This window comes from Cellvibrio sp. KY-YJ-3, from assembly GCF_008806955.1.
GTDB lineage: Bacteria > Pseudomonadota > Gammaproteobacteria > Pseudomonadales > Cellvibrionaceae > Cellvibrio.
The window spans coordinates 1807672-2730417 of record NZ_CP031727.1; the positions used below are offsets into that span (position 1 = coordinate 1807672).

General features: G+C 48.8%; 755 protein-coding genes, 12 tRNA genes, 2 other RNA genes, 6 pseudogenes and 3 riboswitches (2 of these 778 cut by a window edge). Of the genes and pseudogenes, 435 read left to right on the forward strand and 340 right to left on the reverse strand.

The window, feature by feature from the left end; genetic code table 11:
• The 4 genes from D0B88_RS07645 to D0B88_RS07660 all read right to left on the reverse strand — a co-directional run.
• Positions 1-654, reverse strand: partial view of a DMT family transporter gene (locus D0B88_RS07645; RefSeq protein WP_225318583.1) — the 5' portion only. It extends 333 nt beyond the left edge of the window; 654 of the gene's 987 nt are visible here — the first part of the coding sequence; the start codon lies at positions 652-654; its stop codon lies off the left edge, out of view.
• Between the two features lie 94 nt (positions 655-748).
• Positions 749-1918: an NnrS family protein gene (locus tag D0B88_RS07650; RefSeq protein WP_151056289.1), complete on the reverse strand. Its 1170-nt coding sequence runs from the start codon at positions 1916-1918 to the stop codon at positions 749-751.
• A gap of 19 nt (positions 1919-1937) precedes the next feature.
• Positions 1938-2597: a hemerythrin domain-containing protein gene (locus tag D0B88_RS07655; protein ID WP_151056291.1), complete on the reverse strand. Its 660-nt coding sequence runs from the start codon at positions 2595-2597 to the stop codon at positions 1938-1940.
• Positions 2598-2806: 209 nt separating this feature from the next.
• The gene (locus D0B88_RS07660) at positions 2807-5185 is read right to left on the reverse strand and encodes a TonB-dependent receptor (protein ID WP_007645697.1); all 2379 of its coding nucleotides are present in this window, start codon (positions 5183-5185) and stop codon (positions 2807-2809) included.
• Positions 5186-5446: 261 nt separating this feature from the next.
• Between D0B88_RS07660 and rnpB the strand changes: the two genes are divergently transcribed.
• The 21 genes from rnpB (at position 5447) to D0B88_RS07765 (ending at position 31165) form a co-directional block, all read left to right on the forward strand.
• Positions 5447-5829, forward strand: an RNA gene (gene rnpB / locus D0B88_RS07665) — RNase P RNA component class A.
• A gap of 375 nt (positions 5830-6204) precedes the next feature.
• On the forward strand, positions 6205-6645 hold the full coding sequence (gene mraZ, locus D0B88_RS07670) for a division/cell wall cluster transcriptional repressor MraZ (protein ID WP_007645701.1): 441 nt from the start codon (positions 6205-6207) through the stop codon (positions 6643-6645).
• Between the two features lie 8 nt (positions 6646-6653).
• Complete coding sequence (rsmH, locus tag D0B88_RS07675; protein WP_151056293.1) at positions 6654-7583, forward strand: 16S rRNA (cytosine(1402)-N(4))-methyltransferase RsmH; 930 nt, start codon at positions 6654-6656, stop codon at positions 7581-7583.
• A gap of 88 nt (positions 7584-7671) precedes the next feature.
• Positions 7672-8028 (forward strand): cell division protein FtsL, encoded by a 357-nt coding sequence (gene ftsL / locus D0B88_RS07680; RefSeq protein ID WP_007645708.1) that lies wholly within the window; start codon positions 7672-7674, stop codon positions 8026-8028.
• A complete protein-coding gene (locus tag D0B88_RS07685) occupies positions 8025-9881 on the forward strand; it encodes a penicillin-binding protein 2 (RefSeq protein WP_151056295.1) in 1857 nt (618 codons plus the stop codon). Before ftsL ends, D0B88_RS07685 begins: the two co-directional genes overlap by 4 nt.
• Positions 9878-11458: a UDP-N-acetylmuramoyl-L-alanyl-D-glutamate--2,6-diaminopimelate ligase gene (locus D0B88_RS07690; RefSeq protein ID WP_151056297.1), complete on the forward strand. Its 1581-nt coding sequence runs from the start codon at positions 9878-9880 to the stop codon at positions 11456-11458. The genes D0B88_RS07685 and D0B88_RS07690 overlap by 4 nt, the downstream gene beginning before the upstream one ends.
• Positions 11455-12846 carry a UDP-N-acetylmuramoyl-tripeptide--D-alanyl-D-alanine ligase gene (murF, locus tag D0B88_RS07695; protein WP_151056299.1) on the forward strand — a complete coding sequence of 464 codons (1392 nt, stop codon included), beginning with the start codon at positions 11455-11457 and terminating at the stop codon, positions 12844-12846. Before D0B88_RS07690 ends, murF begins: the two co-directional genes overlap by 4 nt.
• The gene (gene mraY / locus D0B88_RS07700) at positions 12846-13928 is read left to right on the forward strand and encodes a phospho-N-acetylmuramoyl-pentapeptide-transferase (protein ID WP_007645712.1); all 1083 of its coding nucleotides are present in this window, start codon (positions 12846-12848) and stop codon (positions 13926-13928) included. Before murF ends, mraY begins: the two co-directional genes overlap by 1 nt.
• Before the next feature lie 42 nt (positions 13929-13970).
• The gene (murD, locus tag D0B88_RS07705; RefSeq protein WP_151059332.1) at positions 13971-15311 is read left to right on the forward strand and encodes a UDP-N-acetylmuramoyl-L-alanine--D-glutamate ligase; all 1341 of its coding nucleotides are present in this window, start codon (positions 13971-13973) and stop codon (positions 15309-15311) included.
• Entirely contained in the window at positions 15311-16507 is a 1197-nt protein-coding gene (gene ftsW / locus D0B88_RS07710) for a putative lipid II flippase FtsW (RefSeq protein ID WP_151059334.1), read from the forward strand. The genes murD and ftsW overlap by 1 nt, the downstream gene beginning before the upstream one ends.
• Entirely contained in the window at positions 16504-17607 is a 1104-nt protein-coding gene (murG, locus tag D0B88_RS07715) for an undecaprenyldiphospho-muramoylpentapeptide beta-N-acetylglucosaminyltransferase (RefSeq protein ID WP_151056301.1), read from the forward strand. The genes ftsW and murG overlap by 4 nt, the downstream gene beginning before the upstream one ends.
• 40 nt (positions 17608-17647) lie before the next feature.
• The gene (gene murC, locus D0B88_RS07720) at positions 17648-19036 is read left to right on the forward strand and encodes a UDP-N-acetylmuramate--L-alanine ligase (RefSeq protein WP_225318637.1); all 1389 of its coding nucleotides are present in this window, start codon (positions 17648-17650) and stop codon (positions 19034-19036) included.
• A gap of 13 nt (positions 19037-19049) precedes the next feature.
• A complete protein-coding gene (locus D0B88_RS07725) occupies positions 19050-20021 on the forward strand; it encodes a D-alanine--D-alanine ligase (RefSeq protein ID WP_007645728.1) in 972 nt (323 codons plus the stop codon).
• A gap of 4 nt (positions 20022-20025) precedes the next feature.
• On the forward strand, positions 20026-21132 hold the full coding sequence (locus D0B88_RS07730; protein ID WP_151056305.1) for a cell division protein FtsQ/DivIB: 1107 nt from the start codon (positions 20026-20028) through the stop codon (positions 21130-21132).
• 59 nt (positions 21133-21191) lie between these two features.
• On the forward strand, positions 21192-22430 hold the full coding sequence (ftsA, locus tag D0B88_RS07735; RefSeq protein WP_007645732.1) for a cell division protein FtsA: 1239 nt from the start codon (positions 21192-21194) through the stop codon (positions 22428-22430).
• A gap of 64 nt (positions 22431-22494) precedes the next feature.
• Complete coding sequence (gene ftsZ, locus D0B88_RS07740; protein WP_040393602.1) at positions 22495-23670, forward strand: cell division protein FtsZ; 1176 nt, start codon at positions 22495-22497, stop codon at positions 23668-23670.
• 150 nt (positions 23671-23820) lie between these two features.
• Entirely contained in the window at positions 23821-24732 is a 912-nt protein-coding gene (gene lpxC / locus D0B88_RS07745; RefSeq protein WP_151056307.1) for a UDP-3-O-acyl-N-acetylglucosamine deacetylase, read from the forward strand.
• Between the two features lie 320 nt (positions 24733-25052).
• Complete coding sequence (locus tag D0B88_RS07750) at positions 25053-25982, forward strand: M23 family metallopeptidase (RefSeq protein WP_007645739.1); 930 nt, start codon at positions 25053-25055, stop codon at positions 25980-25982.
• Between the two features lie 153 nt (positions 25983-26135).
• Complete coding sequence (secA, locus tag D0B88_RS07755; protein WP_151056309.1) at positions 26136-28874, forward strand: preprotein translocase subunit SecA; 2739 nt, start codon at positions 26136-26138, stop codon at positions 28872-28874.
• A 73-nt stretch (positions 28875-28947) separates the two neighbouring features.
• Positions 28948-30168, forward strand: coding sequence for a bifunctional glutamate N-acetyltransferase/amino-acid acetyltransferase ArgJ (gene argJ, locus D0B88_RS07760; protein WP_151056311.1), 1221 nt, complete (start codon positions 28948-28950; stop codon positions 30166-30168).
• A 40-nt stretch (positions 30169-30208) separates the two neighbouring features.
• Positions 30209-31165 carry a Nudix family hydrolase gene (locus tag D0B88_RS07765; protein WP_151056313.1) on the forward strand — a complete coding sequence of 319 codons (957 nt, stop codon included), beginning with the start codon at positions 30209-30211 and terminating at the stop codon, positions 31163-31165.
• A 16-nt stretch (positions 31166-31181) separates the two neighbouring features.
• On the opposite strand, the gene yacG is transcribed toward D0B88_RS07765, so the two are convergent.
• Genes yacG through pilB form a run of 5 tightly spaced genes read right to left on the reverse strand, consistent with a single transcriptional unit; the run spans position 31182 to position 35948 of the window.
• Positions 31182-31394, reverse strand: coding sequence for a DNA gyrase inhibitor YacG (gene yacG, locus D0B88_RS07770; RefSeq protein ID WP_151056315.1), 213 nt, complete (start codon positions 31392-31394; stop codon positions 31182-31184).
• A gap of 8 nt (positions 31395-31402) precedes the next feature.
• On the reverse strand, positions 31403-32014 hold the full coding sequence (coaE, locus tag D0B88_RS07775) for a dephospho-CoA kinase (RefSeq protein ID WP_151056317.1): 612 nt from the start codon (positions 32012-32014) through the stop codon (positions 31403-31405).
• A gap of 26 nt (positions 32015-32040) precedes the next feature.
• Positions 32041-32937, reverse strand: a complete 897-nt coding sequence (locus D0B88_RS07780) for an A24 family peptidase (RefSeq protein ID WP_370452492.1) — start codon at positions 32935-32937, stop codon at positions 32041-32043.
• A gap of 2 nt (positions 32938-32939) precedes the next feature.
• Positions 32940-34220, reverse strand: a complete 1281-nt coding sequence (locus D0B88_RS07785) for a type II secretion system F family protein (RefSeq protein WP_151056319.1) — start codon at positions 34218-34220, stop codon at positions 32940-32942.
• A 3-nt stretch (positions 34221-34223) separates the two neighbouring features.
• Entirely contained in the window at positions 34224-35948 is a 1725-nt protein-coding gene (gene pilB, locus D0B88_RS07790; RefSeq protein ID WP_151056321.1) for a type IV-A pilus assembly ATPase PilB, read from the reverse strand.
• Between the two features lie 328 nt (positions 35949-36276).
• Between pilB and D0B88_RS07795 the strand changes: the two genes are divergently transcribed.
• The 4 genes from D0B88_RS07795 to D0B88_RS07810 all read left to right on the forward strand — a co-directional run bounded on the left by D0B88_RS07795 (position 36277) and on the right by D0B88_RS07810 (position 39428).
• Positions 36277-36795 carry a pilin gene (locus D0B88_RS07795; RefSeq protein ID WP_151056323.1) on the forward strand — a complete coding sequence of 173 codons (519 nt, stop codon included), beginning with the start codon at positions 36277-36279 and terminating at the stop codon, positions 36793-36795.
• A gap of 47 nt (positions 36796-36842) precedes the next feature.
• Positions 36843-38063: a serine hydrolase gene (locus tag D0B88_RS07800; RefSeq protein WP_151056325.1), complete on the forward strand. Its 1221-nt coding sequence runs from the start codon at positions 36843-36845 to the stop codon at positions 38061-38063.
• Positions 38064-38087: 24 nt separating this feature from the next.
• On the forward strand, positions 38088-38789 hold the full coding sequence (gene tfpZ / locus D0B88_RS07805; RefSeq protein ID WP_151056327.1) for a TfpX/TfpZ family type IV pilin accessory protein: 702 nt from the start codon (positions 38088-38090) through the stop codon (positions 38787-38789).
• A 168-nt stretch (positions 38790-38957) separates the two neighbouring features.
• Positions 38958-39428, forward strand: coding sequence for a pilin (locus D0B88_RS07810; RefSeq protein ID WP_151056329.1), 471 nt, complete (start codon positions 38958-38960; stop codon positions 39426-39428).
• Here D0B88_RS07810 and nadC read toward each other — a convergent pair whose 3' ends face one another.
• On the reverse strand, positions 39429-40283 hold the full coding sequence (gene nadC, locus D0B88_RS07815) for a carboxylating nicotinate-nucleotide diphosphorylase (RefSeq protein ID WP_151056331.1): 855 nt from the start codon (positions 40281-40283) through the stop codon (positions 39429-39431).
• Between the two features lie 230 nt (positions 40284-40513).
• Here nadC and D0B88_RS07820 point away from each other — a divergent pair, with 230 nt between their 5' ends.
• The gene (locus tag D0B88_RS07820) at positions 40514-42931 is read left to right on the forward strand and encodes a DUF1631 domain-containing protein (RefSeq protein WP_225318585.1); all 2418 of its coding nucleotides are present in this window, start codon (positions 40514-40516) and stop codon (positions 42929-42931) included.
• 130 nt (positions 42932-43061) lie between these two features.
• On the opposite strand, the gene uca (D0B88_RS07825) is transcribed toward D0B88_RS07820, so the two are convergent.
• From uca (D0B88_RS07825) to D0B88_RS07850, 6 genes are all read right to left on the reverse strand, one after another.
• Positions 43062-46670, reverse strand: coding sequence for an urea carboxylase (gene uca, locus D0B88_RS07825; RefSeq protein WP_151056333.1), 3609 nt, complete (start codon positions 46668-46670; stop codon positions 43062-43064).
• Between the two features lie 98 nt (positions 46671-46768).
• The gene (locus tag D0B88_RS07830; protein ID WP_151056335.1) at positions 46769-47446 is read right to left on the reverse strand and encodes an urea amidolyase associated protein UAAP2; all 678 of its coding nucleotides are present in this window, start codon (positions 47444-47446) and stop codon (positions 46769-46771) included.
• Positions 47447-47456: 10 nt separating this feature from the next.
• Positions 47457-48194 carry an urea amidolyase associated protein UAAP1 gene (locus tag D0B88_RS07835; protein ID WP_151056337.1) on the reverse strand — a complete coding sequence of 246 codons (738 nt, stop codon included), beginning with the start codon at positions 48192-48194 and terminating at the stop codon, positions 47457-47459.
• 9 nt (positions 48195-48203) lie between these two features.
• Positions 48204-48974, reverse strand: a complete 771-nt coding sequence (locus D0B88_RS07840; protein ID WP_191966569.1) for an ABC transporter ATP-binding protein — start codon at positions 48972-48974, stop codon at positions 48204-48206.
• Between the two features lie 97 nt (positions 48975-49071).
• Positions 49072-49893 (reverse strand): ABC transporter permease, encoded by an 822-nt coding sequence (locus D0B88_RS07845; protein ID WP_007645775.1) that lies wholly within the window; start codon positions 49891-49893, stop codon positions 49072-49074.
• A gap of 112 nt (positions 49894-50005) precedes the next feature.
• A complete protein-coding gene (locus D0B88_RS07850; protein WP_151056339.1) occupies positions 50006-51067 on the reverse strand; it encodes a putative urea ABC transporter substrate-binding protein in 1062 nt (353 codons plus the stop codon).
• Positions 51068-51138: 71 nt separating this feature from the next.
• Positions 51139-51268: riboswitch (guanidine-I (ykkC/yxkD leader) on the reverse strand.
• Between the two features lie 441 nt (positions 51269-51709).
• Between D0B88_RS07850 and D0B88_RS07855 the strand changes: the two genes are divergently transcribed.
• Together D0B88_RS07855 and D0B88_RS07860 are read left to right on the forward strand one after the other, a co-directional pair.
• Entirely contained in the window at positions 51710-54172 is a 2463-nt protein-coding gene (locus D0B88_RS07855; RefSeq protein ID WP_151056341.1) for a DUF1631 family protein, read from the forward strand.
• On the forward strand, positions 54169-54531 hold the full coding sequence (locus D0B88_RS07860; protein WP_007645785.1) for a PilZ domain-containing protein: 363 nt from the start codon (positions 54169-54171) through the stop codon (positions 54529-54531). The genes D0B88_RS07855 and D0B88_RS07860 overlap by 4 nt, the downstream gene beginning before the upstream one ends.
• An 89-nt stretch (positions 54532-54620) precedes the next feature.
• On the opposite strand, the gene D0B88_RS07865 is transcribed toward D0B88_RS07860, so the two are convergent.
• Together D0B88_RS07865 and D0B88_RS07870 are read right to left on the reverse strand one after the other, a co-directional pair.
• Positions 54621-55727: a phospholipase A gene (locus D0B88_RS07865; protein ID WP_225318587.1), complete on the reverse strand. Its 1107-nt coding sequence runs from the start codon at positions 55725-55727 to the stop codon at positions 54621-54623.
• A 136-nt stretch (positions 55728-55863) separates the two neighbouring features.
• Entirely contained in the window at positions 55864-56823 is a 960-nt protein-coding gene (locus D0B88_RS07870; protein ID WP_225318588.1) for a hypothetical protein, read from the reverse strand.
• On the opposite strand from D0B88_RS07870, the gene D0B88_RS18990 reads away from it, so the two are divergent.
• The 5 genes from D0B88_RS18990 to D0B88_RS07890 all read left to right on the forward strand — a co-directional run bounded on the left by D0B88_RS18990 (position 56818) and on the right by D0B88_RS07890 (position 66011).
• Complete coding sequence (locus D0B88_RS18990) at positions 56818-57021, forward strand: hypothetical protein (protein WP_007645790.1); 204 nt, start codon at positions 56818-56820, stop codon at positions 57019-57021. The genes D0B88_RS07870 and D0B88_RS18990 overlap by 6 nt on opposite strands.
• Positions 57022-57097: 76 nt before the next feature.
• A complete protein-coding gene (locus tag D0B88_RS07875; protein WP_191966545.1) occupies positions 57098-58585 on the forward strand; it encodes a tryptophan halogenase family protein in 1488 nt (495 codons plus the stop codon).
• 214 nt (positions 58586-58799) lie between these two features.
• Positions 58800-61154: a glycoside hydrolase N-terminal domain-containing protein gene (locus D0B88_RS07880; protein ID WP_225318589.1), complete on the forward strand. Its 2355-nt coding sequence runs from the start codon at positions 58800-58802 to the stop codon at positions 61152-61154.
• A 39-nt stretch (positions 61155-61193) separates the two neighbouring features.
• Positions 61194-64118 (forward strand): TonB-dependent receptor, encoded by a 2925-nt coding sequence (locus D0B88_RS07885; RefSeq protein WP_151056347.1) that lies wholly within the window; start codon positions 61194-61196, stop codon positions 64116-64118.
• A gap of 171 nt (positions 64119-64289) precedes the next feature.
• Positions 64290-66011 (forward strand): DUF5597 domain-containing protein, encoded by a 1722-nt coding sequence (locus tag D0B88_RS07890; protein WP_151056349.1) that lies wholly within the window; start codon positions 64290-64292, stop codon positions 66009-66011.
• A gap of 98 nt (positions 66012-66109) precedes the next feature.
• Here the strand turns inward: D0B88_RS07890 and D0B88_RS07895 are convergent, their stop codons facing one another.
• Positions 66110-66352 (reverse strand): Rho-binding antiterminator, encoded by a 243-nt coding sequence (locus D0B88_RS07895; protein WP_151056351.1) that lies wholly within the window; start codon positions 66350-66352, stop codon positions 66110-66112.
• 30 nt (positions 66353-66382) lie between these two features.
• Entirely contained in the window at positions 66383-67699 is a 1317-nt protein-coding gene (locus tag D0B88_RS07900; RefSeq protein ID WP_225318590.1) for a lytic murein transglycosylase, read from the reverse strand.
• Positions 67700-67871: 172 nt separating this feature from the next.
• On the opposite strand from D0B88_RS07900, the gene D0B88_RS07905 reads away from it, so the two are divergent.
• Together D0B88_RS07905 and D0B88_RS07910 are read left to right on the forward strand one after the other, a co-directional pair.
• Positions 67872-69458: an alkaline phosphatase gene (locus D0B88_RS07905; RefSeq protein ID WP_151056355.1), complete on the forward strand. Its 1587-nt coding sequence runs from the start codon at positions 67872-67874 to the stop codon at positions 69456-69458.
• Positions 69458-70159: a hypothetical protein gene (locus D0B88_RS07910; RefSeq protein ID WP_151056357.1), complete on the forward strand. Its 702-nt coding sequence runs from the start codon at positions 69458-69460 to the stop codon at positions 70157-70159. Before D0B88_RS07905 ends, D0B88_RS07910 begins: the two co-directional genes overlap by 1 nt.
• 80 nt (positions 70160-70239) lie before the next feature.
• Here the strand turns inward: D0B88_RS07910 and D0B88_RS07915 are convergent, their stop codons facing one another.
• Entirely contained in the window at positions 70240-71046 is an 807-nt protein-coding gene (locus D0B88_RS07915) for a type 1 glutamine amidotransferase domain-containing protein (protein WP_151056359.1), read from the reverse strand.
• A 377-nt stretch (positions 71047-71423) separates the two neighbouring features.
• The gene (locus D0B88_RS07920) at positions 71424-71879 is read right to left on the reverse strand and encodes a hypothetical protein (RefSeq protein WP_151056361.1); all 456 of its coding nucleotides are present in this window, start codon (positions 71877-71879) and stop codon (positions 71424-71426) included.
• A gap of 477 nt (positions 71880-72356) precedes the next feature.
• Here D0B88_RS07920 and D0B88_RS07925 point away from each other — a divergent pair, with 477 nt between their 5' ends.
• Entirely contained in the window at positions 72357-73349 is a 993-nt protein-coding gene (locus D0B88_RS07925; RefSeq protein WP_151056363.1) for an LLM class flavin-dependent oxidoreductase, read from the forward strand.
• A gap of 66 nt (positions 73350-73415) precedes the next feature.
• On the opposite strand, the gene D0B88_RS07930 is transcribed toward D0B88_RS07925, so the two are convergent.
• Positions 73416-75095 (reverse strand): diguanylate cyclase, encoded by a 1680-nt coding sequence (locus D0B88_RS07930; RefSeq protein WP_151056365.1) that lies wholly within the window; start codon positions 75093-75095, stop codon positions 73416-73418.
• 107 nt (positions 75096-75202) lie between these two features.
• Between D0B88_RS07930 and D0B88_RS07935 the strand changes: the two genes are divergently transcribed.
• On the forward strand, positions 75203-76027 hold the full coding sequence (locus D0B88_RS07935) for a TlpA disulfide reductase family protein (protein WP_151056367.1): 825 nt from the start codon (positions 75203-75205) through the stop codon (positions 76025-76027).
• 83 nt (positions 76028-76110) lie between these two features.
• On the opposite strand, the gene D0B88_RS07940 is transcribed toward D0B88_RS07935, so the two are convergent.
• Positions 76111-77208, reverse strand: coding sequence for an NADH:flavin oxidoreductase/NADH oxidase (locus tag D0B88_RS07940; RefSeq protein WP_151056369.1), 1098 nt, complete (start codon positions 77206-77208; stop codon positions 76111-76113).
• Positions 77209-77343: 135 nt separating this feature from the next.
• Entirely contained in the window at positions 77344-78240 is an 897-nt protein-coding gene (locus D0B88_RS07945) for a LysR family transcriptional regulator (RefSeq protein WP_151056371.1), read from the reverse strand.
• Positions 78241-78565: 325 nt separating this feature from the next.
• Here D0B88_RS07945 and D0B88_RS07950 point away from each other — a divergent pair, with 325 nt between their 5' ends.
• The 9 genes and pseudogenes from D0B88_RS07950 (at position 78566) to D0B88_RS07990 (ending at position 88993) form a co-directional block, all read left to right on the forward strand.
• The gene (locus D0B88_RS07950; protein WP_151056373.1) at positions 78566-79195 is read left to right on the forward strand and encodes a methyltransferase; all 630 of its coding nucleotides are present in this window, start codon (positions 78566-78568) and stop codon (positions 79193-79195) included.
• A 94-nt stretch (positions 79196-79289) separates the two neighbouring features.
• A complete protein-coding gene (locus tag D0B88_RS07955; protein ID WP_151056375.1) occupies positions 79290-80444 on the forward strand; it encodes an AraC family transcriptional regulator in 1155 nt (384 codons plus the stop codon).
• Between the two features lie 145 nt (positions 80445-80589).
• Positions 80590-81042, forward strand: coding sequence for a hypothetical protein (locus tag D0B88_RS07960; RefSeq protein WP_007645818.1), 453 nt, complete (start codon positions 80590-80592; stop codon positions 81040-81042).
• A gap of 126 nt (positions 81043-81168) precedes the next feature.
• Positions 81169-82839, forward strand: coding sequence for a family 43 glycosylhydrolase (locus tag D0B88_RS07965; RefSeq protein ID WP_151056377.1), 1671 nt, complete (start codon positions 81169-81171; stop codon positions 82837-82839).
• A gap of 201 nt (positions 82840-83040) precedes the next feature.
• A complete protein-coding gene (locus tag D0B88_RS07970; protein WP_151056379.1) occupies positions 83041-84069 on the forward strand; it encodes an alpha/beta hydrolase in 1029 nt (342 codons plus the stop codon).
• Between the two features lie 7 nt (positions 84070-84076).
• Positions 84077-85279, forward strand: a complete 1203-nt coding sequence (locus D0B88_RS07975) for an MFS transporter (RefSeq protein ID WP_225318591.1) — start codon at positions 84077-84079, stop codon at positions 85277-85279.
• A 50-nt stretch (positions 85280-85329) separates the two neighbouring features.
• The gene (locus D0B88_RS07980; protein ID WP_151056381.1) at positions 85330-86229 is read left to right on the forward strand and encodes an AraC family transcriptional regulator; all 900 of its coding nucleotides are present in this window, start codon (positions 85330-85332) and stop codon (positions 86227-86229) included.
• Positions 86230-86245: 16 nt separating this feature from the next.
• Positions 86246-86686, forward strand: coding sequence for a cyclophilin-like fold protein (locus D0B88_RS07985; protein ID WP_151056383.1), 441 nt, complete (start codon positions 86246-86248; stop codon positions 86684-86686).
• A gap of 198 nt (positions 86687-86884) precedes the next feature.
• Positions 86885-88993 (forward strand): annotated as a pseudogene (locus D0B88_RS07990) (putative bifunctional diguanylate cyclase/phosphodiesterase).
• A gap of 13 nt (positions 88994-89006) precedes the next feature.
• On the opposite strand, the gene D0B88_RS07995 reads toward D0B88_RS07990, so the two are convergent.
• The 13 genes and pseudogenes from D0B88_RS07995 to D0B88_RS08055 form a co-directional block, all read right to left on the reverse strand.
• Positions 89007-89498: an arsinothricin resistance N-acetyltransferase ArsN1 family B gene (locus tag D0B88_RS07995; RefSeq protein ID WP_151056385.1), complete on the reverse strand. Its 492-nt coding sequence runs from the start codon at positions 89496-89498 to the stop codon at positions 89007-89009.
• Positions 89499-89563: 65 nt separating this feature from the next.
• Entirely contained in the window at positions 89564-90763 is a 1200-nt protein-coding gene (locus tag D0B88_RS08000) for a sialidase family protein (RefSeq protein ID WP_225318592.1), read from the reverse strand.
• A gap of 27 nt (positions 90764-90790) precedes the next feature.
• Positions 90791-91075, reverse strand: coding sequence for a hypothetical protein (locus tag D0B88_RS08005; protein WP_151056389.1), 285 nt, complete (start codon positions 91073-91075; stop codon positions 90791-90793).
• The gene (locus D0B88_RS08010) at positions 91062-91577 is read right to left on the reverse strand and encodes a ribonuclease HI (protein ID WP_151056391.1); all 516 of its coding nucleotides are present in this window, start codon (positions 91575-91577) and stop codon (positions 91062-91064) included. Before D0B88_RS08010 ends, D0B88_RS08005 begins: the two co-directional genes overlap by 14 nt.
• 44 nt (positions 91578-91621) lie before the next feature.
• A complete protein-coding gene (locus D0B88_RS08015) occupies positions 91622-91840 on the reverse strand; it encodes a DUF6500 family protein (protein WP_151056393.1) in 219 nt (72 codons plus the stop codon).
• Between the two features lie 277 nt (positions 91841-92117).
• Complete coding sequence (locus D0B88_RS08020) at positions 92118-92582, reverse strand: hypothetical protein (protein ID WP_151056395.1); 465 nt, start codon at positions 92580-92582, stop codon at positions 92118-92120.
• Positions 92583-92633: 51 nt separating this feature from the next.
• On the reverse strand, positions 92634-93047 hold the full coding sequence (locus tag D0B88_RS08025) for a hypothetical protein (RefSeq protein ID WP_151056397.1): 414 nt from the start codon (positions 93045-93047) through the stop codon (positions 92634-92636).
• An 89-nt stretch (positions 93048-93136) separates the two neighbouring features.
• Positions 93137-93640: an N-carbamoyl-L-amino acid amidohydrolase gene (locus D0B88_RS08030; protein ID WP_151056399.1), complete on the reverse strand. Its 504-nt coding sequence runs from the start codon at positions 93638-93640 to the stop codon at positions 93137-93139.
• 52 nt (positions 93641-93692) lie between these two features.
• A pseudogene (locus tag D0B88_RS08035) lies at positions 93693-94556 on the reverse strand (IS3 family transposase); the annotation flags it as partial.
• Entirely contained in the window at positions 94556-94864 is a 309-nt protein-coding gene (locus D0B88_RS08040) for a transposase (RefSeq protein WP_007646377.1), read from the reverse strand. The pseudogene D0B88_RS08035 and the gene D0B88_RS08040, both read right to left, overlap by 1 nt.
• A 193-nt stretch (positions 94865-95057) precedes the next feature.
• Entirely contained in the window at positions 95058-95621 is a 564-nt protein-coding gene (locus D0B88_RS08045; protein ID WP_151056401.1) for a hypothetical protein, read from the reverse strand.
• Positions 95622-95767: 146 nt separating this feature from the next.
• Positions 95768-96244, reverse strand: a complete 477-nt coding sequence (locus tag D0B88_RS08050; protein ID WP_040393956.1) for a hypothetical protein — start codon at positions 96242-96244, stop codon at positions 95768-95770.
• Between the two features lie 529 nt (positions 96245-96773).
• Positions 96774-98678 carry a winged helix-turn-helix domain-containing protein gene (locus D0B88_RS08055; RefSeq protein ID WP_191966546.1) on the reverse strand — a complete coding sequence of 635 codons (1905 nt, stop codon included), beginning with the start codon at positions 98676-98678 and terminating at the stop codon, positions 96774-96776.
• Between the two features lie 260 nt (positions 98679-98938).
• Here D0B88_RS08055 and D0B88_RS08060 point away from each other — a divergent pair, with 260 nt between their 5' ends.
• On the forward strand, positions 98939-99970 hold the full coding sequence (locus D0B88_RS08060; RefSeq protein ID WP_151056405.1) for an SUMF1/EgtB/PvdO family nonheme iron enzyme: 1032 nt from the start codon (positions 98939-98941) through the stop codon (positions 99968-99970).
• On the opposite strand, the gene D0B88_RS08065 is transcribed toward D0B88_RS08060, so the two are convergent.
• Positions 99967-100344: a DUF1304 domain-containing protein gene (locus D0B88_RS08065; RefSeq protein ID WP_007645839.1), complete on the reverse strand. Its 378-nt coding sequence runs from the start codon at positions 100342-100344 to the stop codon at positions 99967-99969. The two genes, D0B88_RS08060 and D0B88_RS08065, sit on opposite strands and share 4 nt — an antisense overlap.
• A gap of 236 nt (positions 100345-100580) precedes the next feature.
• Between D0B88_RS08065 and D0B88_RS08070 the strand changes: the two genes are divergently transcribed.
• The 18 genes from D0B88_RS08070 (at position 100581) to D0B88_RS08155 (ending at position 123590) form a co-directional block, all read left to right on the forward strand.
• Positions 100581-101534 (forward strand): DUF4114 domain-containing protein, encoded by a 954-nt coding sequence (locus tag D0B88_RS08070; protein WP_151056407.1) that lies wholly within the window; start codon positions 100581-100583, stop codon positions 101532-101534.
• 148 nt (positions 101535-101682) lie between these two features.
• Positions 101683-102609 carry a transporter substrate-binding domain-containing protein gene (locus D0B88_RS08075; protein WP_007645845.1) on the forward strand — a complete coding sequence of 309 codons (927 nt, stop codon included), beginning with the start codon at positions 101683-101685 and terminating at the stop codon, positions 102607-102609.
• A gap of 321 nt (positions 102610-102930) precedes the next feature.
• Positions 102931-104226 (forward strand): L-fucose:H+ symporter permease, encoded by a 1296-nt coding sequence (gene fucP / locus D0B88_RS08080; RefSeq protein WP_151056409.1) that lies wholly within the window; start codon positions 102931-102933, stop codon positions 104224-104226.
• The gene (locus D0B88_RS08085; protein ID WP_151056412.1) at positions 104223-105086 is read left to right on the forward strand and encodes an amidohydrolase; all 864 of its coding nucleotides are present in this window, start codon (positions 104223-104225) and stop codon (positions 105084-105086) included. The genes fucP and D0B88_RS08085 overlap by 4 nt, the downstream gene beginning before the upstream one ends.
• Positions 105087-105141: 55 nt before the next feature.
• On the forward strand, positions 105142-105948 hold the full coding sequence (locus tag D0B88_RS08090) for an IclR family transcriptional regulator (protein WP_007645852.1): 807 nt from the start codon (positions 105142-105144) through the stop codon (positions 105946-105948).
• Positions 105949-106195: 247 nt separating this feature from the next.
• Positions 106196-107263 (forward strand): aldo/keto reductase, encoded by a 1068-nt coding sequence (locus D0B88_RS08095; RefSeq protein ID WP_151056414.1) that lies wholly within the window; start codon positions 106196-106198, stop codon positions 107261-107263.
• A gap of 72 nt (positions 107264-107335) precedes the next feature.
• On the forward strand, positions 107336-107683 hold the full coding sequence (locus D0B88_RS08100; protein ID WP_151056416.1) for a UxaA family hydrolase: 348 nt from the start codon (positions 107336-107338) through the stop codon (positions 107681-107683).
• Positions 107680-108909, forward strand: coding sequence for a UxaA family hydrolase (locus tag D0B88_RS08105; RefSeq protein WP_151056418.1), 1230 nt, complete (start codon positions 107680-107682; stop codon positions 108907-108909). Before D0B88_RS08100 ends, D0B88_RS08105 begins: the two co-directional genes overlap by 4 nt.
• Before the next feature lie 10 nt (positions 108910-108919).
• A complete protein-coding gene (locus D0B88_RS08110; protein WP_007645856.1) occupies positions 108920-109648 on the forward strand; it encodes an SDR family oxidoreductase in 729 nt (242 codons plus the stop codon).
• Positions 109649-109667: 19 nt separating this feature from the next.
• Complete coding sequence (locus D0B88_RS08115) at positions 109668-110516, forward strand: fumarylacetoacetate hydrolase family protein (RefSeq protein ID WP_151056420.1); 849 nt, start codon at positions 109668-109670, stop codon at positions 110514-110516.
• A gap of 105 nt (positions 110517-110621) precedes the next feature.
• Positions 110622-111920 (forward strand): GDSL-type esterase/lipase family protein, encoded by a 1299-nt coding sequence (locus tag D0B88_RS08120; protein ID WP_151056422.1) that lies wholly within the window; start codon positions 110622-110624, stop codon positions 111918-111920.
• A 149-nt stretch (positions 111921-112069) separates the two neighbouring features.
• Positions 112070-114583 carry a glycoside hydrolase N-terminal domain-containing protein gene (locus D0B88_RS08125; RefSeq protein WP_151056424.1) on the forward strand — a complete coding sequence of 838 codons (2514 nt, stop codon included), beginning with the start codon at positions 112070-112072 and terminating at the stop codon, positions 114581-114583.
• Between the two features lie 83 nt (positions 114584-114666).
• Positions 114667-117519, forward strand: a complete 2853-nt coding sequence (locus D0B88_RS08130) for a glycoside hydrolase family 2 protein (RefSeq protein WP_151056426.1) — start codon at positions 114667-114669, stop codon at positions 117517-117519.
• A gap of 130 nt (positions 117520-117649) precedes the next feature.
• Positions 117650-118297, forward strand: coding sequence for a DUF3617 domain-containing protein (locus D0B88_RS08135; RefSeq protein ID WP_151056428.1), 648 nt, complete (start codon positions 117650-117652; stop codon positions 118295-118297).
• A gap of 61 nt (positions 118298-118358) precedes the next feature.
• On the forward strand, positions 118359-119285 hold the full coding sequence (locus D0B88_RS08140; RefSeq protein ID WP_151056429.1) for a hypothetical protein: 927 nt from the start codon (positions 118359-118361) through the stop codon (positions 119283-119285).
• A gap of 30 nt (positions 119286-119315) precedes the next feature.
• Complete coding sequence (locus D0B88_RS08145; protein ID WP_151056431.1) at positions 119316-120881, forward strand: hypothetical protein; 1566 nt, start codon at positions 119316-119318, stop codon at positions 120879-120881.
• Between the two features lie 202 nt (positions 120882-121083).
• Entirely contained in the window at positions 121084-121608 is a 525-nt protein-coding gene (locus D0B88_RS08150; RefSeq protein WP_151056433.1) for a nucleotidyltransferase domain-containing protein, read from the forward strand.
• 101 nt (positions 121609-121709) lie between these two features.
• Positions 121710-123590, forward strand: coding sequence for a YfiR/HmsC family protein (locus D0B88_RS08155; RefSeq protein ID WP_151056435.1), 1881 nt, complete (start codon positions 121710-121712; stop codon positions 123588-123590).
• Here the strand turns inward: D0B88_RS08155 and D0B88_RS08160 are convergent.
• From D0B88_RS08160 to D0B88_RS08175, 4 genes are all read right to left on the reverse strand, one after another.
• Positions 123526-126090, reverse strand: coding sequence for an EAL domain-containing protein (locus tag D0B88_RS08160; RefSeq protein ID WP_007645872.1), 2565 nt, complete (start codon positions 126088-126090; stop codon positions 123526-123528). The genes D0B88_RS08155 and D0B88_RS08160 overlap by 65 nt on opposite strands.
• A gap of 131 nt (positions 126091-126221) precedes the next feature.
• A complete protein-coding gene (locus D0B88_RS08165; RefSeq protein ID WP_007645874.1) occupies positions 126222-127082 on the reverse strand; it encodes an ABC transporter ATP-binding protein in 861 nt (286 codons plus the stop codon).
• A gap of 93 nt (positions 127083-127175) precedes the next feature.
• On the reverse strand, positions 127176-128153 hold the full coding sequence (locus D0B88_RS08170; RefSeq protein WP_007645876.1) for an ABC transporter permease: 978 nt from the start codon (positions 128151-128153) through the stop codon (positions 127176-127178).
• Between the two features lie 142 nt (positions 128154-128295).
• Positions 128296-129672, reverse strand: coding sequence for a CmpA/NrtA family ABC transporter substrate-binding protein (locus tag D0B88_RS08175; RefSeq protein WP_225318593.1), 1377 nt, complete (start codon positions 129670-129672; stop codon positions 128296-128298).
• Positions 129673-130150: 478 nt separating this feature from the next.
• On the opposite strand from D0B88_RS08175, the gene D0B88_RS08180 reads away from it, so the two are divergent.
• A complete protein-coding gene (locus D0B88_RS08180; RefSeq protein WP_151056437.1) occupies positions 130151-131311 on the forward strand; it encodes a transglutaminase domain-containing protein in 1161 nt (386 codons plus the stop codon).
• On the opposite strand, the gene D0B88_RS08185 is transcribed toward D0B88_RS08180, so the two are convergent.
• On the reverse strand, positions 131298-131786 hold the full coding sequence (locus D0B88_RS08185) for a DUF3833 domain-containing protein (protein ID WP_151056439.1): 489 nt from the start codon (positions 131784-131786) through the stop codon (positions 131298-131300). The two genes, D0B88_RS08180 and D0B88_RS08185, sit on opposite strands and share 14 nt — an antisense overlap.
• Positions 131787-132053: 267 nt before the next feature.
• Here D0B88_RS08185 and D0B88_RS08190 point away from each other — a divergent pair, with 267 nt between their 5' ends.
• The 4 genes from D0B88_RS08190 to D0B88_RS08205 all read left to right on the forward strand — a co-directional run bounded on the left by D0B88_RS08190 (position 132054) and on the right by D0B88_RS08205 (position 135133).
• Positions 132054-132872, forward strand: coding sequence for a DUF1080 domain-containing protein (locus tag D0B88_RS08190; protein WP_151056441.1), 819 nt, complete (start codon positions 132054-132056; stop codon positions 132870-132872).
• 63 nt (positions 132873-132935) lie between these two features.
• Positions 132936-133418: a glutathione peroxidase gene (locus D0B88_RS08195; protein ID WP_151056443.1), complete on the forward strand. Its 483-nt coding sequence runs from the start codon at positions 132936-132938 to the stop codon at positions 133416-133418.
• A 26-nt stretch (positions 133419-133444) separates the two neighbouring features.
• Positions 133445-134569, forward strand: coding sequence for a retropepsin-like aspartic protease (locus D0B88_RS08200; protein WP_151056445.1), 1125 nt, complete (start codon positions 133445-133447; stop codon positions 134567-134569).
• A gap of 15 nt (positions 134570-134584) precedes the next feature.
• Positions 134585-135133: a pyridoxamine 5'-phosphate oxidase family protein gene (locus D0B88_RS08205; RefSeq protein WP_151056447.1), complete on the forward strand. Its 549-nt coding sequence runs from the start codon at positions 134585-134587 to the stop codon at positions 135131-135133.
• Between the two features lie 73 nt (positions 135134-135206).
• On the opposite strand, the gene D0B88_RS08210 is transcribed toward D0B88_RS08205, so the two are convergent.
• Complete coding sequence (locus D0B88_RS08210; protein ID WP_007645899.1) at positions 135207-136106, reverse strand: aspartyl/asparaginyl beta-hydroxylase domain-containing protein; 900 nt, start codon at positions 136104-136106, stop codon at positions 135207-135209.
• 186 nt (positions 136107-136292) lie between these two features.
• Here D0B88_RS08210 and D0B88_RS08215 point away from each other — a divergent pair, with 186 nt between their 5' ends.
• From D0B88_RS08215 to D0B88_RS08225, 3 genes are read left to right on the forward strand one after another with little or no spacing between them, the layout of a single operon-like run.
• Positions 136293-136892, forward strand: coding sequence for a CPBP family intramembrane glutamic endopeptidase (locus D0B88_RS08215; RefSeq protein WP_007645900.1), 600 nt, complete (start codon positions 136293-136295; stop codon positions 136890-136892).
• Between the two features lie 49 nt (positions 136893-136941).
• Complete coding sequence (locus tag D0B88_RS08220) at positions 136942-137349, forward strand: GNAT family N-acetyltransferase (protein WP_040393630.1); 408 nt, start codon at positions 136942-136944, stop codon at positions 137347-137349.
• A 37-nt stretch (positions 137350-137386) separates the two neighbouring features.
• On the forward strand, positions 137387-137845 hold the full coding sequence (locus tag D0B88_RS08225) for a GNAT family N-acetyltransferase (protein ID WP_151056449.1): 459 nt from the start codon (positions 137387-137389) through the stop codon (positions 137843-137845).
• 16 nt (positions 137846-137861) lie between these two features.
• On the opposite strand, the pseudogene D0B88_RS08230 reads toward D0B88_RS08225, so the two are convergent.
• The 3 genes and pseudogenes from D0B88_RS08230 to D0B88_RS08240 all read right to left on the reverse strand — a co-directional run.
• Positions 137862-138389, reverse strand: a pseudogene (locus D0B88_RS08230) (tRNA-uridine aminocarboxypropyltransferase); the annotation flags it as partial.
• A 164-nt stretch (positions 138390-138553) separates the two neighbouring features.
• On the reverse strand, positions 138554-139102 hold the full coding sequence (locus D0B88_RS08235) for a PEP-CTERM sorting domain-containing protein (protein WP_151056453.1): 549 nt from the start codon (positions 139100-139102) through the stop codon (positions 138554-138556).
• A gap of 90 nt (positions 139103-139192) precedes the next feature.
• A complete protein-coding gene (locus tag D0B88_RS08240) occupies positions 139193-142600 on the reverse strand; it encodes a glycosyl hydrolase (RefSeq protein ID WP_225318594.1) in 3408 nt (1135 codons plus the stop codon).
• Positions 142601-142874: 274 nt separating this feature from the next.
• On the opposite strand from D0B88_RS08240, the gene D0B88_RS08245 reads away from it, so the two are divergent.
• From D0B88_RS08245 to D0B88_RS08270, 6 genes are all read left to right on the forward strand, one after another.
• Positions 142875-143336, forward strand: coding sequence for a GNAT family N-acetyltransferase (locus D0B88_RS08245; RefSeq protein WP_151056455.1), 462 nt, complete (start codon positions 142875-142877; stop codon positions 143334-143336).
• A gap of 41 nt (positions 143337-143377) precedes the next feature.
• Positions 143378-143872: a GNAT family N-acetyltransferase gene (locus D0B88_RS08250; protein ID WP_225318595.1), complete on the forward strand. Its 495-nt coding sequence runs from the start codon at positions 143378-143380 to the stop codon at positions 143870-143872.
• Positions 143873-143919: 47 nt separating this feature from the next.
• Entirely contained in the window at positions 143920-144606 is a 687-nt protein-coding gene (locus tag D0B88_RS08255; protein WP_151056459.1) for a DUF1349 domain-containing protein, read from the forward strand.
• A gap of 234 nt (positions 144607-144840) precedes the next feature.
• Positions 144841-145734, forward strand: a complete 894-nt coding sequence (locus tag D0B88_RS08260) for a sugar phosphate isomerase/epimerase (protein WP_191966547.1) — start codon at positions 144841-144843, stop codon at positions 145732-145734.
• Between the two features lie 169 nt (positions 145735-145903).
• Complete coding sequence (locus D0B88_RS08265; RefSeq protein ID WP_151056461.1) at positions 145904-146830, forward strand: glycerophosphodiester phosphodiesterase family protein; 927 nt, start codon at positions 145904-145906, stop codon at positions 146828-146830.
• 262 nt (positions 146831-147092) lie between these two features.
• Complete coding sequence (locus D0B88_RS08270) at positions 147093-147560, forward strand: hypothetical protein (RefSeq protein WP_151056463.1); 468 nt, start codon at positions 147093-147095, stop codon at positions 147558-147560.
• A 357-nt stretch (positions 147561-147917) separates the two neighbouring features.
• Here the strand turns inward: D0B88_RS08270 and D0B88_RS08275 are convergent, their stop codons facing one another.
• Positions 147918-149972 (reverse strand): TonB-dependent copper receptor, encoded by a 2055-nt coding sequence (locus tag D0B88_RS08275; protein WP_151056465.1) that lies wholly within the window; start codon positions 149970-149972, stop codon positions 147918-147920.
• Between the two features lie 279 nt (positions 149973-150251).
• On the opposite strand from D0B88_RS08275, the gene D0B88_RS08280 reads away from it, so the two are divergent.
• From D0B88_RS08280 to D0B88_RS08300, 5 genes are read left to right on the forward strand one after another with little or no spacing between them, the layout of a single operon-like run.
• Positions 150252-151283, forward strand: a complete 1032-nt coding sequence (locus D0B88_RS08280) for an ABC transporter substrate-binding protein (RefSeq protein ID WP_151056467.1) — start codon at positions 150252-150254, stop codon at positions 151281-151283.
• Positions 151284-151298: 15 nt separating this feature from the next.
• Positions 151299-151931, forward strand: a complete 633-nt coding sequence (locus D0B88_RS08285; protein WP_225318596.1) for an SCO family protein — start codon at positions 151299-151301, stop codon at positions 151929-151931.
• A complete protein-coding gene (locus D0B88_RS08290; protein ID WP_007644422.1) occupies positions 151928-152353 on the forward strand; it encodes a hypothetical protein in 426 nt (141 codons plus the stop codon). The genes D0B88_RS08285 and D0B88_RS08290 overlap by 4 nt, the downstream gene beginning before the upstream one ends.
• Before the next feature lie 36 nt (positions 152354-152389).
• A complete protein-coding gene (locus tag D0B88_RS08295; RefSeq protein ID WP_151056468.1) occupies positions 152390-153148 on the forward strand; it encodes an ABC transporter permease in 759 nt (252 codons plus the stop codon).
• Positions 153138-153881 carry an ABC transporter ATP-binding protein gene (locus tag D0B88_RS08300; RefSeq protein WP_151056470.1) on the forward strand — a complete coding sequence of 248 codons (744 nt, stop codon included), beginning with the start codon at positions 153138-153140 and terminating at the stop codon, positions 153879-153881. Before D0B88_RS08295 ends, D0B88_RS08300 begins: the two co-directional genes overlap by 11 nt.
• A gap of 53 nt (positions 153882-153934) precedes the next feature.
• Here D0B88_RS08300 and D0B88_RS08305 read toward each other — a convergent pair whose 3' ends face one another.
• The gene (locus tag D0B88_RS08305; protein WP_151056472.1) at positions 153935-154846 is read right to left on the reverse strand and encodes a response regulator; all 912 of its coding nucleotides are present in this window, start codon (positions 154844-154846) and stop codon (positions 153935-153937) included.
• 12 nt (positions 154847-154858) lie between these two features.
• Positions 154859-158395: an ATP-binding protein gene (locus D0B88_RS08310; protein WP_151056474.1), complete on the reverse strand. Its 3537-nt coding sequence runs from the start codon at positions 158393-158395 to the stop codon at positions 154859-154861.
• Between the two features lie 441 nt (positions 158396-158836).
• On the opposite strand from D0B88_RS08310, the gene urtA (D0B88_RS08315) reads away from it, so the two are divergent.
• The 5 genes from urtA (D0B88_RS08315) (at position 158837) to urtE (D0B88_RS08335) (ending at position 164027) form a co-directional block, all read left to right on the forward strand.
• Positions 158837-160084 carry an urea ABC transporter substrate-binding protein gene (gene urtA / locus D0B88_RS08315; RefSeq protein ID WP_151056476.1) on the forward strand — a complete coding sequence of 416 codons (1248 nt, stop codon included), beginning with the start codon at positions 158837-158839 and terminating at the stop codon, positions 160082-160084.
• 208 nt (positions 160085-160292) lie between these two features.
• Positions 160293-161219: an urea ABC transporter permease subunit UrtB gene (urtB, locus tag D0B88_RS08320; RefSeq protein ID WP_007644415.1), complete on the forward strand. Its 927-nt coding sequence runs from the start codon at positions 160293-160295 to the stop codon at positions 161217-161219.
• Between the two features lie 15 nt (positions 161220-161234).
• Complete coding sequence (urtC, locus tag D0B88_RS08325; RefSeq protein ID WP_225318597.1) at positions 161235-162479, forward strand: urea ABC transporter permease subunit UrtC; 1245 nt, start codon at positions 161235-161237, stop codon at positions 162477-162479.
• Positions 162466-163215, forward strand: a complete 750-nt coding sequence (gene urtD / locus D0B88_RS08330) for an urea ABC transporter ATP-binding protein UrtD (RefSeq protein ID WP_007644413.1) — start codon at positions 162466-162468, stop codon at positions 163213-163215. Before urtC (D0B88_RS08325) ends, urtD (D0B88_RS08330) begins: the two co-directional genes overlap by 14 nt.
• Positions 163216-163337: 122 nt before the next feature.
• The gene (urtE, locus tag D0B88_RS08335) at positions 163338-164027 is read left to right on the forward strand and encodes an urea ABC transporter ATP-binding subunit UrtE (RefSeq protein WP_007644412.1); all 690 of its coding nucleotides are present in this window, start codon (positions 163338-163340) and stop codon (positions 164025-164027) included.
• A gap of 86 nt (positions 164028-164113) precedes the next feature.
• Here the strand turns inward: urtE (D0B88_RS08335) and D0B88_RS08340 are convergent, their stop codons facing one another.
• A complete protein-coding gene (locus D0B88_RS08340) occupies positions 164114-164428 on the reverse strand; it encodes a hypothetical protein (protein WP_007644411.1) in 315 nt (104 codons plus the stop codon).
• A 200-nt stretch (positions 164429-164628) separates the two neighbouring features.
• Here D0B88_RS08340 and D0B88_RS08345 point away from each other — a divergent pair, with 200 nt between their 5' ends.
• The 3 genes from D0B88_RS08345 (at position 164629) to D0B88_RS08355 (ending at position 167628) form a co-directional block, all read left to right on the forward strand.
• On the forward strand, positions 164629-165819 hold the full coding sequence (locus tag D0B88_RS08345) for an AraC family transcriptional regulator (RefSeq protein WP_151056480.1): 1191 nt from the start codon (positions 164629-164631) through the stop codon (positions 165817-165819).
• Positions 165820-165959: 140 nt separating this feature from the next.
• On the forward strand, positions 165960-167189 hold the full coding sequence (gene fmdA / locus D0B88_RS08350) for a formamidase (RefSeq protein WP_151056482.1): 1230 nt from the start codon (positions 165960-165962) through the stop codon (positions 167187-167189).
• A 70-nt stretch (positions 167190-167259) separates the two neighbouring features.
• Positions 167260-167628, forward strand: a complete 369-nt coding sequence (locus tag D0B88_RS08355) for an FmdB family zinc ribbon protein (protein ID WP_151056484.1) — start codon at positions 167260-167262, stop codon at positions 167626-167628.
• Here D0B88_RS08355 and D0B88_RS08360 read toward each other — a convergent pair.
• On the reverse strand, positions 167625-168242 hold the full coding sequence (locus tag D0B88_RS08360) for a TetR/AcrR family transcriptional regulator (protein WP_007644407.1): 618 nt from the start codon (positions 168240-168242) through the stop codon (positions 167625-167627). The genes D0B88_RS08355 and D0B88_RS08360 overlap by 4 nt on opposite strands.
• A 76-nt stretch (positions 168243-168318) precedes the next feature.
• A complete protein-coding gene (locus D0B88_RS08365) occupies positions 168319-168516 on the reverse strand; it encodes a hypothetical protein (protein WP_151056486.1) in 198 nt (65 codons plus the stop codon).
• A 181-nt stretch (positions 168517-168697) separates the two neighbouring features.
• Between D0B88_RS08365 and D0B88_RS08370 the strand changes: the two genes are divergently transcribed.
• From D0B88_RS08370 to D0B88_RS08380, 3 genes are all read left to right on the forward strand, one after another.
• On the forward strand, positions 168698-169171 hold the full coding sequence (locus D0B88_RS08370; RefSeq protein ID WP_151056488.1) for a DUF3465 domain-containing protein: 474 nt from the start codon (positions 168698-168700) through the stop codon (positions 169169-169171).
• Between the two features lie 90 nt (positions 169172-169261).
• Entirely contained in the window at positions 169262-169813 is a 552-nt protein-coding gene (locus tag D0B88_RS08375) for a cytochrome b (protein WP_007644404.1), read from the forward strand.
• A gap of 32 nt (positions 169814-169845) precedes the next feature.
• The gene (locus D0B88_RS08380; RefSeq protein WP_151056490.1) at positions 169846-170535 is read left to right on the forward strand and encodes a VIT family protein; all 690 of its coding nucleotides are present in this window, start codon (positions 169846-169848) and stop codon (positions 170533-170535) included.
• Here the strand turns inward: D0B88_RS08380 and D0B88_RS08385 are convergent.
• Positions 170515-171222, reverse strand: a complete 708-nt coding sequence (locus tag D0B88_RS08385) for a type 1 glutamine amidotransferase (protein WP_151056491.1) — start codon at positions 171220-171222, stop codon at positions 170515-170517. The genes D0B88_RS08380 and D0B88_RS08385 overlap by 21 nt on opposite strands.
• A gap of 298 nt (positions 171223-171520) precedes the next feature.
• Here D0B88_RS08385 and rhlB point away from each other — a divergent pair, with 298 nt between their 5' ends.
• The 4 genes from rhlB to D0B88_RS08405 all read left to right on the forward strand — a co-directional run bounded on the left by rhlB (position 171521) and on the right by D0B88_RS08405 (position 176289).
• Positions 171521-173140, forward strand: coding sequence for an ATP-dependent RNA helicase RhlB (rhlB, locus tag D0B88_RS08390; protein ID WP_007644400.1), 1620 nt, complete (start codon positions 171521-171523; stop codon positions 173138-173140).
• A gap of 83 nt (positions 173141-173223) precedes the next feature.
• Positions 173224-174108 (forward strand): DMT family transporter, encoded by an 885-nt coding sequence (locus D0B88_RS08395; RefSeq protein ID WP_007644399.1) that lies wholly within the window; start codon positions 173224-173226, stop codon positions 174106-174108.
• Positions 174109-174136: 28 nt separating this feature from the next.
• The gene (locus D0B88_RS08400; RefSeq protein ID WP_151056493.1) at positions 174137-174946 is read left to right on the forward strand and encodes a class III extradiol ring-cleavage dioxygenase; all 810 of its coding nucleotides are present in this window, start codon (positions 174137-174139) and stop codon (positions 174944-174946) included.
• Positions 174947-175032: 86 nt separating this feature from the next.
• Positions 175033-176289 (forward strand): response regulator, encoded by a 1257-nt coding sequence (locus D0B88_RS08405; protein WP_007644397.1) that lies wholly within the window; start codon positions 175033-175035, stop codon positions 176287-176289.
• A gap of 79 nt (positions 176290-176368) precedes the next feature.
• On the opposite strand, the gene cysZ is transcribed toward D0B88_RS08405, so the two are convergent.
• The 6 genes from cysZ to gatC form a co-directional block, all read right to left on the reverse strand.
• Positions 176369-177103 carry a sulfate transporter CysZ gene (cysZ, locus tag D0B88_RS08410; RefSeq protein ID WP_151056495.1) on the reverse strand — a complete coding sequence of 245 codons (735 nt, stop codon included), beginning with the start codon at positions 177101-177103 and terminating at the stop codon, positions 176369-176371.
• The gene (gene rrtA / locus D0B88_RS08415; RefSeq protein ID WP_151056497.1) at positions 177104-177640 is read right to left on the reverse strand and encodes a rhombosortase; all 537 of its coding nucleotides are present in this window, start codon (positions 177638-177640) and stop codon (positions 177104-177106) included.
• A gap of 203 nt (positions 177641-177843) precedes the next feature.
• Complete coding sequence (locus tag D0B88_RS08420; RefSeq protein WP_007644394.1) at positions 177844-178140, reverse strand: PA4642 family protein; 297 nt, start codon at positions 178138-178140, stop codon at positions 177844-177846.
• 48 nt (positions 178141-178188) lie between these two features.
• Positions 178189-179634 carry an Asp-tRNA(Asn)/Glu-tRNA(Gln) amidotransferase subunit GatB gene (gatB, locus tag D0B88_RS08425; RefSeq protein ID WP_007644393.1) on the reverse strand — a complete coding sequence of 482 codons (1446 nt, stop codon included), beginning with the start codon at positions 179632-179634 and terminating at the stop codon, positions 178189-178191.
• Between the two features lie 18 nt (positions 179635-179652).
• On the reverse strand, positions 179653-181107 hold the full coding sequence (gene gatA, locus D0B88_RS08430; protein WP_151056499.1) for an Asp-tRNA(Asn)/Glu-tRNA(Gln) amidotransferase subunit GatA: 1455 nt from the start codon (positions 181105-181107) through the stop codon (positions 179653-179655).
• Between the two features lie 56 nt (positions 181108-181163).
• Positions 181164-181451: an Asp-tRNA(Asn)/Glu-tRNA(Gln) amidotransferase subunit GatC gene (gene gatC, locus D0B88_RS08435; RefSeq protein WP_007644389.1), complete on the reverse strand. Its 288-nt coding sequence runs from the start codon at positions 181449-181451 to the stop codon at positions 181164-181166.
• A 471-nt stretch (positions 181452-181922) separates the two neighbouring features.
• Here gatC and D0B88_RS08440 point away from each other — a divergent pair, with 471 nt between their 5' ends.
• The 8 genes from D0B88_RS08440 (at position 181923) to D0B88_RS08475 (ending at position 192241) form a co-directional block, all read left to right on the forward strand.
• Positions 181923-182957 (forward strand): rod shape-determining protein, encoded by a 1035-nt coding sequence (locus tag D0B88_RS08440; protein WP_007644386.1) that lies wholly within the window; start codon positions 181923-181925, stop codon positions 182955-182957.
• Between the two features lie 60 nt (positions 182958-183017).
• Positions 183018-183896, forward strand: a complete 879-nt coding sequence (gene mreC, locus D0B88_RS08445; RefSeq protein WP_151056501.1) for a rod shape-determining protein MreC — start codon at positions 183018-183020, stop codon at positions 183894-183896.
• A complete protein-coding gene (gene mreD, locus D0B88_RS08450) occupies positions 183896-184381 on the forward strand; it encodes a rod shape-determining protein MreD (protein ID WP_007644384.1) in 486 nt (161 codons plus the stop codon). Before mreC ends, mreD begins: the two co-directional genes overlap by 1 nt.
• 66 nt (positions 184382-184447) lie before the next feature.
• Positions 184448-185071 carry a nucleoside triphosphate pyrophosphatase gene (locus tag D0B88_RS08455; protein ID WP_151056503.1) on the forward strand — a complete coding sequence of 208 codons (624 nt, stop codon included), beginning with the start codon at positions 184448-184450 and terminating at the stop codon, positions 185069-185071.
• The gene (rng, locus tag D0B88_RS08460) at positions 185068-186537 is read left to right on the forward strand and encodes a ribonuclease G (RefSeq protein WP_151056505.1); all 1470 of its coding nucleotides are present in this window, start codon (positions 185068-185070) and stop codon (positions 186535-186537) included. The genes D0B88_RS08455 and rng overlap by 4 nt, the downstream gene beginning before the upstream one ends.
• 64 nt (positions 186538-186601) lie before the next feature.
• Positions 186602-190771: a YhdP family protein gene (locus D0B88_RS08465; protein ID WP_151056507.1), complete on the forward strand. Its 4170-nt coding sequence runs from the start codon at positions 186602-186604 to the stop codon at positions 190769-190771.
• A 191-nt stretch (positions 190772-190962) separates the two neighbouring features.
• Positions 190963-191307: a PadR family transcriptional regulator gene (locus D0B88_RS08470; RefSeq protein WP_007644380.1), complete on the forward strand. Its 345-nt coding sequence runs from the start codon at positions 190963-190965 to the stop codon at positions 191305-191307.
• Entirely contained in the window at positions 191294-192241 is a 948-nt protein-coding gene (locus tag D0B88_RS08475; protein ID WP_151056509.1) for a hypothetical protein, read from the forward strand. Before D0B88_RS08470 ends, D0B88_RS08475 begins: the two co-directional genes overlap by 14 nt.
• Positions 192242-192292: 51 nt before the next feature.
• Here the strand turns inward: D0B88_RS08475 and ybaL are convergent, their stop codons facing one another.
• Positions 192293-194020 carry a YbaL family putative K(+) efflux transporter gene (ybaL, locus tag D0B88_RS08480; protein WP_151056511.1) on the reverse strand — a complete coding sequence of 576 codons (1728 nt, stop codon included), beginning with the start codon at positions 194018-194020 and terminating at the stop codon, positions 192293-192295.
• Between the two features lie 201 nt (positions 194021-194221).
• Here ybaL and D0B88_RS08485 point away from each other — a divergent pair, with 201 nt between their 5' ends.
• Positions 194222-194734 carry a DUF1993 family protein gene (locus tag D0B88_RS08485; RefSeq protein WP_007644377.1) on the forward strand — a complete coding sequence of 171 codons (513 nt, stop codon included), beginning with the start codon at positions 194222-194224 and terminating at the stop codon, positions 194732-194734.
• A gap of 98 nt (positions 194735-194832) precedes the next feature.
• Entirely contained in the window at positions 194833-195843 is a 1011-nt protein-coding gene (locus tag D0B88_RS08490; RefSeq protein ID WP_151056513.1) for a hypothetical protein, read from the forward strand.
• 149 nt (positions 195844-195992) lie between these two features.
• On the opposite strand, the gene D0B88_RS08495 is transcribed toward D0B88_RS08490, so the two are convergent.
• The 4 genes from D0B88_RS08495 to D0B88_RS08510 all read right to left on the reverse strand — a co-directional run bounded on the left by D0B88_RS08495 (position 195993) and on the right by D0B88_RS08510 (position 201183).
• Positions 195993-198074 carry a VWA domain-containing protein gene (locus D0B88_RS08495; protein WP_151056515.1) on the reverse strand — a complete coding sequence of 694 codons (2082 nt, stop codon included), beginning with the start codon at positions 198072-198074 and terminating at the stop codon, positions 195993-195995.
• Entirely contained in the window at positions 198071-198628 is a 558-nt protein-coding gene (locus tag D0B88_RS08500; protein WP_151056517.1) for an RNA polymerase sigma factor, read from the reverse strand. The genes D0B88_RS08495 and D0B88_RS08500 overlap by 4 nt, the downstream gene beginning before the upstream one ends.
• 89 nt (positions 198629-198717) lie before the next feature.
• Positions 198718-199740, reverse strand: a complete 1023-nt coding sequence (locus D0B88_RS08505) for a S9 family peptidase (protein WP_191966548.1) — start codon at positions 199738-199740, stop codon at positions 198718-198720.
• 42 nt (positions 199741-199782) lie between these two features.
• Positions 199783-201183 (reverse strand): NAD(P)/FAD-dependent oxidoreductase, encoded by a 1401-nt coding sequence (locus tag D0B88_RS08510; protein ID WP_151056521.1) that lies wholly within the window; start codon positions 201181-201183, stop codon positions 199783-199785.
• Between the two features lie 277 nt (positions 201184-201460).
• Between D0B88_RS08510 and D0B88_RS08515 the strand changes: the two genes are divergently transcribed.
• Positions 201461-202075, forward strand: coding sequence for a DUF642 domain-containing protein (locus D0B88_RS08515; RefSeq protein WP_040392872.1), 615 nt, complete (start codon positions 201461-201463; stop codon positions 202073-202075).
• Between the two features lie 72 nt (positions 202076-202147).
• Here the strand turns inward: D0B88_RS08515 and D0B88_RS08520 are convergent, their stop codons facing one another.
• The 7 genes from D0B88_RS08520 to D0B88_RS08545 all read right to left on the reverse strand — a co-directional run bounded on the left by D0B88_RS08520 (position 202148) and on the right by D0B88_RS08545 (position 209504).
• On the reverse strand, positions 202148-204148 hold the full coding sequence (locus tag D0B88_RS08520) for a DUF3488 and transglutaminase-like domain-containing protein (RefSeq protein ID WP_151056523.1): 2001 nt from the start codon (positions 204146-204148) through the stop codon (positions 202148-202150).
• The gene (locus tag D0B88_RS08525) at positions 204138-205124 is read right to left on the reverse strand and encodes a DUF58 domain-containing protein (protein WP_151056525.1); all 987 of its coding nucleotides are present in this window, start codon (positions 205122-205124) and stop codon (positions 204138-204140) included. The genes D0B88_RS08520 and D0B88_RS08525 overlap by 11 nt, the downstream gene beginning before the upstream one ends.
• Before the next feature lie 14 nt (positions 205125-205138).
• Positions 205139-206053, reverse strand: coding sequence for a MoxR family ATPase (locus tag D0B88_RS08530; RefSeq protein ID WP_151056527.1), 915 nt, complete (start codon positions 206051-206053; stop codon positions 205139-205141).
• A 140-nt stretch (positions 206054-206193) separates the two neighbouring features.
• A complete protein-coding gene (locus D0B88_RS08535; RefSeq protein ID WP_007644368.1) occupies positions 206194-207171 on the reverse strand; it encodes a GGDEF domain-containing protein in 978 nt (325 codons plus the stop codon).
• Positions 207172-207264: 93 nt separating this feature from the next.
• On the reverse strand, positions 207265-207855 hold the full coding sequence (locus D0B88_RS19100) for a hypothetical protein (protein WP_225318599.1): 591 nt from the start codon (positions 207853-207855) through the stop codon (positions 207265-207267).
• A 15-nt stretch (positions 207856-207870) separates the two neighbouring features.
• Positions 207871-208731 (reverse strand): carboxylesterase, encoded by an 861-nt coding sequence (locus D0B88_RS19105; RefSeq protein ID WP_225318600.1) that lies wholly within the window; start codon positions 208729-208731, stop codon positions 207871-207873.
• A 23-nt stretch (positions 208732-208754) separates the two neighbouring features.
• Positions 208755-209504: a triacylglycerol lipase gene (locus D0B88_RS08545; protein ID WP_225318601.1), complete on the reverse strand. Its 750-nt coding sequence runs from the start codon at positions 209502-209504 to the stop codon at positions 208755-208757.
• A gap of 78 nt (positions 209505-209582) precedes the next feature.
• Between D0B88_RS08545 and D0B88_RS08550 the strand changes: the two genes are divergently transcribed.
• The gene (locus tag D0B88_RS08550) at positions 209583-210434 is read left to right on the forward strand and encodes a TatD family hydrolase (protein ID WP_151056528.1); all 852 of its coding nucleotides are present in this window, start codon (positions 209583-209585) and stop codon (positions 210432-210434) included.
• Position 210435: 1 nt separating this feature from the next.
• Here D0B88_RS08550 and D0B88_RS08555 read toward each other — a convergent pair whose 3' ends face one another.
• A complete protein-coding gene (locus D0B88_RS08555) occupies positions 210436-211605 on the reverse strand; it encodes a glycoside hydrolase family 18 protein (protein ID WP_225318602.1) in 1170 nt (389 codons plus the stop codon).
• A gap of 254 nt (positions 211606-211859) precedes the next feature.
• Here D0B88_RS08555 and D0B88_RS08560 point away from each other — a divergent pair, with 254 nt between their 5' ends.
• Entirely contained in the window at positions 211860-212288 is a 429-nt protein-coding gene (locus D0B88_RS08560) for a SufE family protein (RefSeq protein WP_151056532.1), read from the forward strand.
• Here the strand turns inward: D0B88_RS08560 and D0B88_RS08565 are convergent.
• From D0B88_RS08565 to tcdA, 6 genes are all read right to left on the reverse strand, one after another.
• Positions 212285-212974 (reverse strand): cytochrome c3 family protein, encoded by a 690-nt coding sequence (locus tag D0B88_RS08565; RefSeq protein WP_151056534.1) that lies wholly within the window; start codon positions 212972-212974, stop codon positions 212285-212287. The two genes, D0B88_RS08560 and D0B88_RS08565, sit on opposite strands and share 4 nt — an antisense overlap.
• Before the next feature lie 3 nt (positions 212975-212977).
• The gene (locus D0B88_RS08570; RefSeq protein WP_225318603.1) at positions 212978-213511 is read right to left on the reverse strand and encodes a nitrate reductase cytochrome c-type subunit; all 534 of its coding nucleotides are present in this window, start codon (positions 213509-213511) and stop codon (positions 212978-212980) included.
• Between the two features lie 10 nt (positions 213512-213521).
• Positions 213522-216026 (reverse strand): nitrate reductase catalytic subunit NapA, encoded by a 2505-nt coding sequence (gene napA, locus D0B88_RS08575; RefSeq protein ID WP_151056538.1) that lies wholly within the window; start codon positions 216024-216026, stop codon positions 213522-213524.
• Positions 216026-216337, reverse strand: coding sequence for a chaperone NapD (locus tag D0B88_RS08580; RefSeq protein WP_151056540.1), 312 nt, complete (start codon positions 216335-216337; stop codon positions 216026-216028). Before D0B88_RS08580 ends, napA begins: the two co-directional genes overlap by 1 nt.
• 27 nt (positions 216338-216364) lie before the next feature.
• Complete coding sequence (locus D0B88_RS08585; protein ID WP_151056542.1) at positions 216365-216577, reverse strand: periplasmic nitrate reductase, NapE protein; 213 nt, start codon at positions 216575-216577, stop codon at positions 216365-216367.
• A gap of 176 nt (positions 216578-216753) precedes the next feature.
• The gene (gene tcdA, locus D0B88_RS08590; protein WP_151056544.1) at positions 216754-217551 is read right to left on the reverse strand and encodes a tRNA cyclic N6-threonylcarbamoyladenosine(37) synthase TcdA; all 798 of its coding nucleotides are present in this window, start codon (positions 217549-217551) and stop codon (positions 216754-216756) included.
• 184 nt (positions 217552-217735) lie between these two features.
• On the opposite strand from tcdA, the gene D0B88_RS08595 reads away from it, so the two are divergent.
• Positions 217736-218356 carry a response regulator transcription factor gene (locus D0B88_RS08595; RefSeq protein ID WP_151056546.1) on the forward strand — a complete coding sequence of 207 codons (621 nt, stop codon included), beginning with the start codon at positions 217736-217738 and terminating at the stop codon, positions 218354-218356.
• A gap of 246 nt (positions 218357-218602) precedes the next feature.
• Here the strand turns inward: D0B88_RS08595 and D0B88_RS08600 are convergent, their stop codons facing one another.
• The 6 genes from D0B88_RS08600 to D0B88_RS08625 form a co-directional block, all read right to left on the reverse strand.
• Positions 218603-219139, reverse strand: a complete 537-nt coding sequence (locus tag D0B88_RS08600) for a hypothetical protein (RefSeq protein WP_151056547.1) — start codon at positions 219137-219139, stop codon at positions 218603-218605.
• Positions 219140-219252: 113 nt separating this feature from the next.
• Positions 219253-219957, reverse strand: coding sequence for an ankyrin repeat domain-containing protein (locus D0B88_RS08605; RefSeq protein WP_151056549.1), 705 nt, complete (start codon positions 219955-219957; stop codon positions 219253-219255).
• Between the two features lie 95 nt (positions 219958-220052).
• On the reverse strand, positions 220053-220367 hold the full coding sequence (locus D0B88_RS08610) for a hypothetical protein (RefSeq protein WP_151056551.1): 315 nt from the start codon (positions 220365-220367) through the stop codon (positions 220053-220055).
• 130 nt (positions 220368-220497) lie between these two features.
• Positions 220498-221145, reverse strand: coding sequence for a hypothetical protein (locus D0B88_RS08615; protein ID WP_151056553.1), 648 nt, complete (start codon positions 221143-221145; stop codon positions 220498-220500).
• 313 nt (positions 221146-221458) lie between these two features.
• Entirely contained in the window at positions 221459-222409 is a 951-nt protein-coding gene (locus tag D0B88_RS08620; RefSeq protein ID WP_151056555.1) for a nucleotidyl transferase AbiEii/AbiGii toxin family protein, read from the reverse strand.
• A complete protein-coding gene (locus D0B88_RS08625) occupies positions 222399-222992 on the reverse strand; it encodes a hypothetical protein (RefSeq protein ID WP_151056557.1) in 594 nt (197 codons plus the stop codon). Before D0B88_RS08625 ends, D0B88_RS08620 begins: the two co-directional genes overlap by 11 nt.
• Positions 222993-223305: 313 nt before the next feature.
• On the opposite strand from D0B88_RS08625, the gene D0B88_RS08630 reads away from it, so the two are divergent.
• The 4 genes from D0B88_RS08630 to D0B88_RS08645 all read left to right on the forward strand — a co-directional run bounded on the left by D0B88_RS08630 (position 223306) and on the right by D0B88_RS08645 (position 229843).
• Positions 223306-224229: a protein-glutamate O-methyltransferase CheR gene (locus D0B88_RS08630; protein WP_151056559.1), complete on the forward strand. Its 924-nt coding sequence runs from the start codon at positions 223306-223308 to the stop codon at positions 224227-224229.
• A 28-nt stretch (positions 224230-224257) separates the two neighbouring features.
• Entirely contained in the window at positions 224258-225541 is a 1284-nt protein-coding gene (locus D0B88_RS08635) for an EAL domain-containing protein (protein ID WP_151056561.1), read from the forward strand.
• Entirely contained in the window at positions 225489-228608 is a 3120-nt protein-coding gene (locus D0B88_RS08640) for an ATP-binding protein (RefSeq protein ID WP_151056563.1), read from the forward strand. The genes D0B88_RS08635 and D0B88_RS08640 overlap by 53 nt, the downstream gene beginning before the upstream one ends.
• Before the next feature lie 68 nt (positions 228609-228676).
• Positions 228677-229843 (forward strand): low temperature requirement protein A, encoded by a 1167-nt coding sequence (locus tag D0B88_RS08645; protein WP_040392868.1) that lies wholly within the window; start codon positions 228677-228679, stop codon positions 229841-229843.
• Positions 229844-229964: 121 nt separating this feature from the next.
• On the opposite strand, the gene D0B88_RS08650 is transcribed toward D0B88_RS08645, so the two are convergent.
• Positions 229965-230825, reverse strand: a complete 861-nt coding sequence (locus D0B88_RS08650; protein WP_151056565.1) for a YciI family protein — start codon at positions 230823-230825, stop codon at positions 229965-229967.
• A gap of 180 nt (positions 230826-231005) precedes the next feature.
• Between D0B88_RS08650 and D0B88_RS08655 the strand changes: the two genes are divergently transcribed.
• A complete protein-coding gene (locus D0B88_RS08655; protein WP_151056567.1) occupies positions 231006-231842 on the forward strand; it encodes a sulfurtransferase in 837 nt (278 codons plus the stop codon).
• A gap of 18 nt (positions 231843-231860) precedes the next feature.
• Here D0B88_RS08655 and D0B88_RS08660 read toward each other — a convergent pair whose 3' ends face one another.
• The 5 genes and pseudogenes from D0B88_RS08660 to D0B88_RS08685 all read right to left on the reverse strand — a co-directional run.
• Positions 231861-233144 (reverse strand): DUF445 domain-containing protein, encoded by a 1284-nt coding sequence (locus D0B88_RS08660; protein ID WP_151056569.1) that lies wholly within the window; start codon positions 233142-233144, stop codon positions 231861-231863.
• A 47-nt stretch (positions 233145-233191) separates the two neighbouring features.
• Positions 233192-233803 carry a YigZ family protein gene (locus D0B88_RS08665; RefSeq protein ID WP_151056571.1) on the reverse strand — a complete coding sequence of 204 codons (612 nt, stop codon included), beginning with the start codon at positions 233801-233803 and terminating at the stop codon, positions 233192-233194.
• A gap of 31 nt (positions 233804-233834) precedes the next feature.
• Positions 233835-236120 carry an ATP-dependent DNA helicase gene (locus D0B88_RS08670; RefSeq protein WP_151056573.1) on the reverse strand — a complete coding sequence of 762 codons (2286 nt, stop codon included), beginning with the start codon at positions 236118-236120 and terminating at the stop codon, positions 233835-233837.
• Positions 236104-237771 carry a VRR-NUC domain-containing protein gene (locus D0B88_RS08675; RefSeq protein WP_151056575.1) on the reverse strand — a complete coding sequence of 556 codons (1668 nt, stop codon included), beginning with the start codon at positions 237769-237771 and terminating at the stop codon, positions 236104-236106. Before D0B88_RS08675 ends, D0B88_RS08670 begins: the two co-directional genes overlap by 17 nt.
• 196 nt (positions 237772-237967) lie before the next feature.
• Positions 237968-238213 (reverse strand): annotated as a pseudogene (locus tag D0B88_RS08685) (type II toxin-antitoxin system HigA family antitoxin); the annotation flags it as partial.
• 200 nt (positions 238214-238413) lie between these two features.
• Here D0B88_RS08685 and D0B88_RS08690 point away from each other — a divergent pair.
• Complete coding sequence (locus D0B88_RS08690) at positions 238414-238788, forward strand: tyrosine-type recombinase/integrase (RefSeq protein WP_225318604.1); 375 nt, start codon at positions 238414-238416, stop codon at positions 238786-238788.
• Here D0B88_RS08690 and D0B88_RS08695 read toward each other — a convergent pair.
• From D0B88_RS08695 to D0B88_RS08715, 5 genes are all read right to left on the reverse strand, one after another.
• Complete coding sequence (locus D0B88_RS08695) at positions 238781-239728, reverse strand: reverse transcriptase family protein (RefSeq protein ID WP_151056577.1); 948 nt, start codon at positions 239726-239728, stop codon at positions 238781-238783. The two genes, D0B88_RS08690 and D0B88_RS08695, sit on opposite strands and share 8 nt — an antisense overlap.
• Positions 239703-240014: a helix-turn-helix domain-containing protein gene (locus tag D0B88_RS08700; protein WP_151056579.1), complete on the reverse strand. Its 312-nt coding sequence runs from the start codon at positions 240012-240014 to the stop codon at positions 239703-239705. Before D0B88_RS08700 ends, D0B88_RS08695 begins: the two co-directional genes overlap by 26 nt.
• Positions 240015-240622: 608 nt before the next feature.
• Positions 240623-240977: a transfer-messenger RNA gene (gene ssrA / locus D0B88_RS08705) on the reverse strand.
• Positions 240978-241057: 80 nt separating this feature from the next.
• Positions 241058-242074, reverse strand: a complete 1017-nt coding sequence (locus D0B88_RS08710) for a glycoside hydrolase family 43 protein (protein ID WP_151056581.1) — start codon at positions 242072-242074, stop codon at positions 241058-241060.
• Between the two features lie 38 nt (positions 242075-242112).
• Positions 242113-243615, reverse strand: a complete 1503-nt coding sequence (locus D0B88_RS08715) for an MFS transporter (RefSeq protein ID WP_151056583.1) — start codon at positions 243613-243615, stop codon at positions 242113-242115.
• A gap of 355 nt (positions 243616-243970) precedes the next feature.
• Between D0B88_RS08715 and D0B88_RS08720 the strand changes: the two genes are divergently transcribed.
• Positions 243971-246940, forward strand: a complete 2970-nt coding sequence (locus D0B88_RS08720; protein ID WP_151056585.1) for a hypothetical protein — start codon at positions 243971-243973, stop codon at positions 246938-246940.
• Positions 246941-247010: 70 nt separating this feature from the next.
• On the opposite strand, the gene urtE (D0B88_RS08725) is transcribed toward D0B88_RS08720, so the two are convergent.
• The 8 genes from urtE (D0B88_RS08725) to atzF all read right to left on the reverse strand — a co-directional run bounded on the left by urtE (D0B88_RS08725) (position 247011) and on the right by atzF (position 259525).
• On the reverse strand, positions 247011-247763 hold the full coding sequence (urtE, locus tag D0B88_RS08725) for an urea ABC transporter ATP-binding subunit UrtE (RefSeq protein ID WP_225318605.1): 753 nt from the start codon (positions 247761-247763) through the stop codon (positions 247011-247013).
• Entirely contained in the window at positions 247753-248565 is an 813-nt protein-coding gene (gene urtD, locus D0B88_RS08730; protein WP_007644328.1) for an urea ABC transporter ATP-binding protein UrtD, read from the reverse strand. The genes urtE (D0B88_RS08725) and urtD (D0B88_RS08730) overlap by 11 nt, the downstream gene beginning before the upstream one ends.
• Complete coding sequence (gene urtC, locus D0B88_RS08735; protein WP_007644327.1) at positions 248565-249731, reverse strand: urea ABC transporter permease subunit UrtC; 1167 nt, start codon at positions 249729-249731, stop codon at positions 248565-248567. The genes urtD (D0B88_RS08730) and urtC (D0B88_RS08735) overlap by 1 nt, the downstream gene beginning before the upstream one ends.
• 160 nt (positions 249732-249891) lie before the next feature.
• Entirely contained in the window at positions 249892-251571 is a 1680-nt protein-coding gene (urtB, locus tag D0B88_RS08740) for an urea ABC transporter permease subunit UrtB (protein WP_225318606.1), read from the reverse strand.
• A gap of 143 nt (positions 251572-251714) precedes the next feature.
• Positions 251715-253013: an urea ABC transporter substrate-binding protein gene (urtA, locus tag D0B88_RS08745; RefSeq protein ID WP_151056587.1), complete on the reverse strand. Its 1299-nt coding sequence runs from the start codon at positions 253011-253013 to the stop codon at positions 251715-251717.
• A 216-nt stretch (positions 253014-253229) separates the two neighbouring features.
• Positions 253230-253952 (reverse strand): GntR family transcriptional regulator, encoded by a 723-nt coding sequence (locus tag D0B88_RS08750; protein ID WP_151056589.1) that lies wholly within the window; start codon positions 253950-253952, stop codon positions 253230-253232.
• A gap of 118 nt (positions 253953-254070) precedes the next feature.
• On the reverse strand, positions 254071-257691 hold the full coding sequence (uca, locus tag D0B88_RS08755; protein ID WP_151056591.1) for an urea carboxylase: 3621 nt from the start codon (positions 257689-257691) through the stop codon (positions 254071-254073).
• 28 nt (positions 257692-257719) lie between these two features.
• Entirely contained in the window at positions 257720-259525 is a 1806-nt protein-coding gene (gene atzF, locus D0B88_RS08760) for an allophanate hydrolase (protein WP_151056593.1), read from the reverse strand.
• Between the two features lie 324 nt (positions 259526-259849).
• Here atzF and D0B88_RS08765 point away from each other — a divergent pair, with 324 nt between their 5' ends.
• From D0B88_RS08765 to D0B88_RS08775, 3 genes are read left to right on the forward strand one after another with little or no spacing between them, the layout of a single operon-like run.
• Positions 259850-262315, forward strand: coding sequence for a hypothetical protein (locus D0B88_RS08765; protein ID WP_151056595.1), 2466 nt, complete (start codon positions 259850-259852; stop codon positions 262313-262315).
• 6 nt (positions 262316-262321) lie between these two features.
• The gene (locus tag D0B88_RS08770) at positions 262322-263689 is read left to right on the forward strand and encodes a deoxyguanosinetriphosphate triphosphohydrolase (protein ID WP_191966549.1); all 1368 of its coding nucleotides are present in this window, start codon (positions 262322-262324) and stop codon (positions 263687-263689) included.
• A gap of 21 nt (positions 263690-263710) precedes the next feature.
• Entirely contained in the window at positions 263711-264682 is a 972-nt protein-coding gene (locus D0B88_RS08775; RefSeq protein WP_151056597.1) for a VanZ family protein, read from the forward strand.
• Between the two features lie 59 nt (positions 264683-264741).
• Here D0B88_RS08775 and D0B88_RS08780 read toward each other — a convergent pair whose 3' ends face one another.
• Positions 264742-264948: a PA3496 family putative envelope integrity protein gene (locus tag D0B88_RS08780; RefSeq protein WP_007644316.1), complete on the reverse strand. Its 207-nt coding sequence runs from the start codon at positions 264946-264948 to the stop codon at positions 264742-264744.
• A 216-nt stretch (positions 264949-265164) separates the two neighbouring features.
• On the opposite strand from D0B88_RS08780, the gene D0B88_RS08785 reads away from it, so the two are divergent.
• Together D0B88_RS08785 and rimK are read left to right on the forward strand one after the other, a co-directional pair.
• Positions 265165-265629 carry an ATP-dependent zinc protease gene (locus D0B88_RS08785; RefSeq protein WP_007644315.1) on the forward strand — a complete coding sequence of 155 codons (465 nt, stop codon included), beginning with the start codon at positions 265165-265167 and terminating at the stop codon, positions 265627-265629.
• A gap of 54 nt (positions 265630-265683) precedes the next feature.
• Positions 265684-266589, forward strand: coding sequence for a 30S ribosomal protein S6--L-glutamate ligase (gene rimK / locus D0B88_RS08790; RefSeq protein WP_007644314.1), 906 nt, complete (start codon positions 265684-265686; stop codon positions 266587-266589).
• Positions 266590-266602: 13 nt separating this feature from the next.
• On the opposite strand, the gene D0B88_RS08795 is transcribed toward rimK, so the two are convergent.
• On the reverse strand, positions 266603-268936 hold the full coding sequence (locus tag D0B88_RS08795) for a bifunctional diguanylate cyclase/phosphodiesterase (protein WP_191966550.1): 2334 nt from the start codon (positions 268934-268936) through the stop codon (positions 266603-266605).
• 518 nt (positions 268937-269454) lie between these two features.
• Between D0B88_RS08795 and D0B88_RS08800 the strand changes: the two genes are divergently transcribed.
• Positions 269455-270123 carry an STAS domain-containing protein gene (locus D0B88_RS08800; RefSeq protein WP_151056599.1) on the forward strand — a complete coding sequence of 223 codons (669 nt, stop codon included), beginning with the start codon at positions 269455-269457 and terminating at the stop codon, positions 270121-270123.
• A 63-nt stretch (positions 270124-270186) separates the two neighbouring features.
• On the opposite strand, the gene hisC is transcribed toward D0B88_RS08800, so the two are convergent.
• Both hisC and fabF read right to left on the reverse strand, forming a co-directional pair.
• A complete protein-coding gene (gene hisC / locus D0B88_RS08805; RefSeq protein WP_040392857.1) occupies positions 270187-271242 on the reverse strand; it encodes a histidinol-phosphate transaminase in 1056 nt (351 codons plus the stop codon).
• Between the two features lie 61 nt (positions 271243-271303).
• The gene (gene fabF, locus D0B88_RS08810; RefSeq protein WP_151056601.1) at positions 271304-272590 is read right to left on the reverse strand and encodes a beta-ketoacyl-ACP synthase II; all 1287 of its coding nucleotides are present in this window, start codon (positions 272588-272590) and stop codon (positions 271304-271306) included.
• 23 nt (positions 272591-272613) lie between these two features.
• On the opposite strand from fabF, the gene D0B88_RS08815 reads away from it, so the two are divergent.
• Positions 272614-273273, forward strand: a complete 660-nt coding sequence (locus D0B88_RS08815) for a TetR/AcrR family transcriptional regulator (RefSeq protein ID WP_225318607.1) — start codon at positions 272614-272616, stop codon at positions 273271-273273.
• A gap of 83 nt (positions 273274-273356) precedes the next feature.
• Entirely contained in the window at positions 273357-274139 is a 783-nt protein-coding gene (locus D0B88_RS08820; protein ID WP_151056603.1) for a TIGR01458 family HAD-type hydrolase, read from the forward strand.
• A 24-nt stretch (positions 274140-274163) separates the two neighbouring features.
• Here the strand turns inward: D0B88_RS08820 and D0B88_RS08825 are convergent, their stop codons facing one another.
• From D0B88_RS08825 to cobT, 5 genes are all read right to left on the reverse strand, one after another.
• Positions 274164-275588, reverse strand: a complete 1425-nt coding sequence (locus D0B88_RS08825) for an MATE family efflux transporter (protein WP_151056605.1) — start codon at positions 275586-275588, stop codon at positions 274164-274166.
• Between the two features lie 54 nt (positions 275589-275642).
• The gene (gene cobC, locus D0B88_RS08830) at positions 275643-276257 is read right to left on the reverse strand and encodes an alpha-ribazole phosphatase family protein (protein ID WP_007644306.1); all 615 of its coding nucleotides are present in this window, start codon (positions 276255-276257) and stop codon (positions 275643-275645) included.
• Positions 276254-276775: a bifunctional adenosylcobinamide kinase/adenosylcobinamide-phosphate guanylyltransferase gene (gene cobU / locus D0B88_RS08835; protein ID WP_151056607.1), complete on the reverse strand. Its 522-nt coding sequence runs from the start codon at positions 276773-276775 to the stop codon at positions 276254-276256. The genes cobC and cobU overlap by 4 nt, the downstream gene beginning before the upstream one ends.
• A complete protein-coding gene (locus tag D0B88_RS08840; RefSeq protein ID WP_151056609.1) occupies positions 276772-277554 on the reverse strand; it encodes an adenosylcobinamide-GDP ribazoletransferase in 783 nt (260 codons plus the stop codon). Before D0B88_RS08840 ends, cobU begins: the two co-directional genes overlap by 4 nt.
• Positions 277555-277707: 153 nt before the next feature.
• Positions 277708-278760 (reverse strand): nicotinate-nucleotide--dimethylbenzimidazole phosphoribosyltransferase, encoded by a 1053-nt coding sequence (gene cobT / locus D0B88_RS08845; protein ID WP_225318608.1) that lies wholly within the window; start codon positions 278758-278760, stop codon positions 277708-277710.
• A 130-nt stretch (positions 278761-278890) separates the two neighbouring features.
• On the opposite strand from cobT, the gene D0B88_RS08850 reads away from it, so the two are divergent.
• Positions 278891-280081 carry an amino acid aminotransferase gene (locus D0B88_RS08850; protein ID WP_151056611.1) on the forward strand — a complete coding sequence of 397 codons (1191 nt, stop codon included), beginning with the start codon at positions 278891-278893 and terminating at the stop codon, positions 280079-280081.
• Between the two features lie 76 nt (positions 280082-280157).
• Here D0B88_RS08850 and D0B88_RS08855 read toward each other — a convergent pair whose 3' ends face one another.
• Complete coding sequence (locus tag D0B88_RS08855; protein WP_050977082.1) at positions 280158-280772, reverse strand: mechanosensitive ion channel domain-containing protein; 615 nt, start codon at positions 280770-280772, stop codon at positions 280158-280160.
• Between the two features lie 114 nt (positions 280773-280886).
• Here D0B88_RS08855 and D0B88_RS08860 point away from each other — a divergent pair, with 114 nt between their 5' ends.
• Complete coding sequence (locus D0B88_RS08860) at positions 280887-281606, forward strand: glycerophosphodiester phosphodiesterase (RefSeq protein WP_151056613.1); 720 nt, start codon at positions 280887-280889, stop codon at positions 281604-281606.
• Positions 281607-281798: 192 nt separating this feature from the next.
• Entirely contained in the window at positions 281799-283988 is a 2190-nt protein-coding gene (gene katG / locus D0B88_RS08865; RefSeq protein ID WP_151056615.1) for a catalase/peroxidase HPI, read from the forward strand.
• Between the two features lie 169 nt (positions 283989-284157).
• Here the strand turns inward: katG and rnk are convergent, their stop codons facing one another.
• Together rnk and D0B88_RS08875 are read right to left on the reverse strand one after the other, a co-directional pair.
• The gene (gene rnk, locus D0B88_RS08870) at positions 284158-284553 is read right to left on the reverse strand and encodes a nucleoside diphosphate kinase regulator (RefSeq protein WP_007644295.1); all 396 of its coding nucleotides are present in this window, start codon (positions 284551-284553) and stop codon (positions 284158-284160) included.
• Positions 284554-284780: 227 nt separating this feature from the next.
• Positions 284781-285377, reverse strand: a complete 597-nt coding sequence (locus D0B88_RS08875) for a pentapeptide repeat-containing protein (protein ID WP_225318609.1) — start codon at positions 285375-285377, stop codon at positions 284781-284783.
• Between the two features lie 263 nt (positions 285378-285640).
• Here D0B88_RS08875 and D0B88_RS08880 point away from each other — a divergent pair, with 263 nt between their 5' ends.
• The gene (locus D0B88_RS08880) at positions 285641-286723 is read left to right on the forward strand and encodes an SGNH/GDSL hydrolase family protein (protein WP_151056617.1); all 1083 of its coding nucleotides are present in this window, start codon (positions 285641-285643) and stop codon (positions 286721-286723) included.
• A 214-nt stretch (positions 286724-286937) separates the two neighbouring features.
• Here the strand turns inward: D0B88_RS08880 and D0B88_RS08885 are convergent, their stop codons facing one another.
• Positions 286938-288077: an endo-1,4-beta-xylanase gene (locus tag D0B88_RS08885; RefSeq protein ID WP_151056619.1), complete on the reverse strand. Its 1140-nt coding sequence runs from the start codon at positions 288075-288077 to the stop codon at positions 286938-286940.
• 177 nt (positions 288078-288254) lie between these two features.
• Between D0B88_RS08885 and D0B88_RS08890 the strand changes: the two genes are divergently transcribed.
• From D0B88_RS08890 to D0B88_RS08900, 3 genes are all read left to right on the forward strand, one after another.
• The gene (locus D0B88_RS08890) at positions 288255-290468 is read left to right on the forward strand and encodes an alpha-glucuronidase family glycosyl hydrolase (RefSeq protein ID WP_225318610.1); all 2214 of its coding nucleotides are present in this window, start codon (positions 288255-288257) and stop codon (positions 290466-290468) included.
• A gap of 177 nt (positions 290469-290645) precedes the next feature.
• Positions 290646-291866, forward strand: coding sequence for a zinc metallochaperone GTPase ZigA (gene zigA, locus D0B88_RS08895; RefSeq protein ID WP_151056623.1), 1221 nt, complete (start codon positions 290646-290648; stop codon positions 291864-291866).
• Positions 291867-291895: 29 nt separating this feature from the next.
• The gene (locus D0B88_RS08900; protein WP_151056625.1) at positions 291896-292600 is read left to right on the forward strand and encodes a DUF1826 domain-containing protein; all 705 of its coding nucleotides are present in this window, start codon (positions 291896-291898) and stop codon (positions 292598-292600) included.
• A gap of 151 nt (positions 292601-292751) precedes the next feature.
• Here D0B88_RS08900 and D0B88_RS08905 read toward each other — a convergent pair whose 3' ends face one another.
• Together D0B88_RS08905 and D0B88_RS08910 are read right to left on the reverse strand one after the other, a co-directional pair.
• Positions 292752-293780 carry a methionine synthase gene (locus tag D0B88_RS08905; protein WP_151056627.1) on the reverse strand — a complete coding sequence of 343 codons (1029 nt, stop codon included), beginning with the start codon at positions 293778-293780 and terminating at the stop codon, positions 292752-292754.
• Between the two features lie 105 nt (positions 293781-293885).
• Complete coding sequence (locus D0B88_RS08910; RefSeq protein WP_151056628.1) at positions 293886-294869, reverse strand: DUF1852 domain-containing protein; 984 nt, start codon at positions 294867-294869, stop codon at positions 293886-293888.
• 598 nt (positions 294870-295467) lie between these two features.
• On the opposite strand from D0B88_RS08910, the gene D0B88_RS08915 reads away from it, so the two are divergent.
• The 5 genes from D0B88_RS08915 to D0B88_RS08935 all read left to right on the forward strand — a co-directional run bounded on the left by D0B88_RS08915 (position 295468) and on the right by D0B88_RS08935 (position 301971).
• On the forward strand, positions 295468-296322 hold the full coding sequence (locus D0B88_RS08915) for an FRG domain-containing protein (protein ID WP_151056630.1): 855 nt from the start codon (positions 295468-295470) through the stop codon (positions 296320-296322).
• Between the two features lie 567 nt (positions 296323-296889).
• On the forward strand, positions 296890-299289 hold the full coding sequence (locus D0B88_RS08920) for a DNA polymerase II (protein WP_151056632.1): 2400 nt from the start codon (positions 296890-296892) through the stop codon (positions 299287-299289).
• Positions 299290-299353: 64 nt separating this feature from the next.
• Positions 299354-299755 carry an SMI1/KNR4 family protein gene (locus tag D0B88_RS08925; RefSeq protein ID WP_151059375.1) on the forward strand — a complete coding sequence of 134 codons (402 nt, stop codon included), beginning with the start codon at positions 299354-299356 and terminating at the stop codon, positions 299753-299755.
• A gap of 169 nt (positions 299756-299924) precedes the next feature.
• Positions 299925-300761, forward strand: a complete 837-nt coding sequence (locus D0B88_RS08930) for a lytic transglycosylase domain-containing protein (RefSeq protein ID WP_225318612.1) — start codon at positions 299925-299927, stop codon at positions 300759-300761.
• Positions 300762-300903: 142 nt separating this feature from the next.
• Positions 300904-301971, forward strand: a complete 1068-nt coding sequence (locus D0B88_RS08935) for a hypothetical protein (RefSeq protein WP_151056636.1) — start codon at positions 300904-300906, stop codon at positions 301969-301971.
• Between the two features lie 86 nt (positions 301972-302057).
• On the opposite strand, the gene D0B88_RS08940 is transcribed toward D0B88_RS08935, so the two are convergent.
• From D0B88_RS08940 to D0B88_RS08960, 5 genes are all read right to left on the reverse strand, one after another.
• Positions 302058-303776, reverse strand: a complete 1719-nt coding sequence (locus D0B88_RS08940) for a hypothetical protein (RefSeq protein WP_151056638.1) — start codon at positions 303774-303776, stop codon at positions 302058-302060.
• Between the two features lie 122 nt (positions 303777-303898).
• The gene (locus tag D0B88_RS08945) at positions 303899-304636 is read right to left on the reverse strand and encodes a LuxR family transcriptional regulator (RefSeq protein WP_007644253.1); all 738 of its coding nucleotides are present in this window, start codon (positions 304634-304636) and stop codon (positions 303899-303901) included.
• A 249-nt stretch (positions 304637-304885) separates the two neighbouring features.
• The gene (gene argF, locus D0B88_RS08950) at positions 304886-305803 is read right to left on the reverse strand and encodes an ornithine carbamoyltransferase (protein ID WP_040393041.1); all 918 of its coding nucleotides are present in this window, start codon (positions 305801-305803) and stop codon (positions 304886-304888) included.
• A gap of 61 nt (positions 305804-305864) precedes the next feature.
• Positions 305865-307037 (reverse strand): aspartate aminotransferase family protein, encoded by a 1173-nt coding sequence (locus D0B88_RS08955; RefSeq protein WP_151056640.1) that lies wholly within the window; start codon positions 307035-307037, stop codon positions 305865-305867.
• Between the two features lie 261 nt (positions 307038-307298).
• Positions 307299-309767: a response regulator gene (locus D0B88_RS08960; protein ID WP_151056642.1), complete on the reverse strand. Its 2469-nt coding sequence runs from the start codon at positions 309765-309767 to the stop codon at positions 307299-307301.
• Positions 309768-310012: 245 nt separating this feature from the next.
• Here D0B88_RS08960 and D0B88_RS08965 point away from each other — a divergent pair, with 245 nt between their 5' ends.
• From D0B88_RS08965 to hrpB, 4 genes are read left to right on the forward strand one after another with little or no spacing between them, the layout of a single operon-like run.
• Entirely contained in the window at positions 310013-312016 is a 2004-nt protein-coding gene (locus D0B88_RS08965; RefSeq protein WP_225318613.1) for a TonB-dependent receptor domain-containing protein, read from the forward strand.
• 34 nt (positions 312017-312050) lie between these two features.
• Positions 312051-312770 (forward strand): DUF6445 family protein, encoded by a 720-nt coding sequence (locus D0B88_RS08970; RefSeq protein ID WP_151056644.1) that lies wholly within the window; start codon positions 312051-312053, stop codon positions 312768-312770.
• A gap of 35 nt (positions 312771-312805) precedes the next feature.
• Positions 312806-313543, forward strand: a complete 738-nt coding sequence (locus D0B88_RS08975; RefSeq protein ID WP_225318614.1) for a DUF6445 family protein — start codon at positions 312806-312808, stop codon at positions 313541-313543.
• 3 nt (positions 313544-313546) lie between these two features.
• On the forward strand, positions 313547-315994 hold the full coding sequence (gene hrpB / locus D0B88_RS08980) for an ATP-dependent helicase HrpB (RefSeq protein WP_151056646.1): 2448 nt from the start codon (positions 313547-313549) through the stop codon (positions 315992-315994).
• 23 nt (positions 315995-316017) lie between these two features.
• On the opposite strand, the gene D0B88_RS08985 is transcribed toward hrpB, so the two are convergent.
• From D0B88_RS08985 to D0B88_RS08995, 3 genes are all read right to left on the reverse strand, one after another.
• Positions 316018-316866, reverse strand: coding sequence for a protocatechuate dioxygenase (locus D0B88_RS08985; RefSeq protein WP_225318615.1), 849 nt, complete (start codon positions 316864-316866; stop codon positions 316018-316020).
• A gap of 291 nt (positions 316867-317157) precedes the next feature.
• Positions 317158-317820 (reverse strand): response regulator, encoded by a 663-nt coding sequence (locus D0B88_RS08990; protein WP_007644237.1) that lies wholly within the window; start codon positions 317818-317820, stop codon positions 317158-317160.
• Positions 317817-319361 carry an ATP-binding protein gene (locus D0B88_RS08995; RefSeq protein WP_151056648.1) on the reverse strand — a complete coding sequence of 515 codons (1545 nt, stop codon included), beginning with the start codon at positions 319359-319361 and terminating at the stop codon, positions 317817-317819. The genes D0B88_RS08990 and D0B88_RS08995 overlap by 4 nt, the downstream gene beginning before the upstream one ends.
• A 213-nt stretch (positions 319362-319574) precedes the next feature.
• Here D0B88_RS08995 and grxD point away from each other — a divergent pair, with 213 nt between their 5' ends.
• Positions 319575-319892 (forward strand): Grx4 family monothiol glutaredoxin, encoded by a 318-nt coding sequence (gene grxD, locus D0B88_RS09000; RefSeq protein WP_040392827.1) that lies wholly within the window; start codon positions 319575-319577, stop codon positions 319890-319892.
• 73 nt (positions 319893-319965) lie between these two features.
• On the opposite strand, the gene D0B88_RS09005 is transcribed toward grxD, so the two are convergent.
• A complete protein-coding gene (locus D0B88_RS09005) occupies positions 319966-320265 on the reverse strand; it encodes a hypothetical protein (RefSeq protein ID WP_151056649.1) in 300 nt (99 codons plus the stop codon).
• A 260-nt stretch (positions 320266-320525) separates the two neighbouring features.
• On the opposite strand from D0B88_RS09005, the gene corA reads away from it, so the two are divergent.
• Positions 320526-321473 carry a magnesium/cobalt transporter CorA gene (corA, locus tag D0B88_RS09010; protein ID WP_007644232.1) on the forward strand — a complete coding sequence of 316 codons (948 nt, stop codon included), beginning with the start codon at positions 320526-320528 and terminating at the stop codon, positions 321471-321473.
• 90 nt (positions 321474-321563) lie between these two features.
• On the opposite strand, the gene D0B88_RS09015 is transcribed toward corA, so the two are convergent.
• Positions 321564-321881 carry a hypothetical protein gene (locus tag D0B88_RS09015; RefSeq protein ID WP_007644229.1) on the reverse strand — a complete coding sequence of 106 codons (318 nt, stop codon included), beginning with the start codon at positions 321879-321881 and terminating at the stop codon, positions 321564-321566.
• Between the two features lie 230 nt (positions 321882-322111).
• Between D0B88_RS09015 and queE the strand changes: the two genes are divergently transcribed.
• Both queE and queC read left to right on the forward strand, forming a co-directional pair.
• Complete coding sequence (queE, locus tag D0B88_RS09020) at positions 322112-322780, forward strand: 7-carboxy-7-deazaguanine synthase QueE (RefSeq protein ID WP_151059379.1); 669 nt, start codon at positions 322112-322114, stop codon at positions 322778-322780.
• A gap of 57 nt (positions 322781-322837) precedes the next feature.
• Complete coding sequence (gene queC / locus D0B88_RS09025) at positions 322838-323512, forward strand: 7-cyano-7-deazaguanine synthase QueC (protein WP_151056650.1); 675 nt, start codon at positions 322838-322840, stop codon at positions 323510-323512.
• 36 nt (positions 323513-323548) lie between these two features.
• Here the strand turns inward: queC and D0B88_RS09030 are convergent, their stop codons facing one another.
• Positions 323549-326644: an EAL domain-containing protein gene (locus D0B88_RS09030; RefSeq protein WP_151056652.1), complete on the reverse strand. Its 3096-nt coding sequence runs from the start codon at positions 326642-326644 to the stop codon at positions 323549-323551.
• 262 nt (positions 326645-326906) lie between these two features.
• Between D0B88_RS09030 and D0B88_RS09035 the strand changes: the two genes are divergently transcribed.
• The 8 genes from D0B88_RS09035 to D0B88_RS09070 all read left to right on the forward strand — a co-directional run bounded on the left by D0B88_RS09035 (position 326907) and on the right by D0B88_RS09070 (position 332553).
• Positions 326907-326982, forward strand: a tRNA-Lys gene (locus D0B88_RS09035).
• Between the two features lie 43 nt (positions 326983-327025).
• Positions 327026-327101: transfer RNA gene (locus D0B88_RS09040), tRNA-Lys, on the forward strand.
• Between the two features lie 185 nt (positions 327102-327286).
• Entirely contained in the window at positions 327287-328342 is a 1056-nt protein-coding gene (gene nadA, locus D0B88_RS09045) for a quinolinate synthase NadA (protein ID WP_040392820.1), read from the forward strand.
• Positions 328343-328485: 143 nt separating this feature from the next.
• A complete protein-coding gene (gene dapA / locus D0B88_RS09050; RefSeq protein ID WP_151056654.1) occupies positions 328486-329358 on the forward strand; it encodes a 4-hydroxy-tetrahydrodipicolinate synthase in 873 nt (290 codons plus the stop codon).
• 39 nt (positions 329359-329397) lie between these two features.
• Positions 329398-330609 (forward strand): outer membrane protein assembly factor BamC, encoded by a 1212-nt coding sequence (bamC, locus tag D0B88_RS09055; protein WP_225318616.1) that lies wholly within the window; start codon positions 329398-329400, stop codon positions 330607-330609.
• On the forward strand, positions 330610-331380 hold the full coding sequence (locus tag D0B88_RS09060) for an MBL fold metallo-hydrolase (RefSeq protein WP_151056656.1): 771 nt from the start codon (positions 330610-330612) through the stop codon (positions 331378-331380).
• Positions 331381-331423: 43 nt separating this feature from the next.
• Positions 331424-332134, forward strand: coding sequence for a phosphoribosylaminoimidazolesuccinocarboxamide synthase (gene purC / locus D0B88_RS09065; RefSeq protein ID WP_007644214.1), 711 nt, complete (start codon positions 331424-331426; stop codon positions 332132-332134).
• Between the two features lie 143 nt (positions 332135-332277).
• Positions 332278-332553 carry a PilZ domain-containing protein gene (locus D0B88_RS09070; protein WP_040392816.1) on the forward strand — a complete coding sequence of 92 codons (276 nt, stop codon included), beginning with the start codon at positions 332278-332280 and terminating at the stop codon, positions 332551-332553.
• A gap of 73 nt (positions 332554-332626) precedes the next feature.
• Here the strand turns inward: D0B88_RS09070 and D0B88_RS09075 are convergent, their stop codons facing one another.
• On the reverse strand, positions 332627-333169 hold the full coding sequence (locus D0B88_RS09075; protein ID WP_151056658.1) for a leucine-rich repeat domain-containing protein: 543 nt from the start codon (positions 333167-333169) through the stop codon (positions 332627-332629).
• A gap of 253 nt (positions 333170-333422) precedes the next feature.
• On the opposite strand from D0B88_RS09075, the gene D0B88_RS09080 reads away from it, so the two are divergent.
• From D0B88_RS09080 to D0B88_RS09100, 5 genes are all read left to right on the forward strand, one after another.
• Entirely contained in the window at positions 333423-334079 is a 657-nt protein-coding gene (locus D0B88_RS09080; RefSeq protein ID WP_007644208.1) for an OmpA family protein, read from the forward strand.
• A gap of 206 nt (positions 334080-334285) precedes the next feature.
• Positions 334286-334747, forward strand: coding sequence for a BlaI/MecI/CopY family transcriptional regulator (locus D0B88_RS09085; RefSeq protein WP_007644206.1), 462 nt, complete (start codon positions 334286-334288; stop codon positions 334745-334747).
• Positions 334748-334804: 57 nt separating this feature from the next.
• Positions 334805-336385 (forward strand): M56 family metallopeptidase, encoded by a 1581-nt coding sequence (locus D0B88_RS09090; RefSeq protein ID WP_151056660.1) that lies wholly within the window; start codon positions 334805-334807, stop codon positions 336383-336385.
• A 97-nt stretch (positions 336386-336482) separates the two neighbouring features.
• Entirely contained in the window at positions 336483-337130 is a 648-nt protein-coding gene (locus tag D0B88_RS09095) for an energy transducer TonB (protein WP_151056662.1), read from the forward strand.
• A 77-nt stretch (positions 337131-337207) separates the two neighbouring features.
• A complete protein-coding gene (locus D0B88_RS09100; protein ID WP_225318617.1) occupies positions 337208-338035 on the forward strand; it encodes a class I SAM-dependent methyltransferase in 828 nt (275 codons plus the stop codon).
• Here D0B88_RS09100 and D0B88_RS09105 read toward each other — a convergent pair.
• Entirely contained in the window at positions 338032-339264 is a 1233-nt protein-coding gene (locus tag D0B88_RS09105) for a sugar MFS transporter (RefSeq protein WP_151056666.1), read from the reverse strand. The genes D0B88_RS09100 and D0B88_RS09105 overlap by 4 nt on opposite strands.
• A gap of 294 nt (positions 339265-339558) precedes the next feature.
• Here D0B88_RS09105 and D0B88_RS09110 point away from each other — a divergent pair, with 294 nt between their 5' ends.
• From D0B88_RS09110 to D0B88_RS09120, 3 genes are all read left to right on the forward strand, one after another.
• A complete protein-coding gene (locus D0B88_RS09110; protein WP_007644194.1) occupies positions 339559-340776 on the forward strand; it encodes an ROK family transcriptional regulator in 1218 nt (405 codons plus the stop codon).
• Positions 340777-340837: 61 nt separating this feature from the next.
• Complete coding sequence (locus tag D0B88_RS09115) at positions 340838-341806, forward strand: family 43 glycosylhydrolase (protein ID WP_151056668.1); 969 nt, start codon at positions 340838-340840, stop codon at positions 341804-341806.
• 239 nt (positions 341807-342045) lie between these two features.
• Complete coding sequence (locus tag D0B88_RS09120) at positions 342046-342990, forward strand: ROK family protein (protein ID WP_151056670.1); 945 nt, start codon at positions 342046-342048, stop codon at positions 342988-342990.
• 117 nt (positions 342991-343107) lie between these two features.
• Here D0B88_RS09120 and hemN read toward each other — a convergent pair whose 3' ends face one another.
• Complete coding sequence (gene hemN / locus D0B88_RS09125; RefSeq protein WP_151056672.1) at positions 343108-344511, reverse strand: oxygen-independent coproporphyrinogen III oxidase; 1404 nt, start codon at positions 344509-344511, stop codon at positions 343108-343110.
• 149 nt (positions 344512-344660) lie between these two features.
• Between hemN and D0B88_RS09130 the strand changes: the two genes are divergently transcribed.
• The 3 genes from D0B88_RS09130 (at position 344661) to D0B88_RS09140 (ending at position 347916) form a co-directional block, all read left to right on the forward strand.
• Entirely contained in the window at positions 344661-345293 is a 633-nt protein-coding gene (locus D0B88_RS09130; RefSeq protein WP_151056674.1) for a 2OG-Fe(II) oxygenase, read from the forward strand.
• 190 nt (positions 345294-345483) lie between these two features.
• Positions 345484-346929 carry a circularly permuted type 2 ATP-grasp protein gene (locus D0B88_RS09135; RefSeq protein WP_151059381.1) on the forward strand — a complete coding sequence of 482 codons (1446 nt, stop codon included), beginning with the start codon at positions 345484-345486 and terminating at the stop codon, positions 346927-346929.
• A gap of 3 nt (positions 346930-346932) precedes the next feature.
• Positions 346933-347916, forward strand: a complete 984-nt coding sequence (locus tag D0B88_RS09140; RefSeq protein ID WP_007644182.1) for an alpha-E domain-containing protein — start codon at positions 346933-346935, stop codon at positions 347914-347916.
• 198 nt (positions 347917-348114) lie between these two features.
• Here D0B88_RS09140 and D0B88_RS19260 read toward each other — a convergent pair whose 3' ends face one another.
• Entirely contained in the window at positions 348115-348495 is a 381-nt protein-coding gene (locus D0B88_RS19260; protein ID WP_225318618.1) for a hypothetical protein, read from the reverse strand.
• Positions 348496-348624: 129 nt separating this feature from the next.
• Positions 348625-348861 (reverse strand): pentapeptide repeat-containing protein, encoded by a 237-nt coding sequence (locus D0B88_RS19265; protein WP_225318619.1) that lies wholly within the window; start codon positions 348859-348861, stop codon positions 348625-348627.
• Here D0B88_RS19265 and D0B88_RS09145 point away from each other — a divergent pair.
• Positions 348836-351832, forward strand: a complete 2997-nt coding sequence (locus D0B88_RS09145; RefSeq protein WP_225318620.1) for a cellulose-binding domain-containing protein — start codon at positions 348836-348838, stop codon at positions 351830-351832. The genes D0B88_RS19265 and D0B88_RS09145 overlap by 26 nt on opposite strands.
• Positions 351833-351950: 118 nt before the next feature.
• Here D0B88_RS09145 and aqpZ read toward each other — a convergent pair whose 3' ends face one another.
• From aqpZ to D0B88_RS09235, 18 genes are all read right to left on the reverse strand, one after another.
• A complete protein-coding gene (aqpZ, locus tag D0B88_RS09150; RefSeq protein ID WP_225318621.1) occupies positions 351951-352643 on the reverse strand; it encodes an aquaporin Z in 693 nt (230 codons plus the stop codon).
• A 213-nt stretch (positions 352644-352856) separates the two neighbouring features.
• Positions 352857-353414: a hypothetical protein gene (locus D0B88_RS09155; RefSeq protein WP_151056676.1), complete on the reverse strand. Its 558-nt coding sequence runs from the start codon at positions 353412-353414 to the stop codon at positions 352857-352859.
• Positions 353415-353551: 137 nt separating this feature from the next.
• The gene (locus D0B88_RS09160; RefSeq protein WP_151056678.1) at positions 353552-354364 is read right to left on the reverse strand and encodes a hypothetical protein; all 813 of its coding nucleotides are present in this window, start codon (positions 354362-354364) and stop codon (positions 353552-353554) included.
• Positions 354354-355504 (reverse strand): IS3 family transposase gene (locus tag D0B88_RS09165; RefSeq protein ID WP_151056680.1). Its coding sequence is split into 2 segments (ribosomal slippage): positions 354354-355261 and positions 355261-355504, totalling 1152 coding nucleotides; the frame shifts between segments, so codons are not numbered across the junction. The genes D0B88_RS09160 and D0B88_RS09165 overlap by 11 nt, the downstream gene beginning before the upstream one ends.
• 193 nt (positions 355505-355697) lie before the next feature.
• On the reverse strand, positions 355698-356615 hold the full coding sequence (locus D0B88_RS09170; RefSeq protein ID WP_151056682.1) for a transglutaminase family protein: 918 nt from the start codon (positions 356613-356615) through the stop codon (positions 355698-355700).
• Positions 356616-356627: 12 nt separating this feature from the next.
• Entirely contained in the window at positions 356628-359186 is a 2559-nt protein-coding gene (locus D0B88_RS09175; RefSeq protein WP_151056684.1) for a circularly permuted type 2 ATP-grasp protein, read from the reverse strand.
• Between the two features lie 55 nt (positions 359187-359241).
• On the reverse strand, positions 359242-362658 hold the full coding sequence (locus D0B88_RS09180; RefSeq protein ID WP_151056686.1) for a DUF2126 domain-containing protein: 3417 nt from the start codon (positions 362656-362658) through the stop codon (positions 359242-359244).
• Positions 362659-362939: 281 nt separating this feature from the next.
• Complete coding sequence (locus D0B88_RS09185; RefSeq protein ID WP_040392799.1) at positions 362940-363659, reverse strand: peptidase; 720 nt, start codon at positions 363657-363659, stop codon at positions 362940-362942.
• A gap of 175 nt (positions 363660-363834) precedes the next feature.
• Entirely contained in the window at positions 363835-364665 is an 831-nt protein-coding gene (locus D0B88_RS09190; protein ID WP_151056688.1) for a mechanosensitive ion channel family protein, read from the reverse strand.
• 42 nt (positions 364666-364707) lie between these two features.
• Positions 364708-365427 carry an electron transport complex subunit E gene (locus D0B88_RS09195; RefSeq protein WP_040392796.1) on the reverse strand — a complete coding sequence of 240 codons (720 nt, stop codon included), beginning with the start codon at positions 365425-365427 and terminating at the stop codon, positions 364708-364710.
• Positions 365420-366073 (reverse strand): electron transport complex subunit RsxG, encoded by a 654-nt coding sequence (gene rsxG, locus D0B88_RS09200; protein ID WP_151056690.1) that lies wholly within the window; start codon positions 366071-366073, stop codon positions 365420-365422. The genes D0B88_RS09195 and rsxG overlap by 8 nt, the downstream gene beginning before the upstream one ends.
• Entirely contained in the window at positions 366073-367149 is a 1077-nt protein-coding gene (gene rsxD / locus D0B88_RS09205) for an electron transport complex subunit RsxD (protein ID WP_007644163.1), read from the reverse strand. The genes rsxG and rsxD overlap by 1 nt, the downstream gene beginning before the upstream one ends.
• Before the next feature lie 39 nt (positions 367150-367188).
• Positions 367189-369558, reverse strand: a complete 2370-nt coding sequence (rsxC, locus tag D0B88_RS09210) for an electron transport complex subunit RsxC (protein WP_007644162.1) — start codon at positions 369556-369558, stop codon at positions 367189-367191.
• Between the two features lie 31 nt (positions 369559-369589).
• The gene (rsxB, locus tag D0B88_RS09215; RefSeq protein WP_007644161.1) at positions 369590-370282 is read right to left on the reverse strand and encodes an electron transport complex subunit RsxB; all 693 of its coding nucleotides are present in this window, start codon (positions 370280-370282) and stop codon (positions 369590-369592) included.
• Between the two features lie 18 nt (positions 370283-370300).
• On the reverse strand, positions 370301-370891 hold the full coding sequence (gene rsxA / locus D0B88_RS09220) for an electron transport complex subunit RsxA (RefSeq protein ID WP_007644160.1): 591 nt from the start codon (positions 370889-370891) through the stop codon (positions 370301-370303).
• Between the two features lie 175 nt (positions 370892-371066).
• Positions 371067-373103, reverse strand: a complete 2037-nt coding sequence (gene metG / locus D0B88_RS09225; RefSeq protein ID WP_151056692.1) for a methionine--tRNA ligase — start codon at positions 373101-373103, stop codon at positions 371067-371069.
• 96 nt (positions 373104-373199) lie between these two features.
• The gene (gene greB / locus D0B88_RS09230; protein ID WP_151056694.1) at positions 373200-373712 is read right to left on the reverse strand and encodes a transcription elongation factor GreB; all 513 of its coding nucleotides are present in this window, start codon (positions 373710-373712) and stop codon (positions 373200-373202) included.
• Between the two features lie 16 nt (positions 373713-373728).
• Positions 373729-375642 carry a S9 family peptidase gene (locus tag D0B88_RS09235; protein ID WP_151056696.1) on the reverse strand — a complete coding sequence of 638 codons (1914 nt, stop codon included), beginning with the start codon at positions 375640-375642 and terminating at the stop codon, positions 373729-373731.
• Positions 375643-375813: 171 nt separating this feature from the next.
• Between D0B88_RS09235 and tilS the strand changes: the two genes are divergently transcribed.
• The gene (gene tilS / locus D0B88_RS09240) at positions 375814-377109 is read left to right on the forward strand and encodes a tRNA lysidine(34) synthetase TilS (protein ID WP_151056698.1); all 1296 of its coding nucleotides are present in this window, start codon (positions 375814-375816) and stop codon (positions 377107-377109) included.
• A gap of 96 nt (positions 377110-377205) precedes the next feature.
• On the opposite strand, the gene D0B88_RS09245 is transcribed toward tilS, so the two are convergent.
• Together D0B88_RS09245 and D0B88_RS09250 are read right to left on the reverse strand one after the other, a co-directional pair.
• Positions 377206-379521: a membrane protein gene (locus D0B88_RS09245; RefSeq protein WP_007644153.1), complete on the reverse strand. Its 2316-nt coding sequence runs from the start codon at positions 379519-379521 to the stop codon at positions 377206-377208.
• Positions 379522-379774: 253 nt separating this feature from the next.
• A complete protein-coding gene (locus D0B88_RS09250; RefSeq protein WP_225318622.1) occupies positions 379775-381706 on the reverse strand; it encodes a di-heme-cytochrome C peroxidase in 1932 nt (643 codons plus the stop codon).
• A 439-nt stretch (positions 381707-382145) separates the two neighbouring features.
• Here D0B88_RS09250 and D0B88_RS09255 point away from each other — a divergent pair, with 439 nt between their 5' ends.
• The gene (locus D0B88_RS09255; RefSeq protein ID WP_151056699.1) at positions 382146-382523 is read left to right on the forward strand and encodes a hypothetical protein; all 378 of its coding nucleotides are present in this window, start codon (positions 382146-382148) and stop codon (positions 382521-382523) included.
• Between the two features lie 22 nt (positions 382524-382545).
• Here the strand turns inward: D0B88_RS09255 and D0B88_RS09260 are convergent, their stop codons facing one another.
• Complete coding sequence (locus D0B88_RS09260; RefSeq protein ID WP_151056701.1) at positions 382546-382932, reverse strand: hypothetical protein; 387 nt, start codon at positions 382930-382932, stop codon at positions 382546-382548.
• 16 nt (positions 382933-382948) lie between these two features.
• The gene (locus D0B88_RS09265) at positions 382949-384283 is read right to left on the reverse strand and encodes a flavohemoglobin expression-modulating QEGLA motif protein (RefSeq protein WP_007644148.1); all 1335 of its coding nucleotides are present in this window, start codon (positions 384281-384283) and stop codon (positions 382949-382951) included.
• A 191-nt stretch (positions 384284-384474) separates the two neighbouring features.
• Here D0B88_RS09265 and D0B88_RS09270 point away from each other — a divergent pair, with 191 nt between their 5' ends.
• The 17 genes from D0B88_RS09270 (at position 384475) to D0B88_RS09350 (ending at position 398734) form a co-directional block, all read left to right on the forward strand.
• A complete protein-coding gene (locus tag D0B88_RS09270; protein ID WP_151056703.1) occupies positions 384475-384789 on the forward strand; it encodes a Rieske (2Fe-2S) protein in 315 nt (104 codons plus the stop codon).
• Positions 384790-384851: 62 nt separating this feature from the next.
• A complete protein-coding gene (locus D0B88_RS09275) occupies positions 384852-385349 on the forward strand; it encodes a DUF4124 domain-containing protein (RefSeq protein WP_151056705.1) in 498 nt (165 codons plus the stop codon).
• Between the two features lie 6 nt (positions 385350-385355).
• A complete protein-coding gene (mtgA, locus tag D0B88_RS09280; protein WP_151056707.1) occupies positions 385356-386048 on the forward strand; it encodes a monofunctional biosynthetic peptidoglycan transglycosylase in 693 nt (230 codons plus the stop codon).
• 181 nt (positions 386049-386229) lie between these two features.
• Positions 386230-386475, forward strand: a complete 246-nt coding sequence (locus D0B88_RS09285) for an FmdB family zinc ribbon protein (protein WP_007644144.1) — start codon at positions 386230-386232, stop codon at positions 386473-386475.
• Positions 386476-386573: 98 nt separating this feature from the next.
• Positions 386574-388379 carry an aspartate--tRNA ligase gene (gene aspS / locus D0B88_RS09290; protein WP_151056709.1) on the forward strand — a complete coding sequence of 602 codons (1806 nt, stop codon included), beginning with the start codon at positions 386574-386576 and terminating at the stop codon, positions 388377-388379.
• 82 nt (positions 388380-388461) lie between these two features.
• Positions 388462-389205, forward strand: a complete 744-nt coding sequence (locus tag D0B88_RS09295) for a YebC/PmpR family DNA-binding transcriptional regulator (protein WP_151056711.1) — start codon at positions 388462-388464, stop codon at positions 389203-389205.
• Positions 389206-389317: 112 nt separating this feature from the next.
• The gene (locus D0B88_RS09300) at positions 389318-389926 is read left to right on the forward strand and encodes a helix-turn-helix domain-containing protein (RefSeq protein WP_191966551.1); all 609 of its coding nucleotides are present in this window, start codon (positions 389318-389320) and stop codon (positions 389924-389926) included.
• A 68-nt stretch (positions 389927-389994) separates the two neighbouring features.
• The gene (ruvC, locus tag D0B88_RS09305) at positions 389995-390516 is read left to right on the forward strand and encodes a crossover junction endodeoxyribonuclease RuvC (RefSeq protein ID WP_007644136.1); all 522 of its coding nucleotides are present in this window, start codon (positions 389995-389997) and stop codon (positions 390514-390516) included.
• 51 nt (positions 390517-390567) lie between these two features.
• Positions 390568-391182: a Holliday junction branch migration protein RuvA gene (gene ruvA, locus D0B88_RS09310; RefSeq protein ID WP_151056715.1), complete on the forward strand. Its 615-nt coding sequence runs from the start codon at positions 390568-390570 to the stop codon at positions 391180-391182.
• Positions 391183-391203: 21 nt separating this feature from the next.
• A complete protein-coding gene (ruvB, locus tag D0B88_RS09315) occupies positions 391204-392229 on the forward strand; it encodes a Holliday junction branch migration DNA helicase RuvB (protein WP_151056717.1) in 1026 nt (341 codons plus the stop codon).
• A 93-nt stretch (positions 392230-392322) separates the two neighbouring features.
• Positions 392323-393009 (forward strand): protein TolQ, encoded by a 687-nt coding sequence (gene tolQ / locus D0B88_RS09320; protein WP_040392784.1) that lies wholly within the window; start codon positions 392323-392325, stop codon positions 393007-393009.
• 36 nt (positions 393010-393045) lie between these two features.
• A complete protein-coding gene (tolR, locus tag D0B88_RS09325; RefSeq protein WP_151056719.1) occupies positions 393046-393474 on the forward strand; it encodes a protein TolR in 429 nt (142 codons plus the stop codon).
• A 7-nt stretch (positions 393475-393481) separates the two neighbouring features.
• Positions 393482-394324, forward strand: coding sequence for a cell envelope integrity protein TolA (gene tolA / locus D0B88_RS09330; RefSeq protein WP_007644126.1), 843 nt, complete (start codon positions 393482-393484; stop codon positions 394322-394324).
• Complete coding sequence (gene tolB, locus D0B88_RS09335) at positions 394321-395601, forward strand: Tol-Pal system beta propeller repeat protein TolB (RefSeq protein ID WP_151056721.1); 1281 nt, start codon at positions 394321-394323, stop codon at positions 395599-395601. Before tolA ends, tolB begins: the two co-directional genes overlap by 4 nt.
• A gap of 45 nt (positions 395602-395646) precedes the next feature.
• Positions 395647-396111, forward strand: a complete 465-nt coding sequence (gene pal / locus D0B88_RS09340) for a peptidoglycan-associated lipoprotein Pal (RefSeq protein WP_007644123.1) — start codon at positions 395647-395649, stop codon at positions 396109-396111.
• Positions 396112-396125: 14 nt separating this feature from the next.
• Entirely contained in the window at positions 396126-396848 is a 723-nt protein-coding gene (locus tag D0B88_RS09345) for a YbgF trimerization domain-containing protein (protein WP_225318623.1), read from the forward strand.
• 614 nt (positions 396849-397462) lie between these two features.
• Entirely contained in the window at positions 397463-398734 is a 1272-nt protein-coding gene (locus D0B88_RS09350) for a hypothetical protein (protein ID WP_225318624.1), read from the forward strand.
• Positions 398735-398754: 20 nt separating this feature from the next.
• Here D0B88_RS09350 and D0B88_RS09355 read toward each other — a convergent pair whose 3' ends face one another.
• The 3 genes from D0B88_RS09355 to D0B88_RS09365 all read right to left on the reverse strand — a co-directional run bounded on the left by D0B88_RS09355 (position 398755) and on the right by D0B88_RS09365 (position 401930).
• On the reverse strand, positions 398755-399936 hold the full coding sequence (locus tag D0B88_RS09355) for a lipid A deacylase LpxR family protein (protein ID WP_151056725.1): 1182 nt from the start codon (positions 399934-399936) through the stop codon (positions 398755-398757).
• A 224-nt stretch (positions 399937-400160) separates the two neighbouring features.
• Positions 400161-400745: a TetR/AcrR family transcriptional regulator gene (locus D0B88_RS09360; RefSeq protein WP_007644118.1), complete on the reverse strand. Its 585-nt coding sequence runs from the start codon at positions 400743-400745 to the stop codon at positions 400161-400163.
• Between the two features lie 165 nt (positions 400746-400910).
• The gene (locus D0B88_RS09365) at positions 400911-401930 is read right to left on the reverse strand and encodes a nucleoid-associated protein (protein WP_151056727.1); all 1020 of its coding nucleotides are present in this window, start codon (positions 401928-401930) and stop codon (positions 400911-400913) included.
• A gap of 102 nt (positions 401931-402032) precedes the next feature.
• On the opposite strand from D0B88_RS09365, the gene D0B88_RS09370 reads away from it, so the two are divergent.
• The 3 genes from D0B88_RS09370 to D0B88_RS09380 all read left to right on the forward strand — a co-directional run bounded on the left by D0B88_RS09370 (position 402033) and on the right by D0B88_RS09380 (position 406178).
• Positions 402033-402383 (forward strand): RidA family protein, encoded by a 351-nt coding sequence (locus D0B88_RS09370; protein WP_151056729.1) that lies wholly within the window; start codon positions 402033-402035, stop codon positions 402381-402383.
• Between the two features lie 96 nt (positions 402384-402479).
• The gene (locus D0B88_RS09375) at positions 402480-403658 is read left to right on the forward strand and encodes a PilT/PilU family type 4a pilus ATPase (RefSeq protein WP_151056731.1); all 1179 of its coding nucleotides are present in this window, start codon (positions 402480-402482) and stop codon (positions 403656-403658) included.
• Positions 403659-403703: 45 nt separating this feature from the next.
• Entirely contained in the window at positions 403704-406178 is a 2475-nt protein-coding gene (locus D0B88_RS09380; RefSeq protein ID WP_151056733.1) for a bifunctional acetate--CoA ligase family protein/GNAT family N-acetyltransferase, read from the forward strand.
• Positions 406179-406212: 34 nt separating this feature from the next.
• Here D0B88_RS09380 and D0B88_RS09385 read toward each other — a convergent pair whose 3' ends face one another.
• The 12 genes from D0B88_RS09385 to D0B88_RS09440 all read right to left on the reverse strand — a co-directional run bounded on the left by D0B88_RS09385 (position 406213) and on the right by D0B88_RS09440 (position 420147).
• Positions 406213-407163: a histone deacetylase family protein gene (locus D0B88_RS09385; RefSeq protein WP_225318625.1), complete on the reverse strand. Its 951-nt coding sequence runs from the start codon at positions 407161-407163 to the stop codon at positions 406213-406215.
• Between the two features lie 165 nt (positions 407164-407328).
• Positions 407329-408618 (reverse strand): phosphoribosylamine--glycine ligase, encoded by a 1290-nt coding sequence (gene purD / locus D0B88_RS09390; RefSeq protein WP_151056735.1) that lies wholly within the window; start codon positions 408616-408618, stop codon positions 407329-407331.
• A 117-nt stretch (positions 408619-408735) separates the two neighbouring features.
• Positions 408736-410316 carry a bifunctional phosphoribosylaminoimidazolecarboxamide formyltransferase/IMP cyclohydrolase gene (gene purH / locus D0B88_RS09395; RefSeq protein ID WP_191966552.1) on the reverse strand — a complete coding sequence of 527 codons (1581 nt, stop codon included), beginning with the start codon at positions 410314-410316 and terminating at the stop codon, positions 408736-408738.
• A gap of 143 nt (positions 410317-410459) precedes the next feature.
• On the reverse strand, positions 410460-410753 hold the full coding sequence (gene fis, locus D0B88_RS09400) for a DNA-binding transcriptional regulator Fis (RefSeq protein ID WP_007644099.1): 294 nt from the start codon (positions 410751-410753) through the stop codon (positions 410460-410462).
• Positions 410750-411739 (reverse strand): tRNA dihydrouridine synthase DusB, encoded by a 990-nt coding sequence (gene dusB / locus D0B88_RS09405; RefSeq protein ID WP_151056739.1) that lies wholly within the window; start codon positions 411737-411739, stop codon positions 410750-410752. The genes fis and dusB overlap by 4 nt, the downstream gene beginning before the upstream one ends.
• A gap of 230 nt (positions 411740-411969) precedes the next feature.
• On the reverse strand, positions 411970-412932 hold the full coding sequence (locus D0B88_RS09410; protein ID WP_151056741.1) for a transporter substrate-binding domain-containing protein: 963 nt from the start codon (positions 412930-412932) through the stop codon (positions 411970-411972).
• A gap of 58 nt (positions 412933-412990) precedes the next feature.
• Positions 412991-414556, reverse strand: coding sequence for a DUF3426 domain-containing protein (locus D0B88_RS09415; protein WP_151056742.1), 1566 nt, complete (start codon positions 414554-414556; stop codon positions 412991-412993).
• Between the two features lie 119 nt (positions 414557-414675).
• Complete coding sequence (prmA, locus tag D0B88_RS09420; protein ID WP_151056744.1) at positions 414676-415557, reverse strand: 50S ribosomal protein L11 methyltransferase; 882 nt, start codon at positions 415555-415557, stop codon at positions 414676-414678.
• A 93-nt stretch (positions 415558-415650) separates the two neighbouring features.
• The gene (gene accC, locus D0B88_RS09425; protein WP_007644083.1) at positions 415651-416991 is read right to left on the reverse strand and encodes an acetyl-CoA carboxylase biotin carboxylase subunit; all 1341 of its coding nucleotides are present in this window, start codon (positions 416989-416991) and stop codon (positions 415651-415653) included.
• Between the two features lie 74 nt (positions 416992-417065).
• The gene (accB, locus tag D0B88_RS09430; protein ID WP_007644081.1) at positions 417066-417530 is read right to left on the reverse strand and encodes an acetyl-CoA carboxylase biotin carboxyl carrier protein; all 465 of its coding nucleotides are present in this window, start codon (positions 417528-417530) and stop codon (positions 417066-417068) included.
• Between the two features lie 63 nt (positions 417531-417593).
• A complete protein-coding gene (gene aroQ / locus D0B88_RS09435) occupies positions 417594-418031 on the reverse strand; it encodes a type II 3-dehydroquinate dehydratase (RefSeq protein WP_007644079.1) in 438 nt (145 codons plus the stop codon).
• A 319-nt stretch (positions 418032-418350) separates the two neighbouring features.
• Positions 418351-420147, reverse strand: a complete 1797-nt coding sequence (locus tag D0B88_RS09440; protein ID WP_151056746.1) for a protein-disulfide reductase DsbD — start codon at positions 420145-420147, stop codon at positions 418351-418353.
• Between the two features lie 187 nt (positions 420148-420334).
• Here D0B88_RS09440 and D0B88_RS09445 point away from each other — a divergent pair, with 187 nt between their 5' ends.
• A complete protein-coding gene (locus tag D0B88_RS09445) occupies positions 420335-421066 on the forward strand; it encodes a hypothetical protein (RefSeq protein ID WP_151056748.1) in 732 nt (243 codons plus the stop codon).
• Positions 421067-421108: 42 nt separating this feature from the next.
• On the opposite strand, the gene D0B88_RS09450 is transcribed toward D0B88_RS09445, so the two are convergent.
• Together D0B88_RS09450 and D0B88_RS09455 are read right to left on the reverse strand one after the other, a co-directional pair.
• On the reverse strand, positions 421109-421480 hold the full coding sequence (locus tag D0B88_RS09450) for a YidH family protein (RefSeq protein ID WP_151056750.1): 372 nt from the start codon (positions 421478-421480) through the stop codon (positions 421109-421111).
• Between the two features lie 92 nt (positions 421481-421572).
• Entirely contained in the window at positions 421573-421977 is a 405-nt protein-coding gene (locus D0B88_RS09455) for a DUF1801 domain-containing protein (RefSeq protein ID WP_151056752.1), read from the reverse strand.
• Between the two features lie 13 nt (positions 421978-421990).
• On the opposite strand from D0B88_RS09455, the gene D0B88_RS09460 reads away from it, so the two are divergent.
• Entirely contained in the window at positions 421991-422197 is a 207-nt protein-coding gene (locus D0B88_RS09460; RefSeq protein ID WP_304487087.1) for a tyrosine-type recombinase/integrase, read from the forward strand.
• A 46-nt stretch (positions 422198-422243) separates the two neighbouring features.
• Positions 422244-423521, forward strand: a complete 1278-nt coding sequence (gene waaA, locus D0B88_RS09465) for a lipid IV(A) 3-deoxy-D-manno-octulosonic acid transferase (RefSeq protein WP_151056754.1) — start codon at positions 422244-422246, stop codon at positions 423519-423521.
• A 104-nt stretch (positions 423522-423625) separates the two neighbouring features.
• Here the strand turns inward: waaA and D0B88_RS09470 are convergent, their stop codons facing one another.
• Positions 423626-424999, reverse strand: coding sequence for a TolC family outer membrane protein (locus D0B88_RS09470; RefSeq protein ID WP_151056756.1), 1374 nt, complete (start codon positions 424997-424999; stop codon positions 423626-423628).
• Between the two features lie 578 nt (positions 425000-425577).
• Here D0B88_RS09470 and nhaD point away from each other — a divergent pair.
• The 23 genes from nhaD to radA all read left to right on the forward strand — a co-directional run bounded on the left by nhaD (position 425578) and on the right by radA (position 453964).
• The gene (nhaD, locus tag D0B88_RS09475; protein ID WP_007643072.1) at positions 425578-426834 is read left to right on the forward strand and encodes a sodium:proton antiporter NhaD; all 1257 of its coding nucleotides are present in this window, start codon (positions 425578-425580) and stop codon (positions 426832-426834) included.
• 181 nt (positions 426835-427015) lie between these two features.
• Positions 427016-428251 (forward strand): sodium:proton antiporter, encoded by a 1236-nt coding sequence (locus D0B88_RS09480; protein ID WP_007643071.1) that lies wholly within the window; start codon positions 427016-427018, stop codon positions 428249-428251.
• Positions 428252-428320: 69 nt separating this feature from the next.
• A riboswitch (TPP riboswitch) is annotated at positions 428321-428430 on the forward strand.
• 77 nt (positions 428431-428507) lie between these two features.
• Complete coding sequence (thiD, locus tag D0B88_RS09485) at positions 428508-429320, forward strand: bifunctional hydroxymethylpyrimidine kinase/phosphomethylpyrimidine kinase (protein ID WP_151056758.1); 813 nt, start codon at positions 428508-428510, stop codon at positions 429318-429320.
• Positions 429321-429376: 56 nt separating this feature from the next.
• Entirely contained in the window at positions 429377-431305 is a 1929-nt protein-coding gene (gene thiC, locus D0B88_RS09490) for a phosphomethylpyrimidine synthase ThiC (RefSeq protein WP_007643067.1), read from the forward strand.
• Between the two features lie 81 nt (positions 431306-431386).
• Positions 431387-432010, forward strand: a complete 624-nt coding sequence (locus D0B88_RS09495) for an NUDIX domain-containing protein (protein ID WP_007643065.1) — start codon at positions 431387-431389, stop codon at positions 432008-432010.
• 162 nt (positions 432011-432172) lie between these two features.
• Positions 432173-432661, forward strand: coding sequence for a DUF1249 domain-containing protein (locus D0B88_RS09500; protein WP_007643063.1), 489 nt, complete (start codon positions 432173-432175; stop codon positions 432659-432661).
• A gap of 243 nt (positions 432662-432904) precedes the next feature.
• Positions 432905-433687, forward strand: a complete 783-nt coding sequence (gene cpdA / locus D0B88_RS09505; protein WP_040392304.1) for a 3',5'-cyclic-AMP phosphodiesterase — start codon at positions 432905-432907, stop codon at positions 433685-433687.
• A 6-nt stretch (positions 433688-433693) separates the two neighbouring features.
• A complete protein-coding gene (locus D0B88_RS09510; protein WP_151056760.1) occupies positions 433694-434266 on the forward strand; it encodes a YqiA/YcfP family alpha/beta fold hydrolase in 573 nt (190 codons plus the stop codon).
• Between the two features lie 68 nt (positions 434267-434334).
• Positions 434335-436224: a DNA topoisomerase IV subunit B gene (parE, locus tag D0B88_RS09515; protein WP_151056762.1), complete on the forward strand. Its 1890-nt coding sequence runs from the start codon at positions 434335-434337 to the stop codon at positions 436222-436224.
• Positions 436225-436445: 221 nt separating this feature from the next.
• Entirely contained in the window at positions 436446-438791 is a 2346-nt protein-coding gene (locus D0B88_RS09520; protein ID WP_151056764.1) for a hypothetical protein, read from the forward strand.
• Positions 438792-438895: 104 nt separating this feature from the next.
• Positions 438896-439921: a sigma-54-dependent Fis family transcriptional regulator gene (locus D0B88_RS09525; RefSeq protein ID WP_151056766.1), complete on the forward strand. Its 1026-nt coding sequence runs from the start codon at positions 438896-438898 to the stop codon at positions 439919-439921.
• A gap of 389 nt (positions 439922-440310) precedes the next feature.
• Positions 440311-441627 (forward strand): S8 family serine peptidase, encoded by a 1317-nt coding sequence (locus tag D0B88_RS09530; protein ID WP_040392301.1) that lies wholly within the window; start codon positions 440311-440313, stop codon positions 441625-441627.
• Entirely contained in the window at positions 441614-442225 is a 612-nt protein-coding gene (locus tag D0B88_RS09535) for a hypothetical protein (protein WP_007643052.1), read from the forward strand. Before D0B88_RS09530 ends, D0B88_RS09535 begins: the two co-directional genes overlap by 14 nt.
• A 60-nt stretch (positions 442226-442285) precedes the next feature.
• The gene (locus D0B88_RS09540) at positions 442286-443494 is read left to right on the forward strand and encodes a hypothetical protein (protein ID WP_007643050.1); all 1209 of its coding nucleotides are present in this window, start codon (positions 442286-442288) and stop codon (positions 443492-443494) included.
• 62 nt (positions 443495-443556) lie between these two features.
• On the forward strand, positions 443557-444645 hold the full coding sequence (locus D0B88_RS09545; RefSeq protein WP_151056768.1) for a hypothetical protein: 1089 nt from the start codon (positions 443557-443559) through the stop codon (positions 444643-444645).
• 5 nt (positions 444646-444650) lie between these two features.
• The gene (locus tag D0B88_RS09550; protein WP_151056770.1) at positions 444651-446711 is read left to right on the forward strand and encodes a hypothetical protein; all 2061 of its coding nucleotides are present in this window, start codon (positions 444651-444653) and stop codon (positions 446709-446711) included.
• Complete coding sequence (locus tag D0B88_RS09555) at positions 446708-446914, forward strand: hypothetical protein (protein ID WP_151056772.1); 207 nt, start codon at positions 446708-446710, stop codon at positions 446912-446914. The genes D0B88_RS09550 and D0B88_RS09555 overlap by 4 nt, the downstream gene beginning before the upstream one ends.
• Positions 446911-447279, forward strand: a complete 369-nt coding sequence (locus tag D0B88_RS09560) for a hypothetical protein (RefSeq protein WP_151056774.1) — start codon at positions 446911-446913, stop codon at positions 447277-447279. The genes D0B88_RS09555 and D0B88_RS09560 overlap by 4 nt, the downstream gene beginning before the upstream one ends.
• Positions 447245-448006, forward strand: a complete 762-nt coding sequence (locus D0B88_RS09565; protein WP_007643041.1) for a hypothetical protein — start codon at positions 447245-447247, stop codon at positions 448004-448006. The genes D0B88_RS09560 and D0B88_RS09565 overlap by 35 nt, the downstream gene beginning before the upstream one ends.
• 108 nt (positions 448007-448114) lie before the next feature.
• On the forward strand, positions 448115-449368 hold the full coding sequence (locus tag D0B88_RS09570; protein ID WP_151056776.1) for a hypothetical protein: 1254 nt from the start codon (positions 448115-448117) through the stop codon (positions 449366-449368).
• Entirely contained in the window at positions 449361-451517 is a 2157-nt protein-coding gene (locus D0B88_RS18995; RefSeq protein ID WP_191966407.1) for a papain-like cysteine protease family protein, read from the forward strand. Before D0B88_RS09570 ends, D0B88_RS18995 begins: the two co-directional genes overlap by 8 nt.
• Positions 451518-451663: 146 nt before the next feature.
• Positions 451664-452584, forward strand: a complete 921-nt coding sequence (locus D0B88_RS09580) for a hypothetical protein (RefSeq protein WP_151056778.1) — start codon at positions 451664-451666, stop codon at positions 452582-452584.
• Between the two features lie 9 nt (positions 452585-452593).
• On the forward strand, positions 452594-453964 hold the full coding sequence (gene radA / locus D0B88_RS09585; protein WP_007643030.1) for a DNA repair protein RadA: 1371 nt from the start codon (positions 452594-452596) through the stop codon (positions 453962-453964).
• 19 nt (positions 453965-453983) lie between these two features.
• On the opposite strand, the gene D0B88_RS09590 is transcribed toward radA, so the two are convergent.
• Positions 453984-454361: a PilZ domain-containing protein gene (locus D0B88_RS09590; protein WP_007643028.1), complete on the reverse strand. Its 378-nt coding sequence runs from the start codon at positions 454359-454361 to the stop codon at positions 453984-453986.
• A 40-nt stretch (positions 454362-454401) separates the two neighbouring features.
• Positions 454402-454806, reverse strand: a complete 405-nt coding sequence (locus tag D0B88_RS09595) for a PilZ domain-containing protein (RefSeq protein WP_151056780.1) — start codon at positions 454804-454806, stop codon at positions 454402-454404.
• Between the two features lie 172 nt (positions 454807-454978).
• Here D0B88_RS09595 and D0B88_RS09600 point away from each other — a divergent pair, with 172 nt between their 5' ends.
• The 8 genes from D0B88_RS09600 to D0B88_RS09635 all read left to right on the forward strand — a co-directional run bounded on the left by D0B88_RS09600 (position 454979) and on the right by D0B88_RS09635 (position 462518).
• Positions 454979-455887 carry an ROK family protein gene (locus tag D0B88_RS09600; protein ID WP_007643024.1) on the forward strand — a complete coding sequence of 303 codons (909 nt, stop codon included), beginning with the start codon at positions 454979-454981 and terminating at the stop codon, positions 455885-455887.
• Between the two features lies 1 nt (position 455888).
• The gene (locus D0B88_RS09605; protein WP_151056782.1) at positions 455889-456812 is read left to right on the forward strand and encodes an ABC transporter substrate-binding protein; all 924 of its coding nucleotides are present in this window, start codon (positions 455889-455891) and stop codon (positions 456810-456812) included.
• A 22-nt stretch (positions 456813-456834) separates the two neighbouring features.
• Positions 456835-457836 (forward strand): iron ABC transporter permease, encoded by a 1002-nt coding sequence (locus D0B88_RS09610; RefSeq protein ID WP_225318308.1) that lies wholly within the window; start codon positions 456835-456837, stop codon positions 457834-457836.
• Position 457837: 1 nt separating this feature from the next.
• Positions 457838-458659, forward strand: coding sequence for an ABC transporter ATP-binding protein (locus D0B88_RS09615; protein ID WP_151056784.1), 822 nt, complete (start codon positions 457838-457840; stop codon positions 458657-458659).
• A 177-nt stretch (positions 458660-458836) separates the two neighbouring features.
• The gene (locus D0B88_RS09620; RefSeq protein ID WP_151056786.1) at positions 458837-459310 is read left to right on the forward strand and encodes a DUF4442 domain-containing protein; all 474 of its coding nucleotides are present in this window, start codon (positions 458837-458839) and stop codon (positions 459308-459310) included.
• 60 nt (positions 459311-459370) lie between these two features.
• Positions 459371-460456, forward strand: a complete 1086-nt coding sequence (locus tag D0B88_RS09625) for a Gfo/Idh/MocA family oxidoreductase (RefSeq protein ID WP_151056788.1) — start codon at positions 459371-459373, stop codon at positions 460454-460456.
• Entirely contained in the window at positions 460434-461729 is a 1296-nt protein-coding gene (locus D0B88_RS09630; RefSeq protein WP_151056790.1) for an MFS transporter, read from the forward strand. The genes D0B88_RS09625 and D0B88_RS09630 overlap by 23 nt, the downstream gene beginning before the upstream one ends.
• Positions 461730-461927: 198 nt before the next feature.
• Positions 461928-462518, forward strand: a complete 591-nt coding sequence (locus tag D0B88_RS09635; RefSeq protein ID WP_007643012.1) for a hypothetical protein — start codon at positions 461928-461930, stop codon at positions 462516-462518.
• A 70-nt stretch (positions 462519-462588) separates the two neighbouring features.
• Here the strand turns inward: D0B88_RS09635 and D0B88_RS09640 are convergent, their stop codons facing one another.
• From D0B88_RS09640 to D0B88_RS09650, 3 genes are all read right to left on the reverse strand, one after another.
• On the reverse strand, positions 462589-463311 hold the full coding sequence (locus D0B88_RS09640) for a DUF1461 domain-containing protein (protein WP_151056792.1): 723 nt from the start codon (positions 463309-463311) through the stop codon (positions 462589-462591).
• Positions 463312-463394: 83 nt separating this feature from the next.
• Positions 463395-464546 (reverse strand): succinyl-diaminopimelate desuccinylase, encoded by a 1152-nt coding sequence (gene dapE / locus D0B88_RS09645; protein WP_151056794.1) that lies wholly within the window; start codon positions 464544-464546, stop codon positions 463395-463397.
• Positions 464547-464687: 141 nt separating this feature from the next.
• On the reverse strand, positions 464688-465260 hold the full coding sequence (locus D0B88_RS09650) for an Hsp20/alpha crystallin family protein (protein WP_151056796.1): 573 nt from the start codon (positions 465258-465260) through the stop codon (positions 464688-464690).
• Between the two features lie 520 nt (positions 465261-465780).
• Here D0B88_RS09650 and D0B88_RS09655 point away from each other — a divergent pair.
• The 3 genes from D0B88_RS09655 to D0B88_RS09665 are packed head-to-tail and all read left to right on the forward strand — an operon-like array spanning position 465781 to position 470722.
• Positions 465781-466749, forward strand: coding sequence for an ABC transporter ATP-binding protein (locus tag D0B88_RS09655; protein WP_007643003.1), 969 nt, complete (start codon positions 465781-465783; stop codon positions 466747-466749).
• Positions 466739-469657: a Gldg family protein gene (locus tag D0B88_RS09660; RefSeq protein WP_151056798.1), complete on the forward strand. Its 2919-nt coding sequence runs from the start codon at positions 466739-466741 to the stop codon at positions 469655-469657. Before D0B88_RS09655 ends, D0B88_RS09660 begins: the two co-directional genes overlap by 11 nt.
• Positions 469658-469690: 33 nt before the next feature.
• Positions 469691-470722 carry a DUF4340 domain-containing protein gene (locus tag D0B88_RS09665; protein ID WP_151056800.1) on the forward strand — a complete coding sequence of 344 codons (1032 nt, stop codon included), beginning with the start codon at positions 469691-469693 and terminating at the stop codon, positions 470720-470722.
• A 94-nt stretch (positions 470723-470816) separates the two neighbouring features.
• On the opposite strand, the gene D0B88_RS09670 is transcribed toward D0B88_RS09665, so the two are convergent.
• From D0B88_RS09670 to uxuA, 8 genes are all read right to left on the reverse strand, one after another.
• Positions 470817-471518: a YebC/PmpR family DNA-binding transcriptional regulator gene (locus D0B88_RS09670; RefSeq protein WP_151056802.1), complete on the reverse strand. Its 702-nt coding sequence runs from the start codon at positions 471516-471518 to the stop codon at positions 470817-470819.
• Positions 471519-471651: 133 nt separating this feature from the next.
• Positions 471652-472683, reverse strand: coding sequence for a 2,3,4,5-tetrahydropyridine-2,6-dicarboxylate N-succinyltransferase (gene dapD / locus D0B88_RS09675; RefSeq protein WP_151056804.1), 1032 nt, complete (start codon positions 472681-472683; stop codon positions 471652-471654).
• Between the two features lie 28 nt (positions 472684-472711).
• Positions 472712-473056 carry an ArsC family reductase gene (locus tag D0B88_RS09680; RefSeq protein ID WP_151056806.1) on the reverse strand — a complete coding sequence of 115 codons (345 nt, stop codon included), beginning with the start codon at positions 473054-473056 and terminating at the stop codon, positions 472712-472714.
• A gap of 23 nt (positions 473057-473079) precedes the next feature.
• Positions 473080-473754, reverse strand: coding sequence for an endonuclease III (gene nth, locus D0B88_RS09685; RefSeq protein ID WP_151056808.1), 675 nt, complete (start codon positions 473752-473754; stop codon positions 473080-473082).
• Positions 473751-474950, reverse strand: a complete 1200-nt coding sequence (gene dapC / locus D0B88_RS09690) for a succinyldiaminopimelate transaminase (RefSeq protein WP_151056810.1) — start codon at positions 474948-474950, stop codon at positions 473751-473753. The genes nth and dapC overlap by 4 nt, the downstream gene beginning before the upstream one ends.
• Before the next feature lie 17 nt (positions 474951-474967).
• The gene (locus tag D0B88_RS09695) at positions 474968-477667 is read right to left on the reverse strand and encodes a [protein-PII] uridylyltransferase (protein WP_040392508.1); all 2700 of its coding nucleotides are present in this window, start codon (positions 477665-477667) and stop codon (positions 474968-474970) included.
• Between the two features lie 90 nt (positions 477668-477757).
• Positions 477758-478528, reverse strand: a complete 771-nt coding sequence (map, locus tag D0B88_RS09700; protein ID WP_007642992.1) for a type I methionyl aminopeptidase — start codon at positions 478526-478528, stop codon at positions 477758-477760.
• A 177-nt stretch (positions 478529-478705) separates the two neighbouring features.
• The gene (gene uxuA, locus D0B88_RS09705; RefSeq protein ID WP_151056812.1) at positions 478706-479911 is read right to left on the reverse strand and encodes a mannonate dehydratase; all 1206 of its coding nucleotides are present in this window, start codon (positions 479909-479911) and stop codon (positions 478706-478708) included.
• A 339-nt stretch (positions 479912-480250) separates the two neighbouring features.
• On the opposite strand from uxuA, the gene rpsB reads away from it, so the two are divergent.
• The 18 genes from rpsB (at position 480251) to D0B88_RS09795 (ending at position 500491) form a co-directional block, all read left to right on the forward strand.
• On the forward strand, positions 480251-480988 hold the full coding sequence (gene rpsB, locus D0B88_RS09710; protein ID WP_040392294.1) for a 30S ribosomal protein S2: 738 nt from the start codon (positions 480251-480253) through the stop codon (positions 480986-480988).
• 125 nt (positions 480989-481113) lie between these two features.
• Positions 481114-481983, forward strand: a complete 870-nt coding sequence (tsf, locus tag D0B88_RS09715) for a translation elongation factor Ts (protein WP_007642987.1) — start codon at positions 481114-481116, stop codon at positions 481981-481983.
• 147 nt (positions 481984-482130) lie between these two features.
• Positions 482131-482865, forward strand: a complete 735-nt coding sequence (pyrH, locus tag D0B88_RS09720) for a UMP kinase (RefSeq protein ID WP_040392292.1) — start codon at positions 482131-482133, stop codon at positions 482863-482865.
• Positions 482862-483419, forward strand: coding sequence for a ribosome recycling factor (frr, locus tag D0B88_RS09725; protein ID WP_007642982.1), 558 nt, complete (start codon positions 482862-482864; stop codon positions 483417-483419). Before pyrH ends, frr begins: the two co-directional genes overlap by 4 nt.
• Positions 483420-483555: 136 nt before the next feature.
• Complete coding sequence (gene uppS / locus D0B88_RS09730) at positions 483556-484290, forward strand: polyprenyl diphosphate synthase (protein WP_040392289.1); 735 nt, start codon at positions 483556-483558, stop codon at positions 484288-484290.
• Positions 484283-485137: a phosphatidate cytidylyltransferase gene (locus D0B88_RS09735; protein ID WP_151056814.1), complete on the forward strand. Its 855-nt coding sequence runs from the start codon at positions 484283-484285 to the stop codon at positions 485135-485137. Before uppS ends, D0B88_RS09735 begins: the two co-directional genes overlap by 8 nt.
• Before the next feature lie 3 nt (positions 485138-485140).
• The gene (gene ispC / locus D0B88_RS09740) at positions 485141-486340 is read left to right on the forward strand and encodes a 1-deoxy-D-xylulose-5-phosphate reductoisomerase (RefSeq protein WP_151056816.1); all 1200 of its coding nucleotides are present in this window, start codon (positions 485141-485143) and stop codon (positions 486338-486340) included.
• A gap of 22 nt (positions 486341-486362) precedes the next feature.
• Positions 486363-487715 carry an RIP metalloprotease RseP gene (gene rseP / locus D0B88_RS09745; RefSeq protein ID WP_151056818.1) on the forward strand — a complete coding sequence of 451 codons (1353 nt, stop codon included), beginning with the start codon at positions 486363-486365 and terminating at the stop codon, positions 487713-487715.
• Between the two features lie 69 nt (positions 487716-487784).
• Complete coding sequence (gene bamA, locus D0B88_RS09750) at positions 487785-490418, forward strand: outer membrane protein assembly factor BamA (RefSeq protein ID WP_151059393.1); 2634 nt, start codon at positions 487785-487787, stop codon at positions 490416-490418.
• 38 nt (positions 490419-490456) lie between these two features.
• Complete coding sequence (locus D0B88_RS09755) at positions 490457-490969, forward strand: OmpH family outer membrane protein (RefSeq protein WP_225318309.1); 513 nt, start codon at positions 490457-490459, stop codon at positions 490967-490969.
• 13 nt (positions 490970-490982) lie between these two features.
• Complete coding sequence (gene lpxD / locus D0B88_RS09760) at positions 490983-491999, forward strand: UDP-3-O-(3-hydroxymyristoyl)glucosamine N-acyltransferase (protein ID WP_007642970.1); 1017 nt, start codon at positions 490983-490985, stop codon at positions 491997-491999.
• A 38-nt stretch (positions 492000-492037) separates the two neighbouring features.
• Positions 492038-492475 carry a 3-hydroxyacyl-ACP dehydratase FabZ gene (fabZ, locus tag D0B88_RS09765; protein WP_007642969.1) on the forward strand — a complete coding sequence of 146 codons (438 nt, stop codon included), beginning with the start codon at positions 492038-492040 and terminating at the stop codon, positions 492473-492475.
• Between the two features lie 33 nt (positions 492476-492508).
• Positions 492509-493279 carry an acyl-ACP--UDP-N-acetylglucosamine O-acyltransferase gene (lpxA, locus tag D0B88_RS09770; protein ID WP_151056820.1) on the forward strand — a complete coding sequence of 257 codons (771 nt, stop codon included), beginning with the start codon at positions 492509-492511 and terminating at the stop codon, positions 493277-493279.
• Between the two features lie 54 nt (positions 493280-493333).
• The gene (gene lpxB / locus D0B88_RS09775) at positions 493334-494485 is read left to right on the forward strand and encodes a lipid-A-disaccharide synthase (protein ID WP_151056823.1); all 1152 of its coding nucleotides are present in this window, start codon (positions 493334-493336) and stop codon (positions 494483-494485) included.
• A 14-nt stretch (positions 494486-494499) separates the two neighbouring features.
• Positions 494500-495105 (forward strand): ribonuclease HII, encoded by a 606-nt coding sequence (gene rnhB, locus D0B88_RS09780; RefSeq protein WP_151059395.1) that lies wholly within the window; start codon positions 494500-494502, stop codon positions 495103-495105.
• Positions 495106-495137: 32 nt separating this feature from the next.
• The gene (gene dnaE / locus D0B88_RS09785; protein ID WP_007642964.1) at positions 495138-498671 is read left to right on the forward strand and encodes a DNA polymerase III subunit alpha; all 3534 of its coding nucleotides are present in this window, start codon (positions 495138-495140) and stop codon (positions 498669-498671) included.
• Between the two features lie 131 nt (positions 498672-498802).
• A complete protein-coding gene (locus D0B88_RS09790; protein ID WP_040392283.1) occupies positions 498803-499258 on the forward strand; it encodes a CBS domain-containing protein in 456 nt (151 codons plus the stop codon).
• A 285-nt stretch (positions 499259-499543) separates the two neighbouring features.
• Entirely contained in the window at positions 499544-500491 is a 948-nt protein-coding gene (locus tag D0B88_RS09795) for an acetyl-CoA carboxylase carboxyltransferase subunit alpha (RefSeq protein ID WP_040392282.1), read from the forward strand.
• Positions 500492-500584: 93 nt separating this feature from the next.
• Here the strand turns inward: D0B88_RS09795 and D0B88_RS09800 are convergent, their stop codons facing one another.
• From D0B88_RS09800 to yciH, 5 genes are all read right to left on the reverse strand, one after another.
• Positions 500585-503083, reverse strand: coding sequence for a YgiQ family radical SAM protein (locus D0B88_RS09800; RefSeq protein WP_151056825.1), 2499 nt, complete (start codon positions 503081-503083; stop codon positions 500585-500587).
• An 81-nt stretch (positions 503084-503164) separates the two neighbouring features.
• The gene (locus D0B88_RS09805) at positions 503165-503491 is read right to left on the reverse strand and encodes a rhodanese-like domain-containing protein (protein ID WP_191966408.1); all 327 of its coding nucleotides are present in this window, start codon (positions 503489-503491) and stop codon (positions 503165-503167) included.
• Between the two features lie 127 nt (positions 503492-503618).
• On the reverse strand, positions 503619-504155 hold the full coding sequence (locus D0B88_RS09810; RefSeq protein WP_007642959.1) for a hypothetical protein: 537 nt from the start codon (positions 504153-504155) through the stop codon (positions 503619-503621).
• Between the two features lie 84 nt (positions 504156-504239).
• Positions 504240-504461 carry a DUF3820 family protein gene (locus tag D0B88_RS09815; RefSeq protein WP_007642958.1) on the reverse strand — a complete coding sequence of 74 codons (222 nt, stop codon included), beginning with the start codon at positions 504459-504461 and terminating at the stop codon, positions 504240-504242.
• 1 nt (position 504462) lies between these two features.
• Positions 504463-504792: a stress response translation initiation inhibitor YciH gene (yciH, locus tag D0B88_RS09820; protein WP_007642957.1), complete on the reverse strand. Its 330-nt coding sequence runs from the start codon at positions 504790-504792 to the stop codon at positions 504463-504465.
• Positions 504793-504896: 104 nt separating this feature from the next.
• Here yciH and D0B88_RS09825 point away from each other — a divergent pair, with 104 nt between their 5' ends.
• From D0B88_RS09825 to D0B88_RS09835, 3 genes are all read left to right on the forward strand, one after another.
• Positions 504897-506090 carry an EstA family serine hydrolase gene (locus D0B88_RS09825; RefSeq protein ID WP_040392499.1) on the forward strand — a complete coding sequence of 398 codons (1194 nt, stop codon included), beginning with the start codon at positions 504897-504899 and terminating at the stop codon, positions 506088-506090.
• Entirely contained in the window at positions 506083-506301 is a 219-nt protein-coding gene (locus D0B88_RS09830) for a SlyX family protein (RefSeq protein ID WP_007642955.1), read from the forward strand. The genes D0B88_RS09825 and D0B88_RS09830 overlap by 8 nt, the downstream gene beginning before the upstream one ends.
• Before the next feature lie 207 nt (positions 506302-506508).
• A complete protein-coding gene (locus tag D0B88_RS09835) occupies positions 506509-509097 on the forward strand; it encodes a bifunctional diguanylate cyclase/phosphodiesterase (RefSeq protein ID WP_151056827.1) in 2589 nt (862 codons plus the stop codon).
• Between the two features lie 44 nt (positions 509098-509141).
• On the opposite strand, the gene D0B88_RS19120 is transcribed toward D0B88_RS09835, so the two are convergent.
• Both D0B88_RS19120 and D0B88_RS19125 read right to left on the reverse strand, forming a co-directional pair.
• Positions 509142-509837 (reverse strand): M48 family metallopeptidase, encoded by a 696-nt coding sequence (locus tag D0B88_RS19120; protein ID WP_225318310.1) that lies wholly within the window; start codon positions 509835-509837, stop codon positions 509142-509144.
• Positions 509838-509860: 23 nt separating this feature from the next.
• Positions 509861-510625 (reverse strand): M48 family metallopeptidase, encoded by a 765-nt coding sequence (locus D0B88_RS19125; RefSeq protein WP_225318311.1) that lies wholly within the window; start codon positions 510623-510625, stop codon positions 509861-509863.
• A 244-nt stretch (positions 510626-510869) separates the two neighbouring features.
• On the opposite strand from D0B88_RS19125, the gene D0B88_RS09845 reads away from it, so the two are divergent.
• The 5 genes from D0B88_RS09845 to D0B88_RS09865 all read left to right on the forward strand — a co-directional run bounded on the left by D0B88_RS09845 (position 510870) and on the right by D0B88_RS09865 (position 520080).
• Complete coding sequence (locus tag D0B88_RS09845) at positions 510870-511139, forward strand: sulfurtransferase TusA family protein (protein WP_007642952.1); 270 nt, start codon at positions 510870-510872, stop codon at positions 511137-511139.
• 112 nt (positions 511140-511251) lie between these two features.
• Positions 511252-514155, forward strand: a complete 2904-nt coding sequence (locus D0B88_RS09850; RefSeq protein WP_225318312.1) for an insulinase family protein — start codon at positions 511252-511254, stop codon at positions 514153-514155.
• A 449-nt stretch (positions 514156-514604) separates the two neighbouring features.
• Positions 514605-517256: a pyruvate dehydrogenase (acetyl-transferring), homodimeric type gene (aceE, locus tag D0B88_RS09855; RefSeq protein WP_007642943.1), complete on the forward strand. Its 2652-nt coding sequence runs from the start codon at positions 514605-514607 to the stop codon at positions 517254-517256.
• A gap of 93 nt (positions 517257-517349) precedes the next feature.
• Positions 517350-518945 (forward strand): dihydrolipoyllysine-residue acetyltransferase, encoded by a 1596-nt coding sequence (gene aceF / locus D0B88_RS09860; RefSeq protein ID WP_151056829.1) that lies wholly within the window; start codon positions 517350-517352, stop codon positions 518943-518945.
• Between the two features lie 130 nt (positions 518946-519075).
• Entirely contained in the window at positions 519076-520080 is a 1005-nt protein-coding gene (locus D0B88_RS09865) for an alpha/beta hydrolase (protein ID WP_151056831.1), read from the forward strand.
• Here the strand turns inward: D0B88_RS09865 and D0B88_RS09870 are convergent.
• The 3 genes from D0B88_RS09870 to mobA form a co-directional block, all read right to left on the reverse strand.
• Positions 520049-520663: a DUF1287 domain-containing protein gene (locus tag D0B88_RS09870; RefSeq protein WP_007642938.1), complete on the reverse strand. Its 615-nt coding sequence runs from the start codon at positions 520661-520663 to the stop codon at positions 520049-520051. The two genes, D0B88_RS09865 and D0B88_RS09870, sit on opposite strands and share 32 nt — an antisense overlap.
• 17 nt (positions 520664-520680) lie before the next feature.
• Positions 520681-521097 (reverse strand): VanZ family protein, encoded by a 417-nt coding sequence (locus D0B88_RS09875; protein ID WP_007642937.1) that lies wholly within the window; start codon positions 521095-521097, stop codon positions 520681-520683.
• Positions 521098-521174: 77 nt separating this feature from the next.
• The gene (gene mobA, locus D0B88_RS09880; RefSeq protein WP_007642936.1) at positions 521175-521798 is read right to left on the reverse strand and encodes a molybdenum cofactor guanylyltransferase MobA; all 624 of its coding nucleotides are present in this window, start codon (positions 521796-521798) and stop codon (positions 521175-521177) included.
• A gap of 321 nt (positions 521799-522119) precedes the next feature.
• Between mobA and pdxH the strand changes: the two genes are divergently transcribed.
• From pdxH to tadA, 5 genes are read left to right on the forward strand one after another with little or no spacing between them, the layout of a single operon-like run.
• Positions 522120-522764 (forward strand): pyridoxamine 5'-phosphate oxidase, encoded by a 645-nt coding sequence (gene pdxH / locus D0B88_RS09885; RefSeq protein WP_151056833.1) that lies wholly within the window; start codon positions 522120-522122, stop codon positions 522762-522764.
• Between the two features lie 6 nt (positions 522765-522770).
• Positions 522771-523760: an NAD(P)H-quinone oxidoreductase gene (locus tag D0B88_RS09890; RefSeq protein WP_191966575.1), complete on the forward strand. Its 990-nt coding sequence runs from the start codon at positions 522771-522773 to the stop codon at positions 523758-523760.
• A complete protein-coding gene (locus D0B88_RS09895) occupies positions 523753-525003 on the forward strand; it encodes a CaiB/BaiF CoA-transferase family protein (RefSeq protein ID WP_151056837.1) in 1251 nt (416 codons plus the stop codon). Before D0B88_RS09890 ends, D0B88_RS09895 begins: the two co-directional genes overlap by 8 nt.
• Before the next feature lie 27 nt (positions 525004-525030).
• Positions 525031-525300 (forward strand): DUF1653 domain-containing protein, encoded by a 270-nt coding sequence (locus D0B88_RS09900; protein ID WP_151056839.1) that lies wholly within the window; start codon positions 525031-525033, stop codon positions 525298-525300.
• Complete coding sequence (gene tadA / locus D0B88_RS09905; protein ID WP_151056841.1) at positions 525297-525863, forward strand: tRNA adenosine(34) deaminase TadA; 567 nt, start codon at positions 525297-525299, stop codon at positions 525861-525863. Before D0B88_RS09900 ends, tadA begins: the two co-directional genes overlap by 4 nt.
• A 371-nt stretch (positions 525864-526234) precedes the next feature.
• On the opposite strand, the gene ppnN is transcribed toward tadA, so the two are convergent.
• Positions 526235-527647 (reverse strand): nucleotide 5'-monophosphate nucleosidase PpnN, encoded by a 1413-nt coding sequence (gene ppnN / locus D0B88_RS09910; RefSeq protein ID WP_151056843.1) that lies wholly within the window; start codon positions 527645-527647, stop codon positions 526235-526237.
• Positions 527648-527838: 191 nt separating this feature from the next.
• On the opposite strand from ppnN, the gene D0B88_RS09915 reads away from it, so the two are divergent.
• The gene (locus D0B88_RS09915; protein WP_370452425.1) at positions 527839-528504 is read left to right on the forward strand and encodes an alpha/beta hydrolase; all 666 of its coding nucleotides are present in this window, start codon (positions 527839-527841) and stop codon (positions 528502-528504) included.
• Here D0B88_RS09915 and D0B88_RS09920 read toward each other — a convergent pair whose 3' ends face one another.
• The gene (locus D0B88_RS09920) at positions 528505-529590 is read right to left on the reverse strand and encodes a beta-N-acetylglucosaminidase domain-containing protein (RefSeq protein WP_151056847.1); all 1086 of its coding nucleotides are present in this window, start codon (positions 529588-529590) and stop codon (positions 528505-528507) included. It abuts the gene before it with no gap.
• A 611-nt stretch (positions 529591-530201) separates the two neighbouring features.
• Between D0B88_RS09920 and pgi the strand changes: the two genes are divergently transcribed.
• The 13 genes from pgi (at position 530202) to D0B88_RS09985 (ending at position 545420) form a co-directional block, all read left to right on the forward strand.
• On the forward strand, positions 530202-531866 hold the full coding sequence (gene pgi / locus D0B88_RS09925) for a glucose-6-phosphate isomerase (RefSeq protein ID WP_151056849.1): 1665 nt from the start codon (positions 530202-530204) through the stop codon (positions 531864-531866).
• Between the two features lie 106 nt (positions 531867-531972).
• Positions 531973-533799, forward strand: coding sequence for a phosphogluconate dehydratase (gene edd / locus D0B88_RS09930; RefSeq protein ID WP_151056851.1), 1827 nt, complete (start codon positions 531973-531975; stop codon positions 533797-533799).
• A gap of 92 nt (positions 533800-533891) precedes the next feature.
• Positions 533892-535379: a glucose-6-phosphate dehydrogenase gene (zwf, locus tag D0B88_RS09935; protein ID WP_151056853.1), complete on the forward strand. Its 1488-nt coding sequence runs from the start codon at positions 533892-533894 to the stop codon at positions 535377-535379.
• Entirely contained in the window at positions 535373-536083 is a 711-nt protein-coding gene (pgl, locus tag D0B88_RS09940; protein ID WP_151056855.1) for a 6-phosphogluconolactonase, read from the forward strand. Before zwf ends, pgl begins: the two co-directional genes overlap by 7 nt.
• A gap of 87 nt (positions 536084-536170) precedes the next feature.
• The gene (eda, locus tag D0B88_RS09945) at positions 536171-536806 is read left to right on the forward strand and encodes a bifunctional 4-hydroxy-2-oxoglutarate aldolase/2-dehydro-3-deoxy-phosphogluconate aldolase (RefSeq protein ID WP_151056857.1); all 636 of its coding nucleotides are present in this window, start codon (positions 536171-536173) and stop codon (positions 536804-536806) included.
• A 133-nt stretch (positions 536807-536939) separates the two neighbouring features.
• On the forward strand, positions 536940-537944 hold the full coding sequence (gene gap / locus D0B88_RS09950) for a type I glyceraldehyde-3-phosphate dehydrogenase (protein ID WP_151056859.1): 1005 nt from the start codon (positions 536940-536942) through the stop codon (positions 537942-537944).
• A gap of 11 nt (positions 537945-537955) precedes the next feature.
• A complete protein-coding gene (gene pyk / locus D0B88_RS09955; protein WP_007642912.1) occupies positions 537956-539401 on the forward strand; it encodes a pyruvate kinase in 1446 nt (481 codons plus the stop codon).
• A gap of 74 nt (positions 539402-539475) precedes the next feature.
• Positions 539476-540288 (forward strand): M23 family metallopeptidase, encoded by an 813-nt coding sequence (locus D0B88_RS09960; protein ID WP_151056861.1) that lies wholly within the window; start codon positions 539476-539478, stop codon positions 540286-540288.
• Positions 540289-540406: 118 nt separating this feature from the next.
• Positions 540407-540601 carry a Trm112 family protein gene (locus D0B88_RS09965; RefSeq protein WP_007642910.1) on the forward strand — a complete coding sequence of 65 codons (195 nt, stop codon included), beginning with the start codon at positions 540407-540409 and terminating at the stop codon, positions 540599-540601.
• Positions 540602-540647: 46 nt separating this feature from the next.
• Entirely contained in the window at positions 540648-543275 is a 2628-nt protein-coding gene (gene alaS / locus D0B88_RS09970; protein WP_151056863.1) for an alanine--tRNA ligase, read from the forward strand.
• Positions 543276-543428: 153 nt separating this feature from the next.
• Positions 543429-544676: an aspartate kinase gene (locus tag D0B88_RS09975; RefSeq protein WP_007642908.1), complete on the forward strand. Its 1248-nt coding sequence runs from the start codon at positions 543429-543431 to the stop codon at positions 544674-544676.
• Positions 544677-544898: 222 nt separating this feature from the next.
• Entirely contained in the window at positions 544899-545090 is a 192-nt protein-coding gene (gene csrA / locus D0B88_RS09980) for a carbon storage regulator CsrA (RefSeq protein WP_007642906.1), read from the forward strand.
• A 239-nt stretch (positions 545091-545329) separates the two neighbouring features.
• Positions 545330-545420, forward strand: a tRNA-Ser gene (locus tag D0B88_RS09985).
• A gap of 185 nt (positions 545421-545605) precedes the next feature.
• On the opposite strand, the gene D0B88_RS09990 is transcribed toward D0B88_RS09985, so the two are convergent.
• The gene (locus D0B88_RS09990) at positions 545606-548461 is read right to left on the reverse strand and encodes a valine--tRNA ligase (protein ID WP_151056865.1); all 2856 of its coding nucleotides are present in this window, start codon (positions 548459-548461) and stop codon (positions 545606-545608) included.
• A gap of 185 nt (positions 548462-548646) precedes the next feature.
• Between D0B88_RS09990 and D0B88_RS09995 the strand changes: the two genes are divergently transcribed.
• Positions 548647-549657 carry a Stealth CR1 domain-containing protein gene (locus tag D0B88_RS09995; RefSeq protein ID WP_040392483.1) on the forward strand — a complete coding sequence of 337 codons (1011 nt, stop codon included), beginning with the start codon at positions 548647-548649 and terminating at the stop codon, positions 549655-549657.
• 85 nt (positions 549658-549742) lie between these two features.
• Here the strand turns inward: D0B88_RS09995 and D0B88_RS10000 are convergent, their stop codons facing one another.
• From D0B88_RS10000 to D0B88_RS10055, 12 genes are all read right to left on the reverse strand, one after another.
• Positions 549743-551908: a lipopolysaccharide kinase InaA family protein gene (locus D0B88_RS10000; RefSeq protein WP_151056867.1), complete on the reverse strand. Its 2166-nt coding sequence runs from the start codon at positions 551906-551908 to the stop codon at positions 549743-549745.
• Between the two features lie 30 nt (positions 551909-551938).
• A complete protein-coding gene (locus D0B88_RS10005) occupies positions 551939-552757 on the reverse strand; it encodes a glycosyltransferase family 2 protein (protein WP_151056869.1) in 819 nt (272 codons plus the stop codon).
• Positions 552754-553599 carry a glycosyltransferase family 2 protein gene (locus D0B88_RS10010; RefSeq protein WP_151056871.1) on the reverse strand — a complete coding sequence of 282 codons (846 nt, stop codon included), beginning with the start codon at positions 553597-553599 and terminating at the stop codon, positions 552754-552756. The genes D0B88_RS10005 and D0B88_RS10010 overlap by 4 nt, the downstream gene beginning before the upstream one ends.
• A gap of 29 nt (positions 553600-553628) precedes the next feature.
• Positions 553629-555476, reverse strand: a complete 1848-nt coding sequence (locus D0B88_RS10015) for a sulfatase-like hydrolase/transferase (RefSeq protein ID WP_151056873.1) — start codon at positions 555474-555476, stop codon at positions 553629-553631.
• A gap of 37 nt (positions 555477-555513) precedes the next feature.
• Complete coding sequence (waaC, locus tag D0B88_RS10020) at positions 555514-556545, reverse strand: lipopolysaccharide heptosyltransferase I (RefSeq protein WP_151056875.1); 1032 nt, start codon at positions 556543-556545, stop codon at positions 555514-555516.
• Positions 556546-556583: 38 nt separating this feature from the next.
• Positions 556584-556979: a DUF6165 family protein gene (locus D0B88_RS10025; RefSeq protein ID WP_007642892.1), complete on the reverse strand. Its 396-nt coding sequence runs from the start codon at positions 556977-556979 to the stop codon at positions 556584-556586.
• 176 nt (positions 556980-557155) lie between these two features.
• Positions 557156-560392: an efflux RND transporter permease subunit gene (locus D0B88_RS10030; RefSeq protein ID WP_151056877.1), complete on the reverse strand. Its 3237-nt coding sequence runs from the start codon at positions 560390-560392 to the stop codon at positions 557156-557158.
• A gap of 3 nt (positions 560393-560395) precedes the next feature.
• Positions 560396-561433, reverse strand: coding sequence for an efflux RND transporter periplasmic adaptor subunit (locus D0B88_RS10035; RefSeq protein ID WP_151056879.1), 1038 nt, complete (start codon positions 561431-561433; stop codon positions 560396-560398).
• Between the two features lie 23 nt (positions 561434-561456).
• A complete protein-coding gene (locus tag D0B88_RS10040; RefSeq protein ID WP_151056881.1) occupies positions 561457-562152 on the reverse strand; it encodes an MBL fold metallo-hydrolase in 696 nt (231 codons plus the stop codon).
• On the reverse strand, positions 562149-562973 hold the full coding sequence (locus D0B88_RS10045; RefSeq protein ID WP_151056883.1) for a sulfite exporter TauE/SafE family protein: 825 nt from the start codon (positions 562971-562973) through the stop codon (positions 562149-562151). Before D0B88_RS10045 ends, D0B88_RS10040 begins: the two co-directional genes overlap by 4 nt.
• Positions 562974-563027: 54 nt before the next feature.
• On the reverse strand, positions 563028-563558 hold the full coding sequence (locus tag D0B88_RS10050; RefSeq protein WP_225318313.1) for a rhodanese-like domain-containing protein: 531 nt from the start codon (positions 563556-563558) through the stop codon (positions 563028-563030).
• A 25-nt stretch (positions 563559-563583) separates the two neighbouring features.
• Entirely contained in the window at positions 563584-563913 is a 330-nt protein-coding gene (locus D0B88_RS10055; protein WP_151056887.1) for a metalloregulator ArsR/SmtB family transcription factor, read from the reverse strand.
• Positions 563914-564174: 261 nt separating this feature from the next.
• Here D0B88_RS10055 and D0B88_RS10060 point away from each other — a divergent pair, with 261 nt between their 5' ends.
• The 3 genes from D0B88_RS10060 to D0B88_RS10070 all read left to right on the forward strand — a co-directional run bounded on the left by D0B88_RS10060 (position 564175) and on the right by D0B88_RS10070 (position 570363).
• A complete protein-coding gene (locus D0B88_RS10060; RefSeq protein ID WP_151056889.1) occupies positions 564175-565854 on the forward strand; it encodes a cell wall metabolism sensor histidine kinase WalK in 1680 nt (559 codons plus the stop codon).
• Positions 565855-565928: 74 nt separating this feature from the next.
• Complete coding sequence (locus tag D0B88_RS10065; protein WP_050977054.1) at positions 565929-567203, forward strand: MHYT domain-containing protein; 1275 nt, start codon at positions 565929-565931, stop codon at positions 567201-567203.
• 358 nt (positions 567204-567561) lie between these two features.
• Entirely contained in the window at positions 567562-570363 is a 2802-nt protein-coding gene (locus D0B88_RS10070) for a di-heme oxidoredictase family protein (protein WP_225318314.1), read from the forward strand.
• A gap of 52 nt (positions 570364-570415) precedes the next feature.
• Here D0B88_RS10070 and D0B88_RS10075 read toward each other — a convergent pair whose 3' ends face one another.
• Positions 570416-571492 carry a sialate O-acetylesterase gene (locus D0B88_RS10075; protein ID WP_191966409.1) on the reverse strand — a complete coding sequence of 359 codons (1077 nt, stop codon included), beginning with the start codon at positions 571490-571492 and terminating at the stop codon, positions 570416-570418.
• A gap of 366 nt (positions 571493-571858) precedes the next feature.
• Here D0B88_RS10075 and D0B88_RS10080 point away from each other — a divergent pair, with 366 nt between their 5' ends.
• The 7 genes from D0B88_RS10080 (at position 571859) to D0B88_RS10110 (ending at position 578704) form a co-directional block, all read left to right on the forward strand.
• Positions 571859-572266: a VOC family protein gene (locus tag D0B88_RS10080; protein ID WP_151056893.1), complete on the forward strand. Its 408-nt coding sequence runs from the start codon at positions 571859-571861 to the stop codon at positions 572264-572266.
• Between the two features lie 40 nt (positions 572267-572306).
• On the forward strand, positions 572307-572657 hold the full coding sequence (locus tag D0B88_RS10085) for an antibiotic biosynthesis monooxygenase (RefSeq protein WP_151056895.1): 351 nt from the start codon (positions 572307-572309) through the stop codon (positions 572655-572657).
• Between the two features lie 127 nt (positions 572658-572784).
• On the forward strand, positions 572785-574299 hold the full coding sequence (gene gltX / locus D0B88_RS10090) for a glutamate--tRNA ligase (protein WP_151056897.1): 1515 nt from the start codon (positions 572785-572787) through the stop codon (positions 574297-574299).
• A gap of 112 nt (positions 574300-574411) precedes the next feature.
• A tRNA-Ala gene (locus tag D0B88_RS10095) sits at positions 574412-574487 on the forward strand.
• A gap of 268 nt (positions 574488-574755) precedes the next feature.
• Complete coding sequence (locus D0B88_RS10100; RefSeq protein ID WP_151056899.1) at positions 574756-576897, forward strand: MarR family transcriptional regulator; 2142 nt, start codon at positions 574756-574758, stop codon at positions 576895-576897.
• Positions 576898-577421: 524 nt separating this feature from the next.
• A complete protein-coding gene (locus D0B88_RS10105) occupies positions 577422-578336 on the forward strand; it encodes a sigma-70 family RNA polymerase sigma factor (RefSeq protein WP_151056901.1) in 915 nt (304 codons plus the stop codon).
• Positions 578333-578704 (forward strand): DoxX family protein, encoded by a 372-nt coding sequence (locus tag D0B88_RS10110; protein ID WP_151056903.1) that lies wholly within the window; start codon positions 578333-578335, stop codon positions 578702-578704. Before D0B88_RS10105 ends, D0B88_RS10110 begins: the two co-directional genes overlap by 4 nt.
• A 126-nt stretch (positions 578705-578830) precedes the next feature.
• Here the strand turns inward: D0B88_RS10110 and D0B88_RS10115 are convergent, their stop codons facing one another.
• From D0B88_RS10115 to D0B88_RS10125, 3 genes are all read right to left on the reverse strand, one after another.
• Positions 578831-581071, reverse strand: coding sequence for a cellulase family glycosylhydrolase (locus D0B88_RS10115; protein WP_151056905.1), 2241 nt, complete (start codon positions 581069-581071; stop codon positions 578831-578833).
• A gap of 455 nt (positions 581072-581526) precedes the next feature.
• Entirely contained in the window at positions 581527-581895 is a 369-nt protein-coding gene (locus tag D0B88_RS10120) for a DUF2956 domain-containing protein (protein WP_225318315.1), read from the reverse strand.
• A gap of 34 nt (positions 581896-581929) precedes the next feature.
• Complete coding sequence (locus tag D0B88_RS10125) at positions 581930-582403, reverse strand: acyl-CoA thioesterase (protein WP_007642650.1); 474 nt, start codon at positions 582401-582403, stop codon at positions 581930-581932.
• 365 nt (positions 582404-582768) lie between these two features.
• Here D0B88_RS10125 and D0B88_RS10130 point away from each other — a divergent pair, with 365 nt between their 5' ends.
• Both D0B88_RS10130 and D0B88_RS10135 read left to right on the forward strand, forming a co-directional pair.
• Positions 582769-584460: a cellulase family glycosylhydrolase gene (locus tag D0B88_RS10130; RefSeq protein WP_151056909.1), complete on the forward strand. Its 1692-nt coding sequence runs from the start codon at positions 582769-582771 to the stop codon at positions 584458-584460.
• Between the two features lie 177 nt (positions 584461-584637).
• Entirely contained in the window at positions 584638-585516 is an 879-nt protein-coding gene (locus D0B88_RS10135; protein ID WP_151056911.1) for a sugar phosphate isomerase/epimerase, read from the forward strand.
• Between the two features lie 157 nt (positions 585517-585673).
• Here the strand turns inward: D0B88_RS10135 and D0B88_RS10140 are convergent, their stop codons facing one another.
• Positions 585674-587167 carry an MFS transporter gene (locus D0B88_RS10140; protein ID WP_151056913.1) on the reverse strand — a complete coding sequence of 498 codons (1494 nt, stop codon included), beginning with the start codon at positions 587165-587167 and terminating at the stop codon, positions 585674-585676.
• A gap of 85 nt (positions 587168-587252) precedes the next feature.
• The gene (locus D0B88_RS10145) at positions 587253-588359 is read right to left on the reverse strand and encodes a glycoside hydrolase family 105 protein (protein WP_007642641.1); all 1107 of its coding nucleotides are present in this window, start codon (positions 588357-588359) and stop codon (positions 587253-587255) included.
• A gap of 257 nt (positions 588360-588616) precedes the next feature.
• Between D0B88_RS10145 and D0B88_RS10150 the strand changes: the two genes are divergently transcribed.
• From D0B88_RS10150 to D0B88_RS10165, 4 genes are all read left to right on the forward strand, one after another.
• On the forward strand, positions 588617-591322 hold the full coding sequence (locus D0B88_RS10150) for a Tat pathway signal sequence domain protein (protein ID WP_151056915.1): 2706 nt from the start codon (positions 588617-588619) through the stop codon (positions 591320-591322).
• 25 nt (positions 591323-591347) lie between these two features.
• A complete protein-coding gene (lldD, locus tag D0B88_RS10155) occupies positions 591348-592499 on the forward strand; it encodes an FMN-dependent L-lactate dehydrogenase LldD (protein WP_280522459.1) in 1152 nt (383 codons plus the stop codon).
• A gap of 26 nt (positions 592500-592525) precedes the next feature.
• The gene (locus D0B88_RS10160) at positions 592526-594109 is read left to right on the forward strand and encodes a GDSL-type esterase/lipase family protein (RefSeq protein ID WP_151056917.1); all 1584 of its coding nucleotides are present in this window, start codon (positions 592526-592528) and stop codon (positions 594107-594109) included.
• A gap of 93 nt (positions 594110-594202) precedes the next feature.
• On the forward strand, positions 594203-596239 hold the full coding sequence (locus D0B88_RS10165) for a rhamnogalacturonan lyase (protein ID WP_151056919.1): 2037 nt from the start codon (positions 594203-594205) through the stop codon (positions 596237-596239).
• 123 nt (positions 596240-596362) lie between these two features.
• Here D0B88_RS10165 and D0B88_RS10170 read toward each other — a convergent pair whose 3' ends face one another.
• Positions 596363-597787, reverse strand: a complete 1425-nt coding sequence (locus tag D0B88_RS10170; protein ID WP_151056921.1) for a PLP-dependent aminotransferase family protein — start codon at positions 597785-597787, stop codon at positions 596363-596365.
• 50 nt (positions 597788-597837) lie between these two features.
• Positions 597838-599268: a cytochrome c oxidase accessory protein CcoG gene (gene ccoG / locus D0B88_RS10175; protein WP_151056923.1), complete on the reverse strand. Its 1431-nt coding sequence runs from the start codon at positions 599266-599268 to the stop codon at positions 597838-597840.
• A gap of 245 nt (positions 599269-599513) precedes the next feature.
• Here ccoG and D0B88_RS10180 point away from each other — a divergent pair, with 245 nt between their 5' ends.
• Together D0B88_RS10180 and D0B88_RS10185 are read left to right on the forward strand one after the other, a co-directional pair.
• The gene (locus tag D0B88_RS10180) at positions 599514-601208 is read left to right on the forward strand and encodes a nitrite/sulfite reductase (RefSeq protein WP_151056925.1); all 1695 of its coding nucleotides are present in this window, start codon (positions 599514-599516) and stop codon (positions 601206-601208) included.
• Positions 601205-601723, forward strand: a complete 519-nt coding sequence (locus tag D0B88_RS10185) for a DUF934 domain-containing protein (RefSeq protein WP_151056927.1) — start codon at positions 601205-601207, stop codon at positions 601721-601723. Before D0B88_RS10180 ends, D0B88_RS10185 begins: the two co-directional genes overlap by 4 nt.
• A 77-nt stretch (positions 601724-601800) precedes the next feature.
• Here the strand turns inward: D0B88_RS10185 and D0B88_RS10190 are convergent, their stop codons facing one another.
• The 8 genes from D0B88_RS10190 to D0B88_RS10225 form a co-directional block, all read right to left on the reverse strand.
• Positions 601801-603129 (reverse strand): glycoside hydrolase family 105 protein, encoded by a 1329-nt coding sequence (locus D0B88_RS10190; RefSeq protein WP_151056929.1) that lies wholly within the window; start codon positions 603127-603129, stop codon positions 601801-601803.
• Positions 603130-603217: 88 nt separating this feature from the next.
• Complete coding sequence (locus D0B88_RS10195; protein ID WP_151056930.1) at positions 603218-606034, reverse strand: rhamnogalacturonan lyase; 2817 nt, start codon at positions 606032-606034, stop codon at positions 603218-603220.
• Between the two features lie 70 nt (positions 606035-606104).
• On the reverse strand, positions 606105-609077 hold the full coding sequence (locus tag D0B88_RS10200) for a TonB-dependent receptor (protein WP_191966410.1): 2973 nt from the start codon (positions 609075-609077) through the stop codon (positions 606105-606107).
• 407 nt (positions 609078-609484) lie between these two features.
• The gene (locus tag D0B88_RS10205) at positions 609485-610846 is read right to left on the reverse strand and encodes an oligogalacturonate lyase family protein (RefSeq protein ID WP_151056934.1); all 1362 of its coding nucleotides are present in this window, start codon (positions 610844-610846) and stop codon (positions 609485-609487) included.
• Positions 610847-610955: 109 nt separating this feature from the next.
• Positions 610956-612020 (reverse strand): L-rhamnose/proton symporter RhaT, encoded by a 1065-nt coding sequence (rhaT, locus tag D0B88_RS10210; RefSeq protein WP_225318316.1) that lies wholly within the window; start codon positions 612018-612020, stop codon positions 610956-610958.
• Between the two features lie 2 nt (positions 612021-612022).
• Complete coding sequence (locus tag D0B88_RS10215; protein ID WP_225318317.1) at positions 612023-613474, reverse strand: glycoside hydrolase family 28 protein; 1452 nt, start codon at positions 613472-613474, stop codon at positions 612023-612025.
• A gap of 173 nt (positions 613475-613647) precedes the next feature.
• Entirely contained in the window at positions 613648-616554 is a 2907-nt protein-coding gene (locus D0B88_RS10220; RefSeq protein WP_225318318.1) for a TonB-dependent receptor, read from the reverse strand.
• Positions 616555-616756: 202 nt separating this feature from the next.
• Positions 616757-618007, reverse strand: a complete 1251-nt coding sequence (locus D0B88_RS10225; protein ID WP_225318319.1) for a rhamnogalacturonan acetylesterase — start codon at positions 618005-618007, stop codon at positions 616757-616759.
• A gap of 282 nt (positions 618008-618289) precedes the next feature.
• Here D0B88_RS10225 and D0B88_RS10230 point away from each other — a divergent pair, with 282 nt between their 5' ends.
• The 4 genes from D0B88_RS10230 to D0B88_RS10245 all read left to right on the forward strand — a co-directional run bounded on the left by D0B88_RS10230 (position 618290) and on the right by D0B88_RS10245 (position 624491).
• Positions 618290-620419, forward strand: coding sequence for a beta-galactosidase (locus D0B88_RS10230; protein WP_151056944.1), 2130 nt, complete (start codon positions 618290-618292; stop codon positions 620417-620419).
• A 26-nt stretch (positions 620420-620445) separates the two neighbouring features.
• Positions 620446-620760, forward strand: a complete 315-nt coding sequence (gene rhaM / locus D0B88_RS10235; RefSeq protein WP_151056946.1) for an L-rhamnose mutarotase — start codon at positions 620446-620448, stop codon at positions 620758-620760.
• A gap of 72 nt (positions 620761-620832) precedes the next feature.
• A complete protein-coding gene (locus D0B88_RS10240) occupies positions 620833-621888 on the forward strand; it encodes a family 43 glycosylhydrolase (RefSeq protein ID WP_151056948.1) in 1056 nt (351 codons plus the stop codon).
• 32 nt (positions 621889-621920) lie between these two features.
• On the forward strand, positions 621921-624491 hold the full coding sequence (locus tag D0B88_RS10245) for a glycosyl hydrolase 115 family protein (RefSeq protein ID WP_151056950.1): 2571 nt from the start codon (positions 621921-621923) through the stop codon (positions 624489-624491).
• A 23-nt stretch (positions 624492-624514) separates the two neighbouring features.
• On the opposite strand, the gene D0B88_RS10250 is transcribed toward D0B88_RS10245, so the two are convergent.
• Complete coding sequence (locus tag D0B88_RS10250) at positions 624515-625354, reverse strand: triose-phosphate isomerase family protein (protein WP_151056952.1); 840 nt, start codon at positions 625352-625354, stop codon at positions 624515-624517.
• Between the two features lie 214 nt (positions 625355-625568).
• Between D0B88_RS10250 and D0B88_RS10255 the strand changes: the two genes are divergently transcribed.
• The 4 genes from D0B88_RS10255 (at position 625569) to rhaI (ending at position 631850) form a co-directional block, all read left to right on the forward strand.
• A complete protein-coding gene (locus tag D0B88_RS10255) occupies positions 625569-626975 on the forward strand; it encodes an FGGY-family carbohydrate kinase (protein ID WP_151056954.1) in 1407 nt (468 codons plus the stop codon).
• A gap of 148 nt (positions 626976-627123) precedes the next feature.
• Entirely contained in the window at positions 627124-627909 is a 786-nt protein-coding gene (locus D0B88_RS10260) for a DeoR/GlpR family DNA-binding transcription regulator (protein ID WP_007642591.1), read from the forward strand.
• Between the two features lie 443 nt (positions 627910-628352).
• Positions 628353-630545 (forward strand): bifunctional rhamnulose-1-phosphate aldolase/short-chain dehydrogenase, encoded by a 2193-nt coding sequence (locus D0B88_RS10265; RefSeq protein ID WP_151056956.1) that lies wholly within the window; start codon positions 628353-628355, stop codon positions 630543-630545.
• Between the two features lie 12 nt (positions 630546-630557).
• Positions 630558-631850: an L-rhamnose catabolism isomerase gene (rhaI, locus tag D0B88_RS10270; protein ID WP_225318320.1), complete on the forward strand. Its 1293-nt coding sequence runs from the start codon at positions 630558-630560 to the stop codon at positions 631848-631850.
• Positions 631851-631931: 81 nt separating this feature from the next.
• On the opposite strand, the gene D0B88_RS10275 is transcribed toward rhaI, so the two are convergent.
• Entirely contained in the window at positions 631932-632867 is a 936-nt protein-coding gene (locus D0B88_RS10275; RefSeq protein ID WP_094985619.1) for an NADP-dependent oxidoreductase, read from the reverse strand.
• 240 nt (positions 632868-633107) lie between these two features.
• On the opposite strand from D0B88_RS10275, the gene fbaA reads away from it, so the two are divergent.
• The 3 genes from fbaA (at position 633108) to D0B88_RS10290 (ending at position 636279) form a co-directional block, all read left to right on the forward strand.
• The gene (fbaA, locus tag D0B88_RS10280) at positions 633108-634193 is read left to right on the forward strand and encodes a class II fructose-bisphosphate aldolase (protein WP_151056959.1); all 1086 of its coding nucleotides are present in this window, start codon (positions 633108-633110) and stop codon (positions 634191-634193) included.
• Complete coding sequence (locus tag D0B88_RS10285; RefSeq protein ID WP_151056961.1) at positions 634193-635173, forward strand: class 1 fructose-bisphosphatase; 981 nt, start codon at positions 634193-634195, stop codon at positions 635171-635173. Before fbaA ends, D0B88_RS10285 begins: the two co-directional genes overlap by 1 nt.
• A gap of 122 nt (positions 635174-635295) precedes the next feature.
• Positions 635296-636279 carry a glycosyl hydrolase gene (locus D0B88_RS10290; protein WP_225318321.1) on the forward strand — a complete coding sequence of 328 codons (984 nt, stop codon included), beginning with the start codon at positions 635296-635298 and terminating at the stop codon, positions 636277-636279.
• Here the strand turns inward: D0B88_RS10290 and D0B88_RS10295 are convergent.
• Positions 636276-637475 carry an MFS transporter gene (locus D0B88_RS10295; protein WP_225318322.1) on the reverse strand — a complete coding sequence of 400 codons (1200 nt, stop codon included), beginning with the start codon at positions 637473-637475 and terminating at the stop codon, positions 636276-636278. The two genes, D0B88_RS10290 and D0B88_RS10295, sit on opposite strands and share 4 nt — an antisense overlap.
• A gap of 152 nt (positions 637476-637627) precedes the next feature.
• Positions 637628-638428, reverse strand: a complete 801-nt coding sequence (locus D0B88_RS10300; RefSeq protein ID WP_151056967.1) for a hypothetical protein — start codon at positions 638426-638428, stop codon at positions 637628-637630.
• A 242-nt stretch (positions 638429-638670) separates the two neighbouring features.
• On the opposite strand from D0B88_RS10300, the gene D0B88_RS10305 reads away from it, so the two are divergent.
• The 4 genes from D0B88_RS10305 (at position 638671) to D0B88_RS10320 (ending at position 639081) form a co-directional block, all read left to right on the forward strand.
• Positions 638671-638746, forward strand: a tRNA-Glu gene (locus D0B88_RS10305).
• 4 nt (positions 638747-638750) lie between these two features.
• Positions 638751-638826 (forward strand) — tRNA-Gly (locus D0B88_RS10310).
• A gap of 97 nt (positions 638827-638923) precedes the next feature.
• A tRNA-Glu gene (locus tag D0B88_RS10315) sits at positions 638924-638999 on the forward strand.
• A gap of 6 nt (positions 639000-639005) precedes the next feature.
• Positions 639006-639081: transfer RNA gene (locus tag D0B88_RS10320), tRNA-Gly, on the forward strand.
• A gap of 209 nt (positions 639082-639290) precedes the next feature.
• Here D0B88_RS10320 and D0B88_RS10325 read toward each other — a convergent pair.
• Positions 639291-639713 carry a PA2817 family protein gene (locus tag D0B88_RS10325; protein ID WP_225318323.1) on the reverse strand — a complete coding sequence of 141 codons (423 nt, stop codon included), beginning with the start codon at positions 639711-639713 and terminating at the stop codon, positions 639291-639293.
• A gap of 57 nt (positions 639714-639770) precedes the next feature.
• On the opposite strand from D0B88_RS10325, the gene D0B88_RS10330 reads away from it, so the two are divergent.
• The 3 genes from D0B88_RS10330 to queF are packed head-to-tail and all read left to right on the forward strand — an operon-like array spanning position 639771 to position 642357.
• Positions 639771-640718 carry an ABC transporter ATP-binding protein gene (locus tag D0B88_RS10330; protein WP_151056969.1) on the forward strand — a complete coding sequence of 316 codons (948 nt, stop codon included), beginning with the start codon at positions 639771-639773 and terminating at the stop codon, positions 640716-640718.
• Between the two features lie 2 nt (positions 640719-640720).
• Positions 640721-641494, forward strand: a complete 774-nt coding sequence (locus D0B88_RS10335; protein ID WP_151056971.1) for an ABC transporter permease — start codon at positions 640721-640723, stop codon at positions 641492-641494.
• A 20-nt stretch (positions 641495-641514) separates the two neighbouring features.
• On the forward strand, positions 641515-642357 hold the full coding sequence (gene queF / locus D0B88_RS10340) for an NADPH-dependent 7-cyano-7-deazaguanine reductase QueF (RefSeq protein ID WP_151056973.1): 843 nt from the start codon (positions 641515-641517) through the stop codon (positions 642355-642357).
• Positions 642358-642425: 68 nt separating this feature from the next.
• Here the strand turns inward: queF and D0B88_RS10345 are convergent, their stop codons facing one another.
• Both D0B88_RS10345 and D0B88_RS10350 read right to left on the reverse strand, forming a co-directional pair.
• Positions 642426-643808 (reverse strand): adenylate/guanylate cyclase domain-containing protein, encoded by a 1383-nt coding sequence (locus D0B88_RS10345; RefSeq protein WP_151056975.1) that lies wholly within the window; start codon positions 643806-643808, stop codon positions 642426-642428.
• Between the two features lie 138 nt (positions 643809-643946).
• Entirely contained in the window at positions 643947-645182 is a 1236-nt protein-coding gene (locus D0B88_RS10350) for a hypothetical protein (protein ID WP_151056977.1), read from the reverse strand.
• A gap of 197 nt (positions 645183-645379) precedes the next feature.
• Here D0B88_RS10350 and D0B88_RS10355 point away from each other — a divergent pair, with 197 nt between their 5' ends.
• The 3 genes from D0B88_RS10355 (at position 645380) to D0B88_RS10365 (ending at position 646406) form a co-directional block, all read left to right on the forward strand.
• Positions 645380-645955: a nitroreductase gene (locus tag D0B88_RS10355; protein WP_225318324.1), complete on the forward strand. Its 576-nt coding sequence runs from the start codon at positions 645380-645382 to the stop codon at positions 645953-645955.
• Between the two features lie 105 nt (positions 645956-646060).
• Positions 646061-646148, forward strand: a tRNA-Ser gene (locus D0B88_RS10360).
• A 181-nt stretch (positions 646149-646329) separates the two neighbouring features.
• A tRNA-Arg gene (locus D0B88_RS10365) sits at positions 646330-646406 on the forward strand.
• 93 nt (positions 646407-646499) lie between these two features.
• Here D0B88_RS10365 and D0B88_RS10370 read toward each other — a convergent pair.
• The 11 genes from D0B88_RS10370 to D0B88_RS10420 form a co-directional block, all read right to left on the reverse strand.
• Positions 646500-647486: a tyrosine-type recombinase/integrase gene (locus D0B88_RS10370; RefSeq protein WP_151056981.1), complete on the reverse strand. Its 987-nt coding sequence runs from the start codon at positions 647484-647486 to the stop codon at positions 646500-646502.
• Positions 647486-648757 (reverse strand): hypothetical protein, encoded by a 1272-nt coding sequence (locus tag D0B88_RS10375; protein WP_151056983.1) that lies wholly within the window; start codon positions 648755-648757, stop codon positions 647486-647488. The genes D0B88_RS10370 and D0B88_RS10375 overlap by 1 nt, the downstream gene beginning before the upstream one ends.
• 263 nt (positions 648758-649020) lie before the next feature.
• Complete coding sequence (locus D0B88_RS10380; RefSeq protein ID WP_151056985.1) at positions 649021-650163, reverse strand: zonular occludens toxin family protein; 1143 nt, start codon at positions 650161-650163, stop codon at positions 649021-649023.
• Complete coding sequence (locus D0B88_RS10385; RefSeq protein ID WP_151056986.1) at positions 650164-650499, reverse strand: DUF2523 family protein; 336 nt, start codon at positions 650497-650499, stop codon at positions 650164-650166.
• Positions 650500-650501: 2 nt separating this feature from the next.
• Positions 650502-651710, reverse strand: coding sequence for a hypothetical protein (locus tag D0B88_RS10390; RefSeq protein ID WP_191966411.1), 1209 nt, complete (start codon positions 651708-651710; stop codon positions 650502-650504).
• A 459-nt stretch (positions 651711-652169) separates the two neighbouring features.
• On the reverse strand, positions 652170-652403 hold the full coding sequence (locus tag D0B88_RS10395; RefSeq protein WP_007642558.1) for a hypothetical protein: 234 nt from the start codon (positions 652401-652403) through the stop codon (positions 652170-652172).
• A gap of 48 nt (positions 652404-652451) precedes the next feature.
• On the reverse strand, positions 652452-652697 hold the full coding sequence (locus tag D0B88_RS10400) for a hypothetical protein (RefSeq protein WP_040392223.1): 246 nt from the start codon (positions 652695-652697) through the stop codon (positions 652452-652454).
• Between the two features lie 70 nt (positions 652698-652767).
• Positions 652768-653088 (reverse strand): hypothetical protein, encoded by a 321-nt coding sequence (locus D0B88_RS10405; RefSeq protein ID WP_007642554.1) that lies wholly within the window; start codon positions 653086-653088, stop codon positions 652768-652770.
• Between the two features lie 94 nt (positions 653089-653182).
• On the reverse strand, positions 653183-653608 hold the full coding sequence (locus tag D0B88_RS10410) for a hypothetical protein (RefSeq protein WP_151056990.1): 426 nt from the start codon (positions 653606-653608) through the stop codon (positions 653183-653185).
• Between the two features lie 2 nt (positions 653609-653610).
• On the reverse strand, positions 653611-653910 hold the full coding sequence (locus D0B88_RS10415; protein ID WP_151056992.1) for a hypothetical protein: 300 nt from the start codon (positions 653908-653910) through the stop codon (positions 653611-653613).
• Between the two features lie 4 nt (positions 653911-653914).
• A complete protein-coding gene (locus tag D0B88_RS10420) occupies positions 653915-654121 on the reverse strand; it encodes a hypothetical protein (protein WP_007642544.1) in 207 nt (68 codons plus the stop codon).
• A 165-nt stretch (positions 654122-654286) separates the two neighbouring features.
• Between D0B88_RS10420 and D0B88_RS10425 the strand changes: the two genes are divergently transcribed.
• On the forward strand, positions 654287-654562 hold the full coding sequence (locus tag D0B88_RS10425) for a helix-turn-helix transcriptional regulator (RefSeq protein WP_151056994.1): 276 nt from the start codon (positions 654287-654289) through the stop codon (positions 654560-654562).
• Between the two features lie 40 nt (positions 654563-654602).
• A complete protein-coding gene (locus D0B88_RS10430; protein WP_151056996.1) occupies positions 654603-655181 on the forward strand; it encodes a hypothetical protein in 579 nt (192 codons plus the stop codon).
• A 99-nt stretch (positions 655182-655280) separates the two neighbouring features.
• Here D0B88_RS10430 and D0B88_RS10435 read toward each other — a convergent pair whose 3' ends face one another.
• The 10 genes from D0B88_RS10435 to D0B88_RS10475 all read right to left on the reverse strand — a co-directional run bounded on the left by D0B88_RS10435 (position 655281) and on the right by D0B88_RS10475 (position 661616).
• The gene (locus D0B88_RS10435) at positions 655281-655682 is read right to left on the reverse strand and encodes a hypothetical protein (RefSeq protein ID WP_151056998.1); all 402 of its coding nucleotides are present in this window, start codon (positions 655680-655682) and stop codon (positions 655281-655283) included.
• A gap of 140 nt (positions 655683-655822) precedes the next feature.
• Entirely contained in the window at positions 655823-656203 is a 381-nt protein-coding gene (locus D0B88_RS10440) for a hypothetical protein (protein ID WP_151057000.1), read from the reverse strand.
• A 147-nt stretch (positions 656204-656350) separates the two neighbouring features.
• Positions 656351-656821, reverse strand: a complete 471-nt coding sequence (locus D0B88_RS10445) for a hypothetical protein (RefSeq protein ID WP_151057002.1) — start codon at positions 656819-656821, stop codon at positions 656351-656353.
• A gap of 120 nt (positions 656822-656941) precedes the next feature.
• The gene (locus D0B88_RS10450; RefSeq protein ID WP_151057004.1) at positions 656942-657325 is read right to left on the reverse strand and encodes a hypothetical protein; all 384 of its coding nucleotides are present in this window, start codon (positions 657323-657325) and stop codon (positions 656942-656944) included.
• 131 nt (positions 657326-657456) lie between these two features.
• On the reverse strand, positions 657457-657816 hold the full coding sequence (locus D0B88_RS10455; protein WP_151057006.1) for a hypothetical protein: 360 nt from the start codon (positions 657814-657816) through the stop codon (positions 657457-657459).
• Between the two features lie 136 nt (positions 657817-657952).
• A complete protein-coding gene (locus tag D0B88_RS10460; protein ID WP_151057007.1) occupies positions 657953-658345 on the reverse strand; it encodes a hypothetical protein in 393 nt (130 codons plus the stop codon).
• Positions 658346-658442: 97 nt separating this feature from the next.
• A complete protein-coding gene (locus D0B88_RS10465) occupies positions 658443-658790 on the reverse strand; it encodes a hypothetical protein (protein WP_151057009.1) in 348 nt (115 codons plus the stop codon).
• A 44-nt stretch (positions 658791-658834) separates the two neighbouring features.
• Positions 658835-659161 (reverse strand): hypothetical protein, encoded by a 327-nt coding sequence (locus D0B88_RS19000; RefSeq protein WP_191966412.1) that lies wholly within the window; start codon positions 659159-659161, stop codon positions 658835-658837.
• Positions 659162-659293: 132 nt separating this feature from the next.
• Complete coding sequence (locus D0B88_RS10470) at positions 659294-659662, reverse strand: DUF5329 domain-containing protein (RefSeq protein WP_151057011.1); 369 nt, start codon at positions 659660-659662, stop codon at positions 659294-659296.
• Positions 659663-660650: 988 nt separating this feature from the next.
• Positions 660651-661616 (reverse strand): tRNA-dihydrouridine synthase, encoded by a 966-nt coding sequence (locus tag D0B88_RS10475; protein ID WP_151057013.1) that lies wholly within the window; start codon positions 661614-661616, stop codon positions 660651-660653.
• Positions 661617-661747: 131 nt separating this feature from the next.
• Between D0B88_RS10475 and D0B88_RS10480 the strand changes: the two genes are divergently transcribed.
• The 9 genes from D0B88_RS10480 to D0B88_RS10520 all read left to right on the forward strand — a co-directional run bounded on the left by D0B88_RS10480 (position 661748) and on the right by D0B88_RS10520 (position 680219).
• Entirely contained in the window at positions 661748-663121 is a 1374-nt protein-coding gene (locus tag D0B88_RS10480; protein WP_151057015.1) for a DEAD/DEAH box helicase, read from the forward strand.
• 395 nt (positions 663122-663516) lie between these two features.
• Complete coding sequence (locus D0B88_RS10485) at positions 663517-664323, forward strand: PhoH family protein (protein ID WP_040392210.1); 807 nt, start codon at positions 663517-663519, stop codon at positions 664321-664323.
• A 183-nt stretch (positions 664324-664506) separates the two neighbouring features.
• Positions 664507-665319, forward strand: a complete 813-nt coding sequence (locus D0B88_RS10490) for a putative RNA methyltransferase (protein ID WP_225318325.1) — start codon at positions 664507-664509, stop codon at positions 665317-665319.
• 116 nt (positions 665320-665435) lie between these two features.
• On the forward strand, positions 665436-667223 hold the full coding sequence (locus tag D0B88_RS10495; protein WP_225318326.1) for a TolC family outer membrane protein: 1788 nt from the start codon (positions 665436-665438) through the stop codon (positions 667221-667223).
• Between the two features lie 102 nt (positions 667224-667325).
• Complete coding sequence (locus D0B88_RS10500) at positions 667326-669491, forward strand: type I secretion system permease/ATPase (RefSeq protein WP_191966413.1); 2166 nt, start codon at positions 667326-667328, stop codon at positions 669489-669491.
• Positions 669491-670930, forward strand: a complete 1440-nt coding sequence (locus tag D0B88_RS10505; protein ID WP_151057017.1) for an HlyD family type I secretion periplasmic adaptor subunit — start codon at positions 669491-669493, stop codon at positions 670928-670930. Before D0B88_RS10500 ends, D0B88_RS10505 begins: the two co-directional genes overlap by 1 nt.
• Entirely contained in the window at positions 670930-671523 is a 594-nt protein-coding gene (locus D0B88_RS19240) for a response regulator transcription factor (RefSeq protein ID WP_304487078.1), read from the forward strand. Before D0B88_RS10505 ends, D0B88_RS19240 begins: the two co-directional genes overlap by 1 nt.
• A 156-nt stretch (positions 671524-671679) precedes the next feature.
• Positions 671680-679764 (forward strand): retention module-containing protein, encoded by an 8085-nt coding sequence (locus tag D0B88_RS10515; RefSeq protein WP_191966414.1) that lies wholly within the window; start codon positions 671680-671682, stop codon positions 679762-679764.
• Positions 679765-679889: 125 nt separating this feature from the next.
• Positions 679890-680219 (forward strand): hypothetical protein, encoded by a 330-nt coding sequence (locus D0B88_RS10520; RefSeq protein WP_007642507.1) that lies wholly within the window; start codon positions 679890-679892, stop codon positions 680217-680219.
• A 35-nt stretch (positions 680220-680254) separates the two neighbouring features.
• Here D0B88_RS10520 and D0B88_RS10525 read toward each other — a convergent pair whose 3' ends face one another.
• Positions 680255-682201 (reverse strand): EAL domain-containing protein, encoded by a 1947-nt coding sequence (locus tag D0B88_RS10525; RefSeq protein WP_040392203.1) that lies wholly within the window; start codon positions 682199-682201, stop codon positions 680255-680257.
• A gap of 55 nt (positions 682202-682256) precedes the next feature.
• Positions 682257-682979 carry a transglutaminase-like cysteine peptidase gene (locus tag D0B88_RS10530; protein WP_225318327.1) on the reverse strand — a complete coding sequence of 241 codons (723 nt, stop codon included), beginning with the start codon at positions 682977-682979 and terminating at the stop codon, positions 682257-682259.
• 311 nt (positions 682980-683290) lie between these two features.
• Between D0B88_RS10530 and D0B88_RS10535 the strand changes: the two genes are divergently transcribed.
• The 3 genes from D0B88_RS10535 (at position 683291) to D0B88_RS10545 (ending at position 688219) form a co-directional block, all read left to right on the forward strand.
• The gene (locus D0B88_RS10535) at positions 683291-685843 is read left to right on the forward strand and encodes an alpha-amylase family glycosyl hydrolase (protein ID WP_151057021.1); all 2553 of its coding nucleotides are present in this window, start codon (positions 683291-683293) and stop codon (positions 685841-685843) included.
• 441 nt (positions 685844-686284) lie between these two features.
• Positions 686285-687637, forward strand: a complete 1353-nt coding sequence (locus D0B88_RS10540) for a carbohydrate-binding protein (protein WP_225318328.1) — start codon at positions 686285-686287, stop codon at positions 687635-687637.
• A 273-nt stretch (positions 687638-687910) separates the two neighbouring features.
• Positions 687911-688219 (forward strand): chorismate mutase, encoded by a 309-nt coding sequence (locus D0B88_RS10545; protein ID WP_007642494.1) that lies wholly within the window; start codon positions 687911-687913, stop codon positions 688217-688219.
• A 39-nt stretch (positions 688220-688258) separates the two neighbouring features.
• Here the strand turns inward: D0B88_RS10545 and D0B88_RS10550 are convergent, their stop codons facing one another.
• From D0B88_RS10550 to argS, 4 genes are all read right to left on the reverse strand, one after another.
• A complete protein-coding gene (locus D0B88_RS10550; protein ID WP_151057023.1) occupies positions 688259-690412 on the reverse strand; it encodes a methyl-accepting chemotaxis protein in 2154 nt (717 codons plus the stop codon).
• 351 nt (positions 690413-690763) lie between these two features.
• Positions 690764-692338, reverse strand: coding sequence for a GDSL-type esterase/lipase family protein (locus tag D0B88_RS10555; protein WP_225318329.1), 1575 nt, complete (start codon positions 692336-692338; stop codon positions 690764-690766).
• Positions 692339-692638: 300 nt separating this feature from the next.
• Positions 692639-693307 carry a PEP-CTERM sorting domain-containing protein gene (locus D0B88_RS10560; RefSeq protein WP_191966415.1) on the reverse strand — a complete coding sequence of 223 codons (669 nt, stop codon included), beginning with the start codon at positions 693305-693307 and terminating at the stop codon, positions 692639-692641.
• A gap of 345 nt (positions 693308-693652) precedes the next feature.
• Positions 693653-695392, reverse strand: coding sequence for an arginine--tRNA ligase (argS, locus tag D0B88_RS10565; protein WP_151057029.1), 1740 nt, complete (start codon positions 695390-695392; stop codon positions 693653-693655).
• A gap of 183 nt (positions 695393-695575) precedes the next feature.
• Here argS and D0B88_RS10570 point away from each other — a divergent pair, with 183 nt between their 5' ends.
• Both D0B88_RS10570 and D0B88_RS10575 read left to right on the forward strand, forming a co-directional pair.
• Complete coding sequence (locus D0B88_RS10570) at positions 695576-696370, forward strand: enoyl-CoA hydratase (RefSeq protein WP_151057031.1); 795 nt, start codon at positions 695576-695578, stop codon at positions 696368-696370.
• Between the two features lie 30 nt (positions 696371-696400).
• On the forward strand, positions 696401-697219 hold the full coding sequence (locus D0B88_RS10575) for an SDR family oxidoreductase (RefSeq protein WP_151057033.1): 819 nt from the start codon (positions 696401-696403) through the stop codon (positions 697217-697219).
• 19 nt (positions 697220-697238) lie between these two features.
• Here D0B88_RS10575 and D0B88_RS10580 read toward each other — a convergent pair whose 3' ends face one another.
• From D0B88_RS10580 to D0B88_RS10600, 5 genes are all read right to left on the reverse strand, one after another.
• Entirely contained in the window at positions 697239-699239 is a 2001-nt protein-coding gene (locus D0B88_RS10580; protein WP_151057035.1) for a carboxypeptidase-like regulatory domain-containing protein, read from the reverse strand.
• 185 nt (positions 699240-699424) lie between these two features.
• A complete protein-coding gene (locus D0B88_RS10585) occupies positions 699425-700909 on the reverse strand; it encodes a DUF5666 domain-containing protein (protein WP_151057037.1) in 1485 nt (494 codons plus the stop codon).
• A complete protein-coding gene (locus D0B88_RS10590) occupies positions 700906-701811 on the reverse strand; it encodes a DUF6502 family protein (protein WP_151057039.1) in 906 nt (301 codons plus the stop codon). Before D0B88_RS10590 ends, D0B88_RS10585 begins: the two co-directional genes overlap by 4 nt.
• A gap of 125 nt (positions 701812-701936) precedes the next feature.
• A complete protein-coding gene (locus D0B88_RS10595; RefSeq protein WP_151057041.1) occupies positions 701937-703589 on the reverse strand; it encodes a DUF5666 domain-containing protein in 1653 nt (550 codons plus the stop codon).
• A gap of 205 nt (positions 703590-703794) precedes the next feature.
• Positions 703795-704607: a glutaminyl-peptide cyclotransferase gene (locus tag D0B88_RS10600; RefSeq protein WP_007642480.1), complete on the reverse strand. Its 813-nt coding sequence runs from the start codon at positions 704605-704607 to the stop codon at positions 703795-703797.
• Between the two features lie 59 nt (positions 704608-704666).
• Between D0B88_RS10600 and D0B88_RS10605 the strand changes: the two genes are divergently transcribed.
• Entirely contained in the window at positions 704667-705326 is a 660-nt protein-coding gene (locus tag D0B88_RS10605) for a DUF502 domain-containing protein (protein ID WP_007642479.1), read from the forward strand.
• Positions 705327-705458: 132 nt separating this feature from the next.
• Here the strand turns inward: D0B88_RS10605 and D0B88_RS10610 are convergent, their stop codons facing one another.
• From D0B88_RS10610 to trmL, 5 genes are all read right to left on the reverse strand, one after another.
• A complete protein-coding gene (locus tag D0B88_RS10610; RefSeq protein ID WP_151057043.1) occupies positions 705459-705899 on the reverse strand; it encodes a late competence development ComFB family protein in 441 nt (146 codons plus the stop codon).
• An 89-nt stretch (positions 705900-705988) separates the two neighbouring features.
• Complete coding sequence (gene mnmC, locus D0B88_RS10615) at positions 705989-708076, reverse strand: FAD-dependent 5-carboxymethylaminomethyl-2-thiouridine(34) oxidoreductase MnmC (protein WP_151057045.1); 2088 nt, start codon at positions 708074-708076, stop codon at positions 705989-705991.
• Positions 708073-708609 (reverse strand): flavodoxin FldB, encoded by a 537-nt coding sequence (gene fldB, locus D0B88_RS10620; RefSeq protein ID WP_151057047.1) that lies wholly within the window; start codon positions 708607-708609, stop codon positions 708073-708075. The genes mnmC and fldB overlap by 4 nt, the downstream gene beginning before the upstream one ends.
• 46 nt (positions 708610-708655) lie before the next feature.
• Positions 708656-709102: a flavodoxin domain-containing protein gene (locus tag D0B88_RS10625; RefSeq protein ID WP_007642474.1), complete on the reverse strand. Its 447-nt coding sequence runs from the start codon at positions 709100-709102 to the stop codon at positions 708656-708658.
• A 91-nt stretch (positions 709103-709193) separates the two neighbouring features.
• On the reverse strand, positions 709194-709658 hold the full coding sequence (trmL, locus tag D0B88_RS10630; protein WP_007642473.1) for a tRNA (uridine(34)/cytosine(34)/5-carboxymethylaminomethyluridine(34)-2'-O)-methyltransferase TrmL: 465 nt from the start codon (positions 709656-709658) through the stop codon (positions 709194-709196).
• A gap of 237 nt (positions 709659-709895) precedes the next feature.
• On the opposite strand from trmL, the gene D0B88_RS10635 reads away from it, so the two are divergent.
• The 17 genes from D0B88_RS10635 to D0B88_RS10715 all read left to right on the forward strand — a co-directional run bounded on the left by D0B88_RS10635 (position 709896) and on the right by D0B88_RS10715 (position 727222).
• Positions 709896-710849 carry an MSHA biogenesis protein MshI gene (locus D0B88_RS10635; RefSeq protein ID WP_151057049.1) on the forward strand — a complete coding sequence of 318 codons (954 nt, stop codon included), beginning with the start codon at positions 709896-709898 and terminating at the stop codon, positions 710847-710849.
• Between the two features lies 1 nt (position 710850).
• Positions 710851-711525, forward strand: coding sequence for an MSHA biogenesis protein MshI (locus tag D0B88_RS10640; protein WP_151057052.1), 675 nt, complete (start codon positions 710851-710853; stop codon positions 711523-711525).
• Positions 711525-712220, forward strand: a complete 696-nt coding sequence (locus D0B88_RS10645) for a hypothetical protein (RefSeq protein WP_007642467.1) — start codon at positions 711525-711527, stop codon at positions 712218-712220. Before D0B88_RS10640 ends, D0B88_RS10645 begins: the two co-directional genes overlap by 1 nt.
• On the forward strand, positions 712213-712584 hold the full coding sequence (locus tag D0B88_RS10650; RefSeq protein WP_151057054.1) for a hypothetical protein: 372 nt from the start codon (positions 712213-712215) through the stop codon (positions 712582-712584). The genes D0B88_RS10645 and D0B88_RS10650 overlap by 8 nt, the downstream gene beginning before the upstream one ends.
• 28 nt (positions 712585-712612) lie before the next feature.
• On the forward strand, positions 712613-714409 hold the full coding sequence (gene mshL / locus D0B88_RS10655; protein ID WP_151057056.1) for a pilus (MSHA type) biogenesis protein MshL: 1797 nt from the start codon (positions 712613-712615) through the stop codon (positions 714407-714409).
• A 34-nt stretch (positions 714410-714443) separates the two neighbouring features.
• Positions 714444-715364 (forward strand): ExeA family protein, encoded by a 921-nt coding sequence (locus D0B88_RS10660; protein WP_151057058.1) that lies wholly within the window; start codon positions 714444-714446, stop codon positions 715362-715364.
• Entirely contained in the window at positions 715361-716614 is a 1254-nt protein-coding gene (locus D0B88_RS10665) for a lipopolysaccharide assembly protein LapB (RefSeq protein ID WP_151057060.1), read from the forward strand. Before D0B88_RS10660 ends, D0B88_RS10665 begins: the two co-directional genes overlap by 4 nt.
• 16 nt (positions 716615-716630) lie before the next feature.
• Positions 716631-718349, forward strand: a complete 1719-nt coding sequence (locus tag D0B88_RS10670) for a GspE/PulE family protein (RefSeq protein WP_151057062.1) — start codon at positions 716631-716633, stop codon at positions 718347-718349.
• A gap of 18 nt (positions 718350-718367) precedes the next feature.
• Positions 718368-719588: a type II secretion system F family protein gene (locus D0B88_RS10675; protein ID WP_151057064.1), complete on the forward strand. Its 1221-nt coding sequence runs from the start codon at positions 718368-718370 to the stop codon at positions 719586-719588.
• 18 nt (positions 719589-719606) lie between these two features.
• Positions 719607-720131 (forward strand): hypothetical protein, encoded by a 525-nt coding sequence (locus D0B88_RS10680; RefSeq protein ID WP_151057066.1) that lies wholly within the window; start codon positions 719607-719609, stop codon positions 720129-720131.
• 181 nt (positions 720132-720312) lie between these two features.
• Positions 720313-720717: a type II secretion system protein gene (locus D0B88_RS10685; protein ID WP_151057068.1), complete on the forward strand. Its 405-nt coding sequence runs from the start codon at positions 720313-720315 to the stop codon at positions 720715-720717.
• Positions 720718-720739: 22 nt separating this feature from the next.
• Positions 720740-721189, forward strand: a complete 450-nt coding sequence (locus D0B88_RS10690; protein WP_151057070.1) for a type II secretion system protein — start codon at positions 720740-720742, stop codon at positions 721187-721189.
• The gene (locus tag D0B88_RS10695; protein ID WP_151057072.1) at positions 721173-721619 is read left to right on the forward strand and encodes a prepilin-type N-terminal cleavage/methylation domain-containing protein; all 447 of its coding nucleotides are present in this window, start codon (positions 721173-721175) and stop codon (positions 721617-721619) included. Before D0B88_RS10690 ends, D0B88_RS10695 begins: the two co-directional genes overlap by 17 nt.
• Complete coding sequence (locus tag D0B88_RS10700) at positions 721619-722407, forward strand: type II secretion system protein J (protein WP_151057074.1); 789 nt, start codon at positions 721619-721621, stop codon at positions 722405-722407. Before D0B88_RS10695 ends, D0B88_RS10700 begins: the two co-directional genes overlap by 1 nt.
• Positions 722397-722906 carry a pilus assembly PilX N-terminal domain-containing protein gene (locus tag D0B88_RS10705; RefSeq protein ID WP_225318330.1) on the forward strand — a complete coding sequence of 170 codons (510 nt, stop codon included), beginning with the start codon at positions 722397-722399 and terminating at the stop codon, positions 722904-722906. Before D0B88_RS10700 ends, D0B88_RS10705 begins: the two co-directional genes overlap by 11 nt.
• A complete protein-coding gene (locus D0B88_RS10710; RefSeq protein WP_151057076.1) occupies positions 722903-726784 on the forward strand; it encodes a DUF6701 domain-containing protein in 3882 nt (1293 codons plus the stop codon). The genes D0B88_RS10705 and D0B88_RS10710 overlap by 4 nt, the downstream gene beginning before the upstream one ends.
• A gap of 24 nt (positions 726785-726808) precedes the next feature.
• Positions 726809-727222 (forward strand): DUF2721 domain-containing protein, encoded by a 414-nt coding sequence (locus D0B88_RS10715; protein ID WP_151057078.1) that lies wholly within the window; start codon positions 726809-726811, stop codon positions 727220-727222.
• A gap of 109 nt (positions 727223-727331) precedes the next feature.
• Here D0B88_RS10715 and D0B88_RS10720 read toward each other — a convergent pair whose 3' ends face one another.
• On the reverse strand, positions 727332-727859 hold the full coding sequence (locus D0B88_RS10720) for a glycine cleavage system protein R (RefSeq protein WP_040392189.1): 528 nt from the start codon (positions 727857-727859) through the stop codon (positions 727332-727334).
• A 155-nt stretch (positions 727860-728014) separates the two neighbouring features.
• Here D0B88_RS10720 and D0B88_RS10725 point away from each other — a divergent pair, with 155 nt between their 5' ends.
• Together D0B88_RS10725 and rlmM are read left to right on the forward strand one after the other, a co-directional pair.
• The gene (locus D0B88_RS10725; RefSeq protein ID WP_151057080.1) at positions 728015-728257 is read left to right on the forward strand and encodes a YheU family protein; all 243 of its coding nucleotides are present in this window, start codon (positions 728015-728017) and stop codon (positions 728255-728257) included.
• Between the two features lie 27 nt (positions 728258-728284).
• Positions 728285-729337 (forward strand): 23S rRNA (cytidine(2498)-2'-O)-methyltransferase RlmM, encoded by a 1053-nt coding sequence (rlmM, locus tag D0B88_RS10730; RefSeq protein WP_151057082.1) that lies wholly within the window; start codon positions 728285-728287, stop codon positions 729335-729337.
• 68 nt (positions 729338-729405) lie between these two features.
• Here the strand turns inward: rlmM and D0B88_RS10735 are convergent, their stop codons facing one another.
• On the reverse strand, positions 729406-729855 hold the full coding sequence (locus tag D0B88_RS10735; RefSeq protein ID WP_225318331.1) for a hypothetical protein: 450 nt from the start codon (positions 729853-729855) through the stop codon (positions 729406-729408).
• A gap of 60 nt (positions 729856-729915) precedes the next feature.
• Between D0B88_RS10735 and tusA the strand changes: the two genes are divergently transcribed.
• Positions 729916-730149, forward strand: coding sequence for a sulfurtransferase TusA (gene tusA / locus D0B88_RS10740; RefSeq protein WP_007642439.1), 234 nt, complete (start codon positions 729916-729918; stop codon positions 730147-730149).
• Positions 730150-730294: 145 nt separating this feature from the next.
• Here tusA and D0B88_RS10745 read toward each other — a convergent pair whose 3' ends face one another.
• Entirely contained in the window at positions 730295-730996 is a 702-nt protein-coding gene (locus D0B88_RS10745; RefSeq protein WP_040392187.1) for a hypothetical protein, read from the reverse strand.
• 205 nt (positions 730997-731201) lie between these two features.
• On the opposite strand from D0B88_RS10745, the gene D0B88_RS10750 reads away from it, so the two are divergent.
• The 3 genes from D0B88_RS10750 to D0B88_RS10760 are packed head-to-tail and all read left to right on the forward strand — an operon-like array spanning position 731202 to position 734405.
• On the forward strand, positions 731202-732350 hold the full coding sequence (locus D0B88_RS10750; RefSeq protein WP_151057084.1) for a 4-phosphoerythronate dehydrogenase: 1149 nt from the start codon (positions 731202-731204) through the stop codon (positions 732348-732350).
• Positions 732343-733482, forward strand: coding sequence for an ATP-NAD kinase family protein (locus D0B88_RS10755; RefSeq protein ID WP_151057086.1), 1140 nt, complete (start codon positions 732343-732345; stop codon positions 733480-733482). Before D0B88_RS10750 ends, D0B88_RS10755 begins: the two co-directional genes overlap by 8 nt.
• A complete protein-coding gene (locus tag D0B88_RS10760; protein WP_151057088.1) occupies positions 733482-734405 on the forward strand; it encodes a class I SAM-dependent methyltransferase in 924 nt (307 codons plus the stop codon). Before D0B88_RS10755 ends, D0B88_RS10760 begins: the two co-directional genes overlap by 1 nt.
• 63 nt (positions 734406-734468) lie before the next feature.
• Here D0B88_RS10760 and D0B88_RS10765 read toward each other — a convergent pair whose 3' ends face one another.
• Positions 734469-735683 (reverse strand): pyridoxal phosphate-dependent aminotransferase, encoded by a 1215-nt coding sequence (locus D0B88_RS10765; protein ID WP_007642433.1) that lies wholly within the window; start codon positions 735681-735683, stop codon positions 734469-734471.
• Positions 735684-735779: 96 nt separating this feature from the next.
• On the opposite strand from D0B88_RS10765, the gene msrB reads away from it, so the two are divergent.
• From msrB to D0B88_RS10785, 4 genes are all read left to right on the forward strand, one after another.
• Complete coding sequence (msrB, locus tag D0B88_RS10770) at positions 735780-736181, forward strand: peptide-methionine (R)-S-oxide reductase MsrB (RefSeq protein WP_007642428.1); 402 nt, start codon at positions 735780-735782, stop codon at positions 736179-736181.
• Positions 736182-736517: 336 nt separating this feature from the next.
• Positions 736518-737570, forward strand: a complete 1053-nt coding sequence (locus tag D0B88_RS10775; protein WP_225318332.1) for an efflux RND transporter periplasmic adaptor subunit — start codon at positions 736518-736520, stop codon at positions 737568-737570.
• Between the two features lie 11 nt (positions 737571-737581).
• Positions 737582-740698 (forward strand): efflux RND transporter permease subunit, encoded by a 3117-nt coding sequence (locus tag D0B88_RS10780; RefSeq protein WP_151057090.1) that lies wholly within the window; start codon positions 737582-737584, stop codon positions 740696-740698.
• Between the two features lie 164 nt (positions 740699-740862).
• Positions 740863-741555, forward strand: a complete 693-nt coding sequence (locus tag D0B88_RS10785) for a LamG domain-containing protein (RefSeq protein WP_225318333.1) — start codon at positions 740863-740865, stop codon at positions 741553-741555.
• Positions 741556-741633: 78 nt separating this feature from the next.
• On the opposite strand, the gene D0B88_RS10790 is transcribed toward D0B88_RS10785, so the two are convergent.
• Positions 741634-743361 (reverse strand): proline--tRNA ligase, encoded by a 1728-nt coding sequence (locus D0B88_RS10790; protein ID WP_151057094.1) that lies wholly within the window; start codon positions 743359-743361, stop codon positions 741634-741636.
• 139 nt (positions 743362-743500) lie between these two features.
• Between D0B88_RS10790 and D0B88_RS10795 the strand changes: the two genes are divergently transcribed.
• A complete protein-coding gene (locus D0B88_RS10795) occupies positions 743501-743923 on the forward strand; it encodes an HIT domain-containing protein (RefSeq protein ID WP_151057096.1) in 423 nt (140 codons plus the stop codon).
• 73 nt (positions 743924-743996) lie between these two features.
• Here D0B88_RS10795 and D0B88_RS10800 read toward each other — a convergent pair whose 3' ends face one another.
• From D0B88_RS10800 to D0B88_RS10835, 8 genes are all read right to left on the reverse strand, one after another.
• Positions 743997-744476, reverse strand: a complete 480-nt coding sequence (locus tag D0B88_RS10800; RefSeq protein ID WP_007642421.1) for an HU family DNA-binding protein — start codon at positions 744474-744476, stop codon at positions 743997-743999.
• A 250-nt stretch (positions 744477-744726) separates the two neighbouring features.
• Complete coding sequence (locus tag D0B88_RS10805) at positions 744727-745227, reverse strand: hypothetical protein (RefSeq protein WP_007642409.1); 501 nt, start codon at positions 745225-745227, stop codon at positions 744727-744729.
• Positions 745220-745687, reverse strand: coding sequence for a GNAT family N-acetyltransferase (locus D0B88_RS10810; protein ID WP_151057098.1), 468 nt, complete (start codon positions 745685-745687; stop codon positions 745220-745222). Before D0B88_RS10810 ends, D0B88_RS10805 begins: the two co-directional genes overlap by 8 nt.
• A 61-nt stretch (positions 745688-745748) precedes the next feature.
• Positions 745749-746903 (reverse strand): cupin domain-containing protein, encoded by a 1155-nt coding sequence (locus tag D0B88_RS10815; protein WP_151057100.1) that lies wholly within the window; start codon positions 746901-746903, stop codon positions 745749-745751.
• A gap of 72 nt (positions 746904-746975) precedes the next feature.
• The gene (gene purB / locus D0B88_RS10820; protein ID WP_007642404.1) at positions 746976-748355 is read right to left on the reverse strand and encodes an adenylosuccinate lyase; all 1380 of its coding nucleotides are present in this window, start codon (positions 748353-748355) and stop codon (positions 746976-746978) included.
• Between the two features lie 91 nt (positions 748356-748446).
• Entirely contained in the window at positions 748447-749070 is a 624-nt protein-coding gene (hflD, locus tag D0B88_RS10825; protein WP_007642402.1) for a high frequency lysogenization protein HflD, read from the reverse strand.
• Positions 749071-749149: 79 nt separating this feature from the next.
• A complete protein-coding gene (mnmA, locus tag D0B88_RS10830; RefSeq protein WP_151057102.1) occupies positions 749150-750268 on the reverse strand; it encodes a tRNA 2-thiouridine(34) synthase MnmA in 1119 nt (372 codons plus the stop codon).
• A 58-nt stretch (positions 750269-750326) separates the two neighbouring features.
• Positions 750327-750764: an NUDIX hydrolase gene (locus D0B88_RS10835; protein ID WP_151057104.1), complete on the reverse strand. Its 438-nt coding sequence runs from the start codon at positions 750762-750764 to the stop codon at positions 750327-750329.
• Positions 750765-751177: 413 nt separating this feature from the next.
• Here D0B88_RS10835 and D0B88_RS10840 point away from each other — a divergent pair, with 413 nt between their 5' ends.
• The 3 genes and pseudogenes from D0B88_RS10840 to apbC form a co-directional block, all read left to right on the forward strand.
• Positions 751178-752302, forward strand: a complete 1125-nt coding sequence (locus D0B88_RS10840; protein ID WP_040392180.1) for an efflux RND transporter periplasmic adaptor subunit — start codon at positions 751178-751180, stop codon at positions 752300-752302.
• A gap of 61 nt (positions 752303-752363) precedes the next feature.
• Positions 752364-755444: an efflux RND transporter permease subunit gene (locus tag D0B88_RS10845; protein ID WP_151057106.1), complete on the forward strand. Its 3081-nt coding sequence runs from the start codon at positions 752364-752366 to the stop codon at positions 755442-755444.
• A 107-nt stretch (positions 755445-755551) separates the two neighbouring features.
• Positions 755552-756388 (forward strand): annotated as a pseudogene (gene apbC, locus D0B88_RS10850) (iron-sulfur cluster carrier protein ApbC); the annotation flags it as partial.
• A gap of 117 nt (positions 756389-756505) precedes the next feature.
• Here the strand turns inward: apbC and D0B88_RS10855 are convergent.
• On the reverse strand, positions 756506-757951 hold the full coding sequence (locus D0B88_RS10855) for a glycosyl hydrolase (RefSeq protein WP_225318334.1): 1446 nt from the start codon (positions 757949-757951) through the stop codon (positions 756506-756508).
• A 309-nt stretch (positions 757952-758260) separates the two neighbouring features.
• Between D0B88_RS10855 and prfB the strand changes: the two genes are divergently transcribed.
• A protein-coding gene (gene prfB / locus D0B88_RS10860; RefSeq protein WP_151057110.1) for a peptide chain release factor 2 occupies positions 758261-759356 on the forward strand; the annotation gives its coding sequence in 2 pieces (ribosomal slippage) (positions 758261-758332 and positions 758334-759356; 1095 coding nt in all).
• Between the two features lie 49 nt (positions 759357-759405).
• The gene (gene lysS, locus D0B88_RS10865; protein WP_007642376.1) at positions 759406-760908 is read left to right on the forward strand and encodes a lysine--tRNA ligase; all 1503 of its coding nucleotides are present in this window, start codon (positions 759406-759408) and stop codon (positions 760906-760908) included.
• A gap of 135 nt (positions 760909-761043) precedes the next feature.
• Here the strand turns inward: lysS and D0B88_RS10870 are convergent, their stop codons facing one another.
• The 5 genes from D0B88_RS10870 to arsC are packed head-to-tail and all read right to left on the reverse strand — an operon-like array spanning position 761044 to position 765084.
• Positions 761044-761583 carry a lipocalin family protein gene (locus D0B88_RS10870; protein WP_151057112.1) on the reverse strand — a complete coding sequence of 180 codons (540 nt, stop codon included), beginning with the start codon at positions 761581-761583 and terminating at the stop codon, positions 761044-761046.
• Positions 761584-761620: 37 nt separating this feature from the next.
• Entirely contained in the window at positions 761621-763585 is a 1965-nt protein-coding gene (sppA, locus tag D0B88_RS10875) for a signal peptide peptidase SppA (protein WP_225318335.1), read from the reverse strand.
• Between the two features lie 53 nt (positions 763586-763638).
• The gene (locus tag D0B88_RS10880) at positions 763639-764091 is read right to left on the reverse strand and encodes a DUF2069 domain-containing protein (RefSeq protein WP_151057114.1); all 453 of its coding nucleotides are present in this window, start codon (positions 764089-764091) and stop codon (positions 763639-763641) included.
• 3 nt (positions 764092-764094) lie between these two features.
• Entirely contained in the window at positions 764095-764691 is a 597-nt protein-coding gene (gene wrbA / locus D0B88_RS10885; RefSeq protein ID WP_151057116.1) for an NAD(P)H:quinone oxidoreductase, read from the reverse strand.
• Positions 764692-764718: 27 nt separating this feature from the next.
• On the reverse strand, positions 764719-765084 hold the full coding sequence (gene arsC / locus D0B88_RS10890; RefSeq protein WP_151057118.1) for an arsenate reductase (glutaredoxin): 366 nt from the start codon (positions 765082-765084) through the stop codon (positions 764719-764721).
• 118 nt (positions 765085-765202) lie between these two features.
• Here arsC and D0B88_RS10895 point away from each other — a divergent pair, with 118 nt between their 5' ends.
• From D0B88_RS10895 to D0B88_RS10915, 5 genes are all read left to right on the forward strand, one after another.
• On the forward strand, positions 765203-766498 hold the full coding sequence (locus tag D0B88_RS10895; protein ID WP_007642364.1) for a YihY family inner membrane protein: 1296 nt from the start codon (positions 765203-765205) through the stop codon (positions 766496-766498).
• A 100-nt stretch (positions 766499-766598) separates the two neighbouring features.
• The gene (locus tag D0B88_RS10900) at positions 766599-766964 is read left to right on the forward strand and encodes a response regulator (RefSeq protein ID WP_040392178.1); all 366 of its coding nucleotides are present in this window, start codon (positions 766599-766601) and stop codon (positions 766962-766964) included.
• 135 nt (positions 766965-767099) lie between these two features.
• Entirely contained in the window at positions 767100-768374 is a 1275-nt protein-coding gene (locus D0B88_RS10905; protein WP_007642354.1) for a valine--pyruvate transaminase, read from the forward strand.
• Between the two features lie 93 nt (positions 768375-768467).
• Entirely contained in the window at positions 768468-768713 is a 246-nt protein-coding gene (locus D0B88_RS10910; protein WP_040392176.1) for a TIGR02647 family protein, read from the forward strand.
• A gap of 130 nt (positions 768714-768843) precedes the next feature.
• On the forward strand, positions 768844-769887 hold the full coding sequence (locus D0B88_RS10915; RefSeq protein WP_151057120.1) for a sensor domain-containing diguanylate cyclase: 1044 nt from the start codon (positions 768844-768846) through the stop codon (positions 769885-769887).
• A gap of 123 nt (positions 769888-770010) precedes the next feature.
• On the opposite strand, the gene D0B88_RS10920 is transcribed toward D0B88_RS10915, so the two are convergent.
• Entirely contained in the window at positions 770011-772608 is a 2598-nt protein-coding gene (locus D0B88_RS10920; RefSeq protein ID WP_151057122.1) for a glycoside hydrolase family 9 protein, read from the reverse strand.
• 235 nt (positions 772609-772843) lie between these two features.
• A complete protein-coding gene (locus D0B88_RS10925; RefSeq protein ID WP_151057124.1) occupies positions 772844-774940 on the reverse strand; it encodes a glycoside hydrolase family 6 protein in 2097 nt (698 codons plus the stop codon).
• A gap of 960 nt (positions 774941-775900) precedes the next feature.
• Here D0B88_RS10925 and D0B88_RS10930 point away from each other — a divergent pair.
• Entirely contained in the window at positions 775901-777004 is a 1104-nt protein-coding gene (locus D0B88_RS10930) for an HDOD domain-containing protein (protein ID WP_225318336.1), read from the forward strand.
• 155 nt (positions 777005-777159) lie between these two features.
• On the opposite strand, the gene D0B88_RS10935 is transcribed toward D0B88_RS10930, so the two are convergent.
• Both D0B88_RS10935 and D0B88_RS10940 read right to left on the reverse strand, forming a co-directional pair.
• Positions 777160-778953 (reverse strand): PhoX family phosphatase, encoded by a 1794-nt coding sequence (locus D0B88_RS10935; RefSeq protein ID WP_151057126.1) that lies wholly within the window; start codon positions 778951-778953, stop codon positions 777160-777162.
• A 237-nt stretch (positions 778954-779190) separates the two neighbouring features.
• Complete coding sequence (locus tag D0B88_RS10940; RefSeq protein ID WP_151057127.1) at positions 779191-780873, reverse strand: hypothetical protein; 1683 nt, start codon at positions 780871-780873, stop codon at positions 779191-779193.
• A gap of 199 nt (positions 780874-781072) precedes the next feature.
• On the opposite strand from D0B88_RS10940, the gene D0B88_RS10945 reads away from it, so the two are divergent.
• The 9 genes from D0B88_RS10945 (at position 781073) to D0B88_RS10985 (ending at position 795287) form a co-directional block, all read left to right on the forward strand.
• Positions 781073-781963 carry an AEC family transporter gene (locus D0B88_RS10945; protein WP_151057128.1) on the forward strand — a complete coding sequence of 297 codons (891 nt, stop codon included), beginning with the start codon at positions 781073-781075 and terminating at the stop codon, positions 781961-781963.
• Between the two features lie 81 nt (positions 781964-782044).
• Positions 782045-782671: an aspartyl/asparaginyl beta-hydroxylase domain-containing protein gene (locus D0B88_RS10950; RefSeq protein ID WP_151057129.1), complete on the forward strand. Its 627-nt coding sequence runs from the start codon at positions 782045-782047 to the stop codon at positions 782669-782671.
• Positions 782664-783821, forward strand: a complete 1158-nt coding sequence (locus D0B88_RS10955; protein ID WP_151057131.1) for a sulfotransferase family protein — start codon at positions 782664-782666, stop codon at positions 783819-783821. Before D0B88_RS10950 ends, D0B88_RS10955 begins: the two co-directional genes overlap by 8 nt.
• A gap of 9 nt (positions 783822-783830) precedes the next feature.
• A complete protein-coding gene (locus D0B88_RS10960; RefSeq protein ID WP_151057133.1) occupies positions 783831-784316 on the forward strand; it encodes a GNAT family N-acetyltransferase in 486 nt (161 codons plus the stop codon).
• A gap of 215 nt (positions 784317-784531) precedes the next feature.
• Complete coding sequence (locus D0B88_RS10965) at positions 784532-785053, forward strand: phage tail protein (protein WP_151057135.1); 522 nt, start codon at positions 784532-784534, stop codon at positions 785051-785053.
• Positions 785054-785073: 20 nt separating this feature from the next.
• Positions 785074-785601 carry a phage tail protein gene (locus D0B88_RS10970; protein ID WP_151057137.1) on the forward strand — a complete coding sequence of 176 codons (528 nt, stop codon included), beginning with the start codon at positions 785074-785076 and terminating at the stop codon, positions 785599-785601.
• Positions 785602-785611: 10 nt separating this feature from the next.
• Positions 785612-786151: a phage tail protein gene (locus D0B88_RS10975; RefSeq protein ID WP_151057139.1), complete on the forward strand. Its 540-nt coding sequence runs from the start codon at positions 785612-785614 to the stop codon at positions 786149-786151.
• A gap of 95 nt (positions 786152-786246) precedes the next feature.
• Positions 786247-787107, forward strand: coding sequence for a sulfotransferase (locus tag D0B88_RS10980; protein WP_151057141.1), 861 nt, complete (start codon positions 786247-786249; stop codon positions 787105-787107).
• Positions 787104-795287, forward strand: a complete 8184-nt coding sequence (locus D0B88_RS10985; RefSeq protein ID WP_151057143.1) for a DUF4347 domain-containing protein — start codon at positions 787104-787106, stop codon at positions 795285-795287. The genes D0B88_RS10980 and D0B88_RS10985 overlap by 4 nt, the downstream gene beginning before the upstream one ends.
• 23 nt (positions 795288-795310) lie before the next feature.
• Here the strand turns inward: D0B88_RS10985 and D0B88_RS10990 are convergent, their stop codons facing one another.
• From D0B88_RS10990 to D0B88_RS11000, 3 genes are all read right to left on the reverse strand, one after another.
• Positions 795311-796330 (reverse strand): DUF72 domain-containing protein, encoded by a 1020-nt coding sequence (locus tag D0B88_RS10990; protein ID WP_151057145.1) that lies wholly within the window; start codon positions 796328-796330, stop codon positions 795311-795313.
• Positions 796331-796392: 62 nt separating this feature from the next.
• On the reverse strand, positions 796393-796941 hold the full coding sequence (cysC, locus tag D0B88_RS10995; protein WP_151057147.1) for an adenylyl-sulfate kinase: 549 nt from the start codon (positions 796939-796941) through the stop codon (positions 796393-796395).
• A 26-nt stretch (positions 796942-796967) separates the two neighbouring features.
• A complete protein-coding gene (locus D0B88_RS11000; RefSeq protein WP_151057149.1) occupies positions 796968-798584 on the reverse strand; it encodes a cation:proton antiporter family protein in 1617 nt (538 codons plus the stop codon).
• Positions 798585-798705: 121 nt separating this feature from the next.
• Between D0B88_RS11000 and D0B88_RS11005 the strand changes: the two genes are divergently transcribed.
• Together D0B88_RS11005 and D0B88_RS11010 are read left to right on the forward strand one after the other, a co-directional pair.
• On the forward strand, positions 798706-799503 hold the full coding sequence (locus tag D0B88_RS11005; RefSeq protein WP_151057151.1) for a PhzF family phenazine biosynthesis protein: 798 nt from the start codon (positions 798706-798708) through the stop codon (positions 799501-799503).
• A 147-nt stretch (positions 799504-799650) separates the two neighbouring features.
• Positions 799651-801573 (forward strand): methyl-accepting chemotaxis protein, encoded by a 1923-nt coding sequence (locus D0B88_RS11010; protein ID WP_151057153.1) that lies wholly within the window; start codon positions 799651-799653, stop codon positions 801571-801573.
• A gap of 65 nt (positions 801574-801638) precedes the next feature.
• Here the strand turns inward: D0B88_RS11010 and D0B88_RS11015 are convergent, their stop codons facing one another.
• Positions 801639-802454: a peptidoglycan-binding protein gene (locus D0B88_RS11015; protein WP_151057155.1), complete on the reverse strand. Its 816-nt coding sequence runs from the start codon at positions 802452-802454 to the stop codon at positions 801639-801641.
• 33 nt (positions 802455-802487) lie between these two features.
• Positions 802488-802991 carry a hypothetical protein gene (locus D0B88_RS11020; protein WP_151057156.1) on the reverse strand — a complete coding sequence of 168 codons (504 nt, stop codon included), beginning with the start codon at positions 802989-802991 and terminating at the stop codon, positions 802488-802490.
• A 250-nt stretch (positions 802992-803241) separates the two neighbouring features.
• Here D0B88_RS11020 and D0B88_RS11025 point away from each other — a divergent pair, with 250 nt between their 5' ends.
• Genes D0B88_RS11025 through purU form a run of 3 tightly spaced genes read left to right on the forward strand, consistent with a single transcriptional unit; the run spans position 803242 to position 804648 of the window.
• The gene (locus D0B88_RS11025; RefSeq protein WP_040391565.1) at positions 803242-803496 is read left to right on the forward strand and encodes a type II toxin-antitoxin system Phd/YefM family antitoxin; all 255 of its coding nucleotides are present in this window, start codon (positions 803242-803244) and stop codon (positions 803494-803496) included.
• A complete protein-coding gene (locus D0B88_RS11030) occupies positions 803493-803747 on the forward strand; it encodes a Txe/YoeB family addiction module toxin (protein ID WP_151057158.1) in 255 nt (84 codons plus the stop codon). The genes D0B88_RS11025 and D0B88_RS11030 overlap by 4 nt, the downstream gene beginning before the upstream one ends.
• 40 nt (positions 803748-803787) lie before the next feature.
• Positions 803788-804648, forward strand: coding sequence for a formyltetrahydrofolate deformylase (gene purU, locus D0B88_RS11035; protein ID WP_007640314.1), 861 nt, complete (start codon positions 803788-803790; stop codon positions 804646-804648).
• A gap of 100 nt (positions 804649-804748) precedes the next feature.
• On the opposite strand, the gene D0B88_RS11040 is transcribed toward purU, so the two are convergent.
• The gene (locus D0B88_RS11040; RefSeq protein ID WP_151057160.1) at positions 804749-805903 is read right to left on the reverse strand and encodes an MFS transporter; all 1155 of its coding nucleotides are present in this window, start codon (positions 805901-805903) and stop codon (positions 804749-804751) included.
• 188 nt (positions 805904-806091) lie between these two features.
• Here D0B88_RS11040 and D0B88_RS11045 point away from each other — a divergent pair, with 188 nt between their 5' ends.
• Positions 806092-807705 carry an L-lactate permease gene (locus tag D0B88_RS11045; RefSeq protein WP_151057162.1) on the forward strand — a complete coding sequence of 538 codons (1614 nt, stop codon included), beginning with the start codon at positions 806092-806094 and terminating at the stop codon, positions 807703-807705.
• A 3-nt stretch (positions 807706-807708) separates the two neighbouring features.
• Here the strand turns inward: D0B88_RS11045 and D0B88_RS11050 are convergent, their stop codons facing one another.
• From D0B88_RS11050 to D0B88_RS11060, 3 genes are all read right to left on the reverse strand, one after another.
• Complete coding sequence (locus tag D0B88_RS11050; protein ID WP_191966416.1) at positions 807709-808575, reverse strand: ABC transporter substrate-binding protein; 867 nt, start codon at positions 808573-808575, stop codon at positions 807709-807711.
• 115 nt (positions 808576-808690) lie between these two features.
• Complete coding sequence (glgP, locus tag D0B88_RS11055) at positions 808691-811201, reverse strand: alpha-glucan family phosphorylase (protein WP_151057166.1); 2511 nt, start codon at positions 811199-811201, stop codon at positions 808691-808693.
• Positions 811202-811246: 45 nt separating this feature from the next.
• Positions 811247-812245, reverse strand: coding sequence for a 2-hydroxyacid dehydrogenase (locus D0B88_RS11060; protein ID WP_151057168.1), 999 nt, complete (start codon positions 812243-812245; stop codon positions 811247-811249).
• A 171-nt stretch (positions 812246-812416) separates the two neighbouring features.
• Here D0B88_RS11060 and D0B88_RS11065 point away from each other — a divergent pair, with 171 nt between their 5' ends.
• A complete protein-coding gene (locus D0B88_RS11065) occupies positions 812417-814387 on the forward strand; it encodes an AsmA family protein (RefSeq protein WP_151057170.1) in 1971 nt (656 codons plus the stop codon).
• 12 nt (positions 814388-814399) lie between these two features.
• Here D0B88_RS11065 and D0B88_RS11070 read toward each other — a convergent pair whose 3' ends face one another.
• The 5 genes from D0B88_RS11070 to D0B88_RS11090 all read right to left on the reverse strand — a co-directional run bounded on the left by D0B88_RS11070 (position 814400) and on the right by D0B88_RS11090 (position 819119).
• Positions 814400-815542, reverse strand: a complete 1143-nt coding sequence (locus D0B88_RS11070) for a YihY/virulence factor BrkB family protein (protein ID WP_191966417.1) — start codon at positions 815540-815542, stop codon at positions 814400-814402.
• A 96-nt stretch (positions 815543-815638) separates the two neighbouring features.
• Positions 815639-816214, reverse strand: coding sequence for a membrane integrity-associated transporter subunit PqiC (locus tag D0B88_RS11075; RefSeq protein ID WP_191966418.1), 576 nt, complete (start codon positions 816212-816214; stop codon positions 815639-815641).
• A gap of 1 nt (position 816215) precedes the next feature.
• Positions 816216-817220, reverse strand: coding sequence for an MlaD family protein (locus tag D0B88_RS11080; protein ID WP_007640333.1), 1005 nt, complete (start codon positions 817218-817220; stop codon positions 816216-816218).
• Positions 817217-817987: an ABC transporter ATP-binding protein gene (locus D0B88_RS11085; protein WP_151057175.1), complete on the reverse strand. Its 771-nt coding sequence runs from the start codon at positions 817985-817987 to the stop codon at positions 817217-817219. Before D0B88_RS11085 ends, D0B88_RS11080 begins: the two co-directional genes overlap by 4 nt.
• Position 817988: 1 nt before the next feature.
• Entirely contained in the window at positions 817989-819119 is a 1131-nt protein-coding gene (locus D0B88_RS11090; protein WP_151057177.1) for an ABC transporter permease, read from the reverse strand.
• A gap of 150 nt (positions 819120-819269) precedes the next feature.
• Here D0B88_RS11090 and D0B88_RS11095 point away from each other — a divergent pair, with 150 nt between their 5' ends.
• A complete protein-coding gene (locus tag D0B88_RS11095; protein ID WP_007640338.1) occupies positions 819270-819638 on the forward strand; it encodes a DUF6164 family protein in 369 nt (122 codons plus the stop codon).
• Between the two features lie 37 nt (positions 819639-819675).
• Here the strand turns inward: D0B88_RS11095 and D0B88_RS11100 are convergent, their stop codons facing one another.
• Entirely contained in the window at positions 819676-820086 is a 411-nt protein-coding gene (locus D0B88_RS11100) for a DCC1-like thiol-disulfide oxidoreductase family protein (RefSeq protein WP_040391567.1), read from the reverse strand.
• A 150-nt stretch (positions 820087-820236) separates the two neighbouring features.
• On the opposite strand from D0B88_RS11100, the gene D0B88_RS11105 reads away from it, so the two are divergent.
• The 3 genes from D0B88_RS11105 (at position 820237) to D0B88_RS11115 (ending at position 826353) form a co-directional block, all read left to right on the forward strand.
• On the forward strand, positions 820237-822900 hold the full coding sequence (locus D0B88_RS11105) for a choice-of-anchor I family protein (protein WP_151057179.1): 2664 nt from the start codon (positions 820237-820239) through the stop codon (positions 822898-822900).
• Between the two features lie 346 nt (positions 822901-823246).
• The gene (locus D0B88_RS11110) at positions 823247-825559 is read left to right on the forward strand and encodes a TonB-dependent receptor (protein WP_151057181.1); all 2313 of its coding nucleotides are present in this window, start codon (positions 823247-823249) and stop codon (positions 825557-825559) included.
• A gap of 20 nt (positions 825560-825579) precedes the next feature.
• Complete coding sequence (locus D0B88_RS11115; protein WP_191966419.1) at positions 825580-826353, forward strand: ABC transporter substrate-binding protein; 774 nt, start codon at positions 825580-825582, stop codon at positions 826351-826353.
• Between the two features lie 104 nt (positions 826354-826457).
• On the opposite strand, the gene D0B88_RS11120 is transcribed toward D0B88_RS11115, so the two are convergent.
• The 5 genes from D0B88_RS11120 to D0B88_RS11140 all read right to left on the reverse strand — a co-directional run bounded on the left by D0B88_RS11120 (position 826458) and on the right by D0B88_RS11140 (position 833546).
• Positions 826458-827408 carry a 3-oxoacyl-ACP synthase III family protein gene (locus D0B88_RS11120; RefSeq protein ID WP_151057185.1) on the reverse strand — a complete coding sequence of 317 codons (951 nt, stop codon included), beginning with the start codon at positions 827406-827408 and terminating at the stop codon, positions 826458-826460.
• 89 nt (positions 827409-827497) lie between these two features.
• The gene (locus tag D0B88_RS11125) at positions 827498-829315 is read right to left on the reverse strand and encodes a thiamine pyrophosphate-binding protein (protein ID WP_151057187.1); all 1818 of its coding nucleotides are present in this window, start codon (positions 829313-829315) and stop codon (positions 827498-827500) included.
• Positions 829316-829748: 433 nt separating this feature from the next.
• Complete coding sequence (locus tag D0B88_RS11130) at positions 829749-832124, reverse strand: bifunctional diguanylate cyclase/phosphodiesterase (protein ID WP_191966420.1); 2376 nt, start codon at positions 832122-832124, stop codon at positions 829749-829751.
• Between the two features lie 276 nt (positions 832125-832400).
• Positions 832401-832760, reverse strand: coding sequence for a YggL family protein (locus D0B88_RS11135; protein ID WP_007640349.1), 360 nt, complete (start codon positions 832758-832760; stop codon positions 832401-832403).
• 33 nt (positions 832761-832793) lie between these two features.
• Entirely contained in the window at positions 832794-833546 is a 753-nt protein-coding gene (locus D0B88_RS11140) for a YceH family protein (protein ID WP_151057191.1), read from the reverse strand.
• Positions 833547-833726: 180 nt separating this feature from the next.
• Here D0B88_RS11140 and D0B88_RS11145 point away from each other — a divergent pair, with 180 nt between their 5' ends.
• A complete protein-coding gene (locus D0B88_RS11145; protein WP_151057193.1) occupies positions 833727-834893 on the forward strand; it encodes a hypothetical protein in 1167 nt (388 codons plus the stop codon).
• Between the two features lie 9 nt (positions 834894-834902).
• On the opposite strand, the gene D0B88_RS11150 is transcribed toward D0B88_RS11145, so the two are convergent.
• From D0B88_RS11150 to D0B88_RS11170, 5 genes are all read right to left on the reverse strand, one after another.
• Positions 834903-835433: a shikimate kinase gene (locus D0B88_RS11150; protein ID WP_151057195.1), complete on the reverse strand. Its 531-nt coding sequence runs from the start codon at positions 835431-835433 to the stop codon at positions 834903-834905.
• 123 nt (positions 835434-835556) lie between these two features.
• On the reverse strand, positions 835557-836003 hold the full coding sequence (locus D0B88_RS11155) for a hypothetical protein (protein ID WP_151057197.1): 447 nt from the start codon (positions 836001-836003) through the stop codon (positions 835557-835559).
• Entirely contained in the window at positions 835975-836292 is a 318-nt protein-coding gene (locus D0B88_RS11160; protein WP_151057199.1) for a hypothetical protein, read from the reverse strand. Before D0B88_RS11160 ends, D0B88_RS11155 begins: the two co-directional genes overlap by 29 nt.
• A gap of 75 nt (positions 836293-836367) precedes the next feature.
• Positions 836368-837660, reverse strand: coding sequence for a DASH family cryptochrome (locus D0B88_RS11165; protein ID WP_151057201.1), 1293 nt, complete (start codon positions 837658-837660; stop codon positions 836368-836370).
• Positions 837661-837739: 79 nt separating this feature from the next.
• Positions 837740-838909, reverse strand: a complete 1170-nt coding sequence (locus D0B88_RS11170) for a glycosyltransferase (RefSeq protein ID WP_151057203.1) — start codon at positions 838907-838909, stop codon at positions 837740-837742.
• Between the two features lie 241 nt (positions 838910-839150).
• Here D0B88_RS11170 and D0B88_RS11175 point away from each other — a divergent pair, with 241 nt between their 5' ends.
• The 13 genes from D0B88_RS11175 (at position 839151) to D0B88_RS11235 (ending at position 850148) form a co-directional block, all read left to right on the forward strand.
• Positions 839151-839777, forward strand: coding sequence for a MotA/TolQ/ExbB proton channel family protein (locus tag D0B88_RS11175; protein ID WP_007640364.1), 627 nt, complete (start codon positions 839151-839153; stop codon positions 839775-839777).
• A gap of 17 nt (positions 839778-839794) precedes the next feature.
• Complete coding sequence (locus D0B88_RS11180) at positions 839795-840220, forward strand: biopolymer transporter ExbD (RefSeq protein ID WP_007640366.1); 426 nt, start codon at positions 839795-839797, stop codon at positions 840218-840220.
• A gap of 164 nt (positions 840221-840384) precedes the next feature.
• Complete coding sequence (lpxK, locus tag D0B88_RS11185) at positions 840385-841470, forward strand: tetraacyldisaccharide 4'-kinase (protein WP_151057205.1); 1086 nt, start codon at positions 840385-840387, stop codon at positions 841468-841470.
• Between the two features lie 72 nt (positions 841471-841542).
• Positions 841543-842304 carry a 3-deoxy-manno-octulosonate cytidylyltransferase gene (gene kdsB / locus D0B88_RS11190; protein ID WP_151057208.1) on the forward strand — a complete coding sequence of 254 codons (762 nt, stop codon included), beginning with the start codon at positions 841543-841545 and terminating at the stop codon, positions 842302-842304.
• Between the two features lie 26 nt (positions 842305-842330).
• Positions 842331-842804, forward strand: a complete 474-nt coding sequence (locus tag D0B88_RS11195) for a low molecular weight protein-tyrosine-phosphatase (RefSeq protein ID WP_007640372.1) — start codon at positions 842331-842333, stop codon at positions 842802-842804.
• A 50-nt stretch (positions 842805-842854) separates the two neighbouring features.
• The gene (murB, locus tag D0B88_RS11200) at positions 842855-843871 is read left to right on the forward strand and encodes a UDP-N-acetylmuramate dehydrogenase (protein ID WP_151057210.1); all 1017 of its coding nucleotides are present in this window, start codon (positions 842855-842857) and stop codon (positions 843869-843871) included.
• A gap of 233 nt (positions 843872-844104) precedes the next feature.
• Entirely contained in the window at positions 844105-844758 is a 654-nt protein-coding gene (locus D0B88_RS11205) for a response regulator (protein WP_151057212.1), read from the forward strand.
• 69 nt (positions 844759-844827) lie between these two features.
• A complete protein-coding gene (gene uvrC, locus D0B88_RS11210; protein WP_151057214.1) occupies positions 844828-846666 on the forward strand; it encodes an excinuclease ABC subunit UvrC in 1839 nt (612 codons plus the stop codon).
• A 103-nt stretch (positions 846667-846769) separates the two neighbouring features.
• Entirely contained in the window at positions 846770-847324 is a 555-nt protein-coding gene (gene pgsA, locus D0B88_RS11215; protein WP_007640377.1) for a CDP-diacylglycerol--glycerol-3-phosphate 3-phosphatidyltransferase, read from the forward strand.
• 117 nt (positions 847325-847441) lie between these two features.
• A tRNA-Cys gene (locus D0B88_RS11220) sits at positions 847442-847515 on the forward strand.
• A gap of 33 nt (positions 847516-847548) precedes the next feature.
• Positions 847549-847635 (forward strand) — tRNA-Leu (locus D0B88_RS11225).
• A gap of 192 nt (positions 847636-847827) precedes the next feature.
• Positions 847828-848727 (forward strand): AEC family transporter, encoded by a 900-nt coding sequence (locus D0B88_RS11230; protein ID WP_151057216.1) that lies wholly within the window; start codon positions 847828-847830, stop codon positions 848725-848727.
• A 122-nt stretch (positions 848728-848849) separates the two neighbouring features.
• Positions 848850-850148 carry an HD-GYP domain-containing protein gene (locus D0B88_RS11235; RefSeq protein ID WP_007640382.1) on the forward strand — a complete coding sequence of 433 codons (1299 nt, stop codon included), beginning with the start codon at positions 848850-848852 and terminating at the stop codon, positions 850146-850148.
• Between the two features lie 55 nt (positions 850149-850203).
• Here the strand turns inward: D0B88_RS11235 and D0B88_RS11240 are convergent, their stop codons facing one another.
• The 4 genes from D0B88_RS11240 to xseA all read right to left on the reverse strand — a co-directional run bounded on the left by D0B88_RS11240 (position 850204) and on the right by xseA (position 854014).
• Complete coding sequence (locus tag D0B88_RS11240) at positions 850204-851007, reverse strand: thiazole synthase (RefSeq protein ID WP_151057218.1); 804 nt, start codon at positions 851005-851007, stop codon at positions 850204-850206.
• Between the two features lies 1 nt (position 851008).
• Positions 851009-851215, reverse strand: coding sequence for a sulfur carrier protein ThiS (gene thiS / locus D0B88_RS11245; RefSeq protein WP_151057219.1), 207 nt, complete (start codon positions 851213-851215; stop codon positions 851009-851011).
• A gap of 13 nt (positions 851216-851228) precedes the next feature.
• Complete coding sequence (locus tag D0B88_RS11250; protein ID WP_151057221.1) at positions 851229-852404, reverse strand: FAD-dependent oxidoreductase; 1176 nt, start codon at positions 852402-852404, stop codon at positions 851229-851231.
• A 38-nt stretch (positions 852405-852442) separates the two neighbouring features.
• Positions 852443-852570: riboswitch (TPP riboswitch) on the reverse strand.
• A gap of 82 nt (positions 852571-852652) precedes the next feature.
• Positions 852653-854014 carry an exodeoxyribonuclease VII large subunit gene (xseA, locus tag D0B88_RS11255; protein WP_151057223.1) on the reverse strand — a complete coding sequence of 454 codons (1362 nt, stop codon included), beginning with the start codon at positions 854012-854014 and terminating at the stop codon, positions 852653-852655.
• Positions 854015-854171: 157 nt separating this feature from the next.
• Here xseA and guaB point away from each other — a divergent pair, with 157 nt between their 5' ends.
• The 3 genes from guaB (at position 854172) to D0B88_RS11270 (ending at position 859019) form a co-directional block, all read left to right on the forward strand.
• On the forward strand, positions 854172-855647 hold the full coding sequence (gene guaB / locus D0B88_RS11260; protein WP_007640397.1) for an IMP dehydrogenase: 1476 nt from the start codon (positions 854172-854174) through the stop codon (positions 855645-855647).
• 104 nt (positions 855648-855751) lie between these two features.
• The gene (guaA, locus tag D0B88_RS11265; protein ID WP_151057225.1) at positions 855752-857329 is read left to right on the forward strand and encodes a glutamine-hydrolyzing GMP synthase; all 1578 of its coding nucleotides are present in this window, start codon (positions 855752-855754) and stop codon (positions 857327-857329) included.
• Positions 857330-857396: 67 nt separating this feature from the next.
• The gene (locus D0B88_RS11270) at positions 857397-859019 is read left to right on the forward strand and encodes a succinylglutamate desuccinylase/aspartoacylase family protein (protein WP_007640401.1); all 1623 of its coding nucleotides are present in this window, start codon (positions 857397-857399) and stop codon (positions 859017-859019) included.
• 89 nt (positions 859020-859108) lie between these two features.
• On the opposite strand, the gene D0B88_RS11275 is transcribed toward D0B88_RS11270, so the two are convergent.
• Both D0B88_RS11275 and D0B88_RS11280 read right to left on the reverse strand, forming a co-directional pair.
• Positions 859109-859573, reverse strand: coding sequence for an EVE domain-containing protein (locus D0B88_RS11275; protein ID WP_151057227.1), 465 nt, complete (start codon positions 859571-859573; stop codon positions 859109-859111).
• A gap of 40 nt (positions 859574-859613) precedes the next feature.
• Positions 859614-861608: a VacB/RNase II family 3'-5' exoribonuclease gene (locus tag D0B88_RS11280; RefSeq protein ID WP_151057229.1), complete on the reverse strand. Its 1995-nt coding sequence runs from the start codon at positions 861606-861608 to the stop codon at positions 859614-859616.
• Between the two features lie 213 nt (positions 861609-861821).
• Between D0B88_RS11280 and D0B88_RS11285 the strand changes: the two genes are divergently transcribed.
• The 3 genes from D0B88_RS11285 to D0B88_RS11295 all read left to right on the forward strand — a co-directional run bounded on the left by D0B88_RS11285 (position 861822) and on the right by D0B88_RS11295 (position 866786).
• Positions 861822-863576 carry a potassium/proton antiporter gene (locus D0B88_RS11285; RefSeq protein WP_151057231.1) on the forward strand — a complete coding sequence of 585 codons (1755 nt, stop codon included), beginning with the start codon at positions 861822-861824 and terminating at the stop codon, positions 863574-863576.
• Positions 863573-865027 (forward strand): NAD-dependent succinate-semialdehyde dehydrogenase, encoded by a 1455-nt coding sequence (locus D0B88_RS11290; RefSeq protein ID WP_151057233.1) that lies wholly within the window; start codon positions 863573-863575, stop codon positions 865025-865027. Before D0B88_RS11285 ends, D0B88_RS11290 begins: the two co-directional genes overlap by 4 nt.
• 121 nt (positions 865028-865148) lie before the next feature.
• The gene (locus D0B88_RS11295; RefSeq protein ID WP_151057235.1) at positions 865149-866786 is read left to right on the forward strand and encodes a methyl-accepting chemotaxis protein; all 1638 of its coding nucleotides are present in this window, start codon (positions 865149-865151) and stop codon (positions 866784-866786) included.
• An 80-nt stretch (positions 866787-866866) separates the two neighbouring features.
• Here the strand turns inward: D0B88_RS11295 and D0B88_RS11300 are convergent, their stop codons facing one another.
• On the reverse strand, positions 866867-867337 hold the full coding sequence (locus tag D0B88_RS11300; RefSeq protein WP_007640411.1) for an Lrp/AsnC family transcriptional regulator: 471 nt from the start codon (positions 867335-867337) through the stop codon (positions 866867-866869).
• Between the two features lie 288 nt (positions 867338-867625).
• Here D0B88_RS11300 and adk point away from each other — a divergent pair, with 288 nt between their 5' ends.
• From adk to D0B88_RS11325, 5 genes are all read left to right on the forward strand, one after another.
• A complete protein-coding gene (adk, locus tag D0B88_RS11305) occupies positions 867626-868279 on the forward strand; it encodes an adenylate kinase (protein WP_040391583.1) in 654 nt (217 codons plus the stop codon).
• 99 nt (positions 868280-868378) lie between these two features.
• Positions 868379-869086 (forward strand): tRNA (adenosine(37)-N6)-threonylcarbamoyltransferase complex dimerization subunit type 1 TsaB, encoded by a 708-nt coding sequence (gene tsaB, locus D0B88_RS11310; protein ID WP_151057237.1) that lies wholly within the window; start codon positions 868379-868381, stop codon positions 869084-869086.
• A gap of 31 nt (positions 869087-869117) precedes the next feature.
• The gene (locus tag D0B88_RS11315; protein ID WP_151057239.1) at positions 869118-870458 is read left to right on the forward strand and encodes a M18 family aminopeptidase; all 1341 of its coding nucleotides are present in this window, start codon (positions 869118-869120) and stop codon (positions 870456-870458) included.
• 164 nt (positions 870459-870622) lie between these two features.
• Positions 870623-871651 (forward strand): cyclic nucleotide-binding domain-containing protein, encoded by a 1029-nt coding sequence (locus D0B88_RS11320; protein WP_151057241.1) that lies wholly within the window; start codon positions 870623-870625, stop codon positions 871649-871651.
• 153 nt (positions 871652-871804) lie between these two features.
• A complete protein-coding gene (locus D0B88_RS11325) occupies positions 871805-872812 on the forward strand; it encodes a tryptophan--tRNA ligase (RefSeq protein WP_151057243.1) in 1008 nt (335 codons plus the stop codon).
• A 117-nt stretch (positions 872813-872929) separates the two neighbouring features.
• Here the strand turns inward: D0B88_RS11325 and bioA are convergent, their stop codons facing one another.
• The 3 genes from bioA to D0B88_RS11340 all read right to left on the reverse strand — a co-directional run bounded on the left by bioA (position 872930) and on the right by D0B88_RS11340 (position 876878).
• Positions 872930-874234 carry an adenosylmethionine--8-amino-7-oxononanoate transaminase gene (bioA, locus tag D0B88_RS11330; protein ID WP_151057245.1) on the reverse strand — a complete coding sequence of 435 codons (1305 nt, stop codon included), beginning with the start codon at positions 874232-874234 and terminating at the stop codon, positions 872930-872932.
• 106 nt (positions 874235-874340) lie between these two features.
• Positions 874341-875912: a PAS domain-containing methyl-accepting chemotaxis protein gene (locus D0B88_RS11335; protein ID WP_007640424.1), complete on the reverse strand. Its 1572-nt coding sequence runs from the start codon at positions 875910-875912 to the stop codon at positions 874341-874343.
• Positions 875913-876059: 147 nt separating this feature from the next.
• Entirely contained in the window at positions 876060-876878 is an 819-nt protein-coding gene (locus D0B88_RS11340) for a flagellar brake protein (RefSeq protein WP_151057247.1), read from the reverse strand.
• A 305-nt stretch (positions 876879-877183) separates the two neighbouring features.
• Here D0B88_RS11340 and D0B88_RS11345 point away from each other — a divergent pair.
• From D0B88_RS11345 to D0B88_RS11365, 5 genes and pseudogenes are all read left to right on the forward strand, one after another.
• Positions 877184-877327: pseudogene (locus D0B88_RS11345) on the forward strand (tRNA 2-thiocytidine(32) synthetase TtcA); the annotation flags it as partial.
• Between the two features lie 142 nt (positions 877328-877469).
• On the forward strand, positions 877470-878717 hold the full coding sequence (locus tag D0B88_RS11350) for a site-specific integrase (RefSeq protein ID WP_225318337.1): 1248 nt from the start codon (positions 877470-877472) through the stop codon (positions 878715-878717).
• On the forward strand, positions 878714-880375 hold the full coding sequence (locus D0B88_RS11355; protein WP_225318338.1) for a hypothetical protein: 1662 nt from the start codon (positions 878714-878716) through the stop codon (positions 880373-880375). Before D0B88_RS11350 ends, D0B88_RS11355 begins: the two co-directional genes overlap by 4 nt.
• Positions 880365-882671: a hypothetical protein gene (locus D0B88_RS11360; protein ID WP_151057249.1), complete on the forward strand. Its 2307-nt coding sequence runs from the start codon at positions 880365-880367 to the stop codon at positions 882669-882671. The genes D0B88_RS11355 and D0B88_RS11360 overlap by 11 nt, the downstream gene beginning before the upstream one ends.
• On the forward strand, positions 882672-883082 hold the full coding sequence (locus tag D0B88_RS11365) for a hypothetical protein (protein WP_151057250.1): 411 nt from the start codon (positions 882672-882674) through the stop codon (positions 883080-883082). It abuts the gene before it with no gap.
• Between the two features lie 201 nt (positions 883083-883283).
• Here the strand turns inward: D0B88_RS11365 and D0B88_RS11370 are convergent, their stop codons facing one another.
• On the reverse strand, positions 883284-884708 hold the full coding sequence (locus D0B88_RS11370; protein WP_151057252.1) for a DEAD/DEAH box helicase: 1425 nt from the start codon (positions 884706-884708) through the stop codon (positions 883284-883286).
• Positions 884705-885244 (reverse strand): hypothetical protein, encoded by a 540-nt coding sequence (locus tag D0B88_RS11375; protein ID WP_191966421.1) that lies wholly within the window; start codon positions 885242-885244, stop codon positions 884705-884707. Before D0B88_RS11375 ends, D0B88_RS11370 begins: the two co-directional genes overlap by 4 nt.
• A 65-nt stretch (positions 885245-885309) precedes the next feature.
• Here D0B88_RS11375 and D0B88_RS11380 point away from each other — a divergent pair, with 65 nt between their 5' ends.
• Both D0B88_RS11380 and D0B88_RS11385 read left to right on the forward strand, forming a co-directional pair.
• Complete coding sequence (locus tag D0B88_RS11380; protein WP_225318339.1) at positions 885310-885573, forward strand: helix-turn-helix transcriptional regulator; 264 nt, start codon at positions 885310-885312, stop codon at positions 885571-885573.
• A gap of 795 nt (positions 885574-886368) precedes the next feature.
• Positions 886369-892551, forward strand: coding sequence for a putative Ig domain-containing protein (locus tag D0B88_RS11385; RefSeq protein WP_191966422.1), 6183 nt, complete (start codon positions 886369-886371; stop codon positions 892549-892551).
• Positions 892552-892728: 177 nt separating this feature from the next.
• Here the strand turns inward: D0B88_RS11385 and D0B88_RS11390 are convergent, their stop codons facing one another.
• Entirely contained in the window at positions 892729-895854 is a 3126-nt protein-coding gene (locus D0B88_RS11390) for an FG-GAP-like repeat-containing protein (protein ID WP_225318340.1), read from the reverse strand.
• 149 nt (positions 895855-896003) lie between these two features.
• On the reverse strand, positions 896004-896774 hold the full coding sequence (locus D0B88_RS11395; RefSeq protein ID WP_151057258.1) for an IclR family transcriptional regulator: 771 nt from the start codon (positions 896772-896774) through the stop codon (positions 896004-896006).
• A 279-nt stretch (positions 896775-897053) separates the two neighbouring features.
• Between D0B88_RS11395 and D0B88_RS11400 the strand changes: the two genes are divergently transcribed.
• The 3 genes from D0B88_RS11400 to D0B88_RS11410 all read left to right on the forward strand — a co-directional run bounded on the left by D0B88_RS11400 (position 897054) and on the right by D0B88_RS11410 (position 900046).
• Complete coding sequence (locus D0B88_RS11400; RefSeq protein ID WP_151057260.1) at positions 897054-897818, forward strand: phytanoyl-CoA dioxygenase family protein; 765 nt, start codon at positions 897054-897056, stop codon at positions 897816-897818.
• A 90-nt stretch (positions 897819-897908) separates the two neighbouring features.
• Positions 897909-898988, forward strand: coding sequence for a 6-bladed beta-propeller (locus tag D0B88_RS11405; protein ID WP_151057262.1), 1080 nt, complete (start codon positions 897909-897911; stop codon positions 898986-898988).
• A 173-nt stretch (positions 898989-899161) separates the two neighbouring features.
• Entirely contained in the window at positions 899162-900046 is an 885-nt protein-coding gene (locus D0B88_RS11410) for an amino acid ABC transporter substrate-binding protein (RefSeq protein WP_151057264.1), read from the forward strand.
• 7 nt (positions 900047-900053) lie between these two features.
• On the opposite strand, the gene D0B88_RS11415 is transcribed toward D0B88_RS11410, so the two are convergent.
• Both D0B88_RS11415 and D0B88_RS11420 read right to left on the reverse strand, forming a co-directional pair.
• Entirely contained in the window at positions 900054-900791 is a 738-nt protein-coding gene (locus tag D0B88_RS11415) for a SapC family protein (protein WP_151057266.1), read from the reverse strand.
• Between the two features lie 20 nt (positions 900792-900811).
• Positions 900812-902368 carry a tryptophan halogenase family protein gene (locus D0B88_RS11420; protein ID WP_151057268.1) on the reverse strand — a complete coding sequence of 519 codons (1557 nt, stop codon included), beginning with the start codon at positions 902366-902368 and terminating at the stop codon, positions 900812-900814.
• A gap of 229 nt (positions 902369-902597) precedes the next feature.
• On the opposite strand from D0B88_RS11420, the gene D0B88_RS11425 reads away from it, so the two are divergent.
• The 9 genes from D0B88_RS11425 (at position 902598) to D0B88_RS11465 (ending at position 915431) form a co-directional block, all read left to right on the forward strand.
• Positions 902598-903650 carry a UDP-glucose--hexose-1-phosphate uridylyltransferase gene (locus tag D0B88_RS11425; protein ID WP_151057270.1) on the forward strand — a complete coding sequence of 351 codons (1053 nt, stop codon included), beginning with the start codon at positions 902598-902600 and terminating at the stop codon, positions 903648-903650.
• A 13-nt stretch (positions 903651-903663) separates the two neighbouring features.
• A complete protein-coding gene (gene galK / locus D0B88_RS11430) occupies positions 903664-904821 on the forward strand; it encodes a galactokinase (RefSeq protein ID WP_151057272.1) in 1158 nt (385 codons plus the stop codon).
• Positions 904822-904871: 50 nt separating this feature from the next.
• On the forward strand, positions 904872-905792 hold the full coding sequence (locus D0B88_RS11435; RefSeq protein WP_225318642.1) for a 2-dehydro-3-deoxygalactonokinase: 921 nt from the start codon (positions 904872-904874) through the stop codon (positions 905790-905792).
• Between the two features lie 89 nt (positions 905793-905881).
• On the forward strand, positions 905882-906976 hold the full coding sequence (locus D0B88_RS11440; protein ID WP_151057276.1) for a family 43 glycosylhydrolase: 1095 nt from the start codon (positions 905882-905884) through the stop codon (positions 906974-906976).
• Positions 906977-907184: 208 nt separating this feature from the next.
• Positions 907185-908054: a hypothetical protein gene (locus tag D0B88_RS11445; RefSeq protein ID WP_151057278.1), complete on the forward strand. Its 870-nt coding sequence runs from the start codon at positions 907185-907187 to the stop codon at positions 908052-908054.
• A gap of 15 nt (positions 908055-908069) precedes the next feature.
• On the forward strand, positions 908070-908405 hold the full coding sequence (locus D0B88_RS11450; protein ID WP_007640742.1) for a hypothetical protein: 336 nt from the start codon (positions 908070-908072) through the stop codon (positions 908403-908405).
• Between the two features lie 33 nt (positions 908406-908438).
• Positions 908439-909473, forward strand: a complete 1035-nt coding sequence (gene galE / locus D0B88_RS11455) for a UDP-glucose 4-epimerase GalE (protein ID WP_151057280.1) — start codon at positions 908439-908441, stop codon at positions 909471-909473.
• A gap of 288 nt (positions 909474-909761) precedes the next feature.
• The gene (locus tag D0B88_RS11460) at positions 909762-913394 is read left to right on the forward strand and encodes a TonB-dependent receptor (protein WP_151057282.1); all 3633 of its coding nucleotides are present in this window, start codon (positions 909762-909764) and stop codon (positions 913392-913394) included.
• 69 nt (positions 913395-913463) lie between these two features.
• Positions 913464-915431, forward strand: a complete 1968-nt coding sequence (locus tag D0B88_RS11465) for a hypothetical protein (protein WP_151057284.1) — start codon at positions 913464-913466, stop codon at positions 915429-915431.
• A gap of 232 nt (positions 915432-915663) precedes the next feature.
• Here the strand turns inward: D0B88_RS11465 and D0B88_RS11470 are convergent, their stop codons facing one another.
• A complete protein-coding gene (locus D0B88_RS11470; RefSeq protein WP_151057286.1) occupies positions 915664-916470 on the reverse strand; it encodes an alpha/beta hydrolase family protein in 807 nt (268 codons plus the stop codon).
• Between the two features lie 5 nt (positions 916471-916475).
• Positions 916476-917591: a Zn-dependent alcohol dehydrogenase gene (locus D0B88_RS11475; protein ID WP_151057288.1), complete on the reverse strand. Its 1116-nt coding sequence runs from the start codon at positions 917589-917591 to the stop codon at positions 916476-916478.
• A 178-nt stretch (positions 917592-917769) separates the two neighbouring features.
• On the opposite strand from D0B88_RS11475, the gene D0B88_RS11480 reads away from it, so the two are divergent.
• From D0B88_RS11480 to D0B88_RS11490, 3 genes are all read left to right on the forward strand, one after another.
• Positions 917770-918636 carry an AraC family transcriptional regulator gene (locus D0B88_RS11480; protein ID WP_151057290.1) on the forward strand — a complete coding sequence of 289 codons (867 nt, stop codon included), beginning with the start codon at positions 917770-917772 and terminating at the stop codon, positions 918634-918636.
• 314 nt (positions 918637-918950) lie between these two features.
• Positions 918951-921347, forward strand: a complete 2397-nt coding sequence (locus D0B88_RS11485; protein ID WP_225318341.1) for a beta-galactosidase — start codon at positions 918951-918953, stop codon at positions 921345-921347.
• 133 nt (positions 921348-921480) lie between these two features.
• Positions 921481-922746 carry the 5' portion of an alkaline phosphatase D family protein gene (locus tag D0B88_RS11490; RefSeq protein WP_151057292.1) on the forward strand. Its footprint extends 1092 nt past the window's final position, so only the first 1266 of its 2358 coding nucleotides appear in the window; its start codon is at positions 921481-921483; its stop codon lies beyond the right edge, outside the window.

A 922746-nucleotide genomic window follows, 5' to 3' on the forward strand; every position in this document is an offset into this window, starting at 1 on the left:
GGAGCCAATCAATGCAGTGTAAAACAGCAGGGCGATGGCTTTTTCGGTGCTGGCGAGTAGGCGTGACAGCAACTGATAGGTCGCGTTGGAGCAGGCGGCCATCAGCGCAAAAAATACCCCCAGTGCATCCAATCCGCCGCCCGGGCGGGCAATCAGTAATACCCCGACAAACCCGGTCACTATCGCCGCCCAGCCCCAGCCGCCAATCCGTTCACTCAGCAGTGAGCCTGCCAGTAACGCAACCAGTGTGGGTGCGAGGAAGTTGATCGCCGTGGTTTCAGCCAAGGGCATACGCTGCAGCGCCATGCCCATGCACAGCGATGAAAGTGTGAGCGCCAGGCCGCGCAAAATCACCAACCCGGTGCGCTGGGTTTTAACCAATTGGGTGGAGTGGCGCGGTGCGAGAATAATCAGCATCACCGAGCAATGCACCAGGTAGCGCATGGCCACCACAAAGGGCACGTTGTAATGGCTGGTCAGGTATTTGGTGATGCTGTCCATGCAGGTGAAGAGAAAGAGTGCGGCGGCGGCGAGCAGGAAGCCCTTGAGGATGTTGTGCGGCAAGTGTGAATGTTGTGGCTGCGTAGCGGTCGTCCGGGTTGCCTCCAGTGTGGACGGAGACGTCGGAGATTGTCCGTTAGGGGAATCGCTCATTGCTCGTTATCCAATCGCCGCACAAAAATAAGTCGGATTAATAATAGCAGCAATGGCGATGACCCGGCAGGGGCTGCCGGGTAAAAATCCCGCTTCAGCTGATGCGGTGGCGGGTGAGAATAGGCCAATACAACAGCAGAAACAGGGCAAATGCGAGCGTCCAGCCACTCGCGGCGAGCATCAGGCCAAAGGAGTAATTGATCCACCCCAGCGCGGCCAGAACGCGACTCAAGGCGGCAATACTGATGGCGAGATAAATAATCACCCCAAAGGTGGGCAGGGTTAATGCCCTGCCGGTATGGCCGAGGGCGACGCGGGTCATCACCCCGAGAATCAGGGTGCCCATGGCGCCAACTCCCAGTGCGTGCTGCCAGACGGAGGGCGCTACCAGGTTGAGTGCAGCCATGCCTTTGAGCAGTAGGCCCGCAATAATCCAGGCGTAACCCAGGTGCAGAATCCACAGCAGTGGCTCGGCGCGCGTTAACCAGCCAGACCAACTCCAGAGGCGCCAGGCGTTGGCGGCCGCGGCCGCGAGAATCACCAATGCGGCTACTGTCCCTGAACCCAGCCAGACATCAACCGGAATAACCGCTGCGCTGAGTATCAGGGTGATGGCGTCGGTGCGGTTGGAGGATTTCACAGCTCCCTCATTGCCGCCGCGCTGGCGCAGCCAATTGCGGCTGAAGGCGGGGATAATGCGCCCGCCAATCACAATCATTATCAGGGTGATAAGCCCAAACGCCAGTTGCTCCCCCTGCACCAGCCATGCGGTTTTACCGGTCAAAAAGCCCCAGTGCATGGCCAGGTTGCCCATGCCGAGCAGGAGCAATATCGCCACCAATACGAGGTTGCGTTGGTTGCCGTGGCGCAGCAAAAGTTGCAGTAAATAAAGCGCCAGAATGGGCAGGAACAAGCCATCAATCAGCATCGCGGTGCCAGCCGGTAACCAGCTTGCCGTCCATAGGCTAAGGCGCCCGGCGAGCCAGAGCCCGACCAGTGCCAGCAACTTGCCACCCTTGAGTGGTGGTGCCCCCGTCCAGTTGCATACGGCGGTGAGGATGAACCCCGCAATCGCGGCGCTGGTGAAGCCGTAGAGCATTTCGTGGCTGTGCCAGTGTAGCGATGTCCAGCCCAGCGGCAGGGGAATGCCGCCAAACAAGTAGCTCATCCAGGCGATAACAACGGCAACGCCATAGAGGGCGGTAGCGAGGAAAAACACCCGGAAAGGATAGGAAAACGTGGCCGAAACAGAACTATTAGTCAAAGTGGTTATCCGCAGTTATTTAATCAATGATGAAAAGCAGGTTGTTTTCCAGCGCTATGTGCAGGCGCAGTTGCATGGTGAAGTTTTGCAGTTCCGTGATGAAGTGAGTCACTGCCTGATCGGGATTTTCCTCCAGCAACTCCTGGCAGAGGTTGTCCATCGCCTGTAGCAGGGATGCCTGACTGTCGTGATTGTGATGCAGGATTGCCAGCGAGCAAAAACTGTCGAAATCTACCGGTTTGAGCAGTGCGGGGAAAATACGCTGCTCCTCGTGTTGCATATGCGGGAATAAATCCTCTTGTAGTTGTTGTATGAGTAATTGCAGTTGTTCCAGTTGGCGGGACTGGGCGATGCTTTGCAACTGCTGTGCGCTCGCCAGCAGCAAGGGCAATTGCGCAAAATGTGCCTGGTGGAACTCGCGGCAAATATAGTGAATCAACTGCGATTTGGGGCGCAGTTGCCAGTCGTCAAGGTAGCGCTGGTTGGCCAAACTCTGCAGCGTATCTTGCAGGCGCAACCGGTAGGTGCGCGATGGGTTGTGAACGGCGCCGTGCAGTGCAAGATCGCACAAGTGGTAGCCTGCCGTCTCCGGTTGCAGCAAGCCGGCCGGACGTAGCAGTGCCGCCGTAGCCTCTACCTTTTTGGCCCAGTCGGTAAAACTCCAGGAGTACATATTCATAGGCCACCTCTGCGCAAGGTTGGGGTCGGGTGGGCAATCTACTGACTATCGATTTATAAGCAGTTTGCTGAGCAAACCAAGGCGTTGAATACCCAGTCTAGGTAAATGCGCCGGGGTGATATTGATTTGCATCAAGCTGATGCAGCGCAATCGCGAGAAAGCAAAAGGGGCGCAAGTGCGCCCCCTGTTGGTAGATCCTGATGTGAAGTTTAGAAGCGAATCGTGCCTTGAATGGCCACACTCTTCGGACGTTCATAGAAGGCGTAATAACCTGAACCAGTACCGCGGGTCACTGTAGAGGCGACGGGCAAACCATTGGCATAGGGCACAATAGACTCATCCGTCAGGTTCTTGCCTATCAATGCCAGTTCCCAATTGTCCGAGTCGCCACTGAGTGCAATGCGGGCATTGATCTTGGTGTAAGCGTCCTGCTGGAAGCGCGGGTCAAGTGATGGTGTGGTCAGGTATTCATCGCTGTAAATCAGGTCGAGCGTATTGACCAATTTCAAGCCATTGCTGAAGTTGATGGTGTAATCCGCACCGATATTGCCTTGGTATTCTGGCGTGAATTCACGGCGCTGTCCTGTCGCATCACAGGCTCCGTCACCGATTGGTGCAATGTTATCTGCCTGACCAAAGTAGCACTGGGAATTGGGGAAGTCAGTGTATTCAAAGTCGATATAAGCCATACCGCCGCGCAGCATCAGGTTATCGATTATCGCCCAGCGTCCGTCAGCTTCAAGGCCTTGCACCACCGCCTGGCCGGCGTTGGTCACGTTGAAACTCAGGCTGCCATCAAACTGGCTGGTTTGCATGTCTTCAAATTCGGAGCGGAACGCGGCAAGGTTTAGCTCTGCTGCGCCATCAGCCAATACAAACTTGGCGCCAACTTCAAAGTTTTCGACCTTTTCCTCATCAAATTCCCAAGTACCTTCAATGGCCGGATAAATGCCATCCAGCTCATTAGGAGCGGCGTTAGCGCGCACATCGAAACCACCCGATTTAAAGCCCGTGGTGTAGCTCGCGTACACCATATCGGAGCCCCAAAAATCATGCTGCAAGGTAATAAGCGGGGTGAAACCGGACTCGTCGCGCTCGCCACTAACGGAGTGAGGGTCGATTTTGAACTGGCTCCAGATAATGTTGTAAGTATCGCTCGGGCTGCCTTGGGGTAACACGGCGCCACTGTTGCTGACGTGATACTGGGTGCGGCTCGCCTCTTTGGTTTCTTCAGTGTAGCGCGCGCCCACTATCACTCGCGACAGATCGGTGAAGTTCCAGGTAGCTTGCGCAAAAATGGCGGCTAAATCTGTGTCTTGTTCAAACGAGCGGTTGGATGAAGCACCGCGCAATAAATTGGCCGCACCTGCACCCAAAATGGGGGTAAATGCAGTGGCGATAAAACTGTCGGTAGGAACCCGTACGGCGTCATTAAATTCCATCGAGCTGCTTTGGAAAAACAAGCCGCCGATGTAGCTGATGGTCTCATCCTCAGGTGAGGTGATGCGAATTTCCTGGCTGATCTGGCTGTAGTCCTCGTTGGATAAAATATTGAAGCCCGAGGCGCCGGTAAAGTCGCAGTCGCAGAGCTCATCGTAGGTGTAAGCGTTGTAGCCGGTAATCGCTGTCAGGGTGTGTTCACCCAATTCGCGTTCAATCGAAAGGGTGACGTTTTCAGTATCGTTGTAACTGAAATCACCGTTGGATTGGCGTTTCCAATCGTGGGTGGTATCCAGCAAATACTGGCCTTGGGTAAAGAATTGCAGAGCATTGGCGTAGGGCGTAGCGACCCCGGTCAGTGGCGAAGGAATTTCAACCGGTTTGACTACTTCGATATTGCGGCCATTGCTGTCAAAGGAGCCGTCCTCCAGCTTTAGCACAATGTCCCACTGATCGCTGGGTTGCCATTGCAGTGTGGCGCGAATAACACGGTTTTCATCGCCGGATTCGTCGCGCCCGAGGGTGGTGTTTTCCATAAAGCCATCGATGCGGCTATCCAATATCGCCAAGCGGCCGCCGACCGTGTCGCTAATTGGGCCGGAGAGCACCAGGCGAATATCCTGCTCGCCATGTTCTGGTTCGTAAAGCGCGGTGAGTTTGGCTTCGTGTACATCGCCTGGTTTGGCGGTGGTGATACTAATGGCACCCGCTGTCGAGTTTTTGCCAAATAGAATACTTTGCGGGCCGCGCAGAATTTCTACACGTTCCAGGTCAAGAAATGGCGCCCGCGACAGTTGCGAACGGCCAAAGTGAATACCGTCTACAAATTGCGCGGCGGACTGTTCAAAACCGGGGTTAACCCCGGAGCTAATACCGCGGATGGCGATGTTGGTGCCGATACCTGTTTGTGTCATGTTGAAGCTGGGGATGTAGTCGGCCACCCGTTCAATACTGGTGATCCCGGCATCTTCCAGCTTTTTGCTGGAAAGTGCATTTACCGAAATTGGCACATCGCGCAGGCTCTGCGGACGTTTTTGGGCGGTCACCATCACCTCTTCCAGAGCGAGGTCATTTTCTTGAGCGATGACCGGCAATGCGAGTTGGGTTGCAATGGCCATGGCAAGAAGGTTGTATTGATAAGCTTTCACTAGAAGTTCTCCTGCGCTTTTATTGTGAGATCCGATTCAGGGGGGAGATAAGCCGTAATAACCGGTAATTGAATTACGTTAATTAATAGCCTAAGGCGGCCAAAATACCAGTTAAAAGCCTCATTTGGCGATATTTGGTCATAAGCAGGATGATATAGGTGAACTTGTTGGCAAAAGTTAGTGAAAAGGCGACAGAAAAACTGGGTGTTGCACAATCGTCGAACTTGCACTTGTTGCCGCGGGCAGTTAATGTGCCGCCTCGGAGTCGGCCCGACAGTCGCTCCGGTGTTAACTGCATAGCTCTCTTGAGTGCTGTGTGGTGCATCGGGGAGGAAAGTCCGGGCTCCATAGAGCAGAGCGCCAGGTAACGCCTGGGAGGCGTGAGCCTACGGAAAGTGCAACAGAGAGCAGACCGCCTAAGTGCTCGCAAGAGCAACGGTAAGGGTGAAAGGGTGCGGTAAGAGCGCACCGCGCAACTGGCAACAGGCTGCGGCATGGTAAACCCCGCTCGGAGCAAGACCAAATAGGCCCTCAATGATGCGGCTCGTATCGAGGGCGGGTAGGTTGCTTGAGGCTAAGGGTGACCTTAGTCCCAGATGAATGACTGTCCACGACAGAACCCGGCTTACAGGCTGACTCCGACTTAATTCTGCTTTTTAGCTAGTGCGTGACCTCTAGTTTGTGGTTTGTAGTTCTCTTCAAGGTCGATATAGACCGAATCCTTCTAAAGATCCCTGCTTATTACCGCGAAATAATCGCAAACTTAATGTTTTACATTAGGTTTGCGCGCTATCGCTTTGTTTTATCTGTTTATGTTGGTTTTTGCAGCGTTGCTTTTATGTCTTTTCCCTTCTTGTTCGCCGATTTTTCCTGATTTTTCCCGTGAAATTACCCATGTTTTCGCGCCAGCTCGCTTGACTTTGACCTGCTCCGATTTATAGTGAGCACCGTGGGGAAAAGTGGGTATTTGTGGTTTTTTGTGGCTTTTTGTGAAAAGCAATCCCGTCAAGTGGTGAAAAGTGGCTACAGGCAGTTATTCCATCAGCATGGACCCCAAGGGTCGCATGGCGATACCAGCGCGCATTCGCGACTCGCTGCTGTCGACTGGCGCCGGGAGTTTATGGGTGACTGCGCATATGTATGAGCGCTGCCTGCTGGTTTACTCCGAATCCGAATGGGAACCCGTACTCGCCAAAATTCAGGCCCTGCCTTCGGGTAATGAGCAAGTCCGTAAGATTCAGCGTCGCTTTATGGGGCAGGCGGTGAACTTGGAAATGGATGCAAATGGCCGGATTTTGGTTCCCCCCACCCTGCGCGACTTTGCGCATCTGGATAAAAAACTGATGTTGGTCTGCCTGGGCAACAAGTTTGAGCTGTGGAACGAAGACAGCTGGAACGCGCTCATGGATCAATCCATCGATGGCGAAATGCCAGCCGAATTACAAAATCTTTCTTTCTAGGTATCTACGTGTCTGACGCTCAACACATCACCGTGCTCCTGAACGAGGCGGTAGAGGCACTGGTTACCGATACCTCCGGTTTTTACGTGGATGGCACCTTCGGGCGCGGTGGTCACAGTGGTTTGATCCTGCAGCAGTTGGCGCTTGATGGTCGCCTGTTGGGCATTGATAAAGACCTTGCGGCGATTGCCACCGCCAATGCCCGTTTTGGCAGCGACGCGCGTTTTGCCATCGCCCATGGTTCGTTTGCCGAGTTGGCGGCGCTAATCGATGAGCGCGGTATGACCGGCAAGGTGACCGGGGTGTTGTTGGATTTGGGGGTGTCATCGCCCCAGCTGGATGAAGCCGAGCGCGGTTTTAGCTTCATGCAGGACGGCCCGCTCGATATGCGTATGGATCAAACCCGCGGCCAGAGTGCGGCGGAGTGGGTCAACAGCGCCGGTGAAGATGAAATTACCTGGGTGCTGAAAGAGTTTGGTGAGGAGCGGTTCGCCAAGCGCATGGCACGCGCGATTATCGCCGAGCGCCAAAAACAGCCGTTTACGCGCACCAAACATTTGGCGGAAGTGATTAAAGAAGCCAATCCGGCGTGGGAAAAGGGTAAGCACCCTGCCACGCGCGCGTTTCAAGCGATTCGCATTCAGGTCAACAACGAGCTGGGCGATCTGGAATCGGTATTGGATCAGGCCCTGACAGTGCTGGCTCCCGGCGGGCGTTTGGTGGTGATCAGTTTTCACTCGCTGGAAGATCGTGTGGTGAAGCGCTTTATTCGCCGCCAAGAGTTGGGCGACCCGGTGCCTAAAGGGCTGCCGATTCGCGATGACCAATTAAATAAACGCATGCGCTCGCTCGGCAAGGCAATCAAAGCGAGCGATGCAGAGGTAAACGCCAATGTTCGGTCGCGCAGTGCGGTGATGCGTGTAGCCGAGAAATTGTAAATCCCGATTGTTCGTCGATTGAATCAAAACAAAAGCAGCTATCAGTCAGTTACACAGAACCTTCACCACAATAATTGCCAGGGATTCCATGAACAGAAACCTCCAATCACAAAAACCACCTGCGACCGGCGTTTTGCTGGTGGTGGCGGTATTGTGGCTGGCAACGGTGGTTTCTGCGCTCGGGGTAGTGGCGACGACACAACTGGTGCGCCGCGATGTAAACAGCTTGGAAACCCTGCGGCGTGAGGCTGCACAGTTGCAAGTACAGTGGGGTCAGTATTTGCTGGAGCAGAGCACCTGGGCGGCCTATGGTCGCGTTGAGAATGCCGCAATCTCCGAGCTGAATATGATGGCTCCCACACCGGAAGAGATTGTAATGATCTCTGGTGATCGCATTATCGATGGTCGCGGTCAGGTGCAGGCACCTGCGGCAGGTGGACAATGAGCCGCTCTTCGGCATTTGAGCCGCGCCGCGCGCGTCCGCTCGCCAAACCTGATCACAAGCCGCTCAAGGTGGCACGCTGGCGTTTCTACAGCGTCGGATTGGTATTGGCGATTCTGGTGGCGGTATTGATAGTGCATGTTGCCAGCTTGCAAGTGCTGCCCAACGCCGATAAAGGTTATGAATTCCTGCAGGATCAAGGCGAGTCGCGCACCCTGCGCACGGAAATTATTCCGGCCTACCGTGGTGTAATCACTGATCGCAACGGCTCGCCATTGGCGGTGAGTACTCCCGTCTCCACGCTGTGGGCCAACCCCAAAGTTTTATCCCAGGCACCTCATCGCATTGCCGACTTGGCTCAAGCACTCAAAGCTAACAAGACGGAATTGGAGTCGCGTCTGGCGCGTTACGCCAATAAAGAATTTATGTATCTGCAGCGTCAAATGTCACCCGAAGCCGCGCAAGCGGTTTTGTCGTTGGATGTGCCCGGGGTTTACGAGCAAATTGAATATCACCGTTATTACCCCGCTGCTGATGTGGCTGCTCATTTGGTGGGCATGACCGATGTGGATGATCGCGGTCAGGAAGGCATGGAGCTCGCTTACGACGCTTGGCTCACGGGTGAAAATGGCGCCAAAGAAGTATTGAAGGATTTGCGTGGGCGCACGGTAAAAGAATTGCGCTTGGTGAAAGCGGCGCGCCCCGGTCAAAACCTGACGCTCAGTATTGATTTACGCCTGCAATATCTTGCGCATCGCGAATTAAAAAAAGCGGTTGAGGCCAGCAGTGCAGTTGCCGGCTCAATTGTCATTCTCGATGTGCTCACCGGTGAAGTGCTCGCGATTTCTAATTTGCCCAGCTTTAACCCCAATGATCGCAGCCGCGCCCGTGGCGACGGCTTGCGCAATCGCGCCATTACCGATTTGTACGAGCCAGGTTCAACCGTAAAACCCTGGGTGGTACTCGCGGCGCTCGATAGTGGCAAATTCAAACCGGAAGATATTATCGATACCAACCCCGGTTACTTTATGGTGGGCAGCAAGCCCATTAAAGATCACCGCAATTACGGGGCGATGGATTTGGCTATGGCGATTGCCAAATCCAGCAACATCGCCATGACCAAAATTTCCTTTGCATTGGATACCAATACCGTGCGCGATATGTTTGCGCGTTTGGGGGCATCGCAACCTGTGGGTACCGGTTTCCCCGGAGAAGGTACAGGCAATGTGCCCGTGCTTAAACCGCTGCAGCGAATTGAGCGCGCCAACATTTCTTACGGCTACGCCATGACCATGACGCCGCTGCAAGTAGTACAGGCTTATGGGGTAATTGCCTCCGGTGGCGTGAAGCGACCAGTATCGTTACTGCGTGTGGATAATGCGCCGCAAGGCGAACGGGTGATCGATAAAAAATATACCGATCAGGTTACACAAATGCTCAAGCGCGTGGTGACGGCTGAGGGCACAGGCTCACGCGCAAAAGCAATTTCCTATTCGGTCGCCGGAAAAACCGGAACTGCATACAAGGCAATTAATGGTCGCTACTCGGACAAACAAATTGCTTCGTTTATTGGTATGGCACCGGCTGATAATCCGCGCATTGTTGCCATGGTGATTGTCGATGAACCGCAAGGCTCAGGTATTTACACCAACGGTGGCTGGGTTGCTGCACCTGCGTTTTCAAAAGTGGCGGAAGATGCACTGCGTATGTTGCAAGTGCCGCCCGATAATATTTATCAGCATGACAACAAAGAGATAGTTGATAAAGCCGCTAGCAAAACTGCACCGGCGAAAACGGTGGAAAGTGAAAAACCCGCGGTAAAAGCTGCGCCTATGAATGAGAGGTCAGCCACATGATGACCTCTCATTATTCCCGCCGCCCGGTAGCGCTGTGCGATTTACTACCGAATCTTGCGCTGGAAAAAGCCGCAACGATTACTGTGGGTAATTTGTGCCTGGATACCCGCCAATTAAAAACTGGCGATGCGTTTATTGCATTGGTTGGTAATAAAGTGGATGGCCGCGATTTTATTGCCAAAGCGATTGAGTTGGGCGCCAGTGTAATTTTGGTAGAGGCTGATAAAAATTGGCAGGGCATTGATTGGTTGGGCAGCGTTCCGGTTATCGCCGTAGAACAACTCGCGTCGCAAGTCAGTGCTATTGCGGCGCGCTTTTTTGATGAGCCCAGTAAAAAAGTTCAGTTGTTGGGTATCACCGGCACTAACGGCAAAACCACCTGCAGTTTATTAGCGGCGCAATTGTTGGCGAGATTGCAGCGCAAGTCGGCAGTAGTTGGCACGCTGGGGTATGGAGTGCTTGATGCAACGGCCTTGGCGCCCATGGCGCAGCAAGTCAGCGCATTACATTCAACCGGATTAACTACGCCGGATCCAATCGCCTTGCAGCGTATTTTGGCCGAATTGGTACATGACGGCGCTACCGCTATTGCGATAGAAGTGTCATCGCACAGCTTGCAACAAAAGCGTGTTGCCAGCGTGAGTATTCACACGGCTATTTTTACCAATCTCACGCAAGATCATTTGGATTATCACGGCGATTTAACCAGTTACGGCAATGCCAAAGCGCAATTATTGAATGCCCAAGGTTTGCAAACTGCAGTTGTTAATCTTGATGACGCATGGGCCAAAAGTTTGGTTAACAAAGTGCCGGCCGGCGTCACTGCACTTACCTATTCAACCCAAACCGTTGCTGATATTTACGCTCAAAATATTGAGCTGCACGCCTTTGGTGTCAGCGCAAATATAGTTACACCGTGGGGCACTGCAAAAATCAACTCGCCGCTTTTAGGCGAATTTAATCTCAGTAATTTACTGGCAGTCATTGGCGCGGTTGCCCTGCAAGGGTTTCCTCTCGATGCAATTGTTGCGCACATACCGGAATTATTGCCAGCCCCGGGCCGCATGCAGCAAGTGGTGGTTGATCAACAGGCTCAGCAAGTTCAAGTAATTGTGGATTACGCCCACACCCCCGATGCACTGGAAAATACCTTGAATGCAATTCAGCAGCACAAGGCGGGCAACATCTGGACAGTGTTTGGCTGTGGTGGTGATCGCGATAAAACCAAGCGCCCGCAAATGGGCACCATTGCGGAGCGGTTAAGTGATTATGTGATTGTCACTAATGATAATCCTCGCTCGGAAGATCCTTCTGCTATTGCCGGTGAAATTCTGCGCGGTATGAATCGGCCTAGCGGTTGCTTGGTTATTGCCGATCGTGCACAGGCAATTGATTTTGCCGTGCAGCAAGCCAAGGCGGGCGACATAGTGTTAATCGCAGGCAAGGGGCATGAGGATTATCAAATCTTCGCCAAGCAAACCCTGCCTTTTAGCGATACCAAACAGGCGCGTATTGCATTGCAAAAACGCATTGCCAAATTTGAAAATGACGAAACGTCACAAGGGGCTACACCATGATCAAGCCTCTAACTTTAAAATGGGTTGAGGAATTTATTGCAGCGCGTAAACCTTTGCGTGCTGTCACTGCAAAATGCCATCAGGGCGATGCAGAATTTACTGCGGTCAGTATTGATTCGCGCACCTTGAATGCAGGTGAATTGTTTATCGCATTGCGCGGTGAGCATTTTGATGCGCACGATTTTATTGCCGACGCTGTTGCCAAAAAACCTTGTGCACTTGTGGTAGAACGCTTTTTGCCCGAGATTAAATTGCCGCAACTCGTAGTGAGTGATTCACTGTTGGCGCTCGGGCAAATTGCTGCACTCAACCGCAGCTTATTTGCTCGTCCAGTTATTGCCATTACCGGCAGCAGCGGAAAAACCACAGTAAAAACCTTGCTCGCCGGCATTCTTGCTGAATGTGGGCCAACCCATGCAACCAAGGGGAATTTTAATAACCATATTGGTGTGCCATTAACATTGCTGCAGCTCGAAGCGCATCATGAGTTTGCTGTAATTGAAATGGGTGCGAGCGGCCCTGGCGAAATTGAATACCTATGCTCACTTGCCGCGCCACAAATCACCATGGTCAACAATGTGATGGCCGCGCACATTCAAGGGTTTGGTTCACTGCAAGGTGTTGCGCGCGCCAAAGGTGAAATTTACGCCGCACTTCCCACGACCGGTGTCGCCGTAGTGAATATGGATGATCGCTTCGCTCCTGACTGGTTGTCCGCCTTAACTAATCGTCGCGTGCTTCGTGTGTCATTTAAAGATACCGGTGCCGATTGTTTTGCGCAGGATATTCAAACCAGCGCCAACAGTTTGGAATTTGCCATCAACCTGAATGGCCAAGCCATGCAAGTGAGCCTGAATGCGCAGGGCGAACACAATGTTCGCAATGCCTTAATGGCCGCTGCTTGTGCCTCTGCCGTGGGTGCAGATTTGCAAAAAATTAAACAAGGGCTTGCTAACTTTGCGCCAGTTGCTGGCCGCATGAGTCGTCATATCGGTATTAATGATGTGGCAATTATTGATGATAGCTACAACGCTAACCCTGGTTCAGTGCGCGCGGCTATCGATGTGCTTGCACAAAAAAAGAATAGCATTTTGGTATTAGGCGATTTGGGTGAGCTGGGGCCAGAAGCGCCGCAGTTACACACAGAGCTGGGTGAATATGCGCGCGCCAAAAAACTGAGCCATTTATTTACGGTTGGCAAACTCAGTGAAAATGCGAGCCAGGCATTTGGAGCTGGGGCGGAACACTTTGCGGACAAAACCGCTTTGGTTGCGCGCTTAAAAGCTATCGCCAATAAAAAAACCACCATTCTTATTAAAGGTTCCCGCAGCGCAGCAATGGATACCGTTGTGCGTGAACTCTGTGTTTCGGCAGGAGAAAATCACTAATGCTTTACTGGCTAGCAGAATACTTACAAGAATACCTGCGCAGTTTTGCAGTGTTTCAATATTTAACGGTGCGCGCCATTTTAGGCGTGCTCACCGCATTAGGTATTTCGTTGTTACTTGGGCCTTGGTTCATTCGTCGCTTAACAGAATTGCGTATTGGTCAATCTATTCGCAACGACGGCCCTCAATCGCACTTGAGTAAATCCGGCACACCCACCATGGGTGGCGCATTGATTTTGTCGGCAATTTTTATCAGCACCTTGCTCTGGGCCAATTTATCTAATCGCTATGTGTGGGTCGTGCTGATTGTCACCGCAATTTTTGGTGCAGTAGGCTGGGTGGATGATTACCGTAAAGTAGCCAAGCGCGATTCCCGTGGATTACCTGCACGGTGGAAATATTTTTGGCAGTCAGTGGCTGGCTTTGGCGCAGCGGTATTTCTGTATTACACCGCACAAACTCCTGCAGAGACTCAATTGTTTATTCCCTTCTTTAAAAATGTCGCGCTCGACCTGGGCATTTTTTACATAGTGTTTACCTATTTTGTGATTGTAGGAACCAGTAATGCGGTAAACCTGACCGACGGGTTGGATGGCTTGGCAATTATGCCGAGTGTAATGGTGGCGGGAGCATTAGCGGTCATTGCTTATTTGGCAGGGCATTCACAATTTTCCCAATATTTAAACATTGCTTATATCCCCGGTGCTGGTGAATTGGTTGTGTTTTGTTGTGCGCTAGTGGGGGCTGGCCTTGGTTTCCTCTGGTTCAACACTTATCCCGCACAAGTATTTATGGGTGATGTGGGCGCTTTGGCATTAGGTGCGGCGCTTGGTTTAATCGCCGTCATAGTTCGTCACGAAATTGTACTGTTTATTATGGGCGGCATTTTTGTACTCGAAACTGTCTCGGTTATTTTGCAAGTGGCTTCATTTAAATTAACCGGTCGGCGCATTTTCCGCATGGCGCCAATTCATCATCATTTTGAATTAAAAGGTTGGCCTGAGCCGCGCGTGATTGTGCGTTTTTGGATTATCACCCTGGTATTGGTATTGATTGGTTTGGCGACGTTAAAAATTCGTTAATGATTGTTTTATATAAATTTGGAGTGTGTGTCTGTGTCTCAAATGATTGCCACCAGTAAAGTAAAAGCGATTATCGGTACCGGTATTACCGGGCTATCGGTTGCGCGCTTTTTGGCGGCACAACAACAGGCGTTCGTTCTGCTCGATACGCGGTTATCGCCACCCAATTTGCAGCAAATCAAAACGGAATTCCCCCATGTCAGTATTGAGTGTGGTGAATTGAATCCACACACCTTATTGGCTTGCGACGAAATAATTATCAGTCCCGGAGTCGCGGTTGCAACGCCGGCAATTGAGCAAGCGAGAGCAGCTGGTATTCCGGTTGTTGGCGACATCGAAATTTTTGTGCGTTACGCCAAGGCGCCGATTGTGGCAATTACCGGCTCAAATGCAAAAAGCACGGTTACCACTCTGGTTGGCGAAATGGCCAAGGCGGCTGGAATTAATGTTGCTGTGGGTGGCAATCTCGGTACTCCGGCGTTGGAATTATTAAACGATAGTGTCGAGTTGTATGTGATGGAACTGTCCAGTTTCCAATTGGAAACTGTGACCAAGCTTAACGCCAAAGTCGCAACTATTTTGAATATCAGTGCTGATCATCTGGATCGTTACGAGAATATGCGCGCTTATATTCTCGCCAAGTTGCGGGTTTATTTTGGTGCGGAACATATTGTAGTTAACCGTAATGACGTGCTGACTCATCCCCCATTGGCTGCAGGCGTCAAACCTATCTACTTTGGTGGCCGTGCCGATTTTGGCAGCTTTGGGTTATTGACTCGCGATGGCGTTGAATATTTGGCTAAAAATCTCACGCCATTAATGGCCGCGAGGGAATTAAAAATTCGTGGTCGCCACAACATAGATAATGCCCTTGCTGCGCTCGCGTTGGGTGACGCCGCCGGTATTCCGCTCGATGCCATGCTTGGCACCTTAAAAACCTTTTCCGGTTTGCGTCATCGCTGCGAATTTGTCGCTGAAAAAAATGCGGTGGAGTTTTATAACGACTCTAAAGGTACCAACATCGGCGCAACCCTCGCGGCGATTTCGGGTTTGGCGCGTGACCCCCAGCAATTAATTGTGATTTTAGGTGGTGAAGGCAAGGGGCAAGACTTTACAGAATTAACCCCTGCCTTGCGTGCCATTAATAGCCGACTGGTGCTCATCGGCCGTGACGCCACTGTTATTGAACAGGCTGTAGCCGATGCGGCACCAATAATTCATGCAGGTTCAATGCAGGATGCAGTTAACAAAGCTTTTGCATTAGCGCAGCCGGGCGATGCGGTGTTGCTGTCGCCTGCCTGCGCCAGCTTTGACATGTTCAAAAATTACGAAGATCGCGGCGAGAAGTTTTGTGAGGCTGTGCAGGAGTTGTGCTCATCATGATGACCTCTGCCACTTTAACGAAATCAATGCCTTTAAGTCAGCGTATCGATTGGCCATTGCTGTGCCTTTGGTTTGCGCTTATGTCTATTGGTTTGATTATGGTGGCTTCTGCTTCTGTTTCATTTGCTGCATTAACTTATAACGATGCCTGGTTTTTTGCTAAGCGACACGCTATCTACATGGTGATGGGGGTGTGCTTGGCCGCCTTTGTTGTCTGTGTTCCGATGAGCGTGTGGCAAAAATATTCGGGCCATTTTTTGCTGCTCACTATTTTTCTGTTGGTAATAGTACTTATTCCCGGCATTGGCAAAAAAGTAAACGGAAGTCAGCGCTGGTTCAGTCTGGGTGTTATATCTATTCAGGTATCAGAAATCGCCAAATTTTGTGCGGTAGTTTTTTTCGCCAGTTTTTTTGCGCGTCGCTATCAAGAATTACATTTCGGTTGGCAGGGGTTCCTTAAACCTTTAATGGTTGTCGGCGTATTTGTTGGTTTGCTCTTGCTTGAGCCTGACTTTGGTAGCTCGGTGGTATTAAGTGCAACTGTGTTTGCGATGATGTTTATTGCGGGTGTGCGCATGCTGCACTTTTTATTGCTAATTGTGATTGGTGTCGGCGGGCTGGCGGCGGTTGCCGTCTTGTCGCCCTACCGTATGCAGCGGTTGATTACCTTTCTCGATCCATGGGCGGATCAATTTAATACTGGTTATCAGTTAACTCAATCGCTAATCGGTTTTGGACGCGGAGAATGGTTCGGCTTGGGCCTGGGTAATAGTTTGCAAAAATTATTCTTTTTGCCGGAAGCCCACACTGATTTTATTTTCGCCATTATTGCAGAAGAGTTTGGTTTGATTGGTGCAGTGTTATTACTCGGTTTATTTGCTGCCTTGATCCTGCGAATTTTTAATGTCGCCAAACAAAACCTTGCTGCCGGAAAAATGTTTGCCGCCTTGGCGACATTTGGCATCGCGATTTTGTTTTCATTCCAGGTATTCATCAACATGGGGGTCTCCTCCGGATTATTACCCACAAAAGGTTTAACTCTGCCTTTTATCAGCTATGGCGGCAGTAGCCTGTTAATTTGCTGCGTGCTTATGGCATTTGTGATGCGCGTGCAGTGGGAGTTGGCCGGTTATGTTCCTGAAGTGCCGGAGCCGGCAAAAGTGCCGCGCACTCGCCTGATGGAGGCCAGTGTATGACACAGAAAACGCTGCAGGTTTTGGTAATGGCAGGTGGCACTGGCGGGCATGTATTTCCGGCGCTGGCAGTTGCAGATGAGTTGCGTGCACGCGGTGCGCTGATTAATTGGCTGGGTACAGCGCGCGGTATAGAAACGCGTTTGGTTCCTGCGGCCAATATTCCTCTGCACTTTATTAGTGTTGAAGGTGTGCGTGGCCGTGGAGTGGCAGGTTTACTGAAAGCGCCTTTTTTAATTATTTATGCTGTGTTGCAGTCGTTGCAAATTATGCGACGCATCAAGCCGGATGTAGTTATTGGTTTTGGTGGCTTTGCATCTGGCCCCGGTGGTTTGGCGGCAGTGCTCAGCGGTATTCCTTTAGTAATCCATGAACAAAATGCGGTCGCGGGTACCACTAATCGTTTATTGGCAAAAATTGCGCGGCGCATATTGGCCGCATTTCCGGATGCATTTATCGGACGTAGCGAACCGGATGTTCAGGTAGTGGGTAATCCCGTTCGTCAACAAATTCAACAACTGGCATCGCCATCAGTTCGTTACCAGGCGCGTATTGATCAGCAATTACCTCTGCGACTTTTAGTGGTCGGTGGCAGTTTGGGCGCTAAAGCGATTAATGAATTGGTACCGGAAGCGGTCTCGCATCTACCACTCAATGTGCGCCCACAAATTTGGCATCAAACGGGAAAAATTCACGCTGAGGCAACTACTGCCCTGTATATGAAACATCAGGTTAATGCCAAGGTGGATGCCTTTATTGATGATATGGCAGCAGCCTATGCGTGGGCGGATTTGGTGATCTGTCGCGCCGGCGCGCTTACTGTTTCAGAATTAATGATGGCAGGTGTGGCCTCGATTCTGATTCCATTGCCTTCAGCAATTGATGATCACCAGACATTTAATGCCAAAAATTTAACTGACGTGGGTGCAGGTATTGCACTGGTGCAGAAAGATTTAACCGCAGCAAAACTCGCTGCATTACTGTTAACCGAATTAGCTGACCGCAATCACTTAAAGTCGATGGCGGAAAAAGCGCAGCAATTGGCTAAGCCCAATTCCGCATGCGATGTTGCTAATGTTTGTGAGGAGGTCGCCCGTGGATAATTCTGCGCAGAAGTCCATAGGTCAATTTTGTGTACCGGAAATGCGCCGTATTCGTCGTATTCATTTTGTCGGAATTGGTGGTGCCGGTATGAGTGGCATTGCCGAGGTGTTGCTCAATCAAGGATATGAAATTTCCGGTTCGGATATCAAAGCATCAAATGTTACTGAACGGTTAGCGTCCAAGGGCGCCACTATCTATATCGGTCATGCTGCGCAAAATGTTCAGGGCGCTGATGTAGTGGTGAATTCCAGTGCGGTAAATGCCCAAAACCCGGAGGTTCAAGGCGCGCGTGAACTGCGTATTCCGATTGTACGCCGTGCGGAAATGTTGGCTGAATTAATGCGTTATCGCCACGGTATTGCCGTCGCGGGTACCCACGGAAAAACTACCACCACCAGTTTGTTGGCGTCGGTGCTGGCGGCAGCAAAATTGGATCCGACGTTTATTATTGGCGGTTTGGTGAATAGCACCGGTACCAATGCGCAGCTGGGAGCCAGTCGGTATTTGGTTGCCGAAGCGGACGAGAGCGACGCATCATTTTTACACCTGCAACCAATGGTGGCGATTGTTACCAATATCGATGCCGATCATATGGAAACCTATGGCGGTGACTTTTCCAAGTTGAAAAAAACCTTTATCGAGTTTTTGCACAACTTGCCTTTTTATGGACTTGCAGTGCTGTGCGGTGATGATCCGGTTGTGCGCGACATTATTCCTGAAGTGGCGCGCCCGATTCTCACTTACGGCTTTGATGAAAATAGTGACTTCCGTGCAATAAATATTCGTCAGGACAAAATGCATTCCGAGTTTGATGTTGTTCGTCCCGGTCATGAAAAAGCATTGCATATTCGCATCAATATTCCTGGTATCCACAATGTCTTGAATGCAACTGCAGTAATTGCTGTCGCTACCGATGAAGGCATTAGCGATGAAGCTATTCAATTTGGTTTGGAAAACTTCCAAGGTGTTGGTCGACGCTTCCAGGTTTATGGCAATTTCCCTGTAGGTGAAGGCGATGCCATGTTGGTGGATGACTATGGTCATCATCCACGCGAAGTGGCTGCAGTGATTAGGGCGGTACGTGATGGCTGGCCGGATCGCCGTTTAGTAATGATTTATCAGCCGCACCGCTACACGCGCACGCGCGATCTCTATGAAGATTTTGTGGAAGTGCTGTCCACGGTTGATGCATTAATTATGTTGGAAGTGTACAGCGCAGGTGAGGACGCAATTCCTGGCGCTGATAGTCGCCACCTGTGTCGTAGTGTACGTGCACGCGGTGTAATTGAACCCATTTTTGTTGAAACAGTGGATGGTGTTCCTGCAATCGTAAAAGACATAGTGCGCGCTGGCGATATAGTAATTACTCAAGGTGCGGGTAATGTGGGTGTGCTTTCCCCTGAATTAGCAAAACGACAATTGCGTTAGAGGTTATAGAGTCATGCAAGCAGTCAAGTTGCCCATTAGTGAGGCGCTAAAAAAACAAATTGGCCGTGTTGGTGTTTTATACGGCGGCCTTTCCGCTGAGCGCGAAATCTCGCTGCAAAGCGGCGCCGCCGTTTTGGCTGCATTGGTTGAGGCAGGAATTGAGCACGTGGCTATCGATGTTGGTCACAACGTTATTGCGGATATCCAGGCTGCAAAAATTGATCGCGCATTTTTAATATTACATGGGCCGGGTGGCGAAGACGGGCGTATTCAAGCGCTGCTGGAGTTTTTAAATATTCCTTACACCGGTAGCGATGTGCAGTCCTCCGCCTTGGCGATGGATAAGTTGCGCACCAAACAACTATGGCGTGGCGTGGACATTAATGGCAAGCAAGGTTTGCCAACGCCGGAATTTGCGGTGCTTAACGAAAACTCTAATTTTGCGCAGGTGCTGGCCAGTTTGGGTGGCGATGTAATGGTGAAGCCTGCCAATGAAGGTTCAAGTATTGGAATGTCGCGCGTCAATACCGCCGCAGATTTGGAGTCCGCGTTTAATAAAGCGGCGCAATATCAGGGCAGTGTGTTGGTAGAGCGATTGATTGTCGGTGGCGAATATACCGTTGCCATTCTCGATGGTGATGCGCTACCACCGATCAAGCTGGAAACAGATCATAGCTTTTACGACTTTAATGCCAAGTATATTGCTGAGGATACTCGCTATCTTTGCCCTTGCGGTTTATCGGCAGAAAAAGAACAGGAATTAAAAGCGCTTGCGCTCAATGCATTTAAAACTGTTGGATGCCGTGGCTGGGGCCGTGTGGATGTAATGGCAGATCACCAGCAAAATTTTTATTTGTTGGAAGTGAATACCGCTCCGGGCATGACCAGCCACAGTTTGGTTCCTATGGCAGCGAAAGCAATTGGTTTGTCATTTGCGGAATTAGTGCTGACAATTTTGCGTGCAAGCGTGAAGGGCAAAGCGTAAATCTATGCGCGATTTTAAGGGTGTTGGTGAACGCATTGAGCCGCGGATTGGCCGTGGTCAACTGGAGGGCGATGCGCCTCCAGTGCGCTCCCGGCGTCCAGCAGTTGAGCGACATGAGGCACCGAGCGCGGCAGAACCAACGACGCCAGCCGCGCGAATCATCCGCGATGTGTTGTTGGACTCGCCTGAACCAACAAGTACGCAGAGTGATTTTGCGCGTAGATCAAGCGCACGAGTGGTCCAACGTGAGCAGGGCTATGCAAAAGCATCGCCCCAGGGGGGAAATAAAACGCGTCGCCCGGCTGCGCAACAGCCTAAGTGGAAATGGAATTTCTCCTGGTTGAATCGGAAATTTGCGGTGGTTGTATTTGTATTGGCCTTGGCGATTGGCTTGTATTTAGTGAGCGAACCCTTGGTTAAAGTTTTTGAGCGGCCAATTAAAAGTGTTGTGGTTGAAGGGGAATTCAATTTAATCACCAAAGCACGTGCAACCGAGTTAATTGGCGGTGAGATTGATGGAGATTTTTTGCAATTAAACCTGATGCGTCTCAAGGAGGCATTGTTAACCGATCCCTGGGTAGAAAAGGTTACGCTTAACCGACGTTGGCCCGACACTTTAGTGGTAAAAATTACCGAGCAAAAACCGATTGCGCGTTGGGGCGATGGGTTCTTGAATCAGCGCGGCGAAATTGTCCGTGTTGAAGATGCGACCAAGCTTTCTGGCCTGCCTTGGCTGCAAGGAAACGAAGCGGATGCGATTGAAATTTTGCAGCAGTATCAGGATTTATCCCAGATTTTGCGCTCGCGTGGATTGGAAGTTTTGGCATTAAAGTGTGATAACAAAAAATCCTGGCGATTAACGATAAAAAATCACGTAGAAATCGCACTTGGACGCGATCAAGTGATGGAAAAAATACGTAGATTTGTTACTGTATACGACACAAAACTAAATAGTGTATGGACGGATGTAAAAGCGATTGATCTAAGGTATAGCAACGGTGTTGCAGTGCGTTGGGTTGCTGATTCAGAGATGGCAAAAAAATATATTAAAAGTCAGTCTCAAGTTGGCGTTGCTGTTCCGGCAACAAAGGTTTTACCGCAGATTAATTGATTATGAATATCGCCAGTTGTATTGAAATTGGCTTACTACTGGCAAACGAGGTTCACTGAATGGCACATGTTAGCGACAACAAAATGATTGTAGGCCTGGACATAGGCACGTCCAAGGTTGTAGCTATCGTTGGTGCTATTACCCCCGAAGGTCAATTGGAAATTGTTGGCATAGGTTCTCATCGCTCAACCGGTTTGAAAAAAGGCGTGGTGGTAAATATTGAATCGACAGTCTTGTCTATTCAGCGCGCTATTGAAGAGGCGGAGTTGATGGCCGGCTGTCAGATCCATTCGGTGTATGCCGGTATTGCCGGGAGCCATATTCGCAGCTTGAACTCGCACGGTATTGTGGCGATTCGCGATCGCGAAGTATTTTCCCAGGATCTGGAGCGAGTCATTGATGCTGCACAGGCGGTTGCAATACCTGCAGATCAAAAAATTCTGCACATTTTGCCGCAAGAATTTCTGATCGATGATCAAGATGGTGTGAAAGAGCCGCTGGGTATGTCTGGCGTGCGCTTGGAAGCTAAAGTGCATTTGGTTACTTGCGCCGTAAATGCCGCACAAAATATTGAAAAATGCATTCGTCGCTGCGGTCTTGAAGTGGAAGACATCATTCTGGAGCAATTGGCTTCCAGTTATTCGGTATTAACTGACGATGAAAAAGAATTAGGTGTCTGTGTTGTTGATATTGGTGGCGGCACCACAGACATAGCGATTTTTAAAGAAGGCGCTATTCGCCACACGGGTGTTATCCCGATTGCGGGTGATCAAGTGACTAATGACATTGCGATGGCATTGCGCACGCCAACACCGAATGCTGAAGAGATCAAAATTAAATATGCCTGCGCATTGGCAAAACTGACCAGTCCGGATGAAACCATCAAAGTGCCAAGTGTGGGCGATCGTCAACCGCGTGATTTGTCGCGTCAGGCACTGGCAGAAGTTGTTGAGCCTCGCTACGACGAATTATTTACCTTGGTGCAAGCTGAGTTACGTCGCAGCGGCTATGAGGACTTATTAGCCGCAGGCATTGTACTGACTGGCGGCACCTCAAAAATGGAAGGTGTTATTGAGTTGGCAGAGGAGATTTTCCACATGCCGGTGCGCTTGGGTGCACCGCAGAACATTCGTGGATTATCCGACATAGTCAACAATCCAATTTATTCCACCGGTGTAGGTCTGTTGATTTACGCCATGAAGCAGCAGCACAACCTAGGGCGTTCTTCGCCTGCTGCCAAAGAGTCGCAAGGTTCACTGCTCAGCAAGATCAAGAAAATTTTCCAAAGCAATTTTTAATGAGTTGTGCATAAACCAAATTATTTTTCACAGATTGAGTCAAGGGAAACAAAGGGGTGTGGCCATGTTTGAATTAGTTGATAACTTGCATCAAAACGCGGTAATCAAAGTGATCGGTGTTGGTGGTGGCGGCGGCAACGCAGTCAAACACATGATTGCCAGCAAAATAGAAGGCGTTGAATTTATTTGTGCCAATACCGATTCGCAAGCATTGAAAGACATTGATGCGCGTACGGTACTGCAACTCGGCAATTCCATGACTAAGGGTCTGGGTGCTGGTGCAAATCCGGAAATTGGTCGTCAGGCAGCGATGGAAGATCGTGAACGTATCGCTGAAGTGCTGCGCGGTGCTGACATGGTATTTATTGCTGCCGGTATGGGTGGTGGCACTGGCACTGGTGCTGCTCCAGTGGTGGCCGAAGTTGCACGTGACTTGGGTATTCTGACTGTCGCTGTAGTGACTAAGCCTTTTCCATTCGAAGGTCGCAAGCGTATGGTGATCGCTGATGCTGGTATTAAAGAGTTGAGTGAACGTGTTGACTCCTTAATCACCATCCCCAATGAGAAATTGTTGTCGGTGTTGGGTAAATCTACCAGCTTGCTCGATGCGTTTAAGGCTGCCAATAACGTATTGCTTGGCGCTGTTCAGGGTATCGCTGACCTGATTATTCGCCCTGGTATGATCAACGTTGACTTTGCAGACGTACGTACTGTGATGTCCGAAATGGGCATGGCAATGATGGGTACGGGTCGTGCAACTGGCGAAAATCGTGCGCGTGAAGCTGCTGAGGCCGCTATTCGTAGTCCTCTGTTGGAGGATGTAAACCTGCAGGGTGCTCGTGGTATTTTGGTAAATATCACCGCTGGTATTGACCTGTCTTTGGGGGAGTACTCCGAAGTTGGCAGCATTATCGAAGAATTTGCGTCGGGTGATGCGACTGTGGTTGTGGGTACAGTAATCGATCCTGAACTCACCAACGAACTGCGCGTTACTGTGGTTGCAACCGGTTTGGGCGTCGCTGTGACAGCGCAGACCAAAGAGGTTAAACCAGCACCAACCAAGGTGGTAGATAACACCCGTCGCGCTGCTCCACCTGCCGATTATGCTGCTTTGGATCGCCCTGCACATCTGCGTGCCAACGCTCATTCATCAAATGCGGCGGCCTTGGCTGCACCATTGGGTGATAAAGAATTGGAATATTTGGATATTCCTGCATTCTTACGTCGGCAGGCAGATTAATTAACGCTTTTACTATAAGGGGTATTGCCAGCTTTAACTGGTTGATAATTCCTTGGGTTGGTAGCATATGTAGCGTTAACAAAAGGTGCATTACTGCTTTTGGTGTCACCTTAACGCAAATTGGAAACTGACCTGGTAGGGGTTCGACCGATGATCAAACAGCGAACGCTTAAAAATTCGATCCGCACAACCGGTGTTGGGCTGCACACAGGCGACAAGATTCACCTGACGTTGCTACCCGCACCTGTTGATAACGGTATTGTATTTCGTCGGGTGGATCTGAATCCGCCTGTCGAGATTAAAGCGACAGCCAAAAACGTTGGAGAGACAACACTTTCTACTTGCCTTATCAAAGAGGATGTCAGGGTTTCTACTGTGGAACACTTGATGTCAGCGATGGCGGGCATGGGAATTGATAACGCGATTGTCGAATTAACGGGGCCCGAAATTCCTATCATGGACGGCAGCGCCGGTCCCTTTGTGTTCCTGATTCAATCTGCCGGCGTCCAGGAACAGAATGCCCCGAAAAAATTCGTGCGTATAAAGAAAGAGTTGACGCTGAGGGATGGCGACAAGTTTGCCACATTTATGCCTTTCGATGGCTTCAAAGTGTCCTTTTCCATCGAGTTTGATCATCCAGTCTTCAAAGATCGCAGGCCGCAAACGGAATTGGACTTTTCCAGCTCAAGTTTTGTGCAGGATATAAGCCGGGCGCGTACTTTCGGTTTTATGCATGAAATCGAATATTTACGATCTAAAGGTCTGGCGCGTGGCGGTAGTATGGATAACGCGATTGTTGTTGATCAGTACCGTATCCTCAATGAAGAGGGGTTGCGATTTGAAGATGAGTTTGTAAAACATAAAGTCCTGGATGCGATTGGCGATTTGTACATGCTGGGTAACAGCTTGATTTGTGAATACAAGGCGCATAAGTCAGGTCATTCACTCAATAATCGTGCATTGCGGCTGCTCTTGGATAATCCAGATGCGTGGGAAATTGTGACCTTCGATGAGAATCAGGTGGTCCCAATCACTTATATAGAGCCGATTGTTGCTGCCTAGGTATTTTTTACGTCATGTTCAAAATGTGAACATGGCCTAATTTTATGCTTGTTAAATCCTTCCTTTCTGTGCGATATTCCTGTTGCGCGTTGTTTTACGCGCACTGCAGGGAGTCTCCGCACCTTTTAATCTCCTCCGTGATTTAAGTGCAGTCCTTTGTTTTGTAAGGATATTTTTATCCAAACAAAACTATGTTAAGCAGGATGCATTGGGTGGCTAAATATTTAGATAGTCACCACTTCAGGTCATACAAAACTTTTAAGAGTCTGGTGGCTCTGAACGCTGCCTAGTGTTTATTATTAATAAAAATTGATTTGCAGATGAAGATTATTATCGTCAATAAAAACCACGCGCAAGCTCGCAGCTTCACCCTCGGTGGGTGGACTCGCGCGTTTTTGTCTGTGTGTTTATTGGGGATTCCTACTTTTGTAGGCGCCTGGGGCTATAGTTGGTTGGTGTCGGGCGATAACGAGGGCTTTTTTACCGCGGACTCTAAAGCCTGGACGGATATCTTATCGGCGCATGAAAGTGAAATCGAACAAGAACGTGCTGCATCTGAGGCGCAAATCGCCGCCTTAACAAGCAAGATGGCTGAGCTGCAAGCCCGCCTGATGCGTTTGGATGCTCTGGGTGAAAAGCTTACTTCTGCCGCTAATCTTGAGCAGGGTGAATTCGATTTTAGTCAAATTCCCGCTGTAGGCGGCCCCTCTAAAGTAACTCCTAATCAGCTTTATCAAACCCCTGATTTCTTTGCGGCGATAGATCAATTATCTAGCCAGGTTGATAGTCGTGAGCAGCAGCTCAATACCATTGAATCCTTGCTGGCGAATCGTAGCTTACTGGAAGAGACCCTGTTATCGGGAGCTCCTGTCGCCAATGCATGGATGACCTCTCGCTTTGGTTATCGCAAAGATCCATTTACCGGGAAAACTGAGTTTCATTCAGGTCTCGATTTTGCCGCGCCCACAGGCAGTAAAGTTAGCAGTGTTGCCGCAGGTATTGTCAATTGGGCTGGTCGCCATCCCGAATATGGCAATATGGTAGAGGTTAAGCATGGTGATGGTTTAGTTACTCGTTATGCTCATAACAAATCCAATCTGGTGAAAGCCGGTGATGTAGTTAAAAAAGGGCAGATTATTGCTCTCTCAGGTTCCACGGGTCGATCAACCGCGCCTCATGTCCATTTTGAGGTGTACAAAAACGGACGTGTTGTTGATCCTGCTTCTTATATTCGTCATACCACTCGTTAGTTATTTCCCTCTAGTCGATAGCTGATTCGCTCTTGCTTTAGTCGACGCCTTCCTATTTACTTGCCAGCATTTTCGGGTGTGTCCCGAGCTATTAATAGCGCTAATGTGCTGCGCATTTTTTATTCAGTTTTTCGTTTTATTACGGTATTTATCATGATCGGTAAGTTAATAAAGGCAGTTTTTGGTTCAAAAAATGAGCGCGAATTGAAGCGCATGAATAAAACTGTGGCGCGTATTAATGCCTTTGAACCTGAAATGCAAAAGCTCAGCGATGAGCAATTAAAGGCAAAAACCATTGAGTTTCGTGAGCGTTACAGCAAGGGCGAAACTCTGGATGATTTGTTGCCAGAAGCGTTTGCCACTGTGCGCGAAGCGAGTAAACGTGCATTGGGCATGCGCCATTTCGATGTGCAAATGATTGGTGGCATGACTCTGCACGAAGGACGCATTGCGGAGATGCGTACCGGCGAAGGTAAAACCCTAGTGTCAACACTCCCAAGTTACTTGCATGCATTGGCGGGTAAAGGTGTTCATATTGTTACAGTGAATGATTATCTGGCAAGCCGTGACGCAAACTGGATGATGCCTTTATATGAGTTTCTCGGCATGACCGTTGGTGTTATCCAATCCATGCAGCCTGCGGCAGTTAAACGTGCTGCTTATGCTGCAGACGTTACCTACGGTACTAATAATGAATATGGTTTTGATTATTTACGCGACAATATGGCGCTTAGTAAGCGCGATAAAGTTCAGCGCCCATTAAATTTTGCAGTAATCGACGAAGTTGACTCGATTCTTATCGATGAGGCGCGTACACCACTCATTATTTCTGGCGCTGCAGAAAATAGTTCAGAACTTTACAAGCGCATGAATCAATTGGTAATGAAACTCAAGCGCCAAATTGATAACGGTGAAGACGGTGAGCGTCGTGTTATCTCTGAGCCAGGCGATTTTACGGTTGATGAGAAATCGCGTCAGGTTGAACTGACGGAAGACGGTCACCAGCGCGTAGAGGATTTGTTGATCCAAGCTGGTTTGTTGCAGCCAGATCAAAATCTTTATGCAGCCAATAATTTAGCATTGTTACATCATGTGAATTCGGCGTTGCGCGCCCATGCATTATTTCATTTGGATGTTGAATACATCGTACAGGAAGGTCAGGTTGTCTTAATCGATGAACACACTGGCCGCACTATGCCTGGTCGTCGGTTATCTGAAGGCTTGCATCAGGCAATTGAAGCCAAAGAAGGTGTTGCGATTCAAAGCGAGAGCCAAACCTTGGCATCCACTACCTTCCAAAATTATTTCCGTTTATATCCAACCCTTTCTGGTATGACCGGAACTGCCGATACCGAGGCTTATGAATTTCGTGAAATTTATGGTTTGGATGTAGTCGTTATTCCTACCAATCGTGCAGTGCAGCGTTTGGATATGAATGACAAAGTTTTCTTATCGCTGGAAGAAAAATATCTGGCAATCGTGGAGGATATTAAAGCGTTTCAATCGAAAAATGCGCCCATTTTGGTGGGAACTGCATCTATTGAAACCTCCGAAGAAATGTCGCGCCGTTTGACCAAAGCAGGTATTAAACATCAAGTGCTCAATGCCAAGTTTCACGCACAGGAAGCTGAAATTATTGCGCAAGCTGGGCGTCCGGGTGCTGTCACTATTGCAACTAACATGGCTGGCCGCGGTACAGATATTGTGTTGGGCGGTCGCTGGGAATCTGACATCGCCAAGCTGGAGAATCCTGGTCAAGAAGAAATCGATGCTATAAAAGCCGATTGGAAGCAGCGCCATGAAACAGTGTTGGCTGCCGGTGGTTTGCATATTATTGGAACTGAGCGCCACGAATCGCGCCGTATCGATAATCAGTTGCGTGGACGTGCCGGTCGTCAGGGTGACCCAGGTTTGACGCGCTTTTATTTATCGCTTGAAGATAATTTGATGCGTATTTTTGCCTCCGAGCGTGTGCGTAACTTTATGCAGGCGCTGGGCATGGAAAAAGGCGAAGCTATTGAGCATCGCATGGTTAACAATGCGATTGAAAAAGCCCAGCGTAAAGTTGAAGGCCGCAACTTTGATATTCGTAAACAGCTGCTGGAATTTGATGATGTAGCAAATGACCAGCGGCAGATAATTTATCATCAGCGCAACGAATTATTAGATGCAGAATCTATTCGCGAAACCATTACGGCGATTCGTGAAGAAGTTGTTGAAGATGTGATTAACGGTTTTATTACGCCTCAATCCATTGAGGACCAGTGGGATGTTGCTGGTTTGGAAAAACAAATTGAAATGGACTTTGGTTTGCATCTCACGATTGCCAAATGGTTAGAAGAGGATACGCGCTTACATGAAGAAACTTTGCGCAAGAAAATTCTCGCCGAAATTCAGGGAGCCTATGATGCCAAGTGCGAGCGCGTTGGCGACATTATGCTGGAAATTGAAAAACAGGTAATGTTGCAGGTGTTGGACAATGCTTGGAAGGATCACTTGGCAACTATGGATCACCTCCGCCAGGGAATTAATTTGCGCTCCTATGCACAAAAAAATCCGAAGCAAGAATATAAACGCGAATCCTTTGAGTTATTCCAAAGTTTGCTGATGACAGTGAAGCGTGAAACTATTTACTTGATGGCACGTGTTGAACCGATCTCTCGCGAACAAATGGAAGAGATGGAAAATCAGCGTCGCGAAGAGTTAGCTCGTCAAAAAATGCAGCTTCGTCACGATGAACTTTCGGCATTGGCTGAACCCGAGCCTCAGCCAACAGCTGTACCGCGCACGCCCTCTCCCGTAGTGCGGGAAGGCCGTAAAGTAGGTCGCAATGATCCTTGTCCATGTGGGTCAGGCAAGAAATTCAAAAGCTGTCATGGTGCCCTTGAGTAAAATCCTTGGGTGTGATGCTCTGTTACATGAATATTTTTTTTGAGTAAAAACAATTTTTTGTCGAGTGAAAGTTATGGCTGTTGGTGATTATCCGTTTCCTCAAATGCACCCTGTTCAAGGTGTAAAACTAACTGCAGTGAGTGCCGGCATTAAAAAAGTTGGGCGTCGCGATGTTGTGCTATTGGAGTTGGCAGAGGGCAGTAGTGTTGCGGGGGTCTTCACTAAAAATGCTTTTTGCGCGGCCCCTGTCACTGTCTGTAAGGAGCACTTAGCCAAAGCACCTATTCGGTTTTTGGTTATCAACTCTGGCAATGCAAATGCTTGTACTGGTGAACAAGGTTTAATGGACGCGAAAGCAACTTGCGCTGCCATTGCAGAATTAACGGGTGTTACTCCAGAGCAAGTACTGCCATTTTCTACCGGTGTAATCGGCGAACCTTTACCTGTCCAAAAAATTACAGCGGTAATTCCTGAAGCGCTACAAAAAGTAAATATCAACGGTTGGGATGATGCCGGTGCAGGCATTATGACTACCGATACCCGGCCGAAAGGATTTAGTCAGCAGTTTGAATATCAAGGTAAAACAATTACCGTGAATGGTATTTCCAAAGGTGCTGGCATGATCAAACCCAACATGGCAACCATGCTGGGTTACATCGCGACTGATGCAAAAATTGCACAACCACTATTGCAGACACTTGCACGTGAAGCTGCCGATAAATCATTCAATCGCATTACTATCGATGGCGATACTTCCACTAACGATTCTTGCATTTTAATCGCAACCGGCCAGGTGGATGTCCCGGAAGTGACCGAAGCAACGGGTGAGCTCTATGAAAAGCTGCACGACTTTATTCTGGCCGCGCACATTCATCTCGCTAAAAGTATTGTGAGTGATGGTGAGGGCGCCACCAAGTTTGTCACTGTTGCCGTGAGTGGTGGTGCAAATCGCGATGAGTGCCTGGACGTTGCTTACGCGGTTGCTCACTCACCACTGATTAAAACTGCATTGTTTGCCTCGGATCCCAACTGGGGGCGTATTGTGGCGGCTATTGGTTATGCCGGTGTGCCGGATTTGGATGCAACAAAAGTTCGTGTCCATTTGAATGATACGCTGATTGTTGAGCATGGTGGTCGTGCTAAAAGTTATACAGAGGCGCAAGGGCAGGCAGTGATGAGCCAAGCTGAGATTGCTATTAACATTAATCTGGGGCGTGGTGAAGTTGCAGAAACTGTCTGGACTACTGACTTGTCTTACGAGTATGTGCGCATTAATGCTGATTATCGCTCGTAATGGCGGTTCTAATTCTTGGCTCAACGAATTGTAAATATTGATGGTTAGTAAATTGGTACATGTTGCCGTCGGTGTTATCTGCGATGGTAAGGGTAAGATTCTTATCGCCAAGCGCCCTGATAGTGCGCATCAAGGCGGGCTCTGGGAGTTTCCCGGCGGTAAGGTTGATGCTGGCGAAACTATAGAGCAAGCGCTGGTGCGCGAGTTGCTCGAAGAATTAAATATTGGTGTGCTTGCCAGCGAACCACTGATCCAAATTCGGCATCATTACCCTGACAAGTCTGTACTTTTGGATGTGCATCGCATTACTCGTTTTTCTGGCGTTGCTCGTGGTAACGAGGGACAGCGAATTGAATGGGTGGATGTTAAGCAACTGAATCAGTTTGAGTTTCCCGCTGCAAATCGCCCCATTATTTCTGCAATCAATCTGCCCTCGACCTACGCGATTACTGGCCCTCTTATCGATGAGCATGGTTTTATTGAGAGAGTGACGGAAGTTCTGGAGACTGGGGTTGGTGTTTTACAGCTACGCATTCCCGGTTTTTCTCTCACTCACCACCAAGATGTATTGAGTGTTGTTGCCGACTTGGCCGCCTTATACAAAGTACAGCTGCAAATAAATGTACCTGTTGATATTTTTAAGCAAATGCAGGATTTGTTTCCGCATATAAAAGCAGGCCTGCATTTAAATCGTCATGAGGCTGCTCAGCTAACCAAGCGCCCGATAGAGGATAACCTATTAATGGGTGTGTCTTGTCATAACGCGCAGGAAATTGAACAGGCTCAAACTATCGGTGCAGATTATTTACTGGTATCGCCTGTAAAAAACACTGCATCCCACCCAGATGTAACGCCACTAGGTTGGGCGCAGTTTTCACGATTGGTAGAGTTGGCAAATGTGCCGGTTTATGCACTGGGTGGTGTTTCTGATAAAGATATTCGTGAAGCTCGCGCTAATGGCGCACAGGGAATAGCGAGTATTAGTGCCTGGTGGTGAGTAGTTAAAATTCACCTTAGTGTTGTGATTCATCTTCTGAATTAATATCCAGATTGTCTCCTGCAATCCGATGGCTTTCACTGGCCCATTCCCCCAAATCAATCAGGCGGCAGCGATCGCTGCAGAAAGGGCGGTGGGGGAATTCATCATTCCAAAGCACTGTTTTTTTACAGGTAGGGCAGGTCAGTTTCAAACTGCTCAAGTCAGTTTTTTGATCGATAGTCGACATAAATACAATTACTGCGCTGAAGTGGTTTCGAGTTGAGCGAGCTCTGAATACAGCTCGTGTAGTTTATCCACTTGCTGATTAAGTTCATCAATGCTCCCATGATTCTGAATAATATCATGCGCGCGCGCGCAGCGTTCCTGACGGCTTAATTGCGTCTCCATAATCGCTTCTATTTTTTGCGCATCGCTGTTATCGCGCAAGCTGGCTCGCTCTATTTGTACCATCTCACTGACATCAACAACCAATATGCGATCCACCATTTCATATTGTTTGGTTTCAAGTAAGAGCGGTGATTCAAGTATGGTGTAAAGGCTGGTTGATGCATTTAACTGGCGACGGATTTCGGCATTTATTAGTGGATGTAACAAGGTTTCGAGCCATTGCTTTTCGGTGGGAGTTTTAAAAATAATATCGCGTAGTTTGCGTCGATTTAAGTTGCCGTCGGTTTCTATAGCCTGATTGCCAAAATGCTGGGCAATTGATTGCAGCGCAGGGCTCCCAGGCACTACTACTTCGCGAGCAACGATATCTGCATTAACAACAGTGATCCGGTGCATTGCAAAGCGTTTACTTGCTTGCGATTTGCCGCTGCCAATACCGCCAGTAAGCCCAACAATCATTTTACTGAGTCCCTTGATACCGTTTCTTAGTTAGTGACAAATAACTTCAAATAAGTTTGATTGATGGTGTCTCCCCATATGAATGCAATCCAGCCTGCAATAGCAAGGTAGGGGCCAAAGGGAATTGGAATATTTTTATCGCGTCCACGCATTATTATCATCGCGATGCCAATTACTGCACCTACCAACGATGACAGTAAAATAATTTGCGGCAGCAGTTGCCAGCCCATCCACGCGCCCAGTGCAGCCAGCAATTTGAAATCCCCGAAGCCCATTCCTTCTTTTCCGGTCACCAGCTTGAAGGTCTGGTATACCAGCCACAGAGACATATAACCTGCAATTGCCCCCCACAATGCGCTGGGTAAATCGGTAAATACACCAAAGCTATTAACGATCAAACCCAGCCACAGCAAAGGCAGGGTTATATCGTCGGGCAACAAATAGGTATCTATGTCAATCATGGTCAATGCGATGAGTGACCAAGTGAGTATTAGCGCGGCTAGCCCGTTCCAGTTAATTCCAAAATAGCCGATCGCAATTATCGAGAGCACACCGGTAATAACTTCAATAATTGGGTAGCGAATAGAAATTGCCGTTTTGCAGCTGGAACACTTACCGCCAAGGCATACATAACTAATAACAGGAATATTTTCCCATGCGCGAATTTTATGCCCGCAGCCAGGGCAGCGCGATGCAGGAACCATTAAATTGAAGGGGTCCTGCTTTTCGTCTTGTGAAGGAAGTGCAGCTATATTGCTATCACTGGCGAGAAAATCTTTACATTGGTTTTGCCAGTCGCGCTCCATCATTTTTGGTAGGCGATAAATAACAACATTTAGAAAACTGCCAACTAGTAAACCTAGGACTAAGGCACAAGCCATACCCAAAATCGGGTAGGCTTGCAGAGCAGAAAAAAGAGTCACGTTTATACAACCGCACCGAGTTGGAAGATTGGAAGGTACATGGCAATTAGCAGGCCGCCGACTAAGACACCGAGTACCGACATAATTATCGGCTCTAATAAGGAGGTCAGTGTATCAACCATATTATCTACAGCCTCTTCGTAATAAACAGCTACTTTATCCAGCATCGCATCCAGTGCGCCAGATTCTTCACCGATAGCAGCCATTTGTATCAGAAGTGTAGGGAAGATGGTTCTCGCTTTAAGCGCAGTATTTAGCTGTATCCCAGTGGATACGTCTTCACGTACTTTTATTATCGCATCGGAATAGATTTTATTGCCTGCAGCTCCTGCAACAGATGTCAGTGCATCAATAAGTGGGACGCCTGCCGCAAAGGTTGTGGCGAGTGTACGTGCAAAGCGTGCCATAACAGATAAATAAAGAATCTTGCCTATGATTGGTAATTTAAGTAAGTATTTATCAATTGCATAAGCGACCGCCGGTGAGCGACGAGCAGCCTCCTTAAATAGGAAGACAAAACCAATGAGTCCTACAAGAATAATCAGCCAATAGGCTTGAGCAAGTTCCGATAAATATAAAACAAACAAAGTAAATGCCGGAAGATCAGCACCAAAACCACTGAAGGTTTGCGCAAACTGCGGCACAACTTTTACTAGAAGAATACCTGTTACGACTATAGCCACTATAACTACAGCTATTGGGTAGGTAAGTGCTTTTTTAATTTTGGCTTTTAATGCCTCAGTTTTTTCTTTATAAGTCGCGATTCGGTCTAGCATGGTTTCAAGTGCGCCCGATTGCTCACCTGCATCAACAAGGTTACAGAATAGCTCATCGAAATATTTGGGGTGTTCTCTTAGCGAGTTAGCGAAACCGCCGCCAGCTGCCACACTGTCTCTAATTTGAAGTACCAGTTTTTTTAAGTTCGGGTTTTCCAATCCATCTGCGACTATATCAAAGGCCTGAACTAGTGGTACGCCTGCTTTCATCATAGTCGCCATTTGACGCGAAAAAACGGCTATATCGCCCGGTTTAATCGCTTTGCCGCTTGAGCCGAACAATGGTTTGGACTTTTTAGTTACTGACTTTGCAGTAATTCCTTGTTTGGCTAACAGCGCCCTTACGATAGTCGGGCTACCGCCATTGATTTCACCTTGAATCTTATTGCCTTTTTTATCAGTACCTTTATAGGAATAGGTGTTGGTAGTTGCGATAGGCTTTGATTTGGTTGCCGCTTTTGTTTTGCTTGCAGCGCTATTTGGCTTTGATGTGGTTGTTAATGCCATGGATTAATCCTTGGTGACTCGGTTGGCCTCTTCGAGGCTGGTTAGTCCCATTGCGACTTTGCGCAATGCAGATACCCGTAAATTATTAAAACCCGCTTCTTTGGCAGCGCGTGCGATTTGCAATGAATTGCCGCCCTCCATTATAAGGTTGGCAATTGTTGGGGTGATGCGAACCACTTCATATACCCCCACGCGCCCTTTATAACCGTTATTGCACTTCTCGCAACCTCCCGGATGGAACAATTGAAATTCCGCTCGTGGAATCCCAATTTCATCAAAACCTTCCTGAGTGAGTATGTCGGCAGGAATATCGGTTGCTGGTTTTTTACAGGCACTGCACAGTCTGCGCGCCAACCGCTGGGCAATAATCAAGCTCACACTGGTTGCAACGTTAAATGCGGGTACTCCCATATTCAGCAAGCGCGTCAAGGTTTCCGGCGCTGAGTTGGTGTGCAGAGTAGATAGGACCAAGTGACCTGTTTGTGATGCTTTAATTGCAATTTCGGCGGTTTCAAGGTCGCGAATTTCCCCCACCATAATTACATCTGGATCCTGACGCAAGAAGGAGCGTAGGGCCTCCGCAAACGTAAGCCCAACACGTGAGTTCATTTGAACCTGATTAATGCCTTCAAGGTTAATTTCCACCGGGTCTTCCGCAGTGGAAATATTCACTTCGCTGGTATTCAAAATATTCAAACCGGTATAAAGCGATACCGTTTTACCGCTACCGGTGGGGCCTGTTACCAGAATCATGCCCTGCGATTGCGCTAGCGCATCCATATAGAGCTTTTTCTGCTCGTCTTCATAACCTAATGCATCAATCCCCAATTTTGCGGAGCTGGGATCGAGAATACGCAATACAATTTTCTCGCCGAACAAGGTGGGCAGGGTGTTTACTCGGAAATCGATAGCGCGGGTTTTGGATACTTTTAATTTTATGCGGCCATCTTGCGGCAAGCGACGCTCTGAAATATCCATTTGTGACATGACTTTCAAGCGCGCCGCCATACGAAACGCAAGGTTTACGGGCGGGCGGGATACCTCATGTAAAACACCATCGGTACGGAAACGAATGCGGTAACTTTTTTCATAGGGTTCAAAGTGAATATCAGATGAGCCACCCTTAATAGCATCCAATAAAACTTTGTTAATGTATTTAACGATCGGTGCTTCATCGGCTTCGTTGGCTTCATCCGGTGAACCTGCGTCGCTAACAGCTTGGACATCAAGCTCATTCATATCGTCATCAAGGCCGCCCAATGCATCGCCTAGTGACTCTTCTTGAGCATTGAGGTACTTGTCGATAGCAACTTGAAGTTTGTCTGCTTCAACAAGTACCGCTTCGGTATTTATCCCCGTATTAAATTTAATTTCATCCAGTGCATGTAAATCAGTGGGATCAGTAACTGCCAGAAACAGGCGGTTTCCACGACGAGCAATTGGTAAGGTATGGTGTTTTCGAATCAGTTTATCGTCTACTAACTTTTGCGGAATTAGATCCTTATTAAGCGCATTTAAATCGAAAACCGGGGAACCGAATTCTTCAGAGGCGACTAATGCCAAGGTTCGTGCATCTAGAATTCCATTTGCAACCAAATGCTGAACGAAAGGCATTTTGTCCTTTTTTGCCTGAGCGACAGCCTTGGTTGCTAGCTCTATCTCCAAAATATTGTCAGCGACCAGCCGGCGTGCTAATCCATTTAATGATGCGGGAGTTGGGTTATTCATGAGCTGTGCCGATAGGTTAAGTTTACTGTCCATAAAACAATTATTTGTATCAATAGTACAGTAACTTTAGCAGCTAATAACCTGCCAGACCTAAAGTTGTTGTTTAAATCGGCTGGTAATTCTTGCTGATTGACAAAAAACGTCAGCTAATCGCAATTATTGTCTAGTGGGTTTGAGTGTAGTGTTGGCTAAGAGCCAAGAATTGAGTGAGACCTGTCACGTTTTCGTTTGATTTTGTTAAGGTTTACTTTGGGCTCCGTAGTTGGCATCGACTTTGCTCTGGGTATTACTGTGTGTTTCTAAACTATTTAACAACTGGAGTTTTAAAATGAAAAAATCAGTACAGAAAGGTTTTACCCTTATCGAATTGATGATCGTGGTAGCGATCATTGGTATTTTGGCTGCGGTTGCTCTGCCGCAATACCAAACTTATGTTGCCAAGTCGCAAGTTTCTCGTGTGATGACTGAAATCGGTGCATTGAAAACTATCGTTGAGACTTGTTTGTTGGAAGGTAGGACGAACCCAGTTGCTGCTGACACTGCAGCTCCTGACTCCGATGATTGCGTTATAGGATTTACCGGTAGTACTTTGCTTGGGCAAGAGGGCGGGACTCTTATTGGTGAAGACACCGCGAACAAAAAAGGTGGCGTAACGGTATCTATTGCTGCTGATGCGTCAAGTTTAGCGGGTAGCTTTGGTAACAGCGCTGCTGCTGCTTTAGCTGGTGAGTCGCCAAAAAGTTTAACTTGGTCTCGTGATGATGCTGGCTCATGGACTTGTACCTCCGATGTTGATGCTAAATATGCTCCCAATGGTTGTGGTGCGGCGGCAGCTGCTGCTGAATAATCCATCGAAATATTCAAGAGAGCCACCTTCGGGTGGCTTTTTTATTTATGAAATCAAAACTCATAAAATATTTTTTTACTGCGATCGCTATTGGAGGGAGTTTCTGGTTTTATTTTCAAATAGATACCTATCCTTACAAAGTGGCGCGCTGGTTTCAGTCGTTAGAAGCTGGTGTGGTGTCGGTAACTACAAAGCATTGTTCTCCTGCAAGCTCTTGGTTAAATTTATTTGTTGAACATGCGGTGCGCTATCAAGGCGCTTATTCCGCTCAAGTCACTTTTATTGAGCCGCAAGAGCATCTGCAAACTTGTGAAATTGGCTATAAAGATAAATTTTTTGGTGTCCCTGTAAATGCAGTTCATCGCTATCGTTATGCCAGTACCAGTAAGCTGGTAACCACAGCAGCTATTTTTAATTTGGTGGGGCAGGGGAGGCTTAGTGTTGATGATACGTTGGTAAGCTTTTTTCCTGAATTAAGCCAATTTAAAGACGAGCGTATTCGTCACGTTACTGTAGCTCATTTGTTGAATCACAAGGCCGGATTTAATCGATTGACGCTAAACGGGGATCCTATGTTTTTGCGGCGTAACAAACCCTGGTGCCCGCATAACATTGGAGAATTGCAATCACTAAAGTTGGCCTTTAGTCCTGGCGAAAAACAGGTGTACTCTAATTTGGGTTATTGTTTGTTGGGTGAAATTGTTCATCGTGTTTCTGGTGAAAACTTTCGCACTTATGTAGAGCGTGAATTTTCATTAAGCAAGCGTAACATCAAGTTTGTAAATGATTACTATTATGACGATGAGGTTAGATACGACTTTCGTTATGAGGAGTGGTACAACAATTCCTACTTAAAGTTGTTTGATTTTGATGCTATTTCTTCGTCTGCTGGATTGTCTGGCTCAGCAGCTAATTTGGCTTATTTGTTATGGGAAATTCACCACGCACAAGCCGTTTCGCCTTTTTTGTTGCCCCCCCCTATTTTTGATTGCAACTTGCAAAAAGTTAGGGGTTGTTTGGTTGGTGGTGTCTTTCATTATCAGCCAGAAAAATATGGTATTGCCTTTCATTATCATGAGGGGTATTTGCCGGGATCTGCATCCATTGCTGTTATTGATAGTTTTGGTGGTGTCACTGTGTTGGTAAAAAGCGGGGCTAATCCATACCAAAAAAATCCTGAAAACGAGTGGGTGAGGTGGATATACAAACGGCTCAGTTTGTATTACACCTTGCAAGGCAGGTTGCCCATATTAGAGTCGTTAAAATAACCGAAAGTAATCATGAGTGTTGTTATGAAATTCAGGCTTTTATGCTTTGGCTCCCATTTGCTGATATCTCTTGTCATTGCTCTTTTTGTTGTATGTTTGGTGTTTTGGCTTTGGTATCCGTCGCCGCTGGACAAAGCCTTAGGCGTGGCAAATGTATTTTTATTGCTCTTGTGTATCGATGTGATCGTTGGTCCCTTGTTGACTTTAATAGTCGCGAAACAATGGAAAAAAACGTTAAAAATAGATTTATTAACCATTGGTGTTATTCAGTTAGCAGCGCTTATTTATGGGTTGTATATAGTTGCTCAGGGACGTCCTGTATGGATTATATATGATTCTGCTCGATTTGAAGTGGTTCAGGCTTATGAGGCTGTTATAGATCCTGCAAGTGCATCGTCCGATGCATTTCGTTTGGGGTTTTTGGGGCCGATATGGGGGGGCGTGTCAGATGTGGTGCCTGATTTTGTTGGCAAAGATGATACTTATTATCAGGCAGAATATTTGAAGACTTACGACGAGACGATTGCGGCTAAGGTTGGTGCTAATGCGCTTTCGCTGGAGATTCTCAAACGTTTTAATGATCCTACAGTCTTGGAACCAATATTGAGCCTCTATCCAGATGCTGACGCTTATGTTCCTTTGGTCGCTAAGCAAAAAGCATTATCTGTATTGATAAATAAAAATTCAGGACATTCTATTGCCATTGTTGAGTTGTCTCCTTGGTAGTTTTGTGACAAAAAATGACAGTAAGTGACTGATATTTTTAGGTGAAGTTAAGTATTACAATGCCTGATTTATTTCTTTCGCACACGGGCTTTAGCTTTTGTATTTGATTTTGTTTGGCTTGAAATTTGCTGTTATGGATATGGAAATATTTAATAGTCAGGACTCTGTATGAAACAGTCTTTATCTTCCGGCTTCACTTTAATTGAATTAATGATCGTGGTTGCCATCATAGGGATTTTGGCTGCCATTGCTATACCCTCCTATCAAAACCATATTGCTAAATCCCAGGCATCTAGAATAATGGTTGAGGCTGGTGGTTTGAGGTCTCTGATTGAGTCATGCGTGAATGAAGGAAAAATGACAGTCGGCTCGGGTGCTAATGAATGCGATCCCGGAGCTGTTGGATCTACTTTGATTGATGGTGCTTCACAGACGGGAGTTGTATTACCTGTTGGACAAGGGGTTCCCCAAGTTACATTTGGTGCGGGCGGGGTTGTTACCATTGAAGCAACATTCGGAAATAGCGCTACAACCTTTTTTACCTCAGAGACTTTAAGTTGGACACGCACGGCAGACGGTGATTGGAACTGTTCTACCTCTATAGATGTGTCTTTTCGTCCAAAGGGTTGTGATCTGTAATCAAGCTATCCTCATCGACAAATCCACCGCCTCGCAATGTTTTGTTAGTCCACCAATCGAAATAAAATCCACTCCGGTTTCGGCAGTGGGCACCAAGGTTTGTTCGTTGATGTTGCCCGATGCTTCCAGTTTCGCTCTTCCTGTATTAATGGCCACGGCTTTTTTCATGTCTTCGATGCTGAAGTTGTCGAGCATGATGATATCTGCACCTGCTGCCAGTGCTTGATCCAATTCTGCAAAGGTTTCTACTTCTACCTCAACCGGTTTACCTGGTGCAATTTGATGTGCGTTGGCAATCGCCTTTGCTATGCCGCCACAGGCAGCAATATGGTTTTCTTTGATAAGGAAGGCATCGTAAAGACCGATGCGGTGATTGTGGCAACCACCGCAGGCGACAGCGTACTTCTGGGCGGTGCGCAAACCGGGAATGGTTTTGCGGGTATCGAGCAATTTAACTTGGGTGTGTGCCACTTGTTGGGCGTAATGGTGGCTAATGGTCGCTGTGCCTGAGAGTGTTTGTACAAAATTCAGTGCAGTGCGTTCACCGGTTAACAGGCTGCGGGCGCTCCCGTGTAGGGTAAAAAGTGTGCTGTTGGCTGGCGCGGCTTGTCCGTCGTCTACATACCACTCAATAGTGACCTGTGGGTCGAGCTGTTTGAAAACCTCGGTCACCCAAGCCCTGCCGCAAAAAATACAGTCTTCTCTGGTTATTACCCGGGCATTAGCTTGTTGTTCAGTGGGTATTAGTTGGGCAGTAATGTCGCCGCTGCCAATGTCCTCTGCTAAGGCAAAAGTGACCGCTTGAGTAATGTCGGAGGTCAGAGTGTGCAGATTTATCTTGTGATTGATTATCATAGTGGTTGTCGAATTAATGTGCATAAATGAGGCAATAAGCGACCAGTTTGGCGTCTTTCTCTTCGTCTAATTCCAAAAGGAACTTTAAAAGGGGTAAGCCAACGGTATGGTTATAGCCATTTGTGATATGTCTCTCGATCTTATCATTTGCCTGCTTGATGTGTCTTTGCCTTCGTTATACTCCCTTTATGCAAGTTTTCTTTCAATGGTAATTCACCATGAGTGAACAGATGAAATCAGACACTAATAGGGTGGTTCAGCTAGTCACTGAGCGTCCCGCCCCCGTCACTCAGCCCGTTGTGCTGGCGCGCTTACCTGCCCCCATGCACTCCTTGCGTGATAAGGCTCGTCAGCAATTGCAGCTTTATCTGCGCGAGCTGTTTGATCGCATTGACGATGCCATGTTTGAACTGGCGGATAAGGCGAACAACAATCAGGATCAGAACATTTTCTTTGATTCCATGCGCGAAGTGCGTATCCGCCGCCGCGCTATAGAGAATTCTTTTTTCCGTACTATTGATATCAGTTTTGCGCGTCTGTTAGACCCCAGTGCTTACAAAGATGAAAAGCGTTCAGCGGAAAAAGCTGTTTCGCTGGATGAGTTGTCGATTGTAAAAAATGATGAATTGGAGGAAATGGTTGCTGTAGAGGGGATGGTGAATAAAGCGAATGAGCAGTTTGCCGAACTTATCCAGCACCTGACTTTGCGCATTGACCACTTGGTTCCAACCAAGGTTTATCAAAAAAATAATCCTTTGGGTGTGGATGTTATTTGCAGCGCATTTACTGATGCGGCGGAATCTTTGAGCATAGATCTCAAAGCCAAGCTGGTCATGTACAAAATTTTTGACAATGTGATGATGAGTAAGTTGGGCAAGTTATTTGAAGTGCTCAACCAGACTTTAATTGATGCCAATATTTTGCCATCGCTCAAATCTGAGCTGCGCCCCGTGAAGCGTCCTGACACCTCGTCTAGTCATGCTGCTGACAATTTTGGACAGGGGTTGACGGCGGAGTTGAGTGGTGGGATGAATCATTACGATGATCAAACCCGACAAGTATTGAACCAGTTGCGTAATCTATTGGGCCCCAATAGAAGCGCTCAGCGCAATCAAGTTCCTGGTGATGAGATTAATACCCAGGACTTGATTAAAATGTTATCGCTCGCGCAGCAGCAAAATACCTTGGCCGCAAACAGCGCTGGCCCGTCCAATTTGCGCAGTTTTCTAACTGATTTATTACACAGTGAAACGCAAACGGCCGCGGCAATCAATCAGATTGATGATGATGTTATTAATCTGGTTAGCATGATGTTTGAGTTTATTCTGGATGACCGTAATTTGGCGGCGCCCATGAAAGTGTTGATTGGTCGCTTGCAAATTCCAATGGTAAAAGTCGCCATTGCGGACAAGACTTTCTTTAGTAAAGGTGGGCACCCAGCACGCCGCTTATTAAATGAAATGGCGATGGCCTGTTTAGGTTGGCAAGAACCGACCGATGAGAATCAACGCAAGGATACCCTGTTTGCAAAAATGGAAGAAATGGTGCAGACCATCCTTGCCGAGTTTGATACCGATATTGGTATTTTCGAACGTTTGCTGGTGGATTTCCGCTCGTATCTGGATAAAGAAAAGCGTCGTGCACAAATTCTTGAACAGCGCACCATTGATGCTGAAGACGGTAAAGCCAAATCCGAGCGCGCGCGCGCGCAAGTGGATGCAGAATTAAATCGTATTACCGTTGGCCGCGACTTGCCCTTGGCAGTGACTAAGTTATTGCGTGAGGCTTGGGCCAATGTGATGTTTATTACCTCGCTCAAACAAGGTGTTGAAAGTGAAGAGTGGCGTCGTTGTACACTCACTGCCCAGCAATTGGTCTGGAGCGTTGTGGCGCCGATGGATAAAGACAACCGTCAAAAATTATTGAAATTGGTTCCCGAGTTGTTACAGAAATTGCGTGCGGGCTTAGAGAGTATTTCGTTCAGTCCTTTTGAGACGGGCAATTTATTTAAACAATTGGAAATTGTTCACTTGGCGCGTTTGCGTGGCGACACCAAACCTATCGCACCTGCGGCACCGGTGGCTCCTACCATGGATCTTGCCGCTAAAACGCAAGAGATGGTCGCCAAAGCAGCAAGCATGAAAGCGGCAATGGCTGATGCACAAGCAAGATCACAAACAGCGCCTGCTACGGTACCCCCATTTGAGGTAGAGGAGTCTGTGGCGGTTGCTCCTGTTGCTCCGGTAATGGCAGAAATTGTGGAATCTGTAGTGGCAGTCGCTCCGGCTTCTGAATCAGAAGCTACTTCCGAGTTGGTTCAGGAGCATGTGGCAGAGCCTGTCATACAAGAAGTAATTGCTGACCCACAACATCTGGCGTTGGTAAACAATATTACCCAAGGCACCTGGTTTGAAATGCAGGGTGAAGCTGGAGAAAAATACCGTTGCCGTTTAGCGGCAATTATTCGCTCGGTAGGAAAATATATTTTTGTTAACCGCTCCGGAATGAAAGTCGCCGAAGAAAGCCGTGAAAGTTTGGCGATTGCATTACAAACCAAACGTTTAACTATTTTGGATGATGGCATGCTGTTTGATCGTGCACTGGAAGCAGTAATTGGTAGTTTGCGTGATCAGCGTACCTTGAGTTAATCGACGAATTGTTGTGCGTAAGATAAAAACGCCTCCCTTTAACAAAGGGAGGCGTTTTTATTTCCCCCTTTTAAAAAAGGGCAGCTAGGGTGTTAGGGGGTGTCTTTAAATCCCTGCCAATCTCCCTTTGTCAAAGGGAGGGAGCCAGCACCACCAATGTTTGCCCTGCTTGCACGCGCGCGCCATCGGTTTTTAACAGATGAGTGACTTTGCCGGAGCAGCTAGCGGTAATGTTAATTTCCATTTTCATCGATTCCAATATTAATAACACATCTCCCGCGTTCACCTCTTGCCCGACGGTTACTTGTGTTTGCCATACGCTGCCCGACACTGAGCTGTCGATGCGAATGGCGTCTTCGGGAAATTCGGTTTCGCTATGCTCTTCAATTATTTCTTCCTGTTCATAATTGAATTGGCCGTTGGCATGCCAGCGCGCTAGTTCTTCATCAAATGCTTGTTCCCGCTGTTGGGTAAACTGATTGATCGATGGCTCATTCTGCTCGATAAATTGCTGGTATTCGCTTAGGCTAAAATGGCTTTCTTCAATTTTTAGTGGGTAGCGCCCTTGCGGAAAGTTTTTGCGAATCGTTTGCAATTCTTCAGCGCTGACTTCATAAAAACGAATTTGGTCAAAAAAGTTTAGCAACCAGGGTTGTTTAAATTCTTTCGTTTGGCGATAGCGGTTCCACATTTGCAATGTGCGCCCGACAAACTGATACCCACCTGGGCCTTCCATTCCGTATACACATAAATAAGAGCCGCCGATACCGACGGAGTTTTCTGCCGTCCAGGTGCGGGCGGGGTTGTATTTTGTGGTGACTAAACGGTGGCGCGGGTCTACAGGCGTTGCGACTGGCGCGCCCAAATACACATCGCCCAATCCCATGACTAAATAGGAAGCGCTAAATAAAATGTTCTTAACGTCGGCGATGGAGTCCAGGCCATTGATGCGGCGGATAAATTCCAGGTTGCTTGGGCACCAGGGCGCATTGGCACGTACTGACTGAATATATTTTTGAATGGCCAATTGGCACGCTTCGTCATCCCAGCTGAGCGGCAAGTGCACAATGCGTGAGGGCACACTTAATTGGGCGAGCTGTGTTTTTAATGCGCGTTCGCCCACTTCAAGGTGCGCTAATAATTGTGCGAGAGATAATTGCTGGCTGTCGTAGTGAATTTGTAGTGAGCGAATGCCCGGTGTTAATTCACGTAAACCAGCGAGCGTATTTTGCTCCAACCATTGCATTAACGCGTGAGCGCGAAAGCGCAGTTTTATATCCAACTCAAGCGCGCCGTATTCAACCAATAAAAAATGATCACCCGCCGCGCGGTAAACAATATCTTCACCAAATTCAGTGGCGGCGAGAGTTTTTACAATTGGTGAGGAGGGAATGGTGATGCGCCAACTACAATTGATAGATGCTAATTTTTGCAGCGATTCGTTTTGCGTTTTTTCAATAACAACTGCATCCGCAATGGTGACAGGTACAAAACGAATTTTATCGCCTGCACGCACTTGTCCGAGTTTCCATAAATCGGCGCTGATTACCGTGGCGGGGCAGACAAAACCGCCAAGTGAGGGACCATCCGGCCCGAGAATAACGGGCATATCACCAGTAAAATCCACCGTGCCAAAGGCATAAGCATTATCGTGAATATTAGAGGGGTGCATACCCGCCTCACCGCCGGAGCTGCGTGCCCACTCTGGTTTTGGACCAATTAAGCGCACACCGGTGCGGCTGGAGTTGTAGTGCACTTCCCAGTCAGTAGCAAAAAATGTGTTGATGTCTTTTTCTGTAAAAAAATCCGGCGCGCCGTGGGGGCCATAGATAACGCGTAGCTGCCAGGTGTTGTTAATTTCTGTCTTCAGCTGGTCGTTAAATTTAGGAGTTGTAATCTTGGGGTTACAATTTTTTTCGTCGAGTGATAGCACATCGCCCGCACGCAACGCACGGCCATTGTGGCCGCCAAATTGGCCGAGTGTAAAAGTGGATTTTGCGCCGAGGTAATCGGGGCATTGAATGCCGCCCGCCACGGCTAAATAACTGCGCGCGCCTTTATCGCTGATTCGCCCAAGCTGTAATTGTTGCCCGGCTTTTATCTCAATCACTTCGTACAGCGGAATTATTTGACCATCGAGTTTTGCATCAATTTCCGCACCCGTTAATACAATTTTAGTGTCGCAACCAAATTTTAATCCGGGTCCTTGCAGGGTGATTTCCAAACCAGCAGCCGTTTCACAATTGTTTAACAGGCGATTCGCCAAACGAAACGAGTAGCTATCAAAAGGGCCGGAGGTGGGAACACCCACATGCCAATAACCGGTGCGACCGGGGAAATCCTGAATGGTGGTTTGCGTGCCGCCCTGAATTACATCGATGCGCGCCGGTTTAAATACAAAATTATTTAAGTAACGCGTGGTCATGCGACCTTGTAGTAGTGTTTCGTCTTTTAGCAGGCTGCGTAAATAACCAAGGTTGGTTTCTATGCCGTAGAGGTAAGTGTTGTCCAGCGCCTTGGTTAAGTTTTCCAAGGCATGCTCGCGGTTGTCGCCTTTAACAATAATTTTGGCAAGCATCGGATCAAAATACGCGGGGACTTCTATGCCGCTTTCAATCCAATGATCGATACGCAGATGATTTTGTGGCTCAGGGAACGACACCTTGCTGAGTAAACCGGCGCAGGGCTGGAAATTCAGTGCAGGATCTTCCGCGTATACGCGTACTTGAATAGCGTGACCCGCGGGTGATAATTGTTGACGCAGGGATTTTAGTTCGCCCAATTCGCCAGCTGCTTGGCGCAGCATCCACTCGACTAGATCCACACCGTATACTTCTTCGGTAACACCGTGCTCAACTTGCAAGCGAGTATTTACCTCGAGGAAATAAAATTTATCGTCCAGCGAGTCGTAAATAAATTCTACGGTTCCTGCATTGCGATAATTAACCGAAGCGAGTAATTGTTCGGCGGTACGTTGCATCGCTTCGCGTTGCGTGTCCGATAAATTGGGCGCGGGGCATTCTTCAACTACTTTTTGATTGCGACGCTGACTGGAGCAGTCACGCTCACCAATCGCTACTGCTGTACCTTTGCCATCACCAAAAACTTGCACTTCAATATGACGCGCCGCGGCGATAAATTTTTCCAAAAATACGCCGTCATCGGCGAAGTTATTTTTTCCCAAACGTTTTACCGAATCAAAGGCACCCATTAAATCCGCTTCGCAATTGCATAGCTGCATGCCAATGCCGCCACCACCGGCAGTGCTTTTTAACATGACTGGATAGCCAATAGCGGCTGCTGCTTGTTTCGCGTCATCCAGATTAATTAATAAATCGGTGCCGGGGCAGAGTGGCACATTGGCTGCCTGTGCCAATTCGCGCGCTTTGTGTTTTAAACCAAAGGTAATCATTTGTTCCGCAGTCGGGCCGATAAACACCACGCCTGCCGCTTCACATTCCGCCACAAAGTTGGCGTTTTCGCTTAAAAAACCATAACCGGGGTGAATTGCTTGGGCGCCAGTTTGCTGCGCAATGGCGATAATTTTTTGGCGATCCAAATAAGTCTGGGCAGCAGCGCCTTCACCCAAACAATAGGCTTCATCCGCCAGGCGTACATGCAGCGAGTCCGCATCTGATTCTGCATACACCGCAACGGAAATAATATTGAGTTTTTTGAGGGTGCGAATAATGCGGGTAGCAATGGCGCCGCGGTTGGCAATAAGCACTTTGGTAAACATGATTTTCTCCGGCAGGTCGTCCTGCTGGGATTAATTACGACAATGGTCGTCCATTGAAGATATTTGAATGTATTTATTTACTCTTTCAAAAATCTAATTTAATTCCACACAATCACTTCAATCGGTGTTGGGTTGTAACCGTTGCAAGGGTTGTTTAATTGTGGGCAATTGGAAATTAACATCACAATGTCCATTTTCGCTTGCAGCTCCACATATTTTCCCGGTGCGGAAATGCCATCGGCAAAGGTGAGGCCGCCATCACTGGTAACGGGTACATTCATAAAAAAATTAATGTTGTGGGTGATGTCGCGTTTGCCAATACCAAACTCCGGGTGTTCGGCAACGGCGAGCATCCAGCTGTCGCGACAGGCGTGCATGCAGCGTTTTTCCAAGCTGTAGCGCACGGTATTGCTTTCGGTGGCGCAAGCACCGCCGAGGGTGTCGTGGCGGCCGCAGGTGTCAGCAACAATTTCCAGTAATTCATTGTTAGCGTTGGATATGAGTTTGGTGCCTGCACTTAAATATAAATTGCCTTGGGTACGAATGGTATCCATCGCGCTGTAGCGTTCGCTTGGGTCTTTGGCGTTATAAAATAAAACGTCTGCTGCCTGGTTGCCTTCCAAATCCACAATGCGAAAGGTTTGGCCTTGTTTTATTTCACCTAAAAAATAATCACCGGCTTTGACGTGATGGCGCGCGGTAGCCGTTTCCGGGTGTAAATGACTTTGTTTGAGAGAAGCGTTGTGTTTGAGTGAAGTGCTGTGTGTGAGTGACATGCTGGGCCCCTTAATTCTTCGCTGCCAAATAATACAGTGCGTTGTTTTGGAATCCGCGTTGGTTTTCCGGGCGGAAATTTTTGCAGTAGTCGTCATCGCCCACGGGATCGGCTTCGCCCAATTCAATTTGCACTGAGGTAAAGGGGTAGCTGCTAGATTTATTGAGCGGATGTGGGCAGGCGTGCATTACCACCAGCGTATCCATTTCAAAACGCAACGTAACGCTATTGCCTGCGGCTTGGTTATTGGTGTCGAGGTGGATATTGCCATTGTCATCGGCGATGATTTTGCTAAACCAATTGATGTTGGATGCCATATCCGCGCGGCCTAAACCGTATTTAGCCAACTCCACTAAAAAGGCGTCGTAACCGTTTTGCAGCCATTGATTGCGATCGGTTTGATAATCACGTTTTCCAAATTGCTGCGCAATAATCTCTGCGGTGCTATTGCCGCAAACTGTGTCGTGCCAGTTGCCTGCGCCATTCACCGAATAATCTTCAACAATCGAGGCGAAAATGCGGCCCATATCTGAGTACAAACAATTGCCGCGCTGTAATTTAAAAGTGTGTTGGCATTTGAGGGTATCGGGTGCGTTGTAGCGCTCCAGCAAATTGCGTGGGTTGTAAAACAACATACCGACGTTCGCGCCGCCGGTCAGATCGGTAATTTTCATCAAGCTGCCGCGGCGCAATTCCAGTGACCAGTGGCCATTGCCGGGCAGTGTAGTGGTGTAAAGAATGTTGCTCATGCGTAAACCTTAACCTTCGTTGGGCTCTTGGGCGATTGATTTCAGTTCTGCCGGAATTTCTGTACTGCGTTTGGTGATCGGTAAATCGTAAGTGATATTTGCACCGTAGGCGGTGGGCGCTTGATTGTCGCGGCGCAGCTTGTCAAATACCCACAGCCGCGTGCCTAAATAAAAACCTTCACTTAAATCGTGAGTCACCATAAATACAGTGAGCTGATGTTCCTGCCAGAGTTTTAAAATTAATTGATGCATATCGGCGCGAATGCCGGGGTCGAGTGCCCCGAATGGTTCATCCAATAACAAAATACGTGGCTTGCGAATTAAGACTTGGGCGATGGCAAGGCGCTGTTTCATGCCACCGGATAATTCGTGCGGGTAGTGGTTCAGTGCGTGACTGAGACCGACGGAATCCAGTAATGCTTTTGCTTCGTCGATAACAACACGTTTTTGTTTGCCGAATAATTTCCCCAGCAGCGGTGAACGTTCAAATTCACGCGCGATGATGACATTCTCCAATACGCTTAAATGGGGGAAAACTGAATACTGTTGAAAGACTATACCGCGCGATTGATCCGGTTCGCTGCGAATGGTTTTACCATCCAGTAACAACTCACCCGAGCTGGGCACTTCCATGCCCAACAACATTTTTAAAAAAGTACTTTTACCGCAGCCGGAGGTGCCGACCATGGTAATAAACTCGCCAGCCTTAACACTGACATTTAAACGCTCCAGCACTACATTGTCGCCGTAGGTTTTCCACAAGTTTTTTGCCTGAATCATGGGTGCTGGCATCTGCTGGGCTCTTTTTTCTTCAAGAATGGTTTTATCAAAAGGAAGAATTGTCATAGTGCTGTTCGCCTAGTGTTTGCTGCTTGGCTTAATGTTTACTGTTTGGACTGTGCCAGGGAAAACACCAGAGATTTATTTTTGCCAGAAGCCAATCCACCAAAAAGGCGAGCAGGGTGATCCAGGCAACGTAAGGCAAAATGACATCCATCGACATATAACGACGCACCAGAAATATGCGATAACCCAAGCCGTCGGTGGAGGCGATGGCTTCGGCGGCAATTAAAAATAACCAGCCAGCTCCAAGCGATAAACGTACGGCATTAATTAAACGCGGCATTAATTGCGGTGTTAGTACACGCACAATAATTTGCCAGGTAGATGCACCCAGTGTTTGTGCTTTGACGAGTTGTTCGAGTGGAATTTCCTGTGTGCAGCGCTGCATGTCGCGCGCGATAAACGGGGCAACGCCGATCACAATTAATGCAACTTTGGATAACTCGCCCAAACCAAACACAATAAATAACACTGGCAGTAACGCCATGGGCGGCACGAGTGAAATCACTGTCAACAGCGGAGCAATCGGTGAATAAATCGTGGGAATCGCACCGGTTAATAAACCGATGGTAAAACCCAAAATGGCAGCGATAAAAATTCCCAGCGCTAAACGATGCAGGCTGCTGAGTGTGTCCTGCCAAAATAAATATTCACCGCTACGTTTGCTGGGTTCAAACGCGAGGCTTTGCATGGCCGAACCCATTTGCGCAAAACTTGGCAAGAGTTTGTCATTGGCATTTTCGGCCAAGCGCGCATCGGAGGCGACCAGATAAATCACCAGCAATAACGCAAAGGGCAGAATGCCCAATAATAATTTCAGCGGTTTTGATGGTGTTAAATTAATTAATCGTTTCATGGCGCTCTTCTTTTTTGTTTGACGTCACTCCCGCGTACGCGGGAGTCCAGTATTGTCTCTGGATCCCCGCTGGCGCGAGGATGACGGCTCTCGTGGTAATTAACCCAAGGAGTTAAAGTTTTTTGTCGGCAGCCATTTGCATGTAGGTGGTATCAAAACGCAGTTTCACGTTTTGTTTGTTGCCATAAATTCCTTTGGGGCCTGCGACGCCGATGAATTCGGCATCGGGTGCACCTTCGCCTAACAGGCCGTGGTCAAAAGAAAATTCAGCGACTTTTTGCATGGTGCTCAAGAGTGCGTCGCTGTTGACGAGTTCCAGCGCGGCTTGCGGGGTGTAAAACATTTTGGTGCTGGCGAGTTGTGCTTCAAAACCGGCGAGGTCAGTACCTGATGCCACGGCCATTGCTGTTTTGGCTTCCGTTGCGGCTTTGTTGCTACCGCTCATGGTGGTCATGATTTCATACCAGGCGCCAACAAGCGCTTTGCCCAAGGCCGGATTTTTTTGCAGGGTGGCGGTGTTCACTATCATCAAATCCATAATTTCGCCGGGGATTTGTGAGGAGTCAAATACCTTGGTGCTGTTGGGTTGTGCGAGGATTTCGCTGAGCAGCGGGTTCCAGGTGGTCACTGCAGTAACGTCTTTGGTGCCGTAAACCGCAACCATATCGGCATCGGAGGTGTTCACCACTTTCACATCGGCTTCTTTCATACCGACCGATTCCAAGGCGCGGGCGAGTAAGTAGTGCGACACACTCAACTCAACCAAATTCACTTGTTGGCCTTTGATGTCCTTGAGGGTTTTGTTGGTGCCTTTCAGCACAACACCGTCGTTGCCGTTGGAGAAGTCACCCACGATCAGCGCCGTTGAATCCACGCCGCCCGCCGCTGGAATGGTGAGCGCATCCATATTGGTCATCACGCAGCCATCAAATTGGCCGGCGGTATATTGGTTAATTGACTCGACGTAATCGTTGATTTGTACCACTTCGATTTCAATGCCGTATTTCTCGGCCCATTTCTCGACAATTTTTTGCTCGGCACCATAGCCCCAGGGCATCCAGCCTACATAGATGGACCAGCAGACTTTGAAGGGTTCAGCGGCACTGGCGAGGTTGGCGGAAAGGCCAAGTGTAAGGGCGAGTAATAGTTTTTTCAGACGGGAATGACGCAACATGAACAACCTCCAAGGGTATGGGTATACATCGGCGCAAGCATTAAGAGACCACTCTGGCGATTAGGCCAATCATCTCCCGGGCTTTTGTCCCGCCGTGTAACCCATGACCTACCAGAAGGTCTGGCGGCAGAGGTCGAAAGCTCTCGGACCAGACATCATTGGATGATTAATCGAATGACCGGAACCCTAGCTCTCTATTTAACAAATTGTGTGAATAGCCAGATCGCCCAGAGTGCGAATCAGTTATTTCGAAGTTCATATCGCAATATGAGTGCCAATTGTGGCAATTGGCGCGTGCAAGCGGTAATGGCGCGACTTGCCGCGTTTCACGCGCGGTAGAAGTTGGGTTGAGGATTGTAGTGGTGTTCTCATTTGGTGCGTACGGGGTTATAGGCAAGTCTGGTTGTGCGCTTTTTTGGTGCTATTTGTCTGCTGGCAGTGGGTGATTATTTTTTGCTCGCTGAGGGGCTAAAGCCGAGCTATTCTGTGAAACATCCACTGCAAGCTGCTAAGATTGTCGTTCAGGACAACCTTTTTGCCCATAACAGCGGTGGTTTCTTGTTTGGTTTTTAGGTTCGCACAGGCCCCTGATCTGGGTCTTCACAGGCAGGGTCTAAGGAATATGAATCTCACGGACTTATTATGCAAAACTCAGGTATGCAAAACTCTGGTGTACAAGCTTCAGGTTTACCCGGTGCCGATACTCCCAAATCGTCTCAATACACGACTGTCGCTATGTCAGAGCAATTAATTATTGAACATTTAAAACATTGTCGCGATTTAACGCGCGGCTTTGCGTATCGTGTTTTCCCCAATTTTTGGCGCGAGTGGTGTAAACAGATCCTTGAAATTGCCGAGCAGGCGAAATCGAATAAAGATCAGGTTGCGCTCTATGAAATCCAGAACTTGCTGAGCGCTGTGCAACAGGCGGCGGAGCAGGAGTTTTGCCAGCACTTGGCCAATGGCTTTGTAAAGTTCAAAAACAAATCGCTTAATACCCTTACCGGCGAGGAGCGCTTTAGTGGCGACATTCTCTCGCTAGTCGAGCATTCGGATCTGGAAGAGACGATTGCCATCACCTCAATTACCCATCGCGCGGATAATTTTTTTGCCGAAAACCTCTGGGCATTGCAACAGCGTTTAGCCCTGCTCAATGACGGCGAAAAAATTGATGAGCGCACCAACCCTTCCAGCCCGGTACAGTTTTGCGAGGCGCTGCGCAAGGTATTAACGAATCTGGATGTGGATGTAAAAACCAAAATCATCGGCTACAAGCTGTTTGATCAGGACGTGATCGGCATGCTCGGCGAGCTGTATGACGAGCTTAACGACTATTTGATCCGCCAGAATTTACTGCCCAATCTGCGTTTTGTGGTAGCACAGGATAAAGCTGACGCGGCTCGTGAGGACGCCATCCAGGATGATCCTTCCGAGCGAAACAGAACGGATGCTGAGCTGCAGCAACAAACCCTGGATGCCCAACAGCATCAGCGCCGCGCTAGCGATAAACTGCTAACCGGTGCGCTCAATCCCAACGATATTCAATATCAAAACAGTTTGCTGAATGCGATTCGCTTGTTGCAAACCCATGTCACCCAATTAATGCCCGCTGTTCAGGCTAGCGGCTTTACGGGGACGGCGGAGCAGGGCAATCGCGGGGCGAATAACATACCAGCGCCTGCCACTACAATGCCGGGCGCCACGGCGGTTGCCGCTGTGGCCAATACGCCGCCAGCGCAACTGCAGATATACAGCAGCAATCAATTGGTGAATGTTCTGGAGCAGATGCAGGGCAAGGCTTATCACCTGAGCCAGCAAGCCTTGGCTGACCGCGACGCTGGCCCGGTTGTTATTCCGGTGCAAACCGTGGCCGCTGTCAGCCAGCAAATGATGCAGCAGATTGCCAGCGAAAATGAAAACGGCGCGGTAGAAGCGGGTGATATGCAAACCATCGACCTGGTCGGCATGTTGTTTGAGTACATGCTCTCCGACGATCACTTGCCCGATTCAGTCAAAGCGCTGCTCAGTTATTTACACACGCCGTTTCTCAAAATCGCTTTTATCGATAAAGGCTTTTTTGAGCAACCGGAACACCCGGCGCGGGTGTTGCTCAACAGCCTTGCCGAAGCGGGTGTGCGTTGGGTGAGTAATGACGGTAGCGACCAATACGATATTTTCACCAAAATCAAAACCACGGTGTTCAGGCTGTTGCATGAGTTCAAGAACGATGTGCGCATTTTTGCCGAGCTGCTGATTGAATTTAATGGCTACACCAACAATGTGGCGCGCCGTCAGGAATTGATGGAGCGGCGCGCGCTGGAGAAAGCCCAGGGTGAAGAAAAACTGCGCGAAGCTAAATTGCAGGTGAATCACGAGGTGCGTAGTCGCACCGATAACCGTGAAATGCCTTCTGCAATCCTCCTGTTATTGCTTCAGCCCTGGTCGGATTACTTGTCCTTTGTGCTACTGCGCTACGGCGAAAAATCCGAGAGCTGGACGCGTGCGCTCAAAGTAATTGACGATTTGCTCTGGTCGCTGGAACCCAAAACCAGCCAGCAGGACAAGGTCAAACAAATGGAGCTGCAGGATAATCTGCATGCGGCGCTCGAGCGCGGTTTTGAAACCATTGGCTACGAGCAGGCCAAGGGCCGCAAATTGTTGGATGCGGTAGCGTCCCTGCAGCGCATGGCGTTGCTCAGCCGTAAAGCCGAGCCAGCTCCGGCACCAATGCGCAGCAAACTGGAATTACTCGCGGCGGAAAAAGCCGGGCATGCCAACGTCCAGCAGCAGCCTGTTTCTACCGAAGAGGCCAAGATTGTCGACAGCCTGAAAATGGTGGAGTTTGGTACCTGGTTTGAGTTTGATGGCGGCAAGCGTCTGAAAGTGGCCTGGTACAACAAAAAGACCCAGCACTACATGCTGGTGGATCAGCAGGGGCGCAAAGTATCGCTGGCGGCAGGTTTACAGCTGGCGCGGGATATGATCGCCGGGCGCGCCAAAATTATTGCGGGCAGTACCAAACCCTTCTTTGAGCGAGCGCTGGAAAATATTTATCACACACTCAACGAGCGTGCCGATCACCTCAAAACGGGGGCTGCATCATGACGCACAATTGTTCCAAGGAGCATGATCGCGAACTGGAGCGGCATATCATCAACGGCGATGTGGATGTTTATGACAGTTTGCGCGATATGTATGTTGGCCGCTTGGTAAATATCCATACCCAAGGATTGATGGTGATGGGGGATTTGTCACTGGAAGAGGATCGCCTTTACACCCTGGACTTGCATTTGCCCGAGCCAGTTAATGATCAAATGGTGATTCATTTGGGGGTGGATTGTTTGTGGACGCGGGAGGCTGATCTGGCAGGTAAATACTGGATTGGTTTTTCCATTATCGATGCATCTTCACAGGCGTTGCAGTCTATTCAAGCGTTGGTGGAGCGATTGGGCGAGTCTTATTAGTTTGTGATTGCCACCCTTATCCCGTTAAAAAGGCGCCGCGTTGGTAACGCGGCGCCTTTTTGCATTTCAGGCAAGCCAGTAGGCGGCATTTAAAACAGGTCAGTAAATACTATGCCCAGCGCAAATACTTCCAGGTCGACGTTGTAGTCAATCAGGCTGTGACCATAACCTTTAAAGTATTTCAGTTGGCCGCGCAGGTTGCTGCTGATTGGGAAACTCCAGCCCAGTTCAAGGGCGCCGCGATTGTCGCCATCCAGCGCGTTGCGCAGCATAACGCTGTAAATGTCGTCCTTACGCTGATAGGCCGCGTTAAATTCAAATTTCCCCATGTAGTCGGTGATATCCGGGTTGTCGTCGCCATCGGGATCGCCGGGGTATTCCTGTGCGGATTCCGGCAGGCGATACCAGGGGTTGAGTGCAAAGGCAAAGTTGCCTCGCTCGAACACGCTATTGAGCATCACCCGGTTCCAGCTGCGCGATAACAGGCCGCCCTGGCCGTTGGATTGATGGTTGAGAATTACGTCGTTGAGCACATTGCGAAAACCCAAAAACTCCCAGTCATTGGTAAAACTGAGAATTAACTCTGGTTGGTGATTGGTTTCGCGAAAGGGGGCTGAGTCGGCATCGCTGTAAAGCTGCCAGAGCGAGTGGTTGGTATAACCCAGGTAGAGGTGGCCGTTATCGCCAAAAATATCCTCGCGTAGCAGTATTTTGATGCTCAGCTGGAAGTCCGCTTCGGCTTTGCTCAGGTCGCTCAGGGATTCATTGTCATTGTCGCGATAGGGTGACTCGTTGGGAGTGCGGGTATAGCTGGCGGGGAAAAAGTAATTAATTTTGTGTGGGGTGAGCATAAACCGGTTGGCGCGATTAAGTGCCTCCAGCGTCATGCGCCGTTTGAGCAGGCGCTCACCCTTATCGCCAGTGCTGTCTTCGCTGCTGACCTGTTGCTCTTGTAATTCGCTTTCGCCCGCGCTCTGCAATTGTTGTTCATAGAGCAACTGGCACCCCTGACGCAACTCAGCGACGGTCATGGTCGCAGCCGCACTGGGGATGGAGGCTTGCAGGCAGCTATTCATCGCCTCGGTTGGCATCTCGGGCGCAGATGTGGCGGGGGTGGTCTCTGTGGGCTGCGCGCTAAGGTTAGCGCTGAGCAGGGCGGAGCAAACCGGTAACACCAAAGGCCAGACGGAACGCATGGGCAGCTTCTCTCGGGGTGAGGTTGAGCGACAGTTGGCCGTTATTCTAGGCGTTGTCGCTCAGGAGGCAAGCAGTCTACCCTGCACTGTGCGGCATCGGTAAAGTGATTCACAGATTGCCAGCACATTTGCTCGCTCAACAAGTCTCCAGCCAGAGTTCTATATCCTGTTCGTGCCAATCGGTGAGCAGGTGTACGCCTTCATCAACCACTTTCAAATACATGTCGATTATGTCTGAGGCCAGCACAAACAAGCGATGGCTGTCGGCATTGATCTGGTGCGGGTTAACCACATCGCTCTCCACCATGGTAAGCAGGAAATCGAGTTTGATTTCATAGCTTTTCAGTTGCGAGAGCATAATCAGGTCTTTATCCAGCAAACCTTCCAGACGTTTGGTTTGATGGCGCAATTTTTCGTTGTTCACGCGGGTGCATTGAATGGCGTAGCGCAGTTTGCTGGTCACATCTTTATCGCAGTAGCCCAGTGCCGAGGCGTAGGTAGACAGGGCGCGAATACGGCCAATTTGCTCCGCCACGGCGGGCATTAAGCGGGTGGAAAAGTGCAGCACCTCCAGGTATTTAAAACGATTGGGGTAGCTACTACCTTCGGTGGGCGGCGCGCTGGGTTCGGCGCTGTTGCGCTCGGTTTGGCTAAGCGCTTGCGATGTGGGCTGCTCCAGCTGTTTGCCCAGCGCGGCAACCATGCTCAGTAACTGTTCGATCAGGTGACAGTGCAGCTCATAGTTATCAACCACGGCGTCCTGTTGCCAATCGCGGCTGATGGTCAGCCAGGCGTTGCTCAGGTTTTCCCGATCCCGGGCGCTGAGCAGGTTAAGGCTGCGGGCGGCAAACGCCTGCACCAACTCCAAACGGCGCTCCAGTTGTACTTGCAGTTGGGTCAATTCCGCGCGGAATAATGCATTGCCCCCCAGGGCTCCCATCGACATACCGCGGTGTCGCTGCACTGCTTTAATCATCTGGATCAGTTGCTTCACCAGTGTCAGGGCATCCAGTCGCTGCTGGTACTCTTCGCAAAACAGGGCAAATTGGGGCGACCCTTTGCTACCTGATGGTGCACCAAATGAAGGGTTGTGCATGTTGATAGTGCCTGTTCCCATTTTCTCTACCGCTCTATTCGTGAAATTGCCTGTATTCCGGTGCATTTTGGCGCATCAGAAAACCTACAAATCGCTATTACCTGTCTATTGCCTAAATCTTGGCAACAGGCGTGCCAGTTACAAAATAATGGTTTTGCATGGATGATAAATATTGTGCCAATAAAAATAGGGGCTTAATATCAATCATTTGGTCTTAATGACAATAATAAGTTGGGCCACTAGCGATCGTGCTAGCAGCTTGGGAGTTGTGTTGATGTCAAACAAACCTGTTAACCATATAGTCATTGCTGGCGGCGGTACCGCCGGCTGGATGACGGCAGCCTATTTAGCGCGCTGGCTGGAACCCACCAATATCCAGGTCACGCTAGTCGAGTCTGAGTTAATTGGCACAGTGGGGGTGGGGGAGGCCACGGTGCCGGGCATCCATCAATTCATCAAACACTTAGGCGTAAAAGAGAGTGAGTTTATCGCCGCCACCCATGCCACCTTTAAGCTCGGCATCGAATTCGAAGGCTGGGTTGCACCGGAACAGACGTTTTTCCACCCGTTTGCCGGGTACGGCGTACCGATTGAGGATCGTCCCTTTCACAAGACCTGGTGGTCGGCCAAACAAGAGGGTTACAGCGCCAGTTTGGCGGAGTTTTGCTTATGCACCCAGCTGGCCGGTGCAGGCAAATTTGCGCAGCCGAGCTTTGATCCCGACAGTCGTTTAGCCTGGTACAACTACGCCTATCACTTTGACGCCTCACTGTTTGCCAAATACCTGCGCGGCTACGCCGAACAGCGCCGGGTCACGCGGATAGAGGGAAAAATCCAGCAGGTTACACTCGATCCCGACAGCGGTTTTATCCAGTCACTGCAACTGGAGTCAGGGCAGGTTATTGGCGGCGATTTGTTTGTGGACTGCTCGGGCATGAGTGCATTGCTCATCGAAAAAGCCTTGGGGGTGGGCTATGAGGATTGGAGCCAGTGGCTGCTGAGCGATTCGGCGCTGGCAGTGCAGACCCGAACCGTGGCCGAGCCAGATCCATTCACTCGCTCAACCGCACGTAGCGCAGGCTGGCAGTGGCATATTCCGCTGCAGCATCGGGTGGGCAATGGCTATGTCTATTCCAGCCAATTTATCAGTGAGGATCAGGCGCGTGCGGAGCTGCTAGCCAACATCGAGGGCGAAAGGCTCACCGAGCCGAGGTTGATCCGTTTTACTACCGGCATGCGCGACCATTTCTGGCATAAAAACTGTGTGGCGATTGGCCTCTCCAGTGGTTTTCTGGAGCCTTTGGAATCCACCAGTATTTCCCTTATCCAGACTGGTATCAGCAAGCTCGCCGCGTTTTTGGTGAACTTTGAGATTAATGACCAACATGTGGCTGAAGCCAACCGCCTCAATCGCCTGGAGTACGAGCGCATCCGCGATTTTATTATCCTGCACTACAAGTTAAATGGTCGCCCGGAGCCCTTGTGGCAGCATGTACAGGCGATGGATATCCCTGCCAGCCTTACAGAAAAAATTGCCCATTTTAAGGCGACAGGTGACATCCAATTGCTGGAGCAGGAATCCTTTGTTGAGGAGAGCTGGATCAGCATGTTTGCGGGATTTGGCCTCAGTCCAGCTGCGCTAACACCATCTCGCGACTCCGCCAAAATGCACACCGTCATGGACAAAATGCGTGCGGCGATCGTTAAAGGGCGCGAGTACGCCCCTTCTCATGCCGATTTTCTGCGGACTCTGGGTTCATAAAGTAGCCACGTTGTTTCCTTTGGTAGCATGAAAACGGTGCCATTTTTGTTATAGGTGATAAAGCTTGCGCCAATAAAAACATTGCCTTAACATTGCTCCATATAGTCATATATACCATATACATCTGACCCATTCTGAGGTAAGCCGCTTGCGCTGTTATTCTTCGCTTACATCTTCCTTTTACCCCCTGCGTGGCATTTGTGCGGCGGCGCTGATGCTGGTTGGCGTTGCCTCATCAGTGCAGGCCGCTGGTGGTGAGTCTATTTGGTTTGATGCGCCGGCTGCTGATTGGGAGCGTGAAGGTCTACCGATTGGCAACGGTGCTTTGGGTGCCGTTATTGCCGGCGATGTGACGCGTGACCGTATCCAGTTCAACGAAAAAACCTTATGGACTGGCGGCCCAGGTGCGCAAGGTTACGATTTTGGTTGGCCACAACAAGCACAGGGCGATGCGGTCGCGCAGGTCAGAACGACCATCAATGAACAGGGTTCAATTACCCCGGAAGACGCCGCCAAACTGTTGGGTCACAAGATCACCGCCTACGGCGATTACCAGACTTTTGGCGATCTTATAATTGATTCGAATAAAAATGACAGCGATGTCAAAAGTGTTTTCACTAATTACCGCCGCGAGTTATCGCTCAGCGATGCGCAAATTAATGTGAGTTACGAACAGGGCGGTGTGCGCTATCGCCGCGAGTATCTCGCCAGTTACCCGGATGGCGTGATTGCAATTAAATATTCCGCCGATCAGCCGGCGAGCATTTCCTTCACCGCCAGTGTGCAAGTGCCAGACAATCGCAGTTTGGCTGTGGCCATCGACCAAGGTCGCATCACTGCCAGTGGCAAATTGCACAGCAACGGTTTGCAGTTTGAAACCCAAATCCAACTGCTCAACCAGGGTGGTGAATTAGCGGTAATCGACGGCAATAAAATCCAGGTCACCGCTGCTGACTCGGTTGTGATTCTGCTCGCGGCAGGTACTGATTACGCCCAGTCCTATCCAAAATATCGCGGTGCGCATCCCAACAAGCGTTTGCATAAACAACTTAACAAGGCGAGCAAAAAATCTTTTGAGCAATTACAGGCCACACACCGCGCGGATTATCAAACCCTGTTCAACCGTGTTGCGCTGGATATAGGTCAAAAACCACAATCGCTCACCACACCAAAGTTGCTTGCCGGTTATAAAAAAGGTGATGCCGTATTGGATCGCACTTTGGAGGCAACCTATTTCCAATTTGGTCGCTACTTGTTGATCTCCTCGTCGCGTCCCGGTTCGCTGCCCGCGAATTTGCAAGGTGTATGGAATAACTCCATCACCCCACCGTGGAATGCCGACTACCACGTCAACATTAATTTGCAAATGAATTACTGGCTGGCAGAGACCACCAATCTGCCGGAGTTAACCGCACCACTGTTTGATTTTGTCGACAGCCTTGTTGCTCCTGGCACTATTGCCGCGCATAAAGTTGCAGGTGTAGATAAAGGTTGGACGCTTTTTCTCAACACCAATATTTGGGGCTTTACCGGTGTTATCGATTGGCCCACCGCTTTTTGGCAGCCTGAAGCGGCAGCCTGGCTCGCACAGCATTATTACGAGCACTATTTATTTTCCGGTGATAAAAAATTTCTGCGTAACCGCGCTTATCCATTAATGAAAAGCGCGAGTGAATTCTGGTTGGAGTTTTTAGTAAAAGATCCGCGCGATGGAAAATGGATCGTATCACCCAGCTTCTCACCCGAGCACGGCCCTTTCACCCGCGCGGCTGCTATGTCACAACAAATTGTGTTTGATTTACTGCGCAATACCCACGAAGCCGCACTGCTGACGGGCGACAAAAAATTTGCCCAAGCTGTGCAAGAAAAATTGGCGAACCTGGATCGCGGAATGCGCATTGGCAGTTGGGGTCAGCTACAAGAGTGGAAGGAAGATATTGACGATCCAAAAAATGAACATCGCCATATTTCCCATTTATATGCACTGCATCCGGGGCGCGATATCAACCCGCGCAATACACCGGAATTACTTGCGGCAGCACGCACCACACTTAATGCGCGTGGCGATGGCGGCACCGGTTGGTCGCAAGCCTGGAAGGTCAATATGTGGGCGCGTTTGTTAGACGGCAATCGCGCGCACAAAGTATTGGGCGAACAATTACAACGCAGCACACTTAGTAATTTGTGGGACAACCATCCACCATTTCAAATTGATGGCAATTTTGGCGCGAGCGCCGGTATTGCAGAAATGTTATTGCAAAGTCACGGCGACGAATTACATTTTTTGCCCGCATTACCTGCAAGTTGGCCAAGCGGTTCGGTGACTGGTTTGCGCGCACGCGGCGGCATTACTGTAGATCTGCAATGGCACAAGGGCGAATTAACCCAAGCGCGCATTCACACGCAACACGCACAAAAAATCAATATCAGAACTTCACGTCCTGCAACAGAATTTACGTTGCAGGACGTAAAGCACGGGAAATCCCTTGGCATAAAAGCTGAGGGCAATTCAGGGAGTTTTGCAGCGCAAGGAACGGGGACATATCTCTTATCCAGCAGCGGGAGATAGCTCAAGGGGTAGTTTAAATAATATTAACTGGAGAAAATCATGACAACTAACAATAAGCACAACCTCGGAAAAACATTCCTAAAAAAACAATTGCCGGCTTATATCAAACTTGCATCCAGCGTATCTCTGGTTGTGGGCGCGATGGGTGTGGCACCTTATTCGTTTGCGCAAGATAGCGCAGATGCTTTGGAAGAGGTTGTAGTAACCGGTCAGCGCGCAAGTATTCAGTCTGCGCAAGACGTAAAAAGAAATGCGAACGTGGTTGTGGATTCAATTGTCGCTGAAGACATTGGTAAATTGCCAGATCGCAGCGTAACTGAAGCACTGCAACGTGTTCCTGGTGTAACTGTTGGTCGTTATACCAACAACGATGCTGAGCACCCTGCTGCAGAAGGTAGTGGTGTTGCTGTACGTGGTTTGACACAAGTTCGCGCTGAATTAAACGGACGTGATGTTTTCTCTGCGGCAAGTGGCCGTGGTTTGAGCTTTGAATCGGTTCCTGCTGAACTAATGTATGCAGTTGATACTTATAAAAGCCCATCGGCCGATATGATTGAAGGTGGTTTGGGTGGTACCGTGAATTTGCGCACGCGTATGCCATTTGACTCTGATGGCCAATTAGTTAGCGTTTCTGCGAAAGCTAACTATGGTGATCAAATTAAAGAAACTAACGGTGAATATTCCGGTTTATACAGCAATCGCTGGGAAACCGATGCGGGTGAATTTGGTATCCTCGTGAATGCTTCTACCTCTGATTTATCTACGCGTTCAGACCAAGTGTATTCCCGAGCTTATATGCCAAGAACTATTAATGGCGATGATGTTTGGGTTTCAAAAGGTGTGGATTGGCGCCGTAACGACCATGAAAGCACTCGTGAAGGCGGTTACCTTGCATTGCAATGGGCGCCGAATGAAAGCACAGAACTTTATTTCACTGCATTCCAAACCAAACACGACAATGTGTATGACGAAAACGCATTTTTCCTCGAAGGTGGAAATGGCGATCAAGCATTGGTTCCTACAGCAGCTGACGATTGGACGTACAATGAAAATGCTGCGATGGAGTCTGGTACTGTTACCGTAACAAACCCAGCGCAATGGGGGCTCGATTTTGGTACCAGTACTCGCTGGGCACAGAATGTTTCAAAAACAACTGATTACTCTACCGGCATTAAGTGGTCACCTGATGATCAGTGGAAATTCTCTGCCGATTTACAATACGTAAAAGCAGAAGCTCAGGTCGATGATTACACATTGGGTTTGAAAGTTATTCCTGCTGAAGCCTACATGGATGGTATTGGAACTGAAACTCCATCAATTATTATAGATCCAACCTACATGTCCAATTTTGCCAATTACAATCTTGGCCAAGCGATGACTCACTTCGAACGTAACGAAGCAGAGGCTAAAACAGGACGTATTGATGCGGAGTATGATTTTGATGGCGCGGTTATTAAATCAGTAAAAGCTGGTGTGAGATATTCTGAGAAAAGCGCAGACAATATTAATACTGGCTACGATTGGAATACCCGTTATGCAACTTGGTTTGGTTTTGACAAAAACACCATACCAAAAGTAACACCTGACCAAGCTGCAGATTATCTGACTTTGTATTCATTCGATGATTTCCAGCGTGGTGATGTTACTGTTCCTGCTGCGGGTTATTTGTATTCGTCGGAAGCAGCTAGAAATTTCCGTGCAACAACCGATGCAGTTAATGCTGACTGCGAAACGAATGGCGCTTGGTGGTGTGAAGGCAGCGTATATTCCGATTGGACACGTTTAGAAAATCCGATTTATAGAAACCTGCAGGACGAAAAAACCGTCGCCATGTACATCATGACTAATTATGGTTTTGATGATTTGGCTATGCCGATTGACGGTAACGTTGGTGTACGTGTTGTACAAACTGATAACACCGCATCAGGTTTTTTGGTTGTTAATGAGGCGCAGAATCTGGCGGGTGAAGTTGTAGTGCCTGCATCAAGTGAGCCACTAGATGCTAAAACTAACAATACTCACGTATTGCCAAGCTTTAACCTGCGTTTGCAAGCAACTGAAGATGTTTATGTACGCTTCGCTGCATCCAAAGCAATTTGGAACCCTTCCTTTTCCGATATGCAGGCTTTCGTAACTGTCAGTGCAGACATTGATGACGAAACTGGGGTAATTAAATCTTTCAATTTGAACCAGGATACCAATCCCTATCTTCAGCCAATGGAAGCATCCCAGTTTGACTTGTCTGTGGAATGGTATTTCGATTCAAACGGCGGTATGGCTTATGCAGCTTTCTTCAATAAACAAGTAGACGGTTTCTTCAAAAAACAAACTGACGGATATGCTATCGGAGACTACACCGGTCAAGCGACTTGGTTGGATAATGTAGGTAGTGGCGATATCAACGGCTTGGAAATCGGCGTCAATAAATTCTTTGACTCATTACCTGCGCCATTTGATGGATTGGGGATTCAAGCGAACTATACTTTCATTGACAGCAAAGCGGATATTCCGTTAAACACTCAGCCAACAACTGGGGATACCCAAGCGGGTGCGGCACCGTTGGATACTGACCGCTCTTCCTATGGACAATTGCCTATTGACCAGCTTTCAAAAAATGCATTCAACCTTATCGGTATGTATGAAAAAGATGGTTTCTCTGCACGCTTGGCTTATTCGTGGAGAAGCAAATACTTAATCAGTTGGGGCGGAAATGGTTTTGATCCAGACTTTAATGATGGATTAGGTGGTAAGGCTCGTATTCCTGTATACAACGACGACTACGGTCAGTTGGATGCGTCTGTTAGCTATACCTTCCTCGACAATTACACTGTTACAGCAGAAGCAAGTAATCTGTTGAAAGAGAAAACTGTCGGTATCATTGATCAAAACAGTTCTGGCGATCATGTTGCGTACTCTTATGCACAAGATGCTCGTTTTGCAGTTGGTATCCGCGCTAGATTTTAATTAGCGCGTGTTAAAAACCTTGCCCCAAACGGGGCAAGGTTTTTTTGTTTTTGTCTATTTTATTTCCTATTTTTTTCCGCAAGTTTTATATTGTTTTATGGCGTTAAAAACGCATCCTGCTATTAGTAAAGCTAACACACCTAATACATCTGCAATGCCGCAAGAGGTTTTATGCAAATTGTCCCTTTCTTTAGTTCATATTTGTTTCGTTCACATCTATTGCGTTACTTGAGTGCAAGTATTTTATGCTTGGTGGCGCTGCCGCTTTGTGCCGCGCCCTTGCCCGAGCTGGTGAGTAAAAATGGCCGTCATGCATTATTGGTGGATGGTGCCCCATATTTAATGTTGGGTGCGCAAGCCAATAACTCCAGCAATTACCCGGATGCATTAAAAGACGTATGGCCTTCGGTAGAAAAAATGCACGCGAATACCTTGAGTATTCCGGTGGCCTGGGAGCAGATTGAACCAACAGAAGGTGCGTTTGATTTTTCGTATGTGGATGTATTAATTAAACAAGCGCGTGAGCGCGATGTAAAAGTGGTGCTGCTGTGGTTTGCCACCTGGAAAAATAATGCACCGCACTACGCGCCAGCTTGGGTGAAGTTGGATAACCAGCGCTTCCCCCGTGTAGTGAAACAAGATGGTGATACCTTAAATTCCCTCTCTCCACTTGGCCAAAATACCTTGGCAGCCGATAAAAAAGCCTTTGTGGAGTTGATGAAGCACCTGAAAAAAATCGATAAAGATCACACGGTGATTATGGTGCAAGTGCAGAACGAAGTTGGCACCTATCAATCAGTGCGCGATTTTTCTGCGCTGGCGCAACAACACTTCACTGCGCAAGTGCCGGCAGACTTAATTCAACAATTGAAACTAAAAAGCGGTACTTGGGCGCAGGTGTTTGGTAAAGATGCCGATGAATTTTTTCACGCCTATTACATCGCCAAATACTGCAATGAAATTGCCCAAGCGGGTAAGGCGATAAAAAATCTGCCTATGTATGTGAACGTGGCATTGCGCAACCCGTTTAACCCCGGCTTGCCCGGACAATATTCCAGTGGTGGTGCAACCGATAACGTGCTGCATATTTGGAAAGCCGCCGCGCCCGCGATTGATTTAATTGGCCCGGATATTTATTTTCGCGATCACAAAACCGTGAGTAAAGTATTGGAACTATACGCCCGCCCAGACAATGCATTGTTTGTGGCAGAAATTGGCAACGATCAACCCTACGCGCGCTTTTTTTATTCTACGCTCGGGTTGGGCGGCATTGGCTTCTCACCTTTTGGTATGGATGATACGGGCTACACTAACTACCCCTTGGGCGCCAAAGAATATAACGCTGAAACCATCGAACATTTTGCGCAACACTATCGCGCGATTGAACCTATGATGCGCGACTGGGCAAAACTCTTATTTGAAAATAATAGCTGGGGTTTTGCTGAGCCATTGGATACCACAGGTGATACACAAAAAATCTGGAATGCCGAAGCAACTCCGGCAGAAAAAGAACAGCATGCAAAAGATAAAGCCGCTGCGCTCACACAATTAGTAGATGGAGGCTTGTGGGATATAGAAGTCACCTACGGCCGCCCCATGTTCTGGATCGCACCACCCGAAGGTAATACTCCCGCTGCTGGCGGTGCTTTGGTAGTGCAATTAAGCGATAACGAATATTTGGTAACCGCACATAAAGCGCGCGTGGAATTTAAACCTTCCACAGAGCTTGCCAGTAAAAAAACTATGATCGATCGCGTAGAAGAGGGGCGTTACGAAAACGGCAAATGGATACTGTCGCGTGTATGGAATGGTGACCAAACTGACTGGGGTTTAAATTTTAGTGACCGCCCGGTAGTGTTAAAAGTGAAAATGGCGGCTTATACAACTAATTAAAATCTATAAATAAACCGTGCAAATAAAAACCCCAGCGTTGCAAAACGGATGGGGTTTTTATTTGTATTTTTTTATTTAAATGATCTTTAGTGGATCGCTTAAAAAACAACGCTATTCACATGCGGGTTTTCTACGCACACATCCAGCTGCATTAATTCGCTTAGCACTATCAGGTGTTCCTGGCCGTCGGCGGTAATTTTTATACACTCATCGCGATTGTCATTGCGCTGCGTGTCTTGCGCTATACCCTGAATAACTGCGCCCGATTTCATGGCTAAGCGCACCGGGTAGTGATACATGCAAACAATCTCTATGGAATCGTGTTGGTTGCAGCTGATCATTTTGATATACCCTACAACAGATATTTGTGTTTATTTCACCATTATTCCCAGCAATTTCAGTACTTCGCGGTTTGGAAAACCGTCGGCGATCATGCCTTGTTGCTGCTGGAATTCGCTCAGCGCGCGGCGAGTGCCGGGGCCAAAAATACCGTCGGGTGTGCCTGCATCAATGCCTTTGGTGTTGAGTTGTGTTTGCAGTGCGATTACCTGGTCGCGATGTAAACGCGGTGCATTTTCCGGTGGCGATTGCAGCAGCTTTCCGCCACCCGCAATTTGATCGGCCAATTGGCCAACGGCAATGGCGTAAAACTCCGAGCGGTTCCAGCGCATAATCACGTTAAAATTGTCATACACCAAAAATGCCGGGCCTTGGTGGCCAGCGGGAACGAGTAGTGCGGCTTGCATCTCATCCGCAGGTAGCGGTGAATTGTCAGCGCGAGTTACGCCCAGCTGGCGCCATTCACTGAGTGATTTGGTATTTTTTAAACCTGCTTCCAGAAACGGAAAATCTTTTGGCAATTTAACTTCGCGCCCCCAGCGTGCCTTGGGTTGCCAACCGAGATTACGCAAAAAGTTTGCACCGGATGCCATAGCATCCGCTTTGCTTTTCCACAAATCGCGCTTGTTATCACCATCGTAATCCACGGCGTGTTTTAAAAATGCCGAGGGCATAAATTGCACGTGGCCCATAGCACCCGCCCACGAACCGACCATCTGCGCGGGCGCAATTGCACCTTCATCCAATATGCGCAGCGCATTCATTAATTCGATGGTAAAAAATTCACTACGGCGCGTATCACATGCCAGGGTCGCGAGTGAATCCACCACATTGATGTTGCCAAAAAAACTGCCGTAATTAGTTTCTAGCCCCCAAAATGCCAACAAGTAGGGCGCGGGCACACCGTATTCTTGCTCAACACGTTCAAGCAATGCGCGGTGCTCAACCCACAAGCTGCGCCCTTGCGCTACCCGTTGCTCAGTAACACGGCGATTAAAATAATCAGCAAAAGTGGTCGTAAATTCCGGTTGCTGTTTATCCAATTCCAATACGCGTTGGTTTAAGTTTGCTTTGGCCAAACTGTTGTTGATGGTATTGGCAGAAATGCCCTGGGTTTTGGCAAGGCTGGAAAAGTGATTAATACAGGCAGAAAAATCCGCGGCGCCCATTGTCGCGGCTACGGGTTTGGGGGCTGCTGGTTGTAGCGCTTGTCTGCCGGTGGTGGGGGTGTTGTTAATTGCCGCTGCGGGCGTTACAGCGGATTGCTCAGCGGGAGCGGGCGCCTGCGCACAGGAAAGTAAACTGCTACAGCACGCGATGGTTAAAAAGTGACGCAAGGTATTCATCATAATCCGGGGCTTCCCTTGGGGATTCGGGGGTGTAATGCCGTCATTGTAAGCGCTTTGGTCGGTAAACGTCATTGACTCATCTACCTTGTGGCAATAGCATCCGCGATAAGTTTCCCAATCGTTGCGGCACAGGCGCTGCTCCTGCGCATCCTCCCTCACTCAGGTGCAATTCATGAATAGCCTTACCCGTATTTCCCTTGCAGCATTAACCCTTGCTCTGGCTGTGAAAACCCCCGTGTTGTGCGCCCAACCGGCTGGCAATAAAACGGCGGCGGAATTTAATACCCCTGCGTATTGGTATGAGTCCGGTCAGGCTGCATTGCACGCGGCAAAACAAAATACTTATGTCGGCACAAAAGCCAAAAATGTCATTTTATTTGTAGGCGATGGCATGGGCATTTCCACCGTAACCGCCGCGCGAATTCTTGAGGGGCAAATGCAACAACGCGATGGCGAAAGTAATCGCCTCGCGTTTGAAAAATTTCCCTATTTTGCATTGAGTGTTACCGCAAGCGCGAATCAACAAACATCGGATTCCGCACCCACCGCCACCGCGTTAATGACGGGAATAAAAGCGAATGATGGCGCTATAGCGGTAAACCAAACTTTGGTGCGCACCGAAAGCAATGCCGCCCTGGTTGCGGCCGCGAGTGTAAAAAGTATTTTGCAGCAAGCGGAAGAGCAGGGCTTGGCGACGGGCATTGTCACCACCGCGCGCGTGACTCACGCAACGCCCGCCACCAATTATGCCCATGTGCCCGACCGCGAATGGGAGGCAGATGTAAATTTATCAAAAGGCGCAACCGTAAAAGATATTGCGCAACAATTGTTGGAGTTTTCTCATGGCGATGGAATAGAAGTGGTGATGGGCGGAGGGCGCAAACAATTTTATGCACACACCGAAGCCGACCCGGAATACGCCGGTCGCACTGGTATTCGTCGCGATGGGCGCAATTTACATAAAGAGTGGTTGGCAAAACATCCGCGCTCGGCCTATGTGTGGAATAAAAAATTATTGGATGAAATCGACCCGAAAAAAACCAAACATTTACTCGCCTTATTTGAACCTTCGCATATGCGCTACGAAGTAGATCGCGCGCAAGATATTGCCGGTGAACCCTCGCTCGCGGAGATGACCACCAAAACACTGCAGATATTGCAAAAAAATAAAAAAGGATTTTATTTAATGGTGGAAGCAGGGCGCATAGATCACGCGCACCACGCCGGTAATGCCTACCGCGCGCTAACCGATGCGATTGCATTGTCGGATGCGGTGACCGCCGCGCAGGCCGCAATAGATCCACGCGACACGTTAATTATCGTTACCGCCGATCACAGCCACACTTTCACCATCGCGGGTTACCCTGAGCGCGGTAATCCTATTTTAGGTAAAACGCGCGCAGGCGGTGAATTGTTAACCGACACCATGGGTTTGCCGTACACCACTCTCGGTTACGCCAATGGCCCCGGTTTTACCGGCGGAAAAACACGTCGCGAATTTAACGGCAAAAGTGAAAGCGCAATTGCTGCCACCTATAAAGGCACGGCTAAACGCCCTGACTTAACTGACGTGGACACCACCAGCCCGGCCTATATGCAAGAAGCTACCGTGCCGCTCGCCTCGGAAACTCATGGCGGTGAAGATGTCGGCATTTACGCACTGGGACCAAACGCACATTTATTTCGCGGTGTACAAGAGCAACACATTATTTATCACATCATGGCCGACGCACTCGGCCTGAATAAACAGGCTAAATAATGAAAAATTATTGTGCTGTAATTTTATGTTGCCTGTTTGGGATTGGCTGCACCTTTCATGGCGATGAACTGAGCGAGCCGGTGCCGATAATAAATACCCAAAACCTGCCGCCACTCGCGGCAGAATTTGTAACCACTATTTCTGGTGATGATTCCACCGTAAATTCTGCTCGCCTGGTGCGCACTGCAAGCGCCGTGGAATGGATTTATCTCACCAGTAATATCAGCGAGTTATGGACTAAAACCAGTAATGATTTATGGTTTTACAGCAAAGTTTTTCACGCGGATCGCCAAGTCATTGAATACTCACCGGTGGATATTAATTTGCTCGGCATTCAGCAGCAGTGGCAACAGCTCGCCATCAACCCGGATATTTTGCACGCCGCAACCAGCACCAAACCCGCTGCAGATTTTCGCGGTTGGCAAAGTGTGATTTATACCGGCGAAGTGGAAGGAATAACCTACGAAGTGTTATGGCTACCGCAACTCTCCATCGCGGCGCGGGTAATAGCTAAACAGGGCAAACAAAAAACCGTAACCGAAATCCGCGCGCTTTATGTCAACCAACAAGCGCCATTTACCTTTTCGGATATCACTCACTATCGCACTATTGAATACACCGACTTAGGTGATATGGAACGCGACCCGTTTGTAATGAAAATCCAGCATGAGCTGCTGGATCATCATGGGCATTTGCATTGAGGTGTGCTGAGGTGGCGAAAGCTAACTAGCCGTCATACCCGCGCACGCGGGTATCTAATCTATGTAATGCTACCCAGCGTTTAGTTTGATTTGTTAGGTTTTTCGTTTTTCTCAAGCAAGATAAGCATTTCTTTTGCCACTAATGCAGCAGATGGCAGGAACATCGTCGAGACAATACGATCATCAATAATTACATCATGCTTGTCGGGAATATTGTCTTTGTTTACGGTGATCGCGCCTTTTTCTTTAAGTCTCTCTTCAACTAGAAAAGGCAGTAGCCTCCCTTGTTTTGCCCAGTCCTTTTCTTTTTCTGTTGAGTTGGGGAAACCTGCAATGCGTTTACCCTTTACAAGAGGCTGACCACTGGAAAGCATTGCGTTCGCAAAGGCGCCAGCCCCATGGCCAACGCTTCCAATGACTCCGCCACTCTCGTAGATCTTCGCTATGATGCCGAGCAAATCTTTATTAGACGCCACATCAAAAACATTCCCGTAACCCCCGCCGATGAACACTGCTGAATACTCACTCGGATTCACCTGCTTAGGCGTTAAAGAGTTGTTGGCTTTACTCAAGAAGCCCTCATATTTGATGGTATAGCTGCTAATCCCCAACGGGTCCCTCATGAACGGCACGGTGCCACCCAGCGGAGAAGCAAAGTCCACGTCGTAACCATGCGAAACAAATACATGGTATGGCGGTGCGTACTCCCACAGATCGTTTCTGGCCTCGTGCTTCTCCGGGTCTCCCATATCTGTCAAGTTGGAAGCAATAATGAGAACTTTTTTTGCATTGCCTGCATGCGCTGGCATGTTGGATGCAACAGTTTGAGAAAAAGCTAACGAGGAGAATAAAAGAGTGATAGCTGTAATAAATAATTTTAGCGACATATATTTCCCATTTTGGCTGGTTTAAATTCCTATTTAAAACATAACTTATCAAGTTGCGACTAGCCTTAGACACACCCAAGGTTCACTTTGGATTCACCGAAATAACTTTTTTAAATGGCGGTTGATCCGCTATTGTAGGTTGCTGGTGAGGAACGAACCGCAACATGACATTGTTTCTGGCTGGGACTTAAAGCTTTCACGTGAATGATCTATAAAAAACGCTAACGTTTAAATCAATAATGCGATCTGTAAAGCAATCTTTCGAAGTTCGCAAATCGGCCAATTGCGAACCTTGGTGACAGATTTCCCAGCAAGAGAGAAGAATGATTTTGATGCCGAATCTACCGATTTTTTTACCACGGTCGCTTGTTAGGGCATTAGTTTCGTGGCACACACTCAATTTCTGAGTCCAAGTTTCCAGCCCAAGAGCGAATTTGTATTTTGTTTGCATAGGGATAGTTTTCATTATTTATAGGAAAATTTTCCTTTCTTAATAATGATGAGCCGCACCATTGACTTTCTCGCCAGTAACTAACAACGGCAAACTCACCACCAATAATTTGAGTTATAAACTCAAAGGCTGTTCCATATTCGGATTCACCAAAAAATTCATTGAAGTGAGCATGATAAGCGTCAAATGAAACCGTAACTTCCTCTCCCGATGTGTCAATACATAGAGGATGTTCTGCTTTTGGCGATGGAGCTTTAATTTCAATACAAAAAGCACATTCTTCATTTTCTACAATTTTATGTTCTAGCTTTACTAATGCAGGAAAACTCTCAAAGAATTGGGTTTTTACCTCATTTGAAAACTCGGTCAGATTTCCATTCATATGTTGCCCTAACAGTTTATTAAATTGCACCGACTATATAACCCGCAGAACGTTATTCCAACTAATTTGTTGTAGTGCTGTATAACTCCAAAAGCAGATGAACCTTCAATCGATTTAGCTCGTTCTAAATCAAAGGAGTAACTGTCACTCCGAATTAACTATGGAGTTATACGGCACAAACAATCTCAATTAGTTGCCGCGCTCATTTGGCTGACTGTCCGCTTTGGGCACACTGCTGCCCTTGTATCCGTTGCGGTTCGTAAACTCAATTTACGCGACCCACCACAACCTACAGATGCTCACCTTTCCCAAAATCAACCCAATGATTGAAGCACATATAACCTGAATAACAAATCCCGCTCGCAACGGTAATTACCGCCTATTACACAGGTAAAGAATTAATAAGCTGCTGTAGATAAAGCCATTCACCGATGGTTTAGCCGTAAAATAGCGGCATATTCGTTAGATGAGGTGGTTATGTCTGTTGAATTCTCTCTGCTTGAACTCGCCTCGGTGCGAGTCAATGAAACTCCTTGCGATACGTTTAATCACGCGGTGGCTTATGCCAAGGCGGCGGATGCGTTGGGGTTTAAACGGTTTTGGTTGGCGGAGCATCACAATATGCAGGGCATCGCCAGTTCGGCAACGGCGGTGTTGATTGGGCATATCGCGGGCAATACGCAGCGGCTGCGCGTGGGTTCCGGGGGAATTATGTTGCCCAACCATTCGCCGCTAATTGTGGCGGAACAATTTGGCACGCTTGCATCGCTGTATGGCGACCGTATCGATTTAGGTTTGGGGCGTGCACCGGGAACTGATCCTGTCACCAGTCGTGCATTAAAACGCGATGATTCGGCAGCAGAAAATTTTGCGCAAGAAGTGCAGGTGATTCAACAATTATTGCAACCGAGCCAGCCACAACAGCGTTTGCGTGCAGTACCCGGTGAAGGTACGCAGGTGCCTATCTGGATTTTGGGTTCGAGCCTTTACAGTGCCGGACTCGCGGCGCAATTAGGTTTACCTTATTCATTTGCGGGGCACTTTGCGCCAGCGTATATGCGCGCTGCACTCAAACGTTATCGCGCGGAATTTCGCCCCTCGGAACACTTGCAAAAACCCTATTTTATTTTGGGTTTGCCAGTGGTGTGGAGTGAGACAGAAGCGCAGGCGATGTTTAATGCAACTACCAGCTTTCAGCGTATTACTGCGTTGTTTCGCGGTGAACCTTTGTGGTTGTGCCCGCCGGTGCAGCCAGAGGAATTAAATTGGTCCGCGGGTGAAAAGCATAATGTGGAAGAATTTTTAGCGCTCGCCCAAGTTGGCGATGAATTACAAATTCTGGATGGTTTGCAACAATTACGCGATGAACTCGCGATTGATGAATTTATGTTTACGATTGATGTATACGACCGCGACTTGCGTATTCAAACATTGGAAACGCTGGCGCGTATTAAAGAGCACTTGCGTTAAACCTTTTCAATGTGGGGTGAAACATCAATTCCACATTGGCCCGCAATCCGTTGCACTCCGTGCGGGCTACTTGAGTTGTTCGTAAGCGACGACGCGATTACGGCCGGATGCTTTTGCGTTGTAGAGTGCTTCGTCGGCGCGTTGGATTACATCGGTTGCATTGATTTCCTCGGGGTGCCAATAGCTGCTGCCGATACTCATGGTCATCTTCCCGATTTCAGGGAAGCTGGCTGACTCAATTGCACTGCGAATTTTTTCAGCAACGGTCATGACTTCGGCAGCGCTGGGCGCATTGGGCAGGATCACCACAAATTCTTCGCCACCATAACGTGCAACAAAATCAGTTGCGCGCGTCTGGCTGGTAATTAACCTAGCGATTTGTTGCAACACGGCATCACCCACCGGGTGACCATAGTTGTCGTTTACTTTTTTAAAGTGATCCGCATCGAGCAATAAAATAGAAAAGCCGCGCCCGGTGCGTTTGCCCATTTGCACATAATCCACCAATTTCTCGTCAAAGCGACGCCGGTTATTTATTCCTGTTAGGGGATCGGTAGTGGCTAAATGTTCCAATTGTTTATTGGCGACGGCTAATGCATCGGTGCGCTGTAATACTTGTTGTTCCAGGGTTTGATTGAGTAATTCCAGTTCGCGCTCGCGTGTGAGCAGGGATTCTGTCATGGACTGCATAGCGTTACTCAACTGCGCAACTTCACTCAGGCTGGTGTCGGTAGGATACCTAGGTGCGCTCGTATTATGTTTAATGCAGTGTGCGGCAGCGGCGAGTTGTTCAATCGGTTTACTGACGCTTTGTGCGAGCCGCCAAGCCAAGAGTGAAAATAAAATAACTGCAATCAATGCCAATACCAGAAAGCGGGCGTACATGGCATAAACGGGCGCGAGTGCATTTTCCAGCGGTTGGCGCACCACAATTCGCCAGCCAAAATTGGTTGTTGAATCTGCATCCACTAAAACCTGACTGGTTAAATAACGGTGTCCGTCATCCCACATGGCGATGGAATAATTTTTAGTAAGCGGCAATTTTGTGGGAAGTTCGCTTACGCCTGCCAACGTTTGTGGATAGAGCACATTGCCGCTGTTACTCACAATCAATATCTGTGTTTCACTATCGTTATTGCGGCGATTAATAATGGACTGCACGGTGGAGGTAACCCAATTCCAATGCGCGTGTGCGGCAACAACGCCAATTACCTTGCCATCACCGGTGCGAATGGGGGCTGCAAAGTCGATAAAGCGCAAAGGTTCATCGGTGTGAGTGTTGGGTAAAAGTTTGGCGAGTAACAGCGCTTCATGTACATCGCCACTGTAGACGTCTTTTAATCCGGCGATAAACCAGGGGCGCTGCGCTACAGATTGCCCTACGAGCATATTGTTGCTGGCTTGAACTACTGTACCAGTGGCGTCGGCCACACCCAGCCACGCAAATTCGCTGCGCAGTGTGCGGCGCCGTTCAAGTGAGGCGAGAATGTCCGGGCTGGTTAAATCGCCGCGTACAAAATGGGGCGCTTGGCTAAGCAATATAATTTCTATTTCACGTTCATGCAGGTTGGCGCCCAGCAGTTCGGCAGCGGCCACGGCTTGGGCGTGCACAGCTTCACCGGCATTAATTTTCATTTGGTTGGCCGTTATCCAGCCCGCATAAATACCTACGCTGAGAAGCGTAAACAGTGACAGCCCGCCAAACCACAAGGCCAGCCGCACTCTAAAGCTACTGTGTTTGAACAATTAGCATGCCTTGTCTGATTAAGTTGACGTCATAATATACATTTTTAGCGCGGGTCTGGCAGTATCCTGCGTGGGAAATAAATCGCAACACATCACAGGAATAAATAATGGAAGCGGTTCAGTTATTCGGGGCAAGTGTGCCGGTGGTGCCGCTGTTGTTACTGGCGGCGGGGTTGCTTATTGCACTGCTCGGTAAATTACTGCGCGCGCCGTTTGATGTGAGCGATGTTTTTTTAAAATTGGTGCTGGCAAGTTTTGTCATGGGGCGTGTGGTTTTTGTGCTGCTGCACCTTGATGCCTATCGCGATAATGGTTGGGCGGTGTTGGATATTCGTGATCGCGGTGTAGATATTTACGCGGCGCTGATTACGGCGGTTGTGTATCTCGCGTGGTTGGTTTATCGGCGCCCTGCGCAGCGGCGGTTGTTGTTGCAAATAATATTGCCGGTAGCACTATTATCCGGTGGCAGTTATGTGTTGTTAAAAAGTTATTTGCGCCCGCCGTCTCTCTGGCCGGATTTAACCTTTGTAACATTGGCAAATGAAACCCGTTCATCACAAACCGTCAGTTTGCAAACCGATGCGCAGCGCGAGTTTACGCTAGTGAATTTGTGGGCGACCTGGTGCCCGCCGTGTCACCGTGAAATGCCGGTATTAGCAGCAGCGCAACATGAGTTTCCGCAGGGGCAATTTATTTTGCTGAATCAAGGTGAATCGGCTGAGGTGGTGAGTGAATATTTGTTGGAAAATAATTTGCAGTTTGAACAGGTGTGGTTGGATGCACAAAGTCAGTTCAGTCAATTTTCCGGTAATCGCGGTTTGCCACTCACACTGATATACGACAAGCAGGGCAAATTAATTGATGGCCATGTGGGGCAGCTGTCGCGTGCAACGTTGATGGAAAAGTTATCGGGTTTTAAACCCAAAAAATAACCTGTTGCTTAACGCTGTTAATCTCCCCTCAGCCTCAGGTTGTAAATGAAGGCTGGGGGATTTATCCGTATCGCCACAAAAAATTATTCGGTGCGATAACGCTCCAGCCAATGAGCATAGGGTGCAGGTAAAACCCACGCGGATTTTTCTACGCCCAATTCTTTCGCCGCAAAATACGGCCAGTGTGGGTTGGCCAAATGCGGGCGACCAATCATCACGAGATCCAATTGTTTATTGGCGATGGCCTGCTCAGCCAATTGCGGTGTGCTGAAACCCCAGGCGGAGGCCACGGGCATATCGGCTTGGTTGCGCACTTGCTCGGCGATGGGCGCAAGAAACGCCGGTGCCCAAGGGATGTTGGCATTGGGTGTGGAGAAGCCGACGCTCACACTCAACATATCCAAACCATTTTTGCGCAATTGTTGGGTGAGTTCGATGGATTCAGCGAGAGTTTGTTCATCGCGACCATCGTATTCGATGACACCAAAACGTGCGGTGAGCGGTAAATTTTGTGGCCAGACGTTGCGTACAGCAGCGAGCGTTTCCAATAAAAAACGGCTGCGGTTTTCCAGGCTGCCGCCGTATTCATCGGTGCGTTGATTGGCGTGGGTGGAGAAAAAACTTTGCGCCAAATAACCGTGGGCAAAATGCAATTCCAACCATTCAAAACCGGCGGCGCGTGCACGTTGTGCGGCAGCGGCAAAATCGGCAGTCACGCGCTGGATATCGGCAACAGACATTTCCTGCGGCACTTTGTCTAAATCGCCACCAAAGGCAATTGCCGAGGGTGAAATGGTTTGCCAGCCGCGTGCGTCGCCTTCGGCAATATGATCATCACCTTCCCAGGGGCGATTGGCACTGGCTTTGCGGCCAGCGTGAGCAATCTGGATTCCCGGCACTGCACCGGCTTTTTTAATAGCCGCAGCAATTTGTGCAAGGCCCGCGATATGTTCATCGCTCCACAATCCGAGGCAGTTAGGAGAAATACGCCCTTCAGGCGATACACCGGTTGCCTCCACAATCACCAAACCTGCACCGCCGCGCGCAATACTGCTGTAGTGGGCGAGGTGCCAATCGTTGCTGAAGCCGTCGGTGGCCATGTATTGGCACATGGGCGGTACGGCGATGCGGTTGCGCAATTCAATATCTTTAAGTTTAAAACGGCTAAAAAGAGCGGACATGAGTTTCTCCAGGCTAAAACACTTTCCCCGAATCACGAGGCTTGGCGCCTAGAGTAATGGCTGGCGAGATATAAAAATAATCAGCTTTTATTATCTACGTCATAAGCTGAGCTTATGAGTGGGGCCGCTACCGATTTACACCGCAAACAGTTCAAACAATAAATCGCGAATCCAGCGGTGCGCCGGGTCTTTGTGGGTGCGTTCATGCCATGCGGCGACCAGTGTAAAACCTTCAACCAGCAGCGGAGTTTCTTGTGTTGCTAATCCATCGAGGTGTTCGACCAACCGTTTCGGAACCACGGAAATCAAGTCGCTGGCGCGGACGATATTGGTCATCACCAAAAAGGATTTTACCGAGAGCATTACTTGCCGCTCGCGCCCGATTTTTGCCAAGGCTTCGTCAGTCGCGCCACTAAAGCAGCCGCCGTTGTAGGAGAAAAGTGCGTGTTCGAGGCGGCAGAATTCATCGAGAGATAAGGTTTTTTTTGCGGCGGGATGTTCATTGCGCATTACGCACACATATTCTTCGTCGAACAAGCGGCGTGCATGCAAATCCGGTGGGCTATTTGCCGGGCTCAACAGAACCAGTTGCAGATCGCCGCGTTCCAACTGCGCCTGCAAACTTTCGTTTTCAATGGGGAGTAGTGCCACGCGAATATTGGGTGCGCGCTTTTTCAGCTCCAACACAAAGGGCACAGCAACCGCTTGCAAGGCATAGTCGGTCGCGGCTATCGATAAGGTCAGCCGTGCTGTGAGCGGATCAAATTCGGTGGCTGTGAGTAATACAGCAATTTCCGCTAGCACCTTTTTGACTGGTGCGGCTAATTCCAGCGCACGTTGCGTGGGCACTATGCCGCGCTGGGAGCGCACAAATAAGGGGTCATTAAAGCTCTCACGCAAGCGAGTCAGCATGCCGCTCATCGCCGGTTGGGTTAGCGACAGCCTCGCCGCCGCCCGCGTCACATTGCGCTCATCCAACAGTGCATCCAATGCTTTTAATAAATTCAAATCAACGGTTTTTATATCGCGCATGGGGTTGGTGCTCGTGGGCGTTCGTCGGGTGTGGTTGGCGGGGAAGTGGTTTTGTTATATCCCAGCCCCCGTTTTTGTGCAATTAATGCCAGCGAGAATACTTGGCGTTGTTAAAAAAACAGTAACAAATCCTTCATATACTCAATGCCTGAAGATTCGGCTTGGTTATTGCTGTAAAGATCGAGTTATTTATTGTTACCCGGAGAACCGCTGAAAATACACTTTTGTCATGCTCGCGAACGCGGGTACCCATAACAATCGGCAGTATGGGTTCCTGCTTGCACAGGAATGACAAATAATTTATTGCAAATAAGAAGGAAAAAACGTGCCTGAACTTATCGCTCCGCCCGCGAAACATACGCTTGGTGCTTACGGTGTTTGGTTGTTTACCGACAAGCACCCGACCCTGAAGAAGATTAAAAAGCAAGTGACGCCCAGTGTGCACGGTGATCGCCATTGGGATTCCAGTTATCTGTTGATGGATTATTTTACCGAGCATCGCCCGCGCAAAAATACCCGGGTGTTGGATGTGGGCTGCGGCTGGGGGCCAACGTCGATTTTCTTCGCGCGTAAAGGCTGCAAGGTGACGGGCATGGATGTGGATAACGATGTGTTTCCGTTTTTAGAGGCCCAGGCCGATTTGAACGAGGTGAAAATTCAAAAGTTAATCTGCTCCATGAAGCAGATGAAAAAAAAGGATTTGGAAAATTACGATGTGATCGTGGGCGGTGATATTTGTTTTTGGGATGAACTGGCCGATGAGTGGTTTGCCATGCTCAAACGTGCCACTGCCGCCGGGGTAAAAAAGCTGGTGCTGGCCGACCCTGGCCGTCAGCCATTTTTGGACTTGATTGATAAGTGCGATAAAAAATGGCCCACCGAACATTTGATTTGGCTGGCGCTGCAGCCGAAAAAATTTGAAGGCAGTTTGATGATTGTGACCTTGAACGACTGATGGGGTTACACTGGCGGGGTGGCAGTGCTGCTCCCGTCGCTGGTGAGAAAACTGCCCGCTATGTCAGCTTCTCGCCAGAGGTCATTGCAGCGCAATGCAAGAGTTTTATACCAAAGTATTTATCAGTGGCATGTGTTTGCTATTGCTCAGCCTGCTGCTTGGCTACGCTTGTGTCAGCCGCACCTACCTTTATTTGCCTTTAGTGCCCGCTGGTCAAAGCGAGTTGATCTGGCGGGCGGTGCCACGCACCGATGTGGAGGATGGCGGTGAGTCATCGGTCACTATCAACGATGAACAATTCAGCCTGAGTTTTGATTTCACCGTCGTCAAAAAAGCCCAATACCCCTACGCCGAAGTTGCCCTGGAATTTACCGATGCCGCCGGCGCGCCGACATGGGTTGATTTAACCGCTTATGATTCCCTCTCGTTCAACGTGAAATGTTCACCCGCCAATACCATGCTGATGAGTGTGTTGACCTTTGAGGAGGGGGTGACGGTTGCCGACGATCTGGTGACTTATCGTGCGCCCTCGGCGTTTTTCTCTTGCAATCAAGCTTGGTCGCGCATTGCGGTGGATCTCACGCACCTTGAAACACCGCAATGGTGGTTTGACTTGCACAAGCTCGACTTGGCGCAGCAGGCCTACCGGCTCAACCGGGTGCCGCGCATCGCCTTTGGTAGTACCTTCCAAACTCCTGCCGATACCCAGGTGAGCGTGCTGTTAAACAACATCACCCTCTGTGGCCGCGATTGGCGCTACCTGTATTTTCTGGCGGTTTTTTTGCTGTTGGCATGGGGTGGTTATGGTTTCTGGTTGCTCAAGCAATACACCCGGAGTTTGGTGGCGAGCCTGGCCGATAAACAGCAGCGCGACAGACCCTTAATCGCCTATCAACAATTGTCAGTAGAGCCGCTGAGGGATAAAGAAAAAACGGCTATTTTGCATTTTATGGCTACCCGCTATGCGGATGCCGAATTGGATTTGGATGCGATGGTGGAGGCAATCACAATTAGCCGCGCCAAGATCAACGATATTCTCAAAGCCGAATTGGGTTATACCTTTACCAGCTATTTGAACAAGCTGCGGTTAACCGAAGCGGCGCGCCTGCTTGCCGAAAAGCCCGAGGCCAATGTGGGCGAGATCGCCAATTCCGTGGGTTATAAAAATGTGTCTTACTTCAACAAGCTGTTCAAGGAAGAGTACGGCTGTACCCCCAAAACCTTTAAGAGCGTTTGTAAAAAAACGTAAGTGAGCAGCGGCAAAATTAACAATAAAATAAAAAATATTTCTACTTTTGCTATCCGATAGCAATGTTAGGTAAAGCGTCCCCACCCGCTGTAAGCGCTGATTACACTGGGTTTACCTACTGGGCAACCTGATAAGAATTGTAGTTATGCGTGAGCTGCCAGATTGCATTAAACCCCTTCTGCTTAACCATTCGGCCAATCTCTTTTTTGCCATTCGTGTCATTGATTACGAGGCGGGCAGCGTTAGCCTGAACCTGGAGTTGCGCACGGAATTTGCCAAGGCCAGTTACACCACCAGTGCGCTGGGTTGTGCATTGGATTGCATTGCCCGTATGGCCGGTCACGAGGTGCTGGGCTATTGCGCGGCCTCCGAATTTGAAGTCAGTTTTCACGATGGTTCGCTGGCGCAGCAATTTGTGGCGACGGCGACGGTGGAGTCTGTGGATAACCGATATGCCTCTTACAGCGGTCGTATCTATGCCGTGGATAAACAACACAATCGCTTGGTGGCCAATGCCAGCGGCACTCTCACTCGCATGAAAAATAACATCGCCTTGATTGCGGATCACCGCGTCTTGCATGGCGCTCACGTCAGTTAAGTTTCCGCGCAGCATTTCTGCTGCGCGATTGTTCATTCCGCCATTGTTTATTCCGTCATTTACAGCAATGCGCGGCTCACACCCATTCGCTACTTCTACCAATCCGCTACGCACGGGAGTTACACCATGTTTGATGCAACCCGCAGAGATATTTTCAAAGCCTGTTTGGCCGGTGCTGTGGCATCGCCTTTGGCATTGTTGACCAGTGCCCAAGCTGCCTCGCCGCAAACTACCTCATCACTCGCGCCCTGCGTTCCCTACAAACCGCAATGGGGCCGGGGGATTGAAGGCCAGCGCAAAGCGGATTTGGGCAACGGGACTTATCTCAACCCGATTATTGCGGGTGATCGCCCCGACCCTACCATCCTCAAAGATGGCAATGATTACTACATGACCTTTTCGTCGTTCAATACTTACCCCGGCATTGTGCTTTGGCATTCGACGGATTTGGTGAACTGGGCGCCGATTGGTGCGGCCTTAACGCGCAATATCGGCACCCTGTGGGCCTTGGATATCTGCAAGCATGGCGACCGCTATTACATTTATATTCCCGCGCTCACCGACGGCAAGCCCTGGTCGACCTATGTAATTTGGGCGGACGATATCAATGGCCCCTGGAGCGACCCTATCGACCTGAAGATTGAAGGGTGCATCGACCCCGGCCACATGGTGGGTGAAGACGGCAAACGTTATTTGTTTGTGAATGGTATCCGCAAAATCCGCCTGACCGATGACGGCTTGGCGACTGACGGCGAGTTGCAAGCGGCCTATAGCCCTTGGGTCTACCCTGATCACTGGATTGTGGAAAACTTCGCCCCCGAAGGCCCCAAGTTGTTCAAACGCGGCGACTGGTTCTATTTGGTCACGGCGGTGGGCGGCACCGCAGGCCCCGTCACTGGCCATATGGTGATTGCCGCGCGCTCGCGTTCCATTCACGGTCCTTGGGAGCACTGCCCTCACAACCCCTTGGTGCGCAGTTTATCGGAAGCCGAACCCTGGTGGTCGCGCGGCCACGCCACTGTGATTGAAGGGCCTTCTGTGGACGGCAAGAGTGGCGATTGGTGGATGGTGTACCACGGCTACGAAAACGGTTTTAGAACCCTCGGTCGCCAAGCCTTGCTTGAGCCTATCGAGTGGACGGACGACGGCTGGTTCCACGCCAAAGGCGGTGACTTGTCGCAGCCCATCGCCAAACCGCGCCTTGGCAAAACAAGCGCGAGTGGCGCCGCGCTCTCGGACGATTTCTCTCGCAACAAATTTGGCACCCAATGGGCATTTCACAACCCCGGCGCCAATGAATTAGCGCGGGTAGGCTACGGTAAAAAAGTGCTGGAATTAGCCGCGGCCGGTAATTCACCGGTGGATTCCTCACCACTCACTTGCGGTGTGGTAGATCGTGCTTATCAAGTGGAGGTGAGCCTTCAACTGGAAGGCGATGCCGAAGCGGGTTTGCTGCTGTTTTACAACCACAAAGCGTTTGTGGGCATGGGGTTTACTGCCGAGGCAATTAAAAGTTTCCAATATGCCGAGGAGCAAAGCTGGGCGCGCATCCCGCTAAAAACCCGCAGCTTGCGGATGCGCATCACCAACGATCATCAGGTCATCACCTACGAATATTCACAAGATGCCGGCGGCACCTGGGTGCGTCACCCCACGCGCATGGAAGTGTCCGGTTTGAACCACAATGTGTTCGGCGGATTTTTGAGTTTGAGGGTGGGCATTTACTGCGCGGGCAGCGGAAAAGTGCAGCTGCGTGACTTTCAATATCGCGCATTGAGTGAAACCAAAACGGCCTGATTTTTTACGATAGCAAGTATGAAGCAATAACTTGACGGTATTAGGCAAGGTTGCCGCGCTCGGTAGGGATAGATTAACCGTGCAATATCGTTAAGCGCTCAATCAAAAACCAGCGATACAGTTTGCTGATTGTGGGTTGATCCGCGCCAACGAAATCAAAGAGGCATAGGTCTCTTTGGGTTCCTGACTTTGGAGATACCGATGAAAAAGCTAATTCTGTCGCTGGCATTAATGGTCAGCTCATTTACTGCAATAGGAGCTGATATGTCCCATGGTGCAAACAATTTTTATAAAAGTGACAAGGTAACCGAGCAGAAGGTGACCTTCAAAAATCAATACCAGATGAACGTCGCCGGGAATCTTTATCTTCCCAAAAATACTAATCCAAACACCAAAAGCCCCGCGATTATTGTCGGCCACCCGATGGGCGCGGTTAAAGAACAAAGTTCTAATTTGTATGCGCAAAAGCTCGCGGAACAGGGCTTTGTTACCTTGTCTCTGGATTTGTCTTTTTGGGGTGAAAGTGAAGGCCTGCCGCGCAATGCTGTCGCGCCGGATATTTACGCCGAGGACTTTAGCGCGGCAGTGGATTTTTTGGGCACCCGCGCGTTTGTTGATCGCAATCGCATTGGAGTAATTGGTATTTGCGGCAGCGGCAGTTTTGTTATCAGTGCCGCTAAAATAGACCCGCGCATGAAAGCCATTGCCACCGTCAGCATGTACGACATGGGCTCAGCCAATCGCAATGCATTAAATCACTCGCAAACACTGGCGCAGCGTAAACAGATTATTGCAGCCGCTGCCGAGCAGCGTTACGTGGAATTTACCGGCGGCGTAATGCAGTACACCGGTGGCACCGTACTTGAATTAACGGCAGACACGCACCCGATTCAGCGCGAGTTTTATGATTTTTATCGCACACCGCGCGGTGAATTCACACCTGCAGGCGCGTCCGCGCAAACCACCACTCGCCCAACACTCACCAGTAATATCAAGTTCATGAACTTCTACCCGTTCAATGACATAGATACGATTTCACCGCGCCCGATGTTGTTCATCACCGGCGCTGAAGCGCACTCCCGTGAGTTCAGTGAAGCGGCCTATGGGTTGGCGGGTCAGCCCAAAGAGCTGGTCAAAATTCCCGGCGCTGGTCATGTGGACCTTTACGATCGTGTCGAGTTAATTCCATTTGAAAAATTAACCCGTTTCTTCCGCGAAAATTTGCAATAGGTCGGTGATGACTAACTCAACCAAACCTTCATGGAGCGCAGTGTGGGCTATGTCACTCTGCGCGATGGTATTGATCGCGGCAGAATTTTTACCGGTCAGTCTGCTAACACCCATGGCGGCTGATCTTGCGATTACCGAAGGGCAAGCGGGGCAGACTATCGCCATCTCGGGATTTTTTGCTTTGCTAACCAGCTTGTTATTAACCTCGGTGATCGGCAATACAGATCGGCGCCGCCTGCTGTTATTTTTTACCGCGTTACTCGCCATTTCGGCGGCGCTGGTTGCACTCTCATCCAATGTGTTTTTAATTCTGTGTGGGCGCGCCCTGCTGGGAATTTGTATTGGCGGATTCTGGTCGATGTCGGCGGCGGTTGTTATGCGCCTTGTTCCTGAAAATGCCATTCCCAAAGCCTTGGCTATTCTTAATGGGGGCAATGCGCTGGCAATGACCATTGCAGCACCTCTGGGCAGTTTTCTCGGCGGAATCATTGGTTGGCGCGGTGCCTTTTTTTGTATTCTACCCATCGCCCTGATTGCATTTATTTGGCAGTGGTACAGCGTGCCTTCGCTGCCATCACAACCTGCGCGTTTGCAACAAAAATCCGCAAACAATGTGTTTATGTTGTTAACCCGGTGGCCGGTTGTGTTGGGCATGTTGTCGGTGCTGTTATTTTTTATCGGGCAATTTGCGTTGTTTACTTATTTGCGCCCATTTTTGGAAATAGTGACGGGTGTTGATGTCGGGCAATTATCGCTGCTGTTATTAGTCATGGGGTTTTGTGGGCTTATAGGAACCTTGGTGGTAGGGCGGCTGTTAAAAAATCGGCTATACAGCATTTTAGTTGCCACGCCTTTTTTTATGATGCTCACCGCGCTTGCATTAATTTTATTGGGCGCATCCTTGGTGGCTACATTTATGCTGATTGCGCTCTGGGGATTTTTCGCCACCGCCGCTCCAGTCGCCTGGTGGACCTGGCTCAGTAAAACCTTACCTGATTCTGCGGAAGCAGGCGGTGGATTAATGGTGGCAGTGATTCAATTAGCGATCACCTTGGGTGCTGCAACGGGCGGTTGGGTATTTGATGCCTACGGTATTGCCAGCAGTTTTAGCCTGAGTGCAGTGATTCTTTTCAGCGCGAGTCTGATGGCTTTTATCACCTGGAAACAGGTCACGCAGAAAGACGCTCATGCACAACCGACGCATGCATGAAATCTACTTTTTATTTTTTGTAGTTGAATAAATACAAGAGACGGCCATCTATGAATACCGACAACGCTCCCGATCTGAAGGCAATTGCCCGGCTCGCACAATTGATTGCGACTTATGCACCGCACGACGGCTGCTTTGATTTACCGATTCCCGGTGTCAGAGTATTTCGTAGTTCAGCGGTGGATGCAGAACCCATTAATGTGATGAGTCAGGCGGGAATTTGTTTGGTTGCACAAGGAGCCAAGCGCATTATTTTGGGCGACAAAATCTACGAATATGATCCATCGCGCATGGTGGTTTATTCCATGGCATTACCGGTGGAGGCGCGCGTAGTGGAAGCGAGCAGGCGCGAACCTTATTTGTGTTTGGTGATGGACATGTCGCCACAAAAAATTGCCGGCTTGATGCAAAAAGTATTTCCGCGTGGCCTGCCCAAAACAAGTGATGCCAATGGCATTCACGTAGGCCACTCGGATCAACATATTGTTGCTGCCGCGACTCGCTTGATTGAATTACTGCGCACGCCCAAAGAACTGCAATTGCTATCTGAATTAGTATTGGATGAAATTTTTATTCGTTTACTTTGCAGCCCGCTGGGTGCATCAGTTGCGCAAATAGGCGCAGCGGAATCCAAAACCTGGAAAATTGTAAAAGCAATTTCATGGATCAGGGAAAACTATGCTGAGCTGCTGAACATTGAAGAGCTGGCACGCTTTGTCAACATGAGTGAATCCTCCTTCCATCGCCATTTTAAATCCATCACTTCCATGAGCCCGGTGCAATTCCAAAAAGCCCTGCGCTTACAAGAAGCCAAAAGTCTGATGTTGTCTGAAATGATGGATGCAACCACCGCCAGCTTGCGCGTAGGCTACGCCAGCCCATCACAATTCAGTCGCGAATATTCACGTTATTTTGGCAGGCCGCCCGCGCAAGATGTAAAAACCAGATAAGTTTTTTGGAGACAGTATGAAACTGTTTATAAGTTGGAAAACAACAAGCCTGCTGCTATTAACAGTGCTGTTATTCAGTGTGAACGCGCGGAGTGAAACCATGAAAATTAGTATCACCATTAATGATGGAACCGTAATTAATGCAACCCTGCTCGACAATGACACAGCGCGGGATTTTGTAGCGCTACTGCCACTGACTTTAACGCTCACTGATTACAACAATACTGAAAAAATCAGCGACCTCCCGAAAAAAATCAGCCGCAAAGGCGCCCCATCAACCATGACACCCAAAGTGGGCGATATTGCCTATTACGCCCCGTGGGGCAACCTCGCAATTTATTACCGCGACTTCGGTGACTCGCCGGGTTTGATCAAACTGGGTGCTATCGACGGCGATGGTATAGCGGCGCTAAAAGTCGCGGGTGACCTTCAAGTTATTATCGAACGACAACAATAAATCACCGCTGTTGCATTTTTCTGGCATCAATATTTGCATTTTGAACTCCTACTTTTTTCCTTTCCTATACTGACAGGGCTTAACTTTGCTCAGGGAAAATCCAAGTAGGAGGATGTACCGATGAAGTGCCCTGCCAAATTCCCCAATGAATCTGCACGTTTAAACGCTTTAGCTGATTATGGGTTGGATCAAGAGCAGATGCTGCAAAGCCTGGACCCGGTGGTGCGTATTGCATCGCGCATGTTTGATATGCCGGTGGCTGCCGTCAACATGATTGGTAGCGATCACGTTTTTTTCGCCGCCAGTGTGGGCGTGGGTGACGTGGATATGCGCCGCGACGTATCTTTTTGCGCCCATGCTATTACCCAGTCCGATGTGATGGTGGTGCCCGATGCCACTCTCGATGAGCGCTTTCACGATAATCCGCTGGTAGTCGGGGAGGCCAATCTGCGCTTTTATGCCGGTGTGCCCTTGCTCTCGCCCGACGGCTTGGCATTGGGGGCGCTCTGCGTGATCGATGATCGCCCCCATAGCGATTTCTCCCGGGAGGATCGGCAGCGGTTGTTGGAGCTGGCAAAAATGGCGGCGGATCGCTTGGAATTGCGGCGCATTGAAGTCTCCACAGAGCGAAGCCGGCCACCATTTCATGAATATGCGGGCAGCTCGTCCTCGGCGGTTATTTGGTTCGATGAGCAGTTGCAAATTATCGAGTGGAATAATGCGGCGGCAGAGGTGAGTGGTTATAAGTTGGAAGATAAAAATGCCCTGCAATTTGACTTGTTGTTACCCGAGCGCGATCGCGCCCATTTTCGTGCACTCATCACTCAAGCGATTGATGCCTACTCTCTCGACCAAATTAATATTCCCACTGAAGTAACCGGGCTGCGTAAAGACGGCAGCGAATTTCGTTTTAGCTTTGCGCTTTTTGGTTGGCGCGATGGCGGCCATATGAAATTTGAAGCTGTACTCAAAGACCTGAGTGCGCAGCAGCGCGAAGAGGAAGCCTTGCGCCAGCAGGCTAATATCGATGGGCTTACGGGGCTTGCGAATCGCGGAAAATTTTATCGCAGCGTAGAAGAAATATTAATTAGCCCCGCACCGGCTACCGTGCTGATGATTGACCTCGATGGATTTAAAGATGTTAACGATACGCTCGGCCACACTCTGGGCGATGCCATTTTGTGCGAAGTGGCCAACCGTTTATCGCAACTGGTGAGCAGTGAAGATCTGGTGGCGCGAATTGGTGGCGATGAATTTGCGATACTCCTGGCGAATGTGACCGATGCCGCCACTGCTATGCACGTGGCCGATGCCGTGCTTGCCGCCATTGCGCAACCAATTAATGTCGATGGCAATGAGGTTCGGGTAGCGGCGAGTTGCGGTGTAGCGCTCGCACCTACGCAGGCGCAAGAAGCGCTGGAATTGGTCGGTAATGCTGACCTGGCATTATTTAAAGCAAAGAGTAACGGGCGCGGGCGGGTATTCCTGTTTGTGCCCGCCCTGCGCATGGAGGCCATGGCGCGGCGGCTGTATGGGCTTGAATTGCATCGCGCGGTGGATAAAGGCGAATTCCTGTTGTTCTATCAACCACAAATCAATATGGCGGATGGCACCATCACCGGCGCCGAAGCCTTAATTCGCTGGCTTCACCCCGAGCGCGGTTTGTTAACTCCCGCAGCATTTTTACCTGCACTCGAAGGTGGCCCACTGGCGGCCACGGTTGGTTAATGGATTCTGGATGAAGCCTGCGCCCAAGCTGCATATTGGCGCCGCAGTGGCGCGCCGGAATTTCGCATTGGCGTCAACCTGTGCAGCGCACAATTTCGCGTGGGGGATTTAGCCGCAGAGGTGATGGAAACCTTGGCGCGCCATGGGCTGCCGGCGGAAGCGCTTGAACTGGAAGTGACCGAAAATATCGTGCTCGATAACGACGATATTGTGCTGGAAATTTTGCAGCGTTTGCATCAACAGGGGGTAGGCATTGCGTTCGATGATTTTGGAACGGGTTACGCATCCCTCAGCTTGTTAAAAACTTACCCGCTATCGCGCATTAAAATTGACCAATCATTTGTGCGAGGAATTTTAACCTCCAAGCGCGACGCCTCAGTGGTGCGCGCAATTATAGATATGGCGCGCAATTTTGATCTGGAAGTCATCGCCGAAGGTATTGAAACCCAGGCCGAATACAATTACCTGCGCCGTGAACAATGCGATGAAGGTCAGGGCTATCTTTTTGGCGCTCCCATGCCAGTGTCACAATTCGAATTGTTATTGGGGATCGGCAGTTCACTCAAGGCAATTGCCTAGCGGTTTGTAATTTTTATTGGTTAATTATTTTCTGCCAGTAACCCACATCAAGCCACTGGCCAAACTTGCGGCCCACTTCGGAAAAGTGGGCGACTTTTTTAAAGCCAAAAAATTCATGTAGTTGTTCGCTGCTTTCATTGGGTAAGGCGATACAGCCAAGAGCAACATGACAATTTAATTGTTTTAACTCATCGAGCAGCGCGGCATAAAGCGCTTTCCCATAACCTTTGCGCGCCAAACCGTTTGCCAAATAAATCGTCACCTCTACGGTGTTCTTGTAGGCCGCGCGTTCTTTCCATTTGGTTGCGTAAGCATAACCCACCACCTCGCCATCGACCTCGCACACCAACCAAGGGTATTCCTGGGTGTACGCGGCTATCCGGCTCGCCATTGTGGAAGTTGTCAGCGGTGTTTCTTCAAACGTAATCACGGTATTGCTGATGTAATAGTTGTAAATCCCACAGATTTTTTCAGCGTCTTTCGGTTCATAGGGGCGAATAAGCATTTTTCTATTCCATAGGGCGACTGTTGTTGAAATCTATGCGAGGACATCTTTTTTCTATTGTTCTTTTATAAATTTTCCACCGCCATTGAAGTCACTTCAATATCTTCTTTATTGACCGCATAACTCACCCATACACGGTTATTCCACACAATACTTTTGGGGTAACTGTAGCCGGTGCGTTTGTATTTTCCTGCATACAGCATAGGTGGCAATTCGGATTCGCTGCGCAGCAGGTAGGCTTTATCAAACAGTTGACCGTCGCTGCTTAAAGTAATGGTGAGAGGTGCGCGGTTTTTGGTTCCGCTGGGGTTATTAATTAAAAAAGCGCGGCCATCGGGTAGGTTGCCTGCGCTTTGTTTGGCGCGGGAGTCGGGCATGTTGGTGGCGGTGGGTTTGGTCCAGGTTTTTCCGTTGTCGTTACTGCGCGCTGCCAACAGGGTGAAGCTGCTGCCTTGATCGCGAAATACCATCACTGGTTGCTGTTGTTTTAGTTGTTTGGTTAAAAACCAACTGGGTTCTAACTCGCGGCTTATGCCCGGTTGATGTGGCAAGTTTTCCATCTCGCCTTGCGTCCAGCCACTAAGCCCTGTTACATCATCCGTATAAAACGGTTTGGCAATTAAACCCGGTTGATGATGAATCGCGGTAAGAATTCTGCCGTTAGGTAATTGTTTTAAATCCTGCTCAATAACACCTGCCACCGGTTTACCGGCGTAGTCCAGCAACGGTTTTGGTTTGGACCAATGGCTACCATCGCGGCTGGTAATGTATTCCACATAACCCGCTTTAGGCTGCAAGCCCTGTGGCCACACATTAATAAATGCCACTAATGTATCGCCATAACGCCACCAGCCACCGTTAGTCACCAACGCATCAGTGCGCGCCGCAACTAATTGTTGCGGCTCACTCCAGTCATTGCCGTTGCTACTACGGCTGTACAGAATTTTGGTTTCAGGTGCATCTTCATCCTGCTGCGAACTTTGCCACTGAATAAATAATTCGCCGTTAAATGCAAACAACACCGCGCCGTGATTATATTGCGCGCTGCCGGCTTTGGCTTTAAATACCAAGTGATGTGCTATTTGCGCCGGTTTTTGCAAACCCAAGGTATTTGGCTGGGATTGATCAAATACGTTATTTGCCACTTGCAGTACTGCAATATTTGTTTCGGTATTGTTTGTTTTTGTGTCATTCGTCGCAGTGCTGGATTGCAGTGAGCAAGCAGTAAGCAGAAAAAGTAAAAAACCGGCAACAACATAATTCATTTCGATATTTCCATTGTTTAGCATTAATCAGGCAACAATCAAAACCCCATCCACTTGCACCACCGTTTTCGCTTCTGAGCGCTCGATCATTTTTACAATCGCCGATTGAATAACTTCATCCTCACGTGCATCTATTTTGCTGGAGAAACGTTCCACTTGAGTATCGGCGCCTTCCTCTAATACAAACTCTATCGCCACTTCATCGGCATGGCTGGTGGTTTTACCGTAGTAAGTTAATGATATTTTTGGGTAACCCTGAAAGCCCATTTTTGCTCTTTTGGCGATACGTTTTTTTGATTTATCTAAATTCATAATCCATTCTCGGGTGATTAAAGTGGCGCAAGGCAGCGCGGGATGTTTTATCGACTAATGCAAATACTTTATCTAACGTATCTTTTTCACGCGCTGGTTTATGCCCATCCAGCTTAATAAGCGTGCAGGCGCAGCGATCCATCATCCCATAAAACTGCTGGTAAAGGTCGGCATTATTCAGCCGTTTACCCGAGTTTGCACAATAATCCCGCTGCTCCAAACCAGCACGTCGCGCCGGCAAACCCACTATGTTTTGTGAATCGCTATAAATCATTACCCGCTGTGTTTGTTCGGTATTGGCTAACAGTATTTCATCCATTGCCCACAACAGGGTTTGCAACTCCAGTCTGGTGGACGAGGTATTTTCAAACGGTTTTACCTTCACCGTGGCGAGTAAATCAGAAAGTGGTGAATCGATATTCTCAACCGCAAGGTATGCCCCAAAACCAACCCGGGTTTTGGTATCCACGCTGCCATCGGTAAATAACATTAAGTTGGGCATTTGTGTTGGCTCACTGGCATCAGTAGTTGTTTATCAAGCCTTGCTCACAAATTACGCTGCACCATTTCTTTAATTTTATGCGCTTTAACGAAGTGGTCTAATTTGTGGGTTTCAATCCACCAGGTAGCTGCTTCCATTAGCAACTCAGGGTTGTGATTTTTATTGGCGAAGAACGCATAAAACGAAACACCCACCCCATCACCTTTACTGGCGATCTTTTTGTCGCACACCTCTATAATTTTGGATCTCAGTTCTGGTCGCATAAGGGTAAGTTTTCTCGAAGTGGTAAAGGGGTGTTGGAAATCTGAATGTATGTAAAAAATAGAGTAACTCAGAAACCAAAGCCTGAGTCAGCGGAGATTTTGAGCTAATTAGAGCATCCAGCAGTTGTAGGGGGGCTTCGCGAAGCAAGCCGCCGAACTTCGCAGTTCGGCCAATTGCGGACCTTGGTGACAGATTTCCCAGCAAGAGAGAAGAATGATTTTGATGCCGAATCTACCGATTTTTTTACCACAGTCGCTTGTTATGTATATTTTTTAGCTACTTGCTGAAAAAACTGATAATTTCAGAAATTATGGCGCACACAAGCAGGGCCAAAATATTTACAACTGGGAGCAAGTAGGCCTTTTTTGCGTGGCCATAGGAGCCACCCGAGTAAAAACCCCATGAAACAAATATAGACACTATGCACATAGGAGCAAAAGTAAATAGACTAATAAATATAACCCAATTTATTGGATTTGAATCTGAACCGGGAGCGTCGAAGATCATGCCGGACAATAACAATGGGTAGAACGTTACAGCCCCAGCTATGCCAAAAATTATAGTGCATATTATTAAGACTATTTTTGTGCTGCTTTTAATATCTTCCACTGAATCCATTTTTAATGGATTATTGAAACCAGTTGATTCATTGTAGCTTTCGCATTTCCAGCAGGTTTCAAACTGATTTTCATGCTCTTCACCGCATTCCTCACACTTCCACATTCTATTTTCCTTAGGCATTACAAACTGTCCAGCGCACGAAGTGCGCGAGTTGCTACGCTTTTTTATGTTTTATATACGGCTGAAAACAATAAGCGATTCTTTGTTTTTATTGCGATAGTAAAAAAGGCGATCACCTGAAACTGTAAAATAGGCGCTATGATATAAATGTTGGATTATTTTCTCCGCATTTTTACCAGCACAAGTATTTTCCGAGTTATGTGAAAGCAATTTTTCATTTAGCTTAACCCTAAACCCTTCGTTAATAAGCTCTACTTTTGATTCATACACCAACTTTCCTGTAGTGCGAATCAATGTACCGTTCTCCGTGAATTGCATTTCCATTTCTCTGCATTCTGGAGCGAACCAGCCAGCCCACTCTGGTGCAATACGCCATTTTCCAATATAGGCAGTATTTCCAACCTCTTTTGCGAAGGTCAGTTGGATAAAAGACATGAGCGCTAAAAGTAAGATTACATTTTTCATTTACTCTCTCCTAGAGAAACATAACGTTCGGTTCAACCGCAGTTTGTAAGCGCGAAGCGCTGTAGCTGCGTTGCAACCGCTTGTTAGGATTATTTTAGCAGCCCACCAATTATGGCCCCAAGAAGACCGCCAATACCACCAGATAATGCTGCCCACCAACGTTTGTCTTTTTGATGCTCTAAAGCCCTAGAGTGAAGATTAACTGCGGTATCCACCAAGGCTTTTATGTCGGCAGGTGTTAGTGGGATTCGTGATATTCTGAGTTGCGCTTCGGGTGATAACGCTGAATATTCTAGGTAAGTAATAACGCACTCAGTATCAACATTGTAACGTTTAGGAAATTGGCGCCGCCAAACGAGAGAAGCTTTTTCTCTAGTGGAGTCAAGCCTAAAAAATTCGGGATGTTCAATAAATACCTTTTTCCATTTCTCAGCCTGCGACTCGTCCGCCGATAAACGGTCAGCCCAACCCGCGTGGGTGAGCTTATAAAATTTATATGTTGCCATAGCTTGGATAGCTGCGATTACGTCGCTTAGTCGCTGCGGATCAGAAAGGTACGGAGAGTTTTTTGAAGAGCTTGACTTACTGAACATGATTACTTCTCCATGAAAATCTGGTCTTACCCACAAAAAGTAGACACCCTAACTATGCAGCCAAGGCTGTCATTCGTTCAAACTCTGCTGGTGCAACATAACCAATACTGGAATGCCTGCGTAAGCGGTTATAAAAAATTTCTATGTATTCAAAGATACTCGATCTGGCATCTTCAATCGAGTGGAATTGCCGGGTATAAATCAACTCAACCTTCAGGCGACTGAAGAAGGACTCCATCGGCGCATTGTCCCAACAGTTCCCTTTGCGACTCATACTCGGAATGGCGTCATGACACCGCATAAAGTCAATATATTTTTGGGCACGATACTGGACACCTCGATCAGAGTGAATGATTAGCCCAGGTTTGACATCCCGGCGTTCAAATGCCATACGTAATGCATCAGTAATCAGCGCCTCCGTCATGCTGGTATCCAGCGACCAACCAACAATACTGCGCGAGTACAAATCCATCACTGCCGCCAGATAGAGCCACTGTTTTTCAACCCAGATATACGTAATATCCGTTGTCCATTTCTCATTGGGTTTGCTCGCACCGAAGCGACGCCAGAGTAAATTCTCCGATACATTATGCATCGTCAACGCATGGCTTCCATAATTAAATGCTTTCCCGTTGTGGGCCTTTAAACCTTGTAATTTCAGCACATTGGCAACAAAGTTAACTGAACAAGGCTGACCTATTGCATGCAACTCTTTAGCGATTCGCGGTGCACCATAGCGCGCCTTGTAAGTCGCATAAGTATCAATTATCTGGCGTTCACGGCATTCCCGTTGCAGTTGTCGTTGACTCTTTTCCCGATCAATCCAGCGATAATAACCACTGCGAGAGACAGACAGCACACGACACATCAGCGATACAGGAAAAGTCTCCCAGTGCTCACGAATTAACGCGTACTTTACTCGTGCTGGTTCGCAAAGTACGCAGCTGCCTTTTTTAAGAAGGCTAGCTCTTTTTCCAGTTCTGCGTTTCTTCGTTTTAGCTGACGTAACTCATCACTTTCATTTTTTGAATAATCAACACCAGCAATAGAATTAAATTGTTTTTCAGAAAGGCGGGTAAACTGACGGCGCCAGTTATAGATCTGTTGTGCGCTAATTCCAAGATCGCGGGCAACAGATGCAGTAGTGTTACCTTCCTTCTCTGCACGTTTAACTGCTTCACGGCGAAACTCTTCGGTGTAAGCTTGTGTTTTCTTGCGTGCCATAATGAGCACCTCCATATAGGATTTTCTAACTATACAGGGTGTCTACAGTTGGTGGGTAACTCGGAATCCTAACGCCAAGTTCAGCCGCAGTTTGTAAGTTGGTTTTTTGTGGAAGACTTTTGCGCAGCAAAACCACAAAAAAGCGACTTACAAACTGTCGAGCACACGAAGTGTGCGGTGCTGCAACGCCTTGTTATGAAAGAGCTTGCTTCAAAGCTTTAACAATAAAACTAATTTTTACAGTATCTAAGCGTATTTCCTCATGATAGTTAAACCATGTAAAGACTTTCATTCTTTTAAAGTCTTTTGTTCCTACACCTAGATTATGCAAAATTGCATTTCTAAAATAACCAAGCTCACCAAATTCATTAATTTTTAAATCATCTTTAGAGTTTAGGCCGCGCTCCTTAGCAATTAACTCTCTGTAGCGTTCTTCCCAAAACTCATAAATTGTTACTAAAGTCATTTTAGCGGCCCATTGATAATTAGTGCCATCATCAGGCCAATTTCTTGCTTTATAATCTCGAATAGTAACTGAATGCTCTACGGCTTCTTCGCCTTCTATTCCATAAGATAATGGTTTAAAGCTCATTTCATGAATTTTGGAAATTTTCTCATGGCGTGTTTCTAAATGATTTGTATCTAGCTCCTCCTGCTCAGACAGCTCCTTCATTTGTAAATGAAAGCCATAGGTAGCGTCAAAATAAGTGCCGTATACATGATCAATGATTTTTAAATATTCTTCGGTATATTTCATAGAGTTCATAACGTCGTGTTCAGCCGAAGTTTGTAAGTAGCGCATTTACGAAAAACTTCGCGCAGCGATTCGCTAAATGCGCTACTTACAAACTGTCGAGTGGAGGCGCGAAGCGCCGTAACGGTGTTGGAACACCTTGTTATAGGCTACCAAATACATGGAAGTTCATATACTTCATCTATTGTATTGCATGACGTAATTACTTCTCTAATTTTTTTAGATGCTTCAATTTTATATGATTGTTCACATGCGATTTTCGCACTGTCATAGTCACCCTCCGAACCTTTTGCAGTAGGGTATAACTCTAATATATAGTTATTGAACTCAAAATTGCATTTTGCTTCGATGTATAATCGATGCTTTTCAATTAGATCAAGCATATTAGCTTCGATTCGTTGGTATTCTTTGGCTAAATCAGGATGTTTTGATTTTATAGATTGAATTAAACTTTTAAATTCATTTAATGACGATTCATACTCTATGTTTGCTTTTTCCGAAGGACAGGAAATCAACTCTTTAAGACTGGGTTCCCTTTTTTCAATTTCATAGCTACACCACTCGTTTTCTGAATGCGCAAAACCAGAGAAGACAGTGATGATTAACAAAAATAATTTTCTATTCATTTCCATTCTCTATAACAGTTTATTAAATTGCACCAACTATATAACCCACAGAACGTTATTCCAACTAATTTGGTGTGGTGCTGTATAACTCCAAAAGTAGATAAACCTTCAGTCGATTTAGTTCGTGCTAAATCAAAGGGTTAACTGTCACTACGAATTAATTATGGAGTTATACAGCAAAAATAATCTCAATTAGTTGCTGCGCTCATTTGGCTTGCTGTTCGCTTCGGGCACACTGCCGACCTTCGGCGGCTTGCTTCGCGAAGCGCGCCCTACATGTTTTATTTTTGATAAACAGCGCTGTTGGGCACACGCTAATCTTCAACCCGTTGTGGTTCGTAAACTCACCAGCAACCTACCTTGATTGTGCCATTGGTCAAGTAAGGCGCTTTAACGGCTTTAAATCTAGTACCGTAATTAATGACAATTTTTGGATTTAAGTGGGTGAGTAAAGACTATCACCACACATTGCGCCAATCACCATTACACCATATTACATAGCGATTCATTTGCGCGGTTTTATTCATCCTTAGGCTTCGGGTTTAACATCCAGCTCCGCTAATACCTTCGCTTTGCTTTTTTTCCAGGAGGGTAGAGCATTTTTATTTATATATTCCATATAGGTTTTTTGCAGATCCGGCTGGGTAAATTGTTTGTGCAGTTGCGCCAGTAATACTGCTGCTTCCAGTGCGGCGGAGTATTCGCCGCTGATATTGGCTTGTTTAAAGGCAGCTTCGGCTTGGGTTTGGGCCAGAGCAAAGTTGTTTTGGTTAAAGTGAATTAAGGCTTGATAAAAAAGTTCGGCGCCGGAAAAGTGAGTTTCTTTGGCAAATACTGCAAAGGCGTCCTGCCAGCGCTGTTGCTCGATATAGAGGTCGACTAAATGCTCCTGCGCACGCTCTTTTACCCAGGCTTCTTGCTCGGGGCTGAAGCGGTTGAGTGCCTGCCAGAAAAAATATTCTTTTTGGCTTTGGTCACTCGTGAACATGCCTGCAATATCTTCCAGCAGTGCGTAGCTTTCACTGGGGAATTGGTGTTGATCCAAAATAGCGTGCGCGCGTGCAAGATACTCATCGCGTTTGTCGGCGCGGTCTAATTTATAACTAAAAATGGATAGCAGTCGCAGTACCTGTGCTTGCTGTTCCGGTGCTTGTGCGGCCTCGGCCAAGGCCAGGGCCGTCAGTAAATTTTTCTCCATCAAATCAAAATTTTTCAGCCGGTGATAAATATAGGTGTAGAACTCCAGTATCTGGCTCTCCAAAATCGGGTCGTTAAATTCTGTCGCCAGAGCGTGGGATTTATCCAGCAGGGCGATGTAGCGGGGCGCATCGATCAGATCCAAATTCGCCAGAGCTTGGGCGCGTATAGCGAGTGCTTGATAGGGCAGGTTCTGGGTAGTCAGTGCTTGCTGTTCCAGTTCCTGGGCGTGCAGGCGGGCTTGATCAACATCGCCTAAATAGAGTGAGTTGTTCATCAGCTGGTAGAGCATGGTCAGGTTGCCGGGGTTTTCGCTGTAGAGTAATTGCAGTTGGGCGTTGATCAACCGTAAATCGCGGCTCTCCCAGAGCACTTTCATAGGTGCAATTTTGTGCAACAGGCTGTGCAACTCAGTCGCTAAAGCAGTGGCATTGCTCGCCATTAAATAACCCCTCCACTGGTTTTGTTGACCCTGTATCACCAGCGACAGAATTAACTTGTCGCCTAGCTGTCGAGTGCGCCCACTCACTAATAGATTAGCGGCGATGGTTTGCTGGTAGAGGTGTAAATAATGTGCAGGTTCAGCGGCAATTTGTGCGGGTGAATAATGCGCAGGGGGTAAATGCGCCACCAGCGCCGCTTGACTATTAATTTGTTCAAACACGGCGTCGTGCATTTGCTGGGCAAGGTTGGGTGCGCCGGTGTGCTGAGTGTCGAGCACAAAGGGCTGCACAATGATCGGGATGGGAACCGAGTCGTCTCCCGCCGAGAGATTTAGTAGCAGAGTAAAGAGTAAACCCGGCAGTAGCAGTGCGGCGCACAACCAGAGCCACGATTGGTGGCGAGGATGTTTACTGCTGGTTGTCGTCGTTGGTTCCGCTGTTGTTAGGGGCGATGCTGGATTAGATGTTGGACTTGTAGCTGAGGGCGCCTGCTGCACATCGATTTGCCATTGATAACCTTTTTTGGGAAAGGTTTTGATCGTCTCATCACCAAAGATGCTGCGCAGGTTGCTAATCGCCTGAAACACGGCTTGTTCAGAGACGACTTTGCCCGCCCACACACTTTCAAGAATCGCATCTTTGCTAAATACCTGCTGCGGACTGGCCAAAAAAAACGCGAGCAGTTTTGCTTCGTTATTGCGAATGGCCAGTGCTTGGCCATCTTTTAGTAGCAATAAGCTCTGGTCATTAAATTGAAACTGATTGAATTGGGCGTTAGTAAAGTAATAGTCCACGGGCAATACAACATCTTATTAGTAGGAGTTAGTGCGCGGGAGTTTACACCGGTTTTTGCGCTGGGCGCGGTAGGCGCTGGTGTTAGGCGCAGCTAAAAAATCTATAGTTTTTCTATAAAAGGACAAAATCAGGAAATTAATAGGATTTTGCGCGAGTGCCTTGCTCAAATCGCCAGCAGTGCCGCTGTGTCGGCATGGTCACGCGCTTGCTTGAAGGCTTTGCGCTTTCGCAATTAATTTCCCGGTTAAGGATTCGATTTATGTCACTTGTAGGATTTTGTCTTAAACGTCTGCCCGTTTTACTTATCGCCAGCCAGAGCCATTTATTGTGGGCGGCCGATGGTTTGATTGAGCCTATTATGGTGGATATCCCCGCCGGGCAACTCACCCTGCACCCCAAGACTACCACCCAAAAAGATGGCGCGGTGGTGAGTACCGGCACACAAATAGCAACCTTGCCCATCAAACCCTTTCGCATGGGTAAGTACGAAGTCACGGTGAAAGAGTTTGGCCAGTTTATTGCCGCTACTAATTACCCCGCGCCCACCAGCTGCCAGCAAATGGACAGCCAAAAGTGGTTTGCCAAACGCCCTGGCAGCTGGGCCAAAAACAAACATTCAGCGAGTGAGTTTGAACCTGTTACTTGTATCGGTTGGGATGCCGCCCAGGCTTATGTGGAATGGTTGAGCAAAGAGACTGGTAGAAGTTATCGCTTGCCGAGTGAAGTGGAATGGGAATATGCGGCGCGTGCCGGTACAACCAGCACTTACTTCTGGGGTGAAGAGGCAACACAAGCCTGTGCGTTTGCCAATACCGCTGATCAAGCGGCCGAGGCAGCGATCAAGCGCGATTACGATGGCTTGGAATCCAAAGACCATGTGGGGGTCTTGGCCTGCGATGATAAAAGCGGTTATGCCAGTGTGGTGGGTATTTACCAGCCCAATGCCTTTGGCCTGCATGACATGATTGGCAATATCAACGAATTTACCCGCGATTGCGCCAACGAAACGTACCCCGGTGATGCGAAGGATGCCTCAGCACGTATGACGGGCGATTGCACCAAGCGCATGATTCGCGGTGGCTCCTGGCATTGGGCGCCCTTTGCAATGACCCAGCGTTCGCCCTGGAGTATCGATTTTATCGGCGCGCTGGAGGGGTTTCGTATCGCCGAAGATATGCCGAATAAAGATAGCTGCGCAAAGCCCAGCCCCGAACAGCGCAAACGTAACAAACAGTTCAAGCGCGAGCTGCGCAAGGCTCAAAAAGCCCTGCGCCAAGCAGCTCGGAGTTAAACAACTACCGCTAGTGCCAAAAGTGCCAGCGCAATTACCGCTGGCACAGTTTGGATAAAAATAATTTTGCGCGCTGCCGTCAGTGCGCCGTAAATACCGGCGATGGCAATACAGAGTAAAAAGAAAATTTTAAGGTGTAGCCCAGCATCGCCCAGCCACAACCCCCAAGCTAATCCCGCCGCTAAAAAGCCGTTGTATAAACCCTGGTTCGCTGCCAGCACTCGGGTGGCTGCTGCTTTTTCGGGGCTGTTGCGAAAGGCGCGCAGGCCGGCGGGTTTTTCCCACAGAAACATTTCCAGCACCAGAATATAAATATGCAGCAGGGCGATGGCGGCGATCAGAATGTTGGCGCTGAGGGCGAGCAATGAGGTCATGGAAACGCTCCGGAACTGTGGGATTCGGGTGTGGTGGTGACTATAACCCTAGCCGATTGCTGATGAAATGCGGTGAATAAATCTGACTAATCTGGCCGCTTCGTTTTGGGGCTGAGATTGCATTCGTATTCATGGAAACCTCGATGGCTTCACATTTTTTGGCGTGATAGTTTGCGGGTTGTTTTTTAAACAAACCAATAACCATAAATTACGGCAAGAGGCTAACGAACAGTTATATGCGTAACACATCCCTTTATTCAGCTTTTATCGCGGCAAGCTTGTCGCTGATCAGCGTGGCGACTCAGGCTTATAGTATTAGCGGCCTGCAGGATGCCAGTACCAACGGCAGTGGTTGGTCGGGGGCGACGGCGGATTATCAGATCATCGCCACTCCCGGTGCGACTCCCGGTACCAATGAATGGTTTTCCCGCTACACCCTCGGCAATGGCGACAGTCGCTTTAATATCGATGAAAGCATTCTCGGGCAATTCAAAAACGCGCCCTTGCAAGACAATGTCGGTGCCGGTTTGGCGGCGGCGTCTGAATCGGTGCGGGTGACGTTTTTAGGTACTGGTGCGGCGCGCAACTCGGTATTGTTTCTGGCGCAACAGGGCAGTGATCTGTTAGATCGCACGGCGTTTTGGGACCCTATCTACGCCACTGGTGGCACCAATAACCTGGGGACTTTTAACCCGGTGAATACCAGCAATCAACTGTTTGAAACCCGTGGCGGCTGTGAATATGCCGAAGCGAAAGCGGGTAATAGCTGTGTGCCCGATAACCTTGGGCAATCGCGGGTGATCTCCGGTTTGGCGGTGGGTGACAGTTTGATTTTTGGCCTGCAGGCGCTGGTACTGCATTACAACGCGGACAATATTCACTACCCCAACACCAACTATTTTTTCAGCGGCGCTGCAGCCAATAATCAGGACAGCAAGGGCTGGAATGACGGGCAAGTGCACACCAAGGTGCTGAACCTGGGCAGCAATCGTTTTCTGGTAGGTTTTGAGGATATCTGGGGCGGTGGCGACCGTGACTTCAACGATAACGTCTTTTTATTTGAAGGCGTGAGTGTGGATATCCCCCTCCCGCCCGTTGTGGTGAGTGAGCCGGTCAGCCTGTCACTGTTTGGCTTATTGTTGGGCGGGTTGTGGTGGCGCCGTCGTACAGTGCACCGCTTGCCGGTATAAAAGCGCGAAACATCGCAATAAGGTCTACACTAAAACCAGCATAAAAGCTGGTTTTTTTACGCCATCTTTTAGTGTTTAAAAGTTAAAATATAAATATGATAAATTAAGTTTTCAGGTTCAAACCACTCAACCCGGCAATGGTTTTTTTATGACTAGATTTTTTGTTCGCCAGCTGATCGCTGCCCCCTTGTTTCTTGCTGCGTTTATGGCCGCCCCCCTCAGCGCCCAATCCAATGTTATTCGCGTAAATGGCGCGGCCGACGGCAATGCCAGTTATGTCATGGAAATACTGAATTTAGCGCTGAGCAAAACGGACACCCGCTATGAACTGAAGGTGGATAACACCCCGGTAACCCAGGCACGCAATATGGATGATGTGGCCTCCGGCCGGATGGATTTACTCTGGGCTGCAACCAATATCGAGATGGAGGAAATGTTGCTGCCGATACGTATCCCGCTGTACCGCGGCTTGCTCGGGCACCGCATTTTTATTATCAAACCCGAGTCACAGGCCCGTTTTGATCAGGTGAAAACCTTTGATGACCTGAAAAAGTTTACTTTTGGGCAGGGCACTACTTGGGCGGATTCGGGCATTTTGGAGAGCAATGGCCTCAAGGTCATTCGCACCAACAAGTACCCCAGTTTGTTTTATATGCTGGATGGCGACCGGTTTGATGCCTTCCCACGTGGTGTGCAAGAGCCTTGGGCCGAGCTGGAGACCAATAAAAACCTGCCGCTGACGGTAGAGAAGCGCATCATGCTGGTCTACCGCATGCCGCTGTATTTTTTTACCAAACACGGCAATACCAAGCTGGCAGCAGATTTGGAACTGGGTTTGAATCGTGCGATTGCCGATGGCAGTTTTAACGAAGTGTTTTTCCGTCATCCGATTGTGCGCTCGGCGATCGAGCAGGCAAATTTGCACGACCGCATCGCTTTTATGATCGACAACCCGACCTTGCCCAAAGAGACACCCCTGGATCGGGCCGAGTTGTGGTTTGATATCAATACCTTAAAAAAACCAGCGCCCACGCCTGCGGATGAGGTGGTTGCTGAGCCTGACCTGACAGAATAATTCCGCTCGTTAACTGGCCTGATTCACGGTGTGGAGTTGGGCCAGCTTTCCTTTCTGTTTGCCGCTAATTTTCCTTTCCCCACGGTTCCGGTTGTATTGATTTTGCTGCAGGCATATCATCGCGTAAAAAGCGTTATGGTTTATTTGACTCTATGCTAGTATGTTTTAAATATGAACTGTGTTTTGCTCGTAAACAGGCTTGTCCGGTTTGCAGCAAACAAATGCCATAGTCACAGTGATAGTCATAACGCGGCTCGGCGAGCCATCTCCATCCTAATAATGAATAAGTGGTTGCACTCAAGTGCCGCCAGTGGAGCAAAGATGAATACAACGCCCAAAGCGGCCCAGGTGCTGCTGCCTTTGGTATTAATTATCAGCCTCTTTTTTTTATGGGGCATGGCGAACAACCTTAACGACATACTCATCACCCATTTCAAAAAGCTGTTTACCCTCTCGGACTTTAAGGCCGGTTTAGTGCAATCCGCGTTTTATACCGGCTATTTTGTGTTTTCCATTCCCGCCGCGTTGTGGATGAAGCGCTTCGGCTACAAAGCCGCTGTCGTTTTTGGCTTGCTGCTGTACGGCATGGGCGCGTTTATGTTTTACCCGGCGGCAGAACTGCGCGAATACAGCCTGTTTTTGCTGGCGCTGTTTGTGATTGCCAGCGGCCTCGCGTTTTTGGAGACCTCCGCCAACCCCTTAATTGTGGCGATGGGCGACCCGGCAACGGCGGAGCGGCGCTTGAATTTTGCCCAGTCATTTAACCCCTTTGGTTGTATTGCGGGGATTTATATTGGCCGCGAGTTTATTTTTTCCGGCCATGAACCCACTGCCGATGAGCTGGCCGCCATGAGCGCGTTGCAACTGGAGCAGTTTTACAGCAGCGAAGCCCAGGCAGTGCAGGGACCTTATCTGGTATTGGGAGTGGTGGTCGTGGTGTGGGCGCTATTAGTGCTGTGGGTTAAGTTCCCGCGCATCGCCACCCAGCGGACCCAGGATGACATTGGTGGCTGGGCGGACTACAAAACCCTGTTGCGCAATGGCCAGTTTATGTTTGGCGTGACCGCCCAGTTTTTTTACGTGGGAGCGCAGGTGTGCATCTGGAGTTTTTTGATTCGCTACGGGCAGGAGGCCGTGCCCGGCACCGGTGAGAAAACCCTCGCGAATTACCTCATGGCATCGCTGGTGTTGTTTATGATTGGCCGGTTTGTGGCAACGGCGTTGATGTCGCGCTGCCGCGCCGCCTGGTTAATGTGGCTGTACGCCCTCACCAATGTGTTGCTCTGTGCCTACGCCATTTTGGCCCCCGGCTACAGCGGCTTGCTCGCACTGGTGGCGACCAGCTTTTTTATGTCGCTTATGTTTCCCACTATTTTTGCGTTGAGCGTTAAAAATCTGGGAGGATTGGCAAAAGCAGGTTCATCGCTGGTAGTGATGGCCATTATTGGCGGCGCGGTACTGACCGCCGTGATGGGGTTGATCTCAGACCTCAGCTCCATTCATCTGGCGGTGATAATCCCGCTGCTTTGTTTTGTGGTGATCGCCGCTTTTGCGCGCCAGCGCGACCGGCTGGAAGTGGCCGATCAACCCCTGGCAAAACCGGAGCTGGGCCAGTGATTGATGCCCATCATCACTTGTGGCAATTGGGCGCCCATGGCTGTGTTTGGCCAACGCCGGATTTGCCCTCGATTTATCGCGACCACCACCTGCCCGAGTTCGAGGGTATTGCCCGCACGGCAGGGGTGACGGGGTCGGTGCTGGTGCAGTCCCAAACCTGTGATGCGGATACCGATTACCTGCTGCAACTGGCAACCGGGTCTGGCTTTATCAAGGCCGTTGTGGGCTGGGTGGATTTAGCCTCGCCCACGGCACCGGCCCGCATTGCGCAATTAATGCAGCCATCGGCGACGGGACAGGCTTCCAAATTGCGTAGCCTGCGGCCTATGTTGCAAGCGCTCGCCGAGGACAACTGGATTCTGCGCCCGGAATTGGAACCAGCGCTGGCGGCCATGAAGCAGCACCAACTGGCCCTGGATGCGCTGGTCTATACGCGCCACTTGCCCTTTGTGTACGAGTTTGCGCGGCGCCATCCGGAACTGCCGCTGGTGATAGACCACGCAGCCAAACCGCCTGTTGCGGCCAGTAATCAGCTGGCACCTGATTGGTGTGACGCCATGGCGAAGCTGGCGGCGTTACCAAATGTGTATTGCAAAGTTTCTGGCTTGCCCACCGAGGCGGGGGCTAGCCAGGAGCCTGCACTGCTTGCCCGCTACATCACCTGGCTGTATGCGCAGTTTGGAGCGCAGCGGTTGATGTGGGGCAGCGATTGGCCGGTACTGGGTGTGGCGGCCAATCCCCAATGGGCCAGCTATAGCGGCTGGTTGGCGTTGGTGCGCAGAGCTTTATCCGGTTGCGCACCGGAAGAGTTGGAAAGCATTTTTAGCAGTACCAGCTCGCGTTTTTATCGCCTCAACTAAAAACATAAATCACAAAAAACCATAAATCACTAAAACTAAAAATGGGTAAATCGCTATGACAACAACAATGAGCAACGCGGCAGACCAACTGGAGCACGAATTGGCAGAGGATGCCGAGCGTAAATATCGCGCACCAGCGCTGGAAAAGGGGCTGGATATTCTGGAGCTACTGGCGCGCAGCCCGTCCCCACTCACCACTTCACAGATGGCAACCCACTTGGGCCGCTCGGTGAGCGAGCTGTTTCGCATGGTGTTGGCGCTGGAGTATCGCGGCTATATCGCGCAAATGACGGATGGGCGCGATGGCTACATGCTCACCAACAAACTATTCACCTTGGGTATTTCCCAAGGCACGGCAAAAACCCTGCTGGAAGTAGCCTTGCCCGCGATGAAAGAACTCTGCCGCGAGCTGGGGCAGTCCTGTCATTTGGTGGTTCCCTCGGGCGACCAGATTGTGGTTATCGCCCGTCAGGAAAGCCCCATGGATCTGGGTTTTTCGGTGCGTGTGGGCTATCGCCGCCGTTTGATCGATACCAATTCCGGTGCTTTGCTCTACGGTTTTGCCTCCCCCGATGCCCAGGCCAGCTGGTTGCCACAGTTGTCGGCGACGGTGGATCTAGAGCGTATCGAGCGGTTTTTGGCCAAGGCGCGTCGGGGCGTGTCCCAGGGGTATATCCAACTCAGCAGTGATTTTGTGGATGGCGTGACCGATTTCTGCGTTCCGGTGATTGGTGTGCATGGCGCGGTAGCGGTATTGATTATTCCGTTTATCAATATTAAAGCCCAAGCGGTCAGTACCGAACGTGTACTGGAGCGCCTCATGCAAGCAGCCGACAAAATCGCCCAAGCGCTCATGGATTAGTCGCCACGCCCGTTAATCCGCTTGCCAGTCAGGAGGTTGCGGGCGTTTTTACCTGTGAATTTGGTGGCTTCAGGTTGTTTTCACTAATGAATTTTGGGGAGCGATAGCCGCTATCGCTCTCTTTTTGTTTACTCTTTTTACCAAAAAGTCAGTTTAACCATATGTGATTTTTTTAGCGTATCGGATAAGATCTTTTTTATTAGCAGTTTTCATTTCAATTATAAAAATCAGACGGGCACATCTCACCATGGCATTGCCAGATAACATGAGCCAAAACCGCGATAAGCGTAGTTTCGGCAACACCAACTTGCGTCTCTCGTCCCTCGGTTTTGGCGCTGCACCTATTGGCAATCTCTATCAACCCCAGAGCGACGAACAGGCCTACGCTACGGTGGATGCTGTACTCGATTCAGGCATAGGCTACATAGATACCGCTCCCCACTATGGTTTTGGTTTGAGTGAATCCCGTTTGGGGGCTGCACTGGCGCGTCGAGAAGGGGCTGCGGAAAGCATCATCCTCTCCACCAAAGTGGGCCGTTTGTTAGTGCCAACTAACTCTAAAGAAACTGTAAGACATGGTTTTGCCGATGCACCTGCACTGGAGCCGGTATTCGATTACAGCTACGACGGTGTGATGCGCTCCTTCGCTGCCAGCCTGAAACGCTTGCAGCGCGAACAGGTAGATATTCTGCTCGCCCACGATTTAGGCCCGCTGACCCACGGCGCCGATCACCCGGTACGCTTCCGCGAGTTTATGGAGGGCGGCTACCGCGCCATGTGCGAGTTAAAAGCGGCAGGGCAGGTGACGGCGATCGGGCTTGGTACGAACGAGTGGCAAATTTGTGAAGCAGCATTAACCCACGGCGACTTCGACGGCTTTTTACTCGCCGGGCGCTACACCTTATTAGAGCAGGGGGCCTGCGAGACTTTTCTGCCGCTGTGCGCGCGGCGCGGTGCCTCCGTTATTCTGGGTGGTCCCTTTAACTCCGGCATTCTCGCCACAGGTGTTACTGCCCCTGCCGTTGCCTCGGGCAAACAGCCGGTTTATTACAACTACGAAACCGCGCCCCAAAGCATTATTGATCGTGTGGCGCAACTTGAACGGGTAGGTGCAGAGTTTAATGTGCCACTCGCCGCCGCCGCGCTGCAGTTTCCGGCGGCGCATCCGCAAATTTGTTCCGTGCTGGCCGGGCTTGCCAACCCTGCCGAAGTGCAGCAGGCGAATGCCTGGATGAACACTCCAATTCCCGTTGAATATTGGCAGCAGTTGCGTCGGCAGGAGCTGATTCACCCAGCAGCCCCCATACCCATTTAACAAGCGATAAACGATTTAACCATGCCGATTTAACCATGCTGATTTAACTACGCGCAGTGAGTACCAGGTGTTATGACACAAAACCGATCGGTAACCGGCGAGAGTGTAGGTTCGCTTTCTCCCGTTATTTTGTTACACCCCAACGACAACATTCTGGTGTGTGTAAAACAAATTCACACCGGCGATGAAGTCATTGTCGACGGCGAAAAAATTCGCGCCGCAAGCGATATTGCCGTGGGCCATAAAATTGCACGCAATAATTTGGTCGAGGCTGAAAAAGTGTATCGCTACGGCGCACCCATCGGCTCAATGGTTACTGCGGCCGTTAAAGGTGAACATATACATATGCACAATATGAAAAGTGATTACATTCCCAGTCACACCCGCTCGCGCCAGAACAAAGACAGGAGTGAATCATGAGCATCGCCCATTCCACCGCCCCGGAATTTTTAGCATGGCAGCGCAGCGATGGTCGCAAGGGTATTCGCAATGTGATTGTGGTGGCTTATCTGGTTGAGTGCGCCCATCACGTGACCCGCAAAATTGTGAATCATGCGGACGACATGGACGTACATCTCATCGGCTTCCCCGGTTGTTATCCCAATCAATACGCCTATGAAATGATGCGCGCGGTTTGTACCCATCCGAATGTGGGCGGCGCGCTATTGGTGTCGCTCGGTTGCGAAAGTATGAATCGCGAAAAGTTATTGAGTGAAATTGTTGCTACTGGTCGCCCGGCAGAATTATTGGTGATTCAGGAAGTGGGTGGTACCAAAGCGACGATTGATGCAGGTATTGCGGCAGTAAAACGTTTGCAAACTGGAGCCGCAAAAGTTGCACGAGTGCCCATGCACTTGCACGAATTAATTGTCGGGACTATTTGTGGCGGTTCCGATGGCACCAGCGGTATTAGTGCCAACCCCGCTGTGGGTCGCTGCTTTGATGCGTTAGTCGCGGCCAATGCCACCTGTATTTTTGAAGAGACCGGCGAATTAATCGGCTGCGAAACCATCATGGCTGATCGTGCCGTTACGCCGGAATTGGGTGCGGAAATTGAAGCCTGCGTCGCTAAAGCGGAACACTATTATCGCGTGATGGGTTTTGGCAGTTTTGCGCCGGGCAATGCCGATGGTGGCTTAACGACGCTGGAAGAAAAATCCATGGGCGCCTATTCAAAATCCGGTTCATCACCGATTAGCGGATTAATTAAACCGGGCGATATTCCTCCTGCAGGCGGTTTGTATTTATTGGATGTGGTACCCGATGGCGAGCCGCGTTTTGGCTTTCCGAATATTTCTGACAATGCGGAAATTATCGAATTAATTGCCTGCGGTTCCCACGTTATTTTATTCACTACCGGGCGCGGTTCTGTCGTGGGCTCTGCGATTTCACCGGTAATAAAAGTATGCGCCAACCCGGAAACCTATCGTCGTTTAGCGGGTGATATGGATGTCAACGCCGGCCGTATTTTGGAAGGTGCAGCAACACTGGACGAGGTGGGTGAAGAAATTTTGCAAAACGTTATTGCGGTGGCGTCGGGTAAACGCAGTGTGTCGGAAGATTTAGGGCATCAGGAATTTATTCTGACTTACAAAGCCTTTGAACCCATAGGGCCGAGTTGTTTGCCTGTACGACAAATGGTGTGAGACAAATACGATGAAAAGACTGGAAGGTAAAACTGCATTAATCACTGCTGCTGCACAGGGCATTGGTCGTGCCAGCGCTGAATTATTTGCCGCCGAAGGCGCGCGCGTTATCGCCACCGATGTGAATGTTGCGGCGCTAAAAGAATTGGTTGGCTGTGAAATTTATGGTTTGGATGTGTTAAAAAAAGACGACATCCAACAGCTCAGTGAACATGTTGGTGGCATCGATATTTTGTTCAACTGCGCCGGTTATGTGCACAGCGGCACTATTTTGGATTGCGATGAAAAAGATTGGAATTTTTCTATCGATTTAAACGTGACTTCCATGTATCGCATGATCCGCACGTTTTTACCGGGCATGCTTGCGCGGGGCGGCGGTTCTATTATCAACATGTCGTCAGTGGCCAGTTCCATTAAAGGCGCACCCAATCGTTTTGCCTACGGCATGACTAAAGCGGCGGTAATTGGTTTAACCAAAGCGGTTGCCGCCGATTTTGTCACCCAGGGTGTGCGCTGTAATGCAATTTGCCCCGGCACAGTACAAACACCATCGCTCGAACAGCGCTTGCACGCGACGGGCGATTACGAAGCAGCTTATAAAAACTTTGTCGCCCGCCAGCCCATGGGGCGTTTAGGCACTGCCCGTGAAATGGCAGAGCTGGCGCTTTATTTGGCGAGCGACGCATCGGCATTCACCACTGGCACCATCAATATTATTGATGGTGGTTGGAGTAATTAATTTTTTTGGAATTAACACAATGAAACTATTTCGTCACGGTAATCCCGGCCAGGAACAACCGGGTGTAGTTGATAACAATGGCCAGCTGCGCGATTTATCCGGCGTAGTTGCCGATATCAACGGCGCAACAATTAGCGATGCCGCGCTGCAAAAAATTGCCGCGCTGGATTTGTCGTCCCTACCGCTGGTGCCAGAGGGCACACGTTTTGGCCCTTGCGTAAATAACGTCGGTAAATTTATTTGCATCGGTTTGAACTATGCCGACCACGCGGCAGAGTCAGGTGTTGCTGTGCCATCGGAACCGGTGGTGTTTATGAAAGCAACCAGTGCGATTACCGGCCCGAATGACAATGTGATTAAACCGCGCAATTCCACCAAGCTCGATTGGGAAGTGGAGTTGGGCATCGTCATAGGTAAACACGCGAGTTATATCGAGTTGGATGAAGCGCTGGATTATATCGCCGGTTACTGCGTGATTAACGACGTCTCGGAACGCAACTTTCAATTGGAGCGTCCCGGTGGTCAGTGGGACAAGGGCAAAGGCTGCGATAGCTTCGGCCCCATCGGCCCTTATTTGGTAACACGCGATGAAGTTGCTGATCCACTAAATTTAAATCTGTGGCTCACCGTAAATGGCAAAACATTCCAAAACGGTTCCACCGACCAAATGGTATTTGGCCCACAATTTTTAGTGCACTACCTTTCACAATTTATGAGCCTGCAACCCGGCGACGTTATCAGCACCGGTACACCACCCGGCGTGGGTCTCGGTCAAAAACCGCCCGTGTATTTAAACGCAGGCGATGTGATTGAATTGGGTATTGAAGGGATGGGCATGCAGAAGCAGGTTGTTGTTAATGCGAAGTGATAAATCTCCCCTGCTCTTTTTTCTATGGGGCCAAGGGGGGATCTTCTCTTCTTCAATAAGTAAAAATCTAAATAAACTCTTTATTAAAAACCATGAGAGCTAATAATGAAAAAATTTCATCAACTCAGCGGCATGTTTTTATTAGCGGGCGCTATTTTTTCCACTTCTGCTAGCGCAGCCAGCGATATTTCGCTCTACAAAAATAAACCCTTAAACGGTTGGCAATTATTTATTGAAAACCCCGAGCAGCAACAAAAATTCACTGGCACCACTGCGGTTACCCCCAAGGGTGATGTGCAATTGCAAGCCGTTGCAAAAGACAAAGCAGCGGACGCACTAATTTTTAACTGGAAAGATTCCTGGCGTGCGGGTATGACGTTGGAGTCGGGTAAGCCGTTAAATCTGGCGGCGATGATGAAAACCGGTGTGCTGGCACTGGATATAAAAATTAATGAATTAGAAAAAGGCGGCGTTTCTTTCAAAATGGAATGCAAGCCGGAAAATTGTGATCGCGTGGTGCCCTTCACCATGGCCGCGCGCGAATTGCGCGGCAAAGGGTGGAGCACGGTGTATGTGCCGCTGAGTTGTTTCGCACAAGAACAAGATGACTTCAGTGCAACCACTATGCCCTTTGCGTTAGAGGTCGGTGGTAAAGGTGAAGTGGCTGTTGCCAATGTACAACTGCTGGCGAAGGCCCCTAAAAAAGTTGCGTTGTATGAATGCCCCAATTACAAAACCGCATCGGTTACACCGGGTATGTTAAATGAATGGTGGTCGATTGATTGGTGGTTGCCGCGTCATGAACAAAAACTGGCAGACGCCAAAGCCATTGCCGCTAGCGGCGGAAAAATTGATTTGTTGTTCATTGGCGATTCCATTACCCAAGGCTGGGAAAAAGAAGGCGCACCTGTTTGGCAAAAACATTATGCCGAACGCAACGCCTTTGCGATTGGTTTTGGTGGTGACCGCACCGAAAACGTACTCTGGCGTTTACAGCATGGTGCGGTGGAAAATATGGCACCAAAATTGGTGGTAATGATGATTGGTACCAATAATACCGGTCACCGCCATGAAAACCCTGCTTATACCGCAGCGGGCATTAAAAAAATATTAGGTGAATTGCACCAGCGTTTGCCGGAGTCAAAAGTATTGTTGCTGGCCATTTTCCCGCGCGATGAAAATCCGGATGGCAGCTTGCGTCAAATCAATAATGGCGTGAATGCAATCATTAAAGACTACGCCGATAACAAGCGTGTATTTTTTGCGGATATTAACTCGGTGTTTTTAACCAAAGGCGGTGTGTTGCCCAAAGACATCATGCCGGACTTGTTGCACCCCAATGAAAAAGGCTACAACCTGTGGGCTGAAGCGCTTGAACCCCACCTGCAAAAATTATTGAAATAATTGCCACAGCGGCGCCTCAGGGCGCCGTTTTTTTGTGACACAAAATGGTAAATAAAAATTAACAAATAAAAATAATAAATAAATTTTGTAAATAAAAATAATTATCGGCACCAGAAATAATACGACAATCAACTGTATGGGAGTATTTTATGAAGTTCCGCACGGAATGTTTTTTTATCACCCTGATTATCTTCTGTTTTAGTGGGCCTGTATTTGCGTCATCGCCATTGGCTTCATCTTCACCCTTGGTGTCGCCTCATACACTCTGGTATGAACAATCCGCCCAACATTGGGAGGAGGCCTTGCCGCTGGGTAATGGCCGTTTGGGCGCGATGGTTTATGGTGGTGTGGCAAACGACAACATACAACTCAATGAAAATACCTTTTGGGCCGGTGGCCCGCACAATAATGTAAACCCCAAGGCACTGGAATCGTTACCGGAGATTCGTCGCTTAATCACAGCGGGTGAATATCTCGTGGCAGAGGCGTTGGCAGAAAAAACAATTACCAGCCAAGGCTCCAACGGCATGCCTTACCAAACCGCGGGCAATTTGCATTTGGAATTTCCGGCGCATAAACAATTTAGTCACTACTATCGCGATCTGCATATAGGCAAAGCTATTGCGACCACGCGCTATCAAGTGGGCGATGTGGTTTATACCCGCGAAGTTTTTAGTTCGTTTGTGGATCAGGTAATAGTGGTGAAGTTGTCGGCCAGCAAGCCTGGCCAGCTCAGTTTTACCGCGCATTTATCTCACCCGGCGACTATGCAATTCGCGCAGGAAAATAATCACACCTTGTTAATGCAAGGCATGTCCAAAGATCACGAAGGCATTAAAGGGCAGGTCAAACTCGCAACCCTGGTGGATGTAAATGCCAGCGGCGGTAGCCTGAGCCAGAACAATAATCGCATTGCGGTAAATAATGCCGATTCAGCGTTAATTTTAATCTCCATGGCGACTAATTTTGTCAATTATAAAGACATCAGTGGCGATGCGTTGGCGCGTGCGCGCAATTATCTCGCCAGTGCCAAAAACCAATTCACCCATAATCAGTACACCGCGCGTAAGCATGTACACAGCAATTTTTATAAACAGTATTTTGATCGTGTGGCGTTGCAGTTGGGTAAGAGTGAATTTGCGCAGGAGCCAACCGATCAACGCATTCGTTTATTTGCCAGCCGTCACGATCCTGAATTGGCAAGTTTGTATTTTCAATTTGGTCGCTACTTGCTGATCTCCGGCTCACAACCCGGCGGCCAACCAACGAACTTGCAAGGTATTTGGAATCATCGCATGGATCCGCCATGGGATAGCAAATACACGCTGAACATTAATGCGGAAATGAATTACTGGCCATCCGAAGTTACGCAATTAAATGAACTAAACGAACCGTTTATTCAAATGGTAAAAGAGTTGGCGCAGACCGGTCAGCAAACTGCAAAAGAAATGTATGGCGCACGGGGCTGGATGGCGCACCACAATACCGATATTTGGCGCATTACCGGCGGCATAGATAAAACTTGGGGCTCCTGGCCTACGAGTAATGCCTGGTTAAGCCAACACCTTTGGGAAAAATATTTGTACAGTGGCGATAAAACCTATTTGGCGGATGTCTACCCGGTAATGAAATCTGCCGTCACGTTTTTTGAGGATTTTTTAATTGAATCACCAGACAAAAAGTGGCTCATAGTCTCGCCCTCCATGTCACCGGAAAATGCACCTACCGCAACCGGCGTTAAAATCGCCGCTGGTGTGACTATGGATAATCAACTGCTATTTGATTTGCTCTCCAATACCATTGCCGCTGCTGAAATTTTGGGGCAGGACAAAACGCAAATTCCAGTGTGGAAAAAAATCCTGTCGCGCCTGCCGCCTATGCAAATTGGTAAACATCACCAGTTGCAAGAATGGTTGGAAGACTGGGATGAACCGCAGGATAAACATCGCCATGTTTCCCATCTCTATGGGCTTTATCCGAGCAATCAAATTTCACCGCTGACAGCGCCTGAATTGTTTAGCGCGGCGCGTGTGACTATGGAGCAACGCGGGGATCCATCTACCGGTTGGTCGATGAATTGGAAAATTAATTTGTGGGCGCGGTTATTGGACGGTGATCGTGCACTGAAATTAATGCGCGAACAAATCAGCCCAGCCATGACACTCGATGGCAGTGTGAATGAAAGTGGTGGTACTTACCCGAATATGTTTGATGCGCACCCGCCATTTCAAATTGATGGCAATTTCGGTTTTACCTCCGGCATGGCAGAAATGCTGGCGCAAAGTCACGACGGCGCGGTGCATTTATTGCCGGCTCTGCCGCAAGCCTGGCCCGAAGGTGAGGTAAAAGGGCTACTAATGCGCGGCGGTTTTGTGGTGGATATGCGCTGGGCTAACGGCCAGATTCGCGAACTAAAAATTCATTCGCGGTTGGGCGGAAACCTGCGTTTGCGCACTCATAGCGAGCTACCTGCCGTCAGTGATTTTAAAACTAAAAAAGTACGCGGCACCAAAGCTAATCCCAACCCCTTTTATGCCCGGGCGAAGATTAAAACACCGCTTAAAAATACCGGCAAAGTAATGCCATTATTGTCGCTGGCAAACACCTATGTGATAGACGTTCCCACTCAGGCTGGGCGGGATTATTACTGGGCGGTTAAATAACTCTTTACAGGCGCTAGCAATAGCGCCTGTTTTTTTGGTGGACTATATAAAAAATTATAGGTAGGCGTGGAGTGGTTTTGGTTATGAATAATGTATTAATTCGCTGTTTGATTTTACTGGGATTATTGTGGGCTGTTCCGCCCTTTGCCCAGCAAACCCAAATCCAGTATTTAAGTGGTACCGATAAAGACAACACCTTGCCATGGGACTTTAAAGTCAATGGCGGCCGCAACAGTGGCAGTTGGAGCCGTATTCCCGTTCCCTCCAACTGGGAAATGCAAGGTTTTGGTAGTTATCGTTATTTTATTGATTGGGGTGATAATCCAGCGCCCGATACCGAAGGGCTTTATCGCACGCGATTTTCAGTGCCTGAAAACTGGCGCGATCAGCACATTAATATTGTGTTTGGCGGTGTGATGACCGATGCGGAAGTAAAAATTAACGGCCAGCTTGCCGGGCCGGTGCATCGCGGTGGGTTTTATCAATTCAGCTATGACGTAAGCCCTTTGCTAAAGCCGGGCGAGGAAAATTTGTTGGAGGTAAAAGTTAACCGTTTCTCAGCGGATGAGTCGGTGAATCGCGCTGAGCGCAAAGCCGATTTTTGGTTGTTTAGCGGTATTTATCGTCCCGTATGGCTGGAGGCAAAACCCCGCGAGCATATTCAACGCCTGGCAGTAGATGCGCGCCACACTGGCGACATCCAATTACAGCTTTGGCTAAACAACGCCGACACTGCCAATAATATTGTTGCGCAGGTTAGTGCAATTGACGGCGAAAAAAGAAAAAAAGTGGGCCAGTTCTCCGCAAAAATAGCGCCGGGTGCGAAACAGCTTAGCGTAGAGAATAGAATCAAAAAGATCATCCCCTGGTCTGCGGAAAATCCGCAGCGCTACCAGTTGCAGGTGCAATTGCGCGCTGGCAAAAAAGTCATTCATCAAGTTGAACAAGTGATTGGTTTTCGCAGTGTTGAATTGCGCAAAGGCGATGGTCTGTATGTGAACGAAGTAAAAGTGCGGTTGAAAGGCGCTAATCGCCATTCGTTCTGGCCCGACTCCGGGCGAACTACCAGCAAAACGCTGAGTTATGCCGATGCTCGTTTACTGAAAGAAATGAATATGAACGCGGTGCGTGTGGCGCACTATCCACCGGATCAGCATTTTTTAGACGTGGCTGATGAGTTGGGCCTCTATGTGATTAACGAACTCACCGGTTGGCAAGAGGCTTATAGCACTGAAGCGGGCACGCCCTTGGTAAAAGAATTAATTCTGCGCGATCACAATCATCCCTCAGTAATTATCTGGGCCAATGGTAACGAGGGCGGTTGGAATACCGAGTTGGATGATGACTTTGCCCAGTGGGATACCCAGGCGCGACCGTTGATTCACCCGTGGGGTTTATTTGGTGGCATTAATACCGCCCATTACGAACCGCTGAATTGTTGTGCGGGCCGATTGTTTGACGGTGAGGATGTTTTTATGCCCACGGAATTTTTGCATGGCCTTTACGATGGCGGTGCAGGCGCGGGGTTAAATGACTGGTGGAATAAAATGCTTGCCAATCCACTCAGTGCTGGCGGATTTATTTGGGCCTTTGCCGATGAAGGCATAGTACGCGCCGATCGCGCCGGAAAAATCGACGTGGCAGGCAATAGTGCACCCGATGGTATTGTCGGCCCTTATCGCCAAAAAGAAGGCAGTTTTTTTGCCATCAAAGAAATTTGGTCGCCAGTTTATTTCCCGCTCGCGGAACAGGAAATTTTACCCGCCAGCTTTAACGGTAAGTTAATGGTGGAAAATCGCTATGAATTTACCGGGCTGGATGCGCTGACCTTTCGCTGGCAGTTAGTGGAATTTCCGCTGCCACGCACAATTGGCACCCTGCAAAACCAAGCGCAAAATAAAAACGCGCTGACTAGCGTGGTTGAAGGCGAAATAAAAGCCTCTGCCATTGCGCCGGGCGAACGCGGTTTTATCACTGCGGATTTGCCGGAAAACTGGCAAGCGGCGGATGCATTTTATTTGACGGCCTACGATAAAACCGGCGCAGAAATTTATCGCTGGTCGTGGATGATTGCATCGCCGCAAACGGTGATTGATTCAATAATCCCTGCAAGGGTTGCTGCCGATGTTGTCGCAAATAAATCGAATGAAATTGCACAAGAGCAAGGTAAGTTCAATCTGGTGAATGGCGATTTACAAGTGCAGATCGATAGCGCCAGCGGTTTGCTTCATCGCCTTGTGCGCGGCACTAACAAATTGTCGTTTAACAATGGCCCGCGCTTGCTCAATGGCACGGGCACACTCACCGGCATTCGCGGTTATGTCGATCAGGGCGATGCCGTCGTCAGCGCAGATTTTAACGGTGAGTTGCGCAAAATAGAGTGGCGTTTGCAAGCCAATGGCTGGCTCAAACTAACCTATGCCTATCAAATGAAAGGCGGCACCAAGGCGGATTATCTGGGGGTAACTTTTGACTACCCGGAAACCCAGGTGAAATCCATGCGCTGGTTGGGTAAGGGGCCGTATCGCGTGTGGAAAAATCGTACCAAGGGTGTTGAATATGGTGTGTGGGAGAAAGCCTATAACGATACGGTTACCGGGCTGGAGTGGAATTATCCGGAATTCAAAGGCTTCCATGATCATGTCTATTGGGCGGAGCTGGCGACCACGGAGTTGCCTTTGGTGATGGTGATCAATGACCCCAACATCAACCTGCGCCTGTTAACCCCGCGCCAGGCGAGCGGCGAAGGCGAGAATCCCATGACAACCAAAGTGACGTTCCCCGAGGGTAATATCTCGCTGTTGCATGGTTTTGCGCCTATCGGCACCAAGTTCCACCAGCCTGCAAACCACGGCGCGGAGGGCGAGTTAAACCAGGTGCCGCGCCTGGGCCAGTGGTATCAAACAGAGGTGTATTTTTATATCGGTCAACCCTAAGCGCGACGGCCAGCGACCTGCAAAGGGTTGGCTGGCCGCTCATCTATTCAGCAAAGTTAATGTTATATTCAGCACCGGCGACCTATAAGGCTTATTGAGGTTGAACTCACCACTCCAAGGAGACTGAACCATGAAACCTGTGATGAATAAAACAATGAAACCTTCAATGAAACGCGCCTTTTTGCTGGGCGCAGTGATGACATTGGCACTGCCAGCGGTCGCCGAGTCGGTCAAGGTGGATATGGCACCCGGCCTGTGGGAAAACAAAATGCAATATACCGGCGATGGTGCGGCCCAAATGCAGCAAATGCAGTCGGCGCAAATGGAAACCGCCATGGCCGAAATGAAAAAACAATTTGCCGCTATGCCGCCCGAACAGCGCAAACAAATGGAAGCGTTGATGGAGCAATCGGGCATGAAAATGAGCGAAGAAGGTATGTCCTTTGAGAATAATCAGGTTAGTGTTTCTGCCGATGGCGCCACCGTAAAAAATTGCGTTACCCAGGCGCAAATCGACAGCGGTGATATGGGCATGGATGACAGTGAGGATTGCACCTCTACACTGACTCAGGTTAGCAGCAACCGTTTCAAATCCGTTCAGGTTTGCACCGGCGAAAATCCGTCGCGCAGTGAGGGCGACATAGTATTTAGTTCACCCAAACGTTACAGCGGTACCGGCATGATGACCCAAACCGTGAATGGCCAGCCGCATAAGGTAACCGTTGCGATAGACGGCACCTGGCTGGGGAGCGATTGTGGCGATATCCAACCGCAATAATCTTTAACTGCACAGTTGTACATGTCCCCATCCTTAACCAAAAGCCGCGCGAGTAGTAATTGTGATTAAACGCTGCATACTTGTCAGTTTGTTATTGCTAATGACCAGCCTTGCGGCCCACGCTCGCGAGCTGGTGGTGGTGTTTGAAAATAGTTTGCAACCTTCTACATCGCTGGATGCTATGGCGCGTTCACAAATGTTAATGCGCAACCTGGCGATGGCGGAGGTGCCGCAGGCGATGTTTTTAATAAAACCGCGCGCGCTCGACAACAAGGATAAAGCGCGTCTGCAGCTTTACAGCGATCGCGGTCATTTATTGGTTAATGCCGGTTATAACCATAGTTTGGTCAGCAAGAGTGACCTGTATGCCTATGAAGTCGGCATCCTCAAAGCCAATCGCCTGCTGTCGCCTTATTCCGGTTACCGGCAGCATTTGCATTTTTCGTATTTACACGAGCAAGGCGATAGCGCAATCCAGCGCAGTTTAATTGGGTTTGTCAAAATGCGCGGTTATCGCCCGGCGTTTACTACCTATAACCCATGGCGCGGGGTGGATGCTTATTTGAACCAGCTGTATCAAGCGCGCATTAAGCTCAATCGCCCGGTCAACATGGCGGCGCTGGAAAGTGCCTATGTGGAATTGTTAGCACAGACGTTGGTCGAGCAGGATGCACTGGCATTTAACCTGCTGGGTTATTCGCCACCGCAAACCCTGGTATTACAGGAAAATGATCTGGCGGCGTATTTTGTAGTGGCATTGCTCGATGAATTAATTGCGCGTGGCTGGCAGTTGAGTAGCGCGCAGCGCTTGGTGGATGCACCCATCGCCAACCCTTTATTTAGCAGTGGTTGGGGCGCCAATAGTTTTTGGCCCGCAGTGACTGGCCTGCCCGATATTCGTGTTGCTTACCCTCGCACCCTGGGTGAGCGCAAAACCTATGTGGATAATTTTTTACAGAGCCGGGTTCCCGGTTTACTTGAACACTAATTGTTTTTCTGAGGGAGTTTTATAACTACCATGCAAACTACAGCTGCAAAAAAATGCGCACTGGGTTTTACAAAGTGGACTGCGTTGGCTTTTACCCAATGCACCGCCGTGATGGTCGCCGCGCTGCTCGCGACCAGTGTTTCTGCACAGCAAAAAACGGTTATTTTTAAAAACGGTTTTGAAGCGGGCAATGACAGTAAAAAATGGGCGCTCATGTACGGTGCAAATTTAGTGGAAACCGATGCGCGCACCGGCACAGCGGCGCTGCTGATTGATCAGGGGGAAGCCTCTGTACGCAGCCGTGTCAGCTTGAGCGAGCAGGGCACGCTGGAGTTGTGGCTTAAAACCTCATCGCCTGCGACGCAATACAAAATTAATGTACTGGTAGCTACTACTCAAAATAGCGATAGCGGTTGGGTAAACGTTGGCAGCATTCGCGGTAATCATGACACCAACGAATATTATGCCAAGCGTGTTTCTATTGATGATCCGGGCAAAAAATTCCTGCGGTTGGATATTGAAGTCACCAACGGCCAGTTGTGGGTCGACGACTTGAGTGTGGAAAAAATTCTGCTGGATACCGCGCTGCAAAAAAATCAGGAAAAAGTTATCGCCGAAGTCTTAGGTAAATTGCGCGACGACAAAAACTATCAAGTGCAAGCAGACGCACTGCGCACGCTCGGCAAAAATTACGCCGCGCAAGTGGATGTACAGCGTCAATATTTGGAATATGCCAATGGCATATACTCCAGCGTCACCTTGGTGCTCGCCACTTCCGAGCGCGGCAAAATGGCCAATCCACTCGGCTATCAAACCTTTAAAGGTGTAGTGAACGATGTGCGCACTGTTGCATCACCCATTCAAAAAGCGCGCATGGATTCTATGCTGCGCCCACTGGGCGATATCGCCACTGCCACGCTGAATATTATGACCAACGGTACCTACGCCGCTTTTGCTGAGCCCTTTAAAACGATTGTCGCCACCGCGTTTGATCGCTCATCCTATGAGAATGCGGGCATTGATCGTAAATCCCGTAAGTTTGCGGAAAAAAATGGTTTGGAAACCTTCAATAAAACCGAAGTGTTTTTGGGCGAAATTGAAAAAGAACTTAATACCGTCACCGCGCTGGACAAAGACCTGCTGGACATCCAGCGCGAGGTGGATAAATTCCGCAAAGACCTGGACAAACATTTAAAAGAATCGCTTATTGCCGGTGGCATGGGGCGCGGGCAGGACAATTACAAACGCGTAATGAGCAAAGACGAACCAGTGCGCGCTGCCGCGCTGCAAGAGATCGACAACTATTTTATGGTGCAAGCGGAAAGCTACCAAAATTACTCCAGCTCCAACACCGAGTTTGTGCAATTTATGATGAAAGCCACCAGCACCATGGAGGGCACACAAGTATTCAAAGAGCGCTTTAACCAAATCGCCTCCTCGGTAATCACCTTCTACGACAAATTCGACCGCTCCGTCGCCAAGGATCAAAACCCCTTCACCAACGACAAAGACCGCGCTGTGTGGGAAGCCCACGCGGTAAAAGTCCGCGCCTACATTCAGGAATCCAAAGCCGCGTTCGCCAAAGCTTATATGTAATTACATGCAGCCATGTTCCACCAAAACGCCCCGCAAGCCGGGGCGTTTTTGTTTCTAAAAGTCCCAGTGTTGAAGCGGTTAGAAACGGTGGTTTATCTTGTGGGGGAAATGTCGTATAAAGCGGCAGATTGCGAAGCTCTACCCTGATATACAGTCACAGGCATATTTTTCTTCTGTAACTTTATTGGCGACAGAAATTTTTATGAATAAATTCCATCTTAAATTAATTAGTGAATTAGTCGCAGCGACAGAACAGTTGGATATGCCGATATGGATTGGCGGTGGTTGGGCTATTGATGCCCGTCTGGGGCGGGTGACTCGCCCGCATGATGATATTGACATTACGTTTCCGGCAGAGCGGAAGGATGAATTTATAGGGTTGCTTGAGAGCATGGGAGGAAGAGTCACCGAGGAGACTGATTATGGCTTTCTTGCGCAGCTTCGCGGTATTCTTCTGGACTGTGAGCCAGCTCATTGGGTGGGCAACGCCTACGAAGTTGAAGATACGCCACAAGGCTCCTGCCCTATGGCGTTTGAGGGGCAGATCGAGGGAATGCTAATTAGGTGCAACAGCTGGGAAGCAATTTTGTGGGATTATTTTTATTTCGCTGACGAGCTTCCTCAGGCGCAGTGGCCAGCAAAACATATTCACTCCTATGCGTTAGTGTGTTCGGTATTGGGTGTTGAGCATGTTCAGCGTTTAAGAGCGACTTTTGACTCAAAGTAGTGAAGTGTTTACTTTGTATGGAAAATCAATGCAGCTAAATCTGTTCTGCATTGCAGCATTCAGCCGTTTAAAAACCTATTCATAATAAATAGAAGTAAATTATGCGTTTATTCCTTGGGCTTTTCCGGCTTGTTATCTGTGTTAGCTGCCTTGTGTTGCTCGCACCGCGCCTGTGGGCGCAGCCGTTGGAAGAGCAGAAAATTGTCGCTTCTTACCTTTATAACTTTGCCAAAAATATTGAATGGCCGCAGGTTAAAACCCTGCGCTCTTTTGATATTGCGCTTTATGGCGATGCTGACCCTGCGCTCTTGAGTGCGCTGCAGGGCTTGCGTGAGCGAGTGAAGGTTCATGGGTTGGCGGTGAATTACCGGCAGGTGAAAACACCCGCGGAGTTGGCAGCATTTCAAATGGTTTATATGGAAAGCGCCGATAAAAAAACCATGACCGATGTGTACGATGCATTGGATGGTAAGCCGGTGTTGTTGGTGACGCGCGATTACAGCAACCAGCAATTGGTGATGATCAATTTAATCAGCACAGGGCGCAGCCTAAAGTTTGAAGTAAACAAATCCAATATTCTCAACCAAGGGTTGGGAGTACAGTCTGAATTGATTTTAAGTGGCGGCACCGAGATTGATGTGGCGCGTCTGTATCGCGAAGGGCAGGCGTCGTTGGTGGCCTTGCAAAAGCAATTGCGCAATCGTGAAAAGACACTAAAAGAATTGACCGCCTCTATTGATAACCAACAGGCGATTAACCACAACCTGCAGCAACAAATGGCGGATTTGGCCGAGAATATTGATGCCAGCGATGAATTGATTGCCCAGCAAAAGCACCAATTGCAATTGCAGCAAACGCAAATAGACGCCAGCCTGCGCGAGCGCGAAAAATTAATGCAGGAAGTGCAGTCGCGCACGGCAGAGTTGGATGAGCAGCAAGCCTATTTACAAAAAATCCTCAGTGAAATTGATGCACGTGAAAAACGCCTTGCGGATTTGAATAAAAATACCCGCTCACTGGAAAGCACTATTCTTGAACAAAAAAATGCCATAGTTGGCCTGGATGAGATGGTGGATTCGCAGCAAGTAGCACTGCGTTACTTGTGGGGCTCGGTGGTATTGGGTGCACTGTTAATTATCACCGTCTTTATTGCCTACATTATTAAACAGCGCGATAACCGGCGCCTCGCGGCGCGCAGTGAGGATTTGCAATTAGCGCAGGAGCGCTTGGCAATTGCCAAGCGCAAAGCAGAGGACGCGAGTCAAGCTAAAGGCGAGTTTCTTTCGCTGATGAGTCACGAATTGCGCACGCCATTGCAGTCGATTATCGGTTATACCGAATTAGTAATTGAAGAATTAAAACTGGTTGAAGATGAAGCCCATGTGCAGGATTTACAGCGCGTGATTAATAACGGCGAGCGCTTGCTAAAATTAATTAATGGTGTGTTGGACATGGCCAAAATTGAAGCCGGTGGTATGGAGTTGGATTTAACCCACGTAAAACTTTCGCGCTTAGTGGATGAGGCATTAAGTGCGGTGGTGCCACTGTTGGAAAAAAATGCCATTCGCCTGCGCGTGGATGTGGAGGATGGCGAGACATTGCCCATTGCCGACCCTGAAAAGCTGCTGCATATACTGATTAATTTACTGAGTAACGCCGTTAAATTTGCGCCCCATGGCGAGGTGGACGTGCAGGCATTTCATCGCCCGGAGGAAATATTTATCAGTGTGGCGGACACTGGTATTGGTATTCCACTTGAACAGCAAAACAGTATTTTTGATCCCTTTAAACAAGCCGACTCCAGCGCGACACGCAAATATCAGGGCAGTGGTTTGGGCTTGTCTATTAGTCGCCAGTTGTGTGAATTAATGGGCGGCACTATTCGGGTGGAAAGTGAATTGGGCAAGGGCGCGCGTTTTATTGTGGAGCTGCCCCTGCCGATTCAAACAACCGCAGTGGGTAAGGTTGCGGTTCCAGCATAATTTCCTGTGCGGGTTTGGGAGCACCCAAGTGGTAGCCTTGCACAAAGTCCACGCCCATTTCTTGTAGAATATTTAAAATGGCCTGGCTTTCCACGTATTCTGCAACCGCTTTTTTGCCCAAAGTTTGAATTACCTGAATCATTGATTTTACCAGCGTTTGATCAATTTCATCGCAATCCAGATTTTGGATAAATGAGCCATCCAACTTAATGTAATCTGCCGGCAAATCTTTCAGGTAAGCAAAGCTGCTAAAGCCGGAACCAAAATCATCCACCGAAAAACTGCAACCCAATTTGTGTAATTCGGCAATCACGCGCTGGGTAATATGCAGGTTAAACAAACTTGCACTCTCGGTTAATTCAAAGGTGATGCGGCTCGGGTCTACACCGGTTTCGTCCAGGCTGGCGAGAATGGTGGCCATCAGCTGTTCGTCTTTAAATGCCTGTGCGGAGAGGTTGATCGCAATATGATTCAGTGCGGGGTAATCGCGCAGGTGACGAATGGCTAATTTAATAATCCAGCGATCCAGCAAATGCATTTCGCCTGACGCTTCCAGTGCGGGAATAAAACTGCAGGGGCCGATAACTTTTCCATCCAGATCGTGCAGGCGCACCAGTGCTTCGTAGTAAGAAACTTTTTTCGCTTTCACATCAAAAATGGGTTGGAAGTAGAGCATCATGCGGTCTTCCACAATCGCCTTGCGCACTTTTTGCGACATGTTGATGGAGTGACGCAACTCATCGCTTTCGCTGTCTTGTGGGTTGTACAAGTGAATCAAATTGCGCCCGCGCCCCTTGGCGACATAGAGTGCAATATCGGCGCGCATTAAATGTTCTTCCGGGTTATTGGTACTGCCGTCAATCAGGCTCATACCAATACTGCTGCCGAGATTAATTTGTTGTTCCTGCAACGGGAAACCAAATGCGGCCACAATGGCCTGCACGCTCAGCGCAAATTCCCGCGCTTCACTGCTGCTGGTATCGCGCATTAAAATTGCAAATTCATCGCCACCCAAGCGGCATAAAATATCGGTGCTGCGCACTTGTTGGCTGAGCAGGCGCGACATATCGCGCAGTATTTCATCGCCTTTTTGATGACCAAAGGTATCGTTAATAACTTTGAAATGATCCAGGTCCATGTACACCAGCGCGTGTTGGGTATTGGTGCGCACGGAATCGGCGGTGAGTTGTGCGAGGGTCGTTTCAAAAAAGTGGCGATTGTATAAACCAGTGAGAGAGTCGTGCATTGCCAGATATTTTAATTGCGCTTGCGATTCGCGTCGCTCGGTCACATTGTCCAGACAGACTGTGAGCGTGGTTTGGTCTGCAACTTTTGTCGAGCGGCTGATTTTCAATTGCGCCCACAGTCGCTGGTGGCGACTGGTGCTAAAACAAAGTTCAATTTCCGGGAAGGTTTTTTTCTGTTGCAAGGCTTTGCGAATTTTGCTTTTGAACAGTGCAAATTGGCTGATGTCTTCCGGGGCGATAAAGTGATCCAGTTTTTTCCCAATACAATCGCCCACCGCAAAACCCAGCAGGGTTTCCCACGCGTGATTTAAATAGTGAATGCGAAAATCCAAATCCAGTTCCATCACCACCGATTGCAAATCATTGAGCAATTGGTGATGGCTTTCATAGAGCTGACGAAACGCCAGCTCGCGCGCTTCCAGTGATTTTACCCGCGCCGCAAATTGTGCGTTGCTGACGAGAAAATCCTCGCGGTGAATTGCGATGTCGCACACGCGGCGCAAATGATCGGCGCGAAAAGGTTTGGGTAAAAAATCTACCGCGCCGAGCAGCATTAATTCTTCTGCCTGATCGATAGTGGTGTGCGCAGTCATAATCACTACTGGCTGATTGGGATCAGTAGCTTGAATATCGATCAAAATATCGCGCCCGGACAATTTGGGCAGCATCACATCCAACAGCACCAGATCGTGGCGGCGCTCGCGCCAGGCGTTGAGGCCGGTATCCCCTTGATCGGCTATTTCAATTTCAAAATTGGTGGCCAGCACCCGTTTAATCAGGTCGGCGGTATCGGGCTCATCTTCAATGACCAACAGGCGTGGTTTGCGTGTGTTCTGCGGCATAGCGTCGCTGAGCTGTGCAATCGCAGGCGCTAAACGGTGCAGGTGATCCAGAGGAATAAGTTCATTGATGCCGTATTCGCGTGCGGTGACTTCTGCAATACGTTCGCACCAGGTGTTGGCGGTGATGATAATGGGCAGGTCGGCGCGGCAGTGTAAAATGCCGCTGCGCACTAAACGCGATAAGCGCCAGCCATCTAAATCCGGGGTTTCGACATCGGCGATTAATAGATCAATGTGTTGGTGACGCAACAGACGCAAGGCTTTTTGTGCGGAGTCTACCGCATGGATTGTCTGATAATTTGCATCTTCCAGACAGGTAAGAATCGCATCCAGTGCGCTATTGTCGCTATTAACTACCAGAATACTGATGAAGGCGTGGGTATCTTGTCTTAACTTATTATCATTAAACACGCTAAGGTCTCCGCGTTACCGTGCGCGCAGCCTAGCATAAACCGTCCCTGGTTTTTACTTTTTAACGCGCTGTTGGCAGCGCGTTAAATGCCGGGTTTAGCTGAAGATTTGGTTGACGTGTTAATTGTGGCTCAGGCAACGCTTTTGGTGGGGACGGCAGCTTCTTTATCGGCGAGCTTCTCCGCGCGCTTTGCACTGATCGGTTCCACTTTGCGTTGCTTCTCGTAAAGGAAGCGCAATACCGCCGAGCGATAACCGTTGTATTCCACGTTATCCGCCAATTCCAAGCGATTGCGCGGGCGCGGTAAATGCACATCCAGAATTTCGCCCACAGTGGCGGCAGGGCCGTTGGTCATCATCACAATACGATCAGAGAGCAGCACCGCTTCGTCCACATCGTGGGTAATCATAATTACGGTATTGCCCAGCTCGTTTTGAATTTCCATTAACGAGTCCTGCAGGTGGGCGCGGGTAAGTGCATCCAGCGCACCAAAGGGTTCATCCATCAATAATACTTGTGGCTCCATCGCCAACGCGCGCGCAATCCCCACACGCTGTTTCATACCACCGGAAAGTTCGTCGGGGCGTTTGTGCAGTGCGTGGCTCATGTGCACTAATTCGAGGTTGTGTTCAATCCATGCGCGCATTTCTGCTTTGGTTTTTTTACCTTTAAATACACGCTTAACGCCCAGCTCCACGTTTTCATAGGCTGTTAACCAGGGCAGTAGTGAATGGTTTTGGAATACAACCGCGCGCTCCGGGCCTGGCTCGTTCACTTCGCGACCATTTAATACCACGCCGCCAGTAGTGGCCTGGTAAAGCCCGGCAACAATATTTAATACCGTCGATTTACCGCAGCCTGAGTGACCAATCAACGAGACAAATTCGCCTTTTTTGATTTTTAAATCCACATTTTGCAGTGCACAAAATGGACCCTTGGGCGTTGGAAATTCTATGCCGACTTTGGTTAATTCCAAGTGAACCTGGCTCATGGTGACTTCCTCAGTAATCTTTTGCTAACAATAAAAGTGTTTATCAATGTGAATAAAGCAATTCGTATGCCGTACTAATCAACACAAGGCGAATTAGCGGACTACGGCACTTTTGTCCCAATTCACATAGGTTTGAATCATCAAAATGGTGCGGTCGAGCAAGAAACCGATAATCCCGATCACCAAAATGGCGAGGCAGATACGGCTGAGTGAATCAGATGAACCGTTTTGGAATTCATCCCACACAAATTTGCCCAGCCCCGGATTTTGCGACAGCATTTCGGCAGCGATTAATACCATCCAGGCGATTCCGAGAGAGATGCGCAGGCCGGTGAACATCATCGGAATGGCGGAAGGCAATACAATTTTTGCTACGTGAGTAAACCAACCCAAACGCAGTACGCGGCTGACGTTCACCAAATCTTTACTGACACCGGCAACGCCAACAGCGGTATTAATCATGGTGGGCCAGAGTGAACAGAGGCTCACCGTTAACAGCGAAATAATGTAGGACTTGGAAAACATTGGTGAATCGGAAACGTACACCGCGCTGACCACAATGGTGACCAGTGGCAGCCAGGCGAGGGGTGATACGGGTTTGAATAATTGGATCAATGGATTGATTGCGCTGTATAGCGGTTGGCTCAAGCCAATCAGGATTCCCACCGGGATGGCGATGAGTGAGGCCACCAGAAACCCGGAGAGTACGGTAAATAAACTGGTGTAGATTTTGTCAAAAAAAGTTGGGCGGCCATTAAATTCGCGCACATCAAGAGTGGCGTTAGGGTCTTTGGCCAAAAGTTCGGCATTGCGCTTTTCCTGACGCTCGTAAAATACAGCTGCGCGTTCCTGTTCTGCCTGATATTCATCCACTAGGTTGCCCCATTGCTCGTAGACTTGTTTGGGTTGGGGGAAATCACCCAGCGAGGTTTTTATATTGGGCGCTACACCGTGCCACAACATCATAAAAAAAAGTACTCCGACCAAGGGCATTAAAATGCCAATCAATACCTCGCGCCATTTAATCGCTTTAAATTGTTCAAGTTTCAGGGTGGCTAATTTATTGCTCATGATCGTTTCCTCGGGCAGCCCGCTGAATCAGTATCAGCGGGTGCACTACAGCGGTTGCCAAAAAATTAAATCGTTGGTGTTGCAGTGAATTATTGAATCCTGTCGGTATTAAATGCGGCGGGTCAGTGACCCGCACAGGCAATTAAATTTTTTCATCACCTTTCAAACCAATAGGAAACTTGGTCAGGTAGTCGTTGGGTTTTGTTGCATCAAATTGCACGCCGTCAATCCATACAGTTTCATCGGGGGTGCGAATACCGGTAAAGGTTTTGAAATCAGGGAAATCGCTAGCCGCCATTTTTCCTTCTTCAATCAAGTCAGCTGCGGCTTGTTGATAAATTTCCGGAGCAACAGATTTTTTTGCCATTTCCATATACCAGCTGTCGGGTTTGGCTTCAGGAATTTGACCCCAGCGACGCATTTGAGTCAGGTACCACACTGCATCTGATACATGTGGATAAGAGGCGTTGTAGCGGAAAAATACGTTGAAGTCCGGTGTTGGGCGCACGTCTTTGCGCTCGTACTCAAACACCCCGGTCATGGAGTTGGCGATAACTTTATAATCGGCACCTACATAGTGAGCAGCGGAAATCATTTTTGCACCAGCAGAGCGATTGGCGTTGTTGTTTTCATCGAGCCACTTGGCGGCGCGAATCATTGCCTTCACTACGCGAATACTGGTGTTAGGATTTTTTTCCAGGAATTCTTTTTTCATACCAAATACTTTATCGCCAATTTTGTTGTGCACGGCCATTACCGGCACACCAATACCGCGAAATACGGCTTGTTGGTTCCAGGGTTCACCCACGGAATAACCTTGAATTGTGCCCGCTTCCATCGTGGCCGGCATTTGCGGCGGCGGGGTTACTGACAACAAAATATCGGCATCAATTTGTCCGGTGGTGTCGCCTTTGTGCGGTGCATATAAACCGGGGTTAATTCCGCCGGCGGCAAGCCAGTAGCGCAAGCCCATGTTGTGAGTGGACACTGGAAATACCACGCCCATTTGGATGGATTTACCTGCGTCTTTCATTTCATCTACAACAGGTTTTAGGGTGCTGGCGCTAATAGGATGAACTGGTTTTCCATCGGCACCCACGGGTACATTTTTTTTCATTTTTTTCCAAATTTCATTGGAAACTGTAATGGCGTAGGTGTTCTGCGTCATGGTGAATGGAAACACCAAATTCGCTTGCGTGCCGTAACCAATATTGGCGGCAACAGGTTGTGCCAGCAGCATATGAGAGCCATCCAGCTCACCGGAAATTACCCGGTCGAGTACTACTTTCCAATTCGCTTGCGCTTCCAACTCAACGGTTAAACCTTCATCGTCGAAATAACCATTTTCATAGGCAACCGCGAGGTCAGCCATGTCGGTGAGTTTAATAAATCCAAATTTCAAATCGGTTTTTTCAGCTGGGCCAGTTGCTGCTTGTGCCGCGCTGATAAGCGAAATAGTTGCTGCAAGAACAGCAGCCGTTTTTTTCAACGGTTTTAGAAAACGTGAGACTGCATGCATTTTTTTGCTCCTGACTATTGGTCTAAAAAACTAAAAAAATTATTGGGAAAATCTGGTTGTTGCTGTGCAAGTACTACTAATCAAAAAAACGTTTGGTAATTAGCTCTATTCAAACACTGTGCCAATTCCAGTAATGCATTTTTATGGCGCATTAAATTGGATTTTGATTCGTGTTTTTTTCGCTTTTGCACGCGCGCGGAACACAAAAAAATGCACTGCTTTTTTTTGGTGCCGTGAATGCACGATTTGATGGTTGTTGGCTGGTGCTTGGTTGTTGGTGTGCCGCACTTTATTGGCGCAAAATCGCACTAGTGCGGCGCAGCAGGGGAAACAGCAAACCCGAATCGGGTGAGCGGGGAGGGCGAAGTCATTTTAAAAAGTGTTTTAAGTCAATGGGCTAGCGATGGTTAGGTGTCAGCACTCGCGCTGGGCAGCGTCTATACTGGAGTGCAGATAGAACCCATGATAAGGATAAATAATGATGAAGTTGTGGCGGTTTTTGCTGGTTTATCTCTGCGTTGGCCTCTGGGGCTGTTCCTCGGTGGTGCAAAAAGTTCCGTTTTTGGCCGAGCAGGGCCCAATTGCCAAGGCGCTCTCGGGAGAGTTGATTCTCGGGCGCCCTTATACGGCTGCAGATTTGCCTGACCACGAGCTATTTGAATTGACGCCGGAGATGGAAAACTTTGCTACCAGCACCGTCGCGGGTATTAGTGCGGCGGATAAAAAAGCCGAGGCATTGCATCGTGCACTAATGACATCGGTGCAATTGGGCGGGCGCGGTATTACTTATTCGGCTTACACCACCAATACCGGCATCGATGCTTTTGAAAAGCGCCAGGCCAACTGTTTAAGTTATACCTTGCTTTATGTGGCCATGGCGCGCCATCTAGGGCTGAAAGCAGAGGTTAATGAAGTGATATTGCCGCCCACCTGGGATATGCGCGAGGGGGATACCTATCTATTTATGCGGCATGTGAATGCCAAGGTGTTTATGCCCAGTACGCCGCGCACCTGGATCAGGGCAGTGAACACGGCTGATGTGAGCGACATAGTGGTGGATTTGGAGATGCGTCGCTTTCGTGCGCACTACAAACAAAAAGTGATTGGCAAGGATCTGGTGGCAGCGCAGTTTTATTCCAACCGTGGCATGGAGTTGGCGGCAGAGGGCGATGTCCGCGCGGGATTTCTGTATTTGCGCAAAGCCTTATTGATGAGCGAGGAGCCGAGTTATATCTGGAGTAACTTTGGCAGTTTTTACCGCCGCCAGGGTTTTATGGCGGAAGCCGAGGCGATTTATTTGCACGGGTTAAAGGTAAACCCGCGCGATTACACCATCATGCACAACCTTGCCGGCCTATATAAGGACACGGGCAATCTGGCACAGCACCAGTATTACCAAGAACGGGTGCGCAAACATCGCAATGCCAACCCCTATTACATTTATCGCCGTGCGCTGGAGGCGAGCGAGCAACAAGACTATGTCAAGGCATTGCAGTTAATTAAAAAGGCCATAAAAAAAGAGAAAGACGAAATTCGTTTTTATCGTTTGGCGGTTACTATTTATGATGCCTTGGGCGATAGTGAAAATGCGGAGCACATGCGCGATAAGGTGTATCAGCTCAATACTATTCGTTTCTGACAATCACTAGCTGGATGCTGCCCACTTTGAAACCCCATTTGCGCAGGGTGGATTCGTTGAGCAGTACCTTGTTGTCCACTTGCCACATCCAGTCCTCTACCCGCAGTTGTAGTGGCGAACCCTTGTAGGCAATTTCCAGTACATAATCCAGTTGCATCGCATTGCCGCTCACCTTGGCTTTGCCGGTGCCAATCACATCGCCTGCGGTGGCGTTGTAACCGTCGCCGTTGGGCGTGAGTGTCCAGTTGCGAAACTGCACTTCGCCGTCATCAAATACAAACCGCTCCTCCAGTGTACCCACGCCGTTTTTCCAGTAGGCATTGATTGTTGCATTGAAATAGCGCGTGACCTTGCCGCTGCGATCCTTGAGTACACCGTGAGCGCTCAGCGAGCCATTAAAAAAAACGCGCGGATCAAGCTGCGGAGTGTTTTGGGTGTAGTCGTCGACACTGGAGGTAGAACATGAGGAGAGCATAAGTATCAGGCCTGATAAAAACAGCAATTTCCAAGGGGCGCGCATGGAGTTGAGCCTTTCGTGAATGAGTTGTGTCCGCCGTACAAGCGGTCTTGCCATTACATACGCCGCCGTGTGCAGGGGGGATCACCGGTGCGAGTAACAGGGTAAAAGACTGTAATTGTCCATTTGCCTATATGGACTCAGGGCAACTCAGGTACTAGTCTGCCGCTGCTCTGCTATTCCCTGCAGGGCTATAACAACAAACGGCGACAACGAGGAATCACAATGAAATTATCCCTTTTGGCATGGGCAGGTCTGGCGACTGCGCTGGTGACGAGCAGTGTGCAAGCGGCCGAATGGCGCTCACTGTTTAACGGTAAGGATCTCACCGGCTGGCAGCCTTATGTGAGTTTTCAGCCTGAAACCAATGCCTATAACCTGGTTTCCAAACACACCCCGCGCGGTATTAACAACGATCCCAAAAAAGTGTTTAGCGTGGTGGATGGCCTGTTGCGGGTATCGGGTGAAGAGTGGGGTGGTTTGACCTCGCTGGAAGAGTTCGGCGCTTTTCATTTGAAGTTTGATGTGAAGTGGGGCGAGAAGAAATGGTCGCCACGCTTGGATGCCCCGCGCGATAGCGGCCTGCTGTATTTTGCCGTAGGGCCGGAAGGCGCCCAGAGCAGCCACTGGTTGCGCAGCCACGAGTTTCAGGTGCAAGAGGGCGATAGCGGCGATTACCACAGCCTGGACGGGGTGATTATTGACGTGCACGCCACCGACACCAACATTGGCGATTGGAAATTCTACGCCTATGACCCCAAAGCACCGCTGCGCAAAGATATCGCCGCGCGTGTATTGAAGCTTGGTCTCCACGAAAAACCCAGCGGTGAGTGGGACACCATGGAAGTGATTGCCGATGGTGAAACACTAATCCATAAAGTGAATGGTCATGAAGTATTTCGCGGCTTTAATTCCCGTCACAAGGTCGATGGTAAATACGTCCCGCTGGCGCGCGGCAAGTTGCAAATCCAATCCGAAGGGGCCGAGACTTTTTATCGCAATATCCAGATAAAAGCACTGGATAAACCGGCGGCGGAGGATTAAGTCGCGCTTGATTAAATAGCGGCGCGCGTGCAGTCTGGGCTCATTACCTCACGAGGATTACTTATGAGCCCCTTCTATTCTTTCTCCGCCGAATCCCTCACTGGTCAGCCTGTGCCCATGGCTGACTACCAAGGCAAAGTCGTGCTGGTGGTGAATACCGCCAGCCAGTGCGGCTTTACCCCCCAGTACGCCGGTTTGGAAAAGCTGTACCAAACCTATAAAGATCAGGGTCTGGTAATCCTCGGTTTCCCCTGCAATCAGTTTGGCGGGCAGGAGCCGGGCGATGCCGCTGAGATAGCCCAGACCTGTCAACTCAATTACGGTGTTACCTTTCCAATGTTTGCCAAGGTGGATGTAAATGGCAGCGAAGCCCATCCACTGTTTAAATGGCTCACCGATGCAGCGCCAGGTATGTTGGGCAATGCGATCAAATGGAACTTCACCAAATTTTTAATTGGCCGCGATGGTAAGGCGATTAAACGTTTTGCCCCTATCACCAAACCGGAAGCGCTTGCGGACTCCATTCGCGCGCAATTGAATCCCTGATTTTAATGAAGGCCCGGTGTTAACTTATGCGTTTTGCTCCCTCGCTGGCACTGACAGTCATCGCTTTCGCAGCGGGCTTTTATGCGAGTGAATATCGCCACACAAAAGTTGCGCCCTCCGATCTTGCCCCAGCCTTAACCGAGAACCCGGCGACCAGCAGCTCCACTACCAATGCCGCGCATTCATCACCATTATTGAATGAGTCGCTTGATAAATCGCTGGCCGCCAGTTCTGCCATCACCCAACAACCGTTTTCCAGTCTTGCCGCATTAACCCCCCTTGAGCAGGCAACGCGATGGATCGCCACCGGCAACTATGGGCAAGCGGTGCCCTTACTCGAGCAGCTACTGCAAACTGATCCGCAATTGGCGGAAGCCATGCGTTTACTGGCACGGGTGTATGAAGAGCAGGGGCAACATGAACAAGCTGTCGCGATCTGGTTTCGTTATTTCAGTGCAGAAATTGACGCGCAAAAAATCGAGGCGGGTTTGCAGTACCTCGCTAATTATTTGGTGCGCTTGGCATCTAACCCGGTGCTATTTGGCGAGCGTCAAGCGTGGTTAATGCAACAGCTAAATGACTTGATTCGCTTAACCCCGGACAATGGTGAGTTGCATTTGCGTTTGGCAAGCATGCATCTGGATGATAAAGAAAAAGAGTTGGCGCAGTACCATGCACTGATGGCGGCGAATCAGGTAGATACCCGCGCGCGCGCCGATGCGTTGTTAATTCTTATTAGTGGCGATGGTTTGAATAACGCGGCGCGCGGAGAAGAAGTCACCATTGCGCTGCAGCGTTTTGGTAAACAATTTTTAGTCCCGGTCACCATCGATGGTATTTCTGCGCGTTTGTTATTGGATACCGGCGCTTCCATCAGTGGGCTTACCGCGACTTTTGTAGAGCGCCACTACAGTTTGGTGCGCAATACCAAACCCATCAAACTCAATACTGCCAGCGGCACGGTGGACAGTTATTTATTTGTGGTGAATAGCCTCAATATCGCCTCGCTGGAATTTACCCAGCACCTGCTCGCCCGCTTGCCGATGGATAATGCCAATCAATTTGATGGCCTGCTCGGCGTCGATATTCTCGGGCGCTTTGAGTTTGTCATCGATCAGGAAAAAGCCGAACTGTATTTACGTAAGCGTTGATAAGGAGTTGATTTTATGGGTAAACGTTTTGAGGCTATTTCAGAAGCCTTGCAGGAATTTATTGCACAACAGAAAATATTTTTCGTGGGTACGGCAACGGATACCAGCCGGGTAAATATTTCCCCCAAGGGTATGGATTCATTGAGAGTGCTGGATGCTAACCGGGTGATTTGGCTCAATGTCACCGGCAGTGGCAATGAAACGGCAGCGCATTTGCAAACCCACCCGCGCATGACGATTATGTTTGCGGCTTTTGAAGGTGCGCCGATGATATTGCGTTTATACGGAACCGCGCGTGCCATTCACAATGGTGACGCTGAGTGGGCAGCGCTCTATGCGCATTTCCCCGCAAATACCGGCGCGCGTCAGATTTTTGATATGCAGGTGGAGTTAGTACAAACCTCTTGTGGAATGTCGATACCATTTTTTGATTATGTAGATGAGCGCGAGCAATTGAATCAATGGGCTGTTAACAAGGGCGAGCAAGGTATTCGTGATTATTGGCAAGAAAAAAATAAACTCAGCCTGGACGGTGTGCCGACGGGAATTGATAAAGTGCTGTAAAAAAGTAAAAACGTAAAAAACAGATAAATAAAAAGGCAGCCATGAGGGCTGCCTTTTTTAATGAGATTTTTTGTTAGAAAAAAATCCAGTAAATAAGTGCGAGATACAAACTGTATTGCACTAAATAATAAAGTGTAGTGTTGAATGCCTTGAGCTTTTTGCCGAGCAAGCGAATTTTATACAGCGTGCCAAAGGCGCGGTTTAAAAAACCTACCTTGTCGCCATCCATATTCTTGGTTGCCGAGCCAGCCACCACAATGCGCGAAAAGAGTTCATTAAACCAATCGACCAGAAAGAAATTGACCGGGCGTTTAACATCCACAAATAAAATGATTCGATTTTGATCGGTTTTATTGTGTGCGTAATGAATATAGGTTTCATCAAACATTACTGCTTCGCCATCGCGCCAAAAATAGGGTTGGCCATCCACACTAATAAAACAGTCTTCGGAATTGGGGGTGGATAAACCCAGGTGGTAGCGCAGCGAACCAGCGTAGGGGTCGCGATGTTTTACCAAGCGCGCACCCGGCGGCAACATAGTAAACATAGCGCCCTTGATATTGGGAACCTGGTTGATAAGCGCTACCGTTTGTGGGCAAAGCTGTTCGGCAGATTTAAGGTTGGCGCCATACCATTTCAGGTAAAAACGCTTCCAGCCAGTTTTAAAAAAGGAGTTAAAACCCAAGTCATCCAACTTATCTGAGGCTCTAATTTTCGCCTCGGCATTCAAACTTAATGCCTCGTCGCGAATGGTTTCCCAGTTGTCCTGTAAAATTTTCAGCTCAGGGAAATCGGCAGGGTTAAGGTAGGCGGTCTTTTTATCCTTGGCAAAAATATAAAATAGGCAATTAATAGGTGCTAAAAAGTTGGCGTGGTCACTCAATTTGCGCTGCCAGCGTTCATGCTGGACAGTACCGCGATTCTGGATATAAATGGCCGAAATAATAAAAATGGCCAGTACCAAAAGTCCCATTTGTTAGATCTCCGGGGGGCTGCTAAACAGGCCGCCAGAATACTGATGGGGTATGGCTATTTCAACGGACAAATGTAAGAAGTTTGTGCGGCTTGCAGCCTTAGCTGGTATAAAACGTCATTTCGCTGCCAGCCCTGTGGCAGCACCCCCTTCCCGCCCGGGCAAAGATGAATTGCAGAGGATTAAATGGAAAAGAAATTGGGTTTTTCGGCAGTCTTGACCAGTCAGGTCACGATCCTGCTTCTGGGGCTGGGAGCACTCCAGTTTGCCGCTATCGATTGGCAGTGGTGGGGCTTTTCAGCGGGTATGGATTTGCTCCTGGCAGTTCTGGCGGCGCTTCTCACCTATGGCACTATCTACCTCATGTATCGCCATGGCGGGCGATTTGCGGCAACCTTATTGGCAGATGTGCAGAAAATAACCGTGCATTTTGCCGACTACTCCTGGGCTAAAATTGCCTGTGTTGCACTGCTTGCTGGCGTGGGTGAGGAGTTGCTGTTTCGCATTGCCTTGCAGTCCTGGTTGGCGAATCATGTTGCTATTTACCTGGCTATTTTTGCACCGGCATTAGTATTTGGGTTGTTGCATTTTTTGTCCTGGTCTTATTTTATTGCGGCAACCGTCATGGGTTTGCTGTTTGGTATTGTTTATCATCTCACCCAAAGTGCAATGCTCGTGATTGTATGGCATGCCGTTTACGACTTGATCGCCTTGGGGGTGATGATTAAATATCCCCAACTCCTGGGGTTGCCGCCGCGCGTTACCAATAATTATTTTTTGTCCTGATTCTTATTGGAATTATCACCGTCTTTTATTAACACTCTTGAAACCCGATATGAAAATTATTGAAACCCTGGCGCCCCATCATCTGCCGCAATTGCATCAGCTATATTTGCAACAGTGGTGGTCAAATACCCGTACTCTGGAAGAAGTTAACGCCGTACTCGCCGGATCTTCCATTACTCTTGGCGTAATTGACGAACAGAATAATTTAATTGGTTTTACCCGGGTGTTAACCGACGGTATTTTTAAAGCTTTGATGTTTGATGTGATTGTGGGCGAAGGTTATCGCGGCCATAAAATTGGTTCGCAGTTGGTGGAGTATGTAAAAGCTCACGCCAAGGTCAAGCGGGTAAAACACATTGAACTGTATTGCCTGCCTGAATTACAAAGTTACTACCAGCAATTTGGTTTTGTCACCGATGTGGGTGGCATGCAGTTAATGCGCCTGACAATGCGCTGATATTGTTGGATTTATTTTTTACTAAAAGGAATCTTTTATGAGCCTACTCGCAATAAAAACCGCAGGTATTGACGATATTAATTCGGTAGCCGTTTTGTTTGATTTATATCGTCAGTTTTATCAACAAGCTCCCAGCCTTGAATTGGCGATGAGTTTTATCAAGCAGCGTATATATAATCAGGAATCAGTTATTTTATTGGCGGAAGAATACGGAGAGCCTGTTGGCTTTTGTCAGCTCTACCCCAGCTTTTGCTCAGTAATCGCCGCCCCCATTTATGTTCTTTACGATTTGTTTGTTCACCCGGCTAAACGTCGCACTGGCGCTGGTAGGGCATTGTTGCTGGCGGCGGAACAGCAGGCAGAGTTTGCTGGCGTCGCGCGTATGGATTTAACAACCGCAAGAACCAATGCATCGGCGCAGGCGCTTTACGAATCACTGGGCTGGAAAAATGACACTGTGTTTATTGCCTATAACAAAAATATTATAACCAGCTAATTGCAGGTTTTTTTTGTTATGGCCTTTGATTGTGTTGCGCAAACGCCGTCGTTAATTGTTCCGCGAGGCTATTCAGGTTTCTCATTTTGCAGAGTTCAATAATGCACTCAATCGTGCATAGGCCACCTTCGGGTTGATTGCGGCGCAGGGTAAAGGTTGATGGATTTTGCGCAGTCAATACTGCCTTGGGCGCGCGTTGCAGGTAAGGGCTTTTGTTAAATATTTTTTGCGCTTCCTGCCAGGTGCTGTCGATGATAATAATGGTTTCAGCCTTATCGATAGTGCTGTGTGTGGCTTCGGTAATGGGTGAATTTTCAGCAGTGGGTGCAGCGTTATCCGCAGGGTAAAGCAGCAGCGCTTTTTCGGTAGCCAGCCAATTTAACAAGTTTTGATTGGGCTTGGTGCGCTCCCATATGACACGCTCGACATATTCACTCGCAAGATTTAACGCAATGATTCCCGTATTGGTTTTGCGCTGAACTTCGCGTTCATGGGTTAATAAAATAATGTGGAGTGGTGTTGGCATTAACGTCAGGTCACTTGTTGGGCAGTGGTCGGTTAATGTAAATGAAGTTCACCGGCAATTACAGTAGTTAATTATTGTTAAGCTAAAAGCAACAACGCCGCACAACAGCGCGACGTTGTTGTTTTAACCCTTTTTTGTTTAAGGCCTGACTGTTTAAGAATTGGCCGTTTAAATATGGATTGTCAGTTTTTCTTTCTGCGTGCGATAAGCAAACCGAATAAACCCAGACCTAAGAGTGCAATGGATGAGGATTCAGGCACGCTGCTGGTGCGGCTATCGCGAACGTACCAGGTATCCCAAGCCTCTTCCAGTGAACCGATATCAAGACCGTTAGTAATTAACCCCATGGATGCATCGCTTAAATCAATGTGATTAAAGTTGCTCCAATATTCCGAAGCAAAGCGATACAGCGAATGATCACCAAAACCGGAATCAGGATTGATGCTTGCATCGCCAATAATAAAGTCAGTCCAGTCAGGGCGCATGGTCCATTCCATTGCTGTTGCATAACGCCAACCTTCACTGGCGCGATATTCGGGCGCTTCAATATTGCCCTCGCCCCACTCACCAGTCCCAATAGGGCCAGCGTAAACCCAATCAAGGCCATTAAAGTTCAATAAAATATTTGCATCCGGAATCGCGGTGGAGACGTCGATGATTACGGCGTTTGCCTGAGTGCTGAGCAACAGGCTGGCGGTGATTGCAAAAGTAGAAATTATTTTTTTCATCATAAATATCCATTTTGGTTCAAGTTAACCATGCCACTGCCACGCTACTAACTAATAGCTGTGCAGTGGCATGGCGGATTAAGTAGTTAATTGTCAGAGTTTGGTAATGCGCAACCAGTTAATACTCCAGCCACCTTGCTGTGCATAAATACCAACATTGAATGTTCCCGCGTTGATATTCACTGTGTGGCTGATGGTGGTGAAGTTGCCCCAATCACCGGTTGCTGGAATCGCAGCGCTGCCCAATACAATCGAGCCGCCATTCAAATCCAGCGATAACATTCCACCGCTGGGGCTGGCAACGCGGTACTCCACTAAATAACTGCCGGATGATGGAAAGTTGATATTGGTAAACGCCATCCAATCGCCACTATCAATCGCGCCCACCACTTGCCCGCCGCCAACATCAGTGGTGGGAAATAATTCCAGGCCAGACATAAACGCAAAACTTTCTGCCTCAATAAACTGACTAAAGCTGGCAACCGAACTGCTGCTGGATGAGCTGCTTGCCGGTGTACTGGATGCACCGCCGCCACTCATCACCAGTTCAACCCATGCAGTATCGATGGCGCCAATGTCCTGCGCGATAGTCATAAAGTAGCGAACCGTTGCACCCGCGGGAATGCCCGTTAATTCATAAAAATTTGAATTATCGCTGCTGTGTGTCATGCGGAAATTTTGTTGCGGCCCACCATTCACCGTGAAATGAATATCCGCCCAGGCAGCGTTGTTGGCAAAAAAGCGCAGGCTGTCACCACTCAAAACTGTGTGACCATATTGATTGTTATTGGCTGCACTCGAACCCTGCGCGCTGCTCGATGACATTGCACTTGAGCTTGCAATGGCACTCGATGTTGTCGCTGATGTTGCTGCAGAAGTTGCAACCGAGGTTGCCACCGAGCTGCTGGCTTTTGATGAGGTCACACTGTTAGTCACCGAGCTTGCCACACTGCTGTTGCTGCTCCCGGTTGCCGGTGTACAACTGGTTGAGGTGGGCAATGCATCAGGCGTTTCACCGGTGCGTTTTATGCGAAAACTATTTGCCGGAACATTCAGTGTCATCCCATCGGAAAAACGCACGTACTGTGGGCTGCAACCAAAGTTGTAGGCGATGTAAGTCAGCAAACCATTTTTATTAAACGCAACGGCGCTGGGGCTGGACGCGGTTAAGGCACCAGTGCCTGTGGCTAAATGACCGAGTTGTTTGAGTGTGTGCACCCAGTGATAAGTGTGTGCTTTGGTTTCGCCCGCTTCGGGTGTGTAATTAAAATTGTAGGCGAGCATATCTTCCACGGCGGCTTCGCCATTGCTCATCGCCCAAATATTCCACCAGACATCGCGCCACTGATCATCAATTAAACCCGAGGGTTTGCCATTGCTGGATTGGCTCAAACCTAATTCAACGTAGTTATCCAAATAATCTGCATGTTGGCCAATGTGAAATACCAATGGGCTTAGGGGCAAACCTTGAATACCTAAAATGTGTGCGTAAGCACCGCTAAACCAGGTGGAAAATACATGGCCATTGCCCCAAATAATGGAGGTGGTCATTTTGGGGTAGGCGGAATCGAAGTTGTCGTAGTCGCCACCTAAACCACGGAAGCGATCAATGTTATTCCAGTATTCCCAATAGGCAGCGGTGGACGATGCGTGCAAATACATACCGCGATCTGTGATGGCTTTATTGCGTGTGATTTGTCCGTAAAGCACCATCGCGCCATAAGCATTCGCCGCTTCCGAGGTGGATTCGTTATTGTTGCCCAAGACAAAATTCGCATGGCCCGATGCCCAGGAAAAACCATTGGCGGGGTCAAAATTGCGCAAGTAGGGAAACAAATTGTCGTCGCGGGCGGCCGCGTAATCGCGAATTAATAATTCCACCATTGGCCCGTATTGGGTTGCACTACACCAGCTGGCTTCCACGCGACAAATTTCTGCAGCAGCGCGCACAAAATAGCCGTAGTGAAAATGGTGATCGTTTAATTGCTGTTGTGAACCGAAGGATTCGTCAAAACCAAGCAGCGTGTTCCAGTTGCTGTCGTAGGCAAAATATTTGGTGGTGTCCAAACTGCCGTTGGTATTTGCACGGAACCAATCTTCCAATTCGGCTTTCAGCCACGCAATTAATTGATCGGCTTCCACCGTCATACCAATTGAACGCGCAATTGCAGCGAGTTCAGCAACTTTTCCGTAATTTTTTCCTGCCCAATAGGTATCGGTAAAAGTGTTCCAACTGGCGGGATCCTGACTAATAAATTCATTCACTAATTGGCGTAAACGGGTTTCATCGTAGTCGCCAATATTTTCCGGCAAGTAGGGCAGCACACCCACAAACGGAATGGTGTAACTGAAATTTTTAGTCGCCGCAAACTTGGTAACGCCGCGTGCACTGCGTACTTTATAAGGTGTAAATGCTTGTTGCGTTGCATTTTTCCAGGCCATGGGCAGCAGGCCCGCCATAGTCGTTACCGGCGCGCCATTAAATTGATAAGTGTGAGTGACAGTCACTTTATTGCTGTTGCGATTAACTGCGTAGGTGATGTTGACCTTGTCCACCCGCTGGGTCGCGTGTTGGGCGAAATCCTGAATCATCGCGGTGGAAGGCATGCCGGATATTTGCGGAAGCAAGGTCACTGTCATGCGTTTACTGGCATTGTTCACACCAATCGTTGCGGTATTCGGGTTGCTGAAACTGGTGGCGTCGTGACCGGTAATTAAAAAATTATTGTGATTACCCGCAACGTTCGTCCATACCCCCAAGCTATTTCCCGCTTGATAAAACACTCCCTTTTCGCCGCCGTCGCCCGCTTTGGTGCGCAGTTGTAAATTACCTTTTAACGCCGTGAAATAAGCGTAAGGCGAGCCGTGTACAAAGGTGGCTTCCATTACCGCCGTGCCCGCACTTTGCCACTGCACGGTCACCGAACCATCGCTATAGTCTTTTAAATAAGCTTCAAGGTTGCTGTAATCGCTGTTACCAACGGCGATACCATCAAACACTTCATTAAATGGATCGGGAATGGAATATTGCGTCGCGGTTGGATTGGTGCGCAACCCGCCGGGTATTCCCAAAATACGCACGCCGCGATCGGTAATGCGTGCGGTCATTGGGTCTGGTGTGATGTAGCCAGCGCCGTTGGGATCGCCCACTTTCATCTCGCCCATAAATGAAATAGAGCCCCACCAGCGATGGGTCATGGTGTGTTTATCGGCAGCCGGTGAAACCAGTTGCGGGTAAATCGGGGTGGGCGAGCCAATCGGGTTGCAGCTACTCACGCCGGGTTTTACCAGCCCGGCGTTGTAAATCCAGTAGCCATAATCGGTTGCGCATTTATACCCGGCGGGGTTTGGACCATTAGCAATATTGCCCGCACCGTAGGGCGTTACATTGGCAAATGCACTCGGGGCAAGGGCGATGGGAGAAAGCGCGATAGAGGTAAAGGCAAGGGGCGCGATCACACCAGCCCCCCACGCACGTAGGGTTTGTCGTAACTGTTTCATGTTATTTCCTATTAGATGACCGTAATTATTGTTAGAAAATGGTGCCGCTTTTATCCTGACGCGAGCGGTGTCCCAATGTAGGTAGCTGAGCCGATGAAATCGTCCCAAATTGGCGGAGGAATGAAGGTGGGACGGTTCCACTTTGCGGAAAATGTGGCGGAATTCTGGGACAGGCGCGATGATGTGCGTTGTTGCAACGCATTCGATCTGAGAAAAAATCTGCTTATTCGTAACGGCGGATTATGGTGAGAGCAAGAACGACGGAGGCTAACCATTGAAAATAATTAATTTACGCTCAGCACCTGAGCATATTCCCACCATCGCGCAGTGGCATCACGCGCAGTGGGGCTATTTAAACCCCGGCGGCACAGTCGCAACGCGCATTGAAAAAATGCAGCGTTACCTTTCGGCGACGGCAATACCAAGTATGTATATCTGTGTAGATGGCGATAAGGTATTGGGCACGGCAGCCTTGGTAGAAAGCGATATGGACAGCCACCCGGAATTATCGCCCTGGCTGGCAAGCGTGTATGTGCATGCGGATTATCGTAAGCAGGGCATAGGCGCGTTGTTGGTGAACAAGGTAGTCGCCGTCGCAAAAACGCTCGGCTATAGCCCCATCTATTTATTCACCCCCGATCAGGCGCATTTTTATGAAAGTCTGGGTTGGCAATTTATTGCACAAGAATCGTATCGCGGTGGCGAGGCGACCTTGATGAAAATTGAGTTGGCTTAAAAACCTACAGGAAAATACCTAAATGCAAGGTGGCGATAAAAATGCTAGCGCTAAGGCAATTTGAAAAAACAGACGAGGATTTGCTGGTTTCATATTTGAATGACACCGCCCAAACACATTTTCTCTCCGCAAGAATCCCGCAGCCCTATACACCTGAAGCAGCACGCTGGTGGGTAGAAACAGGCAGCAAGCTTGGCATTACCCGCGCCATAGTCAGCAATGGTATTTTTGTAGGCTCAATAGGTGCCATTCCCGGTGAATTTGAAAAACAAAAAACAGCAGAAATAGGTTATTGGGTGGCAAGGCCATATTGGGGGCAAGGTATTGCCTCAGAAGCCTTGCAAAAGTTCACCCATTTACTCTTTGAAAGCACAGACCTAATTCGGCTCTATGCTTCCGTTATGGAAGGAAATGTAGCCTCTGCAACAGTTTTACAAAAAAGCGGATACAAACTAGAAGCTGTTTTGCAAAAAGCTATTTACAAAAATGGCTCTGTGTTTAATGAGCTGCATTACAGTAGGGTGCGGGATGAATAAGCTTGCTAATACTATTTTCTTAAAATGCTAACGATTCAAGGATTTTTATGATCAACTTCAAATGCTGTGGTTTATTTTTAGGCACATTTTTACTGTCGATATCCTCTTTCGCTGCGGAGGATTCGAAAACTATAAAGTTAATTACAATAAAATCTGTACCTTACGAAATGCGTATAGATAACCAGCTTGGCGAAGTGAAAGTGAATGCTGGGAATATTGAAATAACAGCCTTAAAAGGTACTGATTTATTTACCGATACAACAGGTGCAAAAAACGCAGATAATACACCAAGGCTACTGTTTGTACCTGAAGGTGATTTTATTTTTTCTGCCAAGGTTTCAGCTGAATTCGGCGAAACGCCCTATGATGGCGGAGCATTAATTGTTTATGCTGATTCAAAAAATTGGGGAAAACTACTCTTTGAGCGTTTTAAGTCAGGAAAAATTGGCATAGCTACAACCGTTACAAAGGGCAGCGGGGATGACGCCTATCATGGCACCACAGATTCTAATCACCAATACTTGAAGATCGTTAGGCATGACTCCTCTTACATTTTTTATACATCACAAGATGGCAAGGATTGGAATTTTGTACGTCACTTCGAGTTGAAATCCACAGTGCCAGTACATATCGGTTTTACTGCCCAGGCACCTTTGGCTGAAAATTTTATTGCGACCTTTTCCAATGTGAAATATCGTGCAGGAAAATTTACCAATTTCTGGCAGGGCGAATAGTCCCATTTTTCTGTTACCTTTCTAAATACAAAAAGGGCAGTTGGAAGGCGGGCGATGCATGGTGGGTAACGCCATAAATTCTATACTTCTTGAATCGCAGGGGTTCAAGTGTTCAAAAATTTGAAGTTTTGCTGAGAAAATTTAACCTCTACCTTCAATCGAGTTTGGCTTTTTTTGGCCGAGCTCGGTAAATATAGATAATAAAAATTGCAGCGTTTCACTGAGGAAGTAAAAATGAATCGAAGGAAATTTATAGAAACGATGGGGATATTAGGCGCGGTAGCCGTATTGCCGATGTCTGGCTATTTGGCGGCTAAAAAACCAAAATACAAAATGGGTCTTCAGCTTTTCTCTGTCAACGAAGATATGACTAAAGACCCCATCGGCACATTGAAAGCTGTAACTGCTATGGGCTACGAGGATTTTGAAACGTTTGGATTTGATGGCAAAAAAGGAACTTTCTACGGATATAAGTCTTCTGAATTCAAGAATATATTGGAGGATTTTCAGGGCACTGCTTCAAGTGGGCATTTTGGGTTTTCTGCTTATCTCGCAAAGCCCGAGGATGAACTTATGCGTTTCGTAGATCAGTGCATAGAGGGTGCCCGAGTTTTGGATATGAAATATATCACTTGGCCATGGCTAGCCCCAGAGCAGAGGACGATCGACAACTATAAATTAATGTCGAGAAAGCTAAACCTAATCGGTGAACGGGTAAATGCGGCAGGGCTTGGGTTTGCCTACCATAATCACGGTTTTGAATTTGAGGATCACGGTGGTGAAAACGGTTTCGATATCATTTTGAAAGAAACAGATCCTGCACTGGTAAAGCTTCAAATGGATATCTACTGGATAATGCATTCTTCCAAACGGTCCCCGAGAACTCTGATCAAAGAGCAGCCAGGGAGATACGTGATGTGGCACATAAAAGATATGGATAAAATTACAAAGGACTATACCGAACTGGGTAAGGGTTCTATTGATTATGCCGACATTCTTCCACATCACACCGAATCGGGACTAGAGTTCTATTTTCTGGAACAAGGCGGAAACTACGCCCACAGCCCGATGAGAAGTGCAGCGGACAGCGCTAGTTATTTTGTAAAGCATTTGCAAAATATTTTTTAAGGCACCCTAAAGACTCGACAATTATGAGAGGGAGACGTTTGTCTGCGTAGTTGTGCATCGATTCAGAAAATGAAAAATTATTTGGTAAACAATGGTTGAAAGTCTGTTTTAAAATTTTAGTACGGCTCCCAGTTTTTGGCATTCTAATAAATCGATAAAAGGACGCTTCATGTTAAAAAAATCCGCAATAATTCTAGTAACTATTTTAAGCGGATTTATTATTCTTGGTCTTGTGAGTGAACCGGAACTGCGAGAATCAGGCCAATTAGTCGCGTACCGAGGCGGCGGACAAATTATCGATTACCAAAAGCTTGGAGCGGACGGTTGTTCCGCTAGATCAATCGTTCAATCAGAAAATGTTCACATCGAAAATACAGCTGAGTCCATCAAGGATGCTGATAGTGCTGGGTTCAACGTAATCCATATCAATATTCATCGTTCAAAAGATAATAATTTTGTTCTATTCCATGATTGGACTTTAGATTGTGCTACGAATGGCAAGGGTGAAGTAAGGGATAGTACGGTCAGTCTGCTATCAGAGCTGGATGCGGGTTACGGCTATACTTTTGATAATGGCTTGCATTTTCCTTTTAGGGAAAAAGGATATCGCATTGACAATTTAACAGCGGTTTTAGATGCGTATCCAGACAAAACATTCTGGTTGAACCTCAAAAATAATGATGAGGAATCCTTTGTCGCTCTGAATGAGCTAATTAGTTCCAGTTATGGGAATCGATTATCGAAGTTTGTTATTTTTTCTAGCGAAAATGGAGTGAGTTGGTTTCGACGCGAAGCCCCGGCACTAAAGGCAATCAGTGTGGAATCGACCAAAGAATGCGTTAAAAAATATATGTTATATGGGTGGAGTGGGGTATTTCCAGAAGCGTGCTCGAACCGCCCTATACTGATTCCACCTGACAAAGCGAAATATCTTTGGGGCTATCCGAGACGCTTCGCAGCACTAGCTCAAGAGAATGGAAGTCGTGTCTATCTGTGGGCAGAACATACACCGTTGCGAAACCACAAGCTGGAAATTGAAAATGGTATCGGTGTGGTAACTGGTGATATCCATGGAGCTAAAGCTGTTTTTCGTTAATAAATCGTGCTGTTTTGCTTTATATCCAAATCTGAATAGCTGCACTTGATTAAGTAAGTCTGGTAAAGCCAGATAAAAGTAATATGCTGCCAGTGATGTGAAGCGCCAACCGGATTACTAATTTTTTAAAACACCAAATCAATTTTAACTATTTTATGTTTATGCAATTATAGGTCACCACAAACTTGCATCAGGAATGATGTGCGGCGTGAGGATATACGGCTTAGCTATCCAATAAACTGTTATGCAATGGGAGTTAATAGTGCATTTTGATCCAGAATTAGATGATGATGTACGAAAGGCTAGAGAGCGCTTTATCGAAAGTAGAGAGCGCCAGTTGCAATCTATCACCACAGAATCTGTAGAGCGGGCTCTCACATTTTTGTTTTCGGCTAATACGGGAAGCGCGGTAGCGCTTTTGGCATACATGGGGGCAATATCTTCTAATCCAGACATTGTTGAGTTTAAGGTTGCTTTAGCATTGTTCTTCTTAGGGGTAATGTTTATCGGAATATTTAGAGCCTTTGTCACCGAAATGTACGGTTCTATTTTTTGGAAGTACAAAAAATCAGTCGATAACTATCTCCAAGAAAGACAAGAGTGGGAAGATTTTTTTAGTGAGGTGAGCGCTCAAGTTGTGAAAAATAATATACCTAGGATATTCGTATATACATCATTTGTATGTTTTTTTCTTGGCTGTGTATTCGGTGTGTTCGGTCTATATGCATAACAAAGAAAGCCAAAATACTGGTTCAGAGCTCGTAGTTTGGGCGGCCATGTCCAACCTACATAAATGACAACTTCCCCTTCTTTTCGATAGCCGAAACGTGGCGGCTTGCTTCGCGAAGCGCTCCCTACGAAATAAATATTTGAGGCGACATAGAAAGCACCCGCATTGGACGCTCCTACCAAGTCTGTAAAAGTGTGCGTTATGCTGCGTAATCTATTTCAATGAAATAAACATGTTATTCATGCTGGTAAGGCGTGTTTAGCGAAGCGCGACGGTATGGGGTTGGAGATGGGATTTATGGCTGCAGTCCTTTGCAACCTATAATTCTTTTAATTATTTATTATTAATAACGAGTTTTTAATCGAAGGTTAATTGTGCTTTTAACCAGTAAGTTCTTCCTGGTTCATTGATGCGGGTGGTTTGGTCGTAACCTGCGATCATGGCGCCTGCTTTGCTGATGTGCTCTGCATAAGTTTCATTAAGCAGGTTATCAATACCGGTAGTGAGCAACAGATTTTTGTGCGCGCGCCAGCCAGCGTTAAGCGAGAGCACATTGAAATCTTCGCTTGCGCCTATGTCTTGTCCTGCGATATTGCCTTTGTTGATATCGACTCGTGTCTGTTCATCCGCAACGCGCCAGAATACACCGGCAGACCAAGTTGGGTTGTTGTAGTAGAGGCCGAGGCGAAGTTCGATCGGCGGGATTTGTGACAGGTGGGTATTATCTGTTTCGTTAGTGCCGCGCACACTTGCTACCGATGCTTCTGTGCGCCATGTGTCGGTCAATGCGTAGCTAAGGTCGGCTTCCATTCCCCAAGTTGTTGCATCTACATTGCGGGTGACAGTGGTACTTCTAGTGCTCGTTGGCCCCGTTGGTTTGTTCACGCGCGATTGGATCAGCAGGTAATTATCAATTTCGTTGTAGAACATAGAGACACTGCTTTTCAGGCGATGCTTGCTGTAAATCGCACCTATATCTAACTGGGTTGTTTCTTCCGCTTTAGCGTTGAAGGCACTAATAGAATCCAGCGATTCTTTGCTAATTAATTCCCAGTAGTCGGGAAAACGTTCGCTGTGGCCAATGCCGGTATAGACCGTAACCCTACGCCAATCTTTTTCGTAGCGTAGAAAGCCGCTGGATAAATTTTCATTGCGTTCTTCGCCTGCAGTGGGATTGACGTGTTGGGTATTGCCGATCATGCGAGTTGCTGCGCGTTGATCTTCTGCGCTCCAGTCGTCAACGCGTACCCCACCAATTACTCGCTGCTGCGCTGTTATGGTTTGCGTCCATTCACCAAAGACACCGAGTTGTTGGAAATGCGCATCACCAACGCGCGGCATATCCTGATAGGGCATCATCATTTGGTTTGAGGTGGAGCGGTTGGTGTGATCGTTCTTCTGGGTATCTGCACCGACTATCAGCTCGGCGGATGAGGTTGGGGTGAAAGTAGCTAGTAGGCGCGCGCCCTCGGTTTGACGATCGGGGTTGGAGGCCATTTGCATCGTCGTTCCAGTGCGTTCACGCAAAGTGTAATTATCCATCACGTGATCGACATAGTTGTAATAGACCTGAGTCTCCAGTTTTTTCCAGAAGGGAGTCAGGTTTTTCACAATCACTTTGGCGCTCAGGTTGTCACGCGCAAATTTTGAGCCGTCCATGCTGCGATCCGCATAGGCTGCTTCTGCATCGCTTTGGCTGCCGTTGATTTCGATAGTCAGGTCGTCGCTGGGTGTCCAGCCCAAGGCAAGGTTGGTATTCCAGCGGTCGTATTGGGAGTGGACTTCGTTACCGTCGCCATCCTGGTAATTATCTTGTTGTGAATGGCTGGCCATTGCGCGGAGATAAAAATCCGGGGTGCCGCCCTGGAGATCCATAACTTCATCATTGCGACCAAAACTGCCACCCAAAAGGCTGCTATAGAATTTCCAGCTGGGTTGGGCCATACGCTCCCGGTCGCGTTCAAAAAGAACGACACCGGCAGAGTTACCGGGGCCATGAATAACGGTTTGCGGCCCTTTGACCAAGCGAATACGGTCATAAGTTTCCGGGAATACATATGCAGTGGGCGGATCCATGCGGCTACCGCAGCCGCCCAATACCAGATCACCATCTAATAATAGCGACAGTCGCGATCCGGCCATTCCGCGAAATACCGGATCGCCGCTGGTTCCGCCTTTGCGGATTACGGAAAAGCCTGGAATTGTTTTAAGGTAATCCGCCCCATCTTGCGCGGGTAGTGGTTGTCTTGGCGCTTTGGGGTCGGTCTCGATGGTGAGTGGAGTTTCAGTTTTTACGCCAGTGATGACCATTTCTTCAGGCTTGGATTCATCCTTCGTGTCGGTATCGCCGTAAACAGTCGGGGCAAGCAATGTGCAAATAGCCAGACTAATCAGGCGGGATTTACTAGTCATAGTGTTCTCGGTCTTATTTATTAGTTGATTGAGAGAATGGAAAGTGAGCGGCGTTATAGAGGATGTCCCAGGCTTGCCACAATGCGCGCCCTATAGATTTTGGCTATGAACTATTGGGAGTGAGGTGGGGGAGGATCGATTTTTGGGGGCGACAATTTGCATCCCCAAAATACGATAGGCTTTATCTATGGTAATTCTGTAGATTGTGCGGAGCCGATCATCAATACTCGCGCGGCACATTTTGTTGATTGGCATGACACTACCTTAAAAAGGCATCAAATGAACACCCACGACCCTCTATCTACGTTTTCCCAGCAGCGCCGAAAGCTATTATTAGGCATGACTGCCGCGACCCTCCCTTTAGGTGTTGCGTCCTGCTCGCGCACCGAAGATAGCAATCTACTGGTGGTGGGTGGATTACCTGTTACCTGCAATCTGACCTTACCCATTGCCTGTGTTGGTAAGGCGGCGGCGGGTACAGGGGGCGTGGGGTTCCAGTACAGCAAATACAGTGGCTGGCCAGAGATCAAAGAGTCGCTTATGACCGGGCGCATTCAGGCGGCCTATATGTTGGCGCCTCTGGTGATGGATCTCACCACCAAAAAAATACCACTTAAGATTATTTCCCTCGGGCATAGATCCGGCGCCGTGATAATGGTGCGCACGGATTCTGACTACAAAACCTTCAGCCAATTGAAAGGTAAACGCATCGCAATCCCAAGCCGTTTTGCGGTGGACTTTTTATTCCTGCGCAAGATGCTCGCGCAGGAAAACATGACGCATACCGACATTGAAATTGTAGAAATGCCACCGCCGGATATGCCCGCCGCACTCTACGCCAACGCGGTGGATGCTTACTGTACCGGCGAGCCATTTGGTGCCGCCGCACAAAAGGCGGGTTATGCGCGCCCTTTACGCATGACCCGCGATGAATGGCGCAATTACATCTGCTGTGTGCTGACGGTGCGTGAAGAATTAATTCAGGAGCAACCGGAAGTAGTACAGGATTTGGTTAACCACGTGATGGGGGCGGGTGCATGGTTGGATCAGAATATGGTGAATCGCGAGAAGGCCGTGCAGATCGCCGCCGGGCGCCAGTTCTTTAATCAGGACCCGAATATTATTCGCTTCGTGATGGAAAATCCTGAAGATCGTGTGACCTATGGTGATATGCGTATGATCAAGGACGAATTCAATGAGCTGATGGAATTGTCCATTGCTGCAGGAACCCTGACTAGTCCCGTTGCGTATGAAAGCTATGTTGATGAAACCTTTGTTCGCAATGCTAAACCTGTTGCCATTACAGTTTAATAGCAGGATCTGATGATGATTCGATTGATAATGGTGTTTGCGTTTTGCATAAGTGTTGTAGGAAATGTTGCGGCAGAAAATGTTGCAACAGAAAGCACTGCAACAAAAAGTACTGCATTGAAATCCGGCGTGTTTGATCCACCGCGCATGGCTCCGGATTTTTCCCTGCCCAGCTCCCGTGACAACCAATTCACGCTGAGCGAACAGCGTGGCAAACTTCTGGTATTGGGTTTTGGTTTTACCAATTGCCCTAATGTCTGCCCCATGACACTCGCTAATCTTGCGCAGGTCTTTAAAAATCTTGGTGCGTTAGCTGGGCAAGTACAAGTGGTTTATATGACTGTCGATCCTGAGCGCGATACTCCGGCGCGCTTGCGTGAATATTTAACCAATTTCAATTCGCATTTTGTTGGTGTCACCGGTTCTGCCGATGAGTTGGCGGCTGTGCGCCAGGCTTATGGCATCATCGCGAAAAAAGAAGTGCACAAAAATGGCGGAAATTATGAAGTGCACCACTCTTCGTATATTTATTTGATTGATCGCGACGGTTTATTGCGCGCGCTGGTGCCGTTTGGAAAAAGTGCAGACGACATAACCCACGACATCAAAATATTGTTGCAAGAAAAAACGCAACAGGCTGCGTTATGAAAGTAAGTGTTGGTTATGCCCGGTTGCTGTCGGCTGTAATTTTCGTGGTGAGTACCGCGGCCTTACTGCTTGCCTTTTATCCCCTTCGTTTTGATTCCCGTGAAGAAGTATTTGAAATTCCCAAGGGTACTTGGGCGCAGCGTATGGCGGGTAATCCGGTCAGCATTCTACCTGACCAGATTTACTTGGCGCTGGGCGTGCGCGATCTATTAGTGTTGCGCAATCTGGATGATGTGCCGCAAATGTTTGGGCCGACACTGATTATGCCCGGTCAAAGTTTCAAATTGCCGTTTGAACTGGCTTCTGAGTATGAATTTGCCTGCACTGCCCATGCGAGCGGGCAAATGATCGTAGTAGTTGACCCTGAGCCCACGGCGGGGTGGAATCGTTTGCTGTGGCGAGTTAAAAATGTGTTTCGTTAGTCGTTGTAAAATTTCAAATAACAAAAGGTAGTTTCTGTGATAAAACTCAAAAAAATATTACCGCCGCTAGCGCTAATCACGGTGCTAATTGCGGTTTGGTGGATTGTGGTGGTGCAAACTAAAAGCGTGATTTTCCCCACTCCGTTGCAAGTAGTGACTGGTGCAATGGAGTTGATTGAAGATGGCACGTTATGGGAGCACATCAGCTCGTCATTAATGCGCGTAGGTACTGGTTTTTTACTGGCGGTACTTATTGCGATCCCGCTGGGCCTATGGATGGGGCGTGTCGATAGTGCTTACGCCACGTTAAATCCGGTCTTTCAAATTATGCGGCCCATTTCACCAATCGCCTGGATTCCACTGGCGATTCTCTGGTTTGGAGTAGGCAATGCATCGCCGATTTTCTTAATTTTTATTGCTGCGGTATTTCCGTTGATTGTGCAAACCGCGGCAGGCGTTCATACCATTGAACCGCGTTACTTAAATGCGGCCGAAAACTTTGGTGTGTCGCGTTACAAGCTGTATCGGCAAGTAGTCATTCCGGCGGTACTGCCCGATTTAATCGTGGGCATGCGCATTTCTTTGGGTGTTGCCTGGTTGGTAGTGGTGGCGGCAGAAATGATTGCCCTACGCTCCGGCCTTGGCTACATGATTATGGATTCACGTAATGCGGGTAATCGCTATGATTTGGTGATTGCAGGTATGATTATTATTGGCGTCATCGGACTTTTGTTGGACGGCTTGATGCGACTAATGGAAGGACATAAATCAGTAAGGTGGCGTTATGACCGATAAGATTGTTATTCAAAATATTAAAAAAAGTTTTTCCTCCGGCAGCGAATCAAAATCAGTAATTGACGGTATCAATCTCACAATTGCTGATGGGGAATTTATTGCGATTGTCGGCCCATCTGGCTGCGGTAAATCCACACTGATGAAAATGATCGCCGGTTTTTTACAGCCGGATGAAGGCAGTATCGCGGTTGATGGCGTAGAGCGCAAAGGCCCCAATGCCAACGGTATTTTGATTTCCCAACACGGCTCGGTATTCCCTTGGTTAACCGTGCAGCAAAATTTGATGTTTGGTTTAAATGATGAACATGTCGACAAAACGGCGGTTGCTGACCACTATGCGGATTTGGTGGGTTTAAAAGGCTTTGAGCAACACTATCCGCGTGAGTTGTCGGGCGGTATGTTAAAGCGTGCAGAAATTGCGCGCGCGCTCGCAGTTAAACCGGAAATCCTGTATATGGATGAGCCTTTTTCTGCACTGGATGCATTAATGAGCTTGCGTATTCGCACTGAGTTATTGCGAATTTTGGAGGAGGAGCGACACACCGTTATATTGATTACCCACGACGTGGAAGAAGCCGTTCATTTGGCTAATCGTGTAGTGGTGTTATCAAACCGTCCGGCAACCATCCAAACAATTTTTGATGTACCTTTTGCACACCCGCGCAAATTATCTGACCCCGCTTTACAACAATTGCGCGACGATATTTTGCGTGAACTGGGCATTGAGTGTTAGTAAAAAAGCCGGTGTTTCACCGGCTTTAATCTACTTCACAAGGTAACTGGATTTCACCCCCGCGCCAAAGACCTGATAGCAATTGCTGCGGCCGACGTCCTGTTTTCCACACCTAATTTTTTAAATATCTGCTCCAAATGTTTGTTCACTGTGCGTGGGCTCATTTCTAAAATCTGGCCGATTTCGCGATTGGTTTTTCCGTTGGCGATCCACAATAATACATCGGCTTCGCGGCCGGTTACGGCGAATTGTTGTTTGAGGGATTGGGTGTCGTCGGCGGGTTTGTGGGCGGGCGTTAAACGCAGCAAATATTCTTTACCGTCAATCAGGTTGAGCATTTCTACCGATAACTCGGTGCTTAGTTGCTGCAATAATAATTGCCGCCCCGTTTCGGGTTTGTGGCTAATCCAGTCGCGCAGTTGCTGGGTTATCGATGGTGTGAGTGCAATGGAGTCCTGGGTTGCGCCGGAATTATCGAGTAATTGATAGACCTGCGGTGTGGCCCACACTAAATTTCCCAGGGCATTAATAGTTAATAGATATTGACCGGCGGTATCCAGTGCGGCGCGTGCACTTTGGGTGATGCGTGCATTGGCTAAATGCACTTGCATGCGTGCAATTAATTCGTCGGCTTTAATTGGCTTGGTAATGTAGTCCACACCGCCTGCGCCCAAACCCATCACAATATGTTCAGTATCACTTAGCCCTGTCATAAAAATAATGGGCACATCGGCCAGCTGCGGGTTTTGTTTCAGACGTTTGCAGGTTTCAAAACCATCCATGTTGGGCATTATGGCATCGAGCAAAATAATATCCGGGCGAATATTTTGGGTGATGGTCAGTGCTTGGGTGCCTTCCAACGCTACGAGCACGGTAAATTTTGCATCCTCCAATACATCGTTCAGCATGTGAATGCTATCGATGGAGTCATCAACCACGAGTACCACATTGCTATTGCTGATCATTTTGGTCTCCGTTTAGTGAGTGGGTTCGTGTGCGCAGTAATCATCAATCAGTTCAATCACTTTTTCGAACTGGAAGTTAGCGCTGAGTTGTTGTAATTCTTGTAACCATTGGGTGTCATCGCCATTACTTGCCAGCTGTTGTAGTTGCGCAATGGCTTCGAGCAGGCCCTTTTTATGACCTATGGCTGCCAGATTTTTTAGTTGCTGCAGTGTGTTGTTGTTAGCTAAATTTTTTATCTGGCCATCAGGCGATTCTGTTTTGTCACTGACAATAATATTGTTTGGGCTTTTATTTTTCTCTTTGGTTGTGTGTAGTGTGTTTGTGTGCGACCTGTTTGTTTGTGGTGTAGATGCGGAAGCTGTATTTTCATAACACCAGGTTAGTTTTAATAAATTGCCGATATGATCCAGCAGCAGCGGCAAACGTACGGGTTTAATGACATAGGCATTGTGCAGCGCGTGCTCTGGTGCATCGCTATGGTTTTTGCCTTCGCTGGCATCTGCTGAGACCATGATGATCGGCCCGTGAAATAGCTGCGCGCGCAATTGTTCCGCCAGTTGCCAGCCGCTCATCTCCGGCATAGAGACATCCAGCATAATTAACTCCGGTGGAGTACCTTGCGCTATTTCGTACTGCAAACGCGGCACAACTTCCAAAGGGTTATCCATATCGATAATTTCAAAACCCAACGGGCTGAGCATGGCGCGCATCAATTGACGATGGCTCGCGTCGTCATCCACCAATAACAAGCGACGCACCGGGCCGCGATAGCCATAAATAGTTTGCACCGGCGCGGTAATGGATTCGCGCTGCGGGTTGGTAATACTCGCGAGCATTAAACTGGCTTTAAATTGGCTGCCCTCACCGAGCTTACTGCTCACGGCAATATCGCCACCCATAATTTCACACAATAACCGCGTAATGGTTAAACCCAGCCCTGTTCCCGTAGCGGTAGAGCCGGGGCGATGCACACGTTCAAAGGGGCGGAAAATGCGTTCAATATTTTCGGTGGCGATTCCTTCACCAGTATCGGTAACGGTAAATTCCGCAACCTGACTGCGAAAGCGCAATTTAAAAATGATCTTGCCCTTATTGGTGTATTTCACCGCGTTAGATAACAAATTAATTAAAATTTGCCGCAGGCGTTTTTCATCGGTGCGCACTAACTCCGGCAGACGATCCTTGCATTCGTAAATAAATTCCAACCCTTTTGCCTCAGCTTGCAAGCGGAACATATGTACCAGTTGTTCAATGAGTAATGACAAGCGCACTTGATCTTGATGTAAATCCAAACGGCCCGCTTCAATTTTGGATAGATCCAGCAGCCCTTCAATTAAATCGGCTAGATGTTCGCCACTGCGACGGATTACACCGAGCGCATCTTTGCGGCCGGCGGGAATATCGCTGGCTTTTTCCAACAGCTGCGCATAACCCAACACCGCATTCAGTGGTGAGCGCAATTCGTGGCTGATGCCGGTTAAGTAACGACTTTTGGCCAGGTTGGCAGCTTCGGCTTGTTCTTTGGCGGTTTGCAATGCGCGGTCGGTGCGTTCGTGGGCTTCAATTTCTTCCATCAATAACCGTGTTTGCCGTTGTGATTCCTCTTGCGCCACCACGCGGCTCTCGTGAGCTAATACAAACAGCCAGCTCACCACACCGGTAATAATCACCAGCAGAAAAAATACTTTCCACAGTGTGGCTTCCAACAGTGCTGCAGTTTCCGGCGCGTCTATCGGGGTTTGAAAATAAATAAGCGATAATAAAATTGCTGACAGGCCATTAATCACCGCCACCAAAATAATAAAATGTCCAACCCGTGAATTGATATTGGCGCTAATGGATGCCGGTAAAAAACGGGTAAAAAAATTGCTCAGCTGATGGGTATAGTTCGCCTCGGGTTTGCAATAGTCATTGCAGCGTGCATCCAGCGAACAACAGAGTGAGCAGATATCACCCGCGTAGGCAGGGCAGTAGGTCATATCTTCATATTCAAATTTGTGTTCGCAAATACAGCAGGAGACGGTCGCATTTTTTTGCGGCTCATAATAACGGTACTCAGGCGAATTTATTCCGGTAACTGGCCGCGCGAGGTAATAGCGCCCACGCGTGGCAAGGGCAATTAGCGGCGCACAGATTAAGGCCAAACCCAAAGCGATAAAATGCGATAGCGCTTGTGCAATATCACCCAGCACTCCGGCGTGACAGACTATGCCCATCACTGAGGCGATGAGCATGGAGCCAACACCGACTGGATTGATGTCGTACAGGTGAGCGCGTTTAAATTCGATATGTTTCGGGCTGAGGCCGAGCGGTTTATTAATGACTAAATCGGCCACCAGCGAACCTAACCAGGCCACAGCGACTATGCCGTAAAAACCGAGCGTTTGTTCCAGTGCGCGGTAAACCCCCAGCTCCATTAATAACAGCGCAATCGCCACATTAAATACTAACCACACTACGCGGCCGGGGTGGCTATGGGTTAAGCGGGAGAAAAAGTTTGACCAGGCAATCGAACCGGCGTAAGCGTTAGTCACATTAATTTTTAACTGACTTAAAATGACAAAAATTCCTGCTACCGACAGCGCAACCTCCGGGGAACTGGTGATATAGGTAAACGCCACCATATACATGCGGGTTGGGTCGGCGGCTTCTTCCATACCGATGCCGTGATTTAATGCCAGCACCGCCAGGAATGAACCCGCCAAAATTTTTATTGCGCCAATCACAATCCAACCCGGCCCACCGGCAATTAATGCTACCCACCAGCGCCAACGTGTTGCGGGTTTTGGCTCGGGTAAAAAACGCAAAAAATCCACCTGTTCACCAATTTGTGCAATCAGCGAAAAAATAACGGCAGAAGCTGCACCAAACAGTAAAACGTTTACTCCTGCCGTTGCCCCATTATTTTCATTGGGTAAACCGCCGGAAAATTCAGTCCAACTTTCCACCGCGCTAGCATCGGCATAAATAATAAAAACAAAGGGCAGGAGTTGCAGAATTAACCACAGCGGCTGGGTCCATAATTGGAAGCGACTTATAAAAGTAATGCCGTGGGTGACTAGCGGAATAATCACCACCGAGCTAATCAAATAACCCCAGGCCAGGGGAATGCCAAATAACAAGTCTAACGCCATGGCCATAATGGCCGCTTCCAACGCGAAAAAAATAAAAGTAAACGAGGCGTAAATTAGCGAGGTAATGGTGGAGCCAATATAACCAAAGCCAGCGCCACGGGTGAGCAAATCTATATCTACACCGTATTTTGCGGCGTAGTAGCTAATAGGAATTGCGGTGAGAAAAATAATCGCGCTTACCGCAAGAATGGCTGCAACGGCGTTATTAAAACCGTAGTGCAAGGTAATCGCACCACCTATTGCTTCCAGCGCGAGAAACGAAATCGCCCCTAATGCAGTCGTGGCTACACGGGCCGCAGACCAGCGTCGCGCACTTTTGGCGGTAAAACGCAGCGCGTAGTCTTCCAGTGTTTGGTTGGCCACCCACTGGTTGTAATTGCGGCGCACGCGAAATATATGTTGTTTGGCGGTCATAGTTTACCCGTTAAACAATTTGTTCGTCCGGGAACAAAGCGCTGGTGAATGAAATACTCGGGTTATTGGCTGCTGTCATTTATCGCTGCATTATTTTCATGCGCACCACTGCAATGGTGATCGCTTGTGGTGCGTTTACTGTTGTTTTTATTGTCTTCTGTGACTCGTTGAACTTTTTATCCCCGCTTTGCTGTTGTCCTTCAATTGCTGTACCAACTTTAACGATTGGCTATGCGTCAAATGACGTAGCGGCCTGTGTCATTTATCGAATGGTGATACCCCCTCCCCAGACTTACATTGAGCCACGTAGAGATTGCTCCCGCTTCAGGGCAATGTCTCGGTGGTAAATACGCGCTCAGTGGACTCACGCTACAAACATCAACAAAACGTTTTTTATGCATTTGTGTGACCAGACAATGTTTAATTACCTGAGGAACGACCATGAACAAGACCATACAACCCTCTGCGCTGGTTAAGGGCGCAGGTTCAAAAACCTGGAAGAAGTGTTTATTAACACTCGCGGCCTCGCTGGCATTTGGCAGTGTTCACGCCGAGGTAAATACCACGGGCCTTGCAGTGACCGATACCACAGTAAAAGTCGGTATTTTGCATTCAGTAACCGGCACCATGGCGATTAGTGAAACGGGTTCGGTGCAAGCGGAAAAATTGGCAATTGAACAAATCAATGCGATGGGCGGTGTGCTCGGTCGCAAGATTGAATACATTCAGGAAGATGGTGCCAGCGACTGGCCCACCTTTGCAGAGAAATCCAAAAAATTATTGGTGAACGATAAAGTAGCCGCAGTATTTGGTTGTTGGACTTCCGCATCGCGCAAAGCAGTATTGCCGATTTTTGAACAATACAACGGCATGTTGTATTACCCCACCTTTTATGAAGGTTTGGAGCAATCGCCCAACGTTATTTATACCGGGCAAGAAGCAACCCAACAAATTATTGCCGGTATCGATTGGGTAACCAAAACCAAAGGCGCCAAATCATTCTACTTGCTCGGTTCAGATTATATTTGGCCGCGCACCTCCAACAAAATTGCCCGCAAACATATTGAAAAATTAGGCTTGAGTGTAGTGGGTGAAGAGTATTACCCATTGGGTCACACCCAATTCAACTCGGTCATTAACAAAATCAAACTGAAAAAACCTGACGTGATTTACGCAATTGTTGTGGGTGGTTCTAACGTGGCCTTCTACAAACAATTAAAAGCGGCGGGTATTGATATGACCAAAGAAAAACCGCTGGTATTAACCATTTCAGTGACTGAGGACGAAATTCTCGGTATTGGTGGTGACAACATGCAAGGCGCTTATGCGGCGATGAAATATTTCCAAAGCTTGCCGAACGACAACAACAAAAAATTCGTAGCGGATTTCAAAGCTATGTGGGGCAAAGACACAGTAATCGGCGATGTGACCCAAGCGGCTTACCTTGGCCCCTGGTTGTGGAAAGCGGCGGTGGAAAAGGCCGGTTCGTTTGATATCGATAAAGTGCGCGCGGCATCGCCGGGTATTGAGTTGACCACTGCACCGGAAGGTTATGTAAAAGTTCACCCCAATCATCACCTTTGGTCAAAAACCCGTATCGGTCACGCACGTCCTGATGGTCAATACGATGTGGTATTTGAAACCACCGACCTGATCGAGCCGGATCCATTCCCGAAAGGTTATCAATAACTGTTAATTGCAGCCAGCCATTGTGCTGGCTGCAAGTATTAAAAATTGGCCAGTGTGAGCGAGGAATAGTGTTCAATTTAAAACGCGCCGTAAATACATCCATGTAGGCTCGAATCGGCATCCATGCCTCATACGGTTTTAAATCAAACACTATTCCTCACTTCCGGGTTCATCAGTAATTTCTTATGCGAGATGATGAGGTGCAGCTATGTTTGCTGAATACAGTAGCTCGGAATTAATGTCGATCTTTGCGATGCAAGGTGTAGCAGGATTGATTTTATTTTCGGTGTTTGTGCTCATGGCCTTGGGGCTTGCCATTATTTTTGGGCAGATGGGTGTAATTAACATGGCGCACGGTGAGTTTATGATTCTCGGTGCCTATGTCACTTATTTAACGTCCAATGTGTTTTCTACCTACCTGCCAGATTTTTTCAGCATCTATTTTATTCTCGCGATGATTCTCGCCTTTGTCGCCGCTGCCGCACTAGGTGCGCTGGTGGAATGGTCGATGATTCGCCATCTCTACAATCGCCCACTGGATACGTTGCTTGCGACCTGGGGCTTGAGTTTAATTCTGCAACAACTTTATCGCACCGTATTTGGCGCGCGCGAAGTGGGTGTGACTTTGCCCGATTGGCTAATGGGTTCCTATCAATTAACAGACACCATTGAATTACCGATTAACGGTTTATTTGTAATGTGTTTGGCGCTCGGCATTTCGCTTGCCGTTGCATTATTAATGTATCGCTCGCGCTGGGGCACACAGGTGCGCGCCGTAGTACAAAATCGCCCTATGGCGGGTGCGGTGGGTATTAATACGGCGAAGGTGGATCGTATTACCTTTGCGCTGGGTTGTGGTATTGCCGGTGTGGCAGGCAGTGCATTTACCATGATTGGCTCCACAGGCCCAACCTCAGGCCAACTATATATTGTGGATACCTTTTTGGTTGTTGTATTCGGCGGCGCATCCAGTTTGCTCGGCACTATTGCATCGGCATTCAGTATTTCGCAGGCGCAATCCACCATGGAATTTTTTATGAGTGGCTCTATGTCCAAAGTATTAACGCTGTTATTTGTGGTGGTGATTCTGATGCTGCGCCCGCAAGGTTTGTTCACACTCAAAGTGCGTCGTTAAGGGGAGTCGATCATTATGTCGCGTTTATTATCGAGTCATGCTACGGCGTCGTTTCTGCCCAAAAAAGATTTGCTCAGTTTTTTGGTGCTCGCGGTAATTCTGGTGATTGTATTGCCGCTGTCGCTGGATATTTTTCGTCTCAATTTAGTTGGCAAATATTTAACCTATGCGTTTGTGGCGGTGGGTTTGGTGTTGTGTTGGGGGTACGGCGGTATTTTGAGTTTGGGGCAGGGGGTATTTTTTGGCTTGGGCGGTTATGCCATGGCGATGTTTTTAAAGCTGGAAGCCTCTGACCCGGAGAGCACAAAAATTCAATCCACACCGGGTATTCCCGATTTTATGGATTGGAACCAAATTACCGAGTTGCCGTTTTTCTGGCAGCCGTTCCACAGTTTTGGTTTTACCCTGCTCGCGATTATTGTGGTGCCGACCATTCTCGGCTACATCATTGGTGTTGCCATGTTTAAACGCCGGGTGGGTGGTGTTTATTTTGCGATTATCACCCAAGCTTTTGCGGCCATTCTCACGATTTTAATTATCGGCCAGCAGGGTTATACCGGCGGTGTAAATGGCATGACTGATTTACGTACTTTGCATGGCTGGGATATTCGCACCGACAATGCGAAATACATCTTTTATTTTGTGTGTGTATTTATGTTATTCGTGTGTTTGTTTATCGCGCAGTATATTCGTAAAAGTAAATTGGGCCGTTTGCTGGTAGCCATGCGCGATAAAGAGGATCGTGTACGCTTTTCCGGTTATGACGTATCCAACTTTAAAATATTTGTGTTCTGTATCGGCGCCATTTTCGCGGCGATTGGCGGGGCACTGTTTACCTTGCAGGTGGGATTTATGTCGCCGACTTTGGTGGGCATAGTGCCTTCCATTGAAATGGTAATTTTCTGTGCGGTAGGTGGGCGGTTATCCATCGTTGGTGCAGTGTACGGCGCGCTAGTGGTGAACTTTGCCAAAACGTCTTTTTCAGAAAGCTTTCCCGAGCTGTGGTTGTTTGCCATGGGCGGTTTATTTATCGCGGTGGTAATGGCCTTTCCGAATGGGTTGGCAGGTATTTATAACACCTATGCGGCCCCCAAAGTAGACGCTCTGTTGGAGAAGTTTTTCAACAAGAAAACGGTAGCTGTAGTCGCCGCAGATACGGCCTCCAGCGAAAGTGCAAAGCCCAGTGACATTAAAAAAACCTCAACAGTAGCTGCTGAACCCCGATCTATTCCACAAGGAGCAATCCATGAGCCCCAGTAATACTGACTTTGTATTAGCGGTGGAAGGTCTCACCGTCTCCTTTGATGGTTTTAAAGCAGTGAATGATTTGAGTTTTTATGTGGATGAAAATGAAATCCGCGTAATCATTGGCCCTAATGGTGCTGGTAAAACCACGGTGTTGGATTTAATTTGTGGTCGCACCAAAGCCACTGAAGGTTCTATTAAATTCCGCAATAAAGAGCTCACCAAAATGAAAGAGCACGACATAGTGAAAGCCGGTGTCGGGCGCAAATTTCAAACGCCGTCGATTTATGGCGATTTGACGGTGTTTGAAAATTTGGAGATTTCGTTTCCGCGCGGTCGCTCGGTATTTGGTGCGCTGGTATTCAAACGCGATGAAGAGGTAGTTAATAAAGTTCATGAAGTGGCGGAGATGATATTTTTAGGCGATCAGTTGGATCGGCAGGCAGAGCTACTGAGTCACGGACAAAAACAATGGCTGGAAATTGGCATGTTATTAATGCAAGACCCGGACTTGTTAATGCTGGATGAACCCGTAGCGGGCATGTCAGTGGGTGAACGCCAGCAAACCGCCGAATTGTTGCGCAGCATTATTAAAGACCGCTCGGTGATTGTGATTGAACACGATATGCAATTTGTGGCGCAAATTGCGGACAAGGTAACGGTGTTGCATCAAGGAAAAATTCTGGCGGAAGGTTCCGTGGACAAGGTTAAAAATGATCCCAAGGTGATTGAAGTATATCTAGGACATTAAATGCGGGCATTAATAAACAGCGTCTACCCAATAGTTATTGTCATACCCGCGTACGCGGGTATCCAGAGTAATTCATACACGAAGAGTGCTCTGGATTAGCTGCATAACACGAGGAATTAATTATGTTATCTGTATCAGATTACCGGGTAAGTTATGGCCAGAGTGAAGTGCTGCACGGGCTGAACTTTGAAGTAAAACCGCGCGAAATTGTCGCCGTGATGGGGCGCAATGGCATGGGTAAAACCACCTTGATGAAATCGCTGATGGGCGTTATTCCCAGCAATAGCGGCAGCGTAACACTCGATGGCAAAGAAGTGAGCCAGTTAAAAAGTTATCAGCGTGTTGCTAGCGGTTTTGGTTTTGTTCCCCAGGGGCGCATGATTTTTTCCAGTATGACCGTAAAAGAAAATATTGAAACCGGCTTGACTACTACCAAGCGTCGCACCGTGCCCAAAGAACTTTACGATATGTTTCCGGTATTGTTGGAAATGCGCAATCGCCGCGGGGGTAATTTATCGGGCGGGCAACAGCAACAATTGGCCATTGCCCGCGCACTGGCCAGCGACCCCAAAATGTTATTTCTGGATGAACCGACTGAGGGTATTCAGCCATCGATTATCCGCGAGATGGGGCGCACATTAAAAATGATTCGCGATCAGCGTGGTTTATCGATTGTGGTATCGGAACAAGTATTAAGTTTTGCGTTGGATATTGCCGACCGTATTTTGGTGATTGAAAAAGGTGAGATAGTGCACGAAGAACTGCGTTCAACCATTAATGAAGCCAAAGTGGCGGCTTATTTATCCGTATAATTTTTTTAACAACTAAAAAAGTTTCAGCCAGCTTTTGTCACGTCTCGGGCAACTGCTGGCTTTTTTCATTTGTCTATTTTGTGTTACTAATCCTCACGGTTTGGTGGCGGCTCCATATTAGCGTGTTCGGGCATATGGTCGGGCTTGCAGGCGAGCACTGTGTTATCCGCCTGTGTTGGGGGTAGGGAACAAATTCCATTAATCATTTCATCATTGCGCCCCGCAAATGCGCAGGCGTCATTTTCAGTTAAACCTTTGCAGGCCAGCAGTGCTTCCTCCGGTGGTCCGAAGTGGCGTTCATCGCGCAGCGGGCGTTGTTTATCTGCCGCGTATACGGGTTGGGCGATAGTGTGCAATAAAATTCCAATAATGCCGGCCATTTTTAATAGTTTAATAATCATATTAATTACCTCAGGTTGTTGCGCTTAACTAAGTGATAGTGAGACGCAACAACTCTTAATTTGTTCTCTGACGCAATTAACAATCACAGTATTTGCACAATCCGGATTTTTGCAGACCGCGAATAAACCCCGTATATTGTTTAGCAGACGGCAATGCTGTTAACAGCGAATAAATTCCAATAAAAATAGAGAGATCAACCGTGGATAAACTTGTCTTTAGCTTTAATGACGTTCCTGTCATTTTGATTATTTTTCAGTCGCTATTGTTTGCCATCTTGTTATTGATCGTCAAAGTGGGCAAACGTCAGGCTAATATTTTCCTCGCATTTTTCTTGCTCGCCATTGGCCTGGACGCGCTGGATGCGATGATTTATTGGAGCCCCAGCATCAAACATGTTTACCTCTATGATCATATACATATTTTTTATTGCCTGAAGTTCAGTGTTTATCTCGCCGCGCCCACCCTGTATTTTTACGTCAAGTCCCTGCTTTATGCCGATTACGTTTTTAGTCGCAAGGATGTAGTGCACTTTATTCCGCTCTTTTTGTTTCCGGTAATGATTGCCGCGCTCTATGCCAGTTTGGGGGAAGAGGGGCGCGAGTTGGGCATTACCCAATTTGGCTTGCTCTATGGCAACCCGGTGTATCAAGTGCATTTGTGGGTGCGCAATATTTTGTATGTGGGCTACGGCGTGGCCTGTTTAATATTGTTGCTTCGTTATAAAGAAGAGCTAAAACAGCGTTATTCGAATATAGAAAAAATCGATATGTTCTGGCTGATGATGTTGGTCGGCGGTTTTTTAATGATTTGGGTGTGGGTGTTTATTTCCTACTTGATTACCCTGTTTAGTTCGTCCATGTGGCTGGGCAATGTGATTGGTATTTCGGGCAATATTTTCAATGCGATTTTTGTTAATGCTCTGGTGGTGTACAGCATGGCACATGTCACTATTGGGTATGTGTTGCAGCCGGTTGAGGATAAAACCGAGGTAAAAGAACCAGAGAGTATCGACCCCGGCATTATGGATAAATTGAACCACATCATGCTGGAGCGGGAATTGTTCCTGGACCCTGACCTCACCCTGGAACAATTGGCGGAAATTACCGGTATTTCTGCGCGCAAAATTTCATCGGCGATTAATCGCACTGGCAAACAAAACTTTTTTGATTACATCAATAATTTCCGCGTGAAAAAAGCGGTGGATATTCTTACCCGGAGCTTTGCTCAGAATGCCAGTAAGAGCAGCGCCAAACTTTCCATGTTGGATGTCATGGCAGATGCCGGTTTCAACAGCAAATCCACCTTTTATCGCGCCTTTAAAAAGATGACCAATATGACGCCGACGGAATATCAGGATCAGGCGGCACGTGCAGCCAAACCCGCGCCTTAGTCATCGCTCCCACACCAAAGTCTATACGTCAAATAGCGTAGTCATGCGCGCTATTTGTCGTATTGTTGCTCGCCCCCCGCAATTGGATACTGAACCAGTCACGCGACACTCGTTTGTCCAACCCTACTGGAGTCAGAACCATGGCCGAAACTATTATCAAAATAGATCTGAAAAAATCCCCCTACGAAAATGAAATGATTCACAACCGCTGGCACCCGGATATTCCGATGGTGAAAACGGTAAAACCGGGCGACGATTTTATTATCGAATGTTATGACTGGACAGGCGGACAGATTGCCAACAACGATAACGCTGACGATGTGCGCGATGTGGATTTAACCCAAGTGCATTTTTTGTCCGGCCCAGTTGGTGTAGAAGGTGCCGAGCCAGGTGATTTATTGGTGGTGGATATTCTTGATATAGGCGCTTTTCAGGAGAGCCTGTGGGGGTTCAACGGTTTCTTCTCCAAACAAAATGGCGGCGGGTTTTTAACAGAGCATTTTCCGGAAGCGCAGAAATCCATTTGGGATTTCAATGGCATGTTTACCAAATCGCGCCATGTGCCGAATGTAGAATTTGCAGGCTTAATGCACCCCGGTTTGATTGGCTGTTTGCCCTCCAAAGAAATGTTGCTGGAGTGGAATAAACGCGAAAAAGAACTTTACGATACCGAACCTGAGCGCGTGCCTGCGCTGGCAACCCTGCCTTATGCCGATACTGCGCACATGGGCCGCATGGCTCCTGATGCGGCCAAAGCGGCGGCGGCAGAAGGCGCGCGCACAGTGCCACCGCGTGAACATGGTGGAAATTGTGACATCAAAGATTTGTCACGCGGTTCCAAAATTTATTTTCCAGTCTATGTAAAAGGCGGTGGGCTATCGGTTGGCGATTTGCACTTCAGTCAGGGCGATGGCGAGATCACTTTTTGTGGTGCGATTGAGATGGCGGGCTGGATTCATTTACGCGTGAATTTAATTAAAGACGGCATGGCCAAATACGCGATTAAAAATCCCATTTTCAAACCCAGCCCGATTGCGCCCAAGTATGACGACTATTTAATTTTTGAAGGCATTTCGGTGGATGAATATGGCGAGCAGCATTATTTGGATGTGCATGTCGCGTATCGCCAGGCTTGTTTGAATGCGATTAATTACCTGACCAAATTTGGCTACTCCAAAGCGCAGGCCTATTCGATATTAGGCTGTGCACCGGTACAGGGGCATATCTCGGGAGTGGTGGATATTCCCAATGCTTGCGCAACACTCTGGCTGCCGACGGATATTTTTGATTTTGATATTAATCCATCGGCGGAAGGCCCGAGCAAAAAAGTATCACCGGGAATGGATGTGCCTTTGTCGAAAGACAAATAACAGACCCCTCCCAACCTCCCCCTTATTCAGGGGGAGCGTTAGGGTGAGGTTAAAAAACGTGGAGATTAAAATGCCTGTTTACGACTATAAATGCCCCGAGCATGGTTTGTTTTATGAATTGGCGGCGATGGATGAATCCAGCCAGCCAAAAAATTGCCCGACCTGTGCGACTTTGAGTGCGCGGGTATTGATGGTTGCGCCGGAATTTTTGGATATGAAACAGGAGAATCGTGCGGCGCATACACGCAATGAAAATGCGATGCACAGCCCGGTATTGTCAACGCCGGATTATCGCGCGGAGCAATTGGCGCGGCGCGAACATAAACACGGTAAAGGTTGTGGGTGTGGCGACAAGCCGATTCGCAAATCGAATCTGCTGTACACGGCGGAGGGTAATAAAATGTTTCCTGCTATGCGGCCCTGGATGATCAGCCATTAATGGGGCTGATCGGGAGTGCGCAAGGTGTCGATGTAATCGTTCAACGTACTAAATAAATCGCTCAATAATTCTGGCGCTTGCATACATTTTGCGGCGCCCATAATGCCTTGGTAACTGGCCATAATAAACATCGCAATGCGCGTTGGATTAATGTCGGCGCGCACATCCCCTTGCTGTTGTCCCAATTCCAGCGCTTGCACTATCGCTTGATAAATAGCCTCCATCACCATTTCCAGACGCGCGTGAAAGCCTGCATCAATCGCTGCCATTTCCTGATTTAAATTATTTAAAGGGCAGCCTTTAAAACACTGCTCATCGCGGTACTTTTCTGCCTTCCACAAAAACAATTGCTGCATGGCGGTGAGTGGGTCGGGATATTGCTGGCGAAACTCATTCCAGTTGTTATGAAAGTGCTCCATTAAAATTTCATCAACAACCGCATAACCCAGCGCCAGTTTATTGGGGAAGTGGTGGTAGAGCGCGCCTTTGGCGAGATTAGTTTTTTGCAAAATGGCTTCAATGCGCATTCCCTGATAGCCGTTTTGATAAATCTCCTCGTGGGCGGCTTCCAGAATCCGGGTGCGGGTTTGTTCGGCGTTGCGTTCAGTGGCCATGAGGGTCTCTAGGGTTATTAAGTGAAATTCTTATGGTTATGCGATTGTGTGTGATTGCGTGGCAGTGCGCCCCAGGTTATTGGACTTGACACAGATATTGATAACTCATTGCACCGCTGATTAACAACAATCCGAGCAGTACGAATCCGTATCCCAATAGGCGCAGCACACGGATATGGCTCTGCAGCCCGAGTGAAAATTCGGGGTATCCGAGCAGTGGAAGTTGGTCGAGTGACGAAACGGATTGACTGGCTGAGGGGGGCAATTGGTTCATCCCTTGGTTCTCCTTGCATGCAGTGGTATCTGATGACGAGCGTTGCTAACCGACCAGTTGGTCTGTTGGCATTTAATAACAGACCGTGTGGTCTGTCAAACGACTTGTCGTGTAAAAGTGTGCGTCTTTTGGGTGCACAAGGTATGCTGCGCGACCAGGCTTTAGTGGAGATAAATGAGCGATGCATTGGCCCCGAAAAACCGGTCATTTAGTTGGTTTGGTGATTTTTGCGCTGCTATTGGTGTTGGTAAACAGTGCCAATAAAGCGCAGTTGCTCAGTCACGGCAGTGAGCAACTGGATCTGCCGCTGGATATCAGTGGCCGCGATTTATTGATTGCCGAGGCGTTTGCCAATCGCCAGTCAGATCTGATGTTGGCGGGCGAGGGGCGAGTAGTGCGTGTGTTGCCCGACGATAACAAAGGCAGTCGCCATCAAAAATTTTTGCTGCAGCTGGAGTCAGGTCATTCGCTGCTGATTTCTCACAATATAGACTTGGCGCCGCGTATTGAAACCTTGCGCGAGGGCGAGATGATTGAGTTTTACGGCGAGTACGAGTGGAACGATAAAGGCGGTGTTATCCACTGGACTCATCACGACCCTAAGGGCAAACACGCTGGTGGATGGTTGAGATATCGAGGAAAACTTTATCGCTAGTCGCCCGTTTTTTAGCAAAATTTTCTCCGCAAGCTTCAGCAGGCAGAGTTTTAACACAAGGTTTTAACACAACAAAAACGAGGATCTTTTATGACCAGTTTGTCCAGCCCCAACCGTTACAGCCCGATTTTGATTGCCTTGCATTGGTTTATGTTTGTGCTGCTGGTGGCGGTGTTCGTCACTATTGAAATACGCGGTCAATTTCCGCGCGGCAGCGAGCCACGTGAATTGGTAAAGGCGCTGCACTTTATGTTGGGCATGGGCGTATTGCTATTAGTGGTGGTTCGGTTGGCGCTGCGCCTTTCCAGTAAAACCCCGGCAATTGTGCCTGAGCCCAAATTATGGGAGAACCTCTTGTCCAAGGTGGTTCATATCACCCTTTATGCGTTTATGATTTTTATGCCTATTGCCGGCTGGATTATTTTGAGCGCTGAAGGGCATGGTGTGCCTTTCTTTGGTTTGGAATTACCGCCACTGTTAGATGAAAACGCGGCATTGGCTGAGCAAGTAGAAGAGCTGCACAAACAAGTCGGCACCTTTGGTTATTACCTGATCTCGCTGCATATTGTCGCTGCCTTATTTCATCACTACGTAAAACGCGACAATACCCTGCGCCGTATTTCGCCTTTCAAGGCGGAATAAAACCCCTGTTGTTTTTTTGGCTGGAGAGCCCTATGCGTCATCGCGAAGTTCATCGTTCACATCATTCGGGCTGGCTGCGTGCAGCGGTTCTGGGGGCCAATGACGGGATTATTTCCACCGCCAGCTTGATGATGGGCATCGCGGCTGCCGCCAGCGATAGTGCCGCAATTCTGCTCGCGGGTGTCGCAGGTTTAGTGGCGGGTGCAATGAGCATGGCGGCGGGTGAATATGTATCGGTGCGCTCCCAGGCCGATACCGAAGCCGCTGATTTGGCGCGTGAGACTCATGAGCTGGCCACCGATAGCGTCGGTGAACACCGCGAATTGCAAGAGATATATGTCGCGCGGGGGTTGGAACGTGAACTCGCGCGCGAAGTTGCCAAACAATTAATGCAGCACGACGCGCTGGGTGCTCACGCGCGCGACGAGCTGGGTATCACCGAGGCGATGAGCGCGCGCCCACTGCAGGCAGCGCTCACTTCGGCCGCCACTTTTGCGGTGGGGGCTTTTATTCCTCTGTTAGTTGTCCTGCTGGCACCGGCAACTCAGTTAACCCCTGCCATTGCGTTGGTTTCACTAGTCGCCCTGGTATTACTGGGTGGGCTTGCCGCCAAAGTGGGTGGCGCCAATATGCTGCTCGGCAGCCTGCGGGTGGGTTTTTGGGGCGCCGCCGCGATGGCCCTGACGTTTGCGGCCGGTCATCTATTTGGCGCGCTGCTCTGAGCCAAAAACCAGTGCAATTACCTCGCTCATGGCGCGATTGATCTGCTCAAATTTTTCATTGCTTGCGAGTATCGCCTGCGCGGTTTGGGTGTAGCGCGACCCATCAATATCTTCTGCACAATGTTCAATTAACGCCCGCGCCGAAGTGGGTGTGGTTTCCAAATGGAACTGGAAACCGTATACCTTATCCCCGTAACAAAATGCCTGATTACTGCAGCCTTCACTGCGTGCAAGATGTACCGCACCCGGCGGTAGTGCAAAGGTATCGCCATGCCAGTGAAATACATCTGCGTAGCGTGTGAATACTTGAGCGATAGGGTGAGTTGCCGCTGCGGGATTAATGCTAATCGGCAGCCAGCCAATTTCTTTGTGCGGGTTGCGTGTGACTTTGCCGCCCAATACATCGGCAATTAACTGCGCTCCCAAACAAATGCCCAGCACAATTTTTCCGGCGGTTATCGCCGCTTTAATCAGCGCTTTTTCATCCGCCAGCCAGGGGTAAATCGCCTCGTCATAAATACCCATGGGGCCGCCCATGACAATCAGCGCATCAAAATCATTCAGGGCTGGTGCTGTATCGCCGTTGTACCAATGGGTGGTGGAAAGTGCATAACCGCGCGCGCGAAAGTCATTGGCCATACTGCCAATATCTTCAAAGGGGACGTGCTGCAGGCTGTGAATTCTCATGGTGTGTTCCTTCTGTTGTATTTTAATTGCCACAGGAATGAGTGAAACTCTGCCGCTGATTATGCAGAGATCCTGCCAATTCGGGTGTATTAATTCCATACAATTGGCGTCAAACCCGCTGATTGTCTGACGATTGGTGTATACTCGGGCACAGTTTGTGCGTGCAATTCACAGTCATTGTGCGCACTTCTTTTGCTGTTTCGCGCCGGGTTTAATGCCCTGTGATAAAAGCGAAACAGCATTTACATAGGCACGTCTGCGTGACTGCCACTCAAGCCGTTGGCTGTAATAACTTTTGGTGAATAGATTGATCGGAAAACTTTTTAAAAAATTGATTGGTTCAGGTGCGGATAAACCTGAAAAGAATGAGGCTAACCTAAAGCCTGCCAGTGACAAAACAACTGCCAGTGACAGATCTGGCGCAAAAAAACACCCCCGCGAGCGCAGCGGCCAACAGCAAAATAGTCGCGGTAATCGCAATAGCCGCGACCAACGCCCCGGCCAAAAAACCGAACAGCAAACCCCCGCCGTTCAGCGCGATCACTCCGCTAAACCTCCGCGCCATTCAGCTGCACCACGTCCCAAAAAAGCGCTAAAAGTGGATCACGGCCCGTGGGATATTGCCCAGTTTGACGTTGAAGAAGTAGAGGGCAAGAGCCGCTTTCACGATTTTGATCTGGAATTGCCAATCATGCGGGCGATTGCCGATTTAGGCTTCAAATACTGCTCGCCCATTCAAGCGCAATCCCTGCCTTATGCATTGCAAGGTAAGGATGTGGTGGGCAAGGCGCAAACCGGTACCGGTAAAACCGCCGCGTTTTTGACTGCGATTATTGATGACCTGTTAAAAAATCCCATCACCGAAAAACGCTATGCCGGTGAGGCGCGCGCGCTCATTATCGCCCCTACGCGCGAACTGGTTATCCAGATTGCCGAAGATGCCAAAGGCCTGTGCAAATACACCGATCTGAAAATCCACACGCTGGTAGGCGGTATGGATTACGTCAAACAACAGCGCCATTTACACGATGATCTGGTGGATATCCTGGTGGCGACACCCGGTCGTTTGCTCGATTTCTGCGGCAACAAAGACGTGTACCTGGATCAACTGGAAATCCTGGTTATCGATGAAGCCGACCGCATGTTGGACATGGGTTTTATCCCGCAAGTGCGTCAAATTGTGCGTCAAACGCCCAAACGTGAAGATCGCCAAACCCTGTTTTTCTCCGCGACTTTTACCGATGAAGTGCGCACCTTGGTAGAGCAGTGGACTTACAAACCCGTCACCATTGATATCGAACCCGAGTCGGTAGCGAATGAGCGGGTGGATCAGCATGTGTATCTGGTTTCGACTGAAGAAAAATACACGCTGCTGTATAACCTGATTCAACAAGAACACGCCGAGAGCATGATTGTGTTTGCCAATCGCCGCGATGAATGCCGCGACTTGCAGGAAAAATTAGAGCGTCACGGTATCAAAGCCGGCTTGCTCTCCGGGGAAATTGCACAGAATAAACGTGTATCTACGCTCGATGCGTTTAAGTCCGGCGAAATTAAAGTGTTGGTGGCAACCGATGTTGCCGGGCGCGGTATTCATATCAGCGGTATCAGCCACGTGGTGAATTTCACCCTGCCAGAAGAGCCGGAAGATTATGTTCATCGCATTGGGCGCACCGGCCGCGCCGGTAAGAACGGCACTTCGATCAGTTTTGCCTGTGAAGACGATGCGCAGTTGTTGGAGCCGATTGGCACGCTATTGGGTAAACCCATTAAGTGCGAACAACCGCCGGAGTATTTAATGTTGGCGCCGCCGGAAAGCTTGCCCGCACCGGCCCGTGCGCGTAACAACGACAGACACAGTAATCGCTCTGTGGGCAATCGCCCCGGCGGTAATCGCAGTCGCCGTCCGCGTCACTGATTAGCGCTAGCACCTTTTTTATCCGTATCCTTAATTGACGTCGCCCGGCCTTGTGCCGGGCAGTGCCATCGCCCGGAATGGTTATGTCTTCAGCCAAGTCAGCCCTGTTAAGCCTGCATCTGGGCGCCTTTTTGATGGGGGCTACAGGGCTCTTCTCCAAAATCATCGAATTGCCTGCGTGGGATATCACCGGTTATCGCACCTGGATCGCTGCCTTTATTTTATTTGCCTGGGTATGGTGGCGCGAGCGCAATGTCGCACTGCGCTCAGCCCGTGATTATGGCCGCATGTTGATCCTCGGCGTGTTGCTGGCGCTGCATTGGGTAACATTTTTTTATTCGATGCAGGTCGCCAATATTGCCGTCGGTATGATTTCCCTTTACGCCTATCCGGTGGTCACGGTTTTTCTGGAGCCATGGCTCAAGCGCACCAAGCTCGATTGGCGCGATGTGGTCAGCGGTTGTTTGGTGCTGTTTGGTATTTATTGGCTGGTGCCGGAATTTAATATCGACAACAACATGACCCAAGGGGTGATTTGGGGAGTGATTTCAGCGGTGACTTTTGCAGTGCGTAACTTGTTGCTGAGTTACTGGTTCAGCAACCAAACTGCGGCGCGCTCGATGAGCTATCAAGTGTTGATTGTCGCCTTGTTAATGACGCCAGTGCTTATTCTCTCTCCGCATCAACCATCTACCCACGACTGGTGGCTGCTTTTGTGTTTAGGCGTTTTTTTTACCGCATTCACCCACACACTACTGGGTTATTCGCTGCGCTACTTAAAGGCTAAAACCGTTGGTTTGGTGGCGTGTTTGCAGCCCGTCTATGCCGTGGGTTATGAGATTGCGGTGCTGCACACCTATCCCGATTGGAGTACGCTGTTTGGCGGCAGCATTATTATGGCCGCGGCGATTTACGAGTCGGTGCGCGAACATAATAAAGCGGCGGCTACGGCAGCCGTTAACCTCTAGTTCTGCATCACACGCTATTGGGAGTTTCATGATGAGTGCATTAATGCCTGTTGTGTTTGTACCCCATGGCGGTGGCCCTATGCCGCTGTTGGGCGATATAAACCACCGCGAACTGACGCATTTTATGCAATCACTGGCGGCGGATTTGCCGCGCCCAACGGCGATTGTGGTGATTACCGCCCACTGGGAAGAAGAGCAAGTCAGTATCAGCAACTCCCCCGCGCCGGGCATGATGTACGACTACTACGGTTTCCCGCCCGAGAGCTATGAATTCAGTTATCCGGCGCCGGGTAATCCCGCACTCGCCAAACACATCCAACAGCTATTACAGCAGCAAAATATTGATGCGCGCCTAGATAATCAGCGTGCCTATGATCACGGGACTTTTGTGCCGCTGATGTTGATCTACCCCGCCGCCGATATCCCGGTGGTGCAATTGTCGCTACTCGCCTCGCTCGACCCCGCAGCCCATATCGCCATAGGCAAAGCGCTCGCCCCGCTGCGTGAGCAGGGCGTATTGATTGTTGGCTCGGGCATGTCATTCCACAATATGCGCGCGTTTTTCTCCAACGATCCGGCGGTGCGCGGCAAAAGTGAAACCTTTGATCACTGGCTCACGGAAACGCTCACCGCCGACACCCTCACCAATGCCCAGCGCGAGCAGAACTTGAGTCAGTGGGCCGTTGCACCACAAGGGCGTTTTTGCCACCCGCGCGAGGAACACCTGCTGCCACTGCATGTGTGTTTTGGTGCAGCACTGCAAGCCGCGACACCCGCCCGGCAAAATTTTAGTGGGCTGCTGTTCAACACCGCTATTTCCGGTTTTATCTGGCGCTAAAGATCCAGCTATTTCATAGGCTTGGCGCATTTTCCTAAAACTTGTCTACACTCAATGGATATTTAAGCGTCATTGAGTGATCTGCTATGAAAAAAATTCTAATTGTGGAAGACAGCGATATGGTGATGAAAATCCTGCGCCATTTGGTGCAGGCATCATCGCTCCCCTATGAACCGGTTTACGCGATCAGCCTTGCGCAGGCGGTTGCGCTCTACGATGAATCGCCCGCTGATTTTTTTGCTGCGCTGGTGGATCTCAATCTGCCCGATGCCCCCGATGGTGAGGTGGTGGATTTCACTCTCAGTAAAAAAATTCCCACCATAGTGCTCACCGGCTCCTACGACGAAAAACGGCGCGAGCAGTTGTTCAACAAAGGCATTGTGGATTACGTGACCAAAGAAGGTCGCTATGCCTACAGCAAAGCTATCGCGATGATTCATCGGCTGGAAAAAAATCAGCACATCAAAGTATTGGTGGTGGACGATTCGGATATGTCGCGCAAACATATGGCGAATTTATTTCGCCGCCATTTATTTCAAGTGGTTGAAGCAGTTGATGGTGTGGATGCGATCAAAGTGCTGTTGGAAAATCCGGATATAAAATTATTAATCACCGACTACAACATGCCCAAAATGGACGGCTTTGAGCTGGTGCGTAACCTGCGCTACAAATACGACAAAACCGATTTGATTATGATTGGTGTGTCGGGCGAGAGCAGCGAGGCGCTTTCAGCCAAGTTCATTAAACACGGTGCCAATGATTTTTTGCGCAAGCCGTTTCACCCGGAAGAGTTTTACTGCCGCATTATCCACAACATTGAATATCTGGAGTTGGTTGAGCAAATTACCAACAGTGCCCAGCGCGATCATCTCACCGGCCTCTACCATCGTTCTTATTTCTTTAATGCCGCGCGTGAGCTATACAAAACCGCGCAAGAGAAATCATCGCCTTTGTCTATGGCAATAATCAATATCGATAACTTTAGCGAAATCAATCAGCAACACGGTAATGCCTGGGGCGATGAAGCATTGAAACAAATCGCCAGCAGCTTGCAAACCATGTTGGGGCGGTTTTTATTGGCGCGTGCCGACAGCGATGATTTTTATGTGATGCTGCCGGGGCTGGATCATGAAAAAGCCGCAGCGTTTTTGAGCAAAGTGAAACAATTATTGGCCGCGGAGCAATTTGTTATCAATGGGCAAAATATAGGTGTCTATTTTAGTGCTGGTGTGACTAGCCAGCTGCATAATAGTTTGGATCAACAGATCGCCAAGGCAAACGAATATTTGCGCCGCGCCAAAGACGCGGGTGGCAATATGATTGTGGATGATGGCGACGAATAAATACACGCAGTTTTTAATGGTAGGGGCGCGATTTATCGCGCCCTTTTTATGTTGAATGGCTTTTCAAAGACCGCGAGCTTCAAAGATGGCGCACTTCCTTAACCCAATAAATTGTCGCGCCTGCTACCGCAATCGGTGTAACAAAAATATTCAATACTGGCACCATACTACCGAGCAAAATAATTCCACCGTAAGAATAGCTGGTTAATTGCTGGCTATTTAAACGGCGGCGCAACTCGCGGAATTCCAATTGGTGGTTGTCTGCCGGATAGTCAGAGTACTGTACTGCCATGCTCCAACAGCCCCAGAGTGCGCCAATAATCACTGCGACTAAATTCAGGCCGGGAATAAAAAAACAAACCACCAAAATAAGTAATACCAGTAAACCCCGGCTGACAAAATACCAAAGCTTAATCAGTTCGCGCTGCAAAGTGCGCGGAATCAATTGCCCCCAAGGTTCGTCGGGTGGTGGCGTTCCGGTTAAATGGGCTTCAATTTTTTCGGCGAGTAAACCAAAAAAAGGCGCCGCAATAAAATTGGTAATAATGTTAAAGCTATAACCGTAGATCACTAAAAAAATAAACGCGACCAAGGGCCATAACAACCAGGCCAGCCAGTCTAACCAGCCCGGTGACCACTCCAGGATTTGGTAAAAAAAATCACTGAACATATTAAACAGTGTGGCGGTCACTAGCACAAAAATAACCAGATTAATCAGCAGCGGAATTAAAATAAACCGGCGAAAACCGGGTTGCACAATCAGCTTGCCACCTGCCATAAAGTAATCAATTGCTTTCCCGGGAGAACCTTGCATCTATAGCTTCCTTTTTAATTGAGTGATCAGCCAGTCACCACCTACAAAAACGATTCCGGCAATTGCTCCGTATAAGTGTGACTCCACCGCAACCGCTGCAGGAATCAGTTGTTGTAAATCTGTCGCTTCATAACCAGCACTATTTTCCTGCACCAGCTTGGCGGTTACTAATACTAAGGCCACAACACGAATCCACACCGGGTATGCGCGCGTTTGTAACAGCCCAGCCACAATTAATCCATGAATCGTCCCGGACAATCCCGCATAAGGGGAGTATTCAGGGTTAAAAAAATAAATCCCTACACCTACGCTTGCTCCGCACCACAACAACAAGAGCGAGAATTTTTTTAGTGATACATCGGTAAAAAAAGCCAGTGTACACAACACCAGCGCGGCGACATTCATCAAGCTATGTGCCCAACCGAAATGTACAAGATTGGCGGTGAGTAAGCGCCAGGCTTCACCAGCACTAACCTTGTCGGGGTAAAGGCTGAGTTCGTCGAAAATACTGCCTTGAAACCCCGTTAGGGTAAACATCACTGCGCTCAATAAGACACACAAGATAATGTTTGGATTAACAGTGAAATTTGTCATATGCGGTACTTTTAAGTTTTTGAACTGATCCAGTCAAAGTGTATAAGTCCGCCCGGACAGGTAGTGACTTGCTGTAGTCTATATTTACTAAAAGTAAAAAGGCAGCCGGTGAGGGCTGCCTTTTTATTTTGCATGCGGTGTTTTATTTACTTCGCGCCAGCAGCTTCCAAAGCAACGGCATATTCTTCGCCGTTGCGATGGGCTTTTACCACTTGCAGGAAGGTTTTACCTTCCGGGCCGATTGCGTTGAGGTCTTTGCCGGCTTCGATAAATAATTTGACGAAGGTGCCAAAGTTTTCGCCGCGCATGCCGCGATAGGCTTTTTCCAATAAATGGTAATCGGCGTTGATGCCAGCAGGTGCCGGATATTCCAAGAAGGTGGCGATGCGCGCTTCGTCGAATATTTCGCCGAGAACTTTTTCTTTGTCTTTACGTTGGCTCATGTGGACTCTCTATTTTTGACGCCCTCTCGGGGGAGAGGGCTTGGGCTCTTAACCGTTTAATTTCTTAACTAACAGTTCATTCAACACTTGCGGGTTGGCTTGACCCTTGGATGCTTTCATCGCTTGGCCGACAAAGAAACCGAGCATTTTTGCGCGTTTGTCTTCGGCGGCGGCGCGGTAGCCTTCAACCTGTGCCGTGTTGGCGGCGATGATGTCATCGATAATTTTTTCCAGCGCGCCGGTATCGGAAACCTGTTTCAAACCTTTGGTTTCGATAATAGTGTCGGCATCGCCTTCGCCGTTGCAAATCGCTTCAAAAACCTGTTTGGCGATTTTGCTGGAGAGAGTGCCGTCTTTCACGCGCACCACCAAACCAGCAAGCAGTTCTGGTGTTACTGGCGATTGGTCAATGCGCTGTTCGGTGCGATTTAAATAAGCGCCCAGGTCAGCCATGATCCAGTTAGCGGTGAGTTTGGCTTCACCGGAAATTGCCGCTGAAGCTTCAAAAAATGCCGCCGTAAATTTATCCATGGTGATTTGACCTGCATCATAGCTGCTCAAACCATATTGCTCGACAAAGCGCGCGCGTTTGGCTTCTGGCAGCTCTGGCATTTGCTGGCGTACAGATTCGATGTAGGCATCATCCAGAATTACCGGCAACAGGTCAGGGCAGGGGAAGTAGCGGTAGTCGTTGCTGTCTTCTTTGCTGCGCATGGAGCGGGCTTTTTTGGTGTCGCCGTTGTAGAGGCGAGTTTCCTGAATGATTTTTCCACCGTCTTCGAGGACATCAATTTGACGCTCAACTTCGAGCGCAATTGCCTCTTCCATAAATTTAAATGAGTTTAAATTTTTGGTTTCTGTGCGGGTGCCGAGTTTCTCAGAACCTTTCGGGCGCACGGAAATATTGACGTCAAAACGCATGGAGCCCTGGCTCATTTCACCATCGCAAATTTCCAGCGAGGTAACGATGGAATGCAATTTTTTGGCAAAGGCAACGGCTTCTTCGGCACTGCGCATATCGGGTTCGGTAACCACTTCAATCAGTGGCGTGCCTGCACGGTTTAAGTCGATACCGCTCATGCCGGCGAAATCTTCGTGCAGGGATTTACCTGCATCTTCCTCCAGATGCGCGTGGTGAATGCGAACGCGTTTGGTGCGGCCTTCGCCCAATTCCAAATCCACAAAACCCGCGCCGACAATTGGCTCTGCCAGTTGTGTGGTTTGATAACCTTTGGGCAAATCGGGATAAAAATAATTTTTGCGCTCAAACACTGAGCGCTTGCCGATTTCTGCGTTCACCGCCAAACCAAACATAGTGGCGAAGCGAAAGGCTTGTTCGTTAGCGACGGGCAGGGTGCCGGGCAGTGCCAAGTCGATAGCACAGGCTTGGGTATTTGGCTCAGCGCCGAATGCAGTGCTGGCGCCGGAGAAAATTTTGGTTTTGGTGGCGAGCTGTACGTGAACTTCCAACCCGATTACGGTTTCCCATTGCATTTTTTGTGCTCCTCTTTCTTATTCAATGCCAGGGGCGGTTTGTTGGTGGAAGTTGGTTGCTTGCTGGAATTGATGTGCGGCATTAAGCAGCGGCCCTTCAGCGAAGAAGTTGCCAATCAATTGCAGACCAACCGGTTTGTTATCTACCAAGCCGCAGGGAATTGACAGCGCGGGCAAGCCAGCGAGGTTAGTGGCGATGGTGTAGATGTCTTCCAGATACATGGCGACTGGGTCTTTGGTTTTGGAGCCAAATTGGAATGCCGGTGAAGGCGAGGTTGGGCCAATAATCAAATCGACTTTTTGGAAAGCATCCATAAAATCCTGTTTGATCAAGCGGCGAATTTTTTGCGCTTTGCTGTAATAGGCATCGTAATAGCCAGCCGACAAGGCATAGGTGCCTACCAAAATACGGCGTTTCACTTCATTGCCAAAACCTTCACTGCGCGAACGCATATACAGGTCGTTTAAATCGGTTGGGTTTTCACAGCGATGGCCGTAGCGCACGCCGTCAAAACGCGAGAGGTTAGCAGAGCATTCTGCCGGTGCAATCACGTAGTAGGCAGGTACGGCGAGATGAGTGTGCGGCAAGCTGACGCTGTGCAGTGTTGCGCCCAAACTTTCGTAGACTTTAATCGCCGCTTCAACCAGCGCCGCCGTTTCTGGATTCAAACCTTCACCAAAATACTCTTTGGGTACGCCAATCCGCATGCCGGTTAATGGCTTGTTTAAATCGGCGGTGTAATCCGGTACGTCGCGCTCAACACAGGTTGAATCTTTGGCGTCGTAGCTGGCCATGTCGTTTAACAAAATCGCAGCGTCTTCAGCGGTGCGCGACAAAATGCCCGCTTGATCCAAACTAGAGGCAAACGCAATCATGCCCCAGCGCGATACGCGACCATAAGTCGGTTTAATACCGGTTAATCCGCACAGGGCGGCGGGTTGGCGAATGGAGCCGCCAGTATCGGATGCGGTTGCCGCCGGTGCTAAATGTGCGGCTACTGCTGCAGCAGAACCGCCCGATGATCCACCGGGAACACAATCAGTCGCCCAAGGGTTTTTTACCGGGCCGTACCAGCTGGTTTCGTTGGATGAACCCATGGCAAATTCATCCATGTTGGTTTTACCCAACATCACCACACCGGAATTCAAATAATTTTCAACGATAGTGGCGTTGTAGGGCGCGATAAATTTATCGAGCATTTTGGAGGCGCAGGAGGTGCGCACACCGGTGGTACAAAAAATATCTTTGTGTGCGATGGGTACACCGCAGAGTGCCGGTGCGTTGCCTGCGGCTAAACGTGCATCGGCAGCAGCGGCTTGTTGCAGCGCCAGCTCAGGCGTCACGGTGATATAGCTGTTGTAGGTTTGGTCCAGACGCACAATGCGGTCGAGATAATGTTGGGTCACTTCGGTACTGGAGAAGTCCTTGTTGCGCAGGCCTTTTACCAGTTCGGCAATGGTGAATTGATGCATTGCAAATTCCTGAGATTTTTTTGTAAGAGGGAGCGAGCTATTTCTTTGCTTGGTCGCTACTCGATAACCTGTGGCACCAGATACAAGCCATCTTGTGTGGCTGGTGCAATCGCCTGAAAGGTTTCGCGCTGATTGGGTTCGGTCACTATGTCGGCGCGCAGGCGCTGAACGGCGTCCAGTGGGTGGGCCATGGGCAGAACGCCATCGGTATTGACGGCTTGCAATTGATCGACCAGAGCCAGCACGTCGGAAATACTTTTTGCCGCTTCATCGGCGGCCTCATCGGTAATCTGGATACGCGCCAGCTTGGCCAGCTTGGCGATATCGGAACGGTCTACAGCCATGGTGGTATTAGCTCCAGCAGATAAAAAAGCGAAAGTGCGGCCAAACGGCAGTTATCCTGCGGTAAGTCGCCAAAAATGGGCGCCCAAGGTACCACATTTGCGCGCGCCTCTAAATCCCTGTGCCGGCCTTGTTGGGCTTGCGCAAAAAACAGGCAGAAAGTGTCCAATATTGTGAAACAAAGTGAACTTTCGTGCGCCATGTATATCTTTATGAAGACTTTTTATTTTTAAGGCCAAAACGGCTCGGATAAAAAACAAAAATTCACATATACTGCGCGCTTACATTTTTTTGCAGGGAACCGCCCCGAGCGGGCTGATCGATCAAGGAATCTGGCGTTTTGCCATAGGATAAAAAAGCCAGGAGCGCGCCGTCGCCAGCGCTGGCACAGATTATTTCAGTATTGCTGTCTACAACGGCTGACTTTACCGAACATCCATTCCAACACATTTTATTTAAGGCCTCGTCTTGTCATGATGAAACTTTTGCGTGGAGCATTTTCCAACGACCTGTCTATCGACCTGGGAACCGCTAATACCCTTATTTATGTCCGCGGTCGCGGTATTGTTTTGAACGAGCCTTCGGTAGTGGCGATTCGTCACCATAACGGCACCAAGATTGTTGAAGCAGTTGGTGTTGAAGCAAAACGTATGCTGGGCCGTACTCCGGGCAACATCACCGCTATCCGCCCTCTGAAAGACGGTGTAATTGCCGACTTCCAGGTCACCGAAAAAATGCTGCAACACTTTATCCGCAAGGTTCATGAAAATTCCTGGTTTAACCCCTCTCCCCGTGTACTGATCAGTGTTCCCTGTCTGTCTACCGAAGTAGAAAAACGTGCGATTCGCGAATCGGCCTTGGGTGCTGGCGCGCGCGAAGTGCGTTTGATTGAAGAGCCTATGGCGGCAGCGATTGGCGCTGGCCTGAAAGTCTCTGAAGCCAACGGTTCGATGGTGGTGGATATCGGTGGTGGTACTACCGAAATCGCGGTTATCTCCCTGAATGGCGTGGTTTACTCTGATTCCGTGCGTATTGGTGGCGACCGTTTTGATGAAGCGATTGTTAACTACGTACGTCGCAACTACGGCAGCGTGATTGGTGATGCCACCGCTGAACGTATCAAACAAGAAATTGGCTGCGCTTTTGCCGGCAGCGAAATCCGTGAGATTGATGTGCGCGGCCGCAACCTGGCTGAAGGTGTACCGCGCAGCTTTACCCTGAGCAGCGATGAAATTCTGGAAGCCCTGCAAGACCCACTGGCGGGTATCGTCCAGGCAGTAAAAAGTGCGCTGGAGCAATCACCACCGGAGCTGGCATCAGACATCGCCGAAAGCGGTGTGGTATTAACTGGCGGTGGCGCTTTGCTGCGTGACATCGACCGCTTGCTGTCCAACGAAACCGGTTTGCCTTTTATTGTCGCCGAAGAGCCGCTGACCTGTGTGGCGCGCGGCGGTGGTATTGCGCTGGAAATGAATGACAAGCGCAATATCGACTTGCTCTCGTCCTGATAACAGCGGGGCGACTGGCGCAGTTGGCGCTAGCGCTCCACTTGCACAGGAGATATCGCCATTAAACCGCTCTTTAATCGAGACTCTTCTGCCGCTGGTCGCGCCTTTCTGTTCATTGTGATCATGATGGTGCTGGTGGTGGTAGGGCTTTATACCGATCGCCTTGAACCCTTGCGCGAAAAACTCGCGCAATTGGTTACTCCTTTTTATCAGCTCACCGATGTGCCCAGCCGTGTCAATGATTGGCGCAAAGACACCTTTGTCTCCCAGATTGACCTTAAACTGGAAAACGAGGCACTGAAAACCGAGCTGCTTATTCATCAGCGCAAACTTCAGCAGCTGGCTTCGCTCGCTGCCGAAAACGTGCGCTTGCGTCAATTGCTCAATGCCAGCGAAACCCTGCAAGATACAGTGCTGATTACCGAACTGATCGGGGTGTCGCCCAACCCGCTCAGCCATAAAGTGATTATCAACCGCGGCAGCAAAGACGGCGCCTTTAAAGGCCAGCCGGTACTGGATGCCTTTGGTTTGATGGGGCAGGTAACCGAAGTGGCCGAGCATTCCAGCACCGTATTGCTGATTTCTGACTCTACCCACGCGATTCCGGTGCAGGTGAATCGCAACGGTGTGCGTGTCATTGCCGAAGGCACCGGCGATCTCAACAGCCTGAGCTTGCGCCATGTGTCGGCCAATACCGATATTCGCGCTGGCGATTTGCTGGTTAGCTCCGGTTTGGGGGATCGCTTCCCTGTTGGCTACCCGGTGGCTGAAGTATTAGATGTAGTGCGCGACCCAGGCAAAGCCTTCTTAACGGTTGTCGCCAAACCCATGGCGCGGTTGGATCGCAGCCGTCACTTATTACTGGTATTTGCAGACCGCGACCGTGCCACTGTCCCTGGTGCTTTATCTCTCCCGGAAGATGAGGGTGGAGCGCGCTGATGCCTGCTTCACGCGTCAATTTGTACCTGGCTATCGGCATCAGTTTTCTGGTTGCCCTGGTGTTGTCGGTTTACCCCTTGCCGATGAACCTGCGTTGGCTGCGCCCGGAGTTTGTGCTGCTGGTAGCGATTTACTGGATTTTTTTCATGCCGCTCACCGTGAGTTTTTCGCTGCTGTGTTTGCTCGGCCTATTCCAGGATTTACTTGAAGGTGTACCTTTTGGCCAGCACAGTTTGGGGCTGGTGATTGTCGCCTACATTTGTATTTTGTCTTACCAGCGGGTGCGCAACTTTTCTATCTGGCGCCAATCCACCTGGATTTTCGTATTGGTTGGTATCGCCCAGCTCACCGATAATTGGGTGCAGGGCATGGCCGGTCGCCCACTTTCCGGTATTCAGTTTTTATATCCCGCCATCACCAGCGCGCTGATGTGGCCGCTGTGTTATGGCGCCCTGAGCCGCTGGACGCATCGCTATCATCACTAGCTGCCAAGGCTGCCGGTTAACGAATAATTTATATCACCCACGACGGTGATAGCAGGAGAATTCAGGGTGAATGCAGTTGTTCCCTCCTTGTATCTGGCATCCCAATCGCCCCGTCGGCGTGAGCTATTGCAGCAGATTGGTGTTGTTCATGCGGTGATTAATGCCTCTATTCCTGAGCAGCCCGCTCCGGGTGAAACGGCGCTGGATTATGTGCAGCGCTTGGCGCGTGAAAAAGCCGCTGCCGGTTTTGCCCAGTTGCTCCAGCAGCAACTTCCACTGGCCCCTGTGCTGGGCGCCGATACCCTCGGCTTGCTCGATGGCAAAATTTTGGAAAAGCCTCTCAATCAAGATCATGCCCAGACAATGTTGCGTCAGCTTTCTGGCCGCACCCATCAAGTGATTACCGCTGTAGCCCTCCATTCGTCCACCCGACAAGCGCTCCGTGTGTCCACCACCGATGTAACTTTTCGCGAACTTAGCGATAGTGAGATTGCCGCCTATTGGGAAACCGGTGAGCCGCAGGACAAGGCCGGTAGTTATGCCATCCAGGGGTTGGGTGCGGTATTTGTGCAGGAAATCCGCGGTAGTTATTCCTGTGTGGTGGGCTTACCAATTGAGGCTACCTGCGAGCTGTTGCGTGAATTTGCGGTGCCTTGGTGGACACCAGCAGTGGCGGAGTGCGGATCATGAGCGAAGAAATTCTGATTAACGTCTCCCCGGTAGAGACCCGGGTCGCGCTGGTCGAAAACGGCGTAGTGCAGGAGTTCTACATCGAACGCAGCCACGGCGAAACTTACGTTGGCAACATCTATAAAGGCAAAGTCGTGCGGGTACTGCCGGGTATGCAGGCGGCGTTTGTGGATATTGGCCTTGAACGCACCGGTTTTATCCATGCCGCGGACATGATGCCTGAGCCGCCCGAAGGTGAAGTGCGGCGCGGTGAAGTGCCTGATATTCGCACTCTGGTGCGCGAGGGGCAGACACTTCTGGTACAGGTGGCCAAAGATCCGATCAGTACCAAAGGCGCGCGTTTAACCACCCATTTGACCCTCTCGTCGCGCTACTTGGTGTACATGCCCAACTCCTCTCATATTGGTGTGTCTACCCGTATAGAGGATGAACCCGAACGCGAGCGTTTGCGCCAGGCAGTCGAAACGGCGGTGAGCGGGCAGGGCATTAGTGGCGGCTTTATTGTGCGCACCGTTGCTGAGGGCGCGGATGCCGATGCCATCAATGCCGATATTCCGTTTTTATGTCAGCTTTGGCAGGATTTAAGTGCAAAGTTGCCCGGTTTGGGGGTGCCAGCGGAACTCCATCGCGATATGCCGCTCTATCTGCGCGCCCTGCGCGATATGGCGCGCGCGCCTATCGACCGGGTGCGGGTGGATTCGCGCCTGACCTGGCAGCAAATGCAGGAGTTTGCCGCCAAATACGCACCCCAGTTAGTGGAGTTGATCGAGCTTTACAGTGGCGATCGCCCGCTGCTGGAACTTTACGGTGTGGAAGAGGAGATTCGGCGTGCACTGGAGCCGCGGGTTGCGCTCAAATCCAACGGCTATTTGATTATCGAACAGACTGAGGCCATGACCACGGTGGATGTCAACACCGGTGCGTTTGTCGGGCATCGCAACCTGGAAGAGACGATTTTCAAAACCAATCTGGAAGCGGCGACCGCGATTGCGCGCCAGCTGCGCTTGCGCAACCTGGGCGGCATTATCATTCTCGATTTTATTGATATGAAGGATGCCGAACACCAGCGGCAGGTATTGCGTACCTTGGAAAAGGCGCTGGAAAAAGATCACGCCAAAACCCGTATTACCGGAGTCTCGGAGTTGGGCTTGGTGGAGATGGCGCGCAAGCGCACCCGCGAGTCACTCGGGCAGCTGTTGTGTGAGCCTTGCCCGGTATGTCAGGGGCGCGGTCAGGTTAAGTCGGCGGAAACTGTGTGTTATGAGATTTTCCGCGAAATTTTGCGCATGGCGCGCACTTATGACAATCAGAAGTTTTTGGTGTTGGCGTCGCAGTTGGTGGTGGATCGCCTACTCGACGAACAAGCCACTTACGTGGCGGATTTGGAAGCCTTTATTAACCGTACTATCGAATTCAGGGTTGAGGCGCTCTTCCATCAGGAGCAGTACGATATTGTGTTGGTGTGACCTGTTCCACTAGCGCTTTTACCTGTCCCTTACCCTGGTTTTTACCCTGAGAAACATCGCTGTAATGAAACGCACCTTACATAAATTGGTGAAATGGTGTTACCTGCTGATTGCCCTGGCGCTGATTCTATTAGCGGTAGTGGTGCAGTCCGGGCGCAGCTTTTCCCATTTGTTGGGTGACTACAATCAGGGGATTGCCGGTTATCTGTCCGATAAGCTCAATGCCCAGGTAGAGATTGGTAGTATCCAGGCCGAATGGAACGGGCTGAAACCCAGTCTGGTAGTAGACAACTTCCGCATGCAAAGCCATGGCGGCCTGCCCATAGTGGCGGTTGCTGAAGCGCGGATGCGCTTTGATATCCTCAAATCCCTGCGCAATGCCCGGTTGGTTTGGAGCAATCTCAGCCTCAATCAGGTTGATATGGACTTTGTCCAGACCGATTCGGGATTCTGGCGCATTGCCGGTTTACCAGAGGTTAAGGATGACGAGGCCAAGGGCACGGATCTCAATAGTCTGGTCGATATGCTGCTGCTCTCCACGCGCATTGAATTGCAGAGCAGTCGCCTTCGTTTTGCCTTTGCCAGCGGACAACAAATGCTGCTGGACTCACCTTATGTACTGCTTGAAAGTGCGGGCGATTTTCATCGTCTGGCGCTGCAGATTGATGTGGATGAGCAGCCGCGCAGTGTGTATCTGGTGGTAGAAGGGCAGGGCGATCCACGCCAGTCCAAACGTTTTCGCAGCAAGGGTTATTTACAGCTCAACCGCTTTCCTACCGGCGAGCCCGTTGCTGCAGCAACTGCTTTTCTACTCGGCGGTGCCGGCAAATCGGTACTGCAAAGCGAGGGCAGTTTGGATGCCAATATCTGGTTTGAAAGCCGCGCCAAGGGGGCGGGTTATGACCTGAGTGGGCGTCTTGCCTTGCAGCGGCTGTCAGTGCCGCTCGCTGAGCGCCGTTTGGCACTGGATGATTTCAGCACCGAGCTGACGGGCCACTGGCTGCCGGGCGGTACTTGGCGTTTGGGCCTGCAGGCGCTCAAAGCCGTGGTGCAGGATCAGCAAATCGACGGTGCCAATATCGCTTTCTCGTCCAGCGGGTTCAAGCAACCCCTGACGATGAATATGGATCGTCTGGATTTGGCGCGGCTCAACCAATTATTTGCTCGCTCCGGGGTACTGCCCCAAGGTGTGTTGGCCGATGCCTTGACCAGCCTTGCTCCGCGTGGCGAGTTGCGCAATATCCAGCTGAGTTTGCCTATTCACACTCCCGCCGAATGGCAACTGCGCGCCAATTTGCATCAGGTCGCCATGGGGGCCTGGCGTGGAATGCCAGCGCTGGTCGGGGTCGATGGTTACCTGCAAACGGGGCAAAAAACCGGTTTTGTAGCGCTCGATAGTCGCTCCGGTTTTTCCATGCATTATTCACCTACCTTTGCCGAGCCCATGGATTATGACCGCGCACGCGGCCACATCGCCTGGCATTTACAGCGCGACAAGAATCAGATTTACGTCAACAGTGGGCTGTTGGAGTTTCAAAAGGGCGACGAACTGGCCCATGGTTACATGTGGTTGGGGTTGCCCTGGAAACGTAATACCGGCGATATCGACCTGTATCTGCAAGTGGGTGGCCAGAACGTCAGTGCCAGCCGCTATAAAACCTATCTACCGCAAACCCTGCCGGAGTCGCTGCGCAAATGGTTGGCAGAGAGTTTGGGCGAGAGCAATCCTGGCATCGCCAGCCGGGTTGGCTTTATGTATCGCGGCACGCTCAATACTCGCAATGCCCAGGCGCGCACTGCCCAACTGGCGTTGAACCTGAGCGGCGTCGCGCTCGATTATCATCCCGGCTGGCCAGCCCTGAGCGAGGTGAATGGGCAGCTGTCGGTGAGTGATGTTCATGTGGATGCGAGGGTGGACAGCGCCAAGGTGCTGGATAGCCGGGTTGAGCATGGGGTAATTAAAGTGAACCCGCGTGTGCAGGGGCGCGGCTCCCTGTTGCAAGTGGATGGACAAATCAGCGGTTTGGCCAGCGATGGCATTCGTGTGCTGCGCGAGGGTCAGTTGCGCCAATACCTGGGCAGCAGCATGGATTCCTGGTCGATGCAGGGCGACATGCTCGCCCGTCTGGATTTGGATATCCCACTCGGCAGCGGCGAGGATAAACCCGCCGATGCCCGCCAACAGGTGGATGTAGATCTGCAGGCGCCGCTGTTTGAGCTGCAGAATCTCAATTTGAGTGTCAATGATTTACGTGGCCACATCAGCTACAGCAGCACCAGTGGTATTGCCAGTAAAGACTTGCAAGGCGTGTTTTTTGGTGAGCCGCTGCAACTAAGTCTGGCGAGCGACAAAACCAAAGGCGCCAATAAAACCCTCATCGACCTGCAAGGCAAGGTGGATAGTGAGCAGCTGGCACTGTGGAGTAAACGCCCTGAAGCGTTGTTTTTTGAAGGGCTAATGCCCTACGAGGCGCGGGTAGAGTTGAACCACTTGGTTCGCCCCGGCGTGGCCGACGATAACCCGCTGAATACCTTGAGCCCGCGTGAATTTGCAGCCCAGTCCTTTGCGCGCGTGACCCTTAGCTCCAACCTGGCGGGTGTTGGCATTGATTTACCCGCACCCTATGGCAAGCGCGCGCGCGATGAGCGCCCCTTTAAATTCTCCCTCTGGTTACAGGAAAAACAGTCGCAAATTCGCGTCGATTACAATCAGGATGTGCAAGCCCTGTTGCGCATGGACAGAGGGAATAACAATCAACTGCTCAATGCCAATATCGCGTTGGCGGCCGATGCCCGCTTGGGTGACAAGGCGCAGTTTCTGGTTTCCGGCTTCTTACCGGGCATAGATCTGGATGCCTGGAAAGCAGTACAGGCTCGCTACCTCGCCTATGCCGAGCGCCTCACGCCGGTTGTGGTTCGCCCGCTATCAACTCCCTCCTACGGTGACAGCGAGTCACTTGCCAGTGCTGCCGATGCGGTAGGCAAAATCGCCGGTTTACCTTTTTTGCTGGAGTTGGTGCTGGGGGAGTACGAGCTTGGGCCCATGACGCTGGAAAATCTGGCGGTTACCGCCATGCCAGTGCAAGCCGGTTGGCAATTGGCAGTTAAGAATCCGGTCGTAGAGGGTGATGTATTTGTACCGACCAGTACGTTTGTACCCATCGACGTAAATCTGCGCCGGCTTTCGCTTAATTCGGTGGAGCTGGGTTTGAGCAAACCCGTGGTTGCCACCGATGCTGAGGCACCGGCTCAAGCAGCGGAAGTACCGGCGGAGGTTGTAAAAGTCATAGATCCACGCAAGTTGCCGCTGGCGAATATCAGCGTGCAGTCCCTGTTGCTGGACGATAAAGATTACGGCACCTGGTCGCTGCAGTTGCGCCCGGACCAGCGTGGGGTGGTGATCGACAATATTCGCGGCACCATTCGCGGCGTTACCGTCAGCAGTATCGACGACAACCCGGCGGAGCCGGAATCTGCCGGTGCGCGGTTGATTTGGCAAAACACAGACGTTGGCGTGCAGACCCGTTTCATCGGCCGTTTGAGTGCGGGTGATATAGGGGCGGTACTGCGCGATTGGCAAAAACCCGACATGCTGGACAGCACCAAAGCCAGCTATGAGGCCGACCTGTTTTGGCCTGGATCACCACAGGATTTCAGCTTGTTGAATCTCGGTGGTGAAATGAGCATCGCCATGGAGAATGGCCGCTTTAAACGCGATGCCAGTGCGGGCGAAGGTATTTTACGCCTGATGTCGGTGCTCAATTTTGACTCCCTTGCACGCCGCTTGCGCCTGGATTTTTCGGATCTGTATAAAAGTGGCTTGGCCTACGACGAAATCACCGGCAAAGTGCGTTTTAATCAGGGCACCCTGGTATTTGAAGAGCCGCTGGTAGTGACAACGCCATCCAGTGGTATGCAGATGGCGGGCACCATCGACCTGCGCCGCGAGCGGCTCAACACCCGCTTGATTGCCGCCTTACCGGTAGCGGGTAATGTGACTTTTTATGCGGCACTGGCGACCGGTTTGCCGGCGGCGGCGGGGATTTATCTGGTCAGTAAACTCTTTAAGAAACAGGTAGATCAAGCCACCAGTGTCAGTTACACCATCAAAGGCAGTTGGGATAATCCCAAAATGCGCTTTGATCGCCTGTTTGAAAGTGAACAGAGCCTGCGCGACAGCGTAAAGAAAAATGCAGCCGAGAAAAAACAGCGGCGACGGCAAACGGAACAGTAGTAACAGCTCGGTGTTTATTTTCGCAGGTTAAAAAACACCCAAATCAAACAAGCAGCTTCGGCTGCTTTTTTATTATCTGGCGTTTGTGTAAACGCCATGGTTGCTTAAAAAATATGCTTTCTTCGGCTTGTATTTTTATACTGTGCGGCGCATAGTAATTACTGTGTATCACACAGTAATGGTGAGTTGTTATGGCTGAAGAACATTTGGAAAAGTTGCGACAGGAGTTGCGGCGGGGAATTTTGGTGCTAGCTGTGTTGGGTTCCCTGCGCCAATCCCACTATGGCTACTCGCTGCGCAAACAATTGCAGGAGGCGGGCATTGATATAGACGAGGGCACGCTTTACCCACTGGTGCGCCGCTTGGCCGAGCAGGGCCTGCTGACCAGCGAGTGGCAACAGGGGGAAGGACGCGAGCGCCGCTATTACCAGCTTTCGCCCGAGGGTGCTGAGTTGCTGGCAAGTTTGGGCGCCGAGTGGCAGGAATTGAATCAACATCTGGCTAAGATTTTGGAGGTGCAACATGGAACTGATTGATCGCTATATGGGCGCGGTAGCGCAAGCCCTGCCACAGAGTCGCCGCGAGGAGATTACCCGTGAGTTGCGCGCGAATGTGCTCGATAGTTTGGAATCGCTGCGCGAGCAGTTGGGGCGCGAACCGACAGCGGCAGAAGTCTCTGGTGTTTTGGTTGCGCTGGGGCATCCACAGCAAGTGGCGGCCAGTTTTCTACCACCGCAACAGCTGGTTACCACCGCCCTGTTTCCCCTGTACAAACAAGCGCTGCATTACGGGCTGATTTTGGTGTTTATGCTCGGTTTGATTCAATTCGGTATTGGTTTTCTCAGCTCGGGACAAATCAATATTGTTGGTTTTTTGCATGGATTAGTGATGAAAGGATTGATCACATTTGCGGTGATTACCGGGGTATTTTATGTCTTCAGCAATCCACCCGGTGGCAAACCCTTGTTTAAGCCCTACCAGTGTTGGTCGCCCGAGAAATTGCCACCGGTGAGCCGCCCTTGGCAGCGTATTAGCAGCTGTGAGCAAAGCGTGGATTTCACCAGCGACCTGTTCTTTTTGTTACTGCTGAATTACACCTTGTGGCTTCCCTCCGCACAGCTTGCCGGGCTCACCATCGGTTTTACCCCGGAAGTACAAACCGCGATTCCACTGCTGTCACTGGCGATGATCGCCTCGCTCGGTTTTGGCCTGTGGAATTTGCTCTACCCTTATTGGACTGTGCCGAAGTTGATAATTGATGCGCTCATTAACCTTGTCATCGCGGCTTTGTTATTCGGGCTGAGCCGGTTGGAGACGATTGTGGTGGATACCCATAACCCATTAACAGAGCGGCTGGAGTTTCTCGGCCTCGCCAATCACATTATTAGCGGGGGATTATTCTGGGTAGGTATGTGGCTATTGTTTATGGCGGGTTGGAGTGGGTATCGCGCCTGGCAATTATCGCGTTAGCTGCAGCGTCAAGAGTGCTGGTTCGGGCAGTCGAACCAGCACCGGTTGGGGTTAGTGGCTGGGCGAGGTAATGGTTTTGCCCATCCGTTGCAGTACATGTTCTGCCATACCACCTGCCAATTGCTGTTCGCTTAAAAATATCCGGCCAATATTTTCTTTCACCCAGAGTTCGGCTTCTTCTTCGTTGTGGGTGCGAATGACGGTTTCAATTTTGGGGTTCAATTTGCGCGCAATATCTACCATTTGGCGTACATGAAAGGTATTGGATGTTGCTGCTACCAACATGCCTGCCTTGGCGATATGCGCTTGAATCAGTACATTCGCGTCAGCGGCATCGCCGCACACCGCGGGAATATTTTTCGCGCGCAACTCTTCAACGATGGCGCGATTGGCTTCGGTCACAACATAAGGAATGTGCTTCTCGTCGAGTATTTTGGCAATGCGACGACCCACGCGGCCATAACCCACGAGTACCACTTGGCCGGAAAGATAAACCTCGTCGGTGCTCATCGGCAATACCGCCAATGGGTCATCGCGCACTTCCAATTTGCGTGCAAAGGCTGAGTGCTTGAGTGCCCAATTGCGCAGCGGTTCCAGCAGAGTAAACATTAACGAGTTAAGGGCGATGGAAACCAAGGCACCGGCCAGGATCAGGTTTTGTGCTTGGATATCCATCAAGCCCAAACTGATGCTCAAGCCCGCCAAAATAAACGAGAATTCGCCGATCTGCGCCAGGCTTGCCCCAACAATCAATGCTGTGTTGAGCGGGTAGCGAAAGACCAGTACCAGTGCGACTGCTGCGATGGTTTTCCCAAACATAATGATGGTCACGACGGCGAGCACCTTCAGCGGTTCGTCGAGCAGAATGCGAGGATCAAACAACATGCCGACCGACACAAAAAACAATACGGCAAAGGCATCGCGCAGCGGCAGGGAATCATCGGCGGCGCGGTGGCTGAATTCCGACTCGCGCAGCATCATGCCGGCAAAGAAAGCACCCAGCGCGAAAGAGACATCAAACAGCAGCGCCGAACCATAGGCGACTCCTACGGCAGTGGCAATAACACAGAGGCTGAATAATTCCCGCGAACCGGTGCCGGCCACCCACCAAAGCAATTTGGGCAGTAAACGCTTGCCTACTACCAGCATAAACACCACAAACGCGGCAACCTTGCCCAGTGTGATCAATAGTGTGACGGCGATATGCTGGTCGTTGGCTGCAGGGGCGTGGCCATCGGTAGCGGGGATAGTCCCCAGGATGCCCGCGATCACTGGCAGTAGTACCAGCACTAATACCATCACCAGATCTTCCACTATCAGCCAACCCACAGCGATACGGCCATTAAGCGTTTCAATTTGCCCGCGCGCTTCGAGCGCTTTGAGCAGCACCACCGTACTGGCACAGGAAAGCGATAAACCAAACACCAGGCATTGCGCCAGATCCCAGCCCCAGCAATAGCCTGCACCGGCGCCGAGCAGAGTGGCAATTGTGATCTGTAGCATCGCACCCGGTACGGCGATACGTTTGACAGCCATCAGGTCGCCCACCGAAAAATGCAGGCCAACACCAAACATCAGCAGCATCACGCCAATTTCCGCGAGCTGGGCAGTGAGTGCCATGTCGGCGACAAAACCGGGAGTTGAGGGGCCGATAATAATACCGGCCACGAGGTAGCCGATGAGCGGTGGTAAGCGCAGGCGCGCGGCGACGAACCCCAGGATCATCGCCAGGCCGAGGCCGGCAGCAATGGTGGTAATTAGGCTAATGTCATGTGGCATAAGCAGCTAAGTCCTTGATGAATGAGACCTAACTATATTGGCTGAAATAAAAGCAATGCAAGCAATGAGCCAATATTTGCGTTTTTTTACCGCGCTATTTACACCCTGTGGATTGAATAGTCCCTGCTAGAACCCCACTAAGTGCAAACCGCAATGCGTAATATCCCTCAAGCTAGCCCCCGTCATTCAAAGGAGAATGCCATGTTTTATGAACTTACCGTGGTGCAATTTACCAAAGCACTCAATAACCTCAGTGCGATACTCGATAAAGGCGCTGCACAAGCTGAAGCGAAAAAATTTGATGTATCTGTGTTGCTTAATTCGCGCCTTGCACCCGACCAATTCAACTTGATCCGCCAGGTGCAAATCGCGTGTGACACTGCAAAGTTAGGTGTGGCGCGGTTGATTGGTAAAGTGGATTCCGCACCGGTACATGCCGATACAGAAACCACCTTGCCGGAATTAAAAGCGCGTATCCAAGCGGTACTGGATTACCTTGCCAGTGTTAAACCGGAAGAGTTTGAGGGTGCTGCCGAGCGCCATATCAGCCAACCGCGCTGGGAAGGTAAATATCTGACCGGTACCGAGTTTGCGATTCAACATGCAATCCCGAATATTTATTTCCACATCACCACTGCTTATGCGATTTTGCGTCACAACGGCGTGGACGTAGGCAAAAAGGATTACCTTGGAGCTATGCCTTACAAAAGTTAATATGGCGCCTCAATAATAAATTGGCGCGACAACCACGCTGACACAGGGGCCTCCGGTGTCAGCATACATGTCGCGCCGGTTATCAAAAGGGTGCGCGCATGACTGAAAAACGCCTGGATGTATACCTGCTGGCCGAACCTCGCGCCGGTTTTGATAGAGCAACACTGGTGCGCAACCTTGCCGCACTCTTCAAAAAAGATGCTCCCACCATCGAAAAAATGCTGCGCAAAACGCGCACGCTAGTAAAAGCCGGTGTGGATGCAACAACCGCCGCCAAATACCAAACCGCCATTCAAAATGCTGGCGGCTACTGCGAAATTATCGATCACGGCGCAACTCCTGCACCCCTTGCACCTCCCGTTGCTGCGCCTCAGGTGATAAGTGTTGAGCCTCAGGTTGCCACAGAATTGCCCTCCGTGCCGGAAGCCGCCGCTATCAAAGTGCTTGCCGCTGATGGCTCGGGTGTGTGGCTGACGAGAATTGTGGTGGGCGTTGCACTGCTTGGGTTAGTGGGGTTAATTGCAGCCGTGGCATTGCCTGCCTACCAGAATTATGCCGCGCGCGCTAAAAACCAACCGCCTGTAACATCGGCGGAAAATACGCAGCACACCAAGGCTTCAAGCGGCGATAAACAGCAGGAGCCTGCTACCGGTTTACTCACTAATTTGCGCACTTACAGCGACGATAAAACTATTTCACTGACCACCCCGTCTAGCTGGAAAGGCGAGCGCCGGTTGAATCCCGAAGCGGCGATTGGGGTAGCGAATCTGCGTGAAAATGTTTACGCCGTGGTGCTGCGTGAAAATAAAACTGATTTTGGTGGCACTTTTGATTTGCAACGCTACAGCGAATTAATTGCGCAGGGGTTGGAAAAATCCACCCAGGAATTTTATGTGCAAGAAGCACCGCGCAAACTCAGTATCGGCGGCATGGCTGCACAGCAGGCTGCACTCGCTGCCAAGGTGGATGGTATTAAGATTATTTACGTCATTACTACACTTGAGACGGCGGAGCACTTTTATGTGATTTATGCCTGGACACTGGCTTCGCAGTTTGCCGTGCAACATGTGCTGCTGAAACAAGTGAGTGAGAGTTTTACGGTGCATTAAATTTTACTGCCCTCAATCACAAGGTGCAGCCAATAAAAAGCCGCCGTTCATTCACTGAGCGGCGGCTTTTTTGTCGTGCTTTTTAGTTACCGATATTTTCTTTGTCGATACTTTCTTTTTCGATAATTTATTTGTAGGTGAAAAAATCGCTACTGTGCAATTTTTGCCTTTCTGACCAACTGTACAAATTCAGTGCGGTAGCCGTATTCATCTTTGCCTTTATTGGCTTGCGCCAGTTCAATTACTTTGTCGTAGGTAAAATCACCGGCGTAGTTGCTGCCCCGTAACAGCTGCGCAAAACCGGCCACAGCGATGGAGAAATTTACTTCTTGTTGATAGGTAGTATTTACATCCGGCAGTACATTTTTTTCTATAGCGGTTTCAAGCAATTGCGATTGGGTTTCGCCCGGTAATTTGTAGCGCAAACGTAAAAAGGCATATTCGCTGCTTGTTTTGGTATCAACCTTGGTTTCTTGTTGATAACGGCTTTCTTCCAGCAACCCACTCTGCGCTCCTGCGGGGGTGATTTCATAAATCGCTGTTACCCGTTGGCCTGCACCTACTTCACCGGCATCCACTTTGTCATTGTTGAAATCTTCCTGTTTAAGGGCACGGGTTTCGTAGCCGATCAGGCGATATTCCTTCACGGTATTGGGGTTAAATTCCACCTGAATTTTTACATCCTGCGCGATCGGAAATAAATTGGAGGTGGCTTCAGTGACCAATACTTTTTGCGCTTCACTGAGCGTATCAATATAGGCGGCGGTGCCGTTGCCGTTTTGCGCCAGGGTTTGCATTAGGGCATCCTGATAATTGCCCTGACCAAAACCCAGCACCGATAAATAAATTCCCTGCTCGCGTTTGCGCTCCACAAAGTCCTGCAGTGCTTCATCGCCAGTTTGGCCGACATTAAAATCGCCATCGGTAGCGAGGATAATGCGGTTGACACCGTTTTTATTAAAATTCGCCTCCGCCAATTGGTAGGCGAGGGCGATACCCTCGGCACCAGCGGTGCTGCCACCTGCTTGCAAATTTGTTAATGCCGCAAGAATTTTTTGTTTCTCTTTAACTTTAGTCGGTTCCAATACAGTGCCGGCGGCACCGGCGTAAACCACTATGGCAATAGTGTCGTCGGGTTTGAGGGTATCCAGCAGCAAGCCCATGGATTGTTTTACCAGCGGCAATTTGCTCGGTTCATCCATCGAGCCAGACACATCCAACAAAAACACCAAATTGGATTGCGGAATTTCACTCGCTGTTAATTGATAACCCTGAATGCCAATGTGAATTAATTTGTTGCCTTTGGTCCAGGGAGAATCCACCAGGCTCACGTTGGTGGTGAAGGGCGTTTTTTTAGAGGTGGGCAGGGGGTAGGCGTAATCAAAATAATTGATCAGCTCTTCACTGCGCACCGCATCTTTCTCCGGCAGCTGGCCGTTGTTGAGCATGCGCCTTACAAAACTATAGGACGCTGTATCCACATCGATGGAAAAGGTGGATACCGGATTATTCTTTACCGCGAGTACCCCGTTTTCATTCACATCGCTAAACCGGTCGCGAAACTCCGGCGCGGGTTGGCTCATCATATCTGCTGCTGCATAGGCGGGAGCAGGTGCCGAGAGCGCCATGGGCTGCTGTTCCATCATCGCTTGGGACTGAACGGCGACCATTTTGCTACGCGCTAATTGCTCGTGTTCTGCTACTGCCTGTTTTTTAGCTAAATCGCTATTAGCGCTAACGACGGATTCCTCAAGGGTGAGATCAGCGCTGGGTTGTTGCACATTCAGTGGAACATTCTTGGTGTGGGATTCTTGTGCGATCCGCGCCGCTAATTCCTGCTCATCAGAATTAATCATCAAGTGCTGCATAAATGTCAGCCCTGCCAATACCGCGAGGCTGGAGGCGGCAATGCCGGAGATTAATGCTGGTTTTTGCCAGAAGGCGCGTTGTTCAAATGTTGGAGCACGCATAGTGTTTTTCCCGTGATGGTTGGTGTCACGGGTAAGACGCAAGCGCTGTAAAAATCCTTGGAGGATATTCGATTTTTTTTCGCTGTTGTGATTGATGTTGTGGATAGTGTCCTGTGCGATGTTTTGTTCAGCAGTGTGCTGCGCATTAAACGCCGCCATCGCTGCCGCCATATGACGCGCCTTGGCATCGGCATCCGGTGCTGGCGGTTGCTGTTGTAGCAGTTTTTGCAAATCGTCTTCGTTCATAGGCTTTTTGTTCATGGGGAAGGCTCCCAACTACCATCGCCGGTTTGTTGCAGCGCTTTGAGTTGTTTACGAATTTCATGCAGCCGCCAGGAGACGGTGGATTCTTTCAGGTGCAGCACTTCAGCCGCTTCGGCGTGACTTAAACCCTCGCCGTGCACCAGCAGTGCAGTCTCTTTGAACCCCTCGGCCATTTGATCAAGCAAACGCAGTAATTGCTGCAAATAAATAGTGTTTTCAGCGTAGTGCTCGGGCGCTTGCTCCGGCTCACTCCAGCTGTCGATATTGTCATGCTGGTGGCGCTGTTGGCTCTTGTACCAATCCTTGGCGCAGTTAATCACCAGTCGATACAGCCAGCTGCTAAACGCCGCTTCAAAACGAAATTGGTTAATGGATTGTGCGAGTTTGATACAGGCGAGCTGGGTAATGTCTTCCGCGTCGCTGCGGTGCCCACACCAGCGAAAAGCAAAGCGGAACATAGTGTCGTAATGCTGCGCTAACAATTGCGCAAAGGCAGTGCCATCGCCTGCTTGAGCTTGACGAATAAGCGCTGGGTGATCCGCATCTGTCATAGAGTTTCCATGGCGGTCAGAGAATGTATTGAGGAGCGCAAGGTTGGTCATATTGCTTGGACGAGCCTGGCGGGGAAATCCTTGGTGAGTTATAAATATTTACGCAACCAGTCGATTGTTTCCTGGTGGACTTGCTGTTTATGCCGCGTCAAACCATGGTCGCCTTGTTTATAAATCACCAGTTTGTGCGGGTAAGTGCGTGCTGCAAGTTTTTCCGCGAGTGATAAGGCGTTTTCAACCCGCACTTTTTGATCGTTATCGCCATGCAAAATTAATATCGGTGCGGGCGATTTAAGTTCATCCAGCCAGTACACCACGGAGCGATCAATTAAGGTTTGCTGTTTGTCTTGCTGATAGTTGGGAATGCGTTTGCGGAATACATTGCGCTCCATTTCCGGGCGCAACCCGGTTTGCACTTCTGCCCACAAATCGGTCGGTGCGCCGCCCACCACAATTGCGGAAAAACGGTCGGAGTGTTTGGCCGCTAAAAAAGCCATCATGCCGCACCGGCTCCAGCCGTAAAGGCCGATACGCTGTGGATCAACACCGGTGGTTGCATCAATAATATCCAGCAGGGCTAACACATCATGAATATCGCGCCCGCCAAATTCATCAAAGCCATTATTGTTATTCAAACCTGCCCCGCGATACTGACTGGCAATAACAAAATATCCCTCACTGGCGAGCGGCAACATTTTATTAAGTACTATTCCAGGTTTTATTTTTCCAAAACTGCCATTGCCGCCACGATTAAAAATAAGTGCGGGAGTTTTGCCTTTCACTTGTTTTGGAGCGGTATAGATTCCTTCAATATCCAGCCCATCAACACGGTACACAAAACGTTTGCACACTAGCTCGGTGCGATATTTTTCATACAGTGTTGGTGGAATGTCTTGCTCAATGCGCTGTTGAAATTGTGGCGATGATCTCTCGCCCATGAATGCCTTTATCCATTGGGCATAATTTTCGCCCCAATTAAAGCAATCCTTTTCTTTCATGATTAATGGGGAGGAAACAACCAAGGCACTGCCCTGCAATGCACTTCCTTCGCGTTGGTCGCTACAGGCACTGAGTAGCCCAGTGAGGATAAGAATTCTAACGATAGTGCGCATGGTGTTCCTTTGCTCTTTTATTGTTGGGGGCATATTTGTGTGTTAGCACTTGTTGTTCCACTCAATGGGCGGCACCAACTGCCGCTTTTTTTGTAGCTTGCAAATTTGTTGAAACAGCCACAGGCGCCAACGCACCGCAAAACCGGGTTTCAGGCTACCGGCCAACACGGAATTGATCGCCTGCGGCAAACTCAAGGTGGGGCGCGGCGACATAAAGACTTCGCAGGCGCTGTTGTCGTAATAGGCATCGATCAATTGGCGCATGGTGCCAATTTGTGACTTTAGGGTTTTGGTATAACGCGTATATAACCTGGCTTCGCGGTGCGCGGCTAACAGCGGTAGCTTGACTTTCAGTTGCGCTGCTATTTGGTCGGCGGCGAGTAAACCTGACTCCAGTGCGAGGTATACGCCGGAGGAAAATACCGGGTCGATAAAACTGGCGGCATCGCCCACTAATAAGCAGCGCTCGGCACCAAAGGTCTCGTGGGAAAAGCTGTAGTCGGATTCAATCCGGTATTCACCCAAGGGTTTGGCTTGGGCGAGAGCATCGCTTAAAAAAGGCGACTCTTTTACTTTGCGCCAGAATAATTGCTCCCAGCTCTCGTCTTTTTCGCGCCCACCATTTTTTTGCAGCACTACACCCACGGAGGTGACGGTGGGGGATATGGGAATCGCCCAAAACCAGGCCTGTTCCAGGCGCAGCACAATCACATCGCCCGCCGGTTCACCGCTATCGCGCTGCATATGTTCAAAGTGATTAAACACGGCCATGCGCCCTGGGTAGGGCAAGGCGGCTTTAGCGAGTTTCATGGCGCGGCCCATGACACAGTGACGGCCGCTGGCGTCGATCACCCACTCGGCATTGATGACCTGCGGTTGACCAGCGCGGCTGGCTTCCAACTGCCAGCCGGATTCAGTGCGCGTCACTTTGGTGACCGGGCATTGCTCCCACACCTGCGCGCCGCAACTTTCGGCGTGGCGCAGCAGGATCTCATCAAAACGCGCGCGCTCGACTTGATAGGTCATCTCCAACCCTTTCACCCAGCCCTGGGCAAACACGTTGCGCACGGTGCGTGAGCGATCGGCAAGTGTAAATTGCGCACCGCGTTTTTCGATAAAACCGGCGGCAGCGATTTTGTCCCACACACCAATTGCTTGCAAAATGCGATTGCCATTGGGCAGCAGCGACTCGCCAATGTGGAAGCGCGGAAATTGCTCGCGCTCCAACACCAGCACATCCACTCCGGTTTGCGCCAGGCGGGTGGCCGCCACACTGCCAGCGGGGCCGCCGCCAATAATAACGACAGTGTGTTTTTGCACGTTTTTAGTCAGTGTCGGAATATTTGTCAGCGGCTTATCGACAAGGTTTTGACGTTTGCTAGGGGTGCTATTTAGGGGGTCTTTATAAGCGCCAGAAATGTCGCTATCCAAGAGGGTGTTCATGGTGCTTCCTTAGGGTGTTCAGCGCACTGGCGTTAGGGGAATTGTCGCGGCGCGAGTATAAACAGCCTGCGTCGCCAAAATCCATATCGATAGCGGCCTAAAATCCAGGCAGCTGACGGTTTTTTTTACACTATTCTATTTTTAATGTGATTTGGTTATCAGCATGATATTGATTTATATCGCAATTGCATGTGTGGCTTGATAATTGCTAATTTAGACGACAATGGCTAGGCTAAAACAACCAGCCAACCTCACTGACTTATCAATGGATTCCATCATGTTAAAACGCGTTATTTCTGTTCCCGTATTTGCATTGCTGGCGGGTCTGTTTTTATCGATTTCTGCACAAGCTAATTTGATTGTTAACGGTAGTTTTGAAGACAACGCCGTGAACGCTGGTTCCTGGAAAGCGTTTAATGCGAGCGCCGTAAATGGTTGGGAAGGCAGCCGCATCGAGATTTGGAATGGCATGAGTGGTGTAAAAGCTCCTGACGGTAAAAACCACATCGAATTAAATGCTGACCCCTACAACGGTGCCATTTTTTCTATATTCCAAAATCTGGCGACAAGTGCCGGTCAAACCTACGACGTTTCATTCTTTTATCGCGCGCGTCAAAACGACACTGAGGCATTCTCCTTCTCCGTAGCAAACCTCGCGTTGGTTCTGGACAACCACACCACCAGTGTTTGGTCAAAATTTGAAGGTAGTTTTGTTGCCGGTGCAGCTACCAGTGTGCTGACTTTTTCTACCCTGACCAATGGCACCTACGGCAACTTTATTGACCACGTAGTGGTAACGGCACGCGCGAGTGTTAATGAAGCCAGCTCACTGGTTATGTTGACTATCGGCATCTTGGGTTTAATGTTGGTAAGAAGAAAAAACCGCGCTTAATTTTCTTTACCGCATAAAAAAACCGCTCGTTGAGAATTCAGCGAGCGGTTTTTTTATGTCTTGTTTTAATATCTAGAAGGGAAAGCGGCGGACTTTCTCCTGCAATTGCGCCAGCTGCTGGGTTTGTTGGCGATAGGCGATCTGTTCAAACAGGCGCGCGATAATGCTCAAACTGGCTTGCCAGCGCGGCTCACTGCGAATCACCCGCGCAATAAAATCCCCCGGCGTTTCACCCATTCCGCGCACATAACCCAGTTGGGCGAGCTTGCGTTCAAGGGATTGAATAGCGCGAATTTCCGCGCGCAGCGCGGGGCGGGCGTGGCTGCGCAGCAGTGCCCAAGCGGCCAGTGCTGCCGCTGCTAATCCCAAACCCACGAGCCAAAGGGTAATGCGCCAGACTTCGGTGCCGCCGAGCAGGCGGGTGAGCAGCCCCTCCTGCGCATCGCTGTCGTAATTTAATACCCAGCGCTGCCACACGAAGTTGGCGGCATCCCAGCGCAGTTGCAGGTTGTAGAGCAGGGATGAACCACTCCAGTTGTTACTCATCAGGTTCTGGTCGTCGGCGCTGAGGGCGTCATCCAACCCCTGTTCAATGCGGTTGGGGGCGACGGCCGCGGTGGGGTCGATGGTGCGCCAGCCTTCACCCTCTATCCAGACTTCGGTCCAGGCATGCGCATCGGACTGGCTCACCAGCAGGTAATTTTCCAGCGGGTTCCAGCGCCCGCCCTGATAGCCCACCACCACTCGCACCGGAACCCCCGCGGCGCGCAGCAATACGCTAAAACTGCTGGCAAAGTGCTCACAAAAGCCTTTTTTGGTGCTGAACAAAAACTCGTCCACCGAGTGTTGGCCGAGTACCGGTGGCTGCAGGCTGTAGGTAAATTCACGGTTAAACAGGCTGAGCGCACGTTCAATAATGGCTTGATCAGCTAACCCTTCACCTCGCCATTGTTCAGCCAGTGCGCGGGTTTGCGGGTTGGCATTGGCGGGCAAACGCGTGTGGGCGGCGCGTTCGCCTGTGGAGAGCGATACCTTGGCAACTGGCTCCAGCTGCAGCGCCGAACTGACTTCATAACGCAGGCGTTGGGCGACAGGCACCGGGTTATACAGCAAGTGGTCGCGGGTGATGCGAATGGGGCGACGGTTGCTCACTGCGCTGGTACGCTGGGGTGTCATCAGGCTGAACAGCCAGGGTTGGCCGTGGGGTTCCATAATGATGCTGTAATCCAGCGATTCCAGTACCCGCTGGTTGTTTTCAGCCGCAGGCGGCAGGCCCCAGCTATCGCGTTGGCGCCAGGTGCGACCGTCAAAATTGTCTAATACCAAGCCGCGCCAATAGAGTTGATTGGCGGGTGGTGGTTCGTCTTTGTTGGTGAATTCCACGCGAAATGCGGGCGCGCGGTTAAGCGCGAGCTGACCCAAATCACCGGGTGAAAGGCTATCGCTAAAACCGGTTTTGGCCGCCTGCTGGTTGGGTATCGCCCACAGCGGCCCAAGGCGCGGGATCACCACAAACAACACCAGCATTACCGGCAGTGCATGCAGCAACAAACGCCCTCCGGCGCGCAGGCGCAGGCCATTGCTTTGCGCGGTGGTCAGGTAGAGCGAGCGCCAACTGGCGAGCAGCACCAGCAGGCAGCCCAGGCTGTAAAACGCTGCCAAGGGGCTTTGGTTGAACAACAATTGGCAGGCGGTAATCACAAAACCGATAAAAATCAGCAGCTGCGCATCGCGCGCGGAATTCACTTCCAACAGCTTGAGTACAAAGGCGCATACCAACAGTCCGACCATGGTGTCGGTGCCGGTTTTACCGGCGTAACTGGCAATTAGGCCCCCCGCACACACCAGCGTGAGCAGGGTTTTCACCGTGCCGCCCGGAGCACCCCAGCGGCCGCGAAAAACCTGGGTGCGCCAAAACCCCGCAATCGCCCACACCAGCCAGAGCCAGGCAGGTAAATTAATCAGCAACGGCAAGATCAACAGCGTCTGCATCACCAGCAGCCACGCGAGTTTGTCGCGCGCTAAATATTCGGTGCGCTGCGAGTGGGGTTGAGCGAGCCGTTTAGTCCACATAGCCAGCCTCGCGCGTCAGGTTAAATTGTGCCAGCGCCTTGAGCACGGTTTGCAGGTGGTATTCGCCCAGCGCGGGTTCCAGCGTCAGGCCGGGCAAACTCAATCCATAGGGAATTTGCTGGCGTTCGTAGTGCAGTGCCCAATAACACAGGCCGGACAAACGCAGCTCCTGCAATTGATTAAGGCTGTGCCAATCCAGCCACTTGTCAGCGGAAAAATACGCCTCGTACTCCTTGGTAAACAGCCCCTTGTTTTGCGCATATTGTTTCCACGCGATGTGTTTGATGGGGTCACCTGCTTGATATTCACGCAGGCCGCTGAAATCGTCGCCACCGCGTGTACTGCTGCCGCCTTCTTCGCGCCCGCTGCTGGCTTGGTGATGGGGTTCATCAATAGCAATCGGCTGGGGGTAAATCAGCGCCACCGCCTCCAGGTTCAACCAACTCCAGCAGCGAATAATGCCCAGCGGAAAACGGCTCTGGATTAACAAACGCCCAGGGTGCAGGTAACCGCGCACTTTGCTGGGCGCACGCAGGTTCACGCGCTGCGGTTCGGCGGGGTTGAGCGCGAAAGTATGCCGCTCGCCTCCCTGCCAACAGATCTCCACATTTTCGCTGCCGCGTTTGTGGCGCGTTTCAAACTCCAGCACAAAACTGGCGGGCTCGCCCGCAAAAGCGGGGGTGGCGCTAATAAAGCGCACGCTAATGCCGGACAGGTTGGCAAAGGTGTGATGGATCGCCACTACGAACAAGCTAATCATCAAGTAGGCGAGAGCGAGGATCAGGTTATTTTGGTAGTTGGTGCCCAGCAACCAAATCACCACTGTCATCGCCAAATACAAAAAACCGGTGCGATTGGGGAAGATATAGAGGTTTTTGCGGTTGAGGCTGATCTGGCGTGCACGCGGCGCCCGTTTATCGATCCAGCGGAAAAAGCGGCGCTGCCAGACGGCGCGCCAGTAGGTGCTAATGCTCATGGCCGGTCTCGCCCTTACGCCAGTACATTCACACTGTCGCGCAAATGTTTTACTAGTGCATCGCTGTCACTGCTGTGGCCGGTGCCGCGCACCCGGTGGCCGACCACGGCGGGCAATACCTGTTGGATATCCTCCGGCACCAAGTAAGCGCGCTGGTGAATCAGTGCCCAGGCTTTGGCGGCGCGCAATAAAGCCAGTGCGCCGCGCGGCGATAAGCCGTAGCTAAAACGTGCATCGCTGCGAGTGAAAGCCACTAGACGTTGTACATAGTCCAGCAGCACCTCGCTCGCCGTCACCTGTTTTACCGCCTTTTGGATGGCTGCCAATTGCTCGTTATTAACCAGTGGTTTTAATTCGCGAATACGTGCGCGTGGGTCCACGCCTTCAAACAGTAAACGCTCGGATGCCGGGCTGGGGTAGCCGAGGGAGATGCGCATTAAAAACCGGTCGAGTTGCGACTCGGGCAGCGGAAAGGTGCCGCTTTGCGATAAGGGGTTTTGTGTCGCGATTACAAAAAACGGGGTGGGCAATGGGCGGCTTTTACCTTCGATGGTGACTTGGCCTTCTTCCATCGCCTCCAGCAATGCACTTTGGGTTTTGGGGGAGCTGCGGTTGATTTCATCGGCGAGCAACACCTGGGTAAACACCGGGCCGGGGTGAAATTTAAATACCCCCTGTTCGCGTTCAAAAATCGCTACGCCCAGAATATCGGCGGGCAGTAAATCGCTGGTGAATTGCACCCGCTCAAACTTCAGCCCCAGCACTTTTGCCAGACAGTGCGCGAGGGTGGTTTTGCCCATGCCGGGTAAGTCTTCAATCAATAAATGCCCTTCGGCAAACAGGCAGGCGAGGGATAAGCGTACCTGCTGATCCTTGCCCAGTAATACTTGATCCACTTGGTCGATGATGTTGCTAATCAGTGATTGCATGAAGAAGCCTGATGAACGATTAATGTCATTATGTTGTTGAATCTAGTTGGGAGCATAACGCAGCGGGGAATTTGATGGGGATAAAGAATCGCAAAGCTGACGACAGTTCTCACACCGCGCCCAGCGTTAATTTGCAACCACTAGTCTGCCGCCACAACACAATTGCGGCCTTGTTGTTTGGCTTGGTAGATGGCTTTATCGGCGCGTACAAACCAGTCTTGCTGGGGCTCATCTTTCAACAGCTGGGCACAACCAAAAGAGGCAGTGATAGCGCCCTCCGGGTCTTTTAGTTCGCTCTCGATTTGCGCGCGCAATTGCTCGGCGATTACCAATGCATCCTCAAGAACGGTGTTGCGCGCGAGCACCACAAACTCTTCACCGCCAAAACGGAATACACGGTCGGTTTTACGTACCCGGCGGGTCAGCAGATCTGCCAGTTCAACTAATACCTTATCGCCCACATTGTGGCCGAATCGGTCGTTAACCATTTTGAAAAAATCCAAATCAATCACAATCAGTGATGCTGGAATATTATCGCGGGCGTAATCTTCCACGCAGAGGCGTAACTCTTCATCCATCGCGCGGCGGTTGCCCAGGTTGGTCAGGGCATCCTGAGTGGCGTAACCCTCCAGCAGTTCGCGCTGGCGATCAGTGAGCAAGGCAAAGGTATAGGCCATGCTGCCGCACATCAGCAAACTGGCGATCATGGCAAACAGTTCGGTGTTAGTTTCGAGGCGCGCGGCGATAGGTAGTATTGCCACTATGCAGAGCAGGTTGGCAATGAGTGCGGCGTTGGTGCGCAGCAAAAAGAAGTTGGCGAGAATCGAGGGGAACAGCCAAAACACATAAATCGGTTCATTTAAATGGGTGACTGTTACCGCGCCGCCCGAGTAAAGAAAGGCTGTTATCACCGAGACCGTCGTAGTCGCCTCTCCGCGCCGATAGGTCACAATCGCGCTGCCCATCGCCGCAATGACAATCGCCAAATCCACTGCGGCATTCAGGAACTCGCCATTTATGTAGCGAATCACAACAAAGGGCGCAACGGCCACGGCCGCCATAATGGCAAATAAATACACCATGCCGCGTTGGAACTTATTCTTTGAATCGTTGGGCATAGTCGCCTATGCGTACTCCCGTAGTGGTGTTTTCGTTATGCCCTGAGCATAGACGGAAATACCGGGTTTGCCCATTTACTGCCACCCGGCGGCTTAATTGTCGGGAATGCGGGGTAGGTTGAGCCAGTTAAAAATACGCGTTTCCATATAGGGGTAAAACGGATTGCAGTAGAGCCGCATGCCAGCGCTGGCATTAATAATCAGCGTCTTGGTCTCGCCCAATAAATGCAGGCTGCCCAAGCGGATACCGTAGTCTTCATCCGTGTTGGGTGTTAGCCCATACACCGGGTCATCCACGGCAAAAGGCAGGGCGACGTGGGAGAGTGAAAATACGCCATTGGGGAATTCCAACGCGAGCGGTTGTTCCTGCTCGGCAAGGCTGCCTGCCTCTTGCCGCCACTCACTCACAGCAGTGGTGTTGCTGTTACGGTTGGCAATTTTCACCAGATCATAAGCGCGCAGCGCCGGTGCAAAGTGGCTACTCATATAGCGGCTGGCACCCGTGCGGGTGATGGGCAAAAAATTGTGGTGACGATTGATATCAAACAACACCAGTTCACTGTTGTTGGCGGGCAGGTGGCGATAAACATGCTGTTCAATGGCTGCGGTTTTGACGGTTGAGTCTGCAATGGATTGAAACGTCAGTATCGGCGCCAGATTTGATAGTTGTTGCTTGCTTGCCAAACGCTGGATTTTTTGTTACACATGGCGTGAAAAACGATGGGCTTGCCAAGCGGCATTTACGGGAAAGGAATTGTATTTAAACGGGTTGTATTCCGGGCTTTTGTTTAACCAGCGGCGCGAACTGAGCAGCGGTAAGTGGCCCACCAATTCCAGCGGCTTGCTCAGTCCGGCAAAGTCACTGATGCCGATCATGGGAGAGAGCAAGATAATTTTTTTCGGCTGGGGCAGGTTTTTATCTTCCACTGCATCCAGCGCGTAATTGAGTGCAAGCGTGCCGCCGTTCGAGTAGCCCAGCAGATAAAAATGCGGGTTATCGCCCAGTTGCCGGTGTAATTCCTCTGCCGCCAAACGGGTTGCCGCTGCCCAGTCGCGCCAGGTTGCCGTCAATAATCCGGAAGGCAGGGTGCCGTGCCCAGGTACTCGCACGCCAATAACTAAAAAGCCCTCAGCCGCAAATGTCTGCGCCAGGCGACGCACCGAGTAGGGTGAATCGGTCAAGCCGTGGAGCATAACAATGCCCGCGCGAATTTTTTCCGGTTTTACAACAAAACTGCGATTCCAGTTAGTGGTGTGATTGAGCGGATTCAGTGGAGAACCCAGCTCGTATCTGTAACCTTGATAGGTATCGGTTTCACTTAATTGCGTTTTCAGCTCCTGAAAAAGTTTTTCCTCCTGCTGTAAATAATCACTCCAGGTGTAAGTCGATGCTCCGCCCTGCTTAATCAGCGCGGCATTAAATTCCTGTTGCAGTTCAATTCTGTGCCAGGGTTTGGCGTTGCGCAGGGTGCTGCAGCCGGTTGTGGTCAGCAGCAAAACCAGCAGGACAAAAAGTCCGGCAAAAATGGGCAGGCTAGAGTGTTCGGCGAAACTCACCATGGTTAAAAATTCCCTGTTATCTGTTAGCGATCGGGCGTGTGTAAAAACTTACCCTGGGTTAAAAAATGAATCACCTGTGCGATGGTATTTTTATCTTTCATGATAAAAGGATGTGAAACGGGCAGCGCAATAAAATCGCGCATACCATCGATTTTGGTACTTTCCACCGACACTTTACCGTCATCGGGATTGGGCAGATAAAGCGACAATAATAAATTGATGCTCGTGGTTCCAGCGATCACGCCCAAGTCAAAATCCACCGTGCCCAAACGGCGGGGCAAAGCGCTCGCGTCGGTTCCCAATTCTCTGCCTGCCGGGCCATTGAGCCAAGCAAAGGGCGGCAGGTCTTTTAAGTGATCCACTATTTCACTGCCTTTATTCGGCGGCGCGAGCATCACTACCCGGGTTAGCTCGGGAATCGTGTGAGTGTGTAAATATTGGCGCAATAAAATTCCGCCCAGTGAATGGGTCACAAAGTGAATTTTTTGCGCTGCACCGGCACGGCATTGTGCCAGTGCGGGCGGAATAGCTTTTTGTGCCAGGGTTGCAATAGGAAATTCGCGCGAGGGGTAATTGATATTGACGACCCTGTAACCCTGCGCCTGTAATTGTGTGGCCAGCGGTACCATGGACTCGCTGGTGCGCGCCAATCCGTGTAATAAAATAACGCACTCCTTCGTTAAGCTCGGGTCAGGTTTGGGTGCGAGTGAGCTGCTGCAGCCAGACAGGGCAAAAAATACCGCAGTAATCAAGATAAAAACAGGTGCATTCATAAGTGGGCTTCCGGCGCTAGTGCGCAAATTATGCCACACTGCCAAGTGACATCTTTATCGCTAACAACAGTCAACACCATGCAACTATTTAATAACCGCTACCATTTTGTTGATAGCCACTGCCATTTTGACTTTCCGGTTTTTGCTGCAGACCGTGCGGCCGTGTGGGCGCACTGCCAGCGACAGGGGGTTAATCACCTGATCATTCCCGGTGTTGGCCCGGAGCAGTGGCAAACGGCGGCACAGTTATGCCAACAATATCCCGGGTTTTATTATGCGGCGGGTATTCACCCGCATTGGATCGAACAACAGCACTGGTGTGCGACCAATAGTGCGGGTCTGTTGGATGAAACAACACAGCAGCAGATCAAACAATTATTGGGCGATGAATTAACACGCGTGCAGCGCGGCGCAGGTAAGTATTGTGTTGCGGTGGGTGAATGTGGGTTGGATAAACTAATTCAGGTACCGCTCGCGCTGCAGCAACAACTGCTGGGTTTGCATATCGAACTCGCCAATCAATTTCACAAGCCGCTGATTATTCACAGCGTAAAAACTCATAATGAAATTCTTACGTGTTTCAAACAACAGCCACCGCGTTACGGCGGGGTGATTCACGCCTTTAGTGGCAGCCTTGAAATGGCGCAGCAATTTATCGCACACGGTTTTTTATTGGGGGTGGGCGGTACCATTACTTACGAGCGTGCGCAAAAAACGCGAGCGACTTTTAGCAAGATACCGCTGCAATATTTATTGCTGGAAACCGACGCACCGGATATGCCTGTTTGCGGCAAACAAGGTGAACGCAATAGCCCGGAATATCTTCCCGTTATTGCGCAAACCCTGGCGCAGTTGCAAGGGGTTAGTGTTGAGCAGGTGGCGGAAGTCACCACCCGCAATGCGCATCGCTTATTTGGTTTGCCGGAGTAAATTATTTTACTTTATGCACGCTGTGATGAATTGCATCAAGCAAGCCATTGCTGTCGCTGTCGCTGTCGTGTGGTAACTGCCAAAACATAATGCCACCGAGATTATATTTTTTTACATAGTCCACTTTGGCGCTCAGCGAGCGCGTGTCATCAAAGGTCGCGAAGGTTTGCTGTTGTTTGCTGTAGTAACTGGGCGCCTGTGCTACCTCATCCCAGTGATACGCATAGCCTTTCGCTGCACTAAATTGTGCGGCGAATTCCTTATAACCATAACCTTCGATATGGGTGCCGGGTTGATAAAGCCCGTTGTTGGTGGCTGCAACATCCCTCCACACGCGTGCATAAAACGCGGCACCGATAACAATTTTGTGCGGTGCTACACCCTGGCGTAATAAAAACTGTACGGCATTGTCGGTGGAATCTTTTTGCTCGGGTGTGGAATAGAGCGCGGTGTGGTGGCCAGTGTGCGGTGTACCGCCATTGACTATGTCGTAGCTCATCAGGTTTACATTATCCAGCAACGGCATAATCGCGGTCCAGTCCACGGCTTTTTCCAAAAATGAATCAAACCCGCCCGCAGCAAAACTTAACTCATATTGGCTGCCCAATTGCACGCGCAATTCGCGAATCAGCGCAGTGAAATTAGCGTGGTCATAAGCTGCATATTTATGGCCAGGGAAACCGGGAACCGTGGGGTATTCCCAATCCAGATCTATGCCATCAGCATGGTGTTGTTGAATTAGCTTTAGCGTGGATTTGGCAAATGCCGCGCGATTTTCGGCGCTGTTAAAAACATCAGAACAGGTTTCACAGCCGCCCCAGCCGCCAAGTGACAGCATAACTTTTAAATGGGGATGATCTTTTTTCAGTGCAACTAGCCGCGCAAAGGCTTGTTTGTCTTTATCGTTATCAAATGCGAGTTGGTTACCATTTAAATGCAAAAAACTGTAGATGATGTGAGTCAGCTGATTAAAATCGTACCGCGCCAAGTCGCTGCCATCGCCCATGTAATAGGCAATAACTTTCAGCGATGCTTTTTCTGCGCTAGACGCGGTGGCAGATGTAGTGGATGTTGCCGTGCTATTGCTACAGGCTGTTACGCTTAACGCCAGAAGCAGGGCCGTGAGTGGAGCCCAAAATGGTGGGCGGATGCGCTGGAAAAAGTTGTTCATAAATCCCTCGGAAAACGCAGTGGTCGTTAATCGCGAGAGCTGTAATGAATGTGCCATATGGCGTTTTCGGTAGTGGTAGCGTCTGTATTTTTTGTAGTGAGTCCTGCAGTTACAGATCGCCAGCGGCATTTTAACCACAGTTTTTTGTGTAAGCCTATCGCGATAAGGTAAAGATTCTTAAAGCCAGTGAAGACTGTGTTTGGGGAAATTTGCAACAGCGCTTTATAATCGCCTTTTTTTGATGAGTTATTCCTGTGCCGTATCACGATGATCTTTCCAGTATTTCACTAGCGCAATTGCGCGCGACGCAGAATTGGCAGCAGCAGTACAAATTAATTATTCAATGGGGCAAGTTAATTGCTCCCAAACCTGAGCTGCGTGTTGTTGATAATGTGATTCGCGGCTGCGAAGTGCCGGTATGGCTTGGCTGCAGCCTTGCCCAAGAGCGTTACTATTTTGCGCTGGATGCTGACAGCAGCGTGATTAAGGGTTTGGCATCGCTGCTGTTGGTGCAGGTAAATGGTAAAACTCGCGCGGAATTAATCGGGCTGGATTTGCAGAGCGAGTTGCGCGAATTGGGTTTGGAAAAACATTTAACGCCGTCGCGCAATAATGGCTTGAATGCAATTATTGCGCGAATTTACGACCACCTAAAAAATTCCAACTTACATTCCGGTTATTAATTGGTTGTTGCAATTTCCTCGGCGATAAATTGTTGCCAGGGCTCCTGAAATTCAATGCTGGTCACCATGGGTACACCGGCCATATCCGGTAAATGGTGGGCGATGCCTTTGTGGCAATCGATGCAGGTTTTTTCACCGCTGGCGAGTAGCGTGGAGTGCATGGCCTGTGCTCGCGGTGATTGCTGGGTGAAATCCATCGATTCTAATGCATGACAGTTGCGGCATTCCAATGAGTCGTTGGCTTTTAAGCGCGCCCATTCCCGTTCAGCCAGTTCGCGCCGTTTGGCGAGAAATTTTTCGCGGGTATTAATGGTGCCAAATATTTTGCCCCACACTTCTTTGGATGCCTGCATTTTGCGCGCGATTTTATCCGTCCATTCATGAGGTACATGGCAGTCCGAACACATGGCGCGTACACCGGAGCGATTGGTGTAGTGAATAGTGCTGGCCAATTCCTGATAGGGATTATTTTTCATTTCGTGGCAGCCAATACAAAATTGTTCGGTATTGGTGTACTCCAATGCGGTATTAAAACCGCCCCAAAAAATAATACCCGCAATAAAACCGCCCATGCTCAAGGTGCCCAAACTGATGTAAGCGGCAGGGCGACGGAACTGGCCCCAGTACTCTTTCACCGGTGCCAGCGTGCGTTTGAACAGGCTTTTTTTATTGGCGTCTTTACTCATAAATCACTCCACCGCCGGTTGTTGCAGCATCGTATCTATGCTTTTAAAACTATTGCCGCGTGCGGGTTTTACATCGTGCTGTGGCAAATGGCATTGAATACAAAAATAGCGCCGCGGTGAAACGGCGGCGAGTGCCTGGCCGTCGCGATCGTAATAATGGGTGATACTCACCATGGGCGCACCGGTTTGTGGGCTGGCGCTGCGGCTGTGGCAAGTGAGGCACATGTTGAAGTTTTTATCGATTTGATAACCGCGAATGTTGTGCGGAATCATCGGCGGCTGCTCGGGGTAATTGCGGTTGGCGGGTTCGGCGCTAATCCGTTGCCGCGCTATTTTGGGCGCGGGTAAATCCTGGCTCAGTGTGCCGCCGGGGCGAATACCATCGGGTGCGGATGCATCCAAAATAATATTCGCACCACCGTGGGGAATGGTTTTTACATCCTGCTCTTTTACATCCTGTGCCTGTAACTCTGGTGAAATGTTGGCGATAACAACGGCGCCGAGCAGTGCAGTGGCTAACACGATTATTTTGTTCATCATCTGCTCCTTAGGCCAGGCTTACCAGTTCGATTTTTACGGCGCATTTTTTGTAATCGGTTTGCAGCGAAATCGGATCAGTGGCATCGAGCGTGACGTTATTCACCAGTTTGGTTGCATCAAAAAATGGAATAAAAATCAGCCCGCGCGGTGGTTTAACCCTTCCGCGTGTTTCAACGCGCACCCGCACCGCACCACGTCGACTAATCACCCGCACTTCGCTGCCTTGCCGCACACCAATCGCTTCAGCGTCTTCGTGGTTCATATACACCAATGCATCGGGCACCGCCGCGTGCAACTCCTCTACGCGGTTGGTCATGGTGCCGGTGTGCCAGTGCTCCAATACGCGCCCGGTGCTGAGCCAGAAAGGGTAATCCTTATCGGGCGATTCAGCGGGCGGTTCATAGGGCAGGGCGAAAATAATCGCGCGATTATCGGGCTTGCCATAAAACTGCACGCCGGTACCTTTTTTCACATAGGGGTCATAGCCTTCGCGATAGCGCCAGCGCGTTTCTTTGCCCTCCACCACCGGCCAGCGTAAACCGCGCGCTTCATGGTAACTGTCAAAGTCGGCCAGATCGTGGCCGTGGCCGCGCCCAAAACGGGCGTATTCTTCAAACAGCCCTTTTTGCACATAAAAGCCGAACACATCGGCTTCGGTATTTAAATACTCGGCGGCGCGTTCGCTGTTGGGGAATTTATCCACCTGGCCGTTGGCAAATAACACCTCGTACAGGCTTTTGTTTTTGTACTCGGGGGCTTTTGCCAATAACTCCTGTGGCCAGGCATGGTCGGTTTTGATGTGTTTGGAAAATTCGATGAGTTGCCACAAATCGGATTTAGCTTCACCCGGCGCCGTTACCAACTGGTGCCAGAATTGTGTGCGGCGCTCGGCGTTGCCGTAGGCGCCTTCTTTTTCTACCCACATGGCGCTGGGCAGAATTAAATCGGCAGCTTGGGCCGATACTGTGGGATACACATCGGACACCACCACAAACGCATTGGGGTTGCGCCAGCCGGGTAAAATTTCCTGCGCAATATTCGGCCCCGCCTGCATATTGTTGGAGACTTGGGTCCAATAAAAACGAATCACGCCATCTTTTAATTTGCGGCTTTGATGCACTGCCGAGAAGCCTACTTTTTCGGGAATGGTGCCTTCGGGCAGCTTCCAGATTTTTTCGGTAATCGCGCGATGTTTGGGATCGGTGACCAATAAATCCGCTGGCAAACGATGGGAAAAAGTACCCACTTCCCGCGCCGAGCCGCAAGCCGATGGCTGACCGGTAAGCGAGAAAGGGCTGTTGCCCGGTTCAGCAATTTTGCCGGTGAGCAAATGCAGGTTGTACACCATGTTATTGGCCCATACACCGCGCGTATGCTGATTAAAACCCATGGTCCACAGCGACATGACTTTGATTTTTGGGTCAGCGTAAATCTCTGCTAAACGCAGCAAGTGATCTTTGCCCACACCGGTTTCTTTGGCGGTGTGTTCCAGGGTGTAGGGTTTTACGTAGTCGGCAAAATCGTCAAAAGTAATATCGCTCCAGGTATTGGCTTTGTCGGCACCTTTGGCGCTTTTTTGGCGCTCGTCTTCCGGGCGCAGGCCGTAGCCAATATCGTCTTGCCCTTTGGCAAAACGGGTGTGATTTTTCACAAACTCCTGATTCACCTTGCCGCTTTGAATAATGTGATTGGCGATGTAATTGAGAATAATCAAATCGGTTTGCGGTTTAAAAATCAGCGGCACATCGGCCAATTCAAAACTGCGGGTTTCATAGGGCGATAACACCGCCACCTGCACATGGGGGAATGACATACGCCTATCGGTGATGCGGCTCCACAAAATTGGATGCATCTCCGCCATGTTGGAACCCCAAAGCACAAAAGCATCGGCGGCTTCAAAATCGTCATAGCAGCCCATGGGTTCATCCATACCAAAAGTGCGCATAAAACCGGCCACCGCGGATGCCATACAGTGGCGTGCATTGGGGTCTAGGTTGTTGGTGCGCAAACCGCCTTTCATCAATTTACTCGCGGCGTAGGCTTCCCAAATGGTCCATTGGCCGGAGCCAAACATGGCAACACTTTCCGGGCCGTGATCGCGCAGCGCGGCTTTGGCTTTATCGGCCATAATCGCAAAGGCTTGTGCCCAGGTGATGGGTGTGAACTCGCCATTTTTATCGTATTTGCCGTTCGTCATGCGCAGCATTGGCTGTTGCAAACGGTCGCTGCCGTACATGATTTTGGAAAGGAAATAACCCTTCGCACAATTCAAGCCTCGGTTCACTTCGGCTTTCACATCGCCGTGGGTGGCAACCACGCGGTTGTCTTTGGTGGCCACCATCACCCCGCAACCGGTGCCGCAAAAACGGCAGGGCGCTTTGTTCCATTTAAGGTTGGTGAGTTCGCGGTTGGTAATTAAATTACTCGCGCTGGCGGGCAGCGGTAAACCAATCGCGGCGGCGGCAACCGCAGCGGCGTTGGCTTTAGCAAATAAGCGGCGGGTGATGTTCATCAAAGCTGTTCCTCGGCGGCTAATTCATCCAGGTCAATTTGTTCGTGATACACCAGCGCGGCATTAAGCACACCGGCTTGCGCGCGCAGTTCATCGAGTAAGTGCAAAATCTGCTGCTCGTTATTGCTCTCAGTCACCAGCACTAATTTGCCCTGTTCATTTTCGGCGTGAATTTCCATTTGTTGCAGGTCGGTTAACCAGACTTTAAGTGCTGCCATATTTTCGGGGCGCACGTGGGCAATAAAGCTGGCGATATGCAAGTGTGTGGGCGGTGCGTTTAATAATTCGGTAGCAATTATTTTGCTCTGCATAACATTTCTCTCTGCCAAATTATTTTATTAGCCTGCACCTGGTGGCCCGGCGATAAGTTGATAAAACCAAATGGAAAATCCCATCGCACTTACCAGCGCAACAGTCAGTATGGGAAAAAGAAAAACGATGATGAAAATAAACAGGCGCCATTCGCGCTTTTTTTGTTTTTGTTGTTGATTGCGTTGGGCATCTTCGGCGCTACTTTCTGCGCGCGCTTCAGCGATGTGCAGATCCTGCATAGGCTTTCTCCAAGGGTTATCACTAACTCCGGTTTTAGCCTAGTTTAATTGATATAGATTGCAACAAAATGGCGCGCATTACTTGATGGAAATCAAGTTTTGGAGGGTTTTAAAAACTAAATGAAATTAAACGTTGTTTTTAAACAGCTTCTGTTTTTTAAATGGCGCTTAGTTTTTTACAGCACTTTTGTTAAATAACGCTCAATGGCGCGATTCGCCGCCACTAAACCAAAACTGGCGGTGACCATCATGCTGGAGCCAAAACCGCCGGCACAATCCAGTTTCACACCATCCGCTAGCGCTTGTTTATCCATGCACACGGAACCATCGGGTTTGGGGTAAACCATTTGTTCGGTGGAGTAAACCGCATCCACACGAAAACGGCGATTGCTGTCGCGCGCAAAATTGTGGTGGCGATACAGTTGGCTGCGCACCTTGGCGAGCATGGGGTCGCTAATGCTGCGGCCCAAATCATCCACCGTGACCGCCTGCGGGTTGCGCTTACCGCCGGAGGAGCCAATGGTGATCAGGCGCACTTTAATTGCCAAACAATAAGCCACTAGCCGCGCCTTTAAATGCGCGGCATCAATCGCATCAATCACCACATGGTGGTGTTTGCCAATCAGGTCTTTCATATTTTGATCGTCCAGAAAATCCTCCACCGAATGGATAATTAATTCGGGGTTGATATCGCGCAAGCGCTCACTAATCACCTGATTTTTGGATTGGCCGATGGTGGATTGCAGCGCGTGGGATTGGCGGTTGGTATTAGTGATACATACCTCGTCCATTTCAATCAGCGTCAGCTCACCTACCCCCGAACGCGCCAATGCTTCCGCGACCCAGGTGCCCACACCGCCCAAACCAATCACTGCAAAATGCGCATTGGTCAGCGCGGGCAGGGCGGCTTGGCCGTAAAGTCGGCCCAGGCCGCCAAAACGCTGCAGGTATTCGGGGGTGAGAGGTCTGTTCATAAATAACTCAGGGGCAAATGTATCCAGTGGCGGCGTGCAGGTTGCGAGGCGGCTTTTTAACGGAGATGACCGGCGAATACAAGCGCTGGCCGTGAAATCCGCTGCCCTCTGCTACACTCACTTACAGCTATTCTGGCATGAGAAGCACCATAATACGGCCAGCCGTTTATCCCTAAGGAGTGACATGAATACCGCTGCGTTTGCTACCGCCTACCTTATCGACGATGACAGCATCACGCTGGAGCTGATGAGCGGCATTATTGAGCCAATTGGGGTACAACCCCTGTGTTTTAACAGCGCCGAGGCATTTTTGCAGGCCTACAGCCCGCGCCCCTGCGAATGTGTGATTTCCGATATGCGCATGCCCGGCGTGAGCGGCCTGCAGCTACACAAAACCTTGCAAGCGCGCTACCCGGTACCACCACCGCTGATTATCGTCACCGGCTACGCCGAAGTCAGCGCCGCAGTGGAAGCGATGAAACAAGGCGCCTTCGATTTTGTCGAAAAACCCATTCAAGGCCATCAATTTCTGGAAAAACTACAAGCCGCACTCGCACTCAGCCGCGACCTGCACCAACAGCGCCTACAACTCGCCGCCCGCGAAGCGCGCATCGCCCTTCTCACACCCAAAGAACAGGAAGTTCTGCACGAAGTTCTCGCCGGTCTATCGAGCAAAGACATAGCCGCAAAACTCAATTTGAGTGTGCGCACGGTAGAAAACCACCGCGCGCGCATTATGGAAAAATTGCGCGTGAATTCCGCGATGGAATTGATGCGGGATTTTATTAACCTTAACCCGCGTTGAAATTTCAAAACAAAGAGCAAGCCATTCCCTCGCGTGTGTTAACTCCTGCCTTTGGTTTGAGTGGGAAGTGATGGATCGTGATTCAAAAAAAGTTGTAATCTGATCCTGCAAACTAAGCGCAGCCTCAAAAATATTTGATCAGCTAGGAGTAGGAATCGGCCAATAGTGGAAGTTGAGGCAACTCAAAAATCAATATGAATTGTTAATTTAGATACCAGAGGTGGTAATTTTTACCCCAGTCGGTTGTCATACATTTTTTCTGCTTTGGTAATAGGTATGAACGCACGAGCGCCATTCAACCAAATAAGGAATAAGTGCAGATACAGATAATTCTTTCTCTGGATTAATTGAAGCTAAAAAATTGCTAAAGACGTAAGGATACGCTGAATTTCCCAAAACTAGATCTAAAGTTTCTTTAGTTTGCTTACTGGATTTTTCATATTCAAGTGGGAATGGCCATTCTGGCTCATGCTTCCACCAATTTGCAGCTGCATTTATTAGTTCAATAATAGATGTACCTTCATTGAACTTTACTCCTAAATTTAAGACATCTATCTTTTTTATTTTTTTCATATCTAAAACGTCAAGAATGTAGCGTTGCATTGCACATAAGCCTGTGCCCATAAAATACTCAGCATAGTCAAGCAACCCATCAGATTCTGGGTCATATGAGTGAGATATTTTCTCCGCTATTTCTGCTAATTTTAGATCCAGTAAACCACATAACTCTTGTAGGTAGTAAAGTTCAGGATCAGCGTATTTTTCACCAACTTTAAAATACAAGATAATGTTCCTTTATATGGCGTTGCAACCGCTCGTTAGGAATTTTTATGTACAACATAGCATTCTGGCTCACGACTATGAGCTCTCGAGATGCGTACTTTGCTTTACGCGCATCAGTGTTGATGTTCTACATCCTCATCGATATCAGTCTCCTCACGAAACATGTTCCAAGAGTCACTATCCCCATCCTGAAACCTTGCTCCGCGCTGAGCTCCATTTGCAAGAAGCAATTCTGCACAAAGAAACTCTATGCCTGACTCAGCATAAGCCACATAATCAAGCGCAGTTCTGCCATTCAAATCGGTATGGTTAATGTTCGCTATGTAAGGTAAAGCTGCGGCGATAAACTCTGGATTTAGCTCATCGGTCGCAAAGGCAAGGATAGGCATACCCGTGTCATCAACCATATCGATTACGCAGTCGTAACGAACCAGCAACTCCAACATTGCTGGGAAATCTTGACATGCTCTCAGCGACGCTAGTGCATACGCTGCATTTCTTCCGTGCTCGCATCGTTCATTTGGATCGCATCCTATCTCCAATAGAAACTTTGTGGCCTCCATTGCACCGCTCATTACCGAAAACCATAGCAATGTGGATTGATCAGAATTTTTAGCGTTGAGGTCAAACCCGTTAGCATGCATAAATTTAAGACATTCAATAGCATTCTCAGCCGCCGACCAATGCGCAAAGGTGTTTCCATTAACTAAAAGGTGCTTCTTGATAGTATCCTGTTGTGCTTGAAATATTTCCGAGAACGCTGCCAGATCATCACACTCAATCGCTGCCTTGGCAGCTAACTCTATTTTCTTATTCATAGCGATTAGTAGCCCTAAACCTTTTAAAATTATTATCAATAACTTGAAAACTGTCCAGCGCACGTAGTGCGCGGGTTGCACCACTTTGTAGCGCTTTAGAGTAGAAAGTTGATTGTCCGCTGTTCCGCATTGATATTTACAGAACCCAATTTTCTATCTATAAGATCAGATAAGTCTGTATTTGTTGCAGGACTGCCATTAATAGTGCAAGTCCAATATGAGTAATCAATTGATATAAGCTCGGAATTGCCATTACCCCATAAGCCCAATCTAGCAACTTCATCTCCATTGGTTTTATTTACATATTGGACAATCATTTTTTCGTCTTCGATACGTGTCATCATGACAGAAATAAATTCATGATCAGAGAACTTAATGGTTTCATTCATTGGCATATCGTTGATGTTCATTTTTTATCCTTGATTATTCGCTAACGTTGCGTTCACCTGCGGATTGTAAGTGGCGCGTTGCGATAAACTTCGCGCAGCGATATTGCAAAAGAGCCGCTTACAATTCGTCAGGTGGAATGCCTTGTTAGCTCTATTTTAATTTATTTGGAAGCGATATTTTTCCTTCAATGACATAATCAGCTAGCTTTCTAAGTCGCCTATTGTGCGCAAGCAGTAGCTTGAGAGTTACTTCAGGATTTCCTGTTCTTTTTTGAAGTGATGCTAAGCTCGAAAAACCAATATTCTTTGCAATTTCATTGGACATTTCATTTATATATTTCGTTTCATTAGCGCTAAACTGAGCGAACTCCATTTGTTGCTTTTTTCTATTGTATGCAATTTCTAAGCGAGCCTTGTCAATTCTCTTGTAAGCCTCTACTGCAGCCACGCCGCAACCGATTAGAATGCCCACTGATTGCGCGACTTTGAGAGCTACAATTGGATTCATCAGTATGTCAATCCAGCCGGGGGAGGCATATTTTATTTCAGCAATTTTGGGGCGGTCATCGGGATGAATTCTATTTTGAAAAACCGTGTATATGTTTGTATAGCTATAGCCACCTTGCCATGGATAATTTGTGAGAGAAAAATTTACTCTCTCCGCATTATTTTCATCCTCATCAAAATCTAAACAGTATATAAATGAATGTGCTTGAGAGAATGTATGAGGAAACTCGTAAAGATCTTCCAAATTCCAACGCTCGTCCATCAATGCTCTATATGTTCTCTCGGAATTCATTTTTACTCCCTAGTGGTAAGCTAACAGTTTATTAGACGGCCACAGCCGTATATCCTCCCGCCGCATATCATTTCTAATGCGAGTTTGCGGTGGCCTATAATTGCATAAACATCAAGTAGTTGAAATTGGTTTTGTGTTTTAAAAAATCGGTAATTCGGCTGGCTCTTCATATCACTGGCTATGTATCACTTTTGTCTGGTTTTACCAAGTTGAATTAGGCAATTGTTTTTGTTTGTGTTTATTGCAGACATCAGCCAACAGATATCATTAGTCCGCTGGTGATTCAATTACACGGCATTACTGCTCTAAATATTCATAGCTTACTAAGAATTAAACTAATTCTTTCCAGTAGTGCATCAAAGCTCGGTTGTTGTTGATAATAAAGCGCCGATGTTGCTTGATAACTTTCCCTGTACAAATCTCTCGTAGTTACATCAGACAAAATAAAAGCCTCATTCTCGGCAATCGGTATTTGATAATCTTTCTCGGGGAAACGGGCAAGCTTATGAGCATGATACGCATCCGTACCAATAAAAGATTTAACGCTTTCATCTTCAAGCAAACAATATAGATCGTAGTAATGCCGCATAAAGTTTTTGGGCATGCCGCCGCGCTCTTGCTGATTTCTATATTTTGTCGCTATCGTTTGTAGCTTTTCGACAAAGGTGTAACCAGGTTCGTAGCAGGGGATCGCTGTAGCCAGATTATCTATGACTGATACGTTATGCTGTTTGGCAAAATCCAGCGCCCATGAACTGATATCGATTCGCCTGTTAGGTGTTACGGTATCAAACCCTACCTCCAATAACACACCGTCTTTAATACCGGCAGAAACTGGATTAGCACTGGAATATTTCAAGCGAATACCAGCACTTCGAAATTTTTCATCGTCAAAACTGTAATCTCTTACAACTTCATCAATGCCATTAATAACAATCTCTTGGGCAAGCTGATCATAAAAAGCCTTTCGGCTTTCACAGTGCTGATCTTTATTTTGATTTTTCCCTGTAGCTACATTGGCCCCAAGGGCTGGCTCAATGCGAATATCAATATCTTCGGAGAAGCGATGAATAATACCGAAACCTTTTGATAGGCTCGTCCCACCTTTAAGCTCAAATGAATAGCCCTGCTGGGTCAGCCCATAAAGACAATGCATAATCCAATAATCTTTTTCTACCAGATCAGGGGCAATACCTTTTTCTTCAGCAACTGTGCGAATGAGATCTTTGTAATCTTCATGGTGATGCAAATAATCAAGCGGCATGTGTCGCCGCCTTATTATCAATTGATGCAAATAATTTTCTGGCTCGAACACCACCATAAAGTTGGGCATCTTTTTTCAAAGACGATGAGTCCATGCTGGCAGCTAGGCGACTAACACGCTCCAACACAACGTTCTGCTCCTCTGCCAATTTATTTACGTTATTCACCAAGTCGACCAATAGGAATTCTTTTGAAACTTCTTTGGGGAAGTAAGGCTTCATCTGAAAGTTGAAGGTACGGTTACCCAGCTTGAACTTTCCATGACGCTTTCGGTTGTAGACGATTTGCTCGTTATAGAGCTGTGTTGTACCAACCCCTAAGGCGTTGTAGGTATTCGGGGAAAACAACAAGAAGTCGTCCGTTTTTAAGAAGGCTTCGACCAGCTTGTAATCCTCTGGCGCCGCCTTACCAAAAGACGTTTTCTTGGGGCAGGCATAAACACCTTGGGAAACCTTCTGTAAGGTCCCGTCCTTTACCAGCAGCTTCAAGTGGCGATCAACAGCATTACTCCACTGCGCCAGATCACCTCTGCGGTATACCTGACCCGGCTCCAAGTGTTGCTTCAATTCATCCAATGCGGACATGTTCATACCCAATATGCGACTTTTCTGTACACAAAATACACAATGCTGCGAAATATGCCAATATTTTTATTAAAAATTCATGCAGGCGATGCGTGCGTCATACAAACTGATGAGCTTTTTTGGGGGAGCATTCTTCAAAAGCTAACTGCCCCCCATAGCAGTGCTCCCCACCTGGGTGTTGTCCCCCTAGGGGTTTCCCCTCACAGCACCTGAGTATTTTTACTCTCACGTCTTTTTTGCCTAACCATCACACTGTGAACCACTGCTAGTCATAACAATTGGCTCACCCTTTTACTTTGGATGGTTTGAATAGATGAATTTCCACAACGACATCAGCGCCTCTGCCTTGGGTAAGATCCGCGAGTTTGTCTATCGCACGGCAGGCATTGTGATTGGCCCGGATAAAACCGCGTTGGTGACAGGTCGTTTGTGGCGTCGTTTGGCGATTTATGGGTTCACCAACTACGACGCCTACGTCAATTTTATTGCTCGCCCCGAGGGTGCGGATGAGCGCGACATCATGCTCGATTTGCTCACCACCAATGAAACCTATTTCTTCCGCGAACCTGCGCATTTTGATTTTTTGCGCAATGAGATAATTCCCCGCCAAGGTAGCGGCACCATGCGTGTTTGGTGCGCCGCTGCCTCCACTGGCGAAGAGCCATACAGTATTGCGATGGTGCTGGCGGATTGTTGGGGCACCAGCAACTGGACTATTTTGGCTACCGATATTTCGCGCAAGGTGCTGGAACACGCGCGTCAGGGTGTGTATCGTGCCGAGCGCATCAACCATATGCCGGCAGATTATTTAAAGCGTTTTTGTCGCCGTGGCATTGGCGAATATGACGGTATGTTGGCCGTTGTTCCCTCGCTGCGCGCGCCGCTGAATTTTGAATTGCACAATTTGCTGCACCCGCGCCCCGAGCAGGAAAAGTTCGATGTGATTTTTTTGCGCAATGTGCTGATTTATTTTGATAACCCGACCAAACAACAAGTACTGAATAATGTGTTGCAAGCACTGCGCCCCGGTGGATGGTTAATTCTGGGGCACTGCGAAAGCTTGCAGGGTTTACAGGTGCCAGTGGATACACTGCGCCCCTCTATTTATCGCAAACCTATTACTGTTAATAAAAACCACGTCGAGCGTGCGGAAACTAATTCCCAGCGCGCCGCGTTTAGCCTGCAGCGCGCAGAGCTTGCTCCGCACCGCGCTGCGTTTGGCCGCATCGCCAGCTAACTGGCGGTTTAATCACGAGAAGCCTTTTATGATTTCTTTGCACTCATCCATCAACCTCAACCCGGTAGCCGATCTGCACGCAGATTTACACCAGCGTGGGGTAATGGTGGTGGACGACAGCAGCATGCACCGCTACAGCGCGCATTTGTGCTTGAGTGCGTTTGGCATTAGCCAAGTGATTGAAGCGGCGAACGGCAAGGCGGCGCTGGAACATTTAGCCAGCATCGCCCAACCGCCTGCGGTGATGATGCTGGATCTGGAAATGCCGGTCATGGATGGCATAGAAGTGCTGCAACAAATTGCTACCTTTGCCCATAAACCGGCGGTGATTCTCGCCAGCAGTTCCGATGAAGTGCTGATTAGCGCCGTTGCCACTATGGCCGAAGCGCTGGGCATTACCCTGCTCGGTGCCTTCCGTAAACCGATTAACCCCGCCGATTTAGCCGATGCCCTGAGTAGCTACAGCGCTGCCACTGCGGCGCCCGGCACGGATACCAAAAACGCCTTGGCGCCCGATCTGGCCCAGCTGAAACAAGCGCTGGAGCGCGCCAATATTCAAGTGTTTTACCAGCCCAAGCTGGATTTAAACACCATGCAGGTCGCCGGTGTGGAGGCGCTTGCGCGCTGGAAAAATGCCCAAGGCGATTGGATTCCACCCAGTTTGTTTATTCCGCTGGCGGAGGAGCATGGGCTGATTGGCGATTTAACCCTGTCGCTGCTAGAGCAGATACTGCAGGACATGAATAACTGGTGGGAGCACGGGCAATATATTCCGGTGGCCATTAACCTCTCGGCCAAATCCCTCGCGGAATTCAACCTCGCCAATGAAATTATCCAGCGGGTAATTCGCCAGGGCATCCCCGCGCATTTTATTACGTTTGAAATTACCGAGAGCGCGCTGGTGGTGGATTTACCCTCCGCGCTCGCCACTATCAGCCGCTTGCGCTTGAAAGGTTTTGGTATTTCTATCGACGATTACGGCACGGGGTTTTCCTCCATGCAGCAGTTGTCACGCTTTCCTTTTTCCGAGTTAAAGATTGATCGCTCCTTTGTACACGGTGCACCCGAGCGCCAGTACCTGCGCAATATTTTGAAATCCGCTATCGATACCGGCACCCGTTTGGGGATTAAAACCGTGGCCGAAGGTGTAGAGACCGAAGCCGAGCTACACTTGCTGCAAAGCCTGGGTTGTAATCAGGCGCAAGGGTTCCTGCTGGCGCGACCATTACCCGGACGCGAGTTGCTGGGCTGGATTGAACGTGCTGCGCAAAGTCAAACACCATATGCCAAACCTCTATCGCTGGATAACTGAATACTCTGCTCGTGTAGCGCAACGCTTTCCTTTTTTATCGCTGGTCAATCCCACCCTCTTATCAGCAGTGCTAGCCATAGCCCTGCTGATTTTTTCTACCCTCTTTGCCCTGCGTCATGTACACACTACCCAGGAGCGCATAGTGCGCGAGCACTTGCAGGGTTCGCTTAACTCCTTCTCGGAATTGATTAACGTTTGGCAGCAGCAGAATTTGGCGGCGATTCATATGCTCGCCAATTCGGTACAGGGGCGCACACTGATCAAACAGGTGCTGATGGAGCAGGGGAACAACCCCGCCACCCACGACGCCCTGCGTGATTGGCTTTACCCGGTGCTGATGGTGATGGGTTTTGATGGCTATTCGGTGATCAATCGCGAGCGGGTATTGGTCGCAGCGAGTAGTGCCAGTTATCGCCGGCAGCCGGTGCGCCTGGCCGAAACCCACGAGGTATTGGATAAAGCCCTGGCCAATCGCCCGGCCATTTCCCGCCCGGTCGCTGCCATGCTCCCTATCGATGGCCCGCGCGGCCCGCAACCCGCCGGTACACTTATGCAAAACATGTGTATCGCACTGGATGAAAACCTCACTACCCCCGGTTATTTCTGTTTGCGCTTTAACACCCAATCCAGTTTCTTTCCCATTTTTTTCAATGGCCGCAGTGGCGCCTCGGGCGAAATTTACGCGATTGATCGCAAGGGCATATTTGTCACCCCGCCGCGGTTTTCGGCCACCAAAGCGGGCGAACAGGTCATGGCCGATCACTTCTCGCTGCAGGGCAGCCAAAGCCCAATGACACGGATGGTGGATTTTTTAATTAATCGCCAGGGTGCCTATGTCAGCCTGGGTTATCAGGATTATCGCGGTGTGGCGGTAGCGGGGGCGGGGCGTTGGCTGGAGGAGATGGAGCTGGGCATTATTGTCGAGCAGGACATGCACGAAGCTATGTCGCCCTATTTGGCCTCGCGCAATATTATTGTCGCGCTCAGCATTGGCGCCAACCTGCTGATAGTGTTGCTCACCGGCGCGGCGATAATTAACCGGCGCCGGCTATCGATTCGTGAGGGGCGCTTTCGCTCGCTGCTGGACAACCTGCCACCACCCATTCACATGACCTCGCTCAATCACCACATCATTGTGGTCAACCCTTCCTTTTGTGAGTTGGTTGGGCTGGGCAAAACCGAACTGCTCGGGCGCAATATCGACCAACTGCCCATTCCCTCCTGGCTGCGGCCACTGGTGGATGCAGAGCGGGAATTGGACAGCGATTCCTACCACAAGGATTTTATCAGCGAGGTGCTGGATGCCGAGGGCAAGCCGCGCTACTACCGCATAGTGCGTTTTCCGGTTGTCTACCATCGCGGTCAATCGCCCCAGGCCATCGCGACCATCTGGGTGGATTCTACCGAGCGGGTGGTGGCCAACCAGCAGCTGGCGCTGGTCAACCAAAATCTGGAACAACTGGTGAGCGAGCGCACCCGCGAGTTGATGATCGCCAAGGACGAAGCGCTGGCCGCGTCGCACTCCAAGGCCGAGTTCCTCGCCAATATGAGCCATGAAATCCGCACGCCGCTCAACGCCATTATCGGCCTCGCCCATGTGGCCTTGGCCAGCGGGCCGGAACTGCGGCTGCGGATTTATCTGGAAAAAATGCGCGGCTCGGGTGAACACTTGCTGCAAATTATTAACGATATTTTGAATTTCTCGCGTATGGAGGCGGGCAAACTCAGCCTGGACAACAACCCCTTTGCGGTTGAGCAATTGGTGGATAAAACCCTGGATCTGGTCTTTGAAAAAGCCGCCGCCAAAGGCCTTACCCTACGCGCGGACATAGACCCGACCATCCCTAAAGCCCTGCTGGGTGATGAGCTGCGCCTGGGGCAGATACTGATTAACTTTTGCGCCAACGCGGTGAAATTTACCGATCAGGGCGGGGTGATCCTGCGTGTCACCAAGGTGCGCGATTGGCCTGAGCAGGTGGAATTATTATTTGATGTGGAGGACACCGGCATAGGTATCGCGGTCGAGCAGTTGCCCAGGTTATTCCAACCGTTTGAGCAGGTGGACAGCTCCAGTGCGCGCCGTTTTGAAGGCACGGGGTTGGGGCTATCCATTTGCAAAAATCTCGCGGAACTTATGGGCGCGCATATCGATGTAAAAAGTATTCCGGGGCAGGGCAGCTGTTTCCGCTTGCGGGTCACGCTCGATAAACCCGCTCACAACGCCGGAACTGAACCGCTCGCGGGGCGATCAACAGAACAAACGGCAGAGCAATCGCTACCGGCGCTTTGCCCGGTGCTGGTAGTGGAGGACAACCTGCTCAATCAGGAAATCATTGAGTCGCTACTCACCGGCATGGGGGTGCAAGTAACCTGTGTCGGCTCGGGGCCAGAGGCAATTGCCGCGGTGGAGCAGCAGCATTTTGCGCTGATTTTGATGGATATCCAGCTGCCGGGCATGGACGGCGTAGAAGCTGCCGCGCGCATCCGGGCGCTGGCTGCGGGCACGTTTATCCCGATTGTGGCCGTTACCGCCAATGCGCTGCCGGGCGACCGCGAAGCCTATCTGGCGGCGGGCATGGATGACTATTTATCCAAGCCGATTGAACCTGCGCAGCTGCAAGCGGTGCTGCGCCGCTGGGGTCAGGCGCAGCATCAAGTTGTGCCCTTGGTTGCCGCCGCCGATCCCTTCGACATATTACAGCGCGGCGGTATAGACACCCAGCGCGCCCTGCACAACCTGATGCACAACCACGCCCTCTACCGTCGCCTGCTGGAGCGGTTTGCCGCCGAGCGCGCCAGTTTGGCTAGCGGCTTAGTGGCGTTAATCGCCCAGGACCCAGCGGACGCCCTTAACCAGGTGCATTCGCTCAAATCCCTCGCGGGCAGTTTGGGGATGAATACATTGGAGCAATTGGCGCAACAGCTTGAACAACTGCTGCGCGATAACGCTAGTGATCAAACTTCACTTCAAAATCAGTCCCGGCTTCAATCCGCTACCCAGGCAGTCAGTCAGGAATTGCAGGCGATGGTGGAGTTGGTGGAATTGGGGCTACCGGCGGCAACCTGAGTGGCTCCCACTTCTGCACGCGGGCTGTTATGGTGGCGCCTCACATTATTGAGGGCGAGGGTTGATTGATGTTGTCGTTACTGCGCGTTAGAGGCAGCGACCAAAGTGGCAAGGTCGCGATGGTCGAATTGTTTTTTGATTTGGTTTTTGTATTTGCGATCACCCAGCTCTCCCATTCCCTGCTGGCCAATTTAACGCTCGATGGTGTGTTAAAACATTTGTTGTTATTGCTCGCCGTATGGTGGGTATGGATTTACACCTCCTGGGTTACTAATTGGCTCGATCCGGATCGCCTGCCGGTGCGCTTGTGTTTATTTGCGCTGATGTTGGCTGGCCTGCTGATGTCAGTGTCTATTCCGGCTGCATTTACCGAGCGCGGTTTGTTATTCGCCTGTGCTTACGTATTTATGCAAGTCGGGCGCACTGCGTTTTTTCTTTACGCCATTCGCCACAGCAAACCGAATTTTGTGCGCAGTTTTCAGCGCATTTTTATCTGGTTGTGTTTCTCTGCCATTTTTTGGATTGCCGGTGGGCTACACGAAGGCCAGCAGCGTTTGCTTTTGTGGTGCATCGCCTTTTTTATCGAATTTATTTCGCCCGCCGCGCTTTTTTGGGTGCCGGGTTTAGGGCGTTCCAGCACCAGCGATTGGGATGTGGAAGGCAATCACATGGCAGAGCGCTGCGCGCTGTTTGTGATTATTGCGCTGGGTGAATCGCTCCTGGTGACGGGCGCCACCTTTGCGGAGCAACAATGGAGCGCAGAGGTAATCAGCGCCTTTTTAATCGCGGTGATTGGTTCACTCGCCCTGTGGTGGATTTATTTTGATTCCGGTTTGCAGCGCGCCCATCATCGCATCCTGCATTCCGCAGACCCCGGCAGCCAGGCGCGCCTTGCTTACACCTACATGCATGCCCCGATTATTGCCGGGATTATTGTCTGCGCTGTTGCCGATGAACTGGTGCTTGCGCATCCCGATCATGCAACCCCTGCGGGTATTGCGGCCATTATTGGTGGCCCTGCGCTTTATTTAGCGGGCTGCATGTTGTTTAAGTGGGTGACCAATGACCGTCGCACGCCGCCTTTGTCACACATGGTTGGTTTGCTGTTGTTGTGCAGTGCCATTCCACTTGCCACCCATCACCATTTCTCTGCATTGGCATTAAGTGCGGTGACTACTGGCATTCTGATTGTGGTTGCTGTGTGGGAAACACTGGTGGTTAAACGCGATGCGTAAAAAACTGTTAATAAGAAACGATAGATAAAAAACGATAGATAAAAAAAACGGGCAGTTTCTTAAGCCGGTTTTATCGGCTAAAGAGACTGCCCGTGTTATCACCCATTTACTCTGCGCAGAATTAGCTCTGCGCTGGCTCTTCACCCGGCAACATCACCATCCAACCCACGCCAAATTGATCGGTCACTTGGCCGTACAGCGGCGACCAAAAGGTTTGCATCAGCGGCATATCCACTGTGCCGCCATTGCTGGCCAGCGCTGCAAAAATACGGCGCGCTTCGTCTTCGCTCGGTACCGTTAAGGTGAGGCGAAAGCCGCTGAACTTTTCCACATCATTACAACCATCGGACGCCATGACTACGGCATTGCCAAGGCTGAATTCCGCGTGCATCACTTTATTTTCAAAGCCTGCTTGCAACATGCCTTCGGGCATGGGGTCGGGGCTTTCGTTAAAGCGAATCAGGAATTTAATCGCGGCATTTAAATGTTGTTGATAAAACGCCAGCGCTTCATCGCAGCGGCCGGAGAAAAATAAATAGTTATTCACTTCCACTTTTTGCATCGCCAGTGCCTGGCGCAGTGCCGCGTCTTGCGCGCGGGATTTGCCCTCGGGGTCAGCGTCGGCAAAATCTTCTATGTCATAAAAGGTGCGAATTTCAATATCGGATGCTTCCTCTTCCATGGGATTGGGGCACTTTTTCACCCATTCGATGGCCTCTTCCATGGAGCTCACATTCCAAATCCAATAGCCCGCAATTAATTCGTTGGTTTCGGTAAAGGGGCCGGTGGTGACCACACGCTGGCTGCCATCAAAACGTACGCGCACGCCTTGGCTGGTGGGTTTAAGCCCATCGCCGGACTCCATAATGCCAGCCTTCACCAGCTCTTCGTTAAAATTCATCATCGCCGTCATCAGCGCTTCGCTCGGCATTTTTCCCGCTTCAGAACCTGCAGAGGCTTTTACCATTACCATGACTTTCATTGTTGTTCTCCTTTAGTGAACAGTTATTTGGGAAGTTTTAGGGTGTTACTGATAAATAGTCGAACAGGGTTACGGGAATTCGACAGGCCGATAAATATTTTTTGCGAATGGGTTATTATTTTGCGCAATCCCTGCAGCAGGGGCGAACCTGCTCAAACCACACTATCCCAAGGAGTCATCATGTTAATTGAAGCCGCGCAACTGCAGGAAATCCTCAAACAGGATAATAGTCTATTGCTCTGCTGCCTATTGCGGCCGGTGGGTGTGGCAGCGGAATCCCTGAATGAGTCAGATTTTATTCCCGCGTCGCGGCTGTTTGATATTGATGATTTTTCAAAACCCGACGCGCCATTTCCCCACACCTTGTTATCCGCCCGCGATTTTGAATCCAAAGCGCGAGCACTGGGCATCAATAATGATTCCACCATAGTGGTGTGCGACAACATCGGCATTTATTCGGCGCCGCGGGTGTGGTTCAACCTGACGATGATGGGCTGCAATAATGTGTTGCTGCTAAACGGCGGTATTCCCGCATGGAAGGCGAGTGGTTATCCCATTGCTCATGAAACCCTTACTGCAAACCCTGAAGGGGATTTTAGTGCGCACGAGCAAAGCAACCGCGTGGCAACAAAAGAAGATGTATTAGCGGCGATTGGCAAGGCGAACATTCGTATTATCGATGTCAGAGGCGCCGCGCGGTTTAATGGCCAAGTGCCCGAGCCGCGCGCGGGTGTACGCAGTGGCCATATTCCCGGTTCGGCCAATATTCCCTACGCCAATTTTATTCGCGACGGCCGCTTCAAACCGCGTGCGGAATTGGAAAAATTATTTCAGGAGGCTGGCTGCAGTGGTGATCAGCAATTAATTTTTTCCTGCGGCTCGGGTGTGACAGCCTGCATTGGTTACGTTGCGGCGCTGTTGTGCGGTTATCACAATATTCGCGTGTACGACGGTTCCTGGGCCGAGTGGGGTGCAATTGAATCGTTGCCGATTGAAGTTTCCTCCCGCGGAACTTAAGGGTTTCAAGCGCAGGATTTAATTCACCAAAAACTGAAAAATCTCCTGCGCGTGAACAATTAAATACAGCAGGCAACCGATGCATCCACCCACGATGGTGCCGTTGATGCGGATGTACTGCAGATCTTTGCCGATATTCAGTTCAATCTGGTGCGACATCTCCTTACTGTCCCAACTTTTCACCGTATCGCGTATATGTACCGTTAAAAATTGCGCAAAATCGGGCGCCATTTTTTTTGCGGCATCTTCCATATGTAAATTGAGCGACTGGCGCAGGCTTGCATCCTCGGCCAGTGTTTTGCCTAGCCATTGTCCTGTCTCGGAAATTTTAGCGTGCAGAACCGAGTTTTCATCGGCGCAGTCGCGTTTGAGCCAATCTTTCAGGTCGCGCCACAGTGCGCCCATATACGTATTGAAAGTTTCATCGTTTTTCAAATAGTGTTTTATTTCTTCCGCCTTCGCAAAAAACTCCGGGTCTGTTTTCAGTTTTTGAATAAATTCTTGTGTATATCTATTAAAATTTAAGCGGAGTGGATGCTCTTGATTGTCGTTCACCTCATTCAGTAGCCGGCTCGCTGCTTTAATTGCGATTTCCGCCCCGGCTTTGCCAACCCAGGCGGAGGGCACGATTTTTTCCGCGATGGGATGCTCTTCTTTCAGCCATTCAATAATTCCCTCGGCGATAAATGCCTGGGTATCTTCTTCGCGCAAAATCAGCGCGAATTGGTTAATGCCTTCGTTGAGCAGCGTTTGGTGGCGATTATTTTTGGTCATTACTTCCAGTAACATGCCAGCTGAGGTAGATAAATCCATTTTATCCAGCATCGCATGTATCGCTTTGGTCATGAATTTTTGCACGGCGGCATCTTCAATAAAATCGATCATACCCGCCGTTAACTTGACTAAATAGGTGCCGAGTTTTTTGGTGTTGTCTGCAGCGCATAACCAATCAGCGGCTTTTTGTGCGGGGTCGTGTTTTTGGATAAGTGCGACTATGGAGTCCGGGTCCAGAAATTTTTCACGGACAAACAGTGCGAGATTCTCCGCAATTTTATTTTTGTTCTTCGGGATAATTTCGGTATGTGCGGAAATAATGGGGATAGGCACCCGTTTAAATAATGCGACCACTGCAAACCAGTCAGCCAGTGCGCCCACCATGGCCGCTTCCGATATCGCCCGCATTAACCCAACCCACCAACGATCAACAGGTAAAAATAATGTGGTGATAAAAGTGAACGCCGCAAACCCCAAAAAATATACCGCGAGGCGTTTGGATTTTTTGAGTTCAATTTCTTTAGTCATGGATTAATTTCCTTTCGGTGCGGCGGCGCATATGGTCACTGGTTTTATCAACTGAGTAACCGCACAGTAGCATCTCCCGCCGTTTCATTGATTACTTGTTGCGAAAATAACTCGGTATCAGCGGCCGCGAGGCTAATTTCCAGCGTTACTTGGGTGGCGTAATCCACCTGTAAAATGTGCCCCTGATACTGGTTCACAATATGCCGAACTTTAGTTTCTTTCGCGAAATCCACCGTGACCTGCAGCTGTATGCTCGGTGTAACCGCAATTAATTGCGCGCGCCCAACCGCCGTAGAAACCGCAGCAGAATAGGCGCGCACTAATCCACCCGCACCTAATTTCACTCCGCCAAAATAACGCACCACTACCGCCAGCGAATTTCCCACTTCACGTTCAGTGAGCACATGCAGCATCGGTTTGCCCGCGGTACCGGAAGGTTCACCATCATCACTAAACGCCTGGGTTTGCGGCTGCCGCGTATTGCCAATCACATAAGCCCAGCACACGTGGTTTGCATCCGGGTATTTTTTCCGATATTGCTCCACCTGCAACATCGCTTCTTCACGGGAAGTAACGGGGTGTAGAAACGTCAGAAAATCACTGTTCTTTTCTTCAGTGGTGGATTCAACAGCCTCAGCGAGGATGGTGTAGGTGGACATCAAGGCTCCAAAAAATCAACAACGGGTTGTGCTAAGTAGAATACAGCCACCACTCCGGTAGCAAATTTTTTATCTGGGGTTGTTCAAAGCGCTGATCCAATAACCACACATAACCTTCATCGGATGTGGTGCGAATTACTCGCCCGGCGGCTTGAATGACTTTCTGAATGCCCGGGTAGGTGTAGGTAAAATCGTAGCCTTGACCGAACTTGTCGTTCATCACCTGGCGCAGGTATTCATTGATGGGATTCACTTGCGGCAGGCCCAGCGTCGCGATAAACGCGCCTTTAAGTGCATTGCCTGCCAGATCAACGCCTTCGCTGAATGCCCCCCCTAAAACGGCTAGCCCCAGTAAATTATCCTGCTGATTAAATTGGGCGATAAACGTTTCCCGATCTTGCTCGCTCATGCGACGCGATTGCACTACCAGCTGAATATTTGTTGTTGTCAGGTGTTTGCGCAGTTGCGTTTCGGCTTGTTGCAGGAACTCATAGCTGGAGAAGAATACCAGCGCATTGCCGGGAACATTTTGCAGCTGCTGAATAACAATATCGCAGAGTGGATTAATAGCCGCCACGCGGTCTTTGTAGCGCGTCGACAGCTTGGTAGCAATATTGACAGCGAGCTGTTGGCTATTGAAAGGAGAGGGCACTTTAATGTGTACGCTGTCCTCGGGTAAACCTAATAGCGCTTGATAATAACGTGCCGGGTGCAAGGTTGCGGAGAAAAAACAGGCGCAATGCGCGGTGTTAAGTCGCGCCGCTAATTGTTTTGCGGGAATGAGGTTTCTCAGTGTAAGAATTTCATCTTTGCTGCCTACCGCTTGCAGGTCGATACAGAAATCTTCATCGAAGATATCAATAGTGCGCAGATAATTCAGCGCTGCAAAGAATAATTCTTGTGTTATGCCTTCTTGTATCGGGTGATCAGGATTCTGCTGCAAAAATTCAATATAGCGAGTGGTAAACTCCTCCAATGCCAGCCCAAGCTTTTCGGGTAGTAGATCCAAGCGTATATAGGTATTGGTTGTTGCAGGAAGGCTTTTTATTAGCACCAACCACGCCTTGTTTATTTTTTCCAAGGCCTTTTTGATCGGTGCGGGCGCGGATTTTTTTGCATTGCGTAAATCCGCCCGATTTAATTCGGCGGTATACATGCCGCGCCCGCGCTCTATGAGGTTATGGCTTTCATCCACCAGCAGGCAGGGCTTCCAATCAAATTCAAGGGTGAGTCCGAGCAGCAGCGGCGTGCCATCAAAATAATAATTCACATCGGCGACAACAACATCTACCCAGCGTGCCATTTCCATGCCCAGGTAAAAAGGGCAAATAGTGAATTCTTGCGCAAGCTGATTGAGCGCGTGTTTATCCAATATGGGAATCGCAAACGCAGCCTGTCGCGCGCTGGATAATTTGGTGTAAAAATCCAGCGCATATTGGCATGAATCGCCGCGACATTTTTTATCGGGTTCCAGGCAGGCCTTTTCCTGTGCAGTCAGTTCCAAACTGCGCAGCGGAGCGGGGTTTGTTTTATCGCTGGCGATTAATTCGATATTTTCTAACGCTAATTGTTTGCCGGTCGTTTTTGCAGTGAGATAAAAAATTTTATCAACCGGTGTACGTGGCATGGCTTTTAAGGTGGGAAAAAGTGCGGCGAGTGTTTTACCCGTACCGGTGGGCGCTTCCGCCATCACTACACGGCCGGTAGCGGCCGCTTTATACACAGCTTCTGCCATTACCCGTTGCGCGGCATGCATAGTGCCATAGGGAAATTGAAGTTGTTCCAACCATTGGTGAAGTTGTTGTTGGCGCGCGCTGAGTTGTTGGTGCCACGCACAATACTGCTGCGCGAGTTGCTCAAAATAATCTTTGAGTTCTTCTGCGCTCCAGGTTTGCTCCAGCGGATATTCCAGCTCATCGGCAAGTTCAAAATAAATCAGCGAGAGGTTGATCTCGTCGCACTCATGCTGGGCGCAGTAGAGCCAGCCATAACATTTTGCCTGCGCCCAATGTAACTCACGGTGATTCTCGGGAATTCGTTCTACATCACCATAAAAAGTTTTTATTTCTTCAATGCAATGCCGCGTCGGATCATAACCATCGGCGCGACCGCGAAAGGTAATGTCGCCATAGGTGATGCTTAAACCGACTTCTGTTTGATAGTCATTCGCGCGTCTGGCAGTGACTTTCTGGTGCCCCTCGATTCCCTCTTGCCCGCTTGGTGCAGGTGTAAAGCGGCGATCAAGGCTGCCGCGTTTTGCGGCAAACTCGACCAGGGTGCGAATAGCAACGGCCTTGGGTTTATTTCCAGCGGACATAACAGACTTCAGCGGGGATTTGGTGTTGAGCAAAGTATTCCAACCAGCGCTGCTGATTGTCCTGAATGCGATCGCCGGGGCCTTTCACTTCAATCATACGATAGGTCTGTTGTTCGGGAAAAAATTGGATAAGGTCCGGTAAACCGCTGCGATTATTTTTGATATCAAACAGCAGCCGTTCGAAGATAAGTTTTAAATGCGTTGCAGGAATTGTGTGCAGCGCCATATCAAGTAAATCGCGGGTGATAAATGGCCATTGCACAAAATGATTGGCGATGCCTTGTTTGTCTTGCCAGGTTTGGCGAAGCGCATGGCGATAGTGATCGCTTTCCAGAGATTCCCACAGTGCCTGAATACCGGGGCGACTAGACACAAAATTTTCTTGATACAAATCCAGCGGTGCCGCTTGAAAAGGGTTGGCAAACGCACCTTCAATACCGCGAAACATTTCCGGCCACAGCCACAAGCCAAACAGCGCACCGAGCAACGCATTTTCGGCGTAGACGCAAGGTGAATTTGCGGAGTCCAGCGATAAGCGCACCACTTCCTCAACTCGCAGGGCAGTGCCCTGTTCATTTTCCATTCTCGGCAATTCACAGTGTTGGGTGCAAATCGCCACCGGTAATTGTTTGTTTATTGCAGCCCCCAACTTCTTGGCAATCCGTGGCGCCATACGCTGTGCAACCTGCAGCTCCTGCTCGTCCAAGGGTTGTTCTAATAGTTGACCAAGCAGCGTCCAAGCCTCCGCATACCGGTGTTGTTTTTCCAGCAATCGAATGCGCCGCTCCCGTGCGGGTGGCAAGTGGCTCTGTTCATAAAGTTGTAACGCAAGACCATGTTCATTGGTTCGCTCCAATGCATAGGCAAGTTTGTTGCACAATTTTGCGCGGCGACGCTGCAATCTTTCATTGGAAGTCTGAGGTGGTAATTGTGTCGCCAGTTCCCTAAGTATATCGGGTGAGCAATCGCACTCTAGTTGTTCACGCAGGGTAACGAGGTGTTGATATTGCTCCAACTCTTCGCGGCTCTTAAATACGCGGTGCTGGTGATCAATGGTGTAATTCTCGTAGCGAAATAATCCCAGATCCTGCAGCACGAACTCGGTGAGATCCTGATAGGAATTGCCGAAGAATAACAACAGCAAGTTGCGAATAATGGTTTGGTTATCCAAATACCACGCTGCGCCAAATTGGTTCTGAGTCCACTCCTGCCAGCTGCGCGATGTAGTAAATGTGGTAGCGAGGCTAGTTACCAATACCTCCTTACGCGCTTGCTTCAAACCCGGCAAGTGCTCACTGAACAGCATCAACAATTCCGGTTTGGTAAGCGCCGCTACCAAGGTTTGCAGGTCAAGGTGAGTATCGCCATGTAACAGCCCCGCATTAATCAGTTGCTGTGCAGCAATATCAATTGAGGCGATTTCGCTATAACGCAGTTTATCCCGCCGAAACAGCGGGCCTTTACGGCTGGACAAACGCACCAGCAAGCACTGCGCATCAGGTTCGAGCTGCTTAAATGCTGCAATAAAATATCGCTCATCGTCATTTAGCAAATCCGCATAACGCTCCTCTACCCAATCCAGCAAAAAGCGGAAATTCTTCAGGTAGTAATCAGGGGCTAGCTCAGGGGTTGCAATCACCAACGTATTCATCACCTATCGCATTCAAAAAGTCTAACTATACAACCTTCTTGAAGCTGCTTGTAAATCGCCGCGACTCATCTCGTATTTAAGCAGATTAAGCAATTCGCTGACTTGAGGGGTGACTTGGGGGGTAGGTAAATGGCTAGATGATTCAATCGTGTTCAGAATCATCTGTGGCATAAACTCAATAAACGGCGCAGAGTCAACTCTTGCGAATCATCGGCTCCAGATTCTTTACAGTTAAACCTTTGCGTTCCATTTCGAATTTAATTGCTTCGACTGGATCATGTAGATCCATGGGAAAGTATTTTGCTTCGTAGGCTTCTATCAGCGTAACCAGCACTCCCAGCTTTTCGCCTTCGGGCGAATCAAGCTCTGCCATCATTAGGCTCTCAATTTCTTTTAACGCCGCGCGATAATCGGCATCAGTTTTTATCGGTTTGATGTTCATCGTTTTGGTGAGATTGATTACAGCAATCCGCTGGATGGTGTGAAAATGATTAAGCTGGACGAAAGGGAGCTGTCTTGGCTAACTGTAGAGTAAATAAAAATGCTGCTTGAAACAATGGATAAATTTTCCTTGAATCCGCATGTTAAATTGATAACCAAAATCAGTCTTGCTACAGGGGCACGATGGGGTGAGGTAGAGGGGTGACTCTTGATAAACTACAAGATGGAAAATTGACCTTCACAAAAACCAAGAGTAGAAAAAATCGCTCTATCCCTGTGTCGCCTGAGCTATTTGCCGAAGTAAGCCAGCACCTTAAAAAGTATGGCTGTTTTTCTAATTCTATTAATGCTTTTGGTAGGGCGCTTAGGGTTGCAAAAATTGAATTGCCCAAAGGACAGTCAGCGCATGTGCTTCGTCATTCCTTTGCTAGCCACTTCGTGATGAATGGCGGTGATATTCTATCGCTTCAGAAAATATTGGGGCATTCAACTATAAACATGACAATGAGATATGCTCATTTATCGTCGGATCATTTGGCTTCCGCATTGGTTAAAAATCCAATTTCTTTTATTTGATCAAGCTCCATAATGATCTAGCTTTATCTTTATATCTGCTTTCAATAACAGAAAGTGAATTGATTCTGCCCAGTGTTCTATCAATTAATTTTTCGGGAGGGCTTAGCTTTCCGCTAAATCCTTTGAGAAGTTCAATGTCCTGATATAAATTTTTGTGTTGTTCGTTTTTTGCGAGTGCTGTCCCATTTCTTATAACTACCCCTGTAATTACTTTTACGCTTCCCTTTGGATAAAGAATTGACTTTTTAGGGTGCATAATGTGTCCGTGTCGAGTAATTATTTTTTTAACTGTATTGACAAAAATTTTATTCACATTGCTTCCAGTAAAAGTAATGTCATCCACATAGAGCGTCATTGTGACATTATGTTGAATGGATAAGTTTTGTAGCTCCCTAAACATCTTCTCATTCGCCCAGAAAGACATAGGCATACTTATTCTGCTTCCTGTCGGGATGTGACCATTGCATGTGCAAAGTTTGGCAAGAAGGTCGGCAACGTCAGGTTCGCATTTCATGACGCCATAGAAAAAAGAAAACACTTTTTCAATTGGTGTTGAAGGGAAAAATGATTTTATATCTGTTGTGAAAGTGTTTTCGTTTGCTAAATGAATCTTTGCGTTCGTGACATGCGATCGTCTTTTTGTTCCTGAATGTATGAAATCAGGAGATTCTATTCTGCAAAGAAGGCTAGCAATTCTGGATTGGTAAATGTCCAGGTTTTTATTTGGTTTTTCAATTGTTCTGGGTTTAAGTGGATTTTTGTTATCTATAAAAATAGAGTAATCCCCGATTGCCTTTGTTAAGTCACTGATGGTAACAGAGGCTTGGGATAAGATTGAGAGAAGTTTTTTCTTTGATGTTATTTTGTATAACGACGAATCTTTTAGGGCGTATGATTTTCCTTTTCTAATTATTTTAAGCTTGCTGTGTTTTATTTTCATCTTTGTCGGATAGCCATTCCATTACGGTCAAAATTTTATCGGTAACAGCTAGTCTAAATTTTTTAGCTGTCTTTCCTTCTTTATCGATATTTTCAGAAAAGAATACCAATGATGAAACCGGTATTTCAAAAATTTTTGAATATCTTTCGAGTAGATCAAAAGATACTGGTTTTTTTCCTGATTCAATTTCAGATAGATAAGATTTTGATATATCCAACTGTTCAGCAAGTTCAGCTTGCTTGACTTTATGAAATTGTCTTATTACTTTCAGCGCTTTATTAATCATTTTTAACCTCAAAAAAAGCAAGGGGAACACCTAGAGTGTTCACTCCTCGTCGGAAAAAAATTGGATTACCCTCCATACCAACTTACCAAAGAGTATTGCCCACTTGATAAGTTTCCACTTTAGGTTCTTTCTCTTTTTCTTCTCGGAGCTATCTCCGGGTGCCTGTTGATCTTGATCAGAAGTACTATTCATACGCGTTACCTTTAATTACTACTCTGCGGAATTGCCTAGTAGCTTCGCCTAATTAAAGGTGGAGAGTGATCAACATAAACCCCTTGTTTTCCACCCGTAGGGATTCGCCCCTACGGGTGTGTACTCGCTGCCATGCTGGATAAGCGTATAAGGCCTAACGCTGCTTGGGCGGGTAATTGGTAGAGAGCAAGCTCTCCGCGAGTTCCAATACATCAAACTCAGGCGATGGCGAAATTTTCTCTCCTTTACTGACCATGAAACTAAGGTAGATTAGGGGGAGTTTTCTGTCAATGAAAAGTTCGCTATTTGCGAACAAATCTGATGCCGCATGTGGGCAGAATGTAGGCACAAAAAAACTTTTGAAAGAGCATTCAATAAAAAACCCCAACATAATCAATATGTTGGGGTTCGTTATGTGGTGGAGCCGGGGGGATTTGAACCCCCGTCCGCCAGCACTCCATCCTCGGCTCTACATGTTTAGGTCCGTTTATTAATTTAACGCTTATCAGCCCAACAGGCAGGACGAAAAGCGCGATCCTGTAGAGTTTTAGCAGCGCCGCACCAGGCTTACTTTGCTGCGATCCAGTTCTGTATGACGGGCTCTAACGCGGTACTGGCACCTTGTTACAGACCGTTAGCAGCGATTAAGCTGCTAAAGCGTAAGAATCGTCGTTTGCGACTATTCAAGTACAGCTTTGGATTAACGTGATTGGCTGTCATCACGACATGCACCTTGGGCTTTGTTACCAGCGTCGAATCCAAATCGACCCCAATCGCTTAACCTGAAGGGTTGTTCTTGCGAACGTCCCACGTCAAGCAGCGAGTGGCGGCATTCTACTCCTAATCCCCGCTTAACGGTAGGGATCAATTGTTTCAATACTGCCATCCGCCTTATGAGTAAGTGGGGCCATCTTGATGGATCTCAAGTGGGTAATGCCTTTTGATAAGACCGAGTCGTGATAAAAAAGGTACCACTGATCCTGATATTTGCAGACGGAGTGGTGAGTCGTCCAACCCACTACCGGGGTGAGGATCTGCCCGCGATAGGTGAAGGGGCCGTAGGGATTATCCCCCGTGGCGTAGCACAAAAAGTGGGTGTTGCCGGTGGAGAAGGAGAAGTAATACAGGCCGTTGTGCTTGTGTACCCAGGAGGCTTCAAAGAAGCGACGGTCGTGGTCGCCCGCGAGCAGCGGTTTGCCGTTTTCATCGAGGATTTGAATTTCCCGTGGGGTTTCGGCGAATTCTTTCATGTCGTCGCTGAGGCGCGCGATGATGGGGCCGAGGGCTGGTTCGTGGTCGGCGGGCTCACCGCGCTGTGCGTCGTATTGGTTGTTGCGATAATTCTGCAACTGGCCGCCCCAAATGCCACCGAAGTACATGTAGTAGCTACCATCGTCGTCTTCGAACACGGCCGGGTCGATGGAATAACTGCCGTTCATTGCTTCGGGTTCGGCGGTGAATGGGCCGGTAGGTGAATCGCTTACTGCGACGCCGATTTGGAAAATATCGTCCGCGCGTTTTGCCGGGAAATACAAATAATATTTGCCATTTTTATGCGCGGCGTCCGGCGCCCACATTTGGCGAGTTGCCCAAGGGACATCTTTTACATGCAGTGCAACGCCATTATCGACGGCGGGGCCTTCGGGTGAATCCAGAGAGATTACGTGGTAATCCTCCATGCCAAAATGATCGCCGTTGTCGTTAAACGGAATGCCCGCTTCAATATCGTGCGATGGATAAATATAAAGTTTGCCATTAAACACATGAGCCGATGGATCGGCGGTGTAGATGTGTTCAACCAGTGGTTGGGAAATGGCGCGCGCTTTGTAGTCCGCGACGACTTCGGGTGCTAAATATTCTTCAGCCATACAATTCTCTCTTTCTCTTCATATCAAGTTGAAAATAATTATCTTCCAGCGGCCTGACGTCGTGCGTTCAGGTCGGCTTCAATTTGCGATTCCAGGGTTTTATTAATTGCATAGAAGAACATGCAACCCACGGCAATAAAGAAGGGCAGCGATGCAAATACGCTCACAGCCGTTTTAATGCCTTCTATGGTTTCCGCGTTTTGTACATCCAGCGCGGCGTCGTAGCCATAGTAGGCGAGCAGTGTGGCGCCCAGTGAGCCGCCAATGGTCAAGCCCAGTTTTAAGCCGAGAATCATCGCGGAGAAAATAATAGCGGTAGCGCGGCGGTTATTTTTCCATTCGGAATAGTCCGCTACGTCGGCAATCATCGCCCACAGCAGTGGGATGGTGATGCCGTAGAAAAAGCCGTGCAGAATTTGCGAAATAAATACAATCCCGATGCTGTCGGCAGCATAAAAATTAAATGCAAATACAAACAGGGTAGATACAAACAGCGCAGCGGCAAACACATTGCGTTTGCCAAATTTGTCGGCGAGGTTTTTGGAGAAACCAATACCGATAATCATCATGATGATGCCGCAGCCGTTAAATAAACTGAAGGTGGAGGTGGGCGCATCTTTCGGCCATTGGAATTCCGACAGGCCCATGCCTGTTAATAAAGCATTTAATCCGGCGATAAAATTATTGAAGCCAATGTCATCCAAAAATTGTGCGAGGTGCGCTTCGCTTAAATAATTTTCAAAGTAGAAAATGTACATGCCGCCTTTGAGGGCGAGCGTGACAAACACCAGAATGGTCACCAGTAGCATGATGATCCAGGGGATATTTTTAAACAGGTCGGATAAGTCCTGCGCGATGCTATTGCGCGCTTCTACTACCGGTAGGATGCGCTCTTTGGTGGTGATAAAAGCGATCAAAAAGAAAATCGTACCGGTAATGGAGAACACCAGCATAGTGTTATGGAAGCCCACGGCTTTATCGCCGTCGCCCAGAATCAATACCAGCGGCAAGAGCAATACTTGAATAATAAATTGTGCCACCATCACTGCGACAAAGCGGTAAGCCGACAAACTGTTGCGCTCGGCCATATTGCCGGTGAGCACACCGCTCAGCGCCGAGTAGGGCAGGTTGTTCGCGGCGTAGATCACCAGCAGCAAAATGTAGGTGGCAAAGGCGTAGATGACCTTACCGTTTTCATCAAAGTCCGGCGTGCTAAAGGCCAGCAGTGCAAGGGCGCCAAAGGGCACGGAGGTCCAGAGCAGCCAGGGGCGGAATTTGCCCCAGCGGGTATTGGTACGGTCAGCAATGATGCCCATCACCGGGGTGAAGAAGGCACCAAATAAACCGCCTGCGGCCATGATCATCGCGGCTTTGCCAGCAGAAATACCATAAACATCGGTATAGAAGAAGGCGAGAAAGGTCACCAGGGTTTGGAAAATCAGGTTGGCAGCCAGGTCGCCGAGGCTGTAACCGACTTTTTCAACAACGGAAAGTTTGTGTGCAGCGGCCGTGGGAGCAGCCTGAGCAATTGCTTGAGTCATGGTGATCTCATCTTGTTATTGGTGGTTTGGTAAAACTTGTGTACTTGTCGCCATAGCATCCCTTAAATACCTCTTATAGTCAATGAGCGTATAAGGTGTTGAGTCTGGATTTGTAAAGATTTTCCAGCCGTTAACGGCGTTGGCAGAGTGGACGAAAATATATTTCAGGGCGGCCTTTGTCTCCGTAGCTTTTTTGCACAATCAATCGATATGATGCGCGAGCCTTGGCGCATGAATCATTTGCCTGGGCAATCTTTTACTCAGGTTAGATCCAATTGCTACCGAAGGGTAGTTAATCGCTTGAGAGGAGATAGGGAACTAATAATAACGGCAACAATAAATTCAGGTAGATACGATGACGACAATCAAGATGGTAATACTGTCAGTGGCAGTATTGGTGTTAACCGCGTGCGGTGGTGGAGGCGGTGGCGGGGGTGGAGGATCCGGTGGCGGTACAGCAAAAGGTGCCTTTACGCTCGATAAGTCCAGTCTTTCGTACAGTCAGCGGTCGGGCGAGTTTTTAAGTCAAACAATTCAAATAAATGTCACTGGTAGTGATGTGACCTATGTGGTTGCAGGTTTCGATGAAGGGCAGTCGGAAGTGCCTTGGTTGTCGATGTCATTGGCGGGAAGTGGCAGTCAATACACGCTTGATATCTCCGCCAGTTCGTGGGGTATGGCGGCCGGTAATTACTCAGCTAATTTTACTATCGCGACCGGCGACAAAAATGAAAAACCACTGCAGAAACGCGTGGTAAATGTAACGCTGTCGGTGACAGAAAATTTTGTGTTTTCGCAAGCAACTCTAACGCGCTACGCCGTCGCGGGCAAACCAGTGGGTGACCAGTTTGCCGATATTTGGTTTGCTGGAAAAAGCACAGCTGCGTGGACAGCGACCTCATCGGTTCCCTGGTTGGTGATCTCCAATCCTACGGGTACTGGAGGCGGCCAGTTGATGCTAGGGGTTGATACTCGCGACCTAACGCCCGGTAACTACACCGGTACTGTGCAACTTGCTGAAAACGGCAATGCAACCAATAGCGCAAGTTTGCAATACAACCTGACCGTGGTTGCACCGCTGGTATTTTCGGCGGCACCTGATGAGCTTATTTTTGTGGCTGGCCTTTCGGGTTCGGATTACCGGGCAGAGCTCCCGTTTAGCGGTGATCCGCAAACCAATTGGATGGCTTCTACCGATATTCCGGGCGTATCTATTTACAACGCGGAAGGCAGCGGTAGTGGCAATATTGAGTATCGCCTTAACCCTTTATGGTTGTCCGAGGGGACTTACACCGGGCGCGTTACCCTGGTCGATAAAAACGACTTTTCTAACATTGACCACCACACTATGAAAATCATTGTGGAGGCGCCTATCCAGTTTTCTGAATTGGCCATGACGCGTGCGCAAGACCTGCAGGCTAACCCCATTGTCTATGGCTCAGATAATTTGCAGCGCAGCTTGGAGTTACCTTTCACCGCTGGAGATCACGCCCAGTGGACATCCATTAGCAATGTGCATTGGCTGACGACCAGCAATGTGGTGGGAACCGGTTCGGGCAGCTTGCAATTGCAGATAAACGCCAGTGGTTTGCCCGTCGGGACCTATCCGGCCGAGCTGCGCTTGGAGGATTATTTGAATCCGCTAAACCAGGTCACCCTCAATCTGACCTTGGTAGTGGCAGCCCCAACTTTGACAGTTACCAGCGAGAACCTGTTGCTGGGTGGCAGCGACGGCTTGGGCATCGCCAAGGCTAACCTGGGCTTTGCGATTAATACCGGGGTCAATGGCTATGATTACTCGGTGAGTGCCCAAACCGAGGCGAATGGGGATTGGCTGACAATCAGTTCAGGTTCCGGCCCCGGCACTGTGAACAATAGCGGCATAGTGACCGGCGCTGGTGTAAACCTTAACCTGACGCCACTTGCCTCCCTGATTTCTGGTACCCATGCCGCCAACCTTGCACTGCGGGTTGAAGTTGGCGACCAGGTGTTAACCCGCACTGTAGCGGTCACCTTCAATAAAGAGGCCAACCGTTTGGTGGCGAGCAATCTCGGGGTTGCCTTTACCGCCGCACCATCCCGTTCCGTACTAACTCGTACACTCAAAATCAACAGCTCCATTGGGCGCGATGATGTTCCCTGGGTAGCGGTTTCTAATCAGCCTTGGTTGACCGTGACTGGCTCGGGGCTGACGAGTGAAGATCTGGTGCTCACTGCAGATGAAACGGCTCTTGCTGTTGGTACTCATATTGCCGAAGTGAGGGTAAGTTCGAGTGATAGTAACGTGGAAAATGAAGAGGTGATTCGCGTTGGTTTAACGGTATTGGACGCTGATCCCGCCGATGCCAATATTAATCTGGCATCTACTTTTAGCGTTTCCGATGCTATCGCCGGCATAGGCCGTTTTGGGTTGGTCGCGAACCCCGTTGAGCCTTGGGTATATGTAGGTTTGGGCAGTCAAATCAATATTTACAACCAGTTCAGTGGCGCGTTGGTACACAGTTATATGCCGGCAGTAGGCTCGATTGGCAGCATGGCGATTAGCCAGGATGGTACAAAGCTTTACGTGCACGATCCGGTGAACTTGAAAGTGGTGGAGTTATACGCGGACACTGGCGACACGGTAAACAGCTTTAGGGTGGTGCCGTCCGAATGGTCTTCGCTCCATACAGTGCTTATGCCCGGTTATTTCCGTCCCAATGGTCGCCCGCTCTTGTTTGTGGCCGGTACGCGCATTTTTGATCTGACCACAGGCGAGCAAGTGGCGGTAGAAGGGGGGGACGACTCCTATTTCTACAGCATATCTACCAACCAAAACCCCAATTGGGTCGCGGGTTACGATGGTTCCCTGATGGAATATTTTTATTCAGCTCTGGGAGGCGGCAACGGCACGTTAACAGCCACTGTTAAATCCTCGGTTTCCTACGCCCAAGGGCGTGCCGGACAGGCTTGTGTGGATGCGGCAGGTTCACGTGTGTACACCGCAAGTGGTGCGCCTTATGAGTTCTCGGGCGTCGGCATTGTGAGTCAAACCCTGGAGCAAGTCTTGCCAGCTACTGCCTACCCCAATTCTGTTGTTTGTGGTTGGAATGGAGTTTTGGTAGGCGGTGCAGGTGCCTACTATGATGCGCAGGATATTTTTGTGTACAACACAGTGACCGGGCAGAATCTGGGCAACTACAGCTCTTCGACTGAAAATGGCTATCGCTATTTGCTGGATCGTGGCTTGGTGCTCTCGGGCGATAACCAGCGTGTCAGTGCGCTCAGTTATAGCGATTCAACCCAGCTGCTATTGCGAATCTTTAGTGTGCCGGCAATACCCTGATAAACAAAAAAGGCCGCGTTAATCCGCGGCCTTTTTTTCAAACACTATTTTTAGCAATCCTCATGCATTTTTACACACTCAAATACCGCTGCACCAAATCATCATTCAAGTTGGCGATAGGGCCGGTGGCGACTACGCTGCCTTTTTCCATAATAAAAAAGTCATCGGCAACACGGCGGGCGAAGGGGAGTTTTTGCTCGACGAGTAATACAGTTAACCCAAGTTCGCGATTGAGCTTGCGAATCACTTCACCAATATCACGCACAACGTTGGGCTGAATGCCTTCGGTCGGTTCGTCCAGAATTAATAATTTGGGGTCGAGCACCAATGCCCTCCCTATTGCTAGCTGTTGCTGCTGACCACCCGATAAATCCCCGCCACGGCGATGTTTCATTTCTTTAAGCACCGGGAATAATTCATAAATCAACCCGGGAATAAAACGCGCTTTATCTTTGCGTGCGCCGAGCGAAATTTTTAAATTCTCTTCCACGGTTAGTAGCGGAAAAATTTCGCGCCCTTGCGGCACAAAACCTATACCGCCACGTGCGCGATTTTCAGTGGAGAGTTTATTGATGTCATAACCGTTGAGGCTGATGATGCCATCACGTACCGGCAGTAAACCGGTAATGCATTTAAGCAGGGTGGTTTTACCTACACCGTTGCGCCCGATCAAACAGCCACAGGTGCCTTGTTTCAGGTTGAGCGACAAATCCCACAAAATATGGCTTTGGCCGTAGTACTGGTTGATGTTTTTTATTTCCAACATGATTTGGTTGTCCTGATGCAATTCGCCGTTTTCTTTTCGCGCTGTGTTATTCGCCAAGGTAGACTTCAATTACTTTCGGATCATTTTGTACCTGATCCATAGTGCCTTCGGTGAGCACCGAGCCTTGGTGTAATACAGTGACTTTGCGTGCGATGGAGCGTACAAATTTCATGTCGTGCTCCACTACAATCACCGAGTGTTTACCCGCGAGCGATAATAATAATTCAGCGGTTTTTTCAGTCTCTTCGCCCGTCATACCGGCGACGGGTTCATCGACCAACAACACCCGCGGGCTTTGCATTAACAACATGCCAATTTCCAGCCACTGTTTTTGCCCGTGGGATAGTGCACCTGCGTTTTTGTAGCGGTGTTCGGCCAAACCTATTTGTAACAACACTTCATCAATACGGTATTTTTGTGCGGAGTTTAATTGTTGGCTCAGTGTCCACCACACACGTTTGTCGGCGGCGGTGGCCAGCTCCAAATTTTCGTACACACTCAGTGCTTCAAAAATGGTCGGCTTTTGAAATTTACGACCTATACCACCGCGGGCAATTTGGTGTTCGGACAACTCCAGCAAATTAATTTGCTGGCCAAAATACACACTGCCGGCATCGGGTTTGGTTTTGCCGGTGATCACATCCATCATGGTGGTTTTGCCCGCACCGTTGGGGCCGATAATGCAGCGCAATTCACCTTCATCGATGTAAAGGTTTAAATTGTTCAGTGCACGAAAACCATCGAAGCTCACAGTAATGCCTTCTACATACAAAATCGTACCGTGAGTGGTGTCCAGTGGAGCGCCAAAGTTGGGGTCGCTTTGGCCGAGGGTGCGACGGGCTTGTGAAAAAATATTCATTACACAGACTCCTTGGTCGCAGTGGTAGATTCGGCTTTTTTGTCGACATCTACTTTTACATTCTCATTGTCGGTTTTCACTGGTGCTTTTTTGAAACGGCTAAATAAACCTACTAAACCCTTGGGCAATATCAGCGTCACAATTACAAACAATGCGCCTAATGCAAATAACCAAGTCTCTGGTGAATAAGAAGTAAAGATAGTTTTGCCGTAGTTGACGGTGAATGCACCCACAATTGCACCAAACAAGGTGCCGCGCCCGCCGGTGGCAACCCACACCACTAATTCAATGGAATTGAGCGGTGAGAATTCACCGGGGTTGATAATGCCCACTTGTGGTACATAAAGTGCACCAGCAATACCCGCGAGCATCGCGGAAAATACAAATAACCACAGCTTGTAGGATTCAACCTTATAACCACAAAAGCGCGTGCGACTTTCGGCATCGCGAATAGAGACAATAATTTTCCCCATACGCGACGTCACAATATAGCGGCAGGCGATGTAGGCAAAAATCAACATAAAACCTGAAGCTAAAAACAGCGAAATACGGGTGCCGTTGGCAGCGATGGGAAATCCGAGAATATCTTTAAAATCGGTGAGACCATTGTTGCCACCAAAGCCCATTTCATTGCGGAAGAACGCCAGCATCAGTGCATAGGTCAGTGCCTGGGTGATAATGGAAAAATACACACCGGTCACACGCGAACGAAATGCCAGCCAACCAAATACAAATGCCAGCAGGCCCGGGATTGCAATTACCATTAACATCGCAAACCAAAACATATCAAAACCCTGCCAGTACCACGGCAATTCTTGCCAGTTTAAAAACACCATAAAATCGGGCAGCAAGGGGTCACCGTATTGACCGCGCGGGCCTATCTGCCGCATTAAATACATACCCATGGCATAACCGCCAAGCGCAAAAAATGCGCCGTGGCCGAGCGACAGAATGCCGCAGTAGCCCCAGATTAAATCCACCGCCAATGCGAGCAAGGCATAACATAAAAATTTACCGAGCAGCGTCACCATAAAGGTGGAGACATGCAGCGATGAAGTTTCCGGCACGAGAATATTGCAAATCGGTACCAGCACCATGGCCAGCAATACCAGGCCCAGCACAATCATGCCGCCGCGATCACTGAGTAATAAACGTTGGGTTAACATAAATTCTCTCTTTTAAATTTTTTCCGAAAAAACTCAACCCCTCCTAACCTCCCCCTTCAAAAGGGGAGGGGCTTGCTCTGCTCCCTTGAATAAAAAAGGGAACGGCTAAAAGGGGGTCACTCCTCCCCATTTTTAAGGGGGAGGTCGGGTGGGGGTTAAATCAATCCGCCGCTGCGCGACCTTTCTGCGGGAAAATTCCCTTCGGTCGTTTTTGTATAAACAAAATCAACAACACCAATACCAAAACCTTGGCGAGCACTGCACCAGCGTAGGGTTCTAAAAATTTATTGATAATGCCCAAGCCCATGGCGCCAACCAGCGTGCCCCACAAATTTCCTACGCCGCCAAATACCACCACCATAAATGAATCGATAATGTAGGCTTGGCCAAGGTTAGGGCCGACGTTGGTGAGTTGCGAGAGTGCCACACCGGCGATTCCTGCAATGCCGGAACCTAGTCCGAAAGTCATGGCGTCCACCCAGCTTGCGCGCACACCAACCGCACGTGCCATAGCGCGGTTTTGCGACACGGCGCGAACTTTTAAACCGAGTGAGGTTTTTTTGAGAATGGCGAGCAGCGCAAAAAATACAATCAAACCGAAGATAAAAATATATAACCGGTTGTAAGTAATAGAGAGCACCGGATTAATCACCAGCGAACCGCTCATCCATTCCGGTAATTCCACGGCGCGATTCAAGGGTGAAAAAATACTGCGTGCAGCTTGCTGCAAAATTAAACTTATACCAAAAGTGGCAAGCAGAGTTTCCAACGGGCGACCGTATAAAAAGCGTATGACACCGCGCTCAATGGCGATGCCCACCAAACCGGCAACAATAAACGCGGCAGGAATTGCGATCATTAAGCTGTAGGCAATTTGATTAGGAAATAGTTGTTGCACAACCCAAGTCACATAAGCGCCGATCATCATCAACTCGCCGTGCGCCATATTAATAACACCCATAACACCAAAGGTAATGGCGAGGCCAATTGCGGAGAGCAGCAATACCGAACCTAAACTCAAACCGAAAAATACGTTTTCAGCAAAACGAAAAGCGGCAATACGGTCTTCAATTGAATCCAATGCAAATTGTGCCTGTTGTTTTACTTTCTCATCGCTGTCGTTGGTGGCAATCTCTAACAACGCGGTGCGTACTTCTTGTTGTAAGCTGCCGCGTAAAATTTTTATTGCATCCAAACGAACTTGTTGTTCGCTGCTTTGTAAATTCATTAAGGCAACCGCGGCGGCAATGGCGGTGCGCACATCGTCATCCGGTTCGGTTTTTTGACGGGTTTCTAGTAGTGCAATAATGTCTGCATCAACACCATCAGCAATCATGCGATTCACCGCATCCAGACGAATAGTGGGATTTTTATCGTTTAAATTCAATGCAGCCAAGACAGTGCGTAGCTGGCTGCGCATGGTGTTGTTAATTGGCACACGTTTAAGTGTGCTGGTATCGGCGGTAATTTTTTCGCCGCTTAATGCATTGATAAAGTTGCCAGATTTATCGGCAATTGCCACTAGCGGATCGCTGGATTTGGTGGCGTAAAGCAAGCCCTGCTGCAGTGCAGCAATGATGCCGGCAACGCGGCTGTCGTCAAGTTGGGCGAGTTTTTTTGCGGTTTGGGCGCGTTTGGGCAGGCTGCCTTGGGTTAAGTCTTTAACCAAGGTGTCGAATGTAACTTGTACCGTATCTGCTGCAACCGTTGTGTTAACGAGGGTGGTATCAGTTGTTGTAGGTTCAGCGTCTTGCGAAAACACTGTTGTTGGAATGCAGAAGGATAAAATTATCAACAATTGCAGCGGCCATCTTCCCAACGGCTTGAGTAGGTTTCGCATAGTCTTGTCTCTGTTAAAACAAAATATAAATAAGTAGGTAAATCTTTTTTAATTTTTGGTGTGGTGCTTAGGGTTTTGTGCTCAGGGTGTGGTGGAACTTGCGCTCCACCATACCCTGCAGATCAATCGATCAAGTTAAACAATTATTGCGCGGCAGCTGCACCCAAACATTTTTTGGTTTTGGTGTTGTAGTTGCCACACTTCAATTTAATCCAGTCGGATTCCAAATCTTTTGAACCATCAAGGAAGTCAGACCATGCATCGCCAGGAACCAAACCGTCGGTTTGTGAAACGGTAAGGAATTGGCCATCTTCTTGAATTTCGCCAATCAATACAGGCTTGGTGATGTGGTGGTTGGGCAACATTTTGCTGATGCCGCCAGTCAAGTTAGGTGCTTCTACACCGATGATTGCGTCAACCACTTTGTCAGTGTCGGTAGTGCCTGCTTTCTCAACCGCTTTAACCCACATGTTGAAACCAATGTAGTGTGCTTCCATTGGGTCGTTGGTTACGCGTTTGTCATTTTTAATGAAGGCTTTCCATTGTTTGATAAAGGCTTCGTTAGCAGGATTTTCTTCGCTCATGAAGTAGTTCCATGCAGCTAAGTGACCAACCAGCGGTTTGGTGTCGATACCGGAAAGCTCTTCTTCACCAACAGAGAAGGCAATTACAGGAATGTCTTCAGCGGTTACTTTTTGGTTGCCCAGTTCACGGTAGAAAGGCACGTTAGCATCGCCGTTGATGGTAGAAACTACTGCAGTCTTTTTGCCCGCTGAGCCGAAGCGTTTGATATCGGACACAATGTTTTGCCAATCAGAATGACCAAATGGTGTGTAGTTGATCATGATGTCTTCTTTGGCAACGCCTTTGGACATCAAATACGCTTCAAGAATTTTGTTGGTGGTACGTGGGTAAACATAGTCAGTACCCGCCAGTACCCAGCGTTTTACTTCCATGTCATTCATTAAATAATCAACTGCGGGAATAGCTTGTTGGTTTGGTGCAGCACCGGTGTAGAAAACGTTACGTGAAGATTCTTCACCTTCATATTGCACGGGATAAAACAACACACCGTTCAATTCTTCAATAACTGGTAATACTGATTTGCGTGATACCGATGTCCAGCAACCGAAAATAGCGGCCACTTTATCTTTAGTTAACAGCTCGCGGGTTTTTTCGGCAAACAGTGGCCAGTTGGATGCTGGGTCAACCACAACTGCCTCCAGCTGTTTACCGAGCAAACCACCTTTTTTGTTTTGTTCTTCTATCAACATCAGCATGGTGTCTTTCAGTGTGGTTTCTGAAATGGCCATGGTGCCAGAGAGTGAGTGCAGTACGCCGACCTTAATCGTTTCGGCAGCTGCTGCACTGAATGAGGCGATGGTTAAGCCGCAGGCGATACCGAGTGCCCCGACATGTTTTGCTATCTTCTTCAGCTTCATGGGTCTATCTCCTAGATGGTTTTAATGACTCAGTGGTTTTTAACTATGCGCATTCATTGTTTCTTGAAAACTACCCAGTGAATGCAATTTTTCCGGTAACGCCTTATGCATAACGCTTATATTGGGCGGCAAAATTTTCTTCCATGATCCGGTTCATGTGCTTCAGGCATCAACCGGTTGCTGCTCTAATGTGAAATAGGTATTGCTAACGAATATTTATTCTGAATCCGCCGGATGTTGTTGCTGCGCTTCGTACAACATATGCAAGGTGATTTTTCTAACCTCGGCCTTGCTTGCTTCAATGTGTGTTTTTAAATAGTTTTTTGCGTCTTCTGCGCGGCGTTCAATAATGGTGCGCAGAATTTTGGCGTGTTCGTCGTAAGTGGCTTCAATACGATTGCGCTGGGTGAAATCAATGCGGCGAATAATGCGCAGCCGCTCGGTAATTTCATGGTGAATTCGTGCCATTTCCATATTGCCCGTGGCCTCAATCAATTGTTCGTGAAAGCGTTCATCCAAACCGCAAACGGTTGGGCCGTCTTTTAAGCGGTCTTCCGGTTTTACCAGCCAAATACGTTTTACATCTTCCAGATCGGGCGCGGTTTCCATTTCACATAGTTTTTTGATGGCGGCTAACTCCAAAATAATGCGCACGTCGTAGAGCTGCTCAAATTTTTTGAAATCAAACGGGTTGACCTTCCAGCCACTGCGAAACGAAACATCCACATACCCTTCGCGCTGCAAACGTGCGAGTGCTTCGCGCACGGGGGTGCGACTGGCAGCAACACGTTCGGCAATTTCGTTTTCGCTGAAACGATCGCCGGGAACCAAGCGAAAAGAAAAGATATCGTCTTTGATAATTTGATAAATCCGCTCCGTTAAATTGGTGCGCGGTTCATCGGTTTTCTTTTTGGTTTTGTCGGTTTTGATTAATTTCATTTTTTCACCGTAGGTTGGAACGAGCCGCGCAGGTAAGCGTAACGCCTTCCGACATATATATTGTTCTCGAAAATTGTCGGAAGGCGCTGCGCTCTTCCAACCTACGTCCCTGCTTAACTTAATCCGTCTCGAGCACCAACAACAAATCACCCGCATTTACTTGTTTTCCCGGCTCACAATGAATTGCAGTGATTTTTGCGGCGCGATCGGCATACACCGAAAACTCCATTTTCATGGCTTCAACAATTAACAGCGGTTGGTCGACTTCTACCATTTGGCCGGGTTCAACTAACAGTTTCCAAATGTTGCCGCTAATGTCGGCGGTGACGGCATGCCCATCCACTTCAATTGGGCCAGTTGATACTTTTGCTTGCAGTGCCGCATCCACTTGTTTTTCTTCATCGGCTTGCCAGAGCGCAACTTCTTGGGTGAAGGCGGCTTGTTGTTTGGTTTTAAATTCAGCAATGCTGGCTGCATTGTCTTGCAGGAATTGTTCGTGTTCTGCGAGGCTAAAATAATCTTCTTCAATTCGCAGGCTTAAACGGCCTTCGCGGAATGCTTCGCGTTGTGCCGTTAATTCTTCTTCAGTCACTTCGTAATAGCGCACACGGTCAAAGAATTTCAGCAGCCATGGTTCGCCATCTTTAAAGATTGGATTTTTGAGAAATTTATTCCAGATGGGCAGCGTACGACCAACCAGTTGGTAGCCTCCGGGAGAATCCATGCCGTAAATACACATATATACGCCGCCGATGCCGACAGTGCCTTCTGCAGTGTAAGTGCGCGCCGGATTGTATTTGGAAGTGAGCAGGCGGTGACGCGGATCAACCGGAACTGCACAGGGAGCGCCGAGATAAACATCGCCCAAACCTAGCACCATGTAACTTGCATCAAACAACGTTTGTTTAACTTGTTCGATGGAATCCAGGCCATTAATGCGCCGCATAAATTCAGTATTGCTTGGCAACCAAGGGGCTGTGTCGCGCACGGATTGGCGATAGCGCGCTACTGCATCCAGCGTTGCCGAATCTTCAAAAGCCATCGGCATATACACGATACGACTGGGCACTTTAATATCGCGCGCGTTACCGAGCGTTTCTTCAATCACCAGTAGCTTATCGATTAATTGCTGTTGGTGAATCACGCGGCTATCGTAATTAATTTGCAGCGAGCGCACACCGGGTGATAATTCGATCACGCCATTAATGGGCGATGCCTTTAATGCTTCCATCAACGCATACACACGCAGACGCAAACTTAATTCAAGAATGTTATCGCCGTATTCAAGCAGAATATATTTGTCGCCTGCTTGACGATAGCTCACCAGTGGGCGGCTGCCTTCGGGTGGTAATGCGGCGACTATACAATCGGAAATGGTGTTTTCCGGTTTCAGAATCGGTGCGAGCAAAACTTCTGGTTGTGCACTCAGGTTTTCAATGGCACGGTCGGTAGATAATTCCAGCGCGAGTGCAGCGTTGAAGCTCAAACGTTTAAAACGAATTTTATCGCCGGGTTTTACTTGGCCAACTTTCCACAACTCTGCTTTGACGATTGTTACCGGGCAAACAAATCCACCAAGGCTGGGGCCGTCTTTGGTGAGGATTACCGGCATGTCGCCAGTGAAGTTAATTGAGCCAACAGCATATTCAGTATCGTGAATATTGGATGGGTGCAGACCGGCTTCACCGCCGTCGCTGCGTGTCCATGTAGGCTTGGGGCCATTCAAACGAATGCCTAAACGGTTGGAGTTGTAGTGAACTTCCCATGCGGTTGAAAAAAACATATCAATCGCATCTTCCGTGAAAAAATCGGGCGCGCCGTGTGGGCCGTAAAGCACACCAATTTCCCATTCATTTGGATAGCTTGGAATTAATTCAACGGGTGCTGCGGCAGCTTCATAGGTTGGTGCGGGCGTAGTGCAAGCAGCAATCGCTGGATTACTAATTGGCAACATATCGGTCGCGCGCAGTGTACGACCTGCGTGACCACCAAATTGGCCGAGCGCAAAGGTGGAGCGGCTACCTAAATAAACTGGCACATCAAAACCGTTGCGTACGGCGAGGTAACCACGGCAGCCTTGCTCGGCTTTGCCCACTTCCAGAATTTGTCCGGCTTTAATGGCAACCGGTTGCCAGAAAGGAATTAATTCGCCATCAATTTTTGCAGGCGATGTTGCGCCGGTGAGCGCAATAATTGCATCGCGATGGAATTTTAATTTCGGCCCGATGATAGTGTATTCGAGTGCAGCAGCGCTTTCGTGGTTGCCGACAATACGGTTGGCCAAACGAAATGCGTAATCATCCATTGGACCTGACGGCGGAACACCAATGCTCCACAAACCAACACGGCCGGGATAGTCTTGCACGCTGGTGTAAGTACCAGGTTGCAAAACCTCGACAACGGGGGCTTGGTATTCAAAGCTGGCTAATTTATTGGTCGCCACATCGCCACTGGCAAAAAAATCGGTTGCGATAATTTGGCGCAAGTAATCCAAATTGGTGGCAATACCTGCGGCGCGAGTTTCATTAAGTGCGGTTTTCATTTTGCTGATCGCATCGGCGCGATCTTTACCGTACACAATAATTTTGGCGATCATCGGATCGTAATAGGGCGATACTTCGGTGCCGGTTGAAACCCAGGTATCGATACGTGCCGATTCAGAAAACACCACATCCGTTAACACGCCGGGTGAGGGTTGGAAATCGCGCACCGGATCTTCTGCGTACAAGCGCACTTCAATAGCGGCGCCTTTCGGATTAATTTCGACATCCAGTTTTGGCGGAGTACCGGCAGCGGTGAGGATCATCCACTCAACCAAATCGACACCGGTACAAGCTTCAGTAATTGGGTGTTCAACTTGCAAGCGGGTGTTTACCTCCAAAAAGTAAAATGCATCGCGCGCGGCGTCGTAAATATATTCAATGGTGCCTGCAGAGCGATAGTTAACAGCTTCGCCCAAACTTTTGGATGCGGCCAATAATTTATCGCGCGTGGCAGCAGGTAAATTGGGCGCAGGAGTTTCTTCAACCACTTTTTGGTTGCGGCGTTGCAATGAGCAATCGCGCTCGCCCAGTGCAAGTACATTGCCCTTACCATCACCAAAAATTTGCACTTCTACGTGACGTGCGTTATCCACGAAGCGTTCGAGGAATACACCGCTATCGCTGAAAAAGTTTTGCCCTAAACGTTTTACGCTTTCATAAGCGGCGATTAATTCAGCTTCGTTATTGCAGCGCGTTAAACCTATACCACCACCACCGGCGGTGCTTTTTAACATCACCGGATAACCAAGTTGTGCAGCAGATGCAACCGCTTCGTCAATCGAGTCCAATAAGCCAGTTCCTGGTGTGAGCGGTACACCAGCTTTTTCAGCAATTTCACGCGAGGTGTGCTTTAAACCAAATTCGCGAATTTGTGCGGGAGTGGGGCCGCAAAATGCGATACCTTCGGCTTCGCACTGCTCACAAAATTTTGCGTTCTCAGAGAGAAAACCATAACCGGGAATAATCGCCTGGGCACCGGTTGCTTTAGCGGCAGCGAGAATTAAATCGGATTTCAAATAACTTTCTGCCGCCGTATTACCACCAAGGCATATCGCTTTATCGCAGGCAGTGACGTGCGCGGAGTTGCGGTCTGCATCGGAATAAACAGCAACCGATTCGATGCCCATTTTTTTCAGCGTTTTGGCAATGCGTACCGCGATTTCTCCACGGTTAGCGATAAGTACGGTCTTCAACATAATTCTTCTCCGGCGTTAATTCTGTTTTTTATTTCTGCAGCGACTTGATATAAGCCCGCCATCCACCCAAATGCGTAATATCCGTTGCGCCATTTACGGTGGCGCCTTCACAAATGAAACCTTTTACTTCACGGCCATCGTGCAAACTCAATGTGCCTATACCGAGTGGTGCGGGAATCAGTGCAACAAAACTGCCGAAGTGCTGTAGCGGTACATCCCACAGCTCCACAATAATTTCTGCACCGGTTGATTCAGTGCGAATTAACCCGGGTTTAGGCGGTGTGGTATTGGGCAGCGCGAATAAACGGTAATTGCTGGCGCTATAAGTGCTCTCCACAAAAATCGCGTTGCGCTCTTGCAATTGCACATTGAGTGGCATGCCGGTGAGGTGGGCGCCCACAACGGCGAGGCGCACATAACCAGCAGGTGGATTGGTGTTTGTTTGTGGTGCAGGTGTTGGTTGTTGCGTCGCGCCGAGTTTTAAATTCACACTGCTGTGCCATTTTTTTCCGAAGGCAGCGAGGGCAGCGTCTTGCCATGCAGGCGCAATTAAGGTGATGCCAAAGGGCAAGCCATCGGCGCGCAGCGTTGCAGGTAATGCGAGGGCAGAGCAGTCAGCGAGATTCACAAAATTGGTGTAGGTGCCGAGCTGGCTATTAACCGTAACTGGGTCAGCCGCTACCTCATTGAGTGTTGGGTGGCGTGGCGATGTTGGCACTAGCAGCGCATCCACACCGCTCATTAAGGTTTGGATTTCACGCGCAAGATCAGCACGTTGATATTCAGCGCGGTAAGCGTCGGTTGCAGAAAAATTCACCGCTTTTTCAATAATGCCACGCACCACATCATTCATATCGGCGGCGTGGTCTTGCATAAAATCCTTAATCGCGGCGTGACGCTCAGCAACCCAGGGGCCGCCATACAATAATTGCGCGAGGTTGAACATGGGTGTGAAATCGATGGTGATTAATTCCGCACCCAGCGCTGAAATATTTTCCAGTGTTTCCAGCCACGCCGCTTCGGCGTGCGTATCGCCAAACCAATTGGGTGATGCGGGAATACCAAAACGCGGTTTGGCGGAAAAATAAATGGGTGTGCTGTGGTTAATGCGCGAATAACCATCGGTTGCGTCAAACCCTTCCATCACCTGGGCAACAGTTTCAGCATCGTCCACGGTGAGTGAAAAAATTGAAACGCAATCCAAGCTGCGACAAGCGGGCACAACACCGCTGGTACTGAAGCGACCTTTGGTGGGTTTTAAGCCCACAATATTGTTAAAACCCGCTGGCACACGGCCGGAGCCTGCGGTATCGGTTCCCAAACTAAAGGGCACTAAACCGCGCGCAACAGTGGTGGCAGAGCCTGAGCTGGAACCGCCGGAGACATAATCTGCATTAAATGAATTAGGTACGGCGCCGTAAGGTGAGCGAGTGCCTACCAAACCCGTCGCAAACTGATCCAGATTAGTTTTGCCCAGCACAATCGCCCCCGCTTGTTTCAAGCGCGCAACAGAGGTGGCATCGGCATCGGCGATATAAGTAAACGCCGGACAGGCTGCGGTGGTGGGCATGCCCGCAACATCAATATTGTCTTTAACCGCGAAGGGGATACCGTAGAGCGGGAGGCTGGTTGCATCATCAATACTCGCCAGCACATTAAGTTGCGCCTCAATCTCTGCGACCGAAACAATGTAAATCCAAGCAGCGTCATCGGCTTTGAGTTGTGCACGAAGGTTCAGCAGCGCATCGCGCGCCTGCAAACCTTCGCTGCGATAGGCGTTGAGCCATTCAGTAATTGTCCAGCCAGTGGTCTCGTTATTTTGCAACAGCGTCATTATGGTTCCTGCGTTCAAATCTGAAATACAATCTTGGATACAAGATTGCTTTTCAGTTGGTTTTGCAGAAACTGTGCCAGCCTAAAATTGGTGTCCTAAATTCACTATTTAAAAATAATAAAAGTCTTTTTATTCAATTAGTTATGAATTTTATAAGGGGATGGAATGGGGCGCTTTGAGGCGGTTTTTACGAAGGGTTTTATGCGCTTAAGTTGTGCGTGGGATTGTTTGGAAGAGCTGGTGTGGTGCAAAAATATTGTCAGAAGGATCCTTCTGGTTCCTATAGAATCTACCCAGTTAAAAACGATGATCAGAGGAGCGGTAATGAAAATAGTGTTGCGTAGTTTGATACTTTTAGCGATTACAGGGTTGATAGCCTGTGGCGGGGGCGGGGGCGGGGGCGGGGGCGGGGGCAGTGGTGGCAGTTCTCCAAGTCCAGCTGGGTCTTCAGTGGGAGGCACAAACTCTTCGTCCTCTTTATCGAGCGCTCCTTTCTCGTCATCCCGTACAAGCAGCAGCCAGATTTCGTTGGTGCTTCAACCCATTACCAGAGAGAGTGCTCCCTATCTGGTGGCGGGAGTTATCGACGCATTTGATCTGGCAGTGAGTATGCCTTCGTTGCTTAAAGAGTTGATGAGCGAAGTTAGCTTACTGAATGATGGGCAATACACTCTTCCCTGCGTTGGTGGTGGCACTTATTCATTGGCCATTAGCAATAATCGCCGAATTGTCACAGAGACCTATCTCAATTGTACAAGTGATGGTGATATTTTATCTGGGCAGCGGCATGTAGATGTTTTAAGAAAAGGCGAGACAACTTCGCAAGTACTAATTCAGTTCGACAATCTAAATATTCAGTCTGCGAGTGATTCATCGGTTTTCACGGTGATTTCGGGAGATGTTGAATATGAAGGTGAGATTGATGATGCTTTTGATACAGATAGATTCTTTCAGGTTGAGCTCAACGTCAGCGTAGATGACTCTGCAGAGGGAACTATTTTTCTTCAGGGGGTTGAATTTCAATTGAGATATACCTCCATAGAGTCGTTTTTCCCGAATAAGTTTTTAACTGAACAAGCCTATGCAGGAAAAATCTCTTGGTTAGGAAAGGGGGCCGCCAATTTTGAATACAGTGCGAATCAAAACGCTATCATGTTTACTGGTTCCACGGATGCAGTAGCTAAAGCCGTTTATAACAACGAATTATTTATTTTCTGGGATGTTCAGGGTGATGGCGTGGCTGAAGCGCAATTATTTATTCCCGATGAGAATTCTTTGCTTGATGCTTTATCTGCGGCGGGAGGGAAAATAGTTCCATCCGGTGTTGACGGACTGATTCTTGAAAATAACTCTTTATATATGTCTCGTGGAAAAACATATGAAGTTGATATTCGTAAAACGTTAACCCATAGCGGGATTTCTTTGTTGGACTATCAGCTTATTGTAGATGGAAATACTGATGCCAGTTCTGATTGGGATGAAATTGAACCCGGTAAATTTTTACTTAATTTTTCTTCGAATACAGAAGATAAAACTTATAACTTGATTTTTCGTGCGCGCGGCACTGACGAGCAAGACACTTATGATATACCAGTAAATTTTTTTGTGGGTTCTGATTATGACAATGATCAGATACCTGATGCTGTTGATGACGATGATGATAACGATCAAGTTGTCGATGAGCTGGATCTCTATCCTTTTAATGAATATGAATCTGCCGATTCGGATGCTGATGGAATTGCTGATAATCGCGATGCGGATGCGGATAACGATGGAGTCCCTAACTTAGCGGATTCGAGGCCTCTCGACCCTACGAATTGCTCAAGTAACATTAGTTCACCTGTAAATACATGCTATTCGGATCAGTGGAGCTCTAAATCCCCTTGGTTTATGGATAAGCAAGGAGTCATTTATTTTGAGCCCTACAGGGCTGATTTTGGAGTGCGCAGTTTAAATTATTACATCTATCGGCTAAATGCGAGCACGGGACAATATCTGGATCCAATTCGCATGGCTGTTAACAACGCTACTTACTTGCCATCAATCGATAAAATTCTCTATCGGGTTGATATAGACGAGCTCCAATTAATTGATCTTGAAACACTTGAGTCCAGCTTTTTATTAAAAAATGAGCAACCTTTTAGTGTCAATTATGTAGAGCCGAATCATATTGTGATTACTGTTATTCGAGATAGGGCAAGTGTTACCACCTATGCAGAGGCTTATGACTTTTCAGGACAATTAATTTCTTCAAGATCAGTTTATAACAATGATCGACAGGTTCCTGTTGTTGCTCCATTGTACGTAAAACCAGACTGTCCAGCTGCTATTACAAGCGACTTCTCTGGTAATTTAGTGCTACTTACAACAAATAATTTTCCATCATCTTGTTCTTATGCTGAAGATGATGTTCTTGTGTCGCCAAGTAAACAGTGGTTCTATCGGCGATCTCAGGAGAGTGCGAGTGGTGGAATTTTTGCAATGCCTGAGCATCACCAAGGCGGAATTTTTTCTACATTCAATGACTCTGCTGTAATTAGTATTCCTGCCGTCGATTTATTTAGGTGGGTTGGTGAAGGCTACGTATTAATGGAGCAAAACGTACTCACTAGTTATGACTCCAGTGGTGCGCCTATAGCGAGTTATTCTAGTGGTGGCGATCAGACGGTTCTTCACTTGTTTACTAATCGTGAGCGTATCGTATTAATAACCCGCCCGAGTGATTCTCTGAAAACTATTATTCGAGTCTTTGATAATCAATTTAACCAGTTGAATATATATGAGTATTAATTTTTCATGACCATGAACTGGAACCAACTGCTCTGCGCTGATCGCTTGGGGCAGCGTATTGCCAAACACGAGGAGGGGCGTTCGCCCTTTCACTCGGATCACGACAAAATTATTTTCTCCGGTGCTTTTCGTCGCCTTGCGCGCAAAACGCAGGTGCACCCTATGGCGACGAACGATCATGTGCATAACCGCATGACACACAGTTTGGAAGTGGCTTGTGTCGGGCGTACGCTGGGTATTCGTGTGGGGCAGGCGTTAAAAGATAAAGGCGATTTGCCCACTAATATCTGGCCGACGGACATAGGCGATATCGTGCAGGCAACGTGCCTTGCGCACGATATTGGTAACCCGCCGTTTGGGCATACCGGTGAAGATGCGATTCGCAACTGGTTCCAAAAAGAAGGCGCGGAATTTTTAGCGGATTTGTCGCCCTCCGAGCGCGATGATATTCGCGTGTTTGAAGGTAATGCACAGGGTCTGCGGGTGTTGACGACGTCTGAGTATCACCAATTTCATGACGGCATGCGGTTGACTTATGCCACGCTTGCTTCGTCGATTAAATACCCTTGGACATCATCGCCCACGGTATTGGGGCAGCGCCCGAAAGATAACAAGTACGGAATATTTCAATCCGAGCTGGAGCACTTTCATGAAATCGCGCAGAAAACTGGATTGATCGAATTGGGTAGCGATTGGTATTGCCGTCATCCATTGGTGTATTTAATGGAAGCGGCGGACGATTTTTGTTACGGCATTATTGATCTGGAAGACGGTTTGGAAATGGGCATTCTCAACTGGAATGAGATTTATGAATTATTGCACCCGGTCATTGCCGATTCACCACAGTTGGGTGATTTGGAGCGCTTGCTGAAAAAAGTCAATGATGGTCGCAAACCTGCATTGGTGCGCGGCAAAGTAATTGATGCATTTATCAATGCAGGTACCGCCGCGTTTATTAAACATCAGGATGCATTTTTGCGCGGTGAAGTGCAGGGCGATTTGATTTCACTGTGTGACCCCAAAGTGCGCACGGCGGTACAGGCGGCAAAAGATTTAGCCAAGCGTAAAATATTTAATCACTCGCGTCGGGTTGAATTGGAAATTGGCGCTTACGCGGTGATTGGGACTTTGTTAAATACTGTGTGCTCTGCGGTTTATGCCTCGCTCGGCGATCCGGCGCAAATGACCTATAAAGATAATCGGGTGATGGCGTTAATTGGCGAAAATAATTTTCACCCGGATGTCAGCAATAAAGCGCACAACTATAAATATCTCGCCCTTATGGCGGTCATCGATTTTATTAGTGGCATGACCGATAACTACGCCACCAACCTCGCCAAGCAATTTAATGGTATGGGGCATTCACCGTTTTGAAAATGTTAGGTTAATCGCGTTATGTTGCATGCATTTTTTTCACCTGCAACCGCGCGTATTCTGGTGGTTGTATTTGGTTTGTTGCTACTGCTCGCGGCGCCGTTATTTTTTGTGGGCGGGCCGGATTGGGTATCATCACAATTATTAAAAAATCTGTGGAATTTTGGCCACGTGGTTTTTTATGCGCTGTTGTTAATTGTGCTGCAGTGGTTTATTCCGCTTGCGCATTGGCGCCATTGGCTGGGTGTAACTTTGCTCGCACTGTTGCTGGGTGGTTTGGTAGAAGTGGTGCAGCATTTTGTGGGGCGCCATGCCAGTTGGTCGGACATATTTAATAATCTTGTGGGGGTTTGGTTAGGGTTATTTTGGGGGCAGCATCCCACCGCCGCTAACGTTGTAAGGGTGAGGTTCGGGCGCTGGTTGAGTTTTTTGTTGATCACCCCCGCGCTCTGGTTGGTGATTGATGCGGCTTGGGCTGAGGTGAGTTTGCGTCGTGCCTTTCCGCTGTTAAACAGTTTTGAATCGCGCGCCGAAGTGCGGCAATTAGGTGTTAACCCCGAGCGGGTGGACGCGCAATTCACTACAGGGATTGTCAGTCAGGGTGAGCATTCTTTGCAGATGGATTTGGCTACCGGTGGTTATGCCGGTATTCGCCTGCGGGTGTGTTATGGCGATTGGAGTGGTTACGACTATCTGGCTTTCGATCTGTTCAACCCGGATGAGGAGACCCTGAAGCTGGTGTTGCGGCTTTCCGATGTAGTTCATGATCGCGGTAGTCACAGTTATCACGATCGTTTTAATCAGTCGCTAGTATTGCAGCCGGGGTGGAATCATTTGCGGTTTGCGATCACCGACATAGCCCAAAGCCCAAAACAGCGGACTATGCAGCTCGATGCGGTGTGTAACCTGGGAATTTTTGCATCGGGGTTGACCCGTGTGCGCCGGGTGTATCTGGACAACATTCGGTTGGAAAACACGACTGGCTTGGAATAACAGGCTGGAAAAACAAACCGCCGATAAATCGGCGGCTGTGTGACTGGATGGGGTGAGCGTTAAAAATCCAGATCGGAAATATCATCGTACCCGAGCTGATCCTTAATGCGGCGACGCTCCAGGCGATCTTCGATTTTGCGGCGCATTTCCAAAGTGTGCTGGCTGGCTTCTTTGCCAGTCAGTTTTGGCGTTGCCTCTTCATCATCGGTTTCGATGCTAACATCACTGATAAGATCAGTATCCGGTGACTCTACATCAACTGACATAAGACTACTCCAACATTGACAGAGAGAAGGTTTGGCGTCGTTCCCCACAGGGAAAATTTGACCCGCGCTATTTACCATAGCCCATTAAAAAACAAAAGAAAAATCTTGTTTGGGTGAAGAGATTTTTCTTTTTACCTTGGCGCTAATCTGGGTTACAAAGCGCGCCTGTTACCGGCGCACAAAACGCTAACTTTTTTTGGGTGAGGGCAAACGACAGTGGCAAAAAAACAAGTGGAAGTTATCGGTTGGCGCGAGTGGGTAGGCTTGCCGGATTTGGGGATACCAGCCATCAAAGCCAAAGTGGATACCGGTGCGCGCACCAGTGCCTTGCATGCCTACTATGTCACCCCCTTTGAAAAGGATGGCAAGCCCTGGGTGCGCTTCGGGTTGCATCCCTTACAGCAGGACAGCCTCACCTGTATTGAATGCGAGGCGCCGGTGAAAGATGTGCGTCAGGTAACCGACTCTGGTGGTCATACTGAGGCGCGGGTGGTGATTGAAACCTGCCTGCGCATTAACGGCTTGGAAATGCCAATAGAAGTTACGCTCACCGACCGTGAAAATATGCGCTTCCGTATGCTGCTAGGGCGCAGTGCACTCAAAAAAGGCTTTTGGGTGGATAGCAGCAAATCATTTTTACTCGGCGGCTCCAAAGATCAGCCACTGATGTCCGCGCTCTAGGGCGATTTGCCCCGGGTGCCTCCCCTTACTTGATCAATATCCTTCAGGATCCCTATGAAAATCGCTATTTTGTCGCGCAATCGTCGCCTTTACTCCACGCGTCGTTTGGTGGAGGCATGTACCAAACGCGGCCATGAAGTGCGCGTAATCGACATTTTGAAATGCTATATCGACATCGCTTCTGACAGCCCTGCTATTTGGTATATGGGCGAACAGCTGGAGGATTTTGATGCGGTAATCCCGCGTATTGGCGCCTCGGTAACCCACTACGGTTTGGCGGTGATTCGCCAGTTTGAAATGATGGGTGTGTATTGTCTCACCGAGTCCATCGCGTTGGGTCGCTCGCGCGACAAGTTGCGCGCGTTGCAATTGCTCTCGCGCAAAGGATTGGGTTTGCCTAAAACCAGCTTCGCCTACAACGTGCATGACGCGAAGGAGCTGATCAAGTTGGTTGGTGGTACGCCGCTGGTGTTAAAGCTCTGCGAGGGCACCCAAGGGCGCGGCATAGTGCTGGCGGAGACGCAGAAGGCGGCGGAGAGTGTGATCGAAGCCTTTCGCGAACTGCGCGCCGAGTTTTTGGTACAGGAATTTATCAAGGAAGCCAATGGCAGCGACCTGCGCTGTTTTGTGATTGGCGACAAAGTTGTGGCCGCCATGGAGCGCACCGCTGCCGAAGGTGAGTTCCGCTCCAACCTGCATCGCGGTGGCTCGGCCAAACTGGCCAAGCTAACCCCTACCGAACGGCGCACTGCTATCAAAGCGGCGCAAACCATGGGCTTGCAAGTAGCGGGTGTGGATTTGCTGCGCTCTGCGCGTGGGCCGTTGGTGATGGAGGTAAATTCATCGCCCGGTTTGGAAGGTATTGAAGGCGCGACTCATAAAGACATCGCTGATGCGATTGTGGCTTTTGTGGAAGAAAACGCGCGCCCCAACGCCAATAAAACGCGCGGTAAGGGCTGATTAGTGCGGGCGCTTAGGCGCCCACCTTTAACTGCTGTTCACGCAGGTGTTTTTCCAGGCGCACCACGGTGCCGTCGAAGTAAAAACGGCCGTTGCGGAAGTGGCTTTCCAGTTGTTTGGCGGTCATGGGCTTGGCGTAGAAAAAGCCTTGCGCCTGATCGCAGCCCATATTGCGCAACCATTCGGCTTGGTTCTCGTTTTCTACCCCTTCTGCAACCACCCGCATCTGCATGTTGTGCGCCAGGCCGATAATGGACTTGGCGATAGCGGCATCGTTGGCGTCGTCGTGAATATCGTTAATAAAACTGCGATCAATCTTGAGTTTTTGCACCTTGAAGCGCTGTAAATAGGCGAGTGATGAATAGCCGGTACCAAAGTCGTCGATGGCTAAAAACATACCCATTTGATTGAGCTGGTTGAGCTGGTTGATGGTTTCACCGGCGTGCTCCATGGCGCAGCTTTCGGTGATTTCCAGTTCCAGATGCTGGGCATCCAACCCCGTTTCGCTGAGGATTGCCTCCACTTTGCCGGGAAAATTTTTCTGGCGGAATTGGCGCGGTGAAAGGTTTACCGCAATCTTGCCCACATATTTGCCTGCGTCGAGCCAGATTCGCTGCTGGCGACAGGCTTCGCGCAATACCCACTCACCAATCGGTACTATCAGGCCGGTCTCTTCCGCCAGTGGGATAAAGTGGGCGGGTGATACTATGCCGCGCTCCGGGTGTTGCCAGCGCACCAGTGCCTCTACGCCGGTCATCTCGCCGGTTTTTAAATCCACCTGTGGTTGGTAGTAGAGGGTTAATTGCTGCTGCTCAACGGCGCGGCGTAAATCGTTTTCCAATAGCAAATAATTGACCGCCGTGGCGTTCATGCCCTTGGTGTAAAACTGGCAATTGTTCTTGCCTGCTTCTTTCGCTTTGTACATCGCGATGTCGGCATTTTTCAGCAGCTCATCGGTGTCTTCACCGTCATCAGGGTAGAGGCTTACGCCGATGCTGACGGTAGTGGAAATACTGTGGCCGCTAATTTCAATTGGACGCGACAGGGTACTGAGTAGTTTGTTGGCGACAAACACCACATCGTCGATATCGTGAATACCTTCCAATACCACCACAAACTCATCGCCGCCCAAGCGCGCAACCGTATCCATATCGCGCACCCCTTCATTGAGGCGGGTGGCGATGGCTTTGAGCAATATGTCGCCGGCGTCGTGGCCGAGACTATCGTTGATATTTTTAAAGCGGTCGATGTCCAGCAACATCAGCGCTACCCGCGAATTGGCGCGCCGGGCACGGGCTAAACCGTGGTAGATGCGGTCGTAAAACAGCGAGCGGTTGGGCAGGGAGGTGAGCGAGTCGTGGAATGCCATGTAGTTAAGGCGCGACTGCTGTTCGCGCAGCGCGGTTTCGGCCAGTTTGCGCTCGGAAATATCGGTGCCAATAGTGCATACGCCAAAGGCATTGTGTTCTTTATCGCGCAGCGGAAATTTCACCAGCAGGTAAGTGTGCTGGGTGCCATCTTTGTGCATCAGATCCAGCTCAACCTCGTAGGTCTGCTGGGTCTTTTTGGTAGCGAGGTCGATCTCCCACATGGATTGGGCGACATCTTTGGGGTAGACGTCAAACACATTTTTGCCGACAAAACCGCTGTCATCGACGTTGGCCATTTGTTTGTAGTGCTCACTGGCGAGCACTACATTGCCATCCAGATCTTTTACCGAAATCAACGCGGGCGAGTGGTTCAAAATCGCATTCAGGTAGGTTTCGCTTGCCCAGAGTGCCTGTTGCGCTAAACGAAAGCGCTCTGCCTGTTCTTCGTGTTGCCACATGTCGATCATCTGGCGAACCAGGAGCGAACTGAAGGTCCACACCGTATCCAATTGCTGCACCGTTTGTTGCAGGCCATGCAAATCCCCTTGGGACTCCATGTAAAACACCGCGATGGTGTTCTGGTTTTCGCAGATGGGATGCAACAGGCAGGACTGGGTATCGACGGGAATGGTTTTGCCAATCAGGCCGCTCATGGCACTGCGGCTCAAGGACAGGGGTTGGCCCTGTTCAAAGGTCTCATGAATAAAAGCAGAGGGTAGGTTTTTAATCCGGCTGAGTGAGGTGGCGATTGCATCAATAGATGTCTGCGCGCCAGTGCGATTGGCAATCGCTTCAACATACACATGGCCGTCGCGAGCGACGAGCAAAGCAACCCGCTGAATGGTGTGTTTGGCAATAACCAACTTCACCAAGCGCTCGGCAATTTGTTTGTGATTCAGGTTGCTAAAAAGTCGTTGGAACTTCTTAATCAACTCGACGGCAGTGTGTTTCGACTGCGTTGATTCGCTATTCGGCATATTTGCTCAATTTGGGTGATCGTCTCGCGATTTAGTGTGTCTGAACTTCTGGCCACTTCTACAGGCTGGCGCTGTGTCACTAAAAACCTAACTGTTGGCCACTCTTCCGGGGCCTGCATTTCCCAAATTTCTAACGTGAATCAGCACTTTACAACAAAAGTGCCTAAACACATCCTTTTTTATGATAATTAAACCTGCCCTGTAAAGGACACTCAAAAATTAACCTACGATTAGTTTATTTTGACGCCAAAGTGTTTCCAATCTTCCCAAAGGTGGCGCGCATTATTGTTAATAAGATGAAAAATATGCCAATACTATGTTTTCATAAGTAATCTAAAAAGAAGGCTCAGTATCGCAACTTATCTGTCTGTATGACTGGCGGTGCGCAGGCTTAGTTTTACCGTCGCCTAAGTTCGCTTTTATCAAGTGCTGATCTAAAATTTAATTGAGCGTTAGTTTTATTATTCTCAGTTTATTGTTCCTTGTTTTTTATGGCTTTGTGCCGGAGTAAGGTCGTCATGCGACATCAGGTTCCTTTCGTGGGTGAGCGTAAAGTGGTTCGCGCCGAAGACGAGCAGGCGCGCGCCAAGCGTTTGAGCGGAAAGGTAATTGATGATGTGGTAGGCGAGGGTGTTGCACCGAGTAGTTGGGATGATCTGGTTCCCGAAGGCTGGGTTGATCGCTCCGTGCCCAAGGTGAGCAAGCCAGCTGTATCTGCTTCTGTTGCGCGCTCATCAGCAGCGCCGCAAACACCTGCGCGTACGGGGAACACGGCTAAACCTAAACCAGCTACAGCCAAGCCTGCCGTAAAAAAAACCAGCACCGGTGCAAGCGCTATTACCTTTTCCGATTCTGCTTCACTGGATTGGATTCCCATCAATAATGGTCGCGGCTTGCGTGTAAATATTCACGGTTGTATCGATAACGATCTGCGCAAAGAATGGGCGCGTCTTTTGGAAGGTACTGCAGATACCGGCGTCGAAGAATTTGAGTTTAACCTCAGCGACACCCCCGCACTGAGCCTGACAGGCTTGGGTATGTTGTTATTATTTAAAGAGCGAAAACGTTCGGCGCGCGAAGCTATTAGCCTGTGCAATTGCAATAAAGATGTCGCGCAGTTGTTAGAGTGGACGGGAATGGATCGCTACTTTGTGATTAAAACCACGCAGATCACCGAGCCTTCCTGACATATTTTTCTGACAAAAAAGCCCGGTCAATGCCGGGCTTTTTTGTTGCTGGTTTGCCTGTGCCTAGCCAACCTTTTTTAACGCGTCGATCAGCGCCTGCATTTGCTCGTCGGTGCCGATGGTGATGCGCAAAAATTGACTGATGCGCGGCTTGTTAAAATAGCGCACCAGAATTTTGTGATCGCGCAAATACTGGGCAAGGTCAGCAGCATTTTTGCCTTGCGGCTCGGCAAATACAAAATTGGCTTGCGATGGTAGTACTTTGAATCCAAGTTTCTCCAATTCAGTGGTTGTCCAATCGCGTGTGGCGATAATCTGGTCGCGGCAGCGAGCGAAATAGTCTTCATCCTCAAACGCTACCACTGCCGCTGCTTCAGCGATGCGGTCGAGCGGGTAAGAGTTAAATGAATTTTTCACGCGATCCAGTGCGTCGATTAAATCCTTATGGCCCACTGCCAAACCTACGCGCATACCTGCCAGTGAGCGGGATTTGGACAGAGTCTGCACCACCAATAAATTGGGATATTTATCGACTAATTTGATTGCTGTTTCCGCACCAAAATCCACATAGGCTTCATCGACAACAACGACTGATTCAGTATTTTGCTGCAGCAGCGCTTCAATCTCCGCCAGTGGTTTGCCAATCGCGGTAGGTGCATTGGGGTTGGGGAAAATAATACCGCCATTGGCTTGGGGGTAATCGGCAAAATTAATGGTGTAATCATCACGCAGGGCTATGGTTTGATAATCAATGCCAAATAATTTGCAGTACACCGGGTAAAAGCTGTAGCTGATGTCAGGGAACAGCAGTGGTTTGTCCTGCTGGAAAAACGCCATAAATAGCAGTGCCAGCACTTCATCTGAACCATTGCCCACAAACACTTGCTCGGCGGTCACACCGTAATAAGTGGCAATGGTGTTCTTCAACTTTTTGGAATTGGGGTCCGGGTAGAGGCGCAAACGGTCGATGGTGTCATGGTTAATCACGTCGATGACTTTGGGCGAGGGCGGGTAGGGGCTCTCGTTAGTATTCAACTTGATCAAACCATCAATTTGCGGTTGCTCCCCGGGCACATAAGGCTCCAGTTCGCGCACCACCTGACTCCAAAACTTCGACATGCGAGTTCCTCAACAATTGCAGCAAAAAAGAGTGCGCAGTATACGCCTTGAGGCGCGCGGCTCACACCCAGCGCTTTAACAAAATACTGGCGTTTACGCCACCAAAACCAAAGCCGTTGGAGATGGCGTAATCAAGCTCGGCCGCACGCGCGCTGCCATGAACTATATCAATGCCCTCTGCCGCCTCGTCCTTATGTTCGAGATTCAAGGTGGGAGGGATCATTTGGTCGCGTAAGGCCAGCGCTGTAAAAATAGTTTCAATCCCACCCGCGGCGCCGAGCAAATGACCGGTGGCGGATTTGGTGGACGTCACGGCGATTTTTCCCTCGCCACCACTGTCGAGTTTAAATACGCGTTTAATTGCAGCAAGCTCCCCTTTATCACCCACAGGAGTGGACGTCGCGTGCGCATTGAGGTGTTGGATTTGTGCGGGTGTTATTCCCGCCTGTTTGATGGCTATTTCCATCGCGCGTTTTGCGCCATCGCCATCTTCCGGCCCGGACGTTAAATGGTAAGCATCGGCACTGGTGCCGTAGCCGACAATTTCAGCAATGGGTTTTGCTCCGCGCGCCAGGGCATGTTCAAGTGATTCAATGACTAAAATGCCTGCACCTTCGCCCATGACAAAACCATCGCGGTCGCGATCAAAGGGACGCGATGCGCGAGTCGGTTCATCATTAAAAGCCGACGATAGCGCCCGCGCGGCCGCAAAACCGCCGAGGCTTACGGTGTGGATACAGGCTTCTGCACCGCCACAAATCGCCACATCCACCTCGCCCGCGCGGATCATACGCGCGGCGTCGCCAATTGCTTGCACACCGGCCGCACAGGCCGTCACCGGCGCACCTAATGGCCCTTTAAATCCGTACTTAATCGAGACATGTCCAGCGGCCAGATTCACCAGAAACGAGGGAATGGTGAAGGGCGATAATTTGCGAGTGCCGCGCGCGTCTGCGGTACGCACTGCCTCAGCAATCGCCGGAAAACCACCAACTCCAGAAGCGATAATAGTCGCCGTGCGCTCTTGCTGTTCGGTTGTTGTGGGTTGCCACTGCGCCTGCTGCAGGGCTTCTTCAGTGGCGGCGAGCGCGAGCAAAATAAAGCGATCCATTTTGCGTTGGTCTTTGGGGCTGACGATGGCGTCCGGATTCAAACCCGCTTCCGCATCTTCTTCAATCGTGGGAACCACACCGCCCACTTTGGCAGGTAAGTCGCTAACCATGTCATCTGGCAGGCGACGCAAGCCGGATCTGCCCGCAAGCAACCGCTGCCATACAGGTTCAATGCCGCAGCCCAGTGGAGAGGCTATGCCCATTCCGGTAATCACAATGCGGGTTGGCTGGCTCATGGTTATTCCTCAGTTTAATTTACATGACGATCGTCATTTATAAATTATATGATGGCCGTCATGTATACTGTCAATCAGATTTTATCCATGGCTGGTTTAACCCTAAGAGGAACGCTATGAGAGTCAGCAGAGAACAAGCAGCAGAAAATCGCGGAAAAATTTTGCATACCGCTGCGCAATTATTTCGTGAAAAAGGTTTTGATGGCATCGGCATTGCCGATCTGATGAAAAAAGTTGGCCTAACCCATGGTGGTTTTTACGGCCATTTCACCTCAAAAGAAGATTTAATGAAGCAGACCTGTGCTTATGCAGTAGATGAGCTTTTGGCACAGGGCGAGGCGGCACGTGCAACAACAAAAGGGTCGAAATACAAAGCGTATATTTCACGCTATCTATCGATCGGGCACCGCGATAATCCCGGTAGCGGTTGCTTGATGGCCGCGCTCGGGGCAGATGCAGCGCGTCAATCGCCAGCAATTAAGCAGGCATTTACTCAAAGTTTTAATCGCCTGCTCAGCGCCATGATGAATTTATTGCCCGCCACGAAAACTGAAGCCGCCAAACGCGAACAGGCACTATTAACACTGGCCACCTTGGTCGGTGCACAAGTTATTGCGCGCGCCGTGGACGACCCAAAACTGTCAGAAGAAATATTGCGGGTGGTGAATAAAAAATTGCATTGAAGTATTAGGCTGAATGGCGTTAGTGTATTTAGTGAAGTAAACAGCGCTATAGTTAAACTATTCAGCATCAGGGAGCGCGGCTTATGCATACTACACCTCGATTAATTCTACTCGATCTGGATGGCACCCTCTACGTGGGCGACAGCCCCATTTCCGGCGCGATCGAGTGCCTTGCTACCTTGCGTGCGCAGGGTATTGCGCTGCGTTTTCTCACCAATACCACCACCAAATCCCAACAACAATTAATTGATCAATTGCGCGCGATGGGATTTGCGTTGGGCGATGACGAGTTGATTAGTGCGCCCGTTGCTGCGCGCATCGCGCTGGAAAAGTTGCAGCAACAAGCGGGCAGGCCGTTGCGCATTTGGCCGCTGGTCGCCAGTGCCATCCAAACCGATTTCAGCGATTTTATTCACGATGAACAGCAACCGGATTATGTGGTACTCGGCGATATAGGTGAGCGCTGGGATTTGGAATTAATCAATCGCTTGTTTAATGCCATGCATGGCGGCGCCGAATTAATCGCGCTACACAAAGGCCGCTTTTGGCAAACCAGCGATGGTTTAAAAGCTGACATCGGTTTTTTTGTCGCAGGTCTTGAGTATGTGTGCAGTAAACAGGCGCTCATTATGGGCAAACCCAATCGTGATTTTTTCCAATTGATTCTCGACTCCGCCGGTGTGGTAGCGAGTGAGACGTTAATGGTGGGTGATGATATCGACAGCGACGTGGGCGGCGCCCAGCAAATGGGGATGCGGGGGTGTTTGGTAAAAACCGGTAAATTTCGCGAAAGTTATTTTGCCCAGTCCGACGTGCAACCTGATTGGGTGTTGGATTCAATCGCTGCACTCAAGGATTGTATTTGAGTGCAGCTGTTTTTAGGGCATTTTTTAAGTGTGCCGGAATTGCTGCGGATTAAAATAAAATACGCGCCGCGTTAAAAGTATGGCTGCACAGATCAAACCTGCAATTAACGCTGTCCAAAACCCGGCGGCGCCCATGGGTTCATCCGTTAGCCAGTCTTTAAATGTCAGTGCAAAACCCAGTGGCAAACAAATTCCCCAAAACGCGAGCAGCATAATTAACATGGGTATTTTGGTGTCCTTGTAACCGCGCTGCACATTAATCATGGTTACTTGAATTACATCGGCAATTTGAAATAACGCGCCCAATAAAAATAAATTTGCTGCAATTTTTTGCACTGCCAGGTCAGACGTATAAAGGCTGGCAAACCAATCGCGTCCCAAAAATAAAATACTGGCATTGGTACAACCTACACCCAGTGCCAAGAGTAGCGAGCTACGCGCCAATAGGCGCGCTTCGCTGTAATCAGTGGCGCCCACTAAAAAACTCACACGCAGGGTAATGGCAATACCCAAGCTCAGCGGCAACATAAAAAACAATGAAACTAAATTCAATACAATCTGATGCGCTGCCACCGTTGTGGCACCCAGTGGCGCCAGAAAAAGTGCGATCATGCAGAACATGCTTACTTCAATAAAACTGGTAAAGCCAATGGGCAAACCGAGCTTTAATAAACGTTTGATAACCGCAAGCTGCGGCGCGGCCCAGCCACTGAGTAAATGAAATGCCGCAAAGGTTTTACTACGATTTAAATATACTAGCAGTGCCAATGTTGCACTCCAGTTGGCAATGCTGGTTGCCCAGCCGCAGCCGATACCACCCAGCGCGGGTATTTGTATAACACCCAAATCCGCGCCGTAAATAAACATATAGTTGAGCGGCAAATTAAGTAAGGTGCTCAATAATGAGAACGCCATAATCACGCCAGTATGACCCAGTCCATCGGTCAGGCCGCGCAGTGCGGTGAGGAGTAATAATGCAGGCACACCCCAGGCAAATGCATCCAAATAACCTACCGCAATACTATTGGTTTTTGCATCCAATTGCAGAATGGTGAGCAGCGGCTGCATATTAATTAACACCGCAATCATCAATAGCATTGCCACTAATGCAATATAAATCCCCTGCCAGGTGGCGGGCATGATCTTGTCAAATTCCTGCGCCCCGCGATGGCCGGAAATAGTAGGCTGCATTGCGCCCAATACTCCCGCAAAAAATAACAGCACTGGCACCCATAGGCTGGTGCCAATACCTACACCGGCTAAATCCTCAGCGCTGGCGTGACCGGCCATTACGGTATCAATTACCCCATTGGCCATTTGTGCCAACTGCGCAATTAAAATTGGTGCGCCCATTAGCGCGAGTTGTTTCCACTCATGCAGGGTGCGCGTAACCAAACTTTGGTTATGATCGGGGAGGGGTTGATTAATTTGATCGTCTGTTGCGTTCACAAAAAATTCCGTTACATCTGGATAGATAATGCTGCTCTCACTTTTGAGCGCGCATTAGGTTTTAAGACCGATATGGTTGATTACTGGTTGCGCTTGATCATAGTTGTCGATGCTTATGCGCGTCTGGCTTGCGTAATCTATCTGCAATTGTTGAAACAAACTGGGTGTGCCCACATCCAGTTTTAAAATGTGCGCAATAATAATGCGGATTACCCCACCGTGGCAGACAATCACTTGGTGCGCTGCGGTGGAGCTACAAATTAATTGCTGCCAGGCACTAATTACGCGTGCTGCAAAATCTTGCAGCGCTTCACCCTCGGGCGCTTGCGCGGTGGCGGGTGAATCCCAAAAGCGTGCGAGCTTGTCCCATTCATCGCCCAAGGCATCAAAAGCGATACCATCCCAGCGGCCAAAATTCATTTCCTGCAAATCCGGTTCGATCAACAGCGGTAATTCATATTGCGCACTAAATTCTTGTGCGACGCTCGCGCAGCGCTGTAAGGGTGAGCTGACAATTTGGTCGATTGCGGTTTGTTGATGAATTGCCCTAAGGGCGCGCTGTAAATCTGTGCGGCCAGCATCACTCAATGCGATATCGGTACGGCCATAGAGTGCAGCGGGGCCATCGACTTTGCCATGACGGATTAGGGTAATAAGGCGATTGCTCATACAGCATTGCCTTTTAATTGCAGGGGCAAACCAGCGGCGATAAAAAAGACGGTGTCTGCGCGTTGTGCCAGTGCTTGATTTAGCCGACCTGCTTCATCCACAAATTGGCGACTGATTTCGCCGAGCGGAATAATGCCCAAGCCCACTTCATTGGCGACAAAAATAATCTGTGCCTGACTGTTCTGTAGTGAATCGATGAGCTGTTTAAACAGCAGGGAGAAATCCTGTTGCGGGTAGTGAAAGAGTTGGTTGTTCAGCCAAAGTGTTAAACAGTCCACCAAAATGCATTGCGGTTTTTGGCTTTCACGGGCAAGTGTTTCTGCCAATTGTAATGGGCACTCGCAAAGCGCCCACTCGCTGGGTCGCTGTGTTTGGTGATGCGCGATACGCGCGCTCATTTCCTCGTCCAGTGCGGTGGCGGTAGCAATATACAGCACCGGCAGCTGACTGTTACTGGCGAGCTGTTCCGCATAGCGCGATTTACCCGAGCGCGCGCCACCCAATACCAAGGTGATCATAATAAAAATCCTGGTAGATATTTTGCGCTAGCCACGCCACACAACAACAGCACCGCATAAATCAGCAGTTCACTCACTTGCTGCGCCGCACCCAAACAATCGCCGGTGTAACCGCCAATCTGCCGCATAAAGTACATTTTTATTAATTGTCGCAGTATTAACAATGCAATGATTACTGCACTGGCTGCTTGCCAGTGCAGCAGTAAAAAAATGGGTAGCGCGGTAATTACGAGAATTAAAAAATCGGTTTTTGATTGATTATTGGCAAGGGGTTTACTTTTGCTGCTGTCTTCATCGGCCACATAGGGCATGGTAAAAATTAGACTGGCCGCGAGTGTGCGCGAGAGCGCGTAAGCAATTAACAAGCTCAGTGCAATAGTGTGGCTTTCAGCGAGTAATAGATATTTACCCAACAACGCCATCACCAATGCAGCGGCGCCATAACTGCCAATGCGGCTGTCTTTCATAATCAATAATTTTTTCTCACGCACAAACGCGCCGCCAAAACCATCGGCGGTATCGGCAAGGCCGTCTTCGTGAAATACACCGGTGAGCAGCAAGCTAAAAACCATCGCCAACCAAATACTGACAGGTGTGGAAAAAACCTGACTCGCCGCGACGTAAACGCCTGCTACCAACGCGCCCAATAACCAACCGACCACGGTGTAGTAACGGCTGGAGCGATTGAGTAATTCCGGTGAATATTCAACCCACGCTGGCATGGGAATACGGCTGAAAAATCCCAGTGCGAGGAAAAATAAATTGAATTGTTTTTTCATAAAACCTGGTCGCGTGTCGGAGGAGCAGATAGCCCTGCAAGACACGCCGTGAATACATCCATGTAGGCTTGTCGTCGACGTCCCTGTCTCCGACAGTCTTGCAGGGCTATCTGCTCCTCCTCTTGAAAGATCGAAGCAGTCAATCGTAATTTTTTAAACCGTTACACCAGCGCTTTCAAAGGTTGCCATTTGATTATAAAAACTGGTCGCCGCTTGAATGAGTGGTAATGCGAGCGCGGCGCCTGTGCCTTCGCCCAAGCGCAAACCTAGATCCAGCAGGGGTTGTGCGTTTAATAATTGCAACAATAATTGATGCCCGGCCTCTTCGGATTTGTGGGCGAAAATCATATAGTCGCGTGCATTCGGATTAAAGTGAACCGCGAGCAACGCCGCAGCGCTCACAATAAAACCATCTACCAGAATTAATTTTTGCGCCTGCGCCGTGGCGAGCATGGCACCACAAATTTGGGCGATTTCAAAACCACCTACTTCCGCGAGTACATTCAAAGGGGATTTATCCGCAATACGCGCAACCCCCTGACTCACCAGTGCGATTTTTTTCGCTAACTGTTCATCGTTAATGCCCGTGCCCTTACCCACACATTGGGCGACGGGGGCACCGCTCAATGCGGCCAAAATTGCCGCCGCTGAACTGCTATTGGCGATGCCCATTTCGCCAAAGGCCAATAAATTCGAACCCGCCGCAATTTCTTGCTCCGCGATGGTTTTACCCAGAAATAATGCCTGTTCGGCTTGCGCGTGAGTCATCGCCGCTTCAAACGCGAGGTTGCGCGTTCCGGCGGCAATACGTTGCACAATTAACGCCGAAGGTGCGGGTTTGATTTCGTATTTAATGCCCGCGTCGATCACCTTGAGCGGCAAATGGTTGGTGCGGCAAAAACAATTTATCGCCGCGCCGCCCGCTAAAAAATTCAGCACCATTTGTTGGGTGACGCTGCTCGGTGCAATGCTCACCCCTTCTTCGGCAATGCCATGGTCGCCTGCAAATACCAACATCAATGGGCGCTCAATACTGATGCGCGCTTTCTGCTGCACCAGCGCAATGTGCATGGCTAGCTGTTCAAGCTGGCCAAGGGCGCCCAAGGGTTTGGTTTTTTGGTTGATGCGCGCTTGAATGTCTGCTTCGTTGGCGCGGTTAAGCGGGCTGATTTGCCAGTTCATCGTCATAGCGGTATGGATTGTCATGGAAAGTGTTCCTGCTAGCGGGGCGGGCAAGTTATCACAGGCGCAGGAGCAACTTAACCTCTTTCACAGCTTGCGCGTATAATCGCGCCCCGCAACACAGTCCGCTACCCCTATTTGATTGGAGCCCGCCATGTTTGAAACCCTGTCGTTACTGCCGAATGATCCTATTTTGGGCTTGAGCATTGCCTACGCGAAGGATACCAATCCCAACAAGGTGGATTTGGGGGTGGGTGTCTATAAAAACGATGTGGGCCAAACCCCGATTATGCGCGCCGTGGCCGAAGCGGAAAAACTGCGTATAACGCGCGACTCCACTAAAGCCTACACCCCACCGGCGGGTGTTCCGGGCGCGAATGAAGTCGCGACCCAATTGGTATTTGGTGTGGGGCACCCGGCGGTGGACGCAGGGCGGGTGCGCACTGTGCAAGCCCCCGGCGGTTGCGGTGCACTGCGGGTAGCGGCGGAATTGATCCAGCGCGCCAAACCCGGCGCTAACCTTTGGGTAAGCACCCCAACCTGGGCCAACCATATTCCACTTTTGGGCAGCGCTGGCCTCACCTTACGCGAATACCCCTATTACGATTACGCGACCCACAGTATCGATTTCGCCGCCATGCTTAATACCTTCAAGGAAATCCCGCGCGGCGATTTGGTGTTGTTACACGCTTGTTGCCACAATCCCAGCGGTGCGGATTTAACCCCCACGCAATGGGATCAAGTAGCGGATGTGTTGGTAGAACGCGGCATCATTCCGTTTGTGGATATGGCCTATCAAGGTTTCGGCGAAGGTCTCGAGGAAGACGCCTACGGCCTGCGCATGTTGGCCAGTCGTGTACCAGAAATGATTGTGGCGACTTCTTTTTCCAAAAATTTTGGCTTGTATCGAGAGCGTGCAGCGGCGTTGAGTTTGGTATTTGCGACTCCGCAACAAGCGGACGCAGGCTTGAGCCAAGTATTAAATGTAGCGCGTGCAATTTACTCCATGCCACCCGCACACGGTTCAACCATTGTGGACATCATTCTGCACAGCGACGAACTCACCCTGATGTGGCAAACCGAACTTACCCAAATGCGCGAACGCATCGCCGGTTTGCGCGTGCAATTGGTTGAATCTTTACGGGGATTACAGCAAGCGCGGGATTTCAGTTTTATCGCCCAGGAACGCGGCATGTTTTCATTTTTGGGGCTGACAGTCGCGCAAGTACATCAACTCAAAAATGATTACAGCATTTACATGACCGATACCAGCCGCATCAGCGTGGCCGGTTTAACGGTGGAGAAAATGGATTACGTGAGTAGGGCGATTGTGGCGGTGCTCTAGTTGTTCAACCTGTGGTAAAAAAAGGCGATCCTCATTTTTGTGGATCGCCTTTTTTATTGGGTGCGGATTAAGATATTTAATACTGCTGCTTGATTTTTTCCGGTTCACTGGCGCTAAACTCCAACTCGCGCTGTACCAAGCGAATTTTTTCTTCGGTGTGATTTTCTTTTAATTCATGATCTATTTTTAGGACTGCTTTTTGTAAAATCAGCGTGTTGGGGTATGTGATTAAATTGCCGTCCTCCCGTTCCAGGATCACATGGAACATGGTGATTTCTACAATCACGCCACTCATGTCATCGTCTTTATCCAAAATCTTAATCCGATCGTTTACCTTATAGGGAAAACTGAAAAAGATAATCATGCTGGCGGTGACGTTACTTAAAATCGACCACTGCGCAAACAGTGCAATACCTACTACTGCGAAAATCGAGGAGAGGAATACCGATATTTCGCTATACCCCAAACCCAGCACTAAACACATCACTACAATACACAAAAACACCATGCCGATTTTCATCAGGCGGGTAATGTAGAGCACGCGCAAATCGCCCAGTGCACGGCGCACGCTGACGTCGTGAATAATGCGATCAAGTAATTTAGATGCAAGCGAAAAAACAATAATGCAGCTGAAGATAATAATTAATTTGGAGAAGACACCGTGATTGGTTATCTCTTGTAAAAAATTCATAGTTTCCTGAAATGTTGGTAAATGATCCACTGCGGCACCTGCGTTGCTGATTCAATAAACGACTGCCATACTCGTTCGCACATTATACCCACCTAACAGCTGAACGAGTGCTTTATGAAACCTTTGTTGTGTATCGCCCATCGCGGCGGCCCTTTGGCCGGGCCTGCGCCACTGCCGGAAAATAGCCTTGCTGCCATAACGCGCGCGCTCGACTTGGGCGTATATGCGGTTGAAATTGATGTTTTTCAAATTCACGGTGAACTGTTTGTTACCCATGACCGTCGCTTGGGGCGCGTAGTATCCGGTCAGGGAATAATCACTGCTCAGTCGCTCGATTACTTAAATGCGCAACACCTGGCTAACGGTGAGCCCATGCCCCGTTTGCAACAGGTGTTGGAATTGGTGGGTGAAAAAGCGCTGCTGAATATTGAAATAAAAGGTGAAAATACAGTGCCGATATTGGCGCAGGTATTGGATGATCACATTTATTCCCACCGGGGTAATTACGAACAATATTGTGTATCCAGCTTTGACCATCAGCAATTGTTTCAATCCTTACAGCAAATGCCACAGGTAAAACGCGGTGTATTAATAGAGGGAATTCCGCTGGATTACGCCGCTTGTTGCGAGCCACTCAAGGCCTATTCCTTTAATACCCATTTGAGTTTTGTCACCCACGAATTAATGGTTGATGCACAGCGACGCGGCCTGAAAAATTGGGTTTATACCGTCAACCACGAGGACGATTGGCGAGCAATGCAGCAGTTAGGGGTAGATGCGGTATTCACGGATAAACCGGATGCACTGCTGGCATTTACACAACTTTTTGATTGATGCCAAAGGCGTTTCGTTTAAGTTCTTCTAAACTTTTCTTCGCGCAGGACTAATTGCTGCAATTCTTTAAGAATAGACTTTGGCTATTAATGAGTTATTTAATATAAATTTACTATATTGATTGTTTTGGCCTAAGGTAAGCCTGTACCAGGTGATGAGCCTACTCAATTAATGCCAACACAGGAGAGCGTTATGGACAATAAAGATACCAACACAGCCGGAAAATGTCCGGTAATGCACGGTGCTAATACCGAGTCGAGCAAATCGGTGATGAGCTGGTGGCCGAATGCCTTGAACCTCGACATCCTGCATCAACACGACCGCAAGACCAATCCGCTTGGCGATGATTTCAACTACGCCGAAGAATTCAAAAAGCTTGATCTGCAAGCCGTTAAAAACGATCTCAAAGCCCTGATGACTGACAGCCAGGATTGGTGGCCCGCCGATTGGGGTCACTACGGCGGCCTGTTTATCCGTATGGCTTGGCACTCCGCGGGTAGCTACCGCATTGCCGATGGCCGCGGCGGCGCTGGCACTGGCAACCAACGTTTTGCCCCACTCAATAGCTGGCCGGATAACGGTAATTTGGACAAGGCCCGCCGCCTGTTGTGGCCGATCAAAAGAAAATATGGCAACAAGCTTTCGTGGGCGGATTTGATGATCCTTGCGGGCAATATGGCTTATGAATCCATGGGGCTGAAAACCTTTGGATTTGGTGGTGGCCGCGAAGATATTTGGCACCCCGAGAAAGATATTTACTGGGGTTCGGAAAAAGAATGGCTGGCCAAAAGTGGCGGTGAAGGTTCTCGCTACTCTGGTGAGCGCGATTTGGAAAACCCATTAGCTGCAGTGATGATGGGCCTGATTTATGTAAACCCCGAAGGTGTGGATGGTAATCCCGATCCACAAAAAACCGCTAACGATATTCGCATCACTTTTGCACGCATGGCGATGAACGATGAAGAAACTGTCGCCCTCACCGCCGGTGGTCACACCGTGGGTAAAGCGCACGGCAATGGCAGTGCCGCGAATTTGGGGCCAGAGCCGGAAGCGGCCGATGTAGAAGAGCAGGGCTTGGGCTGGAACAACCACAAAACCCGTGGCATTGGCCGCGATACTGTGACCAGTGGTATTGAAGGCGCTTGGACAACCAACCCAACCCAATGGGACAACGGCTATTTTGAAATGCTGTTGAATCACGAGTGGGAGCTGACTAAAAGCCCGGCGGGCGCATGGCAGTGGAAACCAATAGATATTAAAGAAGAAGATAAACCAGTCGATGTGGAAGACCCTTCCATCCGCTGCATGCCGTTGATGACTGACGCGGACATGGCGATGAAAGTCGATCCGGAATATCGCAAAATTTCAGAACGCTTTGCGAAAGATCAGGCGTATTTTTCCGAAGTATTTGCACGTGCCTGGTTTAAATTAACGCATCGCGATTTAGGACCAAAAGCGCGCTACTTGGGTGCTGACGTACCTACGGAAGATTTAATCTGGCAAGACCCGGTTCCCTCGGTGGATTACATTCTCAGCAGTGATGATATTGCCGAGCTGAAAGCAAAAATCCTCAGTAGTAGTTTGAGTGTGTCGGAATTAGTTGCTACTGCCTGGGACAGTGCCCGCACTTTCCGCGGTTCGGATTTCCGCGGTGGTGCCAACGGTGCGCGTATTCGTCTTGCGCCGCAAAAAGATTGGGAAGGTAATGAGCCTGCACGTTTGCAAAAAGTGCTTGGCGTGCTGGCCGGCATCCAATCCGGTTTGAGCAAAAAAGTCAGCATGGCTGATCTAATTGTGTTGGGCGGTACTGCAGCCGTTGAAAAAGCGGCGAGAGATGCCGGTGTCAATATCAGCGTACCTTTTGCTGCCGGTCGCGGTGATGCTACCGAAGCGCAAACCGATGCAGAATCTTTTGCGCCGCTGGAACCTATTCACGATGGTTTCCGCAACTGGGTGCAACGGGATTATGTAGTACAACCCGAAGAGTTGTTGTTAGATCGCACGCAGCTCATGGGCTTAACTGCACCGGAAATGACTGTATTAATTGGCGGCATGCGTGTACTGGGCACTAACCATGGTGGCACCAAGCACGGCGTGTTTACCGATAAAGTTGGCGTATTAAGTAATGACTTTTTCGTAAACCTGACTGACATGAGCTACCAGTGGAAACCTACCGGTAAAAACAGCTACAACATTGTTGAACGCAAAACTGGCAATGTGAAATGGACTGCAACACGTGTAGATCTGGTATTCGGTTCCAACTCCATCCTGCGCTCCTACGCGGAAGTCTATGCACAAGACGACAACCGTGAGAAGTTTGTAAAAGACTTCGTAAAAGCCTGGGTGAAAGTGATGAATGCAGATCGGTTCGATTTGAAATAACTACCTGTTGCACGAATTGGTTAACAAACTAACCGGTGAGTAAAAAGCAAAAGGCCGATGGCATTGTCATCGGCCTTTTGCTTTTGGGGAAACCTTAGGAATACTATTTTTCGGCATACCCGCGAATAGAAGTATATAGAACTCAACAGCTTGAATTCGCGGAGTTGGATCAGGCTTCTTGCTTGTGTTGTTCCACTGCAATTACTTTTAAACGGCGAACTTTTCCCTGTGGTACTGGCCACTCGATGGCACCACCAATTTTTAGGCCAATTAACGCGCTGCCAACCGGTGAAAGCACAGAGATTTTCAGTTGGGTTACATCGGCATCTTGCGGGTAAACCAGTTGAATGGTTTTTTCTTCGGCAGAATCCAAGTCGCTAAACGTGAGGGTGGAGTTCATTGCGACTACGTCAGCAGGTAACTTGGCATCTTCCACAATTTTTGCGCGGCTAATTTCCAAATCCAAAGCATCTGCCGCGTCGCTGTCAGTTTTTTCAATCAATTGCATAAGACGTAAATAATCGGTTTTGGCAATGACCAAAGCGCTTGCTTTTTTGCTGCTCATAATAATTCCAAAAAATAAGAAGCGGCCATCAGGCTGCTTGTGCGAAAAAAATAAAGTGGGGTGGTTTTTCGGCGATTAAGTGGGCGGTAACTTAATCGCCAAATACGACGAAGGCGCGAACGGAATTGCATTCCGGCGCGGAAGAAAGAGGTGAAATGTGCAGTGCAGTGCAATAGTTCATGGGCAAACCATAGCAAGCCTTGTTTGCTTTGGCAAGCGCTGCTTTTTTAATCGACAAGTTCGATATCCAGACTGTTTAGCAGCCTGATTGCTTCGTGTCGGCTAAAGCGCGCAGCGGTAATCTGGTTATTAAAAATATCGATGTCATAATTTTCGGCCTCACTAAAATCTGCCTCCTTCAGGTTTGTTTTCATAAACAAGCTATTGGTGAAATCGCTGTAGGTAAAATTTGCCTTGGAAAAATTACCATTTCTAAAATCCACATCGTGAAGTTTGCAGTGTTCCAACTGTAATTCGCTCAAACTCAGCGCAAAAAAAGAAGTGTCATTCAAAATACATTGGGTAAATTTTAGTGGTGATGAAAAGTGAAAACGGGGCCAGTCAGCTTTAGTCCAATCCACACCGACTAATTTACATTCGTGAAAGCGTGTATCTAAAAACCGGCTGTAGTCAACTTTTATATTGCTCAGGTTGGTATTGGTAAAGATGCAATCGACAAACTTGCATTTGTAAAAGCGTGTGTCGGAGAAATTGCTGTTTTCAAAAATACAGTTTTCAAAGAGAATTTCGGTAAAAGATTCTCCAGCTGCATCCAGGGCATTGAAAGTTTTAGAAAAGTATTCGTGGCTATTCTCTATCATCATGCTTTTGCCGTGTGCTATTAACCATCACTGGCCTAGGCTCAGTACTTGCGTGCCGGGGAATAGCTTGAATGTTCGCACGTAAAGCGCTGCAAAAACAGTCTTGTTATATCGCGTTTTCTGTGAGCAACGTGGCGGCGCGGGTTTACGCTTCTTAGTGATCAGACAATGGTATTTGTAGTCGGTGCCGATTAATATGACTGGCTATAACAAGATCCATATGTTGGACGGCAAAACATCAACCCCTACCTGACGTGAGAACTACAATGAAATTTATCCACAGCCTGTTAATTGGCGCGCTGTGCTTTTCCAGCTTCGCGCTGGCCGAGCCGGTGCAAACCATCAGTGCCGACAATCAGCATTACCTTTACACCGGGCGTATCGATTTTAGTGATAAAAAATCCCCGCAACTTTCCTGGCCGGGTTCCAGTATTAAAGCCAATTTCACTGGCACCTCGCTTGCGATTGTGCTCGACGATCAATTAGGCAAAAACTTTTTTAATGTGATAGTCGATGGTGAAACCCAACACCCCTATGTGTTGGAGGCAAAACAAGGTGAGCATACTTATGTGATCTCCACCGCCTTAAAACCGGGCAAACACAGCCTGGAAATTTACAAGCGCACCGAAGGCGAGGAGGGCGCAACCCACTTCAAAGGTCTAGTGCTGGATAAGGATGCGAGCCTGCTTAAACCGCCAGCGCGCCCCAAGCGCCGCATGGAAATTTACGGTGATTCCATCACCAGCGGCATGGGCAATGAAGGTGCAGATAATGGCGCAGATCATTTGCTCAGCGAAAAAAATAATTACTGGGCCTATGGTGCAATCACGGCGCGCAATGTAAACGCTGAGCTGCATACTATTTCGCAAAGCGGCATTGGCATTATGATCAGCTGGTTTCCGTTCATCATGCCGCAGTTTTACGATCAGCTAAATGCAGTGGGGGATAATGACAGTCAATGGGATTTTTCGCGCTGGACGCCGGATCTAGTCGTGATCAATTTGTTTCAAAACGATAGTTGGTTAGTTGACCGTGAAAAACGTTTGCAACCCATTCCCAGTGATGCACAGCGAGTGCAAGCCTACGTGGATTTTGTGCGCACTATCCGCGCAAAATATCCTAAAGCGCAGATTATTTGTGCATTGGGCAGTATGGATGCAACGGCTAATCCGACCTGGCCGGGTTATGTAAAAGATGCGGTAGCGCGTATGCAGCAAGAAAATAATGACAAGAAAATCGATACTATTTTCTTTCCCTTTAACGGTTACGGTCAGCATCCACGTATCGCACAACACAAGGCGAATGCAGAGTTATTAACAGCGTTTATCGAAAAGAAAATGAAGTGGTAAATAGTGCCACTGTAATTTTTAGTTTGGCGTTAGGATTTTTCATTTCGAAACCCTCAAGTCAGGGACGACTTGAGGGAGCTACAAGGAGGTATTCATGCGTTTTCGAAATGAAAAATCCTAATGACAAACGAGCTACGAAGTGTACAAGTGATAAATCGATCTGTATTTTAAAAAATCCCGCATCACTCAATGATGCGGGATTTTTATTTTGAGCTTAACGTTTTAAATCCAGTAAACGGAAGTAAGCGTCTTTCGGTTGTAGTTTGCGATCAAACAACAGTGGGTAGTTGGTGCGACCGGGAATCGGGAAGCCGTTGAGCCAGCTTGCGTCATCGCTTACACCCCAGAAGGTGGCGCGGTCGATTTTATCGCTGTGTTTGATAAATAATTTGAATAAATCTTCGTAGCGTTTTGCCAATTTGTCTTGCATTTCCTGCGGCAAACCTTTGGTATAGGGGTCGCGCTCGGGTTTGTATTCAAAGCGGGTAGAAACTTCAGCTACCGGCAGTTCCCATACCGAAGGCAGTACGTCTACATCCAGCTCGGTGAAGTGCACGCGCAGGCCCAATTTGGCGAAGGCGATAATACTTTTTTCGATCTCGGCAATAGGCGGTGTATCTATTCCCAAATGCCCTTGAATTCCTAAACCGTGAATGGGCATGCCGCGTTTTTGCAAGCGCTTGATCATTTCCACTGTGGCTTCGCGTTTACCGGTGCGTTCAATGTTGTAATCGTTGTACATCAAGTGCGCTTTGGGGTCGACTTCATTGGCAAGGGTAAAGGCGTTGTAGATAAAATCATCGCCCATAATCTTGTACCAATGGCTGTCACGCATTTTCAAGTCATCGCCCACCGCTTCATTCACTACATCCCAGGCGGCAAGTTTGCCTTTATAGCGGCCCGCGAGGGTGGTGATGTGCTCTTCCATTTTTTTCTGCAACGCGGTTTTACTGATGTAACTACCATCGGCGTTTTTAAACACTTCATCGTGAATCTGGCTGTGCCATACCAAGGTGTGGCCTACCATGTGCAGGTTGTGTTTGGTGCCGAATGCAACAAACGCATCGGCATCCTTCCAATTCCACTCGCCTTGGGCATCGCGCAGTACACCCCATTTCATGCAATTTTCCGGTGTAATTGAATTAAACTCTTTGGCAATCAAGGTATTAAGGCGCTCATCTGCACCGCTCGCAATAGTTGCATTGAGTGCGGCGCCGATTAAAAAGTTATCCTTGTAGGCATTTTTAAGCCCGGTTTGCTCTGCCGCTTTGGTGGCTGCCGCAAGCTTGTTGGCCTGGCTCATCGCGATACCCGCACTGGTCAGTGCGAGAAGTTTCCGACGTGAAAGATTCATAGGTTGATCCTCGTGTACTTATTGTGGTGGAGAGCTTGTTGTGAATAAAACTTTACATTTTCATGGATAAAAAGCCGTTTGGTGTTCTTGTATACCAGTGTTATATTTTAGATGACTATAAGATACGCAGCAAATGCTGAGACAGCAAATTAAGAAACGTTTACGAGGGGTGTGGAAGTGTTTAAAACCTATATCAATACTTATATCAAATGCACTTGGTTGTTTTTTTTATTACCCATAATAGCCGTCGGTAATGCGTATGCGGAGGACGGTTATGAAATGTGGCTGCGCTATCAGCCAATTAGCAATGAGCAACAGCTTAAAACCTATCGCAAACAAATCACCCAAGTGGTGGTGCAGGGCGACTCGGCAACTATGCAAAAAGCTGCTGCGGAATTGCAGCGCGGCTTGAGTGGTTTGTTAGCTAAACCTATTGCTAGCGCCAATAAAAACCCTGCAAAAAATGCGCTGGTGATTGGAACTCCCAACAACTCTGCGCTGATTGCAGCGCTCGGGCTAAATACTGAGCTCGCTGCATTGGGTGATGAAGGTTATTTAATTACCGAGCAAAAAATTAATAAACGTACTGCATTAGTGATTGCAGCCAATACCGATGTGGGGGCGCTCTACGGCAGTTTTCATTTTTTACGTTTACTGCAAACACAACAATCACTGGATAACCTGAGTATTCGCAGTGCACCCAAATTGCAGCACCGCGTAGTGAATCACTGGGATAATTTAAATCGCGTGGTTGAGCGCGGTTATGCCGGGTTGTCGCTGTGGGATTGGGGCACCTTGCCCGATCATAAATCTGAACGTTATGAAGACTACGCTCGCATTAATGCCTCGCTTGGTATTAACGGCACAGTGCTGAACAACGTGAATGCCGATCCGCGTATTCTGAGCGATCAATTTTTAGAAAAAATTGCTGCGCTTGCCGAAGTATTTCGCCCCTACGGCATCAAAATGTACCTATCGATTAATTACGATTCACCACGCGCATTTGGTGATTTGGATACCGCCGATCCACTTGATCCGCGCGTACAGCAATGGTGGAAAGAGCGCACTGCCAGAGTCTATAAATATATTCCGGATTTCGGCGGCTATTTGGTAAAAGCGAATTCCGAAGGTCAACCAGGGCCACAGGATTACCAGCGCAATCACGCCGATGGGGCGAATATGCTCGCCGCTGCGCTAGAACCTTTTGATGGTGTGGTGTTCTGGAGGGCGTTTGTGTACAGCCCGGACATTGGCGACCGCTTCCGCGGCTCTTACGATGAATTTAAACCACTCGATGGCAAATTTGCCGATAACGTCATCCTGCAAGTCAAAAATGGCCCCATCGATTTCCAGCCGCGCGAACCTTATTCCGCATTATTTTCCGCGATGGAAAAAACCAACATGATGATGGAGTTTCAGGTCACCCAAGAATATTTTGGTTTCGCCACCCACCTTGCGTATCAAGGCCCGTTGTTTGAGGAATCGCTGCGCACCGAAACTTATGCGAAGGGTGAAGGCTCAACCATTGGTAACATTCTAGAAGGGAAAGTATTTAAAACCAAACGCACTGGCATGGCAGCGGTGATCAATCCCGGTACCGATCGCAATTGGACCGGTCACCCTTTTGTACAATCCAGCTGGTATGCCTTTGGGCGCATGGCGTGGGATCACGAAATCAGTGCAGAAACAGCTGCCGAAGAATGGCTGCGTATGACTTTCTCCAACGAGCAGAAATTTATCGACCCAATGAAAGAGCTGATGATGATCTCACGCGAAGCCGGTGTAAATTACCGCTCGCCTTTAGGGCTGACTCATCTCTATTCACAAGGCGATCACTACGGCCCTGCACCCTGGACGGAAAATTCTGAGCGCCCTGATTGGACCGCCATTTATTATCACCGCGCTGCAAAAGATGGTTTGGGTTTTAACCGCACCAAAACCGGCTCCAATGCTATCGCGCAATACCCGGCACCTTTGGCAAAAATTTATGGCGATGTAAACGCAGTACCGGAGGAATTATTGCTCTGGTTCCACCATGTCAGTTGGGATCACAAAATGAAATCCGGTCGCACACTGTGGGAAGAGTTAGTGCACAAATACTACGAAGGCGTAGAGCAAGTGCGCGCGATGCAAACCGCGTGGGATGCACAAGAAGCCTACGTTGACCCCGCGCGCTTTGCGCAAGTGAAAGCCCTATTAAAAGTACAAGAGCGCGATGCAATCATCTGGCGCGACTCCTGTGTACTCTATTTCCAAACCTACTCCGGCAAAGCGATCCCCGCCGGTTATGAAAAACCCAAACATGATTTGGAATATTACAAAACCCTTGCACGCACCCGTTATGTTCCTGAACCATGGCATCCGGCGAGTTCGAGCCGGGTTCTCAAGTAATTTAAGTCGTTAAATCTTCCCGCCTGTTATACCTGTGTTCATAGCTTACGCTTTCGAGCACAGGGCTTTCCTGAGCCCTCGCTTACTTAAATTAGATCATCGCTCCTCTCATGCTTGTCATCGGCCTATCTTTTGTTGATAATGTTATATTATAACGTTTCTTTGTGTGCTAAACCTATGGCATTACCTCCCGTTACCGTGCTACCTGTTACCGTCTTATCCGGCTTTTTAGGGGCCGGTAAAACTACGTTGCTCAACCATATTCTGAATAATCGCGAAAACCGCCGCGTCGCCGTGATAGTGAACGACATGAGCGAAGTGAATATCGATTCATCATTGATCCAAAATCAGGTCGAATTAAATCGCGCGGAAGAAAAATTGGTGGAGATGAGCAATGGCTGCATCTGCTGCACCTTGCGCGAGGATTTATTGATTGAAGTGACGCGCATGGCAAAAGAAGGACGATTTGATTATCTGGTAATTGAATCCACTGGTATTTCCGAGCCTTTGCCGATTGCCGAAACCTTTACTTTTGAGGATGAAGACGGCCAAAGTCTCTCCCAAGTCGCGCGGCTGGATACTATGGTTACCGTTGTCGATGCGGTGAATTTTTTAAATGATTATTACGATGCGCTCTCGCTGCAAGAAACCGGCGAAAGCCTCGGTGAAGAAGACGAGCGCAATGTGGCGGATTTACTTGTCGATCAAATCGAATTTTGCGATGTATTGTTAATCAGCAAAACCGATTTAATTTCCGCCGAAAAACTTGCAGAGCTCTATGCGATTTTAACCAAGTTGAATCCCGATGCCGAAGTTATTCCCGTCGAGCGTGGCAACGTACCGCTCAACAAAGTGCTCAATACCGGAAAGTTCAATTTTGAAAAAGCCCAGCAAGCGCCCGGCTGGCTAAAAGAAATGCGCGGCCAACACACACCGGAAACAGAAGAATATGGCATCAGCAGTTTTTCTTACCATGCACGCCGCCCATTTCACCCGGAAAAAATTTATGAGTTTTTCTCCAGTCCAGCCGTAAAAGGAAAGTTACTGCGTTCAAAAGGGTTTTTTTGGCTGGCATCCCGCCCCCAGTGGGCAGGGCAGTGGAGTCAGGCGGGTGGTATTGCGCAACATGGCGCTGCGGGAATGTTCTGGAAAGCTATCCCCAAAGAGCAATGGCCGGAAGACGAAGAGCAGGTAAATTACATTATGGAAAAGTGGGTGGAACCTTTTGGCGATATGCGTCAGGAGTTAGTCTTTATCGGTCAAAATCTGGATAAAGAATTTGTCACCACGCAGCTCGATCAGTGTCTGCTCAGCGAAGAGGAAGTGTTAAAAGGCCAGGATTTTTGGAAAACATTACCCGATCCGTTTCCGACTTGGACGCAAGGTCACGCGCACTAAGCTTATTCCTATTAATAAAGGATCCGGATATGAGTGTAATGTTGCAATCAATAACAGCGGGTGATGATTGGGCAATCGATCAAGATCCCGCCGTGCTCGCGCGTATTTATGAAGATGCCATCAGCATTTCCATTTGGCAGCGCCAATTGCAGCAGGAGGTTGAGTCTTATGTGGATGAGCTGCTGCGCAAACCAAAAACTATTGCACTGAAATTATCGGGTTCGCCCGAACAACTGATGGAAGAAATCCAACGCGTATTTCCGCCTGCATTCTTTCCACCTGTATTGATTGGCGAACAAAGTTCTTGTATTGGTGCGGCGGCGTTTTATGCGGATATTCATCATGTGCTGGATATGTTTGCCTGTTTGTTCGATGCAAAAATTCTCGGCCTGCGCATCAATACTCTCGAACACGCCATGTGCCCGCGTTTCCATACCGATAATGTCGCCATTCGTTTAATCACCACCTATTACGGTTTGGCCACTGAGTGGCTGCCTGATCAATTATCCAATCGCGCTGCATTGGGCACTGCGTTTGCCAGCCAAATCAATATACCCGGTGCCATCGCCGCGAGTGAACGCCACATCCAACGCATGGCAGCGGGTGATGTGGCTTTATTCAAAGGCGAGTTGTGGGAAGGGAATGAAGGAAGAGGAATTATTCACCGCTCACCAGCGCCGACCACTCAACAGCCAAAACGATTGGTGGTGACGTGTGATTTAATCGAGAGCTAGGGTAGTTCTGAAATTCGCACATCTCGTCATACCCGCGAACGCGGGTATCCATTTCCAATATTTCCCTGCCGTATATAAAAAATTCTATACCTGGTTTAATAGTTTGACCTTAATCTACAGATATCTATGCGGATTCACACAGTACAATTGGCTAGCGTGTGAGTTCCCTGCGCACAATTTCCGCGCCTGCGCTTAAGGCTTTCAGTTTGCCGAGAGCAACATGGCGGGATAAAGGTGCCATGCCGCAGTTGGTGCAGGGGCAGAGTTTGTCGGCGTCTACAAATTGCAGGGCTTTGCGTAGCGTATTGGCGACTTCTTCGGGTGTTTCGATAGTGTTGGTGGCTACGTCAATCGCACCGACCATCACTTTTTTTCCGCGAATCAGTTCAAGTAGTTCCATTGGTACGCGCGAGTTATGGCATTCCAGCGAGATGATATCGATGTTGGATTTTTGCAACTTGGGAAAAATTTCTTCGTATTGCCGCCATTCAGAACCCAGCGTTTTTTTCCATTCAGTATTGGCTTTTATACCGTATCCATAACAAATATGTACGGCAGTTTCACACTTAAGTCCTTCAAGTGCTCGTTCCAAGGTCGCAATGCCCCAGTCATTCACCTCATCAAAAAACACATTAAAGGCAGGTTCATCAAACTGAATAATATCAACGCCCGCCGCCTCTAATTCTTTCGCTTCCTGGTTGAGAATTTTGGCAAATTCCCAAGCCAGCTTTTCGCGGCTTTTGTAGTGGCCATCGTAAAGCGTATCAATCATCGTCATGGGGCCGGGCAGGGCCCATTTAATGGGTTGCGTAGTTTGTTTGCGCAGAAATTTAGCGTCTTCAACAAAAACCGGTTTCTGGCGCGACACATCACCAACAATCGTCGGTACGCTCGCATCATAGCGATTGCGAATTCTAACGGTTTCGCGCTGTGCAAAATCAACACCGCTCAGGTGCTCAATAAACGTCGTCACAAAGTGTTGGCGCGATTGCTCGCCATCACCAACAATATCAATCCCTGCCTGTTGTTGTTCCTGCAATGACAAACGCAACGCATCCTGTTTGCCTTCCAATAATTCATCACCTTCCAATTTCCAGGGTGACCAAAGCGTCTCAGGTTGTGCAAGCCAGGAAGGTTTGGGTAAGCTGCCAGCAGTGGATGTGGGCAATAATGTTTTCATAGTGAATAATCTTGTCTATTTAAAAGTTATCGGAAAGCTTTGAAATATTCACTTCCCGTCATACCCGCGAATGCGGGTATCCAAAAAAATCAGCAGATTGGCTAATTAAAACGCGTACTTGGCAGACCATTGCTCAAGAATGTTCTGGTAGGGTTTGATGAATTGTTTTTCAGCAAATTTCCCCTGCTCAATCGCCAACCTGCTGCGTTCGTCGCGGTCATAAACCACTTTGGTTAATGAATAATCCTGATTTTTTAAATTGGGTTTGTAATAGGCTCCCGCTACCGCATTGGCGTTATAAATTTCAGGCCGATAAATCTTCTGGAAAGTTTCCATAGTGCTAATGGTGCTGATCAATTCAAGGTTGGTGTAATCAACCAGCAGATCCCCAAAGAAATAAAAGGCGAGCGGCGCAACGCTATTGGGCGGCATAAAATAGCGAACCGCCAAGCCCATCTTCTTGAAATACTGTTCAGTCAACGAGGATTCATTGGGCTGGTATTCAACGCCCAGCACCGGGTGCTGGTTTTCAGTGCGCCGATAGGTTTTGTTATCGGAAACACTCAGGCATATCACCGGTGGTTTATTAAAATGTGCTTTGTAGGTAGTTGAGTTCACAAAGCTCTGAAAAAGTTTGCCATGTAAATCGCCAAAATTATCGGGAATGCTGAATGTCGGTTGATTTTTGTTGTGCTCTAACAGCAGCACACTAAAGTCGTAATCGCGCACATAAGAAGAAAAGTTATTCCCCACAATGCCTTCAATACGCCTGTTGTTGTAGCGATCAAGAATATTAGTTTTTAAGATTTCAATCGCAGGGAATGAATCACCATTACCCTCACGATCAAGATCCATTTCCACCGAAATGATTTCAAGCTCAAGTGAATAACGATCCCCCTTGGGGTTATCCCAATGCGCCAAGGCATTAAAACGATTGTCGATCATCTTCAGCGCATTGCGTAAGTTTTCTTGCCGGCTATTACCCCTCGCCAAATTGGCAAAGTTGGTAGTGGCACGCGTATTGTCTGCCGGATGATAGTTCTCATCGAAACAAATGCTCTTGATGCTAAACGTAAAATCGTTGTTCATGGTGATATTGCAACCTGTTTAAGAGACAAGGGTGGTATTGGCTCTGGTTAAGTACAGGTAGTCTTTATACTGGAATGGCAAAGTGAATAAAAACGATATAAATTCATGAAAATGTGAATTTTATTCATGTTGTGTTTGGGGCTTGGTGGATCAGGGGGCGGGCTGTAGGCGCAGGTAGGCTACTTACTGCGCCCCATCGCTCGTTATCGCCATAATCAAACCTCCGTTCGTTATGCTCATATTCATTTGTCATTCTCTCGAAAACTTGTTGGGATAAAAGCGTTGCCTGTGTAAATTGGTGTAATGAGTTTTTGTTGATTGGCCTGGTTGGCCATCGCTTGTCGTACCCATCTTCAATGTTTTGAAAAAGCAGAAAATCTGAGATTACGAACTTCAGCAGATTGAAGGGCGGTAATTTGCCCATATTAGAATATAGATAAAGTTTGTAGGGCGCGTTTCGCGAAGCAAGCCGCCGAGGGTCGGGAGTGTGCCCAAAGCGGAAGTTGGTTTTTTTAAGGTTGGCTGGCCGTATAAATCCAGATTACAGAGAGCGTCTCGGATCGGTCCGCTTCAGGAATTTTAAGGAGATTCTTTATCTATGAAGTTTTATGAGTCTGAAACTATATCGCTAAAAAATACGAATGAAGCCTTAAATTATCTATTGAACTTGGATAATAAAGTGCTTTCAGATTGTGTTTTTCGAGGGCATAACAACTCTTCGTGGGGTTTGCAATCGTCACTGGATAGGTATGGCAAAACTAATCCCGAGGCGTCATTAGAAGACCTTAGAAAGCCTCCAACCCTAAAATACTTCTTGGATCTCTTTAGGGGACATTACGATGCTTTGGTAGGTAAGAGCGACCTTGATGATGATGAACTTTGGCAAGTTGCTCAGCATCACGGACTACCAACGCCTTTACTTGATGTATCAAAGTCACCAATGGTGGCACTTTTTTTCGCTTTATTTAATAAGGATGTCAACGATGCGAGTAAAGCGTGTATTTGGCAGATTGATATGGCGCTTTTACGTGAAATGAACCGTAATGTTGAGAAATTTATAGATAGTCTAGATGATGGTGACGGGCTAAGGACAAGGCTTGGAACGGTAGAATATATAGCTGGCAATTCGACTTATAGCCCGAGGCAATATGCACAACAGGGAGGTTTTATAAGATGGAAATTTTTCAGTGAGCTGCCTCTCGCTCTTAAATACTGGGAAATATCTAAGGCAATTACTCACGCGCCGTCTGATCGCTTGTTACGGAGAATCGAATTTGATGTCAGCAGAGAGGAATTAATCGAGGCTTTCCGCAAGCTAAGTTTAATGAACATAGCTCCAAGATCCTTATTTCCCGATGTAAGCGGTGCCGCTGAGCAAGTTAAAATAGATTATCTTTTGCGGTCATCAACGTCTTGGAGAAGAGAGTACGGATTTCGATTAATGGAACCATAAAAATAAGAGGTGCGGCGCCTCCAATAAATTATGCTTCCCGAAACTTATAGCAGCGTTATTAAATTTTAGCTGCAGTAAAGTTAAACTTATGAGCTTTTATGTCTTCATTTGCGATTAGAGGAATTTTTTAATTCGGCACTGTCTGCAAGAGTGTGGTCTTGGCTGTTATATTAATTGGTGCGCGAGGGAGACAAAATGAGCACGTAGGTTGGACAGCAATGTCCAACAAACCAATTCATGAATCAAAACGTCGGGCTAGCCGAGCTTCCCGTCACCAACATCCGCTTTTGCCGAATTGCGACATCAGCTAAAAACTTATGAATAAACCGCATGAAATCTAACGAAATATGGGTTTATTTAATGAATCAATTGCCCATATTCCGCTAGTCTCTATACAGGCCAACTCTAATTTCTGCCTTTGTCTTCAATTAATTTTTCCGCATAAAAATCCATATTGGGCATCGCTGCGCTCACTGCCTACCTACTGGGCAGGGAATTAATCTTGATTGCATCATTGTCCCCTTCTGCGGGATAATACTGGTTACTTAACCAGTTTTTTGTGCGCTTATGACTAATGCCTTTTTATTGACCCGCCAATGGCGCGATACCCGTGAAGGTGTGGTGTTGGATTTGTGGTGGGCGACGGAGCAGGGGAGTTGTTGGACGCAAATTACCGGGCAGGAGGTGGTGTTTTTTGTAGAGCGCAAACACGCACCGGAATTGCCTGCGCTTTTTTCCCGCTTGCGCGCCTGGCGTATGGCGGAGGTGGAATTAAAAACCTTTCACAATCAGCCGGTTGTTGCCCTCTATTTTAAACAGCACCGCACCGCGCGCGATGCGCAGGATCTGTTACGGCAGCAGGATATTGCTTTTTGGGAAAGCGATATTCGCCCGCCTGAGCGCTATTTAATGGAGCGTTTTATTACCGCTGCGGCGCAGCTGGATATGCCGGATATTACCCAACAGCCACTGCGTAACCCGCGCCTTGTGCCGGTTGAGGACACGCTATGGCGACCAAGGTTGCGCATGTTGTCGCTCGACATAGAAACCTCGATGGATGCGCAGCAGCTTTATTCCATTGCTATTTGGTGTGATGCGGCAAAAGCCGTATTTATGATCGGCGAGGGTGAATTTTCCGCGACACCAGAAAGTAAGCACGGGATTATTTTTTGTCGCGACGATAAAGAATGCCTACAACAATTTTTCGCGGCGATTGCGGAGTTTGACCCGGATATTTTAATTGGTTGGAATCTGGTGCAGTTTGATTTGTTGGTGCTGGAAAAACTGTGCCAGCGATTAAAAATTCCGTTGCAATTGGGCCGCGCAGGCCAATCCATTCATTGGCGCCATGAAGATGCCAATGACGGCGGTCGCAGTTTTGTGGTGATTCCCGGTCGCGTTGCGCTGGATGGTATCGAGCTGTTAAAAGCGGCTAACTATCGCTATGAAAGTTATTCGCTGCAAAATATCTCGGAAGAATTATTGGGTGAAAGTAAATTAATCAGCGGTAATGATCGCGGCAGTGATATTACCCAATTGTTTAACACCGATAAAATCGCGCTGGCCGAATATAATCTGCACGACTGCGAGTTGGTGTGGAAAATATTCCAGCGCCAGGAATTGCTGGCGTTTGCGCTGGAACGCAGCCAATTGACGGGTTTGTTGCTGGATCGTATTGGCGGTTCGGTGGCGGCATTTGAATATTTATATTTGCCGCGTTTGCATCGGCGCGGTTATGTGGCGCCTAATTTGGGTGAGTTGGAGTCTGATGTCATTAGTCCCGGCGGTTATGTGATGAACTCGCGCCCCGGTATTTATGACAACGTTTTGGTACTGGATTTTAAAAGCCTGTATCCGAGCATTATACGAACGTTTTTAATCGATCCCTGTGCCTTTTGGTTGGCGCAGCACAATCACTTGAGCGATGAACAAATTGTGCCCGGTTTTAACGAGGCTTATTTTGCGCGTGAGGGGCATATTCTGCCTAATGTGATCGAACAGCTTTCTGCGGCGCGCGACCGCGCCAAACAACATAAAAATGCGCCGCTCTCCCACGCCATCAAAATTATTATGAATTCGTTTTACGGTGTGCTGGGCTCCACCGGCTGCCGTTTTTTCGACCCTCGTGTATGTAGCTCAATTACCTTGCGCGGTCATGAAATTATCCAGCGCAGCCGCGATTGGATTGAGCAGCAGGGGTATGCGGTTATTTATGGCGATACTGATTCGCTGTTTGTGTGGCTGGAAAATAATTGCACGGGTTATCCACCAAAAGTAGCGTCGCAATGTGACCTTATTGGCAAGCGTCTGGCGAAAGAGCTGAACCTCTGGTGGGCAGAGACATTGCGCACGGAATTCAATATAAACAGCGCATTGGAAATTCAGTACGAAACTAATTACTTGCGCTTTTTAATGCCTACGATTCGCGGCTCTGAATTGGGTACTAAAAAACGTTACGCCGGTTTGATAGAAATAAATGGCGAGCGCGAGATGGTATTTAAAGGGTTGGAAAACGTGCGCACCGATTGGACACAATTGGCCAAAGAATTTCAAATGACGCTTTACCGCAAAGTGTTTGATGGTGAGGATTATTTTGATTTTGTGCGCAGTACGACAGCAGAGGTTTTGGCGGGAAAACGTGATTTGGAATTAATTTATCGCAAACGCCTGCGCCGTCATTTACATGAATATCAAAAAAATGTCCCACCCCATGTGCAGGCCGCACGCAAATACGCACAGCTCACCGGTGAAACCCTGCGGCGCGGTGATTGGATCAGTTATGTGATCACCACCAACGGCCCCGAGCCACTAGGCAGTTATGAAGTAAACCTGTCGCTATTACAAAGCCCGATTGATTATCAGCATTACATCGACAAACAGCTTTCGCCTGTCGCTGACAGCATTTTGCATTTCCGCGATGAGTCGCTGAACCAATTGGTGGAAAGCCAGTTGTCGTTGTTTGGTTGATCGGGCTATAGTCCGCCTCCCTTTGTCATTTTCAGGTAGTTATATGTCTGAGTCCGATTCCGATATCGATGAAGTTCTTGAGCTGTTGCGCGATCACAATGAGCCAGTCCCTGTGCCGCTGGAATTGCCCGATGAAGACCGCTTGGTTGAAATCGAAGAAGAATTATTACTGCCGATCCCCCGCGAAATGCGCAGCTTTTTGTTGGAGGCCAGCGATGTGGTTTACGGTTCCATCGAGCCGGTTACGGCGGCCGACCCTTGCTCGCATACTTATTTGCCCGAGGTGACGGCAGTTGCCTGGGAGCAGGGGGTGCCGCGTTATTTAATGCCGCTGTGTGAAGTGAATGGTGCTTACTATTGCGTCGAGCAGGACGGCGAAGTAGTGTTTTGGCGCGATGGCGAATTAACCGACGAAACCTGGCCCTCGGTATGGCACTGGGTACGCGATGTGTGGCTTGAGTCCTGAGCCTCGAAGCCTGTGTCCCGAAAACGGCGAGTCCTATCAAGTGGTAGTTGGTCACGGAAATCGTTTTTGGTGCCACGTGCTGCGCGCTGGCTGAGCTACACTTAACCTCCCGGCGCCGTTTACGCCGGTGTGGTGTAGTTGCTGTTCCATTACTGAGAGAGTGTTGGCCGTGCGTAAGGGTGCTTTTGTCATAGGTGTGCTGCTTCTGGGGTTCTCCAGTGGCTGCCTATTGGCTGAAACAGGCATGGTGGAACCCTCGCCGCTGAATGAGGTTTCGCTTGCGCCAACCCCTTCGGCGGCAAAGCTGCTGGCCCATCAGGAATCCAGCATCACCGACGTTGAAGCCCATGTGCGCCGTATTGCCGAGCGTACTGCCGCTGAGGAAAAAGCGCGTCAAGAACAGGAGCGTTTGGAGCGAGAAGCGGCAGCCCAGGCAAATAAACCCCAGCAGCTGACTTTTTTTAAATATCGCAAAGACGGCGCCGTGACTTATTCGGATCGCCAGCCTCGCAAAACCGATTATCAAGTTATTGTTTACAACTCCTGTTTTGCTTGTAACCCGCTATCGACAGTGGACTGGCGTGTTACCCGCCTGTACTTGTCCCAATTTACCTATTCCATCACGCAAGCAGCGGCGCGCCATGGGGTAGATCCATCACTGGTGCGGGCGGTGATTCATGCCGAATCCAACTTCAACCCTCTTGCCCGTTCCCGCAAGGGCGCCATGGGCTTGATGCAATTAATGCCCGGCACTGCCAAAGATATGGGAGTTAGTGATGCCTACAACGCCGCGCAAAATATCGATGGTGGGGTGAAATATTTGGCATGGTTACTCAAACGTTTTAATGGCGACATCACCCGTGCGACTGCCGCCTACAATGCTGGCCCCAGCAATGTGGAGAAGTACGGCGGCGTGCCTCCGTTTGATGAAACCAAAACCTACGTTTTCCGCGTTAACATTCTGCATCAGCGCTATAAAACCCAATTGGCGCTGGCGAGTAACTAGACACTCATTCTGTAGATTTTCCGGTTTCTGCTTTCTGTCGCTTATAACCACAAAATCTAATTCTTTTGCATTTTTCTGCTCAAAAAGTGCGCGTTTTTGCCGCTATAGGGTTTGTATCCCTTAATCCTATGCAGGCGACTTTATGATTATTGCCAACGCACACATCCACATGGCCGCCCAACACGACTATCGCGAGGAGCATCAGGTCGCCGAGCGCTTGGAGTTTTGGCTGGGTGAACGAGCTGCCGCCCCCGTCACTGAACCAGAAACGGCACCGCAACAGCCTGCGGTGCGGGTGGATTTATCCTCCGCCGGTTCGGTGTTGGCCATGCATCGCGAGCGACAGCTGCTGGATTTATCGCCCCAACTGGATTCCCGTTCGCGTTTGAATTTGATGATTCTGGAGGCGATGTACAAGGCCATCACCGGTAAGGACTTGCAGGTAACAACCCCTGCGGATATACAGCCCAAAACAGACGGTGGCGCTGTGCAAACACTCTCGGTGGATGCCACCCCACCGGCGCAAGTATTGGCACGCGCTACCGGGCCGGGCTTGGTTTACCAGCGTCAGGAGCGTTATACCGAACAGGAGACATCCAGTTTTCAAGCGGTGGGTGTGGTGCGCACGGCGGACGGGCGCGACATCGACTTTGCCGTTGCACTTACAATGAGCCGCGAGTTTGTGCAGGAATCCCATCTGGAAGTGCGTATTGGCGCCGCCAAAATTGACCCGCTGGTAATCAATTTTGATGGCTTGGGGGCGGGCCTCACCCAAACCCGTTTTGCATTTGATCTGGATAGCGACGGCACAGCAGAGCAGATTGCGAGTTTACGCCCCGGCAATGGCTACCTGGCGTTGGATCGCAATGGCGATGGGGCAATCAATAACGGCAGTGAATTGTTTGGCCCTACTAGCGGGCGCGGTTTTGCCGAGTTGGCGGCGTTTGATGAGGACGGCAATAATTTTATTGATGAAGGTGACAGTATTTATCACCAGTTGCGTATTTGGATGACCAATGAAGATGGCACCAGTCAACTGGCGGCGCTGGGCGATAAAAACATCGGCGCGATTTTTCTCGGTCATGTGTCATCGCCGTTTCAGTTGAAGGGGCCCGATAACCAGTCGCTGGGAGAGGTGGCCAATTCCGGTGTTTATCTCACGGAAGACGGCAAGGTGGGTGTGGTGCAAGAGATTAATTTAACGGTGTAAAGAATCTGACGGTGTAAATATTTGCGTGTGTAAAAAAGCGTCGCAGAGCTGTAGAAAACTCTGCGACGCAAGGGGTGAAAAAACGATTAGTTCTCGGCGGGCACAGGTGCGGCTGTAGTGCCAGCGGGGAAATAACGAGCGTAAATTTCCGAGCCGGGTGAGCCGAAGCTGTTGAAGTTGTACCAGACAACTACGCGATCCCCTGCGCTGTTGGCGGCAACCATCGGTTCAACGGCTGTGCCCACCAGGTTTTCCAATAATTGCCCGCTTGCCCAGCTTCCTGTACTGCCGCTGAGGTTGGCGAACCAGCTGTCTTTAGTGGTGTTGTCGTTGGACTCCTGCGACCAAACCAGCAAACCATTGGCGGTACCATCGATGGCAACCTCAGGAACACTCTGCACAAAGTCTGCATTGCCCGGTTTGATAATACTTTGTGTTCCCCAGGTGCCGTTGGCCGCGCGGGTATTTGCCATAATCGCCTGATTTTTACGCCCCCAGGTTGCGGCAGCGACACCGTTGCCATTGCTCGCCGCGCGGGGTGCACTCACAAGATCGCTGCCGCTGTCCTCACCCACCACGGCAATATCGTTAGCCCAGCCGTTGTTGTAGGTTTTGGCCAGTATCCGGCTGGTAAAGGTACCATCGCCCAGCGAATCCCATTGTCCCCAGACCAGCAAGGCTTTGCCTGCGCCATCATTGATCAGCAGCGGGTGATTGAGCGACATATTGCCGCCTGTGTCCGCAACCAGTATTTCATCGCCGGCCCAGCCGCCGGCTGCCGTGTAGCTATTGGTGGCGATGTTGACGCGATTGTTGCCACTGTTTAACCACACCACCAGCGCCTTGCCATCGCCCAACCAAGCGAGGCTCGGTGAACCGTCCTGACCGCCAATCACGTTGTTGTCCTCTAACAGAACTGGTTCTGACCAGCCTGATGCGGCCCGGTAGTGGCTGGACCAGATGCTGAAACGCCCTAAATTCACGGGTGATTGCGCCCACACCGCCAGTGCATTGCCATTGCTGTCGATAATGGTTTTGGCGAAGAAGCCCATGGCACCGTCCGAGTTTTCGATGCGCTCGGGCTCTGCCCAGCCTGTTGCTGGCGCATAGCGACGCACCCATAAATCGTAGGCTCCAGCGGAGGTGAGCTGTGTCCAGGTTGCAACGGCACGACCCGAGCTTGGGTCGATATAGATCTCAGCCTTATCGACCGAAGCGCCGTCGTTTTCCAATAGCTGCGCTGTGCCCCAGCCAGATCCTTTTACATAGCGATTGGCAATTAAATTATCGCCGCCGCTTGCGCCGTCAATAATGCCTTTCCAGATCGCCCAAGCGTTACCTTGATCGTCTATTGCCACTCGTGCACTGGCCGCGCCGGGTGGCGAGATGATGCTGATAGCGGTTGCATCGCCAATGCTGCTCGATGAACTGCTGGCAGATGAAACGGCGACTGCACTGCTGCTTACTGAAGAGGTGCTCGATGGGGCGCTGCTCAGGGACGATAAACTCACTGAAGAAAGGCTGCTGGAGGACAGGCTCAGCGATGAAACACTCAATGAGGAGGAACTCAGCGAGGAGAGGCTGGAAGGCACACTACTCGAGCTACTGCTGACACTGGAAGCTACGGAGGTAAGGCTACTGGATGCCGGGCTGGAATTATTATTACCGCCACCACCCCCGCCACCGCAAGCAACTAGCAAGCTGCAGGTTGCAGCAGTAATCGCCGGAGTGACAAGGTGTTTGAGCGAAACGATTTTTTTGGTAAAAAAATCCTGAGATAAAAAAGAATAGTCGTATTTATTCATGATCAAGTCCGCAAATAAATTGGCTGAATTCAACAGTGCTAAACAGCAAACACTAGAGAGTGTTGTTCACTTATTAGAAATCATTGCGGCGTGGGCGGTTAGCTGTAAAAACTGACAGGCTGTTAAAACGGATTAGGGTTAATAATTCCCTGCAATACCGCTTTGGCAACGGCGTGTTGGCGATTGTTGACGTCGAGTTTTGACATTGAGTTGGTTAAATGAAAATTAATTGTGCGCTCGGAAGTATTTAGCAGTTGTGAAATTTCCCACGAGGTTTTTCCGTCGGCAGTCCAGCGTAAACATTCTTTCTCGCGCGCGGTGAGCAATAGTTTTTTATCGGGAACATCCAGGCTTAAAACGCGCTGTACAGTTTCATGCAGGTAAGCGGCAAATAAATGGATATAGGGTGATGCCTGCTGGATTAATTCCAGATGCATCTTTTTTTGTTCATTCAAAGTCATGCTGAAAATACCAAATTCCCCGGTAGGGCCATGCACCGGCATGCTAATACCGCCTTTTAATCCGAATTCAGTCGCTTCATTCATAATGCGCTCGCCCATCTCTGTGCTCACTGGCCCAAGGTCTTGCCATTGGATTGGGATCAAATGTTTTTTGCAGTGCATGATTACCGGATCGTCCAGGTAATAGGCATTTTCAAAATAATGTGTCAGCCACGAATCCGGATAACCTTTAATGGTAATAATGCGTGCTTCGGCAAAGCTGGTGGGTACGCGCAGCGCGTAAATAAAATTATCAAAACCCATTTTGGCGCAGTGAGTAACGCAAAGGCGGGTGATGTCTTCGGTGGTTTCGGCTTGCGCAAACTGGAATACCAATTCATTAAAGTCGCTGAGTTTCATCTGCTGCTATTTTCCCTGAGTGTAATACCCATAAACCAAAACTAATCGTTAAGTATTTATTGCTTTTGCTGCGATAGCGTCAATTAAAAAACTGTAGCGAAATGTAATTGCGGGAGGAATGGGGCAAGAAGTTGGCAGCAACAAAAAAAGCCACCTGTAATTTTTTACAGGTGGCTTTATGGGCAGTGATGTGCAGGGCGATTTTTATGCGCGTTGATGTCTGCGCCGGATATTTTTATCCCGATAAAATTACTGGTTAAACAAAAATTCCATCAAAGCATTTTGCGCATGCATGCGGTTCTCTGCCTCTTCCCATACCACTGAGTCGGGTGCGTCGAGAACATCGGCACTCACTTCTTTGCCGCGATAGGCGGGCAAGCAGTGCATAAACAATGCATCGCGTTGGGCGAGGCTCATCAGCTCTTTGTTGACTTGATAACCGCTGAAGATTTTTTCGCGCTGTTTCTTTTCATCTTCCTGGCCCATAGAGGCCCAGGTATCAGTCACCACCAAATCGGCACCGGCAACGGCAGTGCGTGGGTCATTGCTCAGGCTGACGCGATGCTGATAGGGGGTGACAAATTCGTCTTCCGGCTCAAAGCCTTTGGGGGTGGCAATGCGCAATTCAAAGTCGCACAGCTCGGCGGCTTGAATGTAGCTGTTGCACATATTGTTGCCATCGCCCACCCACGCCACGGTTTTGCCCGCGAGGGAGCCGCGTTGTTCAACGTAGGTTTGAATGTCTGCCAGTAATTGGCAGGGGTGATATTCATCGGTCAGGCCGTTGATGACCGGCACGCGTGAATATTCGGCAAAACGTTGCACGGTGCTATGTGCATAGGTGCGGATCATCACCATGTCGACCATGCTGGCGATGCAGCGTGCGGCATCTTCAATGGGTTCGCCACGGCCTAATTGCGAGTCCTTGGTGGACAGGAAAATGGCGTGACCGCCCAGTTTGGCCATACCGGATTCAAAAGAGACGCGGGTGCGGGTGGAGTTTTTCTCAAAAATCATCGCCAGCACTTTGTTGTTAAAAGGCTCAGGGGCAGTGCCCTGGCGCAACATGGCTTTGAGTTCGATGGCGCGCGCAATGATTTGTTGCAGTTCGGCGCGGTTAATGTCGTTGAGAGTCAGGAAATGTCTCGGTGCCTTTGAGGGAACCATAATCGATGCTCTTTCATTTATAGCGCGCGCTTTATTGCGCGCGCCCACTTAAAACGCATTACTAATTGGGGGAGAACTCTGTCACTAGCGTTACCACTTTACTGACCAGCTCGTCGGCTTCTGCATCGCTGAGGATGAAGGTTGGCAACAAACGAATGGTATTCATGGCAGTTACGTTGATCAGTATCCCCAGGTCGCGACCTTTTTTTACCAGCTCGGCACAGGGCGCAGTGAGTTCGATACCAATCATTAAGCCCTTGCCGCGAATATCAACTACCTTGGGGTTATCGCCCAGGGCTTCTTTAAAACCCGTGAGCATTCTATTGCCCAGTGCGGTTACCCGTTCCATCAGTTTGTCGGCGAGCAGGGTTTCAATCACCGCGATACCGGCACTGCAGGCGAGTGGGTTGCCACCAAAGGTAGTGCCATGGTTGCCCGCTTGTAATACTTCTGCGGCTTTACCACGTGCAAGGCAAGCGCCGATTGGCATGCCATTACCCAGACCTTTAGCGGTGGTTACTACGTCCGGCAATATGCCGTTGTGCTGATAGGCGAAGAAAGTGCCGGTACGGCCGTTGCCGGTTTGGATTTCATCGGTCATCAGCAGTAATGCGTGTTCATCACAAAGGGTGCGCAACTGGTTCAAATAGTCGGCCGCCGGTACCCGCACGCCGCCTTCGCCTTGTACGGGTTCAACCAGAATAGCGACGACATTTTTATGCTCAGCGATGGCGGCTTTCACTGCAGCAACATCGTTGTAAGGCACACGAATAAAACCTTCCACCAGCGGTTCAAAGCCGATCTGTACTTTTACGTTGCCAGTAGCGCTCAATGTCGCCAGGGTTCTGCCGTGGAAACTGTTGGCCATAACGATCACAGCGGGATTTTTCACGCCTTTTTCGTTGCCATATTTCCGCGCGATTTTAATCGCGGCTTCGTTGGCTTCGGCGCCGGAGTTAGAGAAAAATACCTTGTCCATGCCTGAGACCTGAATCAGCAAATCGCCCAAACGTTGTTGCTGGGGAATGTTGTACAGGTTGGATACGTGCAACAAAGTTGCTGCTTGTTCAGAGATGGCTTTGGTCAGGGCAGGGTGCGAATGGCCCAAACCGCACACGGCGATACCGGCAATCGCATCGATATAGGAGTTGCCCTGATCATCCCACACGCGGCTGCCCGCGCCCTTGGTCAGGGTCAGGGTTCTGGTGCCGTAAGTGTTCATTAGACTGGACATGGTGTTCTCCAAAAACAAAGCCGAGGCTTTAACAAGGTCAGTTCCCGATAGCTGAAAAAACGAAACCAACTCAGCCTATCGCGTGCGGGCTGGCGGGTGATTCATTAAGGGGATTTTTCGCTAACTCAACACGGCGAGCCGGAACGGCGCAGTGGGTGCGCCTAAGGCGCGCAGCAAAAACAGGCGGTAAATATATAAGTTATTGCGATTATTGGCAAATTTGCCCATTTTTGTGGCAGTTACACGCAGGTCGCCACCGGTTTATTGGCTAAAGCCGTTTCCCTGCACAAACTCCTTGGCAAAAATAATATCGTTTTGCAGGTGGAAACCTTCGTCCGGTGGCTGGATAAAAAATCCTTCAAATAACCGCACCCCTTGTAGCCACAAACTGGACAGGTTGCGTGAGTTTTCAATTTGTGTCGCGATGACCTTGACCCCGCGTTGGGTTGCCGTGCTGACCAGGCTTTCCAGAAGTGCCGGATTTGTCCCGGTATTCGACAACTTGGGGCACAGACGCAAATAGTCCAGCGGCAGTTGGTCGATTATCTCCACAATACCGGGGTTTTCACCCGCCCGGGTGAGGCAAATACCGCACTGTATATCATGCAGCGCCCGCGCAATTTCGCGGGTTTGATGCAGGTGATTGAGCACCCAGTTTTCCTCAAGCATAAATACCAGGCGCTCGCTGCCGCGCAGGCGGGAGGAGCGCAGCACATTGGCGGCAAAAGAAAAGAAGGTGCTTTGTTGCAGCGTGTCTTCGGCCAAATGGATAAACAGAGTGGCCTGCTCACGGGTGGCGCTGTTATTGGCGATAGCGCTCACCGCTTGTTGCAATACCCAGCGATCCAATTCAATACGCTGTGACGGTTTATTGATCCGGCTGAGAAATTGTTTAGCGGCGATGGGTTCGCCGTCTTCACCCTGTAAGCGCAGCAATACCGAGAAGTGCTCTATGCGCGCATCTTCCAGGCTAATGATGGGCTGGAAGGCGAGGGACAAATCGCGGCTGAAGACGATTTGGGAAAAGTCCGGCTCGACTTTGGTGAGTACCGGAATAGTCACAATATCGACAGTGTCTGCTGTTGGCGCATGGTTGGGTTTGGGAGCCAGGCTGGCCTCAAATGCTTGTTCCGCACACAAGAGTGCCTGATTGGCTGTGCCCAGGTTGGCGGTTAAGAGGGCGATACCGGTGTTTACCGTCAGGGATATTGCCTGCTCGTGGGCCAGGTATGTACGTGCGGCCAAATGGCGCCGCAATTGTTCGCAACGTTGGCGGTGAAATTCGGCACTGCGTTTACCGGCTAATACGCAAGTCACCATGTTGGATAAATCGATCCACTGTTCGTCGCTGCCAATGGCATCATCCAGATGGCGGCAGAACTGGTCGTGTAGTTTGATCAGCTCCACCATGCCTAATTGCTGGCTCAATTCACTGAGATTATCGACACTAATATAGTAGAGCGCGCTGGTGTGTTGCCCTTGTGCACCGCTATTTATTTCGTCTTCCAGCACTGAAAAAAAGTAACTGCGATTAACCTTTTGTGGCAATTGGGTGTGGCGCGTCACCCGTGCAACCCGGCTTTTGAGGACTGAGGTTTGGTTGAGTGCCTGTTCGCAAATACCAATCAGTTCAGTCGCTTCAAAGGGTTTGGTGAGTACAGCGTTAACTCCCAGTGCTTTGATAGTGTTGTGCAGCTTGGTATCGGTATCGGCAGTGACAAATACGATGGGCAAGAGCAAAAAACGTGGATCCTGACGCAAGAGTACGGCCAGCTCCATGCCGTTGATGTCGGGCATGTGCATATCCAGGATCACCAGGTCCGGGTTGAACTGCGCCGCTTGTTGCAAGCTATGCAATGGCTGCTTGACGCTAATGACCTCCATACCGGCATAGCGCAGAATCTCACTTTCCAGTGCAGCCATGTCGGGGTCGTCGTCCACTACCATCACTTTATAGGTGCGATTGTGCTGGGTAATGATTTGCAGCAGCCGCTCGATCAGCAGGCCCATATCCAATGGTTTGATTAAATAGTCGCTGCTACCGGCGCGCAAGGCGCGCAGTTTGGCGTTGACATCGGTGCGCCCGGACAAGAGCACAATCGGAGTGGTAGGTGGAGCCAATGCTTTGATCTGATGGAGGCTGCCCAGCGCTTGCAGTCCGGCGCGCTCAAAATCGGGGTCCATCAAAATTGCATCGGGTGATTCTTCGTACAGCCGCTGCATACACTGTTGCACGGTTTCAAAGTATTCAACGCTAAACCCCACACGGCGCAAATAAGCACTACACATCGCCGCGAGGGTGCGATCCGGGTCGATTAAAAACAACACCTTGCCTTCCGCATCCGGGTAGGCCTGTTTCTCAATGGGAGCGGGTAAGTTGTCTTTTGTGGTAATGCCTTGGGCCGTTGCCATCATCACTTGGCTCAGGCGTTTGACGTGCTCTTCCAGCTGGGTATATTCCTGCCCACCAAAGCTGCGTCCCAACTCCTGCAGTTCGTTTAAGAAGTTTTCCAATTGGCTCGCGCTGGCGCGCAGCTCTGGCAAGCCGTAGCTGGCACCGGCCTCGTTTTGCTTCTGCACAAACTGCTGCAGGGCGGCAAAACCCTGTGCGCTCCAGTTTAAGTGGCGCAGGTAACCCCAGATGTTTTCCAAATGCCGCGCACGTTCTGGCAGGCTGGTAATAAAACGCTGGCGCAGGGCTTCAAGCTGTTTACGAAATTCTTGCGTCATAGGCTCGGTCCACTGTTGCTTACTTCAGTATAGAGGCTGTTATGCAAAGTGTTATTTAAGTACGAGTGCTTACTCATCGCCGATGTAAAAAACCGTTTTAGCAGATGAGAGTTCAGCAGCCTTTGCGCACAATGGCGCCTGTCATTTCTTTCTTACCGTCGCACCCGGTTACCGGGTTAAGAGATTCCACTGCAATGTCTAATCGATTCAACCGTTTTGCCCCTCGTGTTACCGGCCTCTGCCTTATGTCATCCACAATCCTGATGACGCTACCGCTTGCAGTTCAGGCGCAACAAGTGCTGGAGACGCTGGTGGTTAGCGGCGAGCGCCCGGCGTCGGTTTTGTCATCCCAAGTGATGCTAAAAAACGCCGGCGATTTCCCGCCCGGTGCGCGTCTTGATCCCGCTGAACTGCTGCAAACCCTGCCCGGGGTTCAGGTGGATTCACGCAGCAATTACGCACAGGACACACGCATCAGTCTGCGTGGTTTTGGCGCCCGCTCGGCGTTTGGGGTGCGCGGTATAGATCTACAGGTGGATGGCATTCCCATGTCCACCCCCGATGGGCAGGGGCAACTTTCCAGCGTCATGCTCGATAACATCGACAGCGTGCAAGTGCTGCGTGGCCCTATCGCCGTGCTTTATGGCAATGGCGCTGGTGGGGTGATTGCCCTGCAAACCGCCGCGCCCGTGGCAAATCAGGTGAATTTAGGCGTGATGGGCGGCGACCCTGGGTTACAGCGCCAAACGGTGCAAGGCGATTGGCGGCAAGGGGCGATGGCGGCGCGGGTGCAGTTGGCGAATACCGAGGTGGATGGCGAGCGCCCGCATTCAAGTGCGGAGCGCCAGCAGGGGGCGGCCCAGTTTTACTACACCACCAGCAATCAGCTGGACATCACCCTGAAACACGAGCGCAGCCATGACCCGCTGCTGCAAGACCCGCTCTCGCTGCGACCGGAAGAGTGGCGCGCTAACCCGCGTCAGACCAATCAGCTCGCCGAAGACTTTAATACACGCAAATCCGTCGATCATGAGCAGACCTCTCTTAGCTTGCGCGACAGTGAGGGTTCAACCCGCTGGCAAACCTCGTTCTGGCACGGCGAGCGCGCCATCACCCAATACCTGGGTTTTAGCGGTGAGGGGATTTCTGGCAGCGGTGGGGTCGTGGATTTAGTGCGCGATTTCGCCGGTGCCAGCGCGAATATCACCCAAAGTTTTAACCTGCTGAATATGCCCGCCGATATGAGTGTTGGTATCGAACTGGCGCAAACGGAAGATCGCCGGCGCGGATTTGTAAACAATAACGGCATTGCGGGCGATTTGCGTCGCAATGAATTGGGCAAGGTGGATAGCCGCGATATTTATGCGCTGCTGCAATTAACGCCGACAGCGGATTTGTCGTTCTACACCGGTGTGCGTCAAAGCCGGTTGGATATGGAAGTGGACGATTATTTTGTGGTTACCGGTAACCCCGATGACAGCGGCACGCGTGACTATCGTGAAAACGCCTATGCGTTTGGCGCGAATTATCAGCTCAGTGACCAGTGGGGGTTATTTGCCAGCCGTGGGCGCGGTTACGAAACACCTACACTCACCGAGATGGCTTATCGCCGCGTGGGCAGCGGGTTAAATATCGCCTTGGAAGCCGCGCTGAATAATCAGCAGGAATGGGGTATTCATTATCGCCCCCTGGCTGGTGCCGAATTAAGCGTCACCCAGTTTATGATCGACAGCAAAAACGAATTAGTGGTGGATCAGTCGGTCAGCGGTCGCACCAGCTACCGCAATGCGGCGGCGACTGAGCGCGAAGGTGTGGAAGTCTTAGGTCGCTACAGTGTTAACGATCAATGGCGCTTGCAAGCCAGCGCACAATTTATTGATGCGATTTATTCTGCGGGTGAATTGGATGGCAACCAATTACCCGGTGTAGCGCGCGAGCAATATCAACTCGGTTTACAATGGTTGCCCTTCGGCAGCGATGCGTTGCAATTAGGCGCCAGCCTGCAACAGCGCACGCGGGTATTTAGCGCCGATGATAATGCCGTGTCTGCACCGGGTTATCGCACCTTTGATGTGAGTGCCCAGGGCGATGTGGTAATTAATCAACTGCGTGTTGGTTGGTGGTTAAAAGTCGCAAATGTGAGCGATGAAAATTACGTTGGCTCAGTGGTAGTGAATCAAGCCAATGGTCGCGCATTTGAGCCAGCGCCGGGGCGTAACATGACGGCCGGAATGAACATAGTGTTTTAATAATAGCCATTAGGTTTCAATAATAGAGAGCAGCATGCAACAGCAGAGTTCACGGCCATTGGTTCCATTGCATAGCGATTTTAAGTATCGGGTTGATTACGTTGGCCTTGAACGTCAACCGGTATTGGTCATTGATAATTTTTTGGTTCATGCTGAAACCCTGGTTGAATTTGCGCAGCAGCAAGGGCAATTTAATAATGCCGATGCTCATTACCCCGGTGTTCGTCTGCCTGCTCCGGAACTTTATTTGTATTCCTTTCAACGGCACCTGCATCGATTAGTGAGTGACACTTTTGGAATGCGTGACGAGTGGGTTACTGGCGTAAAAGCAGATTTTTCCATGGTCGTCACGCCGCCTGCCGAGTTGCGCCCGGCGCAGTGTTTACCACACTTTGATTCAACCAATGGCCGTGAATTGGCGGCAGTACATTATTTGTGTGACAGTAAACAGGGCGGCACTTCGCTCTATCGTCATCGCTCAACAAATTATGAAACTATCGATGCTGAGCGCAAGCCAATCTATCGCCGCAGTTTGCAACAAGAACTGCCGGATCATTTGGTGCCGCGTAGGTACATGAATGGTAGCGATAATTTTTTTGAACAAATTGCCAGTTACGAAGCACGTTTCAATCGCCTTATTATTTATCGCTGCAATAATTTGCACTCCGGCAATATCGCGCCGGATTTTACTTTTGACCCCAGTCCGCGCACTGGCCGGTTAACATTAAATACTTTTATCTATGCGCGCGCGTAAACTGAGTCAAATTGGATTTGGTAGATGGGGGCTTTGTGATTAATCCACTAAACGATACCGCGACCGAAAGGTTGCCCCAGCTGCATAAACACCAGCAGTTTAGTTTTCGCGTTGACTATATCGGCGATGAACGTCAGCCGGTATTAGTGATAGATAATTTTCTCGCCAATGCTGAACAGCTTATTGATTACTGCGCGCAGCACAGTAAGTTTAATACTGCAGATTTATCTTACCCCGGTGTGCGCATGCCTGCGCCCAGCACTTATCTGCGCGCTATGTTGCGCGATTTAGGTGAAATTATTTATTCAACCTTTGCTATAAAATCCACCATGATTCAGGGTTTGCGCAGCGATTATTCAATGGTGGTGACACCTCCGGCACAATTGCGCCCGCCACAATGTGTACCCCATGTGGATTCGACTGGTTTAAATAATCTCGCCTGCGTGCATTATTTGTGTGATGAAACCATGGGCGGTACTTCTCTATATCGTCACCGTACCACCGGTTATCAAACAATCAGTGACGCGCGTAAGCAACTTTATTTGGTGGAATTGACGGCGCAATTGCAGCAGCGTGAATTACCCAAAGCTTATATCAATGGTTCAACCGATCTATTCGAACAGCTTGCCAGTTATGACGCCGGTTTTAATCGCCTGGTTATGTATCGCAGTAATCACTTACATTCCGGCAATATCGCACCGACATTTAAGTTTGATCCCAATCCGCGCACCGGCAGGCTTACGCTAAATACCTTTGTGCATTGTCAGGAGTAATGCGTGAGCATTGAGTTAAATCCGCAGGCGAAAAACGCTGCCATTCATCTGCCTGAATTACCCTTAAGCGCACTGCGCAGTGAATTTGTCGCCGCACTTGCACACACGCCTTTGTTATTGGAAGCGGAGCCGGGCGCTGGGAAATCCACCCTCGCACCGCTGTGGGTTTTGCAACAAGCACCCGCAGGGCAACAAGTATGGTTGGTGCAGCCGCGGGTATTAGCCGCACAAGCGCTTGCCCAACGGCTCGCCCAGCTATTGGGTGAAACCCCGGGGCAACAAGTGGGTTATCAAGTGCCCTACGATTCGCGCATGAGTGCGGATACCCGTTTAGTATTAATGACCCCCGGTATTTTACTGCAGCATTTACTGCAAAACCCCACGCTCGATAATGTTGCCTGTGTGATGTTGGACGAGATTCATGAGCGCAGTGTCAATCAGGATATGGCGTGGGCATTTTTGCAAGAAGTGCAAATTCTGCGTGAGGATTTGCAGCTGGTACTAATGAGCGCAACACCAGACCCCGCATTGCAACAACAAATTCCCCAGCGAATTTTTGCGCCGGGTCGCTGCTTTCCGGTCACTGTGCAGCATCAACCAGCCAAACAAAATGCGCGTGGTTATCCGGAAAAAGTGGATGAACAATTACTGCGTGCCTTGCAGTCTTATCCTGCATGGCAAGCCAGCTGTTGTCTGGTGTTTTTACCGGGTTGGCGTGAAATAGAAGATTGCGCGCAATTGCTCGCCAGCTATTTTCCCGCACATAAAGTCTGTCGCTTACACAGCCGTGTTAACGCCGCCGAGCAATTAATGGCGCTCGACCCAGCGCAGGGCCCACGCATTATTTTGGCGACCAATATTGCTGAAACTTCATTGACGATTGCCGATGTCACACTGGTGATTGATTCGGGTTTGGCGCGCCGCGCTGATTACGAACAGCGCACTGGCGTTACTCGCTTACGCAACACACGCATCAGCATGGCCAGCGCCGAACAGCGGCGCGGTCGTGCGGGGCGCGTGCAAGCCGGCCACTGTATTCGTCTCTGGTCGCAAGACCAGCCGCTCGCCGCTGCGGATTTACCGGAAATTCGCGCGACGGACTACCTTCCGCTGATGTTGCGCATCGCCCACTGGGGCAGCCCCGCCCAATCCTTACCTTGGCTTGAAGCACCGAATGCGCTGGCATTAGCTTTTGCGCAGCAACAATTGCAAAAAATGCAGCTGCTGGATGAACAGGGCGTAATTACCCCTGCGGGTGAAAAAGTCAGCGCGCTGGGTACTCACCCGCGCATTGCCGCGTTTTTGTTGCTGCATAAAAATGTGATCGCCACTTCATCTCTATTGCTCGCTTTGGCGTTACATTTTGAATTGGCGGGCGATCAGGATCTGGAGCAGTGGCTTGCAGATGCGGCGCAAGAATTAAAACGCAATCACCACTGGCAGCGACAACAAAAACGTTGGCTTTCGGTATTGGCGCTGCAGGAAGAAAATGCCGCAATCGATTCGTTATTGATTGCGCGGGCGTTCAGTGATCGTATCGGTTTTAAACAGGAGTCTGGCCGCTACCGTTTAAATTCGGGCATGAGTGTGGAGCCGCAGGGAAATTTGGAATCCAATTGGGCGGTGTTTTTACTCATCAATACCAAGCCCAAAAGTCACTCGGGTATTGGTCTCGCCTTATCACTTGCGCAGGCGCAACAGCGCGAGTTAAGTCAGTTGAACCAAAGCATGGTTTTCAAACAGCAGCGCTGGCAAGAGCACAGCTGTTGGACCATGGGCGGTGTGGTTATCGACGAGCAGTTTCAACCCATTGACTCTACAGAGTTGAGCGCAAAATTGGTGGCCCATGTTCAACAGCTTGCGCGCGAAAAAAGTTTAGCGCAACTATCATGGAGTGACAGCGCACGCGCTTTACTCGAACGTGCACGATTATTAAATACACATCAGTTGTTGGATTGTCTCGCACTGGACGATGCGTCACTTATCGAGAAGATGCCGCAGTGGCTATCACCCTTTTTGAATGAAAGCACACAACTGGAACGCTTGCCGCTGCGTGAAGCGTTGGAATTTTATTTGGGATATGAACAGTGCCAAAAAATTGCGCAGCTGTTGCCCGATAAAATTACTTTACCCAGCGGGCGCAGTGTAACTATTGAGTTTACCAGTGAAGGCAGCGCGCAAATCTCGGCCAAGTTGCAGGAGTTTTTTGGCTGCGAACAGTTGCAACTGGGTAATGGCAAAATCCCGCTAAAAATCCATTTGCTTTCACCCAATGGCAGCCCGCTCGCCATTACCACTAATTTGCAAACCTTTTGGCAGCAGGCCTACCCCGAGGTACGCAAAGAAATGCGCGGCCGCTACCCACGCCACCCCTGGCCGGAAAATCCGCTGGAACACGAGGCGACTGCACTAACCAAGCGAAAATTAGCGCAGCAGCAAGTGCCGCAATAATTTCCCGGGCTGGATGGGTTTCGCTACACCGAGATACCCACTTCCAGCTCCGCAACATAGCCCTCTTCTACACTTCCGGTCACCGTTGCTAATTGATATTCCACTCCATCGCTAAATACATTGTCTGCGGCAAAACTGGTTACGGAAGTATTTTGCCCCTTGGTATAAAGCGAAGAATTATAAACAGCAGTTGTTACTGCGGCGGGAAATGCCATTTGTGAAATGGCAGTGGACTGCGCGGTGCTGCTGTAAGTGGTTAGGAAAATCTGAAAGTGAATGTGAGTGATGCGCCCTGCATACCAACCGGGGTAGATGGTAGTGAAATGGGCCACGCCATTGGTGTCGGTGTACTGAATGCCGCGACAATAGGTTTGGCCAGCTTGCCCGGCGTTATTGTTGGTGGAATATCCCGAGTACAAACCGTCTTTATCACAGTGCCAGATATACACATATGCCGAAACCGGACTGCAATTGTTATTGACATTCACCAATTTTAATTTGACTTGCAAGGGCACACCGGTTTTATCCTCTGCGATATTTTCACGCAGTACCAGTGAATTATTTAGTAGGGTTGATAATGGAAAGGGACCAATGGTCTCGGTGGGAATTAATGTACAACTGCCCGAGCTGCTACTGGTTGCGGCGTTGGTGCTTGTTGAGCTAATACTGGCGGTGGATGCAGTAGAGCTACTGCTGGTGCTGCTATTACTTGAGCCTCCACCACAACTGATTAAACCGGTAGCGCCCATAAGGCTAAATAGTCCAAGTGTACCAAGCGTTTTACGACGGTCGCTATCGACTGTACTTTTCGCTGTATTTGCATTGCTATTTGTATTTCCGTTTCTGTCCTGCTGGTTCGGCTGCTGATGCATAATTATTTTCCTGTGCTGATAAGTAGTGGCTGTTGTTAGCAGTAGCGCTTAATGGCGCAACTGTTATTGACAACAACTATGACCAGATTCCGAAAAGCTTGTTATGGGCAGATTGTGAAAGCAATTTGCATAATTTGTGCAAACTTTATGACTGTGCAAAAACTATGGAACTTGATGGGGCGCGGGAAAAAGAGCAAGAAAAGTCAGTTTTTTGCGCAGTTTCTTACCTGGGTTCTTGCGAATGGGAGGGGACATCGCGCCGTCCGTGGCGCCGGTGTATCGTCAACTGTATCAAGGCAGTTGCAGGCGATAGCCAACACCGTAAACCGAATGAATCAAATCGTCGCTGCAAATGGGCAGTAATTTTTTTCGCAACTTGGTGATGTGAGAATCCATGGTTCTATCACTCACAATGCGGTGGTCGGTGTAGGCATTTTTGAGCAATACATCGCGTGAAATAACACGCTGCTTGTTAAGCAGCAATGTTTCCAAAATGCGAAACTCAATACTGGTTAATTCAACACATTGATCACCAACGCAGGCATATTGGCGCTCTTTATCCAAACGAAAGCCGGTGTCTTGTTGCTCGTCAGTTTTATTGCTGCGGCGCAATACAGCTTTTACGCGTGCAATTACTTCGCGTGGACTAAAGGGTTTGCAAATGTAATCGTCGGCGCCCAATTCCAAACCGAGCAATCGGTCTATTTCTTCCACTTTTGCGGTAGTCATAATTATGGGCACTTGCGAGGTTTTGCGAACCTCTTGGCAAATACTTAAACCATCGCGATTGGGGAGCATTAAATCCAGTAATACCAAATCCCATTTTTCATTGAGTATTTTTTGCAGCGCCACCTCGCCATCACTGACCAGTGTAGCGGTAAAGTTTTCACTGACTAAATAATCTTGCAGTATTTCACCCAGATCAATTTCATCTTCAACAATTAATATATTCATGCGGATTCCTGCAGAGGTAAATAAACAGATACTTTCAGGCCGCCCAACTCGCTGTTAGCAATGTCAATGCAGCCTTCGTGGGCTTCACAAATGTTTCGACAAATACTCAGACCTAAACCTGCGCCACCGGTTTCACGGCTGCGTGATGATTCGGCACGATAGAGTCGCTCAAATAATTTTTCATGTAACGTTGGGTCTACACCCGGTGCCGAATCTTCAATCATAAATACTGCATGGGCTTTATTGTTCTTTACCGCAGTATCGAGTTGCACACGAATAGTGCCGGGACTTTGCGTGTAATTAATGCTGTTGTTAAACAAATTTAAAAACAGCTGGTGCAAACGTTCGGGATCGGCAAAGGCAAGCAGGGGATTTTTGGGTGTTTTTAATTCCAGCGAAAGCCCTTGTTGCGTGGCTTTATCCTGCAGGGAAACCCTGATTTCCTCGATAATTTCTCCTAAATCGCACTCGCGTTTGCGATAACTCATGGCACCTATATCGGTGAGCGAGAGGTGATACAAATCGTTTACCAGATTGGCGAGGCGCTCAGCATGTTTTTGCAGGCGGGTAATCGCTTTTGCATCAAACTTGCGCACGCCGTCTTCCAGTGCTTCCAAATCTGCTTTGAGCACCGCGAGCGGGGTACGCAATTCGTGAGAAATATCCGCAACCCAGCGTTTGCGTGCCTGTTCACTTTGCGCCAGGGTGTGGGCTAAGTGATTAAGGTGTTCGGCCAGGGTAGAAATTTCATCCTGACCTTTGCTTTGCAAGCGCTGGGTGTAATCGCCACTGCTTAAGCGCTGCACGTGAGTCGCTAGTTTTTTTACCCGCTGGGTTAACAAATAGGACAGCGGAATAGCGCAGAAAAGTGCAATTGCCAGTGCAACCAGTGCAGTTAATAAAAAATGCTGTTGCTGGCGTTTGGCGAATTCATTGTCGCGCAAGTCGCGCAATGCCGGATTCATCGGCGTACCGAGATAACCTACTACTTTTTTTTCACCATCGATTGTAAGTATCAAGTCGTTAAAAAAATAAGTTTCATTGCGCCACTTTTTACCACTGAGTAAATTTTTGTCGGCATCCAACAAAATAAAACGTTTGAAGGGTTGATGACGCAAAAAATCATCGGGACGCACGGGGCGGTCGCGATCATCACGACGATTCTCCTGGGTGTTGCGACGCAACAGAAAAGATTGCAGCGCATCGGTATTATCGTCCGGTGCGAAGGAGGGATTTATCTCTGGCGGCAGTGGCAGCGGAATAGGGCGCTCATTGCGCTGCCGCCAGGTGGTGGAATATTGCCAGACAAACATTTGCCAAAAATGACGATTATTTTTGAAGCTATCCCAGTTTCCATAGAGTGCATAGTGATGCTCTAGGGCGTTGATTAATTTGGCGTTGCGCGCCGCTTCTTTTTGCTCCATGTAATTATTGAAGCTGTGCTCAAAACTCAAGCGTGAGTAAAGGTAAAGCCCGCCGGTTAACAGCAGCGCAAATAGCGCAAAGGCGGCAAATAATTGGACACGTAAATTAAACTTCACAGCAACGAATACCTTCAAAGGGCGGGAGAGACAGCGAACAGACTTATCACAGAATAAGCAAAAACCGCGATTTGGCAATCGCCCCCGATTGGCCTGCAGCGGTCGGCTAGGGTAAAATGGCAATACTTGAGCAAAATACTCGGATATACCGACCTTGCCCAGTTGCCCCCTCATTCCCAGAAGACATCCCTAAAGATCATCGAGGTAGTTAAGATGGACGTGTTAGATACAATCAAGCAGCAAATTAGTGACAATGCTGTGATCCTTTACATGAAGGGTTCACCCAGCGCGCCGCAGTGCGGCTTTTCTATGCGTGCGTCACAAGCACTCATGGCCTGCGGCCAGCGCTTCGCCTATGTGGACATTTTGACCAATCCGGATATTCGCTCTGAATTGCCAAAATTTGCTAACTGGCCAACCTTCCCGCAACTGTGGGTTAAGGGTGAGTTGATCGGTGGTTGCGACATCATCACCGAAATGCACGAGAAGGGTGAATTAAAACCTTTGATCGATGCGGCGGTTGCCGCTTAATTAGTTAAGTGGTATTACCCTTGGCCCGGCGACGCACTGCCGGGCTTTGTATTTTGCACCCATTTGCGGTGTGTTATTGCAGGGCAAAATAGACCAGTGCTACTGCGCCTATCAAACTCAGCCCACACATAATCAACCCTGTCATGCGTTGCCGTGCACGGCGTTGATCATCATTATCGTCGCGCAGTTGATGGGCGCGCCAGGCAATGTCTTTGGACTTGAGCAGCTTGTCGCGTATCTGGTTCAGTGCCGTCATCTCATCCACCAATTGTTGATCTGGTGTCTGTTGATGTTGTTTTTCCAGTTGTTTTAATTGGTGATCCAGCTGCACGAGTTTGGCATCCAGGGCGGCGGATATCTGGCGAATTTGCATAATCAAAGCTCAAAATAGTGGCTGCTCAACCTTAGCAGAATTGCACCGGCTTTGCTGTTAGCGCAAGGCTGTCATCCGGTAAATCGGCTGGCCCTCTGAAAAACCAAAAAAAAATAATCGCCTAGGGCGAAAACCTAATAAAATACTTTAACTGTATTGGCGCTGTGCTATAAAGCCGCCCTAAAACCGCTCGCCCGACTATGACGTAGGGGGAGATACCTTAGGCCTTGAGCTGCAGGAGATGAACAACGATGTTAAGAATGTTTAAAGTTCAAGGTAATACCCTGCGAGAGGATAAGGAGTCGGATGAAAGCCCGCGCTTGGCATTGAATAATGCGCTCTGGATTGATGCCCACGAACCCTCCGACGAAGAGCGCGATGAGCTGAACGGCTTCTTACGTGCCGAACTACCTGAGTCAGATGATGTTGAAGAGATTGAGTTCTCGGCGCGCTACTTTCAGGACAGCGTAGGTATTCACGTGCACTCCCTGTTCCTTGCTCCCGGTGAATCTGGCCGCCACAGCACTGCTACGGTTGCATTTATTCTGCAAGAGAAACGTTTGATCAGTGTGCGCGATGGCGACCTAGCGGATTTCCGTCTGTTGCGTATGCGCGCCCGCGCCGGTCAGGTGCAAGTGGCGTCCCCCCAGGATTTGCTGGTGACCATGTTTGAGCAGAAAGTGGAAAACCTCGCTGATGCCCTAGAGGATATCCATCGCAAACTCGAAGATGTGAGCCATATGGTGCTGGAGGATGAGGACGCCGAGCTGGAAGATGCCATCGATAAACTGGCAAAACTGGAAGACAGTAACGGTAAGATTCGTCTGTGTTTGATGGATACCCAGCGCTCCATTTCTTTTTTGCAGCGCCATTTGCGCGAGTCGTTTGAGTTGCAGGAAACGGCACGGGAGATTAAACGCGATGTGGATACCCTGATGTCGCACACCGCGTTTTTGTTCGACAAGATTAACTTCCTGATGGACTCCACCCAGGGTTTTATCAATATTGAACAAAACCAGATTATTAAAATTTTCTCCATTGCCGCGATGGTGTTCCTGCCGCCTACCGTGGTAGCCAGCGCTTATGGGATGAACTTTGAGTACATTCCCCATACTGACTGGAAATACGGTTTTGTAGTCGCAGTAGTATTGATGTTGCTTTCGGCGGTCTTGCCCTATTGGTATTTCAAGCGCAAAGATTGGCTCTGATAAGCCCCATGGTTACCAATAAAAACGCCACAGTGAGTGATCGCTGTGGCGTTTTTTTTGCGCTATTAGCGCTTAAATTGTTGCGAATGCTTACTCCTCGACCCACTCCCAGCGCAGGGGTTGACCAAAATCGTCGAGAATCACTTTTTTGCGTGGGCGCATTTTTTTTGTTTTTTGTGCCAGTTGCGGTTTTTTGCGCGCCTCGATGGCTGCAACTACTTCCGGCAGTGGTGTGCGATCCTCTTGGCCGCTGCCATCAAAGATACTGATCAATGGTCCATTGGCATCGGCGCGGCCACTTAAACCGCGCGGCACTTCATTTACCTGACCGCCATGGGTCAGAAATTCCTGGATTTGCGCTTCCAGTTCCTGATGCAATTGGCGACGAGTTTTGGTTGGTTTGATCATTGAATTCAGAATATTTCAGTTAATAAACGCGATGGGCGGAAAAAACGGCATCTGCCAGCATAACAGCGCGCCTGACATCAGGGCAAACCTTGCGATGGACTGATCCTCGCATCAGTGGCGGCGTTTGGGGTAAACTGCGCGCCACATTTACTCGCTGGGCCGCCTGGCTGCACTATCCAACCGGTTCAGGCGCTCTAGTTCATCCCGCCAGCACGCCAGCGTGCAGTCACATGACCCAAACCAGCACCATGACCCAAGCCAGTTTAAAAATTACCGAGATTTTCTATTCGCTGCAGGGCGAATCCAACACTGTGGGTTTGCCCACGGTGTTTGTGCGCCTGACCGGCTGCCCGCTGCGCTGCGGTTATTGCGATTCTGAATACGCATTTTATGGTGGCGAGCGATTATCCCTTGATGAAATTCTTGCCAAGGTTGCCAGCTTTAATCCCCGTTACATTTGTGTCACCGGCGGTGAACCGCTCGCCCAGCGTGAATGTTTGACCCTTTTAGGTGCATTGTGTGATGCAGGATACAGCGTATCCCTCGAAACCAGTGGCGCCTTGCCGGTGGATGATGTGGACCCGCGGGTGGTGAAAGTCATGGATTTAAAAACCCCCGGTTCCGGTGAGGTAGGGCGCAACCGCTGGGAAAATATCCCACTTCTGAGTGGGCAGGATCAGGTTAAGTTTGTGATTTGCAGCCGGGAAGACTACGAATGGGCTCGTTTCAAGGTTGATGAACACCAGCTGGTTGGCCGTGTTGCTGAGGTGTTGTTCTCCCCCAGTTTTGGTCAAGTAACACCGCTTTCACTTGCGGAGTGGATTCTGGCCGATAATTTGCCTGTGCGTTTCCAACTGCAATTGCACAAGCTGTTGTGGAACGACGTGCCAGGCCACTGATTCCTACAAAGTTTCTCATGCCTGGCTAATCCTTTATTTGTTTTGGTTGATCGAGTTATGTCGCAAAAAAAAGCAGTAGTTCTTGTCTCCGGTGGTTTGGATTCCACTACCGTGCTCGCCATTGCCCGTAGTGAGGGTTATGCCTGTTATTCCATGAGTTTTGATTATGGCCAGCGCCATCGCTCCGAGCTGTTAGCTGCCGAGCGCACCGCCAAGGCGCTGGGCGCAGTGGAACACAAGGTGATTAAGCTGGATTTACGTGCCATTGGCGGCTCTGCGCTGACTGATGACACTATTGCGGTACCGGAAGAGGAGACCGGCGGTATTCCGGTGACTTATGTACCGGCGCGCAATACGGTGTTTTTATCTATTGCGCTGGGCTGGGCGGAAGTGCTGGGTTGCGATGATATTTTTATCGGCGTGAATGCGGTGGATTTTTCCGGCTACCCAGATTGCCGCCCTGAATACATCGCCGCTTATGAAGTGATGGCTAACCTTGCCACTCGCGCGGGCGCTGAGGGCAATAAACTACATATTCGCACACCACTTATTCATCTGAGTAAGGGAGACATCATCAAGCAAGGTGTAGCGCTGGGTGTGGATTACGGCCTGACGGTATCCTGTTATCAGGCCAATGATGAAGGCGAGGCTTGCGGCAAGTGCGATAGTTGTCGCCTACGCAAGCAGGGCTTTGTGCAGGCCGGTATTGCTGATCCCACTCGCTATCAATAATGCTGTGCTAGCAATAGCGCATCTACATCAACTGTTTTAGGAGCAATAGCCTCGTGCCAGCAACTCACTTTCGAGTTGCTCCAGCGGCATGGGGCGGCCAAAAAAGTACCCCTGAAACAAACGACAACCGTTTTGTTCCAGAAACACTTGCTGCTGGTCTGTTTCAACTCCCTCCGCTATCACTTGCAAATTCATGTTTTGCGCCATAGCGATAATAGTGCGCGCAATAATTGCATCGTTTGGGTCTATGGCGATATCGCGCACAAAGGTTTGGTCAATTTTTAATTGATCCAGCGGCAGACGTTTGAGGTAGGAAAGTGATGAATAGCCTATGCCAAAGTCGTCCATTGAAAAGCCTATACCGCGATCCTGCAGCAGTTGCATTTTGACAATGCTTTGATCGACATTTTTAAGCAGAGAACTCTCTGTCAGCTCCAGCTTAAGCCGGCGAGGATTAACCCCGCAACTGTCGACAATGGTCAGTACCTCTTCCACAAAGTTGGGTTGGTTGAATTGGATTGGGCTGACATTCACTGCAATGCTCAGGTGTGCAAATTCAGCGCGCTGCTGCCAGCGCTGTAATTGTTGGCATGCCTGGCGAATTACCTCGCGTCCCATGGAGACAATTAACCCGGTTTGTTCCGCAACGGGAATAAAGTCGGCGGGCGAAATCATCCCTTTTTGAGGGTGTTGCCAGCGCAGTAATAACTCCACACCTATGGCTTTGCCTTGTTCATCAACCTGCACTTGATAGTAGGGAATTAACTGTTTGCGCGAATCGTGAGCACTGCGTAAATCCTCCTCTATGGCTGCGCGTTTCTCCAAATGGGATTGCATGTTGGGGTCAAAAAAACGGATGGCATTGCGGCCACTGTCTTTGGCTTGATACATGGCGGCATCGGCATGGCGTAGCAGGTCATCGATGGAGCGGTTTTGGCCGTTAAACAGGCTTACCCCGATACTGATGGTGCAGTGATAGACCGACTGGCGCAATGCATAGGGCAGGCTCACTAACTCGTGTAACTGCTCGGCGCGTTTTTTGGCTTCCTGGGCCGCGTCTTGCGGGTTATCCCCCAGATTATCAAACACCACCACAAACTCATCGCCGCCCAACCGGGCTGCCAGGTCAGAGCTCCGGATAATGCTCTCAATGCGCTCGGCTACCTGCACCAAAAGTTGATCGCCAATATGGTGGCCGCGAGTATCATTCAGCAGTTTGAAGTGATCCAGATCGATAAAAAGTAAAGCGCCGTACTGTTGGCTGCGGGTGCTTTGCGAGACAACTAATTTGAGGCGGTCTTGCAGCATGCGACGATTGGGTAAGCGGGTCAGTGGATCAAAAAACGCAAGGTTGTAGATTTTTTCCTGATCCTGCGCGCGGCGCAGCTCGCCGCCAATACGCTCTGCAAAAATTAACAGAAGCGAACTTAATTGCGCAGAAACAGGGGTGGGGTGCTCGGCCATGGCAATCAGGATGCCGATGGGAATCCCTTCCGCATCGCGGATGCCCACACCCAAATAACTCTCAATCTTGTGCTCGCGAAACATTTCATCCAAGGGGTAGTGCGCGGTGGCCGCACTGCTGACAAAACACAGATTTTCATCCATCACATCGGCGCAGGGTGTGTGTTCAAGTGAATAGCTGAAGTTGGGCTGCAACTCACCGCACCGGAGATAGGTGTGGGTGTGCGCTGTCATCGGGTCATCTTGGTCTATAAGGCTAATGAGCACATGCTCCACGCACATTGCATCGCCCAGGGCGCGCAAGATGGTGACAAAAAAATCCGGTGCTGAAGCGGCATCAGCAGCCGCAGCGGTCAGTGCCAAATCGAGGCGCTTGCGCTCGCTGATATCCTGCATTGTGCCCTGCAATACTATGCCTTCTGTGGTGGGTGTTTTATCGGCCTGTAGTTGCAACCAAAAACGTTGATTGCCGCCCGGTTCAAGCCGCAGATCCAGGGACAGCGGTTGTTGTTGGTCAAGTGCTGAGTTGAGTGCGATTTGTAGCAGCAGGCGATCATCCGGGTGGATAAAGGAACCAATAAAATCCTCCATCTTGCCGCTTAACGCCTCTGCTGGCAGGCCGAATAGTTTGCTCATGGATTCGCTGAACTGGTAGTTCCCGGTGTGCGGGTTCCACTGCCAATGAGCCAGACGTGCCATTAATTGCGCGCGTTTCAGTTGCGCTTGCTGCTGTTCCTGATGAAGGTCTGATTGTGCGAGTTGCTGGTAGCTATGGGTAATCTTGATGTGTGCAGCGGTGATCATAAAACCAATGATCACCATACTTGCGGTATAGAGCCAAATCAGCCAAAAACTCAGCGTCATACTGGGCAACACAAATGGCCCCCATTGGTTCACGGTTGCCCATATGGCTAAAAAACAAAAGCCTATGGTGGTGATCGCGCTGCCAAACAGGCCGAACCAGAGGGCTGCCCATGCAATGCAAATAAAAGTGATAAACACTATGGGCAGGTGCGCACCATTGACAAAATTGTTGAGCGGGAAGCAGATTAATCCAACGATCAGACTTGTGCTGATCACCAATAAAAAATCTATCCTGCGCGTATTGACCCGGTTCAGATAGTCGCGATTCATATTGACCAAGAACGGCATGGCCAGAAACACGCCCAGACTGTCGCCCATCCACCATGCAAGAGCGATGTAGGCAGCGGTCTCCAGAGATAACTGATGGTAAATACCAATTAAACTTGCGCCCACCAGCGCCGAGAGTGTCATGCCCAGAGCGCTGAGCAGCAAAAAGCCGAGGGTGTGTTTACGATCAAGGCTGGATAGGTCGCAATTAAATCGGTGCAGCAGCCAGACGGTTGCCAGAGGCGAGAGGGTATTACCGGCGGCGAGTAGCAGGTTCATTTGCAGATTGTTGCCGGAGGTCATGTTTATCAGCAGTGCAGCAATAAAAACACTGGGCCAGAGTTTGGGTGTCCAGCGATAAAACGCCGCTGCAGCTATACCACTTGGCAACCAAAATAGTGTGACCTTTTCATTTTCAAACGGAACCAGCAAGCCTAACCAGCCGGTAGAGAAATAAGCCAGTAGCAGTATTAAAAACTGGCTCGGCTTGACCCCTGCAGGCCTTAGTGTGTTTTCTCCGGAGGGCGCAAGCGGCATGCGAGTGTCTCAATAGCAGTCGTTCAGTGAAGAGGCCTATGCAGTGAATAATAGGTCAATTTTTACACGCAGGAGTGGAAAGTTTTATCTTGCTCGCCGTTCAAACCGGTGTTCCAGCGTGAATAGCAGGTGTTTGTGCATTAGAAAAACAAATCGTTTTTTATATAACCGGCCACCGCAGAAATTTGTGGTTCGTTATGAAATGTTTAAAAAAACGCTTGTCTTTTTTTATCAAAACCTTATTATACGCGCCTCGCATTTAGGGTCGTTAGCTCAGTCGGTAGAGCAGTTGGCTTTTAACCAATTGGTCGCTGGTTCGAATCCAGCACGACCCACCACTCAACTCTGTTGTGGTGATGTTTTTGTAAGTGCGACACCTGTGGGTCGTTAGCTCAGTCGGTAGAGCAGTTGGCTTTTAACCAATTGGTCGCTGGTTCGAATCCAGCACGACCCACCACATTAAATGCTGCAGTTAATTCGTGTGGCAGAGTCAAAAAAGGGCGCTTACAGGCGCCCTTTTTTTATTAGATCGAAAACATGTCTGGCGCTGTTTATTCTCCCGTCAACGATTCGGCTCTGTGATAAAATTTCGCGCAAATTTGCTCTTCGCCATCGCGAGTGAGCGTCCAGTGAGGCGATTTTATGTCTGAACTTCTTAATGTGGCCAAGCGCGATGCCAATGCGCAAGATGTTGTAAAACAGCATCTCGCCCGCGCTTGGAGCGCTCCGCAATATACCCCCGAACAAGAGGCTGGCTACAAGGCGCGCATCAAGGCGTTGTTGAAGCAGCATAATGCGGTATTGGTTGCGCACTATTACACCGATCCATTGATTCAGGCGCTTGCCGAAGAAACCGGTGGTTGTGTATCGGATTCGCTGGAAATGGCGCGTTTCGGTAAAAATCATCCGGCAGATACCTTGATTGTTGCCGGTGTGAAATTCATGGGCGAGACCGCCAAAATCCTCACTCCTGAAAAGCGTGTTTTGATGCCGACGTTGGAGGCTACCTGTTCGCTCGATCTCGGTTGTCCTATCGATGAATTTTCTGCGTTTTGCGACCAGCACCCGGATCGCACAGTGGTGGTTTATGCCAATACCTCCGCTGCGGTAAAAGCCCGTGCTGATTGGGTAGTGACCTCCAGTATTGCGCTGGATGTCGTTGATTATCTCGATCGTCAGGGTAAAAAAATCCTCTGGGCGCCGGATAAACATCTGGGCGCTTACGTACAGCAAAAAACCGGTGCCGATGTATTGCTCTGGGACGGCGCTTGTATCGTGCACGAAGAATTTAAAGCCAAGGGCATTGAAGATCTAAAGTTGCTTTACCCTGATGCGGCTGTATTGGTGCACCCTGAATCGCCCAAAGCGGTAGTTGATTTGGCCGATGTGGCGGGTTCCACCTCGCAGTTAATTAAGGCGGCGCAAACGCTGCCTAATCGCGAATTTATTGTGGCGACAGATCAAGGCATTTTTTACAAAATGCAGCAGCTTAATCCGGATAAAATTTTCCATATCGCTCCCACCGCAGGTAGTGGCGCGACCTGTCGTTCTTGCGCAAATTGCCCTTGGATGGCGATGAATGTGTTGGACAATCTGGCCAATGTGTTTGAGCAGGGTGATAACGAGATTCATGTTGATCCCGAGTTGGGTCGCCAGGCTATGATTCCGTTGCAGCGTATGCTCGATTTTAAAAAATAACTCTTTCGCGGCGATTCCGCTGCTCTTGATGGTGTTTTGCTTGTTTCGTCAGGCCCCACTCAGTACCATGGCGCCTTTCGTTTGTTGACCTGTTGTTTCCACCTTTATATCGCTACTTTTTTCGCTAGCTAACGGAGCTCTCGATGATTCAAGGCAGTATGGTTGCCCTGGTAACCCCAATGAATGCAGATAATTCCCTCGATTGGGCGAGTTTGCATAAATTGGTGGACTGGCATCTGGAGCAGGGTACTCACGCCATTGTTGCGGTGGGTACCACTGGCGAATCAGCCACTTTGACGGTTGATGAACATTTGGCGGTTATTAAGAAAGTGGTCGATCAGGTCAATGGTCGCATACCGGTGATTGCGGGCACGGGTGCCAACTCTACCTCGGAAGCGGTCGAACTCACCCAAGCGGCGAAAGATGCCGGCGCTGACGCCTGTCTGCTGGTCACACCTTATTACAACAAACCTACCCAAGAAGGTTTGTTTTTACATCATGCGCATATCGCTAATGCTGTTGCTATTCCGCAAATTCTTTACAACGTGCCAGGTCGTACCGGCGTTGATATGAAATCAGAAACAGCACTACGTCTGGCAAAAGTGCCAAATATCATCGGCATCAAAGAAGCTACAGGCGATTTGGCTCGGGCTAAAATCCTTATCGATCAAGCACCTGAGAGCTTTAGTATCATCTCTGGCGACGATGCCACTGCAGTCGATTTAATTCTTTTAGGGGGTAAAGGGGATATTTCTGTCACCGCGAATGTCGTACCTGCTGCCATTGCACGTATGTGTGAGTTGGCCTTGGCGGGTAATGACGAAGAAGCGCGTGCCATTAATGAACGTTTGCTGCCTTTGCATACTGCTATGTTTGTTGAATCCAACCCCATTCCGGTCAAGTGGGCTGTGGAGCAATTGGGTTTGATTCAATCAGGTATTCGCCTGCCACTGACACGTTTGTCAGAGCAGTATCACCAACAGCTTAAAACAGCCATGCAGGCAGCGGGTCTTTAATTCCCGCCACTTGTCTTGTTGTTGTCGATGAGATGATTCATGAGTTTACGTAACGCAATGACGATAAAAATATTTGGTACACGCTTCACCCCTCCGCTCAACATGTTGTTGTTGGCGAGTGTGGGGTTTTCCCTGTCTGGCTGCGGCATGTTTTTTGGTGATGAGGGCGTTTTTCGTAATCGCGAAAGCGATTATCTGAAAGCAGATAATATTCCTCCCTTGGTTCTGCCAGCCGGCAAGCACTCCGAAGCCATGGGTGAGTTGTATCCCATTCCCCCAATTACCGCGACAGACTTTGGTTACGACCCAAATTCGGTTGATAACGAAATTCCCCGCCCTATGCCTTTGTCTGCCAACCTTGAGCAGGAAAACGTAAAAATCCAACGTGTGGGTGGCGAGAGCTGGATTTTGCTTAACGCTGCTCCCGGAGAGGTCTGGCCACGCATTCGTAACTTCCTCAACGTAAACAATTTGGCGGTTAGTCGTGCGGATATTAGTCGCGGCATTATTGAAACCAGCTGGTTGCAATTCAAAACTGATCTTTCGACCTATGATCGTTATCGCCTGCAGATTGATCAGGGGGTACAACCGGAAACGACGGAAGTGCATATCACGCACATGAGTGTACCTAAAGCGGAAAAACCCGCTGCCGATTTGGGATGGCCGCGTAAATCGGTTAATCCTGAGCGTGAAAAATGGTTGTTGGATGAGCTGGCTGCAACACTTGCAAGTGAAACAGCCGAAGGCGGCACTTCACTCTTGGCCCAGTCTATTGGCGGTTCAGTAAAAGCCAGTTTGACCATGTTGCGCGGTGAGCCGGCAATGCTGATCAAGTTGGACCGCACTCGCGCCTTTGCCACTTTGGCTTATGCAGCTAAACAAGATGGTTTTACTACCTTTGAAGCTGATGCCGATGCGGCCATCTACTATGTTCATTATTTGGATCCAGAAGAGGCCAAGCCAGGCTTTTTCAAGCGTCTTTTTAGAATTGGTTTGAAACCCAAAGCGCCAACCACCCCCTACAGCTTGGCGCAAATTAAAACAAACATGTTGACGGGTAGTGAGTTTGAAGCAGCTCCACGCTCGGAGCGTAAAAAGGAAAAAATACTACCCAAAGCACCTGGTTATCTCATAGTAATCACGGGTGAAAACAACGATTATGTTGTGAGGGTACGCGACCCTTATGGCAAGCGCTTGACTACCAGCGAAGCACGCCATTTAGTCACTTTATTACGTAAAAACCTGATTTAAGTGACAGCTCCCCTGCGTTTTGCATCGCTTGGTAGCGGCAGTCGCGGCAATTCTACGTTGGTGGAGTGGGGGGCAGGCACTTTGCTCATTGATTGCGGGTTTAGCGTCAAACAAGCAAATGAGCGCCTGCAGCGGTTGGGCAAACGTCCGGAAGAGCTGACCGCTATACTGGTCACACACGAGCACACAGATCACATCAAGGGCGTTGCCGCTATGGCGCGACGCTATGATTTACCGGTGTATATGACACCCGGTACTTATCACAGTCGCAATTTGGGTGATTTACCGGATTTACGTTTGATTGAAGCGTACCAGCCGTTTGAGATCAATCAGCTGCTGGTGACGCCAGTGGCGGTGCCACATGATGCGCGCGAACCCTCACAATTTGTATTTGAGTATGCCGGGTTGCGCCTTGGTGTGTTGACGGATTTGGGCAGTATTACCGCTCACGTTGAAGCACATTATCAGGATCTGGATGCGATGGTATTGGAAGCAAATCATGATCCCGTGATGCTCGCGTCGGGTGATTACCCGCCATCGCTCAAGCAGCGTGTAGGTGGTTTGTGGGGGCATTTGAGTAATCAGCAGGCCGCTGGGTTTTTGCAGCGTTTGGATTGTGCCCGCTTGCAGCATTTGGTGATTGCTCATATAAGCCAACAAAATAATTCGCTGGAGCTGGCGCAAGCCACTCTGGCACCCGTCACAGCAGAGGTCAAACAAGTGACTTTTGCGTGTCAAAACCAGGGGTTTGACTGGTTATCCGTTTCTTAAATTCAGTTTCTTACATTTTTACTTTTGAATAGCAGGCCTATCAATGGAAAAGCGCGAACAACTCTATGCTGGCAAAGCCAAATCCATCTATAAAACTGATGATCCGGATCACGTAATCATGTTGTTCCGCAACGATACCTCCGCTTTTGATGGCAAGCGTATCGAGCAGTTGGATCGCAAAGGCATGGTGAACAACAAGTTCAACGCGTTCATTATGGGCAAGCTGCAAGCTGCCGGCATTCCTACCCATTTTGTAAAACTCCTGTCAGATACCGAAGTGCTGGTGAAAACTATGCAAATGATTCCGGTCGAGTGTGTGATACGCAACTTGGCAGCCGGTTCTTTGGTGCGTCGTCTGGGGGTGCAGGAAGGCATGGAGTTAACTCCACCTACATTCGAATTGTTCCTCAAAAATGATGCTTTGGGTGACCCTATGGTCAACGAATCCCACGTTCAATCCTTCGGTTGGGCGACGCCCGAGCAATTGGCGCGGATGAAGGAGTTAACCTTTAAGATCAATGACATACTTAAAGCCTTGTTTGCTGAAGGCAATATGTTGTTGGTTGATTTCAAAGTGGAGTTTGGTCTGCATAAGGGAGAGGTTATCCTCGGTGATGAGTTCTCTCCAGACGGTTGCCGTCTGTGGGACAAAGACACTCGCGAGAAGTTGGATAAAGATCGTTTCCGCCAGAATCTCGGTAATGTGGTGGAATCCTATGAAATGGTGGGCCAGCGCTTAGGGCTGACTTTCTAGTTGTGTTCTTCGATCGCCAAAAAGGGGCTTTCGGCCCCTTTTTTATTGCCGTGTGTTCTGGGAATTAGTATCTATACTCAAACGGTAAAAAGTAATTTGATCGGTTATTGCGCACTAATGGAGAACAAAATGGAGATTGAACAGTGAACGAACGTCGCGTTTTTGAGCGCACCTCAACCTCAGTCAGGGTCGAGATGTCCAACCCCAGTTTTGGCATGATCGTGGGTTTTGCAAAAGACATTTCAGATGGCGGCGCACAAGTGCAAATTGAAAATCAGGTTTGCCCGCCGGTTGGAACTGAAGTGATGGTGAAATTCAAAAAGGCTGTGGGTGCAATTAATGCGGAGCCAGTCCGCATGCGCGTAGTGCATCAGCTGCGCAATACCATTGGTTTAATGTTTGTGCGCAGCAGTAGTTGACGGGGTTCTGGGTTGGAGAGTTTGCGCGTACCTTCACTGCGCGCAATTATTGTGCGCAGTGAATATTCTTTTATTATTTAATACATTGTGTAGGTAATAAAAACTCAGTAGTGGTTTTGTTGTAATTGGCGATAAGTTGTGGCAAATCTTTGCAGTCCAGCGCGCTATTGTTGCGTATATCCAATGTTTTTAAGTGCAGTAGGTGCAACAGCGGTGCGGTATTTTTAATATTATTGCCACTTAGCTTTACTATTTCCAAGCGCCCCAAACTCCCCAAAGTGGTAATGTCTGTAAGTTGATTATCCGCTAAATTTAATTCCTTCAGCGCAAAAAACTTTTCCAGTCCTTGTAGTGATTTAATGCCTGCATTGCTGCAATTTAGCGTGCTTAGATCTTCTGCGCGCGTGATGTGTGCGTCGTAAATAGTTTGTTGTACGCAATCGAATAATTGTTGGTCCGCTATTTTAAAATCTTTAAAAATAGAGGGTGGTACATACACCATGTTGTCGTTGACGCTCACAGAATAATTTTTACAGCCACTCATTAACAGACTGATGAGTAGAGCACAAAATATCCATAGCGATTTAATTTGAATAAGTGGAAGCTTGCTTTGCATATCAACTTTACCTAGATTGCGATGCTGGTGGATTTGGCGCTGAGTAAATAAGTGTTACTAGCCACTTTAATCAGATACACCGGTGACAGCAATGGTAGAATCGCGAATTCAGTATTGGTTCAGTTCCTGTTGTTAAAAATCAATACTCGATCAACCATGAGCATGGATTGAACCTTGGCACCTGCTTGGGCGATATCGATTTTTATTCACCCGCAGCATCTATTCGTTACTTTTGTTTTATTGGAGACTCATCATGAAATACCTAATTGCGCTTTTGTTATCTGTTGGCTTGATCGGTTGTACAACTACTGATCCTTACACTGGCGAACAAAAAACCAGTAAAACTGTAAAAGGTGCCGGTATTGGTGCCGTAGCGGGTGCGGTATTGGGCGCAGCTACTGGCGATAATGCCAAGGATCGCCGTGAGCGTGCGCTTAAAGGTGCTGCCCTGGGCGGTGTAGTGGGTGGTGGTGTAGGTAACTACATGGATCGCCAGGAAGCCAAACTGCGTGCCGAATTACAGGGCACCGGTGTGCAAGTAAGACGAGAAGGTAATAACCTGTTTTTGGTTATGCCGGGCAACATTACCTTTGCAACCAACAGTGCTGACATTCGCTCAGACTTCTTTTCTGTACTCAATTCTGTAGCCAAAGTATTGGCCGAGTTCAATCAAACCTCTATTCGCGTAACTGGCCATACCGATTCTACTGGTAGCGATAGCATCAACCAGCCGCTGAGCCAGCGTCGTGCCGACAGTGTGGCCATGTACTTGCGCAGCCAAAAAGTGGCGAGTGCGCGTATCCAGTCTTATGGTTACGGCTCGCGCTACCCGGTTGCTAGCAACGACAACGCTATGGGTCGCGAACAGAACCGTCGTGTAGAACTGGAACTGGTACCTAACGAACAATAACTTCGACTGCTCGTCCAAAAGCCGCTCGGGTAACCGCAGCGGCTTTTTTATTGCCCATATTTTGTATGGGCAACGATTATTTTTAACGGGTGCTGCTTTTTTAGCATCTTTTACTTGACCGGTGAGTTAAAGGTGCTAATTTAATAGCATGGTGCTAAAAAAATAGCACTTTCAGGTAACTCAGCAAATAGAGTGCGAGTAGAGATATGACTTCAGATGATATAGAAAAAGCAGCTGCCTCACAGCTCAGTCGGCGCGAGCGGCAAATTATGGATGCCTTATTTGAGGCGGGCGAGTTGTCTGCCCAGGATGTTCGTGAGGCCATTCCCGATGCGCCAAGTTATTCGGCTGTCAGGGCATTGTTGGCCAAGTTGGTGGAAAAGCAAATCGTGGATTTTCGTGAAGAGGGGCCTCGCTACATTTATTTTCCGCGAATCGCCCAGGAAGAGGCGCGTACGTCCGCATTGCAAAAACTGCTGAAAACTTTTTTTGGGGGGTCTACTGCGGCGGCAGTCAATGCGTTATTAGGGATGAATAAGGACAAACTCAGCGCCGATGAAATTGTCCAGCTGCAGCAAGCAATCGATGAAGCCGCTAATGTGGAAGTAAATTCATCCGCTGTGCATTCAACCGTAAAAGAGCCATCGTCACCGAAAAAAAGCCAATAATAATCGCACACAAACATTATTTTTGCGTGTAAGTGCCCATTAATACGAGGCAGAGTTATGGATACCGCAACAACCATAGATGTTCTGGTGACCGGCTTGATTAAGCCTGCATTGTTATTATTGATAATTATGATGTTGTGGCTATTGGTGCGTAATAAATCGGCTGCCTTGCAGCATTTTGTGCTGAGTCTTGGTTTCCTTTGGATGCTCTTATTGCCGCTGCTCGCAAATATTGCACCGGTTATCCCGCTGAGCTTTGAATCAACACCGCTGATTACCCAATGGATATCACATGAATACTTTGTATCAGTGGGTTCGTTGTTGGAGCAAGGGTTGACACAGGTGCAATGGTTAATTCTTCTCTCGCTGTATTTATTTCCCGCCAGCAGTTTATTGTTCTATTTATTGCTGGGAGTAATTGGTCTTTGGCAGCAACAAAAATCGGCACAAAAAATTATCGATCCCGAATTACTCGCACAAGCTGCCGTGTTGTGCGAATTAGTGGATGTGCAGCGCCCGGTTCAATTATTGACGTCGCCCGATGTGAAATCACCGTACACTTGGGGGCTTTTTCGCCCGGTTATTGTATTGCCGCGCGCGGTGTTGTTGTGGGATGAAGACAAACGCGTGAGCGTGTTGATGCATGAGTTGGGGCATATCGCGCGTTGGGATTGGCTAATTAGTTTGTTGGTAAAAATTACCTGCGCTTTTTTTTGGTTTTTGTTGCCAATCTGGTGGGTGGCCCATCAACTATTCTTACAAGCTGAAATCGCGTGTGATGATTACATCTATAAGTTGCGCGACAAGCATCTTAGCTATGCTAAAAATTTATTGGCGTTTGCGACATTAGAGGGAAATCATCCGGTCGATGATAGCGCAATGTATATGCGTGGCCATTCAGATATTCATCAGCGTATTTTGGCTGTGTTGGATAAGCAGCGGCCACATCATTCCATCGCTACTGAATCAGCGCAGTACTGGGTGCTTATTGGTGCATTGTTGCTAAGCATTTTTGCGAGTGTGCAGTGGATTCCCTTGCGCGCGCAAATGAATGCCTCAGTGGATGATGTATTGAAAATCCAGTGGGAAGATAATCAAGATGCATTGCTCCATAACACAGAAGTGCGCAGCGAAATATTCAGCTGGGCGTTAGTGCAATCATTAAAACCTGTATTGTCTGATGCCCCATCGCCTCTGGAAATAATAGAACAGGTACATGTTGAGGCGGTTAAACCAGATAAAACCGAACTGACCCAACTCTCCGGTATTGAACTTGGTTCCCCTTCAGCCTTGCCCATCCCTCGCATTCAAGTCGAAGGTTTTTTGCCGGTAACGTTGGTTACACCCGTGTATCCCGCGCGCGCGCTGAGTAAGGGTATCGAGGGCTGGGTGGAGGTTGAATTTACGATTGATACCACCGGCCATATTATCAATCCGCGTATTATTAACCGTTCGCCCTCGCGTGTGTTTGACCGCAGTGTTTTAACTGCATTAAAAAAATCCCACTACCGTCCGCAAGTAATTGATGGGCAACCTATTGTTGTGCAAGGTGTAACAGAATTGTTCCGCTTTACGCTCTTGCATGATGATTCAGCTACGGGTGCAAGGCCCGCTGATGTCGCCACACGACGACGATAAGTTTTAACTTCCCCTCCATCCACACAGATCGTTAATCATTTTTTGTATGCCATAACCGGGCAGGGATTTTCTTTGCCCAAAAACCGAGGAAATTATTATGAACGCTATACCTATCCCCGTTTTAGTTGATGGTCATCTATTTACCCATTCCCTAATAGCTCGTCTGTTGAGTATTTTTCCCGCCGCATTGTTGATGACTTTGTGCCTGCTATTTGCGATGTATTCGCTGGTGCATAACGATTACCCATTGCAGCCTGCAAAACCAACACCGCCTATACCGACAGTTACCATGGAAGTTCCTGAAACCATTGAGACGATAAAACAAGAGCCGCCTGTGCGCCCGGTTGAGCAATTGCCACCGCCAGTCATTAATACGCAGGAGACCATCGAGGTTAAAGTAGACCCCGGTATGAATTTCGGCGAGCCACCGCTTGCAGCGAAACCACCCATTGATGGTGTGTTTGGTTTTGCTGGGCAAATGGTACCCATTATCCGCATTGCGCCCCAGTATCCGCAGGCGGCAGTTGCGCGAGGCGTCGAAGGTTATGTGGATATTATGTTTGATGTGACTGCATTGGGGACTACCGAAAATATTCGAATTATCGCCGCCGTACCCTCCAGTGTGTTTAACCGCAGTGTGATCAAAGCGGTGAAAGGCTGGAAGTACAAACCTAATGTGGTGGATGGTGTTGCGGTAAAAACGCCAGATGTGAGAGATAGGGTTCGTTTCAACATGGAAAAATAACGCGACCGAACAAATGATTGCGGCGGTTTCGCTGTGAGTCGATAATGCCGCATCTTTTTCACGTTGTTTTTGCTGCTATGTCCAATCCTATTGCCCTGTTGTGTAATCACCCGGAATCCATGCTGCACGCTGAAACCCTGGCCATGCAGTGGTCTTTGCCTTTATTGCGTGAGCTTGAGGTGGAAACAATTAGCGATATTGATTTTGTATTGGTGGTCGCGCCTCACGCCATTGAGTTGCAGCAAACCGGGCGTAAAGCACCGGGCCCGATTCGTGCGGAATTTACGGAAGGGGCAGTGGATCATCGGCGTAAATTTGGTGGCGGCAAGGGGCAGATGATAGCCAAAGCGGTCGGCATTAAAGCCGGTGTTTACCCATGGGTGTTGGATGCAACGGCGGGTTTGGGCAAAGACAGCTTTGTATTGGCAACACTGGGTAGCACAGTGACTATGATTGAGCGTTCGCCCATAGTGCACTGTTTGTTAAACGACGGTTTGCAGCGTGCACGCGATTATGCGCTGCAAGATCCGGAATTGTTTGCGGTGTTACAACGGATGCACTTGGTGCAGCAAGATAGCCGCGATTATTTGCAATCGCTAACCGCAGGCAATTTTCCGGATGTAATTTATTTGGACCCTATGTTTCCCGAACGCCACAAGACGGCCGATGTTAAAAAAGACATGGCCGCGTTTCATTTGCTGGTGGGTAAAGATGAAGACGCCGATGCACTGTTGCCACTGGCGCTGGCACACGCCAATTATCGCGTGGTGGTGAAGCGGCCGCGCAAGGCGCCCTTATTAAATAATCAAGCGCCGTCTTATCAGCTGGAAGGAAAATCGAGTCGCTACGATATTTATACGTTAAAAAAATTACCGGAGCGACTCAATAATACGGGTGATATTTAGTGGCCGCCGTACTGGCTAATTTCCAATTGTGATAAATGTTTTTCCGCAGGGTTTTTGATCCAGTTGTAAATCATGGCAATACATAATAAACCCGCAAAACCGGTTGCCAAATAAAAGCCGTATTTCACGTGGCCAAATAAATCCCCCACGGCACCCATTAATAGTGGGCCAAGTGCAGCGGCCACGGCGGTGAAAAATAAAATAACACCGGCGACTGTGCCGTGTTCACTTTTATTGAAACAGCTGATGCCTTTTGAATTAAGTGTTGGGTAAATCATCGACATAAATAAACCCGAAAGCGGCAATAGAAAAACCGCATAGTTCACACCGCCCAACATGCTGCCTAGAAAGCATAAAAAAATGCAGCTGCTAAACAGTGCCATTACCGATGTCCAGTTGAATTTAGTCAGAATCCAGGCGCCCAGAAAGCGTCCGCCCGCGCGCAGCACAAAAAATATTGTCAGCGCATAGGTAGCAAACCACAGGGCGTTGCCGGAATAGTCTTTGAGGAAAGTTGGCATCCACACATAAATTGCAACTTCGGTGGCAACATACAGGGCAATTGCTCCCGAAAAGCCGGCGGCATAGGGGTTGCCAATCATTTTTATCGTGCGTTTAACATCAATTTTATCCTGTGCACTGGCGGGTTTATGCTTGGGATAATTTACCCGTGATGCGATGACAATCAGCAGCAAGCACACAAATCCGGCAAAAATATATAAATAAATCCACGAGACTTTTGCTGCTAGTAAATAGGCGACAATCGCTGGACCGATAATGGCACCGACACCAAAAAAGCCTTCCACCGTATTCATGGTGCGTGTGTGTTCGCGGCTGGAAGTAGAAATGTCGCCAATCAGTGCGAGTGCACCGGTTTTAAAAATGCCAATCGCACAGCCGGAGATTAATAGCAGCCCGACAAAAAACTCAAAGTAACTGCCGAGCGCAAATAAAAAACAGGAAATGGCAAACAGCGCCAAGCCGATCAAAATCGTGTACTTGCGCCCGATGCGATCCGCTAAAAACCCAAAGGCGATACCGCTAAAGGCGATGGCAATCATCGGTGCGTAGTGAAACGCACTGGCCTGGGTGAGGTTGAGGTTAAATTCCTTGATGATTTCGGGAATGATCACACCCACCGCATCGGTGGTCATGGCAAACATGGTGAACATTAAAAACGTGAGCCAGCGGATAAGAACCAGATTGTGTTCTTGGTGTGCAGATGTCATGGGGCAGCCCTGTGCAAAATAGATAATTTATTGTGAATTATTAGGCTCTGGTTGCGAGCAAATCAGGTATGTCTTGATTCCGGTCTGATTGATCCCTGTGTATCAATTCCAGTTGCATTTATCCCGTTTTATTAATCTCGGTTTATTAATGCTAGTACAGCATTTGAGTCTGGCACCCAAAAGCGTATGATTGGAAAAGTAGTTGACTTATTTATTCACAGTGGTTTAATTAAGTCAACTCGATTACATGATAAAAAATAGTTTTTATATTCTCTAAAGGTAATAGGGGTCGCTATGAGTAAGGGTAGTAATTCGAGTGGTTTGCGCCGTTATAACGAACGGGTGTTGATCAGTTCATTGCGTAGCCTGGGCATGGCTTCCAAGTTTGAACTGGCGCGGCTCTCCAACCTTACCCCACAAGCGGTCACACGTATTATCGACGACCTGGAAGCGGCGGGGCTGGTGGCACAACGGGGCAAGTTACAGCGCGGTCTCGGCCAACCTTCCACCATGTACAGTATTGATCCCAAGGGGGCTTTTTCCATTGGGGTGAATGTGGGTCGCAATGACATCCAAATATTGTTGATGGATTTTGGCGGCAATGTGATAAATAAAGTCGCACATGAATTTAGCCTGCCTAACCCAGACTTTCTGCTGGAAAAAGTAGAGCTGGCGATAACGCATTTACAGGGCTTGTTAGACCCCAGCGAACGCCCGCGTTTGGTGGGGGTTGGCTTGGCCATGCCCTGGTTTATGGGTGGTTGGCAGCAGGAATTAAATATGAGCGATGAACTGGCCGCGCGCTGGAATTCACTCAAGTTTGATCAGGAGCTGGCCAAGCGTATCAGCCTGCCGATTTTTATCGAAAACGATTGCTCCGCCGCCGCCATCGCCGAGTTGCAATTTGGTTTGGGCAATCAGGTTAAAAACTTTTTGTACATTTTTATCGGCACCTTTGTTGGTGGCGGGGTGGTATTGCAAGGCAATTTGGAAAGTGGTGTGCATGGCAACTCCGGGGCTTTGGCCTCTATGCCGGTGTCGCCCTCCACTCTGGATTCCTGCCCGCCGGTGAAAGGGCCGTTTGAAGTGTTGGCTAATCGCGCCTCTATTTATGTATTGCGCCGTCATCTCAAAGCACGCGGTTTTGCGATCAACAATATTTCGGAATTACCGCGCATATTGCCGCAGGCGCAAGTGGCGGTTGACGAGTGGATAGAAGATTGCGCCCAGGCACTGACCTTTGCGATTTTTTCTGCAACGGGGGTGCTGGATTTTGAAGCCATAGTGCTGGATGGCAATTTGCCCCGCGTGATTGTGTTGCAATTGGTGGAGCGTTTGCGCACCACCCTGGCTGAACTCACGCCACCCGGTGTGTTTTTGCCGGATATTTTCTGCGGCATTATCGGTGTTGATGCGCGCGCGATTGGCGGTGCGATATTGCCGTTTTATGCCAATTTTTCACCGGATACTACGGTGATGCTGACCAATCAGGGCAGTAACGATCAGCGCTGATATTTAGCCCTGTTCAGTAGTGCAACCTGATTTTTTTCAAGTTTGTTTGAGGGTTATATTCGTGTTGCAGCTGACTGATAAATGGGTATGGGATTTCTGGTTCGCCGTGGATGGCGAGGATTACCACATGTTTTATTTGCAGGCCGATAAGGCGCTGCAAAATCCGGATTTGCGCCACTGGAATGTGTCGGTCGGCCATGCGGTTTCTAAAAATTTGCGCGACTGGACACTGCTGCCAGATGCCATCGCACCCACCCAAGGCGATGATAATGCGCCCGATTCTTTTACCACCTGGACTGGCTGCGTTATTAACGTCGGCGCTGAGTGGTACATGTATTACACCGGCACCAAGCGCGCAGAAAAAGGGTTGGTGCAGCGCGTATGTTTGGCTAAATCCCCCGATTTAATTCATTGGACCAAACACAATAGCAATCCGGTGGTGGAGCTGGATGAGCGTTGGTACGACGGTTTGAATTTGGATTATTGGCACGATGCGTCCTGGCGCGACCCCTGGGTGATGAAAGATCCACAAACGGATTTGTACCATATGCTGGTTACTTGCCGTGTTAATCGCGGTGAGCCGGATGGTCGCGGTGCGATTGGCTATGCTTCTTCCACCAACTTGCTCGACTGGGCAGTGGGCGATGCCTTTCTGGCACCGGGTTGGTTTGGTGAAATGGAAGTGCCGCAGATCGAAAAAATTGGCGACCGCTATTATTTATTCTGTTCGGTATCCACACGTTTCCACTCCGCAAAACACAAAGCCGAACCTGGTTGTGAACCGCAAACTGGCGTGAAATATTTTGTCGCCGACTCCATGATGGGGCCTTACGAATGCATGGGTAATGGCTTTTTGACCGGCCCCAAACAAGACGGCCTCTACTCTGGTCGTTTGATTAAAGGCCCGGATCAAGCCTGGTATTTGCTGGCCTTTATGGGCAACGATGCGCAGGGGCAATTTACGGGCAATATTATCGACCCTATCAAAGTTGTCGTTGCAGATGATGGTAGTTTGTCGCTGCTGGATTAATGCCCGCTTCATTCCTCGTTTAAATTTCTGTCCAATTAAATGCCCAGTCGCCGAATCCACATCGGCGGCTGGGCGTTTGTATTTGATGGGGTAGATGCCCGTTTAATTCTGGTTACTCAAAAAAATAAACGCTGCACCTCTTGCCAATACTAAATCACAGTGATTTAATTAATCGCATTGGTAGCCCTTAGTGGTATTCAACAATAAAGCAAGTGGCACTAGCCGTTTAAGAGATATGTATGCAGCTTGAGTCTCCCCAAATCGATAAGCGTTTACTGGGTGCCATTGAAGCGGGTGGCACCAAATTTAATTGTGCCGTGGCGGATATGCAGGGCAAGGTGCTGGCGCAAGCGGCATTTCCCACGACAACCCCGGCAGAAACACTGGCTCTAGCGCGCAATTTTTTCAGTGGTGCTTTGCGTGAGCACGATAGCTCACTGGCAGCGATGGGCATTGCCAGTTTTGGCCCGGTGGAATTGGATCGCGGTGCGCCTAATTATGGTTTTATCACCAAAACGCCCAAAGCCGGTTGGTCAAATACCGATATTTGCGGTTATTTCCGCACAGCCTTTAATGTGCCCGTTGCTTTTGAAACCGATGTTAATGGTGCGGCTTGGGGTGAGTTGGTCGCTGGTGCTGCACGTGATTGCAGCCATTTTATTTATGTCACTGTTGGTACCGGTATAGGTGCCGGCATAGTAGTGAATGGCAAATTGTTGCAGGGCGTCACCCATCCGGAAGTCGGGCACATGCTGATGCCGCGCGCTTCGCTGCAGGACGACTACCAGGGTTGCTGCCCGTTTCACAAAGGCTGTTTGGAAGGTTTGGCATCTGGCACCGCCATCAATAAACGCTGGGGTATTAACGGCAAAGACCTACCCGACGACCACGCTGCCTGGGACTATGAAGCCCATTATTTGGCGACTATGTGCGTGAATTTAACCCAGTGTTTTGCACCGCAAAAAATTATTTTAGGCGGTGGGGTGATGGATAAAAAATTACTCTTTCCGCTGGTGCGTAGTAAGTTTCTGGAATTAATTAATGGCTACGCGCCGGAATCGATTTTAACGCGGGTGGATCAATACATAGTGCCTACTGGCCTTGATGGTAAAGCGGGAATTGTGGGGGCGATTGATTTGGCGTTAATGGAGTTAGGCACTGCACAAGTGCCGCACTCGTTTTAGTTTTTTAGTTCTTGTTTGTTTTTTTGCTCGTCTAGCTTGTCGTGGCAGATTCGTCTGCCTTTTGTGCCCGATGCGGTAATCGCATCGGGCTTTTTTATTTTGGCTAGAGAGATATTTCTAAATAATTTTAGAATAGCGAATCTGTGCTGAATCCTGTTTGGCTTTTTGCAGATATTCATCAAACACCATACACACCCGACGAATTAATAAACGTCCTTTATTGTGTACGCTAATGCCTTTCGCATCGATATTGAGCAACCCATCTTCTTGCATAGGTTTTAATTGCGCGAGCTCATTTGCAAAATAATGGGCAGCTTCTATATCAAACACCTCCTGTAATTCGGCGAAGTCCAATTTGCAGTGACAAATGAGGCGATTAATCACAAAGCGGCGCAGCAGGTCTTCATCGTTCAGGGTAAAACCTTTATTGATGGGCAATAAACCCATGTCCATTTTTTGCTGATAAGCATTTAATTCCTTGGCGTTTTGCACGTATACATTGTCGATCATGCTGATGGAGGAAACACCCACGGCCAATAAATCGCAATCACCGTGGGTGGAGTAGCCCTGGAAATTGCGTTGCAGTTTTCCAGCGTCTTGCGCGCGCGCCAATTCGTCATCGGGTTTCGCGAAATGATCCATACCTATGTAGCGATAGCCTGCTGCTTCCAACGTTTGAATCGCGAACTGCAGCATTTCCAGTTTGGCGCTGGCGGAGGGTAAATCCTGCTCGTTAATTAATTGCTGGCTTTTAAACAGATGCGGCATGTGCGCGTAGTTAAATAGCGATAAGCGGTCCGGATTCAGGTCGATCACCTTATTTAAGGTATCGCGCAAACTGTTAATGGTTTGTAGCGGCAAACCGTAAATTAAATCCATGCTGATGGATTTATATTGCTGTGCGCGCAATGCCTGGGTGAGTTCACTCACTTGTCCCACGGTGTTGTAGCGATTAACGGCATTTTGTACGCGCTCATCAAAATCCTGCACGCCCATACTGACACGATTGAAACCCAGCTCACGCAAATGCCCCATGGTTTTTGTGCTCACCCGACCAGGGTGAATTTCCACCGAAAATTCTCCGCTATCGTCATCGGCCAAAGTAAATAACCGGCGTGTAGCGTGCATCAATAGCGACATTTCATCATCGCTAATAAAGGTTGGCGTGCCGCCGCCCCAATGCAATTGTTTAACGGTTTTATCCGTGTCAAATAAATCCGCATAGAGCGCCAACTCTTGAATCATGCGCTGTAAATAGGGCAGGGCGCGGCTTTTATTGTTAGTCACAATTTTGTTGCAGCCGCAGTAGTAACAGAGGCTATCGCAGAAGGGGATGTGAAAATACAGCGAGAGCGGGCGGCCAGCTTTATTGCTACGGCCGATGGCATTGCGCAGCGACGTTTCGCTGAAGGCTTCTTGGAATTGCGGTGCAGTAGGGTAGGAGGTGTAACGCGGCCCGGCCAGATCGTAACGCTGCAGCAGTTGTTTATCCCAATCCAGCGGTTGAACAAAGAGTGACATTGGCAATTTTCCCGATGAGTTTTGCCCATGGTAAAAACTTGTGCTGTGCAGTGACTTGATATGGATCAAGCCTATAATGCGGGCTATCTGAATAATTGCGCCGATTTTTACTGGCGTGCGCGCCATTTCTTTTTATTGACGATTTACCCATGACCAATTCTCTCGATACTGTTTACGCTACCGACCTCGATTTGCTCTACGACGAGATCGCCGATGCCTTGGCCGGGTCGGGTTATATAGTGTTGCAAAACCCGCTGCCGGACGATTTATGTAATGGCTTATTGCTGAATTTGCAGCAGCAAGACACGGCGTTAAACCCCGCCGGTGTAGGGCGGCAGGGTGATTACCAGCGCAATAACACCATTCGTGGCGACGCAATCCAATGGTTGGAGCCAGGTGTTCCCGCTGTCACTGAATTTTTATGCTGGATGGATAAACTGCGTGAAGCCATGAACCAGCGTTTGTTTCTCGGTTTGTTTGATTACGAAAGCCACTATGCGGTTTATGAGCCGGGTGCGTTTTACCAAAAGCACCGCGATGCATTTCGCGGTAAACCCGGACGCAAGTTGTCCAGCGTGCTGTATTTGAATCCTGAGTGGGATAAAACCCAGGGCGGTGAATTGGTGCTCTATGATGAGGCGGGTGAGAATGAATTGCTGCGCCTTGCACCAGAATATGGCAGGCTGGTGTTGTTCTTGAGTGAAGATTTTCCGCATGAAGTGCTGCCGGCCACCGCCCGGCGCCAGAGTATTGCGGGTTGGTTTCGGATTAAACCCCTGTGATGCCCGCTTGACCCAAATTGCGTATGCGTTGGCAGCTTTATTGCAACGGTTGGATGTAGCCTGCTGAAATTCTCCGGGGACGGGAGAAACGGACATCAGGGAGGAGACTTCGGCGGGCGCTATAACAATGCTAAAAGCGCATACTCTAGAGAGCGAGGCCGCGATGTTAAAGGAAGTCACTATGAGTGAAATGAAAATAGATTGGCAGAATTATCACTCTGGCCATTTCTATGATGAACTGATTCGCGCGCCCGGCCAAGCCCGTCCGGAAACCCGTCACCTCGCCCAGTATCTCGCCTCGCTCAGTGGTGCAGAATTACAAGAGCGAAAGTTGTCGGCCGAACTCGCTATTAAAACCATGGGCATTTCATTTACCGTTTACAGCGATGCTGGCAACATCGACCGCGAATGGCCCTTTGATATTATTCCGCGCATTATTCCGCAACGTGAATGGCAAAAAACCGAACGCGGATTAATCCAGCGTTTAACCGCGTTAAATTTATTTATTAATGACATCTACAACGATCAAAAAATTATTAAAGATCGTGTTGTGCCCGCTTACCTCTTTGAAGATTCGGTCAATTTCCGCAAAGAATGTATCGGCATGAAACCCGCCTATGGCGTGTGGTCGCATATTTGCGGCAGCGATTTAATTCGCGACGACAAAGGTGAATTTTTTGTGCTGGAAGATAACTTGCGTGTCCCTTCCGGCGTGTCCTACATGCTGGAAAACCGCAAGGTGACCAAACGAGTATTTCCGGAGCTGTTTGAAAATCACAATATTGTGCCGGTTACCGAATATCCCAATCAATTATTTGACACACTTGCATCGCTTTCACCGCGTCAATCCGAGCGCCCGGAAATTGTGGTGCTTACGCCCGGTATTTATAACTCCGCTTATTTTGAACATTCTTATCTCGCCCAACAAATGGGTGTGGAATTGGTGGAAGGCAGTGATTTAGTGGTAGATAGCGATGACTGCGTTTATATGCGCAGCATCGATGGTTTAAAACGCGTGGATGTCATTTACCGCCGTATCGACGATTTATTTTTGGACCCGGACATGTTCAACCCGGATTCAGTACTCGGTGTGCGCGGTTTAATGCGCGCTTGGTTAAAAGGTAATGTTGCACTTGCCAATGCACCCGGCGCCGGTGTGGCAGATGACAAAGTCATCTACACCTTTGTACCGGACATGATCAAATATTATTTAGGCGAGGAGCCCATTCTGCCGAACGTGCCCAGCTATTTGTGTGTGGATAAAAAGCAGTGCGATTATGTGCTCACTAACCTCGATAAATTAGTCGTGAAACCCGCGAACGAATCGGGCGGCTACGGCATGATTATCGGCCCGCAAGCGAGCAAAAAAGAACTCGCTGAATTTGCTGAACGTATTAAAGCCAATCCGCGCAACTACATGGCGCAGCCCTTAATTTCATTATCAACTGCACCGATTCTTACCAATGGCAATGCCGAGGCGCGCCATATTGATTTGCGCCCCTTTGTCTTGCAGGGGCGCGAGCATCATGTAACGCCGGGCGGTTTAACCCGAGTGGCGATGCGCAAAGGTTCCTATGTGGTGAATTCATCGCAAGGTGGCGGTAGTAAAGATACCTGGATTGTGGTGGAGGACTAAACCATGTTGTCTCGTGTTGCGGAACGTATTTATTGGTTGGGTCGTTACATGGAGCGCAGTGAAAATATTGCGCGGCTGGTCAATGTTAACTCGAATTTATTATTGGATTTACCCTCTGGTGTGCGCGTGGGCTGGGGGTCATTAATTGATATCAGCGGTACTGGCAGTTATTTTGAACGCGGCGATACCCAGCTTGCGGATGAAAAAACGGTGGTGAATTTTATTTTGGCGGACAAAAAAAATCCCGCCTCATTAATTAATTCCCTCAGCTTTGCCCGCGAGAATGCACGTATCACGCGCGAAACAATGCCCATGGAAGCCTGGGAGTTAATCAATGATTTGTATCACTACATTCGCGAGCGTGCTGACAAAGTCACTTCGCGTCGTGATCGCAGCACAATTCTGCTGCATGTAATCAGCAGTGTGCAGCAATTTACGGGTTTGCTCTCTGGCTGCATGAGTCACAACAACGCCTACGATTTAATTCGCATTGGCCGCAACCTTGAGCGCGCCGATATGACCACGCGCATTGTGGATGCCGGCTTGGTGAATTTATTGCCGCACTTATCCATTGGCGGCACCGAAGTCCTGGAGCCTTACGACAATATTTTATGGATGAGTGTATTGCGTTCACTCAGCGCTTATCAAATGTATCGCCAGCAAGTGCGCGACCGGGTGAACGCCAACGCAGTGGTTAAATTTTTATTGCAAAACGAGGATTTCCCCCGCGCCGTCGCTCACTGCCTAAAACAATTGGAACAGTGTTTGTGGGCGCTGCCCAACAGTGAAAAAGTGTTGGCCTCTATTGTGAGTATTCAACACAAATTGGATGAAGCTGATTTGGACGAGCTACTGCAATCCGGCTTGCACGAATACATCGACGAGCTGCAATTAGCCATTGGCAATTTGCATTTCAGTATCGCCGAAACCTGGTTCTTGCCGGTAGTAGTTGCGCAGTCGCAATCACAAGAGCAAAAATCCGCGTGATGGAATTTTAATGGCGGGAGTTATCCAGTATTTGTGTTGGTTTTTAAGTATTGCGTATAGTCCGACTAGGACAAGACCCCGCGGGGTCTTTTTTTTGACAGATGTTGACAACGTTGTCCATGAGGCGTAAGTTAAACGCTACCGGCATCCCGTTCGGGTGTTGTTCTGTAGTTGGTTGTCTAGGTTTGTTGGAAAAAGTTATTGCACCTGTTGGGCAATAACAACGGAATAATAAAAATCTGACGAATTACGGGTTAATCGCTGAATAGTCTGCGAATGAATTGTGAATTTGAGTTGCTCAACTCGAAGGGGTTTTTTTGCCTGAAATAACCAGTTCATTACGCCCGCTGCAGTATTTGTTGTAGCCCCCTTTCTGTTATGCAGGGCCTGTTTTTTTGAATTGGTGTCACTGCGGTTCGTGTGTGTGTCTTTTGCGTTTGTGTGTTTGTTTAAAAATCTCCTGCACAGGAGCGGGCACCCTTTTGCCTGAAAAAAATCATCAACCATCGAGGGGAAAATAATGAAGACAAAATCAATGCTGATGCTCTTGTCATCGGCGGGCTTATGGGTGGGGGCCAATGCCCATGCCTATAATTGCGCGCCCTTGCCTCAGTATGCACCAGGCACTTATAGCGCGGGTGCGCTGGTTAAAAATATCAATAAAGCATTTCGCTGCGACGTAGCGGGTTGGTGCAGTGTTGGTGGCCCCTATGAGCCGGGTGTGGGTTGGGCGGCCAGTAATGCCTGGACGGATCTAGGTGCGTGTGATGCAAACAATAATTCCAGCAGTATTGCATCCAGTGTCGCACTTTCCAGCATCGCACCATCCAGTGCAGCGCCATCGAGTATTGCCTCCAGTGTTGCGCTATCTAGTGTAGCTTTATCAAGTATTGCTTTATCAAGTGTCGCGCCTTCAAGCGTGGCTTCCTCCGTAAATTCCAGCACTCAGGGCGGCACTTGCCCCGGTATTAATATCTACCCCAATTGGACGCAAAAAGATTGGGCGGGTAATCCATCCCACGCGGCAGGTGGCGATCAAATGCAATACCAAGGCAAGGCCTACCGCGCCAATTGGTGGACACAAAGTATTCCCGGTAGCGATGGCTCCTGGACATTTGTCAGCAACTGCAGCGGCGGTGTGAGCAGTACAAGTTCATCCAGTGTGGTTTCTGTCAGCAGCAGCAGTGCAAGCTCTGCGAGTGTAATTTCACTCAGTAGTTCTTCAAAAAGTTCATCTTCCAGCTCTTCATCCAGTTCAGTCATTGTTGCTTCCTCTTCTTCTGTATCGGTGAGCAGCAGTAGTGTGAGTGTCGTGATTAGTGGTTATTATCCGACGCGTGTGAATCCGGTAAGCCTGAAAGTGAAAGGCTGGCCAAGTGATTTGGCGATGGGTTCTTTCACTGATAACAACGCTGCAGCAAACGATGCCTTGGCTGCGTCAGGTGTGGATTCTATTTTCGCTAACGAAGGCAATGGCACCGGCGATCGCGGTCAGGTCATTACGCCCGCTGTTACTACACAAACCATTTTGCAGGCCCGCAATATTGAAAATGTCAGTGGGCGTTCGGTATTGCCGGTGATTGGTGTGGCGACTGCCGACGCAACCGGTATTGGCGCAGAGGATATTTTAAATAACGCCAATCTGGTCAAACATTTCCAAAATCTGATTCGTATTGCCGCTACTGTGCAAGCCAATAAAGATTCAACTCACGCGAATCCTGGTGCGTTGGTGCTGAACGCTGGCTTGTTGGCGCAATGGCAAACTAATCAAAATGGCAGCTTTAAAACTGCATTTGGTAGTGCAGGCAATTGGGTTGCGATTGATGTTAAACAAGCGGTGAAAGATGCGTTAACTAACGAAGCAAATTATGCGCTTGGCAGCCAATCACTGTCGGCTATTTACAATCTGAATAGTTTGAAAACCGAAGTGGACAGTGCATTGCAAAACAACATCACCGGTTGGGTACAGGCGCATAACTTATTGATCAAACGTTTAAGTCCGGATGTATCTTTCGGTTGGGTTGCTAGCGTATCCAGCCCAGGCAATAACACCTGGGTGCACACGGATTTTGATGGCTTGCAAGATGTGTGGGATGCCGCTGCATTTTCAGTATCTACCTTTGCAAATGCAATTGGTGCTTATACGACGAATAATTATCGCCCTGACTTTTTAGCCTTTGATAAATCCGCTGATGATGGCTTATCGCCCTCTGCGCGTGCGGCTTATGCCTATGGCGCAAAAGAGTGGGAAAATTATTTGAACTATGTGCGTCAAGTAACCGATTCGTTATCGATTCCTGCAATGTTATGGCAAATTTCCGGCGGCCACTTGGCGAGCGTAAGTGAATCAATTGGCAGCTACAACTTAGCCAATGATTCGGGTACCGCTGGTACTTATTTTATGGGCGATAAAAGTATTGGCCGCAATATTAGTAATGTGCGCAGCGAAGTATTAAATATTCCGCTCAATGCTTCTGTGTATGCCGGTGCGATTAATGTAAATGCACTGTTACAGCAAACTCCTGACTATGATTGGGGAACTTCTGGTTTGCGTCGTGCTGCATTTAGCAATGTGTTTGCAATTCTTTGGGGAAGCAAACAAGGTACTGCTGTTGTTCCAACCGCAACCAGTGCAACGGATAACGGCTGGTTGAAAAATAAAATTGCAGCCAACAAAGCCGCTGGTGGTATGCCTCTGTATGGTTCAGGCCAATTAACAACGGCGAGTGCAATCACCTCAATTCCGCAATTGAATAGTGAATTGCTCAGCGTTGAAAATGCGATGAACAATCAGGCATTCCTTTACACAACACCATCCAACGGTAAGGAGCCATCCAGCATCTATAAATGGGCGGATTTCTTGATGGCGCTCAATGCCATGCACAACGTTGGTGTGGGTCCAACCAAGTACTGGTTGCTTGATCCAACCAAAGACGACGCAACCAACATCAAGTACGCCAAAGTGGCGATTGCAGCGTTCCTCTCGCAAAGTATGAAAGAAACGATTCAGTATGATGCCTGCGATGAAAACAACTGGTCGATCAACACCGGCGATCCTGTTAATTATCCAATCTCGGCGTCTTGCGGTCAGTTGCAACAGGATTATGCATCCTACGGCCAGGATCCAATTACCGGTCGCGACAACCCATACTCCTGCCCGCGCAATCCTAAAATGGAAGTCACCGCCAACACCAACGCCAAGTGGTACGGTGCGCCGGGGCCTTTGTTTGCAGCACCCGACAGAGTGTTAGAGAAAAAAGGTTTGTTGGTTAACGGCAGTGTTGGCTACTGGGATTACGGTGCCTGGTTCCCGGCAGTAACCACGGTTGATAAATCAGCACAGGCTTACCTGCGTGAAGACGGTAAAGTTTACGATGGTCAAAAAGCCGGTAAATTTGTCTGGAACGGTAGTGCAGGTAAAAGTGTAGAAGGTTGTGGCTGGTGGGGGCGCGGTGTAATTCAAACCACCGGTCGCTTGAACTTTGGTAAGTTGAATCACTTCCTCGGCCGCAGTCATGTTGATCCCGCGTATGCCGGTCAAGTGGTGGATGGCATTGAAGTAACCCCAGCGCCGACTGAACCTTTGTATGCCGATATGGATCTCTGTTCAAATCCACAATTGATTTGTTCATCGACAGAACACGGTGAGATCAAGTGGATTGCCGGTTTGTTCTTCTGGATGAATGAAGTGCAAGGCTACAACGATCCTGCGTACAACTGGAATTACCATGCACAATTGCAAGCCTATGTGGATGGCGGCTTGAAAGGCGATGCGTTTATCAATGCAATCTCCGGCATTGTTAATCGCGGTTGTCCTGAATCTACTTGCCCGATTAGCGGTGCAGTGGATGGATTGGCCGATAGAAAAGCAAACTTTGTTAAAGTGTTGCAAATTATGGGTTTGAATCCGCAGTAAAACGCGAGTGTAAAATAGAGCACCTGTTAGCGAAGGTGCAATAAAAAACCCGGCACTAAAACGCCGGGTTTTTTTGTTATGCGTCTTACTAAATAATAAAGCGCACTTCACTTTTACATCATTGTTTTTCACTGCCAATAAAACGATAAATTACCGCACCTAGAATTGCGCCGACAATCGGTGCTACCCAAAATACCCACAGTTGTGCAGTTGCCCAATCCCCCACATAAATTGCTACACCTGTACTGCGTGCAGGGTTTACTGAAGTGTTGGTGACCGGAATGCTGATTAAATGAATCAAAGTAAGTGCCAAACCAATTGCGATGGGAGCAAAACCAGTCGGTGCGCGTTTATCCGTCGCCCCTAAAATAATGATGAGGAAAAATGCAGTGAGCACTACCTCGGCGATAAGTGCAGATTGCAGTGAGTAACCGCCGGGGGAGTGATCGCCATAGCCATTGGAAGCAAAACCACCGGCAACATCAAAACCGGGTGCACCGCTGGCAATCAGGTATAAAACCCCTCCTGCAGCTATGCCGCCTAGCACTTGCGCAATAATGTAGGGGAGTAATTGTGTTGCGGGAAAACGGCCGCCTGCCCAAAGGCCAATTGAAACGGCGGGGTTCAAGTGACAACCGGAAATGTGGCCAATGGCAAATGCCATAGTGAGTACGGTTAAACCAAACGCGAGCGACACGCCCAGTAAACCTATGCCAACCTCGGGGAACGCTGCTGCAATCACTGCACTGCCACAGCCACCGAAGATCAACCAAAAAGTACCAAAAAACTCAGCGCCATACTGTTTCATCATGTGCTCCTGCTTAACGATGTCTATTAAAAAAATAGATAGTTATTGCGGCTTGTCATCCCAGCGCAGTTTGATACCTCTTAACCCTGAGGCGGCAGGGCGCAAACTATCCTTTTGATTTCAAACAGAGTTTCGCGAACGGTCAATCAAGTGCCATCATCAATAGAACAGCACCTTTGCGGATCATATACCACTATAGTTGTGTTTTTGTTGTATTCAAAACGTAAGGCCAGTGCTTACATACAAATTCCAGTAATGCGCTTTGGTATCGCCGGGTTCACCAAACAATTGGTAGTCCACACCCACACCGAGCAACAAGTTTTCCTGAATCCGCAAACCCACTTCGCCGTTAGCTTCAAACATGGCTTCCCAGTCGTTTAAATCAGGGTTTTTGAATTTAAATTTACCAATGCCCGCGCCCACACTGCCCAGTAAATACAAACCGGAGTCATAGGCGTAGGGATCATAATTAATTCCACCAAAACCAACGGAATAGGTTTCCACTTTTACATCCGGTATCTCTTGCTCCAGCTGCGTCACATTCTGGTTCGCGGCAAGATAAACCGGTATGCGCGGCAATATAAGTTTTACGCCCAAACTCCGCTCAAAATTCATATCGTATTTTTCATAATCCGAATACTCAAACTCATCTTCATCCGCAATGATCGTACCCCAGGGTGCAAACTTAAATTGCACAACCATCGGTAAATCGTCCTGCGCATGACTTAGGTTGGTAGTTAGACCTAATAACAATATGAATAAAAAACGTTTCATTATTTTCCTTGAATAATTAAGACACATTAGGTTGAAGTAGTAGGGCGGCTTCGCGAAGCAAGCCGCCGAAGGTCGTAGAACGGCCAAAAGCGGAAGTTGGCACTTATGTAGGATGGGTAGAAAATACCTTCTACAACTTAATTAGCACTAGCTTTATAAGTTAGCATTGCTCTATCAGAAGAAACATCATAACTCCAAATATGAGTTACTGAACGGCCAGATATAGCAATTAACGCAATTGAGTCTCCATTGGCAATAACCTTTAACGGTGAAGCACGATAATTATTGCGATCATAAATGCGGCCATAGCCCACAAGCTTGTCAGCAACTCTCTTACTTTTTAAATAAGCCCCTTCACCGCTAAAGATCACAATTTCGCCCGAAGCGCTCCAGCCGACATAACGATCCATAGTTTCATCATAGAATATAGAATTTATGTCGTGATTTTGTGCCGAATAAGCGTCAAGCCAAGCATCTTTTGCTGGAAAATATCGATAAAGATACCCTTCACCACCAAAGGAAATAATCGACAGTAAATCTCTTTTACTATCATAGGTAATGTCTGTACCCCAAGAAATTTCTGGTAAATTTTGTGGTACTGCGGAGCTACTGTGCTTAGCTCCGGACTTATCGATGGACTCGATCTTCCCGTTCTGCAATTTATAGATAATATTGCTTTTAGTCGAAACCGCCACACCTTGGTTTACGTAAGCGCTTTTACTGTCGGCCTTAGGCCCTTGCAACGTCCATTCAACAAAATCATTGTTGATAGTCAATAATCGAAACGATAAATCTTTTGTCGGCTTTTCTACCGGAGGCCAATCCAAACTAAGTTTTTTATTAACACTATCAACGGGAGAAACAACAATCTGGGTAGCAATTTTGTAAGAACCACTAAAGTAATCAACATGGTTGGTAGAGAAATGGACTTCCCAGATTTTACTCGACACTTTCGAGCCTCTGAAAAAACGCCTCTTCGTATTTAACGGGAGATAACCCGCCGTTATGAGAGTGGCGTTTGACCGGATTGTAGAACATCTCAATAAAATTAAATATTTCTGTTTTGGCTTCTTCCCTTGTGCTGTAAATCTTTCTGCGGGTTACGCGCTTCTTAAATGTCGAAAAAAAGCTTTCCGCAACTGCGTTGTCATGACAATTTCCTCGGCGACTCATGGATGGAATGAAATTGTTAGCGTCCATAAAGGCCGTATAATCGTGACTCCCATATTGACTGCCTTGATCACTATGAATGAGTACGGTATCTCTTGGCTGACGCCGTAGCTTTGCCATGAGCAGTGCATCAATTACCAAGTGGCGATCAATATTCTTTCCCATAGACCAACCAACTATGCGCCGAGAAAATAAATCCAGTACCGTTGCCACGTACAAAAAGCCTTCGTAAGTTCGCACGTAAGTAATGTCACTAACCCACGAAACATTGGGCGCTTCAGGGTTAAAATTCCGGTTCAACAAATTGGCTGCAATCTTGGCGGTTTTGCTTCCTTTGATGTAGCGTCGCTTATAGCCAATCTGCGCTTTTATCCGGTGTTTACGCATGATTTTAGCTACGCGATGCACACTGCATGTCTCGCCCGCTTCACGCAAATCTTTGTGTATCCACGGACTCCCGTAAGTGCCGCCACTCGCCAGGTAATGCTCTTTAATTAATATCAATAACCGCTGATCTTCCTGCTCGCGTTTTGATACCGGATTTTTTAGCCAAGCGTAGTAGCCACTGGGGTGAAGCTTTAAAACATGACACATCAAACGTACTGAATGCATTTTGATGTGAGCCCTGATAAAGGCGTACTTTATTCGTGCTCCCTTGCAAAGTACGCGGCGGCCTTTTTTAAAATATCGCGCTCCTCGGTCACCCGTCTGAGTTCTGCTTTGAGTCGCGCGATTTCGGCTTGCTCGTCAACGTGGGTCGCCTGGCGGGGTTGTGGTTCGTTGTATTTCTTGAGCCAGTTGTACAGGCTGTGGGTGGTGGTTCCCAGCCGTTCCGCAACTTCCGCAACGGAATAGCCTCGTTCAGTAATTTGCTTGATGGCTTCTTTCTTGAATTCTTCAGTAAATCGTTTGCCTGACATAGACACCTCATCTTGGAGTTAGATTATGAGGCTTTTAGGTGTCTAGTGATATCTGGGAAGTCCAAGGCTCGGAGGAAAAGGTCAATTACACAATATAACCAAGGGGGAATTCGTGGGTTTTATCTGGCTGGAAGCTACAGTTACCAAAAAATCAGAATGTGGTAACTGTAGATATCACCGGTGGGGCGGGTATTTAGCTTTGGCTTTGGCTTTGCGTTTGAAAAAAATCTTCTTCGATTCTTCTTACATCTACCGAGACAAATAATTGCGGTGAAACGCCGCCGCCAAAAATAACGCCTTTGAGTGGGGTTACATCGGAATAGTCGCGGCCCCAGGCGGTGGTGATGTGTTGTTCGCCGGTGACTTTGTTGTTGGTGGGGTCAAATTCGTACCAGCCTTCGCCGGGTGAATAAACGGCGAACCAGGCGTGGGTGGCGTCAGCGCCGATTAATTTTTCCTGGCCGGGGGCGGGTAGGGTTTCTAAATAGCCGCTGACGTAACGCGCAGGGTAGCCGAGTGAGCGCAGGCAGCCGATGGCGAGGTGGGCGAAATCCTGACAGACGCCGCGTTTGTGTTTGAGCACATCGGCGAGTGGTGTGGCGACGTCGGAAAATTCCGGGTCATAAACGAAATCGGTAAATATGCGTTGGGTTAAATCCATCACCGCCGATAAAAACGGGCGGTCGTCGCTGAAGGAGGCGGCGGCATAATCGGCAAGATCCTGATGCTGTTGCACCATGGGGGAGTCGAGCATAAATTCGCGCGCGCAGAGTGTTTCCCAATCTTTACTGTGCTGCAGCAAATATTTTACGTAGCTGCAGGGGTTGCCAAAATCCAGGTTGATACTGGTGCTGCTGTCCTTAATGGTGATTTCGCTGGTGATACTGACATCCAATTCGCTGTGCGCTTTTTCAATCGAAAATTGTAAAAACTGATTGCCAAAATAATCGCTGCGGCTATTGCTGGTGGTGGCCGGTGGTGAGAGTTTTATATCGATAGTGTCTACGCGCTGGCGATCAGTGGAGCGCGGTAAAACATAGGCCAGGTTGTAGCAATGGCTCACCGGTAATGCGTAGGCATAGCGAGTGGTATGGCGAATGCGATATTTCATAATCCCGGCTTCCTAGAGCTGCTCTTGCCACTCGGTATTTTTTACCAGCAGCTGTGGCCCTTCGGTGTGATCGAAGTAGCGCTGCCCAATGGCCTTGGCCACTTGCGTCATTAAATACTGCAAGCGCGACAGCAATTGATCCAGTTCGGTGCGAATACTATTGTGGGTTTTTACCAGCGCGCTAATGTCACTTAGTTTCAACGCGGTAGTCGCTTCCAATAATAATTTGTGTTCGCTGCTGAGAATTTCGCGGTCATCGGGCAAGTCAGAAAAATGATGTTCCAATTCGTTGAGTTGATAAATTAACGAGCGCGGATTTTTGCTATTCAGCATTAACATTTCCAGAGCTTGTTCCAATCGAATACCGTTTTGATAGCGGCGGCGATAGGGAATAAGCGCTTCACTGCACAGCAAACTGGATTCGATAAGCGTTTCCTGTTCTATCTCATCAAATTCGGTGGCAAGCAGTGAACGCAGGGTATTAATAATTTGCAGCGCGCGCTCCAAACGGCGGCCCATTTCCATAAAGTGCCAGCCATTGCCGCGTGTCATGCTTTCGTGAATTAATCCGGCAAAAGCAAGTAGCGTGGTAATGAGCGGCGCCAGTGCTTCTTCCGGTGCGGAAAGCGAGCTGGGCTCCAAGGCTAATTTTAATTGCTCCAGTTCATCGCCAATATCGTTAATCACGCGCTGGGTATCGCTGGAGAGTTGCTCTTTGACTTGTTCGGCGGCTTCAATCATCGCCGTTAAATTATTGGCGACACTGCCGAGGCGGCGACTGTCCAAAATAATTGCAATCATTTCCGGTTCAGGGTTCTTGAACAGTTCCGGTTGCAAACTGGTAAAGCCGGGGTAGGTGGCAGTGACGTGGGTAACGGCACTCAGCAGTGTGCGACATACCGCGTCGGGCAATTTTTCGGTTTTATTTAATTGAATAAATACCGTGCGCAATAAACGCATGGCGGATTCTGCGCGCTCGGCGTAGCGGCCCATCCAAAATAAATTTTCTACCACGCGGCTGGGCAGTGCACTGCTGCCTTCTGTGGATGATTGCATATCCAGGGTGCGCAGGCTAATTTGTTTTTCCGGTTCCGAGGCGAGCACCCAGGTGTCTTTGGAAACAGAGCCGCGTTGGTTGGAAATAATTTTTTTATCCGGGTCCAGGTTTACGCGCGTAAGGCCGCCGGGCATTACCGCGTAAGAACTTTCACTGGCAACTGCGAAGGTGCGCAATACCGATGCACGCGGTTGGATTTGCCCCTGATGCCAGGTGGGCGTTTGTGCGCCGGCCACATATTCCTGCGCCGCAAATTGCAGCGGATTTTTACGAATGCGATTTTGCCAGGCTTGTAATTTTTTATCGTCTAGATCCGCGCCGTACACTTCATACAAACCGGGGCGACGATAGGTAGGTTTAATCAGTAAATTTTTTAAATTGCTACACACATATTCCAAGTCGTCGCTATTGCCACACCACCAGGTTTTCACCGAGGGCATTTGTAAATCGCGCCCGAGCAAGGCTTGGGCAACCGCGGGTAAATAACGCAATAGCGCCGGGTTTTCCAATACGCTGGAACCGAGTGGGTTGGCGATAGCAACATGGCCGAGGCGCGCCACTTCCAGCAGGCCGGGCACACCTAGGCGTGAATCGCCTTTTAATTCAACCGGATCGCAATAGACATCATCCACGCGGCGCAAAATTACATCGACACGTTTTAAACCGTCGAGCGCTTTCATCCACACATAACCATTGCGCACACTTAAATCGCCGCCTTGTACTAATTGGAAACCCAAATAGTTGGCGAGATAGGCGTGCTCAAAATAGGCTTCGTTATAAATGCCGGGGGTGAGTACAACAATGCGTGCAATACCACCGTTGGGATTTAATTCCTGCAGGCGTTGACGCAAGCGCGAAAAAAATAATGACAGTCGATGCACATGACTATCGCGAAACAAACTGGGGAATACGCGGTTCATGACCGTGCGATTTTCCAGCGCATAACCTGCGCCGGAAGGCGCTTGGGTGCGGTCGGCCATCACCCGCATTTGACCGTCATGGGCGCGCACCAGGTCGGCGCCGTGCACAATTAATTGTTGTGCGCCGGGCAATTTTATATTTTGACAGGGGCGTAAAAACCCCTGATGGGAAAATAATAATTCTGGCGGGATAACACCACGGCGCACCAGGCTGCGTTCGCCGTAAATATCTTGCAGCAGTAAATTAAATAATTCGGCGCGTTCAACCAGTGCGGTTTCAATGTTGTTCCATTCGTCGCTGTGAATTAACAGCGGAATAGGATTGAGTTGCCAGCTTTGGCTCGCATCCGGCTCGTCGTAAATTTTGTAGGTGGCACCATCGTCGCGCAGAATGCGGCGTGCTTTTTTCTGCCGCTCTTCAATGGCATCGTGCCCCAGCGTTTGTAAGCTGTGTAACAGGTAGCGCCAATGCGGGCGAATACCGCCTTCAGTATCGTAGGCTTCATCCACCCCCGCTTGTGGGGATGGATAAGTGAATGCCTTACTGCTCATTGTATTGCCCTGATTGTCCATAAGCGCGGAAGAGAGGTTCATGATAATCAGTAATTGTTATGAATATGGCCCCGATTGTAACCCTATTCACCTCGCTTTACTTGCGCAAATCCAGTGTGTGTGGATATTCGTCCGCCGGTTCCTCTGGCGGTGGCGCCATGGGTCTGGGTGGATGTTTGTGTTCAAAAAATTCGCGCAAGATTTTTCCGGCCGGTGTGATCGGTAATGCACCGGGTGTGTAGTTGATATCAAAAAAGCGATTACCACGGCGCGATTCAGCTTCATTGGCGTTCACCGGGAAGCGCTCGTAACTGCGCCCACCGGGGTGGCTAACGTGATAGGTGCAGCCGCCGATGCTCTTGCCGTTCCAGGTGTCGATTAAATCAAATACCAGCGGCGCGTGAATGCCAATGGTCGGGTGCAATGCGGAAGGCGGTTGCCATGCGCGATAGCGCACGCCGCCCACAAATTCACCGTGTTTACCGGTGGGATTCAAACACACACGGCGACCATTACACGCGAGCACATAACGGCCCGGCGTTAAACCAGTGACCTTGACTTGCAATCGCTCCAGTGATGAATCCACATAGCGCGAGGTGCCAAAGCTGCTGACTTCTTCGCCCAGCACATGCCAGGGTTCAATCGCCCAGCGCAATTCAATTTGAATATCATCCAGCTGCACACGGCCATAGTGAGGGAAACGAAATTCCTCAAACGGTGCGAGCCATTCCAATTGAAAGGGGTAGCCGTGTTCATTCAAATCGTTCACTACATCGCGCAGGTCTTCCCACACATAATGCGGCAGCATAAATTTATCGTGCAGCGCGGTACCCCAACGCACCAGTGGTTTTTTGTAGGGCTCTTTCCAGAAGCGGCTGATCAGACTGCGCAGCAACAATACCTGCACCAGCGACATACGCGCGTGCGGCGGCATTTCAAAACCACGGAATTCCAGAATACCCTGGCGACCGCTGGCAGAACCCGGTGAATAAAGTTTGTCGATACAAAATTCGGCGCGATGAGTATTGCCGGTAATGTCGATTAATAAATTGCGCATTAATCGGTCCACTAACCAGGGCTGCTCCACTATGCCATCGGGCATTTGTTGGAAGGCGATTTCCAACTCGTAGAGCATTTCCGCACGGCCTTCATCTACCCGCGGCGATTGACTGGTCGGCCCGATAAATAAACCGGAAAATAAATAAGAAAGCCCCGGGTGATGCTGCCAAAACGTCACCAAACTGCGCAGTAAATCCGGGCGGCGCAAAAACGGGCTATTGGCTGGTGTTGAGCCGCCGAAGGTGACATGGTTGCCGCCGCCGGTGCCGGAGTGACGGCCATCGAGCATAAATTTCTCGGTGCCCAAACGGCATTGGCGTGCATCTTCATACAGGGCTTCGGTGTTGTTGACCAAATCCGCCCAGGTTTCTACCGGGTGAATATTCACTTCAATCACACCTGGGTCCGGCGTAATTAAAAATTTCTTCAGGCGATAATCTTTGGGCGGTTCGTAACCTTCCAGTACCACCGGCATATTGAGTGTTGCCGCGGTATCTTCAATCGCTTCAATTAACGCCACGTAATGTTCGAGGTAGGTGAGCGGTGGCAAAAATAAATGCAAACGGCCATCGCGCGCTTCAAAACACATGGCGGTGCGAATGACATAACCTGCTTCTATGTAGTTAGGTTTGGTTTTGTGCGTTGGATTTTTTTCACTGTGCTTTTCAATATTGTTGTTGCTGCCAAGAGGTTGCGCGGTAATTTTTTGCGCAGCCAGATTGGCAAATTGTTGTCCGCTGGGTGCCAAAGGTGCACGCGAGCGCAGCGGGTCACTTTCCGGTTGATAGCGTTCGTAATCGTGTTGCGGAAATTCCAGTGAATTTAATGGCAAACGTAAACCGAGTGGTGAGTCGCCGGGAATTAAAAATAAATTGTCATTGCGCAATTTCCAGCGGCCGCTCAGCCAGCTTTGATTCAAATAATTCCATTCGATGGGCAGCACATAGCCGCTTTCGGTATTTAAGCCGCGCGTTAATAATTTGGCGATGCGGCGGCGCTCCAGGTCATCTTTTAAATCGGCTGTTAATGGATCTATATTGCTGGGTAATTGTTGTTCGGCCCAGAGGTAATAGAGCACATCTTCATAGGCGGGAATTAAATGCTCGCTATTCACACGAATTTTTTCACACAGTGTCTGCGCGAATTTTTTCGCATCCAAATGCGTGAGGCCGTAACTTTTATCGGCGCGTGCGAGTAAATCCGGGTTGCTCCACAGGGCTTCACCATCGGTGCGCCAAAAACAACCCAGCGCCCAGCGCGGTACTTCTTCACCCGGATACCATTTGCCTTGGCCGTAATGCAGTAAACCATTGGGGGCAAAGGTGTTGCGCATCCGCAGCAATAAATCTTTTGCAAGGCGCAATTTGTCGGCGCCCAGTGCGCCGGTGTTCCACTGCTCGGATTCCATATCGTCGATCGATACAAACGTGGGTTCACCACCAGTGGTTAAACGCACGTCCTGCTCAAGCAGTTCTTTATCAACGGCGGCGCCGAGGGCATTGATGGTTTGCCATTGGTCTTCGGTATAGGGTTTGGTGACCCGCGGGTCTTCAAGGATACGGAAGACTTCGTTGCTGTAGGCGAACTTCACTTCACATTTGCTGGTGGCGCCGGTAATGGGTGCGGCAGAAATGGGGTCAGGTGTGCAGGCGAGGGGAATATGGCCTTCGGTAGCCAGCAAACCCGAGGTGGGGTCAAGGCCGACCCAACCTGCGCCGGGAATAAATACTTCAGTCCAGGCGTGTAAATCGGTGAAATCTTTTTCCGGGCCGCTGGGGCCGTCGAGGGCTTTGATGTCCGAGGTCAACTGCACCAAATAACCCGAGGCAAAACGCGCGGCGTAACCCAAGTGGCGAAAAATTTGTACCAGCAGCCAGGCGCTGTCGCGGCAGGAACCTTTGGCTAGGGTGAGTGTTTCCTCACAGCTTTGAATGCCCGGCTCCAAGCGCACACCGTAGCCAATATCCTGTTGCAGTTGTTGGTTTATCTGCACCAGAAAATCGTTCACATGCCAGGGTTTATCTTGTTTTTCGCGCTGCGCTATTTCCGCTTTAATCGCCGCGACTCGCGCACTCAGCAGTGGGCCAGCTTCGGTGACTTCCAAATAAGGAATTAACTCGCGTTGGAGCTGTTCGGCGTAACTAAATGGAATTGTTTCAGCGTAGTCTTCTACAAAAAAATCAAAGGGGTTGATGGAGGTCATGTCGGCAATGACTTCGACTTCAATTGCCAAACTTTTCGTCTGCTCGGGAAAAACCAAACGCGCCTGAAAATTGCCAAAGGGATCTTGCTGCCAATTGAGGAAATGGTCTTCTGGCGTCACCTTGAGCGAATAACTGTGGATTTTGGTGCGGCTGTGGGGCGCCGGGCGCAAACGCAGGACGTGGGGAAATAAAGTGGTCAAGCGATCAAACTGGTATTCAGTTTTATGGTGGATGGCAACGCGAATAGCCATAAAGTCTTCCTTCCTGCAGCGAGCGGTTTATGGATCATGCTGGTGCACTCAAGTGTGCACCAGGCGGGGAAAAGGGCAAGTTATCATCATCCACTGAGCATATGACGCTCTTGCGGTTACGCTAAGCCAGTGTTTAGTGTGCGGTTTTCCTGGCGGCTCTGGTTAGTCAATCACACGCAATAACTGCACCATAAGTGCTCTGGGCGATGAAATGCTGCGCTAAAAACACAAAAGCGCCAGTATCGGAGGATAGTGGCGCTTTTGGCATGAGCAGTTTGGAATTAGTTTTGTGGTGGCGGTGGCAGCTGTAAAAAAGCTTCCACTATCAAGCGATCCCAGGACTTGGTGAGTTCGCGTAAGTATTGATTGTCAGCCTCAAAAATACTGTGCTGCATCAGACCGCTGTTGGTGACATAGCTCATCAATTCGATTGGCGGGCCTACAGTGAGATTGGATTTCATTGTGGAATCCATGGACACCAAGGCGCAGAGTGCGGCTGTATCCAGCCCGGTTTCCGGTTTGAGGATACGGTCGAGAATTGGTTTGCCGTATTTACTCTCACCAATTTGCAGGTAGGGCGTTTGGTCGGACGATGTGATGTGGTTACCCTGAGGATAAATCAGCATAACCGCCGGGGTTTCCGTGCCAATTTGGCCGCCCAGCAAAAAGCTGGCTTCAAAACTGACGTTACTGTTGTTGTGTGCGTGTTTCTCTTGAATAGCCACACTTATTTCGCCTACATAGTCGGCGGCGTCGTGGATGCTATCGACAGTCGCGAGGCTTACATCGGCACCTTCTTTGATGTCCTTGCGAATTTTGGCGATAACTGATTGGGTAGTGGCGAGGTTGCCAGCAGAGTTGATCACCAGTTGGCGGTCGCCATCGATACCAAAATGGTACATCTTGCTGTAGGTGCTGACCTGATCAACACCCGCATTGGTCCGTGAATCTGAACAAAAAATCAGACCCGCATCGACTTTAATCGCAACGCAGTAGGTCATAACAGCAACCGGGCTCAAGAAAAAAAGGGCGTGTAGGTTAAGAGCAGGGGCGGTGAGCGTCAAGGCTAATTTGGCGCATTAAATCGAACGGTGAATCATGCACCAAGGTGGGGCGCGTTCTTGGAGGATGGGCAGTGAAACCTCTGTCTCACCGCCCGGTAAGCCCTAGTAGTGCTTATTCGGTGGGTTTGTTCCAGTGGATATCCATCTGCGGGAAGGGAATGCTGATGCCATTCTCATCAAATGCCAGTTTGATTTGTTCGGTCAACGCAAATTTCACATCCCAGAACTCATCGGCTTTCACCCAGGGGCGCACATAGAAGTTCACGCTGTGTGCACCCAGTTCTCCCACTGCAATCAAGGGTTCCGGCTCGGGTAAAACCCGTGCATCGGCGCTAATTACTTTGGCAATGACATCGCGCGCCAAACGTATATCGTCGCGGTAGCCAATACCAAAAACCATGTCGATACGACGGGTGCCACGGGCGGAGTAGTTGATGATATTGCTGCTGTAAATGGTGCCGTTGGGAATGATGACCTGCTTGTTGTCACCGGTGTGCATGTTGGTGGAGAAAATACCAATCTTATCGATAATTCCCGATACGCCGGCAGCCTCAACAAAGTCGCCGGATTTAAAGGGGCGAAATATCAGCAACATAAAACCCGCCGCAAAGTTTTGCAGTGATCCCTGCAGCGCCAAACCAATCGCCAAGCCAGCAGCACCGAGTACGGCAATCACGGAATTGGTATTTACCCCCAGCTGGTCCAGGGCGGCGACAATTACAAATACCAACAGCAGGGCATTTACCAGCGATTGGATAAATTCCACCAGAATTTTATCGAGCTTGGTGCGCCCGAGGATCTTGCCTAGCATTCCTGCCACAAATTTTGCGACTAACTGGCCGATAACAAATATCAGCAAGGCAATCAGAATTTTAATACTCCACGGAGCTACAAATTTATCGTAAAACGCCAGCAGTTGGGCGTGGTCAAGCTTGTCGAACATTGCAAATCTCCTTGGGATTGCTAAACAGGTATGGCGTGACTATCAAGTAACACTGCCGGTAGTGCGCACACGTTTACTGCCTTTCACCGCGTGTGTTTTACGGGCGTCCGCACGTTTTTTAAGTTGGGCATCTATGGTGTTTTTGGCCGCAATTAAAAACCCCACCACAATAAACGCTCCCGGTGGCAGCAAGGCAAAAATCACATTGGGAAAACTGCTGCCAAAGACATTCAGTTGCCAGCTGCGTGCGGATTCACCAAAGAGTAATTGCATATCGGCAAACAGATGTCCGGTGCCGAGCAGTTCGCGTACAGCGCCCACACAAACAAGTACTAACAGAAACCCCATCCCCATCATAAAACCATCGATGGCGGAAGGTAGGAGAGTATTTTTGCTGGCAAAGGCATCAGCGCGACCTAATACGGCGCAGTTGGTCACGATTAACGGGATAAATAATCCAAGTATTTGGTACAACTCGTAGGTGTAAGCTTTCATCAGCAATTCAATACAGGTAACCGCTGAGGCGATAATCATCACAAAGGCGGGCAGCCTTACTGCGTCGCTTACATAGTGGCGGATCAGTGAAACCACTGAGTTGGTGGTGGTCAGAACCAGTAATGTAGCCAGCCCCAGGCCGAGCGCGTTAACAACGGTAGAGCTGACCGCAAGCAGGGGGCAGAGGCCGAGAAGCTGCACTAACGCGGCGTTGTTACCCCACAGGCCCTTTTGGGTAATTTCTGTGTAATTCACGCCATTACTCATGTTGTTCACCTGCGCTTGGCTGTTGATTCGCATCAAACAAGGTTTGATGGTTGGTATTCACAAATTCCAGCACGCGTTTTACTTGTCCCACTACGGCGCGCGGAGTGATGGTGGCACCGGCAAATTGATCAAAGGTACCGCCATCTTTTTTAACTTTCCATTCCTCGATAACAGGAACAGTCAGACTTTTGCCATTAAAACTTAAAATCCACTGATGCTTTTTTAGCTCGATTTTGTCGCCCAGTCCGGGGGTTTCTTTGTGCAGTAATACACGCACGCCGGCAATGGTGCCATCAGTTTTTACCCCGACAATCATACTGATATCGCCGGAGTAACCATCGTGTGCCGTGGCGGGAACGATCAAGGCGGTGATTTGCCCTTGCTGGCGCGCGCGATAAATCTTACTGGACTCGCTGGCGCCCAGCGGCTCCCATGCGCTATCCGGCACGGGTATGGTGTCATTGAGCAGATCGTTATCGTGATCTTGCAGGGGAATTATTTCAAATAGTGCGCGCTGTTGTGCGGCGCGCTCTGAAGCTGCAATACGATCCTGGGTGCCGAGGTTGGTCAGCGCCAGTGCGCCTGCCGTGCAAATCGCAAAAGCGGCGAGGATAAAGCTGTTTTTACTTATGGATTGGCCGAGCATTAGTGACCTCCATCCTGTTTGCTACTGTCGGTCGCACGGCGCGGTTTTTTGTGGCCGTAGGTGCGCGGAGTAGTGTAGTAATCAATAAAGGGGGCGGCGAAATTCAGCAGCAAAACTGCAAAACCAACTCCGTCGGGGTAGCTGGTGCCCCAGGCGCGAATCACATAAATCACCACACCAATCAACGCGCCATAAACAATGCGCCCACGGGTGCTCACCGCCGAGCTGACCGGATCGGTCACAATAAAAAATGCGCCGAGCATAGTGGCACCGGACAGCAGGTGAAAAATGGGTGAGCCGCCGGAATTGGAGCTGCCTGAGTCGTAAAACAGCGCGGCCATCAGAGCCAGCGCCAGCAGCATGGAAACCGGGGCATGCCAGGTAAAGACTTTTTTGTAGAGCAGATAGATGCCGCCAATCAAAAAGGCGATGTTGACCCATTCCCAACCAGCACCGGCCCAGCGGCCTTCGGTAAATACAGGCTGTTGTTGATAGAGGGCATCCAGCGTCAGGCCGGAGTTTTGTTTCATAATGTCCAGCACTGTCGCCGAGCTGTAGCCGTCGATGGGGGTGCCAAAAAAGATCTTATCCAGCGCCGCGACCAGGCTGGGTGCAGTATGTCCATCGGCCAGCATGGGTAATGGCGTGGCCCATTGGGTCATCTGTACCGGAAAGGAAATCAGCAGCAGCACATAGGCCACCATCGCCGGATTAAAGGGGTTAAAGCCCATGCCGCCGTAAAGCTGTTTAGCCAAGACAATCGCGACAAAACTGGCGCTGATCACCAGCCACCAAGGGCAATAGGGCGGAAGGGATACACCGATCAGCACGCCGGTCACCAACGCGCTGCAATCGCGTAGGTAGAACATCACCGGACGTTCACGCAGTTTCATCACCAGTGCTTCAAAGGCGATGCAGCTCAAGCTCGCCAGCAACACATTGATTAACACCCCTATACCAAAAAAGTGAGTCAGTGCGGCAATACCGGGAAACGTGGCATAGACCACCAGGCGCATAACGCGCCCGGTACGATTGGCCCCGTGGGTGTGGGGTGAGGTGATATTTAATAACGCCATTCGTTTATCTCGTTAAGAATCGCCGTGATGAACACTGCCCTAGGCCAGTTCTTGCAGCTTTTCTTCCAGTTTGGTGACGCCGGCGCGGAAGGCGTCGATATTGGCGTCGTTTTCAGTTTCTGCCTTGGCTAAACGCTCGCGTGCTTTGGTTAAACGGTTTTGCAGGGATTGAATCTGCTCGGCGCGTTTTTCCTCATCACTCATACTCGCCATGGCAGCTGCCTTGGCTTTTGCTTTTTCAATCGCGGCTTGCGCTGCGTTTTGCTCTGCGCTCGCAGGTTCAGCAGTTACTGGCGCAGCGGCAACGACCGGCTCGTCTTTAATGCCCAATGCCTTGAGTTCAGCCAGCGCTTCCGTAATTTTTTGCTGCAGCTTTTCGGCGCCTTGTTGTAAGGCATCCAAATTGGGGCTGCCGTCGGCTTTGGCGGCGGCAACTTTCTCTTCGGCTTTGGCCAACCGTGAGCGCAGGGATTCCAGATTTGCGCGCGCTTTGTCTTCCGGTGACATGGTCAGTTTTGCCTGCGCGCGGGCAATCGCCGCCGCGACGGGATCATTAGGGTCTACTGCCGGTGCGCCCGCCGCTGGAGCGGCGGTGGTGCCGGGTTCGATGCTGGTAGTGACGGAGTTATTGGCAACAAACTCGGCCAGTTTCTTTTCCGCCTCTGCAACTTTTTGCTCGGCTTGTTTGATGCGCGCCTGCTGTTTAACCAGCTGTTCTTCGGTAATTACCGGGTTGGTTTTGTTCGGAACCAAGGTTTTTTGCGCAAACTCCAAGCCATTTTTGGCCGCGTTAAGCAGGCGCTCCAGCTTGGCTTTTTCTTCTTCACTGGAAGCCTGCGTCGCACCCACTTTAACCACGGCTGCGGTAATGACATCAGTAGCCGCTGCCGGATTCTTCGCCGCCTCAGCCGCTTTTTCGGCCAGTTTCTTTTTGGCTTCTTCCGCTGCCTTTTGACGTGCTAGACGTTTGGCTTCTTTTTCGGCTTCTTCTTTGGCGATGCGCTGCTGGCGGAATTCAAAACGCTGACGCGAACGATCCGATTTCTCCTTCTCGATCTCGTGCAGGCGAATAGTGCCCTTGGCGGCGCGATAGTACTGCACCAGCGGAATAGTGCTGGGGCAAACGTAAGAACAGGCGCCGCATTCAATGCAGTCGAACAGGTTGTGCGATTCGAGCCGATCAAAATCCTCCGCCTGTGCATACCAGAACAACTGTTGTGGCAACAGGCTTGCCGGGCAGACCTCGGCGCACATGCCGCAGCGAATACAGGCTTGTGCGGGTTGTGGTTCAGGCAGTTCTTGGGTGCTGGGCGCCAGAATACAGTTGGTGGTTTTGATTACCGGCGCGGCCAAATCCAGCAGGGTAAAGCCCATCATCGGCCCCCCCATGACTACCCGCGATGCTTGTTTCAAGTTAAAACCGTGCTGCTCCAGCACATAGTCGATAGGTGTTCCCAACAGCACATTGATATTGCGCTGGGTTGTTAATGCCTCACCGACTACCGTAGTAATGCGCGAAATGAGCGGCTCACCAAAACGCACAGCGCGCCAGGCGGCAGCGGCGGTGGCGACATTCACACAGATAACCCCCACATCGGCCGAGTGATGGCCGCTGGGAATCTCCCGCCCGGTCAAAATTTGGGTCAGCTGTTTGGCACCACCGGAGGGGTACTTGGTGGGAATCACCACTACCTGAATATTGGCGGCTTCGCTGCGCAGGGCTTTGGCGCCAGCAACCGCAGCTTTTACCGCAGCAATGGCCGTGGGTTTGTTGTCCTCAATGCCAATCAGCAGGTTTTTGGGGTGATGCAAAATATGACTCAGCAGCAAGGTTCCGGCGACTAACTCCTGCGCCTGGGTTTGCATCAGCATGTCATCGGCGGTGATGTAAGGCTCACATTCGGCACCGTTGAGGATCAATGTGTCGATCACTTGCGTCGATTTGGGTGCAAGTTTTACGGCAGTGGGGAAACCTGCGCCCCCCAAACCTGCCACACCGGCCGCGCGGATTTTATCCAGCAGTTGCAAGCGATCCAGCTGTAGGTAGTCTTCACAGGGAGTTAGTTGAACCCACTCGTGTTTGCCATCCGGTTCAATAATAACGGATTCACTGCTCATGCCGGACGGATGTGGAATCGCACGTGATTCAATGGCTAATACAGTCCCCGAGGTAGACGCGTGGGTATTGGCGCTAAAGGTGCCATCGGCGATACCAATCAATTGCCCGGCGAGCACGCGCTCACCCACTTGCACAATGGCGCGTGCGGGGGTGCCCATATGTTGGTTTAGCGGAATCACCAGAAACGGAGGCAGGGGAATTTCGCCCAGCGGCAATTGCAGGGATTGGCTTTTGTGTTGGGGCGGGTGAATACCGCCCGGTAATTCCCAGACTTTGATCAGGCTTGTCATCTATGCAGATTTCTCGTCGTCAATGCGGCGCTTAGGCAGCTTTTTCACCGTCGGGCTTGTCGCTATTTAGCGCACTACCACGGCCAAGGTCAGTGGCAATTACATTCGTTTCCAAAGGAATTACCGGGACTTCCTGGGCGATCACATGGAACACCGGTTTTTGGTTGGTGGCCGGTAGATCCCACTTCCAGGTTTTCAGGTCAGTTTCAACCGGGATCATATCGATACAATCCACCGGGCAGGGCTCCACGCACAAGTCGCAGCCGGTGCATTCATCGGCAATCACTGTGTGCATGTGTTTGGCGGCGCCGAGGATTGCATCCATTGGGCAGGCCTGAATACATTTGGTGCAACCTATACATTCGTCTTCGCGGATAAAAGCGACACGTTTCACGTCCAAATGTTCGCCGTGTTCCGAGTCCAGGGAGGGAGCCTCTACATCCAGCAAATCCGCCAAGGCATTAATAGTTGCCTGACCGCCGGGCGGACATTTGTTGATGGCTTCACCGTTAGCGATTGCCTGGGCGTAGGGGCGGCAGCCGGGGTGGCCGCATTGACCGCATTGAGTTTGCGGCAACAGCGCGTCGATCTGCTCGACGATGGGGTCGCCTTCCACTTTGAATTTGACTGCAGCAAAACCCAATACCGCGCCAAATAGCGCCGACAGGCCGCCGAGTGCAATCAGGGCGCTGAGGATAGGGTTCTGGAAAATAAATTCGATCATGAATGCCAGACTCGTCAGTTATTGCAGGCTTACCAGCCCGCCAAAGCCCATAAAGGCCAGTGCCATCAAACCGGCAGTGATCATGCCAATCGCCGCGCCTTTAAAAGGCACCGGCACATCGGCCACCGCTAAACGCTCACGCATCGCGGAAAACAATACCAACACCATCGCAAAACCGAGGGCGCCGCCAAAACCATACATTGTGGATTCAAAAAAGCTGTGGGCTTTTTGCGTGTTCAGCAAGGCAACACCGAGCACGGCGCAGTTCACAGTAATTAGCGGCAGAAACACGCCAAGTACGCGATAGAGCAGCGGGCTGGTCTTTTCCATAAACATTTTGACGAATTGCACCACCGCCGCGATTACCAAAATAAAGGCGATAGTGCGTAAATATTGCAGCTCCAGCGGCGCCAGCACCCAGGTGTCCACCAGATAGGTACAAATAGAAGCGAGGGTCATTACAAAGGTAGTTGCACCCGCCATGCCGATGGCGCTCTCCAATTTATTGGATACGCCCATAAACGGGCAGAGGCCGAGGAATTGCGCCAATACAAAGTTATTCACCAGCACGGTACTGAGCAAAATGATTGCTAATTCGCTGAAACTCATGATGTTTGTCCAATGAAGGAAAGCCGCTGAAGTGAATGCCCGGAGTCAAAGGGCTGCGTATTATCGGCAAGTAGAGAGGCATTCTCAATAAATAAAGCGCTAAAGGTTTAGCTTGTTTGTTTATATCCTTATGACGGGAGCTCCTCCCCTTTAAAAAAGGGGAGGTTGGGGGGATTTACATAACCCGTTGGCCCGGCTTTGCGCCAGCATGCGGTTCCAGCAAATAAATTTCCTTATCACCTGGGCCAGCGGCCAGCACCATGCCTTCGCTCATACCGAACTTCATTTTGCGCGGCTTGAGGTTGGCAACTACTACAGTTAGCTTGCCGACCAAGTCTTTCGGGTCGTAAGCGCTTTTGATGCCGGAGAACACGTTGCGGGTTTCGCCGCCCAAATCCAGAGTTAAACGCAACAGTTTGTCGGAACCCTCTACATGTTCAGCGTTGGCGATCAGGGCTATACGTAAATCCACCTTGGCAAAATCAGTAAAGTCGATTTCAGCGGCGATAGGTTCAACGTCTGAGGTTTTCTCTTCCGCTTTTGGCGCAGCAGTCGCCAAGGCTTCTTTACTGGAATCGATCATGGCATCTACCTTGTCTTTTTCAATGCGGGTGAGCAGTGGTTTGAACTCGTTGATCTTCTCACCGGCACGGAAACTGATCGGCGCATTCCAGCTCAGGGTTTCGCCCAAAAAGGCTTCAGCATCGGCGGTCAGCGCGGGTAATACCGGCTTCAAATAAGTCAGTAAGGCACGGAACATATTGATACCCAGGGTACAAACCGCTTGGGTTCGCGCTTCGGCACCGGCCTGTTTGGCCAGCTTCCACGGTTCTTGGGTAGCGATATATTCGTTGGCGGCATCGGCCAACGCCATAATTTCGCGCATGGCTTTACTGTAGTCGCGAGTTTCGTAGTAATTGGCAATAGTCTCGCCGCCATCCACAAATTTTTGCCACAAGTCAGCATCGGCAATCTCGTTGGTCAGCACGCCACCGGCGTTATTGATGAATTTGGCAGTGCGGCTGGCGATATTCACTACCTTACCCACCAAATCCGAATTCACGCGCTGAATGAAATCTTCCAAATTCAGGTCGATATCATCAACATTGCTGGTGAGCTTGGCGGCGAAGTAGTAACGCAGGTATTCCGGATTCAAATGATCAAGGTAAGTGCGCGCATTGATAAAGGTGCCGCGCGACTTGCTCATCTTGGTGCCGTTCACGGTGAGGAATCCGTGCACACAGATTTTGGTTGGCGTGCGTAAATTGGCGGAATGCAACATTGCAGGCCAGAACAGCGCGTGGAAATTCACTATGTCCTTGCCGATAAAGTGATACACCTCTGCAGTGGAGTCTGGCTTCCAGTACTCATACCAATCTTCGCCTTTCTTATCGAGCAGGTTTTTCAAGCTGGCGATATAACCGATGGGCGCATCCAGCCATACATAAAAATACTTGCCGGGTTCACCGGGAATTTCAAAGCCGAAGTAGGGCGCATCGCGGGAGATATCCCAAGATTGCAAACCGGCGTCGAGCCATTCGGCCATCTTGTTGGCCACTTCATCCTGCAAATGACCGGCGCGCGTCCAGCCCTTCAGGAAATCACTGAATTCAGGCAGGGTAAAAAAGAAGTGTTCGGAGTCTTTGGCAACAGGTGTTGCACCAGAAATCGCCGATTTGGGATTGATCAAATCCATTGGTGAATAAGTCGCGCCGCACTTCTCGCAGTTATCGCCATATTGATCTTCGGTTTTACATTTCGGGCAGGTGCCTTTGATGTAACGGTCGGCGAGGAACAGCTGCTTTTCCGGATCGTAAGCTTGGGTAATGCTCTTGCTGGCGATATGGCCATTGGCCTTCAACCGGCCATAAATCATGTTCGAAAGTTCGTGGTTTTCAGTGCTGTGCGTTGAATGGTAATTATCAAAGGCGATATTAAACGCAGCGAAATCCGCCTCATGCTCGGCTTTTACATTGGCGATTTGCTGCTCGGCCGAGTGACCCAACTGCTCGGCTTTGAGCATGATCGCTGTGCCGTGGGCATCGTCGGCGCATACGTAAGTGCAGTCCACACCGCGCAGTTTTTGGAAGCGCACCCAAATGTCGGTCTGGATATATTCCACCAAATGGCCGAGGTGAATAGCACCATTGGCATAGGGCAGGGCGCTGGTAACTAAAATCTTACGAGCAGGATTGTTGGATGAGTGAGTCATGGATAAAAACCTGTCAACGCTGAAATCTGGAGCTGGCAGCAGCCAGCCGAAAAAATGGGGCGCACTATAGCATTTTGTGCTGCAGCTGTGGCGCGACTAATCCTGATCGTAGGGTTTGTATTCAATCGCGGTGATGTAAAACAGCTCTTCCCCCTCTGGTTTTTTCAGCACAATTTCATCGTCCAGGCGCTTGCCGAGCATGGCTTTGGCGAGCGGTGAATCCATACTGAGTTTTTGCCGCGCGACATCAAATTCGTCGGGGCCGACGATTTGGTAAGTTTTTTCATTGCCGTCTTCATCTTCCAGAGTCACCCAAGCGCCAAAAAAAACTTTGCTGTGGTCTTCGGGTAAACGATCAACCACCGTGAGTACTTCCATACGCTTGGATAAAAAACGCACGCGCGAATCAATTTCACGCAGGCGACGTTTACCGTAGATGTAATCGCCATTTTCACTCCGGTCGCCGTTTTTGGCGGCTTCGTGCACTACCTGGGTGACTTGGGGGCGTTCTATTTTCCATAGCTGGGTAACCTCATCTTTCATGCGTTTAAAACCGGCGGCGGTAATATAGGCTGAACCTTTTGCACTGGGTGGGCGCCAACGTCCCATGACTTCTCTCCAACAATCAATGGTTACTAAAAACAGTGTGATAAAACGCTAACTCTTCATTGAGTGCGCGTTGCATATTGTGCGCTTGGCGAAAGCCGTGACCCTCTTCTTCAAAGGTTACGTAGCGGGTCATTATGCCTTTTTCTTGTAGTGCAGCGACCATGGCTTCTGCTTGTGCCGGTGGTACGACTTTGTCTTGCAGCCCCTGCAAAAAAATCACCGGGCAATTGAGTTGTTCTATGTGATAAATGGGTGAGCGGTCGCGATAAATCTTTTGTTGCGCGGGGTATTCACCCACCAGCGAATCCAAATAATGCGCCTCAAATTTATGGGTGTCGCGCGCGAGGGCTTCCAAATCGCCTATGCCGTATAAACTCGTACCGGCTTTAAACACATCGCCAAAAGTCAGGGCGGCGAGCACGGTATAACCGCCAGCGCTGGAGCCGCGAATGGCAACTTTATTTTTGTCGATGCGCTGCTGCGCCACCAAATAATCCACCCCGCTGCACACGTCGATGACATCGGTGATGCCCCAATTATTTTTTAACCGGTCGCGATATGCTCTGCCGTAACCGGTGCTGCCGCGATAATTCACATCCAGCACCGCAAAACCGCGGCTGGTCCAAAATTGGATTTTTAAATTAAGCGAGGTCTCGGTGGCGCCGGTAGGGCCGCCATGACACATCACCAACAGCGGCGGTAAATTAGCTGGCGCAATTTTATAGTCGGCATTGGTCGGAGCGTAAAAAAATCCGTGCGCAGTTTCGCCATCGCGCGTGGGAAAAGTAATTGCTTCGGCTTGGGAGAGGTAGCGACTGTCCAGTGCAAATTGAGTGTTATGTAGCGGCGCGCAAACACCTGAGTGATAGTGTCCTGATTCATAAAACCACAGCTGCGCCCCCTGGGTTACCGTTGCGCCGAGAAAATAAGCCTGGCCTTTGTTTTCACTGTCTCCATTATTCATGGCTTGGCAACACACAGCAGAAATATCGCGCAGGGGTTGTGCAATTTGCTGCAAGGTTTTTTGCGCGATATTAATAACGCCCAATTGCCACACGCCTTGCTGGCTAAAACAGCAAAAAATTTCACTCGCGGATAAAAAACCGTAAGTGCTCATGCCAAACACCCATTGCGGTGTGGCGAATTCGGCATCGAGTGCACAAATGGCTTCGGCCTCTGCACCCGTCCAGCGATAAATATTCCACCAGTTGCTGCGATCCGACACAAAAAATAATTCGCCGGCCGGTGACCATTGCGGCTGAAAAATAGATTCATTATTTCCGCCGGCAATTGCCACGCTCCTAATAATGTCACCCTGCGCATTTAATTGGGCGATAACACACTCCGTGTTATCCCAGGGCATATGGGGGTGAAACCAGCGCAAAAAACTGAGTTGCTCGCCGTTGGGTGACAAGCGCGGGTTGGAATAAAAATCGGCGCCGGAAACCAATACCTCAAGCTGCACATTATCCAGCGGGATAGCGATAATCTCACTGGTAGGATGCTGGTTATCACTGCTGCAATTCTCGCGTATTGCCAGCAGGCGGTTGCGTTTTGAGTCAATACAAAAATCGGCGTAGCGATAAGCGCCTTCCGGGGTCAGTGCACGGCTGGTTTGAGTGTGTAAATCGTAGGCGTAAATGCGTTGGTCGCTATCCAGCACATAAAAAATCACATCGGCGGTGGCCAGGTAGGGCGCGCCGCCGTATTCCTGAATGCGGGTGCGAATGCTATGGGGGGCGGGCAGTAAATCACGGCGCTCGCCCTGTTTTTCACACACCAACACACTGCGGCCTTTTTCCTGCGGGCGGCTTTCCAGCCAGTAAAGTGTATCGCCCACCGCTTGCGGGTCGCTCAAGCGTATACCTTGACTGGTGAGCAAGTCGGCGGTGATAGGTGATGGCCAATGGCCGTAACTGGGCTGGGTCATAACATCTGCAATCCATTTAATAACGGGCGTGGGAGTGGGGCATTTTGCCCGCCGGATGCCGGCAGGGGAAGGCAGACCTTTTATTTACTTGAGGTGGATGGTATTTACCGGGCGTTGGGTTTTATTTATGTGACCGTTGGGCTTTAATGCGCGCATTAATCAGGTACTGCTATGACTTCCTCTGCCCCTATTTTCTCGCCCGCAGCACTGCGCGCTTATTTGCCGGATAGCGGTAATAGCGCAGACGCGGTCTATTGGGTGGGTTTTAGCGGCGGGTTGGATTCTACCGTGCTGCTGCATGCGCTAGTGCAATTACAGTTGCCGGTAACTATTCGCGCGCTGCATATCAACCACCAAATTTCGCCCCATGCCGATCAGTGGCAGGCTCGGTGCGCAGTAATTTGCGCGCAGTTGGGTATTGAATTTACGGCAGAAAAAGTCAGCGTTATCAACAGCGGTAAAGGTATAGAAGATGCCGCACGCGCAGCGCGCTACGCAGTATTTGAGAGCTATGCGGGCGCGGGGGATTTTCTGCTCACTGCCCATCACGCCAACGATCAAGCCGAGACATTACTGCTGCGCTTATTGCGCGGTACCGGCCCGCGTGGGCTGGCAGCAATGGCTGTACAGCGCCCCTTGGGCCAAGCGACGCTGGTACGACCACTGCTGAATTTTTCGCGCGCGCAATTGGAAAGCTATGCCCGTGAACATCAGCTGCAGTGGGTGGAGGATGAAAGCAATCAGGATGATGCTTACGACCGCAACTTTCTGCGCAATCAGGTACTGCCGCTGCTGGCGATACGCTGGCCGGGATTTATGCGTAAATGGCAGCAGACTGCTGAGCTTTGTGCCGAACAGGAGTTGCTGTTAGAGGCTATTGCGCAAGAGGATTTGGCCGCTGCTGCGCCGCGCGCCGCGCGCATCGGGCAGAGTATTGATCTGGCTTTTTTGCGCGCGTGTGCGCCGGCGCGCCAGCAAAACCTGCTGCGCTATTGGCTGCGCAGCGACGGTTGCAGCACCCCTGAGCAAAATCATTGGCAGCAAATCCAGGCGCAGTTGTTACAGGGGCGAGAGGACGCCGAAGCCAATGTGACTTGGGGCGATGTATCGCTGCGGGTCTTTCGCGCGCGTTTGTATTTGCTGCCCGTACCATTACCAGAAATGGCGCTGACATTGATCGAGACGAGTGACAATCAATCGCTCCGTTTGAAAATGGGTTTACCCAATCTGCATATTCGCACCCGGGTGGGCGGCGAGCGCTGCAAACCGGCCGGGCGCAACCACTCCCAAACCCTGAAAAAATTGTTGCAGGAATACAGTTTGGAACCCTGGCTGCGCGAGCAGTTGCCGCTGGTCTATAGCGGCGATGAACTGGTAGCGGTGGGGGATTTATGGGTTTGTGATGGGGTTGTGGCAGGGTGTGATGAAGCCGGTTATCGATTGGTGTGGACGGGTGGTGCGGAATAGTCGCTCAATTCAAGTCATACGAGTTGCCCTGCAGGCGCTTGACCAATAAAAACGGGATGCATCAGCATCCCGTTTTTACGAAGGGCAGTTAATTACTTAGTAGAGATAGACTGCACCTGAGGCTTCGAGGTTGTTGTCGCTCTGATCCAGACCTGCACTGCTAGCGGCTGAACTGGTACTGGCGCCGCTGGAGGCAGCAACGGAGGTGTAGCCACGACCCGATTCGCGGTGCGCGCCAACCAACATATTTTTACCGTCGCCCGAGAGTTCAACATTCAACCCAAAGCGATCACTGGCATCAGGGTTGGATGCTTTTACATAACTCTTTTGTGACCAAACGGTATTGTTGCGGGTGAATACAAACACGGCGCCGGCATCCGCTTTGCTGGTATCACCTTCGTCGCCATTAATACCGGTGGCGTAGCTGCTTTCACGGAATGAACCCACAGCCAGGATATTGCCGTCGTCAGACAGGCTTACACTATTACCAAATTGACCACCGCCGTTTATCTGGATGCTGTAAGTCACACTGGTAACGGCTACCAAACTGATACCAGTGTGTTTGGTTAGTGTTGAAGGTTTAACGATTGCTTCTTGCGACCAACTTTCGCCCGACTTGGCAAACACATAGGCTGCGCCGGTATTGGCAAATTCAATATCTTGTGCGACATCGCCATTAATAGTTGTTGCTTTGCTCGCATCACCAGGTGCACCGATCACCAGGGTATTACCATCGCCAGAAACATCCACGCTGGTGCCAAAGGCAGTGTACATATAAGTGCTGGCAGGTTTTAAGTAGGCTTCCTGATTCCACAAGTCTGCTGTGCGCTTAAAGACATAAGCTGCACCGTTATCAATTACGCCGCGCACTTGGTAGCGACCCGCTTCTTCGCACTCGGCGTCAATCACATAGGCGCCTTCGTTGAAGTAATAGCAAGAGTTCTTGGATTGATCGCCATTAACACCGGTTGCATTACTATCTTCACTGATTGCGCCAACCACCATGGTATTGCCATCGGTAGACAGGGCAATGCTCACACCAAAGGCGTCGTTTTGTTCCGCATTGGATGCTTTAACATGGGACTCTTCCTTCCAGCCATTCTCGCCTAAACGGAAGGTATAGATCGCACCTGAAGCTGAGCCACCGCGATAGCTGCTACCGGCGGAAGAGCTGCTTGAAGTAGTGCTGCTGCTTGAACTGCTGGTGCTGCTGGTAGATGAGCTGCTGGAGGGGTAAAACTCCAAACACGCCAGCGATGACATACTGCTTGAAGCGTTAAAGTTGAAAACGCCGCTTCTACTGATGAAGTCCTCAGACGTGCCCACCGCAAGGGTTTTACCATCACCGGAAAGTGCTAGCGATTCTCCAAAACGTAGCGCAACCGCTGATTGGGCAAAGGCGTGAAGTGTAGAGAAAATCGGTTTTACATAAGCATCTTGTGTCCAGGTGCCTGCGCTGCGGGTAAAGATGTAGACCGCTCCAACATCAAGAGTTCTTGCTGCCAGCAAATTACCAGTACCGCCTGAGGAAGCGGCAGAGCTGATGACCTGTTCATAATTGTCCTGATTACAGTTGACGCCATAAGATGGGCTGTCTTCCAATAAGGCCGATACTGCCAAGGTATTGCCGTCGTCAGACAATGCCACACGGTAACCAAAACGATCATTCGGCAGCACGCGAAGGCCATTTAAATTAGGCTGCTCGGTATTGGACGCTTTGAGGTAGGCCTGCTGTACCCAAAGCCCATCCTCTTTCACAAACACATAAACTGCACCGGCATTTACTATTTCGTTGTTGGTTTGATCACCATTAATACCAACCGCTTTACTGTCCTCTGCAGGCGCGCCAATCGCCATGGTCATGCCATCGCTTGAGAGGGTAATACTCCAACCGAACCAGTCAAATGAGCCGGTATTGGAGGCTTTGAAATAGCCGATGGCTTTGATCATTTCGGTGGCGGTAAATGTCATGTCCGAGCGCTGGCTGCAGTCGTCCGCAACACAGGCATCCACCCAATAACGGGTATTTACCCAGTCGTGAATGTGTACGCCAATTTCATCGCTGGCACTGGTGGTGGTGATGTTGTCAGCTAACAGCACTGCGCCGTTTTCAGCGTCTTGTTTGTAAAGTTTGTAGTGGGTTGCACCTTCTACCGCGCTCCACTGAAAAGTGAGTACTTTGGGGCTTTGTGCTTCCACTTTTACGCTGGGCCAAATGCCTGAGCCATTGGCTGGTACGGAGGCACTGCTAAAGCTGCTGCGCAGTGATGAGCTGCTGCTAATAGAAGAGCTGCTGGCTGATGATTTGTTGTCGCTTCCGCCGCCACAGGCAGTGAGCAAAAATGAACCGGCTGCGAGAGAGAGCAGCAGGGTGGTGCGCTGTAATAGCGGGGATAAACGATCAATATTCATTCAGCGTGTTCCTGAGGTTTAAAACTGGTCGGTGATTCTGTGTGTCGCGGCGCTTGGTGTCAATCAAATCGCCCGCATTTAGGCTTGGCTGCTTAATAAATAGAAGCCGCATAGAGACCGTGAAAACAGGCAATTGGTTCAGTGATTTTATGCGGTGTTAAATCTAACGAACTTGGGTGGGGTGAGTTGTTAGCAATTGTGCGAGTGAATGGCGCCCTGTGAGTGTGCGGGCGCCATGTAGCGGGAGGGCAGGTTAAAGCGTTTTCAGGTATTCAACCAGTGCCAAACGCTGTGCATGGTTGATAGGGTTTAGCTGGCGCATTTTGGGTTTGCCTTGTGCATCCTTCAATGGGCGCCCCTGTGCATCCAGAATAAATACCGGCGTCACGCCAGCGGCATATTCATGACCTTTATTGGAGTTGCTAGGCAGGCTGGTATCAAACACAAACAAGTCGGGGTATTGCGCCGGGTCACGCCCTACCATACCTACTTTTACTGGGTCCAGTTCGCGCACCCCTATCGTAAATTTGTTGGGGCGACAGGTTTTGCCACTGATGATTTCAGCATCACTGCAGCTGGGCATAAACAGTTCATACAAGCTGGGCACTGAGCCGTTGTGTAAATAAGGTGCTGTAGCCCAAATGCCATTGAGCGGGCGCGCTTTGTAAGCAGCGAGTGTGGCGGGGTTGTTTTTGTTGACGATTTCAAAGTCCAGATGCCGCTCGGTCTTTTTAATCGGGTTATCGCCGATGGAAGTCACCAAGTCATAGAGTTTCTCCGCCCAGCGGCGGATAAACGTTTTATCGTGATCCGGCTCCAGCAAAACTCCCTCAACTGCTGCACTCAGGGCAGGTAAGACCGGCGTATTGGCGCTAAAACGCGGCGAGCGGGGATCGAGCGGTTTGATTTTGTCGCCTTCAAAGTAGCCGCTTTTGCCAGTGTAGTTGAGTGCATTCATCGCCATGTATGGATCAGTACCGATGGTTTGCAGGCTGGCAAATTGAGATATCACACGTCGTTTGGGGTCGGTGCGGTCAATGGCTTCATGACAGGTGTGGCACTGGTATTCAATAAATATCTCCCTGCCTTGCTCGGCCAAATGCTGGTTAATGGCAGGCAATACATTTTGCTCGGCCAATTGTTGCCAGCTGGGCGACCACAGACTTTCAAGGTGACGCTCCATACGTGTCAGGTTGCGCACTACTACTGAGGAGCGGTAGCCCAGATCACCTGGCTTTTTATCCAGATCAAACTGTGCAAAGACACCGAGTGCTTCGCCCGTATTGCGCCCCAATGGCCCTGCTAATTCGTTATCTCCCACACCGTTCCACTGCACAAAGTCGTGCTGTGGGGTATCCCATAAATAGGGGTAGCTCACTGGTGCACTGGCGGGATTGAAGTTGGGTTCTTTGGGGGTGAGGTGGGCGAGAATACGGTTGTAAATGCGCCCAAAGGCATCGAGGCGCCCGTAACCATAAGCGACGCTTTGATTGCCGTGGCGCGGCTCATTGATCTGGTTGTAATGAGCGATTTGCGCGGCGACCTCGCTCAGCTCCACACGAAGGGCTTCTTGATCGGCGGGATATCGGGCTTTTAATACGTTTTTCGCAAGCCGCTCAAATTTGGCTGGCTCGTCGAGGCTGGTATTCAGCGCGGCAGACAAACTCTTTAGCATCTTTTCCATATCTGCCAGCGTTGCCCCACCGTCAATGCGTATGGCTGCGCCCTGATAATTGATCTGGCTGGTATGGCAAGCTGCGCAAGTCAGGCCAATATAATTTTTGCCGAGATGTTCATCTTTTACCCAGCCCACCGGCAGTCCATCCGGGTTGGCGAGTGAGGCCGATTGGGGCAGGTAACGCAGGCGATTCATATGCTCATCGCTGCGGAATAATTGTTCGCTGTCAGATACTTCCAGATGCAGGAAAATATCGTAGGGGATCAGGTTGGAGCCTTGAGTGACATTGTAAAACCACAGGCTTTGGGCTGCGCTCCAGTTTTGTTCGGGGTAAACCACCTGCTCGGCGCTATCGCCAAAGCTATCTGTTGTAGTCGCTTTGGCGTAGCGGTCGCCATCAACCAAAACCCCTTGGGATAAATAACTACAACCTTGAAGCAGTGTGAATAAAGCGAGGGTTGCCCCCCATAACAGTCGTGCAGAAGCACTGGTGAAGGTCGTGATCATTCCTTTCAAATCCTGATGGTAGTTGTGAACTGTCGTTGTGAACTGTCGTTGTGGAAAAACGTGCAATAAAAAGTGAATGGGTAAGAGCAAAAAACACACGCAAAAGAATCGCTAAAAAGGCCTTATGGTTAAGGAACTATTCAGTATTCCAACAGCCTTAGCTAAGAACTTTATCAGATTGTACCCAGACGGGCGAAAGCGGTGAGGTGAATTTGTCACTGCTGCTACCAAGAATCTGGCAATAAAGTAACAAAATCTTTGCGGGTGTGAACGGGGTGGTGTGACAGCAAGCTTTTGCTTGAACTGTAACAAATTGTGCGTAGACTGCCGCCTCGCCGCGTAGAGGGACGCTTTTATTAGAACCGGGTGGCGAATAATCAACCAGTTTTCGGCCAACGTCGTTGTGGCGGAAAACCATAAGAACGCAGCGGGATCTTTTATGGTGATGAACTCTTTTTTTGTCGATACAGTGTTAAATAACCGCCTTGGGCAACCGGTAAGTCTGAGCGTTTGTCATCTGCAATTTCAAGGCCGCGATTACGTAATGGTGGCCGCGCCTACCCAACATGCTTCCAGTTTCGTCGGAAAAAATGCTGAACCCTTTGCGTTTCAATTGCGCGAGCGTTTTGAGTTGGATGCGCGCCGTTTTGAATTAGTGGAAGTGCGTGAAACAGCGGATGGCCTTCATTTGTATCGCTGGCGTTTTGAGTGGGTGGGTAATTCACCGCTTTCAGCGCGCAGTGAAGAAATTGTCTCACCGGTACTGCGTGCTGCTTTATTAGACGTTATTGAGCCTGCTCCCGCTGCGATCGCTTGAGCTGGTTGTTTGGAAACTACGCTTAAGTATCAATGGTTATCGGCGTCTCTTTGCGCCACAAGCGTTGGCGCGGCAGCTGGGTTAGTTGCGCCAATAATGTCTGCTTGTGCTCCTCGTTAGTAAACCAGTAATAGTCCTGACTACTTTTAGGTTTAAGCCAGCCACGCATTTCGCCCATATATTCGAGAGTTAATGTGGGCATACCCATCTTGCGATCAAAATTAAAACTGTGGTTCCAGTGCACTAATAAATCGCGTTTGGCGATGGCTAGCGCTAACGCCGGAGTCTCTGCACTGATAGGTTTGCAACTGATAAAACCAATCACTGGTTCAGCATTGTCGTTATCAATGCGTGAAGCATTTTCAAAAAAAATATCTTCGCCGGAAAGTACAACTTTGTAGTAGGTCATGATCAACTAATTTAACTCAATCCAATTCTGCATCGGTATTTTGGTGAATAGGTGTTGCCGAGGGTAGTTGTTGAAACAATTTATTAAAGTGCTGTTGCACGCGCGCAATATTCATCTCTGACATGCTGCTCGAAAATCCAAACCAAACATACAGCCCGTTCAGGTTTTTAAACATCGGTGGCAAATGTTTTGGAGCGACAATCACCCCATCCAAATAGCGTTCATAGAGCAGCGGTAAATCATCCAGTGTGACTTTGCCGACAAACAGCATTGGGATAATTTCCGGTACACCGGATTGAATCGCGCTGCGAATAAAGTTTACGTTTTCAACAAATCCTTTTACGTAGGAAATATCTTTGGTGAACACCGAGCCGCCGGTTAAGGTGCCGCCGCGAAACACGCGTTGGGTGACGCGATAGCTGTCGTGCTCACTAATGCCGCGCTCTAAAAAGTAGCGATAGACTTCGCAAAAATCGGCGCCTTGCTCGGCTAAATCCACCGCGACAACCCGGTCGCTAATGCGTCGTGCACGCTGCGGAAAAGAGCTGAAGGTCAGCGTTTCCAGCAGTACAGCCATGCCTTCCTGAATTGCAGTAATTCGCGGCGATCCAACACTTAGCCAGGTTGCCCAAGGCTGTTCACGGCCGTTCAGGGTGGTGCCGATGTGAACCCAACCTTCATGCACTTCCAGCACCTGGATATCCAGCTCGGAAAACAGCGAGCGGCGATTAATTTTAATGCAGTCGCCACCGGCAGACGCGTCGGACACTATGTCATCGCTTATCTGCACTCGCACTTCACCGGCGCCAAAATAATCACGCATGCGCCCGCTGAGCATAGTGACTGCATCTTCAGCATTGATGTGATTGGTGTAAGGGCGGTTTAGGTGCTCGACGGCTGGCAGCGAAAAAATATGGCACAAACGCTCACCCATTTGGCGCAGGGTTTTGCGATCGCCGCGAATATTGTCACTCGCCGAACCGTAGAGTTGTTTGCTGAAATGGCCGAACTGTTGGGTGCCGCGCGCGCGCAACAGCTCAATCACAATTTGGTATTGATCAATGGTGGCCTGCAGGATTTTGCCCAGCGCATCATGGTGCCCCAATTGGCGACGCACATCGCTTTTCAATTCTTTCAGTAGTTGACTGACATTGCGTGGATCAAATGCCAGTGCTTGGCGCTGATAAAAATCCGCCTCCAATCCAGGCAGTTCTCTACCTTGTTCGGCACGAAAACGCTGTTCGATTCCTGCTGGCCACTTGATGGCATCGAGGATACGAATGGGTTTTTGCAGGGAGACCAGGCGCGTTGAAAGTTGTTTCAATCGCTCCAGATAAAGTGAATCGGTCATAGTCGGAATGCCACAAAAGGGGGCAGCCAGGTGCCGGGCGCAGACGGCTTTGGAACGGCGCGCATTCTAGCCGTTTGCAGGTGATTTGTGGCGAGTATTTATACCTCGCCACGACACCTCTGGCATAGCGGTGGATAAATCGCCAAAATGCACAGGGTTTAACGTTGGTTAGCTAACAGAGGAATGGGTTTATGCCGTTTGTGGCGCTGGAAAAATTACATCAGCTTTACGATGGTTACCGCAAAGCCTTTACACTGGATGGCCAGCCGCTACTGTTACTGCAGGAGAACGGCAAAACCCTGTTGATCAAAAATAGCTGCCCCCATGCTGGTGCTGCGCTCACCTATGCAACGTGTACTGGCAATGCGATCCGCTGCCCCCTGCATGGCATGGAGTTTGATTTGAGTAGCGGGCGCTCCGCTAATCCCACGTGCAGTCAGCGATTGCAATTTATCCCGCTAATTTATGAAGGGAACATGCTTGGGGTTGAAGCAAGTTCTTACTGAGTTTTTAAGCAACAATAAATTATTAACCACAAAACAATGAGTTATTCACTACAAGGAAAGCTATGGCGCGTTTAATTATGAAATCCCTGGTGGTGCTGGTATTGATGATCGGCATTGGCAATTATTTGGTTTATCTCAAAACCGGGCAGATGCCGCTGCGCGATATGCATGCGCGTATGGGCGATGATTGGCTAGCCGATCTGCGTGAGTTGCTGTCCGATAAGTTGTCACCGAATCAGTTGGCAGCCGATGCCAAAGAAGCCATGGAAAGCGTGTCTGACAAGGTATCTAAGCCGGAAACACCTGCGCCCACCAAAGTCTATAAATGGACGGATGCAAACGGCCAAGTACATTTTGGTGATAAACCCCTCGCCAGTGACGCCGAGCAAATTGAAGTCGATACGCGCAATGCCATTTCTGCGCCCGAGTCTTCCGGTTGGTCTAAGCCCGAACCCACATCCGAACAAGTGGCTACCGATACCTCATCGCCGCTGGAAAAAGCTCGCGCCGCGGCCGAAGCAATGAAACAGCGCGTACAACAACAGGAGCAGGCGCAATAGCCCGCAATGAAAATATTCTGGCGCACCACTTGGCGAGTTCTCAAATGGCTAATCTTATTGGTGTTGGCCTATCAGTTATGGTTTTTCGCCCATATTCTTGTGTGGAAATGGGTGAATCCGGGTGCGACGAGTTTTATGTCGATTCGGCTGGATGAGCTGCGCGAGCAAAATTCCAAGGCAGAGTTGAAACATCAATGGGTAGATTATTCGCACATATCCTCCCATCTCAAACGCGCAGTAGTGGCCGCAGAAGATGACCGTTTTATGCAGCATCAAGGTTTTGATTTGCGCGGGATAGAACAGGCGCTGAAAAAGAATCAACGCAAAGGCAAATCCGTCGCCGGGGGGTCATCCATTACCCAGCAGCTTGCTAAAAACTTGTTTTTATCACCGTCTCGCTCTTACCTGCGCAAAGGGCAGGAGGCGGTTATCGCACTCATGATTGAGCTGCTGTGGGATAAGCGCCGCATTTTGGAGGTGTATTTAAATGTGGTGGAGTGGGGCAATGGCGTGTTTGGTGCTGAAGCAGCCGCGCGTCATTACTATCGTGTTCCTGCATCGCAGATAGGGCCATCGGCAGCGGCGCGCATGGCGGTTATGTTGCCCAATCCCCGTCAATATGAAAAAGCCATGCCCGCATGGGTGATCCGGCATGCCTCTCGCGTGCAGGCGCGGATGCGTAATTCGCAGATTCCCTAAGCTGCCCCCTTTAAATTCGTACACCCGCAACCATATTTGCCGGCGCGCGGTTCTTGCGCCGTTCTTGTATGGTGCGGTTCTCGCCGCACGGGTTTTGCGTTACAATCGCGACCCTTTTGGGGTCTTGGTATCCTGTTTAGCTAATTGTTGTAACTATCTTGTTGTAACCGAGGTGATAGACGTGCCTATTTATGAATACCAATGTGAATCTTGCAGCCATAACCTTGAAGCCCTGCAAAAGTTGAGTGATGCCCCCTTGGTGGATTGTCCCGCCTGCGGCAAATCCAGCCTCAAAAAACAAATTTCAGCCGCTGGTTTCCGCTTGTCGGGCGGCGGCTGGTACGAGACCGATTTTAAATCGGGCAAGAAAAAGAATATCGCTGGCGATGCGGGCAGTTCTGGCTCTGGGACAACTGCTGCCAGCTAAACCGGTCAAGCTTAACCTTGGGGGCGACAGATGTCGCCCCCAAGGTTCATAGAACACTTTCATACAAATACTTTACTTATAAACATCAGGAACTCGCTATGCGCAGCCAATACTGTGGCGCTTTAAATGCCTCGTTTATCGATCAAGAAGTGACCCTCTGTGGATGGGTTGATCGTCGTCGTGATCACGGTGGTGTGATCTTTATCGACCTGCGCGACCGCGAAGGTATTGTGCAAGTGGTGTTCGATCCGGATGCAAAAGAGAATTTTGCCCTGGCGGATAAAGTGCGCGGCGAATACGTATTGCAATTGACTGGCAAAGTGCGTGCCCGTGCGCCGTCCACCGTTAACCCGAATATGGCAACTGGCGAGATCGAAGTTTACGGTACTGCGCTGACTATTCTGAACGAAGCGGAAACCATGCCTTTCCCATTGGATTCATACTCCAACGTGGGTGAAGAGACCCGTTTGAAGTATCGCTTCCTCGATTTGCGCCGCACTGAAATGCAGAAAAACCTGCGTTTCCGCAGCAAAGTGACCAGCGTGATCCGCAACTATCTGGACCGCAACGGCTTCCTCGATGTTGAGACTCCAATCCTGACTCGCGCTACGCCAGAAGGTGCGCGCGATTACTTGGTGCCATCGCGTACTCACGACGGTAAATTCTTTGCGCTGCCGCAATCGCCCCAGTTGTTCAAGCAGCTGTTGATGGTGGCTGGTTATGACCGCTACTACCAAATCGCCAAGTGCTTCCGCGACGAAGACTTGCGTGCTGACCGTCAGCCGGAATTTACCCAGATCGACATCGAAACCTCATTCATGTCGCAAGACCAGATCATGCAAATTACCGAAGGCATGTTTCGCGAATTGTTCAAAGATTTGCTTGGCGTAGAGTTTGCCGCAATCAATCACATGCCGTTCTCGGAAGCGATTGCCAAATACGGTTCAGACAAGCCGGACATGCGTATCCCGTTGGAGCTGGTTGATATCAAAGACCTGGTTACCGAAGTGGATTTCAAAGTCTTCGCCGGTCCAGCTAATGATCCAAAATCCCGCGTTACTGCACTGAAAGTTCCCGGCGGTAATGAGAAGTTGACCCGTAAACAAATCGACGATTACACCAAGTTTGTTGGTATCTACGGCGCTAAAGGTTTGGCGTACATCAAGGTCAACGACAAGTCTGATCTGGAAGAAGGTTTGCAATCACCCATCGTGAAAAATTTGCCAGTGCCAGTGCGCGCGGCCATTTTGGATCGCGTTGGTGCTGAAAACGGCGACCTGATTTTCTTCGGCGCTGACAAACATAAAGTAGTCACCGAAGCCTTGGGTGCACTGCGCTGCAAACTGGGTGCAGATCTTGAGTTGTACACCACGCAGTGGGCTCCACTTTGGGTGGTTGATTTCCCGATGTTTGAAGAGGATGACAAAGGCGGCTGGACATCCATTCACCACCCGTTCACTTCACCCAGCTGTACTCCAGAAGAGTTGGTTGCAAACCCAGGCGCGGCCTTGTCCCGTGCTTACGATTTGGTACTGAACGGTACTGAGTTGGGTGGTGGTTCGGTGCGTATCCACTCATCGACCATGCAACAAGCGGTATTTAAAATCCTTGGTATTTCACCGGAAGAGCAACGCGAAAAGTTTGGCTTCCTGCTCGACGCACTTGCCTACGGCGCACCACCACACGGCGGTTTGGCGTTCGGTTTGGATCGTCTGATTATGTTGATGGTGGGCGCAAGCTCAATCCGTGACGTTATCGCTTTCCCCAAAACTCAAAGCGCTGCCTGTGTGATGACAGATGCACCTGGCACGGTAGACGAACTGCAATTGCGGGATCTGCACATCCGCTTGCGCAAGAAAGAAAAAGCAGTAGTTGCCGAAGATGCCCCCGAATACGGCATGTAACTTTTGTTGATCTGAAAAGGGTGGGCATTGCCCGCCCTTTTTTATTCCCCCATGTTAATAATCTGCAAGTTGGAGCTGTGCAATGGCCGGACATTCCAAATGGGCAAACATGAAACACCGCAAGGCGCGTCAGGACGCCAAGCGTACAAAAATATTCACCAAAATTATCCGCGAATTAACCGTCGCTGCCAAAGGTGGAGCGAATCCCGCCGACAACCCGCGCCTGCGCGCGGCGGTTGAAAAAGCTTACTTAAACAATCTCAAAAAAGACGTGGTCGAACGCGCTATAGCCCGCGGTGCCGGCACCAACGAATCCGATGCTTACGAAGAGCTGACTTATGAAGGCTACGGTGTAAACGGTGTCGCCTTTATCGTTGAGTGCATGACTGATAATCGCAACCGTACCGCAGGTGATGTTCGTCATGCGTTTGACAAAAAGGGCGGCAATCTCGGCACTAGCGGTTCTGTTGCCTACCTATTTGCGCGCAAAGGCCAAATCAGTTTTGAGCCCGGTATCAACGAAGACGCTTTGATGGAAGCTGCACTCGAAGCGGGTGCTGATGATGTGGTGATTAATGATGACGGCTCGGCCGATGTGATGACAGCCTTCGAGGATTTTTTCCGCGTAAAAGATGCGCTCGCCAGCGCTGGGTTAACCCCAGTCTCGGCTGAAATTACCCAGATTCCCTCGCTCACAGTCAATCTCGACAAAGAGGCCGCCGAAAAAATTCTTGCCTTGATTGACGCACTCGAAGATTTGGATGATGTGCAAAACGTCTATACCAATGCGGATATTGCCGAAGAAATTATGGAGCAGATTGGTTAACTCGTATCTCCTTGGTACACAAAGTCGCCATGTCGTATTGCTGTCGTATACAAAACGATAGATATAGCGAAATCTGGCGGCTTTTAATCAAAGCGAGGCAAGTGTCATGGATATGAAAATCAATCATAAGTTACTCCGTCGGCAGCGCGAACAGCGTGCCTGGACTCAAAATCAGCTCGCCGAAGTTGCCAGCTTGAGTATGCGTACAGTGCAACGCATAGAGCGCAATGGTATTGCAGCCAAAGAGTCTGCCATGGCGTTGGCGAGTGCATTGGATATGGACTTGGCCGACTTATTAATACAATCAAATTCAAGCTCCACTCGGCACACCAGTAATAGCCGCTGGTGGGGGTTGGTGGGAATTCTTACCTCATTAATCGTTTCTCTGGGGTGGTGGTCAACAGCAGCAGCTGAACAGGTGATGATTAATTTATCGGTAAAGGCAGAATCTGGTGCCAGTACCGAGGGTGAAATGCAATTCCTGAATGAGCTGGGGGCGCAGAGCGAGGTAAGGTTTAATCAGCAATTTCGCTTGCTTTTAACAGCTGTTCGCCACAATCAGGGGTTGCTGTTGTCGACAGAAATATATGATTTCATTGATGGCGATTACCTATTGATTTCGTCCCCCTCCATCCTGATTGCGGATAACGAATTGGCCGCAATCCATGTGGATACCCATTCCAGCGGTCGGTTGCAGCTGAGCTTTAAATCTGATTTTTAATTTCACCCTTGCACCTACAGATATTGCATGCAACACTGCGCCATAACTACTGTATATAGATACAACCTATGGCGCTTATCCTCGGTATAGACCCCGGCTCCCGCAAAACCGGATTTGGCATTATTAATGTCATCGGTAGCAAGCAGGAATACATCACCAGCGGCGTTATTCGTATGAAGGATACGGATGAATTGCCCGCACGCCTCAAAGTCATCTTCGATTCTCTGACCCACATCATTGAGCAATATTGCCCACAGGAAATGGCGATCGAGCAGGTGTTTATGGCCAAAAATGCGTCATCTGCATTGAAGCTGGGACAGGCACGTGGCGCAGCGATTGTTGCCGCTACCGCGCTAAATGTACCGGTTTCAGAGTATGAGGCGCGCAAAGTGAAACAATCCGTAGTGGGTAATGGTGCGGCCGATAAACTGCAGGTGCAGCATATGGTGAAAACATTGTTGCGCTTGCCCGCCGCACCGCAAGAAGATGCGGCCGATGCATTGGCTGTAGCCCTTTGCCATGCCAATACTCGCGATCACTTAATTCGTATGGCGGGCTCGTCCAGTTTCCGTCGTGGACGCATTGTTTAACATTTGTCTATTGAATCGAGAATACAAACAAGTCATTAGAAGAGAAGCATTATGATTGGACGCTTGCGTGGAACATTAGTGGAAAAACAGCCTCCTTATTTGCTCTTGGATGTGCAGGGAGTGGGGTATGAGTTGCAAGCACCTATGACGACTTTTTATCGCCTGCCTGCGATTGGTCAGGATGTAGTGTTGCATACCCACTTATCCATCACTGAAAATTTGCACCAGTTATTTGGGTTTGCTGAGCAGCGTGATCGCTCGCTATTTCGCACGCTCATAAAAGTGAATGGTGTTGGCCCTAAATTGGCCATTTCTATTTTGTCGGGTATGGAGGCGGATGATATTGCCCGCTGTGTGCGTGACGATAATATTACCGCGTTGACGAAAGTCCCTGGAATTGGCAAAAAGACGGCCGAGCGTTTGGTCATTGAGTTGCGCGATCGCCTGAAAAATTGGGATATGCCGCAAAATGATTTGCTTGCGCATAGTGAGATCCAAAGTATTGCGACGGATAACGATATCTTTGCCGAAGCTGAAAGCGCCTTGATTGCTCTAGGTTACAAACCCGCTGATGCCGCGAAAATGGTTTCCCTGGCGGCCAAACAGAAGCCTGATGCAACCAGCGAAGAGTTAATTCGTATGTCGCTGCGCGCTATCGCTGGATAATTTTTAGCAGGTTAAATAACGATGATTGAAACCGATCGCCTGATAGCCCCTGTTGCCAAAGAGCGCGAGGATCACTTGGATCGCACAGTGCGCCCCAAGTCCTTGACGGATTATGTGGGGCAGCCCGCTGTGCGGGAGCAGATGGAAATTTTTATCGGCGCCGCAAAAAAACGCGGCGAGGCATTGGATCACACACTGGTATTTGGTCCGCCTGGACTAGGTAAAACCACGCTTGCCAATATTATCGCCAACGAGATGAATGTCTCGCTCAAAAGCACCTCCGGCCCAGTGCTGGAAAAGGCGGGCGATTTGGCGGCACTGCTTACCAACCTTGAGCCAGGCGATGTGCTGTTTATCGATGAGATTCACCGTTTGAGTCCGGTGGTGGAAGAGATACTCTACCCGGCGATGGAGGATTTCCAGCTGGATATCATGATTGGCGAGGGGCCTGCCGCACGTTCGATTAAACTGGATTTGCCGCAATTTACGCTGGTGGGAGCCACTACACGGGCAGGTTTATTGACCTCACCCTTACGCGATCGTTTTGGTATTGTTCAGCGTTTGGAGTTTTATAATGTCGCCGATTTGACGCATATCGTGGCGCGTTCATCTGCACTTTTGGGTGTACAAATGGATATTGAAGGTGCAGCCGAAGTGGCTAAACGCTCGCGTGGAACTCCACGAATTGCGAACCGATTGTTGCGCCGCGTGCGCGATTTTGCCGAAATGAAGGGCGATGGGACTGTCACTGCAAAAATGGCTGACAGTGCACTCAATATGCTCAACGTGGATGAGCGTGGTTTCGACCATATGGATCGTCGCTTATTGGCCGCAATGATGCACAATTTTGATGGTGGTCCTGTTGGTGTAGAAAGTCTTGCTGCCGCAATTAGCGAGGATCGCGGAACTATCGAGGATGTAATAGAGCCTTACCTTATTCAGCAGGGGTTTATGGCGCGCACACCGCGCGGTCGTATTTTGACCAACAATGCTTACCTTTATTTTGGTGTGCCGGTACCTAAACGATTGCAAGACAGTGCGGAATAAAGCTCTTATCCAGTCATGAGTATTTCAGCGTACTTTAGGCTATGATGGCCCCTGTTTTTTTCCCAGTTGAACCAGTAAGAGTTAAACATATTTATGTCGGAAGCTAATCAAAGTCTGTCGATCCTGCACCTCATGCTTGAGGCCAGTTTTTTAGTGCAAATGGTGATGGTGATTCTATTTTTGGCATCAGTCATTTCCTGGGTCATGATTTTTCAGCGCGAGGTATACCAACGCAAAGCATCTGCCGCGTTTGTGTATTTTGAAAAGCAATTTTGGTCTGGTATCGATTTGAATCAACTCTATCGCCAAGGTAATAGCCGCAATGAAGCGGTAGAGAGTATTGAAAGTATTTTTCGCGCCGGGTTTAAAGAGTTTACTCGTTTGCGTCAGCAGGCTGGCGCCGACTCGGATGCAATTATGGAGGGCTCGATGCGTGCCATGCGCGTTGCACTTGCCCGCGAACATGAAAAACTGGAGGAGAATCTGCCATTCCTTGCCAGCGTGGCTTCAGTTAGCCCCTATATTGGTTTGTTTGGTACTGTGTGGGGCATTATGGTGTCCTTCCTAAATATCGCTAATGCTGGTCAGCCTAGTCTTGCAACCGTTGCCCCTGGTATTGCCGAAGCATTGATCGCCACCGCGATGGGGTTGTTTGCCGCAATTCCGGCGGTCTTGGCTTACAACAAATTCTCGGCACGCGCTGAAAATTTGATGAGTAATTATCAAACCTTTGCTGAAGAATTTTCAGCCATTCTGCATCGCCAGGTTCACAGTAAATAATACTGCGTCACGTTGATTGGTTAACAGGTTAAAAACATGTCTGGATTTGGTCCACCGGTAAAAAAGAAACTTAAGGCGGAAATCAATGTGGTTCCGCTTATTGACGTCATGTTGGTATTGCTGATTGTTTTTATGATTGCCGCACCCATGATGACTCAGGGGATAAAAGTTGAATTGCCACAGGCTGCATCAGAACCAGTTGAGTCAAAAGATGACGAGCCAATTACGGTATCCGTAAAGGCTGATGGTAGTTATTACATCGATTTGGGTGGTGATCCAGAACAGGCCCGCCCACTTGCCGAAATCAAGTCTATTGTCAGCAAGGTTCTGGCGGAAAAACCCAACACTCTGGTTTTTGTTCAAGGTGATAAAAAAGTTGAGTATGGTGTCGTTGTTACCTTGATGGGTGAGTTGAAGTTGGCAGGAGCACCTTCGGTGGGTTTGATTACGGAGCCTCCGCGTTAGGTTTTTTATGAGACTGGAAAAATCATTTTCACTTCCCGTATTTCTAAGTGTCTCGCTGCACACATTGTTGTTGGTTTTATTTTTAGGTGATTGGAACTTTTTTAAAAAAGAACCGGAACCCTATAAGCCCCATTATGTCACAGCTACTTTGGTTGATCTGAAGCCAAAGGCAAAAGCGGCACCGCAACAAACCAAAGAGCAAGTATTGGACTCAAAGGCTTATGAAGATTTAAAAAACAACAAAAAACAGGATGAGCAGCGCCGTAAAGAAGCTGAGGCTCTCGTGCAGCAGAAAAAAGAGCAGGAGGCGAAAGCTGCAGAAGCAGAAAAGGTAAAACAGCAAAAAGTTAAAGAGGAACAGGCAAAAATCGCAAAAGCGAAAGCAGAAAAGGAAGCGGCAGAAAAAAAACGCAAGGCAGATGAATTAGCTAAACAAAAAGCAGAGGCAGCTAAAAAGACCAAGCGCGAACAAGAAGCTCAGGAGGAGCAGCGACGAGTTCAGGCAGCTTTGCAGAAGGAAGCAAAGCACATTAGTGATACTAATGATGATGCCAATACTAAAAGCTATGAAGAAATGCTGATTGAGCGTGTACAGCAAAATTGGAGTCGCCCACCCTCTGCAAGAAACGGTCTTGAGGTGGTGTTGGAAGTAAATATGCTTCCTAACGGTATCGTGACTGGTTTGCGTGTTGTCAGGAGTAGTGGTGATCCCGCTTTTGACCGCTCGGCGGAACAGGCTGTGAAAAGGGTTGATCGTTTCACAGAGGCTATGCAGATTCCCCCTGACATTTTTGAAAAGTATTTTCGTGTATTCAGATTTACATTCAGCCCAGAGGACTTAAGGTCGTGAAACGTTATTTATTGCTGTGTCTTATTTTTGTGACTGGCTTAGCCCAAGCACAATTAAATTTGCGTGTTACTAAGGGAGTGGATAATCCCACAAAAATTGCTGTGGTCCCTTTTGCATGGGCGGGTGGAAAATTACCTGAAGATATCGCCAAAATTGTTGGTAATGATCTGGAGTTTTCAGGACAGTTTGAGGCTACCTCACCCGAGCGTATGTTATCGTTCCCTCGCGCTGAAACAGAAGTTCACTATCGCGATTGGAAGGCATTAGGGGCAGAATACTTGTTAATTGGCTCTGTCACTCAACAGGCAGGCCGTTATTACGCAAGTTATGAGTTATTCGATGTGGTGCAGCAAAAACGCGTATTTGCCAAGCTGACGGTAGATGGTTCTTCTGCCCAATTGCGTGATATGGCGCATCATATCAGCGACAAGGTTTATGAAACTATCACTGGAATCCGCGGTATTTTTTCCACTAAATTAATTTATGTAGAGGCATTCAAGCAACCGCAAAAGTATCGACTGATGATTTCCGATATTGATGGGTTTCGTTCTAGGTTGTTACTTGAGTCGCGCTTTCCCTTGTTATCCCCTGTATGGTCACCTAATGGTCAGCGCGTCGCCTATGTATCCTTTGAGGCAGACAATAAACCCGCAATTTATATTCAAGACATAGCAACTGGCCGGCGTCAACAAATGACCAATTTCCGAGGTTTAAATGGTGCTCCTGCGTGGTCGCCTGATGGCCAAAAGTTGGCAATGGCTTTATCAAAAGATGGTAATCCCGAAATCTACGTAATGAATGTGCTAACCCGACAATTGACGCGGGTAACTAATCATTTTGCAATCGATCATGAACCTAGTTGGTCGGCGGATGGCGCGTCACTCTTTTTTACTTCGGACAGAGGTGGTAAGCCACAAATTTATCAGGTTCATTTGGCTAGTATGCAGCAGGAGCGAGTTACCTTTGATGGTGACTATAATGCACGTGCACGGGTTTCTCCTGACGGCAAAAGCCTTGTTATGTTAAACAAGCGCCCAGGTACTACACATCATATTGCTGCACAGGATATAAAATCTGGAAATTTACGTATTTTGTCCGAGACAAACCTTGATGAATCACCTACTATAGCGCCCAATGGCGCTATGCTGATGTATGCGACTCGTTCTGGTGGTAAAGGAGTATTGGCGGCCGTGTCCTTGGATGCGCGTGTCAAAATCCTCCAGCCCCCAAAACAGGGTGATGTGCGGGAACCCGCATGGTCGCCATTCTTTAACTAAATCCCCGTTCAAACTAGATCAAAACTTCATTGGAGTTACACACACATGATCACCAAGGCAATCAAGCAAGGTCTTACTTTGGCTGTTGTTATGTCTTTCCTGGTTGGCTGTTCAAGCAGCGACAACGCAACTACCGAAGCTCCAACTACTGGTACTGCAGTAACTGACACCAGCGCTACAGAAGCTACTTTGTCAAATGTTGTTTACTTTGACTTCGATCAATACGCTTTGACCGCTGAAAGCCGTGCTGTTTTGTTGGCTCATGCTGACAAACTGAAAGGTGCTTCAGTTGCTGTGCGTTTGGAAGGTCACGCTGATGAGCGCGGTTCGCGTGAATACAACATGGCTCTGGGCGAAAAACGTGCTAACGCTGTTCGCGATTTCCTCGTGACTCAAGGCGTTAACGGTTCTTCTCTGGAAGTTGTAAGCTTCGGAGAAGAACAACCAGCTGCTACCGGTAGTGATGAAGCCTCTTGGGCTCAAAACCGTCGCGTAGAAGTTAAGTACTAAGAGTCTAAACCCGTATGCTTAAAAATCTGATTGCTGTTGCCTTAATAGCTTCGGCTCCAGTCCTACAGGCACAAGTACGGGTTGTTGAGTCTTCACCTCAGGGCTTTGGCTCTGGGGTGGCTCAACCCAATATGCCTGCCTCCGCTGAATCTGACGTTTACTCTCAAATTCGCTCTCTGCAAGAAGAAATAGCTACCTTGCGTGGCCTTGTTGAAGAGCAAGCCTATGAGCTTAAGCAGCTCAAGCAATTACAGCTGGATAATTATATTGATTTGGATCGTCGGATATCCGGTGGTTCGCAATCAGCTGCACCAGCCCCTTCGGATGAGCCTCTTGTTTCGCCCTCTGCCTCTGTTGTTGATGACAATGCCAGTGAAGCTGATGTTTATAAAGCAGCTTATGATTTATTGAATCAAAAAGATTTTACTGGTGCAGAAAGTGCGTTCAAGGATCACTTAACCCGTTTTCCTAGCGGTGATTTTGCAAGTAATAGTCATTATTGGCTTGGTAAAATCGCAATGCTAAAAAAAGATTATCCTCAAGCAAAATCCTGGTTCACGGATTTGATCGCAAATTTTCCTTCCGCTGCAAAAGTACCTGATGCCCAATTGGATTTAGGAAAGGTATATTTCCTGATGGGTGATAAGGTTAAAGCTAAGTCGTTATTAAGTCAGCTTGCCGCTGGGAACACCGATGCTGCCAGATTGGCCTCAAAATTTATTAGTGATAACTTTTAAAATATTAATAGCTATAAAATATCAGCGTTCTCCTAATTTATAGCTTTGTCTGTCAATCAATTGTTTAATTTATCCCTCTAAAAGAAAGGGGATTTCCTTTCGGAAATCCCCATTGTGTATCCAGTATTGAACTGCAGCAAACGTTCCCTCTCGTTTGCCTCAGCCTCCTGCTGAAAGCTCAATTCCACTGTCCATTGCTACTTCTGTGACTCCTTCCTGTAGTGGATGAGTTGGTGGGACTTCAGCTTTATCCATAGCCTACCCCGTGCTCAGTCAGTTACTCCTTGTAGTGACATTAATCCTTTATCATCCGTGTGAGCTGATTCCATCAACTGGTATTTGTTTGCATCCTGCAAACGATTTCCTTTTTGACTTACGACTCCCTTCTCTCTTCCCTGTGAAATCATTATGCCCTTAGGTTGAGGTTCGAAATAGTCACAAATCTCGCAAATGTTTGTAGGAAAATGACTACAGAGCAAGTCGGCATAAACTGACAGTCGTGTAATCAATTAGGTCTCTGTTAAGGTTGTTTTTGTTAGGCTGAGTAATCTGATTCGGGTAAAGTGCATGAATGTTTTTTTGCACTGTGTTTTAGGCTTATGGGGGTTCAATACATGACTTCACCATTTTTAATACCGTTAAGGTATTTTTCGTTGGTTGTCCTTTGGAGTTTGCTTGCTACGGTTAATTCTGTTGCCAATGCTGCAAGTGATGGCGATTCCGCGCTTGAATATAAACTTCGCTATCAAGTGACTTTGGAACCTGAGAGAGAGGGGGCTTCAGTTTTAATTAGCGTCGATAAGGGTGAGCTACTCAAGAAAATACAATTTTCAAATAACCATGCGATCTATTCCGATATTCGCGGTACCGGGAAATTAACATTAAAAGATAAACGTGTTACCTGGGAGTTACCTTCGGGCAATGCACGATTAACTTATTTTGTGAAACTGACACATGAGCGTAGTCCCGGTAAATTCGATGCTCGAGTAACTAAAGAGTGGGCATTGTTTCGCGGTGATGATTTGATTCCAGCTATTCATACATTTGAGGCGCTAGGTGCGCATGCTGCTGCGACACTTGAGTTCATTCTTCCCGATTCATGGAAAAGTGTTGAAACTGGATGGCCGCGGAAAAAGGGTAATATTTTTAAAATTGATAATCCGGAGCGACGATTTGATCGCCCTGTTGGTTGGATAATTGCGGGCGATATAGGCTCCCGTCGCGCTAGTATTTCCAAAACAGCGATCGCTGTGAGTGGCCCCAAAGGTGAAAATTTTAGGCGTATGGATGCGTTAGTATTTTTTAATTTTGTATGGCCTGAGGTTGCAAAAGCCTTCGGGGAAACGCCAGAAAAACTCTTGGTTGTAGGCGCCGCAGATCCAATGTGGCGAGGCGGACTGTCTGCGTCCAATTCGTTGTTCTTACATTCGGATAGGCCGCTTGTTAGTGAAAATGGCACAAGTCCTTTATTGCATGAGCTAACGCATATGGTCACGCGAATTACTGGAATGGAAACTGATACGGCTAATGATGACTGGATTGCAGAAGGTCTGGCAGAGTTCTATTCATTTGAATTACTTTACCGTGCCGATGGTATGACTAAAGCGCGTCGCACAAGAATTATAAAAGGTCTGGAGAAATGGGGTGCTGAAGTAAAACATTTGCGTAAAAGTAAATCGACTGGGCCGGTAACTGCAAGAGCAGTGGTGCTGTTCGATGAGCTCGATAAGGAGATAAAAAAACGCAGTAATAAAAAATATGACTTGGATGATGTCACTCGCCAATTAATGGAAAAACGCAAAGTTTCTTTTGATGATTTACGCGCGGCAACTGAAAAGCTTGTCGGTTCTGATATCAATGCACTGAACTCGCCATTATTGAAGTGATTGATTTGTTGTGCGCAGTCTTAAATACTGCGCGCAACAATAATTCCGCCCCACACCAAGCTGCGATCACCTGCACCGTATTTAATTTCCGAGCTGTGTCCACGTATTACATAGCTGATTCGATAACCATTTTGAAATGCAAAAGTGTAACCGGCCCAAGCCTCCACTAGTAAAGGGCGCAATTGACTGTGTTCGTACGTGACCGCACTGTTGCGAAATTGTCCTTGTAAAAATGCGTTATAAGCGCGAGCCTTGATGGTGAATCCGGTCCAGAAATAACGTTCATTAACTGCTTTTGCACTGCTTGAATAAGACGACTTCTCCCCATAACTTGCCAATTCAGGGTTAAATGATGACCAAGGGCTGTGAATGCGACCCGCACGCAAACTGAGCCCCCAGCTTGCTTCTGTCAGGTAACCTATAGATCCTTGAATAGTGCTTTTGATCTCAACCTTATCCGACAGCTGGTCAAAATATTGTTGGCGCGCCAGCACATAACGACCGGTTAATTCACCACCGTCACTGATTTGATTGTCCCAACCCTGTGCCTGTTTGCCGGCTACTGCTTTGTGTACATGGTTTTGCAATTCTCCGACCACGTCGAGTCCAAGAACGCCAAGGGTCAGTGTGCTTTTCCACGCGACATTCTCCACCAAGTCAATTTGTTCCCGTGTATTTGATAGATACACCAAACTTGCGTAGGGGCGATCCTCGGGGTTTGCAATGAAGACAGCTATGTCTTCTGGAGTGAAACCAAAAGCACCTATCTCACGACTGGTAATCTCTTGCTGGCTGATTGACGCATGTTTATTGCCGAGCCAGTTATCGATATTGGTTAATAAGTTGTTCAATCCCAACTTGCTCTCTGCAACTAATTGACCCGTTTGGGTAAAGTTCAGGCCATAGGTATAGTCCTGATCTCTGTGACCGGGTACTAAAAAATCATTGTCAAATGCAAAAGCCCAGCTTCGATGGCTGTTGATGTCAGGGTTGTCTAGCTGAAGCAGCGGGCGCTTTTCATCCTCAACTACGGATGCGAGCTTCAACCATTCGGGCTGTTGTGAGCGCAAGTAGTCATCAGTTTTAGCATCGGCGAAACTGCTAATACTGATTAAAAGACTGAGTGCAATTAGCTGAATTACAACAGCTTGAACCAACACCAATGATTTATGGTGTGCTTGTGTACCGGGGCGAGTATTCATTGGTAACTCCTTCTTTTTGTTACCTGTATTTAAATTAGTATCAATTAAGTGACCAGTCGTCTTCTTTTTGCGCCAAAAAATAGGCGAAAAAAATCGCCTAAATTGAAGCTTTGCCTCATTAGTTAAAAAGCTGACTGGTCATCTTATTCTTATGAAGACAAAAGCACTCTTACAACGCTTTTGTTATAGCTTTGATGAGCAGGCGAGTTTTACGCCTGTTTGAGCTATTTTTTGGTAAATATTTCGGGTAGTACAGTTAAAAAGGCGTTTAACGGTTCGCGACATTTTGATGCTTTCATGCGCATTACCGTACCCTCCCAGGCATTAAATAAAAATTCTGCCAAAATAGCGGAGGGTAATTGGCTTTCAAGGCCATCTTTGAGCCGCGCTTCTTCCAGTACATCTTCGATAGCTTGTGTGCTGTTGCGCAGCATCTGCCGTACTTTCAAGCGAATGGCTTCGCTTGATTCCGACATCTCCTGACACATGTTGCCAATAAAGCAGCCACCATTGAGGTTTTCCTCACAGCCGCCAATATTTGCTACAAAAAAGCGGATAAGTCGTTCCTGCGGCGGAATACTGCGGTCGTTGAGTAGGTGGCGATTTTGAATCATGCGCTCTTCGGTCACTTTCTCTAGCGCTTCAATCGCAAAATCTTCTTTGCTTTTGAAGTAGGTATAGAAGGAGCCTTTGGGTACATCGGCGGCGTTGACTATGTCCTGAATGCTAGTGCCATTGTAGCCACGGGTAGCCATAACCTTCAGGCCAGCGTCAAGGAGATGATCTTTTTTCAGTTCGCGTTTGCTCATGGTGTAAATATATGACCAGTCGTCTGCTTTTTCAAGCGATGGGTTAGTTTATTTGGTTATAGGATGTGAGCTTTTGGTGCTATGGCTTGGGTGATCATTATTATTAGTTCTTTCATTGATTGAAGTCTGTTGTGTGATGCGAGTCACGCAACAGATTAGAGCGGATTACTGCGCTTCTTTCAAATGCTTAATTAACCGAGCTTTAAGAGCTGGCGGTAAATTGCGAATGGTGAGGGTATCCTGCTCTGGATCATATTCTATCTCGCGCCCCAAACAATCTGATGCAAAACTCATGCTGAGTGAATCATTGCGGCCACTGATACGGACATAGCTGCGGATCTGACCCGCGTGTGGAATAAATTCGGGTTTGATGTCGGGTTTGGTGCTCTCCACATAGCGTACAAACCGCTCCGGTTCGTAGCTTTTTACTTCTTCTGCAAGGGTGGTGGATAGATCGGCAATAGTCACCGCCTTGCCGGCTTTATTTTGTTCCAAACAGTAATCAACTACCTTGGTGCGGGTGATGCGGGCGGTGTTTTCATCCAGTGTATTGCTGAAGTCATCGACCACTTTTAAGAATTCAGCGGTTTCATGTTTGATATCCTGCTTATCGGTGAAAGCGATAAAGTGGGTGAAGGCTTCGGCGATATCTTTATCGCTACGCGCGCGCATCAGTGTCAAATAGGTGGTGGAGTCACCACTAGTCCAGTCATTCAGTTGGATTTTAGCGGCGAGGGTAAAGCCGCTGGTATCCAGAAAGAGTGACTCATCAAGCGCCAGTTCTCCATCCAGATACAAACCGCTTTGGTGTTCAACCAGATACACACTCAAGGTATCGCCCACTTCCAGTTTCTCTTCGACAAAAACGATATAGGCATCCAACAGCGATTCGGCTTTTTCCAGCGCCTGTTGGAATTGTTGCATGGCTTTGTGGCTGAAACTGAGAAAACCCAAACGCTCTTCGCGGCAGTCGCGCAACCAAGCGGGCAGGGGAAACTCACCCAGCTCATCGGAGAAGCGGCCGTAGCTCTTGCCGCCCTTGCGGATAAATTGGGTTTTTAATTCATAGGCCAGCTCTTCGAGTTTGCCATTGAGTTCAAATACCTCGCTACGCAGCTGTAACTCAAATGCGCCACCGGGGCTGTGGCGATAAATACGGTGAGCAACAATCGAGGTTAAGGCCATAAGAGTAATCGCTTCATCAATAGATTCATGGGAGGGGTTTGGCAAAGGCGGCTATTATAGGCGCCACAATCTTTTTACACACACAAGAAATTGGGAACTGATATGACAATCCAACGTTTAAACCCTGCCGCGCGCTGGTCAGATGCCACTATTTTTAATGGCATCGCACACTTTGTAGAGGTGCCCAATAATACCGGCTGCACAATGGTTGAACAGATAGCGCAAATTTTGGTGCAGGCAGAGTTGACACTGGCGGCGATTGGCAGCGATAAAACCCGTCTGCTGTCGGCCACTATTTATCTGACTGATAAAGAAAATATCGCCGCGCTCAATGCGGCTTGGGAGGCATGGCTGCCTGAGGGCTGCGCACCTTCGCGTGCCTGCATTAAGGTGGAACTGCTCGATCCGGCGATGTTGGTGGAAATCGCTTTTGTTGCTGCACTTTTGCCATAGAGCGCTGAGTAAAATCAATCGGGCTGATTAGCGATTAGTGCCTATACTTTTGCTATTGCCTGAACGGCAGGAATTTCATTGTGACAGGACTTTTATATGGCAACGCCTATCGATCAATACCTGAATATTCTCGCTAAAAAAGATGGCTCGGATTTATATCTCAGCACCGGTGCACCACCCTGTGCAAAATTTCAGGGGGTATTAAAACCGCTCACCTCCGAGCCGTTTAAACCCGGTGAAATTGAGCGCATCGCCAATGCCATTATGGATGAGGAACAGCGCAATATTTTTGCGCAAGAGCTGGAAATGAATCTGGCGATTTCGATTCACGGTGTCGGTCGCTTCCGCATTAATATTTTTAAACAACGCAATGAAGTGGCGATTGTAGCGCGCAATATTAAAACTGATATTCCCCAATTTGATGACCTCGGCCTGCCCGAGGTATTAAAAGATGTGATTATGACCAAACGTGGTTTGGTGCTATTTGTCGGTGGCACCGGCTCGGGTAAATCGACATCGCTGGCAGCACTGATTGACCATCGTAATTCGTCCAGCGGCGGTCATATTATTACCATTGAGGATCCGGTTGAGTTTGTCCATAAACACAAACGCAGTGTGATCAATCAGCGCGAAGTCGGCGTGGATACTCGCAGCTACAAAGCGGCACTTAAAAATACTCTGCGTCAAGCACCCGATGTGATTTTGATTGGTGAAATTCGTGATCGTGAAACCATGGAACACGCGCTGGAATTTGCTGAAACCGGACATTTGGCTATTTCCACCTTGCACGCCAATAACGCCAACCAGGCACTGGAGCGCATTGTGAATTTATTTCCCGAGGAACGCCGCCCGCAATTATTAATGGGCCTGTCGCAAAACTTGCGCGCTTTTGTCTCCCAGCGTTTAGTGCCCACTGTGGATGGTAAACGCTGCGCGGCAGTTGAAGTATTGCTCGGCACCAAAACAATTCAGGAATTAATTTTTAAAAATCGGTTTACCGAAATTAAAGAGATTATGGAGAAATCTGAAAATCTCGGTATGCAAACATTTGATGGGGCGATTTTTAAATTGTATATGGCCGGAAAAATCAGTTTTGATGATGCTATAGCCAATGCCGACTCACCCAACAATTTGCGTTTGCGCATAAAGCTGGCAACCGATGGTGCTGCTCCCGCAGCTGCAGAGGCGTCGGTAGTCAAGGCAGCCAGTGCGGTGCCCAGCGGTTTTGGTGAATTGAGTTTACAAAAAATAGATGATGAAGATGGCGCGGAATAAAAAAGAAAAAACAATAAGAAAAAACAACAACAATAAGGAAACACAATGAGCCTGAAAACCATCGAACAACTACTGAAACCTCATTCGATTGCGGTGATTGGTGCCTCCAATCAGCCCAATCGTCCGGGTAATGCAGTGATGCGCAATTTGTTACAGGGCCAGTTCGATGGTCCGATTATGCCAGTCTCGCCGCATTACAAATCGGTCAATGGTGTATTGGCTTATCGCTCAATAGATGAATTACCCCTAGTGCCGGATCTCGCAATTATTTGTACGCGTGCGACACGGGTGCCCGCGATCATTTTGCAGTTGGGGCGCAAAGGCACACGTAATGCCATCGTCATTGCTGCGGGGCTGGATAATTTATTTACCGCGCAAGGCACGAATTTGCAGCAACAAATGTTGGCAATTGCCAAGGAGTGGGGCGTGCGTATTCTCGGGCCGGATTCGCTCGGTATTCTGGTGCCGGAGTTGGGTTTAAATGCGAGTTATGCTCACATTAATGCCGCGCCGGGAAAAATTGCGGTGGTGTCACAATCCTCTGCGGTATGTGTGACCCTATTGGATTGGGCACGCCGTCGCCGAATTGGTTTTTCGCAATTTATTTCGCTGGGCGAAGGTGTCGATATAGATTTTGATGAGCTGCTGGATTATCTCGGGCGCGACGCAAAAACGGCGGCAATTTTATTGTATATCGATGCTATTTATGACGGTCGCGCCTTTTTGTCCGCGGCGCGCGCCGCATCCTTTAACAAACCGATTCTGGTTATCAAGGCGGGCAGCTATGCCGAAACCAGTGCATTAACCTCGCGGTTGCCCGCTGAAAAAATTGGCAACGATGCGGTATATGACGCGGCGTTTCGGCGTGCGGGTATGTTGCGGGTGGGCGATCTACGCGAATTATTAGCGGCAGTAGAAACCCTGGCGAATGGCAAGCCGATTTACAGCGAACAGTTGGTAATTATTGCCAATGGCAATGGCCCCAGTGCCATGGCAACTGATGCGCTGTTGCAGCGCGGTGGCCGTTTAGCGGTGTTGGATGAAAAATTGGTTGGACAAATTCAAGCGCTGATTCACTCCGGTGGCAGGGCAAACAATCCGATTAATCTCCTGGGGGACGCCTCGCCGGAAACCTATCAAAAAGTATTGCAAGTTATTTTACAGAGCAACAGTGTTGATAATTTATTAATTATGCAGGCACCTTCGGCGCTTACACCCGGTGAGGTGTATGCCGATGCAATTATTTCTACTTACAAAAATTACACCGGACGTAAACCCAATATTTTTTCCAATTGGATGGGCGAGGATGCCGCACAAAATGCACGGTTGCGTTTTGCCGATGCCGGTATAGCGTCTTTTCGCACACCTGAAGGAGCAGTGGGTGCATTTATGCACATGGTGCAGTATCGCCGCAACCAAAAATTATTATCCGAAACACCGGATTCTATTAGCGACAAAGTGCCCTATCAACCACAACTGGCGCAACAGATTATTGCACAGGTATTGGCGCAGGGACGCACTCACCTCGATAGCAGCGAAACGCAGCAACTCTTAAGTGATTACGGCATTAATACAACTAATCATGTTGCTGCAGCAGAAACAGCAATTAAACAAACGCATAATGCCCTTCCATTGCGTGTTGAAGTGCAGCTTGATCCAGTATTTGGCCCGGTGATTCTATTGGGTGAAGCGGCCAGCCACTGGAGTATTCGCCGCAATGCCGTTGTCGCTTTGCCACCGTTGAATATGGCGCTTGCACGTTATATGGTTATTCAGGCTTTGGCGGAGGGGAAAATTCGTGAGCGTGAATTGTATGTTCCCTTGGATATGCCATCACTTTGTTTGTTGCTGACACAGATAAGTCAAATTGTCATTGATCACCCCGCGCTGCGCAGTTTGTTGATTAATCCGGTATTAGTTGCCGGAGAAAATATTGTGGTAAGTGAAGCGAGCATTCATATCAGCGCTGAAAAAAATCCCTACCCCCTGGCTATTCGCCCTTATCCAAAAGAGTTGGAAGAAATATTTTTTCTGCGCAATGAGTACAGTGTATTGCTGCGCCCGATTCGCCCGGAAGATGAATTAAATTTACAGGCGTTTGATAATTCGCAAAGCAAGGAGGATAGATACAAACGTTATTTTGCCGAGCTGCCACAATTCTCCCATGAACAACTGGCGCGGCTTACCCAAATTGATTACGAGCGAGAGATGGCGTTTGTGGCAGTTACGCAAAACGCGAGTGGCAATGAAGAAATTTTAGGTGTGGTGCGTGCACAGCGCGACCCGGATAATACCTTTGCTGAATTTGCCATGGCGATTCGCAGCGATTTAAAAGGCATAGGTTTGGGTTCGCGCATGCTGCAAAAAATGATTGATTACGCACGCGGGCAGGGCACGCAACAATTAATTGGCTGCACTATGCTGGAAAACTCTGGCATGGCTAACCTGGCGCGCAAGCTGGGATTTATTGTGAAGTACAATCGCGATGAAGGTTTGATTGATATGGTATTGGTTTTATAAGATCGCGATGATGTGATTGTTTTAAATTTATCGATTAGCCCTGAATTTTTGCCAGTGCTTTAATATGGGCAACGGCGCAACGCCCAAGTCCTAATAAATCATATCCACCTTCCAATACTGACACTATGCCGTGACATTGGTCTGGCGGTGCAACACTTTTGCTTTCCTCCATCAGCTTGCGTAATTCCTGGGTGATCCACCCGTAATCTTGCTCCACCAAACTAATTGACGACATGTCGTCATCAATATAGGCATCAAACCCGGCGGAGATAAAAATCATTTGCGGTTTAAATTGCTTCAATGCCGGTAACCACTGCGCAGTGATGGCATCGCGAAAGCCTTGGCTGCGGCAGGTTGCGGGCAGTGGAGTATTAATAATATGGGCAGGTGCATCGTCGATATTAGTGTGTGGGTAAAACGGATATTGAAAGCTGGAGCAAAATAAAACGCGCGCATCATTAAAAAAAATATCTTGCGTACCGTTGCCGTGGTGTACATCAAAATCAATAATGGCCACCCGGGTTAATCCATAGTGTTCCAGCGCGTGTGCAGCGGCCACTGCAATATTGTTAATAATGCAAAAACCCATAGCGCGAGCGCGTTCAGCGTGATGACCGGGCGGGCGCACATTGCAAAATACCGCGTCGGTTGTACCTGCCATAATCATATCCACACCCATTACCGCCGCGCCGGCAGCATGGCGTGCTGCCGTTAAGCTGGCGGGCGATAAATATACATCATCGGCAAAAAAATGAATGCCTTGCTCGGGTATAGCGGCGGTGATTTTTTGTAAGTGTTCTGGGGTATGTACACGCAATAGTTGTTCGTCGCTCGCAGGTAGCGCATCACGGTAATAGAGTAGGCCATCTATTCCATTTGCCATTAACTGATTGTTAATGGCATCCAATCGCGCAGGGCATTCCGGATGCGTTTCAGGCATTTGATGCGCATGGCAGAGTGGGTGACTGATAATAGTTGCGATCATATTGCTGCCGTTGTTGATATCAGTGTTCGGGTGACGGTTATTTTTTTAGTCTAATCCAAGGTGAATTTTTAGCGAAGGGTTTATTGTTGCAGCAATCAATATTTAACGGATAAAAAAATGGAACCCGAAGGTTCCTTTTTTTTGTGCTGCTATTGGGTGGCAAACTTATTTCGTTTGCTCGCGCGCAATCGCGCGGTAGGCGATATCATTGCGATAAAACATACCTTTCCAGCTGATACGTTTTGCTAACTGGTAAGCGCGCTGCTGCGCTTCTAATACCGTGTTGCCCAATGCGGTGGCACAGAGCACACGGCCACCGTTAGTAACGGTGTTGCCATCTTTGGTGCTGGTGCCAGCGTGAAAGACTTTTTCGCCAGCCACTTCGGTGGTGGGCAAACCAGAAATTACATCGCCTTTGTCGTAAGCCTCAGGGTAACCGCCCGCCGCCAGTACAATGCCAACTGATGCACGTGCATCCCACTCGGCCGTGGTTTTATCCAAATCACCTTTTAACGCGGCTAAACACAACTCAACCAAATCCGATTGTAAACGCAACATAATGGGTTGGGTTTCCGGGTCGCCAAAACGGCAGTTGTATTCGATCACTTTGGAGTTGCCCGCTGCATCGATCATTAAACCCGCGTACAAAAAGCCGACGTAAGTATTACCTTCTGCCGCCATGCCGTTGACTGTTGGGTAAATAATTTCTTGCATCACACGATCGTGTACCGCTTGGGTGACTACGGGAGCGGGAGAGTAGGCGCCCATACCGCCAGTATTGGGGCCGCTGTCGCCATCGCCAACACGTTTGTGATCCTGGCTGGTGGCCATGGGTAATACGTTTTTACCATCCACCATCACAATAAAACTGGCTTCTTCACCGGCGAGAAACTCTTCAATCACTACGCGGCAACCGGCATCACCAAATGCATTGCCAGAGAGCATATCGCGCACCGCGTCTTCGGCTTGTTGCAGGGTTTCGGCAACGATTACACCTTTGCCTGCCGCGAGGCCGTCGGCCTTGATTACAATCGGTGCACCTTTCTCACGCAGGTAGGCGAGCGCAGGTTCCACTTCGATAAAGTTTTGGTAATCGGCAGTCGGAATTTTGTGACGCGCAAGAAAATCTTTAGTAAAGGCTTTAGAACCTTCCAGTTGCGCGGCGCCTTTGCTGGGGCCAAAACACAATAATTGGCGTGTTTGAAAATAATCCACCACACCGGCAACCAGTGGCACTTCGGGGCCAACAATGGTTAAGCCGACATTATTATTTTCAGCAAAATTGGCGAGGGCTTCAAAATTCAAAACGTCTATAGCAACATTTTCTAATTTGGGTTCCAGCGCTGTGCCCGCATTACCCGGTGCAACAAATACTTTTTCGACTTGCGCGCTTTGTGCGGCTTTCCATGCGAGAGCATGTTCGCGGCCGCCGCTGCCAATAATTAATACATTCATAGAATTAATATCTTTTTGAGTCGTTTACGTAGGTTGGGCAGCAATGCCCAACACCAATTAATTTTGTGACCACTATGTTGAGCATTGCTGCCCAATCTACGAAATTATCGAATTCAATTAATGACGGAAGTGACGCATCCCGGTAAATACCATCGCCATGCCGTGTTCGTTGGCAGCGGCGATCACTTCTTCATCGCGCATTGAACCGCCAGGTTGAATGACTGCGGCAATACCTACTTTTGCAGCGTTATCAATACCGTCGCGGAAGGGGAAGAAGGCATCGGAAGCCATCACTGAACCCGCCACTTGCAAACCGGCGTGTTCCGCTTTAATCGCGGCGATACGCGCAGAGTTCACGCGGCTCATTTGACCTGCGCCTACACCAATGGTCTGTGAATTTTTGGCATAGACAATTGCGTTGGATTTAACAAATTTGGCAACTTTCCAAGCGAATAATAAATCGCGCAGTTCGTCTTCGGTGGGAACACGTTGGGTCACGATTTTTAAATCGGCGGCGGTGATCATACCGTTGTCGCGATCCTGCACTAACAAGCCGCCGTTGACGCGTTTGTAATCCAATCCGCCGATACGCTCGGTGCCCCATTCGCCACAGGCAAGCAGACGCACGTTTTGTTTGGCTTTTACTACTTCAACCGCCTCTGCAGAAACGCTCGGGGCGATAATCACTTCAACAAATTGACGCTCAACAATCGCCTGTGCCGTCGCTGCATCCAATTCGCGGTTAAAGGCGATAATCCCGCCGAAAGCCGATTCGGTATCGGTCGCGTAAGCCAGGTCGTAGGCATCTTTAATGTTGGTGGCAACCGCCACACCGCAGGGGTTGGCGTGTTTTACAATGACACACGCTGGCTCAGTGAAACACTTAACGGTTTCCAGTGCGGCATCGGTATCCGCCACGTTGTTGTAGGACAGCTCTTTACCTTGCAATTGTTTGGCAGTGGCAATGCTTGCTTCCTGGGGATTTTTTTCCACATAAAACGCGGCTTTTTGATGTGGGTTTTCACCGTAACGCATTTCTTGCGCTTTGATAAATTGGCTGTTGAAGGTGCGTGGGAAATCGGCGCTGCCGCCTTCTACCAAACGGCCAAAATAATTGGCGATGGCGCCGTCGTAGGCAGCGGTGTGCTCGTAGGCTTTAATCGCCAAATTGAAACGGGTTTTTAATGAGGTACTGCCGTTGTTGGCTTGCATTTCCGCGAGAATAGTCGCGTAGTCAGCAGCGTTAACAACGATATTTACATGGGCGTGATTTTTTGCTGCCGCGCGAACCATGGTTGGGCCGCCGATATCAATATTTTCTACTGCGTCTTCAAGCGAGCAATCTTTATTGGCAACGGTTTTTTCGAAGGGGTAGAGATTCACTACTACCATGTCGATAGCGTTGATGCCGTGTTCGCGCATGATGGCTTCATCGGTGCCGCGACGACCCAAAATGCCGCCGTGTACTTTGGGGTGCAGGGTTTTAACACGGCCGTCCATCATCTCTGGGAAGCCGGTGTAGTCAGACACTTCAATGGCAGGGATCTTGTTGTCGGTCAGCAATTTAAAAGTGCCACCGGTTGATAAAATTTCCACGCCTTGGGCGTGAAGGGCTTGGGCAAATTCAACAATGCCGGTTTTATCAGACACGCTAATAAGCGCGCGTTTTACTGCAACAAGATCAGAAGTAGTAGACATACGCATTTCCTGTGAAGATGAAGTCGTAAAAAAGATGAAGTCGTAAAAATGGAATCGGCTAAAAAGCAAAAGGGGTGGAAACGAATCACCACCCCTTTTTGATTTGCGCTAGGGTTTTTAACCTCCCAAGGCGTAGTAAAAAATTACAGAAGGCCGTATTGCTTTAATTTTTTACGCAGTGTGCCACGGTTCAAACCTAACACTTGTGCCGCGCGAGTTTGGTTGTGACGGGTGTATTTCAAGACGATTTCCAGCATCGGTGCTTCTACTTCTGCCAATACCATTTCGTAAACATTACTGACGTCTTGACCGTCGAGGTGTTTGAAATAATTTTCAACGGCTTGCTCTACGCAGCCGCGCAGCGATTGAGCTTGTACTGGTTGAGCGGGGGCAGCTTGTGCTGGAGTTGCATCAGCAAAGAAAGTTGCGGTATTCATGCGGCTTTTTCCTCTTTCGTAAGCAGCTGTTCAAAGAAATTTTGAATGCTGGTTTGTTGTTCTTCTGCGTTATCTATAGCGTTAAAGGTTTTGCGAAATTCATCGCTGCCAGGAACCGTATGCAAATACCAACTCGCATGTTTGCGAGCGATACGCGGGCCCATAAACTCACCATAAAAACGGTATAACTCGCGCAGATGGCTAGATAAAATATCCCTGACTTCAGTCAAAGATGGTTCGGGTAATTGCTCACCGGTTTGCAGGTAATGCGCAATCTCCCGGAAAATCCACGGCCGCCCTTGAGCGGCTCGTCCAATCATCACCGCCGCGGCACCGGTGTAATCCAGTACGGTTTTGGCTTTGTGCGGTGAATCTATATCGCCATTGGCAAATACCGGAATTTTCACGGCATTGACTACGCTGGCGATGGTGTCGTATTCGGCCGCGCCGGCAAAAGCATCGGCACGGGTGCGGCCATGTAAGGCCAGTGCTTGTATGCCGGCATCTTCCGCGATGCGGGCGATACGAATGGCATTGCGTTCTTCGGTACTCCAGCCGGTGCGAAACTTCAGCGTGACTGGAATATCTACTGCGCTTACCACGGCTTGCAAAATATCGGCGACCAGTTGTTCGTCTTTTAGCAGCGCAGAACCAGCGGCTTTTTTACACACCTTTTTGGCCGGGCAACCCATGTTGATATCGATGATCTGGGCGCCATTGGCGGCGTTTAAACGCGCTGCTTCGGCCATCATCTGCGGGTCGCCACCGGCAATTTGCACGGCTATAGGCTCAACCTCGCCAGTGTGATCCATACGCAGGGTGCTTTTGCGACTACCCCACAAGCTTGCATCGGCGGTGAGCATTTCCGATATCACCAAACCCGCGCCCAGTGAGCGACACAATTGACGAAAAGGCCGATCAGTCACACCTGCCATAGGTGCAAGGATGATTTGGCTGTCGATAGTGTAGGGACCGATACTAAACACGTGATTGGGTTGTCGCGATTGTGCTCATGCCGGAAACTCCGGATTTAGCCTAGGTAAAGCCGCACAAAAAATGAACTATTGGCCTGCTTCAAAGGGGCGCCATGATACCCGTTTGGGGTGGGGTTGGGAACGCAAAAAATACAAAAAACGGCGTTTTTTTGAGCGATAAAAACAGGCTTTTTTAGTGATTTTGGGTTGCAAATAAACGCGATTTGGGGCAGTGCGACTGCTTACTCTGGGCTGAGGGGATCATGGAGGTAGATTTCGTAGTTGTGAGGTAAGTTTTTGACCAATGGATTGCTCAGTTTGAATATTCTGCGCTGGTTTAGTTTGGCTTGCTCTATGCCTTTTCCATGGCGGCTGCGCCAGAGTTGATGAAAAGAGCCGTCTGCATAGGCGATTTCCAAGCCCTTTTGGATGCGAGCTAGCAAGGCTTTATTGCCTTTGTGGGTAAAAAAGAATTTGGGCAAGGGGTAATAAAGGGCTATTTCCTGGTCAGCAGTGAGCCCCAGGTTGCCTTGAAACTGCTGCTCAAAAGCCATTTCCATCGGTGCGCGGCAGAAAAAATCGACTCGCCCTGCTTTGGTCATACGGAACAAACTAATCACGCTATTGGATTCAACAACGTTCAGGCCGTTGGCGCGGAGAATCTTGCTGTCTGACCAACCTATACCGGAGCCGAAGGTGTAGTTTTTCAGATCATTGAATTGGCTAATCGGTTTTTTTCTGTTTTGCAGTTCGTCGCGCGCAAAACAGACTCTGTAGCTGAAAGCGCCCAAGTCCAGGGGGAAGGGGATGTAACTTAAATTTTGTTTCTCGGGTAGTTCGTCCTCGTAGCTCATTTGCAGTACGAGATTGGGGTAAAGGTTGTGGCTGAGGCTCACCAGTGTTCTGGCGCGATTCATAGGAGGGATACCGCGCAATTCATATGGGCCAAATTCAGCGACGGTTTTGTCCAGCGCTAAGCGAAGTACTTCCACTTCGTGCAGTGAGCGCTCGCTACTGCCCAGCTCGGGTAACTTATGAGTGACTAGCAGTGGGCTAGAGGCTTTGAGGTTGTTGTCAGCAAGCGCAAGGTTTGTACAGGTGAAGACGTAGACCAGGGTGGCAATGAGGATCTGTAGCACCGGTAGTAATCGATATACATGCAGAATGGGGTGTTTCCAGATAAAGGGGGGATTTGAATACGGCATTGCACTTCCCCCCTTTTTTTCCACTAACGCTTAACTACTGGAGTTCAATCGACAGCTGCTAGGGAATGTAAATGCGATAATTCACAGCTTCTGTGCCAGGGTCGACTATATCCAGTGTGATATAGACCTTTTGGTTCTGCGGCATTAAATCTTTGCCGGCCAGTTCGCCTCCCAGATAATCTTTTGGGGTGAAGCGGCGGGAGGCAACGAGATTGTTGTCCAGATCACTGAAGATTAGCACCAGATCCGGGAAGGGTTGGTCGAAAGGGGCGCTGTTAACCAGCATTACATCAACAGCCAGTGCATTCTCTGCATCGGGATGTTCGCGTACTACCAGATTGGAGGTGGTAATTTGCTTGGTATCAATCAGTGTAGGTAATTCGCAGCCAAGGTAAGGGCAGGCGAACAGGTAGGCGGTACGGTAGGGTTCAATACGGCTCAGCGAGTCGAACTTGAACCAGGCAATCTGCACTGCCAATGCGATTAACCCCAGTAAGCTCAGTGTTGTCCAAAGCTTGCGCTGGTACCAGCGGCGCATGCTTTTGGCTGTGAATTCAATCGGCGCCGGAATAATATTCATCAAGAGTGCGGCGCGGGAGCCATCATAGGCGCGAATTTTGGGTTGGGTTTTAACTTGGCGTTTATTGTTGTCTTCGCTTGCGGCAGCTTCTTCTCCGATTGCTGCTGTATTCGCCGCCATTTCGTCGCGAGCGTTTATGGCGGGTTTGAACCCCTGATGGCTGGGAATTTGTGCCAGCTCATCGCTAAAAACCAGCTCATCGGAGGGCGGTGTTTGTTGTTCAGATTCCCCGATAAGGCTAAACACCAGCTTGGGTGCTGCCGGTTTACTGGTGCCAGTTTCCTGGTTGTCTTGCGCTAAATAGTGCTCGGTACTGTGGCTGGCAAGCAGTGCTTCATCGGCCAATTCCTCGTCGGATTTGGGGCGCGCTATGCCTAATTGCGGCTCCTCTTCTTCCTCGTCTTCAATCAACATTTCCGCCCAGGATTCATCGGCATCCTGGATCGCCTTATCTTCATTTTCGGGGCGGATCTTGCGCTCGAACAGTGAAACATCGGTTGTCGGTTTTACGTCGATATCCATAAAACTATCAAACTCGTATTTGTTCTCACTTGCTGATGGCTCTTCCATGTCATCGCTGATCAACATGTCATCGCCATCGTCGAGCTGAATCGGTTTAAAGCTGCGGACCGGGCTCGCTGGTTTTTCCACCGGTGGGGATAAATGCTTCGCAGTACTGAAGTCTGGCTTTTTCAGTTCCATCGTGCGTGTGACCGGCGCAGTTTCTGGTTGCGCTTGTACTGTGGGGGCGGCATTACTTGTGAGTATGGGTTTTTGCAGTTGCGGTTTAGGTTGCTGGGCTGTGATTGTTGCAGTGCTCGCGCTACCTTGAGTGGCCGCCATTGCCGGTGTTGCTACAGTGTTTGGTGCCGCAGGTGGGGTTTTGGGTTTGACGTCAACCAAATATTCCTGCGCTTTAAAAACATTCAGACAAGAGCCGCAGCGCACTGCACCCTTGGCGGATTGCAGTTGGCTTTGGGTTACACGAAATGCAGTTCCGCATTTCGGGCAGCGGGTGATCATTTGGTTGTTGGCGGAGGTCATGTCTGTGGGCTCTTAAACCTGTCGGATCAATCTGTTGAATAGCACAGTGTAGCTTTTCACGCGCCATGCGGTAAATTGCGACGCGAGACCGGTTTCAGGTTCTCGTATCGCAATGCCAACTATCTCACCTTTGTGGCGGTCAAGCGCACCCATTCTTCTTGTTCGGCGATGGGGGCAAATTCGAACCAGGGCTCGTAGGCTGCCATCACCGATTGAGCTTGCACCGATAAAATACCGGATAAGCACAGTTTGCCGCCTACTTTGGTCATGGCATTTAATGCCGGGGCCAGCTCCGCCAGTGGGCCGGCGAGAATATTGGCAAGCATCACATCCACCTGCACATCAGGGCAGTTGGGTGGCAAATAGACGGGCATGGCGTCTGCCGGCAGATTATTGCGCTTGGCGTTTTCTGTGGTGGCGAGCAGTGCTTGCGGATCGATATCGATACCGATGACTTGTTTGGCTCCCAGCAATAAGGCGGCGATACCTAAAATGCCAGAGCCGCAGCCGTAGTCGACGACATCGAGCCCGTTAAAATCTTGCTGGTCAATCCACTGCATACACAAAAATGTGGTGGGGTGGGTGCCGGTGCCAAAGGCGAGGCCTGGGTCGAGCATCAGGTTGACCTTATCTGGCTCGGGCGGCTGTTGCCAGCTTGGGCAAATCCACAAGCGTTCGCCGCAGCGAATCGCGTGATAATTGGTCATCCACTCGCGCTCCCAATCTTTGTCCTCCAGCTGTTCCCAGTAGTGTTCGGGCAGCGGGTTGCCAAAGCGTCGCTCGGCTATGGTGATTGTCTTGGCGGTATCAATTTCCGCGTCAAACAGGCCGGTGATTTTCACGCTGTCCCACAGTGGCGTTTCGCCCAAACCCGGCTCGAGAATGGGTTGATCGGCATTGTCTTGCAAGGTGACCGATGCAGCACCGCACGCCAATAGGGAATCTTCAAGGGATTCGGCGTAGCGACGTGAGGTGATAATTTTGAGTTGCAGCCAGGGCATAGGAATTCTGCTCTTGGTGATAAAGGAATCTGATTTTCGGGGGCTAAATGTAAAAGGGCGCGATAAATCGCGCCCTTTGATCACTGGCTGATATTACTCAGCCAATTTTTTCTCAAGGTAGTGAATGTTCACGCCGCCTTTACGGAATTCAGTATCGCGAACCAACATCTGCTGTAGCGGAATATTGGTGCGAATACCATCCACAATGGTCTCGTCCAGCGCGTTGCGCATACGGTTCAAGGCGATCTCGCGGGTGTCACCAAAGGTGATGATTTTGGCGATCATTGAATCGTAGTTTGGTGGCACTGTGTAGCCGTTGTACAGGTGAGAATCCACGCGTACACCCAAGCCGCCGGGGGCGTGAAAGCCTTTGACCAAACCAGGGCAGGGCATAAAGGTTTTTGGGTCTTCAGCGTTGATACGACATTCAAACGAGTGGCCGCGAATAATCACATCGGACTGCTTGTATGAAAGCGGCAAACCTGAGCAAACGCGAATTTGCTCTTTGATCAAATCGATGCCGGTTACCATTTCTGAAACCGGATGTTCCACCTGGATACGGGTGTTCATCTCGATAAAGTAGAAGCGGCCATCCTCGTACAAAAACTCAAAAGTACCGGCGCCCTTGTAACCAATATCGATACACGCTTTTACACATGCGGCGTAGGTTTCCTCGCGGATTTCTTGTGGGATGCCGGGTGCGGGTGCCTCTTCCAACACTTTTTGGTGGCGGCGCTGCAGTGAGCAATCACGATCACCCAAGTGGATGGCATGGCCCTGGCCGTCAGACAGGATTTGTACTTCTACGTGACGCGGGTTTTGCAGGAATTTCTCCATGTACACAGTGCCATCGCCAAATGCTGCTTTGGCTTCACCCTGGGTAACATGGATGGAGCTGATCAGCGCTGCTTCGGTGTGTACTACGCGCATACCGCGACCACCGCCACCAGCTGCCGCTTTGATGATAATAGGGTAGCCAATACGTTTGGCGATTTTCATGCACTCTTCGGGGTCTTCTGGCAGTGGGCCGTCGGAACCCGGAACCGTAGGCACGCCAGCTTTTTTCATCGCTTTAATCGCTTCTACCTTGTCGCCCATCATGCGAATAACCGCAGGATCCGGGCCGATAAAGGTAAAACCGCTGTTTTGCACGCGCTCGGCAAAATCGGCGTTTTCAGCAAGGAAACCATAACCCGGGTGAACTGCTTCCGCGTCAGTGATCTCCATGGCGGAAATAATCGCCGGAACGTTCAGGTAGCTTTTGGGTGACGGGTTTGGCCCGATACACACCGATTCGTCCGCCAGGCGAACGTGTTTTAAATCGCGGTCAACCTGTGAGTGAACAGCAACAGTCTTGATGCCTAACTCTTTACAGGCGCGCAACACGCGCAACGCGATTTCGCCACGGTTGGCGATCAAAATTTTATCGAACATAAACCAAATCCTCAGCGATTAGTGAATAGGTCGCCCGCGCAAAAAAAGGGGCGTGCGACAGCCACAACAAATGGTTAGGCAATAGTCACTAGAGGCTGGTCGAATTCAACGGGGCTGCCGTCTTCAACCAAAATGGCTTCGATCACGCCAGTCTTGTCAGCTTCGATTTGGTTCATCATTTTCATCGCTTCAATGATGCAAATGACATCGCCCGCTTTAACGTGTTTGCCCACTTCAATGAATGAAGGTGAGCCTGGGCTTGGTGAGCGATAAAAGGTGCCAACCATGGGTGATTTTACCAAGTGGCCAGAGGGGGCCGCTGCAACAGGGGCAGCAGCAGGTGCGGCGGCTGCGGGGGCCGCAACGGGTGCCGCCGCTGCGGGAGCGGGTGCCGCAAAGCCTTGCGGTGCAGTGAAGTATTGAGTAGTGCCACTGTTGCGTGCGATACGCACAGATTCTTCGCCCTCTTTGATTTCCAGCTCGCCGATATTGGATTCTTCGAGCAGCTCGATCAATTTTTTAATTTTGCGAATATCCATAGTGTCCTCTTTGGCAACATTAGGTTGTTGGTTGATATTGAATTTGGCCCGATAAATAGGGTGCTATTTGATCAGGGTGAAAGCAGCTTGCAGCGCCAGGTCGTAACTGGTGGCGCCAAATCCACAGATGACGCCTTGGGCGACATCAGAGAAATAGGAGTGGTGGCGGAAGGCCTCGCGCTTGTGCACGTTGGATAAGTGCACTTCGATAAACGGAATGCCAACGCCAAGTAACGCATCGCGCAGTGCAACGCTAGTGTGGGTAAAGGCGGCGGGGTTGATGATGATGAAATCGACACCTTCTTTGCGTGCATCGTGAATGCGATCAATTAATTCGTATTCGGCATTGCTTTGCAGGGTTTGCAGGTGGTGGCCGGCATCAAGCGCGGTTTGGGTCAGTTTACGGTTGATGTCTTCCAGTGTGGTGGCGCCATAGATGCCTGGTTCGCGCAGCCCTAAAAGGTTCAGGTTGGGGCCGTGAAGTACCAAAATGGTTGCCATTGACTGTGATCCTGCAGTGATATTCTGTTTTTGTGCGCGAACTCACCAATATCTGGCGAGTCTCGGCCTGTCTGGATTGAAAGTGAGAAGAGTTTGCCGCAAAAACCGGGATCTGTCCACGATAGCAGCGAAATTTTGTTGAGTTGGCAGAAAATGCCAGCATGATTGAAGAAGTTAGTCAGGGTGATGCTAAAAAGCGGCACTTAAATAACACTTTTGCATGATTATCCCCGCATCATGCCCCCACGATAGCGGCACGATGCGGGAAGTTTTGTAAAGTTGACGGTAAGTGCTGCTAATTTCATCAAAAAGTATGAATCTATGGCCTATCTTCGCCTTTCAAGGTGTTGATAACCAACTCTTTGGTGAGTAGTTGGGGTAATAACTGGCCTTTGCCCGCGTGGTTGGCCGGAAACCAGAGGTATAGAGGAACGCCGCTGCGGCCATATTCTTGCAGTAACTCGGTAATTTTGGGGTCAGTATTTGTCCAGTCACCTTTAATGGTTGCCACATTAAGCTCATCAAATACGGCTTCCACAGCAGCTGTGTCCAGTGCGATTCGTTCATTGGCCAGACAAGTGAGACACCAATCTGCCGTCAGGTTTACAAATACCGGGCGGCCTTGGCTGCGTAAGTCCGCCAGTAGTTCGGGGCTGTAAGGTTGCCAGCGTCCTTGGGGCTGCGCTTGGTTGTTTAGGGCGGGTGTTTGGAAAATGAATGCAAGAGCGATAATCCAACTGGCCACAATCGCCAAACGGCGCAGCCAAAGCCATAAACCGGTGGTATGGCGGCCTGATAACCAGCAGCCAAAAGCAATCAGCACGGCGCCAATACACAAACTTGCCATGCCGTTAACGCCTGTCTGGCGACCATAAACCCAGAGTAACCAAATTGCGCTTAGGTACAGGGGGAAAGCTAGCAGCTGTTTCAGGTTGTCCATCCACACGCCAGGTTTGGGTAGGCGGTTAGCCAAGGCAGGCAGGTAGCACAAGAGCAACAGCGGTAGTGCCATACCAAAACCCAGTGCGGCAAAAACAGCAATACAGACCAGCGGTGGTTGTGTGAGCGCAAACCCGAGTGCGGCACCCATAAACGGAGCGGTGCAAGGGCTGGCAACTACGGCCGCCAATACGCCGGTAAAAAATGAACCGCTCAAGCCAGACTTTTGTGTCAATCGCTGGCCAGCGCCCATCAAACTACCGCCAAAATGAATCAGTCCGGACATGCTCAAGCCCATCACAAAAAATAAATAGGCCAGTGCGGCAATTAACCCGGGCGATTGCAATTGAAAGCCCCAGCCCACCGCTTCACCACCTTTGCGTGCCAGAATCAACGCGATGGCAAATCCCACAAAACAGACCACAATACCCAGCGTGTAAACCCAGCCATGCAGTGCTAACCGGCTGCGATCGGCAGACGCAAGGCTCATCACCTTAATGGATAGCACCGGAAAAACGCAGGGCATCAGGTTCAGAATCATGCCGCCTAACAAGGCGAGCAGCATGGCTTGCAGTAGCCAGTTTGAATCTGTTGTCGGTGTGTCGGTAGTTGCCGGAGTTGTTGGGGCTATTAATGGTGCGGTGGGGATTTGCTCCGTCACGGTCAGTGCAACAGGGTCAACTCTCAAGGTAAGTTTTTGTGGTGGATAACAGAGGCCAGCATCGGCGCAGCCTTGGTATTCCAGCTTCAGCGTAAAAGATTGTTGAATTGCGCTGATATCAAATGTCGCACTGACTTGTTGGTAGTGCACCATGGTTTCGCGCTCAAACAACTCGTCATACTTCATCTTGCCTGGGCTATAGATGGGGGTCAGCGTAATGGCTTGATCGGCTTTAAACTTAAAGCGCTCTTCATAAAGGTAGTATTTATCTGCAATAGTCCAGCTTAATGTCAGCCGTTCGCTGGAAATCTCGAAGCTCGGTTTGAATGCCTCGGCAACCGGCAAAAATTCATCCTGTGCGCCCAGCAGGCTATTGCTGTTGTTAGTGCTGGTGTTTTTAGCAAAGGGATCCTGGGCATAAGCAGGCGCAGCAAATGAGATAACACTGGCGAGCAGCAGGGCGATGACGCCAGTGCAGCTCGGGAATTTGATAAATGGGTGGCGAGTCTTTTGCATTCTCATATACATGGAAACGTATCTTGATCAAATTGGCTGGGGAGTGCCCAGGTTCTGGTGTCCTTGGGCGCGACTTACAGTAACATACGCAGCCTTCTAGACAATCGGTAATCGCAATCATTCTATGCGATGTTCGATTTTTCTAACGCAACACACAACTCATCTTTCAGTACAGAGAAAAGGCGTTATGTTTAATTTTGTTGGTCGCAGTGCATTGTGTATGGCAGTGTTTTTCAGCCTCAGTGCCTGTCAGCTTCCTTTTTATGCGAATCAGAAAAAACCCGCTCCTGTAGCACCTGCGCCAGTAGCACCACCGGTTCCGGTGATCACCAAAGAGCAGCAGGTGGTTCGCATGCTGCTACTTAACGGGGAGTACACCCTGTCGCGCGATCAATTGCTCACGCCTGCCAATGACAACGCTTATGATTTTTTCCATGCAGTGTTAAAACTCGAGCCCAACAACCAGCGCGCCAAGGGTGGGTTGCAGGGCATCGTTATGCGCTATGTAGATCTGGCTCGTCAGGCTGCAGCCCGCGGCAACTACACCCAAGCGACGACCATGCTCAACAATGCCCGCATCGTCGACCCGAACAATTTGTTAATTAAGGAGGTTTCGGCGGCGCTTACCGAGCAAATTAAATCCGCGCCACCCGTAGAGCCTTATCGTGGCGGTGCCAATGAATTTTTATTAGAAGCCAGCTTGCTGGGAAAAGATGATCCGCAAATATTGGCGCGCATCAATGAGATTGCACAACAGCTCAAAGCAACGAATAGCCTGGCCATGATTATCGCCCGCAGTGATGTAGAGGGGCGCTGGATCTATCAAAAAATGCGCGACGCCTTGCCGGGCTATCGCGTGCGTGGCGACATTAAATTAGGCGGCCCACCGCGGGTGCAGCTGGTGCCATCGGCGCAATAATTTCAATTTAAAAGAGCGCATTGGCGCTCTTTTTTCTACCTGCTAAGTTCGACCGGCATAAAGCCCTGTGATCAATAAAACACCGAGCAAAGCAATCAGTAAATTAATAGCCATGCCCCATTTTGCATTATAACCCGCGGGATATTCTTGAGTGTTTAGCGTTTTGAGCACGGAGCTATATTGTTTCGATGAATAAGTCGCAGCAATCACACCCAAAAGAATAAACGCCAGTCCAATCCAAAAAGTTGTAATGGCTTCAATAGAATTACTTTGCTCAGGTGCAAGCACGCGCATCAGCAAACCAGCTCGCTCCACTAAAAATCCAAAAGCAATCAGCGCCAAGCTGGTCCTGTTCCATGCAAGCAGGGTTCGTTCTGCAGCGAAAAGAACACGAGGGTCTTTTAGGTCTGACATGGTATTAATCCTGAGGTGAGGGCATCACAATTTCATGTGAAATATTTTTTTGTAAGGCATGTCAGATATAGCAAAGTAGCAACGGTTTGTCGCTACGCGCCGAGCAGGGGGAGGTGTTTAATCTGGTGATACTTTAGTGCCAACTCAATGCAGTGCTTTAATGGCAGGTGGTTAATGTTCGTATTCAAAGGAATCAATATCGCTCGCTTACCCTCATACACAAATTCCGTGCGGTATATTTCTTTGAACGTTTCAACCAATCGTGTCTGGCAGTGAAAAAATACTTTGATTGCATTTGGATCTTTCGGTTTCCAGTCGATTCGAATCGCACTACCACTCTTAACCAGGTAACTCGCTTCGCCCCACTTAAGCGTTTCTTTAACTTCCCCCAATTTATTTTCAGCAGCCACCATCAAAATGAGTTTACGCACTTGCTCTAGTTGCTGCTGAACGTCCTTTGGGTAGCTATCGAACTTGGCTTTAATATCTGGGTTCATGTAGTCACTGCCTGTGGAAAGTTCACATGCATCTTGCCACACATTTCGTCATGGTTTTGCTACGCAGCTTTTGGTTACTGGTTACGATATTCGTACAGTACAAGAATTGTTGGGTCACAGCGATGTGAAAACTATCGAGATTATACCCATATACTCAACAAAGGTGGTCTTGGTGTGCGTAGCCCGTTGGATATTTAGTGGCGGCGTCCGTCACTTTTAAGAGGTGATTTGTTATGCTGAGCGCCGTTTAGCTTAGTGGATCAATCATGCGTACTTTATATACCGGCCTGTTTTACTTTTTGCTTCCTTTTATTTTATTGCGCTTGTTGTGGCGCGCTATGGCGGCTCCTGCTTATGCGAAGCGCTGGGCGGAGCGGTTTGGTTTTTTCTCGCCGTTGGTTACCAATAAAAAAGTAGTGTGGTTACATACTGTTTCAGTAGGGGAATTTTTAGCGGCGCTGCCGTTGATTCGTCGCCTGCAGGCTGATGCGAGTTTGCAGTTAGTGATTACAACGACCACGCCTACCGGTTCGGAGCGTGTGCGCAGTGCGTTGGGTGATTCTGTATTTCATGTGTATGCACCTTATGATTTGCCTGACGCTCTTTGGCGATTTTTACGACGGGTAAAACCCGCGTTGTTTTTGGTGATGGAAACAGAGCTTTGGCCGAACACTCTGGCGGCGTGTGCCAAGCGAGCGATTCCTTCATTGCTGATTAATGGGCGCTTGTCTGAAAGGTCGGCGCGCGGTTATGCGCGTTTTTCGGCGTTGACCAAACCAATGTTGGGCGACCTCTCATTGGCGTTGATACAAAATACGGTGGACGCGCAGCGGTTTATTGATTTGGGCCTGCCCAAGGCTAAAGCGGTAGTGACTGGCAATATTAAATTTGATTTGTTTTTGGGGGATGAATTGCGCGGTCAGGCGCAACAGTTAAAACAACAATTGTCTGCGCAGGGGCAGCGCCCGGTATTGATCGCGGCCAGTACGCATCAAGGGGAAGATGAAATAATTCTCGACGCATTTGCGCAAGTGCGTGCCAGTAATTCAGCTGCAGCGCAACGGGCGGTATTAGTGTTAGTGCCGCGCCATCCCGAACGTTTTGAGCGGGTGGGGCAGCTGTGCAGTGCTCGTGGTTTTGAGTTGGCTCGCCGCAGTGAACAGCAGTGGTCTGACTCCGCCGATATATTGCTTGGCAATACTATGGGTGAATTGCTCTTAATGTTTGGTGCGAGCGATATGGCGTTTGTGGGTGGCAGCCTGGTGCCTAATGGTGGGCATAATTTTATCGAGCCAGCGGCCTGGGGTTTGCCCTTACTCAGCGGTGAGCATCTGTTTAATTTTGCGGAGGTGGCGAGTTTAATGACGGAGGCTGGCGCATTAGTGCGAGTTAGTTCGGCAGCGCAGTTAGCACAGGCGTTTTTGCAATTGATTGATGATAAATCCAAGCGCGAGCGGTGCGGTGCGGCAGCTTTAAATGTTGCCTTGGATAACCGTGGTGCCCTGGATAAAACCTGTTCTCTTATTCAACGCTATATTGAGTAGGGCGGCAGCGCGACGTATGGCGCTGATAAAACATAGGTTCGATAAAAACAAAAATGCCAGGCAAAAACCTGGCATTTTTTTGGAGCATTTGTACTCGGGCAGGCTTAGTTTTCGTATTGGCTACGGTTTACTAATGCGTCGTCCAACAGCCACTTATCAATTTCCTGCACGTCAGCAGGCGTGAGCATACCGGCTACTTCGCGCAATTTAATGGTATTGATTACGTAGGTGTAGAGCGCATCGGAATAGTTGCGGCGCGCTTGATAAAGGTTGCGCTGGGCGAGCAATACTTCTACCAGGTTGCGAGTTCCCACTTCATAACCGGATTGGGTTGCTTCCAGTGCAGATTGGTTGGAGACAATCGCCTGCTTGCGTGCCTGAACGTTGGCGACATCGGTTTCTACTGACAAGTGCAGGGCACGAGTGTTTTGAATCACGTTGCGCTGGGTACTGTTGTAAAGCTCTTGTGCCTGGGTGTATTGCGCATAGGCTTGACGGCTGCGGCCAGAGGTTGCGCCTCCACTATATATAGGTACATCAAGACGCAGTGAAATGGTTGTTCCATTTCTGCTGATGTCACTTGGCCCACCGGTTTGCCCACCATTATCGCTGTCCGATTCGCTATCGGAATAACCCAGGTTAGCGCCCAATGTTGGCAAATGGCCCGATTTGTTGGCTTTGGCAAATTGCAACGATGCATCAGCTTGTAGCTTGGACGCTTTCAGGTTGTAGTTGTTCTGTAACGAGAACTCAACCCAGTCGGCGCGGTTAGAGGGTGTAGGTGCAACGACCGGGAACTTGGGAGATAGGGGAGCAACCTGGTCTTCCGGTTTACCGGTCAGTACTTCAAGTGCTTCGTAATTGATACTTAAGTTGCCGCGTGCAACCAATGTGGCTGCGCGTGCGCTGTCAAAAGCAGCTTGGGCTTCGTGCACTTCAGTGATTGCAGTCAAGCCCACATCAAAGCGCTGTTTGGTTTGCTCCAGCTGTTTAGCCAAGGCTTTTTCTTCTGCGATGGTTGCTTCCAGGGTTTCTACTGAACGCAATACATTGAAGTAGGCTTCTGCCACGCGCACAATCAGGCTTTGTTGGTCGGCACCGTATTGCGCTTCGGCTTGTTCACTCAGCTTCCCACCTTGTTTGTAGCTGTACCAGTAGGACATGTTGAACAAGGGTTGGCTCAGCGAGACTTCCCAGCTTTTACCATCGGTATCATTTTTGAGGCTGGTATTGGTCAGATTGTCAGTGGTTTCGATATCGGAGTTCGAGATCTGGGCGTTGGCATTGATCTGCGGCAGCAAATTGGAGCGGGCGATAGTTTTATTTTCAAGGCCTGCTTCATATTTAGCTCTGTCGGCTTTTAACTGGGCGTCATTTTGCAGTGCGAGTTCGTACACATCCAGCAGGCTATTGGCGCTGGCAGTAAAAGGCGTTAGCGAAAACAGGCTAACGAGTAAGTAGAGCTTGGTCTTTTTCATAGAGGTTTCCAAAGTCCAGAGTTTAAGAATTCCAGTTCAGCATCCGCAGTATTTATTGCCTGAGGGCGCAATTAAAAACGGATGTAAGCACAAATATACAAGTTGCGTGGAGTTTAGCCGCTTGCTGTCTTGGGGTCGAGAAATGAACAAGGGTTCAGTGGTTAAAAAGGGTAAAACGTTAGTGCCGCAACAGGAAGTTACAAATGTAAGCGGGGTTCCTGTGTTTACCTTTCTAAACCTGCCGGACGCTATATTGGCGAGTTCAATTAGCCCAAGTAATTCCTTAGATGCAATAAAACAGCATACAGATTCACTGTTCGCAAAATTGTTAGTTTGTGTTTATACCGTTGGTAGGTCCTAAATAGGTCATTTTTGGCGAATATCACCTCTTACGCAGAATGTTTGATTGCTTCGCCGCAGGCCAACTTTTATCATGCGCGCCCATTTGCACTGTGCCGGGTTTGGGTAAAACCCTCCTTCATGCCGGGCCGAATCGTTACTTGTCAGTTACAAGTCCTTCGATACGATGTTGGTCTGTTGCCTTGCTGCCGATTTTTTAACTACCAAAAGGGTCTTTTATGACTATGTCCATTGAAATCGTATTGGTGATCTTTGCCGTACTCGCCCTGCTTGGGGTGGTGTTCGAGGAAGTTATCCATATCAATAAAGCCAAAACTACTTTGTTTTTCGGCAGCTTGTCGTGGTTGGTGATGTTCATGTTTGCCGGTGATCACGCACACCAGGAAGTGATGCTGGAAAAGCTGAATCACAACCTGTTGGAGATTGCGACACTGTGGTTGTTCCTTATGGCGACCATGACTTTTGTTGCTTACCTCAATGCCAAGGGAATAGTGCAGTCCGTCGTGCAGCGCCTGTGCCCCGCACAGATGAGCACCCGCAGTTTGATGATATTGGTAGCCTTGTTTGCCATGACACTGTCAATGGTGTGCGACAACGTGACCGCAACCTTGGTAACGCTCGGCTTGGTGCATGCTTTTGATGTGGATCAGCGCACGCGCATCAAACTCGCGGTGTTGGTTGTTTTTGCGGTTAACTCTGGTGGTGTTGCCTTGATCACCGGCGATGTCACCACGCTGATGATCTTCCTCTCCGGCCATGTGACAATGCCGCAACTATTACTGCTTTGGGTTCCGGCGATTGTAGGGGTCATGGTATTAGCGGGATTGATGTTCCCTGGTGTGTCCGGCCAAGTTGCTACAGAAAAAGATGCCCGCACCTTTACTGGCATGGATTGGGCGATTGTCGGCACCTTCTTCAGCACCATTGCCTGCACCATGTTATTCAACTTTTTCTTTGGTGTGCCGCCGGTACTGACCTTTTTGGTGGGGCTGTCAATTATGTTCTTTATTGGCCATTTTATGGACATGGACCCGGAAGAAACGCGTATTTTGGAATATGTACGTCAAATCGAATATGAAACCCTGTTGTTCTTTCTCGGGATTTTGTTATTGGTCGGTATGCTCAAAGAAATTGGCACCCTGGATTTGCTCACCAATTTCTATGCCCAGTTGGCTCCGCAATACGCCAACTACTTGATGGGCTTGTTCTCCGCCATGATCGATAACGTGCCCCTGACAGCAGCGCTTCTCAAATCGGAGCCCGTGTTGCAAACACCCGAATGGTTGGCGTTGACCTATGGCGTAGGTGTGGGTGGTTCATTGTTGGCAATTGGCTCTGCGGCGGGAATTATCGCTATGAGCAAAGTGAAAGGGCTAACCTTTGGTGCATTCTTGCGCTATACCCCCTTTGTATTTATTGCGTATACCTGTGGTTATGTAGTCGCTTTGACATTGGCCAATGTAGTATTTGGTTGATCGCCAGGAGCGGTGCTGAAAAACCGGAGCTTTGACTCCGGTTTTTTTATGGGCGATCGAAAACCCGCAAGGGGTAAAAAGGGTACGAATTTACACACAATTTATAAAGTTATTTCACGCCAGCTGTCAGCATCCGCACATTCTTTGCTTTAACATTTTTTCACTTTTCTGCGGAGCACTTATGTCGTCATTGGATATCGCCAAGCTCGACCTCATGTATGTCGGGATCATTATTTTTACCGGGCTGTTAGGCGGTGTGATCGCCAAAAAAATAAAGGTACCCGACATAGTCCTTTTTTTGCTCATCGGGATTGGTTTGGGGCCCACCATCGGCGGGGTATTGCATGTGCCAGCTGACTCAACGATGAATCAGCTAATTCTCACCATCGGCGCTTGTTATCTGCTGTTTGAAGGCGGGGCAACGCTGCGTTTTGCTGTGTTAAAAGAAATATGGATTTCATTAGCGGTGATCGCTACCTTCGGTGTATTAATTACCGGGGCGATCATTACCTACGCCGGCGTCTGGTTGGGCATTCCTATTGGTGTTGCACTGGTGTTAGGGGCGTTGACGGCATCCACTGACCCCGCCACTCTGGTACCGATTTTCAAACAAGTCCCGATTAAAGATCGGGTATCACAAACGGTTATGAGCGAGTCAGCGCTCAATGATGCCATGGGTGCGATTGCGACATTTGCAGTGGTGGCTTATGTGATGGGAACCGGCGAGGGGTTTAGCTTGACTCACTCCCTGGGGGAGCTGGCGTATGAGGCTGGCATGGGCTTGGTGTTAGGGGCGATTGTTGGCTACAGCGCCGCGTTTTTAATGGCGCACAACAGTTTTGGTATTTTTCGCGAAGTGACGCCATTTGTGATTATCCTGGCAGTTATCACCGTCTATTTGCTGGCCGACAAAATCGGTGCCTCCGGTTTTATGGCGGTATTTACCTGCGGTGTGATGATCGGCAACAAAGAGACATTTAATTTGCCGCTCGATGATCATGAACACGAGTATCTGGAAGATTATGTGGGTAATACCGCGCTATTAATGCGTATGTTTATCTTTATCCTGCTGGGCTCGCAGGTAGATTTCCACTTGCTCAAAGAATACTTGGGTGTTGGTCTGGTCCTGTTGTTTATTTTTATCTTTATCGCCCGTCCCCTGACGGTATTTATTTGCGCAGGCCCTGACCGTCGTGCCAAGTGGACATGGAAAGAGTTGGTATTTATGAGTTGGACCCGTGAAACCGGGGTAATCCCGGCAGCGCTGGTGGGTATTCTGGCTGGCATGAAGGTGCCGGGTATCGATGTGGTCGGTGCAATCACCTTTATCTTTATTCTGGGCACCATTTTGATCCAGGCTCCAACCACTGCACTGTTGGCAGGGAAATTGGGCTTATTGAAATCCCAGGAAAAATAACCTCACCGGTAGGGGCGCAGCAAGCGGCGTCCCTACCTTTACTCTGCAGCTTAACTCCAATAGACTGCGGTTTTCTTGTCGGGGTGCTTTTTGTTCGCTGTATGCGGGCAACGAGGCTGAGATATACCCGCCGACCTGATCCGGTTAGTACCGGCGTAGGGAACGAGAGCCTCCAGTTTTTGCATGCCTATTAAGTGTGCCTTGGTTATTTCTCTCCTTTCCGCGCTTTACTGTTTTTACTCATTGCGGAAATTTAATGAACCCTCACCTGCAGACCCCTATAGCCCTGACCATTGCTGGTAGCGACAGCGGCGGTGGTGCCGGTATTCAAGCGGATCTAAAAACCTTTTCCGCGCTGGGAGTATTTGGTACCAGTGCCATCACCTCGCTCACTGCGCAAAATACTATGGGGGTGCAAGGTGTATTGCCTATTCCTCCGGCGTTTGTGCAGCAGCAAATTCATTCGGTATTGAGTGATATCAATGTCGGTGCGATCAAAAGTGGCATGTTGGCAACAGCGGAAATTATTGCAGCAGTGGCTGAATCCCTGAGTGCTTACCCACAAATTCCTTTTGTACTGGATCCGGTAATGGTCGCCACCAGTGGCGATAGATTATTGGCAGAAGATGCAATCCACACACTGATTGGAAAATTGCTACCACTCGCTACGCTGGTTACTCCAAATTTGCATGAGGCGGCGGTATTGTTGAACACGCGCATGGCGCAAAATCGTGAGCAGATGCAATTGCAAGGTGAACAAATTATTGCCTTGGGCGCGCGCGCGGTATTGATGAAGGGCGGGCACACCGATGGTGAGGAAGCAACCGATTTATTAATTACCCCGACGGGCGTTGAAGCTTTTTCTGCGCCGCGGCTAGCCACTAAAAATACCCACGGAACCGGTTGTACTTTGGCATCGGCAATTGCCGCTGGTTTGGCCAAACAATTATCACTCAGTGACTCGGTCAAACAGGCAAAAAATTATTTACATCAAGCCTTGGTGCACTCTGAAAAATTGCACATAGGGCAGGGCTCAGGCCCGGTTCATCACTTCTATTCTTTTTATTAAATCACGTTCTATTATCCAAATTTATTTAAATACCTGATTAAGACAAGGCCACTATTATGAATACCAGCGTCGAAAAAATTCTCAGCCAAACCGCCGAAGTCGATAAAGCTTCGGTACAGCCCTTTACTGGCTCACAAAAAATTTATGTGCAGGGTTCGCGCGCGGATATTCAAGTGCCCATGCGTGAGATTACGCTCGCTGATACTCCGACTGATTTTGGCGGCGAGAAGAATCCACCAGTGCGTGTCTACGACACTTCCGGCCCTTACACCGATCCTAACGTAAAAATTGATTTGCGCACCGGTTTGGGCGATGTGCGCACCGCCTGGATTGAAGAGCGCAATGACACTGAGGTATTGGAAGACAGTCACTCTGAATTTACTAATGCGCGCCTGAACGACCCCAAATTGGCGAGCCTGCGTTTCAATCTCACCCGTAAACCGCGCCGCGCCAAACCGGGCATGAACGTATCGCAAATGCATTACGCCAAAAAAGGGATCATTACCCCGGAGATGGAATATATCGCCATCCGCGAAAATATGGCGCTGGCACAAGCACGTGAATTGAGTGTAGATCCTCAATATAAAGCTTTGGGGCAGCAGCACAAAGGCATGAGTTTTGGTGCAAGTATCCCCGATGAAATCACTCCGGAGTTTGTGCGCGATGAAGTGGCGCGCGGCCGTGCGATTATCCCTGCAAATATCAATCACCCGGAATTGGAGCCGATGATTATCGGGCGTAATTTTCTGGTGAAAATTAACGGCAATATCGGTAACTCGGCATTGGGTTCATCGATTGAGGAAGAAGTAGAAAAACTTACTTGGGGTGCACGTTGGGGCGCCGATACGGTAATGGATTTGTCTACCGGCAAAAATATTCACGAAACCCGCGAGTGGATTATTCGCAACTCGCACGTGCCTATTGGCACTGTACCTATTTATCAAGCGCTGGAAAAAGTAGACGGTGTTGCGGAAAATCTTACCTGGGAAATTTTCCGCGATACTTTGATTGAACAAGCAGAACAGGGTGTGGATTATTTTACGATTCACGCCGGTGTATTGCTGCGCTACGTGCCGCTCACCGCTAAACGTGTGACGGGCATTGTATCGCGCGGTGGTTCGATCATGGCCAAGTGGTGTCTGGCGCATCACAAAGAAAATTTCCTTTACACCCATTTCGACGAAATTTGCGAAATCATGAAAGCCTATGACGTTAGTTTTTCATTGGGTGATGGGTTGCGCCCTGGTTCGATTGCTGATGCAAATGACGAAGCGCAATTTGGCGAGCTGGAAACGCTCGGTGAGTTAACCAAGATTGCGTGGAAACACGATGTGCAATGCATGATTGAAGGCCCGGGTCACGTGCCTATGCACATGATCAAAGAAAATATGGACAAGCAATTAGAAGTCTGTGACGAAGCACCTTTCTATACGCTTGGCCCATTAACGACGGATATAGCACCGGGTTACGATCACATCACCTCAGGTATTGGTGCTGCCATGATCGGTTGGTTCGGTTGTGCAATGCTTTGCTATGTAACACCCAAAGAGCATTTGGGTTTACCGAATAAAGATGATGTAAAAGAAGGCATCATCACTTACAAAATTGCAGCGCACGCTGCCGATTTAGCGAAAGGTCATCCGGGTGCACAATTGCGCGATAATGCGTTATCCAAAGCGCGTTTTGAATTCCGCTGGGAAGATCAATTTAATCTCGGTCTTGATCCAGATACTGCCCGTTCTTATCACGATGAAACCTTGCCAAAAGATTCAGCAAAAGTTGCACACTTCTGCTCTATGTGTGGCCCGAAATTTTGCTCGATGAAAATCACCCAGGAAGTGCGCGACTACGCGGCAAAAAATGGCACTGATATTTCGGTGATTGGCGATCAGGATATTATCAAGATGATCGATGTCGAAGCGGAAATGAAACAAAAATCCAAAGAGTTTTTGGAAGCAGGCGCTGAGATTTATCACAGAGTTTAAATCAGCGACCAGGCTTTAAATCCCCTGCTCCCCTTTGGGAAAGGGGAGCAGGGGATTTAAATAATCAATAAGACTTTATCTATGATCAAAAAACCCGAATTCACTCGCGCGGATGTGGAAATCATTCGCCGCGAAGAAATGTACAAACGTTTTTTCCGTGTAGAAAAAATCTTTCTGCGCCACAAATTATTTGATGGTGGCTGGGGCAAGGAGATTGGTCGCGAATTATTTGTGCGCGGTGAAGCAGTAGCAGTTGTGCTTTATGATCCAAAACAGGATTTGATCGGCATGGTAGAACAATTTCGTATAGGTGCCTTGGATGAGCCTAACGGCCCTTGGTGCTATGAAGTGGTTGCCGGCATGTTGGAGGAGGGCGAGTCGCCAGAAGAGGTTGCGCGGCGCGAGCTAATCGAAGAGGCAAATATAGTACCTTATGCGATGGAGTATATTTGCAATTATTTATCCAGCCCCGGCGGCTGCGACGAGAAGTTACATTTATTTTGCGGCTTGTGTGATCTCAGTGAGGCCGGCGGTGTTTTTGGTTTGCCAGAGGAAGGTGAAGATATTCGCGTTCATGTACTAGCCGCTGATGATGTTTTCGCAGAGTTATTAAACGGTGCGTTTAATAATGCCGCCGCGTTAATTTGTTTGCAGTGGTTGCAAATGAATCGCAACCGTTTGCGTTTGCAAGTTGCTGCAGAATAAATTTTTCTTGCCATTGACTTAGTCCTGTCTGTGACTAACACTTCTCTCAGGGTGAAAAAGAATGTGCGCCCGGGCAATGGTGCGATATCACCCGCATGGTGTAATAAATTATTCGTTTTAATCCGGTACTATTTCGTCCGGGACTACTTTAATCAGGTCTCTATGTTTACATTGCGTGTTGCCAAGGCTCAGCCCGAGTACGTTACTTACAAAGAGCGTTACAAGGTTGATTTACCTTTGCAAATGGCGGAGTGTGAGGCAAATTATGCACGCTTGACGAAATTAACCGCGCCTGTTGAGGCCGATGAAATTCGGTTTATGGTTACTCGTGCAAATCAACAGTGGTTACATTTATTAAGAGTCACCGAGCGCTCCCCCTACACCACCACTCTGGAGCTGAGCCGAACAAGTGTGGGGCAATCATCGCAATGGCTCTCCATGCCCAAACTTACTCTGCGTATGTATCACGATGCCAAGCTTGCTGAGGTATTGGCGTGGGAGGGGCACAAACGTTTACGTCCCCGTTACGACTACCCCAACCAATCCATGTACCAAAGTGATGAAAAATACCAACTAAACCGTTTTTTGGGGGAGTGGTTGAATCTTTGTTTGGAGCAGGGGCACGCGGTTGGTGAACTCGCCTCTTTTTAAAAGAGTGTCGATCAGGTCACAGTGACGCTCAAGTTTTACACTTCTTGGCCTTCGATCATCTCATTTTTCTTTTTTGATACTGGCGTGATAACTCCCTTGCGTATATTGTTGCTGTTAATATCGCTATTAGTTTGACGTCTCAGTCATCGTGACAGGTCGTCAAAGTCCGATGATCTGTTCAAACCCGACAAAAATAACCCAATCACCAAAGAAAACCCGACTATCAAAGGATGAGAGCCGCCAGTGCGTCTGATTCAGATAACCGATTGCCATTTGGGAGCGCAGCAGAGCGAATCCCTTCTGGGGCTTAATACTGACCAGAGTCTTGATGATGTTTTGCAGCTGATTCAAACCTCTGAGGTTGGTTTTGATCATCTTTTGTGTACTGGCGATGTGGCCAGCGAAGCGCATAGAGATTGTTATCAGCGTTTTGAAACCAATATTCGCCGCTACTTCTCCCAGCCTATGAGCTGGTTGCCTGGCAATCATGACTCAGCGGAATTGATGGCCGCCAATCAGGAGCGCCTTGGCATTCAAAGCCGTTTGGTGATGTTGGGGCAGTGGGTATTGGTTTTATTGGACTCCAGTGTGCCCGGACAGGTTTACGGTCAGTTGGCTGCCAGTGAACTGGATTTTCTTGAGCATGCCTTGCGTGCGCATCGCGATAAACATGTGATTATTTCCCTGCATCACCAACCAGTGCTGGTGGGGAGTGTATGGATCGATCAATACATAGTGCGCAATGCCGATGCCTTCTTCCAGCTGATTGATGCCCATACGCAGGTAAAAATTGTGACCTGGGGGCATGTCCACCAAGAGTTCCAGCAGCAGCGCAAAGGTGTCACCCTGCTGGCCACGCCTTCAACTTGTGTGCAGTTCAAACCCAAGTGCGATGATTTTACAGTGGATACCCAAATGCCTGGTTATCGCTGGTTTGATCTGCGTGGTGACGGTAGTTTTGATACGGGTGTGCTGCGCGTTACTAACAAACAGTATGTGATTGATTATAAATCGGCAGGTTATTAATCCCCCATGGCGGCATTGGTGTACATCCATGGGTTTCTGAGTTCCCCTCTCTCCTTTAAAGCGCAGCAAACGGCGCAATGGCTCGCGCAGCAGCACCCGGAAATCAGTTTCCACTGCCCGCAACTCCCCCCTTATCCGGCGCAAACCCAGCTGCTGCTGGAGGCATTGGTTGAATCGCTTTTGCCTGAGCCTGTGTATTTAATGGGAAGTTCACTGGGCGGTTTTTGGGCGACCTGGCTGGCAGAAAAATATAACTTGCGTGCGGTATTGATCAACCCGGCGGTGCGCCCGCAGGATTTTATGCCCGCCTATTTAGAGGTTGACCTGAAAAGTTATCACACCGATGATAGCTACCGCTTATGTGCGCACCACATAGATGAAATTATCGCTGTGGATATAGCTCCCTCGCGCCTACAGAATTATTGGCTATTGGTACAAACGGGCGATGAAACCCTCGATTACCGCAAGGCGGTACAAAAATACGCAGGTTGCAAACAAACAATAGAGGCGGGTGGCGATCACTCCTTCCAGGGCTTTGAACGGTTTTTTGCTGACTGCATGGATTTTTTTAATCACTAGGCTTTTTTTAACGACTCAGCTTTTTTAACTATTCAGCTTTTTAAATTAATCGGTAAACAGAAAATAAGATGGCTAATTATTCCGCAGAAGATATTGAAGTACTCACGGGATTGGACCCGGTAAAAAAACGCCCGGGCATGTACACCGAAACCACACGCCCCAATCACTTGGCGCAGGAGATTATCGACAACTCGGTAGATGAGGCGCTCGCCGGCCACGCTAAAACTATTGATGTGATTTTGCATAAAGATCACTCGGTCACAGTGGTGGATGATGGTCGCGGAATGCCGGTGGATATTCACCCGGAGCAGGGCAAGCCCGGCGTAGAAGTGATTTTGTGTACGCTCCATGCCGGTGGCAAATTCTCTAATAAAAATTACCAATTTTCCGGTGGTTTGCACGGCGTAGGTGTATCCGTAGTGAACGCCTTGTCGGAAAAATTAATTGTTACCGTGAAGCGTGACGGCAATGTTTACCAGATGGGTTTCTCCAATGGCGATAAAGCCAGCGACCTGGAAATTATCGACACTTGCCCCAAGCGTCAAACCGGTACCAGCGTCCATTTTTTACCAAATCCGACTTATTTTGATTCGCCCAAATTCTCTGTCAGTCGTATGCGCCATGTGTTGCGCGCCAAAGCGGTATTGTGCCCCGGCCTGACCGTCACTTTCCTTGATGAGTCAACCGGCGAAAAAGATGTTTGGTATTACGAAGACGGTTTAAAAGATTATCTCGCCGGTGCAACACAAGAGTGGCTAACCCTACCTGACAGCCCCTTTGTGGGCGATTTCAGTGGCCAAACCGAAGCCGTGACCTGGGCGGTGCAATGGTTGATGGATGGCGGCGAGTTGGTGCAGGAGTCCTACGTCAACCTGATTCCCACCGCGCAGGGCGGAACCCATGTCAATGGTTTGCGCACTGGTCTATTGGATGCGCTGCGCGACTACTGCGAATTCCGCAATTTAATTCCGCGCGGTATTAAACTCGCACCAGAGGATTTGTGGAATGCCTGCTGTTATGTGCTCTCTTACAAACACGCCGACCCACAATTTTCCGGTCAAACCAAAGAGCGCTTAACCTCGCGTGAAGCTGCCGCGTTTGTGTCGGGTATTGCTAAAGATGCGTTTGCACTCTGGCTAAACCAGCACACTGAAGACGGCGACAAACTTGCCGAATTTTGTATTAGCAATGCGCAAAAACGTGTGCGCGCCAGTAAAAAAATCGAGCGTAAACGTGTGACTCAAGGCCCGGCGCTGCCAGGCAAATTGGCGGATTGCTCCAGTGGTGATCCGGCGCGCAGCGAATTATTTTTAGTGGAAGGGGATTCAGCGGGCGGCTCGGCCAAACAAGCGCGCGATCGTGAATTTCAGGCGATTATGCCGCTGCGTGGCAAAATCCTGAATACCTGGGAAGTGGACTCGGGCGAAATTCTCGCCAGTCAGGAAGTGCACGATATTTCAGTTGCGATTGGCATGGACCCTGGCAGCGAAGATTTAAGCGAGCTGCGCTATCACAAAATTTGTATTCTCGCCGACGCCGACTCGGATGGTCTGCACATTGCCACACTCCTCTGTGCGTTGTTTGTAAAACACTTTCCGGTGTTGGTGCGCCGCGGTCATGTATTTGTGGCTATGCCGCCGTTGTACCGTATCGATATAGGTAAAGAAGTTTATTACGCGTTGGATGAAGGCGAAAAAAATGGTGTGCTCAATCGCATCGCTGCCGAAAATAAAAAAGGCAAACCCAATGTGCAACGCTTTAAAGGTTTGGGTGAGATGAACCCGTTACAGCTGCGTGAAACTACCATGGCGCGCGATACCCGTCGTTTGGTACAACTCACGATTAGTGAGGACGACGGCACCATGCAAATCATGGATATGATGCTCGCTAAAAAACGCGCGGGTGATCGCAAAACCTGGCTGGAGGAAAAAGGGAACCTGGCCGAGATCGCTGTCTAGTTATAAAGGTGTAGTTGTAAAGGTGTAGTATAAATTGCAGCGAGCGTAACTTATCGTGTCATAAGCAAAAGGCAAGCCTTCCGGGGTTTGCCTTTTTTTTTTGGCAATAGATCACACTCATCGAATTGCGGTAATGGTTTGTAATTGACAGGCTCGCAGCTTTTGAAAATGAGACTAGACTCAATTGTTGTGGCACTAACCGTCTTGCTCAGGGATCTATTATGAAGAATAAAATACACTTGTTCCTGTTATCTACGCTCGTACTGTCCACCTTTGCCCTGCAGGGCTGCGGCGGCAGTGATACCGAAAAAGCTCCACCGCCCTCGGGCCCTGATGCCTATGTGGTGGGTACCCATCCACGTTTTGACCCTGTCATTTCCGATTTACCATTCAATACCGATCTGATTTTTGCGGCGGCAGCGACCAGCGATGGCACGGCTAATCTGGGTGCACCGACAGACCCCGTGCGGGCGACCATGAATCAGTTGGATGGATTCTCCACCTCAGCGTTTTTTGATATTCAGCTAAGCGGTAGCCTAAACCCGGCGAGCGCACTGGCGTCGCAAACAGTATTTTTGATTGAGTTAAGTGCGACGGGTGATGCGCTGAATCCTGCCAATATCACCGGCATTGCTGGCCTTGCCAATTACGATGTTCAGGTGGTGTCATTGGATGGTGGTAGCAACAACACCATTCGTATTCGTCCCACTAAACCACTGAAAGCCAAAACCAAATATCTGGTGGTGTTAACCAATGACCTGCGCGACAGTAGCGGAGCACCACTAACCCGTTCCTGGAGCTACAACGCGCTGCGCGACCCGACTTACACAACCCTGGAAGCCTTGGTGCCAGTACGCAACTCGATAGTAGGCTGGGAAACGCTGGGCAGTGGTTTTCTGGCAGCGGCCAGCGGAGGGGCATTGAGTGTGGCAGCGGCAAAAGAAAAGCTGGTGCTAACCTATACCTTCACCACAACCGACCCCATATCGCCCCTGATTGCGATGGCGTCACCCCGTGCCGCCATCGCCGGGTTACAAATTGCGGCGGGTGCTTCACCATCCACCGCTGTGGCCAATGTCCAACAATTAGAGTCTATTGGGCTTTTGCCTACACCCAAAGCCCGCAGCCTTGGCATTGCCGGTGTTACGGGAGTTGATTTCTCAGCTTTTAGCAGCCAGTTGGCGGCTAATGTTGGCAAGCTGTATACCGGTTATATCAAGCTGCCTTATTACCAAACAGCGGCGACGGGTTTGCCTTTTGGTGAGTATTTAAAGCGCAACTGGAAACCGGATTTAACCCTTGCCGGTGCCTTGGGGCGGACCATACCGACCGATGTGGATGGCAGCTATAACGTCACCTATCGCTATCCGTTTGCGGCAAAAACAGGCGATGAATCTGTACCTTTGCAAGTCACCATGCCGCAAGACAACTGGGTGCCCGGTTATGCCGGTGCGGCTAACTGTGGCCAAATCTATGCAGCGACCGGTTATCCCACGGTGATTTACGTGCACGGTATTACCAGCGATCGGGCATCGGTTGTCGCGTTGGGGCATACCTTGGCCAGTCGTTGTGTAGCCACAGTAGCCATCGATTTACCGGTGCACGGCATTCCCGCCAACAGCGCTTTTGTGAATGTACTGAACGTGGAAAAGAGCCAGTCCATCCCTTTTGCTGCGCTTTATGGCGACAACGCACCCCATGAGCGTCACTTTAATGTGGCCGGTTCCGGTGGTGCTCCCGCGCCGATGAATTTTGAAACGCCGGGTGCAAGTGACGGTTCGGGCGCGCAATTTATCAACCTCGGTTTCCTGACCAATACCCGCGACAACAATCGTCAAGCGGTAATGGATTTACTCAACCTCAACGCCAGCCTTGCGAGCGTAAATACGGAGATGCTCAAAACAGTCAGTACTGGTCTGGATTTGAATCGTGTTTATGTTGTAGGTGTGTCACTGGGAGGAATACTGGGTAGTGTATTTACCACCGTGAATCAGTTGGCGATTGCCAATGATGCGCAGCTAGGGCTCACTTCCAACCTCAACCCGATTCGCGGTTTGATCACCAGTGCTGCCGGCACGCAAGTGGCGCAAATTTTAGTGAACTCCGCTACTTTTGCCCCTGTGATTAATGGTGGCCTGGGGGCGAGTGGGGTGATGGTGGGAACCACTAACTATGAACGGTTCTTGTATGCCGCACAAAGTGCGATGGATGCGGGTGATCCAGTCAATTATATGGAAACTCTGGCCCAGCTGGGTGTACCGGTATTGGTGCAGCAAATTAATAATGATCTGGTGATTCCCAACAATGCAGCCGGTGCGCCGCTTGCGGGAACCCAGGCCATGGCATCGCTACTCAATACCACGCAGCTGGGGCTAGGCTCAACTCAACTGGGGCGCGGTTATGTTAAACACACGGCTGGTGGCCATGCATCATTACTGCGTCCGGAGGGAGGTGCACCACAGGTTACCGCTGAGCTGCAAACCCAGGTTGTCACGTTTGTGTTGAATAATGGTGGTGTGGCGGTCGGCGGAGGTGCGCCCGGTAATATCGAGTTGCCTGCAAACTAAGAAACATTCCAGTGAAAAAAGCCCGCTGCCACGCGGGCTTTTTTTACAGCGTCATAACCCTCTGTCATTCAACAATCTCTCAACACTGTTGGAAGGAATCAGTCATGGAATCTATGCAGGATTCTCTGACCCGCTGTTCAGGGGTAGGGGATAACTATTACACCGATGATCAACCTTTGGCCCGTATTTGTGGTCACTCATCTGCCATAGTGGAGGTGCGCCAGCAGATCAGGCTTTGTGCGGCGGCGGATACCTCGGTGCTGGTCTATGGTGAAACTGGCACAGGCAAGGAATTGGTGGCGCGCGCGCTGCACGCGTTAAGCCGCAGGGCGCAACGCCCCTTTGTTGCCATTAATTGCGGCGCCTACCCCAATGAATTGATTTTGAATGAACTCTTCGGCCACGAGCGCGGCGCATTTACCGGTGCCCAAGCGCGGCAAGAGGGGCTGATTAGTCAGGCGCAGGGCGGTACTTTGTTTCTGGATGAGATCGACAGCCTGTCACCTGGGGCGCAGGTATTGCTGCTCAGGTTTATCCAAGAGCGCTGTTTTCGCCCGCTCGGCTCCGGTCGTGAATGCCATGCCGATGTGCGCATCATTGCCGCCACTCACTGCGATTTGCAGGAGCGTATAAGCGAGGGTCGTTTTCGCGACGATTTGTTTTACCGCCTTGATGTATTGCGCATCCAGCTGCCGCCGCTGCGCGAGCGCTGTGAGGACATTCTGCCGCTTGCCCATAGCTACTGGCGTAAGGTAGCTGAACAGCATCAGCTTTACGCTAACCCGCTCACCCCCGCATTTGAGCACTGGCTGCAGGCTTATCACTGGCCGGGCAATGTGCGTGAGCTGGAAAATGTAATTACCCGCTGGGTGTTTGGACAAAAGCCTGCCTCCATGACCAGCGCCAGCGATCTGGGTGTTGATTATTTGCAACCCTATTATGGGTCGGCTGCCGGTACCTTGGCGCTGACCTTCAGTCAGGCGAAAGAGCTGGTAATCAGCCAATTTGAAAAACACTACATAGCATCCATCCTCGCCATTACCAAAGGCAATATCACCCAGGCTGCCCTCAAGGCGGGCAAAGAGCGCCGCGCTTTTGGCCGCCTCGCGCGCAAACACAATCTGGTTTAATTCCTCTCTGCGTTTTGTTCTGCACGCGCGCTTGTTACTGGCGCGCGCTGTTTTTTTATGTGTGCAAAAAACCACGCCCCCTTCTGATTGTTCGGGTGGGTCAGAGCTGTCCCGAGTGGGGTATAGCTTACCCGCCAGATTTGGAAAATTTACGCGTCAATTGGCGCCGTAATTTTTGTTATGGCGGATAAATAAAAAATTATCCGGGTAAAAAATTACCCGCTGTCACCTCGGTATTTTTTTTATGGATTGCGCTGCAACACGCGCCAGCCGTGATCTTGAGTCGCCTATTGAAAACGCTGGTATGGGCATTGCAATGTCGTTTTCCATGACGCGCAAAGCGGGTGTCGATTGCTGTTGCACAACTAAAAAAATATTCAGGGAATGCTATGAAAGATCATGTCCGTATCAAATTGCGCGCGGCCTTGCCGATAGAGCAATTGCCTCACTGGCAAATGTTGCTGGCCGATCGCCGTTTGGAACGCGAGACCTTCCACCCTGATATCGATCGCCTGTTTCGTGAATTTAATCTTCCCTTTCTTGCCACCCGCGAATACGCCGCCGCTCAGGGCGAATGGTCGGCCGATGAAATTGCTGCAGGTTTGAATCGCATTTATCGCCTGGTATTAACCCGCTCCGGGCGTGTGCCTCAAGCGTTAATCCAGCGCTTGCGTTTGTTGCCTGCGGTGGAACAGGCCAGCGCTACCGATGTCGGCGAGATGGAATTGAATCCACCCACGGCGGCGCTGAGTGTTAATACCGATAAAACCTCGCGCGAATTAATTTATTTGGATGAAGCACACCGCTACTCGCGCGGCCACGGGCAAATAAAAATTGCGGTGTTGGATACCGGTGTGGACTTGCAACACCCCGAGCTGGTGGAGCGCCTGCAACCCGGGTTTGATTTTGTGAATATTCTCGATGGTGCTGCCGAATTTATTGGCGACTTTCTTGAAGCCGATGAAGTGGCCACCGACGAAGTGGGGCACGGCACTCATGTGGCCGGAATTATCGCGGGCAAGGGGCGCGCTATGCCGGTGGGGGTTGCGCCTGAATGCCAAATTATTCCCGTGCGGGTGCTTGCGGCGATGGAAAAGAACGGCAAAAAAATGGGCGCTGGTCTGCTGGAGAATATTAATGCCGGAGTGAAATTCGCGGTGGATCAGGGCGCCGATGTGATCAATATGTCGCTCGGGGTAAAACACAGTGGTGGCGGTTTGCCCCACCAGGAAGTCATTGATTATGCCCGGCGCAAGGGCGTCACTATTGTTGCTGCTTCGGGCAATGATGGTCAGCAGGAAATGTATTACCCCGGTGCCTTTGACTCGGTAATTGCCGTGGGCGCCATGGATGCACAGCGCGAGGTGGCCGACTTTTCCACTTACGGCGAGCAGGTATCGCTAATTGCCCCCGGGGTGGATGTGTACAGCAGTTATTTGGATAAGGGCTACGCCTTTTCCACTGGCACCTCACACGCTGCCCCCTTTGTGGCGGGTGCGGTGGCGCTATTGAAATCCTACGCGCGCGGGCGCGGCAAAAGACTTAGTGACAATCAAGTTAAACATCTGCTCAAACACACCAGCGACAAGCTGGATCGCTCGTTCAAACATCGCAAAGCGGGTTATGGCTGTTTAAATCTCGCCGATGCAATGCGTTATCTCGATTTTAAGCTCAGTGAAGGGAGACTGCGTCATGACTACCGCTAATGAAAAGAAAGAAACCGAAGTTGTAATTGAAAAAGAGGCTGTGGCCGAACCGCGTAAAACTGCCAAAACGGTGGCTATTAAAAATTTGGATTTTGGCGATTTAAAACCGGTGTGGAACAAGATGCTTGACAGCAATCGCCCGGATGCCGAAACCGGTTTGTTAAAAGTGACAGCGCGGGTGGGTTCGCTGGATCCATTAGCGCAACAAGCGCTGGCAAAAATGCGCAAAAAATTTCCCTACACCAGCAGCAATGTGCGCAAGATTATTGCAAATCGCGGTATTACCACAGAGTTGGATCGCGTGTTGAAACGCCTGAATGGTTTGCGTATTAGCGAGAATAAACGCCTGGTATTAGCGGCAGTTTACCCCGCGTTGCTGGCCAGATTATTGGAAGGCGATGACATGAGTGTGGAGGAGATCAAGGACGATAAAGGTTTTGTGAATGCGATTTTATTTGAGCTGGAACGCAAAGATGGGCCGCTGGATATTTTCTCCCAGGAGTTAGTGAAATTGGTGGGCGCAAAACACCGCATCAATATCACTGAAGACAATGTGCTGCGCGATTTAATTGCGCATCAGGTGCGTGTCAGTTTGTAACTGGCGGCAGTTAATTTTCACATTCTCGCCAACCATGCCGTTGCGAAAGGAAGTCAAATCATGCCTAACAACGTAAAAATTAATTTGGCGCCGGGTGCGCTTGAACCGGTCATATTAAAGCTGATCAGTCAGGTCAATGAAAAGGGCCAGCTACCGGCGCTATTGGAAATTTATATCGACCAGAGCGAGATTGAAAAATCCCGTTTCACTGACGCGGTAAAGATGGCGATGATCGATTATTTACTCGATCGCGGCATTCAAATTGATGATATTGAAAAGCTCAAGGACGGTGGTTACGACGAGCATTTTGCCTTGGCGTACAACCATGCAATTGAAATCGCTAGCGGTGAAGATGACCCGCTCGATGCTGCCTGGCGGAAAGGTGGTGCACAAAATACTAGCCAGTGGGATTTTTCAGTTGACGATTTTGAAGGCATTGAAGAGCAGGGCATAGTTAAAGACAACATCCTTGCGGCCGGGGCACTGGATTACATTTACGAATTGGGCGAGCGGTTGGGAATATTTAAATTGGTGGATGCGCTGGTGCTCAATTGGGCCGCAGGCTCCATTGATGTGGTGGATGGCCCGGTAGCCGCGCGCTTGTATCGCTATTGGAAACGCCGCGATGATCGCGCTTCGGAAGAAGAGCGCGGCATGGTATATCGCCGAGTGTTGAATAAAAGCGAAACCGAAGTGCTGGCGCGCATGGTGGTGAATGAACACTTTCCCAATTTGTGGCACAACCTGATGGCGGAAGTGGCCGAGTACATAGATAAAACCGAGCGGGTGGATGATGGTTTTAGCGAGACCTCACCGGTATCGCGCTCGCGTTTGTATCAGGCAACCCGTGAACTGCAATACAACCTTACAGAATTTTGTACCGGCATGGCCCATGTGCAAACCCGTGAATTTTATGCGCAGCTGCAAGAGTGCATGGAGATTTTAAAAGACCCGGATATCACCGCCTATTTTGGTGGTAACCGCCGCAAAAGTTTGTGGACGGTGATCGAGCGTTTATCCAAAGAGGAATTTGGCGCGGCGCCGAATATTGGCGCCCATCGTTCACTGGCGGTGGATGGCAACAAAATTTTCCAATGGGTCGCCAATTTTAATGAGGCCTCGGTGCGCCATGAAGATTTTCTGGCATTTGTGCAAGCGGCCGAAGCTTATATTTTGAATTTCACCAGCGTGGGTGACGAGGCGGGAATGGACGCCAGCGGCGACGAGGAAGAGTTGGAATTTGCCGATGATGACAGCGACGATTTTTAATCGTCGCCACACACAAAATTGCTAACCCAAAATGCCTGTAACCGAGAAAGGAGTTCAGTCGCATGAGTGAACAAGCCATCAAAGATCTTGCCCGCGAATACACCCGTCGCACACTCGCCCAATCGGCGACATTTCATCAATTGGGGGTGGAGGATCAAAAGTCCCTCTACCTGGATGTGTATCGCCAAAATTACCAAAACCTCGCGCACAACACGGCTGATTATGTGCAGGCCAAAAACTTGCCAGTGGCAATGGCCGACTCCAAAGCGGGCGACATGATCAATGATAAACGCCACACCAACCAGCGCATTGACCAGGCGGGGGATCTGGCGGGCGGTTTTATCGATGAGGTGGATTTCCCCGGCTTTGTAAAAGACCTGCTCAAAGGGGTGTTCGACGCCAACCTGGAAGTGACTCTAGCGCAAATGGAGTCCTATCAAAAGTTACTGAAAGCGGCCACCCAATCCATTTCCAAATTTATTAATTCCATTGATGACGCCGCCTCCTTTGGCTACCTCGCGGAAAATAATAGCGATGAATTCGGGCTGGCATTTAGCGATGAAGAAAATGAAGACGGTTCGCGCAAATTGCAATTGACCGATGCCAGTGGTCAGCCCATGGATTTGGGCGACAACCAGGTTAAAGCAAAAATTATGGATGCCAAAATCCAAATGGCCAAAGAGCAGCGCGCCATGTTGCGCGAAACTATTTTGATGGGCATCACCCGCTTGGTGGTGGAAAAAGGCAACGTTAAGGCATCGGTGTTATTCGACATTAAAGCCTCGGAACAGGTGCAAAAATCCGACAAGGCGGCAATCCAGGATCTGAAATCATCGAGCAATAGTGTCAGCGCCAGTGGCGGTTTGATCGGCTCCATTTTTGGCGGTCCCAAAGGTGGTCACACTTCCAGTCGGCGCACCAGCAAAATTTCGGTGTCGAGCGCCAAGAGTGTCGCCAGTACCGAATTGGCAGCGAAGGTCACGGGCTCGGTGGATATCACCTTCAAGTCGGATTATTTCAAACTGGACAACTTTGCAACCCTCTACCAAAACGGCGCCGATGGCGGTGCCCAGTTGGGACCAGGTCAGCAGGTAGTGCAACCTGCGCCCGCTGCAGCACCTGCCGCCGCGCCCGCCCTTGCCGGTAGGTAAGGCTTATGGCGCTGGCATTGGTTCTGGCTATAACACCCGAGCCAGAGGGGCTGCGCGTGAGTTTCGATATAGGTAAAAACCGCTATTGGCGCTGGCAGTTAGGTGCCGAACCGGTTACCACCGGCAGTGGCTTGGCCAGTGTCGGTAGTGCGGGCGATAGCGGGGTGTTACGCGCGTCGCTGCAGGGGCCACTGCCACCGCAGAACTTTGGGCGCGGGGAATTCCTGCTGCCGTCGGCGCAACTCGGGCGCGAGCGACGTTTTATGCAGCTGCTGAGTTATCGCACCGAAGAGGGCATGGGGCCGGCGTTGTCGGCGGTGGTAGAGCTGCCGCTCAGCCGATCGTCTGGGCAAATCGATCGCTCAGATGAACCGGGTGAGGATCTACCGTCGCCGATTTTGCCGTTGTCTTCACCCGTACAGCGATTGCCTCTTGCCGCTATGAGCCAGCTTGTTAAAAAGGATTCAACCATGACTGCTTCAGCCTTTTCTGCTTCTGCATTTTCGCCGGCCCTGAGCCAGGTAGATTCAGTACCTTTTAGCCTGCGCGAGCGTCCCTTGAGCGGCGCACTGTTTTCCGGCGCGGACATAGTGCGTGTGCTTATGCCCATGCTGCCCTCCCTGGCTCCGGCGATTAACAGCTTGATTAGCGGTGTGGCCCCAGTGGTAGGGCAGGTCACCAGCCAGTTGCTTACACCGGACAATATTCGCCAGTTGATGCAATTAATTACTGCCGCCACCGGCGGGGCTGCCACCACGGGGGCCGCGCCTGCGGTTGCTGCAAGTGGTGCGCGAACGGCGAGTTTATCTTATGCCCGTGCCAGTTCCCGCTACAGTGAAGCCAAGGTGGCACCAGCTTTGCTGGCGGCACTGCCAGCCCTTATGCCACTGCTGCAACAGGTGCTCTCGCCGCAAACCGTGCAGAGTATTGTCGAGGCGCCCCAGCGTATGACCGGGCAGATTATTAACGGCATTACCGATTTTGCCCGGCTCGGGCTGCAGGCCGACCAGCAGTTGAATGACCACCTGCGGGCACTGAACCCGGGGGTTGACGACCCCGCTTTGCATCAGCTGCTGGCGGGTATGAGCCTGGGGCTGAGTAGCGCGCGCCAGCGCAATTACAAACGGGTGGCCAGCGTGCGCTTGAGTTTGGCCAGTGCACCCACCCAAGTACTGGTGGGGCGCACCCAGGTGCTCTATCAACAGGGCCGCGATTGGCTCTTCCCCACCCAGCTGGAAACACCGGAAACCCTGAATGAGGCGGAACTGCTAGTGCAGGTCAAACAGGCGGATAACCTGCGGGTGGTGCATGAAACTTCGGAGCGGATTGCCAGCGCTGGCAGCGGCCCACTGGAGCTAACCCCGCAGATCAGCGCCGCCGAGGGCGCCAAATTGCAGGCGGGCAAGGAACACATAGTGGTTGTCAGCCTGCTGTGGCGCAATCGCAAAGGCCAGCTGCGCGGCACCTCGGTGCAGCAGAGCATCGTGGTGATGGGCACCTGCCAGTTTGATCGCATTGAAGAGTCCAGCGAACTTATCCCACTGGCTGACCGCGAGTTATTCCGCGACTACTGGCACGAAGTCTGGAACCATGATTTTACCGGCGACAGCCGCCGCGTAGATCTGCACAGCCGCTATTACCTCAAGCTCAGCCCCGAGCGTCAGCGCAATGCCCGCACCGATACCCAGCTCAAACGCCGCCAGGAGGGGCCACGCCAAACAATTAACCTGCGCGCTGGTTATGAGTTCAGTGTATTTGCCTTGAACCACCTGCTGGTGCGCTTGGCGCCGGACCAGCCGCCGCTCAATGACGAGTATCTGACCGCTATCGCTAGCAGCGAATTTGGCGAGCGCTTTAATCAGGCTGCGCAACATCAAGCCCAGCTGCGTGGTCGGCCGGGTGAGCGGGCATCGCTCTGGGTATTTCCGGTGATGAAACTGCAAACCCTGATTCTGGTGCGCGCCGGAGCAGTTGACGAAAACGGTGCAGTGGAGACTTTGAATGAGGAGTCAGTGATATTTCCTATTCCCGCCATGCTGCATTTTGTCGGAGTGAAGCAGTCATGAACCCAACAGCAGAGATACTCGCCCGCGCTTTGAGCGACGTGGACATAAGCGCCCAATTTGAGGGTTTGGAAATAGTGTTTAGCGACAAGCAGGCACTCTTTCCGGTGGCGTTGGAAAACGCTGAACCCGCGCGGCGCGCAGGGGCATTGCGACTGGTGCAGCCCGAAGCTTGCCGCTGCCATCCCGCAGGGAAAGCCCGATGAGCGCGCCAGATCCTTCAGTTGCCACCCTCGCTCCACTTGGCGGGGATGAGATTCATCCGGAGGATTACTTCCCCGGTCTGGCCGGTATGTTGGAGGATTTTTTGTCGCCTCAAATTGAGCTGGCGCCCGACCCCTTCCAGCCGGATAGCTACTTGGGGCTGGTAGTGGAGCGGTTACACATTGAGCTGCCGATTGAACTGCAGCTGCTGCGTGCCAGCAGTGGTGAAGCGTTTATTGGCGCCACGCCGCCGAGTCAGTGGATCGAGACCTCGGTGGAGCCGGTGCTGCACCGTTTGGCACTTACCCTTGAGTTAGATCCGGAGCCGGGCGATGACCATTCGCGAGACCAAACCCTGGAATCTTGAGCAGTTTCTGGATTCGCTCATCCTGGAGCTGGATAAAGCGCAAGACACCCTCGCGCTCAAGGGGCTGACGCGCAAATTGACTTATACAGTCAAGGATGTGGCGTTGGACCTGAATGTTTTTCCGGTGATGGCCGATGGCAAGGTGCAATTTCAAATGGTGAAACCGGGTGAAGCCGGTGGTTCGCGCATCTCCTTCCAACTGGGCTCTATCACCGACCGGCAAATTCGCGAAAACGCCAATGAACCGCCCAACAAGGATGACCTGGAGCTGGACTTGTTGGAGGGCATGGATGAAGAGGTGAAAGCCAGTTTGCGCAAGGTGGGGGTGAGTTCAACCCGCGACCTGGAGCAGATGGACAAACGCAATGTGAATCTGGAAAAGGTGATCAAGGAAAAAACCGGTGGCGAAAAGAACCTGAATTATCAGGATCTGGCCAACATGATTAACAAAGTCCGGCGCAAAAAACTCTCACCCCAGCTGGCGCAAATGAGTGCCAGGGAGGAGGGCGATAGTGTGGAACTGACCCTGCGCGGGCGCAATTTTGTGGTGCAGCAAAGCGCCGATTTTCCGCGGGCGCTGGTCAACAACCAGCTGGCGGAAATAGTGCATGCCGATGCGGCAGAGCTGCGTTTGAAAGTGCCGCGTGCACAGTTGCAGGCGGGTAATAACGCCCTGGCAATCGCACTCGACCCCTATGCGCTGGTGCAGCTGAATTTACAGTCCTGAGGTTTGAGAAGGATCAACAGACAGGTGGCCTAGATGACAAGAGCAGGAATACCAAAAGCAGGGATACCAAAACCAGGAACAACCCGCCCGGGAGCTACAGGATCAGGTTTGCGTTCGCTGGAGCAATCTCTGCAAACCGGTCGCAGCGGTACAGGTAAAACCAGGGGGAATGGTTTGGCGGTGGGATTATCGAGCGAAATTGCATTGGTGCGCGGCCAGCAGTATCACCGGCCAAGCAGCCAATTGCGGGCGCTAGAGGAGCGGGTACTGGGTGCCACGCCCGCGCGCACCGCACCTGAGCCTTTAGCCCCTCCGGTTATTGAGCAGCATCGCCTTGCCCAGGAGCAAGTTAATCCGCTGTGGCTGACACCGGCACCGGTCGCACCGGCGCAGGGTTTTATGTTTTCGGCCTTTGCCGCCCAGGAATGGGTAGATGGCAGCTACAGCCCGGAATTATCGGCCCCCGATACTGGCCGCTTTCAGGTCGAGGCCTTTACCCATGCAGATCAATGGTCACCAGAGGCGCAAATTTCAGCGGCCTACAGCGCTGCGCCTGCGGGCGTCAGTTTGGCACCGGCGCCTGCCATTGCTCGCCCATCGAGTCCCCCCCAGTTTGGTCATCCCCAGCCCAGTCTTCCTCCAGTGCATGGGCGAGAGTCGTCCAGTCCATCGATTGTCCTGCCCGATGAGGAGAATTGGTTGGCCGAGGCGGAGCGGCCAACCACTATCACCGCCGCCAGCCAGCAGTCGCTCAACCCCGGTTTGGCGCTGGCGAAAGACGATTTTGAGAAAGAGCTGGCCGCTATTCTGGGGCAAAACCAAGCGCCCGCTGACGCCAATCAGCCGGTTGCACCGGGCAGTACCCCAACGAGTACCCCGGCGGGTGTGGGTGGCAGTGCAGCGGCAGTGCCCACCCCGGCCACTGCTCATCCCAACCACAATATCTTTGACCAGATGGGGTTGGGCATGAGTTACGCCAACAGTTTTGACCTGGGCAATGTCTCCATCGCCAAACGCCTGGATCAACTGGAGCGGGAGCTGGCTGTGGCCAGCCCGACACCTGTTCCAGCGCAGCCAATCACCCCGCCGGAAACCACCCATTCACCCGGCATCAGGGAGCTGGAGTCGCCGTTTGTGGACCCGATGAGTCTGGATGAATTTGATCTGGTGGCGGAGCTGGCTGAAATTGGCGCGGAAGCGCCAGCAAAGCCCGCGACAGATCAACAGGGCAACAATTCCGGTACTAACAATTCCGATATTAGCAATTCCGGCACTGTCACTTCGGTTGGTGACCTTACTGACAGTTCAACCCTTCCCAATCCCATCAATCGCATGGAACTAGCAGGTGACAAGCATGAGTAATCGATTTTCAGAGCTGGAAAATACCCTGGTTCGGCGCCCTGCACGGCAGTCGACAACGGCACCTAAAAAGGCTGCCAAAACCGCTCACCCGCGCCGTGCGCCACTAACGCCGCCAGGTGCTGCACCTGTGGCGCAGGGCTTGAGCGCCAAAGTCTCATCCTGGTCGCGTAGCAGCGCCCAGTCCTACAGCCCACGTGCCTTTGAGGCGGTTAACTATTCGGTGCCGGGCAATTTCTGGGTGCTGGCCCAGCCTTCGGGCATGGCGTGTTGGGCAACGGTGTTCACCATGCTCAAAAGCTGGCGGGTGCAGCAGCAAAAAAATATTGAGCAGGCGCTAGCCACGGTCGGCCAGCGCTGGGTGGACATTTACAAGGCGGACACCGGTTTGCTGGGCGATGACAAACCCGAATTTCTGGCCGCTGCCGGTCTGCACCCGCAACCACCGCAGAGTTACAGCGTGCAGGGCTGGGAAAACCTGCTGCGCAATTACGGCCCTATTTGGGTTACAACCGATGAAGACCCAGGGCAACGTGCGGCAATTCATGCGCGCATCATCACCGGTATTCACGGCGACGGCACCCCGGAAAACACTAAATTCAAGATAGTCGATCCGGCGGGCGGGCGCCGCTACGAGGAATCCATTGCGGTATTTGTTCCCAAGTACGAAGAAGAAGTACGCCGCACCGGGTATATGCGGGTGCAAGTAGTGCATTGGCGCGCTGACGCGGTGAGTGAACAGCGCTCCCTGGCGCATAGCTATCGCAGCCGTGCATCGGCCAGTGATGCTCCCGTGGCCAGAAGTTTGGCTCTAGGCCGGGCGCTCAGTACGGCCCCCGATTTTACCGCCAAGCTGCAGGAGCTGCGTACCCAAGGGGTTCCCGAAGCCGAACTGCAAGCCTTCCTCGGCCAGCTTAATTTAACCCGTGCCCAAGCCTACCCCGGTGCCATGAGCGGTGGACGCACCGAGGTTCACCTGCCCGGCGGTTATAGCCTGTCGGGTTGGAAAGGTGAGCTACTGGTGGCCGCGATCATGGCGGGGCTTGCCTCAGTGCCCGTCGCGGGTACCGCGTTGGCAGCGCTTATCCCGCTGCTGCGCGCTGCTGCCAACCGCTACAACGTCACTATAGGTTTAGGGCCAGCAGTGACTGGTGGTGTGGCTGTGGGTGCAGGCTTTGGCTACGGCATCATGTTTGCGCCCGGTAATCAGGTGGGCTTTTACGGCACCCTGTCCGGTGTGGTTGGTGCGATTGTCTCCATTAGCGCCACTATGCAGGTGACCATTATTCACGGCGGCCCCAGCCTGTTTAGCGGTGCTGCAGTCGCCGTGGGAATGACTGCCGGGGTGGATGCACCGGTTGGCCCTACCGGTGGTGTGCACGCTTTGATGAGTGGCGGCCGTTTTATTGGGGTGACGTTCGAGCTGGGTGTTTCTGCTGGCCTATCGCCCATTGAGGCCTACGCCCAATTTCAGTACACCGCGACCAGTATGGCGCTGGCGCGGCAGGCCTATGCCTTTGCCGAGGAAATCCCGCTCTCGCCTGCCAATGGGGGCCAGTCTATTGATGCCAGTGCCTTGCGGATTGGCGATATTTTGTTGTCGCGGGCCAGTGGCGTGGTCTCGCGTGCTATCCGCACAGTAAGCGATGCACCGGTCAGCCATGCCTCGGTTTATATTGGCGGTGGGCAGGTGGTAGAAGCGCTGGCGAATGGTGTGGTGCTCAACCAGTTGGAAGATTCTGTTGGTTCCAACGAAGTTGTGGTGGCCTTCCGCTACCCCAACCTCACCAGCGAGCAAGAACTGCGCATTCGCGATTTTGTCGGCCAGCATTTGGGCACTGGCTATAACTACTGGGGCATAGTCCGTCAGGCGCCATTCAGTGTTGATCGCCGTATTTGTGAGCGGCTGCCTGATGGTATGCGCCAGCGTTGCACCAGCGGTATGGCGCGCATCTTTCTCGGGCGCGGGGATACAGATCGCTTCTTCTGTTCACAGTTAGTGGTCGCGGCTTACCAACATGCCGGTGTGCCCCTGACTTCTGCCGACCCGCGTTGGGTGAGCCCCGGCGACTTGGCTCGTATGAGGGAGGATGCAGTACCCGCCTTTACCATCACCCATCCACTGCAGTATGTGGGGCATTTAAAAGCCTGATACTGGTGCGACTTTTGGTTAAATCACAACAAGCCCGATGTCTGCCGTCGGGCTTTTTTGTTTTAACGGGAGAAAATCTTGTACTCGGCAGGCTTTTTGGCAATGATGCCGCCATGTTTTCCATCATTCCCGCCTGAGAAGTATTCATGACCCCACGCAATTACCTCTATCTGTTAAAAAAGTACGACGAATACCAAGCGCAAATTGAGCGGCTGTTGGAGTCGATTGTGACTTCACTGGCTCCAGCCAAAATGGATACCTCCCATGATCATCTCAACACCGTGGTAAAACGGCTGCATGAGTCTTATCCCTTTGTTGAATTGCTTTATTGTATTAACGATAAGGGCGCGCAAATTACCGAATCCGCCGCGTCACCCACCGTGCCGGACCCCAAACGACGTGAGCCCGGTTTGGGGTCGGATCGCAGCAATCGTGTGTATTACACCCGCGCCAGTGAAAATGTTGCAGCGGCAACGGTTACCCAACCCTATCTTTCCAGCGCCACTCATCAGCTCGCCATCTCGGCGGTACAACGGTTTATCGATAACAATGGCAATACCTGTTATTTGGTGATCAATTTTAATTTGGAAAAACTCATCACCTTTTTGAATGGCGATAGTTTGCGCCGCATAGTGCACCCTTTCTTTCAAGTGGTTTACGGCATTATCGGTGTGATGTTGGTAATCGTTTCCTCTCTACTGCTCTATTCAGCGGGCACATCGTTATTTGATATGGTTTATGAACACACCAATACCGCCACCCAGGCATTCCAATCGGTAATTCTGGTGACCTTGGGCTTGGCGATTTTTGATTTGGGTAAAACGATTCTGGAAGAGGAAGTACTGCTGCACAAAGACATTCATCACACCGGATCAACACGCCGTACCATCAGTCGGTTTATGTCGGCGATTGTCATTGCGGTCTCCATTGAATCGCTGTTGTTGATGTTTAAATCCCTGCTGGGTGATGCCACACATCTCAATTCCGCGGTATTTATGTTGATCGCCGCGGTAGCGCTGCTGGTGGGTTTAGGTGCTTACCTCCGGCTCACTAAAGACCAGGAATAAGGAACGCTCGTGAGTACAAAAACCAAAAGCGCGTTTGTCTGCAACGAATGTGGTGCGGATTATAAAAAGTGGCAAGGGCAGTGCACGGAGTGCGGTGCCTGGAATAGTTTGAGTGAAGTGCGCTTGGGGCCAACACCCACCAATCGCGCAGCGAAATTTGAAGGTTACGCCGGTGGTGCCACGGGGAATAAAATCCAAACCCTTGCTGAAATATCGCTCAATGATGTGCCGCGTTTTAGCAGTGGTGCAGGTGAGTTTGACCGGGTGCTCGGCGGTGGTTTTGTACCGGGTTCGGTAGTGTTAATTGGCGGTAACCCGGGCGCGGGTAAATCCACCTTGCTGTTGCAAACCCTGTGCAATTTAGCGCGCACTATGCCTGCGCTGTACATCACCGGTGAGGAGTCACTGCAGCAAGTGGCCATGCGCGCCCAGCGTTTAGGGTTGCCGACCGATCAATTACAAATGCTGAGCGAAACCAGCGTGGAAGCCATTTGTGCGATTGCGCAAAAAGTTGCGCCCAAGGTGATGGTGATCGACTCAATTCAAGTGATGCACATGGAGGATATTGCCTCCGCCCCCGGTTCGGTATCGCAAGTGCGCGAGAGTGCGGCTTACCTCACGCGGTTTGCGAAACAGACCGGCACAGTATTAATTTTAGTGGGCCACGTCACCAAAGATGGTTCACTCGCCGGCCCCAAAGTGCTGGAGCATATGATCGATTGTTCGATTTTGTTAGAGGGCGATAACGACTCGCGCTTCCGCACGTTACGCGGCAATAAAAACCGTTTTGGTGCGGTAAACGAATTGGGTGTGTTTGCCATGACCGAGCAGGGCATGCGCGAAGTGAGCAACCCCTCGGCCATTTTTTTGCAGCGCGCAGAGGATGCATCATCCGGTTCCGTGGTGATGGTGATGTGGGAGGGGACGCGCCCGCTGTTAATAGAAATCCAAGCACTGGTGGATGACAGTCACCTCGGCAACCCGCGCCGTGTTGCGGTAGGTATGGATCAAAATCGCCTCGCCATGCTGTTGGCCGTGTTGCATCGTCACGGCGGCATTATGGTGGGCGATCAGGATGTATTTGTGAACGTGGTAGGTGGCGTGAAGGTAATGGAGACCAGTGCAGATTTGGCACTGTTGCTCGCGGTAGTCTCCAGCTTTCGCGACCGGGTATTGCCGCAGGATTTAATTGTGTTTGGCGAAGTGGGTTTATCGGGAGAGATTCGCCCGGTACCCAGTGGTCACGAGCGTTTGCGCGAGGCGGCCAAACACGGTTTCAAACGCGCCATAGTCCCGTTTGCAAACGCCCCGCGCGATAAACAGTTGGGGATAGAGGTGGTGGCGGTAAAAAATTTGCAGGAAGCTTTAGCGGCGCTTTAAGGCTACAGCGCGCGCCTTATTACTCGTGGCCGTTTTCAATTAAGGTGATGAGTTCGTATAACAATGTCTTATCGGCCGGCGTATCCGGCTGAAATTCAAAGCCGAGAATATGTTCGCGCACATGTACTATGCGGCCATGCAAATCCAATCGCTTTTTATTTGACGTAACCAGATTCAAATTTTCCAAATCAATATGTACACGCAGTGCATCGCCTTTTTGCAAAAGGTGTTCATCCAGCAGCGCAAGGCGTGCTCCGCTTTCGGATAAGTCCAACACATGGGCTTCCCAGGTTTTGGTGGAGTACTGCAAGTCAGCATAGGCACGCAAAGGAAAGCGCGGGAATCGGCGTTTGTCCTCGTCAGTTAAATCGCTGGTTTCCAGGTCATTAGGCATCATGGTTATGATTTCCTTCAGTCATAGTTAACGGGGCGCAGAATTAATAATCGCTGATTAATTCAGACAGCTCGCGCTCGGCAGCTGTTGCGTCACCCAAATTCAGTTCGATCAGACGGCGCAAGTGGCTTACGCTGTCGATGTCAATCGAACTGCAGACCAACCCTGTCTGCTGGTGATGTTGATGCGCTACAGTGACCGACATAGCAATGGTTGTATTGTCGGACAGCAATATTTTTACCAGCGCCGGTTCACTGATGGATACTTCCTTGGGGAGTGGTTGCTGCAGCAATAATCCTTTGAGTGAAATATCCAGCAAGGTGGCGCGCCAGTGGAAATCGCCTTGCGCTAATTCGACATGGGCATCAAATAGAATACGACTGAATTTTCGGCGTTCACTGGCAGAGGTGGGTGTTGATTGTATGTTAGAGCTTGGTTGATCGTTCATAAATAATTAATCGGCAGGGCATGGATATGCACTAGAGTCTAGCTCCCACTCGCCAAATCGCCATTTTTTTGTCGCTGCTAATTGTTAATTTCTGTACTCAATTGCTTCGCTTGCCAAGCGCCACCTATAATTTCGCAGCAATAACCAACAAATAGATAACGGATTGATTTTTATGACTGAATTTCGCATTGGTATCGACTTGGGTGGGACTAAAACAGAAGTGATCCTGCTCAATGGCGATAGTCAGGAGCTGTTTCGTACACGCATCCCCACAGTGCGCGATGATTACCCCGCGACCCTGCGCGATATAGCCGGTTTAGTGGCGCAAGCTGAAGCAGCCGCAGGTCAGAACCATTTGCCGGTGGGCATTGGTATTCCCGGCACTGTTTCGCGTAAAACCGGTTTTGTCAAAAATGCCAACTCCACTTGGCTCAATGGTAAGCCGTTCCAAAAAGACCTGTCTGCTTTTTTACAGCGCGATGTCAAAGTCACTAACGATGCGAATTGCCTTGCCGTATCCGAGGCGACTGACGGCGCCGGGCGTGGTTACGATCTGGTATTTGCCGGTATTCTCGGCACGGGTTGTGGTGCCGGTCTCGCCTTTAAGGGGGCTCCGATTGTCGGCCCCAACGGCGTTGCTGGTGAGTGGGGGCACAACCCCTTGCCCTGGACTAGCGAGGCCGAATTAAATGCACGCCCCTGTTATTGCGGTAAGGCGGGTTGTATGGAGACGTTTTTATCCGGCACCGGTTTATGTCGCTCTTATCATGTTGCGGGTGGAGAAAAAATCAAAGGCCATGAAATTGTCGAGCGCGCGGCGCAAGGTGAAACCATGGCGCAGCAGGTATTGGCAAATTATTACGATCAACTTGCACGCGGCTTGGCAACCATTATCAATACGCTTGATCCGGATGTGATTGTGCTCGGTGGCGGGGCATCCAATATCGCAGCAATTTATACCGAAGTACCCAAGCGATTGCCGAAATACGTATTTGGCGGTGAATGCGATACACCTTTAGTAGCTGCAATCCACGGTGATTCTAGCGGTGTGCGCGGTGCTGCTTGGTTGAATCCACTTTAAGATGAAACTATTTGCAGTGTTTCAACTGATTAATTTTCCTCTTGCCGTTTTTAAAAGCGCGCTGTGCGAAAAAGTTGCGTCTAAAAAGCCCATCCAGTTTGCGATGGGTTTTTTGTTGTCGATTTTATCCAATGTTGTTTATTCACAAGTAACGTTTACAACACAAACAGCACCGCAGCGAATAGCTTCACTCAATATTTGCATCGATCAATTACTCTGGGAGCTGGTGCCCCGTGAACGATTGGTATCGATCAGTTATCTCACGGCCGACCCCATCTGGTCGCCCATTGCCGAACAAGTCAAAGGCATGCCAGTGAACCACGGTTTGGCTGAAGAAATTGTGCCGCTCAAACCCGATGTCATCTTTGCGGGCGAGTTTGATGCGCCCACCGCGATAGAGTTATTAAAAAAGCTGAATCTGCGCGTTGAACGTTTGCCTTTACCGCGCACGCTGGGGGATATCAATACTCAAATTTTGCAATTGGCTGAATTGGTTGGCACGAACGAAAAAGCGCAACAGATGGTGAACAACATCGACCGGCAGGTTGCCGCTTTACAAACGGTCAATAACGGAAAAACACCACTCACGGCTTTTTGGTATTCGGCTAATGGTGTTGTGATTGGCGATGGCACTTTGGAGCACGAATTAATGCAACTCGCCGGTTTGCGTAACCTGGCCGCAGAGCGCGGCATGTTTGGTTTTAATCAGCTTGATCTGGAATTGCTGCTCAGTGCCAAACCGCAAATTTTAATTGTGGAGCGGGGCAGTGACGATGCTTATTCACTTGCGCGTGAATATCTTTCACACCCTGCATTGCAGCATGCTGATTTTAACGTGGTTACCTTGCCGGCAGGGTTATCGGGCTGTGCGGCCACTGTGATCAGTGATGTGGCCGCCCAATTAAAAAATTCTCTGGCGAAATAAATTACTTAACAGGTATTCACCTTTGCAGACCAAAATCTCATTTACAACCTTAACCTGCTTGCTGGTACTGGCTATTGCAATTGCATCGGTAATGGCGCTCAACACGGGCCTTGCCGATATTGAAGTCATCAAAGGCTTGCAGGATTTTTTAAACGGCGAACAAACCCTCGCGGCAAATGTGGTTGGGCAAATTCGCTTGCCGCGGTTGATTCTCGCGTTGGTGATTGGTGCAACCTTGGGAATGTCAGGCGCTGCGATGCAGGGTTTGTTGCGCAACCCGCTGGCTGACCCTGGGGTATTGGGGGTGAGCAGTGGAGCTGCTTTTGGTGCTATTTGTACTTTGTATTTTGGTGTGGCGGCCAGTGCCTGGTATTGGTTGCCGGGTGCGGCGATTGTCGGTGCGTTATTTACCTTGTTTATGGTGTATGTGCTCGCCGGTTTGCACAGCAGTATGCTTGCGTTAATCCTGGCGGGTACGGCCATGAGTTCGATTATGGTGGCTTTAATTGCCGTGACTTTAAATTTTGCGCCCAGTTTGTACGCCATGCAGGAAATTGTATTTTGGCTATTGGGTTCGCTTGCGAATCGCCATTTTGATCACGTAAGTATCGCCCTACCACTCGCGCTGATTGGTTGGGTGATGATGCTCAGCCGCAGCCGTTTTTTAGACGCGCTCAGTTTGGGTGAAGACAGCGCACGTTCGCTCGGTTTTAATAATCATCGCGAGCGCGGAATTTTATTGTTGGGGATTTCTATCGCAGTTGGTGCCTGTGTGGCAGTGAGTGGCGCGATTGGTTTTATTGGTTTGGTCATTCCGCACTTGTTGCGACCGTTTGTGGGTTATCGCCCTGGCCGCTTAATGCTGGCCAGTGCTCTTGGGGGGGCTTTGTTATTAGTGCTGGCCGATATTCTGGTGCGTCAGTTTGACAGTGCGCGCGAATTAAAAATTGGTGTGGTGACCTCCTTAATCGGCGCACCATTTTTTCTGTTACTTATTTTAAAAACCCGTTCACGGTGGGCCTGATATGAATCCGCTACCCGGCACACAACCTAACGCACAACTTAGTACAGAACAGGTCTGCCTCAAACGCGATGGCAATTCAATTTTGGTGGATGCCAGTGTGCAGCTTCATGCGGGCGAATTTGTGGGTTTAATCGGCCCCAACGGCGCCGGTAAAAGTTCACTGCTACGCGTAATGGCCGGATTGCAACAACCGGATACCGGCACAGTGAATTTGGCCATCGCCGGCGAAACATCACTGCAACCGCTTGCGAAAATTCCAGCCCGTGAGCGCGCACAAATTCTTGCCTATTTGCCTCAACAGGAAACACCGGCCTGGCCGCTGCAGGTAGAGCATTTGGTCGGGCTCGGGCGCGCGCCCTGGCACAAACCCATGAGTGGAAAATCAACGCGTGATAAAAGTGCCATTGAACATGCGTTACAGATAACGGAATTGACGGATTTTCGTCAGCGTATCGTCACCACATTGTCTGGCGGTGAATTGCAGCGCACACTGCTTGCGCGTGTATTTGCCGGTGAGCCCAAAATTATTTTGGCCGATGAACCTATCGCGGCGCTCGATCCTTATCACCAGTTGCATATGATGGAATTACTGGCCGAACATTCACAGCAGGGCGGTACGGTGTTTGCCGCACTCCATGACTTAAGTTTAGCGGCACGTTTTTGTTCGCGCCTGGTGCTCATGCACCATGGGAAAATGGTTGCGGACGGTGAACCGATACAAGTGCTTACCACAGAAAATTTGCAACAGGTTTATGGCATTAGCGCCTATGTGGATTGCCGTGAAGATGGCGTAGTTATAGTCCCGCGTAAGCGGGTGTTTTAAATATAGCTTCGCGCAGGCGAGTTTTTTAATTCCTATTTGGAAGTCGTGGGTTGAAAGGGCTTGCGAAATTATTGTTGCGACAATCGGAGACATGGATGTCGACGGTTAGCCTACAGGGACGTATTTACGGCGTGTCGCAACAATAATTTCGGAAGACCTGAAACAGGCCCCTTGCTTATGGAACGCAAAAAAATGAAAGCAGGATTTTTAAAATTTATTGTCAACAGCTGGCCGCCATTATTTTTTGCTGGCATTAAAGTCACCTACCTCGCGGCTGATTACCGCGAAGCTCACGTCACGTTAAAATTGCGCTGGTACAACCGCAATTATGTGGGCGTGCAATATGGCGGTAGCTTAATGTCCATGACTGATCCCTGGTATATGTTGCTGTTGATGCACAATCTGGGCAGCGATTATTTTGTGTGGGACAAACACGCGGAAATAGATTACGTTGCCCCGGGTAAAACCCATGTGCACGCCTATTTTAAAATCAGCGACGAAACTCTGGCGGAGATTCGTGAAAAAACGGCCAATGGTGAAAAATATATTCCTGAGTTCAGTGTGGATATTCTCGACGATCACGACAAACTCGTCGCCCGTGTTAAACGCCGCGTCTACATAAAGTTAAAACCGCGTGCGCGCGCGAATTAAAACCCTGTTCACACGCCCAGCAAACGATCCAGTTCATTTCCCTTTTATGTGGTAATTCTTATGCTCAATGTCGCACTTTGTTCTTATGGTATGTCAGGCAAGGTTTTCCACGCGCCGCTTATCGCCGCCGAACCAGGCTTGAACCTGCACACGATTTTGCAGCGCAGTGAACCTACCGCACTGGCAGATTACCCACAGGTTCATATCGCCAAAACCTTTGAAGAAATAATCGCCAATCCCGTTATTGATTTAGTAGTAGTGAATACTCCCAATGAATTGCACTACCCAATGACCAAAGCCGCGCTGCTTGCCGGTAAACATGTAGTGGTGGAAAAACCCTTTACCCTGAGTTTGGATGAAGGCAATGAATTAATTGCATTGGCACAGCAACAGCAAAAAATTCTCTCGGTGTTTCAAAATAAACGTTTGGAAAGCGATCACCTGGATGCGCAGAAAATTATCGCGTCGGGTGCGCTGGGCCGCATTGTGGAAGTGGAATGGCATTACGATCGCTACCGCACCAACATCACCCACAAAAAATGGAAAGAAGACAAACTGCCAGGCTCCGGTACCTGGTTCGATTTAGGTATACACATGGTAGATTCCATGCTTTGCTTGTTTGGCAAGCCGGGCGCCGTGTATGCGGACATGCGCAGCTTGCGCCGCGCGGAAGGTTCTACCGATTATTTTAATGTTTGTTTTCACTACGACGACATGCGCGTACTGCTGCGCTCCAATACTTTTGTTAGCGAAAAAGGCGCAACCGTTTCCATTCATGGCGATAAAGGTTCATTCCTGAAGTTCGGGCAGGATGTGCAAGAAGGTCAGCTCATGCAGGGTGTTATTCCCGGAAAGTCTGGTTGGGCACAACCCGGTGACGATAACTACAGTGTGCAACATACCCATCACCACGGCGAAACAAAACGCCAGGTTGTAGCGGGTGAGCGTGGCTGTTATGAAAAATATTATAGAAATATTGTGGAGGCGATTTTAGATAAGGCGCCGCTGCTGTTTTTACCGGAGCAATCATTGCTCGGTGTGGAGCTGTTGTTGGCGGGGGAGGAGAGCGCGCGCAACGGGGTGCTTATTTATTTGACCAGCGACTCTCAGCAGAGAAAAAGTTATGACCCAAGATATCTCCCGTAACGCCAATCGGTTTGTTATTTTCAGTGTCTTTTTTTCGGCGCGTGCCTATTACCCGGTATTGGCGATTTTATTTATCGACCTGGGTTTAACACTCGATCAATTTGTGATGCTCAATTTAATTTGGGCGCTGACGATTTTTTTATTTGAAGTTCCCTCTGGCGCATTGGCAGATACGATTGGGCGGCGCAGGTTATTAATTGCCGCTTCAGTGTTAATGATCGTGGAGATGCTTTGTTTGTTATTCGCGCCGCGCGATGCAGGGCTGCTGCTATTGGTGTTTTGCATTATCAATCGCATTTGCTCCGGGTTGTCGGAAGCTTGCGCGAGCGGGGCAGATGAGGCGCTGGCTTACGATTCGTTACCGGCAGAAAATCGTGCTCATGCCTGGGATCACTTATTGGCTAAAGTAATGCGCTGGCGTTCGCTGGGTTTTGTGGTCGCAATGATTGTGGGTGGTTTGCTCTACGATGCCCAAGCAGTAAATTTACTGCTACCAGCGGCATGGCATATAGATTCAACCATCGCGCACCGCCTGCCGGTTATTTTGGTGTTGTTACAGGCGCTGGTGTGTTTGGTTATTACCCTGCGCATGGTGGAACCTCACCACTCTGCGGCGGGCTCACCGCTCACTCATGCGTTTAAACTCACGGTAGATACCGCGCGTTGGGTTTTTACTAATCCCAAAACTCTGGTGGTGATTTTAGTGGGCGTAGCGCTTGATTCCATTGTGCGCAATTTTGCGACCATCAACAGCAGCTACTATCGTCTGATTGAATTGCCCGAGTGGACTTACGGTTTTTTTGGTGCGGCCTTGGGGGTATTGGGGTGGTTTGTGCCGGGCATTGCCAAGCGGTTAAATGCGCGTTTTTCCCTGCTCACCAATTTGGGGCTTATTGCACTGCTGACGCTAATTGGTTTGCTGGCATTGGTGCCTGCATGGCGTATTTATGGGGTGGTTCCGGCGCTGTTGCTGATGACCACAATGGGCTTGCTTGGGTTTACTGTCAGCCGTGTATTGCATCAGGAGGCTGACTCTGCGCGCCGTGCAACAGTACTGTCGGTAAAAGGGCTGATTTTTAACCTGGGGTATGGTTTGTTTAGCCTGGGTTTTTCATTGCTGCTTGCCAGTTTCCCTGCTACACCTGAGGGAATGGCACTGCGCAATGCGCTGTTATGGCAGGCGCCACTCTTTGCGCTGCTCATTGGAGCCCTGTTGATTTGGGCCTTTTATCGCCTACGCGCCAAGCCAGGTTTACGGGGTGATGATCGTTAATCCCCGAAGCTTTTGGCGTAAAAATCATTAAGGTGTCGGATAAATTTACAGTTTTGATGATTTGCGTGCCAAGTTAAAACTGAAATTCTTTAAGAATCATTGTGTTGTGTTTGATATTTATTTTGGCATATTTCATGCTTTGGTTGTGACAAGTGTGGATCGTGTCACATTTTAAAATCAAATTTTAAGGAGACCGCCGTGTTGCAGTCATTGATCAAGTCTGGAGTTGTTGTTGCAGTAGCAAGTTTGTGGAGCCTGGTAGCTTCAGCGGGAAGCATTACCTGCGGTAATCAATATCGTACCGCTACCCTGACCTCGGCCGAATTGTGCGAAGTGGGTTCCGGCAATACCAAAGAATCTGATATTGAGAGTTATTTTGGCGGTGACTGGGATCACTTGGGTGGTGTTGCCGGTGCAAACGGTACTGGCGGCAGCTTGAACTCTGGTTTTTTAACGGTGACCCTGCTGTCAGGTACTTGGGGCAGTGGTGGCCCAATCTCTGGTACTTGGGCTATCGATGAAGATTTCTGGACTGTGTACGGCAAAGCGGCGCTGTCTATTCATGTCGGTAATGGTAAATACGATCCAGACCATTTTGCCTGGTCAATCAGTGAAGGTAATACCTCCGGTACCTGGTCTTATGAAAAGCTCAGTGGTAATGGCGGTGGTTTGTCGAATATGCATTTGTGGGGTTCAGGCGAGCCTGCGATACAAGTATCAGAAGCAAACATCGGCGTATTGTTGATGTTGGGTTTGCTGTCTATGTTTGTTGCACGTCGTCGCGTGTAATCAAACCGGAAGTAAAAAAAACCGCAGTTGACACTGCGGTTTTTTTTGCGCTGAATTTAGTGATTCCAGATTAGCGGCGGGATTGCAGCAGTTTGTTCAACCCGTAAACACTTGCACTCCACAGTGTAATCAGCAGGGCTACCAACAGCAGGGCGATAAAAGCAAAAATATCCGGTGCTTTCATCAAGGTAGTCATCAGCGATTCTTCATAATAAAAAAACCACTGGTGGCCTTCGGGGAAAACTTGCACATGCAGCCAATAGAACACTGCAGTGGGGCCGATCAGCACTATTGCCAGTGCAATTACCAAGGTGGCCGCTAAAAAACCTAACAGGATATATTTGCTGGCAGGTGGCACCAGTCTCTGCCAATAGGTCAGTGCGATTAACCCCAGCCACATAAACAGACAGCTCACGCCGGTTGCATAAAACACATCAATTAAATTGGCGACATCTTGCAGGTGCACAATTTCTGCCTCGTGCATCAGTGGCGTTGTTTGCCCGCTCGGCAATGGGTAGCGAATATCTCCCAAGCCTTTACCGCTGTTTTGCACTGCATCAGTAATTTCACCAAACAGGCGCCAGTGGTCTGCGGGCGTGGTGGATTCAAACTGCTGTTTGTAGCGATTCTGCGGAGCATATTCGGCAATATGCTGATCCAGATTTAATAGCGTGTAGCCCGCTGGATACGCAAAATGAAACTGTGCCAGCAAATGCCAACTGACCAGCGCCAGCGCGATTAATTGGCAGGTAAAAAATAGCGGCCACAATAAAAAGTGTTGTAGGTGTTTCATTTACTTACGCATCCGGTTTTTGTAAAACACAGGGGCTATTTTTTGTAAAACACAAAGACTATTTTTGTAAAACACAGGTGCTATCAGGTCAACAATTTTTCCAGCGTGCGCTCATAAATCCCCGTGAGTTTATTTAAATCATCGGCGCTAATACATTCGTTTACTTTGTGGATAGTGGCGTTGATTGGCCCCAGCTCCACTACTTGCGCGCCGGTAGGGGCGATAAAACGGCCATCGGAGGTGCCGCCGGAGGTTGAGAGTTCTGCATTCAAACCGGTTTCGATTTTGATCGCATCCACCACCGCATTGACCAAATCACCGCGCGGTGTCAGGAACGGCTGGCCGCTCAGTATCCATTGCAGGTCATAGGTAAGCTGGTGTTTGTTTAAAATCATCTCCGTGCGCTCGCGCAGTATTTGGTCAGTGAGTTCGGTAGAAAAACGGAAATTGAATACCACCTCCACTTCACCGGGAATCACGTTAGTCGCACCGGTGCCGCCATTAATATTGGAAACTTGGAAGCTGGTGGCGGGGAAAAATTCGTTGCCGTTATCCCAATGTGCGCCAGCCAACTCCGCCAATGCCGGCGCCAGTTTATGAATCGGGTTGTCGGCCAGGTGCGGGTAGGCCACATGCCCTTGAATGCCTTTCACTTTTAAAATTGCACCGAGCGAACCGCGACGGCCATTTTTAATCACATCACCAACGTGTGCAGTACTTGAGGGCTCGCCCACAATGCACCAGGTGATTTTGGTATTGTGCGCTTCCAGCCACTCCACAACTTTTACCGTGCCGTTGATGGACGGGCCTTCTTCGTCGCTGGTAATTAAAAAGGCGATACGGCCTTTATGATCGGGATATTTGGCGATGAAATTTTCGCAGGCCACCACCATACAGGCGAGTGAACCTTTCATATCGGCCGCGCCGCGCCCGTGCAGCATGCCGTCGATAATTTGTGGTTCAAAAGGCGGATTATTCCAGTTGGCTTCGGGGCCGGTAGGCACTACATCGGTATGGCCTGCAAACGTCAAAATCGGGCCGCTCGCGCCGTCGCTGCCCTCGCGAATACTCCAAAAATTATCCACCTCACCAAAACGCAAACGCTCGGTTTTAAAGCCAATCGCTTCAAGGCGTTGAATCATCATTTCCTGGCAGCCATCGTCCTCTGGTGTTACCGAGCGGCAGCGAATTAAATCAGTAGCAAGTTGCAATGTGGGTGTTAAGGCAGAAGTCATGGCGATATCCAGAAAGAAGAGGCCGCAAAATAAGATGCGATGAAAGATGGCGCCGATTCTACAGGTTTGCGACGGGGGGCTCTAGCAAGGCAGGTTTAATGGCGGGCAGAAAAAAGCCCTCTGGAGGAGGGCTGTGCGGGTTTAGCTGGTTTTGTTGTTGATGTTGATCCGTTTGCTTTCACTCGGTGGCAGCGCCTTGCGTGGAATAGTAATCTCCAGTAAACCGTGATTCATGGACGCGCTTATCTCGTCCTGGTTGCAATCCTCTGGCAGGGTGAGTACACGCTGAAAACTGCCAAAAGAACGCTCCATCCGGTAGTAGTGTTTATCGCTGGATTCTTTTTCCTCTTTTTTCTCACCGCGAATAGTGAGCACACCTTTATTGATTTCCAGATTGATGTCCTTCTCGGTCAAGCCGGGTGCCTCCAGGCTGATCTGGTAACTCTTGTCATCGCTTGCAACATTTAATTTGGCCTGAAAACCGGTGATGTTAAATAACCCATCTTTTGGCCAGCGGTTGTTGAGCGATGGCATATTAAAATCGCGAAAGGTTGCATCAAATAACCGGTCAATTTCCCGCTGCAACCGCAGCATGGGGTGACTGCCGGTGGTGTTGTCTTTTTCTTCATTACTGGCACTGGTTGTAGCGGGCGCTTGTTGCCCTGCATCTTCATGTTTAAACCAGTTCCAGGGGTTGAGTTGCAATCTGTTCATAAGCACCTCCTGTTGTGGTGAATCATCGGTAGTTAAGTGCGCTGACATAACTGTCAGTAACAGCCTAGCGCCAATGACCCGCTGCACATTTGTGTTGGATCAAATAGCGCGGTTAATTATTAACTAAGGCTGGAATTGCCTGACTTCAAGCCATGTTGCTAGATGCTTTTTCTATAAAAATAAATGCCAACATAAATTTGTTTTATTAATCTGCACCTATCCTTTTTCATGGGTTCTTCATGGTCATTAAATTTTTTTATCTGGTGCCTTGAACTTTATTTATGGTGTCCTTATCTAAGGCCGCAGCTTCGTTAGCTACGATTGTTTTGTGGGAATAATCCCGTTACTGAGGAAAAAACAATGTATAACGCGAACCTTATTCATAACGCGGTTATCCAATTCTCGCTCTTGTTTTTTGCGCGCTTCTGGCGCCCCCCGCCCATATTCCTTGCGGTTTAACGCACTGTATTTCTAACTGAATTCTTGTTGTTATCTATCGTCCATTAATCTGGAGGCTTTTATGCTGGCAGTGTCAAAACTCAAGCGAGCCTACGGCGATTTTGTGGCGGCCGATGAGGTCAGTTTTACTATCGCCAAAGGTGAAATCGTAGGTTTGCTTGGCCACAATGGGGCAGGCAAAACTACCGTCATGAAAATGTTAAGCGGTTATTTGGAACCCAGTGCAGGAACCATCCAGTTTCAGGGGCTGGCGCTGGCGGATAATCTCAAAACCTTGCAGCGTAAAATTGGTTATTTGCCAGAAAATTTACCGATTTACCCTGAAATGTCGGTGGCCGCTTATTTGGATTACGCGGCCGAGCTTAAAGGTTTGCAGGGCGCGGAAAAACAGCGCGACATAAAGCGTGTGATTGACGCGACTGACATAAAAAATAAATTGCTGGCGCCCATTGCCAGTTTGTCGCGCGGTTACAAACAGCGCGTGGGGGTAGCACAAGCATTGCTCGGTCGTCCCGCACTGTTAATTCTGGATGAACCCACCAACGGCCTGGACCCACAGCAAACCCTGCAAATGCGTGAGTTAATTCGCACTATTGCGCAGGAGGCGACAGTTATTTTATCCACCCACATTATGCAAGAAGTGGATGCCTTGTGTGACCGCGTATTGATGATGCGCGCGGGGCGCTTGGTATTGGATGAAAAATTGTCGGAGTTGCGCCGCGCCCGCTCCTTGTTACTCACCACCAATCAATCCGGTGCTGAACTGGAGCCAGTGCTGCGCTGTGTAACTGGCGTAAAAACAATTGAAACTCTTGGTAAAAATGCACATGGCGAGCAGCTGCGTATTCACTTGGGCGATGCCGCTGACGTGCAAGCCACTACGGCTGCGCTGGCGCGTTTAGTATTGGAAAACAACGCCGAGTTATACCAGCTGCAACCCGAAACCCGCGACCTGGAAAGCCTGTTCCGCGATATCAACAATGCCACGCTGAGCGCGAAAGAAACGCAGGAGGTTGATCGTGCTGCCTAACACTACGATTACAAAAATTGCCAAAAAAGAAATCGGTTTATTTTTTTCCTCGCCGATCGCCTATTTATTTTTAGCCGCTTTTGCGGCTGTCAGTTTATTTGCGTTTTTTTGGGGAGAAGCTTTTTTTGCCCGCAATATTGCCGATGTACGCCCGCTGTTCGAATGGATGCCGCTGCTGCTGATTTTTTTGTGCAGCACTATCACCATGCGTTTATGGAGTGAGGAACGCCGCAGCGGCACGCTTGAGCATGTACTTACCCAACCCGTGCCGCTGTGGCATTTTGTGGTGGGTAAATTTTTGGGCTGCGTGGTGTTGTTGGTGATTGCACTGGCGATCACTTTGCCGCTTCCCATTACTGTTGCAGTGCTGGGTGATTTGGATTGGGGGCCGGTAGCAGCGGGTTATGTGGCAACCTTATTGTTGGGTGCTGCTTACTTGAGTATGGGGTTGTTTGTATCTGCGCGCAGCGATAATCAAATAGTCAGTTTGATTAGTGCCGTGGCACTCTGCGGTTTTTTTTATTTGTTGGGCAGCAGTGCAATTACCAATTTGATGGGCAATAGCGCCGCCGAATATTTACGTTTGCTGGCTACCGGTGCGCGTTTTGATTCTATCGCCCGTGGGGTGATTGATCTGCGCGATTTGTATTTTTATATCAGCCTGGTGTTGGTGTTTCTCGCCTTAAATACCTACGCTTTGGAGCGCGAACGCTGGGCAGCCACCGGCAACAAAACCCATCATGGTCGCTGGCGTTCTGTTACCGCGCTGTTGTTGATTAATGCCTTGGCAGCCAATCTCTGGCTCGGCCAAATTAATAGCCTGCGTATTGACACCACTCGCGGCAATCAATATTCCATTTCTACTGCAACCGAACACTATTTGCAGCAACTGCAAGAACCCTTGTTACTGCGCGGATATTTCAGCGGCAAAACCCATCCGCTGTTATCACCGCTGGTGCCGCAGCTGCGCGACTTGATGAAAGAATATGAAGTGGAAGGCAAGGGTTTAGTGCGCGTGGAATTTGTGGATCCGGTAACTGACCCGGAGTTGGAGCAAGAGGCAAATCAGAAATATGCCATTCAACCCGTGCCCTTCCAAATTTCGGATCGCTACCAAGCTTCGCTGGTGAATTCCTATTTCAACGTGTTGGTTCAGTATGGCGATGAATATCAAGTGCTGGGCTTTCGCGATTTAATTGAAGTAAAAAGTGCCGGCGAAACCGATTTGGATGTGCAACTGCGCAACCCCGAACACGATTTAACCCGCGCGATTAAAAAAGTGCTGCATTCTTATCAAGCGGGCGGCAATTTGTTTGACACAGTAAAAGGCGAGCTGCGTTTTACTGCCTATGTGTCAGCGGATAATCGCCTGCCTGAGGCGCTTAAAAACTTTAAGGATCTGGTTAGTGCTGAGGTGAATAAACAACGCGAAAAATCGGGCGAGCGTTTGCAGTTGGAGTTTCTCGACCCGGATGCTAATGGCGGTGAATTGGGGCAGCGCATCGCTCAGGATTATGGTTTTAATCCTCTGGCGACCAGTTTGCTCAGCAATGAACGTTTTTATTTTTACATGACCTTGGCGCAGGGTGAGCAGTTGGTGCAGATCCCGCTGGATGATATGAGTGCGGCAAGTTTTGAGCGCAACTTTAACGCCGCCCTGAAACGATTCGCTTCAGGTTTCACCAAAACGGTAGCGCTGGTGACTCCAGCGGCGGATATGGGCGGCTACTATGGTGCTCCGGCGGGGCCGCAATTTAATCAGCTGCAGGAATTTCTCGGTGCAGAATTAAATGTGCAACGCGAGGATTTGTCCGACGGCAGTGTGAGCGGTGAGGCGGATGTATTATTGCTCGCTGCCCCCAAAGAATTGGGCGAAAAAGAATTGTTCGCGGTGGATCAATTCCTTATGCAAGGTGGCACGGTAATTATGGCCAGCTCGCCCTACAGCGCCTCGGTCAGCCAGCGCAGTTTGAGTTTGCAAAAACACAACAGTGGTGTGCAGCAATGGCTCGCCCATCACGGTATTCGCATGGAAGAAAAGTTGGTGATGGATAAACAAAACTTGCCTTTCCCAATTCCTGTGAGCCGCAATCTGGGTGGTTTCAGTGTGCAGGAAATGCGCATGGTGGATTACCCTTATTTTGTGGATGTGCGTGGGCAAGGTTTGAATGCGGAGAACCCTATCACCAGCGGTTTGCCACAGGCGAGTCTTGCATGGGCTTCACCTATCGCGCTGGATGCTGACAAAAATCAGCAGCGCCGAATTACCGAATTGCTACGCAGTTCGGACAGCGCATGGCTGAGTGGCGATATGAATATAGTGCCGCAAGTCAACAGCGATGGTTTGTCACGCTTTATTCCTGTGGGCGAACAAAAATCCCATTTGTTGGGTGTGATTAGTCAGGGCCGTTTTGATTCTTTTTTTGCCGGAAAAAATTCGCCCTTGCTGGTCAATACAAACGCAAACACAAACGCCGATACAACCGCGGCAGGAGCTTCCGAGGCTGAGGCAGATAATGGCGATGCGGCTTTATCTACTACACAAACAGTGAGCAGTGTTATTCAACACTCTCCGGAATCTGCACGCATTATTTTATTCAGCTCCAACGATTTCCTGAGCGATGCCGTCATCAATATGACCGGTATGGCCACCGGTGGGCAGTATCTTAATTCGGTGCAATTGCTTGCCAACACGGTGGATTGGGCGCTAGAGGATGAAGGGCTGGTAAGTATTCGCGCGCGCGGCAATTTCAACCGCACTCTGCCCGCTATGGAACAAACAAGCCAAGTTTTTTGGGAGTATTTAAATTACGCATTAGCGCTGGGTGCGCTGTTGTTGGTGGGGCTGGTGCAGCGTCAGTTTAAACGTCGTCGCGAACAACAGTACCAGCAGTGGCTGGCGAACTAATCACACTCACTATTGACCAGAAAGAGGTGAATAATGAACCAAGCAGTAACCATTAATGTTGCCCGGAGTAATAGGGTAGAAACCATGCGGGATATGGGGCGCTGGCAACAACGCCTGTGGCTCTTGTTGGTGATTCAAGTGTTATTGGTGGTGGGAGTTTATGCCTATCAACAGAACTCCCGTGCAACACCAACGGCGGTACCCTTGTTGCCAGTGTCCACAAACGTGATTGATCGCATTGAAATCGCTGATGCGACAACTAGTGTGCACCTGAATAAACAAGCGAATCGCTGGCAACTCACGCAGTCGTCCTTACCGGTAGATAATGAAAAAATCACCGCATTGTTGGAGAAGCTAAACGGATTGCGGTTGACTTGGCCGGTTGCCAATACCGCATCCAGCCACGAGCGGTTTGAAGTAGGCGAACAAAAATTCCAGCGCAAATTGCGCCTTTATGAAGGTGATAAATTGCAGGCGGAATTTTATTTAGGCAGTTCACCTGGTTTCAAAAAAGTGCATTTGCGCCGTGCGGGTGATAATCAGGTCTACAGCGTTGCACTCAGCACTATGGATGCAGCCACCAGTGGTGATGATTGGTTGAATAAACAACTGCTCACCACTACTAATCCAGTCAACATCAAAGGGCGTGATTACGAGTTGCAAAAACAAGGTGAAAACTGGCAATTAGTTGGTGAAACCGGCGTGTCATTAAACACCGAAAAAGTCACGGCCTTGGTGAAGGCGTTGGCTAGTTTGCAGGTGCAGTCTGTGGTGCAAGAAGCACCGAAGGGCGAGCCCATTACTCTCGCGGTAAAAAGTGCAGAAGGCAATTGGCAGTATGACTTTATCAAGACTGACGCTGGGCATGTTGTCAAACGCAGTGATCGCGAGCAGTACTTTTCACTGAGTCAGTATGAGTATGAACGTATCGCTCAGGTCGCGCGTGAAAGTTTATTGGCGCCGGCGACTGCCACGGAGACAAGTCCGACAACACCAAACTCTGCAGCGACTAATCCGGTAGAGGCTGTTGTGCAAGAAGCGACTAAAGGTTTGTTAGGGAATTGACCTAACTAAAAACAAACAGCCCGGCATATGCCGGGCTGTTGTTATTTGTATCTATGTTTCTAGCTATCGCTATTTTGCTTTCGTTCAACGGTGCTTAACCCGCTAAACCAACATAAACCTCATGCACATCGTCGTCGTTATCAATCGCGGCGAGGAATGCTTCAACTTCTGCCAATGCTTCATCGCTCAAGCTGACGGGGTTTTTAGGTTTGTAACCCAGCTTGGCAGATACCACCGTAAAACCCTGGTCGGGCAGGGCTTTTTGCACTAAATCCAAATCGGTTAAATCGGTGTAAAAAGTGACTGTGCCGTCATCGTCCAATTCAAAATCCTGTGCGCCTGCTTCAATCGCCGCCATTTCTGCGTCGGCATCGGCGTTGGCAGCTGTGGCTTCGATAATGCCCAGATGATCAAAATCCCAGGACACTGAACCGGAAGTACCCAACTGGCCTTTGCGGAATAAACCGCGAATATTGGAGATGGTGCGATTGACGTTGTCGGTAAGGCATTCAACGATCACGGGCACCTGATGCGGTGCGTAACCTTCATAGGTGACTTTTTCGTAACTGGCGGCGCCGTCGAGCTGGCCCGAGCCTTTTTTAATCGCGCGCTCCAATGTCTCGCGCGTCATTGAGGCTTTTTTGGCTTGGACGATAGCGAGGCGTAGGCGCGGGTTCATATCCGGGTCTGCACCCGAGCGTGCTGCGATCATAATTTCTTTGGTGAGTTTGGTAAAAATTTTACCTTTTGCGCTCGCAGCTTCTTCTTTATGTTTTGCTTTCCATTGTGCGCCCATGATTATCGCCTCGTTGTTTGCACAAACCCATTGTGCCTGGTTTATCGGTAGGGGCAGCTGCTTGCTGCGCCCGTTGTATGTAAATTATTTTGTATTCATCAAGGCACAATAAATTGCGCCCGAACCAATCAAATTAATTCGCGTGCAATGCAGTATTTAATTGCAACGCACTTTTATTGGTAACCACTTCCACGCGGCCCGTGATGGAATTGCGGCGGAATACCAAATCATTCACACCGGCAAGTTCACGCGCTTTGATAGTTTTTACTTCGTTGCCCGCATCGTCCAATACCACCACTTTAGTTCCAGCGGTAATATAAAGGCCCGATTCTACTTTGCAGCGGTCGCCCAGTGGAATACCAATACCGGCGTTAGCACCTATCAGCGATTCTTTACCAACCGAAATGACAATATTGCCTCCACCTGAGAGAGTGCCCATGGTGGAGCTACCGCCGCCCAAATCTGAACCGGCACCGACAAAGACACCGGCAGAAATACGGCCTTCAATCATCGCCGGGCCTTCAGTGCCCGCATTAAAGTTAACAAAACCTTCGTGCATGATGGTGGTGCCTTCGCCCAAGTATGCGCCTAAACGTACCCGCGCCGTGTGTGCAACGCGTACGCCTTTAGGCACCACGTAGTTGGTCATTTTGGGGAATTTATCCACGCAGGATACTTCCAGTTCTTCGCCATTCAAACGCGCTTGTAATTGACGCGCAGGTAATTCATTAACATCGATAGCACCTTGGTTGGTCCAGGCAACATTGGGCAGTACGCCAAAAATTCCGGCGAGCACTGTGTTGTGTGGTTTCACCAAACGGTGCGACAACAAATGCAATTTCAAATAGCCTTCAGGAACCGATGTGGGGTTGGTATCGGTTGCGAGCAGTGTGGCGACCAATGGACGTTTGCTTGTCGCCAGTGATTTTGCCAGCTCGGCTTGCGCGCTGTCGCCAGCAATGGTGAGTGCTTGGGCGATTTCATTGGCTTGATTGGTGGACAGTGCAATCGCTTGATTGCCATCGGTATAACCCACAATGGTGGCAATCGCGCGCGCAACTGCTTCTGACGGTGCGAGTACTGGCTGTGCATAAAACACTTCCAGCCATTCACCTTTTACGTTCTGTGTGCCTATACCTAAACCGAGTGCGTAGAGTTGAGTCATGTTTTTTTCCTGACAATAGTGCAAATAATTAATTAAAAATGGCGCTGTATTCGGTGTCTTTAAAACCGACGTGTTTTTGTTTGCCGGTATCGAGCAATGGGCGTTTTATCAATGTCGGGTTGGCACTGATCACCTTTGCTGCAGTGGCTTCACTAAAATTATTTTTGATTGCATCGTCTAATTCTTTCCACGTAGTACTGCGTCTATTCACCAGTGCATCCAAACCGATTTCAGCAATCCAGGTTTCTATTTGTGCGCTGGTTAAACCATCGGCACGGAAGTCGTGAAAGCGGTAATCTACTTTATGTTGTTCAAGCCAGCTACGGGCTTTTTTGACGGTGTCGCAGTTTTTAATGCCGTATAAGGTGGTCATATTCTTTCGTCGTGTGAAGATGGTTATGGTTTCAAAACAATTTTTGGTTTCTTGCGTTGCGGATAACAGGTTCTGCAAATATCGCATACTGTGCCATCACAACCGCGTGCGGAGCAAAACTCGCGCCCGTAATAAATGATTTGTAAATGCAATGCGTTCCAGCTGTTTTGGGGAAAAAGACGTTTTAAATCTTTTTCGGTTTGCACCACATTTTTACCGTTGGTTAAACCCCAACGCTGCGCGAGGCGGTGAATGTGGGTATCTACCGCAAATGCGGGTACACCAAATGCCTGGCTCATCACTACGCTCGCCGTTTTATGGCCTACACCTGGCAAGCGCTCCAGTGCCGCCCAATCCTGTGGCACCTGACCATTATGTTCTTCCACCAGCATTTTGGATAACACCGAAATCGCTTTGGATTTTTGCGGTGATAATCCGCAGGGGCGAATAATTTCCTGAATTTTTTCAACGGGAACTTTGGCCATATCGAAAGGATTGTCTGCCAACTCAAACAAGGCGGGCGTAACAGTATTAACCCGTTCGTCTGTGCACTGGGCAGACAAAAGAACTGCGATGAGCAATGTATAAGCATCTTTGTGATGCAAAGGTATTGGCGGGTTAGGATAAAGGCTTTGTAATCGCTGCAAAATAAATTCAACCCGCGCGCTTTTGCTTAAGTTTTTTAACACTTCACTCATAGCGATTTTACAAAAGCTTTGATTCGTTCGGCCGCTTCAATGCATTCCGCTAAAGGCGCAACCAATGCGAGGCGCACATAATATTCGCCGGGGTTCATGCCATCGGCTTCGCGCGCTAAATAACTGCCGGGCAAGGTAGTTACCTTTTGTTGGGCAAACAATTGTTGTGCAAACAATTCACCTTTAATGGGCGTTTTTGGCCAGAGGTAAAAACTCGCATCCGGTTTTTGTACTTCCAGGCAACCATCAAGCACTTTTAATACCGCATCAAATTTTGCACGGTAGGCATCCCTGTTGGCGATTACGTGTTGCTCATCCTGCCATGCGGCCACACTGGCAAGTTGTGTTGGCACTGGCATAGCGCAACCGTGGTAGGTGCGATAGAGCAAAAACTTTTCCAGAATTTTGGCATCGCCACCCACAAAACCAGAGCGCAACCCCGGCAGGTTAGAGCGTTTGGATAGACTGTGAAAAACTACGCAGCGGGCAAAATCATCGCGGCCGAGCTCTGCACAGGCTTGCAGTAATCCAACGGGGGGATTTTGTTCATCAAAATACAATTCTGAGTAACATTCGTCGGAGGCGATAACAAAATCGTATTGGTCGGCAAGTGCAATCAATTCTTTGAATTGCGCTGAGCTCATTACCGCGCCGGTTGGGTTGCCCGGTGAACAAATAAATAATAATTGGCAGCGCTCCCATATTGATGCGGGGACGGCGGCAAAATCCGGAATAAAATTATTGTTTGGCGTGCAGTTTAAAAAATAAGGTTCTGCACCGGAGAGAATCGCTGCACCTTCGTAAATTTGATAGAAAGGGTTGGGCGATACTATTAACGGATTGGTTTTGCTGCGATCAATAATCGCTTGTGCAAAGGCAAATAACGCTTCCCGTGTACCGTTTACCGGCAGCACATGATTCTCTGCAGTAAAACTACCAGCGTTGAGTTGAAAACGTTTGGTCGCCCAATTGGCGATTGCTGTGCGTAATTCTGGCAAGCCTTTGGTGGTTGGATAATTCGATAATTTAGGTAAATTATTAACGAGAGTATCCAATACAAACGCCGGCGGCTCGTGTTTGGGTTCACCGATGGATAGCATAATATCGGTTAGTTCGCGTGGTGCAGATACGGCCGCTTTAAGTGCTGCTAATTTTTCAAAAGGGTATGGATGAAGCTGGTTTAAATCCGGGTTCATAGTTAGATCAACAATAATTAGTGTTTATCAACGCGCTTATCGAGTTGCTCGCGAATTTCTTGCTGCAGTTTTTCGCACAGTGCAACATCGCCCAAGGGTTTTCCATCGTTATCAGCAATGAAAAAAATGTCCTCTACTCGCTCACCCAGGGTGGCGATTTTGGCATTGAGCAGTTGAATGTCGTAATCCATAAAGATTCGCCCTATGCACGCAAGCAAGCCCGGTCTGTCGGGGCTTATAACTTCCAATACGCTGCAATTGCGAATGGTATCGGTACTGAGTGAAGTGCGGGTGGGTGATGCAAAGTATTTCAGGCGGCGCGGTGTGCGGCGGCCAATAACATCGCGGTAGTTATCCACCAAACTCAATTCTTCCATCAACCCCTGCTGGATTTTTTTAAGTAGGGTTTGATTGTTACCGAGTGGTTCGCCGTTTTCATTGAGCACAAAAAAGGTATCTATGGTGTAGCCGGATTTTGAGCTGTAAATCTTGGCGTCTTGAATGCTGAGGTTTAATAAGCTCAGCGCCGTTGCAGCTGCGACAAATACATTTTTCTGGTTTTTGCTGTACACAAAAATTTGTGTGGCACCAGCCAACTCTTTGCTGGTGGTTTTTTTAATCAAAATTAAAGGCTTGTCATCGGTGCGTGCCGCAATCGCCTCGGTATGCCAGGCAATATCGGTAAAGTTTTCGCGTAGAAAATAGTCCTCATCCATATCGCCCCACAGGGCAATGACTTGTTCTTTGCTTAAGCCCTTGCGCGCCAGTTTACGAATCGCGGCCTGCTGGGTTTCCTCAATCAAATCGTGTTTATCGACAGTGTTTTCCAAACCGCGACGCAAGGCGCGGCGGGTATCCAGATACAAATTGCGCATTAAACTCGCGCGCCAGGTATTCCACAATTCTTTGTTGGTGCCGTTAATGTCAGCCACCGTGAGGCAATAAAGGTAATCAAGGTGTAACTGATCGCCCACGGTAAGGGCAAAATTATGAATAATATCCGGGTCTGAAATGTCCTGCTTTTGTGACACTTGCGACATCAGCAAATGTTTTTCCACCAGCCAGCAGATCAAGCGGGTTTCGCGCGGTGAAATACCGTGGCGGGTACAGAACTCTTCCGCATCCACCGCACCCAGTGTGGAGTGATCGCCACCGCGGCCTTTGCCAATATCGTGATACAATCCTGCAATATACAGCAGCTCCAATTTTGGCAGGCGCGTCATAATCGTTGCGGCAACCGGAAAATCTTCTTTCGCGGATGGCAATAAAAAGTTACACATGTTTTGCACTACTTTTAGCGTGTGTGCATCCACTGTGTAGATATGAAATAAATCGTGCTGCATTTGACCGGTTACTTGACCAAACTCCGGTAAATACAAACCGAGAATGCCGTAACGCGACATCCGCTTTAGTTGTTCAACCAAACCTGCAGGGTGTTGCAATAGTTTGATAAATAATTGGGTGTTTTTGGGGTTGCTGCGGAATTGGTCATCGATAAGATAGCGACTCTCGCGAATCCAGCGAATAGTAGAGGCGCGCACCCCCTGAATCTGTGGGTTTTGTGCCATAAGCACAAATATTTCTAATAAGGCAGACGGGTTTTCTTCAAATACGTAGGTGTGCGTTGCCTCGATAAAATTATCGCGCAATTGAAAGCGTTCATTGATAGAAACAACATTTTTGGTTTTGCCTTTTTGTAGAATCGCTTCCGACAAAAATTGCAGCACTACGTCATTTAATTCGCGCAGGGCAAGTACAGTGCGATAGTACTTGTGCATGAACTGTTCTACTGCCAGCCCTTCGTGGTTGTCGGTGTAGCCAAACAGTTTGGCAATTTCCCGTTGGTAATCAAATAGCAGTCGCTCTTCCGGGCGTTTCGCTACCATATGCAATGCATAACGCACGCGCCATAAATATTCTTCGCCGGAATTGATAAGTGAAAATTCTTCGTCGGTAAAAAAACCTTTACCTTCCAGTTGTTTGATGGTGCGTACACCAAAGTAACGTTTGGTCACCCAATTAATAGTTTGGATGTCGCGCAGCCCACCGGGCGCATTTTTGATATTGGGTTCCAGGTTGTATTCGGTGTCGTTATATTTCTTGTGGCGATCCAGTTGTTCTTGATATTTTGCACTGAAAAAATCTTCAATCGGCCAGATTTTATCGGGCGCGGCTTCTTTCATTAATTCGTGACGCAGTGATGCATCTCCCACCAGCGTACGCGACTCCATGATGTTGGTGGCGACGGTAATGTCGGTGCGAGCTATATCAATCGTTTGTTTGACAGTGCGCACGCTGCTGCCAATTTCCAAGCCTATATCCCACAGCAGTGTGAGAAATTTTTCGATATTTCCTTTGCAGCTTTCAAATACATCCGGGTGATGCAAAATCAATAGATCGATATCGGAGCCTGGGTGCAGTTCACCACGGCCATAACCGCCAACTGCTTCCAGGCTGATACGCGCGGGCCAGCGGAATTGGTGCCAGGCGTAGTGCAATACGCAATCAATAAACAGTGCGCGTTCATACACTAAACTGCGAATATCTTCGCCCTCAATAAAACGGCGGTTGGCTTGGGTGCTTGCTGCATTAATTGCGTCCTTGAAGACGCCAATGATAGGTTTTTCTGTTAACGCACGGCGAAAGCGGCTCTGGTCAAAAAAGAATAGCGGCCGCTCGAAGTAGGGGACTTCCTCCATGGATACCGGGGTATCCATCGGGATGGATTCTGCACTATCGCTGCCAGAGGTATCCGTTTGGGGAGATTTGTTAAAAACGCGCGCGATAAAATCAGAAATGCTCATAAATTAAAATACTTCGCCGGTACGTGCGGTAAAAACCTCGACACCATTGCTGGTGACTACCATGGTGTGTTCCCACTGCGCCGAGAGTCGGCCGTCTTTTGTTTCCACTGTCCAGCCATCGCTTTTTAATTTGGTGTGGGGTTTGCCCGCGTTAATCATGGGTTCGATGGTGAAGCACATGCCTTCTTTTAATTCCATACCGGTATCAGGGCGACCATAGTGCAGGATTTGCGGATCTTCATGAAAAACCTTGCCTATGCCATGGCCACAGTATTCGCGTACTACCGAGTAATAATTCGCTTCAGCATGCTGTTGGATAACGTGCCCAATATCACCCAAACGGCAGCCAGGCTTAACCAGTTTAATGGCTTTGTACATGCATTCCTGGGTGACTTGTACCAACCGCTCCGCGTGGGGGGCAGGAGTGCCCACAAAATACATGGCACTGGTATCGCCGTGATAGCCCTCGTGGATCACTGTCACATCGATATTGATGATATCGCCTGACTTGAGCACTTTTTTCTCGGAGGGAATGCCGTGGCAAATCACCTGATTGACAGAGGTGCAAATGGATTTGGGAAAGCCGCGGTAGCCAAGGCAAGCGGGAATAGCTTTTTGTACATTCACTATGTGGTCGTGACAGATCTTGTCCAGCTCGGCGGTAGTTACGCCGGGTTGTACGTACTGGCCAATCATTTCCAATACTTCGGCGGCCATGCGACCAGCAATGCGCATTTTGGCGATTTCTTCGGGGGTTTTGATAGTAACTGACATGAATTCAGGGTATCCCGGCGGGTGAATAAAAGTTGCGGCATTCTAAACGATTCTGAACCGCTTTGACCAAGATCAATCCTTTATTGGCTCTATAGCTGCTGCTTCTATTATGCGCGTACCGGGTATAGCACCTGAAAAGTAAAGTTGGGCGGTGTAAAACCGCCCTGCGGAGGTGGGCTATTTGGTGAGGTGATGGAGGCTGCGAGCGCGAACCTGGGTCAGTGCGTGAATGACACCGCGCAACTCTGCCAAGCCTTTCATTCGCCCGGCGTAAGAGTAACCGGGATTGATGCCAGGCTTGCCAATTTCATCGCCCATTAGATGGCCGTGGTCTGGGCGCATGGCGATTGCAGGGAGTTTGCTACCTTGCTGTTGGCGACGGCTTTCCTCTTCTAAGAGCGCATCTATCAGGCCGACCATATCGTTATCGCCATCCAAATGATCAGACTCATAGAAGGAGCCATCGTCTTCACGTTTAATGTTGCGCAAGTGTACAAAGTAGATGCGCTCGCCAAACTCCTGCGCCATGGAGACCAGATCATTATCGCAGCGTGCACCATAAGAGCCGGCGCAGAGTGTTAATCCATTCGATGGGCTGGGCACGGCCTTGAGCAAGGCGCGAGCGTCATCGGCGGTAGAGACAACCCGGGGTAATCCGAACAGCGAAAATGGTGGGTCATCCGGGTGGATGCACATGCGCACGCCCGCTTCTTCAGCGACGGGGATAATCTCGCGCAGGAAGGCAAACAGGTTGGCGCGCATACCTTCATCGCCCATCTTGATGAAGAGATCGATAGCGGCGCGAATCCCATCTCGATCATAAGAGCCTTCACCACCCGGCAAGCCGGCAATGATATTTTTTTCCAGCAGTGCTTGCTCTTCGCTGCTCATGGCATCAAGGCGAGCTTTGGCTTTGGTGAGTACCTCGGGCTGATAGTCCTGTTCGGCACCGGGGCGCTGCAAGATATAAACATCATAGGCCGCAAAATCGCTCATCTCAAAACGCAGTGCGCGGGCGTTGTTGGGCAGGGTGTAGTTGAGGTTGGTGCGGGTCCAATCAACGACCGGCATAAAGTTGTAGCAAACATCGTAAACACCGGCTGCACCCACATTGCGAATGGACTGCTTGTAGTTGTCGATGTATTGCTGGTAGTTACCAGTGCGGGTCTTGATATCGTTGTGGAGGGGGATGCTTTCGATAACAGCCCATTCAAGCCCTTGATCCTCAATGACTTTTTTGCGTTCTAAAACTTCCTCAAGGGGCCATACGGCACCTGTGGGTATGTGGTGTAAGGAGGTGACAATGCCCGTTGCGCCTGCTTGTGCAATGCTTTGCAGGCTTACGGTATCTTTGGGGCCGAACCAGCGCCAAGTCTCTTTCATGGTGGTCTCGCTACTAGAGTGGGTTCATCTAAGATTAATGCGACTAGTATACAAGTTGGATAATGCTTGGCCTAGTGGATTTGCCAGATTTTCTCGACAGGGTGCGCTCTGAAGTTCGATTTACTTTCTGGTTTATTATGTCTGTTGTTTGTGATATAAAGCGCGCCTCTTTTTGCTGGGAATAGTCTCAAGCACAAAGAAAATCCGTTTTTAAATGTAATTTACCAACGTCACATATATACCGACACGCAAAACCTGGGTGCCCAATGTTCGTTTTATAGCGTTCATGATGGTTGGTTAGCGGGGTATATAGAGGCCTAACCCAGTAGGAATACTAAAATGCCACAAGTAAGCATGCGCGATATGTTATCTGCAGGTGTCCACTTCGGTCACCAAACCCGTTACTGGAACCCAAAGATGGGCAAATACATCTTCGGTGCGCGTAACAAGATTCACATTATTAACCTTGAGCACACTGTGCCTGCGTTCAACGAAGCTTTGGCTTTGATTCAACAAATGGCCTCTCAAAAGAAAAAGATTCTGTTTGTTGGTACCAAGCGCGCGGCGCAAAAGACCATCAAAGAAGAAGCAATCCGTGCTGGCCAGCCGTTTGTTAGTCATCGCTGGTTGGGTGGTATGCTCACAAACTACAAAACCATCCGCGCATCTATCCGTCGCTTGCAAGAGCTGACTACCCAGAGCGAAGACGGTACTTTTGCCAAATTGACCAAAAAAGAAGCTCTGATGCGCACCCGTGACATGGAGAAACTTGAGCGTTCAATTGGCGGTATTAAAAACATCGCTGGTTTGCCTGATGCCATGTTTGTAATTGATGTGGATCACGAGCGTATTGCAATTCAGGAAGCTAACAAGTTGGGTATTCCTGTTATTGGCATCGTGGATACCAACAGCAACCCTGAAGGTGTTGACTACGTAATTCCAGGTAACGACGACGCCATTCGCGCGATCAAGTTGTATGTATCTGCAATTGCTGACGCTTGTTTGGATGGTGCTAAATCTGCTTCTGCAGTGCCAAACAAAGATGAATACGTAGCTGCCGAAGGTGCTGCTGAGTAATCTCGCGAAGTAATCAAACGACCATAAAACTCTGTTAGCTTGCATTCAGGCGCAGAGTTGTCGGAAGAGGGGGCTTTGCCCCCTTTTTTCAAATTTGAATTCGAACATTTATTGAGGACACATCCATGACAGCTGTTACTCCTGCTTTGGTAAAAGAACTGCGCGACCGCACTGGTTTGGGCATGATGGAATGTAAAAAAGCGTTGGGCGAAGCCAATGGTGATATTGAATTGGCCATTGAAAACCTGCGTAAGGTTTCCGGTTTGAAGGCGGCCAAAAAAGAAGGTCGCACGGCGGCAGATGGCGTTGTTGCTGTGAAAGTGGCTCCGGATAACAGCTACGGTGTTGTTATCGAAGTTAACTCTGAGACTGACTTTGTGGCGCGTGATGCTGGCTTCCTGGCTTTTGTGAATAGCGTATTGGACAAGGCATTTACCACCAAGCAAACCGACGTAGCGGTTGTTATGGCGGGTGAGTTGGAATCTGCGCGTGAAGCTTTGGTGCAAAAAATCGGCGAAAAAATCAGCGTTCGTCGCATTAGTTTGGTTGAAGGTGGTGTTGTTGGTGGTTACCTGCACTTGAACAACCGTATTGCGGTGTTGGTTCAGTTGGAAGGTGGCAATGAAGAGACCGCTAAAGACGTTGCTATGCACGTGGCTGCTGTTAACCCGCAAGTGGTTAGCTCTGACCAAATGCCAGCTGACGTGGTGGAGAAAGAAAAAGAAATCATCCGCGCTCAGCCAGATATGGCTGGCAAGCCAGCTGAAATCGTTGAGAAAATGATTGTTGGTCGTATCAGCAAGTTCCTGAAAGAAGCGAGCTTGGTTGATCAGGCTTTTGTTAAGAATCCTGAGCAAACTATTGCTCAGTTCGCTAAGGCAGCTGGTGCAACTGTTAAGAGCTTTGTGCGTCTGGAAGTGGGCGAGGGTATCGAAGTTGCTGTTGTAGACTTTGCTGCTGAAGTTGCTGCTCAAGTAGCTGCTAGCAAGGCGTAATTCATCGCCTGATAAGGTGCTGGGTGACACGAAAAAGAGGCCGGGTGGCAACACCCGGCCTCTTTTTTTCTGTTACACTGCACCGATTTTTCGGCCCTCCGACAGGTGTGGGCATTCGCGGCTAACTCATTGTTTTGGAGAGCATTTATGTCCAGCCCCAGAGATAAAAAGTACAAGCGTATTTTATTGAAGCTCAGCGGTGAAGAGCTGATGGGTACAGAAGGGTTTGGTATCGATCCTAAAGTGCTCGACAAGATGGCCCTGGAAATTGGCCAGCTGGTCGGCATAGGTGTACAGGTAGGCTTGGTGATTGGTGGTGGCAATCTGTTTCGCGGCGCTGCCTTAAGTGCTGCCGGTCTCGATCGAGTAACGGGCGATCACATGGGTATGCTGGCTACAGTGATGAATGCATTAGCCATGCGCGATGCGCTTGAGCGTTCAAATATATCTTCCCGCGTTATGTCAGCGATTCCAATGAGTGGAGTGGTTGAACACTATGACCGCCGTCGCGCAGTTCGTTTCTTGAATTCGGGCGAGGTCGTTATTTTCTCTGCCGGTACTGGCAATCCCTTTTTTACTACTGATTCTGCTGCCTGTTTGCGCGGTATTGAAGTTGATGCGGATATAGTGCTCAAGGCAACCAAAGTTGATGGCGTCTACTCTGCAGATCCTAAAAAAGATCCGACCGCGACCAAGTATGACCGTCTCTCTTATGACGAGGTGCTCGACAAAAAATTGGGTGTAATGGATTTGACGGCGATTTGTTTGTGCCGCGAGCACGACATGCCGGTGCGCGTATTCCGTATGAATAAAGCAGGTGCGTTGTTGAATATTGTGGTTGGCAGCAACGAAGGTACTTTGATTGAAGAGGATAAATCATGATTAATGATATTAAAAAAGACGCCGAAGCGCGTATGAAAAAAGCGGTTGAAGCATTGTCGAACAACTTCAACAAGATTCGCACTGGCCGTGCACACCCAAGCTTGTTGGATGGCATTACTGTGGATTATTACGGTACTCCTACCCCTTTGAGCCAAGTAGCAAATATCAATATTGACGATGCGCGCACCTTGTCGGTGAGTCCGTGGGAGCGCAATTTAGTCCCTGCCATTGAAAAAGCGATTATGAAATCGGATTTAGGTTTGAATCCATCGACAAACAATGGCCTGATTCGTATTCCTTTGCCGATGTTGACTGAAGAAACACGCAAAAACTTTATCAAGCAGGCGCGTGCCGAGGCCGAGAATGGCCGCGTTGCTGTGCGCAATGTGCGCCGCGATGTATTGGGTGATGTGAAAGCTTTGCTGAAAGACAAGGCGATTGGTGAGGATGATGATCGTCGCGCACAGGATGAAATTCAGAAAATTACCGACAAATACATCGCTGAAGTTGATAAAGCGCTGGCAGCCAAAGAAGTTGATTTGATGGCTGTGTAATCTGCATCATCCGGCAAGTCACTTTCGCAAGGGAGTGGCTTTGCCTCCCGCACTACTACTAGATAATTTCATTAAAAAAACTAAAAACGGGTTGTCGGTGAGAATCCGATGCTGGCCTGTCGCTGGGAGAGTACGCGTGACTGATAATAGTCTTCGCCACGTGGCGATTATTATGGATGGCAATAACCGCTGGGCAAAACAGCGCGGTATGGCGGGAGTTTCTGGCCATAAAGTGGGAGTTGAGCGTATTCGCGATGTTATGGCCGCCTGTCAGGATCAGGGCGTTGAAGTGCTCACCGTATTTGCATTTAGCAGTGAAAATTGGCGCCGCCCACCGCTGGAAGTAGAGGCGCTTATGTCGCTCTTCCATCTCTATTTAAAAAATGAAGCCAAAGCACTTAAGAAAAAAGGGGTTGCCTTGCGTGTCATTGGCAATCGGGAGCGCTTTAGTCCTGCCATTCAAAAAGCTATCGCTGCCGCTGAGGAGCTTACTGCTGGTGGTAAAACAACACTGGTTATCGCCGCTGACTATGGTGGTCGTTGGGATATCGCCCAGGCAGCGCAAAAACTGGCGCAACAGGCAGTTAATGGACAGTTGGATGTGGCATCTATCGATGAGTCGGCATTAGGTGCCCAAACCTGTCTTGCCGAGTTGCCACCCTTGGATTTATTGATTCGCACAGGAGGGGAGGTGCGTATTAGCAATTTCCTTCTGTGGCAATGTGCCTATGCAGAACTTTATTTCAGCGACAAGCTTTGGCCTGATTTTGACGGCGATGAGTTAAAGAAAGCGATTGCGAATTTCTACGAACGCCAGCGTCGTTTTGGTATGACCGGCGATCAGATTGAGGCGGGTGCACTTAATGCTTAAGCAGCGGGTAATCACAGCGTTAGTTTTGGCGATAATTTTTATAGTCGCCTTGTTTGGTTTGCCTGCTGGTTATTTTTCCTTTTTTGTTGGCGCTATTGTATTGATTGGTGCTTGGGAATGGGCCTGTCTCGCTGGGTTCCCCGCGCGCTGGCAGCGCGCGTTGTACGCACTCTTTATTTTAGTCGTTCTGTCGCTAGCTTCTTTTTATCTGGGGTTTGAGGGCGAGGCTAGTCCCAACCTGGATGCAGATGCCATCCGTGAATTACTGATTGCTGGTTGTATTTGGTGGGCAATCGCACTTTTGCTGGTGCAGGGTTATCCCTCCAGTGCTTTGTTATGGGGGCACAAAATTTTACGCCTGTTGATGGGGTTATTGGTACTTATTCCCACTTGGGTGGCTTTGGTATATGTACGCCAACAAGAGGCTGGTGCCTGGCTGGTCTTGTTGTTAATGCTCATTGTCGCCATGGCTGATAGTGGCGGTTACTTTGCTGGAAAGCGTTTTGGTAAGCATAAGTTGGCATCTGCCGTTAGCCCCGGCAAAACCTGGGAAGGTTTTGCCGGGGGATTGATCGCTAATTGTGTTTTGGCTCTGATGCTGAGTTTAACTCTGGAGCTAAGCCTGTTGTTGATGTTGGTGCTTGTGGTTCCTACCAGTCTGGTTTCTGTGTTGGGCGATCTTTTGGAGAGCATGTTAAAGCGCCAAGCCGGCATCAAAGATAGCGGCACCATTTTGCCTGGTCACGGCGGCATTCTTGATCGCGTAGATGGTGTCACGGCAGCTGCTCCGGTATTTGCTCTGGCACTGCTTGCAAGCGGCGCCTTTTCTGCGACGGCGGGGCTCTAGCTTATGCAGTTGGCGGTTCAACAGATTACTGTTTTGGGCGCGACCGGCTCTATTGGTGTTAGCACCTTGGATGTTATTGCGCGTCACCCGGAGCGCTATAAAGTTTTTGCATTAACGGCAGATCGACGTTGGCAGTTACTCGCTACCCAATGTTTGCAGCATCAGCCGCGTTATGCCGTATTAAATGATGTAGATGCTGCCGCTGAGCTGGCACGTGAACTACGTCATCAAGGCTGCAAGACAGAAGTCTTACAGGGATTGGCAGCGTTGGAGGCGGTTGCTGCCCATGAACAGGTTGATGCAGTTATGGCGGCTATTGTTGGTGCGGCAGGTTTGTTACCAACATTGGCGGCGGTGAAAGCAGGCAAAAAAGTGTTGCTGGCTAATAAAGAAGCATTGGTAATGGCTGGTGGTTTGTTTACCCAAGCCGTTAGTAAAAGTGGGGCGGTATTGTTGCCCATTGATAGTGAGCATAATGCGATCTTTCAGTGCTTGCCAAATCATCGCAGCGATTATCTTGCTGGCGGTCTGGCTTCCAGTGGTGTTCGTAAAATTCTGCTCACCGCCTCTGGTGGCCCCTTCCGTAATACGCCGCTTGGCGATCTACCAAAAGTAACTCCAGAACAAGCCTGCGCTCATCCAAATTGGAGCATGGGGCAAAAAATTTCGGTGGATTCAGCCAGTATGATGAATAAAGGGCTTGAGCTGATTGAGGCCTGTTGGCTTTTCAATGCTCGCCCTCATCAGGTGCAAGTGGTTATCCATCCACAGAGTGTGATTCACTCGATGGTTGAGTATATTGATGGTTCCATGCTCGCCCAATTGGGCAATCCGGATATGCGTACCCCTATAGCTCATGCCTTGGCCTGGCCGGAGCGTATAGAGTCCGGCGTTGCAAGTCTCGATATTATCGCAACGGCGCGCCTTGATTTTAGTGCGCCTGACCTTCAGCGTTTTCCTTGTTTGCGTTTGGCGCAGGATGCTGCCGATGTTTCGGGTACAGCACCTGCACTGTTAAATGCTGCGAATGAAATTGCTGTGGCGGCATTTCTTGCCCGCCAAATTCGCTTTGATCAAATCGCTCAGGTTATAGATCATGTGCTTGCGCGCCTGGCAGTGGTTGAACCAACCAGCTTGGAACAGGTTCAAAATGCAGATGCCGAGGCTCGCGCTTTGGCTAATCAATTGATCAAGAGCTGGTAATGATTAATCCGGGGCAGTGCTTATGTCGTTGATTCAGACAATAATTTCATTCGTTGTCGCCTTGTTGATTCTGGTTTCTATCCATGAGTTTGGGCACTTTTATGTGGCTCGTCGTTGCGGTGTGAAAGTTCTGCGTTTTTCCATTGGTTTTGGAAAAGTGCTTTGGTCATGGCGCGATAAGCAGGGCACAGAGTATGTGTTGGCCGCATTGCCTCTGGGTGGATACGTAAAAATGCTCGATGAGCGCGAAGCGCCAGTATCGGTGGAAGAGCGTTCCATGGCGTTTAATAATAAAAGTGTCTGGCAGCGCATCGCTATTGTTGCGGCAGGCCCTGGGGCTAACTTTCTGTTGGCCATACTCTTGTTTTGGGTGCTTTTGCTGCAAGGTCAGCGCGATTTAATTCCCCAAATTGGGGCTGTAGAGCGCGGTTCAATCGCCGAGCAGGCAGGGCTTGAAGCAGGCCAGGAGATTATTGCTATCGATAATATTTCCACACCCACGTGGCAGGCTCTCAACAAGGCGCTGCTCAATCGCTTGGGGGAAACTGGATCTATTCGTTTCAAGGTGGCTTACCCTGACTCGCACTTTACTTATGAGTCCGAAGGGCGGTTGGTTGATTGGCTGAGGGATTCAGCGGATCCCGATCCGGTTGCAGGTTTGGGAATTACGCTGTATCTGCCCAAAATCACTCCAATTGTTGGCGAAGTAGTGGCTGGGGGGGTAGCTGAGGCTGCGGGTTTTCTGCCGGGTGATAAGCTGATTTCTGCCGATGATATTGTTATTGATGATTGGCAGTTATGGGTGGATTACGTCCGGCGTCATCCTGGTAAGACAATTTCTGTCGTGATTGAGCGCGATGCCAGAGAGCTAGCGCTTCAGCTTACTCCTGAATCAATCAATGAGTCAGGTGCAGTTGTTGGGCGGGTCGGGCTGGGGGCTCAGGCGGGCTCAATTCCTGAGTCGATGATTCGCTCTTATGAGTATTCCGTGTTCGGTGCATTTGTTGCCGGAGTGAATAAAACCTGGGAAACCTCAGGCTTTGTACTTTTATCAGTCAAAAAATTGATTCTTGGCGAAATTTCCACGAAAAACTTGAGTGGACCGATAACCATTGCTAAGGTGGCGGGCTCTTCAGCCGAGAGCGGTTTGAGGAGTTTTATTGGTTTTGTCGCTCTGCTGAGTGTATTCCTCGCGGTATTTAACCTTTTACCTATCCCAGTATTGGATGGCGGCCACTTATTTTATTACTTTATTGAAGTAATTAAGGGAAAACCGGTGTCCGACAGAGTGCAGATGCTGGGGTATCAGGTTGGACTCTTCTTGGTCATCAGTCTAAGCGTGCTAGCGCTGTATAACGACATCATGCGGCTTTAATCTGGCAGTGTGCCGGGCCGTAACCAACATTCATTTACGATTAGAACAGATTCTATGATGCGAGTTTCAATGCGAGTTTTTGGCTGTTTTCTGGCACTCTTTTTGTCATGCACTGTTTATGCACAGACCTTCCGTGTAAGTGATATCCGTGTGGAGGGGTTGCAGCGTGTGTCTGCAGGCTCTGTCTTCAGTGTACTGCCGATTCGTGTGGGTGATGTACTGACTCAAGCCGATATTCAAAGTGCAACTCGTGAGTTATTCAAGGTTGGCTACTTCTCGGATGTAGAGATCAAGCGCGATGGCGATGTGCTGGTGTTGGTGATTAAAGAGCGTCCCGCAATCAATAAAATTGAGCTTAAAGGTAACAAGGCCATCAAAACTGAAAATTTGATGGATAGCCTTAAGGATAACAACCTCTCCGAAGGACAAATTTTTCAACGCGCTACGCTCGAAGGGATTACACAAGCATTGCAGCGCGAGTATGTGAACCAAGGTCGCTATGGCGCTAGCGTGAACATTGAAATTGAAGATATGCCGCGTAATCAGGTTAAGGTGCTGGTAAATATCGACGAAGGCAGCCCCTCGCGTATCAAACAAATCAATATCGTGGGTAATCATAGTTACAGTGAAGAAGATCTGATTGATCTGTTTGAATTAAAAACCACTGGTATGTGGTCGTGGATATCGGGTAACGATAAATACAATAAAGAAAAATTAAAGGGCGATTTGGAGCGATTGGAGTCTTGGTATTTGGATCGCGGATATCTCAACTTTAAAATTGATTCATCACAAATTTCGTTGAGCACCGACAAAGCCAAAATTTTTATTACTGTAAATATAACCGAAGGCGATATTTACAGAGTGAGCGGTATTGATCTCGCCGGTGATCCTGCTATTGATGAAAACATTATTCGCAGCATGATTCTGGTCAAGAAAGATCAGATATTCTCTCAAATTCTAATGACGACTTCGGAAGAGTATGTAACCAAACGTTTGGGTAATGAGGGCTACACCTTTGCCAAAGTTGAAGGTATGCCGGAGCGAAATGATGCGGATAAAACGGTAAAAATCACGTTTTTTATAGAGCCCGGTAAGCGCGCCTACGTTAATCGTATTAACTTCCGTGGCAACACAAAAACTGTTGATGAAGTATTGCGCCGTGAAATGCGGCAGATGGAAGGCGGCTCCGCAAACTCCGCGCAAATCGAGCACTCAAAAGTGCGTCTGGAGCGGTTGGGCTTCTTTAAAGAGGTAAAGGTAGAGAATAAAGAAGTTCCAGGAACGTCCGACCAGATTGATGTTGAATACACTGTTGAAGAACAGCCGTCCGGTAGTATGGGACTGCAGGTAGGTTATGCTCAATATTCAGGTTTATTGTTCTCCGCCAGTATTCAGCAAAACAACTGGTTCGGTACGGGTAAACAAGTTGGCTTCAGTTTTAGCCATAACCGCTATCAAACTGCGTACAACTTTAATTACAACGACCCTTATTTTACACCTGATGGCGTAAGTCGTGGTTTGAGTTTGTATTACACAAAAAGTGATTACGGTTCATACAACATTACTCCCTACAGCACTAACGTTTATGGCGGTAAGATCAATTTCGGTTACCCCATTTCTGATATCGAGCGCATCGGTTTCGACATAGGTTTGCGTAGCCTGGAAGTGGAGCCTACCAGCTATTCATCGCAAGAAATTATTCGTAGTCCTATTTGGAATCCTAACTTGGGTTATATAACGCAAGATGAAAACTACGAACTTATGGTGCGTGAGCAATTGGGTTTGGATTACCCAACGGGTAGTTTTGAAATTAAGTCAGTTGATGAAAGTATGTTGGGTACACCCGGCTTTCTGGATGTTTATGGCGATACATTTAACGATGCTCAAGTTAGTATGTATTGGCTGAGGTCTACGCTTAACCGAGGTATTCTTGCTAACCGTGGTGCCTCGCAGCAACTGGGCGTGGAAGTCTCTTTACCGGGCGGTGATTTGCAATATTACAAAGTTAATTACACCGGCCAGATATTCCAACCCCTGACTAGATCCCTTACCTTACGTTTGCATACCCGTATTGGTTATGCCGCTGCTTATGGTGATCTGGATGAATTGCCGTTCTTTGAACATTATTACGCTGGTGGGTTTGGTTCGGTACGTGGTTTCGAGCGCAATACACTTGGTCCCCGTAGTACTTTTATCCGCGAGGCTATAGTCGCGAATACTGTATGGGATGATTTAAACGGTGACGGTATAGCTCAAGCTAATGAGCAAGGTGCTCCTGCATATGTTCTTTGCAGCGACCCCGATGCGGGCAACTACGTTGCTAATGTGGCATGTGATGAGGGTATTTTGTTATCAAATGCCAATAATAATAATCTGGTCGGCAGGACTCGTGGAGCTTTCGGTGGCAATGTTTTAATTCAAGGCGGTGCGGAAATACTTTTCCCGCTTCCATTTATTAAAGATCAACGCTCACTGCAAACTACGTTCTTTGTTGATGCAGGAAATGTGTTTGATACTCATTGTGGTGCGACACAACTCAACTGCTATGATGTGGATCTTGACCACATTAATGCCTCCGTAGGTCTTGGTTTAACTTGGATTTCAGGATTTGGCCCAATGACATTCAGTATTGCGGAGCCATTTAAGGAAAATGATTATGATCGTACAGAAGTGTTCCAGTTTTCATTGGGACAAACGTTTTAATAATAATTGTTTGGGCTAATAATCTAGAGGAATAAATTGTGACTGTTACACAGAAAATGTTTGCTGTTATTGCTTTGTCTTTGGTTTCATCCGTTTCATTTGCACAAGGCAAAGTAGTTGTTTTGGATCCAACGGGCGCAGTAATGGGAACCACTGCTGCAAAAGCTAAGTTTGATAAACTGCAAAAAAGTGCTGATTTTGCTGCAGCAAAAGCAAAGCTTGATGGCCTTGCGGCCGATATCAAAGCATTACAAACCGAGTATCAAAAAGACGGCATGACATGGAGTGCTGAAAAACGCGCTGAAAGTGAAAAGAAATTGCAAAGCTTGGGTCAGGATTATCAATTTCAGGGTAAGAAGCTTCAGGGTGAGCAGCAGGCTTTAATGCAGCAAATCATGCAAGAACTGGGTCCGAAAATGGAAGCCGTAGTAAAACAACTTGTTGAGTCTGAAAACATCAGCATGATTGTTGATGCAAAGTCAGTAATGATGGCCAAACCAGAAAATGATTTGACTCCAAAAGTCACTGAACTCTTGAACAAAGCCAAGTAAGTATCACGAGCATATGTTGAAACGCTCTTATCAATTGCTTGAACTTGCACAGCGCTTGGGCGCTGTTTTGGTTGGTGATCCAAAGCATGAGATAAGAGCCTTGGCTACATTACAAAATGCCGAGGCACATAGCCTTAGTTTTCTTGCCAATCCAGCTTACAAGAAATATTTGAGCTCGACTAAAGCCGGCGCGGTGTTAATTCACCCTGATTTGCAAGACGAGTTCGCGGGTAATAAGTTAGTTACTGCTAACCCCTACATTGATTATGCTCGCGCGTCGTCACTATTTTCACCTTTGCGTGCTCCTGCTGTGGGAGTGCATCCATCAGCTGTGATTGGCCGGGATTGTGTTATTGCCGCCGATGTTTCAATCGGTGCTAATGCTGTCATTGGTGATGCTGTTACCTTGTCCCAAGGGGCTGTTATCGGTCCTGGGTGCTATGTAGGTGATGACACATCTATCGGTAAGAATACCCGCCTGGCGGCTAACGTTAGCATTTATCACGGAGTTGTGATTGGTGACGACTGTATTTTGCACAGCGGTTGTGTGATCGGTGCTGATGGTTTCGGTTTCGCACCCCAGTCAGGCGGATGGCTTAAAATTCACCAGCTGGGTGGCGTAGTTATTGGCAATAATGTCGAGATTGGTGCTTGTACCTGTATTGATCGCGGAGCTTTGGATAATACTTGTATTGGCGATGGAGTGATTATCGATAATCAGGTACAAATTGCTCACAATGTCCGTATTGGCAAAAATACTGCAATTGCAGGTCATTCGGCGATTGCAGGAAGCACTATAATAGGCGCTAATTGCACTATTTCCGGTGCAGTAGCAATTGTCGGGCATATAACTCTGGCCGATAAGGTACATATAACGGCCAGAAGTTTAGTGTCCGCTTCGATCAGTGAAGCTGGTTCTTATTCCTCTGGCACTCCGCTTGCGCAAACTAAAGACTGGCGTAAAAATGCGGCCCGCTTTCGTCAGTTGGATTCATTAGCAACACGCTTAATAAAACTTGAACGCAAATAGCGTACATATAATTTCTATTTATTCCTTGGGGTCTAACCATGATGGATGTTAACGAAATCCGTGAATATCTTCCTCATCGCTATCCATTTTTGCTTGTGGACCGTGTTGTAGAGTTGATTGAAGGTGAATCAATTATTGCCTACAAAAACATTACCGTTAACGAAGAAGTCTTTAATGGTCACTTCCCTCAAAATCCAGTTTTTCCTGGTGTGATGATTCTGGAAGCCATGGCACAAGCATCAGGCATTCTCGGTTTTAAAACCATGAATAAAAAGCCTGAGGATGGATCTATTTATTTGTTTGCTGGCGTTGATGATGTGCGCTTTAAGAGACAGGTTGTTCCGGGTGATCGTTTGCAACTTGAATCGCGCGTTATTTCCGAAAAGCGTGGTATATGGAAATTTGAATGTAAGGCAAGCGTTGATGGTGTACTGGCTGCATCGGCAACTATTTTGTGCGCAGATCGTAAAGTCTAGAGCGACTACTATTGAATTTAGCGAGAAAGTATTTTGATAGATCCCTCAGCAATCATTCATCCTAATGCCAAGCTTGCACCTGATGTGCAAGTTGGTCCATGGACAATTATTGGCCCCAACGTAGAAATTGATGAAGGTACTGTAATTGCCTCTCACGTTGTTCTAAAAGGGCCAACAAAAATTGGTAAGCATAATCGTATCTACCAATTTTCCTCGATAGGCGAAGATACGCCTGATTTAAAATACAAAGGTGAACCTACTCGTTTAGTAGTTGGCGATCACAATGTGATTCGCGAAGGTGTCACTATTCATCGTGGTACCATTCAGGATCGCGGTGAAACTACCATTGGTAGTCATAATTTGCTAATGGCATACGTTCATGTTGGTCACGACAGTGTGATTGGTAGTCATTGTATTTTGGTGAATAATGCGGCGCTTGCCGGTCACGTGCATATTGGTGATTGGGCTATTCTCAGTGGGTTTACCCTGGTTCATCAATTTTGCAAGATTGGTGCACATAGCTTCGCTGGAATGGGAAGTGCAATTGGCAAGGATGTTCCAGCGTATGTCATGGTGAACGGAAGCCCCGCAGAAGCAAAAAATATTAATGTCGAGGGGTTGCGTCGTCGCGGTTTTACCAAAGACGATATTGCACTACTAACCAAGGCATACAAAACTATTTATCGTCGAGGTTTAACGCTTGATGAAGCTTTGGCTGAGCTTAATCCGTTAGCAGTTTCTTCACCTGCATTACAAGTGTTAATCGATTCATTGAATGCTTCAACACGCGGCATAGTTCGCTAGCATTTCCTCTTCGCGATTTCCATCGCATCAAGTTTCTACAAACCGGAGGGCTGGGTGTCTGATCACATACACATAGGTATTGTTGTCGGAGAAGCCTCCGGAGATATTCTTGGCGCGGCTTTGATGCAAGAGTTGCGTAAACATTTCCCCAGTGCAGAGTTTTCTGGCATTGGCGGCCCACGGATGTTGGCGCTGGGTTTTCACTCCTATTTTCCGCAGGATCGACTGGCGGTGATGGGGCTAATTGAGCCCTTGAAGCGATTGCCCGAGCTGTTGCGCATACGTAAATTTTTGCGTGAACATTTTATCAAGAATCCGCCGGCCGTATTTATTGGCATAGACTCCCCCGACTTTACGATTCCACTCGAAGCATCGTTAAAAGAAAAAGGCATTAAAACAGTTCACTATGTCAGCCCCTCAGTGTGGGCCTGGCGACAAAAGCGGATTTTTAAAATTGCGCGCTCTGTTGACTTAATGTTGACGCTACTGCCTTTTGAGGCCAAGTTTTATCAAGAGCACAATGTCCCAGTAGAATTTGTCGGCCATCATTTGGCTGATGAAATCCCATTCGTGATTGATAAGTTTGCTGCGCGTAAATCGCTTGGTTTGCCTGAGCAGGGGCGTATTGTTGCGCTCTTGCCGGGAAGCCGTGCTAGTGAGGTAGAGCGCATGGGTAGTCTATTTATGGAGTCGGCGGTCAAATGTCTGGAGCAGGATCCAGGCTTATTATTTGTAATTCCTTCTGCAAGCCCGGATCGCTATCGTCAATTGCATATAGCGCTGAATGATTTTGTTGATTATCCGATTCAATTAATTAATGGGCATTCACATGAAGTGATGGCCGCTGCGGATGTTCTGTTGTTGGCATCAGGGACTGTTGCACTGGAAGCGTTGTTGCTGAAAAAACCGATGGTGGTTGCCTATCGGTTGGCGCCACTAACTTTTAAGATATTGTCCTGGTTAGTTAAAACACCGTGGATTTCGTTGCCCAATTTGCTCGCACAAAAACTTTTAGTTCCCGAGTTGCTGCAGGATAAAGCAACTCCCGAAACCCTGTCCGCAGCGGTAATGAATTATTTTGACAACCCGGAGCAGGCGATAGCACTTAGCGAAACGTTTGCACAAATGCATATTGAACTCAAACGCGATGCCAGTGCACGAGCTGCTGAAGCGATTGCCAGATTAATTCGCACACCGATAATTTAAAAGGTCTAGCTGTGATTGAGCCATTTATCAGTATTTATAAAGGATATCTTTACGCGGGTTGCGATGAGGTAGGGCGCGGTCCGCTGGCTGGGGATGTCGTTGCCGCTGCTGTTATTCTTGATCCCGCTAAACCGATTGCTGGTTTGGATGATTCTAAAAAGCTGACGGAAAAAAAACGTGAGTTATTGTTTGGGGAAATTCAAGCAAACGCAAAAAGCTGGTGCATTGCGCGCGCGTCAGTTGCAGAGATCGACAGCTTGAATATCCTCCAAGCGAGCTTGCTGGCGATGACTCGTGCTGTGCAAGGGTTACACATAGAGCCGGAGCATGTATTAGTCGATGGAAATAAATTACCTAAATGGAAATATGCGGCAGAAGCTGTTGTTAAGGGTGATAGTCGTGTTGCTGCAATCAGTGCTGCATCGATACTGGCCAAAGTGACACGTGATCGTGAAATGATTGTGCTGGATAAACTTTATCCCGGCTACGGTTTTGCTGACCACAAAGGCTATCCCACCAAAGTTCATATGGATGCGCTGGAGCGTTTGGGGGTTACACCTATTCATCGCGTATCTTATGCTCCGGTCAAAGCCAAGATTGAACAAATAGCGTTATTTTAATTTTCTCTCTTTTACTCGCCTAAGAAAATATTATGCCTGCAGCAAATTTTGTTCACTTGCGTTTACACACAGAGTTTTCGCTAAGCGATAGTTTGGTGCGCATTAAAGCGTTGGTTAAGCGTGTGGCAGAACTAAACATGCCTGCCTGTGCTATTACCGATCAAACCAATTTTTACGGTCTAATCAAGTTTTATAAGGCCGCCCAAAGTGCAGGTGTAAAACCGATTGCCGGTAGCGATTTTTGGATCGCCAGTACTGACAGTGAAGGGAAACCGACATTAATTACTCTGCTCGCCATGAATGATCAGGGTTATAAAAATATTATTGAATTAATTTCACGTGCCTGGCGTCAAGGCCAGCAGCAGGGTGTAGCTTATTTACAGCGCGAATGGCTGAGTGAGTTTAGTGATGGTGTAATTGCATTATCCGGTGGCAAGTTAGGTGATGTGGGTATGGCGCTGCTCGGTGGGCGTGCAGCGCAGGCGCAGGAGTTATTACAGGGATGGATGCAAGATTTTCCCGGGCGTTTTTATTTGGAGTTACAGCGCACAGGTCGTGAGAATGATGAAAATCATTTGCATGCGGCAGTCGCCCTTGCTGCCGAGATGAACTGCCCCGTTGTTGCGACGAATGATGTTCGTTTTTTAAAGGCCAGCGAATTTGAAGTGCATGAGGCGCGAGTGTGCATCAGTGAAGGCCGCACGCTTGATGATCCTCGGCGTGAGCGCCGGTATAGCGATCAGCAGTATTTGCGTTCGGCCGAAGAAATGGCTGAGTTATTCAGTGATATTCCTGAGGCAATCGCCAATACAATTGAAATTGCCAAACGTTGCACCATTACCATCCAAATGGGTAAATACTTTTTACCGGAATACCCAGTGCCGGAAGGCATGACGGAAGCAGAGTTTTTCCGCAAAATTTCCCACGAAGGATTGGATCAGCGGTTGGAGCGCATTCTGGATAAGAGCACCGCAGATTATGCTGAGCGGCGTAAAGTCTATGAAGATCGTTTGAATTTTGAATTGGATATTATTAACCAGATGGGATTCCCTGGTTATTTTCTGATAGTAATGGACTTTATCCAGTGGGCGAAGGATCACGATATCCCGGTCGGACCTGGCCGTGGTTCGGGTGCGGGATCGCTGGTTGCCTACTCATTAAAAATTACTGATCTCGACCCACTTGAATACGATTTGCTGTTCGAGCGGTTTCTAAACCCTGAGCGGGTTTCCATGCCGGACTTCGATATCGATTTTTGCATGGACAATCGCGATAAGGTTATTTCTTACGTGGCCGATAATTACGGTCGCGATGCTGTAAGCCAAATCATTACCTTCGGTACCATGGCTGCAAAAGCGGTAGTGCGCGATGTGGCGCGGGTGCAGGGTAAATCTTACGGCCTTGCCGATAAACTTTCCAAAATGATTCCGCCCACACCGGGTATGACTCTCGCACAGGCATTGGAGGAAGAGCCGCAGCTAAAAGAATTTATTGCGGTTGACGGTGATGCCGGTGAAATTTGGGAGATGGCAGTACAGCTTGAAGGTCTTACGCGCAACGTCGGTAAACATGCCGGTGGTGTAGTTATTGCGCCCACTAAACTCACCGATTTTTCACCGCTTTATTGCGATGAAACCGGCGGTGGTTTGGTAACCCAATTCGACAAAGGTGACGTAGAAGAAGCGGGCTTGGTGAAGTTCGACTTCCTCGGGCTGCGCACGCTCACCATTATCGATTGGGCGCGCATTATGATCGATAAGCAGCGCATCAAAAAAGGCGAAGCACCACTCGATATCAGCGCTATTCCACTCGATGATCCTAAAACCTTTGGTTTATTAAAACGCGCGGAAACCACAGCGGTGTTCCAGTTGGAATCGCGCGGCATGAAAGATCTGATCAAACGTTTGCAGCCAGATAATATTGAAGATTTGATTGCACTGGTGGCGCTATTCCGTCCCGGCCCCCTGGAGTCGGGCATGGTAGATGACTTTATCAACCGTAAACACGGTCGCGCGCAAGTGGCCTATCCCGATGCAAAATTCCAGCACCAGAGTTTAAAACCGGTTCTTGAACCAACTTATGGCGTTATTGTTTACCAGGAACAGGTAATGCAAATTGCGCAGGTACTTGCCGGTTATACACTCGGTGGTGCGGACATGTTGCGCCGTGCAATGGGTAAGAAAAAACCGGAAGAAATGGCCAAGCAGCGCGAAGTATTTGAAAGTGGTGCAAAAAATCAGGGTGTTGACCCAGAGCTCGCAATTAAAATTTTTGATTTGGTGGAAAAATTTGCGGGTTATGGATTTAACAAATCCCACTCTGCGGCTTACGCGATTGTGTCTTATCAAACTGCTTGGTTAAAAGCTCATTACCCTGCACATTTTATGGCGGCGACTATGTCGTCGGACATGGATAAAACCGATAAGGTCGTTACCTTTATCGAAGAATGTCGCACCATGAAATTAAAATTGTTGCCGCCGGATGTAAACTCCGGTGAGTTTCATTTTACGGTGGATGATGCAGGTCGAATTATTTACGGTTTGGGTGCAATCAAAGGCTTGGGCGAAGGCCCAGTTGAATCCATTATTGCAGCGCGTAATGAAGGTGGTCCGTTTAAAGATTTATTCGATTTTTGTGCGCGTGTTGATCCACGCAAAGTAAACAAGCGTGCCTTGGAAGCCATTATTCGTTCCGGTGCTGCGGATAATCTTGGGCCGACAGCCAATACTCCCCAACATAATATTGATCATGATCGTGCGGTAATGTTTGCGGCAATGAGCGAAGCGGTAAAAACTGCGGAGCAGGCGATGGCCAATACCAATGCTGGCATGATGGATTTATTTGGTGCAGTGATGGCGAGTGATGAAAGTAACTCCGATGTTTATGCGGATTTTCGTCGCGTGCGTACCTGGACTATGAAGGAGCGGTTACACGCAGAAAAAGAAACGCTTGGGTTGTATCTTACTGGTCACCCCATCGATGAATATGAAAGTGAATTAACTCACTTGGTGAGTTCGCGTATTTCTAATCTCAAACCGGAAAAGGGCAGTCAAACTATTTCTGGCTTGGTGATTTCCCAGCGTGTGGTGAAAACCAAGCGCGGCGATAATATGGCGATAGTGACACTCGATGATCGTACCGGGCGTATGGATGTCACCTTATTTGCGGAAGTGTTTAATGCCGCGCGTGATGTATTGTTAAAAGATGGTCTTTTAGTGGTGAGTGGGCAGGTTCGTTACGACGACTTTAGCGGCATGCTAAAAATGAGTGCGGACAATATTCGTTTGTTGTCTGACGTGCGTCAGGAAAAAGTGCGTGAGTTGTGGCTGGAATTGGAATCGGGTCTTCTGCCGGCAAATTTTAGTCGCGACCTAAACGATATTCTCGACCCTTACCGCCAGTCACCCCAGCAGGATGCGCGGTGCGCAATTGTTGTCGATTATATTCGCAGCGATGCGCGAGCCCAGTTGCGTTTTGGCAATGAGTGGAACATACGTCCCGAGGATGAATTGCTACAGCATCTACGCGATGCTTACGGCAGTGCCAAAGTGAAGTTGGTGTATTAATCCCTTAGCTTTGCAAGTTCTTAAAACGAGGCTTGCTAAGTTATTTATGTCTTTCAGCCTGCGATGATCGAACTAGACTAACAACAGAGATAACAAAAAATCTGTGTAACCAGAGTCTGGAGGGAAATACTATGTCATCAATCCTCGTGAAAGATTACATGCAGTCGAATGCCCAAGCTATACCGGCAGATGCCAGTGTGCGCGACGTTGTTGAGCATTTATTGAAGTGGAACGTAACTGGTGCGCCGGTCGTTGACCAACAGCGGCGGGTTATTGGTTTTGTTTCTGAGCAAGATTGCATTAAGGATATGTTAAATAGTGCTTTCTATGCCGAGGACTCTGACAGCGTGACGCGCATTATGCGGCGCGATGTCCTCAGTGTGACACCGGATGCCAGTATTCTGGAGATCGCGGAAACTATGCTGGGTAATAAACCTAAAAACTACCCGGTTGTAGAGCATGGCAAATTAGTGGGATTAATCAATCGTCGTCAGATTTTGCAGGCATTGACTGATAATAACGGCAGCTATTTTTCTCCCAGACGCGGATCCCCCGAGTTCGCGGTCAATTCCAGCGATATTCAATAAACAGCACGGGCGGGCATTGAACCCGCCCGAGTTGTTTTTATGACGCAGTGAATCCTTTATTAATTTGGTGATGATGCATTTCAAAAGTGCGCAGTAGTCGTGCCGTTGGTGGCGCGAATATCGCTGCAATTTAGTCTGAAAAGATCGACTAAAGCGCCTATTTCGCGTAAGGTAGCGCCCCAATTGTGCCTGCTTGGGTTATGGTTAAAAAGCCAACAATCTCAGGTAGTTGCACTCCCTCTACACGTCAAAATGGTAGTTTCCTACCCGGAACAAGAGCTTGCTATGAATCTGAATTATCTGGATTTTGAACAGCCCATCGCCGAACTCGAAGGCAAAATTGAAGAGTTACAACTGGTTGGCAATAGTTCTGATGTAAACATCGCCGATGAGATTGCAAAACTGCGCGAGAAGAGCACCAAACTCACCGAGACCATTTATTCCAAGCTAACAGCATGGGATATTGTAAAAGTTGCGCGCCATCCATTGCGCCCCTATACCTCCGATTATATTTCCCGCGTGTTTACCGAGTTTGATGAGCTGCACGGCGATCGTCATTTTGGCGATGACGCGGCTATTATTGGCGGTGTGGCCCGTTTGGACGGCAAGCCGGTTATGGTGATAGGCGAAGAAAAGGGCCGCACCGTACATGAAAAAGTGATGCGTAACTTTGGTATGCCGCGCCCGGAAGGCTACCGCAAAGCCCTGCGTTTGATGGAAATGGCTGAGCGCTTCAAGCTGCCGGTGCTGACCCTGATTGATACTCCCGGCGCCTACCCGGGTATTGACTCGGAAGAGCGTGGTATTTCTGAATCCATCGCGCAAAACCTCGCCGTCATGTCGCGCCTGCGTACGCCCATTATTTGTACCGTGATCGGTGAAGGTTCATCCGGTGGCGCCTTGGCAATTGGTGTGGGCGATCAGCTCAACATGCTGCAATACTCCACTTATTTTGTTATCTCCCCTGAAGGCTGCGCCAATATTATTTGGAAAACTGTCGCCAAGGCACCGGAAGCAGCCCAGGCGATGGGGGTTACCTCTAAAATTTTGCAAGACCTGGGTATTGTGGATGAAACTATTCCCGAGCCGTTAGGTGGTGCTCATCGCAATATGGACGAAATGGCCAGAAAGCTGCAGGAGCGTTTGGTTGCGCAGGTGGATCGTTTAAGCAAAGAGCCAATTGATGCACTGCTGGAGCGCCGCTACCAACGCTTGATGAGTTACGGCAACTAAAACGCCGATAAAAAACTCGCTGGAAATAAAAAAACCGCTGATGAGAGTCCGCGGTTTTTTTATTGTTAGCCAAACCTTTAAGGCGCTTGAATATTAGCGCGGTTTATTGGGTTTGCCCGGGCGATTGTTGTTGCTGAAAGTTTTACTGGCAGGTTTTGTTTTAGGTGCTGCTGAGGGCGCCTTGGGTGTGCTGCGTCCATCAACCGGCTTGGTTCTAGGTTTGGGTTGTGCTGCTATTTGGCTATTAAATTTTTTCGCACTTTCAAATTTATCGCCAAAGGCTTTTGCCGCGGGTTTCACCTGAGCCTTAGTACTGGTACCCGCACGCGGTTTTTGTTGCTGTGCACGCGCATGGGGGTTATTGCCGCTGCGCGGTTTGTTGCGTGCTTCGGTTTGTTCATCGGGAATCAGGGCTGATGCACTGCTGCCAATCAGGTGCGGCTTGCGCATGGCGCGCAGGGCTTCGCGAATGATCGGCCAGTTGGCCGGATCGTGGTAGCGCAACAAGGCTTTTTGCAGACGACGCTGTTCCAATCCCCGCGGGATATTAATTTTGCCACTCTTATAGGTCAGTTTTTTGAGTGGATTGCGCTCGCTCACATACATGGCTGTCGCCAATGACATGGGCGATGGATAAAAAGTTTGCACCTGATCCACTTCAAAATTATTTTTCTTTAGCCAGAGCGCCAAGTTGAGCATATCTTCATCGCGGGTACCAGGGTGGGCGGCGATAAAGTAGGGAATCAAAAACTGTTCTTTGCCTGCTTCCTTCGAGAATTTATCAAACATACGTTTGAACTCGTAGTAGCTGCTCATCTTCGGTTTCATCATCTGTGCGAGCACACCGTCTTCAGTGTGTTCCGGTGCGATTTTTAAATAACCGCCCACGTGATGTGTCACCAATTCTTTTACATATTCCGGGTCGAGCACCGCCAGGTCATAACGTAAACCAGAAGCGACAGAGACTTTGTTGACGCCGCGAATTTTGCGCGCCTCGCGGTACAAATTGGTGGTGTGTTTATGGCTGGTGGTTAAGTTTTTACAAATAGTGGGGTACACACAGGACAGGCGACGGCATTTGGAGAGCGTCGGCATATCTTTACAAGTAAGGCGATACATATTTGCGGTGGGGCCACCCAAGTCAGAAATATGGCCGGTAAAACCCGGCACCTTATCGCGGATATCTTCAATTTCTTTGAGGATAGATTCCTGCGAACGGCTCTGGATAATGCGCCCTTCATGTTCGGTGATCGAACAAAAGGTACAGCCACCAAAACAACCGCGCATGATATTGACCGAGGTTTTAATCATGTCGTAAGCGGGGATTTTTTGTTTGCCGTAAACCGGGTGAGGTACGCGCGCATAGGGTAAATCAAATACACCGTCGAGCTCGTCGGTTTCGAGCGGGATCGGTGGCGGATTAATCCAGACTTCGCGGTTTTCGTGTTTTTGAATCATCGGGCGCGCGTTGTAGGGGTTGGCTTCCTGGTGCAAAACCCGCGAGGCGTGTGCATATAAGGTTGGATCTTTGCGCACTTTGTCGAAGGAGGGCAGGCGCACGTAGACTTTTTCCGCATCCATCATTTCACTGCGGTTTTGCAGCGGCATGGGAATAATGCGAATCGGTTGTGGTTCATTCGGATCGAGTGCTTTTTCGCTTTCGATTCCCTGTGCCGGGCAGCCAATCGTTTTCAATTGCTCTGCAGCTTCCGGATTTAACGCGGCAATTTGTTCTGCCATTTTGTCCGGATCGAGCTGGCGTAAACCGACTTGTGAATTGTTGATATCAGTTTGTGCAGCATCCACAACGGACTTGCTGTTGTGTTGATACTCATAGGGGTTGGGCAATTTATCGATATTGCCCGGCCAGTCGATGCGTGTGGAATCAATTTCTGTCCAGCCCGCCGGTGGTTCTTTTTTGATAACCACGGTGCCGCGAATACTATCCAATTCTTTAATGCTTTTGCCCGCCGCGAGCGAGTGGGCAACTTCGGCGAGTGCACGTTCGGCGTTGCCATAGAGCAGAATATCGGCAGTGGCATCAATCAATACCGAGCGACGCACTTCATTGCTCCAGTAATCATACTGGGCGATACGACGCAAACTGGCCTCTATGCCGCCGAGCACAATCGGCACATCTTTGTAGGCTTCTTTGCAGCGCTGGCTATACACAGTGACGGCGCGGTCGGGGCGTTTGCCACCCATACCACCGGGGGTGTAGGCATCGTCCGAACGCAGGCGTAAATCCGAGGTATAGCGGTTGATCATGGAGTCCATGTTGCCCGCGCTCACACCAAAAAACAGCCTGGGTTTACCCAGCGCTTTAAAGGGTTCGGCGCTTTTCCAATCGGGCTGGGCGATGATGCCCACGCGAAACCCCTGGGATTCCAAAAATCGTCCAATCACCGCCATACCAAAACTGGGGTGATCCACATAAGCATCGCCACACACAATAATAATGTCGCAGCTGTCCCAGCCAAGCTTGTCCATTTCGGCGCGGCTCATCGGCAAAAATGGCGCGGGTTTATAGGTTTTGGCCTGGGCGTGAATGTTAGGTTTGGGGTAGGAGAACAGGTGTTTAGCGGTATTCATAGGGATGCAACAAGGGGGGAATTAAACCAGTCGCTATTGTCCCAGAATCGCGGCTGGCGAGACAGCATTAATTTTGATCGTTTATTGAGTGGCGAGTTTTTGCTGTACTTCTTCGTAGCCGCCTTCATTGGTGGCATTGCGAAAGCCCATGGCCTGCAGGGTTTCAAGAGCGATGCCGGAGCGGCGACCGGTGCGACAGTAGAGGCGCAGGGTGGCATCTTTATCGGTAGTCACTTCGCTAATACGCGCCGCAATTTCTTCAAACGGTATATGGGCAGCGCCCTGCACGTGGCCGGAGTGAAACTCCTCTGCGGTGCGCACGTCAATCCAGAAGTCATTGGCAAGAATTTGGTTGGACATAATCAGTAGTAAACCTGTGCTAAATAAACGAAAAAGGTGTTGCAGCATAACAAGCTCTCCGCGCAATCTGCCACTAGTGACTGTTATTAGCCTAGGCCACAAATGATTACGCCCGAACAGCGGGCGCAGGTCATTTGTGGGGTGTGTTCGATAATTTGACGAAAAGTCTAGATTATCAAGCGTTCGCCAATAATCTGTCATATTTCCGGCTGAGCATGTCATAAAACTGTTCGCGCACCTGCACTATAGTGTTTTTGAGAGCGGTGATTTGTTCCAGAGAGATATCCTTGCGGCCCATATAGACTTGTTTACGGTAGACGGCGATCTTGGCGCCGTACAAACGCAGGCTGCGCTCCAGATTTTTCTCGCCCAACATCAATAACTTGGCTTCGGCTTCCGCCAGCTTTTTAAATTCATCCACCAATTCGCTATTCACGGCTTCCAACTCGGCGCGACGCGTTTGGGGCCAGCGCTCGCCAAACTGGATGGACTCCACTACCAGTGACGAATATTTGGCGAATATGTGCGTCACCGTGCCCACTTGAGTGGACACTTCTTCCAGAATTTGCAGGCGACGATTGTCTCGTGGGTTATTCATGGTCTGGTGATTGGTTTTGCGCAGCACCACCCAAGCGGTCACCGCGGCAATCAATGCGCCCAAGCCGATTTTTAAGGAAGTATCAGTGATTTGTAAAAACAGTTCGTTATCCATAGTGCAGTGCCCCTCTGTCAGAAAATCGACGGTTTTGGTTCGTTAGCAGAGGAATTGCAATATGTAGGCCAGCACGTTATCGATTTATCGCAGGGGTTTTAGCAGCGGCTCCAGGCCATTGAGGCGGATTTCATACATCAAGCCCAGTAGTTGGCCGAGTTTGCCTTTGGGCATGCCCTCCCGTGCCATCCACATAAGATAGTGTTCTGGGATGTCAGCAATCACATGACCAGCGTATTTGCCGTAGGGCATGGGAGTTGTCACCAGCTCTTTGAGCAGCTGCGGGTCAAAAGGGAATTCATCCATCTCAACCACCGGCCAGCTTCACAGTAAAGCCGCGTTTTTCCAATTCGGCTTTGAGTTTGTCGCGCTGGTCGCCTTGGATTTCAATGACGCCATCTTTTAATGAGCCGCCCACACCACAGGTGACTTTTAAGGCTTTTGCCAAGTCTTTGAGTTTGTTTTCATCCAGCGGAACACCGGTGATGGTGGTAACCCCTTTGCCATTGCGCCCGGCTGTTTCGCGGCGAATGCGCACTATGCCGTCACCTTGTGGGGTCTTGGCGACAGGTTTTTCTTCTTTGATGCGGCCGGTCTCGGTGGAATAGACAAGGCGGGAATTTTTGTCTTTAGTCATGGCGATGGTGATTCCTGAACAAGAGTCTGGCAATTCTAACGCCACCGGCTGCTAGAATGCGCGCCATATTGAGCGTACAACCTATTTATAAACAGAGAGTGACTATGCAGATTCAGGGTCAATGGGCCGAACCTTGGCAGCCACTGGTGCATGCTTTTGCCGCCAACTTTACCCGGGGCGAGGAGGGAGCAGGCCTGGCGTTGGTGCACCGCGGCGAGTTAGTGGTAAATATCTGGGCCGGCCAACACAGCAATAAGCTGGCAGGCGTGGTGGCCCAGCCATGGCAAGAGGACACCCTGGTCAATATCTTTTCAGCCGGTAAGGGCTTGGTGGCATTGTGTATTTTGCAGCTGGTCGCCCAGGGTAAATTAGCACTGGATGCCCCGGTGGCAGATTACTGGCCCGAATTTGCCCAGGCTGGTAAAGAGCACATCACCATTCGGCAAGTAATTAGTCATCGTGCCGGGCTGTCGGCTTTCCATCAGCATATTGCCAATGAGCAAATTTTTGACTGGGCGCAAATGACCCAAGCCATTGTCGCCGAATCCAGCTGGTGGGAGCCGGGCAGTGCCCAGGGTTACTCGCCGTTTATCTACGGTTGGATTTTGGGTGAGCTGGTGCGCCGTGTGAGTGGTTATGCCAGTTTTAACTCGTATTTTCAGGCGCAGGTGGCTGAACCCTTGGGGATCAGCTGTCATTTTGGTGTGCCCGAAAACCAACTGGATAAGATCGCCGATACCGGCCCGCTCAAGCGCCCATTGGGTTCCCCTGCCACCGCAAGCGGCGCCGATAGCATTATGCTCGGCAAAATCATGAAGGCTGACCCGCGTGGAGTCACCAATCGCGCTTTTTCCAATCCGATCAGTTTGATGACCGCTACCAATTCGCGCGACTGGCGCAGTGCACAAATTCCGGCGGCCGGTGCGCACGCCAATGCCCCTGCGTTGGCGCGTATTTATGGTGCTTTAGCCAATGGCGGTAGCCTGCTTGGTGATACAGCCTTGCCTTTGTGTTGGGCGGAGCAGACCTTTGCGCAGGATCAGGTCCTGGGTTTGCCCCTGCGTTTCAGCCATGGGTTTATGCTGTCGCAGCATGATCGCCCTGACTGTCGCTACGGGCGTGGTTCCCGCGCCTTTGGGCACCCGGGGGCAGGTGGTTGTGTGGGTTTTGCCGACCCGGATTACCAACTGGGTTTTGGGTATGTTACCCATCGTATGGGGCAGAGTTTATTGATCGATGAGCGCGCGGTGTCGTTGATCGATGCCGCCTATCAACTGCTGGAGCACAACAATGTCTGACCTTGAAGAACAATTAATTGACGTTCAAACCCGTGTCGCCTACCAGGAAGATACCTTGGCGCAGTTGAATGAAGTGATTACGCGCCAGGACGCTGAAATAATCCAGCTTAAACAGCAGTTGCGTTTGATTGCACAACGCCTCGATGAGCTGAGCACTAACCCGGCGCAAGGCGATACAGAAATGGCAGATGAGCGACCACCGCATTATTAATCCCAAACAGATTTGATCTTGTGAGTGGTTGCCCGCAGGAAAACTTGATAGAAGTTTGGCGCTAAAATCATCTTAATGTCGCGCAACTTCTCATTATTGTTAATAAGTGTGATTTGACGCTTTGTTTCCTGTACGAGCTAAAAAATAGTTGTCTACACTTTGCTGTCGATAGGTGTTTTTTAGATAACAGGGGCGAATTCATTCACCATGCACCACCATTCCACTCCATCGGGTAATCCGGCGCTTTTTTTGTCGGCGCATCCCGCACTTGATAACGGCCTGGATGTCGCCACAAGTGCTCCCTGGAGTATGAATGTGGCGAGTGGTGAGTTGCGTGTTAGCGCGCAAAAAGTTGATTCGCTCGCCGCTTTTTTTTCACCCCTTCATCGCGTAACTGACCTGTTAAACCACTTTCGCAAAGCCGACCGGTATCTTTTTTTGCAAGCGTTTAATGCCGACCCGCTGGATCAAGACTATGATCGGTTGCGTTCGTGCGATGTGCGTCTTTTCGGTATAAGTGGTGAACCGCTAGTGCGTTTTGTGGGGCGCCTGCGTCAACCTGACTCCGAAGCCCCCGACGCAAAAGAACAGGGGCGGTTTTTTGAGGGCGTAATTGTTGCGGCGCAACACTGGTTGGCCAAACCCAGCGATGAATATGCACTGCAATTTTTATCAAGCTTGTTTGCCGATAGCCCCATTCCCAGTTTCATCACCGATAAGCAGGGTGTGATTGTTAATATCAATGAATCCTGTGAGCGACTGTTTCATCTGTCCCATCGTCAGGCTGAGCAGGCTGCTGGCTTCTATTCAATCCTTCGCGACAAACAATTAAACAGCGACCCTGAACTTGCCGCTGCGGTACAGGCGGTATACCACCAAGGCAAACCACAAACGTTAGAGATGAGCTACTCCCTGGGGAATATTCATCGTAGTCGTTTTATTTGTGATAAGCAGATTCATTTTCGTGTGAGTTTCGTGCCTATTCCGGATCGCCAAGGCAAGGTTGCCCAAGTGTTAGTGCAACTGCAGGACTTGTCCCGTGAGAAAAGTGCGCGCGATGCTTTGCAGGAGAGTGAAGCGAGTTACAAAGCCTTTATCACCAATAGCTCTGAGGCCATTTGGTGTTACGACATGCAGCCGCCTGTGGCGATTGATACCGAATATGAACAGCAAGTAAAACAAATCGCACACAACGCACGTTTGGTAGAGGCTAATAAGGTATTAGTCAACATGCTCGGTGTGGATTCGCTCGACGATATTCTCGGCACAGGCTTGATTGACAGTGGCTCAACAAACTATGTGTTTGATATTCATTTTTTTGTAAAAAATAATTACGTGATGGTGGATCACGACATTATTCGCCAGGATGCACGCGGTAAAAGTTTTTATTTTCAAATTTGCTGTACTGGCATTGTTGAACGCGGCCAGTTAAAGCGAGTGTGGGGAACCACTAAAGATATTACCGCCCGCCGCCGCTATGAAGAAAAACTGCGCTATCAGTCCTACCATGATTCTCTCACTGCATTGCCCAATCGCGAAAAACTTTATGCTGATATGCAAGCCTGTTTTGAGCAGCGCAGTGCTGAACAAATCAGCGCGCTATTATTAATTGATCTGGATCGATTCAAGGAAATTAACGATACCTTGGGCCACAATGTGGGCGATCATTTATTGCAATTAATTGGTCCGCGCCTGGCCAATGAAATGGCGGAAATTCCCGGCACCGTAGCGCGCTTGGGGGGCGATGAATTTGCGGTGTTTTTGCCCCGTATTCGCAGCACACATCAAGCGGTGGTGTTTGGGCACAGATTATTGGATGCGCTCTCGCAAGAGTTCGATCTGGAGGGTTTTACAGCGCAGATCTCGGCGAGTATTGGCATCGCAATATCGCCCCAGCAGGCACAAGATCAGCATACGCTGATGCGCTATGCCGATATCGCTATGTATTACGCCAAAAGCCAAATGCTCGGCTTGGCAATTTACAGTGCGGAATACGATCCCCATTCAACCAAGCGTCTGTCAATTATCAGCGAATTGGGGCGAGCCATTCGCGAAAATCAACTGTGTTTGTATTATCAACCGAAAATTCTGTTGGATGAAAAACGCTGTTACGGCTTTGAAGCGTTGATTCGTTGGATTCACCCTGAGCTGGGGTTTGTGCCGCCAGCAGATTTTATTCCCATGGCAGAGTTGACCACTTTAATCCATCAGCTCACTGCATGGGTATTAGAAAAGGCAATATCCCAGTGCCGCACTTGGCAGGATCAAGGAATGTCGCTGAGTATTGCAGTGAATCTCTCGGCACGTAATCTAATGGATGACAATATTCCCAAGTTGGTGGAGCGGCTGTTGATTAAATATCAGCTGCCCGCCGCGCGCTTGGAATTGGAAATCACTGAAAGTTCGATCATGACTGATCCTACGCGGGCATTGCGCAATTTAGATGCTTTACATGCGCTCGGTGTGCATTTAGCTATTGATGATTTTGGTACGGGTTATTCGTCGTTGGCTTATTTGAAACGGCTACCGGTACAGACCCTGAAAATTGATAGTTCGTTTGTGCGCAGCATGCTTGAAGATTTACAAGATGAGTTAATTGTTAATTCAACTATTCACTTGGCCCACAATTTGGGGTTAATGGTTGTGGCTGAGGGAGTTGAGAACGAGGCGCTGTTGAATCGCTTAAGTGAAATGGGGTGCGATGAAGCTCAGGGTTTTTTTATCGGTAAGCCCATGTCAGTCATCAATACAAATGAATGGCTGGTCGAATCGGGTTGGGTTAAGCAGCCGCAATAATTGCGGCTGTTTTGCAATTAACGATAAAAAACCTATGTGCTGATTTAAAAGCCTTGCTGCTGCATTTGCGCTTCAACATATTTTAGCCGCTCTTCAAGCAGTGCAGTGCGGTAGCCATTTCCTTGCGTTAGTTTTAAGGCATTGCGCAATTGGATTTGGGCCCGATCATAAACTCCATTCAAAATAAAATATTCAGCGCGCGCTTCATGCACACCTAAAATATTGCCGGCTAAACCGTTCACTTCTGCCAACAAATACCACACATAGTCATCGTTGCTGCGCTTGCGCGAATAGCGATCAAGAATGTCGGCACACTGTTGGTAAATTCCCGCTTTCATCAAGGCTTCGGCGTGGCGAATAATCAGTGGATGGCTGTTGGGATATTTCTGTAGCTGGTTCTCAATGATTTCCAGTCCTGCTTTGTAGCGCTCTGCGGCGACTTCGATATCGGCGCGCATGATTTGATAGGTGATGCGTTCCGGTTCTTTTTGCAGCAGTGGTGCCAGGGCTTCGCGCGCTGCATCAAACTGGCTCGATCTGGTCAGTGCCAGTGCCCAGCCATAACGGCTGGCATCGGGATAAGTTGATTCCCTATCCAATTCACTTTTAAACATCCGCGCGGCAATTTGGGGAGTTTCCTCTGCATCTACACGTACCCGGCTGCGCATAAGTTGGAACTCCAAGTCATCCTCCGCAGGCTTGCGTGCGTATTGCATGGCGCGGTTGCGGGCGTCGGCCACCCGGGTTTCACTCACCGGGTGAGTTAGCAGGTATTCGGGGGGCGGCGATTAAGACGGTTGGCACGCACCATCTCTTCAAACATATCCGCCGCTGCATGAGGGTCGAGGCCGGCTTGAATCATGGTTTGCATGCCTATGCGGTCTGCCTCTTGCTCATTTTGACGGCTAAATGCGAGCGATGCCTGCTGTGCTGCAGCCTGGGTGCCCATAATCGCGGCTACGCCAGCATCGCTATTACTGTTCGCGGCGAGCACTAAGCCCGCGAGCATGCCTGCCAGCATTGGCATCATCATATTTTTTTGTTGTTCCAGGCGGCGTGCATAGTGGCGCTGGCTTAGGTGTCCCATTTCATGGGCAAGTACCGCCGCTAACTGGTTTTCGGTTTTGGCATAGTTGAGTAGCCCCGTATGTACCCCAATGATGTTACCGGGCACTGCAAATGCATTGAGTGTGTTGTTTTGTGCCACAACCAGATCAATGCGTTTATCATCCAGCTGGCTATGGGGGAGGAGGCGAGCAAAAAGTTGCTCAAGGTAATCAATAATCAGCGGGTCCGATGAAGTAGGTACCTGGCTGCGATAGGCCCTAAGCCAGCGTTGACCAAGAATCTTCTCTTGCACCGGTGAGATCATGATTGAACTGGTATCACCCAGATTCGGTAGTTCAATCTCGGCATGGCTCGCAAAAGGATTAATAAGCAGGCTGGAAACCAGTAAGGATGCCACTCCAAGCGGCGCGAGCAAGCGCTTGGCAGTCAAGGTAAGGATGCGTTTTAAAAGCGTGGACACGGTAAATATCGGCTCCCGAAGTCGATGGCATGAGTGTTTGAAGCAGACAAAAAATAGGGCGCAACTCTAGCCTTTTTGGCGCGTAAAGAATAGGTTAGCAACCCTTTGAGACCTTCTTTAGAGCGGCTGGTTCGTTGTTGGGTAGAAATTGTTGTTTGAAACGCCGTTTTTAATGCGACATTCCTGGATTTGTCTTGGCTATCTTTGATGTGTATGGGGATGCTCCGAATATGAGTAACTCACTTTGAATGACTCACTTGATTGTTTTATTCTGCCGGTAAATGTTGAATTGGATGCCAAAGGGCTGCGTTGCCCCATGCCGTTATTAAAAGCCAAGCAAGCACTACGCGACTTGAAACCCGCAGAAGTGTTGAGAGTGTTGGCTACCGATGCTGGCTCAGTGCGCGACTTTCAGGCCTATGCCAATATCAGTGGCATTGAGTTGCTGGGGCACGAGGCGCGCGATGGTGTCTACTGTTATTTGCTGAGAAAACCACTTGTATCACCGCCTTGAAAGCCAAGTGGATGAGTTAATCACATATGATCCGTCCGCATTGTCTTGCTGGAGCGATCATGGTACGGCCCCCAGGAATCTGGCTGCCTACGAATGCTGAAGTGAGTTTGTTATGCCGATATTGCCTTATCAAATGAATCCGCGAACGTGTCTGGTGCTGCTAACGGCGCTTGCCTTTGTTTTGGCAAGCTCGTTGCTCCTTGCGCAGCAAGAGGATCTACCCAAAGCCGGCTATAGTCCGCTTGCCATAGTTAAAAGCGAAAATGACAAGCGCGACTATCGTTACCTGATATTGGAAAACCAATTGCGGGTGCTATTGATTTCTGACCCCACCACTGAAAAAGCTGCGGCGGCCCTCGATATTCAAGTGGGAGCCAATCAAAACCCGGTTGATCGCACAGGACTTGCACACTTTCTTGAGCACATGCTGTTTCTGGGGACTGAAAAGTATCCCCAAGCCGGTGAGTACCAAGAATTTATCTCCCAACATGGTGGCCGCTATAACGCATTTACGGCGGCCGAAAATACCAACTATTTTTTTGAAATCGACAAAGATCAGTTAGCGCCAGCGCTGGATCGATTTTCCCAGTTTTTCGTAGCGCCGTTATTTTCCGACGAATACGTAGAGCGCGAGCGCAATGCCGTGCATTCGGAATACATGGCCAAGTTGAAAGATGATGCGCGCCGTGAATGGGATGTTTATCGCGAATTGATGAATCCTGCGCACCCAGGTGCGAAGTTTTCGGTAGGTAATTTGACAACATTGGCTGATCGCGAAAATAATCCGGTGCGCGATGACATGATCCGTTTTTACGAGCAACACTATTCGTCGCATTTGATGAGTTTGGTGGTGCTTGGCCCGGAGCCCCTCAATAACCTTGAGGCAATGGTGCGCGATAGATTCAGTAGTGTTGCCAAACGCGATATCAATATTGAAGCAGCGTATCCACCGCTATTTGATCCATCAGGCTTGCCTGCAAGCCTTGAAATCAAACCGGAAAAAGAACTGCGCCAACTTACCTTTAACTTTCCTATTCCCAATCCCGACCAGTTTTATCGCAAAAAACCTTATGCCTACATAGCGCATCTGCTCGGCCATGAAGGCCGTGGCAGTTTGTTGTCGTTATTAAAACGCTTGGGCTGGGCAGAAGGTGTGTATGCAGGAACCAGTTTGCATAGCCGCAGCGATGCCGTCTTTCAATTGAGTATTCAATTAACCCCACAAGGTGTTCGCGCGCGCGATCAGATAGTGTCACTGGTTTTTCATTCCATCGAACAACTCAAAGTGCGCGGTGCATCCTCCTGGCGCTACGGCGAATTACAACAGCTGGCTGATTTGGATTTTCATTATCAGGAAAAGCGGGCGCCAATGGAGACTGTTAGTGCATTCGCTCAAAAGATGGGTCAGTACGAGCCGCGTGATATTTTGCGTGGCGATTATATCTACGCTGATTTTGATGCAAATTTAATTGAAAAAAGCCTGTCATTTTTAAATAGCCAAAATCTACTATTGGTCTTGGTAGCTCCTGATGTCGAACCCTATCGTGTTTCAAAACTATATTCAGCGCCATTCTCATTGCGGGCGCAAATCCCCGAAATTCTTGAATTAAAGCCTACTGTACGACAAGAATTATTCCTGCCAGAAAAAAACCTGTTTATACCCAAGCGTCTTTCAGTAAAAGCGGGCTCAATGCTTGAACAGCGCGGTGTAGTTCAAGATGTGCGTCCCAAGATTATTTATCGCAATTCCAATATGCGTGTCTGGTTTTCACAGGACCGGGAATTTAAACAGCCGCGCGCGCAAATTAACCTGCGTATTAAGTCACCATTAGTGGCTGCCAATGCAGAGGGGGCGGCACAAGCACAATTGTTTGCAGCATTAATTGTTGATCAATTAAATGAGTTTGCTTATCCCGCTAGTTTGGCGGGTATTGATTTTACGCTCACTGCCAACGGGCGCGGCTATGACTTGGGTATATTCGGTTATTCAGGTCGGCAGGGTATGTTGATGAATAAAATTATAACGGCGATAAATGCAGGGCGATTTAAAGAAGAGCGTTTTCTATTGCTGAAAGAAAATTTGCTGCGCAGTTGGCGCAACAAAAATAAAGACATGCCTTATCAAGTTCTTGCGCAGCAAATTGCCGCGCTGCAACTGGAACCATCCTGGTCTAATGCTGAGCTTATTGATGCGTTAGAGCGTAAAAGCTATGAGCAATTTAATCAATTTGTCACTCGGCAATTAATTGATGCAACGGCAGATGGATTATTTTATGGCAATTATTTCCGTGCGGAAGCCTTGAAGCTGGCCGTATTGGTTGAGCATGAGTTATTAAACCGTCGCGCTGGGCGAGAAGTGTCGCCAGTGGTTCAGTTGATGCTGCCGGAGGATTCCGCAAAACCATGGCTCTACACTCACTCGCTTGATCACAGCGATCGTGTTGTTGAGTTATTTATTCAAAGTCCTTCTGCCTCAGCGGTGGATGCCGCGCATATGATGTTAATCCGGCAGTTGCTTCAGCCAGCGTTTTATCATCAATTAAGAACTGAAAAACAATTAGGTTATATCGTGGGTGTGCTTCCCGCCCCATTGCTGGATCTTGAAAATAGTTTGTTCGTTGTGCAATCGCCCTCTTCGAATGAAGCGGAGATTATGGCGCAGATAGATCTGTTTTTAGATGAACAGGCTTCTATACTGGCTGATAATTTTGCGATGAATCAGCAGTCTTTAATTAAAAAGTTGCAAGAGCCTGCGCGTTCACTCAAGGAGCAATCTGAGCGTTACTGGGCTTCGATTACATCCTATGACGAAACTTTTATGCGCCGCGATTTATTGGCAGAAGCTGTCGCTGCAATCACTGTTGATTCGCTTAATGAATTTTACGCAAGAGTTTTTCTGAATAAAAACAGACGCCTCTGGCTCACCTCAATAGCATTTGACCAGCGCGATAATTTTTCTGAAATTCAGAGTCTGCCTGCTTACAAAAAACAAATGAATAGAACAGTGATGCCATAATCGGGAATGTTATTTTTTGGGGCGCTCAATGGCGGATGTGCTGCATTTTTGTGCGTTATTTGTTGTGCTTTTAGCCCTAAAAATTATCATTTTTTTTACTGTTTATTGCTTGGTGAAATACAAACCTTAGGTAATAATGCGTTCCCTGTTTTGAGTGCGTGTTTTTCATGGCTTTGAGTTATGAACAGCGCTCGGTGCAGCGATCTGTGCACTAAAGTTGTGCCCCTCCAGAGTGTTACCGTGTTGGCTAGGGCTGGTAAAAAATTCACACTTATGCAAGAATTCGTGGATTTTTTACACAAGTAAAAGGAATGTTCCTCCTGTAACTCCATGATATTACAGCACTTTTTACTTTGTGCCTGTTTTTGCATGAAGCCCAGATCCAAATTCCTGTATTAGATACTACTGCTACATGATGTGCGTTATTGCGCATAGCTGAGGAGATTTGAATGCAACAAGATATCAATGCCATTGAAACAAAAGAGTGGCTAGACGCCCTTCGGTCAGTTGTTCGTCATGCGGGAAAAGATCGCGCCGCAGAAATATTAAAATCCCTGTCCGAGTCTGCTGTCAGTCATGGCATTGAGCAGCCTTCTTCTATCAAAACCCCCTACATAAATACTATCCCTGTAGAGAAAGAAATTAAGTCTCCGGGTGATTACGCCATGGAGCGTAAAATACGTTCAATTATTCGCTGGAATGCCATGGCGATGGTGATGAAAGCGAACGATAACGATGAAGGCTTGGGTGGTCACATTGCATCCTTTGCATCCTCTGCAACCTTATATGACGTAGGTTTCAATCATTTTTTCCGCGGTAACGATGGCGATACTCCGGGCGATTTGATTTACTTTCAGGGGCATGTTTCCCCGGGTATGTATGCTCGCTCTTTTGTTGAAGGCCGTTTGAGCGAGAGTCATCTGGACAACTTCCGCCGTGAAGTGAATGGTGGCGGTTTATCTTCTTATCCCCACCCATGGCTGATGCCGGATTACTGGCAGTTCCCTACTGTATCTATGGGCCTTGGCCCAATCAAAGCGATTTATCAAGCTCGCTTTAACCGCTACATGGAAGCGCGCAGTTTAATTCCTGTTACTGATCGCAAGGTATGGGCATTCCTGGGTGATGGCGAATGTGATGAGCCGGAAAGCTTGGGCGCTATCTCACTGGCAACACGTGAGAAACTGGACAATCTGATTTTTGTCATCAACTGTAACCTGCAGCGCTTGGATGGCCCCGTGCGCGGTAACAGTAAAATCGTACAAGAATTGGAAGGTGTTTTCCGCGGCGCTGGCTGGAACGTAATCAAGGTTCTGTGGGGACGTGGTTGGGACGAACTGCTTGCTAAAGACAAAACTGGTTTGTTGCAGAAACGCATGGACGAAGTTGTCGATGGCGAAATGCAAAACTACAAAGCCAACGGCGGCGCTTACACTCGTGAACATTTCTTTGGTAAGTATCCTGAATTGCTGGAGTTGGTCAAAGACATGACCGATGACCAGATTATGGCTTTGGCTCGTGGTGGTCATGATAGTCATAAGGTATACAACGCTTACCATCAAGCAATTAATACCAAAGGCAAACCAACCGTTATTCTGGCTCAAACCGTAAAAGGCTACGGTATGGGTACTTCCGGTGAGGCGATTAATAAAACTCACTCGGTAAAAGCACTTGATATTGAAAGCCTGAAAAAATTCCGTGACCGTTTTGAATTGCCCATTAGCGACGAAGATCTGCCGAAGTTGCCGTACTATCGCCCGGCAGAAGACAGTCCTGAAATGCAATACATGAAGAGCCGCCGCAAAGAACTTAAAGGTTTTGTGCCTTCACGTAATGCCAGTTTTGATCCCTTGCTGGTGCCAGCGTTGGATGCCTTTGCTGCCCAGTTGAAGTCTACTGGCGAGCGTGAAATTTCCACCACCATGAGCTTTGTGCGTATTCTTTCATCGCTGGTGAAAGACAAAAATATTGGCAAACAAATCGTACCTATAGTACCGGACGAAGCACGTACTTTTGGTATGGAAGGGATGTTTAAAACCATCGGTATTTATTCATCCGAAGGTCAAAAATACACCCCACATGATGCTGGCCAAATGATGTCCTACCACGAATCGGCTACTGGTCAAATTCTGGAAGAGGGCATTAACGAAGCAGGTTCTATGGCTTCCTGGATTGCGGCTGCAACGGCTTACAGCAATTACAAAAAGCCAATGATTCCTTTCTATATCTATTACTCCATGTTTGGTTTCCAACGTATTGGTGACTTGGCGTGGGCTGCTGGTGATTCTCAGGCGCGCGGCTTCTTGATGGGCGCTACTGCTGGTCGTACTACTTTGAATGGTGAAGGTTTGCAGCATCAGGATGGCCATAGCCATGTATTTGCTAACACCATCCCTAACTGCCGTTCTTATGATCCTACCTACGCTTATGAATTAGCGGTGATCATTCAGGATGGTATGAAACGCATGTATCACGACAATGAAAATGTCTTCTATTACATTTCATTGATGAATGAAAATTATCAACACCCCGATATGCCCGAAGGTGCGGAAGACGGCATCATTAAAGGTATTTATCAATTGGAGAAGGGCGTTGGTAAAGCCAAAAACCGCGTTCAATTGATGGGTGCTGGTACCATTTTACGTGAAGTGCGTTTTGCTGCAGAAATCCTGCGTAGCGAATTTGATGTGGAAGCGGATGTGTGGAGTGTAACCAGTGTGAATGAACTGACCCGCGATGGTCAGCGTGCGACTCGCTGGAATATGCTGAACCCAGCAGCTGCACAGCGTAAACCCTATATCACCCAGGTATTGGAAGGCGCTGAAGGCCCATTCATTATCTCTACCGACAACTTGAAAACCTACTCCGAGCAGCTGCGTGCCTACATTCCAGGTCACTACACCGTGCTGGGTACTGAAGGTTTTGGTCGCAGTGATACTCGCACTCAATTACGTCACTTCTTTGAAGTTAACCGTTATTTTGTGGTGATTGCTGCACTCAAGTCCTTGGCTGACCAAGGCAAGATTAAGGCTGATGTTGTTGCTAAAGCCATCAAGAAGTTTGGTATTGATCCAGAAAAAGCGGATCCGATGAGCGTATAAAACCATCGCCCTCTCACAAAGAGGGCGATGTTGTTTGTATTCGTCAAAAACATTTTATCGAATGTAGAAATAACCGATTAGTGAGGAACTACAGTGGCAATTCAAACTATTAAAGTGCCTGATATTGGCGGCGCAGAAGGCGTTGAAGTAATTGAAATCTCCGTAAAGGTGGGTGATGTTATCGCCGAAGGTGATTCAATTGTCGTGCTTGAAACCGACAAGGCTTCAATGGAAATCCCGGCCGATAAAGCAGGCAAGGTTGTCGCTATTAAAGTGAATCTTGGCGATAAAGTATCGCAAGATAGTTTATTACTCGAAGTAGAAGCGGAAGGTGCCAGTGAAGCGGCGCCAGCTCCGCAAGCTGCTCCTGTTGCCGCTGCAGCAGCGCCAGTATCAGCACCCGTTGCGGCAGCAACCAGCGCCGAAGTGCCAATGGTTGTGCCTGATATCGGTGGTGCCGAAGGCGTGGAAGTTATCGAAATTTCTGTAAAAGTGGGTGATGAGGTTGCTGCAGGCGATTCATTGATCGTGCTTGAGACTGACAAAGCTTCGATGGAAATACCGGCTGAAGCCGCTGGTAAAATTGTGAGTCTTGCCGTCAAGGTTGGCGATAAAGTATCTCAAGGTGCTGTGATTGGTGTGTTGGCTACTACTGGTGGTGCACCTGCTGTGGCTGCTGCGCCCGTAAAGGCTGAGCCTGCCCCTGTCGCGGCGGCTGCCCCTGCTCCTAAAGCAGAAGTAGCGAAGGCTGTTGCGCCGGCTATTGATGTTGAGCAAACCGGTGATGTGTACGCCGGTCCCGCTGTGCGCAAGTTGGCTCGCCAACTGGGTGTCGATATGGGCAAAGTGTCTGGCACTGGTCCTCGTGGTCGTTTATTGAAAGATGACGTTCGCGCTTACGTAAAACCGATTGTTGTTGCCGCTCAATCTGGCGCTCCAATGGGTGGTGGTTCAGGTATTCCGCGTGTTCCAGCGGTTGATTTCTCCAAATTTGGCGAAATCGAAACCATCAAAATGAGTAAAGTGAAAAAAATCACTGCGGACAATATGACCCGCAACTGGTTAAACGTTCCTCATGTTACCCAGTGGGACGATGCGGACATCACTGACTTGGAAGCTTTCCGCAATGGTTTGAAAGCTGAAGCGGAAAAACGCGGCAGCAAACTGACTCCATTGCCTTTCATTATGAAAGCTTGTGCTGCTGCGTTGGTTGCAGAGCCAAGTTTCAATGTATCTTTGCATCACGATGGCGAAAGTATCGTGCAGAAAAAATACGTGCACATTGGTATCGCGGTAGATACCCCTAACGGCCTGATGGTTCCTGTTATCCGTAACGTGGACAAAAAAGGGCTGTGGGAATTAACTGACGAAATCAATGCGATTGCGAAAAAAGCCCGTGATGGCAAGTTGTTGCCCGCTGATATGCAAGGTGGTTGTTTCACTATTTCCAGCCTTGGTGCTGCGGGTGGTAATGGTTTTACCCCGATTGTGAACGCGCCTGAAGTTGCTATTCTTGGTGTGTCTCGCGCGCAAATGAAACCAGTGTGGAATGGTAAAGAGTTTATTCCACGTAATATGCTGCCGCTGTCCCTGTCTTATGACCACCGTGCGATTAATGGTGCAGATGCCGGCCGCTTCTTTACTTATTTGACAGCTGTAATAGCGGATGTAAGACGTTTGTTGTTGTAATCATCAATATAGATGGTTTACAAAAAGGGTCAGCAATTGCTGACCCTTTTTGTTTTAATGTTGTGATTTAAAAAATATAAAAAGTCGGCATTTTTCGGTCATTTAATTTCCTCTTGCGAGCGATAATACGATGAACCAATTCCTGAAAATGATTAGTTGTGCTGTTCTATTTGTGTTGTTAGGCTGTCAAACGATTACTCAAGTTGATGACCCGAGCAATACTTACACCCCTGAAACCACCTATCAAAAGCTCGCCGCTGATTATCCTTTTATCACCATTGCCCGCCGGGATGTGCCTGATTCTGTCGTTGAAATAAAAAATATAACCTATGTTCGCTATGGCAAGCGCGCCTTGCAGCTGGATTTATATTTACCTGAATCTTCTATTACTCATTTAAAACCTGGTGTTGTATTTGTTCATGGTGGTGGCTGGCGCTCAGGCTATCGTACTAATTTCACACCTATGGCAATTGGCCTTGCACAGCGTGGTTATGTGACGGCGACAATAAGTTACCGTTTGGCAGGTGAGGCAAAATATCCTGCCGCAATCCACGATGTAAAAGCTGCCATTCGTTGGTTGCGCAGTAATGCCAAAAAATATGGTGTCAATCCTCAGCAGATTGCGGTGGCCGGCGGTTCTGCTGGTGGGCAAATTGCCAGTTTAACGGGCGTGACCAACGGACTTGAAAAATTTGATCCGCAATTGCATCGCTCGCGCATATCAAGTGATGTTCAGGCAATTATTAATATCGATGGTCTCTCTGACTTTACCTCGGAAGCGGCACGACTGCATGAGGATGATCCGCGTAAAAATCCTTCAGCGGCAGGTTTTTGGTTTGGTGGGCGCTACGCAGAAAAAACAGACTTGTGGTATGAGGCTTCGCCTACATTTTATGTCAACAAAAATACACCACCGATTTTATTTTTAATCAGCGCACAACCACGGTTTAGTGTTGGGCATGAAGAGATGATCGAAAAAATGAAACCGTTTGGAATTGCTTATCAGGTTTCAAAAATTCCAGACTCACCACACTCCTTCTGGTTGTTCGACCCATGGTTACAGCCATCTATAAACATTGCCGAGCAGTTTTTGAATCAGCAGTTCAAAATAATGCGTAGCGATAGTGCCCGGTAATTGTGTAGTCGAATAACATGTCTTCCAGTTCAGGGCCTGCACCTATGTTGTGGACAATTAGGGGGCGAAGGTCATCGCTGGAATGTTGGTCTGTCACAATGCCAATATGCGGCAAGTTCCCGGGTAGCATCCAGGTAACCAGATCGCCCGCCTGATAATCGTGCGGTTTAAGTGATATAGCTAATTTTTTGCCATGTCGCGTAAAGAAAGTTTGCAGGTTGGGCACGCGGCGATGATCAATATTGGTATCGGTTTTGGTTTGATTCCAATTGCGTCTTGCAGGGTAAAGCGAAAAATTACTGCGCATATCTTCATGCACTAATTGTTGCAGGTCTATGCCGAGCTTTCGATAAGCGCGAATGATTACATCAGTGCAGACCCCAAACTCTGCAGGCACATCGCCCATCGGGTAAGCGATTTTAAAATAGGTGCCATTGTAAGTAACGGCTGTCGCCGTTTGCGCAAGTGCTGCATCGATTAATTTACGGGTGTTGCTCTTTGGGTCGATAATGTTTTCTGCGAGGCAATATTCTGCTATGCAAAAAATTACCAGGCTCAGGATTGAGAGTGATAATTTGGTCATGATCTAGCCCTTTATTTTTAACTATCGTTATTGCTGGTGTTGCCTCGCGCTTTTATTTTCCAGAAAAGTAAACTGGAAAACCAAGAGCAATATCTTGTCAGTATAAATATTATTGCGAGACCTAAAGCTACACCGGTGGTGTTGGCGATAATGTCTGCAATGCTAAATGTGCGCGGTGGATTAAAATGCTGTGCAATTTCTATGGCGATGGAATAAAGAATTAGTACCACTGCTTGTTGCCACCCTGGCCAGTAAGGCCGGGCAAAATTAATAGAGATGGCTGCAACAGCATAGCCTGCAAAGTGCATCAACAAATCATTGAATACCGGAACGGAATTTTCAGGGTGAGGGGTTAACCCAAGATAGGTATAGATCACCAAAAGAAGATAAAACTGAATAACACATAAAAAACGCCACGCCATCTCTTGCACCATTTATTCGCCGCGGAAGGCCATGAGCATAACAGGTTGTTTTTTATGGAGCGATTGCTCGCGCCAATCGCTGTTTGGTATTACTTAATGAGCGGTACCATGGGTTCGGCAGCGTACAAGTCTTGTGGAGTATTGATATTGAAAAATGGGTCGTAGTCAATCGCACTAAACGAGACTTCTACGGGATTTTGTGCGCTCATCCAATCTTGCAAGCGAGGCATTTCATCGCTTTGTAGTTGTTGCTCCATGGGCTTGATTAATGAAGCGTGCCATAGTGCAAAGGTGGGGTGCCTGCGTGCGAGTGAGGAGGCTATTGCTAACTGTGAATGAGACTGATTGACGGCTTCTAATAGCGTTGATACCAAATCGGAGGGGAAAAACGGCGTATCGGAAGCGAAACTGACCAGCCATTCTGCATCGGGATTATCTTTATGCATCCATTGGAGGGCTGCATGAATACCCGCCAGGGGACCGCGATTGTTTGGAAATACGTCCGGCACTACGGGCAGGCGAGTGCGGGCAAAGCGCAAGCTATTGCCGTTGGCATTGAGCAGTAATTTTTTAACTTGTGGTTGTGCTCTTTCAATGGTGCGCTGCAATAGGGTTTTACCTGCCAGAGGGAGCAGGCATTTGTCGCCACCGCCCATACGGCGGGCTAGGCCTCCTGCCAGAATCACACCTACAACCGACTCAATATTACTCATAAGGTTTTACTGCTTCAGAATCTCTATGTTGGATTAGCTGGGGGCGGAGCGCTTTTGGCGCATTAATCATCATTGTTGCCTATCCCATAGTGTAGCTGCTGCCCCGAACCATCACCACGATTTTTACAGTAACAGGCATTTTTATGGCAATTCATTTGGTAATTATGCTTGGTTTTATATATTGCTTTTGTTGTGAGTTGTATTTCGAACGCGTGGCTTTACCCAAACTGCCAGCCTGTTCGTACCAAGTAGTTCTGAGCAAAATTGCTTTTCTCGGTGTGCCAAGTAGTATGCACACCCATTATGTTTATAGGGGGCTGTATGGAACTTAAACTCGAAGACTTTCGTCGCGAATACACACAAGGTGGTTTGGACAGGGCTGATTTGGCTGACAACCCGCTGGAGCAATTCGGGTGGTGGATGGAGCAAACTATTAAATCCGGTATCCCTGATCCTAACGCCATGACAGTTGCAACAGTTGATGCCAGTGGTCAACCGTCACAGCGCATTGTGTTGCTTAAACATTTGGATGAAAAAGGGTTTGTGTTTTATACCAATCTCAACAGCCGTAAAGCGCAAGAATTGAAACAAAATCCCAAAGTGAGCCTGCATTTCCCTTGGTTCTTTTTGGAGCGACAAGTGAAGGTGTGCGGCACTGCTGAGCCATTATCAACTGCTGAGGTGCTCAAGTATTTTGTCTCGCGCCCGCGCGAAAGCCAGTTAGGGGCTTGGGCATCACAGCAAAGCCGCCCGATTTCATCGCGCGCGTTGTTAATGCAGCAGTTTGAGTCGATGAAGAACAAGTTTGCCAAAGGCGAAATTCCCGTGCCGGATTTCTGGGGTGGGTTCAGAGTCAAGCCACATCAGATCGAATTCTGGCAAGGTGGATCGCATCGGTTACACGACCGATTTCAATACACTTTGCAGGCAGATGGTACCTGGTCGATTGATCGCCTGGAGCCTTAGGTGGAAATGCGCTACGTAGCATTAACAGGATTTGGCGATGCCAGTAATTTGCAATTGGCGCAGATGGCTATACCCGAACCGAAACCTGACGAGGTCTTGATAAAGGTTTATGCAGCGGGAGTTAATCGTCCGGACATTTTGCAGCGCCAAGGCTTGTACCCTGCGCCCGAAAACGCGTCACCAATATTAGGGCTGGAAGTGGCTGGCGAAATTGTCGCGTGTGGAGTGAATGTGAAACGTTGGCAGTTAGGCGATAACGTTTGCGCCTTGGTGGATGGTGGCGGTTATGCCGACTACGCGCTCGCACCAGCCGCGCAATGTTTGCCTATGCCCGCAGATTATTCATACGTTCAGGCAGCGGCTCTACCGGAAACATTTTTTACCGTATGGCATAACCTTTTTCAGCGTGCACATTTGCAAGCGGGCGAAACCTTGTTGATTCATGGCGGTGCCAGCGGTATCGGTGTTGCTGCAATCCAAATCGCGCGTGCGTTTGAAATTAACATCATTGCGACAGCGGGGTCGGCTGCAAAATGTGCGGCAATTGAGCGGTTAGGCGCACAAGCGATTAATTATCGCGAGCGTGATTTTGTCGCCGAGGTTAAACAGCTCACGCAGGGGTTGGGCGCCAATGTAATTTTGGATATGGTAGGTGGTGATTATATCCAGCGCAATTTTTCAGCGGCTGCTAAGGATGGGCGCATTGTGAACATTGCTTTTTTAAATGGCAGTAAAACAATGGTCGATTTTATGCCGCTGATGCTCAAACGCTTAACACTCACCGGTTCAACTCTGCGCGCGCAACCTGCTGCAGTTAAAGCAAATATCGCCGCTGAATTGGAATTGAACATTTGGCCGCTGGTGAAAGCTAAAACTATTAGTCCATTGATTGATTCCGTATTTGCTTTGAGTGATGTCGCGGCAGCGCATCGTCATATGGAATCTAATCAGCACATCGGCAAAATTATTTTGGACATGGCACCGATCAATGACTGAATCTATAAATAGCTCAACAATTAACTCCGGAAATAACCCACTCAATAGCACAGCCAATAAAAGACGCCCACTCGATGGCGTGCGCATTATTGAAGTTGGCCAATTAATAGCTGGTCCTTTTGCGGGCTGCATGCTCGGTTATTTTGGTGCGGAAGTTATTAAAATCGAACCGCCGGAGGGCGATGCAATTCGCAATTGGCGTGTGCTGGATAATGGTACGTCGTTTTGGTGGCGCAGTATCGGCCGCAATAAAAAAAGTATCACGCTCGATTTAAAACACGTCGAAGGTCAAAAAATTGCGCGCCAATTAATGGATAGTGCCGATGTGGTTATCGAAAATTTTCGCCCGGGGGTGATGGAATCCTGGGGGCTTGGGCCGGAGGTGTTAAAACGATCCAATCCCCGGTTAATTTACGCGCGTATCTCCGGTTATGGTCAAACTGGACCTTATGCCACAAAACCGGGTTTTGCATCCGTGTGTGAAGGCATGAGTGGCTTTCGCTATGTGAATGGTTTTCCCGATCAAGCGCCGGTGCGCCCCAATTTAAGTATTGGCGATACCATTTCTGGTATTCATGCTGCGCTCGGTATTGCGCTCGCACTGCTGGAGCGTAATAACAGTGGCGAGGGGCAAGTGGTGGATGTGGCGCTCTATGAATCCATGTTTAATTTGATGGAGGCAGTAGTGCCGGAATTTTCGGGGGCGGGTGTGATTCGCGAACCCTCGGGCACTACCGTCACGGGCATAGTGCCGACAAATACTTATCGCTGCAAAAATGGCAAATATGTGGTGATTGGCGGTAATGGCGATTCTATTTTCCAGCGCTTGATGCAGGTGGCGGGGCATCCGGAAATGGCCAGTGACCCACGTATGGCCAACAATGCCGGGCGCGTGCAACACGAATTGGAAATTGACAATGCGCTTGCCGCTTGGTGTATGAGTAAGGATGCCGATGAGATTCTGCAACTGCTTGAGCAAGCGCGTGTACCGGCGGGCCCGATTTATAATGTGAAAGATATGTTTACCGATCCACATTTTGTGGCGCGCGGTATGTTCGAACAGGTGGAGATTAATGGTAAGCCGTTGCAGTTGCCTGCCATTGCGCCGCGACTTGCGCAAACACCGGGCGCTACCGATTGGCCGGGTGGGGAGATTGGCAGTCACACCCAGGATATTTTGCAAACACTGTTGGGTTTTTCGCCGGAACGAATCGCACAATTAAAATCGACTGGCGTTATTTGAGATTGCCGCAAGGCCAAAGGTAAATTTATGTCACTGCAATCAGGTTTGTATCGCCATTACAAAGGTAAGGATTATTTTGTATTTCAAGTGGCGCATCACAGTGAAACGCGCGAGCCGTTAGTTTTTTATCGCTGTCTCTATGGTGACTATTCGTGGTGGGTTCGTCCCCTTGCGATGTTTACAGAAACAGTTGAGTTGGCGGGTGAGACAATTCCTCGCTTTCGTTTTTTGCGTGCGCTGGGTGAATCTGAAATGGCACATTTTTTAGCCCCGCAAATGGAATATGAGCAATCGTGAATAATCCTGATTCGGTGGAAAGTACAGCATCCATTTTTTCGGAGCAGGACAAGCATTGGATGGATTATGCTTTTCAACTCGCTGCGCAAGGCGAAAAATTAGGTGAGGTGCCTGTGGGTGCTGTTATCGTGTGTGACGAAAAAATATTGGGAGAGGGGTTTAATCAACCTATCACCAGTCACGACCCCACTGCTCATGCGGAAATAATTGCCCTGCGTCAAGCGGCACAACAGGTGCAGAATTACCGTTTGGTTGGCGCGAGTATTTACGTCACCTTGGAGCCGTGCACTATGTGCGTTGGCGCGTTGGTACATGCGCGTATTGCGCGATTGGTGTTTGGTACCACAGAGCCAAAAGCGGGGGCGGTAGTCAGTAAGTCACAATTGCTGGATAACGATTATTTTAACCATCGGGTAAATTATGCTGGTGGGTTGATGGCGCAAGAGTGTCAGCATCAATTAAGTGAATTTTTTGCGGCGCGTCGCGAGCAGAAACGACAAGAAAAAGTGAAGCGGCAAGCATCGCAGGGCGAGCAAGAAAAGCTTGCGGAGTTGAAAAAGTAGGGTTTGGAAATAAAAGGTGGGATTGGAAATAAAACGTAGGGTGTAAAAAATCTAGGCTGTAAAAATAAGTAGGGGCCGCAAGCGGCCCCGTACAGATACTATCCCTTAGTAGAAGTAGTCAATTTGCTCGACATTCCCTTCGATTCCCTGACCGCCTTTCCTCCTGCGCTAGCGCAATCCCTTGATGTCTCCTGACATCGCGTCCCTAACAGGTGGGCGCATCCATTGACCTTTCCTGGCCAGATCACATCATTGTCTACTTCCTTGATGTGATCATTATGCTTGCGCGCAGGCTGGCAGAATAGTCGCTAAACTCCGTATCTTTTGTGAGACATTGACTACAGGGTATAACTAAAATCGCTGTTGACTCATTACTTAATAACTTTATAGCAGGGAATATAGGCTCTACCGGGTAGTTTCATCCGGCTATCCCGCGCAAAAGACTCTAGTAGCTCATCCACAGGGTGCATAATTTCCGGATCGCCATGAAGCTCAAAATGGCCGAACTTCTCAATCGCACAAATGCCTTCCTCTTTCACATTGCCCGCTACTATGCCCGAAAACGCCCGGCGTAAGTTTGCAGCCAATTGGTTTACCGGTTGATTTTTGTGAAGTTCCAGATTACGCATGTTCTCGTGAGTGGGAATAAACGGCTGCTGTAAATCGGGGCTTATTTTGAGTTGCCAATTAAAATAGTAGGCATCATCACTTTGCTTGCGGAACTCGCGCACTTTTTTAATACCCTCTTTCATTTCACGTGCGACTGCTTCTGGGTCATTTACGATAATTTTGTAATGGGATTGCGCTTCAGTGCCCAAGGTGTCACCAATAAAGCGGTCGATATGTGCAAAATAATCTGCCGAGCTTGTCGGGCCGGTAAATACCAGCGGAAAGGGGATATCCTTATTGTCGGGATGCAAAAGAATGCCCAGAATATAGAGGATCTCTTCTGTAGTTCCTGCGCCACCAGGGAACACAATAATGCCATGGCCAAGACGCACAAATGCCTCAAGCCGTTTTTCAATATCCGGCATGATGGTAAGTTGATTAACAATTGGATTGGGTGCTTCAGCGGCGATAATTCCAGGCTCGGTAATACCAATGTAACGACCATTGGGCATGCGTTGTTTGGCGTGACCAATGGTGGCGCCTTTCATGGGGCCTTTCATGGCGCCAGGACCGCAGCCAGTACAAATATCCAGGCTACGTAAGCCTAATTGATAACCAATTTCTTTGGTGTATTCATATTCAATGCGATTGATGGAATGACCGCCCCAGCATACGACCAAATTTGGATCCAGGCCGGGTTTTAGTAAATTGGCGTTGCGCAGCATATGAAAAACGGCGTCGGTGATACCTTCTGAACTTTCCAAATTAAACTTTGGATTACCATTAATTTCATCGTTGGTGTAAATCACATCGCGCAATACGGTAAACAGGTGCTCGCTAATACCGCGAATCATTTTGTCATCCACAAACGCATTGGCGGGTGCGTTTTTAACGGCGAGTTTTATGCCGCGTTCCTGCTGCACAATACTGATTTCAAAGTCTTTGTAGCGCTCTAATAATTCTTTGCCGTCATCCAGGTCATTGCCGGTATTGAGTACCGCAAGTGAGCAGTTGCGAAATAATTTGTAGAGTCCACTTTGACTGGAGTCTAATAATTTCGCGACCTCTATTTTGGACAGCACATTCAGTTGGTCGATGGGTGATATCAACGCATCAACCGTTTTATAAACGCCTGGCTCTGTCAAAATAGGTTGATTGGGGTTGAGGTTGCTCATAGTGTTCCTTAGCATCGGTGATGCGGTTGCTCGGAGTAATTAAGTAGTCTTGTTTTTTGTGACTGGTGTTTTAAGTGTAGTGCTAATTTACGCAGATTGTATTGGCTTGGTCTTGTATGCCCAATTAATAATTCTCGTTATGATGCTTGGTGTATGTTTTTTGATCTGCTTTTTTAATAAATGAGATGGTTATGGATTATTTACCCTGCGTAGAAATTGAAACCGGCAAGTTGCCGGTATCCGCAAGTGTCATTTGGTTGCACGGGTTGGGGGCGGATGGTCATGATTTTGCGCCTTTGGTGCCAGAATTGAATTTGCCAGAAAGTCTCTCTGTTCGTTTTATCTTTCCTCATGCGCCCGAAATTCCGGTAACTATCAATGGTGGTTACATCATGCCGGCTTGGTACGATATTCTGGAAATGAATTTGGAGCGCAAAATTGACGAGCAACAGTTATTAATTAGTGCGGCAGCTGTGCAGGCATTAATTGCGCGCGAGCAGGCGCGAGGTATTCAATCAGCGCGCATTATTCTGGCGGGTTTTTCACAGGGTGGGGCGGTGGTTTATCAGGCGGGGTTAAGTTTTGAACAGCCTCTGGCTGGCCTGCTGGTTATGTCCAGTTATCTTGCTACTCAGGCAAGTTTGCAAATAGCGCCAGCCAATCATCGCACTCCAATTTTGATTCAACACGGGAGTCGCGATGGTGTTGTGCCGGAGCTATTGGGGCAGCGCGCTTTTCGTTTTCTTAGCGATAAAGATTGTCAGGTGAGTTATGAGGCCTATGCGATGGAGCACACGCTTTGTGCTGAGCAAATACTCTCCATTTCCAACTGGCTGCAATGTTTACTTCGTCAATAATTATTCCGTTAAGCAGGCGGGATCAAAAGTATAAACACCATCCAGCCAATCGATGATTTCCTTGGCGAAGGGATTGCGGGGGAACTGACCATAACGCTGGCGCAATATCAATCGCTCGTGTTGATCCAGATTTTTTAATCCGCGCTCTTGCAGTGTATGCACATCTTCTGTCAGTTGTTGTGCCAACTCAGCGCCGCAGAGTTGCTCACAAATAAGATGGAATGCATTTTGTGCGGAATAATCCTGTGCTTGTTGGTACGCGATTGGCAGGCTGGCTAACGGAATTTTTGACAGCCAGGCTTGATTCATTGGGTTGACTGCATGGCCTGATAATTTTCCTTCGAGCTGGCCGTGCGATTGGTCGAATGCGCGCAGTTGCAATACGTTGGATTTTGCGGCGCCATCATTCACTGGGTAGTTGTCCCATAAAAATGGTTTGCGACCGATCAGCTCCTTCACTTGTAATAGATGCTCGCGGGTATAGCTGGGCGAGCAAACTTTTTCCCCTGTCCAAAACATATCAATAGTGCTATCGAGTTGCCGGGCAAATGTTTGCCAATAATTAGCGGGCATTTTGCCAAAGACTTTTTCCAATACCGGATCAAAGCTGTAGTAGGTGGGGCAAAAGATAATGCGCTGGGCGCTACTGAGTGCGGCTGCTTCATGAGCAATATCAATTTGAATTTCCGCTAACCCGGGAATATCGCCGCGCATATCATCAAATAAAATACAGAGAATATCGGGTTGTAGATCGTTGAGTTGTTGGATACGCCGTTTGAGTTGTTGCCGTTGATCGCGCGAGTTATCCAGATAAATTTCATGAGGGCTTAGCCCCACGCCAAATTCAATTTTCGCCTCACTATAAATGTGGCGCAGCGCGACCAGTTTTTCCTTTGTTTCTGTTGGCCAATCCTGCTGCCATTGCGTGCGCAGAAATTTGTCACTTTTTGGTGCATAAATATAAAAGTCATAGTGTTGCTGTACGAGAAACTCTGCATAGCTGGTGCGATCTTCCCACTGCCATTCGCGTCCAAAAAAACCTTCAATAATGCCAAGAGGTGTAGCGCGGCTTTTATTCGTTTGCATCGGTGCTCGCCTGTTTGCTGATGAGAAACGTGTTGCTGTTGTGATTTTTTTAAAGCGATATAGGTGTAAATTTGTTGAGCTTTTTACTGCTTTTTTATGGTGTCGGTTTCTTCTGGGGGAATGTAACAGTGCGATAATTCTTTGTCGCTATTAGATACTGATTTCTGAAGTGTCCTTCGTACATTGCCAAGGGTGGCGTCAATTGACACTATAAGCCCATCTGCCTATCATAGCGGCCTTTTTGCGCTGGGCAATTTTACGGTTTTTTCAACGGTATTTGGCACAATTCACTTGCTGTTCTGTTGTGTTATATCGACGAATATTTCTCGCGGGTTGTTGCTTTCATATTTGAATTGCTTTTTAACGCCGATCTCTAGGATGGCCTGTGTGCTGACGGGTTAATAATAGGAAGCGTATCATTTCAATTCCGTGCGTTAATCTTACATGCCTGAATTAAATCGGTAATGGCCAATATGCGGAAGGTTCCTCCGCCACAGAGGCAAAACGGTATTCGACCTGAGCTTCTCACTACTAGAATTGGAACCAGATTAAAAATCAACCGCCTGTATTTTTAGGTACATCACCTATACAACATAGTTTGTGGAGTAGAAATGACCAAGCCTGACACGCGTCCTACTGACTTACCTTCCTGGAAAGTACTTGAAGCCCATGCGGCGCAAATGAAAAGTCGCCACCTTAAAGAATTATTTGCCGCTGATGATCAGCGCTTTGAAAAGTTCTCCTTGCAGCTCTCTCCCTTCTTGTTCGATTACTCCAAAAACCTGATTACCGATGAAACCAAAGCGGGGCTCTTGGCCTTGGCACAGGAATCTGGTGTTGAAACGTGGCGCAGCAAGATGTTTGCTGCGGAGCACATCAATGCCACGGAAGATCGCGCTGTGATGCATGTGGCTTTGCGTGATAAGTCTGCAAACCCGATTCTTATTGATGGTGCTGATGCGCGCCCGGCGGTAAATGCGGAATTGGAGCGTATGCGTAAGCTGAGTGAAAAGCTGCGTTCAGGCGGGTGGGTGGGTTATACCGGTAAAACTATCACCGATATCGTGAGTATTGGTATTGGTGGCTCAAACCTTGGCCCGCTGATGGTATGTGAAGCGCTGAAAGCTTATAGCGATAAACAATTCAACATGCACTTCGTGTCCAATATTGATGGTGTTCAGATCGCAGAAGTGTTGGCCGGTTTGAACCCTGAAACCACCTTATTTGTTATCTCCTCCAAAACCTTTACTACCCAGGAAACCATGACCAATGCGCGTACTGCAGAGCAGTGGTTTATGGCGGCGGCGGGCGATAAGTCGGCTATTGCCAAGCACTTCGTGGCGGTATCTACCAACCGTAAATTAGTTACTGCTTTCGGTATTGCGGAAGAAAATATTTTTGATATGTGGGATTGGGTTGGCGGGCGTTTCTCGCTCTGGTCGGCAATCGGTTTACCGATAGTATTGTCCCTTGGTTACGACGTATTTGATGAGCTGCTGCAAGGCGCTTATGAAATGGATCAACATTTTCAAAGCGCACCTCTGGCAGAAAACGCCCCTGTCATGTTGGCGTTAGTGGGAATCTGGAATCGCAATTTCCTCGGCTATCCTGCGCATGCACTGCTGCCTTACGATCAATGTTTACATCGCTTCCCTGCTTATATGCAGCAGGCGGAGATGGAAAGTAATGGTAAGTCGGTTAACTGGGCAGGCGAACAAATTACCTACGGCAGTGTGCCGCTGGTGTGGGGTGAGGTTGGTATTAATGGTCAGCATGCGTTCTATCAAATGCTGCATCAGGGCACCGATATTATCCCTGCTGACTTTATTGGTTCGATTGCACCAACCGTTGCGGTTGAAGGTCATCACGATGCTTTAATGGCTAACTTCTTTGCTCAAACCCAGGCCTTAATGCTGGGGATTGACGCCAATCAGGTGCGCCGTGAGTTGGCAGCAAAAGGCGTGAGTGCCGAGCGTATTGAAGAGATCGTGGAGCACAAGGTGCATCGCGGTAATCGCCCCAGCAATACCCTGTTGTTGAACAAGGTTGACGCCCGTTCACTGGGTGCTTTGATCGCGCTTTATGAGCATAAAATCTTCGTTCAAGGTATTATCTGGCGCATTCACTCCTTTGATCAGTGGGGTGTTGAGCTGGGTAAAGTATTGGCGGCAGCGATTCAACCGGAGTTGGATCTCAATAAAGCAACCAATGCGGCGCACGATGCTTCTACCCGCAACCTGATTGACTGTTACAAGCGTGCCAAAACAGCTCAATAAGCAGGGTGCGGAAAAATACAGACACGCCGGGCTATGTACCCGGCGCATCCATAGGCAAACCACGATGTTTGCAATAGGTACGGCCCCATAGAGCAATGGTATTCACATGACTGAAGTGTTAAGCACAGACCCGCGACTTGTCGAAATCACCGAGCGTATCATCGCTAGAAGCCGAGATACCCGTGCCGCCTACTTGGCGCGCGTAAATAAATTCCGCAATAAAGGTCCTGCGCGGCATCACTTGGGTTGTGCAAACCTTGCGCATGGTTTTGCGGCGTGCAATAGCGACGATAAAGCTGCCTTGGCTGAAGGGCAGGCGGCGAATATCGGTGTGGTGAACTCCTACAATGAGATGCTCTCTGCACACGTTCCCTATGGCGAGTACCTTGAACCTATTAAGGCTGCCGCTAAAGAAATGGGCATGACAGCGCAAATGGCAGGTGGTGTTCCCGCCATGTGCGATGGCGTCACCCAGGGCTTTCCGGGTATGGAAATGTCGCTATTTAGCCGTGATGTGATCGCAATGAGTACAGCCATTGCGCTATCGCACGACATGTTCGATGCGGCTGTTTGCCTCGGAGTGTGCGACAAGATTGTTCCCGGGTTGATGATAGGCGCACTGTCGTTTGGTCAGTTGCCAATTATTTTTATCCCTGCTGGGCCTATGACGCCCGGCTTGTCCAATGCCGAAAAAGCCAAGGCGCGCCAATTGTTTGCCGAAGGTAAGGTTGGGCGTAAAGAGTTGCTGGCCGCGGAGAGCGCTTCTTATCACAGTGCGGGTACCTGTACTTTTTATGGCACCGCCAATACGAATCAAATGTTGATGGAAATTATGGGTATGCATTTACCTGGCAGTACTTTCATCAACCCTTATACGCCATTGCGCGATGCCTTGACGCGTGCGTCCGTCCATCAGTTAGCAAGAATTACCCGCGATACCCCAGTAACTTTGGCTGAAATTGTCACCGAAAAATCGATTGTTAATGGCATTGTCGGTCTCATGGCGACTGGCGGCTCCACCAATCATGCGATGCACATAGTTGCCATCGCCCGAGCTGCTGGTGTACAAATTAACTGGCAGGATTTGTCTGACATTTCGGATATAATTCCGCTCCTATGTCGGATCTACCCTAATGGTTTGGCTGATGTAAACCGCTTTCAGGCTGTTGGCGGTATGGGTTATTTAATCCGTGAGCTGCGCGCTGCGGGCCTACTGCATGACGATGTTAAAACCATCATGGGTGACGGCGGCTTAGAGGCATACACCAAAGAACCGTTCTTGGAGAATGGTGAAATTGTGTGGCGTGATGCGGTTTCTGAAAGCCTGGATGATTCAGTTTTGCGCCCGGTTAGCAAGCCTTTTGCTCCTGAGGGTGGCATGAGATTGTTGAAGGGTAATATTGGCCGTTCAGTGATTAAAATCTCAGCGGTTAAGCCGGATCATCGCAAAGTAGTTGCTCCGGCAATTGTGTTTCACAGTCAGGATGAATTGCAGTCGGCTTTCAAACGTGGTGACTTGGAAAAAGATTTTATCGCCGTTGTGCGTTTCCAAGGGCCAAAAGCTTGTGGTATGCCAGAACTTCACAAGCTCACTCCACCGTTAGGTGTGCTGCAGGATCGTGGTTTCAAAGTGGCATTGTTGACCGATGGTCGCATGTCCGGGGCGTCTGGTAAAATTCCGGCTGCGATACACATGACCCCAGAGGCCTTGGATAATGGCCCAATTGCGCTGATTCGCGATGGGGATATGATTGAGTTGGATGCTGAGACAGGCACCTTGCAGTTGCTGGTCAGCGAGGAAGAGTTGAATTCCCGTCAGCCTGCCCAATGTGATTTGTCAGCAGTTCACTATGGTATGGGGCGCGAGTTATTTGCGCCGTTGCGTGCCACAGTGGGCCTCGCTGAAGAAGGAGCTACTGTATTTAACTGGTAAGTAGTTAAATTCCGGACCCCGAACTGTCGTTCGGGGTCTTCGTTTTTAGAAAGTAAATCCACTGTCAAGTTTCACAAACAGGATTACCCCTCATGCTCGAAGCGTTTGATTTTGTTATTTTTGGAGGCGCTGGCGACTTGGCTCTGCGCAAGTTGATCCCTGGGTTGTACCGCGCTCATCGCGAAGGCTCTTTGCCTGCCAATGCGCGCATCATCCCCACTTGCCGCAATACCCAAATGGTTGCTGAATACAAAGACAAAGTGCGCGCGGCCGCAGAAAAACACTTGAATGCCGATGAGTTTGTCGCTGCCGATTGGGATGATTTCGCACAGCGTCTTTTCCCTGTGTTTGTCGATATTGGTACCAAAGATGAGCATTGGGACGCGCTGGCTCAGTTGTTAAACAGCGGCGGTAATGCTGCGCGCGTGTTTTATCTTTCTACCCCGCCATCAGTATTCAGTATTTGCTGCAAGCATTTGCATGAGTCTGGCCTGATCACTGCTAATGCGCGTGTTGTGGTTGAAAAACCCTTGGGCTACGACGCTAAAACAGCTGAAGAAATTAACAGCCAGATCGCAGAATACTTCAGTGAAGATGCTATTTTCCGTATCGATCACTATCTCGGCAAAGAGACAGTTCAAAATCTGTTGGCACTGCGTTTTGCTAACGGAATGTTTGAGCATTTGTGGGATGCAAAATCGATTGATCATGTACAGATCAGTATTTCTGAGACTGTAGGTCTGGAAGGGCGCGCAAGTTTTTACGACGGCGCGGGCGCGCTGCGCGATATGGTGCAAAACCATATCCTTCAATTGCTGTGTTTGGTGGCTATGGAGTCACCTAATAAAATGACTGCTGAGCGTATTCGCGCTGAAAAACTCAAAGTGTTGGAAAGCTTGCGTCCACTTACTGGCAATACCGTTAAATACAATACCGTGCGCGGTCAGTATGTGGCGGGTGAGATGGCCGGCAAGATGGTTCCCGGCTATCTTGAAGAGTTGGGTCAGCCAAGCAATACCGAAACCTTTGTCGCTATTCGTGCTTATATCGATAACTCACGCTGGGCCAACGTACCTTTTTACCTGCGTACTGGTAAACGCATGAAGCAGCGTTTCGCGGAAATTGTCATCCAATATAAAGATGTCGCTCACCGCGTATACCCAGAGTCTGCCGGTGCGGCAACACCAAACCGCTTGATTATTCGTCTTCAGCCGGAGGAGAGCATCAAGATCATCATGGTGTCCAAAGATCTGGAAAAACATGAGACGCATCTGCGCCCCGTCGTGCTCAACCTGAACTTTGCTGATACCTATAAAGACTTCTATTCAGATGCTTACAAGCGCTTGATGCTTGATGCGGCGGCTGGTGATGCCAGCTTGTTTATTCACCGTGCCGAAGTCGATGCAGCCTGGTCGTGGATTGATCCAATAATTGAAGCCTGGCAGCGCCCTGAGAATAAACCACATGGCTATATGGCTGGCAGCTGGGGACCACAAGCCTCTGCACAGTTAATGGCCAGTGATCGTCGTCGCTGGTTCTCGATCGATGAAGTTCTCTCGGGAGCAGATCAGGAATGGTAAGCGAGCGTTTATTTGACAGTCGCGCAGAGATGATCGCTGCGCTGCAGGCAGAATGTGAAACTGCACTGCGCGACGCGATTGAAGATCGCGGTGAAGCAACTTTTATGGTGTCCGGTGGCAGTACGCCTGAACCGCTGTACAAAGCCTTGAGCAATTCCGATCTGGATTGGGAATCTGTTTACGTCGCCTTGGTTGATGAACGCTGGGTGGATTTTGCGCACGATAAAAGCAATGAAGCTTTTACCGTAAAACACCTGATCCAGAATAAAGCCGCCGTGGCCAATCTGGTCGGTATGAAAAACTCAGCGGAAACTGCTGCTGAGGGTTTGGATGACTGCGAAAGCGCGTATCAGCAATTGGCGCAACCCTTTGATGTGACTATTTTGGGGATGGGTTCTGACGGCCATACCGCTTCATTGTTCCCGCATGCACAGGGATTGGATGAGGCATTGAATCTGGAATCTGAGCAGCTGTGTGCGGCGATTATCGCCAAGCAAAGCGAAGTAACCGGTGCAATTACCGAGCGCATGACCTTGACGTTGGCTGGGTTGCTGCGCTCCAAAACCTTGGTGTTGTTGCTGACTGGCGATGAAAAATTGGCAGTATTGCGTGCAGCCCAGGCGGGTACCGATATAAAAGAAATGCCGATTCGCGCTGTGTTGCAACAGCAAAAAGTACCGGTTGTGGTTTATTGGGCGCCTTGATTTTTACCGAATTCCGAACTGATCTGCGGTAGGTTTTTTTAGGGCAGATTATTCTTTCGAACTTTTTTGAACAACGAGGGACATACAGTGGCTTTAACTATCGATCAAATTGTCAGAGTAGCGCCAGTCGTACCCGTTATGGTGGTAGAGCGTATTGAAGATGCTGTGCCCTTGGCCAGAGCGCTTTATAACGGTGGCTTGAAAGTGTTGGAAATTACCCTGCGCACCCCCTGTGCACTGGATGCCATCAGCGCCATGGTAGAAGACTTGCCCGATGACGCGGTAATTGGTGCTGGCACTATTATTACCCCGGCAGATTTAGAAAAAGCGGTAAAAGCCGGTTCAACATTTTTGGTGAGCCCTGGCACTACACCGGCGCTGATCGAAGCGGCTAAAGCTTGTCCGGTTCCGCTGTTGGCCGGTGTTGCAACGCCAACGGAAGCAATGAATCTCTACGTACAAGGTTTTACCCATCAGAAGTTCTTCCCGGCTGAAGCAGCGGGCGGTGTGCCGATGTTGAAGTCAATTGCCGGTCCTTTGCCGCAAATTACTTTCTGCCCAACGGGTGGTATTGATTTGGCTAAAGCACCAAGCTATCTGGCCCTGCCCAACGTGCATTGCGTAGGCGGTACTTGGATGGCGCCTAAAGAATTGATGAAAGCCGGACGCTGGGATGAAATCGAGCGCCTTGCGCGTGAAGCAGCAAGCCTGCCACGCGATTAAAACCTGGAGGCAGCTGCTTGTGCTTGCTGCGCCTAATGAATACAAGAAACGGGCGTATTAAGCGCCGGAAAAGGGCGCAGCAAACGGCGCCTCTACAGCAAAAATCAATGAACAAATTATTCAGGAGAATGTAATGATTAGAGTGGCAATTAACGGTTACGGTCGTATCGGTCGCAATGTACTGCGTGCCTTGTATGAATCAGGCAAGCGCAGCCAAATCCAGATCGTTGGTATCAACGACTTGGGTGATGCTCACCTCAATGCCCATCTCACCAAATACGATTCTGTTCATGGCGGATTTAACGGCACCGTTAAATTTGAAGGCGATACCATGTTCGTTAACGGCGATGCTATCCGTATTACTTCCGAGCGCGATCCTGCCAAGTTGCCCTGGGGCGAATTGAATGTGGATGTGGTGTACGAATGTACCGGTATTTTCACCAGCAAAGAAAAAGCCAGTTTGCATTTGGCTGCTGGCGCCAAGAAAGTCATCATCTCTGCTCCTGGTACCGATGTTGATGCAACCGTGGTATTCGGTGTAAACGACAAAGTATTAAAAGCCACTGACACCATTATCTCTAACGCCTCTTGCACGACTAACTGCTTGGCACCGGTTGCTAAAGTGTTGAACGATAACTTCACAATCGTGCAAGGTTCTATGACCACCATTCACTCTTATACCAATGATCAGGTGTTGTCTGACGTATTCCACAAAGATATCTATCGTGCGCGTTCAGCTACCCAATCAATGATCCCCACTACCACTGGCGCTGCAAAAGCGGTTGGTTTGGTATTGCCGGAATTGAAAGGCAAAATGGATGGTATTTCAGTGCGCGTTCCTACCATCAACGTATCCTTGGTTGACCTGAACGTATTGGTAGAAAAAGACGTAAGCGTTGAAGCCATTAACGCTGCGATGAAAAAAGCCGCTGAAACAGAAATGCCAGGTGTTTTGGCATTCGTTGATGAGCCGCTGGTTTCAATCGATTTTAACCACAATCCGCACTCTTCCAACTATGACTCACTGCAAACCAAAGTGTATGGCAAGTGGGTGAAAGTATTAGCTTGGTACGATAACGAATGGGGTTTTTCAAACCGCATGTTGGATAACACCATTGCATTGATGAACGCCAAATAAGAGAGTCAGTTATGTTAAGACGTACCAAGATTGTCAGTACCCTCGGCCCGGCCTCTGAATCGCCGGAAGTACTTGAGAAGCTTATTCTGGCGGGTGTGAATGTTGTGCGGTTGAACTTTTCACACGGCTCTCCAGAGGATCATAAGCGTCGCGCGGAAACTGTTCGTGCATTGGCGGCGAAACACAATCGTTTTGTGGCCGTATTGGGTGATCTGCAAGGCCCAAAAATTCGCGTTGCGCGTTTTGCAGAAGGCAAAATTTATCTGAAAGTGGGTGATAAATTTGTTCTGGATGCAACGCTTGAGCGCGATGCTGGCAATCAGGATCAAGTTGGTATCGACTATAAAGAGTTGCCCAACGACTGTAAGCCTGGTGATGTGCTCTTGTTGGATGATGGTCGTGTAGTGCTGCAGGTCGACAAAATCGAAGGCCCGCGTATTTATACCACCACCAAAGTGGCCGGTCCTTTATCGAACAATAAAGGTATTAACCGTCAAGGTGGTGGTTTAACTGCGCCGGCGCTGACAGAAAAAGACATTGCCGATATCAAGACTGCCGCTGAAATTGATGTGGATTATTTGGCGGTATCTTTTCCACGTTCCGCTGAAGATATGCATTTCGCGCGTAAGCTGATGCTTGAGGCCGGTGGTCGTGCGGGATTGGTTTCCAAAGTTGAGCGTGCAGAAGCAGTTGCCGATGATGAAACCCTCGATGGCATTATCATGGCGAGCGATGCAGTGATGGTCGCGCGTGGCGACTTGGGTGTTGAAATTGGTGATGCTGCCTTGATTGGTGTGCAAAAACGCATCATCGCCCGCTCACGTGCGTTGAATAAAGTGGTAATCACGGCGACTCAGATGATGGAGTCAATGATCAACAGCCCATTGCCTACCCGTGCAGAAGTATTCGACGTTGCCAACGCTGTGCTTGATGGCACTGACGCAGTAATGTTGTCTGCTGAAACTGCTGCTGGTAGTTTTCCAGTGGAAACTGTAGAGGCAATGGTGCGTATCATTCTCGGCGCCGAGAAGCATCCAACGGCGAGTTTTGACAACTATCGTATGGATCAGGCTTTTAGCACTGTTGATGAATCAATTGCCTTGGCTTCAATGTTTACCGCCAACCACCTTGATGGCGTGAAAGCAATTATCTCTTTCACCGAATCAGGTAGTACCCCGCGTTTGATGTCTCGTGTAGGTTCACAGCTGCCAATTTTTGCTTTCTCTCGTCATGTGGGGACTCAGCGTAAAATGGCGTTATATCGTGGTGTTCAACCAATCGCTTTCGACACGGACAGTACCCCTTGTGCGCAAGATTTTGCTCGCGCCATTGGTCTGCTTAAGGCGCAAGGAGAATTGGTGAACGGTGATTTGGTGATAGTCTCCAGCGGTGATACTAACTTGCTGGGCGGTACCAACACGATGAAGATCCTGCGTGTAGAAGACAAGTCTGTCTAAAACAGTGGTCTCTTAAAAACGGCAGCCTGGCTGCCGTTTTTTTTGTCCGTTATTTGTTGTTATGAGTAGTTGCCATGAAGCGCAGGTTTTTTGTGTTTTTGTTGTTTTCCCTGGTGAGCATTCATGCCTTTGGGCTCGAGTTGCGTGGCAGCTGGCAACAGGGTGGGGTTATTGTCGGTAAGGTGCCGGATGGTAGTCAGATTGAATATCGCGGAAAGAAATTGCAACTTTCTTCCCTGCGGGAGTTTGTCATTGGTTTGGGACGGGATGCACCCGATCACGCAACGCTAGTAGTAATTGATGCACAAGGCGGCCGCACTGAGCATAAGTTTGCCGTAAAGCAGCGTAGTTACAACATTCAGAGGGTGACAGGAGTACCGCAACAGACGGTGGAGCCTGATCCCGAACAAGTCGCGCGCGCGCGCCGCGAAGCACAAATGGCTGCTGATGCACGCAAAGGTAATTTGCCATTGCGGTTTTTTGCTCAGGAATTTGTATGGCCTTTGGTTGGCCCCATCACCGGCGTATACGGTAGTCAGCGTGTTTACAATGGCGTCCCCAACTCCCCCCATTACGGTGTGGACATCGCGCTTCCAGTCGGGACTGTCGTAAATGCGCCTGCAGGCGGTGTAGTCACACTTGTACATCCGGATATGTTTTTTTCAGGCGGGACTCTGATTATCGATCATGGGCATGGCTTGTCCTCCACCTTTATTCACTTGAGCGAAATTTTGGTAAAAAAGGGTGATGAAATAGTTCAAGGTCAAGCCATCGCCAAGGTAGGTAAAACTGGCCGCGCAACAGGCCCGCATTTAGATTGGCGGATGAATTGGTTTGAGGAACGTGTTGATCCACAGTTGTTGGTTGGCGCGATGCCGAGCCAGTAGTTGTCTGGTCGGTTATTTAAATCCCAAATTCCCGCGATAGCCAAGAGGCTCTAGAGACATGGCTGCAAAAGGCAGTGTAAGATACCGCCCCCTGCAGTTCTAATCGCGGCCTAAGATCATGATAGATAAAAAATTACTCAGTATTTTGGTGTGTCCTGTGAGTAAAGGCGAGCTTGAGTATAAGCCGGAACAGCAGGAGTTGATTTGTTGGCAGAGTGGGTTGGCATACCCCATTCGCGATGGTATCCCTGTGATGCTGGAGCATGAAGCGCGTAAGTTAGGCGCGGAAGAGATTGAACAGCATCGCGCTTGATTAAGCAGGCGCGATCTTAGAAATTTGAACATCTAGTGGATGCATTATGAAGAGCGCTGAAATTCGCAACGCCTTTTTGAAGTACTTTGAAAGTAAAGGTCACACTATTGTTGCTAGCAGTTCGCTGGTTCCTGAAAACGACCCTACGCTGTTGTTTACCAATGCGGGTATGAATCAATTCAAAGACGTATTCCTTGGGGGCGACAAGCGCTCTTACAATCGCGCTACCAGTTCCCAGCGCTGTGTGCGCGCAGGCGGTAAACACAACGACCTGGAAAATGTTGGCTATACCGCACGTCACCACACTTTCTTTGAAATGCTGGGCAATTTCAGCTTTGGCGATTACTTCAAACACGATGCTATTCGCTACGCATGGGAATTCCTCACCGCAAAAGATTGGCTCAATATCCCCGCCGAAAAACTCTGGGTAACTGTCTACGCTTCAGACGATGAAGCTTACGATATTTGGAATAAAGACGTTGGTGTACCCGCAGAGCGCATCATTCGCATTGGTGATAATAAAGGCGCGCCTTACGCATCTGATAACTTCTGGGCAATGGGTGATACTGGACCATGTGGCCCCTGCACCGAGATTTTCTACGATCACGGCGCGGATATCTGGGGTGGTCCACCGGGCTCACCGGAAGAGGATGGCGACCGCTACATCGAAATCTGGAACAACGTGTTCATGCAGTTCAACCGCACTGCAGATGGTGTTTTACATCCGCTGCCAGCGCCATCGGTCGATACCGGTATGGGCTTGGAACGTATTTCAGCGGTGATGCAGCATGTGCATTCCAACTACGAAATCGACTTGTTTCAACATCTGTTACAAGCAGCGGCCGATGTCACCGGCAACCACGACATGGAAAACAAATCCCTGCGTGTAATTGCTGACCATATACGCTCCTGCTCATTCCTGATCAGCGATGGTGTTGTGCCCTCTAATGAAGGCCGCGGTTATGTCCTGCGTCGCATCATTCGCCGCGCGATCCGCCACGGCAACCAACTCGGCCAAAAGCAACCTTTCTTCCACAAGCTGGCCAAGGCATTAGCGGAAGTAATGGGTGATGCATACCCCGAGTTGTATAAGAATCAGGCTCAAATTGAGCGTGTGTTGCTGCAAGAAGAAGAGCAGTTTGAAAAAACGCTCGACAAAGGTATTGCTGTTCTCGAAGACGCTTTGGGCAAACTATCTGGTACCGAAGTGCCCGGCAAAGTCGTCTTCACCCTTTATGATACCTACGGATTCCCGGTTGATTTGACGGCTGACATCGCCCGCGAACGCGGCCTGACTATTGATCAGGAAGGCTATGAAGCCGCCATGGCTGAACAGCGCGCCCGCGCTCGCGCAGCGGGTAGTTTTAAAGTGGATTACAACGCTGCCGGCCTAGATTTACCGGCGAGTGAATTCCTCGGCTACAGCTCTTTGGCAGAGCAAGGCAAGGTGCTCGCACTGGTCAAAGATGGGAAAAAAGTTGAGCGGTTGGTTGAAGGTGACGATGGTGCGGTAGTGCTTGATCGTACACCTTTCTACGCTGAATCCGGTGGTCAAGCAGGTGATTGCGGTTATTTGGAACTGGGAACTAATCGCCTTGAAGTGCGCGACTGTCAAAAACAGGGTGCATCGCATTTACATCTGGTTCGTGTGCTACAGGGGGCAATATCGGTTGGCGACAGCGTTGTTGCCAAAGTTGATGCCAGTGTGCGCCAAGCGACCGCATTGAATCACTCGGCAACACATCTCATGCATGCTGCTTTACGTAAGGTACTGGGCGAGCATGTGACGCAAAAAGGTTCATTGGTAGATTCTGAACGCCTACGATTTGACTTTTCACATTTTGAAGCTGTGACTGCTGATCAATTAAAAGCCATTGAAATCTTGGTAAATGATCAAATTCGCGCCAATTCTGCAGTTGCCACTGATCTTTGCGATATGGAAACTGCCAAAGCCAGGGGCGCTATGGCGTTGTTTGGCGAAAAATATGGCGATACTGTGCGTGTACTGACTATGGGGGATGGTTTCTCTGTTGAGTTGTGCGGCGGTACCCACGTCAATCGCACTGGTGATATAGGTTTGTTTCGCATTACCTCTGAGTCTGGTGTAGCGGCAGGTGTGCGTCGTATTGAAGCGATCACCGGTGCCAAGGCGCTGACGTTGTTTGACCAGGTTGAAGCCCTGGTGGATAGCGCAGGCCGCAGCCTTAAGGCGAATCGCGACTCGTTAATTGAAAAGCTTGAAGCGTTGGTGGCGCAAAACCGCAAATTGGAAAAAGACTTGGCAAGTCTTAAAACCAAATTGGCGACCGCTGGCAGTGGTGATGTACTCACGCAAGCGATAGATGTTGCAGGTATTAAAGTACTTGCCTTGAATCTTGATGGTGCTGATGCCAAATCCCTTCGTGACACAGCGGATCAGTTTAAAAATAAGTTGGGCTCTGCGGTGGTGCTTTTAGCTGCTGTTGAGGATGGCAAGGTTTCACTGATTGCCGGTGTAACCCAGGACATAACCGCAAAAGTAAAAGCGGGGGATCTGATGGGCTATGTGGCTGGCCAAATAGGTGGCAAGGGTGGCGGCCGACCGGATATGGCCCAAGGTGGTGGCACTGATGTTGCCGCACTCGATGCTGCATTAGCTTCGGTGGTGCCATGGGTTAGTGACCGACTTGTTTAATACTTGTACGGTACGGGTGTGGAAAGGCTATTAATCGGTTTTTATCACCCATTTGGGTTAACTTTTGTCGCAATCTGGTGTTTAATTGGCGCCTTTTTCGTGATTTAGTTAGTAAATATTAGCAATCGTCAATTGATAGAAGGATAGGCTGTAATGAGCTTATTGGTTCAGAAATACGGTGGCACCTCTGTTGGCTCCATTGAGCGTATTGAGCAAGTTGCTGACAAAGTAGCTGGTTTCCGTGCGCAGGGGCACGATATGGTAGTAGTGCTGTCTGCAATGAGTGGCGAAACCAATCGTTTGATTGGTTTGGCTCAGCAAGTGCAAGCAACACCCGATCCGCGGGAGTTGGATGTGTTGGTCTCAACCGGGGAGCAGGTGACTATTGCTCTGCTTTGTATGGCACTCAAAAAACGCGGAGTTGATGCTCGTTCATACACTGGTTCACAGGTTAGAATTCTTACCGACAATGCCCACACCAAAGCGCGAATTCAGTCAATTGATGAAGAAAACATGCGTGCTGACCTCAGTGCTGGTCGTGTAGTGGTAGTTGCTGGATTCCAGGGGGTAGATGAGCAGGGCAATATCACAACCTTGGGTCGTGGAGGCTCAGACACGACTGGCGTAGCTTTGGCTGCAGCGCTTAAAGCCGACGAATGTCAAATCTATACCGATGTGGACGGCGTATACACTACCGACCCTCGTGTTTGTGAGCGCGCGCGTCGCTTGGAAAAAATTACCTTTGAAGAAATGCTGGAAATGGCTAGTCAAGGCTCTAAAGTGCTGCAAATCCGCTCTGTAGAGTTTGCTGGTAAATATAAAGTGCCACTGCGCGTGCTGCACAGTTTCAAAGAAGGCCCTGGAACCCTGATTACCCTCGACGAGGAAGATTCAACTATGGAACAACCTATTGTTTCCGGTATCGCATTTAACCGTGATGAAGCTAAAGTAACTGTTGCTGGTGTACCTGATACTCCGGGCGTAGCGGCAAAAATTCTTGCACCAATCGGTGCTGCAAATATAGAAGTTGATGTTATTGTGCAGAATGTGTCTGCGGATGGCACCACTGATTTGACTTTTACTGTCCATAAAAATGACATGAATAAAGCAGTCTCTGTGTTAGAGGCAGTTGCCAAAGATATAGGTGCCCGTGAAGTTCGCAGTGATGATCAGGTTGCTAAAGTGTCAATTGTTGGTGTAGGTATGCGTTCTCATGCTGGCGTTGCATCGAAAATGTTTACGGCTTTAGCGGAAGATCGTATTAATATTCAAATGATCACAACATCTGAAATTAAAATTTCTGTGATCATTGATGAGCGTTACTTGGAGTTGGCTGTGCGTAGTTTGCACACCGCTTTTGGTTTGGATGCCGAACCGTCAGAAGGCCGTGTAAGGGGCTAAGTCTTCTAATTGCGACGGTTTAGTTAAGGTGTGTGCGTTGTGTTTCTGTTTGTGATTGTGGCAAATAGAAAAATGTTAGGGTTTTCTTCCCTTTCGTGAAAAGTAGACGATACTTAGATCCAGGCACTTGGTTGTCAGGACGCGACAGGGGGTGTTCGGGGGGCGATGGTGGCAAGGGGTGCCTAAATCGTACTCTTACAGGATGAGTGAAGGAGATTAAAGATGTTAATTTTAACTCGCCGTATTGGCGAAACCTTGATGGTAGGTGACGAAGTTACCGTTACTGTTTTAGGTGTAAAGGGCAACCAGGTTCGTATTGGTGTCAACGCTCCTAAAGATATTGCAGTTCATCGCGAAGAAATTTATCAGCGTATTCAGCGCGAAAAGCAAAATCAAGAAGAACAAGACGATTAAAATTTTAGTTTCGTTTTGTTGTTTGGCGCTTTTCAATTACGCGGCGGCATGAGATATCATCCGCCGCGTAGCTGTTTATGGTGTTTCGTTTTTTATTCTATGGAATGTTTACGCCGCGTTTGAAGACAAAGAAAACACTATTTTATTTCGTAATTTTTAATTCAAGACTTTGATTTTTAGAGATTTATGGTATTATGCCGCACCTGCTGAGACGGAGCCTGCTTCGCTTCAGTAGATGTGGAGAAGTGGCCGAGTGGCCGAAGGCACTCCCCTGCTAAGGGAGCATACCTCAAAAGGGTATCGGGGGTTCGACTCCCCCCTTCTCCGCCATTGAATTCAAACAAAAAGCCCAATTAAAAGATTGGGCTTTTTGTTTTTCTAAGGTTTAAAAATTATTTTGTAGGTTGTTGTTCAATGCAGCGATGCCCAGCGTGACTTAAGACAACACAAAAAAGTTCCAACAAAAAAGCCGATGTTTTTGCATCGGCTTTTTTGTTTGTTTACGCTGGCACTTTTTATAGCGCACTGATTTTTTGGATTTGTTCGCGCAATTTTTCCACCGCAATTTTATGTTCTGCAACACGGTTGCGCTCATTCGCAACCACGTCAGCGGGTGCTTTTGCTACAAATGCCTCATTGTTCAGTTTGATTTCAGTTCGTTCTATATCCTGAATCAACTTGGTACTTTCTTTGGTGAGGCGAGCGATTTCAGCATCTTTATCAATCAGTCCTGCCATGGGCACCAGTATTTCCATTTGCCCTACCAATGTAGTGGCAGACATGGGTTCGGCATCACCCGCATTTAGCCAGGTAACGCTTTCCAGTGATGCCAGTTTTTTGAGGAACTGCTGGTTGTTCTGCAGGCGCTGTTGATCTTCATTGGTGCCATTTTTAAACAGCACAGGCAAATCTTTTGCGGGGGAAATATTCATTTCGCCGCGAATGTTGCGCACACCTAAAATCACGGCTTGCAGCCACTCAACATCATTCAGTGCCTGTTGATCGATTTTGCTGTCATCGGCTTGGGGGTAGGGGGCATGCATAATGAAATCGCCCGTAACACCAGCAAGCGGTTTTATTTTTTGCCAAATTTCTTCGGTGATAAATGGCATAAGCGGATGCGCTAAGCGCAGAATGGTTTCGAGCACGCGAATCAAGGTGCGGCGTGTGCCTTTTTTCTGCTCCGCAGAAGCATCCGCGTTCCAGATTACCGGCTTGGATAATTCGAGATACCAATCGCAGTATTCATTCCAGATAAATTCATAAATGGCCTGTGCAGCCAAATCCAGGCGATAGTTATCCAGATGCTCCGCAACGGATTTTTCTGCTAATTGTAATTTGCTAATAATCCAGCGATCGGCAACTGATAATTCGAAATCAGTTGCGCCATCTTGCCCGCAATCTTGTTCATCGCAGTGCATTAGTACATAGCGGGTGGCATTCCATATTTTGTTGCAGAAGTTGCGATAGCCTTCTACACGACCCATATCAAATTTAATATCGCGGCCGGTTGATGCAAGTGAGCAGAAGGTAAAGCGCAACGCATCGGTGCCGTAAGCTTGAATACCCTCCGGAAATTCTTTGCGGGTTTGTTTTTCGATTTTGGCGGCATCTTTGGGGTTCATCAAACCAGTAGTGCGTTTTTGCACCAGGGTTTCCAAATCAATGCCATCAATAATGTCGAGTGGATCGAGCACGTTGCCCTTGGACTTGGACATTTTTTGGCCTTGGCCATCGCGCACTAAACCGTGCACATAAACGGTTTTGAACGGAATTTGCGGCGTGCCGTCTTCATGTTTCACCAAATGCATGGTGAGCATAATCATGCGCGCAACCCAGAAGAAAATAATATCGAAACCGGTCACCAACAAATCAGTCGGATGGAATTTTTTCAAAAATTCCGTTTGCTCTGGCCAGCCGAGTGTTGAGAAAGTCCATAAGCCTGAACTGAACCAGGTATCCAATACATCTTCGTCCTGATTCAGTGTTACATCAGCACCAAGATTATATTTGCTACGTACTTCAGCTTCATTGCGACCAACGTAAACTTTGCCGCTTGCGTCATACCATGCGGGGATACGGTGTCCCCACCACAATTGCCGACTGATACACCAATCCTGAATATCGCGCATCCAGGAGAAGTACATGTTTTCGTATTGTTTGGGTACAAACTGGATGCGACCATCTTCAACGGCTGCGATTGCAGGTTCTGCCAATGGCTTTGTGCTCACGTACCATTGGTCAGTCAGCCAAGGCTCGATCACCACGCCAGAGCGATCACCGCGTGGTACTTTCAAACCGTGATCGTCAATTTTTTCCAACAATTCAGCTGCTTCAAATGCAGCGACAACTTGTTTGCGCGCTTCATAGCGATCAAGCCCGGCGTATTGGGCGGGCAGGGTGCCGTTGAGTTGGGTGTTGAGCGTGCCATCTAAATTAAAAATTTGTGCAGTCGCTAAAACGGCAGCATTTTTATCGAGCACATTGATTAACGGCAAGTTGTGGCGTTTGCCCACCTCATAGTCATTAAAATCGTGTGCGGGAGTAATTTTTACGCAGCCGGTACCAAATTCGCGGTCAACGTAATCATCGGCAACGATTGGAATCAAACGATTAACTAATGGCAGCAGGACAAATTTACCGATCAGCGATTTATAGCGCTCATCTTCAGGGTGAACCGCAACAGCGCTGTCGCCCAACATGGTTTCAGGGCGAGTGGTAGCGACGACTAAATAGTTTTTACCATCCGCCGTGGTTGCACCATCGGCTAGCGGATAACGCAGATTCCACAACGAACCTTTTTCATCGTGGTTTTCCACTTCCAGATCAGAAATAGCGGTGTGCAGTTTAGGGTCCCAATTGACCAAGCGTTTGCCGCGATAAATTAGGCCGTCTTCAAACAAGCGCACAAAGGCTTCCTGTACTGCCGTCGATAGTCCATCATCCATAGTAAAGCGCTCGCGGCTCCAATCCACTGATGAACCCAAACGGCGAATTTGACGGGTGATAGTGCCGCCCGATTGTTCTTTCCACTCCCAGACTTTTTCCAGAAATTTTTCACGTCCCAAATCGTGACGGCTTACACCTTGTGCAGCCAGTTGACGCTCAACCACCATTTGGGTGGCAATACCGGCGTGGTCAGTACCCACTTGCCACAGGGTGTCATCGCCCTTCATGCGGCGATAGCGAATCAATGCATCCATCACTGCGTTATTAAAACCATGGCCCATATGCAAGCTACCGGTCACATTTGGCGGTGGGATCATAATGCAGTAGGGGTTGCCTTCGCCGGCTGGTTTGAAACAGCCTTTCTCTTCCCAGGTTTGATACCACTGGCGTTCAATAGCATGGGGTTCGTAGGTCTTTTCCATAGCGATATTGGCTCTCTCGGTCTGTCGCTAACACGTTTATGTCAACGAAAATGGCTAAAAATTTGGCTGCGATTATAGCCTTTTAGCTGCCTGAGTCCCACCAAAACCCGGTTTATTTGGCGGATACCCAGAGCAGTGATGGTGTAATATGGCGCGCACTTTTACAGCTCGATGCGGATAAATTTATGGCAGAAACAATTGTTAATGAAGCAATAGACGCGGTCATTATGTGGGTCGATGGCGCTGATCCAATCCACGCTGAAAAGCTGAATAATTACCTGGCGTCCGTTGGTAGTACCAGACCTGCCGCTGCGAGCAAAACGCGCTTTCACAATGCAGGCGAGATAGATTATTGCGTTACATCGTTACTGAAATTTGCCCCTTGGTTGCAGACTATTTATATAGTCACTGACAATCAGCGGCCAGCGCTTATGGATAAAATTAAAGGGAGTATTTTTGAGCATAAGGTAAAGGTTATCGATCACTCAGTAATATTTGCTGGTCATGAGGACTGTTTGCCGAGCTTCAATAGCATGGCGATTAGCAGTTTGCTGTGGCGCATTCCAGGCTTGGCTGAGCAATTTATTTATTTTAATGATGATTTTGTAATTGTCCGCCCTGTGACTCCTGGTGATTTCTTTAAGAATGGTAAGGTAGTTCTTCGTGGGCGCTGGAAAAGATTAAGTGCTTCTATTCCGGGGAATCAGGTCTTCAAAACACTGCGCAATTTGTTGGGCGCGAACCGTAAAAAAAATCGTATTAGTTTTTGGGGGTTACAGCAGCAGTGTGCTGAGCTTATTGGTTTTAAGAAACACTACTTCCGTCTTCCTCATGTACCCCACCCATGGAAAAAATCGAGTTGGGAACAGTTGTTTTTACAATTTCCCGACGCTATGTTGAAAAATATTAAAGCGCATCTGCGCGTGCCGGATCAGTTTGTTCCGGAGGGATTGTGTTCCCATTTTCATTTGAAAAACAGTCTTGCCGAGGTTAAAAGCTCAGCTGCAAATATGCAACTTAAGCCTTCCGATCAATCCCTGTGGCGAATCAAGATGAAGTTACATGGCGCGGAGCGCAACCAAAATATTGTTTTCGCATGTGTGCAAAGCATTGAAACTGCTTCAGAAGAAAAGCAGCAGTTAATTTTTGATTGGCTGGATAGACGGGTGGGAAAACTAGAGGATTTGTTGTTGTAGTTTTAGTGTTTTGGTTGAAAATTTTTTGGTGTGGTAAGGAAGAGCCCGGCCACACCAGACAAGTATCTCGTCTAATTGCTATCCATCACGGATGTTTTAGGTTTTTGCATAAATAAATTGGTGCGGCAGAAATGGTAGCCGTTGTTAATGGCTTACCATTGCGATCCAATATTTTTTCATAGTCAATACTGCTCGGGATCTTTGTTGTAGTGTTGTCAGATGTCCAAGCCACAACAATTTTTTTGTCGTCAGCATCAAATTCAAGTGCATATATATTATTGGGGGTCGTTAACTTTCTAGTGAAAGTTGCGTTACCAATAAGTTTCAAAAGTTGTACTAGTGCGTGAAATGCCGGGCGAGGAGTGAAATTGTCGCGATCATCAATCAACCCGTAGCCGTGCGCAGAAAGTCTCCACCAAAACACTTGTTCAACGTGTCCTGAGCATAGAGTAATTAAATAATAACGTAGCATGTAATTTGCGTAGTCATCATCATTCTCCCCCGGTTGTTCGCGCCGCCATTTGGGCGTTTCATAGGGGCAGCCAATCGGCGACCAAATTCCAGTATGTTTTACCGGCCAGTTTACTTCCGACACGATTATTTTATCTGCGCAGCGGTCCGACCATTGTGCCAAGGCCTTGAGTAGTGCTGATTTTTCCAGCGTTGAAAATTTATGTCCCTGTGTACTTTCGGGTGCGCCGCGTCTATCAACATAAAGTAAATGTGAAAGTGCTGCCAGTGGTTGACCTTTTGGATGAGTGCCTAGTGCAGCAATAACCGGTAAATATTCAAAATCGATACACGCTGGCCCTACAAGGTGAATGTGTGGAAAACGCTGCTGTAGTTCCAGTGCGGGTTCCATTAATTGTTGATATTCATCACTACTCCAAATGCCCCATTTCACACGATTACTTGCATGGGTAATTTCAATATGCGCAACCTTATCGCCAACACTTTCAATAATTAGCGTTAAAAATGCTTTCCATGAGTCGGGCTGCAATAATGCTTGTCGGTCTTGTAATACCGCGAGCATAACCTCAACACCTTTGCCGTGCAGTTGTTTCACCAAGGCAATGGTGCGGTTCCATTCGATAATGGTTTCGTGGTGACAAAAGCGAAGTAGCACTGGTGGATTGCCCATTTGCTCAAGCAGTGCAAGTTCTGTCTCTATATAGTCAGGGTGCGGATGCAGGGCGATACCAATTCGCCCTTTCATATCAACTGGTGCGTTATAGCTTTGTGCTAATAATTTTTGATATCGCTTATATATGCTTGGTGCGGCGCACAAACCTTGCCACATCATGGATAACATATAGCGCCAGTTGCGATAGGCATGTTTTTCTTTTCGGCCGGGCACAATCATGGGCTGCGCGGACTTTTCATCCCATAACCAAATGTCTTGCACGGGTGGATAAATGGGTTTGCTCTTGGGTAGTTTTTTACTTTTCCAATGACGAATAGGGTGTCGCCATTTTCCGCTGCGGCGGTGGTTCCAAAAACGATCCCGTGCTTTTTGTTCCAACTTATCAAAATCAGCAGGGAAATCCTGATGATTGTTATAAATGGTTTTAAATATTTTCAGGTAAGCGCCGGGTAGGGCGATACGGGCTAAATCAAATGCGCGTTGTTTAAGTGTTAGCGGTGTATTTGAATATTTAGCTCTATTCAAATCAATAAACTGTGGCTGAAGCCATGCGTCGCACTCACTGCGAGGCAACAAAATATTCTGATTCCCCATATCACCGTGCATAAACCCAGCATCGTGCATAGCGCGAATAGCGGGTGCTACTACATGGAGTAAATCCATCAATGGTGCGTTATTGCGTTGGTTGTAATAAATATCGGAAAGGGCATCGCGGAAACTAATGCCTGGTTCGAATAAACAAACATAATAACTTTCAAGCAAACGCTTGCCATCCCAGCGCTCAAGCCAAGCAATGGGGGCAGGTGTATTTATTCCATTGCTTTGCAAAAAACGCGCTGCATCATAGGAGCGTTTTGCCTTGGAGCCCTTGCGCCAATCATGCCAGTCCTTAAGCCAGTTTTGGCGTTTGAATACTTTGATCGTGATATCGATGGGTTGTGTATTAACAAATAGCTGGGTTTTTACAACATAATCCGGGCCATTGGAGAGACGTTGTGTCAGTGGATTATTTAAGAGTGCAGAAATATTGCTGAGCTGTGCAATTACCTCGGATGACTGAAATGCGGTTGTTAGTTCGCTTTGGTAACTGCCAATAGGTTCTGTCATAAAATTTTATTTTGGTATTGGCTGAAATTATCAGCCTTGAATTTGATAGTGATCGCAAATGGCTTGCCATTGTTCATAGTTACCATTTTCGCGCACATTGGTGTGTTTGAGTGATACTTTTTGCGAGCCAGCAATCGGCGTAGGTTTTTGCCCTGGTTGTTGTGATCGCTGTGTAATAGTGCCGTTTAAATATGACATGGCTTTAAACCACAGATCATCGGCGCGTGGTGCCAAAGCCAAATAGAGATCTGCACGTGTAACATCGGGGTGTAATACTCCGGGTGGGTAGAGCACTCCGCCATAACCAATAGGCATCATCCAGGGCGAGCTTACACCTGGCTCTATCTGAGTTTTCCATTGATCATAATTTAATAGTGCACCCTGATTGTCATAGGCGATCACTCTGCATTCATGCGCAATAATTCGATCAGGGTAGATTAAGTGATCCTGATAGAGTCGCTGCAGCCAACTGGAGTTGTACATCAGATCATCATCGCAGGTGACAATAATTTTTTCGGGATACAGCGTCAAGCTGTGGACTAATTTACGATGCGAGCAAGTCATATCCACGTAGTGAATTTCAAAAATATCGCTGACAAGCATAGTTAAACTGGATGGAATTTTTGATTCCAAATCCTTGTGCAGCCACAGCAGAATTTTTTCGGCCAGATGGGTCTGGGCTAAAAGACTGCGGATAACGAGATGAAGAGTATCAAGGCGTGAAGGAATTGACGTTAATGAAACAATTACCGGTATTCTAGGCTGTTGTGGGCTGACCAGCTGTTTTTTGGGCAAACGTTTGAGTTTCCACGCTGTCCAGAGTGAACCTGGCAGTTCCTTGAGCTTCATTTTGTGCTGTTCTCCGTTACCGCTGTTTTCACTATGCCGTTCTCCGCCCAAAACCGCCCCGTACGTTTTACTTCATTGCGGATCGCATAATTTTTTTTCCAGGTTTCAGGATTGTCGTAAGCACGTGGGTGATCCAGGTGTAGACAGTTCACGCTGTAACGCACTTGCTTGCCTCTGAGTCCATGGTTGTACAAGCGTTCACCCAGTTCGCGATCCAGTCCGCCGTACTGCATATCTTCATTAAAACCATTGCAGGCTTTTATATCGGCGGTCCACGTGGAGCTGTTCATGCCATTCCAGGTGGCTTTGGTTGGAGTGATGGCATTGAGAATGGCTTTCAGGGTTTTATTTTTTATCAGTTTCCATAGTTTATGACTGCTGGGTTGACCTGCGGTTTTGAGCCAGTCGAGATTAAAAATGACGCCGCTCGCAATGTCTGCTTCGCTAATTTTTTCCGAGACGGGGGTGGTGAGTTTGACGTAGCCACCTGATAAAAAATAACCCGGTTGTGCCAGCGACTCATGCAGGCTGATAAAGTCTGGTTCGGGTATGCAATCGCCATCGGTGAAAATTAAATAATCACATTCGGTTTGTGCTATGGCTTTATTGAGTATTTGGCATTTTTGAAAACCTTTGTCTTCATGCCACACATGCTCAATACGCAATTTGCCACGCGCTTTAAAAAACTCGATAACATCACGCGTAGGTTGCCCTGATCCATCATCGGCAATAATTACCGTGAAATCACTGTGACGTTGGGCTTCATAGCCAAACAGTACATTTTTAAGCCATTTGGGTTGATTGTAGGTGGTTATGACTACGCCAATTTTTTTCGGTTTCATTGGATGTTCCGGTGCTTTGATGTATGCGCCTATTTAACTTTCAGAAAGCGCGACATGTGTTCAATCGTACCTGCTAATACTTCCGGCGGTAATTCCCGATCATCGATCGAGTCATAATTTTGATCAACCGCATCTATTCCACCCAGCGGATTAATCAGGAACAGGTGGCCATCATACAGTATTGCTCTATCTGTCCATGACTCCATTAATAATCCACGATCATTGCCGGGTAAGTTCAACAATGAATAACCTGTTGAGTAGTCAGTGGTTGGATTTGCACAGCCAAAAGCTTCCGTTAGCAGCGTCGGTATCAGGTCTTCATGGGAGCTTAGCGTATTCGTAGCCATGGGTTCGCGCCCTGGCCAGAGTAGCATCAACGGAACCTTGGTTTGCCACAGGCTAAAGTTACTGTTATGGCCCCAGTAGTTCTTGCCCATTTCATTAAATTCCTGACCGTGGTCACTGGTGATAATGACCAAGGTATTGTCCAGGCGTTGTGTTCGTGCAAGTTCTTCCATGATGTTTTGAATCAGGCTATCAACATAATGCGCCGTTGTTTTATACAGATTCAGGAAGGGAACGGGGTCATAATCGTTATTCAGTTCCAGGTAGTTTACTTGCTCAAGCATTGGCTCAATACGATGTGGATAGTTTTCAGGAATAGAAAAACCATGCGGCGCATCAAAAAATAAAAAGCCAAAAAAGGGTTTGTCGGATGGTAGTTGTTGTAAATCCGTGATGAATCGCTGGGTAATATCCAGATCATTCTCCGCACTGGATTTACCATTTCCCTGCTGTAACTGATTGCGTAGCGATGAAAAAATAGTGCGATCAAATTCGGGGAATGTGAGCGTACTACTGCCATAAATAAAATGCTGATAACCATTTTCAGTGGTCAGGTCGAATAATGCGCTGCCTTTTTCTGCTGCCAGAATGGGCTTCCAATAGCTCCCGGAAATGCCGTACATCATACTGAACAGCCCGTAGCGGGTTGCATTGCTCGTGCTGTAATGGTTATCAAATACTTGCGCTTGATTACGCAATTTGAAACTGTTTGGCATTACCTCGGCAGTGAGTTGATCAGCGCGCAGTGAGTCCACCACCAGCATAAGAATACTCAAGGGCTTTTGCGTATTGCACTGCAGAGGGTTGCGTGGATATTGCAATCCGTCTGCGGTGTCGGGCAGATTGTGGCCTTCCGTACTTTGCACAACTTCAAAACCCATTTTTTCCAAGGATGAGCGCATGGTCGTTGTTGGCATCCAGGGGATATATCGGTTTTGTGCCGTAATCTGATTCCAGCCAAACGCATCCGCGCAGCCACTCAGTAATTGCAGCACAATATAACTTGTTAGAAAAAAACCAACATGGTGACGATTGGTAAACTGATGAAACTGTGAAAGTTTACGGCTCAGTAGTAGTAGCAGTGTTTGTCCAAAAATGAGACCCAATAGTAGTGCACCTACCGATAACCACATGGACCAGGAGAACGCGATATTTTCCAGCAGTGCGCCGCTGAACAGTAAATTCAGCACCATTCCGTTTAAATGGAAATGATAAAGGCTAAACACCTTTACATTGGTGATGATAATTAACTGTGCAATGGTAAATAGTGTCATTGCAAATGCAGCATAATATTTTTGCGAACGCAGAACATAAGCGAGCGCAATGGTAAGCAGGACAACTAAAAAAGAAAGCACTGAAAATTGAAGTAGCATACCCAGCACAAGGTAAAGTTGGCTGCTCAGGGAATCGGGCCATTGGCTATGGGTCATGGTGATGCCGGTCATAACCAGTGCATTCAGTATGGCGAATGCTGCTAGCCAGCGACGGGAGTTTCGATAAGTTGCAGTGCCCTCAGGGTGAGACAAATACATGGTGTGTTCTCTTAATGCAGAATTAATTAGTGCAGAATTAACAAGGCGGTAATTTTTTTTGCAGTGCTAGCCAGACTTGCCCAGCGTTTATTCCTGCCATACATGCGGGGGTATTGCGGCTATTTTCCGGCAGCCATTTACATTGGCGTTTATGGCAAGGCATGCAGTCCAGAGCTTCGCTTAATTGCAGATTATGTGTGTGGTCGCCGATTAAGCCCACCTTCGTTGGCGATGTTGCCCCGTAGAGTGCGATGGTGGGGGTTTCCAGTGCGCCCGCTAAATGTGAAAACCCCGTATCCAGACCAATTACGCCGGCAGCCTCCACTAACTTTTCTGCGATAGTCGTAATCGACAAGCGTTGAGGTGGGCGTGTGGCTTTTGGACAGGCGTTAATAATTTCATCGGCAATCGCCTGCTCATCGCTGCTACCCCAAATAATTTCCACCGAAAAACCTGCATCAATGGCGATTTGTGTCAGCGCTTGCCATTCACTGGTGGCCCAAAGTTTAGTAACCCAACTAGTGCCGATAATAAAAATCAATTTACGCGGGTTCTTTTGAATGTGCGTAAAATTTTGGTTAATGCCAAAGTTTAATTGTGGCTCGGGCGTATAACCTAATGCCTTGCCAACCAGTTGGCGAGTTCGCTCTACCGCGTGTTGGTTTTTATCGACTACATGAGTTCGTTTATAAAACCAGTGGGTGATGGGCTCGCGCGCCGAATCTTTATCGTAGCCATCAATACCTTTTCCCAGGGCACATTTGGCGATGGCTGCACTTTTTAATAAACCCTGTGCGTCGATGACATAGTCGTAATTTTCGCTGCGCAAGGTTTTGCGCCAGGCTTTAAATTCCTGCCAGCTTTGTTTGTCACGCTGTTTAACCCAGCGGCGTAAATGAATGGGAATAGCCTTGCGTACCTGCGGATGCCATTCCACAATTTCTTTAAAACTGTCTTCCACCACCCAATCAATTTCGGCGTTGGGGAACTGTTTGTTAATGTCGCTGATCGCAGGGAAAGTGTGGAAGATATCGCCCATGGAGGACATTTTGACGAGCAGTATGCGCATGGGCGAATTCTTCATTCAATAATTAAAACCAGGGTGATTTATTGATAGTCTTTGTAGGATTTTTCTTCGATTAATTCCGAACCAAAGGCGAGATTAATATCTTTTTTTACCTTGGCGCGTTTGTCGTTGGTGACATAAACAGCGCGGGCGAGTTGGATAAATTTATCACTGAAGTCTTTTGCATATTCACAATCGCGAATATCGTCTTCAATTACCCAGAGTTCCTGATTGATATCTTTCAGTGCTTGTTTAAGCGGTGCCAGTTTGGCTTGGCCAGCTGCATCGAGCAGTTGGTTCACCTTGGCGTTAAGAATGTTCAACTCATGAGTCACATTTTTCAGTTTGGTGGCATCGCCGATGTTCACGGCTTTGATTTCCAGAATGGTGATTTTGTCGATTAGTTCGCCAAGGGAAATAGGGGCTTCAATCAGCATGGTTGCGTTCTCTGAGGGTAATTTTTTGTGGCGGGGATTCTAGCAAATCACGGCGGCTGTGGCGAATGAACAAATCCCTCCCCAGCCCTTCTTTTAATAAGGGAAGGGGTCTAGTTCCTCCTTTCTTTTAAGAAAGGGAGAGGCAGGGAGGGGGATTAGGGCATTCGGGAGGGGCGTTAGTTCTTTTGGTAGTGATACGCGTAATAAACCACCGGAATTACCACCAGGGTCAGCACAGTCGATACCAGTAAACCGAAAATCAGCGATACCGCCAAACCGCCAAAAATCGGGTCATCCACTATAAAGAAGCCGCCCATCATGGCTGCCAGCGCGGTCAGGCCAATGGGCAGGGCGCGTACAGCAGCGGCACTGATGGTCGCGTCCTCCAGCGATTTACCGCTGCGTACCTCTTGCTGGATAAAGTCCACCAGCAGGATTGAGTTGCGCACGATAATGCCCGCCAACGCAATCATGCCGATCATACTGGGCGCGGTGAATTGTTGGCCGAGCAGGGCGTGGCCGGGCATGATGCCGATAATGGTGAGCGGAATTGGTGCCATGATGATCAGCGGCACTGAGTAACTTTTGAACATGCCCACCACCAGCAAATAAATCATGACCAGACCGACGGAGTAGGCGATACCCATATCGCGAAAAGTATCCAGCGTCACCTGCAGCTCGCCGTCCCATTTCAGGCTCCAATTAACCGGACTTTCGGGCTGCGAATTTAAATACTGGTCGATAACTTGCCCATCTACTGGTGTCTCTTCGATGAGTTTATAAATCGCGGCTAAACCATAAAGCGGGCTGTCGGTTTCACCGGCGACATCGCCTAATACATAAACCACTGGCAGCAGATCTTTGTGATGAATGGTTTGCTGACGTTGGCTTTCGATGACCTGAGTGACCTCGCTAAGTGCGATTAAATTGCCGTCGCGCGCACGGATTTTTATCGCCAACACGCGTTCCAGACTGTCTTTCTCACCTGCAGGCAATTCGAGCCGAATGGGCAGGGCAACTTTTGCATTAGCAGTATGTAGGTAAGAAGCATCTTCACCCGCGAGTGCAGTGCTGATGGCATTGGCGATGCTGGTTTGATCCACACCCAAACGCGCGGCGCGGGCGCGATCCACTGCAATTAACCAACGGGTTTGTGGTGCTTCAATCGTATCGTCCACATCGACAACATCGGGCGTTGCTTCAAAGGCGGTACGCACCTGCTTGGCGACATCAAGCTGACGTTGGTAATTCATGCCGTAGACTTCCGCCACCAGAGGCGATAACACGGGTGGGCCTGGCGGGACTTCAACTACATTGATATTCGCGTTCATGGTTTTGCCAACATCTGCAATTAATTCACGCGCGGCAAGAGCAATCTCGTGGCTTTTGCGACTGCGCAGATGTTTGTCCACTAAATTGACTTGAATCTCACCCATGTGCGGCGCGCGGCGCAAATAATTTTGCCGCACCAAGCCATTAAAATTAATCGGCGCCGAGGTGCCTGCATACAATTGATAGTCAGTGACTTCGGGAATGGTTTCCAATTTATCGGCGAGTGCTTGTAACACTTTCTGGGTATTTTCCAACGGTGTGCCTTCAGGCATATCCACCACAATCTGGAATTCACTTTTGTTGTCAAAGGGCAGCATTTTTAACATCACCGCTTGCACGACCACTAAACCAATCGATGCCGCAATTAATGCGAGAATCCCACCCAGCAACCACAGGCGCGCTTTTTTCCCGGCCTCGCGTTTTAATAGCGGGCTCATAATACGTATAAAAAATGGCAGGAATTTGTTGCCGTGGGGTTCATGTGCATTCGCACTGGTATTAACACTGCCGTGATCAACATGCGCAAATAAACGGCGATATAACCAGGGCGTAAACATAAAGGCGACGGCAAGGGAAATTAGCATGCCGGTCGACGCATTAATCGGAATGGGTAACATGTAAGGCCCCATTAATCCCGTCACAAATGCCATGGGTAGCAGCGCGGCAATCACGGTAAAGGTGGCCAAAATAGTCGGGCCGCCCACTTCATCGACTGCAAGTGGAATGGCTTCATTGAGCGATAATTTCCCCTGGCTCATATGGCGATGAATATTTTCCACCACCACAATTGCGTCATCCACCAAAATGCCAATGGAAAAAATTAATGCAAAGAGTGATACACGGTTGAGCGTAAAGCCCCAGGCCCATGAAGCAAATAGTGTTATCGCAAGTGTAACTATGACAGCCGCGCCCACAACGACAGCTTCGCGTTTGCCCAAGGCAATCAGCACCAGAATAATCACGGAGAGCGTTGCGAAAATTAATTTTTTAATCAGCGTTTGCGCTTTGTCTTCCGCCGTTGCGCCATAGTTGCGCGTTACATTCACATTGATTGCATCCGGCACACTCACACCGCGTAACTGCTCAACACGTTCAATCACTTGCCCGGCTACATCTACTGCATTTTCGCCGGGCTTTTTGGCAATGGATAAGGTAATTGCCGGATAGCGACCGCTGTTTTTTCCGTCTGCATTAATCGATGCAGAACCAAAACCATGAGTGACATATTGCGTGGGTTGATCAGCACCTAAACTCACCTGTGCAACATCACGCAAAAATACCGGCGCGCCTTGGTACACACCCACCACCAGATCTGCCACTTCTTCTGGAGTTAATAAAAAATCCCCGGCTTGTACCAGCATTTCGCGGTTATCGCTTAACAACGAACCGGCGGCTTGGGAGGTGTTGGCGGCGCCAAGTGCATGGCGTAAATCATCCAGCGCTAAACCAAATGCGGCCATGCGCTCCGGATCAAATAATACCCGCACGATTTTATCGGAGCCGCCGAGAATATCGATATCGCGCGTGCCGGGTACACGCTGCAATTGGGTTTGTAATTCGCGTGCAACACTCAATAAATCACTATTGGTAGTTGCATCATTTTGGCTCCATAAGGTCAGCGCGACTATGGGTACATCATCAATCCCTTTGGGTTTAATGAGCGGTTGGCCTACACCGAGATTGCGCGGCAGCCAATCGCTGTTGGCATAAAACGCATTGTATAAACGTACGATTGCATCCGTGCGCGGCTGGCCGACTTCAAAACGTACGGTGAGGCTCGCCATGCCGAGTGAAGAGGTGGAATAAATATGTTCGACACCTTCAATCTCTGAAACGATTTGCTCGGCGGGATTGGTCACCAGTGCTTCCACCTCTTCCGGTGTGGCGCCGGGGAAGGGGATAAACACATTCGCAAAGGTCACATTAATTTGTGGCTCTTCTTCGCGCGGCGTTACCAGCACGGCAAAAATGCCGAGCAGTAATCCGGTAAGTGCCAATAGCGGGGTAATTTCCGTGGTTAAGAATGCGCGTGCGATGCGACCGGAAACGCCGAGCGATTGCTGAGTGTTGTTGGGCTCCATAAGTTATTGCTCCGCACTGTGCAAATTTTTATAAGCATTGGCAGCGGCGATAGGATCAGCAGCAATTGTTTCACCAGCACTTGCACCAGCGAGGATGGGGTAGTTTTTATTACTGGTAAGCGACCCCAAGTTGAGTTGACGAAATTCCAGCCCATTTTCTTTTATCACATAAACGCCACTCACTTCGCCGCGTTTGCTAATGGCGCTCGCCGGAATTAACAATTGTTCCTGCTCGCCAGTGACAAATCCAATTTTCACAAAAGTGCCGGGGAATAGTTGGTGATCGCCTTCTGGCAGATTCACCAATACTTTAAATGAATGGGTTTGTGGATCCGCACTGGGAGATATGCGCAAATCGCCGCTGTCCAGAATTTTGTCATCTGCCAAATAAATACGTGCTTTTTTATATTTGCGCACTGGGCCTATGTGTTGCTGGGGAATATCCACTTGCGCGCGCAATTGCTCCAGTGATAAACCCGTCATCAGTGCTTTACCCGGAACAACCGTTTCACCCACATTGACGGCACGGCTTACGACAATACCAGCATAGGGTGCGTAGATGACGGTGTAAGCGAGGTTTTGTTCTGCTTCACGCAGATTGGCTTCGGCGGATTTAAACGCGGCTTCGCTTTTATCAAAATCTGCTTTGGCGATTAATGTTTTCGCGAGCATTTCTTGCATGCGCGTGTATTGCGCCTGGGCTTCAGTAAATTGCGCTTTGGCACTGGCAGCGCGCGCTTGTTGTTCGGTGTCGGTAAAGCGAATAATCAGATCGCCTTTGGCGACATAGTCGCCCACATCCACGGGAATTTCGACAATGCGACCGGAGGTTTGTGCCGACACAGTCGCATGATTGATTGCTTCAATCACACCGTCGTACTTCACTTCCTGTGCAGTGGTTTGTAGTTGCAGCTGAATACTGGCGAGTTCTGGTATTTTTTTCGGCGCGGCAGGGGCGGGCGAATCTTTGCTGCAGGCGGATAAAAAGATAACACCAGTTAGTGCAAGTATTAATGCGAAACTCATACGTGTGCTATTCATAGTGACTCCTTAAAAAATCCATATTAGTTTTTACCGCAGGCGCGATTTGCCGGTACGGCTATGTCCATTAATTTAGGATTAGGTAATTGCAGGTTGTTCATGAGGTCCACATAAGCCGCAACGTCTTTGACTTGCAGGCGCGGGTTGTGCGCTTTTTCTTCGCCGATGGTGCTGCGTGTCCAGCCTTTGTAGTCGTGGCCTGGGTAAACCCAGGTGTTGTCGGGCAGGTTTAAAAGTTTTTGAAAAATGCTGTCATATTGATCGCGTGCATCGCCGTTTTGAAAATCGGTGCGGCCAGTGCCGCGAATTAACAGTGTGTCGCCGGTAAATAAATACTGCTCGCTGTCATCGATTAAATGATAGGTGTAGGAGTCGTCAGTATGACCGGGGGTGTGAAGAGCAGTGAGGGTTAATTCGCCCACTGCAATTTTTTCGCCGTCGCGCAAGGCGTGGGAAACACAGGCCGAGTGCGCCTCTTCGCCGAGCAGGGTGGTGCAGTCGGTTAAATCGCGCAGCGCACCAGCCGCGGTAATGTGATCGGCGTGGGTATGGGTGTCCAGTGCATAAACCAGTGTTAAATCCAATTCCTGTAGCAGTTGCACATATTTGGGCAGATCTTCTTTTACTGTATCTATTAACGCCGCCTTGCGGGTTGTTTCGCAGGCGATGAGATAGGTATAAGTGCTGGACTCTCGTTCAAATAGTTGGCGAAAAATCATAAGTACCTCGCAAGAGTAATCAGTGCAACCACTAACAAGCTCACCGCAAATAATTTTTGTAACCACACATTGGCAATTTTATGGCTGACGGTTTGGCCGATGATCATGCCAAGCACACCGCCCGCAGCGACGAGCATTAACCAGTCCCAATGTTGTGTTTCACTCATCGCCAAGTGGCTGATAAAACCTGAGCTGCTGATCAGCGCAATAATTAGTAGCGATGTACTCACCGCCTGCGCCATGCTCACCGCACTCAGTGCCAGCAGCAGCGGCACAATTAAAAACCCGCCGCCCACACCAAACAGACCCGATAAAACTCCAACCACTAAACCGCCGATCAGCAAACCACTCACACATCGTGGCCGCAATTCAAATTGGCCGGTGGGATTGAGATTGCACAGGTGATCCGGGCTGGGTGTGTTGGCAAAATTGCCAGCGCGAACGACCAATGCCGCCTGTGGATTTTTTTGCGCATTTATCCACATGCGCAGCGCAATCATGGCAGCGAGTAAGCTGAAGCCGCTAATTAACCATAGCTCACTGAGCTGCAGGCCCAGCCATTTTCCGGCGGGTGCACTGAGTGCGCCGCTAATCGCCAAAATCAGCCCCGGCTGCCAAAGAATGGGGGATTGGTTGCGCGCCAGTGAGTTGCGCAAGCTGGCGTAGAGTGTGCTGACGGCAACCGCACCTAACGAAATACCCGTGGCATCGACCATGGACATGCCGCCCAGCAATAACAGCAGCGGCACGGCAAATACCGAGCCGCCAGCGCCGGTGAGGCCGAGAATTAACCCAATTAATAACCCAATCAGCAGCAACACGTTTTTATTCCTCGCATGAGGTCATAAATAGCTCGCGTTATGTGTTTCCGGTGTTTATTTATTCCAGGGCGCTTTGGCGATCAGCATTCCCATGGGGCAAATATCGGTTACACCGGCAAACACCAGCCCCGCGCCGACAAACGCCGACAAACCATAAAACGCCGGGTTAAACCAAGTGCCCAATACCGCGCCGGTGATCACTAATAAACCGGCGGCGATACGCACCTGGCGCTCCAGTGGAATCACTTTTTTCCCCTGTGCGGCCAGCGGAATATTGGATTGTTTGACCGCATTCATGCCGCCTTCAATAACCACCAGTTCGGCGTCGAGCTTGCCTTTTAACTGATCCGCCGCCATTTCGGCGCGTTTGCCGCCCTGGCACAGCAGATAAACGACCTTGCCATCTTTACCGCTTTTGGCGATCTCGGCTTGCAGGCGTTCGGGGGTTAAATCATGCAGGGGAATATGCAGGCAGTCGGGCAGGCCAGCCGCTTTTACCTCGGCGGTGGTGCGCACATCCAAAATGCACAGATCGGCGGTTCTGTTGGCCATTAAATCTACCGGGTGAATACGTTTGTGGCTCATGGTCATACCTCGTGGCTGTAATGAATCAAGATGGATCAGTAGGGCAGTAAATGGATTGCAGCACGGCGATAACTTGTGTCGCTTCGTTGCCCTCCAGCCGGTAGTAAACGGTCTGCGCTTCTTTGCGTGTGCTGACCAATCCGGCTTCGCGCAAACTGGCTAAATGTTGCGAGAGGGCAGATTGGCTCAAGGGCACTCTTTCGTTTAATTCGCCGACAGACATTTCACCGCCGATCAATGTGCACATAATCATCAAGCGGTTTTCATTGGCCAGCGCCTTGAGCAGGCCCGCTGCCGCTTGGGCGTGGCTTTGCATATCGGAAAGGCGGCTTAGGTTGATCTGGGGTGTGTTCATGGGAGATCCTCGGTTGTCATGAAAATAGTTTATTAGTATTTATTAAATTAGCAATATCTAATTTAGTTATTTTTAATTTTGCTGCCTGATTTTGCTGCAGGAGGTTGAGTCGCAGCTTTGGGATAACGCAATCGACCAACACATGGGTTTGGCTTGTGCTGGATCAAAAAAGAGAAATGTTGTTTTTGATGACAGCGCAACTGCGCCATTCTGGGCTAGGCTGAGAGTACAAAACTGGGCTTGAACAAAAGTGGGGTAGCTGTGGAGCGGTGGAAAAAAATTCATGGGCTTGGGCGCTTGCGCCATGAGTTCCTTGATCAAATTTGGCGCCACCTCGCTTGGTTGACTCTCATCCTGATCCCCCTGTCGTTATTTCGTATCAAATTTACTGGCTGGTTACCGCTCTACGGGGTGCACCTTGGGCTTGCCACGGCGGTGGTGTTGATTGCGTTTTATCGCCAGCGCTTACCCATTCGCTACAAAGCTCCTCTGTTGATCGGGGTGTTTTGGATGGTAGGGGTGAGCGGGGTATTCAATTTTGGTTTGGCCTCCGCCGGGCTCTGGTGGTTGATGATGGGCGCGGTGGTGAGTGGTGCGGTCTATTCCCTGCGTCACGGTATTGTGATGGGCATCGCTGTGTTGTTGGTGCTGCTGTTATTTATGCTTGCGTTTGCGACAGGGCTGTTGGAGCCACGGGCCGACCTCAATCGCTACAACGCTCACCCGGCTGCCTGGGTAAATATGGTCGTGGGCACGGCGCTGTGTATTGCGGTGGTGGTGCGCTCAATTGTTCTTTATCACCATTCACTGGTGCGCGAAACGGAGCATCGTTTTCAGCAATGGGTGGAGGACATGCCCACCGCTATGCTGGTGCTGGATAGCGATGCACAGGTGTCTTTTGCCAATAGTCGCGCGCGCGACATCTTGGGTTACTCCAGTAGCTTGAACTACTCAGAACGCATAGTGCTGAACCACTTGGGGCATTTTTATCGCGCGGGCACCGATACGCCATATCCCCTGGACGAACTGCCGCCAATCCGCGCGCTCAAGGGGGAGCCGGCGATGGTTGACGATGTGGATCTGGTGGTTGATGGGCGCCGCACCAGTTTGCAGATATGGGGTAAACCTGGTGTGGATTGGCGCGGCAATACCCGTTTTGCCATTACCACGCTGGAGGATATTACCGAGCGCCGCCGTGCGGAAACCATGAAAAGTGAGTTTGTGGCCACGGTCAGTCACGAATTGCGTACACCGCTTACCTCTATTCGCGGTTCATTGGGGTTGTTGAAATCCAACGCGCTGGGTGAACTGCCGGAGAAAATGCAGTCGGTAGTGAATATCGCCAGCACCAATACTGACCGTTTACTGCTGTTGATTAATGACATTCTGGATATGCAGAAAATCGCCACAGGGCATATGAGCTTTAGCATAGCGCCCGTCAAAATCATGCCTTTGCTGATGCGTTTAAAGGATGAGTTGAGCGCTTATGCCCATCAGTTTGGCGTTAGCTATTTTATTAGTGAAGGCGTGGCAGAACAGGAAGCGGTGTTGGGGGATGAGAACCGGCTCATTCAGGCACTGGGTAATTTAATGTCCAATGCCGCCAAGTTTTCACCGCCCGGCGCCAGCGTTACCCTGGCGGTGAGGCTGACCGATGATGCGCACCTGTGTATTTCAGTGCGCGATCAGGGGCTGGGTATACCGGAAGATTTCAAAGCCCATATTTTTGAACCTTTTAGTCAGGCCGATACCTCCAGCAAGCGCAATAAAGGGGGCACCGGCTTGGGCTTGGCCATCACCAAAGACCTGATTGAACGGCAGCAGGGCAGTATTCATTTTGTCAGCGAGCCGGGCGAAGGCACCTGCTTTTATGTCACCTTGCCCCGCGCGTTGGGCGGGGTAGCTGAATTGCCTCCATCAACTCCCCTGAAAGAAATGTAAAGCTTGCCGGGCGGGTTGATCCGCGAGTTTCTTTGGCGCGTAGAACCACCTATCTATTACAACAGGTAATGATCATGGCTGGTTCTTATAACGTGGTTTTAGTCTTCGCCTCCTACTGTGTGGCGGTCATCGCCTCTTACACTGCTATTTATTTTGGTACCCGGGTATTCAGCTTGAGCGGGGGTTCGCGCCGTTTCTGGTTGGGCATGGGGGCTCTGTGTTTGGGTAGCGGTATTTGGTCTATGCATTTTGTGGGCATGAGCGCTTACACCATGCCGATGCATATGCACATGACGTTCAGTGCGACTTTAACCCTGCTCTCCTGGATTCCCGCCGTGCTGGCCTCGGCCCTCGCTCTTTATGTTATTACCCTTTCCAAGGTCTCCCTAAAAACTATCGCCTCCAGTGCCTTGATTATGGGCGCGGGTATTTTTGCTATGCATTATGGCGGCATGTACGCCATGCAAATGCACCCCGGTATTGAATACAACACCTTGTTGGTGATCCTTTCGGGAGTGATTGCGGTTGTCGCTTCCGGCGCAGCGCTGGTGATTTGCCGCAAGGTGCGCGATGTTCCCCCGCAGTATGCCCTGCTGACCAAAGTGGTGGCAGCGCTGGTGATGGGTGCGGCAATCTGCGGTATGCACTACACCGGCATGGCGGCGGCGACTTATCCCGAAGGTGCAACGTCACACCCGGATAATTTGCTGCGCGGCGATTGGATGGGCGTTCCCACGGCGATTGCGGCGAGTATTTTGTTGCTGTTGGCGATTTACTCCGCCTACACCGATTTCCGCGCCATGGAGCGCGCCCGCCAGGAGGAGCGCACGCGCAACGAGGCGGCGCGTCAAACCGCCTTTTATGATTCCATCACCGGTTTGGCTAACCGCTCTTTTTTGGAGGCCAAGGTATTGGAAAAACTCACAGTAACCACTGCTGACACCACACCCGCGCCATTCATGTTGGTCTATTTTGAGCTGACCGATTATCGCGAGTTGTGGCAGCGTTACGGTGAACCCTATGCCCAGGCACTTACCCAATACGTAGTGGCCGAGTTACAAGCGCAATTGCCCACTGCTGAGCTTATCGCCCGTTACAGTGGCAACAGTTACATGGCGATTCTGCCCTCCAACAACCGGCAGATGATCCAGACATTGTTACAACGTGTATCCCGGCGTTTCAGTGCCACTGTCACCATCAATGGCCAGCCAACTATTTGTAATTGGGGTTTTGGTTACAGTGAGTACCCGGCATCCGGCACCAATAGCCGCAACCTGATCCGCGCCGCCCAGCGTATCCGCAAATTATCGATGGAGGCGGGTGGTGAGTTGCAGCTGGAGCTGATGTGACCGGCTTCGCGTTGTGTGCAGATTTATTTTTCGCAGGTTTATTGGTGCGCCAGGTTCGCCTGGCGATGGTTTAGTCATACGTCCCATTTTTATCCAAACCCTTGTGGCACAAGGGCTTCAAGTGCCGGTATCTATTGAAGGTTTTGCTTGTGGCCGCTGTTGAGTGGCGGCCAGAGGTTCGACTTTTCTCTCCCTTTGCAGATTAAAACACCTTCCGCTGTTCACTTTTTAAACCCATCAGAGTGGGACGACAGCCACTTTTACCCCTCGTAAACTCCTTTCCGACTGGCAACTCCACGCCGTTTCGGGCCTGCCAGCCGCTATCTAACAATAACGACAGACAACGAGGAAACATCAGATGCGAATTATGCAATTCGGTCGGCGGATGCTATTGGCGCTAGTCGCGCTCAGCAGCGTCTCCGCCATAGCGCAAACCATCAATATCAACCCCGTATCGGCCACTGGCAGCACCAGCCTGCAACCGGCCAGCTATGCCATCGACAACATCGGCACCACGCGCTGGGAATCCAATCACGGTGTATCACCCAGCTCGCTCACTCTGGATTTAGGCCAGGTCTACAACCTGTCGCAGGTGGTGATTTTGTGGGAGGCCGCCAATGCCGAGCGCTATGAAATTCTCGGCTCCAATAACAACTCTACCTGGACGCAACTGGCCCTGCGTACCGGCGGCACTTTCGGCAACCGTACCGACACTGTGCTGCTTGCGGGCAGTTATCGCTACGTGCGGATGAACGCCATCACCCGCAGCGCTGGCAATAACTGGGGCTACTCGATTTTTGAGATGGATGTATTTGGCGCCGTTCCGGTCGCTTCATCCAGTTCATCTGCCGCGCCCAGCTCATCCGGCAGTTGCGCGCTCGGCTGCGTGACCACCTTGAATAGCACCACCATGCGCGCGACAGTTACCGGCGGCGATGTGGTGGATATCCATTACACCGTCAACGGCGGCGCCCAGCAAAACGTGCGGATGAACCTCGCCAACGGTGTATGGACTTACGACATCGGCGGCTTGCCGGCGGGCGCTGTAGTGCGCGCCAACTTCACCATTATCAAAAATGGTGCGGGGCAGGATACCGAGTGGAAGAATTACACCCTGGGTGCCGGGTCTTCCAGCCTACCCAGTTCATCGCGGTCAAGTAGCTCAGTGCCCAGCTCAGTACCGCCCAGTAGCAGTTCTATTGCACCACCCAGTTCCAGTTCGGTAGCCAGCAGTACACCGCTGGGCAACATAGTGCCGCTGTATAACAACACCACGGCGCTGGAACCGGTGATCAAGTTTGATCGCGGTGACGCACTGGTCACCCGTATTGCCGACCGCGCGCGCGATCGCCATGCCAAGGAAAACCATTTCCAAGCCTACGATCACTACCTCACCTTTTATTGGGAGCAGCGCACGGCAGCTATTGAGATTGTGGATTACGTCGCCAAAGGCGGTACCACAGTGCGCATGAACGTAGTCACCCAAGGCCGTTTGGATGACCTGCAAGCGGAGAACCGCTGGTTCTACATCGGCATGAATACCCTTGCCGAATACTGTGGCAACGGGGTGATGAATCGCATTAACGACTTTAACTACTGGAAGGAAGCCAGCTGGAATTGCCGCGAGAATCGCCCCATTCAAATTGGCGACCGCTTGGAATTTGAACTCAGCCAATTCCTCGACAAAAACAGCGTGATTCGCGGCCGCGACAACTATTACGGCACCACCTATTTGTACATAGTCGGGCAGGGCATAGTGCCGTGGGATGTGACCGACAAGGTTCCGTTTGTGGGCGGTGTTTATAAGCAGCGCGATTCTATGCCCATGCCGGCCAATGCCCGTTTGGGTGGCGATACCAGCTTGCACGTACAAATGACCGCCGAGCCCGACGGCCACTTCCAGCAGATGGCGACCAACCTGAGCGCGGTGAATGGTCAGGCGTTTGTGCTCGGTCGTCGCGTACATCACACCTCCTTTATTAACGGTGGTCACGACGAGAACCCGGAAAACGGTGTTTTCAGTGAGATGGTGGGTAAATCCGGCACCCGTTATGTGAGTGATCGCTGCTCGCACTGCCATGAACGCAATGGCCGCGCACCCGTAGCGGCGGTAGGTGAGGCGCTGGATCGCTGGGTATTTAAAGTCGGCAATGCACAGGGCAATCCGCATCCACAAATGGGCCGTGTATTGCAACCGCAAGCCAATGGCGGTGCGACCAGCGAAGGCACTCCGTCCATCGCTTTCTGGACTGAGTCAGGCGGTTTGCGTTCACCCAACTACCAGTTCACCGGCTTGCGCCCCGAGACTTTCTCCGCCCGTTTGGCGCCGCAGTTAGTGGGTATCGGCCTGCTGGAGGCAATTCCCGAATCCACTATTCTCGCCCGTGAAGATATTAACGACGCCAATGGCGATGGTATTTCCGGTCGCGCCCAACGCATTGCCGATCCGGTCACCGGGCAAACCCGGTTGGGTCGCTTTGGTTACAAAGCCGGCACTACCAGCGTGAAGCATCAAGTGGCATCGGCGTTTAATACTGACATGGGGGTGATGACCAGCGTATTGCCGAACCCCGATTGCGGCAGCAGCCAAACCAACTGTGGCCCGAGCGGTTCGGAACTGGCCAACCAACATTTGGATAATTTGGTCAAATACGTTGCCTTGCTCGGGGTTCGCCCACAGCGCGACTACAACAACGCGCAGGTCATTAATGGTCGCACCGTGTTTAACAATATCGGCTGCGCTGGCTGCCATGTGGAGAGCATGACCACCAGCCAATACCACCCCTTCGCTGAACTGCGCTCGCAAACCATTCGCCCCTATACCGACATGCTGTTGCACGACATGGGCCCCGGCCTTGCGGACAATTTGGGTGAAGGCCAAGCCAGCGGCGCCGAATGGCGTACCGCGCCACTCTGGGGCTTGGGTGTTTCTGCCTGTGTTACCGGTGGTGTGACTGGTCAACCGGGCGGTGTACCTTTTGGGGTGGATGGCAACGAAGTTTGCGTACCTAAAGCCAGCTACTTGCACGACGGCCGCGCCCGCACGATTGAAGAGGCCATCCTCTGGCATGGCGGTGAAGGTCAAAACGCCAAAAACAATTATTCGGCCTTATCCGCCAGCCAAAAACAGGATCTGCTGCGCTTCCTGCAATCGCTGTAAATTTTCTGCTAGTGATTTTCTCCCTTGTGCCCCGGCTTGCCGGGGCTTTTTTTTAGCAATATTTCTTACGCTGGGCAAAAAGAAAAAAACTGGTGAATAACAAGAGTAAAGCGCTTATTGAACCGCCGCCGGAAGAGGAGCCTGCTTTCGCAGATGAACTACTGCCCGCAACACTGGTGGTGCTACTTAAGGCTATGGAGGATTGCGCCGAACTGCTCGTTGCAGAGGATGAACTCATCGCGCTGCTACTGGATTCCACGTCGGGCAAGGTTGATGTGCGGTCAATTTTTTCGAGCATAATTTGCGCATAGCGTATGCCGAACTCACGCACTGACTCCGTGGAGAAGTGTGCACCATCGCCAGGAATATTGGGTAAACCAGCGGCGGATGCGACGAAGCTGTTGCTGAGCAGGTCTGGCAATTTATTAATTTCCGGGTTGTGCCAGTGACAGCAGCCATTGTAGTCCGCGTAAAGTAATTCCCCCGCGATAAAGGGAACATCACCGATGTTCAAATCCTCGCGCAAGTTGGTCACGATTTCTTTTACTTTGAACTTCCATTGTTGGTCAGACGTATTGCTTTCGCCTTGATGAAAGATAATGCCTTTTATTACACCGCTGGCTTGTGCTTTTTTTGCCATATCCAAAAGCCATGCATAACCGCCATCAAATTGTGCAGGGATATTTGCATTGTTCCGTCCAATAGGTGCACTTTTTTGAAATAGTTCAATAGGCGTACCGGGCACAGAGGCGGGCACTAAACCAATAGTGACAGTGCTCGACATTCCGTCCGCCATGGTCTTGCCAAAGTAATCACCTGGGCCCAAGCCAATCCAGGTTGTTAGTGGGTGCTGGCAGCGATTAAGTGGTGGCGCTGCGGTGTACCAACTCCCATAAGTCCGTCCCAAGTCGCTGCAATTTAAATTTGCCATGACTTTGACGCGATCATTCGTGACCTTGTCTTGTGGTTCTATGGCAGCTGACCCATCCATATTTGATTGGCCGAACATCAAGTAGATATGAAAATTGGGGTCTGGCTCTGCCTGGGTAAAAAAAGCGATTGATGACAATGTCATCAGGGTTAAACCTTTAACAAGGTGTTTTCCAAAACGGTTCAATGTGAGTGGCATAAAAAATATTCCGGAGCATGCGCAGCTTGCGTTCAGCCTTTGCGAATTTTCAAAAGACTTGGCAGGCTTGGCTTGTGATTTATTAATCATTATTAATGACACGGGGCTACTGCCACTAAGCAAATGGCAGTGGCGCGGAGGATAGGGGGTAAGTCGTTCGTGGGCTTGTTGGAATCGCCCAAAGAGTTGCACTTTGTCAAAATTGGTAGTTTTAATTCAAAAACTACAGATCGGGGGAGTGATAAACGTCCGCCATCCAGCGGTTGCTTACATTTATCCTTTATTAGTGATGATGGCTGTCACTCCTGTTAAGGGCAGTGATGGTGGTAAGTTGTTATCTCCCCCTCTAAATCACGGAGAGAGATCATGAGTACTGAAAACCCCAGCATCATTTCGCATCTATCCATAGGCACTAACGATTACGAAAGCGCACGCGCGTTTTACGATGCAGTGCTGCCATCACTCGGCATTCAGGTGATTATGGAGCACCCCGGCGCTGTCGCTTATGGGCGACTCTACCCCGAGTTTTGGGTGCAACTGCCACACGACGGCAAACCCGCCACCGTCGGCAACGGCTTCCATATGGGGTTTATCGCCCAAACCAAACAACAAGTGCACGATTTTTACGATGCAGCCATCGCCGCAGGCGCCACTTGCGATGGCCCACCCGGCCCGCGCCCGCTATACGGTGAACCCTATTACGGCTGTTTTGTGCGCGACCTGGAAGGCCACAAAATTGAAGCCGCGTTTTGGGATGAAACCCTGGGCCAGTAAACATCACCACCAGCCATTTGTACTCAACTAAGGAATACCTATGTCAAATCAAGCAAGTGTCGAGTCTGCACGGGCCTATCGCTTGGATAGATTTATTGTGCCCCATGCCGCGCGCGAAGAATTTCTCCCCCGTATTCACTCCATTCACGCACTGCTCAAAACCCAGCCGGGTTTTATTCAGGATTTTCTATTAGAACAACCCATCGACGACCAGTGTTTTTCACTGGTCACGCTGGTGGAATGGCAGGATCAGGCATCCATTGCGGCCGCGCGTATGGAGGTAAAAGCCCGCTACGAGAAAACTGGTTTTAACCCCCAGCAGGCGATGGAGCAATTGGGCATTACCATGGAAATGGGTAACTACAAATCCCTCCCTGCCGCTCTTGGTTAAAGGGAGGAGTTCATTTTTCCCCCTTTGAAAAAAGGGGGATTCTAAACAGCCTGTTTCTCCCGCCGGGTGATTCAAGCGTATAATGCGCGCCTTTTCTCCTTTATCGATTCGCACAAAAGGCCGTTTCATGTCTGAAGTCCGCACCCGTATTGCCCCATCGCCCACCGGCGACCCCCACGTAGGCACCGCCTATATTGCTCTGTTCAACCTGTGTTTTGCCCGTCAACACGGTGGCAAATTCCTGTTGCGCATTGAAGATACCGACCAAACCCGCAGCACGCCCGAATCCGAACAAGCGATTCTGGACAGCCTGCGCTGGTTAGGTTTGGAGTGGGACGAAGGCCCGGACGTGGGCGGCCCGCACGGCCCCTATCGCCAAAGCGAGCGGATGGATATCTACGGTAAATACGCGTTCGAGCTGGTCGAGAAAGGCCATGCCTTTTATTGCTTCGCGACTGCGGAAGAGTTGGACGAAATGCGCCGCGAGCAACAAGCGCGCGGTGAAACGCCCAAGTACGACGGCCGCGGTTTGAAATTATCGCCCGCCGAAGTACAAGCCAAGTTGGATGCGGGCGAGCCTTATGTGATCCGCATGAAAATCCCGGAAGAGGGCGTGTGTGAAATCGACGATATGCTGCGCGGCAAGATCGAGATCGAATGGTCGCAAGTGGATATGCAAGTGCTGCTCAAAGGCGACGGCATGCCCACCTATCACCTCGCCAACGTGGTGGACGATCACCTTATGCAAATCACCCACGTGATTCGCGGCGAAGAGTGGATCAACTCTGCGCCCAAGCATTTGAAACTTTACGAATACTTCGGTTGGCAAGCGCCAGTGCTGTGCCATTTGCCGCTGCTGCGCAATCCGGATAAATCCAAACTCAGCAAACGCAAAAACCCCACCAGCATTCTTTATTACAAGCGCATGGGTTATTTGCCAGAAGCCATGCTCAACTACCTCGGCCGCATGGGCTGGTCAATGCCGGACGAGCGCGAGAAATTCACCCTCGCCGAAATGCAGGAACATTTTGACCTGCTGCGCGTGTCATTAGGCGGCCCGATTTTCGACGTGGAAAAACTCAACTGGCTCAGCAGCCTGTGGATTCGCGAGAACTTCACCGTTGAACAACTTGCCGAGCGTTTGCACGGTTGGGCACTCAACCAAGAAACCCTGCTGCAAGCACTGCCACACGCCCAATCGCGCATGACCACCCTGAGCGATTTCGCCCCGCTGGCCGGCTTCCTCGTTAGCGGCATGATGCCGGTGAACGAAGCGAGTTTCGCAGGCAATAAGCTGGATATCGAAAAGCAAAAAGAATATCTGCAATTCGCCCTCTGGCGCTTGGAAGCCCTGCGCACCTGGGAGCGCGACAACCTGTTTGTCGAACTCAAACTGCTTGCGGATCAAATGGGCATCAAGATCAAAGACGCCCTCGCGCCGGTCTTCGTCGCCATCGCAGGCACCACCGCGAGCTTCTCGGTAGTGGACTCCATGCATATCATCGGCCCCGACATGAGCCGCGCCCGCATCCGCCACGCAATCAACGCCTTGGGCGGCTTCGGCAAAAACAAACAGAAAGACTTGGAGAAAATCTTCGACAAGTTAGGCACAGCCCAAGAGGAGCCAGCGGTTAATAGTTAACCGCTTGATTTCCCAATAAAAAACCGGAGTACAAGCCCAAAACTTTTGCTTGACACTCCGGAACCGGCTGCATAAAATGCGCGCCACTCAGAGACAGGATGTCGACGAATCTGGGGCTATAGCTCAGCTGGGAGAGCGCAACACTGGCAGTGTTGAGGTCAGCGGTTCGATCCCGCTTAGCTCCACCAAATTAAAAACCCGCTTATCGCAAGATAAGCGGGTTTTTTGTTTTCCAGGGCCTGATTTAGATGGGCTTTTGATCTATCCACTACATGTTTTTTTTAGATGTGTATATGCGGAAGCTAATGCAACAGATTAAGTGGTTATTAGTTGTAACTTGCTGTTGTGCATTTAATAAGTATGATTGATGACTTGTGCGGTCTTAAACAGAAAACGACGTTCGTGTAGCTATATGGTCTACCTTTGTATCTTTCAAATGAATCAAATGGAATAAATATGCTAACTGAAAAAAATAGAGAAGAGTTCTTTAAGGTTGCCGATTCACTGAAAAGATTTAAACGGGCAGAAATAAAGGATGAGCATGAGCGGTCATTAATAGACAAACTTTATACGGATCTTTTGCCTGAAAATCAGGTATATAAAATGATTCTTTCTGATAATACGTCCTTTTTGGTGGGTAGAAAAGGGACTGGGAAATCTACAATAATTTTGCGTTTGGAAAGTGAGTATCGAAAAAGGGAGGATTATCTTCCTTGCTATATTGATACAAAAACAGTTTTTGAAAGCACAAAAAGCGACTACCAGAATTTAGATTATTTAAAAGGTAAAATACCATCAGAAGCTCTTGAAAAGTACCTTGTGGAACGTTCGTTTATCCAAAGTGTATTGAAGGCAATAGTAAAAGAACTGGAACTAAAAACTGACTCCTATCTTAGTAAGTTTGCCAATGTTATAGGTCTTAGTAGAACAACAGCTGTAAAGGATCGTGTTGCTGGTCTTTACATTAAAATTGAAAATAATCAACACCTTAAAGCCATTGAGTTGCCAGTCATCAACGAGTATGTAAACTCAATATCCGCGTCAACGGAGAAAGAATCTGCAGTAGCAAATAAGCAAGATGGTGCGATTAGTTTTGGTGTGGATGGTGGTGGGCCAAATTTTGATTTAAATGGCGCGTTAGGGAATACAAAGACAGATCGATCTAAACAAATTGATGTTTGGGAAAAGAAATTTTCCGGTGCATTGTTAAAAGTTTTTCAAATTAAAGATGTCATAGATGAAGTTAAAGAGATTTTATCGGTCCTTCACGTAAAAAAATTAGTCATATTTCTTGATGATTTTTCTGAAGTCGAAGAGGCAACCATAAAGAATTTTGTTGATGTTGTTCTTTCACCTCTGAATAATTGGGGCGATGAATTTATCTGTTTTAAAGTTGCGGCGTATCCAAACCGCTTATATTTTGGCGACATCGATAAAGGAAAGGTCGATGTGATTGATTTGGATTTTTACAACCTCTACTCAAATTATGACAAAAATACAATGGAGTCTCTTTCTCTTGACTTCACTAAAAGACTTGTCGGCACGAGAGTCAAATATTTTAGTACGAATGCTATAGATGAATTTTTTGATGTAAATAATACTACCTCTATAGATGATTATATGGAGCTGCTGTTCAAGGCATCTTTAAATGTTCCTAGAATTATTGGGTACTTACTTTTTTACTGTCATCAAACTCATATTTCAGTTGGAAAAAAAATAACAAAATCAGCAATAGATTCTGCTGCACAAAAATATTATGAAAAGGTCGTCTATTCTTTTTTTGAGGTAACTAGTCATAGCTTGCTTTCGTTTGACGAGAAAGTTTCCGAATTGCAGCAGAGAGAGCTTCTGAATGTCTTTATCAATAAGCTAAAGCAAGTGCGCCGTCAAGTTATCACTGGCGAGTTGTCCGGTGCAGTATATCAATCTGATAAAAACAATCCCTTTACTAGCCATTTCTACTTTTCTCCCAATTTAGAAAAGTTTGTTAGAACATTAGAGTTAAATTTTTTTGTTTCAAAATATGCTGAAATGAGCGATAGGGACGGAAGAAAAATATCCGTTTATTGTCTTAATTATGGGCTGACCTTGCTAGAAAATATGAAGTGGGGGAAGCCCATTGGATCGGACTATCGAAAGTATTTTATTGCTAGGCCATTTGACTTCGAATCTATTTTTGAAGAGTTTTTGCGAAACTCCAAACATATCAAATGCATAAATCCTGACTGTGCTCGCAAGTATCCTTACGAGCAGCTTCAGTTTTTAGAATTTAACAAAATGAAGTGTGTTGATTGTCAGTGTCAGGTTCATGTGCAGGCGATTTCAGATGGCATTAAAACTGAGCTAGAAAAAATAGATAAGTCAAAGTTGCTACCAAGAATTGAGCTTGGAATTTTGCATGAGTTGAATAGTAGCGATAGTCAATTGTATGCAAAGGATTTGGCGGAGGAATTAGATATTTCGTCCTATCTGGTTGCTAAAAGGGCGGAGAAGTTAGATAGAAAGCATGGTCTGATAACTAGGAATAGAATGAATGGAGCACTTATTAAATATGCAATTTCAGACAAGGGTAAAAATGAGTACTTTAATGAAAATTAAATAAGAATATATCTCTTTCATAAGGCGGCTCAAAAAGCCGCCTCAATTTTATCTACTCTGCTTTTCAACAATCCCCCTAACCCGAAACAACAAATCCCCCAATCCTGCAATTGCCTGTGCAGGCAATTCCACCTCTTGAGTAGTTTTCTCGCAAAGTGATTGCAGTAAAACAATCTGCTCTTGTGATTGAGTGTCTTGTTCTTCCTATTTTTTTCTCCGGTGTTTTTTCTTAAAAGTTGTAACCAATACTTTCCAGATATTCACCTCCAGGTAAATGGATTTCTATGCAGCTTTGTTTCTGGTAGCTGAACGGAAAGGGATCTGGTCATTTCCGGGAAACGACCGCATTATCCGGAAAAGCGCCGTTGTTGCTATTTTTAGCAGAGAAATAGCCGCTATTATTTGGACGTACTACTATCGAGCTAAATATTTTTAAAATTTCTTGTCACACTTTGCACTACAGATTCGTCATGGTTGTGTAGCACCCAAAAACATCAAAATGACAGGTAATTCTTGAGGACAGGATGGAAAAGAGCGATTGGTTGACAACACAATTTGAAACAACGCGACACCATTTACAGGCGGTGGCTTATCGCATGTTGGGTTCGCGCAGTGAGGCGGAGGATGCGGTGCAGGAGGCGTGGATCAGGTTGAATCGGTCTGATTCGGAAACTATCGAGAACCTTGGCGGCTGGCTCACTACTGTGGTAGCCAGAGTCTGCTTGGATATGTTGCGTGCACGCAAGGCGGGGCGTGAGGAATCGCTTGAGGAAATGTTGGTTGATCTGCCGGAGGAAGGTGAGGGCGATTTGGAGGAGAAATTATTGATCGCCGATTCAATTGGGCCTGCGTTGTTGCTGGTGTTGGATAAGCTCACGGCCGCGGAGCGTATCGCGTTTGTGCTGCATGATTTATTTGATTTACCGTTTGATGAAATCGCGCCGATTATTGAACGCTCGGAATCGGCAACACGACAATTGGCTAGCCGTGCGCGCCGATGTGTTCGGGGGGCGGCTATGCCGCGCAAAGATGTGCAGCGCCAGCAGCAAGTGGTTGCTGCGTTTATGCAGGCGTCGCGGCAAGGTAATTTTGAGGCGCTGATCCGGCTGTTACACCCTGAGGTTGTGCTGCGTGCTGATGAAACGGCGATTAAAGTTTCCACGGCGAATAAAGCGCGCGGTGCACCGCAATTTGCAGCGGAGATCGCGGGCGCCAAGGCGGTGGCAGATACCTTGAATGGCAGTGCGCAGGGTGCGCAGCTGGCATTAGTGAATGGGTTTGCTGGCGCGACCTGGGGGATGAATGGAAAAACGGTGGTGGCGTTTTGCTTTGTGGTTAGCGATGGAAAAATCACAGCCATTGATATCGTTATGGACAAACAGGTTCTTGAAAATTTTGATATTCAACTCATCGACAATAACAGTGGGGTTAACGCATGAATATTTTTTTATGGATTTTGCAAATTCTGCTCGCGCTGCATACCGTGATGGGCGCGGTGTGGAAATTCTCCCACAGCGCTGAACAAACCATGCCGTCGCTGAAAGCCATTCCGTCAGGTATTTGGTGGGCGCTCGCAGGTGTTGAGCTGTTGTGCGCGCTGTGCTTGATTTTGCCTGGGCTCTACAAACCTGCGGCAGTGTTAGTGCCTGTTGCGGCAACCTGTATTGCGGTGATTATGTTGTCCTTCTGTGCGATACATTTTCTTGCGGGAAATACAGACCTGGGTTCACCGATTTATTGGTTGGTTGTTGCGGCGCTGTGTGCGTTTATTGCTTACGCCAGAGCGGTATTGCAACCCTTGGGGTAAACCCGGGGGAGTTGGTGAGGCGAGTGGTTTGATCATTTAAATCCAGTAAAACAAAACCCGAGACCTTGCGGCCTCGGGTTTTGTTTTTACGCGTTGGGAATTGTGGTTATTCCTGCGAGCAGGAAATTACAGTCCCCATAGGTCATTCAACAGCTCGGTTTTACGTGGGTCGAAACCAGTCCATTGCCCCCAACTGGTGTTGGCGGAGACAGGATCCCAAGGGGTTAAGTACCAGCCCATGGTATCTGCTGACTCGGGGTTGATCGACCAGTAGCAGGCATTGATACCCTTTTTCTTGAAGTAGTTAGCCGCTGTTTGTTGCCATTGTTGATCCACATTGGTGGTGATGTGGCTCCACAGGGCACGGTCTGCCGGGCTGGCTTTTGCAGCTGGCCAATCCATGTTGCCGCCGAACTCACCAATCAAAATGCCGTAACCCAACTCACGCAGGTAACCAAAGTGCTCTTCCCAGCCTTGTTCCAACAGCTCGGGGTTGATCACGATACGGCAGTCGGCGTGGCCCGCTTCATCACCTTCCAAACCTTCACACTCGGTTTGGGTTGGGTCCATGAATTGTTTTTGTACAAACACGGAAGGCCCGTAGGTGTGAGGTGAGAACAAGAGGCGATCTTTAGGAATATTCAGCGGGTTGGTACCAGCTTCGTAGAGGTTTTCACCCCAGTTAGGGTTCAAATCAAGGCTGCCGTGCGGAACAGGAACTTTGGTATCCGGTGTTCCGTCCTGGGTGTTGGCGTTAGCGGAGAGGCCTTCAACAATAATGATCATGTTGGGGTTCACTTCGTTAATCGCCTCATAGGCATCCTCAACCAGACCTTTCCACTCGGCCCAAGTGTAATCATAGGGCTCGTTGAATACATCGATACCGATGATGTTATCTACACCCAACTGCTCGGACAGACCTGCAATCTCTCTCAGGTTAGCCAGCCATTTTTCCTTGTCATAAGCATGGATTTTGGTGACTGAACTTGGGTTGCCGGTGGCAGAGCATGAATACTCTTCGCGGGTAAAGTCATAACCTACGCGGGTGGCATCCACATAGGGTGGACGGGCATCCAAACGGCCTGCGCGCCAGCCAACATAGTTAGAGCAGGAGTGGATATCAACGAACAATTGGATGTCATTCTGGTCAGCCAGTTTGATGAAATCCTCCAATGCCTGACGTGCGGTAGTTTGACGTACCGACTGATGGTTTTTCAGGTTGGGGTCCATGCCTTGGGGGTTGTTTGCTTCCAATGTCTGGGGCGCAATAGGCAGGCGCAGCATGGTAATACCTTGCTGTTTCAGCTCGGTCATAGTCTGCTGGATGGTACGACCTGAACCCTGGCTGTTGTTGACCCACCACATATTGCCCACATACAACTCCATTGGTGCACCGCTGGGGTTGTTGGCGTCATTCGATGGCTCATGGCGACCTTCAAGGCCGAACCAGTTACCGCAACGCGCTGGCACTAATTCACCGTCTTTTGTCAGGTTCCCTTGGGTATTGATGCGGAACACACCGCTACCCGGAGGTGTTACTGATGACGATGAGCTGGATGACATAGAGCTCAGGCTTGAGCTGCTAATAACCGAGCTGGAGCTGACAACAGAACTGGATGAGCTGCTCGGCACTGATGAACTGCTTGGTGCTAATGAGCTGCTAGGTACAGATGAACTGCTGGGAGCAATGCTGGATGAACTGGACGAACCGGGATTGACCGGGCCCCATGGGTCTGGCTGGGCATCGCAGGTTGAGAAAGATATACAGCTTCTGTTGTTCTCATAACCCCAACCCGAGGCAGTGCTGGTACACATGGGGTAAAGGGTGCCGTACCAGTTACATTGCGCCCCATTGGCAATGGATGACGAACTGACAACGCTGGAGCTGCTGGAAACGGGGGGTACGCTGCTGGATGAAGGCGCCGAGCTAGCAACGCTGGATGAACTGGAAGAAGGCGTGCCACCAGTACAAGCAGCGCCATTTACAGTGGGGCGCTCAACCGCACCGCCATTGGTAACACCCTGGAAACCAAACTCGACGGTTTGGCCCGGCGGTATAGTGCCGTTCCAACCTAGGTTGGTCGCCGCATAGGGATTGCTACCCGACAGGTTGGCATTCCATAAATTCGTCACGCGGTTAGTGTTGTATTGCCAGCTAACATTCCAGCCATTGATGGCGGTCGAACTGGTGTTCGAAATACGGATCGCCGCAGTAAAACCCGAACCCCAGCTGTTGGTCACAACATATTCACAGCCAGCAGCGGCGGCATTCGAAAATGCGGCCAGCGCAATGCTGACGCCGAGAAGGCTTACCGCTCGTTTCACCGGAGCAGGCATGCGAGTGGAAGGAGATACTCTATGTCCCATTATTCAATCCTCAATTTATTATGGTGACTGCCAATGCGTAGCCCGCCAAGCGCAAGCTAGCGTAAAAACAGCCGAGAAAAAGATCGCAATAAATTTGCGGTCTCCAGTATCTGGACTGGGGAGACACCTCGTCACCCCGGCCCAAAACTTCTTCTCACGTTCTCCTTCGTCACCACATTGTTGTATTGATAATGGCTCACCCGATCATAGAATCCGTTGGTTGAAAATATGATAACCGGGGGAGTAGCGGCACCCTTTATTATGCAAGCGCTGAAACGCGCTTTATGACCGCTGTGCAGGACAATTGATATTTATACGGGAAAAATACTAGTACATCTGTTGACTAGGTCTCATTGACCATTTGTTCGCGGAGGAGTGAAGCGCCAAAAAACACAAAACTTTAAAAGCTGTCGTTTAAGTTTGCAATTTCACTTTTGCAGGCAGTTAAAAATTATTTATCGCAGTGTTATTACCAGACCCACTGCTAAAAATAATCCCCAGGACAGCGCAAGCAGCGCCCAGGGTAAGCGCGAAGGGTTTTGTACGGCTGCGGTTTCTGTGTGGTTCTCCGGATTTTTTTGTTGTGTTAGTTGAGTTGATAATTGTTTTACTTTTTTAACCCGCTTATCCAATTCTCGCGTTTTCTCACTTTGTTGCCGTAAAAACATTTCCATGCCGCGTTGAATTCCTGTCGCAATCGCTTTGGTTTCCACCGGCGATTGGCCTTCTATTTTTATACTGTTGGCAATTTTTAATGCGTCGGCGCGAATATCGCGCGCGTCTTTTTTCTGTTTGGTTTTTAAGGTGGATGATGCGTGTGTCATAGCGTGAATCTCAGCTGGGCGTTGGAAAAATAAATCAAACAAAAATCTGCATTTCGTCGCCAATTTTTTTGCGCATTTCCATCAGTTTGATGGCCGTGGCGTGTTGTTGTTTGTCTGCTTCGGTTTGCGGAACCCATACCGGGACTTTAACTGGCTGGCCACTTTCGTCCACGGCGACCATGATCACGATGCAGTGGGTGGTAAGGCGACGGTTAAGTGATTTAGGGTCGCAGGCATTTACTTCTATGGCGATGTGCATGGAAGTGTTGCCGGTGTAAATAATTTTTGCGCTCACTTCAACCAAATTGCCCACATGAATGGGCGATACAAAACGAATTCCACCGGCATACACGGTGATGCAATAGCGGCTGCTCCACCCGGCGGCGCAGGCGTAGGCGGCGAGGTCGATCCATTTCATTACCGCGCCACCGTGCACCTTGCCACCAAAATTTACATCTTGTGGTTCGGCCAGAAAACGAAGGGTGATATCGCGTTGGGGGCTGCTCATGATTGGCTCTCGCTTTAAATAAAGAGAAGTCGTTGGGGGACTAGTATTGGTGTGCAGGATAAAGGAGTTCTGCGCTGTTTTGTTGCTACAGCGCGTGTTTTACCCGGGGTTGTTCACATGCATTGATCTGCTTTTATCTATAAAAACAATTTTGTTTGTGATTCGTTTCGCATAATACAGTTTTTGTCGCCTCAGGCATCTTATCCCAAGTAACCCCAAGTCTTATTCAATCCATTACTGGCATAGCATATGGTTCTGCTGACTATTTTGTGAGCGCAGTAGGTAGTTCAAGGCAGATCCTCCCGTGCAGGCGCAGGTATTTCTTGCGGCGGGTCAATAACCAATAACGACAGGAGTACAACTGGATGAATATTTCACGACTTAAATTGTGGGGCGCCGCCGCGCTCCTGGGCATGGGTTTATTCACACCCCAAGTATCGCTAGCGCAGAGCGCTAGCTGTAAATATGTGGTGACCAATAGCTGGGGCAGCGGTGCAACGGCGAATATTGAAATTACCAATACCGGTTCAACAGTGCTCAATGGTTGGAGTGTGAATTGGAGTTATACCAACAACCGTATTAGCAATTTATGGAACGCCAACCTGAGTGGGTCCAACCCCTACAGTGCATCCAACTTGAGTTGGAATAGCACCTTACAACCGGGGCAAACCATCACCTTTGGTATGCAAGTCAATGCAAATGGCGCGATAGAAACGCCGGTAGTAACCGGCGCGATTTGTGGTTCATCTTCTCTATCAAGTGTTAGTCCATCAAGTATTAGTTCATCCAGCGTGAGTTCGTCATCGCGCTCATCCAGCAGTGTGTCACTCTCCAGTTCATCCATGAGTTCCAGAAGCAGTTCATCCTTCAGTTCAGGTCTGAGTTGCCCGCAAGGTAATAGCTGGCCTGATTGCCCGCCACATACCTGGAGCGATGAATACTGTGCGATGCACCCAGGTATTTGTATCAGAAGTTCCTCCAGCCGTTCGATGAGTTCAAGCAGCTCCAGCAGTTCGGTCAGCTCCGGTGTGACCAGTGTTGAACTTACGCAATTAATGGGTATTGGTTGGAATGTGGGAAATACATTGGATGCCGTGGGTGGTGAAACCAATTGGGGCAACCCGTTAATTACCCAGCAATTAATTAATTCGGTAAAAGCCGCTGGCTTTAAAACCATTCGCCTGCCTGTGGCCTGGAGTAAATTTTCTGACCCGCAAAATTTTGTGATTCAAACGGCGTGGATGGATCGTGTTGAGCAAGTAGTGAATTACGCGCTCAATGCCGACATGTATGTGGTGGTGAATATCCACTGGGACGGTGGCTGGATGCAACCCACTTATGCGCAGCAAACTTATGTAAATAATCGCCTCAATATTATGTGGACGCAAATCGCCAACCGTTTTAAAAATTACGATGATCGTTTGTTATTTGCCGGTACTAACGAAGTGATGGTGGATGGCGATTACGGCACGCCAACGGTTGAGTACTACACGGTACAAAATAGTTTTAACCAAACTTTTGTGGATACCGTGCGTGCGACTGGCGGCAAAAATGCAACGCGGCATTTGGTAGTGCAGGGCTTTAATACCAACATCGATCACACGGTCAATTTTGCGGTGATTCCAGTGGATACCGTGAATGATCGCCTGATGATGGAAGTGCATTATTACGACCCCTACAACTTCACCTTGAATACCAACAGCAATATTACCCAGTGGGGTTCAATCGCTACCAACCCGAATGCCACCGAAACCTGGGCGAACGAAGCTTATACCGATGCACAATTCCAAAAAATGAAAACCCATTTTGTGGATCAAGGCATCGGCGTGATTTTGGGTGAATACGGTGTAGTGTCGCGGTTGAATGTGTCGGGCCACGCCACCTATCGCAACTACTGGAACGAGTACATCACCCAGTCAGCCTATGACCGTGGTTTGGTGCCAATCTATTGGGACAACGGTTACTCAGGTGATGGCGGTTTTGCCTTGTTTAATCGCAACACCGGTGCGCAACTTGAGCCCGCGTTAATTCAAGCGATTGTAAAAGCCGACGATTAACCATAGTTTCGTAAATAGTTTCGTAAATTGTGCAGCTAAAACCCCAAGGCGATGTTATTGCCTTGGGGTTTTTAATTTTCAGTGTTATCGCCAATTGTTTGATCGGTCAAATTCAATCAGTTAATATCACATTCAGTCAAATTATCTAATTAACAACCAGCTGAGCGGTATAACTGAATGAAACCTCTTTTTGGCCTGCGGGCACATGATTTTGGCACCTTTCCTCCACAAGAACTCGCAGCGCGTATTGCCAGTTCCGGCGCAACTTGCGTGCAACTGGCCTTGGCCAAGGCATTTCCCGGTGGGCATTTAATGCCAGCAGAATTTGGCGATGCCGGCTTGGCGGAAATTCGCACTGCGTTTGCAGCGAATGGCATTAGTGTCGCGGTGATTGGCTGTTACATAGATACCGTTGCGCTGGATGAAAGCGCGCGCGAATTTTCGTTCAAACGTTTTGAGGCGCATATCGATGCCGCCGCTGCACTGGGTTGCAATGTTATCGGTACCGAAACCGGTTCACCTATGCCTTATCTTGAACAACCTGACGGGCGCGACATCGCCTTTCGTATTGCGCTACAAGGTTTGCATCGCCTGGTAAAAGCGGCGGAGCAAAAAGGCATTCGCGTGGGGGTGGAGGCGGTAGCGGAATACCACGCGCTATCCACAATCGAACATATCCGCATTATGATTGAAGAATTTAATTCCCCGGCGTTGGGTATTATTTTTGATCCGGTCAATTTAATTCCGCTGGTGGGAGTGGCGGATATGGATGCATTTTTGGATGAATGTTTTGCCACCTTTGGTGAGCGCATAGTGGCGATCCACGCGAAAGATTACCAAATGGTGCCCAGCGAAAAGGGCTTGGTGAAACTCGGCGATTTACCCGTAGGCACTACCGGTGTGATGGATTGGGTGGGGGTATTTAAACGGCTAATCGCCGCAGGTAAACACCAGGTGCCAATTTTATTGGAAGACACCAGCCCCGCCCACGCCGTGGATTCATTTGCCTATTTACAGCGCGCGTGGGATCAGGCAGTAAAGGAGCTTGAGGTTTAATCACCGGTAAATAATATTAGGAAAACTCTGAAAAAAATAACCCCCGGTGCGAGTCTGTTGTATTACAGGAGCGAACCGGGGGTTAATTGTTTGTGCATAATCGAATGGAAAATAATTGGTAAAAATTATCGCTCCAATTGGCTATTTTCCTATGTGGCTATTTGCCCACATTATTCTTGCCCCACAATTTCTCATAAGGCCAGCCGGATAAATCTTCCACTACGGCGCGGCTCTGTGCGCTGGAAGGTTCGGTGGCGCCAGATTTTAAATGAGCGATTTCGTTCATTAACAATTCGTGGGTGTCTTTATTTAATTTAAAACGGCTCGCCACAAAAAATCCGAAGAGTAATAACAGAATCGGGCCAATTACCATGACCAGTACGATGGTATTAATTGCCTCGGTAGTCTGGGTTTCACTGCCCGACATAAAGCCACCCCATTCAATCACTATGCCCACAAACATCACCGCCACGGCTTGCGCTGCTTTGCGGATAAAGGTCATCACCCCGGCAAAACTACCTTCGCGGCGTTTGGCAGTAACAATTTGATCCACGTCGGCAATATAGTTGTACACGTTCCAGGGAATATAGTTGAGTGCGCCGCGCCCCAAACCAGCCAGCACTACCGCACCGAGTAATAAATACAGCGGTGGCAATTCACTGAAGGTTAAAAACAAAATCAGTAGCGCAACAATCCCGGCGATATAAAACGATACCGCTAAGCGATAGGTATAGGACGGGCCTATGCGAATGACCAGTGCAATCGCCAACGCAACGGCAAGCAATTGTGCAATGTAAGTATTGGCGATAAGCGATGAAGCAATCGCCACCGAACCACCTAATGCAAACACAATAAAATAAGTGAAGGCCGCGTTAAAAATATCCTGGCTAATATAACCACCCAAATACATGCCCAAATGCAAGCGGAAGGCGCGAATCCGTAACGTGGAGGATAGGTTCACAAATACCATTTTGAGTGCATTAAACGCGGAGGTTTTGGGTTTGTCAGGCTCTTCTGCTTCTACTACCGGTGCGCGCTCCCAAGTAAATAAATAGGTTACGGTAATGACCAGCATAAATGCCAGCGCAAAAATAATTCCCATAATCAGGAAAGTATCTGAATTTTCTTTGCCACCTACATAGTTAACAATCCAGTTGGGCAAAATGCCGGCAAAAATGGCAGACACTTGCCCGGTTAAAATTCGCGCCCCGGCAAATTTGGCTTTTTTTGCGTAGTCGTCGGTCATTTCGGCAGCAAGGGTTTCGTAGGGAATTAATACCGAGGCATAAACCAATTCAAAAAATACAAAAGTGAAGAGGTAATACCAATAGTGCTGATCGGCAACCCACATAAGGGCGAAGCTGGGCAATAAAGGAATAGCCGCTAATAAAAAAATGCGGCGACGGCCAAAGCGACGGCCGAGTTTGGTTTTATTTAAATTGTCGGAAATATGGCCAATCAACGGACTGGCAACGGCGTCGATAATACGCGCGATCGCAAAAATAGAGGCGGCTTGTATCGCCGATAAACCACAAAAGGTGGTGTAGAAAAAAATTAACCAGCCACTGATAACCGCCATGGAACCGGCACCCAGTACATCGGTGAGGCCATAAGCCACATAATTTCGGGTTTTTATTTCGCGTATAGTCATGGTGATTATCGCTCTTATTGTTATAGGAAGCTGTTATAAAAAGCCCCGCGCTGCGAGTGGCAACAGCGGGGAAGGAGGTTTGAAATTAAATATAGCGATTCATATATTCCACCAGCGCCAAAATCGCCATGGATTGGCCGTAAGGCATGGAGGTCAATGGAATATCGCGATAGCCTTGCAGGTCATCAAATACCGGTGTACCAAACGAAACCTGTTGTAATTCGCCGTCGTCGCTAATGTTGGCGAGCACTGCTTTAATCGCTTTAACGGCCATGGCTTCGTATTTGGAATCCAAATAACCTTTGCGCACCGCTTTCAAAATACCGTAGGCAAAACCAGCGGCGGCAGAGGCTTCCAGGTAGGAAGATTTGTCATTAATCAGCGTATGCCACAAGCCGCTTTCATCTTGATAACCCTCCAGCGCTTTTACTTGCGCTTCCAGGGTTTCAATTAAAAATAACCGGGTGCTGTCGTGTGGTGGTAAATCCAGCAGTTCAATAAATTCCGGAATCGCAATAGTTACCCAGCAGTTGCCGCGCGCCCAGAGTGCATCGGCAAAATTGTGGCGACCATCAAAGGTCCAACCGTGAAACCACAAACCGGTTTTGCGATCTGCCAGATATTTGGTGTGCAACATAAACTGACGTTTGGCTTCTTCGACATAGGCCGGGCGATTCATGAGCAAACCGATTTTGGCGAGCGGGAGCACACACATCATTAAGGTGTCATCCCAAATTTGTTGGTAGTTCACCGAGTTAAACACTATGTGTTGCAAACCGCCTTCTTCAGTGCGCGGCATTTCATTCATTACCCACTCAGCCCAGACATCCAAATAGGGCAGGTAGCTGCGGGTGCCCAAACGCTCGGCCAAATAGGCGAGGGTGAGGAAGGGAGAAACGGTATTAACGTTTTTAGTAGGCGTGCCCGCTTCAAAACGATTTTTAAACCAGTCCTGCATGATGTGTAGCGGTTTTTCGTCGCCGGTAATATCCCACAGCTTTAACAAACCGTAGAGGCCCACACCGTGGGTCCACTCCCAGTCATTCCAACCTTTGGTATCAATCACGCGGCCATCATCCAAACGCAGCAGGAATTCACCGCTGGTGTCTTTAATGTTAACCAGATTATCAATCAGCTTATCAATGGTGCGCGTCAACTCGGTGCGCGCAATACCTTCTACTGTAGCAACCATAAAATACTCACAATTTATTGTTGGCAAAAAAAATGTTGGCAAAAACCGGATTCAGGGATCTTGAAGTGATCATAACAGCGATCTTTCAATGTGTCGATCATATTCAATCATATGTAGTCAATATGATTCAAGTGTGATACAAATAGGACATGCTTCATGTGCAGCTTAGTATCCAATAAACGATAAAAGAGCGCCCTTCAGGGTGCATGCAGTGAGTAGAGTCCATGAACCGCCGAGAACTTTTCAGATACAGCGCTATGGCCGCCAGCCTGCCGTTAATGGCGGGTACCCGCCTGACAGCAGCGCAATCCAGTACCAGCAACCCGCTACTTACCAAATCCAATCAGCTGGGTTGGTTGGATACCGCCGAACCACGCGCACGCTGCGGTTATACCTGGGGGCAGCCCTGGCCGCAGGGTAGGCTCAAAACAAATGATGCACTGCATTTAGTGGATCAAGCTGGTAAATACCAGCCATTACAAACCTGGGTAATGGCGACCTGGCCAGACGGTTCAGTGAAATGGACGGGGCATGCCACAGCTGCCGGGCAAGCGCTGGGGCAAACTTTCCATATCGAAAAAAGTGAATTAAAAGGCCGCGCGCCTAAGGCAAAACACAGCGTAACAATTGGAGAATCCGGCAAAAAATTGTTGATTGATACCGGCGTGATTCGCTGTGTAGTGAATACCCAAGGCGAGGTGATTATTGATGAAATTACCCGCGCGAAAAAAACATTGCTGCAAAACGCGCGATTTATTGGCCAGCGACAAAATCAAGCGGAAGCGGACGGCGAGCAGCCGCTGCAAATAGAACATTTTTCCGCGCAGATAAAACAGGCCGACATAGAACAGCGCGGGCCCTTGCGCGCGGTGGTGAAATTATCGGGTATGCACCGCACGGCAAATGGTCGCGAGTGGCTGCCGTTTTCATTGCGTTTGTATTTTCATGCTGGTGGCGATGCGGTGCGCATTAGCCACAGCTTTATTTTTGACGGCGATGAACAACAGGATTTTATTCGCGCACTCGGTTTACGTTTTGATGTACCGCAGCGCGATGAAACCTATAACCGTCATGTGCGTTTTGTGGGTGAGGGCAATGGCCTCTGGGCGGAGTCGCCGCAAGGCATTACCGGTTTGCGGCGCGACCCCGGCAAGGCGGTGCGCGAGGCACAAATTAATGGCGTCGCTACTCCTGCACTGAATACCTGGGATAAACGCGTGAGCGAACGCCTGCAATTTATTCCGGTGTGGAATGATTATTCGCTCTCACAATTAAACGCCAATGGCTTCAGCATTAAAAAGCGCACCAAAGCGGGCCATGCCTGGATCGATGTGGATCAAGGCAAGCGTGCTGGCGGCGTTGCTTATGTGGGTGGCGCGAGTGGTGGTGTTCTGTTTGGCATGCGCGATTTTTGGCAATTGCATCCCACACAAATTGATATTCGCAATGCGGGCACACCAACAGCACAAGCGACAATGTGGATCTGGTCGCCCGATGCACCGCCGATGGATTTGCGCTTTTATCACGACGGCATGGGCATGGACACCTACGCCAAACAAATCGAAGGTTTGGAAATCACCTACGAGGACTACGAGCCAGGTTTTGGATCGCCTCAAGGTATTGCGCGCACAACGGACATGATGCTTTACGCATTGGATGCAACTCCATCGCGCGAACAATGTATCGATCTGGCCGATTCCATTCGCACTCCCGCACAAATTATTGCTGCGCCGCAAACCTATTTGGACGCCGGTGTATTTGGTGGTCTGTGGAGCCTGCCGGATCGTTCAACACCGATTAAAAAAATAGTGGAAGACCGGCTGGACTGGTCGATTGATTTTTATCAAAAACAAATCGACCAACGCCATTGGTATGGCTTTTGGAATTATGGCGATGTGATGCACACCTACGATACTGATCGTCATGTATGGCGCTACGACGTGGGTGGTTTTGCCTGGGATAACTCCGAACTCTCGCCGGATTTATGGCTCTGGTATTCGTTCCTGCGCAGTGGTGATGCCCGCGCATTTCGTATCGCCGAAGCCATGACTCGCCACACCCGCGATGTGGATATTTATCACCTTGGTCGCTTTGCCGGTTTGGGTACCCGCCACAATGTGCAGCATTGGGGTTGCAGTGCCAAACAATTGCGCATTAGCACTGCCGCCTATCGCCGCTTCCATTATTTTTTAACCGCCGATGAACGCACCGGCGATGTGCTCTGGGAAGTAGCAGAAGCGGATAAACAGCTGGTGAATTTATTGCCCACACGCAAAGTAAACCCGGAGGCGGCGGCCGATAAAAATACCCATATTGGAATTGGTACGGATTGGGGTTCAGCGGCAGCCAATTGGTTAACTGCCTGGGAGCGCACCGGTGATGCACGCTATAAAACCTGGCTGGAAAATGCGATGCGCACAATTGGCGGTAACGACTTGGGCTTTTTTGCCAAGGGTTACCACTTTGATATAAATAGTAAAGCCATGACCGTTATTCCCGCTGATCCATTAGAATCTGGCCGCCCAAAACGCGTGTCGCACCTCAATGCGGTGTTTGGTTTGATTGAAATCTGTGCCGAGTTAAATCAATTAATTGATGTACCTGAATTCAAAGCGGCGTGGTTACGCTACGGGCGTTTTTATAGTGCACCGGCTGCGCAGCAAGCGGCTGAATTCGGGGTGAGTTTAACGGGCAACAATCTTACCAATGCGCATTCGCGACTCACTGCCTATGTGGCGCAGCAAACTGGTGATACTGCACTTGCAAAACGGGCGTGGGATGAATTTTTCCGCGAGGCGAATCATGTGCCTGAGGTTAAGCGGGTTGAGGGGCCGCTGGTATTAAACCCGGTTGATGAAGCCGCGTGGGTTTCCACTAACGACAGCGCGCAATGGGGTTTGGCGGCAATCCAGAATTTGGCGTTGATTGGTAGCTCGCTGGCGGGTAGTGCGCTGAAAAAATAATTTAATTAACAATATTTTTACCGAGGTGAATCCTTTGATTGCTGCAAACGTTGAAGACTATCGCTTACTGGCTAAACGTCGCTTACCGAAATTCTTGTTTGAATATATTGATGGTGGTTCTTTTAGTGAAACCACCTTGCGCAACAACTGCGCCGATTTACAAACCATTGGTTTGCGTCAGCGGGTGCTGCGCGATATTTCCACTATCAACACTGAAACCGAATTATTCGGCCAGAATTTAAAACTGCCGATTATTCTCGGGCCGGTGGGTATTGCCGGGTTAAACGCGCGTCGCGGTGAAGTATTGGCGGCGCAGGCAGCGCAGGAAAAAGGTGTGCCCTTTTGTTTGTCAACTGTATCGGCTTGTTCGATTGAAGAGGTGCGTTCACAAACACAAGACCCACTCTGGTTCCAGTTATACATGATTAAAGATCGCGGCTTTTTAAATGCGATGTTGGATCGCGCCGTGGAGGCGGGCACTAAAACATTAATGTTCACTGTGGATATGCCGGTACCTTCATCGCGCTACCGCGATATTCGTTCTGGTTTGTCAGGCGGCAGTATGTTCCGCCGTCAAAGTGCGCGCATGTTGCAATCCATGATGAGTCCACGCTGGGCCTGGGACGTGGGTATTTGTGGTCGCCCGCATTCACTCGGCAACGTCGCCCACGTATTGGGCAAGGGCGCAGGCATCGATGAATTCTGGAGTTGGATGAGCAAAAATTTTGACGCGAGTGTGACCTGGAAAACCCTGGAGCAAATTCGCGATAAATGGAAAGGCGATTTAATTATTAAAGGTATTTTGGACCCGGAAGATGCGCTGGAAGCCAAAAAACTGGGCGCCGATGGTTTGATTGTTTCTAACCATGGCGGCCGTCAGTTGGATGGTGCACTCTCCTCCATTCGTGCACTGCCACCGATTGCGGATGCAGTCCAGGGCGATATCAAAATTTTGTTGGACAGCGGTATTCGCACGGGGCTGGATATAGTGCGCGCTATGGCACTCGGTGCTGACGCGGTGGTGATTGGTCGCGCCTGGGTTTATGGCTTGGCCGCGCAAAAGAAACAAGGCGTTAGTAATGTATTGGATATTTTAGGCAATGAATTGCGCGTGGCTATGGCGCTTTCTGGTTGCGCATCGCTCAAAGAAATTACGTCAGATATTTTGGTGAAATAATCCCGCCAATCAAAACGAGGCTAATAATGAAAATAAATAATCTAACGCGCTGTATTTTACAGCGCGGCTTGTGGTTCTTTTTCTTGTTAATCAGCGCTGGAGCCTGCGCGGATGACAGTGCGCCTAATAAAACGAGTAAAACGAAAATTTTTATCGCCGGTGACTCCACAGCAGCGACTTACAGTCAACCCGATCAGCAAGGCTGGGGCGCGCTATTGGGTGATTATGTGGATGCCACTAAAGCGGAAGTGATTAATCGTGCACGCGGCGGCCGTAGTAGTCGCACATTTATCGCGGAAGGCTTGTGGCAAGCCTTAATCGATGAAGTCTCTGCAGGCGATATAGTCATCATCCAATTTGGCCATAACGATGCCAGCCCGATAAATGATACAACCCGTGCACGCGGCACCTTGCCGGGTATAGGCACAGAAGCTATCACCATTAATAACCTGCTCACCCAACAGCAGGAAACGGTTTACACCTTCGGCCACTACATCCGCAAGATGGTGAATGACGTGCGCGCAAAAAATGCCACGCCGATTTTAATGTCGCTCACCCAGCGCAATGTATGGCAAGCCGGAAAACTGGAGCGAAATGGCAGCTACGGGCGCTGGGCTTATGAATTGGCATTAGAGCTGAATACGCATTTTGTGGATATGAATAATCTCGTGGCCGATAAGTTGGAAGCGCTGGGCGAAGAAAAAACTGCCGCACTTTATCCAAAAGATCACACTCACTTTAACCCGCAGGGTGCGCAGCTTCATGTGGAAACAGCACTAGCCGCCTTTAAAGGTTTGCGCCCCTTATTATCTAATAAACGCTTATCTGATGAACTGTTATTTAATGGTCTGCTCAATGAAAAAGGTGCGGCGGTTGCTGCCGACGAAATGACCTGGCTGCGCTTGCCAATGCCTGCCAACAATAATTTGCGTTCGGTCTTTTTAATTGGCGATTCAACCGTGCGCAACGGCGGTGGTATTGGCGGCAATGGCGAATGGGGTTGGGGCGATTTTTTGCAACCGCATTTAAACAGTAAAAAAATCAATGTAGTAAACCGCGCGGTAGGCGGATTGAGCAGCCGTACTTTTTATACTGGCGGTTACTGGCAGCGCACCTTAAATATGATGCGCCCTGGCGATGTATTGGTGATGCAATTTGGTCACAACGATAACGCTCCTATTAACGACAACAGCCGTGCGCGCGGTACGCTCAAAGGTGTTGCCGACAACTATGAACAAATAGAGAACCAACTGACTGGAAAGCCGGAAACCGTATACAGCTACGGTGGTTATTTGCGCAAATTTATTGGCGAAGCCCGTGCTCGCGGCATTATTACCGTGGTCTGCTCGCCGGTGCCGCGCAAAATATGGGAAGGTAAAAAAATCGCCCGCTCACCAGATTCCTATCCCGATTGGGCGCGTCAGGTGGCGCTACAAAGCGGTAGTGCATTTATCGATTTAAATACTGTTATCGCTGCTGAATATGAGCAATTAGGTGCGAAAAAAGTGGATGCCCTTTTTGCTGACAAACATACCCATACCAGCAAAGCTGGAGCGGAATTAAATGCAGGGTTTGTCGCCGCAGAATTAAAACCCTTGTTGGGTCTGTGATTATGGATACCCGCGTTCGCGGGTATGACGAAAAATAAACTTTCACTGCTTTCCTGACGGCTCATTATAAAAATCAATCAGCGAGGTTTTCCAATGCATTTTTTAACCACTAATACTGCTTTCAATAGACTAAAGCTGGTTTCAGCGCCTGTGGTATTGGCACTGGCTGTAGTTGGCTGCTCAGAGCAAACGGCTGAAACAGTGCAATCTACAGTGATCAGTTCATCTGTTGCTGATGTAGAGACACAAGTTGGGGCGGCTACAAATTCCCAGCAAGTTGCGCGGCAAATGGAAGCGCTGGATCGCGGTTTGATCGCCGTGCCCGCTGCAGAAGGAGTGTTGGTTAGCTGGAGAAAAATGCACGAGGACGCAGCAGACTTTGCGGTGGATGTGTATCGCGATGGTAATAAAGTTTCTTCTGTGGCTATCACTGAACGCAGTAATTTTTTGGATACAGAAGGCAAGGCCGGTGCAAGTTATGAATTACGTGCCGGTGAACAAGTTATTGCCACTGCACGTGCATGGGATCAACCCTATCTTAATATTTCAATTACACCACCGGCCGATGATAAAACCCCCGATGGTCAGATTTATTCCTACACCGCCAATGACGCGAGTGTAGGGGATTTAGATGGCGATGGCCGTTACGAAATTGTATTGAAGTGGGACCCAAATAATTCTAAAGATAACGCCTTTGGTGGTTATACAGGTGTTACCTATTTGGATGCCTATACGCTGGAGGGAAAACAACTCTGGCGAATTAATTTAGGTAAAAATATTCGCTCAGGTGCGCATTACACCCAATTTATGGTGTACGACTTTGACGGCGATGGTCGCGCTGAAATCGCCCTGAAAACCGCAGATGGCACAACCGATGGTGAGGGAACAATCATCGGTGACGACAAGGCGGATTGGGTGAGTCATGGTGGCGAATTGGAGGTAAGTGATCGCACCGGTTCTGTAGTAACACCGGAAGGAAAATATATGGGGCAATTAGTCGGCCGCGTATTAACCGGGCCGGAATATTTTTCCGTATTTGAAGGCGCAACCGGAAAAGTATTGGATACCGTGCCCTATATTCCCCAGCGTGCACCGGGCAATAACAATCCAACCGCCGAGCAAATGAAAGCTGTATGGGGCGATGGTTACGGCAATCGCTCCGAGCGTTATTTAGCGGGTGTCGCCTATTTGGATGGTGCGCGCCCGAGTGTCATTATGGCGCGCGGTTATTACGCTCGCAGCGTAGTCGCCGCCTACGATTTCCGCGAGGGGAAAATCTCCACGCGCTGGGTTTTTGATTCTGCAGCACATGACGTTCCCGAAGGTTTTAGCGGGCAGGGCAATCATCAATTATCCGTTGCTGATATCGACAGCGATGGTAAAGACGAAATTATTTACGGCGCTATGGCTATTGATCACGATGGCTCGCCTAAATGGACAACCAGGTTTGGCCACGGCGATGCACTGCATGTATCAGATTTGAATTTGGAAAATCCCGGTTTGGAGGTGTTTGGTGTGTATGAATCCCCGCGCAGTAATGGCGGTATAGGTTCTGCGCTAATCAACGCCGCTGACGGGAAAGTGTTGTGGAGTAAACCTACTGAAAAAGATAACGGCCGCGGTTTGGCGGCAGATATAGATCCGCGTCACCCAGGTGCAGAAAACTGGGCACTCAATGCACCGGAATTATTTAATGCCAAAGGCGAAGTTGCGGCACCCGCGCGACCAAAACAGGTGAATTTTGCCATTTGGTGGGACGGCGATTTGCTGCGTGAATTATTGGATGGCACAACCATTTATAAATGGGATTGGAACAATAATACCAGTGTGCCGCTTTTAGTCACCGAAGGTACTAGCTCCAACAACGGCACCAAAGCTAATCCGGCCCTGTCGGCTGATTTGTTCGGCGATTGGCGTGAGGAATTAATCTTGCGTGCGGCGGACAATCAATCCCTGCGTATTTATTCCACCAACATTCCGACAGACATCGGCCTGACAACCTTGATGCAAGATCCGCAATACCGCGTTGCAATTGCCTGGCAAAACACCGCCTACAACCAACCGCCACATCCGAGCTTTTATGTGGGTGAGGATATGAAGTCGCCTGTAAAAACCAGTAAACAAGACTAACGGGAATTTAGGGCATATTGGGCCAAAAAAATCCCCATGATCCGAAAAATCATGGGGATTTTTTACGTTTGGATGTTCAGATAAATAACATAACAACGGTGTTGATAAAAAATATTGTTTACATCAAAACGACGCCATCAATCGCCCTAAGATTTTCATCGCTTCTTCTATGTGTGGCGTCCAGCTATTGCCATAGTTTAAGCGGATACAGTGGCGGAAGCGGCGGGAGGCGGAGAAGATGGGGCCGGGGGCAATGCTAATGCCTTGGGCAAGGGCGAGTTTAAATAGTTGCAGTGAATCTACCTGCGTGGGTAATTCTACCCACAAAAAATAACCCCCCTTGGGTTGGGTTACGCGGGTGCCGCTGGGGAAATATTTTTCGATTGCCAGTAACATGTGTTGTTGCTGCGCTTCAAGGGTTTCGCGCAGTTTGCGCAAGTGGCGATCAAAACCGCCGTGCTGCAAATAATCGGCAATCGCTGCTTGTGCAGGCACCGAAGGGGAGATAGTGCTCATGAGTTGCAGGCGATAAATTTTTTCGGCGAACTTTCCACCGGCTACCCAACCGACTCTATAGCCTGGCGCCAGGCTTTTAGAAAATGAACTGCAATACATAATTAAATTATGTTGATCAAAACTTTTTAAGGGTTTGGCTTGCTGGTTGCCAAAATAAAGTTCGGCGTAAACATCGTCCTCAATCGTGGGAATTTGGTGTTGTGCAATTAACTCGCAAAATGCCTTTTTCTTTTCATCACTCATGCTGGCGCCGAGCGGATTGTGGTAACTGCTCATTACCCATATGGCTTTTATGGGCAGACGGGTGAGGGTGTCGGCCAAAATATCCAAGTCCATGCCTTCGCTTGGATGAACCGGAATTTCTACCGCTTTTAATTTCAACCGTTCCAGCACTTGCAAGCAGGCATAAAAAGCCGGTGACTCAATCGCCACCATATCGCCGGGGCTGGTTACGGTTTGCAGCGATAAACTCAGCGCTTCCAAGGCACCGCTGGTAATAATTAATTCATCGGCGGTGTATTTGTTGTTGGCGGTCATGGCCCGCAGCAAAATTTGGCGACGCAAATTGGCATTGCCGCTGGTCATGTCGGTCACTATGGCTTGCGGCGACATATCGCGCAGCGCTTTATTCATGGAGCGCGCCAGCCGTGGCAGGGGGAATAAATCCGGGCTGGGAAAGGCGGAACCCAAGGGAATGGTGTGTGGGTCTTTAATGGAATCCAACACAGAAAAAACCAATTCACTGACATCCACCTCGGTAGCCGCAATTTCATGCCGCGCTTGCGCGTTGTCATTTAATTGCGGTTCGGCGAGCAGGCTGCCCGCATTGTTGCGCACCACATAACCGGAGCGCGCGCGGGCTTCAATGAGCCCGCGCCGCTCCAATAAGTAATAGGCCTGAAAAACGGTGGCGGCACTGATGCTATGGGTGCGGCTGGCGGTACGCACCGACGGAATTTTTTCGCCCGGCTTCAAAGTGCCGGTGCGAATCAGTTCGGCGATGTTTTCTGCAAATTGTTCATAGAGTTTCATAAGCGAATGATAAGCCAGCCCCCGGTGTTCCGATAGTGTTGCCCAACTGCCTATTTACCCTGGTAGATAAAACTGGCGGATTGATCAATGGTTTGTTTCGGCTGATTTACATTGCTCATCTGGAAATTAAAATCGATATGGCTACCCGTGTTGTGGATCGGATCATGTTTTTTTAGGGCCACCGCGACCGGTAATTCTACGCGTTCACCGGCGGCCAAAGTCAGCTGATAAGTTTTGGTTAAATACAGCGGTTTATCGCTTGCCAAGGTGAGTTGATAGGTCTGTATTTGTTGGGTTTTGTTGGTTAATTTCAGGCGATAAACATTCACTTTTTCACCGAGTGAATTGGTGCGCAATACATTGCGGTCGCGATAAGCACTCAGTGCCATTTGCTCGCGCGCATTTAAGCTCAGCGCAAGAATTGCCAGTAGTGCGGCAATGGCGACCGCATAGGCAATGAGGCTGGTGCGCCAGCGAATGCCGGGTTTTATCGCGCTGCGTTGCGTGGGCGGCAGCTCCAATAGGCGTTCACTGGTATAACTTACCAAACCGCGCGCATAACCCATTTTATCCATCACCGAGTCGCAGGCATCCACACAGGCGGCGCAACCGATGCAGTCCATTTGCAAACCGTTGCGAATATCAATGCCGGTTGGACAAACCTGCACGCACATATGGCAGTCGATGCAATCACCCAAATTTTTTGCGTGATGATCTTCATCTTTTCTGCGCGCTCCACGACTCTCACCACGCTGCACATCGTAACCGATAATTAATGTGTCTTTATCAAACATCACGCTTTGGAAGCGCGCGTAAGGGCACATGTGGGTACAGACTTTTTCGCGCAGCCAGCCGCCATTGAGGTAAGTCATACCGGCGATAAAAAATACCCAAAATGCGTAATTGCCTTCCAGTTGCACAGTGACTAAATCGCTCAACAAATCTCGCACCGGCATAAAGTAGCCCATAAACGCGATGCCGGTGGCGAGCGATGCCATTAGCCACAAACAATGTTTGCTACTGCGACGAAAAAACTTATTGAGTGACCAGGGAGCTGCATCCAGTTTTACGCGTTGATAACTATCGCCTTCAGTAATTTTTTCCATCCACATAAATGCCCAGGTCCAGGTGCTTTGTGGGCAGGCGTAACCGCACCAGACTCGCCCGGCTATTACCGTAACGGCGAGCAATAAAAATGCGCTGATGCTCATGACAAACGCGAGCAGTAAAAAATCCTCAGGTAAAAATGTGGTGCCAAACACATAGAATTTTCGCTCGCTTAAATCCCACAGCACCGCTTGGTGGCCGTCCCAGTTAATCCAGGCAGTACCAAAAAATAATAGTGCCAGTACACCGGCGATACTGATGCGCAGGCGGCGAAAAACCCCGGTAAAACTGCGCGTATGAATTTTCCCGCCGCGTTCAGCGGGTGTGGGTTTGTGAGAGGAGGGCAGCTGTTGTACAGGAATATGTTCGCTCATGACGTGCTTCTCTTCGTTTGGTCAGTCATTGTGCGGTCAGTATGCGATTCCATCTGTACTGGTAACAGATTCAGTTTCAGCGAAAAACACCGTAGCAGATGCCGCCGTTCAGGCTCGTGTAGTGCGTATCTGATCTGTAGTAATTCTGATTATCTGCAACTGTTTTGCAGTACAGAGCAAGGCTAAGGTAAGCGATCAACCTTGGCTGCCAATCTGGTGCTCTGTTATGTGTGTGGTGCTCTGTTATGTATAGCTACGATGATTATGATTACGCGCTGGTGCGTGAACGGGTGGAACAATTCAGGGATCAAGTTGCGCGCCGCTTGAATGGTGAGCTGACGGAGGAGGAGTTTTTACCGCTGCGTTTGCAAAATGGTTTGTATATGCAAAAACACGCCTACATGTTGCGTGTGGCGATTCCTTACGGCGTGTTATCCGGCAATCAGTTGCGCACGCTGGCGCACATTGCACGTACTTATGATAAAGGTTACGGCCATTTCACCACGCGCCAGAATATTCAATTTAATTGGATTCAATTAGAACAGACGCCGGGTATTCTGGATTGCCTGGCCGCTGCGCAAATGCATGCGATTCAAACCTCTGGCAACTGTGTGCGCAATGTCACCACCGAAGCTTTTGCCGGTGTCGCGGCGGATGAAATTATCGACCCGCGGCCCTTCGCTGAATTATTGCGCCAATGGTCAACCATCAACCCGGAATTTTTATTTTTACCGCGCAAATTTAAAATTGCGATTTCCTCGGCCGAACAAGATCGCGCCGCGATAAAAGTGCATGATATTGGCTTGCATGTTTATCGCGCGACTAACGGTGAAATGCTGCTGCGCGTTTATGTGGGCGGTGGTTTGGGGCGCACGCCAATTATCGGTTTGGCGATTAAAGAGGATTTGCCTTGGCGCCATTTGCTCTCCTACGTGGAGGCCATTTTGCGTGTATACAATCGCCACGGTCGGCGGGATAACAAATACAAAGCGCGCATTAAAATTCTGGTGAAGGCGCTGGGTATTGCTGCGTTTGCAGAGGAAGTGCAGCGCGAGTGGCAAGCGATTAATGCTGGCCCGGCGGAAATTACTGATCAGGAATACCAGCGTATTGCCGCCGCGTTTGTTGCACCGGCCTATGAATTTTTACCCGCACAGAATTTTGATTACAACACCCAGTTGTTTAAGCATGCGGAATTTTCCCGCTGGGTTGCGCGCAGTGTAATCGCGCATAAAGTGACGGGTTATGCGGCGGTTATTATTTCCACCAAGCCGGGCATAAGCGCGCCGCCGGGTGATGTTACCGCTGAACAAATGGAGGTGATTGCTTTACTCGCCGAACAATTTGGTTTTGGTGAAGTGCGTGTCGCCCACGAGCAAAATCTAGTGCTGCCTGATGTGCGCAAAGCGGATTTATTTGCTTTGTGGCAAGCGCTGGATCTGATCGGCATGGCCACACCCAACGCCGGGCTGCTCACCGATATTATCGCTTGCCCCGGTGGCGATTACTGCTCGCTTGCCAACGCCAAATCCATTCCCATCGCCCAGGCAATTCAACAGCGTTTTGAGGATCTGGACTATTTGCACGATGCCGGTGACGTTAGTTTAAATATTTCCGGCTGTATGAATGCCTGTGGTCATCACCACATTGGCAACATAGGCATATTGGGTGTGGATAAAAACGGCAGCGAGTTTTATCAAGTCACACTGGGTGGCGCTCAGGGCAATGACAGTCGTTTAGGTAAGGTGATTGGCCCGGCATTTTCTGCCGCAGAAATGCCAGATGTGATTGAAAAAATAATCACCACTTACAAAGATTATCGCGAAGTGGATGAACCTTTTATTGATGTGGTGCAGCGAATTGGTATTGATCCCTTTAAAGAAAACCTCTACCAAAACTCAGCGTCACCGCAGCAGCAACCCATGGAGGTTTTGCCATGAATAATGTTATTGCACTTGCGCAAAGCGGTGCGCACATTGTGGAGCAAGACCCCTGGGTGTTTATTAATTCTGAAACTGAATTGGTTGAGGCTTCTGCGCACCAAAAACTGATTCTGCCCTTTTCGCTGTGGCAAAAGTGTCAGCCGGATGCCGTACTGCGCGGCGAACAGCAAAGCGTACAGGGTTTTTGGCTCGCGCCTGAGGAAGAGGAAGAACCCGTAAAGCAATGGTTAGCAGTAGTACCGCTGATTGCGCTGCAATTTCCGAGCTTTCGCGATGGCCGCGCATACACCCAAGCCTACGTATTGCGCACCCGCTTGGGTTGGGCCGGGGAATTGCGTGCGGTGGGTGATGTATTGCGCGACCAGCTTAGCCATATGCGCCAATGCGGCTTCACCAGCTTTGCCATTCGCACCGACAAATCTGTTACGGATGCGCTCAAAGGGTTGTCGGGTATAAGTGTGCTCTATGGCCGCTCAGTCATTCAGCCGCTGCTATTATTTCGGCGGCGATGATTTTTAAATCATCATTGCGATACCCGCGTTAGCGGGTATCCATTTTCAGCCTCAAGTGAAAAATAAATGGCTGAATATTATGGCTGTGAATAATCCACCCAGGGATCAAACATCAAATCCTTTACCGCTTGTTTTTCAGCATTGCGGCGTTGGTCTTCACGCACCTGCTCGGGAGTTGGGTTGGCGGGTAACGGGCTGGGGGGAATATCGCTGGCGTGATATTCCGGTTTGGGCGGTTTGGGTAATGGCAGCGGTAGTTTAGTAATCGGTTGATTTAAATTGGCGATTTCCAAGCCCGCTAAAATAAAGGCGCCCGAGGCATAAAGCGCTGTAGTTTCGCGTTTGGTGGGTACGGGTTGATCGCCCGCAGATTGCACCTGGCCCAATATGCCGTTGGGCAAAATATAATTATTTAAACCCGCCCAGCCTCTCAGCACTTGCAGTAAATACTTATCGCGCTCGAGTAAACCGTGGTTAATGCCAAAGGCTAGTGCATAGGTAAAAAATGCGGTGCCGGAGGTTTCCGGTTCCGGGTAGGCTTCCAGATCCAACAAGCTTGCGCGCCAGAGTCCGTCCGGTTGTTGGAGTTTGGCGATACTGGCCATCATCTCCTGGAATAGTGTCACATACTGCGGGCGGCTTGGATAATTCTCCGGCATGGCTTCCAGAATACGGGCGAGTCCTGCTACTACCCAACCTTGTCCGCGCGACCAGAATATTTTTTTGCCGTTGGCGGAGCGGCGCTCGATAAAACGTTCATCGCGCGCAAATAAATTAACGTCTTTGTCGTAGAGGCGCTCGTACACGCGCCAAAATTGTTTATCCATGGCATCGATATATTTTGCATCGCCGGTAATTGCCGACATGCGTGTTAATACCGGCGGCGCCATAAATAATGAATCGCACCACCACCAGACTAATTTTTGTGGCGCAGGTGTGAGGCTTAAATAGGGTAGGGTGTAATCCAGCCGCTGTTGCAGCGGCATAAGCACGCCGGGCAAACCGGTGCGTAAATAAATAGCTTGATATAAATCACCAATGGCTTGATCGTCGGCATTAATTAAATGTACCGGCGCGCCGTGGCCTTGGTGGGCGTAGTTAAAACGCTGTGCAGTTTCCATGTTAAACGCGAGCACATCTGACACATTGGCAACATCCACTAATTTGGCGGTACCGACAAAAAATGTGGCGGAAATCCAGTTGGTGTTAATGTGCCGCCGTTTTAATTCAGGTTTGGTTTCTATTTCTTTTAGTCTCGCCACCTCCGCTAAGGCAAGTTTTTTAATTGTGGTGATAGTTTGTTCGCGCTCAGGGATTTTATTGCTAATGGTTTCTGCCTGAGGTGACGTAAACATCAAGCTACTGCTAATCGTTAGTGCGATGGCGAGTGTTTGTGTGAGCTTCACAATAAATCCTCGTTGTGGTAATAAATGATCGGGCAATAAAAAAATGCCGAGCTGTAAAAAACAGTCGGCATTTTTTTGATGCGGAGTTTTAGTATGTAATGCTGGCTTCCGGTATGGTATTTACCGTGGTGCCATCAGTCATAGTGAGTTTGAACATATACCAATAGGTTGTTCCTGCTACTACGCCGGTATCTACTAGCGTTCCCTCTTGCGGAGCGCTGGCGATAACACGGGTTCTACCACTGGCTTGGTTGCGGGTATTGCGATAGATCTCAACTACGCGAATAGATGGGAAGTCTTGCAGCTTCCAGCTCAAATTAATGCCATTGCTAACTTTACTACTCACTAGATTGGTTTTTGGTTCGAGTATTGTGTCGACGTAAGCAGGCTCTGTGCGCACCAATTCGTTTGTTGTCGCGTTATCAAACTCAACCCAGTAGTAATAATTTTTACCGGCAGTGGCGGTGGTGTCCTGCCAGCTAATGCTATCAGCGGTGGCGGTGCCGACTAATTGACTGCTGGAAAAATCCGCCGGTTGTGTATTGTCTGGCGTTTCTGCGCGATAAATATGAATGCTGCGTAATTCCATATTTTCGCTGCGCCAGGTTAGCTGTACTGGCACCATGTTGTTGATAATATTTAATTCCACTTGCGGAATTAAGCTAACTGACAATTGGGTTTTGGATGTTCCAGCATCGAGTTGACGATGTTTTTTACCACCGCGCAGTTCAGCGGAGTAAATATAATTTACATCCGGCACTACATTGGTATCGATCAGTTCACCTTGATCGCCATGAACATAACCAATTCGAATTTTATTGTCTGGTGCGTCCTCAGTGCTGCGGAAAATATGAGCACCGTTAAATTTTGCTTTGTTGCTATACAGGCGCACAGTCACTTTGTTCGTATCGCCTTGTGCGACTAATTTTGCCCAGCGAGTACCTTTAACACTGGTTGTGGCATAGTCGGGCACTGTTTGCATATCGCTACCCAAATAGAAGCTCGGGTGCGGTGGTTGGTTGTAACCTACATTTTGCCAGGCAATCGCTACACGGTATTGCGGGTTTTGCATCAGGGTAGGAATGCGATGATTGGTGGGAATCGGGCTGGAGAAAATCATTAGCTCGCTGCTGTCCGCTTTGGCCCAAACCACTTCTTCGCGCCAATCACCAATAATATCAGCAGAAATAGCAGGTGTGGCTTTGGTGCCATTGGCAGACACTGCGCTGTATAAATCGCCATTCAAAATAATATTGGAAACACTATTTTCGTAATCCCATTTATATACTTTGTTACCGTCCAGAATTTCGCGTAACAAATCACCATCCCACCAGAGTGCAAAATTAACTTGGGGTGGGCGAACATCACCAATTAATTGACCATTGGCTGCTACCAAGCCAGCAACGGCAGAAGAACTCCAGTTTTCATTGCCTGCAAAACGGGGGTCTATATCAATACTTACACCGCGACCAATATCGCCACCGTTAGTTGGGCGGCTCCACAATATTTGGCCGGTGGCCGCATCGTGCAATTCCACTCCGTATTCCACACCGTCTTTGGTGTAGCAGGAGGGGCATTCATGCACCATAAAAATTTCCTGGCCGGGGCGAGTAGGGTCTATGTCGGAAACATGCAGTGCATCGCCGTGGCCTAAACCTGTGCTGTAAAGTGCATGGCCGTTATCGTCGATGGTAGCAGCGCCGTAAATAATTTCATCGCGGCCATCGCTATCCACATCGGCAACCGACACACTGTGTGCACCCTGGCCGTAAACAATTTCATCGCCATTGGCGTTATTGGTATCAAACACCCAGCGCTCGCTGAATTTTCCATCGACCCAATCAAATGCAGCAACCACCGCGCGGGTGTAATAACCACGGGCCATAAATAAACTTGGTGTTTCACCATTCAAATAAGCGACGCCCGCCAGGAAACGATCCACGCGGTTGCCATAGGTATCGCCCCAGCTGCCGACATTGCCGCGCTGAGGAACATAATCAATAGTGTCCAGTGCTTCGCCCGACAAACCATCAAACATGGTTAAATATTCTGGACCATTTAAAATATAACCGCTGCTGTTGCGATAATCGGCACTTGCATCCCCAATCACTGTACCGCGACCATCGACTGTGCCATCTGCAGTTTTCATCGCAATTTCAGCGCGACCATCGCCATCAAAGTCGTAGGCGATAAATTGGGTGTAGTGCGCACCGGCGCGAATATTTTTGCCCAAATTAATTCGCCAGAGTTGTTCGCCTTCCAGGGTATAAGCGTCGATAAACACATTACCGGTATAACCGCTTTGGGAGTTGTCCTTGGCGTTGCTGGGGTTCCATTTCACAATTACTTCATAGTCGCCATCACCATCCAAATCGGCAACACTTGCATCGTTCGCGCTGTAATCGTGCATCATACCCAAAATGGAATCACCTTTGGGTTTGTTGAGTGGAATACTTAAATAAGCGTTGCTCCATGCCGTTGCGCTATTCGCTTTTTTATCTTGCAGGTGATGTTCACCTTCAATCATCACATGATATTTATCCCCCGCTTTGCCTTGGGTATCCATAAAAAAAGTGGCGGATGCCAGCGGCTTTTTGGTTAATTTTTTACCATTGCGAAATACATGAAAGCCTTTTTTGGTAGGATCTTTTTGCAGCAGACGCCAGCTAATGGCATTGCCGTTTTCGGTGGGAATGACAACTAAACCGCGATCCAGATTCTCCACAGATTTTTTAATTTCACAGGTTTGTGATTCACGGCAATCGGGTTTTTTCTTATCCTGCTGTTGATGCGCTTGGCTCAGCGGGACTGATAAAGCGGTGAGCGCACAAACTGAAAAAACTGCCTTGCGCAACCAAGGCTGCTTTAGGCTATTAAGGGATGTGTTGATATAAGAGAGTTTCATTATTGGTTATTCTCCTTAAAGGTTGATAATAAAAAACCCCGAGGATTAGTCGGGGTTTAGCGAACAAAAATTACATTTTATAGGTTAGGCCAATGGCAAATTCTCTGCCTGAATAGTCATATTGGGACATACGACCTTCGCCTGAGTTATATACCAATACTTCTTTGGTCAGGTTGCGGCCATCGATATAAAATTTTAGTTTTTCGGTCAGGTTGTAATTAAATTTTGCATCCAAATAACCGCCATCATCGACGTACAGTGGGTTGCCTGAGCGATCAGATGCCCGCCATAAATATTCGCCCCGGAAGTTGTAGGCAAGACGTACACCCCATACATCGGTTTCGTAAAACGCACTGATGTTGTAGCTGTCTTGTGATTGTTGAGGGAAGGGCAATTCCTCGCCCGTAATGCCATCAAATAAACCTACATCTTCGGCTTTCATGTAAGTGTAGTTAACGCTGCCACCTAAACCATCGAAGGGGGCAGGCAACATGGTGAACATAGTACTTGCCTGAAGTTCAACGCCTTTGGTGGTTGCACCGGTATTGTTATATCGTTGACGCACATCCCACACGCGGCCATCGTTAAAAAAATCCACGTTATACTGGGTGTCCGGATCAAAAATCCAGTTATCCATTTTTTTGGTAAAGAAGGCAGCAGATACAATCGAATCTTCATTCGGATACCAGGTTAACGCGAGATCCAATTGATTCGCGACATAAGGATTTAATGCCGGATTTCCTGCCGTACAGGTATTGGGTAGATCATCAATTTGAGCTTGGGTGTAGTCGTTAATCACGCAGGTTGCGTTTACGTTAATGTCTGCAATGCGCGGATGTGCCATGACTTTTGCGGCACCAAAAAATAATTCCAATTCATCCGGAATTAAACCAAGTGTCAGGTTCAAACTTGGCAAAGTTTCTGTGTAGCCTTCCTTAATCGTTTTGCGACCGTTGAAGGCATCCGGGTGATCGATAGCTTCAATAGGGGCTGCATAAGCGCCGGTAACAGGGTTAACGACAGGGTTGCCGTTGGCATCCAACTGATCCACCATCACACGGATAGTGACATCACCATTGGCTGTGGTTTTAGTATCCACTACACGCACACCAAAGTTACCTTTTAATGGCATGCTACCAATGGCCATTTCAAAGTTGGCTTGGCCATAAAACGCATTGGTCGCTACGTCCACATCAAAATTTCCGCGATTAATATTCAAGTCGTTGCGGGTAGTATTGTCTGCACTGATGGCTCTCAACTCTTCCAGAATTGCCTTGGAATCGAGTGCTTGCCAGGTACTGGGGGCATAAGTGTTGAGGCTGAAATTTTTAAAGAAATCGGGCGTGCTTTTTGTACGGCCTTCAATCAGCGCAACTTGATCGGCCATAGTCCACTCTTGGCCGTTATAGTTAGCACCAACGTTGCGAACTATGTTGTAGGCATAATTTGCATTGGTAAATTCCTGGGTGTTGTATTGGTAACCGGTTTGGAATTTGGTGAAGAACCCGCTATCTGGCGAATAGGCAAAATCCAGTTTTGCCATGTCTTCCTGGGTTTCATCTTCCATAGGGCGATAGTTATAAGATCCCCCACCAGAATAACTGGCAGGATTATTCATATCGAACTTATTGGAGGTATCGGTTAAATCACTGGCATTGCGGATATAGGCATTGCTTAAATCGATGTTTGGTAAACCCTCACGGTTTAATGTCACTTCCATATCGACAATCCCACCAGCCCATACGGTGGTGCCGCGCGAATCAATATCTTGTTCAGACGTTGAGCGTGCAATAACGCCAGAAGCCTGAAATTTATCCTGACTATATTCAAAACCGGTTTCAAGCATACTGGTTTCTTGATACCAATCGATATCCAGTACACGGTTGCTGACGGTCGCATCACGTGTTTTAAAACCAACAACATTTTTGCGATCATCAACAACAACTGACTCAGGTTTTAAGCGCGCTGCAGAGTTGGTTTCAAACTGCATATTAATATCGTAGGCCGACTTATCCCGCTCGTTATAGGTGTAACCTACATAAGCCGAGAGGCTATCGGTGAAGGCGTATTGCACCATGGTGTTTGCGCTTAAACGATCTTCCTTGCGTGCCCAGATTCCATAACGCGGTAAGTAGGGTACAAATTCTTGCCACTGTGCCAAACACACATTGCGATCAGCGACAACAGAAATGCTGGAGCAACCGGATTGTTCGGTTATGTTTTCGTATTTGGGGTTAACCGATGTTTTTGCTGCATCGCCATCGTAGTCAGCAAAGCGCGCCCACTCCGTATTGCGAATACCGTGCAGTACTGTGTCTTTGTTGGCAGCGGTAACGTTTACCAAGACACCGAGTTTTTCATTAAATTTGTATACACCAATTAAATTGGTTTTAGGCATGGCATCGCCAATCAAATCGTTGTATTGCACTTCGCCATTGGCCGAAAAAAAGTTATTTTCAAATTCATTCGGCTTACGGGTGTTTACTTGAATCGTGCCGCCAATACCACCTTCAGTTAAACGCGCTTCGGAACCTTTAATAACGTCCAACGATTTAACTAATTCAGAAGCCATATCGCGGAAGTCCACGCCGCGGCTGCCGCCCATACCCATAGCGCCAACGCTGTTTAATTCCACGCGCAGTAAATCCGGGTCTACACCACGCACACTTACCGATGAGCCTTCGCCGTTGTCGCGGCCAATTTGTACACCGGGAATGCGTTGCAATGCTTCAGCGATATTTTTATCGGGGAAGGCGCCAATATCTTCGGCTACCAATGAGTCAGTCATGGTCACTGCCGCTTTTTTGCGGTCCAGTGCACTGCGTTGGCTGAAACGAATGCCGGATACCTCTACTTCTTCAATATCTTTATCTGCGGTAGTGGTTACTGTCGCGGATTGCTGCGCAAAAGCGCCGGGGCTAAGCACGGCCAAACCGGCACTGGCAACCAACATGGATGCAATACCGCTGGCGAGGAGCTTGCGCGAAAAGGGGATGTTGGTGTTTTCTACTCGTGTTGACTTGATTTGACTGAAGGTAGTCATTTTTCCCTCTCTATTATTGTGTTTAACGATTATTTTGAACGAACCACCGAATACTATTATCATATTAATTCATGGTCAATCATAAACAATCATTTTATCGGTCATTGGTAATCATTTGTGGTCATAGGTAACACTGGCTGTAACCAACGGAAAATTGCGTTCAAAAATGGCGCATTAATCATTAAAAAAGGAATGCCTTAAAACCTGAGGGAGGAGCGAGAGTGCTGACGTTGGAAAAAACAACACAAAAAAGAAGAGGTACTAAAAAGAAAATAAGAAGAGAGAGATGAAAGAGAGAAATAAAAATAAAAAAGCAATAAAAATAAAAGAGTAGTGAAAGAGAAAATAAACATTAACAAGAAAAATACTGGTTTGAACTTTTGCCAAACCAGCAGTACAACAAATACTTAAAGTTCTACGGCGTAGGCGTGGATTGGGCCGTGCATATTAGAGCGGAAGACTAAATATTTTCCATCCGGCGAGAACTGCAAGTTGGGTTCTACACGGTAGTCGTGTTTATGCATGTCCACGAGCTTGGTTGTTTTTAATTTACCGGGGCGAATTAATTGCGCTGCATTGGGCGCACTGACGGCTATGTCTTGAATAATTTCCGGTTCAAACAAATAAATATATTTGCCGTCCTCGGCGCGTGCGACCATTTCGTGGTCGCCGCCATCACCGGCTAGCAATTTTCCATCGCGCGATATTTGGTAATGCACTGACCACTCGTTGCGTTCAAGGTGATACCAATGGCGCTGTTGGGTTTCCAGATTGTAAGTGGCTAACCAAAAAACTTCGCCGCGCGGGGTTTGCAGATCGTAATACACCGTTTTGCCATCAAACGAAAAAAATTCATGGCCTGCAATTTCCATATTCATGCTGCGCTGGTGAATTTTTTGTTTATTTTTGCCATTGATATCAATCGTCCAGATCCTATCCACCATATGCCAGGGGCCTTCGTGGCAATACATAATTTTGCGCGGGTCGGCAGGGGAGAACTGCACATGGTTTAGCCAATCGCGTGAACTGGTAACCACTTTGCGTTTACCGGTTTTAATATCGATGGTAAAAATTTCCATGGGAATATTTTTAGCCAGGCGCTCAGCCATACGCAGTTCTTTAGCTTCAGCGAAGTTCAGTGGTTTGCCGTCTGGCCCTAAGGCGTTATAGCCACCGTCGGTATTGGCGACTTTAGGGCCGGGTTGCAATTCTACAAATTCAGTGGCGTAGGCGCCTGCCATTAAAGTGTCATCGGCATTGATGGAGGTGATAAAACCCTGGGGAAAAATACCAATAAACGTTTGTTTTCCGCTGGGAATATCAATCGCATAGTATTCGACATTATCAAATAGATTGGCGTTGTCTTTACCTTTGAATTCAGCGGTATATTTGCGCGCATAACAAATAGGTTTGGCGTAGGACACCATAATCACTTCATACTGGCCTTCGGCTAACAGCGAATGGCTATGGGTTGAAAAATCATACAGGCCTATACCCTCAGGGGTATTCATAACCATGTAGCGGCTGTCGTGAGTAAACGCATTGTCGTGAAAGTAAAGGGATTTTGAATTATCAATTTGCGACAGGCGGATAATCTTTTTCTTGCTTATCGGATCAATCCATTCGGTGGGAATAACTCCGTGGGTGTTAGCGGCAATAGGTACGCTAGTAGATTGTGAGGAAGGTAAATCTGCAGCCATTGAATGTTTATTCAGCATCAACAGCGCGCTGCCAATAGCGGAGGAAATTAATAAGTCTCTTCGTTTCATAGGTTTTATCCTAACGATTTTTATGGATACCCGCATTCGCAGGTATGATGAAACTCACAAATGTTAAAGCTGGCAAATGACGAACCTGTAGAAGGTAAGTGCTCGCCGATTACACCAAAGAATTGCCGTAGCCGATCACAATAGTGGAACTCACTAAACAACTGAGGCCAAGGAATACATAATTCAGGGTTTTACGGCTGGAACCTTTCCATTCTTTTAGTGCAAACCCCCAGAGTGACGAAAAGATAATGACAGAAGCCATATGCAGCGTCCAGGAGGAAAAACCATACTCGCCCATTTGGCTTTCACCCATGACATAAAAGAAAAATTGGAAATACCAGAGCACGCCTGCCAATGCGCACCAGAGTAAATTAATACCGCTGGTAGCGGGGCGCTCATTCGCTGAACGCATTTTGGGTTGGAGGATTTCCGCAGCGGTTTTATTTTTTACAATTAAATAACCACACCACAGAAAATTAGTCGTGGCACCGCCAATCAATACAATACAAATAACCGGTAAACCTTTGAATAGCGGATTAGTTCCTGCGGCGGCTGATAATGCTGCCAGCGGTTCACCAGCGGAAATGCCGAAGGCAAAACAAGAGGACATGAGCCCGCAAAATAACGCGACTAATAAACCTTTTTTTAAATCGAATTCAGCGATATTTTTCTGCCGCTCTTCGGGTGGGCTTTCTTTTTCTTTGCAGATTCCACCTGCACCTACAATCGCAATACCTAGCAAACACATTGCCAGCCCGACCAACACAATTTTTCCGTGGGTGGTGGGTAACACCTCCGTAAAAAATACGCCTTTGAGCATAGGTGGAATAATGGTGCCAAAAAATGCACATAGCCCGAGTGCAACTGCCATACCTAGCGACAAGCCCAGGTAGCGCATAGTCAAACCAAAAGTTAAGCCACCCAGCCCCCAGAGCAGACCGTACACAATACATTGAATCAGTGTGTTGCTATCGACAGCGGCAATCACGCCAAATAAATCCTCAGTGCGGAAATAGGCAAAAATCCAGGGGGCGAAAATCCACGAGAAAAATCCGCCCATTAACCAATAGATTTCCCAAGACCAACCGCGCACTTTGCGAAAGGGAACATAAAAGCTGGCAGACGCTAATCCGCCCAGCCAATGGAATAAAACCCCGAGTAATGGATTTGACATAATTATTGCGCCGCTGATCTTAGGTAAGTGATTTCGCCTTTGGTGTTGGCGACATCATCAAAAATAACGGCATCGGGGTCAGTCGTTTCAATGGTTACATTATCAAAACTAAATCCGCGCCCATGAGTGATTGCACCGGAGGCTGCGGCGGTAATGTGCATATTGCTGAAGTGAACATTTTGCAGCGGCGCTTCTGCATAACCCTGCATCAAAAATGCGGCGTTGGCATCGGCTTTTATGTTGCTGATATGAATGTCCCGCAGTTTCGGCATGCCCTTTTCTTTGGGTACCGGGGTCGCAAGAATTTTCCAATGTTCCGGCACATTTTTAATGCCGGGTGGAATGACCGGGTAGGAATAAACGGGCAGCCAATTTAAATCCACGCGCACCGCGGCTTCGGCATTTTGTACTTTCATATCGCGGATACGAATGTCAGATACAGTGCCACCGCGTACATGGGCAGATTTAAAAAATATGCCGCTGTACACCGGGCCTTGCACATCCAGATTGTAAACATCGATATTGCGAATACTGCCGGAGGTCTCGCTGCCAAAAGTAACACCGGCTTCGGCGTGGCGAATAATGGAATCGCGGATTACCACGTGTTCGGTGGGGCGGTTCACGCGCAATCCGTCGGCATCGCGCCCGGCTTTTAAACAGAGTGCATCGTCGTTGACATCAATGTCGGCTTTTTCTACCAGTACATGGTGCGATGAATCTATATCGATACCATCGGTGGAGGGGCCTTTGCCATCGGAGTTGTTGCGAATAACTACGTTGGATACTTTTACATCGTTGGAATAGACAATTTGTAGCGTCCAAAAACCGGCGCGGTGCATCTGTAAACCGCCACCCAATTCAATGCGTTTTGAATTATAGACTTGAATTAAACGCGGGCGCTCAGCGTCGTAATCGGCCGCCCAGCGCAAGCCCTTACCTTCATACACATTACGTTTATCCCAAAAGGTTTGCCAAAACACCATGCCATTACCGTCGATGGTGCCTTCACCATAAATGTGTACATCAGCTTGTTCGTATACATTCAATAGCGCAGAAGGCCATACAATATCGATCCCGGCGATGCGGGTTTTTTGACGCGGATAGGATTCAATATTCTGTTTGCCGGTAAGCGTTACGCCTTTATCCAAACGCAGCGCCATGTTGGATTTTAAGAATAGCGACCCGGTAAGGTAAGTACCCGGTTGTAATACCAACGTCGCCTTTTTTGCGGCGGTCGCATCAATTGCTTTTTGTAATGCGATGGTATCGTCGGTTGTTCCATCACCTTTTGCACCGAAGTCGCTGGCGTTAATTTCAAGGGCATTAATATTTTTTGGTACGGCGACTGTTAATTCGGTGCGCTCTAACACTGTGGGATTGGGTTCGGCCTGCGCGGGAAGTGTTATGAGGCTTGCGAGTAAAACGATATAAGCAGGAAGGGTTAAACATTTCATTGCACCATCTCCATTTATTTTTATGGATACCACGCATTTGCGGGTATGACGAAAGCGTATTTTCAGAGTTCCGTGGGAAATAAAAATCAACCAATAAAAATAGGTAATAGAAATTAGAGAATAAAAAAGGCTGCCGGAAAATTCCGGCAGCCAACAGGCCTTGCTATGGTTTGTTAAAACTTGGCACTAACACCAACAGTGAGGGTGCGGCCAATAACGGTTTCAAACAGTGTGTCCTGACGGTTACTGTCGATGTACAAGGTGTTGCGTTCGTCGGTGAGGTTTTGTGCTTCCACAATCAACTTCACATTGTCGGTCAGGTTGTACGACGCTGATGCATCCACGAAGAAGGTGGATTTGTTGCCCAATACGTCACTGTCGTTGCCGCCAGAGGGAATTGCGCGCAAATAACCTGAGCGATAGCTACCGGTAGTACGGAAACTGAAGGCGTCATTTTCGTAGTAAATAGTGGTACTGGCCGCATCTTTTGACAAACCAATCAAGTCATTGGTCGTGGTCAGCGTGGGTACACCGTTGGCGCTTTGCAACACGTAATCAATATCTGAAGTTACGTGGGTATAGTTTGCCAATAAACCAAAGTCTTGCCAGAAACCTGGCAGGAACGTAAATGGCAATTGCAGATTTAATTCGTAACCTTTGAGTGGGCCACCTTCGGTATTGGTGGAGCGGTTAACCGTAAACAAATCGGTTGCCGTTGCCGCTGAACCTTCTAAGAGTGTGGTAGGTAGACCCAGTTCGGTGTAGGGCACCAAGCTGGAAATAGATTGAATGTAGGTATCTATATCTTTTTCAAAATAAGCGACGGAGGCTAATGCACCTTCATCAAAATACCACTCCAATCCCGCGTCATAGGTTTTGGCGCGAATCGGTTCCAGGAAGGGGTTGCCCACTGATGCTGTGCGTGTGGTTGGGTTCATCGAACCGCTTGGAATTAACAAACCCAATTCCGGACGCGACATTACTTCTGCAAATGAGAAGCGTGCGAGTAATGACGGATTAATTTCCACCACGATGTTGGTGGATGGCAACAAGTCATCGTATTTACGGCCTACAGTGACCGGATTGGCAACGGTGGGGTAAGCCGAGCCTGCAGGTGCTGCAGTGGGAACAAAGCCCAAGCTCTCTTGATCGGTTTCTACGTAGCGCACACCCAAATCACCGCGTATCGGCATGGCAAGTGTGTCGAAGTTGAACTCGGTCATCACAAAGGCGCTATTAATTTTTTCATTCACTTCTGGTGATTGCGCACCGCACTCAGCGCCACACCACACAAAATCGTCAAAGCCTACTGCTTCTTTCCATTTCTCGTGATCGACACCCACGTAATCACCCAGTGTGCCTGAACCTAACACGTCATTTACACCATTAACACTCAATGTGAAGTCCGACACACTCACACCGGCAGGCAAATTGCGGGTTGCTGTGAATGCGGGTGCAACGATTCGGCTGCGGGTTTTGTAGTCACTCTCGCGGCTTTGTGCACCAAACTTGAGTTTGTAGGTTTCGTTTATTTGCCAAGTGAAATTTGCTTCAGCGGTGGTGTTTTCTGTGGTGCGGGTCAGGTTGCGAGTGTTCCAGTTACCCAGTACTGTGCCGTCTGCCAAACCAGCGCCGTATTGGAAAATGGATGGGTCGTTTACATCCACACCGTATTGCAGCAATGGAATATTGCCGCCGTTGCGGAAATCCATCACGTAGTTGTCGGTGTCGATTGCATCCAGGTTAACTGTCAAACGCTCTGGGTTATCAAACTCGGACATAGAATTGCCGAGCAAAATATTCATTTCAAAGTCATCGCTAAAATTGTGTGTCACATTCAAATTAGTTTGACGGAAGGTAGAGGTAAAGCGATCCACCAAACTCTCTGAGCGCAAATCTACACCATCAAATAAACCGTAAACCAATGAACCTTTATCATCGATTTCCAATTCTTTGACTGACACCATTGGTTGGCCATTGTTGTTGGCGTTACGTGCAAAGGAGAGTGCATCAATATAGTTGTCGCGACGCACTACGTCGTATTTTGAGTGCAAGTTATCCAGAGAAATATTGGTATTTTCGTTCGGTTCCCATTCAAGGGTAATAGAGCCACCGGTGCGTTCGGCATCCTGTTCGGAATTCAAATAGCGCGGAATACGCGGCATAAATACACCGCCGCCAAAACTGCCGGAAACGCCGGTGGTAGTGCGCATTAATTCATAAGCTTCGATGCTGCCAGTACGCGGGTTGCCAGTGCTGCAGTTAAGTGCATCGGCACCTTTAGCGGCGTTAGTCGCGGGAACTTGTGTACCGGTGTAACCCACAGGTGAACAGAAACCACCGTTCACATAGCTAGGTAAAATATTTACGGCGGAGTAACCCACTTCACGAATATTGCGTTCGGAGTGAGCGAAGGAAACCAATACGCCAAAAGTGTCATCAGCAAATTTTTTGGCAATCAAACCTGACATGCGTGGGTCAGTCGATTCACTCACTTCATTGTAAACACCGCGCAGTGTACCGGTCATGGTGAGTTCTTCGCTAAACGACAGCGGTTTTGGCGCTTTTAAATCAACCGTTGCACCCAATGAACCTTCTTCAATATCGGCGCTCGGGGTTTTGCGCACGGTCAATTCAGAGAAAATTTCTGATGGAAATACGTTGAAGTCGAAGCTACGGCCCGCGTTACCTGCGCCATAAATGTCGGAAGAACCTGTCTGCGAGGTGCCTTCCATGCCGTTGATGCGTACACGGGTAAATTCTGCACCCAGGCCACGCACTGAAATGTTTTTACCTTCACCGCCGTCGCCACGAGACAAAGCAACACCGGGAATACGCTGCATGGATTCAGCGAGGTTAGAGTCGGGGAACTTACCAATATCTTCAGAAACAATACTGTCTACAGCGGCAGCGCTTTCGCGTTTTTGCATCAGCGCGGTATTCAATGAGGCTCTAAAACCCGTAACAGTCACTTCTTCGAGTTGGTCGTCGCCATTGCCTTGTGCTTGTACTGCCGTGGCAAGGCTCAGGGTGATAACGGCTGCTGCCAATGGGTTGATTGCAAAGCTGGTGTGTTTCATTTGGTTCTCCATTCTTAGAATTAGCGTTGGACAAAACAAAGCACTAAGGAGTTACCCTGTGTTTTTTGGCATCGTAATACAGGTTTTTTTGCAAAACAATCATATTCAATCAATGTCAATCTAAAGGGGTCATTAAGTTCCAATACCATTCGTTACCGGTGACGTAATTTGAGTATTTAGGTAGCAGTAACAGCGCGGTTTGTTAGTTGCCATCCGGTCTCAGGCTGGAAGCCTGTGGGCTAGGTGCCAAAACAAAGTGTTCGACCGGATCTGGTTGTGCGGGGTGGTAAGCCGGTTGATTGGATAGTTGGGCTGCCAACGCCAGTGATGATTGGCGGATGCTCTCTGTTACACAGCGCGCCAATTGATAGGCACCATAGTTGTTGTGGTGAGTGGCATCTTTGCCATTGTCATTAAATGCGAGCGGTGCCTTATTTACACCGAGTGCTTCATAAAGCTGCACGCTCATTTTATCCAAATCGATTAAGGTGATATTTTTTTCGCGCGCTACTTCGCGCACGGCTTGCGGATACAAGCCATGGCTATTAACGATTTTTCCCTGGTCATTAAAAGTGCGGCGCTGCATTGAGGTAATTAATACGGAGGTCGCACCGCGCAGGCGTGCTTCAGCAATAAATACGTTTAAATAATCTTTATAAGTGGTAGTGGCCTCGACGTAGGTTTGTGGCCATTGTTTTTTCTGATCGTTGTGGCCGAATTGAATCAATAAATAATCACCGGCTTTCATGCGTTCAAGCACTTTGGCAAAACGCCCGGCAGTGATAAATGATTTCATCGTCTCGCCGGATTCAGCATGGTTCGCGATGGCGATTTCCCCTTTAAATAAAGGCGCTGTGAAGAAGTAGGGCAACATTTGCCCCCAGCTTGCGGCAGGCTCATAGGGTTGATCGGTTACCGTGGAATCACCTACCAAATAAACAGTGGGCACATTGACTTGTTGCAGGCTTATCGAGCGCACCTGCGGCGCTGCGCCATTAAATTCCAGTGTTAATTTATTATCCCAATGTAAACGGTGTTGCTCTAATTCTTTTAAGGTAACCCGAGTAGCACCTGGTGCGTTTAATTCCGGCGCTTGTAATAAACCGTTGCGAATATTGACGATAAAACTGCGCTGGATAAATTCGCCGGCAGCCGTTGTTAAATCCTTTACATACAGGCGGCGCAATTCAGCGCGCAACGTATTGGTGGAGGCGAGTGTGGTATGGCCAAACTCCACAATGACCCGGTAATTTCCTTCAGGTACTGCTACCGAAAAATAAAAAGGATCGTTGTTATTGGTGGGGTGGGTTTGCAAATCAAAACCATAACCGCTTTGTTCTGTGTACTGCTGATCGGGGGAAACCTTGTGTTCACCACTGGCTCCTTGGTGATTATCAAACCGGAAAATTTGCGGTTGAGTGAAATCCAATTCTGCTGCGGGAGAGTGGCTCATAGTGTTGTTTGCTGTCGGTTGGGCGTTACACCCCAGGTTGCCGATGGCTGCCAAGAGGATGAAACACAGTGAAACAAGTGGCTGATTAATGATCATTGGAGCTTAACTCTGCTGTTATTTTTAGGGGTGATAATAACCAAGTGTCATGATTGGTCAATAAAAATTCGATACAAAATAGTCATAATCAATCAATAATGCGCATTCATTAGAAGAATACTTGTCGGAAATGACTGCTTTTCACGTAATATAGGATAAACCAGATAATTAAAACGAGAGATAACAATGAATACCACTCGACGTGATGCCATGAAATTCATGGCCTCCGCTGCCAGCCTTACTGCAGCGGCTCCCTACCTCAGTGCAACAGCGGCGGCCGGTGCAACTGCTGTAAGCAGTGTTGACTACACCATGAACAAACTTTGGCACGGTGTCTGTTATTACCCCGAGCTTTGGCCGGTGGAGGATATAGCGCGCGATATTGCCGAGATGAAAAAGTTGGGCATTAATGTCATTCGTATCGGTGAATTTACTTGGTCCACACTGGAGCCCCGCGAAGGAAAAATATCGACCCAATTTATGCGTGAGGTGATGGATAAATTTCACGCTGCTGATATCGCCGTGGTGTTTTGTACTCCCACGCCAACACCGCCGGTGTGGTTAACCCACGGTCATCCGGATCGTTTATTTGTGAACGCAGACGGTGAGCGTTTAATTCACGGTGCGCGTCAACATGTGAGTTATGAGCATCCGGCAGTGCGCAAAGCCTGTTTTCGTATAGTGGAAGCGATTGCAAAAAATCTGGGCGATCACCCGGCCATTATTGCCTGGCAAATTGACAATGAATTGAAGTGCCATGTCGCTGAGGATTTTAGTCCGGCCGCGATTGCGGCCTGGCATAAATGGTTGCAAAAACGCTATGTCACTATTGAGCGCTTAAATGAAGACTGGGGCACCCATATGTGGAGCACTCACTATCAATCTTTTGAGCAAGTACCTGCGCCGTTAAAAACACCGTTTTTGCACAATGCGTCATTAAGCACGGCGTATAGATTATTTAATCGCGAAAGTATTGCGGAGTTTTCCGATCTCCAGTGCGACATTATTCGCCAATATTCCAAAGCGCCCATTACTCACAATACCAACCCCGCATTTAATGTCAGCCATGAGCGCCTGTTTAAAAATCTGGATTTCGCCGCATACGATGCTTATCCCTCCAGCAAAGAATGGCAGGCACTGGTATTTCGCAGCGATATGTACCGCGCCGCAAAACCAGGCCGTCCGTTTTGGTTAATGGAAACCAGCGTGAGTCACAACGGTTGGCTTGGTAATCACAGTGCCATGCATCCGGACGGTTTTTTAAAAGCCGAAGCCGTTTTAGTTTATGGTTTGGGCGGGGAGGGCGTTAATTATTGGCTCTGGCGCCAGCAGCGCAGCGGTGCGGAAATTAGCCACAGCGCGGTGATGAGCAGTTGGTTTAAGCCCACCACCGGGTACGCACAAGTAAAACAAGTGGAGGCTGCGCGCAAACAGTTAGAGCCGTTAATGATAGCGAGTAAACCGCTGGTGCCAGAAATTGCAGTGACCTGGTCTGACCATGCGCGCGCCATGATTGAAACCGAAGCGATGGATAAAGAGCCTGGTTTTCCGGAAACCTACGGCGGCCTGGTACAGCTGTGGCATGGTTTGTTATTCGAGCAAGGTTACCACCGCGATGTGCGTTTTGAAGGCGCAACTCTGGAAGGGCTGAAGTTATTAATTACTCCCGCTATGCCTTATGTGAGCGAAGAATTTTTGCAGCGGGTAATCGCTTTTGTAAAAGCGGGGGGCGTGTGGTTGATTGCACCTGGCACTGGTACCCGCACCCGCGAACACACAGTGCATACCGACAGTGGCATGGGGCTTTTGGATGCGGTGGCTGGCGTGGAAACCCAATATGTATTTCCGCTCACAGCAACCGGCATTACCGGTACCGCTGGCGATAAAACCCTTAATTTCACCGGTTGGTGCGCTGCAGTCACGGCGGCAACTAGCGATACCAAAGTGCTGGGCACACTCAACTCACCGCTGGTTCCTGGCACTGCATTTTTAACTGAGCGCCGTTTGGGGAAAGGCAAAGTTGTGTTGCTATCGGCACATCCCACCGGCGATGAAGGCAAAGTATTTATCAAAAATTTAATTCAAGGTTATGCACAAGCATTAAATATCGCCACGCCCTTTGTCGCGACGCAGGGGACGGTTGTCTGCCCACGTGTAGACAAACAAGGCAAACATTTATGGGTGATTATTAATATGGATGGTGTAGGTGGGACAGTGAATATTCCAGCGAATACGCGTGATGCTATTACAGGGCAGATTGTTGCAACTACGCAGTTGCAATTGGGTGCCTATGAGTGGCGGGTAGTTAGTGTGTAAATTCAAAAGACAAGTGAGAAGATACAATGGAAAAAATCGCTTTTGTAATGACCTTAAAACCCGGCTTTGAAGCGGAATATAAAAAACGTCACGACGAACTGTGGCCAGACTTAGCCGTTGAATTAAAAAACGCCGGCATTTCTGATTACTCTATTTATTTGCATCCGCAATCGCTAAAGTTATTTGCAGTATTAAAACGCACAGATAATCACACGATGGATAATTTACCAGCGACGGTGGCGGTAAAAAAATGGTGGGCGTTTATGGCAGATATTATGGAAACCAATCCTGACAACAGCCCGGTAGTGGAATCGCTGGAGCAGGTGTTTCATTTTGAGTAATTTAAATCCCCCCTTTTTTCAAAGGGGGGATTCGCTTTTAATCATTTTCCACTGCACAGGCCAATAACAATAATGCGCTATTTAATTATTCTTTTTTCACTCTTTTTGTCTGGCTGTGCGGATGTTGCATCGCTAAACCAGAACCAGCAAATCGGTGCGCTCGCCCTCAAACCGCTTTATCGCGACCCTGTGTTCGATGGTGCTGCAGATCCTTCCATTATTTTTAGTACAGCTGAAAAAAAATGGTTGATGTTTTATACCAATCGTCGTGCGAATGTGCCCGGCCTAACGAACGTTAGCTGGGTACACGGTACCCCGATTGGAATTGCGGAATCTGTTGATGGAGCGAACTGGTCTTATCGCGGCACAGTCAATTTTCCTAAGGATATTCCCGGCACTAGCGACGTTGAAACTGCGACCTACTGGGCACCTGCCGTACTTGAGCATGAAGGTATTTATCACATGTACCTCACCATAGTTCCGGGTGTATTTGAGGATTGGAATCACCCGCGCACTATTGTTCACCTCACCAGCGCTGATTTAAAAAATTGGGCTTACCAAAGCACCTTGCCATTAACCAGTGACAGAGTGATTGATGCCAGTGTATTGCAATTGCCCGATGGCCGCTGGCGCTTGTGGTACAACGATGAACTAGCCGGTAAAAAAACATTTTATGCCGACAGTAAAGATCTTTATCACTGGGAAGATAAAGGTTCTGCCAATTTACCCAATGATCGCGGTGAAGCACCGCTCGCTTTTTATTGGAAAGGACATTACTGGTTGATCAATGATTTGCTCGGCAATATCGGTTTGGGAGTTTATAAATCAAGCGATGCGCTCAATTGGCAGCGCCAAAGCAGTAATTTATTGGATATTCCCGGCACAGGTGTTGACGATCAAAATGGCGGCCATCACCCCGAGGTGATTGTGAGTGGCGAGCGCGCATTTCTTTATTATTTTGTGCACCCCGGAGTAAATGCTGAGAGTGTTTATGAGAAAGAGCCGGCATTGGATGTCAAACGCAGTTCAATCCAGGTGGTGGAATTGCAGTATGTTGATGGTTGGTTAGTCGCACAACGCAATAATCCTACTTATGTGTCGCTGCTGCCTGGCAGCACACGACAATAATGTTTCCGTGTTAACAATCAGGTCGCCTCACCATGTTGTATAAAAGACTGTTGCTCAGTATTGGGCTATTGTATTTTCTTCTGGTTGCAATCACCGCGCAGGCACAGGCGCAAACAAAATTTAACTGGGTTGATAGCCGCGCGCACAGTGGCGATTTCCCTTTGGTTGCAAAGAAAAAACCAGCGCCCATTGTGGTGGCAGCAGAAGATTTTAAGGTGGTGGAGATTGCCGCACAGGATTTGGCGCAAGATATCAACAGGGTTACTGGCCACAAACCGCTCATAGTAAGCACAAACCAAAATGCATTACAGGATTTAAAAACCCCGGCGGTATTTATCGGCACTTTGGGGCGTAGCCCGTTTATCGATAATTTGGCGGCGACTGGCAAGTTGGATGTGAGCGAGTTGCGCGGCAAGTGGGAAAGTTTTCTTATCACTGTTGTTGAGCAGCCTCATGCAGGAATGAAACGCGCACTGGTGATTGTGGGTAGCGATAGGCGTGGCACCGCCTATGGGGTTTATGAGCTTTCACAGGCAATTGGTGTGTCGCCCTGGTATTGGTGGGCAGATGTGGTACCAGAGAAAAAGCCTGCACTTTATGTAAGTGCGGGAATGCGTCAGTTCGGGCCGCCTTCCGTAAAATATCGAGGTATTTTTATTAACGATGAAGGTTGGGGTATTCATCAGTGGGCGGCAAAAACCTTTGAACCGGAAAACGGTGTTATAGGGCCAAAAACCTATGAAAAAATGTTTGAATTAATGTTGCGCTTGAAAGCGAATACGCTCTGGCCAGCAATGCACCCGGTGACCAAACCCTTCAATGATTTTCCACAACATGCACAGCTCGCTGACGACTATGCGATTGTGATGGGGTCATCCCATGCCGAACCCATGCTGCGCAACAACGTGGGAGAGTGGAAGTTGCCGCAAGAACACTACAATTATCTGTCTCATCGCACACAGGTGCAGGGTTATTGGGAAGCGCGGATGCAAACCAATGGCAAGTTTGAAAATATCTACACTATGGGTATGCGCGGTATTCATGACTCCTACATGCAGGGCCCCAGAAACGATGCGGAGCGCATTGAGCTGCTGCAGAAAATATTTACTGATCAGCGGACACTCATAAAAAAATACACGCAGCAACCAGTTGAGCAAGTACCGCAAATGTTTTGCGCCTACAAAGAAGTATTGGGTTTATATCGCCAGGGTTTACACGTGCCGGACGATATTACTATCGTCTGGCCGGACGATAATTTTGGTTACATGCGCAATTTTTCCAATGCCGAAGAGCGTAATCGTGCAGGCGGATTTGGGGTTTATTACCATCTCTCCTATTTGGGGGCGCCTATGGCGTATCTTTGGTTGAACACCACACCACCTGCATTAATTTGGCAGGAAATGCATAAGTCCTATGCCATGGGTGCCGACCGTATCTGGATCGCTAATGTGGGCGATTTAAAACCGGCGGAAATAGGTACCGAATTATTTTTGCAAATGGCGTGGGATATCAATCGTTGGCAATTACATAACCAGCAAGATTTTTTACGCACATGGGCGGCGCGCGAATTTGGCGATAAATACGCAACAGAGATTGCGGGTTTAATGCGCGACTACTATCAACTCAACTACCAGCGCAAACCTGAGCATTTGCAGTGGTGGTTGCCGCGTAGCTCACCGCGGTTGAGCGATTTAAATGCAACAGAGCGCAGTGAGCGTATAGAGGCATTTCAGCAACTGCGTTTGCGCACTGAACAGCTGCGTAAAAAAATAAGTGATGCAAAGCAATATGCGTTTTTTCAATTAGTAAGTTACCCGATCAATGGCTCTGCGCTGGCGAATATTCGCTTTCTGCAAGGCGAACGCGGCAATAAAACGGCCGCTTTGGCGGCGGATGCACAGCTGAATGAAGAAACTGCGCTGTGGAGTAACTGGTTGGTGGATGGCAAATGGAAACATTTTATGGCGGTGGAACCCGCCAGCAGCGAATGGGATAAATACCGTATCGCCCCGTGGGAAATGCCGAAGGCGCCTCCTCATCACACCGCCAATACCGAATCAGTTACATCAGCAAAAACACAAAAACCGCGTTACTCATTTGCACTGGAAGCTGAAAACTTTAGCCGCAAACTGGATCGCTCTGGTACTGGTTGGCAAGTAGTTGCAGGGCTGGGGCGCACCGGAAAAGGTGCAGTAGCGCTTTACCCGGTGACTGCACCCGCGAGCAATATTGATAAGTTGCCACAGCAAGCGCCGCGTTTGGAATACGACGTCAACTTTCCCAAGACTGGTACAGTGACCCTGCATTTTTATTTAATTCCCACTCATCCATTAAGTGGCAATAAATTACGTTTTGCGGTGGCGCTCAATAATCGCCCTGCGCAATTGGTGGAACTGGATGTAAACGATGGCAGTACTGAATGGGCACAGGGTGTACTTAATGCTACACGTGTAGTGAGCGGCAACATGGAGGTAACAACAGCCTCACAAACCGGCACACAAACCTTACAGGTTTATGCTGTGGATGCCGGTGTAGTGCTGGATAAAATAGTTGTCGATATTGATGGTTTACCAGCAAGTTATTTAGGTTTGCCGGAAGAATAATGCAGTTTTTATTCAGCTATTAATTAACTGGCATCCATGTAGTTTTCGTAGTCCTTGCGTTCGGTGGCGTAATTAAATACCGGTGCCAGTGAAAAAACCTTATTACAAATAGCGCGGAAGTGCTGCAGGTTTGAATTGGCGCAACCAATTAATAGCCCATCTACATCGGGCTGGGCGATGAGGTTTAATGCGTTGTCGTGATTGACACTGCCCCCATAAATAATGGCAATTTTATTGGCCTGTGTTGCACCAAGAATATCACTCAGCAAACGGCGAATATCGGCATGAACTGCCTGTGCAAACACCGGTGTCAATGCCTGGCTACTGCTAATCGCATATGCGGGTTCGTAAACAATGTAAAGCGGTGTGTTATCGCCCAGGGTAATACCTGCAAGGGCTTGGGTTATTTGTTGGTGCAGAACCGTGTAGGTTTTACCGGCTAATTTTTCCTCCAACGTTTCACCAATACACAGTGCGGGGGAAACACCTGCGGCCAATAATTGTTTCACTTTAATGTGATAACTGTAGTTGCCTTCGTTGAGCGCCGTGCGCCGCTCGGCATGCCCTACGAGGCAGAGTTTGCAGCCCATTGCTTTGGCGGTGTGTGCGGAGAGTTCGCCAGTAAACGTGTGCGGGTCAGTATTAATATTTTTGCAGCCGATCAATAATTTATTGCTGATTTGCATGGCGAGTTGAATCATTTCACCCACGTAAATACTGGGTGAACAAATCGCCAGCGTAAAGTTATTTGCAGCATGATGCGGGTTGATGGCTTGCCCCAACTCCACTAGCGTGTCTTGCATAAGTTGCTTGCTGCCATTGAGTTTCCAATTGCCGATAATAATTTTTTCGCGCTTGTTCATATGACCTGGGTTCCTGTTACGACCATGCCGAAGGTTGACGATGTATGGATAGTTTTTGTTATTGAGTGGCGACCTGGAGTTTTCGGGCGCTGTGTTAGAGTCTACATCTGACCACAAAAGATTGAAAGTGATTAATTTTGCTTGCAAAAGATTGTCTTGTCGCTATGATTGGTCGCACTTACCCTGATATAGCCTGAATTACAGAATCATCACTATGAAAGCTGTCCTCGATATAGGTAAAACCAACGTTAAACTGCAGCTGGTGGACAGTTCCGATCAGCTTTGTGACAGCTATTCCCGTAGAAATATGCCGATAGAGACTGCGCCATACCCCCATGCCGATGTCGCGGGTATTTGGCACTGGCTGGAACAAACGTTGGTGAATTACCCGCGCGTTCACGAAATTAGTGCCCTGGTTGTGACAACCCACGGCGCTACGGCGGCACTGGTTAACAGCAAGCTTTCACTGGCAGATGGCTTAGCTCTTCCGGTATTGGATTATGAATATGCGGGCATCAATGATTGTGATTCGGCCTACCACTCGCTGCGCCCGGATTTTGCCGAAACTCTCTCGCCCGATTTGCCTGCAGGGTTGAATTTGGGGCGGCAGATTTTTTGGCTACAGCAGCAATTCCCCGGGCCATTTGCAACAGCGACACACTTATTGATGTACCCACAATATTGGGGCTGGCGCTTAACCGGCCAATTGGCAGGGGAGGTGACATCGCTTGGTTGCCATACGGATTTATGGGCACCGCGCGCGCATCACTATTCGTCGCTGGTAGAAAAATGCCATTGGCAGGGGTTGATGCCACCGCTGCAATCGGCTTGGGAAACCTTGGGCACTATCCGCCCTCTCGTTGCAGAGAGCATGGGCTTAAGGGCAGATTGCAAGGTCTATGTCGGCCTGCATGATAGTAATGCCAGCTACCTGCGTTATTTGTGTGCCAACCGCACCGAAGCGGCCAGTTTTACCGTGGTATCCACCGGTACCTGGACAATCCTGATGCAAGCTCGGGGCGACCTTAGCAGCTTGCATCGCCGTCGCGACACTCTGGCCAATTGTGATGTCTATGGTGACCCGATTGCCTGCGCCCGTTTTATGGGCGGGCGTGAATACGATGCAATTTGCCAGCGTTTGGGGGGGGATATCAAAACTCCGGTAACGCAGCAGGATATACAAGGTGCACTGGATAATCTGTGGATGGTCACGCCGGATTTTAGCAGTGGCAATGGCCCTTATGGCGGGCTTGAACCTAAGCTGCAGTGCCCGCTGCCCGCACCCTCTGCCGGTGCTATTGCTACTCTTTACTGTGCATTAATGATTGATCAGCGCCTGAATGATTTACAGGCCAGTGGTGCGATTTATATTGAAGGTGCGTTTCTTAAAAACCCGCTGCTGTGCCAGTTGGTGGCGCAGTTGCGCAGCGAGCAGCCGGTGTACTTATCTGCCGACGATACCGGTACTGTACAGGGCGCATTGTTACTGACCCGTATTGACGGTTCAGCGGCCGCTAGTCAATCACCCTCCGCTAATCTGGTGTTGGAGGCCTGCGCGCCTGCCCAATTCAACGGCCTGTGGGAATATCGCACCCATTGGTATGCACTAATTACCCAATAATCACCAATTTCCCCCGCAATCAATCAAATACTATGTTATTTGATTGATTATGATTGGTTATCTCAGTATCATCGCTTGACAGCTTATAACACTAGCTACTAAACAAATCGGTTCTGGGTATTCATCATCATTTTTCGGGGCAAGGCATATGCTGGAGAAGCAGCGTCAACAACTTATTTTGGATTTTTTGGAAGAGGCACAATTTGCCAGTGTCCGTGCCCTCTGTGATCAACTCAATTCCTCCGAGGCGACTATTCGCCGTGATTTAAATAAATTGGCCGCATCGGGAAAAATTAAAAAAATTCGCGGTGGTGCAGAAGTTATTCAATCCAAAGTAGTGCCCACGGCAAAAATATCCGGCAAATCCTTTTGGGTTGATAAAGAAAAAAATGTCGATACCAAACGCATGATTGCCAAGCGCGCGGTAGAGCTGTGTGAGGATGGCGAATCGGTCATTATCAATGGTGGTTCTTCTACCTTTATGATGGCGGAATTTTTGCAAGATCGCCGTATGAATATTCTCACTAATTCGTTTGTATTGGCACACGAATTGTTGGAGTCCAGCCAAAATCAAATTACCCTGCCGGGTGGTGAGGTTTATCGCAAGCAGAGTATTATTCTCAGCTCCTTTGAAAATGACACTACGCAAAATTACCACGGTAGCAAGATGTTTATGGGCTGCCCGGGCATTAGCGAAGTAGGGGTGATGGAGACTGATCCGCTGCTGATTTTGGCGGAGCAAAAATTACGTAAGCGTGCAGATAAATTAATTGTGCTCGCGGACAGCACCAAAATTGGTGTTAAAGGCAATTTAATTTTTAGCCCACTTTCGGGTGTGGATGTAGTGATTACCGATAGCAATGCAAACAAGGCTACGCTGGAGCATTTTGAGCGTCAGGGTATTCAGGTTATTGTGGTTGATGCCTGCGATTAATGCGCGACTTGTTGTGCTTGGGTTAAATTTTTTACTGCAGTTTTAATATTCTTGTAATGGGTTGTCAGGTTCATTGTGGCCTGACAATTTTTTTTAATTTCATTGCACGCCAATCTTCCCCTCCGCCGTTTGCCTTTTTTCTATCCAGTTTACCCTTCGCTATTTTCTCGCTGCTTTCTTTTTTCTTCCCTCTATACTTTGTTTCTGTGGTTGATGTGCCGTGTTGTTCCGGGTGATTTGCCTGGTATGAGTTGTGCCTATGTTGTGACGCCGGTTCCGATTTCCCCTGCTGTTATGTCAATGTGATCGAAATCAGACTTTGAGGATTAATTATGATTGAAAATGATTGTAAATGCTTCCGTATGTGGTTATATTGACTGCATTGTTAATTGCATAGCAACAAAGCAATCAGTTGTATCCACTATAAATCATAGGAATCATCCATGTCTTACCAGCCAGATGAATATAAACACGTCAATTACCTCTGGGATGATGCAGTTGCCGACAAGCTGGATCCGGTAGAAAACCTGGTGTATCGCTCCAATAAGTTGGGCGAAGACCAGCGCATCACCAATACCGGTGGTGGCAATACCTCGGCCAAATTGATTGAAAAAGACCCGCTCACTGGCGAGAAAGTAGAAGTGTTGTGGGTGAAGGGTTCCGGTGGCGATTTGCGCACCTCCAAAAAAGAAAATTTCTCTTCGTTGTACAGCGGCAAGTTGCAAGCGCTGGACAAGGTCTACCAAAACTATGCCGACAAGGGTTACAAATCTGCCGGTGAAGACCGCATGGTAGGAATGTTCACTCATTGCAATTTTTGTTTGAATCCGCGTGCGTCATCCATTGATACCCCGCTGCACTCCATGATTGCGGAAAAACACGTTGACCATTTGCACCCCAATGCGGTGATTTCGGTAGCCTCCTGTAAAGATCAGGAAAAACTTACCCAGGAAATTTGGGGCGGTAAGCTGGCCTATGTACCCTGGATGCGCCCTGGTTGGGAAGCAGCGAAAGTTTGTGAAGAAACCTACGCTAAAAATCCGGATATTTGGGGAATTTTGCTCGGTCAACACGGCCACACCAACTGGGCCTCCGAGAGCAAAACCTGTTACGACACCTCGCTCTGGGTGATTGAAACTGCCGCGCGTTATATCGAACAACACGATAAAGGCGCTAACACTTTTGGTGGTCAAAAGTACCAAAGCCTGAGCGATGCCGCGCGCACTGAATTACTGCGCGAGTTTTTGCCGGTAGCACGCGGTTTGATTTCTGAAAAAGTAAAATTTATCGGTACAGTGCAAACTGATGAAACCACCTTGCGTTTTGTTAACAGTGTGGATGCACCGCGCCTTGCTGAATTAGGCACTTCCTGTCCGGACCATTTCCTGCGCACTAAAATCAAACCGCTTTATGTTGAGTTTGATCCGCAGAACGACAGTTTGGAAACCTTGATCAGCCGCTTCAAAATCGGTTTGGAAAAATATCGCGCGGATTATGCGGCTTATTATGAAGCGTGCAAACGTGCTGATTCTCCGGCGATGCGCGACCCAAGCCCCACCGTCGTATTAATCCCCGGCGTGGGCATGATTGCCTGGGGCAAAAACAAATCCGAATCGCGCGTGACCGCTGAATTTTATAATTGCGCGATTGAAGTCATGCGCGGCGCAGAAGCGATTTCTGAATACACGGCACTGCCGGTGCAAGAAGCCTTTGATATTGAATACTGGGCGTTAGAAGAAGCGAAATTGCAGCGTATGCCCAAAGAGGCAAATCAAGCGCGCAATGTGGTGGTTGTGATTGGCGCGGGCGATGGTATTGGTAAAGCAGTTGCACACCGTGTTGCCAAAGAGGGCGCGCACGTCGTTTGTGCGGATTTACGTTTGGAAGCCGCCGAACAAACCGCTGCTGAACTCACCAAAATTTATGGCCAGGGTATCGGTGTGGCCGGTACGGGTATTTCCAGTTGCGGCCCCGCTATTGCGCTGGCAGTGGACATTACCAAACGCGAAACCGTACAGGAAATGTTTACCCAGGTAATTCTCGCTTACGGTGGTATTGATAATGTGATTGTTACCGCCGGTGTGTTTATCGCCGAAGGCGCCGACATGAATCAAAACGACAAGATTTTTGATTTGAGTTTTGGTGTGAATGTGAAGGGCGGTTATGTAGTGGCATCAGAGGCGCAAACTATTTGGGCCAAACAAAAATTGCCCGGCTCACTGGTATTAACCACCAGTGTGAATGCAGCGGTTTCCAAAAAAGGTTCACTCGCCTACGACACCAGCAAAGCAGCTGCTAACCACTTGGTGCGCGAGTTGGCCGTAACCCTCGCGCCGCTCGTGAATGTGAATGCGCTGGCACCAGCGACGGTAGTGCAGGGCAGCAATATGTTCCCGCGCGACCGGGTGATTTCATCGCTGGCAAAATACGATATTGCGTTTGATGAGAGTGAAAGTACTGAAGCGCTGCGCAGCAAATTGGCAGAGTTTTATGCCCAGCGCACACTCACCAAAAAACCAATCACCCCGGACGATCAAGCCGAAGCCGCTTTCCTGTTAATCTCCGGTCAACTCAGCAAAACCACCGGTCAGGTCATCAGTGTTGATGGTGGTTTGCACGAAGCCTTCTTACGTTAAGAGACAATAATCATGAGACGCATAGATTCAGCTGTATTACACGAGCAAAATGAAAAAGAATTTGCATTTCTGCAAACGGATTTTAATGCGCTGGGTGAAAAAATCAGTCGCGATGGTATCGATATAGAAGCCATCACCAAAGCGGCAGAAGCCTTTCAAATCGCTGTACCCTCCTGGGGAACTGGCACCGGCGGCACTCGCTTCGCTCGCTTTCCCGGTCAGGGCGAGCCGCGCAATATTTTTGAAAAAGTGGAAGACTGCGCGGTGATTAACGAATTATCCGGTTGTACCGACAGCATTTCGCCGCATTTTCCTTGGGATAAAGTGGATGATTTTGCGGAATTAAAACAACATGCCGATGCTTACGGTTTGAAATGGGTATCGGTTAATTCCAATACCTTTCAGGATCAACCCGGCCAAGCGATCTCTTATAAATACGGGAGCCTGAGCAACACTGAAAAAGCCTCGCGCGATTTAGCCATCCAACACAATCTGGATTGCATCCGCTACGGCCAACAACTCGGCGCTAAAAGTTTAACTGTGTGGGTGGGCGATGGCTCCAACCACCCAGGCCAGCAACATTTCCAGCGCGCGTTTGAGCGCTACCTGGCCAGTGCCGAACAAATTTATAAAGGCCTGCCAGCGGATTGGGAAATGCACCTTGAACACAAAATGTTTGAGCCAGCGTTTTACTCCACCGTGATTCAGGATTGGGGCAGCAGCATTCTGGCTGCCATGCACTTGGGGCCAAAATGTAAATCGCTGGTGGATTTGGGGCACCATGCGCCCAATACCAATATTGAAATGATTGTGGCGCGTTTGATCCAATTTAAAAAATTGGGCGGCTTTCATTTTAACGACAGTAAATACGGCGATGACGATTTGGATTCAGGTTCATTGCAGCCCTACCAACAATTCCTGATTTTTAATGAATTGGTGGACGCTGAGCATCGCAAAGAATCCGAATTTAATCCGGCTTATATGCTCGATCAATCGCATAATGTAACCGACCCAATTGAAAGTTTGGTGACCTCGGCGATTGAAGTGCAACGCTCTTATATCAAAGCATTGTTGGTGAACCGCGAAGCGCTTTACGGCTATCAGGACGCTAACGATGCGATCATGGCCTCGGGCGAATTAAAACGCGCCTTTAACTTTGATGTGGCGCCTATCCTTGCGATGGCGCGCTATCGTAAAGGGGCAGCGATTAATCCACTCAAAACCTACCGTGCGGCTAACTACCGCAATGCGATGGCGCCGGTTCGTCCGCGCGATCCTAAAGCGACTGGCTCGGGTATTATCTAAGCCATTAGCTGATACAAAAAAAAGAGCGCCAATGCGGCGCTCTTTTTGTTTGTGGGTTAGCGTGCTTATTGGCTAAGCAGATCAGGGTTTGCCGATATGCAAAACAATTTTTCCATCGGCGCGGCCGGATTCACTTAGTGCATGGGCTTTTACAATATCTTCCAGTGCAAACTCGGCGGCAATAATCGGGCGAATTTTTCCGGCGTCAACCAGCGCTGCCAATTCTGTTAAAACCGCGGCGTCGGGTTGAATAAATACAAATGCGCCGCGTGCGGAATGTGCTGCTGCTTTTTCTGCTGCGGGCGGGCTCACTACTGAAACTAAAATGCCACCTTCTTTGAGTGAAGCCCAGGATTTTTCCTGCACTTCGCCGCCAATAGTGTCAAACACTATGTCCATGCCGTGGACCACATGGTCGAATTCCTGGGTGCGATAATCGATAACCTGATCGGCGCCAAGGGATTTCACTAGCGGAATATTTTTTGTGGAAGTAGTGGCTACCACATGAGCGCCAAATGCCTTGGCCAGTTGCACTGCCAGTGAGCCTACACCGCCGGAACCCGCGTGAATGAGTACGCGGTCGCCAGCTTTGATGGCTGCCGTTTTAACTAATACATCCCATGCGGTAATACCGGCCAGTGGCAGTGAGGCGGCACTTGCATGAGTAATGGTTTTAGGTTTGAGTGCGACTTCATTTTCATCAATCGCAATAAATTCGGCATAACCACCATCGCGTAAAATATTGGGGCGTGAATAAACCGCGTCACCCGGTTTAAATTTTGTAACACCACTACCCACGGCCTCTATCACACCTGAAATATCCCACCCCAAAATAAGCGGAAATGAGTAGGGCAGCATGTCTTTCAAGTAACCGGCGCGAATTTTCCAATCCACCGGATTTATTGCACTGGCTACTACGCGTACCAGTACATCCTTTTCTCCTGGTTGCGGCATGGGCGCATCTTCCAGTGTTAATACCTCTTGCCCGCCATAGGCATGAATTCTGACTGCTTTCATCGCATGTGCCTCTTTAATCCTGATGTTTACTACTGTCTGACCATAGCCGTTCAGTGAGTTATATCAAGGGGAATCATTATTTTGTAGTGGAGAGTTGGTGCGCTGGTCATGTTTCGACTAAGCCCATTCATTTTTTGATCTTATGTGATCGAAAAACTACTTTTTGTTGTTGTTTGTGATTGAAATTAATTGAAAAAGAATTAATATGATCGTATTGCAACAGGAGTAATGAACAAAATCATGATTAGCTTGCGAAAACTTGTCCAACCCGGTGTTGTTACTGGTAGTGATTTACAAACGGTCTATGCCGATGCCAAGGCAAATAACTACGCCATACCCGCCGTAAATGTCATTGGTACCAATTCCATCAATGCTGCACTCGAAGCGGCACGCAATGTGGGTTCGCCGGTTATTATTCAGTTGTCTCACGGTGGCGCTACGTTTTTTGCCGGTAAGGGGCTCAAGCTCTCCGGGCAAGATACGGCGGTGTTGGGGGCAGTCGCGGCAGCAAAGTATGTGCATGAGGTGGCGGCTTACTATGAAGTGCCAGTGGTGTTGCATACCGATCATGCAGCCAAAAAATTATTACCCTGGATTGATGGATTGTTAGTCGCGGGTAAACGCCATCTCGAACAGACTGGCAAACCTTTATTCAGCTCACACATGATTGACTTGTCGGAAGAGTCTCTCATTGAAAATATTGCCATTAGTGCACGCTATCTGGAAAAAATGGCGCCCATGGGTATGGGGCTGGAAATTGAATTGGGTTGTACCGGTGGCGAAGAAGATGGTGTTGATAATAGCCACATGGATAAATCGGCGCTTTACACTCAGCCAGCGGATGTGGCTTACGCCTATCAGCAACTGGCATCCATCAGTAAAAAATTTACCATCGCCGCTTCCTTTGGCAATGTACACGGTGTTTATAACCCCGGTAATGTGCAATTAAAGCCAACGATTTTGAAAGATTCACAAGCTTTTGTTAGTAAAGAATTTGGCTTGGCAAAAAATGCACTGGATTTTGTATTTCATGGCGGCTCCGGATCTGCCCCGCGCGATATTGCAGAAGCGATTGACTACGGTGTGGTAAAAATGAATATCGATACCGATACCCAATGGGCTTTTTGGCAGGGCGTGTTGAATTTTTATCGCACCAATCCCAATTGTTTGCACAGTCAATTAGGCAATGACAAAGGCCCGGATGCACCCAACAAAAAATTCTATGACCCGCGTGTATGGTTGCGTAGTGCAGAGCAGGCAATGGTCGCTCGTTTAACCGAGTCTTTTGTGCAATTAAATTGTGTTGGACGCTACAAGGCAAACTAATGATTTCGTTTAAAACATTATTGGCGCAAGAAAATGCGGCTCCGGAATTAATTGATCTGGTTGCGGTAATTTTATCCACCTGTCACCACATTGCTGAACAAGTTGGTCACGGTGCCTTGGGTAATACGCTTGGTGCAACCGACGCGGAAAATGTGCAGGGCGAAGTACAAAAAAAATTGGATGTAATCGCCAATGATTTATTAATTGAAGCACTGACTGCTCACGGCTCGGTAAGAGCAATCGCCTCCGAAGAGGAAGAACATGCGCGGCTTGCTTGCTCCGGTGCGCCTTATTTGGTTGCATTTGATCCACTCGATGGTAGTAGCAATATCGATGTGAATGGCCAAATCGGTACAATTTTTACTATTTTGAAGGCGCGGGATGATGTGCCTGATCATAGCGACGAGCAATTTTTTCAAACCGGTAGGGATCAGCTTTGTGCGGGTTATGTGCTCTATGGGCCTTACACCACATTGGTAATATCTACAGGAGCGGTGGTGCATGAATTCACGCTCAATAAAAGTAGTGGTGAATTTATTTCATCAAAAAAAGATATGGTTTTTCAGCAGGGCACGCGTGAATTTTCCGCCAATATGGCGAATTTATTTTATTGGCCAAAACCGTTTCAGAATTATTTAACCAGCTTGATCGCCCCCCAGCCTGCGAATACCCGTTTTAATATGCGCTGGCAGGGGGCGATGGTGGGGGACGTGCACCGTATTCTCACGCGCGGCGGTGTTTTTATTTACCCAAGTGATACGCGCGATGTTGCACAGTCAGCCAAGTTGCGGTTGTTGTATGAGGCGTTTCCTATGGCGCTATTGGTAGAGGCGGCCGGTGGTTGTGGTTACACCGAGGCAGGGCGAATCCTCGACACACCATTAACCCAGTTACATCAGCGCACTCCGGTTATTTTGGGGGATAAAAACTGGGCAAATGCTTGTTTTACTGCATTGTCGATAATCAATACCGCCGCATAATGTGTCAGCTGGGTTAAGGTTTTTTGCTAGGCCTTGGATGCTACATATCCAAGTTGTCGTCGTCGTTTCGCCGGCTTAATTGCCGGCGTTTTTTATTCTGCAAATTGTTTGAGGTAGTGACCATGTTCACTTCGGGATTGCATCGGCTGTTAGTGATTGTTGGATTGCTCGCGAGTCTTTCAGGCTGCGTATCAGGTATCGATGAAAACAATACATCAAGCAAAACCGCATACTTGTTCACTTACTTCACCAAAAATGGGGAGGACGGTTTACATCTCGCGGTGAGTAGGGATGGTTATCATTGGCAAAAAGTTCCGCGTGCAGAAAATCATTGGCGGCCAACTATCGGCAAATCCAGGTTGATGCGTGACCCAAGTGTGGCGCAGGGGCCGGATGGCACTTATCACATGGTGTGGACATCGGGCTGGAATGAAAACAATATTGGTTATGCATCCACCAAAGATTTTGTAAATTGGACAGCGCAAAAAGAAATTCCGGTAATGGCCCATGAACCCAGTGTGCGTAATACTTGGGCGCCAGAAATTATTTATGACGAGGTCAGCAAAAATTTTGTGATTTTTTGGTCATCGACCATTCCGGGTAAATTTCCGGCAACAGATGGAGCGTCTGAGGATAATTACAATCATCGCCTTTACGTTACTACCACGCAGGATTTTCTAACCTTCACTCCCACCCAATTATTTTACGACCCAGGTTTCAGTGTGATTGATGCGACGTTTTTGCGCTTCAATGGCAAATTGCATTTTATTGTGAAAGATGAAACCCGTTTCCCGCCCAAAAAATATTTGCAGGTCGCCTCCGCTAACAGTTTGCAGGGGCCTTTTGGAACATTGAGTGACCCCATCACCAAGGAAGGGTTGTGGGTGGAGGGGCCAACTGGGGTACAAATTGGTGATAGTGCGGTGATCTATTACGATGCTTATACCACGCATCGTTACGGCGCCTTGCGCTCAAGCGATATGATCAACTGGGAAGATGTATCAGATCAGATGCACTTCCCCGATGAAGGTACTCCGGTGCGCATGCGTCACGGCACGGTCATTCCCGTGCCGGTAGCACTGGTTGAAAAATTGATTTCACCCTAACCGTTTTTGATGGAATCTTTTTTGGCTAGAGCGTAAATACCCAAACCGGCGATGGACAGTATCAATCCCACCCAGCCGGTAGATGACCAACCAAGGCCCAAGTCGATTGCCCAGCCACCGAGTAGTGCACCAATGGCGTTGGCAAAGTTAAATGCGGAGTGATTAAGTGCTGCTGCCAGGGTTTGTGCCTTGCCAGCAACATCCATCAGGCGAATTTGCAGGGCGGGGCCAATTGCCACCACTGTGCCGACTAAAAATACATTAATGCAGGCAATCCACAGCACATGGGCAGTCAGCACAAAGGCTCCCAGTACCAACGCCGACCAAATTAAGGTTGCGCGTACAGACCCCATCAAATCCTTGTCGGCCATTTTGGAGCCCACAATATTACCTACCACCATGCCTGCGCCGAACAGAGCCAAGATAAATGGCACGCCCGCTTCGGTGAGCCCCGCCAGCGCCATCAAGCTCGGTTTGACGTAGCTGAACACGGCAAACATCCCCCCAAAACCTATGGCGCCGATTCCGAGCGTCAGCCAAACCTGTTTATTGCCCAGGGCTGCCAGTTCGCTCCGTGGGCTTGCCGATTTATCCCGAGGTATGACGGGTAGCCAGTAAAAAATCATCACCGCTGATAACAGAGCTATTAGCGCCACAAATACAAATGCGAAACGCCACCCCAACCATTGGCCCAGTGCGGCAGCTAGCGGTACACCAATTAATGTCGCAAGTGACAGCCCCAGCATCGCCATAGCTACCGCTTGGGCGCGTTTGTGCACTGGAACTAATGAGGCGGCAACCAGCGCAGCGATACCAAAATAAGTGCCGTGTGGTAAACCACTCATGAAGCGCATTGCCATCATCCACTGATAATCGGCAGCGAATGCACTGGCAAGGTTTCCCGCGGTGAAGAGCGCCATCAGAATAATTAGCATCAAACGACGCGACACCCGTGCACCGAGCAGCGCCAGTATGGGAGCGCCTATCACTACACCCAGCGCATAAGCGCTAATAGTATGACCTGCTTGGGGGATGCTAATGGCAAGGTCTGCCGATACTTCCGGCAGGAGCCCCATAATCACAAATTCACTGGTTCCCACCGCAAAACTACCCACACCCATCGCCACTAACGGGCGAACCACCTCGGCGTGCGACTTAATTGTGAGCGATACATCACTCTGGGTTACATCTAACATCAAAAACATTCTCAGGGGCAGGGTATAAAAAGGAGGTGCATATTATGGAGGGGGCGGTCTGACTGACAATAATTTTTTGGATTTAATTATCAGCCAGAGGATGTTGCGTTTTTATTGCAGAGTTGGGGTGGAGGGGCTGAGTTCAGTAGGGTTTAATCGTAAATGGATTTCTTTTTCCATTTTTCGTTTTCTTCCTCAAACTGTTTCCACTCTTTGCTGCTGGTGCTGTCATCTACCTGCCGTTTGGGAGTGGCAGTTGCTCCATTGGCGGTGGCTGCTTCTCCAATAACATCAGCCTTTTCTTCCAGTTTGGACATAACAGCATCCAGCTGGGCGATTTGTTTATCAAACAAATGACTGCCGTTACCCGCGGCCAGTGCTTTACGCGCGAGGCCGTAGTGATGGATTGCGAGCCGCACTTTGCCAATTTGTTGTGCTTGGCGGGCGTTAAATACATGACCATCCACAGTAATTTGTAGCGTTAGCCGATTGATTTGATCCGTATAAGCCTCGGTTTGTACCTGATTGATATGGTTTAGCGCGGATTGTTGCAGCACAAACTTGTGCAGCTCTTGCAGTAGGTGATTGGCTTCTTTTATTTGTTGGGGATTGTCCAGCCTGACCTTGTTTTGGCCGCTGGTTTCCTTTTGTGCAGCCAGTAAGTTGCTGTAAAGGCTTAGATTTTCGGCATGGGTAGGGTCATTAGGTTCAAGGCGCGAGAGTTGTTCGCAGCAGTCAATTAATGCGCGATAAAGTAAGCCGGTTAAGTCATTGGAAAGAAAGCCTTGAGGAAATCCTGTGGCCAGGTCGCGAAATGAATTGCGGCGCGCGCGCAAAGCGGTCACCAGTCTTTGCCGCTGTATGCGTTTCTTTTCTATTGAATGGGAGATAAATAAATAGCCTGCCAATAAAATCAGCAAAACAAAAATTCCGGCGATTACATAAGCAGACATGATGGTTTAAGAACCTTATTGATTAAATGCTGGGCAAACTTATGCAACAAGTATAGCACCGATAAAATTGGCGTCAGAATTTGAATAGGTGAACCTGAAGCGATGAGCTAAGTGCTTGTTTCCGCAATGATAAAAAAAGAATTAAAAGTGTTGACACCTGCTGCATCCGACCCTAGAATGCGCCCCACTTCTGACGCAGACGTTAACTTGAAAAAGAAAACAAAAGTGTTGGAAGGTCCGGGGTCCCCTTCGTCTAGTGGCCTAGGACACCGCCCTTTCACGGCGGTAACAGGGGTTCGAGTCCCCTAGGGGACGCCATATAGCGGGAATAGCTCAGTTGGTAGAGCATAACCTTGCCAAGGTTAGGGTCGCGAGTTCGAGTCTCGTTTCCCGCTCCAACTTCCATATGGAAGTTAAGTTCAATAGAAATTAAGCAAAAGTTTTAAACTGTTAGTGAAGTGTATTTTATTGTTATCGCCCGATAGCAATTGAAATGTCCCCTTCGTCTAGTGGCCTAGGACACCGCCCTTTCACGGCGGTAACAGGGGTTCGAGTCCCCTAGGGGACGCCACATTTAGCGGGAATAGCTCAGTTGGTAGAGCATAACCTTGCCAAGGTTAGGGTCGCGAGTTCGAGTCTCGTTTCCCGCTCCAATTTCTCTAGCAGAAATTCTAAAGTTTAGAATGTGCGTCTTTCTTGTTTGTACCCTCGTTCCAGTCTATTCCTTTCCTTGCAACAAATTTATACGTCTCATACTCAATAATTAATTCTTTGGATTGTCCTTTTATTTGTATTTGTTGATCAAATCCTTTGGTGAATTAGTTGTTCACGTCCCTGTGTTAAATTTGGTTCGCTTAATTTTTCAGTGCATTCCCATGAGTTTGGCTCGGGCCTCTTTGTAATCAAAGGGTTGCTGCTCACTTTTTGCAATTTCGCGTAACTCATCCAATTGTTGGAATATGCTTATCTCTTCGTCTGGCATGTAATGTAGGCAGTCTCCACCAAAAAACCATAGGAGGTCGCGATAGAGGAATGGCATCAGGTGAGGGTAAGCGCCCACAACGCGGTACATCAGTAGTTGACCCTTGTCCAGCCAATCAGGGTTATGTGGATTGTTGGCGAGATCATCGAGTGCAGCTAAAAACTCTGCGTCATCTGTAGTAGCTTCTTCAAGGTTAAAGGGGGGAAGCTGTTTAATTTGCGCAGTAAACGCATTAAGTAAGTCCAAATGATATATGTAATACTCTTTATCGTATTGGTTCTCTTCGAAACTTGAAATCGACATACTTAGCCTTAAGTTGAGGTTTGGTTTTTTGATCTTCCACTATTTCCGCGAGGGGTTATGACTCCGGCACTCTCAATCAGAAATCTGCGTAAAGTTTACAACGAAAAGTTCGAAGCACTGAAAGGTATTTCACTGGATGTAATTCCCGGTGATTTTTTCGCGGTGCTCGGCCCCAATGGTGCGGGTAAATCTACCACCATCGGTATTATCAGTTCACTGGTGCGTAAAACAGCCGGTACGGTTGAGGTTTTCGGTAAAAATATCGATACCGATTTCTCCGCTGCTAAAAAATATCTTGGCGTTGTTCCTCAGGAGTTTAATTTTAGTATGTTCGAGAAGGTGCAGGACATTGTTCTGCAGCAGGCTGGTTATTACGGCATGGGGCGTAGCCAAGCGCTTGAGCAAACAGAGCGTTATTTGAAGCAACTTAGTTTGTGGGATAAGCGCGACACACCTGCGCGCATGTTGTCGGGTGGGATGAAGCGCCGTTTAATGATTGCACGTGCCTTGGTACATGGCCCGCAGCTATTGATACTTGATGAGCCTACTGCAGGGGTTGATATCGAGTTGCGCCGCTCCATGTGGGATTTTTTGCGTGAAATAAATGCGGCAGGGACTACGATTATTTTAACTACTCATTATTTGGAGGAGGCAGAAAGTCTTTGTCGCAATGTAGCGATTATCGATCAAGGGATGATAGTGCAAAACACCAGCGTTAAAAATTTACTGCAGCAGCTCAATAAAGAGGTATTTATTTTCGATGTGCAGGGTAGTTTGAACGGTCTGCCAACGATTGATGGTCATAGGGTTGCAAAAATTGACGAGCATTCATTTGAAGTGGATGTTGAAAAGGGGCAGTCACTCAATGCAGTGTTTGAACAATTAACTGCACAACAATTCCGTATAGTGAGTATGCGCAATAAGGCTAACCGCTTGGAGGAGTTATTCGTTTCCATGGTTAATGCAAATAAAGATGCCGCACAATCTGTAGTAAAAGAGGGGTAAGCATGACAGCACATGAGCAGTGGATTGCGTTTATGACAATCCTGCGTAAAGAAGTTAAGCGTTTCACTCGTATTTGGGTGCAAACCTTATTGCCTCCCGCAATAACCATGATTTTATATTTTGTTATTTTTGGAAAATTAATTGGTGGTCGCATTGGCGATATGGCGGGTTTTAGTTATATCGATTTTGTCGCGCCCGGCCTGATTATGATGGCGGTAATTACTAACTCCTATGCAAATGTTTCCTCTTCTTTTTTTAGTGCAAAATTTCAGCGTAGTGTAGAAGAAATTTTGGTATCGCCTACACCCAACTATATTATTTTGTTGGGCTTCGTGATGGGTGGTGTTGCGCGTGGCATGGCAGTGGGCTTGATTGTCACCTTGATGTCGCTTGGCTTTACAGAGCTGCAAGTGCAGCATTGGTTTATCACTTTGTTTATTGTGCTAATGACGTCGATATTGTTTTCATTGGCAGGTTTTATCAATGCAGTCTATGCCAATACCTTTGATGATATATCCATCGTTCCTACTTTTATCCTAACGCCACTTACTTATTTTGGTGGTGTTTTTTATTCCATCAATTTATTGCCTGAATTTTGGCAGCAAGTGTCGGTATTTAATCCCATCTTGCATATGGTGAATGCGTTTCGCTACGGAATGTTGGGTATTACTGATGTGCATTTGGGAATGGCATTTGCAGGTTTGACACTGTGTGTTGTGACATTATTTGCAGTAGCCTTATACTTACTAAAAAATGGCAAACGCTTGCGTGCCTGAACTATTTCCAAGGTGATTTTATGAATCTTAATCCTCTTGGGCAGCAAACTGAGTATGTATCGGTTTACTCGCCGCAGTTGCTGTTTCCTATTTCTCGTGCGGAATCGCGCAAGCTTTTGGGAATAGGGGCCGCGCTGCCTTTTTTTGGTGAAGATATCTGGACTGGTTACGAGCTATCCTGGCTTGACTCTCAAGGTAAGCCTGTTGTCGCGGTCGCGGAGTTTTTTATTCCCTGTGATAGCGAATTTATGATCGAGTCCAAATCATTCAAGTTGTATCTAAATTCGCTCAATCAAACTCGCTATCAAAGTGCGGCGGAAGTAGAAGAGTTGTTGGTTAAGGATTTGTCAGCTGTAGCGGGTACCATGGTACGTGTGCATTTGTTTCCATTGCTGCCGTCGCAGATTTCCCATTGGCGGGCGCAACCGGCTCATTTATTAAATGCGGCGACGTTAGAGGGGGTTTTACTCGATGAGTTATCGGTCACTGTGGACGCCTATCATCCCAAGCCTGAATTGCTGGTTACTACCGGGGAGCTGGTGAGTGAGTCGCTGATTAGTAACTTGCTGAAAACGAATTGTCCCGTGACGGGGCAGCCGGATTGGGCCAGTATTGTTGTGCGTTATAGCGGTAAGAAAATCGAGCACGAAAATCTGCTGCGTTACATTATTTCTTTTCGTGAACATCAGGATTTTCATGAGCATTGTGTGGAGCGGATTTTTAATGACATCGCAACCTATTGCAAGCCGGAATCCTTAACCGTCTATGCGCGTTACACACGGCGCGGTGGCTTGGATATTAATCCATTTCGTTCTAGCAGTGCAGAAGAGAAGCCAAACCTGTTGCGTTTAGTTCGTCAGTAGTTGTACTAATTTTGGTGGGTTAATGGTTGGGGAAAACAGGGCATGCGCAAGCATGTCCTGTTTATGAATTAAACAATTACCTTGTCTTTTAGTCTACTGGCTGCCTTTTCGAGTGTCTCAATAACTTTTTGTTTGTCGTAATTACGCACTTTATCCATATCCAGATACATGGAAAAACCTTCGGCCCGATCTTCGAAGTAGCTTTGGTTTTTGCCCATCTCTTTACGTAAATCAGCAACTTGATAAACCTTAACGGGCATAGAAAAACCTTTCACGGTTATTTCGCCTTTATCGCGACACATTACGGTGTCTTTTACCAGTGACCAGGTTTCGTGTGAGATAAGAATTTCATCGGGTTCTGCTGCTGATTCTAATCGGCTTGCCAGGTTCACTTGGGTGCCGAGTACGGTGTAATCCAGATGATTTGATGTACCAAAGGTGCCCACTGTGCAGTAGCCGGTATTGATGCCCATGCGCACCTGCAGTGGTTTCTTAATCCCCTGATTAAACCATTCCACCTGCATGGCTTTAATGCGCTTTTTCATCGCAATTGCCATGGCGACACAACGTGTCGCATCATCTTTAACACCTTTGCTTGCACTATCACCAAACAAAACCATTATCCCATCACCCATAAATTTATCGATAGTACCGCCGAAATGGGCAACAATTTTGGACATTTCAGTAAGGTAATGATTGAGGAGTTCGGTCAATGCCTCTGCTTCGATTTCTTCCGAAAGTTGGCTGAAGTCTTTGATATCGGAGAAAAACACACTAATTCGTTTACGCTCGGCTTGTAGGTGTTTGTCGTCGCCGCGATTGATGGCTTGCCATACGGTTGGTGGTAAATAGCGGGATAACTTATAAGCGCGTATTTTGTGCCATTTTTGTTCATTCTCCAGTTGCTTCTGGCTGAGCATTAGTTTGTGGAGTCGTTGATGCATATAAATAGCATAAACCAAAAAATATGTTGCGACGCCAATAAGGCTGGCTGCGCTAATCTGGATATTGCCCGATAAAATTAGCTGTGGGCTGTGTATAAAAAGACTAATGAGTACACCTGCCGCAAAAGCGGTGTTGTCTTCCAGTAGTTTGCGTATGCCGCCGCTGATTAATGCGTTAAATTGAATCATTGTTAAGAACATGACGCAGGGCAGAATACTGAAGTCGGTGAGGCTTAATACAATGCCGATAAGTCCTGCATCTATGTATGAGAGCCAGCGGTTGTTGCGTGCAACAAGTTCTGGAATTTGTTTCCGAGTAAAAAAATAGGTGCCATAGGCATAGGCCAGTAACAGCACTATAACGCCAATATATACAGGGTTTGGTTTGTTCCAATTAACAAATGAGGCGAGGGTGCCTGAGGCTGCAAAGCAGATAAGTGCGCGAAAGTAGTACTGTTGGATCGGAGTTTCAGTCTGCAGCGATTCGGAGTCGATCTTACTGGTCATTGGATAAAGCCTTATTGTTTTGTGCAGTAAGGTCTTCCCTGCAGAATGATTAACTCCCTGATGGTGCGGAAGGAATTAAACGGCTTTTCCATCAAAATGTCTACCTGTTGATTTCGATCGGGATTGGTTTTTGTCATATTATTTAAACTTCAGCTCAAGATACTTTGCCTCCAGTTCTGCATATTCTTTACGCAGTTCGACAAGCTCCGTGTGAAAATGGTCGTCAGGCTGTTGGTTGCTTTCCTTATTCTGTTTTTGGGGGCTGTTTTTGAGTTGATCGTTTTCCTTTTCAAGTTCCTCGATATTCTCCAGTAGACTCTTACTTTCATGGGTAAAACTGTGGAGAGTTTCTTTGATGCGCAGGTTTTCTTCTTCCAGCTGATGGTCGTTATCGATCTGGCCTTCCTGCATAGCAATTTTTTCGTTGGCTTTGGTGAGTTCTTCCTCCAATAGCTGGACACAGGTGTCTGATTCTTGGACAAAACGAATTTGCCGCTGAAGTTGTTGTTCCAGTTCTTTAATAACCAGGTCTTTTTCTTCGGCAGTGACTGCTTCTTCCAGTTTGCGTTGCAAGTTGCTGATAACCCGATACTGATCTGCTGCCACATTGCGCAATTTCATTATCTCTTCGGCTGCACGCGGATCCTGACGAACTATATTGATGGTCTTGTTTTCAATGGGGCGACCTGTGATAGCGGCATTGGTTGAGCGTATGTGTTGATTCATGCTGTTATAACTATCGTTATATTGGCCTAATAAATACTCATAGCGCTCTTTATCTGCCATCTCATCTGCCATGGCATAGAGTTCGTTGTAATGCTGTTGTGCATTTGTTTGCGTTTCATCCCAGCGCTTTTCAAGGTCAAAGAACATTTTTTTAAATTTTTCCAGATTTTCAACACGTTTTTTATAGGTATCCAGCTCCTCATTATTGCTGCCCTCATGCAATTCCTGAGGCCCCTGAAGTAATGGCTCCAGTGTTTGTTGAAATATATCCCAATAGCCTTCACTGCCCTGGATGGCTGTGGTACCTAACTCTTCTGCACGCAAAAAAGCATAGCGTAAGGCTACAATCCGCTGATTCAGAGGTACATCGCTAGGCTGTATGCCGGCGATGTCACTGCGCGGTGCCAGCAGGTTAAATCTGTCCTGTGTGAGTTCTACCTGCTCATAAATAAACTGTTTATAAGGTTTTGCAGGGGTAGGCAGGGGGCTGTTGCTGTTTTGGATGGCATCAATAAACTCGCGCAACTTTTGTTGCTGCAGCCGCATTATTTTTTTCTGCCTGACAACGCTCATCAATAGTGCGATGGAGGCAACAAGTAGCAGTAAAAAAGGGGTGATTATTGCGATAATCAAGGTGGTTTGTTGCATATAAACTGCCGATAGTGGACTTATTGTCTGGTCGCATGTTGGGGGGAGTTCCCGTTTATTAATTCTACTGGCGGGAATTACTTGAAAGTATGGTACAAATTTCACCAATATTCGAATAGCGCTCGCGTATTAGGAGCGTGTGGCCGTTATTGTTGCCGGTTTCTCCCAGTTAACGCCTTATTAAATAGATGAGTTTTATGGACGCAATCACCGTTTTACATCACAGAGTTTCACAATCCAAGCTGGCTTTGCCTGCGCCAGATCGCGAACAGTTAGATATTTTGATGCGCGCCGCTACACGAGCGGCGGATCACGGCAATCTCCAGCCATGGCGTTTTTTGGTGATAGAGGGAGTGGGGTTGGAAAAGTTGGGTGAGTTGTTTGCTCGTGTTGCTACCGAAAAAAAGCCGGATATCAGCCAGGCAGAGTTGGATAGGTTCAAATCAATGCCATTGCGTGCTCCAATGATTATTGTCGCAATTGCTAAATGTCAGGCGCACCCCAAAATACCAAAAGTGGAGCAGCTCATTGCGGCGGGCGCCGCGGCGCAAAATATTCTCACTGCCAGTTTTGCGTTGGGTTTGGGGGCAATCTGGCGGACGGGTGATATGGCTTATGATGGCGCGATAAAACAAGCGCTCGGTTTAGTCAGTAATGAAGCGCTTGATGAACAGATTGTCGGCTTCATTTATATAGGCACACCTACCGGTAGTGCACATCTTCCACGCGCAATAAATCCCTCAGACTTTTTTACTACATGGACGGGAGAATAAGATTGCGTTTGCATGCCCGCTTGTGTAAATTAGCGCGCCTTCGCAGGGGTGACGATGGAGAGTCAGTCTGGCGAAGAACCGCATTAATTGTCGGCGGTAAAATACGGTGAGGTGTCCGAGTGGCCGAAGGAGCACGCCTGGAAAGTGTGTATACCGCAAGGTATCGAGGGTTCGACTCCCTCTCTCACCGCCATTTTAAAACGACATAGCGCCTGAACAGGGCGTAGACTTGCAAGTGGTTCGATATACACCCAAGTCGATTGGTTTTTGTACTTCATTGATTTATAAAGCATTATTTTAAAATTTCACAAAAGAAAAATTAAAAAACGCTTGACGACCTAAAGGTCAATCAATAGAATGCGCGCCAACAAGACGCACTCATAGCTCAGCTGGATAGAGTACTCGGCTACGAACCGAGCGGTCGGAGGTTCGAATCCTCCTGAGTGCACCATATAGAAGTCGCTAAACCCCTGATTATCCAAGAGATTTTCAGGGGTTTTTGCTTTCTAGGGTTTGCAGTGTCGATGAAGTGTCGACGACATTGTTAATCATCGACAGCCGGTCGAAATTTCACTGCTTCCAATAAATGATCAGGCGATAAATGCGAATAGCGCATGGTCAAATTTATTGAGCTGTGACCAAGAATTCTTTGCAGCGTTAAAATATCCCCGCCATTCATCATGAAGTGACTTGCGTAAGTATGACGCAATGCGTGAGCCGCTTGACCCTTCGGTAATTTAAACGAACACTTTTCAAGCAGCCTACGAAATGCGCTGATCGACGTAGAAAATAATCTGTAATTTCCTGTCGAGTGAGTTCGCAAATCATCTTCGAGTTTTTGGGTGATTGGCACTGTCCGGTTTTTTCCTGATTTAGTATCCAGAAACGTTAAGCGCGACTTTCCAATTTGCGATGGCGTTAATTTTTCCGCTTCACTCCAACGAGCACCAGTCTGTAAACAAACTCTTACGATCAAATAAAGGCACGGGTTTTTGGCAGCCTGAATGACTGACAATAATTCCTGGCACTGTTCAGTGGTCAGGTAGGAGAGTTCGCGCTCTTTAACCCTGATTGGTTTTACCTTGATTAGTGGCGACTGGTATTTAATCTGGTCGGTTTGCCACAAGTAGCCATAAAGTGCATTTAGGTAGCCCAGTTCGTTATTGAGTGTTTTAGCGGACACACCATCTTGTGCACGTATCTGCCGGTAATTCAGATATTGGGCAGGCGTGAGGTTTTTCGCTACTGGATTACCTAGCGCATTGCACAATGCGATCAACGACCGTTTACGGCGCTCAGGGTCGGCCAAATGTATTCCGTGATGCCCATACCATAGGTCGATCAGTTCAGAGAGTTTGCGCTTGTCTGATTGCGGCGTGTTCCAGATTTCACCAGTGACTAATTTAGCCCTGATTTGATCTTCAAAACGTATGGCTTCAGTTTTGGTTTTGAATTTCCGGCGAAAGCGTTTGCCTTTTACGGGTTCGATATCCAGAAACCAGCGACCATCTTCAAGTTTTTCTATCGACACTAGACAGCTTTCCCCCAGCGAATAAAACGTTCTGCTAGGAGCTTCCTAATGTGATCCCTCAAATCCATATCACCCATGCCTTTATGTGCGTAAAACTCTTTGATAGTCGGCCAGAAGGGGAGCGATTGCAGTGCTTCCATGGTTTGTTTGGCGGTTAGCCGTTGACGAGCAGCAAGGCTGATGGCGTTGCCTATGAGCAATTCAATATTTTTACCACTGAATCCTGTGCTGGTTTTGTAATAGCGTTTGTAGTCGGTTTTATCGAGGTGTGACGGCACTGGGACTTGCACGAATAGATCCTGCATTAACAGTGTCCATACGGGATGGAAGCGACTAGGCGTGTTCAAAAATTTAAAGCTGTCAAAGCCGTACTTTAAAAGGCCATCCAAATGGTGTGAGAGCGCGGTATAGCTTTTGAAATAGCAGGGCGTATCACTGTCATGAAATTTACTCCCAGCCGCGAATTGCTCAACAACGGAGTGGTGAAAGCGAAACTCAATGCGCCAGACCGGTTTTGTATCGTCGTAGTTGTCTGGTGTGTCTTCAAATGGGTTGTCGGTTTTGCGCCACGTGTTCTCCCAAAAATCGAGTTTATCCGTGGCTTTTGCTTGTTTGGTTTTATTGTAAATACACAATTGCATTGATGATGGCGAACCAAACATATAGGTTTCACCGCGACCATAGGTTACTGACAGGTGATCAAAGTCCACTGTTTCTATGGTGTCGAATTGACGAACGGTGCGTGAGCGACAGTGCATGCGAGCGACTATATCTGCTGGAGGTTCCCAGCCTTGAACGTCTACGGCGATGTGTACTGCTGATTGGTTATATTCAAGATCATCCAACACGAGACTGGCGAAGCTGTCCATTAGCTCTTGCAGTTGTGCAGGGCTGTATTCTTCAATCAGGTGTGGCGAAACTTCGATTTTTAAGTGTGGGCCAACTGACTCAGGTTTAACGTTGAAATTTTTAATCAGTAGGATTAACCCTAAATCTGCATTTTGTAATTTGAATTGATAGCCTGAATCACGACCTATACGACCCGCATGCCATTCATGACCACCAAAAAAGACCAAACCGGTTTTCTCGAACAGATCGAGAACACCGTTTTTAATGTATCCGCGATAAAGTTGGCGAACAGTATCAACACCACAACGCAAAATATTTAATCCGGATAAGTCGCAGAATTTTTTCCCATCAAAAAATAACCGTCCTTTGCTGTCTGGTTGAAAGTCATGGTTCAAGCGGTCGTAGTGCGATGGCTTTTTCATTTGAAATTCCTCTTTCAGAAACAATGTGGTTTATAGTGGTGATAAATTTTTTTTTTGACTTAAACTTACTCAAATCTATCGTAATTAAAATCTGAAAAACACCTTTTTTTAATTCAAAATTACTAAATAAATTACTGTGTGGAACAATGCGTTTTATAGTGGTCAAGAACATCTATTTATAAGACGTGTTACAAGGACGTCTTCGCGGCTCCGGTGCCGCCTTTCGTGCTCATACTTGCGCGCGTCGGCGGCACCGTTGCCAGCTAATTAATAATTAACATTTGATCAGTAACCGGTTGTGGTGGTGACTGCGCCAAATCGGTTTGGGGGCGTGATAACGCAAAGATGACTTCATCCCCATATTGCAGACGAACAGCGCCCATCGATAAGCGCGTGTAGGTAAAGCCGAGGGTTAGCAGTAAGAAGCTATCAACGGATACAAAACTTTTATCGGGATATTCCACCTGAAACAGTAAGACATTATTGATATGGCCGACAAAGTAGATTGTTAAGCCCCTAAAAGGGTTCGGAGCACTGACCCCATTAGGTACAGCACCAAGAGGAAGATTGCCAGACGCTTGAACAGGTGGAGCAGCAGGCGTGTTGCCAGCTTGAAAATCGGATGGTTTAACACTGCCGCCAAACATGGTTGGAACACCGCCCGCACTGTAGAGAGTAGATCCCATATTCCAAATGCTATAGCCGATAATACAAAGTACGAGTAGGACTTTAGGCTGTTTAAAAAAACTAAAGGACGCGGCGGAATCTTTGGTTTGTCCGGTTGCTGTAGATTGATAGACATCGAATGCCCTCTTGTCGATTTTGCGCAAACTGGCGGAAATCGCGTGACCGATAGCGGAGCCAGAGTTTTCTGCAATGTGAGTAACGCGCTTGTAACGGCCTTTCATAAAGCTAAAAACTGTCGCCATGTTTTTATGGCGAAAACCAAACTCAGCAACCGCACGAATTTCTTTGTGGATTTTGTTGATGTTGGGTGTGCTGATGTAAATGTCCCAGTTCATATGCCGGTGTGAGTCAAACGCATCTTCAACTGTGCGTGGGCGTTTATCGTCAGTAGGGTTGCGCAGGTCATAGTCTTTAAAATCACGCAGGCGGGTTGGGTAAACGCGCTGGCCTTCATCCATCAAAATCAGGGCACCTTCTGGCACCCAGTGAAAGAAGCGCGCCATGCGCTCGAAGCCTGCTTCATTAAAATCAACCAGTGTGATCTGTGCGCTGTCGGGTAATTCAAAGCCGTATATTTCTGCAACATCCTCAGCCATTTTCACGCCGCGAATATTGGTCACGACATGGCGACCTTGTTTGATTGCAGGCACCAGATAATCACTGATCAGGGTTGAGGTTTTGTAAGAACCTGGATCACCGTGAATAATTGCTGTTGTCATTTACCACCCCATAACCCGCAAGGTGACGCGAGTGGCGATAGCTTGAACAATTAAATTCAATGATTCAGGAACGCGGAAGAAATTGAGATAACCCATTAGCACAGGATCAAGGTTAGAAAACCCTTGGTTGATATAATCGCCAATATTGAGGTTAACCATGATTTGCTTGGCGACACCCCAACTGAATTCCATCAAAAAAAGCATGCCTTGCAATTTGGCGATCACGAGCCATGCCACAAGTTCTTGCATGACCTCTTCAACAAAATCATAAATACCGGTGTAAATCCACTCCATCACAAAAAAGATACCATCAAGCAATGCTGTTAGTGTTTCCATGATTAGGTTCTCCCGCTGAGGACGATTGAAAAAGAAATAACACAGGCAACCAAAAATATTGCCGACGAAATGGGGTTAAGCCACTCTTCAAATTTTTTCATTCCAAAGCAGACTTCTTGCCCGCGAATTTGCTTACAAAAATCTTCGATTGATCCAGAGCCTTGAATAGTGCTTGTGAATTCATTTTGTATTTCGAGTTTTATTTCATCGATTTTTTCAGTTAATTCCTCGCCTAACTCTTCGAGGCGCTTTTCAGATGCTTCACCATCAAACTCACCTTTTTCACCGAGCGAAGACACAGAGCCAGAGGACGAGGCACTGCCATTGCCGCCACCCGAACACGGATTGCTGGCGGACGAGCCATTAGGCGCAGCAGAGGCGGAAGCACATGAAGAGTGAGAAGAGGATGCGGAGGATTTGGAGCTGGCAGAACCCTCGGAGCCTGATGCACCATCGGAACCAGAAGAGCCGGACGAACCCGCACTGCTTGCAGTAGTGCCGCCACCACCTCCACCACCGCCAGAGGGAGCCGCACACCACCAATCGCCGGCTTTATCTTGGAATTTATTTACGCAGGGAGAATCTTCGTTAATAGGCAGCCAGCCGCCGTATGACTGGTGCGGATTCCAACCAGCACCACCACCCACTGATTTTTGATTAATACATGAAAAATAATCTGAAGAAGTTGAGTCACATTCAAGAGCTGCAGCCGATGCAGCAGAACCGGCACTTCCGGTATTGCCCGAGCTAGTGTTGCTAGCACCACCAGCGCACCACCACTGACCGGACATATCTTTATATTTATTCGGGCAGTTGGAATCCTCCGCAACAGGAATCCAGTTGCCATAACCTGAGTAGGGGTTCCATGAATTATTGGTGCCGGAAGCTGAACTAGCGGATGCAGCGGAAGCGGAACCAGCACCACCATTATTACCACCACTGCCGGAGCCATCGCCTCCACCACCTGGAGTGCCACCGCCATCATCACCGCCGCCTGCACTACCAGCAGAGCCAGCGCTACCAGAAGAGCCTGTGTCAGGAGAGGAAGAATTAGGGGCAGATGATGCGGGTTCAGAACTTGGATAATTACAAGTGCCATCTTCGTTGTAGCCCTCAGGGCAGACAGGACACATGCCATTTACTTTCGGTCTGCCTTCGGGACAGGAGTCATCACCACCACCGTCATCGCCACCACAACCTTCTAAAGGCATAGGCGAGCCATCGGGACAGAATTGTCTAGTGCATTTTTTTAAAAAAGCATCATAAACACTAGGAGCGGGGCAAGGATCTGCACAGTTATAGCAGCGAATCGATTTTACAGTAGTGCCTGACCCGCCCTGATACTGTATCTCAGATATTAAATTGACTGTTGCACTAGAGGTACATTGATTTTTTGCGCTGTTATATTGAGTCTGAAATACAGGAACAGCGCCAGAATAAGAATGCCATTGACTACAGCCTTGAGCGGGGTCAAGGGGTGGATGATCTTGCGCAAAAACCAAATAACTATGCAGCGATAAAAAACAGAAAAATAGTAAATACAGATAACGCATGACAATCACCTAAAAAAAATGCCGCCCCGAAGAGCGGCACTGATTAGCCTTGACTGCCTACGTAGGCGCCGGTCATGAACGACACGACGACAAGGGCAGCAAACAGAAGCCCCGCCATTACACTTTTTTGAGCAATGACACTACCAAGCCAACACCCACGATGATGGCGACGATTTGAATCATGCCGGTGGAGGTCAGTTCGACAGAGTTTTCAGCCGCTGTTTGTGCAGCGGTGATGGCGGTGTCATCGATGGCGTGAGCAACAGAAGCACCAAGGGCAGCAGCGGTAGTGGCACCAACGGTCAGCGCTTTACCTACTTTTGAACGCAGAACAGCAAATTGAGTTTTCATAGAAAAATACCTTTGTGAAAGTTAAAAAAAATATTCCACCACAGAATTTTATAAACGGCGCAGTAGCTTGATGACCACACCGGCACCGAATCCGACGACAAAGGTGGCAAGGCAACTCACAATAATGAGGCCAGCTTTTTCGGGATCGAATTCATTAAGTGCAACCAACTGCGCGTAAACGAGCGAGGAATCAGTTGGTTCTACATAAGGAACTACAGACCATGAACCAGAGCAGGCCATAAAGCCCGCAGGGTCAAGAAGCAAATCACCATCACATAACGCTACTTTGGACATGATTAAAAACCTGTGTAGGCGCCCCCTTGCTCTCCTGTGGTGGAGGAATTCGAGCAAGGGGGCTAAAGAGTTAAGCGGTTTTGGCCGGTGTGGCGGTTGGGTTGTTCATCATCTTTTGCGGCACCACGCCAATTACATGCGGTTGGCTTTTACCGCCAGCGGCTTGTTTTAAAATCATGAACAGGGTTTTGTTGGCGGGTTGGCCGTAGCGAACGTCATTGAGTTGATCGAACACCGCGGGGTCAGCGGGGATTTTGCGAATGCTAAAACCGTGGCAGTCTTTTTCGCGGTCTGGCTCAGGTTGTGCGCCGACGAAAACAAAACAGTAAGGTTTGCCTTCGACTAGCATTCTTGTTACACCGAGTACGGTGGTTGGATATTCGAATTGCATAGTGATTACCTTTGGTTAATAAAACGTTGAGTGGTTGGTGGAGCGTTTAAAAATCGGTTGAGCTTTTACTGTCAGTCATCTAAGGGCTAAAGCCCTAAGACCGAGATACAGCTTGTGCGCGGTCACACGTTCCCTTCACAAGCTCACTCGGCGCGTGTGCGCGTGACTGAATCGAGTGTGTGCGTGCGGCGGAGACTGTTTTGGGTTGATCAGGAAAGCCGGTGAACTTCGAATAGCCGTTGTTGAGTACGGCGAGTAGGTAGCTATTAACGGCGATCAGTTTGTCGCGTGAGTCGGTGTCGCAGGTGACGATTAGGCTGATGCGGCCATCGAACAAGTCAGGGTTGGCACCGTGAGGCATAACGGTAATGGCGAGCATGCCGGTGCGTGAATCAAAGTGCGTTGTTGTGCAGGCAATAAGTGACGATCCAATTGAAAAACTGGTTTGGATGCAGGAGAAAATCAGCATTTCAATTTGCAGGCTTAATTGCTTTTTGGTGATGCTAAAAAAATCATTCATTTTCAAAACTCCAGTAGAGCGGCGTCAGTGGCCGAGATAGAAAACAAGTGATCATCAAATGCAAAAACGAATAGGCCGTTTTTGATGAACTTGAATGCAACACGTAAACCGGTTGTGGCGACGGTTAAGCGGGTGCCGGTTTTTAGGTGTTTTAATGCTGATTCACCCACCGGTATGCGGTTGATGAAAAAATCGAGCTGGAAAGGGCACACAGTGCGAATACGGCGGCAGGTGTGGCGAATAGCGCGCGCGGCTTTGTTCACCAGTTCAATATGTTTGCCAAAAAAATCGCACTGCATCATTGGATCAGTCCTCAACAAGCTCTTTGTGCAGCAGTGCGACATTTATCAGGACATGCTTGCCAATGCGGTAGGTGGGCAAGTAACCGCGATCTACCCAACCCCGAACAATGCCCGGCTCTATTTGTATCCAGTCGGCGAACTTTGCCCATGGGAGTAATGGTGGTGCGCCAGCTAACGAGCTTTTACTTAACTCTTCAAATTCCACTGTCATTCGCTTTGTTCCACTTTATTTATTAAACTCACCAAAATTAATCGGTGAACGTTTACTAAAGTGCATGTAATAAAATACATGCAAATAATTACATTTGCATTCAAGCATATATTTTTGCTTTGTGCAATATTTTGCATGTAAAAAATTACATATGTGAATTGAGCGATGGAAGACGTAATAAAGCGAGTGAAAGAAATCTGCGAAGTTGAAGGGCTTAACAGAGAAGAGTTAGCAGCTCGGACGGGAATGACTTATTCCCGCTGGCATAACTTAATGAATGGTCGCGGCACTATCAAAAGCGAAGAAATAAAAGCTACAGGCTTGGCATTTAAAGAATATGCATACTGGTTGGCTTATGGTGAGGAAATGCCAGAGGCAGGGCAGATTAGTCCAATGACTAAAACTACCCAGTCAGAATTAGGAACACAACGGAAGGCTTGATACTAGCAAGCAAGGTTGCCAAGCGATGGCGGAGGGGATTATGAAAATTAAAAAAATGGAATTGATTACTCTAGTAATCGCAATCGTGTTACTCAACTCCTTGTTTGTGAATAGTGCCAATGCAAATAACTGCGATGGACTGCAATATCAAGTTAACTACGCAGACTGGAAACTACGCCAAGGTGGCAATTCCAGCTACATGAAATACTGGCGCCAAAGCAGGGATGGTGCTGATAAAAGATTATCGCAATGCAAAAAAAGCCTTGGAATTGGTGGGCCACAAATACATGTGTATACAGGCGAAAACAAAGGCCAAGCGCAAAATAATAATTTCGTGACCAGTGATATCAACGATCCCACGCTACAGCAATTAATAAAGACCTGTAATTACTGGATCAGCGAATACAACCGAAATTCATCCCCCGAAAATTTAGCGTTTAGAGATAATTCTTGCAGAGACGTAAAACTCGCCACAGATCGTATTACCAATCCCCAAGAAACTTTTGTGATGATTCACAAACGCTCCGCAAAAGAATGCATCAAACCGAATAATGTAATTGATAAAGAAGTGCGCGAGTGTATGGAGGGGATTAGGGAGCCGACATGGGCGGTTAGGTAACGCTGAGTGCAGCGGCAGTTTGTGGAGTGGTGTTTTGTGCTAGCGTAGCGTCCAGCACAAAAAAAGCCACGGAACAAACTGTCCGGCTGACACGTATTGTTATGCATCTTCGCCCGTCATTATCATGTAGTGATAAAAGGGTGAAAAAGGTGGTTTGGGGTATTTCTTCCCTATGAACGCCTCTTTGAAGCACCTAGTTTTTTTGTTATCGTTTTCTACGACTACGTTCTGGATGGTTCCCAAGCGATTTTGGATTAATATAATTACTTCAGTTGGGCCACCTATTAAGTAACAGTGGCCTTTTTCATCGATTTGATTTGCATTATTAAATGATAGCCAATCATTATTGAACTGTGCATACTCTTCGGTATCTCGATATTTCTCCCGCTGAGCAGTAGCCTGTTGCTCCACCACCTCAAAGCTATATATGTCTTTAATTGGTATGTTACTAGAACATGAAAGCAGGAATACGCTTAAGGATAATAGGTATATTTTTCTCAATTGACTCTCCTATTGCATAACGCCGCGTACAACGGCAGTTTGTAAGTCGTGGTTTTGTGGATTACTTTTGCGCAGCAAAACCACAAAGCCGCGACTTACAAACTGTCCAGCGCACGAAGTGCGCGAGTTGGAGCACTTTGTTATGCTTTGCCTTTAAAAATTTCCATTACCTGTTTTTTATTGGATGTCCAAATTCGAAATTCACAACCAACATGTTTGGGAGATACATACCGAATACCTTGACTAAGAATACCATTCGCTCCTCCTTCTGAGAGAGATTCTCTAGGAAGCATATGAGCACCGAATATGGATTTTACAACTATAAATTCTTTATATATAGAATGCCTTAAAAAGGGCCAAGTGTAATTGAAAAAGTTTATTCTTCCACCACATATTTCTTCAAATTCAGGTGTTAGTCCCTTCTCATAAGGCTCGCGTTTTTTAGGGATAGTTATTGCAATAAATATAAAAAGAAGAAATAAGGAAAAAAATGGCGCAGCTATTAGGGTTACATTATTCATTTTCATGCACTCCTGCATAACGCTAAGTTCAGCGGGCAGTTTGTAGGTAGCGGTTTTGTGGAAGCATTTGCGAAGCAAAACCACAAAACTGCGACTTGAAAACTGTCGAGCACACGAAGTGTGCGGTGCTGCAGCGCCTTGTTAAATTCATTGTTTGGCAATTTTTTTGATATTGAAGTTTCGCGTTAGCTTGCGCTCATTTGGGCTATTGAGATTTTCGGCATAATAATTTTGATCAATAGATAGAACCCAGACCTCACCACTAAGGTTGATCGTTGCTTTTAATGGAAAGGTTGCTGAGAAACGTGTAAGGATAGCCTTTGAATCATCACCATTTTGTGGCAAAGCACCGGTTAAAAATTCGGGCTCACTTGTGCATTGCAATTTCAATAGTTGCGACCCAGACTGTTGTTTATAAAGTTCGCTTTCGACATTAGAAACTACGAATTTTCGATAGTCTTTACCAAGACCAAGCCATTCGATCATGTGCACACTTTTTTCGGCACAATCAAAGCCTGATATTTCAATGGATTTTCCTTCGTTTATTGAATCCATTGACTCAGCAATAACGTGTACCCCTGATAGAAATATCACTATTGATGTAAGAATTCGTAGCACGATATCTCCAAAAATTTAACGTTGCGATAACCGGTGGTTTTTAAGTAGCATTTTTGCCATAAAATGGAGCGAAGCGGAATGGCAAAAATGCTACTTAAAAACCATCCGTTTGATTGCTTGTTAGGTATTTTTTATTGTACAACTTTCTTCCGGACTATTAGTTGCTTTAATAAACTCTTGGTTTTCATTGAATAGGAAAAAACGCTTTTTCAAACCTTTGATACTTTTTTCGTATTCAAATAGAATTTTTCCATTATTGCATTTGTATTGAAATGCAGGATAACCAAAAGACTTTATGGTTTCATCGATGCTACTACCTTTTTTCAACGGTTGATATGATGAATTTGAAACTGCTTCAACCGCCAAAAATGGGGATGCTATTATTATAGCTGGCACAGCAACCAATAAAAGAGCTGCTTTTTCCCCCGTGTTATTATGTGAGGTGGAAGAACAGCTTGCAATAAAGCAAAGCGATATAAAAATTACGGGAAATTTCACTTTCATCACGCTGTACCTAACGTTAAGCACAACGGCAGTTTGTAAGTTGTGCGTTGTGGAATACTTTTGCGAAGCAAAACCACATAAGCGCGACTTACAAACTGTCCGGCCACGCAGTGGCGTGTTGCTGCGCATTGTTATGTGTTTTTGTGTAGTTCATTGTACTGGCTAACCAAATGAGGAAATTTAATTTCATACTCAGGATACGGGATGCCCACTAACTCTAGTGTAATTTCCTCAAGTTCTTCCACCCAACAAATTAACCCACCGGAATAATTTAAATTTCTATCTCCTCCATCTAAGACTGAGTGAGGTTCTGACAAAGCAAGTTCGTTAATGCCAGTTTCTGCTTCCACCCCAAACTCCTTGATGTGATTTTCCAAGAGCTTAGTCTCTACTCCTGTGTTAATTACAGCTAGAACACAACCCATTGGGGCGTCACCAGATGTAATTTTAAACTCAAGCAGCTTTAATTCATTAAATTTAAGTATGTACATGGATTTCACGTAACGCCGTGGTAAACGGCAGAATTTAAGTTGTGGCTTTGTGGAATACTTTTGCGCAGCAAAACTAAAAAGCCGCGACTTAAATTCTGTCCAGTGGAGCGTAGCGGAACGGAGTTTGACCGCTTTGTTAAGTTTGTTCTTCTATGTATTCGCACTTTGGATTAGGGTCAACAGTTACTGTTTTGAGCCAAGAAATGCTGAACCCCATAAAAGCAAGAACCGCCATTCCCATTCCAATTGTCCCTGCGAAGCCAGTTACTATAAAAAACGGTTCGCCAAAATATTCTTCACAATATACTGATAAAAGAGCTAACAATGAAAAATAAAAGCTGAATTGGATGATCCAACTAAAGGCGTAGCGAATTTTCCTGACTTTAAAATTAGAGAGAAGCTCACCCTCTTGGGGGAATGGTCCGAACCATGTAAACGCAATAAATGTTATTACGTTTGGTTTCATTAGCCTTAAAGCCACCAAATTCATAAATATAAAAATATAAATTCCGACAATTTTTTCGATCATAATTGACTTAACGCCTCAAACACCGACGTGGTGAAGTTGGCGACTTTTTTGGAGCAAAAAAGGTGACGGCTTTACAACGTCCGCGTGTTTTGACTTGTTACATTTTAACCGTAAAGCCATTGCTGATTACCTCTAGCTGTCCGTTACCATTAAAATTGAATTTGTAGTGCTTGTACTCTTCTTGAGCACCGATCTCTCCTTGCTTTACATGCTCCGCCAGCCATTTTGATTCAGTAATTACATGACTTCGATCGTACTTTTCACCCTCGATGAATGTTTCGATCATTTGCCACTTAAAGGCAACGGTATCTGGAAAGAACACTTCACGTTGTCTTTCTTGCCAATCCAGAAATCTAAGCACTAAGTCACCCTCATCCATATTGATGTTTGGGAACTCAGCATCTGCTGTAGAAAAACCTGGCTCTATTATCTCTGCTCGTTCCATGCTCGATCTACTTTTCAGATGTAACGCCGCGTAGTGGCGTGTTGCTACGATTTATTATGAGGTTTTTGATTTGCCAACCTATTTTTTTCTGATTTGTTTATACGGCCAGAAACCCAATGAAATACCATATAAACAAGAAAACCACCTAATGCGTAAGAAAAGCCAAATATATGGTAAAAATCATCAAATACAATTTTTAATAAAACAAAAAAGGTTAATATTATAAAAACGCATAATCTGCTGATTTTTAGATGAGCATCTTTGGCGGTAAAAATTAAAGCTATTAACAGAGGGAAAAATAGCCATTTGAGAATTTCATTAACTATCCCTATAACGGGCACCAAAAGCCACAATAAGTTTAAATATTCCATTTTTCCTCATAACGTTAAGCGCAACGGCAGTTTGTAAGTCGTGGTTTTGTGGGTTAATTTTGCGCAGCAAAACCATAAAACCGCGACTTAAAAACTGTCCAGCACGCAAAGCGTGCGAGCTGCAACGACTTGTTAGTGACTTTTGTTGCCACGATAAGCTTTCAATTCATTATTAAACCAAACAGAGCTTAGAACTACTGACTGACCTTCGCATTTAACTTGATATGGCTTACCTGACATACTACTTTCAGTGGCAGCCTTCTCAATAAAGGATTCCGAAGTATTAAGTAGGCCTTTCCCAACAAGGTAATCATATTTCTTTCTAATATGTACAGAGGCTTCAGCAGCAGAATACCAAGACCCATTTCGATTGAATTGGCAACCAGAACTCTCTAAATGTGTAAATAAGTGCTCAATTTCTTGTTTGGCAGAGCCAGATAATTCTTCCGCATTACAAAAAGCAGAAAGTAAGGCAAAAAAAGCAATAAGTATAATTTTCATTTTTTGATATTTTCAGTTGAAATCTGCTTTACTTCGGGAGCTTTGTCTTTATGAAACGGATTGCATGGAGCAAAGCATGGGCCACAACAGCCAGTTAAAATGGTGGCGAAGAAAACCAAAACAATTCCGCTTTTTAAATTACGGTATAAACTCATTTCTCTGTACTCACTAACATTTGTATACCGCGCATGCGCGATATCTACCTTAAGATTTATTTGAATTTTAATTATTAACTAATTGTTTTAATTGAGGAATGACAGCACATTACGCGACTGGTTTAAAAACAAAGTGCGCATGCGCGTTATCTTCCCTTTTTTGTGCGCAATATCATTCTTTGAAATCCTTTAAGTTATTGAATATATATGCTTTTTGATTGTTTCAGAAGGAGTTTTTGAGAAGTGTAAAGAGGATATTCGAGCAAGGAGGATCAGGCTCAGGAAGTGGGCGTTGAAATATGCGCCAAATCTATTAAATAGAAATAGCCACCAACAAAGTCGAAAAAGTGCCGGCAAGGCTTAGCTATAAGGAGGCTTTTTAAAGGCTAGCCAGTGAGAGGGCTAAGCGCTGCGCATAGTCAGGTTTTGAGCGTGTTAGGGTAGGGGTTAAAACAATGACCTTATGCTGCCGGAAAAGGCATCAGTGGAACCATTGAAGTCTGACTAAAAGCTATCGTGTGTCGAAAAAGTGTCGAAATCATTGTGCCGTAAAGCGGTTTTTAGTGGGGACGGGAAAAGGCGAAACCCAGTATTCATGCGGCTTAGCGGGGAGTAGTGGAGCAATGGGAAGCTGGGGGAGAGGGTTCGAATCCTCCTGAGGCACCATATAAAGAAAGGCTTGCCAGAAATGGTAAGCCTTTTTTCGTTTGCGTTGTTTGGTTTTTTGAGTGGGATATTTGAGTCGAAAATTCAAATTGTTTGTTGATTGTATTGATTGTGGCTCAGTGCATCAGAAGTCCTTTTCTGCGGGACGTACTTTTTATTGGTGGTTGTTAGTCTGTGTGCGCTGCATGCAGTGCCTCGGTAAAACAGGCCTCAATTTCTACTGGTGTGGTTTTACGTTTTATTGCTTCAAAAAATACTTGGGCCTGCGGGTATTGCCTACTTAAATACATCAGCCACTGCTTTACCCGGTTGCCACAATTGCGCTCGGAGTAGAGTGGGGTGGTGAGTTTGTAGTAGTCATACAGCATTTCACAAATCGCTTGCCAGGTTAGCGGTATGTAATCCTCTCCTTTTACGTGCGCTTTAATTTGTCGTGCGAGGTCGGGGCAGGCGAGTAAGCCGCGCCCGAGCATGACATCGGCGCCTGCTGATTGCTCGCGGCAGCGCAGATAATCTTCCACTGTCCAAATTTCACCATTGCCTACCACCGGAATTTTTAATTCGGCGCGAATATCGGCAATGTAGTGCCAGTAAGCGGGTGGTTTGTAGCCGTCGGCTTTGGAGCGCGCATGCACGGTGAGTTCATTTGCACCGGCAGCTTCTACGGCGCGCGCGTTATCCAAATAGCTGCTGCGATCTTCAAACCCCAAGCGAATTTTTGCAGTGACGGGAATCTCGCGCGGCACAGCATCGCGTACCGCTTTAATGATGGAATAAACGCGATCCGGCGTGCGCAGTAAGCAAGCGCCACCTTCATGGGAGTTTACGGTTTTGGCGGGGCAGCCAAAGTTCAGGTCGATGGCTTTTGCTCCGTAGTTAACCAGCTCCAGTGCATTGATCGCCATGGGTTCCGGTTTGCTGCCGAGCAGCTGCACGCGTACTGGTGTCCCGTTGGGCGTTTTACAGTCGCTCTCCAGTTCCTGCGCGTACTTATAAAAGACTTTATAGGGCAGCTTTTGATCGGTAACGCGGATAAACTCTGTCACACAGCCATCCAATCCGCCAATTCGAGTCAGTATGTCGCGTACATGGTGTTCAACAACGCCCTCCATAGGGGCTAACATAATTCGCATGAATCCACTCTGGCCGGTGATAAAGGTCGGCATTTTAGCGGTTTTGGTTGATAATTGGCGCCGCTCTGCGTAGATTGCGCGGCCTTTTGCGGGTAAAACCTGCCTTTATTGAATGAATTTCGAGGTTCTTGATGACTCAGCCCGGTTTCCACGATCTGATTAGTGATACCCAGTTGCGTAAAGCGATTGACGTTTTGGGCTACGAAGCCCCAACGCCAGTCCAGTTGGCGGCGATTCCCGCTGCGACCGCCGGTAAAAATCTGATTGTGAGTTCCAAAACCGGCAGTGGCAAAACAGCCGCCTTTTTATTGCCTGCAATTCAGGCGATGTTAGCGCGCCCTTCCTCCAATCCCAGTTCAACCCGGATGCTGATTCTGACTCCCACGCGTGAGCTGGCACGGCAGATTGTTAAAAACGCAGAGCAGATTCTGAAATTCACCAGCTTTAAAGTTGGCATGGTGTGCGGTGGTGAAGAGCTGAAATATCAAAAGGCGATGTTGCGCAAGAACCCGGAAATTATCGTCGGCACGCCTGGCCGTTTGGGGGAGCATATTTCCCATAAGTCGACCGAATTTTCCGGCTTGGAATTCTTAGTGTTGGATGAAGCAGATCGCATGCTCGATATGGGGTTGAGCGATGATGTATTAAAAATCACCAATACCTGCAGCACCGAACGCCAAACCTTGTTGTTCTCGGCCACCATGGAACAGAAAGGTTTGCGTCATCTTATTAAGCAAGTGATTTTGGGTGAAGCGGAAGAGATTTATATTGACGAAAAGCCCAACGCTATCACCCAGCAGATGTTGATTGCCGATGAATTCAAGCATAAAGAAAAGCTGCTTTTGGCGCTGCTGCAAAAAGCGGATTTTGAAAAGGCGATTATTTTTACCAATACCAAAGCGCGCGCTACACAATTGGATAATTTTTTACGCTACAACAAATTCCGTGTGGGTGCGTTGCATGGCGATATTACCCAGGATCAGCGCAAAATTACCCTCGACCACTTCCGCCAGGGGCGCACCAGTATTTTAGTGGCGACCGATGTAGCGGCGCGCGGGCTGGATATTCCCGGTGTTGAGTTGGTAGTGAACGTTGATATGGCCTATTCAGGCGATGAGTATCTGCATCGTATTGGTCGTACCGGGCGCGCCGATAAAGAGGGTAGGGCTGTTTCTCTGGTGGACGCCAAAGAGTGGAATCTCACCAAGAGTATTGAGCGTTACCTGGGCGTGACCTTTGAGGTGATTAGCATTCCTGGTTTGAAGGGTAAGTATCAAGGGCCGGATAAAACCAAGTCTTCCGGTAAATCAGTTGGCTCTAAAAAGAAAACCACTAGTAAAGATAAAAAACCCGAGAGCAAACCTAAGGTCAAGGTGCGTGATCGCGATCAGAAAAATATTGGCAAACGACGTGTGCCAAGTGCGGTGCATAACGAGCCATTGGTTGATGGGTTTGCTCCACCCAAAAAGAAAGTGGCCAAACAAATCGATGACAGTGATGAATAAACCGGGAATTGAGCGCTGATAATAAATTATCAGGCGTTCAATTTTATTTTAAAGAAGTGATTGATCTTTTCTACAATAAGATTAATATCAAAGTCACAAGGGTGAAAAAGTAAGTAGCTCTTGTGTGCGTTACAAGTTACGCATCAAAAATTCACTGGCTTTGCCAGCGTAGTCTATCTGTCACACGTTTTTGCTTTACTCAGTTTGTTTTATTGTTTTGAAGTAGCGATTTGTAGTCGATCCTGTTTATCTTGATCTTTTTAAGTCGGTATTCGTAAACCAGTAACAAGGGGGGTAATAACATCATTCCACAGCAAGTTTTTTATCCGGGGTAAAATCGATCACGAAGCTGTTGTCAGTTTTCGTGTTACTCAAAGGCTGAAGGGGATTTTTTTATGGCAAAAAAAACGCATGCCAGACGTAGTGCGAACCACCATTCTTATGACGATACCAGCTTCTCCGGCTCGCGGCATAAATCGCGAAGGAATCAACGAAGTGATGACAATATCGTCGAAATAAAGTCCCGCTCCCAGCAAGTCGAAACCGCTTACTCTCCTCCTCGCTCACCGCAACCACTCCGCGCCAAAACAAAATCCCAGCAGCAATACATCAACGCTATCAACTCACACATGCTGACTTTCGGTATTGGTCCTGCCGGTACCGGTAAAAGTTATTGTGCGGGAGCATTAGCCGCAGAGGCGCTGGAATCGGGCCGGATTGAGCGGATTATTTTAACTCGCCCAGCCGTGGAGTCCGGCGAAAACCTTGGGTTTTTACCGGGCGATCTCGATCAGAAATTCTCGGTTTATATTGATGCCTTCCGCGATATTTTGAATGAGCGCTTGGGTGCGGGTACGGTAGATTATTGCTTGCGACATGGTCGCATAGTGGCAGCACCGCTGGCGTTTATGCGCGGTAAAACCTTTAACAGCAAAACCTTTGTCATTCTCGATGAGGCACAAAATACCACGCCTGCGCAAATGAAAATGTTTTTAACGCGTATCGGTGAGGATTGTAAGGTGGTTATTAATGGCGATATTTTGCAGAGCGATATTCGCGGCCCCAATGGTTTGGCTGACGCCGTAGAGCGCTTGAAAGGCTTGCCTAATGTGTATCTGCATGAGTTTGAGCGTGAAGATATTGTGCGCAGTGGTTTAGTGCGCGACATTATTGATCGCTACGAAATACCTGACGAAAATTAACTTTGCTGAATACCGCATCTTCTTAAACAGGATGCGGTATTTTTCGTGGTTCTTGCGTGACTTGCTTATTGAAGAGTGAGTCGGCATTCTGCGCGTTTGTATTCCCCTCTATTTATTATCAGATGACTACTCATTTATTGATTGGTCGATGTTTCGATCATCAATACTCATTGAATTTCGCCTATGAATGCTTTGTCCTGTCCACTTTGCCGTCTACCCTTGGTCGTGAATAGCCAAGGAGTAGGGTGTGAAAAACATCATCAATTTGATCGTGCTAAAGAAGGTTATTTCAATTTATTGCCGGTACAGCACAAGCATTCGCTGGAGCCGGGTGATGCAAAAATACAGTTGCAGGCGCGGCGACAATTTTTGCAGGCAGGATTTTTTGAGCCGCTCAAAACCCATTTGCAAATGCTATTACCCCGGTCTACCAAAAACCTGTTGGATATAGGTTGCGGTGAAGGCTATTTCACCGGCGCTTTTGCAGAGGCATTGCCTGCAGCAAGCATCTATGGTGTGGATATTGCCAAAGCGGGCGTAAGGCTTGCCGCCAAAGCAGCCAAATCGGTTGGGCTGGATTCTCGGTTGGTGTATAGCGTTGCCTCCAGTTTTGACTTGCCGGTGGCAGATGGATCTATGGATGTGATTACCCGCATTTACGCACCGAGTAAGGATGCAGAGTTATATCGTGTAATGGCATCAAACGGTCTGTTGGTTATAGTGGCTCCCGGTGAACAACATTTGCTTGGGTTGCGCCGCCGTATTTACCGCGAAGTGCGTCCGCATCAGTGCACACCGGTTCCAGAGGGATTTCGACTCATCGATCGACAACAAGTCCAGGCTGGGTTGGTGATAGAGCCGCCGGAATTGCGCGCAGCACTACTGGATATGACGCCCTTTGCGTGGCGCTTATCCCCGGAATTAAAGGCGGATATTGTGCGGGAAGTGTTTACCGATCAATTGGATTTTACTATTTCGATTTATAACAAAATATGATTAGATTTTTGCTATCAATAGCATTACCTTTGGTTTCTGGCTTTTTTGTGATCTAAATCCCATATTTTATACAGTTCTATAAGCATCGCTCTTGCGATAAACGACGGAAATTTTTCATGACGCTCCTTTTTTCCGGACATCTGTCCCGCGTAGTTCAATCATTCTTGTTGATGTCAGTTTCACTGGTTTCTACTCAACTTAACGCGCAGGAAGCTCCAAATACTGTTAAGGATGTGGCACTGCAGGCGCTGGAGACCAACCCGGAAGTACAAGCAGCCTGGCATGAATTTAAAGCGGCAGCGCAGGACGTGAGAGTCGCCCGCGGCGGTTATTTACCGACCGTAGATATAGGCGCATCTGCAGGAAAGAGCAATCGCGATTACGACGGTCGTGGCGTTTACAACACGGCACAGGGGCAAATTACCCTTAGCCAAATGTTATTCGATGGTTTTAGTACCTCGGGGCAGGTTGAGCGTTTTGATAATGCGCGCCTCGTGCGCTACTACGAATTGCTTAACGTTGTCGAATTGACAGCGCTGGAAGCAGTACGGGCGTTTGAAGATGTAAAACGCAATCGCGAATTGGTGGAGTTGGCGCGTTCCAACTATGCCAAACACCGCGATGTATTTGCCCAGATTGAAGAGCGCGCCGTTTCTGGTGTTGGTCGTCGTGTGGATTTGGAACAGGTCGCTGGTCGCTTGGCGCTGGCCGAATCCAATTTGTTGACCGAGGCCGCTAACCTGCATGATGTAACCGCCCGTTACCTGCGGGTAGTGGGTCAATTGCCTGCGGAAGACTTAATGCCCACCCAACTGGCCGAGCAAAAACTGCCCGACTCTATTCGCGCGGCGCTGACCATGGCGTATCAAGGCAATCCGGGTTTCCATGCGGCGATTAAAAATATCAGTGTGGCACAGGCAGCGGTCAAAGTGGATCGTGCCGGTTACTACCCCAAAGCGGAACTGCGTGCACGTCAGGTTACTAGTCGCAATCAAAATGGTTTTGATAACCGCGTTGATCCGAACAGTTTCGGCGATGAAAGCGCAGTTGAATTAGCGATTACCTACAACCTTTACAGCGGTGGTTCTAATCGTGCTGCCGTGCGTCGTTCATTGGAATTGGTAAATCAGGCCAAGGATTTACGCGATCAAGCTTGTATCGATTTACGTCAAGACACGCAAATTGCCTATAACGATTCGCTGCGTTTACGTGAGCAATTAATCTCCCTGGAGCAGCATCGTCTTTCCAGTGATAAGGTGCGCAGCGCCTACGCGGAGCAATTTAATATTGGTCAACGCACCTTGTTGGATGTGTTGGATGCCGAGAACGAATATTTCCAGGCCAGCCGTGCCTTGGTGATTGCGCAGGTGGATTTGGAGTTGGCCTATGCGCGCTCACTCGCGGCTATGGGGAGCCTGTTGCCAGCGCTCGGTATAGTGCGTGACGGTTTGGGTATTTTGCATGACACCCGCGTGGAGGATTCACTAAAAATTTCCGAGTCCGCCTGCCCCGCAGAAGCCCCGGTCGCAATGAGCCGTGACGATTTAATCAGTCAGCTGACCCCTTTGAGTGGCGATACGCTGTTTGATCTTGGCAGCTCTGAGCTCAAAGCCGGTTCATCAGTAACTTTGGATCAACTCATTGCCAGCATCAAAGCAACGCCTGGTGTTGTGCAAATTGCGATAGAAGGCCACAGCGATAGTAGTGGTACCGACGAATTAAATATCCCGCTTTCCAAAGCCCGTGCACAACGTGTGCGCGATTATTTTGTGTTGAATGGCTTGGAAACTATTCCTATGTCAGTTGATGGTTATGGCGCGTCGCGCCCGGTAGCAGACAACAATACCGATGCCGGAAAAGCCGCCAACCGTCGTGTTGATATCACCGTGACACGCAAACAATAAAAACGCCTGCTGGTCTATGCAATCATTTGCTAGGCTTGAGCGAATAGGGCGGCTTGTGTAAACAGCCGCTCGCGTTGTTCGATTTTATGTCCCGGAGCCCCAATGACCCTTGATGTTCAACTCCCCCCGGATACTGCGAGCGTACCAGCGGGCCCTTTGGTTGACTGTTTGTTATTGGTGGCACGTGCACACCACATCAGCTGTACGCGTGAATCCCTCCTGGCGGGCTTGCCGCTGGATAAGTCCGGTCTGACACCATCCTTGTTTGCACGCGCCGCCAAACGTGCTGGCTTAACCAGCAAGTTGGTGGCGCGCTCACTCCCTGAGTTAAATAGCGCGTTATTTCCTGCGATTTTACTGCTCAATAATAATCAGGCGTGCCTGTTGCTCGAATTGAGTGAAACGGGTGCGCGGGTGATTTATCCAGAGTTGGGCGAGGCGGTTGTTGAGCTGGGGCTCGATGACTTGGCCGGGAATTACACAGGGCGCGCTATTTACGTGCGCCCGCAAGAGCGCTTTGATGCACGCGCCGCTGATATCAGCAAAAACAGCGCACACAAACATAAAGGGGCGCACTGGTTTTGGAGTGTGATTAGCGAGTACAAATATCTCTACCGCGATGTCTTGCTCACTGCGCTGCTAATCAATTTTTTTGCGCTGGTTTCCCCATTGTTTGTGATGAATGTGTACGACCGTGTGGTGCCCAATCACGCGACGGATACGCTCTGGGTGTTATCAGCCGGCATGTTGATTGCGATCAGCGCTGATTTTGTATTGCGCATGATGCGCGCCTGGTTTGTGGATCTCGCCGCGAGCCGGGTGGATGTTACCTTGTCGGCGACAATTATGGAGCACGTGCTGGGCATGAAGTTGTCCGAGCGCCCGGCATCGGTCGGTTCGTTTGCTGCTGGCTTGCAGTCGTTTGAATCCATCCGCAATTTTATTTCTTCCGCCACCATTTTGGCCTTGGTGGATTTACCTTTCGTTTTGTTATTTTTATTGGTGGTGTTGTTAATTTCATGGCCGCTGATATTACCTATTGTGGTGGGTGTATTGCTGGTGATTATTTACACCGCTGCCGTGCAGAAAAAAATGCAAATACTCACCGAAAATTCCATGCAAGCATCGGCGCAACGCAATGCAACTTTGGTGGAAAGTTTGTCGGGTTTGGAAACCATAAAAACCTTGGGCGCAGAAGGGCGTATGCAGGTGATTTGGGAAAAATCCACACTGGTGTTATCGCGCGTGGGGGTGAAAATGCGCTTGCTGTCCGGTTCGGTGGGCAGCAGTACTCTATGGATTCAACAAGCAGTATCTGTCGTTATTATTATTGTCGGTGTATATCAAATTATTGAAGGCAACCTCTCGCAAGGTGGTTTGATTGCAGCCTATATGCTCGCGTCGCGCATCATGGCGCCGGTGGGGCAAACGGCCGGCTTGCTGATGCAATATCACAGTGCCGCGACCGCTTTAACGGCCTTAAATGAAATCATGGAAAAACCGGTTGAGCGACCATTGGATACGCAGTGGATCAGTCGCCCGCGGTTGCAAGGTGCGATTGAATTTAAAAAAGTGGCATTCAATTATCCGCAAGATGAACGCGAGGTACTGCGCGATGTCTCGTTCAAAATTAATGCCGGGGAGCATGTGGCGATTTTGGGGCGCAATGGTTCCGGTAAAACCACACTGGAAAAATTAATTGCCGGATTGTATGCGCCGAGTGCGGGGACTTTGTTGATTGATGGCATCGATATTCGCCAGCTCGACCCCGCCGAATTGCGCCGCAATATTGGTTATGTATCCCAGGATGTAAATTTATTTTTTGGCAATTTGCGTGAAAATATTGCCATGGGTGCACCTCATGCCAGTGATGAAGCTATTTTAGAAGCGGTGCGTTTGAGCGGGTTGACCGACTTTGTCAATCAGCACCCTATGGGCTTGGCCATGCCGGTGGGTGAACACGGTCAGTTATTATCTGGTGGGCAACGTCAGTCGGTGAGCATTGCCCGTGCTTTATTAAACGATGCGCCCATTTTATTAATGGATGAACCCACCGGCGCTATGGATCACACCAGCGAAGAAGAATTTAAGCGCAACCTGCTGCAATTTGCTGCGCACAAAACCTTAATTGTAATTACCCATCGCACCTCGCTGCTGGAATTAGCGAATCGCATTATTGTGATTGATGCGGGAAAAATTGTTGCCGATGGTCCTAAAGAGCAAGTCGTGGAAGCGCTGCGCCAAGGCAGAATCGGGAGGGCGTCGTAATGAGCCAACCGACAACTGTGACGCCGGTTTCGCGCGATAAAATGTTATTCGAAAAAGTGGGGCACTGGTTGGATAAATTAGGTTTACCAGCAAGCCGGTTTATCGACAAACTCTACTCCCGTTGGCTCGATCCATTGCACGAGCAGCCGAAAGATTGGGTAACAGATTCCGATTGGGCGCGGCTGCAGCAAGAACCGATAAAAGCGCGCGCATTGTTGCGTGTGATTGCGCTCATTATTTTTCTGTTGTTGCTTTGGGCTGCCTTTGCGCCGCTGGATGAAGTGGCGCGCGGTGAAGGTAAAGTTATTCCCTCGTCGCAACTACAGGTGATTCAATCCTTTGACGGTGGTGTAGTGCAGGAAGTGTTGGTGCGTGAAGGGCAGGTGGTTGAGAAAGGCGATTTATTATTGCGTATTGATCCAACCCGTTTCATTTCAACCTTCCGTGAAAATCGTGCGGAGTTTTTATCGCTGCAAGCACGCGCGGCGCGTTTGCAAGCATTGACCTCCAATACTCCGCTAGTGTTTCCCGATGATTTGTTGACAGACGCACCGGATATTGTGAATCACGAACGCAGTTTGTATGAATCCAATCGCAAGGAATTGGATGAGCAACTTGCGATTGCGCGCAGCCAATTGGATCAGCGCTCGGAAGAATTAAACGAGGTGCGCGCAAAGCTGACGCAAGTGACTCGCGCGTTGGAATTATCCACACAAGAATTGAATGTTACGAAACCGCTGCTGGCGAGCGGTGCTATTTCCGAAGTGGAAATTTTGCGTTTGGAAGGTGAAGTTTCCATGGCGCGCGGCGAACGTGAACAGGCGCTATCGCAAGAGTCCCGTTTATTGCTGGCGGTGGAAGAATCGCGCGGTAAATTGCGTGAAACAGAATTATTAGCCAGTAATAAATGGCGCAACGAATTATCGGAAGTGTTGAGCAAAATTGCTTCCTTATCGGAGTCTAGCACTGGCCTTGCCGATAAAATTAAATACGCGGAAATCCGCTCTCCCGTGCGCGGTACGGTGCAACGGGTATTTACCAATACGGTTGGTGGTGTAGTGCAACCGGGGCGTGAAGTGATCGAGATGGTACCGCTGGATGACCAGCTCATCGTAGAGGCAAAAGTATCACCCAAAGATATTGCTTTTTTGTACCCAGGGCAGGAAGCGATTGTTAAATTCACCGCTTACGATTTTGTGGTTTACGGTGGCCTGCGTGGCAAAGTGGAGCACATCAGCCCGGATACTATTACCGATGAAAAAGAGCGCACGTTTTATATTGTGCGTGTGCGCACTGAGCGCGCAGGTTTTGACCCTACCTTGCCGATTATGCCCGGCATGATGACGCAGGTAGATATTCTTACTGGCAAGAAAACGGTGTTGGCTTATTTGCTCAAACCGGTTTTACGCGCCCAACAAAATGCGATGACGGAACGATAATGCATCAGTTGTTTGTTGCTCCTGCCCACATACGTTCGCCGCACTGGTTGCAGGCATTTCCCCATGCGCAGATTGTTGATGATTTGGCCGGGGTTGATGCACGCGGTTTGGTGTGGTTACTGTTGGGTGGTATGCAAAGTTTTGCACAGATACACACACTGAATGCGGAGGGTTTTAAAGTTATCGCCATGACCGCGATAGAACAAACGGCTGAAGCGCGCAAAGCGCTGGAAGCGGGTGCCAGTGGTTATGTGCATTATTTAGCTGTGCCTTCGGTGCTGGAGCAAATCGCCCAATCGGTCGCGGTGGGTGGCGTGTGGATGGGTGCTGATTTGATGCGCCAATTGATCTTGGGCGCACAACGTTTAGCACCTATTGTTGCGCTGCCCAGTGCCGATTTGAATTTACTGACTGGCCGCGAGCGTGCCGTGGCCGAGTTGGTGGCGGCAGGAAAAACCAATAAAGAAGTTGCGCGTGAACTGGATATTACCGAGCGCACCGTAAAAGCACATTTGGGCGCCAGTTTTGAAAAGCTGGGTGTTCGCGACCGCCTGCAATTGGCGTTGGCCTTCTCCAGCAACGCTAAAGCCTGATTTAGCCCTCCTTTTCCTTCCTTATTCCAAAACGGTATCTAAAAAAATACTGTTTATTGTCCTTTAGTCCAATGGCGTTAATTTCAACTGTCGCTAAACTCCGCATATCACCAGTATTTTGTGATCTGGTTCACTTTTATGGATTCGGAGTTAAGTATGAGCAATGCCGTTGCCACTGTAGCCTTTCTTCAAGGACAAGCCTGGGCCAAGTCACCCGATGGTAGCCTCCGCCCCTTAACCGTGGGTGCTGTACTTAACGACAATGAAATTCTGGTAACGGCGGAGGGCGCGCGCGTTGAGTTGGATATTGGCGGTGTAGAAGCACTGGTAATCAACGGTGGGCAGGAAGTCGCCATGAGCCGCGACATGAACCCGCAAAGCGCGACATCGGCCGATGAAGCTTTACTTGACGACGCCAGCGTGCAACAAGTTTTGGCTGCTTTGGAACAAGAAGGCGACTTGCTTGAGGAGTTGGAAGAAACGGCTGCAGGCGACAACTCTGCCACCGGTGGTGGCTCCAACAGCTTTGTACGCTTGGATCGAATTGCTGAAGCAACTAATGACCAGGATTTTGATTATGGGATTTCGGGTCAAGCTGAAATAGCTCAGGTCGTTACTGATGGCGAGTATGTTAATCGTGCTCCACAAATTGCAGATCAGCTCTTCAGCACAGACGAAGACACGCTACTGACCGGCCAAATTATTGCCACAGACGTAGAAGGTGATCTGTTGACCTATACGCTTGCGACTCCGCCTGCCAATGGCACCCTGCAATTAGATCCTGTCACCGGCCAATTTACCTTTACTCCCAACGCGAATTACAACGGTGCAGATAGTTTTGTCGTCACCGTGACCGACAGTAGTGGCAACAGCAGCACGGCGACTATTTCATTGAATATCGCACCCGTTAACGATGCTCCCGTATCTGCCGATCAGACGCTCACTGTGGATGAAGATACCCAGCTTAGTGGTCAAATCGTCGCCAGTGATATAGAAGGCGACGCATTGTCCTATACGGTTACGACCAACCCGTTGAACGGTGCCCTGACCCTGAATCCTGCCACCGGCAGTTTTATCTACACCCCGAATGCGAACTACAACGGCAGCGATTCGTTTGTGGTGACCATCAGTGATGGTAATGGTGGAACGACTACGAGCACCGTGACTATCGGTGTAACTCCGGTTAACGACGCACCGACTGCTAGCGACTTAAGCTTGACCACCAACGAAGATCTAGCGGTTCCCGGTCAAATCGCCGCGAGCGATCTTGATGGCGATACTTTGGCTTACGCCGTTTCCGGTTTGCCCACCAATGGTTCGGTAACACTGAATCCCGCTACTGGCAGTTTTATCTACACCCCGAATGCGAACTACAACGGCAGCGATTCGTTTGTCGTGACCATCAGTGATGGCAATGGTGGAACGACGACCAGTACTGTGACGATTGGCGTTACTCCACAAAATGATGCGCCAACTGCCAGCAACCTGAACCTGACTACCAACGAAGATGTCGCTGTTCCCGGTCAAATTGTGGCGAGCGATCTTGATGGCGATACTTTGGCTTACGCCGTTACCGGTGTGCCGACTAACGGTGTTGTAACGCTGAATCCCGCTACCGGCAGTTTCGTCTACACCCCGAACACTAACTACAACGGCAGCGATTCGTTTGTAGTGACCATCAGTGATGGCAACGGTGGAACGACTACGAGCACCGTGACTATCGGTGTAACTCCGGTTAACGACGCACCGACTGCTAGCGACTTGAGCTTGACCACCAACGAAGATGTCGCGGTTCCCGGCCAAATTGTGGCAAGCGATCTTGATGGCGACACACTGGCTTACGCCGTTTCCGGCGCGCCGACTAACGGTGTGGTAACGCTGAATCCTGCCACCGGCAGTTTCGTCTACACCCCGAACACTAACTACAACGGCAGCGATTCGTTTGTGGTAACCATCAGTGATGGCAATGGTGGAACGACGACCAGTACTGTGACGATTGGCGTTACTCCACAAAATGATGCGCCAACTGCCAGCAATCTGAACCTGACTACCAACGAAGATGTCGCCGTTCCTGGGCAAATCATCGCGAGCGATCTTGATGGCGATACTTTGGCCTACGCCGTTTCCGGCGTGCCGACTAACGGTGTGGTAACACTGAATCCTGCCACCGGCAGTTTCATCTACACCCCGAATGCCAACTACAACGGCAGCGATTCGTTTGTGGTGACCATCAGTGATGGCAATGGCGGAACGACTACGAGCACCGTGACTATCGGTGTAACTCCGGTTAACGACGCACCGACTGCTGGCGACTTGAGCTTGACCACCAACGAAGATGTCGCGGTTCCCGGTCAAATCGTCGCGAGCGATCTTGATGGCGATACTTTGGCTTACGCCGTTTCCGGTTTGCCCACCAATGGTTCGGTAACACTGAATCCCGCTACTGGCAGTTTTATCTACACCCCGAATGCGAACTACAACGGCAGCGATTCGTTTGTCGTGACCATCAGTGATGGCAATGGTGGAACGACGACCAGCACCGTAACGATTGGTGTAACTCCACAAAATGATGCGCCAACTGCCAGCAATCTGAACCTGACTACCAACGAAGATGTCGCGGTTCCTGGGCAAATCGTGGCGAGCGATCTTGATGGCGATACTTTGGCTTACGCCGTTTCCGGCGTACCGACTAACGGTGTGGTAACGCTGAATCCCGCCACTGGCAGTTTCATCTACACCCCGAATGCGAACTACAACGGCAGCGATTCGTTTGTAGTGACCATCAGTGATGGCAATGGTGGAACGACGACCAGCACCGTAACGATTGGTGTAACTCCACAAAATGATGCGCCAACTGCCAGCAATCTGAACCTGACTACCAACGAAGATGTCGCGGTTCCTGGGCAAATCGTGGCGAGCGATCTTGATGGCGATACTTTGGCTTACGCCATTTCCGGTTTGCCCGCCAACGGTTCGGTAACACTGAATCCTGCTACCGGCAGTTTTATCTACACCCCGAATGCGAACTACAACGGCAGCGATTCGTTTGTAGTGACCATCAGTGATGGCAATGGTGGAACGACGACCAGCACTGTGATGATTGGCGTTACTCCACAAAATGATGCGCCAACTGCCAGCAATCTGAACCTGACTACCAACGAAGATGTGGCTATTAGCAGTAGTATTAGTGCTATCGACACCGACGGTGACAGCCTTTCTTATTCAGTAACTGGCAACCCGTTACACGGTTTGGTTGTTCTGAATCCTGTCACCGGAACATTCACCTATACACCCAATATTAACTACAACGGCAGTGATTCGTTTGTGGTGACCATCAGTGATGGCAATGGCGGAACGACTACGAGCACCGTGACTATCGGTGTAAATCCGCTCAACGATGCGCCAGTCACCGTTGCTGACAGTATCACTGTCAATGAAGGCGGCACTGCAACGCTGCTAGAGTCGGGTGCCAGCAGTGTATTGGCTAACGATTCGGATGCTGAAAACAGCCCGCTGTCGGCGATCCTCGTGTCCGGGCCCGCGCACGGCACTCTGACGTTGAGCGCGAACGGTACCTTTAGCTACACCCACAACGGCAGCGAAACCACCAGCGACAGCTTTACCTACCGCGCTAACGATGGCGCCAGCAATGGCAATATTGTTACGGTACAAATCGCGATTACCCCGGTTAATGATGCCCCTACCGCGGTAAACGATACAGCCAATGTTGACGAAGGTAGTTCAGTCACCGTGGCCGTGCGTACTAACGATTCCGATCCCGAGGGCGGTATTCTGTCGGTGGTATCTGTCAGTCAGGGCGCCAATGGCTCAGTCGTTATCGACGCGGTTACCGGAAATCCGATCTACACCCCGAACGCCGGTTTTTCAGGTAATGACAGCTTCACTTATACCGTTCAAGACCCATTGGGTGCGACCGCCACCGCGACAGTCAATGTAGTGGTCAAAGCCAATGCCCCGAGCGTGCTTGTGCAAGACCTCGATTCAGGCCCTGAAGATAACGATATTACTGGCAATGTGCTCACCAACGACACGGACGCAGATGACACCCTGACAGTTGCAAGCTTTCAGGTCTCCGGATTGGGCAGCTTTACCGCAGGCCAAACGGCGGTCATCGCTGGTGTCGGAAACCTGGTGTTGAATGCCAATGGCTCATATGTGTTCGAGCCAGAGGCTAATTGGCATGGTGCTGTTCCCCAAGTGACCTACACAACCAACACTGGTTCTTCCAGCACCTTGGATATCACCGTTACGCCAGTGAATGATGCTCCCGTTGCTGTGGACGATTTCTATACCATCAATGAAGACGAGGCTTGGAGTATGCCTCTACCGGCTTCGGGTCTGGTCACCAATGACTCCGATCCGGATGGCGATTCATTGCGGGTAGTCATCCTGGAGAATGCTGTTAATGGCACATTGAGTGTTGTTTCAGGAAATCTGGTATTCACGCCGACCGCTGAGTTTAGCGGCACAGCGAGCTTTGATTACCGCATCACCGACGACAAGGGTGGAGTGGATAAAGGCACTGTGTTTATCAACGTGGTGGCAGTTGATGATCCAACACAGGCGATTGATGACGTCAAAACCGTTGCCGAAGGCAGCAACGCAATTGGAAATGTGTTGACCAATGATGTTGACCCGGACACTACTCCCCAAGTGGCCAGCTTTGTTATCAATGGCACAACCTACAATGCCAATGAATCGGTGAACCTGACTGGGGTGGGTACTTTCACCCTGTTGGCCAATGGCGACTACACCTTTGTACCTGCCGACATTAATTTCAACGGCGCAGTACCCACAGTAACTTACACCACCGATACCGGTGCAAGTGCAGACCTGAACATCACCCTGACGCCAGTCAATGACGCACCTGTGGCGGTAGACGACACCTTTACGATAACTGTGAACACCACGCTGTCGCTGCCTATGCCCTTGTCGATTCTGGTCGCCAATGACACAGATGTGGACAACGATACATTGCGGGTGACTACAGTGACCTCTGAAGCCAACGGCACTCTCCAGGTCGTTGGTGGAAACCTGGTGTTTACGCCTACACCGGGTTTCACAGGCGTTGCCAGTTTTACCTACATAGTGACGGATGATAAAGGTGGAGTTGACTCAGGCAGGGTCAATATCAACGTGGTGGCCGCGCCTAACCAAGCACCTGAAACCAACACACTCAATGTTTCTGGCGATGAGGACACATTGATTACCATCAACCTGGCTGGCAGCGATAGCGATGGTTCGGTCGCGGGCTATGTCATTAAATCTCTGCCAGCGAATGGGCTCCTGTATAGCGACGCGGCTATGACCATCCTGATTGCGGTTGATGATCTGGTAAGCGGGCCGGTCTACTTCAAACCCGATGCTAACTGGAACGGTTCCAGCCAGTTCGACTATGCTGCGCGCGACGATAAGGGCCTGGACGATTCAACCCCTGCCACGGTGAATATTAGTGTTATTGCTGTAGCAGATGCCGCCGTGGTAGGCAGCGGCGCAGGTACTGTGAAAGAAGATACGCCGGCTCAATCTACTGCAGCAGGAGCTCTCTCCATCACAGATCCGGATGTGGGCGAAGAAGGCTTTGAGGTGCAATCCAATACGGCTGGCACCTACGGCAGTTTCTCCATTACCAGCACCGGTGACTGGACTTATAACATCGACAACAGCAAGGCAAACGTCCAACAACTCAAAGAGGGTGAGACCAAAACCGAGACATTCACCGTCAAGAGTATCGACGGCACCACCAGTTCAGTGGTAATTACTGTCACGGGTACTAACGATGGCCCAACGGCAAATGTCGATACCGCCACAGTGGTACAAAATCAGGTACTCACCCTGACGTCAGCCCAGCTTCTGGCCAACGACACAGACCCTGATTCAGACACCCTCAGCATCCAATCTGTGCAAGATCCGGTTAACGGCAGCGTAAGTATTGTGGGCGGCAATGTGGTATTTACCCCCACCGCGGGCTATAGCGGCCCGGCATCCTTTACTTACACCGTTAATGATGGGCAGGGTGGAGCTGCAACGGCGCAGGTTAATATCAATGTGACCGCTGTGAATACACCGCCAGATGCGGTTAACGACAATCCTGTTGGCGGCGGAACGGCTACCGGTTTGCATTCTGAATATTTCGGCTATCGCCAAGGTACCGACGGCTCCAATTTGGCCTCACTGGAACAGGTAAAAGCCTATATTGATGGCCGAGTGCCGAGTGCGACGTTTACCGCCACTACCCTTAATTACAACCCGGGTAATTCATTCGACAGCAACCTGGGTGCTGGCACCAACTTGCAAACCTTCCTGGGTTCCGATGCGGCGAGCTTGAGTACCGATCCTGCAACAACAAGCGATGCGATTATTCGTATGAGCGGTTTTATCGAATTGGATGCAGGTACATACAATTTTCGGGTGTTGGGCGATGACGGTTATCAAATTAAAATTGATGGCGTCACTGTTGCTGAAGTTGCCGCAAACCAAAGCGCCACTACCCGTGTTCACCCGACATTTACCATTGCGACGGGTGGTATTCACACCATCGAGATCGTTTATTGGGATCAGGGTTATTTCGCACGCTTCACTGCAGAGTTGAGTGATGACGGCGGCATGACTTATCAGCCATTCAACAGTTTTAACAGCTACAAAACCGCCAATTTGGTGGCCACAGAGGACACTCCCTTTACCATCACTGCCGCAACCTTGCTCGCGAATGATTCGGATGCAAATAATGATGGTTTAACCTTGCACAGTGTGCAGGGCGCCGTGAATGGTTCTGTGGCTATAGTCGGCGGTAATGTGATTTTTACACCGAACGCTAACTATGTGGGGCCAGCGTCTTTCACCTACACCATTAGTGATGGTCGCGGCGGCTTTGACACCGCCAGCGTCAATCTTGTTGTGTCTCCGGTGAATGATGCGCCGGTCGCCGTTAACGATAATCTCGTTGCCGCGAGTAACTCCACACTCACCATCACCCCAACCAGTTTGCGCGCAAACGACATAGACGTTGATGGTGATATTTTGCAAATTGTCGCGGTTGATAACGCGGTAAATGGCACCGTCAGTATCAATAACGCCGGCAATATTCTGTTTACCCCAACACCAGGCTTTGAAGGTAGTGCAAGTTTTACCTACACCGCACGTGATGCTGATGGTTTGCAAACCAGTGCCACGGCCACAGTGGCGGTAGGCAATGCTAACGCACCATCGGTTGTGGTTAGTAAATCCCTGATCGCTATTGCCCAAGGCACAGGCGGTACTAGCGTGGCATTTCCCATCACCACCAAGTTGGTGGATACCGATGGTTCGGAAACACTGTCGATTCGCATCAGTAATGTCCCCAGCGGATTAACCTTTAACGCAGGCACGAATATGGGTGGCGGCGTATGGCAATTTAGCCCGACCGATTTACCAAATTTGATGCTGAATATTCCCGGCAGCTACACCAGCACCGGAACCAATCTGACAGTACAAGTCATTGCAACGGAAGTGAGCGGCGGGTTTACCGCAAGCACGTCTACTAGTGTTAACTTAAAAGCGAGTTACACCACCGTTGATATCACTACCACCGAATCAGGTAACTACACGGGAGGTTCAGCGAGTGAAAACATTCAGGGTGGTGCAGGCAACAACACCATTAACGCTAATAACGGCAATAACATTATCCATGGTGGCAGCGGCGACGACACCCTGAGTGCGGGTAGTGGTTCAGACATTATTTATGGCGGTACTGGCAACGACACTATTAACGCGGGCAATGGAAATGACCGTATTCACGGTGGTGCGGGTAGCGATACACTTCAAGGCGGTAATGCGGGTGAGAATTTCGCCGATGTCTTTGTCTGGAGTTTGGGTGATCAGGATGCCGCAGGCACTCCAGCCGTGGACACCATTTTGAATTTTGCAACCAATGCAGCCGCTAATAGTGGCACAGGCGGAGATGTATTAGACCTGCGCGATTTATTACAGGGCGAGTCTGTTGGTGCATCAAATAGCGCGGGTAACCTCACGGATTATTTGCATTTTGAAGTAACCGGCGGCAGCACTATTGTGCATATCAGTCACACAGGTGGTTATGCCGGTGGTGGTTTTGATAGCGCACAGACAAGCCAGCAAATTGTATTGAGTGGTGTGGATTTGCAATCGCTTTATAGTGGCGCAACAACTGATCAGCAAATTATTACGCAATTGCTCAACAATAATAAATTGATCACCGACTAAAACCCTGCGCTAAAATCCCGCTAGCGATAGCGGGATTTTTTTGCGGCGCTTCTTTACACCGCCACTTCTTTACACAGCCACTTTTTTAGTGGGTTATTTGTTGCAGGGTTTTTTATAGGATTGCTATGTATATTAAACGCAATAACCAAGGTGAGATTGTCGCGCTGAGTAAAGTAGCAGCACCGGATTTTGCTGAGCAATTACCAGAAGATGATCCGCAAATCATCGCTTTTTTGCACAGTGCAAAATCCGCCGAGCAGTTGGCGCTGGAGCAAACCGATACTGCTATGGCGCGGGTATTGGAAGACGTGGTGGGGCTGCTGGTCGAGCAGGGTGTTATTCGCTTTACGGATTTACCCTCTGCCGCGCAAGATAAACTACTCGCGCGGCGCGAACTGCGCGGCAAACGCCAAGGTATTGATTTGCTGGACGACGGCGATCATTTGCCACTGTAAATTTTTATCGTTTTAATACCTTAACGCACTGGCCGCTATTGCACCTGCGGCCCTGTCACAGCATCAATCCCCAAATTAAACAGCGCTTGCTGTTCTGCATCGGTTTGTACACCCTCTGCGATCATCGTTAACCCAATAGAGTGACCTAATACACACAGGCTTTGTACAAAAGCTTGATTGCTCAGGTGGCTATCAATATTGCGAATAATCGCACTATCAATTTTCAAGAATGCCAAGCCCATTTCTTGTAATTGATCAAAGCGGGTAAATTCAAGGCCCACATGTTCCAAGCCAATATGGCAACCAAATTTACGTAGTTGCGTGGTAAAAATACGTAACTCATCGGCGTGGCGCAGGATACAAGTCTCGGAAAATTCCAACCATAATTGCTGGGAAATGGCGGTGTGTTGTGCAATTAATTCCAGCGCTTGTTCACGGAAGCTCGCACTGCACAATGCCGCTGCCGAGACATTAATTGCCATGGCCTGAGGCGCAGTGCGCGCCATGTTAGTCAACTGTGTCAACGCCATGCGTAATACCGCTAAATCGATATTGGACATAATGCCAAGGCGCACCGCCCAGGGGATAAAATAACCCGCCGGTTTTTGCTCGTTATCCAGTTGTAAGCGCACAGCGGTTTCATCGTGAATTAATTCGCCCTGTGCATTGCGCACTGGAAATTTCACTAATGCGATTTGCTGGCTGGTTAGCGCGTGTTCGATAGAGTCGCGCCACTGGCTTAAATTTTTGGAAACAGAGTTGGGGTGATCGTTATCGCGAATTACCACCGCGCGGTTGCCTTTTACTTCTGCCTGCGCGAGTGCACCGTCTAATTTATGCAGTAGGTCGGCGCGTAGGTCGCCGTGTTGGAAATTGCATAGCGCCATGGGCAAACCAATTTGCGCGTGACCGGTGGCGATTAATTGAAAATTCAATTGTTGGGAAATATCCGCACTTACAATATCAATTGGCGTATCAGTAGGAATTAATAGGCAAAAATCACTGCCATTCAAGCGCCCGGCATAACTGGCTGGATAGCGGCGAGTAATATCGCTAAATACACTGGCAATGGCGCAGAGTAACTGATCCACCTGATGGTGGCCTAATTGACTGTTGAGTTGTTGCAGCCCCATCACTCGTGCAATCACTACTACGCCGTGTTCCTGTGCCTCTTCTTGCGTTAATTGTGCGTCGAACAAATGCAAAAAATGGGTGCGATTGGCAATGCCGGTGAGTGCATCGGTTTGCGATTCGCGGCGCAGCAGCTCCAATTGCCGCGCCTCTTTTTCCAGCATTTGTTTTACGCTGGTAGAGAGGCGGTTCATGGCCCGTACCAAGCGCTGAAATTCTTTGGTTTTTGGCTCTTCCGAGACAATAAAACGGCGCTCACCAATGGCTTCGGCCTGGCTGACGACTACATCCAGCGGGCGCGAAATATATTTCAAAATCAGGCTGCCAATCAGGCCACTGAGCAAGGTAGCAAATAAAAACCACTCCAATAAATCGCGGGTATTTTTCCACAGTGCTTCCAGCGCATAACCGGAATGGCTTTTTACCACCAGCGTACCGGCTTGCTGCCAGCCGTCCTGAATTTGCGCAATGCCGGGTGCTGCGTCAAAATTAATTTGTTTGGCAAACCATGCGGGTACCCGTGGATTCCCGTTATTTTCGGTGGTTGATGAAGTGTTATTGTTTTCAAAACGCCGCGCCACAATCGCCTGTTTGTTGATGTCCTGAAAAATAATGTATTCGTAGTGGCCTGAATCAAATTGCGCAGTGATCAATAGCTCCAGGGTTACCGGATCTTTATCTGGCATTTGCGATATCGACAGCGCGAGCGAGTTGGCATTGTCGATATTTTTCAGTCGCAATTGATCTTGCAAATAAGTTTTTGCGGTGAGGGTGCTAATCACAAAATTTCCGCCCAGTGCTAATAGCAGCAGGGATAAAATCCCGATCCATAATTGTTTAATTAATGACATGCTCATGCCTTTTGTTTTTCAAATACCGTTAGTAAAAGATTCATGTTTGCGTTCATTAAAATCCTTCTTCGCGTACACGCATCAACAGATCGCGCCAGCGCGATAAACGCGCGGTAGGGTCCGCTTGGGATTGCACACTATTGCCTACCCATAATCCTTCACTGTTAAAACTAAATACCGGGTTTAAATCCGGCCGTTTGCTGGCCGGTTCAATACGAGTAATTAAATTATCCAAAATCAGCGGTTCTGCATTCGGGCTGCTGTAATAGCCCAGCACCATATGTGCTTGAAAGCGTTTGCTATGCAGCCCACCAATTTGTGCGCGCACATAAATCAGGCGCAATTGTTCGGTGGGGATTCCCAATTCCAACAGGCTCAGGTATTTGGCGATAGTGAAATCTTCACAGTCACCGGCGCGCAGGCCCAGGGTTTCGAGCGGTGTGGCCCAGTAATCGGATTTCTGCCAGAGGGTTACATCGTCGCTGTAGCGAACGTGGCGATTAAAAAAATCATTTACCTGCGCGATTTTTTCCGCATCAGCGAGTGGTTTACTGCTATCCAGCATGCGATTCCAGGCACCGAGCAATGCCACACCATCATCGCCATAACGGCTCTGCATCAGTGTCTGCATTTTTTGTGATTGCAGTTCAGCGACTACCAGTAGTGTGGAGCAGAAGGTAAAAAAAATGACCAAGCAGTAGCGCGCCACCCGTTTAACGGGGTGACCTAAGCGTGTTGCAGAGTGAGGCCAATAGCGGTTAACCCGGAGTACTGGCATGCAGTAGTTCCGCAGGTTGGATGCATATGGAAGTGTTCACTAAAAAATCGGGCATGGTGGGCAGGTATTGGCACAAGTTTCCACCCAGTATAGTCAGCTTTACTGGTTTTATTAAAAAAATCCGGTGCGATGTGTAATCGTTTTCGCGCAAAACACATTGGCGTCGTAAGTTGTTTTGGATGAGTTTTGTGCAAAGGTGCATACGTATTCAGCTAATTTCTTATGCTTGAATACGTATGCAGCAATTTGCCTGTTCAGGCGATATCCCATCAAATGGCCGCTCCAATAATATTAATAACGGATAGGTCACTATGAAACACAAACTCGTTTTACTCTCATTTTTGTTGGCAACCACTGCCAGCGCGCAGGCCGAATGGTTTTTGCGCGGCACGCATAATGCGTGGGCAGCAACCCAAATGAACCCTGCGGGCACCAATACGGTGGAACTCACGAATGTGGTTTTTTCCGCTGCAGGCAGTATTAAATTTGATCGCTACGGCAACTGGGCGGAAAGTTATGGAGTAGGCGGCCTTAACGGCAGCAATATTGCCGTGGCCCAAGGTACTTGGAACATCAAATTTTATACCGACACCAAAAACTGGAATATCAGTGCGGTAACGCCTCCGGCGGCGTATCACTTGCGCGGCACGTTCAATGGTTGGGCAGAAGGCACCTTGTTAACCCGCGTTGGCACTAGCGATGTGTACGAAAGTTGCCAGCAATTTGTAAGTGGCGACGCCACTGGCGGCCCACGTTTTAAGGTGGACCCGAATGGCGGTTGGGGCAGCGATGCAGTGCCCGCAGCGGATTACACAGTTGCCGCTGGTTGGGTAAAAATCACTTTTAATGCGAGTTCAAAGGCAATCACCACCCAGCAAAATCTTGCGGCCAATTGTAGTAGCGCTACCACGTCGAGTTCGACATCTAGCTCGACATCAACATCAAGTTCATCCTCGTCTATTTCCAGTTCATCCAGCGCACCGCTCATCCCGTTCCACTTGCGTGGCACTCACAACGGCTGGGCTGAAGGTGACCTCTTCACAACGCCAGCGGGCACCAATCAACTGGAAGCCTGCCGTAACTTCACTGCGGGCGATGCCAACGGCGGGCCGCGCTTCAAGGTTGATCGCAACGGTGCCTGGGGTACAGATGCATTCCCATCCGTCGATCAGGCCGCAAGTGGCTGGACACGTATTGTGATCAATACCAGCAGCAACAGCCTTGTTAGCGTTACCACTAACCTGGCATCTAACTGCGGTTCAAGCAGTTCAAGCTCGGTGTCGTCATCTTCATCCAGCAGCTCAAGCAGCAGCGCGCCAGTGGCCGACGATTTCCGCTCGCGCACTATGTACTTTGTGTTTGTGGATCGCTTCGCCAACGGCAACACCAGCAACGACAACGGCACTAACCCTGTCGCGACTTCCACTGTGAAGGGCGCCGGTGCTCAAAGTGAGTGGAAGAAGTACTGGGGTGGCGATATCCAGGGCTTGATCTCCAAACTCGACTACCTGCAATCACTGGGTGTGACCGCGATCTGGGTAACGCCGCTAGTGGATAACATCAATGTGGGCAACGAAGGTGGCTACCACGGCTACTGGGCGCGCGATTTCTACTCTGTCGATGAACATCTGGGCGACTGGGCGTTAGTGGATGAGCTGGATGCCCAAATGGAAGCTCGCGGTATGAAACTGGTGTTGGATATAGCCCTTAACCACTCCAACCAGGATGACCAGTACGAATTCGGTGCACTTTACAAAGAGGGTGCATTTATCACTGATTTCGCCAGTGGCAAAAACACCTGGTACAACGCTAATGGCGCTATTTCAGACTGTGGTGATACCAACCCGGCCACTACCTGTAACGGTGAATGGGATGATCCCTGGTCGTTCCGCAACAAGAGCCTGTTCAACCTGACCGATTTCAAACACGGCACCACCAGCAATTCACTGGCGGATCAGTATTTGATTGACGCGGCACTCAAGTGGATGGATCACGGTGTGGACGCCTTCCGTATCGACGCGATCAAACACATTGAGCCAAGCTTCATCAACCGTTTCAGTGCCGCTGTGCGCGCGAAAAAAGCCGACACCTATATTTTTGGTGAGTGGTACAACGCCGGTGCGGGCGATGCAGTTTCGATGGGCTTCCTTAATGAGCGTCGCGGTTCTGAACTGCTCGACTTTAAATTGCGCGATGCGATTGAAAATGCAGTGGCTGGCAATAGCACCATGATCAATCTGAGCAGCCACATCAGTTCACGTGCGGGTGCGATGAATGGGTTTGAAGACTTGCAAGCCATTTTCCTCGACAACCACGATGCCACCCGTACCAGTGTGTACCTGCAAACCTCGGGCATTACCAACCGTGGTCAAGGTAAGGGGATGAGTAAAGCCTTTGCCGATGCACGTCAGGATTTGGGTATGGCTTTGGTAATGACCTTGCCCGGTATCCCGACTATTTATTACGGCTCTGAGCAAAACGTTACCTGGTTTACTGCAAACGCCGATGGTCAGGTAGGACACGACCCTTACAACCGCGAGCAGATGCCATCCTTCAGCCAGACCACGGCGGCGTTCAATATGATCAGTGCTTTGTCTGATCTGCGTAAAAATAGCCCCGCTATACAGCGCGGTAGTTATGCTGAGCGTTGGGTGGGTGCCGACGTACTGGTATTCCAGCGTCAGGAGGGCAGTGACTGTGCGGTGGTGGCCGTAAACCGTGGTGTATCTACTACTATTACGGTTCCCAACCTCTGTCTGGCAAACGCTGCTTACACCAGTAAAGTGGGTAGCGATGTGGTGAACGTGACCAGTGGTAGCGGTACGTTTAATCTGTCGCAAAATGAGGTGGTTGTGCTTCACTAAGGTGGTTTAAACCCCGTGAACAGAAAAGGGCGCTCCCTGTGGAGCGCCCTTTTTTTATGCTGTCGCCCTTGCTTCTGCTGATCAATCAGTGCCGATGTAAGTTTTGCCTAAGCTGGCACTCTGTGTTTATTTTTTAGTCTGCACCAATTTGAATTTTTGCGTGTTGTTTCTTTAAGGGACGGCAGGTGTTACTGCGCAAGAAAATAAAAAATAATTGTCACCCCCCTTAACAAATCGCGTATCACTTGATTTTTTTTGTTACCTCAAAAGTGGGATTTTTTTATTGGCAAAGGTTCGATTATTTTTTAATTTTTTTGCTACGGTTTTTGGCTTTTTTAAGCGACAAGCCCCCCGATTGTAATCGCAGCAGCGCTTTATATACTGGTTCTCGCTGCAGCGACTGAAAGTAATTCCCTTCCTAATTCACGAGTAATAATAATCATGAATAACGTAACTCTATTGAAAAAAAGCGCTTGGGTGGCCTTGGCCTGCCTTGGGTTGTCCACCTCGGCGGGTGCCGTAGTATTTCAAGCTGAAAATTACAACGCTTTTTACGACACCACACCGGGCAATACCGGTGGTGCCTATCGCGGTGATGCAGTGGACATTGAGGCCACTAGCGATACCGGTGGCGGTTATAACGTAGGTTGGATCGCCCAGGGCGAGTGGCTTGCCTATAACAACTTAACCATTCCCACCAGTGGCAACTACACAGTGCGTATGCGAGTAGCCTCCGCTTCTGGTGCCACTGCTTCAGTGGATTTGAATGGCGGTACGATTCAATTGGGCAGTTTTGCTATTCCCGCGACTGGTGGTTGGCAAAATTGGACCACCGTTAGCCGCACGGTAAATTTGAATGCCGGCACTTACAGCCTGGGCGTGTTTGCACAAACCGCGAATTGGAATTTCAACTGGATCGAAGTTGTCGCCGAGGGTACCAATAACCCCAATTTACCCACGGCTTATTCTGGCTATACCGGGGTCTACTCGGGTTACACCTTAAAGTTGGATGAACGTTTCAATAGCCTCAATACCGCAATTTGGGCGAAGGGAGATGGCGCTGTGGGTGGTGAATCTATCTGCCGCTTCCAACCTCAAGGTGTGCAAATCGTAAATGGTAATTTGGAGTTGGTGGTGCGCAATGAATACGTGCCCGGCAGTTATTCCTACGATCACAAATCGGAGAAAGGCCCCTACAACTATTCATGCGGAGAATTGCGCACGGTACCTTCCAAACGTATCAAATATGGCCGTATTGAAGCGCGCATAAAAGCACCGGCACGGTCGGTTGCGACGGGCTACATATCTTCACTATTCACCTATAAACACGAAGGCTCTCCGCGGGAGTGGGAAGAAATTGATGTGGAGCTGGAAGGTGGTCGCCCGGATAAATTCCAGGCCAACCTGATCTATGGGGTGAATGTGGTGGATTGGAACGGTACTCGCCAATGGGGCGCGTGGGAGCACAAAATTGATATAGCACCAGCAGACCAATGGCGCGTTTATGCGATCGATTGGACACCTACAGGTATCAAGTGGTTTGTAGATGGCGTGCTGGTAAAAACCTTGAATCAGGATTGGATCGACTGCAACCCATCCTGCGTGCCGCCCCAGGTTTCTTACACGCCGATTCCCAACGACCTGACCGAACTGATGATGAACTTCTGGATTCCTAACGATGGTATTCAGGATGCGTTTGGCGGTAACAAGTATGGCAACGTTTATCCCATGGTTACCCAGTACGACTGGGTTCGGATTTACCAGTTAAATAGCCATCCACTGACTAACTGGTAATCTGGGTAAAGCGATAAAGATTATTCAATGTATGTAGCGGCACGGGGTATTTACCGCGTGCCGTTTTTTTATGGGTGAAAAAAGTGGGGCAGAGTAGCTATCACTTAGTGTTGTTTGAGTGTTGTTTTGCCGTGGGGAATTCCCACTTAACTGTTTTTGTAGCGATGATTAATAAAAACAACAAAGTGGGACGATTTGTTGTGCAAGCCTAGGTAAGTTTAAGCCTGACTATTTGCTTGTCGCTAACAATAACCTGTAAACCGGATCTCCCTGATGGAAATTACTAACGAATTTACCCCCGAAGAATGCGCCACCATGAGCGATATCCGCACCGAGATTGATGTGCTCGACCGCGGTATTATCAGTTTGATTGGCCAGCGCTCTAAATATTTGGAGGCGGCGGTGAAGTTTAAAACCGCTGATGTAACGGTGCGTTCGCCTGAACAAATCAAAACCATGCTGCAACAGCGGCGCGAGTGGGCGAATGCCGAGGGAGTTAATCCGGATATTATTGAAAAAATCTATACCGATCTGGTTAACCATTTTATCCAGAGCGATTTACAACCTGTGCAGCCGGAGTAACTCCGGCGCTGTGGTGGTAGTGGGGCTTGAGCATGAGGTTTACCGCGAGCTGACCTGAAATTCCCCTGCCAGCTGGTGTAATTTGGTAGCAGTATTTTTCAGGCGATCCGAACTGGTTTGCAGGGCGCGCACCACTTTGCTCATGGTGTTGTTGGCGCTACTCAGTTCACGCACCTGTTCGCCGTGTTGCTGGCTGTTTTGGTCGATATGGTGAATGGTGTTAAACATACGTTCGACAATAGCGTGCAGCGGTGAATTGTCACTCGATGCCTCCTCCGCCAAACGCAAGCTGCGATCTACCCCGGCGACGCTGGTTTCCATATAGGCTGCCGCGCGTTGGGATTCACTGCGAATCGCTTCAATTTTTTTCCCGATTTCTTGCGCTACCCCCGCCGTGCGCGCCGCCAAGCTGCGCACTTCATCGGCTACCACCGAAAAACCGCGCCCGTGCTCACCGGCCCGCGCCGCTTCAATGGCGGCGTTAAGTGCAAGCAAATTGGTTTGGCTGGTAATGTCGCTGATCAGCGAAATCATATTGCCAATTTCAGCGGTGCGTTCATTCAGGGTGTGAATGGTGCGTGCGGAGTTATCCACCACATCGCGAATACTCTGGGTGCCGGTGCGCACCGACTCAAATTGGGTGCGCGCCTGCTGTACCACTTGCTCCATCATCTTTTTCATATCAGTCGCGGTACCGGAGGCATTACTGATTTCCTGCAACTGCTCGCTGACTAACAGCAACATTTTATCCATCGCCACCGATACAGAAGTGGATGACTCGTTAGCGTGATTGTTGTGGCTTAACAACCGGTCACTATTTTTCATTACCTCATCAGCCGCGCGAATTACCTCACCGACAATATGATCCAGGTTGTCGATAAAACTGTTGGTCCAGCGCCCTAAGTCTCCGCTCTCATCGTTGGCTAATTTTTTGGTGTCCAGGCGCTGCTGCAAATTGCCACCACCCTCGGCGATGGCGTGAATTACTTCGGTCATTTTCCCCAACCGACGCGCCAGTTTGCGCGGCCCGCGCTGGTAAAAAATAAATCCGCCGATGCTTAATACCAACAGTGTCAGCGCATTAATAAGGCTGTTGGGCAGGTTGCTGAAATAATCCAGTGCCAAATTAGTGGCGACACCGGCACCCACACAGGCGCTGTAAATACTCATCAATTTAAAACCGAGTGAACGGTGGCGATAAGTCTCTTCCAAATCCGCTTCACACATCATGCCCCAGGTGTCGGGCGAGCCTTGCAAATTAAAGGTCACACCTTTGCCTACCACCGGAATATGGCGATAGTCCGAGTAGCCGGGGTAGGTGACAAACAAATTGCTGCCTTTGCGAATGGTCTCGCGCACACCGGGGTGAAGTTGGTTGGTGGCAGGGTCGGTAAAACGAATTTCAAATTCGGTGTGCTGTTGGATTTTCACCGCACCCCAATTGGTGTGAATACCGGAGCGAAGGTTTTCACCATGGGAAAAGGTATTGTCTTCAAAACGCGAGCGGGAGAGGGCGGTACCACTTTTGATGGTTGGGTCAAACACCGACTTCACCATAAACAAATAGTTATCGCCGGACTCGCTAAAAATATGCCCCGCTTCACGTTGGATTAAATCGCCCAATACATCGTTGGGAATGCGCGCGCACAAACAGCCTTTATTGCCATCGCTCAGGGTGATAGGCAAATAAAACATCAGTGTGACCTGGTCATGAAACGATGAGCTGCGCTTGCCGTTGGTCAGTGTTTGCGGGTCTTTGTAGGGGCCGTGTAAAAAAGCCTGTGACAAACCGGCGCTGACGGCGTTGGGCACCAAATCCTGTGCGCCGATCCGCGCGGCATAACTGGATGCGAGGGTTTTGCCCTGCCGGTCAATCACAAATAATTCGATGCAATCGCCCATAGAAGAAAGGCTTTTGCGCAAAATATTGTCGTAACTGTCATCTAACAATTGCAGCTGGCCACTGCAGGATTCCAATTGTGCCCACTGCCGTTTTACCCATTGCTGCAAAAGTTTAATCCGCGTGCTGGCGATGCTCTCAAAGGTCTGTTCCATGATGGGGTAACGGCTGCGGTTCAACCAGCAGGCCCAGCCCATGGCCAGCTTGCCGGTTTTACCAAACCATGGCAGCCAGGCGCGCTCGGCGGCGGAAAGGGGCATTAAAGCGCTTTGTAAAAAAGTCGGTTTGGACATGAATTGCGTCACTCGTCTTTGGGTAGTAGTAGGTTTTATCGCCGCCCATTACTGGCTTTTTCAGCTCTGACTTTCGGGGCGGTCACTGTCTTTGCAGGTCATTCGATGTGGTATTTGGTGCCATATGCAGAATATGCGCCATCTGACTACAAGCGAGTGATTATGCGAACTTGCCGGATAATTAAGGCTCTTTAATGGGGCGGTTATGGATTTATTTTGGTGCGCTTATTGTTTATTTGCACCAAAAGTGTGATTTTTTGGTGGGGTATTTGGTGGGTAAGTACACAAGCCCACTATTAATAGGGCTTGTGTCACGTGGGCTATTTTTTATCTATGGATAAAAATGCCCGTTTATTGTGCTTTAAGTTTTTCGGCTAATGCTTTTAACGCGGGGTTGCTGTTAATTAATTCAACGCTGAGTTTGGTCATCACCTCGGCGCCATTTTTTTGGAAGTGGGTGCCGTCCGGCAATTGTGGGCTGCCGCCCATGGTTTCGGTGTAATAGGGGTTAACACGCTTATCCACCACCAGCCAATAACTTTTCCAGCCGGGGTCGCCAACCTGATTGGCAAACCGGATGCTTGCTGTACCTAAATCAATCAGCGGCAATTGTTCTGTGCGTGCCAAATCCATAATGGTTTGGCGGTAATCGCCTACAAATGCGTAGTTGCTGCCGGGCTTGTGCTGGGTAACATGGCTATGGACTACGGGAGTAGTTTGTTCACCCTTGGCATTTTTAATGCGCGCCGTAGGGGTGAATAACACCGGAATCGCACCGCGCTCGCGGGTGATGTTCACGTAGCGCTGCAGTGAATGATAAAAAGATAATTCTGGTTTACCCGCAGGATGCTGGATTTTCCCCGCAGCATTGTTGGGGTAGGTGCACAGGTTTTGCACATCGGCAATGCCGCGCTCGGGGCGAGCGGAATCGCAACTTTGATCATTGTGGCCTTGGTTGATAAATACATAATCGCCTGGTTGGATAAGTTGCTCCATCTGTGCAAACCAGCGGCCGTTATAAAAATCCCGCGAGCTGCGGCCAGCGCGTGAACCTACAATTACTTTCACATTGGCTTCTGTTTTAAATTCCCGCTCCAGCATTTGCGCCCAACCCATGCGCGGGAAACGCAATTGTTCATACACGGCGGAGGTGGAATCACCCACCACAAAAATACGGATTGCAGCATTGCGGATGGCCTGCTGCTCAGCGCGAGCGCGGACAAAATCAAAGGGTTCGTAAGCGCCGCTATTCATCAACCCCACCAGCGGGCGAAAGCCCACATCGCTCAACGTGGTATGCCCGGTTTGACCGCTGTTGTTGTCGTAATTGCGGTTGTGGTTGAGCAAGCTGAGCATTTCCACCAGTTGTGCATTGCGGTGGATAGGGTAAGTGGCCGGGTCAAAATCAGCTGTCTTGTTTACACCGGCAAGCGCCAGAGCCTGAGTAAAACCCTGCTGCATATTGCTGCGCGCCTGCGCGATAACGGCTGGATCCAGTGCATTAATTTTGGCGCTATCTACCCATTGTTGCGGGCCGATAAAACCTTGTGCGACGGCAACATCCGACGCTATGCGATCAGTCAGTGGGTTAATATTGGCTATTTGAGTTGGTGCCAGTTTTTCAATTACCGCTGCCAGACAAACGGGGCGCAGCTGTGCGTTTTGGCTGCAGTATTTTGCATCGCCACCACTCACCACTGACACTAATAAGGGCGCTTGCAACGCAGTACGTGAAAACTCATATTCACCCTGCATATTGGTGATGGTGTGTAATTGGGTTCCCCTCGCATCAATCAGGGTTATTTTGGCGTTGGCGAGCGGTGTTTTTTCAAAGGCAATACCGCTAATACGGCTTTCGGGCTGGGTTGATTGGCAGGCAGAAAGGGCGCCGCACAGGGCGAGCAATACAAAAGGCAATCTCTTCATAATGTTTAAATTCATTTATTTTAAAAACGAAAAAGTACACTCATACAGCAAACTTTTTTAAAGCCGCTGTTATTTTGTGTGCAACTGATGAAGGAATTGTTAAATGCCAGTGCCGAAAGGTAGCGATTATTGTTTAGCCGCGAGCCATTGAGTGATGGCCTGTTTGTTATCGCTTGGGTATAACTTACCAATAAAATCAAAAAAATCCCACCGATAAAGTGTATAGAAAATTTAACGAACAAAACTACACAACAATATCGATGGGTTTACTCGCCGAATGATGAATCGAAAATTATCGCGTTACCGGTTGGCGACCAATCGTCGCCAAAAAAGCCCCGCTAAGGCTAGTGAAAATAAAACGAAGGGCGCAGGTTCAGGTACAGATCTGGATTCAAATGTCAGGTTGTCGATGTAAGGGCCTGTGCGTAAGCTAAAAAGAGAGGAAATGTGCAGGCTTTTTATTCCTTCGGTTGCCGTGAAGGATATTAACTCCCCTGGAATGTAAGGTGTGCTGGTTTCTTCAGTGCCTTGCCATCCCGAACCTACATGAGTAAACAGATAATCATTTTCTCCATAAACTGCAATAAAAATAGCGTCTTCGTTTACGGAAAATGCATTGAAACTAATGAAGTTCGGTAGTGTTCCCACAAAACTCAATGAAATTCCGTTAAATCCCTGCACGCCATTGCGGTTAGTGCCATCGGGTAATACGCCGCCAATTAACCAGCTACTATCACCATTAAAAATTAATCCCTGTGACGCATATTCATTGCTGAGTACATGGCCACAAAGACAACCATCAAATGGTTCTGCTGGGAGCGCAGTAATGTCATCAAAATCGATAAAGACCGCATGTACGTGATGAGAAATTGTACTCATGGAAATGATCAACAGCGCAGATGCGATTGCAGATGATAGCTTGGGGTACAGATACGATTGGGTGAATTGTTTTGCCTTGGATACAAACATAAACGCCTCCTTCAAATTCATCAAAGTTAACAAAAACCAGCGGTTATTCCTGTTCCGGTTTTTGCAAGGTGAAGTACGTCGAAAATACAGCGTGTTCAATTTCTATTTCAGCGGGCGGCAGCTCGTGCCTGTCACAATCTGGCAGATCGTCTTGCCGTTGTATAGCGTTTTGTGTTGAAGGAAATATTTTGGCGGGGAAGTAATCAAAATTTTATTTACTATTGCGATGCAATTGAAATGAAATAATTTTTTTGAAAGTTTAGACGACAACATTACCTTCCTTGGCGTTGTTTTCATGAGCGGTATATTAATAGTTATTCGTTACTGCGCGGGAAATTCTGCGAATTACATGCGCTCCATTACTTCAATACCCAACAAATCCAAACCTTGCGCAATGGTTTTTGCAACCAAATGGCACAAACGTAAACGGCTGTCGCGCAATTCTGGTGCAATGCCATCTTTCAAAATGGGGCAGGCTTCATAAAAACTCATATACAAACTGGCAATGTCATACAGATAAGTACAGAGCAAATGCGGCATAGCTTCGCGCGCCACTTGATCCAATACTTCGCTGAATTGCAGCAATTTAATCGCCAGGGTTTTTTCTTGCTCGGTGCCAATAATCAGCGCCGCTTGCAGCGACTCCGGGCTCACCCCCGCTTTGCGGAAAATACTTTGCACGCGCGTATAGGCGTATTGCAAATAGGGTGCGGTATTGCCTTCAAAGCTGAGCATGGATTCCCAGCTAAATACGTAATCGTTGGTGCGGGTTTTACACAGGTCGGCGTATTTCACTGAGCCAATGCCCACTTTGCGGCCAATCTCGGCCACTTCATCGGCGCTGAGGTCAGTTGTTTTTTCGCTGACCAATGCGGTCGCACGCTCAACGGCTTCGGTTAATAACTCGGCCAGTTTTACTGTGCCGCCGGTGCGGGTTTTAAAGGGTTTGCCGTCGCTGCCCATCATGGTGCCGAAAGCCAAATGCTCCAGGCTTACAGATTCATCCACAAATTTTGCTTTGCGTGACAGGGTAAATACTTGCTGCATATGCAGCGATTGGCGCGCATCAATAAAATACATAATGCGCTTTGCTTTTAATGTGTTTACGCGATACCGCAGCGCCGCTAAATCGGTAGTGGCATATAAAAAACCACCGCCTTGTTTTTGAATAATCACCGGCGATGGGTTGCCTTCTTTGTCGGCCAGTTCTTGCAGGAATACGACTTGTGCGCCGTCGCTTTCTACCGCGAGACCTTGTGCTTGTAATTCGTTAACCAGCGGTGCGAGGTCGTTGTTGTAAAAACTTTCACCGCGCACATCGCTGTCTTTTAAGGTGACATTAAGTTGTTGATAAATCTCGGTGGAGTGATGCAGGGAAATCGTTTTGAATTGTTCCCACAGTTTTAACATCTGCGCGTCGCCACCCTGCAAACGCACGACATACTCGCGCGCTTTGTTGGCAAAGTTTTTGTCGTCATCAAAATGTTTTTTGGCTTGCTGGTAAAACACTTCCAGATCTTTGAGTGCCATGGCGTCATCGCCTTTGGCTCCCAATTGCTCTTCAAGCTCGGCAATCAACATTCCAAATTGGGTGCCCCAATCACCCACGTGATTTTGGCGAATCACATTGTGGCCCTGGAATTCCAGCAGGCGCGCCAGTGAGTCGCCAATAATCGTGGAGCGCAAATGGCCTACGTGCATTTCTTTGGCGAGGTTGGGGCCGGAATAATCGATGACTATGTTCTGTGCATCCGCGACCTGCTCAACCTGCAGGCGCGCGTCGCTTTGCGCTTTGGCGATTTGCTCGCCCAACCACTGTGGGTTGAGGTCGATATTGATAAAACCGGGGCCGGCGATTTCCAGCTTTTCGGCTATGCCGTCTAACTCAAGTGCGGCGACAATTTTAGCGGCCAGCTCACGCGGGTTAGTACCCATCGCTTTGGCGGCGCCCATGGCACAGTTGGCTTGGTAATCGCCAAAACCGGCTTTTTTGCCGGGCGCAATCAGTGCGGGCAGACCAGCGGGAACGCCCACGGCAGTCATCGCAGCAAGGACTTTTTGATTCAGTAATTCGCGGATATTCATAAAGTAGGGGAATCGCTAGAGGCTAAAGAATTAAGGGCGAGAATTGTACCCGCCACTGCTGGGGCTTGCCATCTTTTATCCGGGGGAGGCATGAGCGGCCCCCTTGGCTATACTCATCCCTGAACTTATTGCCAGTAATGAACCTATTACTATTGCCGAACATGTTTTTCACAGGATCTGATAATGACAGCGAATACCGACCCCCTCAGCCCTTGTTCACAAATTGCGGCCCAGCTTGACCAGCGGGTGCTTACCTTGAGTTTCAATCGCCCTGAACGAAAAAATGCGCTGACCCTGGCGATGTATTCCGCGTTGGCGGAGTTAATCACCCATGCCCAAAGCAATGCGCAGGTGCGCGTCATTGTGCTTACGGGCAGCGATGAGTTTTTTACTGCCGGCAATGATTTAATGGATTTTATGAATGAGCCGGATATTCACCCCAATCACCCGGTTGTGCGTTTTATCGATGCGTTGCGCTTGTGTAAAAAGCCCGTAGTCGCGGTAGTGCGCGGCCATGCGGTGGGTATTGGCACAACCATGTTGCTGCACTGTGATTTGGTCTATGCCGCTGACGATGCGCGCCTGCAAATGCCATTTGTGAATTTGGGGTTGTGCCCTGAATACGCCAGCAGCTATTTGGTGCCGCGTTTGGTGGGCCAGCAAAAAGCGGCGGAGATTTTTTTATTGGGCGAAGCCTTTAGCGGTGCAGAAGCGGAAGCGATGGGCATAGTGACTAAAGCGGTACCTTGGGACGAACTCACCGAATACGCCCGCGAGAAAATCGCGCGCCTCGCGCAACAGCCACCCAGTGCTGTGCAGCGCAGTAAAGCTTTGTTACGTGCCGGTACGCTCGCCGCGGTAGAGGCATCGCTCAGTGCGGAATATGCCGGTTTTGCGGAGGGCTTGGCTTCTGAAGAATGTAAAGAATCGGTCACCGCGTTTTTTGAAAAGCGTGCGCCGGATTTCTCGCGTTTTTAATGCAATTGGTATTTATCACTGGAAATAATTATGGCTATTTCATTCGATTTCAACCATAAAAATGTACTGGTAGTCGGTGGCACCAGCGGCATTAATCGCGGTGTTGCTGAAACCTTTGCCAAAGCGGGCGCACGGGTTGCCGTAGTGAGCCGCTCACAAGAAAAAGTGGATGCGACAATTCAATCGCTAAAAGCCTGCGGCGCAGCTGATGCACGCGGTTTTGCTGCTGACGTGCGCGAAGTTGAGGCTATTAAATCCGGTATCGATGCTATCGCCGCCGACTGGGGCAAGTTGGATGTAGTGGTTTCAGGCGCGGCCGGAAATTTCCCAGCCTTGGCGATGGGGATGTCGCCCAATGGTTTTCGCTCGGTAATTGAAATCGACCTGCTCGGCACTTTCCATGTGATGCAGGCTGTTTATCCGCACCTGCAAAAACCGGGGGCTTCCATTATTAATATCTCCGCACCGCAAGCGGAGATTCCCATGGCAGGGCAGAGCCATGTATGCGCCGCCAAAGCGGGCGTGGACATGATTACCCGCACTTTGTGTCTGGAGTGGGGCGCAGAGGGCATTCGTATTAACTCGGTAATTCCCGGCCCGATCGATAATACCGAGGGTATGAACCGTTTGGCGCCGAATGAAAAAATCCGTGCGGCGGTGGTTAAATCTGTGCCTTTACAGCGTATGGGCAGCACGGATGATATCGCCAACGCCTGTTTATTTCTCGCGTCGGATTTTGCCAGCTATATCAGCGGAGCAGTAATCCCGGTAGATGGCGGTTGGGCGCAGGGTGGGGCAGCAATGGTAGGGGCAGGCTTAGCAGAGATGCTAAAAAAATCCCCGGCGTGAACCGGGGATTTTGCGTGTTTTACTTGATGTAATGTTTCATTTCTTTTAGCGCGGGTTCTTGTTTCGTTGGTGTAGCTTGCGTGCTTCCACTTTTGAGACTGCGCCTGGTTGATGCTGTGAGCACTGCTTCTTCTGGGTAGCGGCTGTCAGTAAATTCCTGCACGGCCACTACACTGGTATTGCCCTCAGCATCCACTTGAATATTAAATACATGCCAGAATTCTTCGCTGTGATCACCGCTGGCTTCGCTGGGTGAGAACACAGAAATATTTCCGCGCAGGTTTAGCTCTACCCGAGCTGGTGAGTCGGCGATGGTGCCTGTACCGCCATACAATCTCACCACATAGCGATAGGTTCCCGCATGGGGAAAGTCGGGTACGGTAACTACTTCCGGACCGAAGCTGGTTACGTCATCAACATCCAAATCAAAGACTACGCCATTGACCTCCTCAGTTTTGTTCCCGAAGTAAACCTGATACTCCAAGTCACCTTCAATGTTGGGGATAAACCAGTGAGAGTCCAAATCATACGGATTTTCACCCCATGTAAGGGTAATGGTGGCCGAGCTTTCGGCTAATTGCAGACAGGCTTCGATGACGGTGTCTGTGCCGGTTGAGAAGATATTTACCGTATCGCTTTGCGAGCCGGAGATAGAGGTCAACAGAATCGATGAGTTCATCCGTACTGGCAATACAAATGCCCCTGTGTCATCGCTATAACCAGTGCTTTGGCCGATGTAGTCGCGGCCACTGGCGACAATGCGCACGTTAGCTAACGGATTGTTATCGGTATCGCGCACGCAGCCACGCAAATTAACGGTTTCGTAAATACGGTCTGCATTCCAGGTGGTGAAGTGAGTGACGGTACCGCGATAGAAGTACTGCCCATCGACTTCCACAAGTGTTGCTTCACCTTCTTCTACCCAATAACCACTGGCTTCATCAAAATAAAACAGCGGAACTGTTTCGGGCGCAGTCCCTTCATTTATGCGGCTGGCCATGGGAATAGAAATAGTGGCGCTGGTGCCCGGTGCTAGTTGTAACAGGTTGCCCGCGGCATCGCGAAAACTGGCATCAAGAGCACCGAAGGATTCCATGAGGTTGATCGCACCGGTTTCGGGATCACGCACTTCATAGTTACCGGGCATAACCCCGGCGTCACCCGAAGGATCGATAATGGTTAACGAGGGGGTAATTGTGCCACTGGCTGGGCTGCCACTGGCCGTTACAAATGCATTTGCAGGCAATTCCACCAATGTTTGTCCATCTACCACAAGGCTTGCGGCGGAGCTGGCAGAAAAGGCAGTGCTGTAATTTGCTTCAAGCACCAAGGCCGAGCGATCTACGTTGGGTTGCTCTGCCGAATTGGAGAATACTTCGCTGCGGGTAGCAAAACCCTCACCCCAGGCATTCAATACAAAACGCTCCGCAATACCCAAACCTTCGATACGAAAGGTGCCGGTTTCGTCGGTTTGCGCGCTGGCAGTCATCAAACTCTCGCCTTCAGCAGTGAGGGCGGTCACGGTAATTTGGGCTTGATTGATGGGGGTGCCAGTATGATAGCTGCTGACATTACCGGTCAGTACGCCCAGTGGAGTGCAGCTAATACTAATGTTGCTGATATCGCTTTCCAGTGTGAATTGGCTAGCGCTTTCAATACTGCAGCGTTGGCGAAAAGGCGTTTCACTCAAATTGAGCGTTACCTGGGTGCCTTCTTGCAGTTGATTGGGAAATCTAAACGTACCATTTTCGTCGATTTCAAGCGTTTGACCGCCAGCTTGCAACGTCAGGTTTCCATCCAGACCAGTTACATTCCCGCCTAGCGAGTAACTGACGGTTGTTGATGATTGTGAGCTGGAGGAGCTGATTAAACTGCTTGAACTGCTCAAGCTGCTGGAATTAACCGAGCTGCTCAGGCTGCTAGAACTTGGCTCGGGGGTTTTGCTTCCGCCGCCGCTACCACCACACGCTGTTAAAAACAGACCGGTGAAAATTGCGAGGCTCAGGGTTGTTGCTTTCATTAGAGGATTCCTTTTTAAACACAGTTCCAATGGGGGCGCTCTTCAATACCAAATCGGGTACTGAAGACGGGCGCGATTGTCGAGCAGATTGGTTTTTGTCGCAAGGGCTAGGGCTTGGCGATGAAAACAAAAAGCCCGCACAGTGGCGGGCATAATTGGGTGAGGAAGCAAAGCTCTGTTACCTGCTAATCATCATCCCCTAAATCCTCATCTTCCAACTCGATTTGACTGGCGTAAAACTCGCCGTTGATTGTATTGCCGCGGACTTCAATTTGCTGGTTGAGGGCGATCAGGTAGAAAGCGGTTGGCGTGAGCGGCTCGCCGTCACCGCCGGTAATTTGTGTGTCTGCGGTGGTGTAAATTTTGCGGCCAAAGAGAATGAAATAATCCGCCCCTATACCGCTTATAACACCTTCAAATTCGCGCCCCTCATCGCCATCATCATCCAGGTCACGACGTTCAATTTTGGTGGCGATGAACCCATCGGCAGTGGAATAACCCGTAACCTCCACCAGGTCACCAAGGTTTAGGCTGGCCAGATTAAAACGGCGCACGTCCAATTGTTTATCTTCATAGCGGGTTTGTTTGTTGGTGCTGATGGCGATGCCGTCCACCTCGAGTAACCCGCTGATAATACCGTTGTTGTTGCCTATGCTGCTGCTCAGGTTGATAGCAGTGACGGTACCGTTAATTTTGTTGTTGCTGTCCTGCTCAAACTCCACGTCACTTGCCACCAACGCTCCGTTGCTATTTACCGTGCCTTCAACTTCTACCTTGGCGCCTAAACGCAGGTCACTGCGGGTGCCGTTTTCAAAGCGGGTTTGATTTGTGGTGGTGGCGCTTATGCCGTCCACATCAAAATCGGTGGCGGATGCAAAACGGGTAATAAAACCTTCTATATCGGCACTATCCAAATCCCGTGACAGGGTTTTGTTCAGGCCGATCACCAGGCTTGCCTTTAATTGGTTGTTGTTCATTACACCAATAACAGTAACCCGTGCGCCGTTGATAAAACGGTTGCCTTCCAAATTGATAAGTTGCGCACCGCTGTAATCCACACTGGTGCCGTTCAGGTTAAAACTAGTACCGGTCAAGTTGGCAATTTGCCCAGTGAGCTGCAGTGATTCGCTGCTGGATAACTCGATGCGGCTAGCGTTGATACTGCCATCGGCAGCCACGGCGCCGCTCACCAGAATGCGTTGCCCCAAGGTGAGGCCAGCGAGTGATGCGGGTTTAATGGCGGCATCAAACAGGGTGTTATTGGTGACCTGAATGGTTTTACCTAACACTACCAGGGTTTTAGCTGCCGGGTTGAACGCGGTAATTTCACCCACAATGCTGGGGATAAATTCAATTTTGTCGGCGCTGGTTTTGCCGTTACGGGTGGTGCCAGTCACGCTCACGCGATAGCCCACTCGCAGTTCACTTTCCGTTGCGCGCTGGCCATTAATCAGCACCTCGGCATTGTCTGATTCATATTTAACGCCGTTGACAATCACGCTGCCAAAACCGTCGATGGTGCCATTGGTATTGCTACTGGCAACCGGGGCGCCGCTACCGTCGATACCGGCGGTTTGTGAGCCGCCTGAACCACCGCAACTCGCCAAGAGTGCGGCAGTGAGCAGGGCAAAAAAGTGTCGGGGTATAAGTTGACGGGATACAAAAATCATTGCTGCTCTCCATCATCGTTTGCATCGCCTTCTGCTGGCGTTTCGGGTTCGATGAGATTGCTAAATAAATAAGCACCTACACCCAGGCGCCAGTGGGGCGCGTCGCTGGGTAGGTCAGTTTGTTCATGTTGGCTGAGCCAGGCGTCGATTCGCTCCAAAAAGGCTTGGCCTTCCTGTTCTACAAATTGCTGGAAATCGACGGCGGTATCCAGTGGCATACGGGTGTTACTGGCGCGCCGTTCAAAGCGCAGCGCCTGTTGCGCGCGCAGTGGGGCTGGCGCGCGCGCCGACAGTTTTTCAGTATTGGCTTTGTAAATATTGTGATGCAGGGTGCTGCCAATATCTTGCAATACGCTGCCCGCACGCAGCAGCGCACCAGGGTCAGATTGCGCAGGCACAAAATAGCGTTTGGTCGCAATCACCTTGTCATCGGCGAGGGTTTCGACCACGCCCACGCGTTTTAATTCTTTTAGCAATGCACTGGCGGGAAAGTCGCCACCATAGCGCCGCACCAACAGCGCAAAACTCTGTTCTTCTCCTTCTACCTGAAGCGCTTGCGGTTGGTTCTGCGAAGTACAAAAATCCGGGTCCTGGTGCCAGGCGGATAACAGGCGGGTGAGTCGGTCTTGGTGCTGTTGGCTCTGCTCACTTTGCGTGTTGGATTGCATGGCTTCTTTAATGCGTGCAACTTCTTTGCGATCTATGCCGGTGAGCATAGCGACACGGGAGAGGTTGGTATCGCGCCCGCGAATACCAAATTCGTCGGTGGCGACTTGCACATAAAGTTGTTTGCAGATTAACGCCAGGTCTTTGTGGGTCACACCGTTGCGCAGCAATATTCCAATAATCGGCTCCATGAGTTGCCGACAAGCGGATAGTGCTGTGTCTTTGGGTGTGGTCATAAAGTTTTCGCTGGTAATCGTTGGGAATAGGGCTGCGAAATCTACCAGAATTAAACGGAAAAAACCCCCTGCGCCGCAGGTGCAAACGCAGAGGGAAAGGTGTAGTCGTTACAACTCCAGGTTAATTACGCTGCGCTACTACTGCTTGCGCTACTGGTTGAATCGTCATCATCACTGGAACTGCTGCTTTCACTGCTAGCTTCTTCGCTGCTGGCAGAGCTACTGCTCTCGCTGCTAGTTTCTGCGCTGCTACTCTCACTGCTCTCACTGCTGCTGGAACTACTGTCATCATCGTCGTTGATGTCATCGTCTTCCACTTCGATTTTGATGGCGGTAGCCACACCGTTTTGTGTTAAGGCTCTTACTTCTACTTCCAGGCCCAGTGCTGCGGCAAGGAACAGGTCAAGGTTGGCAAAGCCTTCAATACGGGTGAGCGGTGAGACTTGAATCTCCTGGCCTTCTACAGTGATGGAATTGATACCTACGGCTTCAACTACGCCTTCAATTTCCAGCTTCCAATCGTCGTTGCCAAAAGCGTGTGGATTGTGGCGCTCAATACGGCTGGCGATATTACGTTCCGCTGTAGTCGCGGTAGCGGCAATGGTGTAACCACGCACGTGCAACGTGTCGCCAGTCATTAAGTCTTCAAGGTCAAAGAAGCGCACTTTTGAACGGCTGCGATCATTAAAGCTGGTGTCCTCATTGATCTCAAAGGTAATGCCGTTCACCACAATGCTGTTGGCGATCAGGTCAACAGATTCCAGCAAACCCTTGTTGCTGATTTTGGCGCGGTAATTCAGTTCAATTTCTTCTGCGACCAGATTTTGGTTTGCATCCAGTTGGCCTTCTACTTCTACCATTACACCGTCAACCAAATCCGCAGGAACACCATCGTCGAATTCGGTATTAGTATTGATGAGCACCAGAATGCCGTTAATAGTGAAACTGACACCGGGAATTAAATCGGCAACTGGCCCGCTCAGGGTGATTTCAATATTGTCGTCATCATCAAAATCATCGCTGCGTTTAAAGCCCAGGTGGCTAGGATGCAAATTGCCGCGGGCGATAAACAGGGTGCCGTCAAAGTCGCCCACTACCCGCAGTTTCAAACCGTCTTCCAAGACCGCACCGCGCAGTGCAGCGAGGGTTGCATTGCTGTAGTCCACCAGGGTGCCGTTGATCAAAAAGGTTTTGTTCACTGTATCCAATGCGCTGATTACACCGGACAGTTGGAATGCGTCGTCGTCATCTTCCCAATCAATACGCGTTGCCACCATCACTCCCTCGCTATTCAAGTAGCTGCTGACTTCGATAATGTCGCCCACTTTCAATTGGCTGGCAGTCATGTCGTCGTCATAAAAAGTGTCGGCGGTGAGCAGGATGGTTTGGCCAAGTGCTACCAAGACGCCGGCTTCCAGGTCGATGCTGGAAATTGGGCCAACCAGTTGGGTCTCGCCTTCAAGTTTGCTCGCTTTACCGCTTTTGCCATCGGCGTTGACTGTGCCGGTGATGCGCACTATTTGGCCTACTTTCAAGTCGGACTCAACCAGTGTTTTGCCATCCACATCGATATTGGCGCTGCCCACATCGTAGTGCACGCCGTTAACAATCACGCTGCCAAACCCGGTCACCATGCCTTGGGTAACTTCAGTTTTAGCCGCTGCAGGAGCGCTACTACTGCCGTTATTGGCGGCGGGTGTGCTGCTACCACCGCTGCCGCCACCGCAGGCAGCAAGCAATAAGCTGATCATCAGGGGGGAGAGTTTGGTGTATTTCATGGTCGTTACCTCGTTTATAGATGCCCGTTGACTCATTTAAATTCCATATTTGGTATATTATTTACCAATTATGGTTTTTGATGTGAGGTAAGTCAAACTTTTATAAATACAGCAGAATTTATCCAAGGCCCAAAATGACAACACCCACCGGGTTAGCGGCGGGTGTTGTGAGTTTTCAGTCTGGAGGGTTGCGAACTGGTGGTGCCTAATCAGTGCTGATGCGCACTAAGAACATTTTGGGCCAGAGTTTGCCGGTAATCCAAAACGCCTGCTGTTTGTCGTCCCAGGCGATACCGTTAAGCACTTGTTCGCCATTAGTTAGCTTGAGTGATTGTTTGAGGGATTGCAGGTTAATTTCGCCCACCACCTTGCCGCTGTCAGGGGCAATTTTCAGGATACGATCCTGATACCAGATGTTGGCCCAGATAAAGCCTTGGGCATATTCCAGTTCATTAAGCTGGTTCACCGGTTTGCCGTTATCAGTCACCTGCAGTTCCCGTGTTACCGCAAAGTCGCCGGGGTTGTGAAAAAAAAGCCGATCGCTGCCATCGCTGCGAATCAGTTGTTTTCCATCGCTCGCCAAGCCCCAGCCTTCTCCGTCATAGCCCAGTTGCTGTTCCAGTGCAAAACTGGTTTTGTTGTATACCAGCAGTGTTTGTTCCTGCCAGGTGAGCAGATAAAGTTTGTTGTCGAGCAGGGTTAAACCCTCGGCAAAATAGTGTGGTGGCAGTGCGAGTTTACGGGTGAAAGGCGCTGAAATTTTTGCCCAAGTGGTTGCCGGTTCTGCAATGGGGTAGGTGACCAACAGGGATTTGCCATAGAGGCCACTGCTTTCATAAAAGTGATCACCATCCACCAACAAGCCTTGGGTAAATAAGCTGGGCTTGTGGCTGCGCTCCCCAATCAATTCAAATTCAAGGGCAGGTGCTGCGTGGGCCAGCGGGGCACTTGTGGCAAGAAGGGTAGTCGCTATGGTCAGCAGGCTGGTGCACAATAGCGCGCAGAAAAATGATTTCACTCGGGTGTCCCGCTCGGTTTATTAGTTAGTCAAAAGTTTGTTTAAAAAGGGTTTCAATCATGAAGCGTTTGCGTTCGTTTGTCAGCATCACCCTTATTGGTGGTTTTATGGTGATTCTGCCGATTGCCATTTTTATTTGGCTGGTGGAGTGGCTGCTTGGAATTGTGCGCGAGATCATCAAACCCTTGAGCCATTGGCTTGTAGAGCAGACGGCTTTTACCAATTATGTGGCCGATGGTTTGGGCGTTTTATTGCTATTGAGCGGTTGTTTTTTGATTGGGTTGTTTATCAAAACCAACGTGGGTGGTTGGGTGCATGACTTGATTGATGAGTGGTTGACACGTCTGGCGCCGGGTTACAAAACCATTCGTGAAGTGGTGTCTCAGTTGCTGGGTGGGGAGGGAAATACCTCGCTGCTCAAAGGTGAGGTATGCCGCGCCTACATTATGGGGCGTGCGGCGGGGGTGTCGGTTACTGCGATTGTGACTGCCAAACATGCCAATGGCGACCTCACGGTTTACGCACCTACCGCGCCTATCCCCACATCGGGGTTTGTGTATCACCTCTCTGCTGAATGTGTAGATTTCTTGCCTCACGTGAGTGTGGAAGAGGCGATGCGCACAGTCATTGCCTGCGGTAGCGGCTCGCAGGTTATTTCAGAAATACCGGAAGGCACCGCAAAACTGGAATACTCAAAAAATGATAAAGGTCAAAAATAAGACCTAATACTGGCGAGGCCGCCTGTAGGTTGGAAAAGCGCAGCGCCTTCCGACACACAAAAATCTACTTTCATATTTGTGTCGGAAGGCGCTGCGCTTTTCCAACCTACGTAATCATATTGGCGATTGCGATCATGTCTTTTTCTTTGGTGTTTTAGGTTTGGTTGGTACTTTAGCGGGCTTAGTCGGTTTTTCGGTTTTAGTGGCAGCAGCTTTTTGGGGTTTATCACCACGGGTAGATATCAACGAAACCTCTACCGAAGGCAGTTTAATCTCTTCGCCGCGCTCGCGGCTTTCCACATAATGCAAAGCGTCGGTCACGGCCTGCGATACTTTATTGGCAATTTCCACCATGTCCTGCGGCGACATAAAAAAGGTCATGTCCACATCGTGACGAATGTAGCGCGGCGGCAAACGGTTGAGCGCTACGCAGGCGACATCGGCCAGAAAATCCCGGTCACCCTGTTGCACCCGCTCGCTCTGGTCGTGCACTTCCTGCACCACCAAACGCTCATAGTAGTTATGCAGAAAATCCACTTCATCAGCCAAAATATAGGGGCGGTTGGTCAGCATGGTTTTACCTCTCTGAATGTAATGTTAGAGAGTATAGACAGGGATTCGGTTGGCGCTCGTTCCCCCTCAGTTCTTTCTTTGGCAGTTCTTCAGCGATTTTTAATCAAGTCACGAATCAAAAACCGCGCGGGGTTGAGCGCGTTAGCTAACTCCCGTGGCAGGGGCAGCACTTCATTATTGATCTGTGCGGCAAGTAATTCGGCGCACAGTGGTGTGTAAGCCAAACCGCGTGAGCCGTGGCCGATATTGATAAATAAACTTTGGTGATAACAACCCGGCAAATGCACCGGTGCGCGGGCATTTTTGCGTAGCGGTGCAAACCGCTCTCTCATTGCTTGGTCGTCGGCAACCGGGCCGACTAGCGGTAAATAGTCCGGCACTGTACAGCGAAAGGCGACGCGGCCTTGCAATTCGTCCAGCGTCAGGTCCTGCCAGTCATCACACACATCTGCCAAAGGCACACGCAAATTATCCAGATTGGTTTGATGATCTACCGCACGCGGCACGCGTTCATCGTCATTCAAATTAAACGTCGCGCCAGTGCAGTGCATGCCCTGTTCTGCCGGGGCGATATAACCCTCGCTACAAATCACGGTTTTTAACGCTTGGCTTTTTTTGCCCTGTGGCAAATAAGTTACTTGCCCGCGAATGGCTTTAAGCGGCAGGGCGCTGGTGTAGGAAAATTGTTTTGCATCGCGCGCGTTGGCGATAACGGCAACTGGCGCCTGAGCGATAAGTTCACCCTGTGCATCGCGTGCCTGCCACAAGTTCTCACCGCGCGTGAGATCCATCGCCTCCGACTGATTAAGGATGCGAATCGCCGGGTGATCCACCAAACTCTCACACAAGCGGCGTGGGTTAATCCAACCAGCCTGCGGAAAATATAAGCCTGCATGTTGCAGTGGCACACCCGCAATCACACTGGCTTGTTCTGCGCCAACAAACTCAGCCAATGGACTTGCTTGCGCAAATCGCTCGCGCAGTTGGTGCTGCAATTGTTGCTCAGCTTCACTGTGCGCTAATTGCAAGACTCCACACTGCGCGCCGATTTGTGTCCAGCGCGGTTGATAAAACCCCAGCGCAAATTGCAGCGCACTCAAGTTAAATTCTGCCTGCGTTTCTTGCTTGTGCGACAGCTTGGCGTACAGCACACCTTGCGGATTGCCCGACGCCTCCTGTGCGAGTTGTGCATGACGTTCGATAAGCGCCACCTGCCAGCCGCGCTCTGCCAAGGCGCGCGCGCTGGTGCAACCGGCCAAACCGCCGCCAATAATCAGCGCGGTTTTTGGCGAAGGTGTTTGTTCTTCGGTGATAGCCTCGGGGATAGTTTTGGAGATGCTTTCGGTGAGAGTCTCGACGATAGTCCAGGGCACGGGGAATGGCGAATAACTGCGTGCCAAGGCCAAGTCAGATACCGGCAGCACAAATGGCTCGTGTTGTATCGCCTTAACCATTTCGCGTTTGCGCCCAAAACCGGGCACTTTTTGAATGGAAAATCCGGCGAGTTTTAGCCCTTGTTTCACAATGCCTGCCGCACTAAACGTGGCGGCGGTAGTGCCGGGTTTACTCAATTGCCCTATGGCGGTAAATAATCCATCGCTCCACATTTGCGGATTTTTGGAGGGCGCAAAACCATCCAGAAACCAGGCATCTATTTTTGCGCAGCGATTGGCAAACAATGGGTGGCTGGTGGCGAGTAACTGCTGAAAACCCACGGCGGCATCGTTAATGATCAGTGAGAGGGTGATACGACCGTCCATAAAACGCAGGCGATGTATACCTGTGCCAACAAATACCGGATAGGCCGCGAGTAGTTGCGTGGATAATTCCGTCAGTTCTGGCCACAAACTTAGCGCGCGCTGCAAATCGGGTTTGGCTAGGGGGAACTTTTCCACCGTCACAAAATGCAATTGCGCCGTGGTGGGCGCAGTTTGCAACCACAATTCCCATGCGGCTAAAAAATTTAATCCGGAACCAAAACCGGTTTCAGCGATGGTGAAGTGATCGCCTGCCGTTAATTGCTGCCAGCGCGCAGTCAGTTGATTGTGGTGCAGAAAAACATGGCGGGTTTCTTCCAAGCCGTTAGCGCGGGAGAAATACACATCGCCAAACGCGCTCGATAGCGGTTGGCCTTCTTCATCCCATTCCAGTTGGGCGTGATGAATGGTGTCGGTCACAGGCCGAACTCGCGCAACACTTGTTCACACCACTGTTGGATGCGCTGTTCGCTCAAGTTAAATTCGTTTTCTTCATCCAATGCTAAACCGACAAAATATTCACCGTCGGGTGTAAGCGCTTTGGAACCTTCAAATTCATAACCAGCGCGCGGCCAATAGCCGCAGGGCGTTGCACCGCGATGTACCAGCTTGCTGTGCAAATAACCCATGGCGTCCAAAAACCATTCGGGGTAGCCGACTTGATCGCCCAAGCCATAAATGGCGATTTTTTTGCCGCTGAAATCCAGCTCGTCCAACTCGTCCCAAATTTCTTCCCAGTGCTCCTGTAGTTCGCCGTAGTCCCAGGTGGGAATACCAAAAATCAGGTAATTGTAAAACTGGGTTTGAACAATGGGGGTGTCGGCGATATTAAAAAAATCCACGCATTCTTCGCCCTGCATCTGGTGAAGCGCTTTGCGGATTTTTTCGCCCGCCATTTCGGTGTAGCAGGTGGAGCTGCCATAAAACAGGCCGATGGTGTTGGTATCGCTCATAACACGGTCTTTAATAAAGAGGGTTTTAATCAAAAACTGAAAGTTGTTAAATCAGTGTGGCCCAATGTTTTACCCAGGTGCGGGCTTCGGTCGCTGCGTCATCGCCACTGCTGGCATCCAATACCAGTGGCTCACCAATAGGCTGCGCGCCTAAATCTTCAAACGCGGCCGCGAGCATTACACCGGCTTCATTAAAGGTGGTGTAACTGCTATCCCCCAGGTTGATAACACCAAAACGGCGACCGCTAATACGCGGGTAATCGCGGGTCAGATGCAAATACAGTGGTTGGATATTGTCGGGCAGTTCCCCGGAGCCGGTATTGGAGTGGCACAGCAGGATAATTTCGTTTGCGTCGCGCGCTAAATCCTCGGCGCGCGCATAGGTATTGAGTGTGACCTCGTGGCCGAGTGAACGCAGCTCCTCGCCCACCAGTTCAGCCACTTCTTCGGCGCCGCCATACACACTGCCAATAAAAATCTGGATCTTGCTCATTAATTCCTCACTATGGCTTGCCTTTTCTGGCTCGCTTTTTTTATTTCGCTCTCTTTGTTTGGCTCTTTATGCTTCAAAAAAACAACGAATTTTACAGCGCGCCAGCATACCCCAACTGGCGCCAGGCTTCATAAACCATTACGGCCACTGCGTTGGATAAGTTCATGCTTCTACTATTAGCTGCCATAGGGATGCGCAGGACCTGATCAGCCGGTAGTGATTCGCGAATAGCGGCGGGTAAGCCACGGGTTTCCGGGCCGAACAATAAATAATCGCCCGATTGAAATTGCGCGTCGCTGTGGCAGCGCGTGCCTTTGGTGCTCAGGGCAAAAATCCGTGCAGGGTTTTCCTGTGCGAGAAAATCCTCCCAGCTTTTGTGAAGCCGCACATCCTGAGTTTCTGCGTAATCCATACCGGCGCGCACCACGCTTTTTTCGTCCAACTTGAACCCTAAAGGTTCAATCAGGTGCAGTTGGCAGCCCGTATTGGCCGCCAAGCGAATGATGTTGCCGGTATTGGGGGGTATCTCTGGCTCAAATAGAACTATGTGCAGCATTTGGCGTTTTTTACCTTTATAGTCTATGTTCTTTGTTAAACGTTATGTTTCTGGCGCTAATTATAAACAAGAGTTATTAGCTGCCACCTCGATTTTTCGTTTTTGCATCTGTACCCGGTTGAATAGTGTGTTGAATAGCACTTTGAACAGTGTGGTTTCAAAAGGATTTTTTAGCATCAGTTGGCTAGCGTTTTAGATAGGCTAGCGTGATAAAAATCTGGCATCGAGAACTCCGATTTGAAGTCGATTGTTGAAAAAATAAACAGGCTGTTGCCTGGCTCCAACCGCGTTAACCAAACGATTGGTGTTGAATTTTGCACCGATGGTGTCGCTTTTGCACAGATTCAACGTCATCCATCCCAGCAACCCTTGTTAATTAATTGTGAATTTATCCCTGCCGAACCCGGTCTGGAATTGGCGGAGCTGCTGCGTGCGCGGTTGTTGAAGCTTGGTGTGCAAACTGTGCCGGTCAATGTGGTGATGAGTGCGGGCAGTTATCAATTAATTTTGGGGGAAGCCCCCAAAGTGCCGGCAGATGAATTGGCCGAGGCGTTGCGCTGGCGGGTAAAAGATTTGGTGCAGTTCCCCATCGCCGAGGCGATAGTGGATGGTTTTTTTCTGCCCGAGGATAGCGCTCGTGGCACCAGCCGTATGGCCTACGCCGTAGTGGCTCAACGTAAGGTTATTGAACAGCAAGTGGCCAACGCCAATGCGGCGGGGTTGAGTTTAAAAAATATAGATATTCCCGAGCTGGTATTGCGCAATATTGCTGAGACTTGTTGCGACACCAAACGCGGTATCGCTTTGGTAAAACTGCAGCAGGGCGGTGGTAGTTTGCATATTTTCCGCGATGGTAATTTGTATCTGTCGCGCCAGTTTTCACTCTCCTACAACGCTGGTTTGTTAGATGACTTACCGGCAGAGGCTCTTGTATTAGAGTTGCAACGCTCATTGGATTATTTTGAGCGGCAGATGCGCCAAGTGCCGCCCAGCCATATTTATCTTTGTGGTGAAAATGTCACTGCCGACAAACTCACCCCGGCGATTCAAAATGCCATGGCGGTTTCAATTCACTTGTTGGACTTGGCCAATGGTTTACAAATCGCGGATAACATTGCTGAACATAATCTCGCGCTGTGTTTACCGGCGATTGGCGCAGCCTTGCGCCAGGATCAAGTAGGGCAGGGCTGATATGCAACAAATCAATTTATACCTACCCGAGTTCCAACCCAATCGCGAACCCATGCGCAGCATACATATGTTGTGGGGTTTGCTTGTGTTTGTGGTTTTATTGGTACTTTTCAGCCTGTTCACGGTTAATACAAATAGTGAACGCGCGCGGGCCTTGGAAAATAATCGCCAACAACTTGAGCAGCGTAAACAGCAGTTACTGCAATTGGAACAGCAGCGTCCGTCGCAAAATCTGGCAGAGTTGGATGCCGAAATTCTTCGGCTACAAGAGGAACTGCAGCGACGCGAACAAATTTTAGGCATTATCGCCAATAAAAAATTGGGCAATAACACAGGATACTCCGGTCACTTATATGCCTTGGGTAATCAATCACTGGATACCATCAGTTTGCAGGCTTTTTCACTGCAGCAAGGTGGTAGCTATGTAGAGTTTGCCGGGCAAACCCACGCAGCAGACCAGGTTCCTCTCTATATTCAGCGTTTGCGTACCCAGGCCGTTTTTGCGGAATCTGCCTTTGGTGTATTACAGATCAAACCTGCTCCCGGAGGTGTGTTTGATTTCTCTCTGGCTAAAGACGATCCGCGCAATAGCGCTGTTGCGGAAAAAACAGCCGTACAAATGTTGCTGGAAGTAAATGAAAAAGCAGCGGCTTCCGCTGCGAGAGGGCAAAACTAATGCCAGCTGCACTGCAAAAAATCATGGAACAAATTGATGGCCGTGTGATTCGCGAGCGGGTATTAATTTTTCTCACCTTACTTGCCGTTGTTTTTTTATTGTGGCAATTACTGTTGCAATCGCAGATCGATAAAACAACCAAAGCGTTGGATGCCGAGCACGCAAAAATCAGTAAAGAACAACAAGAGCTGGAAACTAAAATTGCCACTCTCACCTTAGCCATGGCGACTGATCCTGCCATTACCAAACGCAAAGCTATCGAAAATTTACAGGGGAATATCGCGCAAGTGGAAGCACAGCTTTCGGGGTTATCGCAAGGTTTGATCGGCGCCGAACTGCTACCAAAAGTGTTGCAAGACGTACTGGCGCGTACGGCAACTATTCAACTTCTTGCGGTGCGCACTTTACCTGCACGTGAATTGCAATTGGCGACCCCCATTGTTACTGCACCCGCAAATACTACCGCTACAGGTGCGACACCAGCACCAAGTGGCACGGGTGTTTATAAGCACAGCGTATTTATTCGTGTATCCGGCAGCTATGCAGAGTTGCTAAAACTCTTGCGCGATATTGAAGCCTTGCAATGGAAGTTTTATTGGGAGTCGTTGGACTACACCGTAAAAAACTACCCTAATGCTGAAATTGACATTCAGGTATTTACCCTGAGTTCAGAGGAGGGTTTGTTCGGTGTATAAATCTTTTCTCTTACTATTAAGTATTTTCAACGCTGTTTTTTTTCTCGCGCCTGCATCTTTTGCGCAAACACCGGCTGTCGATGCAGCAAATGCCAGCGACATGGTTCGCGATCCAACCACACCCTTGGGGTATGCCGTCGCGCCTGGTATTGCCGCCACTACGAACTACACCTTGAGTTCGGTGTTGATCAGCGCCCAACGTAAACATGCCGTTATTAATGGCGCAACCCTGCGTGAAGGACAAGTTGTTCCTGGTTCAGATGGGGTAATAGTAAAACGTATTTCGCCGCAAACCGTGGTGTTGCAACAGCACACAAAAACCTGGGCATTACGACTCTCACCCAGTGTTGTGATAAGACATTAATCGATTTAAAAATATTTGAGGCCGTGACATGTTCACCCACCCTAAAACGCCCAAGCGCTTATTCCAGTGCTCGCTCTTATCCCTGGCGATAATCTTGTCGGCTTGTAGTACCAATAAAAATACGGATAAACGCCTGCTGGGTGAGGACGTACTCGACCAAACAGTTTCTCAGCAAGCGGCGCGCACTAATCAGCCCAATAATGTACCTGCCGAAGTTAACAAAGCTTTATTGGATAATCAGTCGCTTAGTGCGCCGAGTGCAAAAGGTAGCTACGACCGTTTTGATGTATCGGTGAGTAATGTTGCGGCGAGGGATTTTTTCCTGGGGCTGGTAAATGGCACCGGGGTGAATGTGGTGGTGCACCCCGAAGTCACTGGCAGCGTAACCCTGGATCTAAAAAATGTCACGGTGGATGATGTGCTCCGCGTGACTCGCGATATTTATGGTTACGAATACCGCAAAGATCGTGGCATTTACACTATTTATGCCAATGCACTGCGCACCGAAGTATTTCAAATAAATTATTTGGATGTGCAGCGGGTAGGTGTTTCCGATACCAGTGTGATGATTGGCCGCGCGCAAACCTCCGGCAACAACAATTCCAATAACTCTGGCGGTAATTCTGGAGGTTCAAACGATACCGCTAACTTGTTGGGCATGATTGAAAGTGCGCAACAGCAGCGCAGTAATCGCAACTCGTCTGGCCTTACACCGGGTTCCCGTGTGCAAACGATGAACCGCACGGATTTTTGGGCATCGCTGGAAAAAACGGTGACCTCTATTATTGGTGGTGAAACTGAAAGCCGACAAGTTATGGTTACACCGCAAGCGGGCATGGTGGTTGTTACCGCTATGCCGCACGAGCTTAGCGCCGTGCGTGATTTTCTGGAGCGCTCGGAACTCAGTGTTAAACGCCAGGTAATTTTGGAAGCAAAAATTATCGAGGTGCGTTTGAGTGAAGGCTTTGAAGCAGGGGTGAACTGGGGGGCAATTAGTGGGCAGATTACTGCTGCAAAAAACCTTCAGGATGGGTTTGATTTAAATACGGATGGCTCTACAGAAGTTGGTGAATTTAGGGAGTTAATCAGAAACAATATTTATACTGACTCAGACGGAAATCTACAAAATCTTGAAGTGCCAGTACGCGAGCGAGTAGGGGGAACTATTGCTGGTCTTATTCAAGTGGGGGATATCACAAAATTACTTTCATTACTTGAAACCCAAGGCACAGTCCAAGTGCTTTCCAGTCCGCGTGTATCGACTGTGAATAACCAAAAAGCCATGATTCGCGTTGGGTCGGATGAGTATTTTGTAACTGGTATTTCTAACAACCAAACTTCTAATGCAGCAACTACTACCTCTACCCCGAGTATTGAGCTGTCCTCTTTTTTTAGTGGTATTTCTTTGGATGTAACGCCACAAATTTCTGAGCGTGGTGAAGTTATTTTGCATATACATCCCGTAGTCAGCGAAGTTACTGATCAACAAAAAGTTTTTACCGTTGGTAATGAGCAATTTTCATTACCGCTGGCACTGCGTGGTGTACGTGAATCAGACAGTATCGTGAAAGCTGCTAATGGTCAGGTGATTGTATTGGGCGGGTTGATGACTGAGTCCACTAACAATGTGGATGGCAAGCGCCCGCTGCTGGGGGATATCCCCGTGCTCAATGCATTATTCAAAACTAAAAACAAAGCCAAAAGTAAAACCGAGCTGGTAATCCTGTTACGCCCGATTGTGGTGGATGACAAAACCTGGGATGAACAGCTAACTGACGCGCAAAATTCCATGCGCACTATGGGCGATACCTACAGAGGCCAGTAGTAGTTAACAGATCTACCAGGCAACGAGGTTTTACATGTACCGTCAACATTTTGGGTTACGTGAGCATCCGTTTTCGCTCACGCCAGATACCCAATTTTATTTTAATAACCAGAGCCATCGCGAGGTGTTGAGCACTCTTTTGCTTGCGCTGCGCCATAGCGAGGGGTTTATTAAAATTGTGGGTGAGGTTGGCACCGGTAAAACATTGCTCAGCAGAAAATTATTGGCCAGTTTGGGCGATACCTTTATCACTGCGTATATTCCCAATCCTTACCTCACGCCCGATGAATTAAAGTGGTTTCTCGCGGAAGAAATTGGCATTGCCTATTCACCGGATGTCCCTTCTTATCAATTGCTCAAGGATATCAATTTACGTTTGGTGGAATTGGCGCAACAAAAACGGCAGGTGGTATTGGTGGTGGATGAAGCGCAGGCCATGCCACGCGAAACCATCGAAGCGTTGCGTTTGTTAACCAATCTGGAAACGGAAAAAAGTAAGCTGTTGCAAGTGGTGCTGTTTGGTCAACCCGAATTAGATGAGCTATTGGATCGTCCGGATTTGCGCCAGTTAAAACAGCGCATTGTATTTTCTGAATATTTACAAACTATTCCCCAAAAAAGTTTGCCGGATTATCTGGCCTATCGCCTTGCATCCGCAGGCTATAGTCGCGCCTCGCTGTTTTCTAACAGTGCGATCAAATTGTTATACAAAGCATCCGGCGGCGTGCCGCGGTTAATCAATGTTATCGCGCACAAAGCCATGTTGGCTGCTTATGGTCAAGCGGCGGAGCGGGTGAATCGCCAACATATGGTGCGAGCCATTATGGATACCGCCGAAAGCCGCCGTTTTGGACGCTGGTTAGCGCGGCGCGATTATTGGTTGTGGCCAATGCTGGCGGCCGGTGCCGCCGCGGCAATTGCCTTGGCTCCGGGCGTATTGGGCGGTGCAACATGAGTTTGTTAAACGACATGTTGCGCGACCTCTCGCAAGATGTTGCGCGCCCATCATCGCAAAACCTTGAACATAATCTTGCTGCGCATTCTCATGCTCAAGAGGAGCAACGCGAATTATTTTACCAATCCAGCGCTGCCAAACCACTACCACGCAGTCTGCTGCCGAGCGTGGTTGTATTTGTGGTGGTATTGCTTGGTATTTTTGGATGGCGATATTTTTCTGATGAAAAACCGACCGTCTCTACTACCACCGAAATGGTGAGTGTTCCTGAACAAGTTCAGCCTGAAAAAATTGACGCTTTGCCAGAAAATACCGACGCAGCGGCGACAATAATTGCATCGCCCGAGTTGGATGAGCGTTTGGCCGCATTGGAGTCTGCGGTAACTACGCTAACCAATGTGCTGACCAGTTCAGAACAGACCACTGTAGAACAGACCAATGTAGAACAAAAAAAAGAGGTGGGATCCTTACAGTCTGATTCGTCGATGAAAAGTGTCGTCGCTGAAGTTGCTTCTGTTGAAAAGCCATTGGATGAAAAAGCAGCCGATCAAAAATCAATTGATCAAGAGTCAGGAGCGGAAACGGCTGAGTCAGTCAGTATTAATGAGCCATTTGCCGTTATTACAGAGAACAATACACCGAGCGAGCCACAGGGTGATCCATCGTTGTTTATTGCGCCTAATCCTGCTTGGAAGGATCAGCAATTAGCGATGCAGGCCCGTGAATTATTTCAGGCAGGGCAGGAGGAACAAAGCATTGCCCGCCTACAGGATTTTATTGCCAGTCACCCGGCGGCGCAGGAATCGACCCGCTTGCTATTGGATATTTTTTGCGAACAAGAAAATAATACTGCGGTGCAGCAAGTATTAACCCAATCCAGTTTTTTAGCCGTGGCAACAAAAAACTATTACGCAGCAAAAATCAGGTTAATAGAGGGCAATCTCGAAGAAGCTGTTGCACTTCTCGAAGCGACATTAGTGGAAGCGGAAAATGATGAAAATTATCGCGCATTGCTGGCGGGTTTGTATCAGCGTAGTGGTATGAATCAGGAAGCGGCGAGTCATTACCGGCGCCTGCTCAGTGTGTTTGGTGAAAAACCCGCTTATTGGCTGGGGTTTGCATTGGCACAGGATGCACTCAATCAATCGCAGTTGGCTTTACAAGCCTACCAACGTGTCAATCAATATTCCGATTTGCAACCACAAGTGCGCCAGTATGTGGAGCAGCGCTTAGTGGCATTACAGCAGTGAAATGGATTAACCAGTTATGATGAATCTCGCTTCGCAAAAACGTATTCGTATCGGTGATTTACTCGTTGAAAAGAATATTATTTCGGAAACCCAATTGCAGCATGCCCTGCAAGAGCAAAAACTCACCGGCCGGAAATTGGGCGCCACGCTGGTTGAATTGGGTTATGTGGAAGAAAATGCATTGCTTAATCTGCTGTCGGCACAGCTGGATATTCCGTTCGTGGAGCTAAAACAATTTCGTTTTGATCGCACTTTGGTGCAGCGTTTGCCGGAAACCAGTGCGCGCCGTTATCGCGTGATGTTATTGCGCGAGGATTTTGATGGCCTGTTGCTCGGCATGGCCGATCCAACCGATATTTTTTGCCTGGATGAATTGCAGCGCTTGCTGCAAAAAAATATTAAACCGGCGGTAGTGCGTGAATCGGAACTGCTGGATATTTTGGATATCGCTTACACCCGTGCCAGTGAAATCGCCACCCTCGCCGGTGAATTGGACGAGGAACTGCAGGAATCAGCGGTGGATCTAGCGGAATTTGCGGTGGGTGCTGCCGACAGTGAAGCGCCGGTGGTGAAACTGCTGCAAAAAATATTTGAAGAGGCTATCAATACCAAAGCGTCTGATATTCATATAGAGCCGGATGAAAAAGTATTGCGTATTCGCACCCGTATCGACGGTGTTTTGTTAGAGCAGGTGATGAACGAAAAGCGTATCGCATCGGCACTGGTGGTGCGCTTGAAATTAATGTCGGGCATGGATATTTCTGAAAAACGTCTACCTCAAGACGGTCGTTTTAACTTAAAAGTTAAACACCACAATATTGATGTGCGTATCTCCACTATGCCAGTACAGTTTGGTGAATCGGTAGTTATGCGTCTGCTCGATCAAACTGATGGGGTTAGGCCGTTAGATGCGGTGGGTATGCCGCCTCATTTAATAGAGCGTTTTCGCAAAATTATTACTCGCCCCCACGGCTTGGTATTAGTGACCGGCCCAACGGGCAGTGGTAAAACCACCACTCTTTATGGCGCCTTGTCAGAATTAAATAAGCCGGAGAAAAAAATCATCACGGTGGAAGATCCGGTGGAATATCGCTTGCCGCGCATTAGCCAGGTACAGCTGCATGAAAAAATTGGTTTAACGTTTGCGAGTGTGCTGCGCGCCACGTTGCGACAAGACCCGGATATTTTATTGGTGGGTGAGATTCGCGATGCAGAATCCGCCGAAATTGCGTTGCGCGCTTCCATGACCGGCCATATGGTGTTATCAACCTTACACACTAATGATGCTGTTACCTCTGCCATGCGCTTAATGGATATGGGAGTCGACGGTTATTTGGTAGCAACTGCGCTCAAGGCGATTGTTGCCCAGCGCTTGGTGCGACGTATTTGCTCCAGTTGTATTCATCCTTATTCACCGGATGCCAATGAACAGCAATTGCTGGCGGCTATAGGTAAAGGGCGCGATTACAGTCATGTGGTTTTCAAAAAAGGGACTGGCTGCCCCCATTGTCACAACACGGGTTATCGCGGGCGTATTGGTATTTTTGAAATGTTGGAATTAAATCAAACCATGGCGGAAGCTCTGCGCGTAAATGACCTCAATGCATTTATGCAGGCCGCTAATGCTGTGCCGGATTTTGTTAACTTAAGCGAGGCCGCATTAGGTTATGCGATAGAAGGGCTAACCACTCTGGATGAAGTGATGTCTATTTCTGCCCAAGTGAGTGAAATTTAAAACCATGAGAAAACTCTAATGGCGGTATATGAATTCAAAGGCCGCAATGCCGAAGGGCGTTTAATTACCGGGCAGGTGGATGCCTCCAGTCAAGATGCTGCTGTAAACCAATTACTTGGGCGCGGCATTACGCCCGTTGATATTAGTGAATTTATTGAACAGCTGAGTTTTTCTGAACGTTTTGTCCGCGCGACTAATCGTGGCCGTGTAGAAAAAGTAGAGCTGATTATGTTTTGCCGACAGATGCATACCATCAGTCGTGCGGGTATTCCGTTAGTAAAAGGGTTGCGTGGTCTGTCGGCATCACTGCGTAACTATGCGTTCCAGCAAGCGTTAAATGATGTGGTCGAGCGTTTGGAGGCGGGTGTAGAGCTGTCTACTGCGATGCGCGCGCACCCCAAAATTTTTGATAATTTATTTGTCAGCTTGGTCAGTGTAGGGGAAAACTCCGGTCGCCTGGATTTGGTATTCAAACAACTCAGCGAATATATGGAGCGTGATCTTGAAACCATCAAGAGCATTAAAACGGCATTGCGTTATCCCAGTTTTGTATTAATCGCCATTTCAATTGCGATAGTGGTTATCAACGTAAAAGTTATTCCGGCGTTTGCCAATTTATTTGCTACCTTCGGCGCTGACTTGCCCTTACCAACCCGTATCTTGATTGGCATTTCCGATTTTTTTGTCGATTTCTGGTTGTATTTGTTGCTGATTATTAGTGCCTTGGTGGCTTGGGTTTATCACTACATAAAAACCCCGGAGGGTAGCCGGGTGTGGGGGCGTAAAAAATTAAAATTGATTATTGTGGGCGATATTATCGAACGCGCCTCTCTAGCGCGTTATGCGCGCTCATTTGGCTTGATGTTAAATGCGGGGTTGCCCTTATCCAATGCGCTGGAATTAAGTGCGCGCGCTGTGGATAACCCTTATTTGGGAGATAAAATTCGCGGTATTCGTGCAGGTGTGGAACGTGGTGAAGGATTATTCCAAACCCATTTGGTGAGCGGTATGTTTACGCCGCTGGTATTGCAGATGATTTCTGTGGGCGAGGAGAGCGGCCAGGTAGATGCGCTACTCGCCGAAGTTGCTGCGTTTTATGAAAGCGAAGTGGAATACGATGTAAAGCAACTCAGCGATAGAATCGAGCCAATCATGATTGTGATCATGGCTGGTTTTGTCACGGTTCTTGCGCTGGGTATTTTCTTGCCCATGTGGGATATGTATAGCATCCAAAAATGAGGTTGCTGCGCGCATACCATGAACACCTATCATAATGGAAGATTTGAATGGTTTGTGGTTGCCATAGTGATAGCAATCATCACTATTGTTGCACTCAGCCGCTATTGGTTTATGGCGGAAGATGCGCGTATTTTGCGCATGGAGATTCTTGCGCATCGCTTTGTTACGGCATCAGCGAATGCGCGCATTGAATTTTTGGTCAGCGGTTTGGCTGCCAAAGGTGATCCTGCGCAGCGATATATAACAATTGCCAACCGTGTAGTGTATTTTTCGGCACAAGCCTGGCCGGTGGCAGTGAGCGGGCCAGTAGTGGAGGGTTTTAGTTTGACGGAGGAGGATTGTGCGCAACTATGGGAGCTATTATTGCAAAACCCCGCCGCACTGAGCCGTTCTACACAGCTGAATGAGAGTGCTGAATATCAAGTCTATGCTGGCGATTTAGTCTGCCGTTTTGAGTTGGTTAACAGCAATGCATTTTTTGATTATTACCCCATGGATGGCAGAATGTTGTTTAGCCCAGGGGGAGAGCGGGATTCACTATAAATTATTAGCTTAATAACTGGATTTGTTGTGTTATTTGGCTATATTTGAACTCAATACTATTGAGTTTAGTACGTAAATCCAACCGGGTTTGCGGCAGCAGGGATGTAGTAATAAATAAGCTATGCTTGTGGATACAAACGCTTTTGTTAACTTATCTTTTTTACTGTCGTGGAGTTTGGTTATGAAACAACAATCCGGTTTTACGTTGATCGAATTAATCGCTGTTATCGTTATTTTGGGTATATTGGCGGCAACTGCACTGCCACGATTTGTGGATTTATCTGAAGCAGCACGTGAATCTGCGCTGCAAGGTGTGGCTGGTGCATTGGGAAGCGCGGCCGCGCTGAATCATGCTAATAATATTGCTGATGATGCAGGTTTGGAAACGCCCTCTGTAATCACCAGTGTTGAAGATTGTACTGATGTTGAGAATTTGCTGGATGGCGGGTTACCCGATGATATGGTAATTGGTGGTGCAACGGGGCTAACTGAGGGGGCATCTGGAGCCTGTACTGTCGCTTATTCGGATACAGATATAGATACACCACCTGCTAACTTTACTGCTTACGGTGTAGATCCTACTTAATAGTTTATGTTAATGAGATGGAATGAACGCGAAAGAGCGAGGATTTTCACTGATTGAATTAATTACCGTAATGATTTTGCTCGGTATTCTTTCGATCACGCTTTTTTCACGCTTAGGCCCCGTTAACACAGCAGCAGTACAATCAGGCCGCGATGACATCATCGCGGCCTTATTTTTTGCGCAACAAACTGCGATGATGCGTAGCAACGGCGGCAATATTCGACTGGTTATCACCAGTAACAGTGTCAGTGTGACGGAAAATAATAATCCCATTGCGGTGACATCTACTTATTACCCGCTGGTTTTACCTCAAGGCGTTACGGCAACTACAACCGATGTGGACGGCGTGTTTATTTTTGACAAGCTGGGCCGTACTACGGCGGCAAGTATCACGCTTATCGGCTCTGGAAACACAGCAGGTACATCGGCAGTTATTCAGGTGGAGGCAAGTGGTTATGCTTACGCCAACTAAAAAAAATCAGTCAGGTGTGAGCCTGATTGAATTGATTGTATTTATTGTGGTGGTCAGTATTGCGCTCTTGGCGTTGGTGGGTATTTATCGCCAGGCGACCATTAATAATGCTGATCCCATTATTCGTATGCGTGCGCTGGAATCTGCACAATCCCTGCTCGATGAAATTATCTCCCTTAGATATGACGAAGCAACGCCAACAGGTGGTGTTCCTGCATGTTCAACGGTTGGAGCGATTGCTTGTAATAATTCACCTGACGACAATATGAACGACGTCGATGACTATCATAATTTTAGCGATACACCTTATCCAAATTATGTGCGTTCAGTGAGTGTGACAACCGCCAATAACATCAAATTAATTACCGTCAGTGTGACCACACCCACTAGCGAAACCTTTTTGTTATCTGCCGAGCGAGCCAATTTTTAATGCGTAACGTGCGCGCTGATCTGCAGAACTCCTCTGTGCGTGGTTTTACGCTGGTGGAGTTAATTGCGGTGATGGTGATTTTATCCATTATCGCCACCATTGGTGTGGGCTTTGTGGTGCGCGCAACCGAGTCTTACCAGAGCACACAAACCCGCGCGTTGTTGGTAAATACAGCACGACAATCCATTGAACGCATGACGCGACAATTGCGCGGCGCCTTGCCTTTTTCAGTACGTTTAACCAACGCCGATCAGTGCCTGCAATTTATGCCGATTGCAGCGGGTGGTAATTATTTTAATACGGTGCCGGACCTACAAAATCTCGCGCAACTTACAACGACTGTTCCAGCCTCTCCAGTATCGATTGATTTTGGTACCGCCCGCTTTGTTGCTATAGGCGCTATGAGTGCCAATGAAATTTACGGTTCCTCGCCAGCGTCGCTAAGAGGCTATCTGGGTTATAACGCTGGCAGCTTACAGTTGGCTTCCAGCCAGCGATGGCAACGCAACTCCATTAATAAGCGCTTTTATTTGTTGGATAATGCACAAGCCTTTTGCCTGGTGGCGAATGAGTTGCGCTTTTACGGCGATATCAATCCGCAAAGCGCTAACGTAAACCTTGCGGGCAATTTCGATATTCTCGCCCGGAATGTAACGGCAACTACCCCTTTTGTTTTTGTAAATGGATCTGCAAACCGTAATACACAGATAACCTTATCGCTCACCTTTGCTACTGGTGATGAAAGTATTCATTACACCCAGGGAGTGTTTATTCGCAATGTTCCCTAAACGCCAGGTCGCTATGAATGTAAATACCCAGCGTGGTTTTTTATTGCCATTGGCACTTTTTATTATTGTGGTAATGGGAGTTTTGGCGCTCACTATTTCCCGCACATCAACCCAGTCACAAACGGCGGTGGTGCAGGAATTTATGAGCCTGCAAAGTTTTTATGCGGCGGAGAGTGGCGCCCAACGTGGAATGAAAGCGATTTTTTTTGACGTGAATGGCCGCCAAGCGGCCGATGCCGCTTGTGCAAACATGAACATCAACCCCAATTATGCCGGTGTGGATGGGCTGAGTAGTTGTACGGTTACCGTGACCTGCAGCTGCCGTTATCAAAATGGTAATAATTGCGCACCGGGTACAGCCGCCAACTATTCAGCCACTGCCAGTGCAGACTTGTTAAAAAGTTTTTATACCATCAATAGCCTTGGCCGTTGTGGGGGGCACGAATATCGTGCAGAACGCAGGATTCAGGCGGGTGCATTTTTGGAGCAGGAACAATGAACATTCTTGTTGCAAGCTTCTCTTTATTTTTTAGGAAATTGCATCTTTTTTTTGGGCTTTTTTTTGCTGGTATTTGCGTCCTTACTTGCTGCTTTGCCAGTGCCGTAAATGCCGCGACTTACAATTTATCCAGTGGCCAGTATCCACCTTGTAATACTTCCTGGAGCGTATCGGGTACAACCTACACTTGTACCGGTAACGGGCGCGTTACCCTCGCGAGTGGTGATGTATTGGCTTCCAATGCCACCATTACCATTTCCGCTAACGACGGATTTGTACTGAGCAATAATGTAATAGGTTCGGTCACCAATAATATCAATTTGGTTTCCAGTTACGGTGCTATCCAATCCGGCAATACCAACACCCTTTATGGTTCAATTACCAGCGACAGCAGCCCCATTACTCTGGTCAATACTACCGTCACAGGAGCAATTACTACGAGCGGTAGTATTAATCTAACGGGCGGCAGTGTTGGTGGAAAAGTTACGAGTAGCAGCAATACTATTACCACAAACGGCACTAATTTATACGGCGGCGCCCAAGCTAGGTCAGGCATGAGTTTTACGGGCGGAACCCTCGCGGGCAGTTTTGTAATGACGTCAAATAATCCTGTCACTTTTTCCGGTGTGACCATGACCTCGGGTAGCATATCCGGCGCGAGTACGGTCAGTATCCAAAATGGCAGTGTGATTGGCTCCTCCTCTTCTTCTGTCACTATTTCCAGCAACAGTGGGGCAATAACCGTTAATAATTCTATCGTCTATGGAAGTTTAACGGCGCCTGGTTATTCAACAGTAAACGTGACCAATAACGGTACCGTATATGGCTCCTGTTTGCCCAATTCCACGCCCACCAATGCTTGTAATTCCACTCCCGTTGTTTGTACGACGGGACTGATAGGTGGACTGTTGGGCAACTATTACAACAATACGAATTTATCCGGGAACCCTGCTGGTACTCGGCTGGATACCAACATCAACTTTGATTGGGGCACAGGTTCCCCCGGTGTGAGCAATGTTAATAGCAACCAATTCGGTGTGGTCTGGACTGGTAAGCTGCGAGCACCTACAACGGGTAATTATCGCTTCCAGACTGTGTCTGACGATGGCGTTAGGCTTTGGGTTAACAACCAATTAATTATTAATAACTGGAATGATCACGCAGCGGCCACAGATACCAGCACGACTATCGCTTTACAGGCTGGATATGCCTACGATGTTCGCCTTGAATATTATGAAAATACTGGTCAGGCGGTAATCAGGTTGTTATGGAGTCCGCCGGGCACTGCTACTTTTTCCACCTTGGGTACAGCAGGGGATCCTAACCAAAGCACAGCAAATTATTGCGAGGTACCCGTCGCCAATTGTAATAATGGTTTTGTTGGTGCTGCCGTTGGGCAATATTTTAATAACAATAATTTATCTGGTAGTGCGACAGCAACCCGCCAGGATCTCGCTATCGATTTTGATTGGGGAACGGGGGCGCCAGGTGTTCCAGGCGTAAACGCCGATAATTTTTCTGTGCGTTGGAATGCGACCTTAAAAGTTGACACTACCGGAAGTTATCAATTTCAAACATTGTCGGATGATGGTGTACGCCTGTGGGTTAATAACCAGCTAGTGATTGATAACTGGACAGTGCACGCGGTTACTACAGACACTAGTCCAACGATCAACCTTACGGCGGGTCAGACTTATCCCTTGCGTTTGGAGTTTTATGAGAACGGTGGCCATGCCGTTATTTCGCTACGCTGGCGTCGCCCGGGTGATTCGAGCTTCCTGCCCATTTCGGGGTGCCCTGCGAAAGTGAGTTATTACGGTATATCTCACAGCGGCACTGGTTTAACTTGTACTGCGGAACCAATAATCATTAGGGCCTACGATGCCAATGGTGCATTGGTTGCGCCGGATCCAGGAACACAGGTTATGCTGTCCACTGCGCCTGCAACGGGAACCTGGGTTGCAAATAACTATACTTTTACGGGAACTGAAAATGCCTTTCAAGCCTTTCTGCGACAAACAACACCCGCGACGCTTAACATTAATGTCACTGACGGTAGTTTTTCAGAGAGCCCGAGTCTTGACCCTTCAATTACGTTTTTGGATACAGGTTTAAAATTTTACAACGCAACAGGTTCTAATGCGGCAATTGCAAACCAACGAGCAGGCGTAACCGCAACTACACCTGTCCTGCGCGCTGTGCGCACTAATAGCGATACAGGTGCATGTGAAGCACGAGTTGCTGGCACGCGCACGGTGAATATTGGTTATGAATGTATCAATCCGACAACTTGTGTAGCCGGTCAAGTATTCACGTTACAAGGAACTGGCGTTGCAGCTAACAATTTGAACGGGAGTGCAAATCGTACATCTGTGGCGCTCACCTTCAATGCTAATGGTGAAGCGCCAATTCCTTTTAACTACGCTGATGTAGGGCGCGTTCGCCTTCATGCTTCATTACCGCTTGCGGCTTCTGGCAATAATCCGGCTATTACGCTTGCAGGAAGCAGTTCTGATTTTGTAGTGCGACCTGAGCGATTAGCTGTCACTGCCGTGCAGCGATCCAACGGTACAAGCAATCCCGGTGGTACCACCGCACTGGGAGCTGCAGCTGGTTTTGCGGCGGCAGGGGAGGCGTTTAAAGTAGTAGTGCAAGCACAAAATGCCAACCAACAGCCCACGCCAAATTTTGGCCGTGAGATCCAAAGTGAAAATAATATTTTGCTTAAGGAATTTGCATTGGTTCATCCAGTTGGTGCTACGCTAACCTCTCTTACCAACGGCACCGCCGGTAGTTTTGCTGCAACAAATCCTCAAGGCAGTTTTGAAAATACTAATCTGCGCTGGAACCAGGTGGGGAGTTTAACCCTGCGCCCTGAACTTGCAGACAATGATTATCTAGGTGCGGGCGCACCTAATTATATTGTTAGTAATACGGTCGGACGTTTTTATCCTGACCGCTTCGAAATGGTTTCTAAATCACTGAGCAATGGCTGCAGTACGTTTTCATATATGTCGCAGCAGCACTTGCCGCTGAATTATGAAATACAAGCTCAATCCTTGAGCGGTACTATGCTTTCCAATTATGGGGCCACTTACGGTACTTTGCCGAGCCTTGCTTACGTGGCAGAAAACGCCAATGCCGCTAACGGCGCGGTGCTGAGCCCACGGGTGATTGAAACCAGTGCAAAAAATTGGAGTGCCGGCCGCTTACTTGTCGCCACTAATGCGACGTTTAATCGTGTAGCAACACCTGATGGCCCTTACCCTGAATTAAATATTGGTTTAACGCTCACAGATACTTTCGATGGCCGTGAACTTGCGGCAAGAGACATGAATGCGACCACCACAGGGGTATGTTCCGGTGCTGCCTGTACCGCACGTCAGCTCAACACTACACCGCTTAATTTACGCTTCGGACGTTTGCGTTTGGACGACGCTTTTGGTTCTGGCTCTGCTGATTTACCGGTAAATTTTATTGCCGAATATTGGTATGGAAATCGATTTGTTAAAAACCTGAATGATAGTTGCACTCTGATTTTGCGCAGTGCAATTAATTATCCTGCGGGCAGTATATTAACTCCGGCGAATTTAACAGTAGGTCTCAGTGGTGGATCCACCACTGGAATTTATAATTCCATGACCCCAATCGAAATTGCGTTTTCAGGTGGTGATGCAGGGCACAGGTTTTCGGCGCCGGGTGCAAATGCCTCGGGAACATTTAATGTTAATGTCAATTTAACTAGCTATCCCTGGTTACGTTTTGATTGGAATGGTGATGGTGTACATACCGATACGTCACTACCCGCGGCCCAATATGGTTTTGGCCAATATCGCGGCCATGATCGGATTATTTACTGGCGCGAACGTTTTGACTAATTGAGGCATTATCAACAAATAATTATGGATATGACCATCACCACCCCGAGCTTATTATTTCCAGCAATTTCATTATTAATGCTGGCTTACACCAATCGCTTTGTGACGCTGGCGAATGTGATTCGCCAGCTGAGTAATCTGGATAACGCACCTAGCCGTGATATTGTGATTCGCCAAATCGACAACCTGCGTATTCGCATGACTGTGATTCGATTTATGCAGGCATTTGGGGTTTTATCGTTTGTGTTTTGCACCTTGTCGATGTTTTCGCTGTTGTTAGCGTTTCAGGTGGCGGGCATGTATTTGTTTGCTGCAAGTTTAGTATTGTTGGTGGTGTCTTTGTTATTTTCATTTTACGAAGTGAATATTTCAACCAAGGCGATAAATATCGAACTGGAAAAGTTTGATGCGGTGATGCAAAAACACAAACACGATTAATGCTTACTTTTTTACCAAGGAATCTTGGGGATCAATAAAAATGGCAGCGGATGGCTGCCATTTTTGTCCGCGCAATAAAGCCCATAAGGAGAGCAGGGGCCTAACAGCATTATCGCTCGGTGGACGATTCCAGGCGTATATCAACTGCCAGTTCATCGGCAATTTTATCCAGGTAGTCATATAGCTCATTCATATCGACCGATTTAGGCACCTCAATCACACCCGTGGCCTCAAACAGTGGTTCGCCGGACCAAGGCATACTTGAACACGCCGTTTCCAGTTCGCCCATGTTAATATGGCGAGCGGCGAAAGCTTGGGCTATTTCGCGTACAATACCGGGCCTATCATTGCCCACGACGCTAAAGCTAAATTCACGGCAATCGGGTTTGCTAATAGTAACGGCGTCTTCGATAACGATTTTCAGCCCTTTTTCGGCCAATTGATTCAGTGCAGTACGCAGCTCCGCCAGATGTGACTCCGCAACGGCAACCTGCAGGATACCCGCGAACTTACCAGCCAAGTGTGCCATACGGCTTTCAAGCCAATTGCCATGGTGTTGGTTAATAGTGTGTGCAAGCAGTTCCACAACACCGGGGCGATCGTCACAAATTACAGTTAAAACAAGTTGTGTATTCACGGCAATTCCTTAATGGTTATTGATTCGGTGTTTTTAGATTATTTATCCATTCGCTAAGCGGTTAATTCGCTGTGTTATCCAGTTTAAGATTACTCTGCTTGTTGTTACTGAACAAGCTGTGAGTGAACCCCTATTGTTAAGTCAGAGATAAGCCGATGATTATTCCCTATGAACAATTATCGAGCGATACCTTGCAAGGACTGATAGAAGAGTTTATTACCCGTGACGGTACTGATTACGGTGTAGAGGAAGTATCGCTCGCAACTAAAGTTGAGCAAGTTAAAAAACTGTTAAAGCGTCGCGAGGTAGTGGTGGTGTTTGATTTTTCGACCGAGTCCGCCAGTTTGCTTACTCGTCACGATGCTGAGCTTATCGCGCAGAATAATACTGCCGATTAATTTTTTACTCTTTATGATGAGAATATTGTGAATCATTTATTTTTGCATTGTCGCGCAGGATTTGAAAAAGAATGTGCGGCGGAAATATCCGATCTGGCTGCTGGTTTGGGTATCTATGGTTACAGTAAAACCAAAGACAATAGCGCCTATGTACTTTTTATTACCCACGAACCGGATGGTGCGGACAATCTGATGAAGCTGTTGGGTTTTCGCAAATTGATTTTTGCTCGCCAATGGTTTGTATGCGCTGGTTTAATTGATGATTTACCGGTTACTGATCGCGTGACTCCCCTCTGTGCGGCTGCGGCGGATTTGCCAAAAACCTGCGAATTAATCATTGAGACAGTCGATACCAACGAAGGTAAAGAGCTGTCGGGTTTAAGTAAAAAAATCACCGCACCATTTGAAAAAGCGCTGCGAGCCGCCCAATTGGTTTACCCGAAAAGCCCAATGCGTCTGCATTTGGTATTTATCTCCGGTACTCAGGCTTATGTGGGCTTTAGTCCCATTTATAATTCATCACAGTGGCCCATGGGCATTGCGCGTTTGCGTTTACCGAAAGAAGCGCCCAGCCGTGCAACCTTAAAATTGGAGGAGGCTTGGCACCATTTCATTCCCGCAGAAGAGTGGGATGTTCGCTTGGCTTCAGGAATGCGCGCGGTAGATCTGGGGGCAGCACCCGGTGGTTGGACCTGGCAGCTGGTGCAGCGCGGAATGTATGTAGAGGCCGTAGATAACGGGCCTATGGATAAAAATCTGCTGGAAACCGGGCAGGTATTGCATATTTTGACCGACGGTTTTTTATATGAACCTAAAAAGCCAGTGCACTGGTTGGTCTGCGATATTGTAGATAAACCCGCGCGAGTGACCAGTATGATTATTCGCTGGTTCACTAAAAAACATTGTCGCGAAGCCATTTTTAATTTGAAGCTACCAATGAAGCAGCGTTATGCCGAAGTGAAAAAATGTGAAGAGCGGATTCGCGCTGAGTTGGAAAAGGCGGGGTTTAAATTGGATATTCAATTTAAGCAGCTGTATCACGATCGTGAAGAAGTAACAGGATATTTGCGAGTGTATTAATCCTCGTGTGAGTTGGCGATAAGTTGATCGCCAACTCACTAGCTGGTTTTTTGTTAGATGCTTAAAACTTAATGATAAGAGGTGCGGTCATTTTGATCCGCTGCAGTATTTTGCAAAACCCATTCGGTGAGTTGTACCCAATCTTCAATAAGGGTTCGCAGCAGTGTCATGTGGCCCGGAGGAAGATTTTTATCACGCAACGCGCTCTCGCCAATCTCGGTTAATACCGATACTATTTTGCCAATAGTGTGTGCTTTGAGCGAATCCAGAACCTGGGAATTGAGTAACATTTCGCCGGTATAGGCAGATTGCAGATCTTCGTAGGAAACATTGGGTATTGTATCTATTGCTTGTTTGACTGCGTGAGCCAAAAGAGGGTTGTTATTGCGCAGCAAACGAAACGTAAGTTCCAGTGCTTGGCGGCTAAAAAAGTCTGTTGGCATATAATCTACTGCTGGTTTCCGAGACATCGAACCTGGTTCCTCGGTAGTGAAATTTTCTCCTACACGTTTTTCCATTATTGATAGCATAGCAACTTCACTGTTCTTCGCTTGTGTATTTATAGACGATTTAAAACTATGAATTTAGAAATTGATAAAACTTTAGATACCTGCGGTTTACTCTGCCCTGAGCCGGTAATGATGCTTCATAAAACCATGCGCGAAACTGATTCGGGGCGTGTGATAGAGGTGATTGCCACCGATCCTTCAACGCTGCGCGACATTCCAAAGTTTTGTTTATTTTTGGGTCATGAACTTATCGAACAACAGCAAACGGAAAAAAATTATATTTTTTATATTCGCAAAGCGTAGAAAACTATTTTTTCTACGTGTTTGGTTATAATTGCGCCACATCAAAAACAGGTAGCCATAAAAAAACGCCGCTAATGCGGCGTTTTTTTTAAGCAGTTACAGCCTTGATGCATTGACTATTTTTTGTCGCAAGCTATCGATCTTTTTATTGCAAACCGTCTACCAGTAAGGAAATAGCGGCCATTGCTTCGGGATCTTCTGCTTTGATCTTGTTTGCTATCTGATGCTGGAAGAAGTAACGGAAATTGTCACTGGCTTGAGCCTCGTAAAGTGAGTCATCGCCTGGTAATACAGGTGTACTGACTACTTTGGTTGGGTCACTGATCATGGCGTATACACTACCGTCGTAATGCAGGCTCCAACTCACCACTTCAACTAGCGTCAAGCGCTTGCTATCCGCAGTTGCCAATACAGCATGAGTACCAATAGTGTCGGGCAATTCCTGAATAACGTCATCGCCACTTTCACACTCTACTTCGTAGTATTCTGCCGCAGTCTCAAGCTCAATCACTTTATGCATTGGTGCTTCAAAGAACAGCTCATCAATACCCGGATCGTAATATCCTTCCCAGTGACCGTTAAGTGGGTCGCACAGATCGGGGCAGGGAACAATATCGTTTAACCAAGGCACAAGCCCAACCACTTCACCATTGGCACGCAGGCCCCAGCAAAGGATTTTAAGGCTGTAGAGTTTGTCGGAGCTGGTATCGTTGGAGTAGAGCATTTCCAGCCCATCCAATTCAGGAGAGAGGCGGATAAAACGCTCGTCGTGCAGCGCGGAGTAAGTCTTCTTCGTGAAGAGATCAACCACATTATCCATGTTGTGGCCTGTGTGCGAGGTCTTCATAATACCACCCCCTAAAGTGAGGCGAGTCACCGCTTTGCAGCGATGCCCAGACGACGGTTTTAAGGTCACCATCACTATATAAGGTATATGCTAAATCCCCAAAGCACAACCGCTATGGGTAAAAATTTTATTCCATCGATTTATGTCAGGCTGATTTTTAAGCATTCTGAATTTATAACCCCCGGTTTCCGATAAGTGAGTTCTTATGAAAATAGTTGCGGATGAAAATATCCCACTGGTTGATGCGTTTTTTAGTCCTTTGGGGGAGGTGGTTCGGTTGCCGGGGCGCACTATGTGTGCGGCAGACGTTAAAGATGCAGATGCGTTAATAGTTCGCTCTGTAACCAAAGTAAATTCAGCTCTGCTAGCGAGCAGCAAAATTTCATTTGTTGGTACTTGCACTATCGGTGTGGATCATTTGGATCAGCAATATTTTGCTGAGCAATCCATTGCATGGTCGAGTGCACCGGGCTGCAATGCCAACTCGGTAGTTGAGTATGTTTATGCTGCCTTGTGTCATTTAAATATCAATTGGTTGCCCGTGACTTTCGGCATTATTGGCTGCGGTAACGTAGGTGGGTTGCTGTATAAACGCCTTAAAGCGCAGGGCGTTCAGGTGCGTTGTTATGACCCCAACCTCAGCCTTGCGCAAAACCCTGACCTCACCAGCCTGGAGGCGGTGCTGGCATGTGATGTGATTAGTATGCACACACCGTTGGTAACTAGCGGCTCTCATCCGAGTTTTCATTTGTTGGGTCGCACGGAATTGCTGCAACTAAAACCCGGGGCGGTGTTAATTAATTGCGGGCGCGGTCCGGTAATAGATAACCAAGCCTTGTTGGATGTATTAAATGAGCGTGACGATTTAAATGTTGTGCTGGATGTGTGGGAGCCCGAGCCGGATATTTCACTGGAGTTGCTCGATAGAGTTTTGCTCGGTAGCCCACACATCGCTGGTTATAGTTACGATGGAAAATTAAACGGCACAGAAATGATTTATCAGGCGTTGTGTCAGCACATCGATAAAAAACCAGATACTTCGCTCGCGCAATTAGTTCCGCCACTGGAAAATAATGTACTGACAGTTGGTGAAACACTGGTGCAACGTGGCGATATTTTTCAAATCGCCCAAGCTCTGATTAAACAGGTTTACGACATAGCGGCCGATGATGCTCGCCTGCGTGATCTTGCCCAACAAGCGCGTTGTGGCGAAGCAAATTTTGCCGAGGGTTTTGATGCTTTGCGTAAGCATTACCCCAAGCGCCGCGAGTTCCACAATTACCAGCTTGCCCTCAGTGGCATCAGTGCTGCTGATAGACAGTGGCTGCAAGTGTTAGGATTTAACTGTGTTTAAACTCGGTGTGATTATTAACCCCTACGCTGGTTTGGGCGGTAGTGTCGGTTTAAAAGGTTCCGATGGTGAGGCAATTCGCTCTGAAGCTTTTGCGCGCGGCGCCGAACAGCGTGCGCCAGCGCGTATGCAGCGCACCCTGGAAAGCATTAGTGAATTAAATCAGCAAATCGAAGTTATTTGTTTTGCGGGCGATATGGGTGAAGTTGCGGCAAAAAATGCCGGTTTTATTCCGCGTATTATCGGCGTCGCAAAAAATAACCCAAGTGAAGCGGAAGATACTTGCGCCGCTGCGCAGGCGCTGATGAATGAACAGGCAGATTTGATTTTGTTTGCCGGTGGCGATGGTACCGCACGTTTAATTGCCGATGTGGTGGGGATAGCCCAGCCAGTATTAGGGGTTCCCTCCGGGGTAAAAATGCACTCAGGTGTCTATGCAATTTCGCCTGAAGCCGCGGGGGAAATTCTTAAACAATTGTTGACTGGCAAGCTGGTCAATATTGCCGAGCGCGATGTAAAAGATATAGACGAGGAAGCGTTTCGCAACGGCCAGGTGCGCGCGCGTTTTTACGGCACTTTGTTGGTGCCGGAGGATTCACAGAATCTACAGCAAGTAAAAAATGCCGGAACCGAGCGCGATGAATTGGCGCAGCTGGATGTTGCCCAGGAAATGATCGATCAATTGCAGCCAGATACCCTGTATTTGGTTGGCCCAGGTTCAACTACCCATTTATTTTTGCAGGAGCTGGGGCTTGAGGGTAGTTTGCTGGGGGTAGATTTATTACTTAATAATAAATTAATTGCGCTGGATGTCAGCGCACCACAAATAGTGCAGCAGCTCGACAACTTTACCGGCCAGGTAAAAATAATTATTACCGCGATTGGTGGTCAGGGGCATATTCTCGGACGTGGCAACCAGCAATTTACGCCGGCGATTGTGCGGCGCATCGGCAAAGACAATATTTACATTATTGCCGCGCGTGGAAAAATTCTGGCGCTCGATGGTCGCCCCTTGTTAGTAGATACCAATGATCCGCAGTTGGATAAACAGCTGGTAGGTTATTGGCCCGTGATTACCGGTTATCGCGATACGATTATCTACCCAGTGGGTTATACAACAGAAGGTGCAGGTTAATGCAAATTATTGTGGATCGCCTTGCACTGCTTGCGGAAAAAATTCGCACCGCAACAGATATAGATAGCCATCGCGTATTTCATGGCCGTGGCCGCTGTTATGCCGGGTTGGAATTTGTCACAGTGGATTATTTTCAACCTGTTATTTTAATAACTTTATTTGTAGCGCCGCCTGCCGCCTGGTTGGAGCAATTCATTCTTCAAATACAGCCGCTCTTTAATAGTAAACACACGGTGCTGCTGGTCCAGCATCGCTATTTGCCACAAGCGCCCAGTGAACTTATATCGGGTGAGTTACCCGAGGTGATTTATGCGCGTCGCCGTGGTTCGCTATTTAATTTGCATTTGGCGCAACAACAAAACAGCGGTTTTTTTCTGGATATGGAGCCGGGCAGGTTGTGGCTGGAGCAATACGCCAGCAACCGGCGTGTACTGAATTTGTTTGCCTATACCTGTGCCTTTTCTGTAGTGGCTATTGCGGCGGGTGCAGAAAAAGTCGTGAATGTGGATATGAGCAGCCCGGCATTAAATTTGGGGCGCGCCAACCACCAGTTAAATGGCTTGGCAAAAAATAAAAGTGAGTTTGTGGCGGAAAATATTCTTAAATCCTGGAGTCGGGTTAAAAAGCCCGGGCCTTATGATTTGGTGATTATTGATCCGCCCTCCTACCAAAAAGGTAGTTTTATAGCGGAAAAAGATTACGCCAAGGTGATTCGCCGCTTGCCGGAATTAATGCCTGAGGGAGGTTTGGTACTGGCTTGTTTAAATGCGCCGGAGTTGAGTGAGGGGTTTTTAAAGCAGCAGTTTAATGAGCAGTGCCCACAGGCGGTATTTATTGAACGGTTACAGCCCCATGCAGATTTCCCCGATGTTGACCCAGAGCAGCAACTGAAACTGCTGATTTATAAAATTCCCACTGCGTAAACTGCAGCCATAAAAAAAACCAGCGCGCAGCTGGTTTTTTTATGGCTGCGATTTTACTGTCAATTATTGCGAGTAGCGCGACAGGAAATCGCCAAAACGATGGATGGCTTTGGTCAGGTCATCTTCACGCGGCAGGAACACTATGCGGAAGTGATCGCGATTGGGCCAGTTAAAGGCCGTGCCTTGTACGAGCAATACTTTTTCCTGAATCAAAAAATCCAACACCATCTGTTGGTCGTCTTTGATTTTGTACATATCCAAATCAATTTTTGGAAAGAGGTACATGGCGCCGCGTGGTTTTACGCAAGATACGCCGGGAATATCGGCCAGCGCATTCATCGCTGCATCGCGCTGATCGCGCAAACGACCGCCGGGCACAATTAATTCATTGATGCTTTGATAGCCGCCCAGCGCGGTTTGCACAGCGTACATAGCCGGCACGTTAGCGCATAAGCGCATGGATGCCAGCATTTCCAAACCTTCTATATAACTGCGCGCACGGTGTTTGGCACCGCTGATCACCATCCAGCCGGAGCGGAAACCGGCAAGGCGATAGGCTTTGGACAGGCCGTTAAAGGTGACGCAGAGTACGTCCTGCGCCAGCCTGCCCATAGGGATAAACTCGGCGTCATCGTAAAGAATTTTGCTGTAAATTTCATCGGCAAAAATAATCAGGTTGTGGCGGCGCGCCAGTTCTACAATCGCTTCCAGCACCGCTTGGCTATAGACCGAGCCGGTGGGGTTGTTGGGGTTAATCACCACAATACCGCGGGTTTTATCGGTGATTTTGCTCTCGATATCAGCGAGGTCGGGGAACCAGTCGGATTGTTCATCGCACAAGTAGTGACGTGCTTTGCCGCCCGCAAGATTCACGGCGGCAGTCCAGAGGGGGTAGTCGGGCGCGGGCACCAGAATTTCATCGCCGTTGTTAAGCAATGCCTGCATGGCCATCACAATTAATTCACTTGCGCCATTGCCGAGGAAAATATCTTCAATTTCCACGCCCGGCACTTGAATGCGCTGGCACTCTTGCATAATCGCTTTGCGCGCAGCAAACAGGCCTTTGGAGGCGGTGTAGCCCTCGGCGTTGGGCAGGTTGTAAATAACGTCCTGAATAATTTCATCGGGCGCCGCGAAACCAAAGGGGGCGGGGTTGCCAATATTCAGTTTAAGAATGCGGTGGCCTTCTTCTTCAAGGCGGTAAGCGTGCTCCAGTACGGGGCCGCGAATGTCATAACAAACTCCATTGAGTTTGTCGGATTTCTTAATCGGGTTCATTTGCAGTAAGATGCCTTGGATGCGGTCGTGCGTGATTGCGGTGGAAAAACACCCAAATAATCGACCTTAACTAGTTGATCTGTCAAGGAAATCCTTATGGCTGATAACGAAAAATACAACGACGACCATTGGCGTGAAAAATTAACGCCGGAGCAGTATCGCATTTGCCGTGAAAAGGGCACCGAGCGCCCCTTTACCGGTGAGTATTGGCAGGAATTCAGCGCGGGCGATTATCGCTGCCGCTGCTGCGGGGAATTGCTGTTTGATGCAGGCACCAAGTTTGACGCCGGTTGCGGCTGGCCCAGTTTTTACGCACCGGTCAATAAGGTGGCGATTCGTGAATACTTGGATACCAGTCACGGTATGCATCGCACTGAAGTGGTTTGCCGTCATTGCGATTGTCATTTGGGGCATGTATTTACCGATGGGCCTGCACCTACCGGCTTGCGTTACTGCATTAATTCTGCGTCGATTTTTTTTGTGCCCAGCGCAGCGTAATTTATTGCCAGTGCCGCCCGGCACTGGCTTTGTTTTTTCTTCCACACCTTGGATTCTGTTGATTAATCGTCTCTAAGCGTCTGATTTTGTAAACAAATGTTAAATTTGTCTGTTCACCTTGTGCGCTTCACATCCTTTGTTCATCTTGCTACGTATCGGCATGTCACATTGCATTCAAACACTTACTTTACTGGGTGTCGCGACCATACTAATTAAACTTCTGCGATACCTTTCTCCGGGGAGAAATCTATGAGAATCCTTATGCCGTGCAGGACTCGCGGTGCTTTTTTAACTTCACTGTGCATGTCAATGACCTGCGTTGTGTGGGGTGCTTTTGTGCTCACTGCAAACGCCCAACCAGCGGCGAGCGCTGCGACGGAAGTGATTGTGCAAGCAGCAAGTACAGCGCAGCTCACGACCACAATTGAAGCGCTAGGCGATTTGCGTGCGAATGAAACAATTACTCTCACCTCCAATGAAACCAAAAAAATCACCCGTATTAATTTTGACGATGGTCAGCGTGTCGAGAAGGGCCAGATTTTGGTTGAAATGACCAGCCGCGAAGAGTCAGCGCTGCTTGAAGAAGCGCGCTTCAATACCGATGAAGCCAAGAAGCAACTTGATCGTGTGCGCGAATTAGCCAAGCGTGGTGCTGCTTCGCAGTCAGAGCTTGATCAGCGCATCCGCGAATTTGAAGCAGCGCGTGCACGTTACAACGCAACTGAATCGCGCTTAAAAGATCTCGTTTTGCTTGCGCCGTTTTCTGGTGTGGTGGGCTTGCGACAAGTCAGTGTCGGTGCGCTTGTGTCGCCAGGTAATATTATTACCACCCTGAACGATGACTCTAAAATGAAATTGGATTTCACTGTGCCAGCTATTTACCTGCGCAGTTTGGCCACCGGGCTACCCATTGTGGCGAAGAGTCGTGATTTGGGTAACAAGGAATTTCAAGGTGAGGTAGTCAGTATTGATAACCAGATTGATGAAGTGACTCGCGCCATCAAAGTGCGTGCACTGTTGGACAATAAAAATCATGAGTTGAAACAAGGCATGTTAATGCTGGTGGATTTAAAAGCGGCATCGCGTACAGCATTGGTTATTTCTGAATCCGCTTTGGTGCCTTTGGCCAGCAACAATTTTGTATTCGTGTTGCAGGATGCAGAAAATGGTCCGGTGGTGGAGCGTCGCCAAATTACCATTGGTGAACGCTTGCCTGGCTCTGTGGAAGTGCTGAGTGGATTAAATCCGGGCGAAAAAATTGTGACGCATGGTTTACAAAAAATTCGTCCGGGACAGAAAGTGCAAGTTCTTGCCGAAGAAAAACCTTTTGCGGAACAGACGGGTGAGGCATTACACCTGTCTGACTTAATTAAATCCAAAAATAACTGAGGGCCACCATCATGATGCTCTCGGATATTGCTATCAAGCGCCCGGTATTTGCCTCGGTGCTGTCAATTTTATTAATCGCGTTCGGCATAGTTGCCTTTGAGCGGCTGACCTTGCGCGAGTATCCCAATATCGATCCCCCTGTTGTATCTATTCGCACTAATTACCCCGGTGCTGCTGCCAATATTGTTGAAACCAGAGTAACCAAGGTTATTGAGGATCGTATTTCCGGTGTGGAAGGAATTCGCTACATAGAATCCTCCAGTGAAAATGGTGTTTCGAATATTGTGGTTCAGTTTGATACGGGCCATAACATGGATGCCGCCGCGAATGATATTCGCGATCGTGTAGCCCGTGCGTTGGGTAATTTGCCCGATGAGGCCGACCCACCCGAAGTGCAAAAAGTCAGCTCGGATGAAGACGTTATTCTCTGGTTTAATTTTGCCGGTGAAAATATGACTATGCCGGAGCTTTCTGATTACGCCCAGCGCTATTTGGTCGATCGCTTTTCGGTAATTGATGGTGTGGCGCGTGTGCGTATTGGTGGTGAGCAGCGCTACGCCATGCGCATTTGGTTGGATCGCCGTGAATTGGCGGCGCGCAATCTTACCGTCAATGATGTGGAGGCCGCGCTGCGCGCTGAAAACGTCGAATTGCCGGCGGGTAGTATTGAATCCCTGGAGCGACAATTTACGGTGCGCATGGCTCGCTCCTATCGCACCGTCGATGAATTCAGTCGCCTTGTGGTGCGGCGCGGTGAAGATGGTCACCTGACCCGTTTGGGGGATATTGCCAAAGTAGAAAAGGGCACCGAAGAAGATCGCAATTTATTTCGCGGCAACGGTGTAACCCAGGTCGGGATCGGTATTGTTAAACAATCCACTGCAAATACCATTGATGTGGCGCGCGGTGCAAAACTCGAGCGCGACAAAATTAATGCAATTTTACCCAAAGGCATGAGTCTGGAAGACAGTTATGACAGCTCGGTATTTGTAGAGCGCGCTATTCACGAGGTGTACATCACGCTCGCCATTGCGATTGGTTTGGTGGTGTTGGTTATCTATTTATTTTTAGGCAGTGTCCGTGCCATGTTAGTGCCTGCGGTTGCTGTACCTGTATCCATTATTGCTACCTTTACCGTGCTTGCTGCCTTGGATTTTTCAGTCAATATGTTCACGCTGCTTGCGTTGGTTTTAGCAATTGGATTAGTGGTAGATGATGCGATTGTGGTACTGGAAAATATAGTCCGGCATATTGAAGAGAAAGGCAAAACACCTCTGCTCGCAGCGGTTGATGGAACACGTGAGGTGGGTTTTGCGGTAATCGCTACCACACTGGTGTTGATTGCCATTTTTGTGCCTATTATTTTTCTCAAGGGCGATATAGGGCGATTGTTTTCCGAGTTTGCCATCACCATGGCCGCCGCAGTTGCCTTCTCATCGCTGATCGCACTTACTTTATCGCCGATGATGGCGTCCAAGGTACTCACCCGCAATGAAAACAAAAATAATCTGGTTGAGAAAATTAATCAGGGAATGTTGCGTTTGCGTTTGCGCTATCAGGATTCCATCCGTTTTTGTTTGCGTCATACCAAACCAGTTATCGTTATTTTTGCACTGCTCATTTTGGCGATGTTTTATGTAATTAAAACTTTGCCATCTGAATATGCGCCGCGCGAAGACAGGGGAACTTTTTTTGTCATGGTGAATGGCCCGGAAGGTGCCAGTTATGCCTACATGGAAGAGTACATGACGGAGATTGAGAACCGCATGATGAAATATGTGGAGGCCGGTGAAATCAACCGCTTGATGGTTCGTGCACCACGGGGCTTTGGTGCCGTAGAAAGTTTTAACTCCGGCATGATCATTGCCGTTATGAATGATTGGAGCGAGCGGCGCGGTGCATTTGTGGTAATGGAGGAAATCCGGCAAAAGTTGGCAGATTTACCGGGCGTGACCGCGGCGCCGGTAATGCGACAGGGGTTTGGCTCGCAAGCGCAAAAACCGGTTCAGTTCGTGCTGGGTGGTGGTACTTATACCGAGTTGGCTCAGTGGCGCGATATTTTGCTGGAGAAGTTAGAGGAAAATAACCCCGGCTTAACCGCAATCGATTGGGACTACAAAGAAACCAAACCACAAATAGAAGTATTGATTGATACGAATCGTGCAGCGGATTTGGGAGTTAGTGTCAATAATATCGGGCGTACACTGGAGGCGATGTTGGGCTCGCGCCGTGCGACAACCTACATCGATGATGGCGAAGAGTACGATGTAATCATGCAAGGTGAACGCCATGAGCAGCGCACCACTACCAGTTTGCAAAATATGTATGTGCGCTCTGAACGCAGCGGGGAATTAATTCCCTTGGCAAATTTGGTCACACTAAAAGAAGTTGCCGATGCCAGCCGTTTGAATCGTTACAACCGCATGCGCTCATTAACAATAGAGGCGAATCTGGCTGACAATCTCGCGTTGGGTGATGCATTGGCTCATTTGAATGGTCTGGTGCGTGAGCATCTACCGGCAACTGCGGTGGTGGATTACAAAGGTTTATCGCGCGATTTTCAAACTGCAGGCAGCTCGGTAATGTTTATTTTCCTGCTCGGTATTTTAATTACCTTCCTGGTGCTGGCTGCCCAGTTTGAAAGTTATGTGCATCCTTTTGTAATTATGCTGACGGTGCCGTTGGCTATTTTTGGCGGTATGCTGGGGCTGTATGTTACTGGCTCCAGTCTTAATCTCTATTCACAAATCGGATTGTTAATGCTCGTGGGGCTCGCTGCTAAAAATGGTATTTTAATCGTTGAGTTCGTCAATCAGTTGCGCGACCGTGGCGTTGAATTTCATGATGCACTGCTCGAAGCATCATCAGCCCGTTTGCGTCCGATCCTAATGACCAGCTTAACTGCAGTTGCCGGTGCAATTCCTTTGGTTATTTCATCGGGAGCCGGTGCAGAAACGCGTTTTGTGATCGGCACGGTGGTGATCGCGGGGGTAATAGTTGCCACTGTTTTGACTTTGTTTTTGGTGCCTGTGGCTTACAGCTTGCTTGCGCGCAATACGGGGTCACCCGGTGATGTAGCTCGTCAGCTAGTTCAGGATCAGGCGCATTACAGTGGCGAAGACGATTAAATAGTTATTGCGTCAGGCGATAAGGGCGATATTGACTGGTCAGTATCGCCCTTATTCGTTAGTATCTACCTCACTATAAAAATGATTTATTTTCGGCAATTTCGTTAACCCTTTTTGTCAACTCCCTACCATGAGGAGCGGCAATGGTATTGCTGCAGATTGCTATGAAATTTTCTTTATTATTAACAATTCCCTGTGTTGCTTTTTTATTTGCCTGCACAAGTACAGTACCGTCAATTACACCCAATAATAATGTTGCCTTGTGGCAAGTGAATTCGCTAGAAACTATCGCCGGCGCAAAAGTAAGTATTTCTGGTGATCCTGAGTTAGTGAAAAGCAGGCAGGATCAGGTGGTGCGTTTTGATGGCGATGGTGATCGTTTATTGGTGGATGCCAATCCATTAGGTGACGCACAGGAATTTACCATTGAGATTTTTTTTAACCCCGCCGATGCCTATCCCAATAATCTGGAGCCGCGTTTTTTTCACATCGAAGCGGAGGATAATCCGAATCGTCGCATTACCATCGAGTTGCGTTTGAATGATAAAAAACAGTGGTATTTGGATGCCTATATTAAATCTGAAACTTCCCAGTTTACCTTGATAGACCCAAATAAGGTTCATCCAATAGGGCAGTGGGCTCATGCTGCAGTGACTTATAAAAATGGCGAATTTGTGTCTTACGTAAATGGAGTGCGTGAGCTAACCGGGCAGGTGGAATATTTACCCATTGCTGCGCATGCTAAAACCTCTATCGGTGCGCGCATGAATCAAGTGCATTGGTTTAATGGTGATATTGCCTGGGTGAAAATTACATCAGCAGCATTACCGCCAGAGGCATTCACGCTGACCAAATAGAGTTGCGACACCAAAAAAAGCCGCTGGTGCATTGCTGCAGCAGCGGCTTTTTTTAACGGAGAAAGTTCCAGCAAAAAATTACAGTTGGATTTTTGCTTTCAAGAACTCAACAATGTCTGTTGCTGGAATTTCTTGTTTTTCTGCGTCGCGACGGCCTTTGTATTCGATATTGCCCGCTTCCAAACCGCGGTCGCCAATCACAATGCGATGGGGAATACCCATCAAGTCGGTATCTGCCAGCATCCCGCCCAGACGCGCTTTTTCGTCGTCCATTAACAATACATCAAAACCAGCGTTAGTTAACTCGGCGTACAGCGCTTCACTCTTGTTGGCGACTGCTGCGGATTTGCTGATATTGATGGGCACTATGGCAATATGGAAAGGTGCAATTGCATCTGACCAAATGATCCCATTGTCATCGAAGTTTTGTTCGATGGCAGCTGCAACCACACGAGTTACACCAATACCGTAACATCCCATAATCATGGTTTGCTCTTTGCCATTTTCATCCAGTACTTTGGCTTTCATCGCTTCGGAATATTTAGTGCCGAGTTGGAATATGTGGCCCACTTCAATGCCGCGCTTAATTTCCAGTGTGCCCTTGCCGCAAGGGCTCGGGTCACCTGTGACTACGTTGCGAATATCAGCAACCAATGGCGCTTTTTCATCGCGCTCCCAGTTTACGCCGGTGAGGTGGAAACCGTCTTTATTGGCGCCACAAACAAAATCGGCAAGGTGGGCAGCAGCGTGGTCAACAATTACTGGGATTTGTAAACCTACCGGTCCGATTGAGCCAATACCCACACCCAGTTCTTCTTTAATGCGACTTTCCGGTGCCAGCGTTAGTGGGGCCGCGATACCGGTTAATTTCTCTGCTTTGATCTCATTGAGTTCATGGTCACCGCGCAATACCAATGCTACCAATGGCTGGGTTTTATCGGCGCGTATTTCGCCTAATACAATGAGCGTTTTTACGGTTTGCTCGGGGCTGACCTTCAAGAATGCACACACTTCTTCGATGCTGTGTTTGCCGGGAGTCGCTACTTCTTGCAGCAGATGTTGCGGAGCAGGGCGTGTACCGGCTGGCGGCAGTGCTTCCGCTTTTTCAATGTTGGCAGCGTAGTCACTGGCATTGCTGAAGGCGATATCGTCTTCACCGCTGTCGGCCAGTACATGGAATTCGTGGGAAAAAGCACCGCCAATAGAGCCGGTATCGGCTAATACGGGGCGGAATTGCAAACCCAAGCGCGTGAAAATGCTGCAGTAGGTTGCATGCATCACATCGTAGGTTTGTTGCAGTGATTCAAAACTATTATGGAAAGAGTAGGCATCTTTCATAATAAATTCACGCGAGCGCATCACGCCAAAACGCGGGCGAATTTCATCGCGGAATTTGGTTTGAATTTGATAGAAATTAGCAGGCAACTGTTTGTAACTTTTTACTTCATTGCGAATTAAATCAGTGATGACCTCTTCATGGGTCGGGCCGAGGCAAAAGGGGCGGTCGTGACGATCGTTCATGCGCAGCAACTCGGGGCCATACTGCTGCCAACGACCTGATTCTTCCCACAGTTCCGCAGGTTGTACTACTGGCATCAAAACTTCCATAGCGCCGGATTTATTCATTTCTTCGCGGACGATTTTTTCAACCTTGCGCAGCACTCGCAGGCCCATCGGCAACCAGTTGTACAAACCGGATGCGGACTTGCGGATCATACCGGCACGCAACATCAATTTATGGCTGATGACTTCTGCATCTGAAGGGGTTTCTTTAAGAGTGGCAATTAAAAATCGACTGGAACGCATAGTTAAGGCTTCTTGATGGCTATAATGGGTTTCAAAGCTGCCTATTCTACGGTGGTTGATGGCATTGGTATAGCGCCCTGTGGCGCTTCACTACCGCCCACAGTGATGATTGCTTTAGCTTATAAAAGGATAACAACTTATGTTTGAACTTCACCCCCGTCTTGCACAAGATTCAGTTGTGATTGGTGAATTTGATTTGTCTCTGCTGCTCTTGAGTCGCGACGCAAACTACCCTTGGTGTATTTTGGTTCCCAAGCGCGAAGAGGTTTACGAAATTCACCATTTGAGTGAGGAGGAGCAGCTGCAGCTAATCCGCGAATCTTGTCGCCTCTCAGAAGTCATGACGAGTGTGTTTGACGCCGACAAGATGAATGTGGCCGCATTGGGCAATGTGGTGCGCCAGCTGCATATTCACCATATTGCACGCTTTACCGACGATGCTGCGTGGCCGCAACCTATTTGGGGAAAACTACCGGCTAAAGACTACAGTGAGGTAGATTTTGCCGAGCGAATCAAGCGCTTACAAAATGCGCTGATCGGCGAAGGGTTCACGGTTTGTTAACTGTTAATGGATAGATTGCAGCCATAAAAAAACCCGCTCAAGCGGGTTTTTTTATAAAAAGTAATCGCGTCTATTAAACAGCGAATTCTTTCAGTTTTTTCAGCGGACGCACTTTTACGGAAATGCTCGCTGGTTTAGCTTTGAAAGTTACTTCTTCTTTCGTGAAGGGGTTGATGCCTTTACGCGCTTTAGTGGCAGGCTTTTTCACGGTAGTAATTTTCAGCAGGCCAGGCAGAACAAATTCGCCTACGCCTTTTTTCTTGATGTGACCTTCAATAACATTGGTCAATTCGTCCAACACTGCCTGTACTTGCTTTTTGCTCAGTTCGGTTGCATCAGCAATTTGTTGCAGCATTTGGGTTTTGTTTTGACGCTCAGCGATTGGCTTAACAACAGCAGGTGCTGCTTTAGCTACTGGCGCTTTTTTAGCTGCTGGTTTGGCAGCAGGCGCTTTCTTGGCAACTGCTTTAGGGGCAGCTTTTGGAGCTGCTTTAGCAGCTGGCGCTTTTTTTGCTGGAGCAGCTTTTGCGGCTGCAGGTTTCTTAACGGCCATATTTTTTTCCTTGTGTAAATGTGATCAACCTTGGGTTGAGTCGATGTTTTTTGATTACGCGTATAACAAAAACCCCTGTATTTATAGGCTCTATGGCGCCTCAATACGGATTGACGCTATATATATAGGATTGAAAACGAATCGGCAACAAAAAATACTGTGGATTAAGCGCAAAAAGGGCTTTTTTTACGGCGTGTGACTTTTTGCCTTGGTTTTAACGAGTTAATTCATCGCTAAGGAGCGGATACTATTACAAATACAGCTGTTGAAACTCAGGTTCCGGTTCGGCGTATTGCCACAAGTAATTGAATTCCTCGCGCAGTTGTTTCACTTCGCGTGATGCCGCACTGTTATAGAAACCGCGGTAAGTGTTGTCGTCGTTTTTATAGAGGACTTTTGTGGTATCCCCCAGCATGAAACCCATTTCTTTATTGTTAGGCTCCTGCGTCATTTTTCGCACTTCAATTTTAGAAGAGAGTCGTTGCGCAAGGCGAACCAATGGATGGCCCGACTCTATAGCGCGCTTGGTGTCTTTTATCAGGATTTGCACCTGGCAGTGCCGGCTTGAACGTGCAAAGTCTGACAGCGCCTGCACATAGTGGTTAGTGCCGTACACTGGCTCATCCAGGTCGCGACTGAGAATAGCAATCTGCCGGTTGCTCTGCTGTAAAAGTTCAAGGCTGTAATGGCGAAAGTCTTCGAGGCCATCAAGTAACCAGAGTTCGGTACTGACAGCGGATTGTTCAGCCATTTTGCAACTCCCCGGCTTCAAACCACATACTGATATGAGGAATACCTGCATCCATAAATTCACTACCCCTGGCGCAAAACCCTAGCTGTTCGTAGAAACTGCGGCGCGTGGTTTGGGCATGCAAATAAATCTTCCTGTCGGGCGCCGTGCTTAGGCAATAGTTAATAATAAATAGCATGAGCTGATGGCCAATACTTTGAGCGCGGAATTCGCGTAAGACAGCAACTCGGCCAATATGGTAAAGATAACCACCTTGTGGATTGGATTCTGTGAGCAACCGTGCACAACCTATTGCATTAACATTGCTCTCCTGCACTAAAAAATGAATGGCGTCACTGTCGTATTCGTCCCATTCATCAGCTTCTGGTACTGCCTGTTCTTCGATAAAAACCCGGGTGCGAATACTACTTAGCTCGGTTTTGTGGGTGCGCCAATCGGTAATTATTATTGTGCGGCTCATGATTTTTCCGTCGAAAAATAGATGGGTAGTGCGTGGGCTCTACCCATTCTAGGTTTGAAAATTATTCGTCGACTAGCAGCGTTTCCAGATTAATTAGCTGGGTTATGGCGGCGCGGTCTTGCGGATCTTGCACTAAGGTTTTGAGTTCGCGCCAGCTAATCTCCACTTCTTTGCACACCAGTTCGGCCAGCTCGCGCGAGCAGCAAATCACTTCGCCATCGGCAAATAACATAGTGCCTTTTTCATCGCTGTGGAAGGCGAGGCGCGCAGCGGGATGACGCCAGAGTAATTCGCCGTCGGCGAGTGCAGATTGCCATTCACTGGCGTCTATATCGAGCGGCTCTTCATCGGTCTGTTCAATATATTTGCGTTCAGTCATAAATTTACCGAACCAATGGGCGATATTTTCGTTGGTCAGATGCTGCAAAATAATATTGCGCACTTGTTCGATGGCTTTGTTGTTAATTTCGCCCGGGTTGTCTTGCAAGGCCAAGTCTGGGTCGGAGTAGCGCAAGTCATCGACAATCGAGAGTGCAATTTCTTGCCCAGCCTCGGCGATAATATCGGCATGGCTGGGTGCGCGAAAACCAATCGAGTAGGTCATACAATCATCGCCCTGGGCGTTGCCCCAGTGTGCGATGCCCGGTGGGATATAAAGCATGTCGCCCGGCTCCAGCACCCACTCGTTGGTAGTGTGAAATTCACTGAGGATTTTCAAGCGAGTACCTTCAACACGCGGTGAGTTGTTGTCGCACATTTGCCCGAGTTTCCAATGGCGTTTGCCCAAGCCCTGCAACAAAAATACATCGTAGTAATCAAAGTGCGGGCCGACTCCACCTTGATCCGGCGCGTAGCTGATCATTACATCGTCCAGGCGCCAGCTGGGGATAAAACGGAAATAGTCCAGCAGTTGATTTACTTCTGGTACAAATTGATCAACGGCTTGCACCAATAAAGTCCAGCGTTTTTCTGGCAAGGTTTCAAATGTTTTTTCATCGAATGGGCCATTGCGCAATTCCCATGGCGTTTCGCCTTGTTCCAGCACAATGCGTGACTCAACTTCTTCTTCCAGCGCGAGACCAGCAAGTTCGTCAGGAGATAACGGTGATTCAAAACCGGGAAATGCGTTGCGAATTAACAGCGGTTTTTTTTGCCAGTAATCGCGTAAAAATTCTTCAATCGGCATATCGCCAAGATGGGTGAGGGGTGTGGTCATCTTTAATACCTGAAAATAAAATGGGAATTAAAATAATAAAGGGCTCCGTAGAGCCCTTTATTTTTTCACGGTTTAGATCGCCTTGGCTTGATCTACCGCATTACCAATGTAATTGGCGGGCGTTAAGTCACGCATGGTCTGTTTGGCGTGTTCGGGAATATCCAGCGTCTCTACAAATGCTGCCAACACTTCGCGGTTGATAGTTTGGCCGCGAGTCAGCGCTTTTAATTTCTCATAGGGTTCGGCGACGTTGTAGCGGCGCATAATGGTTTGGATTGGTTCGGCCAATACTTCCCACGAATTATTTAAATCTTCTGCGAGGCGTGCGCGATTGATCTCAAGCTTGCCCATCCCTTTTAATGTAGATGCATAGGCAATCATGCCGTAACCAAAACCAACACCCATATTGCGCAATACGGTTGAGTCGGTCAGGTCGCGCTGCCAGCGGGAAATAGGCAGTTTTTGTGCGAGGTGGGTAAAAATGGCATTGGCGATTCCCAAGTTGCCTTCGGAGTTTTCAAAGTCAATCGGGTTAACCTTATGCGGCATGGTGGACGAACCCACTTCACCAGCGATGGTTTTTTGTTTGAAGTAGCCGAGCGAAATATAGCCCCATACATCGCGGTCAAAATCGATAACGATAGTGTTGAAACGTGCGATAGCATCAAACAATTCGGCGATGTAGTCGTGCGGTTCAATTTGAGTGGTGTAGGGGTTCCAGGTCAGGCCTAAACTTTCGACAAATTCTTTGGCGTTGGCTTGCCAGTCAACATCCGGGTAGGCCGACAAATGCGCATTGTAGTTGCCCACGGCGCCATTGATTTTGCCGAGCAATTCTACTTCTTTAACGGTTTTTAGTTGGCGACGCAAACGCGCGGCGACGTTGGCCATTTCTTTGCCGACGGTGGTAGGTGATGCCGTTTGGCCGTGCGTGCGCGAGAGCATGGAGTCTTCGGCGTAGTCGTGTGCGAGTTTGGCGATACCATCAATAATGGCTTCAGCATCCTGCAAAAATACCTTGCGACCTTCGCGCAGCATCAGTGCATGGGACAGGTTGTTAATATCTTCAGACGTGCAAGCAAAGTGCACAAACTCCAATACTGCTTCCAATTCCGCGTTGCCCGCGAATTTATTCTTGAGAAAATACTCAACGGCTTTTACATCGTGATTAGTGGTGCGTTCTATATCTTTAACGGCTTGGGCATCTTCACTGTTAAAGTTGGTGACAATGCTGTCGAGAAACGCATTAGTCGCCGCGCTAAAGGCAGGTACCTCGGGCACGCCGGCCATCCGACTCAATTGCTGCAGCCAGCGCACTTCCACTTCTACACGAAAGCGAATCAAACCGAATTCACTGAAAATATTGCGCAGTGCGATAGTTTTGCTACCGTAACGGCCGTCTACCGGAGACACGGCGTTCAGCGCGGAGAGAGTGTTGAATGTATTGTCCATTGCGTTTCTCGTTTGAAATTAAAAATAAAAAGAAGATAAAGCAGAATTTTTATAAAACTATTCGTTTGGGATAAGGCGAGTCATGGGGCCGTTAAATCCGGCGCAATAAATCATCAACCTGCCGTGCGATATCCTTGCGATTGAGCAGTAGTTGCCAGCGATTGCCACCTACCTGACGCCATAAAATGGCAGATCGCACCGCAGCGAGCAGCAAGGCGCGAATTTGGTTGGCGATGCGTTGTTGTTGCAGATAATTGTAGTCGCCATTTACTTGAATGCGAAAACGGAAGGTGCTCAGGGTTTCGGTATAAAGGGTGCCCAAATTGGCGACCACATTGTCGTGTGTGGATGAAAAATGCTGTGCCTGTTGGCTGGCTTGTTCAATGCGGCTGCCGATGACATTTAACATGTCGCGGCGGCCGGCGAGTTTCTTTTGCAAATGTAATACACCCAAGCCATAGCGCAGCACTTCGCGATGTTGCTGCGAGTTTGGGCGCAGTAATTCACGCATAACCTCAAGGCCGGTACGCAGGTTTTCAATACTGCCGCCGTAGACATCCAGCGTGCTGGCAGGATTCAAGTCGAGAATGGATTCCATGCTGCACTTAAACGCATCGGTAGGTACATGCCCGGTTTTGGCGACTTGATCAACCAGTGCGGTGGCTTGAAATACGCCAGCGAGGGCGAGGGTAATGTCTTGCCAGTTTTTGCTCACGCGAATTCTCTCACTATCAATCGGTTGGAAGGCTATTAATCGCCTGAATGCTGTTACTTGGGTTGAGGTAAAACATTCATTAACGATTGTCGGTTGACTCGATAACGGCGCCACCGAGACAGATGTCGTCTTGATAGAAAACCACTGATTGTCCGGGTGTTACCGCGCGTTGCGGTTGATCGAAGTGTACATCGAGCGTGCCGTCGCTCATCACCTTGACCACACAGTCCTGATCGGCTTGGCGGTAGCGGGTTTTGGCACTACAGCGAAACTCGGCCGCCGGTGGTGTACTGTTGATCCAGTGCGCCTGTTGCGCGATTAAATGATTGGTAAACAATAATGGATGATCTGTGCCCTGAACCACCACCAGCACGTTGCGGGTTAAATCTTTTTGTGCGACGAACCAGGGCTCTTCGTTGGCACCCTTAACACCGCCTATACCCAAGCCCTGACGTTGGCCAATGGTGTGATACATCAAGCCCATGTGCTCGCCAATGACTTTGCCATCCGGGGTTTGAATCTCACCCGGTTGTGCGGGTAAGTATTGTTGTAAGAAGTCTTTAAAGCGGCGCTCGCCGATAAAACAGATGCCTGTGCTGTCCTTTTTGTTGTGAGTGATTAACCCATGCTCTTCGGCGATACGACGTACCTCCGGCTTTTCCAGCTCCCCTACAGGGAAGAGTGAGTGGGCGAATTCGGCTTCGCCAACAGCGTGCAAAAAGTAGCTTTGATCCTTGTTGGGATCTAACCCTTTGAGTAGATAAGTATGGCCATCGCGGTCGGCGCGGCGCACATAGTGGCCGGTGGCGATGAGTTCGCCGCCGAGCATGCGCGCATATTCCATAAAGACTTTGAATTTGATCTCGCGGTTGCAGAGGATGTCCGGGTTGGGCGTGCGGCCCGCTTTGTACTCTTCAAGGAAGTGTTCAAAGACGTTATCCCAGTATTCTGCTGCAAAGTTGGCGGTGTGCAGCTTGATGCCAATACGCTCACAGACGCGCTCTGCATCGGCCAAATCTGCTTTGGCGGTGCAGTATTCGGTGCCGTCATCTTCATCCCAGTTTTTCATAAACAATCCCTCGACTTGATAGCCTTGCTGTTTTAGCAGTAGGGCAGAGACAGACGAGTCGACACCGCCCGACATTCCCACAATAACGCGGGCACCGGGGGCAATAGAGGGCTTGGAAAACTGGGTCATAAGCGGAAATTACAGCGGTTGAAAAAGAGGCGGGCATTTTACCCGCCTTTTGCCCCTCTTAGCCAACAACCTGGAGCGGAAAACGGCGGCCGGCGCGATATTCCTCAATAATTTGCAGGGTCATGGGGCTGCGCAGCTGATCTTTGCGGGCGACCAGCTCTTCGTAGGTCAACCAGACTGCCTCGATTATGCCGGTGTCCAGTGGTCGCTGGGTGTCGTGACTGAGTGCTTTGGCGATAAATGTGGTACGGAAATAAGTAATGCCGTTGCTGGGCGCGGTATAAAGGTTAACGCCAACTACGCCCGTCAATTCAATGCTCCAGCCTGTTTCTTCGAGTGTCTCGCGAATCGCGGCCTCTTTAAGCGTCTCGTTAGGGTCAAGGTGACCAGCAGGTTGGTTGTAAACTTTTTTTCCATCCGCTTCCTCATAAACCATAAGGTAGCGATTGTCTTGCTCGATAATCGTCGCGACAGTTACATGAGGTGCCCAAGTCATAACCAATCCTTAATTGAGAATAATTGAGCGGGAAGAGTAAAGAAGCAATGTCATCCAGGCAATCAGATAACTCATTTTTATGAGTGATCCAGTTGGCTCTTTGGTGCGTTATGGGGTGGGTGATGAATGTCATTAGTTTGTGATAATCATTAACAACGCATTGGAGAATCAGGCAAAAGGGAATATTATTCGCCCACCGACCAGATGGTCGGATGATTCTTTTTGTGACCGGTTTTGGTTGTTGTGCGCTACATTTTTTGACAACTCCCAAGTTTGGTTTTACCGGTGACTGTGTAACAATTCTTCCGCATGAATGCGTGAAGCGATGGTCGGGATGCCGTTAATTTACCTCCCTTCCTATGTTGCTCGTTTCCAAATCGTTTTTCTCCTCTTCTTTTAATGGTTCTTCATCTATGAACAATGCGAAATCAATCGGCATTGCGGCCGCAAGTCTTGTAGGGATTTTCCTCATTGTTGCTGGCGTTAAGTTCGGTCAAATCATGGCAATGGTTTCTGCCGGAGAAAATACACCACCAGTAACGGAAACAGTCAGTACGTTTACCGCAGAGCTGCAGCGCTGGCCCAACAGTTATACCGCCATGGGAACCGTTGAGGCTTCCGAGGGTATCGTAATTGCCGCTGAAGTGGCTGGTAAGGTAAAAGAAATTCGCTTTAATTCGGGCGAGCAAGTTAAAAAAGGAACAGTGCTACTGGTGCAGGAATCCGGCAACGAACAAGCACAATTAAGTGCAGCGGAAGCGCGCTTGCGTTTGGCTAAATCCAACCATGAGCGTTTGCTGGAATTGCGCAAGCGCAATACCGTATCGCAAAGTGAGTTAGATGCTGCCTTGCAGCAAATGGAGTCAGCGCAAGGCGATGTGAACGATTTGAAAACCACCCTTGAGAAAAAAGTAGTGCGTGCTCCTTTTGATGGCCGGCTGGGTATCCGCAAAGTGGATCTCGGTCAGGATTTGCAGGTGGGTGGGGAATTGGTTTCCCTGCAGGCGACTAACACTGTGCGGGTAAATTTCCCGGTACCGCAATTTTGGTTGGTGCAAATGACACGTGGCCTGCCAGTGGAAGTAAATGTGGGTGATGGTTCTGATGCAACTATCAAAGGTGAAATTACCGCAATAGGTGCAGAAATAAGCACGCTTACTCGCAACGCCATAGTGCAGTCTTATTTGCAAAACGAAAACAGCTTGTTGATTCCGGGTATGGCGGTGGAAACCAAAGTGACCTTATCTGACCCACAAGAGGTGCTCGCGGTGCCATCTACAGCAGTTATTTATGCTCCTTTTGGCGACACCGTATTTGTAATTGAGCCAGGCGAAGCGGCGGGCAGCTTTAAAGCGCGGCAACAATTTGTTCGTTTAGGTAAATCCCGAGGCGATTTTGTCGAAATCGTCGACGGTTTGAAACCGGGTGAAGTGGTGGCGAGCGCTGGCGCATTCAAATTGTTGAATGGCCAAGCAGTAACCGTGGGCAATTTACCCACACCGGAATACAAGTTGGAGCCAACGCCGGCAGATAGTTAATCACATCGGTGATTAGATGGTTTATCAACTCCACAAGCCTCAACGCCAATGGGCCTAAGTTATGAAATTTACTGATGTATTTATTAAGCGCCCGGTTCTCGCCATAGTGGTGAGCCTGCTTATTTTAATTTTAGGGATTCAAGCCGGGTCAAATTTGACTGTGCGCCAATATCCTCGCAGTGACATCTCTGTAATTATTATTAATACCGTTTATGTGGGCGCCAATGCTGAATTGGTACGTGGTTTTATTACCACACCTATTGAGCGCGCCATCGCTTCAGCGGGCGGTATTGATTACATTGAGTCGCAAAGTGCAATGGGCATGTCCACCGTGACTGCCCACTTGCGTTTGAATTACGATCCCCTCAAGGCCATGACGGAAATTTCCGCCAAGGTAAATCAGGTGCGTGGCGATTTACCGCCAGAAGCCGAAGTGCCTGCAATTCGTATTGAAGCAGCCGATTCGCAATTTGCTGCTGCCTATTTGAGTTTCAGTTCGGAAATTCTTGAGCAAAACCAAATTACGGATTTCTTAACTCGCTCTATTCAGCCGCGTTTAACTGCGATTAATGGTGTGCAAAAAGCGGATGTATTAGGTGGTAGAACCTTTGCAATGCGTATTTGGCTAAAATCCGAGCGGATGGCGGCGTTAAATGTAACACCGGTTCAGGTTCGCGCTGCGCTTGCCGCCAATAATGTGCAAGCCGCTGTTGGTCAAACTCGCGGTTCTTACACTCAGGTAAACCTGCGGGCAGACACCGACCTGAAAAGTGTTGATGAATTTAAACGATTAATTATTCGCAATTCTGCCGATGGGATTATCCGCTTAAGCGATATTGCCGATGTCGCTTTGGGTGCGGAAAATTATGACACAGTAGTAAATTTCTCAGGCGATACCGCAGTATTCATGGGCGTATGGGTCGCTCCCAACGCTAACGCGCTGGATGTAATGAAGGCTGTTAACAGAGAAATGGAGGCCATTAAATCCGAGTTGCCAACTGGCTTGAGCGGTACTGTGGCTTACGACTCTACCGAATATATTGATGCAGCGATTAATGAGGTTATTAAAACCCTCACGGAAACGCTATTAATTATTGTGGTGGTAATTTTTCTTTTCCTTGGGTTTAGTCGCTCGGTAATTATTCCGGTGCTAGCGATTCCGCTCTCGCTTGTCGGCGCCTTATTTATTATGCAGGTGTGCGGCTTCTCGCTTAATTTATTGACCTTGCTGTCCATCGTATTGTGTGTGGGCTTGGTGGTCGATGATGCCATCGTTATGGTGGAAAACATTGAGCGTCATATCCAAGAAGGGATGAAACCTTTTCCTGCAGCTATTACCGCCGCACGTGAATTGGCAGGGCCAATTCTGGCCATGACCGTAACGCTCGCTTCGGTTTATATTCCAATCGGTTTGCAAGGTGGTTTGATAGGCTCATTGTTCCGCGAATTTGCCATCACCCTAGCAGGCGCGGTGACTATCTCGGCGGTTGTTGCAATCACGCTGTCCCCTATGTTGGGTTCGCGTATGCTAAAACCTCACACGGGTTTAAATGCACCGCTGGAGAAGCCCTTTGAGCGTTTCCGCGCTTGGTATGTAGAAAAACTTAAAGTGAGTCTGGAAAATCGTACTGGTGTCTATATTTTTTGGATTGGTATTACGCTGCTGTGTTTCCCGCTGTACATGATGTCGGCAAAAGAGCTGGCGCCCGTTGAGGATCAAGGTGTTATTTTTGGCATTGTGGATGCGCAAGCCAATTCAACGGTTGACCAATCGTCGCATTATGGGAAGCAAGTGAATGAAGCGTTTATGAGTATTCCCGAGACAGATTTTACCTTCCAGCTGACCATGCCCACTGGCGGTTTTTCTGGCATGGTGACTAAGCCTTGGGAAGAGCGTGATCGCGATGTGTTTCAAATCATGCCGGAAGTGCAAAAAAAGCTGGCAGAAATCTCCGGTGTAAGAATTCTACCTATCACTCCACCTGCATTGCCCGGTGGTGGCCAATTCCCGGTTGAATTTGTATTGGCTTCAACTGCAGATATTAAAGAAATTTATGATTACGCATTAAAAGTGCAGGAAATAATGCAGAAATCTGGCAAGTTTTATTTCCAAACACTGGATGTAAAAGTGGATCAGCCTGATTACAAATTGAATATTGATCGTGAAAAAGTGGCAGATCTTGGTTTGGATTTGCAAACAGTAACTAACGACGTAGGCACTTTGCTGGGCGGAGGTTATGTAAATCGCTTCAATATGGCGGGGCAGAGCTACAAAGTGATTCCACAAGTTAAGCGCGCTGAACGTTTGACTCCTGATGATCTGGCAAATCTTTATGTAACCGGGCCAGATGGGAATCTTATTCGTCTGGATCAGGTTGCCACAATTACTCACTCTACCGAGCCACGGACTATCAACCGTATGCAGCAATTAAATGCTGTCAAAATCAGTGGTGTCCCCGGTGCGCCATTGGGTGAGGCGCTGGCTTTCCTCGAGACAGAAGTGCGCAAAATTCTGCCCAAGAGTTACACCATTGATTACACCGGTGAGTCGCGTCAGTTAAAGCGTGAGGGCAATACATTTTTGCCTGCATTCTTAATGGCAATTGTGATGATCTTTTTGGTGTTGTCTGCGCAATACAACAGTTTCCGCGATCCATTGGTTATTTTGGCGGGATCAGTACCACTGGCGATGTTTGGTGCGCTGTTGTTTACGTTTTGGAAGATTCCCATGCCGATTCCATTTTTCACCGACGGTTTTACCACCACGTTGAATATTTACTCTCAAGTGGGTCTGGTGACGCTGATGGGGTTGATTGCACGTAATGGTATTTTGGTTGTGGAATTTGCCAATAAGTTGCAAGAGCAGGGTATGGCCAAGTTGGAGGCGGTTCGTGAGGCCTCGTCGCTGCGTTTGCGTCCGGTAATGATGACAAGTGTGGCAACTATTGCGGGACATACTCCGTTGATTTTCGCTTCTGGTGCAGGTGCAGAAGCGCGTAACGCGATTGGTATTGTTCTGGTGCTAGGTATGGCGATAGGTACATTCTTTACGTTATTTGTATTGCCCTCGGTGTATATGCTGCTGGCGAAAGATCACCAGCATGACCACGAGCAATTGGATGAGTTGGTGCAAACCACTTGATTCAAGTGATAGTTCCCGCTCCAAAAAAGGGTGCCACATGGCACCCTTTTTTGTTAGGGTGTGCCGATTTTTAATGTCGGGCTGTTTATTTTTGGAGGCATTTCATGGCTAGTCACAATCAATCAATTCCCGGTGTAAAAAATATTATTGCCGTAGCGTCTGGCAAAGGCGGGGTAGGCAAGTCGACTACTGCTGTGAACCTTGCATTGGCGCTTGCCGCGGAGGGCGCGCGCGTGGGTATTTTGGATGCTGATATCTATGGCCCGAGTCAACCACAAATGCTTGGTGTGGGTCAGCAGCGCCCAAAAATTATAGGCGAGCAAGGCCAGCAAAAAATGGTGCCGATTGAAGCGCATGGCATTCAATCTATTTCCATGGGTTATCTGGTCACAGAGGAAACCCCTATGTTGTGGCGCGGGCCAATGGCGACCGGTGCTTTGCAGCAGCTACTCATGCAAACCGCATGGGATAATCTCGATTATTTAATAATCGATATGCCGCCAGGCACAGGGGATATTCAAATCACCCTCGCGCAAAAAGTGCCGGTAACTGGTGCTGTTATTGTGACAACACCGCAGGATATTGCGTTGCTTGATGCTAAAAAAGGCATAGAGATGTTCCGCAAAGTCAATGTGCCGGTGTTGGGTGTAGTGGAAAATATGGCCGTTCATATTTGTTCCAATTGTGGTCACGCCGAGCATATTTTTGGTGAAGGTGGTGGTGAGCGAATCGCACGTGCCTATCAAACGCAGTTGCTGGGTTCACTGCCGCTGGATCTATCTATTTGCACTCAGGCAGATGCGGGAAAACCATCAGTTGCGGCAGATCCAAATTCAGCAATCAGTCATCGCTATCGTGAAATTGCACGCAAACTGTTAGTGATCGTGGCACAGCAGCAGGAAAGTGGTGGTGATTTGCCGCCAATAGAATTTAGTGATGACTAATCGTTATTAATTCAGATCTGTCAGGTAAAAGTAAATGCCCGTTGTTAGCGGGCATTTTTTTGTGGCAGGTCTTTATTGTGAGTTACTTTTAAGCGGAATTATTGTTCTGGATTGCAATTAATCCGCGTGATTAAAATCAGGTAATTCATCAAGCGTAATCACATTGTTATGGGTGTAAACCTTGGTTTTGTGCGCGTTGGTGTTGTAATACTCACCGCTCCAGAAATTGTCGGCGTGGGTATCGGATACCAAGGTGGTCTGATTAAAGTTGCCATCGTTCCACGTCATAAACCACAACCACCACGCGCTATCAGCTGTGATGTTATCCGGGTCGGGAATGTAGCTGTTCTCGCTCAGCGCAACCATTTTGGTTTCCACTGGATATTTGCGCGCTTGATTGTAGGTGGCAATTTGCGATTTATAAGTTTTGTTGTCGCTGTTGTCATAAATATCATGGCTGACAATATCGACATAATCATCCCCAGGGTACCAAGCGGCATTCTGGCCATTCCATACCCACAACAAGTTGTGAATATCGTGGTGATTTACTAGTCGGTCATACATGTGGCGCCATAATAAAATCTGCGCCAGCGATTGGGGTACATCATCGGTGCGTGTGCGGCCCCACCAAAACCAGCCGTCGCCGTTGTAGCCCGATGCTTCGTGCAGCGGACGCCAGAGCACGGGTACATCAGCATCAGCGAGTTTTTTCAGTTCTTCGGCAATCAGGTCAATCCCGGCGTTGAGTTGATTGTAGGCCGGGCTACTGGTGTCGAGTTCGCCGTTAACCACGGGAATGGTGAAATTGGTGTTTTTGCTGGCATCAGATTCGCGCGCATAAAAGTTCGCGTTATTGACGCTGTTAGTGTTGAGCAGCGCTGGGTCGCGCCAGTGCCAGGAAAAGGTGATCAATCCCCCCTTGTTGGCATAGGCAATAGCTTCTTCAGTTTGCTCCAAGCCCTCTACCCAGTTTGCGGTCATGCCATAGTTCATAAAGTCATAACCCATGAGTGCCGGGTATTTGCCGGTGTCGTTGTACACCCGCTGCGCCATATCAATATCGTCTTTCCAGGTCAGGTCTTGCTGGCCTGCCAGTGTCTTTTCACCCCAAATACTTTTCAGGTAGCTATAGATAGTTTTGGTCTTGGCGGAGGCCGCATCATCAACCGGCGTGTCACGTGCTTCCAAGCTAGGAAAGCTGGTGCGATTGGCTGGGCAAAAACTGTGGGCGATACAATAGTTTCCCCCTTCAAAACCCCATTCATTGTTATCGGTTACACAAATATTCCATTGTTTTCCATCGACAGTACACCTAGCCACAGGCGCTGTGCTTGATGAACTAATTTGTTGTGAAGATGATGAGGGTGGCTGAACTGACGAGCTGCTCGATACAGGTGTAGAGCTGGGCGCGATGGAGCTTGTAGCGATAGAGCTAGGATTTACGCTAGCTGCAGCGGATGAAGGTGTTGATCCGCTACCTCCACCGCCACCACCACAAGCGGTTAATACTAATGCAATAGATAACAAAACGAGCGATAGAGGGAGTTGGGCTAAGGGCTTCATGGGTTCTCCGGATTCTTATGATTATTTGTAAAAAAGCGGTTTACAGTTGATTTGATGTAACCGGTTACTATTTGAAGTATACCTAGCTAAAAAAAATACAGGTAGTCATAAATGGGGGATTGCTAAAAAATTACTGGTTTCAGGTCATCAAGGGGGTAAGTAAACACTCGTTTTTGAACCTGAGCTGTTTTGTTTATTCCATGAAAAAGGAGGGAGTGGAATTTGGCCTGAAGTGGCATCTCATGTAGAATGCGCGCCTCGCTTTTTCTGCCTGTTCAGGCCTAAACCCGGATCAAACTGCGCACTATCATGGAAATTAATCCCTTATTAAATGCCCTTAAAGACCTTACTGAGCGCACCAATGTGCTTAGGGGGTATCTTTGACTATGACCTTAAGAAAGAACGCTTAGCGGAAGTCGAACTTGATCTTGGTGAGCCGAGTGTGTGGGATAACCCTGAACGTGCTCAGGCGTTAGGGCGCGAGCGTTCAGCGCTGGAGATGGTAGTCAAAACCATCGATGACCTTGATGTGGGGGTGCGTGATTCCCGTGAGTTGTTGGATATGGCCGTGGAAGAGGATGACGAATCCATGGTTGCCGAGGTTCAAACGGAGCTGGATCGTTTGGACAAGCAGTTGGCTGAGCTTGAATTTCGCCGCATGTTCTCCGGCGAAACTGACCCCAACAATGCTTACTTGGATATTCAATCCGGCTCTGGCGGTACTGAGGCTCAGGATTGGGCTGAGATAGTACTGCGCATGTATTTGCGCTGGGGCGAAGCCAAAGGGTTTAAGGTCACGTTGGAAGAAGTTTCTGCCGGTGATGTGGCTGGCATTAAAAGTGCGACCATTTATTTTGAAGGTGAGTATGCGTTTGGTTGGCTGCGCACGGAGACGGGTGTTCACCGCCTGGTGCGTAAATCTCCGTTTGATTCGGGCAATCGCCGTCACACTTCATTTTGTTCGGTATTTGTTTCGCCGGAAATTGATGACAATATCGAAATTGAAATCAATCCGGCCGATTTGCGGATCGATACTTACCGCGCCAGCGGTGCCGGCGGTCAGCACATTAACAAAACTGACTCGGCGGTGCGTATCACCCATATACCTACCAACATTGTGGTGCAGTGTCAGAACGAGCGTTCGCAACATGCGAACCGCGACAAGGCCTATAAAATGTTGCGTGCAAAAATGTATGAACAGGAAATGCAAAAGCGCAACGCTGAAAAACAAGCGATGGAAGACAACAAGTCAGACATCGGCTGGGGCAGTCAGATCCGCTCTTACGTGCTGGACGACTCGCGCATTAAAGATTTGCGCACCGGCGCCCAAACCTCCAATACCCAAGCGGTACTGGATGGCGACCTGGATCAATTTATTGTCGAAAGTTTAAAGGCTGGCCTGTAATTTTTTGCAGACCCACTCCACTATTTTTAATTCAACATCAGTGAAGACTATGAGCAACGAAACCCAATCAGCGCAAACCGATGCGCATGCACATGACGAAAACAAACTGATCGCTGAACGCCGCAGTAAGCTTGATGCTATTCGCGAAAAGGGCAATGCATTTCCTAACGATTTCCGTCGTGGCGACAAGAGCATTGATTTGCAAGCACAGTTTGGTGAAAAGACCAAGGAAGAATTGGAAGCGCTGAATCATGTAGTCAGTGTTGCCGGTCGTGTGATGGCCAAACGCGGCCCGTTTATGGTGTTACAAGACGGTGATGGCTCAATCCAATTGTATGCGGATAAAGCTGCGCAAGAAGTGATTAAAGATAAATGGGGTTTGTGGGACATTGGCGATATAGTCGGTGTAAAAGGCGCGCTGCATAAATCGGGCAAAGGCGATTTGTATGTGAATTTGGAAGAGTATCAATTACTCACCAAGTCCTTGCGTCCACTGCCGGATAAATACCATGGCCTGAGCGATCAGGAAATTCGTTACCGTCAACGCTATGTCGATTTGATTGTGAACCCGGAAGTGCGTGACACTTTCCGGTTGCGTTCACAGTGCATTAGTTTTATCCGCAATTACATGAGCGGCTGCGGTTTTATGGAAGTGGAAACACCCATGCTGCATGTGATTCCCGGTGGCGCATCCGCCAAGCCGTTTATTACCCATCACAATGCACTCGACATGGAAATGTTCCTGCGAATTGCACCCGAGTTGTATTTGAAGCGTTTGGTGGTTGGTGGATTTGAGCGCGTATTTGAAATTAACCGCAACTTCCGCAACGAAGGTGTTTCTACTCGTCACAATCCAGAATTCACCATGATGGAATTCTATCAAGCCTATGCGGATTACAAAGACTTGATGGATCTGACCGAAGACTTGCTGCGCAAGCTGTGCATCGAGGTGACTGGCGGAACTACCCTGAAATACCAAACCAGCGAATACGATTTTGGTAAGCCATTTGTGCGTTTGTCTATGTTTGATTCGGTGTTGCACTACAATCCGCAGATCACGGCAGAGCAATTAAGCAGTGTTGAAGGTGCCACTAAAGCAGCAGAAGCCTTGGGGCTAAAAATTAAACCCGGCACTGCGCTCGGCAAAATTCAAACCGAAATTTTTGAAGAAACGGTTGAGCATAAACTGGATCAGCCAACTTTCATTACAGAATATCCGATTGAAATATCACCGCTTGCACGTCGCAGTGATCACAACCCGGCGGTGACCGATCGCTTTGAGTTTTTTATCGGTGGGCGTGAATTGGCCAACGGTTTCTCTGAGTTGAATGATGCGGAAGACCAAGCTGAGCGTTTCATGCAACAAGTGCGTGAAAAAGATGCCGGTGATGATGAAGCCATGCACTACGATGCTGACTTTGTGCGCGCGTTGGAGTACGGTTTGCCACCAACGGCGGGTGAAGGTATTGGTATTGATCGTTTGATTATGCTGTTTGCCAATGCGCCGTCCATTCGCGATGTATTGTTGTTTCCACATATGCGCCCGGAATAATTCATTCAGGTGCAAAAAGATAGCGCCCATTGTGGCGCTATTTTTTTGACTGGAAATTACTACATTAATGTTATTGGCGCTGCTTTACTGGTTCCGTGTTGCCGATTTTTTTATTGCGCCAATTGCTGTTTAGAGTTAATTTTCGGCGGGAACTTTTGTGGGGTCATGATCGACAAAAATTAATTGTTCTGTCGCAAAACCCAAGGCTTTTGCTTTGGCAATTAATTCAGCTTGCAGATTTTTATCAATAACCGGTGTGCGTGCCAGCAGCCAGAAATAACTTTTGTCCGGGCCGCTCACCAGTGAGTATTGATAATCTTGTTTGTCCAACTCAAATACCACATAAGAGCCATAGAAGGGGCCAAAAAAAGAAACCTTTAAATAGCCTTGGTCTTTTTTATCCACAAAGTACGCTTTACCCTCGGCAGATTGCCATGCCTTTTCCTCTGCAGAATATCCTTTGTTAAGTACATTAATGCCGCCGTCGTCACGCAGGCTGTAGGTGGCGCTAATGTGGCTTAATCCGCGTTCAAACGAATGATCAAGGCGAGCGATTTCATACCACTGACCCAAGTAGCGGTTTGCATCAAAGTTATCGACTGGTTTGATGTTCTCGGGCATGCCCGTACATGCTACCAGCAGGCACAACACAAATAATAATCCGTACTTTGGCATGAATCTTTTCCCCTTGTGAAACATCAATTTTGATCGGTTAGGGTGCAACACAATCCAGGCATTGCACATAAATACCTTGCGGATCGTTCATGTTTTTCAAATCTTGCAGTGGTTTTAACGCCGGGCTTATGTCATTCAGAATGCTCAGTGATACAAAATTGTTGACCAGTGATTTCGGGAGTAGTACGCCCGCTTGCCCCTGTGTTAATGAGCGTAAAAATTCTTCTTTGGGTGAAAGTGGGCGCTGTACAAATTCAACTTTGTAAGTGTCTAGTTTTGCTTCCTGTGCGATTGCTCTGATCACATCTTTTAGTGTTCCGAGTTCATCCACCAAACCGATTTCTTTGGCTTTGTTTCCAGTCCATACATGGCCTTGTGCGATTTCATTGATGGCGTCTTTTTCTTGTTCACGCGCGTCGGCAACCAAGGTAATGAAACGTTGGTAAATATTATCAACACTTTGTTGCACCACTTTGCCCGCTTTTTCTGACAGCGGGCGATCCAAACGCATGGTGCCTGCCAATTCAGTGGTGCCTACGCCGTCGGTATATACACCGATTTTTTCCAGCGATTTTTCCAGCGTAGGAAACGCGCCGAATACACCAATAGAGCCGGTGATGGTAGTTGGTTGTGCCCAAATTTTATCGGCGGCGGTGGCAATCCAATAACCGCCTGAGGCGGCAACGGAACCCATGGAAATGTAGATGGGAATTTTTTTGTCGCGCAACGCAATAATCTCACTGCGAATAATTTCGGATGCAAAAGCGCTGCCGCCGCCGGAATCGATGCGAATCACCAGTGCTTTGATATTCTTGTCGTCCTGCACTTGGCGCAGTAATTCAAGCATGCTTTCACTGCCGATACTGCCATCGGGTTGATGACCATCAAGAATTGATCCGGCAGCGACTATGACGCCGACTTTATCGGATTCAGTGATCGCTTTTTTGCGCATGTCGCCGAGATAAAAATTAACATCTATACCGTTGTAATTATCGCCTTCTTTATTTTTGCCCGCCTCTGCGATCAGTGTTGAGATTAATTCACGGCGCGGTGCAATTTTATCAACCAAGGCTTTTTCAAGTGCGAGTTTGGCGCTGTCGCCTTCGGTAAGCGCCATATGTGCATCAAGATTGTTGACATAATCATTGATGCTGCCCGGTGGTAAACGACGCAGGCGCTCTACATTACCGGTATAACCAGCCCAGAGTTCATTAATCCATTGGGCGTTGTGTTCACGCGATTCGGCTGACATATCGTCGCGCAGATAGGGTTCCAGATAGTCTTTATATTTTCCGGAACGGAAGGCGTGAATAGTTACACCGAGTTTGTCCAGTGCACTTTTGTAGTAGTTCATGTAGCGGCCATAGCCGGTAATTTCTACCACACCCATTTCATGCAAATAAATTTCATCGGCAAAGCTGGCAAGATAATATTGGTCTTGGGAGTAGTTATCGCTCACAGCGATAATTTTTTTGCCGCTTGCTTTAAAACTTTCCAGCGCTTGGCCGATTTCATTGAGCTTGCTGATACCGCCGCCGAGCAAACGGCCTGGCTCCAGCACCAACAAAGTGACACGTTTGTCTTTTTCGGCGTAATTAATCGCAGCAACTATGTCACTGACCAGCGTTTCACTTTCCTGCGGATTTTCATCGGACAGTAACAAACTGGTTGGGTCTATATAGCTGCGCTGATCTACTAAAATACCACTGGGAGCTATGCGCAGTGCAAAGCTATCGGGCAATGGCAGTGTAGCTTTACCGCTGATGGCAGCAATAATCAGCAGCAGGATAATAAGAAAAATAATATTGGCGAGAGTATTTCGCAGGGTGGTGACCGCTGCGCCCATGCCACCAAAAATACGGCGCAAGCGATTCGATGGTTTAAGCTTTGGAGTGTAACCACCATTGCCAGGCGCTTGCGATGTGGGTTGATTCGTGGGTTGTGGCGCTGCCTGCGCTGCAGGCTGTGGCGCCGAGGGCGGTTCGTAATAATTCACAGACACAATAATATTCCTTGGGAAAAATGAAATTTAGCGGTGAAAATTTGAATGGATAATCATTGTTTGGTCGACAGGTAATAGTTCCAATATTGCAGCCAGCGACTGGTCATCATCGCGGCAACAAAAAGTACCGTCACTAAAATAGTCATTAACCAGTAGGTCAGCGACCAATAGCTCATCAATAGCGGTACCAAAAATAAAAAGTACATTAGCAATACAAAACACAGCCAGCTGTAGGTGCGATGTTGCGGTTTGAGTAGACCTGGAATAAAAATCGCGAGTGGCAGTATGGCTACCAACCAATGAACAAATTTCATGTCATCGCTGAGTAAATAATTAATTGTCAGCATCAATAATAGGGCAACGTAGCTAGCGTTGCAGATGAGCTGGCCGCGGCGTAATTTTTTTTCCAGCACCACCGCATCGGCATCGGTAATCACGAGTATTTTTTTGGGCTTTTCATGGGCTGCGGGCTGCTGTGCTGAATTGTCCGGTGAATCCTGAGTCATGGTTTAACCTTTTAATTGAAGCGCTAAGGTGGCGATGCGTTTTCCCAGTGCCTGGCACAGGGCGATTTCATCACTACTGAGTTTATTGGGGGTATCGCCACTGGCGAGATGGGATGCGCCGTAGGGAGTGCCGCCGGTGCGGGTAGTTGATAAGCCCGCTTCGCTGTAGGGAATTCCGGCGATAATCATACCTTGATGCAGGAGTGGCAACATCATGGTTAGCAGTGTGGATTCCTGCCCACCGTGTAGGGTAGAGGTTGAGGTAAAAACAGCGGCCGGTTTATTGATTAAATCGCCGTTTAACCATTGGCTGCTGGTACCATCCAAAAAATATTTCATGGGCGCGGCCATATTGCCAAAACGGGTAGGGCTGCCAAGAATTAATCCGGAGCAGTGTTTTAAATCGTCTTCGCTGCAATAGATAGCGCCAGTTTCCGGTATTGCGGGTGCGCTGGCTTCAGTAACCGGTGATACAGCGGGGACAGTGCGCAGGCGTGCTTCTATGCCCGCCACTTGTTCAACCCCACGCGCGATGTGTTTGGCCATTTCCAGGGTAGAACCTTGGCGACTGTAGTAAAGCACGAGTACATAAGCGGTCATAAATTAGCCTTCAGGGGCGATTAATAATTAGGGGGTCAACAACTGTAAAACGTTTTCTGGTGGTCGGCCGATCACGGCTTTGCCGTCTTTTATAGCAATCGGGCGCTCGATTAATTTGGGGTGTTCAACCATCGCATTAATCAAGGCTGTCTCGCTCAGTGTTTGATCGGCCAAGCCTAATTCTTTGTAGGCATCTTCACTTTTACGTAACAGTGCGCGTGCACTTATGCCCAGTTGTGCAAGCAGTGATTTCAACGTCTTGGCATTGGGTGGCGTTTCCAGGTAAAGAATAACTTCCGGTTCAACACCTTGCTCGCGCAATAAGTTCAATGCCTCGCGCGATTTGGAGCAGCGCGGGTTGTGGTAGAGTGCAATCAGCGTGTTATGTTTCATTAATCAGTCCAATACCAAATCAGTCCACAGTAATTTTTTGTTAAACGTCTATCCACCGGGAACAGCCGTGCGGCGATTATAGCGGCTGAGCCCTGACTTGTTTTAAGGATTTAACCTTATGCCGTTGTTGCAAACCCTGCGTCGCCTTGCGATTGAAAATTATCACTGGCTAATGGGATTTTTCGGGTTAATGGTGCACCAGTATCGCATCAAAGCCTGCCAGAAAAGTGCAGCTTCCCTGACTTACGTTACCCTCTTTGCCACCGTGCCTATGCTCACGGTGACTTTCTCGATGTTTTCGTTGATTCCTGCATTTCAGGATTTGGGCGAAGAATTGCAAACCTTGTTGTTCCAGCACTTTTTGCCTAACAGTGAGCAGGATTTAGGCAAATATCTGCAGGAGTTTTCCCAGCAGGCGCGTCAGCTGACGGCATTCGGTTTTGTGTTTTTGTTAGTGTCAGCGTATCTGATGTTGAAAAATATCGAGCAAAACTTTAATGCCATTTGGGGTGTTGCCCGTGGCCGTCGCGGGGTTGCTAATTTTTTACTCTATTGGGCGATATTGAGCCTTGGCCCCTTGCTGCTCGGTGCTGCCTTGGCGATGAGCACTTATTTGGCCTCGTTCCGATTACTGGTTGGCACTTACGATAATTTGGGCCTGGTGGAGTGGGTACTGCAATTTGCGCCCTGGGTGCTCACTTGGGCTGCCTTTACTTTGCTATTTGTGGCGGTACCCAACTGTAAGGTGCCAGTGCGTCATGCCCTGGTGGGCGGTTTTTTCACTACGCTGGGTTTCCAGGGTTTAAAAGCAGCATTTAGTTGGATAGTCAGTCACTCTTCTTTTTCCTTGGTGTATGGCGCATTTGCAGCGCTGCCGTTGTTTTTGTTGTGGGTAAACCTGATTTGGACTGTAGTGCTGGGTGGTGCGGTCTTTGTGCACACTATCAATGCCCATCAAATTGGTTTGCGTCATCGCAAGTATCCCGACCTGATTGCCGCATTACTGGTGCTGTGGCGTTGTTATGATGCCGCCAAAGAGGGTGCCAGTGTGCCCGAGCGGGTTTTGTTACGGCAGGGTTTGGCAGCTGATCAATGGCAGCGCATCTGCGAAGCATTGGTGCGGCATCATGTGATTACGGCTAACTATCAGGGCGATTATTTACTCAGTCAGAACCTTCATTTACTTAGCTTGCAGCAGTTGGCAGATATTCTTGAGTTGCCGCGGCAGCTGCCAGCCGAGAAAGATAGCTTGCGCCAGTTGCCTTGGGGGGAGGCTGGCCTGCAATTACTTACCGAGGCGGAGCAGCAAATAAATTCGCTGTTTGCGATCAAACTGGGCGTGCTTTTTGACAGTCCTGCACCAGCCGAGCAACCCGCTGTGCCTCCAAAACTCAGCCAACACGGAGAGGCTTAATGGTTATTTGTGTGCGATAAACTTGGCTAAAAAAGTGACTGACGTCCAATTCACTGGCTATACTCCTAACAACTTTCCCACTGACAGATACAGCAACTCCATGGCTACACCTCTATTGATTTGTGATGATTCGATGATGGCGCGCAAGCAGGTGGCGCGCTCCCTACCTGCCGATTGGGATGTCGATATTACCTTTGCCACCAACGGCGCTGAGGGGTTGCAGGCTATTCGCGATGGCAAGGGTGAAATGGTCTTTTTAGACCTGACCATGCCGGAAATGGATGGCTATCAAGTGTTAGAGGCCATTAAAGCCGAAGGGCTGGACGCTATGGTAATAGTGATCTCGGGTGATATTCAGCCTAACGCCCAAGCGCGCGTGACGCAGTTAGGTGCTATGGACTTTATTTATAAACCGGTTAACCCTGAAAAGTTGGCTGAAACCTTACGCAAATTTGGTCTTATCTAGTTACGCTTTTCTGCCAGGTTTTCCTGCGGTAGAGTTTTTCTTTGGCACCCGTTAGATTGCCCGCTGGTTTGCGGTATCAATCAACGGGTGTTTGCTTTTCAGGGGGTGTACTCCTGCTGTTATGGGTAGTTATCAATGAGTGTTTCATCGTTAAAACTTTCGCGTTTCGGGCAAAAATTATGTACCGATGCCGGCATAGTCACCTTGATGGATGATTTGGGCGAGGCGCTGCGGGTAAATCCCGAGATGATTTTTATGGGTGGCGGTAATCCGGCGCGAATCCCGGCTATGGAACAAGCATTTGCCAGCGCGCTGGATGCAACACTCGCCAACCCGCGCGATGCGCATGAGTTGCTTGGCTTATATCAGCCACCACAGGGCGATGCACAATTGCTGGACGCCATTGCCGATTTGCTTAATCACGAATACGGTTGGGCGATAGCGCGCGATAACATTGCGCTTTCCAACGGCAGTCAGGCGGCGTTTTTTGTACTGTTTAATTTATTTGCTGGCGACTATGCCGATGGCAGCAACAAGAAGATCCAGTTGCCGCTCACACCGGAGTATTTGGGTTACAGCGACCTGGGCATTAGCGAGGATTTTTTTACCGCTACACGCCCCAGTATTGAAATATTGGACGATGGTTTTTTTAAATACCATGTGGATTTTGATGAGCTGAAAATCACCAGTGAAACGGGCGCGCTCTGTGTATCGCGCCCCACCAATCCCACTGGCAATGTGATTAGCGATGAGGAACTGACTAAGCTCGATGCGCTGGCACGTGCGCATCAAGTTCCTTTTATTGTAGATGGCGCTTACGGCACACCCTTTCCCAATATTTTATTTGTGGATGCGCAACCCCACTGGAATAGCAATACGATTCTGGTATTGAGTCTATCCAAACTTGGTTTGCCCGGTGCGCGCACTGGCATCGTTATCGCCGACCCTGCCATCATTCAAGCTTTTGCCAAAGCCAATACTATTCTCAGTTTAGCGACGGGCAATTTTGGCCCGGCAGTGGCACGACATTTATTGCGCGACGGAAAAATATTGCGATTAAGTCGCGAAGTAGTTGCGCCGTTTTATCGCACACGAATGGAAATGGCAGTGGCGAGGTTTAAATCGGCACTGGGCGATTTGCCTTGTTTAATCCACAAGCCTGAAGGCGCGATTTTTTTGTGGTTGTGGTTTAAGGATTTGCCGATCAGTAGTGAGTTGTTATACCAGCGTTTAAAAACGCGTGGAGTATTGGTGGTATCCGGACATCATTTTTTCCCCGGTTTGGCGGAGGATTGGCCGCATCGCCATGAATGTATCCGCGTGACTTATTGTCAGGAGCCGGAAACCGTTGCGCGCGGTGCGGCGATTATTGCCGATGAAGTGCGCCGTGTTTATCGCGAAGCGGGTTGATTGTTCGAGTAAATAGTTGTGATCTGCGGTGACTATGCTATTTATAAATGGCTACCAACCATACCTACACCGACAATAATAGTGGAGTCCAAGATGCCAATGTCCCCGGAATTAGTTGCTGAACTGCAAGTGCTGCGCCTGTTTGACGCGACAACCAGCCAGACCGGACTCAAAGTTCATTCAGATGCAGCACCTGAGTTGATCGCCGCCACCAAACGCCTGCACGAAAAACAATTAATCACCTTGCCCGATGGTGGTTATTTAACCCCCTTGGGTTATGAATCCACGGTGCATTTACAAAACCTGCTGCAAATCCTGACTTCAAAACCACTGCTGTAAGTGGCGACTCTCGTCAATCTGGAGGTGCTAAAGGGCGCCTCTTTAGATGCATAAAATGATTTAGTTGGCGCGTAAAGTTCTGTGTTTCGGCTAAACTATTAGATATGCCCATCACCGATGAGGCTTATCCATGAGCCAAACCCCAGTGCTTTCAACTTCTCCATTCGATCCGTCGCTTATTACTCGCGAGCAGTTGCTTGCGATCATTGCTATTCAAACGGAAATCGCCAAGGTTGGCCTTGATCTTGGTGGTGTGATGGCACTGGTGGTTGAGCGTGCGCAACAGCTCGTTGGTGGCGACGGTGCGGTTATTGAGCTGGTCGAGGGGGAAAATGAGTTGGTGTATTGCGCCGCCTCAGGCATAGCCGCGCAACAAATAGGTCTACGTTTACAAGTCACCCAGAGCCTCTCTGGTCTCTGTATTCAAACTGGAATGCCCCAGCGCTGCGATGACTCCGACTTGGATCCGCGCGTTAATCGCGCAGCATGCCGCTCGGTCAACCTTCGCTCAATGGTGGTAATACCGCTTAAATATCGCAATAACTGTATTGGGGTATTAAAAGTGGTTTCCGCGAAACCCGCTGCTTTTGGTTCGGCAGATCAGACCTTATTAAACATGCTCTCCGAGGTGCTGGGCGCGGAAATGTTTTTTGCGGCCAAATATGCCCAGGATGAACTTTTTTATCGCGCTACTCATGATGAGATGACCGGAGTGGCTAACCGGGCTTTATTTTTTGATCGCTTACGCAACTTGCTTGGACAATCCCGTCGCGACGACTGTTATTTGGCCGTCTTGATTGCGGATATGGATAACCTAAAAAAAATCAACGATACCCACGGGCATACCGCAGGTGACGCAGCCATTTGCGAGCTGGCGCAGCGGCTCAAAAATATGGTGCGTGTGACGGATACTGTGGCGCGTTTGGGGGGCGATGAGTTCGGTTTACTATTGCATCCGATTGAAAGCCGCACCGCACTTGAGCGAAGTGTGCAACGCCTACTGGATGAAATTGCCCAACCGTTTTTGTATAAGGGTATTTCCATATCCCTCAGTACCAGTATTGGTTACGCGCTTGCACCGGATGATGGCTTTGATCAGGACCTGCTATTGGAGCAGGCGGATAAGGCAATGTACGCGGTGAAACGAAGTATTAGTGCTCCTGCCGATAAGTGATTAGTGCCAAGCCCATTTTGCATGGCTATCAATACTGTCGCGCTCAGTGGGACTGGGCCCGATGCATGTTGCCATCCCAGCGTCCTTGCCGGGGGCTTGTAAAGCTATTGTCCAGCAGTTTCGTTAATTGCAAACGTTGCCATTTACCACCGGAACTTGCGCTGTTGCGCTACTGCCCTTATTACCTTGGAAACCTATCTCCACCGACTGCCCTGGCTGAATAGTGCCGTTCCAATTCAGGTTGCTCGCACTGTAGGGGTTGTTTCCACTAAACACGGCATTCCAGCTGTTGGTGATACGGCTGCCATCGCTGTAGGACCAATTTACCGTCCAGCCATTGATAGGGCTGCTGCTGGTGTTGGTAATGCGCAGAGTAGCCGTAAAACCATTATTCCACTCGTTGCTCACCAGATACTGGCAGTTACCACCCTCTACACTGGCTACCGAACTGGATGAACTTGCCGGTGGTGTCGAGCTGGCAACGGAAGAGGGCGCCGTGCTGCTTGGGGTACTACTTGCCGGCGTGCTGCTTGCGGGCCTGCTACTGGCTGGAGTGCTACTTGTACCGCCGCCCACTATGCCAAAAGGCGCGGGTTGGGCACTGCAGGTACTGGCTGAAATACAGCTTCTGTTGTTCTCATACCCCCAACCGGAACTGGTAACGGCGCACAGCGGATAAAGCGTGCCATACCAATTACATTGCTGCGCAGTACTGACGCTTGACGCGACTGACGACGAGCTGCTGGGTGCGATAGAGGATGAGCTTGAGGTTGTTGCCAAGCTGGAAGAACTGGCTGGAACCGATGAACTGATCGCCTGGCTTGATGAACTGACAGCGAGGCTCGATGAGCTCAGACTGGATGAGCTTTGCCCACCGCCATTGCCCTGTGCGTAGTCGTTGTAAAACGCGAGGTTCCAAGCCAAGGGAGCGTTCCAGTTAATGGTAATTTCATTAACCGCATAGGCATTGATGTTATCAGCCCAACAAGTGGCAGGTCTGGACTTGCAGCCACCCAACAATGAAGCTGAGGTGCTGTCCTCAAGACCGGCATTGGGGCCGCCAGAGAGTGCGCCGGGTGGTGGGGCAGGGTAGTTGGCATTGATCGCATTTGCCCAGAAACGGTGATGTGGTTGGGTGGCCGTTTTGGTGCCCGCACCCGTCACGAATGAGGTGGACAGGGTGTTTTGACCAAAGAAATAGTTCAGCCCTTTCCCCACCCCTTTGGCGTAGTTTTCATTGCCCGTGAAATCATAGGCAAGCCCCATCAGGATCAGTTTATTCGCCACGGCGCCGTTGGAACCCCAATAGTACTCAAGGGTTGAAAGCGGTGCGGGATAGCCAGATGCATTTTGGGTGGCGATATTATTGTCGGCGATACTGATAATTTTCTGGCGCGCACTCGAACGCAAACTGGCCGTGTGAGTGGTGGGAACCATCGCCAATGAAATCAGGCCCGCCAGTTCGGTATCAGCCCACCCGAAATCGTTGCGGGTAATAGCAAAGTTATTCAATGTGCTTAGGTATCGGCTATTGCCAGTGGTGATGTACAACTCGGCAGCGGCCCAGTAAAACTCATCGCTGACATTGGCATCGCCATAACCGCCGCCGCCATTGTCGTAATTGCCACTGTAAATATCATTGGGGTTGGCTTGGGCGGCATCCCAGGCGCGGGTTGCAGCACTCAGGCAGGTAGCGGCAAAACCGGAATCGATGTCTTGCCAAATCCGTGCACACTGGGCAGCGGTGGCCGCCAAATTCAGGGTGGCAGCGGTAGAGGGTGGAACCAGTGCACGCTGCTGTGGATCTTCATGGGGTGCAAGAGGGAATCCGGTCCAGCCTACATCGTGCATTTTGTGGTGCGCCATACCGGCTTTGGCTTGACCGACGGGCACTTGCATCGCCAACAAAAACTCCATTTGCCAGCGCGCTTCGTCCAGCACATCAGAAATACCATTGGCACTTTCGGGAATATTCAGTTTGCCGTCGCCCACCAGGCTGCCATTGTCGCTCAGGTACAGGTCGCGCTCGTAAAGGTTTAATAATGTCCAGGCTGAAATGCCGCCATTTACCACGTATTTGCCGTGATCACCGGCGTCATACCAGCCTTTGCTGACATTCAGCGAATAGTTACAGGTGCCACTCCAGCAGGGCACATTGATGTCGCCTTTGTTGGCACCGATGTTCAAGTGACCCGCCGGGCGCGACCATTTGCTATTGCTGGCAAAGGAGCCATTGCCGCCACCGGTGTACTGGGTCTCAATCGCGATGCCACTACGGTTATGGTAGAAATATTTGAGCGAGTCGTAGAGTGCGCCTTTGAGGGCGGTATTGGAAATCGCAAAGCTGTAACTGGTATCGCCACCGACCGTCAGGGTAAAACCGCTTCCGGTTGCACTCACGGCCGACAAATCAATCTGATGCAGATTGTCGCCGCTGGCCGCATCGGAGCCACTTGGCAGTGTTTGGCCGCTCGCGACCACTGTGCCGTTTTGCCGCAGCTGCCAGGTTTGGGCGCTGGTTTGGGTGGTTTTGTAGGTCGCGGTTTTGGCGCCGGTGGGCAGGTAGCCAAGTTGGTTTACCCGTGGGTTGCCTATCTCGGCCTGGGCATTGAATGCCGACAGGGCGAGCAGCCCTGTACCAATCAATTGGTACAGCGGTGTGCGTTTGGCGGATAGTTCGCGCGCAAATTCTTGATCATTATTCTGGACGGATTTTTTCATCGGAAATATCTCGCGTGAAATAAAAGAGGAGCTGTAATCAGCGTTAAAAAAACCGGCCTGCGAAACAGGCCGGTAAATAATTGCATTGATTAAGGGGTTTTATACCGGGGCGGGAGTGATGGCCTTGTCCTGAAATCCACCACCTCCGGTATAAAAGGTACCGGCTCATCCCTAAGCCAAGTCGAAACTCCTGTTTTGACTTGAGTCCACCGGAAATCCGGCTGCACTGATCTGCTTATTGCAGTGGTGGGTAAGCGTTATCCACCAGTTGCTTGAACCCTTCCGAGAACCAGCGGCCAGCAACTGGCGCATTGGGCATAGCGCCAGTGGTGGTGCCTGCAGCATTGGTAAAGGTAGGGTCACAGTTGCGGTCAAAGCCTTTGGCTGGATCTTGTGGGTCGTAAGAGAGTTCCAGTGAGGCTGCACCATCTGATTCACCTGGAGGTTTCACCCATACATAAGCATCGATACCTGCAACCGGTGCTACTTGTGGCCGTTCGCCCACGCCACCGCGTTGGTTACACCAGTTACCGCGATGGGCACGACGGTCAATGCGCGATTGGTCAACAAAGGTATCCAGTACCGTGCTGGTTGATTGCGCAGTTGGACGGTTAGCGCCACCCCAGCCGTTGCGTGAGGTATCCACCAACATGCCGATGTTGGATGGGAAGCCAGCAGAGATCATGGCATTGCGCCAGGCGGTCACAAAAGAAACTTCACTGAAGTGCGGGTTCCATTCGTAGAACTTGGCTTGACGGGTTTGTGTGCCGCCACCACTGCCCGGGAAGGCGCTGTTAGCCAATGAATCCAGGAAGGGTTCGTACAGTGGGGTGTAACCTGAGGTGTTGGATACAAAGCCGGCTACGGAATTCACCCCGCCAGTCGCCCCTTTGATTGCATCGCCAATCAGGGTAACAGCCTTGCCAAAATTGTCCGTCCAGCCCAACCAGCCTGAGTGGCCGATATCAACGTAAGAATAAACGTTGGTAATCGGGTAGAACTTGCTCAGGGTGTAACGGGTGTTAGGGACATAACCATGGGTCGCATCGGCTGCTTGTTGACACGCCGGTGTGCTCAGGTTGGTGACCAGGTTAGGTAATGAGTCTGGCTCGATGATGGCAATAATGCGCAGTTCGCGGTATTTAGGATCAGCGAAGATGGATGCCAACACATCGATATATTCGGTGCGATAGCGGGTAGTGCCTTCAACGCCTTGGCTCAACTCACCATTGGACGCTAACGCGTGGCAATCGCGGTTAGGTAGGTCATAGACCACCACCTGGATTACATTGGCGTTTTGATCCAGAGCTGCATCCAAATGGTCGCGCAGACCCCAGCTACCATCGGTTGGGGCAATCGCACCGATACGATCCATCCACACCGCGGTGTTGTAATTGGCCACTTTGGAGCCACCGGTTTCTGCCATGGCTTTGGCTGACCAGATTGGATCTACGTACCACTGGGCGCCAACGAAGGGGTTATCCAAACGTGGGCCAGCGCTGGCTGCACTGGAGCTGCTAACACTGACGACTGAACTGCTTGCCACGGAGCTGCTAATTACAGACGAACTGCTGGAGCTGACCGAGCTAGAGCTGGGTGGTACCAAGCTGCTGCTTGATGACACACTGGCTGACGACGGCGTAGTGGCGACAGAACTGGACGACACTACTGACGAAGAAGAGCTGGTAGTTGATGAGCTTGAAGTTACACCGCAGCCGGCGACTACCCCAAAAGGTGAAGGTTGGCTGGTACAGGTCGCTGTAGAGATACAACTCTTGCCATTTTCATAACCCCAACCACTGACGGTAGTGGTGCAAGTGGGGTAAAGCGTGCCGTACCAATTGCATTGCGACACTGCCGCGCACTGTGATGCCACACTGCTGGAGGAAATAGAAACGGTGCTGGATGAAGAGCTTGCCGGCGGAGTGCTGCTGGGTGCTGAGCTGCTTGTTGCAGTGCCACAAACATTACCGGTGATAGTCGGGATTTCAGCAGTAGCGCCATTCTTGTTGCCCTGCACCCCGAAGCTCACGGATTGCCCCGGTTGAATTGTGCTGTTCCAGTTCAATCCACTGGCGGTGTAGGGATTGTTGCCACTGAGGGTGGCATTCCAGGAATTGGTGATGCGGTTGTTGGTGTAAGCCCAGCCCACAGTCCAACCGTTAATGGCGGTAGTGCCATTGTTGGTGATACTGACAGTACCTTGAAAGCCGGTATTCCATTCATTGTTGAGTGTGTAAGAGCAGACCGCTGCGTGCGTTTGGCTCGCGACGACCATGCTCAGGCTTAGCAGCGAGGCTATCCCGAGCGTTTTGCGTAGTGATGTTTTCATTATGTTTATCCTTGAACGTGATGTTGAAAGGCGTGGTACGCCTTTTTTGTAACTCACCTCTCATTCCGGTTTGTTTTCCAAAATGAACTGCAGGTGGATTTTTACCTCGTACTTCTACCCTCGGAACTTCTACTTTCTAAACTTCCCGGTGTAGGCCGGTTCACGTGTTGATGAATCGGTGTCAATCCTGACAATTTGTTAACGGCCGAGATTATCTGCCTTGGTTTGAATTATTTTTTCTCTGTAACACTTTGTATTTTCTAAGGTTATTTTTATTTATCGGGCGTTCTACCCAGTATGTGTTAAACATAAATTCAAAAAGGACAGCGCTGTCATTTTTGTGCCGCGAAAAATATCACTTATGAAATAAAAATACTCTGCACAGTGCGGGGCACTATTAAATTCTGCAGGCTGGATCACGATAGTATCCGGCATAAATTCACCTTTCTGTTCAATCAGGCAAGTCGGAGTGGTGGCGCTTAAATTGTCTTTTTGGTTGGTAAATTTTTTGTAACTTAAAATTTTCAAGGTGAAAAATGATGTTTTATTTTTATTATTTAATAAATAACCAGAAGGTGATTTTTAGCCACAGTAGTTTAAAAAAAATGAAAAAACAATAATTAAGTTTTTGTGTTTTGTGTTTTGTTTCGGAAAAAAATGGCTTTATTTGTTGTAAAAAAGTGATTTCTAGAATTTATAAAACCTCAAAATATGAGTTAAAACAGATGTTTAATTGATTTTTAAAAAGTTAAAAATCAATTAAAAATTTTTAAATAGTTGCTCTTAAAAAATATTATGTCTTGGTGATTTTAATTTGGCGTTTTTGATTTCTTAAAAAGACATTTACAGGTGAAAATATTTGTGTCGCTTAAATCTTTATTTCTACTTGTGTGAGCCCTGTGTTGAGCTACCGGGTTAGGGGTAACCCCTCGTCAAGCGACGAGTGATTGGGGGGGGCGCATGGTCATCAAAGTGGCCTGTCAGGTTGTTGTCGCTATGGGCTGTATTTTGCCGCCAGCTGACGCGTTTAACCCCCGGCTTTTTGAGCAGGTTTTTTTTGAGCAGTTATTGTTCTTTGCTCCAAATCATGAGTGTTGTGTCGGTCTTTTTGTGGGTGCTCAAGTGGCGGCCGCTACTACTAAGGCGTTTAAATCTGCTAGGCTTGCCGCCATCAAGATCAGCCAAATATCAAAGCCTATGGAATTGAACGTGCAATCCGGTCAACCAGACTATTCAGTCTATCGCAGCTTGGTTAGCGAATTACTTGCAGGCAATGAGCAGTTGCCCAGTCTGCCTGCTATTACCTTTGAAATTCGCAATGCGTTGGAGCAATCGGATTTGTCGATGGCTGAGTTAAGTAAGTTGCTCGCTAAAGATCCTTCGCTGTCCGCCATTTTGCTGAAATATGCCTCAAGCCCTCTGGTCGGGAGCCAAAACCCGCCGCAAACCCTGCTGGATGTGGTGCGCCTGTTAGGGATGAATCAGGTAGAGCGAATTACCATGGTGCATTCCATTAAAAGCTTATTTTCTGTGCATTCGGTTAAACATAAGCGCCTGTTTGTGGAGGCATGGCGGCGCATGGCATTAAAGGCTAGCCTCAGTACTTTCATTGCCAAACATGTAGGTAAGGTTGTACCGGATCAGGTATTGATGGCTGCGCTGTTAAGTGAAGTGGGAACCCTGGCAGTGTTGTCCGCTTTTAAAAAGAGCGAGCAAACACCAGAGTTGGCGGTTTATGTAGGGCTTTGCCGCGAGTATGCAAAATCACTGGGTGTGATTACGCTGAAAAAATGGCAGGTGGATAGCCAATACCTGAAAGTTATCCAGGATATTGGTAACTGGTCAGGGGATAGCCCCGGGCCAATTAATTTGAGCGATATTATCAATTTGGGTTTGTATCACTCAGTGAAATTAAGCCAGGCAAAAAACAATTTGCCTCCCATTACTGAATTAACCGCCTATAAAAAATTGGATGCACCGGAAAACTCTGTTGTAGCGGGCGGCCTGACCTTGGTAATGACCAATGTGCAGGAAATTCGCATGGTGGCAAAAAGCCTGTTCTAAGCAGTTAATTCACGTTTTTCGCGCATAAAAAAAGGGGCCAAGGCCCCTTCGATTTCTTACCTGACTTCCTGTCCGCTTCCCTGCTGTTTCTGTTTCCTTACTCTCTCGGTTTTTATGATATGTGATCAAGGTGACAGGGTGATGACAGCCCTGACTTAGATCCCGTTCGGGTTGTAAACCCACAGCATGTTGTTGACATGGTTGCTGCTGTCTTCGCCGATTAATACGCGACCATCATCCAATACTTCGATGTTGTCTGGCTGCGCTATGCCGTTAACGTCACATTTGTCGGTAGTGCTGGTGCCGTTATAAGCGCCGCCCACTACAACAGGTTGCATGCGATTTACGTTGTAGCTTTCATCGAAACCAAAACGATACACCGCGCCACAGCGGTTTTCAGTTACCTGGATGTCACCTGTGGTGTCGGCCATGGCGCCGCGCACTTCAGCCATCGCTACGTACATAAAGGGTACGCTGCGGTCTTTGGCTCCGTCGTAATTAATGTTGATCCCTTCCATTTTGTTGAACTCAACCGTGGCACCTTTGGCTTCGGCGGCGCGCAAGGTTTCCAGGAATGCGACGCGATCATCTGTGGCGTTACCTGCAGCCCAATCAGCTACTTCGGCATCAGAAATGTAACTGGTAGCCCCTTCAACGTAATCACTTTCATCAATACCATCGTAAGAGCGCACCCAGCTTTCAATGTCAGCATTGGTGGCATGAGCCAGCTCAATCCATTCAATATCAAAACCAGCTTTGGCGGTATCTACTGTGGCGTCTTGCATTACTTTGGCGGCGTAGAGTGTGCCCGCGCTCATGTCACCTGCAACATCGGCAACAAATTTATAAAAGCCTTTGTTAGAGCCGTCATCCGTTAAATACACAGTTTTGTGGTCGGGCATAATCACCGGGTTTTCATGCGCATAACGGCCCATGGTGAAATGTTTTACCGGAACCGGCGCAGCGGTTTTAGGTTGGGTGATTTCAACAATGTAGCCGTAGTCGTAAGGGTTGGGGAAAGTGCCGCCCAGGTAATCCTTAATCTTCAGCACGTCTGCGTAATTGGGGTAGCCAGTGGAGTAGGTGGCATCGTTCCAACGCACGGTGTTTTCGGCTTCGTAGTTTTCTTCCGAGGTGAGTGGCGTGCCCCAGGGTGAAACGGTACCGAAGCAGTTAATCATGGTGCCTTTTACGTTGCCAAAATTTACGTTCATCGCATCGTTCACACGCCAGGTGCCATCGTTTTGTTTCGCGATGCTCAAACGGCTTACACCACCGGGACGATCTTCCCACGCGCTAAACAAGTAACCTTCGCTACCGCTGATATTGTCGGGGATGTAAGCGTTAAAGTCCGGGTTGTTGGATTGTTTGACGCTAACACTGCCATCAGGGGTAGTGATATTGCCAAAACCAAAGGGCAGTGCACCGGCAAAAATATCACCTTCGCGGCCCAGCGCTTGATAGCTGCCCACAGCAACTCGGGTGGTCTGTGATTCAGGAGAGCCTTTTACGGGTACTGCGACGGGTGTAATTTTGGGGTCAAGCATGTCCAGGTCAACACCGTTCCAAACGCCCACCGCCGCTTTGCTTTCATCGCCGGGTAGAGTGTCTGATGGATGTTGAATATTAAAAAATAATTCACCGTTATCGGTTTTAAACATACCGGTTAATTCGGAGCCCATGGGCGTGGTTGCCAAGCGAATTAATTTAGCGGGTGCGGTTGCATCAACACCGTCTTCGCCGTCAGTGCCGTCCTGACCATTGGCACCATTTTGCCCCGGCGCGCCATTGTTTCCTGCTGGGCCAGTTGGGCCTGCAGGGCCAGCAACACCGTCAGAGCCTGCGGGGCCGGTTGCACCGTCTTTACCATCGTCACCACCACAGGCGGTGAGCAACAGGGTGGATGAAATTAAAACGGCTAATAATTTTTTGTTGAACGTTATATTCATGTTAAATCCCAAGGTTGCTTGTAAACAGTACAGAATTAATTGTTAGGAAGGTCTTGCTACGGAGTCTGTAGCCTAAGCAAGTTTTATGAATGTTTCGCAACGGAAATGTGGCAGTTCAGTGAAGCTTTTTTGACAAAAAATTCGCGATAGTTTTAAGTCGATACCCGCATGCGCGGGCACGACAAAAAAATATTTTCAGTGATTACGTTACGTGCGGGAGTAAAATATTTTTGAGGGTTATTGATTGTTCTGTGACCAATCCAGGCGGATGTCCCAATTGTAAAAGCGATGTTCGGGTGGGAGTGGTGGCAGCTCGTCATTGATTACATCAAAAACATTTTTTGCGGGTAACCAAGTTGCATCACGGCCGTAAATAAAACTCTGGGTGCGCACAATATGGGCGTAGGCTTTATTTAATTGCAGGGCACGTTGATGCGAAGGTGTAATTAGCTCATAAACGTTTGCAGCGCTCACTTTTTCTTCATCCACCATGCCATTATCTTTGAACCAGCGTGTAAGCATTTCAGGATTTTCACGAAATTCACTACCGCCGCCTGCGCGCTGTAAATAATGCAAAATCTCGCCGCCACTTTCGCTCACACTGGGCGCATCTTTCATGCCTTTGAGGTTAATGTAACCCCAGCCCTCGGCGCCGGTAACCTTGCGTGCCAGTGCAAAGGTGTGGTCTATGGTGGCGCCAACGGCGGCATGGCAACCCATGCAGAACAAGGTTTCTTCATGGGTTTGTGGGCGCAGGGCACCTGCGTAATCCTCGATAAAACCTTGCAATAACCAGCCAAAACCGTTTTCCATACCCAGCTCGCCGTGATCATTAAAGTTGGGTAGCAGTTCAAGGTTTTTTTCTTTACGTTCGCGCGCATAACGGCTGGCAACGTCATATTGTTCCAACACACGAATTTTTTTCATGTAACGTAATTCTTTCATGCGCTCAGGCACAAAAATATCGCCTTCTGATTTTGTGCCCACATAGCGCACGGTGTGCATTAATTCGCTATCCAGTGGGTATTGTTGTGCGGTGACGGGCATATTGCTGGCATCACCCAGGTAGCTTTCCCGTTTTACCAATTGCTGTGCAATGCCGAGTGTGCCATCGCCATCCAAATCGATACCCAGCAGGTTTTCGTCCTGTGCAGGAATACTGATCGCAGCGAGCTGTTTGATATTCAGTTCCACCAGCGACAAATTCAGTAAATACACCGCGCGATTATATTGCCCATTTAATTCACGCAGGGCGGCTGGCAGGCGAATGATGACATCGTCAGTGGAACCATTGGTTGGCCAAAACGTACCGGGGAAGGGTTTGTAATTAAACGCTACCCAGTGGCTGCCGTCTTTGGCAAAACCCTGCGCGTCAAAGGCGGCCGCCGCGCGCTGATAATTTGCCAAGTCGGGAATAAAGCCTTTCCAATCGCGTGCTTTGAGCGATTCGGCCAGTGCGCTGTAGTTGTCACTATTTACATAGTGTTGAATCGTTTCTTCGCTTACCGCATCTAGCCATTCGCGGCGATCAACAAATAAATTTTTCCAGTGATTACTCAAGCCGTCTTCTGAAAAAATATAAGCGCCTTGCAGGCCGCCATCATCCAACTCATTCATGCGAAACTCGCCCGCGCTACGGTCATACATTTGATGGCAGGTGTAGCAGGGGTTGTGGCGATTTTCAGTTTTGGTATAACACTGCGCAGGAATGGGGGCTTCCAAATTGGTAATGACTTCATTGGATACGGGCGTCCGCGCCGCGAGTTCAATGTTCGGTAAATCTTTTGCTTTGGTGGCGCTAGTGCCTTGTGGAAACTCGCCATCACTTAATAAATCACAACCGACCAAACTGATTGTCAGGCTGAGAGGCAACAACAGGCCAAGTGAAAATAAACGGTTGAAAGGCTGCTTGAATTGCATAGGGGGTATCCGCATAGCGTTGGTTATTCAGTTGCTTTTTAACAGCATAAAGAGGTAGTCAATAAGTCAAGCAAGCCTAACAAGCCTTTGTGACATTATTCTTTCAGTCAAAAAAGCATCCCATGCACCCTCCAAACAACCACGCCTGCTACAATTCACGCTCAATTTTTTATTTTCTTCTGATGTAAAAGTAACCATCATGCTCAGCGAACTACTCGCCATTCTTGCCCCTATTATGATTTCTGTCGGTGCCGGCTTTATTTGGGGAAAAACCGGCACTGATTTCCCCGCGGATTTTATTTCACGCATAGTGATGAACATCGGCACGCCTTGTTTGATTATCAGCGTGATGGCGAAAGTGGATGTGCAACCATCCGTGATGGGGCAGGTCGCGCTTGCCACGGCAATCGTCATGACCGCTATGGGATTATTCGGCTGGGCATTATTGCGCTGGATGAAACTGGAAATTAGCACTTATCTCCCGCCACTTATCTTCCCCAACAACGGCAACATGGGGTTGCCGCTGTGTTTATTTGCCTATGGGCAAACCGGCCTCGCGCTCGCGTTGGGCTCATTTATGGTGATGATGATTGCGACTTTTACGGTGGGCTTATTACTGGTGACCAGCAGCGAAGGTGGGATCTTTAAACGCCTGGAAGCCATTGCTAAACAACCGGTGATTTATGCTATGGCAATCGCTGTGTTATTGCTGGTGACGGGTACAGAGTTGCCGCTCTGGATCAGCAACACACTCGATCTCCTCGGCGGCATCGCCATCCCGCTAATGACCATCGCACTCGGTGTTTCCCTCGCGACGCTAAAAATTCATTTCTGGAAGCGCAGTTTGTTTTTTAGCCTACTTCGTGTGGGTGGTGGGTTGCTATTTGGTTTTATTGTGTGCGAATTAATGGGGCTGACAGGCATATCGCGTAATGTCGTGTTATTGCAATCTGCCATGCCTGTGGCAGTGTTCAACTATCTATTGGCGTTGCGTTACAACCAAAAACCGGAAGAGATTGCCGCCATGGTGTTGGTGTCAACCTTAATTGCATTTATCGGCTTGCCGTTTTTGCTTATAGCAATTTTGTAACTATGCTTTGATTTGTCTTTTTATAGCCATTTTCTAACAAAATATGAAAGGGATTTTATTCAGTTAATAAGAGAGCTGCGAATGGAAAATCCTGTTGCTGTTTCTTCACCTGAGGTTTCTTTTGCGCGGCTCGCCTGTGTAATTCGGTTGACTGCTTTACAGGCGGAAGTTGAATTACTACTGCACCTTTCGCAAGTAGCTGAGACCTGGGTTGATCACGTCAATAAAAACGATTATCGCGGTGGTTGGGATGTATTGCCCCTGCGCTGCCAACGCCAACACCTTAGTGCACATCCCATCCTGCAAGGTTTTGCCATAGCCAATGGCGATGACTGGGAAAACTTACCGGTATTGGATCAGTGCCCGGCAATTGCCGCCATTTTTAATCAACTGCAATGCCCCATCAAAGCGGCGCGTTTAATGCGTTTAAAAGCCGGCGCAGAAATAAAACCCCATCGCGATCAAGGGTTAAGTATTGCGTATGGCGAGGCGCGGTTACATGTGCCAATTTACACCAGTGCGGATGTAAGTTTTATTGTCGACAATAAAATTGTTCCCATGAACGCGGGTGAGTTGTGGTATTTCAACGCCGATCAAACTCACGAATTTTACAATTACGGCAGCGAAGACCGGATTAATTTGGTAATCGATTGCGTGGCTAACAACTGGCTATGTAACGCAATTGCGACTGGTGTGCCAAATGCCTGAATTTTATGCGGAATACTGCGCGTTAATTAGCTCCAGCGAGCAGCTTGAACAATGTAAAAGAGCGCATTCGCTGCAGAATTTGTTGGCGATTATCAAAAAACTATGGCATTGCCCCGAGCGTAGCGATAACCAGTTGCTGGATGATATCGCGCAACTCAATCAATTTCCCATAACTGAAAATCAGGCCCAGTTTGCAAAGAATTGGTTGCCTTATCGCTACCGCCCTGGGCAACAGCGCGTGTACTGGCTCTTACCCTTTGGTCATGCCACCGAGCCATTTCAGGATGAAACTATTTCCCGCTACCGTCAGCAATTGATTAATCAAATAATCCAGCCTTGTAGCACTTTGGCGGTTGCGCAACAACAGGCGATAGCGCTTGCCGATGCACAACCTGCGGGTTTTATTTTTCATTTGTCGCGCTGCGGTTCTACGTTAATTTCGGGTTGTTTATCTGAACTGGATTCCACTTGTGTTTTTTCCGAATCGCCTTTGTTGACAGAATTATTGTTGGATAAAAACCTGTCAGTGCAAGAGCAGCAAAATTTACTGCGTGCTTTTATTAACTTGCAAGCGGCAGTGTTTCCCAATCGCCCACAGGTGATTATTAAATGGAACGCCTGGGATATTTTTTGCTGGGATTTAATTCACGCAATTTATCCGCAAGTACCAGTGGTTTTTGTAGTGCGCAACCCGGTAGAGATTTTGGCTTCCCATCAGAAGCTAGCGGGGCGGCATATGGCGGGTGAACCAGGGTTAGCACAATTTAATAGCATGTTTTCAAGGGCGACTAATCATCTTTCGCTGTTGCAGTATCGCACTGATGTATTGCGGAGCTTGCAGCAGAAAATGCACAGTATTCAGACACAAAATTCTATTTTGTGTATGGATTACAGCCAATTGAAATATTCGGGCATAAACACCATTTTTCGCTATTTTGACTTGACGCTAACAGGGGAAGAACAGACAGCGGTGATGCAGCGACTCGGTATTCACTCAAAAACCCCCGGCGTATTGTTCACACAGGATTCACTGAGTAAACAATCATTATTTTCTGCCGCGGATAAACACTATATAGAGCAACAGTTGTTCGTTACTTATGAGCTGCTGCGTGAAGCGGCCACCTGCTTGGCTGAGCCAGAGGGTTATTAAGGAGTTGTAATGGAAAAAAATATCTTTTTGCCTGCCGGGATTTGTGTGCGTTTAGCGGATGCTACAGATGATGCATTTTTATTTTCACTGTTTTGCGAGGCGCGACCTGAATTAGCCTATTTACCGCTCCCCCCTGCACAGGTGGAAACCTTATTGGCTCAGCAATACCAATTACAGCAGCGCGGTTATGCCAATCAATATCCCACCGCCAGAAATTGGATTATTGAGTGTGAGTCACAAGTCGTTGGCAAGATCATGCTGGCTGAACTGGTAAATTTTATACACATTGTTGATTTTGTTATCGCATTTAGTTGGCGCAGCCGGGGTATAGGTTCAGCGGTATTGAATGCAGTAAAGCACTATGCGAGCGCGCAATCCTTAGGCCTGAGCTTGCAAGTTGAGCGTCAAAATATTGCGGCAAAACGGCTTTACACCCGAATTGGTTTTAATGTTTGTCAATTAACTGTCACGCATCAGGCGATGGAGTGCAAATAACTGTGTTATGGCTCGTAATGTGAATTAGTTCTGCTATACCTTAGTCTTCAATTTGGAGTTGGCGTGTCCACGGAGAATGATCTTTTATTCAGGAAAGAATGGCTGTTGTTAGCAGTGTGTTATGGCGCGTGGGTCTGCGCTTAATCATTCAAGGATTACATTTCATAATCAACCCTGACCTTTAAGGACAGGTTTTCTGAATCAAGGAGTTATTGATGTCTGATTTTTTCCTCGGAGAAATTAAGCTTCTCCCTTACAACTGGGCACCCAAGTATTGGACTTTGTGTGCCGGGCAATTACTGCCAATCAATTCCAACCAAGCCCTTTTTTCACTTCTGGGCACTACTTATGGTGGTGATGGAGTCACTACCTTTGCATTGCCTGATTTGCGTGGCCGCGTACCGGTTCACCCAAATGTAAATGCGGGTCTGCCCCAAGGCAGCAAAGCGGGTGTGGAAAATGTAACACTCACTACTGCTAACTTGCCCGCACACAACCACGGCGTGTCTGCTAGTACTAGCCAAGGCGATAACCTGGCTTTTGCCAACAATTATATTGCGGGCGGTAAGGGTAATGCGGGCGACGTTAATTTGTATGAAGCTCCAAACAGCCTGCAACCATTGAATCCGGCATCGGTATCCAATACCGGCGGCAGCCAGCCTCACGAAAATTGCCAGCCTTCGTTGGTACTCAATTATTGCATTGCCACCCAAGGCATTTACCCTTCACGTAACTGACTCACATAAGGAGAATCACAATGGATCCATATCTCGGTGATATCCGCCTTTTTGCGGGTAGTTTTGCACCAGCTGGCTGGGTGCTGTGCGATGGTCGTTTGCTCGCCATCAGCGAAAATGATGCGTTATTTGCAATTGTCGGAACCACCTTTGGCGGCGATGGTGTGAGTACGTTTGGCGTTCCTGATTTGCGCGGTCGGCTTCCAGTTGGCCAAGGAAATGGAGCGGGGTTGACGCCGCGGGTTATCGGCCAACAGTTTGGTGTTGAGTCGGTCACCCTGCTAACCACGCAAATCCCTGCGCACAACCATACGTTTAATGCGAGTACTACCGCACCGTCTACTTCTCCCAGCCCGGCGGGAACGGTATTTGCCCACAGTGATACCGATAAAATTTATGTTTCATCTCCAACTGGGCCAGTGCCAGAGACGTTGAACGCTGCCACTGTGCAAGCTGCTGGAGGCTCCCAGCCGCACAATAACATCATGCCGACCACTGCGATTAACTACATCATGTGTGTCTCTGGCATTTTCCCATCGCGCAATTAAGGAGTGAACTATGGAACCTTTTATCGGTGAAATCCGTTTGTTGCCATTTAGCTTTGCTCCCAAAAATTGGGCGTTATGTAATGGCCAAATACTACCAATCCAATCCAATACGGCGCTGTTCTCCATCATTGGTACCACCTATGGCGGTAACGGCACCACCAATTTCCAGTTGCCTAATTTGCAAGGCCAAGTAGTTGCTGGTGTAGGCCAAGGGCCGGGATTGAGCCCTTGGAGTTGGGGAGAGCAGCAGGGTGAGAATGGGATGACCTTACTCACGACTGAAATTCCCGCCCATAATCATTTGATCACTGCCATGAACAATCCGGGTAATGCATCAACACCGGCAGCAGATGCTTATCTGGCAAAAGATGTGCGTGGTGGTAGCGGTGGGACAATAAACTACATGCTGACTCCCGGAACAACCAATACGACTATGGCGCCACAAACCATAGGTGTAAATGGTGGTGGGCAGGCCCATGAAAATCGTCAGCCGTTTTTGGCATTAAATTATTGCATTGCGCTGGCTGGTGTTTTTCCTACGCGCAATTGATAAGTGTATTCCCGGCGTAACTGCCGGGATTTTTTCATAAAGTTTTAACCCAATACCTTTTTCACTCAATATTTTTTGAATCAAGTAAAACATCAATGCCAACTAAATTGCATTTTATTTCCGGATTGCCTCGCTCAGGATCAACTCTCCTGGCAGGAATACTACGACAAAATCCGCGCTTCCATGCCGCTATGAGCAGCCCTGTGGCTGGCTTGGTAAATGGCGCGCTTGAGCAGATGGGCGCGGGCAGTGAATCCTATTCGTTTTTTGATGAACAAAAACGCAAGCGTATTTGTAAGGCGCTCCTCGATGCCTATTATGCCGATAAAGACCAACCGGTAATTTTTGATACCAACCGTCATTGGACGGCGCGGCTGCATCAATTAATTGAATTAGTGGATGACTTTAAAGTGATTTGCTGTGTGCGTAATCCCGCGTGGATTATGGACAGTTTTGAAATGATTTACCGAAAAAATCCCTTCGACTACAGCCGCATGTTTAATGCTGGGTCACGTCAGACGGTTTACAGCCGCTGTGAGTCATTAATCAATGCTGGTGGTGCGGTGGGATCTGCATGGACTGCATTAAAAGAAGCTTATTACGGTGAGTTTTCCGAGCGTTTGTTGCTGGTGGATTACGACCTACTTACCCAGCATCCGGCACGCACGCTGGAATTAATTTATCGCTTTATTGATGAGCCGCAATTCGATCACGATTTTAATAATGTGGACTACTCAGAAAACGAATTCGACCAAAATCTGGGAGTAAAAGGTTTGCACAGTGTGAAGAAAAAGGTGGAGTTCAAAAGTCGGCGCAGTATTTTGCCACCGGATTTATTTGTGAAATATCAGGAAATGGATTTTTGGCAGGATCAGGCGGGAACTTCCGCCAATATTATCGCGAGTAAGAAACCAGCGGCGACAGGTGCGCCTCTAAACGGGAATTTATCATCATGAGAAATCTTTTATTCAGTGGGCTTTCTTCGCTGTTGTTACCCATGGGGGCCTATGCAGGGCCAACAGCCGGGGCGAGCTATCAGCGGACTTATTTAAGTGCATCAATCAATGCATCAACGGCAGATTTGTCGCACGCTAGTGTATTGCCGCGTGACTTGGTTGATTTGTCCGGTGATCAACTGGATATTCAAGTTGCGCACGCTGTGCGTGAATTGGTGATTGTGGATGACGGGGTCGCGGAAACGGATAAAGCCGTATTGCGTCGCGCGTTAAAGCCAGGTGTGGAAATGGTGCATATCAGTTCTGCCGCAGCGGGTTTGCCGCAATTGATTGCAGCGCTGGAAGGGCATAAAAATCTTGCGGCAATCCATATTATTTCCCACGCCGAAGCCGGTGCTATTTTGCTCGGTAATTCGCGTATTACCGCTGAAAATATCCAGCGCGAAGTTCAGGCTTTCGCTGCTTTGAATGGTGCTGTGCGTGAAGGCGGTGACTTATTATTTTACGGTTGTGACCTCGCGGCTAATAAAGCTGGTGAAGAGTTGCTGGATATCATCAGCAATAAAACCGGTTTGGATGTGGCGGCATCTAATAATTTAACCGGTAATTCCGAGTTGCAAGGCGACTGGGATTTGGAAGTTAAACGCGGGAATGTTGAAGCGGCTTTAGCGTTTTCAGAAAAATCCCTGAAAGATTTTTCCAATGTGTTAGTGGCTTCGTCTGGGACGAAAGATTTTACATCTGGCTGGACGGATAATAACAGCAGTCTGACCTCGACAGACTTCATTGTTACAGGTTTTGACAGTGGAGGTAGTCCGATTTCTGATCTTAGTTTTGTTATACCCGGCTATGCTAACGCTGCGTATTTGCAGACTGGGTACGATTCATCAACCACCGGGACTTATTTCCAGGTTGCTGTCGACGGAACGAATACTGGGAGTTTTGAACTGACTGGTTTGATTGCGGGAGAAGCGCCTGCATTAGGTGGTAATTTTACAAATGTGCATATTGTGGGAATCAAGCCGGACAATAGCACGATTACATCTGGCGAACTTGATGGAACAGGGGGAACCAGTGATACCTTCACCTTTGGCGCAGGTCAGCTAACCAATTTTTCCGGTGTACAGCTGAAAGCGTTCAAGTTGGTGTTCGATACTACCAGCGGGTCTAGTACCAAACCCTTCTTTGAATTCCGTAGTTTTAGTATCACCGGCGCTCTTGCTCCGTCACCCACCATCACTTCCGCCACCTACAACACCACCTCTGGTGCGTTGGTGGTTACCGGTACCAACTTCACCGCAACCGGAGGTGCAACCAATGATGTTGATGCTAGCGACTTTACCCTGACCGGTGAGGGGGGCAGCACTTACACGCTTACTGATACGGACGATGTGGAAATTTCGTCGGCCACTAGCTTCACCCTGACACTCAGTGCAACTGATCGCGCGGCAGCGAATTTAATCATCAATAAAACTGGCACCAGTTCTACTGGCGCTACTACCTATAACCTTGCCGGTGCAGCTGGTTTTATAGCGGCTTCGGGCGCAACAGCTGACCTGACGGGTAACGGCATTACGGCTACCGTTGCTGCGCCCACGGTGACTTCCGCTACCTATGATGCGAGTACCGGGGCATTGGTTGTGACTGGCACTAACTTGAAAAAACTGAATGGTGCTGATAATGAAATTATTGCGAATAAATTCACGCTAAGAGGTGAGGGCGGCACTACCTATACCCTCACAGATACGGCGAATGTGGAGATCTCATCCGGCACCAGCTTTACCCTGAGCCTGAGTGCGACCGATAAGGCCGGCGCTAACCTGATCCTCAATAAAAACGGTACGCTTTCTACGGATATTTCCACCTACAACTTAGCGGCCGCAGAAGATTGGAATGCCGGTGCAGATGCAGCAGTGACGATTGCTGACACTACCGGTAATGGCGTTACCGTGAGCAATGTTGCTGTACCCACCATTACCAGCTCCACTTATGATGTGTCGACAGGTGCTCTGGTCGTCACTGGCACCGGGCTGCTGAAGTCACAGGGCGCCACCAATGATATAGTGGCCAATAAATTTACGTTCACAGGTCAGGGCGCGGCGACTTACGCATTGACCGATACCGCGAATGTTGAAGTTACCTCCGGAACCAGTTTTACCCTGACGCTTAGCGCTACTGATCGCAATGCCGTAGGCGCATTGCTGAATAAAAATGGCACCAGTGCAAATGATGCAACCACCTATAACCTTGCTGCTGCTGAGGATTGGAATGCGGGTGCTGATTCGGCTGTAGTTACTGCGGATTTGACGGGTAATGGCATTACCACCAGTAATGCATTTACAGCCCCGAACGCCCCGACCATCGGCACAGCTACCGCCGGTGATGCTCAAGTTTCTGTCACCTTTACTGCGCCGGGTAGTAACGGCGGTTCAGCAATTACCACTTATACCGCTACGGCTAGCCCCGGTGGTGCATTTGGTACCTGTGCTGGTCCCGCTGCTTGTACTGCTACGGTAACTGGCCTTAGTAATGGGACTGCTTACACCTTTACCGTTACTGCGACTAACGCCATAGGCACCAGTGTTGCGTCGGGGGCTTCCAACTCGGCGACACCTAAAGGAAACCAAACCATCACTTTTGCTAACCCGGGCACACAAAACTTTGGAACTACTCCAACCCTCACGGCGACTGCGGACTCTGCAACAGGAACTGATAATTTAACGGTCACTTTCAGCTCATCTACCACTGGTGTTTGTACCATCACCAGCGGCGGTGCACTGACCTTTGTAACGGCCGGTAGCTGTACCATTGATGCAGATCAGGCGGGTGACTCGGCTACCAATTCAGCACCTACCGTCAGCCGCACCTTTACTGTCAATGCGATAGTGCCGGATGCGCCGACTATTGGTACTGCAACTGCAGGTGATACCCAGGCGGATGTGACCTTTACCGCACCAGTTAATACCGGCGGGGCAGCGATTACCGGTTATACCGTGACCTCTAACCCTGGTGGTTTTACTGGAACAGGTGCAGGTTCACCAATTACTGTGTCCAGTTTGACCAACGGTGTTTCATACACCTTTACCGTAACGGCGACTAACTCGGCGGGTACTGGTGCGGCTTCTGGTGCATCTAACTCGATCACGCCGGCATCACCGCAAACCATTACCTTTGCTAATCCAGGCACTCAGAACTTTGGGACTTCGCCAACATTGTCAGCTACTTCAACTTCAAGTCTGACGGTCAGCTTCACATCATCTACAACAGGTGTTTGTACTGTTAGTGGTACAACTCTGACTTTCCTGTCGGCGGGTATCTGTACGATTAATGCGGACCAAGCGGGCGATTCATCCTTCCTGGCTGCATCGCAAGTGAGCCAGTCTTTTAGTGTTAGTCCCGTAGTTCCCGGTGCACCAACCATAGGGACTGCAATCGCCGGTGATACTCAGGCGAGCGTTGCCTTTGTTGCCCCGGTGAATATCGGCGGCTCGGCGATTACCGGTTATACCGTGACGGTAAACCCAGCGGATGTTGCGCCTGTGATGGGCGCATCTTCACCGATTGTGGTGACCGGGCTGACTAACGGACAGGCCTACACTTTTACCGTGACGGCGGATAACGTTGCTGGTACTGGCCCTGCGTCCAGTGCATCCAACTCGATAACGCCCAAGTCGATCCAGACGGTTACCTTTGCTAACCCTGGGCCGCGAAACTTTGGTACCACGCCAACACTGATTGCAACTACGGATGCGACTGGTTTGACGCCGACCTTTACCTCATCAACTCCCGGTGTTTGTACGATTACGAGCGGCGGTACATTGACTTTCGTCACTGTAGGTACCTGTACGATTAATGCTGATCAGGCGGGTGACGCTAGCTACTTGGCCGCACCCCAGGTGACCAATAGCTTCACCGTAAATGCGGTAGTGCCTGGTGCACCGGTTATTGGCAGTGTCACTGCTGGCGACACCCAGGCTAGCGTTAGTTTCAGTGCACCCGCCTTTACTGGTGGTGCAGCGGTTACCGGTTATACCGTCACCGCTAACCCCGGCGGAGCGACTGCAACCGGTGCTGGTTCACCAATCACCTTTACCGGCCTGACCAACGGCACCAGTTATACCTTTACCGTAACCGCAACCAACAGTGTGGGGACTGGTTCCGCATCGGCGGCGTCTGCTGCGGTTACACCTAACGGTCCGCCATCTATCAACGGCACTCCGGCGCTTACTGTTAATGAGGACAGCGCTTACAGTTTTGTACCCAGTGCAACAGATACTATGGGCGACACTTTGACTTTCAGTATTGCCAACAAGCCTGCTTGGGCCGCATTTGACACTACTACTGGCGCCTTGACGGGTACGCCGATAAACGCGGATGTCGGTACTACTAGCGCTATTGTGATCAGCGTTAGCGATGGCAGCTTGAGTTCAAGTTTGGCCGCATTTGATCTAACTGTGGTGAATATTAATGATGCACCTCTAATCAGCGGTACACCGACGACGTCGGTTGATCAGGACGTTGCCTACAGCTTCACCCCAACCGCGAGCGATGTGGATGTGGGCGATGTGCTGACTTACAGCATCACCAACAAACCGACCTGGGCCGCGTTTGATACCGCAACCGGTGCACTGACCGGCACACCAACCAATGTGGATGTGGGCACTACCACCGGAATCGTCATCACTGTCAGCGACGGCACCTTGAGCGCAAGCCTGGCGGCGTTTGACCTGACTGTGACCAACGTGAACGAGGCGCCCGTGATTAGCGGTACGCCGACGACGTCGGTTGATCAGGACATTGCTTACAGCTTCACCCCAACCGCGAGCGATGTGGATGTGGGCGATGTACTGACTTACAGCATCACCAATCAACCCACCTGGGCCGCGTTTGACACTGCAACCGGTGCCTTGACCGGCACACCAACCAATACCGATGTGGGCACTACCACCGGAATCGTCATCACTGTGAGCGACGGCACCTTGAGCGCAAGCCTGGCGGCGTTTGACCTGACTGTGACCAACGTGAATGAGGCGCCTGTGATTAGCGGTACGCCATTGGTATCAGTCGATCAGGACGTTGCTTACAGCTTTATCCCAACCGCGAGCGATGTGGATGTGGGCGATGTGCTGACTTACAGCATCACCAACAAACCGACCTGGGCCGCGTTTGATACCGCAACCGGTGCCTTGACCGGTACACCAACCAATACGGATGTGGGCACTACCACCGGAATCGTCATCACTGTCAGCGACGGCACCTTGAGCGCAAGCCTGGCGGCGTTTGACCTGACTGTGACCAACGTGAACGAAGCGCCCGTGATTAGCGGTACGCCATTGGTATCAGTCGATCAAGACGTTGCTTACAGCTTCACCCCAACCGCAAGTGACGTGGATGTAGGCGATGTGCTGACTTACAGCATCACCAATCAACCCACCTGGGCCGCGTTTGATACCGCCACCGGTGCTTTGACCGGCACACCAACCAATACCGATGTGGGCACTACCACCGGAATCGTGATCACTGTCAGCGACGGCACCTTGAGCGCAAGCCTGGCGGCGTTTGACCTGACCGTGACCAACGTGAACGAGGCGCCCGTGATTAGCGGTACGCCATTGGTATCAGTCGATCAAGACGTTGCTTACAGCTTCACCCCAACCGCAAGTGACGTGGATGTAGGCGATGTGCTGACTTACAGCATCACCAACAAACCCACTTGGGCCGCGTTTGACACTGCAACCGGTGCTTTGACCGGCACACCAACCAATACCGATGTGGGCACTACCACCGGAATCGTCATCACCGTCAGCGATAGTGTGCTGAGTGCATCATTACCAGCCTTCAATCTGGAAGTGATTGAAACCATCGACCCATTGCAGCCGGTGGTTACTGCACCGGAAGATATCGCCATCAACGCCACCGGGCTTTACACACCGGTAAGCCTGCGTCAGTTGTTGAGCCTCAACGCCTCGGCGACCCAAGAGCAGGTGGATGCGATTCTCAACAGCATGGCCAGTGATGGGGTGAGTGGTAATACCTGTTGCACCACCAATCCGGAAGGCTTGAACGTCAACAATGTATTGCTCTTGCCACCGGGTCGTCATGAAGTGAGCTGGAGTGCGACCAACGGAGCCGATGTCACGGGTACCGCTACGCAAGTGGTCGATATCCGTCCGCTGGTATCCCTGAGCAAGTCACAAATCGCCATCCGTGGCAGTGCGGTGGAATTCCGTGTGCTGCTCAATGGCAAAGCGCCGGAATACCCTGTCGCGATACCCTACGTGATCGACGCGGCTACTACCGCAGGCACTACCGAACACAATCTGGTCAATGGCCTAGCCAACTTCACCGAAGCAGGGCAGCTGGAAGTGATAGTGCCAGTGCAACTGGCTACCCTCAGTGGCTTGAGCGACAGTGAACTGGTGGTACGTTTGGATGGCGATATCAATGCCGGTGTCGCCAACAGCCACACCATCCGTATCCGCGAAGGCAATATCGCCCCGATGGTGAGCCTGCAGTTGACGCAAGGGGGTGTAAACACCATCCAGATTACCCCTGCCGGCGGCCCGGTCACCCTGACCGCCACCGTCACCGACCTGAACCCCGGCGATACCCACAGCTACAACTGGTCAGCCAGTGACACAGCGCTGGGCGATACCGACGGCAACCCGGTCAACAACACCCTGGTGTTCGACCCGAGCAACTTGAGCGGTCGTCATCAGGCACAAGTGACCGTCACCGACACGGGTGGTGCCACTGCCAACGTACAGCTCTACTTCCGTGTCGTACCGAGCCTGCCAGTGCTAGTACCGGATGCCGACACCGACGGCGATGGTGTTACTGACACCAACGAAGGCTTTGGCGACACCAACGGCAACGGTATCCCCGACTATCTGGACAACATGCCCACCAGCAACATCCTGCCGCAGCAGGGCGCGATCACGAACGCCTACCTGATCGAATGTGATCCCGGTGTGCGGTGTGGCCTCGGCCAATTTGCGTTGGTCGGCGAGTCTGGCGGTGTGCAAATCCTTAACGAAGAGCTGGGCACTACCGGTGAATTGATCATCGACCCCACCTTTGAACCGGTGGGAGGCATCTTTGACTTCGTGATCAACGACCTGCCAACCCTGGGTCAAAGTGTGCGCATAGTGATCCCGCAAGTAGCGCCGATTCCCGCCAATGCGGTCTATCGCAAATACCAGGATGGCCGTTGGGTCAACTTCATCAGCAATGCCAACAACAGCATCTTCTCCGCCCCCGGCAACCCCGGTTACTGCCCGCCACCGGGCAACCCGGATTGGACACCCGGCCTGACCGCCGGCAACCTCTGCGTCCAGCTGACCATTGAAGACGGAGGGCCGAACGACGATGACGGCTTGATCAACGCCGCGATTGTGGACCCGGGCGCCGTGAGTGTTGCACTGCCGGTGGAACCACCCCCTCCGCCACCGCCAGCGCCGGATGTAAACCTCAAATCCAAAGGCGGTGGTGCGATAGATGGACTCTGGCTCTTGTTATTAGGAGGCGTATTGATGATGAAATGGATCACGGGAACAAACCGCCGGGGCTTGATCGCCCTGGCCCTGATTGCCACCTCGGCCTCCAGCCAGGCGCTGACCGACGGCAAAGCCTATGTGCGGGTAGATGTTTACAAAGTAGAAGGCGACCAACGCGAAGCGACGTTCACTCAAGCCCTGAGCGCCGCCGGTCACGAGTTCACGGTTGATAAGTACGACATCGACCGTCGCGGCTACCAAATCGCCTTTGGCTACCAATGGCACGACTACACCTACAGCGAACTGGGCTATCTGGAACTGGGCGATGTAACAGTGGATATGACCCTCGACGGCGACACCGACCTGACGGCATTCAAACGCGACTTCGCGAATGCCTACCCGGTCAGCGCCAGCGGCTGGACAGCAGTGCAGGGGTTAACGCTGCTGCGCAACCAGCCGGTGAATATCTCATTGGAAGCGGGCGCCTATTTCTGGCAGGACGAAAAAGAGACCAACCAGCAACCCATCACCCTGCAAAGTGACAGTGGTGTTGCACCGCTGGCGGGTATTCGGTTGGATTTAGGGCTGACCAAAAACCTGTCCTACGGGTTGAGTGTAAGACGTATTTATCTGGCGGATCAGGTAGTGGATATGTATTCGTTATCGGGGCGTTTGCGGTTTTAGCTGGTGATAAGCCTGAACTTGCACTAACTATTTCCTTTAAGGGTCCGCGCCAATTCGATTACCGATAAGGGCGCGGAGCCTTCTGCTTTATTGCTGAGTGTGACAAATACATTCTGCCCACCACTTGCTGTTCCGCTAATTACTTTTGCCAGCGCCATGCGTGTTTCTATGTCCGGGTCGATGATCTTGTCGTAAGGCTCATAGGCATCTTTGGCATCTTCATAACCAAATGCGCCATGCACCGGGTTTAAATTCCAGCGACAGACAAATGGCCCGGGCCAGAGCGCACGCAAAATGGGAAGTTGCTCGCTAATACGCGGCATTTTTGCATGTAAACCCATGCAATAAGTCGCGCCGGTATCGCGTAATGCCGCCACAAATTGCGGTGTTAACCACTGCGGGTCGCGCACTTCAACGGCGACAACGCCATCATGGGCAATGCTTTTTAAATTGGGAATGGATTTTAATAATAGGTGCAAACGGTCTATTAATTTAGGCATCTGTGCGAGCCAGTGAGCGGGCAGGGGGCTGATCTGAAAAACCAGTGCACCTAATTTGTGTTGCAGACCTTGTAGTGCCGGCTCCGCAAATAATTGCACAGCATCTGCGGCGTTTAAGAAATTGGCATTGGCGCGCCTGCCGCGACCGCTTTCATCGCGCACCAACGCATCGGTAACCAAACTTGGGGCTTTCACCACAAAACGAAAATCATTGCCTACTTGTGAGGCATATTGCGCGAACTGGGCAAGGTTAAGTGGGCGATAAAAACTGCGGTCGATACTGACTGTTCGAAACAGCGGATGCTGGCCATAAGCTGCCAGTCCATAACGCGATAAGTTTGATTCGGTGTAATCACCATTCCACACTAGTCCATTCCAGCCGGGATAATTCCAGGATGATGTACCGAGCCGCACCTTCGCGGGCAGCGTATCTGCAAGTGCTATCCATTCTGGATCAGGATTCACCGGCGCAATCGCTTTGGTTGACTTTTTGGTCTGTTTTACGGTGGCGATCTCTGAACCATCAAACAGAGGGTTTTGCATAGATAAATTGCCCAAGTGGAATGACAAGGTGTCACTAAGAAAATCCTTGTCGTTTTTTATGGCTACTTGACCGCTAGATAGTGATTGGTTTGTAAATACTGAACAATTTGTGCAACGCATTGCTCAGGGTTCATTTGGTCAGTGTGCAGATGAATATCCGCATTAGTTGGCCGATCATAGGCGGAATCTATACCGGTAAATTGTGCAATTTTACCTTCACGCACTTTGCGGTATAGCCCTTTAGGGTCGCGCGCCTCACATACACTTAAAGGTGCATCGATAAATACTTCAAGAAAATCACCTGGGGCAAAACGCGACCGCAATTCGCGCCGGGTTTTTTCAAACGGGGAAATGGTGGCGCAAATCACCAGCAAACCTGCATCCACCATTAACCGCGCTACCTCACCAATGCGGCGTAAGTTTTCAGCGCGGTCTTCTTCGCTAAAGCCCAAATCTTTGCACAGCCCCTGACGAAGCAAATCGCCATCCAGCAAATACGTATTGCACCCTAATTCGGTTAGTTGGGTTTGTAGCGCTGCAGCAGTAGTGGATTTTCCGGCGCCACTCAAACCGGTAAACCAAAGTACGCAGGGGCGATAGTGTTTGGCCATAGTTTCATATATCCCTTTCTTTTTAATTAAACGGTAACTGGATCTACAGCAGTGTTCGCCGGTGGCATGGACAATAACTCATGCATCGCGCTGTCTGCGAGTGCTTGGCCTGCGCCATCGTAAACGTAAAAAATGGCGTTGGCTCCCAGGCTGCGCAGTATTTCTACTTCTTCTTCGTATTGCACTATGGCGGCGATTTTGCCCTTGAAGCGGCGGTGTTTTAATTGTTTGAGTGCAAACACATTGCCCTGATGGTATGGCATGGCTAATACGATTAACTGGATCTGATCAGTATTCACCAGCTTGTCCCAAAAATCCGAGTCAGATGCATCGCCTTCAGCAAGGCACATATCGGCCACTTTGTGCAGGTGTTCAATGCGCAATGGATTATTGTCCACGCCCAGCACTCGCAGGTTGTATTTCTCCTGCAGCCGCTGGTAAGCCCCGCGGCCAATACGGCCCATACCAAACACAATCGCCTGGGCATCGCCCAAATACAGTGGGCGATCCTGCGGGCGCAGTTTTTCTGCTGGCAGGTCGGGGCGCTTGGCAACAAAGTACTGATACAGGCGCTCGCTGTAGGCATTGGCGATGGCCGAAAACACAAAACTCAGTGATACCGCAAGGGCAATAATCACCAGCCAATCTATGGCTAACCAACCGGCAGTAACGGCGAGGCTGGCCACAATCAAACTGAACTCCGAGTAATTACCCAATCCAAGGCTAGTGAGAAAGCTGGTGCGCAACCGCAGGCGAAAGCGCGGCAGTAACAGCATAAATAACACGACTTGTAGCGGTAGCAACAATTGCAACGCAAAGGCCCAGGCAAGGTGATCCCAGCTTGGGTCTGCCATCAGGCCGATGCTGAGAAAAAACGCCACCAGAAACAGCTCTTTGATATTAAAGAGGGATTTAGCCAAACCCGGTGCTGCCCGATGGGTAGAGAGCAGCATGCCTATCAGTAGCGCACCCAAATCACCTTTTACTCCCAGCGCCTCAAACAGCGCATAGCCAATCACTAGCGATAATAAAAAGCCAAACAACACCTGCATTTCGCCATGCCCCAGGCGATCCAGCAGGCGGCGTAAGATCGGTGCCAGTGGAATCAAACCAAGCAGTAAAAATGCCCACACACTGGGAATTTTGCCGGTAGAGGCGCTTAAAAAAATCACCGCGAAAATATCTTGCATCACCAATACACCAATGGCGATACGGCCATAAATGGATTGGCTTTCGCTGCGCTCCTCCAGCATTTTCACTACAAATACGGTACTGGAGAAGGACAGTGCAAACCCAATCAGTACAAAACTGCTCCACTCCATATTGCTGAGGAGTGCGGTTAAACCCAGCATTTTTAGCGTCATAAAAAGTAGCGCAATACCTGCGGTGGTGAGCAGCATATGCAGGGTGGCACCACCCCATATTTCGGCCTTCAACAGCGAGCGGACATCCAGTTTTAACCCGATAGTAAACAGCAGCAGGGTGACTCCCAAATCAGCGATGAATTGAATGTTGTCATTCAATTCATAGCCCATGAAATTCAGCGCAAAACCGGCCACTAAAAAGCCGGTTAATGGCGGCAATCGCAAAAACGACGCTGCCAAGCCGCCGGCAAAAGCGACCAAAATAATAATGGGTTCCATAGGGAGTCTACTGCTTTGATATCGAAGAGGTTTTCAGAGTAACAAATTTACAATAGGCTCGCCAAACTCACCAAGCTGCACTCGGCTTTGTTACTCCATACTCACGCGCAGGAGATTCGCTATGAGTTACCCCATGTATTTAGTTGATGCCTTTGTCGACCAACCCTTTAGCGGCAACCCCGCTGGCGTTTGTATTGTGGATCAAGAGCCGCCCGCCGGTTGGATGCAAAATGTCGCACTGGAAATGAATCAGGCGGAAACGGCATTTGTACATAAGCGTGCCGATGGCAGTTGGGACCTGCGCTGGTTTACGCCGCAGGTAGAGGTAAGCCTGTGTGGCCATGCAACGCTCGCTGCCGCCCATGCGTTATGGCTGCACGCCGGAGAAACCGTCGCGACCTTGGAATTCCACACCCTCAGTGGCCGCCTCGCGGCGACAAGAATTGGCGATGAAATCCAACTCGATTTCCCGTACGACTTCCCGCAGTTCATCGCCGAGGTTCCTCCCGTGCTGTTGCAATTATTAGGTGGTCAACCGCAGTGGTTTGGGCAGGGGCGTGACGATCTTATCGCCGTGGTGGATTCCGCCGACGCTGTCCGTAATTTTGTACCCAATGCGGAGCAGATTGCCTCGTTTACCTCGCGCGGATTAATCCTCACCGCTCCGGGTGATGCAGGTTCAGGGTTGGATATGGTCTCGCGCTTTTTTGCACCCAAGGTCGGCATTAACGAAGATCCCGTCACTGGTTCTGCACATTGCTTACTCGCTTGTTACTGGGGGCATCGCCTCGGGAAAACCCATCTGCGCGCGCAACAAGCATCGCCGCGTGGCGGATTGTTAACTCTCGATTGGCAAGGCGAGCGCATTCTGTTGCGCGGCAAAGCGCGCACTATGCTCAGCGGAGAATTTCAGGGCTAATACGCGCTGCTTTTTCCAGATCAACTATCATAAACAAGATAAGTGGGTTGCTATCGCCAATAGTAAGGGTGCTGGGCATCTATCTTGCTAGCAATTTGGCAAGGGCTAACGAAGGCTCGTTACGCTTTGAAATAATTGGAGTTTTATATGTCGATTGCTAAAAAATTTATGTATGCCCTGACCGCCATTTTGCTGTTGGGTGTGGTGTCTGCTGTTCTTCTGGTATATCACCATCAGCGCGAGTTGGCTCAACAGCGTGCCGTCAATGAGAGCAACAGCATTAGCCGCGAAGCGATACGTCTGCTCAGTGTTACCAACAACATAATGATGGAGCGTGTAAAAAGTAGCATGCAGCTGTTGCGTGAATACGGTAGTGAGCTGGGTGAACCACAGCTGGGTGAACGGGTAGTCGTTAATGAACGTGAAACGAATAATCTTTTGCTCGGCGACACGGCTATTGCCAATCAGTTTGATCTGGTGGATAGAACCACCAAAATTATGGGCGGAACAGCCACAATATTTGCGCGCGACAATAATGAGTACGTAAGAATTTCCACCAATGTAATGACACCAACCGGACGCGCCGTTGGCACTATCCTGGCTCCGCAAGGGGCGGCCATCAAAAATATTCAGCAGGGCACTGCGTTTTATGGTGTGGTTGATATTCTCGGCAGCCCATACCTTACCGGTTATGAACCTATCACTAACCAGAGCGGCGATATTATTGGTGTTTGGTATGTGGGCTACAAAGCGGACTTGAATGATTTATTTTCAGCTATTGCGTCCAGTCGCGTATTGGAAGAGGGGTTTGTGGTCATTCGCGATAATACCGGCGCGACACGAGTCCATTCAGACAATCTATCCAAAGACGCTATCGACAAAATCCTTGCCGATCCCGGTACCGATTGGCATCTGCAAACTACCCGTTTTGATGCCTGGGGCTATGAAATTATTACGGTCTATTCCACTCAGGAAATTCAAGCCATGGTGCGTAAAGTTTCCTACCTCTTGACTGCGTTGATTATTGCAATTGGCTTGGTGTTTTTGGTTATCGTTTATTTGCTTATTCAAAAAGTTGTCGTAACGCCGCTACGCCAAACCACTAAACGGCTACACGATATTGTCGACGGCGAAGGCGATCTGACCCTGCGTTTTAATGTAGTGCGCGATGATGAAATCGGCGAGTTGGCCAAAGGGTTTGATTCACTGCTTGATCGGCTGCAAAACACAATCAAATCAGTCGCCAGTGCAACCCACCAATTATCGCAAGCGGCGCGGCATTTAAAATCAATCGCGGTGCAATCCACTGAAGCAATTAATACCCAAGCGCGCGACATAGACGGTATTGCCGCCGCCATACATGAAATGTCCACTACCGCGCAGGAAGTTGCACGCAATGCAGCCAGCGTCGCAACTGCAACACTAACGACCAATAAAGATGCCGAGCAGGGCTACAAAGTTTTGTCAGATACCATTGCGTCGACCGAAACCCTGGCAGGAAACATTGATAGCGCCGCAAAAGTCATTGCAGAGTTGGCTGATACCAGCAATGAAATTGGCACAGTGCTGAATGTGATTCGCTCAATTGCCGAGCAGACTAATTTACTTGCCTTGAACGCCGCGATTGAAGCTGCTCGGGCTGGGGAGCAAGGCCGTGGTTTTGCCGTGGTTGCCGATGAAGTGCGCTCATTAGCCAGCCGCACACAAGCCTCTACTGCCGAGGTGGATAACATGGTGAAACGTTTTCAAAGCAATTCCGGGCGCGCCATTGAACAAATGCGTTTAGCGGATGAAATGATGCGGTTGAATGTCACTGGTGCGCAAAGTTCGGGTGAATCCATCAAAGCAGTATTGCGCAGCGTGTCTGATCTAAACGACCTGAACAGTGAAATTTCACACGCCGTAGTGCAGCAAAGCCATGTTGCGGAAGATATCAATAAAAATATTACCAACATCAATACTGCTGGCGACCAGAGTCAGACACGAGCGCAAGAGACATTGCGCGCATCGGAAGCCCTATCGCAATTATCCGAGGACATTCAACAGCAATTGGCAGCTTACAAAGTGTAAGCTGCGGCGTGGATTTTGTGATGTAAGAGTCCAAAGCAAGTATTGCTTTGACTCTGATTAGGCTTTCAGCATATTCGTGAAATTTCGGTAATGCGAGCAGCACTGGCTGTTGTTGAAAGTGGTAACCGTATATATGACTTGATGATGGAATTAACACGAATCTTTCTTGCTACAACAGAGCCCTCTCTACTTCCTGCATCATTAGTGTTGCCTTCAATGGTGGTAACCATTCTTCCGCTAACACTTTCCACTATTCCTATGTGCGAAAAAGTGAAAACCACAATATCACCTTTCTGAGGTGTGAAAAACTCTGAGTTTCTTGGGAAAATTAAGCAGTTATTATTTTTCGCCCAGATGTTCAAAAACCGACTCACTGATGCTTCTTTTGGGGGTTGTGTTGTCAAAAAGAAAGGGGAGTTGTTTAGTAGTTTCTGCACGCAAAATGATACAAAAGCGGCGCACCAAGGATAGCCATCTGTAGCACCATTTATCGTCAGTGAGTCTGACTTAAAAATTGCCAGAAGTTCTTGGCTATCTCCGGCTTTATTATTTCCTGTCTCCTTCACACCAATATATTTTGCTGCGATTTCAGCCAGCAATGCCTGTGGCGAAGAAGCGCTAGAGGATGGGGTGCTGACAGTTGCTAATTTGGTTGTTGCATATGGTGCACCTAGGGACAGCGCATGCCATGTTTTTGGGCCAACCACGCCATCAGCCGTTAGTCCGGCATTTTCCTGAAAATGCTTAAGTGCCTTTAATGTTGCTGAACCAAAATCACCATCTACAGTTAAAAAGGTATTCTCATTAAATGCATTGAGCAATTTTTGTAGGTTTTCAACTGATTTTCCTTGTGATCCCTTGCGTAATGTTTTTTGTGTCATAGATAATTTCCTTTTTTAAATTTTTCCCAGTAGTCAGTTTTTTTCCAAATAAATCCACATGTCAGGTGAAATAAATTCGATGTCAGACTTCAGCTCCAACCACAAAATCCCTTTTTCAGTAAAAACACCGCGAACATGTTCACCGTATAGATGCTCTGCATTTATACATAAGTTCTTGTAATTCGAAGTCATATCTTGAAGGTCGGGTTCTTTGTAGATTCGCGTTATCTGGTACTGATCTGTTAATGTTTGAACGTCAATTTTTATAGTGGAGCCACCCATCTCAGTATGAAAATGTGAACCTGAAATGGTAGAGCTTTTAAAACTGCTAATTTCTACCACATCCGTTCCATCAAGCACCTCAGTGGGTAACTTTTTGAATGCATCCGTGGGTATATTGCATGTTTTGGGCACCAGTATTTTTGCTGTGCTGCCCACCTCATTTTTAATTTCGCTAGCTATATTGTGCTCGTTTATACAGCCGCCTAGTAAAAAGGCTGCCATGTAAAGAAGGTTCTTCTTATTAATATTGCTCAACGTTAATCCTCCATAATTTAAGGGTGGTTGATTTTATACTTCAACCAATCGTTGTGGTCGAATTATTGCTCGCTATTGAGATAATTTGCTCACAGTTTCAGTGTTTCGATTAAGTCTGGCGGGTTTAGATCTTTATCCCATTTGCATGATTTAATTAAAACTCCTGACAATCAGTTCCTATTGCAAGTTGCGTACAGAAATAAGTACAGGTAGCATGAGGTCTTTACAGATCCTGTTGGGGAGACGACCTATGGATACTATGAGCTATACCGCGTTTCGCAATGATCTGGCCAGTGTGCTGGACAAGGTGAACGATGATCATAAGCCGGTGCTGATTACCCGTCAGAATGGGAAGCCAGCGGTGGTGATTAGCTTGGAAGATTTTCAGGCCTACGAAGAAACCGCGTATTTGATGGCTAGCCCGAAAAATGCCGCGCGGCTGAATGATGCAATTAACCAGGTGGCCGCAGGGAAGGCGACGCAGCGGGGGTTGATTGAGGAATGATATTGGCGTGGGCGGATAATGCCTGGGAAGATTATCTTTACTGGCAACAAACGGATCAAAAAACACTGAAGCGCATTTATACCCTAATCAAAGAAATTCAACGTCAGCCCTTTATCGGAATAGGTGACCCTGAACCGCTTAAACACCACTGGTCAGGATATTGGTCGCGGCGAATTGATCGCGAGCATCGGCTGGTTTATCGCGTTGAAAATGAAATGATAATTGTGGTGCAATGCCGTTATCACTATTGATGACTACATTTTTAAATTGAATTTGATAAAGAGAAATCACATGTCTGCTGTTAAGGAAATCGTTTTAACCTTTAGTTGTCAGGATTCCAAAGGCTTGGTGGCCGCCGTGGCCACTTTATTTGCGACCTTGGGTTTTAATATTAAAGAGTCTTCGCAATTTGAAGATGTGCAAAGCAACCGCTTTTTTATGCGCACCGTATTTGAGTGCCCGGTGGGTTATAACCTGGGGCAGATTCGCTCGCTGTTTAAGCCGCTGGGCGAGCAGTTCCAAATGGATTGGAATATTTTTGATAGCCACACCAAGCCGCGTGTGCTAATTGCGGTTTCCCAATGGGGGCACTGTTTGAATGCACTGCTGAACAGTTGGAAAAACGGTTCGCTGCCGATTGATATTGTGGGTGTAGTGTCCAACCACAATGTGATGCGCGATTTAACGGAATGGTATCAATTGCCATTTCATTATTTACCCATCACCGCCGACACCAAAGTGCAGCAAGAGGCACAGCTGTGGCAATTGATGCAGGATTTGCAAGCCGAATTTTTAGTGCTTGCGCGCTACATGCAAATTCTTTCTGACGATTTGTGCCGCAAATTAAATGGCCGCGCGATCAATATCCACCACTCATTTCTGCCAGGTTTTAAAGGTGCAAAACCGTATCATCAAGCGTTTGAGCGTGGGGTAAAACTCATCGGTGCTACCGCGCATTTTGTCACGGCTGATTTGGATGAAGGCCCGATTATCGAGCAGTCGGTAGAGCGTGTGTCCCACGTAAATTCACCGGATGAAATGGCAGAGATCGGGCGCGATATTGAAGCGGTAGTGTTGAACCGCGCGGTGCGCTGGCATGCGGAACATCGCGTGTTGTTGAATGGCACCAAGACGGTGGTGTTTTCAAGATAGGTCAGTGCATAACTTCTTTTGGTGAGCAAACTGGTGACAAAAAACGCTGCGATAATGTTATCGCCGCGTTTTTTATTGGATCAGATAATGTCGGTGTAAATTATTTGTGAGTCGCTTTTTTGGCCGACATCGCCAGCGCCAATAACCCAAGCGCTACAATCCCGAATGACACATTCAAACTGCTTAACTCAGCGATAAAACCAATCACCGCTGGCCCCGCTAATAACCCTGCGTAACCCATGCTGACTACGGCAGCAATCGCCAAACCCATTGGCATGGATGTTTGATTGCCGGCGGCGGTAAATAGCACCGGCACTATGTTGGATGCGCCCACGCCAACCAGCGTGAAGCCGATAAAAGCGGTAGGGGTAAAGGGGGTAAGTACAACTAACAAAAAACCACTTGCAGCGCAGAGTCCACCCCAGAACACAACCCGGGTGCCGCCGAGGGCGTTGACAATTTTATCGCCGGTGAAGCGGCCGATGGTCATGGCGACTGAGAAACATGCGAAACCCAAACCGGCGTAAACCGGGTCGATACCGCGTAATGTATTGAGGAATACAGCGCTCCAATCCAGCACTGCACCTTCGGCGAGGAAGGCGACAAAACACAGGCTGCCGATGAGTAATACTTTGCCGCGCGGTAATACAAAAAAGGGTTCGCGTTCGCCGCTAGTACTTTCGTTAATATTTTTTGGTAATAAATCTTTTGCAGAGTAGGCCAGCATCAGTAAGAGCACGGCGGTAAGGCAGAGCAGGGCGTGAAAGGGCGATAAACCCAGCCACATCAGTGCGCTCATGACTACGGCGCCAAAGATCCCGCCCAGACTATAAAAGCCGTGGAAGCCCGACATCATCGCGCGGCCGCTGGCTTTTTCTACCACTACCGCTTGCATGTTCATGGCGACGTCCGTGGCACCGAGCATCATGCCGAAAATTAATAAGTTAATGGCCATGCCGGGAATACCGGGGGAAATGGCGAGGCAGACCAAACTCACACACATTAGTAACAAGGTGGTGGTGATAACCCGACGGCAGCCGTAACGATTAACCAGTGGGCCGGTGACCGGCATCGCCAGCAGTGAGCCAACGCCAAAACACAGAATTAATAAACCGAGGGTGGATTCACCAATCGCCAGTCGTGCTTTCACAAATGGAATCAGCGGCGCCCAAGCCGACATGGCGAGACCGGTAATTAAAAACGCAAAACGGGTGGAGAGGTATTGGGCTGTACCAATAGGGTGGGTGGCAGACATAAGTAAAAACTTCCAGCGAATAAATCAAGCTGCGCACTATACCTGTCGCCAAAACGCAGGGTTAGTGAGGATTTGTAAATCGGATTTGCCCTATCAACTATGCTTGATACAGCGCAAATGGCGCTTGAGCATTTGGACTAGGATAGCCACATGAGATCACCTTTTATTTTTTGCCGGCGGTCGCGCCAATGACCTGGTTGCAATTATTCACCACGCTAGTACCCATTCTGTCAGTGTTTATCCTGCTGGTTTTACTGCGCTTGCCCGCGACCCGCGCTATGCCGCTCAGCCTGTTAATTACCGCTGCGTTTGCCGCCTGGGTGTGGCAGGTATCTGCAGTGCAATTGGCAGCATCGATACTGGAGGGGTGGATTATCGCCTTCACTATTCTGGTGATTGTGTTTGGGGCCATCTTGCTGCTGAACACCCTGACGGCTCTGGGGGCGATTCGGGTTATTTGCGACTGGTTCGCGCGTATCTCGCCGGATCACCGGGTGCAGGTGATTATCATCGCCTGGTTATTTGGTGCATTTTTGGAGGGAGCCAGCGGCTTCGGAACGCCAGCAGCGATAGGTGCGCCTTTGTTGGTCGCTTTGGGTTTTCCCCCGATGGCAGCCGTGGTAATGGCGTTAATTGGGGATAGTGCGCCAGTCTCGTTTGGGGCGGTGGGTACGCCGGTGATTGTAGGCATAGGGCAGGGGTTGGCGAATGCGACGCCTGACCGGCTGCAGCAGATTGCCCTTAGTGCCCTGACGCTGGATGTGTTTATCGCCAGCTTTCTCCCGCTGTTAATGGTAGCCATGCTGACGCGCTTTTTTGGCGCCAATCGCAGCTGGCGCGAGGGCTTGCTGCTTTGGCGTTTTGCTCTATTTTCCGGTCTTGCCTTTACCTTACCTGCCTATGGCGTACTGCGCCTGTTGGGGCCGGAATTCCCCAGTATTCTTGGTGCTCTGGTTGGATTGCTGTTAGTCGTTGGCGCCGCACGGCGTCGCTGGTTACTGCCTACCGAGGTCTGGCGCTTGCCGGTTATGACAGATGAATTGCTGCCCCATGCCACCGGCGTTACACAGCTGCCAACGATGGGTTTATTCAAAGCCTGGTTTCCCTACCTGTTGGTAGCAGGGTTATTGGTGCTGACCCGGGTGGATACGCTGCCGTTTAAGGCGCTGTTGCAGTCAGTCAGCATCGAATTTAACGCGTTGCTAGGGACGCAAATTTCTACGCGGGTCGCGCCGCTCTATTTGCCGGGCAGTATTTTTGTGCTGGTCGCCGTGGTGATTGGTTTGTTATATCGCCTGCCATTGGTTGCTACAGGGCAATTATGGCGAGCATCACTCGGGCGCCTATTACCCACCAGTATTGCGCTGGCGACCTCGGTACCTATGGTGCGCATTTTCCTCAATTCTGGCGAGAACAGCGCGGGTTTGGCGGCAATGCCCAAAGAATTGGGGGTTTTGGCGGCCGACACCTTTGCCAATCAGTGGCCGCTGGTGGCGCCATTTATTGGTGCTTTGGGTAGTTTTATCGCTGGCTCCTCTACCTTTTCCAACATGATGTTTGCGCGCTTGCAGCAGGACGCCGCCCAAACGGCTGACCTGCCCGAACATTGGATTCTGGCGCTGCAGATGCTTGGCGCCAATGCGGGCAATATGGTGTGTGTGCTTAACGTAGTGGCAGCGGTTTCGGTGGTGAAACTGGTAGGGCGGGAGGGCGATGTGATTCGCTACACCTTGGCACCGGCGCTGCTTTATTGTGCCTGCGCAGGTGCTTTGGGATATTTGGTAGTGGCGTTAGTTGTGTGATTGCTAGCGCTCGGTTTTCCGCAGGCTAGCAGTGGGGTTATAAAAGCTGCTGTTATCCACGCGGTCCAGAATCTTGCGGTAACTGCCATTCTTTTTCAGTTGTTTAAGGCCTTGGTTGAAGGTATTGATCAGCGCCTGCGCGTTGGGGTGAGTTTTGCTTGCCAGCAAATAACCCTCTGGTGCACTTAGCGCGGGCTCTATTACCTTGAGTTTGCGCGGGTCTATGCTCAGCTGGGCGGCCATGTAAAACCCTGACATCTCATCGGTGGCAAACAAATCCACCCGGTCGGCCATCAGCAATTTTATGTTTTGGATGTCCGAGGGCACCATAATCGGGTTGATAACCTGGGCATCAACCGCGCGATAAAAATCCTCTGTGTAGGTAAAGCCCAAGGTGGCGCTCATCCGATACTGGCTTAAATCCCCAAAGTTCTTCCAGCGGATGGCATCGCTATTGGTGCGTTGGAAAAAAACCGTGCGGTTGACTATGAGTGGGTCGCTGAACAGCATGGCCTCGCGCCGTTCGCTGTTTTCATACCAGTAGCTGGTGGCGTCAAATTTGCCCAAGCGTGCCTCTTCAAAAGCGCGTTTCCAGGGTAAGTACACAAACTCCACGGTCACCCCCTGGGTGGCAAACGCGGCTGCGATAATATGGTTCACATGGCCATTATCAGGCAGTTGTTGGCCTGTCCAAGGGGCGAATTCGCCAGTGGCAATACGGATGGTTTGTTGTGCCGGAGCGGCTGATTCCGCCGCGGGGTGTTGGTAACTCTTTGTGTTGTCGCCAGCGGCCAGGCAGCTGAGGCTAAACGCCAGCGAGAACGACAAGGAACGTGAAAGGGTAGATCCAATCAATTTGGCCAGTGACACACATAGCTCCTGTACTGAACTCACAAAAACCGTCTAATCCAATTACGCGGCCTGCTTATCATTTGATCACAACACACTGTTTATAGCTCACATAACCGGCTTTTGCCTTGTCGCCTCAATCTGCCCAGCAAATAAGCGGGTTTTCTGCCGGTACTTGGGCGTGAGGGTGACAGGCTATAGCGCGCAGGCTCCAATCACTCACTGGTCGGTGTTGCGGAATAACACCTTGGTAGTGATAGGCGTTAATCGCTCCGGTTAGGGGGTAAGCCAATTGCAGGCGGATGCACTCTGCAGGTACCTCGCCCACTGGATCGGCGATCATTTCTATCGCCACCTGCTCCGGTGCTATACCGCCTAAATAAACCTGGGTTTCAGCCAGCCAGTTGCCCGCGCGTTCGGTCATCGTGAGTTTCCCAAGATGAATTTCATGCCAATGGCGTGCCAAATGCTGTTGCCAGAGGCGCAATTCCTGCGCCAGCGCGCCTTGCTTGTCCATGCGCTGCTGGTACTGCCGGGCGGCGGGCAGGTAGTAGTTGTCCAGGTAATCGCGCAGCATGCGATTGGTGCTAAAACGGGGAGTGAGCTGCGCCATGCTGGTGCGCATTAGTTGCAGCCAGCGACGGGGAATGTCCTCGGCATCCCGTTCGTAAAAGCAGGGAATGATCTGTTGTTCCAGCAATTGGTAGAGCGCTTCGGCATCGGCGGCGTCCTGTTCCGCGCCGTATTCGCCGCCATCACCCAGTGCCCAGCCGTATGCCGGGTCGTAAGCCTCGGCCCACCAACCATCGAGTGATGAAAGATTCAACCCGCCATTGACCAGCACTTTCATACCGCTGGTGCCGCAGGCTTCCCAGGGGCGACGGGGATTGTTGATCCACACATCAACCCCTTGCACCAAATGGCGGGCGAGGGCGATATCGTAATCCTCGATAAAAATCAGGTGCTTGGCCACCTCGTCGCGCTGCACAAATTCCTGCCAACGCTGCAATTTGGCTTTGCCCAGTTTGTCGGCCGGGTGCGCTTTACCTGCCACCAATAGCTGCACCGGGTGGCGGCTGTTGCACAGTAAACGCGTCAGGCGCTCCTGGTCGTGCAACAGCAAATCCGGGCGTTTGTACTCGGCAAAGCGGCGGGCAAAACCCAGGGTGAGAATATTCGGGTCGAGCGGGTGGAGGTTGGGTAGGCTGCAATCCAGCTGGCTGGATTCATGGCGCCACTGGCGCTGGTAGCGCAGGCGGGCATAGTCCACCAGCCGCGCCCGGCTGGTGCTGGCGAGCTGCCACAAGGTCTGGTCGCTCAGTTTTTGCCAGCGTGCGGGGTTGAGTTGGGTTTCGTCCTGCTGCCAGGGGGTGTCGCCGAAGAGTTGGCGCCACAAGGCGTCGCTGTTGCTCGCGGCCCAGCTGGGCATATGCACGCCATTCGTCACATGGCCGACCGGTACTTCGCGCTGCGGCCAGCGTGGAAACAGTGGCTGGAAAATACGCTGGCTGACTTGGCCGTGCAATTCACTGACGCCATTGCTGTGCGCGCAGGTGCGCATGGCGAGGTAGGCCATGTTGAACTCCTCGCTGGCATCTTTGGGGTTGGCGCGCCCTAGCGCGAGTATGTCATCCATAGTGACGCCCATCTCCAGCGCGGCCTCACCGGCATAGCGGCGCAAAAGTTTACTGGGGTAGCGATCAAACCCCGCTGCCACAGGCGTGTGGGTGGTAAACAAATTGCCGCTGCGCGTGGCCCAAAGTGCCTGCCAAAAATCGACTTGATGCTTAACGCAATGAGCGCGGATTCGTTCCAGCGTGGCAAAAGCGGCGTGGCCCTCATTCAGGTGGCAGATATCGATCTCCAGCCCCAGCCGCTCCAGTAAGCGCCAGCCACCAATGCCCAGCGCGATTTCCTGCACCAGCCGCAGTTCGGTACCACCGCCGTAAAGCTGGCTGGTTATGCCCCGGTCGCGGGGTTGATTGCAGGGGTGATTGCTATCCAGCAGGTAAAGTTTGACGCGCCCGACCTGGGCTACCCACACCCGAAACAGCACTTCGCGACACAGAAAGTTGGTAGCGACATCCATCCAGCTGCCGTCCTTATCCAGCAGCGGTGTCAGGGGCAAACTGCCGGGATCGTTAAACAGATAAGTCTGCTGCTGCCAACCCTGGTTATCAAAGCTCTGGCGAAAGTAACCTTCCTGATACAACAGCCCTACACCCACCAGCGGCACGCCCAAATCGCTCGCGGTTTTTAAATAGTCGCCCGCCAGAATACCCAAACCACCTGCATAGAGTGGCAGGGCATCGCATACACCAAATTCCATACTGAAATAGGCGATGCCTTTGAGTGGCACATTGGTGTAGTGCTGCTGATACCAACCCGGTTCGTCCAAATAGCGACGGCGCGCTGCCACGAGTTGGGCGAGGTGGGTGAGGAAATCCGGGTCTTTCGCCAGCTGTTGCAAATGTTGGTCACTGGTGAATTGCAACACACTCACCGGGTTGCCTGTGCTCTCCCACACGGCGGGGTTGAGCCGGTGCCAGAGGGCATCGCCGGAATGGTTCCAGCTCCACTGCAGGTCGGCAGCCAACTCGTGCAATATCGCCAGCGGTGGTGGCAATTGACGTTCAAGGTTCGGCATGGACGGCGCTCCTTTGCGTGTAATGGGCGGCTAAACGTCAGTGTTTCAGTTCACCAAACACACCTGCGTCAGTTCGCCACGTTCAACATGGGTGATATTGGCCAGGGTCACGCGGGCGATGGCAGTGAGTGCCTCGCGGGTAAAAAAGGCTTGGTGGCCGGTGATGACTACATTGGGGAAGGTGAGCAGGCGTGCAAATACGTCGTCTTGCAATAACTGGTTGGAGTTGTCTTCAAAAAATAAATCGCCTTCCTCCTCGTACACATCCAGCCCGAGGTGGCCAATTTTTTTGCTTTTTAAACCGTCAATTACCGCTTTGGTATCAATCAAACCGCCGCGCCCGGTATTAATTAACATCACCCCGTTTTTCATTTGCGCAATGCTGTTGTTGGTAATCAGATGATGGGTATGAGTGTTGAGCGGGCAGTGGAGGGAAATAATATCGGCTTGTGACCAGAGTTGGTCGAGCGGCAGATAAGCCACACCGGCGGCGATCAGTGCGCTGTTGGGTTCAGGGTCGTAGGCGATCACCCGGCAGCCCAGCCCGCGCACAATCGTCGCCAGTACTGCGCCGATTTTTCCGGTACCAATTACCGCGACGGTTTTATTCACCATATCAAAACCTAACAGGCCGTTGAGCGAGTAGTCGTTCTCGCGTACACGGTGATAGGCGCGATGCAAATTACGGTTGAGCATCAGCATCAAACCCAGCGCATGTTCGGCCACGGCATGGGGTGAATAGTCCGCCACGCGCGCGACCAGCAGGCCCAGTTTTTTCGCGGCAGTTAAATCCACCTGATTAAATCCGGCGCAGCGCAGTGCGATCAGTTTTACGCCTAATTCGGCAAGTTGCGCCAATGTTGTTGCATCCACATGGTCATTCACAAAACAGCAAACCGCTTGGCAATTTTGTGCCAGTAGCGCGGACTGAGTGTTAAGTTGGGTTTCGTGAAAAATTAATTCGTGGGCTTGCGGTAGTGCATTGTTTGCTTGAGTTAAAAACTCGCGGTCATAGGGTTTGGTACTGAATATGGCGACTTTCATAATAGGGTTCCTTCAGGTAGCGAGTCGAAATTACATCATAGCCCCAATTGCGCTTGGCCACCTTGTTGAGAAGGTATGTAACACCGGTTTTGCCTGTGTAGGTGTAGCGGCGCACAGACTGGAAGAGCAATTTATTGTGATGATTAGGCTTAACCTTTTTTTGGATTTTTTATGCGTATAGCTCATCTTCGGAGGCGCCCCCTTGTCGCGGCGGCAGTTGGAGTTGTTGCTGCCAGCATGGTGTTGCTGGTAGTGGGGGTGCTGTGCATCATTATATTCTCCGCATCCCTGCTGCGAACATTGATCGAGGTCAAGGGAAGCCAAATATTGGAGCGGGCAATTTCTGTCGATGGTGAAATCAGGGTTAACTGGCGTTGGGCCTATACCCATATTTATGTTGAAAACATTCGCTTGCAAAATGCCGCTAATTTTAGCGAGCCAGACATGGCGCGGATTGAATTAATTGATTTACATTTCAAGCCATTTCGTTTGCTGCGCGGTCATATCGATATCAGTGAAATAAACATAGTCGCACCAGAAATTTATTTGGAGCGAAAATCAGTTGATCTTGTAAATTGGAATTTTCCCGCGCTGGCACCAGCGGATACCGATGGCGCCGTTGTTGCCAGGAGCCGCTATGAATTTCCGGTGATTGATCAGTTAAAAATCAGTCGTGGTCATATCGTTTTTAACGATAACCTGAAGGGCCTGAATCTGGATTTGCAATTGGATTCAGTAACTGGACATGAGCAAGTCGCTGCCTCTTCTCATCAAGGGTTTGAAAAAGGTTACACCCTGAACGGAAGCGGAAAAATGCGCGATAAACATTTTACTATTACCGCAACTGGCGGTTCGCTTAGCCAATTACGCGATGCATCGGTGTCGTTTCCACTGCAGCTTAAACTGGAAATGGGTGAGACCAAAGTGCTGGTCGATGGGCGATTCCAAAACCCACTGCAACTGGACGGTGTGGATGCACTGCTGGAAATAGAAGGCACCAACCTTGCTGATATTTTTTATCTCACGGCAATTCCTTTGCCACCCACCCCGCATTACACCCTGAAAGGGCAACTCACTAAATCGGGCAATGTCTGGTCTTACCATAAATTTAAAGGGCAAGTAGGGAGTAGTGATTTAGCGGGGAATTTATCCTATGACGTTGGGGGTGAGCGCGGTTATTTAACGGCGGATCTAACGTCCACGGTACTCAATGCCGCAGACCTGGGTGGATTTATTGGTCTCGATCCAGAGGGTGAAGCCGTTAAATCCACAAGATTAATTCCCGATGTTCCCCTCGCGCGTGAACGGCTGCTGGCAACTGATTTGGATATACAGCTAAAGGCCGAACAAGTAACGGGGCCGAATTTACCCTTTAAAGGAATGGAAGTAAGGTTTGATCTGCGCGATGGAATTTTAAAATTAAATCCATTCAATCTCGTACTGGCGGATGGCACAGTGGATGGCATAATTGAAATCGATGCAAACCCCGCAGTGCCGCCAATGACCATGGATTTAAATATGCGGCAATTAAATCTGGTGCAATTTTTTAAAGGCACACGTTTTGAATCCACTACCGACGGTATGTTTGGTGGAAAAATCGCTCTCGCGGGGGAGGGGGCATCCCTTGCGGAAGTACTGGCAACCAGTAATGGCGACTTAACACTTATTATGTCCGGTGGTGAAATCAGCCAACTATTAATTGAGGCTTCGGATCTGGATATTGGACAGGCATTTCCCTTATTTTTCGGCAAGGATAAAGCGACGCGTATTAATTGCGGTGTATTGGATTTTGATGTGAAAAAAGGAATGCTCACCTCTGAAGTAGTGGTGCTTGATACCAACGATTCATTGCTGGTGGGTGATGTCAGTATTAATTTAAAAGATGAAAAAATTAATGCCTGGCTGGATGCAAAACCCAAAGACAACAGCCTCTTGTCGTTGCGCGTACCTATTACTATTTCGGGGCAATTAAAAGACCCGAGGATTGGCCTTCACCCGGAAAAAACCGCTGTGCGCGGTGTGGCAGCCATAGCGCTGGGTGCATTGCTCACACCTTATGCCGCGATTCTCGCTTTTATCGAAAAAGGCAATGTGCCAAATACTGATTGCAGGGCGTTAATAAGTGCTGCCAATAAACAATAAATGTTAATGCCTTTATTGTTTGGGTTTGTTACTCGTCACCAGAAATTCCAGTCCCGCACCCGGGTCTTCTTCGCCGCCAATTGATGTATTGCTTGCGCTGGTTGCTTTACTCGCTTTGTGCTCCAAGGTCATATCTTTATCCAAGGGGTAAATGTGATCTGTAGCGGGCGACGGATGAATATGCGGGTCCATACTTTGCGGCGGTTGTGTGGCAGTAATCTGATGTGCAGGAATATTGTGGCCGTTGGATGCTGGGGTAGTGTTTTCATGGGTGGAGACTGCAAAGTCTTCCGGTTGAACGCGTTCACCGCAGTGGTCTGCATATATGCGGGTAAATTCAGCTCCAAACAACAGGATTAACGCGGCGTAAGAAACCCAGAGCATGATTAAAATAACTGTGCCGGCAGCACCATAAGCAGAGGCGGGGTTGCTGTGAGCAAAATAAACGCCCAAGGCAAATTTGGCGAGCACAAATAATAACGCGGTTACAAAAGCCCCGGTCCAAACATCTCGCCAGGGAATTTTTGCATCGGGAAGAAATTTAAAGATCGCCGCAAATAAAAAAGTAATGACCCCCAGTGATAAGGACAGGTCAAGAATACGAAAGACGATATTGAATGTCTCGGAAAAATAAAAAGCCACCCAATTACTTAATAACGTAAGCAAGGCAGACAAAATTAACGACACCAATAATAAAAAGCCAACGGCGAGAACTAGCCCGAAGGAAAAAATCCGATCCAATACCATTTTGAGTATTTTACGTTTGGGCTGTGCTTTTACCTCCCAAATTTGGTTCAAGGTTTGTTGCAGCTGATAAAAAACCCCGGTAGCACCAAAAATCAAAGTCGCTATGCCAACCACGGAACTAAACGTGAAGTCATGATGGACACTGGCATTTGCGATTATCGCTTCAACATCTTTAGCGGTATTGCTACCAATCATTCCTTCAATTTCTGAACTGATCCGGCGTGTCACCGCGTCCTTTCCGTAAAAATATCCCGCAAGATTAATGATAATGACCAATAACCCCGGCATTGAAAATATAGTGTAGAACGCGATAACAGCTGCGCTTCTGAAGGGTTCTCTTTCGATCCACTGGTTATAGGTGTCACGAAAGATATAAAAAAATTCTTTCAGTTGTACAAAGGGAATCATTTTAATATCCTTTTTTAATAAGGATTCACTGGGCTCATCGCGACTTAGTGTCCCTCTTTGCGCGAAAATCATCTGTGCGTTTGCACACGCTATGGATTATTTGCCCTTGCTGACAAGTGCCTGATTTATCTCATTGCCCAGCTCTGCCAGCAATATGCTATAGGCTGCTGCAATATCCCGCGCCGTGCTCTCACAAGGGCGTTTATTGATGTGGTGATGTTGCGCCACAGTTTTTTTGGCAAGATTATCCATTAATTTCCAGCTGGCATTGATCACCGCATAACCGTCGATAATTTGTAAATCGTGTATCTGAATCCGAATGCTAATGGCAGGGGTGCTGTCGCTGCGCCAAGGGAATAATTCGACTGCACGAGTGGGTTGGTGGTTCATTAAATTCATCGCCAATACTCTGGTAATGCCTTTGGGTAGCGGTTCGCCCCAATAAGCGTTATCTGAAACCTGCAAGCTATTTGCATCGCTGTTAACAATTAATTGCGAGCGCTGTAAATAATCGGCAACTTCTATTGGCCCCAACCCTACCGACTGGGTAACCGCTACTGATTGATCTGCATGGGGCGTTGCGTTTAATAAATAATATTGTTTGCGCGGTGATTGTTGGCAGCCCAGCAATAGGCTGCTGAGTAATGCAATGATAAATAAATGTCGCATCATATTATTCGTCCTCATCCGAAACCTGTTTGCCGCGCAGTAGCGCCTCAGGTTGTTGGTCAATTGTTTCGCTCAGTGTGCGGAATGCCTCGGCAGAGCGGCTTATTTCTTTAAGGGTGTCGTTAAGTTGATTTACCAGTGGCGCGTCTTCAGAGAAACTTTGGTGCACGCTATTAGAGGCTTTGTCTAACTCCACCAGGCTTCGTTGTAATTGCAGCATACTTGCTCGCAGTTCATCGGCTACGGCTGGTGTCTGTTTGTTGAGTGACGCTAATAAGGTATTGAGCGTACGGCTGGTATCGCTCAGATTTTTGCTTAACTGGCTAACATCCTGCCCCATAGTTTGGGATGTTTCGGTGAAACTATCAGCCGCCAATTTTACGCTGCCCAATGTTTCTTCTATTACACCGCTTTTTACAATGTTGCTCAGGCGCAGTGTTAGTTGATCCAAATTTTTAACCAAGCTTTTCAGGTTAATCTCTTGCAGGTTTTTAGTGAGCTCTTCAAAACCGGTTGCGACCGTGGGTAGCTCAAGGTAATTTTTTTTGAAACCGTAGAGGGTGGCAGGTGTGTCCGGGAAAAAGTCCAATTCCACATAGAGTAGGCCGGTTAAAAAACTTTGGAAGTTGAGCTGCGCGCGCAAGCCATTGGCTATGGCTTCTTCAAAGAATTCCAGCGATACCTCATTCCCCTTACGGCTGATACGTTTTAACGCTAAGTCGCCGGTCACCGCTGTGACAATGTTTTTTGCGGAATTATTTTTATTGCCGTTATCTTGTGTGTTGCTGTCAAAATTAATTTGAATATCCGTTATTTCGCCCAGAATTACCCCTTTTAGTTTAATGGGGGCGCCGACCTGCAGGCCTTGAACCGAGCCCTCAAAATACATGACGACTCGCTCCTTTTGCGAAAAAAGGTCACCGCCGGAAAAGAATAGCAGAGCTAAAAATACCAGCAGTATTGCACCGACAATAAAAGCGCCGATCCTAAACGAATTGTTCTTTTTCATTGCTTCTCCGCTGCCGCTGTTCCTGCACGGCTCAAAAATTGACGCACTTTTTCGTGCTGGCTGTGATGGAGTAATTCTTTCGGGTCGCCTGAATCCAACATGGTTTTGGCTTGTGCATCCAAAATTACACAATGGGTTCCTATGGATAAAATGCTGGGCAGTTCATGTGAGACGATAATTACCGTGGAGCCCAGCGCTTTACAGATTTGCACGATTAATTGATCCAGCCGCAAGGAGCTGATGGGGTCCAGGCCTGCGGAAGGTTCGTCAAAAAACAATAATTGCGGGTCCAGTGCGATGGCGCGAGCTAGCCCCGCACGTTTGTGCATGCCGCCACTGATTTCTGACGGATAAAATGTTTCATAACCCGCGAGCCCGACCAGGGATAATTTGTACGCAACTGTTTCGGCGATTTGTTTTTCGGATAAGTCCGTATACAACTGCAAGGGCAGGGCGACGTTTTCAGCAAGCGTCATACTGGAAAACAAAGCGCCCGACTGATAAGTAATGCCCCAGCTCTGCAACAGTTTTAATTGTGTGTCTTCATCGGCTTGATAATAATTGACACCTTCGTATAACACTTGGCCTTTGCTTGGTGCTATCAAACCAATCATATGTTTGAGTAATGTGGTTTTGCCGCAGCCGCTGCCACCGATAATAAAAAAAATATCGTTTTTACCAATATCAAAATTTAGATTCTGCTGCACTACACGGCTGCCATAACCGATGCTGAGATCGCGCACGCTAATAAACGGAGTGGTATTCATCTTAAATACCCAGCTTGTCGTAAAGAATATTAAATGCTGCATCGGCGACCACTAAATAGACAATGGCGCGCACCACGGCATTGGTGGCCGCCATGCCAACCGCATCGGAATTGCGCCCGCACTCTATCCCGGCCTGACAACCGGCGATGGCTATTAAAATGCCGAAAAATACACTTTTAATTAAACCGGCCATGATATCCATAAGGTCCACCGCGCCCTGTGTTTGCAAAATGTACTGGCTAAAATTGACATCCATACTGGTCGCGACTAACGCACCGCCAAACATGCCGATTACATCGGCGTAAATGCACAGCAGCGGCATAATAAAAACCAGTGCTAATAAACGCGGTAACACTAAAAATTCCATGGCGGAAATACCCATGGTTTTTAATGCATCAATTTCTTCATTCACTTGCATGGTACCCAATTGCGCCGCGTAAGCTGCACCGGTGCGGCCCGCCATAATTACCGCGGTCATCAATGCGCCCATTTCGCGCACCATACCAATCGCAACCAAATCGGCCACGTACACCTGGGCGCCCAATTGGCGTAATTGCACTGAACCCAAATACGCGAGAATCATGCCCACGAGCAATGCAATCAAGGTGACAATCGCCAGCGCGCGTGGACCAACCTGATCGATAAAAAAGAAAATATCCTGCCTACGTGTTTTGGCATTGCCACGCAACCAATTGATAAACGCGAGGCTCACATCGCCAATAAACGTCAGGGTGCGCGCTAAACCTTCCCCTTGGGCAGCAATTGTTTTTTGCAATCGGCTGAGCAAACTTACCTTGTTATTGGTGGTGGCGGGTTGGTAGGCGGGAATTGCGGTAGCCAGGTTGAGAAGTTGTTGCAGGGTTTCCGGCGTGGCACTGGTATCCAGCGAAATTTGCTGTTGTTCGCACCAGCGCGCGAGTTGCAGCAGAGTAACGGCGAGGCTGGAGTCCCACTGTTTGAGTTCATCGGTGATGAGTGTGATAGTTTTGCTATCCGGAGGGATAGCGGCGCACAGGCCTTCGCCATCGGGAGTATGGCCAAGTTGCCAGTCCCCGCACAGGTGCAGCTGCACCCTGCCAGACGGTGGATCGGCTGCATCAGGTTGTTCAATGTGAAAGAGCAACGCAGTCATCCTTATCTTCCAAATTGAGTGTTAGGGTTGATCATAGTCGCTCTGGCGAAGAAAATGAAACGCACAACATGGCAAGATAATATAAACCGCACACAGAGAACTGTTATCCTCCGCACTTAACACCGTCAATAACAAGATTAACCGGACATTATGGCCAGATTATTATTCAAACTCGCGCAAGTGCCTGACGATGAAGCTCAGGAAATTCGTATGCTGCTCAACGAGCACCAGATTAACTACTATGAAACCGATGCTGGATTTTTCCGCGTAGGGTTGGATGCAATTTGGCTCGCAGATGGCGCACAAGAACAACGAGCGCGGGAATTGATTCACGCCTATCAAGCTGAGCGCGCGATTCGCCAGCAGCAAAATTATGCGCAGTTGGTGGAGGCGGGGCAGGTGCCCAGTCTGTGGCAACATTTTTGTGCGCAACCGCTGCGTTTTATGGCGTTGGTGATTGCGATTATTTTTGTTGCAGGCTTAACCTTGTTGCCCTTTGTTATGCCTGCATTGCAGTAGGTCTTCGTAGTGGTTTATTGGTATTGCTTTGTTGATATTAAAACTTATCGTTGTTGGCAAAACCCAAATTATTAATTTTGGTTTTGCCCAATAGCTTTAATAATAAATTACGCAGTGCGCGCAGAATCGGGTAAAGCACATGGCTTAATCGTTTGGATTTAAACAGCCAATAGTTCAAACGATTAAACAACCCCGAGCGACTGCTCAGCAGCGACAGCATGTAAATTGCATCGGAACCGTAATAGAGTTGCTGCTCCAGTTTCACCACCATACCCTGATCTATATCCCAACCCAGTGCGGTAATCTCATCCATAATGGGCCCTGGCTCGCGCGCATCCCACAGCACTAATTCACCAATATCCTCACGAATACGCACCATGCGGCAGTAGTTGTCGCAGGCGGGGCATTCTTTGTCGTACACCAGTACTACTTGTTGGGTTGTGGTCACTCATCACCTCGGTTTTTGTGTAATCAAGCTGTCATTTATTTGTTGTTTTTCTGTCATCTGGCTGCCGTAACCTTGGCGCGCCAAAAAACATTTATTTACGACAAATAGCCTTGGTTTTATTAACACATGCCTTATTTGAGAACACATAATATGAAACTCATCCAACAAATACCACGCTGGGCAGCGCTGGCCGCTGTGTCATTTAGCCTGGTGGCCTGCGGCGGTGATGACAATGATTCATCCAGCAGTTCATCCATTAGCTCAACCAGCAGTTCAAGCAGCGTGTCGTCATCCAGCGATGCCTCTTCGGTGGATACTATATCTTCGTCGAGCACTTCTGTTGCAACTACAAGTTCTGCAACCACTTCTTCTGCAACTATTAGCTCTGTTGAAAGTTCTTCTTCGTTAAGTGAAAGCAGCAGCTCATCGTCAGTATCTTCAGCCGCCTTGCCGACGCTGGTGCTCAATGAAATGCGCTCGGACGGCGGTGGTTATGACTACATCGAAATCTACAACCCAGGCAATAGCGATTACACCTTCGTCGAAGGCGAATGGGCGGTCAACGATTTAAAAGGTTTTGGTGAGGACAAAGTTCCCGGCGTGTTAATACCGGCGGGCAGTGTCATTCCGGCTAAAGGATTCTTGTTGGTAGCGGTAGATCAAACTGCCGTACCCTTTGGTGCGCCAGAGGGAACCATTATTGGCGGTGCCGCTGAATTTGGTTTGGGTAAAGGCGATACAGCATTGCTGACCCACAAGGGCGAAATTATTGATGAAAAAGGTTGGGCTGCCGGTAGCCATGTAAACACCATTGGCCGTTTGCCCGATGGTGGCGAGTGGCACGATGAAGCTGAAGCGCTGACCGCAACTCCCGGTGTGATTAACGCTTTACCAGTAGTGAACCCACCCGCATCGCAGAGCGATATTGTGATTAACGAAGTGGTATCCAAAGGCCGCGCCGATTTGGATTTTGATTACGTAGAGCTTTACAACAAATCATCGCAACCCTATGTGTTTGCGGAAGGTGAATGGTCGCTGAGCGACAGCGAAAATACTCTCATGCCCATTCCCGGCGGCACTACTATTCCCGGACATGGTTTTCTGGTGTTGTTGACCGATGTAGCCACCGGTGCAAATTTACCCACCAATGCACCGGCCGGTGCAATCACTAACAGCACGGGTGGTTTTGGTATTGGTAAAAACGAAAATATTATTCTGGCGCGTTTTGAAGCAATTATTGATAACGTAAGCCACGGCGACTTTCACGTAAACGCGTATGGTCGCCTGCCAGATGGCGGTGAATTTATTGACTTGGGTGATGGTACTGCTCCCCAGCTTTACGCATCGCCCGGCCTGAAAAACTTTATGACCCCCGCGTTGAATTTAACCGTGACTACGCTGAATTTTTCCTCGTTTAATGACGACGAAACCGCGTTGGAAAATAGTGGTTTCCGTGTATTTGGTTTGAACGCCGATTTAGCCAAAGATGTTGAACCGGAATACATTGCCGTTGCTGCTGACTCAAAAACAGCCTGGGTAACGCTGCAGGAAAACAACGGTGTTGCACGTATTAATCTGGATGGTACCCCGGCTATCACTAATATTTTTCCCTTGGGTTTTAAAGATTACGGTGCAGTAGGCAATGAGATCGACCCGAGTGACCGGGATGATAAAGTCGAGTTTGCCGCGTATCCAAAAGTGTTTGGTATTTATCAGCCTGACGGCATTGCTGCATTTAATGATGGTGGAATGGATTATGTGATTACCGCCAATGAAGGCGATGTGCGCGATTACTACACGAATTTTGAAGAGGGTGTAAAAGTCGCCGATATCACGCTCGACGAATCGGATTTCCCCAATGCCACCGAGCTAAAACAAAATGCGCAATTGGGCCGTTTGCTGGTGACGCAATTTGCAAAAACCTCCAGCGCGGAAACTGTATTCAGTGAATTGCTGAGTTTTGGTGCGCGTTCATTCAGTATTTGGAATGGCACTACGGGTGAACAGGTGTATGACAGCGGCAATGATTTGGAAGTCCAAGCTAATAACGCCGGTGTTTACCCGGATGACCGCAGCGATGCCAAAGGTGTTGAGCCGGAGAATCTGGCGATTGGCATGGTTGGTTCCAAGCGGTTTGTATTTGTCGGTTTGGAACGTGCCGATGCGGTAGCGGTGTATGACATCACTGATCTTGGCAATATCCAATTTAGTCAAATGTTGATCACCGAAGGTGATGATGCACCGGAAGGGATTTTGTTTATCAGTGCGGCTAACAGCCCCAACGGTAATCCCTTGTTAGTGGTGTCCAACGAGGGAAGCGGCAACGTGACGGTTTACCAAGGCAATGTGAATGGTGAATTTAGTTTTGCCTCGCGCTTGATATTGGAAGGTGGTGTGGCTGCAGCAGAAATCAGCGCCTACGATCCAATCACTAAACGTTTATTTGTATTGAATAACGGTGAGCTACTTGCAAATTCGCGCATTGAAGTATTGAACCTGGCCGACCCTGCGGCACTGTCATTGCTGACCACTATCGACCTTAGCCCTTACGGTGGTGGTATTAATAGTGTGGCTGTGAGCAACGGTAAAATTGCGGGCGCATTGCAAGCGGTTGATAAAACCCAGACAGGTACCGTGGTGGTTTTTGATACCAGCAGTTATGCATTGCTCGGTATTGCCAAAGTCGGCGCCTTGCCCGATATGCTGACCTTTTCACCGGACGGAAAATTTATCCTGACGGCCGATGAAGGTGAGGCGAAGGACGATTATTCGTATGATCCAATCGGTTCTGTTTCGATTATTACGTTGCCCTAATTGTCGCAAATCGAGCCTCCTGTAAAACAGGGCTTGGCTTGAGAGATAACAGGGGTTTTATAAAGGCTGTGTTCGGTGTTAAACCGGCACAGCCTTTTTTGTTTTTGGTTTCTTTAGAGCGCTTCAGGATTCTTCAGGTTATTGGTGTTTAGCGCTTGGCAAAAATCAGGCAATTCTAAAATCTAATCAGTGAGCGCAATATTGGCGGCGAAGTTGTTTATTTTTAGCAATTCACTACTATACCTATCGACTGGGAGTTGTCTCTTGCTAATCCTGGCAATCATTTTTGAGATGTTAATAATGGTTGTTAGCCAAAAAATTCCAAATACCCATCAAGGTAAATCACATGTCCCCCTGTTCTACTAAGAATAAACTAAGCCTTTCAGCGCTCTTGTTGCTGTTTGGTCAAGGATGGGCGCTGCCGGCGCTGTCCGAGGATGACATTAATGGGAAGGAAACCTCAGTAACAAAAACCATTGAAGAGGTAATGGTCACTGCCAGAAAGCGCGAAGAAAGCCTTTTGGATGTACCTATAGCGATTACCGCGTTCGGCGCCGGGATACTCTCCAATCCGACCATCAGCGACATTTCCAATTTGGCAGCTTTAGCCCCCAACGTGGAGTTTTCTGCATCGCCACCTATCTCGGGCACCAGCAACGCCGCGGCAGTGTTTATTCGCGGTATCGGCCAAAATGATTTCCTTTCAACCAATGACCCGGGCGTGGGTATTTATCTCGATGGTGTTTATATCGCCCGCTCGGTTGGCGGTGTGCTGAAGGTGAACGACATTGAGCGCGTGGAAATATTACGCGGCCCCCAGGGAACGCTGTTTGGCAAAAATACTATCGGTGGAGCGGTGAATGTTATTTCACGCTTACCCAGCAATGAAGCCAGCGCAACTATCGCCCTTACGGGTGGTAGCAAGGATCGTCAGGATCTTGCTTTAAGTGCAGAAGGCCCATTGGCCGAGAACTTGGCTGGTCGTATTTCCTTACTGGATGAAAACCGCGATGGTTATGTAGAGCGGACGCTGGATGGGAAAGATCAGGGCAACATAAACCGCAGTACTTTGAAAGGCATATTGCATTGGCAGCCTGCCGAACATATCGATGTTCGCTTAACCGGTGACTATACCCGCCAACGCCAAAACGGTGCGGCAGAGGTGATGATAGAAATCGCCGAGGGCAGGGATCTAAGCACACTGCCACCGGGGGAACCCTTAACCAACTGGGAGGCGTTCAATGCACTTATCGCTGGGCCGCGGTTTAATACCCAATGGGACGCTCGTTGGTTGCCCACAGGCGATGGGTTTAATACCTTCAGTACTGGTCCTTCACAGGATGATATAGATGTAAAAGGCCTGTCGCTCACCGGCGATATTGAACTATCCCCAACAATGACCCTGACTTCAGTTACAGGATACCGCGCCATGGAGGGCACCTATTCGCGGGACGCGGATGGTTCACCGCTGAATTATGGCAGCGTGGTGAATCTGGATGAGCAATCGCAATTCAGTGAAGAGCTGCGTTTAACCGGCACTAGCGGCAACCATTTATCCTGGACACTAGGGGCTTTTTATCTGAAGGAAGATATTACCAATCACCAGGACGTTGTTTTTTTGGATGGATTGTTTGAGGCGACTGGCGGCGGCGCCGATGCAACTTTTGATGTGAATAATGTAGTGGATGTCGATAGCCGCGCGCTTTTTGGTCAGCTCTCCTGGGAACAGGATGCCTGGGAAGTAACGGGTGGTTTGCGTATGACACGTGAACAAAAAGAATTTTTTATCGATAACTTTACCGTCAATAGTGGAGCCCAGTTGATTGGCCCGGAACAGAAACCCACGGATGTGTGGCGGGAAGTCTCACCCGGGTTAAATATCTCCTGCGATATTAACGATCGCACCATGCTTTACTCCAGTTACAGCGAAGGTTTTAAAAGTGGTGGCTACAATGGTCGCTTGGTTAACCCACCAACCGATGCCCAAAACGGCACTCCGGTTATAGATACCTTTGACCCGGAAAACGCCACCACCTATGAGTTGGGATTCAAGCAGCAATACGATTGGCTTTACCTACAGGGCGCGGTGTTTACCACCGAATACACCAACATGCAGGTCTCGGTGCTGACTGTCGGTGCGAATAATTTAATTGCTGTCACCATCGATAATGCTGCAAAAGCTACCATTGACGGTGCCGAACTAGAGGCAATAGTTACGGTGGTTGATAACTTTCAGATCCGTACCGGCTTTGGGTATCTTGATGCTCGTTATACCGAGTTAGGTGAGAGCACCCTATTGAATAAAGACGATGACTTACAAAAAATTCCGCGCTGGAATGCATTTGTAAGAGGTGAATACGATTATCAGTTCAGAGACTATGGCAGCCTCACAACCACCTTGGAGTTAAGTTACAAAAGCAAAACCTACAATGACCCGTTAAATGTAGAATCTATCGCGCAACCGGCGTTTACTTTGGTTAATGGTTCGGTAACCTGGGCAAATAATCAGGATACGATCAAGGCCTCGCTATTTTGTAACAACCTTACCGACGAGACCTATTTTTTAAGTGGCACCACTGAACTTTCGTCTGTTGGTATTTCAAGTGCTACCTATGGTAGGCGACGTGAAGTTGGGCTCTCGCTGGAATACAGTTTCTAAAAACAATGGGATTGATAACTATGAATCTGAAACGAATCAAACAAAGTGTGTTTGTTCTGGCGGGCATGCTGTTGGCGGGAGCGGCGGCAGCACAAACCAAGGTTGAAGCCGAAGCTCCAATCAGCATTTCTGGTGTGGCATTGGAATATCGCCTGCGTGAAAATGGCAATGATCAATACAACAAGCTATTGGAAGCCCTGGCCGATAAAAATCTCAACTTTAAGTTGGTGATTTTTCCATTGACCCGCGCCGTGCGTAATTTAATGGATAGCGAAGACTGTATTTTTCCTTCGTCCCTGAATTCAATACAAACACATTTTTCCGAACAAACAAAAGGCCGTGAATTCATTGCCTCGAATCCCATCGACTATATCAGCATGCGCGTTTTTACACGGCAAGGTGAAAAAACTATCGCCTCTTTTAATGAGCTAAACGATAAAAGAGTCGCCATCTGGCTCGGTTTTGATCGCAATATTTATTTGCAGGGAGTCAATGCGGTGGTTGACGAAGTGGCGAGTGAAGAGGTGCGCGTGAATATGCTGACAAAAAAACGGGTAGACGCAATTGTGGGTTTTACGCCGGATGTTTTTCTGGCCGCCCAAAAACTTGGCGTGCCAATTCCGGAATACAATAAAAAGCTTTCCGTTTTTGAAGGTGAGGGCGCCTCGGTGGTGTGTCACAAGAATGCCAAAAATCTTCAGTTTATAGAACAACTAAATGTGCAATTAGAACTGCTGAGAGAATCGGGTGAATTGGGTAAAATTTTGGGGCCTTACGCTACCCTGGTTCATTGATTCAGTTAAAAAAATCTTTAATCAAGTCATTTGAATAAATAACTGAAGTGGTCAGTGCAAGATCGAGCCTCTGGTGTGATCAGAGGCTCGAATAAAAAATAAAATTAATATTCCCACAGCATGGCAATTGAATAGCCGCCCGCTGAAGGCGCCATGAATAATATTTTTTCACCTCTTTGTAAATCACCTTTCTTTCGCCAGTAATCCAATGTTACCGGTATATTAGCTACGGTCATGTTGGCATAAAGCCCTATGGTATGCCGGATTTTGTCCTCAGAAATTTCCAGTTTGTCGGCCCAGACTTGCATCATTTTTAATCCGGACTGGTGCATTATCACCTTATCAACTGCAACGCTCGGGTTTCTATCAAGCAGCGTTTTTGCGACAGACATAGGAAACAAAATTAAATCTTTTATTGTGGTTCTTCCTTCCGGGGGGCGCACAGTAAAAAATTCTTTCTGTTGGGTAAATTGTGCATTTTTCATTACCAGCGCGTTAAACACTTCCGGCTTGGTATTGTTTAATTCATGCTTATCAATAAAAGACTCTGAGGAAGCATCCAAAATTACCGCGCCTGCACCATCGCCCGCAAAAGCAAAGTTTGGCTTGGTGGTGTCCAGCATAGTGTGAACCCAATCGGTCGAGGTTACTATGAGTACCACTTTATTTTTGCCGGTGCTGATCAGTGAATCCGCCATATTTAATGCGGTAATAAACGAGGAGCACGCTGTATTGATTGGCAACACCGAGGCATTCCATGCACCTAACTCGTGTTGCATCAAATTCAAATCATCGCCGTAAACATTTCGACTGGGTTGGATAATGCCGATAATTAAATCGATATCCATTGCCGTGTATTTACTGTTAGCCAAGGCATCTTTAGCGGCTTCGACCGCCATCATCAAGGCGGTTTCAACCGCACTGGCATGGCGACGTTCTTCGTAGCCGGAAAAGTATTCATCCATGGATTCAAACAAGGCATTGCCGCCCACAAATTCACTATTGAGGACGATGGTGGATGGTAGATAACTACCTGTTGCTTCTATATGGGACAAAACAAAAACCTCTCATTCATAAAAATAAGTGTGGATAAAAATTCAGGGGGATTATTGGTGGTTGCTATAACGATTAGGTTTGGTCTGTGTTAGCCGCCGGGTGTTGCCGAGCCATTAATCGCCAAGCCTTTGATGCGATCCCCCATAGGAGGCACTTCATCGCGATCAATGCGAACGTCAATCAGGGTCGGGCCATTTTTTGCAAACAGCGCAGGCATATCCAGCTCAACCAATTCCTGGGGCGAGGTAATGACAATACCCTCAACACCCATAGCCTCGGCCATGGCGGCGTAATTGATTTGGTTTAGCTCCCAGCCAATGGACTCCTGGTTGCCCAAGCGTTGGCCGTGTTTCACCATGCCCAGTGCGGCATCGTTTAACACCATAAACACCACCGGCAGTTGGTGCTGGGCGGCTACGGTTATTTCCTGTGCACTCATCAAATAGGAACCATCACCCACCAAGCAAAGCGTAGGGCCAGTTTCTTTTGCAAAGGCGCTGCCAATGGATGCACCAATCGCCCAGGCCATGGAGCCAAAGCCCATCGCAATACGGTAATAACCCTGATTATTCGGTCGCACAAAATAATGTGTTGCCCACGCCCAAGCATTTCCCGCATCGATAAATACGCGAGTGTCTTCGGGCAGTGTTAGCGCCAAATGCGCCATAAGTCGCTGGGGTTTAATGGGGCTTGCGTCGCTCAAACATTTTTCCGGTTCGCGCAAAGTAACGTGTGTACCTAATACATTTTTTTCGGTATTGCCGGGAATGGTTTGCCAGGTGCGGCCCCACTTGCGCGCTGCTGCCACATTTTCAATGAGCCGCGTAAAAATGGTGTGCAAATTTCCAAACACATGCAGGTTGGCCATGGGCGAGCGAGTGAAGTGCTCCACGGAAGAATCAATGTGCACCAGTTTGGTATTTAACAGGTCATCATTCCAACCGCCGGTCCCCATTTCTCCGAGGGCGGCACCCACAGCGATAATCAGATCGATCTTATCCCCTTGAAATAATTCTTTGGCACTCTCGTGTCCGGCAAAACCGTACACGCCTCGGTACTGGGGATGGGTTTCATCAACCCAACTTTTTCCCATCGGGCCGGTGACAAACGCGGCACCCGTCAATTCAATAAATTTAATGATTTCCTTATGCGCACTGCCTGCGCCGTTACCCACATAAACGGCAATAGTGTCAACGCGCCCCAACTTTTCACAGAGGCGATTGATTGCCGATTCGTCGGACACAAAAAAATCATGAATCAATAAATCCGCATGAATGTGCGGTTTTATCTGGGCAGGAGTGCGCAAAACATCAGAAGGTATGCTGATATGGGCCGGCCCCTGCGGGGTGCGATGCGCCGCCATTAAAGCCGATACCAATTTGCTCTCCAGCTGTTCGTGGTGGGATATGAGCGTGTTGTAGCGGGTGCAATGGCGAAATAACCCGACCGTATCAATTGCCGTGCAACTGGATTCCTGCAGTGCGCGCTTGCCAAACTTGGGCAGCGGGGTTTGCGCGGTAATTACCAGCATCGGGACTTCTTCACTGATAGCAGAGCAGATACCGGTGATTAAGTTGGTGGCACCAGGGCCGGTAGTCGCGCAGACCACGCCCATCTTTCCGGTTTCCCGGCTGTAGCCTTCGGCCATAAACGCGGCGCCACACTCGTGCCGCGCCACGACTAATCGCGGGCCGCCGTTGCGTTCAGAGCGAGCCAGAGCATTGAGCAAAGGCTCTATTGCACCGCCCGGCACACCGAACACTTTATCAATGCCCAGGAGCTGCAGATAATTCACGATCATATCTGCATAGGTGGAGGCTTCTCGCGGGATATTGAGTGGAAGTGTGGGAAGTACTTGTTGATCGTTGGGTATATTTAAATCGAGTAACTTGATGTGATTTAACATTTGCAGGATAGATCTCGGTGTTGCGCATCCCTTCGGTAATTTCAAAGTGCGCAAATTATATCCAGATGTGTATTTTGACGACAGTGCCGATATTTACTTGTGCGAGTGTTTTTTTTGCTCAATGACAGCCTCTGGTGGTGGTTGTCACCAATTAGCCGTAGGCCGAAAAACGTTTAGATTGAATAATTCTCTAATGGAGTTTTTCCCCTGTTTTAAGCGGGTTTTAGCTTCAAAGGTGGAATAACTAGGGATATTTAGATAGACCGGATGGGTATAAAAAAGAGGGGGTTATAACTATATTTTAATATTCTTATAGTGAATTATTGTTTGTTTTAATATTCAAAAATAGTATAAAAATAAATATTTTTTGTAGCTTTTGTCACATACTTTTTTGGAAGTGTGCTGATTTTTGATCTTTTTAGAAAGAAAAAGCTTAGACGCTTCCCTTCAAAGGTTCCGTTTCTATTGATTGGGCGGGCATATATTTCAGGCGACAGGCATTCGGGGTCATGGGCTTGTCGATTAAGTATCCCTGAAAACAAATATCGGGATATCGATTTAACCAGTCTGCCTGCACCTGCGTTTCCACTCCTTCGGCAACCACCGCCAATTTCATGGTGCGGGCGATGGCGATAATGGACTCGACCAGTACCTCATCCTCACCATCTACCATCAGGTCATCGATAAAGGATTTGTCGATTTTGATTTTGTTAATGGGGATACGTTTTAAATAACTGAGTGAACTGTAGCCGGTGCCAAAATCGTCCAGTGAAAAAGTTGCACCACGGCGTTGCAGGGTAACTATTTTTGCCACCACCTCATCAAGGCGGTGCAGTGCCGCTCGTTCAGTAATTTCAAACTCAATATTGCGTTCGGATACGCCGTAACCTTCAACAATAGCAACAATACGCTCAACAAAATCCGCTTGATACAAAGTGTTGGCGCACAGGTTTAAGGTGATACGAAATTGGGGCGGAAGTACGCCTGCGATCATTAACTCTTTTAAAAATGCGCAGGCTTTGTCCACCATCACATAGTCAACATCGACGATCATGCCGGAGTTTTCAAGGAAGGGGATGAAATCATTCGGTGAAACCAACCCTTGAGTTGGATGATTCCAGCGAATTAACGCCTCTGCTGCTACCAGGTTCCCTGAGAGCCCGTTGACGATGGGCTGCAGCACCATAGAGAACTGTTTCTTTTTAATTGCCTCCCGTAGGTTTGACTCCAATTGCACATGTCTATGTACCTCTGCCGCCATGGATTCCTCAAACAGCTGATAGCCATTGCGACCATGTGCTTTGGCTTTGTACATGGCGGTATCGGCAAAGCGCAAGAGTACCTCGGTGTCACTATCCTCGAAGGGGTACATCACAATCCCGATGCTGCCACTCACCACAAATTCAGCGCCGTTACTCAGGGCCACCGGCGCATTGATTGTTGCGAGCAGGTGTTTGGTTAGGGTTATTGCCTGATTTTTTGCTGCCTCAAGGTCTTTGTCTAAATCCGGCATGCTGATAACAAATTCGTCCCCACCTAAACGTGCAAGCGTGTCTGATTCTGGCAATAGTTTGCGGATTTTTACCGAGAGCTTTAGTAAGAGTTCATCGCCCAGCGAATGGCCAATGGTGTCGTTAATGCGTTTGAAATCGTCAAAATCGATAAACAAAAGCGCGCCAAAGTTGTGAGTGCGGTTAGCGCGTCTCACATCCTTTTTTAGTTGGTTCTGAAATAAATTGCGATTGGGCAGATCGGTGAGGGTGTCAAAATAGGCAAGGTATTCAACGCGCTCTTCGGCTTTAACCCGCTTGGTGATATCAAGCCCTACGATGAGCACACAGGATTTGCCATCGAGCGTGAAGGCGATAAAGGTCATTTGTATAACCAGTTTATCGCCGCTTGCGGTGGTGAGTTTGTGCTCCACCGTGAGGCCTTGGGGGTTGTTAAAGTCCAACTGTTTTAGGCTGGAAGTCAGGGCTTTTGCTTCTTCCTTATCAACACTCTTGTGTACATCACAATAATCCTGACCAATGAGGTCGGTTTGGTTCTTTTGATAAAACTGTTCTGTGGTGTTATTTGCAAAAATGAACCGGTAGTTTTCATCGACGGCAAATACCAGATTGGGGCTGGTATCCAAAATAAGGCGCAATTGCTGTTCACTTTTGGTCAAGCCGGTTTGCCAGTGTTCAAGTGCGGCAAGGAAACTGTTGGCATCATTAACAATGTAGCCCAGTTCATCAAATCGGTGCCCTTCAACATGGTCGATACGTTTTCGCTCAGTTTGCTCCGGCCGTATCATGGAAAACCGCTGCGCTATAGTGACCAGAGGGCGCGTGAGCATAAAATGGAAAAGTGCAAAAAGTACTAATGCCAGACTAAGGTTCCGGAGTAAACCCGACACTATGATGGTGAGCACCCGATCATAAAAAGGTGCAAAACCCAAGTCATTGCTTACGCTCACTACCAGTTTTCCCTCATAGGTATTGTCGGTGTAGATGAGATCGAGCTGGTAGGTTTTGATTTCTTCCGCAATGAGTCGTGTTAACCAGAGCGTATCGGACGGAGAGGGGGAGGATGAATAATCAGCGATGACTTGGTCGCGGTCATCCAAAATGGCGGCATAAGTAATGAAGTTATAGTTCTCCAAACCTTTGATAACTTCGTTAGCCAGGTTGGCGTCTAATTGGTGCACTGCACGCTGCGCGGAATTTTGTACTACCCGAAAAATCTCGTCGACGTTATTATCTATTTGTTGGCGTTGATACCCCAAATCTATAACTACTTGGAACAGCGCAACAATGAGTCCCAATATAAGAGCTATAGCTAAGCTGGATCGCATTAGACGAAAGGCAATGCGCTTATAAAACTCAATTGTCATAAAAGAGCGTTCCCACCGTCATGAAAAGACAAACACCCTGTAAGCCTGTTACATCATTTATTATTATTTGATGATAATGCCATTCCCTGTGCATTAACCTCTGTGCTCTATAGTATTTCAAGTGTGGTTATAAAAGAAGGCAGATATTCTATCTTTTTCGCACAGCCAAGCCTGATGGCTGTGCGTTGATCATGGACACTGGGTTATTTACAAATAGTAATTCGCATCCATAATTTCACTCAGCTCGACCTTGGCAACTTGCGGTTGTGCCACTAACCACGCGTGCAATTTTGCTTTGTCCGCTTCGGTGGTTGAACCGTAGCGTTTGGCAGAGCCGACAAAACCCGAGAGGCGTTTGCTGGAGAGCCCGCCGCCAAATACCAGACCTTCGGCGTTAATGGCATCGATAAAAAAGCTATCGACAAATTCGCTGATGGTTTCGTCGGTTAAATCGCTTTTAAATTCACATTCCAGTTCAAAACCAAAGGTGGCGAACTCGTCCTGAAATAATTTTTTGCGCAAACGTTTACTGCGCTGTGGTGCTTTTTTGGTGCTTACAACTGTCATGGTTTTACCTTTACTTAATCACAAACAAAAAAATTAGTTTAAATCGTCATTACTAACGCCGTTTAACTCCATCAGCGTCGCAACTTGTTTTTCCAGTAACTCAATACGGCTTTCCAACTGCTGCACTTTTTGTTCAAGTTGCTTTTGATGTTCATGCTGCGCGCTGTGTTCATCATTGCTGCTGCGGCTAACGGTGCTGTTTTGCATGGCGGCAATCGCGGCTAAATCCGGTGCACCGCAGAGTAGGTGCATGTAGCGATCTTCACGCTGGCCAGCCTGCCGGGGAATGTGTACCACATGAGGTTTGGTTTTGGCGCAGAGTTGCTGCAGTTTTTCTTCCAGTGCCTGGTGTCCGGCAAATTCCACCATGCGTTGGGTGCGGGTATGAATTTCTGCCACGGTTTGCGGGCCGCGCAGCAGCAGTACCGTCAAAATAGCCTGGGTGGCTTTATCTACACTGAGCACGCGGGTCAGGCGTTGGTCGTAACGTGCGGCGCGGTTGCCGTAATCCACACTGAGCAATTGACGATCCTGCAATTCACTGACACAGCGTTGTACCTGACCGCTCTCATAATTGCTAATAGGTTCGCGACTGGTTTTTTGGTTGCAGGCCAATAACAGGCTGTTGAGCGTTAGCGGGTACTGGTCGGGTGTGGTTAGCTGTTTTTCCATCAGGGCGCCTAATACACGGGCCTCAATGGCATTGAGTAAGGCGGGTTCTTCGTGGTGGATGTCTTTGTTGGTGTCGTGGTTGGTATCGTTGCTGCTATCAATACTGTTTTCCATAAGAACTCTCGAAGATCATCGGCGGATGAACACTCTACGCGGATGGCGGCTAAATTTCACCCTTTAGCGCGTTAAGCAGTGGTGATCAGTCAAATATTTCATGATTCCAACAAACCTTGACTATATTTTAAACGCTGCAGCGATTTGCAGCGGTAATGTGATTTTGTCGAGGATGATGTTATGGAAGCATTGTGGTTAGTAGGAGACCCCGCCCGGTGTTATCGGGTGCCTGATCAGCACATGATCGTGAATAACACCGGTGCGTTGCTTGATGATGCGGCGCCGTATCAGCAGGAGATACATTCAGCGTCTGATTTTGAAGCGCTTTGTCATGCAGTTGATCTGTTGGTGTTTGCCGAGGGTGCCATTGTGCCGGAGCATAGTTGGCTTGAGTTGATTCCCGTTCATTTACCTAAAATCGTGCTGCTCACCAGAGGGAATGGTCACAGTGATGTAGCAATCCAGTTAACTCATGTAGGGGTGGACGCTTACATAACCAGCGCTATGAGCCAAGCCGATTACGCCTTGGTAATGCGCAAGGTGTACGAGGACAAGCAGTCGATCCTCGCGCTGCAACAGGAATTAAAAAACTTTTCCGCCATTGCGTTTACCGCCATGTCATCGGCGTCGGAAATGGGCACCATCGCCGTATTCGCTGAAAAAATACAGGAGGTGATGGAGCTGGAGCGCTTAGCGCATTTGATTCACAGCTGCCTCGGTGATCTCAATTTAAGTGGCGTTGTGCAATTTGTATTTGATGATGAAACCCGCTTGTTTCCCGCCGCTATATCTCCCGCTTATTTGCAGCTGCTTAGCCTCGCGCGTGATACCAGTGCACGCATTATTTCCCAGGGGCGGTTTTTGTTATTCAGCTTTACACACCTGCAATTATTAGTGACGGATGCGCCGGCCAGTGATGAGGAGCGCTATGGTCGCCTGCGCGATGTGCTGGCGCATTTGGTGTCTATTGCCGAGGCGCGCGCAAAAACCTTGAAGGTGAATTCGCTGTTAAAAATCCAGCAGGACAATACGCGTACCGTGATGATGTTGCTGGAAATGTCCTCGCGCGATAACCGCAACGCGGTTAAAGAAATTATGACGGAGCTATCCGATTCCCTGCGCCTGATGGCGACGGGTCTTGATTTGAATATGGAGCAAGAAACGGCGTTGCTCAGTTTGTCGGAAAAGGCGCTAGTGTCACTGGAGGGGCTGCAAGAAGCGACGGAAGCGGTAGAGGTACATTTCCGCAGCTTGGTACAAGAGTTGGATAATGTAGCGCATTTGCTGGATGCCCCCGAAGGGGCAACAGAGGAGGATGAGCACGATAGTCGGGTTGAATTGTTTTAGCGCGTGCGGTCAGGCATCTGCTGCGGCAAAGGCATTTGCCTCCTGACAGATTATTTCATCCAGCAAGTCGTCAATATTTTTGCCATCGCAATCAATCACTATGTCCGCATAGCGTAAATAAAGCGGGCGCCGCTCGCTATAGACATCGGCAAAACTTTGCCCGGCGGGGCGAGCAATACCACGGTTTTCCATGTTGTGAATACGTTTTTCCAGCTCACCTACTGTCACGTCCAAAAACACAATCGGCCCAAATTGTTTTAAGTGATGCATGGCAACATCGCTGTATACCGCGCTGCCACCAGTGGCGATCACATGGTTGGGGTAGTGGGCATTCAACAACACTTTTTCCTCTGCATTGCGCAGCGCCATATACCCATGGTGGTGCAAAATATCCTGCAGGGTTTTGCGGTGTTCAAGCTGGATAAGCAGATCGGTATCGACAAAATCCTTCGCCAGATTTTTTGCCAGCAGCAGCCCCAGTGTGCTTTTACCTGCGCCGGGCATGCCAATCAAAATCAAACTTTGATGATAGGGATTCATAGTATTACTCCGGCAAAAAAGTCAGCGAGGGAGATCTAGGCCATTGGTAATTACAGTGAGTGGCTGCAATTAACTATAGCTGAGAATCATTGCGCTGCCGCTGACTGTTTTATCGTGCAAGGCTTATAGCAAACTTGTCTCAGCCCGCGAGCTGCTATGGAAAGTAGCCACTAATGAATAGCTGAAAAACGGGCTATAACTCGCCAAAAAATCACTCAGCAAAAATTTGATGGTCTCTGGTAGGGTTTCGTCCGCCGCCTTGTCTTGCAGGTCTGGCAACTCTGCCTGCACCTTGTAGGCGCCGTCATTGATTTTGTTTGCATCGGTAACCACAATCACTAATTCCGCACGCGCAGGGTTCCATTCAAACAGTAAGTAGAGTGAATCCTCCTGAATGTTTACATCCAGCAGGCCAACGGCTTTGGCGGCGCAGGTTTCCAGGGCTTGTTTTAGTGCGGGCTGATCGCTGCCGCTAAAACGGCTGAGATAAGCGGTGTGGTTGGCGGCAGATTGGCTCTGCCAAGGGTGATTAATCAACATATCAGGCGTTACACAGGTCTTCAAAGGCATCTACTACAGCTTCTTCATCCGCTTCGGATAATTCGGCCAAATCCATAATGCAGGGTTCATTGATCCCGAGGATCTCTTCGATATCCTCAAACGTCAATTCGGCAGCCAGCGCGTGTTGTACATAATTCTTTACGGCTTGATGCAGCGCTGTTTCGTTGTCGCGTGCGGCTTGCAGTTCGGCCACTGTCTGCGCAGTTAACCAGTCGATAAACGCACTGCGGTCGGCATCGGAGGTGTTAGTGCTAGCGTTGTAGGCAGGGGCATTGGTCGGAATTGTGGGGGTGCTCAAGGGAAATACCATCCAGTCAATAAAAAGGGCCACCAGTATAAGGCTTTTCGCCCGTTCAGCAGCCCGTTTTTTGCGCTAGTTTCCGCACCAGCGTTGGATAAATTCCCCATCAGGGTCGTAGGTATCGCGCTGTTTTTGGATATTAAACTCCCGTCGCCCACGCGGGTCTGTACCGACGCCGGCCAGATACTGCCAATTGCCCCAATTTGCCGCGCAGTCATAGTCGATAAGTTGCTGCTCAAACCAAGCCGCGCCGTAGCGCCAATCCACACCCAGTTGATTGATCAGGTAGCTGGCGACGATTTGTCGTCCGCGATTACTCATCCAGCCGGTTGCTGCCAATTGCCGCATAAATGCATCGACAAATTGATTGCCGGTATTTCCCGCACACCAGGCAGCAAATGCCTCGGGGTAGAAACTCAGCAAAGGATTTTTATTTTGTACGCCGCGTAATGCAAACAGTTGTTTACCAAAGCGAAACGCCAGCCACTGGAAGTACTCGCGCCAGAGCAATTCAAAATACAGCCAGTAGCTGGATTCATTGGCGCCATGCGTTTGTTCATAGTCTTTGATCGCACGCACTACTTGCCGCGCCGACAGGCAACCCATGGCTAGCCAAGGTGATAGCTTGGAGGAGAAATCCCAGCCATCCAAACCGTTGCGGGTGTTTTTGTAATTGCTGATGAGTTTGTGCTCACCTAAAAAATACTGCAGCTGCGCGAGCCCAGCCGTACTGCCACCGTGAAAGGGCAGGCGACGATTATCGGCCGGCTGCACTAATTGCTGCGCACGCATAATGCCCAACCATTGATCCAATTCGCAGGGCGAGTCTTCAAGTGCTACTGGCTGGCGGAGTTTGGGTGCGCGCGGTAATGGCATGCTGCAGGAGCGGTTTTCCACCAGCTTGCGAAATTGCGAAAAAATCAGCGGTAAATCCGCCAGCGCAAACGGCAGCTCAGCGCGATCAAACAGGGTGAAGTTTTCATGGCAGCGCAGTGGTATATCAAGCATATCGCGCAGGCGCTCTACATCCCGTTGTTCATCGCTCCCCGGGTATTCGCCGGTGGCCATGGCGCTAACGTTCCAGCGTTCTACCAGGCCTGTTAATGCGGTAGCAGGGTCGCCCACCACCACTATTAAATCGCTGCCTTGAGTGCGCAGTTGTTGCCGCAATTGCTGCAGCGATTCCAGTAAAAAATGCTGACGATGAATGCCGAGGCTTTTTTGTTGATAGCGCAGTGGGCGCAGCCAGCGGTCAGGTAATACATAAACCCCTATAACCCAATCGTTATTGGCGACCAATTGGCTCCAGCCGGGGTTGTCGTGCAGGCGTAAATCGTAACGAAACCAGTAAATTGCTTTGCGCATTGCGTATCTCCGGATATATCCCGTTCATACGCAAATGCGTGGGCTAACAATCAGTGAAGAGTTAATTTTTTTAAATTTCTCAGGCAAAACCACCGCCAGCTTTTAAAAATGGCAGCAAACGCAAGCTGATATGTTTAGGGCGATGTTCCAGCAGGCGCTTGATGCAGGCTTGCGGTGCAAGATACTGATCGTAATAGGTTTGAGCAGCCTGCTTTATCGCCGCTCGCTGTGCATTGTCCATGCTCATGGCTTGTTGCACCGCAATTTGCAGTTCATCGGGCGATGAAAACACCAAGCAGTTTTTGCCATGCTCCAGCGCCGGGAAAAACAATTCAGGATATTGGGTAATGGGAATAGTGCCCACTGCCATGGCTTCAATTAAATTGTGCGACATGGGGTAGCGCACACCCGGGCAGGCAAGGAAAAAGTGCGCGCGTGCCATAGTGCCGAGCCACTCCTCACTGGCCACTTTACAGTGGCGCGTGTTCATGGCAATCAATCCTGGGTAGGAGGATTGCTCGGCTTGCTTCAGTTGCTCGGGGTTGTTCAAGCGCCAAAAAAAATCGTTGGGCAAACGCTGGGATAAACGCTCCAGAATTTGTGTGCGACTGAGTTTGGCGTAAATTTCCCGAATCGATTTTTTATTGTATTTGCCGGGTTCCGCATCGCCACCAAAAAATATTTTCCATTGCCTATCTTGTTCCCGGTAGTACGCTAAACGCAGGTCTTCTTTTGCGGCATAAAGCGGAGGGAAGAGTGGAAAGGGCATCGGGAAGCAGCTGTCGTTTGTGCTGTAATCGGGTTGGTAATTAATGTGGATAATCTTGCCGGCGCGCTCAGCCAGGTTCGAATACCATTTGTCGGTGACCAATACATAACCCGCTGGCAAATCGCGTTCGTGCGTCAGTACACTGAAGTTTTCCTGCAGGCAATAGCGTTTGTGTTTTTCCTGAATGTTGCCCAGTACCAAATAATTATTGCGCAGTACCGGATAAAAGCCTGCGCGCACAAAATAAATAAACAAACTATAAAAACGTCGACCTTGCGGGCCATCAATCCGGCTGTCACGAAAATCAAATACCACAACAGGTTGGTTGTGTGCGAGTTGGTGCAGCTGTTCAGTGCCTACCTGCTGCTGGAGCCAGCGGCTATAATCCCAATAGCGCTGTGGATACACCAGCGCCTTGTAACGCTGCAGAGTGCCATCCAGCTGATGACCAAAGGTGGATAGTTGGGAAAGTCCGTGCATAGTAAGTACCTGTTCGCGAGCGCAAAGATCAGTAGTGTGGTGCAATCCGATTGCTTACAGGCTAGGCGCTGAGTGTGACCATTTAATTGCAAATAAAATTGTTTCGTGCAGCTCAAACTTCCTCACACATTTGACGTCTATTGGCCCGCACCCCATGGCAAGGGCGGGATCTTGTGGTAATGTACGCCGCACTTGGAGCCAGGGGCTCATTGGGTTTGGACATTAAAAGAGGAAGGTCTCTGTGTTTGAAATATTTCTGGCAGGTGGTTTTTTAATGTGGCCAATATTGGCCTGTTCGTTGATTGTGATTGCCGTGAGCGCAGAACGTTATTGGACGCTCAACCCCGCCAAAATCGCCCCTAAAACCTTACTGGCGCAAGTCTGGAGCTGGATTAAAAACAACCAGTTGGATGCGACGAAACTGCGCGAACTCAAACAATCCTCACCGCTGGGTCAAATTCTGGCTGCGGGTTTGAGTAACTCCAAACATGGCCGCGAAATCATGAAAGACTCGGTGCAAGAAGCGGCCAGTCAGGTTATTCATGAATTGGAGCGCTACGTAAATATTCTGGGTACCATTGCCAACATCGCGCCGCTGATGGGACTGCTTGGAACCGTATTCGGCATGATTCAAGTATTCAACTCCATCATGATTCAAGGCACTGGTAATACCGGTGTCTTGGCAGGCGGTATTTCGGTTGCGCTTTACACTACAGCGGCAGGTTTGGTGGTGGCGATTCCCGCGATGATTGCGCATCGCTTTTTCCAGCGCCGTATCGACACTATTGTTGTCACCATGGAAGAAGAAGCCATCAAACTGGTTGATGCATTGCACAGCGACCGTCGCGTCGATGTGAAACTGGTTTAAGGGCGCGGGGTCGCAACGTGAAATTTCGTCGCCAACAAGTAGAAGATCAAGGTATTAATCTGACGCCCTTGATCGACGTGGTGTTTTTGCTGCTTATCTTTTTTATGGTCTCCACCACCTTCACCAAAGAAACGCACCTGAGTGTGGATCTGCCGGAAGCTGTAGGTGAGCAGAGTAGTGACTTGCCGGAGCAGATCGAAATCCTGATCAACAGCGATGGCAGTTATTCGGTGAATGGACTGGCGCTGGTGAATAACCAAGTGGCGACACTCAGGTCAGCGCTGGAAAAAACCTCTGAGGGTAATAATCAAGTACCGCTAGTGATTACTGCGGATGCCAAAACCCCGCATCAAGCGGTAGTGCAGGCGATGGATGTGGCAGGGCAGTTGGGCTTTGCGCGCTTGAGCATTACTACGCGTCAACCGGAACCTGAAAAAGACTAACAACTCAGCTACAATTCGCGCTGGTTTTTTCAATGCCAGGCAATCCCGCAGGGCTTTTGTATTCACTATGCAAAAGCCCTTCTTTCTTTTGGCGCTACCCCCCGATGTCAGGATAGTTGTCGCGTCATAAATTTTCGTTATCAATAGCTTGATAGGTTCTTATCGTGCATTCCTCTCCACCGGCTTCACCACCCTCCAGTCCGCCCGCTAATACCCAGCGTTCAGCTGAAACGGATCGATGGCAATCGGCCTGGTATGGCTCGCGTCGCTGGAGTTTTTGGCTCTTGCCGCTGACCTGGCTATTTATTCTGCTCTCGGCCATTCGCCGCTATGCGTTGCTCCGCTGGCAACAAACAACACTCGCCACACCGGTGATTGTGGTGGGTAATATCACCGTGGGCGGCACGGGCAAAACCCCCTTGTTGATCGCGCTGGTGCAGTGGTTGCAAGCGCAGGGATATACCCCCGGTGTAGTCAGCCGCGGTTATGGTGGGCAAGTAGCAACCTATCCTTATTTACTCACCGCAGAGAGTACTGCCGCCCAAGCGGGCGATGAGCCGGTTACGATCCATCAGCAAACTGGCTGTGCAGTGTGTGTCGGCCCTGATCGTCTTGCGGCGGCGCGCGCGCTGGAGGATCAGGGCTGCGACCTCATTCTCAGCGACGATGGTTTGCAGCACTATCGCTTGGGGCGCGATATTGAAATCGCGGTGGTTGATGGCCAGCGTGGTGTCGGCAACGGTTGGCGTTTGCCGGTTGGCCCGTTGCGTGAGCCAATCAGTCGCTTAACGACCGTGGATTGGGTCGTCGTGAATTCACCGGCAGCGAATTTTGTGTTGCCGCAACTCGCCGACTTGTATTTTATTCCGATGCAGATTCAGGCCAAATCACTGGTTAACCTTGCTACCGGCAGTGAGCACCAATTGTCATCAATTGCCGGGAGCCCGGTAAATGCAGTGGCCGGTATTGGCAACCCGCAGCGTTTTATCAATACCCTGAGCGAGTCCGGTATCCATGCGCAGTTGCATGCTTTTCCTGATCACCATGCTTATACGGCGACTGACCTTGTTTTTGATAATGTTTGGCCTGTGGTAATGACTGAAAAAGACGCCGTGAAATGCAAAACCTTTGCGCAACCTAACTGGTATTACCTATCGATTAGTGCCAATTTGCCGGATGCATTTTGGGCGGCATTTGCGCAGCGTATTGAGCGTGTCATGGAACAAAAAAAATCCCGTTTTGGGCTTTAATGTTTAATCTTTTTAATTTTCTTTTTAATCCTGTTGTTAATGCTGTTATCAAAACTACAGTGGAATCTTGCTATGAAATTTTATGTTGTCATTCCTGCCCGTTACGCTTCCACCCGCTTGCCTGCCAAACCCTTAAAAGAAATTGCGGGTAAGCCGATGATTCAACACGTGTACGAGCGCGCCTGTGAAAGTGCCGCGACGGAAGTTGTTATTGCAACCGACGATACTCGCATTGAAGCGGTTGCCAAAGCCTTCGGTGCCCGCGTCTGCATGACATCTGCCGCACACAATTCCGGTACTGATCGCCTGCAAGAAGTGGTCGCGCAATTAGGTTTGAGCGATGACGACATAGTGGTGAATGTGCAGGGCGATGAACCCCTCATTCCGCCCGCAGTAATTAATCAGGTCGCAGAAAATATCGCCAACAATCGTTTCGCCAGTATGGCTACGTTGAGTGAACCCATTCATTCGCTCGACGATTTTCGCAATCCCAACATTGTAAAAGTGGTGGCAGACCAAGTGGGCAGAGCATTGTATTTTAGCCGCGCGCCCATTCCCTGGGCGCGCGATCATTTTGCGCAAGCTGAGGTGACTAGTTTGCCGGATGATTTCCCGGCGCAGCGGCACATTGGTATTTACGCTTATCGTGTGGCGCTGTTAAATCGTTTTGTTACCTGGCCACAGGCGTCGCTTGAAAAAATTGAATCCCTTGAGCAATTGCGTGTGCTTGCTAATGGCGAAGCAATTCATATCGCCGAAGCCTACGCTGCCGTACCGGGCGGTGTGGATACCGAAGCGGATTTACTGCGTGTAAAAGCATTGCTGGAAAAATAATCGGCGCTGTTAATTAGGTGAATAGCATGACCAACGTTTTATTTGTATGCCTCGGCAATATTTGTCGCTCGCCCACGGCGGATGGCATTTTTCGTGAATTGGTGGCGAATGCAAAGTTAGATCAAAAAATTATGGTCGATTCGGCGGGCACCGGTGCATGGCACATAGGCAAAGCGCCTGATTCACGCACCGTCGCTGCAGCGCGCACGCGTGGTTACGATCTTTCGGTATTGCGTGCACGTCAGGTTACGGCGCGCGATTTTGACGAATTCGATTATGTACTGGCGATGGATGAAGCTAATCTTTCGGATTTACAGCAGCTGAAACCGGCGCATTTTACCGGTCATTTAGGCTTGTTTTTGGAATTTGGTGCGCGTGGTGATTACCGTGAAGTGCCCGACCCTTATTACGGCGGCAGTGACGGCTTTGAGCTGGTATTGGATTTGGTGGAAGATGCAGCACAGGGCTTGTTAAAACATATTCGTCAGCGTTTGTACTAAGCATGTTTTTTTAAATTTGTATAAAGTCATATTGTTAAGGTGATGTCGCTGTGCCACTTTTTTTACCGCATTTTAATTTACAAAAACTCAACACCCTCGCTGTGCCGGCGGTGGCAAATTTTTATGTCGCCGTGCACGACGATGATGAGTTGCGCGAGGCATTAACTTTTGCGCGCACTGAAAATTTGCCGCTGTTAGTGTTAGGCGGTGGCAGCAATATAGTGTTGCGTGCTGATTTTCCTGGTGTGGTGATTCAGTTGAAATCCCAAGGTAAAGAAGTAGTCGCGGAGGATGAACATTTTGTTTGGCTAAAAGTGGCTGCAGGGGAGAATTGGCATCATCTGGTTGAATACACTTTGGACAACGCACTCTATGGATTGGAAAACCTGTCGCTGATTCCCGGCAGTGTCGGCGCTGCCCCCATTCAAAACATCGGCGCTTATGGTGTGGAAGTAAAAGATCTAATCACTGAATTGAGTGCGCTTGAAATTCGCTCAGGCATCGTCGTGAATTTTACTAATGAAAGTTGCCGGTTTGATTATCGTGACAGCATTTTTAAACAAGCACTCAAAGGTCAATATGTTATTACGTCGGTGACCTTTCGCTTGCGCAAAACTGCGCAGCTGAACTTATCCTACCCTGCGCTGCGCGACACCTTGGCCGGTCTTGATAATCCCAGCCCGCAAGCGGTAAGTGAGGCGGTTATTGCTATTCGTCAATCCAAGCTGCCAGACCCGGCCCTTACGCCGAATGTTGGCAGCTTTTTTAAAAACCCTATTATCAATTTGGCGCAATTGCAGGTATTGCGCACAACTTATCCCGATATAGTCAGTTACCCCGTCGATACGGTTCGCGTCAAGCTCGCGGCTGGCTGGTTAATTGATCGCGCTGGCTGGCGCGGTAAGGAAGCGGCTGGTGCAAAGGTTCACGCCCAACAAGCGCTGGTACTTACTAATCCAGATAGAGCGTCTGGCGCAAGGGTATTGGCTTTGGCGGAATTAATTCAGCAGTCGGTTAGGGCGCAATTTGGCGTCACCTTGGAGATGGAGCCACGGGTTTACCCCTGAGTTTTTGGGTGTAGTGGTTTAACCCTTCATCTACTTTTCATAACTAAAAGACAAATCAAAAACTGCAAAAATCGATTATTGGTATTTGAGAAGGCGTAAACGGGCGATTAAATAGTGGTAGTTTGCTGAGAGTCTCACTACAATCGTTAAAAATGTGGCAGTAAATCTTCTGGGTATAGTGACCACTTTATAACAACAATGTTTATGAGTCCGGTTTCGGATTGGGGGCTAGTTTGACAAAGATTCTCGTAGTCGATGATCACGATCTAGTTCGCATGGGGATAGTGCGTATGTTAGCCGATGTAGACGGCTATCAGGTGGTTGGGGATGCCAAGAGTGGTGAAGAGGCCGTAACCAAGGCGCGCGTTTTGAAGCCTGACGTTGTACTGATGGATGTAAAAATGCCCGGTATGGGTGGCCTCGAAGCGACCAAAAAACTACTGACCGTGAATCCAACGCTCAAAGTTATCGCGGTTACCGCTTGTGACGATGACCTGTACCCAACCCGTTTGATGCAGGCGGGGGCAGTAGGTTACGTCACCAAAGGGGCAGAGTTTACCGAGATTACGGATGCGATTAATAAAGTGATTCGCGGCGATCTCTATATGAGTAACTCAATTGCACAGCAGTTGGCACTGCGAACCTTTTCCGGTTCGAATAGTCAGGAATCGCCATTTGAAAAGCTTTCCCAGCGTGAGCTGCAAACGGCGATGCTGATTGCGAATGGCCAAAAAGTGAACGATATAGCCACTACTTTTTGTGTTAGTCCAAAAACCGTTAACTCTTACCGTTACCGTATTTTTGAAAAGCTTTCTATCAACAGCGATGTGGAATTGACGCTGTTAGCAGTAAAACACAACCTGCTCGATCCAGAAGCAGTCGTATAAACGGCTGCTGTTCCTTTTTCTGCTGCAGCTAACGCCCTGTGGCAGTTAGTTTTGGCAGATAGTATTTCTATGACGCAAGAGCGTGCCGATCTTTTTGATCACTCCCGTTTTTTAGCCAACACCACCCAGCAACCGGGCATTTATCAAATGTTTGGCGTTGATGGCAGTATTCTTTATGTTGGTAAAGCCAAAAACCTCAAATTGCGCCTTGCCAGTTATTTCCGCAAAACGGGTTTAACACCAAAAACCAACGCGCTGGTTTCGCGTATCGCGCGTATCGAGGTCACGATTACGGCCAGTGAGACGGAGGCGCTGATCCTTGAGCAGAATCTCATTAAGTCAAATCGTCCGCCATATAATATTTTGCTGCGCGATGATAAATCCTACCCGTATATTTTTATTTCCAGTGGTGAGGATTATCCGCGCATTTCTTTTCATCGCGGTGCAAAGAAAAAGCGCGGCGATTATTACGGCCCTTTTCCCAACGTGGGAGCAGTTAAAGACAGTCTGAACTTTTTGCAAAAAACATTTCGTTCTCGCCAGTGTGAAGACAGTGTGTTCAAAAATCGCACACGCCCTTGTTTGCAATATCAAATAAAACGCTGCACTGCGCCCTGTGTGGATTATATTTCGCCCGAGGATTATCAAAAAGATCTGCACCACACCCGGCTTTTTTTAACGGGAAATAGCGATAAATTGCTCAGTGAACTTGCTGATCAGATGGACTTGGCGTCGCAGCAACTGCAGTTTGAAAAGGCGGCAGATTATCGCGATCAAATTACCGCTTTGCGTACCGTGCAATCGCAACAAGTGATTGAAGAGGGCAATGGCGACATCGACATAATCGCGGCAGAAATGCGCGCCGCTGCAATTTGTGTCCACATATTGTTTGTGCGGCAAGGGCGAATATTAGGTAGCCGCAGCTTTTATCCTGCTTCCACTCTCGCAGAAACACCTGCAGAAATTCTTGCTGAATTTATTCCCCAGTTTTATCTGGCCAGTAGCGGGCGTGACATTCCACGCGAAGTGATTGTGAGTCAGCCGCTGGAAGATGTGGAGGTAATTAGCGCTGCGCTGCAGCAGGCAGCGGGGCGTCAGGTATTTATCAATCACCAAGTGCGCAGTCATCGCACCCAGTGGCTGCAAATGGCAGCAACCGCAGCGCAGCAAAACCTTATCGCGCATATCAATAATAAAAAGAGCTCGCTGGATCGCTTTGTCGCTTTGCAGGAGGCGTTAGGATTAGAGGAAACCCCGCAGCGGATGGAGTGTTTCGATATCAGCCATAGCAGCGGTGAACTAACCGTAGCCAGCTGTGTGGTATTTGATACCAATGGCCCACTCAAATCGGATTACCGCCGATTTAATATCGATGGCATAACCCCCGGCGATGACTATGCCGCAATGGAGCAGGCGCTAACTCGCCGTTACACACGCCTGCAAAATGGTGAGGGTAAGCTACCCGATATCTTGCTGATTGATGGTGGCAAAGGGCAGCTGGGTAAAGCGATTGAAGTGCTCGGCGAATTGGGTGTGCAGGGCGTACAGCTGATTGGCGTGGCTAAAGGCACAACGCGCAAGGCGGGTTTTGAAACTTTGTTTGATGGTGAAACTGGCGATGAGATTGTCTTGCCGGGCGATTCACCGGCATTGCATTTGATTCAGCACATCCGCGATGAATCCCACCGTTTTGCCATTACCGGCCACAAACAGCGGCGCGATAAAAAACGTAAAACATCAACCTTGGAGGATATTCCCGGAATAGGCGCTACTCGGCGTCGTGAGTTGTTGCGTCATTTTGGTGGGTTACATGAAATCAAAAATGCCAGTATCAGTGATCTTGCGCGGGTAAGCGGCATCAGCCAGAAGTTGGCTGAGGAGATACATGCGTTTTTTCATAATGACTAGCCCTGCGATGCTGTCACAAAAGCGTCACGGGATGTGAAAACCATGGTGCTGGTGTATCATCTGCACCGATTTTACGACATCCAGCGCCACCTGAGACCTCTCTATGAATCTTGCCAACCAGCTGACCTTACTGCGGATATTTATGATTCCGCTATTTGTTGTTGTCTTTTATCTCCCCTTTGGTTGGGCGCATATTGTCACCGCAATTATTTTTAGCGTGGCGGCGATTACTGACTGGGCTGATGGTTATGTCGCCCGCAAATACAATCAAAGCACACCTTTCGGCGCTTTTCTTGACCCGGTTGCTGACAAGCTAATGGTAGCTATTGCGTTATTATTGCTTGTCACCCTTCATCATGATTCAGCCTGGTTTGTAGTTGCAGCGGCCGTAATTGTCGGCCGTGAAATTGTTATTTCAGCGCTGCGCGAGTGGATGGCGGCGGTAGGGCAGCGGGCAAGTGTGGCGGTATCCAGTATCGGAAAAATAAAAACTACCCTGCAAATGACAGCAATTATCGTATTGCTCATGAACGTACCGGTGTTAATCCCGCTCGGTTTTGTCGCTTTGGCTGGCGCTGCTGCGCTAACGCTTTGGTCAATGATTCTTTATCTGCGAGCTGCCTGGCCATTCCTGTTGCCGTCCTCAGGTGAAAAATAACGGCTTTTTAAACGACTTGACCAGCAATTGAACAATCCGTAAAAAAACCTTACAGCAGCTTCTATAAAAGACTAGGATTTTTAAAATGAGTCCGCTAGAATTGCGGCCTCTCAAAATGGCGCGATAGCAAAGCGGTTATGCGTCGGATTGCAAATCCGTTGAGCCCGGTTCGACTCCGGGTCGCGCCTCCATTTTTCTTTTACTTACCGAAGTAAAAGCACTCTGCCCGAGTGGTGAAATCGGTAGACACAACAGATTTAAAATCTGTCGATCTTTTGGTCGTGCCGGTTCAAGTCCGGCCTCGGGCACCATATGTAATTCCCAACATTTTAGAACGACTGAGAAACCCGCCCTGAAATACAAAGCAGAGCGGGTTTTTTTATGATTTTCTATTTGCACTACGCCAGAGCTTTCGGTGTAGTGTCTACACTAAGGGGGCACAAATCCAAGGGCGGTTTGTTCCCTGGTTTCCTCGCTATTTTTAGTTTTTGTAAGTGTCATTTATGTCCAATATTGCGCTAGTAGTTATTTGTTTGGTTATTGGGTTGTTATTTCAGCGCAGCAAGCGGTTGCCGGAAAATAGTTCGGACTCACTTAATTTATACGTAATTTATGTAGCTTTGCCGGCATTGGTTCTGCTTGAAATTCCCAAGCTTTCGTTTAGTCATCAGGCAGTTATTACCGTAGTTGCTGCCTGGTTGATTATGCTATTTGCTGCAGCGCTTACCTGGGTGACTGCGCGTATGTTGTCTTGGTCACGCGAGGTGACGGGGGCAATGTTGCTGCTCGTTACATTGGGGAATACGGGCTTCGTAGGTATCCCGCTGATTGAAGCGCATTTGGGGGTAAACGCCTTACCCTATGCCATTCTCTATGATCAGTTAGGCACATTTATCGCACTTAATACAGTAGGTGTTGGGCTCGCGTGCTATTACTCAGCAGGTCACGGGTCGGTACTTGGCATTGTGCGCAACATCTTGTTATTTCCACCATTTATTACCCTGATAATCGCTTTCATGGTGGCTATGTTTGGTAGCTATCCGGCGTGGTTGGAGGCGGTGCTTGCGCGAATTTCGTCTACACTGGTTCCAGTAGTGATGGTGGCTGTGGGGCTGCAGTGGCGATTTGCGTTAGAGCGCGAGCATTTATCACCGCTATTATTGGGATTGTTCTACATATTAATTGTGACGCCGGCTTTTGCATGGGGCGGCTTATGGTTGTTTGATGTGCGCGGTTTGGCCGCTGATGTGATTTTGCTGGAGGCGGCAATGCCCGCGATGATTTCTGCTGGTGTGCTGGCTGCCACTCATAATTTAGCGCCTCGGTTGGCTGCCTCGATGGTGGGTTATAGCCTGTTGCTGGGCTTATTGACGGTATGGGGCTGGCGTTTATTGCTTGGCTAGGATTTTCCAGGCTGCAGGTGTTGCGTTGATTGGTGGGAAAATAAAAAACATGGATGAGGCTTGTCGCGCGTTTTTATAGTGTCGGCGGGGTTAATCAATTGCTTGAATGGAGTCCATCATAATTGGATCCTTATCTTCATTATCTGGTTAAATTATCGGCAGCTAATCCGGCAGTGGTGGCTGACGATATATACACTGTAAATGGTGAGTTATTGCTTGCGCGGTCAGCGCCGCTTGATGAAAAAACCTGCCTCGCCCTCCAGGGTAAAACTCTCGCTCGCCCGCTCGCCAATTCTATTGAATTAAAGACAGTTATCACCTCAAGCGATTTGCTGCAGCATTTGTTGGGCACGATTCGTTCAACCGAATATTTTCAAGCTCTAGCAGAGCAGAAGCATCCTCTGAGTTCTCTTGAGCCTGTATGTGCCAAGTTGGCGGATCTACCGTTATTGCAGCAGTATTTGACGGTGATGGCAGCGCAAATGAATGATTTATATCAACGCACACTCTGCGTGAGCCTCTGGGCACTTTACATCGCGCAGGAGATGCGCTTGCCTGCGGCGGAGTCTGGTGAAATATTTTGGGCGGCAATTGCCCATGATATTGGTATGTTGCACATCGATCCGCAAATCCTTCATAAATCCGAAAAATTAACCGCTGAAGATTGGCTGCATATACAAAGCCATGTGGAAATTGCGCGTAGTATTTTGATGGATGTTCCCGGTTTATCTGCTGAGATAGTTGCTGCGGTCAGTGAGCATCACGAGCGCTGTGATGGCACGGGTTACCCTTTGGCTAAAGTGGAGAGCGAACTTTCCATTGCCGGGCAAATTCTTGCCGTTGCCGATTCAATTGTGGGTATTTATTTTAATCGCTTTAAGGCGCAGGGGCGGCGTTGGCGTGAGGTGATTCCTATTCTGGAGATGAATCGCGCCGCTTATTTGTATCGCAGTTGCGACATTGTGACTACCATGATTTTGCGAAGCGAATTGCCGCTGCCCAATGTAGTGCATGGTAGTGGTGTTCCTGAATTTGCTGAGCGGATGTTGCAACAAAATTTGCAGCTACAGAATTGGTTTACGCAATTGCGCGATTGTTTGACCTCGGTGGGGTATACCCACGGCGACCGAAAGCTACATGCATTGCAAAACGTTATTTTTCATATTGCTACCACCTTTAAAGGCAGCATGTTGTTCAAAGAAGATTTGCGTGAGTCCCTTGAATCCATGGCGGGTAAAGAGGGTAATAGCATCACTCAAGTAGTTGCGGATGCCTCGCTTAGGCAAGAGGAAATGAAATTTCATTTGCAGCGCTTGAGTCGAATGGTGCAAATGTACATCTCATCGGGTGATGCCAAAGACCCAAAAATTTTACGCAAAATAGAAGAGGGTTTTGCAAATATCAGCGGCCGTATTAAGTAAACAAATAGTTCATCACAATACGCCGCCAGTTTCCTGATATTAACGCCCGTTAAAATTACTGTTGATGCCAAAAGGGTTGGCCAATGGTTGGGGTGCTCGGGCTGGCCGTTTGGCGTTTTTGCATCAAGCCTGCTTTAAATGCTTTGCGGCCTGCATCGATTGCATCGGCAAAGGCTTCGGCCATCAGTGGCGGGTTGTGCGCCTTGGCCACTGCCGTATTTAATAAAATCCCATCAAACCCCATTTCCATTGCTTCGGCAGCTTGCGATGGCGCCCCAAGCCCGGCATCAATAATCATCGGGACGTCTTTAATGCGCTCGCGCAGGGTGCGTAAGTTATAGCGATTTAATAAGCCTTGGCCGGTGCCAATAGGTGAGCCCCATGGCATCAACACTTCGCAACCGACATCCAATAACCGCTTGCATAAGATCAAATCATCGGTGCAGTAGGGTAGGACTTTAAAACCTTTTTTAATCAAAATATCTGCAGCTTCCAGTAAACCAAAGGGGTCAGGTTGCAGGTTGTAATCGTCGCCGACCACTTCCAATTTGATCCAATCCGTATTGAAAATTTCGCGCGACATTTCAGCCAGCGTCACGGCTTCTTTTACCGATTTACAACCGGCAGTATTGGGCAGTAAACGGCAGCCGCTTTCCTGAATATATTGCCAAATTGCATCGCCATCGCGATTGGCCGGGTTTTGCCTGCGCAAACCGAGCGTCACAATTTCACTGCGCGATTGAATAACCGATTCGCGCATTAATTGGGGTGATGCATAAAGGGCGGTGCCCAATAAAAAACGACTGGAAAATGTTTCGCCGTAGAGCGTGAAATCTTTCTCAGGTTTGTTGTAGCTCATATCAACCTCCACCAACCGGTTTGACGATATCGATTTGATCGCCATTCAATAATTCGCGCTCAGGGTAAGTCGAGCGAGGTACAAATTCACCATTAATGGCCACAGCGATTTTAGTTTCACCGTAACCCCATTGCTGTAGGGCATCGCTGAGCAATGCCTTGGCGGCTAGCGTTTTAGTTTCGTTGTTTACACTCAGTTCAATGGTCATAAGTTCGTGTTTTCTAGTGGTGATTGAGCAGTGCAGAAAAAATCGCTTCGGGTTTTTTAAATATATGCGCAAGCACATTTTCAACCACGGCTGGTGCGAGTAAATATCCGTGGCGAAATAATCCGTTAGCACTGATTAGCCCGTCCTGAATATCTACCTTGGGTAAATTATCCATAAATGCCGGGCGCAAATTGGTGTCCATTTCGATAATGCGCGCCTCGGCAAATGCGGGTGACACAGTATAAAGGGCACTGCTTAATTCAAGGCTGGATTGCAGGGTAACGGGTGAGCGATCTTCACTTTCAATTTGTGTCGCGCCGATTACAAAATAATTATCGGGTTTAGGCACTACATAAAGTTGGTAGCGCGGGTGCATGAGGCGCACAGGTCGCTGTAATTGTATTTCAGTGGTTTGCACATGCAGTGTTTCGCCGCGCACGCCGCGCAGTTTTGGTATTTGCGTTTTGGCGCCCAGCCCACGGCAATCAATAACAAGATCAAACGCTTCGTTCTCGCCATCCACCATCACTTTACCGGGCGAAACTTCTACCATGCTGTGTTCGCGCAGAGTAATTTTGCTGCGCATAATTTGCTCGCCCAACAAACGCAAAAAGCGGCGGTTATGCAAATGTCCCTCTTCAGCAAGAAATAACCCCTGTTGAAAGTGTGGGTTTAGGTCTGGTTCCAGTTCCTGTATTTGTGTTTGTGTGACTCGTTGATAGCTGTGACAGTTAGGAATAACAAATTTCAGCTCACGCGCAAACTGCTCCAGCTCACTTTCATCCTGCGGGTGCGCGACAACAAGACTGCCGTTATTAAAAAATAATTCCCCGCCGGTGCTGGGTAAATCATCATTTAATTGTTTAATCCAGCGCGGCCAGTGGGCGAGCGCAAATTGGCCCATACGGTAAACGCCTTCATCCGACACCACGGCTTCGCTCAGCGGTGCAACCATGCCTGCCGCCGTAAAAGCGGCGGCGCGTTTGCTCTGCGCTTCGGTGGGCGTAAAACTACCGGCTTCAAACAGGGTGACATCAAGCCCGGCTTTGTTTAATTGCCAGGCGAGTAAACGCCCGAGCAAACCGGCACCGGCAATCGCAATGCGCTGCGGAACATTGGTGTGTGATGCGAATTTGGTTGTTGTAGATTGTTTGGTCGCGGATTGGTTAGTAGCAGATTGTTTGGTCATAGTGCCTCTGTGTCGAGGCGGAGAGCGGGCAATAGCCATGGCTGATGCACCTTGTTCCCTCCGCAGGTATTAGCCTGTTCAGGTTCTACGGATTGGGCCGAACCCATCTCAGCCTCCGCATACCTCACTCATTAAGTGAGGCACCAAGGCGCTCCGACAAGAAGGTGGCCAATATACTGGCCACCCATTTAGATCGCAATCTATACGCGAGCTATTTGTGGGTAGATCTATTTTTTAGTCGGGCAAGTTCAGTTCGCGTTGCGAACTTCCTCTACGCGACAAATTAATTCCCCGTGCGCAAGGCGTGTGCTGATCTCACTGCCGGGAATGACTTGATCGCTGTCAGTAATGACTTTGCGGGTTTGGGTATCGGTCACCAGCGCATAGCCACGCTCAAGTGTACTGAGCGGGCTGAGAGTGTTGAGCATGCGCACTGATTCGCCCAAGGCTTGTTTTTTGCGATCGATCAAGCGGTATTGCGCCGTATGCAGCCGTGTTTGGGCGTTTTTAATACGCTCGGACAATTGTGTGAGTCTGATTTGCGGGTGATGCGCTTGCTGGCGTAGTCGTAGTTGTATCAGCTGGTTTTTGTAGTTCGCCAGTAGCTTATGGATGTGATTTTTAAGCCGCAACTCCAGGTTATCCAGTCGCTGCGCCTGCTGTTCCAATCGTTCACGCGGGTGGCGCAAACGCTGACGCAGGTTGTGCAAATGCTTTTGCCATTGTTGCAGGCGGCGCAGCATGGCTTCTTCGAGTAGCACTTCAAAGCCGATAAATTTATCCAGCCAGTCATCGCCATCGGGTACTAACAGTTCGGCGGCTGCGGATGGGGTGGGTGCACGCAGGTCAGCGACAAAATCGGCGATAGTAAAATCCACTTCGTGACCGACGCCGCTCACAATCGGTAGTTCGCTGTTAAAAATCGCGCGCGCGACTATTTCCTCGTTAAATGACCAGAGGTCTTCCATCGAACCGCCACCACGGGTCAGCAGCAGTACATCAAACAAACCACAGCGATTGGCTAGATCTATGGCTTTTACAATTTGCGGTGCGGATTCTTTGCCCTGCACTGCAACGGGAATTACCGTCACAGGGATGCCGGGAAAGCGGCGTTCAAGTACGCTGAGGACATCGCGAATCGCGGCGCCTGTTGGCGAAGTGATAACTCCAATGTGTTTGGGCAGCGGCGGCAGGGCTTTTTTGTGCGCTTCGTTAAATAGGCCTTCTTGCGACAGCTTGTGTTTTAACTCATCAAACGCGCGCTGCAGGGCGCCGCTACCGGCTTCTTCCATATGTTCGGCGATGATTTGGTAGTCGCCGCGGCCTTCATAAAGGCTGACACGGGCGCGCAGTAATACATGCTGCCCCTGCTGCGGTTTAAAGCGCACCAGCATATTGCGGTTGCGGAACATGCAGCAGCGCACTTGGGCTTGTTCGTCCTTCAGGGTGAAGTACCAGTGGCCGGAGGAGGGGGTTGATACGTTGGAGAGCTCGCCCTCCACCCAGAGTAGAGGTAAGTGGGTTTCCAGCAGCTGACGCGCCTGGCGGTTCAGCTGGCTAACGCTGAAAATCTCGCGCTCAGTGGTTGTTGGGGGCAGGGTATTGGTCATAGGGCGTCATTCTAGGGGAAGGCTTGCGGCGGGTATAGTCTCGATCGTCGCCTTTAAGCTGCCTTACAACACTAGATATTGTGGTTTTTGGTTTACCGGCGGCGCCCAAGTCGCTATACTTCCGCGCTTATTTTTTATCTGCTTGAGGTTGGTTGCTATGTTGCGAATTGCTGAAGAAGCCCTCACCTTTGATGACGTATTATTGGTGCCAGGTTATTCGGATGTCACTCCGAAAGATGTCTCCCTGAAGACTCAGTTGACTCGCAAGATTCAATTAAATATTCCCCTCATCTCCGCCGCCATGGATACCGTGACTGAATCCCGCTTGGCGATTGCCATGGCGCAGGAAGGTGGCATTGGTATTATCCACAAGAACATGTCCATTGAAGCTCAAGCGGCTGAAGTGCGCGCGGTGAAGAAATTCGAAGCCGGTGTGGTGAAAGATCCTATCACTATCGATTCCGCTGCCACTATCCGCGACTTGATCGCGCTGACTCGCAAAAACAATATTTCCGGTGTTCCCGTGCTGCATAACGGCGATTTGGTGGGCATAGTCACCGGCCGCGACGTGCGTTTTGAAACTAATTTGGATGCCAGCGTATCCAGCATCATGACGCCCAAAGAGCAATTGGTTACCGTTAAAGAAGGCTTTACCGCCGAAGAAGTGCGCAACCTGTTGCACAAACATCGCATCGAAAAAGTATTGGTCGTTAACGATAACTTTGAGCTGACTGGCTTGATTACCGTTAAAGACATGAACAAAGCCGAAAAATACCCTACCGCTTGCAAAGACCCTGAAGGTCGTTTGCGTGTTGGTGCGAGTGTAGGCACCAGCCGCGATACCGACGAGCGTGTTGCAGCGCTCGTAGAAGCAGGTGTGGACGTACTGGTGGTAGATACCGCCCACGGCCATTCCAAAAATGTATTGGATCGCGTGCGTTCAATCAAAAGCAAATACCCGGAAGTGCAAGTGATTGGCGGTAATATCGCCACTGGCGCAGCGGCATTGGCGTTGGTTGAGGCAGGTGCAGACGCGGTAAAAGTCGGTATCGGCCCAGGTTCGATTTGTACTACCCGTATCGTCAGTGGTGTTGGCGTGCCGCAAATTTCGGCTATCGCTAACGTCGTTGCCGCACTTGAAGGGACTGGCGTACCTGCCATTGCCGATGGTGGTATTCGCTACTCAGGTGATATCGCCAAAGCCGTGGTTGCTGGTGCCCATGCCGTGATGATGGGCTCCATGTTTGCTGGTACTGAAGAGGCGCCGGGCGAAGTGGAATTGTTCCAAGGCCGTACTTACAAAGCTTACCGTGGTATGGGCTCCTTGGGAGCTATGGCGCAAACCCAAGGCTCCAGCGACCGCTATTTTCAGGATGCCAGTGCTGGTGCTGAGAAGTTGGTTCCCGAAGGTATTGAAGGCCGTGTGGCCTATAAGGGGCCTTTGGCGGCAATCGTGCACCAGTTGATGGGCGGTTTGCGCTCAGCCATGGGTTACACCGGTTGTGCTGACTTGGGTACTATGCGTACCAAGCCCGAATTTGTGCGGGTGACTGCTGCCGGTATGGGTGAGAGTCACGTACACGACGTTCAAATTACTAAAGAAGCGCCTAACTACCCGATTAGCGGTCGTTAATTTATCTCGCTTCAGTGCTATCGCAAAAACTCGGGTTATGCCCGAGTTTTTCATTTAGGCCGAATTCTTTTTGTTGTTATTTTTCTTATTGAGCAGGAATCAATATGTCTCACGATATCCACGCACAGCGAATTCTTATCCTCGATTTTGGTTCGCAATACACCCAGTTGATTGCACGCCGTGTGCGTGAAATTGGTGTTTTCTCTGAAATCCGCGCTTGGGACATGAGCGAAGAAGAAATTCGCGCTTATAACCCCAAGGGTATTATTTTGGCGGGCAGCCCTGAATCCACCACTGAAGCCGGCTCGCCGCGCGCGCCAGACGTGGTATTTAATTTAGGTGTACCGGTATTTGGTATTTGTTATGGCATGCAAACCATGGCCATGCAAATGGGTGGTTTGGTTGAAGGTTCCAATATCCGTGAATTTGGCTATGCGCAAATTAAAGTGAATGGTGAATCTTCACTGCTGAAGGATATCAAAGACCATGTTGATCACGACGGCAGTGCACTGCTCGATGTGTGGATGAGCCACGGCGACAAGGTCACCAAAATGCCGGAAGGTTTCAGCTTGATGGCATCCACGCCATCCTGCCCGATTGCTGGTATGTACAACGAAGCGAAAAAATTCTACGGCGTGCAGTTCCATCCGGAAGTGACTCATACCTTGCAAGGCAAGCGCATATTTGAACATTTTGTATTGCAAGCCTGCGCCTGCGAACCGCTATGGACACCAGCCAATATTGTTGACGATGCGCTGAAAAAAGTGCGCGAACAAGTTGGCAGCGACAAAGTATTACTTGGCCTTTCCGGCGGTGTGGATTCATCTGTTGTAGCAGCGTTATTGCACAAAGCCATTGGTTCGCAATTAACCTGCGTTTTTGTGGACAACGGTTTGCTGCGCAAAAACGAAGGCGACCAAGTGATGGATATGTTCGCCAAAAATATGGGCGTAACGGTTATCCGTGCGGATGCCCAGGATCAATTTTTAAATAAATTGAAAGGCGAAAATGACCCTGAGAAAAAACGCAAAATTATCGGCGGTACGTTTATCGATGTGTTTGATGCCGAAGCCACCAAACTCAAAGATGTGAAGTGGCTGGCGCAAGGCACGATTTACCCCGATGTGATTGAATCGGCTGCGGCTAAAACCGGTAAAGCGCACGTGATTAAATCGCACCACAATGTGGGCGGTTTGCCGGACGATATGGCTTTTAAATTAGTTGAGCCCCTGCGCGAATTATTCAAAGACGAAGTACGTGCAATTGGTTTGGAATTGGGCTTGCCCTACGACATGGTCTACCGTCATCCATTCCCCGGCCCGGGTTTGGGTGTGCGCATCCTCGGTGAAGTGAAAAAAGAATATGCCGATATCCTGCGTGAAGCGGATGCGATCTTTTTGGAAGAGTTGCACGCCTCTGGTTGGTATCACAAAACCTCACAGGCGTTTGCGGTTTTCTTGCCGGTAAAATCGGTGGGGGTGGTGGGTGATGGTCGTCGTTACGAGTGGGTAATTTCACTGCGTGCGGTGGAAACCGTCGATTTTATGACGGCGCGCTGGGCGCACTTGCCATACGACTTGTTGGAAAAAGTGTCTGGTCGCATTATCAATGAGATCTCCGGTGTGTCACGCGTTTGTTACGACGTATCGAGCAAACCGCCCGCGACTATTGAATGGGAATAACGATTGAAGGAGTTTTAAATCGCACAGGGACGTGCCTGTTTTTTTATGAATGATGAGGCGCCCGGTTATGCCACAAACACTGAAAGTAAAGCCCCGACATTTTTCACTATTTTGTTGTTCGGTGTTGATGGTTGTTGCCGCAATTCCACTGCAACTTGGTGCGCAAACTCCCGAAACAGTTGTGGCAGAGATTAATCCAGCCATTGCCACGCAACAAACTGACACTACAGAAGCAACAGTTCAAACGACAGCAGTTGAGCCGAGTGTTGCGCCATCCGTTGAGATTTCCACTGCGGTTGCTGGGCCTGCCACTCTTGCGGTAAACGTCGCTGAAAAAAAACAATCTGCATCATCGGTTGCTGAAGTATCTTCACTAAGTGCTGTCTCTTCCGCGCAATCGTCTACTGCTCCTCAGCCGAGTTCTGCAAGTGCTGTTGTCTCGTCGGTTGCATCGGAGACTGCATCTTCAATTGCCGTTGCTACTGCAAGTGCTGCTATGGTTCCCACTTCCGATCTTGCCACTGCAAATAATGAGGGTTCAGCTGCAATTGACCCGGCTGCAGAGGTTATCAATGAAGCCACTGCAGAACCCTTGTCTCTTTCCAAATTTATTTTGGGGCGCGAAGTAAAACCCAATAGTTCGGTGCGTTTGACTTGGAATTCAGAAACCGCTGTGGGTGGTTTCAGTGAGGAAACACCGATTCTGGTAGTGAACGGCGCTACGCCCGGCAAAACACTTTGCCTAACCGGCGCTGTGCATGGCGATGAATTAAATGGAATCGAAATGATTCGCCGGGTGATTTACAGCATAGAGCCAGCTAATTTAACCGGCACGATTATTGGTGTGCCTGTAGCTAACATTATGGGCTTTCGCCGCAACTCCCGCTATTTACCAGATCGCCGCGACTGGAACCGCTATTTTCCTGGCAATACTCATGGCAGCTCCGCATCGCGTTTAGCGCATTCTTTTTTTAGCAACATTATTATGCATTGCGATGCATTGGTAGATATTCACACCGGCTCATTCCATCGTACTAATTTGCCTCAATTGCGCGCTGATCTGGGTGATGAAAATGTTGCAAAGTTGGCGCAAAGTTTTGGTGCTATTGCAGTATTAAATGGTCGCGGCAATCCGAATTCATTGCGTGCTGCTGCGGTGCGCGCTGGCATTCCTGCGGTGACGTTAGAGGCTGGCGAGCCAATGGCCATTCAAAGCCGGGTGGTCGATGAAGGTGTGGCGGCAATTAATACTCTGCTCGCTAAAATGGGGATGTATGGCAAGCAAAAACGCTGGACGCGTATTGCCCCAGTTTATTATCGCTCCGCGTGGGTGCGTGCTAATCAAAGTGGAATTTTATTCAGCAAGGCGACACTCGGTCAGCGTGTGCGTGAAGACGATGTTTTAGGCACAGTTACCGATCCAATCACCAACGCACGTACCACGATCAAATCGCCTTACAACGGTAGAATTATTGGTATGGCGCTGGATCAGGTTGTACTGCCTGGTTTTGCTGCCTATCACATTGGTATTCAAACACCTGAAGCCATTCTTATTGAAGAGAGTCAGCTGAACGATGGATTGCTTGAGGATGAAGAAGATGGCGATGATGCCGGGCCCGATCCCGTTGATGAAATGGATGAGCCGGAAACCGGTGTGAGCAAAGCTCAGGATCGTATGGCGGATGAATAAAATAATTGTGTAGGTTGGAAAAGCGCAGCGCCTTCCGACAGAATAGATTCGCAATAATGTCGGAAGTCGCTGCGCTCTTCCAACCTACGTTATTTTAATAATGTGTGAATAAATTTCCATTCATCGGCTGTGACCGGTTGCGTCGACAGTCGGCTCTGTTTTAGCAACACCATATTTTCCAATGCGGACTGCGCTTTGATTTCTGCCAGTGTGATTAAACGTGGAAATATTTTGGTAAGTTGAATATCAACCGAAACCCAGCGTGGATTTTCTGCCGTAGATTTTGGATCGTAATAATCGCTTTCGGGATTAAATTGGGTGGGATCAGGGTAGGCGGTTTTTACAACTTTTGCGGTGCCGACTATGCCGACGTTTTTACAGCTGCTGTGATAAATAAACACTTCATCATTCAGTGCCACCTGGTCGCGTAAAAAGTTACGCGCCTGGTAGTTGCGAATGCCATCCCAGCGGCCGATTTTTTCGGGCGCAGCCGCAAGATGATCAATGCCGTAAATATGCGGCTCCGCTTTGAATAACCAATATTTTTTTGCCATGACCAGATCGCTCTTATCCGGTTTCCGTTCCTGTGATTTATTACAGCCAAGCGCTTAAGCGTGAGGCAGTTTCTTCGCTGATTAATTCCAGATTGATTTTACGTTTATCGATATCAACACTGTGGATTAACACGTTCACTTTGTCGTCCAAACGGTAAGTATTGCCTTCAATGGTTAGACTTAAACGACGCGAATCAAATTGCGCTTTAATCTCGCCATCTTTGGGTGCCAGTAGGGCGTAACCATCCAGGCCCCAGTCATCCAGTTTAATACCGATACCGAACGAATTTACCAGTGCAATACTTCCGCTGTGCACGCTACCGACATGTTGGTTGGCGTATTGGCAGCCGAGCCAGCTTTCTACATAGCGGCAGGCTTGGCGTCCGTTGTTTAATTGATTTTGCAATTGTTCGGCAAACTGTTTTTTATCGTTTAATTCCAACGCCGGCAAGCCGCGCAAAATACGTTTAATCGCCAGGTGATTGAATAAGTCGTTGTAGCGGCGAATCGGTGAAGTAACCATCGCATAAGCGTTAAAGCCTAAACCAAAATGCCCCACCGGTTCAAAGGTGATTGAGCCAGCTTGCAGCATGCGTTGTAATAATGAGTGCAGGCGATTATTGACGGGATTGTTGTCAGCGTTCAGACGCAATTCGCGAAATAATGTGGTGAAATTTTCCAGTTGCGTTAAATCACCCGGTATCAGATCGGGGCGGTCTTCTTGAATTAATGAAAGTGCATCGTTGAGGCGTTCAGGGCGAAAACCCACATGGCTGGAAAAAATACCGCAGCCAGGGTGCTGCAAAAATAATTCCCCGGCACAGATGTTGGTAACCAGCATCGCCTCTTCGATCATGCGGTGCGCAATATTGCGCTCGCGCTTTTCAATGTGATCGATTTTTTTCACATCGTTCAAAATGAATGCGTAATCGGGGCGATCTTCCATCACCAGCGCATTGAGTTGGCGATATTGTGCGCGTGCTTGTGCAAACGCTTTAAGTTCGACCAGCATGTCGTGAATATGTGCTGGTGCGCCAAGGGTAGATACTTCAGCGGTGAGCGCATCATAAACACCTTGATAGCTCAATTTGGATTGTGAGCGGATGAGTGCTTCAGCAAATTCAAATTGTGTAATGCTGCCATCCTGTGCAATTTGCATACGGCAAATCAATGCAGGGCGTTTTTGTTCCGGCACCAGTGAGTAGGTGTCGTGTGACAGATCGACCGGCAACATAGTTACGGTTTGGCCAAGCAAATAATGGGTGCTGGCGCGCGCGCGCGCCGCTAATTCCAGTGGGCTGCCGAAATCAATGTGTTTGCTTGGGTCGGCAATTGCCGTAATCAATTCCCAACCGCTGTCCACAGTGGTGATATATATTGCATCATCCATATCGCGGGTGTTTTCAGAATCGATAGTGACAAAGGGCAGGTGGGTTAAGTCCAGCTCGCCATTGTCAAAGGTCAAGGGAGACCAATTAATGCCGCCCGCCTGACTTTGCGCGGGTGCTTGCCATTCAAACGGCATATGGAATTTTGCGATGGTATAACGGCTCTCTACCCCCGGTTCATCGAGGGTGCCAATCCGATTCAGTATATGTACCTGGGTTTTGCCTTCGCTGTTGAACGGGTGGCGCGCAATGGTGCAGTGAATTAAATCGCCAACTTTGTAGCCCTTGCGCTCTTGCGGGGGAATAAACAACCAGCGATTAAAGTTAGGCACGTCAGGTTCGACAAAATCGGTAGAACCCTTGTTGACATACTTGCCTACAAACTCACCCAGTCCCGGTTTGATCAGTTGAGTGAGCTTTGCTTCAAATTGACCTTTGCTGTTGGTGTTGATCTCTGCTTCGACCCGATCATCGGGCAGCACGCGCATCATCTGCTCGGGGTCGATAAAAGCCTCGCGTCCATCGTCTAGAATTAAAAAACCAAAACGCTTGGTGGTAGTGCGAACAATCCCTTGGGCAACGTCTTTGGCGGCGACAATCGTGGACTTTAATTGCGAGAGTTGTTGAAGAGCATCTTTATTGAGCATGAAGGACAACTTAATCAGTGAAAGTAATGGCGCGAATTATAGCTGCATTTTGGGGGGAGGGTTGCGCAAATATGAGGCATTAATCCAGTGTAAAAAACATGGGTATATCACTGGCCAATGCGCTTTCTTTTGACAGTATCTGGCATCGTCAGGTTACAATCGGTTTCACTTAGTGCTTGTTTTTATTGAATTTCCTGGAAAAGGGCTTGTTATTTGGACGCCATATCTATCAACAACATCTTGCTTATTGGTGCACTGCTCGTTGCGGCGAGTATTCTGCTGAGTTCTATCTCGACACGGGTTGGTGTACCAATTCTGGTGATTTTTCTGGCGGTGGGTATGGTGGCCGGTGTTGATGGCCCCGGCGGTATTGTGTTCAACGATTATTCAATCGCCTATCTCGTGAGTAACCTGGCGTTGGCCATTATTTTACTGGATGGCGGTATGCGCACTCGCGCGGCGACTTTCCGCGTTGCGCTATGGCCGGCATTGTCTTTAGCGACGGTTGGGGTGGTTATTACTGCGGGGCTGACCGGGTTGGCGGCGGCCTGGTTATTTGATTTGTCGCTGTTAGAAGGGTTGTTAATTGGAGCCATCGTTGGCTCTACCGATGCCGCTGTCGTGTTTAATTTGTTAAACGGCAAGGGTTTGAATGAGCGGGTTGGTTCAACATTGGAAATTGAATCCGGTAGCAATGACCCTATGGCGATGTTTCTAACGGTTACCTTGATTGCAATGCTGGCGGCGGGAGAAACCAGCTTTAGTTGGTCGGTTCTGGTTAATTTAGTGCAGCAATTTGGGTTGGGTATTGTGCTTGGTGTGGCTGGTGGGTGGCTGTTGTTACAGTTGATCAACCGGTTGTCGATTGCCGGTGGTTTGTATCCACTGTTAGCCGTAAGTGGCGGCATTATGCTTTACGCAATCTCCAGCGCCTTGGGTGGCAGTGGGATTCTCACTGTCTATGTCTGCGGCCTGTTGTTGGGAAATCGCCCCATTCGCAATCGCCATGGCATTTTGCATATGTTTGATGGCCTGGCCTGGCTTAGTCAAATAGGCATGTTCCTGGTGCTCGGTTTATTGCTTACCCCCAGCGATTTATTACCTATTGCAGTGCCTGCCTTGTTGTTATCGCTGTGGATGATTTTGTTTGCGCGGCCCCTGTCCATTTTGATTGGCCTCTTGCCATTTCGCGGTTTCCAGTGGCGTGAGCGCACGTTTATTTCCTGGGTTGGTTTACGCGGTGCGGTGCCGGTTATTTTGGCGGTTTTCCCCTTGATGGCCGGTTTGCCCAACGCGCAATTATTTTTTAACGTTGCCTTCTTTATCGTTTTAGTCTCACTGCTAGTACAGGGAACAACACTGGGTTTTGCTGCGCGTAAAGCAAGGGTGGTGGTGCCTTCGGTGCCGTCACCTATGTCGCGTGCAGGGCTGGAAATTCATGTAACGAGTCAGTGGGAGTTGTTCATCTATAAATTAGGTGCAGAGAAGTGGTGTATTGGTGCCGCGTTGCGCGAATTGCATATGCCGGATAACACCCGCATTGCGGCCTTATTTCGCGATCATGAATTACTCCACCCCACTGGCAGCACTCGCTTAATGGCTGGCGATGTATTGTGTGTCATTGGTCACGACTCTGATTTGCCTGCACTGGGTAAATTATTTAGCCAAGCGCCCAAGCGCAATTTGGATTTAACCTTTTTTGGCGATTTTATTATTCAGGGCGATGCGGAGTTGCGCGATTTAGCCATGCTTTATGCGTTGGACATGAAAGGTTATGAGCAGCACAAAACTTTGAGCGAGCTGATTACTTTTTTGGTGGGCGACAAATTAGTGGTTGGCGATAACGCTGAGTGGAGCGGCATGCTCTGGACAGTTGCGGAGGTGGAGGGCAATCAGGCGCGCAAGATAGGCGTAAAACCCGCCGCTAAAAAACGCCCTAAATCCCAGGACAATACGGATATCTCATGATTCCTTTAATGCATCCGGCGCTAGTGCGAACCCAGGCATTTATTAATGGTGATTGGTACTCTGCCGTATCGCAAAAAACATTTGCCGTGAATAATCCGGCAACCGGTGAGTTGATTGCGCAAGTAGCGGACTTGAGTTCATTGGATGCGCAACATGCCATCGAGTCTGCGGCAATTGCCCAGCCAGTGTGGGCGCAAAAAACGGCGAAAGAACGCAGTATTTTATTGCGCCGCTGGTTTGATCTGGTGATGGAAAATCAAGCTGATCTTGCACAGATTCTTACTGCCGAACAAGGCAAGCCCATAGCGGAGTCCATGGCGGAAATTGCGTATGGTGCAAGTTATATTGAGTGGTTTGCCGAGCAGGCCAAACGTATTAATGGCGATATCATCCCACCATCCAGAAGTAACCAACGTATTTCAGTACTCAAGCAGCCTGTGGGCGTAGTGGCAACAATCACACCGTGGAATTTCCCTAACGCGATGCTCGCACGCAAACTTGCACCGGCATTGGCGGCGGGTTGTACGGTAGTGGCAAAACCCGCTGCAGAAACACCGCTTTCCGCTTTGGCACTCGCGCAACTCGCGCAACAAGCGGGTATTCCTGCGGGCGTTATCAATATAGTGACTAGTAGTGGTGCACCTGCTATTGGAGCTGAATTTACCGGGCATCCAGCGGTACGAAAAATTTCTTTTACCGGTTCAACCGCCGTGGGAAAGTTACTCATTCAACAGTGTGCTGCTGATGTAAAACGCATTACTCTTGAATTGGGGGGCAACGCACCGTTTATTGTATTTGATGATGCAGATCTCGACGCAGCTGTCGCTGGCGCTATGGTCGCTAAATTTCGTAACGCTGGGCAAACCTGCGTATGCGCCAATCGTTTTTATGTGCAGCGCTCTATTTATAACGCGTTCAGTGCAAAATTAAGCGCGGCTATGCAGGAATTGTGCGTCGGCAATGGTGTTAATGAACAGGTATCTGTTGGACCATTGATTTCTGCAGCCGCAATCCAAAAAGTGCAGCAGTTAGTGGATGATGCTATCGCCAAGGGCGCTGTTGTTTCCTGTCAAATTCCGGTGAATATCGAAAAGGGGTATTTTTATCCGCCCACACTGTTAACAAATGTTTCTGTGGATAGCGACTTGCTAGAGGCAGAAATTTTTGGGCCTGTCGCCGCCCTGATTCCTTTTGATACTGAAGCAGGCGTGATAGCGCAAGCTAATTGTAGCGTTTATGGTCTGGCCGCTTATTGTTACACCCGCGATTACCAGCGTATCCAACGTTTAACTGAAGAATTACAGACAGGAATGCTCGGTATTAATACCGGATTGATCTCGAATGAAATGGCTCCTTTTGGTGGTATCAAGCAGTCGGGCTGGGGGCGTGAGGGGTCAATATACGGTCTGGATGATTATTTAAACATCAAATACATTAATGAGAGTTTTTGATATACATAGATTGTTTAACAATAAAAATAATAAAACGCCAAACTAAACGACAAATCGCTCAAGTGTTACTAAACTTTAATGGTCTCGCTCCAGAGAAGTTGAAAAACAAGAGAGGTTTATCATGTTTGCTTGGTATCAGGGGTTCAGTCTCCGCTGGAAGATCAGACTTCCTTTACTGCTGTTGGTGATTCTGGTGGTTTACATGGGGCTTTATTCCATGGATACCAGTAAAGCACTGGGCTCGAATGCGGCGACGATTGCCAAAGTAAATCTTCCCGAAATTGAATTGCTTATTCAGGCGGATCGCGACTTGTATCAAGCATTGGTCGCTGAGCGCGCACTCTTCCAACTTGATACCTCGGCTGAGGAATTGATTGCAGAGCAAAGTGAAAATGCGCAACAGGCTTATGATCGTATCCACAAATCACTCGATTTATCCAATACGGCAACTTCTCAAGAGCGCGAGGAATTTACGCGGCGCTACAATCGCTGGAAACAATTAGCCGATGAAGTTATTCGTGGTGCACGGGCAAGCGATGAGGCTGGTCGACTCGCGGCGCAACAACAATCATATGGCACAGCATCCGAAGCTTTTGAGCATGTGCGCACCTATATTGATGAGCTGCAAGAAAAGCGTTTAGCTCATGTAGATCAATTTACGCAGAAAATTGATCAGGACCAAGAAAGCTCAACTCAACATTTATTGATGTCAGTGGTGTTTGGTACCTTGGTGAGTTTAGCCGCGGCATTTTTTTTACCGATAGTTGTTGCTAATCAAGTGACTCAGATCAGTCATCGCATTCAAAATATTGCCGAGGGTGATGGCGATTTAACTATTCGTATACCCGTGGACACTAATGACGAGCTGGGTCAATTGGCCTCTCACGTAAATCACTTTATGGAAAAACTGCAGCGCATTATTGCCAGTGTATTAGCAAATGCGAGTGAGGTTTCCAAAACCGCGGAATCGCTCCTTGAAGTGTCCAGCAATAGCCAGCGTGCGGCCGATGATCAGTGTCATGCAATTACCATGGTGGTCACGGCAGTGAATGAGTTGACCATGGCGATTCAAGAAGTTGCACGCAATACCGGCAATACCGCGCAAAATACCCGCGAGGCAACAGCCATTACTGACAGCGGTCAGAACCGAATTCGTATTGCGGTCGAACGTGTGCAGCAGTTGGCTGTGCGGATCAATGAAACCGCTGATTTTATGTCGCACCTGGAAGGCGAAGCTAAAAATGTGACTTCGGTGATTGATGTTATTCGCGGCGTTGCCGAGCAGACTAACTTACTGGCATTAAACGCAGCGATTGAAGCGGCGCGTGCCGGTGAGCAGGGGCGTGGTTTTGCAGTAGTAGCGGATGAGGTGCGTACTCTGGCGAGCCGTACACAGCAATCCACTGCAGACATTCAAGGTATGTTGGGGCAATTGCAACAGGGTGTTCAACGCGCGGTAGAAGCTATGAGCAGTAGCTCTGCAATGACAGCAGAAGCGGCAACCTCCGCCAATGAGGCAGGACAATCCTTAATGGGAATTGGTACTGCAGTAAAAGAAATTGCAGATATGACACTGCAAATTGCCACTGCTGCGGAAGAGCAAAGCTCAGTAACTGCCGAGATAGATAAAAATCTGGTACAAATTAATTCGTTGGCAATGAATACGCTTGAAGGCGCATCCAAAACTGCAGAAGAGAGTCAGCGGTTAAACGAATTGTCGATCCAATTGCGTCAACTGTTGGGACAATTTCGGGTTTAACTGTTCACTGCAAAAAACTGTGTTTGTGCGCAGTTTTTTGCAGTGTGTTTTTTCCAATGCCAGCGTCAAAAGTTGCTGAATCAAATAGGCAACTGGGTGGTGAACTTCACTTGTTTCAGTGCAAAGGCAGAATTAATAGAGCCGATATTGGGCAAGTGGATCAAGGTCTCTTTCATCAGCCGCTCATAGTGCTCAACACTTTCTACTACCACACGCAACACATAATCTTTCTCGCCACTGGTCGAATAACACTCGACCACTTCCGGAATTACCTGCACCGCTTGTTCAAACGCCTCGAGCGAATTGCCATCGTGGTTTTTGATGGTGATATAAGCATGTACCGTCACGCCTAAATTCAAAAGTTTTGGGTCGAGCAAGGTCACTTTGCCGCGAATGACTCCCTCGGTTTCAAGGCGTTTCAACCGGCGCCAGCAGGGAGTATGGGACAGTCCAATCATGGCGCCTAAATCTGCCATAGAGTAGTCAGCATTTTCCTGGAGGGCGCGCAAAATTTTGCGGTCATATTCATCTAGGTCGATTGAGGGAGGCATAAGGCTATCCTGAAGGCAAGGGCAATAAGCCATCATTCTAGGATGAAAGTCCATAAATAACAATAAAATGAGGATGTTCTTAATCGTGCAATGTCGATCATGGTGGTGGATGGTTAACCCTCGTCAGTCACCTTTTTGTCTCTGTGCCACGTACACAGAGTGCATATTGTGATTGCCGTCATGGGCGTGTATCGTAACGCCTCTTTTGTCGGGCACTTTTGTGCCGCTATTCGTGCACAGCGCTAAATAGCTGTCGCGATAAAAAATAATGCTGAGGAGCAATCCGAGATGAGAGTGATATTGTTGGGCGCGCCTGGTGCGGGTAAAGGTACTCAAGCGCAACTGATTATGGAGAAGTTTGGTATTCCCCAGATCTCCACAGGCGATATGCTGCGCGCAGCAGTAAAAGCGGGTACGCCTCTTGGCTTGCAAGCGAAAGATATTATGGCATCGGGCGGTTTGGTACCGGATGACCTGATTATTGCTCTGGTAAAAGAGCGTATTACGTCCAGCGATTGTGCGAATGGTTTCTTATTTGACGGTTTCCCGCGCACTATTCCACAGGCTGAAGCCATGTTGGATGCTGGCGTAGACATTGACCACGTCATTGAAATTCATGTTCCGGACGAAGAAATTGTGGCCCGTTTGAGCGGTCGCCGCGTACACGAAGCCTCTGGTCGCGTTTATCACGTTATTCACAATGCTCCCAAAGTAGAAGGTCATGATGATTTGACTGGCGAGCCGCTAATCCAACGCCCTGATGACACCGAAGAAACGGTACGCAAGCGTTTGGGCGTTTATCACGATCAAACCGAACCTCTGGTGGGTTTTTATCAAGACCTGGCTGCTTCGGGTAATACCAAAGTGCCCAAGTACACGCGTATTAGCGGTATCGGCAGTGTTGATTCCATTCGTCAGCAGTTGTTGACCGTATTGGGTTAATCGCCGTTTAGCGATCATAATAGGCTCTGCGGAGCCTATTTTTTTGTCCTGCGTTTCTGTTTCCCGCGTGTTTTTTGATTTTTTCAGAGTTGCGTTTGTATGGCTTTAATTCTTGCCCTGGATTCTTCTACCGATGCCTGTTCCGTAGCGCTTTATGCGGATGGTGAGCTGAGCGCTAGTTTTGAGCTGGCAGCCAAAAGCCATACCCAGCGATTGCTGCCTATGGTGGATGAGTTATTAACCGGTCGCGGAATTGGTTTGGCAGACCTGGATGCCATCGCCTTTGGGCGCGGCCCCGGTTCGTTTACGGGGTTACGGATTTGCATGGGCATAGTGCAGGGCTTGGCATTTGGTGCGAATTTGCCCGTTATTCCCGTATCGACCTTGGAGGCCATGGCGCTTGGTCATTACCGCGCCAATCCCACGAGTAGTGCTCCGGTATTGGTAGCGCTGGATGCGCGGATGAATGAAGTTTACTGGTGTGCTTATGCACCGACCGCTGAAGGTGTGATTGCGCTAGTAGAAGAGGCGGTTATCAAGCCGGAATTACTCGCGGAAGACAGCAATTTGCCGGTATCACACCACGCGTTTATGGGGGTCGGCCCTGGCTGGCATTATCCCGTGATGCAGTCTTTGGCTCCGCAGTCACTGCAGTTGGATGCTCATCCACGCGCAGAGGAAATGGCGTTGATTGCAGCGCGTTTGTGGGCAGAGGGCAAGGCCATTAATGTGCTGGAGGCTGAGCCGGTTTATTTGCGCGACACAGTTTCCTGGCAAAAACGTCAACGTATCCGTGCTGTTGACTAGTTTCCCCCGATGAGTAGTTATTGGTGATTTTATGAGTTCTGCTGTCCATACCCAATCTGTATTTAATGCTGGTTTGCTCGAATTTTTGCGCGCCTCGCCCACGCCTTTTCATGCTACACGCGCACTGGCCGAGCGCTTGCTTGCCGCTGGATTTGAGTTACTAAACGAGGGTGACAGCTGGTTGTTGGAACCGGGCAAGCGCTACCTGATCACACGTAACGATTCCTCGCTCATCGCTTTTGTATATGGTCGTTCCAGCCTGTTGGATACCGGTATTCGTATGCTGGGCGCCCATACCGACAGCCCTTGTTTGAAAGTAAAACCGCGCGCTGAACTGAATCGTCGCGGTTACTTTCAACTGGGCGTGGAAGTTTACGGTGGCGCATTATTGGCGCCTTGGTATGACCGCGATTTATCGCTTGCCGGGCGGGTAACCTATCGAGATGAGCAGCAGCAAATCGCCAGTGCATTGGTGGATTTCCAGCGTCCGGTAGCGGTGGTACCGAGTCTTGCCATTCATTTGGATCGCGACGCCAATAACAACCGCTCCATCAACGCGCAGAAAGATATAGTGCCATTACTCTTACAGTTGCCCGCGGAAGAGGGCAGTCCGCCGGATTTTCGCAGCCAGCTGCACGCTGAATTGCAAGCCAGCCAACCTGAACTGGCGGTCAGTCAGGTATTGGATTACGAGATCAGCCTTTATGATACCCAGCCACCAGCGTTGGTCGGTCTGGAGCAAGATTTTATCGCCAGCGCCCGTTTGGATAATTTACTCAGCTGTTATATCGGCTTACAGGCGTTATTGGAGGCCGATGATCAGGTATCAAGTCTGCTGATTTGCACCGATCACGAAGAGGTGGGCAGTGCCTCCTGTTGTGGTGCCAAGGGCCCCATGCTGGAGCAATTTTTGATGCGCTTGTTGCCCGAAACAGAAACGCGCATTCGGGTGATTGAGCGCTCCATGATGATCTCCGCCGACAACGCCCACGGTATCCATCCCAACTTCATGGAAAAACATGACGAAAACCACGGCCCACTGTTGAATCGCGGCCCGGTAATCAAGGTTAACGCCAATCAGCGCTATGCCACGACCAGTGAAACCAGTGCTTTTTTCCGTATGCTGTGTGAATCGGCTGAGGTGCCTGTACAAAGTTTTGTGGCGCGTACCGATATGGGTTGCGGTAGTACGATTGGCCCGGTGGTGGCTTCTGAAGTCGGTGTTAAAACGATTGATGTGGGCTGCCCGACTTTTGCCATGCACTCCATTCGCGAGCTGGCAGGTGTGCAGGATGGTTGGAACCTGTACCGTGCTAGTGTTGAGTTTTTCCGTTACACCAAGGCGCCTATGGCATTGGCCAGCGCACTTTAACGCGCAGCTGCTCGCAACCTTGCTGTGATCCAGTACAAAGACTAGGGACAAGTCTGCGCCAAGCCAACCGCCTATGCTTATAATCGCGCCGCTTGTCCCGATGAAATATGCTCCATCCCATCGGGTTTATCTTTTTCATTGCCAGTGTTTAGTGGAGTTTCCCAATGGCGATTAGCCTTGATGTATTAGCGTCTTTTGCGCCTTTTAACACCCTCAACCATGAATACCTGATTCAAGTTGCGGAAAAGGCTGCACTGCGTGATGTTCCGAAAGGCACCATTATTTTCAAGCGTGGCCGCCCCTTTCCCGAAAAGGTTTATTTAGTGGGCGGCACTGTTGATTTGATTGATTCTGCATTTCAGGTCAATACCATCAACCCCGCCAGTGAATCACGCCGCTCGCCGCTCAATATCACCCAACCTACCCAAGTCTCTGCGGTAGCAAAATCCGATGTAACACTCTTGGCCGTGGACAGTGATTTTCTGGATCTGGTACTCGCCTGGAGTGAATCCAGCGATGAAGAGGCGGATCTCTCCGGTGTCAGCTTGCACGATGACAATGATTGGATGTCATCACTATTGCAGTCGCCCTTATTTAGCCGTTTACCGCCTGCCAATATTCGTCAGTTATTTATTCGTTTTACTGCACAAAAAGTGCAAGCCGATGAAGTGGTTATTAAACAGGGTGAGCGCGGTGATTATTTTTATGTGCTGGAGTCAGGCAGCGCGACGGTGATAGACCCCGCCGGAAAAATTCTCGCAGCACTTCGCCCCGGCAACTATTTTGGTGAAGAAGCCTTGGTGGGCGACACTACCCGCAACGCCACCGTAAAAATGCTCACCCCCGGCAAGGTGATGCGCCTAAACAAAGAAGATTTTCGCGAGCTACTGCAAGAGCCGGTATTGCGTTACCTGAGCGCAGAAGAGTTGCGCAGCCGACCTGCCGATGCCGCACCTTACCAAATCATTGATGTACGGTTACCGCTAGAGCGACGCATGCAGGCGGTACCGGGTAGTCAAAATATCCCGCTCAATCAATTGCGGAATCATTTAAAGAATCTCGATTTCAATACGGTTTACCTGGTGACAGATGATTCCGGTCGTCGCTGCGATGTAGCCACACATTTGCTCAATCAGGCTGGTTTTGATTGCTACATTCTGCGTGATGCAGAATCCTGCTACGCCGGTATTTAATTTCCCCATTTGTTTCTCTGCAGCTGCCGCGCGCCATAACAATCCGGTGCGCTGGCTGGCAGTTTCGCTAGCCTGTATGATGGCGCCCTGAACTTACCCTGCGAATTAACTATTTCCGCTAATCACTATTTTCATAAACTAAGATAGGGCAGCATGAGCAAGCAACGTGTTTTAACCGGCATTACCACTACGGGCACTCCCCACCTTGGCAATTATGTTGGCGCGATTCGCCCGGCGATTCAGGCCAGTCAACGCGCGGATGTGCAATCATTTTATTTTCTGGCCGATTTTCATGCGTTGATTAAATGCCAGGAGCCGGATTTGGTTCATCAGTCCACCCGCGAAATTGCTGCCACCTGGTTGGCTTTGGGGCTGGACGTGAACAACGCGATTTTTTATCGCCAATCCGATGTGCCAGAAATTCCAGAGCTCTGCTGGGTATTGACCTGCATGGCAGCCAAAGGGTTGATGAATCGCGCGCATGCCTACAAAGCATCGGTCGATGCGAATGTTGCTAACGGTGATGACCCGGATTTTGGCATCACTATGGGGTTGTATTCCTATCCCATTTTGATGGCTGCCGATATTTTGATGTTTAACGCTAACAAGGTACCGGTAGGGCGCGACCAGATCCAGCACATTGAAATGGCACGCGATATAGCCGGGCGATTCAACCATCACTACGGCGAACATTTTGTGTTGCCAGAAGCCTTGGTTGAGGAAAGCTCTGCAATATTGCAGGGGCTGGATGGGCGCAAAATGAGCAAGAGTTATGGCAATACCATCCCGCTTTTTTTGCCGGAAAAACAATTAAAAAAATCCATTAATAAAATCCTGACTAACCTGCTTGAACCCGGTCAAGCAAAAGACCCGGATACTTCACCGGTATTTCAAATTTGGCAGGCGTTCGCCACGCCCGCGCAAACTGCGGATATGCGCCAACAATTTGCTGATGGCATAGGTTGGGGTGAAGCTAAGCGGCAATTGTTTGAGTTGGTGAATGGCCAGTTGACCGAAGCGCGCGACAAATACGAAGCATTGCTGGCTAACCCCGCACATATTGAAGAAGTGTTGCAGCAGGGCGCTGAAAAAGCCCGCGCCTATAGCAAGCCCTTGTTAGAAAAAGTGCGCGAGGCCGTGGGTATTCGCAAAATAAAATAATCTTATTGGCTGATATAAAATTCAGTTATGCAAACAAAAACGCCCGCAAAGATATTTGCGGGCGTTTTTGTTGGTGCTGTGAACTCTGGCTTTTTAATATGTATTTAGCCCAGTAACTTATTCTGCGAGTGTTGCTACCACTTTTAAAACGGCTGACGTAAGGCGGCTCAGTTGCTCGGGAGTAATAATAAACGGCGGCATTAAATAAATAATATTGCCGAATGGGCGCACCCACACACCTTGCTCCACAAATAGCGGAACCAGCTTTGAGCTAATCACAGCGTCAGTTAATTCCACCACCCCGATTGCGCCCAGTGTGCGCACCTCTTTTACGTAGGAGAAATCCTTGCAGGGAGCAAGTTCAGCCTGCATTTGTTGGCCAATCGCGTTTACGCGCTCCTGCCAATTTGAATTAAGCAATAATTCTATGCTGGCGTTGGCCACGGCACAGGCGAGTGGGTTACCCATGTAAGTGGGGCCGTGCATAAATGCGGGATTATCGCCACTGGCAATGCCGTTGCTGACCTTATCGTTACAGAGGGTGGCGGCAAGGGTGATGTAGCCACCGCTCAGTGCTTTGCCCAAACACATAATATCGGGGCTGATGCCCGCGTGTTCAGAGGCAAATAATTTACCCGTGCGACCAAAGCCGGTAGCGATCTCATCCACAATTAATAAAATTTCATGTTTGTCGCACAGTTCGCGCACCCGGCGTAAATATTCCGGCGAATAAAAACGCATGCCACCGGCGCCTTGCACAATGGGTTCCACAATCACGGCGGCAATTTTTTGGCGATGTTGTTGAATCAGTTGTGCAAATTTGGCGATGTGCGTTTCCTGAAACGGCTCATCAAAACCGCAGGTGGGTGCTTCGGCAAACAAGTGATGGGCGAGCGTGTGGTGAAACAAATGATGCATGCCTGAATGCGGGTCGCATACGGCCATAGCCCCAAAAGTGTCGCCGTGATAACCGCGTTTGAGCGTCAGAAAGGTGGTGCGCTGCGCCTGGCCCTGCGAGTGCCAATATTGCAGTGCCATTTTCAATGCAATTTCAACCGCGACCGAACCTGAGTCGGAAAAAAATACTTTGTTTAATCCGGCAGGCGTGATGCGGGCCAGAGTCGCGGCCAGTTTTACTGCTGGCTCATGGGTAATGCCCGCAAACATCACATGCGCTATTTTGCCCAGCTGATCAATAACCGCTTGATTAAGTACGGGGTGATTGTAGCCATGCACGGCAGCCCACCAGGAGGACATACCGTCAATTAATACCCGGCCATCGGCGAGGTGAAGTTCTACGCCTTGTGCGTGACTGACAGGGGTAATTAAACCGGGGTTGGTGAAATCGGTATAGGGGTGCCAGACGTGATCGCGGTCTAGTCGCAGTAAATCCTGAGGGGCAATTTGTTGGTTGTATATCATGAGGGAGTCCAAAACCGGCGCACCGGGTGCGCTAAAAAACGTGACTCCACTTTAACGAAAAACAGGCTAAAAATCTGAATCTATTTCGCCAAAGTGGAGTGCAGCATTAATTAAATCGGACAATCAAATCCAGCTGTTTGTGTGACAGTTTATCCATCTCACTATTGAGTCCATCGGCGATGCTCACTTCCTGTTGGGTCTGATCGGAAATGTGCGCAATCGTTTGGGTATTGCGTTCGATCTCCAGTGCCATGGAAGATTGTTCCTCGGCAGCAGTCGCAATTTGATGCGACATTTGGTCGATGGTGTTCACCGAATGTGAAATAGAATCCAGCGCCGCGCGCACGTTGTTCATTTCAAGCACACTGCGATCCGCCAGATTCAAACAGTTTTTCATATTCACGCTGGCATCTTCAGTCGCTTTGCCAAGGTTGCCGATAATCTGCTGAATATCGCCGGTGGATTCCTGGGTGCGCTGTGCCAGCGACCGCACTTCATCGGCCACCACCGCAAAACCACGCCCCTGTTCACCGGCACGGGCCGCTTCAATGGCCGCATTCAGGGCAAGCAGGTTGGTCTGTTCGGCGATGCCGCGAATTACATCCACTACGCTAGCAATTTTGCTGCTGTCCTCACTCAGTTTGTTTAAGACATTGCCGAGATTACCCACTGTTTTTGATAGATCATCAATCGCCAGGCGCGCGCCCTCAATCACCTTATTGCCTTTTTCCACTTCACCAATGGCGGTGCCTGTGGCGATAGAAGTTTGGTTGGCGCCGCTCGCCACTTCCTGTACCGCTTGCGCCATCTGCTGCATGGCGGTGGCAACACCTGCCGTTTCACGTTGTTGCGCGGTCATGCCTTCATAGGTTTTGCTGGCGTGATGGTGCGCTGCTCCCGCCTTGTGTTGAAGCTCTTTCGCGGATTCCGCAAAGCGGCCAAGAGCCGTGCGCAGGCGCGATTTAATGGCGTGCTGTGCCAATTCAATTTCACCCATGGCATCGCAGCGGCCGGTGTAAATATAGGCGGCAAAAGGGTCGTTAATGGTAGCGCGCGCCTCTTGCAGTGCCTGGGCAATGCGCCCCTGTTGCATCACTTGCGCGGTTCCACCCACAACAGCGGCCACAATCAAGCTGACAATAGCGTTGGTGGTTGATAAGGAGCCCAGCAGGCCGCTGGTGATGAGTAACAGAATCCAGCTGACAAGAGTGATTGCCACGCTGTTGCCATAAAGACTCCAGTATTTTTCAGCAGCAGAGTAGGGGGCCTTGCCTTGATTGATACGTGCATAAACGGCTTCAGCGCGTTTGATCAAGTGGGGTTCGGCTTTGGCCCGCACCGACTCGTAACCATAAATTTGGCCATTTTGGCGCAGCGGGGTGATGTAGGCATCCACCCAATAGTGGTCGCCATTTTTACAGCGGTTTTTCACTATGCCCATCCAGGGTTTGCCGGCTTTTAGCGTTTCCCAGAGCATGGCAAACGCGGCGGGTGGCATTTGTGGATGACGCAAAATATTGTGGGGCTGATTGATAAGTTCGTCGTGGCTGTAGCCAGAAATACGACAGAAGGTGTCGTTACAAAATTCGATATCGCCGCGCAGGTTGGACGAGGAAACTATTTCATCCTTATTAGAAAGGTGTACTTCTCTGCCGGTGGTGTGGCCATTGTTGCGCATGTGTAGATCCTGAGTTACGCCGATGAAAATCCCGAAATGTGATTTAATTCAAATAAATACAATCGGTCATTCAAGCCTAGTTCAAAAATAACGAATCTCTAGTGCGAATATGTTTCGCATTCGTTGCTGTAGTTTTAAATGTCGTTATCAGGCGGCGTAGGCGCGTCCGTTGGCTCTGCTGGTTTGCGGGCGATGCTGTTGTAGGGCGCCGAGTTCCAAGCTGGTATTGAATTGTTGCTCGCGCAGAAATCGCCCCAGCGCCGCGCGCTTGTCCTCCTCCAGGTCGATAAACTCAATGCTGATCTGGGTGTGGCGATAAGGGCTGCGGCCCATACGGAAAGCGCAAATCCGGGCACGGCAGCGAATTTGTAACTCTTCACTCAGGTTGACTTCACACAGCGGCATCACCGCCCCATGGCGCAGGTAAGGCAAGAGGTTGCCCGCTACCATCAGGCGCATACCACCCACGGAAATGTCTTGCAGGGTGCCAAAGCTGGGTTCCTGGCCGATTGGGCGAATTTTTACCGACAAGGGTGATTGATGGCCAATGGTGTAGCGCGGAAAGCGGCGGCGCGGTTGATAGTAGGCAAAATTGGGTAATTCGATAGCGATACCCGAGGTGCCATAGCTGGAGCCAAGCGCCACAATCGGCGCGCGAATCACCAGTTCCTCCGTGTTGCGATGGTGGCGAATACACAGCTCGTCGCCCGCATCCAATATCAGTTGTTGCGGAAACAGGTCATCCAGCCAGAGCAGGCCGCGCTCCAGGTCGATGGCCATAATCATGCTTTGGTAGCTGCGGCTAGTGCCGGTAATTTTTACTTCCAGCAACTGCCGTTGTTTTTTGAGTTCCCACAATGCTTGATATTCGTCCGGCACTGGCGTGCTGGTTGCGGCTTCACTCTGAACACTGTCGGCAGCGCCTTTGAGTTGACCTTTTTTAAATAATTTATCGAGAAACGACATTCGAAACCCCTCGCGGCAACAAGTCACCCCTGGTTTTGACAGCCGAGGGTGTTTATCTGCCTAGAGCAAGCGCTGTGCCACTCGCTTGGAGGCCAGTCGTGGCGCGGGGTGCTTTTATGGCTGGCGACAAAATAATCAATTGATACCGGCAAAGCTTTGCCTCCGGGCGGTCATTGATTTCAACTTGCGGGTAAAATCCGTACAATGCGCGCCGCTGCCGAGTGAGCTGCCCGGCGCGAGCCGAGCCCTGTCTTAACGCCCTGTTTTTAATGCCCTGTTTTTAATGCCCCATGAGTGCTGAGTCCATGAAAGAGTTACACGAACGCAAAGATCGTCTGGAATTTAACAAGCTGCAAAAGCGCCTGCGCCGTTTGACCGGCTCGGCCATTGTTGACTACAGCATGATTGAAGACGGCGATAAGGTGATGGTGTGCCTCTCCGGCGGTAAGATGTAGCCAATAAGTATTTTGTAAAGGAAATTTTGTTTGTTTTAATGTAACCGACTAACATATATACATTTCATTCAAAAAGTCTTTACATCTTAACCAATAAGATCATATTCTGAGCTATGCGCTTATTGGATGATATATTTTGCAAGCAATCAGGCTCAGGAAATACCAGTTCAACCACAAATCCTTTGTTGCGATCGTCGATGATTGTGACTGCCCTCTCGATCCCTTTGTCAGTGCTTATCTATCCACCTTCGCTTGTCAGTCATTTAATACCCAACTGAGAAAAGCCGTTGAGCTTACCTTTGTGCTCAAGCACTTTGCCAAGAATGGTATTGACCTACCTACGAGAATGGCATCTGGGCAGTTTGTCAGTGAAAGGGAGTACTTGCAGTTCTACGATGCAAGTTGTCTTCAGAAAGATTCAATTGATAATAATGCAGTGTCGCTTCAAAAAATTAGCGATAAAACATTGCGAAATATAATTACAGCAAATCAAAAATCGATGGCAAAAGTCTCCAATGAAACTCTACAGGGACGAGTTAGGAGGTTTCGTGAGTACTGCATATGGCTATTTGAGCATTTTCATGATCTATACGGCGTTGATAAAGTCCTTTCCAATAAATTTCATAAGCTAATTTCAAGAATTAAATTAGATGAAGAAGGGATAGGTGGTAATCGATTACAGAGAGTTGCAGATCCCACAGAATCCGTTATCCCTGATGACGTCTTCGCTAGACTTTTAGAAATGATATTACCATCATCTCCAAACAATCCGTTTACAGGATCTAAGGTCAGAAACTATCTAATTGTTTCCGTCCTTTACCAAACCGGAATAAGACGTGGTGCATTGGCAAAGTTGAAGATTTCGGATTGCCATTTCTCAGGTTCGTTTGACCAAATATCCATCTACCGATCGGGAGGAGATCCAACAGATCCCCGGCTCGATAAACCAAATCAAAAAACCAAAGCACATTTGGCGACTGTTTCACCTGTCTTAATGCGGCAGATCAAATTTTATATTGATCATCACCGTGCAAATACTCCCAAACAACAATTGCATGACTTTATTTTCATAAGTGAGAAAAATTCGAGAGGGACCGTTGGTCAACCGATTTCGCTGAAGTCAATAAACACAATTTTTCAGAAACTTTCTGATGCGCTACAGTTTCACATTCATCCGCATTTGTTGCGACACAAGTGGAATGAGATCTTCGATAAGGAAGGAGAGTTGCAAGGTGTAGACTACAAACTGCTTGAAGACATCCGAAAATACGCAATGGGCTGGTCAGAATCATCAATTATGACTCAGACTTATAACGACAAACGTTTGGCGCAGAAAGCTAAAGACATATCTCTTGCACATCAAAAAAGAGTGGATAGCCAATGACGTTAATGATTAGTTCGCTAGCTGCCGAAGTGGAAGGTAAAGATCAGGTAACTTTGATCACTGCCAAATCGGGAATGATGGTAAATGTGCAAGATCACGAATGGCATATCCTTCCGAATAAAGGGAAAGGGCATAAAATTCGAGTTGAATGGATATACAACTCTCTAATGGACGCAGAAGATAGGAAATTGATTATTGATGTGCTAATTCACTATGTTAGAACGAAGAGTGCAAGTACGGCCGCGGGTATCGTTTATAATACCAAACCAACTTTGTTAAATGGAATTCCAACCCTAACTAGCCTCAGAACTGCATGGAGTGGGTTGTTTACAAGTAATAAGAAAGGGCTAAACCAATTTTTTGGGACTTTATCAAAACAAGGGTACAAACGTTTTGATGCGTACCATCAATTTACGACGAGCCATTTGGACAAAGAAGAACGTAACGCTCTGGATCCTTCTAAAGGCGCGCTAAGTGAAATTGAATTCGATTCACTGGCGAAACAAATAAATAATAGGCTTCGTGGTTTTGAATGGACTTTACCGCGTGAATTATCCTACTATCTTCAAAGCACAAGTGGTTTTGGAGAACTACGAAATAGTGTAACCAACAAGTTAATGTTGTCGACAGTTCGGCGGCCAATCCAGTTATCGATTTTAAAGTGGGGTGACTTGATTCCAACTGGTGAAAGTTTCAATGATTCAAATATTAAACCGTCGGATGAACTTGGCTCAATTGGTGCCCAAACTTTGCAGCTTCGAGTTTTTTATGCAAAGGAAAGTAGTGAACAGGCTTCTCGATCATCTCCCGAACGTTATCCAATTTATCTTTCAGAGGATCTATCCTCGATTCTAGTTAACTACAAAAAACTGTATTTAACCGGGTTATTACTTTATCTAAAGTCGTTGGACGTGAATTTCGAAACGACAGAGTTGCTGCACGTCATGAATGATATGCCGATGTTTCCTGAAAGCATACTATTTAGTGCGAAATTTGACTCCATTGGGGCGTTTAGGAGTATGTTTACACCAGTCTCTACGGCGTTTCATATTGGTGAAGGTGCGATAACGAGCTCTATCAGAAGGGTCGAGATAATTTCTGATCGGCTTTCAGATTGCCTTGCTACAAACAATAGGATTCGTCATACGGTTTTAACGCGAGGTGCGCAGGCAGGTTTGTCCGCTACACAATTGGCAAGGATAACAGGTGTAACCGTTCCGGCAGCGAGGCATTATGTCGATATGGATTATCAATCCAGACGAATGATTGACACGAACTACGTCGGCAATGAGTTTTTAAAACAGGCATTCACGAGCACTATAACCTTAGTGCCAGAGGGTGATGAGATAATTTTTGATCAGCACTTCAATGAAGTTGGCGGGGCTCAGTGCAAAACTTCCTGCATGAATTGTTCGGCCGTTTTGGGGCGTCCGTTATCATGTTATGGTTGTCCCAACTTCCGCCCTATATTGGAAGCCGACCATCGAGCGATATTAAAACTTGCAGATGAAAAATTGAGATTAAATAAAATCTCCATCTTAAGTCCTCTCCACATACGAAGTATCGAAAAATTACAACGACAAATCGAATGGGTGAAGCTCACAATTTCGATTTGCGACGAAATAATCATGAAGAAAAAGGCCATCGATGCTAAATAAATACCGCGATCGTCTTGATTCTTTAATTGCTGAGTATATAAAACAACCTCTCCCGCAGTTTGAAGGTTCTAATGGGCAAAAAGCCAATTTTGACGATCGAATTTGGTTTCATATTGATCCCAATACAGGCCGAAAAACCCGATATCTTTGCGGACTTCATGGGATAAAAGGCAAAAGTTCGGCTGGAGACAAAGCAGAGTTTGCACTTCCATATCCGTATAACTATCTAATTAAAATTTGGATCATTGAGACCACGAACACGTCATTGTCTGTTTCTGCGAAACAATCTCGTGTTTCAATAGCTAGGAAGCTCTTTTCTACTATGACTGGTGAGCTCTGTGCTCAAACTGAATCGACAATAGTCAGTCGATGCTTGAAAAGTGCTAAGGATGGTGAGCGTTTACGGCCGTTCATTACATTTTGTGTTGATAATGGTCTGATGCAAAATATTTCATTTAGCAGTAGTAATGATGATCGTGATAGAACTGGTCATGCAGAATTTGATGCTCGTGTGGAAAAACTTCCAGAAATTGAATCTTTGATTGCTCTGGGAAGTATTTTTGCAGCAGTTTTTAAAAACGTCAATGCTGATGGACTAAGTGACAAAGAGGTAAATATTAAAGACGCTTGGGTTGCTACCTATGCGTTGTTAGGTCTGGCAACTCCAAGTCGACTGTCTGCTGAAGTCCCTGTTATGCCGAAGCAAAGGCTGAAAAGTTATTCAGAGGGAGAAGGTGAACCAGTCTATTTCCTCGATTATAAAGGAAGTAAGGGTTTTAAAGATAGTAAAACGCATGTACTTGGAGCTTTGTCTGAGGAGCTCAAAAAAGCCATCAATTTCTTCTTCACTCTATGTGAGCCAGCTAGGATTTTATGCCGCTTTTATGAAAACCCCAAACAAACTCTGAAAGATTTGCTTGGCAGTTTCAAGGTTGAAGAAGAAAGAATAAAACATCTACATCTCGATTGTCCCCCCAACCTCTTTACATTGGGTTATGCAATTGGTTTCTATGGGGTCGATGTTAGAATTCAAATCCTGAAAGTCGGAGCCGAACTTTCGGGAGCTAATAACTTCACAAGACGTCAATTTTTCGAAGAAAAACCGATTTATTTTCTGACTTTAAATGATAGGTTAAGTACGTCTATTACAAAGGGTAGCCCGTATTCAAGTCTGCCATATTTGTTCGGTTACGACTCACTCCCTAAGCCATTCAAAAAGGCATTTCCAGACGCGCTGACAGCTACGGTTGGGGAAGTTCAGGAGTGGTGGCTTTTTTATTTTGTAAAATCGCTAATGCCGAGTTTTCCACTCGCTTATTCAACAGGTGAATCTAGCATCAGGCTTGCAGATGCTCTATTTTGCATGCAAGGAAATTGGATCTATGGCAGGGTTGAAGGAGGACGTGGTTCTGGTGGAAAGCCATTTCAAATATCTCCGTTTGCGCTAGCTCCATTAAGTACGTTGGGAGTGTTAGCTGCACAGAGCCTATCTGATACTAGAAAGCAAACTATTTTTGAAGATTATGGTTTCTCATCCGAGTTAGCTGTTCGCCCTCATAGTCTTCGCCACTTTGGAAACACCCTTGCTCATCTTAGCGATATTCCGAATGAGCTCATTACAGCTTGGTCGGGTAGGATAAATCCAGAGCAGACGACCACCTATATCCATTCCAGTCATGAGGATCGGGCTGATCGAACACGGATTACGTTTAACAGATCTGAAATCGACACACGAGAAATTCGAGTTGTTGCGCAGGAAAATATTACGCACAAAACGAATCTTCTAGCTTCACTCACCTCAACGGGTGTCTGCACCCAAGACTTGACTACTACACCTTGTGATTATTTAAACGATTTTGTCTCTCAGTGCTTCATGTGTTCTGAGGCTTGCCATGTTGCAGGAGATGTTAAAGCAATCGAATTCTTTGAGAAGGATTTTTCGTTTCAAAAGTCGAGGCTTGAGGCGGTTTCTATTGATATTCGATTATCCGTCTCTCATGCGATGCAGCGGTGGTATGTTATCCATTCACGCAACACATTCATTTTGTCACAATTAATCCATCTGATGAAAACCAGTCAAGCCGGTTTTATCATTCGCTACTCGGCTAAAAAATCTGAATTTTATTTGTCTAACCTGCAGACGAGAGAAATTAGTAATTACCCATGTGTTCTGCCTGATTTTGATGAAGCCTTAAAGTTACTTATGGCGAATCGCTCCGAAGATGAAGTTTCAAACACTAATCCTCAATTACAGTCATTATTATTAGCTTTTGGGCTATCTGCGGAGGGAGTTTAAATGGCTTTACCGAGAATATCAGCGCAGCAACAGCGCAAAATAGAGGCCGTTCTAACTAAATGGGTTGGCAAACTTACTTGGGAAGCATTGGTCGAGCGTATCAAGCTTGAATTGGATATTGAAACAACAAGGCAGACATTATGCACATATGCAGGTATTAATGTCTGCTTCAAAAAGAAAAAGGCACAGCTTCGGGGTGTAACTCCATCTCTGTACACGGTAGTTACAGCTTCTGATGTTAAATTAGTTGAACAGGTAGAGCGTTTGAAGGCTGAAATCTCGATCTTGGAAAAAAATAATGCAGAACAGTTACGCCTAATTGAAAGAATATTCGCTAATGCAAAAGCTATTCCGAACTTAGATCTAAGAGCTCTGATCAAAACGAGGCCAGAGGAAATATTACGTAAATAATTTCTAATTAAACTCTGCTAACACGCGTAATGAAAGGGATGCATAATTTTTAAATATAATGTCCCCCGCGAGCACTAACACTTAAGGATTTTCAAGGTAGTGGTGGCAGCCAGTTGGGTTCGTTATTTTAAAACCTGGGTGTGTCAGATATAAGCGCGACTTTAATTTTTTAATATCAATCACTTATTTTAAGTGCAAAGCTTATAATGGGCTGCTGGATTCTTGTGCATAAATCCGATTCAATTGCAGCAACTCTTGCCGAAACCGGCCAAATACATTGATGGTAGTTTCATAGGATTGTGCCAGCACGGAAATATGAATGGGTTTCTCGTCGTTTGTGTTATTTTGTGCTTCACCTACAGGCATATTTTCAAAAATAATTTCCGTGATTTCTTCGGTATGTGATGGTTCTTGTAGCTTGATGGCTAGAGGCTGCTCATCGTCATGATTCGGCATAGTGTCGCGTCTAATAATTGCAGATTCCGGTATTTCTTCTGCGACACGATTTGCGTATTCCGCTAGATTAGGTTCAGCCGGTAGATACAAATAACTTTCACCGGGAATATCTCCCATACGTAAAACACGTCCCAATACCTGCCGAAAATGCAATTCTGTTTTAACCCGGGTCAAGTGGCAGCACACACGCAGCCGTGGAATGTTAGTGCCCTCGCTTACCATTCCTACAGAGATAATCCAGGGCTGGGTGCTGTTTCTAAAGGAATTAATCGTGCCGTGGGCATCTTCGTCCAAATAGGTGGCGACGCAAGCTCGCTGCCCCAAATGACGTTCCAGTAGCGTTGCAATCTTATTGGCATGTTCTACCGATGCCGCGACGATAAGGCCGCCAGCATTTTGGTGTAGCTTGCGAATTTGCATCAACTTCTTGGAGGATTTTTTTAACAAATACACAATCAGAGCATCGTTATCAATCAGTTGCTGATAGGAACAATCTGATAACTTAAGTAGTTCTGCAAAAGATGAATATCTCTCCGTGGTATCGCCGCGTTTTACGATGATGCGATCATTGTCAACAAGCGTGATGCTGGGAACTCGACACACATTTTCCTGAATAGCTTGCGCCATTCCATAAATAAAATCACAGCGGATTTTGTTTTGCTGACAATAACTGGATAAAGCGATGGGGATTCGGTCAGAGCGCCAAGGTGTACCGGTCAAGGCAATGGTATAAGCCGCGCGCCCCTGAATATGTTCGATGATGGTTTGCCCCCAAGCATTGGCATTCTCAAGATTATCACCCGCACAGTGATGGATCTCATCAAAAATCACCAAAACACGATGTGTTTGGAACAATGCCCAAAAAGCATCTTCCAGGCTCAACATTGATTGGTAGGTCAATGATTGCCCCTTCGACCCGAGACGGCCATCCATTCGTGAATGAGTATAGGTTTCCAATGCTTGCTGGAAATCGGTAGACACAATGATTGAGGGAGAAAAACACAGTACCAAATCAACCATGCCTAGCTGTAAAAGCTGCTGCGCTAAGGTTGCCGCCATGACTGTCTTGCCTGCACCTGGGGTGGCAAGGCACAGGAAGTGGTTCTCTTCGTTTCTGAATTTCACCAGAGCCTGTTCAACGCACCTGGATTGCCAGCGCCTTAACCTCATTGCGCTAAACCTGTTTCCCTTGCCAATAAGCTTTCTAATGCTTTCACACGGCCCAGCAGCTTGGAACATTTGTCCCGGGATTGGTTGTAGAGGGGTTGCACATCGTCTCTTAGTTCTGGCATCTCACTACATATCGAGTCATATTCTTCCGTTTCGCCCATTGCGGAGAGCATTTCCAATTTATGCCGATTGAGTCGTGCTTGCAGGCTTTGGCGAGGATTATCTTTTGGGGCAGTCGCTTTATCATGAGTCGCCAGCGGTGCGACAGTTATTACAGGCGTTCCTCCTGAGACTCTAAACCGAGGGGTTAATCGATACAAAGGCCAGCCACTCTCCACGACGACACGGGTCAATTCCTCAGTGTTGATAAGGCGCAGCATATTGCGATAAACGAACTGGCGAGCGGCTTTTTTGGAGCCATGAAGGCATGCCGGATCGTTCAAATAGGCTTCTGTTAGATCATGCACGGTGAATTCGCGGTTTACCAGAGTTGATAGTGCAGAGAGTAACCCGGACTTAACGGTGAGAGATTTCATGATAGAGATTGACGCCTCATGTCTCGAATTTCGCGCCATTCTATCCTGTCTCTATCATCGAGACAATGAAATCATCTCCTTACTCACCGCATTACGAAAAGCTGAGACTCTGGCTGAAAAAGCAGCGGGAGGCTAGTGGTTTAACACTCCGCGAGGCATCGCTCGCTATGGGACGTCATCACTCCGTCTTGGGTAAGATGGAGCAAGATCGACGGAAAATCGAAGTGCTTGAATTTGTAAGATATTGTCAGGTACTGGGTGTCGATCCTCATGAAGGGTTGGAGATCGTCATTAACTCTCTCAAAGACGAGATTAATAGATCACAATAAAAATAGCCTCATCCATCTCCCCGACAAATGATTTACATTGCTTCTCATGATTAACTCCTTCTAATTGTGACGCACGGATTTACAGTCATCTGCTCTCCTGTTTCGAAAAGCAATCCTGAAAGAAAAAGTAGTTGAATTCCAATTTGATTCATTTGATCTTTTTCCAATCAATTGCTGCGAGTTTTCCTCGGATTCATTAGCAAAATCCCTGATTGAAAAAATTGGTTTATCATCTCTGGAAATAGTCGTCGGCGAAAAACGCTATAAAAAATTACACCGACACGTTTGGTTGAAGCTTGATATAGCTGACATAGATATTACCGCCAACCGATTTTCATCGACAGATAGAGCGGTCTTTGTTGAGGTGCGCAGCCAGAGGCATTAACAATTTGAAAAAATTAACGTTGAAAACCCTAATCCGAAGTTGACACAACTCAATAGAGACGCAAGAGCTGCACTGTTATAGGTTTATAAAAAGATCCTTAACTGCCTCTTGTGAGCATGTCCAATTTAAAAATTCGTCGGTAAATCCTGTACATAAGCGCAGGGGATTGTTAATGCGGCTAATCCATTTCTGAGTTGTGTTTTCAGGGTTGCGCTACCCAATTTCCGGGCAATTAGTCAAAGGGCGTCCCTCTGCGCGCGCTCAGAACAAGTTTGTTGTCGGGCATCTTGGGACTTTTTTTGCGACACTCATCCTATCTTAGTGTAAAATGTTAACAATGCTGGCGTGTGGTCCAGTCCGGCACGCACATGCTTGGCCCCGATGTTAGTCCTAAGATAGGTTCGGTATCTATGTCAAGGTCACCGCGTCGTCCTTTAATTGAAGCTCTGGAGCCAAGATTATTGTTCTCTGCCACCGCAGATATTGCCCTGTTTGACGGTGGTTATGCTGACGTGCAGAGTTTAGCGCAGGCCGCAGAAACGGCGGATCTGGTTAGTATTTACATGCCAGACCCACCGTCGATGATGGAGAACCATACTAATGGACTCGACAGTCATGTTGAACCTCAAGCCGATATTGGCCCAATTGCGCAGCCTAATATTACTGCGGTGGTCTTTGTAGATTCTGGGGTCGCTGACTATCAGGTTTTAGTTGATGATATTCGCACCCACTCAAACGCTAATTCGATGGCGATTATCTATCTTGATCCACAAAGCAATGGTATAGAGCAAATTACAGTTGCTCTGGCGCAATATTCTGGTCTACGTGAAGTTCACATTATTTCTCACGGTTCGGCGGGTGCGGTGGAATTGGGTAAAGCAATCCTTAGCGATAATAGCCTTGTCCAATATGAAGACAACCTAAATGCTTGGGGTAAATCCCTTAGCGCTGACGCCGATATTTTGTTTTATGGATGCGATGTTGCTATTCACCCAGCGGGTAAGGCCTTGGTTGAAAAAATTGCTCTCCTAACCGATGCCGATGTGGCAGCAAGTGAAGACTTTACGGGGCATTCATCCCTAGACGGCGACTGGGATTTGGAGTACACGGTCGGTAGGATAGAATCGCAGGTTTTAATCAGCTCCGCGATGCAACAATCTTTTGTTGGGGTAATGGCAACTACGCATTATATTAATATTGAGGGTGGGTCGAGCAGTCAGGCATTTTCAAATGCATCCAACATTGGACAAACGTTTGTTTACGATAGTCCTGTAGCGACCTATACGGTCAATCAATTCAGCCTGCAATTAAAGCGAGACCCCACTGCAGCAGATCAAAATATCACGCTAGAGTTACGCAGCGGTGACTACAATGGCACATGGCTGGGTAACTCTACTGTAAATGTCAGTGCGCTGAGCACCAATTTTGACTGGGTAACTTTCAATCTTGGTGATTTTGTCCTGAATGATAATCAGCAATATACCATTCGACTAATTAGCACGGGTTCGGATAGCAAAGTCTTTGCCGCTTATAGCGCAACCAATCTTTGGAATAATTCAGAGCTAGTCGTCAATGGTGTGGCGAATAGCACCGCCGATTTATCATTATTGGTGTCTTATTACGATGGAGTGAATACACCACCTCAGGGCTTTAATTGGGCGATAGATACACCCGAAGATACACCACTTGTATTAACGGCAGCTAATTTTGGTTTTAGTGATCCCGTTGACAAACATAATTTTGCTGGCGTAGTGATCAGTAGTTTACCTGGCGCCGGTAGCTTGACCTTAACTGGCGTCGGGCAAGTTAGCGTTAATCAATTTATTACCATTGCAGATATCAATGCGGGGAAATTGGTTTTCACGCCAACGGCAAATGAAAATGCCACGAATTATGCGCAGATCGGTTTTCAAGTGCGCGATGATGGCGGTGGTACAGATACGGATCCGACACCTAACACATTGACCATTGATGTGAGCTACGTGAATGATGATCCCGTCAATACAGTTCCGGCGGGGCCGATTACTACAGTAGAAGACACGACTGTTGCTATTTCGGGTGTTAGTATTAGCGATATCGACGACTACAATCTTTGGGATGTGGAAGTAACCTTAAGTGTTAGTCACGGTGTTTTATCTGTTAGTGGTGGCTCAGCCGCTATTTCAGGTAGTGGTACCGCCACCGTGGTATTAACCGGCACTATGGCGCAAATTAATGCAACACTTGCCGCTACGCTTAACTACACCCCAGCCAGTAATTTTTTTGGTGCCGATGTTTTCACCATAGTGACCAATGATAAAGGTGCAGGTCGTACCGGAGACTTTGATAAAACAGATACAGACACAGTAGCCATCAACGTTACTTCAGTTAATGATGCACCTATCGTTGCCAATGCAATTCCCGATCAATCAACCAATGAAGAGTCACTTTACAGTTATACATTTCCAGCCAATACCTTTAACGATGTTGATGGCAATACGCTGACCTATACCGCTACTTTATCGGATGGAAATCCACTTCCTGCGTGGCTCAATTTCAATGTGGGTACGCGTACGTTTAGTGGTGTCCCTGATGACGGCGATATTGGCACCATCAGTATTAGAGTTACCGCCAACGATGGATTTGGCGGAACAGTAAACGACACCTTTGATTTGACCGTAGTCAATATCAATGATTTGCCCTTTGTGAATATTCCGATTCCTAATCAAAGTGCGACTGAAGATGCAGTGTTCAGTTACAGTTTTCCAGCCAATACATTTGGCGACGGTGATGTAGGCACTAGTTTTACTTATACTGCGACCCTAGTTGATGGAAACCCATTGCCAGGTTGGTTGAGTTTTGACTCAGCCACGCGCACATTTTCAGGTACGCCAGCAAATGACGATGTAGGCACTCTCTCGGTAAGAGTCACCGCGAATGATGGTGCAGGGGCAACGGTTTCAGACAATTTTGATATCCTCATCGCGAACACCAATGATGCGCCGACGGTGGTAAATCAAATACCGAATCAGAACGCGACCGAAAATTCGCTGTATAACTACACTTTTCCAATCAATACGTTTAATGACCAAGATGTAGGTGACACGTTAACCTACAGCGCGCAAATTCCCGGTGGGGCGCCATTACCGGCGTGGCTTAGCTTCGATGCGGCAACCCGTACATTCAGTGGTATACCCTCCAATGGCGATGTTGGGAATGTCACCATCGAGGTAATTGCAAATGACGGCACCACCACTGTGTCGGATTTTTTTGATTTGCAGGTTCACAACGTTGGTGCCACCAATGTTAATTACGAATCTTCGGGTGCTGCGACAAACACTCAGTCTATTTCTGCGGGCGTGCCTCTTTTTCAATCGTTTGCACATGACAGCGTAGGCGCAACTTACACAATCGATTCAATTGTTTTGCAAGTCAGGAAGGATCCCTCCGCCAGTGTGCAAACTATTACCGTCTCATTAATATCATCGACTTATAATGGTACGGTGGTTGCCAGTGACACTAAGTCATCTGCTGGCTTGAATACTATGTTGAGCTGGGAAGCATTTAATTTTTCTGGCGTCGCGCTAAACGACAATCAAATTTATTTTATAAGGGTTGAAACCACCAGCAATGATGGCCTAGTAAGCGTGGGCATTCACAATACGAATGTTTACCCCAATGGTTCATTTCACTCCAGCACGGGCACACCCGATCCAGATCGTGATTTGGCGTTTCAGGTATCCAGTGGCGTAAACAATAATCCTCAGATCGCCAATCCAATTCCCAATCAAAACGCAGCGGAAGATGCCGCGTTTAATTTTCAATTTGCCGCGAATACGTTTAGTGATGCAGATGGCGATACGCTGACCTACAGCGCAACTATGGCCGATGGCAGCGCGCTGCCAGCATGGTTAAGTTTTAATGCCGCAACTCGCACATTCTCGGGTACTCCTGTTAATGCGGACGTAGGCACTATCTCGATTAAGGTGACCGCCGACGACGCCAGAGACGGTACGCCCGCGACGGATACCTTTGACTTAGTGATCGCGAATACTAACGATGCGCCTACGGTTGCCAATCCAATCCCCAATCAAAATGCGATTGAAGATGCTGCGTTTAATTTTCAGTTTGCCGCTAATACATTTGCAGATTCTGATGTTGGCGATACGCTCAGCTACAGCGCGCAACTTGCCGGTGGCGGGGCATTGCCCGCGTGGTTAAGTTTTGATGCAGCAACGCGCACCTTCAGTGGCACGCCAACGAATGCTTTTGTCGGAACTGTATCAATTGATGTAATCGCCAATGATGGCAATGGCGGAACAGTGACTGACACATTCGATATTGTCGTCGCCAACACTAACGATGCGCCTACGGTTGCTTTCCCAATTGCAGACCAGAGTGCAACTGAAAATACCGCTTTCAACTTCACCTTTGGCGCCAATGTATTTGCTGATCCCGATGTTGGCCACACACTGACTTACAGCGCGCAACTTGCTGGCGGCGCACCCTTGCCCACTTGGTTGAGTTTTAATCCTGCCACCCGTACTTTTAGCGGTACACCTGCGCTTGGTGATGTGGGCAGTATCAATGTTGAAGTCTCTGCGAATGATGGACAGGGCGGTTCAGTGAGCGATGTTTTTGTGCTCACTGTTACTGGTTTGCCGGTCAATGCCCCGCCGTTTGTGCAGTCGGCTATTGCCGATCAAGTAGCTGCTGAGAATCAACGCTTTGATTTCAGTTTTCCCGTGTCGACCTTTGTTGACCCGGAGGGTGATCCGTTAAGTTATTCCGTCCAATTGGTAGGCGGTGGGTCTTTGCCAGCCTGGTTAAGTTTTGATGCCGCGACGCGCAGTTTTAGCGGTACTCCGACGGCGGGCGATATCGGCAGCATCAATGTATTGGTGACGGCGAGTGATGCAAATGGCGGCTCTATTAGCGATAGCTTTGTTATTGTCGTGAACAACGTTAATGACGCACCGGTGCTGGTAAATCCTCCGGCCAACCAAACCGCACTGGAAGATCTACCGTTCAGTGTAACTTTCCCCGCTAGCATGTTTACTGATGCCGATGTGGGCACCACCTTAGTCAATAGCGCGCAATTAGCTGGCGGCGCGCCCTTGCCAAGCTGGTTGGTATTTGATGCCGCGACGCTGAGTTTTAATGGCACACCTAGCCAGGCGGACGTTGGAAACCTAAGTATCCAAATTATCGCCAGTGATGGCATGGCCGCTGCGACAGCTCAATTTGAGTTGACCGTGGAAGAGGTCAATGATGTGCCTGAAACCACCGGCAGTATCGTCATCAATAATATTGAAGACGCGGCTGGTGATCAGGTTGATTTATGGGCCTTGTTTAGCGATGAGGAAACTGCCACCCGCAATCTGGTGTTTTCTGTCGTTAGCAATAGCAACCCGGCCTTGGTGAGCAATGCGAGTATTGATCTTGCCTCCGGTAAATTGCAGTTGAACTATGGCGCCAATCAATTTGGCAGCAGCGATGTGGTGGTGCGTGCACAAGATGAGCAGGGCGCTTGGGTTGATGCATTGGTACGCATCAATATCGCCTCGGTAAACGATGTGCCTGTGTCAAGCGGTATGGCGGATATCAGCGTTAAGGCCGGTGCTGCACCCCAGCAAATGAATCTGCGCACTGTATTTAGCGATGTGGAAAATGGCACCACGCTCAGCTGGACACTGATGCAAAACAGCAATAATAGCGCGGTTCCCAGTATTCAAATCGACCCGGCTACTGGCCTTATGACGCTCTCGTTTGCCTCTCAAATCGGTGGCGAGTCAACCATTACTCTGCGCGCGCAAGACAATGATGGTGCTTGGGTAGAAACCTCGTTTAAAGTCACTGTAGCTGCGTTGGAAAAGCCACCCGTTACTGTGCCGCCGGTAGAGCCGCCAACCCCTCCAACAACGCCGCCTACCACACCTCCAACAACACCGCCTACCACACCTCCAATAACACCGCCTACCACAGATGGGCCAAAAGCCCCTGATGGTGCAGATACAGATCTGCCAGAGATTCCCGGTGAATTGCCAAATCAGGGTGGCAATAACAGCCTTGAGCCACTGCTTCCCGATGGCTTGGACGCCCAACGAATTATCGTGGAAACCGGCGATAGCAACCACACTGACACGGTGATTAACGATAAGTCCAGCCGCGATTATGAACGTGCTGAGGAGGTCAATAGCGATGGCAATGTTCCGCTTACCACCTTAACCGCCTCACCTAATCTGGCAGGCTTGATTGCGCCAGACGCCGGTTTTGCCCCTTGGGAAGAGGCAGATTTTGATAATGAAGTGCGCCGTTTGCGCGCCCAAATGGATGAGGCCATGGTAGAAGAGCAGGATCGCAGGACCGTGGTGGCTGGTCTGACTTTTTCTGTCACTACCGGTTTGCTGGTGTGGTCTTTGCGCGCGAGCAGTCTATTGTTAACCATGATGTCTATGCTGCCGCTCTGGCGCGGGCTTGATCCGCTGCCTATTCTGGAAGAAGTAAACAAAAAGAAAAAAGAATTGGAGCAGCAGCGTAAAGATAAAATTAAGGAAGACAGGGAAGCTCACGAAGTGGGTTATCTTTTTGATCAGGTTAACAAAAAAGAGTGAGATATTTCATTGATGAAAATAATGTTTATTATTGGTTCATTAATATTGAAAAATTGAATTGAGAGAGTGTCTTTATAAATTCGATGAACTGTCAAAAGACCAAATAGTTTTCAAACGTTTAATTTGAATCTTTTGTGAGTAAATCCGTCCTTGGACATAAATAAAAATTGAAAGTGTTTAGTGGACAGAGGGAACAATCTTTATATCATCAATAGTGGCGTCATACATTTTGCCATTACTGGATACAAATGAAGCGCGCAGTTGGTAAAACTGGCCTGCGGGTAGCTCGGCACTAGGGATTAGATTCTCAAGCGAAAAGGTCATGGTGGATTTTCCTGATTCGGTTTTTAAGGCGCTTGCATCTATTAAGACTCTGTCTTTCACGGGGACCCATTTGGATTGAAAATGGCGCAGCCAAAAACGAACTCCCCCTTCATCTGACGCAATAACTTTATTACCTGATCCGGCGTGGTATTCGACGGTTAAGGAAATTTTATCCTTTTGAGTCCATACCTTATCGCGCAATTTTTTCTCGTTCGTAAATTTTATAAAGGGTGCGATGGTCGGCGCCACGTCCAGTTTTATGGTGTCTTTCACAGTAGGTTTTTTTGCGGAAGCTACTTTGATAGTTGCAGTGCCGGGTTGTAGTGCGGTGATTGTTCCCGCTGTATCTACCCGCACGACTTTTATATTGCTAGTGCTCCAGATGAGTTCCGAGTTGTCGGCATGAGCTGGAAATAAAGTTGCAGTGAGTGTAAGGCTTTCACCCACCAATAATTTTGTCGGTGATGGTTCGAGAGTTAGCGATTTTGCTTGCACGGCAAACCAAGGCTCAATGGTGATGTTGCTCTGCGCATTTACTCCATTGGTGGGGCTGGTGGCTGTTATTGTCGCGCTTTGGCCAATGTTGCCCAGCGCAGTGATTTGGCCTTGCTGATCTACAGCGATAATATTTTTATCGCTGGATGACCATTGCAGCCGGGTGTCCGCATTCGCTGGAGTTAAGTGACTGGAGAGATTTAATTTTGTACCTTGGCGAAGATTTGTTTGTGCCGGTTCAAGCTGCAGACTTTCTACATCTGCTTTGTCGGTATCAAATAATTGATTGGCAGGTTTGTTGGTGAAATGTTGTGTTTCACCATTGCGCCATCTAATACTAATGCGCTCAATTGTTTGTGCACTCCCTAAACCAAAATGCACAATGTTTAACAGGCTTTGGGAAAAAATTCCTCCCGCTGAACCTACCCGTTTGCGATAAACACCTTGCGCGGTGGTGATTTTAACCTCAGCGCCTATGGCATCCACATGAGCTTTAGGTGAATAACCCACTCGTACTAATGCGTAATGTCCGGTTTCATTTTTTTTGTTGCGATAAAGATACCACTCACCACATTCACTGCCATTTAATAGATCTAGGCCGCCATCCAAATCAAAATCAAAGGCTTGACCCATATCACCATTGCCGGGGCCGCCAACATCATTGGCGCCGTGTTGTGTCAGCGTGTAGAAATGACCTTTGCCATCGTTTAATAGTATGTAATCAGAAATGCGCGCACCAATATTCCCCCAGCGATAAAGAAATAAATCCTGATGACTGTCGTTATTGAAATCACCCGTGGTGACACCCAATGTATTGCCGCCGGGTTGAATCTGCCATTCGCGTGATACGTCAGTGAATTTTCCACCGTCATTGCGCAATAGAATGTCATTCATGTTGCGATTCTCTGGAATAAATTCGGTAGTGGCGCCAGTAACGCCAGAGAGACTAAATTTAAAATTCCAAAAAATATCCCCATTGCGAACTAATGCGGCTTTCCAGTGGCCGTTGCCCAAGTAACCAAAATAAACACCATTTTCCGCAATATTATTCGGCCAGCCTTGCGCTTCGCTTGGATCTATTTCCAGCTCCTGCCCAGCAGAAAGTACTTTCGATGTTTTTTTGCTGCCCAGAAAAAAAGGATAATCTTTTCCTCTGAATTCACCCTGCGCGAGAAAATAATAATTGTGCAATTTGATTTTTCCTGCAGCGGTGAATTCGAATTTATCCACACCTTTAAAGCCGCGTGGTTTGATCGAAAACTCCTGCGTGATGGGGTCGTGATCGACTGCAGGTGCTTCGCCTTTGCCGTGTTCAACTTCTTTGCCGCGTGCGAGGTAAAGATCCTGATCGCCATCATTGTCGATATCCAAATCGGCAACTGCCATTATGTTATGTAGGGCGATGACCTCGGCAGGAAATTGCGCGGTAATATCGGTGAAAGTGAAATCGCCATTGCCCAGCCAGACAGAAAGTGGGCCAAATAAAATTACATCATCAATGTTGTCGTGGTTTAAATCCGTTATCAAAGAGCGCGATGGTTCCTGATCTTGCAAACCTGCGATTGTGCGTTGCGTAAAGGTTCCATCACCTTTATTTTCATAAAAAAAATGTTGTGGCTTTTCATGGGAAAGGCTGGATTCGTTAATGAGCATTAAATCCAGATCGCCATCCAAATCCATATCTGACCATTGCGCGGCACGGCCGCGGCCTCCTTTGTTGATGCCCACATCACCTGTGGTGAGTATCATCGTGCCATTGTCATTGGTATAGAAATTGGCTTTGGAAGGATCTGTGCCATTGCCGCCACCTTGGGTGACAACCAAATCCAGATCCCCATCATTATCGTAATCGCCAGCAGCGGTGCCGTGCAGATCATGCATAAACCAGCGCGCCAGATTTTGACTGTGTTTGGTTACAGTGCCGTCGCCATTATTCCAATAAAGTTTGCTGCTCTCTTCATTGTGATTATTCACAATAAAATCGTAATCGCCGTCACTATCTATATCGGCGATTGTGGGACCCCCGTATTTAATTGAGCTGACTTTATCTATGCCTGCGCTAACGGAGATGTCTTCGAATTGAGGTACATGCTGATCGGGGATATCTATAAATTCAAGACGATGAATGTTGAGTATTGCATTGTTGGCTCTAAGGCTGAGCTTAAGTTTTCCCAGCGCAGGAAACTTGATGAGCGCAGTTAATTGCTGCTGACCAGAGTGTGGAATATCGATGCTGTCGAGCAGTAATTCATCGTTGGCGTAAAGACTAAAGTTGGCATAATTTTTTGGGTTGTCGACGACTAACACCATTTTTTTTATCAAACTGCCTTGAGCCTGATATTGAATTATTTTCGGCGTTGCAGGTTCGAGATCAATATCGCTGACAAGGGGGGCGGCCTGACTGTTGATTGCGCTTAGGAGCAAAACCGTCCAGAGAAACGATAGGTATTGAAGACAGGAATAGGGTACTTTTTTTATCATCATCTAACTCACCATAAAGTTATAACCATAGGTATGGCCGCATCAAGCAGCACATTATTGTGCTACTTGGTGCGGCCGAGCCTAAACTTTAACCTAGTGTTTTAATTGGTGATAGTTAAATGTTGACAAAGTGGGGTGCGGGAGGGCGCGAGTTACAAATCCCCCAACTGTTGAGCAATTTTATTTGCAGTGGTCACTATTCGTGTGTGCAGTTCTTCTTGTGCTATGGCGGTGCTCCAGTGTGACTTGAGCGGCGAAATAGCCAATGCTGCAATCACTTTACCTTCTGGTCTACCAATGAGCGCGGCAAAATCGGTGGCGCCTTCGATAAAAGGGCTTTGTGCAGCGAGGTAGCCATCTTGTTTTATCGCTTCCAATTCGTTGATCAGGGCAGTGCGTTTATTTTTACTGAGTTTGGCGTAGTCGGCGTCGCGCTCCAAAATCATATCGCGCACGGCTGGGTTGCTATTGGCAAGCAACACCTTGCCCGCTGTGGTTGTCATGGTGGGGAATAGGGAGCCTTCGCTCATATTGAGCGAGATAGGGCTGTGGCCGCGCGCGTGCACAATAATCATGGTCTGGCTTTGGTAGAGCATCGCCAAATAGCAGGATTGGCCAATGTTGACCGCCAGATCTTCCATATAGGGCAGCGCGCATTGGCGCATTTGATCGATAGGCGAAATACTGCGAGATAGGTTGTACAGCTTGAGCGACAGCCGATAGCGCCCCGATAGCTCATCTCTCACTAAATAACCCCGCGCCTCTAAGCCAACCAGTACCCGATAAATATCATTGGGGTTGCGTCCCAAGCCTTGGGCGATCTCGGTTTGAGATTTGGGCAGCTCCTGAGTCACCAGGTATTCCAATATATCCAGCCCTTTATCCAGCGCGGGAACCGCGTATTTATTGGTGGCAGTAGTCAAAGTCGGTCGGTCCTATTGTCTGGTTTCTAGCTCGATTTTTCAGGGTGAAGCAAGCCATGCATTCTTGCCCATCAACTGGCGTACCCGCAAATTAGTTCGTTCGCAAAAATACCCTATCCGCCGTCAAATAAACAGAAATTACCGGTTTTGAGCATAGGCCTGCTTATTTTTATAGAAATAAAGTATTTATATATAAATAAAATGCTTGCCTTTTATTTTTTGCTGAATGATGATTGTTAACAATGCGAGCATGCAGACATAACCCTTGGAGACCAGATAATGAACGCAAGAAAACTGACTCAAGAACAGATTGATGCCTACCACAGCGATGGCTATGTGATTGTGCGTGGCTACTACACGCCAGAAGAAATCAAACGCTTACAGGATGCCGCCTTTAATGACGATTCATTAAATGAGCGTGCCTGGCAGAAAAAAGATGGCACTGGAAAGGTGAGCAAGGTGTGCTTGTGGCAACAAACGGGCGATGATTTTTACAGCATGTTTTCTCGTGGTCGTCGTTTGGTAGATACGGCAGAAACCTTAATTGGCGAGCCGATTTATCACACCAGTACCAAAATTATGATGAAAGAACCCTTTGTGGGCGGCGCTTGGGAATGGCATCAGGATTTTGGTTACTGGCATCGCGATAATCTTATGCTGTATCCAAAATCCTTGAGTTGCATGGTGGCAATTAACCGTGCAACGGTAGAGAACGGCTGTTTACAAGTATTGAAAGGGTCACACCATTTAGGGCGTTTGGATCACAGTAAAACCGGTGATCAAAAAGGTGCTGACATGTTGTTTGTGAACGAAGCAATGAAATATCACGAGCTGATCAATGTGGAGTTGGAGCCGGGTGATACCTTGTTTTTCCATTGCAATTTGCTGCACAAATCCAATGAAAATCGCTCATCCGAACCGCGCTGGTCCATGATTTGTGCCTACAACGCCATCACCAATCAGGCGTTCCAGGAAAACGAAGCAATTTATTATCCTTTGTATCCCGTTGATGATGACGCCATTCTGAATTGGAAGGCCGCATAATTTTTTCAGTCGTGTTGTTGTTGATTATTGCTCTGCCGGAGTAGTGCTCGGCAGAGCTTTTTTATTGTTCTATTCGGAGCTTGCCCGCCAATGATTAAGCAAAATATTCCCTTGCCCAAATCCAAAATTAATCCACATGGTCTGATTGTAGGGCAGGACGATTTTCAATATCGCGTTAACAGTCACTGGGGGTTGCTTGATGCGCAAAAAACGCCGGTAGAAAATTGTCATGGCTTGGCGATGGATTCACAGGGGCGCATAGTGATGGTGACCGATCATCCGCGCAATAACGTGATTGTGTATAGCAAGGATGGCAAATTGCTCGATGCCTGGGGCACGCAATTTCCGGGAGCACATGCGCTGCGCATTGTTAATGAAAACGGTGAAGATGTTATTTATTTGGTGGATAGTGGCTGGGTGCTGAATCGCAATTGGGATGGCAAATCTACCGATGATTGGGCATCACCCTACAATAAAGTGATTGCGCAAAGTGGCTTCATCGCCAAGCTCACCTTGGATGGGCGTTTGATTTATACCATTGGTCATCCACAAACCATTGGGGTCTATCGCCCGGATCAACCTTTTCGCCCGACCGACATAGCGGTGGCGCCCAATGGCGACCTCTATGTTACCGATGGCTACGGCTCGGATTATCTACTGCAGTACGACGCCAACGGGCGTTACATTCGTCACTGGGGTGGCGGCGATAACGCCAACCCTGCACACAATTTAAAAAACACCCACGGCATAGAAGTGGATTTACGCAATCCGCAAGATCCGCATTTGATGGTGAGCTCACGCGCAGAGCGAGCATTAAAATTATTTGAACTCAATGGCGATTATCGCGGAGCAATCGATGTGGCTGGAGCTTACATTGGTGGGCCGGTGTTTAGCGGCGATCATTTTTTTGCCCCGGTATGTTGGTCGCACATTGATGGAAAAAATGCCGACGATTCAGGTTTTATTAGTGTGTTTGATCGCGACAATCGTGTCGTCGCTAATCTTGGTGGTACTCAGCCTGAATATCGCAATGGTGTTTTGCAGCCTATGCGCAGCACTTGGGATGTATTCAACCACTGTCACGCACTATGTGTGGATGAAGATGAAAACTTGTATGTGGGTCAGTGGCGAGCAAATCAAACCTATCCGTTTAAATTGGAGCGGTTGTAAGCGCTATTAGCTTCATTATTGGGTGTTATTCCATTTTATATATTTTTCGAACTTGGAATGAACAATATAAAATTTCAATAAATTACTATTCAGGTATATTCTGTAAGGGTAAAAAGTTAATGTGTATTCATAAGAGTTATAGATGATCTAAATATCAAAAAGGTCAATTGTTAATGATGCGTAAAATTAAAATAATAAAGCATGCTTTAGTGGCTATTTTCTTATGTAATAGTTATATCTGTACTGCCTGCAGTTTAACCGCAACAATTCCATTAATTGAATCAGAGAAGGATCAGCTTATCTCTGATCTTTTGGCTTTATCTTTATCAAAAACGGGGGTTAAGGTTTGTTTAAATCAGTTAGATCAAGTTATTACTGATGCGAGAAAGTCTCGCCGCGTAGAAAAGGGAACCTTAAGTCTAAAATGGTCATCTGCCTCTAATCCTTTGGAGAAAAATCTTCGTCCGATAAAAATTCCTATTTTTAAAGGGTTGCTGGGGTATCGTATTTTTGTGATTCGTAAGGGCGATCAAAATCGATTTAACGATATAAAAACACTTGAAGATTTGCGTAAGTTAACGGCGGGGCAGGGTTATTTTTGGGGCGATACAAAAATACTGCAAACCGCTGGAATTCCGGTTGTTACCGCAGCACAAGGGCGGAACCTATGGTCTATGTTGGCCAGTCACCGTTTTGATTATATGTCCTTGGCGGTGCATGAACCTTGGCTGGATCTTGAGCATCGCGCCGAGCTTCAGCTTGAGGTAGAAAAAACCCTGCTATTGGTTTACCCGTCAGCACTGTTTTTTTATGTGTCGCCAGATAATAAAGTGCTTTACGATTTGATTTTGTCCGGTATGGAAATTGCGATTAACGATGGCAGTTATGATCGCTTGTTCTATCAGTCCGGAATGATTCAGGCTGTAGTTGAGCACGCCAACCTTTCTGCGCGTAAGGTTATCTATATTAATAACCCTTTAATAAATATGGATGTTCTTCCGGCCGATCCTAAATATTGGTTCTCTTTGCCATTACTGAATTTTATTCCTGCACAATAATATCGCCCTACGCCAGTGGGGTAATGAGGTTGCTTTTCCAGGAAATCAATTTTTCTAAATGTGTAGCTGAGCTAAGTAATAAATAGCAAAGATTCAAATAGCCTTTTTTATGGCACTCTTCAAGTGCTGCACTACTGAGTTGTTGCAGGGCATTTTCGTCTATACCATAAAAACCTTCCAAGGCTGATTGTGCGCCGTTGTTGAGTGTTATATCCAAAGTAATAGGCATTAATAACTTATGTTGATGCAGTCCTTGTAAGGCGATGCGCGATAATTGTGCGCCGCTCATAAGCTGTGTAATCATTTTTTGGATTCGCAGGAGGTAGGTGGATGGATTTCCATTATGGTCGAATATCGCTTCTGCTTTCTCATGAGCAATATTTTCCAGCAGGTCACTGGATTCATTAATGGCTATTTGGCCTGTGGCTTTTGGGTTGTTTTCAGAAAATATCACCTGAAATGGATGCCTTAATAGATCCATAGGTATAAAGCGTGCGTTCCATTGCCCATTTTGTAAATACAAATTTTCGCCGGTTTCAAAACCCAGAATGGCATTTAGTTGAAATTGCCCCGTAATACTATTTTTATTAATGAATATGGGATATTCGTGTACCAAATTTGAGAGTTCATTAATATTAATGTAAACACGATTAACTTGATGGTGGGTGCTATTTAATTTGGTGGTGTTTACACCTAGCTTATTGTGCTTAACGGGATCTAGTAAAACAATGTTTCCAGTGTTCATGAAATTTTCCTCATAAAACCTTAGATGCTGCTAAGGCCGTATAGATTAATTTTTTGTAGTAGTTCGCGCTGTGTCGGCAAAATGTCCAGTAATTGTCTGGTAATCATATTATTTTGCATTACCAGTTCGGTCGCCATTTTTTGTGTTTCCAAGGGCGTGCTGAAAGCGAGGTTGGTTTTAAATCCCATACCATATAAAACATATTGATAACTTAGTGCATGGAATATTTCACCGGTGCGGTCAAAGTCATAGTGTTGAGGCGAGGTGTTTTGCCAGAGTAAAAGGCGCTCACTTAAATCTTGTGGAACGGTGCTTGGTTGGCGATTGTCTTGCCAAAAAGGCGAGTCATTTCGTTGGCTTAAAAGATAGTGCAGTTTGAGAAAATCTACTGCTCGCTCCCATCTATAACTAAATCGCTCATTAAACCGTTTGGCAATAATGGGTATGGCGGACGTGGTCTTGGGTAGCTGTTCGGCAATCATTAATGCCGAGAGTTCAACCATTACCAATGCCGAGGCTTCCAAGGGTTCCAAAAAACCAGCAGAAAGGCCTACTGCCACACAATTATGTTTCCAGAATTCTTTGCGATAACCAGAGTTAAAATGAATTTCTCGTATGCTGATTTGCGAGCTATCACCGCCAGTTTCATGAATGTAGTCAATTAATTGTTGCGTGGCATGATCGATGGATTGATATTCCTTGGCGAATACATGCCCCACACCGCGACGAGTGGGTAGGCCTATATCCCAAATCCAGCCAGCTGTCTGCGCACTCGAAAGAGTGGCAGATGCTATAGGGCTATCCTCATAGGGGTAAGCAATTTGTGTGGCGAGTGCGCAGTTGGTAAATAAAGTGTCGCTTATTGAAATTTTTTCAACGCCTAATGTTTCTCCCAATAGCATTGCTGTAAAACCTGTGCAGTCAACAAATAAATCACCAGTAATTATGCCTGCACGGTCTGTTATTAGTGATTGAATGTGTCCATTTTCTTGCTGCGTAATTTCTGTCACCTCGGCAAGAATATGATGTACGTGAAGGTTGGTTAGGCAGTGCTTTCGTAAAAATTCTGCGAAGCGGCCAGCATTTAAATGGTAGCCATAATTAACGATGGCATCATATTCAGCCGTGGTAATCGTCTTGGGCGCCAAACTTGCTTCGCATATGGCTTCTTGCGGATGAAATGCGGTTGAGAATGACATAGGGTCATTGGTATTCAACCAATGTTCTGCCAGATTAATGCTGGATTGACCTTGCGGGACGGAAAAAGGGTGATAGTAAAAATCTTTTTCTGAACCATCTTTCCAGCGTAAAAATTTTGATCCTTGCTTAAACGCAACATCGCACTCACGAATAAAGGCGGTTTCGGATACACCTATTTTTTTTAAGGTTGCGCGCATGGTAGGCCAAGTGCCTTCACCTACACCAATAATAGGTATTGATGGTGATTCACAGAGCGTAATCTGGAGTTCACCTTGTTTGATTTTGTGTTGATGCTCAGCAGCAATTATTCCTGCCGTTAGCCAGCCAGCAGTACCGCCACCGACAATCACGACTGATTGAATGAGGTTGTTTGTCATTAATCATCCTTTTGGCAGGTTGCGCAGACAAGCATGATGGTCTTCATAGAGCAGCCTTGGTAGCGTGCGAAAAACAGGTTGGTAAAAATATGTGATTTATCGGTTTATTGTAGGTGCATATTCCATCTTAATGGTGTAAATTGTTAACAATAGGCAATTTCAATAAATTGTAGCACGTCTACATGATGGCGCCAGTTAACACGATAATCAGCATTAGTTGGATAGGTATATGAAACCAGTGTTTGTATTGAGTGATCATCCGCACCGTCGGTTTAATCCGCTGACGGGCGATTGGGTGTTGGTCTCACCTCATAGAGCCAAGCGCCCATGGCAGGGTCAAATTGAAGAGCTGGCGGCGGATGATAAACCTGCCTATGACTCGTCTTGTTATTTATGCCCAGGCAATACCCGCATCAATGGTGCGGTGAATGACAATTATGTCGGCGCTTATGTGTTTACCAATGACTTTGCGGCACTGGAGCCGGAAGATAGGGATTATCAAAGCAGTAGCGATTTGTTTTGTGCCGAGAGTGAGCGCGGCACCAGCCGTGTGATTTGTTATTCCGAAAGCCACAATAAAACCCTGCCAGAAATGTCCCAGGCGGCAGTGACAGAGCTTATCGAGACCTGGTGCGATTTGTATCGCGAACTGGGTGAGAGTCATTCCTGGGTGCAGATTTTTGAAAATAAAGGCGCGATCAACGGCTGCTCTAACCCTCATCCTCATGGGCAAGTTTGGGCAACAGGTTCGGTGCCGACATTGCCGCAACGGGAAGATGAAAAGCAGTTGGCTTATCAACATAAGCATCAACGCCCCATGCTGCTGGATTATGCGCAACAAGAGTTGGCCTTTAAAGAACGTATTGTGGTGCAAAATCAGGATTGGTTGGTGGTCGTGCCTTATTGGGCCAGCTGGCCATTTGAAACGCTGCTGTTACCGCTGCGCCATGTGCCTGATATGTTGAGCCTTTCTTTATTGGAGCGCGAATCACTGGCCGATATTTTGATTCAATTAACAACCCGTTACGACAATCTATTTAAAACCTCCTTTCCTTACAGCATGGGGTGGCATTGCGCACCTTTTACTGCAGAAGATCATAGCCATTGGCAGTTGCATGCCCATTTTTATCCGCCGTTGTTGCGCTCGGCATCCATCAAAAAATTCATGGTGGGTTACGAAATGCTGGGTGAAGTTCAACGCGATATTACTCCTGAACAAGCGGCGCAGTATCTGCGCGATCAATCCGCTATTCACTATAAAAATGCGGCATCTACAGATTAAAAGGTAATTGGTTATGAGTATGTTGGAAAATGTTATCCAGTGTTTTACCGAGCATTTTGATCAATTGCCGGATTTTGTTTCCAAAGCGCCGGGGCGGGTTAATTTGATTGGCGAGCACACAGACTATAACGATGGTTTTGTATTGCCAGCAGCGATTGATTTTTTCACTTTGGTTGCCACCTCTGCGCGACAAGATAATTTAATTAAAGTGATCGCGCTGGATTACGCCGGGCAGACCGATGAGTTTGCACTGAACTCTCTCTATGAGGCTCATCCCACCCAGATGTGGAGTAATTATGTCCGTGCCGTTGTACGCACACTGGTAGATCGCGGTTATCAGCTCAAGGGCTGTAATTTGGTGGTGTCGGGCAATGTCCCTCAAGGCGCTGGTTTAAGTTCTTCGGCATCTTTGGAAGTTGCCTTGGCACAGGCGCTTTTAACCGTTGCTGGCATTCAAATTCCGGCCACCGAATTGGCTTTAATTGGCCAGGCAGCGGAAAACAATTATGTCGGCTGTGCCTGCGGCATTATGGATCAACTGGTATCGGCTGGTGGTCAACAGGGCCATGCACTATTGATCGATTGCCGCAGTTTGGAAACCACACCCATTCGTATGCCGTCTGAGTTGTCGATTGTGATTATCAACTCGGGTGTAAAAAGAGGCTTGGTCGACAGCGAATATAATTTGCGTCGCGAGCAGTGTGCAGAAGCGGCGAAATTTTTTAATCAATCGGTTTTGCGCGATGTAACCAAAGAACAATTTTTTGCTGCTGCCGATCAATTACCAGAGCTGGTGCGCAAGCGCGCGCAACATGTGATTGAAGAGAATGAGCGAACCTTGAAAGCAGCTGAGGCATTGGCAACCAATAATGTCGCACTGTTAAGTCAGTTGATGGCGGAGAGCCATGTGTCAATGCGCGATTTGTTTGAGATCACCACCCCTGAAATTGATTATCTGGTGGCAGCGCTGGATAAAGAATTGGGCAGTGATGGGGGTGTGCGTATGACCGGTGGCGGTTTTGGCGGTTGCATCGTCGCTTTAGTGCCACAACAAAAACTGTCCATAGTTGAGCCCATTCTGGCTGATTACCAATTAAAAACGGGTTTAATCGCCACGCCTTTTATCTGTACGCCAGAGCAGGGTGCTAGTTTGGTGGCCTTGGAAAGTTAATATTCTCCTTGTGACTCTTTGTACCTGTTGAGGGCTATATCTTGGGTGAGATGATTGCCATTGATTGGGGCGGTACCAATTTTCGGCTACAGGTAGTGAATGCTGTAGGCGATATTGTGTATAGCATTACCCGGCCAATTGGCATTAACCAATCATCGCGCGCCGAGCTTGAGCAATGTTTACTTGATGCCATTATACAATTGCCTGCGCAGTATGCGAATGCACCGATTGTGATGAGCGGTGCAGTGGGTTCCAATATTGGATTGTATGAAACGCCTTATATTGAATGCCCGGTGAATCCTTATCAATTGGTCGAGCATTTAATTAATATCCAAGTGAGCGACGTCAATGCTTTTATCGTGCCAGGAATTAAAACTCATGTGCGCGAAGGTTTGCCTGACGTCATGCGCGGTGAAGAAACCCAAATTCTGGGTTGGATGCAGCAGGCAAGTAGAGCTGAATTAAAAGAGGCACTCCTGTGTTTACCCGGAACCCACTCTAAATGGGTGCTAGTTAAACGAGGAGAAATTGTTGATTTTTACACCGCATTTTCGGGTGAGCTTTTTGGCAGTTTATGTGCGCATAGTTTGTTGGTGAGCGGCACACAAATTCATGATGAAACCGCGTTTCTTCAAGGCGTTAAGGTCAATACGAGAGATACTTTTTTATTGAATTTAATGTTCAGTGCCCGCTCCAGAGTGTTAGCAGGGCTACATGAAAAAAATGTGAGTGCTGCGTACCTATCGGGGGTATTGATAGGCGCCGAAGTAAAAGCAGCAATGAAACTGTACGGGAAGAAAAAAAATATACATCTGATTGGTGCAGATCTTTTAGTGAATAGTTACACCACAGCGATACAAATTTACCAAGGGAAATCGATTAAACATCAAGGAGCATTGATGGCGGCAAAAGGGGCAAGGTTATTGGCTAATCGATTTTTAGTGAATCACTCGCTGGAGCGCCGCGCCTGACAAAAATCGTATCTACTAAGCCGTATACCGAATAAACGCTGTTTCTGATAAAAATAGTTCAAGTCATCATGTTAAAAAGTGAGTGAGATATGGGTGATCTTCCAGAAAAAAAATTAAGTAAAGCCAGTTTGCGCGCTATTGAACGTGGCTACGATCAAAAAAATGCCGACTGGGTATTTGAGTTTGATGTAAAACCCTTGGGCGGTGATTTTGCCTACCAAGAGGGAGTGATTCGCCGTGACCCTTCAGCGGTTATCAGTGTCGATGGTGTTTATCATGTTTGGTACACCAAAGGTGAAGGTGAAACTATTGGTTTTGGTAGCAATAATCCTGAGGATAAAGTGTTTCCCTGGGATAAAACTGAAGTGTGGCATGCAACCTCCAGCGATGGTTGGGATTGGAAAGAGCAGGGTGCGGCGATCGTAGCCGGTGCATCTGGCGCCTATGATGATCGCGCGGTATTTACGCCTGAGGTTCTTGCCCATGAAGGTCGCTATTATTTGGTTTATCAAACTGTCCAAGCGCCTTATTTAAATCGCACCAAAGAATGCATTGCACTCGCCAGTGCAGACTCGCCTTATGGCCCTTGGGTTAAAAGTCCAGCTCCCATTTTAACGCCAGCCGATAATGGTGTCTGGGATGGTGATGAAGACAACCGCTTTCATTGCAAAATTCGCGGCGATTTTGATAGCCATAAAGTGCATGACCCATGTTTGATGTTTTATCAAAATAAATTTTATCTTTATTACAAAGGTGAAATTATGGGGGAGCGTATGAACTTTGGTGGACGTGAAATAAAACACGGGGTTGCCATTGCCGATAAAATTGAAGGGCCTTATGTGAAATCGGAATTTAATCCGATCACCAACAGTGGGCATGAGGTTGTTGTGTGGCATGTGAATGGTGGAATTGCCAGTTTGTTGACTACCGATGGGCCAGAAAAAAATACCTGCCAATGGTCACCGGATGGTATTAACTTTGACATCATGGCGCATATTAAAGGTGCACCAGAGGCGTTGGGTTTATATCGCGACCCCGCTGCGGACACTCAAGACCCTATGGCTGGATTGGCGTGGGGGCTGTGTCACAAGTATGATTCTTCATGGAACTGGAATTATATTTGCCGTTTTAAAACCCGTCGGCAGATATTGGATCCTGGCACCTTTCAGAATGTAGCATCCTGATAATCTCCGCCTGATATTTTCGTAAGCGCTGCGATAGCTTGTTTCGCAGCGCTTTTTGTTTCTGCGCTTATTCCCGCCGTCCCTTTATCTTCCTATAAATTCGCGTAAACGTTCTTAATTTGCCGCAAAAACTTCTCGCTTATGGCATTGCAATCTACCTGTATTGGCGCTAGCATTGTGTAAAATGTTAACAATTAACAGGTGATGTATGCTGCGTATTATAATTTTAAGTATTGCCATATTTGCGCTAAATGTGTTTGCAGCGGCTCCTACCGTTATCACCTTTGGTTCGGGGGAGATAGCGCCAAAAGAGGAAATCTACGAGTACCACCTGTTGCGCCTGGCACTGGATGCTACCAAGGCGGAATACGGCGACTACGAAATTAGAGATTTGCCTAAAGGCGATGTGCCCACTTACTCACGTTTGCGAGTATTTGCTGAGGATAATCAATTCGAAAATTTTGTTTATAAAGATTCGGCGTCCAATGACATCATTGAAAAATTGCATGGCGTGGAGTTTCCCGTAGATTTGGGCGTTACTGGCTACCGTATTGGTTTTGTGTCGCCAGACTCTAAGCGTAAGTTGGAAAAAATTGAAACCTTGGAAGAATTGAAGAAACTGACGATAATTCAGGGGCGTGGTTGGTTAGATAGCGAAATACTCAAAAAAATTGGTTTTAAAGTTGTTGAGGGCGGTAATATCAAAGGTTTGTTTTATATGGCCGCCAATGATCGTGGTGATATTTTTTTGATTGGTGCAAATGAGCTGGAACGGGAGTGGAAGAAAAATCAGGATGTTGAATATTTAAATTATGACCAAAACGTATGTATTTATTATCCTTTGCCAAAATTCTTTTTCTTAAACAAAAAAAATATCAAACTGGCTGAGCGTATTGAAAAGGGGCTTCACATTGCTTATGAGTCGGGTGCTGTTAGGAAATTGTGGGATGAATATTACGGGGATGCTGTGAGATTTTCTGAGCTGAAAAAACGAAAAATATTCCGTTTTGATAATCCCTTGATTGATGCATTAGGTAAAGATTATGAGCGATTTGTTATAAATCCTGAATTGTTATAATTTTTGAGGTTATTCATGCGCTGGCAATCACTAAGTGTGAAAGATCCTATTGAGTCAGCTAAGCGTTACCAGCGTTTGTTTTCTGCTCATGTTATGGAGTTAAAAAATACGCTTGGCGAAAGTAGTTTTTATATGAATTTAGGGGGGGCGTGCCTAAAGCTGGCCGCTGCTCCTTGTGTCAATGCAGATTCACAGCAGCGAATTGAGTTGCGCATGAAAGAGAAGGATATATTTTCCATAGTTGATAGCTTGATTCAGGCGCGGGAGCTTTTTCAGATTGAATCCACAACTGGAAATTTGTTTTATACGGATGTTGATGGCAATATTTTCGAAATTGTTTGCATTAAGTAAGGTTTATATGAACTCCGTATTTGGGAAATGGTAATGAAATCGTATCTTAGGAAGGTTTTGGTAACCGGAGGTGCAGGTTACATAGGTAGTCATGTTTGCATCGAATTAATCAACAATGGTTACTTTCCGGTAGTGGTAGATAATCTATCAAATGGAAAATTAGAGTCGCTGGCCAGAGTTGAAAAAATTACCGGTGTTAAACCGGATTTTTTTCAGTTGGATATCAATAATAAAGCCGCGTTACATCAAGTTTTTTCTGATTATGCGATAGGTTGTGTAATGCATTTTGCGGGCTTGAAAGCGGTGGGAGAGTCTACCCAAATACCTATCAAGTATTACCGGAATAATGTGGCGGGTACTTTGTCTTTGCTAGAGGTCATGGAGGAGCACTCAGTTTTTAATTTTGTATTTAGTTCTTCGGCGACCGTTTATGGCGATCCCGTATCTGTACCCATTGACGAATCATTTCCTCTGTCAGCCACCAATCCCTATGGTCGCAGCAAGTTGATCGTAGAAGATATTCTGCGTGATATGGCCAAGGCGCCAGACAATCAGTGGAACTTTTCAATCCTGCGTTACTTTAATCCTGCGGGTGCTCATGAGTCAGGTTTAATCGGTGAGGACCCCAAGGGGATACCTAATAACTTGATCCCCTATATCGCCCAGGTCGCAGTGGGCAAGCGTGAGGCGCTTACCGTTTATGGCAATGATTATGCGACCCCTGATGGCACTGGCGTGCGCGATTACATACATGTCGTGGATTTGGCGCGAGGTCATGTGGCAGCACTCAATGGTTTGACGCAGCAGTCGCGAGGTTGTTCAACCTATAATCTGGGTACTGGCACTGGCTATTCCGTATTGGAGATGTTGAAAGCATTTGAGCTGGCGTGCGGCAAATCTATACCCTATGTGATCAGCGCGCGCCGCCCCGGCGATATCGCCAGTTGTTATGCCGACGTCTCTCTGGCTAAGGAGCGTTTAGGTTGGGCTGCTGAATTCAATGTTGAACGCATGATGGCGGATACTTGGCGCTGGCAGTCGCGCAACCCAAATGGTTTTGCTGAATAAGGTTTTTCTGTGCTTGCTGTTGTGTTCTTTGGGAGGCCTGTGCCTCCCTTTTTTTGTCTGCTTTTTGTCTTTATCGCTATAGTGGCGCATGCGCTATGGTTACCTTTTTTCACACTACTTGAGATTGAAGTGTAAATTGCTAACAATCTACAATTGATTATTGACAATGTGGATTGGCTGAGTAGTATTGGAATTGGCGTTAAATACTTTACGTTTTTGTGTCGATTCATGTTGTTTCGAATGGATGGCATGAAATAAAACAATAAATACCTACATGGGGGCTTTACGATGTCAAACATCACTCACCGCCTTAGAATTACGGCGTTGTCAGCAGCAATATGTGCAGTTAACAGTGGTGCCATCTATGCACAGTCAGTTAACGGTGCGTCCACGCAAGAACAGGAAGTGGAGGAGGTTACTGTAACCGGTATCCGTGGTGCGCATCAGCGCTCGATAGATGATAAACGCAATGCTAAAAACATTACCGATACCATCAATGCTGAGGATATGGGTAAAACCACTGATCAGAATATTGCAGACTCTTTAGGGCGTGTGACAGGTGTAACGGTTGTAAGCCGGGATGGTGAGGGGTCCAGTGTGACGGTTCGCGGTGCAACTGCTGCGCAAAATAATATCACCTTGAATGGTCAGCAACTAACCAGTACCGACTTTAGTCAATCTGTTGATTTAAGTTCATTTTCTGCAGACATTCTTTCCAAGCTGGAAGTTGTTAAAACCCCAAGCGCCGATCACGATGAAGGTTCATTGGGTGCAAGCATTAATTTGGAAACTGTTCGCCCACTGGATCGGAGTGAAGATTCTCGCTCGATTACAGTGCAGGGGCGTTATAACGATTTCGCTGATGAAACTGACCATAAGTTGCAAATTTCTGCGACACAAAAGTTTATGGATGACACTTTGGGTGTTGCCTTTAGCGCATACGATGAAACGAACACCTATCGCAAAGATCAATACCGTGTAGAAAACTTTATTGCCTCTCCTGAAATTGCAGAAGCAACCGATCAAAATGGTGAAATAGTTTCAGGTATTAAGGCCATTTATCATCTAAACACTGGCTATGAATTGCATCAAAATTCATCTGACCGACAAGGTCTAACTCTGGGTGTGCAATGGGCTCCTAACGAAGATACTGAGCTGATGCTGGATACAACTTACAGCAAGCAAGAGCAAACCCGTAGTTTAGATGCATTGAAAACACGTTACCCAGGCAATGCCAATTTTGTTGAAGGCAAAAAGCCATTGGGTGATTTGCGCCCTGCAGCATCATTCACTGATCCACAAGCAGATTGGTATGGCGTGGATACTCGCACAAATACTATGACAAAAATGGTCAATCGATTTGGTGCTGGTGACATGACTCGCTCTGAGGGTGGGGACGATCAAGAAAACGCCAGTGCAAGTTTGAAGTTAAAACAAACGTTGACTGATCGTTTCCGTATGGAAGCGCAAATTGGTTATTCGGAAAGTACGTCAGAAAGTTTGCCTAATGCATACGCGGCTCTGCAAAACTACAAGAATATTCCTGCTAGTAAATTATTTGATGCGGGCGCTGACGTTGAACCAGTAGGCTATGACTGCACGAGTGGACGTTGTGTTCAAGTGTTTGGTACATCATTTGTCGATTTTGGCGATCAGTTATTAGATGAAACGGTTGATGGCGTATTGATTCCTGGTTATGAAGATAACATTGTTAAAACGGGCTTTAATCCATTGGATACAGATACATTCCATTTGGCATTTCTTTCTGAAACCGATGTGACTGTTGAAGATACATTACAAAATGCGCAGGTTGATTTTGACTTTGATTTAGATGTGTTTGGTCTGACCACGATCGAGTTTGGTGCAAAAGTCACCCAGCGTGAGAAAATGGTAGATAACCAACGTTATCAATTTAATTCCGTAACCAAAACAGATGTTGTTACCGACAAAAATGGCAATCCAGTTGCCGTTCCGGGTGGCGCTCTACTTGATGTGACTGCATCTTTAGTTGCACGTGATGGTTTGGACTATAACGATTTTATGAGTTCATTGGGTTATGGTCGTAACAATGCTACTAAAGGCTGGTTGCCTATTGATGCGCGCGCGGCTGTAAGTTTGGTATTGGATGATGAGAACACTGTCCGCACACCTAATGATACCGAATCGCGCACCACAGATATTGATACTGAAGCCTTTTATTTAAAAACTAATTTCTCATTTCTGGATGAGCGCCTCACCGGTGATATAGGTGTGCGCTATGTAAAAACAGAAGTGGAATCCAAAGGTTATGCGGGTGCAGATTTTTGGCAGTTCAGTGAATCACTTGAGCGTGAATATGATTTAGTGAAATTAAAAGAATTGCGCGATACCTCTTTGCCCGAGTGTCGCCCCTATAGTACCGCTACTGCTGCTAATCGTCCTGGTTATGAAAGCAAATTTGAGCGTGTTGATGGACTTGGTTGGGATACCTCTAGTGGTAGCGATCCTGCTGGTTGGACACCTATCCCTGATCAAGGTCCATGTCATGATCCTGACTATGCTGCATGGGTTGCCTATCAGCAAGATCCGACTTTACCTGATCCAGGTGTAACTATTAACTGGTTAACCATGTGGCGTTATGCAGATGTATCAACGACTCGTGAAAATGGTTGGGGTTCTCCGATTAGTTATGACGGCACAACTCCTATTGCATCTAATAACGCCAATCAGTTTGACTTTGAAACGCTAGTCAATAAAGAGCTTCAATCGTTTGAAGCCAAAGGCACGCACACTTATAGCAACGTATTGCCGAGTTTAAATCTTAATTACGCATTCCGTGATGATTTGATTGGTCGATTTGCCATTTCAAAGACTATGACGCGCCCGGAAATTGATCAGCTGCGTCCTGGCTTTCAGGTAGTTGAAAATGGTTACTGGGCATCGGGTGATACTGGTAGCAAAGTGAGCATGTACAACACCAAATTGGATCCATTGGAATCTAAAAATATTGATGTTTCACTTGAATGGTATTTCACTGATTCGGGCATGTTGAGTGTCGCAGTATTTAATAAAGACATGACCAATTTTACCGATGTAGAAAGTGCAAAAACCTATATTTCTGATTTGCGCAATGTTGATGGGCCTGTCGATGCTTCCACATTGATTAAGTTGCCAACAGATGATGCTGCAAATGATTATGGTTTACAGAGTTGTATGCCATTGCGCGCAACAGCGGATTATGGATGGTGGGCAACAGACCTTAATCGTTTTAGTAATGATTTGCGCGATCTTTGTGCACAATACAGTGTAAACAAAATTATTAATGGTAAAGGGGCAACTATCACCGGTGTGGAATTAGGCTATAGCCAATCCTACGATTTCCTGCCTGGCTACTTCTTGAGTGGTTTAGGTATGTCGGCTAACTACACCTATCAAAATAGTGAGTATGAACCAGATAAATCTACTATTGATCCAACTAAAAACTTACCGGCATTTCCTGTGGCGGATACCCCTGAGCACAGTTACAACTTGACCGCCTATTGGGAGCAAGATGGTCATCAAGTACGCTTGAGTTATCGTGGGTCTAGTGATTCTTTGGTGGGAACAGATTACAACACTGGTCTGCAAGGGCGTACCTGGAATCAGGGATCAATCTGGAATGAGGGGCGCGACACGCTGGACTTCTCTGCCACCTATGCGTTTAGTGAAAACATGGACTTAACCTTTCAGGCAACCAATCTGACTGATGCAGTATATCGCACGTATTTTACAAGCCGTGAATTGGAAGTGCAGCGAGTTTACAGTGCAGATAATGCAAATGGTTATGAGTATGTTGCCTATGAAGAAGGTAATCCGTTAGATGGAGAGGCTACCAAATCCCGGACTTACACTGAATATAAGGTGGGCGCCACCTTACGTTTAGGTGTGCGTGTGAACTTCTAACTTATCCATTAAGACCGGTGCGGATTTTTCCGCACCTATCGCTAATAAAATAAATAAGTGGTGTTTAATATGAAATTTTATGAAAAGTCTAGATTGTTTGTTGGTTTAATGATCGTATCGACGTTAACTGCTTGCGGTGGTGATGATAATAAAAAATCAGCTTCTTCAGGTGGTGGTGCAGCACCAACGCACAGCGGCAATATATCTAAGGTTTATAGTGAAAAAGATGCATTTGAATTTGTTGAATTATTAAAAGGAGCTGTTGACACTGATGGCGACATCTTATTGGTGCGCAATCTGACGGCTGATGTTTCTGACACCACAGGTTTTGAAAATGCTGGTGTTCGTATTGGTGTTCGTCCCTCTGCTTTGGCGCCTCATTTAGATACAGGTGATGTGCGCACAGTTACTTACACATATAACATTAGTGATGGTGTTAATAGTGTGCAGCGAACCGCAACTTTTTCAGTAATGGGTGAAGATGCTGCGCCGGAGTTTGAAAATATAGTGATCACCTCTGCAGAGGATGCGGCGGATGTGGTTTCAGTTGATTTGTTGCAAAATGTAGTTGATGCGGATGAAGAGCCGTTATCAATTAGTGATGTCAAGGTTATTTCTAATCCTGACTCGGCAGCAACCTTGGTTGGTTCTGTGGTCACCATAAATGTTGGATCGTTTAAGGATTCCATCAAGGGTGGTGATACTCGTGTATTTAGTTATGAATACAAGGTTAATGATCACAATCACAGTTTGCCACGCACAGCCGTTATCACTATTAATGGTGTTTCTACAGAGCCCGAACCGCCGACAGTTTATGGTCCACAAAAAGCCACATTTACAACTGCCGGTGCAAAAGTAAATTTGGATTTAATTGCTGCGCCCAATGTGGTGGATTGGAACGGTGATGCAATCAGTGTTGATTACAATACAATAAGTCCGGTTGGCGATGCTCCTGCATTTAAGTTTTCTGGCTCTGCTAATGGCAAGCTGGTGATTGAACCCGCTGCTTTTTACCAGCATGTGCAAGATACCAAGACGTTTACTTATTCTTACGATGTGATTGATTCTACCGGACGTAAAGCAACTGCTACCGCAGAGTTAACGGTTACTAGAGCCCCAGCTGTATCGCGTATAGCTAATGGTGGATTTGAAAATGGATTGGTAGGCTGGACTGCGGAAAAAGGAGATATTGCTTCGGTAAAAACAACATCCGCATTAGGTCTTGATTTTAAAGGAACACAATTAGCTAGCTTTGCCGATGTGGAGACACTTACTGCAAACCTCACCGGGTTGGAAGTTGGGTCAACTTACATTGTTGAAAATCGTGTAAAACATGCCGATGGATGGGGGGGGGCAGCAACTAGTGCTATCTTCGGTACAGTGGCAGGTGTTTCTGGTACACGAATTACCGGTAATTCTATGTATGAACATGGCGGGGGTGCACGTACTAATGCGTTGGCATTTGTTGGCGGGCAAGGAATGACCTATGCATTTACTGCCAACCAGATTACTGAGTTAGATGATGTCAGTGTTTACAAGTATGGTTTTGAACAAGCAAACAACCTTATCTCTGAGAATGATTCTACATTTGAGTCTGGAGTGAGCAATTGGAAGCTTGGTGCTGGTGCGACAGTGAGTGCCAATAGTCCTCTCTCTGGTGCAATGAGTTTAGACTCAGGAAAGGTGGGTGATATTAGAAATATTTTGCCCTTAGCAACGGGCGCTATTAAAAATGGTAAACGTTATTTGGTTACCATGGATGTAGAAATAGTCGGATTTGCTAAGGCTGATCACACCTTCCGTGTCTCGGTAGTAGATCCTGCAAATGCGGATACCACGGTGATTGGTGGAGCATTCAAAGGTGTCTATATGTTGTCAGAAGCAAAACAGACTTTTGCTGCGGTGCTTGATGTTGCTCGCGATTCGACAGTTACCGATTGGGCAACCAGAGCACAAGAGTTGCATGTGGGTACCAATGTGTGGGGGCAAGCTTTCAATTATCGGATTGATAATGTGCGGTTATTTGAAATTCAATAGGCCGGATATTGCTCTAGGTAACTTTTAAGTTAGTGTTCCCTACTTTTTACGCCCTTAACCTTACGGTTAAGGGCGATTTTTTATGTGGTACATAAATTGTTGGTAATAGTAAATTTTCTAAACGGTTGCTGTTGTTTAGTTTGCGAACTTGGTTGAGGATGCTCCTCTTCTTGCGGAGAAAAGGAGTTGAGAATGTAGATAAGGACGTTTGAATGGAGTGTTTTTAATATTATTAATAATTAAATTCTTGAATTTGACTAAAAAAATGGAATGTTTTGCGAACATTACGATTCCAATAATCCCAACTGTGTTCACCGGATAATGATTCCAGTTCAGCAGTAATACCAAGTTGTTTCAATCTCTGGTTGAACATCTGATTGCCTGAATAGAGTGTATCTTCAGTTCCGCAATCAAATCGAATTGGTGGAAGGTGGTTTTTATTAACCTTTAACCAATGTGCTATATCGCTTTCATAATTCAAATGAGTGTTATAAAGCGATAAATCTTCAGCGACAAATTGCGCCATTTCTCGAATATCTGTTATTGATGAGTGCGCCGATATACCTTTAAAAATGGTAGGGTATTTGGCCCCTAGACGCAGTGCGCCATAACCGCCCATAGATAGCCCAGCGATATAGATATTGGAAGCAGGTGAGGCGGACGGGTTGCATTTAATAACGGCTTCAATCACATCTTCTACAATCCATTTTTCATAATTCTCACCGTTTGCCAGCGGCAAATAAGCTGAGCCGCCATAAAAGCCGCCGTCCGAAGGCATCACCAAAATCATTTGGCTGAGACCACCTTTGGCGTATTCATCGCTATAGGCCTTGTGTACGCCGCCCAAGCCCGACCATACCCAGTGATTGCCGTAAACACCGTGCAATAAAATTACAATTGGTAAATTTTTGCCATCGGGGTGAGCGTTAAAGACGCTGATATCGCAGCGTCTGTTTAAGTGTGAACTCTGAACGGTGAGTAATTGAAAATGTTCAGCGAGATATTCCGGGTTGGATTGTTCAATTCTAATAACAGCCATTTGGATTATTCCTCGTCATCAAAGACAACAACACCTTTGGCGATACGGCCATTAATTAAATCATCAAAACCCTGTGCTACATCTTCAATGCGATAGGTTTTAGTGACCAACTCGTCCAATTTTAATTGGCCCGCGCTATATAAATCCAAAATGCGTGGAAAATCCCGGTCGGGATTGCACATGCCATAAAGTGGATTAATATAAATTTTGTCCCATTCAAATAATTCACAGTCAAAATCAATGCGCTGCTCAATACCACTGACTTGCACCGCCGTTCCGGCACTGCGAATAAGTTTGAGAGGTGCTGAGCCAAGCGCGGGAACGGCGGTGCATTCAAAGGCATAATCTGTTCCGCGTCCGCCGTTGATCGCACATACTTGCGCGGCTACTTCGTTAAAATCCTTATCGTCTCGCGTCGCTATGATACCGTGGGTCGCACCGAATTTTTTAGCTTGATCCAAGCGCTCGCTATTGATATCAATGGCTATAATTTTATTGGCGCCTGACAATTTTGCCGCTTGAATAACATTTAAGCCGACACCGCCGCAACCAATCACACAAACAGATGAACCTAGCTTGACGTTGGCGGCATTGACTACAGAGCCCCAGCCCGTCATAACACCGCAACCAATAATTGATGCGGTGGCGTAGGGGATGTCGCAGTGAATTTTGACTACTGCAGATTCTTTAACAATAGTATGTTCAGACATAGTGCCGAGATGAAAAGAGCGTTCAATCGGCGCGCCCTGATGGCTTGCAGCTTCTGGGTGTGCATGTCCACAAAGGCCTTGCCCACAAACCGGTGAGTTTATCTCGCAGATGTGAGTATTTCCTTCGCGACATTGAAAACAGTGCCCACAGGGAATTGCCCAATTTAAAATCACTCTGTCGCCAGCTTTTACTTTAGTTACTGCCGAACCAACGGAAACCACAATGCCGGCGCCTTCATGGCCAACGATAAAAGGTTTGTTCCAAGTGTTGATGGAGTCCCAGTCGGTGTGGCAAATGCCCGATGCTTTTAATTTAATCAGCACCTCGTCTTGTGCCGGAGTACTAATGGCAATTGTGGTTAAATGGAAGTTTCCTTTGCCATCAGACAATATGGCTTTTGAATGAATCATGAGAGTTAGCTCCAGTAATATTCGTGAAGTAGGTATTCAGTGAGTTAAAAACGAAATATATAGACTAAAATTAGTTTGATTTTCATTGTTGATGATCGGTCACAGCTAAAAAATATTGCTATCGCATTAAAAATATAATCAACTTTGTTCCAAGAATATTGACTACTGGAAAATTAGCATGGGCAAAAACAACGTATATTGTGAGCCGTTTTGCATACAGCATGGTTATGATTTTGAAATTCATCATGTGGTGTATTCGGAGGACTCTCCCTATTCCTGTTTTATGCATTTTCATGAAGTTCACGAACTTATCGTCTTTGATTCTATTGAGGGAACTTTTTTTTACAGTCAGGGCAAGTCAGCTTTGTGCGATCAGGATCTCGTCTTCACTCCCGCATTGGAAACCCATGATTTTGAGCTGTCATCGCGCAATAAATCCTGGTATATCATCCAGTTTTTACCTGCCCTTTTGCTGGCCCCTGGGTTAGAGCAGGCAGAAAATTTCTTTAAGTATGGGATGCATTTACGTCTAAAACCTGAGGATGCAAGTGCCATTCAAACCCTGTCAAAATGGCTGCTGGATTCCTATCGTGAATCGCCTTCCAGCAATCGCAGCCAGGCATTGTTGCGTGCGCTGTTAACCTGGGTGGCAGATCGTGCAACTCCGTTAAAACCTCCGCACTACGACACACTGTTAAAATCTTCCGGTTATATGAAGCTGGAACCGGTAATTAATTTATTTCGCCACCATAAAAGTGTTGAGCTTTCCCTGGATCAGGCCGCGGAGTTGTGTTGTATCTCTCCTGCGTATTTTTCACGCTTGTTTAAATCCGTATTTCGCTGCAATTATTCTGACTACAATGTTAAACACCGGCTTTACAGCGCTGCACGAATGTTAAGTCAAAGCCAGTTTTCAATCACTGAGATCAGTTATGAACTCAATTTTTCCAGCCCCTCCCATTTCATTTCCCAATTCAAAAAACTATTTGGCGTAACTCCAAAGAAATTCAAAACCACCATGCTACAGCGGGTTACCGAGCTCTAGATCTGGTGCGTCATCATTGGTGTGTTGCAATAGATCCGCGTATTGAGCCGATTTAATGTAGCAAAATGCATCTGTTAGAAATGGCACGAATAAAGCCAGGAATGTCATTTATTTGATATACAGCGTACGCCTATGTCTGTATTTGATGACGGGTGTCTTAAGCGAGGTTGATAAAATGTCAGCATGGTGTATATTGTTTATTGTTGACAAATTAGTGGCTGCAGCACTAAGGAAATTGGTTGTTTCATAAGGTTTTTTTAAGAAATCGCGATTATCAATAACACTTTAATATATAAACTACAAACAGGTGATTCATGATGAACTCAAGTTATAAGCCTGATCGATCCATTACATTCTTTTTGAAAACCAGTGTGCTTAGTGTGGCTGCGCTGCTCTTAATCGCTTGTCAGGAAGAGACAGCAGATAAGGGCGCTGTTGTATCCGAGGTTAAGTCAATGCCTGCGGATAAGGTATTGTTTGATTTTGAGGGCGAGCAGTTACCAGCGGAAATCAGCTTTTTTAATGCTGAAGGTAGCTTGGTAAAAACAGCGGCGAACAATAATTCTGCCTCACAAGCGTTAAAAATAAAGTTTCACTCTGTTGAGCATGAATACACCTCTTTAGTTATCCAGCCAAAATCAGACGCGTGGAATTGGAGTGATCTTGGCGATGCCAGCCTTGCCTTTGATATAGCCAATGATGGCGATCATTCCGTGCAGCTATTTTTAGATGTGTCTGATGCAAAAGGTAATAACTTTACTCGCAGCGTTAGTGTGCCGGTAGGCAAGTCCCGAGTTTATTATTCCAAGTTAAGTGGCCACGATATGGTCAGTGCAAATCCGGATTCCAAGGTGGAGTTAAATGCGGCCTCAGGATTGCGCGGCAACCCGCCGACCTGGTCTGGCGATGATGTGCAGTTCATCTGGATGTGGGGCGTTATGAATTTGGATTTGTCCGCTATTAAGCGCATATCCTTAAGTGTTCAATATGCTTTGCACGATAAAGAAATCACCCTCGACAATATTCGGGTTATTAAAAGCCCTGCAATGAATAAAGATTTCCTGGTCAATCTGGTCGATAAATTTGGCCAGCCAGCCAAAGTGGATTTTGCCGGTAAGATTCATTCTGAGGCAGAGTTGCAAGCAGCAACTCAGAGCGAGTTGAAAGAACTAAATAACGGCGCGCCATTAGCCGACAGATCTACATTTGGCGGTTGGAAAAATGGGCCTAAACAACCAGCAACAGGTTATTTTTATCCAAAAAAAGTCGATGGAAAATGGTGGTTGGTTGATCCAGAAGGCTATTTATATTTTGCCACCGGTTTGGATATCGTACGCTTGGCTAATGCTTACACTATGACTGGTTACGACTATGATGCATCGACTATTGAGCAGCGTCGCGCGGATGATCTGACTCCTGAAGATTCAAAAGATAAAATTGATATCAGTGAAGCTGCGCAAAAAACCCGTCATTTGGTTTCTAAAACCCGTGCCGATATGTTTGAGTGGTTGCCCAAGCACAGTGATCCTCTGGGCAATCATTACGACTACAATCGCGATGCTCACTCTGGCCCCTTACTCAAAGGTGAAGTATTTAGTTTTTACAGTGCTAACCTTGAACGCAAATACGGTGAGTCTGAACCAGAATCCTATTTAAGACAGTGGGAAAAAGTCACTGTGGATCGTATGTTGAATTGGGGTTTTACCTCGCTGGGAAACTGGACTGATCCAAAATTTTACAATAATCAACGTATTCCTTATTTTGCCAATGGTTGGATTATCGGTAACTTCAAAACAGTTTCCAGTGGCAATGATTTTTGGGGCGGTTTGCCCGATCCATTTGATCCAATATTCAAAGAGCGCGCACTTGCCACGGCCAAGGCTATTGCTGAAGAAACTAAAAATAGCCCTTGGTGTGTCGGCGTATTTATTGATAACGAAAAAAGCTGGGGGCGCTCAGAAAGCAAAGAGTCTGAATATGGCATAGTGTTAAATACACTGACTCGCGATGGAGCAGACTCACCAACGAAAAATAAATTTACCCAGTTGATGAAAGAAAAGTATGTGGATATAGCAGCATTAAATACCGCATGGGGAACCTCAGTTGAATCTTGGGATGCATTCCAAAAAGGTGTAAAAACTGGCATTAACAACGATATGCAACTGCAGGATTTTAGTCTGTTATTTACCCAGTATGCTGAAGAGTATTTCAAAATTGTTGAGGGCGCCTTAACACAATATATGCCTAATCACCTGTATCTGGGTGTGCGCTTTGCAGATTGGGGAATGCCAAAAGATGTAGTTAAAGCAGCGGCAAAATACGCCGATGTTGTTAGCTATAACTTCTATAAAGAAGGTTTAACCAAAAATAAATGGACGTTTTTAGCAGAGCTGGATAAACCCAGTATTATCGGTGAATTCCACGTAGGCACAACGGAATCAGGTTTGTTTCATCCCGGCTTGGTGCATGCGGCCAATCAGGATGATCGCGCCAAAATGTATAAAGAGTACATGGAAACGGTTGTCGATAATCCCTATTTTATTGGCGCACATTGGTTCCAATATATGGATTCCCCAGTAACTGGCCGCTCCTATGATGGTGAAAACTACAATGTAGGTTTTGTGTCGGTGACTGACACACCCTATGCACCTATGGTGAAAGCCGCCAAAGAGTTGCATGGCGAAATGTATACTCGCCGCGCGAAAAAATAATAGCGTTTATGATTGTCTCAAAACGAAGGAGCTAGCCAGCAATGGTTGGCTCTTTTTATAACGATGAAACATCTGATCACTAAATCCAATACGGGTTTGCAATTTCCATAATGATAAATAATAGTGGATTTTTATGACTGATTTTTTTTCACGTCGCGATGCATTAAAGCTGGCAGTTGCAGGCTTGGCAACTAGCGCTATTGGTTGTTCTGTAAACACGAGCACTGATAAGCCAGTAACACAACAATTACTTGATTCATCGGTAGCTGATAGCTGGGGCAATAGCCATGATCGGGTATGGGTCGGTGGTAGCTATTGGGCTAACCCCATGGAGGATTGGCGTATTGTTAATGGCGGTGCAGAGTGTTTGAGTACCGGTGGTAATCGTAGTATTCACTCCCTGACTCATCAGCTGACAAACGCTTCGGGAATTTTTTCTCTTTCAGTTTGCCTTAAGCGAGTTAAACACGGTGAGCAAGATGGCGGTGGCGGTATTCGCATTGGTGTGAATAGTGATATTAAAGAATATCGCAGTAACTGTTTTGTGCAGAAAGGCTTTGACGCTGGAATTATTCATAATCAACTTGCATTGGGCGATAAACGCGTCGAATTACTGCAAGCTTTGGGCGATGCAGAAGTTGAATTGAAACTCTCTGGCGAGCCGCGTATTGGTATCTACGCGTTAAAGTTTGAAGCAAGGTTAGTCGGCAGTGGAAAATTAATTGGCCAAATAGATGATTTGGTAGCAACCGATAACATCATGGGTAATGTCGCTGTGGTCAGCAACTTTGCAATTTCTTCGGAAATTGCCGCGAACCCGAAAGGCACCACCTATCGGTTTTCAAAGTGGACATTGCAAGGTGATGCATTTAACTATGTTCCAGAACAGAAGTTTGGTCCTATTTTATGGACTATGTACACACTTAACGATACACGTACAGATGAAGGCTTTGTATTGAAGTTAAGTGTATTAACTGGACCTATGGGTGTGAATGATAGCAACGAGGTTGAGTTACAAATTGAAAAGTCCGGTCATTGGAAATCTTTGGCAAACGCTACGCTTGATTCAGATGCCTGGTTGGCAACATTTCGTATTGCTCATTGGAATGAAAAGGATGATGTAAATTATCGTGTGGTTTATCGCGAGCAGCGTCGTGATGGCAGTCATGTGCCAGATTATTTCACTGGTCTTATTAAGGCCAATCCTGTGGGGCGGAATTTGCATATGGCAGCACTGACTTGCCAAAATGATTATGCATTTCCCTATGCGCCGGTAGCAAGCAATGTTGCCAAATTGAATCCGGATTTAGTGTTTTTTTCCGGTGACCAACTCTATGAAAATCACGGTGGTTTTGGTTTTATTCGCACGCCCGCGGAGCCTGCCATTTTAAATTATTTG

What these genes read in the sequence shown, in the direction of transcription:
- D0B88_RS07655 (WP_151056291.1), bottom strand. Translation starts at nt 2,597, where the DNA reads ATGAATATGTACTCCTGGAGTTTTACCGACTGGGCCAAAAAGGTAGAG.
- ftsL (WP_007645708.1), top strand. Translation starts at nt 7,672, where the DNA reads ATGAACAGAAACCTCCAATCACAAAAACCACCTGCGACCGGCGTTTTG.
- D0B88_RS07685 (WP_151056295.1), top strand. Translation starts at nt 8,025, where the DNA reads ATGAGCCGCTCTTCGGCATTTGAGCCGCGCCGCGCGCGTCCGCTCGCC.
- D0B88_RS07690 (WP_151056297.1), top strand. Translation starts at nt 9,878, where the DNA reads ATGATGACCTCTCATTATTCCCGCCGCCCGGTAGCGCTGTGCGATTTA.
- murF (WP_151056299.1), top strand. Translation starts at nt 11,455, where the DNA reads ATGATCAAGCCTCTAACTTTAAAATGGGTTGAGGAATTTATTGCAGCG.
- mraY (WP_007645712.1), top strand. Translation starts at nt 12,846, where the DNA reads ATGCTTTACTGGCTAGCAGAATACTTACAAGAATACCTGCGCAGTTTT.
- murD (WP_151059332.1), top strand. Translation starts at nt 13,971, where the DNA reads ATGATTGCCACCAGTAAAGTAAAAGCGATTATCGGTACCGGTATTACC.
- ftsW (WP_151059334.1), top strand. Translation starts at nt 15,311, where the DNA reads ATGACCTCTGCCACTTTAACGAAATCAATGCCTTTAAGTCAGCGTATC.
- murG (WP_151056301.1), top strand. Translation starts at nt 16,504, where the DNA reads ATGACACAGAAAACGCTGCAGGTTTTGGTAATGGCAGGTGGCACTGGC.
- murC (WP_225318637.1), top strand. Translation starts at nt 17,648, where the DNA reads ATGCGCCGTATTCGTCGTATTCATTTTGTCGGAATTGGTGGTGCCGGT.
- D0B88_RS07725 (WP_007645728.1), top strand. Translation starts at nt 19,050, where the DNA reads ATGCAAGCAGTCAAGTTGCCCATTAGTGAGGCGCTAAAAAAACAAATT.
- D0B88_RS07730 (WP_151056305.1), top strand. Translation starts at nt 20,026, where the DNA reads ATGCGCGATTTTAAGGGTGTTGGTGAACGCATTGAGCCGCGGATTGGC.
- ftsA (WP_007645732.1), top strand. Translation starts at nt 21,192, where the DNA reads ATGGCACATGTTAGCGACAACAAAATGATTGTAGGCCTGGACATAGGC.
- ftsZ (WP_040393602.1), top strand. Translation starts at nt 22,495, where the DNA reads ATGTTTGAATTAGTTGATAACTTGCATCAAAACGCGGTAATCAAAGTG.
- lpxC (WP_151056307.1), top strand. Translation starts at nt 23,821, where the DNA reads ATGATCAAACAGCGAACGCTTAAAAATTCGATCCGCACAACCGGTGTT.
- D0B88_RS07750 (WP_007645739.1), top strand. Translation starts at nt 25,053, where the DNA reads ATGAAGATTATTATCGTCAATAAAAACCACGCGCAAGCTCGCAGCTTC.
- secA (WP_151056309.1), top strand. Translation starts at nt 26,136, where the DNA reads ATGATCGGTAAGTTAATAAAGGCAGTTTTTGGTTCAAAAAATGAGCGC.
- argJ (WP_151056311.1), top strand. Translation starts at nt 28,948, where the DNA reads ATGGCTGTTGGTGATTATCCGTTTCCTCAAATGCACCCTGTTCAAGGT.
- D0B88_RS07765 (WP_151056313.1), top strand. Translation starts at nt 30,209, where the DNA reads ATGGTTAGTAAATTGGTACATGTTGCCGTCGGTGTTATCTGCGATGGT.
- yacG (WP_151056315.1), bottom strand. Translation starts at nt 31,394, where the DNA reads ATGTCGACTATCGATCAAAAAACTGACTTGAGCAGTTTGAAACTGACC.
- coaE (WP_151056317.1), bottom strand. Translation starts at nt 32,014, where the DNA reads ATGATTGTTGGGCTTACTGGCGGTATTGGCAGCGGCAAATCGCAAGCA.
- D0B88_RS07785 (WP_151056319.1), bottom strand. Translation starts at nt 34,220, where the DNA reads ATGGCATTAACAACCACATCAAAGCCAAATAGCGCTGCAAGCAAAACA.
- pilB (WP_151056321.1), bottom strand. Translation starts at nt 35,948, where the DNA reads ATGAATAACCCAACTCCCGCATCATTAAATGGATTAGCACGCCGGCTG.
- D0B88_RS07795 (WP_151056323.1), top strand. Translation starts at nt 36,277, where the DNA reads ATGAAAAAATCAGTACAGAAAGGTTTTACCCTTATCGAATTGATGATC.
- D0B88_RS07800 (WP_151056325.1), top strand. Translation starts at nt 36,843, where the DNA reads ATGAAATCAAAACTCATAAAATATTTTTTTACTGCGATCGCTATTGGA.
- tfpZ (WP_151056327.1), top strand. Translation starts at nt 38,088, where the DNA reads ATGAAATTCAGGCTTTTATGCTTTGGCTCCCATTTGCTGATATCTCTT.
- D0B88_RS07810 (WP_151056329.1), top strand. Translation starts at nt 38,958, where the DNA reads ATGAAACAGTCTTTATCTTCCGGCTTCACTTTAATTGAATTAATGATC.
- nadC (WP_151056331.1), bottom strand. Translation starts at nt 40,283, where the DNA reads ATGATAATCAATCACAAGATAAATCTGCACACTCTGACCTCCGACATT.
- D0B88_RS07820 (WP_225318585.1), top strand. Translation starts at nt 40,514, where the DNA reads ATGAAATCAGACACTAATAGGGTGGTTCAGCTAGTCACTGAGCGTCCC.
- uca (WP_151056333.1), bottom strand. Translation starts at nt 46,670, where the DNA reads ATGTTTACCAAAGTGCTTATTGCCAACCGCGGCGCCATTGCTACCCGC.
- D0B88_RS07830 (WP_151056335.1), bottom strand. Translation starts at nt 47,446, where the DNA reads ATGTCACTCACACACAGCACTTCACTCAAACACAACGCTTCTCTCAAA.
- D0B88_RS07835 (WP_151056337.1), bottom strand. Translation starts at nt 48,194, where the DNA reads ATGAGCAACATTCTTTACACCACTACACTGCCCGGCAATGGCCACTGG.
- D0B88_RS07840 (WP_191966569.1), bottom strand. Translation starts at nt 48,974, where the DNA reads ATGATTCAGGCAAAAAACTTGTGGAAAACCTACGGCGACAATGTAGTG.
- D0B88_RS07845 (WP_007645775.1), bottom strand. Translation starts at nt 49,893, where the DNA reads ATGAAACGATTAATTAATTTAACACCATCAAAACCGCTGAAATTATTA.
- D0B88_RS07850 (WP_151056339.1), bottom strand. Translation starts at nt 51,067, where the DNA reads ATGTTGCGTCATTCCCGTCTGAAAAAACTATTACTCGCCCTTACACTT.
- D0B88_RS07855 (WP_151056341.1), top strand. Translation starts at nt 51,710, where the DNA reads ATGCAAAACTCAGGTATGCAAAACTCTGGTGTACAAGCTTCAGGTTTA.
- D0B88_RS07860 (WP_007645785.1), top strand. Translation starts at nt 54,169, where the DNA reads ATGACGCACAATTGTTCCAAGGAGCATGATCGCGAACTGGAGCGGCAT.
- D0B88_RS07865 (WP_225318587.1), bottom strand. Translation starts at nt 55,727, where the DNA reads ATGCGTTCCGTCTGGCCTTTGGTGTTACCGGTTTGCTCCGCCCTGCTC.
- D0B88_RS07870 (WP_225318588.1), bottom strand. Translation starts at nt 56,823, where the DNA reads ATGCACAACCCTTCATTTGGTGCACCATCAGGTAGCAAAGGGTCGCCC.
- D0B88_RS07875 (WP_191966545.1), top strand. Translation starts at nt 57,098, where the DNA reads ATGTCAAACAAACCTGTTAACCATATAGTCATTGCTGGCGGCGGTACC.
- D0B88_RS07880 (WP_225318589.1), top strand. Translation starts at nt 58,800, where the DNA reads ATGCTGGTTGGCGTTGCCTCATCAGTGCAGGCCGCTGGTGGTGAGTCT.
- D0B88_RS07885 (WP_151056347.1), top strand. Translation starts at nt 61,194, where the DNA reads ATGACAACTAACAATAAGCACAACCTCGGAAAAACATTCCTAAAAAAA.
- D0B88_RS07890 (WP_151056349.1), top strand. Translation starts at nt 64,290, where the DNA reads ATGCAAATTGTCCCTTTCTTTAGTTCATATTTGTTTCGTTCACATCTA.
- D0B88_RS07895 (WP_151056351.1), bottom strand. Translation starts at nt 66,352, where the DNA reads ATGATCAGCTGCAACCAACACGATTCCATAGAGATTGTTTGCATGTAT.
- D0B88_RS07900 (WP_225318590.1), bottom strand. Translation starts at nt 67,699, where the DNA reads ATGATGAATACCTTGCGTCACTTTTTAACCATCGCGTGCTGTAGCAGT.
- D0B88_RS07905 (WP_151056355.1), top strand. Translation starts at nt 67,872, where the DNA reads ATGAATAGCCTTACCCGTATTTCCCTTGCAGCATTAACCCTTGCTCTG.
- D0B88_RS07910 (WP_151056357.1), top strand. Translation starts at nt 69,458, where the DNA reads ATGAAAAATTATTGTGCTGTAATTTTATGTTGCCTGTTTGGGATTGGC.
- D0B88_RS07915 (WP_151056359.1), bottom strand. Translation starts at nt 71,046, where the DNA reads ATGTCGCTAAAATTATTTATTACAGCTATCACTCTTTTATTCTCCTCG.
- D0B88_RS07920 (WP_151056361.1), bottom strand. Translation starts at nt 71,879, where the DNA reads ATGAATGGAAATCTGACCGAGTTTTCAAATGAGGTAAAAACCCAATTC.
- D0B88_RS07925 (WP_151056363.1), top strand. Translation starts at nt 72,357, where the DNA reads ATGTCTGTTGAATTCTCTCTGCTTGAACTCGCCTCGGTGCGAGTCAAT.
- D0B88_RS07935 (WP_151056367.1), top strand. Translation starts at nt 75,203, where the DNA reads ATGGAAGCGGTTCAGTTATTCGGGGCAAGTGTGCCGGTGGTGCCGCTG.
- D0B88_RS07940 (WP_151056369.1), bottom strand. Translation starts at nt 77,208, where the DNA reads ATGTCCGCTCTTTTTAGCCGTTTTAAACTTAAAGATATTGAATTGCGC.
- D0B88_RS07945 (WP_151056371.1), bottom strand. Translation starts at nt 78,240, where the DNA reads ATGCGCGATATAAAAACCGTTGATTTGAATTTATTAAAAGCATTGGAT.
- D0B88_RS07955 (WP_151056375.1), top strand. Translation starts at nt 79,290, where the DNA reads ATGCAAGAGTTTTATACCAAAGTATTTATCAGTGGCATGTGTTTGCTA.
- D0B88_RS07960 (WP_007645818.1), top strand. Translation starts at nt 80,590, where the DNA reads ATGCGTGAGCTGCCAGATTGCATTAAACCCCTTCTGCTTAACCATTCG.
- D0B88_RS07965 (WP_151056377.1), top strand. Translation starts at nt 81,169, where the DNA reads ATGTTTGATGCAACCCGCAGAGATATTTTCAAAGCCTGTTTGGCCGGT.
- D0B88_RS07970 (WP_151056379.1), top strand. Translation starts at nt 83,041, where the DNA reads ATGAAAAAGCTAATTCTGTCGCTGGCATTAATGGTCAGCTCATTTACT.
- D0B88_RS07975 (WP_225318591.1), top strand. Translation starts at nt 84,077, where the DNA reads ATGACTAACTCAACCAAACCTTCATGGAGCGCAGTGTGGGCTATGTCA.
- D0B88_RS07980 (WP_151056381.1), top strand. Translation starts at nt 85,330, where the DNA reads ATGAATACCGACAACGCTCCCGATCTGAAGGCAATTGCCCGGCTCGCA.
- D0B88_RS07985 (WP_151056383.1), top strand. Translation starts at nt 86,246, where the DNA reads ATGAAACTGTTTATAAGTTGGAAAACAACAAGCCTGCTGCTATTAACA.
- D0B88_RS07995 (WP_151056385.1), bottom strand. Translation starts at nt 89,498, where the DNA reads ATGCTTATTCGCCCCTATGAACCGAAAGACGCTGAAAAAATCTGTGGG.
- D0B88_RS08000 (WP_225318592.1), bottom strand. Translation starts at nt 90,763, where the DNA reads ATGAATTATGTTGTTGCCGGTTTTTTACTTTTTCTGCTTACTGCTTGC.
- D0B88_RS08005 (WP_151056389.1), bottom strand. Translation starts at nt 91,075, where the DNA reads ATGAATTTAGATAAATCAAAAAAACGTATCGCCAAAAGAGCAAAAATG.
- D0B88_RS08010 (WP_151056391.1), bottom strand. Translation starts at nt 91,577, where the DNA reads ATGCCCAACTTAATGTTATTTACCGATGGCAGCGTGGATACCAAAACC.
- D0B88_RS08015 (WP_151056393.1), bottom strand. Translation starts at nt 91,840, where the DNA reads ATGCGACCAGAACTGAGATCCAAAATTATAGAGGTGTGCGACAAAAAG.
- D0B88_RS08020 (WP_151056395.1), bottom strand. Translation starts at nt 92,582, where the DNA reads ATGCCTAAGGAAAATAGAATGTGGAAGTGTGAGGAATGCGGTGAAGAG.
- D0B88_RS08025 (WP_151056397.1), bottom strand. Translation starts at nt 93,047, where the DNA reads ATGAAAAATGTAATCTTACTTTTAGCGCTCATGTCTTTTATCCAACTG.
- D0B88_RS08030 (WP_151056399.1), bottom strand. Translation starts at nt 93,640, where the DNA reads ATGTTCAGTAAGTCAAGCTCTTCAAAAAACTCTCCGTACCTTTCTGAT.
- D0B88_RS08040 (WP_007646377.1), bottom strand. Translation starts at nt 94,864, where the DNA reads ATGGCACGCAAGAAAACACAAGCTTACACCGAAGAGTTTCGCCGTGAA.
- D0B88_RS08045 (WP_151056401.1), bottom strand. Translation starts at nt 95,621, where the DNA reads ATGAAATATACCGAAGAATATTTAAAAATCATTGATCATGTATACGGC.
- D0B88_RS08050 (WP_040393956.1), bottom strand. Translation starts at nt 96,244, where the DNA reads ATGAATAGAAAATTATTTTTGTTAATCATCACTGTCTTCTCTGGTTTT.
- D0B88_RS08060 (WP_151056405.1), top strand. Translation starts at nt 98,939, where the DNA reads ATGTCACTTGTAGGATTTTGTCTTAAACGTCTGCCCGTTTTACTTATC.
- D0B88_RS08065 (WP_007645839.1), bottom strand. Translation starts at nt 100,344, where the DNA reads ATGACCTCATTGCTCGCCCTCAGCGCCAACATTCTGATCGCCGCCATC.
- D0B88_RS08070 (WP_151056407.1), top strand. Translation starts at nt 100,581, where the DNA reads ATGCGTAACACATCCCTTTATTCAGCTTTTATCGCGGCAAGCTTGTCG.
- D0B88_RS08075 (WP_007645845.1), top strand. Translation starts at nt 101,683, where the DNA reads ATGACTAGATTTTTTGTTCGCCAGCTGATCGCTGCCCCCTTGTTTCTT.
- fucP (WP_151056409.1), top strand. Translation starts at nt 102,931, where the DNA reads ATGAATACAACGCCCAAAGCGGCCCAGGTGCTGCTGCCTTTGGTATTA.
- D0B88_RS08090 (WP_007645852.1), top strand. Translation starts at nt 105,142, where the DNA reads ATGACAACAACAATGAGCAACGCGGCAGACCAACTGGAGCACGAATTG.
- D0B88_RS08095 (WP_151056414.1), top strand. Translation starts at nt 106,196, where the DNA reads ATGGCATTGCCAGATAACATGAGCCAAAACCGCGATAAGCGTAGTTTC.
- D0B88_RS08100 (WP_151056416.1), top strand. Translation starts at nt 107,336, where the DNA reads ATGACACAAAACCGATCGGTAACCGGCGAGAGTGTAGGTTCGCTTTCT.
- D0B88_RS08105 (WP_151056418.1), top strand. Translation starts at nt 107,680, where the DNA reads ATGAGCATCGCCCATTCCACCGCCCCGGAATTTTTAGCATGGCAGCGC.
- D0B88_RS08110 (WP_007645856.1), top strand. Translation starts at nt 108,920, where the DNA reads ATGAAAAGACTGGAAGGTAAAACTGCATTAATCACTGCTGCTGCACAG.
- D0B88_RS08115 (WP_151056420.1), top strand. Translation starts at nt 109,668, where the DNA reads ATGAAACTATTTCGTCACGGTAATCCCGGCCAGGAACAACCGGGTGTA.
- D0B88_RS08120 (WP_151056422.1), top strand. Translation starts at nt 110,622, where the DNA reads ATGAAAAAATTTCATCAACTCAGCGGCATGTTTTTATTAGCGGGCGCT.
- D0B88_RS08125 (WP_151056424.1), top strand. Translation starts at nt 112,070, where the DNA reads ATGAAGTTCCGCACGGAATGTTTTTTTATCACCCTGATTATCTTCTGT.
- D0B88_RS08130 (WP_151056426.1), top strand. Translation starts at nt 114,667, where the DNA reads ATGAATAATGTATTAATTCGCTGTTTGATTTTACTGGGATTATTGTGG.
- D0B88_RS08135 (WP_151056428.1), top strand. Translation starts at nt 117,650, where the DNA reads ATGAAACCTGTGATGAATAAAACAATGAAACCTTCAATGAAACGCGCC.
- D0B88_RS08145 (WP_151056431.1), top strand. Translation starts at nt 119,316, where the DNA reads ATGCAAACTACAGCTGCAAAAAAATGCGCACTGGGTTTTACAAAGTGG.
- D0B88_RS08150 (WP_151056433.1), top strand. Translation starts at nt 121,084, where the DNA reads ATGAATAAATTCCATCTTAAATTAATTAGTGAATTAGTCGCAGCGACA.
- D0B88_RS08155 (WP_151056435.1), top strand. Translation starts at nt 121,710, where the DNA reads ATGCGTTTATTCCTTGGGCTTTTCCGGCTTGTTATCTGTGTTAGCTGC.
- D0B88_RS08165 (WP_007645874.1), bottom strand. Translation starts at nt 127,082, where the DNA reads ATGAGCCAGGTTCACTTGGAATTAACCAAAGTCGGCATAGAATTTCCA.
- D0B88_RS08170 (WP_007645876.1), bottom strand. Translation starts at nt 128,153, where the DNA reads ATGAGCAATAAATTAGCCACCCTGAAACTTGAACAATTTAAAGCGATT.
- D0B88_RS08175 (WP_225318593.1), bottom strand. Translation starts at nt 129,672, where the DNA reads ATGCATGCAGTCTCACGTTTTCTAAAACCGTTGAAAAAAACGGCTGCT.
- D0B88_RS08180 (WP_151056437.1), top strand. Translation starts at nt 130,151, where the DNA reads ATGATGAAGTTGTGGCGGTTTTTGCTGGTTTATCTCTGCGTTGGCCTC.
- D0B88_RS08185 (WP_151056439.1), bottom strand. Translation starts at nt 131,786, where the DNA reads ATGCTCTCCTCATGTTCTACCTCCAGTGTCGACGACTACACCCAAAAC.
- D0B88_RS08190 (WP_151056441.1), top strand. Translation starts at nt 132,054, where the DNA reads ATGAAATTATCCCTTTTGGCATGGGCAGGTCTGGCGACTGCGCTGGTG.
- D0B88_RS08195 (WP_151056443.1), top strand. Translation starts at nt 132,936, where the DNA reads ATGAGCCCCTTCTATTCTTTCTCCGCCGAATCCCTCACTGGTCAGCCT.
- D0B88_RS08200 (WP_151056445.1), top strand. Translation starts at nt 133,445, where the DNA reads ATGCGTTTTGCTCCCTCGCTGGCACTGACAGTCATCGCTTTCGCAGCG.
- D0B88_RS08205 (WP_151056447.1), top strand. Translation starts at nt 134,585, where the DNA reads ATGGGTAAACGTTTTGAGGCTATTTCAGAAGCCTTGCAGGAATTTATT.
- D0B88_RS08210 (WP_007645899.1), bottom strand. Translation starts at nt 136,106, where the DNA reads ATGGGACTTTTGGTACTGGCCATTTTTATTATTTCGGCCATTTATATC.
- D0B88_RS08215 (WP_007645900.1), top strand. Translation starts at nt 136,293, where the DNA reads ATGGAAAAGAAATTGGGTTTTTCGGCAGTCTTGACCAGTCAGGTCACG.
- D0B88_RS08220 (WP_040393630.1), top strand. Translation starts at nt 136,942, where the DNA reads ATGAAAATTATTGAAACCCTGGCGCCCCATCATCTGCCGCAATTGCAT.
- D0B88_RS08225 (WP_151056449.1), top strand. Translation starts at nt 137,387, where the DNA reads ATGAGCCTACTCGCAATAAAAACCGCAGGTATTGACGATATTAATTCG.
- D0B88_RS08235 (WP_151056453.1), bottom strand. Translation starts at nt 139,102, where the DNA reads ATGATGAAAAAAATAATTTCTACTTTTGCAATCACCGCCAGCCTGTTG.
- D0B88_RS08240 (WP_225318594.1), bottom strand. Translation starts at nt 142,600, where the DNA reads ATGAAACAGTTACGACAAACCCTACGTGCGTGGGGGGCTGGTGTGATC.
- D0B88_RS08250 (WP_225318595.1), top strand. Translation starts at nt 143,378, where the DNA reads ATGCTAGCGCTAAGGCAATTTGAAAAAACAGACGAGGATTTGCTGGTT.
- D0B88_RS08255 (WP_151056459.1), top strand. Translation starts at nt 143,920, where the DNA reads ATGATCAACTTCAAATGCTGTGGTTTATTTTTAGGCACATTTTTACTG.
- D0B88_RS08260 (WP_191966547.1), top strand. Translation starts at nt 144,841, where the DNA reads ATGAATCGAAGGAAATTTATAGAAACGATGGGGATATTAGGCGCGGTA.
- D0B88_RS08265 (WP_151056461.1), top strand. Translation starts at nt 145,904, where the DNA reads ATGTTAAAAAAATCCGCAATAATTCTAGTAACTATTTTAAGCGGATTT.
- D0B88_RS08275 (WP_151056465.1), bottom strand. Translation starts at nt 149,972, where the DNA reads ATGACTAGTAAATCCCGCCTGATTAGTCTGGCTATTTGCACATTGCTT.
- D0B88_RS08280 (WP_151056467.1), top strand. Translation starts at nt 150,252, where the DNA reads ATGAACACCCACGACCCTCTATCTACGTTTTCCCAGCAGCGCCGAAAG.
- D0B88_RS08285 (WP_225318596.1), top strand. Translation starts at nt 151,299, where the DNA reads ATGATTCGATTGATAATGGTGTTTGCGTTTTGCATAAGTGTTGTAGGA.
- D0B88_RS08290 (WP_007644422.1), top strand. Translation starts at nt 151,928, where the DNA reads ATGAAAGTAAGTGTTGGTTATGCCCGGTTGCTGTCGGCTGTAATTTTC.
- D0B88_RS08300 (WP_151056470.1), top strand. Translation starts at nt 153,138, where the DNA reads ATGACCGATAAGATTGTTATTCAAAATATTAAAAAAAGTTTTTCCTCC.
- D0B88_RS08305 (WP_151056472.1), bottom strand. Translation starts at nt 154,846, where the DNA reads ATGATCAGCAATAGCAATGTGGTACTCGTGGTTGATGACTCCATCGAT.
- D0B88_RS08310 (WP_151056474.1), bottom strand. Translation starts at nt 158,395, where the DNA reads ATGACCGCCAAACAACATATATTTCGCGTGCGCCGCAATTACAACCAG.
- urtA (WP_151056476.1), top strand. Translation starts at nt 158,837, where the DNA reads ATGAACAAGACCATACAACCCTCTGCGCTGGTTAAGGGCGCAGGTTCA.
- urtB (WP_007644415.1), top strand. Translation starts at nt 160,293, where the DNA reads ATGTTTGCTGAATACAGTAGCTCGGAATTAATGTCGATCTTTGCGATG.
- urtC (WP_225318597.1), top strand. Translation starts at nt 161,235, where the DNA reads ATGTCGCGTTTATTATCGAGTCATGCTACGGCGTCGTTTCTGCCCAAA.
- urtD (WP_007644413.1), top strand. Translation starts at nt 162,466, where the DNA reads ATGAGCCCCAGTAATACTGACTTTGTATTAGCGGTGGAAGGTCTCACC.
- urtE (WP_007644412.1), top strand. Translation starts at nt 163,338, where the DNA reads ATGTTATCTGTATCAGATTACCGGGTAAGTTATGGCCAGAGTGAAGTG.
- D0B88_RS08340 (WP_007644411.1), bottom strand. Translation starts at nt 164,428, where the DNA reads ATGATTATTAAACTATTAAAAATGGCCGGCATTATTGGAATTTTATTG.
- fmdA (WP_151056482.1), top strand. Translation starts at nt 165,960, where the DNA reads ATGGCCGAAACTATTATCAAAATAGATCTGAAAAAATCCCCCTACGAA.
- D0B88_RS08355 (WP_151056484.1), top strand. Translation starts at nt 167,260, where the DNA reads ATGCCTGTTTACGACTATAAATGCCCCGAGCATGGTTTGTTTTATGAA.
- D0B88_RS08360 (WP_007644407.1), bottom strand. Translation starts at nt 168,242, where the DNA reads ATGGCCACTGAACGCAACGCCGAACAAACCCGCACCCGGATTCTGGAA.
- D0B88_RS08365 (WP_151056486.1), bottom strand. Translation starts at nt 168,516, where the DNA reads ATGAACCAATTGCCCCCCTCAGCCAGTCAATCCGTTTCGTCACTCGAC.
- D0B88_RS08370 (WP_151056488.1), top strand. Translation starts at nt 168,698, where the DNA reads ATGCATTGGCCCCGAAAAACCGGTCATTTAGTTGGTTTGGTGATTTTT.
- D0B88_RS08375 (WP_007644404.1), top strand. Translation starts at nt 169,262, where the DNA reads ATGACCAGTTTGTCCAGCCCCAACCGTTACAGCCCGATTTTGATTGCC.
- D0B88_RS08380 (WP_151056490.1), top strand. Translation starts at nt 169,846, where the DNA reads ATGCGTCATCGCGAAGTTCATCGTTCACATCATTCGGGCTGGCTGCGT.
- D0B88_RS08385 (WP_151056491.1), bottom strand. Translation starts at nt 171,222, where the DNA reads ATGAGAATTCACAGCCTGCAGCACGTCCCCTTTGAAGATATTGGCAGT.
- D0B88_RS08395 (WP_007644399.1), top strand. Translation starts at nt 173,224, where the DNA reads ATGTCTTCAGCCAAGTCAGCCCTGTTAAGCCTGCATCTGGGCGCCTTT.
- D0B88_RS08400 (WP_151056493.1), top strand. Translation starts at nt 174,137, where the DNA reads ATGATGAGTGCATTAATGCCTGTTGTGTTTGTACCCCATGGCGGTGGC.
- D0B88_RS08405 (WP_007644397.1), top strand. Translation starts at nt 175,033, where the DNA reads ATGAAAAAAATTCTAATTGTGGAAGACAGCGATATGGTGATGAAAATC.
- cysZ (WP_151056495.1), bottom strand. Translation starts at nt 177,103, where the DNA reads ATGCAAGGTTCTCCCGGGAAAGCAATTGATTACTTTATGGCAGGTGGC.
- rrtA (WP_151056497.1), bottom strand. Translation starts at nt 177,640, where the DNA reads ATGTTTACCCTAACGGGGTTTCAAGGCAGTATTTTCGACGAACTCAGC.
- D0B88_RS08420 (WP_007644394.1), bottom strand. Translation starts at nt 178,140, where the DNA reads ATGAGCCAACGTAAAGACAAAGAAAAAGTTCTCGGCGAAATATTCGAC.
- gatB (WP_007644393.1), bottom strand. Translation starts at nt 179,634, where the DNA reads ATGCAATGGGAAACCGTAATCGGGTTGGAAGTTCACGTACAGCTCGCC.
- gatA (WP_151056499.1), bottom strand. Translation starts at nt 181,107, where the DNA reads ATGCATCAATTCACCATTGCCGAACTGGTAAAAGGCCTGCGCAACAAG.
- gatC (WP_007644389.1), bottom strand. Translation starts at nt 181,451, where the DNA reads ATGGCTGTAGACCGTTCCGATATCGCCAAGCTGGCCAAGCTGGCGCGT.
- D0B88_RS08440 (WP_007644386.1), top strand. Translation starts at nt 181,923, where the DNA reads ATGATGAAACTTTTGCGTGGAGCATTTTCCAACGACCTGTCTATCGAC.
- mreD (WP_007644384.1), top strand. Translation starts at nt 183,896, where the DNA reads ATGCCTGCTTCACGCGTCAATTTGTACCTGGCTATCGGCATCAGTTTT.
- rng (WP_151056505.1), top strand. Translation starts at nt 185,068, where the DNA reads ATGAGCGAAGAAATTCTGATTAACGTCTCCCCGGTAGAGACCCGGGTC.
- D0B88_RS08465 (WP_151056507.1), top strand. Translation starts at nt 186,602, where the DNA reads ATGAAACGCACCTTACATAAATTGGTGAAATGGTGTTACCTGCTGATT.
- D0B88_RS08470 (WP_007644380.1), top strand. Translation starts at nt 190,963, where the DNA reads ATGGCTGAAGAACATTTGGAAAAGTTGCGACAGGAGTTGCGGCGGGGA.
- D0B88_RS08475 (WP_151056509.1), top strand. Translation starts at nt 191,294, where the DNA reads ATGGAACTGATTGATCGCTATATGGGCGCGGTAGCGCAAGCCCTGCCA.
- ybaL (WP_151056511.1), bottom strand. Translation starts at nt 194,020, where the DNA reads ATGCCACATGACATTAGCCTAATTACCACCATTGCTGCCGGCCTCGGC.
- D0B88_RS08485 (WP_007644377.1), top strand. Translation starts at nt 194,222, where the DNA reads ATGTTTTATGAACTTACCGTGGTGCAATTTACCAAAGCACTCAATAAC.
- D0B88_RS08490 (WP_151056513.1), top strand. Translation starts at nt 194,833, where the DNA reads ATGACTGAAAAACGCCTGGATGTATACCTGCTGGCCGAACCTCGCGCC.
- D0B88_RS08495 (WP_151056515.1), bottom strand. Translation starts at nt 198,074, where the DNA reads ATGAACAAAAAGCCTATGAACGAAGACGATTTGCAAAAACTGCTACAA.
- D0B88_RS08500 (WP_151056517.1), bottom strand. Translation starts at nt 198,628, where the DNA reads ATGACAGATGCGGATCACCCAGCGCTTATTCGTCAAGCTCAAGCAGGC.
- D0B88_RS08505 (WP_191966548.1), bottom strand. Translation starts at nt 199,740, where the DNA reads ATGCGCACTATCGTTAGAATTCTTATCCTCACTGGGCTACTCAGTGCC.
- D0B88_RS08510 (WP_151056521.1), bottom strand. Translation starts at nt 201,183, where the DNA reads ATGAACACCCTCTTGGATAGCGACATTTCTGGCGCTTATAAAGACCCC.
- D0B88_RS08515 (WP_040392872.1), top strand. Translation starts at nt 201,461, where the DNA reads ATGTTAAAACGCGTTATTTCTGTTCCCGTATTTGCATTGCTGGCGGGT.
- D0B88_RS08520 (WP_151056523.1), bottom strand. Translation starts at nt 204,148, where the DNA reads ATGTGGACTAAACGGCTCGCTCAACCCCACTCGCAGCGCACCGAATAT.
- D0B88_RS08525 (WP_151056525.1), bottom strand. Translation starts at nt 205,124, where the DNA reads ATGAGCATTAGCACCTACTGGCGCGCCGTCTGGCAGCGCCGCTTTTTC.
- D0B88_RS08530 (WP_151056527.1), bottom strand. Translation starts at nt 206,053, where the DNA reads ATGCAATCACTGATTAGCAACATCATCGACCAAGTGGATCAAGTATTA.
- D0B88_RS08535 (WP_007644368.1), bottom strand. Translation starts at nt 207,171, where the DNA reads ATGCCCAACGATTCAAAGAATAAGTTCCAACGCGGCATGGTGTATTTA.
- D0B88_RS19105 (WP_225318600.1), bottom strand. Translation starts at nt 208,731, where the DNA reads ATGGTGAGTTTCGCCGAACACTCTAGCCTGCCCATTTTTGCCGGACTT.
- D0B88_RS08545 (WP_225318601.1), bottom strand. Translation starts at nt 209,504, where the DNA reads ATGAATGCACCTGTTTTTATCTTGATTACTGCGGTATTTTTTGCCCTG.
- D0B88_RS08550 (WP_151056528.1), top strand. Translation starts at nt 209,583, where the DNA reads ATGCAACTATTTAATAACCGCTACCATTTTGTTGATAGCCACTGCCAT.
- D0B88_RS08555 (WP_225318602.1), bottom strand. Translation starts at nt 211,605, where the DNA reads ATGAACAACTTTTTCCAGCGCATCCGCCCACCATTTTGGGCTCCACTC.
- D0B88_RS08565 (WP_151056534.1), bottom strand. Translation starts at nt 212,974, where the DNA reads ATGAGTAAAGACGCCAATAAAAAAAGCCTGTTCAAACGCACGCTGGCA.
- D0B88_RS08570 (WP_225318603.1), bottom strand. Translation starts at nt 213,511, where the DNA reads ATGAACAAAATAATCGTGTTAGCCACTGCACTGCTCGGCGCCGTTGTT.
- napA (WP_151056538.1), bottom strand. Translation starts at nt 216,026, where the DNA reads ATGAACATCACCCGCCGCTTATTTGCTAAAGCCAACGCCGCTGCGGTT.
- D0B88_RS08580 (WP_151056540.1), bottom strand. Translation starts at nt 216,337, where the DNA reads ATGCAGAGCAAAATAATTGCTACCGAATTATTAAACGCACCGCCCACA.
- D0B88_RS08585 (WP_151056542.1), bottom strand. Translation starts at nt 216,577, where the DNA reads ATGCAGGATCTGCACATCGCTGAAGCGCGCGCAGAAAGTAGCGCCGAA.
- tcdA (WP_151056544.1), bottom strand. Translation starts at nt 217,551, where the DNA reads ATGAACAGACCTCTCACCCCCGAATACCTGCAGCGTTTTGGCGGCCTG.
- D0B88_RS08595 (WP_151056546.1), top strand. Translation starts at nt 217,736, where the DNA reads ATGAATACCGCTGCGTTTGCTACCGCCTACCTTATCGACGATGACAGC.
- D0B88_RS08605 (WP_151056549.1), bottom strand. Translation starts at nt 219,957, where the DNA reads ATGAATAAGAAAATAGAGTTAGCTGCCAAGGCAGCGATTGAGTGTGAT.
- D0B88_RS08610 (WP_151056551.1), bottom strand. Translation starts at nt 220,367, where the DNA reads ATGAACATCAACGATATGCCAATGAATGAAACCATTAAGTTCTCTGAT.
- D0B88_RS08615 (WP_151056553.1), bottom strand. Translation starts at nt 221,145, where the DNA reads ATGAATTCCGAGAGAACATATAGAGCATTGATGGACGAGCGTTGGAAT.
- D0B88_RS08620 (WP_151056555.1), bottom strand. Translation starts at nt 222,409, where the DNA reads ATGCCGCTTGATTATTTGCATCACCATGAAGATTACAAAGATCTCATT.
- D0B88_RS08625 (WP_151056557.1), bottom strand. Translation starts at nt 222,992, where the DNA reads ATGTCCGCATTGGATGAATTGAAGCAACACTTGGAGCCGGGTCAGGTA.
- D0B88_RS08630 (WP_151056559.1), top strand. Translation starts at nt 223,306, where the DNA reads ATGAATTTCCACAACGACATCAGCGCCTCTGCCTTGGGTAAGATCCGC.
- D0B88_RS08635 (WP_151056561.1), top strand. Translation starts at nt 224,258, where the DNA reads ATGATTTCTTTGCACTCATCCATCAACCTCAACCCGGTAGCCGATCTG.
- D0B88_RS08645 (WP_040392868.1), top strand. Translation starts at nt 228,677, where the DNA reads ATGTTGTCGTTACTGCGCGTTAGAGGCAGCGACCAAAGTGGCAAGGTC.
- D0B88_RS08650 (WP_151056565.1), bottom strand. Translation starts at nt 230,825, where the DNA reads ATGAAAGTCATGGTAATGGTAAAAGCCTCTGCAGGTTCTGAAGCGGGA.
- D0B88_RS08655 (WP_151056567.1), top strand. Translation starts at nt 231,006, where the DNA reads ATGTTAATTGAAGCCGCGCAACTGCAGGAAATCCTCAAACAGGATAAT.
- D0B88_RS08660 (WP_151056569.1), bottom strand. Translation starts at nt 233,144, where the DNA reads ATGACTAAAGAAATTGAACTCAAAAAATCCAAACGCCTCGCGGTATAT.
- D0B88_RS08665 (WP_151056571.1), bottom strand. Translation starts at nt 233,803, where the DNA reads ATGTCCACCTACACCATCCTCGCTGAGGCTGTTGAATCCACCACTGAA.
- D0B88_RS08670 (WP_151056573.1), bottom strand. Translation starts at nt 236,120, where the DNA reads ATGTCCGCTGGAAATAAACCCAAGGCCGTTGCTATTCGCACCCTGGTC.
- D0B88_RS08675 (WP_151056575.1), bottom strand. Translation starts at nt 237,771, where the DNA reads ATGAATACGTTGGTGATTGCAACCCCTGAGCTAGCCCCTGATTACTAC.
- D0B88_RS08695 (WP_151056577.1), bottom strand. Translation starts at nt 239,728, where the DNA reads ATGAAAATAAAACACAGCAAGCTTAAAATAATTAGAAAAGGAAAATCA.
- D0B88_RS08700 (WP_151056579.1), bottom strand. Translation starts at nt 240,014, where the DNA reads ATGATTAATAAAGCGCTGAAAGTAATAAGACAATTTCATAAAGTCAAG.
- D0B88_RS08710 (WP_151056581.1), bottom strand. Translation starts at nt 242,074, where the DNA reads ATGGCTGAAGAATATTTAGCACCCGAAGTCGTCGCGGACTACAAAGCG.
- D0B88_RS08715 (WP_151056583.1), bottom strand. Translation starts at nt 243,615, where the DNA reads ATGACTCAAGCAATTGCTCAGGCTGCTCCCACGGCCGCTGCACACAAA.
- D0B88_RS08720 (WP_151056585.1), top strand. Translation starts at nt 243,971, where the DNA reads ATGACGACAATCAAGATGGTAATACTGTCAGTGGCAGTATTGGTGTTA.
- urtD (WP_007644328.1), bottom strand. Translation starts at nt 248,565, where the DNA reads ATGAATATTTTTTCACAAGCCCGTCGCACCCTCGGCCAAAGCGACCCC.
- urtC (WP_007644327.1), bottom strand. Translation starts at nt 249,731, where the DNA reads ATGTTAACCCAACGTTTATTACTCAGTGATCGCGGCGGCATGATTGTG.
- urtB (WP_225318606.1), bottom strand. Translation starts at nt 251,571, where the DNA reads ATGCGAAACCTACTCAAGCCGTTGGGAAGATGGCCGCTGCAATTGTTG.
- urtA (WP_151056587.1), bottom strand. Translation starts at nt 253,013, where the DNA reads ATGAAGCTGAAGAAGATAGCAAAACATGTCGGGGCACTCGGTATCGCC.
- D0B88_RS08750 (WP_151056589.1), bottom strand. Translation starts at nt 253,952, where the DNA reads ATGAAATTAATCAAAACCGACAAAACCAAAAAGAAAACCGATGAACCG.
- uca (WP_151056591.1), bottom strand. Translation starts at nt 257,691, where the DNA reads ATGTTGAAGACCGTACTTATCGCTAACCGTGGAGAAATCGCGGTACGC.
- atzF (WP_151056593.1), bottom strand. Translation starts at nt 259,525, where the DNA reads ATGACGCTGTTGCAAAATAACGAGACCACTGGCTGGACAATTACTGAA.
- D0B88_RS08765 (WP_151056595.1), top strand. Translation starts at nt 259,850, where the DNA reads ATGAAAATAGTGTTGCGTAGTTTGATACTTTTAGCGATTACAGGGTTG.
- D0B88_RS08770 (WP_191966549.1), top strand. Translation starts at nt 262,322, where the DNA reads ATGACCATGAACTGGAACCAACTGCTCTGCGCTGATCGCTTGGGGCAG.
- D0B88_RS08775 (WP_151056597.1), top strand. Translation starts at nt 263,711, where the DNA reads ATGTTGCATGCATTTTTTTCACCTGCAACCGCGCGTATTCTGGTGGTT.
- D0B88_RS08780 (WP_007644316.1), bottom strand. Translation starts at nt 264,948, where the DNA reads ATGTCAGTTGATGTAGAGTCACCGGATACTGATCTTATCAGTGATGTT.
- rimK (WP_007644314.1), top strand. Translation starts at nt 265,684, where the DNA reads ATGAAAATCGCTATTTTGTCGCGCAATCGTCGCCTTTACTCCACGCGT.
- D0B88_RS08795 (WP_191966550.1), bottom strand. Translation starts at nt 268,936, where the DNA reads ATGCCGAATAGCGAATCAACGCAGTCGAAACACACTGCCGTCGAGTTG.
- D0B88_RS08800 (WP_151056599.1), top strand. Translation starts at nt 269,455, where the DNA reads ATGCGACATCAGGTTCCTTTCGTGGGTGAGCGTAAAGTGGTTCGCGCC.
- hisC (WP_040392857.1), bottom strand. Translation starts at nt 271,242, where the DNA reads ATGTCGAAGTTTTGGAGTCAGGTGGTGCGCGAACTGGAGCCTTATGTG.
- fabF (WP_151056601.1), bottom strand. Translation starts at nt 272,590, where the DNA reads ATGAGCCAGCCAACCCGCATTGTGATTACCGGAATGGGCATAGCCTCT.
- D0B88_RS08815 (WP_225318607.1), top strand. Translation starts at nt 272,614, where the DNA reads ATGACGATCGTCATTTATAAATTATATGATGGCCGTCATGTATACTGT.
- D0B88_RS08820 (WP_151056603.1), top strand. Translation starts at nt 273,357, where the DNA reads ATGCATACTACACCTCGATTAATTCTACTCGATCTGGATGGCACCCTC.
- cobC (WP_007644306.1), bottom strand. Translation starts at nt 276,257, where the DNA reads ATGAGCAATCGCCTTATTACCCTAATCCGTCATGGCAAAGTCGATGGC.
- cobU (WP_151056607.1), bottom strand. Translation starts at nt 276,775, where the DNA reads ATGATCACCTTGGTATTGGGTGGCGCGCGCTCGGGTAAATCGCGCTAT.
- D0B88_RS08840 (WP_151056609.1), bottom strand. Translation starts at nt 277,554, where the DNA reads ATGAAAAAACAATTCAATTTATTTTTCCTCGCACTGGGATTTTTCAGC.
- cobT (WP_225318608.1), bottom strand. Translation starts at nt 278,760, where the DNA reads ATGACAATCCATACCGCTATGACGATGAACTGGCAAATCAGCCCGCTT.
- D0B88_RS08850 (WP_151056611.1), top strand. Translation starts at nt 278,891, where the DNA reads ATGTTTGAAACCCTGTCGTTACTGCCGAATGATCCTATTTTGGGCTTG.
- D0B88_RS08855 (WP_050977082.1), bottom strand. Translation starts at nt 280,772, where the DNA reads ATGAATTTTTTACAAGAGATAACCAATCACGGTGTCTTCTCCAAATTA.
- D0B88_RS08860 (WP_151056613.1), top strand. Translation starts at nt 280,887, where the DNA reads ATGAAACCTTTGTTGTGTATCGCCCATCGCGGCGGCCCTTTGGCCGGG.
- katG (WP_151056615.1), top strand. Translation starts at nt 281,799, where the DNA reads ATGGACAATAAAGATACCAACACAGCCGGAAAATGTCCGGTAATGCAC.
- rnk (WP_007644295.1), bottom strand. Translation starts at nt 284,553, where the DNA reads ATGAGCAGCAAAAAAGCAAGCGCTTTGGTCATTGCCAAAACCGATTAT.
- D0B88_RS08875 (WP_225318609.1), bottom strand. Translation starts at nt 285,377, where the DNA reads ATGATGATAGAGAATAGCCACGAATACTTTTCTAAAACTTTCAATGCC.
- D0B88_RS08880 (WP_151056617.1), top strand. Translation starts at nt 285,641, where the DNA reads ATGAAATTTATCCACAGCCTGTTAATTGGCGCGCTGTGCTTTTCCAGC.
- D0B88_RS08885 (WP_151056619.1), bottom strand. Translation starts at nt 288,077, where the DNA reads ATGAATCTTTCACGTCGGAAACTTCTCGCACTGACCAGTGCGGGTATC.
- zigA (WP_151056623.1), top strand. Translation starts at nt 290,646, where the DNA reads ATGGCATTACCTCCCGTTACCGTGCTACCTGTTACCGTCTTATCCGGC.
- D0B88_RS08900 (WP_151056625.1), top strand. Translation starts at nt 291,896, where the DNA reads ATGAGTGTAATGTTGCAATCAATAACAGCGGGTGATGATTGGGCAATC.
- D0B88_RS08905 (WP_151056627.1), bottom strand. Translation starts at nt 293,780, where the DNA reads ATGAAAACATTATTGCCCACATCCACTGCTGGCAGCTTACCCAAACCT.
- D0B88_RS08910 (WP_151056628.1), bottom strand. Translation starts at nt 294,869, where the DNA reads ATGAACAACGATTTTACGTTTAGCATCAAGAGCATTTGTTTCGATGAG.
- D0B88_RS08915 (WP_151056630.1), top strand. Translation starts at nt 295,468, where the DNA reads ATGAAGTTTTATGAGTCTGAAACTATATCGCTAAAAAATACGAATGAA.
- D0B88_RS08920 (WP_151056632.1), top strand. Translation starts at nt 296,890, where the DNA reads ATGACTAATGCCTTTTTATTGACCCGCCAATGGCGCGATACCCGTGAA.
- D0B88_RS08935 (WP_151056636.1), top strand. Translation starts at nt 300,904, where the DNA reads ATGATTATTGCCAACGCACACATCCACATGGCCGCCCAACACGACTAT.
- D0B88_RS08940 (WP_151056638.1), bottom strand. Translation starts at nt 303,776, where the DNA reads ATGAATAAATACGACTATTCTTTTTTATCTCAGGATTTTTTTACCAAA.
- D0B88_RS08945 (WP_007644253.1), bottom strand. Translation starts at nt 304,636, where the DNA reads ATGAAACTCAGCGACTTTAATGAATTGGTATTCCAGTTTGCGCAAGCC.
- argF (WP_040393041.1), bottom strand. Translation starts at nt 305,803, where the DNA reads ATGGTTCCCTCAAAGGCACCGAGACATTTCCTGACTCTCAACGACATT.
- D0B88_RS08955 (WP_151056640.1), bottom strand. Translation starts at nt 307,037, where the DNA reads ATGTCCAGTCTAATGAACACTTACGGCACCAGAACCCTGACCCTGACC.
- D0B88_RS08960 (WP_151056642.1), bottom strand. Translation starts at nt 309,767, where the DNA reads ATGACGCAAGAATTTCGTAAACAGCTTGAAGCCCTGCGCCAGCGTTTT.
- D0B88_RS08965 (WP_225318613.1), top strand. Translation starts at nt 310,013, where the DNA reads ATGTCATCCACAATCCTGATGACGCTACCGCTTGCAGTTCAGGCGCAA.
- D0B88_RS08970 (WP_151056644.1), top strand. Translation starts at nt 312,051, where the DNA reads ATGCAACAGCAGAGTTCACGGCCATTGGTTCCATTGCATAGCGATTTT.
- D0B88_RS08985 (WP_225318615.1), bottom strand. Translation starts at nt 316,866, where the DNA reads ATGCATCAGCAGCCGAACCAGCAGGACAGAAACGGAAATACAAATAGC.
- D0B88_RS08990 (WP_007644237.1), bottom strand. Translation starts at nt 317,820, where the DNA reads ATGAATATATTAATTGTTGAAGATGAAATTGATCTGGGTGAAATACTG.
- grxD (WP_040392827.1), top strand. Translation starts at nt 319,575, where the DNA reads ATGGACGTGTTAGATACAATCAAGCAGCAAATTAGTGACAATGCTGTG.
- D0B88_RS09005 (WP_151056649.1), bottom strand. Translation starts at nt 320,265, where the DNA reads ATGCAAATTCGCCAGATATCCGCCGCCCTGGATGCCAAACTCGTGCAG.
- corA (WP_007644232.1), top strand. Translation starts at nt 320,526, where the DNA reads ATGTTTAAAGTTCAAGGTAATACCCTGCGAGAGGATAAGGAGTCGGAT.
- D0B88_RS09015 (WP_007644229.1), bottom strand. Translation starts at nt 321,881, where the DNA reads ATGATCAAACCAACCAAAACTCGTCGCCAATTGCATCAGGAACTGGAA.
- queE (WP_151059379.1), top strand. Translation starts at nt 322,112, where the DNA reads ATGACCCAAACCAGCACCATGACCCAAGCCAGTTTAAAAATTACCGAG.
- queC (WP_151056650.1), top strand. Translation starts at nt 322,838, where the DNA reads ATGTCGCAAAAAAAAGCAGTAGTTCTTGTCTCCGGTGGTTTGGATTCC.
- D0B88_RS09030 (WP_151056652.1), bottom strand. Translation starts at nt 326,644, where the DNA reads ATGCCGCTTGCGCCCTCCGGAGAAAACACACTAAGGCCTGCAGGGGTC.
- nadA (WP_040392820.1), top strand. Translation starts at nt 327,287, where the DNA reads ATGTCTGAACTTCTTAATGTGGCCAAGCGCGATGCCAATGCGCAAGAT.
- dapA (WP_151056654.1), top strand. Translation starts at nt 328,486, where the DNA reads ATGATTCAAGGCAGTATGGTTGCCCTGGTAACCCCAATGAATGCAGAT.
- bamC (WP_225318616.1), top strand. Translation starts at nt 329,398, where the DNA reads ATGAGTTTACGTAACGCAATGACGATAAAAATATTTGGTACACGCTTC.
- purC (WP_007644214.1), top strand. Translation starts at nt 331,424, where the DNA reads ATGGAAAAGCGCGAACAACTCTATGCTGGCAAAGCCAAATCCATCTAT.
- D0B88_RS09075 (WP_151056658.1), bottom strand. Translation starts at nt 333,169, where the DNA reads ATGCAAAGCAAGCTTCCACTTATTCAAATTAAATCGCTATGGATATTT.
- D0B88_RS09080 (WP_007644208.1), top strand. Translation starts at nt 333,423, where the DNA reads ATGAAATACCTAATTGCGCTTTTGTTATCTGTTGGCTTGATCGGTTGT.
- D0B88_RS09085 (WP_007644206.1), top strand. Translation starts at nt 334,286, where the DNA reads ATGACTTCAGATGATATAGAAAAAGCAGCTGCCTCACAGCTCAGTCGG.
- D0B88_RS09090 (WP_151056660.1), top strand. Translation starts at nt 334,805, where the DNA reads ATGGATACCGCAACAACCATAGATGTTCTGGTGACCGGCTTGATTAAG.
- D0B88_RS09095 (WP_151056662.1), top strand. Translation starts at nt 336,483, where the DNA reads ATGAACGCTATACCTATCCCCGTTTTAGTTGATGGTCATCTATTTACC.
- D0B88_RS09100 (WP_225318617.1), top strand. Translation starts at nt 337,208, where the DNA reads ATGTCCAATCCTATTGCCCTGTTGTGTAATCACCCGGAATCCATGCTG.
- D0B88_RS09105 (WP_151056666.1), bottom strand. Translation starts at nt 339,264, where the DNA reads ATGACATCTGCACACCAAGAACACAATCTGGTTCTTATCCGCTGGCTC.
- D0B88_RS09110 (WP_007644194.1), top strand. Translation starts at nt 339,559, where the DNA reads ATGAGTAAGGGTAGTAATTCGAGTGGTTTGCGCCGTTATAACGAACGG.
- D0B88_RS09120 (WP_151056670.1), top strand. Translation starts at nt 342,046, where the DNA reads ATGCAGCTTGAGTCTCCCCAAATCGATAAGCGTTTACTGGGTGCCATT.
- hemN (WP_151056672.1), bottom strand. Translation starts at nt 344,511, where the DNA reads ATGTCACTCTTTGTTCAACCGCTGGATTGGGATAAACAACTGCTGCAG.
- D0B88_RS09130 (WP_151056674.1), top strand. Translation starts at nt 344,661, where the DNA reads ATGACCAATTCTCTCGATACTGTTTACGCTACCGACCTCGATTTGCTC.
- D0B88_RS09135 (WP_151059381.1), top strand. Translation starts at nt 345,484, where the DNA reads ATGAAAATAGATTGGCAGAATTATCACTCTGGCCATTTCTATGATGAA.
- D0B88_RS09140 (WP_007644182.1), top strand. Translation starts at nt 346,933, where the DNA reads ATGTTGTCTCGTGTTGCGGAACGTATTTATTGGTTGGGTCGTTACATG.
- aqpZ (WP_225318621.1), bottom strand. Translation starts at nt 352,643, where the DNA reads ATGATGAAACAGTATGGCGCTGAGTTTTTTGGTACTTTTTGGTTGATC.
- D0B88_RS09155 (WP_151056676.1), bottom strand. Translation starts at nt 353,414, where the DNA reads ATGAAACGTTTTTTATTCATATTGTTATTAGGTCTAACTACCAACCTA.
- D0B88_RS09170 (WP_151056682.1), bottom strand. Translation starts at nt 356,615, where the DNA reads ATGAAATATCGCATTCGCCATACCACTCGCTATGCCTACGCATTACCG.
- D0B88_RS09175 (WP_151056684.1), bottom strand. Translation starts at nt 359,186, where the DNA reads ATGAACCTCTCTTCCGCGCTTATGGACAATCAGGGCAATACAATGAGC.
- D0B88_RS09180 (WP_151056686.1), bottom strand. Translation starts at nt 362,658, where the DNA reads ATGGCTATTCGCGTTGCCATCCACCATAAAACTGAATACCAGTTTGAT.
- D0B88_RS09185 (WP_040392799.1), bottom strand. Translation starts at nt 363,659, where the DNA reads ATGACCTACTGCGTTGCGATTAAAGTCGATGCGGGTCTGATTTTTTGT.
- D0B88_RS09190 (WP_151056688.1), bottom strand. Translation starts at nt 364,665, where the DNA reads ATGTTCGACAAGCTTGACCACGCCCAACTGCTGGCGTTTTACGATAAA.
- D0B88_RS09195 (WP_040392796.1), bottom strand. Translation starts at nt 365,427, where the DNA reads ATGAGTAATGGCGTGAATTACACAGAAATTACCCAAAAGGGCCTGTGG.
- rsxG (WP_151056690.1), bottom strand. Translation starts at nt 366,073, where the DNA reads ATGCTCGGCCAATCCATAAGTAAAAACAGCTTTATCCTCGCCGCTTTT.
- rsxD (WP_007644163.1), bottom strand. Translation starts at nt 367,149, where the DNA reads ATGGCGTTATTAAATATCACCTCACCCCACACCCACGGGGCCAATCGT.
- rsxC (WP_007644162.1), bottom strand. Translation starts at nt 369,558, where the DNA reads ATGACAAGCCTGATCAAAGTCTGGGAATTACCGGGCGGTATTCACCCG.
- rsxB (WP_007644161.1), bottom strand. Translation starts at nt 370,282, where the DNA reads ATGATCGAATTTATTTTCCAGAACCCTATCCTCAGCGCCCTGATTGCA.
- rsxA (WP_007644160.1), bottom strand. Translation starts at nt 370,891, where the DNA reads ATGAGTTTCAGCGAATTAGCAATCATTTTGCTCAGTACCGTGCTGGTG.
- metG (WP_151056692.1), bottom strand. Translation starts at nt 373,103, where the DNA reads ATGACTCACTCATCCAACAATCCTGCTCGTAAGATTTTAGTTACCAGC.
- greB (WP_151056694.1), bottom strand. Translation starts at nt 373,712, where the DNA reads ATGGGACGTTGGCGCCCACCCAGTGCAAAAGGTTCAGCCTATATTACC.
- D0B88_RS09235 (WP_151056696.1), bottom strand. Translation starts at nt 375,642, where the DNA reads ATGACCCAGCCCAGTTACGGCCATTGGCCATCACCTATCACCGCCGAC.
- tilS (WP_151056698.1), top strand. Translation starts at nt 375,814, where the DNA reads ATGACTTCCTCTGCCCCTATTTTCTCGCCCGCAGCACTGCGCGCTTAT.
- D0B88_RS09245 (WP_007644153.1), bottom strand. Translation starts at nt 379,521, where the DNA reads ATGAATATTGATCGTTTATCCCCGCTATTACAGCGCACCACCCTGCTG.
- D0B88_RS09250 (WP_225318622.1), bottom strand. Translation starts at nt 381,706, where the DNA reads ATGATCACGACCTTCACCAGTGCTTCTGCACGACTGTTATGGGGGGCA.
- D0B88_RS09255 (WP_151056699.1), top strand. Translation starts at nt 382,146, where the DNA reads ATGGTGATGAACTCTTTTTTTGTCGATACAGTGTTAAATAACCGCCTT.
- D0B88_RS09260 (WP_151056701.1), bottom strand. Translation starts at nt 382,932, where the DNA reads ATGACCTACTACAAAGTTGTACTTTCCGGCGAAGATATTTTTTTTGAA.
- D0B88_RS09265 (WP_007644148.1), bottom strand. Translation starts at nt 384,283, where the DNA reads ATGACCGATTCACTTTATCTGGAGCGATTGAAACAACTTTCAACGCGC.
- D0B88_RS09270 (WP_151056703.1), top strand. Translation starts at nt 384,475, where the DNA reads ATGCCGTTTGTGGCGCTGGAAAAATTACATCAGCTTTACGATGGTTAC.
- D0B88_RS09275 (WP_151056705.1), top strand. Translation starts at nt 384,852, where the DNA reads ATGGCGCGTTTAATTATGAAATCCCTGGTGGTGCTGGTATTGATGATC.
- mtgA (WP_151056707.1), top strand. Translation starts at nt 385,356, where the DNA reads ATGAAAATATTCTGGCGCACCACTTGGCGAGTTCTCAAATGGCTAATC.
- aspS (WP_151056709.1), top strand. Translation starts at nt 386,574, where the DNA reads ATGCGCAGCCAATACTGTGGCGCTTTAAATGCCTCGTTTATCGATCAA.
- D0B88_RS09295 (WP_151056711.1), top strand. Translation starts at nt 388,462, where the DNA reads ATGGCCGGACATTCCAAATGGGCAAACATGAAACACCGCAAGGCGCGT.
- D0B88_RS09300 (WP_191966551.1), top strand. Translation starts at nt 389,318, where the DNA reads ATGAAAATCAATCATAAGTTACTCCGTCGGCAGCGCGAACAGCGTGCC.
- ruvC (WP_007644136.1), top strand. Translation starts at nt 389,995, where the DNA reads ATGGCGCTTATCCTCGGTATAGACCCCGGCTCCCGCAAAACCGGATTT.
- ruvA (WP_151056715.1), top strand. Translation starts at nt 390,568, where the DNA reads ATGATTGGACGCTTGCGTGGAACATTAGTGGAAAAACAGCCTCCTTAT.
- ruvB (WP_151056717.1), top strand. Translation starts at nt 391,204, where the DNA reads ATGATTGAAACCGATCGCCTGATAGCCCCTGTTGCCAAAGAGCGCGAG.
- tolQ (WP_040392784.1), top strand. Translation starts at nt 392,323, where the DNA reads ATGTCGGAAGCTAATCAAAGTCTGTCGATCCTGCACCTCATGCTTGAG.
- tolR (WP_151056719.1), top strand. Translation starts at nt 393,046, where the DNA reads ATGTCTGGATTTGGTCCACCGGTAAAAAAGAAACTTAAGGCGGAAATC.
- tolA (WP_007644126.1), top strand. Translation starts at nt 393,482, where the DNA reads ATGAGACTGGAAAAATCATTTTCACTTCCCGTATTTCTAAGTGTCTCG.
- pal (WP_007644123.1), top strand. Translation starts at nt 395,647, where the DNA reads ATGATCACCAAGGCAATCAAGCAAGGTCTTACTTTGGCTGTTGTTATG.
- D0B88_RS09345 (WP_225318623.1), top strand. Translation starts at nt 396,126, where the DNA reads ATGCTTAAAAATCTGATTGCTGTTGCCTTAATAGCTTCGGCTCCAGTC.
- D0B88_RS09350 (WP_225318624.1), top strand. Translation starts at nt 397,463, where the DNA reads ATGACTTCACCATTTTTAATACCGTTAAGGTATTTTTCGTTGGTTGTC.
- D0B88_RS09355 (WP_151056725.1), bottom strand. Translation starts at nt 399,936, where the DNA reads ATGAATACTCGCCCCGGTACACAAGCACACCATAAATCATTGGTGTTG.
- D0B88_RS09360 (WP_007644118.1), bottom strand. Translation starts at nt 400,745, where the DNA reads ATGAGCAAACGCGAACTGAAAAAAGATCATCTCCTTGACGCTGGCCTG.
- D0B88_RS09365 (WP_151056727.1), bottom strand. Translation starts at nt 401,930, where the DNA reads ATGGCCTTAACCTCGATTGTTGCTCACCGTATTTATCGCCACAGCCCC.
- D0B88_RS09370 (WP_151056729.1), top strand. Translation starts at nt 402,033, where the DNA reads ATGACAATCCAACGTTTAAACCCTGCCGCGCGCTGGTCAGATGCCACT.
- D0B88_RS09375 (WP_151056731.1), top strand. Translation starts at nt 402,480, where the DNA reads ATGGCAACGCCTATCGATCAATACCTGAATATTCTCGCTAAAAAAGAT.
- D0B88_RS09380 (WP_151056733.1), top strand. Translation starts at nt 403,704, where the DNA reads ATGAGCCTGAAAACCATCGAACAACTACTGAAACCTCATTCGATTGCG.
- D0B88_RS09385 (WP_225318625.1), bottom strand. Translation starts at nt 407,163, where the DNA reads ATGATCGCAACTATTATCAGTCACCCACTCTGCCATGCGCATCAAATG.
- purD (WP_151056735.1), bottom strand. Translation starts at nt 408,618, where the DNA reads ATGAATGTATTAATTATTGGCAGCGGCGGCCGCGAACATGCTCTCGCA.
- purH (WP_191966552.1), bottom strand. Translation starts at nt 410,316, where the DNA reads ATGTCTACTACTTCTGATCTTGTTGCAGTAAAACGCGCGCTTATTAGC.
- fis (WP_007644099.1), bottom strand. Translation starts at nt 410,753, where the DNA reads ATGAATACCGCAACTTTCTTTGCTGATGCAACTCCAGCACAAGCTGCC.
- D0B88_RS09410 (WP_151056741.1), bottom strand. Translation starts at nt 412,932, where the DNA reads ATGCCGTATTCAAATCCCCCCTTTATCTGGAAACACCCCATTCTGCAT.
- D0B88_RS09415 (WP_151056742.1), bottom strand. Translation starts at nt 414,556, where the DNA reads ATGACCTCCGCCAACAACCAAATGATCACCCGCTGCCCGAAATGCGGA.
- prmA (WP_151056744.1), bottom strand. Translation starts at nt 415,557, where the DNA reads ATGCCCTGGCTGCAACTCAAAATTATCACCTCACGTCGCTACGCCGAA.
- accC (WP_007644083.1), bottom strand. Translation starts at nt 416,991, where the DNA reads ATGTTCGATAAAATTTTGATCGCCAACCGTGGCGAAATCGCGTTGCGC.
- accB (WP_007644081.1), bottom strand. Translation starts at nt 417,530, where the DNA reads ATGGATATTCGCAAAATTAAAAAATTGATCGAGCTGCTCGAAGAATCC.
- aroQ (WP_007644079.1), bottom strand. Translation starts at nt 418,031, where the DNA reads ATGGCAACCATTTTGGTACTTCACGGCCCCAACCTGAACCTTTTAGGG.
- D0B88_RS09440 (WP_151056746.1), bottom strand. Translation starts at nt 420,147, where the DNA reads ATGCAAAAGACTCGCCACCCATTTATCAAATTCCCGAGCTGCACTGGC.
- D0B88_RS09445 (WP_151056748.1), top strand. Translation starts at nt 420,335, where the DNA reads ATGTTTAATTTTGTTGGTCGCAGTGCATTGTGTATGGCAGTGTTTTTC.
- D0B88_RS09450 (WP_151056750.1), bottom strand. Translation starts at nt 421,480, where the DNA reads ATGTCAGACCTAAAAGACCCTCGTGTTCTTTTCGCTGCAGAACGAACC.
- D0B88_RS09455 (WP_151056752.1), bottom strand. Translation starts at nt 421,977, where the DNA reads ATGAACCCAGATATTAAAGCCAAGTTCGATAGCTACCCAAAGGACGTT.
- waaA (WP_151056754.1), top strand. Translation starts at nt 422,244, where the DNA reads ATGCGTACTTTATATACCGGCCTGTTTTACTTTTTGCTTCCTTTTATT.
- D0B88_RS09470 (WP_151056756.1), bottom strand. Translation starts at nt 424,999, where the DNA reads ATGAAAAAGACCAAGCTCTACTTACTCGTTAGCCTGTTTTCGCTAACG.
- nhaD (WP_007643072.1), top strand. Translation starts at nt 425,578, where the DNA reads ATGACTATGTCCATTGAAATCGTATTGGTGATCTTTGCCGTACTCGCC.
- D0B88_RS09480 (WP_007643071.1), top strand. Translation starts at nt 427,016, where the DNA reads ATGTCGTCATTGGATATCGCCAAGCTCGACCTCATGTATGTCGGGATC.
- thiD (WP_151056758.1), top strand. Translation starts at nt 428,508, where the DNA reads ATGAACCCTCACCTGCAGACCCCTATAGCCCTGACCATTGCTGGTAGC.
- thiC (WP_007643067.1), top strand. Translation starts at nt 429,377, where the DNA reads ATGAATACCAGCGTCGAAAAAATTCTCAGCCAAACCGCCGAAGTCGAT.
- D0B88_RS09495 (WP_007643065.1), top strand. Translation starts at nt 431,387, where the DNA reads ATGATCAAAAAACCCGAATTCACTCGCGCGGATGTGGAAATCATTCGC.
- D0B88_RS09500 (WP_007643063.1), top strand. Translation starts at nt 432,173, where the DNA reads ATGTTTACATTGCGTGTTGCCAAGGCTCAGCCCGAGTACGTTACTTAC.
- D0B88_RS09510 (WP_151056760.1), top strand. Translation starts at nt 433,694, where the DNA reads ATGGCGGCATTGGTGTACATCCATGGGTTTCTGAGTTCCCCTCTCTCC.
- parE (WP_151056762.1), top strand. Translation starts at nt 434,335, where the DNA reads ATGGCTAATTATTCCGCAGAAGATATTGAAGTACTCACGGGATTGGAC.
- D0B88_RS09520 (WP_151056764.1), top strand. Translation starts at nt 436,446, where the DNA reads ATGAAGAATAAAATACACTTGTTCCTGTTATCTACGCTCGTACTGTCC.
- D0B88_RS09525 (WP_151056766.1), top strand. Translation starts at nt 438,896, where the DNA reads ATGGAATCTATGCAGGATTCTCTGACCCGCTGTTCAGGGGTAGGGGAT.
- D0B88_RS09530 (WP_040392301.1), top strand. Translation starts at nt 440,311, where the DNA reads ATGAAAGATCATGTCCGTATCAAATTGCGCGCGGCCTTGCCGATAGAG.
- D0B88_RS09535 (WP_007643052.1), top strand. Translation starts at nt 441,614, where the DNA reads ATGACTACCGCTAATGAAAAGAAAGAAACCGAAGTTGTAATTGAAAAA.
- D0B88_RS09540 (WP_007643050.1), top strand. Translation starts at nt 442,286, where the DNA reads ATGCCTAACAACGTAAAAATTAATTTGGCGCCGGGTGCGCTTGAACCG.
- D0B88_RS09545 (WP_151056768.1), top strand. Translation starts at nt 443,557, where the DNA reads ATGAGTGAACAAGCCATCAAAGATCTTGCCCGCGAATACACCCGTCGC.
- D0B88_RS09550 (WP_151056770.1), top strand. Translation starts at nt 444,651, where the DNA reads ATGGCGCTGGCATTGGTTCTGGCTATAACACCCGAGCCAGAGGGGCTG.
- D0B88_RS09555 (WP_151056772.1), top strand. Translation starts at nt 446,708, where the DNA reads ATGAACCCAACAGCAGAGATACTCGCCCGCGCTTTGAGCGACGTGGAC.
- D0B88_RS09560 (WP_151056774.1), top strand. Translation starts at nt 446,911, where the DNA reads ATGAGCGCGCCAGATCCTTCAGTTGCCACCCTCGCTCCACTTGGCGGG.
- D0B88_RS09565 (WP_007643041.1), top strand. Translation starts at nt 447,245, where the DNA reads ATGACCATTCGCGAGACCAAACCCTGGAATCTTGAGCAGTTTCTGGAT.
- D0B88_RS18995 (WP_191966407.1), top strand. Translation starts at nt 449,361, where the DNA reads ATGAGTAATCGATTTTCAGAGCTGGAAAATACCCTGGTTCGGCGCCCT.
- D0B88_RS09580 (WP_151056778.1), top strand. Translation starts at nt 451,664, where the DNA reads ATGACCCCACGCAATTACCTCTATCTGTTAAAAAAGTACGACGAATAC.
- D0B88_RS09590 (WP_007643028.1), bottom strand. Translation starts at nt 454,361, where the DNA reads ATGATGCCTAATGACCTGGAAACCAGCGATTTAACTGACGAGGACAAA.
- D0B88_RS09595 (WP_151056780.1), bottom strand. Translation starts at nt 454,806, where the DNA reads ATGAACGATCAACCAAGCTCTAACATACAATCAACACCCACCTCTGCC.
- D0B88_RS09600 (WP_007643024.1), top strand. Translation starts at nt 454,979, where the DNA reads ATGACTGAATTTCGCATTGGTATCGACTTGGGTGGGACTAAAACAGAA.
- D0B88_RS09605 (WP_151056782.1), top strand. Translation starts at nt 455,889, where the DNA reads ATGAAACTATTTGCAGTGTTTCAACTGATTAATTTTCCTCTTGCCGTT.
- D0B88_RS09615 (WP_151056784.1), top strand. Translation starts at nt 457,838, where the DNA reads ATGAATCCGCTACCCGGCACACAACCTAACGCACAACTTAGTACAGAA.
- D0B88_RS09620 (WP_151056786.1), top strand. Translation starts at nt 458,837, where the DNA reads ATGGAACGCAAAAAAATGAAAGCAGGATTTTTAAAATTTATTGTCAAC.
- D0B88_RS09625 (WP_151056788.1), top strand. Translation starts at nt 459,371, where the DNA reads ATGCTCAATGTCGCACTTTGTTCTTATGGTATGTCAGGCAAGGTTTTC.
- D0B88_RS09630 (WP_151056790.1), top strand. Translation starts at nt 460,434, where the DNA reads ATGACCCAAGATATCTCCCGTAACGCCAATCGGTTTGTTATTTTCAGT.
- D0B88_RS09640 (WP_151056792.1), bottom strand. Translation starts at nt 463,311, where the DNA reads ATGAAACACCTACAACACTTTTTATTGTGGCCGCTATTTTTTACCTGC.
- dapE (WP_151056794.1), bottom strand. Translation starts at nt 464,546, where the DNA reads ATGACTTCTGCCTTAACACCCACATTGCAACTTGCTACTGATTTAATT.
- D0B88_RS09650 (WP_151056796.1), bottom strand. Translation starts at nt 465,260, where the DNA reads ATGAACAGATTGCAACTCAACCCCTGGAACTGGTTTAAACATGAAGAT.
- D0B88_RS09655 (WP_007643003.1), top strand. Translation starts at nt 465,781, where the DNA reads ATGCTGGCAGTGTCAAAACTCAAGCGAGCCTACGGCGATTTTGTGGCG.
- D0B88_RS09665 (WP_151056800.1), top strand. Translation starts at nt 469,691, where the DNA reads ATGAACCAAGCAGTAACCATTAATGTTGCCCGGAGTAATAGGGTAGAA.
- D0B88_RS09670 (WP_151056802.1), bottom strand. Translation starts at nt 471,518, where the DNA reads ATGGGCGCACAATGGAAAGCAAAACATAAAGAAGAAGCTGCGAGCGCA.
- dapD (WP_151056804.1), bottom strand. Translation starts at nt 472,683, where the DNA reads ATGACTCAACTCTACGCACTCGGTTTAGGTATAGGCACACAGAACGTA.
- D0B88_RS09680 (WP_151056806.1), bottom strand. Translation starts at nt 473,056, where the DNA reads ATGACCACCTTATACGGCATTAAAAACTGCGACACCGTCAAAAAAGCC.
- nth (WP_151056808.1), bottom strand. Translation starts at nt 473,754, where the DNA reads ATGAGTGAAGTGTTAAAAAACTTAAGCAAAAGCGCGCGGGTTGAATTT.
- dapC (WP_151056810.1), bottom strand. Translation starts at nt 474,950, where the DNA reads ATGAACCCGGATTTAAACCAGCTTCATCCATACCCTTTTGAAAAATTA.
- D0B88_RS09695 (WP_040392508.1), bottom strand. Translation starts at nt 477,667, where the DNA reads ATGGATACCCCGGTATCCATGGAGGAAGTCCCCTACTTCGAGCGGCCG.
- map (WP_007642992.1), bottom strand. Translation starts at nt 478,528, where the DNA reads ATGTCAGTTACTATCAAAACCCCCGAAGAAATCGCCAAAATGCGCATT.
- uxuA (WP_151056812.1), bottom strand. Translation starts at nt 479,911, where the DNA reads ATGAAAGAGACTTGGCGCTGGTTCGGCCCCAAAGATACCGTAAGCCTG.
- rpsB (WP_040392294.1), top strand. Translation starts at nt 480,251, where the DNA reads ATGCCACAAGTAAGCATGCGCGATATGTTATCTGCAGGTGTCCACTTC.
- tsf (WP_007642987.1), top strand. Translation starts at nt 481,114, where the DNA reads ATGACAGCTGTTACTCCTGCTTTGGTAAAAGAACTGCGCGACCGCACT.
- pyrH (WP_040392292.1), top strand. Translation starts at nt 482,131, where the DNA reads ATGTCCAGCCCCAGAGATAAAAAGTACAAGCGTATTTTATTGAAGCTC.
- frr (WP_007642982.1), top strand. Translation starts at nt 482,862, where the DNA reads ATGATTAATGATATTAAAAAAGACGCCGAAGCGCGTATGAAAAAAGCG.
- D0B88_RS09735 (WP_151056814.1), top strand. Translation starts at nt 484,283, where the DNA reads ATGCTTAAGCAGCGGGTAATCACAGCGTTAGTTTTGGCGATAATTTTT.
- ispC (WP_151056816.1), top strand. Translation starts at nt 485,141, where the DNA reads ATGCAGTTGGCGGTTCAACAGATTACTGTTTTGGGCGCGACCGGCTCT.
- rseP (WP_151056818.1), top strand. Translation starts at nt 486,363, where the DNA reads ATGTCGTTGATTCAGACAATAATTTCATTCGTTGTCGCCTTGTTGATT.
- bamA (WP_151059393.1), top strand. Translation starts at nt 487,785, where the DNA reads ATGCGAGTTTTTGGCTGTTTTCTGGCACTCTTTTTGTCATGCACTGTT.
- lpxD (WP_007642970.1), top strand. Translation starts at nt 490,983, where the DNA reads ATGTTGAAACGCTCTTATCAATTGCTTGAACTTGCACAGCGCTTGGGC.
- fabZ (WP_007642969.1), top strand. Translation starts at nt 492,038, where the DNA reads ATGATGGATGTTAACGAAATCCGTGAATATCTTCCTCATCGCTATCCA.
- dnaE (WP_007642964.1), top strand. Translation starts at nt 495,138, where the DNA reads ATGCCTGCAGCAAATTTTGTTCACTTGCGTTTACACACAGAGTTTTCG.
- D0B88_RS09790 (WP_040392283.1), top strand. Translation starts at nt 498,803, where the DNA reads ATGTCATCAATCCTCGTGAAAGATTACATGCAGTCGAATGCCCAAGCT.
- D0B88_RS09795 (WP_040392282.1), top strand. Translation starts at nt 499,544, where the DNA reads ATGAATCTGAATTATCTGGATTTTGAACAGCCCATCGCCGAACTCGAA.
- D0B88_RS09800 (WP_151056825.1), bottom strand. Translation starts at nt 503,083, where the DNA reads ATGAATACCGCTAAACACCTGTTCTCCTACCCCAAACCTAACATTCAC.
- D0B88_RS09805 (WP_191966408.1), bottom strand. Translation starts at nt 503,491, where the DNA reads ATGCTGCAACACCTTTTTCGTTTATTTAGCACAGGTTTACTACTGATT.
- D0B88_RS09810 (WP_007642959.1), bottom strand. Translation starts at nt 504,155, where the DNA reads ATGGATAACGAACTGTTTTTACAAATCACTGATACTTCCTTAAAAATC.
- D0B88_RS09815 (WP_007642958.1), bottom strand. Translation starts at nt 504,461, where the DNA reads ATGGATGAATTCCCTTTTGACCCGCAGCTGCTCAAAGAGCTGGTGACA.
- yciH (WP_007642957.1), bottom strand. Translation starts at nt 504,792, where the DNA reads ATGACTAAAGACAAAAATTCCCGCCTTGTCTATTCCACCGAGACCGGC.
- D0B88_RS09825 (WP_040392499.1), top strand. Translation starts at nt 504,897, where the DNA reads ATGCAGATTCAGGGTCAATGGGCCGAACCTTGGCAGCCACTGGTGCAT.
- D0B88_RS09830 (WP_007642955.1), top strand. Translation starts at nt 506,083, where the DNA reads ATGTCTGACCTTGAAGAACAATTAATTGACGTTCAAACCCGTGTCGCC.
- D0B88_RS09835 (WP_151056827.1), top strand. Translation starts at nt 506,509, where the DNA reads ATGCACCACCATTCCACTCCATCGGGTAATCCGGCGCTTTTTTTGTCG.
- D0B88_RS09850 (WP_225318312.1), top strand. Translation starts at nt 511,252, where the DNA reads ATGCCGATATTGCCTTATCAAATGAATCCGCGAACGTGTCTGGTGCTG.
- aceE (WP_007642943.1), top strand. Translation starts at nt 514,605, where the DNA reads ATGCAACAAGATATCAATGCCATTGAAACAAAAGAGTGGCTAGACGCC.
- D0B88_RS09865 (WP_151056831.1), top strand. Translation starts at nt 519,076, where the DNA reads ATGAACCAATTCCTGAAAATGATTAGTTGTGCTGTTCTATTTGTGTTG.
- D0B88_RS09870 (WP_007642938.1), bottom strand. Translation starts at nt 520,663, where the DNA reads ATGACCAAATTATCACTCTCAATCCTGAGCCTGGTAATTTTTTGCATA.
- D0B88_RS09875 (WP_007642937.1), bottom strand. Translation starts at nt 521,097, where the DNA reads ATGGTGCAAGAGATGGCGTGGCGTTTTTTATGTGTTATTCAGTTTTAT.
- mobA (WP_007642936.1), bottom strand. Translation starts at nt 521,798, where the DNA reads ATGAGTAATATTGAGTCGGTTGTAGGTGTGATTCTGGCAGGAGGCCTA.
- pdxH (WP_151056833.1), top strand. Translation starts at nt 522,120, where the DNA reads ATGGAACTTAAACTCGAAGACTTTCGTCGCGAATACACACAAGGTGGT.
- D0B88_RS09890 (WP_191966575.1), top strand. Translation starts at nt 522,771, where the DNA reads ATGCGCTACGTAGCATTAACAGGATTTGGCGATGCCAGTAATTTGCAA.
- D0B88_RS09895 (WP_151056837.1), top strand. Translation starts at nt 523,753, where the DNA reads ATGACTGAATCTATAAATAGCTCAACAATTAACTCCGGAAATAACCCA.
- D0B88_RS09900 (WP_151056839.1), top strand. Translation starts at nt 525,031, where the DNA reads ATGTCACTGCAATCAGGTTTGTATCGCCATTACAAAGGTAAGGATTAT.
- ppnN (WP_151056843.1), bottom strand. Translation starts at nt 527,647, where the DNA reads ATGAGCAACCTCAACCCCAATCAACCTATTTTGACAGAGCCAGGCGTT.
- D0B88_RS09915 (WP_370452425.1), top strand. Translation starts at nt 527,839, where the DNA reads ATGGATTATTTACCCTGCGTAGAAATTGAAACCGGCAAGTTGCCGGTA.
- D0B88_RS09920 (WP_151056847.1), bottom strand. Translation starts at nt 529,590, where the DNA reads ATGCAAACGAATAAAAGCCGCGCTACACCTCTTGGCATTATTGAAGGT.
- pgi (WP_151056849.1), top strand. Translation starts at nt 530,202, where the DNA reads ATGACCAAGCCTGACACGCGTCCTACTGACTTACCTTCCTGGAAAGTA.
- edd (WP_151056851.1), top strand. Translation starts at nt 531,973, where the DNA reads ATGACTGAAGTGTTAAGCACAGACCCGCGACTTGTCGAAATCACCGAG.
- zwf (WP_151056853.1), top strand. Translation starts at nt 533,892, where the DNA reads ATGCTCGAAGCGTTTGATTTTGTTATTTTTGGAGGCGCTGGCGACTTG.
- pgl (WP_151056855.1), top strand. Translation starts at nt 535,373, where the DNA reads ATGGTAAGCGAGCGTTTATTTGACAGTCGCGCAGAGATGATCGCTGCG.
- gap (WP_151056859.1), top strand. Translation starts at nt 536,940, where the DNA reads ATGATTAGAGTGGCAATTAACGGTTACGGTCGTATCGGTCGCAATGTA.
- pyk (WP_007642912.1), top strand. Translation starts at nt 537,956, where the DNA reads ATGTTAAGACGTACCAAGATTGTCAGTACCCTCGGCCCGGCCTCTGAA.
- D0B88_RS09960 (WP_151056861.1), top strand. Translation starts at nt 539,476, where the DNA reads ATGAAGCGCAGGTTTTTTGTGTTTTTGTTGTTTTCCCTGGTGAGCATT.
- D0B88_RS09965 (WP_007642910.1), top strand. Translation starts at nt 540,407, where the DNA reads ATGATAGATAAAAAATTACTCAGTATTTTGGTGTGTCCTGTGAGTAAA.
- alaS (WP_151056863.1), top strand. Translation starts at nt 540,648, where the DNA reads ATGAAGAGCGCTGAAATTCGCAACGCCTTTTTGAAGTACTTTGAAAGT.
- D0B88_RS09975 (WP_007642908.1), top strand. Translation starts at nt 543,429, where the DNA reads ATGAGCTTATTGGTTCAGAAATACGGTGGCACCTCTGTTGGCTCCATT.
- csrA (WP_007642906.1), top strand. Translation starts at nt 544,899, where the DNA reads ATGTTAATTTTAACTCGCCGTATTGGCGAAACCTTGATGGTAGGTGAC.
- D0B88_RS09990 (WP_151056865.1), bottom strand. Translation starts at nt 548,461, where the DNA reads ATGGAAAAGACCTACGAACCCCATGCTATTGAACGCCAGTGGTATCAA.
- D0B88_RS09995 (WP_040392483.1), top strand. Translation starts at nt 548,647, where the DNA reads ATGGCAGAAACAATTGTTAATGAAGCAATAGACGCGGTCATTATGTGG.
- D0B88_RS10000 (WP_151056867.1), bottom strand. Translation starts at nt 551,908, where the DNA reads ATGACAGAACCTATTGGCAGTTACCAAAGCGAACTAACAACCGCATTT.
- D0B88_RS10005 (WP_151056869.1), bottom strand. Translation starts at nt 552,757, where the DNA reads ATGAAGCTCAAGGAACTGCCAGGTTCACTCTGGACAGCGTGGAAACTC.
- D0B88_RS10010 (WP_151056871.1), bottom strand. Translation starts at nt 553,599, where the DNA reads ATGAAACCGAAAAAAATTGGCGTAGTCATAACCACCTACAATCAACCC.
- D0B88_RS10015 (WP_151056873.1), bottom strand. Translation starts at nt 555,476, where the DNA reads ATGTATTTGTCTCACCCTGAGGGCACTGCAACTTATCGAAACTCCCGT.
- waaC (WP_151056875.1), bottom strand. Translation starts at nt 556,545, where the DNA reads ATGCGCATACTGCTCGTCAAAATGTCCTCCATGGGCGATATCTTCCAC.
- D0B88_RS10025 (WP_007642892.1), bottom strand. Translation starts at nt 556,979, where the DNA reads ATGCTGATTGAAGCCCCTATTTCCCTTGGCGAACTAATCGACAAAATC.
- D0B88_RS10030 (WP_151056877.1), bottom strand. Translation starts at nt 560,392, where the DNA reads ATGGAGCCCAACAACACTCAGCAATCGCTCGGCGTTTCCGGTCGCATC.
- D0B88_RS10035 (WP_151056879.1), bottom strand. Translation starts at nt 561,433, where the DNA reads ATGAATAGCACACGTATGAGTTTCGCATTAATACTTGCACTAACTGGT.
- D0B88_RS10040 (WP_151056881.1), bottom strand. Translation starts at nt 562,152, where the DNA reads ATGATTTTTCGCCAACTATTTGAACGAGAGTCCAGCACTTATACCTAT.
- D0B88_RS10050 (WP_225318313.1), bottom strand. Translation starts at nt 563,558, where the DNA reads ATGAGCCACAAACGTATTCACCCGGTAGATTTAATGGCCAACAGAACC.
- D0B88_RS10055 (WP_151056887.1), bottom strand. Translation starts at nt 563,913, where the DNA reads ATGAACACACCCCAGATCAACCTAAGCCGCCTTTCCGATATGCAAAGC.
- D0B88_RS10065 (WP_050977054.1), top strand. Translation starts at nt 565,929, where the DNA reads ATGGCTGGTTCTTATAACGTGGTTTTAGTCTTCGCCTCCTACTGTGTG.
- D0B88_RS10070 (WP_225318314.1), top strand. Translation starts at nt 567,562, where the DNA reads ATGCGAATTATGCAATTCGGTCGGCGGATGCTATTGGCGCTAGTCGCG.
- D0B88_RS10075 (WP_191966409.1), bottom strand. Translation starts at nt 571,492, where the DNA reads ATGCCACTCACATTGAACCGTTTTGGAAAACACCTTGTTAAAGGTTTA.
- D0B88_RS10080 (WP_151056893.1), top strand. Translation starts at nt 571,859, where the DNA reads ATGAGTACTGAAAACCCCAGCATCATTTCGCATCTATCCATAGGCACT.
- D0B88_RS10085 (WP_151056895.1), top strand. Translation starts at nt 572,307, where the DNA reads ATGTCAAATCAAGCAAGTGTCGAGTCTGCACGGGCCTATCGCTTGGAT.
- gltX (WP_151056897.1), top strand. Translation starts at nt 572,785, where the DNA reads ATGTCTGAAGTCCGCACCCGTATTGCCCCATCGCCCACCGGCGACCCC.
- D0B88_RS10100 (WP_151056899.1), top strand. Translation starts at nt 574,756, where the DNA reads ATGCTAACTGAAAAAAATAGAGAAGAGTTCTTTAAGGTTGCCGATTCA.
- D0B88_RS10105 (WP_151056901.1), top strand. Translation starts at nt 577,422, where the DNA reads ATGGAAAAGAGCGATTGGTTGACAACACAATTTGAAACAACGCGACAC.
- D0B88_RS10110 (WP_151056903.1), top strand. Translation starts at nt 578,333, where the DNA reads ATGAATATTTTTTTATGGATTTTGCAAATTCTGCTCGCGCTGCATACC.
- D0B88_RS10115 (WP_151056905.1), bottom strand. Translation starts at nt 581,071, where the DNA reads ATGGGACATAGAGTATCTCCTTCCACTCGCATGCCTGCTCCGGTGAAA.
- D0B88_RS10120 (WP_225318315.1), bottom strand. Translation starts at nt 581,895, where the DNA reads ATGACACACGCATCATCCACCTTAAAAACCAAACAGAAAAAAGACGCG.
- D0B88_RS10125 (WP_007642650.1), bottom strand. Translation starts at nt 582,403, where the DNA reads ATGAGCAGCCCCCAACGCGATATCACCCTTCGTTTTCTGGCCGAACCA.
- D0B88_RS10130 (WP_151056909.1), top strand. Translation starts at nt 582,769, where the DNA reads ATGAATATTTCACGACTTAAATTGTGGGGCGCCGCCGCGCTCCTGGGC.
- D0B88_RS10135 (WP_151056911.1), top strand. Translation starts at nt 584,638, where the DNA reads ATGAAACCTCTTTTTGGCCTGCGGGCACATGATTTTGGCACCTTTCCT.
- D0B88_RS10140 (WP_151056913.1), bottom strand. Translation starts at nt 587,167, where the DNA reads ATGACTATACGCGAAATAAAAACCCGAAATTATGTGGCTTATGGCCTC.
- D0B88_RS10145 (WP_007642641.1), bottom strand. Translation starts at nt 588,359, where the DNA reads ATGGTTGCTACAGTAGAAGGTATTGCGCGCACCGAGTTGACGCGCACC.
- D0B88_RS10150 (WP_151056915.1), top strand. Translation starts at nt 588,617, where the DNA reads ATGGCCGCCAGCCTGCCGTTAATGGCGGGTACCCGCCTGACAGCAGCG.
- D0B88_RS10160 (WP_151056917.1), top strand. Translation starts at nt 592,526, where the DNA reads ATGAAAATAAATAATCTAACGCGCTGTATTTTACAGCGCGGCTTGTGG.
- D0B88_RS10165 (WP_151056919.1), top strand. Translation starts at nt 594,203, where the DNA reads ATGCATTTTTTAACCACTAATACTGCTTTCAATAGACTAAAGCTGGTT.
- D0B88_RS10170 (WP_151056921.1), bottom strand. Translation starts at nt 597,787, where the DNA reads ATGAAACTCTATGAACAATTTGCAGAAAACATCGCCGAACTGATTCGC.
- ccoG (WP_151056923.1), bottom strand. Translation starts at nt 599,268, where the DNA reads ATGAGCGAACATATTCCTGTACAACAGCTGCCCTCCTCTCACAAACCC.
- D0B88_RS10180 (WP_151056925.1), top strand. Translation starts at nt 599,514, where the DNA reads ATGTATAGCTACGATGATTATGATTACGCGCTGGTGCGTGAACGGGTG.
- D0B88_RS10185 (WP_151056927.1), top strand. Translation starts at nt 601,205, where the DNA reads ATGAATAATGTTATTGCACTTGCGCAAAGCGGTGCGCACATTGTGGAG.
- D0B88_RS10195 (WP_151056930.1), bottom strand. Translation starts at nt 606,034, where the DNA reads ATGAAACTCTCTTATATCAACACATCCCTTAATAGCCTAAAGCAGCCT.
- D0B88_RS10200 (WP_191966410.1), bottom strand. Translation starts at nt 609,077, where the DNA reads ATGACTACCTTCAGTCAAATCAAGTCAACACGAGTAGAAAACACCAAC.
- D0B88_RS10205 (WP_151056934.1), bottom strand. Translation starts at nt 610,846, where the DNA reads ATGAAACGAAGAGACTTATTAATTTCCTCCGCTATTGGCAGCGCGCTG.
- rhaT (WP_225318316.1), bottom strand. Translation starts at nt 612,020, where the DNA reads ATGTCAAATCCATTACTCGGGGTTTTATTCCATTGGCTGGGCGGATTA.
- D0B88_RS10215 (WP_225318317.1), bottom strand. Translation starts at nt 613,474, where the DNA reads ATGAAATGTTTAACCCTTCCTGCTTATATCGTTTTACTCGCAAGCCTC.
- D0B88_RS10220 (WP_225318318.1), bottom strand. Translation starts at nt 616,554, where the DNA reads ATGAAACACACCAGCTTTGCAATCAACCCATTGGCAGCAGCCGTTATC.
- D0B88_RS10225 (WP_225318319.1), bottom strand. Translation starts at nt 618,007, where the DNA reads ATGAGCCACTCTCCCGCAGCAGAATTGGATTTCACTCAACCGCAAATT.
- D0B88_RS10230 (WP_151056944.1), top strand. Translation starts at nt 618,290, where the DNA reads ATGAATACCACTCGACGTGATGCCATGAAATTCATGGCCTCCGCTGCC.
- rhaM (WP_151056946.1), top strand. Translation starts at nt 620,446, where the DNA reads ATGGAAAAAATCGCTTTTGTAATGACCTTAAAACCCGGCTTTGAAGCG.
- D0B88_RS10240 (WP_151056948.1), top strand. Translation starts at nt 620,833, where the DNA reads ATGCGCTATTTAATTATTCTTTTTTCACTCTTTTTGTCTGGCTGTGCG.
- D0B88_RS10245 (WP_151056950.1), top strand. Translation starts at nt 621,921, where the DNA reads ATGTTGTATAAAAGACTGTTGCTCAGTATTGGGCTATTGTATTTTCTT.
- D0B88_RS10250 (WP_151056952.1), bottom strand. Translation starts at nt 625,354, where the DNA reads ATGAACAAGCGCGAAAAAATTATTATCGGCAATTGGAAACTCAATGGC.
- D0B88_RS10255 (WP_151056954.1), top strand. Translation starts at nt 625,569, where the DNA reads ATGAAAGCTGTCCTCGATATAGGTAAAACCAACGTTAAACTGCAGCTG.
- D0B88_RS10260 (WP_007642591.1), top strand. Translation starts at nt 627,124, where the DNA reads ATGCTGGAGAAGCAGCGTCAACAACTTATTTTGGATTTTTTGGAAGAG.
- D0B88_RS10265 (WP_151056956.1), top strand. Translation starts at nt 628,353, where the DNA reads ATGTCTTACCAGCCAGATGAATATAAACACGTCAATTACCTCTGGGAT.
- rhaI (WP_225318320.1), top strand. Translation starts at nt 630,558, where the DNA reads ATGAGACGCATAGATTCAGCTGTATTACACGAGCAAAATGAAAAAGAA.
- D0B88_RS10275 (WP_094985619.1), bottom strand. Translation starts at nt 632,867, where the DNA reads ATGAAAGCAGTCAGAATTCATGCCTATGGCGGGCAAGAGGTATTAACA.
- fbaA (WP_151056959.1), top strand. Translation starts at nt 633,108, where the DNA reads ATGATTAGCTTGCGAAAACTTGTCCAACCCGGTGTTGTTACTGGTAGT.
- D0B88_RS10285 (WP_151056961.1), top strand. Translation starts at nt 634,193, where the DNA reads ATGATTTCGTTTAAAACATTATTGGCGCAAGAAAATGCGGCTCCGGAA.
- D0B88_RS10290 (WP_225318321.1), top strand. Translation starts at nt 635,296, where the DNA reads ATGTTCACTTCGGGATTGCATCGGCTGTTAGTGATTGTTGGATTGCTC.
- D0B88_RS10295 (WP_225318322.1), bottom strand. Translation starts at nt 637,475, where the DNA reads ATGTTAGATGTAACCCAGAGTGATGTATCGCTCACAATTAAGTCGCAC.
- D0B88_RS10300 (WP_151056967.1), bottom strand. Translation starts at nt 638,428, where the DNA reads ATGTCTGCTTATGTAATCGCCGGAATTTTTGTTTTGCTGATTTTATTG.
- D0B88_RS10325 (WP_225318323.1), bottom strand. Translation starts at nt 639,713, where the DNA reads ATGTCGATTTCAAGTTTCGAAGAGAACCAATACGATAAAGAGTATTAC.
- D0B88_RS10330 (WP_151056969.1), top strand. Translation starts at nt 639,771, where the DNA reads ATGACTCCGGCACTCTCAATCAGAAATCTGCGTAAAGTTTACAACGAA.
- D0B88_RS10335 (WP_151056971.1), top strand. Translation starts at nt 640,721, where the DNA reads ATGACAGCACATGAGCAGTGGATTGCGTTTATGACAATCCTGCGTAAA.
- queF (WP_151056973.1), top strand. Translation starts at nt 641,515, where the DNA reads ATGAATCTTAATCCTCTTGGGCAGCAAACTGAGTATGTATCGGTTTAC.
- D0B88_RS10345 (WP_151056975.1), bottom strand. Translation starts at nt 643,808, where the DNA reads ATGACCAGTAAGATCGACTCCGAATCGCTGCAGACTGAAACTCCGATC.
- D0B88_RS10350 (WP_151056977.1), bottom strand. Translation starts at nt 645,182, where the DNA reads ATGCAACAAACCACCTTGATTATCGCAATAATCACCCCTTTTTTACTG.
- D0B88_RS10355 (WP_225318324.1), top strand. Translation starts at nt 645,380, where the DNA reads ATGGACGCAATCACCGTTTTACATCACAGAGTTTCACAATCCAAGCTG.
- D0B88_RS10375 (WP_151056983.1), bottom strand. Translation starts at nt 648,757, where the DNA reads ATGAAAAAGCCATCGCACTACGACCGCTTGAACCATGACTTTCAACCA.
- D0B88_RS10380 (WP_151056985.1), bottom strand. Translation starts at nt 650,163, where the DNA reads ATGACAACAGCAATTATTCACGGTGATCCAGGTTCTTACAAAACCTCA.
- D0B88_RS10385 (WP_151056986.1), bottom strand. Translation starts at nt 650,499, where the DNA reads ATGGAAACACTAACAGCATTGCTTGATGGTATCTTTTTTGTGATGGAG.
- D0B88_RS10390 (WP_191966411.1), bottom strand. Translation starts at nt 651,710, where the DNA reads ATGCCTTTAGAAGGTTGTGGTGGCGATGACGGTGGTGGTGATGACTCC.
- D0B88_RS10395 (WP_007642558.1), bottom strand. Translation starts at nt 652,403, where the DNA reads ATGAAAACTCAATTTGCTGTTCTGCGTTCAAAAGTAGGTAAAGCGCTG.
- D0B88_RS10400 (WP_040392223.1), bottom strand. Translation starts at nt 652,697, where the DNA reads ATGTCCAAAGTAGCGTTATGTGATGGTGATTTGCTTCTTGACCCTGCG.
- D0B88_RS10405 (WP_007642554.1), bottom strand. Translation starts at nt 653,088, where the DNA reads ATGCAATTCGAATATCCAACCACCGTACTCGGTGTAACAAGAATGCTA.
- D0B88_RS10410 (WP_151056990.1), bottom strand. Translation starts at nt 653,608, where the DNA reads ATGAATGATTTTTTTAGCATCACCAAAAAGCAATTAAGCCTGCAAATT.
- D0B88_RS10415 (WP_151056992.1), bottom strand. Translation starts at nt 653,910, where the DNA reads ATGATGCAGTGCGATTTTTTTGGCAAACATATTGAACTGGTGAACAAA.
- D0B88_RS10420 (WP_007642544.1), bottom strand. Translation starts at nt 654,121, where the DNA reads ATGACAGTGGAATTTGAAGAGTTAAGTAAAAGCTCGTTAGCTGGCGCA.
- D0B88_RS10425 (WP_151056994.1), top strand. Translation starts at nt 654,287, where the DNA reads ATGGAAGACGTAATAAAGCGAGTGAAAGAAATCTGCGAAGTTGAAGGG.
- D0B88_RS10430 (WP_151056996.1), top strand. Translation starts at nt 654,603, where the DNA reads ATGAAAATTAAAAAAATGGAATTGATTACTCTAGTAATCGCAATCGTG.
- D0B88_RS10440 (WP_151057000.1), bottom strand. Translation starts at nt 656,203, where the DNA reads ATGAATAATGTAACCCTAATAGCTGCGCCATTTTTTTCCTTATTTCTT.
- D0B88_RS10450 (WP_151057004.1), bottom strand. Translation starts at nt 657,325, where the DNA reads ATGAAAGTGAAATTTCCCGTAATTTTTATATCGCTTTGCTTTATTGCA.
- D0B88_RS10455 (WP_151057006.1), bottom strand. Translation starts at nt 657,816, where the DNA reads ATGTACATACTTAAATTTAATGAATTAAAGCTGCTTGAGTTTAAAATT.
- D0B88_RS10460 (WP_151057007.1), bottom strand. Translation starts at nt 658,345, where the DNA reads ATGATCGAAAAAATTGTCGGAATTTATATTTTTATATTTATGAATTTG.
- D0B88_RS10465 (WP_151057009.1), bottom strand. Translation starts at nt 658,790, where the DNA reads ATGGAACGAGCAGAGATAATAGAGCCAGGTTTTTCTACAGCAGATGCT.
- D0B88_RS19000 (WP_191966412.1), bottom strand. Translation starts at nt 659,161, where the DNA reads ATGGAATATTTAAACTTATTGTGGCTTTTGGTGCCCGTTATAGGGATA.
- D0B88_RS10470 (WP_151057011.1), bottom strand. Translation starts at nt 659,662, where the DNA reads ATGAAAATTATACTTATTGCTTTTTTTGCCTTACTTTCTGCTTTTTGT.
- D0B88_RS10475 (WP_151057013.1), bottom strand. Translation starts at nt 661,616, where the DNA reads ATGCGAATTATGTTAGCCCCTATGGAGGGCGTTGTTGAACACCATGTA.
- D0B88_RS10480 (WP_151057015.1), top strand. Translation starts at nt 661,748, where the DNA reads ATGACTCAGCCCGGTTTCCACGATCTGATTAGTGATACCCAGTTGCGT.
- D0B88_RS10485 (WP_040392210.1), top strand. Translation starts at nt 663,517, where the DNA reads ATGGCAAAAAAAACGCATGCCAGACGTAGTGCGAACCACCATTCTTAT.
- D0B88_RS10490 (WP_225318325.1), top strand. Translation starts at nt 664,507, where the DNA reads ATGAATGCTTTGTCCTGTCCACTTTGCCGTCTACCCTTGGTCGTGAAT.
- D0B88_RS10495 (WP_225318326.1), top strand. Translation starts at nt 665,436, where the DNA reads ATGACGCTCCTTTTTTCCGGACATCTGTCCCGCGTAGTTCAATCATTC.
- D0B88_RS10500 (WP_191966413.1), top strand. Translation starts at nt 667,326, where the DNA reads ATGACCCTTGATGTTCAACTCCCCCCGGATACTGCGAGCGTACCAGCG.
- D0B88_RS10505 (WP_151057017.1), top strand. Translation starts at nt 669,491, where the DNA reads ATGAGCCAACCGACAACTGTGACGCCGGTTTCGCGCGATAAAATGTTA.
- D0B88_RS19240 (WP_304487078.1), top strand. Translation starts at nt 670,930, where the DNA reads ATGCATCAGTTGTTTGTTGCTCCTGCCCACATACGTTCGCCGCACTGG.
- D0B88_RS10515 (WP_191966414.1), top strand. Translation starts at nt 671,680, where the DNA reads ATGAGCAATGCCGTTGCCACTGTAGCCTTTCTTCAAGGACAAGCCTGG.
- D0B88_RS10520 (WP_007642507.1), top strand. Translation starts at nt 679,890, where the DNA reads ATGTATATTAAACGCAATAACCAAGGTGAGATTGTCGCGCTGAGTAAA.
- D0B88_RS10525 (WP_040392203.1), bottom strand. Translation starts at nt 682,201, where the DNA reads ATGTCATTAATTAAACAATTATGGATCGGGATTTTATCCCTGCTGCTA.
- D0B88_RS10530 (WP_225318327.1), bottom strand. Translation starts at nt 682,979, where the DNA reads ATGCCAGTACTCCGGGTTAACCGCTATTGGCCTCACTCTGCAACACGC.
- D0B88_RS10535 (WP_151057021.1), top strand. Translation starts at nt 683,291, where the DNA reads ATGAAACACAAACTCGTTTTACTCTCATTTTTGTTGGCAACCACTGCC.
- D0B88_RS10540 (WP_225318328.1), top strand. Translation starts at nt 686,285, where the DNA reads ATGAATAACGTAACTCTATTGAAAAAAAGCGCTTGGGTGGCCTTGGCC.
- D0B88_RS10545 (WP_007642494.1), top strand. Translation starts at nt 687,911, where the DNA reads ATGGAAATTACTAACGAATTTACCCCCGAAGAATGCGCCACCATGAGC.
- D0B88_RS10550 (WP_151057023.1), bottom strand. Translation starts at nt 690,412, where the DNA reads ATGTCCAAACCGACTTTTTTACAAAGCGCTTTAATGCCCCTTTCCGCC.
- D0B88_RS10555 (WP_225318329.1), bottom strand. Translation starts at nt 692,338, where the DNA reads ATGAAGAGATTGCCTTTTGTATTGCTCGCCCTGTGCGGCGCCCTTTCT.
- D0B88_RS10560 (WP_191966415.1), bottom strand. Translation starts at nt 693,307, where the DNA reads ATGTTTGTATCCAAGGCAAAACAATTCACCCAATCGTATCTGTACCCC.
- argS (WP_151057029.1), bottom strand. Translation starts at nt 695,392, where the DNA reads ATGAATATCCGCGAATTACTGAATCAAAAAGTCCTTGCTGCGATGACT.
- D0B88_RS10570 (WP_151057031.1), top strand. Translation starts at nt 695,576, where the DNA reads ATGACAGCGAATACCGACCCCCTCAGCCCTTGTTCACAAATTGCGGCC.
- D0B88_RS10575 (WP_151057033.1), top strand. Translation starts at nt 696,401, where the DNA reads ATGGCTATTTCATTCGATTTCAACCATAAAAATGTACTGGTAGTCGGT.
- D0B88_RS10580 (WP_151057035.1), bottom strand. Translation starts at nt 699,239, where the DNA reads ATGAAAGCAACAACCCTGAGCCTCGCAATTTTCACCGGTCTGTTTTTA.
- D0B88_RS10585 (WP_151057037.1), bottom strand. Translation starts at nt 700,909, where the DNA reads ATGATTTTTGTATCCCGTCAACTTATACCCCGACACTTTTTTGCCCTG.
- D0B88_RS10590 (WP_151057039.1), bottom strand. Translation starts at nt 701,811, where the DNA reads ATGACCACACCCAAAGACACAGCACTATCCGCTTGTCGGCAACTCATG.
- D0B88_RS10595 (WP_151057041.1), bottom strand. Translation starts at nt 703,589, where the DNA reads ATGAAATACACCAAACTCTCCCCCCTGATGATCAGCTTATTGCTTGCT.
- D0B88_RS10605 (WP_007642479.1), top strand. Translation starts at nt 704,667, where the DNA reads ATGAAGCGTTTGCGTTCGTTTGTCAGCATCACCCTTATTGGTGGTTTT.
- D0B88_RS10610 (WP_151057043.1), bottom strand. Translation starts at nt 705,899, where the DNA reads ATGCTGACCAACCGCCCCTATATTTTGGCTGATGAAGTGGATTTTCTG.
- fldB (WP_151057047.1), bottom strand. Translation starts at nt 708,609, where the DNA reads ATGAGCGATACCAACACCATCGGCCTGTTTTATGGCAGCTCCACCTGC.
- D0B88_RS10625 (WP_007642474.1), bottom strand. Translation starts at nt 709,102, where the DNA reads ATGAGCAAGATCCAGATTTTTATTGGCAGTGTGTATGGCGGCGCCGAA.
- trmL (WP_007642473.1), bottom strand. Translation starts at nt 709,658, where the DNA reads ATGCTGCACATAGTTCTATTTGAGCCAGAGATACCCCCCAATACCGGC.
- D0B88_RS10640 (WP_151057052.1), top strand. Translation starts at nt 710,851, where the DNA reads ATGCAACAAATCAATTTATACCTACCCGAGTTCCAACCCAATCGCGAA.
- D0B88_RS10645 (WP_007642467.1), top strand. Translation starts at nt 711,525, where the DNA reads ATGCCAGCTGCACTGCAAAAAATCATGGAACAAATTGATGGCCGTGTG.
- mshL (WP_151057056.1), top strand. Translation starts at nt 712,613, where the DNA reads ATGTTCACCCACCCTAAAACGCCCAAGCGCTTATTCCAGTGCTCGCTC.
- D0B88_RS10660 (WP_151057058.1), top strand. Translation starts at nt 714,444, where the DNA reads ATGTACCGTCAACATTTTGGGTTACGTGAGCATCCGTTTTCGCTCACG.
- D0B88_RS10665 (WP_151057060.1), top strand. Translation starts at nt 715,361, where the DNA reads ATGAGTTTGTTAAACGACATGTTGCGCGACCTCTCGCAAGATGTTGCG.
- D0B88_RS10670 (WP_151057062.1), top strand. Translation starts at nt 716,631, where the DNA reads ATGATGAATCTCGCTTCGCAAAAACGTATTCGTATCGGTGATTTACTC.
- D0B88_RS10675 (WP_151057064.1), top strand. Translation starts at nt 718,368, where the DNA reads ATGGCGGTATATGAATTCAAAGGCCGCAATGCCGAAGGGCGTTTAATT.
- D0B88_RS10680 (WP_151057066.1), top strand. Translation starts at nt 719,607, where the DNA reads ATGAACACCTATCATAATGGAAGATTTGAATGGTTTGTGGTTGCCATA.
- D0B88_RS10685 (WP_151057068.1), top strand. Translation starts at nt 720,313, where the DNA reads ATGAAACAACAATCCGGTTTTACGTTGATCGAATTAATCGCTGTTATC.
- D0B88_RS10690 (WP_151057070.1), top strand. Translation starts at nt 720,740, where the DNA reads ATGAACGCGAAAGAGCGAGGATTTTCACTGATTGAATTAATTACCGTA.
- D0B88_RS10695 (WP_151057072.1), top strand. Translation starts at nt 721,173, where the DNA reads ATGCTTACGCCAACTAAAAAAAATCAGTCAGGTGTGAGCCTGATTGAA.
- D0B88_RS10700 (WP_151057074.1), top strand. Translation starts at nt 721,619, where the DNA reads ATGCGTAACGTGCGCGCTGATCTGCAGAACTCCTCTGTGCGTGGTTTT.
- D0B88_RS10705 (WP_225318330.1), top strand. Translation starts at nt 722,397, where the DNA reads ATGTTCCCTAAACGCCAGGTCGCTATGAATGTAAATACCCAGCGTGGT.
- D0B88_RS10710 (WP_151057076.1), top strand. Translation starts at nt 722,903, where the DNA reads ATGAACATTCTTGTTGCAAGCTTCTCTTTATTTTTTAGGAAATTGCAT.
- D0B88_RS10715 (WP_151057078.1), top strand. Translation starts at nt 726,809, where the DNA reads ATGGATATGACCATCACCACCCCGAGCTTATTATTTCCAGCAATTTCA.
- D0B88_RS10725 (WP_151057080.1), top strand. Translation starts at nt 728,015, where the DNA reads ATGATTATTCCCTATGAACAATTATCGAGCGATACCTTGCAAGGACTG.
- D0B88_RS10735 (WP_225318331.1), bottom strand. Translation starts at nt 729,855, where the DNA reads ATGGAAAAACGTGTAGGAGAAAATTTCACTACCGAGGAACCAGGTTCG.
- tusA (WP_007642439.1), top strand. Translation starts at nt 729,916, where the DNA reads ATGAATTTAGAAATTGATAAAACTTTAGATACCTGCGGTTTACTCTGC.
- D0B88_RS10745 (WP_040392187.1), bottom strand. Translation starts at nt 730,996, where the DNA reads ATGAAGACCTCGCACACAGGCCACAACATGGATAATGTGGTTGATCTC.
- D0B88_RS10750 (WP_151057084.1), top strand. Translation starts at nt 731,202, where the DNA reads ATGAAAATAGTTGCGGATGAAAATATCCCACTGGTTGATGCGTTTTTT.
- D0B88_RS10760 (WP_151057088.1), top strand. Translation starts at nt 733,482, where the DNA reads ATGCAAATTATTGTGGATCGCCTTGCACTGCTTGCGGAAAAAATTCGC.
- D0B88_RS10765 (WP_007642433.1), bottom strand. Translation starts at nt 735,683, where the DNA reads ATGAACCCGATTAAGAAATCCGACAAACTCAATGGAGTTTGTTATGAC.
- msrB (WP_007642428.1), top strand. Translation starts at nt 735,780, where the DNA reads ATGGCTGATAACGAAAAATACAACGACGACCATTGGCGTGAAAAATTA.
- D0B88_RS10780 (WP_151057090.1), top strand. Translation starts at nt 737,582, where the DNA reads ATGATGCTCTCGGATATTGCTATCAAGCGCCCGGTATTTGCCTCGGTG.
- D0B88_RS10785 (WP_225318333.1), top strand. Translation starts at nt 740,863, where the DNA reads ATGAAATTTTCTTTATTATTAACAATTCCCTGTGTTGCTTTTTTATTT.
- D0B88_RS10790 (WP_151057094.1), bottom strand. Translation starts at nt 743,361, where the DNA reads ATGCGTTCCAGTCGATTTTTAATTGCCACTCTTAAAGAAACCCCTTCA.
- D0B88_RS10795 (WP_151057096.1), top strand. Translation starts at nt 743,501, where the DNA reads ATGTTTGAACTTCACCCCCGTCTTGCACAAGATTCAGTTGTGATTGGT.
- D0B88_RS10800 (WP_007642421.1), bottom strand. Translation starts at nt 744,476, where the DNA reads ATGGCCGTTAAGAAACCTGCAGCCGCAAAAGCTGCTCCAGCAAAAAAA.
- D0B88_RS10805 (WP_007642409.1), bottom strand. Translation starts at nt 745,227, where the DNA reads ATGGCTGAACAATCCGCTGTCAGTACCGAACTCTGGTTACTTGATGGC.
- D0B88_RS10810 (WP_151057098.1), bottom strand. Translation starts at nt 745,687, where the DNA reads ATGAGCCGCACAATAATAATTACCGATTGGCGCACCCACAAAACCGAG.
- D0B88_RS10815 (WP_151057100.1), bottom strand. Translation starts at nt 746,903, where the DNA reads ATGACCACACCCCTCACCCATCTTGGCGATATGCCGATTGAAGAATTT.
- purB (WP_007642404.1), bottom strand. Translation starts at nt 748,355, where the DNA reads ATGGACAATACATTCAACACTCTCTCCGCGCTGAACGCCGTGTCTCCG.
- mnmA (WP_151057102.1), bottom strand. Translation starts at nt 750,268, where the DNA reads ATGACCCAGTTTTCCAAGCCCTCTATTGCCCCCGGTGCCCGCGTTATT.
- D0B88_RS10835 (WP_151057104.1), bottom strand. Translation starts at nt 750,764, where the DNA reads ATGACTTGGGCACCTCATGTAACTGTCGCGACGATTATCGAGCAAGAC.
- D0B88_RS10840 (WP_040392180.1), top strand. Translation starts at nt 751,178, where the DNA reads ATGAACAATGCGAAATCAATCGGCATTGCGGCCGCAAGTCTTGTAGGG.
- D0B88_RS10845 (WP_151057106.1), top strand. Translation starts at nt 752,364, where the DNA reads ATGAAATTTACTGATGTATTTATTAAGCGCCCGGTTCTCGCCATAGTG.
- D0B88_RS10855 (WP_225318334.1), bottom strand. Translation starts at nt 757,951, where the DNA reads ATGAAGCCCTTAGCCCAACTCCCTCTATCGCTCGTTTTGTTATCTATT.
- lysS (WP_007642376.1), top strand. Translation starts at nt 759,406, where the DNA reads ATGAGCAACGAAACCCAATCAGCGCAAACCGATGCGCATGCACATGAC.
- D0B88_RS10870 (WP_151057112.1), bottom strand. Translation starts at nt 761,583, where the DNA reads ATGCCAAAGTACGGATTATTATTTGTGTTGTGCCTGCTGGTAGCATGT.
- D0B88_RS10880 (WP_151057114.1), bottom strand. Translation starts at nt 764,091, where the DNA reads ATGACTCAGGATTCACCGGACAATTCAGCACAGCAGCCCGCAGCCCAT.
- wrbA (WP_151057116.1), bottom strand. Translation starts at nt 764,691, where the DNA reads ATGACCGCTTATGTACTCGTGCTTTACTACAGTCGCCAAGGTTCTACC.
- arsC (WP_151057118.1), bottom strand. Translation starts at nt 765,084, where the DNA reads ATGAAACATAACACGCTGATTGCACTCTACCACAACCCGCGCTGCTCC.
- D0B88_RS10895 (WP_007642364.1), top strand. Translation starts at nt 765,203, where the DNA reads ATGCCGTTGTTGCAAACCCTGCGTCGCCTTGCGATTGAAAATTATCAC.
- D0B88_RS10900 (WP_040392178.1), top strand. Translation starts at nt 766,599, where the DNA reads ATGGCTACACCTCTATTGATTTGTGATGATTCGATGATGGCGCGCAAG.
- D0B88_RS10905 (WP_007642354.1), top strand. Translation starts at nt 767,100, where the DNA reads ATGAGTGTTTCATCGTTAAAACTTTCGCGTTTCGGGCAAAAATTATGT.
- D0B88_RS10910 (WP_040392176.1), top strand. Translation starts at nt 768,468, where the DNA reads ATGCCAATGTCCCCGGAATTAGTTGCTGAACTGCAAGTGCTGCGCCTG.
- D0B88_RS10915 (WP_151057120.1), top strand. Translation starts at nt 768,844, where the DNA reads ATGAGCCAAACCCCAGTGCTTTCAACTTCTCCATTCGATCCGTCGCTT.
- D0B88_RS10920 (WP_151057122.1), bottom strand. Translation starts at nt 772,608, where the DNA reads ATGAAAAAATCCGTCCAGAATAATGATCAAGAATTTGCGCGCGAACTA.
- D0B88_RS10925 (WP_151057124.1), bottom strand. Translation starts at nt 774,940, where the DNA reads ATGAAAACATCACTACGCAAAACGCTCGGGATAGCCTCGCTGCTAAGC.
- D0B88_RS10930 (WP_225318336.1), top strand. Translation starts at nt 775,901, where the DNA reads ATGGTCATCAAAGTGGCCTGTCAGGTTGTTGTCGCTATGGGCTGTATT.
- D0B88_RS10935 (WP_151057126.1), bottom strand. Translation starts at nt 778,953, where the DNA reads ATGAATATAACGTTCAACAAAAAATTATTAGCCGTTTTAATTTCATCC.
- D0B88_RS10940 (WP_151057127.1), bottom strand. Translation starts at nt 780,873, where the DNA reads ATGCAATTCAAGCAGCCTTTCAACCGTTTATTTTCACTTGGCCTGTTG.
- D0B88_RS10945 (WP_151057128.1), top strand. Translation starts at nt 781,073, where the DNA reads ATGCTCAGCGAACTACTCGCCATTCTTGCCCCTATTATGATTTCTGTC.
- D0B88_RS10950 (WP_151057129.1), top strand. Translation starts at nt 782,045, where the DNA reads ATGGAAAATCCTGTTGCTGTTTCTTCACCTGAGGTTTCTTTTGCGCGG.
- D0B88_RS10955 (WP_151057131.1), top strand. Translation starts at nt 782,664, where the DNA reads ATGCCTGAATTTTATGCGGAATACTGCGCGTTAATTAGCTCCAGCGAG.
- D0B88_RS10960 (WP_151057133.1), top strand. Translation starts at nt 783,831, where the DNA reads ATGGAAAAAAATATCTTTTTGCCTGCCGGGATTTGTGTGCGTTTAGCG.
- D0B88_RS10965 (WP_151057135.1), top strand. Translation starts at nt 784,532, where the DNA reads ATGTCTGATTTTTTCCTCGGAGAAATTAAGCTTCTCCCTTACAACTGG.
- D0B88_RS10970 (WP_151057137.1), top strand. Translation starts at nt 785,074, where the DNA reads ATGGATCCATATCTCGGTGATATCCGCCTTTTTGCGGGTAGTTTTGCA.
- D0B88_RS10975 (WP_151057139.1), top strand. Translation starts at nt 785,612, where the DNA reads ATGGAACCTTTTATCGGTGAAATCCGTTTGTTGCCATTTAGCTTTGCT.
- D0B88_RS10980 (WP_151057141.1), top strand. Translation starts at nt 786,247, where the DNA reads ATGCCAACTAAATTGCATTTTATTTCCGGATTGCCTCGCTCAGGATCA.
- D0B88_RS10985 (WP_151057143.1), top strand. Translation starts at nt 787,104, where the DNA reads ATGAGAAATCTTTTATTCAGTGGGCTTTCTTCGCTGTTGTTACCCATG.
- D0B88_RS10990 (WP_151057145.1), bottom strand. Translation starts at nt 796,330, where the DNA reads ATGCAAAACCCTCTGTTTGATGGTTCAGAGATCGCCACCGTAAAACAG.
- cysC (WP_151057147.1), bottom strand. Translation starts at nt 796,941, where the DNA reads ATGGCCAAACACTATCGCCCCTGCGTACTTTGGTTTACCGGTTTGAGT.
- D0B88_RS11000 (WP_151057149.1), bottom strand. Translation starts at nt 798,584, where the DNA reads ATGGAACCCATTATTATTTTGGTCGCTTTTGCCGGCGGCTTGGCAGCG.
- D0B88_RS11005 (WP_151057151.1), top strand. Translation starts at nt 798,706, where the DNA reads ATGAGTTACCCCATGTATTTAGTTGATGCCTTTGTCGACCAACCCTTT.
- D0B88_RS11010 (WP_151057153.1), top strand. Translation starts at nt 799,651, where the DNA reads ATGTCGATTGCTAAAAAATTTATGTATGCCCTGACCGCCATTTTGCTG.
- D0B88_RS11015 (WP_151057155.1), bottom strand. Translation starts at nt 802,454, where the DNA reads ATGACACAAAAAACATTACGCAAGGGATCACAAGGAAAATCAGTTGAA.
- D0B88_RS11025 (WP_040391565.1), top strand. Translation starts at nt 803,242, where the DNA reads ATGGATACTATGAGCTATACCGCGTTTCGCAATGATCTGGCCAGTGTG.
- D0B88_RS11030 (WP_151057158.1), top strand. Translation starts at nt 803,493, where the DNA reads ATGATATTGGCGTGGGCGGATAATGCCTGGGAAGATTATCTTTACTGG.
- purU (WP_007640314.1), top strand. Translation starts at nt 803,788, where the DNA reads ATGTCTGCTGTTAAGGAAATCGTTTTAACCTTTAGTTGTCAGGATTCC.
- D0B88_RS11040 (WP_151057160.1), bottom strand. Translation starts at nt 805,903, where the DNA reads ATGTCTGCCACCCACCCTATTGGTACAGCCCAATACCTCTCCACCCGT.
- D0B88_RS11045 (WP_151057162.1), top strand. Translation starts at nt 806,092, where the DNA reads ATGACCTGGTTGCAATTATTCACCACGCTAGTACCCATTCTGTCAGTG.
- glgP (WP_151057166.1), bottom strand. Translation starts at nt 811,201, where the DNA reads ATGCCGAACCTTGAACGTCAATTGCCACCACCGCTGGCGATATTGCAC.
- D0B88_RS11060 (WP_151057168.1), bottom strand. Translation starts at nt 812,245, where the DNA reads ATGAAAGTCGCCATATTCAGTACCAAACCCTATGACCGCGAGTTTTTA.
- D0B88_RS11065 (WP_151057170.1), top strand. Translation starts at nt 812,417, where the DNA reads ATGCGTATAGCTCATCTTCGGAGGCGCCCCCTTGTCGCGGCGGCAGTT.
- D0B88_RS11070 (WP_191966417.1), bottom strand. Translation starts at nt 815,542, where the DNA reads ATGATTCCCTTTGTACAACTGAAAGAATTTTTTTATATCTTTCGTGAC.
- D0B88_RS11075 (WP_191966418.1), bottom strand. Translation starts at nt 816,214, where the DNA reads ATGATGCGACATTTATTTATCATTGCATTACTCAGCAGCCTATTGCTG.
- D0B88_RS11080 (WP_007640333.1), bottom strand. Translation starts at nt 817,220, where the DNA reads ATGAAAAAGAACAATTCGTTTAGGATCGGCGCTTTTATTGTCGGTGCA.
- D0B88_RS11085 (WP_151057175.1), bottom strand. Translation starts at nt 817,987, where the DNA reads ATGAATACCACTCCGTTTATTAGCGTGCGCGATCTCAGCATCGGTTAT.
- D0B88_RS11090 (WP_151057177.1), bottom strand. Translation starts at nt 819,119, where the DNA reads ATGACTGCGTTGCTCTTTCACATTGAACAACCTGATGCAGCCGATCCA.
- D0B88_RS11095 (WP_007640338.1), top strand. Translation starts at nt 819,270, where the DNA reads ATGGCCAGATTATTATTCAAACTCGCGCAAGTGCCTGACGATGAAGCT.
- D0B88_RS11105 (WP_151057179.1), top strand. Translation starts at nt 820,237, where the DNA reads ATGAAACTCATCCAACAAATACCACGCTGGGCAGCGCTGGCCGCTGTG.
- D0B88_RS11110 (WP_151057181.1), top strand. Translation starts at nt 823,247, where the DNA reads ATGTCCCCCTGTTCTACTAAGAATAAACTAAGCCTTTCAGCGCTCTTG.
- D0B88_RS11115 (WP_191966419.1), top strand. Translation starts at nt 825,580, where the DNA reads ATGAATCTGAAACGAATCAAACAAAGTGTGTTTGTTCTGGCGGGCATG.
- D0B88_RS11125 (WP_151057187.1), bottom strand. Translation starts at nt 829,315, where the DNA reads ATGTTAAATCACATCAAGTTACTCGATTTAAATATACCCAACGATCAA.
- D0B88_RS11135 (WP_007640349.1), bottom strand. Translation starts at nt 832,760, where the DNA reads ATGACAGTTGTAAGCACCAAAAAAGCACCACAGCGCAGTAAACGTTTG.
- D0B88_RS11140 (WP_151057191.1), bottom strand. Translation starts at nt 833,546, where the DNA reads ATGGAAAACAGTATTGATAGCAGCAACGATACCAACCACGACACCAAC.
- D0B88_RS11145 (WP_151057193.1), top strand. Translation starts at nt 833,727, where the DNA reads ATGGAAGCATTGTGGTTAGTAGGAGACCCCGCCCGGTGTTATCGGGTG.
- D0B88_RS11150 (WP_151057195.1), bottom strand. Translation starts at nt 835,433, where the DNA reads ATGAATCCCTATCATCAAAGTTTGATTTTGATTGGCATGCCCGGCGCA.
- D0B88_RS11155 (WP_151057197.1), bottom strand. Translation starts at nt 836,003, where the DNA reads ATGCCTTTGAAGACCTGTGTAACGCCTGATATGTTGATTAATCACCCT.
- D0B88_RS11165 (WP_151057201.1), bottom strand. Translation starts at nt 837,660, where the DNA reads ATGCGCAAAGCAATTTACTGGTTTCGTTACGATTTACGCCTGCACGAC.
- D0B88_RS11170 (WP_151057203.1), bottom strand. Translation starts at nt 838,909, where the DNA reads ATGCACGGACTTTCCCAACTATCCACCTTTGGTCATCAGCTGGATGGC.
- kdsB (WP_151057208.1), top strand. Translation starts at nt 841,543, where the DNA reads ATGAAATTTTATGTTGTCATTCCTGCCCGTTACGCTTCCACCCGCTTG.
- D0B88_RS11195 (WP_007640372.1), top strand. Translation starts at nt 842,331, where the DNA reads ATGACCAACGTTTTATTTGTATGCCTCGGCAATATTTGTCGCTCGCCC.
- uvrC (WP_151057214.1), top strand. Translation starts at nt 844,828, where the DNA reads ATGACGCAAGAGCGTGCCGATCTTTTTGATCACTCCCGTTTTTTAGCC.
- pgsA (WP_007640377.1), top strand. Translation starts at nt 846,770, where the DNA reads ATGAATCTTGCCAACCAGCTGACCTTACTGCGGATATTTATGATTCCG.
- D0B88_RS11230 (WP_151057216.1), top strand. Translation starts at nt 847,828, where the DNA reads ATGTCCAATATTGCGCTAGTAGTTATTTGTTTGGTTATTGGGTTGTTA.
- D0B88_RS11240 (WP_151057218.1), bottom strand. Translation starts at nt 851,007, where the DNA reads ATGAGCTACAACAAACCTGAGAAAGATTTCACGCTCTACGGCGAAACA.
- thiS (WP_151057219.1), bottom strand. Translation starts at nt 851,215, where the DNA reads ATGACCATTGAACTGAGTGTAAACAACGAAACTAAAACGCTAGCCGCC.
- D0B88_RS11250 (WP_151057221.1), bottom strand. Translation starts at nt 852,404, where the DNA reads ATGACCAAACAATCTGCTACTAACCAATCCGCGACCAAACAATCTACA.
- xseA (WP_151057223.1), bottom strand. Translation starts at nt 854,014, where the DNA reads ATGACCAATACCCTGCCCCCAACAACCACTGAGCGCGAGATTTTCAGC.
- guaB (WP_007640397.1), top strand. Translation starts at nt 854,172, where the DNA reads ATGTTGCGAATTGCTGAAGAAGCCCTCACCTTTGATGACGTATTATTG.
- guaA (WP_151057225.1), top strand. Translation starts at nt 855,752, where the DNA reads ATGTCTCACGATATCCACGCACAGCGAATTCTTATCCTCGATTTTGGT.
- D0B88_RS11270 (WP_007640401.1), top strand. Translation starts at nt 857,397, where the DNA reads ATGCCACAAACACTGAAAGTAAAGCCCCGACATTTTTCACTATTTTGT.
- D0B88_RS11275 (WP_151057227.1), bottom strand. Translation starts at nt 859,573, where the DNA reads ATGGCAAAAAAATATTGGTTATTCAAAGCGGAGCCGCATATTTACGGC.
- D0B88_RS11280 (WP_151057229.1), bottom strand. Translation starts at nt 861,608, where the DNA reads ATGCTCAATAAAGATGCTCTTCAACAACTCTCGCAATTAAAGTCCACG.
- D0B88_RS11290 (WP_151057233.1), top strand. Translation starts at nt 863,573, where the DNA reads ATGATTCCTTTAATGCATCCGGCGCTAGTGCGAACCCAGGCATTTATT.
- D0B88_RS11295 (WP_151057235.1), top strand. Translation starts at nt 865,149, where the DNA reads ATGTTTGCTTGGTATCAGGGGTTCAGTCTCCGCTGGAAGATCAGACTT.
- D0B88_RS11300 (WP_007640411.1), bottom strand. Translation starts at nt 867,337, where the DNA reads ATGCCTCCCTCAATCGACCTAGATGAATATGACCGCAAAATTTTGCGC.
- adk (WP_040391583.1), top strand. Translation starts at nt 867,626, where the DNA reads ATGAGAGTGATATTGTTGGGCGCGCCTGGTGCGGGTAAAGGTACTCAA.
- tsaB (WP_151057237.1), top strand. Translation starts at nt 868,379, where the DNA reads ATGGCTTTAATTCTTGCCCTGGATTCTTCTACCGATGCCTGTTCCGTA.
- D0B88_RS11315 (WP_151057239.1), top strand. Translation starts at nt 869,118, where the DNA reads ATGAGTTCTGCTGTCCATACCCAATCTGTATTTAATGCTGGTTTGCTC.
- D0B88_RS11320 (WP_151057241.1), top strand. Translation starts at nt 870,623, where the DNA reads ATGGCGATTAGCCTTGATGTATTAGCGTCTTTTGCGCCTTTTAACACC.
- D0B88_RS11325 (WP_151057243.1), top strand. Translation starts at nt 871,805, where the DNA reads ATGAGCAAGCAACGTGTTTTAACCGGCATTACCACTACGGGCACTCCC.
- bioA (WP_151057245.1), bottom strand. Translation starts at nt 874,234, where the DNA reads ATGATATACAACCAACAAATTGCCCCTCAGGATTTACTGCGACTAGAC.
- D0B88_RS11335 (WP_007640424.1), bottom strand. Translation starts at nt 875,912, where the DNA reads ATGCGCAACAATGGCCACACCACCGGCAGAGAAGTACACCTTTCTAAT.
- D0B88_RS11340 (WP_151057247.1), bottom strand. Translation starts at nt 876,878, where the DNA reads ATGTCGTTTCTCGATAAATTATTTAAAAAAGGTCAACTCAAAGGCGCT.
- D0B88_RS11355 (WP_225318338.1), top strand. Translation starts at nt 878,714, where the DNA reads ATGACGTTAATGATTAGTTCGCTAGCTGCCGAAGTGGAAGGTAAAGAT.
- D0B88_RS11360 (WP_151057249.1), top strand. Translation starts at nt 880,365, where the DNA reads ATGCTAAATAAATACCGCGATCGTCTTGATTCTTTAATTGCTGAGTAT.
- D0B88_RS11365 (WP_151057250.1), top strand. Translation starts at nt 882,672, where the DNA reads ATGGCTTTACCGAGAATATCAGCGCAGCAACAGCGCAAAATAGAGGCC.
- D0B88_RS11370 (WP_151057252.1), bottom strand. Translation starts at nt 884,708, where the DNA reads ATGAGGTTAAGGCGCTGGCAATCCAGGTGCGTTGAACAGGCTCTGGTG.
- D0B88_RS11375 (WP_191966421.1), bottom strand. Translation starts at nt 885,244, where the DNA reads ATGAAATCTCTCACCGTTAAGTCCGGGTTACTCTCTGCACTATCAACT.
- D0B88_RS11380 (WP_225318339.1), top strand. Translation starts at nt 885,310, where the DNA reads ATGAAATCATCTCCTTACTCACCGCATTACGAAAAGCTGAGACTCTGG.
- D0B88_RS11385 (WP_191966422.1), top strand. Translation starts at nt 886,369, where the DNA reads ATGTCAAGGTCACCGCGTCGTCCTTTAATTGAAGCTCTGGAGCCAAGA.
- D0B88_RS11390 (WP_225318340.1), bottom strand. Translation starts at nt 895,854, where the DNA reads ATGATGATAAAAAAAGTACCCTATTCCTGTCTTCAATACCTATCGTTT.
- D0B88_RS11400 (WP_151057260.1), top strand. Translation starts at nt 897,054, where the DNA reads ATGAACGCAAGAAAACTGACTCAAGAACAGATTGATGCCTACCACAGC.
- D0B88_RS11405 (WP_151057262.1), top strand. Translation starts at nt 897,909, where the DNA reads ATGATTAAGCAAAATATTCCCTTGCCCAAATCCAAAATTAATCCACAT.
- D0B88_RS11410 (WP_151057264.1), top strand. Translation starts at nt 899,162, where the DNA reads ATGATGCGTAAAATTAAAATAATAAAGCATGCTTTAGTGGCTATTTTC.
- D0B88_RS11415 (WP_151057266.1), bottom strand. Translation starts at nt 900,791, where the DNA reads ATGAACACTGGAAACATTGTTTTACTAGATCCCGTTAAGCACAATAAG.
- D0B88_RS11420 (WP_151057268.1), bottom strand. Translation starts at nt 902,368, where the DNA reads ATGACAAACAACCTCATTCAATCAGTCGTGATTGTCGGTGGCGGTACT.
- D0B88_RS11425 (WP_151057270.1), top strand. Translation starts at nt 902,598, where the DNA reads ATGAAACCAGTGTTTGTATTGAGTGATCATCCGCACCGTCGGTTTAAT.
- galK (WP_151057272.1), top strand. Translation starts at nt 903,664, where the DNA reads ATGAGTATGTTGGAAAATGTTATCCAGTGTTTTACCGAGCATTTTGAT.
- D0B88_RS11435 (WP_225318642.1), top strand. Translation starts at nt 904,872, where the DNA reads ATGATTGCCATTGATTGGGGCGGTACCAATTTTCGGCTACAGGTAGTG.
- D0B88_RS11440 (WP_151057276.1), top strand. Translation starts at nt 905,882, where the DNA reads ATGGGTGATCTTCCAGAAAAAAAATTAAGTAAAGCCAGTTTGCGCGCT.
- D0B88_RS11445 (WP_151057278.1), top strand. Translation starts at nt 907,185, where the DNA reads ATGCTGCGTATTATAATTTTAAGTATTGCCATATTTGCGCTAAATGTG.
- D0B88_RS11450 (WP_007640742.1), top strand. Translation starts at nt 908,070, where the DNA reads ATGCGCTGGCAATCACTAAGTGTGAAAGATCCTATTGAGTCAGCTAAG.
- galE (WP_151057280.1), top strand. Translation starts at nt 908,439, where the DNA reads ATGAAATCGTATCTTAGGAAGGTTTTGGTAACCGGAGGTGCAGGTTAC.
- D0B88_RS11460 (WP_151057282.1), top strand. Translation starts at nt 909,762, where the DNA reads ATGTCAAACATCACTCACCGCCTTAGAATTACGGCGTTGTCAGCAGCA.
- D0B88_RS11465 (WP_151057284.1), top strand. Translation starts at nt 913,464, where the DNA reads ATGAAATTTTATGAAAAGTCTAGATTGTTTGTTGGTTTAATGATCGTA.
- D0B88_RS11470 (WP_151057286.1), bottom strand. Translation starts at nt 916,470, where the DNA reads ATGGCTGTTATTAGAATTGAACAATCCAACCCGGAATATCTCGCTGAA.
- D0B88_RS11475 (WP_151057288.1), bottom strand. Translation starts at nt 917,591, where the DNA reads ATGATTCATTCAAAAGCCATATTGTCTGATGGCAAAGGAAACTTCCAT.
- D0B88_RS11480 (WP_151057290.1), top strand. Translation starts at nt 917,770, where the DNA reads ATGGGCAAAAACAACGTATATTGTGAGCCGTTTTGCATACAGCATGGT.
- D0B88_RS11485 (WP_225318341.1), top strand. Translation starts at nt 918,951, where the DNA reads ATGATGAACTCAAGTTATAAGCCTGATCGATCCATTACATTCTTTTTG.